Raw genomic sequence first — 922,746 nt, 5'->3', positions numbered from 1 at the left:
GCGGCGGTTTCGGGGGCAAGGAGATGCAGCCGCACGGCTTCGCGGCCGTCGCGGCGCTCGGTGCCAGGCTCACCGGACGCCCGGTCCGGCTGCGCCTCAACCGGACCCAGGACCTGACCATGTCCGGCAAGCGGCACGGGTTCCACGCCGAGTGGCGGATCGGCTTCGACGCCGACGGACGCATCCGGGCCCTGGACGCCACGCTGACCGCGGACGGCGGCTGGAGCCTGGATCTGTCCGAGCCGGTGGTGGCCCGCGCCCTGTGCCACATCGACAACACCTACTGGATTCCCAACGCCCGCGTCACCGGCCGCATCGCCAGGACCAACAAGGTGTCCAACACCGCCTTCCGCGGCTTCGGCGGCCCGCAGGGCATGCTGGTGATCGAGGACATCATGGGCCGGTGCGCGCCCCTGCTCGGCCTCGACCCGATGGAGCTGCGGGAGCGGAACTTCTACCAGCGGGGCCAGTCGACGCCGTACGGCCAGCAGGTCGTCCAGCCCGAGCGGATCGCCGCCGTCTGGCAGCAGGTCAAGGAGAACGGCGGCGTCGCCGAGCGCCGGCGGGAGATCGCCGCGTTCAACTCCGCGCATCCGCACACCAAGCGGGCGCTCGCGGTCACCGGCCTCAAGTTCGGCATCTCCTTCAACCTCACCGCCTTCAACCAGGGCGGCGCGCTCGTCCTGATCTACAAGGACGGCTCGGTCCTGATCAACCACGGCGGCACCGAGATGGGGCAGGGTCTGCACACCAAGATGCTGCAGGTGGCCGCGACCACCCTGGGCATCCCGCTGCACAAGGTGCGCCTCGCCCCGACACGGACCGACAAGGTGCCCAACACCTCCGCCACCGCCGCGAGCGCCGGCGCGGACCTCAACGGCGCGGCGGTGAAGAACGCCTGCGAGCAGCTGCGCGAGCGGCTCCTGCAGGTGGCCGCCACCCAACTGGGGTCGAGCGCCTCGGACGTACGCATCGTCGAGGGCGTCGCGCGCGCCCTGGGCAACGACACCGAGCTGGCCTGGGACGACCTGGTGCGCACCGCGTACTTCCAGCGGGTTCAGCTGTCGGCGGCCGGGTTCTACCGGACGGAGGGGCTGCACTGGGACGCGAAGACGTTCCGGGGTACGCCGTTCAAGTACTTCGCCCACGGCGCCGCGGCGGCCGAGGTGGAGGTGGATGGCTTCACGGGCGCGTACCGCATCCGGCGCGTTGACATCGTGCACGACGTCGGCGACAGCCTGTCCCCGCTGATCGACATCGGTCAGGTCGAGGGCGGCTTCGTGCAGGGCGCGGGCTGGCTGACCCTGGAGGACCTGCGCTGGGACGCCGGTGACGGTGCGGGCCGAGGGCGTCTGCTCACCCAGGCCGCGAGCACGTACAAGCTGCCGAGCTTCTCGGAGATGCCCGAGGAGTTCCACGTCACGCTGCTGGAGAACGCCTCGGAAGAGGGCGCGGTGTACGGGTCCAAGGCGGTCGGCGAGCCCCCGCTGATGCTGGCGTTCTCGGTGCGCGAAGCGTTGCGGCAGGCCGCCGCGGCGTTCGGGCCGAGCGGTGTCGCCGTCGACCTGGCCTCGCCCGCGACGCCGGAGGCGGTGTTCTGGGCGGTGCAGGCCGCGCGTGAGGGCGACGCCTCATCGAACGGTCACGCACGCGAGGGAGTTGCCGCGGTCAGCCCCTCCGGCAACGGGCTGCGCGGGCCTGCTGTGGACGGTACGGCGCACCCCGGCGCGGAAGCGTTGAGCGGTGCCTGACATGACGTGGGTCGCCGCGGTCGCGCGGTTGCGGGCACGCCGGGAGCCCGGCGTCCTGGTGACCGTCGCGACCGTGCGCGGCCATGCGCCGCGCGAGGCCGGTGCGAAGCTCGTCGTGGGGCTCAGCGAGACGTGGGGCTCGATCGGCGGCGGCAACGTCGAGGCCGTCGCGATCGACCGGGCCCGGGAGATGATCGGCGCGGCCGAGCCGGAGCCGGAGCTGCTCGACTTCGCCCTCAACGACAAAGTGACCAACCGTCATGGAGTGCAGTGCTGCGGCGGCACGGTGTCGGTGCTGCTCGAACCGCTGCCGGTGGTACGGGCGGTCGCGGTCTTCGGCGTCGGGCACGTCGGTCTCGAACTGGCGCGCATCCTCGCCCGTCAGGACCTCGACCTCCATCTGATCGACAGCCGCTCCGAGATGCTCGCCGAGAAGCGGCTCGACGTGCTGGCGGACGCGGTGGCGCAGGTCCACACGCATCACACGCCACTGCTGCCCGAGGAGGTTCTCGACCAGCTGCCGCACGGCACCCACGTCCTGATCATGACCCATGACCACGCCGAGGACGCCGCTCTCTGCGACGCCGCCTTGCGCACCACGCGACTCGGCTCGATCGGGCTGATCGGGTCGGCGGCCAAGTGGGGGCGGTTCCGCAAGCGCCTCGCCACCGAGGGCGGTCATGACGAGGCCACCATCAACCGGATCAAGACCCCGATCGGGCTTGCCGCCATCACCGGGAAGGATCCCGCCACCATCGCCGTGAGCGTCGCCGCCGATCTGCTGCGCGCCTTCGCGTCCGAGGGGAACGACCCTGGCGTTGCCGCCCCGCGCTTGGACGTTCCGCCAGGTCAGGCGTTTTCGCAGGTCACATCGGGTGGCGTAACTCCGGCGAAATGATGGGGCAGTAGCGTCGCCGCCGAATCCGGGGCCGGTCACGGCCCGCGACGAGGAGGCGGTGGAGCCATGGGCCAGGAGGCGACCGGGGGCGACGTGGGGTGGGGCGGCGCGGGAGAACCGCCACGGGCGACCGGCACGTCCTCAGACTCGCGTGCGCAGCGCGCCCGCAGGCTCGCCGACCTGCTGCGCCAGCAGATCATCGGCGGCGCCTTCGAGGACGGCCGACTGCCCGAGGAGCACGCGCTGGCCCGGAGCCTGGACGGCTCGCGCAACGCGGTCCGCGCGGCACTCGACCTCCTGCGGGCCGAGGGACTGATCACCCGACGGCGCGGGGTGGGCACCCGCGTGGTGACCGCGAAGTACGGCCATGGACTCGACCGTCTCACCGGCCTCGCCGAGACGCTGAACGGCTACGGCGCGGTCCGCAACGAGGTGCGCGTCGCGCGCCTCGTGCCCGCGCCTCCCCGCTCCGCGCTCGAACGCCTTCGCCTGCCCGACACCAGCCCGGCCGTCCACCTGGAGCGGCTGCGACGGCTCGACGGCGAACCGCTCTCGGTCGATACGACATGGCTCGCCCCGGACATCGGAACGCCCCTGCTGGAGCGCGATCTCGCCGGGCGCGACGTGTTCGACCTCATCGAGGAGGTCATCGGCGGTCCTCTGGGCTACGCCGACGTCACCGTGCACGCCATCACCGCCGACCGTGACTCGGCCGACCTGCTCGGCATCCGGGACGGCGCGCCGCTCTTCGCCATCGACCGGCTCACGCACCTGCCCGACGGGCGCCCGGTCGACGCCGAGTCACTGCGCGTCCGCGCCGACCGGTTGACGCTGAGCACGTCCCTGCACCGGGGGCCCCGATGAACGCGGCCTTTCAGGTGGACACGTCCACGGCGGTTCTCCTGGCCCTCTTCGGCCTGGCGGGCGGCATCGGCATCACCGCGGTCGGGCCCGGCGGCGTGCTGCCCACCATCGGCATGTTCCTGTTCACCGGCCTGTCCCCCGCCACCGTGGCCGGTACCGCCATCGCCACGCACGTCGCGACCGGGGCCCTGGGCACCGCCGCGTACGTACGCTCCGGCCAACTCCGCGACCCGGCGACCCGGCGCGCCGCTCTCCTCCTCTGCGCCACGGCCCTGGTGGGCACGCCCCTGGGGGTCCTGCTCAACAGAGCGGTCGAGGGCCGGGCGTTCGGCGTGCTGCTCGCCGCGGCGGTGACCGTCACCGCGCTCCTGACGTGGATCCGCGAGCGGCGTGTCCGGCGTGCCGGGGACGACGGGACCGCACCCGTGCGGCTGCCCGCCCGACTCGCCGCGCCGCTGGGCCTGGTGGTCTCGACCGCCGCGGGGCTCTTCGGGCTCGGCGGCCCGATGCTCTCCGTTCCCCTCCTCATCCTGTGCGGGCTCCCCGTCCTGCCCGCGCTCGCCGTGGCACAGGCCCAGTCCGTGGTGATCGCCTCGCTCGGTACGGTCGGTTATCTGCTCGGCGGCGACGTGAACTGGCCGCTGGCCGCGCTCATCGGTGTGCCCGAACTGATCGGCGTACTCATCGGCTGGAAGATCGCCCGTCGCGTGCCCGCACAGCGGCTCAAGACGGCCTTGATCGCCATGCTCCTGCTGGTGGCCCCTTACCTGGCGTTCCACTCCTGACCGGCGTCAGGCATCGCGTATCCGGTATCAGGCGTCCAGGACGAGGTCGGAGGCCGGGACCGACTGGCAGGTCAGGACGGTCTCCTCCGGCAGGTCGTCAGGTACGCGCACGAGCGAGGTGGCCCGGCCGGTGAGCACGGTGCAGGCGCAGCTCTCGCACTGTCCGACGCGGCATCCGCTCGGCAGGGACACACCCGCGCGTTCGCCGAGTTCGAGCAGGCTGCCGTCCGTCGTACGCCAGGTGACGGAGCGTCCGGAACGGGCGAAGCGCACCGCGAACTCGGCGTCGTCCGGGACATCGACCTCCCGGGGTGCGGAGCGGAAGCGCTCGCTGAAGATCTCGAAGCGCGGTACACCGCGGGCCCGCAGCCCCTCGGTGAGCGCGTCGAGCATCGGCAGCGGTCCGCACAGGTAGAAGCGGGCGCGGCGGGCGATCAGTTCGGGGTCGATGTCATCGGCGGTGATGAAGCCGCGGCGTTCGTGGTCCCGGCCGAGTACGTCGTCCGCGCCGGGGGCGGTGTAGTGGTCGATGATCCTCAACGCCCTTACCCGACCCCGCAGTTCGTGCAGGCGGGTACGGAAGGGGTGATCGGCGGAGTTGGTGTTGCCGTGGTGCAGGACCACCTCGGGGACCGTGCCTCCGCTCGCGGCGAGCGTCTCCAGATAGCTCATGAAGGGGGTGACGCCGATGCCTCCCGCGAGCAGCACCACGGGGGTGGCGGTGTCCGAGGGGATGCGGAAGGTGCCGCCCGGCGCGGACAGGTGCAGTCGGCTGCCGGCCCTCAGTTCCTCGTGGACGTACGTGGAGAAGGATCCGTCGGGGACATGCCGGACGGCCAGGTCGTAGGAGGTACGGGCGGGTGCGGTCGCCGGGCCGGTGAGCGAGTAGCTGCGGCCGAGCGAGGGATGCCGTGCCGCGCCGGAGGCGTCCTCGGCGTGCACCGTCACGTGCTGGCCCGGCCGGTAGTCCGGCAGCGGTCCGCCGTCGGCGGGCTCCAGACGCAGGGTGCGTACGCCGCTTCCCTCGGCGCCCACGGCGGTGACCGTGAAGGGGCGGGTGCCGCTCCAGGTGCCGTCGGAGGGCAGTGGCCGGATCTCGCACACCGAGGCGCGCAGCGGCACCGAACCGCTCAGCGGGTCGCTTCCCTCATAGCCGATCAGACGGTTGAGGTTGCTGCCCTCCCCGCTCACCGGGTCCGCGCCGGGCAGGGCCAGGTCGGGGGCGTCCTGCCACCAGCCGTACTCGCTGACCACCACCGACGGGTGCAGCGAGCCGTCGAAGCGGGCCCGCAGGCGGATGCCGCCGAGGCGCGTGGACAGTTCCACCCACTGTCCCTCGCTGATGCCTCGCGCCGCCGCCGCCTCGGGGCTCATGTCCACGCAGGGGTCGGGCGAGCGGCGGCGCAGCGTGGTGAGGGACCGGTGCTGGCTGTGGACGAAGTGGCCGTGCTTGGCGCAGGTGAGGACGAGCGGGAAGGCCGCGTCGGGCTCGACCGGCGAACGGTGCTCGGGGACGGCCGGGTGGCCGTGTTCCCACAGGCGCTCCGAGTAGAGCTCGACCCTGCGGGTGGGCGTGCCGAAACCGGCCACGGCCTCGCCGCCGGGCGCCGCGGGCTCGCCCGTGCGCCGGGCGTACTTCCGCAACGCGCGGGGGCGCGGCACCCGCACCCCGCCCGGCCTCCCGCGCAACTCGCCCACGGTCAGGCCGAGCGGCTCCAACTGCCAGTTCCAGGCGGCCTCGACGTCACCGCCGAAGAACTCCTCGCCCATCCCCAGGCGGCACGCCAGGTCGAAGACGACCTCGGTGTCGGAGCGTGACGTGCCGACCGGTTCCGTCAGGCGCGGCCGCAACTGGGTGTGCTCCTGGGCCCGGTGGTCGATCTCGAAGCCGAAGCGCAGTGCCTCGTGCTCGTAGGCGCTGTTCACCGGCAGCACGATGTCCGCGGTGGTGCTGGTCGGGTTGGCGAACAGGTCCAGGTGCACCTGGAACTCGAGGGAGCGCAGTGCCCGTGCGACGCGGTCGGAGTCGGGCTGCGCCACCACGAGGTTGGAGCCGAATCCGATCAACGCCCTCACCGCGTACGGCTCTTGGGTCTCGATGGCGCGGCACAGGTCGCCCGCGTTGACGTAGCCGGAGGCAGGCGGGCCGAGCGGGTGCTTGTCGATACCGAGCGCCTTGGCGCGCTGCTCGGGCGCGAGCTGGCCGGCCCAGGTGGCCGGGTTGTAGGGCGGCGGGGGCACCAGGTGGTTGCCGCCTTCCGTGTCGTAGGACCCGGTCAAGGCGTACAGCGTGGCCAGCGCGCGCTCGGTCTGGGCGGCGTTGGCGCTCTGGCCGACGCCGGTCCAGCCGTAGTACGTCACCGAGCGGGCGGCGCCGATCTCCTCGGCGAGCGCCCGGATCTCCGGCTCGGGGATCCATGTCGTGTGCGCGACGCGCTCGGCGGGCCACTCGGCGCAGGCCCGCGCGTACCTTTCGAAGGCGGGTTCGCAGAGCACGGAGCCGCGCAGGGTGCGCACGCGGTGGGCGCCGCGGAGCGCGAACCGTTCGGGCGACCGGGCCGCCGCGTGGGTGTCGTAGGCCCGTGGCCCGTCGTCCGCCTCGTCCCAGACGACGAACCCCTGGGTCTCGGCGGCCAGTTCGTCGGCCCGCAGGAAGCGTCCGTTGTCGCGGCGCACCAGCAGGGGGCCGTTAGTCCACGTGCGCACGAACTCCTCGTCGTACGAACCGTTCTCGATCAGGAGGTGGGCGAGGCCGAGGGCGAGTGCGGCGTCCGTGCCCGGCCTCACGCGCAGCCAGTGGTCGGCGCGCAGCGCGCTGGTGGACCGGCGCGGGTCGACGACGGCGAGCCGCATGCCGCGCGCCTGTGCGGCGGAGACGGCGGCGGACTGGGAGAGCCAGGTCTTGGCCGGGTTGAAGCCCCACAGCAGGGCGAGGTCGGCGTGCGCGTAGTCCGGCGGGGGAAGCGGGGTGCCGAAGGTGAAGGCGTGCGCGAAGTCCTTGTGCCAGTTGCAGATCTCGGCGCTGTACACCGTGTTCGGGCTGCCGAAGAGGCGGATGAACCGTTCGATCCACTCGGTCGCGTCGGACACCATGGTGCCGCTCGGGGTGGCCACCGCGAAGGCGACCGCCTCGGGGCCGCTCTCCGCCGCGATCTCGCGCATCCGCTCGGCGATCTCGTCGAGCGCCTCGTCCCAGGAGATGGGCCGCCAGCCCGGGTCGGGGTGCGACTTGGGGTTCGTGCGCCGCAGGGGCGTCGTCAGCCGCCGCGTGCTGTGTGCGATCTCGGGCGCCGACTTCCCTTTTGGGCACATCGCCGCGCCGGTCGGATGCTCCGGATCGGGCCGTACGTCGGTGATGCGGCCGTCCGTCACGGTGTAGATGGCCCCGCACCGCGACTTGCACAGGGTGCAGAAGCTGCGCCTCTCCTCGATCACGGCGGGGACCTCCGAACACGGGCCGGTGTCATCACTGCTCCACCCACCATGGAACACCCGCCCGCACTCCCGATCGGGCGGCCGATGGTCCCCGATCGGGGCGCGCAAGTCCTGTCCCGGCCGGTGCGGAGGGCCCGGGCCTGGGCGCTTGCGGCGAGCTGGCCGGGTCCGTCAAGGCCGATTGCGGAGGAAGCAGCCCTGCCAGTGCGGGAGGGCGCTCAGGATCCGGTGACGTGCGCAGGAGGCCACCGCGCGAGCGCATACGTTACCCACGGGCCTACGGTACGACGACAGCGGAGAGGAACCCGATGAAGATCGTGATACCCGGAGGAACCGGTCAGGTGGGTGCGGTCCTGAACCGCGCTCTGACCGCCGCGGGCCATGAGGTCGTGGTACTCACCAGACGGCCGCAAGGTGAACGCGAAATCCGCTGGGACGGCAGGACCACGGGACCGTGGGTGGAGACGCTGGACGGCAGCGACGTCGTGATCAACCTGGCCGGACGCAGCGTCAGTTGCCGCTACACGGCGACGAACCTGCGGGCCATGATGGACTCGCGCGTCCACTCCGCCGAGGTGGTGGGCGAGGCGATCGCAGCCGCCTCCCGGCCTCCTCGCATCTGGCTTCAGATGAGTACGGCCACCATCTACGCCCACCGCTTCGACGCGCCCCACGACGAGGCGACCGGCGTGATCGGCGGTGGAGAACCCGGTGTGCCGGGCTACTGGGCCTACAGCGTCGAGATAGCCAAGAACTGGGAGCAGGCACAGGAGCGGGCCGAAACCCCGCACACGCGCAAGGTCGCCCTGCGATCCGCCATGGTCATGAGCCCCGACCCCGGCGGCGTCTTCGACGTCCTGCTGCGACTGGCACGGCTCGGGCTCGGCGGCCCTGTCGCGGGTGGCGCGCAGTACGTGTCCTGGATCCACGCCGCCGACTTCGTCCGTGCGGTCGAGTTCCTGATCGACCGGGACGACATCGCGGGTCCGGTGAATCTCGCCGCACCCGAGCCCCTGCCGCACCGCGCGTTCATGCGCGCGCTGCGCACCGCGTGGGGCGTCCCTGTGGGCCTGCCCGCGACCAAGTGGATGGCCGAGCTCGGCGCGTTCGCGCTGCGCTCGGACACCGAGCTGCTCCTGAAGAGCCGTCGCGTGGTCCCCGGCCGACTGCGCGAGGCGGGCTTCGCCTTCGACCACGCCGACTGGCCGGAGGCCGCCGACGACCTCGTACGGCGCGTACGCGGTGAACGCGGTTCTCGGCGGGCGGGGCGTGGGCGTCGGCCGGCTGCGTGAACCGGCCGTACGACTCGGTGCGCGCCGGGACACCTCACGCCGCACTCGGCCCGACGCGCGGGCGGCAACGCCGTAGCTCGGGGGACGGCCTGCCCGTCACGAGTTCTTCCGCGACGAGCCGTCCGGCCGTGGGCGCCAGGGTGATGGCGGAGTGCATGACGGCGACGTAGAGGGATCGATCGGGTGTCGCGTAGCCGATGAGGGGGCCGGGCGCGGGCATGGGGCGGCTGCTGGTGCGGTAGTCCAGCAAGCGGCACTGGTCGCTTCCGTGGAAGGCCCTCTTCAGGCGTTGTAGTGCGGCTTGCGCGGTCTGCTCCATCGGTGTCGCGCCGCCTTCGCCCGGGCCCACGGGCAGCAGGAGTTCGCCGTCCCTGCTCTCTCGGACCTCCAGACCTGGGCTGTCCACGATGGTCTTGACCAGGCCGGGCGGTGCCGACACCCGCACCAGGGTGGCCGGGGATGCGGCGATGGGGAGGTCGATGGCCAGCGGCTGGCAGAGTCCTGGGACGTTGGTCCCGGCCGTGAGGACGACGGTGGTGGCGGTGTGGAGTCCTCTCGACGACACCACTCCCCCGACGCGCCCGTCGACCAGGTGCAAGGACGTGACGGCGGTTTCGCGGAGGACGGTTGCTCCGTGGGCCTCCGCGGCGGACACCAATGCCCGGGTCAAGGCCCTGGGGTCGACGCCCGCGTCGCTCGGGGTGTGGACGGCCCGGTCGGGTGGGTCGCGCAGGTTCGGTTCCAGGCAGGCGATGTCACCGCGCCCGACGCGCGTCTGGCCGGGTCGCAGCCGTGCGTCGTCAGGCGGTGCGGCGGCCCACGACAGGGAGCCGGTCCTGCGGAGGGTGACCTGGGGCAGTTCGGCCTCGAGGCGTCGGTAGTCCGCCACGACGTACTCACGCAGGTCCAGCGCGCCGCCGGGCCACTCGCCCACCGAGCCTCCGATCCAGGCGAAGGAGGCTCCCGTGACTCCGGCGGCCGCCGTGGGTTCTTGCTCGAACAAAGTGACCGGGACGCCACGGCGTGCCAGGTGGTAGGCCACGGAGGAGCCGACGATGCCCGCACCCACGACGACGACGTCTGACATGAGGTCCCTCCGATGAGCCGTGCCGCCACCCTCTGGCCGCGACCAGCCAGAGGGTAGTGGGCCCGTCGCACGGCTGCGCGGATTATCAGGTGGTGATGGTGGCGACGGGTGCGAGGCCGTAGGTGCGGGCGTAGCCGTTCTCGGTGCCGACCAGGAGGTCGATGACCTCGAAGTAGCGGTCCCAGAACGGGGTTTCGCGCAGTGCGTCGATGAGGAGCTGGTAGGCGCGGTGGTCATCGGCTTCCCACACCCAGACGTCGGTGACGCGCGCGGAGTAGAACTCCGTGTCGTAGAAGCGCGATCGGACGCCGGTGGTCTTGGCCTCGATCACCGGCAGGACCTGGGTGGTGAAGACGTGCACGCGTTCCTGGACGGTCAGGGCGAGCCACTCGGGTGTGGTCTTGACCAGGATGAATGCCGTGACCGGCGGTTCGGTCTCGTCAGCGGACATGAGGGTGCCTTCCATGTGGCGGGTGGTCTTGGTGCGCCGGGCTCTCCGTGTTCCGGCGCCGGGTGCTGAACTTCAGGCGAGGACCGCGGGCTTGAGGGTCCGGGCGCACCACTGCTCGAAGGTGGTGCTCCCCGTGGTGTCCGGGGTGCGGGTGACTCCGGCGTCGAGCCCCTCGTCCTTGGCCCGCTTCATGTCGACGACGCCCTGGACGAACGCCTCGTTGAGGCCGTAGCCGAGGAGGGTGGTGTACAGCTCGTCGAGCGGCTGGCGTGCGTAGCGGACGGGGCGGCCGAGCTGTTCCGTCATGATGCGGGCCAGGTCGTTGGGGGACAGATCCTGCGGCCCGAGGACCGGGACGCTGTCGGTGCCGGTCCACGAGCGGTCCAGGAGCAGGTCGGCGGCGGCCGCCGCGATGTCGGCGACGGCGACGAAGGGCGCCTTGCGGTCGGCGTCAGCGGCGTCGGTGAAGACGCCCTGCTCGCGGATCGACGCGGCCTCCTCCAGGAGGTTCTCGAAGAAGGACGGGTTGGCGAGGGCCCGGTAGGCGACACCGGAATCGGCGATGAGGTCGTCCGCGGCGAGGGTGGCGGTGACGAGACCGGCCCGGTCGGCGAGCGGGGTGCCTCGGCCGAGCGCGGAGACGCCGACGACGTGGCCGACTCCGTGGGCGGCGAGCGCCTTGACGGCGGGACGGGTGAAGCCGCTGTAGGCGTCGTGCGGAGTGCGGGAGGCGTCCGGCGGGACGAGCCAGAAGACGGCGTCCGCGCCCTCGAAGGCCCGGTCGAGGACCTCGGCCTCCGCGTGCGAGCCGGTGACCACGTCGACGCGGCCGTGCGCCGCGTCGGGAAGCCGGGCGGGATCGCGCACGATCACGCGCAGTTCCTCGCCCGCGGCGGGGGCGGCCGCCAGGAGCCGGGTGAGCAGGTGACGGCCGATGTTCCCGGTGGGAGCGGTAATGACAATCAAGGAAACCTCGCAGGTCGTGCCGGTTCGGTACGTCCCTCATCCTGCGGAGGAGCCCCGTGCTGCCACAATGGGAACTTCGGCACGGAATCATTGACTGAAATGGAATAACGCTGGTGAGCAGCACGGATCCCGTCATCGACGCCAATCTCGCCATCGCGCTCGACGCCCTGCTGGCCGAGCACAGCGTGACGCGCGCCGCCGCGCGCCTGCACACCTCGCCCGCCGCCATGAGCCGGACCCTCGCCCGGCTGCGTCGCATCCTTCAGGACCCGCTTCTGGTCCGGGCGGGACAGACCATGGTCCCGACTCCTCGCGCCCTGGCCCTGCGGGAGGAGGCCGCCACGGTCGTACGCAGCCTCGGCGCGCTGCTCAGCCCCGGCGCGAGCGTCGACCCCGCCGGCCTCCGCAGCACCTTCACCCTTCAGGCCGCCGACGTGGTCGGCGCGGCACTGGCCCCCGAGTTGCTGCGGCTCGCCCGGCGGGAGGCGCCGGGGGTCTCGTTCCGGATCCGGGCGGAGGAACTGGAGGCCGGGCCCGCGCTGCGTGACGGCCGGATCGACCTGGAGATCGGGTCCATCGATCACGTGGACCCCGAAACCCAGGTCGAGGAGCTGGTCGGTCTCCGCATGGTGGCGGCCGTGCGGCCCGGCCATCCGCTCGCCGAAGGGCCGCTGACGCCCGCCCGGTTCGCGGCCGCCGAACACGTGACGGTCAGCCGCCGCGGCCGGTTCACCGGCCCCCTCGACACCGCCCTGTCCGAACACGACCTCCATCGGCGGGTCAGCGTCGTCCTCCCCAGCCACCTGGCCGCGATGACCCTCGCCGCCCGCAGCGACGTCGTCTGCCTCGTACCCGCCGCGCTTCCCGGGGCCGCACCCTCACCCCTCACCCGTGACGCCGAAACTCTCGGGCTGCGTCTCCTCGACATCCCCCTGGAGCTGCCACCGCTGACCATCGGCATGGCCTGGCACCCCCGGCACACGGCCGACGGGGCCCACCGTTGGCTCCGCGACACCGTCCGCCGCGCCCTGCGTGCACCGGCAGCGGCAGCGGCTCCTGAGGTCGGCGCGGAGCGCGACGGTCAACGGTGAGCCGCGCCGCCCGGCAGCGCGTTGTCCAGGAGGATCTCCGCCGCCGCCCTGGCATGCCGTCCGTAGTCCGCGTCGCCGAGCACCATGGCGCGGCTCGCTGCCCCATCGGCGAGGGTGACCAGTTGCTCGGCGAGTGCGGCGGGCTCGCGGCAGCCGAGTTCCGTCACCAGTGCGGTCACCAGCCGCGCCATCAGCAGTTTCTGTTCGCGGGCGTAGGAGTGCACCTCACTGTCCGGGTCGGGGAACTCCGCGGCGGCGTCGATGAACGGGCATCCTCGCACGGGAGTTGAGCCCGGCGCGGTCTCGCTGAACAGCCCGAGGATCCGTTCGCGCGCGGGGACGTCCTCGCGGGTCAGCGCGCTTTCCAGGGTGTGCCCGGTCGAGGCGAGGTCTTGCAGGTGGGCGATGACCAGGTCGTTCTTGGTCCGGAAGTGCGCGTAGAGGGTGCGCTTGGACACCGGCGCCTCGTCGGCGACCTGCTCCATGCCCGTCGCGTTGATCCCTTGGGCGGCGAAGAGGCGGGCGGCGGCGGTCAGGATGCGTTCGCGTCCCCCGCGCCCCTGTCGTCGTGACGTCTCAGGCACCGTACTCATGACGGAAGTATACGCACTCGTTTACTTAAGGGCGGATGGCTTGCTAGGGTTCCTCGCAGGTAAACGGTCCCGTTTACCTATCTCGTTTACCTACGAATCGTCGAGGAGTGCTTCTGTGAGCCCAGCGATTTCCACCGAACTGAGCGACTACGCCGAGAAGTTGATACGCGGACGGCACGCGACACGGGCGTTCCGCTCGGAAGCGGTGCCCGAGGAGACCTTGCGCGCGATCTTCGCGCTGGCAGGTGCCGCGCCGTCCAACTCCAACGCGCAGCCCTGGCGCGTCGAGGTCACCAGCGGGGCGAGGCACCGACGCCTGGCCCGCGCCCTCCAGGCGGCCCACGCCGAACAGCGCACCTCGGTCGACTTCCCCTACTCCGAGGGCATGTACGCACCCGTCCACCAGGAGCGGCGGGCGGCGTTCGGCGCCGATCTCTACCGAGCGCTGGACATCGCCCCTGACGACCACGCGGCACGCGCGGCCTACGACGCGCGGAGCCTGCGCTTCTACGACGCGCCGCACGCCGCGTTCCTGTTCGTCACCGGCGACGGCGGGGCGCGCCTGGCCGCCGACGTCGGCGCCTACATGCAGACGCTGCTCCTGGCCATGACCGCGTACGGCGTGGACAGCTGCCCGCAGGGTCTGCTCAGCTTCTACGGCGACACCATCCGCGACGAACTCGGCGTAACGGAAGGCAAGTTGCTCGTCGGTGTCTCCTTCGGCTACGCCGACGCGAGCGCTCCGGTGAACCGGGTCACCACGGAACGGGCCGCCCTCGAAGCGACGACTGCCTTCCACAGCTAGGCGAGCCCGAGGCGTACCTGTACAGCCTCACCCCGAGGCGGTCGGTCCGCTGCCCGGTGGGCTTGAATGGCCCCTCCACGCCTTCGAGTTGCTCCTCATGAACCTCGCGCGCGCCGCGGCCTCGGACGGGTTCCCGCAGTCGGCGTCGGGGAAGGAACAACATCAACTGACCGGCCGGTCAATTTTCAACCACCGAGGCAGGAGGTTGGCATGACGCGATTACTCAGAGCCCCCCGTCCAGTGAGAAATCCTGAAACGTCCGACGAGGAGGGAGACATACCACCACCGAGGTGGAGCCTCCCCACGCGCATCGCGTTCCGTTTCTTCCTGGTGTACGTCGTTCTGTTCTTCCTGTCCGAGTCGCGGATCATGTACGCGCTGGTGGGGGTCTTCGGCAGCGAGCTGCCGGTGGACGCCCAGACCCGGCAGTACCACACCGTTCGCCCGATCGTCACCTGGGTGGCGGAGCACCTCCTTCACGTCGAAGCGCCCCTCATCGAACCGGTGTTGAGCGGCGACCAGGCGTTCTTCTGGGTACTTGCCCTGTGCTGGTTCCTCGCCGCCCTGCTCGTCACGGTGGTGTGGACGGCGCTCGACCGGCAACGGCCGCACCACGAAACGCTCTTCAAGTGGTTCTTCGTCGTGGTCCGGATGTGCCTGGCAGCGCAATTGTTCACTTTTGGATTCGCCAAGGTCTTTCCGCTACAGATGTCGCTGCCGCTGACCAGGCTGGTGGAGCCCTTCGGGGACTTCGGCATGCAGAACGTGCTCTGGACGCAGGTCGGAAGCTCGCAGCCCTACGAGATCCTGCTCGGGTGCGCCGAGGTGACCGCCGGGCTCCTGCTCGTCGTTCCCCGGACCGCCCTCCTGGGCGCGCTCCTGGCCGCGATCGAGATGACGCAGGTGCTCGTCCTGAACTTCACCTACCAGGTGCCCGTGAAGCTCTTCACGTTCCATCTGCTCCTGTTGAGCCTGATCCTGGTGGCTCCGCACGCGATGCGGCTGGCCGCGTTCTTCGTCTCCGACCAAGGCGTCGGACCAGTTGCCCGGCCGCAGTTGTTCCGCACGCGCAGGGCCCTGAGGCTGGCGCTGGCGGGCCAGTTGCTGTTCGGGGGGTGGCTGGCCGCCTCCCAGGTGCACGAGGACTGGAAGCGATGGGACGTCGTCGGGACATCGGGGCCGAAGCCTCCGCTGTACGGCATCTGGAACGTCGTGAAGTTCACCTCGGACGGTCAGGACCGCCCTCCCCTGACGACCGACGTCGAACGCTGGAACCGATTCATCGTCGACACGATGCACCCCTACCAACCGGGCCCCGTGTCCAGCCAGCGCATGGACGGCTCCATCGTCGACTACGCGGCCACCTTCGCCCCCGCCAAGCGCGCGATCATGCTGGCCCGCGTCGGCGACCCCGCCTGGTCCGGCCGACTGACCTTCGCCCGGCCCACGGGGGACAAGCTCACGCTGGACGGCGTCCTGGGCAAGGAGAAGGTGCACATCGAGCTGGAGAAGGTCGACATCGACTCCTTCCCGATCAGCCGGGACGGCACGCGGTGGGTGCAGGACATGCCGTACGCACCACGCCTGCAGCCCCGTTGACCCACTCCTGGCCGACGGGATCGTGAGTCTGTCCGGCTCACACGGTGAAGACGGTGAAGGCGCCGCGACCCGGACGGGGGACGGCGCCTTCACCCACTGCGGCGGACGGTGCGCTCAAGAGGCGCGACGGACCCGCCAGAGCCACGCGGCCGTGCCGACGATCAGGGCGGTCATCGCCAGGTTGGCCACCAGCGCCGGGGCGTCGCCCGACGGGCCGCCGCTGGAGAGGTTCCAGCTCGCGATGACCGCGCTGGGGACGACGGCGGCCAGCAGCACGCCGGTGGTCTTCTGCACGGCGGTCCAGTGCACCGAGGTGCACAGGAGTATCGCGCCGGTGAGGCGGGACAGGAAGCCGATCAACGGCCCGGGCTGGTCGGAGAAGGCCACGACGAAGGGGAGCGACAGGGCGAGCATCAGGAGCGGGACCAGGGGGTGCACCTTGCCGTGCCGGACGGGCGCGGGGACACCGCTCCGGTCCGGGGCCCCGGCCGCCCCGTACCCGTTCCCCGCCTCGGCCAGCGCCGTCGCCGCGATCGTGCGGGGGTCCCCCAGCTCCGCCAGGATCTCGCCGATCGCGGTGTCGGGGCGCTCGGCGCGCGTCACCTCGATGTGTTCGGCGAGGTCGGCGAGGAGTTCCTGACGGCGGTCGGCGGGGAGCACGAAGGTCTCGCGCTCGACGGCGGAGAGGTAGTCGCGTACGGGATCGGCAGAGGTCTTCATGCGGGGTCTCCGGTGGAGGGGGGCGGGGTGGTCAGGAAGGCGTCGACGGCGTCGCGGAAGCCGGGCCAGACGCGGGTGAACTCGTCGAGCGCGGCCCGGCCGCTGTCGGTGAGGGCGTAGTAGCGACGGGGCGGCCCGGCGACGGACTCCTGCCAGGTGGTGGTGACCAGGTCGTCGCGGCGGAGCCGGGAGAGCAGCGGGTAGACCGTGCCCTGGCTGGTGGCCAGGGCACCCGAGTCCTCCAGGGCGTGGAGGAGTTCCACGCCGTAGCGGGGGCGGTCCCGCATCAGGGCGAGCACGCAGTACTCCAGGACGCCCTTGCGCAGTTGGGCCGCGGCCCGGGCCTGCTTGGTCGAATCACCTGGTTCCATGCGATGCAAGATACCTGGTGCGGCAAGTGGGTAGGGAAGGGGGGTGCCCGTCAAGGGAGGCAGTGTTCGAACAGCGCCTCGTACGACGCGTACGGATCGCCCTGGGGCGTGCGGCAGTGGCGGCGGCTCAGGTCTCCCCGCGCGCGGCGCGGTACTGCGTCGGCGACTGCCCCACCGAGCGGCGGAAGCGACGGGAGAAGTACAGCGGATCGCGATAGCCGACCCGCGCCGCCACGTGCGCGACGGGGAAGGAGGAGACCTCCAACAGCTCCCTGGCGGCCGAGATCCGCTGCCGCTCGACGTAGGCCATCACGCCCATGTGGAGGTGCCGGGCGAACAGGTGTGACAGCCGGGACGGTGACACACCTGCCAGAGCGGCCAGCGACCGCACGCTGTGCGGCTGGTCCAGCCGTCCGCTCACGTGTTCAACGACGGTCAGGACCCGGGGGTCGAGCCGGTCACCGTACGGGCGTCGCATGTCGCACCAGAGCAGCGCCTCCTCCACGGCGTTCATCCCGAAGAGCGCCGCGTTGCGCATCCGGCCGTGGTGGAACGTGACGGCCCTGGACAGCGCCGCGGCGACGCGCCCCGCCGGCTCGGGCGACAGGTCGAGCCGCCGGACGCCCGGCGCGACCTGGGGCCAGTCCAGGAGGCCCGCCCAGCTCGGGCGCGGGTGCACATGGACCCACAGGAGCTCCCATCCGTCCGCGCGTGGAGCCGTGCCGTAGTCGTGCGGCGTCCGGGGAGCGAGGGACACGACCGCGTGCCGATCCACCGTCAGGTCCGGGCCTGAGGGCACCCCGAACCGTCCGCTGCCGCCGACGGTGAGGATCAGCAGCCAGTCCGACGTGCCGCGGGGCCGCCTGGTCGCGTAGTCCCCACCCATCGCGAACCGTCCGGGCAGCAGTCGATCGACCTGCGGCGGCTCGGATTCCGGGCCCTGACGACCGCCTGAGCCGTCCGGCCGCGTCACGGCGACAGGATTCTCCATGTCCTCGCCCGCCCTCTCCATTCCGCGTCCCGTGCGGCGGGGACACGATCGACGCCATGACGACTCTGCGACCCCAGCACGCCGCGGTGAGCGAAGCGGACTACGGCCGGGACGGGGTGATCCAGGTGAACGGCCTGTTCACCGCCGGGGAGATGGACACCGTCCGCGTGGCCTTCACGGAACTGGTACGCCACGACCGTGCGGCGCTCGGCGCCGACGACGGCCTCGCGCCCGGCGACATCCTGTCCCGCTACCCGCGGTTCATGCAGCCGCACCGGCGCACCGACCTCGAAGTCGGGCGCCTGGCACGGCGTTTCATGATGGACGGCCGGTTGCTCGCCGTGGTGGAACGGCTGATCGGACCCGCTCACGGCGCGCAGTCGATGTTCTACTTCAAGCCGCCCACCGCCCGCGGGCAGGCCATGCACCAGGACAACTACTTCCTGCGCGCGCGTCCGCAGACGTGCCTCGCCGCGTGGATCGCCGTCGACGACTGCGACGCCGCCAACGGAGCCCTGTCCGTCGTCCCCGGCTCGCACGCCATGGAGGTGGTGTGTCCCGAGGAGGCCGACGCCGACGAGTCCTTCACCAGGGGGCTGGTCCGCCCGCCCGCCGGAACGCGTGCCGTGCAGACGTCCATGCGCCCCGGCGACGTGTTGTTCTTCCACGGAAGTCTGGTGCACGGCTCGCTGCCGAACACGACGGCCGACCGGTTCCGCCGTTCTCTGATCTTCCATTACGTGCCGCGGAGCAGCCGCGAGATCGCGTCGTGGTACCTGCCGTTGGTGGCCCCTGACGGGTCCGACCTCGTGATCGCGGCGGCGAGCGGCGGCGGCCCCTGCGGTGACGCCTGGAGGGGCGCCGCGCACTGAGCGCCTCGCCCGTGTCAGCCCGCCACGGCGGCGAGCGTGGCGCGCAGGTCGTCGGCCTCGGGCCGGTTGTGCGGGAGCCTGGCGAGGAGCGCGGCCATGCCGCAGGTGTCCGTGAGGGCCGAGAAGGCCAGTCCTCCCGCGACGCCCGCGGAGAGCCAGCGTGCCGCGGACCAGCGCTGTCCCGCGAGCAGTCCGGTCAGAACGAGGGATCCGGCGGCGAGGCGGACCTGGCGCTCCATGCCCCAGACGGGACGGGTGGTGGCGGCCCGGTGGGTGTCGTGGCCGAGCTCGGTCCAGGCGGCTGTGCCGCCGGTGAGGGTGGCGGCGTTGATGCCCTCTTCGACCAGGCGCGCGCAGGCGGTCCCGGAGCGCGCGCCGGAGGCGCACACGACGAGGAGGTCACCCCGGTCGGCGGCGGTCTTCAGGGCGGACAGGGCCGCGTCGAGGTGGACGAGGGGGATGTTGTGGGCGCCGGGCAGGTGGCCGGAGGCGTACTCGCCGGGGGTACGGACGTCGATGACGGTCAGCTCGTGGAGGCGGGCGTGGACCTGGTCGACGGTGAGGGTGGTGGGTGCCACGGGGATTTTCCTTCGCTGGGTAGGGGTTATCCCTTCGGTAAGATACCCGCGGGGGTATCTCGACGAGGGAGTGTGTGGTTGTGGAACTGGCGATGGCGGCTGAGGAATTGAAGACGGTGGTCAACCGGCTGCGCCGGGCGCAGGGGCAGATCGCCGGTGTGATCAAGATGATCGAGGAGGGGCGGGACTGCGAGGACGTGGTCACGCAGCTCGCGGCGGCGTCCCGGGCCCTGGACAAGGCGGGTTTCGCGATCATCGCGACCGGTCTGCAGCACTGCCTGACCGACGCGGACATGGCCGCCACGGGTGACCGTGAGCAGATGCGTGCGCGTCTGGAGAAGCTGTTCCTTTCGTTGGCCTGAGCGGCGACCGGGTCCTCGCGGGCGAGGGACGTGTCCCTCCTGTGGGCCGATTCAGACCACTGCGTCGATGAGCATGAACGCGGCCACGGCCAGCAGGACGACGGCGAAGGTGTGTTGCAGCCGGGTGCCTGTGACCTTGGCCGCCAGGCGTTTGCCGTCCCAGGCGGCGAGGATCGCGGCGCCGGTGAAGGGGCCGATCACCGCCCAGTCGAGACCCGAGTCGGCGGCGCCTCGGGTGGCCAGGGCGGCGAGCGAGTTCGCGGAGATGACCAGCAGGCTGGTGCCCACGGCTGCCTGCATCTCGAACGCCAGCACGGTGACGAGGGCGGGGACGGCGAGGAACCCGCCGCCGACGCCGAGCAGCCCGGTCAGCGCTCCCAGACCGGCTCCGGTCCCTGCGGCCTTCACGGGCCGCACCTTGGTCGTGCGGTCGCCGTCCGTCCGGGCGGGCCGCAGCATCTTGACCGCGGCGAGGGCCGCGACGGCGGCGAACACGGCGGTCAGCAGCGCTTGTGGCAGACGGGACGCGGCGGCGCCGGCCGCGGCGGCGGGCAGCAGTCCGGCCGCGGCGAACAGCGCGCCGGATTTCCAGCGGACGTTGCCGGTCCTGGCATGCGCGTACAGGGCGGTCAGCGAGGTGGCGGTGACGATGATGAGGCTGGCGGTGGTGGCGGCAGCCGGGGTGAAGCCGAGCAGGTAGATCAGCGCGGGGACGGCCAGGACACTGCCGCCGCCACCGAGCGCGCCGAGCGCGAGCCCGACCACCGCCCCGGCGATCAGGGCGAGGATCAGCACGCTCACGCTATGACACCGCTGCCGCCGCCCGTGCCGATGACCGGAAGGCCCTGGCGGGCCCAGGCGGTCATGCCGCCGCTGACGTCCGTGGCGTCGACGCCGCGCTCGGCCAGCAGCCTCGCGGCCTGCCGGGAGCGGTTGCCGGAGCGGCAGATCGCGATCACCGGCCTGTCCCGTGCCTCTCCGGGAAGAGGTGCCCCGGCCGTGAGCCGGGAGAGCGGCAGGTGCAGCGCGCCGGGCGCGTGCCCGGCCTGCCACTCCGGCGTCTCGCGGACGTCGAGCAGCACGGCCTCGCTGTCGCTGGTCCGCTGCCGGGCCTGTCGTGGGGTGAGGCGGCCGGGGCCGCGGCGAAGGAACGGGAACATGGTGGATCACTCCGTGCGGGGGTACTGGCGGGGAGGTGCGGGAGGGCTCGGTCAGCCGGTGCTGTCGGGGCGGGCGAGTACCAGCCCCGCGTCGGTGGCGGCGTCGAAACCGTCGTCGACGGCGACCACGTCACGGCCCGCGGCGTCCAGCAGGGAGGCGGCGATCGCCGCGCGCATCCCGCCCGCGCAGTGCACCCACACCGTCCCGTCCGGCACCTCGCCGACGCGGCCGTACAGCTCGTGGATCGGGATGTGGACCGATCCTTCGACGAAGCCGCCCGCGCGCTCGGAGTCCCGCCGTACGTCGAGGACCACCACGTCTTCCCCGCGCTCGCGCACTTGGGCGAGGTCGGCGAAACGGGCCCGGGGGAACGAGGCGAGCCGCTCACCGGCGCGGACCCAGTCGGCCGGGTCGCCCGTGGCGGCGGCGGCCGGGCGGTCGATGCCGACGCGGGCCAGCTCCCGCTGCGCGTCGGCGAGCTGTCCGGGTGTCCCGGCCAGCAGGGTGACGGGCTTGCCCCACGGGATCAGCCAGGCGAGGTAGGTGGCGAGCTTGCCCTCGCCCTCGAAGTTGAACGACCCCGCGACATGCCCCTCGGCGAAGGCCATGCGGCTGCGCAGGTCGACCACCCACTCCCCCGCGGCGAGGCGGGACGCGATCTCCTCGCCGTCCGCGCGCCCGGGCGGCGTGAGGTCGACGGGCGCGGGGCCCGCGGCGTTGGCGGGGCCCATGTGCGCGTAGTAGGCGGGCACGTCGTCGAGACCGGCGAGCAGCTCGGCGACGAAGGTGTCCACGTCCTGGGTCAGCGCGTCGTTGGTCTTGCGCTCCCGGCCGATCGTGGTCGCGTCACCCTCGGCCTGGGACGAGGAGCAGAAGCTGCCGAAGCCATGGGTGGGAAGGACCGGGACCTCGTCGTCCAGCTCGTCGGCCAGGCGGTGGGCGGACGCGTGCTGGGCGCGGGCCAACTGCTCGGTCAGCCTCGGTTCGACCAGGTCCGGACGGCCCACGGTGCCTATCAACAGCGACCCGCCGGTGAACACCGCCACGCCGCGCCCGTCATCGGTCAGGGCATAGGAGGTGTGGTGCGGGGTGTGCCCCGGGGTGGCGAGGGCTCGCAGCACGAGGCCCTCGTCGACCGTCACGGTGTCGCCGTCGGCGACGGGGACGCGCGCGAAGGACACGTGCGCCCCGGCGGGCACCAGGTACTCGGCGCCGGTGACGCGGGCAAGCTCCAGGCCGCCCGTGACGTAGTCGTTGTGCACGTGGGTCTCGGCGACGAAGGCGATGCGCACCCCGCGCCGGGCCGCCGCGGCGAGCACCTGGTCGATGTCGCGCGGCGGATCGATGGCTACCGCGGCGCTGGGCCCGCCCGCCAGGTAGCTGCGGTTGCCCAGACCTTCGAATTCCAGGGTGTCGACGAAGAACACGTCTGCGACTCCTCTTGTGCGATGTACCCCCGGGGGTATTTGACACTCACCCTAACAGCAATACCCAGGGGGGTATTCCGTGAACCGGAGGCACCCCGACCGGGTAGGGTCTTGCCCCGTTCTGGTACCCGGTGGGGTATGACGGAATCAGCAGTTCCGAGCCATCCGGCGCCCGGGCGGAGGAGACGCGCGGCTATCGCGGGGTCAGCCGTCCGTGGAAGTTCTCCGGGACGGGTGCGAAACGCAGGGCCATGGTGACCTCCTGCGGGCGGTCCACCGTCAGGTGGTAGCGCGTGCACAGCTGGTGGCACAGGGCCATCAACTGGACCGTGGCGATGTTGGCGCCGATGCACTTCTTCGGGGCCCACCCGAACGGGACGTAGCACGTGCGGTCCGCGGGGCCGTGCGGTGCGCCGGGCAGGAAGCGGTCCGGGTCGAAGACGTCGGGCTGTTTCCAGACGCGCTCGTCGCGGTGGATCATGTGCGGGCTCAGCAGGTACCACTCCCCCGCGCCCAGCCGCGCCCGTCCCAGGTCGAACGCGTAGGTGGAGCGCCGCACCAGGAGCAGCGGCGGGCTCCAGAGCCGCAGGACCTCTTTGACGAACCGGTGGGTCACGGGTGCCTCGCTCGTCGGTGCCGCACGGAAGGCCGCGGGGTCGACGCCGGACAGCTCGTCGGTCAGGCGCGTGCGCCACTCGGGCTGCCGGGAAAATTCGTACAGCAGGCTCGCGGCGGCGGTGCCCGGTGGGCCCGCGATGGCGGTGAGGACGGCGGTCACCACGTCCAGGGCACGGTCCATGCCGAGCTCGGGCAGCAGGTCGACGAAGGGGTCCGTGAGGTCGGGCTCGCGACCGCGCCTGCCGTTGGCGCGCTGGCGCAGCACACGGCGTACGACAAGACCCGACCTGACCTGCACCCCGACGAAGCGGAGTTGCTGCCAGGCGCTGCCGGGTTCGGGCGAGACCAGCCGCAGCAGCTTGCCCTCCAGGTCACGGCGGACGAGATTCGACTCCGCTGCGGTCAGGCCCCCGAGGGCGAGGGGCAGCAGCGACCGTACGGCCACGTCCTGGGCGAGCATGGTCAGGTCCACGTCCTCGCCGAGCCGTGCGTCGATGATCCGCTCCATGCGCTCGATCAGGTGTCCGTGGTGCTCCGCCGTGGCGAGCGCGTGCAGTTGGGTGAGCCACGCGGCGCGGATCCGGCTCCAGGGCATTTCCGGGCTGGTGCGTCGGCGCACCACGTCGATCAGCCGGTCGTGCATGGTGAACCCGTGCCAGTTCGTGGCACTGACGCGGCGGGCGGCCTCCGGCTCGAACACGGCGAGCCGTTCGTCGTCGACCCAGAAGATGCCCTGCTCGCTCGCGCTGCGCATCCGCATCATGTGCAGGAAGTCGTCGGGGTGCTGAGGAGTGGTCATGGCGTGCGCCCCCTTGTGGAGCGCGGGGAGCCGTCCACTCGGCGGTTCCCCGCGCCGGGCCGGTCAGATGTGGTGGTACAGGTACCAGAAGTACTCGTACTGGCGTCGGATGTTGAGGACCGACTTCGTCTGGCGGTACAGCGCGCGCATGGTGGTTCACCTCCCTCCGGGGCCTGCGGAGCCTCCGGGGCCGGTGCCCCGGCGGCTCAGCGCCGCGGTGAAACGCGGCGGAGCCAGCGCGGGACCCACCTGGGGCCCGGCGCCGTCGTGGGTGACCGACAGCCGCCAGTCACGGGTGATGAGTGCGACGAGATCCTCGAGCAGACGCATGGTGACGGTCGCCCCGGCACACGTGTGCGGCCCGTGGCCGAAGGGGAGGTACGCCCCGTCCGGTACGGCGCCCGCCCAGCGCCCCGGCACGAACTCGTCGGGCCGCTCCCAGTGCCCGGGATGCCGGTGCACCAGGTAGGTGCACACGGCGAGTTGGTCCTTGGGCGTCACCCGCGTCCCGTCGAGTTCCTGCGCCCGGCTCGGCGACCGGGCGAACAGCCAAGCCACCGGCCACAGCCGCAGCGCTTCGCGTACGACCCAATTCGCTTGCTCCGTACGGCAGTCGGGGTGGGTGCCGAGGAGGAGGACCGACCAGCCGAGAGCGAAACCGATCGAGCCGACCGTGGCGAAGAGGAACGACAGGTAGACCTCCGCGAGTTCCGCAGGGGACGCGGTCGGGCCGCCGCCGTCCACGACGACATCGAGCAGGTCGCGCTGCGCGCCGCCCCCGTCATTCCCCTCCCTGCTCCCCTCCCTCTCGCGCCGCCTCGCCGCCACTTCGGCGTGCAGTGCGCCGAGGGCGCGGCGGCGGAACAGGAGGCGGGACGGCGCCGAGTGGCGCTGTCGCGCGCCCGCGAGGACCGCGCGCGTGACGATGTCCTGAAGTGTCGCGCGCAGGGCGGGCGAGGTGTCGGGGTGCAGCAGTACATCCCGCAGATGCGCGAGGACGAGCAGGTTCCCGGCATCGGGCCAGCGGCTGCTCGGCGCGAGACGGTCCCTGATGAGCGTGGGCAGGCGGGACTGATGGGCGTCGAGGTGACGGTTCATCAGCGCCCGGGAGGCGCGGCCGATCTCGATCTGCGCGGCGCGCGGCCCGAAGACGTCGTTCCGGGTCCGGTAGAAGTCGGACGTCTCGGCGACGAGCGCGTGCCGGTTGCCCATCACCGCCCTGGCCGCGTCCGGCCCCGCGACGCACACCAGGCCGGAGGCCGACCGCCACACGTCGTGGACCCCGTCGAACTCGGCGGTCAGCCGGGCGAGCGGATGGTCCTGGCGGCCCCGGGCGGCGACGCCGCGCAGAGGGCGGGCGGGCCTGCCGTTCCCCGCACCTGTCACGAACGGCTCCATGTCGCACTCCCCCGCCCAGCCCGTCGCGTGGCTGCGATCCGTCACTCACCGAACGTACTGCCGAGCGGGGAAAGGCTCGATTCGCAGTTCTGCGTATTGCGCGCCGGGGCGGTACTGCGCGGCGGGGGCGCACGGGAACGCCCCTGGCCCGATGCGCTGGGGGCCAGGGGCGTCGATGGCCCGACGTCAGGCGCTCTGGGCCTTGTCGTACACCTTCTTGGCCGTGGCCCCGAACACCTCCCCGTACATCTTGGTCGGCGTCAGGGAGTCCAGGGAGCTGTTGACGGAGACCAGCACCCCCTTGCCGGTGGTGGTGTTGAACTCGGCCAGCCACGGGCCGCCGCTGGAGCCGCCGCTCATGTCACAGGGGATCGCCTGGGTGCCGTGCTCCTTCTTCGCGGTGCCGACGCAGCGCAGGAGTTCCTCGCCGAGCTGCGGGCGGGTGGCGGAGTAGCCGAGGGAGGAGATGGTGCCGCCGACGGGGCGGTTGAAGGCGATGGCCTGGCCGCCGACGACATCGGTGAGCTTGCGGCGGCTCTTGTCGGCGTCGACGGTCAGCGCGGAAAGGTCGTCGGTGGAGTCCTTCTCCCAGGCGCGCGGGGTCGCGGCCTGCCGGACCGCGAACGCGCCGTACGGCATCTTGCCCTTGTGGTAGGCGGGGACGAACACCATCGACATGTTGGTGTTGTAGGGCGAGGAGCCTCTGCGCACGCAGTGGGCGGCGGTCATGACGGCGGAGCGGTTGGCGCTCTTCACGGCGGTGGCCGTGCACCAGGTGTCGGCGCCGGTGGAGTTGACGAAGAAGAGCCGTCCTACGGTCTTCAGGGTGGTGCCCCGCCACGGCTTGGCCTTCGGTCCTGTCGGGCCGAGGTCCACGGACTTGCCCACGGCCTTGATGCGGGCGGGAGTCCAGTAGGCGAGCGCGTCCTTGCGCTCCTTGGCGGTGAACTTCAGGACGGAGACGGGCCCGGCAGCGGCGGCTCCCGCTTGGCCGCCCGCGGCTGCCGCCGGGGTCGGAACGGCGAGGGCGAGGGCCATCCCGGCGAGGGCGAGTCCCGTGGTCCGGCCGTGCGCACGTCGGGGCGGGGAAGCGGGGGTCGCGGTCACAGCAGAGGTCTCCTTGACGGGTGCGGGCAGCCGCTGGGGCTGTCGGTCCGCACCGCAAGAGAGGGGAACCGGGCCGTGTGGTTGCGCTGTTGATGTTCTGTGACATGTGGTCGCTCGGTCCAGGACGCCCGGCATTGCCTTTGGGTGCCATTTCTCGACTTCCCCAACGGTAGGTAAAGCGCACCCAGTTGTCCCGACTGTCTGGCTTGCCGCCCCGGAACTCCGCCGCCATCCCGTCATCGGAAAAGCTTCACGGGCACAAAATCCTGCGGTTGTTCTCACCATTTCCCCGCAGGAATGGCGCGCGGGCGCCCGCGAGGCGCTTTATGCCCACTTCGGGAGGTGCCGATGCTGTGTCAAAGACCACTTCGACCAATTCGACCGTTTCCGACGGCCCCGAGGCTCGCGCCCGCCCGGCGACGGACCGTCATCGTGCCTTGCCCCACACCGCTTCGGGGTATCCGGTTCACCGAGCGGGGGACACGACAAGATATCGTTTACGAGCGCCGTCCAACTGGCTTTTTTTCGTGCACCAGTTGGCCGAAAAGCCGCCTCGCCCCTTTTGAGATCTGTAGAGGACGTGAATGACAGACCTGATACAGGCCACCACAGTGGTGCCCTCAGTTCTGGCCCTGGCCGCCGGTGGTGCGGCCTGGCGGTTCTGGGACCAGTACCGAGGTGAGCGTGCCACCAGCAAGAGCCTCCGCGGCCAGGCCGAGGAGGTCGCCAGGCAGCAGCGCGCCGCCGAGCACGTGCTCGCGCAGCTCGCGGGCGGCGTGATTCCTCGACTGGGGGCCGAGGCGGAGCGCGCGGGAACGGGCCATGGCGTCGACATCGAACTGCCCGAGGCCCTGGTGAACACGGTGCTCGCGCAGCGGCTCGCGGAGCTCGCGGACTCGGCGGCCCACACGGTGCGCAAGGTGCAGTACGACGCGCAGAACAGCACGAGTGCCCAGATCTCCGAGGCGCGGCAGAACGCGCAGGAGGAAGTGGCCCGTGCGCGCGAGAGCGCCGAGGCGTCCAGCAGGGCCGCGGTGCGTGCCGTGTCCTCCGCGATGGTGGGCATGGCGTCGAAGCTGAGCCAGCGGGTCAGCCAGGGTGTGCGGCGGCACGAGGGTGACGAGGCGTACGAGACGCTGGTCGGCATCGATCACCCCACGCAGCAGATGCTGCTCGTCGCCCAGAACTACGTGGTCCTGTCGGGGGGCAAGCTGTCGCGTCGCTGGCCCGCGACGCCGATGACCGACGTGGTGCGGGCCGCCATGGGCAGCATCGAGGAGTACGAGCGCGTCGAGCACCAGGAGCTCGGGGTCACGGTGACGAGCCGGGCGGTCGGGCCCGTCGTGCACGCCCTCGCGGTGCTCCTGGACAACGCGGTCCGCTACTCCCCCTCGTCCGCGCGGGTGCACGTCGCCTTCCAGGAGGGCCATCACGGGGTCTCGGTCATCGTGGACGACGCCGGTCTGCGGATGAACGAAGAGCAGCTGACGTGGGCCAGGCGGATCCTGACGGGCGTTCAGCGCGACGACATCAACCAGCTCGGCGCGCATCCGCAGACCGGCCTGCGGGCCGCCGCGGCGCTCGCCGAGGACTATGGATTCCGCATCGACCTGGAGGCCCCGAATCCGTTCGGCGGTACCCGTGTGTACATGTTCATTCCCAAGAGCCTGCTGACCACGACCGTCGCGGCCGCGCCCGTCCGGCCTTCGCGTACGGAGCCCGCCGCCGCGCCGCGCACCGAGCCCGCCGCCGCGCAGGCCCCCGAGCCGGTCGCCGAGCCGGTCGCCCCGGCTCCCCGGCGCACCACCGCGAGCGGTCTCGCCGTCCGGTCGCGGAGGTCCGCTCCCGTGAACGCGCCGACCCCGCCGACCGCGCCCGGCGAGGGCCGGGCCCCGGCGCCGGGTCGCCCCGCCATCGCCGCCGCCTGGGCGAAGGGGACGCGCAGCGCCCGCACCGAAGACCCGACCACCACGCACGAAGGAGCCTGACCGTGACCACCGGCAACGAACTTGGCTGGCTGCTGGACCGATCACTGGGATCCCTCGAGGGCGTCAGGCACGCGGTGTTGATGAGCTCCGACGGTCTGCTGCACTCCCGCACGGCGGACATCGGGCAGGACGACGCGGAGAAGTTCGCCGCGATCACCGCGGCCGTCCGTGCCGCCGCGCTCGCCTACGACGAGGAGACCGGCGGCGGGGGCACCCGGCAGGCCCTGATCGAACTGACCAACCACGTGGGACTGATCACCCAGGCCGGGGGCAACACGATGCTGTCCGTGCAGACGACGGGACCCGACGCGGACATCGGCCTGATCACCCATCACATGCTGGAGCTGGCCCAGCGGGTCGGTCACGAGATGAAGGTCGCCCCGCGTGAGCCGTCCGCGCTGGGCCTGCCGACGACGTGAGCGGGCCGCGGCGGGACCCGGACCTGGTCAGACCCTACGTCCGTACGGACGGCCGGGTGCGGGCCCATCCGGATGTGCGCGTGGAAACCGTGTTGCTCGCCGCCAGCGGGTCGAGCGAGGGCCTGAGCGCGGACGCGCGGCGGGTGATGAACCTGTTCACCCATGCCGGGGGCGGGGGTCTGGCGGTCGCGGACATCGCGGCCGCCCTGGAGTTCCCGCCCTCCACCGTCCGCATCCTCGTCTCCTCCCTCATCGACGCCGGCCTGCTGACCCGCCCTGTCGCCGCCGGTGACGACCAACCCCAAACCGATCTGCTCCAGGAGGTACTGCGTGGTCTCCGCGCCCTCGTCTGAAGGCCTCATCTATGTGCCGCCCGGCGTGACCCGGTCCGCGAAGATCGTCATCTCGGGGAGCTTCGGCGTCGGCAAGACGACGTTCGTGGGCAGCGCGTCCCAGATTCCGCCGTTGCGCATGGAGGAGCGGATAACCCAGGCCAGCGCCGGGGTGGACGACCTGGCGCGCACCCCGCGCAAGACCACCACGACCGTCGGCATGGACTTCGGCCGACTGCACCTCAGCGACGCCCTCGTCCTCTATCTGTTCGGCACCCCGGGACAGGGCCGCTTCCGTCCCATGTGGGCGGGTCTGACCGAGGGCGCCCTGGGAGCGCTCGTCCTGGTCGACACCCGCAACCTCGAGGCCTCCCACGAGATCCTCGAACTGCACGAGGAGCAGGGCACGCCGTACGCCGTGGCGATCAACCTGTTCGACGGCGCCCCGTACTACCAGCTCGACGAGATCCGGCAGGCCCTCGACCTGGACCCGCACACGCCCCTCACGACGTGCGACGCGCGTGAAGGCACCTCCAGCGTCCTGGCCCTGATCACCCTCTGCGAGTACCTGTCCGAACTGCACGCACCCGTCTTGGAGCCCCGCCCGTGACCAGCCCGACCACGACCGACACGGTCACCGAGCGCCGGATCGCCCTGCACGAGGCCGAGTTCGCGGCCGACCCCCACGCCGCGTACGCCCGGATGCGGGCCGAGTACGGTCCTTTCGTCCCCGTGGACCTCATCCCCGGGGTCCCCGCGACCCTCGTCATCGGCTACCCCCAGGCCCGGCGCATCCTCAACGACCCGCTGCGGTTCCCCGCCGATCCGCGGGTGTGGGAGCAGTCCGTCCCCGCGACCTGCCCGGTCCGCCCGATGATGGAGCACCGACCCAACGCGCTGCGCTCGGCGGGTCCCGACCACACCCGCTACCGGTCGGCGAACAGCTCCGCGATCGACGACGTCGACCAGCACGAGCTGCGCAGCCTCGTCGAGCAGGTCGCCGATGCCACCATCGCCGAGTTCCGTGACGGCGACGGCGCCGACCTCCTCACCCAGTACGCCTGGCCGATCGCCTTCCGCGTCCTGAGCGCGCTGCTCGGCTGCCCGGACGAGATGGGCCGCCGCATCGCCGACGGCATGGCCAAGATCTTCGAGAGCGTGGACGCCGCCAACGGCAACCAGATCCTCACCGAGGCCATCACCGACCTGGTGGCCCTGCGCCACCGCCAGCCCGGCGACGACATCACCTCGCGGCTCCTCGCCCACCCCGCGGGCCTCGACGACGTGGAGATGCTCCATCAGATCGTCACGCTCTACGGCGCGGGCATCGAGCCGCTGACCAACCTCATCACCAACACCGTGCTGCGGATCCTCACCGACGACCAGTTCTCGGGAGACCTGCACGCGGGCGGCTCCTCGGTGCGCGAAGCGCTCGACACGGTGCTCTACACCGACCCGCCGCTGGCGAACTACTGCATCAGCTATCCGCCGCACCCGGTCGACGTCGACGGATTCCTGTTTCCCGCACACCAGCCCGTACTCATCTCGATGACGGCCTGCAACAACGACCCCGCCCTCGGCGGCCAGCGCATCGCGAGCAACCGCGCCCACCTGTCCTGGAGCACCGGGCCGCACGCCTGCCCCGCGCGCCCGCACGCCTACCTCATCGCCGAGACGGCCATCACGCATCTGCTCGACGCGCTGCCCGAGATGGACCTCGCCACGCCCGCCGGTGACCTGGTCTGGCGGCCCGGTCCCTTCCACCGGGCGCTCACCGCGCTACCGGTCGTCTTCCCGTCCACGTGATGTCCATCTGACTCCACGTGACTCCATGTGACTTCGTCCCCGTCGTCCGTCTGAAGGGAATCGCCCCATGGCCCTGCCCACCGAGCCGATCATCCTCGACCCCACCGGGGCCCGCGCGCACGACGAGCACCGGCGGTTGCGGGGCCGGGGCCTGGCGGTCCGTGTCGACATCCTCGGCGTGAGCGCCTGGTCCGTCGCCGATCCCGCGCTCCTCAAGGAACTGCTGACGAGCCCGGCCATCTCCAAGGACGCCCGCGCCCACTGGCCGGAGTTCGGCGACGTGGTCCAGCGGTGGCCGCTGGCGCTGTGGGTCGCGGTGGAGAACATGTTCACCGCGTACGGCGCCGACCACCGGCGCCTTCGGCGCATGATCGCGCCCGCCTTCAGCCACCGGCGCATCACCGCGTTGAGCGAGAGCATCGACGCGGTCGTCACCGGCATCCTCGATCGTCTCGAAGCCCTCCCGCCGGGCGAGACCGTCGACCTTCGCGAACACCTCGCCTACCCGCTGCCGATCGCGGTCGTGAGCCGTCTCATGGGTGTGCCCGAGGCACAGCAGGACTCGTTCCGCCGGGTCGTCGACGGTGTCTTCGACACGACCCTGACCACCGAGGAGTCCGAGGCCAACACCAAGGCGCTCTACGAAGCCCTCCAGTTGCTCATCGACGCCAAGCGCACCGAGCCGGGCGACGACATGACCTCGCTCCTGATCACCACGCGCGACGAGGAGGCGGAGGGCGAGGCGGCCACTCTGTCCGAGGGGGAACTGCGCGACACCCTGCTGCTGATGATCAGCGCCGGGTACGAGACCACCGTCAACGTCATCGACCAGGCGATCACCCAACTCCTCACCCACCGCGACCAGCTCGCGCTGCTCCTCTCGGGAGAGGCCGACTGGAGCGACGCCGTCGAGGAGACGCTGCGTCTCGAACCGGCGGTCAGACACCTGCCCATGCGGTTCGCGGTGACCGACATCGACCTGCCCGACGGCCAGACCATCCCCCGGGGCGACGCGATCCTCGCCTCCTACGCGGCCGCCAACCGCCATCCCGACTGGCACGGCGAGAGCGCGGACGCCTTCGACATCACCCGCACGGTCAAGGACCACCTGGCCTTCGGTCACGGCGTCCACTTCTGCCTCGGCGCTCCGCTCGCCCGCCTGGAGGTCGCCACGGCCCTGCGGCTGCTCTTCGACCGTTTCCCGCAGCTCGAACTCGCCGTACCGGCCGCGGAGTTGCTGCCTCTCGGCTCCCTGCTGAGCAACGGGCACCAGTCGCTGCCGGTGCGTCTGCGACCGGCCGCCCGCTGACGAGGAAGGGACCGAGATGAGCGAGCACGGCACCGGCGACGCGTTCGACGAGATCCCCACGACCACGCTGGCCGACCTGCTGGGGCGTGAGCAGGTCATGGACATCGGCATCCGCCCGCTGTGGCAGCCAGTGCCGCGCGTCGCGGGGCCCGCCTTCACGGTGCGGTGCCCGCGCGGCGACAACCTCATGCTGCACGCGGCGATCTACCGCGCCGCACCGGGCTCGGTGATCGTCGTCGAGTCGGGCGACGTGGACTACGCGCTGGCCGGTGGCAACGTGTGCGCCGTCGCTCAGCGGCGGGGCGTCGCGGCCTTCGTGGCCGACGGCCTCATCCGGGATCTGGGCGAGGTTCGGCAGGCGGGCTTCCCCGTCTTCGCCCGCGGTGTCATCCCGATCCCGGGCGCGAAGAAGGCCATCGGGTCACTCGGCGAGCCCGTGCGCTGCGGCGGCGCGCTCGTCCGTCCCGGGGACGTCGTGGTGGGCGACGAGGAGGGCGTCGTGGTCGTTCCCGCCGCCCGCCGGGACGAGGTACTGGCCGCCGCACGCGCGAAGCTCGCGAAGGAGGCGAACCAGTCCCTCGACGCCTGGGAGGAGCAGCACCGGGACCGTATCGAGAAGGCGTTGAGCGACAAGGGGTTCACGGGCTGAGGCCCCGCGAGTCCCGAGGAATGCGCCTGGGTTCACGTGTCGCAGGGGTCGGGTGCGATGCCCCACGCCGCCGCCCGCGCCGCGGCCGCCGCCCGGTTGGGCAGGTCGAGCTTGGCCAGGATGTGCTCGATGTGGGTGCCCACGGTGCGCGGCGTGATGAACAGGCGCCGGGCGATCTCCCGGTTGGTGCGGCCGGTGGTCAGTTCGGCCAGCACCTGGAGTTCGCGCGGCGAGAGTCCTCCGGGCCGCTGTTCCGTCGAGCGCCGCTCCTGCGGCCCTGCCGGGCGAGGGGCCACGGCCTGCGCCAGGGTCTCGGTGAGCAGGGCGACCACCGCGCGCGCCGGATCCGGCGTGTGCCGGACCCGGCGGGTGCTGACGTTCAGCATGCCGACGTAGTCGCCGTCGGCGGCGAACAGGCACTGGGCCACGCCGTCCTCGATGCCCAGCGGGGCCAGCACCTCCTGGAAGCCCGGGGAGGCGGCCAGGAGGTGGGCGGGTACGTCCCTGAGCCAGAGGCCGCCCCGGGTGGGACTGCGGAGCACCGCGAACACCGGGTCCTGGTGCAGGCTCGTCTCGATGTAGGCGGTGGCCTCGTCCGGGTAGCTCCCGGCCAGGGTGGTGTGGCACCGGCGGCGCGGGTCCCATCGGGTCAGGGAGGCGTGGTCGTACTCCATGACCTGTGACAGCGCCGCGAGGACCCCGTCCAGGCCGCTCGCGCCGTGCGTGGCGCTGCGGGCGGCGTCCCGTACGTGGACGGCCGCGTCCAGGATGTCTGCCGTGTCGCGCTGCGCTGCCATCCCTACAGGATGATCATGGCCAGCGGCGGCGTCAATCGCGGAGGGTGTCGTGCACGACCCGCCCGTCCATCACCGTCAGCAGGACGGGCATCGTGGGGATGTCGTGGGGGTCGGCGGTGAGCAGGTCCCCTTCCAGTACGCACAGGTCGGCGACCTTGCCCGGTTCCAGGGAACCCTTCCAGTCCTCGGCGAAGTCCTGCCATGCCGCGTCGATGGTGTACGTGCGGATCGCCTCGGCCAGGGTGATGCGCTGCTCGGGGCCGCTCACGCGACCGGCGGCCTTGGACTCGCGCAGCACCATCGTGGCCACTCCCTGCCTCCAGTCCGGGTGGGTGACCGGGGCGTCGGAGCCGCTCGCCACGTGCACACCGGCGTCCAGGGCGTCGCGGTAGGGCCACGCGTACGCGGCGCGGCCGGCGCCCACGAACTCCTCCTCCATGTCCGCGACGGTCCACTTGATGGTGGGGTTCATGTTGACGCCGAGGTCGTGCGCGGCCAGCACCTCCATGCTGTGCGCGGTGAGGAAGTCGCCGTGGATGACGTAGTGGCGGGCGTCGGGGCGCGGCTGCGCGGTCAGGGCCGCGGCGAAGGCGTCCGTCACGGTGTCGCAGGCCCGGTCGCCGGTGACGTGGACGCCCAGCTGGTACCCGGCGCCATGGGCGTGGCGGATGATGGCGTCGATCTCGGCGGTCCGCTCGTCGTCGCTCTCCCCGCCCACGCACAGGGAGCCGCAGCCGCCGCCGACGTAGGGCTCGTGCATCCAGGACGTCTTGTTGGGCACGATGCCGTCCGCGAAGACCTTCACCCCGTGGATCGCCAGCCGGCGCGGGTCGGCGCTCTCGCCGTCGCCGGTGGCGGTCAGTGCGGTGAGGGAGTCGGCGAACTCCTGGGCGGTGCTCGCCATGCCGGTGGGCAGGAGCAGGACGCCGAGGCGTGCGGTCAGCTCGCCCTCGGCCAGCAGGCTTCGGTAGACCTCCAGGGTCTGCGTGCCGAGCGCGCCCCGCATGATGCCGTCGCCGCCGGGGCCGAGCCCCGGCTCGGTGTAGCTGGTGATGCCGAGGCGCGCGAACTCGGCCAGGGCCGCGCGGATCGCGTCGGTGCGTTCCTGCCTGCTCAGCGGCGGCAGCGCGTTCTGCACCAGGGCCTGGGCCCCCTCGCGGAGCAGTCCGGTCGGCTCGCCAGCCCCGTCCGCGACGATGGCACCGCCGGGCGGCGCGGGCGTGTCCCTGTCGAGGCCGATCAGTTCCAGCGCCTTGGAGTTGACCCAGGTGGCGTGCCCGGAGAAGGAGTAGAGGACGACTGGGTGGTCGGGGCTCACGCCGTCGAGGTCGTGCCGCGAGGGCTGCCGTGCCGGATCGGCGACGCACTCGTCGAGGTAGCCGGTGTCCCAGCCGTGCCCCGTTATCCACTGGCCCTTCGGCACCCGGCCCACGGCCACCCGTACCGCCTCCGCCGCGTCGGCCAGGCTCGACACCGTGGGGTGGCTCACGTCCAGGGAGAGCGGGGGCGTCGCCATGCCGAACGCGCAGCCGTGCAGATGGGAGTCGTTGATGCCGGGCAGCAGCGTCGCTCCTCGCAGGTCGATGACGCGGGTGTCCGGTCCGATGAACGGCGCGACGTCGTCGCGTCCGCCCACGGCGCGGATGATCCCACCGGTCACGGCCAGGGCCGACGCGACGGAGAACTCCGCGTCGACCGTGACCACCTGCCCGCCCACGAACACCAGATCCGCATGCGCGTCCGCCGCGCCCGTCATGTTCACCGAGTCCACCAGAATGTCCTTCCACCCACCGGGCCCGCCTTGGCTGCCCGCGAACGATCTCCAGAGGACTATGGCCGCGGCCCCGCCCGCGGCACATCGGTCATTCCACCGATGCGTACGGCCGTGACGGCGCGGAACGGAGTCGGTGCGAGTGGCGGCGGCGAGAACCGTCACCTAGCGTCAAAGCCATCACTGAGTGTCATGAGCAGAACTGAGCGTCATGAACAGAAGGGTCGCCGCGCATGGCTGTCCACCGTGTCGTCACTCTCCCCTTTGTTGATCCGCGCGCGTGCCGGGTCGCCTACGCCGATGCCCTGCCGCTGCCGGGCGTACGTCAGGTCGCGGTGCTGGAGCGCGCGGCCGACGGCACGCTGGACGTTCCGCTCGGCCACGACGCGGAGGCGGGCGACGCGACGATGGGGGCCGGTGCCGCGGGCGGGCTGCTCGGCCTCGTCACCGGTCCGCTGGGCGCGCTGCTCGGCGCCACCGCGGGCGCCGCGTTCGGCAACGCCCTGGAGGTGCAGCGCGAGGGCGAGGAGTACGCCGCGATGATCGTGCTGAGCGCCGATGTGCGGGACGGCACGAGCCTGCTCGTCCTGGACCTCAAGGAGGAGGCCGAGGGGCCGCTCGACGAACTGGCGGCCCGCTACGGCACGGTGGCACGGCGCGAGGAGGCGAAGGACTTCGCCGCGCGGGTCCGCAAGGCGTGGAAGGACGCTTGACCTTGACATCGTGACAAGGTCTTCACTGTGGGCATGACCACGGACACGGACACGGACACGGACACGACTGCGGACGCGACCACAGACGCAACCACTGCGACGGACCCCGAATCGCTCCGAGCTCTCCAGAAGCTGGCGGACGCCAACCCGTCGGTGCGGCTCCAGGCAGCGCTCGCCCTCGGTACGAGGCCCGGCCCCCGGTTCGTCGTGCCCCTCGTCGAACGATGCGCGGTCGAGCCCGAGTTCTTCGTACGCGAGATGCTGACCTGGGCGCTCACCCGCCACTCCCCCGCGGCGGTGCTCCCGCCGCTCGTCGAAGAACTGCGTTCACCGCATGCGCAGGCGCGCAGCCAGGCCCTGCACACCCTGTCCAAGATCGGAGACCCGCGGGCCTGGCCGGCCCTCACCCGGGCGCATCTGACCGACCTCGACGACGAAGTGGCGCGCAGCGCCTGGCGTGCGGCGGTCGTCCTCGTGCCCGAGGGGGAGCAGGCCGCGCTGGCCGCTGTCCTGGCGAGCCAGCTCGGGCGCGGCGAGCGCCTGACGCGACGGAGCCTGAGCCGGGCGCTGATCACGCTCGGCGAGGTGGTCCTGCCGTCGCTGCGCGCCGCGGCGACAGCGACCGACCCCGGCGTACGGCAGCACGCCCTGGCCACCGAGCGGCTGCTGGCCGACCCGGACGCCGGATTCGAGTTCGCCCTCGACGAGGCGAAGCGGATCATGGCCCTCGGAACCGGTGGTCAGGAGGAATGACGAACGACCGGCGGCCAGGAGGAGTGAGGGGCGATGGAGAGCAGGGGACGACCATGCTGATCGGCGACGTGGCGCGGCGCTCCGGAGTGAGCGCCCGCATGCTCCGCCACTACGACACGCTCGGCCTGGTGCGTCCCACGGGCCGTACCCGGGGCGGCTACCGCGCGTACTCCGACCAGGACATCCAGCGGATCTTCCACGTCGAGAGCCTGCGGTCCCTGGGGCTTTCCCTGCGCGAAGTCGCCGCCGCCCTCGACGATCCCGCCTTCGCTCCCGCGCGCCTCGTCGACGACCTGATCCGGCAGACCCAAGAACGCATCGCGGCGGAGACCGCGCTCCTCACGCGGCTCCGCGGGATCAGCGCGGCGGAACCCGACGACTGGCAGGACGTCCTGCACACCGTCGCGCTCCTGCACGCCCTGGGATCGCAGAACCCGGGGAAACGCCAACGGGCCGCCCTGGCCTCGGCGCACGACGGCCCGCTGCCCACGGACGCCCTGGCCGACGCCGTACTGAACGAGGCGGACACGAACGTCGCCGGGGCCCTGCGATGGGCCCTGGCCCAGACCGGCGTCAGCGCCCTGCCCGCGCTGGGGAAGGCCCTGCACTCACCCGTGGGCGAGGTGCGCGGGCGTGCGGTCCTGAGCATCGCCGAGATCGAGGACGGCGAGGCGACCGCACTGCTGCGGGACGCCCTCGCGCACTCCGACACCGACGTCCGCCGACGTGCGGCACTGGCCCTGGGAACGCGCGGGATCCCCGAGGCGATCCCCACGCTCGTCGACATGGTCGTCGAAGCGGCCAACGACGTGGACGCGGCCGACGCGCTCGGAGCGCTGGCGGGCGACCCCGCACGCGCCGAACAGATCGCCGCGCGGCTGATCGACCACCTCACCCGGCACGGCACGGACGCACCGGCTCGCCGTCGTCTCACCCAGGCCCTCGCCGACATCCCGGGAGCCACCGCCACCCAGGCCCTCACCCGCCTCACCCACGACGACGACCGGGCGGTCGCGCTCACCGCGACCTACACGCTCACCCTCCGGCCCGCGGCGGGGTGAGCGTCAGGGCGTGTCGCCCCGCCAGTCCCACATCGTGTCCGAACCGGGCCGTGGGCCGTAGTCGCTGTGGCCACCGGGGCCGTAGTCACCTATCTCCGTGAGCAGGAGCGCCCCTTCGGCAAGTCGTGTGTCGCTCCAGCCGGTCACGTCGAGGAGCAGTCCGTCGAGCGGTCCGCCGGACAGTTCGCGGTAGGCGTGGCCGGGCCGGGGCCCAGGGTCCGGGTCGTCGTGTTCGGCGCCGTACACGCGCCGCCTCATCAGCTCGTCCATACGGCGAGGATCGCACCGGGCACTGACATCCGGCCCGGGACGGCCCCGGCCTCGCTGACCATGCCTGCCTCAGGACTCGTGGCCGGAGGCGGCGAGGGGTCCTTCGAGGAGGTCGCGCAGTTGGGAGCGGGCGGTGACGCCCAGCTTGGGGAAGCTGCGGTAGAGGTGGGAGCCGACGGTGCGCGGGGACAGGAAGAGCCGCTCGCCGATCTCCCGGTTGGTCATGCCACGGGCCGCGAGACCGACGATCTGCCGTTGCTGCGGAGAGAGTTCGGCGAGTGCGTCGGGGGCGGTGTCCGCGATGTCGAGGCCCGCGGCGCGCGCTTCGGTCCGAGCGCGCTCGGCCCACGGGCGGGCGCCCAGTCGGCGGAAGACCTCCAGGGCTTCGGTGAGCGGCGCCCGCGCCTCCGCGACGCGTCGCCGACGCCGCAGCCACTCGGCGAGGTCCAGCAGGGTCTGGGCGTACTCGAAGGGCCAGTGCGCCAGGACCGGATCGGCGAGCGCCGCCCTGAAGTGGGGCTCGGCGGCCACGGGGTCGGCCAGCAGACCACGGGCCCGCTCGATCAGTGCGCGCAGCCGGGGCGACGCGTCGTCGGCGAGGGCATGGGCGGCGCGCTCGACGAGCTTGCCCGCCTCCTCGCGCCGACCGCCGCGCACCGCGGCGGCGGCCAGATCCGCGAGGGCCGGATACGAGGCGTGGTAGTGGACGGGGTCGCCCTCTGCCGTGAAGATCTTGCGGAGTTGGTCGTACGCCGTGTCATGCGCGCCGTCCGCGAGCGCGGCGGCGCCGAGTGCGCGGCGGGCGTAGATCGCGACCGAGCGGCTCTCCAACGGGTCCACCAGGGCGAGCGCGGTGGTGGCTCTGGCGCGGGCCGCCGTGGTGTCTCCCTGGTAGGCGAGCACGGTGGCCTCCACCGCGGCCGCGCAGGCCACGGTGTGGTCGAGACCGGCAGTGGTGCCGAGGGCAGCGCTGCGGGCGCAGGCTTCCTGGGCCCGTCCCCACCGTCCTTGTTCCACATAGGTCCAGGCGGCCGCGCCGCCCAGCGCGTCCGGCAGCGGGCCGCGCGGACCCCAGCGGTCGAATGCCTCGTCGAAGGCGCGGAGGGCCCGCGGCGTCTCGTCGAGGAGCCACGCCAGGACCGCGAAGGCGACGAGCCGGTCGGGGTGCCCCCGTGCTTCGGCAGCGAACTGCGGAAGCACGGAGAGGAGTTCGGCCCTGTCGTCGAAGGGGTCGGCGACGGCCCGCACCCAGGCGCGCAGCCACGCCTGGGGCCCATCCTGCGGAAGGCTCTTGAGGACGGCCTGGATACGGCGGCGCTGGTCCTCCCGCCCGCAGTAGAAGCCGGTCACGGCCGCACCGGCCAGCAGGTCGAGGGCGGTGGCGGGCCGCTCGGACGCCGACTCCGCCGCGGCGTCGGCCAGTCGGGCAAAGACCACGGAGTGCCGGACGGTGAGGGTGGCCAACCGTCCGACCTGTGCGGCGACTTCGGCCAGGAGCGCGGCGTCGTCGGTCCGCGCGCGGACCTCCCCGGCCAGCTCCTCCACCCAGGCGAGGTCACCGGTGAGCACCGCCTGCCCGGCGGCCGCGACGAGGAGCCGGGCGCTGTCCGCACGTCGCGGGGCGAGGTCCGCGGCGCGTCGCAGGGCGCTCGCCGCTGCCGCGTGACCACCACGGCGCCGCGCCCGCTCCGCGGTCCGCGCCAGCTCGGCCGCCACCTCCGCGTCCGGCGCGGTGGCCGCGGCCGCCCGGTGCCAGGCCCCTCGGTCCGGCTCCTCGCCCAGCCGTTCGGCGAGTGCCGAGTGGGCCGCGCTCTGGGCTTCGGGGGAAGCGGCGTGGTACACGGCGGAGCGGACCAGGGGATGGCTGAAGCGCGGGCCCCGGCCGCTCCTCCGGATCAGCTCGGCCTGCTCGGCGGGCAGCCATGCCTCGTCCCGGGCGTCCGGCAGCGCGGCCCGAGCGGCGGTCTCGGCGTCGACCGTGTCCATGGCGGCGAGCAGCAGGAGGGCGCGTCGGGTGGTGGCCGGCAGGCCGTCCAGGCGGGCCGCGAAGACGTGTTCGAGGTGGTCGGTGAGCGGCAGCGGGCCTACGGACGAGGGCCCCGAGGTGTCACGTGCCAGGAGGTCAGGCCCTGTGGTGCCATGTGCCGTGGCCGCCCGGGTGAGTTCGAGCAGTGCCAGCGGGTTGCCCTCCGCCTGGTCGAGGATCCGCCGCCGCGTGTGGCCGGACGGCGGTCGGGGCCGCGCCTCCAGCAGCCGCTCGGCCGCGGCGTCGTCGAGCGCGCCCACCGTCAAGGTCGGCACGTGGTGGCCGAAGCCCGGCAGACGGTCGCCGGTCCGTGCCGCAAGGAGCAGCGTGAACGGTTCACCCGCCAGCCGTCGGGCGGCGAAGGAGAGGGCGTCGAGGGAGGCTCGGTCGAACCACTGCGCGTCGTCCAGGACCACCAGCACAGGACCTCGCTCCCCCACGGCGGAGAGCAGGTGCAGGACGGCGACGCCGATGAGCATCGCGTCGGGCTCCTCCGGGGCCGGGTCGGCCCCGAAGGCTCCGTGCAGCGCCGCGCGCTGTCTCTCCGGCAGGGCGTCGACCTCGTCCGCCACCGGCCGCAGCAGCAGGTGCAGAGCGGAGAAGGCGAGGTGCGACTCCGACTCGCTGCCCGTCGCGCGCAGGACACGTGCGCCCCTCGCCGCGGCTCGGCCCACCGCGCGGTCCAGCAGCGTGCTCTTGCCCGCGCCCACGTCCCCGAGCAGCACGAGCACCGGCTCCGCCGACGCCTCGGCGTCCACCGCACGGAACAGGCGCGCCAGTTCCGCGTCCCGGCCGACGATCCCTGTCACATCGCCTGCCTGCTCCTCGTACACGGAGGTCTCCCGGAATCGTGGCTCGTCGAACGGAACGCCTTGCTCCGTGACCCCCAGGTTAAGAGCGCGACGTACGGACCAGTGCAGTCACCTGACGGATACCGCGTACGCCCGGCCCTTCATAGCGTTCCAGGACATCCTCCGACCTCTTGAGGAAACCCATGGACCAGATCACGCTCGGCGACGTCACCATCACCCGGATCCGGGAGTACTACGGACCCGTCGACATGTCCCCCGACACCTTTTTCCCGCAAAGCCCCAAGGAGGCGTGGGAGGACAACTCCGCCTGGCTGACCCCGCATTTCCTCGACGCAGGAACCAACGTCGTGCATTCCGCGATCCAGACCTGGCTGCTGCGCAGCGAGGGCAAGAACATCCTGGTCGACACCGGTGTGGGCAATCACAAGGAGCGCCCGTACGCACCGGTCTGGAGCCACCTCGACACGGACTTCCTGGGCCAGCTCGCGCGCGCCGGGGTCGAGCCCGAGGACGTGGACATCGTGATCAACACGCATCTGCACGTTGATCACGTCGGCTGGAACACCTGTCTCGACGGACGGCAATGGGTTCCGACGTTCCCCAACGCCAGTTATCTGATCCCGAAAGAGGACTTCGACTTCTGGAATCCCGAGAACGGCCACGAGCCGGTCCTGGGGCGTGGCAATCAGAACGTCTTCGAGGACAGCGTGGCGCCCGTGCACCGGGCGGGCCTTACACTGCTGTGGGAGAACAGCCACCGGATCGACGCCGCCCTGCGTCTGGACGCGGCCCCCGGCCACACCCCCGGCTCCTCCGTGCTCACCCTCGCGTCCGGCACGGACCGCGCGGTGTTCGTCGGCGACCTGCTGCACAGCCCCGTCCAGATCCTCGAACCCGACGCCAACAGCTGCTTCTGCGAGGACCCCGCCCGCGCCCGCGCCACCCGTCGCACGGTGCTCGGCCGGGCGGCGGACAGCAACGCGCTCGTCATCCCCGCGCACCTGGGCGGCCACAGCGCCGCCGAAGTCATGCGCGAGGGAGGCAAGTTCGCCATCAAGGGCTGGGCCCCCTTCACGCCCCTCACGCCCTACACCGGCCGGTCCTGACACCCCGTCAAGGGCGGGGACACGCACCCATTTCGTACGGCGGGCAGGGCCCAGGCCCTTCGGTCCCGCGGAGAGGCATCACCGTGCACCACCACCCCCATCCCGTCGTCACCACCGCACAGGGGGCCGTCCGCGGGCGGCGCCAACACGACGGCACGGCCGTCTTCCTGGACATCCCCTACGCCGCACCGCCCCGTGGCGCCGACCGCTTCGCCCCACCGCGGCCGCACGCGCCCTGGGACGGCGTGCGCGATGCCACCGCACCCGGGCCCACCGCACCCCAGTCCGCACGCAAGCTCGGCAGCGTGGACATGTCCCCCTACTTCGGGGCCGGTTGGAGCCGCGGCGCGGACCATCTCACCGTCAACGTCTTCACACCCGCGCCCACGGGGCACCCCCTGCCGGTCATGGTGTTCGTCCACGGCGGTGGATTCGTCGCCGGTTCGACGCGGTCCGCGCTGTACGACGGGTCCGCGTTCGCCCGGGACGGCGTCGTCCTGGTCACCCTCAACTACCGGCTCGGCATCCCCGGTTTCCTCGATCTTCCCGGCGCCCCGGCGAACCGGGGCCTGCTCGACGTGGTCGCCGCGCTCCGCTGGGCGCGGCGGAACATCGCCGCCTTCGGCGGGGACCCCCACAACGTCACCTTGTTCGGCCAGTCCGCCGGGGCCACCATCGTCGGCGGCGTCCTCGCCACCTGTGAGGCCGACGGCCTGTTCCACCGGGCGATCGTCCAAAGCGGCAGCGGTCTGGGCGCGTTCAGCAGTGAACAGGCCGCCCGCGTGACCGAGGCGACCACCCGGATCCTGGGAGTCGAGCCGCACGCCGACGCCCTCACCCACCTCTCCGACGAGTCCCTGGTGCGGGCGGCCGCACAGCTCTCGGGCATCGACCTGCGCACCGACACCGACCACGACCCACTGGCCGGACTCAGCCCGTTCAGCCTGGTCCTGGACACCCAGCCCGCCCGATCCGTCGCCACCGGCCAGGGCACCGCCGTCGACCTTCTCATCGGAACCAACGCCGAAGAAGGCAACCTCTATCTGGCCCCCGTGGACAAGTACGCCACCTCGACCGCCGCCGACGTCGACGACATCGCGGCCCGCTCGCATTCCGACCCGGCCCGCCTCGTCTCGGCGTACCGCGCGAGCCGCCCGACAGCCTCCTTCGGCGAGCTGCGTTCCGCCGTCCTGGGCGACGCCCTGTTCGGCGCGGGCACCTGGGCCCTGGCCGGCGTCCACGCGGCCCACCTCCAATCCGCCACCTTCGCCTACGAGTTCGCCTGGCGCTCCAGGGCACTGAACGGACAACTGGGCGCCACCCACACGATGGAACTCCCCTACGTCTTCGACCTCGCCCACCTCCCCCAACTGCGGGGCGAGAACGCCCTGCTGGGCCCCGACCGACCCCCGGCACGCCTCGCCACCCAGCTGCACCAGGCGTGGATCCGCTTCGCCACCACCGGCGATCCCGGCTGGCGCCCCTACGACACCAAGGACCGCACCACGATGCGCATCGACACCGAGTGGACCGAGATCAACGACCCCCGCCACCAGGAACGACGCGCCTGGTCCTGAATTCCGGCTCCACACCCCTTGCCCCAACTTAGAGACCTCTCTAAATTACGTGTATGGAGATGACCGAAGGCGGGCTGCGCGAGCAGGGGAAGGCTCAGCGGCGCATCCGGATACTGGACGCGACGCGCCAACTCCTGCGGGACAGGCCGGAGTCAGTGATCAGCACCGAGCGGATCGCCGAGCGCGCGGAGGTCTCTCCGGCCACCGTGTACAACCTGGTCGGGCCCCGGGAGAAGATCTGGGAGGCGCTCGCCGCCGGGTTCATGGACGAGCTCGAGCAGCGCCTGGCGGCGCAGGGGGACGGTGGCCCTCGGGAGGTCGTCCGATCGACCGTCGGACTGTTCGTGGACGACCCGGTCGTGTCGAGTCGCATGGTGCGGGAGTGGGAGGAGAGCGGCCTCGCGCTCGGCCGCAGCCCCCTCACCCAACTGCGCCGGGCAATGGCCGAGACGCGGACGCAGGGCGTCCTGCGCGCCGACGTCGATACCGACGCGCTGGCCGCCACGGTCGCCACGTCGTGCGTGGGCGCGCTGCACCAGTGGGTCGCCGGTCTGATCGACGACGGCCGGTTCCTCAAGCGCTCCCTGTTCGCCGTGGACGTCGCGCTCGCCGCGGCAGCCTCGGACGCGTGTCGCGACGAACTGATAGCACCGCTCCTGGCCCGGGACACGGCGTGAGGGCCGACGCCCCGTCAGGGCCCGTGAACTTCGCGGGCCGTGACGGGGCCCCGCTCACGGCGGACACCTGGGGTGACGCTTCCTCACCTCCCCTCGTCCTGCTGCACGGCGGTGGCCAGACACGACACGCGTGGGGCCGGACCGGCCCCCGGCTGGCCGCGCTCGGATGGCGGGTCATCGCCCCGGACCTGCGCGGGCACGGCACCAGCGCGTGGTCGGCCGACGGTGACTACGACCTCGACCTGTTCGCCGACGACGTCCGGACACTCGTCGCCGCGCTCGGGGACCGACCGCTGCTCGTCGGCGCTTCACTCGGCGGTCTGAGCTCACTGCTCGCCGCCGGGGAGAGGCCCAGGGCGGCGGTCCGCGCGCTGGTGCTCGTCGACGTCGCCCATCGACCGGATCCTCGCGGGGTTCGCCGGATCATCGCGTTCATGCGCCGTCGCCCCGAAGGATTCGCGAGCGTCGAGGAGGCGGCAGCGGCGGTCTCCGCATACGTGCCGCGCCGCACGGGGCCGTACGATCCCGAGGGCCTGCGGAACAATCTGCGACGGCACGGCGACCGCTGGGTGTGGCACTGGGATCCCCGGTTGCTGGACAGCTTCGAGGACCGGATGGACCCGCCCGGCATGGCCGAGCGCCTCCTCGACGCCGCCCGTCATGCCGACGTGCCGACCCTGCTCGTGCGCGGCGGGCTCAGCGACGTGGTGCGCGAGGACATCGCGGAGGAGTTCTGCGCCGAGGTCCCCCACGCGCGGTACGTCGATGTGGTCGACGCGGGACACATGGTCGTCGGCGATCGGAACGAGCTCTTCATCGATGCGCTCATCCCGTTCCTGCGGCACGTCGTGTAGCGCCATCGGCACCGAACGCCCGCACCTCACGGGGGTGCGGGGCGCGCCGGGCGTGATCGTGCGCGGGCTGCAGGAGGATCAGCGCTATGTCGTCGCCCGTGGCACTGTGACGGGTGTGGTGGTCCAACGCCGTCAGGACGGTGTCCAGGGCACCGTCCAGGCGTGCCTCCGTGCACAGTTGGCCGATGACTTGCAGGTCGGGCATGGAGCCGGTCCGATCGCGCGCCTCGGCCAGGCCGTCGGTGTAGAACAGCAGCCGGTCTCCGGCCGCCAGGGGAATCTCCTGGACCGTGGGGGCGGGGGCCAGGCCGATGGGGGTGGTCGGCACCGGTGGCGTCAGCAGCGCGGGGGCGCCGGTGGCGGGCAGGTGCAGGGGCGCGTGATGACCGCAGTTGACCAGGCGTACGTGGTGGGGATCGACCTCGGCGACCACCACCGTGATGAAGTCCTCCGCTCCGAGGTCGCCCGCGAGACGGGTCTCCAACTCCCGTACCACGTCCAGCAGATCGGGCATGGTGTACGCGGCGTCGCGGAAGTGGCCGATGGCCGCGGCGGACAGGTGGACGGGCGGCAGGCCCTTGCCCCGCACGTCACCGATGAGCAGCCGCAGGCCCATGGGGGTGTTGGCGAAGGCGTACAGATCGCCGCCTATGTGGGCCTGCGCGGCGGCCGAGTGGTAGCGGGCGCTGACTTCGAGGCCCCCTATGCAGAAGTCGGTCGGCTGGATGATGGCGCGCTGGGCCGCCACCGCGACCTTCTCCAACTGCTGTTGCAGGCTGGTGGACCGGTGCGCGCACCACGTGCCGTACACACCCGCGACGACCAGGGTCAGCAGCCGCACCTGGGTGTCGCCCTGGCCGAGCGCGTGCTCCACGGTGCCGATGGCCACGGCAAGGAGCGTGGCGGCGCCGGAGACGGCGGCGGTCACCCGCCAGCCGTGCTGGGTGGAGGCCAACAGCGGGCAGACGAGCAGCAGTCCGATCAGGCTGGTGGCGGCACCCGTCGCGACGTCCCCGACAGCGATGCCGATGCCGACGAACGCGGTGAGCCAGAGCCAGCCGGTACGTGAGGTCACGGGCATCCGCCGTCCCCTCTTCTTCCTCTTCGCCAGCACGGTGGGCTGACGCGTGCGAACACCAGGCGCCTTGTCCAGCCAGGACCCACAGGGCCGAGCGCCAGGAGCTGATGGCATATTCAGGTGTATACCCGGCTTGCCGCAGGCAGAACGTCACGTTTGACGTGGTCGAGCCCTTCACAACGGCCCCGGGTGTGACCGCTCGTCCCGCATCGGCCGCATAGGGGCTCACAACCGGGTACTCGGGAGCCGCCCCCGCACGCCCTGGTCACCTGCCCCGCTCTGGAGTCGATCGTGCCGCTTCCGGCCTTCACCGTCCTCGACCACGTCATGGTGATCAAGGTGTACGAGGTCATGGACATCGCCAGCGCCGCACACGTCCGCGCCGACCTGCACCGGGCACTGCGCGGTTGTCGCGGCCCGCGGAACGTCGTGGTCGACCTGCGCTCCCGCTGTGCCACGTCCGCGTGCGTCGGCGTGCTCAAGGACACCCAGCGACTGGCCGACCGGCTGCGCCTGCGGCTGCTCGTCACCGCCCCGCATCCGCTGACGCGCCGCGTTCTGCGCATCACATCGGCCGACGGTCACCTGGAGATCCACCCCGACCTGCCCGCCGCGCTGCAAGCGGTGTGACACCGCGCCCTCACCGGTCGAAGTCCGCCCCGCCCAGCGCGCCTCGCACGAATCGCCGCAGGTGTGCGCGTACCGCGTCGGGCCGCTCCAGCCAGGGTTCGTGTCCCGCGCCCTCGACCCGGGTCAGCGGAACCGCGAGGCGCTGCGCGAGCGAGGCGAGTGACGAGATCGGGCGAGGGTCCTGGCACCCGCCGAGGAGTTCCGTGCGCGCGGGCAGACACGCGCGCAGTTCGGCCAGGTGGTCGTCGAGCGGGTCCGCGCGTCCCGCCTCGCCGAGTTCCCTGTTCATCGTCCAGTTGACCGGGCGGCGTCGGCGGGCGCCCCGGGCCGCCCAGTGCCAGCCGCGTTCGGGGTCGGCGTGGTCGGCGAACCAGGCCAGGGTGAGCAGTTCGACCTCCTGCTCCTCCGTACGGCGCGGCACCTCCTCCAACGCGCGAAGCCGCTCCCGCTGCGCCTCGGACATCCGGCGACGCCGTTCCGCCCGCTCGCCTGTGCGCCAATCGCCGACGAACGGACCGCACATCAGCAGCATCCCGGTGACACGGTCGGAGTGCTTTAGACAGAAGCGGCTCGCCAGGTCGGTGCCGTAGGAGTGTCCGATCAGTACGGCCTCGGGCGCGCCCCACGCGTCGAGCAGTTCGGCGAGGTCGTCGACGTGCCGGGCGAGGGTATGGGGCCCTTGCCACCCGGATCGGCCTGTTCCGCGCTGGTCGTAGCGGTACACGGGTGCGAGGTCCGCGATCAGGGAGGCGACCTCATCCAGGTAGTCCGGCAGACCGGGACCGCCGTGGAGCATCACCACGGGCGGCCGCCGTGCTGTGTCCCCCAGCGCCGTCCAGCGCACCTGCGCCCCGTCACTCATCGGCGCGCTTCCCTGCGTCTTCATCGAGGTCACCGGCGAGAACCTACCCATCCGGGCCATGATCAGGCATCAGGAACCGGCCGCTTGACTCCCCGAACGGCTGCGCGAAGGATCATCGGTGGCCGCTCCCCGGTGGTCAGAAGGTGTCAGAAGGAGTTCCCTGGTGACCAGCCGCGTCCTGTTGGTCTCGCCCGCCATGACCGCGTCGCTGCGTCAGGCCCGGTTCGACGACGGGGCCCCGCTCGACGACCGGGGGCGGGCCGATGCGCGGGCAGCGGCCGGATCCCTGCCCGCGGACGCCCTTGTCGTCACCTCCGCAAGCACCCGCTGCCGGGAGACGGCGGAGGCTCTCGGGCTCGCCCCCACGGACTCACCGGCGGAGCTCGCGGGTATGGCGATGGGGCACTGGCGCGGCCGGTCACTGCACGAAGTGACCGCGTCGGAGCCCGAGGCCCTGGCGCGATGGCTCACCGACCCGGACCACGCACCTGCCGGTGGCGAGTCGGTGAGCAGCTTCTCCGCGCGCGTGGTGCGCTGGCTCGACGCCACGGCGGCCGGTGAAGGACGCCTCGTCGCCGTCGTGGAACCGGAAGTCGTGCGCGCCGCGGTGATCCACGTGACGGGCGCGCCACCGGCCGCGTTCTGGCGGCTCGACGTGGAACCGCTGACGGTCACGGAGCTCAGCGGCCGGGCCGGACGCTGGAACCTGCGGCTGGGGCGTCCCGTGAACTCCCTCTGAGCGGAGGGTCCTCGCGCGGACGCAGCAAGCGCTCGGCCAACTCGCCGAAGAGCAGCCCGAATCCGCCCCACAGCGTGATCTGCGTGGCGAGTGCGGAGAGCCGGAAGCGCCACAGCAGCGCCGCCGGGAAGTGCTCGGGCACCTCGTTGACCACGGGCAGGAAGGCGTACGCGATGCCGATGACGGCGGCGAAGCCGAGTACGGCCACCACTGTCGCGTACCACGCGCCGATCCTCGCGGCGAGACGCTTGCCCAGGATGGTCGCGGCGATCGCGAGGAGCACGCTCAGCACCATCATCAGCAGGTACAGCGTGGTCCGCCTCCCGATGGTGTCGGCGTTGCCCACGGCAGGCGGGTTGGCCGGGTACTTCAGGAAGGGCACGACGTACACCGCGAGCAGGGCGCAGCCGGAGAGCAGCAGGGCGGTGGCGCGCGGGCCGAAGCGGCCGACGCGGCCCAGGGCGAAGCAGTAAGCGAGTGCGGCGATGCCGCCGAAGGCGACCCCGTAGACGAGGATGCCGGTGGCGAGACCGGCCGTGGACTGGAGGCTCCTGGAGACGAGTTCGACCTCGTCACCGTGGGAGTGAGCGACGTGGGCCTCCTCGAAACCGATGGCGCTGTCGACGTTCGGCTCACCGAGGAAGTAGCCCACGATCAGGGCGAGCACGCCGGCTCCCAGACCGGCGAGCATGCCCCGAACGAGGAGATTCCGTACAGTTGTGGAGTTCATGAGCGCGCGGTGTTCCTCTGGTCAGTGGCAGGGGAAACCGAGCAGGTGGCGGGCGTCGTGCACCCACTCATGAACCCCCGCGCCGCTGAACACGGAGGTGGCGCCCTGTTCGGCGCCGACGAAGTACAACAGGACCAGCATCAGTACGCCGAAGAAGACGGCCCAGGGGGCGATGTCCTTCAGCGGCAGCTTGGCGGGTACGGCAGGGGTGGTGGCGGTCGGCTGGGCGACGTGTTGCGCCATGGCATGGCCTCCTGGGGAGTTCGCGTCCCGTATCGGTGGTGCACAGGACGACAGCCACGGGTCTGACTCACGCGCGGTCCGAGGACCACGCGCACACAGTGGCGCGACCGTGCCGGAATCTCACCGGCTTCCGCTCGTGCTGTCATCGATAACCCACTGAACGTACCGTCTGTCGCGTCCATGGCCAAGATGGAGTCCGCGCCGGGCCGTTCACCTATCGGCCGGAGTGACCGGGCGCAGTCGCCCTAGGCGCAGGCGACGTTGCCCTCGATGCCGAACGTCTGCCGCCCGTTCAGCCACGACAACTCCCACGTGACGGGGCACTCGTCGGCCTCCACCTTGGCGGCGGTCAGCTCGACCGTCTTCTTCTCCCCCTTGCCGATCGGGCAGGTGACGAAGGTGGCCTCGTCGCGCTCACGCCCCTCGTCCGTCTCGCAGCCCGGGGTGGTCGTGGAGATCCCGTGGCCCCAGATCATGAGGTCGGCCTGGGTCTCGGTCTCGCCCTTGTGGGTGGCGGTGAACGTCATGGAGGTCTCGCTCTGCGCGTCGCGCCGCCCCGGCGTCACCTCGACCGTGTACGGCGGGTCCTTCCGTTCGGAGGTCAGGGTGAAGGTGCTCGCCAGGGTGTCGTGAAGGCGCGTTCCACTGAAGGGGCTGTCGTCGTGGGCGTGCACCGACACTTCGGCGACCACCTCGTAGGTTCCGGGGCCGACGTAGGGAACGGGGCTGTTCAGCGCCCCCTCGGCGACCTGCTTGCCCTCGTGGAACATCTTCCACGGCCCTGTGACATCGCAGTGCTTCCACGTGTGCAGGGCGTTCCAGCAGTTGGAGCCCGTGGCGATGTTCATGAACCGGCCGGCCTGGCCGACCTTCGCGCACAGTTTGACGTTGGCGCTGTTGCCCCCGCCGGAGACCTTCTGGATGCCGCCGCAGTGCTCCTCGGGTCCGGCCTGGGCCACGGCCCGCTGGGGGCCGCCCGGCGCGGCGGTGGCGGCCTGCGTGGCGGGTGGGCCGCACAGGGCGGTGGCCATGGTCAGGGCGGCCAGGAAGGTACGTCGCATGCCTGGGTTACCTCACATCGAGAGGAAGGGTGGGCGGCTCCGCAGTCTGACCCCCGGGGCAGCGCGGAGCCAGAGATCTCCGTCCGCGCCGCGCCGCTTCACCTGATCGGCCGGGCGACGACATTGCCAAGCGGACCAGCGGTCCGTATCGTTCAAGCGGACCACCGGTCCGGATTTCGCGAGATGAATGAGGCCCCATGTCTGTACCGACTTCGCCACCGACTCCGCCGTCGGTTCCCGCCTCCGCCGAGGACCTCTTCCGCCACAGCCTGCGACTACTCCTGGACAAGGACATCTCCGGCTGGGTCGAACTGTGGGCCGAGGACGGGGTCCTGGAGTTTCCGTTCGCTCCCCCGGGCTGGCCCCGGCGCCTGGACGGCAAGGCGGCCGTCGCCGACTACATGCGCCGGTACCCCGACCACATAGACCTGCACGACTTCCCTGACGTACGGATTCACCGGACCGCCGAACCGGGCACCGTCGTGGTCGAGATGCGTGGCGTCGGCCGCCTGGTGGAGACCGGGGCGCCCTTCGACATGACGTACGTCGCCGTCGTCACCATCCAGGACGGGCTCATCAACTCCTACCGCGACTACTGGAATCCCCTCGCCGTCCTCGAACCCGGCGCCGACTTCACCGGGAGCGCCCGATGAGCACCACCGGCACCACGTTGGTCATCGGCGCCACCGGCGTCACCGGCAGCCGGACCGCGGCGCGGCTGGCCGCCTCAGGCCACCGCGTCCGAGCGGCCAGCCGACGCGCTGCCCCGGTCTCCGGCACCGAGCCGGTCCGCTTCGACTGGTACGACCCCGCCACCCACGCCGCCGCCTTGGACGGGGTCGACCGTGTCTACCTCATTCCGCCCGTGGGCGACGCGGACCCGGCGGCGACGATGCTGCCCTTCCTCCGGCAGGCCCGCGGCACCGGCGTACGCCGCGCGGTGCTGCTCAGTTCCTCCGCCGTCCCCGAGGGCGGTCCCGCGGTGGGCATGGTGCACCGGGCACTGCCCGACGTGTTCGAGCACTGGGCGGTGCTGCGCCCCTCGTGGTTCATGCAGAACTTCACCGGCGCCCACGCGCACGCCCTCAGCATCCGTGAGGAGGGCGCCCTGTGGACCGCGACCGGCGGTGGCCGGATCGGCTTCGTCGACGCCGAGGACATCGCCGCCGTCGCCGTTCACGCCCTCACCGACGAGCAGGCGCCCAACTCCGATCTCGTCCTCACCGGACCGGAGACGCTCAGCTACGACGACATCGCCGCTGTCGTCACCGACGTCACCGGCAGGTCGGTGGAGCACCGCCACCTCTCCCACGAGCAGTTGTGCGACCGGCTCTCGGCGCTGATCCCGACGGAGTTCGCCGTGCTGCTGGCCGACATGGACCGCGCCATCGCCCAGGGCTCCGAGGACCGCACCACCGACACCGTGCGGCGCCTCACGGGACGACCGCCCCGCGCCTTCCGCACCTTCCTCGACCGGGAGCTGCACCGGGAGCCGACACGACGCGAGCCGTCCGCCCGGATCCCCCGTGGCGAACGGCTCGTGTCGTAGGTGTTCAGAGATCTGGATCGGCGGCGGCGACGTAAGCGTCCTGGGCCACTGGACGACACCGACCGGGAGTCGGCGACGGGATTCGAACCCGCGTTGCTCTCTTGAGAGGAGAAGTAGCCGCAGCCTGCGCACCTGAACGATGTTCACCCTAGCCGCGGGGCGCCGGAACGGCGAGCGAATTAAGCCCCGGCGCCGGGCGACCCGTTGTCGGGAGACCCGGCGTCAGGCGTCCCTGCGTCGGTCCCGCACCTCGGGGAGCTTCGTGAACCCCGCTGACGCGTACGTGGCGACGGCGGCGACGTTGCTGCTCGGGGCGTTGACCATCGCGCTCGACGCGCCCATCTCCTGGAGCGCGGCGGCCGCGGCGACGGTGATCGCCCTGCCGTAGCCGTGCCCGCGATGGTCCTGGTGCACGCCCATCGGTTCGAGCACCCCGGGCTTGCCGGGCCCCGCCGACCACACCGTCACCGCCGCCACCGCGCTGTCCTGCTCGTCGTACGCGACCAGGCACCGCGCGTCGGCGTACATCGGCCCGGCCGTCATCGCGTGCCAGCGCTCGTCCGTGAACGCCGGGCTGTTGAACGCCGACCGGTGTACGGCGGTCCGCACGTGCGCCCGCTCCGGCCCCGTCACCTCGATCCGGAGTCCGGCGCCCGGATCGCCCACCGGCTCCGTGAGGTCGCGGTGCAGCGGCGTCCACGGTTCGTCGACGTGCCAGTCGTGCTCGAGCAGCAGGTCGTGGAGGAGCGCGTCCTGCGGCGACTCGACGTAGGCCTCGCCCGCCTTCAACACCCCGCGCTCCGGGCGGGTCAGGTCCTCGGCCAACTGCTGCGCCAGCCCTTCGTCCCGCCGGGCGTCCGGCGCGATGGTCAGCCGCAGCAGATCGGGCCCGTCCAGCATGCCGACGGCGAGGAGCCGCCCGCCGCCGCTCCAGGTCCGCACGGCCGCGGCCGTCGCCTGCGGGCCTGCGCTCCAGAACCAGCCCAGATCACCCGGATGCAACTGAATCGGTGCCCCCTCGTACTGCCACTCCCGCAGCGCGTCCACCACCACGCCCAGCTCGTCGACTCCCGGCACACTCAGCACATTTGACATAGCCCGATCACACATCACCGCACCGGCCCTCCGCATCTGGTTTCTCATCAGGCGCGATTGCGGCACTCCGCCCGCGTGGCCGTCAGCCACGTCCCATAACCTCATGCTGTATCCACCTTGAGGAGGCGGTGTGCTCGGATGGAGCACGCGGTTGTTCGCGGGCGCCGCGGTCGTGGCCGGTCTCGCGCTGGTCGGCCCCAGCGCGCCGAGCGGTGCCGACTCCGCCGGGGCGCTGCCCGCCGAGGCCGTCCGGGACGTCGTGCCGAACCGGGTCATGACGTGGAACATCTGCAACCCCTGCGAGGACGACAACGTCGGCAGGGCCGCGGAGATCGCCTCGTACGCGCCCCAGGTCATCGGTCTGCAAGAGGCGTGCGTACGCGACGTCGAGAGGCTCCGCGACTACCTGGAGAAACTGCACGGGCTGGTCTACCACGTCGAGTACGGGTCGGTGCTGCGGAACTGGGGCCGTTGCGGGGGCTGGCCGTGGCGCCCCGGCGCCTTCGGCCAGGCGATCCTCTCGGCGGCGCCGATGACGGATCGCGTGAACGTCGAGTACCCCGACGGCGGGTCCGAGGACCGCGGGTACATGGCGGTCACGACCACGGTGGGCGGCCGGCCCGTGCGCGTCTTCAACACCCACCTCGCCCAGCGGAGCCAGGAAACGATCCGCGAGGGCCAGACCCGTGTGCTCGCCGCGGCGGTCGCCCGCCACGACCGCGCGATCGTCCTCGGGGACTTCAACGCCGACCCGGCCACGCCCGAACTCGCCAGGATGTGGCGGCTGTCCACGGACAACGGCAGTGCGTGCCGTCCCTCGTCCACGGGCGCGTCGACCGGCACGTGCGAGCCGACCACCGACTGGCAGAGCAGGTTCGACTACGTCTTCCTGCGAGGCTTCACGCCGGTCGAACAGGGCGTGCGGCCCTCCCCGTACTCGGACCACCACTTGGTGCACACCGACGTCGACCCGAAGTGAGCGCCTCGGCGCCTGAGCACCTCGGCGCCTCGGTGCCCGGCTCAGTGCGGAGCCCGCCCGTTCACCACGGCCTCGATCGCCCGCAGGTACCGCTCCCGCTCACCCGCCGAGGACCTGCCCGACGTCCCCGCGAGCCCGCTCTGCGCCACCAGCCTGAAGATCAGGGCGCGGATCAGCAGCTGCTGCCAGTCGGGCGCGTCGCCGGCGCTCGTCACCAGGTGGGGCGGCGGGTCGAACCACAGCAGGCCGTCCACTACCACGACCGCGTCGGCGAACTCCGGAGGCCGCCAGTAGGGCGAGAAGTCGATCACGGCGGGGGCCTCGCCCGCCGCGAACAGCACGTTGCCCGTCAGGTCCCCGTGGATGAGCTGAGGAGTTGCCCGCACCGGGCGCCTCAGCTCTCGCAGGGTCGCGTAGGGCTCGACGAGGTCATCGATGACGTCGACCTCCCGCTCCTCCCACGCGGCCCGGTCGCCCACCGCCCAGGGATGGGTGCGCAGGGCGAGGAAGTCGGGGCGGGGCACGTGCCGCACAGCGGCGTGGAAGGTGCGGCCCGCGTCGAGCACGTCTGACCAGCGCCCCTGAGGTCCGGGCTCACCCGCCAGGAACTCATGGGCGCTCCAGCCCTCCACGGCGCCGCGTCCGTCGACGGCGCGGAGCGGCTTCGGGACGCGGAAGCCACCGTTCGACGCGAGGTGCTCGAACACGGAGGTCGCCCACTCGACCTCGTCGTCGTGCTCGTGCTCGTCGGTGGGCTTGAACACGAACCCGCCGACGCGGACGCTGCGGCCCTGTCCTCCCGCCAGGGGTACGGGCGTGCCCGCCGCCCCGAAGGCGGCGAGCACGGAAGCCGACGGGACGGAACCGCTCGGCCCGCTACTCACTGGTCCTGCTCCTCTTCACTGCTTCTGCCCCTGCCCCTGCTCCTGTCCCGTGAACATGTCGATCAGGCCGTGCGGCGCGTCGTCGCTGAACATGAACCCGTAGAGCTCCGCGCCGTCGACGGCGGCCGCGGCGCTGCGCGGGAACATGTCCCGCTCGTACGCGGCGAGCGCCGTCTCGATGTCGTCGGGGTGCGCGGCGACGGCCTTGGCGAGTTCGGCGCCGTCGAGCATGGCCAGGTTGGCGCCCTCCCCGTTCGGGGCCGCCGCGTGGGCGGCGTCGCCGATCAGGGTCACCCCCGGCACCCGCTCCCAACGGTGCTCCGTCGGCAGCCCGTTGAGGGGGCGCAGGACCGGTGCGGTGTCGCTCTCGGTGAGCAGCGCGAGGAGTTCCGGCGCCCAGCCCTCGAACTCGTCCGCGATCCGCGCGGTGGCCGCGGGGGCGTCGGTGAAGTCGATCGCGGCGAACCACTCCTGCGGCTTGGAGAGCGCCACATAGGTGTGCAGGGTGTCGCCCTTCTCCCGGTGGGCCTGTATGCCCTTGCCCGGCGCGAGCGCGAGCATCGAGCCGCCGCCGACCGCCTTCGCGGCGGCCGGGTGGCGGGTGTCGGCGTGGAACAGGTAGGTCTCGACGAACGACATGCCGGTGTACGCGGGGGTCGCGGCGGACAGCAGCGGCCGGACCCGCGACCATGCGCCGTCGGCGCCGACCAGCAGGTTCGTGGTGACGGTGCCGCCGTCGGCGAAGGTCACCTCGTGGCGCCCCCCGCCGAGCGCGCGGGCGCCGCTGACCTTGTGGCCCCAGCGCACGGTGCCGTCGGGGAGCGAGTCGAGCAGGAGCTGACGCAGTTCCCCGCGCTGCACCTCGGGGCGGCCGCCCGTGCCGTCGTCGGCTTCCTCGAGCAGCACGGTCCCGTCCCTGTCGATGATCCGCATCGCCTCGCGGCCCGCCAGGACGATGGCCTCGAACGCGTCCGTCAGTCCGGCCGCTTCGAGGGCGAGCTGCCCGTTGTAGTCGTGGATGTCGAGCATTCCGCCCTGCATACGTGCCGAAGGCGATGCCTCCGCCTCGTGGACCGTGACCGGGATGCCGTGGACGTGCAGGACGCGGGCCAGGGTCAGCCCGCCGAGTCCGGCACCGATGATCGTGACGTCCGTGCTCATGGTGGTTCCTTACGTGGGGCGCGCCTGCCGGGGGTCTCCGGCAGGCTCTCCCCGGAAAGGTGCCAGCCCTCGCCGACAGGCCGCCGACACCGGAGCGGCGATCCCCGACAGATCGCCGACACCGGGCCCTCGCCGTCCGGGCCCCGTCTCCCGGGGCTACGGCTCCACGCGCGCGACGCTCCCCGTCTCCAGGGCGGCCCAGAGGGCGCCGTCGGGCCCCACCGTGATGCCATGGGGTTCGGACGACGGAGACGGCAGGTCGTACACGGCGATCCGCGCGCTCCCGTCGCTCGCGGTGAGGTGACCGATGCGGTTGGCTCCCCATTCGGTGAACCAGCACTCCCCCGCGGAGGCCGCGACGATCGCGTGGGGCTTGGCGCCTCGGTCGGGCAGCGGGAACTCCTCGATCCCCCCGTCCGTCGAGATCCTGCCGATCTGGCCCGCTCCGATCTCGACGAACCACAGGGCGCCGCCGTCGCTGGTGATGCCCACGGGCCCGGCGCCCGGGGTGGGCAGCGGGTACAGGGTGACGTCGCCTTCGGTGGTGATGCGGCCGATGGCGTTCGCCTGGTTGAGGGTGAACCACAGGGCGCCGTCGGGTCCTGCGACGATGGCCGAGGCGAAGCCGCCCTCGGTGGAAAGGTCGAACTCGGTGACCTCCCCTTGGACAGTGATGCGGCCGATCCGGTCGGTGTTCATCTCCGTGAACCACATCGCGCCGTCCGGGCCCGCCGCGATGCCGTAGGGACCGCTGTCGGGCGAGGGCACGTCGAAGGCTTCCGTCGTGCCGTCGGTGGTGACGCGGCCGATCCGGTGGTCCTGGGACCGGGTGAACCACAGGGCACCGTCGGGCCCTGGCGCGATCACCATGGGGCGGCACGTCGGCGAGTCCAGGGAGTACGCGTCGAGTGCGCCGTCGGTGGTGAGACGCGCGATGTGACCGCTGTGGACGAAGGTCAGCCACAGGGCGCCGTCGGGTCCTGCGGCGATGCCGTAAGGCCCGGCCTCCTCGTCCGCCACGGAGATCTCGGTGATGGTCGGGGCTTTTGCGGGGTGCACACGAACTCCAATGTCGGTTACGGCAGTACAGGACGTGGCGGCACGGGTGTGGAGACGACGAGCGAACTGGTGGTCTGACCGTGCAACAGGAAGCGGTCCAGGACGTGTTCGAGGTCGCTCAGCTCCGGCACGTGCACCTTGAAGAGGAAACAGTCCTCGCCCGAGATGCGGTGACACTCACTCACTTCCGGTGTGCGTGCCGCCAGTTCGACGATGCGGGACATCTGGCCGGGGCCGGGACGCAGCCTGATCCAGGCCGCGACGGGGCGGCCGAGCGCTGCGGGGTCCACGTCGAGGCGGTAGCCGCGGATGACCCCCGTCTCCTCCAGACGCCGGACGCGGTCCCGCACCGTGGGGGCGGAGACGCCGAGTTCCCGGGCCAGCTCCGATGCACCGCGCCGCGAGTCGGCGGCGAGCAGACGCAGCAGGCGTTCGTTCAACTCATCGATGGCCGTTTTCCGTTCTGAAAGCGATCGCTGTCATGGCTTTCCCTTCCGCGGACAAGAAGCGCGTCCTGCCTTCATTCGTCGATGGCTCCGGGCGCTGCCGATTTCTAGGTTAGAGGCATCCAGAACGTCGAGAACAAGGACCTCACCATGCACTACACCCGCTTGGGCACCACCGGCCTCACCGTCTCCCGCGTCTGCCTGGGGATGATGAGCTACGGCGACACCTCCGAACGCTCCTGGCATCTCGACGAGGCGGCCGCGCTGCCGCTCGTGCGGCGTGCGGTCGAGGCGGGTGTCACCTTCTTCGACACCGCCGACGTGTACGACGACGGGGTCAGCGAGGAGGTGACCGGCCGCATGCTGCGCGGGCTCTTCCCCGACCGGGAGGCGTACGTCCTGGCGACGAAGGTCTACTTCCCGATGGGTCCCTCCGCCAACGACCGCGGCCTGTCCAGGAAACACATCATGGCCGCCGTCGACGCCTCCCTGCGCAGGCTGGGCACGGACTACATCGACCTCTACCAGATCCACCGCTGGGACCACGGGACGCCCATCGAGGAGACGATGGAGGCGCTGCACGACGTGGTGCGTGCGGGCAAGGCGCGCTACATCGGGGCATCGGCCATGTACGCCTGGCAGTTCGCGAAGGCGCAGCAGGTCGCGCGCGAGGCGGGGTGGTCGCGGTTCGTGTCGATGCAGAACCACTACAACCTCGTCTACCGAGAGGAGGAGCGGGAGATGCTCCCGCTCTGCGCCGACCAGGGGGTCGGCGTACTGCCCTACAGCCCGCTGGCCCGTGGCCTGTTGGCGGGCGCGCGGGAACGCGGCGGGGTCCGGCACACCGTGCGGGCGGGCGACGACCCGCTGGCGGACGAGATGTACGAGGACGCCGACTTCGACGTGGTCGACGCCGTCCGCGCCCTCGCCGCCGAACGGGGCGTGCCCGCCGCGCGGATCGCCCTGGCGTGGCTCCTCGGCAACCCGGGGGTGACCGCCCCGGTGGTGGGCGCAACGAAGACGGCCCACCTGGAGGACGCGCTCGCGGCGGTCGACCTCGTCCTGAGCGAGAACGAACGCGCGCGAATCGAGGCACCGTATCGCCCACACCGGGTGCTCGGTCACGTCTGACGCCCCCGGCTCGTCACCGCTCGTCTACTCAGGCGGGTACGGCCACACGGGCTCGGCCACCGTCGTCCGTCATGGTCGGAGCCTCCCGACCGGCGCTCACGCCGTGGACTCGTCCTCGCCGCCGAGCTGTTCGGCCAGGGCCACGATGATTCCCTCGAGGCCTCGGAGGTAACAGAGTCGGTAGGAGTTCTCGTACTGCACCACCTCGCCCACGAGTTCGGAGCCCTTCGCGCGCAGGCGGGTCACGGTGGCGTCGATGTCGTCGACGGCGAACATGAGGGAACGCAGGCCCAAGGTGTTCGCCGGGGCGTGCGTCTGCTCGGCGCCGAGTGCTTTCGGGGTGTGGTACTTCGTCAGTTCGAGCCTGCCGTGGCCGTCCGGGGTGCGCATCATCGCGATGTCGGCTCGGACATCCGTGAGCCCGCAGATGCGGTCCACCGACTCTCCCTCGACCTGCGCCTCGCCCTCGGCCACCATCCCCAGTTCGGCGAAGAAGGCGACAGCTGCCTCAAGGTCGTCGACCACGACGCTGACGTGGTCCATCCGCAGGGTCGTCATGGTGGGGCCTCCTTGGTGTGGTGCGGCCATGGTCGCCGCGGCTACCTCTGGGACGGAGCCGACATGCCGTCCTCGACATCCCCTCCACGTTCCCGGGCCTGGCCCGAAACCGACCTTGACCGTGGCTCGCCAAAGTCTATGGTCCAGACTAATCGGCCGCCGCGATCCCCGCGCCGCACCGCTGTCCCCCGTACCACTGCTCACCCCCGCCCCCGCGCTCGACTCCCCCCACGCCGTGAAGGAGTACGCATGGACAAGAAACGGAAGATAGCCGCCGCGATCGGCGCCGGAATGGCGCCCGTCCTCGCCCTCACCCTGCCGACGGGGGCGGCCAGCGCACACGGCTACGTCAACGCCCCGGCCAGCCGCCAGGCGCAGTGCGCCGCCCGCACGGTGGCATGCGGCGAGATCAAGTACGAGCCGCAGAGCGTGGAGGGCCCCAAGGGCCTGCGCAGCTGTAGCGGCGGCAACGCACGGTTCGCGGAGCTCGACGACAACAACAAGGGCTGGAAGGTCAGCGACGTCAGCAGCACGCAGACCTTCACCTGGACGTTCACCGCCCGGCACCGCACCCTGAACTACGAGTACTTCGTCGACGGCACCAAGGTCGCCACCATCGACGGCCACAACCAGCAACCACCGGCCACCGTCTCGCACCAGGTCAACCTGGGCAGCGCCACCGGCAGGCACAAGATCCTCGCCGTGTGGAACATCGGGGACACGTCCAACGCCTTCTACGCGTGCATCGACGTCAACATCCGCTGAGACGCGGCACGTGGCGTACGTGGTCGTGCGCGGTCCTGGTCCGGACACGAGTCCTGGACCGGACACGACCACGGCGCCACAAGGACCCGGCCACCGCCGCTCAGGCAGGCACCTTGTACCCGGGAACCGAAGGCCAACGGACCGTCAGGACGACGGATTCCTCCTCCGCGATCCACGAGTGGTCCACGCCCCTGCCCCACACGACGTAGTCCCCCTGCTGGGCCAGGAGGACGCTGCGTCCGGGCAGTTCCACCCGGAAGCGGCCACTGATCAGGACCAGCAGCGCGACGCGCTCCTCGCCGGTCACCCACTGGGCCCGCTCGTCGCCGGGCGGATGCACGCCCCACTTGATCTCCACGGCCTCGCTGTGCCGCGGATCGGTGACGTCCTTGAAATGCCCCAGGAGCCATCCGCGGTCCAGTGCCGCGTCCTTGCCCGCGTTGCCCACATACACGCTGTCGTCCGCATACCCGCTGTTGTCCACGGTTCCGCAACGTAGCAGCCGGGGACAGCACCACTCACACACGCACCAGCACCGGTCCGGCAGCACAGCAGGGGGGGGCGCCTCGGCGCTCGAAAACCGGTGGCACGGCGTCCCCGCCCGCCCCTACCGTGCTGCCGGACCAGGAAATCCAGGCAAGGACGTGCCGTTGTACACCCTGTGAGACACCCCGAGCGATGAATCGTCGCGCGTCGCGCATGTGCGCCGCGCTCCTTTTTGCTGCGGACTTCTCACTGGGATCGGTGTACTTCTGTGCTCGAAAACTGGGTGGTCATGCCCACCTGCCTGCCACTCGTCCGCCGTCGTTGCCACACCTGCGCGTCCGAGCGCTTCCTGGCCGACGGGAAATTCCGCGTCAACGCCCACCACAAGCTCATCGACGCCTGGCTCCTGGTGCTCTGTGCCTCGTGCGGGGAGACCGCGAAGCTCACGGTCCTGGAGCGCGTGAACGTGCGTTCCGTACGGCCCGAGCTCCTGGACCGGATGCATGACAACGACCCCGCCCTGGCGGCCGAGTTGCTCCAGGATCCGGTACTGCGGCGCCGCAATCGCGTCGCGCTCGACTGGGACGGCGCCTGGCGCCTCGACACCGGCGGAACGGATCACCTGGACCACGAGGTGATCGACGTCTCGGTCCGCTTCGCGGCGCGGATTCCGGTCCGTCCCGTGCGGCTGATCGCCGAGGGCTGCGGTCTTTCACGGGCCGAGGTCGAGAGACTGATCACGGACGGGAAGCTCATCTCGGCGGTCCGGCTGGGCGGCAAGCTCTCCGGCGACTTCACTTTCCTGCTCAAGCGCTGAGCCCTCACGGAGACACGGCCCAGGGCCTGTCCGGCACGTTCGCCGGACAGGCCCTAGGCCGGTCCCGTCGGGTCATGGGTGATCAGGTCGCCCGGCTGGCACTCGAGGACGTCGCAGATCCTCGAGAGGGTCGAGAAGCGGATGGCCTTGGCCCGGCCGTTCTTCAGTACGGACAGGTTGACGACGGTGATGCCGACCTGCGCGGACAGTTCCGTGAGCGTCATGCCGCGCTCCGCGAGGATCCGGTCGAGGTGGATCCGGATCGCATGCAGCTCCTCATCGGGCATCAGATGGTCCCTTCGAGGTCCTCTCGCATCCGCACACCCTGACGCATGATCCTTCCCATGATGACCGCGGCGAGCCCGGCGAAGACGAACTCCATCGACCCGGCGAACGTCGGCCCGGAGCCCACGATCGGCGCCATGCTCCCGACCAGCCAAGAGTGCGACCAGCCTACGACGAGACCGGCGACTGGCATGCCCACGACGACGAACCAGCCCAGGACGGAGAGGCGTCGCGCCACCGTTTCGGTGAACGGTCCCTTCTGGACCACGCCGTCCAGCAGCCGCGAGAAGAGCAGCATCGCGACGGCGGCGAAGAGCAGCCAGGGCAGTGCGCCGCCCAGCTCCGCGGCACGCTGTCCCGTCGAAGGACTGTCCTGGCACAGCCGCGCGGTGCTGCTGGTCGCCTTCACGCCCTCGGCCACCGGCAGGCCCTCCGGTCCCAGCGAGGCGTTGGCCCAGAAGTCCGTCTTCACGCAGATCGCGCCGTCGTCGAGCATGTGCGTGATCGCCTTGCCGGCGAAGGCCAGTCCGCCGAGCAGCGCCAGAAAAAGGGTCACCGAGGCCAGCGCCCTTGTGAGTCGCGTGTTCACTACTTTCCTCCCCATCGATTTTCGATATGCCTCACACTAGGGGACCATATCGATAATCGACAAGTTCACCGCTGCCGCACCGTCGAGGCCCGGTACTCGTGGAGCGTCCGCAGAGTCGCCAGGAACCGCTCGTCCTGCCGGCCGTCGCACAGCGCGCCCGGCAGGACCACCGGGCGGCCACGCGCGAGATGGGCACGGATGACCCACCACGAGGCGCCGCCTCGGCCGGTGCGGCGCTCCTCCTCGATGCGGGTGATCTCGTGCCAGGGGACGAGACGTCGGCTCACCGCCGTGCTGAACCGCATCCCCTCGGGCGTGAGCGTGGTCGTGCCGAACGACCGGTTCAGTACGTAGAAGACGCTCGGCAGCCAGATGGCGGTGAAGACGGTGGTGGCGACGGCGCCGCTGCTGGTCGTGTTCGCGTACGCGCGGGGAAGGACGAACAGCGCCATCGAACCGAGAGCGACCGTCACCACCGCCAGGCCGAGGAGCAGGGAACGCCGCTGACGTCTCGGGAGGGCTATTCGAACCGTTTCCATCGGTTCATGGTAATTCGCGACCCCGGTCACGGATCGCCCTCGCCGCTCAGAACCGCTCGTCTCCCCTTGCCGCGACTTCGCCCCTTGCCGCGGAGCAAGGGGCGAAGGGCGGGCTCACTGCCGAACCCTCCCGGGAAGGCTCGGACGTCCCACTGAGTCACGGAGTTCCCCGATCATGGATGCCGAAACGGGGTGCCTCCCAAGGGGGCCGTGCTCCGGCAGTTCCGTACGTCCTGTGGTCACACCGCGCCGGTAGGGTGACGCGTGTCGGTCGGGACGTCGGCACGAGACACGAGCATGAGCGCGTGCCCAGGAAGGCAAGGGCGGGTTTGTCCACACTGCACGTCATCACCGGCGCCCCCGGTGCCGGAAAGACCACGCTCCTGGACCACTTGAGGCCCTACCCGTTCGGCACCGTCGACTTCGACGAACTGCCGGAGGCCGACGGGCGCTTGCTGGGTATCGACATCACCTCGCCCTCGGCGAGCTCCGTGTGGCCCGACTACAACAGGCTCTGGGTGAAGATCGCGGCGATGATGCTCCGGGCGGGCCGACCCGTGCTGGTCCTGTGTCCCCTCTCCCCCGACGAGTGGGCGAGCGCGGCCGTGGGCGTCGCCGACCCGCCGTCCGTCGCCTGGGCGCGGCTCGACTGCGCCGACGAGGACCGCCGCGCTCGCCTCGCCGCTCGCGGCTGGGAGTCCGACGAGGTGCAGGACGCGATCGAGGACGCGGCGGAGCTCCGGGGCATGGTGGACCGCGCGTTCACCACCACCGGGCGCGGGCCCGCCGAGGTGGCCGAGGACGTCGCGGAGTGGATCTCGCGCGGTGCGGAGCGGCACTCCGCCGCGTGACGCCAGCCGGTTCCGCACCGGGGAGCGGGGTTCGCCGCGGCGCGTATCCACCCGTGCCGTCGGAGAGCTGTCGGCGACGGGCATGACCTGTCGGTGGCCTGTCGGCGGCGGTTGAGACCTTGGACGGGTCGGTGCTCCCCGTGAACGCGCTTCCCGGGGAGCACGCCGCCCCGAGTGCGAGGAGCCCTCCGTCGTGTCATCCGCATCCCCGAGCAGGCCGTGGAACGTGCACCTGCTGCCGTCCGCCGAGGGCAAGGTCTTCCTCATCACCGGGGGCAACGCCGGGATCGGCTACTTCGTCGCGGAGCAGCTCGCCGCCACCGGTGCCGTCGTCGTACTCGGCAGCAGGGACGCCACGAAGGCCGACGCCGCCATGGCCTCGATCCGCTCACGCGTGCCCGGCGCTCGGTTGCGTCGCCTTCCCCTGGACCTCGCCGACCTGTCCTCCCTGACATACGCCGCGGACAGGCTGAACCTCGACCGTCTCGACGCGGTGGTCCACAACGCGGGCGTCGCGCTCGACGATCCGCCGCGCCGGGAGACCCAGGACGGCCACGAGCTGATGTTCGGCACCAACCACCTCGGCCACTTCGCCCTCACCCACTGGCTCGCCCCTCTGCTGTCGGCGGCCCCGGCGGGCCGCGTCGTGACGGTGGGCAGCTTCGCGGCCCGCTCCGAGCGGCTGGACCTGGACGATCTGCAGTCGGCCCGTGACTATCGGCCGGGGCGCACCTACGGCCGTTCGAAACTGGCCCAGATGTCCTTCGGCTTCGCACTCGATCGCCGCCTGCGTGCCACGGGCAGCACGGTGCTCAGTGTGGTGGCGCATCCCGGTGGCGCGCTCGACTCCCTCACCCCCTCCCGCCCGCCGGTCCACGTGACCACCGGCGGCGCACGGCTGCGCGCCCTGCCCGCCGGGCTCATGGTGCAGGGCAAGGAGGCCGGGGCACGCCCCGTCGTACGCGCCGTCCTGGACCCGGAGGTGCGGGGCGGGCAGTTGTGGGGGCCGCGGGTCTTCGGCCTGCGCGGCGCACCACGCCTCGAGCCCGCCCGCGCCCACATGACCGACCCGGACGTCGCCGCCCGCCTGTGGGCCGCGAGCTGTGAACTGGTGGGCGTCGACCCGGCGCTCGGATTCTCGTAGGGGCGGACGTGAGCCGTGATGGCCGCAACGTCCCCCTCGATGTCCTCCTTCCTGCCGCCGCGGCCCTTGAGCCCGCCGCGCGGCCGTCCGACGATCAGGTGGTCGCGCGGCGGGCCGACCCCGTGCCGTCGGTCCGCGCCGGGCCCCGAGAAGAGCGGCGTCCCACCGCCGCGTCCCAGGCATCTCCCATTCGCCCTGGTCAGGGGCCGTTTTCGCGTTCCAGTGTCCCCACCTGCCCGGGATTCCTGGCCATCGGAACACCTCGCGCCGCAGGGTTGAGGAGTGCTCATCCGGGAGATCCCCACGCCCCACGTCCTCAGGGATGTCACCCCCGTTCGAGGCGTGGTGAGGAACCGGTCGCGCAGCACAATCCAGCAGTATCGACATTGGAGTTCGTACATGCTCAGCAAGCGCTCACGGCTGATCGCCGCGCCGGTCGCGGCCGTCGCCCTGACCCTGACCGTCGCCGGGTACCAGGCCAGTGCGGCCGGCTCTTCGGCCTCGGACGACGCGGGACGGTCCGGCAAGGCCGCGCGGGCAGCGGCCCCGTGCCTGGCCGACGCCACCACGCTGGTCGGTGACCTCGACGGTGACGGCCGCCCCGACAAGATCTCGAACCCCGGCCACACCGGCACCAAGATGACGGTCCAGTGGGGCGCGGCGGACGGCTCGTTCGGCGCCAAGAAGGCCGTTCGCGACCTGGTCGGCACGAGGTCGGGCGAGATCACGAGCGCCGCGGTCGCCGACTTCCAGAAGGACGGCAAGCTGGACCTCGTCGTCAACATCGTCAAGCCGTCCGGCGTGGACGACCCCAACTCCGCTCGCGTCGCCCAGTACCGGCCGGGACCGCTCAAGCGCGCCGACCTGAGCTCCGCCTCCGCCCGGAAGCTGGACATCGGCGACAGCAGCGAGGTCAAGCAGCTCCGCGTCGCCAACTACGGCGGCGACGCCTACCCGGACCTCGCGATCCTCACCAACGCGGGTGACGGGGTCTGGGAGCGGTCCGTCCGTCTGTCCAAGGCGAACAGCGGCCCGGGCAAGTTCGACTACGACCTGGACCAGAAGTACGGCGAGACCGGTACCCCGGCCGAGCCGCCGGCCATGCCCACCGATGGCTGGAAGCACTTCTTCACGTCCTGCTCCTGATCACCACCGTGCGCCGCCGGTCCCGCGGGACCGGCGGCGCACGGCCCCCGGCCGGATCCCGAAAGGAAGCTCCCTTGCCCAGCTCGCCCCCGGCCTGCGCAGTCCCGGCACCCACCGAGAACTCCGCCGCCACCGCACCCGCGGCGCCCGCAGCGGCCCACGTACCGACCGCGCACCGGGTGCGGGTCGCCGTCACCGCCCCCGACCCGATCACCCATGAGGGGGTCCTCAGCCAGCTGCGCCGCCATCCGGAGGTGGAGCTGTGCAAGAACTCCGGCCCCGCCACCGTCGCCCTGTTCATCGAGGACACCATCGACGAGGCCGCGCTCACCCGGCTCAGGCGCGCCGTGCGCAGCGAGGGCTCGCGCGCGGTGCTCGTCGCGGGAACCGTCCGCGAGCACGAGCTCCTCGACGTCGTCGAGTGCGGTGTCGGCGCCATCGTCTGGCGCCACGAGGCGACCGCCCAGCGCCTGGTACGGGCGGTGCTCACCGCCGCCAAGGGAGGCGGTGACCTGCCCGCGGACCTGCTGGCCCAGCTCATCTCCCAGGTGCGGCGCCTCCAGAACGACAGCGCCGATCAGCCCGGGTTCCTGGTGAGCTTCACCAAGCGCGAGGTGGACGTGGTGCGCCTGGTGGCCGACGGCTTCGACAACTCGGAGATCGCCCTGAAGCTGTCGTACTCCGAACGCACCGTCAAGAACGTGATGTACGGCCTCACCACCCGGCTGCACCTGCGCAACAGGGCGCACGTGGTGGCGTACGCCCTGCGCGAGGGTTTCATCTGATCACGGGGACGGGCGGGGATCCTGACGGGCGGGAAGCCCGACGGGTGTGGGCCTCAGACGGTGAAACGCACCGCCTCCAGCGGGATGTTCTGCTCCATGGGGCTGCCGCCGTACTTCCAGTTCCCGGCGTCGGTGCACGTCTGCTCCAGCCACTCCCCGCCCTGCAGATGGGCGTCGAGGCACACGGATCCGTCGACGACCTTGAGGGTGTGGCCCTGCAGCACGGGGTCCGACTCCTCGGTGCTGCCGATGACCATGTCCGTCGCGTCGTCCGCCTGCTGCCACTTGTCGCCGTCGCGCCAGCCTTCGACCACGTACGCGCCGGCCCCGGTGACACCGCCCGTGCCGGAGGTCGCGATGTTCAGCGCCTTGATGGGCGTGCCCTTGCCGGTCGTGCCCGCCTCGGCCCCGTCGCAGACGGGGTCCTGCCAGCCTTTGCCCTGGACGAAGGCGCGGTAGCAGATGTGGCGGCCCTCGCTGCGGGAGGCGAGTTCACGCACCGCGGTGGCCGCCGTGCGCTTCTCCTCCTTGGGCTTCTCGTCTCCCCCGCCGCCGCCTCCGCCGCCTCCGGGCTTCTCCTCGCCGCCCTTGTCGGAGTCGTCCTCCTTCTCCTTCTCCTTCTCCTCGGGCGTGGGCGCCGGTTTGCTGGGCGGCGGGGCCTCGCCGTCCGGCTTGAGCTTGCCCGCCTGCTGCGGCAGCTCCCGCGCCGCGGTCTGCAACTGCGGCCGGTGGCTCAGCCAGATGGTGACGAACGCGATCGTCGCGGCGAGGAGAAGGGCGACGATGACGGCCAGCCAGCCCGGCAGGACGCCGCGCTGCACGAAGGTGCCGTTCACGTCGATCGGCTCGGTGCCGGAGCGCCGCACGGACACCGCGTAGGGCTGCTTCTGCTTGGCCCCGAGCCAGATGATCTGCTGGGGCCGCAGTGTCGTGCGGACGAACGCGGCCCGGCCCGGCTCGATCTGGACGTTGCCCGGCTCGATGTCGTACGACAGCTGGTCACCGGTGTCGCCGCCGGTGAGCGACGCGGTGACCGGGGTGTTGCCGAGGTTGTCCACCGCGAGCTGCGGCTTGCCCCGGAACCATCCGCTGACCACCTGCGGCACCAGTTCGGCGCGCACCTCGGTGAAGGGGGTGACGTTGATCGTCCCCTCGGCGACGGTGGCGGCCCCCCGGTGTTCCGTCGGCGTGATCCGCACGGCGTACGGGTGCGGGCCCGCGGTGACGTCCGGCGTACGCGGTGGTGTGCATCTCAGCTCCACCGTGCCGATCGTCCCTGGGTAGAGCCGCAGCTCCGCGGGTTCCACCGTGGTCCATGGGGCGAGTTCGCCGACCGGGTCGATGCGGTACGCGTCGACGACGTCACCGGTGTTGCGCACCCGTAGCCGCACCGTGGTGGTGTCACCGGGGTCGACGGTCGTAGAGGAAGGTTCCAGGGAGGTCCAAAGGCTCACCCGGCAACGTTAGGAGAAGGCGCGCAGCGCGTCAGGAGACTTCCGGGCAGGCTCGTCCGACCGGAAGGGCAGTCGCCGCGTCCGTCCCGAGCACCCTCCGCCGGATGAAATCATCGGGGGATGTCCGACTTGATCATTGCCGCCTGCGACGGAGCGGCCAAGAAGAACCCGGGGCCTGCCGCATGGGCCTGGGTCGTCGCCGACTCCGACGGTACGCCGCAGCGCTGGGAGGCCGGTCCGCTGGGCCACTCGACGAACAACGTGGCGGAGCTGACCGCGCTGGCGGAGCTGTTGGAGGCCACGGATCCCGCGGTCCCGCTGGAGGTCCGCATGGACAGCCAGTACGCGATGAACGCGGTCACCAAGTGGATCGCGTCCTGGAAGCGGAACGGGTGGCTGACCGCGGCGAAGAAGCCGGTCGCCAACAAGGAACTCGTCGTCCGCATCGACGCCCTCCTGCAGAACCGCGCGGTGACCTTCCAGCACGTGGCGGCGCACCAGGTGGACGGCGACCCCCTCAACGCCATCGCCGACGTCGCGGCCAGCGACGCCGCTACGTCGCAGGAGCCCGCGGGCACCGCCCACGGCGCGCTGACGATCCCCGAGCCCCGGCCCGAGCGCATGACGGCCTCCCCCGGCGCCCGCACGGCCCGGACCTCCCGCGCCGGCGCGGGCTCGGCCGGGCGCGCGAAGAAGTCGTCGTCGAGCGCCACGATCAAGGCCAAGTTCCCCGGCCGCTGCCACTGCCAGAAGCCCTACGCCGCCGGTGAGAAGATCGCGAAGAACGCGCACGGCTGGGGCCACGTGGAGTGCCGGGACGCCTGAGCGCGCACCCTGCCGGGCGGCCGTACGAGGCCGCGGAGGCGACTCCTCCTTCCCTGGGCGGGGGGGGCGCCTCCTGCGGCCCGGCGGCACATTTCGGCAACCCCACGTCGCAACCGTCCCAAAAGTGCGTTGACACCCCACGAGCTTCGGCGGAGGGTACGGCTCGAACGGCTTGTCATGTTCTGGCCCACAACCTCCAGGCAAGACACATCCTCCACACATGAGGTGAGCCTTGTTCCTCCGTCGTACGCGAACGCACCGCACCACTGGACCCCGGACCCGCACCCGCTCCCGAGTCCGCGGGTGGACGCTCGTCGCCGCGCTGCTCGGACTCCTCGCCGCCGCCGTCGCCGCGGGCCCCGCCCAGGCGAATCCGCGCGCCGCCGACCGGCCGCACCGGCCGCCGCTCGTCCAGCCGACCGATCCGCAGCGCTGGCAGAACCCCGACGACATGACGTGGGCGGACTACCGCTCCGTCCCCGGCACCGACTGGGCCGATCCCGAACTCGAGCCCACCCGGCGCACCTTCAAGGGCGCCCTGGTCCTCCTGGACTACCCCGACGAGGAGTTCACGGTCAGCAAACCGGCCGGCTCCTCCCTCTTCGGCAACCCGCAGCCCAGCGCGTCGAACGTCCCCCGCGCGCAACTACCCGCCTTCTACCGGGACTTCCTCAACAAGCCGGGCGCCCTCAATCGCGGTCACACCATCAACGAGTACTGGATGGAGGACTCCGGAGGCCGCATCGGGGTCGACCTGACCTCGTTCGGCGTCTACCGCATGCCGTTCAAGTCCTTCCAGTACGGCATCGAGCCCGGCATGAACCCCGGCGCGTGCCCGCAGGGCAGCACCTGCGGCAAGGACATCCGCGCCGACGGCAAGGCCGCCTGGACGGCCGACGTCGGCGGCGGCGAGACCGGGAAGTACGACTTCGTCTTCTTCCTCACCGCCGGGCAGGACGAGTCGTCCGTCTGGCAGGAGTTCGGCCAGATGAAGTTCACCGGCCCACAGGGCGTGCCGACCGCGTGGGGGCCGCCCGCGCCCATCGCCTCCGGTGGCAACGCCGCCAGCACCCGTTACGTGCCGTGGACTTCCTGGGCGGCCGCGGCCCGCATCTGGCCCAACGCCTCGGAGGGCTCGTCCACCCAGGCCGAGAGCTCCGGAATGGCCGTGTACGCCCATGAGCTCAGCCACATCCTGGGCATCGGCGACAACTACAACAACCCGTACGGCACCCCGCTGCGCCGGGCCTACACCGGGATCTGGAGCATGCTCTCGCGCGGCTCGTTCAACGGTCCCGGCGGGCCGCACACCCGCTGGCAGATACCCGCGGCCAACGGTGCCTCGATGGGCTCCCAGCACGTGCTGCGCGACAAGCTGAAGCTCGGCATCGTCGACGAGAAGAACGTGCTGCGCCTGGACCGCGACGCCCTCAAGGACGCGGGGACCGTGGTCGCCCGGGTCACCGCGCGCTCCGCACCGCCCGGCGACAAGGGGCTCAGCGGGGTCAACGTCTCCATGAACCGGGACCTCTCGCCCGCCTGCGATCCGTCGGCCGATCCCCTGTGCGACGGCGGCGGCTACAACAACTACACCGTCGAGGTCGTCGACCGGATGGGCATGGACTCCTTCACGCCCGATCACGGGGTGCTGCTCTCCAAGACCAAGAACCAGGACCGGGCCCCGTTCGCCTGGGTGGTCGACGCGCATCCCGAGGACATCGACATGGTCGACTTCAAGCGCCCCGACGGAACCCTCCAGAAGATCACCATGGGCGACTACCGGCAGCTCAGCGACGCGCTGCTGCACGCGGGGGCCGATTCGGGCAGCGCGTACGAGTACGTCGACAAGGCCAACCGGCTGCACTTCTACGTCCTCGACATCCATCGCGGCCGCTCCGGAGTGCTCTCGTACACCATCGCCGTGAAGTCGCTGGACGGCGCGGGGCAGCAGCTCCGCGGCGTGAAGCTCGGCCGCGGCGAGGCCGAGGGCGACCCCGGACGCCGGGCCGTGTGCACCTTCGACCTCACCAACACCGGACGCCCCGGGGCCCAGAACCCGGACGACCCCGAGAACCTGGACCGGTACCTGTCCTCCGACGTCTACCGCCTTTCGGCCAAGGTCTCGGGGCGCGGCTGGTCCGTCTGGCTCCCCAGTCGGCTCGCCACGGCGAAGGCCCGCGGCTCGGCCGAGGTGGAGGTCGCCGTCAGCGCCGGGCAGAAGGCCGACCGGCACGGCAAGGTCACGCTGACCGCCCGCTCCGAGAGCGACCCGGGCAAGAGCGCGTCGGCGGTCTGCAAGGTCGGGAAGTGAGGTAGCCCGGAGGTGTTTCCCGGGCCCCGGCGCGGGTCGTGACGTCACCGTCACGACCCGTGCCGCCCAGGGGCTCGGCCGCGCGGCTCAAGGACTCGCCCCGCAGGTCAGGCCGGTACGTCCATGCGCTGCGTCCCCACGACGGACAGCAGGCGCAGGGCCTCCTCCGACGGTGAGCCCGGGACCGCGGTGTAGATCACGACCCGCTGGTCCTGGTCGGCGATGTCCAGGACGTCGCAGCGGACGGTGACGTCGCCGACCAAGGGGTGCGCGAAGGTCTTGCACAGGGTGGGCCGGTCGGTCACGTCATGGGCGTCCCACAACTGGTCGAACTCCGCGCTCCCCGCCCGCAGTTCGGCGACCAGGCCGGTCACCTCCGCGTCGTGGGGGTAACGGACGGCGGCGGTGCGCAGCGCCTGGGCCGCGGTCCTGGCGAATTCGTCCGCGTCCGAGACGCCGTAGAGGCGCCGGCCGTCCCCGTGCGGGCCGAGGAAGGCGCGCCTGATGAGGTTGCGGTCCCGGCGCTCCAGGGCGGAGAAGTCCTCCATCAGGGCGGCGGCCAGCGGGTTCCAGGCGATGACCTCGTACGTCGCCGAGAGGACGACCGCCGCGGCCTCGGGGAGTCGCTCCAGCAGGTCGACGATGCTCTGCCGCACCTCACGGGAGGGCCCGGGCGGCGGGGCGGGCGGGGCACCCGCGAGGTGGTGGAGGTGGTCGCGTTCGGCGTCCGAGAGGCGCAGCGCGCGGGCGACCTGTGCGAGGACCTCGCTCGACGGGTGCGGGGCGCGGGCCTGCTCGAGGCGCGCGTAGTACTCGGTCGAGATGAACGCGAGCTGCGCCACTTCCTCGCGGCGCAGGCCGGGGGTGCGGCGGCGCGCCCCCGCGGGCAGCCCCACGTCGGCGGGGGTGATGCGTTCACGCCTGCTGCGCAGGAAGTGACCGAGCTCTTGTCGTACTCGTCGATCCACCCGACCAGTGTCCATGATCGCCTAGGTGCTCAGCCAGGTACTGACGGTGCCTGGATGAGCGGGGCGGTCCGGACCAGGCTCATCGGCATGGACAACAACACCCCGAACACCGCCACCGCCTCCCATCCCTCCCTCGGTCTGCTCGACGGCAAGGTCGCCTTCATCACCGGTGCCGGTCGCGGCATCGGCGCCGCGGCGGCGCGGCTCTTCGCCCGGGAGGGCGCCAAGGTGCTCCTCGCGGCACGCACGGAGCAGCAGCTCAAGGCGGTGACCGAGGAGATCGGGGCGGCGGGCGGCGTCGCGGACCACGTGGTGTGCGACCTGTCGGACGCGGCGAGCGTCCGGGCGGCGGTCGACCGCTGCGTGGAGGTGTACGGCCGTCTCGACGTCGCCTTCAACAACGGCGCCACGGCCCAGGAGCCCGGCCCGATGGACGAGCTCTCCGAGGCCGATTTCGACCACGTCTACGCCGTCAACCTCAAGGGCCCGTGGCTGGCCATGAACGCCGAGATCGCCGCAATCCGGGCGACCGCGAAGCAGGGCGCCATCGTCAACACCTCCAGCATCGGCGGTCTGATGGCCAACCCCCAGCTGCCCGCGTACGGCGCGACGAAGCGCGCGGTGAACAGCCTCACCGCGTCGGCGGCCGCCACGTACGGCCCCGAGGACATCCGCGTCAACGCCATCGCCCCCGGCACCACACTCACCGAGATGCTGCACGCGTGGGACGAGAAGTCCCCCGGCACCATCGACCACCTCAACTCCCGGACCCCGCTGGGCCGCGCCGCCGACCCCGAGGAGATCGCCCAGGCCGCCGCCTGGCTCCTGAGCGACCGTGCTTCCTACGTGACGGGGACGGTGCTGCCGGTCGACGGGGGCATGATCGCCTGAGCGGGACCGGGGCCCGCTCGCCGGTTCGTCGAGTTGCCGTGGACGGCGCGTCGCGTCGACACTGCCCCTCATGAACCGGACGGGCATCACCAGGGCGACGAGAGAACCCCTGCCGGGCGGCGGAGTCGTCCTGGCCGTGCCCGAGGGGGTGCCGGACGTGCCCGCGCTGCGCTTCGAGCGGGAGAGCGAGCGCCGGTGGGTTCTGCGCCAGGGCGAGAGGCCGCTCGTCCTGGCGAGGTCCGAAGGCGAGGGCTGCTGCCGAGAACTGCGGCTGCGCCGTCTGTCGGGGCACCGCTCCCCGCTGCCGCCGCCGTCCGCCGCGTCGATGCGCTCCGGGGCGAACTGGCCTCACCGGTACGCCCGGTGGTTGGAGGAAACGGAGCTCGGACCGCTGCACCGTGGCCGCTGGCGGCTGACCCCGCGTACGGTTTTCGCGCCCGGCATCTGGGACTGCGATCTCGTCAGGGACTGGCCGGATGCGAGCCTCGACCTGCTCTGCGGGGGCGGCTGGCACGGTGTCCTGCCGCTGCGCCCGCTCCTGGCGCCGGACGCCCCACGGGTGAAGTCCTACCGCAAGCACGCTCGCCAGGGCACCCTCGCCCCGGTCCTCTTGTGGTGGGTGTCGTTCCTGGACGGCTGGCTGCTGCTCGACGGCCACGACCGGGCGGCGGCCGCGCTGGCGGAGGGCGCGCCGCCGCCGTGCGTGGAACTGGTCCGCCTACCGGCCGACGACGCCTGGCAGACGACCGCCGCGGAGATCACCGAGGCGCACGAGCAACGCGTGGCACACCTGGCCGCACGCCCCGAGGGCCCGCACACCGCGCGGCAGCGGCAGGCGCTCGACCGGAGCTACGCCGACGTGCTGTCCACGCTGCCGTACGACGCGGACGCCACGCCGATGTTCGCGCTCCCCCGTGCGTGACTGGCGCTCAGAGGGCCGCGCTCGCCCCACCGGCCTTGCGCGCCCGCAGCAGGAATCCGTCCAGGGGCAGCGGCGCGACCGAGCAGAGGCCGAGTCCTGACTCGGCGAGCAACCGCCCGTAGTGCTCCTCGGTGCGCTCCCTGCCGCCCACGTTGCACAGCATGTGCAGGTCCCACGCGGTGGCCAGGGAGGGCCGTCCGTCCTGTGGCAACAGCCTTTCCACGATGAGGAGTTCGGCGCCCTGGGGCATGGCGTCGGCGCAGCGGCGCAGGATCCGCAGGCAGGCGTCGTCGTCCCAGTCGTGCAGGATCCGTGAGAGCAGGTAGACGTCGCCGCCGGGCGGGACCGACTCGGTGAAGTCGCCCGCCACCAGGGTGCAGCGGTCGACGACTCCCGCCTCCGTCAGTCGCGCGCGTGCCGAGTCCAGGACGTGCTCCCGCTCCAGCAGCACTCCGCGCAGATCCGGCCCTGCCGCCAGTACCCGCGCCAGCAGTTCACCGTCGCACCCGCCGACGTCGACGACCAGCCGCGCGCCGGACGCGGCCACCGCCGCCGCGACGGGTCCGAACATCGCGGCGCTCGCGGCCATCGTCCGCTGGAAGAGCACGTCCAGTTCCGGACGCGCGGCGAAGAGCGTGAAGTGACTCTCGCCGTACAGGTACTTGAACGCCTCTTCGCCGGTGCGCACGGCGTGGTCGAGTTCTCCGAAGGAGGCGTAGAAGGGGCCTCCGTAGAGTTCCGCGAGTGGCGCCATGGAGTGCGGGGCGTCCGATCGCAGCACGCTTCCGAGCGGGCCGAGCCGGTACCGGTCGCCGTCCGCCGCGACGACGTCGAGGCTCGCCAGGTACCGCAGGAGCCGTCCGGTTCCGTCGCGGTCCGTGCCGGTCCGCGCCGCCAGTTCGGCCGCGTCCACGGCGGGTTCGGCGCCGGTCGGCAGCGCGTCGGGCAGCCCGAGGCGTACGGCGGTGGCGAGCGCCTGGGTCGTCCAGGCTCCGGTGCACAGCTCAAGGAGCCGCCGCGCCGGGTCCTGGCCCGCAGCTGCCGCCAGATGCGCGGTGAGCGCCTGCCGGTGGTCGCCTCGGGCGTGCAGTTCGAGACGCTCGGCCCCGCTCGCCGTCGAGGCGCCCGTCCCGGTGCGGAAGTAGAGCGCGGTGGCGTCCTCGCGGGCGTTGTAGCCGCCGCCGTCGGGAACCATCGCCCCGCGTTCGACCAGGGTCGTACGGAGTCCGGCCATGATCACGTCGTCGGGCTCGGTCACCTCCAGCGCGAGGTGCGACTCGTGCCGCGCGGCCCGCTCGCGTACGGCCACCGCGTCGAGCCCCGCGCCCGGCGGCGCTTCCAGGACGAAGATCTCCACCGCTCGCTCGGCCGGGGCCACCGCGGGTACGGAAACGGGTCCGGGCACCGGCACCCGGACGATGTCCACGCGCAGGCCCTCCGGCGTGCGCCCGTACCGTTCGGCGAGCCGACGCCGCACGATCACGCTCGGCACCGCCTTCCCCGCGTCCAGGCCACGGTCCCGCAAGGTGGCGCACAGCGTCTCCACCGAAGGGGCGGAGACGAGGACGGCGGCGTGCGTGAGTGCGCAGTGCCGGACCAGGGCCGCCCGCTCGGCGGCGGCAAGACCGGGCATGAGCCGTCTCACCACGTCACCGGTTCGGGCGGTCCTGACGTGCTCGACCGCCTCGTCGATCAGCGCGAGATCAGCGGGATGCACCGGCAGCGCTCGGGCATCGGGACCGGCCATGCGTGTCCCCCTCCCTCTCCCCACCTACCTTCCTCCATCCTGCGCGCGCCGACATCAGGTCGGCGTCTGGTCCGGTCCACGACAGGTCCGGTCCAGTCGTCCACGTCAGGCCCGCATCGCGTCCGACGCTCGCCCACGTAGGCTCAACATCGTTACAGAGCAAGGGTTTTGGAGAGCGGGGAATCATGACGCGTCACGAGCTGATCCGACCGGTGCCCGAGCTGTTGAAGGAGCACGCCGAGCGGGCGGCCGGACGGATCGCCTACGCGGACTCCTCGCGCCGCGTCACCTACGCCGAGCTGGAGCGCCGCACCCGCGCCCTCGCCGCCCACCTCACCGGGACGGGTCTCCGCCGTGGCGATCGCGTCGCGATCCTCCTAGGCAACTGCGTCGAGGCCGTGGAGAGTTGCTTCGCCGTCGTGCGGGCCGGAATGGTCGGCGTACCGCTCAATCCGCGCTCGTCCGACGCCGAGCTGACCCACTTCCTTCAGGACAGCGGCGCCGCCTTCGTCATCACGGACGCCGCACACCTAGCCCAACTGCGCGGCCTCCACGCGCCGTTCGGCCACCTGGGCGCCTTGGTCACCGGAGCCGGGCCGGTCCCGGACGGCGCCCGGCTCTTCGAGCACGCGGCAGCGGGCGAGCGGTCCGCGGAGATCGACCGGCTCGGCCTCGACGAACCCGCCTGGATGCTCTACACCTCGGGCACCACCCACCGGCCCAAGGGCGTCCTGTCCACGCAGCGGGCCGCACTGTGGTCGGTGGCCGCCTGTTACGCGCCGCTCTTCGGCCTCTCGCCCGAGGACCGGGTGTGCTGGCCGCTTCCGCTGTTCCACAGCTTCAGCCACTCGATGGCGATCATGGGTGTGACGGCCGTGGGCGCGAGCGCCGGGCTCGTCGGCGATCCGCTGTCGTCGGGCGGACTGCGGCAGGAATTGCTCACGGCGGACGAGGCGCTGGGTGGACCGTTCACGATGATGGCCGGTGTGCCCGCCACGTATCACCGGCTGGTCGAGTCGGCGGGCGCCAGGCCGCGGGCGTTACGGATGTGCGTGGTGGCGGGCGCGCCGAGCGGTCCCGCGCTGCACGAGGCGGTGGAGGCCGCCTTGGGGGCTCCGCTGCTCGACGTGTACGGCAGCACGGAGACCTGCGGCGTGATCACGGCGAATCGCCCCGAGGGGGCCAGGGTCGAGGGCTCCAGCGGTCCGCCCGTGCCCGGCATGGACGTACGCGTCGTCGCACCGGACAGCCTCACCTACGTCCCGGACGGAGCCGAGGGCGAGGTGTGGGTGCGCGGGCCGAGCCTGATGACGAAGTACCACGAGCGGCCCGAGGCGACGGCTGCCGCCCTGCGGGAGGGCTGGTACCGCACCGGTGACCTCGGCCGCATCGGGGAACACGGCCATCTCCTGCTCACCGGCAGGCTCAGCGAGCTGATCATCCGTGGCGGCGAGAACATCCACCCCACGGAGATCGAGCAGGTCCTGACGGAGTGCCCTGGCGTGTCCGACGCCGTAGTCGTGGGGCTGCCGCACGAGGTGCTCGGCGAGGTGCCGGTCGCGTTCGTCGTGCCCGGTCCCGACGGGCTCGACGCGCGTCGGGTCCTCGCCGAGTGCCGGGCCCTGCTGGCCGACTACAAGGTGCCGACTGGGATCCACGAGATCGACGCCGTCCCGCGCACCGCGTCCGGCAAGATCGCCCGGCACCGCCTCGTCGTCCCCGCCCCGGCCCCCTCGGCCGGCGCCTCCCCGCACGAGCGGCTCCTCGCCCTCCCCCGCGACGAGCGGGAGCGTGCGCTGCGCGAGACGGTCCTGACCTGCACGGCCGAGGTCTGCGGCTTCGAGCAGGAGGAACTGCCCGACGCTGACAGCCCGTTCGCCGATCTCGGCATGACGTCCCTGGGCGCGGTCGAGCTGGTGGACCGGCTCGGCGCGCTGACCGGCCTGAGGCTGCCGTCGACGCTCGTCTTCGACCACCCGACACCGGCCGAGGCGGCCCGCCACCTGCTCGCCACGCTCTTCGCGGACGAGCCGACGGAGCGGCGGCCGCGGGCGTCCGGCGGACAGGGCCGGTCCGAGGTGGACGACGATCCCGTCGTGATCGTCGCCATGGGCTGCCGGTATCCCGGTGACGTGAACTCACCCGAGGACTTGTGGGAGTTGGTGACGCACGGCCGGGACGCCATCTCGGAGTTCCCCACCGACCGCGGCTGGGACCTGGCCGCCCTGTACGACCCCGATCCCGACCGGATCGGCACGTCGTACACGCGACACGGCGGATTCCTGCACCGCGCCGCGGAGTTCGACGCGGGTCTCTTCGGGATCTCGCCGCGCGAGGCACTCGCGACGGACCCGCAGCAGCGGTTGCTCCTGGAGACGTCCTGGGAGGTGTGGGAGCGGGCCGGGATCGATCCGGCGTCGCTGCGCGAGAGCGACACCGGGGTGTTCGTCGGCCAGATGTACACCGACTACGCGTCCCGCTTCACGCGCCGCCACGAGCTGGAGGCGCAGCTGGGTCTCGGCTCCGCGGGCAGTGTGACCTCCGGGCGGATCTCGTACGTGTACGGGCTGCGCGGTCCCGCGATCACGCTCGACACCGCCTGCTCGTCCTCGCTGGTGGCGCTGCACTTGGCGGCGGGCGCCCTGCGCTCGGGCGAGTGCTCGCTGGCCCTCGCGGGCGGCGTCACCGTCATGGCGACGCCCCACCCCTTCCTCGCCTTCAGCCGCCAGCGCGGCCTCGCTCCCGACGGGCGCTGCAAATCGTTCTCGGCCCACGCCGACGGCACGGCCTGGGCCGAGGGCGTGGGGCTCGTCCTCCTGGAACGGCTCTCCGACGCGCGGCGCAACGGCCGTCAGGTCCTGGCCGTGCTGCGCGGCTCCGCCGTCAATTCCGACGGCGCGTCCAACGGCCTCACCGCGCCGCACGGCCCCGCGCAGCGGCGGTTGATCACGCGGGCCCTCGCGGACGCGGGGCTGCGCGCCGCCGACGTGGACGCGGTGGAGGCCCACGGGACCGGCACCCGTCTCGGCGACCCGATCGAGGCACAGGCGATCCTGGCCACGTACGGTCAAGGCCGCGAGCGGCCGCTGTGGCTCGGCTCCGTCAAGTCCAACCTCGGGCACACGCAGGCGGCCGCCGGGGTCGCGGGTGTCATCAAGATGGTGCAGGCCATGCGGCACGGCGAGCTGCCCAGGACGCTGCACGCCGACTCCCCCACGCCTCATGTGGACTGGCCGTCGGGCCGGGTGGAGCTTCTGACGGCCGCGCGGCCGTGGCCGGAACCGGGTCGGCCGCGGCGCGCGGGGGTCTCGGCGTTCGGGATCGGCGGGACCAACGCGCACGTGATTCTGGAGGAGGCGCCGGACGACCGGGCGGAGATCCCTCGTAGGGCCTCCTCCACGTGGTCCGCGCCGTGGCTGCTCTCCGCCGCCGACGCACCCGCCCTGCGCGCCCAGGCGCGACGGCTCGCATCCCATGTAGCGGACGGGACACGCGTATTGACCGCCGATGTCGCCCGCTCGCTGACGGTGTCGCGCTCCGCGCTCGCTCATCGGGCGCTGGTGCCCGCCGACGACGATCCGACCCGGATGCTTGACGCGCTCGGCGCGCTCGCGGAGGGCAGGGACGCACCGGGAGTCGTACGCGGCCTTGCGGCACCGCAGCTCCGCACCGCTCTCCTGTTCACCGGGCAGGGCGCCCAGCGCCCCCGGATGGGCGCCGAACTCCGCGCCGCCTTCCCCGTCTTCGCCGAAGCCTTCGACGAGGTCTGCCGCCACCTGGACGACCATCTCCCCCACCCTCTGAGTTCGGTGCTCGCCGCGGAGCCCGGGTCGCCGGACGCGACGCTCGTGGACCGCACGGACTTCGCTCAGGCCGGACTGTTCGCCTTCGAGGTGGCGCTGTTCCGGCTGGTCGAGTCGTGGGGCGTGCGCGCTGATCACCTGGTGGGGCACTCCGTCGGTGAGTTGGCGGCCGCACATGTCGCCGGGGTGCTCGATCTGCCCGACGCGGCGAGGCTCGTGGCCGCCCGCGGCCGTCTGATGCAGGGCCTGCCCGACGGCGGCGCGATGGTGGCGCTGGACGCGCCAGAGGACGAAGTCCGGTTCGCGATCGCCGAGTTGGAGGACGATCAGGTGGCGATCGCGTCCGTCAACGGGCCGCGTTCGGTGGTCGTCTCGGGCGCGGCGGGCGCGGTGCTCGCCGTGGCCACCGCCTTCGAGGCGCGGGGCCGAAGGGCCGTACGACTGCGGGTGAGTCATGCCTTCCACTCGCCCCTGGTCGAGCCGATGCTCGACGATTTCCTGCGCGTCGCACGCGAGGTGACCTTCCACCTGCCGCGCATCCCGATCGTCTCCACGGTGACGGGCCGTCCCGCCGACGCCGCCGAGCTGTGCTCACCCGAGTACTGGGTGCGGCACGCCCGTCGGCCCGTGCGCTTCGCCGACGCCGTGCGCACACTCGCGGACGACGGGGTCTCGGCCTACCTGGAGCTGGGCCCCGGCCCGGTCCTCACCGCGGCGGGGACCGACTGCCTGGCCACGCCCGCGTCCGACGGCGGCTCCGTCCTCGCCGTCGCCACCCGGGGCGGCGAGCACGAACCGGAGACCCTCCTCTCGGCCGTGTCACGACTGCATGTGGCCGGGGCGGCCGTCGACTGGGCCTCGGTGTACGCGAGTTCCGACGCACGGCATGTGGACCTGCCGACGTACCCCTTCCAGCGACAGCGGTACTGGCTGGACGCGCCGCGAACCACCGCCGCCGACGCCCCGCCGCTGCTGGGTCCCGCCTTCCCGGTCCCTGGTACGGCACGAACCGTCCTGTCGGGCTTGCTGTCCCTTCCGACCCACCCGTGGCTCGCCGACCACGTCGTGGCCGGGCGGGTGATCGTCCCGGCCACGGTGTTCGTGGAGATGGCGGTACGGGCGGGGGACGCGGTGGACCGGGGAACGGTCGACGACCTCGTGATCCTGCGCCCCCTCGCTCTGCCCGACGCCTCGGCGGTCTGCGTCCAGGTCGTGGTGGGCGGTCCTGACGACGCGGGTCGGCGGCCGGTCGACCTCTACACCCGGCCGGAGGAATCCACCGAGGACACGCCATGGACCCGGAACGTCTCCGGGCAACTGGTGCGCAGCCGCGCGGCGCAGGACGGCGCGCGGCACGAGGGCCTGACCCCGTGGCCGCCCCAGGCGGCCGAGGCCGTGGATCTCACCGACGCGTACGCCGTCCTCGCCGACGCCGGGCTCGCCTACGGGCCCGCGTTCCAGGGCGTCGACACGGTCTGGCGGTGCGGCGACGACGTCCTCGCGGAGGTCCGCCTGCCCGCGTCGCACACCTCGGACGCCGATCGCTTCGGGCTGCACCCGGCGCTGTTAGACGCCGCGCTGCACGCACCCCTGCTCGCCGCACCCGCCGAACTGGCCGCGCTCAGGGTGCCGTTCGCCTGGAGCGGCGTCAGTCTGCACGCCTCCGGAGCCACGGAGCTGCGCGTCCGGGTGACTCGTACCGGCACGGACACGGCCTCGCTCACCCTCGCCGACCCGCACGGCCGAATCGTGGCCCGTGTGGACTCCCTGACCACCAGGGAACTCCCGCCCACCGCGCAGACCGACTCGACGGACGACGTCGTACGACACGCTCTCCTGCGCCCCGAGTGGGCGGATGCCGCATTCCCTGAGCCGTCGACCGGGTCGGCGGGTCACACGTGGGTGGTGCGCGGGCGCGACCGGCTGGGCCTCGCCGGGTATCTGCCCTGCGGCAAAGACCCCCAGTTCATCGTCGTCGCGGCCGTCGCCCGCGCGACGGACTCCGACACCGGCCGCACGGACTCCGATCCGCTGACCGACGTACACGAAATGACCGATACGGTCCTCGAGACGCTGCGGGACTGGCAGGGCGATCCGGACACGGCGGGCACGCGACTCGTGGTGGTGACGCGCGACGCCACCGCCCCCGTCCCCGACCTGGCGGGTGCGGCGGTCTGGGGACTGGTACGCGTGGCCCAGTCGGAGCTGCCGGGCCGCGTCGTCCTGGTGGATGTGGACGGGCGGCCGGAGTCACTGAGTCTGGTGCCGGATGCGGTCGCCACCGGTGAACCCCAACTACGCGTACGGGAGGGGCGGGTGACGGTCCCTCGGCTTGGCCTGGTCGGCGACACGACCGAGGGAGAGGCGACCGTCTTCGACCCGGACGGCACGGTACTGATCACCGGCGGCACCGGCGCGCTCGGCGCGGAGCTGGCACGCCACCTCGTCACCGCACACGGCGTACGACACTTGCTGCTGACCGGACGCCGGGGGCCGCGGGCGCCCGGTGCCGATGAACTGCGCGGCGATCTCACGCGGTTGGGGGCGCAGGTCGACATCGTGGCCTGCGACGCGGCCGACCGCGCGGCGCTGGCCGAGGCGATCAAGCGCTGCGAACCGCCGCTGACCGGTGTGGTGCACGCCGCCGGTGTGCTCGACGACGGTGTGCTGGAGTCGCTGACTCCCGAGCGGATGGCCGCGGTACTCCGGCCGAAGGCCGACGCCGCCTGGAACCTGCATGAACTGACCCGGGACATGGGGCTCTCGGCGTTCGTCGTGTTCTCCTCCGTTTCCGGTCTGCTCGGCCCGGCGGGCCAGGGCAACTACGCCGCCGCGAACGCGTTCCTCGACGCCCTCGCCCGGCGCCGCACCGCCGAGGGGCTGCCGACGGTGTCGCTGGCGTGGGGCCCGTGGGAGCACGCCGACGGCATGGGGGCGGCGCCGGACGCCACCGCCTCCCTCCCCGATTCCGGGCCCTCCCGACAGCGCCCACAGGCACGTGATGTGCTCGTTCCGCTGTCCACGCGGCAGGGCCTCGCCCTGTTCGATGCCGCGCTGCGCTCCACGGAGCCGGTGCTCGCGCCGATCCTGCTCGACCGGGGTGCGCTGCGGTCATCTGCCGGGCTCGTCCCGCCGTTGTTGCGCGGACTCGTACGCCGGAACCGGCCGACGGCCGCCGCGACGGCCTCCGACTCCGACCGGAATGCCGAGGCGCCGGGAGCCTGGCGGAAAAGGCTCAACCAACTGCCCGTCGAGGCGCGGGAGTCGGCGCTCGCGGAGTTGCTGCGGGCCGATGTGGCCTCGGTGCTCGGATACCCCGGCGCCGACGCGCTCCCGGAAGGCAAGTCGCTCGGCGAGCTCGGATTCGACTCCCTGACGGCCGTGCAGATCCGCAACCGGCTGAGCATGGCGCTCACGGTCAGGCTGCCGGTGGCGGTGGTGTTCGAACACCGGACGGCCGACGGCCTTGCACACCATCTGCTCGGCCTTCTGGAGGACGAGGCGGACGCCGATACGACCGCCGGTGCGGCTACAGCCGCCGAGGAGGTCCACTCGGTCGAACAGCCCGCGTACACCCTCTCCTCGCTCTTCCGTGCGGTCAGCGCGGCAGGGCAGCCGGTGGCGGCGATGCATCTGCTCGTCACCGCGTCCTGGGCAGTGCCCTCCTTCACTGCCGTCCAGAGCGCCGAGCACGCCCTGCCCCCGATCCGCCGCTCCCACGGCCGCCCGGGCACCGACGGACCGACCGTCGTCTACTTCCCGGCGTTCCAGCCGTCGTTCGCGCCGCCGGGCGCCGGCGACTTCCCCCGCTTCCACGGCGCGTTCCACGACGACCTCGACGTCCTGGAGTTCCCGTACCCTGGGCTCGGTGCGAGCGCGAGCACGGAGAGGGCCGTGCCGGAGGACCGCGCGGCGCTGGCGCGTACGCAGGCCGAGAGCGTGCTGCGGTACGCGGGGAACGGGCCCTTCGTGATCGTGGGGCGGTCGGCGGGCGGGAACGTGGCGCACCTGGTGGCCCAGCACCTGGAGAACACGGGCCGGGCACCGGCGGGACTGGTGCTGCTCGACACGTACCACATCACGCCGGACAACAACGGCACGGACTGGCTGCTCTCCCTGGCCGCCCCGCCCACGCGATCCGGGGACCTGTGGGGGAACGTGTCGGGGGACGGCGACAGTGTCCTGGCCGCGATGGGCGCCTACCACCGGATCCTCCTCGACTGGGAGCCCGAGCCGATCACCACCCCCACCCTCCTCGTCCGCGCGTCCCTCCCCACCCCCGCGATGGCGGCCGCCGCGGAAGCCGAATCCTGGCGGACGTCCTGGCCGTCCGCTCACGAGGTCGTGGACGTGCCCGGTGACCATCTGACGATGATGCGGGAACATGCGGAGTCGACGGCGTCGGCGGTCCGCGACTGGATCCGTGCACGAACGACGGGGAATCACCGGTGAGTTGACTCAGCGAGCCGAGTCAGTCACCGCCCCCCCAACCGATCCACCGACCAGGCGCCGACGCCCGAGCCAGGGCGGCGCTGTCACGCCCCGCCAGGTTCGACAGCGCCTCGGCCCGCCGCCACACCGGCACACGGCGGCACCGTCACACCCGCAGCACCTCGGGGCCGAGCAGTGCGTACCGTCGGGCCTCGCTCCGCGGGAGGCGGGTGTCGGTGACGATCGTGTCGAAGGCGCGCGCGTCGGCGAACCGGCAGAAGCTCACCGCGCCGAACTTGGAGTACTCCCCGGAGAAGACGCGGCGGCGCGAGGAGCGCACGGCCTGCCGTTTGACCTCGCTGACCGTCGGGTCGGGAGTGGTCAGGCCGTGCTCGCGGGAGATGCCGTTGGCTCCCACGTACGCCAGGTCGATGACGAACTCGGAAAGCATCTGCGCCGCCCAGCGGTCGACGGTCGCCATCGTGCGGCCACGCACCCGGCCGCCGAGCAGCAGCACGGTGAACCGGGGCCGGGTCGCCAGGACTTGGGCAGTGGCGAGCGAGGCGGTGATCACGATCAGCGGGCGGTCGTCGGGCAGCGCCTCCGCGATCAGCTGCGGGGTGTAGCCCTCGTCGATGAAGACCGTCTCGGCGTCTCTCAGGAGTTCCGCGGCGGCCGTGGCGATGCGTGCCTTCTCCGCGGCGTGCATTCCGGTGCGGAACGCCAGCGTGGTCTCGAAGCTCGTGCTCTCCACCGGGTACGCGCCCCCGTGCGTGCGCCGCACCAGGCCGCGCCGTTCCAGTGTGCTCAGGTCCCGCCGCACCGTCTCCTTGGACACCCCGAGGTCGGCGGCGATCGCCGTGACGTCTACGGATCCCGCCCGCCGGGCGCTGATCACAATGCGGCGGCGCCGGTCCTCGCCCTCCGCGGCGACCGCCCGACCCATGACTGACTCCCCCATGTGTAGCCCTCCCCCATGCCACCTTCGACCCTGTCAACTTCAGCCGGGCACGCGCCCGTTCAGGCGGTTCGGCCGTGCGTTGCCTCCACGCCAGACCCCTACGGGGCTGACGGCCGGGCGGTTCACATGGCCGTCGGGGACAGGTGTCATTCCGGCCGCCGCATCGACGTTGCGGTGGCCGGGACTGCAGGTCGGAAGGTGGCCGAAAGCGTTGGATTCACGGTGCCGGGGCCGGACCGGTCAGGGGGCGACGCGTCGGGCCGGTCAGGCGGTCATCGGTCCCGGCGTCTGGTCCCGATGGCCGGATTGCGGCGCGTACGTGCCGTAGCGGCCGCCCAGGAAGACCAGCGGCGGGCCCTGGTGACCGGTGCCCAGCGCTCGCACCGAGCCCGTGACGAACCAGTGGTCGCCCGCGTCGGACTGCGCGTACGTCGCGCAGTCGACCCAGGCGACGGCGTCGAGCAGGAGGGGGCAGCCCGAGGGCGACCAGCGGTGGGGAAGGTCCCAGCGGTGCGGCGACTTCGTGACGAACGCCTCGCACACACCGCGCTGCCCCGCGCTCAGCACGTTGCCGCAGAACCGGCCCCCGGCCCTGATCAGCGGCCAGGTCGTCGAGGTGCGCGCGGGCAGGAAGCCCACCAGGGGTGGATCGAGGGAGACCGAGGTGAAGGTGCCGACGACCATTCCGAGCGGGTCCGCGCCCGGCCTCGGGGCAGGTGCGGTGATCAGGGCGACACCGGTGGGACAGCGCCCCAGCACCGTACGGAGGTCCGCTGCGGGTCCGCGGTGATCCGCACCGCACCCGGAGCCCTCGTGTGATCCCTCGGAACGGGAGCCGTACGTCATCACGTCACCGGTCCCGCGGTTCAGGTCGAGTAGTCGGCGTTCAGCCGCACGTACCCCTCGGTGAGGTCGCAGCCGTAAGCCGTGAACTCAGCGGTGGAGTACGGGCGGACGCCGAGGTCGACCTGGAGCGCGACCTCGGCGTTCTTGAGGTGTTCCGCGACGCGCTCCAGCTCCTTGGGGCCCGGCGTCCCCGGGTACACCTCCTGGGCGCCGAAGCTGATCGTGACGCGCTCGGGGACGATGTCCAGGTCGTCCTGGCACTTGCCGACCGCCATGGCGACCCGTCCCCAGTTCGGATCGGCGCCGTGCACGGCGGTCTTCACCAACGGGGAGTTGACCACGGCCTTGGCCACACGCTTGGCCTGGGCGACGTCCCTGGCCCCCGTCACCCGCACCTCGAGGAGCTTGGTGGCGCCCTCGCCGTCCCTGGCGATGTCCTTGACCAGGTCCAACGCGAGTGCGCCCAGGGCCCTTTCGAACTCCACGAGGTCGACGTGGCCCGCGAGACCGCTGGCGAAGACGGCCGCCGTGTCGCTGGTGGACGTGTCGGTGTCGATGCTCAACGCGTTGAACGTGCGGTCCATCACGCGCCGGAAGACGTCATCGAGGACGACGGGGCCCACCGCGGCGTCGGTGCAGAAGAACGTGAGCAGCGTCGCCATGTCCGGCTCCATCATGCCCACCCCCTTGGCGATGCCGACCAGCCTCGCGTCACCGCACCGCGCCCTGCGGATCTTGGGGTGGGTGTCGGTCGTCATGATGGCCGTCGCCGCCGCGTCGAAATCGGCACCGGGGAACGGCCAGCGCAGCGAGGCGACATGAGCGCGCAGGAGGGGCATGGGGTAGCGGTGGCCGATCAGGCCCGTGGAGGCGATCAGTACGTCGTTCTCGTCGGCCCCGATCGCCTCGGCCACCCGGCGGCGGATCTCCTCGGCGTCACGGCGGCCCTCCGCACCCGTGGCGACGTTGGCGTTCCCGGAGAGGACGACGACGCCCCGCGCGCTCCGGTCCGCGACCGCTTCCCTGCTGAGCAGGACGCTGGGTCCGGCGAAACGTGAGCGGGTGAACACCGCGCTCGCGACCGCGGGCACCTCGGAGGCGATCACGGTGAAGTCCGGGGATGTCTCCTTGATGCCCGCGCGGCCGTGGTGGACGAGGAAACCTTGCGGAGAAGAGGCGTGCATCGGACCTGGGTTCCCTTCCCGAATCGCCGGTACAGGCCCTCCCGGCGCCTGCCCGGCCACCGTGACACGCCCCGCTTGCCGACCGCTGCGCCGTTCGCTGGAACTCCCTTGAACGAGGGACGGCGCGCAACGGGAGGCGCGGCGACACAGGAAACGTCACGGAACGGGGAACGCCGCTCTCATGCCGCCCCGGCGGGCGACGCCGTACGGGTGCTCTCCAGGGCGTGCAGGACCGCCTCCCGCACCAGCGGATGGACGAACCGCAGCCGGTCGGCTCCGTCGGGGTCGGGCGTCAACAACCCGCCGTGCAGCGCCGTGGGAAGCGCGTCCGTGGGGATGCCTTCGTGTCGCAGCATCGCCTCGACGGCGTGTCGTTCGCAGCCGTCCTCCATGACGGCGCACAGTTCGAGAACCCGGCGGATCCCGGACGGCAGGCCCGACAGGCGTTCCAGGACGACCCCGGCGAGTTCGTGCGGGATCGCGGCGTCCGGATCGACGGCGAGCCCCTGCTGCCCGGCGTGCAGCAGGTAGCCGAGGAAGTAGGGATTGCCCGCGGTACGCCGGTGCAGCCTTTCCAGGAGGCGGGGTTCGGGGCTCTCCCCCAGCGTCCTTGACGCGAGCGTCCCGGTCGCCGCGAGGTCCAGCGGTTCGAGCAGGATCCGGCGTGCGTCCAGCGACTGGAGGATCACGGCCGCGGCCCGTCGCAGTTCGGCGTCGTGGGCGAGCTGGAAGGTACGGGTGGTGACCACGAGGAGGGCGGGGGCGTTCCGCAGTTGCTCCACGAAAAGCCGCAGCAGGGCGAGCGACGGCGCGTCGGCCCGGTCCACGTCCTCCACGACCAGGACCGTCGGCTCCCGGACGGTGCGCAGCAGCGCCTGGCACACCGCGTCGTGCAGCGTGAACCGGGCGTCCCTGGAGAGCGGCGCCGACACCGGCCGCGCGCTCGTCCCGTGGCGGGGCGGCTCGCAGATGTCCGAGCACATCTCGGGGAGCAGGTGCGCGAGGCTGTGCCGCACCCAGTCGGGTAATCGGCACACCCGGTCGGGCCAGAGCGCGGTCAGCCGGCGCAGGAGTGTCGTCCATGGCCAGTAGTCCGGCTTGTCCTCGCTCTCCGAACAGGACGCCCAGACGGTGTGCGCGCTCTCCGTGACCGTCCGGGCGAGCTCGGACACCAGCCGCGTCTTGCCGATGCCCGCCTCACCGACGAGGAACGCCACCCGCCCCGACGTGTGGAACGCGCCCGTGGCGGAGTCGACGAGGGCCCGCAACTCCTCGTCACGGCCGACGAACACGGGTGGGGCGCCGTCCGCCCGGCGCGGCGATCCCGCGTCGAGGTCGCGCGCGGTGGGGAGCCGGGGCGCGCGGATCGTGATTCGTCCGGATCCGGCCGCGGTCACCGGGTGGGACGGTCCTTCGAAGGCCGGGGCAGGGCCGCACCGCGCCTCGTCCCCGGTGCCCCGGTCGGCCAACTCGGGCGCGCGCTCCAGGGCGCAGTCCTGTCGCAGGATCGCCGCGTGCAGCGCCGCCAGCTCCCTGCCGGGGTCCGCGCCGATCTCCTCGGCGAGGGCCTGACGCGTCTCCTCGTACGTCCGCAGGGCGTCCGCCTGGCGGCCGAGCCGGTACTGGGCGTGCATGTACAGGCCGGTGAGCCGCTCGCGCAGCGGGTTGCGCTTCGCCTCGATCGCCAGGGGGTGCAGCACGTTCTCCTCCCGGCCGAGGCGCAGCGCGCACTGGGCCCACGACTCGACGGCGCTGAGCCGCAGTTGTTCGAGCCTGGCGGCCTCCTGCACGGCGAAGTCGTAGGCGCTCAGCTCCTCGTAGGGCGCTCCGACCCAGGTGTCCAGGGCCGCGCCCAGCACGGCGTGGGCCTCGTCGGCACTCCCCTTCTGCGCCAGCCGGCTGCCTGTCCGTACGGCTCCCTCGAAGCGGTGGACGTCGACGTGCTCGGGATCGATGACCAGCGCGTACCCCGGTTGCTGGTAGTGCAGTTGGGGCCTCGACCCGTCGGGCAGGAGGCAGTCGGCAAGGAGTTTGCGCAGCCGCGACACGTACGACTGCAGGGTCGCGTTGGCGGTCGCGGGCGGGGCGTCGCCCCAGATGCGGGAGATGATCGAGTCGACCGACACCACACTGCCCGCGCCGATCAGGAGCAGGGCGAGGACCGCGCGTTGGCGTGGCGGCCCCAGCTCCAGAGGGCGGCCTTCGCTGCGCACGGAGAGCGAACCCAGTGCGCCGATCGGCGCGGGTCCGGTCGGCTCGGACGCTTCGGCACGGGAGTCAAGGCTGGTCGGCTTCACTGCGACATCCGGTCCTCTCTGCGTGGCGCGGGACCGCCCTGCGGTGCCGGAGGAGCGGGCCTGCGCGGGTGCTTGTGGCTGAACGAGATCCGCTCGGGTGTTCCTGAGTCACTCGACCGGCCGCCGTGCTAAGAGCCCGGGGCGTCGGCCCGGTGCACCGGCCGGGAGCGCTCTCCCCGAGAACCGCAGCCACGTGAGAAACGCATCCGAACCGCCCCGTCATCGCCCAGTTTCTCCCGGCGGAGGGGCGCGGTCCTCGCCCGTTATGGGGCGCGTTGCGCCTGCCCTTGGCTGAATACAAGGCTCCGGTTGCCCGCTGCCGCGGCTCCTGCGTCCCGCATCGGGCCGTCCGGGCAGCGAACGGGCGCACGGTCGTGCCCGCCGTGCGGGGCCGCGGCGCCCGACCAGTGCCCGCATGCGCACGCACGGCGGCACATGGCGGTGGGAACAGCCTCGTTACCCCCCAAGGAGCGCCAGGCACACCCACCGAAGTGTGTGCCCGTGGCGGCTCAGCCGTCCACAGGAACCGTGCAAGTCGACGGCCCACCCCCCTGCAAGGGGCGATCGGCACAGTGACCGGTGACCGCCGACGGACCTCTCGGCTCCGCACCACACGTATGCCGGAAACACCCCAGGCACAGCAACCGCCCCTTCTCACGCAGAGGAACTGCCATGTCCCGTGTCTCCACCGGCCCCTCCACCGACCCGACCACCGCTCACGCCCTGCTGCGCCGACTCCACGACCACGGGGTGCGCACCGTGTTCGGGGTGGTCGGCCGTGAGGCCGCGTCGATCCTCTTCGACGAGGCGGACGGCATCGACTTCGTTCTGACCCGGCACGAGTTCACCGCGGGTGTGGCGGCCGACGTGCTGGCCCGCATCAGCGGCCGCCCGCAGGCGTGCTGGGCCACGCTGGGACCGGGCATGACGAACCTGTCCACCGGCGTCGCCACCTCCATGCTCGACCGGTCCCCGGTCATCGCGCTCGCCGCCCAGTCCGAATCGCACGACATCTTCCCCAACGACACGCACCAGTGCCTGGACTCGGTGGCCGTCATGCGGCCGATGACCAAGTACGCGGCGGAGCTCCAACGCCCCGACGACGTCACGGACTTGGTGGACTCGGCGATGGCCGCCGCGATGACCGAGCCGGTCGGGCCGAGCTTCATCTCGCTGCCCGTCGACCTGCTCGGCGGCGCGGTGGACACCTCACGGCCGCGCCCGCGGGCCGTCCTCCCCGCCAAGCCGGTCGGCGCGGTCGAGGACGGCTGGCAGCACGCCGCTGCCGAGGCGGCCGAACTGCTCGGTTCGGCGCGCCACCCCGTCCTCGTCGTCGGCGCCGCCGCCATCCGCTCGGGAGCCGTGTCCGCGATCCGCGCGCTGGCCGAGCGCCTGCGCCTGCCCGTCATCACCACGTACATCGCCAAGGGTGTCCTGCCGCACGCGCACGAGCTCAACTACGGCGCGGTCACCGGCTACATGGACGGCATCCTGGACTTCCCCGCCCTGGACACTCTGTTCGGGCCCGCGGACCTCATCCTCACCCTCGGCTACGACTACGCGGAGGACCTGCGGCCCTCGATGTGGCAGCGCGGCGTGGCGAAGACCACGGTCCGCGTGTCCCCGACGGCCAATCCGGTGCCGCGCGTCTACCGCCCCGACGTCGACGCCGTCACCGACGTCCTCGCCTTCGTGGAGCACCTCGACCGCGCGACCGCCGACCTCGCCCCGAAGGTCGCGCACGACATCACGCCGCTGCGGGACCGGATCGCCGAGTTCCTGGCCGACCCCCACCACTACGACGACGGCCTGCGCGTGCACCAGGTGATGGACTCCATGAACACCGTGCTCGCGGAGACCGCCGAGACGGGCGAGGGCACCATCGTCTCCGACATCGGCTTCTTCCGGCACTACGGGGTGCTCTTCGCCCGCGCCGATCAACCGTTCGGCTTCCTCACGTCGGCGGGCTGCTCCAGCTTCGGCTACGGCATCCCCGCGGCGATCGGCGCGCAGCTCGCCCGGCCAGGACAGCCGACCTTCCTCATCGCGGGCGACGGCGGCTTCCACTCCAACAGCGCCGATCTGGAGACCATCGCCCGGCTCAACCTGCCCATCGTCACCGTGGTCGTCAACAACAACACCAACGGCCTGATCGAGCTGTACCAGAACATCGGCCACCACCGGTCCCACGACCCGGCCGTCAAGTTCGGCGACGTCGACTTCACCGCGCTCGCCCGCGCCAACGGCGTCGAGGCCACCCGGGCGACCAGCCGTGAGGAGCTGCTCGCCGCGCTGCGCAAGGGCGCGGGGCTCGGACGGCCGTTCCTGATCGAGGTACCGGTCTCCTACGACTTCCAGGCCGGCGGCTTCGCCGCCCTGACCATCTGACGCCGATGACACCGAACTCCCCCGCCGCCATCGGCTTCCTCACCGAACTCCGCCAGGACGGCGGGCACGTGCCCGCACCGACCTTCGCGGCACGCGCCTCGCGGGCGACGTGGCACGAACGAACGGCCGACCGCACCCTGCACGCCGTACTCCTGCACTCCGGAGCACCGGACGAGGCCTGCGCCCGCGCCCGGGGCAGGACGCTGGTGTTCGCCGGAGAGCTGTACAACCGGGACGAGCTGCACCGGCTCCTGCCGCCGGGGCGCGCGCTGCCGGGCAACGACGCCGCGCTCGTCATCGCCCTGTTCGGCGTCTACGACCTTCACGTCTTCCGGCTCCTGAACGGGCGGTTCGCCGCCCTGGTGACGGAGTCCGGGCGGGCGGTGCTCGCCACGGACCACGCGGGCTCGGTGCCGCTGTACGTCTCCGTCGCCCCGGGGCGCGTCCTCGCCGCGACGGAGGCGAAGGCGCTGCGGAACGCGCCGGCCGGGCGTCCCGTGCCCGCCCGCCCTGTGCGGGGGCTGCCCGGCACCCACCAGGTGCCGGCCGGCACGGTCCTCGACATCGAGGTGGCCACCGGGAAGTGCGTCCCGCACCGCACGTGGGCGCCGCCGCTCGCCCGCCGGATCCTGCCGGAGGAGGAGGCAGTCGACGCCGTGCGCCGGGCGGTGGAGCGCGCGGTGCGGACCCGCACGGCAGGTGGCACGCCCCTGGTGGTGCTCTCGGGAGGCATCGATTCCTCGACCGTCGCGGCGCTGGCCGCCCGTCGGGCGGCCAGGCCCGTCGACACCGTGTCGATGGGAACCGACGAGGCCGACGAGTTCCCGCAGGCGCGCGTCGTGGCCCGGCACGTCGGCTCCGCGCACCGGGAGATCACCGTCCCGACCACTGAGCTGCTGCGGCGGCTTCCGCACACGGTCTGGGCCGCCGAATGCCTCGACCCGGACATCGTCGAATACCTGCTGCCGCTGACCGCCCTGTACGTGCGGATCGGCGGCCCGGGGCGGCGCGTCCTCACCGGTTACGGGGCCGACATCCCGCTCGGCGGCATGCACCGCGAGAACCGGCTGCCTCGGCTCGACACGGCCGTCTGCCACGACATGGAGACCTTCGACGGCCTCAACGAGATGACGCCGACGCTCTCCGCGGTGGGCGGCCACTGGTCGACCCACCCCTACTGGGACCGCGACGTCCTCGACGTCCTGGTGTCCCTGGAGGCAGGGCTCAAGCACCGTCACGGGCAGGACAAGTGGGTGCTGCGCGCCGCCATGAGCGACGTCCTGCCGCACGAGGTCGTCGTCCGCCCCAAGCTCGGCGTGCACGAGGGATCGGGCACCAGCTCGTCCTTCTCCCGGCTCCTGGCGGACGCCGGGGCCCCGCCCGACCGCGTGCGCCAGGCCAAGCGCCTGGTCGTCCGGGAGATCTTCGATCAAGTCGTCGTCGGCGGACGCCATCCGGACGACGTGGCGCTCGACGCGGTGGTCGAACTGGCCGCCTCCCGGCTGACCGGCGCCGCCCGTCCCGTTCCGCGATGACCACGTCACGTACCCGACCAGGAAGGGAGGGGCCCACCGTGGATCGCATCGACACGACCGTCTCGCCGCGCTACGCGCAGCTCCCCACGTTCATGCGCCTGCCGCACGACCCGAAGCCTCGGGGCAAGGACGTCGTCGTCATCGGCGCCCCCTACGACGGCGGCACCAGCTACCGGCCCGGCGCGCGCTTCGGTCCGCGCGCCATCCGCAACGAGTCCGGACTCATCCACGGCGTCGGCATCGACCGCGGGCCCGGCACCTTCGACCTGATCGACTGCGTCGACGCCGGGGACATCGACCTGACCCCGTTCAACATGCACATCGCCATGGCCACCGCCCAGGAGAGACTGAGCGGCCTCCTCACGGACAACGCCGCCTTCCTGATGCTCGGCGGCGACCACTCGCTGACGCTGGCCGCGCTGCGCGCGGTCGCGGACCTGCACGGTCCCCTCGCCGTCCTGCACCTGGACGCGCACTCCGACACCAACCCCGCCTTCTACGGCGGCGAGTACCACCACGGCACGCCCTTCCGGCACGCCATCGAAGAGAAGCTCGTCGATCCGCGGCGGATGGCGCAGATCGGCATCCGGGGCCACAACCCGCGGCCCGACTCGCTCGACTACGCCCGCGGACACGGCGTACGGATCGTCACCTGCGACGAATTCTGCTCACTGGGCCCCGAGCGCACCGGCGAGCTGGTCCGCGACCTGGTCGGTGAAGCGCCCGTCTACGTGTCGGTGGACATCGACGTCATGGACCCCGCGTTCGCCCCCGGCACCGGCACGCCCGCGCCGGGCGGCCTCACCTCGCGCGAGGTGCTCGCCCTGCTGCGCGGCATCGGCGAGCTGCGCCCGGTGGGCTTCGACGTCATGGAGGTCTCGCCGCTGTACGACCACGGCGGCATCACCTCCGTGCTCGCCACCGAGATCGGCGCGGAGCTGCTGTTCCAGTACGCCCGCGCGCACTCCCGAGAAAGGACACCCTCATGACCGTGCTCGACTGCTCCGCGTACGCCGCGGACCTGACATCGCTGGCCGGGCGGCTGCCGCGGATTCCGCGCAGGGACCTCCACGGGTTCCTCGACGCGGCGCGCACGGCCGCCACGGAGCTGCCCGCCCCGCTGGCGGCCGCCCTCGACGACTTCCGCTCCGACGGGAACACGAACGGCTACCTGCTGCTGCGCGGTCTGCCGGTGGAGGACGACGAGGTCCTGCCGCGCACGCCCGACAGCACTCCCGCCCCGGTGCACAGGACGCTCCTGAACCAGGAGGCCATGCTCGCGATCGTCGGCCGCCGTCTCGGTCTGCACACCGGCTACCGCGAACTGCGCTCGGCCAGCGTGTTCCACGACGTCTATCCGTCGCCCGGCGCGCACTTCCTCTCCTCCGAGACCTCCGAGACGCTCCTGGAGTTCCACACGGAGATGGCGTACCACGTGCGCCAGCCCGACTACGTGATGCTCGCCTGTTCCAGGGCGGACCACGAGCGCAAGGCCGCCACCCTCGTCGCCTCGGTCCGCAAGGCGCTCCCCCTGCTGCCCGACGACGTCCGCGCCCGCCTCTTCGACCGGCCCCTTCCCTGCTGCGTGGACGTCGCCTTCCGCGGCGGCGTGGCGGACCCGGGAGCCATCGCCGACGTCAAGCCCCTCTACGGAGACCCGCGGGACCCGTTCCTCGGATACGACCGCGAGCTGCTCGCCCCGAAGGAGCCCGCCGACGTCGAAGCGGTCGGCGTCCTCTCCAAGGCGCTGGACGAGGTGCGCGAGTCCGTGTTCCTGGTCCCGGGCGACGTGCTGATCGTCGACAACTTCCGTACGACACACGCCCGCACGCCCTTCGTACCGCGCTGGGACGGCAAGGACCGGTGGCTGCACCGGGTCTACATCCGCACCGACCGCGGCGGTCAGCTGTCCGGCGGCGAACGAGCGGGCGACGTCGTGGACTTCGTGCCGCGGCACTGACGCGAGGCACGTGCGTGGTACCACGCGGACGACCGGGGGCCGCCGGTGCGGGCGGCCCCCGGTCGTCCGCGTGGCGGCTAGGAGAAGAACAGCGGCTTGCCCGCGTAGTAGTCGACGACCGCTTCGCTCATGCTCGCCCGCGACGGAGGGTGGAAGACGACGGCCTGTGCGGCGGAAGCCAGGGAGGCGACCTTCGGCGAGGTGATGAAGGCCATGCCGCCCAGCATCTCCACCGCCTGGCTGACGACCCTGGTGATGATGTCCTGCACGGAGAAGCGGGTGAACAGGGAGGCCGCCGCGCAGTCGTTGCCGAGGTCGTCGTCCATGATCCGGCGGGCGATCCCCTCCACCAAGGACGCGGCCGACTCGATGAGGAGGCACAGCCGTGCGCGCTCGTCGGCCGATCCGCGCCGCCGGTTCAGGACGAGGTCGACCAATGCGCTGGCCACTCCGGTGTACGAGGCGGCGACGATCATCTGGAACCAGATCACCCCCGCCTCGTTGAGCTCGTCCAGCTTCTCCGCGGCGTTCGCGGGTGCGCGCAGGATGTGCTCGGGCCCGGCGAACACGTCGGTGAGGCGGACCTCGTGGCTCTCCGCGGCGGCCAGCGGGAACGTCGACCAGAAGTCGTGCACGGAGATGCCCGGCGTATCGGCGGGAAGCACCAGGAGACCCATCTCGGATTCCCCTTCGGGCCCGGGCAGCGCGACGCTCGCGGTGAGCAGGTCCATCGAGCGCGACAGGCTGCAGGGCTTCTTGGAACCGCTGACCAGGTAGCCGCCGGGGGTCTCGCGGGCCTCGACGGTCGGGCTGAGGATGCCGTGGCCCGAGCGGCCCTCCGCGTACCCCGAGGCGATGAGCGACCGGTTCTTCGCGACCACGTCGAGCACGGACGCCCGAATGCTGGTGCTGCTCTCGTAGAGCGGTCCCACGGCGAACAGCATGCCGACCGAGAAGTGGTGCATCGCGGTGGCCACGGCGAGCGAGGGTGCGAGCGACCCCAGCGCGCGGATCACCCTGACCGCGTCGAGCGCGGAGGCGCCGACCCCGCCGTACGCACGGGGGATCAGGAGATTGGTGCCGCCGTACTCCTTGAACAGCGCGATGGCCGGACTCGCCGGGGACTCCAGCTCGTCGAACGGCACGTCGGCGAGTCGGTCGGCGAGGCCGGGCAGGAGCTTTCCGCATACGTCGTGGTCGAGTTGGAGGAATTTCACGCTCTCTCGTCCCTCTGCTAGTGCCGGAAAGGGGGGTTCGTCCGTTGGATCGGCTCAGTTGTCGACGAGCCGCATCAGGAAAGGCGGGTACCGCTCGCCGTGGACGGCCGTGGGCGGCACCGCGTCCGTCACGGCCCGCAGTTCGTCGGCGGACAGCTCGACGCGGGCGGCGCCGAGGTTCTCCGCCAGGTGGTCGCGGCGTGCGGTGCCGGGGATGGGCACGACGTCGTCACCTTGGTGGTGCAGCCAGGCCAGGGCGAGTTGGGCAAGGGTCAGGCCACGGCGCGCCGCCAGGGAGCGCAGGGCCGCCACGAGAGGCTGGTTGCGCGCGAGGCCGGACTCGGTGAACCGAGGCAGCCCGTGGCGGAAGTCCGCCGCAGGGCCGAGGTCGGCGACCGAGCCGATCCGCCCGGTCAGGAAGCCGCGTCCGAGCGGGGACGAGGCGATGATGCCGATGCCGAGATCCCGGCAGACCGGCACCACCTCCGCCTCGATGCCCCGGCTCCACAACGACCACTCGCTCTGTACGGCGGTGATGGGGTGCACCGCGTGGGCGCGGCGGATGGTGTCCGCCGAGACCTCGGAGAGGCACACATGGCGGACCTTTCCCTCGTCGACGAGTTCCGCGAGGGCCTCGATCGCCTCTTCGATCCGCTCCCCGGGGGCCGCCCAGTGCTTGACGTACAGGTCGAGATGGTCGGTGCCGAGGCGGCGCAGCGAGCCGTGGCAGCGCTGCCGGATGTAGGCCCGGTCACCGCGTACGCCGAGGAATTCCCCGTTCCGGTCCCGCTCCAGGCCCACTTTGGTGGAGAGGAGCACACGGTCCCGCCGCCCCTCGACGGCCTTGCCGAGCAGCCGCTCCCCCTCTCCAAGGCCCTGCACGTCCGCCGTGTCCAGGAGCGAGACGCCCAGGTCGACGGCTCGGTGCACGGTGGCGATGGCCTCGGCGGGGTCGGCCCGCGCGTAGAAGGACGTCATGCTCAGACAGCCCAACCCCTGCGCCGGAAGCTTCAGTGCACCGATTCCGCACGTCGGCGGAGGTCTTGTCCCGTCGGTCCGCATGCCCGCTCCTCACCACGTATCGATGTGCAAGACCTGTTCGAGCGGCTGGCGCGCCGCGGGCCTGAACTCCGTGCCGAGGGAGTACGCCGTCGGGATCAGTGCCGCCTGGACGATTCCGTCCGGGAGGCCGAGGAGTTCCGCGATCTCCTTCTCGTACATCAGGTGCAAGGTGGTCCAGGCCGTGCCGAGGCCGCGTGCGCGGGCGGCGAGCATGTAGCTCCAGGCGGCCTGGATGATCGACCCCCACTTGCCCGCCTCGTTGTACTCGGGGGCCTCGTTCGCGTCGAGGCAGGGGATGACGAGCACGGGAACCTCGCCCAGGTGGTCGCCCAGATGGGCCACGCTGTCGCCCACGCGCCGCTGCACGGCGTGGCGTTCGGGGTCCTCGGGGAACAGTGAGGCGCACGTGCCCTCCGAGTTCAGATACGTCCGCACCGCGCGCCGGTAGTAGCGGCCTATGGCGGCCCGCTGCTCCGCGTCCGTCACGACCACCCAGTGCCAGGTCTGCCGGTTGCTGCCCGACGGGGCTTGCAGGGCGACGCGGATGCAGTCCTTGACGAGTTCGAGCGGTACGGCCCTGGTCAGGTCGAGCCGCTTGCGTACGGAGCGTGTGGTGGTGAGGAGTTCGTCCGGATTCAGGTCCAGGAGTGGCATGAGGTGTTCCTTCGTCGCGTGAACGGGAGGGGGGGAACCGCGGCCGTCTAGGGCCGTACGCGTCCGTCGGGCTCGACGCGGGCCAGCACCGTGTGCAGTCCGTCCGCCAGCTCGTCCGCCGTCGCGCGGTCCATCACCAACGGGGGGTTGATCAGCAGGGAGCGCGGGTTGCCGCGCAGGATGATGCCCGCGTCCTCGCGCAGCGCCTGTGCCACCGGGGCGGTGCCGGTGGGCAGTTGGGCGCGTGATTCCTTGTCCGCGACGAGTTCGATGCCGAGCATCAGGCCGATCTGGCGCACGTCGCCCACGACGGGCAGGTCGGTGAGCGTGGCCAGCCGGTCGGCGAGGTGGCCGCCGGTCGTCGTCGCGTTGTCGAGCAGCTTCTCCCGCTCGATGATGTCCAGGTTGGCGAGCGCGACCGCGCAGGCGGTGGGGTGTCCGGTGTACGTGAACCCGATCGGGAATCCGGTCGATCCCGTGACCGCGGCCGCGACCTCCTCGGTGACGAGCACCGCGCCGTGCGGGACGTAGCCGGACGTGATGCCCTTCGCGGTGACGAGCAGGTCGGGACGGACTCCGAAGTGTTCGGCGGCGAACCAGTGCCCGGTCCTGCCGTAGGCCGTGACCACCTCGTCGAAGATCAGCAGGATGCCGTGGGAGCGCAGCAGTTCGGCGACCCGGGGCCAGTAGTCGGGCGGCGGGACGACCGCGCCGCCGACGCTCATGACCGGCTCGCCGATCATCGCCGCGATCCGGTCGGGGCCGATCCGCTCGATGGTCTCGCGCAGTTCGCGCAGGCAGAACTCGGTCACGTCCTCACCGTCGTACGCGGAGTTCTGGTAGGGATCCGGGGCGGTGAGGTGGTGTACGTGCGGGAGTTGGGGGCCGAAGCCCTCGTGGTACACGGGCAGCCCGGAGACGCTTCCCGCTCCGTAGGCGATGCCGTGGTAGGCCGTCCTGCGCGACAGGATCCAGGTCCGCTCGGGCTGTTGCCTGCGGTAGTGGAAGAACCGCGCCATGCGCAGGGCGATCTCGTTGCCCTCCGCTCCCCCGCTGGTGAAGAACGCCCGGTCGAGACCGGCGGGCGCGAGATCGGTCAGCCGTACGGCCAGCTCGATCGCCTTGTCGTTGCTCATGGACTCCCAGAGGTGGAAGCACTCCAGCGTGCCCAGCTGAGCGGTGGCGGCCGACACGATCTCCTCGCGGCCGTGCCCCACCTGCATCATGCCGAGCACCGCGGCGGCGTCCAGATACCGCCTTCCCCGACTGTCACGCACGTGGCAGCCGCGGCCCTCGACGATGACGGTGCGGTCGGTGCGGCCGCTGGGGAGATTGGGGTGGATGAGCCGGTCGCGGTCGGCCCGGACCCACTGTGCCGTCCGGTCCTGGCCGGGAATCGGTGCCGCCGGGAAGGTGGGCATGAGGCAAGCTCCTTCGCGAAGTCCCTCGGGAGGTGTACGGGGAGGGCCGCAGCCACGACGCGCGGCTGCCGCATCGCGGGGAGTCTCGCAGCGGGGGGTTGTGTCCGGCTGGCACGGACGTACGAGCGGAACGTCAAGCGGCCTGCAAGGGTGAGCGGCCTCCGTCGGCGCCCGCTCGGCCGATGCGGTGCGGACCGGAGCCCGCCGATGGGAGCCGATGCGCCGCCGGTCAGGTCCGGAACGGCCGCAGCACCGCGAGCCCGTTCTCACGGCCGACCCTCATGGCGAAGTCGAACCGGTCCACCTCGACGCACAGCTCCGCGTCGTCGGGGTGAGCACCGCCGCGCCGACCGCCGCGCAGGTCGTCCGCGGCCGGTGAGGTGCGGGCACGACGCACCCAGGGACCCGGGTCGGGAGCGTCCCCGGCCAGCAGCCGGGCCAGGTAGTCGGCGCAGGCCAGATCCTCGGCGGCGCGGCCTTCCTCGCCGGTGGCCACGAACGTCACCGCGTCGGCGCCCGCTGCCAGGAGGGCCCGGGCGGTCGCCCCCGCCACGGCGAAGCCGGCGCACAGCGCCAGTTCGGCTTCGACGACCGCGAGGGCGCCCACTGTTCCCGCGGTGGTCTTCTGGATCACGGTACGGCCGGTCAGGTCCGCCGTACGGATCAGGCCGGGAGAGTTGACCAGGTCGAACCCGTCGGCAGGCGCCCCGTCCTTGAGCGCCAACCAGCCCGGGTGACGCTCCTTGACCGCCAGTGCCTCAGCCACGTCGGCAGCGAGAACGATCTTCTCCACACCGCGGTGGAAGGCCCAGGCGGCGGTGGTGAACGCCCGCATCACGTCGATCACCACGGCCACCTCTTCGGTGCCGTCCACCTCGGGAATTCCGACTGTGCGCGATGTCATGTCGGGATGCTTCCAGCCCGCCGGAGTGATCCACAAACGGTTTCCGGTGTCGGGCGGTACCGCGTCAGGCCGAGTGCGCCGCGTCGGCGGGCAGCGCCGGAAGGTCCCCGGCGAAGACGATCATCTCCGCGATGCGTCCCTCCTGGATCCGCACCACGTCCGTGCCCGACAGCGCGGCCCTGTCGTCGGCCGCCGCGTACCGCCACTGGTAGCGCGCCCACTCCCCCGGCGCGTCGACGTCCGAGCAGCGCTCCATCGTGCCCTCGCCGCCCGAGTGTCTGCGCAGGTCAAGGACGAAGGCGCCCACCGCCTCCACGCCCTCGGAGCGGCCCCACGGCCCCCAGAAAGTGATCTCGGGGCTCAGCGCGCGCGAGAGCCGGTCGACGACGCTGACCTCGTCCGGAGCGTTGAACGCGGACAGGAACATGTCGATCGCGGCCCGTGCCTCATCGCTCTCCATTCCCCTACTACTACCACGCCCTCCCCAGGCCGTCGGCGCCGATGCCGGTCGATCCAACGCACCACTCGTTCCCCCTGGTTCATCGCCCCCATAGCATCCCCCCGTCGGCGAAGGAGCAGCCGCGCGTTCCGCCACGAGAGAATCGGGTGAGATCGATGGATCGAGAAACATCCGCGGACACGGTCGTCCTCATTCACGGCCTCTGGATGACACCGCTGTCGTGGGAGCACTGGGTCACCCACTACGAGCAGCGCGGCCTACGGGTCATCACCCCTGGATATCCCGGCGTTCTCCCCGGTGAAGCCGGTGTCCGGGCGATCCGCGATGATCCCTCGCCCCTGGCCGGACTAGGAGTGCGGGAGATCTTCGACCACCTCAGCGAGGTCGTCGGCGCACTCGACGCGAAGCCGATCATCATCGGCCACTCCTTCGGCGGGGTCTTCGTACAACTGCTGCTCGACGCCGGTCACGGCACAGCGGGAGTCTCCGTCGACGGCGCCGCCGTGAAGGGCCTCAAAGCGCTGCCCCTCAGCGAGATCAAGGCGACGTTCCCCGTCCTGCGGAACCCCGCCAATCGGCGCCGGGCCGTGCCCATCACGGAGAAGGAGTTCCATTACGCGTTCACGAACAATCTGAGCGTCGGGGAATCGAGGAAGGTCTTCGATCGCTACGCGATCCCGGTGTCGGGCCGCATGCTGTTCCAGGCATCTCTGGCCAACTTCACGCCGAACGCCGTGACGACCTACGACTTCGCCAACGGCGACCGCGCGCCCCTGCTGTTCATCGCCGGTGGCGACGACCACATGCTCCCGCCCCCGGTGCAGCGCGAGAACTACGAGAAGAACGCGAAGCACTCCGAGGCGGTCACCGCCTTCCGGCTCTTCGACGGCCGCAGTCACTACACGTGCGGCGAACCGGGCTGGGAGGCCGTCGCCGACTTCGCACTCGACTGGGCACTGGCGCCCGTGCCGGGAGAGCTCGGCAAGGGCTGACGTGTCTCGCACCGCCACACCCGCCACGGTGGCCCTCGGGGGCCCCTGTGCCGACAACCACCCTCCTCCGACGATAGATTGAGGATCAACGACGGGGCGAGGAAGCCCTGTCGACGGGGGAGGCAGGGATGCAGGGTTCGGTCCTGGACGGCCGGTACACGCTCGTGGAGCGCATCGGCGCGGGCGGCATGGGCGAGGTGTGGCGCGCGGAGGACTCGCGGCTTCAGCGGCGCGTCGCCGTCAAGATCCTGAGCACGCCGCGCGGCACGACGGCGACGGAGGCGGAACGCTTCCTCGCCATGTTCGTGCGCGAGGCGCGGGCCGCCGCGGCGCTCGACAGTTCCTACATCGTGCCCGTCTTCGACCACGGGTCGGCGGACGGGGTCCCGTACCTGGTGATGCCGCTGCTTTCCGGGCGCACCGTCGGGGAGTTGGTCCTGGAGACGGGGACCCTGGCGCCCGAGCGGGTCGCCGCGATCTCCGCGCAGGTCTGCCGGGCGCTGGCCACCGCGCACCGGGCCGGCATCGTGCACCGGGACATCAAACCGGCGAACGTGATGGTGACGGACGAGGGCACGGTCAAGGTCCTCGACTTCGGCATCGCCAAGTTCCTCGACGCCACCACCACGGCCGGATATCTGACGGGCACGGCCGACGCGCCCGTGGGCACCCTGCACTACATGGCGCCGGAGCGCTTCACGCGTGACGCGGACGACGGGCGCTGCGACGTGTACTCGCTGGGCTGCATGGTGCAGGAACTCCTCACCGGCAGACCGCCGTTCGACGCGGACTCGGCCGCCGCGCTCATGCACGGCCACGTGTACGAGACGCCGGACCTGCCGTCCGTGCGCCGCCCCGGGCTGGCTCCCGCGTGGGACGAGCTGGTCGGCCGGATGCTGGCCAAGCAGCCCGGCGAGCGCCCCGACGCGCAGGAGGCCGGGGACGCCCTGGAGAACCTGAGCGCACGGAACCCGGCCCCCGAGAGCCCGTCCGCGTCCGGCGCGCCCACCTCCTACTCCCTCGCGCCGCCGCTCCCCCCGATGCCGCAGTCCCCGCCGCCGGCCGCGGACGCACCCGGGACACCGGCGCTGCCCACGGTCACAGGACCGTCCCCGTACGCCCAAGCCCCCTCCCCCAGCCCCTTTATGAGCCCCTCAGGACCGCCCGGCAGGTCGCGGGCCAAAGCCTGGGGCATCGGTGCGGTCGTCGCGGTGGCCGCGGGCGCCCTGGTGACGACCCTGACGGTCTTCGACCCGTTCGGGGACGCGTCGAAGGACGGCGGCGACGACGCCAAGGGGAACGGGAAGGGAACCTCCCGCGAGAACAGCGACATCCCGACCGACGAGCTGACCCAGGTCTCGACGGAGGGCCTCGTCGTCGGCAGCGCCGCCGACTCCAAAGGCCCCGCGCCCGCCGTCAAGGGTGCCCGCAAGGGCGGCCAGGTCACCGTCCTCGAACCGCAGGAGTTCACCTCGCTCGATCCCGGGATGATGTGGCCCGGCAGCGCCGACCACCAGCTCGCACGCCTCGTACACCGCGGGCTCACCACGATCAAGGCCGAGAGCGGCCACCAGGTGAAGGTCGTCGGCGATCTCGCCGAGGACGCGGGACGCACGACGAACGGCCGGGACTGGACGTTCAAGCTCAAGCGCGGGCTGACGTACAACGACGGAACGCCCGTGCGCTCCCAGGACTTCCGGTACGCCATCGAGCGCACCCTCGAGCCGGAGCTGGCCGCGGGCGACCCGACCCTGCGCAGGTTCCTGTACGGCCCGAAGGACGCCGACGCCAAGTCAGCGAAGAAGGACGCGATCCGGACCCCGGACGACCGCACGATCGTCTTCCATCTCGCGGGCCCTCACCGGGATTTCAACGTCGTCCTCGCGGGCCCTTCGGGCGCGCCGCTCCCGAAGGACGCCGCCGGCTCGGACGGGCGTTCGAAGGCGCTGCCGTCCACCGGCCCGTACCAGATCACCAGCAGCCCCGCGGACGCCAAGAACGTCACCCTGACCCGCAACCCCCACTGGCAGAAGAACACCGACCCGGTGCGCGGCGCCTACCCCGACGGCTATCGGATCCAGACCGGGATGCAGCTCCCGGAGATCCGGCACCGCATCGGCGCGGCGACCGCGGGCCAGGCCGTCATGACCTTCACCGGGACGGACGATCCGGTCGGGGTCCAGGGAGGTCCCACGGGCAGCGCGAAGTCCGTCAAGTTCCCTTCCTGGAACGCGCAGTCGTACGTCATCAACACGGCCCGGGTGAAGGACCGCGACATCCGCAGGGCCATCGTCACCGCCCTGCCCCCCGACCAGATCCTCAAGGCGAGCGGAGGCCAGGGGCGCTTGACCCCGCACCTGATGCCGCCGGGGGTGCCCGGAGCGAGCAGCGCCATGAACTTCTACCACTCGGGCGACGACGGTGATCCCACCACCGCTCGCCTGTACCTCCAGGACGCGGACGCGCTCGGCTACCGCCTCACCCTCGCCCACCCGGACACCACGGTCGACACGGCCCGCGCGGAAGTCGTTCGCGCGAGCCTGGAGAAGGCCGGATTCAAGGTGACCGTCAAGAAGGTCGCGATCAGCTCCTTCTGGGCCGACGCGGCCGCGGGCAAGTACGACATGTTCCGCATGTCCGTCGGCGGCGGGCTGCCCACCGCCGCCAACTACCTGCCCGACTACTTCGACGGGCGCCAGCCCTTCGACACGTCGAGCAACTACAGCAGGCTCAACAACAAGAAGGTCAACGAGGCGATCGACGCCGCGAACGCCGCGCCGGACCTCAAGAAGGCGGGCGAGCTGTGGGCGGAGGTGAGCACCCTGGTGATGGAGCAGGCGGCGGTCGTACCGGTGTACGTACCGGAGCGCACCTACCTGTACTCACCGGCGCTGCGCGGTCTGCAGGTCGACCTCTCCGGGCTTTCGCCGCTCAACGCCTACGTGCGCCGGTGAGGGTGCGCCGGACCGGCCTGGACGGCACGCCGGGCAGGGCGCGTACCGCCTCGCCCTGCCCGGTGCCGACCTGCTTCGCTCAGCCGCGCACCGTGATGTCCAGCCGGTCCGAGGCCCGCCATTCCCCGGTGGCACGGCTGATGACGTAACTGACCCGGGCGGCGCCGGGCCGCGGGTGCGGGATGGTGAAGAGGGTGCTCTGCCCCACTTCGGTGGTGTCGACGACGTGTGTTTCGACCCGCGAGGTCCGCAGGACCCCCGTGTCCCAGCGTAGGTGGACCTGATCTCCGCCGCTCATCCCCGCGTATGGCTCAACACGGATCACCAGCTGCGGAGTTCCGTCGTCCAGGACTACGGCGCTGTCGACCGCTTCGTCGATCGTGGGTGCGGCCAACCGGTCCACGGACGCATCGGAGACGTCTGTCATGTTGTGCTCTCCCCATGTCCCCATGCCTGCGTCGGCACACCACCGCCAGGACCGGGACGGCATGCCGACGCCTTCACCGCCCATCTTCCTCAGTCCGGCGCCCCGCGTACACGCCTTGTTCGCGCTTTGTGTGCCTCATGCGCTCCGTTGACGTACGCACTGTCGACTGCCGCGTCAGGATCCCGCCGACACCGGCGACTCGGTCGCGTCGCCCACCGATGCCTCGGTCGCGGACTTCGGGACGGGGCGGTCATCGCGCAGTGCGGTCCAGACCCGGTGGGACGCCTTGTCCAGCGGCAGGACCCGGCCCGAGTTCCGCGCGTCGTAGGTGACCGGCATCGTGACGGTCCGGGTGCGGTCGGGGCTGATGCCCTTCAACTCCTTTGCCAGGCCCAGGAGTTTGTCCGCCGATGCCAGCTCGGAGTCGGCGCTGATGGACTTGGTGGCGGTGTCCGCGAGGGCGTACGACGTGGCCGGGCTGCCGAGCGGGTCGACGGTGTCGGCCCGGTGGATCAGGGCCTTGATGAACGCCTGCTGGAGCTGGATGCGGCCGAGGTCGCTGCCGTCGCCCACGCCATGCCGGGTGCGGACGAGCTCCAGGGCCTCCTTGCCCTTCAGCGTGTGCTTGCCCGCGTTCAGGTGGAGGCCGCTGTGGGGGTCGTCGATGGCCTTGCGGGTGGTGATGTCCACGCCGCCGAGCTCGTCGATGAGCTTCTCGAATCCCTTGAAGTCGACTTCGAGGTAGTGGTCCATGCGGATGTCCGACATCTTCTCCACCGTCTTCACGGTGCAGGCGGGCCCGCCCACCTGGTACGACGAGTTGAACATGGTCCGGCGTTCGGCGGGGGCGGTGCCGCCGTGCGGCTTCGCGCACCGGGGGCGCTCGACCATCGTGTCGCGCGGGATGCTGACGACCGAAGCCTTCTTGTGGGTCTTGTCGACGTGCAGGACCATCGCCGTGTCGGCGCGGGCCCCGCTGACGCCCTGCCCGTACCGACCGTGGGTTCCGGCCCGGGAGTCGGACCCGAGCAGGAGGATGTTCATGGACCCGTCGCGCTGCTCGCTCGGCCGGTCGTGCCCGAGGGCGGCGTTGACGTCCGTGCCCCGGATGTTGCCGTCGAGGTGCTGCCAGGCGTAGGCCAGGCCGCCTCCGCCGACGAGGACGACGCCGAGGGCGCCCCACGCGACGTACCGCAGGGCCCTCTTCCGCGGCTTGCGCCGGGTCCCGCTCGCGTACGGCATGCGCTGTCCCTTTCCCTCGTTCTCGCGGTGGCTCAGTAGGCGGAGTCGACGTTGTCGATGGAGCCGTACCTGTCGGCGGCGTAGTTCGCGGCCGCGGTGATGTTGGCGACCGGGTCGGTCAGCTCGTTCGCGGTGCCCTCGACGTGGTACGTGTCGAAGGTCGGCTGGATGACCTGGAGCAGCCCCTTGGACGGGGTGCCGTTCTGCGCGTTGACGTCCCAGCCGTTCTGGGCGTTCGGATCGCCGGAGGACTCGCGCATGATGTTGCGGTGCAGCCCCTCGTACGTACCGGGGATGCCCTTGGCCTTCATGATGTCGAGCGACTCGCGGATCCAGCCGTCGAGGCTGTCCGGGTAGCTCTTGTCGGCGGCAGCGGCCTTGGACACGGTCGCGCTCGGCGCGGCGGCCTGAGCGGGCGAGGGAACCAGCGTGAGGGCCGCGGCGGCGGCACCTGCGGTGGCGATGCCTGCCACGGAGACCTTGCGGATACGAGCGGTGCGGCCCGTGCGGGCCTTGGTGTGCGTGCTGAACATGCGGCGGTGACTCTCCAATGCGCGGACGGCGCGTGGGGGGGGGCTCGGCTTGCGTGTGTCAGCCAGGCATAACGGCGCACGGTGTCGGGACGCAAAGGTGTGACGTACTACCCCGGTACGCAGACCGCCCTGACCAGCCCCTTCGCGACCACCACGCGGCCCCCGGGCGGTGCCGTCGCCCTGGCTACTACCGCACTTAGTGTGTGACGTGGCTCCTATGGGTGGGGTCACACCCACGACGGTGTTCAGACACGTGTGCCGGGCCGGTCACGCGCTCGGCCGAGGCAGCACGACCCGCACCACGAGCCCCCCGCCCGCACGCGCCGTCGCCGATGACGTGCCGCCGTGGGCGCGGGCCACCGAGCGGACCAGGGCCAGTCCCAGGCCGTGGCCGCGTTCGCTGCCCACCCGGGGGGTCGCCCGGTAGAACGGTTCGAAGAGGCGGTCCGTGGTCTCCGGGGCGATGAGCGGGCCGGAATTGACGACCTCCAAGGCCACGTTTCCCGCGCCCTCGCCGCACACGGTCACGTGCACGAAGGCGTCGGGGGCTCCGGTGTTGTGGGTGACGGCGTTCTCGACGAGGTTGGTCACCAGCTGCCTCAACAGCGTCGCGCTGCCCAGGACTTCGCAGGGGACGGCGTCGGCGCGTACGCAGAGCGCGGGTCCTTCGGCGGGTCCGGTGGCGTCGGCGACGACCTCTCGTACGAGAGCCGCGAGGTCAACCGGCTCGGTGTCGCACGGGACCTGGTCGGCGGCGGCGAGCGCCAGGAGTTCCTTCACGACCCGGATGTTGCGCTCGTTGGTCTCCGTGAGCAGCGGCAGCAGTTCGCGCAGCGACTCCCCCGAGTCGTCGGCAGCCGCGAGCTGTAGCGCGGCCCGCGTGGTGGCGAGCGGGGTGAGCAGCTCGTGCGAGGCGTTCGCGGCGAACCGCTGGTGCGCGCCGAAAGACTCCTCCAGGCGTTCCAGCGTGGTGTCGAAGGTGTCCGCGAGCTGCTTCAGCTCGTCACGCGGGCCCCGCGCGTTGATGCGGTACGCCAGATCCCCCTTTCCGGCCTGGGCGGCGGCCCTGTTGATCGTGTGCAGCGGCGCGAGCAGCCTGCGCGAGAGCACCCAGCCCGCGGCGAGCCCCACCGCCGTCACCACGAGGAGCCCGCCGATGGAGATGGCGAGCACCGAGGCCCAGACGTCCTCCTTGTCCCTAACCACTCCTGACGCGGAGATCTTCTGCCCGGGTCCGGGGGTGCCGCTCGGGCTCACCGTGTGCGGTTCGATCCACTGCGGCTCGCCCGCCGAGTTGCTCGGCAGGGGGCGCGGCACCTCGATGGGGGTCGTCAGGTCGTACGTGGGGACGAAGCGGATGCCGACGTAGATCACGGCGACCATCAGCGCCGAGCAGACGACCAGGGCGCCGCCGAAGCCGAGGAAGAGCCGCAGATGGATGCTGAGGGCGCGGGGGCGCCCGCGCCGGGCCCGTCTCACTCGGTGCCCAGGTAGTAGCCCGCGCTGATCGCGGTGTGCACGAGCCGGGGCTCGCCCAGCTTCTTGCGCAGCGTGTGCACGACGAGGCGGACGGCGTTGGTCAGCGGGTCGGTGTGCGCGTCCCACGCCTTGTCCAGGAGGTACTCGGCGCTGAGCACCCCACCGTCCGCGCGCAGCAGCAGTTCGAGGACCGCCAGCTCCTTCGGGGTGAGACGGATCTCCCGGCCCGCGCGGGACACCCGGCGCCGGTGCGTGTCGAAGGTGAGGTCGGCGAAGGTGAGCACGGGGGCGTGGGCCTGGGGGCTGCGCCGGTACAGGGCGCGCAGCCGGGCGACCAGCTCGGGGAAGTCGAAGGGCTTGGCCAGGTAGTCGTCGGCGCCGAGGCCGAGTCCCGCGACCTTGTCGCCGAGGCGGCCCGCGGCCGTCAGCATCAGGATGCGGCAGTCCAGGCCCTCGGCGACGATGCGGCGGCAGACCTCGTCGCCGTGCACGCCCGGCAGGTCCCGGTCGAGGACCACCGTGTCGTAGTCGTACACCGACACCCGCTCCAGGGCGGCCTCGCCGTCGTGGACGACGTCCACCGCCATGGCCTCGCGGCGCAGTCCCATCTCGATGACGCGCGCCATGTACCGCTCGTCCTCGACCACCAGCACCCGCACGCGTCCGCCCGTCCTCGCCCGATCGGTCCTTCTCGCCCCGCGACGCCGTGAAAGGAGTTCCGCGCGGCTGAGAATTCCATGAATTACCGGATCCTCGATCCCGGTAATTCGCCCTTGCCACGCTCACATTTACCAGATCTCGTCTGTGAACCGTGTATGAGGACTGAGCCCGCACCGCAGGAACCAAACACGGTGGAAATCGGGAAGTGCCTAGCGTCCCGTGGCATGAACCTCTTCAAACGGGCCTGGTGGCGGCTGACGGGCCACCTCGGGAAGACGCTGATGCTCGTCGGCCTCTTCTTCGTGATCTGCACCCTGGTGCTCTCGGGCTTCCTCATCCAGTCCGCCGCCGCACGTGCCGCGGACGCCGCCAAGCAGCGGGTGGGCGCGGTGGCCACCATGCAACTGGACGTGAACGGCCTGATCGACTCCGGAAAGACGGACAAGCCGGACGGGCCCCAGGGCGGCACCATCGGCGCCGAGGGCGATCTGCACGCCGGTCTCGTCGACAAGATCTGCACGTCGTCGGCGGTGGCGAAGTGCAATTACTCGACGGACGGCGGCGCCTTTCCGACCAAATCCACCGAGCTGCACCAGCCAGTTCCCCCGCCTCAGGGGCAGGACTCACTCGGCACGGACCTGTTCAGCGCCTCCGGAATCCTCGATCTCGGCGAGGTCAAGGAATTCCGCAACGGCGACTCGGAACTGATCGCGGGACACGGCATCACTCCCGACAGCAAGAACGACGAGATCGTCGTCGAGGAGCGCGTCGCCAAGGACAACCACCTCCAGGTCGGCGACCGCGTGAAGCTCATGGTCGGTGTCCTGCCCGGCGCCGGTCAGGAGCGCGACAAACGGGAGTACTCCTTCAAGGTCGTCGGCATCTACCAGAACAGCACGCCCGACAGCGGTCAGTACGTCCCCGCGATGATGGACCCGGCCAACCGCCTGTACGTCACCCCCGGCGGCGGCTCGAAGCTGGAGGGCAAGGGCGACAAGGACACCGTCCTCAAGAACGCCACCTTCACCCTCAAGGACCCCGAGGACCTCGGTCGCCTCAAGAAGGACGCCGAGGCGGCGGGCGCCGACCTGCGGATCTTCCCGATCACCGTGAACGACAAGCAGTACAAGACGCTCGTCGGCCCCATCAACAAGACGGCGGACTTCGCCTCCGTCACCGTCTGGCTCGTCGCCCTCGCGGGCACCGTGATCCTGGCGCTGATCGTCGCCTCTTCGCTGCGCGAGCGGCGCAAGGAACTCGGGATCCTGCTCTCCCTGGGCGAGAAGAAGCCTCGGCTGCTCGGCCAGCACCTCGTCGAGGTCGTCGCCTGCGCGGTCGTCGCCATCGGCCTCGCGGGGGTGTGCAGCCAGGTCCTGTCGCAGAGCATCGGCGACAAGCTGCTGGCCGGTGAGGTGTCCTCGGCCAAGGAGGACGCCGCGAACAGGCCCCAGGAGCCGGACTACTCCAACTCCCTGGGGAACGGCGCCGCCGGGGACGAGGAGTCCGACGCCGAGCCGATCAGCTCCATGGACATCCGCATCGGCCCCGCCGACATCGGCAAGGTCGGCGCCACGGGCCTGGGCATCGCGGCCCTGGCCACCCTCGTCCCCGGCTCCCGCGTCCTGCGCCTGAACCCGCGCGACATCCTCACGAAGGGCGACTGACGTGACCACCCACGCCACTCACTCCACCCAGGCCACCCACTCCGGCGACGTCATGCTCGAACTGAGCGACGTGACCCGCACCTACCAGAGCGGCAACCGCCGCCGCACGGTCCTCAAGGGCGTCAACTACCGCTTCGAGGCCGGGCGGATGTACGCCGTCGTCGGTCCTTCCGGCTCCGGCAAGACCACGCTGCTCTCCCTGGCCAGCGGCCTGGACGCGCCGAGCTCGGGCACGGTGAGCTTCCAGGGCCGCGACGTCGCGCGCCTGGGCCTCGGCCGGTACCGCAACCAGCACGTGGCGACCGTCTTCCAGTCCCTGAACCTGCTGACGTACATGACCGCCGTACAGAACATCACCTCCGCCATGGAGATCACCGGCGTCAAGGCGGGCCGCCGCAGGCAACGCGCCGTCGAACTGCTCACGCTCCTCGGCGTCGAGCCCACCGAACACCACCGACGCACCCTGCAACTCTCCGGCGGCCAGCAGCAGCGCGTGGCCATCGCCCGCGCCCTCGCCTGCGAGGTGGACATCCTCTTCGCGGACGAGCCCACCGGCAGCCTCGACCACGAGACGGCCGACGGGATCATCGAGGTGTTCCGCAGACTCGCGCACGACGACGGCAAGTGCGTCATCGTCGTGACCCACTCCAAGGAGGTCGCGGCGGCGTCGGACGAGGTGTTGCACCTCAAGCGCGGGAAGCTGACGGCCTAGGGTCGGGTGCGTCCCAGCGGCACATGGCGTTGCTGACCGTGTCGCACAGCGACTTGCCGTCCTCGGAGAAGGCGAGGGCACGTACGGAGACGAGGCCCTTCAAGGCGACGGAGCCGGTCGAGGCGGAGCCGTCGGAGATGTCGCCCGTGTTCTTCTTGTCCGGGCCCCTTCTTGTCCGGGCTCCCCTTCTTCGGCTCGTCAGCGTCCGAGCCCTCGGGACGCGGTGCGGTCGGCCGCGCGGGCACCCGTGGGTCAACAGGAGACTTCCGCCCGGGACTTGACGGACTCGAGGCGCGTCCCGCGAAGGGGGCGGGGAGCTCCGCGACGGGCGGCCGGGCCCCGGGGTCCTTGGCCAGGCGTTCGGTCAGCAAGGTGTGGAGCCGCCCCGCCGCCCCGCCGTCGCCGCTCTCCACGTCATCCAACGCGGGCGGCTGGTCCAGGCTCCGCTGGACGACCTCGATCAGGGTCGGCGCGGATCTGTTCCGGCGACATGTAGGAGTACGTGCCGATGCCGGTGCCCATCTCCGTGAGAGAACTCGCGTCCACCGCCCGCGCGATGCCGAAGTCGATGATGCGCGGCCCGTCCGGAGCGAGGATGACGTTGCCGGGCTTCGACGTCCAATGGACCCTGTTCGGTGACCCCGGCCGGTGACGTGCCGAGGAAGACCGACATGATCCGGCCCTCGCACCCAGGACAGGAGGGAGCACGTCGAGGGCCGACGACGCAGCGGGGCCGGACCCCCGTTCAGGGTCCGGCCCCGCCTCACTCGTCGCGGATCAGAACATGCGGCCCGGGCCGCCCGGGTAGTGGGCGCCGTAGTACGTACCGATCTGGTCGTGGTAGGCCGGGTCGGTCAGGTGCTTGTGCTTGTCGAACTCAGGCGCGTCCTTGATCTGCTCCTTGGTCCGCGCCACCTGGATCGTCTTCGTTTCCGAATCGATGCCCGTGATGGTCCCCGCCGGCAGCAGAACCTCCTTGCCGAAGATCCACATGCCGGTGTCGACGACGATGTACTGCGAGCCGACGTCGTTCGAGTGCTTGTCGACCTTGCCGATCTGTCCGTCCGTCGCCTCGACCTTGTACCCCGTCAGGTCAGCGTTGGGAGAGTGACCTGCCGAGGAGGGGTAGCTCCAGATGTTCTCGGTCATGGTGTGACCTCCGTGCGCTAGCCAATCCGGTCAGGCGGTGCAGACTGCACCGTGCGTCCTTCCCGGCGACACCACCCGGTTGTCCGAGCACGCCGTGCGTAAACGTCCGGCAGCGGCTCGACCGCACCTTCGGCGGGAACCGCACCCCTGCGGGTGTGTCAGTGCCGCGAGCGGGGTGTGGCGATGCTGGTGTCGAAGTGGTGGGCGATCCGCTCCATGGCCTCGTCGATCGTGGCCGGTTCCGCGAGGGCGGAGAGCCTGATGTGGTCGCCGCTCGTGAGGTGGAAGTCGCTGCCGGGAGCGACGAGTACGCCGTGGTCGCGCAGCAGGGTGTCGGCCACCGTGCTGTCGTGGGGCAAGGCCGCGGCAGATGTGATGCATGGGAAGAGGTAGAAGGCGCCCCGGGGGCGTGCGCAGGTCAGTGTGGGGATGTCGGAGAGCGCCTCCCATGCCGTGTTCAGCCGCTCCCGGAGTGGGCCTGCGTGGCCGGTGAGGTCGTTCTGAGTCCGGTGGATGGAGGCGAGGGCGGGCGGGATGGCGTGTTGGGCGGGCACGTTCGGGCATAGGCGCAGGCTGGCGAGCTGGGTGACGGCTTCGGTGTAGGCGTGGGTCGCGGCACGGGGGCCGGAGACGGCCATCCACGCCGACCGGAACCCGGGGATGCAGCAGATCTTGGACAGTCCGCTGAAGGTGACGCAGGGGACGTCGGGGGCGAGGGCGGCCAGGACGGTGTGTTCGGCGTCGTAGGTGATGTGGGCGTAGATCTCCTCGGCCATGAGCAGGAGTTCACGGCTGCGGGCGATGTCGGCCAGGGTGCGGAGCGTGGCGGCGTTCCAGACCGCGCCGGTGGGGTTGTGGGGCGTATTGGTGACCAGTGCCACGGTGCGGGCGGTGATCCGGTCCCGCAGGTGGTCGGCGTCGGGCTGCCATCCCTGGCGCTCGTCGCAGCGGTAGTACACGGGTACACCGCCCGCGAGTTGGACGGAGGCGGCCCACAAGGGGTAGCCCGGTGCGGGCAGGAGGACTTCGTCGCCGGGGTTGAGGAGTGCTTGGCGGGCGAGGGGGACGAGTTCGGAGACGCCGTTGCCCAGGTGGATGTCCGAGGGGCGCAGGGCTAGGCCGCGGTGGTGGTAGTAGGCGGCGATGGCGTCGCGAGCCGCGGCGAGGCCTTGGGCGTCGGTGTAGGCCCGGGAGCGCTCCAGTGCGTGCTCGACGGCGTCCAGGACGTGTGCGGGTGCGGGCAGGCCGTGGGCGGCGGGGTCGCCCAGGTGCAGGCGGATGACGGAGCGGCCTTGGTGTTCGAGGGTGTCGGCGAGTTACGGCAGGGGGCCGCGCAGACCGTACGAAAGACCGGTCAGGCGGTCGGCAGGCTTGATCATCGGGGGTCCATCGGTGTGGGAGGCAGCGCCTGCCCGGCGGCGGAGGACTCCCGCCGCCGGGCAGGCGTGCAGAGGTGTGCGTCAGGGCTTATGAAGCGGCGAGGGACTTGAGGCGGTGACTGTGGGGGGCCAGGGTCCGGGCCGTGTCCAGGGCGGAGCGGACGGCTCCTTGCTGGCTGTCGGCGTCGTGCAGATGGCTTCCCGCGCAGTGGATGCCGTGCTGCCCTTGCCCGGCGGCGAGTCGGGCCGCGGCCAGGCGGCCGGGGACGGTGGGCAGGAGTTGGTGGAAGTGGGCCGTGGCGATGATGTCGTCGGGCGGAGTGCGGTGGGTGATCCAGCTCTTGAAGAGGTCGGTGCCGAGGTGGGGGCCGAGCCAGCTCGTCGTCTCGGCCCAGTGGCCGTCGCTGGTGGTGTTCGCGCTGGACCAGTGGGCGCGGTCGGCGGGCATGTGCCGGGGGTCCCGGTGGAGGGCCACGGTGGTGGGGACGTAGGTGAACTCGCTCAGGTCGGCCGCGGTGCGGGCGAGCGGTGGGCACTGCCGCAGGAGCGTGGCCGCCTGAGGGGCGGGCAGGGCCAGGATCACGCTGTCGTAGGGGAGTTCATGCCCGCGCGAGCAGTGCACGACGGGCCCGTCGGCGTTCAGGGAGATGTGCCGGACGGAGGTGCGACAGCGGACGGGGGTCTTGAGCGCGGTGGCAAGCCGGTGGGTCACCGTTCCGAGCCCTGAGGTGAGGGTGTGCCAGATCGGGGCCGCCTCCGCGTGTTCGGGCGGGGTGCGGGTGGCCCAGGCGGCAGCGGCGCGCGCGGGCATCCGCGCGGCCTGGTCCAGGGTGCATCCGACGAAGGAGGCGCACCAGGCCAGGACGGCGTGCCGGTATAGGTCGTCGGTCAGGCCGAGGGGGCCTGCTAGGTCGGCGACGGTGGTGGTCTCCGGTCCGTCGTCGGCTTCGAGACGGGCGGCTTGTGCCAGGAAGGCGCCGAGTGCCTCCCAGGCCGGGCCCGTGAGCGGCTTGCGTCCGGCCGCGGCGTCGCCGGGGGCGTGCGGGGTCACCAGGAGCGGTTCGTCCTGCCCGGCGTGCAGCAGGGACGTGGTCAAGGGGACGGCCGTGATGTCCTCGGCGGTGATGCCCAGGGCGCGGCACAGGGCGCTGTGGTCGGGATAGGCGGTCGGGGAGAGGAACTGGGCGCCCAGGTCGACGTGGACGGTGCCGTTTTCGGGGGTGGGGACCGGGACGGTGCGGATGTTGCCGCCCGGCCGATCGTCGGCTTCGTACACGGTGACGTCGTGGTCTTCGTCCAGGAGCCAGGCGGCCGTCAGGCCCGCGATGCCTGCCCCGATGATCGCGATACGCATGGGGGTGCGTTCCTTTCGCTTCGCTCAGGCCGACCCGGAAGCGGCGGCGGGGGGCTGGAGGAATCCGGAGTCGGTGAAGTAGTCGAGGTAGGGGTCGAGCATCGCGGCGTCGACGGGCGGACAGGTCAGCCCGGAGCCGTCGATGGCGGCTTCGAAGGTGGTGCGGCTGAAGGAGGGGAAGGTACCGGCGAAGTACATCTCCTTGACGGAGATGTCCGATTGGTGGGCCGGTTCGATGAACATCGGCATGAACGGGGCCATCGGCTGGCTCGGGTCCCTGGCCGTGAGGTCGGCCATGAAGGCGACCCACTCCTCGTACGGCACGCTGCGCACCGGGTAGCCGCGGGCCCGCAGCCGCTCGGTGAGCAGGGGCAGGCGGGCATCGTGCGGGTTGGTGATGTGGTGCACCTGTCCGTGTGCGGGCCGGTGGGCCAGGATGTGGGTGATGGCCTTGGCGGTGTAGTCGACGGGCACGAAGTCCAGCGGGAGTTCGATGTCGGGGGCGAGGCCGGTCTCGGCGATGCTGCGGAACAGGGCGCACATCATGGTGTCGGTGTTCCAGATGCCGCCGTCCTGGGTGCCGGTGATCTCGTAGGGGCGGTGCACGGCGGCGGCGAGCCCCTGCTGTGCGGCCTGGGCGACGAGGCGTTCGGCGACCCACTTGGTTTCCGGGTAGCCCAGCGAGATGCGGTCGGCGAAGCGCAGCGGGGTGTCCTCGTCGACGTGGCGCACACCGGCGACACCGAACCCGGCGATGACGGCGATGCTGGAGACGTAGTGGAACGCCTTGGCCGGGCCGATGCGGGCGAGGTCGAGCATGGTGCGGGTGCCGCCCACGTTGATGGCTTCCAGCGCGGCGTACGGGTAGGCGAAGTTCACGCGTGATCCGGCGTGCAGCAGTGTGTCGCTGTCCTCGCCCAGGGCGTGGAACGCGACCGGGGCGAGGCCGAAGCGCGGGGCGCCCAGGTCGCCGGGCACGACGGTGACGTGCTCGCCGACGGCCTGGAGGTCGAGCCCGTAGCGGCGCATGCGGGCCGCGAGGCGCTGCCTGCCCTCGGCTTCGCTGCGGGCCCGCACCAGGCAGTACACGTGTGCGGCCCCGTGGTCACGGATCAGGGAGTCCAGCAGGTAGGTGCCGAGGAAACCGGTGGCGCCGCTGAGGACGACGCGCCGTCCCGTGGACGGCAGGTGGGTGGCGGTGGGAAAGACTAGGTCCGGATCGAGACGGGCGGCGGCCTCGAAGTCCACCGTCTGCTCCTGGGTGTCCTCGACGGTGGCGGTGGCCAGCTCCTCGATGCGCGCCGCGAACGTCTCGACGGTGGGGTTGGCCAGCAGGGTGCGGATCAGGTAGCGGCTGTGTTCCGGGGCCAGGTCGAAGCGGGCCCGGCAGCGCGCGGCCAGCCGGGTGGCCTGCAGCGAGTGGCCGCCCAGGGCGAAGAAGTCCCTCTCGCGCCCGATGTTCCCTTCGATGCCCAGGATCTCGGCCCACAGTTCGGCGACCGCCTTCTCCACCGGGGTCACGGCCTCCTGCCCAGCGGTGCGGGCCGCCGTGTCGTGCCGGTCGGCCTCCTGGGCCAGCAGGGCTCGGTCGATCTTGCCGGACCGATTCAGCGGCATCCGGTCCCGCACCAGGATCGGCTGGGGCACCATGAACACCGGCAGCCGGTCGCGCAGGTACTCCCGCAGCCGCCAGCCCAGTTCGGCGGCGTCCGCTCCCGGTTGCGGGGTCACCCAGGCCAGCAGGCGGTCGCGCTCGCCGCCCTGCGGGGTGATCACCGCCGCCTCGCGCACCTGTTCATGGGCGCTGAGGTGCACCTCGATCTCGTCCAGTTCGATGCGGTAGCCGCGCACCTTGACCTGCCGGTCCCGCCGTCCCAGGAACTCCAGCACCCCGTCGGGACGCCAGCGGGCCAGGTCACCCGTCTTGTAGAGGGTCCCGGATTCGTCATCGGGGCTGAGGTGGTCGGGCACGAAGCGGCGGGTGGTGAGCTCCTCGTCCCGCAGGTAGCCGAGCGCCACCCCGTCGCCGCCGACCCACAGCTCGCCCGTCTGCCCGGGAGCGGCGAGGTCGCCGTCCTCACGCACCACGTAGGCCGTGGAATTGGCCACCGGCGTGCCGATCGGCACCGTCTCCGCGTCGTCGGGCAACTCGGTCATCACGTGCACGGTCGACAGCGAGGAGTTCTCGGTCGGGCCGTAGCCGTTGACCAGCATCCCGGGCCTGCCGTGGGCCAGTACCCGGCGCACCGCCTCCGGTGAGAGGGCGTCGCCGCCCGCGATCAGGCACCGCAGCGGGGCGAACATCTCGGGTCGGACCTTGGCCATCTGGTGGAACAGTCCCGCGCTGAGCCACATCACGCTCACGCCCTCGGCCCGCAGCGTGTCCTCCAGGGCGTCGGCGGCCAGCAGGGTGTCCCCTTCGGCCAGCACCAGGCGGGCGCCGTTCAGGAGGGCCGCGAACCACTCGAAGCACGAGACGTCGAAGGTCGGGTTGGTCGTGGCCAGCAGCACGTCCCGCGACGAAAGGCGCAGCCGCTCGTCACCGTGGCAGACCAGCCGCACCGGGCCCCGGTGCGGCACCACCGCCCCTTTGGGTACGCCGGTGGACCCGGACGTGAAGATCACGTAGGCCGGGTCGTCGGGGCCCGCGTCCACCTGGTCGGAGGCTCCCGTGCGCACGGGCCGGTCGGCGACGTCCACCGTCTCGGCATGGCCCTCCACCAGCGGCCGGTGGGTAGCCCGGGTGATCACCTTGCGGACGTGGGCGTCCTGGAGGAGCCGCAACAGGTGCTGCTGCGGGTAGTGGGGGTCCAGGGGCAGGTAGGCCGCCCCCGCGCGCATCACCGCGAGGACCGCCGTCACGCACGCCACCGAGCGTTCGAGCAGCACGCCGACCACGTCGCCCGGCTCGACGCCGTCGGCGACCAGACGGTCGGCCAACGCGGCCACCTGGTCCCGCAGTTCGCGGTAGGTCAGCTGTTCCGTGCCCTGGCGCACGGCCACCGCGTCGGGGCGGATGTCGGCCTGCTGGGCGAAGCGTTCCGGCACGGTCGCCGTGCGCGGGTAACTGGTCGAGGTGTCGTTCCACCGGTGCACCTGGGCGCGGTGGGCGTCCGGATTCACACGGAGGTCGTTGGCTACGGTTGCCATGGAGCTTGCTCCTTGCGTGTCTACGTGTGGGCGACGGTGTCGCCCGGGGGTGAAAGCGGGGTCGGGGGTGAGAGGGGGGCCGGGCCCGCGCGATGTGGGGGTGCCGGTGGCAGGGCCGCGGTCCAGAAGGCGGCCAGCGTGGGTTCGACCTGGGACACGGCGTGCTCGATCACGGCCAGGCTCTCGCCGTGGGCCAGTCCGTGGGCGACGACGTCCCGCGCTCCGTCGACGAATCGTGGCGGTGCCGCCCGGAACAGGGCCACGTAGGCGAGGACCGGCGTGGGGAGTTCGGGCTCGACCGCGCCGAGGGCTTCGCCCAGCGCTTCGCAGGCCGCGCACCACAGCAGCAGATCCGCACGGATCACACAGGCCGCCTCGGCCGGGCCCGCCCGCATCGCCAGCCATCCCATGAGCGAACCGAACGCCCGCATCCCCTGCGGCGGCCGCTGGTCACGCAGTTCCTGTTCCCCCTGCCCGAGGGCGCGTGCGCAGGCCAGCAGCGGGGCCTCGCAGTCGAGCACCAGCCGGGCCAGGTCCAGGAAGTATCCGGCCACCGGCTGGTGCGGGTGACGAGCGGCCAGCGTGGCGAACGCCGCCACCTCAGCGGTATGAGCGTGGAATTCGCCCAACGTCACCCGGGCCATCTCCGCCGCTCCGGCTTCGCCTGAAGTCACCGCCGCCACCAGCCGGTTGGTGCGTACGTGCGCCTCGGTGTCAGGCGCCGTCTCCTCGAGCAGCAGGTCCGCGTCCCACGCCATGCCAGCCTCCCGCGGTACGTCACGGTCAGCCCCCGGTCAGGGCTGAGCGGCGAATTTTCGCCGCTCCTAAACGCCTTCCTCGCCTTCGCGCGATCTCACGGGGCGTGCGGCAGCACCCTGGACGTGAGCCGGTCGCGCAAGGCGTGAACGTTGCATGACGCCCCTTACACCTGCCATCTGTGGCACGGGGTGCCGCAGACCGTGCGCCCGCGCCCTGGGCCCGCCCTCGCGCACCGGGCGCGTCAGCTGACGCCCTCCTCCTGCGCCGGGTCGCTCCCCGACGGATCCGTGACGGTGCCGGTCAGCTCCGGCCCGTGACGCCCGTCCGCACCGGCTCCTGAGGGGCGGCGATGCGGTGGGCCAGCCAGGCGAGGGCGGGTGGCATGCGGTACTCGACGGCGTGGTGGCCGCCTTCGAAGAGTTCGAAGTGCACGTCCTCGTCCGGCACTCCGGCCTCGGCGATCGCGTCGCGGAAGGCCAGCGCGCCCAGGTCGAGGAACCACTCGTCGCGGGTTCCCGCATCGATCCAGATGCCGCGCTGGGACCGCAGGGCCGTCGCGTGATCGGCGGCCATCCGTACCGGGTCCCAGGCCAGCCAGCGCCGCCACTCCTCTTCGCGCAGTGCGCCGGTGCGCGGGTCGAAGGGCAGGGTGGGAGTGCCGTCGGGCCCCGGGGAGAAGCAGGCGGAGACCCCGAGGATCTCCAGGAGGTTCAGGTCCTCCTCCTTGGTGAACGCGACGCGCGAGCGGAAGTCGTCCCACCAGCGGAAGATGTCGCCGCCGTAGGGCCTCAACTGGCGGGCCGCGGTGAGGAAGTGCGGCTGGTACTGCGCCTGGGACAGCGAGTCGCCGGAGTGCGTGGCGAACGCGCCGAACAGGTCGGGGCGGAGCATCGCGCTGACCGCGGCGCCGAGGCCGCCGCTCGACTTTCCCGCGACGGCCCGGTGGTCGCGTTCGGGCAGGGTGCGGTAGTGGGCGTCGACGTACGGCACGACCTCCTCGCACAGGTACGAGTGGTAGCGGCCGGTGCCCGGCGAGTCGACGAACTGGCTTCCGCCGTACGTGGTCCAGGCGTCCACGAACACCAGCAGCGTGCCCGGAGCGTCGCCGCGGGCGAAGAGCGCGTCGGCGAGTTCGGGAACGGGCTGCCGGAAGGCCATGCGGTTCCCCCAGACCGGCAGCGTTCCCGCGTATCCGAGCAGCAGGTAGGTGACGGGGTAGCGGCGCCCGGCCGCCTCCTCGTAGCCGGGCGGGGTGTAGACCCACAGCGGCCGTCGGCCGGGGTCGCGGAGGGGGTTGTCGCGGAGCAGCGCGCTGTCGATGACGTGCTCGTCGATGCGTCCGGCAAGGGTGAAGGTCGGCATGGGCCGGGACGTTACTACGCTTTCAAATTATCCGAGTCCGTAATTTATGGAAGGTAGGGTGGGGCTGTGACAACAGGGAAGCCGACGACGACATCGGCGCAGGCGCGGGACTCGATCGATCGGCACATCGCTCGCTGGGAGCGCGAAGTGCCCGGTCTCGTACCGGAGTTGGAGGGCGCGGTCACCCGCATGCAGATGCTGGTGCGGCACCTGCACGGGCGGAAGGAGGCCGCTCTCGCGCGGCACGGCCTGAAGCTGTGGGAGTACGAGATCCTGTGGCGCCTGCGGTCGGCGGGCGAGCCCTACCGCATGACGCCGACGCGCCTCGCCCGGGGACTCGGCATCCATCCGGCGACCCTCACCAACCGCCTCGACCGGCTCCAGTCGTCGGGCCTGATCACGCGCGAGCACCCGCCGGAGGACCGCCGCAGCCTCCTCGTCGGCCTGACCCCCGAGGGGGCCGAGGCGTGGTCGGCGGTGATCGACGAACAACGGGAGGCCGAGGCGGCGCTGCTCGCACCCCTGGGCGAGCAGGAGTTGGAGCAGTTGTCCGCCCTCCTGCGGACCGTGGCGCTCGCCGTCGAGGACGACGACCCGCCGCTCATGCCGGACGTCACCTGAGGCGCCGGAACTCGCGCCCTCTTCGCGCCTCAGGCGACGCTCGCGGTCACGGCCGCGGCGTGACGTTCTTGACCGGCAGCTCCTTGCTCGCACCCGCGATGTAGTAGTCCTTGGGCGCGGAGAAGAGCACGAACTCGTTGTCGTAGTCCCGGATCTTGGCGCGTACCTCGAAGTTGCCCCGCGCGTCAGTGGTGGCCTGCGCGTTGTACGCGGACTCGAAGTAGGTCCGCAGCAGCACCCGGGTACCGGCGACCGGGCCGTGTCCTGCGGGCCAGGTGACCTTGCCCGTGACGACGAGCGTGTCACCGGCGCGCACCTTGGTGCGGTTCACCTTGTAGGTGAGGGCACTGGCGACCGGCCGGACGCCGAGCGTGTCGGCGCCGAAGTAGATCTCGTTGTCGTCGGGCGGTCCCGGGTCGTACGACGCCTCGAACTGCACCTGGTGCCGGGGGAAGACGTACACACTCCCCTGGTCGAGCCAACGGTCCGCCCGCACACCGGCGAGCGCGAACCGCCCCTGGGCGTCCGTGCGGACGGCGCCCAGGTCGAGGGTCTCGCGCTCGGTCGGGTCGATGGGGTCGCCCCACGGGTTCCACGTGTCGTAGAGGACGGTCTTGCTGAGGTTGACCGGCGCGTCCGCGACGGGGGTGCCGTCGGCGCGGGTCACGGTGCCGCTGAGGTCGGTGGTGCGGTGGGCGAAGTCGGTGGTGGCGGCGCTGCTGGTGAGCGCCACCCGGTACGCCGCCGTGGGCTCATCGACCTTGGCGCGAGCGGCAGTTGACGCACGCTCGGCGATCGATCCCTGGTCGGCGGTGGAGCCGTGGGCGGCCGGTGCGCCGAGCGCGAAGGTCGTCAGGGCGAGGGTGGCGGCCGCGGTGAGTCTCGCGGCGCGAGTACGCAGGTGCACGTGAACTCCGTTGCTGGTGACGTGAGTGTGCGCCGGGGAGTCCGGCGTGGAGTTCGACATGCGGGGGCCCGAGCGTGGTTGTAGGGGCGGCAGGGAGTGCACGGACCGTGCATCACACGTTTGGCCGCTGGTCGTCGGCCGGTCTTCTGCCCGTTGCCCTGCCCCTCCGAGAGCCCGGCAGGGCCCGCCGGGGAGCCGGAACGAGTGCCACGGCGGCAGATCGATACCGCCTTGGTCTACACCAACCACCGCTGTCCCAGTATCCTCAGCCGTGGCCAGTAGCCATTCGCCGCCTCCAGGAGGCTCACGGTGAAAGTTCGCACCAGAAGCTCGGCGATCATCGGCACCATCTGCCTCATCGCGTCCCTCGCCCTCACCACGGCGTCCGCGGACGAGTCCACCGCCCCACGTCAGGCGGCCAAGGTCGCACTGACGAAGGTGGCCACAGCCAAGAATCCGACCGCCGGGGCAGCAGGCCCGGGAGGAACGGTCTGGTTGGCCGAACGCGCGGGAACCGTAAGGGTCTTGGACCGGCGCGGGCTCAGCGAGCCCGTGCTCGACATCTCCGCGGAGACCACCACCGACGGCGAACGTGGCCTGCTGGGCATCGCGTTCGACAAGAAGTTCGCGCACTTCTACATCTCGTTCACGAACCTCGAAGGCACGAGCACCGTCGACGAGTTCGCCGTACGGCACGGCAAGATCCGGCCGGAGACGCGGCGCACCGTCATCACCCAGACCCAGCCGTACCCGAACCACAACGGCGGCGACATCAAGTTCGGCCCCGACGGCTACCTCTACATCGCCCTCGGCGACGGCGGCTCGGGCGGCGACCCGCACGGCAACGGACAGAACCTCGACACGCTCCTCGGCAAGCTGCTGCGGATCGACCCGCACGGCGGCAAGCCGTACGCGATCCCCCGCGACAACCCCTTCGTGGACGACCCGAAGGCGAGGGACGAGATCTGGGCCTATGGGCTGCGCAACCCGTGGCGGTTCTCCTTCGACGCGGGCACGGGCGACCTGCTGATCGGTGACGTCGGCCAGAGCGCCTGGGAGGAGATCGACTGGGCTCCGGCGAGCAGCGACGGCGGCGAGAACTATGGCTGGTCCCAGATGGAGGGCAACCATCCCTTCCGCGAGGGCACCGAGCCCGCGAACCACGTGCCGCCGGTGCACGAGTACGACCGCACCGGTCTCGGCTGCTCGGTCACCGGCGGATTCGTCTACCGGGGCAAGGCCATCCCCGCCCTCAGGGGCCAGTACGTGTACAGCGACTACTGCGACGGCACCATCCGCTCGCTGCGGATCGAGAACGGCAAGGTGACCGGCACGCACGACCTCGGAGTCAACGGCGGCGAGGTCATCTCGTTCGTCCAGGGCGGCAATCGCGAGCTGTACGCCCTCGACATCGGTGGCAGCGTGTACCGCATCGATCGGGCGTAGCGATGCGGTGACCGAGGATGGGCGCATGTCGGAGAAACCGAGCGACGTCGCTCTGAGCAAGCAGGATCTTCGCGAGGTCACCGCGTACGCGGCGGCCTGCGCGGAGACGGTCCTCGAAGTGTTCGAGGCCGATCGGCCGGACGACCCACGCCCCCGGGACGCCATCGGCACGGCGTGGGAGTTCGCCCGGGGCGGTGAGCGCGGAAAGGCGCTGCGCGACGCCGCGTGGGCGGCGCTCAAGGCGGCCAAGGAGACGGAGACCGCGGCCGCCCGCGAGGCGGCGCGGGCGTCGATGGCCGCGGCGGGCGCCGCCTATCTGCATCCGTTGGCCAAGGCCACCCAGGTCAAACACATCCTCGGCGCGGGCGCGCACGCCGCGAGAGCGGCCGAGCTCGTCGCCGGTGACGATCCGGCCGTGGGCGCCGCACATGTGCGCCAGGCGGTACGTCGTGTGGCACCGGCCGTCGTCGACGTACTCACACGTTTCCCGAAGGCGCCGGGTGGTGGCGGCCGGGTCGGTGAGCTCATCCGCATGATGGACGTGGAGCTTCGCGAGTGACCGCGCCGGACCGGACTTGCCGAAACAGCAACGAACAATGCCCATTGCGGCACACCGACCGAGACTGGCCCCACGGAATCCGCGGGTAACCGCGGAGCGATCGAGGGGAAGGCACACGATGAAGAGCGCCGAAGCCGCGAGGTACTGGGACGCCGTGTACACGGAGCGGCCCACGCCCGAGGAGCCGCGGCCGAACGCCCGTCTCGTCGAGACGGTCGCCGAACTCCCGCCGGGAGACGCGCTGGACCTCGGATGCGGTGGCGGCGGCGACGCGCTGTGGCTCGCCGGCCAGGGCTGGCGGGTCACCGCTCTCGACGTCAGTGCCGTGGCGACCACGGCACTCACCCAGAAGGCCCGAGCGCGCGGCCTGGGCGACCGGATCACCGCCGTGCAGCACGACGTACGCGCCTCGCTGCCCGAGCTGCGCTGCGACCTGGTCACCGCCCACTACTTCCACACCCCCTACGACCAGGACAGGACGCCCGCCCTCAACGCCGCGGCCGCTCTGCTGCGGCCGGGCGGACGGCTCCTGATCGTCGACCACGGTTCGACGGCGCCGTGGTCGTGGAACCAGGACCCCGACGTGCGGTTCCCGACCCCTCACGAGGTCGCGGCGCTGTTGGACCTCTCCCCCGACCGGTGGGAGATCGAGCGCGCGGACGCGCCGACCCGGACGGCGATCGGCCCCGACGGGAGCACAGCCGAGGTCATCGACCATGTCCTGCTCGTCCGCAGGACGGCGTGATGACCCCCGAACGCGCCCCTCACTCACCGGACAAGGAGATCGCCGTGCCCAGCGCCCCCCGCCGCAAGGACGCCCCACCGCCCCGGACCGCGAACGACGAAGCCGATGTTCTGCGGGGGTTCCTCGACTACCTGCGCGTCTCGATCGCGGCGAAGGTGGAGGGCGCCCCGGAGCCCCAGGCCCGCACGCCGATGGTGCCCTCGGGCACGAGCCTGCTCGGCGTACTCCACCACCTGACGGCCGTGGAGGGCGCGACGTTCCTCGGCGAGCAGGTCGGCGACTGGCAGGCGACCTTCCGGCCCGATCCGCAGGACGGCGTCGCCGACGTGGTCGCCCGCTACCGGGCCACCGTCGACCGCGCGAACAAGGCCCTCGACGCGTGCGCCGACCTCGGCGCGCCGCTCCCCCGGCCGGGCCGTGCGGGCTCATCTCCCAGTGTGCGCTGGGCACTTGCCCACATGATCGAGGAGACCGGCCGCCACGCGGGCCACGCCGACATCCTCCGGGAACTCATCGACGGCGCTACCGGGCGCTGACTCCGTCCAGCAGCATCCGCGCCGCCACCGCCGCACCGTCGGTGCGGATCGTGCCGGACACCGTCTTCGCCCGCACGCGGGTCTCCGGAGCGAGGGCCGTCCTGAGCGCCGCGGACAGGGAGTCGACGGTCGGGGTCGGGCCGTCGTGGGCCGCGCCGATGCCCAGTTCGGCCACCCTCGCGGCCCAGTGCGGCTGGTCCGCGATCTGCGGGACGAGGACCTGGGGCGCGCCGGACAGGGCGGCCGTCGTCGTGGTGCCCGCGCCGCCGTGGTGCACCACGGCGGCCACCTGCGCGAACAGTGCCTGATGGTTGACCTCGCCGACCACCAGACAGTCGTCCCGGTCGTCGGTCGGCGCGAGGCCGGCCCAGCCACGGGAGAGGATCGCGCGGCGGCCCTGCGTGCGGATCGCCTCGATGGTCACCCGTGCCAGGTCCGGTGAGGTACGCATCGCCATGCTGCCGAAGCCCACGTACACCGGCGGTTCGCCCGCGGCCAGGAACGTCTGCACCTCTGCGGGGAGCGGACGTTCGTCCGGCAGGATCCATGCCCCCGTCTGCACGAGGTCGAGGTTGGTCAGGTCCTGCCACGGGCCGAGCACGGGGTCCGCGGCCAGCCACGCCCGGTCGGTGAGGACGTGGTCGCGGACGCCGTCCACCGGGGGCAGGCCGATCGCCGCCCTGTGCCGGTTGAGCGCCTCCCCGTACAACGCGTCCACGCGTCGGCCGTCCTGCTCCCACAGCACCTTGAGGTCGGTCTCGTCGCTCGGCGACGGCGTGCCCGGTCGGGCCCCGGGACGGAAGTGCGGCGAGGGCAGTCCGAACGGATGGAAGCACGCCATCACGTAGCGGATGCCCAGCTTCTCGGCCACGTCCCGTGCGCCCGCGGGCATCAGGCCCGTCGCGAGGATCGCGTCGGCGCCCTCGGCCGCCGCGGTGAGCGTCTCGAACCGCGCGGCGACCAGCTCGGGCGCGAGCCGGAAGGCGTCCTGGTGCGTCGGCGGCCGCTCCCCCGTCACCACCGAGCGCACCGAGGGACCGAGCGGCACGTGCTCCACGCCGACACCGGCGAGCAGCGTCGTGAACTCCTCGTCCGGCGGCGCGCACACCAGCGCTTGCGCGCCGAGTTCCCGCAGCCGCACCGCCACCGCCGCCAGCGGTTCGACGTCCCCGCGCGATCCCCCCGTCGACAACACCACACGCATCCGTGAATCCTCATTTCCGCAGGTCCTGGCCTCGGCCGACCATCTTGATGCACCGACGGGGCCTTGCCGCAAGCCCCCCTGTGGGCTATAGATTGAAAGTGGCAGGGAGATACGTCTCCCTGCCTTTGTGCTCTCCCGTGGCCACAAGAACCTCGTCGGCCCTCGTCCGCTTGTGTCCGAAAGGCGGGTTTGTGCCGGGTCCGGTGTGCCGAGGAATGCCCCCATGACTGAGGAGAATGCGGCACGTGCCACGGATGTGGCGCGCGCCTACTACGACACCGATGACATCGACGGCTTCTACTCGCAGACGTGGGGCGGTGAGGACATCCACGTCGGGGTGTACGCCGACCCGCACGAGGCGATCGGTTCGGCGGCCGGGCGGACCGTCGAGCGCATGGCCTCGAAGGTGGGCGAGGCGCTCGGGGCCGACAGCGTCGTTCTCGACATGGGGTCGGGCTACGGGGGCGCGGCCCGCAGGCTGGCCGGTGTGTACGGCTGCCATGTGGTGGCCCTCAACATCAGCGAGGTCCAGAACCTGCGGCACCGTGAAATCAACGCGGAGCGCGGCCTGGACGACCGGATCGAGGTCGTGTCCGGCTCCTTCCAGGACATCCCCTCCCCCGACGGGAAGTTCGACGTCGTCTGGTCCCAGGAAGCCCTGTGCCACAGCGGCGACCGGGCCGGGGTGCTGCGGGAGGCGCGCCGTGTCCTCAAGCCCGGCGGGCACCTGGTGTTCACCGACCTCACGGCCGCCGAGGACGCCCCCGACGACGAGGTACGCCCGGCCGCGGAACGCCTGCGTCTCATCGACTTCGCCACGCCGGGCTTCTACGTGGAGCAGCTCCGGGCCCTCGCCTACGCCGACGTGGAGTTCGACGATCTCAGCGACCACATGCTGACCCACTACGAGCGCCTCACCGAGGAGGTCCTGACGGCTGCGCCGGGCCTGACCGACGCGGTCAGCGCCGCGTACGTCGACCGCCTGAGGACGAGCCTGCCCCAGACGGCGGCGGCCTGCCGCAAGGGCCACTTCAGGTGGGGGATCTTCCACGGCCGTCGCGGCTGACCGTGAGGGGCGACGCCGCCCCTAGCCCGCGACGGAACCGCGCTCGACCGACCCGTGCTCGACCGACTCATGCTCGACTGAGCCGCGCCCGGCTGGCCCGGGCCCGGCCGAGCCGGGCGCCGCCGCTCCGTGCTCCACGATGACGAGCGTCCCCTTGCTGCCGGGGCGCACGGCGTGGTCCACGCCCGCCTGCACCACGTACATCTCCCCTGCCCCCACCTCGATCTCGGCACCGGCGACCGTCAGTCGCAGTGTCCCCTCCAGCACCAGCAGCGCTTCCGCCGTCTCGTGCGATTCCACGGGCACCGTGCGGCCGTCCATGCGCAGGACCTTCACCTCGGTGGGGCCGATCCGGCCGAGCACGAGTGAGTGCCAGGCGGTGGGGAGTTCCGCGGCCTTGCTCAGTACGTCGATGGGGTTCATGGCATTGCCTCCTGGCGGGCTGTCCGGTCGGAGGGCTCCATGAGCCGTCGAGGACGCCCGCAGTCGTGATCAAGGAATGCGTCGACGGTACGACAGGGGCACGCACGACTGGCTGACCGTTCGGTAAAACCTCACCCGACGTAGCGGAGAAAGAGGGCGACTTCTGGGGTTCCCGGGGTTCCGGCAGCGCCCCTCCGCCACAATCGGAGGTCCGGTCCGGCACGTCAACTGCCGTATCGATGACCGGCGTTGCTCGGAGAGGGAGAGATGTCCGACGAGTACGACTACGTCGTGGTGGGCGCGGGGTCGGCCGGGTGCGTGCTGGCGGCCAGGCTGTCCGAGGACGGGCAGAGCTCGGTCCTGCTGATCGAGGCGGGCGGGGAGGACAGCAGGGCGGAGATCGGCATACCCATGGCCTGGCCCGCGTTGCAGGGCACCGAGGTCGACTACGGCTACACCACGGTCCCGCAGATGGGCGCCGACCGGACGGCCAGGCCGTTCCCGAGGGGCCGCACGCTGGGCGGGTCGGGCGCGATCAACGGGCTCATCCATCTGCGCGGACACCGTGCCGACTTCGACCGGTGGGAGGCGCTGGGATGTTCGGGGTGGGGCTTCGAGAGGGTCCTGCCGTACTTCCAGCGGATGGAGAGCGTCGAAGGCAGGGATCCGAAGTTCCGTGGGAACACGGGACCGCTGCGCCCGGCTCCCGCCCAGGAAGGCGGCCATCCCCTGTCCCAGGCGTTCCTCGACGCGGCGACCTCGGTCGGGCACCCGCGGACCGATGACTTCAACGGCCGCGACCACGAGGGTGCCGGCTGGCACGACCTGAACATCGTCGACGGCAGGCGGCAGACCACCGCACACGCCTATCTGCACCCGGTCAGGAACAGCAGGCCCAACCTCACCGTCGCCACCGCATCGCGCGCCCTGCGGCTGCTCCTGGACGGCGACAACCGGTGCACCGGTGTGGAGTTCGAGCAGCACGGTGCCGCACGCACCGCCCGCGCGGCCGCCGAGGTGATCGTCAGCTGTGGCGCCGTCGACTCTCCCCGGCTGCTCCTGCTCTCCGGCATCGGGCCCGGCGACGAACTGCGGGAGTTGGGCATCCCGGTGCGGCACGACCTGCCGGGCGTCGGGCGCAATCTGCACGACCACCCGCTGTGCCCGGTCGTCTTCGCGGCCGACCGCCCCCTTCCCCCGGCGCAGACCAGCCTCGCCGAGACGTCCCTGCTGTGGCGCGGCGACGCCTCCGCACACGGCCCCGACCTGCAACTGCTCTGCATCCACGTCCCGTACCACCCGCCGTCGATGCCGCCACCGGACAACGGCTTCACCCTCGCGGTGGCCACCCTCCCCGACAGCCGCGGCTCGGTGCGGCTGAGCGGTCCGCGGCCCGATGACCCGCCGCTGATCGACCCCAACTACCTGGGCGAGGAGACCGACGTACGCCGCTTGCTCCAGGGCATCGCGATGGCCCGGGAGATCGCGGCGGCACCTCCCTTCGCCCCGTGGCGCGCACACGAGGTGCTGCCAGGGGCCGACGTCACCGACGAGGCCGGGCTGCGCGGCTACCTTGCCGCGGCCGTCGGCCCGTACTTCCACGCCGTGGGCACCTGCGCCATGGGCACCGGCACCGACGCGGTGGTGACACCCGATCTGACCGTGCACGGCGTCAAGGGCCTGCGGGTGGCCGACGCGTCGGTGATGCCGTCGATCGTCTCGGTCAACACGAACGCGGCGACCGTCATGATCGCCGAGAAGGCGGCGGACCTGATCCGCTCCGGCGCCCGGTAGGCACGGTGGTCTGGTGGTCAAGTGGGCCAGTACGTAGGCGGGCTGGCCCCACGGACCTACGGCTCTACCGCCCTGCCGCCGCCCGCACCACCGCCTCGACGAGGCGGTGGTTCTCCGGTCCCGCGCCGAATCCCGAGGGGAAGCCGAAACGGCGGCGCGTGTAGGCGTAGGCCACGCCGCTGTCCGGGTCAGCGAAGCCGAGTGAGCCGGTCGCCCCGCTGTGGCCGAAGGCGTCGGGGCCGAGGAAGGGGTAACGGGCGCTCAGCTCCTCGAAGCCCAGGCCGAAGACGTCGTCGTTCCCCGTGACCAGGTCGGTGCCGCGGTAGTGCACGCGGGCGAACTCCGTGATGGTCTCCGGCTTCAGGAACGGCGGCCGACCGGCCACCTCGCTGATCGCCGCCGCGTACATTCCCGCCACACCCCGCGCCGTGCCCACTCCGCCGGAGGAGGTGGGGCCGAGCGCGACGACCTTCGGGGCGTTGCCGAAGGCCACCAGGTCGGTCGGCGGGGTCGCGTGCTGGTTGAAGGCGATCTCCCGGACGCTGCCGGGAGGCGCCACGTCGGCAGCGAGCCGCTCGGCCTCTTCCGGGGTGGGCAGCAGGGGGAGCACGTCGGCGCGGCGCGCTGCGAGGTGGTCCGGCAGGCCCAGGTAGAAGTCGAGCCCGTACGGTGCGCGGATCCGCTCTTCGTAGATCTCCTGGGTGGAGCGCCCCGTCGCCCTGCGCACGACCTCGCCGGTGAGCGCGCCGATCACGAAGCCGTGGTAGCCGTACGCCGTGCCCGGCTCCCAGAACGGGCGCTGCCCGGCGAGCCGTCCGGCCATCAGCCGGTCGTCGGCCAGCTCGTCGGTGGTGAATCCACCGTCGACGCCGACGACACCGGAACGGTGCGCGAGCAGTTCCCGCAGGGTCAGCCGGCCCTTGCCCTCCGCCGCGAACTCCGGCCAGTACGCGGCCACTTCGCGATCCAGGTCGAGGACCCCCTCCTGCACCAGGAGCGCGACCACGAGGTGGGCCGCGCCCTTGGTGATCGAGTACAGGCCGGTCAGCGTGTCTCCCGCCGTACCGGGACCGCCCCACAGGTCGACCACCCTGCGGCCGCCCACATCGACCACGAGCTGCGCCTCGGGAGCGACCCCGGCCTCGTCGAGCACCACGGCGAACGCCTCGCGCACGCCCTCGAAACCCTTCTCCACCGTCCCGCGCACCTGGACTTCGTCGCTCATCATGAACTTCCTCTCCCCCGTCGCATCCTCAGCGGCTTTTCCTCGATCATGGCATCCGCCACTGACAATCGATCACGGCTGACGCCTAAGCTCGTCGAGGCCGTCCCGTTCAGCCTTACGCACCAAGGGAGTTGTCATGGGTGAGAGCAGATTCGCCGATCGCGTCGTCGTGGTCACCGGCGGCGGGTCCGGCATCGGCGCCGCGACCGTGGACCGGTTCGCGCGGGAAGGCGCGACGGTGATCTCCGTCGGGCGGTCCGAGGCCAAGCTCAAGCAGGCCGCCGCGCAGGCCCCCGCCGGTTCGACCGTCGTCCCCCGCGTGGCCGCCGTCGCCGACGAGACCGCCGTCGACACGCTGATCGCCGGGGTGGCCGAGGAGTTCGGCCGCCTCGACGTCCTGGTCAACAACGCCGCCATCGCGATACCCGGAACCGTCGAGCAGCTCGACGCGGCGTCGTGGCGCCAGGTCTTCGCCGCCGACATCGACGGTGTCTTCTTCGCCTCGCGCGCCGCCCTCCCCCATCTGCGCGAGGTCGGCGGCTGCATCGTCAACGTCGGGTCGGTGTCCGGGCTCGGCGCGGACTGGGGCATGGCCGCCTACAACAGCGCCAAGGGGGCCGTGGTCAATCTGACCAACGCGATGGCGCTCGATCACGCCCGCGAGGGCGTGCGGGTCAACGCGGTGCACCCGAGCCTGACGCGCACCCCCGTGGCCACCCCCGTCGTGGAGGACGAGAAGTTGTTCGCGGCGTTCCAGCAGCGGATCCCCATGGAGCGCGCCGCCGAACCGGCCGAAGTCGCCGCTGTCATCGCCTTCTTGGCCAGCGCGGACGCCGGTTTCGTCAATGGCGCCCACATTCCGGTGGACGGCGGCCTCCGGGCTTCCAGCGGCCAGCCGCGCATGTTCTGAACCGCCGCGCGGTGTCGCCGGTCAGCCGCGTGGCGGCTGACCTCCGCGACCACGCCTCAGGACGAGGACGCCAGCGGCAGCGACGCGGCCGTCTGCCACTCGAATCCGTCCGGGTCGGTGAAGGGCTCGCTGCCGCCGCCGATCACGAAGCCGTGCGACCCGCTGCCCTCGGGCGCGACGCCGACCTCCTTGGCCAGGGCACGGCGCCGGTAGAGCGCGAACTTGACGCACCCGGATCCGGCGTCGAACTCGGCGTACGTACGTCCGAAGCTCTTCGCCACGGTGAGGCCGCGCCCGACGTAGAACCGCTTGCTCGCGGCCACGTCCGCCACGCCCACCAGGAGCACGATGTCGTCGATCTGCCGGGTGGCGGGGCCCGTGTTCTTCTTCGCCGAAGTGGCGATCTTCCAGATCTCCCCGTCCGGGGCCTGCACGACACCGCCGTAGCCCCAGAGCGACTTGGCGGCCGGCTTCAGCGTGGTGGCACCGGCCGCCAGGGCGCTGGCGATGAAGCTGTCGACCGTGGCGGGCTGGGACACCGTGAGCGCCAGCATGAACCCGCGGAAGCCGGTCGTGGGGTCCTGGGAGACCCGTGTACGTATCGTTGAATCCAGGCCGAAAGCCTCGGCGTAGAAGCGCTCCGCGGTCGTCGGGTCGGCCACGTCCAGGGTGATGCTTGCGATGTTTGCCATGCCCATCACGCTAGGCGTGGCCCTATGACGGGTGCTTCTCCATTCCTGACCGATCGGATATCGGCCGCGCCTCGCCGGTCGCGCGCTGCCGGTAGACGTCCGGGGAGACGCCGACCTGCTCCGCGAAGCAGGTGCGGAACGTGGCCGGGGACGGGCCGCCGACGGCGGAGCAGACCTCGGTGACGCTCAGGTCTCCCCGGCGCAGCAGCTCCGTCGCGCGTTCGACGCGACGCGTCATCAGGTACGCGTGCGGCGCCAGGCCGTAGGCCAGCCGGAACTGGCGGCCGAGGGGTGCGGCGGGCAGGTTCGCGGCGCGGGCGAGCGCCTCGATGTCCAGCGGCCGCCCGCACTCCCGGTCCATGCGGTCACGCACGCGCCGCAGGCGCGCGAGGTCACTCAGGCGCTGCGCCTCGGCGCGGGCGCGCCCCCACGAGGGCTGGCACATGAAAGGGCTCCTTCCACCTGTCGTCGGGTCGGACCGTTCAGCTCAGTTCCTGGATGCGGACCATGTTGCCCGCGGGGTCGCGGAAGGCGCAGTCCCGGATGCCGTACGGCTGATCGGTCGGCTCCTGGACGACCTCGGTGTCGCCCGCCCTGACCTTTTCGAACACGCCGTCGAGGTCGTGGGTGGCCAGCAGGATCCAGCCGTAGGTGCCCTTGGCCATCATCTCGGCGATGGTGCGGCGTTCGTCCTCGGTGATCCCCGGGTCGGCGGCCGGTGGCGCCAGGAGGATGGACGTACCGGCCTGGCCGACGGGGCCGACCGTGATCCAGCGCATCCTGCCCTGGCCGACGTCGCTGCGGACCTCGAAGCCGAGGACGTCCCGGTAGAAGGCGAGGGAGGCATCCGGGTCGTCGTGCGGGAGGGCCGTCGTGTGAATGGTGATGTCCATGCCGTTGATGCTAGACGCGGCGGCCCAGCCGGGGCTTCTCGAATCGTGCGGGATCCGGCGCTCCGAGATTGGCGGGATAGTGCTCCGACCTTTTCCGTCGAGGCCGTTGACCGTGTCCCGTCATGGCGCAACCCTTATGCGCGTCACTGAATGCGGGACACGTTTCTGAACGACGTACGCACTCCACGACGCCCCCGCCCGAGGATCCCCACGAAGGCAGGTATCAGCTCATGCACCCCAGAACGGCGCACCCACCCCGCTGGAAAGAACGCTCATGAGAAGGGGGCCTGCCCTGCTCATGACCGGCGCCCTGGTCGGCGCCCTCCTCTACGGAGGTGGAACCGCGACCGGAGCGGGGCCCGAGGCCAGGGCCGGGACCATGTCCGCATCCCTGAACAGGAACACCACCGACTGGTCCACCTCCCTGGTCGATTCGACCCTCGCCCGCTCCACACCCACCACCATCGGCGGCTGGTCGTACCCGGTCGGGCTCTACCTCTACGGCCAGTACCTGACCTATCAACGCACCCACGAAGAGCGGTACTTGACGTTCATCAAGGAGTACGTGGACCGCTTCGTCGGCGCCGACGGTTCCCTCGGGCAGAGCTTCAACAGCCTCGACAGCATGCAGGCGGGGCGGCTCCTGACGATCCTGCACCGCGAGACCGGGCAGGACCGCTACCGGATCGCGGCCCGCAAGATCCGCGACCGCCTCAAGACCTATCCGCGCACGGGCGACGGCGGCTTCTGGCACGCCACGTCGGCCAGCCGCGCGCATCAACTGTGGGCCGACGGCGTCTACATGGTCAATCCGTTCCTCGTCGAGTACGGCGAGGAGTTCGGCGACACGTCGTACACCCAGGACGAGGCGGCCGAGCAACTGGCCGTGTACGGCGGCCATCTCCAGGTTCCCGGCGGGCTCCTGCGGCACGCCTACGACGAGTCCCGCGAGGCGAGTTGGGCCGACGAGGACACCGGGCGCGCCCCCGAGTCCTGGTGCCGGGCCGTCGGCTGGTACTCGATGGCGCTGGTGAACGTGCTCGACGCGCTCCCGGCCGACCACCCCCGGCGTGCGCGGCTCCGGGCCGTCCTGACGCGGCTCGCCGCCGGTCTGGAGCGGTATCAGGATCCGGCCACGGGGCGCTGGTTCCAGGTGATCGACCAGGGGGACCGCCCCGGCAACTGGACCGAGACGTCGTGCTCCAGCATGTTCACCTACGCGCTGTCGCGCGGCGCCCAGCAGGGCTACATCGACGCCCACTACACGGCCGTGGCCCGGCGGGGATACGCGGGTGTGCTCGACCGCGTCTCGCTCGACGGCGACGGGCGCACGGAACTCGCCGAGATCTCCGTCGGCACCAACGTCGGCGACTACGCGTACTACGTCGGCCGCGACCGGGCGACCAACGACCTCCACGGTCTCGGCGCCTTTCTGATCATGAACGAGCAACTCAGGGCAAGCGACTCGACGGAAGGCAGGGGCCGATGAAAACGTCCAGGAGGACCGTACTGGGAGCCGCGCTCGGCGGCGCGGCCGCGGCCGCGCTGCCGGGGAGCGCGCTGGCCACGTCGGCGGCAGCGGCGGCGCCCGCGGCGAGTTGGCGGTTGCGCTGGTCCCCGACAGCGAGCGGGGACGGGATGCGCGCCTGGGAGACGGTCGAGGACGACCGGGCCGACTCGCACACGGCGGGGCAGCCGCACATCCGCACCGAGGGCGCCAACTGGCGCTTCACCATGCACATGGTGGACCGCGACTCCTCGACCGACCGGCAGCGCCAGGAGGTCACCGGCTGCCGCAAGGGCGACTCGTACCTACGCTGGCTGCCGGGTGAAACCTGGCGGCTCACGTACAAGATGTTCCTGCCGAGCTCCCTGAAGGCGACCACCTCCTTCACCCACATCATGCAGATGAAGCAGCCGGGGCAGGGCAGTTCGCCGATCGTCGTGCAGTCGCTGCGGCGGGTGGACGGCGTGCAGACCATCGAGTTGCAGCTGTTCACCTCGGGCCTGCTGATCGGGCGTACCGCTCTCGCGCCGCTGCACGACGCCTGGACGGACGTCGACTTCCAGATGAAGATCGGCAACGGCTCGTCGGGCTCGATCCGCTGGATCCTCAAGAGCGGCGGCACGACCCTGATCGACACGTCGCGGACCGGCATCGACACCTTCCTCGACGACCGGGTGCGGCCCAAGTGGGGCATCTACCGTTCGCTGGGCGACACTTCGGGTTCCCTGAAGGACTGTCACATGCTCCTGACCGACATGCGCGCCTACCAACTCGCCTGATGCGCGCGCCGCGACGCCGTTCACCGGCGATCCTGACGGCCGTGCTCGCCCTGCTGCTCGGCGCGCTCGTCCTGCCGTCGCCCGCAGGGGCCGATGTGGTCCACCCCCGCCAGGACTTCCTGCGCGCCTCCACCGCGGGCCTCTTCCTGCACTGGGGGCAGCGCACCGCGCCGTCCCACACCAGCTGCGACGCCTGGGAGCGGGACGTCACCGAGGGCGGGTGGAGCGCCGACTACTGGGTGCGCGAGGCCCAGAAGCTGCACTCCCAGTACCTCGTGCTCGCCACGTTCCACAGCAGGCTCGGCTACGCGAGACCCTGGCCTTCCAGGATCCCGGGCAGTTGCGCGACCGAGCGGGACTTCCTGGGCGAACTCGTCGCGGCCGCGAAGGCCAAGGGCCTCAAGACGATCCTGTACATGACCGACGACCCGAAGTGGCACGACGAGGGCGGCCACGAGTGGCTGGACTCGGCGGCCTACTCCGCCTACAAGGGCCGCGACGTCGACCTGAGCACGCGCGACGGCTTCGGCGAGTTCTCGTACGACCAGTTCTTCGAGGTCATGGACCGCTATCCGGACCTCGGAGGTTTCTGGATCGACAACGACAACGCGTACTGGGAGGAGCACGACCTCTACCGGAAGATCTACGAGAAGCGCCCCCACTACACGCTCAGCAACAACAACGAGGACACGCCGATCATGGACATGGTCAGCAACGAGCAGAAGACCGGCATGTCCCCCTCCTACGACTATCCGCAGGCCGTCTACACCGCAGCGCCCCGGCTCATCGAGGCGGACTTCAAACTGCCCTCCACCGGCTCCTGGTGGTACACGGGCGCCGACTCGGACGTGGACCGCAGGCTCACGCTCGGGCGGCTCGTCACCAACGCCGGTTCGTCGGTGAAGGCGCTCATGGCCGAGACGCCGATGGTCGACGGCCGATTCCCGCCCCGACAGGCGGAGTTCAACGACTTCGCCTCCGGCTATCTGGACCGCGTCGGCGAGTCCCTGCACGGCGTCGAGGGCGGGGGCTATCTGTACGGGGGCCTGAAGCCCGGCTTCTGGAACGACGGCGCGCACGGCGTGACGACCGTCGCCAAGAGCGACCCCGACCGCCACTACCTGCACGTCCTGACCCCGCCTTCCACGTCCACGCTGAAGGTCCGCGACAACGGCTACCGGGTCACCTCGGTCACCAACCTCCGTACGGGCGCGCCGATGTCGTACCGCCAGTCCGGCGGCACGCTGACCTTGACGGGCCTGCGCGACTGGGACCCGTACGACACGGTCTTCAAGGTCACCACGGCGGGCCGTCAGGGCATCATCCCCGCTGCCTCCTACACGATGAGCGCGAGCGCGTCGGCGAGCGGCCACGACGCCGCGCTGGCCGCGGACGGCGACCACCGCACCTACTGGGACAGCGACCGGACGACCCCGGTGTCCCTGCGCTTCGACCTCGGCAAGCCGCGGCGGGTGCGGTACCTCGCCGTCAACCAGCGCGAGGACTCGGTGAGTTACGCCCGCTCGGACACCGAGCAGTCGGCGCGCATCCGGGACTACCGCGTCTACGTCAGCACGGACGGCACGCACTGGGGCAGCCCCGTGAAGACCGGCACCCTGCCGAGCCACCGCGGGGTCGCGATGATCGACGTCCCGGCGACCACGGCACGTCATGTGCGCCTGGAGGTGCTCAACACCCATGCGGCGTCGACGGATACGGACCGCTACCGGCGGCTGCGCGTCGACGAGGCGTGGGTCGGGGGTGCCTACGCGGGTGGACCCCCATAGGGCGGGCGCCCTCAGCGCAGCACCGCCGCCAGCAGGTCGGTGCCCAGTGACGTCACGTCGGGCAGATTGAGGGTGTGCCGGGCGTAGCGGCCGGGCTGCCGGGGCGCGAGCAGGCCCGCGCGGCGCAGGACGGCGAGGTGACGGGAGACCTCGGGCGGGGAGAGTTCCCAGACGTGGGCCAGTTCACCGGTGGTGTGCGGGCCGCGGGCCAGGGTGCGCAGGAGCCGCAGCCGTACGGGATGGGCGAGTGCCTCAAGTCGTAGCGTGACCGTCTCCAGCGACACAGGCTCGGCCGGGCCCGGTTCGGCGACGGGGTACTGGATCACCGGCTGCCACCCGGGCGCGTGGACGGCGAGCAGGTGCGGGCGGCCGAAGACGCTGGGGATGAAGGTGACCCCACGGCCCCGGGCGGTGGTCGCCCTGTCCTGGAGCTTGTCCACGACGATGCAGTCGCCGTCCGGTGCCAGGGTGACCGCGCTGGAGACCGCCGCGAGGGCCGCTGCGACGCCGTGATGCTTCAGCAGGTCGTTCTTCAGGCGCAGATCGGTGGCGAGTTCCACGGCGACGCCCGCCCAGGCGGCGTCGAAGAAGGCGTCGGCGCACTGTTCGAGGGTGTGGCGCACCCGCGCCCGTACGGCGGCCGGGTCCGCGAGCAGCCGTTCCGCGAAGTGCTCCTGGCGTGCGCCGCGGGCCTGGGCCAGGTCCAGGGCCCGCTCGCGCGCGCCGGCGTCGGTGAGCGGTGACGCGGCGGCGAAGGGGACCCGGTTGCCGCCGCAGGTGGTGACGAGGGCCGCCGTCACGTACGTCTCGTCGTCGATCCGGTCCACGTCGTCGAGTTCCTCGGCGAGGGTCGGCCGCGGCCCGGCGGGGATCAGGAAGTCGGCCTGTGAGGAACGCCAGAGGAACTCCGCCTCCCGCAGCCGCTCGGCCAGCTCGGGCCGCAGTCCTGCCCACACCTCGCCCGCCCAGTCGGCGTGCCGGGGATGGTGTCCCGGCTCGGCGAGCACGTGCAGCATCGCGGTCAGCTCGGCCAGCGGCGAGGCGGCGAACCGCAACGGCTCGGCCGACGGCCGCTCGGCCGGTGACCGCTCGGACAGCGGCCGCTCGCGCTGCGACCGCTGCGACTGCGACCGTTCGGGCCGCGGCCCGCCGATGTCGATCCTCAACGTCATCCGCTCATCATCACCGACCGGCGGGCCCGCGCCCCACCTCGGTTGACGCTGTCCGTCAAGCGACGTGGCGGGAGCGGCGGCCGACCACACCGTTGCCGTCATGGCAACCACCACCAAGATCAGCCCCCACGCGCTCGTCCGCGCTTCCGGCGGCCCCCGTTACGCCGTCGCCCTGGCCGTGGACGCGCTCGGCACCGGAATGTTGCGGCCCTTCCTGCTGCTCTACGGAGTGACGGTCCTGCGCCTCTCCGCCCCGGCCACCGGCATCGCCATGACGGTCGGCATCGTCGCGGGTCTGGTGTGCATGCCGCCGGTGGGGCGGTGGCTCGACCGGGGCGCGCGCAGCACGGTGGTGGCGGCGTCGATGCTGGTGCGGGTCCTCGGCGTGGTGCTGCTGCTCGCCACCCCCGCGGGCAACGCGTGGCTGTTCGCGGCGGCCGCGCTCTTCCTCGGCATCGGCAACCAGGCGTGGCCCGCCGCCCACGCGGCGCTGGTGGCCACGGTCGCCCACGGCAGGGAGCGCGACGCCGCTCTCGCGGGAGGCCGGGCGCTGCGCAACGCGGGCCTCGGCGTGGGCGCGCTGATCGCGACCGCGTGCCTGGCGGGCGGCACCACGGCGCTCCAGGCCCTCGCCGCCGTCACCGGACTGGCCTATCTCGCATCGGCGGCACTGGCCTGGTCGGTGCGCCTGCGCGTGGATCCGGCCGCGCGCCCGGCGGCGGACGCCGGGGGCGGTGACGACGGGCCCGCGCCCCGGATGCGCGCGCTCCTCGCCGCCAACGTGGTCTACGTCTTCTGCCTCAACGTCCCCGAGATCGCGCTGCCGCTGATCCTGGTGACACAGTTGGACGCCTCCCCGGTGTGGTCGGCGGCCATCTTCGTGGCCAACACGGTGCTGGTGGTCACCCTCCAGGTTCCGGTCACCGTCCTGCTGTCCCGCTTCCCTCGGCGGACCGTCCTCGCGCTGGCGGGCGTCGTGCTCACCGCGTCCTACCTCGGCTTCCTCGCCGCCACCTCGCTCGGCAACGGCTGGGGCGCACCGGCCGTCGCCGCGGTCTCCGTCGTCTGCACCCTCGGTGAGATCGTCTACGCGGGCAGCGCCACCGCGCTCGTCACCCACCTCGCCCCGGCCCATGCCCTGGGCCGCACACTGGCCCGCTTCGAACTCTCCTCAGGCTTCGGCCTTGCGGTCTCCCCCGCGGCCATCACCGCTCTCGCATCTCATGGCCCGGCCGCCCTCTGGGGCAGCCTCGCCGCGGCGACGCTCCTCTCGGCGGCGGCCGTCGCCGCGTGACGTCAGGTCCGGTGGACCGCGTACCCCAGATACGTCACCACCGGGCTCCCCTCCGGTTCGCGCACCATGTCGACCAGACCGGGCAGTTGCTCGTCGGTCACCGTGCCGCGCCTGCGCCCGCGCGTCGCGCGCACCAGGCTCCGTACGTCGCGCGGCTTGAACGCCGAGACGTCGCGCGCGGCGAGCCCTGCCCGGTCCAGGGCCTCGGCGAGCTCCGCGGGGCGGCGCAGGCGGTGTGCGGCGTAGCGGCCGCGCGGCATGATCCGGGTGCCGGGGAACCGCTGGAAGGCGCCGAGGTAGATGAGGCGGGACACGGGAGTGCGGTTCACCGTGTCGTAGACGAAGGCGCCGCCGGGGCGCAGCACGCGTGCCGTCTCCGCGAGGACCGCGTCGAGGTGCTCGGTGATTTCGAGGGTGTCGGCGCAGTAGACGAGGTCGAAGGAGTCGTCCGCCAGCGCGAGTTCCTCGGCGGGGGTCGTCACGTACGTCAGGCCGAGCCCGTCGTCCGCGTCCCTGGCGAGGGCCGTCGCGGCGGGTGAGGGATCGGCGGCGACGACCTCGAAGCCGAGCCGGACGATCCCCCGTGCGGGCAGACCGCGGCCGCTGCCGACGACGAGTGCCCGGCTGCCGGTGGGTGTCCGGCGCAGCTCCGTCAGCACGTGGCGCAGGTACTCAAGGCGTACGGACTGGAAGGTCAGGGCCCGGATGTGGCGGCCGTCGACGGTCCTGGGTCCCGTCGCGTCGACGGCGATGTGCGCAGTGGTCATGGCGGGCTCCGAGACGGGTCGCATCGAGTCGAGTCAGGTTCCCTCAAGGAACCTAGCATCGTCGGGTTTCCTCAGGGAACCCGCCAGCGATATCCTGCCGAGGTGACCCGCACCCCCCTCTCCGGCGTCGCGTGCTCGATCGCCCGCGCGACCGACCTGTTCGGCGACGCCTGGACGGCCCTGATCATGCGTGACGTCCTCGTCGGCATCCGGCGCTTCGACGAGCTGGCGGAGGACCTCGGCCTGTCCCGCAAGATCCTCGCCGCACGGCTCGCCCGCCTCGTGGAGGAGGGCGTGCTGACCCGCGAGCGCTACCAGGACAGCCCGCCGCGCGAGGAGTACGTGGCGACGGAGAAGGGCCGGGAGCTCTACCCCGTCCTGCTGGCCCTGATGGCCTGGGGTGACAAGTGGTACGCGGAATTCTCGGGTCCGCCCGCCCTGATCCGCCACGACGCCTGCGGGCACGTCACCGCGCCGGTCGTGTCCTGCGACGCGTGCCATGAACCGCTCACGGTGGCCGACACGACGCAACTGCCCGGCCCCGGCGGACGGGTGGGGCCGGGCACGCGGCTACTGGGACCGTTGATCGCCGCGCGGGGCGCGTCATCTCCGAAGCCTGCCAAGAGCGTTGGGGGAACCTGAGCCGGACCCGCGAACCGGCCAGGCTGGACGACGATCCCGCCTCGTCATGGCTCCGCCGCCACGTGCTGGAAGCCGTCAGGCCGCTCGTCGCCGCGCCCTGAGCGGTGCCGGGGATCAGGTCGTCAGCAGCCGTGCGGCCACCGCGGCGCCGTCGGTGCGGAACGCCCCGGCGACCGCGGCCGCTCGCACCCGGGTCTCGGGGGCCAGGGCCACGCCGAGCGCGGCCGAGAGGGACTCGACAGCGGGGGTCGCGCCGTCGTGGGCCGCGCCGATGCCCAACTCGCCCACCCGAGAGGCGAAATACGGCTGGTCGCCACCCTGGGGGACCACCACCTGGGGCGCACCGGCCCACGTGGCCGTCGTCGTGGTGCCCGCGCCGCCGTGGTGGACGACGGCGGCCGCCCTGCGGAACAGCGCCTGATGGTTGGCCTCGCCGACGACGAAGCAGTCGTCCTGGTCGTCGACGAGCGCCAGGTCCGCCCAGCCCCGGGAGAGGACCGCGCGGCGGCCCCGCGCGCGGATCGCCTCGACGGTCGCTCTGGCGACGTCCCCCGGATCACGCATCGGGATGCTGCCGAAGCCCACGTAGACCGGGGGCTCCCCGGCGTCCAGGAACTTCTCCAGGTCGGCGGGGAGCGGGCGTTCGTCCGGCAGGACCCACGCGCCGGTCTGGACGACGTCGAGGTCGGCGGGCCGCTGCCAGGGGGCCAGGGTCGGGTCCGACGCCAGCCACGGCCGGTCGGTGAAGACGTGGTCGCGGATGGCGTCCAGAGGAGGCAGGCCGACCGAAGCCCGGTGGGTGTTGATCGCCTCGCCGAACACGTCCTGGACGTCCTGGGCGTCGCGTTCCCACAGTGCCTGATGGTCGGTCACGTCCGGCGCCAGGGGGCGGCCGGGACGCGGGATCGGCGGGTGGTGCGGCGAGGGCAGGCTGACCGGCTGGTAACTCGCGTACACATAGCGGCTGCCCAGCTTCTCGGCGGCCGCCCGCACCCCGGCCGCGGCGGGCAGGATCCCGGTCGCCACCAGTACGTCGCACCCTGGTGCCGTCGCGGTGACCTTGTCGTAGAACGCGGCGGTCAGTTCGGCCGCGCGCCGCGGCACGCCGCCCGCCGTCGGCGGCGTCTTCCCGGTCACCAGATCGCGCACGGACTGACCGGTCGGCACCATCTCCACGCCGACGCCGGCGAGGCGCCCGGAAAACTCCTCGTCAGGCGGTGCGCACACGCGTACCTCCGCGCCGATTTCCCGCAACCGCACCGCGAGTCCCACCAGCGGTTCGACTCCCCCGCGCGAGTCATAGGCGGACAACAGCACACGCATGCGTACTCTCCCTTGCTCAAGTAGCGTTCCCGGAGCGCCCCCGCGCCCCTGACGGCGGCGTGGCTACGGCGCCATCTCGTACGTACCCGCCAGCGCCTCGACCCGCTCCCAGACCCGCGCCGAGCGCGCCTCGTCGACGACCGGTCGCCGGACGGCTCCCAGGGCCCAGTCCTGCTGCGCCGACGTCGCGGAGTCCTTGCCGTGCAGCTCGACCGCGTGCGCGGAGAAGTCTCGCACGAGGACGGCGAAGAGCTCGTCGAGGACGTCCTGCTCCAGGCCGGTCAGGCGCGCCTGCTCGAGGATCAGCTGGCCGTGCACGACGAGCGCGAACAGCTGGCCGACGGCGAGCAGCAGGTCGAGGTCGCGGCTCTGCTCCTCGTCGGGGGCCGCGGTGGTGACGAACTCGCAGAGCGCGTCGGCCTGTTCGCGGAAGCGGGCGACGTTGGGGACCTCGGCGTACGCGTCGTACGCGGTGCGCCAGTCGTGGAAGCGGATGGCGCCGAGGCCCCTGGCAGGGCCCTGCCGGAAGAGGAAGTCGTCGTCGGCCGCGTCCAGGCGGGTGGGGACCGGCTCGTACGCGGCGGGGGCGAGGAGGTGGTTGCCCATGAACTTGAGGATCAGGGCGAGGTTGACGTGGACCGTGCCCTCCAGCTTGGGCAGACCGCGGATCTCGACGGCCGCCTGCGCGAAGTAGTTGTCCTTCTCGAAGCCCTTGGCCGCGATGACGTCCCACATGAGGTCGATGACCTTCTCGCCCTCGGTGGTCACCTTCATCTTCGTCATGGGGTTGAAGAGGAGGTAGCGGCGGTCGTCGGGCCCTGCCGAGCGGAAGTAGTCCACGGCGCGGTCGCTGAACAGCTTCATGCCGACGAGGCGGACGTAGGCGTCGGTCAGCTCGCGGCGCACGTGCGGGAAGGCGGTCACGGGGCGGCCGTAGAGGATGCGGCCCGTGGCGTGGGTGACGGCCTCGTACATCGCGTGCTCGCAGATGCCGATCGAGGCGGTGCAGAGGTTGAACTTGCCGACGTTGACCGTGTTGAGGGCGGCGTCGAAGGCGGCGCGGCCGGTGTGCAGGACGTCCGCGGCGGCGACCGGGTAGTCGTCGAGCCGGAACTCGCTGACGTACTTCGAGGAGTCGACGACGTTCTTCACCAGGTGGTACGCCTCGTGGCGGCTGTCCGCGGCGAAGAAGACGTAGCCGTCGGGGCCCTCGACGTCGGTGCGGCGGCCGAAGACGGAGACGAGCCCGGCCTTGTTGCCGTTGCCGATGTAGTACTTGGAGCCACTGGCCAGGAAGCCGCCGTCGCCGTCGGGCGTCAGGAGCATGTCGGTGCTGTAGATGTCGGCGCCGTGGGACTTCTCGGAGAGGCCGAAGGCGAACACCTCACCCTGGGCGAGGAGTTCGGCCGCGCGGGCGCGGGCGGCGGCGTTGTCGCTCTGCCAGACCGGTCCGAGGCCCAGGATCGTGACCTGCCAGGCGTACCAGTAGTCGAGACCGTAGAAGCCGAAGATCTCGTTGAGGGCGGCGATCCTCGCGGTGTCCCAGCGCTTGTCCTCCTGCCCCTCCTCGGCCACGGAGGCCGGGGTCAGGAAGGTCGCGAACAGCCCCTCCTTGGCGGAGAACTCCAGGAAGTCCGCCAGCCAGGCGCGCGAGCGGTAGTCCTCGATCAGCCTGCGCTTGCCGCGCGCCTCGAACCAGTCGACGGTGGCGCGCAGCAGCCTGCGCGTCTCGGGGTCGAAGTGGGTCGGGTCGTAGGTGTGGGGGTTGAACAGCAGCGGGTCGGCCATGGTCGGTCGCCTTTCCGGCTCGGGAGGTTGTGTGACAGGGAGGGGGTGTGAGGGGGACAGGCCGGACTGGGGTTCAGTGCCCGGGAGCGAGCCCCTTGAGCGTGGCGAGCACGTCGTCGAGCCAGGCGACGGTCATCCGCTCGTACGCGATGCCGCCGCGCAGCACGACGTGCTGGAGCTCCCGCCCGGCGTCGGGCGCGTCGGGGACCGGGGCCTGCGGCCCCGTGAAGTCGCGCCGCTCACCCGCCAGATAGCGCGCGAGCCGGTCGGCGTGCGTCTGTCTGTAGCGCTCCACCTCGCGGATGAGCGCGGCCGGGTCGTCGAAGGCCGCGCCGCGGATCTTCACGGCGAGTTCGTGCCGGACGCTCTCCGGCTCGATCGGCTCATGCAGCCACCGGGAGAGCGCGGCCCTGCCGAGGGCCGCGACGGAGTACTCCTTCTTGTCCGGCCGCTCCTGCTGCGCCACCTCACGGACGTCGATCCATCCTTCGCCCTCCATGCGCTTGAGCACGCGGTAGATCTGCTGGTGCGTGGCGGCCCAGAAGTACCCGATGGACCGGTCGAACCGCCGGGCCAGCTCATAGCCGGAGCCCGGCTTCTCCAGCAGGGAGACAAGGATCGCGTGCTCGAGCGCCATGCCCGAATCCTTCTATGCAACTTGTTGCATAGACAAGTGGCGCCGGACAGGTGAGACACGGCTCACCTGGAAGGTGTCCCGTTACCCGGCGTACGGCCCATTGGCCGCGCGGGTCGCGTGCGGGTCGGCGCCCGCGGGGACTTCGTAGATCGTCCCGTCGACACCCGACCGGTAGAGCTTGCCCGCCGAGAAGCCCCGGTCGCCGCGTCCGTAGGTGATCTGCGTGGACAGGTGCAGTCCCGACTCGACGGCGCACAGGGCGCCGTCCTCCACCCGCCAGATCTGGCCCGCCCCGTGCGTGGCGACGAGCGGGCGCCCCGCGCTGTCGAGGGTGAGGCCGTCGGGGAGGGCGAGGACGTCGGCCGGGGCGGTCGAGACCCAGCGTCGGGGGCGGGCCGGATCGTCGAGGGGAATCCGGTACAGGCCGGGGGCGACGGTGGTCTGGACGACGTAGACCTGCTTCCCGTCCGGGGAGACGGCGATCCCGTTGGGCTGGGGCACCTTGGACCAGGCGGGGTCGACCCGCCCGTCCGGTGTCACGCGGCCGATGTTCCGGCCGCCCAGGGTCGTGGTGTAGACGGTGCCGTCGGCCGCGAGGGCGATACCGTCGATGCCGCCGAGTCCGGACGCGTAGGTGCCGACCTCGCCGGATTCGGGGTCGACGAGCAGCAGTTCCGAGGACGGGAAGGCGTCGCCGGTGAGCGAGTGCGCGAGGTCGTTGCCGGTGCCGACGAGGAGCTTGCCGTCCTCACGCACGACGATCCCGCCGTTGGCGCCCACGTCTCCGGTGAGCGGCACGGGGGTGCGGCCCGGCGCGTCGATGCGGTAGACGCGGCCCGTGAAGTACGCGGTGGCGAACATCCGGCCCCGCTCGTCGACGGCGATCGACTCGACCCAGTCGGGCAGGTGCGCCACCCGCACCGGCGGCGCCGATCCGGTGGCCGCGCAGGCCGGTGCGGCGTGCGCGGGGGCCGGTGCGAGGACTCCCGCGACCGCCGCGGCGATCAGGACGAGTCCCGCCGCGGTGCCGCGCCTCGGTCGGCGTGAGCCGCTGCGGAGCCTCGCGCTCGCCTTCACCTTCATCGATTGCCCTCCGTCGTCGGGGTGATCGGCCTGCCCGGCGAAGTATCGGCTCCGCGAACCGACCGCGCCATGACAACGCGACGATCTCCTCCGACCCGCTACCATGTAAGCCATGCAAGCCGAGAGAGACTCTTACGAAATCCGTCCCGGGGTGCCGTCCGTCGAGACCTTCCGCCGACTGCGCACCGACGCGGGCCTCTCCGACAAGGCCCCCGAAGCCGTCGCACTCGCGCTGCCGAACACGTGGTACGGCGTGGTGCTCCACCACGAGGGCGAGCCGATCGGCATGGGCCGGATCATCGGCGACGGCGGCACCGCCTTCCAGATCGTCGACATCTGCGTCCACCCCGCGCACCAGGGGCGGGGGCTCGGTGGCCGGATCATGGCCGCGCTCACCGAGGAGCTCGAACGCCGGGCGCCCGACACCGCGTACGTCTCGCTCATCGCGGACGGCCCCGCGCGCTACCTGTACGAGAAGTTCGGCTTCGCCGACACCGCCACGCACGACTCGATCGGCATGTACCGCTCGATGCGCGCGAGTTGACGCGCACGAGGACGCGAGTGAGCCGGAACGAGGCGATCAAGACAAGCCAACCGGGGCCGCCCGGACCGCCCGTCGGCGGAATCGGGCTGCGCCGAAAGGATTCGGCAGGCAGCATGGCGCCATGCCGGATCTCGTGTGGGACGACGTCAGGGACCTCTTCGACCCCGAGGTGATGGGGGCCCTGCCGGATGTGTCCGTGCCGGGGACGTCGGTGGCGGACTGGCAGGCGGTGTTCGATCTGGTCCGGTCGAGCGGCTGGCCGTGGGAGTACCTGGAGGGCGGCGTCGCGGGACAACTACCGCCCGCGGCGGAGGTCCTGGCGCGTCCCGACGACGCCGATACGGCCGTCCTGCGGGTCTGGCCCGCCCCCGAAGTCCTCATGATCTTCCGCCCGGTGTCCGCCGACGAGATCGCCTTCGACATCGACCTGCGCGAGTTGCAGGGCCAGGGCGGGGTGGACCTCCTGTGCGCCTTCCTCGCCTCGGTCGGCCGCCGCCTGGACAAGCCGGTGACGATGACCGCCGAGGGCGACTACGAGAACCCCGTCCTCGGCTTCGTCCCCTCGGCCGACGCCGTGATGCTCCTCGCGGACTCGCGGCTGAACTGACCGACGCGGGCTCTCCGCCCGGGCCCGAGCAGGTTGGTCCGCACCAACTCCTTGACGGGACATCGGGGGCTGCCTTAAATCAAGTACTGAACAAAGTGCCGCGAGAGATTGCCCGCCGCGTTCAGTTCTCGACACTGGCTTGTCATGCGCATGCCCTTACGGCATGACCGTCACCGCCCCCCACGCGAAGCGATGTGATGACAGTGCACCCCTCCCCCTCCTCCTCTCCCTCCCCCACCCTCTCCTCTCCCCCCTCCGCCCTCTCAACTCGCCGCCGACGTAACCAACTTGGTGCGCTCGCCGTGGCCTGCGGCGTCCTCGGCATCGCCGCGCTCCCCACCGGAGCCTCCGCGGATTCCGCACCCCGCTCCCCCACCGCCACGTCCAGGGCCGCCACGTTCACCGACGACTTCAACGGCCCCGCGGGGGCGGCGGTCGACGGCGCGAAGTGGCAGATCGAGACCGGCGACAACGTCAACAACCACGAACGGCAGTACTACACGGCGGGCAACCGCAACGCCGCGCTCGACGGCCAGGGCAACCTGGTCATCACCGCCCGCAAGGAGAACCCGGGCAACTACCAGTGCTGGTACGGCACGTGCGAGTACACCTCGGCCCGACTGAACACCGCGGGCAAGTTCACCCAGACCTACGGCCACGTCGAGGCCCGGATGAAGGTGCCGCGCGGTCAGGGCATGTGGCCCGCGTTCTGGATGCTCGGCGCCGACATCGGTGACGTGGGCTGGCCGAACAGCGGCGAGATCGACGTGATGGAGAACGTCGGCTTCGAGCCGGGCACCGTGCACGGCACGCTCCACGGCCCCGGCTACTCCGGCTCCGGCGGCATCGGCGCGGGCTACACCCTGCCGGGCGGCGAGGCGTTCGCGGACAAGTTCCACACCTTCGCGGTGGACTGGTCGCCGAACAAGGTCACGTGGTCCGTCGACGGCACCGTCTACCAGACCCGCACCCCCGCCGACCTCAACGGCAACCGCTGGGTCTTCGACAAGCCGTTCTTCCTGATCCTCAACCTCGCGGTCGGCGGCTACTGGCCGGGCGACCCGGACGGTAGCACCACGTTCCCGCAGCGGCTCGTCGTGGACTACGTCCACGTCTCCACCAACAACGCTGCGGCGCCGAAGAGTTGACCCGAGGACCCGCGCTACGCCCTCAGGCTTCCCGGGAGCGCGCGTCGTCCGCGCGCTGCCGGGACGCGAGGACGTGCGCGGCCTCGCGGGTCGCCGGATACAGGTCCAGATAGAGCCCGTAGAGCTCGTCGTAGACGGCCGAAGTGGTGGGATCAGGGGTGACCACGTCGACCGTCGGGTTCCAGTGCGCGATGTCACCGGGCCCGGCGAGCCCGGCACCGACGGCCGCGAGGAACGCGTCGCCGTACGCGGCACCGACGGTGTGCCTCGGCAGGTGCTGCGGGCGCCCGGTGACGTCGGAGACGATCCGCGTCCACAGCGCGCGGGCGCCGCCGCCGACCGCGACCAGGCGTTCGGCGGTGGCGCCCGCCTCGCGCATGGCGGCGAGATTGTGCCGTACGCCGTACGCGATGGCCTCCAGCGCCGCCCGGTACAGATGCCCCCGCCCGTGCCGCAGCGTCAGACCGTGCACGAGCCCACGGGCGTCGGGGTCGAAGAGCGGGGTGCGCTCCCCCGCGAAGTACGGCAGCATCACGAGCCCTTCGGCGCCGGGCGGTACCTCACCGGCCTCCGCCGTGAGTTGCTCGTACGACGAGCCGGTCAGGTCCCGCAACCACCCGGTGACCGCACCGGACGTCGCCATGCCCGCCGCGAGGCAGTAGGTGCCCTCGAACGCACCCGCCGTGCCCCACAGGCGCGGGCTGGTCAGCGGCTTCGCGAGGATGCCGACGACGAACATCGTCGTGCCGTACATCAGCATGAGGTCACCCGGGGCGGCGACGCCGACGCCCGCCGCCTCCGCCCAGGCGTCGACGGTGCCCGCGACGACGGGAGTGCCCGCGGGGATGCCGGTGAGGGCCTCGGCGTCGCGGGTCACGCCGCCCACGACCGTGTGGGGCCAGACCAGTTCGGGCCACTGGAGGCCCGGCGCGATCTCGTCGCAGCGCTCGTCGATCCAGGCGTGGGCCGCCAGATCGTACAGCGGAGTGCACTGGCTCGCCGAGTGGTGGTCGAGGACGTACCGCCCGGTGAGCCGGTGCACGAGGTACGAACTGGCCATGTACCAGCGGCTCGTGGTCCCGTACGCCTCGGGCTCGTGCCGCCGCAGCCACGCCAGCTTCGGGCCGATCGCCTGACTGGTCAGGGGTGAGCCGCAGCGGCGGATGATCTCCTCGGGGCCGTAGCGCTCGTTCTGCTCGGCGATCTCGTCGACGGCCCGGGTGTCCACGCCGTACAGAATCGCCGCACGCACCGGCCTGCCCCGCGCGTCCGCGGGCAGCAGACAGGGCCCGATGCCGCTGACCCCGACCGCCGCGAGGGACTCCCCCGGGGGCACCTGCCTCGTCAACTCCCTCGCCAGGGAGCGGAAACCGTCCCACCACACCACCTCCGCGTCGTGCTCGAACCAGCCGGGATGCGGCGTGGCCGTCGCGTGCTCATGCTGTGCCCGGGCCACGATGGTGCCGTCGGCCCTGGCCAGGACGCCCTTGGCGGAGGACGTGCCGATGTCGATGCCGAGCAGCAGGCCGGGGGCGGTGGCCGGGGTCGTGGTCACGGGGTCCTCCGGTGCGATGCGGCGGGTCGGCGGGCGCGTTCGAGCTCGGGTGCCGGGAACGGCGTCCGCTTGCTCTCGGTGAGGAGACGGCGGTGGAAGGCGTTCAGGACCAGGGCGGTGCGGGCGTGCCGTTCGATGATGGCCGCGGTAGCGGGCGGAATGCCATCCGGGCGCCGGGCCGCGATCCAGTCGCGCAGGAAGGTGTCGCGGTCCGCCTCGCCCCGTACGCCGTCGAGCAGGTAGTGGTTGAGCAGGAAGGTGGCGGTGTGGCAGTGGTCGTACGCGAGGTGGTCGGTGAGGAAGCGGCTCTCTTGCGGCGACAGGTCGAAGTCGGCGCTCAGGGCGAGGCCGAAGTCGGCGAAGTAGAGGAGGTGGCCGTCGGTCAGGACGTTGGCGAAGTGGGCGTCGAAGTGGACGAGTCCGCGGGAGCTCATGAAGGCGGCGCCACGCGTGAGTTCCTCCTCGACCCAGGTGTGGGGCCGTGGCCGGGGCGAGCCGCCGCTCCCTGTCCGGTCGTCACCGCCGGGGGCGGCCAGCCATCCGGCGAGGGTGTGCGGCACGTGTTCCAGGAAGAGCACCAGGCTGAACGAGGCGTCACCGATGGCCTCCAGGCGGTCGCGGACGGACGGTGACCCTTCCCAGTGCGCGACGGCCCCTGCCACGCCCCCGAACTCGTCGGTGAACCCTTCGGGAGGGGTGTCGGGCAGGATCCGCCAGTGGTACATCAGCGGGAACCCCGCGTAGGCGTCGCCGAGAACCCAGTGGGTGGTCATGGTGTGCGCGGCGAGCTCCCGCCAGGCGCCGAACCCGGCCGATCCCACTCCGTACTGGTAGAAGGTCGGCAGCCCGAAGACGTTCGCCGTGGAGCGCGCGTTCTCCGGCCGCAGCTCGACGTCCGTCATCGGGACCCGCTTGACGAAGACCCGCGTCCCCGCGACGTCCAGCTCCGCCGCTCTTCCGCCGATGCCCGTGCCGAGCGGAGTGGCGGCCGCCACGGCCTCGCCGATGCGGCGGTCGCTCATCAGGGCGAGCCGGGTGCCCACCGTCTCGTAGCGGGCCAGGCGTGCGGCGCGCAGCGGACTCTGCTCAGGCATGGATGATCCGAACTCCCCCTGGTCGACGCGGCGTTGCTACCGCCCTCGGCCCGCGCCGGCGCGGCATCAGCGACAGGCCGTGTCCGGCCGCGGCAAGGTGATCCAGTAGCGGCGCTTGACCCCGGCTTCGGTGTCGCGCACGTCTTCGAGGACGCCGCCATTGCTCTCGATGGTGCGCGCCGAACCGACGTTGCCGTCGTCGCAGGTGAGGAGAACCCGGTCCAGACCGAGCGCGGGCGCCTTTTGCAGCACCGCCCCCAGGGCCCACGAGGCCAGTCCGCGCCTCCTGGCGAAGGGCCGCACACTGTAGCCGATGTGTCCGCCGCCTTCTAGCAGAAAGGCGTTCAGGTAGTGCCGGAGATCGATGGCCCCTAGGTACGTCTCGCCCTCGACGATCCACCAGTGGGTGGCGTGGACACTCGCTTCTCCGACCGGCAGCGAGCGGTCCGACTGCCGACGCAACCGCTCGACCCACGAGGCGAACCCCGCCGCGCTGTTCAGGTCGCCGTCGCCGACCAGGCGCAGACCGGCCCCGTCCTGGTGAGTGCCCGGCTGCCACTCGTCACGCGCCGTGAGCCACGAGGAGTGCAGCCGCCCCGTGGGAGCGATCAGTTCAGCCATGCGGCGGACGATAACACTCGCGCTCCCGCCGTAATCAAGCGTTATGGCCGCTCCGCCAGGCGTCGGCCGAGGCCGTCCAGGAGTGCGTCGAGGCCGAACGCGAAGGTGTCGTCGGGGGCGGACGCGTAGGCGGTGGCGGCAGTACTGTCCAGGCGGGCGCACAGCCGCGGATAGTGCCTGGCCACCTCCTGGGCTTTGGACATGACGTCCTGGAGTTGTTCCTCGGCGGTGGTCGAATCGTCGGCCCGTTCGAGTTTGCGGGCGAGGGAGGCGGTCGCGGCAGCACCCGCCGCGTTGCCCAGGACGTAGGTGAAGACGGCCCCGGTGGCGCGGTCCGCCTGGTCCGGTGTGAAGCCCGCGGTTTCGAAGATGGCCAGGAAGTGGTCGTCGTGGCGAGCCTTGCCGTCGCCGTAGACGACGTGCGCGGCGAGGGCCTGCACCAGCCACGGGTGCCGGGTGAACATTCCGTACAGGTCCGTGGCCATGGCGACGGCGGCGCCCCGCCAGTCGACCGCTTCGAGATCGGGGAGCGCGAGTTCGCTCCACACGCGGTCGGTGGCGAGCAGGACGAGGTTGTCCTTGTTCTTGACGTGCCAGTACACGGCGGTGGCCGCGGAGTCGAGGCGCTTGCCCAGAGCACGCATGTTCAGGCCCTCGAGACCGTCGGCGTCGAGGAGGTCGACGGCGGTCCGGACGATCTGGTCGCGGGTGAGTGCGTCGCGTGGCATGACCTCACCGTACGCAGGCACTTGCACATAGTTCAAGAAGCCTCCGCCGCAGGTATTGCACTTAGTTCAAGAGGCGCCCTAGAGTCACCTCCGCCACCACCACTTGAACTAAGTGCAAGTACCTGCGGCGGGGATCGACCACCCACCCCGTACGCCGACGCGAAGGAGACCCCCATGCATGCTCTCGCCGCCGTCATGCAACTGCTCGTCGCAGTCGCCTTCCTCAGCATTCCGCTGGTCAGGCACCGCTTCGGCCCTGCCGCGACGGCCGCGGCCGTCGCCGAGCTCCGGCGTCAGGACGTGCGCGCGGAGGTGCTCGGGGAGAACGGGATCCGGTTCGACGCCGGTGGCCACGAGACCGCGGCCCCGGTCGCCGTCGCCGCGGTGATGACCGTGACCGCCGCGCTGAACTTCGCCGGTGCCGACGTGGCCCAGCTGCTGACCTGGATCTTCTCCTCGCTGGTGATCCTGATGAACGCGGTCATCGTGCACAGCAACCTCACCGCGGTGACGTCCGTCGAGGCGGCCTTCCGCCGCAAGGGCGACCCGGAGCTGGCCCGCGTCGAGGTCGCGCCGTTCCTGGCCGCCGCCGAGAACGCCTTCCCCGGCTGGGTGCGTGCGCAGACCTACGTCCGCAACACGATGGTCTTCGTGGGGTCGGCCGTCGCGCTGGTCGCGGTCTCGCTCGTCTGAGCCGTCGTCTGGTGCGCGGCCGCCCGCCCGCGCCGCCGGGTCCTAGCCGGTCTTCTTCCTGTCGAACCAGATCGTCGCCGCCGTCGGCACGAGTCCCGCCCAGAAGACGAGCTGCGGCACCGAGCGGTCCGTCCAGGGGATCTCCGCGATCAGCAGGGCGCAGAGCATGGCCCAGGCCGCCTGGGCCATGACGATGCGGGCCCAGCGGCCGCGGCGGATCAGGGAGCGGACGTTGAGCTGGACGCCCGCGCGCAGCCGCCGGTAGCGGCGCACGGCGCCGAAGGTCCAGATCGCGGCCATGACCACGAGGACCCAGAGGCGCTGGCCCACCGGAATGGGCAGCTCCGGACCGGGGTCGTCAGCGGAGGGGAAGAGGTTGACCATGGCGCCCGCCGCGAGGACGCAGATCACCGCGAGCCAGCGCGTGCCGCGCAGCAGGCGGTAGGTGGCGTGGTCGAGCTGCTGCCGCATGACCGGGGAGCCGGGGTCGGCGGCGAGCGCGTCCGCGTACAGGTCGGCGGCCTGGCCCGCGCCCACGCCCGGCGCCTCGGCGGCCCGCTTCGTCTGGCGGGCGAGTGCCTCGGCGTGCGTGGGGTCGATGCGGAGGATGGCCTCGTCGAGCTGCTGGGCGACCGTGCCGTTGCCCGCCATGCTCGCGATGCGGTGGGCGATCTCGTGGACGTAGACGTCCTCGGGGCCCAGGCGCAGTGCCTCCATGGCCAGTTCGGCCGCCTCGCCGGAGAGCCGGTCGATGTCCTGGGTGCTGAGCTGGCGGGCTCCGGACTCCTTGGCGTACCGGACCAGGGCGGCGCGCCACACGGCGTCGGCGAGCATGGCGTACGCGAACGGGTCCTGCGGGGCGATCCGGATCAGCTCGCGCAGGACGGGCTGGACGTGCAGCCAGCCGTCGTCGCGGACCATCGCCTGGGCGCTCAGCCTGAGCGCGCCGTAGTCCTCGGGGTCCAGCTTGAGCGCTTCGGCCGCCGCCTCCTTCGCCTGCTCCGCACGATCCGTGTTGAGGTGGCAGTAGCCGATGCTGACCCAGGCGCGTATGTCGCCGGGGTCCTCCGCGAGACGGCGGCCGAGCAGGGCTCCGGCCTGGTCGTAGCGTTCGAGTTCGAGCAGCGCCCTGGCCTGCTCGACGGTGGGGTGCAGCGTGCTCACAGCTTCCGCTTCTTCTTCAGGTAGGTGATCAAGTCGTCGTACGTGCCGCCGTCGTTCGCGTACATGGCGACGTTGCGCGCGGTGGCGAACCACGGCTCGGAGGAGGGCGCGGTCTGCTTCGCGGCGCCCAGCAGGTCCTTCATGCCGATCATGCGGACCGTGCCGGTGCGCGCCGAGTCGAGCAGCGCGGTCTCCGCCGCGGCCTCGCACACGTGGGCGAGGTCGGCGCCCGAGAGCCCTTCGGTGGCCTTGACGAGCTTGCCGAGGTCGACGTTCTCGACGGGGCGTTCCCTCAGGTGGTAGCGGAGGATCGCCTCGCGGGCCTGGGCGTCGGGCGGCAGCACGAGCAGGGTGCGGTCCAGGCGGCCTGGCCTGCGCAGCGCGATGTCCACGTCCCAGGGGACGTTGGTGGCGGCGAGCACGAACACGCCTTCGTTGGCCGCGGAGTCGATGCCGTCCAGCTCGGTGAGGAGCTGGTTGACGGTGTTGCGCAGACCGCTGTGCTGGGTGCGGCTGCGCTTGGCGCCCAGCGCGTCCAGCTCGTCCAGGAAGATCACGCAGGGGGCCCGGCGGCGGGCGGTCTGGAAGATCTCGTGCATGTTGCGCTCGGAGTTGCCGATCCACATGTCGAGCACGTCGTTGACCGACACGGACAGGAAGCCCGCGCCGAGTTCACCGGCGATCGCCCGGGCGATGAAGGTCTTGCCGCAGCCGGGCGGCCCGTACAGGAGCAGTCCGCCGCGCAGGCTCTTGCCGTACAGCTTGCGCAGCTCGGGGTTGCGCATGGGCGCGAGGAACGCGGCCTCCAGGCGCTCCTTGACCTCCCGCATGCCGCCGACGTCGGCGAGGCGGATCGTGCCGGCGGCGTCGGGGCCGCTGACGTCCCAGGCGTCCGCGTCGCCAGGATCGCCGCTGCCGTCGGAGGCCAGGGGCGGCTCGACGAAGCGGGGCGGGAGCACGTCGCCGACCTGGTCTGCGGCGGCCCGCCAGTCGAAGCCGGTGCGGGGGTCGGGTGCCGGGGCCTGCGGCGCGGGGACGTCCGAGGCCGGAGCCCGGGGCGCCGGGGCGGGCGTCTGTTCTCCCGAGGTCGCGGCGGGCCCGCTCATGGCCCGCATCATCAGCGCCCTGACCTGTTCGTCCCCCGGCGCGTGCTGCAGCGCGACCGCCGTCTCCGCGACCGCGGCGTCCTGCCGCCCCTCGGCGAGCAGCAGCTCGGCCAGGTGCAGGCGTAGGGGTACGTCGCCGGGGGCCGCCTCGACGGCCGTGCGCAAGCTCTGTATGAGCGGGGAGTCCTCGGGCATGCGGCTACTTTATGTACATGCCGATCTTGGCCCCCTGCCGGGCCCGGTCCGGTCGCCGCACCCCAGCTCTCCCCTGTTCAGGATCATCAGGTTAGCCTTACCTGACTTTTCGGGGGGTGGGCTGTGGAAAGAGAGAGCGGAATGCACGACGACGCACGCCGGAGCGGGCGTGACGTCCTGCGGGGCGTGGTGGCGGGTGAGCGGCGGCGCGTCGCGGCGGGCTGTGTGCTCGGCGCCTCGCACCAGATCGGCGAGGCGCTCATCCCCGTCCTCATCGGCGTCATCGTCGACCGCGCGATCGTCCACCCCGACGTCGCCTCCTTCGCGCGCTGGGCCCTGGTCCTCGCCGTCGTCTACGTCTTCCTCTCCGGCGGCTTCCAACTCGGCTCCCGCGCCGGGGAGTACGCCAAGGAGTACGCGGCGCACGGCCTGCGGATGCGCCTGATGCGCCGGGTGCTCGACCCGCGCGGCGGCGCCTCCACGGGGCGGCCGCCCGGTGCCCTGGTCAGCGTGGCCACCGAGGACGCCCGGCGGGCCGGTTCGGTCGCCTTCGTGCTGCCGCTCGGCTTCTCCGCCGCCGTCGGCCTCGCGGCAGGAGCGGTCCTGCTGCTGCGCGCCTCGGTCCCGCTCGGCCTGCTCATCCTGCTCGGCACCCCCGTGCTCATGGGACTCGGTCAGCTGCTCGCCCGTCCGCTCGAACACCGCAGCCACGCCGAGCAGGAGCGCGCGGCCCACGCATCGGGCGTCGCCGCCGACCTGGTCGCGGGGGTGCGTGTGCTCCAGGGCCTTGGCGCGCAGCGCGCCGCGTCGGACCGCTACCGGCGCACCAGCCGCGCCTCGCTCGACGCCACGGTGCGCGCGGCGCGCGCCGAGGCGGTGCAGACCGGCCTGATGCAGGCGCTGACCGGCGTGTTCATCGCGCTGGTCGCCCTGGTGGGCGGGCGGCTCGTGCTGTCCGGCAGCATCGGACTCGGCGAACTGGTGGCGGCCGTGGGTCTCGCCCTGTTCATTCCGGGCCCGCTGCAGGTGATGTCGTGGATGGCCGCGGAGGTAGCCCGCTCCCGCGCCTCTGCGGGCCGCGTCGCCGAGGTGCTCGGCACGCCGGGGGACATCGCCGGGGCGGACGGTTCCGTCAGCGCCGGTGCCGACCACACCGGCTCCGCCGACGACGCACCGCGCGGCTCCCTCCGGCTGTCCGGGCTCGTCCACGAGGGGCTCGACGGCGTCGACCTGACCGTCGCCCCCGGCGAGTTCGTCGGCGTCGTCGTCACGGAACCGGCCCACGCCGACGCCCTCGTCCGCTGTCTCGCGCGCCGCGTGGACCCCGATGCGGGCCGCCTCGAACTGGACGGCGTGCCGTTCACCGACCTCGCGCCGCGCAGCCTGCGCTCGCGCGTCCTCGTCGCCGAGCACGGTGCCGAGCTGTTCGCCGGATCGCTCCGGGACAACATCACGGCCATCGGCGACAGCACCCACCCGGCAGCGGCCGCCGCGGGCGCCGACGAGGTCGCCGCGTCGCTGCCCGGCGGTCTCGACGCGCCGGTCGGCGAGCGCGGCAGGTCCCTGTCGGGCGGGCAGCGCCAACGCGTGGCACTCGCCCGCGCGCTGGCCGCCGACCGTGACGTCCTGGTCGTACACGACCCGACCACGGCGATCGACGCCGCGACCGAGTCCCGTATCGCCACCGGCATCCGGGAGCTGCGGCGCGGCCGCACCACCGTCCTCGTCACCAGCAGCCCCGCGCTGCTCGCCGTCGCCGACCGGGTCGCCCTCATCGACGGCGGCAGGCTCGCCGACGAGGCGCCCCACGAGGAACTGGTGCGGCGCAGCTCCCTCTACCGGACGGCGGTCCTCGCATGAGCGCGACATCCCGAGTGCAGGACACCGAGCCCGTCGAGCCGACCGGCTCCACCGAGCCCACCGAGCGCCCCGCACCGCGGGAATCGCCGGGCCTCTCGACCGCCCCCGCGACCGACCTACTGCCCACCGCCACCGGCCGCAGGACCCGCGCCGCCGCGCTCGAACTGCTGCGCCCCGACCGGAGTCTGGCCGTACGGTCGGGTCTCGTCCTGGTCGCCGCGACCGCCGTCGGGCTGCTCACCCAGCCCCTGCTCGGCCGGATCGTGGACCTGGTGACCGATGCCGCCAAGGGCACGGGCACCGTGTCGCCCTCCGTGCTGACACTGCCCGTCGTGCTGCTCGCCGTCGTGGCACTCGTGCAGGGAGCCGCGACCTCGCTGGGCATGAGCATGGTCGCCAAGCTGGGCGAGTCCGTCCTCGCCCGGGTGCGCGAGCGGTTCGTCGAACGGGCCCTGAACCTGCCCGCCGACCGCATCGAACGCGCGGGCGCGGGAGACCTCACCGCGCGCGTCACCGACGACGTGGCCCGCATGTCGGAGGCGGTGCGTTCGGCGCTGCCCGAGCTGGCCCGCTCGTCGCTGACGATCGTGCTGACCCTGGTCGCCCTCGCCGTGCTCGACTGGCGCTTCCTGCTCGCGGCGCTGCTCGCCGTACCCGTGCAGGCGTGGACCGCCCAGTGGTACGTCCGCAGGGCCGTCCCGCTCTACTCGCGCCAGCGCGTCGCGACCGGCGCGCAGCAGCAGCAACTCCTGGAGACGATCGGCGGGGCCGACACCGTGCGCGCCCACCTCCTGGAGGACGAGCACACCGAGCGCGTCGCGGACCGCTCCCGCGAGGCGGTCGGCCTGCGGCTGCGCGGCGTGCGCCTGGTGCTCGGGTTCTACGGGCGGCTGCACATCGGCGAGTACATCGGTCTGGTCGGCGTGCTCTTCGCCGGGCTCGTCCTGGTCCGCGAGGACGCCGTGTCGGTGGGCACCGCGACGGCCGCCGCGCTCTACTTCCACAATCTCTTCGGGCCGATCAACGCAGCCCTCGTCCTGCTCGACGACGCCCAGTCCGCGACCGCGGGCCTGGCCCGGCTCGTGGGCGTCACGGATCTGCCCGTGGAGAGGGAGACCGAGCGCAAGGCCGTGCGGGGAACTGCCGAGGCCCCTGACGACGCCTTCGTCTCCGTCCACGCCGTCAGCCACTCCTACACCACCGGCACCCCCGTCCTGCACGACGTCGACCTCGCCCTGCGCGAGGGCGAGCACGTCGCGCTCGTCGGCACCAGTGGCGCGGGCAAGAGCACCCTCGCGCGGATCCTCGCCGGGGTGCAGCCGCCCACGCACGGCCGTGTCAGGGCGGCGGACCGTGCCGACGGCAGGCCCGCGGCCGTACTCGTCTCGCAGGAGCTGCACGTCTTCGCCGGAACGCTCGCCGACGACCTGCGCCTGGCGAAGCCCGGCGCGACGGACGAGGAGCTGCGGGCGGCGCTCGCCACCGTCGACGCGCTGGCCTGGGCCGAAGCGCTGCCGGACGGTCTGGAGACCGTCGTCGGTGAGGGGGCGCGGAGCCTCGACGCGGCCAAGGCCCAGCAACTGGCCCTGGCCAGGCTGGTGCTCGCCGACCCGCTCGTCGCCGTACTCGACGAGGCGACGGCGGAAGCGGGCAGCGCGGGCGCGCGCCTCCTGGAGCGGTCGGCGCGGGCGGCGCTCGACGGGCGCACCGCGCTGATCGTCGCCCACCGCCTGACGCAGGCCGCCACGGCCGACCGGGTCGTGGTCCTCGAACACGGCAGGGTCGTCGAGAGCGGTCCGCACGAGCGGCTCAAGGACGCGGGCGGGGCCTACGCCACGCTGTGGGCCGCCTGGTCCGGCGAGCGCGACGCCGCCCCGGCCCACGACGGAGGCTGAGCGGGCGGCCCGGCCCGGGGGCCGTCCCGTCAGCTTCCGGCGAGTTCGCCGCTGAGCCTCCCGTGGATCCGGGCGCTCGGCTCGTTCAGGCCGACGATCTCCACGGTCTTGCCGCGCTGGGCGTACTTCGTCTCGATGGCGTCCAGCGCGGCGACCGACGAGGCGTCCCAGATGTGGGCGGCGGACAGATCGATGACGACCTTGTCGGGGTCACCGGCGTAGTCGAACTGGCCGACGAGGTCGTTGGAGGAGGCGAAGAAGAGCTCCCCGGTGACAAAGTGGACGACGCTGCCCCCGCCGGGGTCGGTGACCGAGGTGACGTGCGCGAGGTGGGCGACGCGCCGGGCGAAGATGACCATCGCGGTGACCGAGCCGACGACGACACCGACGGCGAGGTTGCCGGTGGCCACCACGCAGACCACGGTGACGACCATGACGGCGATCTCACCGGCCGGCATCCGCTTGAGCGTCTTCGGGGCGACGGAGTGCCAGTCGAACGTCGCGCACGACACCATCACCATCACCGCGACCAGGGCGGCCATCGGAATGTCGGAGACGACGGGCCCGAAGGCGATGCAGAGCACCATCAGGAACGTCCCCGCCAGGAACGTGGAAAGGCGGGTGCGGGCGCCGGAGACCTTCACATTGATCATCGTCTGGCCGATCACGGCGCAGCCGCCCATGCCGCCGAGGAAACCGGTGACGATGTTGGCGATGCCCTGACCGATCGACTCACGGGTCTTGGAGGAACGGGTGTCGGTGATGTCGTCGACCAGCTTGGCGGTCATCAGCGACTCCATGAGACCGACCAGCGCCATGGCCAGCGCGTAGGGGGCGATGGTCGTCAGGGTGTCCAGGGTGAAGGGCACGTCGGGCAGGCCGGGGACCGGCAGGGAGGACGGCAGATCGCCCTTGTCGCCCACGGTCGGCACCGCGATCCCCGCAGCGACCGTGATCACGGTGAGGGCGACGATGGACACCAGGGGCGCCGGAACCGCGCTACTGACCTTCGGCAGGAAGACCATGAGCGCGAGACCTGCCCCCATCAGCGGATAGACGGGCCAGGGCACGTCATGCATCTCGGGCACCTGCGCCATGAAGACGAGGATCGCGAGCGCGTTGACGAAGCCGACCATCACGCTGCGCGGCACGAAGCGCATCAGCTTGGCGACGCCGAGCGCGCCGAGGACGATCTGGAAGACACCGGCCAGGATGACCGCGGAGATCAGATAGCCCAGGCCGTGCTCGCGGTTGAGCGGGGCGATGACCAGGGCGACGGCGCCGGTCGCCGCGGAGATCATCGCGCGGCGCCCGCCGACGACCGAGAGGGTGACGGCCATCGTGAACGAGGCGAAGAGACCGATCGCGGGGTCGACCCCCGCGATCACGGAGAACGAGATCGCCTCGGGGATCAGGGCGAGCGCGACCACCAGACCGGCCAGGACCTCGGTGCGCCAGACCTTCGGATCGGACAGCCAGTCCGGGCGCAGGGCACGCAGCCGTACGGCGGCGGAACGCGTGGACGTGGACGGTGGGGAAGGAAGCACGTCACATACCTGTCGTGCTCGGGCACGACAGCGTGCGGGTGGGCGCGGGAAACGAACACCCACCCTACCCCGGGCCCCCGACCGCCCCGAGGGACACGTTCCGGCCCGCCGGGTCCGGCCTGGGTTTACCCCATCTACCTCAGAGGTTTACGCCCCATCTCCAACCGGGAGTTGACGCGACTCCTCCCCTCCCTACGTAGCTTTTCGCCCGTGGTGACGTGAACACCGGCGTACCCGTCGCGGGGGAGACAGGGATGGTCCATGACGTACGCGCATCGCACGACCTGTACCGGCAAGCCGCACAGATGGACATACACCCTCGGTTACGACCGGGGGTGCTCTGCTATCGGGGACACGGCGGGCCTCCCGCCGTCACCGAGCTGAGGCCCGACGCGGTGACCCTCCGCCTCGGCTTCGGCCGCACGGGGGAAAGGGAGTTCACCTCGTTCGTGGCCGGACTCTCCACCCACGCGCGGGCCGTCCCGCGCCCCGCCGAGTCGTGGGCCCTCGACGTCCTGCTCGAACCCTGGGCCGCCTTCGCGCTCTTCGGCACCGCCATGCACAAGATCACCGACTCCGTCGTGGCGCCCGGCCCCGTGCTCGGCACTCGCTTCCAGGCGCTCCACGGCGCGCTCGCCACCGCGACCTCGTGGCCCGAGCGCTTCGCCGTACTCGACCGGACGCTCAGCGGCTGGAGCACGACCGGGCAGGCTTGTTCGCCGGAGCTGGTGCGGGCCTGGCTGACGGTGCGCCGCACCGGCGGGACCGTGCCCATCCAGCACCTCGCCCAGCAGACCGGCTGGTGCTGGCGGCGCCTCGACTACCGCTTCCGTCAGCAGATCGGCCTGGCCCCGAAGACGGCGGCCCGCGTCGTCCGGCTGCGGCGCGCCCTGGTGCTCCTCGCGCGGGGCGGCGGGCTCGCCGACATCGCCGCACGGTGCGGCTTCAGCGACCAGGCCCACCTCAGCCGCGAGGTGAAGACGATGACGGGCCGCACGCCGGGGCAGTTGGTGGCCGCTTACGGCTGACGCGGTGACCGGTCGGCACGCGGTGCGAATTTCTTCAAGACCCATCGATGCGCCGAGAAGCAGGGTGGGACGCGCAGTTCCGAGTTCCCCACATGTTCCCAAGCAGAAGGAGGTGCACATGTTCGCATCGATAGAGTCGATGGGCAGCCGACTGCTCGGCCTGTTCGTCCCCTCCGTGGACGCGGCCGCCGCGGGTGACATCCAGAAGTGCTGGGGTGCCTGCTGGCAGTGCAACAAGCTGTACGGCCACAAGGACGGCAGGTGCAGCTGCAACGCGCCGTGCTGCGCCGTGGGCGGCGACCGCTACAGCTGTAGCTGCAACCAGTGCCCGTGACGTGACCCGATGAGCTGCCGGGGCGGGGCAGCGAACGCGCCCCGCCCCGGTACGCGAACGCACACAACTCCCGTTCGGACAGAGGGGATTCCGCGTGCCGTACGTGACCCTGGCGCTGCGATGCCTCATCGGCGTCGTGTTCCTGGCCTCGGCGTCGAGCAAGGTCGCCGGTCGTGGGCGCCTCCACGCGTTCAGGGCGTCCGTCGACGCCATGGGGGCCGTACCCGGGCCCTTGGTACCGCTGGTGGCGCGGCTCGTGGTCGCGGCCGAGTTCGCCGTACCGCTGCTCCTCGTACTCGCTCCGGCCCTCGGGTTCCCGCTGGCCTGCGGCCTGTTGGTCGCCTTCGTCGCGGGCATCGTCGGCACGCTGCGGCGTGGTGCGGCGGTCCCGTGCCGGTGCTTCGGCGCCTCCAGCAGACCGCTGGGGCGCGAACACGTGGTGCGGAACGTGCTCCTGGCCGGGTGCGCGCTGGTCGGTGAGGCCGGCGTACTGCTGTCCGACGGCGCCGCGAACGGCGGGGCGGCGATCGCCGCCGCCCTGTTCGCCGGGGCCTGCCTCGCGGGCCTCGTCATCCTGCTCGACGACCTTCTCGAACTGTTCCGTCCGGTACGGACACCGGTGCGCTGATCCGGCGCCCGCCTCAACGACCCAAGCGACCCCGCGACCCCGCGACCCAAGTGGCGAACGTCCTCAATTGGTTGGAGAAGCCATGCCGTTCCTGATCACAGCCGTCGTGTTCGTCGGTCTGCTCTGCACCCTGGACCTGATCCTCAGCCTGGGGGTCATCAAACGGCTGCGTGAACACACGGAGCTGCTCGGCGCGCTCAACGGGCGCGCCTCCCTCGGAGTCGGCGAGACGGTAGGTGACTTCACCGCCGTCGCCGTGGACGGCACGGAGGTCAGCAGGAGCGGCCTGACGGACGACACCCTGGTCGGGTTCTTCTCGCCCGGCTGTCCTGCCTGCGCCGAGCAGCTCCCCAAGTTCGTGGAGTTCGCCAAGGCCGTGCCCGGCGGCCGCGCCCGCGTCCTCGCCGCCGTCGTGGGCGACCCGCGGCGCACCGCCGATCTCGTGGCCCGGCTGAAGCCCGTCGCCCAGGTGGTGGCGGAGGGCCAGAACGGCGCCGTCGGCTCCGCCTTCGCCATCGCCGCGTTCCCCTCGATCCTCAAGGTCTCGGTCCAGGGCTCGGGCCACCCGATCGTCGCGGACGCCCGCGTCGACCTGGAACACCTGCCGTCCTCAGCGGCATGAGCGAAGGCGGTACTCCTCGGCTCCGGGCCCGTCACGTCGTCGCCGCCGTCTCCCTCAGCGCCCGTGCCGCGCCCGCCGCCTTCGCGGCGCACACCCTCCTGACGCTCCTCACCAGCGCTGCGCCGGTGGCATCGGCCTGGCTGATGAAGCTGGTCATCGACAACCTGGTCCACCACGGCCCGCGCGACACGCTCATCGCGCTCACCACGGGACTCGGCGCCGTGGGGCTGGTCGCCGCGCTGCTTCCCCAACTCCTGCAGTACCTGCGGGCGGAGCTCGACCGCGAGGTCGGACTGCTCACGCAGGAGCGGCTGTTCACGGCGACCGACCGGCAGGTGGGCCTCGCCCGGTTCGAGGATCCGCTGTTCCTCGACCGGCTGCGGCTGGCACAGCCCACCGCGGGCATGAACCCGAACAACGTGGTGTGCGGGTTCCTGAACGTCGCACGGTCCGCGCTCACCCTGAGCGGGTTCCTCGGCTCGCTCTTCCTGCTCGGCCCTGTCATGGCCGCGCTGCTCCTGCTGTCCGGGGTCCCGATGCTCGTCGCGGAAATCCAGTTGTCGCGGCGCAGGGCCCGGATGATCTGGGAGATCGGTCCGGTCGAGCGGCGGGAGTTCTTCTACAACGACCTGCTCTCGAGCGTGGCGGCGGCCAAGGAGATACGGCTCTACGGCATCGGTGCCTTCCTGCGCGGGCGGATGCTCGCGGAGCGCCGTACCGCCAACACCGCCAAACGGGCCATGGACCGCAGGGACGTCACCGTCCAGGCCGGTCTCGCCGCGCTCGCCGCGCTGGTCTCCGGCACGGGACTGGTGTGGGCGGCCGCGGCGGCGCAACGCGGCGTGCTGTCGGTCGGCGACATCACGATCTTCATCGCCGCGATCGCCGGAATGCAGGGCGCGCTCGCCACCGTCGCGAGCGAGATCGCCCAGTCCCACCAGGCGCTGCAACTGTTCGGCCACTACCTCGCCGTCACCAGGGCCGACCCCGACCTGCCGCTCGCTCCGGCGCCGCGCCCGCTCCCCGCGCTGCGTGACGGCATCACGCTCCAGGACGTGTGGTTCCGCTACTCCCCCGCGCACCCCTGGGTGCTTCGCGGGGTCACGCTCCATGTTCCGTACGGCGGTTCGCTCGCTCTGGTCGGCCTGAACGGCGCGGGGAAGTCGACCCTGGTGAAGCTCCTGTGCCGCTTCTACGATCCGACGAGGGGCGCGATCCTGTGGGACGGGACGGACATCCGGGAGGCCGATCCCACGGAGTTGCGGCGGCGGATCGGCGCCGTGTTCCAGGACTTCATGCACTACGACATGACGGCCGCCGAGAACATCGCCCTGGGCGACCTGGACGCGCTCGACGACGAGCCGAGGCTGCGGGCCGCCGCGCACCGATCCGGCATCCACGAGGCGCTGACCGCACTCCCCCACGGCTACGGCACGTTGCTGACCAGGACCTTCTTCATGACCTCCGACAGTGACCACGGCCCCGAGGAGGGCGTGACGCTCTCGGGCGGCCAGCGGCAACGCCTCGCGCTGGCCCGCGCGTTCCTGCGCCACCGCTGTGACCTCATGATCCTCGACGAGCCGTCGGCGGGCCTCGACGCCGCGGCGGAGCACGAGATCCACGCCTCCTTGCGGGAACACCGCAGGGCGCGCACGAGCCTGCTCATCTCGCACCGGCTGGGCACGCTGCGGGACGCCGACAGCATCGCGGTCCTGAGCGAAGGAAGAGTCGTCGAACAGGGCGACCACGCCGCGCTGTTGGCCTCCGGCGGCCGGTACGCCCGGCTGTTCAGCCTCCAGGCGTCGGGCTACCGCCAGGAGACGGAACCGAGCACGGCGGGGGCGGCCGACCAATGACCAGCCCGAGCCCGAAGATCCGGCGGGTCCTCGGCGCGGTCGGCGCCCTGGGCGCGGTGCTCACAGCCGCCGTACTCGCGCGCGGCGCGCTGGTCTCGGTGACGGTGCGGGGCCGGAGCATGGAACCCGCCTACCGCGACGGCGACCGCGTCCTGGTGCTGCGCCTGCGGCTGCGCACGAGCGCCTTCGCCACCGGACGGGTCATCGTCGTGGAACGTCCTGGTGCGGGCCACCGCTGGCCGGGGCCGCCGCTGGCCCCGGCCGCACGGGCCCCTGCCGTGGCCGACCGCCAGTGGATGATCAAACGCGTGGGCGCGACCCCCGGAGACCCACCCGGGCCGCCGCCGCTCCCCACGGGTCCAGTGCCGCCCGGCCACCTCGTCCTGCTGGGCGACAACCCCCACCACAGCGTCGATTCACGGCAGTTGGGCTACTTCCCCGTGACGCGCGTCCTGGGAGTCGTCCTGCGCGCCCGCCCCCGGGTCACGCGCCGGATCAGAAAGTGAGGTCGGCGGGGTGATCGGGACCGAGGAAGACCGCCACGCCCGACCCGCCGGGAGCGGGGTGGCCGACCTGCCGCCAGCCCAGGCGCCGGTAGAAGCGCACGGCGCTCTCCGCGCCGACGGACGTCATCAGCCAGGCGGCGCCCGCGGGGGCGTGCCGCGTCACCTCACCCACCAGTGCGGCGCCCAGGCCCGCGCCGCGCTCCTCCGCGCGGACGGCGACCTCGTCGATCTCCTGGCTCCCGCACAACCAGTCGGCCGTACGTCTCGGTCCCAGCGCGGCGGCGACCAGCGGATAGCTGCGGCCACCGGGGAAGGGTGACGGCGTGGTCCAGGCGGTACAGAAGCCCCTCATGCGACCCTTGCCACCCCCGCTGCCCTCGCCCTCACCGTCGCCCCCGTCGTCTCCCGCGAAGGCCGCCACGGCGAGGAATCCACTCCGGTCGGCGTCCAGCGCCAGTCGGCTCAGATAGGCGTCGGCGTGCGTGACGTCCTCGTGCCAGGGAGGCCCTCCGAAGGCATCGAGGTACACCGCGTGGATGGCCTCGCCGTGCGACAGGACCTCGCGCCCGGACAGCACGCGCGTACGCACCGGGCTCACCCGCCTCGCCTCGCCCGCTCCAGCGCCTCTCGACATGACTGCTCCCCCCTTACGACGCCCACTTATTGCACAGTCGCAGCACCTGCAATCAATATGCAATAAGGGGTGCTCAAGAGCCGCACCGGACCGACTGCCACACGTGCTCGCGCACCCCGCGCCCCGCCAGCCACTCCCGCAGCGCGGTCACGTCCCTCTCGTCGAGGAGCGCGGGGTCCACCGTGGTGCGGATCTGGTGGGCGACGCCCGAGTCGAGCAGCGCGCCGAACCTGCGGGGGTAGGCGCCGCCGGTGTGCAGCCCCACCGCGTACCCCAGCGAGCGCGCCGCCCGTGCCGCGTCCGCCAGACCGGGTTGCAGCAGCGGCTCCCCGCCGGAGAAGACGATGCCGTCCAACAGGCCGCGGCGGCGCCCGAGATGGGAGGCCACCGCCTCCCACGGGACCGCGGGAGGCACTCGCGCGTCGAGCAGTTCCGGGTTGTGGCAGTACCCGCACCGCCACGGGCAGCCCTGGCAGAAGACGGTGGTGACCAGCCTGCCCGGGGCAGCTCCGGATTCGCACCGGATTCCCTGATGTCTCGGCCGCCGGCGCAGGAACGCCGCCGTCGCCGAACCGACGTCCGTCACACTACATTTGGGGCTATGTCCGACATGCCGACCGAAGATGTTGGGTGACGTTGGTCCGGCGAGGGGTGACTTTGGTCCTCCGGAGACCGGCTTGCTCGGGTCTTCCGGAGACCGGCTTACTCGTCCGGCGACTTCACGATGCGCAGCAGGTACGTGTCCATGATCCAGCCGTGCCTGGCACGCGCCTCGGCCCGCACGTGCCGGATGCGGTCAGCCACTTCCGCGAGGCGGCCCGCGACGAGCAGTTCGTCCGGCGTGCCGAGATAGGCGCCCCAGTAGATCCAGACGTCCTCCCCCTCGACCTGGGTGAACGACTCGTGCGCGTCCAGCATGACGACGATGTCGCCGTCGTCGTTCTGGCCCACGTCCGCGAGGCGGCGGGCCGGGGTGATGTGCAGCGGGCGGCCCACCTGGTTCACCGGGATGCGGTGCCTGGCGGCGAGCGTTGAGACGCTGGTGATGCCGGGAACGACCTCGACGGTCGCGGACACCGAGCCGCGTTCCTCGATGTCGTTGAGGATCCCGAGCGTGCTGTCGTACAGGGACGGGTCGCCCCACACGAGGAACGCGCCCGTCTCCCCCGCGCTCATCTCCTCGCGCATCAGCCGCTCGAAGATGTCACCGCGCCGGGTCCGCCAGTCCTGGACGGCGGCGGCGTAGTCCGAGCGGTCCATGGGGCGCCGGTCCCGGCTCGGGTCCGTCACCTCCACCACCCGGTAGGGGGCCTGCGCGTGTTCCTCCAGCATGCTGTGGCGCAGGTCCGTCAGGGACGACTTGTCCTGCCCCTTGCCGACGACGAAGAAGACGTCGGCCCGGCGGATCGCCTTCACCGCGCCCAGGGTCAGGTGGTCGGGGTCGCCCGCGCCGATGCCTATGACGAGAATCCGGCGTCGCTCTGGGGTCATGGGCCGCTCCGGGGCCATGGGCTGAACTGTGGTCATGGGCTGAAGTCTGGCAGGCGCGTCCCACCGGAAATTCGCAGCGCACCACCCGATGACCGCCCTACTGTGACCCGGTGACGACTCGGATGATCATTCTCAACGGCGGTTCCAGCTCGGGGAAGACAGGAATCGTGCGCTGCCTCCAGGACGTACTCCCGGATCCCTGGCTGGCGTTCGGGATCGACTCGCTGATCGAAGCGATGCCCGTCAAGATGCAGATGTCGGACGACGGGATCGGCTTCGAAGCGGACGGCGGGGTGAGCATCGGGGCCGACTTCCGGGCGCTGGAGGCGGCCTGGATGGCGGGGATCGTGGCGATGGCCAGGTCCGGCGCGCGGGTCATCGTCGACGACGTCTTCCTCGGCGGCGCGGCGAGCAAGGAGCGGTGGCGGCAGGCCGTCGGCGAGCTCAACGTGCTCTGGGTCGGCGTCAGATGCGACAGCGAGGTCGCCTCGGCGCGCGAGGTCGCGCGGGGAGACCGCGCCAAGGGAATGGCCGCGTCGCAGGCGCGCCTGGCGCACGACGGCGTGAGCTACGACCTGGAGGTGGACACGACGCACGCCGAGTCCCTGACCTGCGCGCGGACGATCGCGGCGCGGGTGGGTTCCCCCCTGGAACTTCACGGCAGGTAAAGGCGTTGCCAAGAGGACGCGCGGATCGCCGCGCGTTCGTAGGAACGACACGGGTAGCCGAGGTGGCACGGATGGCGATGTGGGACAAGCTCAAGGACCAGGCCAAGGGTCTGCAGTCGCAGGGAGGACGGGGCTCCGGCGGGCACGGTACGCACGGTTCGGGATCCGGCGGCGGATCGAAGGCCCAGCTCGTGGGCATGCTCAAGTCCCAGCTCACCTCGCTCAAGACGGAGCTCAAGAGCGGTGCCTACCGCGACGCGAGCATGGCCATGTGCGCCCTGGTCGCGGCCGCCGACGGTTCGGTCGACCCGGCCGAGCGGCAGCACGTGGAATCCCTGATCGTGCAGAACGACGTCCTGCAGAACTTCCCGCCGGAGCAGCTGCGGCAGCGCTTCAACAAGCACGTCGACCAGTTGACGGCCAACTTCCAGCACGGCAAGGCCGAGGCCATGCAGGAGATCGCCAAGGCGGCGAAGAAGCCGACGGAGGCCAAGGCGGTCGTCCAGACCGGCTTCGTCGTCGCGGGCGCCGACGGGTACATCGCCCCGGCCGAGGAGCAGGTCCTGCGCGAGGCCTGCGCCGCGCTCAACGTCTCCCCGCAGGAGTTCGGTCTCTGACCGGAGTTCGGTCTCCGATCTGACGACGCGCTCAGGGCCCACGCCGCACCCGTGGTGTGGGCCCTGAGCAGCCTCGCGGTCCCGGAGCGCGGGCACCGGCAGGGCGATGCGGTCGTCGTCGAGCTGGACACGGGCTCGCCGGGCGCCGCAGCACGGGCGGCGCCCTGACGCGGGTCTTCGCACTCCCCCGTACGCCACTCCCGCACACCGCTGCACCGAGCCGCCACCCTGTCACTCCGTGTTAGCCTCAGACGTTTGCACCGTCGACGCCCGGTGGCTCCGCCCGCCCGGATCCCCGCCCGCGTCGGCCCCTCGTTCCTGCCGTGCCTTCCTCGGTACGTACGCCTACGGAAGGCTCGTCATGACCGACGCGGACCGCACCAGCACCTCGCACGAGGACGCCGCCGAGGCGGAGAGCGCCACCCCGGCGCTGCCCCCGGTCGCCTCCTTCGCCGACCTCGACCTGCCCGCCGCACTGCTGCGGACGCTCGACGAGCAGGAGGTGCGCGAGCCGTTCCCGATCCAGGCGGCCACGCTGCCGAACGCCCTCGCGGGCCGGGACGTGCTCGGCCGAGGGCGCACCGGATCGGGCAAGACGCTCGCCTTCGGCCTGGCGCTCCTCGCCCGTACGGCGGGTCGCCGCGCGGAGTCGAAGCAGCCGCTCGCCCTGATCCTGGTGCCGACGCGGGAGCTGGCCCAGCAGGTCACCGAGGCGCTCGCCCCGTACGCGGAGGCGCTCCGGCTGCGCCTCGCCACGGTCGTCGGCGGCATGTCGATCGGCCGCCAGGCCGCCGCGCTGCGCGAGGGGGCCGAGGTCGTCGTGGCCACGCCGGGCCGACTGCACGACCTCATCGACCGCAAGGGCTGCCGCCTGGGCCGGGTGCGGATCACCGTCCTGGACGAGGCGGACCAGATGTGCGACATGGGCTTCCTGCCGCAGGTCACCGAGGCGCTCGACCAGGTGGCCGCCGACGGCCAGCGGATGCTGTTCTCCGCGACCCTGGACCAGGACGTCGACGGCCTGGTCCGCCGCTACCTCCACGACCCCGTCGTCCACGAGGTCGACCCGTCCGCGGGCGCGGTCACGACGATGGACCACCACGTGCTGGTCGTGCACGGCCCCGACCGGTACGCCGTGATCACGGAGATCGCCGCCCGCGAAGGACGCGTCCTGCTGTTCCTGGACACCAAGCACTCCGTCGACCAGCTCACCAAGCATCTGCGGGCCAGCGGCGTGGACGCCGCGGCGCTGCACAGCGGCAAGTCCCAGCCGCAGCGCACCCGGACCCTCGCGCAGTTCAAGAGCAGCAGGATCACCGTCCTGGTCGCGACAAACGTCGCGGCCCGCGGCCTGCACGTCGACGATCTCGACCTGGTGGTCAACGTCGACACGCCGACCGACCCCAAGGACTACCTGCACCGCGCGGGGCGCACCGCCCGTGCCGGTGAGTCGGGCCGCGTGGTGACGCTGGTGCTCTCGGGCCAGCGCCGCGAGGTGAGCCGTCTGATGGGCGAGGCGGGCATCGAGCCGACCATCACCAAGGTGCGGTCCGGCGAGGCCCAGTTGAGCCGGATCACCGGGGCCAGGAAGCCGTCCGGCGTCCCGCTCGACGGCGGGCCCGCCGCGGCGAAGGCCAAGAACCACAACGCGCCCTTCCGCGGCATCGGCACCAGCAAGGACGCCTCGCGCGGCACGGGCGGCAAGTCCCGCAAGTCGGGTGAGGCCCGCAAGCTCGCCGAGGCGCGCAGGGCGGCCCGGGTGCGCCGCGACGGCTGACGCCCGTGCGCCGCGGCGGCCGACGACTGACGGCCGCCGCCCGCCGTCAGTCCCCGTCCACCGCTTGGCGGTCGGTGAGGGCGCGCGCCTTGGCGTTCTCGATGTGCCGACGCATCTTCTTCGCCGCGCCTTCCGCGTCGCCCGCCGCCATCGCCTCGTAGACGGCGGTGTGCTCCCTGGCCGGTGACTCGGCCTCCGACGCGCCCAGTTCCGTGAAGAGCCGGAAGCGCTGCACGTGGCCGCCGAGGGAGCGGTAGGCGCTCTCCAGGAACGGGTTGTCGCACTGCGCGGCGATGCGCAGGTGGAAGCGCTCGTCGGCGGCCCAGTAGGCACGCACCGATGCCGAACGCGGCGCCTCCGCACAGTGCTCGAGCTCGTCGATGCTCGCCTTGAGCTCGGCGAGGAACTCCGGCGTGGTGCGGCGCGCGGCCTCGTGGACCATCGCGGGTTCCAGGACGAGCCGCGCGTCCATCAGCTTGATCAGCTCGCGCTCGGTGAAGAGCGGTGCGACGCGGTAGCCCTTGAGCGCCTCGCGCCGGACCAGGCCCGTGTGTTCGAGGCGCGCGAGGGCTTCGCGGAGCGGCGTCTGACTGACGTTCAGCTCGCGGGTGAGGGCCCCGATGTTGAGGGACTGGCCGGGCGACCAGAGTCCGTCCATGAACTGCCCGAGCAGCACCTCGTACATCTTGTCGGCCAGGGGTTGCCGGGCGGACGGGCGGGTCGTAGCCATCGTGCCTCCTTCGAGGCCCGACCTTAGCGCAGCCCTTCCCTCCTCTTGATCGAGCTCCTGATCGATCCCTCCCCTCTCTTGATCGGGACGCAATCCTATATTATTTTGCCCATCGCTATAGTATAGCGATGGATCAAGGAGGATCCCTGTGCGTGCCGACGATGCTCGTGACGACGCCCCGTGTGTGCTGGTGACCACGGCGTACCTCCAATCCGGCGGCGAGGTCGACCAGTTGCTGCGCGACGCCGGATTCCGGACCTTCTTCGCCAGGCCCGCCGACCGGCACGGCGCGGACGAGCGGTCCTTGCGCTCCGCCGTCGCCCGCGCGGCCCCCGTCGGCGTCGTCGCGGGGACCGACCCGTTCACGGCCGACGTGCTCGCGGCATCCCCCGGATTGCGGGTCGTCGGCCGCTGCGGTGCCGGGTACGACAACGTCGACGTGGCCGCCGCCGCCCGGCTCGGCATCGCCGTGACCCACTCCCCCGGCGCCAACAGGATCGCGGTCGCCGAGCACGTGCTCGGTCTGCTCGTCGGCTGCGCGCGGGGTATTCCGCAGAGCGTCGCCGACGTACGGGCGGGTGGCTGGTCGCAGCCCAGCGGGCGGGAGTTGGCGGGTGCGACGCTCGGCGTCGTGGGGCTGGGCTCGATCGGGCGGACCGTCGCACGGCTCGGTCTCGCCATCGGCATGCGCGTGGTGGGTCACGACCCGCTCCCGGACCGCGCGTTCCTCGCGGAGACCGGTGTCGCCGCGCTGTCCCTGGACGGTGTGCTGCGCGAGGCCGACTTCGTGACGCTGCACCTCGCGCTCGACGCGTCGACCCGGCATCTGATCGACGGCGCCGCGCTGCGCAGGATGCGCCCGGATGCGTATCTGATCAACACCGCGCGGGGCGGCATCGTCGACGAACAGGCCCTCGCCGACGCGCTCTCCGACGGCAGGCTCGCGGGCGCCGCCCTCGATGTGACGGAGCGGGAACCGCTGCCGCCGGACTCCCCGCTGCGGGCGTTCGACAACGTCCTGGTCACCGGGCACATCGCGGGTGCGACGGCCGAGGCGAGGTCGCGCTCCAGCCTGCTGGCCGCCCGGCAGGTGCTCGACGTGCTCGCGGGAAGGACGCCGGAACATCTCGTCGCCCCGGGGCCCGCGACGGCGCGAGCGGGGGTGCGGTGACGATGGCCGGGCGGATACCTGCGCAGCGCTCCGCGGCGACATCGCGGACCCGGCCCGAGGAGCCCGCGCACGCGCTGCGCGTCCCGGACGGCCCCCTGCTCGCCGCCAACCTCAAGTGGCTCTTCACCGAGCTGCCCTTCGAGCAGCGCTTCGACGCCGCGGCCGAGGCGGGGTTCGCCGGGGTCGAGTACGCCGCCCCCTACCCGTATCCCGCCCCTCGCCTGCGCGAACTGCTGCGCACCGCGGGGCTGCGGCAGGTGCTCATCAACTCCCCCGCCGGGGAGCCCGGTTCGCCGGAGCGTTCGGGGCTCGCCTGCCATCCGGGGCGTGCCGCGGACTTCCGCGCGGGGATCGAGCGCGGCCTGGAGTACGCGACCGAGCTCGGCGCGGGACTGCTGCACGTCCTCGCGGGCATCGTGCCGCCGGACGTGAGCACCGAGCGGGCCTTCGCCACCTACGTCGCCAACCTCGCCTGGGCCGCGGACCGCGCGCACGGCACCGGCGTACGGCTCGTGGTCGAAGCACAGAACGAGCGTGACGCGCCCGGGTACTTCCTGCGCACCCAGGCGCGGGCCATCGCCGTCGTGGAGGCCGTCGGCGCCGACAGGACCGGACTGCTCCTCGACCTCTACCACGCCCAGGTCACCGAGGGAGATCTCGTCCGCACGGTGCGCGCCTGCCTGCCGTACGCCCGGCACCTCCAGATCGCCGACCCGCCCGACCGCACCGAGCCAGGCACCGGCGAGGTCCGCTGGCCCCGGGTCTTCGACGCGCTGCGCGAGGGCGGCTACGAGGGCTGGCTCGGCTGCGAGTACCGGCCCGCGCACGGCAGCACGCCCGCCGGGCTCGGCTGGGTCACGGAGGTGACGGCATGAGCGACACCGCCTCGTACCGTCCCCGCATCGCGTTGATCAGCGCCACTCCCGCCGCGACGGGACCGGCGGTCGCCGGGCTCGCCGACGCCTTCCCTGCGGCCGAGCCGTGGAACCTCCTCGACGACGCGCTGCTCACCGACGCCGCGGCGCAGGGCGGCCTCACCCCGGCACTCGCCGACCGGATGCGACGGCTCATCGCGTACGCCGTGCGCGGCGGCGCCCACGGTGTGCTCCTGACGTGTTCGCTGTACGGGCCCCTCGCGGAGCGCGCCGACGAGGGTGTCCCGGTGCTCGCGGCGGACGCGGCGGCCTTCGAAGCGGCGCTCGCCGGTGGTCACCAACGGGTCCTCGTCCTGGCCTCGTTCGAGGCGGCCCTCGACGATTCGCTGTCCCGCTTCCGCGCCGCCGCGCGTGCGGCCCACTCCCCCGTCGAGGCCGTCGGACAGGTCGTCGCCCCGGGTGGACTCCCCGATACGGCGGGCGCGGACGCCGTGCTCCTCGCCCAGTACTCGCTCGCGCCGAGGGCCGACGAGCTGTCGTCCGCGCTCGGTGTGCCGGTCCACGCGGGGCCGCGTGCGGCTGCCCGTGCCCTGCGCGCCGAGATCGAGCGGGGAGGTGCGTCGTGCTCGGAGTGATCGCCGACGATGTCACCGGTGCCGGCGATGTGGCGCTCGCGCTGCGCGAGAGCGGGCTGCGCACCGTCCTGTACTTCGGGGTGCCGGGCGCCGATGTGGCACCCCCCGGCGAGCACGAGGCCGTCGTCGTCGCGCTCAAGAGCCGGATGGCGCGGCCCGACAGTGCCGTGGAGGAATCCCTCGCGGCTCTGCGCCGACTGCGTGAACACGGCGTGCGGCAGGTCTACTTCAAGTTCTGCTCGACCTTCGACTCCACCGCGAAAGGGAACATCGGGCCCGTCCTGGACGCCCTCGCGGACGCCCTGGACGTGCCGACGGTGCTCCTGACGCCCAGTTCGCCGCGGCACGGCCGCACGCAGTACGAGGGTCACCTCTTCGTGAACGGCGTGCCGTTGGCGGAGTCCCCGATGCGTGACCACCCCCTGACGCCGATGCGGGACTCGTCGCTGCCTCGGCTGCTGCGGGCCCAGACCGAGCGTCACGTCGGTCTCGTGCGGTGGGACACCGTACGCGCGGGCACCGAAGCCGTGCGTGCGGCGATCGCCGATGCCCTGGGGCGCGGGGACCGCTATCTGCTGGCCGACGCGCTGACCGAGGACGATCTGCGCACGCTCGGCCGGGCCGCCGCCGACGCACCGCTGACGGCGGGAGCGGCCGGTCTCGCCGCGGGGCTCGCGCACGCCGTCGCGGACGAGGCTCCGGACGCGGACGAGGACGGCGATCCGCTGGACTGCTGGCCCGCGGCCGTCCTGTGCGGGAGCTGCTCGGCGCGCACCCTGGAGCAGCTCGACGCCTTGCGGGCCCTGGGGCGTCCGGTGCACCGGCTCGATCCCGTCGCCGAGCCCGACCCGGCGGCGCTGGCAGGGCGCGCGCTCGACTGGTACGACGCACTGCCACCCGCCGCGCCCCTCGGGGCGCCCGTCTTCCACTCCTCCGTCCCGCCTTCTCACCTGCACGCGATTCAGCAGGCGTTGGGGGTCGAGCGAGCCGCCACCGTGCTGGAGGAGGCGACCGGACGGATCGCCGTCGGACTCGTGGCGCGCGGGGTGCGGCGCGTGATCGCGGCGGGCGGTGAGACGTCGGGCGCCGTGGTGGCCGCGCTCGGCGTCCGCGGCGGCTGGATCGGCAGGGCCGCCGCGCCCGGCGTGCCCTGGATACGCCCGACGTCCGGCACCCCGGCCGCACTGCTGCTCAAGTCGGGGAACTTCGGCGGCCCCGACTTCCTCGCCGCCGCCTCCGCGCCGCCCCCGGCCGCCACGCCGCCCCGCGATCACTCCGCCGCCCCGCACGGACGACACCTTGGAGCCCGCCGATGACCAGCACTCCCCTCTCGCACCCCGCCGGGCGCGCGGCGCTCGTCGCCACCGCCCGCGCGCTGGCCGACCGCGCGCTCGTGCACGGCCGCACCGGCAACGTCTCGCTGCGCACCGGCGACGGCACGATCCTCATCACCCCGACCGGCGCCGACCTCGCGACCGTGCGCCCCGGGGACCTGTCCGTCATCGACGCGGCGGGGGCCCACCGCGAAGGGCCGCCGCCGTCGAAGGAGGCGTTCCTGCACGCGGCGGTGTTGCGGGCCCGCCCCGACGCCCGCGCCGTGGTCCACACCCACTCCCCGCACGCCGCCGCCGTGTCGTGCCTCGACGGCCTCGACACGGACGACGCGCTGCCGCCGCTCACCGCGTACTACGCGATGCGCGTCGGACGGCTTCCGCTGCTCCCCTACTTCGCGCCCGGCGACGTGCGGCTCGCGGCCTGCGCCGAGGAGAAGGCCCGTACGCACGCGGCGCTGCTGCTGCGCCACCACGGGCCCGTCGTGGCGGCCCCCGGCCTCGACGCGGCCCTGGAGGCCGTCGAGGAGCTGGAACAGACCGCCCGGATCCACCTGCTCCTTCGCGGTACGGACCACTCCCGCCTGACCGAGCAGCAGCGCACCGCGCTGGCTCCGCAACCCCCGTACCCCGTACGGCTGTTCAGCGCCCTCGCCATCAAGAAGGCGCTGGACGAAACCCTCCTGGAGGCGTTCACCAGCACCACCGGGATCGACGTCGACGGCGTCTACGAGCCCACCAACGTGCTGCTCGACCAGATCGAGGCCGGGGCCCGCCCCGATGTGCTCGTCGGGGTCTCCGGCGCCCTGGAGAAGCTGGCCGCCGCAGGGGTGCTCGACGCCTCGTCGCTGCGGCCGCTCGCCCGGGTGGGGATCGGGGTCGCCGTGCCGCGCGGGGCGCCCGCCGTGGACGTCTCCAGTACCGACGCGCTCGTACGGGCGCTGACGTCGGCGCGTTCGGTGGCCTACTCCCGTACGGGGGCGAGCGGCGTCGCGTTCGCCGCGCTCCTGGCGCGGCTCGGCATCGCGGAGGAGGTCAACTCCCGTGCCACGGTGGTCGACAAGGGGTTCACGGCGCTCGCCCTGACGGACGGGCGCGCGGATCTGGCCGTGCAGCAGCTCAGCGAGCTGCGCTTCGTGCCGGACGCGCACGTCGTCGGGCGGCTGCCCGGCGAGGTGCAGCACTACACGGACCTGTCGGTCGCCCTCGGCGCGGACGCCGCGCACCGCCCCGAGCCCGCCGCGCTGCTGCGGCACCTGACGGCCGCACCCGCACAGGACGCCTACCGCGCGGCCGGCCTGGAAGAGCCACACCCGTGAACGCGATCCTCGCCCTGGTGGCGTTCATCGGGGTCATCATCGTGTGGAACGTGGCGTGCAAGCGGAACATCGGCGAGGCCATGATCCTCGGGTTCCTCGCGAGCGCGGCGTTCGGGGGCGCGCAGGCGCCACGGGTGGCCTGGGAATGCCTCGTCGAGGGGCTCAAGTCGGAGATCACGTTCGCGGCCCTCGCGTTCGTCTTCGTCAGCGAACTGCTCACCCGCACCGGGCTCGTGCACCGCGTGATCGACATCCTCAGCTCGCTGCTCGGCCGCCGCAAGGGCGGCTCCGCGTACGCGGCGACGGTCGCGTCCGGCCTGTTCGGCGCCGTCGCGCACAACGGCGCGGCGATCGTCGCCACCATCGGCTCGCTGGCCATCCCGTGGATGAAGCGGTCGCGGGCCAGCGGGGAGACGGCGGCGCTCGTGCTCTCGGGCAACGCGGGGGTCGGCGCGACCTTCCCGTTCAGCGGCGCGTTCTTCGTGCTGCTCGCCGCGCCGACCGTGGTGCCGGTGCTCTCCTCGCGCGACGTGGTCGCCACCTTGTTCGTCACCGGGGCGTGGATGGTCGCGATGCGGCTCGTCATCGCGTACGTCATCGTCCGGCGACGCGGCGTCGGCACCATGGCGTCCGGGGACATCCGGCCGCTGCGGCAGTCCTTCGGCGCGGGCTGGACCTCGCTCCTGGTCCTCGCCGCGGTCGCGGTGCCCGTCCTGCTCACGACGTCGCCGGGCAGCGACTGGGCCACGGACCGACTCGACGGGCTCGACGCCGCCGACGCCGTGCCGCTCCTGCTGTGGCTGCCGGTGATGATGCTGGTCGCCGGGCTCCTGGTGGAGCGGCGGGCGCTGCCGGGGAGTCGCGATGAGTGGTGGCGGACGCTGGGCGAGATCGGGCCGAAGCTGGGGCTCGTGGGCGTGACGATGGTGTCCGCGTTCGCGGCGTCGGAGGTCCTCGACCGGCTCGGCCTCGGCGAGCAGCTCGCCCCCTACCTCAAGGACTTGCAGGGCGTTCCCGCGTGGGTGGCCGCGCTCGTGGTGGGGCTGGTCATCGTCATCGTCGCGGGCCCCCTCAACACCACCTCCACGCTCGCGGCCGTCGGCCCGGTCGCCTTCGCCGCGCTCACCGCCTCGGGGATCCCCGCGCACGTGGCGTTCGCCGCGGTCATCGTGTGGGCCTCGTCCGAGGGCTGCTCACCGCCGGGCGCCGCGCCCCTCTACGTGGCGGCGGGCATCGCCGACATCAACCCGGCGCGCATCTTCATGCCGGTCGCCCTCTACTACCTGGTGCCGTCCTACCTGTTCGGCGTGCTGATCGCGGTGGGCGCGCTGTGGATACCGGGCTGAGCGAAAAGGAGAACCTTCATGCGCACCTTCCTCCGTACCTTCCTCTCACGCACGACACGCGTCCTCCTCGTCGCCTTCCTCCTCGGCGGCTGCGCCGTGGTGGCGGGCCAGGTCGCCGCCATCGCCATGGGCGACCGGCACCTGATGGAGCTGTTCGGCACCGACGTCACCGACGTGGTGTGTGTCGTCGCCGGGGTCGCGGGGCTGTGCTCGTTCCTGGAGCCGTACGTGCGGGAGCCGGGCGGCCCCCCAGCCTAAAATCCACGTAAAAAGGGGCGGTTATGCTGGGGCTTCTTGTCCGGATTCGATGGGGGGCCGACCGAAGTGAACCGATCTGCCGTGCGGGTGATGGTGGTGGACGACGAGATTCTGGTGCGGGAGGGGCTGCGGCGCATCCTGGAGACCTTCGACGGCCTCGACGTGGTCGCGGTGTGCTCCGGGACGGCCGCCGCCGAGCAAGCGGTACGGCACCGGCCCGATGTCGTCCTGCTCGATCTGCGGATGCCCGACAGGGACGGCCTGACGGTCCTCGCCGATCTGCGGTCGCTGCCCGTACCGCCCGCCGTCGCGCTGCTCACCACGTTCGACGCCGACGAGCACCTGGACGCGGCGCTGCGCGGGGGCGCCATGGGGTTCTTGCTCAAGGACACGCCACCGGCCCAACTGGAGTACGCCGTCAAGGAGTTGGCGCGGGGCGGCAGCGTGCTCGCACCGCGCCTGGCGCGCACGGTCGTCCGTCGTTACGCGCAGGATCCGGGGGCCTTGACCGACCAGCAAGCCCCCGCGTCCCCCGACCTCACCGACCGCGAGCGTGACGTCCTCGCGCTGGTCGCCGAAGGGCTGTCCAACACCGAGATCGGGCAGCGGCTCTTCATCGGGACGACCACCGTCAAGGACCACGTCAGCGCGCTCCTGGTGAAGTTCGGGGTCGCCAACCGCGTCCAGGCCGCCGTCCACGCGCACCGTCTCGGCCTGGTCCCCGCCGACCCCGTCGTCGTCGGCGGCGCCGCGAGACGATGAGGTTGCACCGCCGCACCGCCGAGCGCGGGGTCGCGTCGCTGGCCTGCGCCGAACTGCTCACCGTCGCGGGCACCTTCGACCCGCTCGGGCTCGTCGTCTGCTCGGTGGCGCTGCTCGCCCTGCCGATGCGCCACCGCTTCCCGCTGAGCACCCTGGCCGTGACGCTGCCCGCGACCGTCACCGAGTTCCTGTGGCTGCCCGCCATGCTCGCGATGTTCGTGGTGGCCTGCCGGGCGTCGCCCCGGGTGATCGGGGGCTGTGGGGTGCTCCTGTTCACCGCCGCGCTGGTGCCCTGGCCGCCCGCCGCGCTCCTGGACCACTCCCGGCCCGAGGTCCTGACGATGGTCGAGGGCGCGGGACTGCTCAGCCTCGGCCCCGTCGTGCTCGGCCTGCTCATCAGGACCCGCGACGAACTCAGGCACCGCCTCGCGGACCTCGCCGCCACGCAGCACCGCGAGCGATGGCTCGAGTCGCAGCGCGCGGTGACCCGCGAACGCGCCCGGCTCGCCAGGGACATGCACGACACCGTCTCGCACCACGTCGGCATCATCGCCGTCCAGTCCGGCGTGCTCAGCGCCACCGAACGGGACGGGGCGCGCCGTGCGGACATCGAGGTCGTGCGCGAGCACAGCGTGCGGGCGCTTGAGGAGCTGCGGGACATGGTCGGCGTGCTGCGCGGCACGGACGCGGGCGCCGCGGCCGCCGTCGGCAGGACGCGCCTGGCGGACCTGCACGGTCTGACGGCCGAGAGCCTGCTCGACGTCGGTGTGCGCATCGCCGTGGCGCCGGGCACCTGTTGGGATCCCGCGCTGGAGGCGGTCGCCTTCCGCATCGTGCAGGAGGCGCTGAACAACGTCCGCAAGCACGCTCCCGGGGCGCCGGTGCAGGTCTCCGTCCTGACACCGGAGGGGCTCGACGCGCTGGTGGTGGAGGTCAGCAACGGGCCGCCGGGGGCGGACAGGACCGCGCCCGCGCTGCCGGTCGGTGGCCACGGTCTGGTCGGACTCCGTGAGCGCGCGGCGCTCGTCGGCGGCCACGTCGTCGCCCGCCCCACGGCCGACGGCGGCTTCACCGTGCGGGCCGAACTGCCGCTGTGAGCCGCTCCCCGGCCCACCCGTCATCCCGGCGCGCCGTGCCGCCCCCCCCAACTGGAGGGGGCCGGTGGACGGTTCCGGCCGACCGGCCGCCGGGGCCAGCATGGTCCCCGGCCGGAACGCCCGTGACCTGCGGCGTTCGGCCGATTCCGGACGGGGGGCCAGGACCGGCCCGCCGCGACACCTCAGACGCCGCCGCCCGTACGACGGTGCGGCAGGGGGAGAAGAACCAGCATGATGTCGACTCAGCAGCGCCCCGTGATCCGCCGTGCCTCACTGGTGGGCGTGGCCGCGCTCACCGCGGGCGCCCTGTTCGCCGGCGCCGCCCCGGCGCTCGCCTCGCACGCCGCGGAGACCCGCGCGGCGTCCGTCTCGGCCACGGAGCAGACGCCCGAGCTGACCGCCGAGCAGCTCCGCTTCATCGAGGACGGCATGGGTCCCGAGGCGATGGCCGAGCTGAACAGAGCCATCAGCCAGGGCGACGACGGCGAGATCCGTCCGCGCGCCTTCCCGATAGCCGCCGTGGCCATCGGCGCCGCCGCCTGGTGTGCCAAGGGCGCCGTCGCGAGCATCCCCACCTCGGTGCTCAGTGACGTCGCCGACGGCAAGTTCTCCGGCAAGGGCACCTACGTCAAGAACGCCATCATCGGCTGCCTCGGCGGCGAGATCGGCGGCGTGGTCTGGAAGTTCCTGCCCGGCTGGGTCAAGAACAAGGCCGTGTCCATGGTGGCCGCCTTCATCATCAAGTACATCCGCTAGCCACTCGTTCGTCCGCTACGCACCGGGATCCGCACACTCATGGCGTACCTCTTCATCCTCTGCTGCTTCGTCCTCCTCTCGGTGGTCACCCTGCTGGCCGCCCGCGTCGGCCACCGCGGGGAGGTCTGCGACCGCAGCGTCGGCTACGAGGTGCCGGACGAGGTCAAGCGCGATCCCGAGCTGCGCGCGAAGGCCAACCGCCTGGTCGCGCACTGGTGCACGGGGGCGGCGATCCTCAGCCTCGCCCCGCTGATCCCCGTCGGCAACGTGCTGTTCGCCGACGGGGAGCGCGCGATCGGCACCGGCGGTCTGCTGGCCTTCGCGGCGTACGGCCTGGTCGTCGTGGTCGTCGCGGGCTACCCGTTCGAGAAGATCAAGCACCTGGCGAGCTGAACGCACCGAGCCCGTGGCCCGGCCCCTGACCAGGGTCGGGCCACGGGCTCATGCCGTGGGACCGCGAGGGGCGCGGGTGCTCAGCCCGCGAAACGGGCCATCCACGCCTCGACCTCGTCCGCCGACCTGGGCAGGCCCGCCGACAGGTTCTCGTGCCCTTGCTCGGTCACCAGCAGGTCGTCCTCGATGCGTACGCCGATGCCCCGCCACTCCTCGGGCACGGTGAGGTCGTCCGCCTGGAAGTACAGGCCCGGCTCGACGGTCAGCACCATGCCCGGTTCGAGCACGCCGTCCACGTACTCCTCGTTCCTGGCCTGCGCGCAGTCGTGGACGTCGAGGCCGAGCATGTGGCCGGTTCCGGCCATGGTGAAGCGGCGCTGCAGGCCGAGCTCGTACGCCCGCTCCGCCGGTCCCTCGATGAAGCCCCACTCCACGAGGCGGGCCGCCAGGTGGCGCTGGGACGCCTCGTGGAAGTCGCGGTAGGCGGCCCCCGGCTTCACCGCCGCCATCCCGGCTTCCTGGGCCTCGTACACCGCGTCGTACGCCTTGCGCTGCACGGGCGTGAAGGTCCCGCTGATCGGCAGCGTGCGCGTGACGTCGGCGGTGTAGAGGGTGTGGGTCTCCACGCCCGCGTCGAGCAGGAGCAGGTCGCCGGGGCGCACCGGGCCGTCGTTGTCCGTCCAGTGCATGATCGTGGCGTGGTCGCCCGCGGCGCAGATCGAGCCGTAGCCGACGTGGTTGCCCTCCAGGCGGGCGCGGCGGAAGAACGTGCCCTCGATCCATCGCTCGGAGGAGGCGATCGCCCGGGAGAGCTCGCCGATCACGTCGGTGAAGCCGCGCACCGTGGAGTCCACGGCCTTGCGCATCTCCCCTATCTCCCACTCGTCCTTGACCAGCCGGAGATCGCTGAGGACCTCTTCGAGTTCCTCGTCGCGCTCCTCGTCGGTGGTGACGGCGGCCTCCAGGGCCGGGTCGATGCCCCGGACGATGCGGGTGGGCGCGCCGCCGCCCGCCGCGAGGTCCTCGGCCGCCGTACGGACGTCCCGGCAGGCGAGGCCGAGGACGAGCTGCGACTCGGCGAGCGAGCGGCGCCTGCCCATCCAGAGTTCGGCCGTGGGGCCGGTCCAGAACTCGTCGTCGTCCCTGCTGTCGCGCGGGAGCTGGTAGCAGTACGCGTCGTGGCCGCCGTCCGCGCGCGGTTCGAGGACGAGCGCGCCGTCGCGGGCCTGGTCCCCGGTCATGTGCACGTATCCCGAGTACGCGCGGAACGGGTAGGTGTCGTCGTTCGAGCGGACCTTGAGGTTTCCCGAGGGGACCACGAGGCGTTCGCCGGGGAAGCGCGCCGAGAGCGCGGCGCGACGGCGGGCCGCGTGCGGGGCCTGCTCGCCGAGGCGCAGGTCGTGCCGCTCGGTGTCCGCCCAGCCGGTCCGCATCAGCGCGGACAGTTCGTCGGAGATCCCTGCGTAGAGACCGTTCTTCCGGCGTTTCGCCACGTCGTACACCTTCCTCTGGTGGGTGCTGTCTGTTGTCCGGACGGTAGCCCTTGCCGCGCACCGCGGGGGCCGAGGAGTGCCAGTGGCACGGATCGGCCAACGCCGTCTCCCCCGGTCGCCGATAATGCGGATCATGACCAACGAGAAACTCGGCGACGCCCTGCGGCGTCTGGGGCTCGAACCCGCGGCGGCCCGGGTCTATCTGGCGCTCCTCGAACTGGCCCCCGCCCCGCTCGGCGCGGTGGGCCGGGCGTCCGGTCTCGACGGCGCCGATCTCGTCACGGCGTACGGCGCCCTTGTCGACGCCGGTCTGGCCAGTGCCGGGGAGGAGGGCGGGGACGTGGTGGCACCGGTGCCGCCCACCGCGGGTCTGGAGATCCTCGCCCGGCACCGGGCGGCCGAGGTCGAGGAGTCGCGCATCGCCGTCGGCGGCGCGTTCGAGTCGTTCCGGCGCCAGCGGCTTGCCGCCTACAACGACGATCTCGTCGAGGTCGTCACCGGCGAGGCCATCGGCCCCCGGATCAGGCACGCCTGGGCGAGCGCCCGCGAGCAGATCCGGCAGTTCGAGTCGCCGCCGTACTTCCCGCTGGCCGGTGCCACCGACGACGCGCTCGCCACCCTCGCGCGCGGTGTGACGCAGCGCGTGGTGTACGCCCGGGAGGCGCTGGAGCATCCCGGCCACCTCCAGGAGGTCATCGAGCCGTGCGTCAACGCCGGTGAGCAGGTCAGGGTGGCCGCGTCCGTACCGGTCAAGCTCGTGATCATCGACGAGGCGTACGCGCTCGTGTCCTTGTCGATCAGGGAGGCCGACGTGCACAACACCATGCTGGTCGTGCAGCCGTGCGGCCTGCTCTCCGCACTCATCGCCCTCTTCGAGCAGTCCTGGCAGAGCGCCCTGCCCTTCCACGGCGGCACCGCGCGCCCCGGTGGCCTGCCGCCCGCCGACCGGCGGCTGCTCTGGCTGCTCGCGGGCGGCGCGAACGACGACGTCATCGCCCGCGAACTGGGCATCAGCCGCCGCACGCTCTTCCGCCGTCTGCAGATCCTGATGGCCAGGCTCGGCGCCGCGAACCGGTTCCAGCTGGCCCTGCAGGCGCAACGCTCCGGGTGGCTCTGAGCGGCGCGCTGCCTACGATCGGTCCATGGCTCATGCGTCGAACGACCTCGTCGTGTCCCTGGCCGCCAACCCGCTGCGGCAACTGTCCCTGGAGCAGTTGCGCGAGCGCACGAGCATGAAGTGGCGCACGTACCCGGCCGATGTGCTGCCCCTCTGGGTGGCCGAGATGGACGTCCCGCTCGCCGATCCCGTGGCACGGGCGCTGCACGCGGCGGTGGAGCGCGGCGACACGGGGTATCCGGCGGGCACCGCCTACGCGGAGGCGTTCGCGGACTTCGCGGCGCTCCGCTGGGACTGGGACGGCCTCGCCGTCGCGCGCACCGCGATCGTCCCCGACGTGATGCTGGGCATCGTCGAGATGCTCAAGCTGGTCTCCGGACCCAGTGACCCCGTCGTCGTCAACTGCCCCGTCTATCCGCCCTTCTACCTCTTCGTGCGCAGCGACCGCCGACCGGTCGTCGAGGCGCCGTTGAGCGCGGCGGGCCGGATCGACTTCACGGCCCTTGCGGCCGCCTACCGGGACGCGGCGGCCCGGGGCGGGCGCCCCGTCCACCTCCTGTGCAGCCCGCACAACCCGACCGGCACGGTGCACACGGCGGACGAACTCTCCGAGGTGGCGCGTCTCGCGCGCCGGTACGGCGTACGGGTCGTGGTGGACGAGATCCACGCACCTGTCGTGGCCGAAGGGACCCACTTCGTGCCCTACCTGAGCGTGCCGGGCGGCGAGAACGGTCTGTCGTTGATGTCCGCGTCCAAGGCGTGGAACCTGGCGGGGCTCAAGGCCGCCATCGCCGTCGCGGGACCCGATGCCGCCGACGATCTGGCCCGGCTTCCCGAAGAGGTCAGCCACGGGCCGAGCCACCTGGGCGTCATCGCGCACACGGCGGCGCTGCGGGACGGCGGCGCCTGGCTCGACGCCCTGCTGACCGGCCTGGACGAGAACCGCCGCCTCCTCGCCGAACTGCTCCACGCCCACCTCCCCTCCGTCCGCTACCGCCCCGGCGATGCCACCTACCTCGCCTGGCTCGACTGCCGGGAAACCGGCCTGGGTGACGACCCGGCGGCCGCGTTCCTGAAGCACGGCCGGGTCGCCCTGAGCCGCGGCGCGGACTTCGGCCCCGGCGGGGAGGGCTTCGTGCGTCTGAACCTGGCCACGTCTCCGGAGATCCTGACGGAGGCGGTACGGCGGATGGCTTCGGCGAGGTGACGGGAACTCCACCGCGCCCGTAGCCGACCAACTCCACGTGAGGCCGCAGAGGTTCGGCGGCACGGAACCGGTGGACGGAGTCGTACGGCATGTCAGGAATGAAGCGGCGGAGCGCGTTGATGTCGGCGGCGGGCCTGGGGGCTTCGGCCGTCTCCTGGAGCGCGACGACACGCACCGCGTCGGCGACCGCACCGGACGGACGAAGGTCCCGGCGGCCGCTGCGCGTGCACATCGTCACGTTCGACGGCGCGGAGGAGTTGGACGTCTTCGGTCCCCTGGAGGTCTTCGGGGCGGCGGCCTCGATGGGACATCCGGTCGAGCCGCTGCTCGTCACGAGCGGCCGCCCCGGCAGATTCACGGCGAGCTTCGGCACGGACGTCGCCGTGCCGGGCGCCTGGGACCCCTCGGCGGCGGACGTGATCGTCGTCCCCGGCGGCGGCTTCCGCGACAAGGCGTCGCCGGGCGTCTGGTCCGAGATCAAGAAGGGCGTACTGACACGCGAACTGCGCCGAGCTGAACGCCCCTCGCTGACCCTGCTCGGCGTCTGCACCGGAGTGATCGTCCTGCACGCGGCCGGACTGATCGGCAACCGCCCCTGCACCACGCATCACCGCGCCCAGGACTACCTCAAGGCCCAGGGAGCGGACGTCCGCGCCGTCCGCGTGGTCGACGACGGCAACCTGGTCTGCGCGGGCGGCGTAAGCTCCGGCATCGACGGCTCGCTGTGGCTCCTGGAGAGGGAACTCGGCTCTCAAGTGGCTTCGAGTGTGGAGGCGTTGATGGAGTGTGAGCGGAGGGGGACGGTGTTGCGGACGGGGGGCGAGTAGACACGTGCGTGCGGCACGCCGGGAGGCGTGCCGCACGGTGTGTCCTCGGTTCCCGGGATCCCCCGAGTCACTGATCCCGCTCGGTCAGCTGATGGCCTTGTACCCCTCCCAGCCGTCGCCGACCTTGGACATCACGCTGTGCCCACTGCTGATGTCCAGATAGCGCCACAGAGTGTTGTCCTTGCGGGTGAACCAGAGGTCGAAGGCCCGTCCGCTGCCGTCCGCGTCACCCGGCGAGGTGATCAGGGGGACGGCGGTGGTGCCGAAGTTGGTGCCGGTGCGGAGCTTCGCAGCGTGGTCGGCGAGACCGTCGCCATCGTCGCTGGTGCCCCGGTACACGTAGAGGTCGCCGTTGGTGCGATCACGCGCACCCAGGTCGACGCGCCCGTCGCCGTTGGTGTCACCGGGGGCGAACAGGTCCATGTTCTTCCAGCCGTCGGCGCCGATCAGGATCGGCTCACGATCCGTGTCGAGCCGGTTGTCCGCCGCGCCGAAGTACAGCCAGAGCAGGCTGCCCTCCTTGACGAGGAGGTCCGGGTATCCCGCGGTGTCGGGTACGCCGTCGTCGTCGATGTCGAGCGGCCCGTCCACGTCACCGACGGCGAGAATCTGGTCGGCGCCGTTCCAGTGGCGGTTGGCCTCGTCGTAGACGGTGAGTTCCTGCCGGTCGCTGTCGTCACCCTCGCAGTTGGTGCAGGCGTATCCATAACCGTCGTTGGGGTGGAGCCAGAGGCGGTCGGTGTTCGACGCATCGTCGTGATCGAGGGCTATGAGGTCCTCGTAGGCGTCGCCCGTCCAGTCGCCTCGGTGGGTGAGCTTGGCGCCCCAGGTCAAAGCGGACGCGGTCGTGGCGGCCTCGGTGACCGAGCCATCGCCTGCGCCGTAGTACCGCCGCAGCGTGCCGTCCTTGTCGACCGCCCACAGGTCGGGGTTGCCGTCGCCGTTGATGTCGCCCGGCTTGTCGCTCGCCTTGGGGCCGTTGGCGTAGAAGATGTAGTCGGCGGCATCGGACTTGTTCCCGGCCTTGTCCAGGCTGCGGGCGTAGAAGTGGTTGCTGCCCGCGGTGGTCGGGGTCAGCTTCACCGTGCTGCTGCCGCCCGGGCTGCCGGGGGTCACGGCGCGCACGGTGGGGTCGGTGTCGGTCCAGTACTCGTACTTGGCCACGTCCCTCACGCCCCCGCTGGAGAGGGCGAAGGAACCCTGCGTACGCACACTGCCCGTGGTCGAAGGCCAGCCGTCGCTGCCCTCGGGGAACTGGCTGGAGTCGATGCCCGGCGGGGTGCTCGGCCGGTTGGGGTCGAAGACGAACCGGCAGCCCGCCTCACCCAGCGAGGGACTCCAGTCGGAGCTCGCCCTACCGTCGTCGGCCTGCGCCTTCCAGGAGAAGTTGCCGCCGGCGGTGGAGAGGTGCGGGGTGAGGACGGACTTGGGGACCTTCACCTTGGCGACGGTGCCCGAGGTGGCAGAGACGGTCTTGTCGAAGAAGACCTTGGGGCCGTCGTCGTGGTGTCCGGTGGCCCACAGGTGGAACTGCGCCTTGACGCTGCCGCCGTCCCTGTCACCGACCTTGGCGGTCAGATAGACGTCGGTGTTGCCGATCGTGCCGTAGGGGGCGACGTCACCGCAGCCCTTGCTGTTCTTCGTGCTGGGAATGGTGTTCAGGCCGGTGGGCGCGTTGGGCACGGTGTTGTACTCGGTGGAGAGCACCGCGGACTTGGCGGAGAACTTCTTCCACCCCCACTCGTCCGACTCGTTGTCGGCCTGCAGTAGCAGGGTCATGGTGTTCCACTTGCCCGACGCGGCGTCCTTGGCGGCGCGTGTGGTGTCGAACGCGAGGTTGCCGGCCGGGCAGTCGGAACTCCACCCCTTGGAGTCATTGACCGTGTCCAGCTTCTCCCGCTTGTCCGGCTGGTTGTTCCAGGTGGTCGACGAGCCGATGCTCGCGGTGCGGTAGAGGTTGACGGGCTTGGAGGTGCACGACCACGACCAGCTGTTCTTGATCCTGAAGGTCGACTTGATGACCTGCTTCTTGGTGCTCCACAGGTTCTTGGTGTTCATGCGGAAGTAGGAACGGCCCAGGCCGTTGGTCTCGTTCTCGTATCCGACACGCGCCGTGGAGGTGGACTCACCCGAGCCGCCCCAGCCCGCCCCGTTGTAGAAGGAGCTGTTGGGGTACTTCTTGTAGGCGAGCGTCCACGAGTAGCGGGAGCCCTCCACATAGGGGTCGATGTACACCGGGTAGGTGGTGTCCTTGCCGGTCATCAGCCCCGTGTCCGGCGTGAGTCGCAGACTGTCGTCCTTGATCTCGACCGGCATCGCGGCCTGCTGGGCGCCCCGCCCCGGCTCGAACTCGTCCGTCGCCCCGGGACCGACCGGCTCGTCGGCGGCCGCCTTGGACTTGAGGCCGGCCGGTGTGCTCGTACTGCTGTCCCACATCCGTGGGGTGGGTGCGGTGAAGAGCTCCTGACCACCTGCGTTGCGAGCGCTGAGGTTGCCGTGCGCGTCGGCGGTGACCCGCACGCCGTCGCTGGACATGGCGTACGTGATCGTCTTCAGGTCCGGATTGGCAGCGGCCTCGGCAGACTTGACCACCAGGAGCTGGGCGAATCCGGATGCTCCCGCCCGCAGCTTCAGGTCGACGTCGGGCAGGACGTCGGGGTAGGTGACGGTGTTCTCCGCGATGGTCGGCTCGGGCAGTGCGGAGGGCCAGGTCAGCGAGATGCTGCGGCCGTCGCGGGTGATGGTGGCCAGCGGCCCGGTGCCACCCCCGGAGAACTTCAGACCCACCGTGGTGGCCTCGGGGGTGATGGACCCGTCCGTACCCCGGTGCAGGCTGGTGTCGATGTCGACCAGCTTGTGGTCCTTGCGGACCCACTGGGCGGTGGCGAACCGCTCCTCGGTGAACGTTCCGGAGGGGTTGGCGAACACCTGTGATGCCTCGGTACGCAGGGGGGCGACCTCTACCGGCTCGCCGGTGCTTGCGGCTTCGGCGAGGGCCTTGCCTTGCTCGGCACTCGTATCGGCCGCGTGCCCCTGGTCCGTCGGGGCCGCAGCGGTGTCCATGGGAACGGCGGTCGCGGCGGGTGTGGCCGCCAGGAGCGGCACAGCCAGTGCGAGGGCCGTGGCGGCGGCCAGCGGGAGACGTCGGTACGCGGCTCTCGACAGCCGCTTCTGATGGGCTCTCATTACATTTCCTTCGCAAAATCCTGCACGTCGATCGTGCGTGTCAGCAAGCCCGACATTCGAAGCGAGTGGAGGGTTGTACCCGGATGCGACTTCTCCTGATGTTGACTCAAATCCTGGCCGTAGGCGCAAAGTTGACTGTTCCAATCAGGTCCAGACCTGAACAGAAGAGGGAATTACATACATAAATGGCGCCTGAAAATAACGGATCAGTAAATCCTCGAAAGCGATCATTACCACCCCTTCATAACTGCTAGGTTCCTTAGATCTTCATCATTGTGGACTTTCTGTGGGGTGGGATGGTGTCCGGTTTTCGGGCAGGGACGGTCGGACGTACCGATCGTGCGGTGAGCAGACGGATGCGGGCCGTGCGGTGGATCGCCGCGTCGCTGGTGGCTTACCTCGTGGCCGGGCTGCTGGGCGGTCCGGTGGCCGCCGCGGCCGAACTGACGCTGGCAAGGCTGAAGAACCCGGACCCGGTGCCGACCTCCCCAGTGAAGAAGCAGCGGCTCGCCAAGCCCGACCGGACGGCCGAGCACCGCTGGCAGGCCGCCCCGAAGAGCGCGTGGCCGAAGGCGGGCACCGCCACCGTCGCCGTGCCAGGGGCAGGACGGGCGAAGGCCGCCCCCGGGAAGCTGCCGGTCAGCGTCGGGCGACCCTCGTCCGGCGCCGAGGCCGCGAAGACAGCCGGTCCCTCGAAGGCGCGGATTCAAGTCCTTGACCAGAAGGCGGCCCGTTCCCTGGGCATCCAGGGTGTGTTACTCGCGGTGCGACCCGTCGAGGGCGCGAGGGGCGCGCTGGACGTCCGCGTCGACTACTCCGGTTTCCGGCATGCCTTCGGCGGTGACTGGGCCTCACGTCTGACCCTGCGTCAACTGCCGCAGTGCGCGCTCACCTCGCCCGGCACGAAGGGCTGCGAGGCGGGCAGCGCCCTGGACACCGACAACAACACCGGGAGCAGCGTCCTTTCGGCATCCGTCACGCTGCCCGCCGCCGAGCCCGAAGGGGCGCCGGAGAAGACCGCTCCGGTCACCGAAGCCCCGCAGGGAACGCGGTCGGCGACCGGCCTTGCCGCACAGGACGGCACGGTGCTGCTCGCCGTCTCCGCTGCGGCCTCGGGCGCCGCGGGCGACTTCAAGGCCAGCTCCCTCGCGCCGTCCGCGTCCTGGTCCGCCGGCGGTTCCAACGGCGGCTTCACCTGGTCGTACGACATCGACACCCCCGAAGTACCCGGGGGCACCGAACCTGAGCTGGGGCTGAGCTACAGCTCGCAGTCGGTGGACGGCCGCACCGCCGCCACCAACAATCAGGCGAACTGGATCGGTGACGGCTGGAGCATGGAGCCGGGCTACATCGAGCGCCGCTACGTCTCCTGCTCGGACGACGACAAGGACGGCAACGGCACCGACAAGAGCGGTGACCAGTGCTGGAAGAAGGACAACGCGGTCCTGAACCTGGGCGGCCAGAGCAACACCCTGGTCAAGGGCGACAAGAAGGACGAGTGGCATCTGGAGAGCGACGACGGCACCAAGGCCGTCAAGCTCGACAGCGAGGAACGCGGCAACGGCGACGACGACGGCGAGTACTGGCGGATCACCACCCCCGACGGCACCCGCTACTACTTCGGCTACAACCGGCTGCCCGGCTGGAGCGAGGGCAAGGCGCAGACCAACTCCACGTGGACGACGCCCGTGTTCGGCAACCACAAGGACGAGCCCTGCCACGCGGATGCCTACAAGGACTCCTGGTGCCAGCAGGCCTGGCGGTGGAACCTCGACTACGTCGTGGACCCGCACGGCGACGCGATGGCCTACTACTGGAACACCGAGACCAACCACTACGGCCGCAACGTCAACCCCAACACCGGTGATTCCACCGCCACTTCGTACGACCGGGGCGGCTACCTGGACCGGGTCGAGTACGGCCTGCGCTCGGACACCATGTACGGCCGGAAGGCTGCGGCCAAGGTCGACTTCAGCGTCTCGGAACGCTGCCTGACCGACTGCGGAACCTTCGACAAGGACCACGCCAAGAACTGGCCCGACGTGCCCTTCGACCGCTACTGCAAGGCGGACGAGAAGTGCAAGGACCGCTACTCCCCCTCGTTCTGGACCCGCAAGCGCCTCACGAAGATCTCCACCTCGGTCCTGACCGACGGCGCCTACAAGCCCGTCGACTCCTGGACCCTGGCCCACCAGTTTCCCGCCACGGGTGACGGCACCGACCCGGCCCTGTGGCTCTCCTCTATCACCCGCACCGGCCACACCGGCACCGGCGACGTGACACTGCCCGCCGTCACCTTCAAGGGCCAGCCGCTCGCCAACCGCGTCGAGGGCGCCACCACCGGCGGCAAGCCCGACCCGGTGCCCCCCATGGTGCGCTGGCGCGTCTACGGCATCGACACCGAATCCGGCGGGACCATTGGCGTCACCTACTCCGACCAGGACTGCAAGGCCGGGGATGTCCCCTCACCGTCGGCGAACAAGCGCCGCTGCTACCCGGTGAAGTGGTCACCGCCCGACGCCCCCGCCGCGGACTACGAGCCCTACCTCGATTGGTTCCACACCTACGTGGCCACCCAGGTGCTGGAGGCCGACAACACCGGCGACGCGCCTGCCAAGGAGACCGACTACACCTATCTCGACGGCATGGCCTGGGCCAAGGAGGAGGACGAGTTCACCAAGGCCAAGCACCTCACCTACGGCGACCGCAAGGGCTACGGCCGCGTCCAGGTCCGCACCGGCGCACCCGCGTCCGACAAGCAGACCCTCAAGGAGTACCGCTACTTCCGCGGCATCGACGGCGCCAAGGTCACCGACCACCAGAACGACACGGTCACCGACCACCAGGCGTTCGCGGGCATGACCCGCGAGGAAGCCACCTACAACGGCGACGGGGGCAAGCTGGAGACCGCCACCAGCTTCGAACCCTGGCACGGCGCGGCCACCGCCACCGACGCGCGCGGCGACCTGCCCGACCTCATGGCGTACGCCACCGGCAGCAAGAGCGAGCAGACCCGTACCGCCGTCGGCGACGGCTGGCGCACCACCAGGACCGAGCGCACCTTCGACGAGTACGGTCTGCCCCTCACCGAGTCCGACCTCGGCGACCTGGCCAGGAGCGGCGACGAGGAGTGCACCACCACCAGCTACGCCCGCAACGCGGAGGACAACCTCCTCACCCTGGTCAAGGAGGTCAAGAAGGTCGACGTGGCCTGCGACAGGACACCGTCGCTGCCCGCCGACCTGATCTCCACCGAACGGCACTACTACGACGACGCGACCAGCCTGGACACCCCGCCCACCAAGGGTGACGTGACACGCCTGGACGAGCAGAACGACAAGGGCACCGGCTATCTGACCACCGCCGCCCACGGCTACGACCAGCACGGCCGCGAGCTGACGGAGACCGACGCGAACGGCGTCAAGACCAGCACCACCACGTACAACCCGAAAACCATCGAGGCACCGAAGTCGGCGACCGTCACCAACAGCCTCGGCCACACCACCACCACGGAGTACGATCCGGCCCGTGGCGTGGCCACCGCCACCGTCGACGCCAACACCAAGCGAACCGATGCCGTCCACGACGGGCTTGGCCGCGTGCTGAAGGTGTGGAATCCCGGCTGGTCGAAGACGGACCACGCGACCCGGCCCTCGGTCGAGTACGGCTACACCATCTCCAAGTCCGCGGCGAACGCGGTGTCCACCAAGACCCTGCAGTACGACGGCTCGTACGCCACGAGCTATCAGCTCTACGACGGGCTGCTGCGCGGGCGCGAGACCCAGGCCCCGGCCATCGGCACGAAGAACCGCGTGGTCACCGAGACGCTGTACGACAGCCGAGGCTTCGCGTGGAAGACCTACGCGCCCTACTACGCCGAGGGCGCCCCGTCCGCCGCCCTGGTCAGGGGTGTGGTCAACAAGGTGCCCGCCGCGACGGAGAACCTCTACGACAGCATGGGCCGGGTCACCGATGCGATATCCCGCAAGTTCGGGGACGAGAAGTGGCGCACCAAGACGCTCTACGGGGGCGACCGGACCACGGTCGTACCGCCCAAGGGCGGCACCGCCACCACCACGGTGACCGACGCCCATGGGCGCACGACCGAGCGCCTGCAGTACACCGACGCCGAACGCACCACGTCACAGAAGACCCGCTACGAGTACGGCAGGTTCGACGAGCCCGAGAAGGTCACCGATCCGGCGGGCAACACCTGGACGTACTCCTTCGACGGGCGCGGCCAGCAGATCGAGAGCGACGACCCGGACAAGGGGCTCGTCAAGACGAGCTATGACAAGCTCGGCCGGACCACCTCCACCACGGACGAGCGCGGCGTCACGCTGACCACCGGCTACGACGACCTGGGCCGCAAGACCAAACTGGCCAAGGGCGACACGCTCCTGGCGAAGTGGACCTACGACACCGTCGCCAAGGGACAGCCCACCGCCGAGATCCGCTACGTCGACGGCAAGGAGTACAGCTCGGCGACCGGCTCCTACAACGATCTGTACCAGCCTCTGTCCAGCACCTTCACGGTTCCCGATGCCGCAGGCGCGACCGCGGGCACGTACACCTGGACGTTCGGCTACAACGACTACACCGGTCAGCAGGAATGGATCAAGCATCCGGCGGTCGGCGACCTTCCCGGCGAGCGGCAGACCACCGTCTACGGCGAGGGCAACCTCCCGCAGAAGACCACGGCGGGCTCCATCACCCTGGTCAACTCCACCTCGCACGACGTGTTCTCGCGCCCGGCGCGCACCGAGTTCGGCACCCTGGGCAAGAAGGTCTACAAGACCGAGGTCTACGACGAGCACACCGGGCTCCTGTCCCGGCAGACGACCGACCGCGACACCACCCCCCAGCGCATCGACGACACCACCTACGCGTACGACCCGGCGGGCAACGTCACCGGCATCACCACCGCCAGCGGACAGGGCGAGGGCAAGTCCACCGACACCCAGTGCTTCAGCAACGACGCCCTGGGGCAGCTCTCCGAAGCGTGGACCGCCAAGAGCGACTGTGCCAGTGGCCCTTCGACGAGTACGGTCGGCGGCCCCGACGCCTACTGGCAGTCCTTCGCGTACGACGCCATCGGCAACCGCACCGAGCAGACCGACCACAACTCCGGCGCCACCACCACGTACACGCAGCCCGAGCCCAAGACCGGCCTGCCGCACGCGGTGAAGGAGACCACCGTCAAGGGCGGCCCGGATGATGGGCAGAAGAGCGCCTTCAAATACGACGAGGCGGGCAACACCACCAAGCGCACCATCGGCGACCGCGTCCAGGACCTCACCTGGGACGACGAGGGGCACCTCGCGACCTTGACCGAGGGCGGGAAGAAGACCGGTTACCTCTACGACGCAGACGGCGACCGCATGCTCGCCAAGGACGCGGACGGCAGTCAGACCCTCACGCTCCCCGGCGACAACGAGCTGAAGATCACCAAAGCCGGTACGAAGGAAGGCACCCGCTACTACACCCACGAGGGCGAGACCGTCGCCGTCCGCACCGGAAAGGGCTTCTCCTTCCTCCTCTCCGACCACCAGGGCACGTCGATGGCGGCAGTGGCCATGACCACCCTCGCCATCACGCGCCGCAAGCAACTCCCCTTCGGCCAGACCCGTTCCAAGGACACCGAGCCCCTCCCCGGAACCCGCGGCTTCGTCGGCGGCACCGACGATCCCACGGGCCTGGTCCACCTCGGCGCCCGGGAGTACGACCCCGCCCTCGGACGCTTCCTCTCCGTCGACCCGGTCATCGACGTCGACGACCCGGCGCAGATGAACGCGTACTCGTACGCCCACAACAGCCCGCTCACCAAGTCCGACCCCGACGGACTGCGCCCCATGGGCCCCACCGACCACGGTCCGTCCGGCGACGCCGCCTGGGGAGCCGACCGCGGCATGTACGCGGGCTACCACTACCGCAACGGCAGGTGGGTCTGGAAGCAGACCCCGCGCAAGGGCAAGGTCTTCCGCCAGCGCTACACCGCGTACCGCTCGAACCCCTCCCACTACCTCATCGACGACCGCTACGCAGCGGAGCGCGCCCGCGCCTCCTACATCGCCCGCGCCAAGGCACAGGCCAAGGCCCGCGCCGAGGCGAAGCGGAAGGCCGAGGCCGAGCGCCGCAAGAAGGACGGCATCTTCGGGAACATCAGGAAGGGCAACTTCGGGGCCGCTTGGGACAATGCGACTGACAAGATGGACAACACAGTTGGCAGCGTCGACTGGTGGAAACACAAGGGGGTGGACATCGGAGTGGGTGCTGTCGCCACGATCGGTACCTCTGTCTGCATCGCCACGGTCGCCTGCGGCGCCGGACTGTTCGTGGTCGGTGCGGGGGCCGTATATGTCACCGGGCTGGGGGCACACATGGCAGTCGCATCGGATGAGGAACGTCGCCAGGGCGCCGGGCAGTACTTGTTCCGAACAGCTGTCGCCGAAGGAAAGGGGATCGCCATGGGGACGCTCTTCGGCCGGGGTGCGGCCGGTGCCTCCTTCAAGGGCGGAAACCTCGGATGGTCACGGTGGGCGGTAAAGGGCGGGCACGCCCGGATCAACAGCATAGTGACCGGACCGCGCCAAGGCGGGTTGCCCTATCTGTGGAAGCAATCTAGTTTGCGTTGGCGTAAGTAGCAGACTCGACATGTGATCGCTGTGCGAGGGAACCCGTAAAAGCCTTCCCTCGCACAGCGATCAGCCCAGAAAAGTAGAGAAGAATGAATAGGGATCACTGCGCGACACGCAACCACATCGAAGTCGACAGAAGCCGGGATCTACCGCCGAGGCCGACCCCTCTCAGTACTTACAAGGTACTGCGTGGATGCCGCATCGGACTTGCCGCATGGCTCGCAGTGACGATCGCCGCTTCCGTATTCCTCGGCCCCCTTGGCGGACTATCGGTGGCAGCTCTTTTCCTGTGCTTCTTCATAGCCTTCTTCCTCTTCCGGAAGACCAAGGGACATACAGTCAAGTGCAGCCTCCTTGGGGCTCTTTCAGGTAGCCTCCGCGTAGTGGACATGGTGTCCTGAATCCCTTTGCACAGCCATCTCATCCAGCCACGAAGGGTGCCAAGTTGGACACGTTGCTCGGATTCGCACTTCTGGGAATACTTGCGATCCTGACCACGAGAGTCGTTACCAAGATCACCCGGAAGAGGGCGGTCGCTCGTTCAGAAGCGCTTTCCGAGTCCGAGACCGTGGCAGTCCCGTGCCGCGTCTCCTGGAAGTCAAAGACCGGGCGAAAGTCTTCTGTCTACGGGAAGGTCAGGATCAGCGGCGACGGATCACTGTGTTTCGACCGCCGGTTCCACGCCCCCCTTCCGGTGCCGAAGGGTGGATCGATTCAGGTCGAGGAGAGCTGGCGTCCGGGAAATTCCGTCATCACCTATACGACTCCCGACGACCGGATCCAGATCCTCGCGAGTTCCGTGGATACCGAATCCCTCGCTCGGTCTCTCGCGGCCCGACGCGATTGAAACCCGATCCCAGTGGCGTGCCTGCCGGCCGGACACCGAAAGCACCACCCTCCCCGTCCTGAAAAGCACTATTGACCACCGATCACCCTCTGCGTCAGCGTTCCTCACCGCGGCCCGCGTCCCGGAACCCGCTACGCGGTGCCGGACGTGGGCCCGCGGTCCTCGTCACCGGCGCCCAGGAGCGCCTACATGTCCAACGAACAGCACCTGTTGAAGGTCTACAGCGATCGCACCTATCTGCACACCACGACCGTGCGGCACCAGGGCACGACGGTCGCCTTCGCCATGGACGACAACCGGCACCTCTTCTACTCGGTGCTCGACCTGAGCGCCCACGACGAGACCAAGGGCGAGCTCGACGCGGCGTACTGGTCGGAGAATCCGCTGGCGCTGCGCTTCCCCGCCGAGATCACGGAGGTCGGGTACGCGGTCGCGGGGGCCACCGCGCTGCCGGTGGTCAAGCGCGGTGGGCGCACCGAGGCGGCAGCCGGAGAGCGGCTCGGCGACGACGGGGGAGACGGCTTTCTGTCGGTCACCGCGCGATTAACCGCCGCCGCGCCGTTCCAGGTCCTCTCCGACGGCACCCATCTGGTGGTCCTGCACCAGTCGGTGGGGCGTGACCACGGCGACGCGGTCTTCGCGTTGGCGGGCGGCGGGTCGGCCGGGGACGCGGCCCGCGCGGACCTCGCGGTGGACCGGGAGGGGGCGAAGGTCCCGCTGGTCTCCGACACCCGGTTGTGCGACCGGTTCCTGCTCGCCGAGGGCAGGCTGAAGCCCGTCCTCGAGGTCCGCTACCGGCGCAGTCGGCACCGGACGCGGCCCCATTCGGCCAAGGACCGTCTCGGCACGACGGACATGGAGGGGCGTCCCTTCCACGAGCCGACGCACGAGCTTTCCTTCGTACGGAAGGCCGGTTCACCGCCCTGCTGCTGCCGACCGCCGTGCACGGGCAGCAGCGCTGGCAGTTCTTCGCGCACAACGACGCCAGTGGACGCATCGACGCCTTCAACGTCGAGCAGGGCAAGGACGGTCTGTTCAACCCCAGGGGTCCCAGGCGTTCACCAGCCCCGACCCGCGCACCAGGACGCGGTGTACGAACGAGCCCCCGGCACCTGCCCGTTCACCGCTCTGCCGCTGGTGCCGGTGGCGAGCGCGGAGGGGCACGCGGGCACGGCGATGTCGTTCGACGGCGGCGACGAGGACCACGCGGAGACGGCCAAGCACCTCGACCGGAGCGCGACCGACTTCACGGTGGAGTTCTGGGCGCGCCGCACGGCCACGGGCGGCCGCGAGGACTTCGTCATCGGCCATGGCGAACACACGGGTCGCGACCGCAGGAGCCTGCACATCGGGTTCCGTGCGGACGACACCTTCGCGTTCGGCCTGTACGCGGACGACCTGGGCAGTGCGCAGCCGTACGCGGACACCGACTGGCACCACTGGGCCTGCGTGTTCGAGCGGGGGACGCGGCAGCAGATCGTCCACCGGGACGGGGTCGAGGTGGCGCGGCGCACCGCCACCGGAGCGTACGAGGGGGTCGGCAGCCTCGTCCTCGGCAAGGGCCTGTGGAGCACAGACGCGCGGAGCTCGACGAGGTCCGGATGTGGAGCCGGGCCCGCCCAGGGGACGAGGTCAAGCGCGACCGGGGCACCCGGCTCGTCGGGAACGAGCCGGGTCTGCTGGCCTACTACCGCTTCGACGAGGGCAACAAGGACTGGCTCTACGACCAGACCGACAACGCCTTCCACGCCGAACTCTGGGGCAGCCTGAACTGGGTCGCGTCGAACGCGCCGATCGGCGACCGTCCTGGATTGCGGCACGACAGCTTCGCGGTGGCCGGGCGCACTGCCGTGTCCGGCCTGTCCGCCGTGCTCTACCACCAGCAGGAGGAGGCCCTCGCGGGGTACGGGAAGGCGAATCGACCCGTGAAGCGCCAGGCCAGGGTCCTGCTGCCGTACACGGCCGGGGGGCGCAGCGGCGACGCGGGCGAATCCCTCCTCGCCGCGGTCGACTTCGGGGTGGGCCGCGACGGGCGGCTCGCCCAGGCACCGGGTGAGCTCAGCCTGCCGATTCTGCAGCGGCCGCAGTCCAGCGACGACGTGGAGCGGATCAGCGAACTGGACGCCCGCAGCACGCAGTTGGCGCGGGACGTGGTCGCCAAGGAGACGGCGGTGCAGCGCCTGGTCCAGGAGGCCGCCGCGCTGCCCGATCTGGAGCGCGAACGGGACGCCGCGCGCGGCGAGCTCGAACAGGACCAGCGTGCCTGGAAGTATCACCTCCGCTTCCGCCGCAAGCGGGACGGCAACGACCAGTACATGGCGATCGAGGGCGACCGCACGGACGCGGAGGCCCCGCTGATCAGGACGGCCGACAAGGCCACGGCAACGACGCTCTGTGGCGTCGACGAGCTGGAGACGATGGTCTGGGACAAGCCCCTCCTCGCGATCCGCAACCTGCGCAGCGGCCTCACCGTGCATCTATCGCGCGGCAGCCGCGACGACAACGTGCCGTTCGTGCAGCGCCCGCACGACCCGAACGCCCGTGCCGCGCAGTTCTCGACAGCCAAGCGCTACGCCGACGAGTACGGGCGGGCGTGCGGGACGATCTGCGGCCCGCGTCACGGCGTACGTACGAGCGGTTGACCACCGCCGAGGCGAAGCTCACCGCGCTGCGCACCGAGCGCGACCGCATTCCGCACGCTCAGCGCGCACTCCTCGCGCTCAAGCAGGAGTTGGCGCAGGCCCGGGAAGAGCTCGGGCGGCTCACCGGCGGGCTCAAGAGCGACGACGACATCGCGCTGCCCGTGCCGCAGCTCAGCCTGGGCCGAGGCGGCCTGAGCACGTCGGGCGCACTGCTCGGCTTCGCCCGCACCGCCGAGCGGCCGTTCCTGCTCGACAGCGCGACCGGCAACGTGGTGCTGTACTTCCGGGGCGTCAGCGGACAGTTCTTCTCGGCGTACTACGACACCCGGGTCACCCGGGGCTCGCGCCGCTTCGAGGCCGACGGCGGGCAGGGGCTGACGTACACCGTGCGCGACGCGGGCACCGACCCCGCCGAGCTGCGCCTGCGCACCAAGGCGTACGAGCGCGAGAGCGACCGAGTCCGGATCTACATCCAGCGCGGCGAGGAGTCCGAAGACTGGCGCGAACTGCCGCGCAGGGCAACGGACTTCGCCGCCACCCTGAACGGCGTACCGGAACGGCCCCTGAAGCTCGGTCTCGTACAGCGTGTCTAAGACAAGTCAATCGAACTGGCCGAGGCCCTCCCCGTCGACGTGTCCGAGGGCACGTTCCTCACGGTGGGCGGACAACCGCAACGTCACGTTCACCCATCCGGGCGCCAACCCGCGGGCCAGCTCGCGTCTGCTGTTCGCCGATCCCCACGAGACAGAGCTCGTCCCGCTCGGCGAAGTGCCTGACCTGGTGCCCGGCCACGGCTGCCGCTGGCGGGCCGACAAGCCGGGGCGAGCCTTCGCGTTCGACGGCAAGGGCAGCTTCCTCGCCCTGCCCGAGAAGCAGTGGAAGCAGACGGCGGTCGGCGGCGATCTGACGGTCGAGGCATGGGTGAACCCCGACCGGGTGTCGGGTCCCGCACGCATCGTGCACGCGAACACCGGCCAGGAACCGTGCTCGCCACCACCCTGCCCACCGCGCTCTCCTTCGACGGCAAGCGGGGCGTGGCCACCACCGAGGCTTCGTTCAGCCTGGCCGACACCAGTTTCACGGTCGAGTTCTGGGCGCGGATGCCCGCGCCGTCCGGCGGCAAGCAGCAGTTCCTCGTCGGTCACGGCTCGTCCTCCCGTACCCCCAAGGAGGTCCTGCACATCGGGTTCCGGGAGAACCGTGCCTTCACCTTCGCCTTCTACGCCGACCTCAACACCGCTGAGCAGTACACCGACACCGACTGGCACCACTGGGCGTGCGTGTACGACAAGGGGCGCGCCCAGGTGATCTTCGGGACGGGGCCGAAACGGCCCGCCGCACGATCACCGACGGCTACCGGGGCAACGGCCGATTCAGCTTCGGCAGTTCCTTCGCGGGGTGGGTGCCCGACTACGCCCGGGTGGACATGGACGAGGTGCGGCTCTGGACGGTGGCGCGCTCGGCCGCCGCGGTGCAGGCGCGGATGCGCCAGCGGCTCACGGGCGGTGAGAGCGGCCTCGCGGGCTACTGGCCCGCGTACGAACCGGCCGCCCTGGTCAACGGGAGGCCCGGCGTCGAGGACCGCTCCGCGCAGGGCAGACACGTCGTTCTCACCTACCCGGACAACGTCACGACCGCTCTCTCCCCGCTGGAGGAGAAGACCGACGGGTACCGGATCGTGGCCTCGGTCGGCGACCGCCGCATGGCGTCCAGGGAGCTGTTCCCGCCGAACGAGTGGACCCATCTGGCCGCCGCCTACGAACAGTCGTGGGCCGTCGAGCTGGCCGAAGGCACCCATGTGGAGGTGGCCGACGACGACGCGCTCGATCTGATCGGTGACCTCACCGTCGAGGTGTTCTGCCGTGTCGACGTGCTCGGCGCCGTTCAGGGCCTGCTGTCGAAGGGGCGTGCCGCCGACGGGCGGCAGCCTCCCGTACCGGCTGCTCGTCCTGCCCGACGGGCGGCTCGAGTTCGCCTTCGAGGCAGCCCGGCGGCGAGCCGCGGCGTTACGCGTCGGCCGAGGCCCTGACCGCCGGGGCGTTCCACCGCATCGGCGTCGTCCGCAAGGGCGGCCGTGCCGTGCAGGAGCGCAAGGGCACCAAGGAGGCCACCGCCGTCGGGCCCGACGGCAAGCCGGTCCCCCCCAGAGCGTGGAGCTCGTGGAGGCGGTCGACGTCCACGAGTGGCAGGACATCCGCTTCCACGTCGACGGACGGGAATTCGGCGCGGACCGCTACGACGGTCCTGGGCCCCGGGGCAACAACGGCCCGCTCGACATCGGCCGGGCCTGCGAGGGCGAGGACGTCCGTCCGCTGACCGTCACCGTCGCCGAGGTGCGGCTGTGGAGCACCGCCCCCGACGCGGCCCGTCTCGGCACTCCCGTGTCCCCGCACGACCGGGGCCTCGCCGCCCACTGGCGCTTCGAGGAGAACGCGGGCAACGCGGCGTCCGATGCCACGGGTTCGCATCCCGCGCGGCTGCGCGGCGCCCGGTGGGTGCGCAACCCCGACCCTCGGGGCAGTTCCTTCCGCCTCTACCGCAACGGCACCCCGGTGGCCTGCGACCCGCTGGCGAACGCCGAGTTCACGGACGTCGGCGACCGGCAGCTCACGCTCGGGGCCCGGCTCAAGCACGGACGCGGCGGCCAGGCGTACTCCGGTGTCCTCGAAGACGTGCGGATCTGGCGGACCGCCCGCACCCACAAGCAGGTTCTCGACAACCTGTTCACGCGGCTGACGGGCGAGAAGCAGGACCTGATCGCGTACTGGCCGTTCGACGACGTCTCCACCCGGACAGCGACACGTCCGACGAGGCCTCGGTCATCGAGCTGACCGAGGCGGAGGAAGTGGTCCATTCCCTCTCCTGGGCCAAGGAGCGCAGCGTGGACGCGGCGTTCGGGTTCGCGCTGTCCTACGAGGTCGACGTCGACATGTGGATGATCACCGCGCCGCTCGGCTTCGGCGTCGCCAAGTCCCTCGCCAAGGCGAACGTCTCGGTCGGCGTGCGCGGCAGCCTGGAGTTCTCCAACGGCTGGGCCGAGGAGACGGCCGTCTCCCAGGGCACCAACACCGCCCGCGCCACCAAGGTCTCCCTCACCGGGCGCTGGGAGAACTCCCTCGACATCCTCAACCGGTCCGTCGGGCGGCGCTTCGTGCCCGCCAACACCGGCTTCGCGGTTGTCCAGTCCCAGACCGCCGACGTCTTCGCGCTGCGCCTCGCGCACAACGGAGCCCTGGTCGCCTACCGCATCCAGCCCAACCCCGACATCCCCAAGGACTGGAACGTCATCCCCTTCCCGCTCAACCCCCGCTACACCAAACAGGGCACCCTGGACGGCGCGGTCGGCTTCGACGAGAACGGCAAGGTCCTCGACCCCGACTACGCAGGCGCCCAGGGACGCGGCGAATACAGCTACTACAAGCCCCGCGAGGCGTACGCGATCAAGAAGCGCATCCAGCGCGACCAGCAGCGCCTGGCGAGCTACTACGAGAGCGTGTCCACCGAGACCCACACGGCCGATCCGACCGCCGAGCGCGCGGGCCGGGTGCTCGGCGGGGCGATCGGCTCGGACGCCTCGCCCGCGCAGGGGCGCGACACCGCCGACAGCGCGACCGGCGCCGGGTTCTCGCGCCGCGACCTGGTCAACACCTATGTGTGGACGGCGGCGGGCGGCTTCTTCGCCGAGACGACCGAGACGGCGGACGTGGTGAGCGAGACGACGTCCGGCTCCTACTCGCTGTCCGGTTCTACGGGTGCCTCGCTCGGCACGTCCTTCGAGGTATTCGGCGTCGGCGTCAACGCCCAACTCGACGCATCGGTCGGCGGCGGCATGAGCACCACGCGGGCCGGGGGCAAGGAGGCGACCCGTTCCTTCGGGCTCACCGTGCAGTGCGCGCCGTCGGGCAACCTCCAGAGCTACGACGAGCACCGCAAGCCCGTCTTCGACCGGGCGGGGCAGCCGGTGAAGGCGCCGGGCAAGGTCGACGCGTACCGCTTCCTCTCCTTCTACCTCGGGGAGGACAGCGAGCACTTCGACACCTTCTTCCACAAGGTCGTCGACTCGGTGTGGCTCGCGGGCGACGGCGATCCGAACGCGGTCGCCCTGCGCCAGGCCCGCCAGTCCGACAGGAAGCCGCCGTGCTGGCGGGTCCTGCACCGGGTGACGTTCGTCAGCCGCGTCCTGCCGTCCGTCCCCCCGCAAGGAGCGGCGCCGCTGGAGCGGGCCATGCGCCAGCTCGACGTGGAGAGCCACTACGAACTGATCCGCCGTCTCGGCCCGTACGTCAAGAGCGCCGCCACCAGCAGGACCGAACTCGCCACCGCCGTACGCGGGGCTCTGGACGCACACCTGCCCGAACTGCTCCCGCACGCCGCTGACGTGACGGACTTCCTCGGCCAGTACTACGGCATGGAGTGAGGCTCACGCTCATGGGCTGACGCCCTCCCCCGACGGCGGGGAGCCGGGTCACACCCCTCCGGTTCCCGTCGTCGACGGCTGTGCCGTCGAGCCCCGCACCACCAGCTCCGGCTCGAAGAGCAGCTCGCCCGGGTTGTCCTGGGCGCCGCCCTGGATCTGGGCGCAGAGCAGGTCGACCGCCGCGCGGCCCATCGCCTCGATGGGCTGTCGCACCGTCGACAGGGGCGGCTCGGTGCAGGTCATGAAGGACGAGTCGTCGAAGCCGATGACGGACAGGTCGGCGGGGACGGAGAGGCCGCGTCGGCGGGCCGCCCTGATCGCTCCGAGGGCCAGCGGGTCGCTGCCGCACACGATGCCGGTGACGCCCCGCTCCAGGAGGCGTCCGGCCGCGGCCTGGCCGCCCTCCAGGGAGAAGATCGAGCGCTCGACGAGTTCGTCGGTCAGCTCCGCGCCCGCCGCCCGCGCCGCGAGGCGCGCGGCCGCCAGCTTGCGGCGCGACGGCTCGTGGTCCGAGGGGCCGATCACCAGGCCGATCCGCTGGTGCCCGAGCGAGGCGAGGTGGCGCCAGGCCTGTTCAACGGCTACGGCGTCGTCGCACGCGACGCAGGGGAAGTCGAGGCCCTCGACCGCCGCGTTGATGAGGACGACCGGGATGTTGCGCTCCGCGAGCAGGTGGTAGTGCTCGTGCGGCGCGTTGGCCTCCGCGAAAAGGCCACCGGCGAAGACCACTCCGGAGACCTGCTGCTGGAGCAGCAGGTCCACGTAGTCCGCCTCCGCGGCGCCCCCTTTGGTCTGCGTGCACAGCACGGGCGTGAGCCCGCGCTGGGCGAGCGCGCCACCGATGACCTCGGCGAACGCGGGGAAGATCGGGTTCTGCAGTTCGGGTATGACGAGGCCGACCAGGCGTGCGCGCTCGCCGCGCAGCTGCGTCGGGCGCTCGTACCCGAGGACGTCGAGCGCCGTGAGGACGGACTGCCTGGTCGCCTCCGAGACACCGGGCCGCCCGTTGAGGACACGGCTGACCGTCGCCTCGCTCACCCCTACCTTCTTGGCAACCTGTGCAAGTCGTCGCGTCATGCGCGCAAGGCTAACGCAAGAAGGCTGGAGGTATACGTCCGGTACTTGCTCGTTGTCGTCGGCAAACTGCGGTCATGTGCAGGCCAGTTGCACGGTCTGTCGTCCGGGCCGACCGGTGTCACGCCCGCAGCCACACCGCCGTATCGTTCGGCAATCTCCCCTGTTCGTCCAGGGGTCCGCTCGTCAGGATCAGCTCCTCGTACGCGAGGAGTTCGACGCTCCGGCCCGAGAGGTTGACCACGCAGCGCAGTCCGTGGCCGCGCGCGAAGGCCAGCACTCCCTCCCGCGAGGGCAGCCACGTCATGGGGCCGTCCCCGAAACCGGCGCCCGTGCGGCGCAGGCGCAAGGCCGTGCGGTAGAGGGTGAGCATCGAGTCCGGGGCGGCGCTCTGGCGGTCCACCGCGTAACGCGCCCAGTCGGCGGGCCCCGGCAGCCAGGGCTCGCCGCGCGAACCGAAGCCGAAGTGGGGCGCGTCGGCGACCCACGGCAGCGGTACCCGGCAGCCGTCGCGGCCGGGGTCGGTGCCGCCCGAGCGGAAGTGCATGGGGTCCTGGATGCGGTCCCGGGGGACGTCGGCCTCGGGCAGGCCCAGTTCCTCGCCCTGGTAGAGGTAGACCGAGCCGGGCAGGGCGAGCGTGAGCAGGGCTGCGGCCCGTGCGCGCCGGGTGCCGAGGGCCAGGTCGCTGGGGGTGCCGAACGCCTTCGTCGCGAAGTCGAAACCGGTGTCGGCGCGGCCGTAGCGGGTGACCGTGCGGGTCACGTCGTGGTTGCACAGGACCCAGGTGGCGGGCGCGTTGACGGGTGCGTGCTCGGCGAGCGTGTCGTCGATGGTGCGGCGCAGCCGGTCGGCGTCCCAGGGGCAGCTGAGGAAGGCGAAGTTGAAGGCGGTGTGCAGCTCGTCGGGGCGCAGGTACCGGGCGAAGCGTTCGGCGTCGGGAAGCCAGACCTCGCCGACGAACACGGCGTCGTACTCGTCGGCGATCGCCCGCCATGAGCGGTAGATATCGTGGAGTTCGTCCTGGTCGACGTACGGGTGCGGGTCGACCCCCTCGGTGAAGTCGGGCAGCTCCGGGTCCTTGGCGAGCAGTGCGGCGGAGTCGATGCGGACGCCTGCGACCCCGCGCTCGAACCAGAAGCGCAGGACCTCCTCGTGTTCCCTGCGGACCTCGGGGTGCGCCCAGTTGAGATCGGGCTGTTCCGGCGTGAACAGGTGGAGGTACCACTCGCCGTCGGGAACGCGGGTCCAGGTGGCGCCGGAGAACTGCGAAGGCCAGTCGTTGGGCGGGAGTTCGCCGTGGGCGCCGCGGCCGGGGCGGAAGTGGAACAGCTCGCGTTCGGGGCTGCCGGGGCCGGCGCTGAGCGCGGCGCGGAACCAGGCGTGCTGGTGCGACACGTGGTTGGGGACGATGTCGACGATGACCTTGATGCCGAAATCGGCGGCCTCCGATATGAGCTTCTCGGCATCGTCGATGGTGCCGAACGCCGGGTCGATGGCGCGGTAGTCGGCGACGTCGTAGCCGCCGTCCACCAGTGGGGAGAGGTACCAGGGGGTGAACCACACGGCGTCCACGCCGAGTTCGGCGAGGTAGGGCAGGTTGGCGCGGACGCCCGCCAGGTCCCCCGTGCCGTCGCCGTCGCCGTCCGCGAAGCTTCGGGGGTACACCTGGTAGATGACTGCGTCGCGCCACCAGTCGTCGGTGCGGGACGCGGGAACAGCTGCCACGTGACGGTCCTTTCGGGCAGGTGGGTTCTGTCAGCCCTTGAGGCTTCCGGCGGTGAGGCCCGCCATGATGCTGCGCTGGAAGAGGAAGAACACGATGATCATCGGGATGCTGGCGATCACGAGACCGGCCATGATCTGGTTCTGGGTCACCGCTCCCGCGGTCTGCGAAAGGCCCACGCTGAGCGTCATCTTCTCGCTGTCGGGAAGGACGAGCAGGGGCCAGACGAAGTCCTTGAAGACGAGGACCACGGTGAAGAGGGACACCACACCGAGGATCGGCCGGGAGATCGGCAGGATGATCGACCACAGGACGCGCCACGGCGGCACGCCGTCGATCTCGGCCGCCTCGAGCAACTCGTTCGGTATCGAGTCGAAGAAGCGCTTCAGCAAGAAGACGTTGAAGCCGTTGGCGGCGACGGGGAACCAGATCGCCCAGGGCGAGTTGAGCAGGTGCCAGCCGAGGATCGGTACGTCGGTCACGGTGATGTAGGCCGGGATCATCACGACGATCGGCGGGATCATGAGCGTGGCCAGCATGCCCGCGAGGATCGCGTTGCCGAACATCGGCCGGAGCTTGGAGAGCGCGTACGCGGCGGACACGTCGACCGCGAGCGCGAAGAGCCAGGCGCCGACGGCGTAGAACAAGGTGTTCCGCAACAGCGTCCCGATGTCGAAGAGTTCCCAGGCGTCGGCGAACACCGAGAAGTCGGGTGACTCGGGGAAGAGCGTGGGCGGTGTCCGGGCGATCTCCTCGCCCGTTTTCATCGCCCCGGTGACCATCCAGTAGAGCGGGAAGACGAACACCAGGGTGAACACGGTCACGGTGGCGGTGAGCAGCGCCCAGTAGATCCTGCTGCCCCTGCGGGATCGCAGTTCCAGGGGCGAGACGATGGTCCTGGTCGCCGCGGGGCGGCGGTCGGTGGTGTTCGGCACGGGCCTACTTCTCCTCTCGGGTCAGCCTCAGCTGCACCGCGGCGACCGCGAGCAGGACGAGCATGAGCATCAGGCCGAGCGCGCTGCCCGCCCCGTAGTTGCCGCCGTAGACGAAGGCGTACTGGTACATCAGGTAGGCGACGGTGACGGTCGCGTTCTCCGGGCCGCCGCCCGTGAGCATGTAGGGCTCGATGAACACCTGCATGGTGGCGACGATCTGGAGCATCAACATCAGCGTCAGGATCAGCCGCGTCTGGGGAATCGTGACGTGCCGGATCCGCTTGAGGATGCCCGCGCCGTCGAGCTCCGCCGCCTCGTAGAGCTCCCCGGGGATGTTCTGGAGGGCCGCCAGGTAGATCAGCACCCCGGCCCCCAGGTTCATCCAGGTGGAGACGATCACCAGGGAGAACAGCGCGGTGCTGGTCGAGTCGAGCCAGGCCAGCGTCGGCAGTCCGACGGCGTCGAGCGCCTGGTTGAAGAGGCCGGGCCCCGGATCGTAGAACCAGCGGAACAGCAGCACGGAGACGATCGGCGGCAGCATCACGGGCAGGTAGACCACGAACCGGAGATAGGCCCGGGCGTGCCGCAGTTCGTTGAGCACGACCGCGACGGCGAAGGGCACCACGTAGCCGCAGAGCAGCGCGAGGAGGGTGAAGACGAACGTGTTCCGCCAGGCCTCGCCGAACGCGGGATCGTTCACCACCGTACGGAAGTTGTCGAGCCCCACCCAGGACGGCTCGTCCACGAGGTTGGTCTGCTGGAAGCTGAGGACGACCTCCCTGACGATCGGCCACCACGCGAACAGCGCGAAGCAGAAGAGCGCGGCGCAGAGGAATCCGTAAGCGGTCAGGTTCCGTCGTGCCGCCCTGCGCCGCTTCGTCGGTGGCCGACGCCTCGGCACGACCTGCCGCTCCGGCGCGACCCGCCGCTCTGTCGCGACCTGCTGTTTCGGCTTCGGCTTCACGGTGAGTGTGCGCATCGGATCAGCGCCTGGCCAGGATCGAGTTCGCCTTGGACTCGGCGTCCGCGAGCAGCTTGTCGACGTCGGCGCTCTCCCGCGTGAGGACGGCGGACATGGCGACGTCGAGCACCGCGTACAGCTCCTGGGCCTTCTCCGGCTCCGGCTTGGGCGTGATCCCCGGGGCGGCGTCGACGTAGGGCTCGTAGTTCTTGACCGGCAGGACGGCGTTGGCCTTGCGTCCTTCGGCGATGGCCTTGCCGGTCGGGGAGTCGCCCATGTAGTCGTTGTTGGGGACGCCCACGGCCTCACCGTTGGCCTTGCCGCGGGCGAAGTCGAAGCGCCCCTTGCCGGGCGTGTTGAACTGGAAGTCGATCCACTGCAAGGCGGCCTTGGTCTGGGACGGGCTCGCCTTGGGATTGATCATGTACGCCTCGCCGCCCGCCAGGGACGCCTTGCCGCCCGGCACACCCGTGATGCCGTAGTCCGCGGCCTTCCCCTGGAACTTCTGCGTCACGTCGGTGATGACGTCCGGAGCCCCGAGCATCATGCCGGTCTTGCCCGCCGCCATCTGCTGCATCAGCGACTCCCAGCCGATCAGCACCCTGCTGCCGACGCTGTCGTCCTTCCAGCGCATGTCGTGCAGGTTGTGCAGCACGGCCTTGCCCTCGGCGCTGTTGAAGGCGGCCTTGCCGTCGGTGACCATCTCACCGCCTCGGCTGAACAGGGCCTGCGCGAAGTGCCAGCCGCCGGTGTTGCCGCCGCCGTACTCGCCGTACCCGACGTATCCGTCACCCAGGTCGGCGATCTTCTTCGCGGCGGCGCGGACCTCCTCCCACGTCCTGGGCGGCGCGTCGGGGTCGAGACCGGCCTTGGCGAACAGCGCGCGGTTGTAGACGAGGCCGACGCTGTAGCTGACGTTGGGCACGCCGTAGACCTTGCCGTCCTTGGTGACCATGCCCCTGACGTCCTGTTTGATGTCGCCGAAGTTCTTGACCACGCCGGTCGACGCGGTGATGTCCTTGGCCTGCCTCTTGGCGATCACGTCGCCGTAGTTGGTCACCGGCACCACGAACACCGTCTCCATCTGACCGCCCGCCAGCTTCGCGGCGAACGTCTTCGGGTCGAAGCACGGCTGCTGGTCGGTGCTCTTGACCGAGACGCCAGGGTGCGCCTTCTCGAAGGTGGCGACGTCGTCGTCCCATGCGTCACGCAGCTTCGGCGCGGTCTTCGCTGGCCGGCAGGCGACGGTGATCGAGACACCCCCGCTTCCGCCGGAACCCGACGAGTCGCCACCGCAGGCCGTGGCGGTGAGGGCGAGACCTGTCGTCAGAACGATCGCGAGGTTACGGGGCTTCATTGCGGCTCCTCTGGAGTGGCGCCCGAGCGCTGCCCTGATGGGTGCCGTCACGATAGGGCGGCCGACAGAAGGCCGCAAGATTCGTATCCAGATACGCAAGATTGCGACTGCATCACGGTAGTTGTGCAGGGCGACGCCCTGCATCGATGCGGAATATGGCCTGGCCAGCCGATCTCAACTCACCTGTGCGCTAAGCCTTTTCAGCCGCCTGTCGAGCAATTGCAAGCCATCACCGACATCTTGCGTCCACCTCGTCGCGGTGCTTCAGTGGGCGCAGCCCGGCGGCCACCACCCTCACCCCCACCAGGACCCACCAGGCCCCACCAGGAAGGTGCACCCGCAGATGCATTCATATGACATGCACGCGCCATCTCGGAGAGTCGCGCGCAGTTCTTCCGCCTTTGCCCTCGCCCTCGCGATAGCCCTCGTCGGATCCGTCATCGGCCTCGCAGAACCGGCCGCCGCCAGGACCGCCTCCCAGCCGAAGGCGGCTGCCGCCGCGGGCGCCGATCTGCCCTTCACCTCCACCGAAGCGGAATCCGCCGCCACCGACGGCCAGCGGATTGGACCCGACTACACCCAGGGCACCCTCGCCTCCGAGGCATCGGGACGGCAGGCCGTACGCCTGGGCGCGGGCCAGAGCGTCGAGTTCACGCTCGGCGGTGCGGCCAACGCCGTGAACGTCTCCTACAGCGTCCCCGAAGGACAGACCGGTTCGCTCGCCGTGTACGTCAACGGCACCAAGCTCGACCGGTCCATCGCCGTCACCTCCAAGTACAGCCACATCGACACCCCCTGGATCCCCGGCGCCAAGACGCATCACTTCTTCGATAACGCCCACCTCCTCCTCGGCCGCGATCTCAAGGCGGGCGACAAGGTGAGGCTGACGGCCACGTCGAGCAACGTCACCGTCGACGTCGCCGACTTCGAGCAGGTCGGCGCGCCAACGGCCAAGCCGTCGGGGGCGATCTCCGTGGTCGACAAGGGGGCCGACCCCACCGGTCAGCGGGACTCCACGGGTGCCTTCCGCGACGCGATCGCCGCGGCCAAGGGCAGCGGCGGCACCGTGTGGATCCCCGCGGGCGAGTTCACGGTGGGATCCGAGCTGAGCGGCGTCGAGAACGTCACCGTCCAGGGCGCGGGCGGCTGGCACTCGGTGGTGCGCTCCTCGCGGTTCATCAACCAGAGCGGCTCGGCGGGCAGGGTCCACCTCAAGGACTTCGCGGTCATCGGCGAGGTCACCGAACGCGTCGACAGCGCCCCGGACAACTTCGTCAACGGGTCCCTCGGTCCCGGTTCGAGCGTCAGCGGGATGTGGCTCCAACACCTCAAGGTCGGTCTCTGGCTCACCGGCAACAACGACGACCTCGTCGTCGAGAACAACCGCGTCCTCGACACGACCGCGGACGGCCTGAACCTCAACGGCAACGCGCGCGGCGTCCAGGTCCGCCACAACTTCCTGCGCAACCAGGGCGACGACTCGCTGGCGATGTGGTCGCTCAACGCCACCAACAGCGACGACACCTTCGCGCACAACACCGTCTCCCAGCCCAACCTGGCCAACGGCATCGCGATCTACGGCGGCCGCGACATCACCGTCAAGGACAACCTGGTCCTGGACACCAACGCGCTGGGCAGCGGCATCGCCGTCTCCAACCAGAAGTTCCTCGACCCGTTCTTCCCGCTCGCGGGCACCATCACGGTCGCCGGGAACACCCTGGTGCGGACCGGCGCCCTCAACCCCAACTGGAACCATCCGATGGGCGCCCTGCGCGTGGACGCGTACGACAGCGCGATCGAGGCCACCGTCACCATCACCGGCACCACCATCAAGGACAGCCCGTACAGCGCCTACGAGTTCGTCTCGGGCGGCGGCACCGGCAAGGCCGTCAAGAACGTCACCGTGGACGGGTCGACCGTGGCGGGGGTCGGCACGGTGGTCGTCCAGGCCGAGACGCCGGGCGCCGTGCGGATGACCGGCGTCAAGGCCACCGGGGTGGGCGTCGCGGGCATCTACAACTGCCCCTACCCGGCGGGCTCCGGCACCTTCGCGCTCACCGACGGAGGCGGCAACTCCGGGTGGGACAGCGTCTGGGACGACTGCTCGACCTGGCCGCGGCCGGGCGGCGGCAACCCGGCCCCCGACCCGAACCGGAACCTCGCCAAGGGCCGCCCGGCGACCGCGACCGGCACCGCCGACGTGTACTCGCCCGGCAAGGCGGTCGACGGCGACGCGCACACGTACTGGGAGTCCACCAACCACGCCTTCCCGCAGTCCATCACCGTGGACCTGGGCTCCGCGCAGCCCGTCAGGCGCGTCGTCCTGAAGCTGCCGCCCGTCGCCGTCTGGCAGGCCAGGACGCAGACCCTCTCACTCCAGGGCAGCACCGACGGCTCGTCGTTCAGCCAGCTGGTCGCCTCGAAGGACTACCGCTTCGACCCGGCGACCGGCAACGCCGTGACCGTCGCCCTGCCCGAATCGGCGCCGAGGACGCGTCATCTGCGAGTGCTCGTGACCGCCAACTCGGGTTGGCCCGCAGCCCAGTTCAGCGAGGTCGAGGCCTACCTCGAGTAGGCCAGGTCCTCGCGTTCCAGGCCGAAGGTGCCGGGCAGCCGACGGGGGCTTTAGCGGCGCGGGTCGCGGCGCGCGACGAGGGATCAGCCCGTCAGCTCCGCGACCCGCAACGGCACGGCGTTGTCCGGCGCTTCGGCGTCGTCCGCCTCGCCCTCGTCGACCGTCGTCCACCAGTCGGGGCCGTCCTCGATGCGGCGCAGCAGGATGCCCTCGCGGATCGCCCACGGGCAGATCGTGACGGTGTCGAGATCCATCAGCTTCATCGCGGTGTGCCCGACCACCGCGCCCGCCAGGCTCTGCGCCGCGCGCGGCGCGGAGATGCCGGGCAGCTGGGCCCGGTCGGCCCTGGACAGTTCGGCGAGGCGCTGCTGGGCTTCGCGCAGGTCGCAGCGGCGCAGCGTCCTGGTCACGAACGGGCCGTGGCGCCCGGGGGTCGCCCCGCACAGCCGCCCCAGTTGCTGGAACGTACGCGAGGTGGCCACCACCGTGCGGGGGCCCTCCCAGCGGATCCGGGCGGCCACGTCCCGCAGGTGGTGGCGTACGGACCTGCGCAGCAGCTTGACCTGACCCCGGGTCGGCGGCTCGGCGTGCCCGGTGCCGAACTCACGGGTGAGGCGGCCCGCGCCGAGTGGCAGCGACGTCACGAAGCTCGGCAGGCGGCCGCGGCCGAAGGCCACCTCCAGCGAACCGCCGCCGATGTCGAGCAGGGCGAGCGGGCCCGCCTGCCATCCCATCCACCGCCGGGCGCCGAGGAACGTCAGCTCGGCCTCGCGCTCCCCCGACATGACGCGGGGCCGCACGCCGGTCTTCTCGTACACCCTGGCCAGGACCTCGTCCCGGTTCGTCGCGTCCCTGACCACGGCCGTGGCGAAGGCGAGCGGCTCCTCGGCGCCCCTGCGCCGCGCCTCCCGCCGGGCCTGTGCCACCGCGTCGGCGAGCAGTTCCACGGGCTCGGCGCCGAGCCGCCCGCACGGGTGCAGATGGTCGGAGAGGCGAAGCTTCCACTTGGCCGTGTGCACGGGCAGCGGCACGCCTCCCTCGGCATCGGCCACCACCAGTCGTACCGTTCTCGATCCGATGTCCAGCACGCTCAACCGCATTGGTTCCCTCCCGGCCCGTTCCGTCCTGTCACCCCAGGTGATCAACCGACCCTCGCCCGTACACGGCGTGCGCGTCAACGGGGTGTCACACGACCCGTTCGTATGATCGTCGGTGACTTCTTGATCCGGGCGCGGTTACACACCGCGAGCGGGCCGCGTCGGACGGCTCCTCAGCCGCACGACTCAAGGAGACCGCAGTGGACGGCAGTTGGGTACGGACGATGTCCCGTCGGGCGCTGGTCGCGGCGGTGGTGGTGACGCCGGCGGTCCTGTGTTCCGGCACGGCACACGCCGACGAGACCCACACCGACTCGCACAACGCGCCCAGCGTCAGCCTGATCAGCACCGGCCAGATCGACGATCCGCTGGAGGACGTCCTGGAGCACACCCTGAACTTCGGGGACGGCTACCGGTGGGACTGACGCCGCACCGATCCGCCGCCGCTTCCCGCGCGTTCGCGGGCGGCGGCGGTACGTGTTTGAACTAACAATCCGCCGTTCCCCCTGGTGGGGAGGGGTCCTGATCCCGGATGTCCGTGGCGCGGCCGCGCTCGTTTGGGTACGGTCACCAACATGCTCGGGGAATATGCCCTCCCGGTGGATCCGGCAGGGGCGCGAGGGGAGAGACCATGACAGACATGCGGCCCGTGCCCCCGCCCGAGGAGGAGCCCGTCGCCTCGACGCCCGCCTCCGCGGAGGAGGAAGCGGAGCGACTCAGATCCACCGCCGAGCGACTGCGCGGGCAGGTGTCCGAGCTCGCGGTGCAGCTACAGGCGCGGCCCAGGGTCGCGCTGGCCGAGGGCATCCTGATCGAGCGGTACCAACTGGCCGACCGGCAGGACGCGTTCGACCTGCTGCGCCAGGCGTCCCAGCGGGCCAACATCAAACTGCACCAGCTGGCCGCCGCGGTGGCCAGGACACCGGGGCCCGGTCCGGGCGCCGAGGTGTGGTTCCCCGGCCGGATCCACCAGCCGGGCCGCAACCTCGCCCCGCTGGCCGCGGGCACGCTCGACCCGACGAACCAGGGCGAGGTGCTCGGCGCCGCGCTGCGCCGCGTACTCGACCTCACAGGGACGGACATGGGCAACGTGCAGTTGCTGGAGGACGGCGTCCTGCGCATGGCCAAACACGCGGGCCTCCCCCAGCAGTTCACGGACCACTTCGCGTTCGTCGAAGGCGCCACCTCGTGCTCGCGCGCCGCCACCGCGAGCCGCCAGGTCACCGTGAAGGACGTGGCGTCGTCGGCCGGCTTCGACGACGAGTCCCGCCGCGTGATCCTCATGGCGGGCAGCCGCAGCTGCCACAGCGTCCCCCTCGTCGACGACGCGAACACCGTCCACGGCGTGATCTCCTCGCACCACGCCAGGCCCCTGATCGGCTTCACCCAGGCGCAGTTACGGGAACTGCACCAGACCAGCCGGACCATCGGCGGCTGGATCAAATGGCACCAGGAGACGGTCCTCCTCGACGCCCTGGAGGATCTGCACCGGCTCGCGCTCGGCGGCGAATGACGCGCTCAGCCCCGGTAGGCGGCCGTCGCGATCCTCACGAACGGACGGATCAGCGGATTCGTGTCGCCCCCGTTCCACGCCACCACCACCCTGCTGGGCGCCATGTCGAGCAGCGGCACCACCGTGAGGCCCTCGCCCGGCTCGTGGTTCAGCGGCATCATGCCGACCGTGCCGTTCCAGACCACGGCCTGCCTGCACTCCTGGACGGCGCGCACCACCGGGCCCTCGCGCAGCTCGCCGCCGTTCCAGTACGCCTGCCAGGCGGGGTCGGTGCCCGCGGGGAAGACGAACCAGCGGCGGCCCGACAGGTCGGCGAGCCGCAGGCTCCGACGGCGTGCCAGCGGGTCGTCGGAGCGGAGCAGCGCGCCCACCGGGTCGGCGCGCAGCTCGCTCACCGTCAGGCCGGTCTCGTCGAACGGCCCCCGGGTCAGGGCGACATCGACGAGCCCGGCGTGCAGTCCGCAGAGGGGATCGGTCAGATCGGTCTCGCGGACGCGGATCTCGACGTGCGGGTGGCGCCGCCGGAACGCTTCGGCGAGCCGGATCACGGCCGTGTCGGTGCTGTCCTCAAGGATGCCGACGGTGAGGACCGTGGCGCCGGCGGCCGCGGCCACCCGCTCACGCATCCGCTCGGCCCTGCCGAGCAGTTCGCGTGCCTCGTCGAGCAGCACCGTGCCCACCGCGGTGAGCGTGACGCCGGAGGGCGCCCGGTCGAGCAGCGTGGCGCCGACCTCGCTCTCCAGTTGCTTGATCGCCCGGCTCAGCGGCGGCTGGCTCATGTGCAGCCGGGTGGCGGCCCTGCCGAAGTGCAGTTCCTCGGCGACCGCCACGAAGTAGCGCAGCGAACGTAGCTCCATGCTGCGACGATACCTGGGGGGTATCGGGGGCGCGGGACGGGTCTTGGACGCGCACGGGGGTTCGGCGGTGCAATCGAGGCATGACCGAGAACACCGCGGACAGCACCTCCGGCATCGCTCCGGACGACGCGCCCCTGGCCCGCCCCACCGTGTCGGTGGTCGGCCCCGGCCAGGGCGAGACGATCGTCCTGGGCACCACACGTATGCGTGTCCTGGAGGACGGCAGCAACACCGGGCACCGCCTCGGCGTCACCGAATCCGTCCTCGCGCCCCACACACCTGGACCGCCGCAGCACCGTCACGCCCAGCACGACGAGGGCTTCTACGTCCTCTCCGGCACGGTCAGGTTCACGGTCGGCGACACGGACCACGACGTGTCGGCGGGCACGTTCGTCCTGGTCCCGACCGGCGCCCCGCACACCTTCGCCAACACCACCGACGAACCCGCCGTCATGCTCAGCACGTTCACACCCGACCTGTACGTCCAGTACTTCCGGGACCTGCGGGACACCATCGCCGACGGCCGCGCGATGACTCCTCGGGGAACCCTCGACACGATGCGCCGGTACGCGACCGAGCCCGCGGCCGACCGGTAGAGGCAGGTAGGGCCTGGTAGGGACGCATTCGTCCGGCATGAAAGTCTGGGGCCATGACGATGAACGACTACGACCGGGTCCGCGCCGGAATCGAGACCATGACCGCCTACGTGTCCGGGGAACCGGCCATGGACGAGTATGTCGCACGCAGGCGCGCCGAGGACGGCAACCTCGATCAGGTCGCCGACGGCGCGACCGCGCTGTGCGCCGCGCTGCTGCTGCAGATCGCCGAGATGACCGGGCGGACCCAGCACGAGGTGCTGCAGGCCCTCGCGCACGGCCTCAACCGCAACGAGGCGGAGCAGCACGAGTAGCCGGTCCGTCGGCACGCGCGTCACGGATCCGTACGCCGTGTGTCCAAGGAGGGGACGATCAGGCGGCCCGGAGTGCCGCGCGGTGCGAGAAGGAGCAACAGCCCATGGTCAGTTCACCGTCCGCCTCGCGCGGGTCCACGCGGCTCACGGCGCTGCGCCGCACACCGGTGTCGATGTGGAACGACGACGTGTCGGACTGGGCCGCGGCACTGACGTACTACGCGATACTCGCCCTGCTCCCGGCCATGCTCGTCACGGTGAGCCTGATCAGTCTGGTGAGTCCCGGTACGACGCAGTCGCTGATCACCGAGGTGACGGACTGGGCGCCCGCCGAGTCGGGCAGTTCCCTGCACGCGGCGCTCAGCGAGATGGCGGAGGCCCGTTCCGCCGCGCTCACAGTGGTGATCGCCGGAGGGGTCAGCGCCCTGTGGTCCGCTTCGAGTTACTCGGCCGTCTTCCGGCGGGCCCTGCACGCGATGCACGGAGTGGAGGACGCCAGGCCCGCCCTGCGCAAGGCGCACCGCGTGCTGATGACGGCGCTGATGCTCCTCGCGCTGCTCGTCGCCAGCGCGCTCCTGCTCGTCATCAGCGGCTCGCTCGCCGAGACCGTGGGGCGCAGCCTCGGCTTCGGCGACGCGGGACAGACCGCCTGGAACATCCTCAAGTGGCCTGCCCTGGTCTGTCTGGTCGGGCTGCTCGTCCTCGTGCTCTTCCGCAACGCGCCGCCCGCGGCCCGCACGTGGCGCAAGATCCTGCCGGGCGGCGCGGTGGCCGCGCTGCTCTGGCTGCTCTCCTCGGGCCTGTTCACGCTGTACGCCTCGGGGTTCGGGACGTACGGGAAGCTGTACGGCTCGCTTGCGGGCGTGGTCGTCTTCCTGGTGTGGCTGTGGGTGTCGAACCTGGCGCTGCTGGCCGGGGCGCAGTACACCGTGGAGCTGGACCGGGTACGGGCCGCGCGGCCCCTCACGCCGCAGGTGGGCGCAGCCAGTCCCCCTCGCGCATGATGACCCGGCCCCGCAGCTCCGGCTCACCGCGCCAGGCGCGCACGGTCCTCGGCACCACGCACACGTACGCGTAGGGGCCTTCTTCCTCGCGCGGGTCCCAGCCGAACTTGGCGGCGAAGGCGGCCGCGGCGTCCCCCGGCACCTCGTCGGCGGGGACGCACCGCGCCTCGCCCTGGACGAGCACCACGTCGGAGGTGTCGGGCAGCGCCAGGCGCACGCGCGGCTCCGCGCGGACGTTGCGGGCGGTGGCGGAGGTGGCGGACGTGCACATCCACAGAGCCTCTCCGTGCCACACGAACCACAGGGGCACCTGGTGCGGGCCGTGCTCCGGATGACCGGTGGACACCCAGATGTCCCGTTCCGCCATGAGCCGTTCCAGGGTGTCGCGCCTGCGCTCGGACCCGTCGCGACCTGCGATGTTCTCGTTCTGCATGATCCCGGACCCTAGTCGGCGCGGGCGGCCCGCACATGGGGCTCGGGTCCTACGTCCCGGGACCTGCCGATAAGGTGATCATGGTTTTCTGGTCGACCGGACGGTGTCCGAGACGACAGACTCCCTCACGACGTACGCGAGTTCGCGATGTCCGCGCGTGCGTGAGACAGCACGCCGACTCCCCTCCGGGGCCGAAGGGAAGATGACGAGATTGCGCCGTCTTGGGATGCGCGGGACCGAGGGTTCGAGCGAACAGGCCGACTCCGATGCGCCCGGCATCGGGCGGCGCCGGTTCCTGGGCTACGTGCTGGCCGGGCCGACCCTCGTGGCCGCCGCCGACATCGGCCCGGCGTCGGCGGCGCCCGCCCGGGTCCCGTCGGCGGACGTCACCGACCTGGTCGACCTCAACGACGTCATGACGCTGGCCGCCGCGCCGACCTCGCACCTGATCAAGGTCGAGGTCCACAAGGACGGCACCGTCTCCTTCGCGCTGCCCCGGGCCGAGGTCGGTCAGGGCATCACCACGTCGACGGCCATGCTGATCGCCGAGGAGCTGGACGTCCCCCTCGACCGGGTGCGGGTCACCCTGGCCGACGCCCGGCCGGAGTTGGCGTTCAACCAGCTCACCGGCGCGTCGAACACGACCATCTCGACGTACACGCCGGTCCGGGTGGCCGCCGCAGTCGCCAGGGGGCGCCTTCTGGAGGCCGCGGCGATCGAACTCGGCGCCGCCGTCCGCGATCTGACCCTGAAGGCCGGGGTCGTCACCGACCTCGCCGGTGGCAGCGTCTTGATCGGCGCGCTCGCCGAGAAGGCGGCGAGCGCCACGCCGCGGCGGGTCTCGGTCGAGCTCAAGGAGCGCGAGCGGTTCACCGTCATCGGGACGCCGCAGAACCGCATCGACGCCCGTGACGCGGTCACCGGACGCAAGAAGTTCGCCATGGACCTCGCCGTCCCGGGCGCCCTGCCGACCATGGTGTGCCGTCCGCCGACCATCAACGGCAAGGTCGGTTCGGTCGCCAATCTCGACCAGGTGCGCGGCATGCACGGGGTGACCGATGTCGTGGTGATCCCCACCGGTGTCGCGGTGCGCGCGAGGACGTTCGGACAGTGCGTCGACGCCGTACGCGCCCTGGAGGTGTCGTGGCGGGGCGGCAGCGCGGAGGGCAAGAGCGACGAGTCCGTACTGAAGGAGCTGCGCAAGGCCGAACTGCCGCTCGGGCTCCCGGCGGTGCCCCCCTCGGTGGAGGCGCGGTTCACCTTCCACTTCCGCAGCAACAGCGCGCTGGAGCCCAACTGCGCGATCGCCGACGTGCGTGCGGACCGGGCGGAGATCTGGAGCGGCCTCAAGGCTCCGATCGTCGCGCAGCAGACCATCGCCGCGCGGCTGGGTCTTCCGCAGGGCGCGGTCAAGGTCCATGTCGTCGAAAGCGGCGGTTCGTTCGGGCGCAAGCTGTTCTTCGACGCCGCCCTGGAGGCCGCCGAGATCTCCCAGAAGATCGGCAAGCCCGTCAAGCTCATGTGGCACCGCGCCGACGACTCTCGGCAGGGGCGCGCCCATCCCATGGCCACCTCACGGGTGCGCGCCGACTATCTGGGCGACTCGGTCCTCGCGTTCAAACAGCGGCACACCAGCGTCGCCACCGACTTCGGTCACGGACTGGGCGAGGTGTTCACCGCACTCGCGGCGAAGCTGCCGGTGGGCGACGTCGGCTTCTCGCAGACCTTCTTCCACCTCACCCAGTCGATGCCGTACTCCTTCGGCCTGCACAGTCGGCTGCTCAGCGAGACGGACAAGGGCTTCAACACCGGCAGCATGCGCAACGTCTACTCCCCCGACGTCACCTGCGCCCGTGAACTCATCGTCGACCGGCTCGCCGGCAAGATGGACAAGGACCCCTACCGGTTCCGCCGCGACTTCCTGCGCGACGACCGCTCGCGCGCGGTCCTCGACAAGGTCGCCGAGGTCGGGACCTGGGGCAGGACCATGCCCGAGGGCACCGCGCAGGGCATCGCCTTCCACTCCGAGTACAGCGCGGTCAGCGCGGTGCTCGTGGAGATCGACTGCCGCCCCGAGACCGTGAACCGGCCGATCCGCGACGGGGTCGCGGGGCCGCGCGTCACCAAGGCCGTCTTCGCCGTGGACGTGGGTCTCGCCGTCAACCCGCGCGGTCTCGAGGCCCAGATGATGGGCTGTGTCATGGACGGCATCGCGCTGGCCCTCACCTCCAGCCTGCATCTGCGCGACGGCCACTTCCTCGAAGCCAGCTGGGACAACTACTTCTACACGCGGCAGTGGAACTCGCCGCCCGAGCTGCAGATCATCGTGATGCCGACCACCACGGGCAAGCCCGGCGGCGCGGGAGAGCTCGGTGTCGCCGCGTCCCTCGCCGCGGTCGCCTGCGCCTACGGCCGGGCCACCGGCACCATGCCGACCACCTTCCCCATCAACCACGGCACGCTCTCCTTCGAGCCCAAGCCGACCGTCCCGCCCGTCCCGCCGTCCCCCACCGACGGCCTGGACCACGTCCGCTGACCTCCTGGAGCCCCCCCCCGTGCCCGAGCACACCTTCCGACTCAACGGCGAACAGGTCACCGTGGACGCGGCCGACGACGAGCGCCTGTTGTGGGTCCTGCGCGACATCCTCGGCGTGACAGGACCCAAGTACGGCTGCGGCATCAACGTCTGCAAGGCCTGCACCAGCCACCTCAACGGCAGGGCCGCCAACCCCTGTTCCATCCCCGTCAAGGACCTGAAGCCCACCGACGAGGTCACCACCATCGAAGGGCTCCCCGCCACCGTCGGCGCGGACCTGCACCCGATGCAGGAGGCGTGGCTGGAGCAGGACGTCGCCCAGTGCGGCTACTGCCAGCCCGGTCAGATCATGGCCGCCGTCGCACTGGTCCGCCGGGTCGCCGAGGACGGCCGCAAGGTCACCGACGAGGACCTCGACGGCATCCGCAACATCTGCCGCTGCGGCACGTACTTCCGCATCCGCGAGGCCATCAGGGCGGGCGCCGAGAAGATGTGACGCGGAGCCGCCGGGGCCCTGCGACGGGACCGGGTCGCACGGGGTTACGTGCCGCAGTACTCGGCGTCGATGATCTTCGGCATGGACGACGCGTCCCAGTCCCCGTTGAGGTTGAAGGAGAGCCGGTGGCGGCCGTCCTCGGTCGTCACGGCCATGGAGAGCCAGCCGACCATGCCGCCGCCGTGGCCCCAGAGCGTGGTGCCGCAGCTCGTCTCGAACCGCTGGAGACCGAGCCCGTAGGTCGCGTCCGGGTCCCCGGCGACGCTCATGGTCTTCATCGCCTTCAGTTGCTTCGGCGGCAGGACCTTGCCGCCGAGCAGGGCGCCGTAGAACCGGGTCAGGTCGCCCGCGGTGGAGATGACGTCGCCGTCGGCCCAGCCCTGCGACCCGTTCAGGTCGGTGATGTCGTCGACGCGGTCGGGGGCGGCGTCGAAGAGTTTGGCGTAGCCGCGGCTGCTGGGCCGTGGCAGGTGGACGCTGTTGCCGGGGTTGGTGGTGTTCTTCAGCCCGAGCGGCTTGATGATGCGGTCACGGACCTCGGCCTCGTACGTCCGCCCGCCCACCTTCTCGACGATCAGCCCCGCGAGGATGTAATTGGTGTTGGAGTAGGCGAACTTGGCGCCCGGCTCGAAGTTGGGCTTGTGGGAGAGCGCCACCTTCACGTGCTTCTCGGGAGGCAGGGTGTCGTAGCGGTGCTTGAGGTAGCCGTCGCCTCGTAGGTACGTCGTGAAGTACTCCTCGTCGGCCAGGTAGTCGAAGAGTCCGCTGGTGTGACCGAGGAGCTGACGGATCTTTATCTTGCCGCCGTCGTTGCCGTTCCCCCTGACCAGGCCCGGGAGGTGGTCCTCCACGGTGTCGTCGAGGCTGAGTCTGCCCTCCGCCTCCATCTGGAGCAGGACGGTCGCCACGAAGGTCTTGGTGATGCTGCCGACGCGGAACTTGTCGTTCTTGCCGCGCGGCGCACCGGACTTCAGGTCGCCCACGCCCGAGGACGCCCGCCAGACGCCGTGGCGGTCCCGCACCTGGGCGGTGATGCCGGGCACGCCCGCTTTCACGGCCGCGTCCATCGCACGCTGTGTGGCCCGGTGCCCCGCCGCGCCCGAATGCGTGTCCGACGCCGCCCGGGCGGGCCCGGCGATCGCTCCAGCCGCGAGCGCGGCCGCCGCGACCCCCACCACTGCGGCCTTCGTGCTCTTCCGTAACGCCATTCCGCACTCCTCGCACTCGTCTCACGCGGCCGGGAGGGCCGCACGTGTACCAGGACCGCAGGAAGGCGGGGCGGGGTTGAGAGAGCGCCCGGAAGAAGAGGGCATGCCCGTGGCCGGAACCGCGCCCCTCGACAGCCATGCGCCGCATTGACCCCACCGCGCCGTCGCGGTTGCATGCTGGTGGCCCTCCGGTGGGGACCGGGGAGAGGGGCCATGTCTGTCTTGGGGGGAACACATGAGAGGCAACAGGAATCGGCGCGGCAGCAGACGGGTGCGGGCCGCCTTGAGTGCCGCCGTCGTGGTCTGCGCGGTCACGACGGTGCTGCCCTCGGCCGCTTCGGCCGAATCCAGGACTGCGGCGAGCGACGGCGGATCCGGGGTCGAGCGCGTCAGTGTCGCGACCGACGGCGCCCAGGGCGACGGGGCCTCAGCCGGTGCCACGATCACGCCGGACGGCAGGCGGATCGCCCTCGCCTCGTTGGCGACGAACTTCACCACCGCCAGCCCGGTGACATGGCAGAGGGTGTACGTCCGCGACCGGCGGACGAGTCAGACCACGCTGATGAGCACGAACACACCCCCGATCGAGCGCCCGGTGATCAGTGGTGACGGGCAGTACGTCGCCCTGTGGGGCCAGTTGTTCAGGGACACGAAGACCTTCCTCGCCCAGGTGGCGGCGGCCAGTTCGATCGGCATCAGCTGCCCGGGCCTCAGCTGCCGCCAGCCGTCACTGAGCTCGGACGCCCGCTACATCGCCCAGTCCACCACCTTCAACCGACCGCCGTCCCGGCAGCTCATCGAGGTGCGGGACTGGCGCGCCGGAACCACGCAGACCGTCGCCGAGTTCGATCACACGCTCCCGTCCCGGCCCTCCATCAGCGGCGACGGCCGCTTCGTCGCCTACGAGGACGGCCGCGCGGAGGACGTCTTCGTGTGGGACAGGACCGACGACACCTCCGCAGGACCGATCGAGGGCCCGGACAAGGCGGCGACGCTCGTCCAGATCAGCAAGGACGGCAGGAAGGTCGTCTTCCTCTCGGGCTCCGACACCTACGTCCACGACGAGCGCTCGGGCACCAACCAACTGGTGCCGAACGTCAAGGGCTTGGCCATCGATCCCACCGGCCGCTATCTGCTGTACGCCCCGCACGACACGAGCGGACCGTCCCTCGTGCTGCGCGATCTGGAGACCGGCACGGACGAGACCGTCTCCAGCCGACCGGCCACGGCCGGAACCGACTCGGTCAGCTCCGACGGACGCGACGTGGTCTTCCACTCCGCGGCCGACGACCTCGTGCCCGGCGACACCAACAACACATCGGACGTGTTCGTCCGCCGCTTCTACTGAACTGATCGCCCCGACCGCACGGCCTGGGCGCCCTCGGGACGCTACGCGCTCCGGCGTCCCCACGCCGAGACCAGGGGAGCCGTGGCGAGGTCGAGTCGGCCGGTGGCGACGTTGCGCAGGTGCCGGTCGATCTCCTCGTCGGTGGCGAGTCCTTCCGCCACCAGACGGGCCCGGATCTGCCGTACGGTCGCGGCTTCGAGGACGGCGCACGCGGGCGAGGTGATCGGGAAGTACGCGTCGGCCTGCACGTCACGAAGGCCCGCGTCGCGCAGCGCCCTCGGCAGGGTCCGCCCGTACGCGAGGTCGGCTCCGCGTGCCGCCATCAGCGCGCGGAAGCCGGAGCGCAGCCGGTTGGCGAGTTCCTGCTCGGGGCCCGACTCGTCGGGGCACAACAGCGGCTGCAACCCCGGGTCGGCGTCCTCGACGAGCAGCCGGCCGCCGGGGCGCAGCGCCCCCACCATCCGGCGCAGCGCCTCGGCCCGCTCGGCGACGTGCACCAGGACGAGCCGGGCGTGCACGAGGTCGAAGCCGCCGGGCGGCGGCGGGTCCGCGGCCACGTCGTGGCGCAGCACCTCGATCGGGCCACCGGCGATGTCCCGGGTCCAGGAGACGTCGATGTCGGTGGCGACCACCGTTCCTGTGGGGCCGACGCGCTCGGCGAGCCCGAGGGGGACGGAGGGCCCACCGGCGCCGATCTCCCAGCACCGCATGCCCGGGGCGATCCCGAGCCGGTCGACGTGCCGGAACGTCACCGGGTCGAACAACTCGCTCAGGGCGTCGAATCTGACCCCGGCCTCCGTCTGCCGGTTGTCCAACAGATAGCCGTGATCAGTGCCGTGATCGGTGCCGTGCTCAGCCATGGGGCGATTGTGGCAGGGAGTCACGGACGAGCGGACTCACAGGCACGCGAAGAGGTCGTCGAGGGGCGCCGGCACCTGTTCGGGGTCCAGTGCCTCGACGAGGAGGTGCCCGTAGCGGATCTTGCGCCCCTTCTTCGTACCGAGGAAGCGCCGCAGCAGCCGCTCCCGGGGTCTTCCCTGGTGTGCGGGCTGGCGCAGCAGGGTCTGCCAGGCGCGGAGATCGCCCTCGCCCTCGACGATCTCCTCCACCCGCGTCGCGCCCAGTGCGCGGATGAGTTCGTCCTCCAGGTCCGCGTCGCAGACGAAGACGTCCCCGCGCGGCGCCCGCGCCCGCTCGAAGCCCCGGTCGTAGAAGGGCTGCTCGCGGACATCGCACAGGCCCGCGAGGCGCAGGCCGATGCCGGAGGGTCCGAGGAGTCCGGCGAAGCGGCCGACGCTCATCGCGCCGCCCATCGACAGCACGCACACGCCCTCGGCGGCCAGGTCCCTGCCGCGCCGGGCGGCGAGCGTCTCGACGGCCGCGAGGTCGCTCGGCCCTTCGAGGAGCACCGCCGTGCGTACTCCCAGCCGCTCGGCCAGTTCCTGCGCCTGCCCGCCCGTACCGCCCGCCGCCCAGCCGATGATCTCGTCCCTGAACGCGCCCATGTCCGCCATGGGGCGAGTCTGCACCGCCCCCGACGTGCGGGTCACTGGTTTTTCGAGGCCACCCGGTCAGGGGTTTTGCATAATCATGCGTTTCCATACATACTCTTCCTATGTCAAAGGTTCTCACCTCACTGCCCACCGGCGAGCGCGTCGGCATCGCTTTCTCCGGCGGCCTCGACACCTCCGTCGCGGTCGCGTGGATGCGCGACAAGGGTGCCGTCCCGTGCACCTACACCGCCGACATCGGCCAGTACGACGAGCCCGACATCGCGTCGGTGCCCGGCCGTGCCAAGTCCTACGGCGCCGAGGTCGCGCGCCTGGTCGACTGCCGGGCGGCGCTGGTCGAGGAGGGCCTTGCCGCGCTCGCCTGCGGCGCGTTCCACATCCGCTCGGGCGGTCGCGCCTACTTCAACACCACTCCCCTGGGCCGGGCCGTCACCGGCACCCTCCTCGTGCGGGCGATGCTCGAGGACGACGTCCAGATCTGGGGCGACGGCTCGACGTTCAAGGGCAACGACATCGAGCGGTTCTACCGCTACGGCCTGCTCGCCAACCCCCAGCTGCGGATCTACAAGCCGTGGCTGGACGCCGACTTCGTGACCGAGCTCGGCGGCCGCAAGGAGATGTCGGAGTGGCTGGTCGCCCATGACCTGCCCTACCGCGACAGCACCGAGAAGGCGTACTCCACCGACGCCAACATCTGGGGCGCCACGCACGAGGCCAAGACCCTCGAGCACCTGGACACCGGCGTGGAGACCGTGAACCCGATCATGGGCGTGCGGTTCTGGGACCCGTCGGTGGAGATCGCCACCGAGGACGTCACCATCGGCTTCGAGCAGGGCCGCCCGGTGACGATCAACGGCGCGAAGTTCGCCACCGCGGTCGACCTGGTGATGGAGGCGAACGCGATCGGCGGGCGGCACGGCCTCGGCATGTCGGACCAGATCGAGAACCGGATCATCGAGGCGAAGAGCCGCGGCATCTACGAGGCGCCGGGCATGGCCCTGCTGCACGCCGCGTACGAGCGGCTGGTCAACGCGATCCACAACGAGGACACCCTCGCCCAGTACCACAACGAGGGCAGGCGGCTCGGCCGCCTGATGTACGAGGGCCGCTGGCTGGACCCGCAGGCACTGATGGTCCGTGAGTCGATCCAGCGGTGGGTCGGCTCGGCGGTCACCGGTGAGGTGACGCTGCGGCTGCGGCGCGGCGAGGACTACTCGCTCATCGACACCACGGGCCCCGCGTTCAGCTACCACCCGGACAAGCTGTCGATGGAGCGCACCGAGGACTCGGCGTTCGGCCCGGTGGACCGGATCGGCCAGTTGACCATGCGCAACCTCGACATCGCGGACTCGCGCGCCCGGCTCGAGCAGTACGCCGGTCTCGGCATCGTCGGCTCGAACCACCCCGAACTGATCGGCGCCGCCCAGGCGGCGGCGACCGGCCTGATCGGCACCATGCCCGAGGGCGGCGCCGAGGCCATCGCGTCGCGCGGCGAGGTCTCCGCCGACGACGAACTCCTCGACCGCGCCGCGATGGAGTCCGGAACGGACTGATCAGGAGCGATCCCCCCCCCCGTCCCGTCCCCACGGCGACGACCCCGCGCCCGGTTCACCGGGCACGGGGTCGTTTCGTTTTCAACACCATTCGCCCCGCAGGATGTTCGCAAGGCGCCGCGCCTGGCGCTGGGGTCGAACCCCGTGGTGGGTTCGTCGAGGAACAGCAGCCGGGGGTCGCCGATGACGCCGAGGGCGAGGTCGAGGCGGCGTTTCTGGCCGCCGGAGAGGTCCTTGACCCGGGCGGTCCGCTTCTCCGCGAGGCCCACCAGGTCGATGACCTCGTCCACGCCCCGGGGTGCCGGGTAGTACCCGGCGTTGCGTTCCAGCGTCTCGCGCACCGTGAGGTAGGGCTCGACCGCGATGTCCTGGAGCACGAGCCCGATGCGTTCTCGCAGCAGGCGGCTGTCCCCACGGTCCGACGGGTCGAGGCCGAGCACGTCGACCCGGCCGCCGTCGCGCGCGCGAAACCCCTCCAGGATCTCCAGGGTGGTCGTCTTGCCCGCGCCGTTCGGCCCGAGCAGAGCGAAGATCTCCCCCTCGGCGACCGTGAAGTCGACGCCGCGCAGCACCTCCTGCCGTCCGTAACTCTTCCGCAGGCGCTCCGCCGTCACCGCTGTCACCGAGCTCGCCCCATGATCCTCACCGCCGCGCGCCCCGCGACGTCGGGTGCCGCGCGGGAGCCGCGGGGCACGCACGACGTTAGGGCGGCCCGGCCGCGATCCGGGGCCGGGCCCCGCGCGCGATGACCTCCGTCACGAAAGCGGCGACACTTGTCAGCCCACCGGCCGGTGGGAGGCTGTTCGAGGGCCACCGATGCCACCGGCCGCCGCCCGGGCCGACGCCACGCCGTCGTACTCGCCGCATGCGTGCCCCGCTCCCCGTCGGAGAAGATCGGGCAGGATCGGAGAGGATCACAGCGCGCCCCGGCCCCCGGGACGGGGACGCGGCGGCGGCGACGGCCGGGCCCCGGCAAGCGAAAGCAGGTAGTACCGCATGTCCTTCGAGCAGACGGGCCCCTCCCGCCGTCTCTTCCTGTTGGCGGCGACCGCCGTGCCCCTCGCGGCCTGCGGCGCGGGCACGGGATCGTCCTCCGAGACGCACCCCGCACCGGACGGCCGCTCCGCGGATCCCGGGTCGAGCCCGAGCCCGACCCTGTTGGACACGGCACGGCTCAAGGCCCTTGAGCGCAAGCACGACGCCCGGCTCGGCGTCTACGCCCTGGCGACCGGCACCGGGGCGACGCTCGCCCACCGTGCCGACGAACGCTTCGCGTTCTGCTCGACCTTCAAGACGCTCGCCGCCGCGGCGGTCCTCGCCCGCAATCCGCTCAGCCACCTGGACAGGCGCGTCACCTTCACGCGGGCCCAGGTCAACTCCATCTCGCCGGTCACCGAGGACCACATCGCGACCGGCATGACCATCAAGCAGCTGTGCGACGCCGCCGTCCGCCACAGCGACGGCACCGCGGGCAACCTCCTGATGCGCGACCTCGGCGGCCCCGCCCGGCTGACCGACTATCTGCGCGACCTCGGGGACACCGTGAGCCGCATGGACCAGTACGAGCCCGAGCTCAACAGGGCCCGCCCCAAGGACCCGCGCGACACCACCACGCCCCGGGCCGTCGCCGCCGACTACCAGAAGCTCGTCCTCGGCGACGCGCTGCCCGCCGCGAAGCGCACGCTGCTCAAGGACTGGCTCGAACGCGGCGTCACCGGGGACAAGCGCATCCGGGCCGGGCTGCCCAAGGGCTGGACCGTGGCGGAGAAGACGGGAACGGGCGTCTACGGAAGGGCCAACGACATCGGCATCGCCTGGCCCGGCACCGGCGCCCCGCTCGTCATCGCCGTCATGTCCGACCGTTCCGGCTACGACGCCCGGCCCAAGGACGCGATGATCGCCGAGGCGACGGCGGAGATCGTCGCGGCCCTCACCTGAGGGCGTGGATCAGGGCTTGAGTCTCCAGCGGGGGGAGACATGAAGGTGGGGACATGAACGGCGACACGCTCTTCTCGATCGGTGATCTGGCGCGGCGGACCGGCCTGACGGTCAAGACCGTCCGGTTCTACTCCGACGCGGGGATCGTGCCGCCCACCGACCGCACCCCGTCCGGCTACCGCCTGTACGGCACCTCGGCCGTCGCACGCCTCGATCTCGTACGGACCCTGCGCGAGCTGGGACTCGACCTCGCCACGATCCGCAGGGTCGTCGACCGCGAGGTCCCGCTCCCCGAGGTCGCCGCGGCGCACGCGGAGGCGCTGGACGTACAGATCCGCGTCCTGCGACTGCGCCGCGCGGTGCTGACGGCGGTGGCCCAACGCGGCTCCACCCCTGAGGAGTTGGACCTCATGCACAAGCTTGCCAAGCTCTCCGCCGCCGAACGCGGACGACTGATTGACGACTTCCTCGGCACCGTCTTCGACGGACTGCGCACCCACCCCGCGTTCGCGGCGGTCGTACGCTCGATGACGCCCGAACTGCCCGACGACCCCGACCCCGAGCAGGTCACCGCGTGGGTGGAGCTGGCCGAGCTCTTCCAGGACGAGGGCTTCCGCGCCACCATGCGGCAGATGGCCGGGCAGTTGGCCGACGACCGGACGCCCGAGAGCGCCTCCGCCGTCCCCCGCGTCCTCGCCGAGACGGTCCGCGCCCAGGTCACCCCCGCCCTCGCGGCGGGCATCGACCCCGCGTCGCCGCTGGCCGAGCCCGTGGTCACCGCGATCAGCGCCCACTACGCGCGCATCCTCGACCGTCCCGACGACATCGACCTTCGCGGTCTGCTCGCGGACCGGCTGCACAGCATGGACGACCCCCGCAGGGACCAGTACCTGCGCCTCCTGGCCGTGATCAACGGCTGGCCCGCCCCGGAGAGCCTGGCCCCGGCGCTCCAGTGGTCCGTCGAGGCCCTGCATGCCCGACTCCCCCGTGAGCGTCGCGCGCCCGATGTCCACCGCACCCGCTGAACCGGCCGAGGCGCCGCCGCGTCGATGGCTCGCCGGATACCGGGACCTCCTCGCCGTACCGGGTTTCGGGCGGCTCGCCGTGGTGGGCCTGGCATCGAAGCTGCCCGCGGGCATGGTGGCACTGAGCCTGCTGCTCCTGGTCGGCCACGACCACGCGTACGGCACCGCGGGACTCGCCGTGAGCGGTGCGGCCGCCGGTCAGGCACTGACCGGTCCGCTGCGCGGGCGACTCGTCGACCGGTGCTCGCCGCGCCGGATCCTGCTCGGCTTCCTGGCGGCCCACCTCGTGGCCGTCACCGCGCTGGTGACGGCCGTGCGGGGTCACGCTTCCGTGGCCGCCGTGCTCACCCTCGCCGTCGCCCTGGGCGTCACCATGCCTCCCGCCGCCGTGATGATGCGCTCGGTCTGGCACGGCGCCACCGGCCCCCGTACGGCGGGCACGGCCATGGCGCTCGACTCCGCCATAATGGGCACGGCACTCATCACCGGGCCGCTGCTGGCCAGTTGGCTGAGCCTCTCCGTCTCACCCGAAGCGCCGTTCGTCGCCGTCGCACTGCTGACCACCGTTGCCGTCGCCCTGCTCGTCGGTGTGGTGGGCCCGTCCGGCGCTGTGCCGCGTCAGGCCGGGGCCGGGCACTGGCTCGGTCCCCTCACCTCGGCGCCGCTGCGCCGCCTGCTGGCCGTGGACGCGCTGTTCGTGGCTTCGGTCACCGGCATCGACGTGTTGCTGCCCGCCTACGCGCGGGAGTACGACGCGGTCGCGTACACGGGGTTGTGCCTGGGTGCCCTGTCCATCGGCAGCGTGCTGGGCGGCCTCGCGCTGGGGGCGCTGCCTTCGGGGCGGTTCGGCGGGCCCGGGATCGGCGCGCTGCTGGGGGTGTTCGCGGCAGGTGCCGGAGGGCTGGCCGTGGCCTGCCGGATCTCGCCGACGGCCGTGCTCCTGGCCTGCCCGTTCGCCGGCCTTGCGATCGGCTCCGCCTTCGGGGCACTGCGCGCCCTCGGCGGCGATCTCGCCCCGCAGGGCCGGGTGACCGAGACCATGTCGTGGCTCAGCAGCATCGACCTGGCCGGAGGCGCGGCGGGGGCGGCGCTGTTCGCCGGCCTCGCGGGCGCCCAAGGCAGCAGGAGCGCCCTGCTGCTCGTGCCCGCCGTACTCGTCCCCGCCGCGCTCCTCGGCCGGAAGGTCAGGCCCGACGCCGCCCGCTCCGGAGCTACGCCCCGTCCGCCTCGCGCCCCGCGGCGTGCTCGGTGAGCTGTTCGTTCACCTCGCGGGTCTGTTCGGCCAGGTCGCGGGCCCTGGCCTCGGCGCGGTCGGCACGGGCGTTGATGCGGGCGATGTCCTCCTCGATGACCTTGAGGGCCGCCTCGGCCGCGGCACCCGCCTCCTCGGCGTCCATGTCCTCGGGCAGGTCGTCGAGGGCGGTCCGCACCGCGGGGATGCCGCCACGGGCGTGGATCTCTTTCCAGAACTCGTAGTCCATCCCGCCATCCTGACCGATGGACCGCCGTCGGCGCTAAGCCGGGTCGACGGAGCCCGCCCGGCTCGGCGTGCTGAAGTCCAGTACGTCCTCGGCGGTCTGCTTGGTCTCCTCGGCCGCGCGGCGGGCCGTGGCGAGTACGTCGCCGTGCTCCTGGACCAGGGTGTGGTAGATCGGCGCCTGAGTGGCGTCAGTGGCTGGCATGACCAGCGGCTCCTTGTTCGGGGACATGATGTGTTCATCGGGTCGGCCGCAGTCGGCCGATCCGCGACCTTACGCGAAACCGGCAGGTGGTTCGTACCCGGCCCCGATCATGCCGCCACAGCCGTGTGACCTCTATGAAAGAGGTCACACGGCCGGACCTCAGGCGCAGTAGGTGTCCTGATCAGGACGGTCACCGGTCGCCAGATAGCGGGAGACCGTCCGGTCGCCGCACTCGTTCCCGTTGGCGAGGTAGGCATCGTGGCCCGTGGAGTTGACGGTCACCATGGTGGCCCGTCGGCCGAGCGCCTCGCGCATCTTGAGGGCGCCCTTGAGCGGGGTGGCCACGTCGCGTTCGTTCTGGACGAGCAGGATGTTGGACGGGCCTTCGTCGGTGATCCGCACGGGGGCCTCCTTCGGCTCGAAGGGCCAGGCGGCGCAGAGCATCGCGTTGCGGGGCATGCCCGCCGTGAGCGGGTGGGCGGCACGGCTCGCGGCCACGTCTTTCTCGTACGCGGCGGCCGACCTGGGCCACGCGACGTCGTTGCAGAGCGTGCCGGCGCCAACCGCGCTGACGTTCTGCAGTACGGCCTCGGGCGGCCCCTCGGGGGCGGGCGGCACCGTGCCCTTCCGGGCGGCGCGGATCAGCTTGGCAAGCTCCGCGAAACGGTCGGGGTCGTACAGCGCGTTCAGCATGGTCTGGCGCAGCACATTGCCGTTCAGCTCCTCGGGGTTGGCGCCGGGCCAGGGAATCGGCTCGCGGTCGAGGCGCTCGGCGAGCCGCAGGAACAGTGGCCGGATCTCTGCGGCGGTCTTCGCGACGCGGTCCGGATTGCCGGGCGCCGAAGCCCACTTGGCGAATTCGGGGAAGGTGTCCTCGACGCCGGCCTCGTGCCCGGCGTTCCAGGCCCGGGCGACGCGCGTGTGGTCGGGGTCGAGGTTGCTGTCCAGGACGAAGCGGTCGGTGCGGTGCGGGAACAGCTGGCTGTAGACCGCTCCGACGTACGTTCCGTACGAGACGCCCCAGGCGGAGATCCTGCGCTCGCCGAGTGCCGCCCGGATGCGGTCGATGTCCCGGGCCTCGTTGGCGGTGCTGAGGTTGCGGATCAGGTCGCCGCCGTTGCGTGCGCAGGCCTTTGCCGTACGCCGGGCGGTCGCCATGTTCTCGGTGATCGAGCCGTCGGCGGCGGGCCAGGGCCGCAGCTTCGACGCGGCGAGGTCGCCGTGTTCGAGGCCGCAGTCGACCTGGGTGGAGGCGGCGAGGCCGCGGGGGTCGATGCCGATCAGGTCGTAGGCGTCGCGCACCTGCTCGGGCAGCCGCTGACCTTTGTCCGAAGGGCTGTTGAGACCGGAGCCGCCGGGTCCGCCGGGGATCAGGAAGAGGGCGCCACGGCGCGCCGATGGCTTCTCGGCGGGAATGCGGGAGACGGCGATCTCGATCTTCTCGCCCTTGGGGTGCGCGTAGTCCATGGGTACTTCGAGGGTCGCGCAGCGCTGGCGGGGGTCGGTCTCGGCACCCTCGCACTTCGTCCAGTCGAGGGGCTTCGGCGCGGCCGCGGCGGCGGCCGTCGCGGTCGCGGTGAGCGGCGCTGTGAGCGCGAGGACCGCCGTGGAGGCGGCGAGCAGGGCCGCGTTTCGCTTGATCTTCGTCATGTACACAGCCTCACCGGTCCGCCCCGGCCGCCACATCCTCCCAACTGGCGGCTGCGGATGGGGGTTTACCCCTACAGGTCACCTAGGGGCGATCCTCGCGCACGACGCCCCTCGGGCCTCGCCCGGGGTATGCTCGGCCGCCATGATCATTTGGCTCAACGGAACCTTCGGCGCGGGCAAGACGACCACCTCGCTCGAACTGACCGCGCTCCTGCCCGAGTCGCGCGTCTTCGACACCGAACACGTCGGGTTCATGCTGCGGCACGTCCGCGACCTCGTGGACGGCGACTTCCAGCACGCGAAGCCGTGGCGCGGTCTGGTCGTGGCCACCGCGACCCAGCTGCTCGACCACTTCGGCGGCACCCTGGTCGTCCCGCAGACGGTGCTGGTGCGCCAGTACTGGCGGGAGATCCACGACGGACTCACGGCCGCCGGGATCCCCGTCCACCACTTCGTGCTGCACACCGATCGGGACACCCTCGTCCACCGCATCGACACCGACACGAAGCCCGAGAGCGCCCCCGCCAAGCAGTGGCGTCACGACCACCTCACGCCGTACGAGGAGGCCCTGCCCTGGCTCCGCGAGGAGGCCGAGGTGATCGACACGACGGACGTCCCCGCCGACCGCGTCGCGCGGCGCATCGCCGCGACGGTCGAGACCGCGGGACGCCCGGCCGTCGGCTGATGACGGACCACGGACCGCTCGCACCGCGCCTGCCCGCCGCCTTCTGGGAGGTGCCGTACGTCGCCGCCCGCTTCCCCGGATCGCCCGCTGTGGCGAGGCGGCCCGGCCTGACCGCGGGCGCCAACTGCCAGCTGTTCGCGTACGAGGTGCTCGCACACCTCGGTGCGGGCCGCCTGCCCGACCTGCGCTCCGACGAGCTGTGGGCCGACACGGAGGCCACCCACCGCGTCACGGACGTACGGCCGCTCGACCTGCTGCTGTTCAACGGCACCGACGATGCCTACGGCGCCCACGTCGGCCTCTGGGTGGGCGATGACGCGGTGCTCCACCTCTGCGCGGAGGCGGGACGGCCGGTCGTATGGGGACTCGCGGAGTTCGCGGCGCGGGCGCGGTACCGGTGCCTCGTGGGCGTCAAGCGTGCCGGACGGGGCGAGGGACCGGCCTCACCGCAGGGCGCCCGGTAAACCGGTCGCACGGCGATCTCCCCGCTGCTACGTTCACGGGCATGAAGCGTGCCGCGATGACGACGACGCCGGAGAGTGTCCCGGCGCGCTGACCGATGTTCGAGTCCGAAGCCCCGGGGCGAGTGCCCCGGGGCTTCGCGCTGGTCACTCGCCTCACGTCCGCGAGGAGACCGCCATGCACGACCACCGCAAACTCGGCCGCGAGCTCGACCTGTTCGGCACCGACCCGCTGATCGGCGCGGGCCTTCCGTACTGGCTGCCCGACGGCGCCGCCGTACGCCACGCCCTGGAGGAGTACGTCCGCGGTGCCGAGCGGCGCGCGGGCTACCGGCACGTGTACTCGCCGGTGCTCGGCAAGCGGGAGCTGTACGAGATCTCCGGCCACTGGTCGCACTACAGGGACGACATGTTCCCGCCGATGGAGATGGGCGGCGAAGAGGTCGTGCTGCGACCGAGCCTCTGTCCGCACCACGCGCTGATCTTCCGCTCCCGCGCCCGCAGCTACCGCGAGCTGCCGCTGCGCATGGCCGAGCTCGGCGGCATGTACCGCGCCGAACTCTCTGGCGTGATCGGCGGGTTGAACCGCGTCCGGGCCATCCAGCTGAACGACGCGCACATCTTCTGCACCCTGGACCAGGTCGCCGACGAGGCGCACGCCGCGCTCGAGATGATCCGCCGCGCGTACGAGGCGCTCGGCATCCGCGCGGCCCGCTTCCGGCTCTCGCTGCCCGCGCCGGGCGGCAAGTACGTCGCCGCCCCCGAGCACTGGCGCCGGTCCTCGGCCCTGCTGACCGACGCGCTCGAACGGTCGGGCCTGCCCTACGAGTCGGCCGAGGGAGAGGCCGCGTTCTACGGCCCCAAGATCGACGTCCAGGTCGCCGACGCGGCGGGGCGCGAGTCCACCCTCTCCACCGTCCAGGTCGACTTCCACCAGCCCGAGCGGTTCGGCCTGCGCTACGTCGGCGCCGACGGCGCCAAGCACCGCCCGGTGATGGTCCACCGCAGCATCATCGGCAGCGTGGAGCGGGCCGTGGCCCACCTCATCGAGGAACACGGCGGCGCCTTTCCCGCCTGGCTCGCGCCGGTCCAGGTGGCGGTCCTGCCCATCTCGGAGGCCGAGGTGTCCGGCGCCGAGGCGTTCGTGCGGCAGTGTGTCGACCAGGGGTTGCGGGCCGAGCTCGTCGGTCCCGAGCGCGGCAGCCTCTCGTCGCGCGTCCGGGTCGCGCGCCGCGTGCCCTACCAGGCGGTGATCGGGGCGAAGGAGGCCGTCGACGGCCTCGTCGCGCTTCGTCTGCGCGACGGGCGACGCGTCGGCGCCCTGCCCGCCGCGGAGGTGCTGTCCCGTGTGGGCGCGTTGGTCTCCGCGCACCGGCCCGTGCTGTGGGACGAGGCCCCGTAAGGGGCGCGGGGAACTGCGCGAGCAACCAGAGAAGAGCCGCAGTCGCGTCTGCCGGATCACCGAGCAGACGCGACTGCGGCACGTCTTGCGCTGAGCGCGCAGTTCCCCGCGCCCCTTACGGGGCCAGTGCCTTGAGGATCAGCGTCGCGCCCATGATCGCCATCGTCACGGCGATGACGATGTCCAGGGCCCGCCACGACGCGGGCCGCGCGAAGAACCCGCTGAACAGCCGCGCACCGAAGCCGAGCGCGGTGAACCAGCAGAGGCTGCCGATCACCGCACCGACCCCGAACGCCCAGCGCAGCGCGCCGTGCCCGGCGGCGACGGAGCCGAGCAGCAGGACGGTGTCGAGGTAGACGTGCGGGTTGAGCCAGGTCATGGCCAGGCAGGCGAGCAGCGCGCCACGCCGTGAGCCCGCCGTCGTGCCCGTCGCGGCCAGCGCCGAGGGGCGCAGCGCACGGCGCCCCGCCAGTACGGCGTACGTCAGCAGGAATCCGCCGCCGATCAGGCCGACGAGGGTCATCGCCGGGGGCCAGGCCGTCACCACGGTGCCGACCCCCGCGACGCCCGCGGCGATCAGCACGGCGTCGGACGCGGCACAGATGGCCACCACGGAGGACACGGCCTCGCGCCGGATGCCCTGACGCAGGACGAGGGCGTTCTGCGAGCCGATGGCGACGATGAGCGAGAGTCCGGTGCCGAATCCGGTGGCCGCGGCGGTCAGTGCTGATCCCATGAGCACCGACGTTAGGGATCACCGAGCCCATAAGTAAAGCTAAAGATTCTCATGTAGCTTAAGCAATCGTGATGACTGAGCTGCCCCTCGACCACGTGCGGACACTGCTCGCCGTGGTCGACGAAGGAACCTTCGACGCGGCCGCGGCCGCCCTGCACGTCACGCCGTCCGCGGTCAGCCAGCGCGTCAAGGCACTGGAGCGCAGGACCGGACGCGTCCTGCTGATGCGCACGAAGCCGGTGCGGCCCACCGAGTCGGGGCAGGTCGTGGTGCGGTTCGCCCGGCAGATGGCGCGGCTGGAACGGGACGCGCGGGCCGACCTGGGCATCAGCGGCACGGGCGATCCGGGAGAGCCCGGAGAGCCCGCGCTGCTGCCGGTCGCGGTGAACGCGGACTCGCTCGCCACCTGGTTCCTGTCCGCCCTCTCCCGGATCCCCGACGAGGCGCGGATCTGCTTCGAGCTGCGTCGCGAGGACGAGGACCACACGACCGCGCTGCTGCGCGAGGGCGCGGTGATGGCCGCGGTGACCTCCTCGCCCGACGCGGTGGCGGGCTGCACGGTGCGACGCCTCGGCCGGATGCGGTATCTGCCCGTGGCCACGGGCGAGTTCACCGCGCGACGGCTCGGCGACTGGCCCCGGGCGCCACTTGCGGAGGTCCTCGCGGACGCGCCGGTGGTCTGCTTCGACCGCCGCGACTCGCTCCAGGAGCACTTCGTCCGGGAGGTCACCGAAGGGCGGCGCGGGGCGAGTCGGCTGCGGCACTACGTGCCCTCGTCACGGGGGTTCGTCGAGGCGATCGCGGCGGGGCTCGGCTGGGGCGTGGTGCCGCGGACGCAGGCCGAACCGCTCCTACGGTCCGGCGCGCTCGTCCTCCTCGATCCCGAACGGACCGTGGACGTCCCGCTGTTCTGGCAGCAGTGGAAGCTCGACTCCCCCGCGCTCGCCACACTGGCGGACGCGGTGACGGAGGCGGCGGCGGAGCATCTGCGCCGCTGAAGGGCCATCGAAGGGCCCGTCGGGAGGGGTTCAAGACGCCCCGCGCGCGGGATATTGTCATGCTCACCACACATCGACAGGCGCCCGTGAGACACCCTCCCCACCAGCAGAAACAAGACCGAGCCCCCCTTCCACTTCCGCCCGCCACCGCGATACCCCTGAGGGGACACAGACCCCCGCAGGAAGCGAGTCACACCGTGAACGACTCCGGTTGGTACGTGGATGAACGCTGCACGAACTGCGACGTCGCCCGGCAGCTCGCGCCGGATCTGATCGTCGAGGCGGACGGCCGCTCCGAGATCCTGCGCCAGCCGCGCGACGCGGCGGAGGAGGACCTGATGTACACCGCCGCCTTCGCCTGCCACACCCGCTCCATCCGCCCGCCGTCCGGCCGGATGGATCCGCGACGGGACTTCTACCCCCTCCCCCTCGACGACACCGTCCTGTTCTGCGGGCACAACTCCCAGCGCACCGCGGGCGCCAACTCCTATCTGCTGCGGCGCCCTTCGGGGAATTTGCTGATGGTGGACACCCCGCGCTGGAACGAGCCGCTGGCCGCCCGGTTCGAGACGATCGGCCCTGTCACCGACGTGCTCCTGACCCACCGCGACCACGCCGCGCACGGCCGCCGCTACGCCGACCGCTTCCAGGCCAGGCTCTGGGTCCACGAGGGCGACCTCGAATCCGCGCCCGACGCCGACTGCGTCCTGCGCGGCACCGACAGCGTCGAGATCGCCGACGGCGTGCTCGCCCATCCGCTGCCGGGTCACACCGAGGGGAGCGTCTTATACGTCGCCGACGAGCGGTACTGCTTCAGCGGGGACAGCTTCTACTGGTCGCGCACGACGGAGGACATCGAGGTGGCCGACAGCGTCACCTGGTACTCGATCGAGGAGCTCGCGGCCTCACTGGCCCGCACCGCCGAACAGCTCCGCTTCGAGTGGCTGCTGCCGGGGCACGGCGACCGCAAGCACCTCCCGGCCGCCGACATGGCCGCACGCATGCGGGAGTTGACGGCTCGCACCCGCACGCTGCGGCCCCGTCCCATCGACTTCACCGCGGTCCGCTGGTGAGCGCGGGAAGCCGGGGCCGGGTCAGCCGCCCGCGGCAGGCACGGCGGGCAACGGGGTCGCCGGGCGCTCGAAGAACGTCTCCAACGAGACCGTCGCCTGGGTCCCGCTGACCCCCTCGATCTCGTACAGCCTGCGCAGCACGTCCTGGAGCCGCTCGGTCGTCGCCGTGCGGACCTTCACCAGGACCGACGCGCTGCCCGCGATGACGTGCGCCTCCTGGATCTCGGGGATCGCCGCGAAGGCGGCCGCCGACTCCCCCATCCACGCCGTCGATTCCACCATCACGAAGGCGAGCACCCCGCGGTCGAGGGCCGCGGGGTCCACCTCGACGGTCGTGCGCCGGATGACACCGCGCTCGCGCAGCTTGCGCACGCGTTCATGGGCGGCACCGGCGGAGAGGCCGACCTCCTTGCCGAGCGCCGCGTACGACATCGTCGCGTCCTCCTGGAGGAGAGCGATCAGCCGCCGGTCCACGTCATCCACAGTCGCCATGGCGCAACCATATCCCGTTCTGGCATAGTCTCGAATCACCGAATGACATTCAGACACGGTGCGCTAAGGGGTAACGATGTCCACCAATGACGACGCCTCGATATACGAGATCCTGGACGAGCGGTTCCGTACCGGACGGTGCGCGAACGGGGACGACCGGCTGGAGAAGCTGTACGGCGGCTGCCGCTGGGCCGAGGGACCGCTCTACCTCCCCGCCTGGCGCCAGCTCGTCTGGAGCGACATCCCCAACGACCGGCTGCTGCGCTGGGACGAGGCGACCGGCGCGGTCTCCGTCTTCCGCTCCCCCGCCGGGCACGTCAACGGCAACACCCTGGACCGCGAGGGCCGGCTCATCAGCTGTGAGCAGGGCAACCGCCGCGTCACCCGTACCGAGCCCGACGGCCGGATCACCGTGCTCGCCGACCGGTACGCGGGCAAGCGGCTCAACAGCCCCAACGACGCGGTGGTGCGCTCCGACGGCTCGGTGTGGTTCTCGGACCCGGACTTCGGCATCACCAGCGACTACGAGGGCGTCCGCGCCGAGCCCGAGATCGGCGGCTGCCACGTCTACCGGATCGACCCGGCGAGCGGCGAGGTGCGCCTGGTCGCGGACTGCTTCGGGGCGCCGAACGGGCTCGTCTTCTCGCCCGACGAGCGACAGTTGTACGTCTCCGACACGCGGGGCGGGTGCGTCCGCGTCTTCGACGTACGCGAGGACGGCACGCTCTCGGAGGGCCGGGTGTTCGCCGAGGCGAAGGACGATCTGAGCCGGTTCGACAACCTCCGCTTCGACGACGGCGGCCGCCTGTGGGCGGCCGCCATCGAGGGAGGGGTGCACTGCTACGACCCCGACGGCACCCTCATCGGGCGGCTGCGGGTGCCGGAGCCGGTGTCCAACATCGCCTTCGGCGGGCCGAAGAACAACCGGCTCTTCATCACCGCGACCAGCTCGCTGTACTCACTGGTCATGGCCGTCACCGGGCTGCCGCGGGTCCACCGCTGAGCCCACGTCGCGAACGCGCGTCAGAAGCGCACGTCGGAGCAGGCGTAGAAGGCGTTGCCCGTGTCGGCGATGGTCCAGACACCGAGGATCAGGTGGTGGCCGGACTTCTGGGGCAGGACGCCGGCGTGGGTGACCGTGGAGCCGGGCTGACGGCCGCCGAAGGGCACCGTGAGGAACGGCTGCGGGTCCAGGTCGGCCCTGGTCAGCGGCTTGGTGGGGTCCCAGCCGTCCTTGGTGATGTAGTAGCGGAAGTCGGTGGTGGCGTGGCGGGCCGTGATGCGCCAGACGAAGGTGTGGCTCTGGCCCGCGGTCAGCTTGGTGGTCGGCCAGTTCCCGCCGCGCGGGTCGTCCAGTTCGGAGAAGCGCCCGATACCGCCCGCGCAGATGCGCCCGTCGACGGGACCGCGCGCGGGGAAGCCCTTGGGCCCCTCCACGCTCGGCGGCTCCCACTGGATCTGCCCGCAGTTGCGGACGGTGCCGTTGCCGCACAGCTGCTGACGGCTGACGGGCGAGTCGGTGTAACCGTGGGCCTGGGCGCTGCCGCTGGTGGCGAGCATCGCCGAGCCCGCGATGCCGAGGCCCAGGAGTAACGAGGTGAGCTTCTTGCGCATGAAGTGCTCCCGTGGTCCGAGGTTGCGGGTGGGACGGACGCGCACCCCTGACGTACTGCCGGATCGAACGGCGAGGAGCCGGGCGGCAGCACGGGAACAACCGGAGGGCACGCGTCCGACGCGGTCTAGACCAAGTGCGAGACTAGCCCCACGAGTTGGGCATGTCCATACCAATGAAGTCACCCGCGGCGCGGTCACTCCGTGGCTTCCGCCTCCACCGGCTTGGGGATGAGGAAGGACGTCGCGAAGGCCGCCGCGATCAGGGCGACTCCGGCGATCATGCCCGCCGTGTATCCGGCGGGGGACGTCTTGTCGGCCGGTGCGGCGGCCGTCTGCACGGCGTACAGGACGGCGAAGCTGAGCCCGGCGCCGAGGTTGAAGGCGCCCGCGTTCAGACCGGGCAGGAAACCCGGGTTCTCCTTCGGGGAGAGCACGATGCCGAGGCCGTTCAGGACGATGTTGCCCACGCCCGCGTAGGTGACGCCGATGAGGATCGACGCGAGCAGGAGCAGCAGCCGCGAGTCGGCGTGCAGCGTGAACAGCATCAGGGCGACCGTCACGGCCGAGCCGATCAGGCCGAGGCGCAGGATGCGGCCGTAGCCGTACGTGGCGGCGAGCCGGCCCGCGAGCGGGCCCATGGCCAGGCCCGCGAGGGCGTACGGCGTCAGGGTCCACCAGGCCGACTGCTCGGCGGTCATGCCGAAGCCCGCCTGCGCGTCCTGGGCGAAGGCGGGGATCATGCCGTTCATGACGGCGAAGACGCCGGTCATGGTCAGCACTGTGGTGAGCAGCAGCGCCCAGGTGGAGCGCTGGCGCAGGTGGTGGGTGGCGACCAGCGGGTGGCTGCTGCGGTCCTCGGTGCGCCAGAACAGGGCGAAGGCGATGCCGGTGACCACGAAGAGGCCCACGACGAGCGGCCAGTTGGCGTCGCCGAGCTTGCCCGCCTCGTTCAGGGCGATCAGGGCCGCGCCGACCGAGACCACCAGGAGGGTGACGCCCGGCCAGTCCATGCGGGTGTCGGAGGTGTCGACCGCCTTCGACTCGGGGGTGAGGGTGGCGACGAGGAGCGTGGCGATCGCGGCCACACCGGCCATGGCCCAGAAGACCGACTGGAAGCCGTGGTGGTCGGCGAGGTAGCCACCGGCCAGGGAGTCGACGCCCGCGATGCCGCCGTTGACGGCGGTGATGACGCCGAGGAGCGTGCCGTACTTCTTCGGCTCGTGGACCTCGTTGCGCAGCATGATCAGGCAGAGCGGCACGGTGGGACCCGAGACGCCCTGGACGACGCGGCCGACGAAGAGCATCGGCACGCTCTCGGCGAGCGCGGCGACCACACAGCCGACGACCATGAGCGCCAGCATCCCCGCGAGCACCTTGCGCCGTCCGACGAGGTCGCCGAGGCGCGGCAGGAAGAGCGAGAAGAGCGCGGCCGACGTGAAGAACGCGGTCTGGGTGAGGCCGATCTCCGCCGAGGTCGCCCCGAGGGAGTCCTCGATGTTCTTCAGGGCGGGGCTGAGCATGCTCGCGTTGAGCTGGAAGGCGAAGCAGGCCGCGAGGAGCGCGGCGACCAGGACGCCGACGCGCACCGGGCGCGAGCCCTTGGCGCCGCCGGGCGCGGCGGCCGGCTCGGTGAAGGAGGCGTTCATGCGCGGACGTCACCGATCCGCTCGAGGGCGTCCACGATCAGGTCCCAGAAGCGCTGGTGGTCCAGGTCGACGGCGACCTGGGTGTGGCAGTCGTCGGGGGCGGGCGCGCGGAAGTCCGTGACGGTCATGCCGAGGGTGAGCGTGCCGGTGAGCTCGATGTCGACCGGGGCCTTGCGGACCGTCATGACATCGGGGTCGATGACGTACGCGACGGCGCACGGGTCGTGGACCGGCGGCGCGTCGAAGCCCTGGGCCTCCAGGTACATGGCGCCGAAGAAGTCGAGGAGTTCGTTGACGAAGACGGCGGGCTTCGTGCCGACCTTCGCGATGCGCTCGACGACCTCGGGGGTCGCGAGGGCCTGGTGGGTCAGATCGAGGCCGACCATGGTGACCGGCCAGCTCTCGTTGAAGACGATGTGCGCGGCCTCGGGGTCGATCTTGATGTTGAACTCGGCGACCGGGCTCCAGTTGCCCGTGTGGTAGCCGCCGCCCATCAGGACGACCTCGCGGACCCGCTCGACGATGCGGGGCTCCTTGCGGGCGGCGAGGGCGATGTTGGTCAGACCCGCGGTGGGGACGATGGTGATCTCGCCGGGCTCGTGCGCCATGACCGTGTCGATGATGAGGTCGACGGCGTGCCGCTCGTCCAGGGCGAGGGTCGGCTCGGGCATGACGGGACCGTCGATGCCGCTCTCGCCGTGGATGTCCGGGGCGGTCTCGACCTCGCGTACGAGAGGACGGGGGCAGCCCGCGGCGAAGGGGACGCCGGTGATGTTCGCGATGCGGGCCACCGAGAGCGCGTTGCGGGTGACCTTCTCCAGGGTCTGGTTACCCACCACGGTGGTGACGGCGACAAGATCCACATCCGGGTTGCCGTGCGCCAGGAGCATGGCGATCGCGTCGTCATGTCCGGGGTCGCAGTCCAGGATGATCTTTCGGGGCATCGCGGAACCTCTTTGTTCGGCTGAGTTGCCGCTGCGGAGCGACAGCTCGGGAAAACGTTCTCCCAAGACTCTGTGCACAGGTGCGAATTATGTCAATAGCCGACGACACACCCCAGCAAACTCGCCCGGATCGGACACAGTTCAGCAGAGGACAGAAATGCTCGAAAACGGAGAAGACGCCCTGAAAATTGCCCCTGGTCGCCTCGGAGAACCGCTGATAACGTTTGCCGAAATTCAGCGAAGGGTGGGCGCGGCGTGGCCGACGTAACACTGCGGGACGTAGCCAGGGCCTCCGGCTGCTCCGTCGCCACGGTCTCCCGGGTCCTCGCGGGCACCCGCCCGGTCGGGGCCGAGACCGCCCGCCGGGTGCGCGAGGCCGCCGGAGCCCTCGGCTACCGGCCCAACCACGCGGCCCGCGCGCTGCGCAGCCGCTCCACCGGCACGGTCGGGCTCGTCCTGCCGCAGATCACGAACCCCTTCTATCCGGCCCTGGTGCGGGAGTTGACGCACGCGCTGCACGCCGATGGGCGGGCCGTGCTCCTCGCCGACTGCGACGACGATCCGGTCGCCGAGGCGGAGCGCATCGGCGACCTGTTGAGCAGGCAGGTCGACGCCCTCCTGGTGATCCCCGCGCACGAGGACCACAGCAGGGAGGCGGTGGCCTCGGCCGCCGCCCGGGTGCCGCTCGTCCTGATGGACCGGGGCTGCGGGCCCGGCATCGCCGACTCCGTCGCGGTCGACAACGCCGCGGGCATGGCGCTCGTCCTGGACCATCTGGCCGCGGCGGGCCGTCGCCGCGTCTGCTTCCTGGGGGCTGCGGGGACGGCGTCGACCGCCACCGAGCGGCGCACCGCGTACGCGGCGGGGGCGGGCGCCATCGATCCCGGCGCGCCCGGGCGCGTCGCCCTCGGCGACTTCTCCGTGGAGTGGGGCCGGGCCGCCGTCGACGAGGTGTGGGACGCCCGGCCCGACGCCGTCGTCTGCGCCAACGACCTCATCGCCATCGGCGCGCTCCAGCGCCTCCAGCAGCTCGGCGCCGACGTTCCCGACGAGGTCGCCGTGACCGGCTTCGACGACATCCCGATGGCGGCGCTGTCCGCCCCCGGGGTCACCACGGTCCGCCAGCCCGTCGCCGAACTGGCCGCCGAGGCGGCGCGGTTGCTCGACCAGCGGCTGTCCGGGGACGAGGACGGGCCGCAGCGGGCGATACGGCTCGCGCCCGAGCTGGTCGTACGCGAGTCGAGCGGGGCGGTCGACGCACGCTGAGCCCTCGGCGGGGTGCGGAGTGCGTCATCCTCGGGCCGGTGGGGGCTGGTCGCGCAGTTCCCCGCGCCCCTCACGGGGCGCCACACCGCGCGCTGTTCGCTCCCGGCGGTCGGGAACCTGGCACGCCGGGAGCGAACGGCGGTTCAGCCCGTCAGCGCGTCACGCGCCAGGTGAGCGTGTCCGTCAGGAGGGCGCGCAGCGCCGGGTCGCGTACCGCCTTCGTCGGGTCGGTGGCGCGCACCGACAGGGTGTGGGCGCGGCCGTCGGCGGGCACGCCCAGGGCGCGCGGCGACACGACGCTGTCGTTCTTCGCCCCGCGGACCTCACGGCCGTCGACGCTCCAGGTCAGCCGCACGCCGTCGGCCGCACTCACCCGGACCTTGGCGTCGCGCCGCACCGCCCGGTCGGTACCGGTGAGCGCCGTGACGACGGACGCGTGCCGGTGGAAGCCCGCGATCATGGCCTCGCGCCCGGGCAGGTTGAACTCGCGGCCGAGCGTGCGCATGATCGAGTCGCTGGTGGGGCGGTAGAGGCCGCGCGGGTAGTAGCCGCCGCCCTCGTACGCGCCGACCTTGCCGCCGTCCGGTGAGGTCTGGCCGATCCACCGGTACCACTTCTTCTTCTGGGCGGTCAGCTGGGCGGCCGTGAGCTTGCTGGTGTTGGCTTCCCAGGGTTCGGCGCCCGTGTAGGTGCCGTACTCGTCGTACCAGTACTCATCGGCGAGCTTGCCGAGCGAGTGTCCCGTCTCGTGGACGGCGACCTGGTCGGACTGGGCGTTGTCCGACGAGGCGGTGGCGATGCCGTCGTAGCCGGACGGCGACGTGATGTCGTTGTAGCCCGCGCCGCCGTACTTGGTGGAGTTGGCGAGGACGATCACGAGGTCGGGGTCCGCGGCCTTCTTGGCGTACGACTCGACCTTGTTGGTGTCCACGCACAGGAGGCGCTCGATGCCGTCGCAGAAGAAGGCCGAGCCGAGCGCGGTGTCCTTGACGGTGCCGCTCGTCGGGTCGCCGGAGACGCCGGACTGCCGGGAGACGGCGTCCACGGCCCAGACGTTGAAGAGGCCCTTGTACGCGGCGTACGGCTGGACGGCGGAGATCTTCGCCCACTTGGCCCGCACGTCGGCGTGGAAGTCCTCCTGCTGCGCGGCGGTGTAGCCGTCGCCGATGAAGACGACGTCGAGCTTGGAGGCGCTCGGCCCGGCCTGCACGATGGGGACGACGTCGCCGTCACCCTTGATCTCGGAGCGCTCCTTCGCGGAGAGCGCGTCGGAGGCGGGGACCTCGGTGTGCCGGGGGTGGGCGCCGGGGCCCGTGAAGTACTCGACGCGCTGGGTCTGCCCGGCGGCCGGGTCAGGGCCTGCCGCCGTGGCCGTGCCCGCGGGTCCTGTCGCGGTGAGGCCCGCGGCGAGCGCGATGCCGGTGGCGAGGGCGATGCGCAGGGGCGTGCGTCTGGCACGGCCCGGGGTCCTTGCCGGTATTCGTCCTGTGGGGGGCATGGGCGTCCTTTCGAAGTCCGCGATATAAATGGCGGGTTAAGCGGGGTTAAGGCGCGGCTCAACGTAGAGGCTCGTGGGGCGTCAGGCAATGGGTGTGCGTCAAGTCATGCACGGGGTCGACCAGTTCACGCCGTTCGCGGCTCGGCGTGTGACCATGCGTGGGGCGGCATACGGAGGGGCAGCGATGGAGCGGAACGTGGAGCGGAACAGGTCCGAGGGCGCACGAGGCGAGGGCACGCGCGCCGACGATCCGGCCGAGATCGGGCGGCGCGTGCTGCGGCTGCGCGGTGAACGTGGCCTAACCCAGCGCCAGTTGGCCGAGCCCGCCTATACCCCCGCATACGTCTCCACCCTTGAGGCGGGCAAGGTGCGACCCTCGGAGGCCGCCCTGCGGCACCTCGCCGAGCGCCTCGGCGTCGGCTACGAGGAACTGGCCACCGGACGGCCCGCCCGGCTCGCCGCCGGACTGCGCCTGCGCCTCACCGACGCGCGCCGCGCCCTGGCCACCGGGGCGCCGGGCGACGCGGCAGCGCTCTTCCGCGCCCTGCACGAGGAATCCGTCGCGCACGAACTCGCCCCGGAGCAGGCCGACGCGCTCCTCGGCCTCGGTGACTGCCTCCTCGAATCCGGTGAACTCACCGAAGCCCGCGACTGCTTCGCCGCCGCCGAGCGGCTCCTGGCCGACGATCCGCTGCCGCGCCGCGTCCCCGCGATCCGGGGCCGCGCCACCGCCCACCTCCTCACCGGCGAGCTGCGGTACGCCTGTTACCTCCTGGAGAACACCCTCGACGAGCTCAACGCCGCCTCACTGCACGACCCCGAGGCGCTGCTGCTGCTCTATACGGCGTCCATCGCGCCGTACATGGACATGGGCGCGCACGCCAGGGCCGCGCACGCCGCCGAGCTGGCGCTCGCGCTCGCGCCGGGCGTCGGCGATCCGGCACTGGTCGCGGGGATGCACCGGGGGGTGGCCCGTACGCTCATCGCCGAGGGCCGCATCGCCGAGGCCGACGCGTCGCTGGCCAAGGCGCAGGAGCTCTACCGCCAGCTGCACATCCGCACCGAGCTCGCCCACTGCCACTGGATGCGCGGCTACGTCCACGCCCAGGACGGCGACCTCGAACAGGCGGAGCGCGAACTGCGCACCGCCCGCGACATCCTCGCCTCCAAGCGGGCCGCGCTCTTCACCGAGCAGGTCGAGGTGGAGCTCGCCGACGTACTGCGGCGACGCGGCAGGGCCGAGGAGGCGGAGGCGCTGTTGCGGCCGCTCCTGACGTCCGGCGCCGACGACGCCGGGGACGAGACGGGTGCCCTCGGCGCGGGCCGGGGCGCGGTGCACGCGGGCGGCGCGCACCGGCTGCTCGGGCTCATCGCCGAGGAGCGTGGCGACACCGAGCGCGCCGAGGAGCACTACTGCGCGGCCCTCTCCCTGCTCGAACGGTCCAGTGCGGCAGGGGACTTGGCCGATCTCTGCCGTCTCCTGGGCGATCTGCTGCGCCGCTCGGGGCGGGTGGAGGCCGCGATGGACGCCTACCGCACGGGTCTCGGACACCGGGCGGCACCGGGTACGACGACGCTGGGGCCCGCGCCCGCCACACCGCCGATGTGACCTCCCACGCCCGTTCGCCCGCGGCTCCTCCTGCATCAAAGGATGTAGCGCGAATTCCTCCGGAGCTACGACTCCCGTGCCCACGAGGGCGCCGAGGATGGTGATCGCCACCCTGAACAGGCGCACGAGGAGCGGCACATGCCGGAACGGACGACCACCCCACCAGCCCCCTCCTTGCTCGGCGCGCTGGGCAGGGCCTTGGGCGGCGGGCTCGTCATGGGCGTGGCCCTCGGCCTCGGGACGGCCGCGGGGCCGCGTGTCGCCGACGCACTGGGACTTTCCGGGTTCGCCGCCAGGCTCGTCCCCGCCGTCCTGGTCAGCGCGGTGGCCGTGCCGCTCGTCATGGCCGCGCTGCGGCGCGGGGGCCGCTCGCTGACGTCCATCGGGTTCGGTGACCCGATGGCGGCGGTGCGCGCCCTGCTGACCGGCGTGGGCGTAACGGCGGCGGCCGCGGCGGTCGTCCTCGGGGCGGGCACCGCCGCGGGCATGCTCAGCTGGTCGCGCCCCGATCCCTTCGCACTCGCCGCGTTCCTGGTGACGAACGGGGTGGTCGCCCTGCTCCTGGAGGCGCTCCCCGAGGAGACGACGCTGCGCGGCTACGCCTGGACCGCGCTGCGCGGCCGGTTCGGCGGCCTGGTGACGGCGCTCGGCACGACGGCGGTGTTCCTGGTCGTGCCGGGCCTCTCGACGGTGGTGGGGTCGTGGACCGCGCGGCTCGTCGGCGGCGATCCCGGCCCTGTCGGGTGGGCGCCCGGCGGGCAGAACGCGGCCGACTACCTCTTCCTCCTGACGGTGTTCGGACTGACGCTCGTGGCGGCCCGCACGGCGGTGCGGGGCGCTCCGCTCTACGCCGCCATCGGCACCCATCTGACCTTTCTGACCGTCAACCGCGTCACGTTCGAGGGTGAGAAGCGTGACGCCGGGTGGCACGCGGAACTGCTCGACCCCGGGGCCGAACTCCTCGTACCCGTCTACCTGTTGGTCGCCATGGCGGGCTTCGTGGTGTGGCGGAAGGTGGGTCGCCGCGGGCCCTACAGCACGCCCCGCTCCCCTTCCTCTCCTTCCTCCCCCTCTGGGGGCCGGGCCACCGCCCGCAGGACCTCGACCAGTGCCGCCACGGTCGGCCGGCGCTCGGCCTGAGCGCGGTACACCACCACGATGTGCCGCTCCACCGTCTCGCGCAGCGCCACCACGTCGAAGCGGGAGCGGCGCAGGCGGAGCATCAGGCCCGTCACCGTGCTCACGCCGACGCCCGCCTCGACCAGGGCGAGGGTGGCCGCGGTGTCCGTCACCTCGTGTTCGACGAGCGGCTCGGTGCCCGCGCGACGGCACGCGGTGCGCACGGCGCGGCCGTAGTAGCTGTCGCCGGGCGGCAGGATCCAGCGGAGGCCCGCCGTGTCCGCAAGGGAGACGGTCTCGGCGCCCGCCATCGCGCCCGCGGGCACCGCGAGAGCGAACCGTTCGCGGTACAGGCGCAGCATCCGCAGCGCGGGATCGCGCGGGATGGGTACGTCGGGGTAGTCGAGGCCGAGAGCGAGGTCGACGCCGCCTGACGCGACGGCGTCGTACACCTCGTCGACGTCCATGTCGCGGCTGCGCACGGTGAGTCCGGGAAGCACCTCGCCGGTCCTGCGCAGGGCCATCGGGAGTATCTCGGCGGCGACCGTGGCGAACAGACCGACGCGCAGCACCCCGCTCACCTCCCCGCGGCCGCGCGCGAGCGCTTCGAGCGCCTCCGCTTCGGTGGTCAGGATCCGCTCGGCGTACCGCGCCAGGGTCAGGCCCTCGTCGGTCAGCTCCACCCGGCGGCCCACGCGCCGCAGCAGCTCCACGCCCGTGGACCGCTCCAGCGCGGCGAGTTGCTGCGAGATGCCCCCGGGGGTGTACCCCAGCGCATCGGCGACCGCCGTGATGGTTCCCCGCCTGGTCAGTTCCACCAGGGACCTCAACTGGGCGCTCGCCCCATACATATAGCGATCGTAATCGATCGACCGCACGAAGTGTTCATGGACGGCGGCGGCAGGGTGCTGCACCATGGCGGGCAGCAAGCTGTTCAGCGTTTCGCGCCACGCACGCCACGCCATGACAGCCCCTGGAAGGGAGCAGCCCCTTGGCCTCCTCGGAGTTCCGCGGTCTTCCGTCCTCCGCCGACGTGGTCGTCATCGGGGGCGGGGTGATGGGCACGAGCATCGCCTTCCATCTGGCCGAGGCGGGGGTGCGCGACATCGTCGTCGTGGAACGCGACGAGCTGGGGCAGGGCAGTTCGGGCAAGCCGATCGGCGGGGTCCGCGCGCAGTTCTCCGACCCGCTCAACATCGAGCTCGGGCTGCGGAGCCTGCGGGCGTACGAGGACTTTCCGCGGCGCCCCGGTACCGGCATCGGCCTGGACACCGTGGGCTATCTCTTCCTGCTGACCGGTCAGGACCAGGCGGCGGAGTTCGAGGCCGCCGTGCGCACCCAGAACGAACTCGGCGTCCCCAGCCGCATGATCGGGGCCCGCGAGGCCGAGGACCTGTGCCCCTATCTGCGCACGGAGGGGCTCGTCGCCGCCTGCTACTCGCCCGCCGACGGCCACGCGCGTCCCGGTCGCGTCGTGCGCGGGTACGCGCGCGCCGCGGCCGACGCCGGAGCCGTCCTCGCGACGCACACCACGGTGCTCGGCATGGACACCGTCGGCGACCGGGTCCGCGTCGTGCGCACCGACCGCGGCGCCATCTCCTGCGCCACGGTCGTGTGCGCGGCCGGGGCCTGGTCGGCGCGGGTCGGCGCCATGGTGGGGGTGGCGCTGCCGGTGCGCCCCGTGCGGCGTCAACTCGCCTTCACCGTGCCGCTGGTGCCCGCCGCGCCGCGCATCCCCTTCACCATCGACTTCGCGTCGTCGGCGTACTTCCACAACAGCGACGACGGGCTCCTTCTCGGCCTCGCCGACCCGGCGCAGGCCGAGGGGTTCGACACGACGTGGACGCCGGAGTGGCTGGACCTGTTCCGGGAGGTCGCTCGGCACCGCGCGCCCGCGCTCGCGGACATGGCGACGGACGGGGGCTGGGCGGGCCTGTACGAGGTCACTCCGGACCACAACGCGCTCATCGGCCGCTCCGAGGCAGTCCCCAACTTCCTCTACGCCACCGGGTTCTCGGGCCACGGCTTCCTCCAGGCGCCCGCCGTCGGCGAGATCGTCCGCGACCTCCACCTGGGGCGCCGCCCCTTCGTCGACGTGGCACCGCTCGGCGCCGACCGCTTCGGATCGGGGGTCGCGGGCCGCCCGGAGGCACACGTGGTCTGAACTCCCCCGCACACCAGCCCGGTCCTCCGGGACCCGGCCGACGGAAGGACGAAGCGCCGATGATCCGGCAGTGGCAGCTGCGGGCCGCGTTCGCCGCGCGGCTCTCGGAGATGTACGGGCGCGAGGTCCCCGCCTACACGACGCTCGTGGACGTCTCGCGCGAGGTCAACGAGGAGGTCCTGCGCGCGCGAGGCGCCGACGCCGAACGCCTGGGCTCCATCAGCCGGGTCACCTCCGAGCGGCACGGCGCCATCCGGGTCGGCACGCCGGAGGAACTGCGCCAGGTCGCCCGCGTCTTCGGCGCCCTCGGCATGCGCCCGGTGGGCCACTACGACCTGCGCGACACGGCGGGGAGCGCGCTGCCCGTCGTATCGACCGCGTTCCGGCCCGTGACCGGGGACGAGCTGGCCCGCAACCCGTTCCGGGTCTTCACCTCCCTGCTCACCGTCGACGACCCCCGCTTCTTCGACGCGGACCTCCGCTCCCGCCTCACCGCGTTCCTCGCCGCGCGCGAACTGTTCCCGCCCGAGCTGCTCGCCCTCGCCGATCGCGCGGAGGCCGAGCGGGAGCTGCCCGACGCCGCCGCCGAGCGCTTCCTCCACCTCGCCGTACGCGCCTTCGAGCTGTCGCCCGAACCCGTCGACCGGGCCTGGTACGAGACCCTGGCGCGGGTCTCCGCCGTCGCCGCCGACATCGGCGGCGTGCGCAGTACGCACATCAATCACCTGACCCCGCGCGTCCTGGACATCGACGAGCTGTACCGGCGCATGACCGCGCGCGGCATCGAGATGATCGACACCATCCAGGGCCCGCCGCACCGCCCCGGCGCGGACGTGCTGCTGCGGCAGACCTCCTTCCGCGCCCTCGCCGAACCGAGGGCGATGCGCGCCCCCGACGGCCGGGTGACCCGCGGCTCCCTGCGGGTCCGCTTCGGCGAGGTCGAGGCGCGGGGCATCGCCCTCACCCGCGAAGGCCGTGCGCGCTACGACCGGGGCGAGCCCCTGCCCGGCACCGAGCACGAACTCGCCGTCCAGGGACTCGGGTTCTTCACCTACCACGTAGTGCCTGACCGCCCCTCGGACGGCGGGCGCCCGCCCGCCGACATCGGCGCGCTCCTGGGTCAGGGCTGGGTCCGGGCCGAGCCGATCGTGTACGAGGACTTCCTTCCTCGGTCCGCTGCGGGCATCTTCCAGTCCAACCTCAGCGACCGGGGGTCGAGGAACAGCGGCCTGGCGAGCGACGCGTACGACGCCGCGTGGCTGGCCGGTGCGGTGGGGCGCGAGGTGCTCGATCCGTTCGCGCTCTACGAGCGGCAGCGCGCACGGTCCCTGGCCGAGGTCGCCGACGCGCTGGGAATCGCGATCGACCCCCTACTCGCCCGAGGAGTTTCATGAACGGCATCGTCCTTCCCTCCACCGACGACCTGCGCGCCCGCGCCCGTGCCGCACTCCAGCGCGTCGGGGTCACCGTGCCGGACGTCGGCACCGGCCTGCGGGCCCGTACCCCGATCACCGGCGACGAGCTCTTCGCCGTCCCCGTCGCCGGTGCCGACGCCACGGAGGAGGCGATCGCGGCGGCCCGCGCGGCGTTCCTCGACTGGCGCACCACACCGGCGCCGCGCCGAGGTGAGCTGGTGCGGCGCCTGGGCGAGTTGCTGCGCGAGCACCAGGAGGACCTCGCCGATCTGATCACTGTCGAGGCGGGCAAGATCCGCTCGGAGGCGCTCGGCGAGGTCCAGGAGATGGTCGACGTCTGCGACTTCGCCGTGGGCCTGTCCCGTCAGCTCTACGGCCGCACCATCGCGTCGGAGCGCCCGGGACACCGCCTCGCGGAGACCTGGCACCCGCTCGGCGTCGTCGGGGTGATCTCTGCGTTCAACTTCCCCGCCGCCGTGTGGTCGTGGAACACGGCCGTCGCGCTCGCCTGCGGCGACACCGTCGTCTGGAAGCCCTCCGAGCTGACCCCGCTGATCTCCCTGGCCTGCGACCGGTTGCTCGCCCGGGCCGCCGATGACGTCGGGGCGCCGCGCGACGTGCACCGCCTGCTGCTCGGGGACCGGACGGTCGGTGAACGGCTCGTCGACGATCCTCGGATCGCGCTCGTCAGCGCCACGGGCTCGACCCGCATGGGCCGCGAGGTGGGTCCCCGCGTCGCCGCCCGCTTCGGCCGCAGCCTGCTGGAACTGGGCGGCAACAACGCCGCGGTCGTCGCGCCGTCCGCCGATCCCGAGCTGGCCGTGCGGGGCATCGTGTTCGCCGCGGTGGGCACGGCCGGGCAGCGCTGCACGACGCTGCGGCGCCTCATCGTGCACCGCGAGATCGCGGACCCGCTGGTCGACCGGCTGACCGCCGCCTACCAGAAGCTCCCCATCGGCGACCCCTTCGACCGGTCCACGCTCGTCGGGCCGCTCATCTCCACGGCGGCGCTCGACGGCATGCGGGCCGCGCTCGACCGGGCGCGGGACGAGGGCGGCGAACTGGTCGTGGGCGGCGAGCGCCGTCCCGCGGGCTCGGCGCCGGGCGCCGCGTACGTCGAACCGGCCATCGTCCGCATGGCGGGGCAGACCGACGTCGTGCGCGAGGAGACGTTCGCGCCGCTCCTTTACGTCATGACGTACGACACCCTCGACGAGGCGATCGCCCTGCACAACGACGTCCCCCAGGGCCTGTCGTCCAGCATCTTCACGCGCGATCAGCGCGAGGCCGAGCTCTTCCTCTCCGCCGAGGGCTCCGACTGCGGCATCGCCAACGTGAACATCGGCACCTCGGGGGCGGAGATCGGCGGTGCCTTCGGCGGCGAGAAGGAGACGGGCGGCGGCCGAGAGTCGGGCTCCGACGCGTGGCGCGCCTACATGCGGGCGGCCACCAACACCGTCAACTACTCGGGGCGGCTGGCGCTCGCGCAGAACGTCAGCTTCCTCTGACTCACTGCTGACTCACCGCGCGGGAAGGCGGCGTACGGCCTCGAGGGCGCGGTCGGCGTGGGCGCTCATCCGCAGTTCGCTGCGGACCACCTCGGCGACGGTGCGGTCCTGTCCGATGACGAACGTGACGCGCTTGGTCGGCGCCAGGGAGAAGCCGCGCGTCACGCCGAACCGGCCGCGCACCGTGCCCTCGGGGTCGGAGAGCAGGGGGAAGCCCAGCGTGTGCTTGCCGACGAACTCCCGCTGCCGCTCGACCTCGTCACCGCTGACGCCGACCGGCCGCGCACCCGCCGCCTCGAACTCGGCGGCCAGGTCGCGGAAGTGGCACGCCTCGGCCGTACAGCCGGGGGTGAGCGCCGCCGGGTAGAAGAACAGCACCACGGGGCCCTCTTCGAGGAGCGTGCTCAGCCGCCTCGGGGTGCCGGTCTCGTCGGGCAGCGTGAAGTCGTCGACGGTGTCGCCGACCGCCACGCGCGCCGTCATGTCCTGCTCCCCTGCGACGTACGGTCGAAGCGCTGCACGGTGCCTCCTCGTTGAGGGTCGGAACGAGGTCCGCAGACGGCCTCGGATCGCGGGAGCGAAACCCTACTCGATGGTAGGCACGGTGCGGGCAGGGGGCGTTGGCATGCCTCCCGACCAGCCCTGATCTTCCGAACCGCCCTCATGTAATGCTGGGGCACACGCGCGGCCCGTGACAGCGGCCGGGCGGAACGGCAAGGGAGAGAACGGCATCGCGATGGCAGCGGCACGAAGGACAGCGAAGGGCGTCTGGGACAGATTCTCGGCGTCCGACCCGGGACTCCTGCGTCTCATGGCGGGGCTGCGTACGGTCGGGGCCATCCTCCTCGCCCTCGCCGTACTGGCCTCGTTCGGCACGTCGGTGAACCATCTGGTCGCGGGCGCGATGACCGCCATGGTCGCCACGTTCGCGATCCAGGAGAAGGAGGTGCGCGGCCAGGCGATCACGCTGTTGCTCGGCGTCCCCGTGGCGCTCGCGGCGATATCCCTGGGCTCGCTGCTCAACTCCCGTGTCATCGCGGGTGACGTCTTCTTCGTCCTGCTGATCTTCGGCGCGGTCTACTCGCGCCGGTTTGGCGACCGGGGCACCGCGCTCGGCCTGATCGGCTTCCAGGTCTACTTCGTCTCCCTCTTCGTGAGCGCCGAGGTCTCGGCGCTGCCCGGGCTCTTCCTGACGCTCGCCGTCGCCTTCGCGTGCAGCGCGATCGTCCGGTTCGCCGTGGTCCCCGAGACGCCCGAGCGGACGCTGCGCAGGCTGCGCGAGGCGTTCCGGGCGCGGCTCGCCCAGCTCGTCGCCCACCAGATCGCGCTGCTCGACGCGGGCGCCGACGACGTGGACGCCGTCCTCGACGACCTGCGGCGCAGCACCGCACGGCTGCACGAGGCGGCCCTGATGATCCAGGGCCGCCTCGAAGAGGGCACCCGCGACGCGGCGGCGGCCGCGTTGCTCCAGCGCAGGGTCGCCGACGCGGAGATCGCCGCGGAGCGCCTGGGCGTCCTGCTGCTCAACGCCCGCAGCGCGGAGCGCGTGGACACCCTCACCCTGCACCTGCCGAACGCGTCGGCGCCGATGCCGCCCCGCGCCAGGATCGCGGAGGACGCGGGCACGGCGCTGCGCAGGGACCTGGCCGCGCTGCATCTCCTGGTGGTGCGTCTGGTGCCCGACGACCGGGGCACCGCGTTGCCGTACGTGCGCAACAGGCTGCTCGGCTACCGCGAAGAGAAGGGGCTCCCTAAGGGCTCGCCCGCCCTTCAGGACTGTTTCCGCGCGGTCGGTGAGGCCGCCCGCGCCATTCTGGGTCTGCGCCTTGCCGTGGACGGTGCGCAGGACGAGGAGTACGACACTCCGGAAGCCGCCCGGTCCCGCGAGGAGTTCGCGGCGGAGGAGATCTCCATCGCCGGTGAGGCGGCGGAGGCCGAGGAGGAGGACGAGCGGACGGGGCTGCGGCGGCCCACGACCAGGGCGGCCGTGCAGGTCGCCGTGGGGTCGGCGCTCGCCATCGTCGGCGGCGAGTTCCTGTCCACACAGCGTTGGTACTGGGCGGTCCTGACCTGCTGGGTGGTCTTCCTCAACACCGCGTCCACCGGCGAGATCGTGGTCAAGGGCTACCGCCGCCTGGTGGGTACGGTGCTCGGCGTGGTGGCCGGGGTGGCGCTCGCGGGCGCCGTCGGGAACCACACCTGGATCGCGTTCGGCCTGGTGCTGCTCTGCGTCTTCGGGATGTTCTTCACCGCTCCGCTGTCGTACGCGATGATGTCGTTCTTCGTCACGGCGATGCTGGGCCTGCTCTACACCCTCCTCAACACCTACAGCCTCGACGTGCTGGTGCTGCGCGTCGAGGAGACGGCGCTCGGCGCGGCCTGCGGGATCATCGCCGCGGTGCTCGTCCTGCCGGTGCGCACCTCGCACCGCACCGACGAGGAGCTCGGCACCGTCCTCGCCCGGCTGCGCGACGTCGTGTCGGCGGCGGTCGCCCAGCTCAGCGGCGGGCCCCCGGTCGACCTCGTCGATCTGGCGCGGGACCTGGACACCGCCCTTGACGACCTGCGCAGCTCCACCAAGCCGTTGACGCATCCGATCGCCCCGCTGCGGGCCCGTCGGCAGACCGCGCGCTATGTGGTGGCGCTCCTGGAGACGTGTGCCTATCACGCGCGCTCCCTGGCGGCGACGGCGGAGCTGGTGCCGTCCAGCAAGAGCGTCGCCGCCGACGCGCGGCTCGCCCTCGCCGGGCGGCGCATCACGCACAACATCGATCTGATCGCCGCGCACGTGCGCGAGGAGGAGTCCGACGGCACGATCGAGTCGGGCGCCAGCATCGCCGCCATGCTGGACAGCGGCCGTCACGAGGTGCTGCGGACCGGTTCGGTGGCCTTCCGCGTGCTGCGGCACCTGCAGCGGCTCGACGAGGGGATCGTGGGTCTCGCGCGTCCGCTGGGGGTGCCGCTCGCGGCGCGCGAGGAGAAGGCGGCGGGCGCGGCGAAGGGAGCCTGAGGGGGCACCCAGGGCAGGACGTCCGGCGTCACTGCTCGCGCAGCTCCCGCACGACCTCGCGCAGCACCGGCCGGGGAATGTCCGGCAGCAGCATCGCGAAGGCCAGCACGAAGCGGCCGAGCAGGAACGTGGTGTCCGGCGTCCCTCGGACGATCTCCTGAACGGCCTTCACGTCCTCGGCGGCGACGGCCTCGATCAGCTCCGCCACGTCAGGACCCGCGCCGTCCTCGGTGAGCACGTCGCGGTCGCCGACGTCCGCCCTGCGCACCATGTGCCGCAGCACCCGGTCCCCCGCCTCGGGCAGATACGCCTTGCGCACGCCTTCGTTGGCGATCCAGCAGAGCATGGACACCAGGTCGATGGTCCGCTCGTCGGTGCCGAACTCCTCGACCAGGGCGTCGTACGCGAGTTGGTTGCCGTGCCGGAACGCGAGCAACAGCCGTGCCGCACGCGCCTTGGCCTCGGTGACCTGTTCCTCGGACACTTCGGCCCGTTCGCCCGATTCCCGATTGTTTACACCCATCTGGCATATGTTAACGATCACTGGTCGGCAGCTGCCGGGCACCCACGTTCAACGCGCCGCTCGCGTCATCTCCTCCACGCGCTGTACGACATGACGTCCCCGGCCCGCACCCCGTACGTGGGGTCGTCCTTGGTGTAGGTGTCCTCAAGGCCGAGCACCGCGCCCGTGGCCGGGTCCAGGATCAGCATCCTGCGCAGGCCGTTGGCCTCGTGCACGTACACCTGGCCCGAGCGACCGAGCCGGTCGGTGATCGCACCGGCCGGGCGGAGTCCTTCGGCGTCGGCGAGGATCCGGGTGAGGGCGGCGGACTCGCGCGCGCCCGGTGTCCAGTGGCCGAGGAACGCGGTCACCGCGTCCAGGAGTTCGCCGGTGCCGGTGAGCGGGGTGCCGCCGGGGTGGCCGAGTTCCGCGAGGTAGGCGCGCAGAGCGCCGGGGGTGTGCGGCGGGCGGGACTGCGGTGGGGCGCTCCCCCGACTCGGCGGGTAGGTGCGGTCGGTGAGCACCTTGCCGTCCGAGACGCTCCGCAGACCGCCGTCACCGTCGGCGATCACGGACTCGCCGGGGTGGCGGGGGTCGGAGGCGACGACCAGTTCCGTGTGGCTGCCGTCCGCCTTCCAGCGGGTGACGCGCTCTTCGGGGAGGGTGATCGGCCGGGCGGCGCCGGGCCGCGACTCCAGGGCCAGGTTCCACGTCTGGACGTGGGTGCCGCGCCGCAGCCGTGGCGCGTCCTTCGCCGCCGCGGCATCGGCCGCCCGGTCGGCGAGGCGCTCCAGCGGCATCGGCGTGGAGCCCTCGCGGAGGCTCAGGGGGTGGGGCGCCGCGACGGCGGGCGTGCTGGTGGGCCCGGCGAGGACGAGTGCGAGGGCGACCGCGGCGGCGGCTCCGGCCATCTCGATCCCCCAGACCAGGCGGCGCACTTGGCGCACCGGACGCGGGCGTGCCGTGCGCCCGTGGGGTGTGCGGGCGCTGTGCAGGAGCTGGTTCAACTGCCGTTCGGCGTGCCCGGGCAGGGCTCCGTCCGGCCTGTCGTGGAAGCGGGAGTCGTCGCGGGGCACCGGGTTGGCGCCGCGCAGCAGGGCGAGTTCGTCGTCAGGTGCCATGGCCGTGGTCCTCCGGGACAGTGGCGCGGGTCTCTTCGGGGGCGGGCCGTTGGGCAGGGGCGGTCCGTTGGGCGGGGGCGACCCCTTGGGTGGGGGCGGGTCGCATGCGGTCTATCTCGGCTCTCAGTCGGCGACGGGCCCGGTGCAGGCGCATCGCGGCGGCCCTGGTGCCGCAGCCGAGCGCGACCGCGAGTTCCTCCGTGCCGAGTTCCTCCCAGGCGGTCAGGCGCAGTACTTCCTGGTCGGAGGCGGAGAGGAGGTTCAGGGCCTCGTGCACCCAGTCGCCGGGACGGTCGGCCTCCGGGCCCGCCACGACGTCCCTGCGGTGCCTGGCCTCGTCGTTCCCGAGCCGCTCGACCAGGCGCCTGCGGCGGCCGTAGCCGCGCACGGCGTTGGCCAGGCAGTGCCGCGCCACCCCGTACAGCCAGGGCAGGGCGAACGGCGGCAGGTCGGCGCGGCGGCGCCAGGCCACGGCGAACACGTCGGCCACCACCTCCTCGGTGTCACTTGTCGGTCCGCCGTGCCGTCGTGCCACGTAGCGGCTGACCGCCCAGTAGTGCTCGCGATAGGCAGCGGCGAAATCTTCGTCGTCGCTCACAGTCATGAAGTGTCCGGCACAGCCCCTTCGATCACACTCCCGGGTGTGATCCATGTCGCTCTCGCCCGCTGTCACAGGAGCGGGACTGCCGGACACAGGCGGGACATGGACAGCAACACCGTCGAGCCGCCACCCGTGCGCGCCGCAGATGACCTTTCCGGATCCGTATCCGCGTCCGTATCCATGCGTACGGAAGGGCAGCCCCGCAAGCCCGGACGGGCCGTGATCAAGTGGTTGACCACCACCGACCACAAGACGATCGGCACGCTCTATCTGGTCACGTCGTTCGCGTTCTTCTGCGTCGGCGGTCTGATGGCGCTCCTCATGCGCGCCGAACTGGCCCGTCCCGGCACGCAGATCATGTCGAACGAGCAGTTCAACCAGGCGTTCACGATGCACGGCACGATCATGCTGCTGATGTTCGCGACGCCGCTGTTCGCGGGCTTCGCGAACTGGATCATGCCGCTCCAGATCGGCGCCCCCGACGTCGCCTTCCCGCGACTGAACATGTTCGCCTACTGGCTGTACCTGTTCGGCTCGCTGATCGCCGTCGGCGGTTTCCTCACCCCGCAGGGCGCCGCCGACTTCGGCTGGTTCGCCAACAGCCCGCTGACGGACGCGGTGCGTTCGCCGGGCGCCGGCGCCGACATGTGGATCATGGGGCTCGCGCTCTCCGGCTTCGGCACGATCCTCGGCTCGGTCAACTTCATCACCACGATCATCTGCATGCGCGCACCCGGCATGACGATGTTCCGGATGCCCATCTTCGTGTGGAACGTCCTGCTCACCGGTGTCCTGGTCCTGCTGGCCTTTCCCGTGCTCGCCGCCGCGCTGTTCGCCCTGGAGGCGGACCGCAAGTTCGGTGCGCAGATCTTCGACGCGGCCAACGGCGGCGCCTTGCTGTGGCAGCACCTCTTCTGGTTCTTCGGCCATCCCGAGGTGTACATCATCGCGTTGCCGTTCTTCGGCATCATCTCCGAGATCATTCCGGTCTTCTCCCGCAAGCCGATGTTCGGCTACATGGGCCTGGTGGGCGCGACCATCGCGATCGCCGGTCTCTCGGTGACGGTGTGGGCGCACCACATGTACGTCACGGGCGGCGTGCTCCTGCCGTTCTTCTCCTTCATGACGTTCCTGATCGCCGTGCCGACGGGCGTGAAGTTCTTCAACTGGGTCGGCACGATGTGGCAGGGATCGCTCAGCTTCGAGACCCCCATGCTGTGGTCCGTCGGCTTTCTCATCACCTTCCTCTTCGGCGGTCTGACGGGCGTCATCCTGGCCGCGCCGCCGATGGACTTCCACGTCTCCGAGTCGTACTTCGTGGTCGCGCACTTCCACTACGTCATCTTCGGGACCGTGGTGTTCGCGATGTTCGCCGGATTCCACTTCTGGTGGCCGAAGTTCACCGGAAAAATGCTGGACGAACGGCTGGGAAAGATCACGTTCTGGACGCTGTTCATCGGCTTCCACGGCACGTTCCTCGTACAGCACTGGCTCGGCACCAACGGAATGCTGCGCCGGGTCCCCGACTATCTGGCCGCGGAAGGACTGACGACCCTCAACACGGTTTCGACCATCTTCTCCTTCGTGCTCGGCCTCTCTTTCCTGCCGTTCCTCTACAACGTCTGGAAGACCGCCAAGTACGGCAGGAAGATCGAGGTCGACGACCCCTGGGGATGGGGCCGTTCGCTGGAGTGGACGACCTCCTGCCCGCCGCCTCGGCACAACTACCTCGCCCTGCCCCGCATTCGCAGCGAATCCCCGGCGTTCGACCTGCACCACCCCGAGATCGCGGCGGCCGAGCGCGAGGCCCTGCGATGACGGCGATGGACGACCACGTGGTGGACGCGCGCGTCCTGGTCAACGAGGTCGAGGGCCATCTGCTCGTCGAGGCGGCCCGCGCCGACGGGCGGACGGCGGCCGAGCGGTTCACCGGACGGCTCCCCTGGCTGACGGACGCTCAGCGCGCGGAGGTGGAGCGGTGCTACACCGAGGAGCATTTGGAGCTCACCCGGCGCGGCTGGCAGCACATCGCCCGGCGGACCCGGCAGCTGGGCGCCGAGTACGAGGAGACGTTCCAGCTGCTGCGACGGCGTCTCCTCGTCCGGTGCCAGGTCGCTCTCGGCTGTCTGCTGGCGGTGGTCCTGGTGCTCGGCCTCGCGGGCCGCTAGGAAACGGGGGCTAGGCCCTGTCGTCACACTCCCGTCTGCCCCGCGACGCCTGGCACGCACGCTCGCGGCGTTGCCGGAATGCCCGAGTAGGCCCACTACGAGGACATCCCGGCGCCTTGCGATCGCACGCACCAGACGCCGCGGGGCCGCCCTTCGGGCGACGACGGGAGTGTGACGACAGGGCCTAGGAGGCGAGTGCGCCGCGCTCGCGCAGCAGGGGCAGCACCTGGTCCCGCACGGCGGGCGCGAGGGAGAGAGCGTCCTCGCGCCCGGACGTCCAGCGCAGCGCCGCCAGTTCGGCCGCGGGCACGGGCGTCCGGCCGAGCCCGGCCTCGAAGACCGTCATCCGCATGGGGACGCCCTCCAGGGCCGCCACCGCCTCGACCTCGGCGAGGAACCGCGGCTCCACGGGCTCCACCCCCAGCTCCTCGTCCAGCTCCCGGACGAGCGCCTCCATCGGGGTCTCGCCCGCGTCGGGCTTGCCGCCGGGCAGATAGAAGACCTCGGGGGCCGCCTTCTTGCTGACGACGAGGAGGCGGCCCTCCTGGACGATCGCGGCCGCCACGACGACGAGGGGCTCACGCGGGGACCTCGGAACGCTCTCTTGCTGCATGCACGCGATTCTCGCAGCCGCCTCGCCATGGCCCGCACGCCGTACGACAGCGCTGTTCAGCCCGCGACGACCGCCTTGTCGTACGCGTGCGACGTGATGACGGCGGCGGTCTCCTGCGGAGTGAGGTCGGCGTTGTCCAGCCACCAGCCGGAGTCGCCCAGTTCGTCCAGCATCGTGCGGCGCAGGGGGCCGAGGTCGATGCCGACCCGTGCCCGCTCGCCGCGTGCCGCGTCGCGGCGGTGGCAGACGTCGAGCGGCGGGGCGAGGACCACGAGCAGGACGGGCCTCGGCCGCAGCTCCGCGACGAAGAAGTCCAGCGTCTCCCGGTCGGGGACGACGGTGTCCACGACGGGCACGAAGCCCTCATCGGCGAAGTTGCCCGCGAGGGCGCAGATGTTCCTGGCACAGAGCCGTGCCTGCCGGTCGGCCTCGGGCCCCGGGCTGCTGACCGGTCCCGCCCTGCCGCTGGTGACCATGTAGGACAGCACGTCACCGTCGATGCGGGCCGCGCGCGGATGGCTCAGCGACACGAGGTGCGAGACGGTCGACTTACCCGCCGCGGGCACGCCCGTGATGATCAGACACCCGGGTCCCCGCCCGCTCATGTCGCTCCTGGTCCTCGTGTCACCCACGCCGCATCCCTTCGGCCGCCCGTACGGCATGCAGTGTCGCGCGAGCGGTCGCGGCCGCGCAGCCCCTTTCCGCTGCCCGCGCTAGAATGCGGACCAACGGTCCGTATTCCGCTGGAGGCATCGTGACACCACCCCCGCGCAAGGTGCGGGCCGACGCCCAGCGCAATCGCGAGGCCGTACTGGCCGCCGCCGAGCGGCTGTTCAGCGAGCGCGGCGAGCCCGACCGCGTCTCGATGGACGACATCGCGGCGGCCGCGGGGGTCGGCAAGGGGACGCTGTTCCGTCGCTTCGGCGACCGCGTCGGCCTGGTGAAGGCGCTCGTCGAGCGGCGCACCGAGCAGCTGCGGGCCGACGTGGTCTCCGGTCCGCCGCCGCTCGGCCCCGGTGCCCCCGCCGACGAACGCGTGCTCGCACTGCTCGACGCCACGCTGCGGCTGAAGCTGGACACGCGCCCCCTCATGCTCGCCCTGGAGAGCGCGGGCAGCGGCAGCCCGTACCGGAACGACACCTACGCGCTGTGGCACGGCGAGCTGACCGCCCTGCTCACGGCGGCCCGCGGGGCGCGCGACGCCGAGTTCCTCGCCCACGCCCTGCTGGCCGCCGTGCGCAGCGACCTCATCGAACACCTCAGCGCGAACGGCACATCACCGGAGCGGATCCGCGAGGGGGTGGCCGCGCTGGCCCGCGCGGTGCTCGCGGGCCAGGCCGCCTGACCGGTCGCCGGTTATCCGGTGAACACCACCGACGCCGTGCGCGACGCGTTCCCGTACGCGTCGACCGCGCTCACCCGGGCGACGTAGCGCGCGCCGCGCTTCGTGGCGGGCACCGGGATGTCCAGGGAGCGGGGCCGGGGCATGAAGTAGTACTCGGCGAGGGCCTTCGAGTTCAGGAGCTCGGCACCGGTGGCCTTGTCCCGGATGTCGACGCGGTAGTGATGGACCATCTGGTCGTCCTTGGCCTGCGCGACGCGCAGGGCCTTCTCCCCCTTGCTCCTGCCCACCACGGACAGCGGGCGGGCCGAGGTGAACCTCGGCGCCGTGGTGTTGCGCCGGGCGTCGGTGTACGTGAAGCCCTTCTTGATCTCCTGCGGGGTCCGCCCCTTCAGCCGGACGGTCCACGTCGGCCCGCTGAGGGTGCCCGCGCTGGCGTACGGGGGCTGCCAGTTGGCCGACCACTTGCCGTCGGTGTAGATGTCGTGCTTGTCCGCGGCCATGTTGACCCGCGCGATCTCCGTGCGGTCGCGGTACACCTCGACGAAGAGCGCCTGTGCCGTCGGCGCCTCGAAGCGGTCGGCGAGGCCCGTCTCCGTGACCGCCTGGTAGCCGTGGTCCATCTCGACGTACGACATCGAACCGTCGTTGACGGCGGTGAAGTCGCGCTGGTGGACGGAGCGTTCGTCGTTGATGTTCAGGTGCGAGTGTCCGGAGAAGTACATGACCTGGGGGAACGCGCTCAGGTCCTCGGTCAGCAGGGGGTTGGCCGCCTGCTGACCGTCCATCGTCGTGCGGGGCGCGGGGCGGTGGCCCTGGACGAGGACGGGGGTGCGCGCGGCGGCCGGGTCCGCGGTGAGCTCGGCGAGCCGCTTCTTGAGCCACGCGCGCTGCGCGGCGTCGGAGTTGTACGTCTCGGTGTTCACGGTGAACAGGTGCAGGCCCTTCACCTTCGACTCGTAGTAGCCGCCGCCCGCGTCGGGGAACCAGTCGCGCGGGTAGTTCGCGCGGATGTCGGCGAGGCTCGCGTCGTGGTTGCCGTTGGAGAGCAGGACCTGGGTGTCGTCCATGCCCTTGCGCTTCAGGTTGGCGCGGAAGATCTCGGAGACGATCCGGTGGTCCGCGCCACGGCCGTCGCCGTTGTCATTGATCATGTCGCCGTTCGACAGGATCGCGTCGGGCTCGGGGAAGACCGAGCCGATGGTGTCGAAGAAGCTCTCGTACTTCTTGTCGTTGTTCTTGTGGTCGCCGATGTGCACGTCGGACATGACGACCAGGCGCGCGAGCGGCTTCTCCGCCGTCTTGACCAGGTACCCGGCCGACACCGGCAGGCTCGCGCGGCGGCCGCGGAAGGCGACCGCGGTGACGTTGGTGTCCTCGGTGATGCGCAGCGGCCGCCCGGTCACATAGGCGCGGCTCGCGCGGGTGGGCGTCGTGCCGTCCAGCGTGTAGCGGACCGTGGCGCCGCGCTCGGCACGCAGCGCCAGCGAGACGGGCCGCTCGTAACGGCCGCCGGGTCTGGCGAAGGTCGGGGCGGCGGGGGTGGCGTGGGCCGCATCCGAAGCGGCGGCCGACGCGGTGGGCGCGACCGCGGGGACGGTCACCGCGTGGGCGGAGATCGGGAGGAGCAGCGCCAGGGATGCGGCGCCGAGGGCGAACGGGGCAGGTCGCACGGGGGAGTTCCTTGCCTCTGGCCGGGCCTTCGGAGCATGCGGTCCGGCGTGAACCCGCGTGACGCTAGGGCGCGTTGGTGAGGTAGCGAGGCGAGACCAGTTACCTCACGGTGACTTGATCATGAATGACCGGGGCTACCGGGGCCGCAGGCCGTCCAGGGTGATGTCGACGAACCGGCGCCAGTCACCGATGGCATCGCGGCTGAGGATCGCCACCGCGCCGACGGTCATGTAGAGATCGGCGACGGTCACGTCGTCGCGCAGCGCGCCGTCCGCCCGGCCTCGGCGCACCAGCGTCTCACCGACGGCCAGCAGCGCGCCGCCGACCTCGCCCCGGGGAGCGGTGGAGCCGAAGGTCGCCTCGATCACTCCGGACAGGCCCCGCCCCTGTTCGTGCACCTCCCCCACGTGCGTCAGGAAGCGGACCAGCGCCTGGTGGATGTCGGGATCGGGCAGGCAGTGCTGCTCGACGAAGGCGAGGATCTTCACGAACCGCTGCTCGGTGATGGCCTCGACCAGCGCCTGCCGGTTGGGGAAGTGCCGGTAGACGGTCCCCACGCCGACCCCGGCCGCGCGCGCCACCTCCGCCATCTGCACCGCGTCACCGCGCTCGGCGAACAGCTCCTCGGCGACCTCGAGCACCCGGAGCCGGTTGCGCTCCGCGTCGGCACGTGACGGTCTTGACATCTCGCTGCGTCCTCTGCTGAGCTCTTAAACGGAATCGGATTCCGATTCCGTATCCGTTTCACGGAAGGATAGCCCATGCCCGAGAACCGTTTCCTCCTCCTGGAGGCAGGCGCCTCACGCCCGACCCGGGTTCCGTTGCCGCCCTCGATGACCGTCAAGGCGGGCACCGACGACACCGAGGGGCGGTTCTCGCTGATGGAGGTCGTCGTCGCGCAGGCCATCCCCCGGCATGTCCATCACGTCGCCGACGAATGCGTCTACGTACTGGACGGCGAGCTCACCGTGGAGTTCGACGACCGGGTCCACACGGTCACCGCGGGCCAGTTCGTCCTGTTGCCGCACGGTGTCCCGCACGCCCTGCGCCCCGCGACGACACCCCCGCCCCGGGTGCTCCAGATCTCCTCGCCCGGCGGCTGGGAGTGCTTCCTGGAGGACATGATCGAGAACAGGACGGAGATCAGCCGGAAGGGGCAGCTCGACCCCGTGGCGCTCAACCGGATAGCGGCCAAGTACCGGATCACGTACGAGGAGCCCGCCTGAGCCGGGGCCGCGGCGCGGGCGGGAGCCGGCCCGCGCCGTCAGCCCTTGCCGACCGTCCTTGCCGTCAGCCCGCGACCGTGGCGAGAGCACCGGGCTCGTAGGAGCCGCCCTGGTTGTTGAGGATCACGCCGAGCCGATTGGTCGCGTTGATCATGGCGATCAGGGAGACCAGCGCGACGGCCTGGTCCTCGTCGAAGTGCTCGCGCACCCGGGCCCAGGTTTCGTCGGATACTCCCGGCGACGCGTCGGCGATGCGGGTGCCCTCCTCGACGAGCGCCAGTGCGGCGCGCTCGGCCTCGGTGAAGACCGTGGAGTGACGCCAGGCGGCGACCAGATCGAGCCGGGCCGCGCTCTCGCCCGCCGCGGCGGCGTCCTTGGCGTGGATGTCGACGCAGAAGCCGCAGCCGTTGATCTGGCTGGCCCGCAGCTGCACCAGCTCCTGGGTCTCCTTGGGCAGCGGCGACTCCTGGATGACCTGACTGACCGCGTAGATCCGCTTGCCGATCCTGGCGCCGATCTCGTGGGCGAAGAGGTTCATACGGGGTTCCATGGCTTGTCCTCCGTGTATCGCGGCGTCTTGACGAACACGAGATGCCGGTCGGCCCGCCCCTGTGACACCGCCGCGATGTGACGTGGACCACCGGACCCAGGTGTCACAGAACGGCGTGACCCGGCGTCTTGTGCGTGACACGGTCGCGGGAAAGAGGTCAGGAGCAGGCAATGGACGAGAACGACCGCACGGACTCCGCCACGCAGGCGTTCGTCACGCATCGGAACCTGCTCTTCACCGTCGCCTACGAAATGCTCGGTTCCGCGGCGGACGCCGAGGACGTCCTTCAGGAGACGTGGCTCCGCTGGGCGGGCGTCGACCTCACGGCGGTGCGGGACCAGCGCGCCTACCTGGTCAGGATGACCACGCGTCAGGCGCTGACCCGGCTGCGTACGCTGCGGCGGCGCAAGGAGTCCTACGTCGGGCCGTGGCTGCCCGAACCGCTGTTGACCGCGCCGGACGTGGCCGACGACGTCGAGCTCGCCGACAGCGTCTCGATGGCGATGCTGCTGGTCCTGGAGACGCTCGCGCCGACCGAGCGCGCGGTGTTCGTGCTGCGGGAGGTGTTCGATCTGGAGTACGCCGAGATCGCGGAAGCCGTCGGCAAGAGCCCTGCCGCGGTCCGTCAGATCGCCCACCGGGCACGGGCGCACGTCGCGGCGCGACGGCCGCGCGAAGTGGTCTCCCCTGCCCAGACCCGGGGCGCGCTCGCCGCGTTCCAGCGGGCGGTGGAGACGGGCGACCTCCAGCGCCTGCTCGACATGATCGCGCCGGACGTGGTGCTCCTGACGGACGGCGGCGGCGTCGTACGGGCCGCGCTCGCACCCGTCGTGGGCGCGCACCAGGTGGCCGAGGTCCTGGGCAGGCTCGACGGAGTGGCCCTCGAACCGGCCCAGGTCAACGGCTGTCCGGCGCTGATCGTCCGCCGGGACGGCGCGATCGACACCGTCATGGCGGTGCGCATGGACGACGGCCTGATCACCGGCCTGTATGCCGTACGCAATCCGGAGAAGCTCTCGCGCGTCGAGCGGGAGACAGCCGTGAGCCGCTGAGCGGCCGTCACGACTGCTGCCGCTCGCCGCACCTCACCAGATGCGCACGCGCTCCGAGGGGTCGAGCCAGAGGCCGTCGCCCTCCGTCGTCGCGAACGCCTCGTGGAACTCGTCGAGGTTGCGGACGATGTTGGCCCGGAACTCCGGGGGCGAGTGCGGGTCGATGGTCAGGTACTGCTGCTCCTGCTCCGTGCGGCGCTTGGTGCGCCAGCAGTACGACCAGTTCATGAAGAGCCGCTGGGTGCCGGTGAGCCCGTCCTTCTCGGGGAGTTCCGCGGCGCCGAGGGCGATCAGGTAGGCCGTGTGGCCGATGGTGAGGCCGCCCAGGTCGCCGATGTTCTCGCCGACGGTCAGCGAGCCGTTGACGAACTCGCCGGGGAGGTTGCGGGGCGAGAAGCCGTCGTACTGCTTGACGAGCGCCTTCGACTTGGCCTCGAACGCCGTCTTGTCGGCGGCGGTCCACCAGTCGTTGAGGTTGCCCGCGCCGTCGTACTGCGCGCCCTGGTCGTCGAAGCCGTGGCCGATCTCGTGGCCGATGACCGCGCCGATGCCGCCGTAGTTCTCCGCCGCGTCGGCCTCGGGCGAGAAGAACGGCTTCTGCAGGATGCCCGCGGGGAAGCAGATCTCGTTGGTGCCCGGGTTGTAGTAGGCGTTGACGGTCTGCGGCAGCATGAACCACTCGTCGCGGTCGACCGGCGAGCCGATCTTGCGCAGCTCGCGGTCGGTCTCGAACGCGGCGGCCGCCTGCGCGTTGCCCAGCAGGTCGTCCGGGGTGACCTGGAGCGCCGAGTAGTCGCGGAAGGTGTCCGGGTAGCCGATCTTGGGGCGGAACGTCGCGAGCTTCTCGTACGCCCGTTCCTTCGTCTCGTCGGTCATCCAGTCCAGGCGGGCGATCGACTGGCGGTAGGCCTCCAGGAGGTTGGCGACGAGGTCGTCCATCATCGCCTTGGAGGACGGCGGGAAGTGCCGCGCGACGTACTCCTTGCCGACGGCCTCGCCCATGGCGCCCTCGACGAACGAGACGGCGCGCTTCCAGCGGGCGCGCAGCTCGGGGGTGCCGTTGAGCGTACGGCCGTAGAACTCGAAGTTGTTGCGGACGAACTCGTCCGAGAGGTACGGCGAGCAGGCGCGCAGGACCCGCGTGAGCGCCCAGTCGCGCCACTGCTCGATCGGCACCTCGGCGAGGACCTCGGACAGGTGCGCGAGGTAGGACGGCTGACGAACGCAGGTCTCCGCGATCGTGGCGTCCGACCCTCCGAGGCCGTCGGCGAAGGCGCGCCAGTCGAACTCCGGGGCGAGCGCGGTGAGTTCGTCACGGGTGGTGAGGTTGTACGTCTTCAGGACGTCGCGGGTCTCGGCGCGCTCCCAGTGGCCCGCGGCGAGCTTCGTCTCCAGGGCCAGGACGGTGCGCGCGGCGGCCTCGGGGTCGGCGTGCTTGCCGAGGGTCAGGAGCTCGGTGAGGTGGGCGGCGTACTTCTCGCGGACCTCGGCGAACTTCTCCTCGCGGTAGTACGACTCGTCGGGCAGGCCGAGGCCGCCCTGGAGGATGTTGAAGAGGTAGCGGTCCGAGTCGCGGTCGTCGGAGTCGACGTACGAACCGAAGAGGCCCGAGCCGCCGACGCGCTCGAACCGGCCGAGGAACGCGGCCAGCTCCCGGTTGCTGCCCAGGCCCGCGACCTCGTCGATCAGCGGCTGCGCCGGGGCGAGGCCGCGCGCGGCGATGGTCTCCTCGTCCATGAAGGACGCGTACAGCGCGGCGATCTTGCGGGCGTCCTCGGAGGGTGTGCCCCCGTCGGCGCCCGCCTGCTCGGCCAGCTCCTGGATGATCGTCTTGACCTGCTGCTCGGCGGTGTCGGCGAGCTGCACGAAGGGGCCCCAGCTGGAGCGGTCCTCGGGGATCTTCTCGGTGTCCAGCCAGTGGCCGTTCACATGTCCGAAGAGGTCGTCCTGCGGTCGGATATCGGGGTTCATGCCCGCGCGGGCGTCATCCAGAATGCTCATCCAAGCAGCCTATGCGAGCGATCAGGCCCGCACGAAGGACCCGCTGTCCGCCGAGGGCGGACAGACGCGCCCTCGGGGTGCGCTCTCGGTGCGGTTCAGTCCGTGAAGCGCTCCAGGATGCGGTCCATGCCGCTGTTCCAGTTCTCCTTGAGGGCCGCGACCGCCGCGTCCAGGTCCCCGTCCCGCAGGCACAGCGCGATGCGCTCGTGCTCGGCGGCCGAACGCTCCAGGACGTCCTGGTCGCCGAGGGCCACCCGTTCGTAGCGGTGCATCGTGACCTTCAGGGACGTGATCAGCTTCATCAGGCGGTCGTTGGCGCAGCCCGAGAGGAGCAGGTCGTGCCAGGCGTCGTCGTACCGCTCTATCACCTCGTGCGGGGCCTGCGGGACGGCGAAGGCATGCGCCTCCTCCAGGAGGCGCGGGGCGATCTCCGCGAGGTGCTCGGGGCTGCTGGACTGCAGCGCGAGCGCCTCCAGCGTCGCGACGATCGCCGTCAGGTCGCGGAACTCCTGGGCGCTCAGGGGGGTGAACCGGAAGCCCCTGCCCCGCTCGCTGGTGATCACGCCCTCGCGCTCCAGCGTGATCAGCGCCTCGCGCAACGGGGTGCGGCTGACGCCCAGTTCGGTGGCGAGCTGCACTTCGTTGATGGTCTCGCTCGTCGCGATCGTGCCGCTGCCGAGGCGCCTGAGCAGCTCCTCCTTCACCTGCTCGCGCAACGGACGGTTCTCGATTGGCATGTGCGACGGCCCTCCCCTTAGGTGTGCTCGATTATCCGTTACCGGCTGGTCACGCGGTACCTGCGCCGTCGACGGGAATGATCGCTCCGCTGATGAAGGCGGATGCGTCGGATGCCAGGAACGCCACGGTCTGCGCGATGTCGCGGGGCTGTCCGATGCGGCCGAGCGGGCGGTCGGCGGCGTCCGCGTAGAACCCGTCCGCGCTCTCGCCCAGCTGGCGGGCCTCGTCGGCGAGCATCCCGGTGGCGGTGTCACCGGGGCACACGCAGTTGACGCGGATGTTGTCGGGGCCGTGGTCGATGGCCATGGCGCGGGTCATGTTGACGACCGCGCCCTTGGACGCGCAGTACGACACCGCGCGGGCGCCGCCCGAGATCCCCCATCCCGAGCCGGTGTTGACGATCGAACCGCCGCCCTGGGCCGCCATGCCGGGGATGACGAGACGGCTGAGCAGCAGCACGGAGCGGACGTTCACCGCCATCACCAGGTCCCAGTCGTCCTCGGTGATGTCGCACACCGTGGAGCGTCGGATGACGCCCGCGTTGTTGAACAGGAGGTCGACGCCGCCGAACCGCTCCCGCGCGGCGGCCGCCACGGCTTCGCAGTCCGCACGCCGCGAGACGTCGCACCGTACGAAGGTGCCGCCGGTGTCCTTCGCGGTCTGTTCGCCCCCGTCGGCGTCGATGTCGGCGATCACGACGCGGGCGCCGAGTTCGGCGAGGACCTGGGCGGTGGCGCGGCCGATGCCGGCGGCCGCGCCGGTGACGATGGCGCGCTTGCCGTCGAGAGAGATCATCGTGGGCTCCTTGTTCCTGTCGCTCAGTGGGTGGCGGGGTAGAGGGAGACGCGGCGGTGGCCGGTGAGTACGGGGAGGTATCCGCTCAGCTCGGCGTCCAGCTCCGGGTCGCCGGTGTCGAGGAGCAGCGGGCGGCCACCGAGTGCGGCCAGCTTGTGTTCCGGGCAGAGCACGAGCAGCCGGTCGCGGCCGCCCGCCGCGCGCAGCACGCGCGGCGAGATCTGCTGGTTGCCCCGGCCGAGCAGGAAGCCCTGGCCACCGATCGGGGAGAGCCCGATCCAGCAGGGCCCCGCTCCGATCCGGGCGAGCAGTTCCGCCTCGCCGGTGTCGCGCGCCACGACGTCGGCCCGCCCCGCGCGCAGGGCGAGCACGTCGACGCCCGCGAGCGACGCGTCGGCGCCGAGGGCGGTGGCGACGGCACGGGTGGTGGTGCCGGGGCCGAGGACGAGCGGTCCCTCGCCGACGCGCCCCGCGACCTCCGCCGCGATGCCGGTGGACGCGTCGCCCGTGGCGGCCGTGCTCCCTGTCTTGCGCTGCTGCACGCGCGCGGGCACGTCGGGCACGGGGAGCCACCCGAACAAGCGCGAGGCCACGCGCCCGTCCCGCAGCGCGCCCTCGTCACGGTCCATGACCTCCGCGTCCCGCAACCGCACGCCCCCGCTCCCGTCCAGCCAGGCGCCCGCGACCTCACCCGCGGCGGCGGGGCCGACGGCGAACACGGCGGAGTGCATCTTGACGCCGGTCGGAATCCCGAGCACGGGACATCGCTCACTGCCCTCGCCGGGCAGGGCCCGCAGCACGTCACGCGCGGTGCCGTCGCCTCCGGCGAAGAGGAGGAGGTCGACTCCGGCGTCGACGAGGGCGCGGACGGCGGAGGTGGTGTGGGCGGGGGTGGTGATGACGACGCTGGCGGTGGCGACGGGGGCGGTGGGCGTGGCACCTGCGGAAGCCGCGCCGGCCCCGGTCGCGTCAGCGCAAGCGGCGTTGGACCCGACGGCGACGGTGGTGGTGTCGTCCCCGATAGCGGCCCCCGCCACCCGCACCACCACCGGCACCAGCCCCGCCGCCCGCACCGCGTCCGCCCCCATCGGCCCCGGCGCGGTCAGCACCTCCAGGTCCTCCACCGCAAGCCGCGCCCGCAACGCCCGCAGCGCCTGTGCCGCTCGGGCACCGGCCAGTGGTCGGGCGCCCAGCTCGACCGCGCGCCGCACCCGTTCGGGACCGTCCGTGCCGCCGAGGCCCACCCGGCCGCCGAGGCCCGCGACCGGGTTGACCACGAGGCCCACGCGGGGGCGTCTCATGCGGGCTCGCCCAGGATCTTGCGGCGGTAGGCGCGCCAGGACACCGCCCAGGTCTTCGGGTCGTCCAGTGCCTCGGGGCGGACCCGGTGGACGCTGGAGCGGTGCGGTGCCGTGCGGACGGTCTCCGGGTCCTCGTACGCCTCACGTGCCACCTCCGCGAGGATCGCCGCGTACTCGTCCAGGTCCGCACGGGAGTAGGACTCGGTCGGCTCCAGGGTCATCGGCTCGGGCACCAGGTACGGGTGGTGGCTGGTCCAGTAGTGCGTGCCGAAGTCGGCGGCGCGCAGGCCGATGTCCTCGGAGTGGACGCCGGTGTCCTCGTACAGCTTCTCCCAGCTGTAGCGGACCTGTTCGACGCGCGGCCGCCCCTCGGCGTAGGGGACGGAGACGCCCGGGATCTGCCGGACCTTGTGGAGCAGGTAGTTGTTGTTGAGGACCGCCGTCTCGGCTGCGGCCCGCAGCCCCTCGGCGCCGAGCGCCATGATCCAGGCGTAGGCGCGCACGAGGTTCGGCACGACGCCGTGGAACGGGCGCATCTTGCCGACCGACTGGGGACGGTCGTGGTCAAGGAAGTGCCGCGTCCCGTCGAACTCGACCGTGGGGTAAGGGAGATAGGGCGCGAGCTCCGACGTGACCGCGCACGCGCCCGCCGCGGGACCACCGCACGCGTGCGGCGTCGAGAACGTCTTGTGCAGGTTGAAGTGACACAGGTCGAAGCCCGCGTCGCGGGCGCGGGTGATGCCGAGGATGCCGTTGGCGTTGGCCTGGTCGTAGGAGCACAGGCCGCCCGCGTCGTGCACGATGCGCACGAACTCCTCGATGCGCGGGTTGTAGATGCCGGTGTCCTCGGGGTTGGTGATCAGCAGGGCGGCGGTGCGCGGCCCCACCGCCGCCTTGAGTGCCTCGATGTCGGGGTAGCCGTCGGCGTCCGGGTGCAGCGTGATGACCTTGAAGCCCGCGGTCTTGGCGCAGGCCGCGTTGGAGGGGTGCGAGAAGACCGTGGTGATGACCTCGTCGCGCTGCTCCAGTTCGCCGCGCGCCGTGAAGTAGGCGCGGATCATGGCGACGTTGGTGTAGATCGCGGCGGACCCGGCGGCGGGCTGGAGGGTGACCCGGTCCATGCCGGAGATCTCCTTCAGAAGCTGCTCCAGGTCGTGGATGACGCGCAGCACGCCCTGGACGGTGTCGTCGTCCTGGAGCGGATGGAGCGCGGCGATCCGCGGGTCGCGCACGAACTGGTCGTTGATCTTCGGGCTGTACTTCATGGTGCAGGTGCCCTGGCCGACGTCGATGTTCAGGTCGGCGCCCAGGTTTTCCTGAGAGAGCCTCATGTAGTGGCGCAGGACCTGCTGTTGGGAGAGCTCGGGCAGCGCGGGCGGCGTGCCGCGGCGCAGGGCGGCAGGGATCTCCGGCACGTCGATCGACGGGTCGGGGGCGGGTACGAGGACGCCCCGCTCCCCCGGCGCACCCAGCTCGAAGACGAGCTTCTCGTCCCAGGACGCCTGCTGGTACCTGCGCAGCCTCGGCTTCGGCGCGACGCGCGCGTCCTCCGGGGTCACCGACACGGGCATGTGGTGGGCGCTCACTTGACGATCTCCTCCAGGGTCGTGGCGAGCCGGTCGATGTCGGCCTTGGTGTGGACTTCGGTGACGCAGTAGACGGCCTCGCGCTCCCCGGTGGGCACGCCGCCGAAGATGCCCCGCTCCTTGAGGCCCGCGCGGATCTCGGCGGCCGTGCGGGCGCCCGAGTAGCGGACGGTGAAGTCGGCGAAGTGCAGGGCTTCCCCGAACGGCACGTCCACACAGGGGACGTGGGCGAGACGGCGGCGCGCGTAGGCGGTGAGGGCGAGGATCGTCTCGCCGATCTCGCGCATGCCCTGCGGCCCCATCAGCGCCAGATACACCCCGGCTCCGATGCCGTGCAGCGCGGCCGCGGTGCCGACCCACTCCTTGCCTTCCTCGCGCCGCGCGAAGGAGGTCCGCTCGTAGGCGACGTCCCCGAAGCCGTACTCGCCGTCGACCGTGGTGGGCACCAGGCCGAACAGGCGCGAGGGGAACTCGGCGACGAGCCGCTCCTCGTCGCGGGTGGCGATGAACCCCGCGTTGCCCCCGCCGAAGCTCTGGTGAATGCCGAGCGGCTGGATGTCGCCGCACGCGATGTCCGCCCCGTACGAGGACGGGGGCGCGAGCACGCCGAGGGTGAGCGGATTGCAGCCGACCACGTACAACGCCCCTGCGGCATGGGCCAGTTCGGCGAGCTCGGGCAGGCTCTCGTCGACGAGCCCCGCGGCCGAGGGGGACTCCGCGTACACGGCGGCCGTATCGCCCCTGGCGAGGAGCTCGCGTACCGCGTCGAGGTCGGCGCGGCCGGTCTCGCGGTCCACGGGGACCACGCTGACGTCGTGATCGGGCCGCACGTAGTCCCGGATGCGCGAGAGCTTGTCCGCGTCGGTCGCCGTCGCCACCACGAGCCTCCGGCGTCCGGTGATCCGGCCCGCCATGCGCAGCGCGGTGCCCGCGGCCTGGAAGCCGTCGTAGACGGGGACGTTGACGACCTCCACGTCGAGCAGCTCGGCCATCATCGACTGGTACTCCCACAGCGCCTGGAAGCGCCCGTGGTCCTCGTACGGTTCGCCCGCGTACGCGGTGAGGAACTCGCCCCGGTTGACGATCTCGTCGACCACCGCGGGGACGTGGTGCTGATAGCAGCCGGAGCCGAGGAAGCTCAGGGCTTGGCGGGTGCTGGTGTTGCGGGCGAGCAACTCCTCCATGTGGCGGCCGAGTTCGGCCTCGGAGGTCAGCGGCGCGGGCAGGTCGAGGGGGCGGTGCAGCCGGATCGCGTCGGGGATGTCGGCGTAGAACTCCTCGACGCTCGCCGCGCCGATCTCGTCGAGCATCGCCTGCCGGACGGCGGGCACCGTGTTCGGGATGTAGGGGTGGGCAGGGGGCTGAGCCTGGGACGACGTCATGCCGCACCTTTCGCGTGGCAGAGGGCACGGGGCAGCGGGACCCCGGGGCGGGCCTTGAGGTCGGAGGTCCATGTGTGCAGGACCCTTGACGACCGGTCCTGTCATTCAGTGTTCTGAATACAGCATTAGGCATTCACTCCTCGGGAGGCAAGAGTGTCAACACGACCACCCCGGCGGCGCGTTGTGACCGCCGGACTCGCCGCCTCGGCGTCCGCGCTGCTCGGCTCCTGCGCCATGGGCGGCGCGGGCGGCGCGGGTGAAGGCCCGCACGAACTGGGCGGCGACGACGAGGACGGCTCGTCGGGACAACGGGCCGCGAAGCTCACCGGGAAGATCACCGTCTGGTCGTGGGACGTGGCGGCCACCGCGATGAAGCGGCTCCGCGGCCCGTTCGAGGAACGCCACCCCGACGTCACCGTCGACGTCGTCGACATCGGCTACGACAACGCGTACGACAAGATCACCGTGGGTCTGCGCGGCGGCACCGGACTCGCCGACGTCCTCACCGTCGAGGGCAGCTACCTGCCCCGCTACACGGCCAACTTCCCCACCGGCTTCTACGACGTGGCGCGGCGCGGCGGCCGCTTCGGCGGCGACTTCGACCGGGCCGCCTGGCGCACGGTCACCGGGGGCGCGGGCCGCGGGAAGGTCTTCGGGCTGCCCTGGGACATCGGGCCCTGCGCCCTCTACTACCGCATCGACCACCTGCGCGCCGCGGGCGTCGACCCCAAGTCCCTGCGGACCTGGGACGACTACGTCAGCGTCGGCGTCCGCGTCAAGCAGGCCACCGGGCACAAGCTACTCGTCCACGATCCGACCGATTCCGGAATGTTCCCCATGCTGCTCCAGCAGCAGGGCCAGTCCACGTTCGTCGGCGGCCGCATCGCCCTGGAGACCCCGGCCGCCGTGCGGGCCCTGACGCTGATGAGACGCCTGGCCGAACACGACCTCCTCGCCTACGAGAAGAACTGGGACGGCATGGTCACCGCCACCAAGGAGGGCAAGGTCACCACCAACCCGATCGCCGCCTGGTGGACGGGGACGCTCACCGGCGAGATGCCGGAGCTCAAGGGGAAGTTCGGGGTGCTGCCGCTGCCCGGCTTCACCGCCGACGGGGTGCGCACCTCCAACATCGGCGGCTCCACCCTCTGCGTCCCCGCGCAGAGCGACAACGCCGAAGCGGCCTGGGAGTTCATCCGCTTCCTCCTCACCGACACCGGCAACCAGGTCGCCATGCTCAAGCGCGAGGGCCTCTTCCCCGCCTATCTGCCCGCGCTCGACGACCCGTATCTGAGCGAGCGGCAGGAGTACTTCGGCGGGCAGCGGGTCAACGCCGTGTTCGCGCGCCTCGCCAGGAACATCCCCCCGGTCGAGTACACGAAGGACGACGCCAAGGCGAAGGACATCACGACCTCCGCCGTCAACAGCGTGCTCCTGCGCGGCAAGGACCCGCGCGCCGCCCTCGCGTCGGCCGCCGAGCAGCTCGCCGACGCGACCGGACGAAAGAGGGTGGCCTGAGCCCATGGTCGCCCTCGACTCCGGGAAGCACACCGTCGTACCCGCCCCGTCGCCCCGCACCGCGCGCCGCCCCCGGCGCCGTCAGCGGCACGTGGGCTGGGTCTTCGCGGGCCCCGCCGCCGCGCTGTTCGCCCTCTTCTTCGCCTATCCGCTCGGCGCGAGCCTGCTCCAGTCGTTCACCGCGGAGGACGCGGGCTCGCTGCGCTGGGTGGGCCTCGACCAGTACCAACGGCTCCTGCACGACCCGGCGTTCGCCGACGCGCTGGTCAACACCGGTCTCATCCTCGTCATGCAGGTCCCGGTCATGGTGGGTCTCGCGCTGCTCCTCGCGGCCCTGCTCAACCAGTCGTGGCTGCGTTTCCGCGGCACCTGGCGCGCCGTGCACTTCCTGCCCGCGGTGACCACGCTCGTCGCCTACGCCGTGGTCTTCCAGGTGCTCCTCAAGACCGACAACGGCCTGGTCAACCAGATGCTCGGTGCCGTCGGCCTGAGCCCGATCGACTGGCTCAACGACCCGACCTGGGCGCGCGTCTCCCTGATCCTCACGCTCACCTGGCGCTGGACCGGCTACAACGCCGTCATCCTGCTCGCCGGGCTCCAGTCCATCGGCAAGGAGCAGTACGAGGCCGCCGCGCTCGACGGGGCTTCGACCTTCACCACGTACACCCGGGTGATCCTGCCGCAGCTGCGGCCCGTGGTCCTGTTCTGCGTCATCACCTCCACCATCGGCACGCTCCAGCTCTTCGACGAGAACTACGTGCTCACCCGGGGCGGCCCCGACGACGCGACCCTCACGCCCGTCGTCTACCTCTACAAGGTCGGCTTCCAGCAGTTCGACTTCGGTTACGCCGCCGCCATCGCCTGGGTGGTGGTCGCGCTGATCGCCGCGATCTCCGCCGCCCAGTACTTCGCCTTCGGACGGGAGCGCCGCCGGTGACCCGCAGCCCAGGATCCTTCGTCGGCCGCCTCTTCGTCCGGGCCCTGCTCCTCGTCGGCGCGGTGGTCAGCCTCGTGCCGTTCCTGTGGATGGCGATCGCCGCCACCCACTCCTCCGCCGACCTCTTCCACTCGCCGCCGCCGTTCCTGCCCGGCGGGCGGCTCCTGGACAACCTCTCGCGACTCCAGGAGACCATCGGCTTCGGCCGGGTCATGGTCAACAGTGTCGGCATCGCCGTCGTACAGACCGTGCTCAGCTCGCTCGTCTCCGCGATGTGCGGCTACGGCCTCGCCAAGTACCGCTTCCGGGGGCGCGGCCTGGTGCTCGCCGCCGTGCTCGCGACGATGATGATCCCCTTCCAGGTGCTGCTCGTGCCGCTCTTCCAGATGATGGCGAGCGTCGGCTGGATCGACTCCTACCAGGCGGTGATCCTGCCGTTCCTGGCCAACTCCTTCGGGATCCTGCTGATGCGCCAGGGCTTCGTCGGCTTCCCCGACGAGCTCATCGAGTCGGCCCGCGTGGACGGCTGCGGAGAGCTGCGCACCTTCTACCGCGTCGTGCTGCCGTGCGTGCGCCCGCAGCTCGGCGCCCTGGTGATCTTCACGTTCATGGCGGCCTGGAACAGCTTCATCTGGCCCCTTCTGATGCTCAACAGCGAGGACAAATACACCGTGCCCGTCGCCCTCAACACCCTCACCGGTCTCTCCCGCGTCGACTATTCCGGCCTGATGCTCGGCTCGCTGCTCGCGACACTGCCGCTGATGGCGCTGTTCCTGCTCTTCCAGCGGCAGTTCGTGGCGGGGCTGCTGGGCGGGGCGGTGAAGGGATGAGCGAGCACCTGACGTCCGTGCCCGGACTGCTCTACGGCGGGGACTACAACCCCGAGCAGTGGCCCGAGGAGGTCTGGGAACAGGACGTGAAGCTGATGCGGGAGGCCGGGGTCACCATGGTCACCGTCGGCGTCTTCTCCTGGGCGGGTCTCCAACCCGGGCCCGACAGCTGGGACTTCGGCTGGCTCGACCGGCTCATGGACCTGCTGCACGCCCACGGCATCGCCGTCGACCTGGCGACCGCCACCGCGTCGCCGCCCGCCTGGCTGGTGCGCGCCCACCCCGAGATCCTACCGGTCACCGCCGACGGCGTGCGGCTCGAATTCGGTTCGCGGCAGCACTACTGCCCCTCCTCCGAGGCGTACGGGCAGGCCGCGGTGCGCCTGACGCGCAAGCTCGCCGAGCGCTACGCACGCCATCCGGCGCTCGCCCTGTGGCACATCCACAACGAGTACGGCGACCACGTCACCGAGTGCTTCTGCCCGCGCTCAGCTGCGCACTTCCGCACCTGGCTGCGCGAGAAGTACGGCACCGTCGACGCCCTCAACCACGCCTGGGGCACGGCCTTCTGGTCCCAGCGCTACGGCACGTACGACGAGATCGAACCGCCGCGCGCCGCGCCGGGCCCCGTCAATCCGACCCAGCTCCTTGACTGGCGGCGCTTCTGCTCCGACGCACTGCTGGCCCTGCACCGCGCCGAGCGGGACGTCCTCGCCGCGACGAGCCCGGACGTCCCCGCCACCACCAACTTCATGTCGATGATGAGGGAACTCGACTACTGGCGGTGGGCCGAGCACGAGGACCTCGTCTCCGACGACGCCTACCCCGACCCCGCGGACCCGCGCGCCCACGTCAACGCGTCGCTCAACTACGACCTGATGCGCTCCCTCAAGCGCGGCAGGCCCTGGCTCCTCATGGAACAGGCCCCGTCCGCGGTGAGCTGGCGCCCCGTCAACGTCCCCAAGAAGCCGGGACTGCAACGCCTGTGGTCGCTCCAGGCGGTGGCCAGGGGCGCCGACGGCGTCATGTACTTCCAGTGGCGTGCCTCGCGCGCGGGCGCCGAGAAGTACCACAGCGCCCTGCTCCCGCACCGGGGCACGGCGTCGCGCGGCTGGCGCGAGACCGTCCGCTTCGGCGCCGAACTGGCCGGGCTCGCCGAGGTCGCGGGCAGCCGCGTCACCGCGTCCGTGGCGATCGTCCTGGACTGGGACTCCTGGTGGGCCCTCGAAGGCGCCGACCACCCCTCGGCCCTGATGCGCTGGCCCGACCTGCTGCGCCCCTGGTACGCGGCACTGCACACCCGCGGCGTCACCGTCGACTTCGTGCCCCCGCACGCCGACCTCACCGCCTACCGGGCCGTGCTCGCGCCGAACCTGCATCTGCTGCGCACCGCCGACGCCCGGCGCCTCACGTCGTACGTCCGCGAGGGCGGCCACCTCGTCGTCGGCCCGTTCAGCGGCGTCGTCGACGAGCACGACCACCTCCACGACGGGGGCGCGCCCGGGCCGCTGCGGGAGGTGCTCGGGGTGTCCGTCGACGAGTTCTGGCCGGTGCCCGACGCCGATGCGGTGTCGCTCGCGTCCGGCGCCAGGGCCACCGTCTGGAGCGAGTGGATCGAGACGGACGGCGCCGAGACGACCGACACCTACGCCGCGGGCCCCCTCACCGGGCAGCCCGCCGTCACCCGGCACGTCCACGGCTCGGGCGTCGCCCGGTATCTGAGCTGTCATCTCCCCGACCACATCGGGGACGTGCTCGGCCAAGCGCTCGCCGAGGCGGGCGTCACCGCGTGCGCGCCGGTCCCCGAGGGCGTCGAGGCCACCGTGCGCACCGGCGCCGACGCCTCGTACCTCTTCCTCCTCAACCACACGGACCGCCCCGTCACAGTCGACGCCGACGACGGCACGGATCTGCTGACCGGTGCACCGATTCACGGCACCGTACGTCTCGCTCCGCTCGGTGCGGCCGTCGTCCGCACCCTCAACTCCCCTGGAGATATGCCCTCGTGACCAGACCCCGCACGGCCCGCACCGCCCTTCTGGCAGCTCTGCTCCTCGCGGGCAGCGCCACCCTGGCCGCACCGCCGGCCGGCGCGACCACCCCTGCCCACGACTACGCCGACGTCCTCGATCTGCACGGCACCCCCGCCGCCGCGCTGCCCGGTGACGCCGACGACGTCAACCGCGTCAACGTCTTCGCCGACCGGGGCGCCTGGCACGCGTACGCGCTCCCCGAGGCCGGTGACCGGGCCGCCTACGGCGGGTTCAGCGGACCCCTCTACATCGCCCAGGAGTACCCGTGGTGGCTGAGCAAGTCGTTCAGCCGCATCCGGCTCACCGAGGGCGGTCGCACCCTCGACCTCGCCGCCGGTGGTGCCCCGCGCCTCACCTCGCACCCCGGCAGGCTCGTCCAGTCCTACGACCTGGGGCGCGGCCTGCGCCTCACGCTGACGCTGCGCTTCGCCACCGACCGTAGCGCCCTGGTCCGCGCCGAGGTCCGCAACACCGGGACCGGGCGGCGCACCCTGGGCGCCGACTGGACCGGCAGCCTGCTGCGGCCCGCCGAAGCGCCGATGCGGGACGCCCCGCAGCTCAGGGCGACCGCCTCCGGCGTCGGCGTCGCCTTCGCGAAGGTCCGCGAGACCTGGGACTACCTCACCGACGGCACCGAACGCTTCGAGGTCACCCACAAGGACCCCGTGCGCACCACGGTCGACGGCGACTCCTACCGCACCGAGACCACCGCGCCCGTCTCTCTCGCACCGGGCGCCGCCCACCGCTTCGACTGGACCGAGTCGTACACGTTCACCGAGGCGGAGCGCGCCCGTGAGGCGCGGCGGACCCGGGCGGTCCTCGCCCACCCGCACACGTATGTCTCGGCCGCCGATGCCCGCTGGCGCGGCTACGTCGCCGGTGTGACCCGCGGCGTGCCCGCGGACCGGCGCCGTACCGCCGTGAAGTCCCTGGAGACGCTCGTCACCAACTGGCGTTCCGCAGCGGGGCAGTTGAAGCACGACGGCATCACGCCGTCCATCTCGTACAAGTGGTTCACCGGCGGTCTGTGGTCCTGGGACACTTGGAAGCAGGCCGTGGGCACCGCCCGCTTCGACGCGCGGCTCGCCCAGACGCAGATCCGGTCGATGTTCGACCGGCAGATCACCGCGGACTCCACGACACGGCCGCAGGACGCGGGGATGATCCCCGACGCCCTCTTCTACAACGATCCCGAGCGCGGTGGCGGCAACTGGAACGAGCGCAACTCCAAGCCACCGCTCGCGAGTTGGTCGGTGTGGGAGGTCTACCGCAAGAGCGGGGACCGCGCCTTCCTGCGCGAGCTGTATCCGAAGCTCGCGGCCTATCAGGGCTGGTGGTACCGGAACCGCGATCACGACCGCGACGGCCTCGCCGAGTACGGCGCCACCGTCGACCCGGCCAACGACTCCGCGGAGCAGCGCCGGCTCGCCGCCGCCTGGGAGAGCGGCATGGACAACGCTCCCCGTTTCGACGCCGATCTCGGCACCTCGGTCGTCGCCAACCACGCCCCCGACGGCGCCCTCGTCGGCTACTCGCTCAATCAGGAATCCGTCGATCTGAACGCCTATCTCGCCCAGGACCAGGGCTACTTGGCGCGCATCGCAGAGGCCATCGGCAAGCATGCCGACGCGGCTCGCTGGCAGCGCAAGGCCGATGCCACCCATGCCGCCGTGCGGGCGAAGATGTACGACCCGCGCGACGGCTGGTTCCACGACGTCGACCTCACCACCGGCGCCCGGCTGACCGCGCGCGGCCGCGGCATCGAGGGCGCGGTGCCGCTGTGGACGGGCACCGCCTCGCGCGAGCAGGCGCGCGCGGTGCGGGCCGAGCTGACCGACCCGGCCGAGTTCGCGACGCCGATGCCGTTTCCGACCGTCGCCGCGTCGTCCCCGTACTTCGCGCCGACCCGGTACTGGCGCGGCCCCGTCTGGCTCGACCAGGCGTACTTCGCCCTCGAAGGGCTGCGCCGCTACGGCTACGGCCAGGACGCCGACGCCCTCACGGACCGCCTCCTGGCCAAGGCATCGGGCCTGACGGGAAAGGCCCCGGTCATGGAGAACTACAACCCCCTGACCGGAGCCCCTCTCAACTCACCGAACTTCAGCTGGTCGGCGGCGCTGCTCCTGCCGCTGCTCGGCCGACGGTGAGACGCTCACCTTCAGGCCGTGGCGCCGCAGTCACCTGCGGCGCACCGGTCGAGCCAGGCGTCGAAGTCGGCGTCGTAGCGGTTGCCGATGGTGCTGGTGAGCAGGGTGCGCGCGGCGTCCCACTCACCGGCGCGGTAGTGGCCGAGGAGCGTGGTCACGTCCTGCGGGTGGGACTGGAGCAGATAGCGGACCGCGAGGTAGCCCCACGGGTAGGTGCGGGTGGTGTTGGTGTTCTCGTAGGTGGTGTCGAAGAGCGTGCTGAGCTTGTACGTCTTCTTTCCCGCCTCGGCGATGGCGTTGTCGTAGGTGACGCCCCGGTACGAGTAGGAGATGTACTCGGCGAAGCCCTCGACCCACATCACTGTCGGCGTCTTCTGCCCTTCCGCGAAGTCGCCGTACATGTTGAAGCGGCCGTCGAGGTAGTGCGTGTACTCGTGGTTGAGGTTCCAGATCTGGAAGGAGCCGTCCTGCTTGGGCTGCTCGTAGGCGATGAAGCGCGGCAGGTTGCCCTCCTGCGCGGGGTCGCCCTCCAGGTACATGCCGCCGTTGTTGGTGTCGATGCCGAACACGACCCCGGCGTAGGTCTGGTAGTCGTCGCTGGAGTTGAAGGCGACCACTTCGAGCTGGGTGTTCTTGTCGTCCTTGACCGGCCCGTCGTCCTTGACCACGTTGTGGAAGAAGGCGTCCTGCTTGGCGAGGCTGTCGCAGGAGGCGGCCAGCTGCTCGGCGGTGATCTCCTGTGCGGCGATCTTCAGGCTGTCGCTGCAGGTGTGCTTGACGGTGAGCACCGCGTCGCGCACGCGGTTGGCCAGGTCACAGGTGCCGTACTCGGCACAGTTCGCCTTGTCGTAGGCGTCCGTCATCTCGGCCACGCCGACCCAGAGGCGGGCGGTGCGGCCGGTCATCTGGCTGCGGCCGAGGAGCTCCTTGGCCAGCGGGCCGACCGCGGACCTGAGGTCCGCGTACTGGAGGAAGCGGCCGAGTTCGCGCCCGGCGTTGTAGACGAGGTAGGACCGGTCGGTGCCGAGCAGGTCGTCGTGCTTGACGGCGAAGTCCCGCAGGATCGTGAGGTTGCTCCGGTCGGCCTTGACGGCGGCGAGGAACGCCGGGACCTGGTGGCCGCGGAAGTAGACCGTGAAGGTGCTGTTGACCGCGGCGACCATGCCCCAGAACTCGTCGTACGAGGCGTCGTAGTCGGTCAGCAGGCGCTTGGTCACGCTCAGGTAGCGGTCGTTCTCCTGGGCGCTGTCGATCAGGATGACGGCCTCGTTCAGGGTGTTGCCGTTGGCCTCGGTGACGTCGAAGGCGTGGGAGGAGGCGTAGAAGGCGTCGAGACCGCCCTGGACGGCGCTCTTCAGCGCGGGTCCGTAGTCGCCGACGTTCTCGGGGTCGCCCCACTGCACGTAGTACCCGGCGCGCAGGTAGAGGACCACCTGTTCGGCCGACGTGCTGTTGTCACCGGGGTAGTTGGCCGCCGTGTCGCGCAGCGCGTTCGCCGCGGTGACCATCTGCTCCTCGCGGAACAGGGCCTTGGCGTCCGGGCCCGTCACGGAGAACAGCGTGTTGACGCAGGTGACGTCCACGCTCTTGATCTGCTGGACCAGGGCGGCACCGGTCTTCGACGTGAAGTCGGAGACGCGGCACTCGGCGGCCTTGACCTTGCCCGCGCCCTTGCGGGCCTTGTCGGGAGCGGCCTGCAGCGGCGGGCGGTTCGCCACGTCCTTGTCGGGCTCGGCCCGGCGCTCCGCCTTGGCGGTGGCCGGAGTGGGAGTGGCGGGCATCGGCGCGGGGTCCGGGCCCGGCTTGCCCTCGGCGGCCTTCGCGGGCCGCGCTCCGGGAGCGGCACCGGTCGCCGCCGCCGGGCTCGCGGGGGCCAGCAGGGCCAGGCCCAGGCAGGCGATCAGGGCGGTCACCAGGAATCTGGCTCGTTCTCTCAGTGCGGAGGATCTTGGTATCAAGGCGGCCTCCAGGCCGGTCGCTGCCGCGCGAGGGCGCGGCAATGGGGGGAAACGGGCCATGGCGGATGGGTGGCGGCGCCACCCATGTCATGCACACGTTCGATGTGTGACATGTACCATTGCACACGTCACATGGCTTGAACAGGCTCCGGAAATAAGGGAGTTGAGATTTTCCGTTCAGCCGCGGTTCAGCCGCAGGTCAGCCGCTGCTCGGTGGGTCGGGGGACGGGCGACCGGTGACGGGGCGACGCGGAGGCGCATGCCCAACTCGCGCGCAAAACATCCCAATAAGAGCGATAAAGTGTCACGTCAACCCTCGTCCCCCTGTGACACCCAGGAGAACATCTGTGACCGTAGCCATCGCCCCGACCGAGGAAGCCACCGCCCCCACCGAGGAGGCCGCCGCCCCGGCCGAGGAGGCCGTCGCCCCGGCCGCCGGGACGGCGGAACTGGTGGCCGAGGACGCCCGCGTCTTCGGGGCCTACGCGCGGACCGGCGGCTGGACCTTCGCCCTCAAGGTGGCGCGCAGCGTGCGCCCCGGCGGGCAGAGCTCCGGCGAGACGCCGAAGGTCTCGGCCAAGGAGTTCAGCGAGCTCGCGGGATGCTCGGCCGACCGCGTCATGCGCTACTACAAGGCCTGGGACAAGGCCGCCGACGACGGTCTCGTACCTCACTTCGAGGTCCTGGAGCCCGGTCAGGACATCGAACTCCCGGACTCCGACGTCTGGTTGTCGTACTACACCTCCCGCTCCAGCGCGAGCACCCCGCGCGGCGAGGCGATCTCGGAGGCCGCGGAGGCCGAGGGCATCCGCCCCACCAAGGCCCTCGAGGTCGCCGAGAACCCGACCGCGCTGCGCGCCGCGATCCTCGCCGACCCCGGCACCGCCGAGGCCGCGCGCAAGGCGCTGATGGACCGCATCGAGGAGGACCCGGCGCTCCGCACCGAGCTGGTCCGCGACATCGTGCGCACCGACGACCTCAAGAAGGCCGTGAGTGCCGAGGCGAAGGCGGGCGACCGCGTCGACTACGTCCGCCAGATCGTGGAGAAGGGCCAGGTCAAGACGCCCGCGGGGCAGATGATCGACGCGTCGCCCGAGCTGCGCGAGGAGGCCGAGCGGCACCTGTCGCTCATCGACGAGCTCGACGACGGCGAGGAGTCGGGCGAGTGGGCCCGCGAGGCGTACGACACGGTCCGTGACCTGGTCGCCCAGACCGTCCAGAGCGACCCGCAGCTGCGGGTGCAGGAGCGGCGCGCCAAGTTCTACAGCAGCCTGCAGAAGGCGACGAAGGTCTTCGAGGAGCTGACCTTCGACGACGTCGAGGACATCGACGACATCTACGAGGACGACATGGTCAAGCGCCTCGAGGACCTCCAGCAGGCGATCAGCGCGTGCATCACCGCGCTCCAGACGGCCACCGAGTCGCCCCGTACGACCCAAGGTTGATCACGGCCTCGTCCGTAGCACTCGAGTCGTACGCGATGACCCGTACCGGGAGGGATTCGCCGCACCGGGCCCAGCTCGTAGCTTCTTGATCACGTCATCGGGACGACACGATCGAGAGGCTTCCGGTACATGTACGTGAAGGCATTCGCACCCGAGTACCAGGGCGAGTTGGGCGCGGAGCTGAGTGTGAACTCCTCCTACGAGGACGTCCTCGACAAGGCGGGCCGCGCGCTCGACCGTGCGGGCGGCGCGGCCGAACGGGCCCGCGCCGCCCTCGCGGTGGCCGAGGCGAACCGGCGGCTCGGCCGGGTGGACGACGCGGGCGCGGCCTGGCGGCAGAGCTACCGCAGCGCGCGGACCGCGGGGGACGCGGGGGCCATGTCCTGGGCCCTGTGGAGCGGCGGCACCCTCGCCCGGCAGTGCGGTGCGCTGCCGCTCGCCCGGCGGCTGCTCACCCACTCCGTGGAGCTGGCCGAGGGCAGCGGCGACCGGCTGGCGCACGGCTACGCGCTCGCGGGCCTCGCGGAGACCGGGCGCATCCAGGGCGACTACGCCGCCGTCGCCGCGCTCCACGAGGAGTTGCTCGCACAGGGGCGTGCGCACGGCGAAGCCAGACACATGGTCTGGGCGATGACCGGCATAGCGCAGATGCACCGCAACACCGGCGACCACGCCAAGGCCCTCGAACTGTTCGAGGAGTCCGTGCGGATCGCCACCGACGCGGACGACGCGCGGGGGCGTGCCTGGTCGCTGCGGGGCGTGGCCGACGTCCTCTCCCTGCGCGGCGAACCGGACCGCGCCCTCGCTTTGCTCTCCGAGGCCGAAGAGGTCTGCCGCGCCATGGATCTGGCGAGCGCGCTCGCCTACAACCACAAGATGCGCGGCAACGTCCTCTACCGCGCCGGGCGTTGGGCGGCGGCCCGCGAGATCTACGGCGTGGCCCTCGCGGAGTTCACGGACATGCGCGAACCGCGCGGCGCCGCGCTCTCCCGGCTCGGGCTCGTCAAGTGTCGCGCGCGGCTCGGCCATGACCACGAAGCCACGCTCGCCGAACTTGCCGTCCTGGAGGCCGACTTCACGCGCATGGGGCTGCGGCACGCCCGCGACATGGTCGTCGCCTTCCGTGCCGAGACGACGGAGCCCGCCCTCAGCGCGTGAGCGATCGGCTCGTATGCGATCAGCGCGTGTGCGATCAGCGCGCGAGCGTGATGCGGATGCCCACCGTGCCGTCGAGGCCGCGGCGGATCCTGCTGCCAAGGAGCGTGAAGAAGCCGACCACGGTGTACTTGCGGGTGATGAGCGTGCGGTAGCGCGCGGTCACCTCCTGTGGGACGACCTCGGCGGTGGCAGGGACCTGCTCCCCCGTCGGATTGCCGCGCAGATCGCAGGGGCCCACCATGACGTCGGCGCGGCGCTTGATCCGCTTGACCTTCCACGAGTCCGCGACCGTCCAGATGCCGAGCGCGTCACCGTCCCTGACGACCCAGACCGGGCTCGGCACCAGGGTGCCGTCCTTCCGGTAGCTGCTGACCAGCAGGTACTTTCCGGCGCTGAGCCGGGTCACCAGTTCGTCGTCCATGCGGGGAGTCTAGGCGTCAGGCCTCAGGCGCCACGGCCTACGCCCTGCCGCCACCTCGTAACCATTTATATTAGTTACATGGAACCGCCCGCGTCCCCCGGCATCCCGATGCGCTCCTTCAGCGGATCGACCTACCGGTTCGACCCGGGCGCGCTCTGTCTCGAGCTGCTGACCACCGGGGGCCCCGGCGAGTTCCGGCGGTTCGAGGTGCTGCACGCGCCCGACGACCTGGTGGCCTGGGCGGAGCGCTCGCGGCTGACGCCGACGCCCGCGCTGCGGGTCGCCGAGGCCGAGGTGGCCGACGCGCGGCGGCTGCGCGACGCGCTGTTCCGGGTGACCACGGCCCGCGCCCTCGACGAGCCCGCGCCCTCCGAAGACGTCGCCGTCCTCAACGAGGCGGCCGCCCGCCCGCCGCTGACGCCCGTCATCGGCCCCGACGGCGCACGCGGCTGGGCCGGGACCGCCGACGGCACCCGGCTCCTCGCCACCGTCGCCCATGACGCCGTGGAGCTCCTCACCGGCCCGTACGCGCACCGGATCCGGATGTGCGCCGCCGACAACTGCGCCCTGCTGTACGTCGACACCTCGCGCCCCGGCCGCCGCCGCTGGTGCTCGATGGAGCACTGCGGCAACCGCCACAAGGTCCGCACCCTGCGGGCGCGACGCTCCGCGGAGGGGTGAGGGCCGCGCTCGCATGGCATGACCGCGCCGTCCGGGGTACGCATGAGGGGAAGGTCGTACTCCGAACGGAACCAGGTGATCCCCGTGCCCAGGGCTCAGATCAAGGACGAGAAGACCTACCAGGCGCTGCGCCGCGAGGGCGCGAGCAAGGAGAAGGCGGCCCGCATCGCCAACGACTCCGGCGGTTCGGCCTCCGCCACCGGCCGCAAGGGCGGCAAGGCGGGCACGTACGAGGACCGCTCCAAGGAGGACCTGTACCGCGAGGCCAAGAAGGTCGGCATCGAGGGCCGCTCCAAGATGAGCAAGCCCGAGCTGATCGACGCGCTGCGCCACCACTGACCGGCGGGCCGCCGACGTCCGGGGTCCCTCCGCGGAGCACACCGGTACCTTCGAGTGTTTCCTTGAAGCGCCGCACGTACTCCGGAGGGGCCGCCGATGAGCCGTCAGGAAGACCCTGACCAGGACGTCACGGGCCTGCGCCCGGTCGATCTGGCGCGGGCCGCGGGCATCTCGACCCAGCAGATCCGCAACTACGCCGACGCCGGGATCCTGCCGCCCGCGCCCCGCTCCCCCGCCGGGTACCGCAGGTTCGACGCTCTGCACCGGCAGGCCCTGCTGACCTACCGTGCGCTGATCCGCGGCTACGGGCCCGGCCCCGCGCAAGGGATCATGCGGGCCGTGCACGCGGGCGAGGTACCGCAGGCACTCGCCCTCGTCGACTCCTGCCACGCCGAGCTGCACGCGCAGCGCGTCGCCCTGCGGACCACGGGTGAGGCCCTGGCGGCCGTCGCGGCGGAGGACCCCGGCGCACCCGCACCGCCCCGCTCACGGCTGCGCATCGGAGAGGTCGCCGCGCATCTGGGCCTGCGCACCTCGGCCCTGCGCGTGTGGGAGGCGGCCGGTCTCCTGACGCCGAGCCGCGATCCGGTCACGCACTACCGCTCGTACCTGCCCGCCGATGTCCGTGACGCACGCGTGATCCACATGCTCCGGCAGAGCCACTACCCGCTGCCGCAGATCCGCCCGGTCCTCGACGACCTGCGCCACAGCGGCGGCGTCGAGGCGCTCCGCGCGGCCGTGGCCCGCCGCGCGGAGGCGCTGGACCAGCGCACGCGGGCGATGCTGGAGGGGGCGGGCAGGCTGCATCAGTACCTCACGGACGCGCCCACTCCCCTGGTCAGCTCCAGCTGACCGTCCTCGAGGTTCCACTTGCCCTTCTGGTAGGCGTGGTTGCTCACCCAGAACACCATGATCCTGTCGCGGCGGAACTCCGCGACCGTCGCCAGGGACCAGTCGTCGCCCCCGTCGGGTTCAAGCACCCGCACCTGCGGGGCGAACAGCTTCCGCTTCGCGGCCTCGGACAGGACGGCCCGTCGGGCGCCCACGGGTGGTCCATCGGGCGTCCCTGCGCGCGGCCGTTCCTGTCGTACGCGACGGCTACCCGCGCACGGTCCCAGGAGGGCAGCACATAGCCGGTGCGGGTCATCCCCGCCGGTCGCCTCGCGGTGCGGCCCGCGCCCCGGCGTCGGCCCCGCCCGCGGCTCCCCGTCGTCGGCGTCGCCGCGGCCTTCGCCGTGCTCGTCGGCGCGGGCGCGGCGACGCTCGGCACGACGGCCGTGGAGGAGGAGCGGACGCCGGTGTCCGTGCAGGCACGGCCCTGACCTGCGCTCCCGCGCTCCTACGCCCGGTCCGCCTCACGCGGTCCGTAGAGCGCGCACTCCGCGCCCGACAGGAGCGCCCAGTAGCGGTCGCCGTACGACCAGTGCCACCACTCGGTGGGGTAGTTGACCAGGCCCACCTCGGTCAGTGCGGCGCCGAGGACCTCGCGGTGGGCCCGCGCCTCGGGGCTGATGTTGCCCGCGGCGGTGTAGCAGGCGCCCTCGCTCTCCTCCGGGTCGGCGTTCATCCGGGTGCCCAGGTCGAGTTCGCGCCCCTCGGCGTCGGCGAGCGTCAGGTCCACGGCGGCTCCCGCGCTGTGCGGGGCGATGTCGGGCGGGGAGACGTAGCGGCTCGCCGCCGCGTGGATCTCCTCGGCGGGCCAGTGGGGGTGGAGGGCCCGGAGCTGCTCCACGTACTCCTCGAAGTACGCGCGTTGCAGCGAAGGCGGCCGGTAGCCCTCCACGAAGAGCAGCCGCAGGCCGTCGGGGAGCAGGGTGTCCGCTCGTTCCAGGCGTCGCACCACGCCCTCGCGCAGCAGCGCGAACGCGGCCTCGGGGCCTGCCTGTTCGCGTGCGTCGACCAGCAGCGAACTGTCTTCGCGTACGTCGAGGAGACGCTCCCCGCCCTCGCGTACGGGGACGGCGGCGACCCTCGGGTCCGCCATCAGGACGATGTCACTCGTGTTCATGTTCGTGTGGGTGCTCATGGAAAGATCATCCCTGTGGCGGGCGGTCCTCGGGACCCGGGCGCGTCAACGCGGGGAATGGGTGCGACGGCGGCCCGCTGCGGCCGACTCAGGGGCCCGCGTCCTCCAGGGCTTCGGCGAGCGCGGTGGCGAAGCGGGCGTGTTGCCGTGCGCTGGGCGGCAGTTCGGGGTTCCACGGCAGCGTCCGGAGGCCCGTGCCCAGCGCGTCGCCGAGCGGGACGGCGTTGGAGCGCACGTCGGCCAGGACCAGGTCGGGTTCGAGGGCGGCCGCCTCGGCCCAGGTGGTCGTGGACCAGTTGGCGCCCTGCCCGGGAGGGGGGTCGACGAGGCCGACGCCGAGTCCGGCGAGCGCGGCCAGGTCGGGCCAGGCGTACGGCCGCGCCAGGTGCACGGAGTCGGGACCCGCCGGGGAGAGCGCGAGCACGCGCGGCCGCACGTGCCCGCTCGCGGCCGCGGTCAACCGCCGCTCGGCGGAGGCGAGTTCGGCGTCCGCCTCGGGCTGTGCGGGAGCGCCGAGGCTCTGCGCGAGGGCTGTCAGGCGCTCCCTGATGCCGGCGAGGCTGCGCCCGTGTCCGACGTCGAGCACGACGACCGGCACCTGTTCCTCCAGGTGCTTGGCGGCCTCAGGGTCGATGCCGTAGACCTGCCCGCCGCCGTAGCTGACCGCGACGACGAGGTCGGGCCCCGCGGCGATGAGGGCGTCCAGGTCCAGTGCGGAACCGGCGCCGAAGTAGCCGATGCCGTCCAGCGGGAGGCCGCCCGCCTTGGCGGGATCCGGTACGGCGGGGTCGTCGTGCGCGGAGCCGAAGACACCCGCCGGGCGTATGCCGTGGTCGTACAGGGCCGCGCCCGTGGGTAGGTAGGCCACCGGCCTCGTCGGGCGCGCCGCGGCCCTCACCAGGTGATCCCGGTCGTCGGTGAACTCCCAGTACCGGCCCGTGTCGTGTGCCATGGTGTCCGACTCCTCCTGCTCCCGCTGCTCCCGCGCCGCGGCCTGCCCCGCCGCGGCCGTACCGGTGCTACCTGCCCTGGCGCGCGCCCCGGTACACGAGAGCGCTACCGGCCCGTGCCCCGGAAGCGGTTGATGGCGGGCTCGTGGCGGGCCCGCGTCTCCCGGTCCTCGACGCCGAGGTTCTCCTGGGGCGCGAGACACAGGACGCCCACCTTGCCGCTGTGCCGGTTGCGGTGGACCTCGCGCACGGCCTCTCCCGTCGAGGCCAGCGGGAAGACCTCGGAGAGGGTGGGGTGGATCTTGCCCTTGGCGATCAGGCGGTTGGCCTCCCACGCCTCGCGGTAGTTGGCGAAGTGGGAGCCGATGATGCGCTTGAGGGACATCCACAGATAGCGGTTGTCGTACTCGTGGTGGTAGCCCGACGTGGACGCGCAGGTGACGATGGCGCCGCCCTTGCGCGTGACGTACACCGAAGCGCCGAACGTCTCGCGGCCCGGGTGCTCGAAGACGATGTCCACGTCCTCGCCGCCGGTCAGTTCACGGATGCGCTTGCCGAAGCGCTTCCACTCGCGCGGATCCTGGGTGCGCTCGTCCTTCCAGAACTTGTAGCCCTCGGCGCTGCGGTCGATGATCGCCTCGGCGCCCATCGCCCGGCAGATGTCCGCCTTCTGGTCGCTGGAGACGACACAGATCGGGTTGGCGCCGCCCGCGAGCGCGAACTGCGTGGCGTACGAGCCGAGTCCACCGCTCGCGCCCCAGATCAGCACGTTGTCGCCCTGCTTCATCCCCGCGCCGTTGCGCGACACCAGCTGGCGGTACGCGGTGGAGTTCACCAGGCCCGAGCAGGCGGCCTCCTCCCAGGTCAGGTGGCGCGGCTTGGGCATCAGCTGGTTGGACTTGACCAGGGCGAGTTCGGCGAGGCCGCCGAAGTTCGTCTCGAAGCCCCAGATGCGCTGCTCGGGGTCGAGCATCGTGTCGTCGTGGCCCTCCGCGCTCTCCAGTTCCACCGACAGACAGTGGGCCACCACCCGGTCACCCGGCTTCCAGCGGCGCACGCCGGGGCCGGTGCGCAGCACCACGCCCGACAGGTCGGAACCGAGCACGTGGTAGGGCAGGTTGTGCCGCTCCCCCTCGGGCCGTGACTGCCCATAGCGCTCCAGGAAGGTGAAGGTGGGCAGCGGTTCGAAGAGGGAACTCCACACCGTGTTGTAGTTGACGGCACTCGCCATCACGGCGATCAGCGCCTCCCCGGGCCCCGGGGCCGGTGTCGGCACGGACTCGATGTGCAGGGATTTGCGGGGGTCCTTGTCCTGGCTCGCGAGGCCTTCGAACATTCCGACCTCCTCTTTGAGGACGACCGCTCCGCGATAGGACTCGGGCACGGCGAGCGCGGCGAAATCCTCGGTGCGGGCGTCTTCGGAGAGCGCGGCACTGACAATGGCTTCCACAGGGGCCCCTATTCCGGCGTGGCGACAGATGACGACAGATGACGGCAATGGACGAGAAGTGGCGACGGGCGACAGCCACGTCGACTGTACGAAGGGGTGAACCCCTGTCAGAACCCCTAACCCTGAGTGCGCCGCAGGCATGTCGGACCTGCCGGATGCCCCGTGAGCACAGGGGTCGGCGAAGGCCCGATAGGGGTTCAGTGGGCCTCTTTCATCCGCCTACCGTGGTGGCGCCATGTGTGCGTGGCCGTAGAGGAAATCACCGGGCAGTGAGGCGGAGGCGCTCCGCAGGGTGCGGGGAACTCCGGTGAGGAGCTGAGGAATGCACGAAGCAGATCGGGCGAACGACTTGTGGGCACGGCGATTTCACCCCGTCGCCGATGCGGATTCCCGTGTGGTCTTCTTTCCGCACGCGGGCGGCTCCGCACCTTTCTTCCACCCCTTTTCGACGATGCTCGCCACCCGTGGCATCGACGTACTGAGCCTGCAATACCCCGGCAGACAGGAGCGGCGCGAGGAGCCCGCCGTCGATTCCCTTCCCGAGCTCGTGGACCGGATCTTCACGGCGCTGCGGATCTGGCAGGACCGGCCGCTGGTCCTGATGGGGCACAGCATGGGGGCGGTCCTCGCCCACGAGGTGGCGCGGAAGTTGGAGCAGTCGGCGCAGGGGGGTCCGCTGGGCCTGATCGTGTCCGGGCGCCGTGCGCCGTCGGTCTACCGGGAGGAGAACGCCCACAAGCTGGACGACGCCGCGTTCGTCGCCGAGATCCGCTCTCTCAGCGGCACGGCGGCGCCCCTGCTCGAGGACGCGGAACTGCTGCGCATGATCCTTCCCGCGCTGCGCGCCGACTACAAGGCCGTCGAGACCCATGTGCCCGATCCGCTGCCGTTGCTCCGCTGCCCGGTGGGCGTCGTCACCGGGGAATCGGACCCGCGCGTCTCCCCGGAGGAGGCCCGCGCCTGGGAGAAGCACACCACCTCCTCGCTGCACTACCGCAGCTTCACGGGCGGTCACTTCTTCCTCAACGACCACCGGTCTGCGGTGTGCGACACGATCGTGGAGTTCGTGGGCGCCTTCGGCAAGGAGGCCGCCGCCGCGCGCTGAGCGGCCCGGAAGGGGCCCGGACGAACGACTGCCGCGACACCGCCTGGATGACAGGCGGTGCCGCGGCTCGGTCGGTCGTCTGGAACCGGGGGAATCCTCAGGCGACCGAGTCGGTGACCCCCGCTCCCGTGGGGGCGTCGTCCTCGGAGTCCTTCGGCGGCACGGCGGCCGTGCGCGGCATGAAGGCGAGGGCGAGCAGGGCGGCGACCAGGCCGATGCCGGAGCACACGAACAGCAGCGTGTGCATCGCGTCGACGAAGGCCTCGCGGACCGCTGTGAGCATCGAAGCGTCGTGCATCTTCTCGGCGACGGCGACGCCGGTGGACACGCTGCGTCCGACCGCGTCCTCGATCTCCTGGGAGGTGTTCGGCAGGTCGAGGTTGCCCCGGTAGGAGGAGCTGGCGACGGAGCCGAGCACCGCCACGCCGATCGCGCCGCCGACCTGGCGCAGGGCCTGCACGACGGCGGAGCCGACACCGCTGCGCTCCTTGGAGAGCGTGTTGAGCGCCGCCGCCATGGCCCGGGTCATGGCGAGGCCGAGGCCCGCGCCCATGATCACGAGCCAGATCGCGACGTAGCCGTAGCCCGTCGACGCCTCGGTGTAGGTCCCCATGAACAGGCCGACGCTCACCAGGACGAAGCCGAGGGCGGGCACGGCGCGCGGGCCGAGCTGGGCGGGCATCTTGTTGATGACGCTGGCTCCGACGAGGAGACCGCCGATCATGGGAAGGAGCCGCAGACCGGTGCCCAGCGCGTCGGTGCCCTGCACGCCCTGGAAGTACTGCGGCAGCGCGAACATCAGGCCGAACATCGCGAAGCTGACGATGGTGCTGAGGATGGATCCCCAGACGAAGCCGCGGCCCTGGAAGAGCGTCAGGTCCACCAGCGGATCACGTCCTGCGGCGGTGACCCTGCGCTCCCACACCACGAACAGGACGAGGACGACCGCGCCGGCCACCAGGGAGATCGCCGTCTCGCTGCTGCCCCAGCCCTTCTCGCCCGCCTCGATGGCTCCGTACGTCAGGGCGGTCAGGCCGAGGCTGGAGATCACGACGCCCACCACGTCGATGCCGACGCGGTCCTTGCTGCGCGATTCGGGGACGAGCTTGATCACGGCGATGACGCCGAGGGCCACCAGCGGCACGTTGATGAGGAAGACGGAACCCCACCAGAAGTGATTCAGCAGCGCGCCGCCGATGATGGGTCCCAGCGGGAGGCCCAGCATCTGCGAGACCGCCACGACGCCGATCGCCTTGGTCCTTTCCGCCTCCGACTCGAAGATGTTCAGGAGTACGGAGGTGGAGAGCGGCACCAGGAACGCCGCGGCCAGGCCCAGTGTCGCGCGGGCGGCGATCAGCTGTCCGGCCGAACCCGAGTACGCGCACCACAGCGAGGCGCCGCCGAACAGCAGGAGGGAGACGACGAGGAGCTTCTTGCGTCCGAACTTGTCGCCCAACAGGCCCGCGGGGAGCAGCACCGCGGCCAGCACGAGGGTGAAGGCGTCGACGACCCATTGCAGTTCACTGGTGGAGGCGTTGAGATCAGCGCTGACCGTGGGCAGTGCGACATTGAGGATCGTCGCGTCCACACCCACCGTCAGCAGACTGACCCCAATAGCTGCCAGGGCCCACCACTTGCGGGTCTCCTGATTGCTCATAACGGCATCCCGTCCGATTCCTCATCCGAATTCCCTTGCTGGTCGGCGCGGTTGACGGCCTCCCAGCGCTTCCACATGGGCTCCGCCTCCGAGTGGAGCCAGGTGAACATGCGGTGCGCACCGCGCACCCGTGCCGCCCGTGCCTCTCCCTCGGGGAACAGGCGCAGCCCTTCGGCCGTGATGTCCACGAAGGACGTCATGCTCTCCAGGCGCCGCTTGAGCACGCCCGACCACGCGTCCTCGGTGATCCGGTAGTACGTGGCGCGCTCTCCGGTGCGGGTGACCGCCTCGACCATGCGCGCCTCGGTGAGCAGCCGCAGCGTGTTCGTCAGGGACGCGCGGCTTGCCTGGACCGCCGTGGCGATCTGTGCGGCGCTCTGTTCCGCGGGGTCGCACACCATGAGCCAGCCCATCGTCCGGCCCATGATCGGCGGCCATCCCGCCTGCTGCATGAACCAGGACGCCACTCGCTCGATCCAGGCCAGCACTTCTTCTTCCGGTCCCGAGTCCTGCTTCCGCGGCTCGGGTCCCGGCTCCTGGTCTGCTCTCGGCGACAAGGTGCAGCACCTCCTAGTACTTACAGCACGTTCTAGTTGTTTCAGTCATCACTGTAATCACGGAGCGCGCGGAAGGGAAGCGGAATGACGCGGCGAGTCGTCCCCGCCGCGTCAAAGTTCCGTCAATGCCGCTCAGGAGGCGGCGTTCACCACGGTCCGTGCCGCGTCCCGCTCCTCGTCGGTGAGCGTGGGCCCGTCCGGGAGACCCAGCTCCCCGGCCCGCGAGAGCGCCTGCTGCACCTCGGGGTCCTGGAGGGCGTCGGCGGCCCCCGACAGGGTGTTGACCTGCAACGCGGCGGCGCACACCAGGGGGTCGCCGAGCGCGGCCGCGCCGATCACGTCCGCCTGGCGGCGACGGTCGTCGGCGTGCCGGGTCAGCCGCGGGTCATCGGTCCTCGCGAACACGTCCGGGTAGCAGATGTCCTGCGACGTACCGAGCGACCAGGGAGTGTCCACCACCGCGCCGATCGCGCGCTGGGCCGCGCGCGCCGTGCCGGGGCGCAGACCGGAACCCCGGAGGGTGGCGTCGAGCGTGGCCGCGCTCAGTGCCGCGGCGCTCATGCCGTGGCCGTAGACGGGGTTGAAGGCGGCCACCGCGTCCCCGAGCACGACGAGGCCGTCGGGCCACTCGACGAGGCGGTCGTAGAACAGCCGCCGGTTCGCCGTGGAGCGCGACGCCTGGACCCCGGTCAGCGGCTCCGCGCGGTCGATCAGGTCGGCGATGAGCGGGTGGCGCAGGGTGCGCAGGTAGTCGGCGAACCCCTCCTCCGTGGTCGGCGGTTCGCCGCCACGGGTCCCGGACAGCGTCACCATCCAGCGGCCGTCCTCGATGGGCAGCAGGATGCCGTTGCGGCCCGGTACGCCCGCGCGGTGGTCGGCGTACACGCTGACGAGGGGGAACTTCTTCCTGGCCCCTTCGGGGGCGCGGAAGATCCGGGTGGCGTACGCCATCCCCGAGTCGATGACGTCCTCCTGGACCGGCGGAAGACCGAGCCCGGTGAGCCAGCGCTTCATCGGGGAACCGCGTCCCGTGGCGTCCACGACGACGTCCGCCTCGATCACCGACAGCGTGCCCTCCCGCCTCGGCTTGCAGGTCACACCGGTGACGGCGCGGGCGTCGCCGCGCAGCCCGAGGATGTCCATGTCGCCGAGCACGGTGACCTTGGGGTCGCGCGACGCCTGGTCCCGCACCGTCCAGTCGAGCAACGAACGACTGGCCGCGATCATGAACTGGGTCTCGGGGAAGCGCTGTTGCCAGCCGTACGCGGTCAGGGAGACGAGGTCCTCGGGCAGGCCGACGCGGTGGGCGCCCGCGTCCAGGAGGCGGTCCGTGGTGCCGGGCAGCAGGGTCTCGATCACCCGGGCGCCCCCGGACCACAGGACGTGGGTGTGGCGGGCCTGCGGCACCCCGCGGCGCGGGTCGGCGCCGTCGGGCAGCCGGTCGCGGTCGAGGACGGTGACGGCGTCCACGTGGCGTGCGAGCGCGGTGGCGGCGAGCATGCCCGCCATTCCCGCCCCCAGGACGACCGCCCGTGTCGTGTGGGACATGTTTGCTCTCACTTTCCTTTACGAGAGGGGGAGGTCGGCGATCGCTTCGGCCACCGCGCCCCACTGCGAGGCGAGGTAGAAGTGCTCGCCGGGGAAGCTGCGGAACGACACGCCGGCGGTGGTCTCCGCCTGCCAGCCGCGCGCTTCGCGCTCGCGCGCCCACGGGTCGCGGTCGCCGAGGAAGACACTGATCGGACAGCTCAGCGGTGGCCCCGGCTCGTACCGGAAGCCGTCCACCACCCGGTAGTCACCGCGCAGCACGGGCAGCACCATCTCCAGGACACCCGGGTCGGTCAGGAGCTGGGCCGACGTGCCGCTGAGGTAGCGCAGGTCGGCGGTGAGTTCGTCGTCGGTGCGCCGGTGCAGTTGCACGTCGCGGTAGAGGGCCGGGGCACCGCGCCCCGAGACGATCAGCGCCCTGGGGACGACGCCGTCGCCGTCGAGCCGACGCGCCACCTCCCAGGCGAGCAGGGCGCCCATGCTGTGCCCGAAGAGGACGAGCGGTGCGCCGGCCGCGTGCTTGAGCGCCTCGGCGATCCGGTCCGCGAGCACCGACAGGTCCTCGATCAACGGCTCGGCGCGCCGCTCCTGGCGGCCCGGGTACTGGACGGCGAGCACCTCCACGGGCGCTGCGGGCCGTGCGGCGAGCTCCCGGGCGAGCGGCTGGAAGTACGTCGCCGAGCCGCCCGCGTGCGGAAAGCAGATGAGCTGGGCCCGCTCGCCCGTCGGCCCCGCCGGGGTGTAGCGCGTGAGCCAGGGACCGGCCTCGTGGTGCCAGTCGGTCATGATGCCCCTCCTCGGGCGGGACGGCGCAGCCAGTCCTCGACGGCGCGTGCGGTGTGCGCCGCGTGGTCGCCCTCCAACATGGAGAAGTGATCGCCGGGCACCTCCTCGAGCGTGTGCTCCTGCTCCCAGGTCACCCGCCACCCGTCGCTCTCGGGCGCCGCGGCGCCGGGGCCGCCGACCGGTTCGGTGGCGCGTACGAGGAGGGTGGGGGCGGCGAGCCGCGGCACGGAGTAGTCGAAGCCCGCGTAGCGGGCGCGTGCGGTGATCCAGGCCTCTCCCCCGCCGTCGCCCGCCTGCTCGATGCGCTCCTTGCGGCCGAGCAGGGACGTCTGGACCGTCTCGCCCCACTCCTCGCCGAGGCCGTTGAGGCCGCCCCAGGTCGGGGTGTCGAGGAGGATCAGGGCCTCGGGACCGGCCTCCCTGCTCTCCAGATGCGCGGTCACCACGCTGGCGATCGAGCCGCCGCCGGAGTGGCCGAGGAGCGCGAACCGCCGCCCGTCCGCGGCCCGCAGAGCCGCGTCGCCGAGCGCCTCGGCCAGCGCGCCGACAGACGTCGGCAGCGGCTCGCCGGTGAGGAAGCCGGGCAGGCCGACCATCGCGGTGGCGCGGCTGCCGCGGAATCCGGTGGCCAGACGCGAGTACTGGTAGAAGTTCTGCTGCCACACGAAGGACGGGAAGCAGATCAGTACCGGTTCGTCCGCGCCGTCGCACAGCCAGACCGTGCGCGGCGCCCGGTCCAGCTCCGCGAGCGTGCTGAACCCCGGCCGGTAGTCGGCCAGTTCGGACATCAGCCGGTGCGCCTCCGCGGCCCTGCCCTCCTGGCAGGCGCGCACGAAGAGTCCGCCGAGTCCTTCGGCGCTCCCGTCGGACGGCGCGGCGTCCGTGCCCGGTTTGCCGAACTCGCGGGCCAGGAACTCGGCCAGGTGCTCGGCGGTGGGGTGGTCGAGGACGATGGTGCTCGGCAGGGTGAACCCCGTGGCGTCGCAGATCCGTACGGTGAATTCGACGGCCGACATGGAGTCGAAGCCCATGTCGGAGAAGTCCCGGCCGGGGGCGATCTCGTCCGCCGACGCGTGGCCGAGGACTCCGGCGACGTACTGGCGTATCAGCGCGAGCAGGGGACCGCGCCGCGCGTCCTCGTCGAGGCCGCGCATCCGTTCCCTGAGCGATTCCCCGGCCGCGTCCGGTTCCGCGCCGAGCGGCGCCGGTGCCGCGGCCCCGGCCGCCGGACTCCCTTGTGCGGGAGCGGTGTTGCGGGATCCGGCCAGGGCGGCGACGGCTCCCGAGGCCACCGGGTCGGCCACGTTCTCCAGCCAGAAGCGGCGGCGCTGGAAGGCGTACGTCGGCAGGTCGACGCGCTGGGCGCCGCTGCCGTCGAAGACCTTCTCCCAGTCGAGGGGCACGCCCTTGACGTGGGCCGTGGCGACGGCCGTGAGCGCACAGCGGACCTCGGGGCGGGACCTGCGCAGGGTGGGGACGAGGGCCACGTCGGCGGCGCGCCCGCCCAGGCAGTCCCTGGCCATGGCGGTGAGCACGGCGTCGGGGCCGAGTTCGACGAAGGCCGTCACGCCCGCGTCGGCCAGGGTGCGCACCCCGTCCAGGAAGCGCACGGCGCCGCGGACGTGCCGCACCCAGTACTCGGGATCGCAGATCTCCCGCGCCGCGAGCTGCAGTCCCGTGACGTTCGAGACGACGGGGAGTTGCGGAGGCGCGTACTCCAGGCGGCTCGCCACCGCACGGAAGTCGTCGACGATCGCCTCCATGCGTGGCGAGTGGAAGGCGTGGCTGACGCGCAGCCGCTTCGTCTTGCGGCCCTGATCGGCGAAGTGCGCGGCGATCTCGGCGACCGCCTCCTCGTCGCCCGAGACGACCGTGACCGCGGGGCCGTTGACGGCCGCGACGGACATCTCGGACGATCGCCCTTCGAGCAGCGGGGCGACCTCGGCCTCCGATGCCTGGAGTACGTGCATCGCGCCTCCGGAGGGCAGCCGCTGCATCAGGGTGCCCCGGGCCGCCACCAGTTCGGCCGCGTGTTCCAGGGAGAGCACGCCGGAGATGTGCGCGGCGGACAGCTCGCCCACCGAGTGGCCGATGAGGTAGCCGGGGCGCACCCCCCACGACTCCCACAGCCGGTGCAGCGCCACCTGGAGCGCGAACGTTCCCGTCTGGGTGAAGACCGTCTCGTCCAGGAGCGCCGCCTCGGGCGATCCTTCCTCGGCGAACACGACCTCGCGCAGCGGGCGTGGCAGATGACGGTCGAGTGGGGCGCAGGCGGCATCGAACGCCGCCGCGAACACCGGGAACGCCTCGTACAACTCCCGCCCCATGCCCGCCCGTTGGGCGCCCTGTCCGGTGAAGAGGAACGCCGTCTCGGCGCGCTGCGCGGCCGTGCCCTCCACCAGACCGGCCGCGGGTGCGCCCTCGGCCAGCGCGCGCAGGCCGTGCAGCGCCTCCGCGCGGTCCGCCGCGATCACGACGGCGCGCTCACCGAGCATCGCCCGCGTGGTGGCGAGGGAGTAACCGGCGTCCAGCGGCGAGAGGTCGGGCCGCTCGGCCAGCGCCCGCTCCAGGCGGGCGGCCTGGGCCCGCAGGGCCGGTACGGTCTTGGCGGCCACGGGCAGCAGGACCTCCGCGGGCCGCGGACCCACGGCCTCGGGGCGTTCGGCGGCCACCACCTCAGGTATCGCCTGTTCGACGATCACATGGGCGTTGGTGCCGCTGATGCCGAACGCGGAGATGCCGGCCCGCCGGGGGCGTCCGCCGGTCTCGGGCCACGGACGGGTCTCGGTCAGCAGTTCGACCGCGCCCGACGACCAGTCGACGTTCGGCGTGGGCTCGTCGACGTTCAGGGTCTTGGGCAACACGCCGTGCCGCAGCGCCTGCACGGTCTTGATCAGGCTCGCCATGCCCGCGGCCGTACCCGTGTGCCCGATGTTCGACTTGATGGAGCCGAGCCACAGCGGGGCGTCGGGGGCCCTGCCCTGACCGTAGGTGGCGAGCAGGGCCTGGGCCTCGATCGGGTCGCCGAGGGTGGTGCCGGTGCCGTGCGCCTCGACGGCGTCGACATCGGCCGATGTGAGGCCCGCGTTGTCCAGGGCGGCGCGGATCACCCGGCGCTGGGCGGGGCCGCTCGGCGCCGTCAGACCGTTGCTCGATCCGTCCTGGTTGAGGGCGGAGCCACGGATGACGGCGAGCACCTGGTGCCCGTTGCGCCGGGCGTCGGAGAGCCGCTCCACCACGACAGCGCCCGCGCCCTCGGCCCATGCCGTGCCGTCGGCGGCCGCGGCGAACGCCTTGACCCTGCCGTCCGACGCGAGCCCCCGTGTGCGGGTGAACTCCACGAAGAGCGCCGGGATCGGCATCACCGTGACGCCGCCGACCAACGCGAGCGGACAGTCACCCGCGCGCAGCGCGTGCGCCGCCTGGTGCAGCGCCACCAGCGAGGAGGAACACGCCGTGTCGATGGTGACGGCGGGGCCCTCAAGACCCAGCGTGTAGGAGATCCGGCCCGAGGCGACGCTCGTGACGTTGCCGGTCATCGAATAGCCCTGGATCTCCGCGGGCACGAACGGCACGTCGCTGGCGTACGCCGAGTAGGACGTGCCCACGAACACGCCCGTCCTGCTGCCCTTGAGCGACAGCGGGTCCATGCCCGCCCGCTCGAACGCCTCCCAGGCCGTCTCGAGCATCAGCCGCTGCTGCGGGTCCATCGGCAGCGCCTCGCGCGGGGCGATGCCGAAGAAGTCGGCGTCGAAGAGCGAGACCCCTTCCAGGAAGCCGCCCTCCGCGGTGCGCGGGGAGCCGTCCGCGCCGGTGCCGAGGACCGCGTCCAGATCCCAGCCCCGGTCCTCGGGGACGGGGATCATCATGTCCTTGCCCGCCGCGAGCAACTCCCACAGCTGTTCGGGGGAGTCGGCGCCGCCGGGGAAGCGGCAGGCCATGCCCACGATCGCGATCGGCTCGGTGGCCGCCGCGACGAGGTGCTGGTTGTGCTTGCGCAGCCGGTCCGCCTCGGTCAGGGCCGCGCGCAGCGCCTCGACGATCTGTTCCGTCGACCTGGCCATCACACGTTCTCCGTTTCTCTCTCGTCGGGTTCCATGGGAGGACGGCGGGGGCTCACGAGCCGTCCTCGCCGAGCGCGGCGCGGACCAGGTCGTCCACGTCCATCGAGGAGATCGCCCCGCTCTCCGCCTCCTCGGCCACCTCGGTGTGCGTCGGTTCCTCGGCGAGCTGCCGCAGCAGGTCCAGGACGCCCGAGCCGCGCAGCTTCGCCACCGGGATCGACGCGAGCAGCCTGCGCGCCTCCGCCTCCTCCGGGTCCACGGCCGGGCCGCTGTCCGCCTCGGGGACGAGGCGCTGATGGAGGTGGGCGGCGAGTTCGACGGGGGTGGGGAAGTCGAAGATGAGCGTGCTGGGCAGGGTGAGGCCGGTGACCGTGGTGAGCCGGTTGCGCAGTTCCACGGCGGTGAGCGAGTCGAGGCCGAGTTCCTTGAACGCCCGGTCGGCGCCGACCGGTTGGGCATCCGCGTGACCGAGGACGGCCGCGGCGTTGGAGCGGACCAGGTCGACGAGCAGGGCCCGCTGTTCGGGACCGGCGCGACCGGCCAGGCGCGCCTCCAGCGTCGCCGTCCGCCGCGCGCTCTCGCGGGCGGTGGGCAGCGCGGCGCGGACCAGGCCGCGGAGCATGCTGGGCAGTGCGGTGGTGGCCGCCTGGGCGCGCAGCGCCCCCAGGTCGAGCCGGGTCGGCACGAGCAGCGGCCGACCCGCCGCGCGGGCGGCGTCGTACAGCGCCATGCCCTCCCGCGCCGAGATGGGCAGCACGCCCGAGCGGCGCATGCGGGTCACCAGCGTCTCGTCGAGCTGTCCTGTCAGCTCGCTGGTCTCGCCCCAGAAGCCCCAGGCCATCGAGACGGCGGGCAGTCCCTGGGCGCGCCGGTGGTGTGCCAGCGCGTCGATGAAGGTGTTGGCGGCGGCGTAGTTGCTCTGCCCCGGGTTGCCGAGGACTCCCGCGCCCGCCGAGTACAGGACGAACTCGGCGAGGTCCAGGTCCCGGGTCAGCTCGTGGAGATGGACGGCGGCGTCGACCTTGGGGCGCAGCACGTGCTCGACGTCCCGCGCGGTGAGCGAGCCGACGAGCCCGTCGGCCAGGGCGCCCGCCGCGTGCACGACGGCGGTCAGCGGACGCTCGGCGGGAATGCCGTCGAGCACCTCGGTCAGGGCGGCACGGTCCGCGGCGTCGCAGGCCGCGATGGACACCGAGGCGCCCGCCGCGACCAGTTCGGCCCGGAGTTCCTCCGCGCCGACCGCGCTCGGTCCTCGGCGGCTGGTGAGCACCAGGTGCCGCACGCCGTGCTCGGCCACCAGGTGCCGGGCGAGCAGACCGCCGAGGGTGCCGGTGCCGCCGGTGATGAGGACGGTGCCGTTCGGGTCCAGCGGCTTGGGCACCGTCAGGACGGCCTTGCCGGAGCCCGCGGTCTCGTCGAACGCGCTCAGGAGCCGAGCGGCCTGCCGGATGTCGTGGCCGTGCACCGGGAGCGGGCGCAGCACCCGCCGGTCGAAGAGCTTGACGAGGTCGGCCAGGATCTCGGCGACCCGGTCGGGATCGACGGTCGCGAGGTCGTACGGGAGGCGGCGCACCGACGCGGGCATCGCGCCGCTGTCGCCCGGGCCCGTGGAGCCCGCGGAGCCCGTGGAGCCCGTGGAGCCCGTACCCGGGGCGTCGTCGACGGCGGGTTCCGCGAGTCGTCCGCCGCGCGGCAGCACCCTCAGCAGGGCGTCCCGGTGAGCGGTCGTGCGGGCGCCGTCGTGGCGCTGCTCGGCGTCGAACACGACGTCGACGCCCCGGCCGCCGGTGGCCGCCAGGACCGCGTCCACGAAGGACGCCCTGGCCGAGGAGGCCGAGTGCGCCTCGTCGAACCCCATGCCGCGCAGCAGGTACCGGTTCTCCTCCTGGGCCGTCGCGTAGACGTCGGCGCCCCGGTAGCGGGCCAGCTGTACCGCGGCGCGGCCCGGCGCGCCGGTGGCGTTGTACACCAACAGCGCTTCACCGTCGGCGAGTTGGGCCCCGTCGAGCAGGGCGAGGTAGGCCTGGAGGAACGCCTTCGGTGCCGCGGCGGCCTGCTCGAACGACCAGCCGCGCGGGACCGGGGCGACGAGCCGGTGGTCCACGACGGCCAGCGGGCCGAAGGCACCGTCGGGCAGCAGGCCCATCACCCGGTCCCCCTCGGCGAGGCGGGTGACGCCGGGCCCGACCTCGGTGATCACACCGGCGCCCTCACCGCCGAGCGCTGCGCGCCCGGGCAGGAGGTCGGCCGCCTCGACTCCGGCGGCGCGCACGGAGATCCGGACCTGCCCGGCGGCCAGCGGCGCGAGGAGGTCGGGGTGCGCCAGTGCCGTGACGCCCTGGCCCGCCCCGGCGTCGGTGGTGGCCGCGAGCCGCCAGGCGGCCGTGCCGGGCGGCGGCGTGAGGGATCCCGCGGTGGTACGGGCCAGGCGCGGGACGCGCACCACACCGTCACGCACTGCGACCTGCGGTTCGTCGGCGGCCAGTGCCGTGCGGACCGCGGCGGCGAGTACCGCCCGGGACTCCTGGCGTTCGTCGAGGTCGACCAGGAGGAAGCGGCCGGGGTTCTCGCCCTGGGCGGAGCGGAGCAGTCCCCACAGCGGGGCGTGGGTGAGATCGCTGACGTCCTCGTCGGGTTCGGCGGCGATCGCGCCGCGTGTCACGGCCACGAGGCGGCAGGGGCGCAGCCGTTCGTCGCCGAGCCACTCCTGGGCCAGACCGAGCGCCTCGGTGATCGCCCGGTGCGCCGATCCCGCGAGGTCGTCTCGGGAGTGCGGCGCGGCGTACGGGACGAGAACCACCTCGGGCGCCGTCGCGCCCGCGTCGAGCGCGGCGCCGAGTTCCGCCACGTCGGCGTACGAGCGGCCGAACGCCCCCGCGCCCTTGAGCGCGGGTATCAGGCCGAGGCCGTCGTCCCCGAGCACCGCCCAGTCCGCGCCGGTGTCGGACACCGTGTTCCCGGCGGCCGCGACGCCGGTGGGCTGTCCCGACCACTCCACGTGGAAGAGGGAGTCGCGCTCGGCGCGGGAGGCCGCGGGGACCTGGTCGGCGGTGAGGGCCCGCAGTTCGACGGATCCGATCGTGGCCAGCGGCTCGCCCGTGGTGTCCGCGAGGGAGAGCGTGAGGGTGTCGGGGCCCGTGGCCGTGATCCGGGCCCGTGCCGAGGTCGCGCCGACGGCGTGCAGGGCCACCTCGCGCCAGGCGTGCGGGGCGAGGGCGGACGCGTCGCCGTCCAGCAGGCCGCCGTGCGCCGCGGCGTGCAGGGTGAGGTCGAGCAGCGCGGGGTGCAGGCCGAACCGGCCCGCCTCGTTGCGCAGCCGCTCCGGCAGGACGACGTCCGCGCAGAGGGCGTCCCCGTCCCGCCAGAGGGCCTGGACGCCCTGCTCCTCCGCCCCTTCCGGGACGTCGAGCGGGCGCGCGCCGGGCGGCGGCCAGGCGGCCGACGCGTGGACCTGGGCGGTCACCGACGACGGGGCGAGGACTCCGGTGGCGTGCCGGTTCCAGGGGCTGTCCGGCTCGGCGTCGGCGTCGCGCGCGTACACCCGCAGCTCGTGGCGGCCGGACTCGTCCGGCGCGGACACGGTCAACTGGATCTGTGTGCCGCCCTGTTCGGGCAGCGGCAGCGGTTCGGTCAGCGTGAGCTCGTCGACCTGGTCGCAGCCCGCCTCGCGGGCCGCCCGCAGCGCGAGTTCCGCGAGCGCCGAGCCGGGCAGCAGGCCATCGACACCCGAATCGGCTGCCCAAGCAAGGGACTTGGTGGACAGGCGCCCGGTGAGCAGGACGCGGTCCTCGTCCGCGAGCCGCACGGCCGCGCCGAGCAGCGGGTGTCCCCCGCCGTCCAGTCCGAGCCCCGCAGGGTCGGCCGTGTCGTACTCGGCGTCCAGCCAGAAGGTGCTGCGCTGGAAGGCGTACGTGGGAAGGCCCACGAAGCCCGCGCCGGAACCGGCGTACGCCTCCCGCCAGTTCACCGGCAGGCCGTGCGCGTACCCCTCGGCGAGGGAGGTCAGGAAACGCTCGGTGCCGCCTTCGCCCCTGCGCAGCGACCCGACCGCCACCGTCTCGATCCCGGCGTCCTCGGACGTCGCCTGCACGCCCATCGTCAGGACCGGGTGCGCACTGGACTCCACGAAGAACCGGAACCCGTCGGCCAACAGGGAGCGCACCGCGCCCTCGAAGTCCACCGGACGACGGCAGTTCTCGAACCAGTACGCGGCGTCAAGGCCCTCCGTGTCCTGCACGCCGCCGGTCACCGTCGAGTAGAACGGCACCTCCGAGCGCCGGGGCTCGACACCGGCGAACAGTTCAAGGATCCGCTCCCGCAACCGGTCCACCTGGCCGCAGTGCGACGCCACGGTGGAGCCCACGACGCGGGCCTTGATGTCCTCGCTCTCGCACTGGGCGACGAATTCCTCCAGGGCGCGCGTCTCACCGGCCACCGTCGCGGCCCCCGGGCCGTTGCGCCCGGCCACCACCAGCCGTCCGTCCCACCGGGCGAGACGCCCCTCCACCGCGTCGGCCGACAGCGCCACCGACGCCACCGCGCCGTGCCCGACGAGCTCCTCGGCGAACAGGGCGCTGCGCAGCACGACGATCCGCGCCGCGTCCTCCAACGACAACGCGCCCGCCACGTAGGCCGCCGCGATCTCGCCCTGGCTGTGCCCGACCACCGCAGCGGGCTCCACGCCAAGGGACCGCCAGAGCCCCGCCAGGGCGACGTGCACCGCGAACAGCACCGGTTGCAGCACCTCGATGCGCTCCAACGACGGCGCGCCCTCCGCTCCCCTCAGCACATCCGTCGCAGACCACTCCACATGCGCCCGCAAGGCACGCTCGCACTCCGCGAAACAGCCCGCGAACACCGGGGAGGAGTCGAGCAGCCCGACCGCCATCCCCTCCCACTGCGACCCCTGCCCCGGGAACACGAACACGGGGCGGGTGGCACCGGGGCGGACGCGCCCGGTGAGGACGTTCGGGGCGGGGGTGCCGTCGACGATGGCCGCGAGGCCCGCCCGCGCGCCGTCGAGGTCGGTGGCGAGGACGACGCCACGCTGTTCCAGGTGCGCCCGCGTCGCGGCCAGGGACCGGCCGATGTCCGCGAGGGCGTGGCCGCCGCCGTCCTGGCCGATGTGCGCGGCCAGCCGCTGCGCCTGGGCGCGCAGGGCGGGTTCGGTGCGCCCTGACAGGGTCCAGGGCACGACGGTCAGGTCGAAGGGGCGCGGGCTCTCGGTGGCCGGTTCGGCGGCGGCCTCGGTTTCCTCGCCGGTTCCGGCGGGTGCGGGCGCTTCCTCCACGATCACGTGCGCGTTCGTGCCGCTGATGCCGAACGCGGAGACACCGGCCCTGCGCGGCCGTCCTTCGGCCGTCCACTCCACCGGCTCGGTGAGCAGCTCCACCGCACCGGACGACCAGGCGATGTGCGGCGAGGGGGCGTCCACGTGCAGGGTGCGGGGCAGGAGGCCGTGGCGCAGCGCCATCACCGTCTTGATGACTCCGGCGACACCCGCGGCGTGTGCCGCGTGCCCGATATTCGACTTGATGGTGCCGAGCCGCAGCGGCCGGTCGGCGGGCCGCTCCTGGCCGTAGGTGGCGAGCAGGGCGTGGGCCTCGATGGGGTCGCCCAGGTTGGTGCCCGTGCCGTGGGCCTCGACGGCGTCGACCTGGTCGGCCGAGAGGCGGGCGTCGGCGAGGGCGGCGCGGATGACGCGTTCCTGGGAAGGGCCGTTGGGCGCGGACAGGCCGTTGCTCGCGCCGTCCTGGTTGACGGCCGAGCCGCGAATGACGGCGAGGATGTTCCTGCCGTTGCGCTGGGCGTCCGACAGGCGCTCCAGGAGGATCAGGCCCGCGCCCTCCGAAGGGCCGAACCCGTCGGCCGCGGCCGCGAACGCCTTGCAGCGGCCGTCGCGGGCGATGGCCCGCTGTCGGCTGAAGGTGATGAACCCGGCGGGGGTGGGCATGAGCGCGACGCCGCCCGCGAGCGCCAGTGAGCAGTCTCCGGTGCGCAGCGCCTGGACGGCCAGGTGGATCGCCACCAGCGAGGAGGAGCACGCGGTGTCGACGGTGATGGCGGGGCCGATCAGGCCGAGGCTGTAGGCGACCCGGCCCGAGATGACGCTGGCGAAGGAGCCGGTGCCCGAGTAGCCCTCCAGGCCCTCGGGGATGCGCTGCCTGCCGGTGATGTAGTCGATGGTCGCCGTGCCGGCGAAGACACCGGTGCGGCTGCCCTTCATCGACGTGGGGTCGATGCCCGCGCGTTCGAGCACCTCCCACGACGTCTCCAGGAGCAGCCGCTGCTGGGGGTCCATCGCCAGCGCCTCGCGGGGGTTGATCCCGAAGAACTCCGCGTCGAACTCGCCCGCGTCGTGCAGGAACCCGGCCTCACGGGCGTAGGTCCTGCCCTCGGCGTCCGGGTCGGCGTCGTACATGCCGTCCAGGTCCCAGCCGCGGTTGTCGGGGAACGGCGAGATCGCGTCGCCGTCGGTGGCGACCAGGTCCCACAGCGCCTCCGGGGAGGCGGCGCCGCCCGGGTAGCGGCAGGCCATGCCGACGACCGCGATGGGGCTTGGCTCCTCCAGGTCCCGGATGCGGCGCCGGGCCTTGCGCAGGTCGTTGGTGGTCCGCTTGAGGTACTCCCGGAGCTTGGTCTCGCCGGCCTTGGCTGCCGTGCTCGCCGTGTTCTCGGTCATGCGTCACACCTATTCGTGATGAGGTTCGGCCGGTGGCGGAGCGTTGCCCCGGGCGGCGTCACGGCGTGTCCAGTTCGTCGTCGAGGAGCGCGAACAGCTCGGCGTCGGACGCGTCGTCCACGACGCCTTCGTCGTCGGCGTCGGTCGCGGACTCCGTGACCGCGCCCGTGTCCTGCCACTTGGAGACCAGGGCGCGCAGCCGGTTGGTCACCTTCTCGCGGGTCTCGGCGTCGTCGGCGCCGATGTCGAGCAGCGCGCTCTCCAGGCGGTCGAGTTCCGCGAGGGCGGGCGGCACCGTCTCGGCCTCCCCCGGCGCCAGTTGCTCCCGCAGGAACGCGGCGGTCTCGTCCAGCGTGGGGTGGTCGAAGACGAGGCTCGCGGGCAGTTGCAGTCCGGCGGCGGCCTGGAGCCGGTTGCGCAGTTCCAGTGCGGTCAGCGAGTCGAACCCGAGCTCCTTGAAGGGCCGGTCGGGATCGATCGCCTCGGGGGTGCCGTGCCCGAGGACCGAGGCGACGTGACCGCGCACGAGCTCGACGAGGCGGTGGAGCTGCTCCGCGGCGGGCAGGCCGCTCAGGCGCTCCGCCCAGTCGGATCCTTCGGCCGCGCTCGGCGCCTGCTGCGCCGTCCTACGGGCCGAGGGCCGGTGCACCAGGCCGCGCAGCAGGTCGGGCAGGGCGCCGTCGGCGGCCCGGGTGCTCAGGGCCGCGGCGTCGAGGTGTACGGGCATCAGCAGCGCCTCGTCGAGTGCCCCTGCCGCGTCGAGGAGCGCGGTGCCCTCGTCGGCGGTCAGCGGCAGGATGCCGGCGCGCGCGAACTTCGCCGTGTCCGCCGCCGCGCCCATCTCGCCGCTCTGCTCCCACAGGCCCCAAGCGAGGGACTGGGCGGGCAGTCCGCGGGCGCGGCGCTGCTGGGCGAGGGCGTTCAGATGGGCGTTGGCGGCGGCGTAGTTGGCCTGGGCGATGCTGCCGAGCACGCCGGAGGCGGAGGAGAACAGGACGAACGCCGACAGGTCCGTGTCCTGGGTGAGCTCGTGCAGGTGCGTGGCCGCGGCCACCTTCGGCGCGAACACCTTCCGTACGTCGTCGGCCGTCAGCGCCTCCACGGGCCCGTCCGCGAGAACGCCCGCACCGTGCAGCACCGCGGTGAGCGGCCGATCGGCGGGGATCGCGGCCAACAGCCTTTCCAGTGCGGCCCGTTCGGCGACGTCGCAGGCCTCGATGGTCACGGTCGCGCCGAGCGAGGTCAGTTCGCCTTCGAGCGCGTCCGCCCCGGCCGCGCCCCGGCCGCTGCGGCTGACGAGCAGGAGGTGGCGTACGCCGTGGTGCTTGACGAGGTGGCGGGCGACGACGCCGCCGAGCCCGCCGGTGCCGCCGGTGATCAGGACGGTGCCCTCGGGGTCGAAGGGCCGCGGGGCGGCCACCGGGTCGGCGGCCGCCGCCCGTACGGCCCTGGGCACCAGTACGGACCCGGAGCGCAGGGCGAGTTGGGCCTCGCCGGACGCGACGGCGGCGGGTGCGGCGCTCGGGAACAGCGCGAGCGAGCCCTCGTCGGCGTCCAGGTCGACCAGGGCGAACCGGCCGGGGTGCGCGGCCTGTGCCGAGCGCACCAGGCCCCACAGCGCCGCGTGCGCGAGTCCGTCGACGGTGTCGGCGGCGGTGGCCGCGACCGCTCCCCTGGTGGCGACGACGAGGCGCGAGGCGGTGAACCGCTCGTCGGCCAGCCACTCCTGCACGAGCGCGAGCAGTCGGGTGGTGGCGTCGAGCGCCTCTTCGCTGTCGGACCGCTCGCCGTGCGGGCCGTACGAGACGAGGGTGAGCTCGGGGGCGGGCAGCCCGGCGTCGACGGCCCCGGCGAGCTCGCCGAGGTCGTCGTAGAACTGCGGGAAGGCGCCCGACTCCTCCAGGGCATCGGTCAGTTGGAGCGCGTCGTCGCCGAGCACCACCCATTCGGCGCTCTGTCCGGCCGCCGGTACGGGCTGCCACTCCAGGCGGTACAGGCTGTCGCGGGTCACGTCGTCCGGGCGGCGCAGTTCCGCCGCGGTGACCTCGCGGGGGCGTACGGAGTCCACGGAGCCGACGGGACGTCCTGTCTCGTCGGCCAGGGTGACGCCCACCGCCCCGTCCGCGAGCGTGCGGAGGTGGACGCGCAGCGCACCGGCGCCCACGGCGCGCAGCCGCAGACCGCTCCAGTCCGTCCAGAGCAGGCCGGTGCGCTGTTCGAGACGGGCGGGCTGCAACGCGGCGTCGAGCAGGGCCGGGTGCAGCCCGTAGCGTGCGGCCTGTCCTGCGTGGTCCTCGGGCAGCGCGACTTCGGCGTAGAGGTCGGATCCCTTGCGCCAGACGGCGGACAGGCCACCGAAGGCCGGTCCGTAGCCCTGCCCCGCGTCGGACATGCGCTGCTGGAAGTTGGCGACGCTGACCGGCTGGGCGCCGGTCGGCGGCCACACGCTCCGCTCCCCCGCCTCGTCGGGGGCGTCGGCCGCCTCCGGGGCGAGGAGTCCGGTGGCGTGCCTGACCCACGGCCGGGTCACCTCGTCGGACTCGGCCCTGGCGTAGAGGGCGAGCTCGCGGCGGCCGGTGTCGTCGGGTGCGGCGACGGTCACTTGGAGCTGGACCCCGGCACCGTCCGGCAGCGTCAGCGGCTCCTCGACGGTGAGGCTCTCCACCACCGCGGCACCGGCCCGTTCGCCCGCGTCCAGGGCGAGTTCGGCGAAGGTGGCGCCGGTCAGGACGGTGGTGCCGTGCAGGGTGTGGTCGGCGAGCCAGCCCTCGGTGCGGGCCGAGAGGCGGCCGGTGAGCAGCAGTTGGTCACCGGCCGCGGCCTCGACCGCGGCGGTGAGCAGCGGGTGTCCCGTGCCGGTGAGGCCGAAGTCCGCGGCGTCGCCGGGGGCGGTGCGGGTGGTGTCCAGCCAGTAGCGCTCGTGCTGGAAGGCGTACGTGGGCAGCTCGGTCCTTCGTGCTCCCGCCCCGGCGAACAGCTTGTGCCAGTCGACGGGAAGGCCGCGCACGTACCCCTCGGCGAGCGAGGTCAGGAAGCGGCGCGGGCCGTCCTCCTCGCGGCGCAGGGTGCCCACGGCCACGCCGTCGGCCCCGGCGGCCTCGAAGGTCTCCTGCAGACCGACGGCGAGGACCGGGTGGGGGCTCGCCTCCACGAAGAACCCGACGCCGTCGGCCAGCATGACGCGGACGGTCTCGTCGAAGCGCACCTCGCGGCGCAGGTTGGCATACCAGTACTCCGCGTCCAGGCCCGCGGTGTCGAGCGGACCGGCGGTGACGGTCGAGTAGAAGGGGACCTCCGCGGACCTGGGCCGGATGCCGTCGAGATCGCGCACGAGCCGGTCGCGGATCCGTTCGACGTGGGCGCTGTGGGAGGCGTAGGCGGCGGCGATGCGCCGGGTGCGGATGCCGTCCACCTCGCAGTCGGCGAGGAGTTCGTCCAGCGTGCCCTGGTCGCCGGAGACCACGGTGGCGTTGGGGCCGTTGAGCGCGGCGACGGAGATCCGGTCGCCCCAGGGCGCGATGCGCTCGGCGACCTGGTCGGCGGAGAGTGCCAGGGAGGCCATCGCGCCCTTGCCCGACAGTTCCTCGGCGGCCGCGATGGCGCGCAGCGCCACCACCTTGGCCGCGTCGTCGAGCGAGAGCGCGCCCGCGACGGCGGCGGCGGCGATCTCGCCCTGGCTGTGTCCGACGACGGCGACGGGTTCGACGCCCACCGAGCGCCACACCTCGGCGAGCGAGACCATGACGGCCCACAGCGAGCACTGCACGACGACCACGTCGTCCAGTGACGGGGCGTCGGCGCCCCCGCGGACGACGTCGAGCACGGACCAGTCGACGTACGGCCGCAGCGCGGTGTCGCACGCGGCGAGGCGGCGCGCGAACACCGGTGTGGTGTCGAGCAGTTCGGCCGCCATGCCCAGCCACTGGGAGCCCTGGCCGGGGAAGACGAACGCGACGCGGGCCGCTCCCGGCCGGACCGTTCCGGTGACGACGTCGGCGGCGGGGACGCCCTGGGCGAGTGCGGAGAGGCCGGTCAGTGCCTCGGTGCGGTCGGCCGCGAGGACGACGGCCCGGTGTTCGAGTGCGCCGCGCGACAGGGCCAGGGAGGCGCCGACGTCGAGTCCGGGGAGGTCGGCGCGGTCCTGGACGTGCGCGGCGAGGCGGTCGGCCTGGGCGCGCAGCGCGTTGCCGCTCCGGCCGGAGAGGGGCCAGGGCACGACGGCATCGACCAGGCCGGTGGCCTCCGTGCCCTTCGCTCCGTCCTTCTCCTCGTCCTGAGCCGATTCCTCCGGCGGTGCCTCCTCCAGGACGAGGTGGGCGTTGGTGCCGCTGATGCCGAACGCCGAGACCGCCGCCCTGCGCGGGCGCCCGGGGTCGCTCCACTCGCGGCGCTCGGTCAGCAGCCGCACCCCGCCGGACGACCAGTCGACCCGCGGAGTGGGGGCGTCGACGTGGAGGGTCGCGGGCAGCACGCGGTGGCGCAGCGCCTCGACCGTCTTGATGACACCGGCGACCCCTGCGGCGGCCTGGGTGTGCCCGATGTTGGACTTGACCGAGCCGAGCCACAGCGGCCGGTCCGCTGGGCGATCCTTGCCGTACGTCGCGAGGAGCGCCTGCACCTCGATCGGGTCGCCGAGCGTCGTGCCCGTGCCGTGCGCCTCCACCGCGTCGACCTCGTCGGCGCTCAGCCGGGCGTCGGCGAGCGCGGCTTCGATCACGCGCTGCTGCGCGGGCCCGTTGGGGGCGGTCAGGCCGTTCGACGCGCCGTCCTGGTTGACCGCCGAGCCCCGGACGACGGCGAGCACCCGGTGTCCGTTGCGGCGGGCGTCCGACAGGCGCTCGAGGAGGACGAGGCCCGCGCCCTCGGAGAACCCCGTGCCGTCGGCCGCGGCCGCGAAGGCCTTGCAGCGGGCGTCGGCCGCGAGGACCTGCTGGCGGCTGAACTCCACGAACTCCATGGGGCTCGGCATGACCATGGCCCCACCGGCCAGCGCCAGGGTGGTCTCCCCCGCGCGCAGGGACTGGACCGCCCAGTGCAGGGCGACCAGCGACGAGGAGCATGCCGTGTCGACGGTGACGGCGGGGCCCTGGAGGCCGAAGGTGTAGGAGACGCGCCCGGAGACCACGCTGTTGGCGGAGCCCGTCATGGTGTAGCCCTCGAGGCCGTCCGGGATCTGCTCGACGTCGGAGCCGTAACCGGTGTAGGAGGCGCCCACGAAGACCCCGGTGCGGCTGCCGCGCAGCGTGGCGGGGTCGATTCCGGCCCGCTCGAACGCCTCGTAGGAGGACTCCAGGACCAGCCGCTGCTGGGGGTCCATGGCGAGCGCCTCGCGCGGCGAGATGTTGAACAGCTCCGCGTCGAAGGACGCGGCGCCGTCCACGAACCCGCCCTCCGGGGCGAGTTCCTTGCCCTCGGGGTCCCGCAGCAGCAGGTTCTCGAGGTCCCAGCCCCGGTCGGTGGGGAACCCGGATATCGCGTCGCCGCTGTCGTCGACGAGCCGCCACAGCTGCTCGGGGGACTCGGCGCCGCCGGGGTAGCGGCAGGCCATGCCGATGACGGCGATCGGTTCGTGGCTCTGCTCCTCCACGGACTTCAGGCGCCGCTGGGTGCGGCGCAGGTCGGCCATGACCTTGTTGAGGTAGTCCCGCAGCTTCTCGTTGTCGCTCATCGTCGTGTTCGCGTCCGTCGCGTCCGTAGGGGTGGTCGTGTCCGTCGCGTGCGTCGTGTCAGTCATCTGCGGCCCCGCCTGTTCCCAGTTCGCGATCGATGAGGGCGAACATCTCGTCGTTGGTCACGGTCGTGAACTCGGTTTCCTCGGTCCCGTGTTCAGGGGTTTCCGCGGTGCTGTCCGCGGTCCATTTCCACAGCAGGCGCTCCAGCCGCTTGACGGTCCTCGCGCGCGCCTCGGCGTCGGCGGGAACCGTCGCGAGCGAGGCTTCGAGGAGGTCGAGTTCCGCCTCTCCCGGCTGCGGGCCGCCGCCCAGGCCGAGCCCCATCTGCTCCCACAGGTGGCGGGCCACGGCGTCGGGGGTGGGGAAGTCGAAGACCAGCGTGGAGGGCAGGGTGAGGCCGGTGGCCGCGCCGACGCGGTTGCGGAGTTCGACCGCCATCAGGGAGTCGAAGCCCAGCTCCCGGAACGGGCGGTCGGGGTCGATGGCGTCCTTGGCGTCGCCGGTGAGGGTCACGTGGCCCATGACGACGCCCGCGTGCGAGCGGACCAGTTCGAGCAGTTCGTGCTCCTGCTCGTGGCGGGCCGCGCCGAGCAGCCGGGCCCGCAGTCCGTCGGCGGGCTCACCGCCGGTGTCCGGATCCGGCCCCTGGGCGCTCGCCGCCAACGCCCGTACGGCCTCGGGGATCTGCTGGAAGAGCGCCGTGGGGCGTTTGGCGTGGAAGACCGGCGCGAAGCGCTCCCAGCGCAGGTCGATGAGGACGGCGGTGGCCTCCTCGCGGTCGAGGACGTGGGAGAGGGCGGCGGCCGCCGACTGCGGGTCCATCGCCTCGATTCCTTCGAGGCGGCCGCGGGCGCCGACGGCTCCGGCGGCCATCCCGGTCTCCGCCCAGGTGCCCCACGCGACGGAGGTCGCGGGCAGGCCCTGGGCGCGCCGGTGCTCGGCGAGCGCGTCGAGGAAGGCATTGCCCGGCGCGTAGTTCCCGAGTGCGGGCAGTCCGAAGGTGGCGCCGAAGGAGGAGCACAGGACGAACGCCGAGAGGTCCATGTCCCGGGTGAGCTCGTGCAGGTGGACCGCGCCCCGTGCCTTCACGCGCAGCACGCGTTGCATCTGCTCGGGGGTGAGCGAGTCGATCACCCCGTCGTCCAGGACCGCGGCCGCGTGGATCACGGCGGTCAGCGGCAGGTCGTCGGGGATCCCCGCGAGCACGTCGGCGACGGCGTCGCGGTCCGCCACGTCGCAGGCGACGAGGGAGACCCTCGCGCCGAGCGCGGTCAGTTCCTCGCTCAGCTCGGCGGCGCCCGGCGCGGCCGGTCCGCTCCGGCTCGCCAGGACCAGGTGCTCGGCCCCGTCGCGCGCCAGCTGCCGGGCCAGGTGGGAGCCGATTCCGCCGGTGCCGCCGGTGATGAGCACGCTGCCGCGCGGCTGCCAGGAGCGGTGCGCGGGGGTGTCCGCGAGGGGGGCGCGCACGAGCCGCCGCCCGTAGAGGGTGCCGTCGGCGCGTACGGCGAGGTGGTCCTCGTCGGCGGGGGCGGTGAGCGCGGCCCGCAGCCCGTCCACCGCCGGGTCGGTGGCATCGGCGGGCAGGTCGATCAACCCGCCCCACAGCAGCGGGTGTTCCAGCGCGACGACCCTGCCGAGCCCCCACAGGTGCGCGGCCGCCGGATCGGTGAGCGGATCCCCCGCGTCGACGGAGACGGCTCCGCCGGTGGCACACCACAGGCGTGGCGCGACCGGGAGTTCCCCGGCGACGTCGACCAGCGCCTGGGCGAGGGCCAGGGTCGCGGCGAGCGAGGCGGGCACCGCGGTGTGGTCGGGGTGGGGGCGCCGGTCGAGGCCGAGCAGCGAGAGGATGCCGGCGGGCGGTCCCTCCCGGCCCGCGCAGGTCTCGCGCAGCAGCCCGGTCAGGTGCGCCCGGTCGGCCGTCGCCGGGTCCACGGCAAGCCGCTCCACCCGTGCGCCGAGCTTCTCCAGGGCCTGTACGGTTCCGGCGACCCGGTCGTCGTACTCCTCGCCCTGCGGATCGCCCTGCGGAACTGCAAGCAGCCAACGGCCTTCCAGTGCCGGGGTGTCGGCGGTGGCGAGCGGGTGCCATGCCACGCGGTAGCGCCACCGGTCGGCGCGCGATCGCGACCGGCTGCGGCGCCGCCACGACGACAGGGCGGGCAGTGCCTCGCTCAGCGGCAGGTCGGCGGTGACACCGAGCTCGGCCGCGATGTCGGTCAGGTCGCCGCGCTCCACCGCGGCCCAGAACTCGGCGTCGTCGCCCTCGTCATCGTGCTGCTCGGCGGCGGGCGTCTCGGCCGCGGGCTCCTCAAGCCAGTAGCGGCTGTGCTGGAAGGCGTAGGTCGGCAGGTCCACGTGCCGGGCTCCGGTGCCCGCTCCGGCGAAGACCGCGGCCCAGTCGACGGGCAGGCCCCGTACGTGGCCCTCGGCGAGTGCGGTGACGAAGCGGCCCGTGCCGCCCTCGTCGCGGCGGAGCGTGGCGAGGGCGACGGCGTCGCTGCCGGTGTCCTCGAAGGTCTCCTGGAGGCCGACGGTGAGCACCGGGTGCGCGCTCGACTCGACGAAGTGGCTGAAGCCGTCGGCGAGCAGGGCGCGGACGGTGTCGTCGAAGCGGACGGTCTGCCTCAGGTTGGTGATCCAGTACTCCGCGTCGAGCGCCGCGCTGTCCAGGGCCGAGCCGGTCACGGTCGAGTAGAAGGGGATGTCGGAGGTGCGCGGCTCGATGTCCCGCAGTGCGTCGACGACCCGGTCGCGGATGGCGTCCACCTGCGCGGAGTGCGAGGCGTAGTCCACCGCGATCCGACGCGCGCGCACCCCGTCCGCGGCACAGGAGGCGATCAGCTCGTCGAGGGCGTCGGGTTCGCCGGAGACCACGGTGGAGGAAGGCCCGTTGACCGACGCCACCGAGATGCGCTCGCCCCAGGGGGCTATGCGGTCGCGTACGCCCTCCGCGGGCAGCGCCACCGACACCATGCCGCCCTTGCCGGAGAGTTCCTCGCGGATGGCGCGGGCCCGCAGGGCGACCACCTTCGCCGCGTCCTGGAGAGACAGCGCTCCGCACACGGCGGCGGCGGCGATCTCGCCCTGACTGTGGCCGATCACCGCGGCGGGTTCGACCCCCACCGAGCGCCACAGCTCCGCGAGCGACACCATGACAGCCCAGAGCGCGGACTGCACCACCTCGACGTCGTCGAAGGAGGGCGCGTCTTCGCCGCCGCGGATGGCCTCGGTCACCGACCAGCCGGTGAGCGGTCGCAGCGCGTCGTCGCAGGCGGCGAGCCGTCGTGCGAACGCCGGTGCGGTGTCGGCGAGTCGGGCCGCCATGCCCTGCCACTGCGAGCCCTGCCCCGGGAAGACGAAGGCGACCCGGCCGCCGGGGGCCGCGGCCGAGGTGAGGACTCCGGGCGCGGGTGTGCCCTCCGCGAGGGCCCTGAGCGCCGCGAGGGCGCTGTCCCTGTCGGCGGCCAGGACCGCGCCCCGGTGTTCCATCGGGGACCGGGTCAGCGCCAGGGAGCGGCCGATGTCCGCGGGGTCGGCCGAGGTCCTCACGTCGGCGTACGCGGCGAGCCGCGCGGCCTGGGCCCGCAGCGCGGTCTCCGAACGGGCGGACACCAGCCAGGGCACCAGCTCCCCGGTGAGTCCGGACACCTCGGCGACGGCATCGGCTTCGGCGTCCGCCGCTTCCGGTGCGGGCGCGGGCTCCCCGGGGGCCTCTTCCAGGACGACGTGGGCGTTGGTGCCGCTGATGCCGAACGCGGAGACACCGGCGCGGCGCGGCCGGTCCTGCCGCGCGGGCCACGGCGCGGGCTCGGTGAGCAGCCGTATCGTCCCCGAGGACCAGTCGACGTGCGGCGTCGGCTCGTCGACGTGCAGGGTGCGCGGCAGCAGGCCGTGCCGCATCGCCTCCACCATTTTGATCACTCCGGCCACGCCCGCCGCCGGGCCCGCGTGCCCGAAGTTGGACTTGATCGACCCCAGGAGCAGCGGCCGGTCCTTCGGCCGGTCCTTTCCGTAGGTGGCGAACAGCGCCTGGGCCTCGATCGGGTCGCCGAGCGTGGTGCCGGTGCCGTGCGCCTCGACCGCGTCCACGTCGTCGGCGGTGAGCCTGGCGCTCGCGAGCGCCGCCCTGATGACGCGTTCCTGGGCGAGGTCGTTGGGGGCCGAGAGGCCGTTGCTCGCGCCGTCCTGGTTGATGGCCGAGCCTCGGATCACCGCGAGGACCGGGTGGCCCGCGCGCCGCGCGTCGGAGAGCCGCTCGACGAGGAGCACTCCGGCGCCCTCGGCCCAGTTGGTGCCGTCGGCCTGGGCGGCGAAGGCCTTGATGCGGCCGTCCGGGGCCATGCCCCGCTGCCTGCTGAACTCCACGAAGGCGTCCGGCATGGGCATCACCGCGACCCCGCCGGCCAAGGCCATGGCGCAGTCGCCCGACCGCAGGGCCTGCACGGCGAGGTGCAGGGCGACCAGCGAGGAGGAGCAGGCCGTCTCCACGCTCACGGCCGGGCCTTCCAGTCCCAGCGTGTACGCGACGCGGCCCGAGGCCACGCTCGACATCGTGCCCGTGACCACGTACCCCTCGACGGGCTCGGGGGTCTCCCGCAGCCGGGACACGTAGTTGGTGGCCACGATGCCGGTGTAGACGCCGACGCGGGTGCCCTTCGCGGTGGCGGGGGCGATGCCCGCGCGCTCGAACGCCTCCCACGAGATCTCCAGCATCAGCCGCTGCTGCGGGTCCATGCCGAGTGCCTCGCGCGGGGTGATGCCGAAGAAGGGCGCGTCGAAGTCCCCGGCACGGCTGAGGAATCCGCCGTCGCGGACGTAGCTCGTGCCCCGGACCTCGGGGTCGGGGTGGTAGAGCGCGTCGAGGTCCCAGCCCCGGTCGGTGGGGAAGGGGCTGATGGCGTCGCGGCCTTCGGCGACCAGCTCCCACAGCTCTTCGGGGGAATCCGCGTCGCCGGGGTAGCGGCAGGCCATGCCGACGACGGCGATGGGCTCGCTGTCCGCTGCCTCCACCTCGTGCAGCCGGTGCCGCGTCAGGCTCAGGTCGGCCGTGACGCGTTTGAGGTAGTCGCGGAGCTTTGCCTCGGTAGTGCCGTTGGACATGGTGTCCCTCTGTCTCCTTCGGCGAACGGTGGGCAGGGGCGCCCGGCGGTCGTGGCCCCCCTGGCGGGGGCGCCTGGTCCCGGGTTTCGGGATGGACGCTCAAGAGCCGCCCAGTTCCTTGTCGATCAGTGCGAACATCTCGTCGTCGGAGGCGGCGTCGAGGGCTTCCCCGGCGAGGACCCCCCGGGTGCCGCGCGGGTCGCCGCGCCACTGCCACAGCAGGGCCTCGATGCGCTGGGTGATCCGCTCCGTGGTGGACTCGTCCGCCGCGGTCGCCGCCAGGGTGTCGGCGAGCCTCTCCAGCTCGGCGAGGACGGGGAGTTCTTCCTCTGCGCCCGCCCCGAGGGCCAGTTCCTCCAGGAGGAAACGCACCAGGACGGTCGGCGTCGGATACGTGAAGACGAGCGTCGGCGGCAGCGTGAGACCGGTCGCGGCGGCCAGCCTGTTGCGCAGCTCGACCGCGGTGAGCGAGTCGAAGCCGAGGTCCTTGAAGGCACGGTCCGCATCCACGTCCTCGGTCGTGGCGTGCCGCAGTACGGCCGCGACCTCGGTGCGCAACAGGTCGAGCAGGACGCGCGTCTGCTCGGCGGGCCGCACTCCGGCCAGTTTCCTGGCGAGTTCGGTACGGGAGCGGTCGGCGCCCGCGCCGGTGGCGGCGGTGCGCCGCGCGGTCCTGACGAGGCCGCGCAGCACCGTGGGCAGCGCGCCCGCTGCCGCCGCCTCGCCGAGCACCGGCAGGTCGGGACGGATCGGCAGCGCCAGCGCGTCCGTCCCGTGCCGGGCCGCGTCGAACAGCGCGAGCCCCTCGTCCGGCGTGAACGGCACGATTCCGCCGCCGCTCCCCCCGGTGTCCCCGGTGTCCTCGGTGTCCTCGCCCGTCCGCCACGGCCCCCAGGCGAGGGAGACCCCGGGCAGTCCTCGCGCCCTGCGGTGCTGGGCGAGGGCGTCGAGGAACACGTTGGCGGCGCCGAAGCCCGCCTGTCCCGCGTTGCCCAGCGTGCCCGCCGCCGAGGAGAAGAGCACGAAGGCCGACAGGTCGTGATCCAGGGTGAGTTGGTGCAGGTTGAGGGCCGTGTCCGACTTGGGGCGCAGCACCCGCTCGCACTGTTCGGCGCAGAGCGAGCCGACGAGTCCGTCGTCGAGCACACCGGCCGCGTGCACGACGCCGGTCAGCGGCCGGTCGGCGGGGACGGTGTCGAGGAGCGCCTCCAGCGCTTCGCGGTCGGCCGCGTCACAGGCCACGATGTCCACGGTCGCCCCGGCCGAGGTCAGCTCGGCCGCCAGCTCCGCCGCGCCGTCGGCCCCGCGGCCCCGGCGGCTCGCGAGCACGAGGTGGCGCACGCCGTGTTCGGTCACCAGATGGCGGGCGACCAGGCGGCCCAGGGTCCCGGTGCCGCCGGTGACGAGCCAGGTGCCCGGCGCCGGGTCGGTCTCCGTCTCCGTCGGGTACGCGGGAGTCGGGTGCGCGGGAGCCGTCTCTGTCGGGTACACGTCGGAGCGGGCCCTGGTGAGCCGCGGTACCAGCGCCTCCCCCTCCCGCAGTGCCAACTGCTGCTCCCCCTCGGCGAGAGCCGCCGTGACCGCGGGGACCAACGCGTCGAGCGACGGCCGCCGCCCGTCCACGTCGACCAGCAGGAACCGTCCGGCCGGATACTCCGCCTGGGCGGCCCGTATCAGCCCCCACAACGGCGCGTGGACGAGCCCGCCGAGCTCTTCTCCCGCCCGCGTGGCCACGGCGTTCCGGGTCACGACCACCAGGGTCGAGGACTCGGCGCGCTCGTCGGCCACCCACTTCTGCACGACTTCCAGGGCCTCCGCGGTCACCTCGCGCACCCGGTCCGCGAGGCCCGGGTCCGCCGCCGGATCGGGGGTCGATTCCGTGGCGTACGACAACACGGCGACGGTGGACGTGTCCGCCGCGTCCGCACCGCCCCTGCCCAGGCCGAGTGCGGCGGCCAGACCCAGCTCGTCGGTGCCGATGACCGCCCACCGACGGGCATCGGCGACGGAAGCCCGCTCGACGGGCACCGGGGCCCACTCCAGGCGGAACAGCGCGTCCCGCGTCAACTCCTCTGCCCCACGCAGCTCTTCGGGACCGACCGGAGCGAGCCGTACGGCGTCCACGGTGACCACGGGCGCGCCGTCCGGGTCGGTCGCGGAGACCGCCACGGCGTCCTCGCCCACGGGCCTCACCCGCACGCGCAGGCTGGTGGCACCGACCGCGTGCAGGGTGAGCCCGCGCCATTCGACCGGCAGCAGAGGCAGGCCGTCGCCGCCGTCGGAGCCTGCGGCCAGGGCCGGTTGGAGCGCGGCGTGGAGCAGGGCCGGGTGAATCCCGAACCCGTCCACGGACAGGGGCCGGTCCTCCCCCTCACCGACCTCGCCTTCACCGACGGTGACCTCGGCGAAGAGCTCGTCACCCGCCCGCCAGACGGAACGTAGCGCCCGGAACGCGGGGCCATGTCCGTGTCCTACGGCATCCAGCCGCGCGTAAAGATCGTCGAGTCCGACCTGTTCGGCGCCCGCGGGCGGCCACGCCGCCTGAGCGTCCTCCACCAGGTCCGGCGCGCCGTTGCCGAGCGTCCCGCGCGCATGAGGCGTCCAGGACGCGTCCGGCGCCGCCTGCGCACCGCGCGCGTACACCGCGAACTCCCGCTCGCCCTCCACCTCCCCTGCCCCTACGACCAGTTGGAGCTGTACGCCGCCCTTCTCGGGCAGCACGAGGGGCGCCTCGACGACGAGACCCGTCGCCCGGGAGCAGCCCGTCTCGTACGCGGCCGTCGCGGCCAGTTCGGCGAACACGGCACTCGGCACGACCGCCGATCCGTGCACCGTGTGCTGCACGGACCAGGCATGCGTGCGAGGCATCAGGGAGCCGGTCAGCACGAGCGGCCCGCCGTCGGCCACGGGAAGCGCGCCGCCGAGAACCGCGTGCTCCACGGCCCCGAGCCCGAGCTCCGCCGGGTCACCGGCGGCAGCGGGGTCGGTTTCCATCCAGTAGCGCTGGTGCTGGAAGGCGTAGGTGGGCAGGTCCACTTGCCGGACGTCTGAACCGGCGTACAGAGACTGCCAGTTGACCGGCAGGCCACGCACATACCCTTCGGCGGCAGAGGTCAGGAAGCGTTCCGGTCCGCCTTCGTCGCGACGCAAGGTCCCTTGCGCGTACACAGTGGTGCTGCCGGTGTCCTCGAACGTCTCCCCCAGACCCACAGTCAGGACCGGGTGAGCACTGCACTCCACGAACGCCCCGAAACCGTCCGCGAGCAGGGCGCGCACGGTCTGGTCGAAGCGAACCTCCTGGCGCAGGTTCGTGAACCAGTACTCCGCGTCCAACTCCGCGGTGTTCAGAGGAGACCCGGTCACCGTGGAGTAGAACGGCACCTCCGAGGCGCGCGGCTCGATGCCCTGCAACGCCGAGATCACCTGCTCGCGGATCGACTCCACCTGGGCGGAGTGCGAGGCGTAGTCCACCGCGATCCGCCGGGCCCGCACACCATCCGCCTCGCACGAGGACAGCAGCTCATCCAACGCGTCCGGGTCACCCGAAACCACCGTGGAGGAAGGCCCGTTGACCGAAGCCACCGACACCCGCGCACCGAACGAGGCGATCCGCTCCCGCACAGCCTCCGCGGGCAACGCAATCGACATCATCCCGCCGAGACCCGACAGACCATCCGAGATCGCCCGAGCCCTCAGCGCCACCACCTTCGCCGCATCCTCCAGCGACAACGCACCCGCCACAGCGGCAGCCGCGATCTCACCCTGACTGTGACCAATCACCGCAGCAGGCTCGACACCCACCGACCGCCAGAGCTCCGCGAGCGAGACCATCACCGCCCACAAGGCGCACTGCACCACCACCACGTCATCCAAAGACGGCGCACCATCCACACCCCGGACAACGTCCACCACAGACCAGTCCACATACGCCCGCAGCACCGCATCACACTCACCGAACCGCCCCGCGAACACCGGCGACGACTCCAACAACCCCGCCGCCATCCCCACCCACTGCGAACCCTGCCCCGGGAACACGAACGCCGTCTTACTGGTCAGTTCGCGTTCGTCCGGGTCCGTGGTCGTCGCCATTCCACGTACGACGTGGGACGGGATGGTGGAATCTCCCGTGGCGAGGGACGTGAGGCCCGCGAGCGCGGTCTCGTGGTCAGGGGCCAGGATGACCGCTCGGTGTTCCAACGCGGCGCGGGTCGACGCCAGAGAGTGGCCGATGTCGCGGAGAGAGGCGTCTCCGGTTGCCGCGTGGGTGGCCAGGAGGTCCGCCTGGGCGCGCAGGGCGCGCTCGGAGCGGGCCGAGACGAGCCAGGGCACGAGGGTGTCGGTCAGGCCAGGGGCGGCCCGGCCGCCGGTGGCGTTGTCTGCGGGCTCGGACCCGGCCGTGGCTCCCGTGTCGCTCGGTGCCTCCTCCACGATCACATGGGTGTTGGTGCCGCTGATGCCGAACGCGGAGACGCCCGCGCGCCGGGGACGGCCCTCGGTGTCGGGCCAGGCGCGGGACTCGGTGAGCAGGCGGACGGCGCCCGACGACCAGTCGACGTGCGGGGTCGGCTCCTCCACGTGCAGCGTCTTGGGCAGTACGCCATGTCGTATGGCCTGCACCATCTTGATCACTCCGGCCACACCGGCGGCGGCGGAGGTGTGCCCGATGTTGGACTTCACCGAACCCAACCACAGGGGCCGTTCCTCGGGGCGTCGCTGCCCGTAGGTGGCGAGCAGCGCGTGTGCCTCGATCGGGTCGCCGAGGGTGGTGCCGGTGCCGTGCGCCTCGACCACGTCGATCTGTTCCGGCGCGACACGGGCGTTGCGCAGGGCGGCGCGGATGACGCGTTCCTGGGAGGGGCCGTTGGGCGCGGTCAGGCCGTTGCTCGCGCCGTCCTGGTTGACGGCGGAACCGCGGACGACGGCAAGGACCTGGTGGCCGTTGCGGCGCGCGTCGGAGAGCCGCTCGACCAGGAGCAGGCCGATGCCCTCGGCGGGGCCGAAGCCGTCGGCCGATGCGGCGAACGCCCGGCACCTGCCGTCCGGGGACAGGGCGCGCTGGCGGCAGAACTCGGCGTATCCGATCGAGGTGGACATGACGGTGACGCCTCCGGCGACGGCGAGCGAGCACTCCCCGGCCCGCAGCGCCTGCCCCGCGAGGTGGAGCGCCACCAGGGAGGAGGAGCAGGCCGCGTCGACGCTGACGGCGGGCCCCTCTAGGCCGAAGGTGTAGGCGATCCGGCCGGACATCACGCTGGCGAAGTTGCCGGTGGCGAAGTACCCGGCGACCGGCTCGGGGATGCTCTGGTGCTCCCAGCCGTAATCCATCGAGCTGAAGCCGATGAAGGTGCCGGTGGAGCTGCCCTTGACGGACTTCGGGTCGATGCCCGCTCGTTCGAACAGCTCCCAGGAGCCTTCGAGGAGCAGGCGCTGCTGGGGGTCCATGGCCAGCGCCTCGCGCGGCGAGATGCCGAAGAATCCGGCGTCGAACTCGGTGGCGGAGCGCAGGAACCCGCCGCCGCTCACGTAGTTCTTGCCGTTCTTCGCGGCGCGCGCGACATCGGGGTCGTACTGGCCCTCGACGTCCCAGCCCCGGTCGGCGGGGAACGCGGTGATGGCGTCGCGGCCCTCGGCGACGAGGTCCCACAGCGCGTCCGGCGAGTCCACCCCGTCCGGGTAGCGGCAGGCCATGCCGACGACGGCGATGGGCTCGCTCTGGGCGGCCTCCATCTCGCGCAGCCGTCGCTGGGACTGCCGGAGGTCGCCCGTCGCCCGCTTGAGGTAGTCGAGCAGCTTCTCTTCGTTGGAGGTCGCGCCGTTGCCTGCCGTGGCGCCGCGTCCGGTGGCTTTCCGCTCCGCGGCCTGCTGTTCCGTGTCTGTCTCTGCCATGCCCCAGTTCCCCAATTCCGCAGGTCCCCTAGCCCGGATCGCGGGTCAGGACTGTCCGAGTTCTTCGTCGAGCAGGGCGAACATGTCGTCGGCGGAGGCCGAGGCGAGACTGTCCGCCCCGCCTTCACCCGTGCCTTCGGTATCGCGCGCCCTGGTGGCGTCGCGGTCGTCGCGCAGCTTCCAGATGAGGGCTTCGAGGCGTTCCACGACCTTGGTGGTGCCCTCGCCGTCGTCCGCGAGGGCGGCGATCGAACGCTCCAGCGTCTGGAGGTCGCCGAGGACGGCGTCCGAGCTGTCCGCGGGGTCCGGTACGAGCTGGCCCCACACATGCTTGGCCAGGGCGGCGGGTGTCGGGTGGTCGAAGACCACACCGGCGGGGAGCCGCAGGCCGGTCGCGCTGTTGAGCCGGTTGCGGAGCTCGACCGCCGTCAGGGAGTCGAAGCCGATCTCCTTGAAGGCGAGTCCGGCCTGGATCCCGTCGAGGGTGGTGTGGCCGAGGACGGCCGCCACCTCGCCGCGGACCAGTTCGAGGACCGCCTTGAGCTGTTCGTGCTCCGGCAGCGCGGCCAGGCGCGTCGTCAGAGCCGCACCGGCGGCGCTCTCCTCGGCGGATACGGCGGTGTCGTCCTGCCTCAACGCGCTCTGGACTTCGGGGAGTTCGGCGATCAGCGGGCTCGGCCGCAGTGCGGTGTAGCCGAGCACGAACCGTTCCCATTCGACGTCCGCCACGGCCACACAGGTCTCGTCGTGCTCGACGGCCCGCACCATCGCGGCGATCGCCAGATCGGGGTCCATCTCCACCACGCCGCGGCGTCCCATGTAGGCGACGGCCCCGTCGGTGGTCATCATGCCGCCGCCGCCCCAGGCGCCCCAGGCGATCGAGGTGGCCCGCCTGCCCTGCGCCCTGCGGCGTTCGGCGAACGCGTCGAGGAAGGCGTTGCCCGCCGCGTACGCGCCCTGTCCGCCGCTGCCCCACACGGCCGCACTGGACGAGAAGAGCACGAAGGCGTCCAGCTCGGTGTCACCGAGCGCCGCGTCCAGGTTGAGCGCGCCGAGCACCTTGCCCGCCGTGATGCCGGTGAAGGCGTCGGGCGAGGTCTCGGTGACCGGCGCGAAGGTCCCCGGGACGCCAGCGGCGTGGATCACCGCGGTGAGCGGCGCCGTCTCGGGCACCGCGGCGATGAGCGCGTCGACCGCGTCACGGTCGGCCATGTCGCAGGCCACGATGGATACGTGAGCACCCAACTCCTCCAGTTCCGTGCGGAGTTGTGCGGCACCCGGGGCGTCGGGGCCGCGGCGCCCGGTGAGCAGCAGGTGCGCGGCGCCGTTGCGGGCGCACCAGTGGGCGACGCGGGCTCCGATGCCGCCGGTGCCGCCGGTGATCAGGACGGTGCCCGAGGGCCGCCACTCGTGCCGGGCGGCCTCGCCTTCCAGGGGTGCCCGTACGAGGCGGCGGGCCAGTACACCCGAAGGACGTATCGCCAGTTGGTCCTCGTGACCGCCCTCGCCGAGGCCGGTCAGAGCCGCGGCGAGGCGGGTGCGAGCAGCGTCGTCGACGGTCTCCGGCAGGTCGAGGAGACCGCCCCAGCGCCCGGGCTGTTCGAGCGCGATCACCCGGCCGAGCCCCCAGGTCTGGGCCTGGTCCGGCCGGGCCTGCGGATCGTCCTGGCCGGTGAGCGCGCCGCCCCGGGTCGCGGTCCACAGCGGCACCGTCAAGTCGACGTCGTCGACGGCCTGGGCGAGCGCCACCGTGGCGGCGAGGCCGTTCGGCATCGCGGGGCGGTCGGCGCGCGGGGTCTCGTCCAGAGCCAGCAGCGAGAGGACTCCGACCACGGGGCCCCCCTCGTCCGTCTGGAACTGCCGCAGGACGTCGGAGAGTTGCTCGCGGTCACAGTCGGCCGTGTCCACCACGAAGCACTCGGCCCTGGCCCCGGCCCCGGTCAGCGCCTGTCGTGCGCCTTCGGCCCAGGCGTCCTCGCCGAGGGCGGCCGGTACGAGCAGCAGCCAGCGCCCGGAGAGCGCGGGTGCCGCCGGTGCCGGTACGGGCCGCCAGACCGCCCGGTAGCGCCACCCGTCGACCCGCGACCGGGTGAGCCGCCGCCGTCGCCAGGAGGAGAGCGCGGGCAGCACCATCCTCAACGGGTCCGTCTCCAGGTCGAGTTCGGCGGCCACCTCGTCGAGGTCACCGCGTTCCACCGCGTCCCAGAACTCGGTGTCGGCGCCGTCGGCCCCCGTGTCGTCGGCGAGGGAAGCGCTCAGGTCGTCGAGCCAGTACCGGCTGCGCTGGAAGGCGTACGTGGGCAGGTCGACCCGGCGCGCGCCGCTGTCGGCGAAGACCGCCGTCCAGTCGACGCCGGGCAGGCCCCGGACGTGCCCCTCGGCCACCGACGTCAGGAACCGGTGCGTGCCGCCCTCGTCGCGGCGCAGCGAGCCGACCGCGACGGCATCGGTACCCGCGTCCTCGAAGGTGGCCTGCATGCCCGTCGTCAGCACGGGGTGCGCGCTGGATTCCACGAAGAACCGGAAGCCGTCCGCGAGCAGCGCGTGCACGGTGCCCTCGAAGTTCACCGGCTGCCGCGCGTTGTCGAACCAGTACTCGGCCGTCAGCCGCGTCGTGTCCAGGGCGCCGCCGGTGACCGTCGAGTAGAACGGGATCCGGCTCCGCTCCGGGGCGACGTCGGCGAACAGGTCCAGGATGCGCTCACGCAGCGGGTCCACCTGCGCGCAGTGCGAGGCGACCGTGGAGCCGACGACGCGGGCCCTGACGTCCTCGTCCCTGCACCGGGCGACGAACTCCTCCAGGGCCGCCACCTCACCCGCGACGGTCACCGCGCCGGGGCCGTTGCGGCCCGCGATCACGATGCGGCCTTCCCACTCGGTGAGCCGCTCCGCGACGGTGTCCGCGGAGAGCGCCACCGAGGCCACCGCGCCGCGTCCGACGAGTTCCTCGGCGAACAGGGCGCTGCGCAGCACGACGATCCTGGCCGCGTCCTCCAGCGAGAGCGCGCCCGCCACCTGGGCCGCGGCGATCTCGCCCTGGCTGTGCCCGACCACCGCCGCGGGTTCCACGCCCACCGAACGCCACAGGGCGGCGAGGGAGAGGTTCACGGCGAACAGCACGGGCTGGAGCACCTCGATGCGCTCCAACGACGGCGCGCCCTCCACGCCCCTGACGGCGTCGGTCGCCGACCAGTCCACGTGGTCGCGCAGCGCGGCGTCGCACTCCGCGAAGCGCTCGGCGAACACCGGTGAGCTGTCGAGGAGTTCACTCGCCATGCCCTGCCACTGCGAGCCCTGGCCGGGGAAGACGAGGACCACCCTGCCGCGTACGTCCGCGGTGCCGGTGACCACGCCCGCCGCGGGCAGTCCCGCGGCCAGTGCGCCGAGTGCCGGTACGGCGTCGTCGAGGCCGTCGGCGAGGACCACGGCACGGTGTTCCAGGGCGGTCCGCGACACGACCAGGGAGTGACCGACGTCGACCGGCGAGAGGTCGCCGTTCTCGGTGGCGTATTCGGCGAGCCGCCCTGCCTGGGCGCGCATCGCCTCGGCCGTCTTGCCGGACAGCACCCACGGCACGGAATCCGGCCGGACGCCGCGGACCTCGTTGCGCGGCCGCTGTCCGTCCCCGGACTCCTGCTCGCCCTCGGCCTCCTGCGCGGGCGGCTCTTCGAGGACCACGTGTGCGTTGGTGCCGCTGATGCCGAAGGACGAGACGCCGACCCGCCTGGGGCGGCCGTTCACCGGCCACCGCACGGGCTCGGCGAGCAGTCGGACGGCGCCCGATGACCAGTCCACCTCGGAGGTCGGCTCGTCCGCGTGCAGGGTCGGGGGCAGCGTGCCGTGCCGCATGGCCATCACCATCTTGATGAGCCCGGCGATACCGGCGGCGGCCTGTGTGTGCCCGATGTTGGACTTGATGGAGCCGAGCCACAGCGGCCGGTCCGCGGGGCGGTCGGCTCCGTAGGTGGCGAGCAGTGCCTGGGCCTCGATGGGGTCGCCGAGGCTGGTGCCGGTGCCGTGTGCCTCGACGGCGTCGACCTCGTCGCCCGCGAGCCCCGCGTTGGCCAGTGCCGCGCGGATCACCCGCTGCTGCGAGGGGCCGTTCGGCGCGGTCAGGCCGTTGCTCGCGCCGTCCTGGTTGGTCGCGGAGCCGCGGACGACGGCAAGGACCTGGTGGCCGTTGCGGCGCGCGTCGGAGAGCCGCTCGACCAGCAGGGTGCCCACGCCCTCGGCGAACCCGGTGCCGTCGGCCTCGGCGGAGAACGCCTTGCAGCGTCCGTCGGGCGACAGCACCCGCTGGCGGCTGAACTCCACGAAACCGAAGGGGCTCGGCATGATCGTGACGCCGCCGACGAGCGCGAGCGAGCACTCGCCGCCGCGCAGGGACTGCGCCGCCAGGTGCAGGGCGACCAGCGCGGAGGAGCAGGCCGTGTCGACCGTCATGGCCGGGCCTTCGAGGCCGAAGACGTACGACACGCGCCCGGAGATGACGCTGAGGACGTTGCCGGTGACGGAGTAGCCCTCGACGCTCTGCTGAAGCTTCTCGTCCTGCCCGTATCCGGTGCTGACGGCGCCGATGAAGACACCGGTCCTGCTGCCGCGCAGTTCGGTCGCGTCGATCCCGGCCCGCTCGAAGACCTCCCAGGAGGATTCGAGGATGAGCCGCTGCTGCGGGTCCATGCCCAGGGCCTCGCGCGGCGAGATCCCGAACAGCGCGGCGTCGAAGTCGGTGGCGTCCCGGAGGAACCCGCCCGCCCGCGCGTAGCTCTTGCCGGAGCGGTCCGGATCCGGGTCGTACAGCCGCTCCAGGTCCCAGCCCCGGTCACCGGGGAATCCGGAGATGGCGTCGCGCCCTTCGGCCACCAGGTCCCACAGCCCCTCGGGGGAGTCCGCGTCGCCCGGGAAGCGGCAGGCCATGCCGACGATGACGATCGGGTCGTCGTCGGCGTCGGCCCCCGTCCGCACGGGCACCGGCACGTCCGCCTCGGTCCGCGCGTCCACGCCCAGTTCGGTGAGCAGGAAGCCCGCCAGGGTGTGGGGGGTGGGGTGGTCGAAGACGAGGGTGGCGGGCAGGCGCAGCCCGGTGGCGGTGGCGAGCCGGTTGCGCAGCTCGACGGCGGTGAGCGAGTCGAAGCCCAGGTCCTTGAAGGCCCGCTCGGCCTCGACCGCGGCGGGTGACCCGTGACCGAGCACGGCCGCGACGTGCGTCCGTACGAGGTCCACCAGATGCTCCGTACGCTCCGGGGCGGACATGCCCGCGAGACGTCGGGCGAGAGCCGACGTCCCCGACGCGGCGTCCGCCCCTGCCACGGCCCTGGCCCGGCGCGCCGAGCCCGGCTTGGCCAGGCCGCGCGCCAGCGCCCGCACCACGTCGCTGCTGGTACCGGAGGTCCAGGCCGACGGCTCCAGACGAGCCGTCACCACATGGGCCTCGTCCAGGGAGCGCGCCGCGTCGAACAGCCCGAGCCCCTGCTCCGACGGCATCGGCACCACGCCGGACTTCGCCATCCTGGCGAGGTCGGCCGCGTCGAGGTCGCCGGTGAGTTCGCTGGCCTGCTCCCAGTGGCCCCAGGCCAGCGACTGCGCCGCCAGGCCCTGGGCCCGTCGGTGCGCGGCCAGCGCGTCCAGGAACGCGTTCGCCGCGGCGTAGTTGCCCTGCGCGGGGCTGCCGGCCGTGCCCGCGAGGGAGGAGTAGAGGACGAAGAGGGTGAGGTCGAGGTGGCGGGTGAGGTCGTGGAGGTTGAGCGCGGCGTCCACCTTCGGACGCAGCACGGCCTGGAGCCGCTCAGGGGTGAGGGAGGAGAGGAGGCCGTCGTCCAGAGCACCGGCGGCATGCACCACACCGGTCAGCGACGACCCGATCGACTCCAACACCCCAGCCAGTGCGTCCCGGTCGGCCGCGTCGCACGCCACGATCTCCACACGCGCACCGGCCGCCGTCAGCTCCGCCGCCAACTCCCCGGCGCCCACGGCATCAGCACCCCGGCGGCTGGTCAACACCAGGCTGCGTACACCGTGTTGGGCCACCAGATGCCGGGCCAGCAACCCGCCGAGGGTGCCCGTACCGCCGGTGATCAACACCGTGCCGTCCACATCCAGGGGCGCGGGAATGGAGAGCACCAACTTGCCCGTGTGCCGGGCCTGACTCATGAACCGCAACGCCTCAGGCGCCCGCCGCACATCCCACACCCGCACCGGCAACGGCTCCAACACACCCCGCTCGAAGAGCCCGCAGAGCTCCCGGAGGATCTCGCCTAGCCGATCGGTGGGTATTTCGGTGAGGGCGTACGCGTTGTAGGTGACGCCCGGGTGGTCGGCGGCTACGACCTCCGGATCACGGATATCGGTCTTGCCCATCTCCAGGAACCGACCACCACGCGGCAGCATCCGCAACGAAGCGTCCACGAACTCCTGCGCCAGTGAATCGAGCACCACATCCACACCCCGACCACCGGTCACCCCGAGGAACTTCTCCTCGAAGTCCAGCGACCGCGACGAGGCGATGTGCGCCTCATCGAAACCCATCGACCGCAGAACATCCCACTTGCCCTCACTCGCGGTCGCGAACACCTCCGCACCCCAGTGCCGGGCCAACTGCACCGCAGCCATCCCCACACCACCCGTCGCCGCATGCACCAACACCGACTCCCCCGCCACCAACCCCGCCAGATCCGCCAACCCGAAGTAAGCGGTGAGGAAGACGACCGGGATCGCGGCGGCCTGTTCGTCCGTCAGACCCGCGGGAACGGGAGCGATGAGGCGCTGATCGACGACGGAGACCGGCCCGAACGCCTCGGGGAGCAGGCCCATGACCCGGTCGCCGACGGCGAAGCCGGTCACTCCCGGGCCCACCTCGGTCACCGTGCCGGAGCCCTCGGTGCCCATGTACGCGTCGGCGTCGGGATACATGCCGAGGCCGATCAGCACATCGCGGAAATTGACACCGGAGGCTCGTACGGAGACGCGGACCTGGCCGTCCGTGAGGGGCTCCAGCGCGCTCGGAGCGGCGAGCAGGGCGAGGTTCTCCAACGTCCCGGAACCGGTCGTCGCCAGTCGCCAGGCCGGGGAGTCGGCCGGGGGTGTCAGGGAGCCGCCGGACGAAGTGGTTCGCCGCAGGCGGGGGACGAGCATCTCGCCGGAGCGGACGGCGAGTTGAGGCTCCCCAGCTTCTACGGCGGCCGTGACGGCGTCGACGTCGAGGGGGAGATCGAGGTCGAGGTCGACCAGCAGGAAGCGGCCCGGATTCTCCGCCTGGGCCGTCCGCACCAAACCCCACAATGGCGCATGCGCCAGGTCCAGCACGCCTTCGCCGGAACGCACCGCCACCGCACGCCGCGTCACCAGCACCAGACGCGAGCCCGAGAACCGCTCGTCGGACAGCCAACCCCGCATCAGGCTCAGCGCGTTCGCCGTCGCCGCGTGCACGGCACCGGCCGAATTCCGCACCTCACCGCTGTCGAAGACGGCATGGACCAGGTCAGGCGCCGGATCGCCCGCGTCCACCGCCTCGGCCAATGAGGCGAGATCGGGATACGTGGGTACGTCCGGCAGCGTTTCCCCGGCCGAGAGCGCCACGGCGGAGAGCGTCGTGGCAGCGTCGGCCGACCGGGACAACGGCGTCCAGTCGACGCGGAAGAGCGCGTCACGGGTGGGATCGTCGACCAGGCGCAGTTGCTCCGGCGTCACGGCCCGCAGGACCAGGGAATCGATGGACGCCACCGCGATACCGGCCGCGTCCGCGACCACCACCGATACCGCGTCCTCACCAGCGGGAGACACCCGCACCCGAAGAGACGTCGCCCCCACCGCGTACAGAGACACCCCACCCCACGAGAAAGGCAGGCGCAACGAGGTGATGTCCGCGGCGGTACCGCCGTTCAGCAGTACGACGGGGTGGAGCGCGGCGTCCAGCAGCGCGGGGTGGATGCCGAACCTCTCTGCCTGCGGGCCGAGTTCGTCGGGCAGCGCGATCTCCGCGTATACCTCGTCGCCCGCGCGCCAGGCAGCGCGCAGGCCCTGGAAGCCGGTGCCGTAGTCGTATCCGGCCTCCGCCACCTGCTCGTAGAAACTCTCGACGTCGACGCGCTCCGCGCCCCTCGGCGGCCAGGCCGTGAGGTCGGTGCCCGATGCGGGCTCCTCAGGGCTGATGACGCCGCTCGCGTGCTGGATCCACGGCGCGTCCATCCCGGCGTCTTCCGCACAGGAGTGGAAGCCGAGTTCACGTCGTCCCGACTCATCGGGTGCGCTGACCGACAGCTGCACCTGGACGCCGCCGCGCTCAGGCAGCACCAACGGAGCGGCCAGTGTCAGTTCCTCCACGAGGCCGCAGCCGACCTCGTCTGCGGCGCGCAGCGCGAGCTCGACCAGCGCGGCGCCCGGCACGAGCACCGTGCCCGCCACGGCGTGATCGGCCAACCACGGATGCGACGCCAGCGACAACCGGCCCGTCAGCAGCACCTGCCCCTCACCGGCCACCCGCACCGACGCACCCAACAACGGATGCCCCGTCACACCAAGACCGAAGCCGCTCACGTCACCCGGCGCGTCACCGGCGGCGGCCTGGAGCCAGAAATGGTCTCGCTGGAAGGCGTAGGTGGGCAGGTCGACGCGTCGAGCGCCGGAACCGGCGTACAGCGTCTGCCAGTTGACCGGTAGGCCACGCACATAGCCTTCGGCGGCGGAGGTCAGGAAGCGTTCCGGGCCACCTTCGTCACGACGCAAGGTCCCTTGCGCGTACGCGGTCATGCTGCCGGTGTCCTCGAACGTCTCCCCCAGCCCGACAGTCAGGACCGGATGGGCACTGCACTCCACGAACGCCCCGAAACCGTCGGCGAGGAGACTCCGCACTGTCTGGTCGAAGCGGACCTCCTGGCGCAGGTTCGTGAACCAGTACTCCGCGTCCAACTCCGCGGTGTTCAGCGGGGAACCCGTCACCGTGGAGTAGAAAGGCACCTCGGCAGCACGCGGCTCGATGCCCTGCAACGCCGAGATCACCTGCTCGCGGATCGACTCCACCTGCACCGAGTGCGAGGCGTAGTCCACCGCGATCCGCCGCGCCCGCACACCGTCCGCCTCACAGGAGGCGATCAGCTCGTCGAGGGCGACGGGCTCCCCGGAAACCACCGTGGACGAGGGGCCGTTGACCGAAGCCACCGAGATCCGCTCGCCCCAGGCAGCGATCCGCTCCCGTACGTCCTCCGCGGGCAGCGGCACCGACACCATGCCGCCCTTGCCGGACAGCTCCTCGGCAATCGCGGCGGCCCGCAGCGCCACCACCTTCGCCGCATCCTCCAGCGACAACGCACCCGCCACCGCAGCCGCCGCGATCTCACCCTGACTGTGACCAATCACCGCAGCGGGCTCGACGCCGGTCGACCGCCACAACGCGGCCAGCGACACCATCACCGCCCACAACGCGCACTGCACCACCACCACGTCATCCAAAGACGGCGCGCCCTCGGTCCCGCTCACCACGTCGACCACGGACCAGTCCACATACGGCTCCAAGGCCGCATCACACGCGCCGAGCCGCTCCGCGAACACCGGCGAGGACTCCAGCAACCCCGCCGCCATTCCCGCCCACTGCGAACCCTGCCCCGGGAACACGAACGCCACCCGGCCCGGCTCGGCGGCCGCGACACCGCTCACCACACCGGCAGCAGCCTCACCCCGCTCCAGAGCCGCGAGCCCCGCCAACGCACCCTCGCGATCCGCGGCCAGCACCACACCCCGGTGGTCCAGCACCGCACGCGAAGACACCAACGAGAAGCCCACATCCACCAGCGAGGAGATCTCCGAGCTTTCGGCGGCGAATTCCGCGAGGGCAGCCGCCTGCGCCTGGAGCCCCGTTTCGGACTTGGCCGTGAGCACCCAGGGAACGGAGACCGTGTCGAGGGCGTACGGGGCGGTGGGCGCAGGAAGTGCCTGCTCGGGGTCCGCGTCGGCGTCGGTGGCCTGTTCGATGATGACGTGGGCGTTGGTGCCGCTGGCGCCGAAGGCGGAGATGCCCGCCCGGCGAGGGCGGTCGTCCGCAGTCCATGCGACGGACTCGGTCAGCAGGTCGACCGCGCCCGAAGCCCAGTCGACGTGTGGGGTCGGCTCGTCCACGTGCAAGGTCCGAGGCAGTTCGCCGTGCCGCATGGCCTCGACCATTTTGATCACACCGGCCACACCCGCGGCCGCCTGCGTGTGCCCGATGTTGGACTTCACCGAACCCAGCCGCAGCGGACGATCCTCCGGGCGCCCCTGGCCATACGTCGCCAGCAGCGCCTGCGCCTCGATCGGGTCACCCAAGGTCGTGCCCGTGCCATGCGCCTCCACCGCGTCGACCTCAGCGGCCTCAAGCCCGGCATTGGCCAGCGCCGCACGAATCACCCGCTGCTGCGACGGTCCGTTCGGAGCCGTCAGACCATTGGAGGCACCATCCTGATTCACCGCAGAGCCACGAATCACCGCCAACACCGGATGACCATTGCGGCGAGCATCCGACAGGCGCTCCACCAGCAGCAGCCCCACACCCTCCGACCAACCCGCGCCATCGGCGGACGACGAGAACGCCTTGCACCGGCCGTCCACCGCCATCCCCCGCTGCCGACTGAACTCCACGAAGAGGGTGGGCGTCGCCATGACGGTCACGCCGCCCGCGATCGCCATCGAGCACTCGCCCGTACGCAGTGCCTGCACCGCCAGGTGCAGCGCGACCAGCGAGGACGAGCACGCCGTGTCCACGGTGACCGCGGGGCCTTCGAGCCCGAAGGTGTAGGCGACCCGGCCGGAGACGGCGCTGGGCGAGGCGCCCATCAGGGCGTATCCCTCGATCTCGCTCTGGAGCTGCTCCACACGGGAGGCGTAGTCGTGGTGCATGACGCCCGCGAAGACGCCCGTCGCACTCCCCCTCAACAACCCAGGATCAATACCCGCCCGCTCAAAGACCTCCCACGACGCCTCCAACAACAAACGCTGCTGAGGATCCATAGCCAACGCCTCACGCGGCGAAATACCAAAGAACCCCGCATCAAACTCACCAGCCCCATAAAGGAACCCACCCTCACGCGCATACGACTTCCCCACCGCATCCGGATCCGGGTCATACAACCCCTCAACATCCCACCCCCGATCCCCCGGAAACACCGACACCGCATCCCCACCCGAAGCCACCAGATCCCACAAACCCTCCGGCGACACCACACCACCCGGATACCGACAAGCCATCCCCACAATCGCCACCGGCTCATCCACACCCACACCCACCGGCACCACACCAGAACCCGAACCGGACACCACACCGGCCCGCACCCCACCCACCACCTCAGCCCGCAAAAACCCCGCCAAAGCCACCGGCGTCGGATAATCAAAAACCAACGTCGCAGGCAACCGCAGACCCGTCACACCATTCAACCGATTCCGCAACTCCACCGCCGTCAACGAATCGAACCCCAACTCCTTGAAGGGGCGATTCGCCTCGATGGAGCTGCCGTCGGCATGTCCGAGTACGGTCGCCACCCGGCCGCGCACCAGGTCGAGCAGGAAGCGCAGTTGCTCGTCCTCGCTCAGCCCGGACAGCCGGGCGAGCAAGGCTCCGCTGTCGCCGCCCGCTTCCGCGACGCGGCGGTTGGGGGTGCGGATGAGGTTCCGGTACAGCGGACGGAGCTCTCCCGCGGTGGCCTGGCCGCGCAGTGCGGCGAAGTCCAGTCGGCTGAGGACCAGGGCGGCGTGCTCGTCGCGAGCGCCGAGGGCCGCGTCGAACAGCGCGAGGCCCTGTTCCGATTCCATCCGGGTCACACCCATGCGCAGGTAGCGCGCCACGTCCGCCGTGCCGAGGTGCCCGGTGAGCTCGCTGGTCCTGGCCCAGTAACCCCAGATCATGGAGAGGGCGGGCAGTCCTTCGGCGCGACGCCGCTGGGCCAGGGCGTCGAGGAAGGCGTTGGCCGCGGCGTAGTTGGCCTGCCCCGGATTGCCGAGCGTCCCGGCCACCGACGAGAACAGCACGAAGGCGGAGAGGTGCAACTCCCGCGTCAGTTCGTGCAAGTTGACCGCCGCGTCCACCTTCGGACGCAGCACCTCCGCCAACCGCTCGGGCGTCAGCGACCCCACGAGCCCGTCGTCCAAGGCACCCGCCGCGTGCACCACACCGGTCAGCGACGAGCCGATGCCTTCCAACACCTCGGCGAGCGCGCCCCGGTCCGCGGCGTCACACGCCACGATCTCCACCTCCGCACCGGCCGCCACCAACTCGGCCCGCAACTCACCGGCGCCCTCGGCCGCATTACCTCGACGGCTCATCAACACCAGTCGGCGTACACCGTGTTCAGCCACCAGGTGCCGGGCCAACAACCCGCCCAACACGCCCGTCCCGCCGGTGATCAGTACGGTCCCCGACGCGTCGAGGCCGGAACCGACGCTGTTCGCGTGTGCCGCCCGGACGACGCGGGGCGCAAGGGCCGCGCCCTCCCGTACGGCGATCTGCGGTTCGCCCGCGGCGATCGCGGCCGTCACCGACCCGACGAGGACATCGGATCCGGACATCACGTGATCGTCGGTGTCGACCAGCAGGAACCGGTCGGGGTGCTCGGACTGCGCGGCGCGTACGAGGCCCCAGAGGGACGCATGACCGAGGTCGGCGACGTCCTCGTCCTGGGCTGTGGCGATCGCCCGGTGTGTGAGGACGACGAGCCGGGAATCGGCGAGCCGGTCATCGGCCAGCCAGGTCTGTACGATGTGGAGCGCCCGAGCGGTGTTCTCGCGTACGACGTCGGGCAACTGGGCGTCGATTCGGCGCTGTTGACCATCGGAGGGCGTGAACGAGGCGACGACCGTCTGCGGAAGGTCGGCCGACGGTTCGGCGTCGAGCCGGGCCAGCAGCGCGTCGAGGTCCTCGAAGGACATCGGATCCGAGCCGTCCGGCGCGATGCTCGTACCGATGGCGGCCCACCCGGTCGTGTCGACGGGTGCGGTGGCGTCGGTGGGCAGCGGAGTCCAGTCGAGCCGGAGGAGCGCGTCCCTGGTGGAGGCGTCGGTCGACCGGAGCTGCTCGGGTGAGACCGGGCGCAGTACGAGGGAGTCCACGGAGGCGACCGGCGCCCCTGTGCCATCGGCGATCGTGAGGGAGACCGCGTCATCACCCGAGGGGCCGATCCGCACGCGCAGCGTGGTCGCGCCGACCGCGTGCAGCCTGACTCCGCTCCACGAGAACGGCAGGCGCAGCCCGTCCGCGCCTTCGGGCGTCCCGCTCAGCAGCGCGGCCGGGTGCAGTGCGGCGTCCAGGAGCGCGGGATGCAGCCCGAACCGACCCGCCTCCCCAGCCTGCTCCTGCGCCAACTCGACCTCGGCGAACACCTCACCACCCAGCCGCCAAGCCGACCGCAACCCCTGAAACGCCGGACCATACCCATAACCCACATCCGCGACCCGCTCATAGAACGACCCGACATCCACCCGCTCAGCACCAACAGGCGGCCACACCCTCAGACCATCTCCAGCCACACCACCCACAGCGGCCAAGACCGCCACCGCATGCCGCGTCCAGGCACCGCCCACACCCGCGGCCTCGTCCGCGCGGGAGTGGATGGTGACCTCACGGGCGCCCGACCCGTCGGGTGTGCCGACAGAGATCTGCACCTGCACTCCGCCGTGCTCCGGCAGCACCAGGGGTGCTTCAAGGGTCAGCTCATCGATCTCCTCGCAGCCGACCTCGTCGGCGGCCCGCAGCGCGAGCTCGACGAAGGCCGCCCCTGGCACCAGCACCGCGCCGAGCGCGGCGTGGTCGGCGAGCCAGGGATGCGTCTGCAGCGACAGCCGCCCGGTCAGCAGGAGTTGGTCCTCTCCCGCGATCTGCACGGCCGCACCGAGGAGCGGGTGTTCGGCCGCACCGAGCCCGAGTCCGCCCGCGTCGGCGACATTGAGCGCGCCCGACTCCAGCCAATAGCGCTGGTGTTGGAAAGCGTAAGTGGGCAGGTCGACGCGCCGGGCTCCGGAACCTGCGTACAGGGACTGCCAGTTGACCGGCAGACCTTGTACGTACCCCTCGGCGGCGGAAGTCAGGAAGCGCTCCGGGCCGCCCTCATCGCGACGCAGCGTGCCCAGCGCGAACGCCTCACTGCCGGTGTCCTCGAACGTCTCCCCCAGGCCCACGGTCAGCACCGGGTGAGCACTGCACTCCACGAACGCCCCGAAGCCGTCCGCGAGCAGGGCGCGCACGGTCTGGTCGAAGCGGACCTCCTGGCGCAGGTTCGTGACCCAGTACTCCGCGTCCAACTCCGTCGTGTCGATCACCGATCCGGTCACCGTGGAGTAGAACGGCACCTCCGAGGCGCGCGGCTCGATGCCCTGCAACGCCGAGATCACCTGCTCGCGGATCTGCTCCACCTGCGCAGAGTGCGAGGCGTAGTCCACAGCGATCCGCCGCGCCCGCACACCATCCGCCTCGCACGAGGACAACAGCTCATCCAACGCGTCCGGGTCACCCGACACCACAGTGGAGGAAGGCCCGTTGACCGAGGCCACCGAGACGCGCTCACCGAACGAGGCGATCCGCTCCCGCACAGCCTCCGCGGGCAACGCGATCGACATCATGCCGCCCTTGCCAGACAGCTCCTCGGCAATCGCGGCGGCCCGCAGCGCCACCACCTTCGCCGCATCCTCCAGCGACAACGCACCTGCCACCGCAGCAGCCGCGATCTCACCCTGGCTGTGCCCGATCACGGCGCCGGGCTCGACACCTGTCGACCGCCACAAGGCAGCCAGCGACACCATCACCGCCCACAACGCGCACTGCACCACCACCACGTCATCCAAAGACGGCGCACCATCCGCACCCCGGACAACGTCGACCACAGACCAGCCCACATACGCCCGCAAAGCCACATCACACTCACCGAGCCGCTCCGCGAACACCGGCGAGGACTCCAACAACCCCGCCGCCATCCCCACCCACTGCGAACCCTGACCGGGGAACACGAACGCCACCCGCCCCGCACCGGGAAGCACGGCGCCGGTCACCGCGTCCACGGCGTGTACGCCCTGGGCCAGCGCGGTGAGGCCGGTCAGGGCGCTCTCCTGATCGTGTGCGAGGAGCACCGCGCGGTGCTCCAGCTCCGCCCGGGAGGTGACGAGCGAGTGGCCGATGTCGTACGCGTCAGGCGCGGTGGCGTTCTCGACGAACGTGGCGAGTCGTCCGGCCTGGGCCCTGAGGGCGTCCTGGCTCTTGGCCGCGATCGGCCAGGGGGCGACGGGCAGCTCGAGGACGTGTGCCCCGGCAGACTCGTCCGCGCCACCGTCGGTCGCAGGCGCCGGGTCCGCACCGGGCTCGTCGGTCGCCGGTCGCGGCGCCTCCTCCAGGATCACGTGGGCGTTGGTGCCACTGATCCCGAACGACGACACGCCCGCGCGGCGCGGGCGGCCGTTGCGGGACCACGGCACCTGGTCGGTGAGGAGGCGCACGGCGCCAGTCGACCAGTCGACGTGCGGGGAGGGCTCGTCGACGTGGAGGGTGCGCGGCAGCGCCTCGTTCTGCAGCGCCATGACCATCTTGATGACACTGGCGACACCGGCCGCGTGTGCGGTGTGACCCAGGTTGGACTTGATGGAGCCGAGCCAGAGGGACCGGTCGTCGGGTCGGCCCTTGCCGTAGGTGGCGAGCAGCGCCTGGGCCTCGATCGGGTCGCCCAAGGTCGTGCCCGTGCCGTGTGCCTCGACAGCGTCGACCTCGTCGGCCGCGAGCCGTGCGTTGGCCAGTGCCGCGCGGATCACCCGCTGCTGCGAGGGACCGTTCGGCGCGGTCAGACCGTTGCTCGCGCCGTCCTGGTTGAGAGCGGAGCCGCGTACGACGGCCAGGACCTGGTGACCGTTGCGGCGCGCGTCGGAGAGCCGCTCGACCAGCAGGGTGCCGACGCCTTCCGCCCAGGCCGTGCCGTCGGCCGCGGCGGCGAACGCCTTGCACCGGCCGTCGCGCGCCAGTCCGCGCTGGCGGCTGAAGTCGACGAACACCCAGGGGGTGGGCATCACCGCGACGCCGCCCACGACGGCGAGCGAGCACTCGTCCGAGCGGAGCGACTGCACGGCCATGTGGAGGCCGACGAGGGACGAGGAGCAGGCGGTGTCCACGGTGATCGCCGGGCCTTCGAGGCCCAGGGCGTACGAGACCCGCCCGGAGACGACACTGACGAAGGATCCGGTTCCGGTGTACCCCTCCACGCCGTCGGGGACGCGCTGCATGTTGGTGAGGTATCCGGTGCCCGCGGCGCCGACGAAGACACCCGTCCTGCTGCCCTTCAGGGACTTGGGGTCGATGCCGGCGCGCTCGAAGACCTCCCAGGAGGATTCGAGCATCAGCCGCTGCTGCGGATCCATCGCCAGCGCCTCGCGCGGCGATATCTCGAACAGTTCGGCGTCGAAGTCGCCCGCCTCGTAAAGGAATCCACCTTGTCGCAGATACGTCTTGCCGCTCGCCTCAGGGTCCGGGTCGTAGATTCCCTCGATGTCCCAGCCTCGGTCGGTCGGGAAATCCGATATCGCGTCCGTGCCCGATTCCACGAGTCGCCACAGGTCCTCCGGGGATCGCACACCACCCGGGAAACGGCAGGCGGCCGCCACGATGGCGATGGGCTCGTGCTCCCGGTCCTCGACCTCACGCAGACGTTGACGAGTCTCATGCAGGTCGGCCGCCACACGCTTCAGGTAATCGACCAGCTTTTCATCGTTCGTCATCCGACTCGGTCCTCTCCGAACAACCAATGGGACTCACCCATGAACCATGGGGATCCAGTTACGTGACGTTCTCAGGCGATCCCGAGTCAGGAGATCCCGAGCTCGTTGTTGATGAAATCCAAGACTTCGTCGGCGGACGCCGACTTCAGGCGGTCGCTCGCGTTGTTCTCACGCCGACCCGGGTCGAGTTCCTGCCACGCCGAGAGCAGGCTCTCCAGGCGACGGGAAATCGTGGAGTACGCGGCCTCGTCCGCCGTGACTCCGGCGAACGCCGTCTCGATCCGGGCGAGTTCGGCGAGCAACGACTCCGCCGCGGCCGGTTCCTCATCGCCTGGGGCGAGCTGCTGCCCGAGGAACTCGGCGAGGGTGTGGGGGGTGGGGTGGTCGAAGACGAGGGTGGCGGGCAGGCGCAGTCCGGTGGCGGTGGCGAGCCGGTTGCGCAGCTCGACGGCGGTGAGCGAGTCGAAGCCCAGGTCCTTGAAGGCGCGCTCGGCCTCGACCGCCGTGGCGGAGCCGTGGCCGAGGACGGCCGCGGCATGTGTCCTTACGAGATCCACCAGGTGGTTCCGGCGCTCGGGCCCGGACATCCCGGCCAGCCGCTGCGCCAGCTCCGGACCGCTGCCGGACCCCCTGGCACCCGACGCGGCCGTCGCCCGCACCCGGCCGGTGTGCGGCACCGTGAGCCCACGCGCCAGCGCGCCGACGACCTCGTTGGCCGTCCCGGAGGCCCACGCGGCGACGTCGAGCCGGGCCGTGGCGACGAGTGCTTCGTCCAGGGAGCGCGCCGCGTCGAACAGTTCGAGGCCCTGCTCCGACGGCATCGGCACGATCCCCGAGCGCGCGAGGCGGTCGAGTTCGGCCGTGTCGAGGTTTCCGGTGAGTTCGCTGGTCTGCTCCCAGTGGCCCCAGGCCAGCGACTGCCCCGGCAGGCCGAGCGCCCGTCGGTGCGCGGCCAGCGCGTCGAGATACGTGTTGGCCCCGGCGTAACCGGACTGTCCCGGGTTGCCCATGACCCCGGCGAAGGAGGAGTAGAGGACGAAGAGGGTGAGGTCGAGGTGTCGGGTGAGGTCGTGGAGGTTGAGCGCGGCGTCCACCTTCGGACGCAGCACGGCCTGGAGCCGCTCAGGGGTGAGGGAGGAGACGAGGCCGTCGTCCAGAGCACCGGCGGCGTGCACCACACCGGTCAGCGACGACCCGATCGACTCCAGCACCCCGGCGAGTGCGTCCCGGTCGGCCGCGTCGCACGCCACGATCTCCACACGCGCACCGGCCGCCGTCAGCTCCGCCGCCAACTCCCCAGCGCCCACGGCATCAGCGCCCCGGCGGCTGGTCAACACCAGGCTGCGTACGCCGTGTTGAGCCACCAGATGCCGGGCCAGCAACCCGCCGAGGGTGCCCGTACCGCCGGTGATCAACACCGTGCCGTCCACATCCAGGGGCGCGGGAATGGAGAGCACCAACTTGCCCGTGTGCCGGGCCTGACTCATGAACCGCAACGCCTCAGGCGCCCGCCGCACATCCCACACCCGCACCGGCAACGGCTCCAACACACCCTGTTCAAACAGTACTTGGAGTTCAGCTAGGAGTGCGGCGACACGGTCCGGATCCACCTGGGCCAGGTCGTACGCGTTGTAGGTGACGCCCGGATGGTCGGCGGCTACGACCTCCGGATCACGGATATCGGTCTTACCCATCTCCAGGAACCGACCACCACGCGGCAACACCCGCAACGACGCGTCCACGAACTCCTGCGCCAGCGAATCGAGCACCACATCCACACCCCGGCCACCGGTCACCCCGAGGAACTTCTCCTCGAAGTCCAGCGACCGCGACGAGGCAATGTGCGCCTCATCGAAACCCATCGACCGCAGAACATCCCACTTGCCCTCACTCGCGGTCGCGAACACCTCCGCACCCCAGTGCCGGGCCAACTGCACCGCAGCCATCCCCACACCACCCGTCGCCGCATGCACCAACACCGACTCCCCCGCCACCAACCCCGCCAGATCCGCCAACCCGAAGTAAGCGGTCAGGAACACAGCGGGGACGGCGGCGGCCTGCTCGAAGGACCAGCCTTCGGGGATACGTGTGAGCAGCCGGTGGTCGACGATCGCGACCGTCCCGAAGGCGCCCTGCGGAATCAGTCCCATCACCCGGTCACCGACCGCGAGGCCGGTCACTCCCGGGCCCACCTCGGCAACCGTGCCCGCGCCCTCGCTGCCGAGCGTCTCCTGACCGGGCACCAGGCCGAGGCTGACCACGACATCGCGGAAGTTGACCCCGGCCGCCCGCACGGACAGCCGCACCTGGCCCTCGCCGAGGGGCTCCAGCGCCTCGGGGACCGGCAACAGGGCGAGGCCCTCCAGAGTCCCCGCGTGGGTGGTGTCCAGTCGCCAGGCCGGGGAGCCGGACGGAGGCGTCAGGGAGCCGCCGGACGAGGTGGTTCGCGTCAGGCGGGGGACGAGCATCTCGCCGGAGCGGAGGGCTAGTTGAGGTTCGTCGGACGCCATGGCGGTGGCGACGGCTGTTGCCAGGTCCGTTCCGGGGACGTCCGTGCCGTCGTGGACGTAGTCAGGGTCGAGGTCGTGGTCGACCAGAAGGAAGCGGCCGGGGTTCTCCGCCTGGGCCGTCCGCACCAGACCCCACAGCGGCGCATGCACCAAGTCCGAAACGCCCTCGTCGGAACGCACGGCCACCGCACGCCGCGTCACCAGCACCAGACGCGAGCCCGAGAACCGCTCCTCGGCCAGCCAACTCTGCATCAGGTCGAGAACGTTGGCGGTGCTCGCGTGCACCGCACTCGCCGATCCCTGGTCCCCGTTTCCGTCGCGGAAGGCGAAGACCACGTCAGGGATCGGGGCGCCCGCATCCACCGCGGCAAGGAGCGACGCGAGGTCGGGGTGTGCGGTCGCGGCCGGAAGCGCCTGGACGGAGTCGCCGAGTGCGACGTGGACGAGCGTGCCCCGCTGCGCGTCGGCTACGGGGGCGAGCGGTGTCCAGTCGACGCGGAAGAGGGCGTCACGGGTCGGGTCGTCCGTCGGTCGCAACTGGTCCGGCGAAACGGCCCGCAGGACCAGGGAATCGATGGACGCCACCGCGACACCGGCCGCGTCCGCGACCACCACCGACACCGCGTCCTCACCAGCAGGAGACACCCGAACCCGAAGAGACGTCGCCCCCACCGCGTACAGAGACACCCCACCCCACGAGAAGGGCAGCCGCAGCCGCTGCGGGCCCGAGGTGTCGAGCAGCAGCAACGGATGGAGTGCCGCATCGAGGAGCGCCGGGTGGATCACGAACTTGCCTGCGTCGTCGGCCAGTTCGTCGGGCAGCGTGATGTCGGCATACATCTCGTCACCCACGCGCCAAGCAGCGGTCAGGCCCTGGAAGCCGGGGCCGTAGTCGTATCCGGCCTCCGCCACCCGCTCGTAGAAGCCCTCGACGTCTACACGCTCCGCGCCCCTCGGCGGCCAGGCCGTCAGGCCCACCGCTTCCTCGGGCGCATCCGCACGGAGCACACCGGTGGCGTGGCGCGTCCACACGGCGTCAGGCCGGTCCTCGTCGAGCCGGGAGTAGACGTCCACTTCGCAATGGCCGGTCTCGTCGGGCGCACCGACGGACAACTGCACCTGGACTCCGGCGTTCTCCGGCAGCACGAGAGGCGCTTCAAGGGTCAGTTCGTGAACCTCCTGGCAGCCGACCTCGTCGGCGGCGCGCAGCGCGAGCTCGACCAGCGCGGCACCCGGCACGAGCACCGTGCCCGCCACGGCGTGATCGGCCAACCATGGATGCGACGCCAGCGACAACCGGCCCGTCAGCAGCACCTGTCCCTCACCACCGGCCACCCGCACCGACGCGCCCAACAACGGATGCCCCGTCACACCAAGACCGAAGCCGCTCACGTCGGCGTTGGAGTGAGCGCTGGACTCCAGCCAGTAGTGCTGGTGCTGGAAGGCGTAGGTGGGGAGGTCTACGCGATGGGCCTCGGAACCGGCGTACAGAGACTGCCAGTTGACCGGCAGGCCGCGCACATAGCCTTCGGCGGCGGAGGTCAGGAAGCGTTCCGGGCCGCCTTCGTCACGACGCAAGGTCCCTTGCGCGTACGCGGTGGTGCTGCCGGTGTCCTCGAACGTCTCCCCCAGCCCGACAGTCAGGACCGGGTGAGCGCTGCACTCCACGAACGCCCCGAAGCCGTCCGCGAGGAGGCTCCTTACGGTCTGGTCGAAGCGGACCTCCTGGCGCAGGTTCGTGAACCAGTACTCCGCGTCCAACTCCGCCGTGTTCAGGAGGGACCCGGTCACCGTGGAGTAGAACGGCACCTCCGAGGCGCGCGGGCGGATGCCCCGCAACGCCGAGATCACCTCTTCGCGGATCGACTCCACCTGCGCGGAGTGGGAGGCGTAGTCCACGGCGATACGCCGGGCCCGCACACCATCCGCCTCACACGAGGACAACAGCTCATCCAACGCGTCCGGATCACCCGACACCACCGTCGAGGACGGACCATTCACCGACGCCACCGACACCCGCGCACCGAACGAGGCGATCCGCTCCCGCACAGCCTCCGCGGGCAACGCGATCGACATCATCCCGCCCTTGCCGGACAACTCCTCGGCAATCGCGGCGGCCCGCAGCGCCACCACCTTCGCCGCATCCTCCAGCGACAACGCACCCGCAACCGCAGCAGCCGCGATCTCACCCTGACTGTGACCAATCACCGCAGCGGGCTCGACACCCACCGACCGCCAGAGCTCCGCGAGCGAGACCATCACCGCCCACAACGCGCACTGCACCACCACCACGTCATCCAAAGACGGCGCACCATCCACACCCCGGACAACATCCACCACAGACCAGGCCACATACGCCCGCAGAGCCACATCACACTCACCGAGCCGCCCCGCGAACACCGGCGACGACTCCAACAACCCCGCCGCCATCCCCACCCACTGCGAACCCTGGCCGGGGAACACGAACGCCACCCGACCCGGCTCAGCAGCCGCCACACCACTCACCACACCGGCAGCAGCCTCACCCCGCTCCAGAGCCCCGAGCCCTGCCAACGCACCCTCACGGTCCGCCGCCAGCACCACACTCCGCGACTCCAACCCCGCACGCGAAGACACCAACGAGAAGCCGACATCCGCAACCGAAAGCTCCGGTCGCTCCCCGACGAACGCGGCCAAACGCCCCGCCTGTTCACGCAATGCCACCTCGGACTTCGCCGAAGTCAGCCAGGGGAGCAAGGTCGTCCGCAGAGGTGCTTCGGTCGCGGGCGCGCCGGCGGGCAGTTGCTCATCGGCTTCCTCTATGACGACGTGGGCGTTGGTACCGCTGATGCCGAAGGCGGAGATACCCGCCCGACGGGGGCGGTCGTCCGCAGACCACTCCACCGACTCGGTCAGCAGCTCCACCCCGCCCGAAGCCCAGTCCACGTGTGAGGTCGGCTCGTCCACGTGCAAGGTCCGAGGCAGTTCGCCGTGCCGCATGGCCTCGACCATTTTGATCACACCGGCCACACCCGCGGCCGCCTGCGTGTGCCCGATGTTGGACTTCACCGAACCCAGCCGCAGCGGACGATCCTCCGGGCGCCCCTGGCCATACGTCGCCAGCAGCGCCTGCGCCTCGATCGGGTCACCCAAGGTCGTGCCCGTGCCATGCGCCTCCACCGCGTCGACCTCAGCGGCCTCAAGCCCGGCATTGGCCAGCGCCGCACGAATCACCCGCTGCTGCGACGGTCCGTTCGGAGCCGTCAGACCATTGGAGGCACCATCCTGATTCACCGCAGAGCCACGAATCACCGCCAACACCGGATGACCATTGCGGCGAGCATCCGACAGGCGCTCCACCAGCAGCAGCCCCACACCCTCCGACCAACCCGCGCCATCGGCGGACGACGAGAACGCCTTGCACCGGCCGTCCACCGCCATCCCCCGCTGCCGACTGAACTCCACGAAGACCCACGGAGTGGCCATCACCGTCACACCGCCCGCGATCGCCATCGAGCACTCGCCCGTACGCAGTGCCTGCACCGCCAGGTGCAGCGCGACCAGCGAGGACGAGCACGCCGTGTCCACCGTGACCGCGGGGCCTTCGAAGCCGAAGGTGTAGGCGATGCGGCCCGAGGCGACGCTGCCCTGGGTGCTGGTGACGGCATAGCCCTCGAGGCCCTCGGGCTGGTCGGAGGTCGTGCCGTAGTCGTGGTGCATGACGCCCGCGAAGACGCCCGTCGCACTCCCCCTCAACAACCCAGGATCAATACCCGCCCGCTCAAAGACCTCCCACGACGCCTCCAACAACAAACGCTGCTGAGGATCCATCGCCAACGCCTCACGCGGCGAAATACCAAAGAACCCCGCATCAAACTCACCAGCCCCATAAAGGAACCCACCCTCACGCGCATACGACTTCCCCACCGCATCCGGATCCGGGTCATACAACCCCTCAACATCCCACCCCCGATCCCCCGGAAACACCGACACCGCATCCCCACCCGAAGCCACCAGATCCCACAAACCCTCCGGCGACACCACACCACCCGGATACCGACAAGCCATCCCCACAATCGCCACCGGCTCATCCACACCCACACCCACCGGCACCACACCCGAGCCCGAACCGGACACCACACCGGCCCGCACCCCACCCACCACCTCAGCCCGCAAAAACCCCGCCAAAGCCACCGGCGTCGGATAATCAAAAACCAACGTCGCAGGCAACCGCAGACCCGTCACACCATTCAACCGATTCCGCAACTCCACCGCCGTCAACGAATCGAACCCCAACTCCTTGAAGGGGTTGTTCATGGCGATCTGTTCGGGGTGGGGATGGCCGAGGACGGTTGCCACCTGGGCTCGCACGAGATTCAGCAGTTCGCGTTCCTGGTCGTCGTCGCTCAGCCCGTTCAGCCGCTGAGCCAGGGCCGACCCCTGTTCGGTGGCGTCCGTGGACGTCGCGGCGGCACGACGGGGGTTGCGCACCACGTCGCGGAACAGGGACCGCAGCATGCCCGCGGCCGCTTCCTGACGGAGCGTGGTCATGTCCAGGCGTACGGGGACCGTGTGCGCGTCGTCCCGCGTGACGGCCGCGTCGAAGAGTGCCAGGCCCAGTTCGGCCGACAGCGGCTGGATGCCCGATCGCCGCATCCAGGCGAGGTCATCGGTGTCCAGATGGCCGAGCAGCTCGGTGGACTGGTCCCACAGGCCCCAGCTGAGCGAGTGTGCGGCGAGCCCTTCGGCGTGCCGGTCGGCGGCCAGGGCGTCGAGGAAGGCGTTGGCCGCGGCGTAGTTGGCCTGCCCCGGATTGCCGAAGATCCCCGCCACCGACGAGAACAGCACGAAGGCGGAGAGGCCCAACTCCCGTGTCAGCTCGTGCAAGTTGACTGCCGCGTCCACCTTCGGCCGCAGTACTCCTGCCAGCTGATCAGCCGTCAGCGTCCCCACGAGCCCGTCGTCCAGCACGCCTGCCGCGTGCACCACACCGGTCAGCGACGAGCCGATCCCGGCCAGCACCTCGGCGAGCGCGTCCCGGTCCGCGGCGTCACACGCCACGATCTCCACCTCCGCACCGGCCGCGACCAACTCGGCCTCCAGCGCCTCGGCGCCTGCCGCCGCACGCCCCCGACGGCTGGTCAACACCAGCCTGCGCACGCCGTGTTCGGCCACCAGATGCCGGGCCAGCAGCCCGCCCAAGGCGCCCGTCCCACCCGTGATCAGTACCGTCCCCGACGCGTCGAACGGAGTCAGGGCGTCCTCGTCCTGACCTGTGCCCACGTGCTTGAGGCGGGGCACCAGTACCGCGCCCTCGCGCAGCGCGATCTGCGGTTCCTCGGTGGCCAGCGCCTCGGCGACGGCCGCCTCCAGGGCTGTCTCGCTGGCGTCCGTGCCATCGCTGTCGACCAGGAAGAACCGGCCGGGATTCTCGGACTGTGCCGAGCGCACCAGACCCCAGACGGCCGAGTGCGCCAGCTCGGCCACGCCCTCACCCGCGCCGGTGGAAACGGCGCCCCGGGTGACGAGGACGAGCCGCGCCTCGGCGAGTCGCTCCTCGCTCAGCCACTTCTGGAGGAACTCCAGCGCGGCCGCGGCGGATTCGTGCGTGGCAGCCGCGAACCGTCCGGGCTCGGACCCACCGGCCCAGACCGTGACCACCGTGTGCGGTGCCGGACCGGAGCCGGGCCCCGTGGCCGTGCTCCTGCCCGCGCCCCTGCCGTTCTCCGCGTCCTCCGCGTCCCGCGCCGCGATGAGCGCGTCCAGGCCCGAGACGCGGCGGGCGATCCCGGCAAGCCCCCTGGTGTCGACGTCACCGAGCAGCGTCCAGCCGCTTCCGGCCCGCGAGACGTCCGACTCCCGCATAGAGGTCGTGGAGGTCGTGGAGGTCGTGGAGGTCGCAGGGGCTACAGAGGCCGTAGGAGGCACAAAGGTCGTAGAACTCGTCGTCCGGAGAGGCGACCATTGCGTACGGAACAGCGCGCCACGCGTCACGTCCCGGCGGGCCGCCAACTGCTCGGTGGAGACGGGGCGCAGGCTCAGGGATTCGACGGTGGCCACCGGGGCGCCGCTGACGTCGAAGACCTGCACGGCGACCGCGTCGTTCGAGGTGTCGACCGGGGATATCCGCACGCGCAGCGCACCGGCCCCGACCGCATGCAGCGTGACACCGCTCCACGCGAACGGGAGGCTCACGGGAGCCGAGGGGCCCTGCTCGTCGAACCGGCTCAGGACGAGCGCGTGCAGTGCGGCGTCCAGCAGCGCGGGGTGCAGCCCGAACCGACCCGCCTCCCTAGCCTGCTCCTGCGCCAACTCGACCTCGGCGAACACCTCACCACCCAGCCGCCAAGCCGATCGCAACCCCTGAAACGCCGGACCATACCCATAACCCACATCCGCGACCCGCTCATAGAACGACCCGACATCCACCCCCTCAGCACCAACAGGCGGCCACACCCTCAGACCATCTCCAGCCGCACCACCAGCAGCCGCCAACACACCCACCGCATGCCGCGTCCACTCCCCGCCCACACCCGCCATCTCATCCGCGCGAGAGTGAATGGTGACCTCACGGGCGCCCGACCCGTCGGGCGTGCCCACCGTCACCTGTAGTTGGACCGCGCCGTCATCGGGCAGGATCAGCGGGGCTTCCAGAGTGAGTTCGTCGAGCCGGTCGCATCCGACGGATTCGGCCGCGCGCAGGGCGAGTTCGACGAATCCGGTGCCCGGCAGAAGTACGGTGTCCAAGGCGGCGTGGTCCGCCAGCCAGGGGTGTGACTTCAGGCCGACCCGGCCGGTGAAGAGCAGTTCGCCGCCGCCCGCCACGTGCACGGAGGCGCCCAGGAGCGGGTGTTCGGCCGCTTCGAGGCCGAGTCCGGCCGGGTCCGCGTGCGTGGCGCGCGCGGTCTCCAGCCAGTAGCGGTCGCGCTGGAAGGCGTACGTCGGCAGGTCGACGCGTACGTCGTCGTCGGCCGTGTCGGCGCCCCTACCGGCGTCGGCTCCGGCGAGCACCGCTTCCCAGTCGACCGGGAGACCGCGGACGTATCCCTCGGCGAGCGAGGTCAGGAACCGGCTCGGGCCGCCTTCGTCGCGGCGCAACGAGCCCACTGCCACGGCCTCGACCCCGGCGTCCTCACACGTCGCCGTCACACCCATCGTCAGGACCGGGTGCGCACTGGACTCCACGAAGTACCGGAACCCGTCGGCCAGGAGGGACCTCACCGCGCCCTCGAAGTCCACCGGACGCCGGCAGTTCTCGAACCAGTACGACGCGTCGAGATCCTCCGTATCCACCAGCCCACCGGTCACCGTCGAATAGAACGGCACCTCCGAGCGCCGGGGCCTGACGTCGGCGAACAGCTCAAGGATCCGCTCCCGCAACCGATCCACCTGCGCGCAGTGCGACGCCACGGTCGACCCGATCACCCTGGCACGCACGTCCCTCGCCTGGCATTCGGCGACGAATTCCTCCAGCGCGTCGGTATCACCGGCGACGGTCGCGGCGCCGGGACCGTTGCGCCCGGCCAGCGACAACCGACCGTCCCACCGGCCGAGACGGGCCTCGACCTCGTCAGCCGACAGCGCCACCGACGCGACGCCACCCCGGCCCACCAGTTCCTCGGCGAACAGCGCACTGCGCAACACCACGATCCGCGCGGCGTCCTCCAACGACAACGCACCCGCCACGCACGCGGCCGCGATCTCGCCCTGGCTGTGTCCCACCACCGCGGCGGGCTCCACACCCACCGACCGCCACAACCCCGCCAGGGCCACATGCACCGCGAACAGGACCGGCTGCAACACCTCGATGCGTCCCAGCGAGGGCGCACCCGCAGCTCCCCGCAGCACACCCTCCGGGGACCAGTCCACATGTGCCCGCAACGCCAGCTCACACTCGGCGAAGCGCCTCGCGAACACCGGGGAACCGTCCAGCAGCTCCACCGCCATGGACTCCCACTGCGATCCCTGCCCCGGGAACACGAAGGCGGTGCCGCCGCGTATGTCCGCAGGGCCGGTGACGAGACCGGGCTCGGGCAGTTCCCGGGCCAGGGCCGAAAGGCCGGAGAGCGCGGCTTCCCGGTCGTCGGCGAGGATCACAGCACGGTGTTCCAGGTGTGCCCGTGATGTGGCAAGGGCCCGCCCGGTGGCGGGGGACGAGAGCTCCGGCCGCTCGCCCACGAAGGCCGAGAGCCGCTCCGCCTGGGCGAGCAGCGCGTCCCGCGTCTTCGCCGAGACGATCCAGGGCACGCGTCCGCTCGCGGCGGCGAGGCCGCGGTCGTCGTCACCGTCCTCGCCCTCGCCCTCGATCACCGGTGTGGCCTCTGTCAGGAGGTCCGGGTCCGCGGGCGCGTCCTCGATGATCAGGTGTGCGTTGGTGCCGCTGATGCCGAACGACGACACACCTGCCCGTCGGGGCCGGTCGCCCCGGACCCACTCCACCGGTTCGGTGAGCAGCTCCACCGCGCCGGACGACCAGTCGATGTGCGGCGAAGGGGCGTCCACGTGGAGGCTGGTGGGCAGCGTCCCGTGCCGCATGGCGAGGACCATCTTGATGACGCCGGCCACGCCCGCCGCCGCCTGCGTGTGCCCGATGTTGGACTTGACCGAACCGAGCCTGAGCGGCCGCTCCGCGGGCCGCTCCTGGCCGTAGGTGGCGAGCAGTGCCTGCGCTTCGATCGGGTCGCCCAGCGCCGTGCCCGTACCGTGCGCCTCCACCACGTCCACGTCGGCCGCGGACATCCCCGCGTCGGCGAGCGCGGCGTGGATCACCCGCTGCTGGGAGGGGCCGTGCGGGGCGGTCAGGCCGTTGCTCGCGCCGTCCTGGTTGGTCGCGGAGCCGCGGATCACGGCCAACACCTGGTGCCCGTTGCGGCGGGCGTCCGACAGCCGCTCCACCAGCAGGGTTCCCACGCCCTCCGCCCAGCCCGTGCCGTCGGCCGAGGCCGAGAACGGCTTGCACCGGCCGTCCTTGGAGAGCGCGCCCTGGCGGCTGAGCTCCACGAACATCCCGGGCGTCGACATGATCGTCACACCACCGGCCAGCGCCATGGAGCACTCGCCCGCACGCAGCGAACGCACCGCCCAGTGCAGGGCGACCAGAGAGGACGAGCACGCCGTGTCCACGGTGATCGCCGGACCCTCCAGACCCAGGGTGTACGCGACCCGGCCCGACGCCACACTGGTGGTGCCGCCCGTCAGCCGGTGGCCGTCCACGCCCTCGGCACCGTCCTGGAGCTGCGGCCCGTATTCCTGGAACATCGCGCCGAAGAAGACGCCGGTCCGCGTGCCGCGCAGCGACTGAGGGTTGATGCCCGCGCGCTCCGCGGCCTCCCACGAGGTTTCGAGCAGCAGCCGCTGCTGAGGATCCATGGCGAGTGCCTCACGCGGCGATATGCCGAAGAACGCGGGATCGAACTCGGTCGCCCCGTCAAGGAAGCCGCCCATGCGTACGTAGCTGGTGCCACGCCGTTCGAGCTGCGGATCGTAGAGGTTCTCCAGGTCCCAGCCCCGGTCGTCGGGGAAGTCCGAGATCACGTCACGCTCTCCGGCGATGACGTCCCACAGCGCTTCCGGCGTCGCCACTCCGCCCGGAAAACGGCAGGCCATCGAGACGATGGCGATCGGCTCGTCCGCGGCCCGGGCCCCGTCCACCGCCAGCGGCGTCGCGGAACCGTGCTCCATGAGCACGCCGTGCAGGTGCTCGGCGAGCCGGTCGGGCGTCGGGTATTCGAAGAGGACGGTGGCGGGGAGCGTCAGCTCTGTTCCGTCGTTCAACGTGTTGCGCAGCTGCACCGACAGGTGTGAGTCGAAACCGAGGTCCTTGAACGTCGTCTCCGGATCGACAGCGTCCGCGGAGGCGTGACCGAGCGCGGCGGCCGCATACGTGCGGACGAGTCGCAGCACCCTGCCCCGCTGCTCGGCCGGGCTCAACCGCGCCAGCTCCGCCCGCAGGCCGGACAGGGGTTCCTCGGCAAGGGCCGCCCCGGCTTCCCCGCCTTCGACGACGATCTGCCGCCGAGGGGACGCGGCGGCGTCGGCGGGGGTCACCACGGAGTCGATCCAGTAACGCTTGCGCTGGAAGGCGTAGGTGGGGAGGTCGACGCGCCGGGCCTCGGAACCGGCGTACAGCGTCTGCCAGTTGACCGGCAGGCCACGCACGTACCCTTCGGCGGCAGAGGTCAGGAAGCGTTCCGGGCCGCCTTCGTCGCGGCGCAAGGTCCCTTGCGCGTACGCGGTGGTGCTGCCGGTGTCCTCGAACGTCTCCCCCAGCCCGACAGTCAGGACCGGATGGGCGCTGCACTCCACGAACGCCTCGAAACCGTCGGCGAGGAGGCTCCTTACGGTCTGGTCGAAGCGGACCTCCTGGCGCAGGTTCGTGAACCAGTACTCCGCGCCCAACTCCGTCGTGTCGATCACCGATCCGGTCACCGTGGAGTAGAGCGGCACTTCAGAGGCGCGCGGGCGGATGCCCTGCAAGGCGGAGATGACCTGTTCGCGGATGGACTCCACGTGCACCGAGTGCGAGGCGTAGTCCGCGGCGATCCGCCGCGCCCGCACGCCGTCCGCCTCAAGCGAGGACAACACCTCGTCCACCGTGTCCGGATCACCCGAAACCACCGTGGAGGAGGGGCCGTTGACCGAAGCCACCGAGATCCGCTCGCCCCAGGCGGCGATCCGCTCCCGTACGTCCTCCGCAGGCAGCGCGATCGACATCATCCCGCCGAGACCCGACAGACCGACAGAGATCGCCTGCGCCCGCAGCGCCACGACCTTCGCCGCGTCCTCCAGCGACAACGCACCTGCCACAGCGGCCGCCGCGATCTCACCCTGGCTATGTCCGATCACGGCGTCGGGCTCGACGCCGGTCGACCGCCACAACGCGGCCAGCGAGACCATCACCGCCCACAACGTGCACTGCACCACCACCACGTCGTCCAGAGACGGCGCGCCCTCGATCCCGCTCACCACGTCGACGACAGACCAGTCCACATAGGGGTCCAACGCCGCATCACACTCGGCAAGTCGCCCCGCGAACACCGGCGACGACTCCAACAACCCCGCAGCCATTCCCGCCCACTGCGCTCCCTGCCCCGGGAACACGAACGCCACCCGGCCCGGCTCACTCGCAGCGGCACCACTCACCACACCGGCAGCAGCCTCACCCCGCTCCAGAGCCCCGAGTCCCGCCAACGCACCCTCGCGATCCGCGGCCAGCACCACACCCCGGTGGTCCAGCACCGCACGCGAAGACACCAACGAAAGACCCACATCCGCAACCGAAAGCTCCGACCGCTCCCCTACGAACGCGGCCAAACGCCCCGCCTGCACCCGAAGCCCCGTCCGGCCCTTGCCGGAGATCACCCAGGGCAGGAGGCGGGGGGTGGGTTCGAGTACCGGCGCTTGTTCGGGTTCTGACGGTTCGGACGGTGCGGACGGGTCTTCGGGCGTGCGCCAATCGGACACCACCACATGGCAGTTGGTGCCGCCCATGCCGAAGGCGGAGACACCGGCGAGCAGCGGGTTCTCCGACTGCGGCCAGGCCGACGTGGTCCGCTGGACGCGCAGGTTGAGCTCGTCGAGGGGGATATCGGGGTTCGGCGTCTCGAAGTTGAGGCTCGCGGGCAGTTCTCGGCCCTTGATGCTGAGGATGACCTTGAGCAGGCCCGTGATGCCGGCCGCGCCCTCCAGATGGCCCACGTTGGTCTTCACGGAGCCGACCGCGAGGGGCCTTCCGGGTGTGCGGGCCGAGCCGATGACGGCGCCGAGCGCGGCGGCCTCGATGGGGTCGCCGACCTTGGTTCCCGTGCCGTGCAGTTCCACGTACTGGATGTCGTCGGGGGCGATGCCCGCCCGCTCGTGGGCCAGGCGCAGCACCTCCTCCTGGGCGAGGCGGTGCGGGGTGGTGAGCGAGGTGCCGCCGCCGTCGTTGTTGACGGCGCTGCCGCGCAGGACGCAGTGGATCCGGTCGCCGTCGGCGAGGGCCAGGGAGAGTCGCTTCAGGACGACGACCGCGCCGCCTTCGCCCCGGACGTATCCGTTCGCGCGGGCGTCGAAGGTGTAGCAGCGGCCGTCGGCGGAGAGCGCGCCGAAGCGGGCGATGCGATCGGTGGTCTCCGGGATCAGGTTGAGGTTGACGCCACCGGCGAGGGCGACGGTGCTCTCGCCGGAGCGCAGGCTCTCGCAGGCGAGGTGGACGGAGACCAGTGAGGACGACTGCCCGGTGTCCAGGGTCATGCTGGGGCCGCGAAGGCCGAGCACGTACGAGACGCGGTTCGCGATCATGCTGCGGTGCAGGCCGGTCATCGCGTGCGGGCTGCCGCTGCCCGCGCCGAGCCGGGCGGCCAGGGCGGCGTAGTCGTCGCCGATGACGCCGACGAAGACACCGGCCCGGTGACCGGTCAGGGTCTGAGGGGTGAGACCGGCCTGTTCCAGGGCCTCCCAGCCGAGTTCGAGCATGAGGCGTTGCTGGGGGTCCATGAAGATCGCCTCGCGCGGCGAGACGCCGAAGAAGCCCGGATCGAAGCGTTCGATCTGGTCGATGTCGAGGCGGGCTGCGTGCCGGGTAGGCGCGATGGCATCAGACGCGTCAACGGTGGCCTCAGGCGCGTCCGGGTCCTCGTGGGGTTCCTCGTCGGTGAACTCCCAGCGGTCGTCCGGCTGTTCGGTGATCGCGTGCTGTCCGTCGCGCAGGAGTTCCCAGAACGCCCCCGGGTCCGGAGCTCCGGGCAGGCGGCAGGAGAGGCCGATGACCGCTACGGGCTCGACCGGGCCGGTGGGCTCGCCGTCGGGCCGGGCCGAGAGAACCTTCTGAGCCTTCTTGTCCGCCAACACCTTCTCCAGAGCTCCCCGAACACCACGTAGAGACGAGAATCGAATCGCGAATGACAAAGAAATGAAGGGCGATAAAACCGGGACGGGCCGTGTCGCCGGGCAGAGTTCAGGAACCTGCGGACCCGGTGTACCGATCTCAGCAGTCGGTGCCGTCGCCTGTCGACCGGGCTTTGCCGCCGCAGGCCCCCTAGCACCCGGGAGGCACCCCCTAGGGGGTGCCTCCCGCCCCCTAGGGAACTTCTGGGGATGGCTGCGGGTCGCTCCGTGGATAAGGTGCCGGGCAACGATGGTGATTCGCGTGAAGACGGGAGCTGTTCCGTGTCCGAACCGGCTGTTTCACTCACCCCTCCTTCGACTGCCGACGGCGGCGATGAGTTGTTCTCCTGGCTGCGGAGGATGCGTGCCGAGTTTCCCGTTGTGCAGGGCAGTAATGGCAGCTGGCACGTGTTCAGGTACACCGATGTGCAGCATGTACTGACCGAGTACGCGGATTTCTCCTCCGATCCGACGGCGATTTCCCCGAAGGCGGCCGAGGTGGCCAAGGGCGACCTCGCGCAGATAGACCCGCCCGTACACCACCATCTGCGGCGTCAGATCAGCCGCGTCTTCACGCCGCGCACGGTCGCCGAACTGGAGCCGCGCATCCTGGAGATCGGCGAGGAACTGCTCGATTCGGCGGGCGACGCGGGCGAACTGGACCTGGTCCGGCAGTTGACGCATCCGCTGCCGGTCATCGTGATCGCCGAGTTGCTGGGGGTGCCCGTCGAGGACCGTCCGGTGTTCCGGCACTGGGCGGACCGGATCATCGCGGCGAAGATCGCCGGCATCGACGACCCCGAGACGTACGAACGTCTGCGCTCTGCGATCGAGGAGATGGACTACTACCTGGAGGGCATGCTCGATGAGCGCCGCGCCCGGCCGGGGAACGACCTGCTCAGCAAGATGGTGAGCAGCGAGCTCGACGGCGAGCGCATCACGGGCGCCGAGGCGGTGAACTTCGCTCGGCTGCTGCTGATCGCGGGGCACATCACGACCACCATGATGCTCAGCAGCTCCGTGCTCTCGTTCGACGAGAACCCCGGGGCCCCGGCCGAGCTGCGCGCGGACCGGTCGCTCATCCCCGCGGCGGTCGAGGAAGTGATGCGCTATCGGCCGCCGTTCACCATCACCGCGCGGTACACCACGAAGGATGTGGAGCTGTCGGGGGCGACCATTCCGGAACGGTCCATCGTCATTCCCTGGCTGGTTTCGGCGAACCGCGACGAGCGGCAGTTCACGGATCCGGATGTCTTCGACATTCATCGTACGCAGAACCCGCATCTCGCCTTCGGCAAGGGAATTCACTTCTGCATCGGCGCTCCGCTGGCCCGCCTTGAGGGAAAGGTCGCCCTGAACCTCCTCTTCGACCGCTACGCGGACGTGCGGCTCAACCGGGACGTCCCCCTCGGTTTCTACGAGCAGAACTTCTTCGGCGTGAAATCGCTGCCGGTCTTCGTGAAGCCCGCCTGAACCGCATCACTTGTCGCGTCACATACGTCAGCCATCGCGTGGAGTTCCGGAGATCACATGCCCGACGAAGAACTGGCAAAGCAGCTCATCCTCGACCACTGCCGGAAGATCAACGAAGGCGATGTGGACGGGCTGCTCAAGCTCTATGCCGAGGATTGCTGCTTCGAGGATCCGGTCGGCAACGGAAAGCAGTACGGTTTGCACGCGCTGAGTCAGCGTGCCGCCGCCGCGATATTCTCCGGGGCCTATGAGGACGCGGGCTCACCGGTGGCGTCCAAGGACGGCTGGGCCGCGGTCCCCATGGTTTCGACGTTCAACTACCTTCCCCTCGCGGGGCCCGCGATGACCGAGAGCGGCCTCCTTCCGCCGCATCCGCCCGAGGACCCGGAGAACAAGATGATCCGGGTCAACATCGTGATGGTCATCCACGTCAACGACGACGGTCTGGTCGATCGGATGCAGGCCTTCTACGGCAAGGGCGACGCGAGCGTCGTCGCCCGGACCTGACACCTCGTCCGGGCGCGTCCGGGCACCACCCACAGGCTCGTCCGTCGATTTGCTCGAAAGGATCCCTCGCATGTCCCTGGGCTATTCGCAGGTCGCCGTGGTCGGCATCGGGGCGGTCGGATCCGCCCTGGTGGATCTGCTCGCTCGCGCGGGGCTGCCCGTGATCGCCGTCGAGGCGGACGAGGCGGCGCTGACCGCCGGGCGGCACCGGGTGGCGGAGCGCTCCTCCGACGGCGAACGGCCCGGCGCGGTGCGCTGGTCCGCGTCGGTGGCGGACGTCGCGGACGCGGACCTGGTGATCGAGGCCCTCCCGGAACGCCTCGACCTCAAGGCCGACGTCATCGGGAAGGCCCGCGCACTGTGCGCGCCCTCCACGGTGTTCGCCACCACCACGACCGGGCTGTCCGTCACCGAGCTCGCCTCGCGCTGGGGCGCGCTGGCCAGGACCGTCGGCCTGCACCTGTTTCCCGCGGACCCGCTCGAGGTCGTCGAGGTGATCACCACTCCCCTCACGGACGGAGCCGTCCGCGAGGCGACGGAGCGCTTCGTGGCGGGCCTGGGGCTCGACGCGGTCGCCCTGCCCGACCGGCCGGGCTTCATCGGTGGCGCGCTGACCATGGCGTACTTGAACAGCGCCGTGACGATGTACGAGCAGCGCTACGCGTCGCGTGAGGACATCGACGCGGCCATGACCCTGGGCTGCGGGCTGCCGATGGGGCCGCTGACACGGCTCGACGCCATCGGTTTGGACGTGGCCCACGATTCGCTGGAGGCCCTGTACACGCGTACCGGCGACCGCCAGTACGCGCCCGCCCCGCTCCTTTCCCACTATGTGGCGGCCGGACTGTTCGGCCGGAAGTCGGGGCGCGGGCTCTACGACTACTCCGCGGAGCGCGGGTCCGGCGCCCCCGCAGCGCGCCAGGGCGCCGCGGCCGCCCGCCCGATACGGACGATCGGTGTGGTGGGGTCGGGCACGATGGGCGCGGGCATCGCCGAGGTGTGTGCGCGGGCCGGTCACCCGACCGTCCTCGTGGCCCGCAGCGAGGCGAAGGCGAAGGGCGCGCTGCTGGCCGTCGAGCGTTCGTTGGGCAAGGCGGTGACGCGCGGCAAGCTGACGTCCGCCGACCTGGAGGCGACCATGGGCCGCCTGACCGGGGCCTCTCAACTGGAAGCGCTGGACGGCTGTGATCTCGTGATCGAGGCCGTCGTGGAGGAACTCGCCGTCAAACGAAGGCTGTTCGCCGCGCTGGGGCCCCTCTGCCGCCCCGACGCGGTACTCGCCTCGTCCACGTCGAGCCTGCCCATCATCGAGTGCGCGACCGCGTCCGGACGACCCGAGAACGTCCTCGGCATGCACTTCTTCAACCCGGCACCGGTCATGCGCCTGGTCGAGGTGGTCCGCACGGCGCTCACCTCCGACGAGACCGTCGCCACCGCCCACACGCTCGCCACCGCGCTCGGCAAACAGCCGGTGGGGTGTGCCGACCGGGCCGGTTTCATCGTGAACGCGCTGCTGTTCCCGTTCCTCAACCGGGCGATCGGCATGGTCGAGGGGCATGCGGTCGCCCCTGAGGACGTCGACCGCGTGATGACCGGCGGCCACGGCCATCCGATGGGGCCCTTGCGGCTGCTCGACGTCGTGGGTCTGGACGTCTCCCTGCAGATCCAGCGCACGCTGCACCAGACCTTCCTCGAACCCTCGCTCGCCCCCGCGCACTATCTGGAACACCTGGTCGGGGCGGGCCACCTGGGACGCAAGACCGGGGTGGGATTCCTCAACCACGCCCGGGGATGACGCCGAACGCCCGTGGGGTGCGGCGCGACCGGTCGGTCGCGCCGCACCCCACGGGCGTTCTCCGCCGCCTTGCCCAGGAGATGTCGTCGGCCTCGCAGCTCAGGCGACTTCGTCCACCTCGAACTGCAGGTCTATCGGCAGCTGTTGGCGACCCCCTATGTTCAACTTCCGGTACGCCCTGGTCAGATGCTGCTCGACCGTGCTCACCGTGACATAGAGGCGTGAGGAGATGTCCCGGTTGGTGTAGCCACGGGCCGCGAGGGCGGCGACCTTCTTCTCCGAGTCGCTCAGTTTCGCGTCCCGGATGTCCACCGGCGCGTTCCACGCGGTGGTGCCCCAGCTGTTCACATCGTGTTCCTGGTCGATGCGGGCGCGCAGGGGCTGGGCGCCGCACTCCGTCGCCAGCTCCCAGGCCCGCCTTGCCGCCATCGCCGCCTGGTCGCAGTCGCCCAGTTGCTTGTGCGCGTCGCCGAGGTCGCACATGGCGCGGGCCAGTTCCAGACGGTCACCGGCGAGCCGCAGTTGCGCCACCGCGCGGGTGAGCAGCGGCAGTCGCTCGTCGCCGCCGACGGCCGCGCCGAGGATGCGGTGGGAGATCCCGCGGGTGCGCAGGTTGTTGCCTCCCACCCGGGCGATCTGCTCCATGACGAGACGCTCCGCCTCCTTGCGCTCCCCCAGCCTGAGGAGCACCTCGGCGACGTCGCCGCGCCAGGGAAGCCACGCGGGCTGGTCCGCTCCCCAGCGCCGGGCCTGCTCGCCCACGGCCACGAAGTCCTCGAGCGCCGCGTCCAGCCGGTTGATGGCCAGGTGGTGGTGGCCTCGGGCCCGGCGGTAGACGAGCCCGTAGGCACTGCCGTACACCGCGCTGGGCACCGGCTGGTTGAGTCGGCGCGCGCTGCCCTCGATGTCGCCGAGCGCGATCTGCGCCATCACCTGAAGCGAGATGAGACCGCTGACCAGCACGCTGTCCGTGCCCTCGACGATGCGGGCGATGCCGGCCTGCGTGTACTTCTGCGCGCACCCCGGATTGCCCTGGGCGAAGGCGACTTCGGCCCGCAGCCCGGCGAACAGGGCGGACCAGCCGTCGGCGCCGTGCCGCTCCGCGCTCTCCAGGAACGACTCGCTCCAAAAGCCCGCCTTCTGGGTGTTCCCCGAGAAGAGCAGGCACTTGATGGCGCTGGCGATGGGCTCGAGCGTGGCGTCCGTGAGGACGGTGTGCCGCAGGAGCTCTTCAGCGGCGATCACGTAGTCGTCACGGTTGAGACCGAGCGAGAGGCTCCACGGCTGGTCGAGGACCGAGCGCTCCAGGTTCGGCGTCAGGACGACGGAGGATCCGCCGCCGCCCACCTTGGGCGGCCCGAGCACGCCGCCCTCGGCCCAGGGGTAGCGCGCCTCCACGAGCTGGGCGAGGGCGCTGTCCGATCCCACCCGGGTGTCGACGGCGGCGCCCTCCGCGCCCCCGGCCCGCGCGGCCTCGTACGCGAGGGTCCGCGCCTTCGTCATGACCTCGAACGCCTCCTCGACCCGGCGGTGTACGAGGAACAGGTCGACGATCGCCATCAACTGACGGGTCGGCACCTCACCGGCGTGGATCGCCCGCAGCAGGCCCTCGGCCACCTTCTCCGCCGCCGAGGGATGGTTGCGCCGGAGGATCACCGCGGTGCGCACCCTGATCTCGATGCGCTGCACCGGATCGCCGCAGAGCCGGTACGCCAGGTCCAGGAAGTCGACCGCGAGATCGTCCACGTCGTCGGCGAGCACCTCCTCGGCGGCGTCCCTGAGCACGGTCACCGCCCACTCCTCGTCACTGTGCCCGGCCGCGAGCAGGTGCGCTGCCGCGGTGGCCGCCGTGGCGCCCTGCCGGTGCAACAGCTCGGCGGCCCGGTGGTGGAGGTGGCGCCTGTGCTCGGGGGCCATGCCGTCCAGAACGCCTCTGCGCACCGCCGGATGCCGGAACCGGTTGTCGACGATCACGCGGGCCGCCCGCAAGGCGCGCATGGCCTTCGTCGCGACGGCGTGCGGCAGCTCGCAGAGCTCCGTGAGCAGGTCGTGCGCGGCGAGATCGTCGAGCACGGCGAGGCCGTCGGCGACCTTGCCGGCCATCGGGCCGCTGCGCTCCAGACAGATCAGCACCGCGTGCGCGAAGGACTCGCCGACCAGCGGATCGCCCGACTCCTTCTGCTCGGCGAGGTGGTCCGCGATCGGCCCCTCCTCGTGCAGGGCGCGTACGAGTAGGGGGTTGCCTCCGGTGAGCGCGTAGACGTAGTCGAGCAATTCCTCACTCATCGGCGTGTCCGGTTGCAGATGCGCGAGGAGTTGGGCCGTACCCGACCGGTCGAGGCAATCCACCCTGATGCGCTCGAAGTTGGGCTGGCGCAGGAATTCGGTGCGGTACCCGGCGTCCTGCTGCCGGTAGTAGAGGACGTCACCGAAAGCCAGTAACAGCCGTGTGGACCGCGAATTGCCCGCGATATGGAGCAGATACTCGAGGGACTCGTTGTCGATGTGCTGGAGATCGTCCACACCGATCACCACCAACCGGTCGCGTGCGACCGTGTGCAGGGCGGCGCAGAACTTCCGCATGCGGACGGCGCGCCCGGACGTCGGGCTGCCACCCGGGCCGAGGGGCCCGCCCGTGGCGAGGGGTCCACCCTGACCGAGGGACCCGACCGAGCCCGAGTATCCCTCCAGGCCATAGGCGGCGGCCGCCGCCTCCTCCGCCAGGAGCCGGTGCAGTTCCCGCTCGACCTCGGTCGGCAGCCCTGCCCCGAGCAGCAGCTGGCGCAGGACGCCCAGCGGCTCCATGGATTCCGACGGTATTCCTGTCGCCCTCAGGACGACCGCATCGCCTTCCAGGGCGCGCGCTGCGACAAATTCCAGCAGTTCAGTCTTCCCGCAGCCCGCAGGGCCCTCGATGACGATGGTTCTTGCTCTATTGGATGCACAGTCAACCAGGGCAGACTCAAGTCTTATGACTTCCGATTCCCTGTCGATCAGCATCAGAAAGCTCAACCCCCGACTTTCGACTGACCACGGCGCGCATCCCCCACCTTCCACCGGCCGAGCAGCCGGAGCCACACATGGTTTACAACAGGCATTACGGAGTGACGTGGGGGAATCTTTACCGCGGTCTTCCAATTGATTAGTCAACGACGCCAGCTGTGCACCACACCGTCCGATGAAACCCTTGTGGTAGTGCGCCTGTCAACCATCGACCTTGCGCCACGCGATCACCGTGCGCAATCGATTTCGATCACATAAAATCACCCATACGCCAATCAAAACCCCAGGCGAGACGGCTGGTCAGGGTAGCGGATCACGCAAAGCGCCGACAGTCCCAGCAGGTACGGCGCTACTTTTTCGTTAAAATCGAGAAGAGCTCGGGGCATCCGGCACCGCCCACCCCACTCCGCCCGGTGTGACACTCCGTGATTGATGAAATGACCGAAAAGGAAACGCATCGCGGACGCATAGGGGGAGTGACCATCGAACTGCGGTCCCGCCCCACACCGATAAGGGGGTCGAGCCCGCCGTTAGGGGTTCCCCCAGGTCGATCGGTCTTCCTAGCGTCGAGTTGCCTCCACACGGACGAGCGACCAGGAGAAGATCGTGACCGCCCAGCAGGGAGCATTCACTACCGGAATTCGCGGCACCGGTTCATTCCTCCCGGTCGACAAAGTGTCCAATGGACTCGTCGCCGATCGAGCCGGTGTGACCGCGGAGTGGATAGTCCGCAAGACCGGCATACGAGAACGCCGGTACGCCTCCGACCACGAGGCGACGTCCGACCTGGCCGTCGCCGCGGCCCGGGCCGCCCTCGCCGACGCCGACATCACCGCTGGTCAGCTCGGCTGGATCGTGGTGGCGACGTCGACTCCCGACAGCCCTCAGCCCGCCACCGCGAGCCTGGTGCAGCACCGCATCGGCGCCGTCGACGCGGCCGCGTTCGACATCAACGCCGTGTGCAGCGGATTCGTCTTCGCACTGGTCACCGTGGCCCGCCTGCTCGCCGCCGATCCGGCAGGGGCCCCGCGGTTCGGGCTCGTGGTGGGCGCGGACGTGTACTCACGCATCATCGACCCGTCCGACCGGCGCACAGCCGTCCTGTTCGGCGACGGCGCGGGAGCGGTGGTGCTCGGCCCGGTGCGCGCGGGTCACGGCATCATCGGATCGCACCTGACCACCTTCGGGCGCCATCACGACATGATCAAGGTCCCCGCCGGAGGCAGCCGCCTGCCCGCCTCCGAGAAGACCCTCGCGTCGGGTGACCACTTCTTCCAGATGCAGGGGCGTGCCGTGCGGGAGTTCGTCACGGACGAACTCCCCGCCGCCATCGACCGGTTGCTCCTCACCTGCGGCACGGACCCCGCCGCCGTGGACCACTTCGTACCGCATCAGGCCAACGGAGCCATGCTGGCCGACGTGCTCCCCCACCTCGGCCTGCCCCGCGCACGGGCCCATCTGACCGTGGCCGAACACGCCAACACGGGCGCGGCCTCCGTACCGCTGGCCCTGGACACGGCTCGGCGCGCGGGCTCCTTCGGCGACGGCGAGACGCTCCTGCTCGCCGCGTTCGGCGGCGGCATGTCCATCGGGACCGCCCTGATCCGCTGGGACGCCCTACCTCACTTGCGCAGCCAGTGCCCCGCACCGGTCAGCCAGTCAGCGAACAGGCCCTCGTCGCCCAGGACTTCGATCCCGTCGGCCGCGACCGGCGAACGGCGCTGGTAGAGCAGGAGCAGCAGGTCCGTGAGCGGACCCCGTACGGCGGTGGTCGCCTTGCCGTGGGTGTGGCGCCAGGTGAACGGCTCGCCGGTGAGGTCGATCAGCCACTCCCCCGTGCCCTCCGGAGCATCGGTGGCGTGGAAGTGGAGGCCGCGGTCGGGCCCGATCAGCGCGCGCCGCACCTCGGCCGACTCGTACGCCTGCGGCAGCGTGCTGAACTCGATCCACTCGTCGAGGCCGTCGACGGCGACCTCCGCGTCCAGCGTGTACTTCGCGCCGACGGCGGCGGTCGCGTCGAAGCGGTGCACGACGGTCTCGAACGTCATCCGGCGCGCCCAGAACTCCGGTGTCCCGCCCGGTGCCACGGTCCAGATGGGGACGTCCGGGTCCGTGGCGCGCAGCGTGTCCGCGAAGAGCTCGGCCCCGTCCGTCAGCCACTGCGAGAGGGTGGCGAGGTCGTCGCCCTCGTCGGGCGTGACGTCGTTGACCTGGTCGTCGGAGACGGGCCCGGTGGCCCGGGTCCGCACGATCGTCTCGGCCCAGCGGTGCGCGCCGCCGACGTGGCGCAGCAGGTGGGCGAGGGTCCAGCCGGGGCACCCCGGCACGGGCGCGGCGCGGTCGGCGCCGGCCACGGCCGAGGTCAGCAGGGCGGTCTGGTCGAGGATGCGGGCGGCGTAGCGGTCGTGGACCGCGCTCGGGCTCGGACGCGTCATGGCGTCACGATAGACCACCGATCGCAGGCTACTGGGCACGAACCAGGGGCTGTTGAGGACCGCGGAGAAGGTGCGGTACGGGGAGTGGCCAGGGGTCGCACCCGGTTCCCGGCCCGCGCCGGATCCCATGGACCGGCTCATGTCGCCGACACCCCCGCCGACGTCGCGAGGAACTGTGTCGCCGCCAGCTCCCCGTACAACGGATCCGCCGCCACCAGTTCGGCGTGCGTACCCGTCGCGCGGACGCCTCCCACGTCCATCACCACGATCCGGTCGGCCAGCGTCACCGTCGACAGGCGGTGCGCCACCACGAGGACCGTCACCTCACGGGCCACCTCCGCCACGACGTCCCGCAGGGCCAGTTCGTTGACCGCGTCGAGCTGCGAGGTCGCCTCGTCGAGCAGGAGCAGCCGCGGCTTCCGCAGCAGCGCCCTGGCGATCGCCACCCGCTGCCGTTCACCGCCGGAGAGCTTGGAGCCCCGGTGTCCGACGACCGTGTCCAGGCCCTCGGGCAGCCGCGCCACCACGGCGTCGAGACGAGCGCGCACGAGGACGTCGTCGACGTCGGAGTCGGTGGCGCCCGGCGCCCCGAAGAGGAGGTTCTCGCGCAGCGTGCCCGCGAGGACGGGCGCGTCCTGCTCGACGTACCCGATGGTGGCCCTGAGTTCGGCGAGCGGCCACTCCTGGACGTCCCTGCCGTCGACCAGGACGCGGCCGCCCGAGGCGTCGTAGAACCGCTCGATCAGGCCGAACACGGTGGTCTTGCCCGCGCCGGAGGGGCCGACGAACGCGGTCATGCCGGGCCCCGGCACGTGGAAGCTCACGCCGTGATGGACGTACGGAAGGTCCTCGCGGTAACGGAAACGCACGTCCTCGAAGACGACGGAGGCGGCGCCCGCCCGCGCCTGCCCCACCGGCTCCCCCTCTTCCGGCCCGTCCACCTCCTCCGTCTCCAGCCGCTCCGCCTGCACGATGCGGGCGACGGCCGCCGAGCCCACCTGGTACTGCGATGCCGCCTCGACCAGGCGCGAGACCGGGTCGATCAGATAGAAGAGGAAGAGCAGGAAGGCCACCAGCGTCGCGATGGAGATGGCCCCCGACGCGACCCGCGCGCCGCCGATGCCGAGCACCGCGAGGAACGACACCTGCACGGCGAGCCCGACCGAACTCCACGCCACCGACTGCCACTTGGCCGACCGGACGCCGTGCCGCCACGCCTCCTGGGCGGCCTCCTGCACGGCGGCGGCCTCGCGCCGTTCGGCACCGGACGCCTTGAGGGTGCGGAAGGCGCCGAACGCCCTCTCCAGCGCGGTCGAGATCGTGCCGACCGCCTCCTGGGCGCGCTGTGTCGCCTGCGCGATCTTCGGCATGACCAGGGCCGTCGCGCCGCCGATGAGCACGATCACGCCCAGCGTGACGCCGAGCAGGACCGGGTCCATCAGCGCCATCATCACGATCGTCGCGATGAAGGTGAGCCCACCGGAGGCGGCGGACACCACGGACTGGGTGGTCACCGCGCGCAGCAGCGTCGTGTCCGAGGTGACCCGCGACATCAGGTCGCCCGGCTGGGTGCGCTCCACCTCCGCGAGGCGCAGCCGCAGCAGCCGTCCGATGAGGGTGCGCCTGGCCGCGAGCACCACGGACTCGGCGGTGCGTTCCAGGACGTACGCGCCGACGGACTCGATCGCGGTGCCGAGCAGCACGAGCCCGGTGAGGAGCAGCAGGATGCCGGTGATCGACTCGTCGGTGCCGAGCCGCTCCACGAGCGACTTGGCCGCCAGGGGCTGGGCGAGCCCCGACGCCGCGCCGATCAGCGTGAAGAGCGCGCCGAGCGCCACGGCACCGCGGTGCGGCCGGAAGTGGCGGTACAGGACGCGCCAGGTCTCCCTGGCGGGCAGGCGTTCGGTCGTCTTGAGGGTGGAGGCGGGGGCGGCTCTCGCGGAGTCCGGGGCTGCGTCGGTCACGACTGACAGGACGCGCCGGACAGTGATCCACCTGACTGGCGCGGTACGCGTCTCCCGACGGGCGCTCGTACAGGGTTACGAGGGTTAGCTGCCCCGCATGATTCGTCCGGCGCTTCACTACCCCGGATGTCGACGGAGAGTTAGACGATCTGTCGAAACCGGTGCAGTGACGATTCTGCACGGCGACCGTGGCACGGGGCGGGCAGTCGGGCTCGCGGCGGTGAAGGACGCGAGTGGGAGTGGAGCGGCGTGCGAGTACGGGGAGACGGGGCGGGCGATGCCCGGCGGGAGCGGTCCGGGCCGAGGACCGGCGGTCCGATGGAGCGAGCCCTGTCCGGGCGGCCCCTCGCCGGGCGGATCCTGGTCGGCAGGACCGAGGAACTGGGGGCGCTGCGCAGGCTCCTCGCGCAGCGCCGCCTCGTCACGGTGGTGGGTGGTGCGGGAGTGGGCAAGAGCCTCCTCGCCGCACACGCGGCCGCCGCGGTCGGCGGCTCGCTCCCGGACGGTGTGGTGCGCGTGCGCTGGTGGGACGGCGGGCCCGGACGGCGCAGGACGGTGGCACAAGCGGTGGCCGAGGCACTGGACGCGGCGGTCGAGGGCACCGGCGCCGCGGTCGGCGTCACGGACCTCGTGGCACGGCTGCGGTCGCGCCGGATGCTGGTGGTGCTCGACGACTTCGACCCGGTGCGCGCGGACTGCGTCCACCTGGTCCACGCGCTCCTGGACGGTGCTCCGGGCGTACGGATCCTCGCCGCGGGCCGCCATCCGCTCGGCCTCGGCGACGAGGCGGTCCTGCGCCTGGGCCCACTCGCCCTCACACCGTCCGGCGCCGACGGCGCGGAGCTCGCCCCCGCGGTCGCGCTGTTCCTGGAACGGGTACGGGCGGCACGGCACCGGGCCGCGTCCGGGGGTCGGCAGTCGCCTCCCCCCCGGGGTGCCCGGTGCGCCGGGTGACGACGCCGACAGGGACACCGAAGGCGATGCGGGAGTACGACGGTTGCGGGGCGCGGTGGCACGGGCGCGGCGGGGGCGGGCCGCGTGGGCGATCCCCCGTAAACGGGGGCGGGAGGTTCCTGGGGCGGAGCGCGAAGCGTCGGGGGCGCGGAGAGGTGAAGCCGGGGGTCCGTCGACGGGCGGGCCCTCGGGCGCGTCGGAGCCACGGGGACACGGGGCTGGGCGACCACCGACGCCCGGTCCTTCGGACACGCCGGTGCGACACGGCACCGAATCGCCGAAGCGCGGCGGCGAGCGGCCGCCTCCGGCGGGTGCCGCGGGTCCACCGGTGGACGGCGGTGCACGACGGGAAGCGCCCCGCCCCTCCGCACCGCGGTTCGGCGACGCGGATCGCGATGACGCGGCCCCCTCCGTACCCGCGGACGCGGAGCCCGTCGTACGACCGGACTCGACGCCTGCGCCACACACTCACGCGGACACGCATCTCACCGCGCCCACAGAACCAGAACCTCCCGTACGACCGGACGCAGCGCCTGCCCCACACGGCGACGCCGCGCCTGCCCCTCACGCGGACGCGGGGCCCCTCGTACGCGGAGCAGCCGCAGAGCTCCGCCTGTCCGGGCCCCGGAGTGGCGAGCCCGCCCCGGGCGATCGCCCGGAACCCGCCGAACCCTCCGCCGACGAGCTCCGTATCGCCCTCCACATCTGCCGCCGCCTCGAAGGCGTCCCCCTGGCCATCGAGTTGGCGGCCGCGCAGGTCGCCGAGTACTCGATGGTGCAGCTCGTGCGGATGCTGGACGCCGGGCAGGGCTGGCTCGGCGTGCCGGACGCGCCGCTGCGCAGGCACCGGTCGCTGCGTGCCGCCGTGGGCGCGGGATACGCGCTCTGCGAGCCCACCGAGCGCACCACTTGGGCGCGGCTCAGCGTCTTCGCAGGGGACTTCGACGAGGACGCCGCGGTGTTCGTGTGCTCGGGCGGCGGTCTCGGCGCCGAGGAGGTGCCGGTCTGTCTGGCCCGCCTCGTGCTCGCCTCCGTCCTGACGCCGGTCCGCGATCCGGGCGGCGTGCTGCCTCCGCGCTACCGCATGACGGAGGCGGCCCGAGGCTTCGGCGCCGAACGGCTCCAGTCCGCGGGCGAGACGGCCGCCGCCGTCAGCCGTCATCTGTACTGGTACGCGAACATCGCATCGAGCGCCCACCACTTGTGGAGCACGGGCCTGCACGAACAGGCCACGACGCTCGTCCGCGAGGAGGAGGACAACCTGCACGCCGCGCTCGCCAGACAGCCCCACCGCGCCGACGAAGCGACCGCTGCGCTCGCCGTGGCCGTGGACCTGTGGTTCTGGTGGGCCGTCTGCGGCCGGGCTGCCGAGGGGCGCGAGCACCTGCGGCGGCTGCTGCCGGTGGGCCGGGCCGACACCCGGCTGTGCGGTCAGGCGCTGTGGCTGGCGGGCTGGCTCGCCGTGTGCGTCGACGCGCCGGACGCCGCCGAACTCCTCGGCCAGGCATGGCGCGTGGGCATGCTCGCGGGGGACGACGCCACGATCGGGCGGGTCTCGCACGTCCTCGGCGCGGTCGCCCTGGAGGAGGGCAGGACGGAGCGGGCCATCGCCCACTTGTGGGAGGCCGCCGACACCATTCCCGTGCACGCGGAGCACGGCCCGCCCGCCGCCGTGAGCTGGGCGCTCCTCGCCGTGGCCCAAGCGAAAGTCAGCCCCGCCGACGCCCGGCGCAGCATCCGTCGCGCGTCGGCGGGCCCGCAGCCCCGGCACGACGTATGGACGCGGTCCATGACGCAGTACGCGCAGGCCCTCGTCGACCATCGGCGCGGGCGCCGCAGTCGTGCCTGGCGCCGTGCGCACAAGGCGCTCGCCGGGGCGATCGGGGTGGCGGGCGCCGCCAGGACCACCGCGCCGGGCAAGGCGGACGGCACGACGGGGGCAGCCGGTGCCGGTCCTGCCGCCGCCATGATGACCGGCCCGCCCGGAGCCGCTCTCATCCATCAACTGATCGCGGACATCGAGGCGGGACCACCACCATCCATCTGACCTTCGCACCCAGTGCGGGGCGGTGTCGCGCGGCGGCCGCCGCGGTCGAAGAAGTCCGCGAGGGGCAGCGTCGCCGCGCCCACCGTGACCGCGTCCGGGCCGAGTTTGCCGAGGTCTATGGTGACGCGGGCGGCGGGGTGGCGCAGGGCGTACGCGTCGGCGTACTCCCGTACGGCGGGCAGGAGACGGGGGCCGAGTTGGAGGCCCGCCCAGCCGCCGACCAGGACGCGTTCGGGGCCGAAGAGGTTGACGAGGTCGGAGATGCCCGCGCCCAGGTACTCCGCGGTCTCGTCGAGCACGGCCAGCGCGACGGGGTCGGGCCTGCCTCCGTCCTGGGGATACGCGGCGGCGAGCAGGGCGCTCACGCCGGTCTCCTCGTCGGCGCCCGGGGGCAGTTGGCCACCGGCCTCCTGCCACCGCTCCAGCAGCGCCTCGGCTCCCGCGTACGCCTCCAGGCACCCGCGGGCCCCGCAGCGGCACCTGCGGCCCCGGACGCTCACGGTGAGGTGGCCCCACTCGGCGGGGCCGCCGCGTGCACCGCCGTGGAGGACGCCGTCGGTGACGACGCACGCGCCCACGCCCGAGCCGACCAGGACGATCGCCGCGTCCCGCGCACCGCGCCCGCCGCCGCACCACATCTCCGCCTGGCCGAGCGCCCGCGCGCCGTTGTCGACGAAGTAGGCCGTGCCCGGGGGGAGTTCGACGGCCTCGCGCAGCATCATCTCCAGCGGGACGGCGTCCCAGCCGATGGTCTGGCCGTGCACCACCGTGGCGCCCGACGCGTCCCGGTCGACGATCCCCGGCACACCCACGCCCACGCCGATCAGGTCACCGCCACCCGCCGCACCACTGCCCGGCGCCCCGCCGCCCCGTGAGCCCCCACCCACCTCCGTGACGCCGTCCCTGATGTGACGCACGATCAGTTCGACGTCGTGGCCCGAGTCCGTCAACGGGCTTTCCGTGCAGGCCAGTTCGGTGAGCGCGAGGTCGAGCGCCGCCACACGCACCCGTGTCTCCCCCACGTCGACGCCGATGAGGCGGCCGCTCGACGGGGCGACGCGCAGGAGCGTACGCGGGCGGCCGCCGTCGGACTCGACGACTCCCGCCTCCTCCAGGAGGCCGTCCGCGGCGAGTTCGGCGACGACGTTGCTCACGGATCCCGAACTCAGTCCGGTCGCGGGGCCGAGCGCCTGACGGCTCATCGGCCCGCCGAAGTACAGCCGCCGCAGCACCGTGGCGCGATTGCCCACGCGCAGGTCGCGCACCGTCCGACTGCCCCGCTCAGCCATGTGACTCCTCTCCGGTCGGCAACATACCCGCGCGCTGACATCACGAGAGGCACGGATCCGGCATGCGCGGAAGCCCAGCCGCGGCCGCGATCGAGACGGTGCCAGTGGCGCCCCCAAGAATCAGGTGGGTCCGAACCGACCGTTCGCCCATACTGCCCCGATGTACACCGACGCCGACGCCGCCGCCCTCTACGACCTGCTCAACCCGTGGGACGGCACACGCCACCGCTCCGACGCCTTCTACAACGACCTCGTCCTGCGGGCCGACGCCGTCCTCGACGTGGGCTGCGGCACCGGAGCCATGCTGCACCAGGCACGCGCGCGTGGGCATGCGGGACGGCTCGTCGGTCTCGACCCGTCCGCCGCCATGCTCGAACGCGCACGTCGGCGCGCGGACATCGAGTGGATGCACGGCACGGCATCGGACGCCTCCTGGGACCGGGAGTTCGACCTGGCGACGATGGTCAGCCACGCGTTCCAGTGCCTGGTCGGCGACGACGAACTGCGCGCGTCGCTCAGCGCCGTGCACGCCGCGCTGCGCGGCGGCGGACGCTTCGCCTTCGAGACCCGGTATCCGGGGGCCAGGGCATGGCAGGAGTGGAACCCGGCGCACGCGCGGGACCTCGTGGACGCGGCGGGGCGTGCCGTGCGGGTGTGGCACGAGGTGGAAGAGGTGGCCGGGGACGTGGTGACGTTCACCGAGTCCGTCGGCCGTCCCGACGGCGGCGTGCTGCGGGTCGACCGCACGAGCCTGCGCTTCCTCGACGTCGCGGGGCTCGGGGACTTCCTCACCGATGCGGGGTTCACCGTCGAGGCCCAGTACGGGGACTGGGAGCGCGGCCCCGTCACCGCCGACAGCCGCGAGATCGTCACGGTCGCACGGCGGACGTGACGTCGCTCGGCGCCGGACTCGGGCGCAGGACACCCGCCGTGCAGGCGGCGACCACGCAGAACGCCACCGGCAGGAAGAACGTCAGGTTGAGCGGGACGAAGTGGGTCAGCGGTCCGATCACGGCGGGGCCCGCCAGCATGCCGAGGTAGCCGAGTCCCGCGACGCGCGAGACGTTGACGCCCGCCGCGTCCCGGTCGGCGTGGCCCGCGGCGCTGAAGAGCTGCGGTATGCAGCCGGAGAGTCCCGCGCCGAAGACGGTCCAGCCGATCAGGGCCATCGGGACCCACGGGGAGAGCGCGGTCACGGTGAGACCGACCGCGGCCACGCCCGCGCCGTAGCGGAGGACGGCGACCGGGCCGAAGCGGGCGGCCACCCGGTCGGCAAGCAGTCTGCCCACCGTCATGGCGGTGGCGAAGGCTCCGTAGGCGAGGGCAGCGGTGGCGGCGGGCGCGTCGAGGACGTCGCGCGCGTGCAGCACGCTCCAGTCGTTGGCGACGCCTTCGCAGAGCATCAGCATCAGGGCGAGGGCGGCGAGGAACCAGATCCGGCGGGGAGTGCGGCGCTTGACCGGCACCGTCGCTCTCGCATCGGCGTCCGGGCCCGCACCGCTCTCCCTGTTCGCGTCGTCGCCCGCCGCGCGCTCGGCGCGGAGCAGCGCCGGGGCGGCCAGCACGGCGGCCGCGAGACCGGCGACGGCGATCACGGCGAGCGTCACCGCGGGGCTCCAGCCCCAACTGAGCGTACGGGCCCCGACCAGGGCCGCGAGGACACCGCCGATGGAGAACGTGGCGTGGAAGGCGGACATGACAGGCCGCCGGTAGCCGTGTTCGACCTGGACGGCGTGCGCGTTCATGCTGACGTCCAGGCAGCCGTTGCCGAAGCCGAGCACGAGGAGCGCCGCGCCGAGCGCCCCGACGTTGGTGGCGACGCCCGGCAGCACCAGCGCGGCGCTGCACAGCGCGGCACTCACCGGGACGACGGTCCGCGCGCCGATCCGGTCCGTGAGCGGCCCGACGATCTGCATCCCCACGAAGGCGCCCGCCCCGAGCAGCAGCAGGAGCCAGCCGAGCACGGCGTGGCTGATCCCCGCGCGGTCCTCGATCGCGGGGATGTGGACGATCCACATCCCCATCAGGAAGCCGTTCAGGGCGAAGTAGCCGAAGGTGGCCCGCCGTGCGCCCCGCAAGGTGCTGTCCACGCTGTTCTCCACGGTCTTCATGCGTCTCTCTCCCGCGACTACCTGCCGTCCTGTCCACTTCTCCCGAACGAACATAACGAACAACATTCATGTTCGGAAGTTTGATTTCCGAACACACATGATGTTTGATGTGGGAGTGGCCAGTACAGATCGACTGCGGCAGATCACGGACGCCGTGCGCGCGGCGGGCCGTCTCGGCGTCGCGGAGCTCGCCGGGCTCACGGGCGCTTCGGAGATGACCATCCGGCGCGACCTGGAGACGCTCGCCGACCAGGGCGTCCTGGAGCGCTACCGGGGCGGCGCCCGCAGCCTGTTGCTGCGCGGCGAGGAGCCGCCCTTCGCGCTGCGGGAACACGACGGCATCGAGACCAAGCGGCGCATCGCCGCCGAGGTCGCCGGGCTGATCGCCGACGGCGAGTCCGTCGTCGTCGACAGCGGCACGACCTGCCTGGAAGTGGCCCGCGCGCTGGCGCACCGCAGGGTGACCGCCATGCCGCTGTCCCTGCACGCGGTGCACGCGCTGACCGGCGCGCCGCAGGTGACGCTGCTCGTGCCCGGCGGCAGGCCGCGCCCCGGCGAGCTGGCGCTCACGGGACCGCTGACCACCGCGTCACTGGCGGCCCTGCGCTTCGACACGGCCGTCATCGGCTGCTGCGGGCTCACCGCCTCGGACGGCCTGACCGCCTACGACCTGGACGACGCCGCCGTGAAGCGCGCTGCGATCGGCTCGGCACGCCGGGTCATCGCCGTCGCGGAGGCGGCCAAGCTCTCGCGTACCGCCCTGGCCTTCGTCGCACCCGCCACCGCCCTGCACGCCGTCGTCACGGACGTCACGGCGCAGGACGAGGAGACCGACGCGCTGGCCACGGCGGGCGTGACCGTACGAAAGGTATGACCTGACCCCATGATCCTCTTCGACATGTTCGGCGTCATCGCGCGCCACCAGTCACCGGACGGCAAGGACCGCGTCGCCGCGATCGCGGGCGCCCCCGACACCGCCTTCTGGGACGCCTATTGGGGGCTGCGCCAGCCGTACGACCGCGGGGACGTGACAGGCCCCGCGTACTGGCGCCGGGTGGCCGATGAGCTCGGCACGGACTTCGACGAGCGGCGGATCGCGCAGCTCGTCGAGGCCGACATCGCCAGTTGGAGCGCCGTCGAGGAGACCATGGTCGCGCTGATCGAGGAACTCGCGGCGGCGGGCAGGCCGATCGCGCTCCTGTCCAACATCCCCGAGGAGCTGGCCGCCCACTACGAAGAGCGGCATTCCTGGCTCAAGCGCTTCCAGGTGCGCGCCTTCTCCTGCCGCATCGGCCACGCCAAGCCCGAGCCCGGCGCCTATCTCTGGTGTCTGGAGGCCCTGGGCGCCGCACCGGACGACGTCCTGTTCGTCGACGACCGCGAGGAGAACATCCGGGCCGCCGAGGCCCTCGGTCTGCGCGGGCACCTCTTCACCTCTCCCGCGAACCTGAGGGAAGCGCTCGGCCTCAGCGTGTGATCGCGCCGAACAGGGCCTTCGCGCACAGGTCGCGCACTTGTTCCCGCGTCAGGCCCGGCTCCTCCAGCCACTCCAGGCACACGGCCACCATGAAGGCGAGCCAGCCCCGTACGGCGAGGCGCAGCGCGGGCGGGTCCTGGGTGAGCTCCCCCGCGCCCGGGTCGGCGGCGAGGGCCGCGAGGATCTGCCGTTCCTGGGCGGCGAGGCCCTCCCGGTAGACCTCGCGCACCTGCGGGTCCCCCGCCGCCTCGGCCCGGTGGAACGCCCGGAAGCCGTGCGCATGGGTCTCCACGTAGCCGAGGAACGCGTCGAGTCCGGTGGTGATCTGCTCGCGCACCGGCACCCCGGGGACGGCCGCCGTCAGGCGCAACATCCGCTCGCTCTCGCGCTGCACCACGGCGGCGAAGAAGTCCCTTTTGGTCGGGAAGTAGTGGTACAGGAGGCCGCGCGAGACCCCGGCGATCTCGGCGACGCGCTCGATCCACACATCGTCGTACGGCTTCTGCGCGAACAGCCGCGACCCGACCGAAAGCAGCTGCTCACGGCGCTCCTCCGTGGTCAGTCTGCGTCGTGCGCGCTGCTGCGGTTCCACGGCCATGCAGGCACCTTACTTGACGCGAATTCAACAACGGCACCAGACTGGAAGCTCCTATTGAATCCACGTACAACAGGCCCAACGGGTCCGTCGGACAAGGGAGATGGGCACATGGCGCAGACGACGCGGCCCGCGACGGGGAGTACGAGCACCACGGGACCGGCCGGCCCTGTCGGCCCGACCGGACTCGCGAAGGGGTTCCGCAGCGCGGAGCAGGGCTGGCCCGAGCTGCACCGGATACCACACCCGCCGCGCCGCGTCCCGCTGCTCGGCGACGTGCTCGGCGTCAACGTCCGCACCCCGCTGCAGGATTCGATGCGGATCGCCGACCGGCTCGGACCCATCTTCCGGCGGAAGGCCTTCGGCAAGGAGTTCGTCTTCGTGTGGGGGGCCGAACTCGCCGCCGACCTCGCGGACGAGTCGCGGTTCGCCAAACACGTGGGGCTCGGCGTCGCCAACCTCCGCCCCGTGGCGGGCGACGGGCTCTTCACGGCGTACAACCACGAGCCCAACTGGCAGCTCGCGCACGACGTCCTCGCCCCCGGGTTCAGCAGGGACGCGATGGCGGGCTACCACCCGCTGATGCTGGACGTCGCACGGCAGCTGACCACCCGGTGGGACGAGCGGGAGGCGGCGGGCGACGCGGTGGACGTGCCCGGCGACATGACGAAGCTGACCCTGGAGACGATCGCCCGCACCGGCTTCGGCCACGACTTCGGCTCCTTCGAACGGGCCGCGCCGCACCCCTTCGTGACGGCCATGGTCGGCACGCTCTCCTTCGCCCAGCGCCGCAACGTGGTGCCGCCGCTGCTCAGCCCGCTGCTGTTGCGCGGCGCCGACCGGCGCAACGAGGCCGACATGGCCTACCTCAACCGCACCGTCGACGAGGTGGTCGCGGCCCGCCGCGCCGCCGGTGGCTCCGGTGGCGGCCAGGGCGATCTGCTCGACCGGATGCTGGAGGTCGCCCACCCCGACACCGGGGAGCGGCTCTCCGCCGAGAACATCCGCCGCCAGGTGATCACCTTCCTGGTCGCGGGGCACGAGACGACGTCCGGCGCGCTGTCGTTCGCGCTGCACTACCTGTCGCGCCACCCCGATGTGCTCGCCCGCGCGCGGGCCGAGGTCGACGAGGTCTGGGGAGCCGACGGGGAGCCCGCCTACGAGCAGGTGGCCAAGCTCCGCTATCTGCGCCGGGTGCTCGACGAATCGCTGCGGCTGTGGCCGACCGCGCCGGGCTTCGCGCGCGAGGCCGTCCAGGACACGACGCTCGGCGGCGAACACCCGATGCGCAGGGGCGCCTGGGCGCTGGTCCTCGCGACGATGCTGCACCGCGACCCGGCGGCCTGGGGCGAGAACGCGGCGGAGTTCGACCCCGACCGGTTCGCGCCGTCGGCGGTGCGCGCCAGGCCCGCGCACGTCTTCAAACCGTTCGGCACCGGCGCGCGTGCCTGCATCGGCCGTCAGTTCGCGCTCCACGAGGCCACGTTGGTCCTCGGACTGCTCTTGCGCCGCTACGACCTGCACGCCGATCCCGGCTACCGGCTGCGGATCGCCGAGCGCCTGACCCTCATGCCGGACGGCCTCACGCTGCGGCTCGGACGCCGCGCCGGGGCCGCGTAGGGGCGCGAATGTCAGACCCGTGCGCGAGAGTGGAGATGGCATCGGTGCGATGCCATCCGTGCCACCCAGCGCAGAGGAGTCACTCGACATGACCGGCACGCCGTCCGAGGAACTGCTCGCCGCCCAGGCCTGCTTGCGTCTGCTGCACACCGCGCGCGCCGCGCTCTCCGACCCCGACGCGGTCTCCGTCGCGGCGGCGGCCTCGCTGCTCGCGGGGCCGATCGCGGAGGCCGACGAGGCGCTGCGCCGCGCGGGCCTCGCGGGCAACGAGGCGGCACTCATCGACCGGATCTACGATCTCGCGCCGCCCCCGCGGACCGTGGCAGCGCCCCGCACCGAGGCCGCGACCGCGCTCCGCCCCCGCGCGCACGAGGGGAGCACGTCATGACCACGCAAGACAGCACGCCGAGCGGCAACGACTCGTACGGCCACAAGAAGTTCAAGCGCTCCAAGAGCCACTTCGCGGACCGTGTCACCGCCGACGGGCGGGACGGCTGGCCGGTCGACGCGGGCCGCTACCGCCTGGTGGTGAGCCGCGCCTGCCCCTGGGCCGGCCGGGCACTGATCGCGCGGCGCCTGCTCGGCCTGGAGGGCGCCCTCTCGCTCGCGGTCACCGACCCCATCCAGGACGACCGGAGCTGGCGGTTCACACTGGATCCCGACGGCCGCGACCCCGTCCTCGGCATCCGCTTCCTGAGCGAGGCGTACGAGGCCCGTGAGACGGGCTATCCGGGCGGTGTCAGCGTGCCCGCGATCGTGGACGTGCCGAGCGGCAAGCTGGTGACCAACGACTTCCAGCAGATCACTCTCGACCTCGCCACCGAGTGGACGGCGCTGCACCGCGATGGCGCGCCCGATCTGTATCCCGAGCCGCTGCGCGACGAGATCGACACGGTGATGGAGGGCATCTACCGCGAGGTGAACAACGGCGTGTACCGCGCGGGTTTCGCACCGGAGCAGAGCGAGTACGAGAGCGCGTGCAACGACGTGTTCCACCGCCTGGAGCTCACCTCGGAGCGCCTGGCGGGACGCCGCTATCTCGTCGGGGACACGATCACCGAGGCGGACATCCGGCTGTTCTGCACCCTGGTGCGGTTCGACGCCGTCTACCACGGCCACTTCAAGTGCAACCTGTGGAAGCTGACCGAGGACCCGGTCCTGTGGGCCTACGCCAGGGACCTCTTCCAGACCCCCGGCTTCGGCGACACCATCGACTTCGACCACATCAAGCGGCACTACTACCAGGTGCACACGGGCGTCAATCCGACCAGGATCGTGCCGCTCGGGCCCGATCCGACCGGCTGGCTGACGCCGCATCACCGGGAGGAGCTCGGCGGGCGGCCGTTCGGCGAGGGGACGCCGCCGGGTCCGGTGCCCGAGGGCGAGGAGGTGCCCGCCGCAGGACGCCCGTGACCTCAGCGGAGCACGTCGAAGACGTTCTTCTGCAGGCCGTTGGCGTACGCCTCGTGCTCGACGAGCTTCAGCTTCTGGGTGTCCTTGTCCGTGGTGCTGAAGAGCCGCTTGCCCGCACCGAGCAGCAGCGGGAAGACGAGCAGGTGGTAACGGTCGATCAGACCGGCGTCCGAGAGGGCCCGGTTCAGGGAAGCACTGCCGTGCACGATGATCGGGCCGCCCTCGGTCTCCTTCAGCGCGGCGACGTCGTCGAGCGAGCGCAGGATCGTGGTCTCGCCCCAGTTCGCCACGAGGTCGCCCTCGGTGAGGGTGGTGGAGACGACGTACTTCGGCATGACCTTGTAGTCGGCGAAGTCCGCCATGTCGGGCCACACGGGGCTGAACGCCTCGTAGCTGGTGCGGCCCATCATCATCGCCGTGGCTTCCTGCTGCTCACGGCCCTTGATCTCGAACGCCTCGGGGAGGAACTCCATGTCCTTGAAGGTCCATCCGGAGTTCCGGTACCCGGGCTCGCCGCCGGGGGCCTCCACGACACCGTCGAGCGAGACGAAGGCGGTGCTGATCAGAGTGCGCATCTAAGGTTCCTCGGTATCTCGTGTCCGGATCTCATCAGATTCGGTCGATGCGCGATTGGACCACATGTTCGACCGGTGCGCATTAACCAGCATCTATGACCTCAGGGCACGCGGAAACTCATCGGTACGACGCCGGCTCCGGGGGCTAGACGGCGCTGGACAGGTCCCAGGTGAACTTGTCGCCGCCCACCCACCGCACCGCGTCGGGGTCGTCCAGATCGTGCACCGTGATGCCCGCCATGGCGGCCGCGTCGAGGACGTCCGTGACGGTCTTGGCCTTGCCGACCACCTCCCCGTCGATCTCCACGATGCGGAACGGCGGGCTGCCGGGCTGCACGCCGAGGACCGTGATCCGGGGGTTCGCCATGTACAGGTACGCACTTTCGGTCATGTCCTGAACTCTTCCACGGTGGCCCGGGAATCCGCCTCGCCAGTCGGCCGCTCGGGCTACCCGTCGAGCAGCGCGAGGAGTTCACCCGTGCGGCCACTCAGCCGAGGATCCGCTCCACCGTCTTCAGCACCTGACCGGCCCCGTCCTCCGCGGCCATCACGCGGGCGAGATCGGCGGCGGCGTCGGCGTGACCGGGCTCGCGGACCGCGCGGCAGAGCGCGTCCGCGAGGCGTGGCGCGGTCAGCTCCTTGAAGGGGATGGGTGCGGTCGCCGCCCCCAGGGCCGCGACCCGTGCGGACCAGAACGGCTGATCGGCCATGACCGGCACCGGCACGGCGGGAACTCCCGCGCGCAGGGCTGCCGCCGTGGTGCCCGCACCCCCGTGGTGCACCACGGCCTCGACCCACGGGAAGAGCTTGGCGTGCGGCACCTCGCCGACGGTGAGGACGTCGTCCCCGGACGCGGCGAGCTCCGCGCGGCCGGACTGAAGGACTCCGCGCAGTCCGGCCGCGCGCAGAGCCGCCACCGCGATCTCGCTCAGCCGCTCGCCCTCCCCCGCGGCCATGCTGCCGAAGCCGATGAAGACCGGCGGCGGCCCTGCCCGCAGGAACGCGTCGAGTTCGGGTGGCAGGGGGCGCTCCTGGTCGTCGTGCGGCCACCAGTTCCCGACGACGTCGAGGCCCGGACGCCAGTCGGCGGGCCGGGGCACCACGGCCGCACTGAAGCCGTAAGAAACAGGCCGCCCTGCCCGCTCCTGCCGGTCCCTGACCTCCCCCGGCTTGGCGACGGGCAGCGCGAGGCGGGCACGCAGGGCGCGTACGGCGTCGTCGTACACGCGGTCGACCATGCGCAGGGAGAAGCGGCCGAGAGCACGGTTCGCGAAGCCGCCGAGCGAGCGCGTGCCGCCGATGACGGGCGGGAAGTCCCGCGTCGGGTGGACCGGCTGGAGATACGCCCCGACGGCCGGTACGTCCATGGCCTCGGCCAACTGCCAGCCGAGCGGTGCCGTGGTGGCGGAGAGAAGCAGGAGGTCGGCGCCCCGGGCCGCGGCGTCGGCGAGGCCGTCGCCCAGCTCCCGCACGAAGGCGCGGGCGGTCCGCATGAGTTCCGCGCGTCCCTGCCCGGTCGCGGGGCCTTGGCGTTCGGGCCCGCCGGGCAGCGGCCTGAAGTCCAGGCCCGCGGGGGTGACGAGCGGGGCGAAGGAGTCGTGGGTGGCGAGGGCGACGTCGTGACCGGCCTCGCGCAGCCGGGCGCCGAGGCCGGTGTAGGGCGCGACGTCCCCGTACGAACCGGCGGCGGCGATCAGGATCCTGGTCATCGGCTTCCCCGTACGCCTCTCTCTACGCGTCTCTCACCCTCAGGTTTAGGGTGAGAGTCACCCTCTTCCTCCAGCTGACCGTGAAGGTCCCCGGATGCCCGCGCATTGGCTCGTACCGCCGTACGCAGATAGTCCGCGAGCCCCGGCCGTTGCTGTGAAGACGGCACGACCAGCGCGAAGGCGCGCGGGTCGGCAGCGAAGTCGTCGGCGATGCGCACGTGCATGTCGGGCGGACAGTCGGTGAACCAGCGGGCGATGTGCAGGCGGTGCGCCTCGGCCAGCTCCCGGGCCCGCTCCCCCTCGGCCGCCTCACCGGCGTCGAAGGCGGCGAGCAGTTCGCCCCGCCAGTCGGCGGCCTCTGCCATGAGCCGCGCCCAGTCCTCCTTGGAGTGTTCGGCGGCGCTCCTCATCGCTGCCCTGTGCCCCGCGCTGTCCTGCCATTTCAGTTCGGCCTCGGTGGCGTAGCTCAGATCGAAGGTGACCTCCCCGAAGACCGCGAACCGCTCCCCGGGGCTGAGCCGCACCCCGGTCCGCTGGACCTCGATGGCCCGGTCGGCGACCTCCACCAGACGCTCAAGCTCGCCGATCCGCTCGCGCAGCGCCCGCCGCCTCGCCCTCAGGCGGTCGAGGGCACCGGCACCCGGGTCGGCGAGGATCTCGGCGGTCTCGTCGAGCGTGAAACCGAGTTCCCGGTAGAAGAGGAGCTGCTGAAGCCGGGCCAGATCGGCGTCGGTGTACAGGCGGTAGCCGCCGGTGCTGCGCTCGCTGGGGGTGAGCAGCCCGGTGCGGTCGTAGTGGTGCAGGGCACGGACGGTGACACCCGCGAATCCGGCGACCTGACCGACGGTGTAACTCATGGACCTCGCCTTTCGTCGACGTTCAGCGTGGAGCCTGACGCGACGTGAGGGTCAAGTCGGTGGCGCAGCGAGCCGGGGGTGCGCCCGACGAAGCGCCGTGCGGCTCGGGTGAGATGCGCCTGGTCGGCGAAGCCCGCCACGGCCGCGGCGTCGGCGATGCCCCGGGAGCCGCCCCCGGCCGCGAGCTGCCCGACGGCCCCGCGCAGTCGCCGCCACTGACGCAAGGTGCTGAGGGGGACACCGGCCTGCGCCGCCACAAGGGCGCGCAACCTGGCCGTCGAAAGCCCCAGGTCGGCGGCGACCGCGTCGATGCGGGCGGCTCCCGCGGCCGCTGCCCGTACGGCAAGGGGAATGCGTGGATCGACCCCCCGGGGCGCCCCCAGGGCAGCGGTCGCCTCGGCCCGCAACGCCTCCGCGTCCAGTCCGGCACGGTCCCGCGCCGCGTCGAGCAGGCGCCGGACCGTCGGCCCGTCCAGCCAGGTCGGGCCCTCGGTGTCGGCGTGCAGGCACCAGGGGTCGAGGAAGGCGGCGACGAACCCCGACGAGGCGGCGCACGTGTGCGTGTACTGGGGCGGTACGAGGACGCCCGCCCCGGACGAGGCTCCCACGAGGGCGTGGCCGCCGACGGGGAGTACGAGCTTCCAGGCGGGGTGGCGGTGCGAGGAGACCGCGTAGGCCCGACTCTCGGCGAAGAGGGTGATCTCGTCGAACGCGCCCTCGGACGGAGAGTCCGTAGGTGAAACGACCTCGTGCGGTGCTCCCGTGGGCCAGAGGCTGTCGAGGATCCCGGCCGCTCCCCCAGGACGAGCGTTCTGTTCAATACGCGCCCCGGAGCGCCGCCCGATCATCACCCCATGCCCGTCTCCGCCGCCTCGGCCCTCGCGCTCTTCCTGTCCTGCACGGCTCTCGCCCACTTCGTCTTCCCCGCGTACTTCCGCACCCTGGTCCCGCCCTGGCTCCCCTCGCCCGCCATCATCGTCGCCGCCACCGGGGTCGCCGAACTGGCCGTCGCGGGGCTCCTGTCCGTCCCGCCGACGCGGACGGCGGGCGGCTGGGCCGCGACCGCGCTGATCGCCTCTTTCCAGGTGTCCCACCTGGACGCCGCCCGCCGCACACGGTCCGCCACGCGCCTCCTGGACACTCCGTGGGGCGTGGCGGCGCGGCTCTGCGTGAACGCCGGGTATCTCGCCTGGGCCGCCGGGATCGCCCTCGGCTGAGCTCCGAACGGTCAGGCCAGCTGACGGAACAGGTCATCGCAGGCCGCCGTCTCGTCGTCGTGGCGGGCCACGGGGTGGCACGTGCCCCGCTCGTACGCGCCCACCTCCCACGCCCCGTCCTCGATCCTGCGCAGGTACATGAAGTCGGTCGGTGTGGGGGCGGGTTCGTGGACGCCCTCGATCCAGTAGTAGCCATCGGGCACGTGCGCGGCACGCAGGGCCGCGCGGAGTTCTCGAACGTCCACCAGTACCCCCGTGCCGCTATGCCGTGACCGGCGTGAGGTAGTCGTGGTCGATGAGCCACTTCACGTTGAGGCGCTGGCCCGTGCCCGGGTCGAGGAAGACCGGGTCGAGCTTGATCTGCTGTCCGCCGCCGGGCTGCTCGAACCAGGGGGCGATGCTGCCCTGCCAGACGTCGAAGGGCTTGGTGACCTCGTAGACGCGGTAGTCGCAGGCGAACGCGGCGTCCCGGGTGTTGAGGTTCTGCGGGGGCAGCGCGCGCTCCGCGTAGGAGTCACCCGCGGGCGCGAGGAACGAGCCGAACTCCGAGCCGAACCGGTCGAGCCGTTCGCCCTCGTCCAGGCGCTCGGGGTGCTTGTCGACGTGCCCGTTGACCGTGCCGAAGCCGTCGTTGGGCGGGTACTTCCAGGTGCCGGTGTCCGCGGGGCCCTCCCAGTACTTCTTGAGGAAGGACTTCGGCGACAGCTTTCCGGTCCGCTTCCAGTTCTTCAGGAGCGGGCCGACGGGGCGCTGCCACTTCTTGGGCAGCCAGGCCGGGCCGAGCCTGGCGTCTCCGTATAACGCGCCGGTGCACGGCTCGTGCGCCGCCGCGCTCGTCGTCGGGGGCGCGGGCGCGGCGGATGCCGTGGCACTCGCGGCGGGGGCGGCCGCCATGGCGGTCGCGACGCCGAGCGCGGCCAGGACGGTCCGGATCCGGATCACACGGCTGTGGTCCACTCGTCAACTCCTCATACGGGTGCGTCGTGTTGCTACGTGCGATCATCATGAATCGCTCGCACACCGTATAAGAGCGGTGGCGCTGAGTCGTCAACTCTCCTTGCCTCTGGCCTCCGTTGGCCGATTCTCGGCGCCCTCGCGGGATCGCGTGTACGCAGGGCCGCGCGGCGGACCTTGTCGGCGCGGGCGCCCACGGGGCACTGTGTCTGCCACATCCGTCACCACCGACGCACGAGGTGCAGGCATGAGCAGCGGAACAAGGGCGGCCGGGGACGCGGGGAGCGCTTGGGGGCGCCGGCGGTTCATCGGGACGCTCGCGGCGCTGGCCGCGACCGGCACGACGTCCACGGCGGCAGCCTGCACGGCGGCAGCGGTACCGGACCGGGAGCCCGGCGCCCCGGCTGCCTCACCGCGGCACCGTCCGCGCCGCGCACGGCAGTTGTTCCTCGGGACGTACACCTCGCAGGCGGGCGGCGGAAAGGGGATCGGCCTGGCGACGTACGACGACGCGACAGGGCGGATCACCGGCACGGGCACGCTGACCGGCGTGCCCGATCCCTCCTATCTGGTCCCGCACCCCTCCGGTCGGACGCTGTACGCGGTCGACGAGCAGGAGAAGGGCGCCGTGACAGCCGTGGCGCTCGCGGCCGACGGGGAGGGACCGCACAAGGTCCTCAACACCCGCGCGACCGGCGGCGCGGGCCCCTGCCACCTCTCCGTGCACCCCGGCGGCCGCTGGCTGCTCAGCGCCAACTACGGCTCCGGCAGCGTGAGCGTCCACCCCGTGGAGCCGTCGGGCGCGCTCGGCGAACGCACCGATCTGGTCACGCACTCCACCCCGGAGCCGGGCCCCGGCCAGAACGGTCCGCACGCCCACCAGATCATCACGGCGCCGGACGGCCGCCACGTCCTGGCCGTCGACCTCGGCAACGACACCGTCTACACCTACCGTCTCGACCTCAAGGCGGGCAGGCTCAGCGAGGTGTCGCACGCGCGCCTGAGGCCCGGCGCGGGACCGCGCCACCTCACCTTCCACCCCGAGGGACGCTTCGCGTACCTGGCCGACGAGTTGGACAACACGGTCGTCGTCTGCGCGTACGACCCGGCCACCGGACGCCTCACACCGGGCGATCCCCAGCCGACGGGCACCGGCGGGGGCACCTCCTATCCGGCGCAGATCCTGGTGACGCGCGAGGGCCGGTTCGCCTTCCTCGCCAATCGCGGGCACAACAGCATCACGCGGTACGCCGTCGAGGACGGCGGCGCCCGGCTGCGACTCCTGGACACCGTGGACGTCGGCGGCGACTTTCCCCGCCAGCTCGCGTTCTCCCCGTCCGGGCGCCTGCTGTTCGCGGCGAACCAGAAGTCGAGTTCGGTGAGCGTGTTCCAGGTCGACGGGGACACCGGGGAACTCCGCAGCGCGGGTGAACCGTTCCCGTCACCGATCGCGGTGTGCGCGCTGCCGCTCTAGACGCGCCGTACGGGCCGAGTGCCACCGGAACCAGCGGGCCCTCCGGCCGACTCCGGCCCATGGCCGGGCGGCGCCCGGCTCCACGGGGAGCTGCGCGCGGCGAAGGAGCTCGTCTACGGCCCCTGCGGTTTCACCAGCTCGCAGCCGGTCGCCGAGGCCGAGAGCGCCGTGTACGCAGCCCCCACGTTCACCCTCGACGGCCTCGCCGTCCGGTTCCACCAGCACGGGGTCATCGACGTCGCACGGGCGCGGGCGCTCTACCGGTCACGGCCTGCCCGATGAACCGGGCGGGCCTTCGCGGTCCGGGGCGTCGGGCGTGTCCGGCGTGTCCCACGAATCGCCGCGCGGCTGGCCGGGCCGCGGCGGCTCCGGGCGTCGCCGCACACGCTGTTTGCCGCGCCAGAAGAGCAGGAGCAGCATGGCCACGACGGCGAGGCCGACAATGATGAGCAGCACCGAGGCACCGCTTCCCGCGGCGAGGGGCATCGAGTATCGCGTCATCTGTTGCGTGTACCTCAGGGACCCGTTCTGACTCCCCTTTCCTCCGACATCCCACTCGATCGGCCCAGGCGGACCGTGGGACTGACCGGGCGAGGAGGGGCACTCGGAGGACGGCTCGGCCCAGGCGTGGACCGGGACACGACATGAACGGAGGCGTGCCGACATGAGCACCGAGATGACCGCGCTGCTCGTCATCGCGGGCGTCGTCGTGGTCGCGACGCTCGCGATGGCCGTGACGCTGCTCGTCCGTCTCGTCCGCACCCGTCGCCTCCTGCGCGACGCCGGGATCCCCGTCGAGCGGCAGTGGGTGTTCTGGGGCGCGGTCGCCTATCTCGTACTGCCCGCCGATCTGCTGCCCGATCCCATCTTCCTCGACGACATCGGGGTGCTCCTGCTGGCGCTGCGGTCCCTGCGGTCAGCCGCCGACAGGGCGTCCGCGCCGGACGGTTGAGAGGCGGGCCCGGGTCAGCAGGGCGTGCATGCACTCCGTGACCTGGCCGACGTCGTCCACGGGCTGGTGGAACGCGAGGCGCACGTCGGCCTGGCTGCGGGCGCGTTCGAGGCGCAGCGTGATGCCGTGCCGGTCGATGGCGAGCGGGCGTACGCGGACGACGCCCTGGAGGCTGTCGGGGCTGATGAGACGGGTGAGTTGTTCGACCGCGTCCGCGTGGGCGTCCGCGAGATGGGTGAGCAGGCGCGACTCCGCCTCGGCGAGCGGGTCGGGCACCATCAGGGCGAGTTCGTCCAGTTCGATGCCGACGCGTCCGGTGGAGTCGTGCAGCACCGCGCAGGTGGGCTCGAAGATCAGGTGTTCGCCGCGCCGCGTCAGCGACCCGGAGAGCCACAGGCGCCCGCGGATCCGGTCCCTGACCGGCACCGGGGAGACGTCGGCGAACTCGATGAGCGTGGAAGGCTCACCGTGCGGCGCGCAGATGAGGGCGGCGGCGAGCATGCTGTCCTCGGGCGGGTGCAGCCGCAACGTGCCGTCGTCCATGACGCTGTGCGCGCCGACCAGTTCGTCCTTGCCGATCTCCGTGGTCACCGCGCAGGACCATGCGGTGGCCAGCATGGAACGTGCGCGTGCCGCCGCTGTGGGCACGGTCGTGCTGCTGTGACGGACACCCATCCTCAACCTCCATTAGGTAAGCCTTGCCTAACTTATCGGAGATCGCGCGGCACTGCCAGTACGCGAAAGCCCCGCGCGGTGAACCGCGCGGGGCTGTGGCACCTACGTCAGTTGACGCGTTGCGCGTCCGTCGGCGAGGTCAGTGGCCTCGGGCGATCCACTCCTCCAGGTGCGGCGCCTCCGCGCCGATCGTCGTGCTGTCGCCGTGTCCCGTACGCACCACCGTGCCGGGCTCCAGCGTGAGCAGCCGGTCCTTGATGGACTCCACGATCGTCGGGAAGTCGCTGAAGGAGCGGCCCGTCGCGCCGGGGCCGCCCGCGAAGAGCGTGTCGCCGGTGAAGACGGTGCCGAGCGCGGGGGCGTGCAGGCTGACCGCGCCGTGGCAGTGGCCCGGCGTGTGCAGCACCGTCAAGGTGGTGCCCGCGACGGTCAGTTCCTGCCCGTCGGCGAGCTCGCCGTCGGGAGCGCGGTCGGGGTGGGTCCGCTTCCACAGTTCGGTGTCGGCAGGGTGCAGCAGGATCGGCGCGCCGGTGCGGGCGGCGAGCGCCGGGGCCGCGTCGATGTGGTCGTCGTGGGCGTGCGTGCAGACGATGGCGACGAGCCTGCGCTCCCCCACCGCCGCGGCGATGGCGTCCGCGTCGTGCGCGGCGTCGATGACGATCGCCTCGCTGTCGTCGCCGACGATCCATACGTTGTTGTCGACCTCCCAGGTGCCGCCGTCGAGGGAGAACGTCCCCGACGTGACGAGGTGGTCGACGCGCGCACCGGCCCCCGCGGGCCCGTTCGGTGTGGTCCCGGCCGCCATCAGAAGATCACCACCGAACGCAGGACGTCGCCGTGGTGCATCCGCTCGAAGGCCTTCTCCACGTCCTCCAGGGCGATCGTCTCGGTGACGAACGCGTCCAGGTCGAGACGGCCCTGCTGGTAGAGGTCAATGAGCATCGGGAAGTCGCGCGAGGGCAGGCAGTCCCCGTACCAGCTCGACTTGAGCGCGCCGCCGCGCCCGAAGACGTCGAGGAGCGGCAGCTCGATCTTCATGTCGGGGGTCGGGACGCCCACCAGGACGACCGTGCCCGCCAGGTCACGGGCGTAGAAGGCCTGTTCGTACGTCTCCGGGCGGCCGACCGCCTCGATGACGACATCGGCGCCGTTGCCGCCGGTCAACTCGCGGATGGCCTCGACGGGATCGGCGGAGCGGGAGTTGACGGTGTGTGTGGCGCCGAGGCCCTTCGCCGTCTCCAGCTTCTTGTCGTCGATGTCCACGGCGATGATCTTCGCGGCGCCCGCGAGACGGGCGCCCACGACCGCGGCGTTGCCGACGCCGCCGCAGCCGATGACGGCGACCGAGTCGCCCCGGCCGACCTCGCCGGTGTTGATGGCGGCGCCGATGCCCGCCATCACGCCGCAGCCGAGGAGGCCCGCGGCGGCGGGCGAGGCCGCCGGGTCGACCTTGGTGCACTGTCCCGCGGCGACCAGGGTCTTCTCGGCGAAGGCGCCGATGCCGAGCGCGGGCGACAGCTCGGTGCCGTCCGCGAGGGTCATCTTCTGCTTCGCGTTGTGCGTGTCGAAGCAGTACTGGGGGCGGCCGCGCAGACAGGCGCGGCACTGGCCGCACACCGCGCGCCAGTTGAGGATCACATAGTCGCCGGGGGCGACCTCGGTGACGCCGTCGCCCACCGACTCGACGACGCCCGCCGCCTCGTGCCCGAGCAGGAACGGGAAGTCGTCGTTGATCCCGCCCTCCCGGTAGTGCAGGTCGGTGTGACAGACCCCGCACGCCTGGACCTTCACCACGGCTTCTCCCGGGCCCGGGTCCGGCACCGTGATCGTCTCGATCCGTACCGGCTCGCCCTTCGCGCGTGCGATCACGCCCTGCACCTGCTGCGCCATGACAACCAGCCCTTCTTTCTCTCACGTCTTTCCCGCCCCATCGTTCCAGGTCGAGCGGCAGGTGTCCGCAGCGGTGCACGAACGCGCGGATCCCCCGCCGGGTCCTAGGGTGAGCGCGTGCGTGATCTAGCTGCCCAGGCCCTCCTGCCGGTCGACACCGCGCTCGCCGTGGCCCTGCTCGTCCTGCTGCTCGCCGCCGCGACGACCGCCGCCGTGTTCCGGCTCGCCCCGGACGGCTCGCGCGACCGCGCCAGGGAGATCCTCGTCGCCGGGGTACGGGCGACGGCCCAGCTGGCCGCCGTCTCGCTGGTCATCGGCTGGGTGGTGCACCACACGGCGGCCCTGTACGCCTTCCTGCTGCTGATGTTCGCCGTGGCCACCCGCACCGCGGGGCGCCGCGTCACGCCGAACGGCACCTGGTGGTGGGCGGCCCTGCCGATCGCGGGACCCGTCGTCCCCGTGGTGACAGGGCTGACCCTGGCGGGGCTGCTTCCCGTTCGCGGCATCGCCATGGTGCCGGTGACCGGCATCCTGATCGGCGGCGCGCTCACCGCGACGGTGCTGGCGGGCCGCCGCGCCCTCGATGAACTCCGCACCCGCAACGGGGAGTTCGAGGCAGGTCTCGCCCTGGGTCTCCTGGACCGCGACGCCCGCCTCGAAGTGGTCCGCCCCGCCGCGTCCGACGCCCTCCTGCCCGGCCTCGACCAGACCCGCACGGTGGGGCTCGTCACCCTCCCCGGCGCGTTCGTCGGCATGCTCCTGGGCGGCGCGTCCCCCGTACTGGCCGGAGCGGTGCAGCTCTTCGTGCTGATCGCACTGATGGCGGTGCAGGCGGTGTCGGTGGCACTGACCGTGGAGCTGGTCGCCCGGGGGCGGCTGCACCGGGCGGAAGCGGACCGTCCGTCAGCGTGACCGCGCGCGACGCCGCTGTGGGCCCACGCTGACGGACGCACTCACTCGGCCGCCGCGCGCTCGCGCGCCGTGCGGACGGCCAGCACGTTGTCGACCAGCCGCACGGCCTCGGTCGACGGGTCCATCGGCATGGTCAGCAGCGCGCGCACATAGGCCGGCGCGAGGACCAGCTCGAAGATGTCCAACCAGGTCAGCACGGTGGCACCGGCGGCGTCCAGGGTGGCCTGGATCTGCTGGATCCGAGGCTCGGCGAAGCCCCGCCCGTCCTGCTCGCCGCCGCCCGCCCGGAGCAGCGCCCGGAAGAAGGCGAGATGGCCGGGCCTGGTCAGGTCGGTGAGCAGGTTGGTGATCCAGGAGTGCAGATCGGCCCGCAGGTCGCCGGTGGCGGGCAGCGGCGAGCGACTGCCCAGCTCGTCCACCACCGCGTCGATGATCAGGCCGTCGGCGGTGCGCCAGCGCCGGTAGATGGTGGCGATGTGCACGCCCGAGCGGGCCGACACCTCCGCGATGTCGACGGTGCCGTCGGCGGATTCGGCCAGCAGCTCGCGGGTGGCGGCGCGCACGGCCTCACGGGTACGGGCGGTACGACCGCCGGGGCGTGCTGTCCCAGATGCTTGCGTCACGACGTCACTCTATCGCGAAACTCTTGCATTAGCGCGACCGGCGCGCGTACTCTAAATGCGAATGATTCGCATCAGAGGTGCTGGGTGCCTCTGAGAGAAGCCGAACCGGAGGATCTCGTGGCACACGCACTCGTAGTCGGCGGTGGAATCGCGGGGGACACACTCGCGCTGCTCATGGAGAGGGACGGCTGGACGGTCACCGTCGCGGAGATCGCACCGGCCCTGCGCACCGGCGGCCAGACGGTCGACCTGCGCGGCGACAGCCGGGAGGTCCTCGAGCGCGCCGGACTGCTCCAGCAGGCCCTGGACTGCCTGGTCCCGCAGCGCGGCGCGGCCTGGATCGACGCGCGGGAGCGCCGTCTCGCCGAGATGCCGGTGGAGGCGTTCGACGGACGCGGCTACGTCTCCCGCGAGGAGTTGTTGCGCACCGACCTCGCCCGGATCATCCACGAGGCGACCGGTCCCGGCGTGACGCACCGGTTCGGGGAAACCGTGGAATCACTGGAGGACGCCGGGACGCCCGGGGACGCAGGGGCAGGAGTGCTTGCCCGCTTCCGCAGCGGCACGGAGGAGACGTTCGACCTGGTGGTCGGCGCCGACGGCGCGCACTCGCGGGTGCGCGCCCTGCGGTTCGGCCCCGAGGAGGAGTACCGCAAGCCGCTCGGCCTCGCGCATGCCTGGTTCACCCTCACCGAGGGGCCCGGCACGCCGCCGATCGACGGCTGGTTCCTGACCCACAACGCACCCGGCCGTCGAAGCGTGGAAGCCCGTCCCGGCCACCCCGGGCAGCAGGAGGTCGGGCTGACCTTCGCCGCCGATGCGCTGCCCCCACGGCACGACCGCGAGGCTCAACTCGCCCTGCTGGAGCGGACGTTCGCCGACGTCGGCTGGCGCGCCGCCGAGTTCCTGGCCGCCGCCCGGCAGGCCGACGACTTCGCCCTGGACACCTTCGACCAGATCCACGTGCCGCGTTGGCACACCGGCCGGGTCGTCCTGCTCGGCGACAGCGCCTGGTGCGCGAGCCCGCTCAGCGGCCTCGGCACCGCCCTCGCCCTGCGGGGCGCCGCCGAGCTGACGGACGCGCTGCGCGCCGAGGGCGCGCCCGGCGACACCTCACGGGTGCCCGCCGCGCTGACCGCCTTCGAGCGGACGATGCGGCCGAGGACCCTCTCGGCCCAGCAACTCCCGCCCGGCCGGGTCGCGTCCATGGCCCCGAAGTCGGCGCTGGGCATCCGGGTCAACGCGCTGGCGATGCGCGCGCTCCAGTCGAAGGCGGCGCGCCCGCTCGTGCGGCGGGCCTTCGCCGCCTCCGAACACGGCCGCGCCGACGCCCCCGCGGGAGCGCCCCTGCCGAGCCCGAGCGCCTGACCGGCGGGCGCCCCGCGCGCTCACCGCACGCGGTCCAGCGGGTCGTAACAGTCGTAATTGCGCTGGGCGCGGATCCTGCCGTCACGGAATTCGAGGAAGACGGCGATGCGGGCGCGCAGCACATGGCCGACGGGCAGGTCCCCCATCGGCACGGCGAGGATCCCCTCCCAGGTCACCTCGAGTACCACCTGGTCCCCCATCGCGACCGAGTTGAGCACATCGAACCGCTGCTCGGCGAGCAGCCCCTGCCCCCGCTCCGCGCTCTGGAGCACGGCGGTCAGATCCCGCCGTACGCCGTCGGGGAAGAGGGCGTTGGGGAACTCCTCCTGCACCAGGTCCTGGTGGAAGAACCGGGCGAGCTCGTCACCGACGGCTCCGCGCGCCACCGCCTCGTGATAGCGGACGGCGGTAAGGACGTTGGGGTGTTCCACGAACCACAGCGTATGCGGGTCCGCGCCACCCCGCGTGGTGCTTACGCGCCGAGTGCCGCGCGCTGCTCCGCCGTGAGACGGTGCGCCGCGGCCACGACCGCGTACGTATCCGCAGCGGTACGTTCCAGGACGACGGGGCCCGCGATGTCCGGGTGCCGCTCGGCGTCCCGCAGCGCGTCGGCGACCCGGTCCCGCGGCCAGTCGAGCGCGGTGGCCAACCGGTCCACGGTGAGCGGCCCGCCCGCCTGCACGAGCGCGGCGAGGACGGTCAGCACGTCGGCGAAGACCTCCGCCGTGGTGCCGCCCGCCATGTCGTCGCTCAGCCCGGTGAAGAACGTGCGCATGTGGTCGAGGCGGGCCCCCGCGGGCGTGGCGGCGTCGAGGAGCTCGGCGCCGCGGCGCGCGGTCTCGGCCCACATCGCGTTCGTCCTGGCGCTGGTCAGCCAGGCGCGCAGCCAGACGTCGTCGTCGATGACGTACCGCTCGCGCCGCCGCCCCGCCTCGCGCTCGCGCCGCACCACTTCGAGCCCCTCCAGGTAGCCGACGGCCTTGGACACGGAGGCGGGGCTCACCCGCAGCCGCTCGACCAGTTCGGCCGCCGTCAGACCACCGGAGTCGGTCGTGACCAGGCGGGCGAGGACGCGGGCCGCCATGCGCGGCAGACCGGTCCGCACCATCATCGCCGCGAACTCCTCGGCGTACGCGCGCACGGCCTCGGCGTCACGGCCGTGCGGGTCGACGACCGCCTGTTCCGCGCGCGAGGCGGCCGTTCCGCTCCGGCGGGCTCGGCGTCCCGTGGCGTGCTGGGCGTGGTCCGCGCGGTAGCCGCCGAAGCCGCCGTTGCGGGCGACCTCGCGACTGACGGTCGACGTCGGCCGGTCCAGGTGCCGGGCGATCTCGGCGTATCCGAGCCCGTCGGCGAGTCCCGTCGCGATGCGCCGACGCTCGTCGTGGGTGAGCCTGCCTCCGGGCATCCGCGCCTCCCTCTCCCCCGGCTCCGCCGCGGCCCGCGCGGACCGGCTCGGGTCAGTGTGCGTTCACCGTCAGCACATTGCAACAGCCCCTCAGCCGGAATTGCGTTTACCGTCAATCTCATTGCAATGGACCCTCTAATTAGCATGCACAGAGCGGATTTCGTGCCCGATTTTCATTGCTGTCGCATAAAACGCAACGTAGCTTTCACCGCCAAGTGAAGGACTGCGACAAGGAGTCGACCGACGTGACGACGACGAGCGGTGAGACCGCGCTCAGGGTCGAAGGGCTGCGGATGCGCTACGGCACCCATGACGTGCTGCGCGAGGTGACGTTCCGGGCCCGCCACGGTGAAGTGCTCGCGCTGCTCGGGCCGAACGGAGCGGGCAAGAGCACCACGATCGAGATCCTGGAGGGCTTCCGTACGAGGTCGGCGGGGTGCGTCGAGGTGCTCGGCACGGACCCCGCCCACGGTGACGAACGGTGGCGGGCCCGGATCGGCGTCGTCCTGCAGTCCTGGCGCGATCACGGCAAGTGGCGGGTGCGCGAACTGCTCGCGCACCTGGGCACGTACTACGCCGGGTACTCCACGGAACTCATCCGCAGGCCCTGGGAGACGGACGCGTTGATCGAGGCGGTGGGCCTGACCGCGCACGCGGATCGGAAGATCAAGACCCTGTCGGGCGGCCAACGGCGCAGGCTGGACGTGGCGATCGGCATCGTGGGCCGTCCCGAGGTGCTCTTCCTCGACGAGCCGACGGCGGGCTTCGACCCGGCCGCACGCCATGAGTTCCACGGTCTCGTACGCCGCCTCGCCGACGTCCACGGGACCACGGTCCTGCTCACCACGCACGACCTGCACGAGGCCGAGAGGCTCGCCGATCGCATCGTGATCCTGGCGGCGGGCCGGATCGTCGCGGACGGTTCGGCGGACGAGCTCGCGCGCCGGACGGCGGGCGAGGACGAGGTGCGCTGGATGCGCGACGGGCGGCGCTTCGCGACGTCGACCACCGACTCGACGCGTTTCGCGCACGGCCTCTTCCGTGAGCACGGGGACGCGATCCGCGAACTGGAGGTCCGCAGGGCCTCGTTGGAGGACACCTACCTGGCGTGGGTGCGCGAGACGACGGAAGCGGCCCGATGACCCCGATGACTCCGCACCCGACCACCACGGCCCTGCGCGCGGGGTGGACGCGCGGCCGGGTCGAACTGATCCAGTCCTTCACCAATGGCGGGGACCTGCTCTCCCACTTCCTGTGGCCCGCCTTGATGCTGACCGTCATGTACTTCATGCGGGACTCGGCCTTCGGGTCCCAGGGCCTCCTCCTCGGCACCCTGGCCCTGCCGAGCATCCTGGGCATGAACACGGCCATGGGCATGCTCAGCATGAGCCAGGTCCTCACCGCCGAACGCGAGGACGGCACGCTGCTGCGCGCCAAAGCGACTCCGCACGGCATGCGGGGGTACTTCGTCGGCAAGGTCATCACCGTGTCCTGCGGCCTCGCCGCCGACCTCGCGATCTTCCTGGTGCCCGCGCTGTTCCTCATCGAGGGACTGTCCGTCGCCGACGCGGGCTCGTGGCTGACGCTGGCCTGGGTGCTCGCGCTGGGCATGCTGGCGACGCTGCCGTTCGGCGCGGTGCTGGGTTCGGTCTTCACCAGTACCCGGGCCCAGGGCATCATCCAACTGCCGGTCCTCGGCCTCATAGCGATCTCCGGCATCTTCTATCCGGTCACCGCGCTCCCCGACTGGCTGCAATCCGTCGCGCAGGTGTTCCCCATCTACTGGCTCGGCCTGGGCATGCGGGCCGCGCTCCTCCCCGACAGCGCGGTCACGGTCGAGATCGGCGACTCCTGGCGGCAGTGGGAAACGGTCGGCGTACTGGGCGCCTGGGCCGCTCTCGGCTTCGCCCTCGCGCCGCTGGTCTTGCGGCGGGCGGCCCGCCGGGAGTCGGGGTCGAGCGTGGCCCAGCGGCGCGAGAAGGCGATGCGGCGGGTGGGGTGAGGGGGCTGTCGGTGCGGGCGTAGGCTCGCTCGCATGTCTGTCTACGAAGAAGAAATCGGCGCTCTGCGGGGCGGCTCCGCCGATCTGCGCCAGTTCGACGGCAAGGCCGTCCTCATCGTCAACGTGGCCTCCAAGTGCGGGCTCACCCCGCAGTACGCGGGTCTTGAGCGGCTGCACGAGCAGTACGCGGCGCGTGGGTTCAGCGTCCTCGGGGTGCCGTGCAACCAGTTCATGGGGCAGGAGCCGGGTACGTCCGAGGAGATCGCCGAGTTCTGTTCGGCGACGTACGGCGTGACCTTCCCCATGACCGAGAAGGTCGATGTCAACGGGGACGGCAGGCACGCGCTGTACGAGCGGTTGGTCGACACCGCGGACGCCGAGGGGCACACCGGGGACATCCGCTGGAACTTCGAGAAGTTCCTCGTGGACGGCTCCGGCGCGGTCGTCGCCCGCTTCGGGCCGCGTACCGAGCCGGACGCCCCCGAGGTCGTCGCCGCGATCGAGAAGGTCCTTCCGGCCTGACCGACGCCCCGCAGCGGCCGCCGCGCCGCGGGTCGTGAGGCCCGCGGTCCGGTCGCCGCCGATTGACGGAGCGATACCTCCAGCCGGTCCAAGCCGATCTGCGGAGTCGGGAGCGCGCTCCTACGGTGGCTGAATGGTCATCAGGTACCTTCCGCGTTCCTCGTCCGTACGCACCGCGGCCCTCGCGATCGGGGCTCTGGTCCTCCTGTCGACTCCGGTCGCGGCAGCCGAGGTTCCCGCCGAACCGGCGCCGCCGCGGCCGCTTCCCGCGTACTCGTCCGCACTCCTCGACCGGCCCGGCGTCCAGGTGCGGCCCGGTCCCGGCGGCCCCTCGGTGCCGGATGGCGTCTCCGCGCTGTCGTGGCTGGTGGCCGACGCCCGAACCGGGGAAGTGCTCGCCGCACGGAACGCGCACCGCCCGCTGCCGCCCGCCTCCACGCTCAAGTCCCTCTTCGCGCTCACCGCGCTCCCCCACCTCGACGCCGACAAGAAGCACCTGGTCACCGAGCACGAGCTGGACCGCGTCGGCGAGGGCAGCAGCATGGTGGGCGTCGCGCCCGGCCGCCGCTACCGGGTGGCCGATCTGTGGCGGGGCGTCTTCCTCAGCTCCGGCAACGACGCCGTGCACGTCCTCGCCGGGCTCAACGGCGGCTGGCACAGGACCGTCGAGCAGATGCGCGCCAAGGCCCGCGAACTCGGGGCGAACGACACCCATGTGGTGTCGCCGGACGGCTACGACGCCGCCGGGCAGGTCTCGTCCGCGTACGACCTCGCGGTGTTCGGCAAGGCGGGGCTCGCGGATCCGGAGTTCGCCCGCTACTGCTCGACCCGCGTCGCCCCGTTCCCCGCGGGCGGCTGGTCGTACCCCATCCAGAACACCAACCGGCTCCTGACGGGCGCCGACGGCGTGGCGCCCTACCCCGGCGTGCTCGGCGTGAAGAACGGCTACACCAGCAACGCGGGTTCCACCCTGATCAGCGCGGCCCGGCGCGACGGGCGCACCCTCGTCGTGACGGTGATGAACCCTCAGGCGGGCGGCGGGCACGCCGTGTACGAGGAGGCCAGGTCGCTGCTCGACTGGGGCTTCGCGGCCGCCGGGCACGTACGGCCCGTGGGATCGCTGCTGCCCGCGGCCAAGGCGTCGGCGCGTACGGCACCCGGCCCGGCCCACGCCGCCGTCGCGCAGAGCGTCGTCGGCACACCGGACGAGGACTCCGACTGGCCCGCGGTCCTGCTGGTCGGCGCGGGCGCCGTCGCCGTGCTCGGTGGCATCGTGGTGGCCGTGCGGCGACGGGCTACGGTGGCCCGGCGCACGGACGCGGGCGTGGAGTTGACCGAGTAGGTGAGGGGGCGCCATGAGCGAGCCGCTGGGGGTGGCCGTGCTCGGCGCGGGGCACATGGGCGCCGACCACGTGCGCAGGATCGGTACGACGGTGGGCGGGGCCCGCGTGGTGGCGGTCGCCGACCCCGACACGGCGCGGGCCGAGGCGGCGGTGGCGGGCCGTGCCGGGGTGTCCGTGCACGGCGACGCGCTCGCCGCCCTTGCCGCGCCCGGCGTGGGGGCGGTCCTGGTGGCCTCCCCCGAGGCGGCGCACGAGGAGGTGCTGCTCGCGGCCTGCGCACGCGGCCTCCCGGTGCTCTGCGAGAAGCCCCTCACCCCTGATGCCGCCTCCTCGCTGAGGGTCGTGGAGGCGGAGGCGGGGCTGGGGCGCCGCCTGATACAGGTGGGGTTCATGCGCCGGTACGACGCCGAGTACGCCGACCTGAAGTCGCTGCTCGACTCCGGGCACCTCGGCAGGCCCCTGATGCTGCACTGCCAACACCGCAACGTCGCCTCTCCCCCGCACTTCACCTCGGCGATGCTGATCAGCAGCTCCGTGTCGCACGAGATCGACGCGGCCCGCTGGCTGCTCGGCCAGGAGATCACCGCGGTGACGGTGCTGCGCCCCACGCCGTCCGGCGACGCCCCGCGAGGGCTGCTCGACCCGCAGCTGGTGCTCTTGGAGACATCCGGCGGCGCCCTTGTCGACGTGGAGGTCTTCGTCAACTGCGGCTTCGGGTACGAGGTGAGGTGCGAGGCGGTCTGCGAACGCGGCAGCGCCCGGGTGGGCGAGGACCGCGCGATGACCGTCCGCGCCGCGGGCCGGGCGCGACAGGACATCGCGCAGGACTATGTGGTGCGGTTCGCCGACGCGTACGACCGCGAGGTACGCGCCTGGGTGGCCGCGGCCCGCACGGGCGGGGCGACGGGACCGAGCGCCTGGGACGGTTACGCGGCGGCCGCCGTCGCCGAGGCCGGGGTCCGCGCGCTGCGCGAGGGGGCGCGCGTCACGGTGGAGATGGCCGAGCGGCCCGCTCTGTACGGCTGAGCGCGGCGCGGACCGGCGGGCCGCCTCGTCAGGTGCGCCAGTAGCCGAGCGCGTGCACGTGGTGCTTCGGTACGGACAGTTCCTTGCGGACGTACGAGGCGAGGGCGCGGGTCGTCCTCGTGTCGCAGGTGATCCACACGTAGGCGTCCTCGGGGTCGCCGAGCAGCTCGGGAAGGGCCGCCTTCACCTCCTGGACGAGGTGCCCGCCGGAATCGCGCCGTTCGACGGTGCGCAGCTCGTGCAGCCCCGCGTCGAGCCGCAGGCCGAGTCGGTCGAGCTCGCCGTCGCTGTCGTGCTGGGTCTCGAACCAGATCGTCGCAGGGGTCTTGGGCAGCGCGGCCAGCAGGGACTTGACCGCGGGCAGTGCCGCGGGGTCGCCGATGACGAAGAGGCGGCCGGGCGCCGGGTCCGGCGGCTCGAAGCCGGTGCCCTGGACCGTCGCCTCGATCGTGTCCCCCGGCGCGGCCTCGCGGGCCCACTTGCTGGCGGCTCCGTCGTGCAGCGCGAACTCCAGGGTGAAGGTGCCCGCCTCCGGATCCGGGTCGACGAGGGTGTAGGCGCGCTGGTGCGGCTTGCCCCCGTCGTCGAACCAGAGGCGCACCCACATCGTGGGGTGTACGCCGGTCAGGGCGAGCATGCCGCCGTCCGTGACGTGGACGCGGCGGTAGTGCTCGGTGACCTCCTCGGTCGCCGTCACGGTGAACTCGAAGTCCTTGCCGCGGAACAGCTTGAGGACCACACCCTCCCAGCCATGCCCCACCGGACACCCCTCCCCTGAGCACGTCCCCGGCGACGCGCCAGGTGATCGTCTTAGGTGAGCCTAACCTAAGGCGAGCCGACTCAGACACCCCCGAGCAGCTTCGAGAGACCGAGGTCCAGATCGAGGTCCGCCACCTCGCCGCCCGCGGGCACCACGGCGTACGACCTGGCCAGGAAGCGACGCAGCACGATCTTGTCGAACTGCACGAGGGCGAGACCCTGCGGCGCGTGGAACTCCAGGACCGTGCGGGCCCTGCCGCACGGCCAGACGTGCACGTCGCCGGTGCCCGCGGGGGCGGTGAGGCCGTCCTCGAGGAGTTGGCGCGCGAAGATCCAGGTGACCTCGACGCCGTCGAGCGCCGCCTGCGAGGGGAAGGTCATCTGGACGGCGAGCGGGTCGGCCGCCGAGTAGCGCAGGACCACGGGCAATCCTCGCTCGCGGCCTTCGGGGGTGATGAGGCGGGCGCGGGCGGGCTGTTCGAGGGTGACGGCCATGATCGAGCTCCACTTCTGTGGTTCCGGTTCCCGAGGGTCCCCGCCGCGGCAGGAACCCTCGTACCCCTGATGACCCCGCTACCGGCCGGGTCATTACGGCAACGCGCCAAGAGATCCATGTGACCTGTGCCACTCGCCTCCATAAGTCCGACATTTGTCGCCTAGAGTTTCGAACTCGTCCGAACCCCCCGCAGTGGGAACGGGAGAGTGTCCTGCCATGACCGACGTCCCTGCCGACGTCCCCTCCGGCATATCCGCCGGAGCCACCGCCGACGCGGCGCCGTTCGTGTCCGAACCACCCTTCGCCTCGGAACCAACCGTCGCGCCCGTCCATGTGCCCGCCACAGCGCGGTACACACGTGTCTTCGAGGAACAACAGCCTCGTCTCGTCGCCTACGCGCGCTCCCTCACCGGCAACTCCTGGGTCGCCGACGACCTCGTCGCCGAGGCGCACTTCCGGGTGTGGCGGCGGCTGTCCGCGGGGCACGAGATCGAGAACGTACCGGCGTATCTGATGACGACGGTGCGGCACCTCGCCGCCACGGTGGGGCGCGGGGCCGCAGCGCGCGAGACGCCGCGCGATCCGCAGGCCCCCGAGTCCGTCGGGATCACCGGCGTCGTGGACTCGCCGTTCGGCACCTTCGACGCGATCGGCGCGGGCGACGCCGAGCAGGATCCCGCGGACCGTGTCTCCTCCGTCGACCTCCTGACGCGCGTGCTCGGCCAGCTGCCCGAGCGGTGGGTCAAGGCGCTGTGGCTCGCCGAGGCCGAGGGGCAGCCGCTCGACGCGATCGGGCGCCGCATCGGCGCCGGGCGCGGCGCCACGGCGGTGCTGCTCCACCGGGCCCGCGAGGGCATGCGGCAGGCGTTCCTGCGCGCGCACCTCGGCACACCGGAGAACCCCGCGTGCGAGACGCACTGGGACCGCATGCCGGGACACATCCGCGGCGAGGCGTCGCCCCGGCAGTCGGAGCGGCTCCTCGCCCACCTCGACGACTGCGCGGACTGCCGCACCCGGCTCGCGCTGCTGACCCGCGCCAACACCCGGCTGCCCGCGCTCGCGGGGCCCGCCCTCCTCGTCTTCGTCCTCGGCGGCTCGGGCACGTTCCTGCTGCCGCTCGCCGCGGGCTCCGCGGCGGGCACCGCCGCGGGTCACGGCGGTGGTCTGCTCCACGGCATACGACACGTCCTCACCGGCGGCGGCAAGATGTCCGTCGCGGCGGCGGGAGCGGTCGCCACGACGGTGGCAGGGGCTGCCGTCGCCGCGGGGCTCGTGCTCGCGGGATCCGACGAGCCCTCGGTGCCGCAGCAGCGGGTCGTCACGGCGGAGAGCGGGGTTCCGCAGCCGCCCGCGCCGCCGTGGCAGCAGGCTCCGGAGAAGGCGAAGCCTCAGCAGGACGCCGCGCCCAAGCCGGACGTGGGGCCCGGGCAGGCGCCCGGGAAGGCGTCCGGGCAGCAGCCGGCGGGGCCGCCCGCGCGGAGTTCCGATACGGAGAAGCAGAAGCCCGTGGAGACGCCGCAGCAGCCGCAGCGTCCCGCGGCTCCCCCGGCCGCGCAGGAACCGGACACTCAGGAACCGCCGACGCAGTCTCCGGCCACGCCGCCGGTCGAGACACCGTCACCCACAGCCACGGATCCGGCGCCGACCCCGACTCCGACGCCCACTCCAACCCCGACGCCAACCCCGACCCCGACGGATCCGACTCCCGTGGACCCGACCCCGGTCGAGCCGACGCCCGTTGATCCCACACCGGTCGACCCCACCCCTGTGGAGCCGACCCCCGTAGACCCCACCCCCGAGCCGCCCGTCTGCGAACCCTGGATCGGGCCGATCTACATCTGCCACCGCCCCTAGGGCGCGCGGACGTCCGCCCGTCAGGCGATCCGCTTGGCAAGCACCTGGCCCGGCCAGCGCTCCGACAGGAAGCGGTCGGTGGGGGTGAATCCGTTGCGCTCGGCGTGGGCCAGGAGTGCGGCGCCGATCCCGAGGCCCGTGCGGCGCCGGTCGGAGATCAGCAGCCGGACGTACAGCTCGGGCTCCCCGGCGGGCGGGATCGGGAGCTGCGCGCTGGGGCCGGAATCCAGCTCGCGTAAGCCGGGTGGCGCGGGTCGCGTCGAGCGGTACCTGAGTACGCGGTCGTCCCCCACTGTTCGGTGTTGCCCCGCGCGTTCATCCAGACCACCGCGGCGTCGAGCATGCCGAGGACGGCCGGTGCGTCGGCGAGGGTTCCCGGGCGGATCCGTACGGGCCGCGTGGTGTCGTTCACGGCGGCAGCCTAGTAAGCGGTTTGGAGTTTCCGCCGACACGGGTCCGCGCCCATGGTTCGGAACGCGCATTGCGGCGCGCGGGCCCGGGCGGATTGGGTTGCCGGAGTCAACACGGCGGCAAGCGGAGGACATCCATGCTCGACGGCTGCACGCCCTGGCCCGAGGAGTTCGTCGACCGCTACTGGGCGGTCGGGCACTGGCGCGGCAACACGCTGGACAATCTGCTGCGCGGCTGGGCCCTCGAGTACGGGCCCCGGACCGCGCTCGTGCACGGCGAGACCCGCCTCACCTACGCGAACCTGAACCGGCGCGTCGATCGCACGGCCGCCGGGTTCCGGCTGCGCGGGATACGGCCCGGGCAGCGGGTCGTCGTGCAGTTGCCGAACGTCCCCGAGTTCGTCGTCACCGTCTTCGCGCTGATGCGGGTCGGCGCGATCCCCGTGTTCTGCCCGGTGTCGCACCGCGCGTCCGAGGTGTCGCCGCTCGTGCGGATCACCCAGGCCGTCGGCTACGTCGGCCCCTCGACGTACCGAGGGTTCGACCACACGGCGATGGCCGCGGAGATCGCGGCCGAAGGGCCTTTCCTGCGGCGGGTGTTCACCTACGAGGCGCCGGGCACCGCGTCCCCGTACGGCGGCATGACGGCCGACGCGTCGAGCTGCCACTACTTCCCGCTGTCCGCCATCGACGCCCCGCCCGACCGCGCGGTCGCGCAGCGTGCCGACGAGGTGGCGTTCTTCCTTCTCGCCGAGGGCGTCACCGGCGCGGAGCCCAGGCTCGTGCCGCGCACCCACAACGACTACGTCTACCAGGTGCGGGCCGCCGCCGATGAGGTGTCACTCACCGGGGACGACGTGTACCTCGCCGCGCTGCCCGCCGAGTCCCACTTCGCCTTCGGCTGCCCGGGCATCGTCGGCACCCTCTCCGTCGGCGGCACCGTCGTCCTGGCCGAGAACGCCGAACCCGCCCTGTGTCTGCCGGTCATCGAGGAGGAACAGGTCACCGTCACGTCGGTGACGCCCTCCGACGCGCGGCGCTGGCTCGACGGACTCCCCACGGTCCGGGCCGACTTGAGCAGTCTGCGGCTCGTGCAGATCGTTGGCGGATCCCTGCCGCGTACGACCGCCGAACGGATCGGACCCGAGTGGGGCTGCCGTCCGCAGCAGGTGTTCGGCATGCCCGAGGGGCCGCTCGTCCTCACCCGTCCCACCGATCCGGACGAGACCGTGCTCACCACGCACGGGCGCCCGCTCTCGCCCGACGACGAGATCCGCCTCGTCGACGCCGACGGCGGCAACGTACCCGACGGGGAGTCCGGCGAACTCCTGGCCCGTGGCCCGTACATCCCGCGCGGCTACTACCGGGCGTCCGACCACGACGCGCGCGCCTACACCGCCGACGGTTTCTTCCGCACCGGCGCACTCGCGCGCCGCACCCCGGACGGCGACCTGGTGGTGACGGGCCGCCGCACGGACACGGCCTGAGGCAGGTCAGGCCGCGGGGTAGAGGCGCGCGGTGTCGGCCGGGGCCGCGGCGCGGGCCACGGTCGCGGGCACGGGGCCGCCGGTGCGGACGACACCCGCGCCCTGCGTACGGGTCCGCGCGAAGACGACGAGGCGCAGGACCGCGAACCGCGCGACACCGGCGAGTGCGGAGGCCGAGAGGTAGACGACCTGTTCGAGCACCGCACCGGGCGATGCCACCACCTGCTGGAGCACCAGCATGGCCACGCAGGTGACCACGTACGCGGCCGCCGCAGATCCGGCCGACTGCGCGTGCTGGCGCCAGGTCGCGCGCCCACCCTCACCGAAGGTGAAGCGGGCGTGCAGTTCGGTGGCGAGCAGCGTGGAGACCGCGGTGATCAGGGCGTTGGCCAGAGCCCAGGGAAGCCAGGAGGCGAGTCCCGCCACGGCGAAGCTGGAGGCGAGGCCCACGCCGCCGCCGCAGAGCACGAAGCGGGCGAACGCGACGAAGGCGCCGGGTGCCGCCTGCTGCCGACTCTCTGCTGTCTCCATGATCCGCCCCTTTGATGACTCGCCCCACGAAACGCGCACCCCGCCCAGTACGGACGGGGTGCGCTGTACGTGCATCACCATGGCACACGAGTGGTGCCACTGTGGAGCCATTTATGGCGCCAGCTTGGAAACCGGTGGCGCCACCGCGCTCTCAGTTCATCAGGTCCGGCGCGAAGTAGTCCCGCAGCCGGGCGATCCTCCCGTCCCTGATCCGGAAGATCTGCACGAGCGAGACGGTCACGTCCTCCCCATCGCCCTCTCCGTCGAAGACCGTGTCGATCTCGACGATGAACACGTCGGGGTCCTCGGTGACGTGCAGCACGTACCCGGACTTCTCGAGGTTCGGCCTACGGTGGTCGCCCGCCTGCCGCGCGTAGTACGCCGCCATCTCCGTACGGATCTGTTCGCGGCCCACCAACCGTGCGGGGAAGGCCGATGCGGCGGACAGGAGCGGCGCTTCGAAAACGCCGTCCTCGGTGAACTGTTCGGCGAACGCGTCGGCATCGTGGGACAGGGTTCCCACGTAGACGCAACGCTCGAAGATCTCCTGTGGCGTTCTGGGCATGACTGCCTCCGGAGGTGAATTTTGCCAACACTTGGCCCCGATAGGGTGACTCCCCGAAAGATCACCTATTCCAAGGGGAAAGCTGTGCCCGCATCGCGACTCAGTCGTACGCCGCTCCCAGGCATCGGCATACGTTACGACCTGACGACCCGTGAACAACGCCGTCTCTCCGTGGTCGCGCACCGGGACGGCGCCCGCACGCTGAGCGCCTACCGGTCCGACGACCCGGACGAGTGCGCGCTGTCCCTGAAGCTGAGTTCGGGCGAGGCGGACGCGCTCATCGACGCGCTGATGCCCTCGCACCACAGCCCGAACCTGCTGCACACCACCGACCTGGGCCTGGTCGCCGAGCGCGTCCTGCTCTCGGCCACCTCGCACTGGAACGGGCGACAGCTCGGCGAGACCAAGATGCGGACCGAGACCGGCGTCTCGATCGTGGCCGTGCTGCGCAGGGCCGACGCCATTCCGTCGCCGACCCCCGACTTCCGCCTGGCGGGTGGCGACACCCTCATCGTCATCGGCACGCGCGAAGGCGTGGAGACGGCCGCGACGATACTCGGGCGGGAGTGATCGCGTGCATTCCGCTGTCTTCCTGATCGAGTTCGGTGCGATCATCCTGGCGCTCGGTCTCCTCGGCCGGTTCGCGGGGCGTTTCCAGTTCTCGCCCATTCCGCTGTACCTGCTCGCCGGGCTCGCGTTCGGCGAGGGCGGGCTCCTTCCGCTCGGCGCGAGCGAGGAGTTCGTCGCCATCGGCGCCGAGATCGGCGTCATCCTGCTGCTCTTGATGCTGGGCCTCGAATACACGGCCAACGACCTCGTCAGCAATCTCAAGACGCAGTACCCGGCCGGTCTGGTCGACTGCACGCTGAACGCCCTGCCCGGCGCGATCGCCGCGCTGCTCATGGGCTGGGGCCCGGTGGCCGCCGTCGTCCTCGCGGGCGTCACCTGGATCTCGTCCTCGGGCGTCATCGCCAAGGTCCTGAACGACCTCGGGCGGGTCGGCAACCGCGAGACGCCGGTCATCCTCAGCATCCTCGTGCTCGAAGACCTGGCGATGGCGATCTACCTGCCCATCATCACGGCGCTGCTCGCCGGAGTCGGCCTCGCCGCGGGCAGCCTCACGCTCGCCATCGCCCTCGGCGCCGCGGGCCTCGTCCTCTTCCTCGCGGTGCGGTACGGGCGGCTCATCTCCCGGTTCGTCTCCAGTGACGACCCCGAGAAGCTGCTCCTGGTGGTACTTGGTCTGACCATCCTGGTCGCGGGCATCGCCCAGCAGCTCCAGGTCTCCGCGGCCGTCGGCGCGTTCCTCGTCGGCATCGCGCTCTCCGGAGAGGTCGCCGAGGGCGCGCACTCGCTGCTCTCGCCGCTGCGCGACCTGTTCGCCGCGGTGTTCTTCGTCTTCTTCGGACTGCACACCGATCCGGCGAGCATTCCGCCGGTGCTGCTCCCCGCGCTCGCCCTGGCCGTCGTCACGGCGCTCACGAAGATCGCGACCGGTTACTGGGCGGCCCGCCGTGCACAGGTGTCCGTCAAGGGCCGGTGGCGGGCGGGCGGCGCGCTCGTGGCGCGCGGCGAGTTCTCCATCGTCATCGCGGGCCTCGCGGTCGCGGCGGGCATCGAGCCGTCGCTCGGCCCGCTGGCCACCGCGTACGTGCTGATCCTGGTGATCGTCGGTCCGCTGACCGCCCGCTACACCCAGCCCATCGCGGCCTTCGTGAGCGACGCGCTCGCGCGGCGGCGTGCGCCCGTGGCCGCCGGTGCCGGTACTGATGCCGGTACCGAGGCCGCCGGGGCGCAGCTGCCGGGTCCCCGGGAGCCCGTCGAGAACCTCGACGGGCAGGACGCGCGCGACCGCTCGTAGGTCGACCGACGGCCGCGCCGGGCGGTGCAGCTCGGTACACACCGGGCAACTTCGGGACTCGCCGCCCGGCGCCGCCCGCCCTGCTGGCACGATGCTCCCCATGACCTCAGGTCCCGTGTTCCGCCTCGCACGAGCCGCCGTGTTCGCGGCCGTGTGCGTGGTGGTCACGGCGCTGGGTCACACGCTCATGTCCGGGGCCGCGCTGCCCTGGTGGGCGGTCGGGTACGCGTTCGCGGCCACGGCCGCGGCCGCGTGGTGGCTGACCGGGCGCGAACGGGGCGCGCCGACAGTCGTCTCCGCCACGGTCGTGGCGCAGCTGGCCCTGCACGAACTGTTCGGCTTCGCGCAGCGGCTCGGCACGGCGCCCGGTGCGACCGGCGGCGACGGCATGGCTCACATGAACCACATGAACCATGCGATGGGGATGTCGTCCGGGTCCGGGGCCGGGGCCGCCTCCGGGCCCGACGCCGGTGAGTGGATCATGTCGCTCTTCGGCCACAGCGCCTTCGGCATGTTCCTCGCCCACGTCGTCGCCGCCCTGCTCTGCGCCCTGTGGCTGTGGCGCGGCGAGGCCGCCGCGTTCCGGACGGGACGGGCGCTCGCCGCGGCCCTGTTCGTGCCGCTCCGCCTCGTCCTGCGGATCCTCGTCGCGGCCCTGCCCCCTGCCCCGCCGCGCGTCGGGGCGCTCGTACCCGTGCCCCGGCTGCGCGGGGTCCTCCTTCAGTACGCCGTCTCCCGCAGAGGTCCACCGGTCCTTCCGGTCAGTTCCTGATACCGCCCGCGCCCCTCGGTGCCGGGCGGATTTTCGGCGTCCGCGCACACCGGGGCAATGGTCCCCGGCAGGCTGCGCCGCGTCGCTTCCGAACTCCCTTCACCGAAGGACCTCTTGCGATGACTGCTGCCCTTTTGCGACCCCCGACCGGTGCGCCCGGCGGGGACCTGACCCGCGACGACCTCATCACCCAGTGGGCGCTCGCCGCCCGCGACGGCGACGCCGAGGCGTTCGAACGGTTCGTGCGGGCCACCCGGCGCGACGTCTGGCGTTTCGTGGCACACCTCAGCGGTGACCTGCACGGCGCGGACGACCTGACCCAGGAGACGTATCTGCGGGCCCTGACCTCCCTGCCCGGCTACGCGGCGCGGTCCGGTGCCCGCACCTGGCTGCTCGCCATCGCGCGCCGCACCGTCGCCGACCGGTTCCGGCGGGCGGCGGCGCGGCCGCGGATCGCCGACACCGGTGACTGGCAGGCGGCCGCCGAGCGGGCACAGCCGCGTGGGCTGCCCGGTTTCGAGGAGGGCGTGGCCCTGCTCGACCTGCTGTCCGGGCTCGACGCGCCGCGCCGTGAGGCGTTCGTGCTCACCCAGCTCGCAGGGCTGCCGTACGCGGACGCCGCGGCGGCCGTCGGCTGCCCGGTGGGCACCGTGCGCTCCCGGGTGGCGCGTGCGCGGGAGCGCGTGAGCGAGTTGCTGCTCGCCGCGGACCGCGCCGCCTGACGGAGGGGGCCGCGCACTGCTCGGAGGCCCCGGTCGCGGCCTCCGAGCAGTGCGTTTAGCGTGGTGCGGGGGTGTCTGGAGGTCACCATGGACCGCTCGTCCGTACCCGCCTCGGAGCCCGTTCGCCCCGGTGCCGGGTCCGTTCGCGACGCCGGGGCACCGGGTTCCGTGCCGTACGCGGGAGGCGGCCGCCACGAGCACCGCTGGCTGATCCTCGCCGTGATCGGCATCGCCCAGCTCATGGTGGTGCTCGACGCGACGATCGTGAACATCGCGCTGCCTTCGGCCCAGCGGGACCTGGGGTTCAGCGACGGCAACCGGCAGTGGATCGTCACCGCGTACGCGCTCGCCTTCGGTTCGCTGCTGCTGCTCGGCGGGCGGATCGCCGACCTGGTGGGGCGCAAGATCGTGTTCCTGGCCGGGCTCGCCGGTTTCGCCCTCGCCTCCGCGCTCGGCGGCGCGGCCAACAGCTTCTCCATGCTGGTGGCGGCCCGCGCGCTCCAGGGCGTGTTCGGCGCGCTGCTCGCCCCCGCCGCACTCTCGCTGCTCACCACGACGTTCACGGACCCGCGGGAGCGTGCCAAGGCCTTCGGCATCTACGGCGCCATCGCGGGCGCGGGCGGCGCGGTGGGGCTGCTGCTCGGCGGTGTGCTGACCGAGTACCTGGACTGGCGCTGGTGCCTGTACGTGAACCTCGCCTTCGCCGTCGTCGCGATGGTCGGCGGCGCCCGCCTGCTGCACGCGGGCGCTCCCCCGGACCGGCCCGAACTCGACGTGCCCGGCACGCTCCTGGTCTCCGCCGGTCTCTTCTGCATCGTCTACGGCTTCTCCAACGCCGAGACCCACGAGTGGGGCGACGCGCAGACGTGGGGGTTCCTGGTCATCGGCGCCGTGCTGCTCGTCGCGTTCGCCTGGTGGCAGACGCGGGCGACGCATCCGCTGCTTCCGCTGCGGGTCGTGCTCGACCGGGACCGGGGGGCCTCGTTCCTCGCCATGTTCATCTCGGGCGCGGGCATGTTCGGTGTCTTCCTGTTCCTGACGTACTACCTCCAGCAGATCCTCGAGTACACGCCGATCAAGACCGGTCTCGCCTTCCTGCCGATGGTCGCGGTGATGGTGGTGGCCTCGGTGGTGACCACCAACAACCTGCTGCCGAAGATGGGGGCGCGGCCGATCGTCCCGCTGGGCATGGGGCTCTCGGCGGCCGGCATGGCCTGGCTCACCGCGCTCGACACGACCAGCGGTTACGCCGCGCACGTGCTGCCGCCCCTGCTGGTCGCCGGGCTCGGCCTCGGCCTGATCTTCGCCCCCGCGATGAGCATGGCCACGGCGGGAGTCGCCGCGCACGACGCCGGGGTGGCCTCCGCGATGGTCAACACCAGCCAGCAGGTGGGCGGTTCGATCGGCACGGCGCTCCTGAACACCCTCGCCACCACGGCCGCCTCCAACTATCTGGTCGGCAAGAAGCCGACGCCCGAGGTGCGGGCACAGGCGGCGATGCACTCGTACTCGACGGCGTACTGGTGGTCGGCCCTCTTCTTCGCCGTCGGTCTTGTCGTTACGGTCGTCCTCTATCGCAGGGGCGCCCCGGTCGCGACGGACGCGGGCGGCGGCGCGGTCCACCTGTAGGGCGGGAGTGACTCATGGCCCCGGTCTCCGCGGGCGAGGACGGAATCGCGCTCGCTTCGGCGCGCGGCCGCTGGGTGCTCGCGTGCGCGGTTCTCGCCTCGGGCATGGCGATGCTCGACGGGACGGTGGTCAACGTCGCCCTGCCGACGCTCGGCAAGGACCTGGACGCCTCGATCTCGGCCCTGCAGTGGGTGGTCAACGCCTACATGCTGACGCTGTCGGCGCTGCTGCTGCTCGGTGGCGCGCTCGGCGACCGTGTCGGGCGGCGCCGCACGCTGATCGTGGGCGTGGTGTGGTTCGCGCTCGCCTCCGCGCTGTGCGGGCTCGCGCAGAACGCCGGAACGCTGATCGCGGCGCGGGCGCTCCAGGGCGTCGGGGGCGCGCTCCTGACCCCTGGTTCGCTGGCGCTCGTGCGCTCCTCGTACCGGCCCGACGACCAGGCCAAGGCGGTGGGCGCCTGGTCGGGGCTCGGCGGTGTGGCGGGCGCGATCGGGCCTTTCCTGGGCGGCTGGCTGATCGACGGTCCGGGGTGGCGGTGGATCTTCCTCATCAACGTGCCGCTCGCCGCGCTGGTCCTCGTCGCGGTGCGGCACGTGCCGGAGAGCCGCGACGAGGCGGCGTCGGCGCGGCCCTTCGACGTGCCGGGCGCGTGCCTGGCCGCGCTGTTCCTGGCGGGCGTCAGCTTCGCGCTGATCGGCGCGTCCGGTGACGCGTCGGCGGCGGGCATGGTGCTCCCCGGAGTGCTCGGTCTCGCCGCGGGCGCCGCCTTCGTCGCGGTCGAGCGGCGCAGGCGCGACCCGATGCTGCCCCTCACCCTGTTCCGCTCGCGTCTGTTCACCGCGGCCAACGTGATGACGCTGTGCCTGTACGCGGCGATCGGCGGCATCCTCTTCCTGCTGCCGGTGCAGTTGCAGACCACGCTCGGCTACGACGCGTTGCAGGCGGGCACGGCGACGCTGCCGATCACCGTCCTGATGCTGCTGCTCTCCGCGTACTCCGGTGACCTGGCCCGGCGCGTCGGCCCGCGTCTGCCGCTGATGGCAGGACCGCTGGTGGCGGCCACCGGTGTCCTGCTGATGCTGCGGATCAGGCCCGGTGCTTCGTACGTCACCGATGTGCTGCCCGCGGTGGTCGTGCTCGGCCTCGGCATGAGCCTGTTCGTGGCGCCGCTCACCGCGACCGTGCTCGCCTCGGTGGACGCGAGCCGCGCGGGTCTCGCGTCCGGCGTCAACAACACCGCGGCGCGCATCGCGCAGTTGCTCGTCGTCGCCGGTCTGCCGCTCGCGGTGGGCCTGTCCGGCACGGCGTACGCGGATCCTGACGCGCTGAACACCGCCTTCGGCAAGGCGGCGGTGATGTGCGCGGCGCTGTTCGTCCTCGCGGCGGTCGCGGCGGCGGTGTTCGTCAGGCCGAGCCCGGCCGCCTGGCACGAGGAGCGGGGGAACGAGCCGCAGTGCAGGACGTGCCTCGGCGTGAACGCGCCGCCGCTGGAGCCGGGGTCCGCTCCTCCCGGCTAGGACGTCACCTGTCGACGAGCCCTGTTCGGTCGAGCTTCGTGGCCGGCGATGAGTTTCCCCGCCTGCCTCCGTCTTACCTCGTGAACGTCCCATCGAAGGTTCCCGGACAGGCGGTATACGTGATGGACGAGCAGTTCACCGCAACCCTGCGGAAGAGCCCGAACAAGGGCGGCTGGACCTACGTCGTGTGGCCACAGTCGGCCGAGTTCTTCGGCACCCGCGGCCTGGTGAAGGTCAGAGGCACGATCGACGGTCATCCGTTCCAGAGTTCGTTCATGGCCCTGGGGGACGGGACGCACAAGCTGCCGGTGAAGGCGGACGTGCGCAAGGCGATCGGCAAGGAGGAAGGGGACACTGTGACCGTCCGGCTGCGGGAGCGAGTCGACGCCTGACGCCTGGCACGATCGCTCTGCCCGGCGTTAGGCAACTCCTGCCTCCCGTACGAACAAGGTGACCGACACGCTCGCCTCGAAGCCGTTGCGCCGCATCAGCGCGGCGGACGCGGTGTTGCGGGACTCGACGTCCGTCACGACGGCGCTCGCGCCCGCCTCGGTGAGCGACGCGACGCAGGCCTTCACCAGGCGGCTCGCGACGCCCTGGCCCTGGTAGTCGGGGGCGCTCGCGATCCACTCCAGGTTGCCCCAGTCGGCGCGCTGGTCGAACCCCATCGAGCCGAGCACGAACCCGGCGAGCCGCTCCCCGTCCACGGCCACCCAGCAGGCGGACGCCTCGCCGTCCATGTGCCCGGCGATCGCCGAGAGCGACCAGGACGTGTAGGGCTTCACGCTCGTGTCGTAGACCTGGCGGCCCAGCGCGAGGACGTCGGCCAGATGGGTGGCGGTCATCGGTTCGAGTCCGATCTCTGGGCGCGATGACGCTGCGGGCGTGGACATGGGGCCTCCGAGGGGGGCGGGCGCGGCGCCAGGCCGCGCCTTGGGCGCACTTCACGCTATGAGCCGGTGGCGGGTGGCGCACGCCGGGCCGGATCCGGTGGGGGTGGCGGCGTACGCCCCGGTCGGAGCGGCGACGTACGGCGCGCTCGGCCGAACGGCGCACAACTCCCGCCCCGTGAGCGACTGTTGATCATCGCACCGGGACGGGAGGCCCTCCCGCAGCCCTTATCGTGGAGCGCATGTCCGTTCCCGAGCTCATCCGCATCGTCTCCCGCTCCTCCCCCATGGCACTCGCCCAGGTGGAGCGCGTCCGTACCGAACTCGCCGCGCTGCATCCCGGCATCCGCACCGAGGTCGTGCCGGTCACCACCTCCGGGGACCGCTGGATGGGCGACCTGGCGCGGCTCGGCGGCAAGGGGGCGTTCACCAAGGAGGTCGACGCCGCGCTCCTCGCCGGCGAGGCGGACCTCGCGGTGCACTGCGTGAAGGACGTACCGGCGGACCGGCCGCTGCCCGCGGGCACCACGTTCGCCGCGTTCCTCAAGCGGGACGACATCCGCGACGCGCTCATCCACCCCGAGGGGCTCACGCTCGACGAGCTGCCCGCGGGCACCCGCATCGGCACGTCCTCGGTCCGTCGCGTCGCCCAACTCGCCGCATCCCACCCGAAGTTGGAGTGCGTGCCGATGCGCGGTAACGCGGGCCGCAGGCTGGCGAAGCTCGCCGCGGGCGACGCCGACGCGCTCCTGCTCGCCCAGTCGGGTCTCGATCGCATCGGCCGTCCCGAGCTGGCCAGCGAGATCCTCTCGGTGGAGACGATGTGCCCGCCGATCGGCGCGGGGATCCTCGCGTTGCAGTGCCGCGAGGAGGACACGACCACGATCGACGCGGTGTCGGGCCTCGGCGACCGGGACGCGTGGCGGGAGGCGACGGCGGAGCGGATGTTCCTGCACGTGCTGCAAGGGCACTGCAATTCGCCGATCGCCGGGTACGCGCGTGCCGAGCGGGGCGGCGATCTGTCGCTGCGCGCCTGCGTGTTCACCCCGGACGGCAAGACGGTCCTGAACGCGCAGGAGTGGGCGGGTCCGCTCGATCCCACCACCCTGGGCATGTCCGTCGCGGTCGCGTTGCTGCGCCAGGGCGCCAGGGAACTGATCGACGGCATCGCGCACTGACGGCGGGGGCCGTGCTCGGTCCCCGCCGGGGCGGTGGCGTCAGACGTGGTGCGGGAGGCGCTTGGCGCGGCGGCGGATCTGGAAGGCGGTGATGATCTCGGCGACACCGACCGCGATCAGCATGCAGCCGCCGAGCACGGTGAGGACCGCCACCGAGTCGAAGGGCGAGACGATCAGGACGCAGCCCGCGATCAGGCTCACGATGCCGGTGACGGCCTGCCAGCCACGGGCGGGCATGTCCGGGTCCGAGACCGCGGCGATGGTCAGCGTGATGCCCCTGAAGAGCCAGCCGATGCCGATCCACAGGGCGAGCAGCAGGATCGACTGCATCGCGCCGCGGAAGCAGAACAGGCCGAGCAGGATGCCCAGGGCGCCGCTGATGAAGGCGAGCACCCGCATCGGGCCCGAGACATGGGTGCCGAACGCGGCGACGATCGTGAAGATTCCGCTGACCAGCAGATACGCGCCGAAGAAGGCGCCCGCGACCAGCAGTGTCGCGCCGGGCCAGACCAGCGCGAGGATGCCGAGGACCAGCGCGAGCACGCCCGAGACGAGCACGTACTGCCAGGCGCCGCGGACCAGGGCGTTCAGCGGTCCGCTCGGTCCGCTGGGCCCGCGCGGGGTGGTCGGAGTGGGTGGAGTGGCTGTGTCCATGTGTCCAGGCTGGTCGGCGCCGCCGGGGCGACAACCCGGGGCGCGGGCCGAAAGGGGCACGGCGGGGGCGGCCGGGGCCCGGGCACACGGCCCGTCGCCCGCCGGGCGCCCTGCGGCCGACCGGGTGACGGGCGCCCACGACGGCGGGCCGGGAAGCCGCGGCGACGCGCGTTCCGGGGCACGGAGCCAGCTACCCCGTTTCATGGCCACATGCACCTTTTGCGGTAATGCGGTGGGCTTGTTTTAGTGAGGATGACCGGCCGGGCACGACTGCTGCCTCCGGACGACGGTCTGCCCCGCACGACGACCTGCCCCACACCTGGACGGCGACGCGACCATGACGATGTCCTCCTTCGGATCCCTCGGCGGCCCCGACCCCTTCTCCGAGCTGCTCAACCGCTTCTTCGGCACGTCCCCCGCCTCCTCACCGCCACAGGTACAGCGGGTGCCGATCGGACGGCTGCTCACGGACTCGGCGCGGGAGTTGATCGGCCTGGCCACCACGCGCGCCGCCGACGACGGCAGCGCGGACCTCGACACCGAGCACCTGCTGTGGGCGGCGACCCAGGTCGATCCGGCCAGGAGTCTGCTCGCCCAGGCGGGCGCGGATCCGGACCAACTGGGCAAGGCGATCGCCGATGCCCTGCCGGGGGCGAGCGAAGTGCCGTCAGCGGAACCGCGGTTGACCCCCGCCGCGAAGCGCGTACTGATGGCCGCCTTCGAGCGCTCCCAGGCGGCCGGGGTGTCCTACATCGGCCCCGAGCACATCCTCGCCGCGCTCCTCGGCACACCGGACTCCGGCGCCGCGAGGACGCTCGCCTCGCAGGGCGTGGACGCGGACCGCCTGGGACACGGCACGGAGGCGGCCACGCGGGCGGAGGGCACACCGAGCGGTGGCACGAGTGACACGCCGACCCTGGACGAGTACGGCAGGGACCTCACCGAGGAGGCGAAGGCGGGCAGGCTCGACCCGGTGGTCGGCAGGGCCGAGGAGATCGAGCAGACCGTGGAGATCCTCTCCCGGCGCTCCAAGAACAACCCCGTACTGATCGGCGAGCCGGGCGTCGGCAAGACCGCGATCGTCGAGGGCCTGGCCCAGCGCATCGTGGCGGGCGAGGTGCCCAAGACCTTGGAGGGCAAGCGTGTCATCGCGCTCGACCTGTCGGGGCTCGTGGCGGGCGCGCAGTACCGGGGCCAGTTCGAGGAGCGTCTGAAGAAGGTCATCGACGAGGTCAAGCAGGCATCCGAGTCGACGGTGCTCTTCATCGACGAGCTGCACACCGTGGTCGGCGCGGGCGCGTCGGGCGAGGGGGCGATGGACGCGGGCAACATGCTCAAACCCGCCCTCGCCCGAGGGGAGTTGCACGTCGTGGGGGCGACCACCATCGACGAGTACCGCAAGTACATCGAGAAGGACGCCGCCCTGGAGCGCCGCTTCCAGCCGGTGCTCATCCCCGAGCCCAGCGTCACGGAGACCGTGCAGATCCTCGAAGGGCTGCGGGACTCCTACGAGGCCCACCACCAGGTCCGCTATGCCGACGGCGCCCTCACCGCCGCGGCCGAGCTGTCGGACCGCTACGTCTCCGACCGGTTCCTGCCGGACAAGGCCATCGACCTGATGGACCAGGCGGGCGCGCGCGTCCGCCTGAAGTCGCTCGGCAAGTCCGGTGCGGTCATCGAGCGCGAGGACCGCATCGCCAAGCTGCGGCGCGAGAAGGACGAGGCGGTCGGCGCCGAGGACTTCGAGAAGGCGTCCGACATCAAGAAGCGGATCGCGACGGCCGAGAGCGAGCTCGCCGGGGTCGAGGAGCGGCGCGAGGGCGTGATGGAGGTGACCGCCCTCGACATCGCCGAGATCCTGTCCCGGCGCACCGGCATCCCGGTCGCGCAGATGACCGCGAGCGAGAAGGAGAAGCTCCTCAAACTGGAGGACGCGCTGCACGCCCGGGTGGTGGGGCAGGACGAGGCGGTCACCGCGATCTCCCAGGCGGTGCGCCGCAACCGTGCGGGCATGGGCGACCCCGACCGCCCCGTCGGCTCCTTCCTCTTCCTCGGTCCGACCGGCGTCGGCAAGACCGAACTCGCCAAGGCGCTCGCGGAGTTGCTGTTCGGGGACGAGGGCCGCATGGTCCGCTTCGACATGGGCGAGTTCCAGGAGAAGCACACCGTCTCCCGGCTGATCGGCGCGCCGCCCGGATACGTGGGGCACGAGGAGGCCGGGCAGCTCACCGAGAAGGTGCGCAGGCAGCCGTACAGCGTGCTGCTCTTCGACGAGGTGGAGAAGGCCCACCCGGACGTCTTCAACACCCTGCTCCAGGTGCTCGACGACGGGCGGCTCACCGACGCACAGGGCCGTACGGTCGACTTCCGCAACTGCGTGATCGTGATGACCTCGAACATCGGCGCCCAGCGCATCCTCGCGCACCAGGGCGACGTCTCGGAGATCGAGGACGACCTCAAGGCCGATCTGCGGGGCTACTTCACCCCGGAGTTCCTCAACCGCATCGACGAGACCATCATCTTCCACGGCCTGGCCGAGGAAGATCTGACCCGCATTCTCGACCTGCTCCTCGAGCAGTCCGAACGCCGGGTGCGCGCCCAGGGGTTGGAGCTGGAGGTCACCGAGGCGGCCAAGAAGCTGCTCGTCGCGCACGGGCACCAGCCGGAGTTCGGGGCGCGCCCCCTGCGTCGTACGATCCAGACCGAACTGGACAACAGACTGGCCGAGTTGATCCTGCTGGGCGAGGCGGAGCTGGGTGACACCATCGTCGCGGACGTCAAGGACGACGCCCTCGTCTGTTCCATCGAGCACGCGGCGAGCTGATCCGTCGCGCCTTCACCCGGCCCCGGTGCCGCGTCCCGCCAGCCGGTCCGCCAACTCCCCGCGCGCACGCTCGACTTCGTCCGACGCCTGGTGGTGGTCGCTGTCCCTGGCGCACTCCTCCGCACGGTCGAGCAGCGCGGCGGCTGTCGGCGGGTCGGTGTGCATGCGGACGCGGGCGAGGGCGACCAGCGCGAAGGCCAGGGCCGCCGCACCGAAGGGTTCGGCCAACTCCACTGCCGAGCAGGAGAGTTGCTCCGCCTCCGCGTGCTCACCCCTGCGCAGGTGCAGCTCGGCGAGGTTGGCCCGTTCGAAGGCGGTCGCCGTCGGGCGTCCCGCGCGCTCGGCCAGGGTGAGCGCGCGCCGCCCGTGCGCGAGGGCGTCGTCCAGCCTGCCCGCCCGGCAGGCGTTCTCGCGCAGCACGGACAGGACGTTGGCGAGGAGCGCCGGATCGCCGCAGGTCTCCGCCGGGGCGAGGGCCCGTCCGGCGAGTGCCACCGCCTGGTCCAGGTCGCCCGCCAGGCTGAGGCAGATGGACTGCTGGGCCAGCGCGCGGGCCCGCAGCGCCTGTCCTGCCGTGCCCGGCACGGCGGTGCTCGCCTCCTGGGCCAGGCGCGCCGCCGTCAGCGCCTCGTCGTACGCGCCCGCGTAGAAGCCGACCATGGCGCGGGCCATGTGGTGCGTGCCGGTCACGAGCGCGGGCGTGCGTGAGGTGGGCGCGTGGCGTCGGAGCGTGGCCCGTGCCTGCTCCGCCGTGGCGCTGCGGCAGAGCACTTCGGCGAGGCGGGCGGCGGTCAGCACGCAGTCGTCGCGCTCGCCGTGCCGCTCGTAGGAGGCGAGTGCCTCCCGCAGCGTGCGGGCCGCTTCCCCGTAGCGCCCCGACCGTTCCAGGGAGGCGGCCCAGGCAAGGCGCACCCGCGCGGCGTCGGCCTGCGCCCCGGTCTCGTCCTCGACCGGCTGTCCTGGCGCGGCGGGCTCCGGGTCGCGCAGGGCGGCGCGGTGCAGACGCCGCGTCCGCGGTCCCGGCCCCGCGCCGAGTTCGTCCTCCAGGGCCGCCGCGCACCTCTCGTACTGCCGTACCGCCCTGCCCCGCAGGCCCTGACGCAGATACGCCTCGATCAGGACCCGGTGCGCGCCCTCGTCGGCGGGTGCGTCGGCCAGGGCGCGGCGGGCGGTGCGCACCGCGCCTGCCACGTCGTCCTCGGCGAGGCGCGCGGCGGCCAGGGCGGTCCTGACCCGTCGGCGGAGCTCGGTGAGGCGTTCACGGCACGGTTCGGCCCAGGGTGCGTAGGGGTCATCGGGGAGCGGCTCGCCGGTGAACGCGGCGAGGGCGGCGGCGAGTTCGGGCACCGAGCCCGTCGTCAGCGCGCGTTCGGCGAGGCTCTCCGCGTGGTCGGTGTCGATCCAGACGCGGTCGGGCGCCAGGCGCAGAAGTGCGCCGTCGCCGATCAGATACGCGGAGGCGGCACGCGGCGCGAGTTCCGGTTCCAGGGCGTGCCGGGCGGTGTGCAGGGCGACGCGCAGGCTCCGCAGGGCGGGCGCCAGTTCGGCGTTCGGCCAGCACACGGCCATGACGCGCTCGCGGTGCAGTTGGTGTCCCGGGGTGACCGCGAGCAGCTTCACCAGGGTCCGCGCGCCGGGCCTCGACCAGCGTTCGACGGTCCTCGCGCCGTCGCCCCTCTCGGTACGGAAGCCGCCGAGGAGGTGGATGCGGAGCAGCGGCGGTGCCTGCGCCGTACGCTCCGCGACGCCGTCCGAATGTGCTGCCGCGCCCGTCACGGTCCGTCACTCTAGCCGCAGCACACGCGGAACAGAGGGCCGTTACACAGGAATTACTGGCCGGAAACCGTTGGTGGTTCCGGCACTTCAGAGGTGTGCCCGGCGAAGATCGCGCCAATGTCGCACGGGCCTGGGAGCGGCCGCGCGCAGCGCGTTGACGGTGCCGAAAGCGGTGATCAGGATGTGTGCGTTCCCTCCACCACACCCCCGTGTCCCTCCCTGAGGAGGCAGTGTGAAACGCTCCCGAGCCATCGGTGCCGGTGTCCTGTTCCTGCTCGGCACGACCGCCGCCGTCGCCCAGGCCGCGCAGAGCGGTCCGACGGCGCAGCACCCGCCCGCCGTGACCTCCGCCGCGTCCTGGTGCGCCAAGCAGGGCGGCACCGCGCAGACCCAGTACCCCTACCGCACCGATCCCCGAACCCAGGAACTCGTCCGGCTCGGCGGCGAGCGGACGATGTGCGTCTTCAGCGCCGACGACGGCTCCAGGATCGCGATCGCGGCGGACACCCTGGCGGCGGAGAAGGAGACGCTGGCCCAGCGCGCGTACCAGCGCAAGATCGCCGACCCCGGCGGCGGCGTCGGGAACCCGTCCATCGCCTACTGCCACGCGATCAACGGCACCGCGATGTACGGGCCGGGCAAGCTGGACGCCGGTGGCTGGGGTCCCAAGGGCGCCACCAAGTCCGACCAGGTGATCTCCGCGTGCATGTTCGGCGACGGCTCGGTCATCGACGCCTGGGGCCTGAAGTACCACACGGGCGGGGTGATCCGCGGCGCCGACCTCGCGGAGAAGTTCCGGGCCGAGAGCTCCTGATCCCGCCGGGCCGAACGGCCCGTGGCCCGGGGACCGTCGGCCCTGCCGCGGTGCCCGGGCCGGGACCACCCTTGGACCGCATGCCCCAGTCCAGATACGTCCGCGCAGGCCGCGGGCTCGGCCTGCTCATACTGCTCGCAGGAGCGCTCGGCACGGTCGCCTCCACCGAGTTGGCCCGCGACCGCATCGCCTCGCTCGCCGACCCGGCGTTCTCCCCCGGCTGCGACATCAACACGGTGCTCAGCTGCGGTGACGTCATGGCGGCCTGGCAGAGCGAGGTCCTCGGCGTCCCGAACGCGCTGTTCGGCATCGCCGGTTTCGCCGCCCTCGCCGCGTTCGGGCTCGTCCTGCTGTCCGGGGCCCGCTTCCCCCGGTGGCTGTGGCTGCTCCTCCAGGCGGGCGTCACGGCGGCGTTCGGCTTCGTGGTCTGGCTGATCACCCAGTGCCTGTACGTCATCGGGGCGCTGTGCCCCTGGTGCATGCTGATCTGGGCGGTCGTCCTGTCCCTGTTCTGGTACGTGAGCGTGCACTCCCTGCGCTCGGGAGCGCTACCCGCGCCCCGGCGCCTCACCGGGGCGGTGACCCGGTGGGCGTGGCTGGGGCCGGTCCTGATGTACGGCTTCCTCGCCGTACTGATCCTGATCCGCTTCGGCACGCGTCTGTGGTGAACGCCGACCGCTAGGGCCGTCTCGCCTGTGCCACGAACTCCCGTACGGCGGACTCCAGTCGGAGGGCGTTCTCCCGGCCGCTCGTCTTGAGGCCGTGCCGGTTGGCCAGCCACGCGCCGGTGGAGTACGTCAGCTGGGTCTCCCCGTGTTCGTCCTGCCAGACGAGCACCTTCGACGGCAGGTCGATCCCCGATGTCCGGCGGTCCTGCATCAGCCGGGTGCCGACGGCCGGTCTGCCGAACAGGACCAGGCGGGTGGGGCGGAGCGTCATGTCCACCTTCTCCGCGTTGGCCTGGTGGTCGATGACGGCGAGCACGTGGTGGCCGGCCTCGGTCGCCGCGGCGCGGAGCCGGTCCACCACGGCGTCGACGGTGCCGGGCGCGGGAAGCGTGACGAGCCCCGAGGCCGTCTCGCTGGGCATTGGTTCGTTCACGCGCTTCACCGTAGGCGGCGGGGGCGCGCACGGGCGGGCGACCCGCCCGGCGCGGCCGACGTACGCGGCTCCCTCCGTGCCCGGATCCGTCAGTGGTGGAATCCCGGCTGCTCGGGCGCGTGGCCGCCGGGGCCCGACGTCATCAGCCGGTCGACGGCGGCGCCGATGTCGTCGGCGAGCAGCCCGATCTTGTCGTGGCCGGTGCCGTGCCGCACCAGGACCCGCTGGATGACGGTGTCGTCACGCCCGGCGGGCAGCGGATAGGCGGGCACCTGCCAGCCGCGCTTGCGCACCTCTTCGGTCAGGTCGTAGAGGGTGAACCCGGCCGTGGCCGGGTCGGCGAGCTTCCAGGAGACGGCGGGCAGCGCGCCCCTCCCGTCGTACAGGACGGTGAAAGGACCCATCTTCTCGATCCGTTCGGCCAGCATGTGGGCGGTGGCCGCGCACGCCTCGTACACCTTGCGGTAGCCCTCGTGGCCCAGGCGCAGCATGGTGTAGTACTGGGCGACGATCTCGCCGCCGGGGCGGGAGAAGTTGAGGGCGAAGGTGGGCAGGTCGCCACCGAGGTAGTTCACGCGGAAGATCAGGTCCTCGGGGAGCAGGTCGGCGGAGCGCCACACCACCCAGCCGACGCCGAGCGGTGCCATGCCGTACTTGTGCCCCGAGGTGTTGATGGAGGCGACGCGCGCCAGCCGGAAGTCCCAGACCAGTTCGGGGTGGAGGAACGGGGCGAGGAAGCCGCCGCTCGCCGCGTCCACGTGGACGGGGATGTCGAGGCCCGTCTCGGCCTGGATGCGGTCGAGTTCGGCGACGATCTCGGCGACCGGTTCGTAGGCGCAGGTGAAGGTGACGCCGAGGATGGCGACGACTCCGATGGTGTTCTCGTCCACGTAGTCCTTGAGCTGCTCGGCGCGCATGCCCAACGCGTCCTCCTCCAGCGGGACTTGCCGTAGTTCCACGTCGAAGTAGCGGGCGAACTTCTCCCAGCACACCTGCACGGGCCCCGCGACGATGTTGGGCCGGTCCGTGGACTTGCCCTCGGCCTCGCGGCGCTTGCGCCAGCGCCATTTGAGGGCGAGGCCGCCGAGCATGCAGGCCTCGCTGGAGCCGGTGGTGGAGCAGCCGAGGGTGGTCTCCCCCTCCGGCGAGTTCCACAGGTCGGCGAGCATGTGCACACAGCGGTTCTCGATCTCGGCCGTCTGCGGGTACTCGTCCTTGTCGACCATGTTCTTGTCGAGGCACTCGTTCATGAGCCCGTGCACCTCGGGCTCGGCCCAGGTGGTGCAGAACGTGGCGAGGTTCTGCGAGGCGTTGCCGTCGAGCGCGAGCTCGTCGTGGATCAGTTCACGGACGGCACGGGGGTCGGAGGCCGAGCGCGGCATCTTGTACTTGGGCAGGATCTGTTCGCTGATCGGCAGCGCGTAGACGTCGTCGAAGGGGCTGCCGGGCTTGACGGGGTGATGCGTGGTCCGGTGCAGGGGCATGGGAGGAGTTCCTTCCGGGCACGGGGGCGGACGCCGTCATCGTGGGGATCCTCGCGAGCGCGGCCGGGGATGTCCACGGCCACTCCCATCGAAGGGAGGAAGTCGCTGCGGCGAATGCACCAGCGGGCCGCGCGGGCCTCAGGGGCCCCGGGATGATCGGCGGCATGTGGCTCACCGTGCAGATCGTCGGCTCCCTGCTCGTCCTCGTCGCGTTCGTCGCCGTGCAGGCGGACCGGATGCGCACCGACGCCTGGTCGTACCTCTGGCTCAACGCGACCGGCTCGCTCCTCATGGCCGTCGACGCGGTCGTGGAGGGCGACTGGGGGTTCCTGCTCCTGGAGGGGACGTGGGCCGTCGTCTCCTTCTGGGGCCTGATCGCGAAGTCGCGGGGGCGGGCGACAGGGGCGGGCCACTGACCCGCCTCCCGCCATCGGCGCCCCGGCGGCTCAGGGAGCGGGGACCTTGTGCACGGCGGTGTCGCCCGGGTCCAGGCGCCGACCGTCCGCGGCCAGGACCTCCAGGGGGCGCAGGCGCTCTCCCTCGCGGCGGTCGACCAGCTCCGAGTGCGGCTCCCCCGGGGTGAAGAAGTTCCGCTCGCCCCACTGCCGCAGCGCCACGATGACGGGGAAGAGCTCCTTGCCCTTCTCCGTCAGTACGTACTCGCGGTAGGCGCTGCCGTCCGACGCGGGGACGGACGCGAGGACCCCGCCCGCGACCAGGGAGCGCAGCCGCGCGGTGAGGATGTTCTTCGCGACCCCGAGGCTGCGCTGGAACTCCCCGAAGCGCCTGCTTCCGTCGAAGGCGTCCCGCACGATCAGCAGCGACCACCAGTCGCCGATCGCGTCCACCGACCGGGCGACGGGGCATGCGCTGTCGTCGAACCGCGTCCTGGTCACCATGGCGTCCGCCTTCCACTCCCGATCTGGTTGCAACATGCTACCAGGAGGGCTACGGTCGCCATCGGTAGCAAGTTGCAACCAGAATGCGAACGTGTGGGAGGGATGCCGATGCCCGGCAACTGCGAGGTGGCGAGAGGACATACCGAGGCGGGCGACGGACCGCAGCCGCCAGGCGCCGCCCCGCCGCCAGCCGTCCCCCTGCCGCCCCGAAGCGCCCTGTCGCGCGGCATCGTCCTGCTCTTCGCCGTCGCCTGCGGCGCGGCGGTGGCCAACGTCTACTTCTCCCAGCCGCTCCTGGTGACCATCGGACACGACCTCGGCATGAGCCCGGCGCTCGTCGGCAGCGTCGTCACCCTCACGCACGTCGGCTACGGACTCGGCCTCTTCTTCCTCGTACCGCTGGGTGACGTGGCCGACCGCAGACGGCTCGTCGTGGCCCAACTGCTGGTCCTGGTCGTGGCGTTGGCCCTGGTCGCCACCGCCCGCACGGCCGCGGTCCTGCTCGCGGGCATGGCCGCGACGGGACTCCTCGCGGTCGTCACCCAGACCCTGCTCGCCTTCGCGGCATCGCTGGCCCCCACCGCAGGGCGCGGCCGCGTCGTCGGGACGGTCACCAGCGGCGTGGTCATCGGCATCCTGCTCGCCCGCACCGTGTCCGGCGTCCTCGCCGACCTCGCGGGCTGGCGCTCCGTCTACCTCGCCTCCGCGTCTCTCACCACGCTGCTCGCCCTGGTCCTGTACCGGGTGCTGCCGCGCCGCGATGACGCCCCGCCGACCACGGACCTGCGCTACGGACAGCTCCTGCGCTCCACCGTCACCCTGTTCGCACGGGAGCGGCTGCTCCGGCTCAGGGCCCTGTTCGGTCTGCTGATCTTCGCCTCCTTCAGCACGCTGTGGAGCAGCGTCGCACTGCCGCTCAGCGAGGCCCCGTACTCCTTCTCCCACAGCGCGATCGGGGCCCTCGGCCTCATCGGCGTCGCGGGCGCCCTGGCCGCGAGCGCGGCGGGCCGCCTCAACGACCGGGGCCTCTCGCAGCGGACGACCGGCATCGCCCTGGCGCTGCTCGCCGCGTCATGGCTGCCGCTTGCCTTCACCCGCGGCTCGCTCTGGGCCCTCTTCCTCGGGGTGGTCCTGCTCGACCTCGCCGTACAGGCCGTCCACGTCACCAACCAGACGTTGATCTACGCGCTGCACCCGGACGCGGGCAGCCGGATCATCGGCGGATACATGGTCTTCTACTCGATCGGCAGCGCCACCGGCGCCATCGCCGCGACCTCGCTGTACACGGCGGCGGGGTGGGGCGCGGTCTGCGGGCTGGGCGCCGGGTTCAGTGGTCTGGGGCTCGTGCTGTGGGCGTTCACACGTGACAGACCGACAGCTCAGTCGAGCTTGCGTGCGACGCCTCCGTAGATGCCGATCTCACCGGACCTCGCCGCCGGGCTGCCCTCCGGGCGCCAGAACGGGACCTGGACCAGGCCGGGATCGACCAGCTCGAAGCCGTCGAAGAACCGCTCGACCCTGGCCCGGGAGCGCAGGTTCAGCGTGGCGGTCGCCTGGTTGTAGACGGCCTGGGCGTCGCTGCGGTCGGCGAAGTCGCCCGTGGCGTGCGAGAGCACCAGGAAGCTGCCGGGCGCCAGCGCGTCGCGCAGGGTGGCGACGATCCGCTCGGGCCGCTCCGCGTCGGTGAGGAAGTGGACGACGGCCACGAGGAACAGGGCCACGGGCTCGTCGAAGTCGATGACGCGGCGGACGTCGGGATGGTCCACGACGCCTCGCGGGTCGCGCAGATCGGCCAGCACGCTGCTGGTTCCGCCGACGCCGTCGAGCAGCACCTCGGCGTGCGTGTTCACGATCGGGTCGTTGTCGATGTAGGCGACGCGGGCGTCCGGCACCGTCTCCTTGGCGATCTCGTGCACGTTCGGCGACGTGGGCAGGCCGGTGCCGATGTCGAGGATCTGGCGGACGCCCGCGCCGGTGACGTGGCGGACGGCGCGCCCCATGAACTCGCGGTTGGCCCTGACTCCGATGCGCACCTCGGGCGCGGCGGCGGCGAGTTCGTCACCGGCGCGCTGGTCCACCTCGTAGTTGTCCTTGCCGCCGAGGAGGTAGTCGTAGATCCGCGCGGGATGCGGCTTGCTGGTGTCGATGTCCTCCGCGTGGAGCCCGCCCTGACTCAACTCTCGCCCCTCTCACCACCACGCCCCGGTGGGCGCCGCGTACCGATGGCCACACCCTTTCACACGAACTCCGCTGACCACAGGGGCTGTTGCCCGTACCGTGTCGCTAGAGTGCGGCCCCCGTTGCCTCGCCACCCTGGGCGCGTTGCAGATAGAGCTGCCGGGCGTCGAGTACTCCGACTCCCAGCTGATATCCGCCATGCTCGCCCTGATCGCGATCGACGCGTTCGTCGACCGGGTGGACTCCTCGCGGTCCGTCGAGCGGGAACTGGGCAGGATCCATCGGCGCCTGGCCGTCGCGGACTCCTCCGGGATCCGGTTCTCCCAGCGCATCGAGCGGCTTCATCGTCATCGACGCCGGGGAGCGGGACCAGCGGATGGACGTCCAGGTCTACATGTACAAGAAGTCCGCGGACGCCTCCCCGCTGCTGCGCCTGAACTCCGAGAGCGACGCCAAGTGGTGGCAGACCTTCCTGGAGCAGTACGAGACCTACTGGTCCGAGGCCCGGAGCGTGCCCCGGTGACCGGCGCTCCTCCGGAACGCGAGCCCACTCCGGAACTCCTCGCCCTGACACGGGAGTTGCGTGCCGTCGGCGAGATGGGCGCCGTCCTGACGGACGGGGCCGAGGACCGCGAGCGGTACCGGCGCGTCCTCGGGATCGCCGAGATCCTGGCGACGACCGAAGGCCGTGGACCGGTGCGGCCGCCCGCCGACGTCGCCGAGCAGTGGTTCCACGTCTCCGTCGTTATCAATAGGTGGCGCGTAGAACCTCTGGTGAAGCGGGGCACACGAGTCTCAGGCACGTCAGGCACGGCGACTCGTCGTTCGGCCTCAGCCTGTGATCGACTCGGAAGACATTCAGGCGCGAGGGGCTGTTCTGATGGATCAATTCCGACGCTGCTGCCGCGCAGGTGGGCCGGAAATGCACTGAGGGGCGCTGGGTCGTGAGGCCGTTCGTCTTCAAGCGCGCCGACAGCTTGTGGCCTGAGGGCTCCACTCTCTTGCACGTGTATCTATGCGTGGGTCCTGATCGCGACCGCGCGCTCACGAGGTTGGTCACCAGCGCGCACGAGGCGTTGAAGGGATTCGCGGTTGCCCCAGTTCCTCCTCATTGGCTGCATATCACCCTCGATCAAATCACTGACCGATCCGCTGCTCTCATCTCGCAGGGTGAGCGTGACGCCCTTGTGGCTGAACTCGGCGCGCGATTGGCGGACTTCTCGCCCTTCGAGGTACAGGTCGGCTCGCTGCTCAGCTACCACAGCGGCGTGATCGCGGACCTCCATCCGGACGACGGCATCGTGGCCCTGCACCGCGCCGTCCGTGAGGCGATTCGCGCGGTCCGCGGCGATGAAGCGGTCCGCTATCCGTGGGGAGTCCAGCACCTCACGGTCGCCTACGCGTCCGGGGCTGTGTCCTCGGACGATGCCCAGCGGCTCCTGCGCCGGGTCCGCCCCAGTCACGCCTCGCTGCACGTCACCGAAGTGCAGCTCGTCGACGTCACGGCCAATAGCCCGGCTAAGACGATCACCTGGGAACGGCTTGCCACCATCCCGCTCGGGAGTACATCGGGGACCCCCGGGGAGCATGTCGGCGCGGGCGGCCCACGGCCTTCATGTTGATTCACCCGGTCGTTAATTGAAAAGCTTACTGAGCGTTTCAGCAGATGCCGTGATACGGCACATCCGGAATGTACGCCTCCCAGTCGGCGCGGGACAATCCGCCGCGGGCGCGATCGCAGACGGTTTCGGTGGCGCGCTCGGGGTCGATGGCGTACGAGCGAAGGGGAACATTTCCACCGGCCACGAGCACGGTCTTGTCGTCCTCGCTGAACGCTACCGCCTTGACGGCGTCTCCGGCGCTGGGCAGCGGGCCCCCGAGGGGACGGCCGGAGGCGGCGTCCCAGAGGCGGACGGTGCCTTCGTCGCCGCCGACGGCGAGGATCTTGCCGTCGTGGGAGTAGGCGAGGGCGTCCGCCGACTCCAGCTCACTGTCCAGCCCTGAATGCGTCCCGGGGAGGGAGGCCGTGCGCCGTGTGGCGTCGCCGTCGTACAGGGTCACCCGGCCTGTGCCCTCGCCAACGGCCAGTTGCCCGCCGTCGGGCGGGTAGGCAAGGGCATTGGTGACCAACGGCCCTGAGGCGTCCTTGGCCCGGCGACCTGATGGCAGGGCTAAGGTCCCGAAAACGGTGGCGAGGCGTCGTCCGTCCGGCCGCATCGCCACGGCGCCGCTTCCAGGGCTCATCTGGTAGTCACTCCAGTCCTGGGGGTCGGCGTCGTCCCACACGGGGTGTACCGTCTTGGTTCCGTTCCGTACGTTCCACGTCACCAGGGCGGGCTCGGGTTCCTGACGGAGGGCGAGCAGGGAGGTGCCCTGGGTGTTCAGCGCGATCGACTGAGCGCCGTATCCCTTCGCGCCGATGACGAAGTCCGCGCGCCGGCGGTTCTTCCGCAGGTCCCACACCTTGATCTGTTGCGGGCGCAGAAGGAAGCCCTCCCTATCCAGTGCAACGGCCCCGTATGCGAGCCATCGGCCGTCGCCGCTGAATGCCAACGAGGGCCAGCACCAGAAGTCCCAGGAGTCCTCGCTCGGGTGGCAGTCGGCCGACGGCAGTGTCACCGCCCGACCACCGCCGGCTGTGGGCCGCACCTCGAATCGCGCCCTCCCGCGCTCGTCGCGAGCCGTGAGGAGCTGCGTGCCGTCCGGGCTGAAGGCTGCCCCCACGGAAGCGCGGCTCCAGGAGGCGACGGCATCGCCCAGGAACAACGTCCGCACGGATGTGATCGCGCCGTCGTCTCCCTCCAGATATCTGATCATGCGCTGTTCCGGGTCCAGTCGCAGATCTTGGACGGACTCGCCGGAGAGGCGAAATTGGTGCACGAGCTCGTATCCGTCGGCCAGGACCCGCCACAGCAAGATCGCCTCGCTGTCGACGGCGACGGCGAGCCGCCCGTCAGAGCTGAACTCGACATCGTTCAGCGGTCCCTCGTGCTCGACCTGGAGCACCTTCCTCCCCGTACCTAGGTCGTAGCCGCGTATGTTTTCTCCCACGGTCAGCAGCCTGCCCTGTGGATCGAAGCGTAGTTGCGAGTCGCTGCGGCACGCGGCGCGGGACAACGCCGCGCGGAGTGTTCGCAGTCGGTGCTGCGGGCCGACGTCCCACACCTTCAGGGACTGCCCGTCGCACAGGGCCAGGTGCCGGTCGTCCCGGCTGACCGCCACGCTACCGATATCGGCGCCCTTGCGCTGGAACACCATGCGCCCCTGCCGCAGGTCCCACAGCCTCACCGATGTGGCGCCCTCCATCAGCACCATGCGCCCGCTGAGGGTGGAGGAGAGGTCTTCTTCCTCGACGTGGAGATCTACGACGGACGCACCAATCGACTTCCCGGAGGAGAGATCACGGACCCGCCATCCGTACTCTCCTCGCATCAGCAGCTGCCGCCCGTCCGGGGTGAGACCCGCCGGCCTCTCCCCCTCGGACAGGCGGAACCCGCCGATGCGCCGATGGCTGGCCACGTCCCAGGCGTCCACTCGGCGACCGGCCTCCGAGGCCGCGGTAATCGTCCGTCCGTCTTTGCTGAGCGACACCGTGTCGTTGTCCCGTCCGCTCGGGAGGGCAAACGCGTCTTGCTCGCGCTGCGTTGTCGCCCCCAGCAGCGCTGCCTTGGCCTCATCCGTAGGTTTGATCCGCCATGCCGCCGCGCTCAACCGCATCGCAGTCCTGGGGTCGGTGGCGCGCATGTTCTCCGCGAGCGACGCAAGGCGGCGGGAGGTGGCCTCCGCGCGGCGCTGGTCACCCTCGCGGTTCTGCTGCCAGGCCACCACTCCCACTATCAAGGAGAGCACCACAATTGCGGCCACAAAGGCCGTCGAGCTCCGTCGGCGTCGGAGTTCGCGCGCACGGGCGGCCCGTCCGGCCGCCAGGAACTCGGCCTCCGCAAGGGCGAGTTCGCCCGCCGCCGTTCCGTCGAACGCCTCCTCCGCCTCTGCCAGACGGACCCCTCGGTACAGGGATCCGGAGTCTTTTCCCAGTTCCTCCCACGTTTGGGTGTCCTGTCGGAGGCGACGGTGCAGGAGCAGCCGCTCACGGTCCTCGTTGAGCCAGGCGCCTAGCCGGGGCCAGGCGGTGATCAGTGCCTCGTGGGCGAGGTCGACGGTGTCCTCGTCCAGCGTGACCAGTCGGGCGCGCGTCAGCCGGTCCAGCACGGTGTCTGTCTCGCCCGCGTCGGTCGTCCGTCCCTGAAGGGCGGAGCGGTTCACCGGGCAGCGGGTGTCCGGTGCGCCCTGGCCAGGGGTGATCAGCCGCAGCAGAATCCTGCGGGCAGTGATCCGCTGGTCCGTCGAGAGCGCGGCGTACAGGTCCTCTGCGGTCTGGGCGATGGCGCCGTGAATGCCGCCGGCGGCCTCGTAGGCATGCAAGGTCAGGGCGCGGCCGCGGCGGCGGCGCCACGTCTCCAGCAGAGCGTGCGACAGCAGGGGCAGACCGCCCGGCTCCTCGCGCACCTCGGCGATGAGACGCTCGGTCAGGGCCCGCTCGACGATCAGCCCGGCTACGGCGGCGGGTTTGACGATCGCCTCACGCAACTCCCCGTCCGTCATCGGCCCCACGGGCAGGCTCGCCTGCCGGATGACAGCGGCCAGGCCCTCGTGTTCCAGGCAGCGGCCGTAGAAGTCGGCCCGTACCCCCAGCACGATCCGGAGCCTGCTGTCGGCCTCCCGGGCGGACAACAGCAAGTTGATGAAAGCCGCCTGCTCCTCCGGAGCAGGGTGGAGGGTGAACAGTTCTTCAAACTGATCGACGATCAGCCAGGTTTCCCCTTGCCCCGGTGCCGGGATGAACCTGTCCCGGTGGGTGTGCAGGGGGCGCGGACCGGGGGTGAAGATGCGGATCGCCACCGGCCTTGTCACCGCCTCGGGCAGGTGCTGGAGGCGCGGGACGAGCCCTGCGCGCAGCAGGGAGGACTTGCCGCTGCCGGATGGGCCAAGCACCGCGGTGATCCGGTGTGCGAGGACGAGTTGAACGAGGGTGTCGGTCAGCTCCTGGCGACCGAAGAAGCAGTCCCTGTCTCCCGGCTCGAACCGGGTTAGCCCTGGGTAGGGTCCATTCTCCTCCCGGCCTGGGGATTTCTGCAGGTCCTGTTCGCGGCTGGCCTGGTGCCAGCGCTGTTCCCACTCACTCGGGTCACCGCCGCATGCGCGTACGTACGCCAGCGTGACCTCCAGCGACGGCAGGCTCTCTCCCGCTGCGGCCTGGGATAGGGCGGTCACCGAGTAGTTCGCCCGCTGAGACATCGCCCGGTAGGGCAATCCTCCGGCCTCCTGACGCAGCTTGCGTAAGTCGAGCGCGAACCGGGGTACTGGCCCCGCAGCCGGATCGATCGGTTTTTCCTGACGTCCCATGACAAGCCCCCCGATCGGTGATCACGCGATCGCCAACGTACGGGGCTCCGGAACAGGCCAACAAGAGAACCTCCGGCCAACCCGAGCGGTGACGTACTGCGGAGAGAGTTTTGTTCAGCACCACGAATCGGGCCTGCTGAACAACGCGACAGCCACTGAAATCAGTGGTGCAAGGCCGGAGCCGCCCATGTCAATCGGACCGGCGGCATCAACCAAGGGGGACCTATGGCGAAGCATCGCCTCGGCGCGCTCTTCGGCGCGCTCGCAATCGGCGCCGCCGTGCTGCCGGCTGGCTCGGTTGTCGCGCAAACCGATGATTCCACGAGTACGGCGGCCGTCCGCTGCAACGCGAACCACGCCTACACCTTCTCGACAAGCGGCGGGGGCGGGCCCGTGTACCTGAACGTCGGGGGTGGGAGCCACAAGGGGGCCAAGGTGATTACGTGGCCGTGGTCCGGCGGGCAGGGCAACGAGAAGTGGTGCCTGACCCAGGGGCCGCGCGGGTACGGGTGGAATCTCCGTCCGTGGGACAACAGGGGACTCTGCCTGGATGTTCCCCACAGCAGGTACAAGAAGGGGCAGGGCCTCGTCGTCTGGAACTGCAACGGGCGGAAGAACCAGGACTTCTACGTGAAGCCCGTGCATTCGGACTACAGCTACACCTTGCTCGGTCCGTGGGAGAAGCAGGACCTGAAGATCCATCGGGGTGCGGATGAACGCGGCAGCCAGGTCTCGCTGTGGTCGCACTTGAACCTGCATGCCAAGTGGAAGTGACCTCTGGATCGCGCATGAGTTGAGGCCCCGCCGCGGCGGAGCACGGCGGGACCTCAGTTTCAGTGTGCTCTCAGGTCAACGCCCGCACCGGAGTTCTGACGTGCTCACGCTCTGCTCTCGGAGCCAGATGAGAATGGCCGCAAGGTGGAGAGCGGCCTGGTAGACAGTGGCGAGCTTGTCAGTGCGCATCACCAGGCCGCGCCAGTGTTTCGAGCGGACGATCACCTGGGAGCGGCTCGCGTCCCTCCCGCCCGGCGGCCAGTAGGCGAACTGGGTCACTGAGGTAGGTTGCCCTCCCGGATCATCCGTCGCAGGCTCGTCCTGGAGGCCGCGAGGTCGTCCTCCAGTGCCGCGACTTGTCGCTGGAGTGAGGAGGTTTCCGCTCGCGCCGCATCCCGTTCGCCGGTCAGCCGCTGTGCGGCCTCGGTCAGTTCATCGACCCGTGCCACCAGATCCGCGTTGCCGAGCTGGTCGAGCTGATGGCCGAGGCTGCGCTGCAGTGCCGCCTTGAGCTGGTCGCGTTCCTTCCGCAGTGCGCGGGCCTCGGCCCGCGTCAGCTCGAGGTCGGTCTTCAGGCTGGTGGCGCTCGCGGAGCGACCGGCCGCCCGGTCGTGGGCGGGCTTCAGTGCCTGCTGCGTGCGAGCGGTGTCGATGTGCTCGCGCACCCCGTCCGCGTAGACCAGCCAGTTGGAGACCTGTGCGCGCCGGCGGACCTCCGCGAACGTCACGGGCTCCCGGGCGGCCACCATCTGGTCGACCACCGCCAGGACCCGGGCGCGTTTGCGGGTGCTGTCGCGGCGCCGTGCCTCCACCAGCGCGTGCGCCGTGTTCTCCCGGCCGCTCATCGGTTCGTCTCCTGTCGGTTCACCACGGTCAGCGGCAGCAGTGTTCGGCCGTTCGTCGCGCGTACCTTGCGGAGCACGCGGCTCGCTTCCTGGATCTCGGCCCGGATCTCCTCGGGCAGGCCGGTCATCCGCTCATTCATCCGCTCGATCACGCCCTGGAAGGCGGTGACCTGGTCAGACAGGTTACGGATCACGAAGTCGTCGACGCCCATGGCCTCCGCGAGCTCGCGGTCCGCCTTCAGCTCCCGTACATGGTCCTCGATGGCGGGCAGGTAGGAGGGGTCTGGCCGGTAGAACCCACAGCCCGCGCACTGGAAGCGGATCGGGCACTTCTGGCCGCCAGCCTTCACGTTCGACGGCTCGGTGCACCCGCCGAACGGCACGGCGACGGACTTCTGCTCGTAGGAGACGCCCGAGGGGAACGGCGCGGTGTTGCCGCGGCGGTCCACCGCGTGGAGGCGCAGCGTCTCCACTGCCTGCCGCTTCCGTCTGATGGTGACGCGGTAGTAGCCCATCGTGGTGGAGGCGTTGCGGTGATCCATCAACGCCATCAGGACGTCGAGCGGGGTGCCCGCGTCAGCGTGCCGCTGCGCGTAGGACGAGCGGAACGCGTACGCGAAGACCTTCGACCGGTCGAAGGGGAGCGGTGTGCCGTCCTCGTCGGGCGCGTCGGAATCGATCCTCTCCAGGCCGTCCACCCATGCCCGCAGCACCTGGCCGAACTCGTGGCTGCTCAGGTGCGGTGTTTTCGCGACCTGGCCGATCGCCGGGAACAGGTAGCTGTCGGTGTGCTGGGGGAAGACCAGCTGGAGGCGGCGCCGCTGCCAGGCCAGGATCGCCTCGGCTGTGGATTTCTCGATCGGCAGGGACCGCTTGAGGCGCTTGCCCTTGAAGTTGTCCCAGATCAGCGTGTACTGGCCGTCCTCGTAGCGCAGGCACTCCAGGGCGAGCCCGCAGAACTCCCGCGGGCGCCGTCCGGTGTCCCGGCACACCATGTACGCGGTCTTCATCAGCCAGTGCGTGTCCTCCGGCCTCAGCGGCCCGTACGCGCGGTCGCGCCCGATCGAGGCAAGCTGCTCGTCGAGCTGCCGGATCACGTACTCCGGGATCGCCTTTCCGGCCTCGTCCTCCTCCTGCACCTCCATGACCGGGATGCGGTGGTAGGACTGCACCGCGAACTTCGGCGACAGCTCGGGCAGCAGGTCCTCGCGCCGGGCGAATTCCAGCAGGTCACCGAACTTCCGCTTGCGCTGCTTGCGGGTCGCGTACGCGTACAACGTCTCGTCTGGGCGGGTGGTGACCGCGCAGGCATCGACCACGGCGTCCATGTCCACCAGCCGCAACGCCGCCGGATCGTGCCCTCCTCCGGGGCGCAGCGACAGGGCGGTCGATGCCACGATGCACGCCTTCCGCGTCGCGGAGAACTCCTGCGATTCCGGCTGTTTCAGCCGGGCCCAGCTGACCAACAGGCTCCGCAGCCAGCCCTGTTGGATGCTTGCCAGGGAGGCAGTGCCGCTGCGGGTCCGCCGCCCCGAGCGCGTCTTGGTCGACGACAGGCCGAGCGTGCGCAGCTCGACGGTGTCCTGCTGGGCCGGATCGAGTCCGCGGAACTCGCTGTACCCGGCGTGCACCCAGTGGATCAGCTCGTGCGCGGTGTAGAGGCGGTTCGTGCTGTTCACGGGGAAGCGGTCCGGGTCGACCGCGGCCAGGGTGTCCTCGGTCAGCAGCATGCCGATCGTCTGCCGCAGGGTCCCCGGAGCGATCTGCGCACCACGGGCCTCGCGCCGCTGCAGCGCGTAGAGGAACTCCAGGCGCACCAGCGGCGCCAGTGGGACGAGCGAGAACTGATGCGGCGCCAACCAGGGGGCGTCCCGCGCGGCCCACTGGGCCTCCGAGCAGACCGCTCCGCGCCGGATCGCCTCCCGCCGGCGCCCTGCGTGATACCGGCACAACAGGCCTCTGCCCCCGGCCACTTGGTCGGCGCACCCGGCGACCCCGCAGCCGGGCCGCGCCGTCATGGGCAGGGCGATACCGCTCGCCCACCGCTCCCGGTTCGCGCCCTGATGGTCACGCAGGTATCGGGGCCACTTCTCGCTGTGCGACTCGCACAGCCCCTCGGCGCTGACCTCGCGACCGCAGCGGACGTTGTCCTGGGAGACCGCGCAACGGGGCAGGGCACCGGTAGCTGGGTCGCGGCCGGTGCCGGGGATGATGACGAGCTGGTCGGCGGTCAGCCCCTCGCGTCGCATCCGGGCGGTGCAGCTGCCGCAGGCGCCGCCCTTGGTCAGGGAGCGCCGCATACATGCGACGACCTTGCACGGGAACACCCAGGTGAGCGGGTTGGCGAAGTCCCCAGTGAACAGCAGCGCCTCAGCGTTCCACTCGCCGGGGCGCCACTCGGCCAGGAGGTTGTCGATCAGCCAGCTCTCCCATCCGGCCGGGTCGACCGGGACGGCAAGCTCGTAGACCAGCGTGCTCGGCGCGAGACTCATCGGGCACCTGCCAGTTCTCGCCTCGCCGCCGCGTTCTCAATCGCGGTCCGCATCTCCGCGTCGCTGACGTGAAGGTAGGGGGCGAGCGAGGACGGCGACTGGTGGCCCAGCAGCGCGGAGACAACGTCCCGCGGCTCACCGGAGCGGATCCACTCGGTCGCCGCGCTGTGCCGCAGCATGTGCGGACGCAGGACCAGGCAGACCCGGCGCGCGAGCCGGTCGAACATGTCCTTGACCGCCGAGTACGTCATGGCGCGACCGATCGGCCCACGGAAGAGATTCACGAACACCATGTCGCTCGCCCACGCCTCCGGCGAGAGCACAGCGACCTCGTCGCGTTCATGGACGTAGTCGACGTACAGGCCGACCGCCTCCTCGGTCACGGGTATCACCCTGGCGACCGGCGACCGGCGACTTCGCGAGCGCGCCGTTGGTGTTGATCCGGCGACGCACATGCACGTGTGGCCCCGCTATCGGGCAGCCGAGCGTACGAGAACTGGACAACAGGTGCATGTCCTCGCGGCGCAGGCCAAGAGCCTCGCCGATGCGCATGCCGGTCACCCAGAGCAGACCGACGAGGAAGCGGTCTCGGGCGCGGTTCGCACCGAGCACTGCGCGGTCGACCTCGCCTGGAGTCAGCCACGCGATGCCCTCGTCGGAGACCGTGAACTTGAGCTCCGACGTCTGGATCGTGCGGAACTGCCCGTCCTCCCCGGCCTGGAACCCGCGCGGCAGGTACACGAGGTGCTTCTCGTGGGACAGCTGCGCGCCGAGGTCGGCGGGGACCCATTCCTGCCGGACGCCGAAGCGCAGGAACTCGCACGTCGTGGTCACCACGGCGTTCGCCGACTGCTTCTTCCGAAACCGCGGCTAGACCGGTTCCCTGCGGCCCCGGGTCGGCAGCGGCACATCGACGAGCCAGTGCAGAAAGCCGCCGAGCTGGTTCATCGTGGGGCTCTGCCATGGGATCCCGCGAGCTGCGGCGTACGAGAGGTAGAGAGCGGTCCTGCCGGTGTAGTTCCGCTCCGTGTTCGAAGACAGCCCGCGGCGGCGAAGCGACGCGGCGAACGTCGTGCCCTCGGGATGCAACGTGTACGTCGCGGTATCGACGACCACCCACGCGACCACGCCCGTAGCGGGAGATACCGCCTTCTCGCTCCGGAACCTCCGCTCTATGTGGCCAGACGTAACAGACGTGCCTATCAACTGGTGGATACCCTTCAGGACGCGTGCAGTTCCCCCTGAGACCAGAGGTCCCAGAGAAGAAGATCATCCTGGAGATATCGCCCCTGATGTCCGCCGACTGCGCGGCGTTCGACGCCTCGGACCGCGTCCTGCTGGTGCGGCGCGAGGACAACGGCCTGTGGGCGCTGCCCGGTGGCGTGGTCGAGGTCGGGGAACGTCCCGCCGACGCCGCCGTACGCGAGGCGTTCGAAGAGGTCGGCCTGCGGGCCGAGGCGGTCGCCCTGAACGGTCAGTACGACTCGCGGTCCACGGGCACGAACACGCCCTTCCACGTCGTTCACCTGGTCTACGCGTGCCGGGTGACCGACGCGTCCGCGCTGCGGGTCAGCGCCGAGACCGACGACTTCGGCTGGTTCTCCCGCGACCGGGTCCCCCGGCTGTCCCCCGGGCACGACGTGCGCGTCCGTGATGCCTTCGACAGGCACGAGGGAAAGCTGACACGGCAGTCGTTCTGTTGATCCCGGCAGAGGGGTACGGGCCATGGGTGAAGTGTCGTTCGTGAGCAGGGAAGTCCACGTGGCCGGCGTCAGGATCGCCGCCGTGCGGGACGGGCGGGAGATCAGGCACATCTACGTCTACCGGCTGGACAACGACGGCAGGGACGACCAGCACCGGCGTCTCGAGTCGTACGGCCTGAGGAAGTGGGGCCACGAGTTCCGCCTCGACCTCGAGGACGCGTGACCCCTGTCCCGCCTACAGGGCGATTGTCCCGCCTACAGGGCGATCCACTCGGTCGACGTGGTCACCTCGTCCAGGACGTCGGGCAGGGGCTCGACGCCGAGCCCGGGGCCTGTCGGTACGTCGAGGTGGCCGTCCGTCAGGACGAACGGTTCCGTGATGTCGGTGGCGAAGTAGCGGCTGGAGCCGGAGGTGTCGCCGGGGAGGGTGAAGCCCGGCAGAGCGGCGAGGGCGACGTTGGCGGCGCGGCCGATGCCGGTCTCCAGCATGCCGCCGCACCAGACGGGGACGCCGTGGGCGCTCGCGAGGTCGTGGATGCGGCGGGCCTCCAGGTAGCCGCCGACCCGGGCGGGCTTGACGTTGATGATGGAGCAGGCGCCGAGCGTGATGGCCGCAGCGGCGTGCGCCGCGGACTCGATGGACTCGTCGAGACAGATGGGGGTGCGCAGCATCTTGGCGAGCTGCGCGTGCTGGACCATGTCGTCGTTGGCGAGGGGCTGTTCGATCAGGAGGAGACCGAACTCGTCCAGCTTGGCGAGGTGTTGGGCGTCGACGAGCGTGTACGCGGCGTTGGCGTCGACCTGGAGGAGCAGATCGTCACCGAAGCGCTCCCGGACCGCGCGGACGGGCTCGACGTCCCAGCCGGGCTCGATCTTCAGCTTGATGCGGACGTACCCCTCGGCCACGTATCGCTCGACGGCGTCGAGGAGCTGGGGGACGGAGTCCATGATGCCGACCGAGACACCGCAGGGAACGCGGTCGCGCACGGCGCCGAGGTAGGAGCCGAACGACTCGCCACGGGCGCGGAGTTGGGCGTCGAGGAGCGCGCTCTCCAGGGCGGACTTGGCCATGTGGTGTCCGGTGAAGGGGGCGAGGACCCGGCCCACGGTGGCGGCGTTCACGCCGTCCTTCGGCAGGGCCGGGATGAGGAAGTCGCGCAGGACGCGCTGGGCGCCGTCGACGTACTCGCTGCAGTAGCGGGGCTCGGACATGGCGGCGCACTCGGCCCAGCCCTCGCCGTCGGCGGTCACCACGCGGACGAGGAGCACGTCGCGGCTCGTCTCGACGCCGAAGGAGGTGCGGAAGGGGGCGACGAGCGGCATGGCGATGCGGCGCAGTTCGATGCCGGAGATCTTCATGGTGGTCACAGGCTGCTCTCGGTGCGGGGGCGGGCGGGGGCGCTGACGGGTGTGCGGTGCACGAGGTAGCCGCGTCGGTCGTGGAGGCCGAGCACGCGGGCTCCGTCGTCGAGGAGACCGCCGAGGGCGTCACGCACGGCGAGCCGCCAGGCGTGCGCCGCTCCGGGGTCGGTACGGCGCAGGGCCTCGATGTCGTCGGGCAGGTCGATGAGGACGAACTCGGCGTCGGTTGGGGTCACTTCGGGACGGCCGCCGACATCACGGACGGCGTGCACGGCGTGCGCCGCGGCGGAGTCGTCAGGGGTGGACGTCGCGGCCGGGCCGTGGTGCGCGGAGAGGCCCCAGGCGGTCAGGACGCGGTCGGATTCGTCGCCGCCGTTGATCGCGTCGTCCATGGCGCCGTAGAAGGAGCGGAGGTATTCCTCGGGGCGGGCGCCCAGCTTGGTGAGGTTGAAGTGGGCGTTGCGGCGGATCAGCGGGTCGTAGGTCCAGGTGATGCGGGTGATGCCGCGCCGCAGCGCCCACTGCTTCTGGTGCAGTTTGAGGGCGAGTCCTATGCCTCGGCCCGCGGTGGCGCCCGTGATGTGCGAGTGGAGGGTGGCCGCCGAGGGTTCGGCGAAGAAGGCGACGGACGCTCCGACGAGCCGGCCGTTCTCGTACGCCCCCACCACGTAGTTCCCCGCGTGCCCGAGCGCCCGCATGACCTCGGCGGAGACGGGTCCCTTGGCCGGGTGGGTGCCCCAGATCTCGCCGAAGAGGACGCAGACGGCCTCCAGGTCGTCCATGGCGTGCAGTTCGCGGATGTCCAGGGAGCTCGTGGCCCCCGCCGCGCGCGTGTCGGTCAGGGTGTCGAGGTGGGTCACGGCATCGCTCCGAGGAGGTGGGCGAGGAACTGCGATCGGACCGGCATGGCGGCGGTGACGACGTGCTCGTGGTCGGCGTGCGCGCCGTCGCCGACGGCGCCGAGCCCATCGAGGGTGGGGCATCCGACGCCCGCGGTGTAGTTGCCGTCGGACGCGCCGCCGACGGACGCCTGCTGGAGGGCGTCCATGCCCAGGCGCGCGGCCGTGTCCGAGGCGAGCGCGAACAGGTCCTTGGAGGCGTCGGCGTCCAGGGGCGGGCGGTTGGGCCCTCCATCGACGCGCAGACCCGCTTCGCGGTGGTGCGGCCGCAGGGCGGTGATGAGGTCGTGGACCGCCTGCTGGGCCGCCGGGCTGGGGACGCGGACGTCGATGCTCAGTTCGGCGCGGGCGGGGACGGTGTTGGTGGCCGTGCCCGCCGAGAGGACGGTCGGGGTGATCGTGGTGCCGGGACCGGTGCGGGTGGTGACGGCCTCGGTGATGTCCTGAAGGGCCAGCAGGTGGTGGGCGAGCTCGGTCGCCGCGTTGACGCCCTTCTCCGGTTCGAGGCCCGCGTGGGCGGCGCGCCCGTGGACGGTGAGCTGGTAGTTGGACACGCCCTTGCGACAGGTCTTCAGGGCGCCGCCGGCGGCCGCGGCCTCCAGGACGAGCGAGGCGCGGCAGGCGCGTGCCGTCTCCTCGATGAGCGCGCGCGAGGTCTCCGAACCGACCTCCTCGTCACCGGTGACCAGGACGCACATGCCGTCGAGGGAGGGCAGTTGGGCCAGGGCGTGGAACATCTGGACCAGACCGGCCTTCATGTCGAAGACGCCGGGGCCGCGCGCGACGCCCTGCTCGACCGAGAACGGGATGGTCTTGAGAGTGCCCATGGGCCAGACCGTGTCGTGGTGGCCGAGGAGCAGCGTGCGCGGGGTGCCGAAGCTCCACCGAAGGTGGGTGACTCCCCCGGTCACGATCGTCTCGGGACGGGCGCCGAGCAGCCGGGCGCCCTGCTCGGCGACGACGCGGGCGCTGCGGGCCACGGCCTCGTGGTCGGCGGAGTACGACTCGCAGGTCACGAGTTCTTCGAGGTCGGCGAGCATGGCGCCGAGGGGCGGCGCGGCGGGATGGGGTGCGTGATCGGCCTGCACGGGTGCGTCCTCCAGGGGTGGGATGACGACAACGCTAGACAGGATGCGGGGTCCGGAGTTCGTACGCGAACGACAATGTCCGGCGCGGATTCGTACGAGGGACCGAACTCGGCCCCGAGCCGGTGCTGCCACCCCGGCGGGCGGCGCGCGCCCCGGGGCCGCCTTCGCTCAACCGGCGCCTTGCCGGTATTCCTTGCTGTGCCCGGCGCCACCGCCACCGCCGTCGTACGGCCCCATCAGCCGCAGTTGGAGCATGGCGGCGAACCGGGCGGAGGGGTCCTGGAGGTCGATCCGCCCCACCTCGGCGACCCGGCGGATCCGATAGCGGAAGGTGTTCGGGTGGACGAAGACGCTCGCCGAAGCGGTGACCACGTCGCCGAAGGCGTCCAGCCAGGCCCGCAGCGTCTCCACCAGATGGGCGTTGTGCCGGGTGTCGTAGGCCGCCAACCGGGCGAGGGGCCCGGACAGTTCGTCGCGGTTGGCGCTCGCCAGGTCCCGCAGCTCGAGGAGCAGCGCGTCGACGTACACGTCGGCGATCGCGGCGACCCGCCGGGCGGCCCGGCCGCTGAAGAGCACACGCAGTGCCCGGTCCGCGTTCGCCCGCGACCGGGCGAGCGCCGCCGCCTCGCCCGCCACGGAGCCGATCCCGACGACGGCGCCCAGTTGGTCGCCGGTGCGCTCCAGGAAGTTCGACGCGACCTGAACGGCCCGTTCCCGTACGGCCGCGGTGTCCTGGGCGACCGGGAAGAGCGCGTAGGAGACGTCCCCGAGCAGCGCCACCGCGGACCTCGGCCGCACCGCCGCCAGATGCACGGCGAGCGCGCCCGCCAGCCGCTGGCGCTCCGCGGTGACCTGGGCGTGGTCGGCGTGGTCGCCGTCCTCGGCCGGTTCGATGCCCAGCGCCATGACCAGGAGCGGCCCGTCGGCGAGACCGAGCCTGCCCAGTGCCTCGGCCGCCCCGGGGCCGCCCTCCAGCGCGGTGGTGACCAGGTCGGCGCGGAGCCGGTTCTCGGCGTCGGTCCCCGCGCGCAGGCGCAGCATGTGCAGGGCGACGAGCTTCGCGGCCTCCTGGAAGGCCTCCTCCCGCTCCTTGGTGAGCGGCTTGCGCAGTGCCGCCCACACGGATCCCAGGATCTCGTCCCCCGCGCGGACCGCGATCGCGGCACGGGGCAGCGCGGCCTCGTCGTCCAGGGTCGGCGGCGGAATGTACACCGGCTTCCCGCTGCGGTAGAGCTCCTCGAAGACCCCGTGCTCCTCGTGCAGCCGCAGGTAGCGCTCGGGCACCCGCCGGGCCAGGATGCTCGCCACCCGTGCCGGGTCGGCCTCGTCCTGGCGCCCGGAGAACGCCAGGATGCGCGAGCGGCGGTCCTCGATGGTGATCGGCGCGTCGAGCAGCGTCGCGATCGCGTTGGCCAGCGCGAAGAGGTCGCCGGAGGGCACTCCGCCGAGCGTCTGCCGCCCCTCCTCCCCCACGTCCCCCTCGGAGAGCAGGGTCCGCAGCATGGCCGCGAGCTGGGCCCAGGAGGCTCCGCGCGTCAGCGAGAGCAGCGCCACGCCGGTCTCCTCGGCCACCGCGTCGAGCGCGGCACCGTCCTCGACGGGGCCGCGGACCACCAGAGCGGCGGCGCCCGCGACGGCCAGCTCGCGCAGGAGACGGGCGGTGGCATCGGGTCCGTGCACGCCGACCCCGAGCACGATGGCGCGCTCGGGGTAGTGCTGCTCGTCGTACGGATCATGGATCCCGACACCGCCGAGCTCCAGGGCCCGCTCCGGATCTCCGTGGAGCAGATCGAGCAGGGTGGGCCCGAGGTCCTCGAGCACCCGGCTCAGACTCCGGGCCGGGTGTGCCGACATGTGTCTGATCATCTCCGCAGGTTAGAACGGGTGCGGCCGAGCGCATTCGTATCCGCGGACGAGATTACGCGACGCTGTCGGTGGCCCGGGACGAACCCTGTGGCGGGCCCTGTGGCTGATCCGGTACGTGCCCTCAGCCCGCGTGCAGGATCCGGAAGCGCTCGGGTTCCGCCGGGTCACGATCGACGACCTGGACCGGCGCCCCGGCCCATTGCAGGACGCTGATGCCCGGCGCGCGGGCGAACTCGATCCGCCCTCGGGTGCCGTCGACGGCGACGCCGGGCCAGGCCGCCGCGATGCGCGCCCGGTCCGCGCCGTGCGCGCGCAGCACATCGGCGAGGACGGCGACCGTGTCGTACCCCTCGAAGGCCACGAAGGAGGGCGCTTCGTCCAGCCGCTCGCGCAGGCCCGTCGCGACGCGCTCGCCGAGCGGGGTGAGGCGCTCGGGCAGGTAGCGCAGGAACGGGATGCCGACGCCGTCGTCGCCGAGTGACGCCGCCCACGGCGCGAACTCCGGCTGCCCGGCGGGAGCGCCCATCAGCACCTCGGTCAGGCGTGGGTCGCGGCGCACGGACGTGACGATCGGCATCGCCGGGTCCGGGACGCCGACCAGGAGGAGCAGCGCTGTCGCGCGCTGGTCGGCGAGCGCGTCGCACAGGGCGGCGGGGGTGAGCGCGCTCATGTCGAGTTCGGTGACGGTGCCGCCGCGTGGGGTCAGGTGGTCGCGGAGGATCCGGGTTCCGGCCGCCCAGTAGACGCTCCGCTGGGCCGCCACGGCTATCCGGCGGTGGCCCGCGCCGAGGAGGAAGTCGGCGTAGATCCGCCAGCCACGGGACTGCGGAGGGGCGAGGCGCGCGACCCACTCCGTGGGCTGCTCGGTGAGTTCGTCGAGGACGGCCGACGAGCAGAGGAACGGCAGGCCGAGTGCGTCGGCCCTGGTGGCGGCGGCGCGGGCGACGACGCTGTGGTACTCGCCCGCCACGGCGGCCACGCCCAGCGCGGCGAGTTCGTCCACGGCCGCCGCGGCCTTCTCGGGATCGGCGGCGGTGTCGCGCACCAGGAGTTCGATGGGCCGTCCGGCGATTCCGCCGGAGCCGTTGACGTCGCGCACGCCCAGTTCGAGCCCGGCGAGCAGGTGCCGACCGGCCTCGACCCAGCCGGGCCGGGTCAACGGCACGAGCACGCCGATCCGGACGGGTGTCTCATCAGCGCGCTCGGCGCCAGGTGGCGATGGCCTCGTATCCCTGTGCATTCCGCGTCGTCTCCCGTGTGACGTGATGATCCGGATCTGTTGACGCCGCCCTTGCTATCAGACGCAGCCTCCGCCCCGCTTGTGCAGCCCTGGCGGACGCCATCACTGAACGCCTGCGCTGAACGCCAAGGGACTTTCGGGCACTCCTGCGGCCGACGCCGGACACGCGTCTTCGGCACCTGAGAATCTCGGATCGCGACAAGGTGACGGCCCTTCAGATCCACGCGCACTAGATCTAGCAGCAGATGCTGGAGAGCATGTCCGAACTCGGCGAGCGAGGGCGCGCGTCCGGAGGTCAGGGCTCGACGCCCCCTCACGGACGGCACCGGCGTCGCCAACGAACTCGCCGACGCGCTGCGCGAGAACGTGGCGGTATGGAAGGACATCGCCCGCCTGGCGAGCGAGGCACCGCTTCCTCCAGGGCGCTCAACTGCTCGATGTGCGCGGAGAGCGCGGTGACTGACGCGGCACGTTGACGTCGCCCCGGCGTTGTCAGTCCGTCGCGGACTCCTGGAATCCCACCACGGCCGCGCCGTGCTCGTGAGCCCATTCGGTCAGCGCGCCGATTGGCTTGACCAGCGTCCGGCCCAGGTCGGTCAGCGCGTACTGGATTTTCCCTGCCTCGGCGTGCCGGTCGACGAGGCCGTACCCCTGCAACCGCCGCAGCGTCTGGGTCAGCACCTTCCGCGAGATCCCGCCGATCAGGTCGACCAACTCGCCGTGCCTGCACGGTCCTCGGCTCAGCGCGAACAACACGACCGCCGTCCACTTGTCGGCGATGATCTCGATCGCCAGCCGGGCCGGACAGTCGGCGAGGAAGACGCTGCCGGAGTACTCACGCATGCCCCGACGGTAGCCCGACGCCAGGAACCCGGAGGTACCTGCCGGCTCACTAGCGTCCTCCGCGGAAGCTACCGAGCAGGGGAAACGCATGAGGGAAGAGATCGACTGGCCGGGCGGGCGTAAGGTCCCTGGGCGGAGTACGGCGTCACCACCGGCGTCTGGCGGCTGCTCGACGTCCTCGGTGACCTGCCCGCCACGGTCGGCGTCAACGGCCTGGTGGCCGAGCGGCACCCCGGGACCGTCCTGGCCGCGCACGAGGCGGGGCACGAGATCGCCGCTCACTCCTGGGCCCAGGACGTGGTGCCCGCGCTGCTCGACGTCGACGCCGAGCGGGCCGACATCCGTCGCTGCACCGACGTCCTGCGCCGCGTCACCGGCGTGCGCCCGACGGGGTGGATGAGTCCACGCGCCACCGGTTCGCGACACACGGTGGGCCTCCTCGCGGAGGCGGGCTACCGCTGGACCGGCGACCACGGCGACCACGACCTGCCGCAGGTCCTGCCCACCGCGCACGGCCCTCTGGTCTCCCTCATGCACAGCGACCACTCCGACGTCCGTGACACCGCTGCCGGGCCGTACGCCTATCGCGACCTGCACCGCGAGCTGCTGGACCAGCTGCTCGCAGCCCCCGGCCCAGGCGTCTTCCACCTGACCGTCCACGCCCACGTCGGAGGCCGACCGCTCCTCGCGGGCATGGTCGGCCAGATCCTCGACCACCTCCGCGATTCCGACGACGTGTGGGTCGCCACCCACGCCCAGGCGGCCGAACACGTCCTGACGCACCAGGGAAACACGCCATGACCCACGTCCTCGTCGTCGGCGGCACCGGAGCCATGGGCAGCCACGTGATCCGTCGCCTGCTGGCCACCACCGACGCCACCGTCACCGTCCCCACCCGCCGCCCGGAGTCCGCCCGCGCCACCGAACTCGCGGCCGCCGCGCCCGACCGCGTGCGACTGGTCCGCTCCGACCCGGCGGGCGTCGAGGCCCTGATCGGCCGGGCCGACCGCGTGTTCGCCAACACCGACTTCTTCGCGACGGGCAGCGCCGTGGGCGAGTATCGGCAAGGGCTCGACCTGCTGGCCGCCGCGGCGCGGGCCGGGGTGGAGCGTTTCATCTGGTCGTCGTTGGACAGCGCGGTGTCCCTGACCGGCCACCCCGTCCCGCACTTCGACAGCAAAGCCGCCGTCGCCGCCCACATCGGCCTGATGCGGTCGGAGGAGATGCTCCGCAAGGAGGCCGACGGCTGGTACACGGACCACGTCTCCGTGCTGACCACGGCGCCGTACTTCGAGAACCTGCGGGACCGGCTCGCCCCGCGACCGGACGGCCGGGGCGGCCTGACCTTCCGGCTCCCCCTCGGCGCCGCCCGCTACCCGCTCGTGGCCCTCGACGACATCGCCTGGTTCGCCTGCCACATGTTCGACGACTGGCAGTCCTGGGGCGCCCGCGACCTCGCGGTGATCGGCGACAGCCTCACCGGCGACGAGATCGCCGCCGCCTTCGCCCGGGTCACGGGCACCCCCAGCGCCTACGTCCCGATGCCGCACGACGAACTGCGCGCCGCCGTCCCCGACTTCGGCCACGACTACGCGGCGATGTTCCAGTTCTTCGCCGACCGCGACCTCTGCGCCCGCGACCGTGACCTCACCCTCCTGCGCCGCCTGCACCCCGACTTGATGACCTTCGAGGACTGGCTGCACCACACCGGATGGACGGGATGACCACCCACCGTTCGGAACCGGGTGTATCGCAGGTGTATCGCAGGCGTATCGAAAAGCGCATACGTCACCGCAACGCTCTCCCGCCTTCGATGAGAGCGCGGACCACAGCGGTCCGTGCCGAGGGCAGGACCCCCGGCTTCGAAACGTGATCACGAAGAGGAGCGCGTCGTGCCCCGTAAGAGCATGCGTCCGCCGCTGGGGCGGGCCGGTCTGGCCGCCGGTGTCGCCCTGTTGATGACGGCCCAGGGCGGGCCCGCCACCGCCGCCCCGGCGCGAGTCGGGACCGTGCAGGAAGCGATGACCGTGCAGGAAGCGATGGAGGAGCTGGCCGAGGTTCCTGGGATCGTGGGCGTCGTCGGCGGCGCCTACGTCGACGGGAGGCTCGTCGGGACGGGCAGCGCGGGCTCGCGGCTGTTGGACGGCAAGGGCGGGAAGATCCCCGCGGACTCCCGCTTCCGGATCTGGTCGCAGACCAAGCAGATGGTGGCCACCGTGGTGCTGCGCCTGGTCGAGAAGGGCGAGTTGGGTGTCGATGACAAGCTCGGCGACCTGCTGCCGGAGGTGGTGGAGAAGGACCTGGTGACGCGGGCCGACGAGATCACGGTGCGGCAGATGCTCCGGCACACCTCCGGCATTCCCGATTGGTACGCCGACGAGCCGAACCCCGACGGCGGCGAGGTGGACCCGGCGTTCGACGTGTTCGACTTCACGACCCCCTACCGGCCGCTGGATCTGGTGACGTGGAGCCGTGCCCGGCCCAGGACCGGGGAACCGGGCGAGACGTGGTCCTACTCGAACACCAACTACACCCTCCTCGGCATGATCATCGAGAGGGTGACCGGCCACACCCTGGCCACCGAGCTGCAGAGGCACCTGTTCGGCCCGCTCAAGATGACCAGGACCTCCCTCATGGTCAAGCCGCCGGACGGCGTCAAGGGCCCGCACGGGCACGGCTATTACCCCGACGCCGACGGCACGCCGCGCGACGTGGACCGGTTCAACGCGAGCCTCGCCGGGGCGGGGGCCGGAGCGGTGGTCTCCACCGCGCACGACGTGAGCGCCTTCAACCGGGCGTTCGCCCAGGGCAAGCTGCTGCCTCCGGAACTCCAACGGATCCTGACCGACCGGCCGCCCGTCGCCCCTGGCCTGCGGGCCGAAGTCCGCGGGCGCTGCGGCGACGACTTCTCCATCACCGGCGGATCAGCTCCCGGCTCCATCGCCCTGACCTTCTACTCGGCGGACGGCCGTCGCCAGTTCGCGATGTCGTTCACCCTGAGCGTCAAGCCCAGCGCGGCGACGATCGACGCGAGCAAGGCCGTGGAGGCCGCCTTCTGCCCGTCGTCCTGAGCGGCTGATCCGCGCCATCGGCCCGCGACGCCCGTCACCGGCGAGGCACGTACGCGGTCCATCGTGTGCCCGGCAGCGGATGAGGCGTCCAGGTCCGCGCGAACCTCGGCCGCTGTCGCCCCTCGGGGACGAGCACGGCGAAGGGCTCTCGGCCCACGCGGTCGAGCAGGGCGCCGCTGCTCATCGAGGCGTTGTTCCCGCGCGTTTCGGCGGAGGCGCAGCCCGCGTCGTACGCCACCGGCAGGGCGCTCGGCCCGGTGATCAGGCACGGCGGGCGTACGCCGAGGGAGTTCAGGGCGTGCGCGGCCGCCTGGTAGCGCGCGGAGACCGTGCCGACGCCGGCGGAGACTCCCGGCAACAGGGCCGCCTGGGTGGCGAGTTGGGCACTCACGGCCAGGCAGATCGGTGCCGTGAGGGGCGCCGCTCGACGGCCCGCCGATACGGCGCGGGTGACGAGCGCGGCCACGGGGAGGCTCAGGAGCGCGTAGGCCGGAAGCAGGAACCGAGGGGCTGAGTAGGTGATCAGGAAGAGGTAGGGGAAGGCGAGGGAGAGGGCGCAGGACAGGGGCAGGGCGGTGACCGCGAGCGGTCGGGCCTTCCGGTCGTGCGCCGCGCGCCCGAGCGCGAGGGCAGCGAGGAGGGGCAACGCCAGCCACCACAGGGTGAGTTCGGGGCGGGTGAGCGGGACCGTGCAGGGGCGGCACAGTTGGGGACCGTTGAGGCTGTGCCAGGCGTGGGCGACGTTGACGTGGAACGCCATGCCGCCCTCGGTCGTGCTGGAGCGGTGCAGCCGCTCCCCGATCCCCCCGAAGCGCGCGTACGCCTCGGCCACCCACTGGACGGCACCGACCGCCATGCCACCCAGAACGAACGGCACGGCACGCCGACGGGCGCGCAAGCACACCGCGCCGATCAGCAGGGGCAGCGCGAGCCAGCCCGCGTCGGGCAAGCGGACCAGCGTGGTGGCGAGGAGCACGCCCGCCAGCCACCAGTGGGCCCGGGGCTCGCCGGGGGCGCGCAGGAACCAGCCGACGGCGGCGACGGCACCGTAGGCGACCCACAGGTTCGGCATGGCCTGGGAACCGGCGAGTTGGGCGCTCCAGAGGCCGCCGAAGAGCAGCGCGGCCAGGGCCGTGGTGACGTCCCCCAGCAGGGGCCGCCAGACGCGGAAGACGGCGTAGAGGGCCGCGGCGGACAGCACGACGAGCACGATGCGGAGAGCGAGGACGGAGTCGGTCACGGCCATGACGGGAGCGACCAGGAAGCTGACGCCCCGGGAACGCGGGGAGCTGAAGTAGGCGGCCGGGACCCTCGGGTCGTACTGGGAGACGTAGACGGTCTCGTCCCAGCCCAGCACGTGCGCCGTGTGCGGTACGACCAGGGCGAGTTGCACGGCGGCGTAGGCGCAGGCCACGAGCGCGAGCCAGGGCACCCGGCGCGGTCGGCGGACGCCGACGGGCGTGGCCGGGCGCCGCTCCACGACGACGGTTGTGGTCATGGTCCCCTCCCCCTCGGCGGTGCCCCACGGGTCACGGGCGATGGCGACACGCTGGCGGAGCCGGGTAAGGGGATTTCCTGGCGCGGGTGAGAAGGAGGTAGGAATTCCCGGCCCGCTCGACCGCGCGTCTCCTGTCGGCCGAGCGGTGCCGGGACCTGCCGCCCGCCTGCTTCGCCCCCGTCATGGCCACCGGCATCGTCGCCCGCGCCCTGAACGAAGCGCACGCGGTGACCGCGGGCAAGGCCCTCTTCGTCGCCGCGGCGCTGCTCCACGTCGCGCTGCTGGCGGGGTTCGCCGTCAAAGCCGTCCGGTACACGGATCGCTTGCTGGCCGAACTGCGCGACCCCGCGCGCGCGTTCGGGCACTTCACCCTCGTGGCCGCGAGCGGCGTTCTGGCGGCTCGCCTCGGGGCGGGCCAGGTGCGCGTCGTCTCGTACGGTCTTCTGGTCCTGACGGGCACCGGGTGGGTCGTCATTGCGGCCTACGTCGTCGCCGGGCTCCGCCGGGAGTTCCGCTCGGCGCTGCCGCACGCGGACGGGACCTGGTTCCTGGGCGTGGTGGGACTCCAGTCGATCGGCATCGCCCTTGTGGCCGTGGCCCCCGGCCCTCCCCGGATCGCCTTCGCGCTCGCCCTGTGGATGGTCGGAGTGCTTCTCTACGTCACGACTCTCGCTGCCGTGGCATGGCGCCTGGGCCGCCACCGGCCAGGCCCGCAACTACTGACGCCCGCCTACTGGCTCACCATGGGGGCGGTCGCGATCAGCACGCTCTGCGGCACCCAGGTGGCCGTGCACACCGAGGCGCTCCCCGGCTGCTGATCCCGCCGCTGATCGCGGCCGGAGCCTGGCGTCACCTGCGTCACCGCGTCCGGAGCGGCGCCGAACCGGCCCTGTGGTGCATCGTCTTCCCGCTCGGCATGTACACCCGGGCGACCGCCAGGGTCGCCCGACGGCGCACCGAACGGAGACGCCCCGGAGGCCACTCGGTACGGACCGTCCCGGAACTCCAGCGCCGCGCGGGGTAACCCGCCTCGCCTGTCAGGGACGACCCGCACCGATGCCGCGTCAGCTCCGCATGTCGGCCAGCAGGTGGGCCGTGGCTTCGGGGGCCTCCACCGGGAAGTGGTGGCTGCCCAGGTCGACGAGCACGATGTCGAGACGGTCCCCGTAGCGGTCGAGGGCCTCTCGCGCCACCAGGTCGCGGATGGCGAACACGGTGATCGGCTGCTTCGTCTCACGCAGCGCCGCGTCCATGTCCCAGCGCACCAGTCCCTCCATGGCACGCAGGCCCGCGGGCTGGCGCACGGCGACCATCTTCTCGAAGTAGGCGTCCACGAGGGCCGGTTCCGTCCCGGCCGGCGAGCCCCCTTCGACGAGACCGCGCACCGCCGCGGGGAAGTCGTCGCGGAACCCGCCGATGAGGGCCTCGGCCCGTTCCTCGCTCTGCGCCGGGAACAGGGACAGGTAGTGCAGCCCGTCGAGCGCGACGACGCGCGAGACGGTGCCGGGGAGCAGTCGGGCGACTTCGACGGCGACGGCCGCACCGAGGGAGTGCCCGGCCACGACGGCCGTGGCGACCGACTCGGCCTCCAGTACCGCGGCTACGTCCCGGGCGAACTCCTCCATGGTCCACACGTTCCGTCCCGACCGTGAGGCGCCGTGCTCGGCGAGGTCGACCGCCAGCACGCGAGCGTTCTCGGGCAGGTGGCCGGTGACCTCGTCGAAGTCACCTCGGTCGCATCCCCAGCCGTGGATGAGGACCAGGACGGAACCATCGGCCGGGCCGCTGGCCGTGTACCGGATCGTGGTGTGGTCCGATCGCTGGACGGTGAGGTTCTTGCTGGTCCTGCCGCTTGTGGTCGTCACGGTGTTTCCTTCTTTCGTACGAGTGGTGGTTCCGTGTCGGTACGTCCGCGGAGCCTCACTTGACCGGGGCCGCGACGGCACGGCGCTGTGCGCGCAGCTGGTTCAGGCGCAGGAGGAAGGCCATCGAGACGATCACGACGATCGTCAGCGCGTAGATCTCGGTGGCGGTCCGCAGCCCCAGGGTGGTGACGGCGATGCCGCCGAGCACGGCGGGCAGGCTGTTGCCGAGGTAGCAGATGATGTTCGCGGAGACGAAGACCGCGCTGCGCTCGTGCGGCCCGGCGATCCGGGCGAACGTGCCGAACGTCGCGAGGACCGAGGCGCCGAGGCCGACGCCCGCGACGACGGTGCCGAGGGCGGCGAGCCAGACGAGGTCCGCCGTGGTTCCCGCGAGCGCCGCCAGGACGCCGAGACCGAGCAGGGCGGACGCGGGGGCGAGCAGCGAAGGCGCGGGGCGGGAGCGGAGGACCGCGACGGCGAGCGCCCCGGTGCCCGCCAGCAGGGTCACCACGACGCCGCCGACCAGGCGGCTGTGCAGCCCCAGCAACTGGGCGGCTACGGACGGGCCGAGGGAGAGGAAGAGACCGGCGAGCGCCCAGCCCGCGATCATCGCGGGCACCACCGGCACGATGTCCGCGCGCAGGTGTGCGGGCAGCGCGGCCCTGGGGCGCAGGGAGGCGACGGCTCCTGGTCGGCGCGGGGAGGTCTCCGGCAGGAGCGCGGTGACCACCGCCGCAAGGACCATGGCGCCGAGCAGCAGGGCGTAGACCAGCCGGGTCGGCGCGGGGCCGAACTCCACGAGGACACCGGAACCGAGGGCGCCGAGAGCGAGCCCGGTCAGGGGGGACACCGAGGTGATGACGCCCGCGCGCCCACGGGCGTGCGGTGGTTCGAGGTCGACGAGGGTGGCGCTCAGGGTGGTCGTCGCCGCCCCGGTGGCGATGCCCTGGAGCACCCGGGCGAGCGCCAGGACGGTCACGTTCCCCGCGGTGAGGAACAGGACCATCGCGACCGTCTCGAGGGCGATCGCCGCGGCGAGCACAGGACGGCGCCCGAGGTGGTCCGAGAGCGCCCCGACGACGAGCAGCGAGCCCAGCAGGCCGACCACGTACAGGGCGAACACGACGGTCAGCACCCACGCCGAGAAGTGCCATCGCTGCTGATAGATCGGGTAGAGCGGGGACGGCACGCTGGAGGCCGCGAGGAAGACGACGAAGACGGCGGCGACGCCGGGGAAGGCGGCCCCGCGCGGCAGGCGACGCGGGGCCCTCGTGCCTTCGTCGGACCGGGCGCCGGGGGCATCGGACCGGCGGGCGGATACAGCGGGGTCAGCAGGGTCAGCGGATGGAGCAGAGTCAAGGGACATGACACTCTCGCAGTGATCTATGCGTTAAGGGCGGGCCCGACGCTAACACAAACGCAGCGATCACTGCACTACTAGCGCAGTGATCAGTGCGATACTGGCGAGGTGTCCCCTACTGATTCCCCCGCGCCGCAGACCGGCAGCCGACCGGGGGGCCGCTCCGCCCGAGTCCGCGCGGCCGTCCACCGGGCCGTCGAGGAACTGGTCGCCGACGACCCCACCGACCCGCTCACGATCCCGGTCGTCGCCGCCCGCGCGGGCGTGCACTCCACCACGGTCTACCGCCGCTGGGGCAGCGTCGGCGAGCTGCTCTCCGACGTCGCGAGCAGCCGCTTCTCCGGCGACATCGTGGTGCCGGACACCGGAAGCCTCCGCGGGGACCTGGAGCGCTACGCGTCCGACCTCGCCAAGGACCTGTGCGACCCGGACACCCTCGCCCTGGTGCGCGCCACCATCGGCATCGGCGGCGAACAGGGCGCCGCCGCCTGCCGCGGAGAGCGCCAGCAGCAACTGGAAGCCGTACTCGAACGGGAACGCGCGCGGGACGGGCAGCCCCCCTCCCTGGAGCGCACCACGGACGCCGTGCTCGCCCCCCTCTACTACCGGGCCGTCTTCACCGACGAGCCCCTCACACCCGAGTGGGCACGCGCCCTCGTGTCACACCTCCTGCCGAGCTGAAGCCGTGCGGCACACGCTGAACTTGTGGCGTCACGGACTCGGAGAGGTCCCCGACACGGTCTGGCGCCGCACCGAACTCCAGGTGTTGATCCTCGCGGACAACGGCCTCACCTCCCTCTCGCCAGAGATCAAAAAGCTGACGCGGCTGCGCACGCTCGACCTGGGCCACAACGCGCTCACCGCGGTCCCCGAGGAAGTGGGGCAGCTGCCTGAACTCACCGACTTCCTCTACCTGCACGACAACCGCCTCGCCCAACTCCCCGAGGACTTGGGACATCTCACCCGGCTGCGCTACCTCAACGTCGGCGAGAACCGTCTGACCGCCCTGCCCGAAGCCGTCGGCGGGATGACCGGCCTGATCGAGCTGCGAGCCCAGCACAACCACCTCACCGAGCTGCCCGCCTCGATCGGCGGACTCACCGGCCTGCGCGAGCTCTGGCTCCACGGCAACGCCATCCGGCGCCTGCCGTCGGCGACGGCACGCCTCCACGCGCTGCGTCACCTGGACCTCCGCGAGAACGCGCTCGCCGAGCTTCCCGGCTCCCTGGCCGGACTTCCGTCGCTGCGCCAGATCGACCTGCGCGGCAACCGTCTCACCCATCTCCCGGACTGGCTCACGGAGTTGCCGTCGCTGGAGAAACTGGATCTGCGCTGGAACGACATCGACCCTGCCGCGCCGCTCCTCGCGCGGCTCGAACGGCAGGGCTGCGTGGTCCTGCTCTAGGGGCAGACCCGCGCCACGAGATCGTCCAGCGCCCGCCCGAGCGGCAGCTCCACGCGATGAGTGGCCCAGCGGTCGCCGCGCGTGGGGCCCTGGTTGACGATCAGGACCGGGGTTCCCTTATCGGCCGCCTGCCGCACGAACCGCAGCCCGGACATGACCGTCAGGGAGGAGCCGAGCACCAGCAGCGCGGCGGCCCCCTCGACGTGGCGACGGCACCGGGCGACCCGCTCGGGCGGAACGTTCTCGCCGAAGAAGACGACGTCCGGCTTGAGGACTCCGGTGCCGCACGCCGCACAGGCCACCACCCGGAACTCACGGACCGCCTCGTCGGGCAGGTCCACATCGCCGTCCGGATTGACCCGCGCGGCGCGGTAGCGCTCGGCGGCGGCCTCGAACCCGGGATTGGCCTCCCGCAGCCGCCGGTCGAGCTCCGCGCGGTCGCTGAGGCGACCGCAGCTCAGACAGCGCACCCGGCTCAGGCTCCCGTGCAGCTCGATGACCTCGCGCGCGCCTGCGGCCTGTTGCAGTCCGTCGACGTTCTGGGTGATCACGCCGGTGACGAGGCCCGCCTCCGCGAGCGTGGCCACGGCCCGATGACCGGCATTGGGACGGGCCCGCTTCATGGCCCGCCAGCCCAACTGGCTGCGGGCCCAGTAGCGCTGCCGCGCCCACTCGCCGCCGATGAACTCCTGGTACGTCATGGGAGTGTGCTTGCGCAGCGAGCCGTGCTCCCCTCGGTAATCCGGGATGCCCGACTCGGTGGAGAGACCCGCGCCGCTCAGCACCACGGCCCCGCCCGCGCGCACGGCGTCGACGACGGCGCCGATGTCGGTCGAGGCAGGCGGGAGGCCGCCGGTGGGTTCCCAGGTCAAGGTGGGTCGCGTCCGCATGCCTACCAGCGTACGTATAGGGCGTTCCGGCTGGCCCCCGATCCGCAAGGGGGCTGTTCGTACCGAGGATTCGGGGGACAGCCACAGCGAGAAGTCACCGTCGGCGCCCCTAGCGTGTTGTGCGTACGGAGAGCGGGCGCCCCGCGCCGAGAGGCCACCTCGCGCCGTGCCCGCCGAATCCCGTGTGCCGACCGTCCCGTGTGCCGACCGTCCCGTCGCAGGAGCCGCACCCCATGAACCGGATCACCACCCCACGCCGCGCGGTGCTCGCGCTCGGCACCGCCGCGGCCGCCGCACCCTGGCTCGGCGGCGCCCGCTCCCCCGCCCGCGCCGCCGACGACCCCGGGGCCGACGGCACGGGCCTGGCAGAGCTCGGCATCACCGAGCTCCGGCGCCGGATGGCCGACGGACGGCTCGACGCCGAACAGCTCACCCGTCACTACTTGGACCGCGTCGAACGCCTCGACCCGCTCCTCAACGCCGTCATCGAGGTCAACCCCGACGCCCTGCGCGAGGCCCGTCGCCTGGACGCCGAAGGAGACCCGCGCAAACCGCTGCACGGCATTCCCGTCCTGCTCAAGGACCTGGTGGAGACCGCGGACCGGATGCACACGACAGCCGGATCGCTCGCCCTGGAGGGCCTGCGCCCGGCGGCGGACGCCACGGTCGCCGCCCGGCTGCGCGCGGCCGGAGCCGTCGTCATCGGCAAGACCAATCTCAGCGAGTGGGCGGGCGGCATGTCCCTCACCCACCACGCGGGCTGGAGCGCCCGTGGCGGACAGACCCGCAATCCGTACAAACTGGACCGGTCGCCCAACGAATCCAGCTCCGGCACCGCGGCGGCCGTCGCGGCCGGTCTGTGCGTCGCCGGGATCGGCACCGAGACGAACGGCTCCATCATCGACCCGGCCTCCGCGAACTGCGTCGTCGGCGTCAAGCCGACCGTCGGCCTGGTCGGGCGCGGCGGCGTGATCCCCGGGGTGCCCAGCCAGGACAGTGTCGGGCCGATCGCGCGCACGGTGCGCGACGCCGCGATCCTGCTCGGCACGCTCGTCGGGGTCGACGGCCGCGACCCGGCGACCAGGGCGAGCCGCGGGCACTTCTTCCGCGACTACACCCGCTTCCTCGACGCGGACGGGCTGCGCGGCGCCCGCATCGGCGTACCGCGCACCACGTACTTCGGCTACAGCGACCACGCGGACGAGATCGCGGAGCGGGCGATCGCCACGCTGCGCAAGGCAGGGGCGACCGTCGTGGACCCCGCCGACATCCCCACCGCCGAGCGCCTCGAGGACCTGCCGAGCTCGATGGTCGTGCAGGCGTACGAGATCAAGCGCGCGCTCAACGCCTACCTGGCCGACGCGCCCGGCGAGCATCCGCGCAGCCTCGCGGAACTGATCGCGTTCAACCGCGCGCACGCCGACCGCGAGCTGCGCTACGTCCGGCAGGACGGCCTGGAGACCGTGCAGCGGCTGCACTTCACCGAACGCGAGTACCGCGAGGCACTGGCCACCAACCACCGACTCTCGCGCGCCGAGGGCATCGACGCGGTGCTGCGCCGGTTCCGTCTCGACGCCCTCGTCATGCCGACCACAGGGCCGCCCGCCAAGATCGACCTGATCCGCGGGGACAGCTACGGCGGCGGCTCGTCGACACCCGCCGCGCTCGCCGGATACCCCGCGGTCAGCGTCCCGGCCGGGTTCGCCTCCGGCCTTCCCGTGGGTCTGACCTTCATGGGCACGGCGTGGAGCGAACCGGTCCTGCTGCGCCTCGCCCACGCCTACGAAGAGGCGAGCCGCGTCCGCCGACCGCCCACCTATCGCCCGGCCGACGTGGGTTTCTGACCCGACTCGTGGGGGGGGGCGCCGATCCGGTGGCCGGGGTCCGGACGCGTCAGCTCTGGGCGGTGGGCCGTACGACGATCTCGCTCACGTCGACGGCGGCGGGCTGCTCGATGGCGTACGCGATCGCCCGGGCGACCGCGTCGGGCGGGATCGCAACGCGGTCCCTTGCCGCCGAGATCTCCGCCCTGACCCGCTGGTTGGTCGACGCCTCGGCGAATTCCGTGTGGATCATGCCGGGCGAGACCGTGGTCACCCGCAGGGAGTCCCCTGCTTCCTGGCGCAGCCCTTCGCAGATGGCCCGCACCGCGACCTTGGTTCCCGCGTAGACGGCCATGTTCGGCACGATGCGGAACGCCGCGGTGGAGCAGGTGGTGACGAAGTGGCCACCGCCCTGCGTGCGGAAGACCGGCAGCGCGGCACCGATTCCGTGGAGCAGCCCTTTGACGTTCACGTCGACCATGTGGTCCCACTCGTCGACGCGCAGGTCGTCGAGGGGTGAGATCGTCCCCACCCCCGCGTTGCCGACCAGCACGTCCAGACGGCCGAACCGCTCGGTGGCCAACGCGACCAGGGCGTGCAGGTCCTCCCGGCGGGTCACGTCGGTGCGCAGACGCACTGCCTCGCCGCCCGCGTCCCCGATCCTGGCCGCCACGTCCGCGAGGCGCTCCACCCTGCGGCCGCCAAGGACGACCCGCGCGCCCCGCTCGGCGAGCAGCAGCGCGGTCGCCTCGCCGATGCCGCTGCCCGCGCCCGTGATCGCCACGACCTTGCCTTCGATTCCCGACATGGGGTCCCTCTCTCTTCTCGCCCGCTGCGGCTTCCGCCGCCCTCAGTCTGCGAGAACCGGACCCTGGTATACAGAACGTGTTCATCCTGGAATAAGAGGTGCCATCCACCATGCCGCAAGGTCCCGAACAACGCCGTGAGCTGGGCGCCTTCCTGCGCAGTCGCCGAGAGCGCGTCGCCCCGGACGAGGTCGGCCTGCCGCGTACCGGACGACGCCGTACGCCGGGGCTGCGCAGGGAGGAACTCGCGCTGCTCGCCGGGATCAGCGCCACCTGGTACACGTACTTGGAGCAGGGCAGGGACATCCGCGCCTCGGAGCAGGTGCTCGACTCCCTCGCCAGGACGCTGCTGCTCGACGAGGGCGAGCGCGAGCACCTCCGGCGGCTCGCAGGTCACGCGCACACCGTCCAGACCGCGCACGAGGCGCCCGCGCGGCTCCCCTCCGAGGTGGCGGCGGTTCCCGGACTGCTCCAGCCGCAGCCCGCCTACATCATCGACGGCACGTACGACGTGCTCAGTCACAACCGGGCGGCGGAGGAGCTCTTCCCGCACCTCGCCGAGGCCCCGGGCACACCCTCGAACCTCGCCCGCTGGACGTTCCTCGACCCCGCGGCCCGTGACGTGGTGGTCGACTGGGAGGCGGAGGCACGGGGGTTGCTCGCCCGGCTGCGGACACTGTCAGGACGCCATCCCGACGACCCGCGCTACCGCGCTCTCATCGACGAGTTGAAGGCGGGCAGCGAGGAAGTGCGGGCGTGGTGGCCGCGGTACGACGTACAGGTCAGGCACGGCGGCAGGAAACGGCTGCGGAGTCCCGGCCCGGGGGTGACCGAGTACGCGTACACGGCGTTCCATCTGGCCGAGCAGCCCGATCACACCCTGGTGATCTACGTCGCCGATGACGCGTCGGACGGGAACGGCACGCCCTGACCGGCCCGCGCGCTCCGGTGAAGGGCGCGTATTCGTCTCCCTCCGGCCGTATACGCGGTGCTTCGATGCCCGGTACCGGCGGCGCCGACGCCAGGAGGAACCCGTCATGAGCGTGCTGTCCACCCGGCTCACGGAGAGGTTCGCCGTCCGCTACCCGTTCGTCTGCGCCGGGATGGCCTTCGCGGGCGGCACCGCCGACCTCGCCGCCGCGGTCTCCACGGCGGGCGGGATCGGCGCGGTGGGCGCCGCGCTCATGCCCACGGACCGGCTCAGGCGGACCATCCGCGAGATCCGCGCGCGGGCGGGAGGCGCGCCCTTCCACGTCAACCTCGTCAGCTACTTCGACACCACCGAGTCCGTCCGCGTCTGCGTCGACGAGCAGGTGCCGATCGTCTCCTTCCACTGGGGCCACCCACCCGCCGAGCAGCTCACGTACCTGCGCGAGGCCGGGATTTCGGTGTGGGAGCAGGTCGCGTCCGCCGAGGCGGCCGAACGCGCCGCCGACGACGGCGTGGAAGTCGTCGTCGCCCAGGGCTGGGAGGCGGGCGGGCACAACTACGGCGGCCTGCCCACGCTGGTCGGCGTGCCCGAGGTCGTGGACGCCGTGGGCGATCGCGCGCTGGTCCTCGCGGCGGGCGGCATCACCGAAGGGCGCCAGGTCGCCGCAGCGCTGTGCCTGGGCGCCGACGGCGTCTGGGTGGGCACGCGCCTCGTCGCCTCGCGGGAGGCCGACGTGCATCCCGAGCACCACCGGCGGCTGGTCGCCGCCCGGGGCCGGGACACGGTGCGGACCGGGGTCTTCGGCCCCGAGTGGCCGGATTTCAACCCGATGCGGGTGCAGCGTGACCGGGTGGTGGACGAGTGGCACGCACGGCTCGACGAGGTGCCGACCGACCGTGACGCGCTCGATCAGGTGGGCACCACGGTCTTCCAGGGAGAGCGGACCGTGCTGCGCAAGTTCAACGTGCTGCCCCCGAGCCCCGCGACCGAGGCCGACTGGGAGGAGATGCCGTGGCTGATGGGACAGGGCGTCGGCCTCGTCCATGACGTACGGCCCGCCGGGGACATCGTGCGGGACATGATGGCCGGGGCCGAACGGGTCCTGAACCGCTTCGGGGCCGCCCGCTGACGCGCCGACCGTCCCCGCTCGCCTACCCGGCCGCCGCGCGGGCGTCGGCCGTACGGTTCACCAGCAGCACCGTCAGATGCGCGACGACCGCGGTGAGCACGATCAGCGGCATCTGGTCGTACGCGTCCTCGCCCAGTAGCAGCACCGTGAGCACCGCGCTGCACAGCGGAAGGCCCATCACCGCCGTCGCCGCCGCGCAGATGCCGAGCGCGAGAGCCGGGGTCGTACCGAGGCCGGGCAGTCCCGAACAGGCCAGGGCCGCCGCCGCCCCGAGCAACAGGGCGGGGAAGATCGGTCCGCCGCGCAGGCTCCCGAGGCTGATGCTCCAGGCGAGGCCCTTGCAGACGACCAGCGCGAGCAGCGCCGCCACCGACCACGCGCCCGGGTCCGCCGCGAGGTGGCCGAGGGTCGCCTGGCCGGAGAGCGCGGCCTCCTCCGGGGAACGCCCGGTGATCAGTGCGTACGCGGTGAGACAGCCGCCCACCGCGACGGCGCAGCCGACCGTGCGGACCGCGGTGTGTCCGCCGCCCGTCCAGCGTCCTGTCACCCGGCCGAGGCGCCGGGTCAGCGCGACGGCACCCGCGATGAGCGCGGCGAGCGGGACGCCCCACAGGAAGTCGCCCGCGTCGGGGTTGGCGACGGGCGGCACGGTGGGCAGTCCGAGCCCGCCGATGGAGAGGCCCGTCCAGGCGCCGAAGCCGGTGAAGACCACCGCTCCGGCGGCGCTCGCGGTGAGGCAGGGCAGGAGCAGGACGACGAGGCGGGCCCCGGCGAGCCCTGCCGCCTCGACGACGAGGAGGGCCGCGACGACGGGACCGCCGAGGATCGTGGAGATGGCCGCCGTGGATCCGGCGGTGGCCACGAGCGCCGCCGTCTGCGGATCGCTCGCGCCCTTGATCCTGCGTACGGCCAGCAGGGCGAGTCCGCTGCCCACCGCCATGAGCGGCGCCTCGGGGCCGAGGACCACGCCGAGCGGCAGCGTCATGAGCGCCGCGAGGACGACACCCGGCAGCTCGCGCGGCCCGATGGGCGCTCCGCCCAGGCCGTTCACCGGCAGGTGCCCGCCGCCGCCCGGGGCGCGCGAGACGATCGGAGCGAGGAGCAGCCCGGCGAGCGCGAGGGCGGGCAGCGGCCACCACCAGGGCGCCTCCCGGTAGCCCACGGCCTTGGGGAGGTTCGTCCACACCTCGTGCTGGAGCCAGTGCTGCAGTCCCACGAAGAAGAAGCAGGCGAGCGCGATGAGCACGCCGAAGACGAGGGAGAGCAGGAGCATCCGGAGGTAGCGGCCGCTGAGCAGGATCCGGTACGGGGCGTCCGGCGGGACGTCGACGTCGGGCTGCGCGTCCTCCATGGCGACCATGCAAAGACCGTTCAGGACGAAGGGGCGAGGGGACGAAGGGCGGTGTGGTCAGCCCCGGCTCACCGCGCTGCGGGCCACCGAGGACAGCAGCGAGCCGATGGCGACGCCGATGAGCAGATAGACGGCCGCGGTGCCGATCTTCGCGGGGAGGGAGGCAGCCGCGGTGAAGGGCAGCAGGACCATGACCGCCGTGGCGAGCGCGACGATCCAGGCGAAGAACCGCTCGGGGCGGGGGGTCGCCGCGATCAGCAGGTGCAGCAGGGCGGTCGCCACGAGCGCCGCGACGGCGGCGCCGCCCGCCAGGGCCCCCGTGGTCGCGTTGCCCATCGCGCCGTCGCCCTCCGGCGCGAACACGGCGATGCCGAGCACACCGCGTACGAGCATGAGCGCGACGACGGCCGTGAGCGCGGCGACCACCGCGGTCATCACGCCGCCCGCCCACAGCCGCCCGGCGTCGAGGCGCGGCCCGGCGGGCGGCAGGGGCGTCGGATCGGGCGAGGGCGGCGGGACGCTGTACGGCGTGCTCGACCGGCCGTAAGGACTGTTCGGTGATTCCACGAGGGCGATTCCTTTTGCGGGATGGGGAATTCAGGCGAGCAGTTTGGTCTTGGCGCGGGCGAATTCTTCGTCGTTGAGCGCGCCGGATTCGTGCAATTGGGCCAGCCGGACGAGTTCGTCGGATCCGCTCTGCTGCCCGTCCGCGGCCGTCTTGCGGATGTAGTCCTGGAAGGCCGCCTCCGCCTTGCGCGACCGTTCGACGTCCCGTTGTCCCATGCCGCGACCGCGCACGATGACGTAGACGAGCACTCCGACGTACGGGAGCACGATGCAGAAGATCAGCCAGCCCGCCTTGGCCCAGCCGCTGAGTTCCTCGTCGCGGAAGACGTCCATGACGACTCTGAAGAGCAGGAAGAGCCACATGATCCAGAGGAAGAAGAACAGCATGGTGAGAAAGAGGTCGAGAAGCGGATAGTCGTCCATGACGTCCCCTTTTCCAGGCGTGCGGACGGTGCTTCGAAGTATCGCCGCGCCCCTGGTTCCGCGCATTTCCGAAATCCCGGTGAGCGGGTTCACCTGATTGGCTGACCCGCCTCGCCGACGAGCCCCGCGAACGATCCCCTGAGGGCAGCACGGACATGCGGCGAGGAGGCGACTGTGGCGCAGGACGACGGAGCGGCCGCAGGCAGGTCTCCCGGCTCCTCCACCGCGTCCCCGCGCCGTCGCGGCCGTTCCTTCCTCGCCGCCGTCCTCATCGTGGTGGGGTGTGTGCTCGCGCCGCTGTCGGTGGTCGCCGCGTGGGCGGCCGACGAGGTCGGTGACACCGACCGTTACGTCGCCACCGTCGGCCCGCTCGCCTCCGACCCCGCCGTGCGGGAGGCCGCCGCGAACCGGGCCACCGACGCGCTCATGTCCCGCATCGACCTGTCGGCCCTGCTCTCCGACGTGACGCCCGATGACCGGCCGCGCCTGGAGAAGTCGCTCGGCAGGCTGGGCGACTCGTTGGAGGGCGCGGTCCGGAGCTTCGTCCACGACAAGGCACTCGCCGTGACCCGTTCGGACGCGTTCGAGGCGATCTGGAGGCAGGCCAACCGGGAGGCTCACGGCGCCCTGGACAAGGCGCTCACCGGCAAGGGCGGCGACGCGGTCGAGCTCCAGGACGACACCGTCACCCTGGACCTCGGGCCGCTGGTGGACCGGGTGAAGCAGCGGCTGGTCGACGACGGCCTGGGCGTCGCGGGCCGCATCCCCGAGGTCCACACCGAGTTCACCCTCGTCACCTCGGAGAACATCGGCAAGGCCAGGACGTACGTACGACTGCTGCAACTGGCCGGGAACTGGCTGCCCGTCGTCTCTCTCGTGCTGGTCGCCGCGGGCGTGCTGCTCTCCGTACGCAGGCGCAGGGCACTGGTCACGGGTGCGCTGGCCGTCGCCGTGGCCACCGGGCTGCTCGGCATCGGCCTGCGGGTCTTCCGGGTGATCTCTCTCGACCGGCTGCCCGCGGACGTCTCGCACGACGCGGCCGCCGCCGTGTACGACACCCTGACCCACTTCCTCTTCACCACGGTCCGCATGGTCGTCGCGCTCGGCGTCGTGGTCGCCGTCGGCGCGTGGCTCAGCGGACCGGGGCGCGGCGCCCGTCTGACCCGCGACCTCTGGTCCGCCGGGATCGGGGCCGTGCGCACGACCGCCGAGCGGGCCGGGATGCGTACCGGACCCGTGGGCCCCTTCGTACGCCGCCGTCGCACCTGGCTCACCTGGGTGCTGGTGGCCGCCGCGCTGCTGGCCTATCTGCTCCGGTCCCACCCGACGGGGTGGACGGTCCTCGGGATCGCCCTGTGGCTGCTGCTCGCGCTGGCCGTCGTGGAGTTCCTGGGCGGCGGCCAGGCCGACCGGTCCGCCCCGTCATCCGCCCCTTCGTCCACACCGCGCACTCGTCCGGACCCCCCGATCGGCACCTCGACCCAAGGAGACTCATGATGCGCACCACTGCCCGAACCCGTGCCGCCCTCGTGGCGGGCTGCCTCCTGCTCGCCGGTGCCGCCACGGGATGCGGCGACGACAACGACGACAAGGCCGACCCGATGCGCGGCCAGCAGTGGGCCCTGGACGCCCTCGAGTTGCCCGCCGCCTGGCAGCAGGCCAAGGGCGACGACACCGTCATCGCCGTCGTCGACAGCGGCGTCGACCTGGGCCACCCGGACCTCGAGGACCGGCTCGTGGACGGCTACGACTTCGTGGACGGGGACAAGCGTCCCGAGGACGGGTTCGGCCACGGCACGCACGTGGCGGGCATCGCGGCGGCGGACACCGACAACGGCAAGGGCATCGCGGGCGGGGCACCCGGCGCGAAGATCATGCCCGTCCGGGTGATGGGCGACGACGGCAGCGGCAGCAACGCCAACATCACCAAGGGCATCATCTGGGCCGCCGACCACGGCGCCGACGTCATCAACCTCTCCCTCGGCGAGGGCCCGTTGATGTCGAACCTGCTCCAGGGCGGCATCCTCAACCGGGCCATCCAGCACGCCCATGACAAGGGCGCCGTGGTGGTGGCCGCCGCCGGGAACGACGGCGCGGCCACCCAGCCGTACAAGGTCGGCACCCCGGTCCTCGTGGTCGGCGCGAGCGACCAGAAGGGGCGCCCTGCGGACTTCTCCAACTTCGGCGCGCAGAACGCCGTTTCGGCCCCCGGCGTCCAGATCCTCTCCACACTGCCCACCTACACCGTCGAGCTCACGAAGAAGAACGACTCGGGCTATGGGAAGCTCGACGGCACCTCGATGGCGGCGCCCCACGTCGCGGCGGTCGCCGCGCTCCTGCACCAGCAGGGCAAGGACCCCGACGCCATCATGAAGACCATCCGCGACACGACGAAGGACCCGGGGTCCCAGAAGCGGCTCGGCCTCGGCGTGGTCGACGCGAAGGCCGCCGTCGACGCGGCGGACGACTGAGCTCCCTCACCAGCTCTCCGTCTCCGCAGCGGGCGGCAGCTTGGCCGACACGTGCCGCTCGCGTGCGCGCACCCGCATCGCGAGCAGCGGAAACACCAGGACGGAGATCATCGCCGCGCCGACGAGGGCGGCCGCCGTGCTCTCGCCGAGCACCTCGTCGTCGACGCCGATCGCCGTGATGGCGACGACGAGCGGCAGACAGGTGGCCGAGTACAGCGACAGCGCCCTGCGGCTGAGGGGGGAGAGATCCCGTGGTGCGAGCAGGTAGGCGGGCAGCCCGCGGACGACCACGAACAGGACCAGGAAGACGGGCAGCAGCAACAGCGCGCGCCCGCCGTCCAGGAGCGAGGCGAGGTCGAACTGGATGCCGGTGGCGATGAAGAACAGCGGCACGAGGAAGCCGAAGCCCATCGCCTCCACCTTTTCGAGCACCTGCTCGCTGCTCTCGGGGACCGAGCCCTGGAGCACGAGCCGCGTGAGGAGACCGGCGGCGAAGGCGCCGAGGAGCACGTCGAGTCCGAACGCCTGTGACAGGGCGAGCATCGCGACCAGGAGGAGCATCACGAAGCGGACCGCGAACTGCCCGCTGGTGTGCAGGGTCGCCCGGACGACCTGGCTGAACCAGGGCGGGCGCGGGCGCAGCGCCCACCAGACGGCGGCCGCGGTGATGGCGGCGAAGACGATGAGGACGACCGTGGAGGCGCCGGGGTCACGCCCACTGAGCAGCACCGACATCGCGATGATCGGTCCGAACTCGCCGAGCGCCCCGAACGCCATCATCACCGTGCCGAAGCGGCCCTCCAGGTCCCCGCTGTCCCGCAGGATCGGCAGCACCGTCCCGAGGGCCGTGCTGGTCAGCGCCGTACCGATGATCACCGTGCGCGCCAGGTCGAAGCCGGTCAGGGCCAGCGCGCCCGCGAGGCCGAGCAGCAGCGAGACCACCCACGCCCGGCTCGCCCTGCGCAGGGTGTCCCCGCGGATGGCGCCGAACTCGATCTCGTATCCGGCCAGGAAGATCAGCATGGAGAGGCCGAGGTCGGAGAGGACGTCGACGACCTCGTCGCTGTGTGCCCAGCCGAGTACGTCCGGGCCGATCAGGATGCCGAGCACGATCTCGAAGATGACCACGGGGATCCGGATCCACCGCCCCGTCCCGTGCGCGAGCAGCGGGGCGAGTACGGCGGCCGCCATGATCAGGATGAGTGTCCCTGCCTGGTCCACACCGTCCCCCTGCTCCGCGCCGGTTCGTGTCGTTTCGACCTTCGGCGAGGCGGGCTCCCGGCGCATGCGAGAACGGACCGTGCGGGTGAGACTGGGGCTTCCGGCGCACCGGACCGCCGGGGAACGGCGGCGCGCGCCACGGTGAAGGACCCTACGGACGACGACAAGAGGACGCTCTGGCACCGGCCCGCCCTGCTCGCGACGGCGTCGGCGGTCATGGTCACGGCGTACTTCCTGCTGCCGCTGCACCTGCTGGGCCCGCACCGGCCGCTCCTGAGCTGGCTCGCGTTCGTCGCCGGGCTCACGCTGGTCGCCGTCGCGCTGCTCCGGCAGATCCAGCACGTGCTCGCCGAGCGGACCGGCACCAGACCGGCCTGGATGATCGCGGGGCTGATGTGTCTGACGGTCCTGCTGTTCGCGTCGGCGTACTACGTGCTCGCGCGGCAGCAGGGCGAGTTCATCGGGCTGCGCACACGTGTGGACGCGCTGTACTTCACCGTCGTCACGCTCGCCACGGTCGGCTACGGGGACATCAGTCCGAGCGGCCAGACGGCGCGCGTCCTCACGCTCCTGCAACTGCTCTACAGCTTCGTCTTCCTCACCGCGGGCGCGACCACCCTGACGCGGCTGCTGCGCGGCAGGATCGTGCGGCGCGGCAGGGGGTCAGCCGAGCGCCGTCAGGGCTGATCCGGCCGGGGGGAAGTCCCTCGGGACTCCCCCGGCGCGGCTCAGACTCCGGCGCGTTCGTGCCGGCGCAGCAGCGGCAGCACGCGGGTGTAGAAGATCCGCATCTCCTCCCGGGTGGGCCAGCCCGAGAAGATGAACTCGCTGATCCCGGCCAGCTTGTACTCGTAGAGGTACGCCGCGACTTCCTCATAGCTGCCCACCACGCACAGGGCAGGCCCGCCGCGATAGGCGACGGCCCCGGAGAACAGCAAGGGAGAGAGCCAGTCGGATTCCGCGGACTCGGCCAGGTGGAAGGACGTGTTCACGGCCACGGAATCGGAGGACGCCACGGCGGCCGCGATCCGTTTGCGGTGCTCTTCGTCGGGATCGCGCATCATGTCCGCGAGATCCGCCAGTGCCTGGGCACGGGTCTCCCTCGCCAGTACGTGCATGCGCGTTCCCACCCGGCCGCCCTGCGCCAGGACGGGCTTCGCCGCGGCGGCCAGCCCCTCGGGAGTGTCGCCGTACCGCAACCAGCAGTCGCCGTGGTCCACGGCGGTCTGCTGTGCCACGTCGGATGCCCCGCTGATGTATATCTCGGGACGGCCTCCGCCCTTGTATCCCAGGCCGATCTGTGCGCCCTCGATGCGGTAGTGCTCGCCCTCGTAGGACAGCGGGGTCTCACCGCGCCAGAACCGGTGGAGGATCTCCAGGAACTCGTTGGAGCGTGCGTAGCGCTCGTCGTGGGCGAGGAAGTCTCCGTAGTACGCCTGCTCGGCCGGGGAGGTACCGGCGACCAGGTTGAGGGATATCCGCCCGTCCGACATCCACGAGACCGTGTTGACCACCTGGGCGAAGAGCGTCGGCGGAAGCAGCCCGGGACGGTAGGCGAGGAGGAACTTGACGCGTTCGGTCTCGCGGACCAGGGCGCCGAGCATCGGAAGCGGATCAGGCATGTGGAAGCCGATCCCCATGAGGAGCGAGTCGACGCCCAGGCGGTCCGCCTCCTGCGCGAAGTCGACGATCCCGTCGAAGTCCAGCTGGCCGACCTGGTATTTCCCGGATGCCTTCTGCTGTCCGCTGAGCGGAGAGTTCCAGTGCACTCTCAGCTCGGCGGCCATCACTTCGCCTCCCCCAGCGTGGCGTACCCGGTGGTCGCCGCCGCGGCGGTGGCGGCGCCCTCCTGGAGCTGGAAGAGCGAGCCGAACGGGCGCTCGGCGAGCGGGAGACGCCACGCCCCCGCCTCCACGCGTGCCGTGTCGGACACGCTGCCGCGCAGCAGCTTCACCCCCGGCTCGTTGTGACCGGCGTGCGATCCGAAGTGGATCGGGTAGGCGTCGGCCGCCCGGTAGGCCGGCAGGTAGGCGCGGCGGTACCGGTCGGAGCGGTTCGGGGGTGAGTAGTGCAGGAGCAGGCAGTGGATGAAGACGACGCTGCCGGCGGGCGCCTCGACGGGTACGGCGTGGGCCGGGTCGGGGGCGTCGGCGCCCGTCACCTTGCCGCGGAAGTAGCCGTCGACGTAGTGGTCGGCGAGTCCGCCCAGATGAGAGCCCGGGGCGACCTGGAGGGCGGAGTTCTCGATGGTGGTGTCGTCGAGGTAGACGAGGGCCGTCACCAGGTCGGTGTTGGTGTGGGGGTAGTAGGCGAAGTCCTGGTGCCACTCCACGACGCTGCCCACGTGCGGGGCCTTGAGGTGGAGCTTGCTGTAGTGGAACAGGATGTCGGGGCCGATGAGCGCCTCGAGGTGGTCGAGCAGCGCGGGGTGCGCGGCGGCCCGCTCGAAGGCGGAGTGCTGCTTGGTGGGCGACCAGATCCGGCGGGCCACGCCGTTGTCGCCGGGCTCCACTTCGGCGACGGAGCCGATGTCGGGGACGTCCAGGATCTCCGTGACGGCGGTGTTGAGTTCGGCTACCTCGCTCGGGTCGAAGAGACGCTCGGCGACCGCGAAGCCGTTCTCGCGGTACTCCTTGACGAGCGCGGCCGTGTCGGGTGCGGACATGCGTGGGGTTCCTCTCTGCTGGGTCTGGGACGTACGCGTCACACGGCGGTCTCGGCGTGCTTGGCGACGGTGTCCGCGTAGATCTCCCGGAAGAACATCGCGAGGATCTCCTGGACGTCGTCGATGTACCTGAAGACCTGCTCGTAGTCCTCCTCGCTGAAGATCAGCTGGTGGAGGATGTCCCACATCTCCTGGGAATGGTCCTCGGTGGCGTCGACGTGGAGGTGGGCGGCCTGCCCCTTGACGTTCTCCTTGCCGAGCCGCTCCTGGAGGTTCTCGACGATGGCCGGCTGGAGCTTGATCTGGGTGTACTCCACCAGGTAGTTGGAGACGACCGGCGCGAGGGGCGACTCGTGCTCGAGGGCGTAGTAGAAGAAGCCTTCGAGGAGGCGGGTGGAGAGGTAGGGCTCGGTGGCGAGGATCTCCTCCTCGGTGACCCCGGCGGCCGCGGCGTCACTGATGTACAGCTTGTCGTGGAGCATCTCGTCGGCCTGGTACTGCGCGTAGTCGCGGGCGGCCCTCGGCGCGACCTGGGCGATCTTGTAGATGGCTTTGGACTGGCTGACCCGCGAGAGGCGGATCCGCCACACGTGCTCGATGAGGGTCCGGCGGTAGTACGCCTGGTGGAGTTCGGGCTCGGTCAGGTGCGAGGCGAAGGGGACGGTGGCCTTCCACTCCGCCATCTTCTTGTCCAGGTAGCGGTCGAGCTCGGCCTTCTTCAGACGGCTCTGCGCCTCGTCGTAGAACGGCTTCGGGTGGGTGATCCCGGTGCTCTGCACACGGTTCATCGCAATCTCCTTCAAGTGCGGGTTCGCGGGAGGGGTGTTCACGGGAGGGGTGTTCACGGACGGGGTGTTCACGGAAGGGCCAGTGGAATCGGGTCACCGGTAGCGGACGTGGAAATGCTCCGTCGCGTGTCGGTCGAGGAAGTCCGTCTCGGCGGCGAGGCGGTCGGGCGCCACGTCCCACAAGGCGTCCATCAGGCAGATCCCCCGGTCGGACGCCTCGAGTTCGGTGCCCTCCGTCGCGTGGACGCGCAGGATGCGGGGCGGCCGGGTGGGCGGCTCGAAGCGGATCGCGTCGACGGTCCGCCCCTTCTCGCCGTACTTGCTGAGAAACACGGTCGCCCGGGTGGGCGCACCGGTGCGCAGTGCCTCCAGCTGGGAGGCACGGGCGAGCCGGTCGTGGAAGGCGTCCCGCTCGTCGTCGGGCAGCAGCAGGGACTCGGTCCACAGGTCGAGGAGGGAGTGTCCGGTGACGGTCCGGACGCTGGCGTTGATGAGGCTGCCGCCCATCCGGGGGTTGATCTCGATGATCTCCCAGCGCTTCCTCGACTCCCAGTACTTCACCTCGACGTGGAAGGCGCCGTCGGTGAGACCGGAGCCCGCAAGCGCGGCCAGGCAGCGGGTGACGTGGTCGGCTCCCTCCAGGACGAGTTCACGGCCGAGGCTCACGGGCGGACTGACCGACATCCCCTCGAGGACGGTCCGTTCCAGGCGTTCCACGCGGGCCTTCTCGTGGACGCACAGGTGGTGGACGCGGCCGTCGAGGAGGAACGTCTCGAAGCTGAACTCCGGTCCCTCGACGTACTCCTCGACCAGGAAGTCGTACCGGTCCATGAAGATCGCCTTCATGCGCCGGTCGGCACGCATCTGCTCCTGGATCGCGGGCAGGTAGGCCAGGTCGCCGATGTCGTCGAGGACGAAGGTCGCGAAGGACGAGGCGCCGCGCACCGGCTTGACGAACCAGCTTGCGCGGGCGTCGAGTTCGGGGCGCACGCCGGGGGTGACGCGGTGGCACCGGACCTCGCTCAGCCCCTCGGCGAAGAGGTGGCGGCGCAGTGCGTACTTGTCGAGGCAGAGGCGCAGCGCGGGTTCGGCGCAGTCGCGCGCGCCGAGCCGCTCGTTGAGCTCGGCCATCAGGAGCCGGTAGCCCTCGAAGGTGGCGAGGGCCGCCTCGACCCGGTAGCCCCGGTCGGCGAGTTCGCGCACGGCCTTCTCGACGTCGCCGGAGTGCAGTTCGGGTTCCTCGGTGACCACGCGGTCCGCCACGTGTTGGCAACTCGCTTCCAGGGCTCCGGGCACCTCCGGCCGGGAGCTGAGGGCGACCAGGGTCAGACCGAGCCCGTCGGTGGCCGCGGCCACCTCCTCGGCGTACGACTTGCCCTGGTGCATGAGGAGCAGGATCGCCTTCTTCATCTGTGCCTCTCCTGGGAGTTCCGTGGCCGTCCTCATCGCCCGCGGACCAACTGCCGCTCGGCGGTCTCGCGCCGGTGGGCGCGCAGGATGTCCACGAGGCGGCCGCCGCCCTCACGGACCGGGTCGACGACGGGCAGTCCGGTATCGGCCTCCAGCTTCTCGGCCTCCCTGCGGTAGTCCTCCTCGGTGAAGCCGATGCTGTTGACGCTGACGGCCGCGACCTTGGCGGGCCTCTCGAAGACGGTGAGCTCCTCGTTCATGCGGATGAGCTCGGACAGGGGGATGATGGGCGTCTCCCAGACCTTGGTCCGCTCGGCGCCCAGGCGGTGGCAGAAGACCAGGGCGTGCGGCAGGGCGCCGTGGAGTATGGCGAGGGCCACGCCGCTGAACCCGATGTGGTTGAGGGAACCCTGGCCCTCGACGACGACCCATTCGTTGCCGACGGCGGCCTCCATCACGACGTGCTCGACCGCGCCCGCCATGAAGTCGCCGGGCACGCCGTCGACGGCGAGGCCGTGCCCGGAGATCAGCATGCCGCTCTGTCCCGTGGCGGCGAAGCCGGTGCGGATGCCGCTGCGGTTGGCCTCGTTCCAGAGTTGCAGGGCGGCGGTCTTCTTGCCGATGTTGGAGTCGCTGCCGCACGTGTGGATGACCCAGGCGTCCAGGTCGAGGACGCGGGCCCGGTTGAGCGGCACTGCCGGGGAGTCCTTGGTCTCCCAGACGGTGACGCCCTTCTCACGGACGGCACGGGCGATGTCCGGGTCGTCGGTGAGGCGGTAGTGGATCGAGTTGATCAGGTGGAGACCGTTCCTGGCGGCCGCCAGGATGTGCGGTCGCCAGCCCGAGGGCAGTTCGGCGGAGTGCAGGCCCTTGCCGATGACCATGACCTCGGGACGCAGGGGCAGGGCGTGCTCGACGCGGCCGACGATCGGGATCGCGCCGCCGTAGCCGAGGACGTCCTGCACGGTGAGACCGGCCTTGCGGCTGTCGATCACGGCGACACAGCGGTCCCCTCGGTAGCGGATCAGCGAGGCGGCGATCTTGCTCGTGAAGAGTCCGAAGCACCCCTCGGCGAACAGCACGAACTTCTTGTCGACCAGCTCCGCATGGTTCAACTGATCCACGTCTTTCCTCCACGGACTAGATGGTTCTCTCAGCGATGACACGAGTGGTTCGGGCGCTCTACAGGACGGGCTCGGTCGCCAGGCGGTATTGCGCGCGCACCTGTCGCACGGCCTGCTCGATCTGTTCCTGGGTGCCGCCCCGGAAGAGGAAACGGCCGCCTTGGAGCGTGGCGTACGAGCCGGGCCGGGAGACCAGGACCTCACCCGCCCTCGGCACCAACTCCCGGTACAGGAAGGGGACTTCACCCAGAAGCGAGGTGGCGGCGGTGACCTTCCTGGGCAGCGGCTTGGGGCCCGGGATGATCAACCAGCCACCGCTCGGCTCCGGATCGGTGACCGGCGGGTCCACCGGGCGGCCGAGCAGCACGTCGGCCCACAGCCGGAAGAGGTTCACGCCGTGGACGTCGTGGATGACGTAGGGCACGTCGGCGCCCGGCACGCGGGCGCCGACCTCCAGGAACACCAGCTCGTCGCCGGTGTCGAAGAGTTCGAGGTGGAAGGCGGAACTCCGCAGGCCGAGCGCGGTCAGGCAGCTCAGGGCGAAGTCCTCGCAGCGGCCGCGCACGGCGGGGTCCGTCTGGAAGACGGAGCCGAGCGGTTCGCCCAGGAGCTCGAAGTCCAGACAGGTGGAGACGTAGCGCGAGGTGCACAGGAACAGCGGTTTGCCCGCCGCGTCCAGGACACCGTCGACGTGCAGGATCGCGCCCCGTACGAACTCCTCGATCTCCAGGTCGCGCAGGCTCCGTCCGGCGCACAGGTCCCGCAGTTCCTCGGCCGAGGCGATCTCTCGAACACCCTGGCTGGACGCGCCGCGCACCGGCTTGACGACCACGGGGTAGCCGAACTCCTCGGCAGCCGCGAGGAGCTGCTCCTCGGTGCGGCAGGGCGCCCAACGCGGCACCCGGAGGCCGGCCCGCGACACCGTCTCCTTCATGACGGTCTTGTCGCGGAACCGGGAGGTCTCCTCGGGACTCGCGCCCTGGACGCCGTACCGCTCGCGCAGGGTCGCCGCGAGGTCGAGGAGCATTTCGGAGAAGGCGATGACGTGGTCGAACGGGCCCTCGTCGCGAACGACCGCGTCGACGAGCTCCAGCACGCCGTCCAGATCGCCGAAGTCCCGTACGACGTGGACCCGTTCGGCGTCGGCGGGCACTCCGCTGCGGCCGCCCTCGTCGCACAGGTACGTGACGCGGTCGGTCTCCGGGTGGAAGACGATCTCGGGAGCGGCGAGGCGGTTCTCCCAGCGCCGCTGGTCCTCGTACAAGGGCCAGCGGTTCAAGAACAGGATGGCGCCGGACATGGATGTGGTCCTATCGGTTCACGGGATGCATGGACATGCCCGGCCGGGACGGCCGGTCCAAGGCGGCGGCGACGCGGGCCTTTCGGGGCCGAAGAATGGACCCGAGCCTGAATCCCGGGAACGGCCCCCCACGCGTTGTTCGCGCTGCCTCAGCCTGGCATGGGACCGGCCTGGCCAGAATAGGACCTAAGTCCCAGCGCATCCCCGCAGCGGGTGCGCGCCGAGATCTTTCCGCGTGCACCGCCTCGTACCGGAAACGCCATGGGCAGATGGACCTATTGCCCGCACATCGCGCCGGACACAAAACTCTTACCGCGCTGCCACCGCCGAAATAGGGCTGCCGGGCACGCCGGGAGGCTATTCCCGAAGTGCGCCTCGACATCGAAGCGCCGGACTCAATTTCGTGGGACGGGTGGTGGTGCTGCCGTGACGCAGGGGACAGAGACGGTACGGCGGGCGAGCTCCGAGGAATTCCGGGCCGCGATGGCCCGGTTCGCGGCCGGGGTCGTGGTGGTGACGACGCTGGGCGACGGCGGGTTGCCGCGCGGCTTCACCGCGAGTTCGTTCTGTTCGGTGTCGCTGCGCCCGCCACTGGTCCTGGTCTGTCTGGCGAACTCGGCCGACTCCTTCGCGACGTTCGCCTCCTGCGGCCACTTCGCGGTGAGCGTTCTCGGCCCCGAACACCGGCCGCTGGCCGAGCGGTTCGCGACCAAAGGCGCCGACAAGTTCGCATCGGACGGCCTGTCCCGCACACCCGGCGGACTCCCTGCCGTGGCGGGCGCGCTCGTCGAGCTGGACTGCGAGGTGCACGCCCGGCACCCGGCAGGTGACCACATGATCCTGGTCGGCCGGGTGTCGGGCGCGCGCCTGAGCGAAGGCGCGGGAACCCCCATGGTCTATTACGAAAAGACCTTCCGGTTCCTGGCCTGAACGAGGGCCTGAGCCAGGACTAGGACCAAGACCAGGGGCAGGACCAGGACGCCCGGCGGCTTCACCCCGCGCGGGACACAGAATTCTTTTCTGATGGGAAACAGGAGATACGAGCATGCTGCTGCAGGTTGACCCGGTCGATTCCTTTTCCGGAACGTTCCGCGTCCCGTCGTCGAAACCGGAGACACAACGAGCAATTCTGACCGGCACCCTGGCCGAGGGCACGTCACGGGTTTTCAACGATCTCCGGTGCGACGAGACGGAGACGATGAAGAACGCCTGCCGCGCCTTCGGCGCCAAGATAACCGAGCACGACGGATTCCTGGAGATCCAGGGCATCGGACAGTCGCCACCGAACATCCACCGCGTCATCCGGTCCCGCGGCTCGGGCCTGGTGTTCCGCGTCGTGACGGCGCTGGCTTCCGTACAGCCGTCGCCGGTCGTGGTGACGGGCGACGCGACCCTGTGCAACCGCGTGATGGAGCCCCTGCTGCGGGCGCTGCGCGAGCTCGGCGCGGACATCGAGTCGATCGTCGGCGAGAACAAGGCCCCGGTCGTCAACTGGGGACGCGGCCTGAAGGGCGGCACGTGCCGACTGCCGGGCGACATCAGCTCACAGTTCATCACCGCCGTCCTGTTCGCCGCGCCGCTGGCCGAGGGCCCGGTGGAGATCGAGGTGACGGGCGAGGTCTACTCCCCGTCGTACATCCGGCAGACGCTGGCGAGCCTGAGGGACGCGGGCATCAAGGTCTCCGCGTCGGAGGACCTACGCCACTACGAGGTGGAGCCCTCCGCCTACCAGGCCCAGGACGTCACCACCCGCGAGGACTACACCTCGGCCTCGTACCTGCTGGCCGCCGCCGCGCTCTTCCCTGGCCGGACCGTCCTGACCAACGTGTACGGCGACAGCATGCAGGGCGAGTTCGCGATCGTCCCGATCCTGGAACGGCTCGGGGTGACCGTCACCTTCGACCGGGCCACCTCGTCGCTGACCGTCGACAACCCGCAGGACAGCCTGTGCGGCGCCTTCGAGGTGGACGCGCGGGACTGCCCCAACATCGTGCCCACGCTCGCCGCACTCGGGGCGTACGTGCGGGGCAGTCTGCGGGTGACCGGCGGACGCCTCACCCGCTTCCACAAGGCGCCCCGCATCGAGGCCATGGCCGCCGAACTGACCCGCGCGGGCGTGGACATCGAGGTCCTGTACGACGACGGGGTCTGCGACGGGTTCGAGGTGCGCGGCGCCCGGACGTACCCCGGCGGAGTGACGCTGTCCAGTTGGGGCGACCACCGCATCTTCATGTCGCTGTTCGTGGCGGGCCTGCGGATGCGGTCCGCCAACCGGTTCTCGGGCTTCGAGGACGTCCGGCTGTCCTTCCCCACGTTCCTGGAGGAGTTCGCCGAGGCAGGGGTGCGGACCGCTGCCGTCGAGGAGGCGGACGCACCCGCAGAGGCCGTCGGCTGACCATGGCCGCCTCCGTCCCCCGGCTGCGCGCCGATGTCTCCGGGCTGCCTCGTTACGTCCCCGGCCGAGCCGCTCCCAGCGACCTGGTGGACAAGCTGTCGTCGAACGAGAACCCCTTCCCTCCGCTGCCGTCGGTCGTCGCCGCGATGTGCGCGGAGTTGGGGCGCGTCAACCGCTATCCCGACGCGACGAGCAGGGAACTGGTCGAGGAACTGTCCGCGGTCCTCGCGGTGCCCCCGGAGCACCTCGTGCCCGGCACCGGATCCCTCGGGGTCGCCGGGGACCTGCTGCGCGCCGCGGCGGGCGAAGGGGACGAAGTGCTCTTCGCCTGGCGCTCGTTCGAAGCGTATCCGTTGCTCACCTGGGCCTCGGGGGCAACTCCCGTGCGGATTCCCCTGCGTGACGAGCGGCACGATCTGGAGGCCATGGCCGACGCGGTGACGGACCGCACCCGGCTGATCTTCGTGTGCAACCCCAACAACCCGACCGGCACGGCCATGCACCGCGGTGAGCTCGCGCGCTTCCTCGACCGGGTGCCCGGCCACGTCCTTGTGGTGCTCGACGAGGCGTACCGCGAGTTCGTCGACGACACCGGCGTACCCGACGGCATCGCGCTCTACCGCGACCGTCCCCACGTCGCCGTTCTGCGGACCTTCTCCAAGGCGTACGGCCTCGCGCGACTGCGCGTCGGGTACGCGGTGGCGCATCCGCCGGTCGCGGCCGCGTTGCGGGCCTGCGCCGTGCCGTTCGGTGTCAGCGGGCTCGCCCAGGCCGCCGCGCGGGCCTCGCTGCACGCGGGACCCGAGCTCCACGAGCGGGTACGGACCCTGGTGGCCGAGCGCGCCCGGGTCACCCGCGCTCTGCGGGCCGCGGGCTGGAGCGTGCCGGAGAGTCAGGCCAACTTCGTCTGGCTGCGCCTCGGTTCGCACACGTCGACATTCGCCGACGCGTGCGAGGCGGCGGGAGTCATGGTGCGTCCCTTCGGCGACGAGGGCGTACGGATCACCATCGGCACTCCCGAGGAGAACGACCACCTGCTGAAGATCGTGGGCGGCTTTGGACGGGTCCCTGAATTCTGTCGACAGATTTTGACAGACTCCAGAATTCCGTCATCGTTCCCGCGCGGCACAAGCAATCAAATCCAAGATTCAACAGAAAAACACTAGCCAATTGCCCTCTTAAGCGTGTAGCTTTTGGCCCACGCTTGAGCAGTTTCTGTCTGCGTCTCGAGCGTCGAGGGGGACGCCGCCGTCGGCTAGATGCGTACCGATTTCCAGTCGCACCTCCGATCATTTGTGGCGTGCCCATTTTCGTCTACGAGCGATCCGGCATGCTTACACGGGGGCGATTGCAATGACGTCATGCCCATATGCGCTTTCCACCGAATCTCCTTCCCCACCTTCCTCAGCGGCCACACCGCCGCCCCACACCCACGGGCCCGCACGGCCCGGCTGGGCAAGACACCGGGCCTGAGGTGTCACGCAAAGGACGACCTTGGACATTTTTTCATGTCCTTTGGGAGAAGCGAGGAAGAGGCAAGACGTGGAAGAACCACCGGCCGCAAAACTCACCTGCCGGGAATTAGATGTACTGCGCCTGCTGGCCCTCGGGTTGAGCAACCGGCTCATCGCCCGGAAACTCGACATATCCGAGAAGACCGCAAAGAACCATCTCAGCAGCATCTATTTGAAGATCGGGGCCACTGATCGCACGCAGGCGGCCCTGTACGCCCGACAGATCGGCCTGATCGGCCCCGGGGAAGCGACTCCCTCCGTTCCGGCGTTCACTCCCCTACCCGAGGACAGCGCGCCGCACGGCGGCCCCACCCTCACCGCACGCGAGCGGGGCGTACTCCGGCTGCTGGCCGTGGGGCTGAGCAACCGGCTCATCGCCCGAAGACTCGGCATCTCCGAGAAGACCGTGAAGAACCATCTCAGCAGCATCTACTTGAAGATCGGCGCCACCCACCGCACGCAGGCCGCCCTCTACGCCCAATACGTCGGCCTGGCTTCCTGAGCCGCGAAAGCAACGGGCGGGGCGACTGCGACCGCGTCAGGCGATCGGCCGGCGGGCCCGGGCCGCCTCGATGTCCGGGACGTGCTCTTCGGCCCAGCGTCGTACGGCGCGGAGCGGGACGAGCAGGGAGCGGCCAAGCGGTGTCAGGGCGTATTCGACGCGGGGCGGGTTCTCGTCGTACTCATGACGACTGACCAGACCGTCGGCCTCCAAGGAGCGCAGGGTCTCGGTCAGGACCTTCGGGGTGATCCCCCGGATGTGCCCCTTCAACTCGCCGAAGCGGCACGGCCCTTCGTCGAGGGCGTTGACGACGAACACGGTCCAGCGGGCGCCGATGCGGTGCAGCACCGTGCGGCTCGGGCAGGTCGCCGCCATCACGTTGTACGCCTTGCCCATGGCTGCTCCCGGTTTCGTTGTAGATACCGGTATCAAATCCATACCGTTGCAACCGATTCTACGAGAGGGAGCAGTTCCTATGGAACGGACCGGGACAGCGGTTGCGCAGGGCACCGGGGGCGGGCTGCCGGTCTGGCTCGTGGCCCGTGGCCTCATCCCCGGGACGGGCCCCCAACGCGCCTTCGCCGGGGCGACGTTCGTCAACCAGATAGGCAAGGGCCTCTTCATCGCGGGGGCCGCGTTGTTCTTCACCCGTTCCGTGGGCCTCCCGGTCTCCCAGGTCGGGTTCGCCCTGGGGGCCGCCGCACTGATCGGACTCGCCGCCGGAATCCCCGTGGGCCGCCTGGCCGACCGGCGCGGCCCGCGCGAGGTCTTTCGGCTCGCGGTCGTCGTGCAGGCCCTCGCCGTGGCGGGACTGGTGTTCGTCCACTCCTTCCTCTCGCTGATGGCGTTCCTGTGCGTGGCCGAGCTCGCCCTCTCGGCCGGTACGGCAGCCCGCGGCCCGCTGACCCGCAGCCTGGGTGCTCCGCACCCCACCCGCTACCGCTCCTACCTGCGCGCCCTCAACAACATCGCCGTCGGCTGCGGAGCCCTCGCGGCGGGCGTCGCCGTCCAGATGGACACCAGGGCCGCGTATCTGAGCCTCATCCTCGGCACCTCCGCCCTGTTCCTCGCCTCCGCCGCCCTCGCCTCCCGCGTGCCGTCCGTGCTGCCGATAGAAGCCCCGGCGGAGGGCAGCCGCTGGCCCGCCCTGAAGGACAAGCCGTACGTGGCGCTCACCGCCCTGGACGGCATCATGTCCATACAGAACCAGGTGCTGATCTTCGCCCTGCCGCTGTGGATCATCGGCCACACCGACGCGCCGCGGTGGTTCGTCGGCGCGAGCGTGGCGGTCAACACCGCGCTCGTGGTCTGCCTTCAGGTACGGGTCAGCCGCGGCGTCGACAACAACACGGCGGCAGGCCGGGTGGCGCGCCGCGCGGGGGTGGCGTTCCTCCTCGCCACGGCCCTCATCGCGGCGGCGGGCGGCGCCCCCGGCTGGGTCGCCGTGGTCGTCATCGTGCTCGGCGTCGTCGTCCACACACTGGGCGAACTGTGGCACGCCGCCGCCTCGTTCGAGTTGTCCTTCGGACTCGCCCCGGAACACGCGCAGGGCCAGTACTCGGGCCTTTTCGCCATCGGTCAGGGTCTGTCCAACGCCGTCGGCCCGCCGGTGCTCGGCCTGCTCTGCATCGGCTGGGGCGGGCCGGGCTGGCTCGTCGTGGGAGCCGTCCTCCTCGTCGTCGGCCAGGTCGTACCGCTCGTCGTGAAGTGGTCCGACCGCACGCACGCGCGCGTGCTCGGCTGAGCGCGACGAGGCGACTCCGCTGGAATCGAGACCCCTCCGTCCTGCCTGGGGGAAATCCCCCAGCCAGGACGGAGGAAAGCAGCGTTCCTGGCGAGGGTGCCGCATCCCTAGCGTGAGCTGCGGTGACCGTGCCGGACGCGCGGTCGAGCGGCAGGGAGTTGTGATGATCGAGGCCCAGGGGCTCACCAAACGGTACGGACCCACCGTCGCCGTCGACGCGTTGAGTTTCGACGTGCTGCCAGGAGCCGTGACCGGCTTCCTCGGGCCCAACGGGTCCGGCAAGTCGACCACGATGCGCATGATCATGGGCCTGGACAGGCCCGACGAGGGACAGGCCCGGATCCACGGCGTGCCGTACGGGGAGCTGCGCTGGCCCGCGCGTGAGGTGGGCGCGCTCCTGGAGGCGCGCACCTTCCATCCGGGGCGCACCGCGGCCCAGCATCTGACCGCGCTCGCGGCCGCGGGGGGCATCGCGCGGGCCCGGGTCGACGAGGTGCTCGACGTCGTCGGGCTCGGCCGTGTCGCGGGGCGGCGGGCCGGGACGTACTCCCTGGGCATGGCGCAGCGGCTCGGGATCGCCGCGGCGCTCCTCGGCGATCCCGGGGTGCTGCTCTTCGACGAGCCGGTCAACGGGCTCGATCCGGAGGGCGTGCGGTGGATCAGGGAGCTGATGAAGTCCCTGGCCGCCGAGGGCCGCACCGTCCTGCTCTCCAGCCATCTGATCGGCGAAATGGCGCTCACCGCCGACCACTTGGTGGTGATCGGGCAGGGCAGGCTGCTCGCCGACACCTCCGTGCGCGAACTGACCGCCCGGGGCGACTCCCTGGAGGAGGCCTTCTTCGCGCTGACCGCCGCGGCACGGGTGACCGACGCGCCGCAGAAGGGGGGTTCCCGATGAGTACGACGGCACCCGCCTGGCGGCGCGAGACGCGCGTCCCCGCCGGGCACTACGGATTCGGGCACGCGGCCCGCATGGAGTGGATCAAGCTGCGCAGCCTGCGGTCGACCTTCTGGTCGCTGCTGCTCGTGGTGGTGGGCATGGTGGCCATCGGTGTCGTCACCATGGCCAACACCAAGGCACCGAGCCCCGACAAGGCCGCCGCCTTCGATCCGACCAACAACGTCCTCGCGGGTATCGCCGTCGGGCAGCTCCTCATCGGCGTACTCGGCGTGCTCGTCGTGACCGGCGAGTACGCGTCGGGAACGATCCGCTCCACCCTGGCCGCCGTCCCCGACCGGCGTCTCGTCCTGACGGCGAAGGCGGCCGTGTACGGCGCGCTCTCGCTCGCCGTGGGCGAGGCCGTCGGTCTCGTGACGTTCTTCGCGGGGCGTGCCGCGCTCGGCGACGGCGTGCCCCGCCCCTCGCTCGGGGACACAGGGGTGCTGCGCGCGGTGCTGATGTCCGGCGCGTATCTCGCGATGATCGGGCTCATCGGCATCGGGATCGGCGTCATCACCCGGCACACCGCGAGCGCGATCGGCGTGCTCGTCGGCATCACCTTCGTGCTGCCCGCGGTGATCGGCGGCGTCTCGGGCACGACCGTCGCCAAGTTCTTCCCGACGATGATCGCGGGCAACTCCCTCGCGGTCGCCGAGCCGGTGTCCGGCATGCTCTCGCCGTGGGCCGGGTTCGGGGTCCTGTGCCTGTACACGGCCGCGGTGCTCGCCGTCGGCGGACGCCTGCTGATCCGCAGGGACGCCTGAGCGGCGATCGCAAGAGCGCACGAGGGACGCGGCGGAACCCGAGGCACACAGAGGAAACTGAACCCCATGCACCTGCACGAAACCGTCCGCGCCGCGCTCCGCGCCCCCTTCACCCGGCGGGCGTGGGCCGAGGCGGCGTACTGCCTGACCGGATTCCCGCTCGGCGTCGCGGGCGGGGTGGTCCTCGCCGTGCTCCTCGCCCTGGGCGCCGGGCTCACGGTCTCGCTGGTGCTCGCCGTGGTGGGCGTCCTGCTGCTCATCGGCACGCTGCGGATGGCCCGCGGGCTCGGCGGGGTCCACCGCGCGCTTGCCGCCGAGCTGCTCGGCGAGCGGACGCCCGCGCCGCCGCCGTTCCGTCCCGGCGACGGCTTCGTGGGCCGTCTCGACGCGCGGCTGCGGGACGGCACCGCCTGGCGGGCCGCGGCGTACGTCCTCGCGAAGCTGCCGGTCGGCGTGCTCGGAGCGTACGCCGTGCTCTGGTGGGTCACCGGCCTGGTGAACCTCACCGCGCCGCTGCGCTGGGCGGTGTTCGGGCAGCAACCCGCCGCGGACGATCCGGAGGGGATGCCGATCCTGACGCCGGTCCCGTTCGGCGGGCTGCACGCGGACACGTTCGCGGGGACCTTCCTCGCGGTGGCGCTCGGCGTCGGCACGCTGCTGTGCGCGCCCTGGGTGACCAGGGTCGTCGTCGCGGGCGACCGCTGGCTGATCCGGGCGCTGCTCGGTCCCGGGCGCCTCGCCGACCGCGTCAGGGACCTGGAGGAGACCCGGGCGCTCGCCGTGGACGACTCGGTGGCGCTGCTGCGCCGCGTCGAACGCGATCTGCACGACGGCGCGCAGGTGCGTCTCGTCGCCGTGGCGATGGGCCTCGACATGATCAGGGCGCGGCTGGACGACGGGCAGCCGCCGGACCTGGCGCGCATCCGGCACCTCGTCGACGGCGCGCACCGCAACGCCACGGAGGCGCTCACCGAACTCCGTGACCTGGCCCGCGGCATCCATCCGCCCGCCCTCGACGAGGGCCTGCCGGACGCGCTCGCCACCCTCGCCGCGCGCAGCACGGTGCCGGTCGATCTCACGGCGGACGTGCCGGTGCGGCCCACCCCGGCGATCGAGACCATCGCGTACTTCTGCGCCGCCGAACTCCTCACCAACGTCATCAAGCACAGCGGTGCGACACGGGCCTCGATCGACGTGACCCGGCGGGACGGGCTGCTGCGGATCCGGGTCGCCGACGACGGGCGCGGCGGCGCGGTGCCCGGCACGGGCAGCGGTCTGACCGGGCTCGCGCAGCGCGTGCGGACGGTCGACGGCCGCATCGACGTCCGCAGCCCCGACGGCGGTCCGACGGCGGTCACCGTCGAGCTGCCGCTGCGTGCGTGAGGTCCGCGGCGGCCGCCGTGCGAAAATGCGGGCCATGCGTGTCGTGATCGCCGAGGATGCCGCCGTACTGCGGGAGTTGCTGGCCCAGATGCTCGCCGAGCGCGGGCACGAGGTCTGCGCCTCGGTGGGCGACGCGGACGCCCTGCGCGCCGCGGTCGCCGCGCACCGCCCTGACGTCACGGTGGTCGACATCCGGATGCCGCCGAGCCACACCGACGAGGGCCTGCGCGCGGCCATCGACATCCGCGCCGAGCACCCCGGCACGGGCGTGCTGCTGTTCTCGCAGTACGTCGAGACGAAGTACGCGACCCGGCTGCTCGCGGCGGGTTCCGCGGGCGTCGGCTATCTGCTCAAGGACCGGGTGGCGAACATCGCGGAGTTCACGGACGCGCTGGAACGCGTGGCGGCGGGCGGCACCGCGCTCGACCCCGAGGTCGTCACCCAGCTGGCGGGGGCGAGCCATCGCGCGGCCGAACTGGCACCGCTGACGGGCCGGGAGCGCGACGTGCTCTCCCTCATGGCGGAGGGCCGCTCCAACGCGGCGATCGCCCAGGCGCTCTTCGTCTCGCAGGGCACGGTCGAGAAGCACGTGGCGGCGGTCTTCGACAAGCTCGGCCTGCCGAACTCGCACGACCACAACCGGCGGGTGCTCGCGGTCATCCGGTACCTGCGCTCCTGAGACCAGGACTCTCGCCTAGTACTCCAGCTGTAGATCGTGATCTTCATGTCCGGGATGCGGCTTGACGCCGGTTACGGCTGGTTCGGGATCGAAACACCAACCTCGGCCGTGGGACCGTCCTGCTTGGCTCCTCGGATTTCAGGGACGCGTTTTCCGTGAGGGAAGCGTTGCGGTGCCGAGGTGGCGGCGATGTGCTCGCTGTCGGCAGGTCGCTCCGCAGTAGCGCGCAGGGCGGCCAGTGGACCGGGCCTCGAGCCGGGCCCCGCACTCCTCGCACCGCGACGCTGCGTGAAGCGTGCCGGGGGTGTCACGAAAGTCCCGCTCTTGCGTGACGAATGAGGGAGTCCGCAGGCTTTCCAGTGCCAGCCGCACCATGCGGGCGCCGCCGTCCCGGTCGTGGTGGGCGGCCCACATCGTCGCGCACCCGACGGTGAGGGCTGCGACATCGTCCGTGTTGACGTCGGTACGGATGCCTCCGGCGTGCTGGGCCGCGCGGAGCAGTTGGTCAAGTGCCTGGCGGAACCGTCGCGCCGACGCGGCCAGGCTCGGCCGTGGCCAGCTCGTTTGCGTGGTCAGGGCGTCGCATGCGTGCTTGCGCCCGCGGGACGTCTCGACGACATCCAGAAGGAAGCCGAACAATGCCGCGGCAGGGTCTGTGCGGGCCGCCCACTGTTGAGCGGTCTCCACCAGGTCGTCGAACTGCTGGGCGAGTACGGCCTCCAGCAGGATCTCCTTGCTGGGGAAGTGCCGGTACACGGTGCCGGCGCCAACCCCCGCCTGCCGTGCGATCGCGCCGAGCGAGACGTCCGGGCCGTGCTCGTCGAACGCCTGCGAAGCGGCGGCGAGTATCTTCCGGCGGTTACGGCGGGCATCGGCCCGGCTCGCGTCCTGGGGAACTGTGGTCATGTCACGTAATCCCTTGCCCGTGCTACTCAACCGGGTGGAGCATTCCACATCGCCCCCGGGTCCCACCGCACCGCAGCCACCGACCATCCCGGGGCGGAGGACGACATGACCACTGACCATTTGGTCGTTGTGACCGGTGCGACCGGTCGGCAGGGCGGAGCCACCGCACGCCGGCTTCTGACGGCCGGCAGGCCGGTGCGCGCGCTCGTGCGGGACACGACCGCGCCCGCCGCCACATCACTTGAAACCGCGGGTGCGGAGCTCGTGCGCGGCGACTTCGACGACCCGTCGAGCCTGCCCGCTGCGCTGGAGGGAGCAGCGGCACTGTTCGCCGTACCGCCCGTGGCGTTCGGGCCGGGCGGCTCCGGCGTGGAACGGGAGTTCGCCCGTGGCCGGGCGCTGATCGATGCCGCGGCCGCGGCGGGCGTCGAACACGTCGTGTTCACGGGGGTCGCATCCACTCCCGGACGTCCGGGTGGCTCCGAGGGGAAGAAGCGCATCGAGGACTACCTGCGTGAGCGGATCCGGTCGGTGACCGTGCTGCGTCCGGTGCGGTTCATGTCGAACTATCTTGGTTCGCTGCCCATCGGTATCGACGGCATTGTCGACGGCGTGCACCGGCACGTCTTCCCGCCGGATGAACCCGTCCAGATCATCGCGGTGGAGGACATCGCCGAGTTCGCGGCGCTGGCCTTCGACCAGCCGGACCGGTTTGCGGGACGGAGCCTGGAACTGGCCGGGGATGCCCCCACCCCGCGCGAAGCGGTCGCCGCGATCAGCGAGGCCACCGGTGCCGCAATTCGGTACGAGCAGATCACCCACGCCGAGGCAGCCGCACTCAACCCCGAGATCGCCCAGGTCCGGGAACGCTGGGCAGCCGGATCACGCTGGCACGCCGACATCGAGGCGCTGCGCATCATCCATCCCGGTCTGCGTACGCTCGCGGACTGGCTCGCCGAATCCGGCGCCGTCCCGCTGCGGAAGCGACTCCTCGAATCCGCCTAGAACTCCCGCTGTTGATCGCGATCTCGCTGGTGAGGGCCGGTGCGTGGACGGGTACGGCCGAACGCGCACTTGCACGAGGCCGCACAGGAACGAGGCACTCTGCCAGAGCAGCCTGTTCGCGCTGGACAACGCGGGATCACGGTGGCCGACCCCGCCGGTCACCCTCGTCCGCGTGCCGCGCCGCACGCCAAGAAGCTGGCAAGCGCACGTCAATGAGTTCGCTCTTTCCGCGCGGCCCGCCGCCCGTCACGCGATCGGGCATATGTTCTTCGAGCAGACACCTGATCCGAACTCCCCACTGGAGCACCACATTCCGCGCCCATTCCCTACGCATTCTTCATTGTTTCCCCCTAGACTTCCGCAGGGGACTTCGCATTTCCGCAAGCCAAGGGCATATGCCATAAGCACCACCGCATCGTGTGTTGCCAAATCCCTTACAGGCCACCTGCTGCTGTGCGAAAGTCATTAGCGGTCCACCACCCGTCAAGCTGGTCGCACCGCATCCTCAACGGAGCACCTCATGCCGTCCCACGTCTTCGCGGACCACGCAGCCGCCCAACCGCCCGAGCGCGGTGCGGTCGACGCGCTGATCTCGCAGACGCGTCGACTCCGAGGCGAGGTCGACGCCGTGCGCCGCGACGCCGCGGCCGACCACGGGGACCCCGCGGGCCGCTGGCAGCGCGCCCTGTGCGATCTGGCGGTGCATCAACTCGACGACCTGGACGACCACTTGGCCCAGTTACGGGACGGCCCGCCGCCGACCGACACACCGGCGCCGCCCTCCTCGCCCGCACCCCAGGAACCCCGCCGGGACTCGCTCCTGAGCCGGGTCGGCAGCGCCGAGTGGAACCTCCTCAGCGACGAGGCCAACTGGTCCGGCGAGCTCTACCAGATCCTCGGACGCGACCCCGCCGCGCCGCCGCTCTCCCTAGACGAGCTCCCCGCCCTGGTGCACGACGAGGACCAGCCCCTGCTGACCGCGATGGTCACGGACTGCCTCATCGACGGAAAGCCCATCGACGGCGAGTTCCGCATCCTGCGGCCCGACGGCGGCGTACGCCAGGTGCACATGATGGGCGAGCCCGTGCTCGCCGCCGACGGCTCCACCGCCTCCATGTGGGCGGTGCTCCGGGACGTCAGCGAACTGCGCCGCAGCCAGCGGGTGGTGCGCGAGACGCGTGATTCGCTCCAGCGCCACCGCGACCGGGCACACACCGAGCACCAGCTCGCGGTCGAGTTGCAGGAAGCGGTCCTGCCGCCGTGGCGCGGCGCGCTGCGCTTCCCGAGCGGCGAAGGGCCCGGCACGCTCGACCTCGCCGCGCATCACCTCCCCTCCTCGACCGGCGCCCTGATCGGCGGCGACTGGTACGACGCGCTGCAACTGCCCGACGGCCAGGCCCTGTTGAGCGTCGGCGATCTCACCGGACGCGGCGTCACCGTCACCTCCGGCATGGCGATGCTGCTCGGCGCGCTGCGCGGCATGGCGGTCGCGGGGGCGCAGCCTGGCCAGCTCATGGGCTGGCTCAACCAACTCCTCGACGCCACGGTCCATCCGGCACTGGGCAGCGCGGTCTGTTGCCGCTACGACCCAGCAGCGCACCGGCTCACCTGGGCACAGGCGGGCCACCCCGCCCCGCTGCTGTTCCGCGACGGGACGGGGCGCGCGCTGACGCCACCGGACGGCGTACTCCTCGGAGCCGCCCCCGGCACCACATACGGGCAGGCCGATGAGCAACTGCGGCCCGGAGACCTGTTACTGCTGCACACCGACGGCCTGGTGCCACGGCGCGACAGGGACGGGGCGACGGACCTGCTGCTCTCCCTCGCGTCCCGGTTCACCGAGGCGCGTACGGCACAGGACTGCGTACGGACCGTCGTCGAGGAATTCGGCGCGGCACCGCGTGAGGACGACGCCTGCCTGTTGATCGCGCGGATCTGAACCGATCGCGCGGTGTCGTTACCCTGCTCTCCCCGATGCGGGAGTGTGTCAGGCCCTGGCCGTCCTCCCCGCCCTCTTGCCGCCCCTGGGCAGCGCGAGCTTGATCTCCTCGCGGAGGTCCTGGATCTTCGGGTAGCCGGAGTACTGCGCCGTGAGCCGGTACATCTCGCGCAGCCGGTCCCAGGTGCGGTGCGAGGAGTTGGCCCGCATCGACACCAGCGCCAACCGCGCGTACCTGTCGGCCTGTTCGGGGTCGTCGGCGATGAAGCACGCCGATGCCAGGGAGATGTAGTCGAAGATCTGCGAGCGGTTGCGGTTCTTCACCCGCAGTTCGATGGCCTGCTTGGCGTGCCGCTGGGCGATGGTCGCGGCGGACGCCTCGTGGTCGGCGAGGGTGCGGTACGCCAGGGCCTGCATGCCGTGCAGGTCCGCCTCGTCGAACATCTGCATCCAGCTGGGCGGCGGCACGTCACCCTTGTCCGACACGAAGAGGTCCTCGGCGATGCCGAGGGTGCGCCGCATGGCCTGGCCGTGCCCCAGCGAAGCCTGCGCCCATGCCTCGATGGTGTACAGCATGGCCTGGGTGCGCGGCAGCGCCTCCTCGCCCGCTCCCGACTTGGCGAGCCTCATCAGATCCAGGGCCTCGTCGGGCTTGCCCAGGTGCACCATCTGCCGCGCGGCGCGCGACAGGGCCTCGCCGGCACGCGGCCTGTCCCCTCCTTCTCGGGCGGCGTGCGCGGCGATGACGAAGTACTTCTGCGCGGTGGGCTCCAGGCCGATGTCGTGCGACATCCAGCCCGCGAGCACCGCGAGGTTGGCAGCGACGCCCCACAGACGTCGCTGGAGGTGTTCGGGGTGTCGGTAGGCGAGCATGCCGCCCACTTCGTTGAGCTGGCCCACCACGGCCTTGCGCTGCAGCCCGCCCCCGCGGGCCGCGTCCCAGGCGCGGAACACTTCGACGGAGCGCTCCAGTTCCTCGATCTCCTGCGACCCGATGGGGGCGGCCTCGTAGCGGTCGAACCCAGCGGGGTCGGCGTGCAGGGGATCGTCGATGCGGGGAGCGTCGGCCGCGAAGGCCGGATCGGTGTGCAGCCAGTCGTGCATGGCGCTGCTGAGTGCGGAGCCTGCGGCAAGCGCAGCGCCCGCGCCCACCAAGCCGCGTCGGTTGAGCATGAGGTCCATTCCCGTGAATTCGGTGAGGACCGCGGCCGTCCGCTCGGGCGCCCACGGCACGCCGTCGGGGTGCTCCACACTCCCGTCGCCACGCCGCTTCCCTACACGCCCGTGCCGGACCAGACCGAGATCCTCAGTGGTCACGACACGGCCGAGACGCTCGGTGAACAGAACAGCCAGCACCCGGGGCACCGGATCGCGCGGGATCTCTCCCATGTCGATCCACCGCCTCACCCGCGAGGTGTCGGTGGCCAGTTGGGGGTGGCCCATGGCCGCCGCCTGCCGGTTCACCAGCCTCGCGAGTTCACCCTTGGACCAACCGGCCAGGCCGAAAAGGTCCGAAAGGCGAGTATTGGGTTGTCCGTTCACGTCAAGCCCCCAGGTTCTCGGCTGAGTTGACAGTAACCCTCTGTCAGTTGCTGAGCGACTATTCGCCAGGGTTCGCCAGGGTGCGCCACGTGGTGTGCCACGGGACGGCGGGTGTCAGGTAGGAGTGCGCCACCCCGACCCGGTCGCCGCAAGGCACTCCCCAGGGTGCACCCGAAGCGGCCGGGCCGGGGAGGCGCACGCAACTCACAGGCACACGAAGGGATCTGTATCGCCCATGTACGCAGCATCGTCCTCCGTGTCCGCCCCGCCCCGGCCGCTGCACCCGCGCCCCCCGGTCCCCCGGGGCCGCGAGGTTCCCTCCTCGTCGGGGAGCGGTCCGTATCTGGAGCCCGTGCGCCCCGGTGCCACGCAGCTCGGCGCCGGCCGGACGCGCCGTGCGCCGGGGCCCGGCACCCAACCGCTCAGCGGGAGACTCGACTTGTCCGGCCCCCAGGGGGCGCAACTGCGCACCGCGATTGCTTCGGTGCATCGCATCTGCCCCGAGTTCAATCCGGTGCAGGTGCTCCGCCGAAACGGCCGTACCGTGCTGCTCGTCGGCACGGCGGGGCGTACCACCGCCGTCGCCAAGTGTCTGCTCGACCACTCACCCGTCTGGGCCGAGCGGATCCGGCACGAGATAGCGGCCTACCGCTCGTTCGTCCGGCACCGCCCGCCGGTCAGGGCGCCGCGGCTCATCGCCGCCGACCCCGATGACTGCACGCTGGTGATCGAGCGGATGCCGGGACGGGTGGCGGCGCTGCACCGGCATCCCGCGGAGGCCCCGCCGCGCGCCGACATCAGGGCGGCGCTCGGTTCGGTGGTCCGGCTGAACGGCTGGCGTCCGCCGTCGGAGATGTTCGGCAGGCCGCTGGACTACGGCAGGCGCATCTCCCGCTTCCACGAGCTCGGCCTGCTCACCGACCGCGACATGGGCGACCTGCAGAAGCTGCTGCACGGCATCGCGCACTCGGTGGCACACCAGGGCAACGGCCTGCAGTCCATGTGGCAGTTCAACCACGGCGACGCCCTCCTGTCGAACGTCCTGCTCTCGCCCGCCGGACCCGTCCTGGTCGACTGGGAGCACGCGGGCTGGTACCTGCCCGGGTACGACCTGGCGACGCTCTGGGCCGTCCTCGGGGAGGCCCCGGTGGCGCGGCGTGAGATCAGCCAGCTGGCACAGAGCGCGGGCCCCGCGGCGCGCGACGCCTTCCTGGTCAACCTGATGCTCGTCCTGACCCGGGAGATCCGTACGTACGAAACGGCCGTGCAGCGTTCGATGCACGAATCGACCCCGGCGGCACCGGGCCCGGCCCACCCCGGTGCTGCGCCGTCCGGCGAGGAACAGCGGCTGCTGCTGAGGCGGCTGCACGACGACTGCCAGCTGGCCCGCCGGGCCGTGCGTGCGGCGGTCGGCACTCGCTGACGGGGACGACGGTCCGCGGTGCGCCTTGGACAGGGGCGCACCGCGGACTTTCGTATGCCTCTGGCGACTGCTGTTCGACTATGACCGGGCGACTATGACGTGGTGAAACGCACGGCGTCGACGTCGGGCGTGTCCTGGTAGGTGTCCCAGCCGCCGGTGTTGGGCACCGGCGTGGTGGCGAGTAGCTTGCCGTCGGGTGCGTCGGCGCGCAGTTCGACGGCGCCGACGCCGTAGGGCGACGAGAGCTTGTAGCCGACCTTGCTCACGCCCTCGACGCTCATCGGGCTGAACGCGATCCAGTCCCCGTTGCTTGGGCTGGAGGACCGAGCGCCCGTAGCCGGTCAGGGCGGCGGTGCCGTCCCCGCCCTTGTCGAGGTGGGCACGGGCATCGGCTGCGGCATCGTGGCGGACGGCCGCCTGCACCGGGGCGCGCAGGGCAGCGCGGGCGACATCGGGCAGCGACGTCGTACGCCTGGTCAAGTCGGGCAACCGGGACGCCGTGCGGATGGTGCGCGAGGCGGGCCGTTCGGTCGGCGAGGTGCTCGCGGGCCTGGTCAACTTCTTCAATCCGGACACCGTGGTGGTGGGCGGCGCGCTCGCCGCCGTGCTGCGCATCGAGCCGAGCCGCACCGGCGAGAACGCGGCGGCGGTCGGCGCCGGGATCCTCGCCGTCGAGCACGCGCTATCGCCCCGGCAGGTCGACCGGGTCCTGGCGGGCGCGGCGCGCTGAGCCGGAAACCGCCGCGGCGCCGTACCGCGATCCCCGCCGCCCTCCCCCGCGACGGCGCGATCCGGAAGCGCACGCGGCAGTATCGGCCACACCGCCAACTCCCCCTTACGGCAGGGGACTTGCGACCCTAGCGTCAGGGTATGTCCGTTACCGACGCAGAGCAGATAGACCGGGCCAACGCCTCCGGTCGCACGCCGGTCGTGTTCGTACACGGCCTGTGGATGCTGGCAAGCAGCTGGGACCACTGGCTCCCCCACTTCGAGGCCGCGGGGTACGCGCCGGTCGCCCTCACCTGGCCGGGCGAAGCGGCGACGGTCGCCGAGGCCAGGGCCCACCCCGAGGCCATCGCGGGCAAGACCGTGGGACAGGTCGCCGACCACCTCGCGGGCCTCCTCAACACCCTGGACCGCAAGCCCGCCGTGATCGGGCACTCCGTCGGCGGGATGCTCACGCAGATCCTCGCGGGACGCGGCCTGTCCGCCGTCTCGGTGGCGATCGACCCCGCCCCCTTCCGCGGCGTCCTCGCGCTCCCCGTGTCCACGCTGCGCTCCCTGATCCCGATGATCGCCAACCCCGCGAACCGGAAGCGCGCCAAGCCGCTGACCTACGAGCAGTTCCGCTACGCCTACGCCAACGCCGTCAGCGAGGAAGAGGCCCGCGCCATCTACGACCGGTACGCCGTACCGGCGCCGTGCGCCCCGCCCATGCAGGCGGCCATGGCCAACCTCAACCCCCGTACCGAGGCGAAGGCGGACTGCCGCACTCCGCAGCGCGGGCCGCTCCTCATCGTCTCCGGCAGCCACGACAACGCCGTGCCCTGGGCACTCGCCAACGGCGCGTACAAGCGGCAGAAGCGCAACACGTCCGTCACGGAGGTCACCGAGCTGCACGGACGCGACCACGCGCTGACGCTCGACAGCAGGTGGAAGGAGGTCGCCGACCTCGCCCTCGCGTTCGTACGACGCTTCGTGTGAGTCAGGGACCGGCGGGTGCGGCGAAGGCGTCCAGGGATTCGGGCAGGGTCTGACCGCCGTCGACGGTCAGGGTCTGACCGGTGACGAAGGACGCCTCGTCGGACGCGAGGAACAGGACGGCGTGGGCGATGTCGGAGGTCTCGCCGAGCCGCCCCAGCGGGATCGATCCGGTCATCCGGCGCAGGTAGTCGGGGCCGAGGTCGGCCAGGCCCTCGGTGCGGACGTTGCCCGGCAGGACGGCGTTGACGGTGATGCCGTGCGGTGCCAGCTCCAGGGCCGCGCCCCGCAGGAAGCCCAACTGGCCCGCCTTGCTCGCCCCGTAGTGGGACCAGCCCGCGTAGCCGGTCGTCGGGCCCGTGATCGAGGAGGTCAGCACGATCCGGCCGCGTCCGGCCCGTTCCATCGCGGGCAGGCAGGCCCGCACGGCCAGGATGGAGCCACGGAGGTTGACGTCGAGCACCTCGTCGAGGTCGTCGGCGCTCATGTCGCGCAGCGGAGTCTCCGGGAAGATCCCGGCATTGGCGCAGAGCACGTCGATCCCGCCGTGCCGTCGCTCGGCCTCCGCCGCCATCTCCTCGATCCGTTCCGGTCGCCGCACGTCCACGCCCAGGCCCGCGACGCGCCCGCCGGTGGACCTGGCGAGGTCGTCGGCGACCGCGCGTGCCGTCTCCTCGTCCCGGCCCGTGAGCAGGACGGCGGCGCCCTGACGGGCGAAGAGCGAGGCGATGCCGAGACCGATGCCCCGGGTGCCGCCCGTCACGATGACGGACCTGTCCTGCCAGTGCGTGAACGTCATGCCGTGCGCCCTTCGTCGCCCCTCCGGCACGGGAGCCCCGTCCGCCGGAGGGACCACGCTATCCCCGGCTCAGGCGCCGTTGTTCCGGCGCACCATCTCGCTGATCCAGACCGGCGCGAACGGCGACGTGCAGCCGGGCGGGGTCGGGTAGTCCTTGAGCACCTGGAGGCGTTCGCCGATGTCGACGGCGCGGGCGCGGTGCTCCGGATGGGTGATGCCGATCTGCGCCAGGCAGTGGTTCATCGCCCACTGGAGGCGCTCCGGCGCGTCCTTCATCTCTGCCTCGATGACGTCGAGCAGTCCCGCGAGGTCGAGTCCTTCGGGCTTCTTCGCCACGCGTTCGGTGGTCAGCGCCCAGCCCGCGCTCGCGACCACCGGGTCCGGATCGGCGGACCAGGCACGGCGCAGGTCCTCGGCGTGCGGGCTCTTCTTCACGACGTAGTTCACGAGCCAGTCGTGCACCTTGGGGGTGCGCGCCTCGCGGAGCATGGTGTCGAGATCGGCACGTCCGAACTCCTTCGGGCGGCAGATCAGGAGCGCGAGCAGCCGCGCCGCGCTGTCGTCCGTGGCCCAGAGCTCGCGCGCGAGTTCCTGCCGCGTCTTCAGCCGCTTCGCGATCGCGCGCAGCTTGCCGAGGTTCACGCCGTGATCGTCGCCGTGCTTCTCGTTCACCGCCCGGATCTTCGGGTCGTCGAGCCCGGCCAGCTCGGCCATCACCTCGGCCACGGTCGTCTCGGCCACCTCGGTCTCCTGTCGTCGATCCACGGATATCCAGAGAATCTCTGTCGTCCACAGTAAAGAAGTGGCAGGCCCGGGCCCGCACGGACCACCATGACGCGCATGACTGACCTGAGCGAGCAGCGGCCCGCCCGATGGACCGAGGCGACCGTCTATCCCGACATGTGGACGGATCCGGACAACGACCCGCGCGACAGCGAAAGCACCGGCCCCGACGGTGAGCTCGCGACGCTGCGGGACTTCCTGTCGAGCTACCGCATGACCCTGCGGATGAAGTGCGAGGGGCTGAGCCCGGAGCAGCTGGCCCGCAGGTCGGTGCCGCCGTCGACCATGTCGCTGCTCGGTCTCGTCCGGCACCTGGCCGAGGTGGAGCGGGACTGGCGCAACTGGATCACCGACGAGGAACCGCTGCCGAAGCTGTACGGCAAGAAGGACGCGGACTTCCACGGCGCCGTCGCCGAGCAGGCCGTGGTCGACGCCGCGTACGCGGACCTGGAGCGCGAGCAGGCGGCGACCGACGCCGCGCTGGCCGCCTTCCCCGATCTGGGTCTGCGCGTGGGCAAGGACGGGATCGCGATCCGGGAGCTGCTCGTGCACAGGATCGACGAGTACGCGCGGCACAGCGGGCACGCCGATCTGTTGCGCGAGTGCGTCGACGGGAGGGTGGGGCAGTGACCGGGGGCAGTGCGCGAGGCCGGTGAGCGGGGCCAGTGAGCAAGGGGGGAACGCGCCGCTCATCGCGCACTCCCCCGAACAGGTGGATCTCCCCTCCCCCATTGGTCCACTCCACTGACGCACCGCAGGCGGTGGAGGCTCCCTTGGCGAAAACCTGTGCGTAACTCGCCGGTACCGGCGCTGACATGGGAAATCCCCTCCTCTGGGCATGATTGACGGATCGTCGGAGAGCCGGTACCACTGACGCACGCCCGGCCCCGCACGCCCCGTCACGCTTCATCGGCCCAGGAGGCTGCATTGCGAGGATCCGACACCGCCCCTACCTCGTACGCGCGCAGACGAACCGTCAGGACGGTGGGCGCCCTCGCGTCGGCCGGCCTGCTGATTCCGCTGCTCGGCGCCGCCCCTTCGGCGAGCGCCCCCGAACAGGCGCCCGCAGCAGGGCTGCAGGACGCCTTCGCGTCCGCCGCCGCCGAGTACCACGTTCCCCAGAGCGTGCTGCTCGGCGTCTCGTACCTCCAGTCACGCTGGGACGCGCACGGCGGCGCGGCCAGCGTGACCGGCGGCTACGGCCCCATGCACCTGACCGACGCCAGGACCGCCATCGCCGAGGCCCCGCACCACGGCGAGGGCAAGGAGGACCCGCGCGGCGACACCTCGCGCCCGGCGCTCCCGCCGAAGACGAAGGTCCCCGCGGACTCCCAACTCCCCGCCAGGCTCAAGACGTTGCCCCGCGCCGCCGAACTCACCGGCCGCTCGGCCGCGCAACTGCGCACGGATGCCGCCGCCAACGTCGAGGGCGGCGCCGCGCTGCTCGCCGCGGCCCAGCGGGAGCTCGGCAAGCCGCTGAGCGCCGACCCCGCCGACTGGTACGGCGCCATCGCCCGCTTCTCCGGTGCGGACGACCGAGCCACCGCCGCGTCGTACGCCAATGACGTGTTCGCCGTCATGCGCGACGGCGAGCACCGCGTCACGGACTCCGGCCAGCGCGTCACGCTCTCGGCCGACCGGGGGCTGCGGACCGACCCCGCGCAACTGCGGCGCATGGGGCTGCGCAAGGCCGCCGCGGGTGAGACCGAGTGCCCGAGGACCGTCTCCTGCGAGTGGATCCCCGCGCCGTACGAGGAGTTCAAGGACCCCCAGGGCAACCCGGACTACGGCAACCACGACCTGTCGGACCGGCCGAAGTCGCAGAGCATCGACACGATCGTCATCCACGACACCGAGGGCCGCTGGGAGGGCGTCCTGAATCTGGTGCAGGACCCGACGTACGTGTCGTGGCAGTACACGCTGCGCTCCACCGACGGGCACATCGCCCAGCACGTGAAGGCCAAGGACGTCGCCTGGCACGCGGGCAACTGGTACGTGAACTCCAAGTCGATCGGCCTGGAGCACGAGGGCTTCCTCACCGCGCCCGACACCTGGTACACGGAGGCCATGTACCGCTCGTCGGCCCGCCTGGTGAAGTACCTCGCGAAGAAGTACGACATCCCGCTGGACCGGCAGCACATCCTCGGCCACGACAACGTGCAGGGCACCGTCACGTCGTCGATCCCGGGGATGCACACGGACCCTGGCCCGTACTGGGACTGGCAGCACTACTTCACGCTGCTCGGCAAGCCGTTCCACCGCACCGCGGGCCCGAACGGCGGCCTGGTCACGGTGGCGCCCGATTACGCCAAGAACCGGCCGGAGTACACGGGCTGCGTCAAGCCCGGTGAGACGTGCGTGCCGCACGGTTCGACCGCGGTCCGCGTCCACACCGAGCCGCGTGACGACGCTCCGCTGATCAAGGACATCGGCAAGCGGCCTGGCGGCCAGGACTCCACGCTCGACGTGAACGACACGGGGCCGCGGCTCTCGACCGGCCAGCAGTACGCGGTCGCCGACCGCCAGGGCGACTGGACGGCCGTCTGGTACCTGGGCCAGAAGGCGTGGTTCAAGAACCCGAAGAAGCAGCCCACGGCCGTCGACGCCAAGGGGTACGTGGTGACGCCGAAGGAGGGCGCCACCGAGGTTCCCGTGTACGGCCGCGCCTACCCGGAGAAGGAGGCGTACCCGGCGGGCGTCCCCGTGCAGACGGTCTCGCCGCTGCCGTACAAGATCCTGGCGGGCCAGCGGTACGTGATCGGTGACAAGGTGCCGGGCGAGTACTTCTACTCGCCGACGTTCGACACCGCGCCGCACAGGGTGGTGCGCGGCAAGGACATGTACTACGTCATTCAGTACGGGCACCGCGTCGGGTACGTGCGGGCCGCCGATGTGCGGGTGGTGCGGTCGGGTTCGTAGCACCACCGCAGAGCCGCCGTGAAGGCCGGGTCCGGGTCCGCGTGGGGGCGGGCCCGGATCCGGCGCATGTCGGACTCCACCAGGAGGTGCGGACATGTGGCTGAGCACGTCGAACAAGGATCTGCCTACGCGGGATCAGCTTCCGTTCTGGAGCGAGCTGGTCTCCCGCGAGCTCGCGCCCCTCACCCTGACCGACCTCGGTTCCGTGCGGGTGGCCGCGTTCAGCAGCCCGCCCGCGCATCTGAGCCGGACCTGGGCGGACGTCCGGCGATCCGACCCGGGCACGTATCAGCTGACGTTCGTGTCCGGCAGCCCGCTGTGGATCAGCCAGCGGCGCCAGGACTCGGGGCTCGTCTTCGGCGACATGGTGCTCTTCGACCTCTCGCAGCCGTTCGAGGGCGAGGTGCCCGACCGAGGGCGCAACACCGAGGTGGTCATCATTCAACTGCCCAACGACGAACTGCCGTTGCCGGTGAACAGAGTGCGCCAGCTCCTCGCCAGGCCCCTGTCGGTCCGCACCGGCATGGGAGCGATCCTCGCCCGGTTCGTCTCCTCGCTGCACACCTTCGGCCCCGACTGCGCCCCCGGTGAGCTGGACCGGCTCGGCACGGTGACCCTCGACCTGGCGGCAGCCGGTCTGGCCCAGCACCTCGGCGCGTACGAGGAGCTGCCGGCCGACACCCGCCGACAGGCCATGCTGTCGCGCGTCAACGCCTTCATCGACCACAACCTCGGCGATCCGGAGCTGACACCCGCGGCCGTCGCGACCCACCACCACATCTCCCTGCGCTCCCTGCACTCGCTCTTCCATCAGCAGGGCGAGACGGTGGCGGCCTCGATCCGCCGACGGCGCCTGGCGCGCTGCCACGCCGATCTCCTCGATCCCAGGCTGCGGCACCGCCCCATCAGCGTCGTCGCCGCCCGGTGGGGGCTCCTGCGCCCCGCGGACTTCAGCAGGGCGTTCCGCGCCGCGTACGGGGTCTCTCCCAGGGAACTGCGCCGGACGGCGCCGCAGGGCACGCCGCCTCCGGGACGGTCTGCGCGCAACGACAAGTAACACCGCGCGCATCGCCAACTCGCGGCGGCCGGAGCGCGGCACGATGGGAGGGCACCAGAGGGGGGAGCCTGGTCCTCGGCTTCGCACGGAGCCGAGGACCATCTCCCGGTCACACGAAGACGTACCGCTGCCCGGCCCGCGCCTTGAACGTGCGCCTCCCACCGCTCAACAGGTCGCTGCGCACGGTGAGTTCACGGGTGCGCGTCGCCCGCACGACGATGCGGCTGGCCCGCCCCGCCGACCACTCGATGTCGACGGTGGCGCCGCCGCGCGCCCTGAGGCCGCGCACCGCTCCTTCGGGCCACCCCGCGGGCAGCGCGGGCAGTACCTCGATGACGTCGTGCTGGCTCTGGAGCAGCATCTCCACGATGCCGGAGGTCGCGCCGAAGTTGCCGTCGATCTGGAACGGCGGGTGGGTGTCCCAGAGGTTGGGCAGGGTCGAGAACGTGAGCTGTTCGCCGAGCATCTTGTGCGCGTGGTCGCCGTCGCGCAGGCGTGCCCAGAAGTTGATCTTCCACGCCTTGGACCAGCCGGTGCCGCCGTCGCCGCGCGCCGTCAGGGAGACCTTCGCCGCGTCGGCCCACCGGCTGCCCGGCTCGATCTGGCGTCCGGGGTGCAGGGCGTAGAGGTGGGAGACGTGCCGGTGGTCGTCGTTCTTGTCGTCCACGTCCGCCTTCCACTCCTGGAGCTGCCCCCAGGAGCCGACGCGCAGGCCCGGGTCGAGCGCGTCGAGGGCCTGCTCCAGCTCGACGCGGAACGCCCGTGACTCGCCGAGCGTGCGGGCCGCCTCCAGCGTGTTGGTGAGCAGGTCGTGGACGATCTGCTGGGCCATGGCGCCGCCCGCCGAGAAGTCGCCGTGCTCGGGCGAGTAGCTCGGCGTGACGACGAGCGTGCCGTCGCGCGGGTCGGTGCGCAGGTTGTCGAGCCAGAACTCGGCGGCCTCCTTCATCGCGGGGTACGCGGTGGAGCGCAGGTAGTCCGTGGAGCTGCCGAAGCGGTAGTGCTCGTAGAGCTGCGCGGTCAGCCAGGCCGCGGCCTCGGGGAACCAGAAGGCGGTCGACCAGTCGTGCACGCCGGTGAAGCCGTACGGATTGGTCTCGTTGTGCACGACCCAGCCCCGGCTGCCGAACATCTCCTTGGCCGTGCGGCGCCCCGGCGCGCGCAGGGCCTCGACGAACCGGTCGTACGGAGCGGTGGTCTCCGGCAGGTTGGCCGCCTCGGCGAGCCAGTAGTTCATCTGGAGGTTGATGTTGGTGTGGTAGTCCGCCGACCAGGGAGGCGTGGTGCTGTTGTTCCACACGCCCTGGAGGTTGGCGGGCAGCGACCCCGCGCGCGACGAGGCGATGAGCAGATAGCGGCCGTACTGGAAGAAAAGCGCCTCCAGGGCCCGGTCGGCGGCGCTCGTTCCTCCCGCGTACTGCTTGAGGAGCTGGTCGGTCGGGACGTCGGCGGGCAGGGCCTGACGGATGTCGAGGGTGACGCGGTCGAAGAGGGCACGGTGATCGCGCAGGTGGCGGGCGCGCAGGGCGTCGTGGCCCTGGGCGACTGCCGCGTCGACGGTACGGGTGAGGGCGGCGTGCGGGTCGTCGCCCCGGTAGTCGGGATAGGTGTCGGCGTACGCGGTGCCCGCGGCGAGGACGAACCAGACGTGGTCGGCGCCGGTCACCGTGACGCTCCCGTCGGCGTGCGCGGTGCGGGTGCCGCCCCGGTGCGCGATCCGGATCTGGGCCTCGAACACGAGCCCGTTGTCCGCGAGTTGGCCGCGCACGGTGATCCGGTCCCCGGCGGCCCGCGCCGTGGAATCGGCGCGCGGCGAGGTGTACCGCAGGGTGCAGGTGACCTGTGCGGCGCGCGCCGCGGAGAGCTTGCCGACGATCACGCCGTCCGGGTACGAGGCGAAGAACTCCCTGCGGTGGAGCACCTGTTGACGGCGATAGACGACCGTGGCGAGGCCCTGACCCAGATCGAGGCTCCGACGGTACGAGCCGTCCGGCGCGTCCGGCGTCCCCGGCACGTCGATGCGCAGGTCCCCGAACGTCTGGTGCGCCCCGTAGCCGCGCCGGGCCTGACCGAGCTCGCCCGCGACCGCGTCGGGGGCGAGCCTGCCCTTCTCGTCGAGCTCCGCGCGGACGGCGTCGAGCGCGCCGGGCCGCGCCGCGCGCCAGTTGCCGAAGTCGTAGCCCTCCCGGGAGCCAGGACCGCCCGTCCACAGGGTCTTCTCGTTGAACTGGAGCCGCTCGGTGGCGAGGGTTCCGAAGACCATGGCGCCCAGGGCTCCATTGCCGATGGGGAGGGCCTCGCGCTCCCAGTCGGCGGCGGGCATCCGATACCAGAGCAGAGATTCATCGGATGGCTCTCTGGGTGATCCCCCACCTTCCGCCGCCTCCGCGCTGCCCGCGACGGCGCCTGCGAGCCCGCCTCCGCCCGCCGCTACGGCGGCTGCCCCGCCCAGCGCGGACTTCATCGTGGTCCTTCGCGTCATCCCCTGAGTCATGACCGGTCACGTTAAAAGTCCGATGACTGGCTGGCAAGACAGAGCGCCGCCCCGTTCCTTGGACGGAACAGGGCGGCGCTTGGACGAATGTGGCGGGCGCTGCTGTCGGCCCTGCTGTCAGCCCTGCTGGAAGAGCTCCGCGGGCAGCGGCTTCAGGAGCGCGTAGAGGTCGTCGGTGATCGGCCTGTCCCAGGCGGCGATCGTCACGAGGACGTTGTCACTGCGGTCGAACTGCACACAGGAGATCCGGCTCTCCGACAGCTTCAGACGGCGCACGATGAGGAGGTTGTCCCCCTGCATCACCGGCATGTCCTCCGAGGAGACGACCGTGATCTCCTCGTCGTTCTCCAGGGCGATCAGCAGCTGCGCGACCTCGAAGGGCACCTCTCCGTCGGCGATCTCCCGGGCCGGGGACCCCTCGGGAAGGTTGCCGATGATCATCGCGGGCCCGCGCCCGCCGAACAGGTCGTAGCGCAGGAAGACGCCCTGGCAGCTGCCGTCGGGTGCGGGCAGCAGGCCCGCGCCGAGGTTGCCGGGCCAGTCACCGGGATCCATGGCCAGGACATCGAAGTCCGGGCCCGCGGGTGTGGCGGCGCTGCGGCGGCGGAGGAAGGACATGCGCCCATGGTACGTGTCGCGCGGCGTTCCCCTGAGCGGGCCCCGGCCCCCGGAGGCTCCCGGCCGTATCCTTCGGCGCAGGTGGGTGGGGGCTGATCGCGCAGTTCCCCGCGCCCCTGACGGGGCACGAGCCCCGGTGCTGTCCAGGGGCGCGGGGAACTGCGCGACCAGCCACGACGGGCCCGCAGACGACCGAGCCGCGCGCAGCGCTACGTCAGGTCGAACTCGCCCGCACGTGCCCCGTGGACGAACGCCCCCCACTCCGCGGGGGTGAAGATCAGGGACGGGCTCTCCGGCCGCCCCCCGTTGCGCATCGCGACGAACCCTTCGACGAAGGCGATCTCCACGTCCCCGCGCCCTTCGCTGCTCGATCGCCAGTCGGCCGTGCTGAGGTCGAGCTGGGGCTTGTCCCAGCCCATGAACGGGTGCTGCTGAGTGGTGCTTTCGGCCACGTCCGTGCTCCTCCCGAGTGCGTCGTCCGGCGCCAGCCTAGCTTTCGCTTCGGGTGCCGGACAGGCCGCGGCGACAAGGCCGCCGCCCGTCCCGCGCGCACGGCCGTTCAGGTGGTGGGCGGCTCGGCTCCGACGAGCCACATGGAGAAGAACTGGGAGCCGCCTCCGTAGGCGTGGCCAAGTGCCCTGCGGGCGCCCTCCACTTGGTGTTCGCCCGCCTGCCCGCGCACCTGGAGTGCCGCTTCGGCGAAGCGGATCATGCCGGACGCGCCGATCGGGTTGGTGGACAGGACGCCGCCCGACATGTTCACCGGGAGATCGCCCTCGAGCTCCGTCACGCCGGACTCGGTGAGCTTCCAGCCCTCGCCCTCCGCGGCGAAGCCCAGGTTCTCCAGCCACATCGGCTCGTACCAGGAGAACGGCACGTACATCTCGACGGCGTCGATCTCCCTGCGCGGATCCGCGATGCCCGCCTGCCGGTAGACGTCGGCCGCGCAGTCCTTGCCCGCCTGGGGCGACACGAAGTCCTTGCCCGCGAAGAGCGTGGGCTCGCTGCGCATCGCGCCGCCGTGCATCCAGGCGGGCGGCCGGGGCGCACGGGCCGCGCCCGCGCGGTCGGTGAGGACCATCGCGCAGGCGCCGTCGGAGGACGGGCAGGTCTCCGAGTAGCGGATCGGGTCCCAGAGCATCGGCGACGCCTGGACCTTCTCCAGGGTGATGTCCCGCTCGTGGAGGTGCGCGTAGGGGTTCTTCAGGGCGTTGCGCCGGTCCTTGTACGCGACGAGGGAGCCGACCGAGTCGGGGGCTCCGGTGCGCCTCATGTAGGCGCGTACGTGCGGGGCGAAGAAGCCGCCCGCGCCCGCGAGGAGCGGCTGCTGGAACGGGATGGGCAGCGAGAGCCCCCACATCGCGTTGGATTCCGACTGCTTTTCGAAGGCGAGGGTCAGGACGGTGCCGTGGACGCGGCCCGCGACGAGGTTCGCGGCGACGAGCGCGGTGGAGCCGCCGACGGAACCCGCGGTGTGCACGCGCAGCATGGGTTTGCCGACCGCGCCGAGCGCGTCGGCGAGGTACAGCTCCGGCATCATGACGCCCTCGAAGAAGTCGGGCGCCTTGCCGATGACCACGGCGTCGATGTCGACCCAGGTCAACTCGGCGTCGGCCAGGGCACGTTGGGCGGCCTCGCGGACGAGTCCCGCGATGGACACGTCCCGCCGTGCGGCGACGTGCTTGGTCTGGCCGATGCCGACGACGGCGACCGGCTCCTTGCCCACCTCACTCATGACGCGTCTCCTTCGAGGACGGCGACGAGGTTCTGCTGGAGACAGGGACCTGACGTGGCGTGCGCGACGGCCCTGTCCGACGCGCCCCGGTGGATGCGGGCGGCGGTCTCGCCGAGCCGGATGAGGCCCGCGGCCATGACGGGGTTGGCGGCGAGCGCGCCGCCCGAGGGGTTCACCTCGACGTCGTCGCCGAGTGCGAGGGCCTTGCGCAGGACGACCTCCTGGGAGGTGAAGGGCGCGTGCAACTCGGCGGTGTCCACGGGCCGTTCGAAGACGCCCGCCCGCTCGGCGGCGAGACGTGTCGAGGGCGATTCGGTCAGGTCGCGGACGCCGAGCGCGTGCGCCTCGATGCGGTGGTCGATGCCCCGGATCCAGGCGGGCCGCTCGCACAGGTCACGCGCGCGGTCCCCGGCGGCCAGGATCACCGCGGCGGCCCCGTCGCCGACCGGCGGGCAGTCGCCCCTGCGCAGGGGTCGTACGGCGTAGTCTCCCTGACCGGCCGAACTGCCGCGTTGCGCATGGGGGTTGGCGTCGGCCGATGCCCGGCTGCGCGTGGCGATCCCGGCGAGTGCGGGCTCGTCGGTGTCGCCCGCGTCGATGAGCGCCTGCGCCTGGAGCGCGGCGAGCGCCACGGCGTCGGGCCAGAGCGGGGCCACGTAGTACGGGTCGAGCTGCCGGGTCAGGACGTCGCGCACGGAGCCGGGCGACGACTTCCCGTAGGAGTACACGAGCGCGGTGTCCGCCTCGCCGGTCTGGAGTTTCGTCCACGCCTCGTACAGCGCCCAGGCGCCGTCCATCTCGACGTGCGACTCGGAGATCGGCGGCCAGGCGCCCACTCCGTCGAGGGCCATCGTGAAGGAGAAGGCCCGCCCCGCCAGGTAGTCGGACGAGCCCGAGCAGGTGAAGCCGATGTCGCTGGTCTTCAGGCCGGTGGCGGCGAGGACCTCGTGCAGCACCGGCATGAGCATCTCCACCTCGGAGAGCTCGTCGGTGGACCGCTGGTGCCGGGTCTGCCCGAAGGCGACGATCGCCACCTCGCGGGCGGGCCGCATCACGGACGGCTTGCGGGGCGCCATCTACACCAGCTCCTTGTACGTGTCGTAGTCGGCGTCGGGCTCGCCGGTGGGCCGGTAGTGGTCGGGGAAACGGCCACCCTCGGTCCAGACCGGTTCGACGCGCAGGCCCATGCGGACCTGGTCGTACGGGATTCCCGCGATGCGGGCGTGCAGGGCGAGGTCGGCGCCGTCGAGGGCGATGTGGGCGTAGACGTACGGCACTTCGATGTCGAGGTTCTTCGCCTTGATGTTGACGATGCAGTACGTCGTGACGGTGCCGCGCGGTCCGACCTCCACCCGCTCGGCCGTGGCCACGCCGCAGGTGGGGCAGGCGCCGCGCGGCGGCACGTACACCTTGCGGCAGGACGGGCAGCGCTCGCCGACGGTCCTCCGCTCGGCGAGGGCGCCGATGTACGCGCTCTGCGCACGGCCCGGCGAGTAGGTGTAGTCGAGCCGCGCGGCCGCGACGATCCCGGTCACGGGGTCGGCGAACTCGCCGCTGTGGGGCGCCGGTCGCACGGCGTCCCCGCCCTCGTACGCCTCGAAGCAGGCGATGTCCGTGATGGCGCCGACCCGCTCGTCGGCCCACCGGATCCGCACGCGCATGCCGCTGCGCACGGCGTCGGGCCCCGGCACGTCGAGGGCGTGCAGCAGCGCGGTGTCGGCGCCGTCCAGCTTCACGAGCACCCAGGCGAAGGGGGTGTCGAGCGGCTGACCACGCCGGGGCTCGTGGTTCCAGGCCCAGGTGGTCACGGTGCCCGTGTCGGAGACCTCGACCAGCTCGCGTATCTCTTCGGCGGTCACGGGGTCGTACTCGACGGGCGGGACGAGCGTCCTGCCGTCGCCGGTCCGCACCCCGAGCACGGTGCGCTCACGCAGCCCGGTGAGGAAAGCGCTCTGCACGGGCCCGAGGGACCGGGTGAACGGAAACTCGACGACCAGAGGCGCACGCAGCACCTCGGGCGAGGGAGCAGAAGCCATGAGCGGATCTCCGTTTCGCAGAAATGATCGGGGGACGCAGGGAAGCCCCTTCAGGGGCGCGGGGAACTGCGCGACGAGCCACAACGAACCCGCAGCCGAACGACGCCCTACGCACGCCGGAAAACAGGAGCCCTCTTCTCCGCGAAGGCTCTGGAGCCCTCCTTCGCATCAGCGGTGTCGAAGATCGGCCACCCCCGCTTCAGCTCGGCCGCAAGCCCGTCCCCCTCGGACATCTCAGCGGTCTCGTAGACCGACGCCTTCACCGCTTCCACGGCCAACGGCCCACACGCATTGATCTGCTCGGCGATGACCAGCGCCTTCTCCAGTGCGGCACCGTCCGGCACCACGTGCCCGATGAGCCCGATGGACGCGGCCTCCGCGGCCGAGTAGGGCCGACCCGTAAGCAACATCTCCAACGCATGCGTACGGGGAATCTGCCGCGGCAGCCGGACCGTCGATCCGCCGATGGGGAAGAGCCCGCGCTTGACCTCGAAGAGCCCGAACGTCGCGGACTCGCCCGCGACGCGGATGTCGGTGCCCTGGAGGATCTCGGTGCCGCCCGCGACGCAGTACCCCTCGACGGCCGCGACGACGGGCTTGCGGGGGCGGTGGTGGCGCAGCATCGCCTTCCAGTGCAGATCGGGGTCGGCCGTCATCCGGTCCCGGTACTCCTGCCCGTCCATGCCCTTGCCCGCGAGGGCCTTGAGGTCCATGCCCGCGCAGAACGCGCCACCCGCGCCGGTGAGCACGATCGAGCGGACCCGGTCATCCGCGTCGGCCTCCAGCCAGCCGTCGTACAGGCCCACGAGCATCGGCAGCGAGAGGGCGTTCTTCGCTTCGGGCCTGTTCAGCGTGAGTATCAGTGTGGCGCCTTCGCGCCGCACGGTGAGGTGTTCCGTCCCACCCATGTGCCGTGCTCCCTCCATCGGCCTGCGCCGACGACCGCCGGTCGGCGGGCCTGTCGGCTCCGGACCTGGAACAGGTTGCAGTAGGCGGGGAGCCAGTTCAATAGTTTTCTGACACCCAGTCAGTTTTCTTGTGCGGCGGCCCTTCCCAGTTGGGGGTGCCTCTGCTCTGATGACCGCCAAGCGAGACGTCAGAGTGGGCGCCGGGGTCAGGAGGAGCGCGGTGGAGTACAACCTTGCCGACCTGTTCGAGTCGGTCGTCGACGTGGTCCCGGACCGCGAGGCGCTCGTCCATGTCGACCATCCCGGCACCGGCGCGGAGCGCCGCCTCACCTACGCGGAACTGGACGCGGCCGCCAACCGCGTCGCGCACCACCTGATCGACAGCGGCCTGAAACCGGGCGAGCACCTGGGCCTGCACCTGTACAACGGCGTCGAGTACCTCCAGACGGTCCTCGGCTGCCTCAAGGCACGCCTCGTGCCCGTCAACGTCAACTACCGCTACGTGGAAGAGGAGTTGGTCTACCTCTACCGCGACGCGGACCTCGCGGCGCTCGTCTTCGACGCCGAGTTCACCGAGCGGGTCGCGGCGGCGGTGCCGCGCACGGAGAAGCTGCGGCACCTGGTGCGGGTCGGCACGCCGCCCGCCGACGCGCCCGCGCTCGACGCGGTGGCGTTCACCGACGCGGAGGCCGCAGGATCACCGGAGCGCGGCTTCGGGCCGCGGTCGGCCGACGACCAGTTCATCATCTACACCGGCGGCACGACCGGCATGCCCAAGGGCGTCATGTGGCGCCAGGAGGACCTGTTCTTCGCCGGCCTCTTCGGCGGCGAGCCGACGGGCGAGCCGGTCAAGCGCCCCGAGGAACTGGCCGAGCGGGTCGCCGCGGGCAGCCCCGGGCTCACCTTCTTCCCCACCCCGCCGCTGATGCACGGCACGTCCACGCTGACGTCGTTCATCGCGTTCAACTACGGCCAGCGGGTGGTCATCCACAGCAAGTACGTCCCCGAAGAGGTGCTCCGTACGATCGAGCGGGAGAAGGTCTCCAGCGTCTCCCTGGTCGGCGACGCGATGCTCAGGCCCCTCATCGACGCGCTGCACGGCCCGCTCAAGGGCACCGACCTCTCCTCCCTCTTCAGCGTCTCCTCGTCCGGGGCGATCATGTCGGAGACGGTCCGCGCCCAGTTCCAGGCGCTCGTGCCCAACGTGCTGCTCCTCAACAACTTCGGCTCGTCCGAGTCCGGCTCCAACGGCAAGGCGACGGACGACTCGGGACCCGAGAAGGGCTTCCGCCTGGAGGTCAACGAGCGCACCCAGGTGGTCGACCTCGCGACGCACGAGCCGGTACCGGTCGGCGAGCCCGGCCGCCTGGCCCAGCGCGGCCACGTCCCGCTCGGCTACTACAACGACCCGCGCAAGACGGCCGAAACCTTCTTCCAGAAGGACGGCGAGCGCTGGGTGCTGCTCGGCGACATGGCGACGGTCGACGACCAGGGCATCGTCACCGTGCTCGGGCGCGGCTCGCAGTGCATCAACACGGGCGGCGAGAAGGTGTACCCCGAGGAGGTCGAGCAGGCCCTGAAGTCCCATCCGGACGTGTACGACGCGCTGGTCGCCGGGGTGCCCGACGAGCGCTGGGGCAACCGCGTCGCCGCCGTCGTCCAACTCCGCGCGGACGCGCCCTCGTTGGACCTGGAAGCGGTCCAGACCCACTGCCGCACCCTGCTCGCCGGGTACAAGATCCCCCGCGCGGTGGTCTTCACCGACCACATACAGCGCTCGCCCAGCGGCAAGGCGGACTACCGGTGGGCGAAGGCGGTGGCGGCCGAGGGCCAGGTCTAGGGCTATACCTGAGGCTGGGGCCGGGACGCGCAGACCGACCCCAGCGCCCGCCCGAGCGCCGCCGCGTGCAGGGCGTCGAGCCGGTTCTCGTGCCTGACGTGGACCGCCGCGGCGGTGAGCACTCCCCCGCAATACGGCGCCGTCCGCGCGTCCGGCGACGCGGCGATGCCCCGTACCAGCTCGCCGTTGATCCGGTTGATCTCCTTGCGGACCTCCGCGAGGTCGGGCCGCTCGGTCGGCGCTTGGGACGGATCGGCGTCCCAGCGCCGGAAGAGGCCCCGCTGGACGACCTTGTTCGCCTCGATCTGGTCGCGGAAGATCCGCACGGTCGCCTCGGGGTCGGCGCCGATCTCCCGCGCCTGCGCGGCCACCGCGTCCAGGACCTGCTTCTCGCGGGCCGGGTCGTCGATGGGGCTGTCCGTGCCGTACTTCGCGGCCGCGACGAGGTCGGCGGTGGCAAGCCGCTGCGCGGACAGGTCGGCGAGCGCATGCAGGCGGGCGTACGGGCCGTGCGACGCCATGGCGACGGGCGCGGGTGCGGGCCCGGACGGCCGCGCGGGCGCCGCGACGGCCGCGCCGCCTCCGGCGAGCAGGGCGGCCGCCAGGGCGCCGGCGGTCAGACAGCGGGACACGGTCGAGGTGAGCTGCACGGGGGATCCCCTCAGGCGATCGTTTCCGGTCGGCGCCCCATCGTACGAGCACCAACGCGTCCGCACCGGCCGGGAACGGCTAGTCCTGGGCGAGGAAGCCCGCCACCCGCCGCACGAACCACTCGGGGTCGTCGAGCCACGGGAAGTGCCCGGCGCGCGGCTGCACTTGACGCACGCCGCCGGGGAAGAGCCCGGCGAGCTCCTCGGCGTGCGCGGGGTTCGGGCCCCCGTCGTACTCCCCCGCGAGGACGAGCACCGGCGCGGCCAGCTCCGCCAGGGCGGCGCGGGTCGCAGGCGGGTCGAAGGCGCCGTCTCCGTAGAAGGCAGCGGCGGCTTCCGCGTTCTTCTCCGACGCGCTGGCCGCCTGGTGCGCACGGGCCGCCTCGTCCCAGCGGCCGTACGCCAGCGGCGCCAGCGCCTCGCTCGCGTTCGCGGGGCTGCCCCCGGCCTCGATCTCCTTCAGCGCGGCCACGGCCGCCGGATACCAGGGCTCGCCCTGGTGCACCGCCACGGCGTCCAGGTGGTCCTTGACGGTCACGGTGAGGCCGACCGCCTGGCTGGCGGCCGTGATCAGCGCGAGGGCCCGGACCCGCTTGGGGTGGCGGGCCGCGTACAGGGTGGCCACGTTGCCGCCCGCCGAGTGCGCGAGGAGGTCGATCCGGTCGAGCCCGAGGTGCTCGCGGAGCGCCTCGACGTCGTCGACGATCCGGTCGCAGCGGTAGGAGGCCGGATCCTTCGGGAGCGCCGAACCGCCGGTGCCGCGCAGATCGAGCAGGATCAGCTTCCGGTACGCGGTGAGTCCGCCGAGATCGCCGAGGTAGGCGGAGGCCCGCATCGGCCCGCCCGGCAGACAGATCAGGGGCTCGCCCTCCCCCTTCTCGTGGTAAGCAAGCTCGGTTCCGTCGAACGCGCTGAAGGTCGGCATGAAGAAGATCATCACATCCCGTGTCGCACCCGGGCAATGCTCCTGGAACGTAACGCCCCAGCTCGACGCGGTCTTGCCCGATCTCTTGACGACCACCTGTCGGCCTGGATTACTGAGCCTCACAGAAGATCGACGACCGAATGATCGGTCGCCCGTTCAGGACGGGAGCATTCCCTATGACGCGTTTGCCGCTACTCCTCGACGCGACGGAGCGGCTCGGCCCCGACGCACTCGCGGCCCTGCAGCTCGAACGCCTCCAGGACACCCTGCTGCACGCGTACGAGAACGTCCCGTTCTACCGGGCCGCGTTCGACAAGGCGGGCCTGCGTCCCGACGACTGCCGTTCCCTGGCCGACCTGGCGCGGTTCCCCTTCACCAGCAAGGACGACCTGCGGGCCAACTACCCCTTCGGGATGTTCGCGGTCGAGCAGTCCGAGGTGCGCCGTCTGCACGCCTCCAGCGGTACGACGGGGCTGCCCACGGTCGTCGGGTACACCGAGCAGGATCTGTCCATGTGGGCCGACGTGGTCGCGCGCTCCATCCGCGCCGCGGGCGGCCGCCCCGGTGACAAGGTCCATGTCGCGTACGGATACGGCCTGTTCACCGGCGGTCTCGGCGCGCACTACGGAGCCGAGCGGCTCGGCTGCACGGTGATCCCCGCCTCCGGCGGCATGACCGCGCGCCAGGTCCGGCTGATCCAGGACTTCCGCCCCGAGATCATCATGGTGACCCCTTCGTACATGCTCACGCTCCTGGAGGAGTTCGAGCGACAGGGCGTCGATCCCCGGACGACCTCGCTGCGCGTCGGCATCTTCGGTGCCGAGCCGTGGACGGAGGAGATGCGCCGCGAGATCGAGGAGCGGTTCGCGATCGACGCGGTGGACATCTACGGGCTCTCCGAGGTGATCGGCCCCGGCGTCGCCCAGGAGTGCGTGGAGACCAAGGACGGGCTGCACATCTGGGAGGACCACTTCTACCCCGAGATCATCGACCCGATCACGGGCGAGGCGCTGCCGGACGGCGAACTCGGCGAGCTGGTGTTCACCTCGCTCACCAAGGAGGCCATGCCCGTGGTCCGCTACCGGACACGGGACTTGACGCGTCTGCTCCCCGGTACGGCACGGATCTTCCGCCGGATGGAGAAGGTGACGGGCCGCAGCGACGACATGGTGATCCTGCGGGGCGTCAACCTCTTCCCCACCCAGATCGAGGAGATCGTCCTGCGTACGGCGGGCATCGCCCCGCACTTCCAGTTGCGCCTGACCCGCGAGGGACGCATGGACGCCCTGACGGTGCGGGCCGAGGCGCGCGCGGACACCCCGCCCGAGCGGCGCGACGCGGCCGCCCGGGAGATCGCGGCGGCGGTGAAGGACGGCGTCGGCGTCTCGGTGGGCGTCGAGATCGTCGATCCGGAGACGCTGGAGCGGTCGGTGGGCAAGTTCAAGCGGATCGTGGACCTGCGGGACTGAGACGGTCCTGACCCCGCGCCACGGGCCGCGGGGTCGGGGCACGGCCCGTCAGAGCACGCCGTCCGACGACGGGCAGGCGTCGGCCGCGACGACGGCCAGATCGGGTACCGCACTCGCCTCCGCTCCCGCGTACACCGTGGTCACCTTCGCGACCGCGGCCTCCAGCTGCTTGCGTACGGACTCGTGCAGGGCACCGCCCCGCACGGTGCCCACCACGTCCTCGGCCAGCACGTACAGCTTGGTGTTCGTGTTCTGCGATGCGGTGACCAGGACCTCCCAGGCCGCCTCCGGGCTCAGGCTGAAGGAGGACATCAGGATGCCGCGGGCCAGGTCGATGGTCGGCCGGGTCATCATCGCCCTGCGCAACTGGGCCACCACGACGTGCAGATCCTGATCGGATTCCTGATCCGATTCCGGGCGGGCCGTCTCGTGGACCACCGGGTGCGCCACGGTCACTCCCCGCTCACGGCCCTCGTCCCCGCCCTCGTCCCCGTCCTCGGCTTCGTCCAGCGGCATGAACAGGCCGCGCGTCCCGGTCAGTTCGAGCACCCGCTCCATCGTCGGGCTACAGGCGCGGATGGTGACCGTCTTGCCCGCCTTCACGGCTTGCCGCCGCAGTCCGAGCAGGACGTTGAGACCGGAGCAGTCGCAGAAGTCCACGTCCCGCAGGTCCAGGTCGATGCCTTCGGCGGCGTGATTGAGAGCAACGCACAGGTCGGGCCTGAGCCGTTGGGCGGCGTCCAGGTCGAGATCCCCTCGCACGATCATGACGCGCCTGCCCGTGCCTGGCGCACGCGGGACCGGCGGGCCGGGCAGAGGCACTGCGGGGCGACTGCCCTTGTCGTGTCCGGCACCCTCCCGAGGGAGGGGCTGCTGCTGCGAGTGTGCGAGGTCCGGCATGGCATCTCCCTCTCGTCGTTGCCATCCGCCGTTCTTAGGCTGCACGCAGTTCCGCACACACGTCAACTGATACCTGAAATCGAGTACGTGTTTTTGAAAACGCGCATAGCACGTCCTACAGTTGGCGCATGGATGGAGTACCCGAGCCACACACCGGATGGACGTTCCTCACCAACCACGCACGCGTACTGGCGGCCATCGCCGACGACCACACCGCCCGCATCCGCGACATCGCCGCGCACTGCCGGCTCACCGACCGCGCTGTTCAGAAGATCATCGCCGACCTGGAACAGGACGGATATCTCTCCCACACCAAGGAGGGGCGCGGCAACGCGTACGAGATCGATCCCAGCAAGGTGCTGCGCCACCCGGCCGAATCCGGCCTGGCCGTGGCCTCCCTGCTCTCCCTGCTCGCCCGCGACGAAGCAGACCGCGCCAACTCCTCCGGGGGCGAGGACCGACGCCACGCGACGGCCTGACCGTGCCGGACGCTCCGGGGCCCGGCCGTGCCGGGCTACCGTCCGCCGAAGCGGTCCCGCAGCTCCCGCTTGAGGATCTTGCCGCTGGCGTTGCGCGGCAGTTCGTCCACGAACAGGATCCGTTTGGGCGCCTTGAAGTGCGCGAGCTTCTCGCGGGCGTGGGCGATCAGTCCCGCTTCGGTGAGTGCCCTGCCGGCACCCGTGGCGGCGCGCACGACGACCGCGGTGACCGCCTCGATCCAGCGCTCGTCCGGCAGCCCGACCACCGCCGCCTCCGCGACGCCCGCGTGCTCGTACAGCGCGTCCTCGACCTGGCGTGAGGCGACGAGCACGCCACCGGAGTTGATGACGTCCTTGACCCGGTCGACGACGGTGAAATAGCCGTCGGCGTCCCGCACGGCGAGGTCCCCGGAGTGGAACCAGCCGTCACGGAACGCCTCCGCCGTCTCCACCGGCTTGTCCCAGTAGCCGTCGCACAACTGCGGTGAGCGGTAGACGACTTCGCCCTGGGTGCCGTCGGGCACCTCCCAGCCGCGCTCGTCGACGACGCGCGCCTCGACGAACAGGACGGGACGCCCGCAGGAGTCCATGCGACCCTCGTGCTCGTCGGGTCCGAGGACGGTGGCGAGCGGGCCGATCTCGCTCTGCCCGAAGCAGTTGTAGAAGCCGAGCCCCGGCAGCCGCGACCGCAGCCGCTCCAGGACCGGCACCGGCATGATCGACGCCCCGTAGTACGCCTTGCGCAGCGCGCTCAGGTCGCGCCTGGCGAATCCGGGGTGGTTCGCGAGGCCGATCCACACGGTCGGCGGCGCGAACAGGCTGTCGGCGCGCCCCGCCTCGACGAGCTCGAAGATCCGCTCGGCGTCGGGCGCGTCCAGGATCGTGTTCTCGGCGCCGATCGCCAGGTACGGCATGAGGAAGACGTGCAGCTGCGCCGAGTGGTAGAGCGGCAACGAGTGGACCGGCTTGTCCGTCTCCTTGAGGTCCAGGGCGGCGATGGCGCTCGCGTACTCGTGGACGAGGGCGCGGTGGGACATCATGGCGCCCCGGGGGAGCGCGGTCGTCCCCGACGTGTAGAGCAGTTGGGCCAGTTCACCGCCGTCGTTGTCGCCCACGAAGACGTGGGTCCCGCCCTGCTCGCTGCGGCTCGCGTGTTCGAGGAGTGAGCCCGTGGCGTCGCGCAGCGGCAGCACCCGTGTGGTGTCGGGCAGCCGGTGCTGCAGCACCGGGTCGGCGAGCACGACGGCGCTGCCCGACTGCTCGACGATGTAGCGCAGGTCCTCGCCCGTGAGGTTGTGGTTGATCGGCACATGGACCAGCCCCGCACGGGAGCAGGCCAGGAAGCCGATGAGGTACGCGTCGGAGTTGTGCCCGTACGCACCGACCCGGGCACCGTGCCCGAGCCGTTCGGCCATGAGGAAGGCGGCAGCCTCGCTCACCGCGTCGTCGAGTGCGCGGTACGTCCAGGTCCGCTCGCCGTAGCGCAGCGCGATGCGCTCCGGCGTGCGGCGCGCGCTGCGCGAGAGTACGGCGTCGACCTGATTGCCCCCGGTGCCCGTCATGGCGTGATCCTGTGTCGCGCGCGACGCTCCGGTCAAGGGAGGACACCCGCGATTCCGTGATCACCGGGGGCAACTTCGGTGAATCGACTGTCAGCCCTTGGCCGCCACGGTGCGGTCGAGGAGCGCCAGGAGCCGCTCCCAGTGGCGCCGCAGCCCCTCGGCGTGGAGCGCGTCGGTGTCGGCCATGGTGAAGCCGTGGCGGGTGCCGGGGTAGATCTCGGTGTGGTGCTCGACGCCCGCGGCCGACAGGGCCTGGTCGAGTTCGGCGATGGCCTCGGGGGTCAAGTCGCCCTCGGCGAGACCGAGATGGACCTCGGCGGTGAGCCGGGAGACGAGGCGGTGCGGGCTGTCGGGGGCGTCGGTGACGATGAAGCCCGGGTGGAACCCTGCGACGGCGGCCACCTTGTCCGGGTGGGCCGTCGCGGTGCGCATCGCCAGGGCGGCGCCGATGCAGTAGCCGGTGACGCCGACCGGTCCTTCGGCGACCTCGGGCCGTCCGGTGAGGAACGTGAGGTAGGCGTCGGCGTCGCGCAGGACGCGCTCGGTGGTGTGTTCCTGGACCAGCGGCAGCAGCCGCTCGAAGATCGCGGGCCGGGCCTCGTCCCCGATGTGCTCGGGGAGTTCGACCACCGGGGCGGGGCCGTGCCGGTAGAAGAGGTTGGGGACGAGGACGTAGTACCCGTGCCCGGCCAGTTCGCGGGCCATCCGCTCGATCACGGGCCGGACGCCGAAGACGTCCGGGTACATCAGCACTCCGGGGTACCGCTCGCCCCCGTCGGGAAAGGCCGCGAAGGCGTCGGCCAGGCCGTCGGGGGTGGTTATCGACAATGACGTGGTGGGAATGGTGGATCTTCCTTCCTCGGTCCGATGCCGGGACGCGGCCCCTGACGGATCGGACCCGGCATCTGCGGTCAGCATGACTCGCGAGCCCCGGACGCGGCCACATCCCATGGGCAGATCATGACCGAAGATCGCCGAGCGGGCCGGATTTCGCCGTTCGTTTGGCCGGTTCACGCCCCTGGGCCCGGGTGCGGGCCCGTCGCACCTGGACGGAAACACCACAGCCCCAAATGACCAACCGCTTGGTACGCTCAACCGCTCCTTCCCTCAACGCCGTTGGGAGGCACCATGCGCACGCGCACGAGACGCCTGGCCGCCGTCGGGGTCACGCTGCTGACTTCCGTCGCCCTGCTACCGGCCGGGGCCGCGGCCCGCGACGACGACCGTCCGTCGGGCGGCGGCCTGCACGCCACCATCCGCTACACGCAGTACGGCATTCCGCACATCCTCGCCGATGACTACGCGGACCTCGGCTTCGGCACCGGCTGGGCGCAGGCCGCCGACCAGGTGTGCACGCTGGCCGACGGCTATCTGACCGTCCGGGGCGAGCGCTCCCGGTACTTCGGGCCCGACGCCGCCCCCGGCTCCGCCCTGTCGTCGGCGTCCACGAACCTCAACAGCGATCTGTACTTCGGCGGCGTGCGCGAGGCGCGCACCGTGGAGAAGCTGCTCGCCGAGCCCGCCCCCGCCGGTCCGAGCCGGGACGCCAAGGAGCTGATGCGCGGGTTCGCCGCGGGCTACAACGCGTGGCTGAAACAGAACCGCGTCACCGACCCGGCCTGCGCCAAGGCCGCCTGGGTCCGCCCGATCAGCGCCCTCGACGTGGCACGCCAGGGCTATGCCGTGCAGGTGCTCGGCGGGCAGGGGCGCGGCATCGACGGCATCACCGCCGCCGCACCGCCGGCCGCGGGGGCGAAGGAGCGCACGGCCGACCCGCGGCGCTCCGCGGCGGCGGCCCGCGACATGTTCGCGACGAAGGACGCCGACATGGGCTCCAACGCCGTCGCGTTCAGCGGAAAGGCCACCGCGAACGGCAAGGGGCTGCTGCTCGGCAATCCGCACTACCCCTGGCACGGCGGGCGCCGCTTCTGGCAGTCGCAGCAGACCATCCCCGGTGAACTGAACGTCTCCGGCGCCTCGTTGCTCGGCACCGGCGTGGTCAACATCGGCTTCAACGGCGACGTGGCGTGGAGCCACACCGTGGCGACCGGCGTGCCCCTGAACCTGCATCAGCTGACGCTCGACCCGGCCGACCCGACGACGTATCTGGTGGACGGCAAGCCGCACAAGATGACCCGGCGCGCGGTCACGGTGCCGGTCAAGGACGGCACCCCGGTGACGCGCACCCAGTGGTGGACCCGCTACGGCCCGGTCGTGGCCAACCTCGGTCCGCAGCTGCCGCTCCCCTGGTCCGCCACCACGGCGTACGCCCTGAACGACCCCAACTCCGCGAACCTGCGCGGCAGCGACACCGACCTCGGCTTCGGCAAGGCCCGCTCCACCGACGGCATCCTGAAGTCCCTGAGCGACACCCAGGGGCTGCCCTGGGTCAACACGGTGGCGGCGGACCGGCACGGGCACTCGCTGTTCACCCAGTCGCAGGTGCTCCCCCGGATCACCGACGACCTGGCGGCGCGGTGCAGCACGGCCCTCGGCAAGGTCACCTACCCGGCGTCGGGCGTCGCGGTGCTCGACGGCTCGCGCGAGGACTGCGCGCTCGGCTCGGACGAGGACGCGGTGCAGCCCGGCATCTTCGGCCCCTCCCGCATGCCGGGCCTCGAAGACGCCCGCTACGTCGAGAACTCCAACGACAGTGCCTGGCTGGCCAACGCCGACCGGCCGATCACCGGCTACGAGCGGATCTTCGGCACGGTCGGCACCCAGCGCTCGCTGCGCACCCGTGGTGCCGTCGAGAACGTCTCGGCGATGGCGCGCAAGGGCCGACTCACCGTCGACGACCTGCGACGCCAGCAGTTCGCCAACCGTGTTCCCGTGGCGGATCTCGCGGCGGACGACGCGGCGAGGGCCTGTGCGGCCCTGCCGGGTGGCACCGCGGCCGGCACCGACGGCAGAACCGTGGACGTCCGCAAGGCGTGCCGGGTGCTGGGCCGTTGGGACCACACGATGAATACCGAAAGCCGTGGCGCGCTGCTCTTCGACCGCTTCTGGCGGAAGCTGACGGCGGCCGTGCCGGACGCGCGGCTGTGGAAGGTGCCGTTCTCCGCCGCCGACCCGGTGCGCACCCCGAACACGCTGGACACCACGTCACCCGAGTTCGGCAAGGCACTCGCCGACACGGTGTCCGAGCTGGCCGCGGCGGACATCGCCCTGGACGCCCCGCTCGGCGCCCACCAGTACGTCGTACGAGGCGGAAAGCGCATCCCGATCCACGGCGGCACGGAGGCGCTCGGTGTCTGGAACAAGATCGAGGCGTCCTGGGACGCCAAGGGCGGCTACACCGAGGTCGTCCACGGCTCCAGCCACATCCAGGCGGTCGGCTGGGGCGAGGGCCGCTGCCCGAAGGCCCGCACGCTCCTGTCGTACTCCCAGTCCGCCAACCCCAATTCGGCCCACTACAGCGACCAGACGAAGCTGTACTCGAAGGAGCGCTGGGTGACGTCGCGCTTCTGCGAGAAGGACGTCCTGGCCGATCCGCACCTGAAGGTGGTGCGGGTGCGCGAGCACCGCTGAACCACCCCCGGGCCTGTGCCGCACACCCACGGTACGGGCCCGGGTGCACGTCCTCACAACGCCCGCTCGCGCCCCTCCCAGTACGGCTCGCGCAGGCGGCGCTTGTACAGCTTGCCGTTCGGGTCGCGGGGCATCGTCTCGATGAAGTCGACGGTCTTGGGCCTCTTGTAGCCCGCGAGTTGTCGCTCGCAGTGGGCGAGGATCTCGGCGGCGAGCGCGTCGCCCGCCTCGCGTCCCTCGGCGACCTCGACGACGGCCTTGACCTCCTCGCCCCAGTCGTCGTGCGGGATCCCGAAGGCCGCGGCGTCCGCGACCGCGGGGTGCGTGAGCAGCGCCGACTCGATCTCGGCGGGGTAGATGTTGACGCCGCCCGAGATGATCATGTCGATCTTGCGGTCGCGCAGGAAGAGGTAGCCCTCTTCGTCGATGACGCCGAGGTCACCGACGGTGAAGAAGTCACCGATGCGGTTCTTCTTCGTCTTCGACTCGTCCTTGTGGTACGAGAATCCGCCCGTGTTCATCTTCATGTAGACGGTGCCGAGCTCGCCGGGCGGCAGCTTGTTCCCGTCGTCGTCGAAGACCGCCAACTCGCTGATGGGCCAAGCCCTCCCGACCGTACCCGGCTTCTTCAGCCAGTCCTCGGCGGTGGCGAAGGCGCCGCCGCCCTCGCTGGCCGCGTAGTACTCCTCGACGCACTCGCCCCACCACTCGATCATGGCCCGCTTCACGTGGTCGGGGCAGGGCGCGGCGCCGTGGATGGCGTGCCGCATCGAGGACACGTCGTACGCGGCCCTCGTCGCGTCGGGCAGCGCGAGCAGGCGGTGGAACTGGGTCGGCACCATGTGGGTGTGCGTACAGGCGTGGGTGTCGATGAGGCGCAGCATCTCCTCGGGCGTCCACCGGTCCATCAGGATCAGCGGATGCCCGATGTGCAGGGCGGCGCCCGCGAATTGGAGTACGGCCGTGTGGTAGAGCGGCGAGCACACCAGGTGCACGTTGCCGTCGAACGGCTTGATGCCGAAGATGCCGAGGAAGCCGCCGAGGTAGGACTCCTCGGGGAGCTTGCCCGACAGCGGACGGCGGATGCCGCGCGGGCGTCCCGTCGTGCCCGAGGTGTAGTTCATGACCCAGCCGAGGGTGCGGTCGGCGGGCGGGGACTCGGGCTTGCCGTCCAGGAGTGCGGCGTAGGGACGGAACCCCGGTAGGTCCCCGACGGCGTGGCGGTGGGTGGCCGGGAGGCCCGCCTCGTCGGCGGCGGCGGTCGCCGCGTCGGCGAACCGCTCGTGCGCGATCAGGACCTTGGCCCCCGAATCCGCGACGATCCAGGCGATCTCGGGCCCGACCAGATGGTGGTTGACCGGCACGAGGTAGAACCCGGCCTGGGAGGCGGCGAGGTACGCGGTGAGGAACTCGACGCCGTTGGGCAGCACCACGGCGAACGCGTCGCCGCGCTCGAGGCCCGCGTCGCGCAGCCCGTGCACCAGTTGGTTGACGGCCGCGTGCAGGCGCCCCGCCGTCCACGGCTCGCCGTCGGGGGCGATCAGGACGGTGCGTTCCGGGTCGGCCGCGGCCTGGGCCCAGAAGCCGTTGGGGGGTGTGCTCATGGCTGTGCTCATGACTGGCTTCCCCTTCCCGCGATGCGGTTGATGCGGTCCACGGCGTCCTCGAAGCCACGCGTCAGGTCGTCGAAGACCGCCTGGACGCTGCGTTCGCTGTTCATCCGGCCGACGATCTGGCCGACCGGGGTGCCGAGCAGCTCCCCCACCTCGTACTTCTGGATGCGGGACACGGCCTCGGCGACCAGGAGGCCCTGGAGCGGCATCGGCAGCGTCCCCGGGCCCTGCGGGTCGTCCCAGGCGTCGGTCCACTCGGTGCGCAACTGGCGTGCGGGCTTGCCGGTGAGGGCGCGGGAGCGGACGGTGTCGCCGGAGCCTGCCGCGAGCAGCTTCCTGGTGAGCGCGGGCGAGTGGAGGTCGGCCTCGGTGGTGGTGAGCCACAGGGAGCCGAGCCAGACGCCCTGTGCGCCGAGGGCGAGCGCGGCGGCGATCTGCTGCCCGCTGCCGATGCCGCCCGCGGCGAGCACCGGCAGCGGCGCGACGGCTTCCACGGCCTCGGGCGTGAGCACCATGGAGGCGATCTCGCCGGTGTGCCCGCCCGCCTCGTACCCCTGCGCGACGACGACGTCGATGCCCGCCTCGGCGTGCTTGCGCGCGTGCTTGGCGCTGCCCGCGAGGGCCGCGACGAGGACGTCGTGGTCGTGGGCCCGCTGGATCACGTCGGCCGGCGGCGAACCGAGCGCGTTGGCGAGGAGTTTGATCGGGTAGTCGAACGCGACGTCGAGCTGGTTGCGGGCGACCTCCTCCATCCAACCCGTGATGCGCCAGCCGGACGCCTCCCCCTCGGCGAGTTCGGGCACGCCGTGTTTGGCGAGGGTGTCCCTGACGAACTGCCGGTGCCCCTCGGGGATCATCGCCTCGACATCGGCCTCGCTCACGCCCTCGACCTTCTTGGCGGGCATGACGACGTCGAGCCCGTAGGGCTTGCCGTCGACGTGCTCCTGCATCCAGTCGAGGTCTCTGGCCAGTTCGTCGGGTGCCGTGTAGCGGACCGCGCCGAGCACCCCGAACCCGCCCGCCCTGCTGATGGCGGCGGCCACCGCGGGGAAGGGCGTGAAGCCGAAGACGGCGTGCTCGACTCCCAGTTTCTTGCTCAACTCCGTCTGCATGGGCGCAGGATGCCGCAGCGGTCCCTTCGAGGGAAGAGATTTTCTGATGCAGTGTCAGATTCTTTGGGCTCCGGCGTCACCCCGGGCAGGTGGTTCGGGCACCCCGCAAGATGCGCTACAGTTGATCTTGCGCCCGCACCCGGAACTCCGGGACACGGGCCGCGCGTTGGTCGTCCAAGGAAAGACGCCCCGCTTCCTGCGGGGAAATGTAGGTGCAAGGCCTGCCCAGCGCTCCACTCAAGCCCCCGGCTCCCCACGGAGCCGGGGGTTCTTTCGTGTCGGAGCGGGCCCGCCCGTCAGACCCCCATCGCGGCCATCGCCGCGTTGTGCCCGGGAATTCCGCTGACCCCGCCGCCGCGCACCGCGCCCGCGCCGCACAACAGGACGTTGGCGAGCCGGGTCTCCACGCCCCAACGCCCGGTGTCCTCCTGGGCGTACGGGAAGGCGAGGTCGCGGTGGAAGATGTTGCCGCCGGGCAGCCTCAGGTCCCGTTCCAGGTCGAGCGGGGTCTTCGCCTCGATGCAGGGGCGGCCCTCCGCGTCCAGCGCCAGGCAGTCGGTGATCGGCTCGGCCAGGTGCTGGTCGAGCTGCGCGAGCGTCGACGTGAGGAGCTCGGCGCGCACCGCGTCGTGGTCCGGCGCGAAGAGCCTGGCGGGGGTGTGCAGACCGAAGAGCGTGAGGGTCTGATAGCCGCGCTCCGCCAGGGCGGGGGCGAGGATCGTCGGATCGGTGAGCGAGTGGCAGTAGATCTCCGACGGCGGCGCGGTGGGCGGCGTGCCCGCGGCGGCCTCGGTGTACGCGGTCGCCAGCGCCTCGTACCCCTCGGCGATGTGGAAGGTCCCCCCGAACGCCTCGCGCGGGTCGACGGAGGTGTCGCGCAGCCTCGGCAGTCGCTTGAGCAGCATGTTGACCTTGAGCTGTGCGCCTTCGGCGGGCGGGGGCGGCGCGTCGCCGAGCAGCGCGGCGAGGGCCTCGGGCGAGGCGTTGACCAGGACGTGCCGGGCGGCGGCGGTGTGTTCGCCGTCGGCCGTCGCGTACGTCACTTCGGCGCGCTGTCCGTCGGACTCGATCCGGGTCGCCTCGCACCCGGTGCGGATCCGGGCGCCCGCGGCGCGCGCGGCGTCGGCGAGCGCGCCGGTGAGGGCTCCCATGCCGCCGACGGGGACGTTCCAGTCGCCGGTGCCGCCGCCGATGACGTGGTAGAGGAAGCAGCGGTTCTGCCGCAGGGACGGATCGTGGGCATCCGCGAAGGTGCCGATCAGGGCGTCGGTGAGGACGACGCCGCGCACCAGGTCGTCGGTGAAGCGCTGCTCGATCGCCGTGCCGATGGGCTCTTCGAAGAGGGTGCGCCAGGCGGTGTCGTCGGCGACGCGGGCACGCAGTTCGTCACGCGTGGGCAGCGGGTCGGTGAGGGTGGGGAAGACGGTGCGGGCGACCTGGGCGGTCATGGCGTAGAAGCTCCGCCACGCCTCGTACTCGCGGTGGTCGCCGGTGAGCCGCGCGAAGCCCTGCCGGGTGCGGGCCTCGCCGCCGCCGACGAGCAGTCCGGTGGGACGGCCGGCGCGCTCGGTGGGCGTGTAGGAGGAGACGGTGCGCGTACGCACCCGGAAGTCGAGGTCGAGATCCCTGACGATCTTCTTCGGGAGCAGGCTGACCAGGTACGAGTAGCGGGACAGGCGGGCGTCGACCCCGGGGAAGGGCCGACTGGACACGGCGGCGCCCCCGGTGTCCGCGAGCCGCTCGATGAGCAGCACGGAACGCCCCGCGCGGGCGAGATAGGCGGCGGCGGCGAGACCGTTGTGACCACCGCCGACGATGACGGCGTCGTACGCATCGCGATCAGGCATGCCCCTTCCTAGCACGGGCCGGGCCGCGGAAGGCCCCGCCCGTCACGGGAAGGCGAGTCGAGCCGGTGCCGGCAGCGGGGTCGGCCGGGGGCGGGCCTCGAACGCCTGGATGACGTAGGCCGCGAACCGCCGGGAGGCCGCGACCTGGGCGGTGGGCAGCGCCGCCCGGATCCCGCAGTTGGCCATGAGCACGTCCCGCGTATGAGTCCAGTCGCGCAGTCCGGGCAATGCGCGATGCCGTCAGTACGAGAGTACGGGCGCAACTCAATCCAGTAGGCCGTAGCCGTTCTGGCGGACGGCGCCGCCGCGTCCTGAGGTTGTCCAGGAGTAGGTGACAGATCGCCCGTCTTCGGGCCGCCGCTCCACAACCACCACGGGCGAGAGCGGTAAAGGGGGCTTGGATATCACCCCTACCAACGTGGTGTTCACAGCTACGGACGGCATCACCGACGCCAAGTACGGCATGTTTGCCATCATCACGACCAAGAACCGCGCCATGACAGGCGCTGCTGCCGAACAGACCGCTCCCATCAGCAACGGCGGATGGACATGGATTGCCTCCGATGGGCAGACCATCAGCACCTTGGATGGCGAAGCCACCAGCGTCACTATCGACCGCTACAACGATGCTGGCCCCGTCGAACCGGGCGCCTACCAGCTAGACCTCGAAGTGTTCGATCTGACGCCGACGCAAACACAGGGCGGCACACTCGTCTACCGTGACGGCGACGGCATGGCGCACAAGTGGAAGATGCCCAGCAAGGACACCGGGCCGGAAGTGCCTGGGCTGAAGAAGGAGCTCCAGTAAAGGCGGGTCACCGCCGAGGACACGCCCCCATCACCGTCCAACTGGTGGCGACCGACCCACGTGTACCCGAGTTCTTCGTACAGGCCGCTGTGTTGAGGAAGCGGACGTCGGCGAAGGTGCCCCACGACAGTGCATGTATGCGGATCAGCGGAGTCGGGCACCGTGCCCTGGGCGAACCGGTCGGCGAACTAGTGCCGCATCAGACAACCTTCGCCCTGTTGTGCGGTTGTGACCTGTACGGTCCTCGGATCGTGAGAGTAGGTCCGACGTGGGCGGTCGAGTCCTAACTGCTGGTTCCGTAGGCGGCCATGAACATGTCCAGCAGCCCGTCGACCGCGCGCTCGTCGATGGGGCGGGTTGACAGGAGGCTGCGGTAGTACAGCGTGCCGCACAGCACCTCGGCGGCGGATTCCAGATTCGCTTCCGCGGTCAGCTCACCGGTGCGCTGGGCGCGGGTGATGCGGTCGAGGGTGCTCTGCTCGACGGTGACCAGGAATCGCTCGTGGAGGGTCGCCCGCAGCGTTGAATCGGCCTGCGCCTCGGCGATGACTGCGCGATAGACGGGGCCGATCGGCGGGCTGGAGAGGGCGAGGCCCGAGCGTAGAAACTGCTCGCGCAAATCTGCGCGGACGTCCCCGGTGTCGCGGTAGTCCAGGTCGCTGGTCCACACGCGGCTGAGCGCGTCCAGCAGCAGCGCCGACATGGACGGCCAGCGCCGGTAGATCGTGTGTTTTCCGACCCCGGCCCTTCGGCCGACCGCCTCGATGCTCAGACCCGCGTATCCGACCTCCGCAGCCAGCTCGAGGGTTACCTGCAGCAGTGCTTCGGTGCGCGCGGCGCCTCGGCGCCTCGGCGTGGCTGACGTGTCGGTCATGCCGCCATCGTAACGGCACATGGCGTGCCGTTGACAATGCGGAGGGCTGCACACAGTATTCGGACTCGATCGGCACGTTGCGTGCCGATGCCGGATGTGGCGGCACGTCGCCACCCACGCGTCCAAGATCCAACGCATCAGACCCCAGAGGGAGATCTGCCATGAGCAGCACCGAAAGCGGCACGCACGAGGGATTCACGGCCGAGGAGCGGGCCGCGATGAAGGACCACGCCCAAGAGCTGAAGACGGCAGCCCGCCGCAGCTCGCGCGCGGACAAGGCGGCGGAGGCGAAGCGAGACGTGCTCGCGAAGATCGCCGAGATGCAGGACTCGGACCGGATCATGGCTGAGCGGGTCCATGCCGTCATCACGGCCGGCGCCCCAGCCCTCGCGCCGAAGCTCTGGTACGGGATGCCCGCCTACGCACTGGACGGCAAGGTCGTGTGCTTCTTCCAGAGCGCGGAGAAGTTCAAGGCGCGCTACGCGACGCTCGGGTTCAGCGACCAGGCGAAGCTGGACGAGGGCACGATGTGGGCGGCCGGTTTCGCCCTCACCGAGGTGACAGCCGATGTGGAGGCGCGGATCGCTGCGCTCGTGAAGCGGGCGGTGAGCTAAGGCGCGCCCGGTGAACGGGCAGGGTCTGTGGCACCTTGGCGTGCTCGGCGGCCTGGCGCTGCTGGCACAGCATCTGCTGCGTGCCTTCACCCACGACGTCGAGGCGCCAGGATGACCAGAGCAGGTGGCAAATCCTGCTGCTCAGTCGCAGATGTGACGCGCCGTCCGGGTGCGGCTTCGGAGATGATGGGGCTCCGAAATGCCCCACTAAACCTCGGCCGCACCCTCCCCCGCCCACACCAGAGGAGTCCGGTCCGCCCACGGGCTCGCCTGTTCGAGCTGGCCCGCGAGGCGGAACAGGAGGTCCTCCAGGCCGTGGTCCGCGGCGAACTGCATGCCGATCGGCAGCCCCGTAGCAGGCTCGGCCGTCACCGGCACGGACATCGCGGGCGTGCCCGCCACGTTGAACACCGCGGTGAACGGTGCGATGTCGAAGAGGCGGCGCAGCCAGCCGAGGCCGTCGAGGCGCGCCGCTCCCTCGGCATGGGTGCCCAGCGGCACCGGCAGCTCCGGCACGGTCGGGGTGAGCAGGATGTCGTGCGTGGTGAAGTGCCGCGCCAGACTCCGCGCGACCCGGTTGCGGAGCGCGAGAGCCGTGACGAACTGGGCGCCGCTGACCCGCTGTCCGTAGTGGTAGCTGGCCAGGACGGGCGGCTCCAGTGTGGAGGAGTCGACGGGACGGCCGAAGGCGGTGGCCAGCTCGTCGATCGAGGCCGCGAGGTTCGCCGTCCACTGACGGGCACTGGCCAGGAGCAGCTCCTCCCATTCCACACCGAGGTCGACCTCGACCTCCTCGACCCGGTGCCCCAGGGACTCCAGCAGGCGCACGGTACGGGAGAGCGCGTCGGCCACGGGTGCGGTGGTGCGGCGCCCGCCCCATGCCTGACCGAGCACACCGATCCGCAGCGAGCCCGGATCGCGGGTGACTTCCCGCGCGTACGGCCGCGCAGGCTCCCGCGCGACGTAGGGGTCGCCCGGCTCCGCGCCGCGTATCTGGTCGAGCAGGACCGCGCTGTCGCGGACCGTGCGGCTGACGCTGCCGTGCACGGCGAGGCCGTTGAACATCTCGTCGAAGTCGGGGCCCCAGGAGACCCTGCCCCGGGTGGGCTTGAGCCCGAAGAGGCCGTTGTAGGCGGCGGGGATGCGGATGGAGCCCGCGGCGTCGGTGGCGTGCGCGATCGGGACCACCCCGGCGGCGACGGCCGCGCCTGCGCCGCCGCTCGAGCCGCCCGCGCTCAGGGCCGGGTTCCACGGGTTGCGGGTCTCGCCGTACAGCACGGGTTCCGTCGTGTTGCTGTAGGCCATCTCCGGTGTCGTGGTCCGCCCGAACGTCACGAGTCCCGCGCGGCGGAAGCGGCGCATCAGGGCGGAGTCGGCGGCGGCGACGTTGCCCGCCGCGAGACGGCTGCCCAGCTCCATGCGGCGCCCGGCCATGGTGACCCCGATGTCCTTGATGAGGAAGGGAACTCCGGCCAACGGTGCGCCACCGGGGGTGGGTTCGTCGTCGGTCGGCCAGGTCTCCACGAGGGCGTTGATCCGCGGATTGACCGCCTCAGCGGCCTCGCGCGCGGTCGCCTCCAGCTCGGCGGGGGTCACCTCGCCCCTGGCCACCAGCTCCGCGAGCCCTACCGCGTCGAACCCCACGTACTCACTGATCTTCACTGCCACTCCCTGCGAAGAGAAGAAACGATACCGATCGACCCCATGCGATACCGCCCGGTATCGTTCGGGACGGACTGGTACCGTAGCAGGGCCGATGAGCCAAGGGCACGGACCGGACACCACGGAGAACGCATGGCATCGACCGTCAGCAGGCCGAGCAGGGTGGCGAAGCTGCCGCCGCGCGAGCGCATCCTCGACGCGGCGGAGGAGCTCTTCCAGCGCGAGGGGATCCGACGGGTGGGCGTCCAGGCGATCGCCGAGAAGGCCGAGACCACCAAGATGGCCATCTACCGGCACTTCGAGACCAAGGACGCGCTCGTCGCCGAGTGGCTGCGGATCGTCGCCGCCGACTACCAGGCGGCCTTCGACCGGGTCGAGGCCGAGCATCCCGACCGGCCGAGGGAGCAGATCCTGGGCCTGGCCCGCTTCATCGCCGAGGGCCTGCCCGAGGTCTCGCACCGGGGCTGCCCGTTCATCAACTCACTCGCCGAACTGCCCGACCGCGCCCACCCCGCGCGGCAGGTGATCGAGGAGCACAAGGCCCTCCAGACCCGCCGCCTGGTCGGCATGTGCACCGATGCCGGGCTGCCCGACCCCGAGCAGACCGCCGCCGAGATCACCTTCCTGCTCGAAGGCGTCCAGGTCAGCACGCAGAACGGGAGCATCGACCGGACCGGGGACCGACTGATGCGGATCGTCGAGGCCATCGTCGACCGGCACCGGTCGGACGCCCGCGACGGTCAGTGACCCCCGGGTCCCCCGGGACCCCGCTGCTGACGGAGCGCGGCCACCCTGCGGTACAGCTCGACCGCCTCCGTGCCACGGCCCAGTTGCTCCAGGCAGTGCGCCTCGTCGTTGCGGCTCGCGAGGGCGTCGGGGTGGTCGGCGCCGAGCACCTGTTCGCGGGCCGCGGCCACCCTGCGGTACTCGGTGAGCGCGTCGGACCAGCGACCCAGCCAGCCGAGGCCCACGGCGACCTCGCGACGGCTGACCAGGGTGTCCGGGTGATCGGCGCCGAGCACCCGCTCACGGATCGCGCACACGTCACGGGCCTCCGCGAGGGCCTCCTCCCAACGGCCCTGCCTGCCCAGGTTCACCCCGAGCCCGTGCCGGGCGCGCAACGTCTCGGGATCGGCGGGGCCGTTGACGCGCGTACGGTCGTCGATCAGGTCGCGGTACAGCTCGAGCGCCTCGCCGCTGCGGCCGAGCCTGCCGAGGCTTATGCCGACCTCGTAGCGGGCCGCGAGTGTGTCGGGGTGGTCGGCGCCGAGCGCCCGCACCCGCGCGTCGGCGACCTCGCGGTAGGTCTGCAGGGCCTCCGGCCAGCGCCCCAACTGACCCAGCGCGTACGCCACTTCGTACCGCGTGACGAGCGTGTCCGGATGGGCGGGGCCGAGCACTCGCGCACGAGCCGCGGCGACCTCACCGGCGAGCCGGTAGGAGTCCTCCAGACGGCCGAGGCGGCTCAGGTTGTAGGCGAGGTTGTGCCGACAGCGCAGCGTGTCCGGGTGGTCGGGGCCCGCCGTGCGCTCCCGTACGGCGAGGACCGCGGTGTACGTCTGGTGCGCTTCGAAGTGCCGCCCGAGCTGGCCCAGTACGTACGCCATCTCCTGGCGCGCCGCGAGCGTCTCCGGGTGCTCGGGCCCCAGGGAGCGCTCCCGCCCCTCGGCGACGCGGCCGTACTCGCGCAGCGCGTCGGCCGCGCGGCCCGTGCGGCTGAGCGTGAACCCCACTTCGTAACGGCTGGCGAGCGTGTCGGGGTGGTCGGGGCCGAGCGCGTGCTCGCGCTCGGCGGCGACCGCGCGGTGCACCTCGCCCGCTTCGGCCCAGCGGCCGAGCCTGCCGAGACTCAGGCCCGCGTTGTGCCTGCTGGTGAGCGTGGCGACCAACTCGGCGGAGGGCGTGGGCCGTTCGGGCCCGCGCGCCGCCGCGGCCCGGCGCGCGTCGACGCGCGGGATCCACTCGCCGGTCAGGCCCGCCGCCGCGTCCGGCGGGGTGGCGCGCAGCACGGACGCGCCGCCCGCCTTGTGCCCGGTGGTCATGCCGCGGGTCCAGGAGGGCAGCCGCGGCTCGTGGGACGGCGGCTGTTCGGGGCAGCGCACGGGCGGACTGACGACGGTCGGTACGTACGAGACGCTGGACCGGCCCGCGGTGATGCGGCGGCCCAACTCCCGTGCGTCGTGCGGCCGGTCCGCGGGTTCTTTAGCGAGCAGGTCGAGGACGACCCGGTCGAAGTACCCGGGCAGTTCGGCGCGGTGGCGGCGGGGCGGCTGCGGAGTGGTGTCGCGGTGGCCGACGAGGACGGCCCAGGCGTCCTCCAGGTCGAAGGGCGGGGCACCGGTGGCGATCTCGTAGAGCACGCAGCCCAGGGAGTAGAGGTCGCTGCGCTGGTCGACCGGGTCGCCGCTGATCTGCTCGGGCGACATGTAGTGCGGGGTGCCCATGGCGATGCCCGTGCCGGTCAGGCGCGAGGTGAAGCCGATGTCGGCGCCGAGCCGCGCGATGCCGAAGTCGCAGATCTTCACCGTGCCGTCGGAGAGCCGCATGATGTTCGCGGGCTTCAGGTCCCGGTGCACGATGCCCTGTTCGTGGGTGTACGCGAGGGCGGACGAGACCTGTTCGGCGATCTCCACCACGTCGTCGACGGGCAGCGGATGCTGTTTGTTGTCCTCCAGGAGCTGGCTGAGGTTGCGGCCCTCCAGGAGCTCCATCACCAGGTACAGCACGCCGTCGTACTCGCCGAAGTCGTGCACGACGGTGACGCCGCGGTGCTGGAGGGCGGCGGCGACCCTGGCCTCGCGCCGGAAGCGCTCGCGCAGCACGCGCGTGAAGGACTGGTCGTGCTGGGGCCCCATCGGTTTGAGGCACTTGACGGCCACCCGGCGCCCGAGCGACTCGTCGCGCGCCCGCCACACCTCGCCCATGCCGCCGCGCCCGATCAGATCCAGCAACCGGTACCGGCCGTGGATCAGCCTGGTGTCCGCCATCTCGTGCTGTCGCCCCCGTTGTTTCGCTGCGCCCTCCCCGGCTCGTCCAGTATGGCGTCCCGTCTGTCGAGTTTGTACGGTGCGGGACGGCGCCGCTGCGCCTCGGACGGCGCGTCGGCGTACGCCTGCCGGGTCAACGGCCGATGCCGCGCCGGCCCGGTGTCGCGTGACAGGTGACGTCGCGGTCCGGGAGCCCGCCGGTGGCGAGGTAGCCCAGGGCGGCGTTCTCGGCACAGGTGTTGCGGGTGTCGCCGAAGACCACGCCGTGGCCCTCGCCCTCGTCGACGGTCACCATGCGGGAGCCCTTCAGGGCGCGGTGCATGGCGCGGGCGCCGGTCAGCGGGGTCTGCGGGTCCCACTCGTTCTGCACGATCAGCGACGTGACGTCGTTGTCGACCGTGGTGGCGGGCTCGGCTCCCTTCGGCCAGTAGGCGCAGGGGATGATGCTCGCGGCGAAGTCGCCGTACAGCGGATGGCGCGCGGCGTCGTGGAAGGCGTCGCGGCGGTAGACGCCGGGATCGCGCGGCCAGGGGGCGTCGGCGCACAGCACGGCGGTCTGGCTCGCGATCTCGTTCTCGCTGCTCTCCTCGGCGGGCAGGCCCGGCACGCTCTGCCCATCGGCGGCCCTCTTGAGCATCGCCACGGCCTCGGCGCCCTTGCGGACGCTGTACAGCTCCGGCCGCAGCAGGTCGCGTACGGCGGGTCCGTCGAGTGTCGCCTCGCCGAAGACGATCGGCTTCGTGTCGGCTCGCGCGACGAGCCGCCAGAAGCTCCGCGCGACCGCGGCGGGCGAAGCGCCGAGGTGGTACGTCCGGTCCCGGTCGGCGGTCCACTTCGTCCACCGCTGGAAGGCCCGCTCCCCCTCAGGACCCCAGATCCGGAACATGCCGCGCCACATCCGGCCCGGGTCCACGGCGCTGTCGAGCACGAACCGGTCGACGCGGTGCGGGAAGAGCTGCATGTAGACGGCGCCGAGCGCGGTGCCGTACGAGACGCCGTAGTACGTCAGCTTCTTCTCGCCCAGGACGGCGCGCATGACGTCCATGTCGCGGGCGGTGTTGCGGGTGCTGTTGTACGGCAGCCGATCACCGGCCGCCGCCCGGCACTTGGCGGCGAAGCCCCTGGCCCACGCCTCGTTCGCCACGGCGTCGGCCGTGGAGCGGGTCACGCGCGGATAGGGCAGCTCGTCGCGGGTGAGCCCGCAGCTGACGGGGGTGCTCCTGCCGACCCCGCGCGGATCGAAGCCCACCAGGTCGTACTGGTCGAGCAGGGCCTTCGGCAGCCCGTCGGCGGCCTCGACCGGCAACTCGAGCCCGGGCCCGCCGGGCCCGCCCGGATTCATGGTGAGGATCCCGCGCCGCTTGCCCGGATCGCTCGTCCTGATCCGGGAGATCGCCACGTCGATCCGCCTGCCCTCGGGCACGCGGTAGTCGAGGGGTACTTTCAGGGTCGCGCACTGGAAGACGGCGGGCTTGTCGTCGGCGCACCGCTTCCAGCTGAGCTTCTGCCGCGTGTACGCAGCCAACTGGCGCGTGTCCGCGCCTCGTTGTCGAGCGGACGCGTCACCTTGACGGGCGGCCGTCTGCCCTGGAGCAGCTGCCGCCGCCCCAGCGACGAGCCCCGGCACGAGCCCGGCGACCACCCCCAGCGCGAGCAGCGGGACCAGGCGCCGCCGGTATGCGAAGTGCTGCACGAGACGCTCCTTCTGTTCGGTTTTGGGTACCGACCAGGTGGACGCGTCAGGGGGGTGTTTGCCTCCCTCGGGGGGGGCGCGCGAGATGTGGGCGCGAAGGGGTGGGGAACAACTCACCGCCGTACGCGCGGCATCCCCAAGCCGATCCAGGAGATGATCTCCCGCTGGATCTCGTTGTTGCCGCCGCCGAAGGTGAAGATCACCGCGGACCGGTAGCCGCGTTCCAGTTCGCCGTGGAGCACCGCGCCCGCCGAGCCCTCCTTCAAGGAGCCTGCCGCGCCGACGACTTCCATCAGCCAGGCGTACGCGTCGCGGCGGGCCTCCGAGCCGTAGACCTTGACGGCGGAGGCGTCCTGGGGGGTGAGGGTGCCTTCCTGGACGGCGTTCACCATCTGCCAGTTGAGGAGCTTCATCGCGTCGAGCCTGGTGTGGGTCCTCGCCAGGCGCTGGCGCACCCAGTTCAGGTCGATGACGCGGCGGCCGTCGGCGAGTTTGGTGTCCATGGCCCAGCGCTGCACGTTGTGCAGGGCGCGGATCGCCATGGTGCCGTGGGCGGCGAGCGTGACGCGTTCGTGGTTGAGCTGGTTGGTGATGAGCCGCCAGCCCTTGTTCTCCTTGCCGACCCGGCGCGACGCGGGGACGCGGATGTTCTCGTAGTAGCTCGCGGTGGTGTCGTGCGAGGCGAGGGTGTTGATGAGGGTGCAGGAGTAGCCGGGGTCGCTCGTCGGTACGAGGAGCATGGTGATGCCCTTGTGCGGCGGCGCCTCGGGGTCGGTGCGGACCGCGAGCCACACCCAGTCCGCGGTGTCGCCGTTGGTCGTCCAGATCTTCTGCCCGTCGACCGTGTAGTGGCCGCTCTCCTCGTCGCCCTCCCGTACGGCCCTGGTCTTGAGCGCCGCCAGGTCGGTGCCTGCGTCCGGTTCGCTGTAGCCGATCGCGAAGTCGAGTTCGCCGGAGAGGATCTTCGGCAGGAAGTAGCTCTTCTGCTCCTCCGTGCCGAACTGCATGATCGTCGGGCCGACGGTGTTCAGCGCCATCAGCGGCAGCGGGACGCCCGCCTGCGCGGCCTCGTCGAAGAAGATGAACTGCTCCATGGGCGAGAGCCCGCGCCCGCCGTACTCCTCCGGCCACCCGACCCCGAGCCAGCCGTCGGTGCCGAGCCGCCGGACCGTCTCGCGGTAGAACCGCTTCTGGGCGGCCGGATCGCCGTACCTGGCATAGGCGTTGTCCGGCACCAGCTCGGCGAAGTAGGCACGCAGCTCGGTGCGCAGCCGCTGCTGCTCAGGCGTGTATTCGAGGTGCACGGCCCCTCCAGGCTCAGACTGGCTGATGGCTGACTCGGTCCCGGACTTGACGGCGCACACAGTAGAACGCGTTTCAGAAATAGGGAATGGCGGGGGCGCGGGGAGCTTGCACCGGCTCCGGCGGGAGGCGGGGGCGGCGGGTAGGGGGTCCTGGACCGGGAGCCGCGGGTCGGGAGTCGTGGATACTGGCCGCCGATCATCCACCGGACCGAGGAGACGCACGACAGTGACCGGCGACCAACGCGTGGGACCGCCCAGTTTCGGCAGTGAGCGCGAGACACTGCGGGCCTTTCTCGACTACCAACGGGCGACCCTCGCCATGAAGTGCGAGGGGCTCACCGACGAGCAGCTGAAGCAGCGGTCGATGCCGCCGTCCACGCTCACGCTGCTCGGGCTCGTGCGGCACATGGCGGAGGTGGAACGCGCCTGGTTCCGCCGGGTGTTCGAGGACAACGACGTGCCGTTGGTCTGGTCCGACGAGATCGACTTCCAGGCCGCGTACGACGCGAGCGCGTCGACCAGGGACGAGGCGTTCTCCGCCTGGGAGGCCGAGGTGGAGAACTCGCGCCGCGTCGAGCGCGCGGCGGACTCCCTCGACCAGGCCGGACATCAGCCCCGCTGGGGCGAGGAGGTGTCCCTGCGGATGGTCATGGTGCACGTACTCCTGGAGTACGGCCGCCACAACGGCCACGCGGACTTCCTGCGGGAGGGCGTGGACGGGACGGTGGGTGCCTGAGGCGAGAGGGCTCAGGCGAGTGCCCCCACCCAGCCGCTCAACCGCTCGTTCTCAACCTCAACCTCAACCGCTCAACCCAAGGTTGTCAGGAAGTCCGCGCAAGCCTTCGCGCAGCGGCGGCACGCCTGCGCACAGCCGTCGGCGGCGGACCCGAGGTCGCAGAGGCTCGCGCACTGGAGGCAGATGGCACGGCACCACTCGACCTGCATGCGGACCCGCTCCTCGTCCTGGTCGCTCTGCTCGGCGAGGACCCGTGAGGTCGCGTCGCACACGTCCGCGCAGGCCGAGTTGAGGCGCGGGGTCGCGCCGGGGTCCGCGGGGCCCTGGCGTACGGCGCAGACGCGGACGCAGTCGTCGCACGCCTGGACACAGGCGAAGCGGTCCTCCAGGTAGCGGACCAGGTCCTCGTGACGTGCCTCTCTGGGTACGTCAGTCGGTGCGCCCTTCGGAATGTCCTTCGGTACGTCCTGGGGCACGCCTCGGGAGAACGCCGGGGCGCTGTCGGCGTCGGCACGGCGGGGCGCGGTCGGCGGCTCCGGCAGGGTCGGCAGGCCCGGCGGGGATGGCGTGACGGTCACGGAACCCTCCCTTCGGTTCCGCACGGGTAGCCCGTCACTCGGTGGCCCAAACGCTCCACCCGAGGGGCCGCGGGGCCCGCGCTCGGCGCCATCGTCACCGCGGCGGCCGTCGGCTACCGGGAAGGAGAATGACTCAACTCCCGGAAATCATCCCGCCTTAGACAATGTCTCGGTTTGGTCTCGGTCGTGTGAGGTGCTGAACCCGGTGGCGTTCGGCTCCCGTACTCACGCTGCGACGGCACGAGTTGGGCAGCGCCCCACACGGACACCGACCGAGGAGACCCCGATGACCAGGACGACGACAAGCACACGTACCCGCACTAGCGCCAAGTACCGCAGGAACACCGCCCTGTTCGCGTCCTTCGCCGCCGCGGGCGCCCTGCTGCTGACCGCCTGCGGCGGCGGAGACGAGTCGGCCGACTCCAGGCCCGACTCCACTTCCAGCTCCGGCTACGACTCCGGCTCGGGCTCGGACTCCGGCTCCGGCTCAATGGACCTCGCCTTCAAGTCCGGTACGGCAAAGCGGAACAGCGCCCCCGCGAACACCGGGGACTGGGCCAATCCGCCCGGCAAGCCCGCGACCAAGCCGGTGCAGCGCAAGTGGGTGCAGCTCTCCGCGGGCAGGGCGGGCGCCCTCGACCCGGTGGTCGTCAACGGCTCCGGCTTCACCCTCTACCGCTTCGACAAGGACACCGCGTCGCCGTCCAAGTCGAACTGCGAGGGCGCCTGCGCCACCACCTGGCCGCCCGTGCTCGTGAATCCCGGCGGCAAGATCTTCGTCGACGGGGTGGACCCGTCGGCCGTCGGCGTCATCACGCGCAGCGACGGCACCCACCAGGTCACCGTCGGCGGCTGGCCCGTCTACCGCTTCAGCAAGGACCTCCGGCCCGGCGACACCAACGGCCAGGGAGTGGGCGGCACTTGGTTCGGCGTCCGGCCCGACGGCGGGAAGGCGGGGCAGCCCGGCGGTCAGGACGAGGCCGCCGCCGAGGAAGCCCGGCAGGCGCCCGCGACCAGCGCCATCCTCTTCGACGACGCCAACTTCTCGGACGACGGACCGGCCCAGGGCGTCGCGGGCAAGGGCTGCCAGAACGTGGCCCGGCCGAAGGTGACCTCCTCGATCTCGATGAGCGGGTCGGCGAAGATCTGGTCGGGCCGCGGCTGCACCGGTGAGTCCAAGGTCATCAACGGCGATGTCGCCGACCTGGCAGCGGTCGGCTTCGACAACAAGATCAGCTCGGTGAAGTTCGGCTGATCCGAAAGCCACGCGGGCGCGGTGGACTCCGGCCTTCGCCGCTCGGCCGGTCAGCCGCGGCGCCCGCCTTCCGGTGCGTCCCCCGCGCACCAACCCCGTGCCCACCCCGGCCCGTCCCTGCCGAGGTGGGCACGGGCGTGCGCGGCACGGCGGTCGGCGGCGACGAGGACGTTCGTCCGCGCCGCCGCCTCGGTCCGCACCGTGATCACTGGGCCGCTCCCCCGGCCTGGCGTCCCGGTCGGCACAGGACCGCTTGAGGGGGCCGCGCGCGGCGGCCGCGGACACGGGAGTTCAGGAACCGGTCGTCCCGCGCGAGGGGGCGAAGCCATCCGGAATCCACGTCGGGGCCGTCGCCGGAAGCGGACCCCGGCAAAGGGTGAGGCCCCGCCGCGACGGGGGAGACACGGCGGGACCCAAAGAATCGGGTGCCCAGCCACAGCCGACTCACACACACGCACGATAATTCTTCGCCGCCTTGAGTCATTCTTGAGCGACTCCCGAGTCACCCCGGCCACCCGGACAGCCGTGAACCACCCCGAACACTCCTGTGCGGACGGCGCGTTGTCAGCGGCCCGCAGTACGGTCCCCTCATGGCCGACCCGGAGGGCAACGAGTTCTGCGCCGCCGCCCGGGCCTGAGACCGCCCGCCCCCGTCCACCGCGCACGGGCCCGGCGCATGGGCCCGTGCCCCTGGTTGCCGGCTCACGCGTACGTACGTTTGCCGCGCCGGTACGCGATCTCCCCCAGCACGATGTCCACGCCCAGGAACACCGCCAGCGGAATGCCGAGCAGCGGCATGAAGTAGCCGAGCACGGCGATCACCGCGAGCGCCGGGACGAGGACGTACGCGGGGACGTCCTGCCAGGCGCCGCGCGCCATCGGCCGTCCGAAACTGTTCCCTCGGCCGCGCCGCCACCACATCCGGTAGCCCAGGACGATCAGCAGGATCAGGCAGACGGCGAGCGCGGCGAGCGCGATCTGGTTGGCGAGGCCGAACAGGGAGCCGGAGTGCGCGTCGATGCCCCAGCGGGACAGCTTGGCCAGCACCGGATAGTCGTCGAACCGCAGCACATCGGTCACCTGGCCGCTGGTGGGATCCACGGCGACGGAGTCCTGCTTCTCGGGCCAGCTGCGCTGGACCTGCTTCACGACGTACGCCGATGCCTCGTCGGTCGGCGGGACGATCTCCACCGGGTTCGAAAGCCCCTTCTCGCGGGCGGACTTGAGGACGGCGTCTAGTCCGACGTCGGCTCCGCCCCGCCCCGCGCCTCCCCCGGATCCGGCTCCCGCTCCCGTACCCGCTCCCACGCCGCCGGAAGCGGCACCGTGGCCGGAGTGCTCACCGCCCGACCCCGCCCCCGCCGCACCGCCGGGCGTGACGCTCGCCGACACCGTGGGCGTCGTCTGGTTGACGGCCTCCCGCAGGTCGCTGATGCTCTGGCCCGCGTACGTCGACCAGGTCAGGCCCGTCGCCGACAGGAAGAACAGACCCGCGGCCGCCCAGGCGCCCACCGAACCGTGCAGTGCCAGGGTGCGTCGGCCGCCCTTCGTCCCCCGCAGCTTCCTGCGCGACCTGCGCCGCCCGAACCACAGGACGAGCCCGCCGCCCGCGATCACCCAGAGCCAACTCGCGGCGAGTTCGCTGTAGAGGCGGCCCGGCTCGCCGAGGTGGAGATCCCGGTGGAGCCCGTCGATCCAGGTGCGCAGCGGAAGCGCCCCGCTGGCGCCGTACTGCTCCAGCGCGCCGCGCACCTCGGCCGTGTACGGGTTCACGAAGACGGCGAGCGTGTGGTCGGGGTCCACGCCGGGGACCCCGGAGAGCAGGACGCGGGTGGTCGCGCCCTCCTCGGGCGAAGGCCGCACCGCGCTGATCGTGCCCTCGGGATGCGCCTTGCGCGCGGCGGCCACCTGGCGGGCCAGGGGCACCTCCGTCTTGTCCTCGCCGACGGGGACGCGGAGTTCATCGGCGTACACGTACTTCTCGACCTGGTACGACCCCGCGTACAGCAGCCCTGTCGTGGCGGCAACGAGCAGGAAGGGGGCTATGAGCAGCCCAGCGTAGAAGTGCAGGCGCAGGACCAGGGGGCGCAGTGACGCCCTGGCGGAGCGCCGTGCCACGGGGTGGGGGTCCGCCGATTCCTGTGGTGGCTTCGGGGGTGCGTCCGGCTGCTGCCCGTCGTCTGGGACGAGGACGGTGGGATCGGCGGGCATGGGGCGTTCTCCTGGGTCGGCGGGATCGGCGGGCCGCGGTCCGGCTCCGCAGCCGGACCGGTCCAGGAGTCGGACCGCGCACCCGTCGAGTTCCCGCCACTTGAAGTGACGTACGCCACATGCATGCAACTCGCTCGCACCTACGCCGAGTTGGCCCGGAGGCCGGGTCAGGCGGGTGCGTGGTGGGCCAGCGCCAGATGCGGGTCCCGCTCGCCCGCGACGGGCGCGGGGTCGGCGTGGACCGTGGCCCCGGTCAGTTTCGGCACCGCGTGAAGCAGCGCGTGTTCCGCGTCGACGGCGACCCGGTGCGCCTCCCGCACCGTCAGCCAGCCGTCGACGACGACCGCGACCTCGGCGCGCAGCCGGTGCCCGATCCAGCGCAGCCGCAGCTCACCGACCGCGTGCACGCCGTCCACGTCCAGGAGCGCGCGCTCGGCCGCGTCGACGAGCGCCGGGTCGACGGCGTCCATCACGCGGTGCAGGACCTCGCGGGCCGCGTCCTTGAGGACCAGCAGGATCGCCACGGTGATCAGCAGGCCGACCAGGGGGTCCGCGAGCGGCAGGCCCGCGGCGGCGCCGCCCGCGCCGATCAGTACGGCGAGGGAGGTGAAGCCGTCCGTGCGCGCGTGCAGTCCGTCGGCGACCAGGGCGGCCGAGCCGATCTCACGTCCGACGCGGATGCGGTAGCGGGCCACCCATTCGTTGCCGACGAACCCGACGACGGCGGCGAGGGCGACCACCGGGATGTGGCTCATGTCCCGTGGATGCAGGAGCCGTTCGACGGACGACCAGGCGGCGAACGCGGCCGACGCGGCGATGGTCAGGACGATGGCGACGCCCGCAAGGTCCTCGGCCCTGCCGTATCCGTAGGTGAAGCGGCGGTTCGCGGCGCGCCGCCCCACGACGAAGGCGATGCCGAGCGGCACGGCCGTCAGCGCGTCGGCGGCGTTGTGCACCGTGTCGCCGAGCAGCGCGACGGAACCGGAGACGACCACGACGGCGGCTTGCGCCAGGGCCGTCATGCCGAGCACGAGGAGCGACACCCACAACGCCCGCATCCCGCGTGCGGAACTCTCCAACGCGGCGTCGACCTTGTCGGCGGAGTCGTGGGAGTGGGGCGTGAACAGGTGACGGATGCGAGCGAGCGGATGGCGGGGGTGGGGGTGGGAGTGGGGGTGGGAGTGGGAGTGGTCCGGCGAGTGCGGCACGGGCGCACCCTCCTGCGCATGCGAGCGCTCATGCCCGCGCTCGTGCCCGTGCCCGTACTGCCGACCGTCGCTCACGTCGTGCCCCTTCCCGTACGTGGATGGCGTCACGGGCGGGCCGGTCACCACGGCCCGCGAGGAGAGGGCACGGGTGGACACGGACCGCCCAGACGCTCATTATGTGCGTATGAGCGCACGCATGCACCTATCACCTGCGCATTCTGCGCATCCGCGCACCCCGGGCGACGACCAGTTCGCCCTGGCGGCCGAGCTGTTGTCGCTGCTCGGCGACCGCACCCGGCTGGTGCTGCTGCGCAGACTCGCCGACGGCGAGGCCGATGTGAGCACGCTGACCGAGGTCTGCGGCGCCGCGCGGCCCGCCGTCAGCCAGCACCTCGCGCGGCTGCGTCTCGCCGGGCTGGTGACCACGCGCAAGGAGGGCCGCCGCGTGGTCTACGCGCTCGGTGACGGCCATCTGCGCCGCGTCGTCGACGAGGCGTTGAACCTCGCGCACCACCGGCTCACCGGCCGTCCCCCGCACGACTGACCGCTCGACGGACCGGCAGGCGCCGCGCGGACTCACATGCTCGCGGCGCGGTGCGTGGTCCCGCCGTCGAGCACGGTGAGCAGGACCGGCAGCTCCGGCAGGTCCGTGGCGGCGACGCCGAGCGGGCTCTCCGCGAAGACCGTGAGGTCGGCACGGTGCCCGACAGCGAGCCGCCCCGCCTCGTGCTCCTCGCCCGCCGCGCGGGCGGCGTTGACGGTCATGCCCTGGAGCGCCTCAAGCGCGGTGAGTGCCTGCTCGGGGCCGTGCGGGTCCTGGCTCAGGTCGCGGCTCGGGCGGCGGTGGCGGGCGCCCGCCATGACGCCGAGCGGCGGGTAGGGGGCGATGGGCCAGTCCGAGCCGAGGACGACGGTGGCGCCGGAGTCCCACAGATCGCGGCAGCGCCAGGCGCGTGCGGCACGCTCCTCCCCCAGGCGGCGCGACCAGTTGTCGGTGTGGTCGGCACGTGTGAAGTCGCAGCAGTGGGTGGGCTGCATGGAGGCGATGACGTCGAGCTCGGCGAACCTGCGCAGGGTGTCGTCGGGCACGGTCTCGATGTGCTCGACACGGTGTCGCGGGGACCCGTTCGCGCCGCCCCCGACGGCCCGAGCCTTCTCGACCGAGTCGAGTACGTGCCGTACGGCGGCGTCGCCGATGGCGTGCGTGGCGGTGGGCACCCCGGCGCGGTGGAGTTCGCCGACGATGTGCGTGTAGACGGCGGGGTCGGGCCAGAACGCGTGCGTCGACTCGCCGTGGCAGTCGGGGCGTTCGAGCCAGGCGGTGCCGTTGTCGATGGTGCCGTCCATGAAGAGCTTGACACCCGAGGTCCGCCACAGGGCGCCGCCGGCGCCCTGCCCCTCGATGAGCGCGCGCAGCCCCTCGGCGTCCGTACCCGGCTGACACCAGGGGGCCACGCGCAGCCGCATCGGGAGTTCGCCCGCTTCGTCCAACTCGGCGTACAGCGCGAGGCTTTCGCCGCCCGCGTCCATGGCGTGACCGCCGGTGAGCCCGGTGGCGGCCATCTCGCGCAGGGCTCCGGCGAGTTGGTCGCGGCGCTCGGCGCGGGTGGGGCGCGGCGCGGCGCGTTCCACGAGTTCGCAGGCGGCGTCCTCCAGGAGCAGCCCGGTGGGGCGTCCCGCCGCGTCGCAGACGACCTCGGCGGCCTGGTCGAAGGTACGGGGTCCGTCGACCCCGGCGAGTTCGAGGGCGCGCGGGCTCGCCAGCATCGAGTGGGCGTCGAACATCTGCAGGAGCGCGGGGACGCCGTCGAGCACGGGACCGATGGCGGCGGTCCCGACGGGCCGGTCGCCGAAGACGTTCGGGTCGAGCCCCCAGCCGTGCAGCCACGCCCCGGGCGCGAGCCCGCTGACCTCGCGGGCCAGCGCGTCGCGCACCGCGTCCAGGTCCGCGCAGCCCGAGAGGTCGAGCCCCTGGGTCAACTCGGCGCCGGATACGGGATGGAGGTGCCCGTCGACCAGACCGGGCGTCACGACGGCCCCCTTGAGGTCGATCACGGTCGTCGAGGTGTCCGCGAGCGCCCGCATCTCCCGGTCGTCCCCCAGCGCGCGGATCCGCCCGCCGGACAGGGCCAACGCGGTGTGCGGCAGGAACGCGCCGGTGACCGGGTCGAGCAGGCGGGCGGACAGCAGGACGAGGGGGGTGGGTGGCACGGGGGCTCCTTGGGACGGGGTGGTACGTGACGGGGGTGTGCGTGGTGGAGGTGTACGTGATGAGGGTGTAGGCGAGGGGGCCTATGCGACGGGGGCGTACGGGACAGCACGCGCATCGGCGTACGCGACACCACACACGTATCAGCGCACGCGTCGCCATGCGCGACCCGAGGCACATGTCAGCACCGGCGGTACGCGGGTCAGACGTCAGATCAGCCCAACGTTCCCTCCGCCAGACCGAGTTCACGCTCCGCCGTGGCGACGGCCATCCGGGCCACCACCGCGGGCCTGTCACTGTCTCCGGTAGTGGCGTGGACACCGAGGCCGTCCAGCACCACCAGTATCTGAATGGCCGTCACATTCGGGTCGTCGGTGCGGAATCCGTCGCGCTCCACGCCGTCGCGGATGACCCCGGCGAGCCGCTCGCGCCAGGCGGCCTCCTGCTCGGCGACGCGGTCGCGCAAGACGGCCCGGTAGCGGCTGAGGTGCCGCGCGTTGATCCAGAGGCGGCTGATGTCGTCGTACGACTCCCCCGTCGTCTGCGCGAAGAACCTGGTCAGGTGCTGCGTCGGGGTGCCGTCCTCCCCGTCCGCGGGCAGCAGCGCGTCGAGTTCGGCGCTCGCCGCGTCGCCGAACGCCTCCGCCACCAGATCCTCCACCGAGGGGAAGTAGTGACTGATCAGCCCCGGCCGCACGTCGAGCTCCTCGGCGATCCGCCGCAGGGTGACGCACTCCAGCCCCTCGACCAGGGCGACCGAGGCCGCCGCCACGACGATTTCCGCACGTCGGGCGGCCGGAGATTTCCGAATTCGCTTTCGCTGAACGCTTGACGACATGCCGACAACGCTATTGAGTGTGCGACCAATAAGCAAGCAGGTGGATGGACCAGCACCCGGAGGGCCTCATGGCGTCCACGATTCCCGACCCGCTGCCGGGCGGGCACACCACGCTCGGCACCACGGCACCCGCCGCGACCGGCGCGGACCACGCGGGTCACATCGAGGCCCACGGCATCGACCACATCCCCGACGGCGAACGCCACGGGCACCCCAGGGAACTCTTCTCCGTGTGGGCCGCGGCGAACGTGAACTACCTGAGCCTGGTGATCGGCGGCGCGCTCGTCCTCATGGGACTGAGCCTGTGGCAGGCTCTCGCGGTGATCGTGGTGGGCAACCTCTTCTGGGTGTTCACGGGCGTGCTCGCGATCTCCGGTCCCGCGTCCGGCACGCCGAGCGAAGTGATCACCCGGGCGCTGTACGGCGTCATCGGGAACCGGGTGAACAACGCGGTCACCGGTTGGATGATCTCGGTCTGCTACTTCGCCCTCAACCTGTCGGCCGCGGCGACCGCGGCGTTCGCCCTGGTCGAGAAGGTGGGGATACCGGCGAACACCGGCGTCCAGGTGGCCGTCGTGGTGGTCATCGCCGCGCTCACCCTGACCATCAGCGTCTACGGCCACGCCACGATCCTGCGGCTGTACCTGCCGATCACCCTTCTGCTCACCGCAGTCTTCGCCTTCGTCGCCGTCGCCGTGCTCGGGCACACCGACTTCTCGTACGCGCCCGCCGAACCGCTCACCGGCTCCGAGCTGTGGGTAACCCTGATCTCCGGCGTCACGCTCATCGCCGCGGGCCCGTTGTCGTACACCACCAGTGCGGACTTCTCCCGCTATCTGCCGCGCACGACGTCCGCGAAGGCGGTCGCGGGCTGGACCGCGCTCGGCGGCTTCCTGCCCAGCGTCGCGGTCTGCTCGCTCGGCGCGTTCGCCGCGACTTCGGTCGACATGACGGATCCGCAGACCGCGCTCGAGGGGCTGCTGCCCGGCTGGTTCACGCCCGCGTTCCTGCTGGCCCTGGTGCTCGGCACGATCGCCATCAACGCCATGACCGCCTACAGCGCCGGTCTCGCCCTGCAAGCCGTAGGCCTGCGCATCCGGCGCTCGGTCAGCGTGCTCTTCGACGGCACGGCGGCGGTCTCCCTGACCCTGTACGCGCTGCTCGTGTCCAACTTCCTGGACACCGTCAGCGACGTCCTCCAGCTCACCGTCGTCCTGCTCGGCCCCGCCATGGCCCTCTACGCCACCGACATCGTCCTGCGCCGCAACCGCTACGACGGGCTCGCGCTCACCGACGAGTCGCCGGACAGCCCCTTCTGGTACACGGGCGGCGTCCACCGGGCCGGCGCGCTGGCCTTCGGTGCAGGCGTCACCTCGGCCGCGCTCTGTGTCAACACGCTCTACACCGGCCCCGTGGCACACGCCTTGGGCGGCGCGGACCTGGCGCTGCCGGTCGGCATGGTCGTCGCGTCGGCGCTCTACGCGGGGCTGATGCGCGGAGGGCTCGGGGTGCGCGAGGTGTGACGCGGGAGGTCTCGTCGCGGTCTGGCCGCAAGGGCCCGTCGCGGATCGTCAGAGCGGCGTATGGAAGCGGGGGCCACACTTGTCCCGCGCCACACCCCCGGCTTCCATGGGGGATGTGAACAGCGCGTGGCTCCTCCTCGACCGGCCCCCTCATCGGGCGTCCCGTCGCCTGCCCCGCTGCCCTCTGACGGAAGCGTCCGCCCGCCGCTGACGCGCCTTCCCGAAGAGCGGTGGGGCGCCGTGGCCTGACACGGCGCCCCTTCTGCGTCCTGTCTCAACCCCCCCAGTTCCGTACGCCCTTTCAGCCGCCTGCCGGACGCCCGTGGCCCCGGTCGGCGGTGTCGCGTACCCGCACCCGTGGATGGCCCATGTCCGAGTCCCACCTGTCCGCCCGCACCGTCCTCGTCACCGGCGCCACCTCCGGCATCGGCCACGAGACGGCGCGACAGCTCGCCGAGCGCGGCGCCACCGTCCTGCTGCACGGACGCACCCACGAGGAGGCCCGCGCCGCCGCCGACCGGCTGATCGCCACCGCCGACGTCGACGCGGCCCGACTCCACACGTATGGAGCGGACTTCGCACACCTCGACGAGGTCGGGACACTGGCGGACACGATCGTCCGCGCACACCCGCACCTGGACGTCCTGGTCAACAAAGCCGGGATGGCGGCGCCCGAGCGGCACACCCTCACCGCCGACGGGAACGAGATCGCCTTCCAGGTGAACTTCCTCGCCCACTACCTCCTCACGTGCCTCCTGGAGCCCGCCCTCACCAGCGAACCGGGCGGCCGCGTCGTCAATGTCTCCTCGTCGCTGCACCGCACCGCGTCCATCCAGTGGAGCGACCCGCACCGCACTCGCCGCTACTCCCGGCTCGCCGCCTACGCCCAATCGCAGCTCGCCCTCACGGTGTTCGCCGCGGACCCCCGTGTCACCGCGGTCTCCGTGCACCCCGGCGTGTGCGGCACCGCGCTGCTCCCGCTGTACGCCAACGAGGGCGTCACGCCCGCCGAGGGCGCGAGCCATGTGGTGAGGCTGTGCGATCCGGCCTTCGAGGTCGTCAACGGCGCCTACTACGACCGCGCCGAACGCGTCGCCCCCGCTGTCGCCGCCACCGAGGACCGCACCGTGAAGCGACTCAGCAGGCTCGCCGATCTGCTCGTGGGGCGTACGGCGGCCTGACAGCGGTCCGACCTGCCGGGACCTCGGGTCGGCGCAGCGCCGAGCCACCAACTGACGCCACAGTGAGCCAGAATGGCTCGCTCTGGCGTCAATCGTGTGCCATGCTGACGCCACAAGGCGCCCACCACCGGAGGACCCCATGCTGCACGAATCATCAACTCCAGCCCCCGACAACGCACTTGAGGGCGGTGCCTTAGCCGCGAGTGCCGATCCGGTCCGGCTTCCCGTCGAGCGCCCCTCGGGATGCCCCTTCGATCCGCCCGCCGAGCTGGCACGGCTGCGCGCCGAACGCCCGCTGGCCCGGCTGAGCTTCCCCGACGGACACGTGGGCTGGCTGGCCACCAGTTACGCGGTGGCGCGCGCGGTCCTCTCCGACTCACGCTTCAGCTCCCGGTACGAATTCATGCACCTGCCCTTCGAGACCGGCTTCACCGGCGAGCTGCCCCCGGCGCCGGTCGGCGACATGACCGGGATGGACGCGCCGGAGCACACCCGCTACCGGCGACTGCTCGCGGGCAAGTTCACCGTCCGCAGGATGGCGCTGCTCGGCGATCGCATCGAACGGATCACCGCCGACCACCTCGACGCCATGGAGCGGCAGGGACCGACCGTGGACCTGGTGACGGCGTACGCGCAGCCCATCCCCGCCCTCACCATCTGTGAACTCCTCGGCGTGCCCTACGACGAGCACCACTTCTTCCAGGAGAGCACCGCGACGGTCATGTCCCACAGCTCCACTCCGGAGGACGTGGCCGCCGCCATGACGGCGATGCACGAGTACCTGGGTCGGCTGGTCGTCGCCAAGCGTGCCGCGCCCACCGACGACCTGCTCAGCGACCTGACCGGCAGCGACCTCGACGACGAGGAGCTCACCGGCCTCGCCGTCTTCCTGCTCGGCGCCGGTCTCGACACCACTGCCAACATGATCGCGCTCGGCACCTTCGCGCTGCTGAGCAACCCGGACCAGTTCGCCGCGCTGCGCGCCGATCCGGGCCTCGCCGACCAGGCCGTCGAGGAGCTCATGCGCTATCTGACGATCGCCCAGTTGTCGGCCCGGAGCGCCCTGGAGGACGTGGAGCTGGCCGGACAGGTCGTCAGGGCCGGGGAAACGGTCGCCGTCTCGATGGAGGCCGCCGACCGCGACCCGGCCAAGTACCCCGACCCCGACGTGCTCGACCTGCGCCGCAAGGCGAGCGGTCAGCTCGGCTTCGGGCACGGCATCCACCAGTGCCTCGGCCAGCAGCTGGCCCGCGTCGAGATGCGGGCCGCGTTCCCCGCGCTCGTCACGCGGTTCCCGACGCTGCGCCTCGCCGTCCCCGCCGACGAGATCCCGCTGCGCACCGGCATGAACATCTTCGGGGTGCACCGGCTCCCCGTCACCTGGGACGAGTAGTGATCAGTTCCACGGTTCCGAGAACGACCGGCCGGGCACCGGCTTGGCGATGAGGGCCACGGCCGTGAAGAAGTTGACCTGGCCGATGGCGAACATCAAGGTGGCGAGCGCCTTGGGCTCGTAGAACTCGGCCACCTGCGCGTACAGCTCGTCGGAGACCCTCTCACCGTCCACGGACGGCTGGAGCACCGCCTCCACCAGCGCCAGCGCGGCACGCTCGACGGAGGTGAAGTACGGCGAATCCTGCCACGAGGACACCGAGGTGATCCTCTCCTCCGACTCCCCCGCCGCACGCAGGAAGCCCGTGTGCAGCACGGTCAGGTAGGTGCTTCCCGCGATCTGGCCCGCGCGCAGCTGGACCAGGCTGATCGTGGCGCGCGGCACCGAGCCGTTGCCCGTGACCTTGAACAGTGCCGCCGACACGTCGGCGAGCTCGGGGACCAGCTGGGCGGGGTCCTCGCTCATGCGGGGGGCCATCGGGATCTCCGCCGTGATCGAACGCGTTTCCATTGCCGTCTCCTTCAGGGTTTGCTTATCGCTTTCACTGCCCTGACGGATCCCGGCGCGGGAGTGTGACCGGTCGGGGAAAGAAACTTTCGGCGCTACGGGCTGTCGGCCGTCGCGACCTTCAGGCCGAAGCCGATCAGGACGACCCCCGTCACCCGGTCGAGCGCACGGCGCACAGCGGGCCTCTCGAAGAACCCCCGGGCCCTGGCGAGGACCATGACGTACCCGCCGAGCCAGAGCAGCGTGAGCACCGCGTGGAGGAGGACGAGCAGGGCCATGCCCACGTGCGACGGCAGCGACGGCGGCGCGAGGGCGGGCAGCAGACCCGTGTAGAAGACGGCGATCTTCGGGTTGAGTACGTTGCTGACGAGACCGGTCCGCCACGGATGCCCCTCGGGCGCGGGGCCGCTCGGGACGGTGGTGGACGCACCTCCGCCCCGGCGGCCGCGCACCAGCGCCTGCACGCCGAGGAAGACCAGGTAGACGGCGCCGAGCAGTTTGACGACCGTGTACGCGACAGCCGAGGCGGCGAGGACGGCGGCGAGCCCCGCCACGGTGAGGGCGCCCCAGACGAGCAGACCCGTCGTGATTCCGCCGACGGTACGGAGCCCGTCGCGCCAGCCTTCGGCGACCGCGCGTTTCGTGACGACGGCCATGTCGGGACCCGGTACCACCGTGAGCAGGGCGAGCACTCCGGCCGCCGTCATGATCTGCGTGAACATGGGGGCAGTCTGGCACCCGGCGCCCGCCCCTCGTCGCCCGGTTCGGCCACTGTGCCCGTGGCTGCGTAGGGGGAGCGAACGCAGCCACGCCTCAGGAGCGCCGACTCCTCTGAGACGGCCCCCGGCGCGGACGCCGGACGGCCGGGCACCGTGGAAGCACCCATACTCTGAACTCCCTTGCCATACCGGCAAGTTGCGTCGTTCGTGCATCGTATGGTGGCCGCATGAGCAGCGAGCGCGCAGAGGGCGGGGCGCCCTCATCGGCGAGGGCGAGCGTGACGACGGGAGCGCTGGCGAGGCACTTGGGTGTCTCGCCCACGACGCTCCGCTCCTGGGACCGGCGGTACGGGGTGGGTCCGGCGACGCGGGCCGACGGCGCCCACCGACGCTGGACACCGAAAGACATCGCCGTCCTGGAGGAGATGTGCCGGCTCACGGCGTCGGGCGTCGCCCCCGCCGAGGCGGCCCGCACCGCGCGGAACGCCGGGACTCCGCCGTCGGGCACCCGGCCTCCCGCTGCCGCGCACCCGGACCCGACACCCGCGGACATCCGACGGGCCCGCCGCGGTCTGGTCCGGGCGGCCGTCCGCCTCGACTCCCCCGCCGTGGACCACCTGCTGTACGCGACGATCGAGCGGCACGGCCTCGTCCTCGCGTGGGAGGAGCTCATGGTCCCGGCCCTGCACGCGGTGGGCCGCAAGTGGGAGTCGTCCGGGGACCGCTACGTCGAGGTGGAGCACCTCCTTTCGTGGCACGTCCAGACAGCGCTGCGCCGGGTGACACCGGCGACGGCGGCGACCGACCCGGCGCCCGCCGCGCCCGTCCTGCTGGCCTGCGTACCCGGCGAGCAGCACTCACTCGCCCTCGACGCGCTCACCGCCGCGTTGTCCGAACGCGGCCACCCCTTCCGCATGTTCGGCTCGGCCGTACCGGTGCCCGCGCTGACCGCGGCCGTACGGCGGATCGGCCCGAGCGCCGTGGTGCTCTGGTCCCAGGCCCGCTCCACCGCGAGCGTCCCGCTGGCGCAGCACGTGTCGTCCACCCGCTGGGGCGTGAAGGGCGCGCGCGGCCGTCCGGCGATGATCCTCGCGGGCCCCGGCTGGGCGGGGCAGCCGGTGAAGGGGGCACGCCGCCCCCTGCTTCTGCACGAGGCCCTGACCGCACTCACCGGGCTCTCCGCCCGCTCGACTCCTACCGCCGCGACACCAGATCCTCCGTGAGGTGATGCAGTCGCAAGGCGGCTTCCGGGTCGAACGGCTGCCCTTTCAGGGGTAGTTGGCGGCTCCCGCGATGCGCGGTGAACCCCGGACCCGGCGGCTCGTCGAGGAGGCGCGCCATCGGGGCCACGGCCTTGGCCACCGGGGTCGCGAAGAGCGCGAAGCCCGCCTTGGTGAGGGCGCGCAGCGGCTGCGGCAGATGGGCGGGCTTGCCGGTCGCTACGACGCCGGGGTGATAGCCGATGTAGCTGATCCGCGTGTCGGCGTGCACGAAGGGGAAGGCCACACCGAGCAAGTCGTTGGCCCGGAAGGACTGCAGGGTGGCCTTGGTTCCGCTGTGGCGGCGCGTCAGTTGCAGGTCGTCCCAGTACATGCGGCCCAGCGGCACGCCGGGGGTGCCGACGTTCATGATGACGGGGCGGGGTGCCGCCTCCAGTAACGCGCGCAGGCCGTGACCGAGCGCGTACCGGCTCAGGTAGGAGAGGGCGAAGCTGTGCTCGAACCCGTCGGGGGTGACGGTGCGCGGGCCGAAGAGCCGGTAGCGCTGGGCGCACAGGACGAGTTGATCCACGACTGAGCAGCTGCTCCGGACGGCCTCGACGAGCTCCCCCGTCGCGTCGACCGAGGTGAGGTCGACCTGCAGGAAACGCGCACGGTCTCCGGCCGACAGCGCCCCCGCCTCCGCGAGCCACGCCTCGCCCTTGTCCGGTGTGCTGCCCACGACGAACACGCGGGCACCCTCCCGCAGGTGGTGCAGGGCAAGTCCCTTGCCGATGCCGTCGGTTCCTCCGGTGATGACCACGGTCCGCATGACTGGTCCCCTCCCGCCTCGATGCGGATAACACATATCCGCTTACGCCAGGACCGTAGCACGAAGCGGATATGCTCTATCCGGATACGATCGGGCCGATCACGGCATACGAAGGGGGCCTTCATGGGAGACGGCGGCATGGGAGGCGATGACACGGGAGGCAACGGCTCGCGGGAGGCCGGGCGTCCGGCAGCCGCGGGGAGGCGTCCGCTGCGGCGCGACGCCGAGGACAACCGTCGGCGCATCCTCCAGGCGGGCCGGGAAGTCTTCGCAGCCAGGGGACTTCAGGCCACGCTCAACGATGTCGCCCACCACGCCGGGCTCGGCGTCGGCACCGTCTACCGGAAGTTCGCCGACAAGCAGTCGCTCGCGGAAGCCGTCTTCGGCGAAGAGCTCGACGAGATCGCGGCGATGGCACGGGAGTCCCTGGACGGCTCCGACGCCTTCGCCGCCCTGGCCGACTTCCTGGAAAGGGCGCTGGCCAGGGCCTCGGCCAACCGCGGCCTGCGGGAACTGATGCGCCAGGGCATGGTCGAGGGCACCGACCTCGCCCGAGCTCGGCGGGAGATCGCCTCGCACTGCGAGGCCCTCGTGGAGCGGGCGCGCGGCCAGGGGGCGCTGCGCGCCGGGGTGACCGCGGCCGACATCGCCCCCGTCGCCGCGATGATCGACGCCGTCATGACCCTGGAGGACGGGCCAGGACCCGAGCCCTGGCGGCGCTACCTGACGATCATCCTCGACGGCCTCCGCGCCCATCCGCACCAGGGGCGCCTGCCGGGCCGGTAGCCGTACGCGGCCCGGCAGCCGCATCCTGCCTAGTAGTCGTACGGCTTCGTCTTGTTCCAGTTGGTGACGTCCGCGCTGGTCCAGGTGAACTTCGAGGGGATGCCCTTGCCGTCGAAGGCCGCCTGGTCGGTGCCAGGGCCGGTGTCGCCGGTGCGGTCGCGCAGGGCGATGCTCAGGTCGCCCGAGGTGTGGGTCCTGGTGGACTCGGTGAAGAGGTTCACGGCCGAGTACACCTTGGCGCCGGGGCGCACCGTGATGCGGGCGGCGCCGCCCGGGGCGTCCTTGGCGGAGTGGGGCAGCACCTTGGTCGTGTCGCCGAGCATCACCGAGGGGTAGGAGGTCACCCAGCACGGTGTGGCGTCGGCGTTCGTCGCGGTGATGAGCAGGTGCTCGCCCTGCTGCTTCGCGAAGCGGTGCACCACCGAGTAGGACATCTCGTCGCCGTTGCACTGACGGGTCGCGGTGGCCTTGGCCTTGACCGTGCCCTGCGCGGCGGCGCTCGCCTTGCCGACCGTGACGCTGTCGGTCCCCGCGTCGACGGAAGCGCCCTCGACCGCGCCGGTTCCCGTCTCGACGGTCCTGGTGGTGGCGGTCTTCGCGTCCGCCTTGTCGCCGCCGTCAGCACCGCCGCAGGCGGCCAGGCCGAGGGCGAGGGTGGCGGTGGTGCCTGCCAGGACTGCGGTGCGGATGCGGTGCGTGCGCATGGTGGTGCTCCCCGATTGGGTGGTGCGGTGGTCGCCGCGGCGGTATGTCGCGGTGTGACTACCTTGACAGGATCTGCTGGCGTCGCGATCACGCACCGCTGACGTTCCGCTGACGTCCACTGACAAGGCCGCGCCGAGCCCTGCGCACGACCCTGGAGAAGGTGCCGCGCAGGACTCCCTCCGTCATGCCCCGACGGCGAGCCTCGCCCGCGCCGCGTCGCGTCGCGCGCGGTACGCGTCGTCGTCCGTCACCCGGAGCAGCGCCCCGAGCGCCCGCACCGCCCCGTCGTCGTACCCGGCCGCCTCCGCGTCGCGCGCCGCCTCGTCCAGGCAGCGGACGCCCTCGATCTCGTCGCCGAGGCCGACCAGGGCCTCACCGGCCGCCGCGAGCAGCAGCGCCCGGGTCGACGCGGGGGCGTCCGGGGCCTGGAGGGAGCTGGCCTCGGTCGCGGAGGCCAGCGCCGACTGCCACTGCTTGGCGTCGAGTTGGTGCCGCGTCAGGTGATAGAGGGCGAGGCGTTCCGTGTGGCGTTCGCCCGTCGCGCGGGCTATGTCCACGGCGCGCAGGCATCCTTCGGCGGCCTCTTCCACGTCGCCGAGCGCGGCCTGCGCCAGGGAGAGGTTGATCAGCGCGGTGGCCTCGCCGCCCGGGTCGCCCGCGCGGGCGGCCAGTTCCGGGGCCTCCTCCAAGTGGGGCAGCGCCTCCGCCGTGTGGCCCTCCTCGGTCAGGACCCAGCCGAGAAGCGCGAGGACGCGCGACTGGGCGTACGCGTCGGAGTCGGCCCGCGCCGCGGCGAGCGCCGTGTACAGGAGCGGGGTCCAGCCGTCGAGGACCCGCCACACCATGAGAGGCCACAGCGCGAGGACGAGCCGCCAGGTCCTGCCGTGCAGCCCGGCCGCGTCCGCGGCGCCCGCGGCGAGGATGAGGTCCTCGCGTTCGGCGGCGTACCAGTCCATCGCGGCATCCCTGCCGTCGAACTCCCGCACCTCGGCGGGCGGATGGAAGTCACGGGGCAGCTCGAAGCACGGTTCGCCGTCCTGCTCGGCGGCGCGGGCCGCGGCGAGCCCGGTGGCGATGTAGTGGTCGAGCACGCGCGGCAGGGCGTCGGGCCCGGCGTCCATGCCGCGCGCGTAGAGGCGTACGAGGTCGTGCAGCGTCCAGCGGCCCGGGGCGCTGTGCGTCAGGAGGTGGGCCGCGGCGAGCTGGTCGAGTGCCGCCTCCGCGGCGGCCGGGGTGGTGCCCGCGAGGGCGGCGGCCGCGCGGCGGTCGACGCGGGTGCCGGGGTGTCGGCCGAGGTGGGCGAAGTGGTGCGCGGCGCCGGGCGGGAGGCGGCGCACGGACAGTTGCAGGGCCGCGCGCACCCCGGTGTCCTCCGCGTCGAGGAGGCTGAGCCTGCGCGTCGCGTCGGACAGTTCGTCCGCCATGGCGGCGAGCGTCCAGTGCGGCTGGTCGGCGAGGCGGGCCGCGGCGACCCGCAGGGCGAGCGGAAGCCCGTCGCAGAGCCTGGCGAGGCGGCGCGCGGCGATCGGCTCCGCGTGCACCCGCTCGGGCCCGAGCACCGCGGCGAGCAGCGCTGCGCTGTCCTCGTCGCCCAGGACACCGAGCGGCACGGGCCGCGCCGCGTCGGAGGCGATGAGGCCGCTCAGCCGGTGGCGGCTGGTGACGACGGTGACGCAGTCGGCCCCACCGGGCAGCAGGGGCCTGGCCTGTTCGGAGGAGCGCACGTTGTCGAGCACGACGAGGATCCTGCGCTCTGCGGTCAGCGAGCGGAACAGGGCGGCGGCGCTGTTCACCGACTCGGGTATCCGGCGCGGCGGGACTCCGAGCGCCAGCAGGAACTCCCGCAGTACGTCCAGCAGTTCGGGCTCGCCCGTCTCGCTGAAGCCGCGCAGGTCGACGTGGAGCCTGCCGTCGGGGAAGCGGTCGCGCTCGCGGTACGCCCAGTGCACCACGAGGGAGCTCTTGCCCACCCCCGCGGGCCCGGTGACCAGACAGACGGGCGCCTCACCGGAGGCCGCCCCCGACAGTGCGGCGAGCTCGGCGGCGCGGCCGTGGAATCCGCGCGGCGCACGCGGCAGCAGGTCGACGGGGGCCGTGGTGACGACGGGCCCCGACACGTCGGCGGGCGCGGTACGGGCCGCCGCCCCGCCCTGCTCGCCCACCGGGGCAGCGCCATCGCCCCCGCCCTCGTCCTCCTCGTCGTACTGCCCGCGCAGGGCCAGGGCGTACGCCTCCGCGAGCTCACGTCCGGGGTCGACCCCCAGTTCGTCGGCGAGCAGTCGCCGGGTGCGGTGGAAGCAGTCGAGCGCCTCCGAGCGCCTGCCCGCCCGCCGCAGCGCGGTGACCAGCGCGGCGGAGAGCGATTCGCGCAGCGGATGGGCGCCCGTCTCGGCGCGCAGCACCGCGGCGGCGCGGGAGTGCTCACCCAACTTGCCGTACCCCAGGGCGAGTTGCTCGACGGCGGACAGGCGGAGTTCCTCCAGGGCGCCTGCCGCGGCCTGGAGCGGCGGGCTGGGGAAGACGCCGTTCAGCGCGGGCCCCTGCCACAGCGCGAGGGCCTCTTGGTACATGACGACGGCGTCGCCCACCGAGCGCTGGCCGCGAGCCAGGGTGACCAGTTCCTCGAAGCGGTGGGCGTCGAGCAGGCTCTCGGGCATCCGCAGCGCGTAGGCCGCGCCCTGGGTGGCCAGCTCCACGCCGTACATCGCCGCGTCCGCCGTCTCCAGGAGGGTCCGCAGGTGCGACACGTGTCCCTGGATGACGCTGCGGGCCCTCGGCGGCGGTTCCTCGTCCCACAGGGCGGCGGTGAGCTGGTCGACGGGGACGGGGAAGTTGGGCCGCAGGAGCAGCGCGGCGAGCAGGCTGCGCCGCTTGGCAGGACCGAGCGCGAGGTCACCGGCCTCGGTGGCCACGGACACCGATCCGAGCAGCCGGAACTCCACGAATCCTGCACCTCCAGAAGCGAAAGATCGACAGTTTATCGTCAGCCGTCGGAGGGCGCGGTGGTGCGGCGCCGGCGGATCAGGTACCGGTCACCGGTACCGGTACCTGATCCGGGCCGTGGAGGAGGCGCGTGCCGGTCAGTGGCCGACGCGGTCGAGCGTCACGACCTCGTCGGCCCCGGCGAGGCCCGCGCGTTCATGGGTGACCAGGAGGGTGGTGCGGCCCCGGGTCGCGTCGAGGATGTCGGCGAGCACGTCGGCCGCCGTGTCGGGGTCGAGTCCCTCGGTGGGTTCGTCCAGGACGAGGACGGGCGGGTCCGCGAGCAACGCGCGGGCCAGGAGCAGGCGTCGCCGCTGGCCGCCCGACATCGTGGCGCCGTCCCCGCCGACGAGCGTGTCCCAGCCGTCGGGCAGCGCCTCGATCCACTCCAGGATCCTGGCCCTGCGCGCCGCCTCGCGCAGCTCCGCCTCGCTCGCGCCGGGGCGGGCGAGGAGGAGGTTGGCGCGGAGGGTGGCGTGGAAGACGTGTGCGTCCTGGGTCATGCCGGTGATCAGGCCGCGCACGTCCGTGCCCGCGCAGTCGCGCAGCTCGCGCCCTGCGACGCGGATGCTTCCCGCCTCGTACGGGACGAACCGCATGAGCGCCGCGACCAGCGTCGACTTCCCCGAGCCACTGGCGCCGACGAGTATGACCCTGCGCCCCGGCGGCAGCCGCAGGCTCACGCCGTCCAGGGCCGGGGGCGCGTCGGGGTGGTGGCGGACCCGGAGGCCGGTGATGTCCACGCCGACCAGGCCCTCGGTGGGCAGCGGTGCCGGGTCCGAGGGTTCGGCGACTGGGGGCGGCGTGTCGAACACGTCGGCCAACCGGCTCGCGGACGCCCGCACTTCGGCCAGTCGGCGCGCGGCGGCGGGCAGGGGCACGAGGGCCTCGAAGGCGACCAGGGCAAGGACCGCGAGGACGGTGAGGCGTACGGCGGGCAGCACGCCGTCCGCGTGGGCGCGCAGCGCGAGCCAGGTGACACCGGCCGTCGCGGCGGCCTGGCACAGCAGCACCACGGCGGACGCGAGTGACGTGGCCAGGGCGCCCCGGCGCTCCAGCGCGGCGATGCGGGATGCGGCGCGGCGGGCCCGGTCGTGGGTTCGGTCCCTGGCGCCGTACGCGGCGAGGTCCGCCGCTCCCTCCGTCAAGTCGTCCGTGAGTGAAGCGAGTTCGGCCCGCACTCCCTTCTCCGTACGTCCCGTGCGACGGGACAGCGCGAGCACCAGCGCGGGCACCAGGAGCCCGGCGGCGACGAGGAGCAGCCCGAGCAGCACGCCCGCCTGCGGCAGGAGCGCCAGGGCGGTGCCGGTGGCGGCCGCGGCGACCGCGCAGGCGGCCGCCACCGGGATCAGGACCCGCAGGAGCAGGTCCTGGGCGGCGTCGACGTCGTCGACGAGCCGGGTCAGGAGGTCACCGCTGCGGAAGGCGGGAGTGCCCGCGGGGGCGAGCGGCACGAGCCCCTCGTACACCCGGGTGCGGAAGCCAGCGACGGCCCGGAGCACCCCGTCGTGACCGAGGAGCCTGTCGGTGTAGCGGAGCGCTCCGCGCCCGAGGGCCAGGGCGCGCACGGCGACGATCGCGAGGCTCACCGAGGCGAGCGGGGGCTGTTCGGCGGCGCGGGTGATCAGCCAGGAGGCGGTGGCCATGAGCGCGGCTCCCGCCAGGTCGCTGCCCGCCGCGGCGAGCGCGGCGGGCAGCAGCCTGCGCCAGTACGGGAGGAGGTGGCGCAGGAGGCGGAGGGTGGGGTGCCGCGGAGTGTGCGACCGGGTCGAGAGCGGCGACGTGGGAGCGACTGCCGTGCGGGACGTCATGAGGTCACCAGGCTTTCCGCGGGCGCCGGTCCGGGGGCGGTGGCGGGGTCGGGGTCGGGGTCAGGATCGAGCGCGCGTTCTGGGTCGCGTGTGCGTTCGAGGTCGGGTGCGAGTTCGGGGTCGAGCGCGGGTACGGGGCCGAGCGCGGATTCGACCGCAGGGCCCGTTGGCGCCAGGCCGCCCTCCCGTACCGTGACGACCCTGTCCGCGTGTGGCAGCAGACTCGTCCGGTGGGCGACCACGATCGACGTCCGGCCGCGCATCAGGTCGACGGTGGCGCGCGTCACGGCGGCCTCGCTCTCGGGGTCGAGGTGAGCGGTCGGCTCGTCCAGGAGCAACACGGGCGCGTCCTTGAGGAACGCGCGGGCCAGGGCGATCCGTTGGCGCTGGCCCGCCGACAGCCCGGCACCGTGTTCACCGAGGACCGTGTCGTACGCGAGAGGCAGCTCCGCCACGAAGCGGTCGGCGCAGGCGGCGCGGGCGGCCCGACGCACCTCGGCGTCGCTCGCGCCGGGCCGTCCGAGGCGGATGTTGTCGGCGACCGAGATCGCGAACAGGTGCGGGCGCTGCGGCACCCAGGCCACGTGGGCGCGCCAGGCGTCGAGGTCGAGCTCCGCGAGGCCGGTGCCGCCGACGGTGACCCTGCCACGGGCGGGGCTCGCGAAGCCGAGGAGCAGGGCGAGGAGGGTGGACTTGCCCGCGCCGCTGGGGCCGACCAGGGCCACGTGTTCGCCGGGGGCGACGGAGAGGGAGACGCGGTGGAGGGCGGGCTCGGCGCGGCCGGGGTACTGGACCGTGACGCCGTCCAGGCACAGCGTCGCCGTACGGGGGTCGGGGACCGGCAGGTCGGTGGCCTGGCCGCCCGGGGCACCGGGCCCGCGCCGCCCCTCCTGCTCCTCCTCCCCCTCGTCGAGGATCGCGAAGACCCGTTCGGCCACCGCGACGCCCTCCGCGCTGTCGTGGAAAGCCGCACCCGCGGCGCGCAGCGGCAGATACGCCTCGGGAGCGAGGAACAGGACGACCAGCGCCGTACGGAGATCTACGTCGCCGTGCAGCAGCCGCAGCCCGACCGGCACGGCGACCAGTGCGACGGAGAGGGTCGCGACCGTCTCCAGGACGAAGGAGGAGAGGAACGCCACGCGCAGCGTCCGCATGGTGGCCCGTCGGTGGGCGTCGGCCATTTCGCCCACCACCCGGCTCTGGTGCAGCTCGCGGCCGAACGCGCGCAGGGTCGGCAGTCCGGCCACCACGTCGAGGAAGTGGCCGCCGAGCCGGGCGAGCAACTGCCACTGCCGTGCGGTGCGTCGGGCCGTGTGCATGCCGACCAGCGCGCCGAAGACGGGAATCAGCGGCAGCGTCACAACGATGATCAGCGCCGAGGTCCAGTCGGTCCACAGCAGCCAGCCGACGACGGTGAGGGGCACCACCGCGGTGGCCGCCATCGTGGGCAGATAGCCGACGACGTACGGATCGACGGCGTCGACGCCACGCGTCAGCAGCGTCACCGTCTCCCCGTGGCGGCGTGCCGCGAGGCGCTGGGGCCCGGTGCGCCGGAGCCGGTCGGTGACCTTGTCGCGGAGCGTGCGCTTGGTCTCGGCCGCGGCGCGCTGCGCGAGTCCGCCGCGGGCCCAGGCGAGGAGCGCGCGCAGCGCCATGACGGCACCGAGTGCGGCGAGCGGACCGGTCCGTGGCGGCTGCCCCGCGAAGCCGTCGGCGAGCACGGTCGCGAGCAGCACCGCTTGGGCGACGACGAGTCCGCCGCCGACCAGGGCGAGCACCGTGGAGTACGTCATGTGGCGCCTCAGCACGGGGAGTTCGCGCATCAGGCGGCGTTCGGCGGGCTTCATCCCGGGCCCCTCTCGTCGCGTGCCGTGGCTGTCAGAAGTAGCTGGGGTGACGTCGGCCCGTCCGCCCCCGGAAGGCCCACCAGCTCCAGGACTGGTACGCGAGGATCACCGGGACCACCAGGACCCCGAACACGCTCAGGATCTTCAGCGTGGCGTCGTCCGTGACGGCGTCGTCGATGGTCAGGCCGGTGCCCGCCGAGCTGGTCAGGACGTAGGGGTAGTGACCCGCGCCCACGAGCAGCACGGGCAGCGCGGTGGCGCAGCAGGTGGCCGCGAACGCCCGGATGCGGTGTCCGCGCGAGAAGGACCACCAGGCTCCGGCGAGCGCCGCCACGAAAAGGGCGGCGACGACCGCCGAGGTGGCGCGGTTCGTCATCGAGGCGCCCGCGCCGAAGAGCGTCAGGAGCAGCGCGAGCGAGCCCACGGCGGCGACGCCGGTCAACAGGCTCAGCGCCACGTGGCGTGCCTTCTCGGCGAGTTCGGGCGTCGAGCGCAGCGCGACGAAGCCCGCGCCGTGCGCCGCGAAGAGCAGTGCGGTGCTCACCCCGCAGGCCAGCACGAACGGTGAGGACACCGCGTCGAAGCCGATGTGGAAGCTCCCGTCGGGCCGCCGCGGCACACCGTGCAGGAGCAGTCCGACGATGAGCCCCCAGCACAGTGCGGGCAGCGCGCCGCCGACCACGATCAGGGCGTCCCACCACCGTCGGCCACCGGCGGTGCGCGAGCGGCCGCGCAGTTGGACGGCGGCGTTGCCGAGGACCAGGCCGACGAGGATCGCCACGATCAGCGGGTACAGACCGGACAGGAGCGTGCCTTCCAGGTGCGGGAAGGCGCCGAACAGGACGCCGGTGAAGGCGACGAGCCAGACCTCGTTGCCCAGGAAGAACGGCGCGATGGCGTCGAGGGCGGCGTTCCTGTCGGGGCGGGTCTCCCGGTCGTCGCCGAGGTAGGGATGCAGCATCTGCACGCCGTAGTCGTATCCGCCGAGCACGAAGTACCCGGCGAGGAGCAGGCCCAGGAGGGCCAGCCAGAGGGTCTCCAGACTCATCTCGTTCAACTTTCCGTGACACGTGACGGGGGGAGTTCATCCGCGCGGGCATGGGCCCGCGGCGGTTCAGAAGGCCGGGAGCGGCTGCTTCTCGCCGTCGGGGAGCGGTTCGGTGGCGCCGAGCTGGGTCGCCTCGGGGCCGCGGCGGGCGAAGCGTGTGATCAAGGTCCAGTTCGTCACGGCCAGCGCGAGGAAGATGGCGATGAACACGGCGCAGGACACCGCGAACGCGGCCGTGCCGACCTGGGAGAGCGCGTCTTCCACCGTCAACTCGCCGTAGACGAGCCAGGGTTGGCGCCCGACCTCACGCACGACCCAGCCGCCCGCGGACGCGACGAAGGGGAACGGGATCGTCGCCACCAGGACCCAGGAGGCCCAGCGCCAGCGCATCAGCCGGTCCTTCCACAGCAGGACGAGAGCGATGAACGTGATGGTGGAGACCGTGTTGCCGATGATCGTCATGACGTCCATCGAGATCCGGACGGTGTCCTGCCAGGGCACGTAGTCGCCCGGGCCGTGTTCCGCGACCAGCCGCGCCTGTAGCTCGGCGACGCCGCTGTTCTCCAGGACCGCGTGCTTCATCGGCTGGGTCCGCTCGATCACGGGCCGCTGCATCTCGCCGACGATGACGACGAAGAAGGAAGCGATCGTGGACACCCAGAGCCCCAGACGCAGGGATCCCCGGAACAGCTCGGTCTCCTCGGTGCCCTTCAGGAAGTGCCAGGCGCTGATCCCGGCGATGAAGACACCGCCCGTCGTCAGCGCGGCGAGCGCGATGTGGAAGAGCGCGACCAGAGCGCTGGAGTTGGTGAGCAGCGCGCCGAAGTCGGTCAAGTAGGCGGCTCCGTCGCGCACTTCGTAGCCGACGGGGTGCTGCATGAAGCCGTTGGCGACCATGATCCAGTACCCGGAGGCGTACGCGGTCAGGGCCACCAGCCAGATGAGCGTGACGTGCACGCCTCGGCGCAGACGGCCCCAGCCGAAGATCCACATGCCGAGGAAGGTGGACTCGGCGAAGAAGGCGATGAGGGTTTCGAGTGCCAGAGGCGCGCCGAAGACGTTGCCCGCGAACTTGCTCAGGCCGCTCCAGCTCAGGCCGAACTGGAACTCCATGACGAGGCCGGTGACGATGCCGACCGCGTAGTTGATGACGTAGAGCTGACCCCAGAAGCGGGTCATGCGCTCCCGGACAGCTCTCTTGGCGGGATCACGGGTGAACGCGGCCCTGGTGTGCATGATCGCCACCAGGGGGACGAGCCCCATGGTGAGGATCACGAACAGCCAGTGGATGCCGGTCGTGGCCGCGAACTGGAGTCGGGCCAGATCCGCAGCGCTCATGGTGCGACCTTCCTGGGAATCGGGGGCGGAGGGGGCGGAGGTCGGGGTCAAAAGTCGGAAGTCGGAAGTCGGAAGTCGGACGAGGCTGCCGCTTCGCGTGTGCAGGTGATGGGCTCGGCCGCTACCCCTCACCTGTGCGGTGGCCTCGACGACGACCGTAGAGAGAACCGCTGATGCATTTCCAAGACCGGTTCAGCCATGTGAAGATGCCCCGGAAGGCATAAGTGAAGGTGGACCGTGGATCTTCTGCAGTTGCGCTACTTCCAGGCAGTGGCCCGTTACGAGCACATCAGCCGTGCCGCCGAGGAGCTGCGCGTCGCCCAGCCGTCGCTGAGCCGCACCATCGCGCGCCTGGAGGCCGATCTCGGCACCCCGCTCTTCGACCGGCAGGGCCGCCGCATCCGGCTCAACCAGTACGGCACGATCTTCCTGCGTCACGTCGAGCGCGCCCTGAGCGAACTCGACGACGGCCGAAGGGCCCTGGCCGACGCCCGCGACACGGGTCTCGGCCGCGTCAGCGTCGCCTCCGAGACCCTCCTGACGGTCAGCCCTCTGCTCGGCAGCTTCCGGGCCACCTACCCCCGGGCCGACGTGCGCCTCTACCAGTCGAACGCCGAGGAGATGGACCGTCAACTGCGCGCGGGCGAGGTCGACTTCTGCGTGGCGTCACAGCCGCTGAACGGCGCGAACCTGGACTCGATCGAGCTCGCCCGCGAGGAGGTGCTGCTCGCGGTGCCGTACGGGCACTGGCTCGACGGGCGGGAGAGCGTGACGATCCGCGAGATCGCCGACGAGCCGTTCGTCAGTACGCGGCGGGGACACTGGCAACGAGCGCTCCTCGACCGGCTGTTCGAAGCCGAGAGGCTCACACCGCTGCTCTCCTGCGAGGGCAACGAACCGGCTGCCAGCCAGAACATGATCAGCGCGGGCCTCGGCATCGGTCTGATCCCGGCGATCTCCCGCCAGGCCGGGACCGAGACACGTGTGCCGGTCGCCTGGGTGCACGTCGACGCGCCCGACTGCAGCCGGGTCCTCAGCCTGGTGTGGAACCGCGACACCTATCTGTCCGAAGCGGCCGTGAAGCTAAGGGAGTTCATCACCAGCAGGCCGCTGATGACACACCGCCTGCCCGTCCCCCGCCACGAAGGCGCCCCGCATCCGGCCTGACACCCAGGACCCGTGAGCACTCGCCGGACCCGTGCTGGCGCGCGGGAAACTCTTTTGGTACGTTCCAACGCGCTGCCACAGCTCCGGTCCAGGACGTCGCGTGTCCCGACGGCCGGTGCGCGGCCGCGAGTCGGCAGGGGTGTCGCGTCCCCCGCAAGCCGTCCACCATCGGCCACCGGCCACTCGTTCCCACGCTCCACACCACCATCTGCCCGGCCGTCCCCGCCCCGGTGCGCCCTGCCGCCCTTCCCGGGCCCCGCGCGCCGCCGCCCGGACGCCGTCGAGGAGTTCCCTCATGCCCAAAATCACCTACGTGTCCGTCGACGAGACCGCGCGGACCATCGAAGTGCCCGTCGGCACGAGCGTCATGCGCGGCGCCGTCTTCAACGACGTCGACGGCATCGTCGCCCAGTGCGGCGGCAACGCGCAGTGCGCCACCTGCCACGTCTACGTGGACGAGGCGAGCGCCGACCGACTGGACGCCGCCCGGCCCGACGAGGACCACATGCTCGACTTCACCGCGTCGCCGCGCCGGGACACCAGCCGCCTGAGCTGCCAGCTCACGGTGACCGAGGACCTGGACGGCCTGATCGTCCACCTCCCGGAACGGCAGAACTGATGGCACCCGGCACGCCGCCCGCGTCCGTCGTCATCGTCGGCGCGGGACAGGGCGGCTTCCAGACCGCGGCGTCGCTTCGCGAGTACGGCCACACGGGGCGCATCACCCTCATCAGCGCCGAGGACGCCCTCCCCTACGAACGCCCGCCCCTGTCCAAGGCGTTCCTCAAGGACGACACCTACCTGGAGGGCGGCGCCCCGTTGTGGCTGCGGCCCGCCACCTACTACGTGCGCCAGGACATCGACCTGGTCGCGGGCACCGTGACAGCCCTCGACCGGGCCGCGCGCACGGTCCGACTCGCCGACGGCTCCGCGTACGCGTACGACCATCTCGTGCTGGCCACCGGGGCGCGGCCGCGCACCCTCGGCGTGCCGGGCTCCGGGCTGCGCGGCGTGCACACCTTGCGCACCGCGCGGGATGCCGCCGCGCTGCGGCAGTCGCTCGGCGCCGCACGGCGCGCGGTCGTGGTGGGCGCGGGGTTCATCGGGCTCGAATTCGCCTCGGTGGCACGGGAATCGGGGTGCGAGGTGACGGTCGTCGAGGCGTGCGACCGGCCGCTCGCGCGGGCCGCGTCCGCCCGCACCGCCGCGTACTTCGCCCGGCTGCACCGCGACGCGGGCACCCGGTTGCTGTGCGGCCACGGGGTCGCGGCGGTGCACGGCAACGGCCGCGGGGGCGTGTCGGAGGTGGAGCTCACCGACGGCCGACCGCTCCCCGCCGACCTGGTCCTGACCGGCGTCGGCGTCACCCCGAACACCGAACTGGCCGCCGCCGCGGGGCTCGTGGTGGACGGCGGCATCGCCGTGGACTCCCGGCTCCTGACCGACGATCCGCGCATCTCGGCCGTCGGGGACTGCGCGGCGTTCCCTCAGGTGCGTTCCGGGAACCGGCTGCGGCTCGAATCGGTGCAGAACGCCGTCGGCCACGCCCGGCTCGTCGCCGAGCGGCTGACCGGGGCGCCGTCGTCCCGCACGTACGACGAACTGCCCTGGTTCTGGAGCGATCAGTTCTCGACGACCTTGCGGATCGCGGGAGTTGACGAGCGGCACGACGCCGAGGTGGTGCTCGGCGAGGGCCCCGACGCGTTCTCGGTACTCCTCTTCGACGGGGACGAGCTGAGCGCGGTCGAGTCGGTCAACCGCACCGGCGACCACCTGGCGGCCCGCCGACTCCTCTCCGAGCGCGTGCCGTTGGGACCTGGCGAGGCGTCCGCTCCGGGATTCACCCTCAAAAAGCACCTCGCGGCTCGACGGAGAGGAGCGGCCGTGCCCTTCGACTGAGTGCCCTTCGACTGAGTGCCCTCAGGTCATGCGCCGGAGCGGGCGAGCCGGAAACCCACGTCGTCGACCTGGAAGGTGGGGTGGCTGCGGCGGCGTACGGAGGCGCGGCAGCTCCACTGCTCGTCGAACCATCCACCGCCGCGCAGCACCCGGTACGAGCCGTAGACCTCGGCGTCGTAAACGTCCCAGCACCACTCCCAGACGTTGCCGAGCATGTCGTGCAGGCCCCACGGGTTGGGCAGCCTGCCGCCCACGGCGTGGGCCCGCTCCCCCGAGGTGTCGCGGTACCAGGCGATCTCGTCGAGCGGGCCGTAGCGCGGTCCGCTCGTACCTGCCCGGCAGGCGTGCTCCCACTCGGCCTCCGTGGGCAGCCGGTAGCCGTCGGCGGAGACGTCCCAGGTGACGCCCTCGCCTTCGGTGCCGATGCGGTAGGCGGGCCCGAAACCGTCGCGCAGCGACAACGCGTTGCAGAAGCGGACGGCGTCCCACCAGGAGACGCTCTCCACCGGCCGCTCCGCGTGGTCCGGCACCGGGACGCCGCCGACCTCTGCGTACAGGGCCCGGGTGACCGGGAACGTACCGAGTCGACAAGGCTCCACGTCGACCGTCCAGCTGCGTCGGGTACGCCGGTCGGACAGTGTGACCTGTCCGCCTGGCACCGCCGTCATCACCGTGGCCGTCACCGCGGTCGTCTCTCTCGGCGCGCTGTTTTCCATGATCAAGCGATCGTACCCGCGCCCCCTCGCTTGGTGACCACGTACCGGTCGATGACCAGGTGGTCGATCTCGGTCGCGAGGAAGCAGTCCAGCGCGTCCCTCGGTGAGCAGACGATGGGCTCGCCCGCCACGTTGAAGGAGGTGTTGAGGAGGCAGGGCACGTCCGTCAGGGCCGTGAAGGCGCCGAGCAGCGCGGCGAGTTCGGGGTTCTGGCGCGCGTCGACCGTCTGGACGCGCGCCGTGCCGTCGACGTGGCAGGCACCGGGGATGCGCTCCTGGTACTCCTTGCGCACCGGGAAGACGAACGTCATGTACGGGGACGAGGTCTTCTTGCCCATCTCGAAGACGCGCGGGGCCTCGGACTCCAGGACGACGGGCGCGAACGGGCGGAACGGCTCCCGGTGTTTGACCCGGAGGTTGATGATGTCCTTGATGTCGGGGAAGGCCGGGTTGGCGAGGATGCTGCGGCTGCCCAGGGCGCGCGGCCCGAACTCGGCGCGGCCCTGGAACCAGCCCACGACGTTCTTCTCCGCGAGCAGTTCCGCCGTCCGCTCGGCGACGGCCGCGGCGTCGGGCTCCCGCTGCCACTCGACGCGGTCGGCGTACGCCTCCAGGGCGTCGAGGATGCGGCCTTCGTCGTACGAGGGCCCGAGGTAGGGGGTGGTGACGGCGTCGGCGGGGCGGTTCCTGAGGCCCGCCGCGTACACCGCGGCGCCGATGGCGACGCCCGGGTCGCTGGCACCGAAGCTCACCTCCATGTCGGTGAACGACGACCTCTCCAGCATCTTCGTATTGGCCACGCAGTTGAGCGCGAGGCCGCCCTCGAAGAGCAAGGTGTCCAGGCCCGAGGCCGCACTCAGCGCCCGCAGCTGATGGGCGGTGACGGCCTCGACCATGTGCTGGGCCAGCCCCGCGACCTTGACGCGGAAGTCGAACTCCTCGCGCTTCTCGCTGTCGCCGCCGAAGATGCCGTCGAACAGGGCGCAGTACTCCTGGACGTCCGGGGGCACGGAGATCGTGTACGAGCCGTCCTCGTGCAGCCGCACGACGCGTTCGAGCAACGGGTTGTGCTGGGGCGGCGGGCCGTACGCGGCGAGGCCCATCACCTTGTACTCGTCGTTGTTCGGCACGAAGCCCAGGTAGCGGGTGATCCTGCCGTAGGCCACACCGAGCGAGCTCGCCATGTCGACGGTGCCCTCGTCGAAGCGCGTGACGACGCCGTCGCGCAGCTCGCCCATGACGGCCGACAGGGTCTCCGCCCGGCCGTCGCTCACCAGGAACGCGGCGTCGCCCCCGCCCGCCAGGTAGGCGCCGCACATCAGATGGGCCAGGTGGTGGGGAACCAGGGCGAGTTTGTTGGGGTCCAGCGGATGGCCCGTGCGCCGCACGAAGTCGCTGTACACGGCGTCCCTGCTGAGCATGCCGGTGTACAGCTCGCCGGTGCGTCGCAGGGAGTCGAACTTCGCCTCGACCGGCAGTTCGGCGTCGCATATCTTCGCGATCATCTCCTCGGCCACGGTCGGCGAGAAGCGCCACGGGAAGGCGAAGACGTCCACCTGGTCGAGGTCGACACCGGCGGAGTCCAGGCACCAGCGGATCGCCTGTGCCGGGAAGTCGGAGGTCTTCTTGATCCGGCTGAGCCGCTCCTCCTCGACTGCGGCGACCACCTCGCCGTCGATCACCAGGGCCGCCGCCGCGTCGTGCCCCACCAGGAGGTTGCGGCCGACACCGGTCGCCCCGTAGAGCCGTCCGAAGAGCTCCGCGCCCCTGGTGAACCCGTTGTAACCGAGCACGATCACTGGCCCTCAGCCTCCCAAGCACGACGGTCGCGGCGGAAGAGCACGCTACTGGGCGCCGGTACGGCAGGGATAGGTGTGACGCGTGGTCAGCATGTGATCAGTGGCAGCGCGTCGAAGCCGTGTTCCTGCCACAGCAGCCGCGATGCCTCCTCCGCGTAGGAGGTGACGGCCGGGTGGGTGTCGAAGAGGCGGGTCAGGTGCCGGGTGGTGTCGTACGGGGGCCACCCCGGGTCGCCGTGGGCGGCGAACGTCGTCCACGCGTCGCGGAAGCGCGCCGAGAGTTCCTCCGCCGCCGGGGATGCCTCGCCGAGCAGTGCGGTGGTCTGGCCGTGGGCCAGGTTGCCGAAGACGAGCGGTACGTCGAGGCCGTGGCAGGCGCCGAAGATGCCGTCCATGCCCGGTGCGGGCCAGGTCAGTTCGAACAGGTGGGCGCGGCCGCCGCCCTCGGTCTGGGCCCGCGCGAGATGGAGGGAGGGCATGCGGAACAGCCAGTCGGAGTTGACCAGTTCGTACAGCTCCTGCGGGCCCGCGGCCGGAAACGCCGCGCGGTAGCGTCGCGCACCCTCCGGCCCCGGCGCCAGGGCATCGAGGGCGCCCGCCGCCCGCTCCTCGGTCACCTCGCCGAGCAGGCCCTCCACGACGGTGAACAGCCGCTGCTCGTCGCGCGTGTGGCCGACGATCAGCGCGACGTCCCGGCCCGCACCGGCGGCCAGGGCCTGCCACGGCGTGGCGGGCAGGACGTCGCCGTCGACGACGGGGGCGAACGGGATCGTCCGGTACGCCGGTCGGCCCCAACGGCCCACCCACTGGCCGAGCTTGGCGGTGAGCGCGTCCCCCGCCGCGGCGAGCGTCGCCGGGTCCACGGCCGACAGGTCGCCGGTCGTGGGCCGGAGCCCCAGCTCGGACGCGCAGGCGGTGGCGATGTCCGCGGCGAGCTCCGGCGTGAAGAACGTGCCCGGCACGCTCTGGGCGACGGCCCCGCGGAAGAGCCCGCCCCCGTGCCCCATCGCGAGCAGCGCGGCGATCGAACCGCCGCCCGCCGACTGCCCGAAGACCGTGACCCGGTCCGGGTCCCCGCCGAAGGCGCGGATGTGGTCACGGACCCACTCCAGCGCGGTGACCTGATCGAGCAGGCCGCGGTTGTCCGGTGCTCCTTCGATACGGGCGAAACCCTCGATGCCCACGCGGTAGTTGAAGGTCACCACGACGACGCCGCCCTCGCGCGCCAGGCGGCCGCCGTCGTACTCGGGCAGGCCCGACATGCCGATCACGTACGCGCCGCCCTGGATCCACACGAGGACGGGCAGCCCCGCGCCGGGAGCCGCGTCGGGCGACCAGACGTTGACCGTCAGCCAGTCGTCGCCCGCCGACGCCCGCGCGAGCGCGTCCATCCCGAACACCCCTGCCTGCGGCGGAGGCGGCCCGAACGCGACCGCGTCGCGCGTGCCTCCCCCTCCGCGCACCGCCCTCGGTACGGCGAACCGCAGTGCGCCGACCGGCGGTTCGGCGTACGGGATCCCCCTGAAGACGGCCACGCCGCCCTCGCTGCTGCCGCGCAGCGCTCCGCCCGCGGTGCGGACCACCGGATCGGGCGGGGAGGGGGAAGGCTGCCGCTGCGGAGCGGTACCGGGCATCACGGCTCCCTCTCGGAAGAAGGCCATCGATCGGTCCTGGACTCGGTGCTCCCTCCAGTGCACCGGAAAGTCCGGGCGCGGGCGACCGATTAATCCTGGGCCGCGCCGGGTCGGCCGAGGCCCTCGCGCTCCGGCTGGTGCCCGGTCAGCGGGTGGCGCGCAGGAGGACGAGTGATCCGTCGTAGGTCGGCCGACTCCGCAGGTGGCCGAAGGCGTCGTCCCAGGCGCCCGACCCCAGGGCGCGGCGCAGCGAGGTGTCGAAGTCCTGGCGTGCGCGGTCGTCGACGAAGCTCCAGGCCGAGCAGGCCTGGCGGGCCGCGGGGTCCAGGAGGAGTTCGGGACGTCCGTAGTACGCCTCGTTGAAGCCGTCGGTGCAGTCCAGCGGGATGGGGACGGGCTCGACCGTGGTGGTGCCGCCGAGCGCGGCGGTGAGCAGGCGCAGGGGCGGGTAGCGGCGGGCCTCGGTCTCCAGGACGTCCGGGGCGTACTCGTAGAGCCAGAAGTCGCGCACGCGCGCGGGGTCGCAGGTCAGCACGGCGACGGGGCCGCGCGTGACCCGTCGCATCTCGCGCAGCCCGGCCGCGGCGTCGGACCACTGGTGGACGCTGAAGAGGGTCATCGACGCGTCGAACTCCCCGTCGGCGAAGGGGAGGTCCTCGGCGACGGCGTCGATCGCGGTGGCGAGCCTGGCCGGGCGCATGGCCCGCATGGCCAGGGACGGCTCGACCGCGGTGATCGCGTGCGCCTCGGTCTCGTAGGACCCGGTGCCCGCGCCGACGTTGAGGACGGCGCGGGCGTCGCCGAGCGCCCGGGCGATGACGTGGGCGATGCGCTCGTCCGGGCGGCGGTAGGACGCGTAGCCGGGGCCGAGGGAGCCGTAGTCGACGTCGCCGGCGCTGCCGTCGTGAGTGCGCATGACCATGGGAGACCTCGCCTTGTGGGTCTGCCGGGGCGTCGCCATCCGCGCCCCGAACAACGTCTCTCATCTTGCATCTGCCACGGTAAATCTCATAGGTGCCTGGCTGATGCTTGGCTGATCAGCCAATGAGTGCGGCATGTGCGTCGTCACGTTTGGAGGTTGTGTCGGCGGATTCCGCCCCGCCGCCGGGCGCGGTCACCGCAAGCCCTCGAACTCCTTGCCGACCGTGAGCGTCACGACGCCGGGCGCGGCGCCGGCGGAGTCCGCGGTCCGCGCGGTGGCGCGGACCCCGGGCAGGCGCGAGGCGAGCACCTCGGCCCGGCTCTTGGCGCCCTCGGGGTAGTCGATCGTGGTGGTACGCGAATCGGCGGGCGCGTTGTCGGTGGATTCGACCTTGAAGCCCGCGTCGCGGAGCTGCTCGGCGACCTCGGCCGCGCGGCCATCCTTGCCGGTGCCGTTGAGGACGCGGACGCTCACCGTCGAGGCGTAGACCGGCTCCTTCGCGGACTTCTCCAACTGCTTCTTCCTGTCCTTCCCGACCTCCTTGTCCCTGGCCAGGGAGGTGAACAGGTCGGCGGCCTGCGGGAACTGCCACATCACGTTCGCCTTGTCGGTGGGCACGTCGGCCTCGCGCGGGTAGTTCGGCACGGTGAGGAAGGTCAGCCGGTCCTCGGGGATGCCCTTGAGCTCGGAGGCGAGGCCGTAGAGCGGCTTGATCCCGGCCAGGGGCTTGTCCGTGGTGAGGGACTTGGTGGCGGACTGCAGGAAGTCGTAGAGGGACTTGGGGCTGGTCAGCTTGGACTGGGCCTTGGAGGCCAGCGCGTCCATGAACTCCTGCTGGCGGCCGATGCGTCCGAGGTCCGAGCCGTCGCCGACGCTGTAGCGGGTGCGTACGTAGCCGAGTGCCTTCTCGTCCTTCACCGTCTGGCAGCCCGCCTCCATGTCGAGGTGCGCCTTCTTGTCGTGGATCGCCTGCTCGGGGCAGACCTCGATGCCCCCGAGGGCATTGACCATGCCCTTGAAGCCCTGGAAGTCGACGGACATGAAGTGGTCCATGCGCAGGCCCGTGCGGGCCTCGACCGTCTTTATGGTGCAGGCCGCCGCGCTCTCGACGTCGCCGGTGCTCCCGCCGATCGAGAACGCCTCGTTGATCTTGAAGTGATGTGCGGCGGCCTTGCTTCCGTTGCCCTTGTCGCAGGTGGGGATCTGCACCCAGGAGTCGCGCGGGAAGGAGACGACGGTCGCCCACTTACGGTCGGCGGGGATGTGCACGACCATCAGCGTGTCCGACTGCATGGTCGTCAGGTTCTTGCCGTACTTGGAGTTGGCGCCGTCGCGGCTGTCCGAGCCGACGACGAGGATGTTCTTCGAGCCCGGACTGAGGTTCTCGGGGCGGTCACCGCCCAGCTTGCTGTCGACGTCCGCCGCGTGGATGTTGTTGTCGAGGTCCGTGTATATCCACGCGCCGATCCCGGCCACCGCGAGGATCAGTACCGAGAACGAGGCCGCGACCCAGAGCAGGATCCGCCCCCGCTTCGTCAGCCGGGTGGACCCGGCTTTCGGACCGCCCCGCGAGCCACCCCTCGCACGGCGCTGCGGAGCACCCCTCGAACCGCCCCGGCCCTGACCACGCCTGCGTGCGCCCGTCCCACCCACCCGCGAACCTCCAGATCTCACCCGTCACACAACTGTCGCACGGCATCACAGAACACCCGATCGAGTCGAATGCGGGAACTCTACAGTCATGTAGAAGTAAGTGATCCGGAGCCGCGTAGCATCCCTCTTCGGCGAAAATCACCAGGGGCAAGCTGTGGGCAACTTACCTGGGCATTCTGAAGGAGCGGCAGTGAACGGTGCGTCAGCGCACACGCGAGACGGACAGAAGCGGGCCAACCAGGCACCGCACGAAGGGACTCGGGGCGCCGGTACGCGGGACGCCGGGGCTCAGGACGCCTCGCCCCAGGACACCGAGCGGACCCTGGCGGGCCGCAACCGCACGGCCAAGGTCAGCGGCTTCTTCGCCCTCGGCGGCGTCGCCTTCCTCGGCAACTTCGCCACGGGCATCGCCTGGATCAACCCCGGCGTCTTCATCACCCTGGCCGCCCTCTCCGCGCTCATCGCCATCCCCACGGGCCACGTCGCCCGCTTCCGGGGCCGACGCCTCGCGGGCGAGGGCCGCGGACTCGCCCTCGCGAGCATCCTCACCGGCTGGCTGGTGCTGCTCGTCTGCGCGCTGGCGATCCTGGCCTTCGTCGGGCTCATCGCCGGACTCGCGATCCTGTCGGACGGCTCCTGACCGGGCCTCAACTCGCCGCCGGCTCAGCCCTCCGCCGGGTACCAGCGCAGCTCCACGGTGTTGTGGTCGGGGTCCTGTACGTAGAGGGAGACCGCGGTGCCCCGGGCGCCGAAGCGCTCCCCGGGGCCGTCCAGGACCGTGAAGACACCGGAGTCGATGACCTCCTGCCAGTCGAGCGGCTCGACGACGAGGCAGATGTGGTCGACGTTGGAGCCCTGCTTCTCCCCGTCGGGGCCCACGACGAGGTCGATGATGGTCGTCGGGCTGACCCGCACGGACGGGAAGGGGACCTTGCCGTCGCGCCACTCCGCCACGCGCACCGGCTCCAGGCCGAGCGGTCCGGTGTAGAAGGCGAGCGAGCGCTCGATGTCGGCGACGTTCAGGACGAGGTGGTCGAAGGCGATGACGCGCATGGGGTGTCTCCACGAAGTAGGTCGTAGGGGGCGGTGGTGCCGCTGGCTTCGCCGTCGGCCCGCTGTTGAGTTCAGCATCTCCGAGCAGGCATCCATCGGTCCAACACATGTTTGTCATCGAGATCGATCGTGATTCACGATGGCCCCATGGATCTCCAGCAGATGCGCTACGTCGTCGCCGTGGCCGAGACCGGCGGCTTCACCAGGGCCGCCGAGCGTTGCCATGTCGTCCAGTCCGCGCTCAGCCACCAAGTGGCCCGCCTGGAGAAGGAGCTCGGTGCCCGGCTGTTCGAGCGGACCAGCCGCCGGGTGCGGCTCACCGCCGCGGGAGAGGCGTTCCTGCCCGCCGCCCGCCAGGCCCTGGAGGCCGCCGAGCGGGCCCGCGCGGAGGTCGCCGCCGCCTCCGGCCAGATACGCGGCAGGCTGACCATCGGGGCGATCCCCACCGTGGCGGCCGTCGACCTCCCGGCGGTGCTCCGGGACTTCCGCGCGCGCTATCCCCACGTCCGGATCAGCCTGCGGGCCGGGGCCAGCGAACGGCTCGTCGAGCAGGTGCGGGACGGCGCCCTGGACGCGGCGTTCCTCGGCGTGCCGCCCGGGTTCCGGCTCCAGGGCGTCCGCGACCGGGAACTCGCCCACGGCCGCCACGTCGCCGTGGTCGCCCCCGACCACCCGCTGGCCGACCGCGAGGAGGTGGACCTCGGCACGCTCGCCGACGAGTTGTTCGTGGACTTCGCCGACGGCAGCGCGGCGCGCGCCCAGTCGGACGCGGCGTTCGCGGCGGCGGGCCTGCGCCGCGAGGTCGCCTTCGAGGTGTCCGGCGTGGAACTCATGGCCAGAATGGTCCGCAACGGCCTCGGCATCGCCCTGCTGCCCGGCCTGTTCGCCCCCGAACTCCACGGTCTGCGGGCCGTCCCCCTCACCAACGGCCCCGTGCGGGTCGAGCGCCTGATCTGGAGCCGCCTCGCCCCGTCTCCCGCTGCCGCCGCGTTCCTCACCTTGCTCGGCATGGACACCGACCCCGTCACCGCATGACGGGCGGCGCACGACCGGCGGCGCACGACCGGTGTCCCTGAGTGCACCAACTCGCCTACCATTCAGCTGCTTTGGTACGCAATAGCTGTTCCCGGCCGCGCCGGTCAGGGGCTACATTGCTGCTCCTCAACACTTGCTCCTCACACGCACAAGGGGCGCGCATGGCTGTCGAGGTAGAGGTCAGGTTCGAGGTCCAGCCGGACCAGCTCGAGCAACTCCGACAGGACCTCGCGCAGCGGTCCCGGTTCGGCGGGTACGAGGTCCGCCGTGGTCGGAGCAGGGTCCAGCTGGACACCTACTTCGACGTGCAGGGTCAGCTCGCCGCCCGTCAGTGGTCGTTGCGCGTACGCGAGAAGGGCGACTCGCTCCGGGTGACCTTCAAGCGCCCGCGTCCCGGCGAAGGCCCCACCGAGCGCGAGGAGATCGAGAACCCCGGTGACGGCTCCCTGGTCGACGTGATGAACCAGATCGCCGCCATCCTCGTGTCCGAGAACATCGGCGTCACGGTCGGAACGAACATCGAGTACGCGGTCCACAGCGCCGGCGCCGCTGCCACCCTCCAGGCCATGGGGCTGGATCACCAGTATCCGGTGGAGACCACGCGCGAGCTCTGGATCGTGAGCGGCGAGGGCGCCGACATCGCCGAACTGTGCCTGGACGAGACCAAGTACCGCGGCAAGGAGGGCCCCGCCACCCCCGAGTGCCGGATCGAGCTCGAACTGCTCGACCGGACCAGGCGCGCCGACCTCGCCGAGATGAAGCGTGTGGTGGCGGTCACCTACGGGGCGCGTGAGGTGTTCCAGTCGAAGTTCGAGCGAGCGGTCATCCACGCCGACATGAACGGCTCCGTGGAGAAGGCGGAGCTGAAGCTCCAGTTCGGGAACGACCACCAGTACGTCGCCTTGCTCCGCGAGCTGGAGCACAACGAACAGTTCGTCGACGGGTATCGGTTCCAGCGCGCCGCGAACCGCCTGATCTCGGACATGTACTACGACACCAAGGGATACGACCTCTTCCGGCGCGGGGCCTACATCAGGATCCGGCGAGAACAGGGCCGCCGACAACTGACCTTTCGCCGCCTGAAGGAGCGAGGGGACCCGAAGGGCTTCATGTCCAAACAGGAGGAGTCCTCCATCCGTGAAGGTGACGAGATCCGCGTCAAGTGGGACGACATCTGCCAGCTGATGGCCGCCCGGTACCAACATGTCTCCGAAGCACCGGCCCCGGCCTCGTTCGACGACCTCCCCGACGCGCTGGCGCGGATGGGGCTCCGGCCGAGCCTTGAAGTGCAGGTGAACCGCAAGGCGTGGCTGGTCCGCAGGTCCTCGACCTCGCACGTGCCGCATCTCACGGGGGAAGACCGCCCCATCGTCAAACTCAAGCTCGACGAGATCACCTACCGTCCCCCCGGGCGCAGCCGCACCGCCACGCGCCGGGAGTGCGAGGTCACCGGGGTGGAGGACGAGGCCGACTCGCCTCAGCGGTACCAGACCGATCAGTACCTGGCGTTCCTGCTCCTCTTCTCGTCGAAGTGCAGTGAGTTCACCCGTGGCGAAGTGAAGAAGCTCACCAGCGCGAAGTACTTCGAGGGAGTCGTGGACCTGGGGCTCCGCGAGCAGCCGCCCTGGTACAGGACGCGCACCAGCACCGTGATCGACGAGCCGACCGGGGGCACCCGACGCATACCGGCCCGCGTGCCCTCCGGGGGCATCTCCTGGGAGTACTTCCGGTTCACCGGGTCCCTGGCCATGCTGATCGGCGGGCTCCTGGCCATGAGCATGGGCGGCGACGAAGGACTGCTGGCCGGGGGGTCGTCCCAAATCCCCGCCGTGCTCCTCCAGACGCTCGGATTCATCAGCCTCTGCGCAGGCTGGCGTGCCTTGACAAGACACGCCGAACGGGGCCGTTCCCGCCGCAACAGCGGCATCGCCGTGGGGCTCTCCGCACTCGCCGCGATCGCCGTCACGCTCCCGTGGACCGGACGGGACTTCACCGCGAACATGACCGGATACCTCGGCTTGGTCGCCCTCGCGTGGTCCTACAGGAAAACCAGCCATCAGAGCTGACGTGCAGGACCATCCCACCCGCGTACGAGGGCCTAGGCCCCGTCCGCCGGTCGCGCCGCCGCTTCGTACGCCCGGAGTCCGGGAATCCACGCCCGCACCCCGCGCCGGTACACCTCGTACTCCGATCCGAACTGCCGCCGCAGCGTGGGCTCTTCATAGGCGCGCACGAAGACGGCCATCACCGCCCACGCCACCAGGCCGTAACCGAGCAGCAGGGGCCGTGCGAGCACCAGGCCCTGGGCCAGGATGAGCGCGACGACCGCCACGTACATCGGGTTGCGTACGTAGCGGTAGGCGCCGGTGACCACCAGGTGTTCGGTGGGCGCCGGCGGAGCGGGCGTACCGAGGCCCTGCGCCACGAAGCGGCCGAAGGAGTGCACCAGGAGCGCCGCCGAGCCGATGACCACGGCCCAACCGAGCGCGCCCACCGACCAGTTCCAGGAGCCACCGGCCGACCAGCCGTCCGAGAGCCACCACGGCACCACGCCGGTCACCACCCCCGGTGCCACCACGAAGAAGACCACGCTGCCGACGGCTGCCGCACCCTGACGCATGACATCAGCATGCGAGACCCGGTGCTCCGCCGATAGGCCCGCGACGCGCCCCTTGCGCAGGTTGTCAGTTCGATCACTTGCGGACTACTGTCACGACGCCTTGGTGAACGGGAAATCCGGTGTGATGCCGGTGCGGCCCTCGCCACTGTGATCGGGAAGTCCGGCTCCAGCCCTCGCGGCAGCCACTGGGTGCGCAAGCACCCGGGAAGGCGGAGTCCGGTCGGTACGACCCGTCAGCCAGGAGACCGGCCAAGGCGCGTTGTCCATCCACGAGGTGCTGGAGAGGGTCTGCCGAGCCATGCACATTGCCGAGGGTTTCCTCCCACCGGCGCACGCGATCGCCTGGGGCGTAGCGTCCGCGCCGTTCGTCGTCCACGGAGTCCGTTCCCTGACCCGTGAAGTCAAGGAGCATCCGGAGAGCACCCTGCTCCTCGGTGCCTCCGGAGCCTTCACTTTCGTCCTTTCCGCCCTGAAGATCCCCTCGGTGACGGGCAGTTGCTCGCACCCGACGGGGACCGGGCTCGGCGCCATCCTGTTCCGGCCGCCGATCATGACGGTGCTCGGCACCATCACACTGCTGTTCCAGGCCCTGCTGCTCGCCCACGGCGGGCTCACCACGCTCGGGGCCAACGTCTTCTCGATGGCGATCGTCGGGCCGTGGGCCGGTTACGCCGTCTACCGGCTCCTCAAGCGGTACGACGTGCCGCTGATGGTCGCCGTGTTCTTCGGTGCCTTCGTCGCCGACCTCTCCACGTACTGCGTCACCAGTGTCCAGCTGGCCCTGGCCTTCCCCGACCCCAGCAGCGGGTTCCTCGGCGCGCTCGGCAAGTTCGGCGGCATCTTCGCCGTCACGCAGATCCCGCTGGCCGTCAGCGAGGGCCTGCTCACCGTCGTGGTGATGCGGCTGCTCGTGCAGTCCAGCAAGGGCGAGCTCACCCGGCTCGGGGTCCTGCTGCAACGCAAGGCCGGTGCTCAGAAGGCGTCCGGCACGGAGAAGACCGCGGTCACGACGGAGACGGGGGCCGGTGCCTGATGAACCGGAACACGAAGATCAATGTCCTGCTGCTCCTGATCGTCGCCGCGCTCGCGGTGCTGCCCCTGGCGCTCGGCCTGGGCGACGACAAGAAGGAGCCGTTCGCGGGCGCCGACGCGCAGGCCGAGTCGGCGATCACCGAGATCGAGCCGGACTACGAGCCCTGGTTCTCGCCCCTGTACGAGCCGCCCTCGGGGGAGGTCGAATCGGCGCTGTTCGCGCTGCAGGCGGCCCTCGGCGCGGGTGTGCTCGCGTACTACTTCGGGCTGCGCAGGGGACGCCGTCAGGGTGCCGAGCGCCTGCGTGCCCAGGACGACGCGGAGGGCGCGCGCCCCGAGACCGAAGAGGTCTGACCCGGCGTGCTGCCCATCGACGCGGCGGCGCACAGCAGTCGCTGGCGCCGCCGTCACCCCGTGGACAAGGCCGTGCTCGGGCTCGGCCTCACCGTGCTCGCCATCTCGCTGCCGCCCTGGCCAGGTGCCGTCCTCGTCCTCACCGCCGCGCTCACCGTGCTGCTCGGCCCGGCCGGTGTGCCGCCGCGCAAACTGTGGCGCGCCTACCGCGTGCCGCTCGGCTTCTGCGTCACCGGCGCCGTGACCCTGCTGATCCAGGTCGGCGGGCCCGACGGGTTCGTCACGCTCGCCGACGGCGGCCCCGCCCGCGCGGGCGGTCTGCTCCTGCGGACCTCGGCGGCCTCGCTCGGGGTGCTCCTGTTCGCGTTCACCACACCGATGTCGGACCTACTGCCCCGCCTGGTCAAGGCCGGGGTGCCCGCGCCGGTGGTCGATGTGGCGCTCGTGACGTACCGCATGAGCTTCCTGCTCCTGGACTCCATGGGCCGGATCCGACAAGCGCAGGCGGCCCGCCTGGGCCACACCACGCGGGCCGCCACCTGGCGCTCGCTCGGCGGCCTCGGCGCCACCGCCTTCGTGCGGGCCTTCGACCGTGCGGGCCGTCTCCAGGCCGGGCTCGCCGGGCGCGGCTACGACGGCACGCTGCGGGTGCTGGTGCCGGAGGCCCACGTCTCACGGCGCTTCGTGGCCGCGAGCGTGGCGCTGCTCGTGGCCCTGGTGGCACTCACCCTCGTACTGGAAAGGCTTCTCCCATGAGCGGGCCACGCGCTCCTCACACCTCCGGCGATTCCCTGGTCGCGCTGCGCGGCGTCTCCTACGCGTACGAGGAGGGCCCGACCGTCCTCAGCGGCCTCGACTTCGACGTCGTCGAGGGCCGCGCGCTCGCGCTGCTCGGCCGCAACGGCAGCGGCAAGACCACGCTCATGCGCCTGCTCAGCGGCGGACTGCGCCCGGCAGCGGGCGGCCTGACGCTCCAGGGCGACCCGGTGTCGTACGACCGCAAGGGTCTGACACGGCTGCGCACCACCGTCCAGTTGGTCGTGCAGGACCCCGACGACCAGCTCTTCGCCGCGTCGGTCGAACAGGACGTGTCCTTCGGCCCGTTGAACCTCGGCCTGCCCGACGCGGAGGTCCGCGCACGCGTGGCCGAGGCGCTCGCCGCGCTCGACATCACGGCCCTGGCGGACCGCCCCACCCACCTCCTCTCCTACGGCCAGCGCAAGCGCACCGCCATCGCGGGCGCCGTCGCGATGCGCCCCCGCGTGCTGATCCTCGACGAGCCGACCGCGGGCCTGGACCCCGACGGCCAGGAACGCCTCCTCGACACGCTGGGGCGCCTGCGCGACGCGGGAACGACGGTGGTGATGGCGACCCACGACGTGGACCTGGCACTGCGCTGGGCCGACGACGCCGCACTGCTCACCCCGTCGGGCGTGCGCACGGGCCCGGTCGCGCAGCAGCTCGCCCACCGGGAGCTCCTGTCCCGAGCCGGACTCCAGCTGCCGTGGGGCATCGCCGTCCGGGAACTGCTGCACGGTCAGGGCCTGTTGCCCGTCGGAGACGAAGGGCCGCGCACAGCGGCGGAGTTGGCGCGCCTGTTCACGCCGTCCGCCACACCCGGAGAGGGAGCCCCGTGAGGGCCTACGGCTCCGTGCTCACGCCCCTCTCCGTCCTGTGTCGTCCGCCATGCCCCGCCGAAGCGTCGTGACGATCCCCGAGAAGTCCTGGTCCGCTCCGCCTCCCTCGGCGTACTCCGCGTACAACTCGGCCGCTCGCAGGCCGAGTTCGGCGGGAACGCCTCCGGCCCTCGCGGCGCTCGCCGCGAGGGCGAGGTCCTTGGCCATCAGCGGGGCCGCGAAGCCGGGGCGGTAGTCGCGGTTCGCGGGGCTCGTGGGGACGGGCCCCGGGACCGGGCAGTTGGCGGTCAGCGCCCAGCACTGCCCCGACGCGGTGGAGGCGACGTCGAACAGGGACTGAGCGGAGAGGCCCAGGCTCTCACCGAGGACGAACGCCTCACTCACCGCGATCATCGAGATGCCGAGGATCATGTTGTTGCAGATCTTCGCGGCCTGCCCGGCACCAGGTCCTCCGCAGTGCACCGCCTTCTTGCCCATGACCGCGAGGAGCGGCTCCGCCTCCGCGAACTCGGCCCCGCCGCCGCCCGCCATGAAGGTGAGCGTCCCGGCCTCCGCGCCGACCACTCCCCCGGAGACCGGGGCGTCAAGGGCCCGCATCCCGGCGGCGGTCGCGGCCTCGTGGGCGGCGCGGGCGTCGGCCACGTCGATGGTCGAGCAGTCGATGAACAGGGTGCCGGGGCGGGCGGCGGCCAGCAGTCCCTCGTCCCTGTAGAGGCCGAGGACGTGCCGCCCCGCGGGCAGCATGGTGATCACCACGTCCGCCGTCGCGGCGGCGTGCGCGGACGATCCCGCGTCCTCCACCCCGCTCTCCACCGCCTGGGCGAGCAGCTCGGGCATCAGGTCGTAACCGAGCACCCGGTGGCCGTCCTCGACGAGGTTGGCGGCCATCGGACCGCCCATGTGCCCGAGGCCGATGAAGCCGATCGTGCGGGTGCCGTTCACCACGCCACCTCCTGTGGGGTCGTCGCCAGGTGGAGATCGCCACCTGCGGGCCGCGCTTCGAAGTGGTGCGCCACGTCCGCGTCGGTGACCTCGGCCAGAGCGGCCGGTTTCCAGCGGGGGTTGCGGTCCTTGTCGATCACTTGCGCCCGGACCCCCTCGACCAGGTCGTACGAGGCGAGCGCGGCGCAGGACACCCGGAACTCCTGCTCGAGAACGCGCTCCAGCGGGCCGAGCCCCGGTGCCGAGCGCAGCGCGGCCAGCGTGACCTTCAGGGCGGTGGGCGACTTGGCGGCGAGGGTGTCGGCCGCCTCTGCGGCGGGGCGCGAGCCGTGGCCGCGGAGCCGGGCGACGATCTCCTCGACCGTGTCGGCGCCGTAGCAGGCATCGATCCAGGGCCGCTGACCCGCGAGTTCACCGGACGGCGGTTGCCTCACGTACTCCTTGAGCGCGTCCCAGAGCGGTCGCGTGGCGAGGTCGGCGAGGAGGCGGGGCAGGTCGCCGTGGGGTACGAAGTGGTCGGCCAGCCCGCACAACAGGGCGTCCGCGGCGCCGATGTGCGTGCCCGTCAGCGCCAGGTGGGTGCCCAGTTCGCCGGGGGCGAGCGCGAGCAGGTAGGTGCCGCCGACGTCGGGCACGAAGCCGATGCCGGTCTCGGGCATGGCGATCCTGGAGCGTTCGGTGACGACGCGCACATCACCGTGCGCGGAGACGCCGACGCCGCCGCCCATCACGATGCCGTCCATCACCGCGACGTACGGCTTGGGATAGCGGGCGATACGGGCGTTGAGCCGGTACTCGTCCCGCCAGAACGCGGCCGACGCCGCGCCACCACCTGCCCTGACGTCCTCGTAGACGGACCGGATGTCGCCGCCCGCGCACAGCCCCCGCTCCCCCGCGCCCGTGATGGCCACGGTCCGCACCGCGGGATCGTCCTCCCAGGCGGTCAGTGCCTCGTCGATGCTCCGCACCATGGCGTGGGTGAGGGCGTTGAGCGCCCGCGGCCTGTTGAGGGTGAGGTACGCGGCGTGGCCCTCGGTCCTGAGCAGCACCTGCTCTTCGGAGTCGGCGGAGCCGGTCATCGGAGTGCCTCCGTCAGTCCGCGGGCCACGATGACGCGCATGATCTCGTTGGTTCCTTCCAGGATCTGGTGGACGCGCAGGTCACGGACGATCTTCTCGATCCCGTACTCGTGCAAGTAGCCGTATCCTCCGTGGAGTTGGAGAGCCCGGTCGGCGACCGCGTAGCCGGTGTCGGTGGCGAACCGCTTGGCCATCGCGCAGAGTTGCGGCGCGCCGGGGTCTGCCCTGTCCAGGGCCTCGGCGGCCTGATGGACCAGGGCGCGGGCGGCGGCGAGTTCCGTCGCCATGTCGGCGAGGCGGAACTGCAGTGCCTGCGCGTCGAGCAGCCGCGCGCCGAACGCCTCCCGGTCGGCGAGGTAGGACAGGCTGCGGTCGAGGGCGTTGCGGGCGCCGCCGAGAGAGCAGGCCGCGATGCCGAGCCGACCGCCGTTCAGACCGTTCATGGCGATCCGGAAGCCGTCGCCGGGGCGGCCGAGGAGCCGGTCCGCGGGGATCCGGACGGCGTCGAGGACCACCTGACGGGTGGGCTGGGCGTTCCAGCCCATCTTCTTCTCGTTCGGCCCGAACGAGAGGCCGGGGTCGTCCCGTTCGACGAGGAACGCGGAGATTCCCTGGGGTCCCGCGCCGTCGGTGCGCGCCATCACGACGTACACCTGCGCGGCGCCCGCACCGGAGATGAACTGCTTGACGCCGGTGAGGACGTAGTGGTCGCCGTCGCGGACCGCCCCGGTGCGCAGCGCGCCGGCGTCCGATCCGGCCCCGGGTTCGGTCAGGCAGTAGCTGCCGAGGTCCTCCATGGCGCAGAGCCGGGGTAGCCACCTGGCGCGCTGGTCCGCGTCGCCGTAGGTGTCGATCATCCAGGCGACCATGTTGTGGATGGAGAGGTAGCCCGCGATGGAGGGGCAGCCGGAGGCGAGTGCCTCGAAGACGAGGACCCCGTCGGCGCGGCTGAGACCGCTGCCGCCCGCCTCCTCGCGTACGTAGACCCCGCCGAGGCCGAGTCCTGCGGCCTTGCGCAGCACGTCGAGCGGGAAGTGTTTGTCCTGGTCCCAGCGCACGGCGTGCGGGGCGAGGTGGTCCTCGGCGAAGTCGAGGGTGGTCTCGACGAGCGCCTGCTGGTCCTCGGTGAGCGCGGTGGTGGACGTGGTCGTGGTCATGGCGCTCATCCCATGGTCGGGATCGAGAAGTCCGCGCCTTCCCTGGCTCCGGAGGGCCAGCGCGAGGTGACGGTCTTCGTACGGGTGTAGAAGCGGATCGCGTCCGGGCCGTGCTGGTTGAGGTCGCCGAATCCCGACCGCTTCCAGCCGCCGAAGGTGTGGTACGCCACGGGGACCGGGATGGGGACGTTCACGCCGACCATGCCGGTGTTGACGCGGCGGGTGAAGTCGCGTGCGGTGTCGCCGTCCCTGGTGAAGATCGCGACCCCGTTGCCGTAGGGGTGCTCGCTGGGCAGGCGCAGGGCCTGCTCGTAGTCGGCGGCCCGTACGACGCACAGGACGGGGCCGAAGATCTCCTCGCGGTAGATCCGCATCCGGGGGCTGACCCGGTCGAAGAGGGTGGCTCCCGCGAAGAAGCCGTTCTCGTGTCCCGGCAGGGTGAAGTTCCGTCCGTCGACGACGAGTTCGGCGCCTTCGTTGACGCCGATGTCGACGTACCTGCGGACCCGGTCGAGGGCCTCCTGGCTGACCAGGGGGCCGAAGTCGGCCTCCGCGTCGTCGGAGCGGCCGATCCGCAGCGCTCCGACGCGTTCCTTGAGCGCGGCGACGAGCCGGTCCGCCGTCTCCTCCCCGACGGGCACGGCCACCGAGATCGCCATGCAGCGCTCGCCCGCGGAGCCGTATCCGGCGCCGATGAGGGCGTCGACGACCTGGTCGAGGTCGGCGTCCGGCATCACGATCAGGTGGTTCTTGGCGCCGCCGAAGCACTGGGCGCGCTTGCCCTGGGCGGCGGCGGTGGCGTAGATGTGCGCGGCGATCGGCGTGGAGCCGACGAAGCCGAGCGCGCCGACGCGCGAGTCCGTCAGGAGGGTGTCGACCGCTTCCTTGCCGCCGTTGACGACGTTCAGCACGCCGGGCGGCAGCCCCGCTTCCAGGAAGAGTTCCGCCAGGCGCAGGGGTACGGAGGGGTCGCGCTCGGAGGGCTTCAGGAGGAACGCGTTGCCGCAGGCGAGGGCGGGCGCGGCCTGCCACAGCGGGATCATGGCGGGGAAGTTGAACGGGGTGATCCCGGCGACCACTCCGATCGGGGAGCGCAGCGAGTGCACGTCGATGCCGGTGCCCGCGTTGTCCGTGAACTCGCCCTTGAGCAGGTGCGGGATCCCGGCGGCGAACTCGACGACTTCCAGGCCGCGTTGGATGTCGCCGTGCGCGTCGGCGACGGTCTTGCCGTGCTCGGAGGAGAGCAGTCGCGCCAGGGACTCGCGTTCCTGGTCGACGAGTTGGAGGAAGCGCAGCAGGACGCGGGCCCTGCGCTGCGGGTTCCACTCGCCCCACTGGCGCTGGGCGGTGGCGGCGTCGGCGATCGCCGCCTCGGTGTCGGCTCGGCCCGCGAGGGGCACACGGGCCTGTACGGAACCGGTGTTGGGGTCGTACACGTCGCCGAAGAGGCCCGACGTGCCGACGGTGTGCTTGCCGCCGATGAAATGGGTGAGTTCACGGACCACGATGAGCCTGCTCTCGTCAGGTGGGGATCCGGGGATGGCGCGGCGCACCGGCGAACGGCACCCGGTGGGGTGCGCTCGGATCGGGGCCGCGGGACGCGAGGGCCGAAGAGCCCACGGGGCAACGCGAGTTGACGTACGCCGCCGGACGAGCCGGGGTCAGGGCCCACGTCGTCGGTGCGCTAGAAGTCGGCGTACACCGTCGGTCGCTCCGCCGGATCACCTGGGTCGTGGGTACGGACCGGTGCCATGCGTGTCTGCTCCATCCTCGTGGACAACACGGAACACCCCGCGGCCGGTATCCTGACTCCCGGATCAGCGCGCGCTCCCCCGCCTTCCCGACGGACGCGACGTCCTTCGGTGGCGCGTTGTGTTGCGAGAACGCACTCCCCGGTCACAGTGGCGGGACCGCGCCGGATTCACACCGGCTTCCCTGACACCGCGGGCCTTGCCGAGGACCATATAGTTGGACGTCCTAGTAAGTCCACCCCGGCAGGATCGCGCAGGCTTCCCACGCCGCGGGCGTCAGCAGGGGGCGCAGCCCGGTGAACAGCTCCAGGAGGCCGGGGCCGTGGTGGGCGCGGAACTCGCTGTCGACGCTCGCGATGTCGAGCTCGTTGGCCACCGTGAGCTCGGCGAAATCCGCCTGCCGACGGCGCGTCGGCGCGAAGGCGCGACCGGTGAACCGGTCGCGGAAGAGCCCGTCTCCGCCCCGCCCGGTGAGCGCCGGATAGCCGGTCTTCCGGTCGCAGCTCGCGTAGAGGTACACGAGGGACTCGGCCTCGGGGCCGATGACGGCGCGGGCGCGCTCACGCCGGTCGAGCGGCAGCAAAACGGGGGCGAAGCCGTCGGTGCCGTACAGCACGTGACAGAGCCCGGCACGGCGCAGCGCGGGGCGCGCGTCCCAGTCGGCGAGCCGCTGCCGTACGCGGTCGAGATGGGCCAGGAGGGTGCCGCCGGGGTGGTGGATGGCTCCGGCGCCGAGGTCGTACAGGAACTGCCGGGCGGCGCGGTCCGGGTGGGGCTCGGGCTCGGATTGGGACTCGGGCTCGGGTTGGGGCTCGGGCCCGGGTTCTGCGGCCATGGTCACGGACAGCGACTCCTTCCGGCCGACGGGAGGCCGTTTCCAGCCGAACACGACAGCGAGGGGGTCGACACCCGGCCGGGCCCCGACACCGTCCGGATCGGTGGCGGGGCCCGGCCGGGTTGCCGCCCTGGGCCCGAAACGATCGTCCCGCTTCCCCAACAGCCAAGTCAATCCTCGGGTTTCCTCACCGAGACCCAAGCTCTGGCTTGGGGCCATCCGGGAGGTGACCGGTGCTGCCCAAGACGGCCCGCACCCTCTAAGGTGGCCCGTGCAGCTGGTTCGCCCTGTCCGCCAGACAGGCGCGTCGCAAGAGGGAACCCGGTGGGAATCCGGGACTGCCCCGCAGCGGTGAGTGGGAACGACCGCCGTCATACGCACTGGATCCGCCGGATCCGGGAAGCGACGGCCAGTAGGAATCCGCCTCGGCGGATGTGCCCGCGAGTCCGAAGACCTGCCCGTTGCCCGCACGTGACCGATCGCGTGCGGAATCCCGGTGACCTCGTGGGCGGGTCGGCGTGCATACCGTTCGAGACCGCGCCATCGGCGCGTGTCGGCTCCGGACGGTCCGTCATCCCTTCGCGTCCGCGTCCCGTTGCCGGGATGTTCAGGAGTCATCTCGCGAAGGAGATTTCCGTGACAGCGAAGTCCGCAGCCGCGGCGGCACGGGCCACCGTGTACGGCTACCCCCGTCAGGGTGCGAACCGTGAACTGAAGAAGGCCGTCGAGGGCTACTGGAAGGGCCGCGTCACCGCGGACGCCCTCCGGGAGACCGCGGCGGAGCTGCGCCGCACCACCTGGCGGCAGTTGGCGGAGTCCGGCGTCCACGAGGTGCCGACCGGCGACTTCTCGTACTACGACCACGTCCTGGACACCAGCGTGATGGTCGGCGCCGTCCCCGCCAGGCACCGCGCGTCCTTCGAAGCCGACGCCCTGGACGGGTACTTCGCGATGGCTCGCGGCACCCAGGACGTGGCGCCGCTCGAGATGACCAAGTGGTTCGACACCAATTACCACTATCTGGTGCCGGAGTTGGGGCCGGACACCGTGTTCGCCACCGACTCGGCCAAGCAGGTCGCCGAGTTCAAGGAGGCGCTCGCGCTCGGCCTCTCGGCCCGCCCGGTCCTCGTCGGCCCCGTCACCTACCTGCTGCTGGCCAAGCCCGCCCCGGGGGTCGCCGCCGACTTCGAGCCGCTGACGCTCCTGGACCGGCTGCTTCCCGTGTACGCGGAGGTGCTCGCCGATCTGCGCGCGGCCGGCGCCCCATGGGTGCAGCTCGACGAGCCCGCCCTGGTGCAGGACCGCACCCCGGCCGAGCTCAACGCCGCCACCCGCGCCTATCGCGAGCTCGGCGCCCTCGCCGACCGGCCCAAGCTCCTGGTCGCCTCCTACTTCGACCGGCTCGGCGACGCCCTGCCCGTCCTGGCCAAGGCCCCCGTCGACGGTCTGGCACTGGACTTCACCGACGCCGCGGCCGCCAACCTGGACGACCTCGCCGCCGCGGGCGGGCTGCCCGGCAAGCGCCTGGTGGCCGGTGTGGTCAACGGCCGCAACATCTGGATCAACGACCTGGAGAAGTCCCTGGCCACCCTCGGCACCCTGCTCGGCCTCGCCGACCGGGTCGACGTGGCCGCCTCCTGCTCGCTCCTGCACGTCCCGATCGACGCCGCCGCCGAGCGCGACATCGACCCGCAGATCCTGCGGTGGCTCGCCTTCGCCCGGCAGAAGACCACCGAGATCGTCGCCCTGGCCAAGGGCCTGTCCCAGGGCACCGACACCATCGCCGCCGACCTCGCCGCCAACCGGGCCGACCTGGCCTCGCGCGCCGGATCGGCGATCACCCACGACCCGGCCGTGCGGGCCCGTGCCGCCGCCGTCACCGACGCCGACGGACGCCGCTCCCAGCCGTACGCCGAACGGGTCGCGGCCCAGCGTGCGCACCTCGGACTGCCGCTGCTGCCCACCACCACGATCGGCTCGTTCCCTCAGACCACCGCGTTGCGCACCGCCCGCGCCGACCTGCGCGCCGGACGCCTCGACACGCCGGGCTACGAGGAACGCATCAGGAACGAGATCCGCGAGGTCATCTCCTTCCAGGAGAAGACCGGGATCGACGTCCTGGTGCACGGCGAGCCCGAACGCAACGACATGGTGCAGTACTTCGCCGAACAGCTCACCGGCTACCTCGCCACGCAGCACGGCTGGGTCCAGTCGTACGGCACCCGCTATGTGCGCCCGCCGGTCCTCGCGGGCGACATCTCCCGGCCCGAGCCGATGACGGTGCGCTGGACGTCCTACGCCAACTCCCTCACCGACCGTCCCGTCAAGGGCATGCTCACCGGGCCCGTCACCATGCTCGCCTGGTCCTTCGTCCGAGACGACCAGCCGCTCGGCGACACCGCGCGCCAGGTCGCCCTGGCCCTGCGCGACGAGGTCAATGACCTGGAGGCGGCGGGCACTTCGGTCATCCAGGTCGACGAGCCCGCGCTGCGCGAGACCCTGCCGCTGCGCGCCGCCGACCGCGCCGCCTACCTGTACTGGGCCACGGAGTCGTTCCGGCTCACCACCAGCGGCGTCCGGCCCGACACCCAGATCCACACGCACATGTGCTACGCCGAGTTCGGTGACATCGTGCAGGCCATCGACGACCTCGACGCGGACGTCATCAGCCTGGAGGCCGCCCGCTCCCACATGCAGGTCGCCCGCGAACTGGCCGGGCACGGCTACCCGCGCGAGGCAGGGCCCGGCGTCTACGACATCCACTCGCCCCGCGTCCCCGACGCCGCGGAGGCCGCCGCCCTGCTCCGCAAGGGCCTCGAGGCCATCCCGCCCGAGCGCCTGTGGGTCAACCCGGACTGCGGCCTGAAGACCCGCGGCTGGCCCGAGACCCGCGCCTCCCTGGAGAACCTGGTCACCGCGGCCCGCACGGTGCGCGCGGAACTTCCCACTTCCTGACCGGATCCCCCACAAGCAGGAGGCCGGGGCAGCTGCGGGCGCCCCGGCCTCCTCCACCGGTCAGTACCGGGGACGGGGCGCGACGCTCACCGCGACCCCGGGCAGGTCCGCGTCCTCGGGGCCGCAGGGCCCCGGCATCCGGAGCGTGCGCAGGCCGGGGAACGCGGCGGCGACGAGTCCGATGACAGCCGAGTCCGTGTGGCCGGTCAGTGTCACGGCGGTGATGTCCGGGCAGGTCACGGCATGAGTACGCAGGTGGGGCACGGCGGCCGCAGGCAGTACGAGGTGTCGCAGTTGGGGAGCCGTCCGGAGGTGCTGCCAGTCATCGGGGGTCAGGGCCGTGTCGATCCCTTGGAGCACCATGGTCTCCAGCCGGGGGAAACGGGCGAGTTCGGCGAGCCCATGGGCACCCGGGGCCAGCGTGAGCGCGGTGATCGGGGTCCCGGAGGGAATCACCGGCAGTTCCCGCTCGGGGTCCGCAAGTGTCAGGTCGCACTCGTTCAGGGACGTGAGCACCCCCAGGGACCGCAGCACCGCCTTGGACGGACGCCCGATGCTCAGACGCTCCAGGGCATGCAGCCTCCGCAGCACCGCCGGGTCCTCGAGGACCGCGACGTCCAGGCTCCGCAGCCGTTCCCTGTCGACCTGTGCCACCACGTCCTCCAGAGGCACTTCGTGGCCGACCCTCAGGTGGTGCCGACGAGCCAGGTGGGGGATCTGCTCGGATGACGTGACGGTGACGGGGATGTCGGGCGGGAGCTGCGGGAGGACCGCCAGCGCGTACGCGTCGGCGTCGAAGTGCCCCCAGGCATCGCCCAAAGCTCGCTGCACGGCCTCTGTCACCCGATCGTCGAAGCCCACCCCGAGCGCCCACAACAGCCAGTCGCACCCGGCAGTGCCACCGATCCGGACAGCGGTCTCCACACAGGCCAGTGCCTGCTCCTCCGTCAGCCCTCCGGGCGCGGGGAGCACCGAGAGCACCGTCTGCCCGACGGCTGCGAGCGTGGCGGCCTCTTCCCACGTCCGCGGCGGGAGCAGCGCGGCGGCACGCTGCTCGATCAAGTAGAGGACCCGCGGCTCCACCCGATGGGCTTCTGCCAGACAGGACAGCGCCAACAGGTGCAGCCGCACCCGGTGTTCGGCGCTCTCGTCCCCTCGGGACACCAGGTCGAGCAGAAGGCGCTCCCGATCTCCGCTCCGGCCCTGGGCGACGGCCATCGCGACGACGTCGTTCCACCGCTCCTTGTGTGCGTTGGACACCAACAGGGGAAGGTCGCGGACCTCCAGAGCTGCACGCGCACCGAGGTAGTCCTGGAAGGTCGGGTGCGCGAAGTCGACCATGCCGTCCCTCTGCTCGCGCAACAACCCGCTCCCTTCGAGGAGTTGGCGGTAGACCCGCGCCGCGTCCTGCTCCGTGGTCGCCCCCACGGGCCCGCCCACAGGAACGCCCGCGAGCGACTGTCCGATCAGCTTGACGGCGTCGGCCCGCTCGATCTCCCGGCAGTCGTTGCGGATCATCCAGTAGGCGATCCTGCCGAGCAGGGTGAACTGCACGTCGGCGTCCAACCTGCGGGGCGAGGAGTTTCGTTGGATTCCGCGCTCCCGGTCCCGGCGTACCAGCATCATCTCCAGCGCCGCGAGGTACAGCGTCGTACGACCGGCCGGAAGGAAACCGTGCCGTTGATGGTGCAGGGCACACAGCAGAGCGCACAGGAGGGGGTTCGTGGCGAGTGTGCCCAGGTCCCGCTGCCTGCGAACCGCCGAAAGGAGCGCCTCGCTCTCGCTCGCACGGCTGTACCGTGGGGCGGCCGCCTGATGCCAGCGCCGGATGAAGTGCTCGATGTCGTCGGAACGCATCGGTGCGAGCCGGAACTCGGCGAAGTCCTGGGCCGCGAGCCAGTCCAGGGGGACGGCCGATGGGCGCGTGGTGACCAGCCAGCGGTTGCCGGGGAAGGCGGCCAGCAACTGGCGTATCCAGCGCCGCACTTGCTCCCGGTTCTCCTGCGGCACCTCATCCACGTCGTCGATCAGGAGCAGCCCCCTGCCCGCTTCGAGGACGCGCTCGGCCCAGCCCGAGGGCGGCGCGTACGGGCAGTCCGCGAGCTCCAGGAATCGCTCGGGCCCGGGCAACCTCCCTTCCCTGCCCAGCAGATGACGCACCCTCAGCACGAAGGGCACCAGCCCGATCAGATAGGGCGACTCCTCGCTGATGCCCTGCTCCGCGGCGACGGCCAGCCACTGCACCAGCGTCGTCTTGCCCGCTCCCGTGCCGCCGCGCAGCAGGACCCGCTTACGCTCGGCCAGCGCCCGCTCGGCCCGCTGCGGCGGGGACGGCAGCGGCCGCTCCCCGTTCCGCGTACGACGCTCCTCACCCTCAGCGATCTCCAGGCTCAGGTAGGCGTCGGCGAGCGGCCACTCCCCTGCGTCGTCGATGCCGTGAATGGTGAGTTGCCCGTGGCGGCGGACGAGGTACCGCCGATACCGCTCCTCGAAGCCCGCGTCCTCGGCGGACTGCGCGGGCACGCGCTCCACCAGGAGGTCGAGCGCGGTCACGATCCGGTCGATCTGCCGCGTCTGTTCGAGCAGGGTGCGGGCGACAAAGGTGGAGCGCTTGGTGAAGAACTCCACGATGTGCAGGCACGCGAGCCGCACAAGGCGCTCATGGAGCAACTGGGCGTCCACCGAAAGACCCTCGTCGCAGGGCGGCAGCGCATCGGCGAGACGCACGTGCCCGAGGCGAACCGCTTGCGCGTCGTCCATGTCCAGGTCGCCGAGCCCGTGCAGGCTGCGCGCCAACTCCTGCGCGACGGCCTCATGTTGCTCCACCGGCAGGGCGTCGTGCGGACCGGCCGACCGGACCGCCGCGCGCACCAGCTCCCGGGCCAGCTTGCGCAGGTCCTGTTCCGTCAAGGTGCGGTGTTCGCCCTTGAACGAGACGAGCGCGGACAGGCGGACAGGTTTGTCGACGAGACCCGCGCCGGGATCGTCCTGCCGAAACAGCTTCCGCACCAGCGGCGCCACGGCGCTCGAAGCGAGCCGAAGGCCGATGCCAGCCAGTTCCATGGACCGAGCGTAGGACAGCTGCCCATCGGACTCCGGGCGTTCGACCGTTTCCGGTGCTCCGGCCCGCTACTGGGGGCGGCGGGCCGGAGCTTTCCCGGAGGGGGTCGATCAGTTCCAGGGGTTGGCGGGCTGGTCGTTGATCGCCGTCCAGAAGCGGGTGCCGAGCGGCACGTCGCCCTTCGCCCAGTAGCTCCAGCCGCCCGAGCTCTCCAGGTTCGGGCCGTAGCGCCCGTCGTGGAACTCGGCCATCCGCCAGCCCGCGCCGAAGGTGTTGGCGCAGACGCCGTCGGCGACGGCGCGGCTGGTCAGGCGGTTGCCCCGGATCGGGTTGCTGGCCGCGACGGTGCCACGTGCCCAACCGGCGTAGAAATCAGGGGTGATGCCCGCGGGCACCGGACTGTTGTCGACCTTCAGGCACAGCACGGGAAGTACCGCCGTGGTGGCCGTGTCCCCGGTGTACGCGTCGCTCAAGGGGCCACCGCCCACCCGGACCGTGCCGGCGGGGCCGTCGGCGAGCAGCGTCCAGGTCATCGCCTTTCCGTTGTTGGCGGGGGCGTCCGGCGCTGCCGCGGCGGGGGCCACCGCTCCGGCGGCCAGCAGCAGCGCGGCGGCACCGAGGGACAGACCCAATGTGATCGGGCGCAAGGCTTCTCCTCACGGGAGTGACATGAGTGACGTGCCATGACGGTCACGAATTCTCCATGTTCTCCAGACTTTCCCCAAGAGTGAGAATGCGACATCCGCATCGCGGAACGGTGGAGGACGGCGCGGCCCCGATCGGTTAGAAAGGTGGAGGTGGGGGCCCGGCGCCACCCGCCGATCGCCGACCGCACACCGGCGCACAATCCGCCATCGGCACCCACCCGCCACCGACACGCACCGAGGTCCTCCGCACATGCCTGCCGCCGCAGCCCCCTGGCTGCTCCTCGCCGTCTTCTCCGGCACCTTGATATCCCTCCAGGCCCGCATCACCGGCGAGCTGGCCGCGGGGCTCGGCGGGGACGGGTTCGCGGCCGCCGTGATCTCGTTCGGCTCGGGGTTCGTGCTCCTGTCCATCGGGCTCCTTGCGCTGCGCGGGCCGCGCCGTGGCGTCGGTCTGGTGCTCGCGGACGTACGCGGCGGACGGCTCAAGTGGTGGCAGGTGCTCGGCGGCTTCGGGGGCGCGGCCTTCCTGCTCGCGCAAGGGCTGACCGTCGGGGCGCTCGGCGTCGCGCTGTTCACCGTCGCGATCGTCGCGGGCCAGGTCAGCGGCGGGCTGCTCTTCGACCGCATGGGGCTCGGGCCCGCGGGACCCCAGCGGCCGTCGCGGCGCCGGGTCGTCGGCGCGCTGCTGGTCCTCGTGGCCGTCGGCCTGTCGATGGCGGACAAGCTGGGCGGCGGCTTCCCGTACGCGATGCTGCTGCTCCCGCTGGTGGCGGGCGTCTGCGTGAGCTGGCAGCAGGCGGTCAACGGACATGTGAAGAACGCCGCGGGATCCGCGTACGCGGGCACGTTCTTCAACTTCGTCGCCGGTACCGGCGCGCTGAGCGTGATCTTCCTGGTGCACGCGGCGGCGAAGGGCCTCCCCGACCGGCTGCCCACCGAGCCGTACGTCTACCTCGGCGGTGCGGTCGGCATCTCGTTCATCACCATCGCGGTCGCCGCGGTGCAGAAGCTCGGCGTCCTGGTGCTCGGCCTGTGCACGATCACCGGCCAGCTGGTGGGTTCGCTCGCCCTCGATCTGCTGCTGCCGCACGGCGACACCCGGGTCACGGCGGCCACCGTCGCGGGCGTCGCGCTCGCGCTCGCCGCGGTGGCCGTCGCGGCGCTCTCGGGACCGCGCGCGGGCCGGGTCGTGGCGTCGAGCGACACGGCCCGGCCCGCGGCGGCGGAGCGCGAGGAGCGGGTGGAGCGCTAGCGCGCCGACCCGGCAGTGGGTCTGCCCGCCACCGGTTCGCCCGCCACCGGTTCGCCCGCTGGCTGCTTGAAGGCCCACTCCATCTCCGGCTCCATCGCGAAACGGAACATCCGCTGTACCGGCGGTGTGCACAAGGCCGTGATCACCGCTCCCGCGAGCAGGGTCACCGTGATCTGGCCGAGCGGCGTGTGGAGCCAGTCCGCCTCGTACCAGTCGCCGAAGCGCGAGCCCTTAGCGAGGAAGCCGTGCAGCAGGTAGCCGTAGAGGGTGCCCGCGCCGAGCGCGGTGAACCACAGCTTCCGGCCCGGCACCCAGGCGAAGAAACAGGCCACGAGAACGACGGAACAGCCGAACATCGCGAGCGTCATGACCGCGCCGCTCCACCCGGGAGCGCCCAGTTCCTGAGCGCTGTCCCTGCGGTAGAACCAGGCGGCGCTCATGTGCGGCGCGGCCCAGTACGCGAAGGCGAGCGCGGCGGCGCAGACGGGCAGGGCCACGATCCTGGCCTCCTTGCGCCGCACCATCCGGAAGTGCTCCGGCTTCAGGACCAGGCCGAGCACGAAGAACGGCAGGAACTGCAGCACGCGTTGCAGATCGAGGTCGTCGCCGATGTCCGGGGAGGCCGAGGCGAGCGCGGCGATGGCGAGGGCGAGCGGCAGGGGCCAGCGGACGATCTTCCACAGGGGTGTCGTCAGGCGCCAGACGAACAGCGCGATCAGGAACCAGGTCAGGTACCAGGGATCGAGGAGGCTGATCGGATAGGTGGGGTCGTCGCCCGCGGTCCGTTTGAAGAGGGTGTACGCGACTTCGAAGAGGACGTACGGGACGGCGATGCCCGTCACCAGGCGCTTGAGGCGGCCGGGGCTCGCGTCGAAACTCCGCGAGAAGTAGCCGGAGATGACGATGAACGCGGGCATGTGGAACGCGTACACGGTCATGTAGAGCGCGGCCGCCGTGCGGCTGTCCCCGCGCAGCGGCTCCCAGGCGTGGCCCATCGCCACCAGGACGATCGCCAGGTACTTCGCGTTGTCGAAGAACGAGTCCCGTGGCTTCCCGGCGTTGGGGGCGCGCGCCCCGTGCGAGGCGGCTCGCGGAGTGCGGACCGCGTGCGACGCGGCTGCCGAGGGGCGGCTCGCGGGCGGCGGCGCGGGGCGGGCCGGGGGCAGCGGGGCCCGGTGGCGGCCCCGCGTGGGTGCCGTATCGGTCACGGCACCCCCCACAGGCAACCCACAGCCTCGATCGCGCGTCTTACCTTGTTTGCGGGAACTCCATTGGCGTGAGACATCCCCGGCACCCTAGTCACAGGACCCGACACCCGTACAACCGCGCCGCGTGTGGGCTTTCGCACGCGGGGCCACGGGGAGATCCGTACGCATCAGTGACCCCAATGGCCCCCCGGGTCCCACCCGGCGAGGCCGGATGGCAGATGATCGCGGTGTGGCCGATGCGCGCGAGGGTTCCCCCCAACGGACCGGCGGCGAACGGACCGGCGGCGGTCGTCTGCCGCGCTGGACGCGGGCCGTCGCCTGCGTCGTCGCGGTGCTGAGCGTGCTGGTCCTCGCCCTCGCGGGCGCCGCCCGCAGCACGCTGCTGAGCCGGGCGTTCTACCAGGACGTCCTCGACGAACAGGGCGCCTACGAGCGGCTGTACGACGAGGTCCTCGTCGACCCCGCGTCCGCGCGGGCCCTGCGCGACCTGCTCGGCAGGATCCCGGTGCCGCCCGCGCAGGTGACCTCGAACCTGAAGAACGTACTGCCGCCCGCGACCCTGCGCACGCTGGTCGACGAGCAGATCGGCCATGTCCTCGCCTACCTGCGCGGCGAGGACGCGGTGCTCGCGCTCACCGTCGACGTCACGCCGGTCCTGACCAACATCGGCAGCTTCGCCGAGATCTACCTCGGCGATCTGGTCGCCTCGGTCCAGGGCAAGCCCGCGCCCGACTTCCCCGCGTTCGTGCAGGGCCTCTCCGGGGCCCTGGAGGACATCGCGGCGGGCCGCCGCCCCGACGCGCTGCCCGAGCTGCACCTCGACGAGAGCTCGGCGAAGTCCGCGGCCGACACCCTGGTCGGCGCCCTGCCCGAGTCGGCGCGCCATTCGCTGCGCCCACAGGTGGAGGCGGCGCTCGCCACCGGCGACGTGGCGAGCGCGCTGGCCGCGGTCGGTCCCCATCTGCTCGGCGAACAGTCCGGGCGGAGCAGCGCCGATCTGGCCGCGATCACCGACGGCGGGCACTGGAAGATCGTGCCCGATCTGGAGGCGGCGGGCGTCGACCTGGGCACGGTCAGGACCGCCAGGTCCTTCACCCGCCTCGTGCTCGGCGTGGTGCAGCCCGTCGCGCTGCTGCTCGGTCTCGCCGCGACCGCCCTGCTGGCGTTCACAGGACCCGGCACCAGGACGGCACGGCTGCGTACGGTCGGCTACGCGCTCGCGGTGGGCGGCGCGCTGACCGCTGCCGTCTGCCTTCTCGCGCGGAGCGCGGCGGACGACCTCATGGCCGAGCCCGCACCGGGCTGGCCGCCCTCCCTGAACCGTCTCGTCGACGACCTCCAGCACGCGGCGGCCGACAGCCTCGGCACGGTCGGGCTCGTCACCGCCGCCGTGCCGTTCCTCGCGGGTCTGCTCCTGGTGGGCGGCACGCTGCTGTACGACCGTTTCGCGGCACGGCGCACGGAAGGCTAGTCGGCCCGGCGGCGCACCGGGGTGGCGGCCGCCGCGGGCGGGCTCGCGGTGGTCGTGGCGCTCGCCGGTTCCGTGCTCGCCCCCGCCGTGGCGGGCAAGGAGGCGAAGGACCTGTGCCTGGGCTCGGCGGCGCTGTGCGAGAAGCGGTACGACGAGGTCGCCTATCTGGCCACCCACAACTCGATGTCGACCACGCAGGACCGGTTCATCGGGCCGCTCCACGACCCCGACATCGTCGCCCAGCTCAACGCCGGGGCCCGGGCCCTGCTGATCGACACCTATACCTGGGAGACGCCCGACGAGATCACCGAACGCCTCCAGGAGTCCGACATCTCCCCGGGGATGAAGGAGCAGATCACGGATCTGGTCGCCAGGGCCAACCCGCCGCGCCCCGGCCTGTGGCTGTGCCACGCCGTGTGCAGGGCGGGCGCGATCGGCCTGGTGGACACGTTGCGGCAGATCGGCGACTGGCTCGACGAGCATCCCGGCGACGTCGTCACCCTGATCGTCCAGGACGCGGTCACCGGGGAGCGGACCCGGGACGCCTTCCACGAGGCGGGCCTCGACCGCCTGCTCTTCACCCCGGACCCCGACCCCGCCGAGCCGTGGCCGACCCTCGGCCAACTGGTGCGCTCCGACCGGCGTCTGGTGGTCTTCGCGGAGCAGGCGGACGGCCCTGCGCCCTGGTACCGCAACTTCTACCGGTACGGCATGGAGACGCCGTTCGCGTTCAAGAAGCCCGCGGAGATGTCGTGCGTGCCGCACCGCGGCGGCGCCGACAAGCGGCTCTTCCTGCTCAACCACTTCATCACCGACGCGGGCGGCAGCCGCCTCGATGCCGCCGTGGTCAACGCCCGCCGGTTCATCCTCGACCGGGCCCACCGCTGCGAGGCGGAACGCGGGCGCCCGGTGAACTTCGTCGCCGTCGACTTCGCGACGATCGGCGATGCGCTCGGCGCGGTCGACGCGCTCAACAACGAGCGGTCGGCGCGCCGCTGATCGACGTCGTCACCGACTTGAGGAGTCGGCACCCGGACGCCGGTATGCGTCTGCCGCGCCGGGCTGATCGCAGGCTAGGTTGAGCGGCATGAGCAACCTTGACCGTCAGGCAGTCCCCTCGCTGTGCGGCGGACGCGGGTTCGTCGTCGCCGAGCCCGTGCGCGAACTCCTCAGCCCCCGCCGGGTCCGGCTCGGCGAATCCACCGAAGTACGCCGACTCCTCCCGAACCTGGGCCGCCGCATGATCGGCGCGTGGGCCTTCGTCGACCACTACGGCCCCGACGACATCGCCGACGAGCCCGGCATGCAGGTGCCGCCGCATCCGCACATGGGCCTGCAGACCGTCAGCTGGCTGCACGAGGGAGAGGTGCTGCACCGCGACTCCACGGGCTCCCTGCAAACCATCCGCCCCCGCGAACTGGGCCTGATGACGTCGGGCCGGGCGATCTCGCACTCGGAGGAGAGCCCCGCGTCGCACGCCCGCCTGCTGCACGGCGCGCAACTGTGGGTGGCCCTGCCGGACCCCCACCGGCACACCGACCCGAAGTTCGAGCACCACGCCGAACTCCCGAAGGTCACCGCCGCGGGCCTCGACGCGACCGTGCTCCTCGGCACATTGGACGGCACGGAGTCCCCCGGCACCACCTACACACCGCTCGTCGGCGCCGACATCACCCTCACCGCCGACTCCGACACACGCCTCCCGCTGGACCCCGACTTCGAGTACGGCGTACTCGCCATGTCCGGCGAAGTACACGTAGACGGCGTCCCCGTCCTCCCCGGCTCCATGCTCTACCTCGGCTGCGGCCGCACCGAACTCCCCCTGCGCGCGGCATCCGACGCCGGGATCATGCTGCTCGGTGGAGAACCGTTCGACGAGGAACTGATCATGTGGTGGAACTTCGTCGGCCGTACGCAGGCGGAGATCGAGCAGGCGCGGGAGGACTGGATGACGGGCACGCGGTTCGGCGAGGTGAAGGGGTACGACGGGGGCCCGCTGGCGGCGCCTTCCCTCCCTTCCACGCCGTTGAAGCCGCGGGGGCGCGTGCGCTGAGCTGGGGTTATGGCGGGGCGGCGGCACGGGGTGGCGGGCGAAAGGAAGTACCGAAGCACTCATCTCCCCCTCCACGGAGACCACCCCGCTTGCCCGCCGGACGCGCCCTACTCCCTGGGGCACGATTCCAGCCTGCGGGCGGGTGCGGTCGGCTCTGGCAGGACTCATGCTGACCTAATGCCGACTTTCCTGACGGCCCGTCAGCTTCCAGCCTGGCCCCGTTGCCGTCAGTTTGGCGCAGGCCATCAGACACACCGCCACGCTCCCCAGGTTGAGTACGAGCGGGAAGTCGAAGGTGCTGTAGCCGCGGTTGATGGTGACCTTGCCCAGGAAGGACTCCATCGCCCAGGAGAACCCGACCAGCAGCACGGCGGCGCCGGTGGCCACGGGGTGTGCCACACGGTGCTGCATCGATTTCGTCAACCGCTTCAGCAACAACCGCACCCGCCCTGTAGATGGGGACGCCAAAACATCACACGGGCGATCGGACGGGCGCACGTCGGGCAGTCCATGCGTTCATGGCGCCGAGCGCCAAGAGGATTGGAGCGGTAACACGAGGGGGTCGAAGCACGGCTTTCGCCCTCCGGGGCGGCCTGCGGGCGACCGTGAGGGAGCCACAGTCGCAAGCGGTGCCGCCAGGGTCCAGGTCGCCTCGCCGCACTTCGCCTGTCTACTCCGCAGCGGGTCCCCGGGACAGGGGCCGGACAGCCTCAACACCTTGCCCCGGGCACATACCTGGCCGGTTGGGTCCTACTGCCGCCAGGACACGCCGTCGCGGCAATTCCCGTGCCGGGCCGCACGATTCGGCAGGTCGAACAGGGACGGCATCGATCCCGGATGGCCCTTTCGACAGAGCATGTACGGCGGCACGCGGGTGTCAGCCCGTGGTCGATGGGGTGCGGTTAGCGCGGCATCCGACCTACCGGCGTTCCCTCGGGCCCAGGTTGGGGCCCTTTCGCCAGCGGCTGCTACCAGCGGGAGTCTGCGCCCGCCACACAGCACCGCGTCCTGGCTCGCCACGGCTTCCCCCCTGTCGCCGGCCGATGAACTCCTGCTCATGCTGCCCCTGCACGACACTCCCGGTGTGCGCCTGCGGGGCGAGGTCTTCGGCTCCCACCGCGGCCCCCTGGCTCTGGTTCTGACCGAAGAGGCCGCACGCACTGGTGAGATCGTCCTGGACCTCACCGACGTCCACTTCGTCTCGAACAGCATCCTGGACATCCTGACCGTCCTGGCCAGCCGTCTCGTGTCACCCCAATGTCTGCTCGTCAAAGCCAGCGCCGACCTCAAACTGAGAGAGCGGACCGACGCCCGCGGCTGGAACGAGATCGCGACCGTACGCCTGGAGGAGTCCTGACCCGCCAAACTCCCGTGGTCGGACAGGGTTCCTACGTCACGGCTGCCCCAGATCGCTCCGGAACACCGACCCTCACCGGGACGGTCAACATCCACGCCAGGGCGAGCACCTGCCGGACTGGCTCGACGCTGTCCGGCAATTGCCCCCCCTCGATCAGATCGTGGGACGCCGGAGCACGTTGGTGGGCTCCCAGTCGCTCTTCCAGAAGGCTTCAAGCCCGTACTCGTTGATGAATTGCCGCTCGACCTCGTGTATGGGGTACATCCCTTGGATGTTGATCACGTCGTGGTCCTCGTGTCCCGGAATGCCGACGTCGATGCCCAGATAGTCGTCTCTGTCGAGGACCAGCGGCGCGAACACGCAGAATGCCGTCATCTCTGACTCGGGCACGATGCGCTCACCGAAGTTGATCGTGCTGCCGTAACTGAACGGGCAGGTTCCACGGAGTTGCTCGGCGAGGAAGCCCACGGCGTGGGCCCAGATCACGTCGGTCGAGTTCACGCTGAGGCAGAGTTCCGGCGAGCCGTGCTGCCAATCGGGATGTTCTGCCAACGACAAGCCGTAGGTGAGTGCCGTGAGAAGCCCGTCCGGCAGGTTGTCGTAAACGATCTCCGTCACGCCCCGCAGCCCTTGCTTGGTCGACTCGACAGGGAAGAAGCGGGGCTCTCTTCCTCCGGAAAGTCGATCAAGATGGTCGAGGTACTTCTCAGCGCGACTGGCCATGTGTCCAGCCTGCACGATCGCATACTGGCGCACGCCACCGGGGCCGTCACCAGTCACACTCCGCAAGAGGTCTGGGGCGGCTCGCCTGGCTGGCGAGGGATGCGCCGATCCGGACAGAGTTTTCAGCGTTTGGCTCCGTGCATCTGCACGATCACGCTGAACCATCCGTCGGTGTGCACGTTGATGCTCTCGTTCACGGTGGAAGTCGAGGCCATTGGGACAGACGATGAATGCTTGGGCCATTTCTTGATGTGCGAGGGCTTCCATGGAGCTGCCTCTAGCCGGCGTAGAGGTGGCCCGTGCCCCCCCCTGGGAAACCCCCCGCACGTGGAGTGACGCGGCCGGTGCTCCCGGAGCACCTCGTGCAGCTTCTCCGTCAGCTCGATGTGCTGAGAGACGAGCGATTCAGGGGCGAGGTCGCCATGAGGCATCTCCCTTACGGTGCGGTGCTGTTGAGGTGGGTTCATGGGCCGACGGGCATGGCGGGGCGTGCACTCCGCGGCACGGGTGGCGAGTTGGTGTGCCGTGCGGTCATGCGACTGCCAGCAGTGGGCCGCACGGGGTGCCGCAGCGTTGTGCGACCAGCCCTCCGACGGGGATCACCAACTACATCCGGCCGCCGGGGCGAAGCCAGCGGTCGCGGACTCGTCGTACCCACCCCACCGGGTCGCGGAGGAGAGGGAGAACGAGACGGCACACGACTAGGTCGATGCCGCGCCGCTGCAGACCGGGCGGGTCACCGCCCTGGTCGAGGTCGTGGTGCAGATAGGTCACCTCCGGGCAGCGGCGTGCGCCGCGCTGCCACGAGAGCCGAGTGGACGGAGTCCAGGCTGATGACGTCGTATCCGAAGCGGTGGAGCTGACGGCTTGAGTTCCCGCTGCCGCAGCCGGCGTCCAGGGCAACTTGATGCCACCGCACGGGTACGTGGCGGGCGAAGATCCGCAACTCGGTGTCGGTGACCGTGAGGGCCTTCACGCCTCGCTCCCCCACCAGCTCCGCCGCCCCATCGGCGTGGGGCTCATCGGAGCCGGGGGGCCGTGCCGGGTGGGGATCCGTGCCGCTACGCCGGGCCCGCCAGGGACCTGGCAATGTGGAACTGCCGCTCGGCCTCGGCCGGGTGGCCCGCCGCCGCGTAGGTGCGTCCGAGGCGGCGGCGGACCTCCATCTCCAGGGGCCTGCTGGTGTGTTCGGTGAGCGTGGCGAGGGCCTCGCGCTGGAGCGTGATGGCCAGCGGCAGGTCTCCGCAACCGTGTTCGGCGGCGCCGAGCAGGGACAGGCTGGTCGCGCGCAGTTGCACGTCGCCGACCTCCCGGGCCAGCTCCGCCGCGCGCCGCGCCAGGTCCTTGACCTCGGTGTGCCGGCCGAGCGCCAGGTGGGTCTCGGCGGTGAAGCACAGGGTCTTGCTGATCATTCTGGGGCGGCCGATCTTCTCGGCGAACGCGAGGGAGGTGGCGTAGAGCGTGAGCGCCTTCTCGGGCCGGCCCTGCTGGTCGTGCAGGGCACCGAGCTGGCAGCTCGACATCCCGGCGAGCCAGTCGTCGTCGAGCCGGGCCGCGAGCCCCATGGCCTCGCCCAGGTGGGCCGCGGCCTCCGGGAGGCGGCCGAGCGCACGCTTCGCCGCGCCCATGACGGCGATCGCCCGCGCCTGCTCGCGCAGGTCGCCCCGGTGGCGGGCGAGGCGCAGCGCGTCGGCGCACCAGGCGTGGGCCTGCTGGAAGCGTCCCTGATAGATGTCCGCGACGGCCAGGCAGTTGCGCAGGGAGGAGGGCATCCGCTGGTCGTCGGCCAAGTCGGCGCCGGGCAGAGCGAGTTCGAGCGCGGAGCGGCACTCGTGGAAGCGGCCCTGGCGGACCAGCGGGTCGACCAGGGACTCGGCGATCCAGCAGGCATGGTCGCGCTGTCCGGTGGCCGCCGCGAAGGCGACCACGTCGAGCAGCTGGCCGCCCGCGGCCTCCAGCCACGCGTCGGCCTGCCGCCAGTCCGCGAAGGGGGAGTCGGAGACGTCGGGGCCCGTCGGGTAGCCCTCGGGGCCCCAGTCGCTGGCCATGCGCCCGGCGGCGGTGTAGAGGTGCAGCACGGCGGCGCGGTCCGCGGCGGCCTCATCGGGCGCGGCGGCGGCGAGGCGGCGCGTGTGGTCGCGTACGAGATCGTGCAGCCGGTAGCGGCTCGGCCGGGGCTGCTGCAACAGGCTCGCGTCGACCAGACGCTCCAAGAGGTCCTCGGTGTACTGGAGCGAGTGGCCCAGCATGACGGCGGGGGTGATCCCGTCGAACTCGGCGGTCGGCGCCTGGCCCAACGCCCGGAAACAGCGCCGCAGTTCGGGGGCGAGCAGGTCGTAGGACATCCGGAAGGCCGCCTCCACGCTGCGGTCCTCCGCACGGAGCTCGCCCAGTCGGCGCTCGTCGCCCGACATCCGGCCGACCAGGTGGGCCACTGTCCAGGAGGGGCGGTTCTGCATCCGGGCCCCGGCGATCCGCAGGGCCAGCGGGAGGCCGCCGCACCGGCGGGCGAGCTCCTGCGCGGCCTCCGGCTCCTGCCCGGCACGCGCCTCGCCCAGGAGGCGGGTGAGCAGGGTGACCGCCTCGCCCGTGGCCAGCGGCTCCACGGTGACCCGCCGGTCGGCGTCGAGGCCGGGCAGCCGCTGACGGCCGGCCACGAGGACCCGGCTGCCCGGGCCTGCGGGCAGCAAGGGACGCACCTGCTCCGCGCTGCGGGCGTCGTCGACGACAAGGAGCAGCCGCAGGGAGCTGGTGGCCGCCCGCCACGCCGTGACCAACTCGGGCAGCTCGTCCGGGAGTTCGTCGTCGGCCGCACCCACGGCGCGGAGCAGCTGGTGCAGTGCGCGCTGCGGGCGCAGGCCCTCGTGGGGGGCGCCGTGCGTGTGCAGGTCCACGAACAGGCAGCCGTCCGGGTACTGGTCGTGCACCGTCCAGGCGGCTCGGACCAGCAGTGCGGTCTTGCCGACGCCTGCCGTGCCGTCCACGGTGGCCACGGATACGGAGCCGACGGGCACCGGCTCGGTGAGCAGGGCGAGTTCCCGCTCCCGGCCGACGAGCCAGGCGGTGTCGCCGGGGAGTTCGTTGCGGCGGGGGCGCGTGGGGAGCTTGGCCGGTGCGGGAGACGGGGTCTCCGGGGCGGCGACGGTGCCCGTGGCGACAGCGGTGTCCGCGGTGCGGGGCGACGGGGGCGTACCGAGCAGCATCGGATCGTCCCGGCGCAGCACGCCCTGGTGCACCCGGCGCAGTTCCTCGCCGGGCTCCACGCCCAGCTCGCCCCGGAGCCGGAACCGGATCTCCTGGTAGGCGGCGAGCGCCTCGGCCTGTCGGCCGCTGCCGTACAGCGCGCGCATCCGCAGGGCGGCGAGCGGTTCGTCGTGCGGCTGGGCCATGGGCGCGGCCAGCAACACGTCCAGGGCCTCCGTGTACCGGCCGAGGAGCACCAGGCACGCCACCCGCTCCTGGTGGAGGGTGCGCCGCTGCCGGGCGAGACGCTGCCGCTCGGCGTCGGCGAGCGGGCCGGGCAGCCCGGCGAGCGGCTCCCCGCGGAACAAGGCGAGGGCTCGCGTGCAGCTGTCGAGGGCGGCGGCCAGGTCGCCCGCGGCCTTCGCGTCGCGCGCCGAGGCGCCCTCGTCGGCCAACTCGAGCAGGTCCGTAACGGCTTCGCCGGGCACGAAGCGGTAGCCGCCGCGCTCGCCCCGGATGACGGATGCGGCGGGGTCGGTGCCGGGCGCGTCCAGCGTCTTGCGCAGGGGGTAGACGTAACTGGGCAGTACCCGGCGGCCCGTGCCCGGCAGCTCAAGTCCCCATACGTCTTCGAGGAGTTGCTGGTGGGTGACGAGCGTATCCGCCCGCAGGACCAGCGCGGCGAGGACCGCCTGCCGCCGTACGGGCCCGAGGTCGAGCGGCACGTCGCCGCGGCGGGCGACGACCGGGCCGAGCAGGGCAAGGCGCAGCCGGTCCGCCAGGGCCTCCGCGCCGGTCGTACCTGCCGTGCCTGTGCTCGTGCCCGTACCAGCCGCACCCGTTCTCGTACGTGCCGCACCCGCACCCACACCCGCCGTGCCCGTACTCACCCTGCTCCTACCCACCGCAAACTCCCCCGTGTTTCCTGCCGCTTTGTGCAGCTACCCGTTTTCCCCGTGCCCGCCGAGTCTTCTGCTTCAGCAGAATTTCATCGGCATTGCAGTGTCTCGCGAGAGGGTTCGGCACGTCGTGTCCGGTCCCGGTCGATCTCCGTTCCGGCCCGCCCCTGGACGGGTTCGTGCCGGTACCCAGGGTGTGAACCGTAGGAAAGCGAGCTGCACCGTGAGTGAGAACCCGCAGGTGGATCCCCGGCAGGGATTCGGCGAGGCGCACCAGGGCCCCGGACAGGCGCCGCCCCCGATGCCCGGCCAGGCCCCGCCGCCCGCCCCGCCGGCGCCGGGCGCGCCCTCGGCCTGGTCGCAGCCGATACCGGCCGGCGGCCCCGGCAACTCGGGTCCCGGCGGCGGCCGTTCGCGAGCCTGGCTGATCGGGGGTGCCGCTGCGCTCGCCGTGGCGGTGATCGTCGGCGTAGTCGTCGTCACGACGGGGGACGACGACAAGGACACCGCGTCGGGCAAGCCGCCCGGCGTGCCGGGCGGCGTCGCCAAGCCCAAGGGGCCCGCGGACGAGGAGCCGTCGGGGGGCAAGGCGTACTCCAAGGTGCCCGACGGCTGCGAGCTGATCAAGGCATCGACCATCGAGAAGATCGCGCCCGGAGGCACGTGCACACCCAGTGCGATGGACAAGGGCGAGGGTGACCTGGCGACGATGATGACCAGGATGCCGAGATGGGAGCCCGCCGACTACGGCGGCCCCTACCAGAGTCTGTCGGTGAGCCTCACGGTCGGCGCCAGCGTCAAGGGCCAGTACGACCTCAAGAAGCGGAGTGCTCTCAGCGACCTCAAGGGCATGCGCAAGGTGGAGGGTTCCCGGCCGGTGAGCGGGCTCGGCCAGGAGGCCCTCGTCGTCGACACCGTCGACGCACGGGAGGGCACCCTGACCCAGGCAGAGGTGGTCGTCATGGACGGCAACGCCTCGCTCAGCGTGCAATTCACCTACAGCCGGGAGAACTCCGACACCACCCGGAAGCAGGCCGACGACGCCGTCGTCACCGCCGCCCGTGACGTGCTCGGCTCGCTGAGCTGACCGCCGCGCGACGACGTGCCCACCCACCCCTACGGAGGCGGCGACCCCACGGCCGCACAGGCCCCGCACACCACCGTGCCGCAGCCACCGGCCACCCCGACCCGGCCGTTCACCGCCGCCCCGGAGCCGCCGGGTCCGGCCCCTCGGCAACAGATCCCCGCCCGCATCGGCCCCTACGAGGTGTTCCAGCTCCTCGGCGAGGGCGGCATGGGCCGAGTGTTCCTTGCCAGGTCGCCGGGGTCGCGGCTGGTCGCCCTGAAGGTGATCCGGCCCGAGCACGCCGAGGCGCCGAACTTCCGCGGGCGCTTCCGGCGCGAGGCCGAGTCCGCCCGCCGCGTGAGCGGCTTCTTCACGCCGCCCGTGCTCGACGCGGACGCGGACGCCCCGCAGCCCTGGCTGGCCACGGCCTACGTCCCCGCACCCTCGCTGCATGACGCCGTACGCGACTTCGGCGTACTGCCCGAGGCGGGGCTGCGGGCCCTGGCCGCCGGTCTCGCGGAGGCGCTGCCCGCCATCCACGACGCGGGCATCGTCCACCGCGACCTCAAGCCCGGCAACGTACTCGTCACCGAGGACGGGCCCCGCGTCATCGACTTCGGCATCAGCAGCGCGGTGGACGCCACCCAGGTGACCCGGACCGGTGCCGTGCTGGGGACGCCCGGGTTCATGGCGCCCGAGCAGATCGTGTCGAGCCGCGAGGCGGGGCCGCCGGCCGACGTCTTCTCCCTGGGCTGCGTCCTGGTCTTCGCGGCCACCGGGCGGGGACCCTTCGGCACCGGCGGGACGGCCGAGATCCTCTACCGGGCCGTCCACCATCCACCCCGACTGGACGGCACCCCACCGGAGTTGGGTCGGCTGCTCAACGCCTGCCTGGACAAGGACCCCACCCGCAGACCGCCCGCCGCCTCGATACTGGCCGCGCTGGGCGACACCGAACCCGCCGCGCTGCTCACGCCGGGCCTGCGGGAGGACCTCGCGCGACGGCAGGCGCACGCCGCCGTCCTGATGTCCGCGCCGCCCGTGCCCGTGGCGTCCCTCGCCGCACCCGACGACCCGTCAGCCGCCACCGCCGGAGGGCCGAGCCGCCGCAGGTTCCTGTGGATCGCCGCGGCCGGCACCACCATCGCGGCGGGCGGCGGGGCCGCGGCGCTGGCCGGGTGGCGGTCGGAACCCCGCGAAGCCCCGGCCCGCGGCGGTGGCGGTGCGGGCACCACCGGTCGGCCCGCGGTCAAGGTCCCGGCCGGCCCGGAGCCTCGGTGGTCGGTCCCGCTGAAGAAGCTGTCGAGTGCCCGACTCCAATTGCTCGGCGACGTGTTGGTGCACTGGGAGCAGAGACGCGCCACCGCCTACGACACCGCCTCCGGGAAGGAACGCTGGACGGGGTCGCCGCGACTGCCCTCCGGCGTCTCGGGCGGCCCCAAGTGGCTGGGGGTGCACGGGCCGACGCTGTTCGCCTCGGCCTGGAACGGTACTCACGGCCATCTGCTGGGCGTCGACGCCGCAGGAAAGCAGAAGTTCACGCACGCGCTCACCGAGCCCGGCACCGACGGCGGGTTCGCCGACTTCGTCGAGAGCGTCCTGTCCGTCGCCGGTTCGGTCGCGGTCGTCGGCACCAGCGGGGACAAGGGGTACGGGGTGCTCGCGGTCGATCTCGGCTCGGGCGAGATCCTGTGGTCGCGCAAGGTCGACGGCAGCGACTTCCAGGCGTACGCCGAGGGCAGCCACTGCTTCCTCCAGGACAACGGAACGCTCCACGGCCTCGCCCTGCGCTCGGGCGCCCAGCGGTGGCAGGTCCGTGGCGTCATCGAGCCCGGCGCCTATCCGCACCTGTCCACCGACGGCGAGACCCTGCTGGTCGCCAGCACCAAGGTGCAGGCCTTCCGCGTGACCGACGGCAAGAAGCGGTGGACCGCCGTCAATGAGACGACCACCCTCAGCCCGGCCAGGATCCACGGCGAGCGGGCCTACCTCTACGACGGCGCGGGCACCGTCTTCGCCCTGGACACGGGCGGCGGTCAGCAGGTGTGGCACAGGGCGAGCCCGGTGCACCTGACGACCACCGGCGGCGCCCAGGACGAGGGGCCCACCGTTTCCCCTTCCGTACTGGCCATCGCCACCTGGGCCACGGGCGACGTGCCGGGCTTCATCGTCCTGCGCACCTCCGACGGAAAGCCGCTCTGGGCGCACCAGCCCTCCGCCACCGCCTCCGGGAGCCGCACCGGCGGCACGACCGGCTGGCTGCTGGCGATCTCCGGCAGGACCCTCTTCGCCGCATCCGAGACCACCCTCCACGCCTTCCGGAGCGATACGCCGTGACGACACCGCCCACCCCGCCCCTGCCGTCTTCGGCCCCTCCGCCGTCCGGGCCGGTGCCGTCCGGCCCGACACCGGCCGCACCGCCCCCGCAAGCCGCGCCGCCCGCCACCCCCTCTCCTTCTCCCTCCCCCACCTCGTACATCGGCCCCTACCGGGTGATCCGGGAGCTCGGTGCGGGCGGCATGGGGCGCGTCCACCTCGCCGCGTCGCGCAGCGGGCGTGCGGTGGCCGTCAAGGTCGTGCGTCCCGAACTGGCCGCCGACCCCGACTTCCGCCGCCGCTTCCGGGCCGAGGTCGACGCCGCCCGCGCGGTGTCCGGCGCCTTCACGGCACCGGTCGTCGACGCCGACCCCGAGGGGCCGCAGCCGTGGCTGGCCACCGCGTACATCCCAGGCCCCTCCCTCACCGAGGCCCTGGCCGCCCACGGCCCCATGCCCGAGCCCACCCTGCGCGTGCTCGGCGGCGGCCTCGCGGAGGCGCTGGCGGCGATCCACCGCGCCGGGCTGATCCACCGCGACCTCAAACCGTCCAACATTCTGCTCACCCTCGACGGCCCACGGGTCATCGACTTCGGCATCAGCCGGGCCGTCGACGGGACCTGGCTCACCGCCGAGGGGCAGGTCGCGGGGTCGCCCGGCTTCATGTCGCCCGAACAGTCGCGAGGGGGCGAACTCACGCCCGCGAGCGACGTGTTCGCCTTCGGCGCCGTGCTTGCCTTCGCCGCCACCGGGATGCCGCCCTTCGGCACCGGCGCGGTCCACGCCCTGCTCTACCGGGCCGCCTACGAAGAGCCGCAGCTGACCGGCGTCCCGCACGGCCTGCTCGGCATCGTCACCGCCTGCCTCGACAAGGACCCCGCCCGCCGCCCCGCCGTCGAGCAGCTCCAGACCTGGCTGCGCCCGGAGACCGTCGCGGGCTGGCTCGGCGCGGTCGAGCTCCGGGTGACCGAGGACCAGCGCACGCTCGCCGGCGCGCTGCGCACCCCGGTGCTGAGCCGCCGCAGACTGCTGGTCAGCGGCGCCGTACTCGCCGCGACGGCGGCCGCGGGCGGCACCGCCTGGGTCCTCCGCACACGCGGCGAGGACGGCGGCAGCACGGCCTCGGCACCCGAACTCGCCTGGACCAAGGAGTTGCCGCAGCCCGGCATGTCCCTGCGCGAGGTGACCCGGTCCACGCTCCTGTGCACCGAGAAGTCCGCCGGTGCCTGCTTCGACCGGAGCACCGGCAAGCTCCTCTGGAAGGACCTCGCCGGCCAGAACACCGACGCGCTAGCCGACGACGGGCGCGTCTACACGGTGCGCACCGACGGCAAGGTGTACGCGTTCGACGGCCGGTCCGGCAAGAGGGAGTGGGACGCGCCGACGGGGGACGGCGCGCCCTCCCTGAACTTCTCGGACGGCGAGTTGGTCATGGTCACGAGCGGCGGGCGCTTCCGGGCCCTGGAGGCGTCGAGCGGTGAGGTGCGGTGGACCTCCCGGAAGAAGGAGGATGTCAGCGTGGTCATCGGCGCCACCCCGGCGGGCGCGCTGCTCACCTGGGGCAGCGCGTCGAAAACCGATCCGGCCGCGATGCTCAAGGGCTACTCCGCGCTCGACCGGAAGACCGGCGAGCGCGTCTGGACGAAGGACCTCGTCACCCTCTATCCGCCGGACAAGAGCACGGTGAGCAAGGCGGGCAAGGCGGGCAAGGCGGGCAAGGTGCTCTACGGCATCGACGCCCGCATGAAGCTGCTCGCCCTCGACCCCGAAAGCGGCCGGACGCTCTGGAGCAGGCCCACCCGGCTCCCCCCGACGAACAGTGAGATCCTCGGCTTCGATAGGTCCCTGAGCCTGCTCGACGGCACCCTGTTCTGCTACCCGAGCACCGGCTTCAACGGCTCGACCCGCGGCCTCCTCGTCGCCTTCGACCCGGCGTCGGGCAAGACCCTGTGGACGGTGCGGACCACCGCCCGCGGCAACCGCGGCTACGCACGCGCCGGCGGGACCGTCTGCTACCTGGACAAGAAGATCCTGCACGGGCTCGACGCCGGGACCGGCGCGAAGCGCTGGACGGCGGGGACCGGCCTGGGCGACCTCGAGCTCCTGGGCGCCCTGCGCGGACTCTTCCTCGCCGCGGGCACGAAGGGCCTGTACGCCTTCCACGCCGACACCGGCGAGCAGGTCTGGCACTACCGGGCCACCGGCGGCTCCGGCTCCTGGTCGGCGCAGGCCCTCGGCGACGACCTGTACGCGGCCTGGTCCGGCAAGCTCTTCCGCTTCTCGGTACCCGGGGCGTAGCGCGCGGGACCTGCTCCACGAACAGGCCCCGCGCCGCCCCTACGCCGAACTCCTCCAGGCGGTCCTGCGCGTCCGGCAGCACATCAGCGCGCCTGGCTCCAGGGCGGTCAGCGCGACCGCTGGCCGGTCACCAGGCGGTAGATCATGAGCACGATCACCGAACCGACGACCGCGGCGATCCACGTCGACAGGTGGAAGAAGCCGTTGATGGAATGCACTCCGAAGATCACCTTGCCGAGCCAGCCACCGAGCAGACCACCGACGATGCCCAGGAGCATGGTGACGAGGCAGCCGCCCGGGTCTTTACCGGGCATGAGCGCCTTGGCGATAGCGCCCGCGATAAGACCGATCAGAATCCAGGCGATGATGCCCACGACGTCTCCTGAGGTTTCGAGAATCCGGCGGGATTTCCGCCTGGACGTATACCGGCCGCCTCCCGTCGAAGGCCGGTAAGATCCAGATATCCGCTCACAGAACCTATACACAGGACCAAAGTCCTGATTACTTTTACTGGTCCGCACGGCGGACGGTGGGCGGATGGCAGCGGCCTGAAGAGGTAGTGCTCATCGGGACCGATCAGCTGCGCGGCAGTGGCGAGCCGAGCAGCCAGTTGCCGGGTGCCTCGGTGTCGGTGCTGAGGTAGAACTCCTCGATGGCGGTGCGGAACTCGTCGTGGGTGATGGTGCCGCTGCCGTTGCGGTCGAGGCGCTGGAAGGCCGCGCTGGAGGTGGCCGGGTCGATACCGAGGGCCTCGTACATGCGGACGTACTCATCAGCGGTGAGCGTGCCGCTCTTGTCGGTGTCCAGGGCGCGCATGAGGGCGTCGATGATGGGCGTCACCAGGCGTTCGACGGTCTTGGCATCGGCGGCGATGTGGGAGCGCATGGCGGTGATGAACTGTTGGCGCCCGATGCGGCCCTGAGCGTCCGGAGCACCGGCCTCGCCCAGGACGTCCCACCACAGCATGAACGCCTCGCGCAGCGCGCTCTTGTTGCTCTCGTCCGGCGCTACCGCGGCGAACACCTCACCGATCTGCTGGAAGTCATCGCGGGTGAGGTAGCCGTCGCCAGTGCGGTCGAACCAATTGAACAGGAAGGTGAACTTCTGCTCGGTGCTGTTCTGTGCCATGACGGCCTCCTTGAACAGGGCGGTTGGTCTGGGCGCTCTTGCGTGTGCGCAGCTCATCCATAGGCGCACGGTAAATGCGCCTCAGTGGTGCGACTAGGCCTGTTCCCGGCCGCCGACGCGAACAGGAGGGGTCTGATCGTTCACGTGGCGGATTGCTGTCCCAGTACTGACGGTCTTGTTCTCATCGCCCGTTCACAGCCGCTAGAGGGACAGGCGGACGAAGCGGCTCGGGATCCGGAAGAGGCTTCGGCCGCGTGGGCGGCGATACTGGTGGTGACAGTCGCCCCGCCGCCGCGCCTGCCTCGGACGCGGGCCCGGTAGGCGGGGACGCACCTTTGGCGATGTTTCGGAGGGGAACCGTTCATGACCACGGCGAAAGACCTGTTCATCATCGCTATGGACCTGGAGCATTCCGTGGGACAGGGCGACCTGTCCCTCGCACTCGCGGGAGCCGAGCTGATCGATCTCATCGGTGCGGGGGCGGTCGCCGTGGACGGTGACCGCATCGTGCCGGGTGGACAGCCGACGCTGGACGATCAGTTCATGAGCGAGGCCGCTTCAGGGCTCACTCAGCAGGCGCCCTACGAGCGGATCGAGGACTGGCTGTGGCGCCGCGGCCGAGACCTCTCGGCCGCGTACCAGGCCGCCATGGAGAAGAACGACGAGCTGAAGCCGCAGCGCGGCGGCCGGTTGCCCTTCGGCTCGCAGCGCGTGGAGCTGGTCGACACGCCCGCGCGCCGCCGTGCAGCCGACCGCTGGAAGGAGAAGGAAGCCGTCCTGGTCTCCCTCGCGTCGGTCGTGGGCATCGGCGACGACCGATCCGAGGACGAGCCCGGCCTCGATGACGAGGCGGTGACGACCGTGCTGGCCGCCGTCCACGACGCGGTGATGGAGCTGGAGGCCGTACGCCAGAGGCGGACCATCGAGAACGCCGCCTTCGCCAACCTCTGGCGCGGCCCGTGAGCCGAGCACGCGGTGTCTCAGGGCAGCGCGGTTCCCCGCGACGAGACGTGACGGGCGCTGCGGCCACGTGCCGCAGCGGCCGCTCAGAGGTGGCCGTCCAAGAACTTCCGTATCTCGGTGAGGGTCATGGGCCCCGAGCCGTGCGCCACCGCCTCACCCTCCTTCAGCAGGACGTAGGACGGGGCTCCGGTGATCCCGTATCTCTCGGTTGCGGCCGGACAACGTGTGATGTCGGCGCGGACGACCGTCAGGCGGCCCGCGTAGTCGTCGGCGATGTCGCCCACGACGAGGTCCATCACCCGGCAGGGCTCGATCGCCTTGGGCCATGTCCCGGTGAAGTACGCGAAGACCGGAACTCCGCTCATCCCGAGGATGAAACTGAACTCCGCGTCCTCACGGGGTCGGTGAACCCGCTTCGCCATGGAAGCTCCTGACCTCGACGTTCCGTCATTCCACCCCCATCATCCGCCACCGCTTCCCAAGTCGGCCCGAAGACCGAGCGCCAGCGTCAGTTCGAGCACCCGGTGCGGCGATGCGAGATCCGGAAACAGCTCCCGCAGCTGCGACATCCGGTACCGGACCGTCTGGGGATGGACGAACAACGCCGCCGCCACCTCGTCCCGCCTGCCCTGGTGCAGCAGCCACTCCCGCAACGTCTCCTCAAGGCGCCGTGCGGTCGCGACAGGCAAGGACCGCAACGGCGCGAGGGCTCGGGCACGCAGGTCGGCGAACGCATCCGCGTCGGCGCTCAGCACCAGCTCGGGCAGGTGGTCCTCGGTGTCGCGAATATCAGCGGAGAGGGAGCGCGCGCGTACGGCTCGTGCGTACGAGGCGGACGCACGAGTCCACGGCCGGGCCGGGCCGACCACGGCGGTGCGGTCGGTCAGCTGCCGCGAGAGATGTGATCGGTCGGCATCGGGGACGAGCAGCACGCCGGTGCCGTCCGGCAGATCGTCGAGGACGAGGGTGCTCGGGTCGAGCACGCGGTAGGCGGGCCGGGCCTGGTCGGCGGGCAGCAGGACCGCGGTCAGCGAGACCGGAGGCTGCCACGCGGCCCGTTGCACGGAGGCGAGGAGCACGTCCGGGCTCGCGCCGGCGAGGAGGTCGCGGGCGAGGTGTTCCAGGTGGCGCTCGTGGGCCCTGCCCCGGGCGGCCAGTTCGTCGGCGTGGCCCGCGGCGCTCGCGGCGGAGAGCTCGTCGATGTAGGCGAAGGTCAGCTCGGCGAACTTGGCGACCTCGGCGGCGGGCAGACCCGCGGGTACGGCACCCGCTGCCAGGCACCGCCAGGCCACGCGGGCGCCGACGCGGTACGCGCTGAGCAAGGCGTCCATCGAACGACCGTCGCGCACCTCGCCGCGGCCCAGCTCGTAGGCCGCGTCACCGGCGTCGCCGCCCGTGGCGTTTCCGCTCGCGAGGTCCAGGTAGTGCCCCAGGGCGGTGCGGACGGCTCGGCGGATGGTGGCGCCCATGCGGCCCGAAAGGGCGTTGGCGTAGGGAGGGACCTCGTCGATGATCGCCTGGACGACCTCGTCGGCGGTGGTCCTCAGCGCCGCCCTAAGTGCGGTGACCGTCGTCTCATCCAGAGCCAGTTCGCTGGCCCTCTGGATTGCATGGCTCACGTTTTTGTTCCCTGCGAACAACTCAGTCGACCAGATTCACGTCCTGCGGTCAGGACTTTACGCCCTGAGGCGCAGCAAGCTGAAGTCATGACGAGTACAGCCCTCCGCGGCAGGGCGTGGAAACTGCTGGAGATGGTCACGACGCCGCTGCTGCCGTCGGACTACCTCGACCTGGTCAGCCCGCTGCGTGCGGGCGCCGACCTGCGTGGGCGCATCGAGTCCGTGCACCCCGAGACGGATGACGCCGCGACGATCGTGATCAGGCCGGGACGGGGCTGGCGCGGCCACACGGCCGGTCAGTACCTGCGGATCGGAGTCGACGTCGACGGGGTGCGCCTGTGGCGTGCCTACTCCATCACGTCGCCGACGAACCGCCAGGACGGCCGCGTCACGATCACCGTGAAGGCGATCCCGGACGGCAAGGTCAGCAACCACTTGGTCCGCAGGGCCACACCGGGCACGCTGATCCAGCTCGACCAGCCGACCGGTGACTTCGTGCTGCCCCGGGCCAAGCCCGCCAAGGTGCTCTATCTGACGGCCGGCAGCGGCATCACGCCCGTGATGGGCATGCTGCGCGACACCGAGTTCGACGACGTCGTCATGATCCACTGTGCGCCACGGCCGCAAGACGTGATCTTCCGCAACGAACTGCACGACCTGGTCGCGGACAAGAAGCTGCGGCTCACCGAGGTGCACACCGACAGGGACGGCACGCTCGACATCGCCCGTCTCGACGAACTCGTGCCCGACTGGGCCGAGCGCGAGACCTGGGCGTGCGGGCCCGCGGGCCTGCTCGACGCCGCCGAAGAGCACTGGACCGAGCACGGCGTCCAAGAGCGCCTGCACACCGAACGCTTCCGCCCCGGCATCGTCGTCGCCGGTGACGGCGGCGAGGTCACGTTCAGCTCCACCGGCAGGACCGTCGACGCGGACGGCGCCACGCCGTTGCTGGACATCGGCGAGGAGGCCGGTGTGCTCATGCCCTCCGGGTGCCGGATGGGCATCTGCTTCGGCTGCGTCACGCCGCTCAAGGCGGGCGCCGTCCGCGACCTGCGCACCGGCGAGATCACCGAGGCCGAGCCGGGCGTCCTCATCCAGACCTGTGTGTCCGCCGCCGCGGGCCCCTGCGACATCGAACGGTAGGAGCGCCTTGACCGCCACCGACCCCACCGCCCACCTGACCGCGGAGCAGATCGAGGAGCTCGGCCGCGAGCTGGACGCGATCCGCGACGAGGTGATCGCAGGACGCGGCGAGAAGGACGCCGCCTACATCCGCAAGGTCATCTCGGCTCAGCGCAAGCTCGAACTGGTCAGCAGGGGCGTACTGCTGTTCTCGATCTTCCCGCCCGCGTGGCTGATCGGCACCGCAGGGCTGTCCGTGGCGAAGATCATGGACAACATGGAGATCGGCCACAACATCCTGCACGGCCAGTGGGACTGGATGCGGGACCCGAAGATCCACTCCACCACCTGGGAGTGGGATCACGTCTCGCCGTCCGATCAGTGGAAGCACTCGCACAACGAGTTGCACCACACGTACACCAACGTGATCGGCAAGGACAACGACCTCGGCTACGGCATCATGCGCGTCGACGAGGACCAGAAGTGGCACCCGTTCCACCTCGGCCAGCCGCTGTGGAACTTCCTCAACGCCTGCTTCTTCGAGTACGGCATCGCGGCGTACGACCTGGAGCTCGGCAAGAACCTGCACAAGCGCCGCCGCAAGAACCCGGAGTTCCGCGCGCGGGCCAGGGCCGTGGGCCGCAAGATCCGCAAGCAGGTGCTCAAGGACTACGTGATCCACCCACTGCTCTCGGGCCCGTCGTTCCTCCCCACGCTCGGCGCCACGTTCACCGCGAACCTGGTCCGCAACCTCTGGACCCACTCGGTGATCATGTGCGGGCACTTCCCCGAGGGTGTGCAGGTCTTCGAACGCCGGTCGATCGAGGGCGAGACGCGCGGCCAGTGGTACCTGCGCCAGATGATGGGCTCGGCGAACATCAGCGGCAACAAGGCCATGCACTTCATGACCGGCAACCTGTCGCACCAGATCGAGCACCACCTCTTCCCGGACCTGCCGAGCAACCGGTACGCCGAGGTCGCGGTGAAGGTGCGCGCGCTCTTCAAGAAGTACGAGCTGGAGTACGTCACCGGGCCGCTGCCCAAGCAGGTGTTCTCCGCGTGGCACAAGGTCTTCCGGCTCTCACTGCCGAACAAGAAGCCCAAGGTCAAGACGCCGGACAGCGTGCGGGAGCTTGTCGCGGCCTGATTACCGGTACTGGTTCAGCCGCTGCGGTTCGCACCTGTGGTGGTTGGTGCACGCGCACGAAGCCCGTTTGGTAGGCGATGGCGACGAGTTGGGCGCGGTCCGACGCCCTTGCCCAGGAAGCCGCTCACGCCTGCGCGCACCTGGGCGGCCTTGAGTTCCGGGTAGCTTGAGTTCCGGGTAGTCCGGGAGCCGTCAGCCGCCTTACGAGAGTTCCTTACGCATCAACGTGCACATCGTTTCGTAGCGGCGCAGCGATCCGTCCGGGGCTTGCTCGTCCCACGAGTCCGGCTGACGGTCGTACGCGACATAGCCCAGTCGTTCGTACAGTGCCCGAGCCCGGGGGTTGTTCTCCTCCACACCGAGCTCGGCCTGCCGCAGACCACGGTTCCTGATCCGGAGCTCCGCGGCTTCGACGAGGAAGGTGCCGATTCCGCACGACTGCAAGGCCGGATGGACGGCCAGCTGCCACAGCGTGCCGACCCCCTCCTTGGCCCGGTAGTCGACGCCACCTTTCGCCACGGGAATGTCCGTCGCAGGGCAGACCGCAAGGTAGTCGACCTCGCCGAGCCGGGCACGCTCCAACTGCGTCGCGACGCCGGCCAAGTGGAATTCGGACCCCGACCACCCGCACGACGCGAGGTCCGCATGCACGAAATCGCGTGCCGACAGCTTCAACACAACGTTGGTCATCTTCACCGCCTCCGACCAGCCAGCATCCCTACCGGTCGCACGGGACACAACGCCATTTCCCCTGCCTGCTCCTGGTAGGTGCACGGCCCCGGTCCCCTTCACCTCCCCTGCCGAATGGGCTGCTGCGGCATCGCAGGATGCCCAGGAAGTCGGAGGCGCCGCCGCTCCCGCGTCTCATACCATCGGCCCGCACCGACCCGTCGAGCATCACCAAGGACTTTGTGAATCACTCCGATCTCCGCGCCAAGGCTCCCTCGCTCGCGGCCGGGATGGCCGCCGCCGATCACAGCCCGGACATCCAGCTGTCCCAGACTCACCACCGCGCCGCGCTCGTGGCGAGCTGGCACATCGCACCGGGCTCAACCGTCCTCGAACTGGGCTGCGGTCAGGGCGACATGACCGCCGTCCTTGCGGAGGCGGTGGGGCCCGAAGGGCGCGTGGTGGCCATTGACGTGGCCGAACCCTCCTATGGGGCCCCGGTCACGCTCGGAAAATCGGCAGCCCGGCTCGCGTCGGGCCCTCTCGGTCCGCGCATCGACTTCCGCTTCGGTACCGATGTCCTCGACCCGTCAGTCGACTTCCCCGAAAGCACCTTCGACCACGTGGTGCTCGCACATTGCTCCTGGTACTTCACATCGCTGGGAGAACTGCGAGACACACTGGCCCGGGTGCGGCCGTGGGCGCGGCGACTATGGTTCGCCGAGTGGGACTTGACGCCTGCCTCTGACGACCAGTTGGCGCACCTGCTCGCCGCGCTGATCCAGGGACAGGCCGAGGCCGCAGGATCGCCTGGCCAGGGCAACGTCCGCACGCCTTTCTCCCGTGAGGGGCTGCTGCGGCTCCTGCCTGAGGCCGGCTGGACGGCCGACGGCAGCAGGCCGGTCGACACGGAAGATCTTCAGGACGGTGACTGGGAAATCGCTGCTTGCCTCGACCTGGTCGGAACGGAGGAGCGTTTGGCCGCGCTGCCCGAGGCGGTGCGGCAGCTCGTCCTGAGTCAGGCCGACGTTCTCCGGGCCATCGCCAAGCCGCGCGGCAACCGCGCGCTCCCCGCGTATGCCGTCACCGCGCGCTGACATACGATCCCGGCGACCGGCCCGGTCGACATTCGGTGAGATCGGCCAGCTGGGGGTGGCCCCGAGCGCGGTGTTCAGCGGTCTTCCCCCGGCGGTGTGCCGCAGCTCGGGCCGCCCGGGCCGTCGAACTGCACGGAGCTGAAGAAGTCCTGATAGGCCGGGAAGAAGTTGCCCTTGCCGGTCGGGCCGGCGGAGGTGACGGTCGTGCAGCCGGAGTAGTTCTCGTCGGACCACAAGTAGATGGTCGAAGACGTTCGGTTCCAGTCCGACTTGGCCCGGTCGTTCATGCCGAGCGCCGTGAGGTCGGGCGTGCTGCGGCTCAACGTGATCATGTCACCAGTGCCGTCGAGACCGGAGAACAGGCAGTACGACCCGGCAGGGCACCGGTCGTACCCGTCGGCGGCCTGTGCGGGGAGGGCGGACGTCAGACTCAGGGTGGCCACTGCGCCGGCCAGCCCGGCAAGGATTCGCTTGGTGCGGGTGCGGTTCATACTCAGCCCAACGAGCGTTGCCGCAGCAGGTCATCACCTCGATGCGCTTCTGTATCGCCTACTCGCGCTCACACGGCGCCGGTCACAAGCCCCGCCGACTCCAGGTCGTCCCATAGTGCCTGCGGTATCGGACGCTCGTAGAGGACGACGTTGTCGTCGACCTCCTGCGGCGAGCGGCAGCCCGTGAGGACGCTCACCACGCTGGGGTGGCGCAGAGGGAAGTGCAGGGCCGCGGCGCGCAGGGGCACGGCATGGGCGCGGCACACCTCGTTCAGGCGGCGGGCGCGCGCGAGGATTGGCGCGGGGGCCGGGGTGTAGTTGTAGGGGGCGCCGGGTTGGGGGGCGACGAGGAGGCCGGAGTTGTAGACGCCGCCGATGACGACCGAGACGCCTCGCTGCTCGCAGGCGGGCAGGAGCTCGTGGAGCGCGGGCTGTTCGAGGAGGGTGTAGCGGCCCGCGCACAGGATGACGTCCAGGTCGAGACCGCGTACGAACCGGGTGAGCATCGCCGCGTCGTTGAGCCCGACGCCGATCGCACCGATCACGGACTGGGCGCGGAGTTCGGCGAGGGCCGGGAACGCGCTCTCGGTCGCGAGGCGTTCGTGGTGGTGGGTGTCGTGCAGGTACACGATGTCGACGTGGTCGAGACCGAGCCGGGTGAGGGATTCCTCCAGGGCGCGCAGCACGCCGTCCCGGGTGAAGTCCCGGATACGGGCGGTCGGGGGCTCGTCCGGATAGAGGCGGGGGTCGACGTCCGTTTCCCGGTCCGGATGGTCCAGGTGCGCGCGGTCAGCGGGCCTCAGGAGGCGGCCGACCTTGGTGGAGAGGGTGTAGCGCGCACGGTCCTCGGCGGCCAGCGCGTCGCCCAGGCGCCGCTCGGCGATGCCCGCCGCGTAGTGCGGGGCGGTGTCGATGTAGCGCAGACCGCGGTCCAGGGCGCGGCGTACCGTGGCGGCCGCCTGGGGTGCGGGCACCGGGGTGTACATGCCGCCCAACGATCCTCCGCCAAGGGCCAGTTCGGTTACCCGGACGCTCGTGGAGCCTATGCGGTGGGTCTTCACGTCCGGCCCCTCTCCCCCGCCACGGCGGAGGGCTCCCCGGACCTTGCGCGTGTGCCGAGCGCGTCGTCCACCCAGCGGTGGAAGTCCCCGATGACGTGTTCGTGCGGCGGGTACACGGAGGAGAAGTGCGCGGAGCTGGCGCCGAGTTGGACGCGTTCGCTCGCCTCGAAGTCCTGGCGGTTGGCGATGTCGAGGAGCGTGATCGCGTCGTCGGGGTCGAAGCCGGGTGCGGCCGCGGCCTGCGGGTGGAAGAGCCAGTCCGCGGTGACGATGGTGCGGTCGGGGGCCCGGGGTTCCACACGGAAGCAGACGACGTGGTCGGGCAGGAGCACGAGGACCGTGTTCGGCCAGAGGTTGACCGAGTTGAAGGTGCGGTGGCTCTCCACGCTCAGGCGGGGCAGGGGCGCGGCGGCCGCCTTTCCGGACAGGGAGAAGCCCGTCATGTGGTCGGCGAGCCGGGCACCCTGGCCGACCGGGCCGCTGATGGTCCCGTATCCCGTACGGAAATGGGGCAGGGCGGCCGAGAGTTCGGGGTGCAGGGTGGGGCAGTGGTAGCACTCGCTGAAGTTCTCGAAGATCATTTTCCAGTTGGCGCGTACGTCATAGATGCGCGAGTCGACGGCGACGAGGTCGTCGATGGTGTATTCATCCAGGGCGTCGGCACTGCCCAGGCGGTGGACGAGCTGAGGCTCCATCTGCTCGGCGAGGGGCGCGGCCGCGGTCGCCAGGCTCACCCAGGCATAGCCGAGCCACTCCTCGGCCGCTACGGCGTGCAGGTCCAACCTCCCCTCCCCCTCGCCCTCTTGGAGCACTTCGCGCAGATGCGGGGCACCGGTGAGGCGGCCGTCGAGTCCGTACGTCCAACCGTGGTACATGCAGCGCAGCGACGATCCAAGATCGCCCTCACGCTCCACGCACAGGCGGGCTCCTCGGTGGCGGCACAGGTTGAGCAGGCCGCGCAGTTCGCCGTCGCGGCCGCGCACCAGCAGGACGCTCTCGGTTCCGGCGTCCGCACGGAGGAAGGAACCCGGACGTGACAGGTCTTTGGTACGCCCTGCACAGATCCAGTGCCGTTCGAAGATGTCATGGCGCTCATGCGCAAGGACCTGAGCGCTGGTGTAACGGGTGCCGTCCCAGGAGGACTTCATCGTTCTGCTCCTTCTTCTCGGGCGCCGACGTCCGACGCGTGATTCCGGTGAGGGCCGGGGGCGGTCGAGGGGGTGCGCAGTCCGAGGGCGACCCCTGCGACGATCAGGGGCATACTGGCCACTTGTTGCGCGAGGATCGGCTCGTCGAGGAGCCAGAGACCGGACAGCGCGGTGAACAGGGGCAGCAGGTAGTAGATGAGTCCGGCCCGTGCGGGCCCGATGCGCCCCACGGCACGGTTCCAGCAGAAGTAGGCCATCCCCGAGGACATCGCGCCCACGTAGCCGAGCGAGGCGAGCACGGGCAGGGTCACGGGGAATCCGCCGCTGAGTGCGAGTTCGGTGAGGTAGCAGGGCAGCAGGAGGGCCAGGGCGAACGCGAACGTACCGAACAGCACGGTCGTCCCGCTGAGGCTCTTCGGGACGCCGCGCACCAGGAGCGAGTAAGCGGCGAAGATCAGGGTCGCGCCCAGCATCCACAGGTCGCCGGGGCGCGGTGTGAGCTCGCTCAGGGACCCGCGGGTCACCAGGACGGCGACACCCGCGAGGGCGATGGCGCTGCCCGCGACGCGGTACCGGCCAAGGCGATCGCCGTGCAGGATGCGGGAGAGCAACAGCATGAACACGGAGGCGGTCACGGCGAGGAGGGACATGTTGGTGGCCGTGGTCGTATGGGCCGCAAGGTAGACCATGACGGTGTACGCGGCGATCCCCAGGAACCCGAGCAGCACCAACAAGCGGGCGTGGGCGCGGACGTGACGCCTTTCGGCCACGAAGGACCGGACCGCCCAGGGGGCGATCGCAGCGACGGCGACGACACAGCGCCAGAAGGCGAGCGAGGTGGGCGGCACGGAGTCACGCAGCCCTCTGGCCGCGATGAGGTTCCCCGACCAGATGACGGTCGCGAGGAGCGCGAAGACGAAGCCGCCGTAGCGGCCCTCCCGCGCTGCCGCCCTGCTACCGGGCCCCATGGCCCGGCGCCACGGAGCATGGGCTCAACTTCACACGTATCCGCATTGGCTCGTCCCCCGTTGCCACTACAGGTGTGTTCACGTGCGCGGGGCCCGGTGGTCCCTCCGGCCCTCTCCGGACCTCTCACGCGACCTACCCGACGTTACGGACGCGCGTGGGGAGCCGTCGTCCCCTCCTGGTCGGACACCCGCGCAAACCTGTGCCGTACACGGACGTCCGCTACAACTGCCGCGGTACCCGTCCGACGTCACTGTTGTGTTGGCTGATCAGCTGTGTGCTCGGAGCGGTCTCGGCGCCGGGTGGCGTGGAGGGAGCCGAGCAGGTGGAGGGAGTGGGCGCTGGGGCTGCCCGGTTCGGCGTGGTAGATGACGAGTTGTTGGCCGGGTGACTCGCGTACGTCGAACGCCTGGTAGGTGAGCGTGAGCGGGCCGACGTCCGGGTGGAGGAGGTGTTTGGCGTCCTGCGTCTTGCCTCGCACGGCATGGGACTGCCACAGGCGCGCGAAGTCCGCGCTGTGCTCGGTGAGGGTGGCGACGAGTTCGCGCAGCCGCGGGTTGTCCGGTTCGAAGCCGGTCGCCTCGCGGAGGTTGGCGACGGTGGCGTGTGCCGCCCGGTTCCAGTCCGTGTGGAAGGTGGGGCCTGCCGGGTCGAGGAACGTCATGCGGGCGAGGTTGTCCGCCGGGGTGTACGCCGAGTAGAGGGCTTGGGCCAGCGCGTTGACCGCGAGGAGGTCGAGGGTCCTGTTCATGACGAACGCCGGGGTGTTGGGGTAGCCGTCCATCAGCTGTCGCAGGGCGGGGCTGACGCGTTCGGTGCGGCGAGGCGACAGCCGGTCGGCGGGGGCGGCCCCGGTCAGCCGGTACAGGTGTGCCCTGGCGTCCTCGTCGAGGCGGAGCGCATGACTGAGAGCGTCGATCACCTGGGGCGAGGGGTTGCGTTCGCGGCCCTGTTCCAGGCGGGTGTAGTAGTCGGCGTTCACTCCGGCCAGGACGGCGACCTCCTCGCGGCGCAGCCCGGCGACTCTGCGGGTCCCGTGGCTCGCCATCCCGACGTCGTGCGGGCGCAGGGCGGCGCGGCACGCGCGCAGGAACTCCCCCATGCGGTTGTCGTCCATGTCCTGAGGCTAGGCGGCGCGCCGCCGTGCTGCCTGGGTGTGGTGCACCCAGGCAGCAAACGTCCTGGTCGGTCATCGCTGACCTGCGCAGACTCGGTGGAGCGGGAAGGACCGCACCGTTCGAGGAAAGGAGACCGCCATGGCCGCGATCGAGGACGGCCACGTGGACGTGGTCGGCATGTGGGTGACCGAGGACGGGCACATCCGGCAGGAGCTGCTGCCGGACGGCCGTTACGACGAGGCTCGCGGCGAGCGGGCCAGTGCGTACACCGGCCGTTACACGGTCACCGGTAGTCACCTGGACTACGTCGACGACACCGGGTTCACCGCTACGGGGGACATCCGCGACGGAGTGCTCTACCACGAACACCTCGTGCTGTACCGAGAGTCGAGCCCGTCGTAGCGGGGCGGCGAGCGAAGCGGGGCAGCGGGGTTCGGGCACCAGTCGCTGACAGACGTATCAAATCAAACGCAAGGAAAGGACCGCACGTATGACCGGACGACGTCTTGAGGGCAAGGTGGCCCTGATCACGGGCGCGACCGGGGGGATCGGCGCGGCGACCGCCGAACTCTTCGCCCGGGAGGGCGCCCGGCTGGTGATCACCGATGTAGCCCGGGAACCCCTCCGGAAGCTGGCGCGGCGCGTCGAGGCGGGTGGCGCGGAGGTGACGACCGCTCTCCTCGATGTCTCATCCGCCCGGGAATGGGAGGAGGTGACGGCCCTCGTACGCGATCGTTTCGGCGTGCTGGACGTGCTGGTGAACCTCGCCGGAATCCTGGACTGGCCGGGTATCGAGGACACGCGGGAGGAGGTGTGGGACCGCGTGATCGACGTGAACCAGAAAGGCACCTGGCTCGGTATGAGGGCGGCGATGCCGCTGCTGCGAGCGAGCGGCAACGCGTCGGTGATCAACACCTCGTCCGTGCTCGGCCTGGTGGGCAGCGGCGCGGCCGCGGCCTACCAGGCGTCGAAGGGCGCGGTGCGCCTGCTGAGCAAGACGGCCGCGGTCGAGTACGCACGGCAGGGCGTACGGGTCAACTCGATACATCCCGGAGTGATCGCCACACCGATGATCCAGGACCTCCTGGACGAGCAGGGCGACCGGCAACCGGACATCCGGCGCACCCCCATGCGCCGCGCCGGCCGCGCCGATGAGGTCGCCCCCGCGATCCTCTTCCTCGCCGGCGACGACTCCTCCTTCGTCACCGGCTCGGAACTCGTCGTCGACGGCGGCCTCACCGCACACTGAACGCCTCGCCCGCGAGGTGTGGGCAAGGAGACCGTGGCGCTGCTCCGTGTTCGCGAGTACGCCGGGCCGGAATCAGAAGGCGGGCGCCCGCGGCACACAGGGCGCCGTCGGCGCCGAGGGGTCCAGGGCCCGTTTGACCAGTCCGATCGCACGCGGGCTGTACGACATGCTCAGATGGGCCGAGAAGTCGACGGAACAGCCCTCCTGCAAGGTGATGTTCTGCACCGTTGCGCCGGGGCCCGCCGTCATGAACGTGCTCTGCCAGGGGGTGGTGATCTCGTCGTACTTCGTGGCGATCACGGTGTAGTCGACCCCGGGCACGGTGTCCCCGTCGGCGTTGAGTTCCTTGATGAAGTCGGATTTCCAGTACTGCTGGACGCCCGCCTTCCCGAGGGGTTTCTCCCCGGATTGCAGAATGTGGAGCTTGTCGGCGAGAGTCGTGAAGCCGCTCATGGTGGTGCCGTGGTTGGTGGCGCCGAGTTGGACGATCTTCTTGACCTTGTTCTTCGACGGGTCGGTCGTGTTCGCGCCACCGTCGGCCTTGAGGTACCAGCGGGACAGGGTCCCGCCCTGGGAGTGGCCGACCAGGTCGACCTGGCGGGAGCCGCTGGCGGCGAGCACCTTGTCCACGAAGGCGGCCAGCTCCTTGGAGGACTTCTTGATGTCTCCGTAGCCCTTGACGGTGGGAGCGAGAGCCACCCCCGCATCGTCCGTGTCGCCGAAGTCGAGGGCGTAGACGCAGTAGCCCTGAGCCTTCAACTCGGGTGACATACGGGCCCAGTTGTTGTAGCGGTTCTCGTAAGTGCCGTGTACCAGGACGACCGGACGCGGATGGGCGGCGCTGGGACGGCAGTTCCAGTCGTTGGCGCCCGGCGGATCTATGTCGAGGCGGAGGATGGAATAGGCCATGGCGGGAAGGAAGTTGTCCTGCGTCGGGCCAGTCTCCGCCGCCGCGGACGTGGAGGTGGCCAAGACCGTCGCCGCGGCGGCGGCACAGACGGCGGTGACGTATCTGGGTATGTGCAAGACGGCTCCTGGGTAGTGCGGAACTCGGACCACACGCGATGTTTCCCATGAGTGCTGACCGAGGAGGACACCCCCGGGGGGCCTTCCAGGCCCTCAGCGTGCGTGCCGAGGCGGGACGCTCTGAGGGGGAGAAAAGCACAGGCGCGTACTCACACTTCGTGAACAGCTGGATCATCACACCAGTCACACCTGACCATCACATCTCTACAAGACCGCTTTGCGACGAAAGCCCCGGCGGCCAGCGGGAGTTCGCCGAAGGCGGGCGCGGGCGAAACGCCGGAACCTGCCCGGCCCGGCAGGGCCAGGTGCCGACGCTCAACGCGGGCTGCGCCGACTCCGGTATCGAGGCCGAGAAGGAGATGCAGCGCACCGGCCGGGGGTACTCGGCGATCCAGGCGACCCGGCCGCAGACGCTCGGCTACGGCCTCACCGACTCCCCGGCGGGACAGGCCGCCTGGATCGCCGAGAAGTTCTGGGCGTGGACGGACAACGACGGCCATCCCGAGGACGCGTTGTCGCGGCGGACGATCCTCGACGAGATCTCGGTCTATTGGTTCACCGCGTCGGCCACGTCGTCGGCGCGCCTGTACTGGGAGAGCTTCGCCGACTTCCGGGACAAGGTGACCGCGCCGTCCGGTCTTTCGGTCTACCCGCGCGACATCACCCGCCCGTCGAGGCGGGAGGCCGAGCTGCGGTTCACCGACCTGCGCTGGTTCCAGGAGCTGCCGCGTGGTGGCCACTTCGCCGCGCTGGAGCAACCGGAGTCGCTGGTCGAGCAGGTGCGCGGGTTCTTCCGCCTGTTCCGCTGACTGTGCGTTGCTCGCCGTGAAACCGGCCTGGCAACCCCCGTCGGAGCTTCCGAGTGGGGTTCTCAAGGAGGGGCTTTCGTTTCCGCATTACGTCGGCCTGTCAGGGAAGTCGTTCCCCAGGATCTACACCGGCCCCCTCCGGGCGCTGCGTCGAACAGGGGAATCCCGCGTCCCCTGGGCGCCCGTCGAGGGAGTGCGTCCCGCAGGACGGTGGGGAGCTGCCCCGCGGGGCGCACGCAGCCGCACAGCCACCTCCGTGGCAGCTACCGCCCCGGTCACGGCCCAGCCTGTGCCGGAACGCCCTCCCGGGCGACCTGCGGGCGACCGCGAGGGAGCCACAGTCGCAAGCGGCGCCGCCGGGGTCCAGGCCGTCTCGCTGTACTTCGTGTGTCTACTCCGCAGCAGCCCTCCGGGACAGGGGCCGGACAGCCCCAGAACTTTGCCACGGGCACATATCTGACTACTTGGGTCCTGCTGCCGCCAGGACAGGCGGTCGCGCCAATTCCCGTGCCAGGCCGAACGATTCGGCAGGCCACACAGGGCGGCATTGATCCGGGGTGCCCCTTCCGAGAGAGCACGTACGGCGGTACGCTGGAAACAGTCCGTGGTCGATGGGTTGCTGTTAGCGCGGCATCCGACCTACCGGCGTTCCCTCGGGCCCAGGTTGGGGCCCTCTCGCCAGCGGCAGCTACCAGCGGGACTCTGAGCTCGCCACACAGCACCGCGTCTGGCCCGCCACGGCTTCCCCCCTGTCGCCGCCTTCCCGCTTTGCAGCGGTGCCTTCCCAAGTCCCTGGGAGAAGCAATGCGCGGCTACTTCGCCGACGAACTCCTGCTCATGCTGCCCCTGTACGACACCCCCGGTGTGCGTCTGCGGGGCGAGGTCTTCAGCTCCCACCGCGGCCCCCTGGCCCTGGTCCTGACCGAAGAGGCGGCACGCACCGATGAGATCGTCCTGGATCTCACCGACGTCCGCTTCATCTCGAACGCCATCCTCGACATCCTGACCGTCCTGGCCCGCCGTCTCGCGCCGCCCCAATGTCTGCTCGTCAGGGCCAACGCCGACCTCGAACTGAGGGAGCGGACCGCCGCCCGTGGCTGGAACGAGATCGCGACCGTACGCCTGGAGGAGTCCTGACCCGCCGAGACACTCACATCGCTTGGCCCGTGCCCGGCGCGACCGGACCCCAGGGGGCACCGTGGAACCGTCGGACATGGAAAGTCTGATCCTTCTGAAGGAGATCGGCGCACGCTGCCGTGAGGCAACGCAGCGTGCCCGACAGCAGCAGGAGGACGCACGGCAGATGCGTGCTGACGCCCGTCGCATCGTGGCAAAGGCGCGCCTGTATACACCAGGAAAACGTTAGGGCCCTGCCTTCGAACCCCCGCCGAAGGTTCCGAGGAGGGGACTGGGCGGGGCGGCTCGTTCAGGGGCGGCGGGTAAGCGTATTGACCCGCACCCGAGCGTTCCTGCACGCTGCCACTCGCACGTCGATCCGCACCGCACAGCCAGACCGGCTCATCCCCACTGCGGCAGAAGGAGACACGCGTGAGACTCCAACGCACCACCACAGCCGTTCTGTTGGCCGTCGGCAGCCTGTTGAGCGGATCTCTCACAGCAGCCACCGCGGCAGCCACCGCGAGCGCGGCTCCCTCCGCCACGTCGTTCCGGCAGCACACGGCGGACAAGGGGTTCTGGACCGCTGAGCGGATGCGCCACGCCACGCCGCTCGACCTGGACCTCTCCCGCTCCGGCGCGAAGGCGCTCAAGGAGCTCAAGGGACTCAAGACGCCTGCCCCCGGAGCCCGGCGAAGCGTCGTCTCACCGACCGCGATCCCGCAGCCGGGCGGCCCCTGGACGGGCGGCGGTGCCGTGGTGAAGACCACCGGGCGGGTGTTCTTCACCTTCGAGGGGCGTACGGCGTCCTGTTCAGGGTCCTCGGTCACCAGCCAGAACGGCTCGACCGTGCTGACCGCCGGGCACTGCGTGAAGTACAAGGGCGCCTGGCACACCAACTGGGTCTTCGTTCCCGCCTACAACGACGGCCAGGCCCCCTACGGCCAGTGGTCCGCCACCAAGACCCTCGCCACCGACCAGTGGGCGGCGCGGGAGGACATCAACTACGACGTCGGCGCGGCCGTCGTCGCCCCGCTGAACGGCAAGAAGCTCGCGGACACGGTCGGCGCGCAGGGCGTGGAGTTCAACGGCGCCTACGGCAGGGCGATGTACGCCTTCGGCTATCCCGCCGCGGCCCCGTACGACGGGAAGAAGCTGATCTACTGCAGCGGCACCGCGGGCAAGGACCCCCTCGGCATGACCAAGGACCACGGCCTCGGCTGCAACATGACGGGCGGCTCCAGCGGCGGCCCCTGGTTCACCTCGTTCAACGAGTCCGCGGGGACCGGGCTGCAGGCGTCGGTGAACAGCTTCGGCTACACCTTCCTGCCCAACAGGATGTTCGGCCCGTACTTCGGCAACGAGGCCAAGGCCCTGTACGACAAGGCCCAGACCTCCTGAACCCTCCGTTCACCGCGTGCAGTTGGGGCCCACCTCGCCGTCCGCGCGCTCGGCGGGGTGCGGCGCGGGACGGCGGGCGGGTGTCTATTGCAGGAAGCCGTCGATCGGTGCCGCGTCGTACCCCGTCGCGCCCGCCGTGGTGATGCCGCCGGCCGAGCCGGGCAGCCGCAGAGCGTCGACGGCGCTCACATGCAGGTCGGCCTTTCCGTCACCGTTCGTGTCGCGCAGCCGTACCAGGCCGCCGAACTGGTCGTCGGCCGTCAACGGGCCGGGTACGCCAGGGGTGTTGCGGGCGAACCACTGTGAACCGGCACCGGACAGGCCGCTCGTACGGCCCTTGAAGACGTGCACGCCGCCCGCGTACTCCTGACCGTCGATCTCCTCGCCCCGCACGCCGACCGCGAGATCCGCGTAGCCGTCGCCGTTGACGTCACCCGCCGAGACGGATGAGCCGAACTCGTCGTGGTTTTCCGGGGTGCCTGCGACACCGCTCGTCGACTGGGTGAGGCGGGCGCTTCGCGACGGGCCGCCGGAGGCGCCGTACCAGACGCTGACGCGGCCCTTGTGCTTCGAGTAGAGGGACGTGCCGATGGCGATGTCGCCGTAGCCGTCCTTGTCGAAGTCGGCGATGACACCGTCGCCGCCGCGCTCGGAGCTGCCGCCGTTGCCTGGCTGGGACTCCAGGCGCAGGCTCTTGCCCGGGGTGAGCGAGGTCGCGCCGCCCTTGATGAACCAGGCGTCGGACGCGATCTTCTCGGAGCCGACCACGTCGCCGATGATCGCGAGGTCGGTCTTCTTGTCGCCGTTGACCTTGCCGGAGATCAGGGCCGAGGCGTAGAAGGACGTCGTCTTGTCGAGCTTGGTCACCGTGCCGGTGGTACCGGTGCGCTTGAGCGGGCCGCGGTAGACGTACGTCATGGATTCGTTGATGACGGCCAGGTCCTGCTTGCCGTCGCCGTTGAAGTCGCCGGTCGCCAGGTCCTTGCCCATGTAGTTGTTGCGGCCCGGGTTCTTGTTCGGGAGGGTCGTGCCCTTGGACAGGCCGGACGCGGAGCCCCACAGGAGGGTCACGGCGCCCTGGTCGGCGCCGTGCGAGCCGTCCTCGCCGGTCGCCGCCACCGCGAGGTCGCCGTATCCGTCACCGTCGAAGTCCGCGGCGGCCCGGACCTCGCCGAACATGTCGTCGGCCTCGTCGGTGCCGGGCACGCCGGAGCTCGTCTGGGTGATGCGCTGCTGTCTGGAGCCGGGCCCGGTGGCGGTCCCGAAGACCACGGTGACGCCGCCGCCCCCTCTGGCGCTGAAGCTCGAGTACGCGTAGTCGCGATAGCCGTCGCCGTTGAAGTCGTCGCCGTGCTTCGCCGGTGCGGCACTTGCCGCCGTGGCGGGCAGGGCGAGGGGGACGAGGCCCGCCACCAGGAAGGTGGCGAGCGAGGTGGTTGTGCGGATGCGCATGGGTGTTGGGGTTCCTTGTGAGCCGAGGGAAGGTGTGAGTGAAAAAGCGGAGGTGGGGTGGTCAGCCGGCGAACAAGAGACCCGTGGTGGAGCCGAAGGGTTGTACGGCCGTCGGCCACGGACTGACTCGTCGAGGAGGGCCGGGGAGAACGTGCTGCGGTGTACGTGTGAACTGGGTCCGCGTTCGTGCGAACTGGGGCCACGTACGTGTGAACTGAGGGCCGCCGACGTTGCAGGGAGGCGGCGGCGCCTCCCTGCGACCCGGGGCAGAAGCGGGCTCGTCCCTCAGGCGGGAGAACCCGCCGATGGGGGGCCTTCCGATGGAGGGCCTTCCGAGCGCCGAGCCAGACTCGCACCGAGCTCGGCCTGTACTTCAGCGGGGAGTTCCCCGTTCTGGCCCCACGTCACGATGAGGTCCGCGATGGAGCGGAGCTTGATGTTGGTGTGCTGCGACACCTCTTGCAGAACATCCCACCCCTGTTCGGGGGTGACTTGTCCCAGGGCGACGACGATGCCGATCGCTTGGTCGACCGTGGCGTGAGAATCTACGGCCTTCCTCAAGTGATCGACCTCTTCCTCGAGTCGAGCGACGGTCTCTGCGGTCTTCGCTGTCTCTTCATGATCACTCACTCTGTCTCTCCGGTGCGGGTGTGGTGCCGATGCGAGTCGGCCTCAATCTGCCGAGCTGCGACTATCTCCGTCAACTGGCCTTTGGCCGACGAACAGGCCCTGTGCCTGTTTCGTCCCCTGTCGATCCGGCTACCCGTACCGGACCGTTCCCGGTCCCGGGCACCGGGAGTTCCCCACGCGAAGAAGGGACAGCGTTCACCATGACTACGGCACGAGAGATCATGACCGGCGGCGCGCAGTGCGTCGGGGCACACGAGACCGCCCTTGCGGCAGCGCGCAAACTGAAGGACCTCCAGGTCGGCGCGCTGCCCATCTGCGGTGACGACAACCGTCTCATCGGCGTGGTCACCGACCGCGACATCGTGGTCAAGGTCCTCGGCGCAGGACTCGACCCCGGCGAAGTCGAGACCGGCACCCTTGCGCAGGGAGAAGCCGTCACCATCGGCGCGGACGACGACACGGACGAGATCTTCGCCACCATGACCCGGCACAAGGTCCGCCGACTGCCCGTCATCGACGGCAACGCCCTGGTCGGCATGGTCGCCCTCGCCGACACCGCCCGTGCCCTGAAGGATCCGGAGGCAGGACGGCTGATCGAAGCCCTGTCCACCGATTGATCCACCGGCTGATCCACCAACTGATCCACCGACGTGCCGGGCCCCGGAGGGCCCGGCACACCGGCTGGACGTTGTTGGCGCGATTTCCCTCAACCAACCGCCCGCGTCAGCTCTTCGGCTCTCTCAGGTCGGCTCTCTCAGGCAGCTTGCGGATACGCGTCGACGCCCTGGAGGGCATGCTCGCGGACCTGCGCACAGCTGCGCGTGATCAGGCGGGAGACATGCATCTGGGAGCAGCCGACCTTCTCCGCGATGCTGGCCTGGGTCATGTCCTCGAAGTAGCGCAGGTAGAGGATCTCGCGCTCGCGCTCAGGGAGCGTGCGCAGTCCCTCCTTGGCGGCTTCCCGGTCAGCGATCAGGTCGTAGGCCGCCTCCGGCTTGCCGAGGGTGTCGGCGAGGCTGAACCCCCCTGTGGCCGAGCTCGTCTCGGCGTCCAGGGACAGAGTGCTGTAGCTGTCCATCGCTTCCATGCCGTGGCGGACCTCCTCCAGGGACAGCCCGGCCCGCGCCGCGATGTCTTCCATGGTGGGTTCACTCCCGTGACCGGGTTGGTCGAGCAGCTCACGGCGCGCGGAACGGACCTTGTTGCGCAGGTCCTTGACGCGGCGCGGGACACGGACGTCCCAGCCGTGATCACGGAAGTGCCTGCGCAACTCACCGGTGATGGTGGGCACCGCGTACGATTCGAACGCGCCGCGCTCGGGCTCGAAGCGTTCGACCGCCTTCACCAGGCCCAGAGCGGCGACCTGCTTCAAGTCGTCCAGGCTCTCGCCCTTGTTGCGGAAGCGCAGGGCCAGCCGGTGTGCCATCGGCAGCCACGCCTCCACCAGCTCTTCCACCAGCACATCCCGCTCGGGTCCTTCAGGCGTGTCCGCGAGGTACCGGAACGTCTGCAGGGTGTCAGGGGCGTCGTCGTGCGAATGGCGATTAGGCATAAGGATTCGCTCCCTCATCGTTGCGGTCGGCAAGGATGACCAGGAGCCGGTCAACACACCCCATTCGGGGGTGGGCCAATGCCCCTGGCAGAGCGCCTGTTGTCCCAAGCACTGACATCCGTCTGCCCGACGACTCCGCGAACAAACAACCGTGTTGCACGACACACTCATGAGCGGCCTCGGCCCACCGGTCAGGGGCGCGGGCCACCGCTGCCGCTGGGCGCACGGCTCAGGTCGACGACGCAGAACAGGTTGTCGTCCGGATCGGCGAGTACGACGAAGTCGGGCTCGGGAGGGTAGAAATCCCACTCGACCGTCCGGGCGCCCAGGCTGATCAGTCGGCGGACCTCGGCACGCTGTTCACCTGTGGTGTCGGTGAACAGGTCCAGGTGCAGACGCGGCCGGTGCTCAGGCGGGGACGCACTCGACATCAGGCCAAGGGCCCGGCCCGAACCGTCGGCATGGTGGAGGGTCCGCCACGTCGGACTCCGCCACTCCTCGGCAGCGACCAGATCCAACGCGGCGGTCCAGAAGGCCACGGCGCGGGGCAGGTTCGCGACGCCGATGACGGGAATTCCGAGCCTGAGCATGCAGACCGCTCCGATGCCGATTCAGGAAGTCGTGCCGGTCCAACGCGAATTGAGGAGTGCCTGCCGGTCCCCTACCCATTCAGAATTGCGTACCGGTCGGTTTCAACTTCCGGATGCGCGCGTCGAGTTCGCTCTCGTAGAAGTCGATGAATCCGTCGGGGTCGGGCCCGGCGTTCTGCATGACCAGCCTGTCGAAGCCCGCATCGACGAACGGCTGGGCCGCCTCGACGTACCGGGCCGGGTCCGGACCGCAGGCGAACTTCTCCAGGATGTCCTCCGCGCGCACGGTCGAGGTCGCGGCATCGAAGTTGACGGGGTTGGGCAGCTCGCTCATCACCTTCCACCCGGTCAGCGCCCACCGGGAGGTCCGGAGGGCGGCCTCGGCGGCGGTGTTCTCGTCGGGTGCCCAGGCCATCGGTACCTCCGCGTAGCGGGGGCCGGTGCCTCCGGCGTCGCGGTAGTGCCGCGTGATCTGCTGCTTGGCCTCCGTGGCGAACAGGCCGTCGCCCAGTTCCGCCGCGATGCGCGCCGAGGGCGGGCCGCTCGCGGCGACCGCGATCAGAGGCGGCTCCTCCGGCAGATCGAACACCCGGGCGTCGGCCAGCTGAAGGTACTTGCCTTCGTAGGACCGGTATCCCCCGTCCCACAGCAACCGGATGATCTCCAGCGCCTCCCTGAGCATGGCGTGCCGAGGGGGCACCGTCTCCGGAAAGCCGGGGCCCACGACGTGCTCGTTGAGACGTTCACCCGACCCGACACCGAGGACGAAGCGCCCCTCGGACAACAAGGCCAACGTGGCGGCGGCCTGGGCGATGATCGCGGGGTGGTAGCGGACGGTCGGGCACGTCACGCCGGTCGCCAACCCGATCGTGGAGGTCTTGGCCGCGATGCTCCCCAGTACCGTCCACGCGAACGGCGAATGACCCTGGTTGTCGAGCCACGGATGATAGTGATCGCTGATCTCGACGAAATCGAAGCCCGCCCGCTCGGCCCTCACGGCCTGACGCACCAGCTCCGCCGGTCCGAACGCCTCCGCGGCCAGCTTGTATCCCACCTGCACGTGTCTCTCGCTCCCTCACACTCACGGCCAGGGCCACTGTGCCCGGCCTTCGGGACGTCGTTCCGGCTGTCAGCGGCCGAGGGCCTTGGCCAGCTCCTGCTTGTTCATCGAGGAGCGGCCGTTGATCCCGCGCTTCTTCGCTTCCGCGTACAGCTGGTCCTTCGTGGGGCCCTGCGCACCGCTGTGGGAGCGCTCGCCGCCGCGTTGGGACGCCGACTTCTTGTCCTTGGTCGAGGTCTTGCTCGCCGTCTTCGACTCGCCCGAGCGGGCCCGTTCCTTGTTCACCGTGCGGGCCGCGATCTCCTTGGCCCGGCTCTTGGAGGTGCCGCGCTTCTCGGCGCTCTCCTTGATGTGCTCGTACTGTCGCTCGCGCTTCGCGTTGGACCCCTGCGGCATGACGTACTCCTTCCGGTCGGGGCACGGCCGATGCGGGCCGCGCCCCTTTCGAGGACTTCACGCGTACCCGCCATTCGGAGCAGTGCACCTGGAAACGGTCGCGGTGCTTCCATTTGACGGCCGGCGCCCGGACACGGCGAACAGAGGGCCACCGAACGGGGCCTGCGGGCGCTCCGGCCTCCGGGCAGCAGGCAGGCGACGACCCGGCCATCGCGAGCCGGGTCCGGTCCACGGATACTCGTCGTGGCCTCGGTCATACATCGACCGCCGCCCGTATCGGACGCGCCCAGCGGGGTACCGCCCCGGTGAGACCCATCCGGTGCGACCCTCGCATCCAAGCCCTTCGGAGGAGGCTCCCATGGCTCTGCGCACGCTCTCCCGCTCGTGGCGTCACTGGCGCCGCGGCGCCGATCTGAGCGTCCCGCTGCACGCCACCGACACCGAGGACACCAATCGCCGGTTTCTGCTCTACGGAGTCCTGCCCCTGTGGGTGGTGCCCGCTGTGGCCGACTGGATCATGCACCGCAGGACCCACATCGAGACGACGAGCGGGGCCAAGGAGTCCGCCGTGCACGCCCTGATGATGACGGAGGCGGGCATCCCGGTCGCCATGGGCTTGCTCGCCCGGATCAACCCGCTCGTCCTCACCGTCATGGGCGGCGCGGCCCTCGCCCATTCGGCCACGGCCCTGTGGGACGTCACCCTCGCCACCGGGGAGCGCGAGGTGCGCCCCGTCGAACAGCACATCCACAGCTTCCTGGAGGTGCTGCCCCTGACCGCGATGGCGTTCACCGCGTGCCTGCATTCCGAGGAAGTGCGTGCGACTCTGCGCGGTGGCCGCGGGGCTGACGACTGGCGCCTGCTCCCCAAGAAGCGCCCGCTGCCCGCCGGATACCTCGCCGCTCTGGCAGCGGTGATCGGTGCCGGTGTGGCCCTGCCCTATGCGGAGGAAATGCGTCGCTGCCTGCGTGCTCGGCCGGCTGCCGCGTGACACGGCCTCCGTACTCACGGGCCTCCCGTGGCGCACCGCGCCCGCTGGTCGTACGTCGCCGGATCCCCGTGGGCCGAGGGCCGGAGCACGTCACGTCGGACGGCCGCGGCCGACTCCTGACCGGGGTCGAGGACGGCCGCGTTCTGCGCGTGGATCCGGCGCGACCGCACGCTGGGGAAACGGTGGCGCGCACCGGCGGCCGACCGCTCGGGTTGACCACGCAGACCGACGGCCGCGTCCTGATCTGTGACGCGGAGCGGGGTCTGCTGCGGCTGTCTCCCGACACCGGGTTCCTGGAGGTGCTGGCCGACCGGGTCGGCGGAGAGCCGTTGCGGGTGTGCAGCAACGTGGCGGTGGGCGGGGACGACACCGCGTACTTCACCTCGTCGAGCAGCCGTTACCCGCTGTCCCGGTGGCGCAGCGATCTGGTGGAGCACACCGCGTCCGGACGCGTCCTTCGCCTGACTCCCGGCGGCAGCCCCGAAGTGCTGGCGGGGGGACTCGAGTTCGCCAACGGAATCGTTCTCGCCCCGGACGCCTCGCATCTCGTCGTCGCCGAGACGGGGGCTCGCCGTCTGATGCGTCTGTGGCTCACCGGCGCGAACGCCGGACGCCTCGAGGTGTTCCTCGACGACCTGCCCGGCTATCCCGACAACCTGACGCAAGGGCCCTCGGGCGACCTGTGGGTGGCTCTCGCGGCGCCCGCCAATCCGGCGGTGGAGGCGCTGCGCGGGGCGCCGACCTGGCTGCGGCGGACGATGGCGACCGCGGCACACGCGGTGCGATCGCGCCCGCCCCGGGTGGCCCGCGTGCTGAGCCTGACTCCTGAGGGGCACGTCCGCCACGACCTGCGCCGCAGCGGGAGGGGCTGCCGCATGATGACCAGTGTGATGGAGACGCGGGGAGAGCTCGTCCTCGGCAGTCTCATGGAACGCCATCTCACGGTGTGCGAAAGCCCGTTGACGTCCGTGGGCCCCTCCCCCACCGAATCCGGGTGACTGCCGGCCTCCACTCTGCCGCGTGCCCGCGAACGGCATGCGCGTCCGCCACCGGCCCTGCCCTGCGGTCTGCCCTCAAGGCTCTTCACGGTGCACCCCGTCCGCACCAAGGATGCACAACAGTGCGCTCACCCCTGCCAAGGAGAGTGAAGATGGAGGCACGCCAGAGATCCGGTGATGAGCCGAAGGCGGACAGGCCGACCCGGTCGACGCAGGCGAAACCACCGACAGGTCTGCTCGCCTTGCAGCGCAGCGCCGGCAACGCCGCGGTGACCGCCTTCCTGCGGCGTGCCGGGATGGCGGCGCCGCCCGACGAGCCCCAGGTCCAGCGCATGGCCGTGCACGACGTGCTGCGTGCGCCGGGCCGACCGATGGATCCCGCGCTGCGCGACGAGATGGAACAGCGCTTCGACGGCTCCCACTTCGACTCCGTGCGTTTCCACACCGGAACGGAGGCCGCCAAGTCGGCGGCCGAGCTGGGGGCACAGGCGTACACGGCGGGTACGCACATCGTTTTCAACGAGGGGGTCGAGCGCGACAAGCACGTGGTCGCGCATGAACTCGCGCACGCCCAGGAGAACATGAGGGGTTCTTCGTTCAAGGCCGTCCCCTACGGCGACGGGGTGAACGTCTCCGAGGTGGACGGCGCGTCGGAGATCGCGGCAGAGGCGACCGCGCGGCGCGTCATGGGCCCTTCGCGCCCCTCTGCCCACACGCAGGGCCATGATGGGGCCGATTCGCCTCCGCACGGCACGGGCACGAGCGTTGCCCGCGCGGCGGCGCCGAGCGTCCAGCGGGCCCTGTCGGTCGGAGACACGGACTTCACCGCCATCTACAAGCGCGACACCGAGAACCTCTCGGACAAACACAAGCAGCGGGTTCTCCACGCGATGGTGAACCAGGTGAACGTGGGCTTCAACCAGGCCCGCGCGAGCGCGGAGTTCACGCCGGAAGAGGTGCGGGAGTTCGCCGGCGAACGCGAGCGGATCCAGTACCAGCTGGCCAAGGCCATCGTCTCGCCCGTCGGAGAGATCGGCATGCACCCGGTCCTCAACAAGTGGGTGGGCAGCAACAAGGACTTCGGTGCGAAGAACCACGACATCCGGGTCAACGACTACGCCGAGCTCGCACGCAACCTGATGGGATGGGTGTACGCCAAGGGGAACAGACACAAGGAAAAGGTCAATGCCCAGGCCATGCACGGGGACGAGAACCTGCACGTGCACCTCGACGTGCTCCTTCGGCGCCTGTACGACTTCATGAAGGATGTCGTTCCGCAGAACAAGATGATGGACGAGCGCAACGTCGAGTTGATGGAGAAGGAACTGGTGCGGGGCGTCGCCCACATAAAGTCGCAGCCGTACATGAAGAACGGCAAACACGACCCCGAGAAGGCGGGCAAGCCCGTCGGATCGTACCTCGCGCACTTCGACGGAAAGTTCCGAAAAGACGTACGCGGAACGCGCCTGGACGCTCGCATCATCGAACGCGGTGGTCTGCTCGAAGTCATGAAGCAGCCTCACAAGTACGGGCTCAGGGAGAAGATGATCTCCCTGCACGACCTGTCCGAGTACTTCGGCCCGTCCCTGCACACACCCCCGACGCAGGGCAAGAACGCGTTCGAAGACATCCGGGGGCAGGAGAAGATGAGCACCGTCGGCTGGGACCGGCGAGGCAATCGGCTCACTGCCGACGACCGCGGCCAGAACCCCCAGTTCCATGACGACGGCAGTCGCAAGCGGGACAAGAACAACAAGCCGGTGACGCACCCGTCGACGCGGAACGAGAACTCCGAGACGACCAAGCTCGCGCGTGGGAAACGGGCCCCGGTCTGGGCAGGGCAGTCGTACACGGCCGGCAGGATGTTCAAGATGGCCAAGGAGAGCGGAGCGTCCACCGAGGAGATTACGGCCGTGGCGTGGGGGATATTCGCGTTCTGGCGAACGGACTTCGATCACACGACGGAATTCGCCTACCACACGCTGCATGAAGTGATGGACATCGCGCAGAACTTCGGCGTCCACTACGACATGGACGACTCCTACGGTTCCTACCGCGCGCTGGACATCGAGAGAGTCGCCGCCGGGATGTCGACACTGGCCGGGCAGATAGACGCCCTGTACCACGATGCCGCCGACCGTGCCGAATGGATGAAGGCGCAGATCGACGCGCGGGGCATGGCCACGGACCGGGACGAGGAGATCCTTGCGAACTTCAGGTACGTCCGCAAGAACTCCGGTGCTCTGGGGAACAAGCTCAAGATGATCGCCGACTCGCTGAGAATATGGAGTTCCCTCAACTCCAAGGACCAGGCCAGGACTCTTCGCACCTGTATCGACGACGGTCCGGGCTGGCAGCGTGAGGTCACGAGCCTGCAGTCCCTCCTCGCGAGGGCGAGCCGTCGTTGACCTCTTGCCACATCACCCGGTGCGGGCTCGTCCCGGCCCAAGCCGCTCAGCCGTGCTGGGGAAAGACCGGCCCCTGGTCGGTCCAGGTGACGCCCTTGTTGCGGCACAGGCAGAAGGGGTGGCCGATCGGGTCGGTGTAGACCTGCCAGCCATAGCCGTTGGGGCCGATGAAGTCCTGCCTCAGCGTCGCGCCGAGGTCGATGACGCGGCGCTGCTCGGACTCGATCTCGTCCACTTCGAAGTCGAGGTGGAACTGCTTGGGGTGCTCGCTGTCGGGCCACTGCGGAGCGCGGTAGTCCTCCACCCGGATGAAGGCCAGCTCGATCTCGCCGAACTGGATGCCCGCCCAGTCCTGTGAGCTGCCTTCCTTGATCGGGCGACCCGTCACCTCGGAGTAGAAGGCCGCGAGCTTCATCGTGTCCGGGCAGTCGATGATGAAATCAGTGAGTCTCAGCATGCCGTGATCTTGCCATAAGCCGACAGACGTGGTGATCGTGTGAATGTCGGCCCGGTCGCTCTTTGTTGGTGGGTGGTGGCCAGGACGGCGGTGAGGTCGTTGACGAGGGTGGCGTCGTGGCTCTCCGCGCTCGCCCAGGCGACGTGGCCGTCGGGGCGGACGAGGGCGGCACGCATGCCGGACCAGTCGGCCGGGAGCAGCCGCGGGGTACTGGTGTGCACGCGCAGGCCGGGCCCCGTGAGGTGGTGGAGGGGCCGGTCCGGGCTGCCGGTGAGGTCGAGCAGCAGATAGCCGTCGGCGCGCAACAGGGCGAACAGGCTGGTGTCGTCGAGGGCGAGGTCGTCGGCGCGGGTGCCGGTCGGCCGCCGGTCGTCGGGCGCGGTCGGCGGATAGGCGACGGAGAGGGAACTGACCTGTCCGGCCAGTCGGTCGTTGAGCTCGGGCAGCTCGGTGATCAGTTCGCCGAGCAGGCCGCGCAGGGCGAGCCCTTCCGGGGTGAAGGCGGTCATGAGGGCGACTTGGGCGCGGCTGGTCTCGGTGAGGCTGACGCCCACCGGGTGGCGTTCGGCGTGGTAGGTGTCCAGGAGCGTGTCGGGGGCCCAGCCGTTGAGGGTGGCGGCGAGCTTCCAGGCGAGGTTGGCGGCGTCCTGGATGCCGACGTTCATGCCGACTCCCCCGGCGGGGAAGTGCTGGTGCGCGGCGTCACCGGCTAGGAATACACGGCCGTTCCTGTACTGGGCGGCCAGGCGCGTAGCGTTGCCGAAGCGGGAGAGCCAGACGGGATCGCGCATGCCGAAGTCGGTCCCGGTCATGGTGATGACGTTCTCGCGCAGTTCCGCCAGGGTCAGATCGCCGGGCCAGGTGCTGGTGATGTCGCGGGGGGTGATGCCGACGAGGCGGTGGAGGCCGCCGGGTACGGGGACGGCCATCAGGCTGCCGTTCGGGCCGAAGTAGCCGTGGCCGGGGGCCGGGGGCTCGTCGAGGACGACGTCGCCGAGCCAGCCGAGCACGGTGGACGGTGTGCCGGGGAAGTCGATCCCGGCCGCGCCGCGCACCGTACTGCGTACGCCGTCGCACCCCACCAGGTAGGCCGCTTCCATGGTGAAAGGGCCGTCGGCGGCCTGGATGTGCACGCGGACGCTGTCGGGCCCCTCACTCAGGCCGGTGACCTCATGACCGCGCAGGACGGTCGCCCCCAGTTCGAGGGCCTGCTGCTCCAGCAGGGCCTCGGTGCGCTGCTGGGGCAGGAGGAGCGTGTAGGGGAAGGGGCTGGGCAGGCGGCGGAAGTCCAGCCGGGAATCCAGTGCGCCGAAGTGCCCGCCGGGCAGCGGTATGCCCTCGGAGACGAAGGGGTCCTGGACGCCGCGGGAGGCGAACGTCTCGATGGTGCGGGGGTGCACGGTCAGGGCCCGGGAGCGGGTGTCGCGCTCGGTGCGCGTTTCGATGACCGCGACGGTGATTCCGCAGCGGCGCAGTTCGGCGGCGAGCCACAGGCCCACGGGCCCGCCTCCGGCGACGACGACCTGGTGGTTCATGATTCTTCTCCTTCGCCCATTGTCTTGGTCAGTGACCAGGACCTGTTCTGAAGTAAACTAGGTCAGTGACCAAGAAGCAAGGCAGGGAAGACGCCGCGGGCCAGCTCACGCGCGCGGCCGTGGTCGACGCGGCACTGCGCGTGCTGGAGGACCGGGGACTGGAGGGCCTGTCGACCCGGGCGGTGGCCGACACCCTGGGGGTGCGCATGAACACCGTCCTGTGGCACGTGAAGACCAAGGCGCGGATGCTGGAGCTCATGGCCGACGCGGTCATGGGCGAAATCGCCTACACGGGCCTGCCCTCTTCGCCACGGGAACGGGCGCGGGAACTCGCTCATCGGTACCGGCGAGCTCTGCTCGCGCACCGCGACGGCGCCGCCCTGGTGACCGGGACCTACCCGGCCGAGCCGCACACGCTGCGCTTCGCCGACCGTCTCGTCGACGCCTTGCTGGAAGCGGGCGCGGACGAGGAACAGGCGGCCTGGACGGCGTGGGCGGTCATCTACTTCCTGCTGGGCCTGGTCCAGGAGGAACAGTCCGCGCCCGACCGGTCCGACGACCGGCTGGCCAAGGCCGTGGACGCCGGTACGTACCCAGCACTGCACCGGGTCGCCGCGCACATGGGGCAGGGCGCCTTCGAGGACCGCTTCGCCTTCGGCCTTGAGGCGGTCCTCGCCCGCCTGCCCGAGTAGGGCCGACGAACGCTCGCGGACGCCGGACGGGGAGCAGGTACGCGAAGGGCCCCGCACGGGACCGGGAAGCCGGTTCGCGTGCGGGGCCGCTCACGGAGTGCGGGCCGTCAGACCCCGATCAGGCTGTACGTACCCGTACCGTCCTGCCTGCCGCTGGAGTATTGACGGATGAACTCCCCGTCCGCGTACCGGTCGTGGCCCATCATGGAGCCGGTGTACTTGTTCTGCACACCGATCTTCGAGCTGCCGGGTACGTCGCGGTAGATGTAGAACCGCTGGAGGTCGTCCTCCGTGCAGGGGACCGTCTTCAGGACCGCCCGTTCGGCGGCCGAGTTCGGGTCGGCGATGGTCGCGCACGCGCCGTTGCCCCAGTTCCACAGGGACGCCTCGATGACCCCGTCGCGCTCCGTCACGTTGCACAGGCGCCAGTTGTCCAGGTGGGCGCTGAAGATGCTCGAGGGCCGCAGGCGGACGCCGTCGTCCGCCAGGAGCGGCGCGCCCCAGGACAGGGGCTTGCCGGGCACGGCGATCTTGTAGGCGGTGGCCTGGCAGTCGAGAGCGGCCCGCGCGCCACGCCCGGTGGCCTTGGACTGTTCGGCGGACGTGCCACCGGCGAGCGCCGGACGCTGCGCGAGGCGGTCCTTCTTCTGCTTCGCCGTCGGCGCCACCGCGCCCGCCGGGTGCTCGGCCTTCGCGGCGGGCGAGCCGCAGTCGAGGAGGCTCTGGGCCTTGGCCATGATGCTGCCTGCGGGCACGTTGTCCTGGCAGCGCACCGCGCCTTCCTCAAGGGTGGTGAAGGTGGTGAAGCTACCGCCGTCGGGGCCCTTGATCCACTTCAACGCCCAGCTTCCGTCGCCCTGTTGGACGCGGTTGCAGTTGAGGCTTCCGTACGTCCCGGTGACCTTCTTGGTGCCCTTGTAGGCGCCGTAGTAGCCGGGCTGGCCGAAGTTCCACGTGACCGTGTTCGACTCGGTGCTGGTGGAGGAGTAGTCGACCTTCACGTTCAGGCCCAGGCTCGCGCCGACCTTGGTGAGGGCGTCGACGGCGAAACCGCCCTCGATGTTGCCGTTGAGGCCGACGGAGACCGAGATGGTCGTCTGGGTGCTGGTGGTGACGGTCTGGTTGCCGGTGGTGCCCTCGGTGACGTACCAGCCCTTGAAGTGGGTGATCGTCGGGGACACTTCGGTGCTCTTGATGTACGGGTGGCGTGTGCCGAGGTCGGCCGCCGTGCAGCTGTCGCCGAGCGTGGGCGCCGCCGTGCCGGTGGGTGCCGCGACAGCCGGTGAGGCGGCAAGGCTCAAGGCGGTGACCGCAGTGGCGGCCGCCGCGGCGGTCACCGCCTTGAGCGATCTGCCGATGTGGCTGGCGCATCTTATGGAGCGCATCGTCGCCTGTTCCCCCTGGTCTTCTGGTCCTGTGTGGATCCGGTCGGAGGTGAATGTAGCGGCCACAGGGGGTGGTGGCGTGAGGCCCGAACTGGCCACGAATGATCACGGAAGGGCTTATTCCTCCCCTGACGCAGACCGCTGCCGGGGCACAGAGCATGTGAGTGGGTGCGCGAGCGCTCACGAACTGGTGCGGGGCCCGGGCTCCTGTTGGTTGGCCTCACGCACGGCTCGATCGTTCCGTGCGCTGCCCCAGGCCCGGATCCGTCGCGCGATCGGATTGCGCGGCAGCCCGGCCTCACTGCCCTGGCGCAGCGGTCCTCGCCCTGAGGCGGAGGGCAAGAGCCTCGCGGTGAGGCCCGTCAGACGGGTGGTCAGGCCGGGTGCCACGCCGTGCGCGAGCTGTGCCGCCTTGGCGGGCGCGGTGAGCACGAGGCGGGCGCGTCGTCGGATCACCGCGTCCACGATCCGGCGGGCCGCCCGGTCGGCGTCCATGGACAGCAGCGGAGCGCCCGCGGCGGCGCTGAACCAGCCGAACTCGGCACTCGTGTCGCCGCCGAACTCGGCCTGCCGGTGCGAGCCGGTTCGCATGAGGCCGGGGTGTACGGCCGTGACGCTCACCCCCGCGGCCGCCGTCTCGGCGTGCAGCCCCTCGGCGAGAGCACCGACCGCGGCCTTGGCGCACGAGTACGGCAGCAGATGAGGCACGCCGAGCAGACCACCGACCGAACCGATCAGCGCGAGGCGCCCACGGGTCGCGCGGAGATAGGGCAGCGCTTCCAACGACGTGTGCAGTGCGCCGTGGAACATCGTTTCCATGGCGTCGGTGAACTCCTCGTGGCCGATCGCCTCGACAGGCGCCACCTGGATGACCCCGGCGTTGGCGATCACGATGTCCAAGCCGTCGCGTTCATGGATCACGCGCATCATCTCGCCCACGGCGGCCCGGTCGCGTACGTCGCACACCGCCACGTGCACGGTCGCGCCGGTCTCCGCGCGCAACCGGCCTGCCGCACGCTCCAGCTCGGCAGCGTCCCTGGCGGCGAGGGTCACGGTGCAGCCGCGCTCGGCCAAGTGCCGTGCGATGAACAGCCCCAGCCCCCGTGAGCCGCCGGTGACCAGGGCTCCCGGCCCCTTGAGCCGGGTGGGGAAGCGGGTGCGGTCGGTCATGTCGTTGCCCTTCTGGTGGTTGCCCTTCTGGAGGTTGCCCTTTGGGAGAGGGGCGCGGGTCGCGTGCTCACGGCTTCAGCAGCGTCTTCACCATGCCGTCCGCCTTGGCCTGGAAGGTCGCGTACGCCGCCGGGCCGTCACCCAGAGGCAGGTGATGCGTGGCGAATCCGTCGACGTCGAGAGGGTCGTCGTCGGTCAGGTGCGGGCGGATGTCGTCGACCCAGCGCCACACGTTCGCCTGCCCCATGCGCACCTGCAGCTGTTTGTCGAACATCGTGAGCAGGGGCAGCGGGCTGGCGGCGCCGCCGTAGACGCCGCTGATGGACAGCGTGCCGCCTCGGCGTACCGCATCGATCCCCGTCAGCAGGGCGCCGAGACGGTCGACTCCGACGTGCTCCATCAAGGGCCTGGCGAGCTTGTCGGGCAGGAGCCCGGTGGCCCACTGTGCCGCCTGGGCCAGCGGGGCGCCGTGCGCCTCCAGGCCGACCGCGTCGATGACGGCGTCCGACCCACGGCCCTGGGTGAGATCACGTACGGCGTCGCCCAGGTCCTTGTCGTGTTCGCGCAGGTCCAGGGTGGTGACGCCGTGCCGTCGCGCGCGTTCGAGCCGGGCGTCGACCAGGTCGACCCCGATGACCTCTTCCGCGCCGCGCAGTCGGGCGATCCGGGTGGCCATGTCCCCGATGGGACCGAGGCCCAGGACGGTGACACTGCCGCCAGGAGGGATGTCGGCGTACTCCACCGCCTGCCAGGCGGTGGGCAGGACGTCGGACAGGTAGACGAAACGGTCGTCCGGAGGGCCGTCCGGCACCTTGATCGGCAGAGTGTTGCCGAAGGGAACCCGCAGATACTCGGCCTGGCCGCCGGGCACCTGCCCGTACAGCTTCGTGTAGCCGAACAGAGCGGCCCCGCTGCCCATCGCCGTGACCTGGGTCGTCTCGCACTGGGACTGCAGCCCGCGACGGCACATCCAGCAGGTGTTGCAGGAGATGTTGAACGGGATCACCACCCGGTCCCCCACGGCCACCCCCGTGACCTCGGGGCCGGTTTCCACGACCATGCCCATCGTTTCGTGCCCCAGGACGTCCCCCGGGTCGAGGTAGGGGCCGAAGACCTCGTAGAGGTGCAGGTCCGATCCGCAGATGCCGGTCGACGTCACGCGGACGATGATGTCGTCGGGCTTCTCGATACGAGGGTCAGGGACCTCCTCGATGCGTACGTCGCGCTTTCCCTGCCATGTCAGAGCACGCATGCTGACGCGCCTCCCCAATGCGTTGCGTGCGGGTGGGCTCTTCCAGGGGCTCACACCGTGCGGCATCTCGCCAGGTGACCGCCTGTGACGAAGAACCGCCCGGGTACCCACGCGAACGCGCGGTACGCCCCGTCGCGCGACGTCCACGAGATGCCGGTGTGCCGAAGGGCCCGAACCTCACCAGTGCGCTCGCGTCCCGCGGGGGTACCCGACCCGTATGGGCGACATCCTCGTGGGCACGTGTTCGTGGACCGATCCGGCACTGGTGCGCAGCGGCTGGTATCCGGCCGGGCAGCGGGACGCGGAGGGACGGCTCCGGTACTACGCCGGGCGGTTCCCGGTCGTCGAGGCCGACTCGTCGTACTACGCCTTGCCCCGAGAACGCGTCAGCAGGATGTGGGTGGAACGCACGCCGGACGGATTCACCTTCGACGTCAAGGCGTTCTCGTTGCTGACCGGGCACCCCACCCGCGAGGCGGTGATGCCGGACGGGCTGTCGGCCGACGCGCGGGACGATGGCGTGCTCGACGAGGTGTGGTCGCGGTTCGCCGCGGGAGTGGAGCCGTTGCGGCGGGCCGGGCGGCTCGGCAGCGTGCTGTTCCAGTTCCCGCCGTGGCTGCGGCCCGGCGCCGAGGCCGGGCGGATCCTGGCGCGGACCGCGCGACGCACGGCCGGCTGGCCGGTCGCGGTGGAGTTCCGGCATCCCGACTGGTGGCGTGAGGGGCAGGCCGAGTCGACACGCGCCCTGCTCACGGACCACGGCATGGCCGCCGTGGCCGTCGACATGGTCCAGGGGCTGCCCTCTTCCCTGCCGCCTACCGCGCCCGTCACCGCGTCGCGGCTGGCCGTGGTGCGGTTCCACGGGCGCAGCGCCTCCTGGGGACGGGGGAGCAAGGAGGAGCGCTTCCGGTACGCGTACTCCGAAGACGAACTCGCCGAGTGGCTGCCCCGGTTGCGTAAGCTGGCCGGCCGGGTGGACCGGGTCCACGTGCTGTTCAACAACTGCTGCGGTGACGCCTCGGTGCGGGGCGCGGAGCAGATGGAGCGGCTGTTGCGCGCGGGGCCCGGGCGTGCGTGATCGGCGGCTGCGCCCAGGACAGGGCCTTTGCCCGGCCCGATGATGGGTACCAGGGTGGTCGGCGCCCCTCCCCGGAGTGCCGACAAGGCAGGTCGGGCCCGGGGCGGGTGCCGCGACCGGCGCCCGCAGTAGCACGGTCCGCGTCTCTGCCACGGAGCGCGGACGCGGGCGCGCCGCACAACCGAACGCTTCATCCGAGGACGGTTCCGGCATGCATGAACCAGACGGCGTGGCCCGCCCCGAGCACGGCGAGCGGCACGCGACGATCGGCACGAAGGAGCTGAAGGGACTGGCGGCCGCGCTGAGCGAGGCGGTCGGCGGTGAGGTCCGCTTCGACGCGGGCAGCCGGGGAACGTACGTCACCGACGGTTCCAATTACCGCCAGGTGCCGCTCGGCGTCGTGGTGCCGCGCTCCGTGGACGACGGGGCCCGTGCGGTGCGCGTGTGCGCGCGCTTCGGGGCCCCTGTGCTCTCCCGGGGCGGCGGCACCAGCCTGGCGGGGCAGACCACGAACGCCGCGGTGGTCGTCGACTGGACCAAGTACTGCGACGGGTTGGTGTCGGTCGACCGCGAAGCCCGTACGTGCGTCGTGGAGCCGGGCATCGTCCTGGACGACCTCAACCGTCGACTCGGCGAGTCCGGCCTGCGGTTCGGCCCCGAGCCCGCCACGCACAGTCACTGCTCGCTGGGCGGAATGATCGGGAACAACTCGTGCGGGGCTTCGGCGCAGGCGTACGGCAAGACCGTGGACAACGTGCGCCGCCTTGAGGTCCTCACTCAGGACGGCCTTCGCATGTGGGTCGGCCCGACGTCCCGCGCGGAACGGGGCCGGATCGCCGAGGAGGGCGGGCGCCGGGCCGAGGTCTACGCGGGCCTGGAGCGGATCGTGTCCACCTTCCTCGCCGACATCCGCAAGGGCTTCCCCGACATACCGCGCCGGGTCTCGGGCTACAACCTCGACTCGCTGCTGCCCGAGAACGGCTTCGACGTGGCGAAGGCCCTGGTGGGCAGCGAGGGCACGCTGGTGACGGTGCTGCACGCCGAACTCGACCTGGTTCCCGTGCCTGCCTGCCAGTCGCTGCTGGTCCTCGGCTACGACGACATCTGCCGTGCCGCCGATGACGTACCCGCGCTCCTGCGGCACTGCTCCCCTGCCCAGTTGGAGGCGCTCGACGGCCGCATGGCCCAGCTCATGCGCGAGGAGCACGCGCACCTCGACTCACTGGCCGCGTTACCGACGGGCGACAGCTGGCTGCTCGTGCAGTTCGTCGGCGACAGCCGTGCGGACGTCGACGAGCAGGCCCAGGCGCTGCTGCGCGCCCTGGGCCGCGACGAGAAGGACGAGACGGTCGCCTTCTCGGACGAGCCGGAACGCGAACAGCGCATGCTCAGCGCGCGGGAGGCGGGGCTCGGGGTGACCGCTCGTCCGCCGGACGAGCGGGAGACCTGGGAGGGCTGGGAGGACTCGGCGGTCCCGCCGGAGCGGCTCGGCGACTACCTGCGGGACCTGAAGCGCCTCTTCGCCGAGTTCGACTACGACCACCCCTCGTTGTACGGGCACTTCGGCCAGGGGTGCGTACACACCAGGATCCCGTTCGGGCTCAGGACCGCCGAGGGCGTCGCGGAGTTCCGCGGGTTCCTGGAGCGCGCCGCCGATCTGGTCGTCTCCTACAACGGGTCCCTCTCCGGTGAGCACGGGGACGGCCAAGCCCGCGGCGAGCTGCTCACCCGCATGTTCGGGGAACGGATCGTCGCTGCCTTCGGGGAGGTCAAGGCGCTCTTCGACCCGGAGAACCGGATGAACCCCGGCAAGGTCGTCGATCCCCAGCCGCTCGACGGGCATTTGCGCCTGGGAGCGACCTGGCGCCCCTCGCACTCCGCGACCCACTTCGCGTTCCCTGACGACGGAAACTCCTTCAACCAGGCCGTACTGCGCTGTGTGGGGATCGGCAACTGCCGCGGCCACGAGGGCGGTGTCATGTGTCCCTCGTACCGCGCGACGAAGGAGGAGGAGCACTCCACGCGCGGCCGGGCCCGGCTGCTGTTCGAGATGATCGGCGGCCACGCGGACTCGCCGATCACCGACGGCTGGCGCTCGACGGAGGTCCGTGACGCCCTCGACCTGTGCCTGTCCTGCAAGGGCTGCAAGTCGGACTGCCCGACCGGGGTGGACATGGCCACCTACAAGGCCGAGTTCCTGGCACAGCACTACGCGGGACGGCTGCGCCCCAGGGCGCACTACTCGATGGGCTGGCTGCCGGTGTGGGCACGGCTGGCACGCGTCGCACCACCGCTGGTGAACGCGGTGCTCGCCGCCCCGGGTGCCGCCCGGGCCGGCAAGTGGCTGGCCGGTGTGGCAGGCGCCAGGCAGGCGCCGGTCTTCGCGGAGCAGTCCTTCGTACGGTGGTGGCGGGACCGCGCCGGCGAGGCGCCGGACCCGGCCGACCCCAGGACCGTCGTGCTGTGGCCCGACACGTTCACCACCTCCTTCCATCCGGCGATCGCGAAGGCGGCCGTCCGGGTCCTGGAGGACGCCGGGTTCCGCGTCGCCGTCCCCACGCGGGCGGTGTGCTGCGGTCTGACGTGGATCTCGACGGGACAGCTGCCCACCGCGAAAAGGGTGCTGCGTCGCACGCTGGACGTACTGCGGCCCTACATCGAGGCGGGCACTCCGGTCATCGGCCTTGAGCCCTCCTGTACGGCCGTGTTCCGCTCCGACGCCCCGGAGTTGCTGCCGCACGACGAGGACGTACGACGGTTGTCCCGGCAGTTCCGTACGTTCGCCGAGCAGTTGGTGCACCACGCGCCCGGCTGGCGGCCGCCCGCCCTGAACCGGCAGGCCACCGTGCAGACCCACTGCCACCAGCACGCGATCATGAAGGACGAGGCGGACCGTGAACTGATGCGCCGCGCCCACCTCGTACCCGATGTGCTCGACGAGGGCTGCTGCGGCCTGGCCGGCGACTTCGGCTTCGAACGCGGCCACCACGACGTCTCCATGACCATCGCGGAACAGGGCGTGCTGCCCGCGATGCGCGCCGCCGCTCCCGGCAGCCTGCTGCTCGCGGACGGCTTCAGCTGCCGCACCCAGATCGAGCAGGGCCACACCGGCCGCGGCGCCCTGCACCTGGCGGAGGCGATTGCCCTCGGCCTGGCAGGGAACCTGCCCAGCGAGCACCCCGAGCGTCTGGCCGACCGGCCCTCCGGCCCCTCCCCCGCGGCCCGCGGGACCGTGACCGCCGCGGCGGGAGCCCTGGCCTTCGGCGCCGGACTCGCAGGTGCCCGCTTCCTGCGTCATCGCAGGTAGCCACCCCTCAGAGCCGCACAGGAAAGGACGGAACGCATGGCAACGAAGGTTTCCGACCACATTCTCGAACGCCTGCGGGCCTGGGACGTCGAGCACGTCTTCGCCTACCCGGGCGACGGCATCAACGGTCTGCTCGCCGCCTGGGGCCGGGCCGACAACAAACCCGAGTTCATCCAGGCCCGGCACGAGGAGATGGCGGCCTTCGAAGCGGTCGGCTACGCGAAGTTCTCCGGTCGCGTCGGCGTGTGCGCCGCCACGTCGGGGCCCGGCGCCATCCACCTCCTCAACGGCCTCTACGACGCCAAGCTGGACCACGCCCCCGTCGTCGCGATCGTCGGGCAGACCAACCGCAGCGCGATGGGCGGCTCCTACCAGCAGGAAGTCGACCTGCTGAGCCTGTACAAGGACGTCGCCTCCGACTTCTGCGAGATGGTCACGGTCCCCGAGCAACTGCCCAACGTCCTGGACCGGGCGATCCGCACCGCGTACGCGCGCCGCTCGGTGACAGCCGTCATCGTCCCCGCCGACGTGCAGGAACTCGACTACTCGGCGCCCGGACACGCCTTCAAGATGGTGCCCTCCAGCCTCGGCCTGTCCTCCTACGCCCCGGTGCCCGCCGCCGATGACATCGAGCGCGCGGCGCGGCTCCTCAACGAGGGCGAGAAGGTCGCCGTCCTCGTCGGCCAAGGCGCGCGCGGCGCGCGCCAGGAGGTCATGGAACTCGCCGACCGGCTCGGCGCCGGAGTGGCCAAGGCCCTGCTCGGCAAGGACGCGCTCGACGACGACCTGCCCTACGTCACCGGCTCCATCGGGCTGTTGGGAACCCGCCCCTCGTACGAGCTGATGCAGGGATGCGACACCCTGCTCGTCATCGGTTCGAGCTTCCCCTACACGCAGTTCCTGCCCGAGTTCGGCCAGGCGCGCGCCGTGCAGATCGACATCGACCCGCACATGGTCGGCATGCGCTACCCCTTCGAGATCAATCTCGTCGGTGACGCACGCGCGACCTTGGGGGCGCTGCTGCCGCTTCTCGAGCAGAACCGGCACACCGGCTGGCGCAAGAAGATCGAGAAGAACACCGCGCGCTGGTGGGAGGTGATGGAGCGGCGGGCGGCCGTGGAGGCGGACCCGATCAACCCCGAATACGTCGCCCACACCCTGAACGGGCTGCTGCCCGACAACGTCGTGCTGGCCGCCGACTCCGGCTCGGCCGCCAACTGGTACGCACGGCACCTGCGGCTGCGCGAAGGCATGCGAGGCTCGCTCTCCGGCACGCTCGCCACGATGGGGCCCGGCGTCCCGTACGTGATCGGGGCGAAGTTCGCCCACGGCGACCGCCCGGCGATCGCGCTCGTCGGCGACGGGGCGATGCAGATGAACGGCCTGGCGGAGCTCATCACCATCGCCAAGTACTGGGAGCAGTGGGCCGATCCGCGCCTGGTGGTCGCCGTCCTCAACAACCAGGACCTCAATCAGGTCACGTGGGAGATGCGGGCGATGTCCGGCGCCCCGCAGTTCCTGCCCTCGCAGGCGCTGCCCGACGTCGCCTACGCCGACTTCGCGCGCTCGCTGGGCCTGGGCGGGCTGCGCGTGGAGAAGCCGCAGGACGTGCGGGGCGCGTGGGAGGCGGCGCTGGCCGCCGATCGGCCCTACGTCCTCGACTTCCGTACCGACCCCGCCGTTCCGCCGATCCCGCCGCACGCGAGCCTCGACCAGATCGAGGCCGCCGCCGAATCCGTCCTCAAGGGCGACAGCGACCGTGCGGCCATGATCCGGCAGGGCTTCAAGGCCAAGGTCCAGGAGATGCTGCCCGGCGGCCGCCACCGGGAGGACAAGGGCGGCGCCGCAGACGGCACATGACCGACGGACCGACGGTGGACGCGGTGCACACGGCCGTGTACCGCGTGCCCACCGAAGGGCCGGAGGCGGACGGCACGCTGGCCTCGGACAGCACCACCATGGTCCTGGTCACCGTGGAGTGCGGCCCCGTCACGGGCCTCGGTCACACCTACGCGCCCGCCGCCGCGGCAGGCGTCGTCGACGAGTTGCTCGCGGGCGTCGTCGTCGGTGCGGGCACCTTCGACGTGCCGCTGGCCACGAGGCGATGCACCGCGCCGTCCGCGACGCGGGGCTGCCCGGCGTGGCGGCGCAGGCGATCGCGGCCGTTGACATCGCCCTGTGGGACGCCAAGGCCCGTCTCCTCGACCTGCCGCTGGTGACGCTGCTCGGCAGGGCCCGGGACGACGTGCCGGTGTACGGCAGCGGCGGCTTCACCACGTACGACGACGACCGGCAGGAGCGTCAACTGCGCGCCTGGGTGGAGCGGGACGGCATCCCCCGCGTCAAGATCAAGATCGGTGAGGCGTGGGGCCGCGAGGAGGAACGCGATCTGCGCCGGGTGGCGCGGGCCCGCGCGAGCGTGGGCGACGCGACCGCACTGTACGTGGACGCCAACGGCGCCTACGACGCCAAGCAGGCCGTCCGCGTCGCCCACGCGCTGTCCGCGCAAGGGGTGACGTGGTTCGAGGAGCCGGCCTCCTCCGACCACCTCACGGCGCTCGCCGACCTCCGCACCGCCACCGACCTGGACATCACGGTCGGCGAATACGGCTACACGCTGCCCTACTTCGCGCACATGCTCGCGGCGGGCGCGGTGGACTGCTTTCAGGCGGACGCCACCCGGTGCGGCGGCATCACGGTCTGGCTGCGGGCCGCCGCGCTCGCCCAGGCCGTCGCCCTCGACGTCTCGGCCCACTGCGCGCCGCACGCCCACGCCCATGCCGCCGCGTCCGTGCCGAACGCGCGCCACCTCGAGTGGTTCCACGACCACGCGCGCGACGGTGTGCCCGGCACCGGCCTGACTCTGGCCGTCGACCGCGCCCAGCCTTATCGCGTCGTCTAGCGGACCACGCGGTAGCGCAGGTAGACGACTCCTGACGTGAAGGTGCGGGTCTCGACGAGTTCGAGATCCGCCCGGTGCTCGTGCTGGGGAAAGAACGGAGTGCCGCCGCCGACCAGCGCCGGGTAGACCTTGGGCCGGTACTCGTCGATCAGTCCCAGCGCGGCCGCCTCGGCGGCGAGAGCCGCGCCGCCGATCGCGATGCCGCCCTCCCCCGGCTCGGCCCGCAGCCGCTCGATCTCTTCCGCCAGGCCGCCGGAGGCCAGGCGGGCACGGCCCTGGACCGTCGACAGCGTGCTGGAGAACACGACCTTGGGCAGCTGCTTCCAGAGCGCGGCGAACTCGCGCGTCGAGAAGTCGATCGCCGGATGCTGGTCGGCCGTCTCCCAATACAGCATCGACTCGTACAGCCGCCGCCCCAACAGGTGTACGCCGAGGTCCCGTACCTCGTCGGTGGCGAAGCGGAAGATCTCCTCTTCGGGTTGCGTCCAGTCGAAGCCGCCGTCCGGCCCGACGATGTAGCCGTCAAGTGAGACGCCCATCGAGTACGTCACGCTGCGCATCAGAAGCCCTCCTCGGTAACGGGTTCGACAGGAGGACCGCCGGACGCCGCGGAACTCATCGTGACTCGCAGGATTCCCTGGACCGTACATGGCACGCGGCACGCGCCTCCGTGTAGTTCGGCAATTTCCAGCCGCCCCCGCGGTCCTCCTTGGAGAACCGCGCGACCAGGTCGGGAACGCGGAAGAAGCAGGCCAGTGCCGTGGCGTTCTGGAAGGCGCTGATGGCGTGCTTGTTCATGGGCATGCCCACGCGCAGGATGCGGGGGTTGACCTCGGCCTGGATCTCGTCGACGAAGGGCCGCAGGACGCGGTCGTAGTGCGTCAGGGCGGTGGGCAGGTCGTCGGCGTGCCGGTTGACCTCGCCGGACAGGACGTACGCGCCGACCAGGCCGCCGGAGACGCCCATGCCGCTGTAGGGGGACGCGCAGTGCGCGGCGTCACCGGCCAGGACCACGCGGCCCTCTGACCAGGTGTCGGTGCGCACCTGGGCGATCTCCTGGGAGTAGAAGAACGGGCTGTCCTTCATACCGTCGACGAAACGCTCGGTCTGCCAGCCCGCGTCGCGGAACCGGTCGGCCCAGAACCGCTGTTGCCGCTCGACGGGCGCGCGGTGGATCGCGGAGGCTTCCGCCGACTCCTCGCGCAGCACGAAGTACGCCTGGGTCTCGGTCGCGTTGTGGCTGCGCCGCATGATCTGGCGGCCGCCCGGGGCCATGTAGGTGTCGCGGATGTCGGTGTCGGAGGCGATGCGCGGGACGAACCAGTACGCCATGTGGATGCCGACGCGCCAGTACGGGTCGAAGCCCTCCGGCAGCAGCGCCCGCCGGATGCGTGAGCCCTGTCCGTCCGCGCCGATCAACAGGTCGTACGCGCCGGAGGTGCCGTCGGAGAAGCGGGCGGTGACATGCCGCTCGTCCTGGTCGAAGCCGTCGACGCTCTTGCCGAAGACGTACTCGGTATCGTCCTTGGTCGCGTCATGGAGGATGCGGACCAGGTCGCCGCGCATGATCTCGTACTCCGAGGTGAGGGTCTGGCGGCCCTTGCCCGAGGTGTTGGCCATGATCGTCGCTTTCCGCCGTCCTCGGGAGTCGACGAAGGCCACGCCCGCCTCGTCCACCAGCTTGCCGCGCACGGTCTCCAGGAGCTCCATGCGCTCGACCGCCTCGATGCCCTGACCGCGCAGGTCGACCTGAGCGCCCGAGGCGCGCAGCGCGGGGAAGCGCTCCACCACCGTCACCCGGTGACCACCGCGGGTGAGCCAGAAGGCGAGCGCCTGCCCGGCGATCCCGCCACCGGCGACGAGAACCCGCAGGGAGCGCTTCGTGGTCCTGCCCGCCATGCCGCCCACCTCAGAATCTATCGGTGATTGATTCCTTTCCAGAGTCTTCTATCAGCGATAGATTGTCAACGTGACCAAGATGAACCGCGAGACCGTCGTCACCGAGGCGCTGGACCTGCTCGACGAAGTGGGCCTGGAAACCGTGAGCACCCGGCGGCTGGCCACACGCCTCGGCGTCGAACAGCCGTCGCTCTACTACCACTTCCGGACCAAGAAGGACCTTCTGACGGCCATGGCGAAGGCCGCCTTGGCCCCGCACGCCGCCGCGCCGCTCCCGTCACCCGAGGACGACTGGCGCGAGTGGTTCCTGGAGAACGCGCGCAGTTTCCGGCGCACGCTGCTGGAGCGCCGCGACGGCGCGCGCCTGCACGCCGGTACCACGCCGACCAGCGACCTCGACCGGATCCGCCACAAGATGGCCTTCCTCGTCGCTTCCGGCGTGCCCGAGAAGGACGCGCAGATGGCGATGCTGGCCGTCGGCCGGTACACGGTCGGCTGTGTCCTGGAGGAGCAGGCGGACCCGGGCCCGGGCGAAGACCTGCCGGCCGATGTTCCCGTCCTCGACCACGAGGCGGCGTTCGAGGCGGGTCTCGCCCTCATCCTCGACGGGCTCGCTCAGCGCACCGGCCGACGCGGCCAGGTCACGCGGCGCGGCTGACGAGTTCGGCTCGGCCGAACAACAGGGCGTAGCCGGTGGGGAGTTGCTGGAGGATCCGGGTGATCAGGTCGGGTCCCGCGCAGGCGGCGACGGCGGAGAACACGGAGCCGGTGTCCCAGCGGGTGGTGGCCAGGGAGGCTCCGGCACGGGCGGCGAGGTCCTTGACGAAGGCCCAGCCGGTCAGCGGCTGGATGGCGGGGACCTGCGCCGTCAGGACGCGCGCGGCCTCGAAGGGCAGGGCCCGGGCCAGGGCGACGCGTTCGTCGCCGGTCAGCTGGCGCCCGAGTCCCGCGAGAACCAGGCGGACGGCCTGGTCGGCCCGCTCGCGGGTGGGGTAGGCGCCCTCGTAGCGGACCTTCTCCAGCATCTGCTCATACGCCGTCCCGTACGGCTGCTGGTGCTCAAGCGGTGCGCGTACGTCGGTGATCACTGCGTTGTCTGCCTTTCGTCGAGCCGGGATGGGGCGGTGCCGACGTGCGGCACCGCGGCATGGGTCAGTTGGGCCGGGGGCGGCCGAAGAGCAGGTCGTAGCCGAAGGGAGCTGGAGCGGGATCCGGGCGAAGCCCTTCGGAAGGCGCGCGTCGCAGAGTCTTCGCGGCGCCCCTCAGTTCCTCGGAACCGTCCGAGGGGGTGCGGCGGGCGGGGCGAGGGGGAGACGAGGCGCCCGTCCGCCGCACCCGTCCGGCCGGTGTCAGCCGGAGATCTCCTTGCGGCCGGAGCCGACGCCGATGGAGATCTTGCGGGGCTTGGCACGCTCGGCGATCGGGATGCGCAGGGTCAGCACCCCCGCGTCGTAGTCCGCCTTGATGTGCTCGGTGTCGAGGGTGTCGGCGAGCACGATCTGGCGCGAGAAGACGCCCAGCGGCCGCTCCGACAGTTCCATCTGGACCTCATCGGCCTTCGTCGCGGGCCGCCGCTCGGCCTTGACGGTGAGCATGTTCCGCTCGACGTCGATGTCGATCGCGTCCGCGCTGACGCCGGGGACGTCGAAGGCCACCACGTACTCGTCGCCCTCGCGGTAGGCGTCCATCGGCATCGCCGAAGGCTTCGACCAGGTGCCCGGGCCCATCAGGTGCTGCGTCAGCCGGTCCAGCTCACGGAAGGGGTCAGTGCGCATCAACATCGTGAGAACACCTCCAGAAGTTCGGGCAGTTGCTGCCAATGCGCTGCACTGACACTGTTGTAGCATGTCATCCATTGGATGACAAACAAGGTGTCGTCCAATGGATGACACCACGGGATGACACCAAGAGGGAGGTGCCTGTGACCGCAGCCGACCAGCCCCGTCGTGCCGACGCTGACGCCCACAGCCCGGCTTCGTTCCTCGCCGCCACTGCGGCTCTCAACGCCATTGAGGACGCCCTGCGCACCGCCGGGCACGAGGCCCCCGACGCCCCCGGCTCCGAGCCAGGACCGGAACAGGCGCTGGCCTCCCTGACGCTGCTGCGGCAGGTCCGCGAACAGCTCGCCGGATGGGAGAGCGGCCTGATCGACACGGCCCGCCTCGCGGGCGCCAGCTGGGCCGACCTCGCCCACCCCCTGGGCGTGGCCAGCCGTCAGGCAGCCGAACGCCGCTACCTGCGCAATCGCCCCGGCCCCACCGGGACCACCGGCGAGCAGCGCGTCCAGGCCACCCGCCAGGCCCGCGCCGCCGAGCGCGACACCGCCACCTGGGCCCGCCGGAACGCGGCCGACCTGCGCCGCCTGGCCGGTCAGATCACCGCGCTCACCAACCTGCCCGCCGCGGCCGACCGCCCGCTCCGCGAACTCCACGCGGCACTCGCCCACGACGACCCCGCCGAACTCCTCACCCCCCTGACCGCCGCCCGCCCCCATCTGGCCGCCGCCCACCCCGACCTCGCAGCCCGGCTCGACACCCTCACGCGCCCTTGGTGAGGCCGGACGCAGCCCCTGGACCACGGGGAGACACCGCGTCCGGATGCCTCCGCCGGGGAGCCGGAACCCCTCAGCGCCCTTAGCATCGGCCGGGATCTCACCCTTCAGCATGCCGTCCGCCCCAGGGAGGCCGCCCGTGAATCGCTGGCTCTCCGAACGGCGCCGATCGGCGGTGTGCCTGGCCTTCGCGGCGGGCGCGGCGGTGCTGCTCTCCTACGACCGCGTGGTGCGGATCTCGACGGCGGACGTCGGTGTCCTCGTACTCTTCGCCTACCTGTTGCCCTACCTCGCGATCACCTTGACCGCGTTCATGAAGGCCGCTCCGGAGCAGGTCCGTTCCTGGGCAGAGCGGGAAGCCCGTGGCACGTTCCTGCAGCGCTACGTGTTCGGGACCGCACCCGGACCCGGGGCGTCGCTGCTCATCGCGGCCGCCGCGCTGGTGGTCGCGGTGCTGTGGCTGCCCGGCCACCTCGGCACCACCTTCGCCGCCCTGCCACGCACCCTGGTGGCTCTCGCCCTGGTCGTCCTCGCCTGGATCTGCGTGGTCGTGGCCTTCGCCGTCACCTTCCAGGCCGACAACCTCGTGGAGAACGAGCAGGCGCTCGACTTCCCCGGAGACGAGGCGCCCGGCTGGGCCGACCACGTCTACTTCGCCCTGGCCGCGATGACGACGTTCGGCGCCACCGACGTCAACGTGACCACACGGGCCATGCGGCGGACCGTGGCGGCCAATTCGGTGATCGCCTTCGTCTTCAACACCGTCACGGTCGCGAGCCTGGTATCCGCGCTCGGCGGGGTATAGCGCGCCCGGCCAGTACTCCCTCCGCCGTCGTTCGTTGGCCCTTACGTCCCGAACCCACCGTGTCGGCAGGAGAGCACGTCCATGCACGTCAAATTCGGAAGCGAAGGCCGGCGGCTGCCGCTCACGGCATCCCAGCACGGGATGTGGCTCTACCAGCAGTTGGATCCCACGAGTCCGACCGGATGCGCGGCCGAGTTCATGGAGATCACCGGGCCGCTCGACGAGGAGTTGCTCGAAGAGGCGCTGCGCCGGGCGGTCCAGGACACGGAAGCGCTCCGGGTCCGCTTCGAGGAGGGTGATCGGGGGCAGGTCCGGCAGATCCTCACGGACGATCCGCCCTCGCCCATCGAACGGCACGACCTGCGCGACGCGCCCTCCCCCGCGCAGGCCGCGCAGGCGTGGATGCGCTCCCGGCTGTTCCGGCCGATCGATCTGCGGCACGGCGTCGCATTGTCCGTGGCCCTGCTGCGCACCGAGGAGGAGCGCCGTCTGCTGTACATCGGCGTTCATCACATCGCCCTTGACGGCTACGGGTTCTCCCTGTTCATCCAGCGTCTCGCGGAGATCTACACCGCCCTGGAGCAGGGGCGTTCCGTCGCGCCCGCGCCGTGGCCCACGCTGGCCGAACTGATCGCCGACGAGGACGCCTACCGGCACTCGCCACGCTGGCAGGAGGACCTCTCCTACTGGTCCGAACAGGTGCGTACGCGGGACCCCGTCCCGGGTACGACGGCTCGCCTGAAGCCGCTGACGAACCTTCCGCACCGGGAGACGGGGCACATCGCCCCCGCCGCGGCCGAGGCGCTGCGGGGGCTCGCCCGGCAGGCCAGGACGAGTCTGCCCGCGGTCGCCATGGCGGCCCTCGCCCTGTACGTGCACCGGCTCACGGGCCGCGCGCAGGTCTCCCTCGACCTGACCGTCACCAGCCGCACCGGCAAGGTCTGCCGCGCGGTCCCCTCGATGCTGGCCAACGTCCTGCCGCTCGCCGTGCGGTGCCGGGGCGAGCTGACCGTACGGGAGCTGATGCGGGAGACCGCGCGGCAGGCACGCGATCTGCTGCGCCACCAGAGGTTTCCCGCCGGACATCTGGTGAGGGACCTGGGGGCTCCCAAACCCGGCGGGTTCCTCGGGGACTGGGGCATCAACATCATGGGGTACGACGAGCCGCTGGCCTTCGGCCGGTGCCCCGCCACCTTGCACAACCTCTCCAACGGGCCCTGCGACGGCCTCGCCGTGAACGTCTACGAGCGCTCCGCCGACGGGACGCTGCGGATCGACTTCAACGCCGGTGCGGACACGTACCCGCCCGCCGAGGTGCGCGCTCACCACGAACGGTTCCTGGCGCTGCTCGAAACCCTCGCCGCCGCGGACCCCGAACTGCCGGTCGGCTCGCTCGACGTCCTCACGCACGCCGACCGCGGGCGGTTGTCCGCCGTGCACGGGCCCACGCCCGAGGTCCCCGCGCGCCTGCTGCCCGAGCTCGTCCAGGAGCGGGCACGGCGCACACCCGAGGCCCGCGCGGTCGTGGACCGCGTGACCTCGCTGACGTACCGGGAACTGAACTCGCGTGCCAACCGGCTCGCCCGGCTCCTGGTCGCGCACGGCGCGGGACCAGAACGGCACGTGGCGCTCGCCCTGTCCCGAACGGCCGCCTACCCGCTCGCCGTTCTGGCCGTACTCAAGGCGGGTGCCGCGTGCGTGCCGCTGGATCCGGGGCATCCCGCCGAGCGGCTCCGGCACGTCCTCGCCGATACGCGCCCGGTGTGCGTCGTCACGGACACCGCGGCCCTCGACGGGCTGTTCGACTGTCCTTCGGTACGGATCGGCGCGGACGGGGCCGCGGAGCCGGGCCGCCCCGGAGCCGAGGGGTGCGGCGACCACGACCTCACCGACGGCGACCGCGTCTCCCCGCTGCTCCCCCGCCATCCCGCCTACGTGAGCTACACCTCGGGCTCCAGCGGGAGGCCCAAGGGCGTCGTCGTCGAGCACCGGAGCCTCACCCACCTGTACTTCGACCACGAACGCGAGTTGATCGCCCCCGCCGCCCGCGCGGCGGGGCGACCGCTGCGCGCGGCCTTGACGGCCGCTTTCACCTTCGACACCTCGTGGGAGGGGATGCTGTTCCTCGCCGCGGGCCAGGAGGTGCACGTCATCGACGACGGGCTCCGCAAGGATCCCGACGCCCTGACCGCCTACGTGGCCGGGCACGGCATCGACTTCCTCGACGTCACGCCCTCCTACCTGCACCAGCTCATCGCCTGCGGTCTGCTCGCCGACGGGCGCGACCGGCCCCGGTTGCTGATGGTCGGCGGCGAGCCGCTCGACGCGGAGCTGTGGCGGACGCTGCGCGCCCGTCCTGAGACGGTCTCGTACAACTACTACGGGCCCACGGAATGCACCGTCGACGCCGTCTACTGCCGACTCGACGCCGAGGGGGACGCTCCCGTGCTCGGACGGCCCGGCCACCACGTGCGGGCGTACGTCCTCGACGACACGCTCCGCATGCTGCCGCCCGGCACGCCCGGCGAGCTGTACCTGGCGGGGCCGCAGGTCGCGCGCGGCTATCTGGACCGTCCTGAGCTGACCGAGGAACGGTTCCTGCCCGACCCGTTCGACGCGTCCGGCGGACGCATGTACCGCACCGGCGACCTGGTCCGCTGGACGCCGGACGACACTCTGGAGTTCCTGGGCCGCGCGGACCACCAGCTCTCGCTCTGGGGCAACCGCATCGAGCCCGGCGAGATCGAGAACGCGCTCACCGCTCACCCCTGCGTGGGGCAGGCCGCCGTGACGGTCGCGCACCCCGCCACGGGCGCTCCCGCGCTGGTGGCGTTCGTCGTGTCCCGTACGGCCCAGGTGCCGGACGACCTGCGGGCCTGGGCCGCGGAACGGCTCCCGGACCACCTGACGCCCGCGCGCTACCTCGCCCTGGACCGCCTGCCGTTCACCTCCCACGGCAAGCTCGACCGGGCGGCCCTTCCCGCGCTCGCCGACCTCCACTGCCCACCGGCCGGACGCCCGGCGCGCACCCCCACCGAACGCACGCTCGCCGACCTGTTCGCCGCCGTCCTGGGCGTGCGCACCGTGCACCTGGACGACAACTTCTTCGCTCTCGGCGGCAACTCCCTCTCGGCCTACCGGCTCGCCCACCGCGTACGCGCCGAACTGGGCAAGGACCTCTCCCTCAGCACGTTCTTCGCCGCGCCCACGGTGGCCGAACTCTGCCGCTACCTGATGGCGGATCACGTGCCGGTGGCCGACCCGTTCGGGATGGTCCTGGCGCTGCGTACGTCGGGAACGCGCCCGCCGCTGTTCTGCCTCCACCCGGCGGGTGGCCTCGGCTGGTGCTACGCGGGTCTCCCCCGGCACCTGGGGCCCGACCAGCCGGTCTACGCGATCCAGGCCCGCGGGCTTTCCGGAGCGGACGAACCGCCAGCCACCAGCGAGGAGATGATCGACGACTACGTCGCCCAGGTGCGTTCGGTGCAGCGCCACGGGCCGTACCACCTGCTCGGCTGGTCCCTCGGCGGCGCCCTCGCGCACGCGGTCGCGGTCCGGTTGCAGCAGGACGGGGAGGAAGTGGCCCTGCTGGCCATGCTCGACTCGACGCCCATCCCCGCGCAGCGGCACCTTCCGGCCGACATCGACGCCTCCGCCGTACATCACCTGCTGGAGGAGGCGGCCGGACACCCCGATCCTGCCGCGGCAGGCGGGGCCAAGGGCGTCAGCGACCCGCCACGCGCGGAGAAGGCGCACCCGCCCGGGATCGAGCTGCTGACCGACGAGAAGATCGCCGCGGTGACATCGGTCCTCGCCAACTACGCGGCCCTGCACGGGACGTACACCCCCGCCGTCTTCGACGGAGACCTGCTGTCCTTCGACGCGGCGGCGTCCGACGCGGCCGTCGGGGCCGGGGAGCAGTGGCGGGCCTGGGTCACCGGGACCGTGGAGTCGCACCCCGTGGCGGCCGCGCACGGGGCCATGACACAGCCCGGCCCGCTCGCGCACATCTGCGACATCCTCGCGCAGCGGCTGACACCCGTCGTGCGCAGGTAGCCGAACCCGGGCGCCGCTTCTCCGCCTCGAACACCATGAGTTCGGGGGCGTGGCTACTGTGAAGGGCGTACCTACAACGCCTTGTCCGACGGAGCCCGGCGGAGGCAGCTCATGGGTGGGGACGCGCACGACGAGTCGGAGCGCCTGCACGGGCTGCTGGAAGCGGTGCTTTCGGTCGGACGGGAGCTGGATCTGCCGCAGGTGCTGCGGCGCATCGTGGAGACCGCCGTCGCGCTGGTGGACGCGGAGTACGGAGCGCTCGGCGTCATCGGCACGGGAAGCAAGCTGAACGAGTTCCTGCCCGTGGGGATCCGTGAGCGGGTGCGCGCGCAGATCGGTGATCTTCCCTCGGGGCACGGGCTGCTCGGTGAACTGATCCGGCATCCCGAGCCGTTGCGGCTCAAGGAGCTGACGGAGCATGCGGCGTCGTCCGGTTTCCCGGCGCACCATCCCCCGATGCACTCGTTCCTCGGCGTACCCATCCGGGTGCGCGATGAGGTGTTCGGGAACCTCTACCTCACCGAGAAGCGCGGCGGGGCGGAGTTCGACGCCGAGGACGAGGCGGTGCTCTCGACGCTGGCCGTGGCCGCGGGGGTGGCCATCGAGAACGCACGGCTCTACGAGGAGGCGCGGCTGCGCGCGCAGTGGCTGACCGTCGGTGCGGAGTTCACCAACGCGCTGCTCTCCGGCACGCCCGAGGCACGCGTCCTGGAAATGATGGTCGAGCGTGCCAGGGAGATCACCTCGGCCGACATCGGCGTGGTGGACCTGGTGGTGGCCGACAGCCAGGAACTCCTCGGCGTACTCGCCCTCGGCGAGGGCGCCGAGGCGCACCGGGGCCAGCGCATTCCCCGCCGAGGGACGTTGGCCGGTGTCGCGTTGAGCGGCGGTGATCTGGTGGTCACCACGGACGTCGCCGGTGATCCACGGGTCACCTTCGCCCCGGAGAGGTGGAAGGGTCTGGGGCCCGCGGTGGCGGTTCCGATGGGGACGGACGACGGGGTGCGCGGCGTTCTCGTGCTGGCGCGGCGCGCCGGGCGGCCCGTCTTCAGCGAGGCCGAGGTCGCGCCGCTGCCCGGTTTCGCCGGTCAGGCAGCCCTGGCGCTCGAACTCGCCGACCGGCGGCGGGACGCCGAGCAGATGAGTCTGCTCGAGGACCGGGACCGGATCGCCCGGGACCTGCACGACCTGGCGATCCAGCGGCTGTTCGCGACCGGGATGACGCTCCAGAGCGCCCTGCGGTTCGTCCAGCACCCCGAGGCTTCCGAGCGCCTGCTGCGGGCGGTGGACGACCTCGACACCACCATCAAGATCATCCGGTCGACCATCTTCGGGCTGCGCGCCCACGAGGCGTCCGCGGTGGTCGGCGCCGGGCTGCGCGTGCGGATCGCCCGTACGGTGGAGGAGGCGGTGACCTCCCTCGGTTTCACCCCCGCGGTGCGCATGGAGGGCCTGCTGGACACCGACGTGCCCGCCGCCACCGCCGACGACGCCGTGGCCGTGCTGAGCGAAGCGCTCTCCAACATCACCCGGCATGCCCGGGCGTCGGCCGCGGAGATCGCCGTCACCGTAGGCAAGGGAGAGCTGACGCTCACCGTGACGGACAACGGCGTCGGCATCGGCGCGAGTGGTCGCCGCAGTGGTCTGCGCAACCTCGCCGAGAGGGCCGAGAGGCTGGGCGGCATGCTGTCGCTGGGGCGCGGGCCGGAGGGCGGCACGCACCTGGAGTGGCACGTTCCGCTGCGAGGCAGGTAAGCGGAGGCACGTCAGCGTGGCTGGTCCGCCTCGAAGTGAGCCGCGATCACGGCGGCCTGGATGCGTCGTTCCACACCCAGCTTCGCCAGGAGCCGGGAGATGTGGTTCTTGACGGTCTTCTCCGAGAGGTAGAGCTCCTTGCCGATCTGGCGGTTGGTGAGCCCCTCGCCGATCCGGGCGAGGATCTCCCGTTCGCGTTCCGTGAGCGCGGCAAGGCGCTCGTCCCGCGGGGGCGCGGGGGCCTCCTCGGGACCGCGCAGGGCGCTCATCAAGCGGGCGGTGGTGGCCGGGTCGAGCAGGGACTGACCCGCGGCGACGGTACGGACGGCGTCGACCAGGTCGGTGCCCTTGATCTGCTTCAGGACGTAACCCGCCGCGCCCGCCATGATCGCGTCCAGGAGCGCGTCGTCGTCATCGAAGGAGGTCAGCATCAGGCAGGCGAGGTCCGGCATCTTCGAGCGCAGCTCGCGACAGACCGTGATGCCGTCGCTGTCGGGCAGGCGGATGTCCAGGAGGGCCACGTCCGGGCGCAGGGCCGGGCCACGGGTCAACGCCTGTTCGCTCGTGCCCGCTTCACCGACGACCTCGATGTCGGGTTCGGAGTCGAGCAGGTCGTGGACACCCCTGCGGACGACTTCGTGGTCGTCGAGGAGGAAGACCCGGATCGGGTGATCCACCGAGAACGTACGAACGGTCATTGCTGCCCCCTGGATATCCGCCATCCGGTGCCCCGTGCCCCGTGCCGATCCTGTCGGGTGCGCCGAGCCGTGCACCAGGGCCGAGTGGCCCCGATTCGCCGTCCGGCGGTGCCCTCTCTCAGCAGGTGGGCGCCGCGCCCCGGTGTGGGCGGCTCCCGTTGCCCGCCAGATCGACGCGGACGTCGACGACCCCCTCGACGGCCCTGGTCAGTCGGGCCGCGACCGGCACGAGGGACCTGTCGCGGATCGTGCCGCCGAGGGTGACCACGCCTTCCTCGACCCGCACCGTGACGGTCCCTGCGGGGAAGAGGAGGGCGACCACGGTGCGGTTCACTTCCTCTGCCAGTTCTCCGTCGCTGCGCAAGAACACCTTCAGGAGGTCGCCGCGGCTCACGACGCCCTGGAGCAGGCCGTGGACGTCGGTCACCGGGAGGCGCTTGACGTGCCGCTGGGCCATGACGCGGGCGGCCTGCGGGAGCGTGGTGTCCGGGTGGACGGTGACGGCGGGAGTGCTCATCACCTCGCCCGCGCTCACGCCTCCGGCCTTGGCGAGGTCGGCGAGGCGTTTGAGCTGATCGAGGCGGGTGGGGTCGCTGTCGCGGAACGCCTCCTTGGGCAGCAGGTCCGCTTCGGAGACCACGCCGATGACCCGGCCCTCGCCCGCCAGGACGGGCAGCGCGCTGATCTTCCACTGCTCCATCAGCGCGACGATCTCCTTGAAGGGGGCCTCGCGGCCGACGGCGATGACGGTGTGGGTCATCACGTCGCTCACGGTGCGCGGGGTGTGGAGCACGGTGCCCTCCTCGGGGTCAGGTGCGCTCGGTGGTGAGGTCGAGGACGTGTGCGGAGAAGGAGACGAGAGCGCGCCGGCCCCGGCGCCGACGCGGGCGGCAGGGCCGGCACCCCGGTCACCCCCGCGCGCCGCTCCCGCTGCCGTAGGGCGCGTACAGGTCCAGGAGGCGGGTCCTGGCCGACTGCAGGCGGTGCGCGAGCACCCGTCCGACCCACTGGCCGACCACGGCGCCGAGGGCCGGGTCGTCCTCGCACATGAGGCGGACCGCCATCGCGTCGAACTCGTGGGCGCGCACGGGGCTCTGCGCCACGGCGCCGAGCTGCCAGACGTAGGGCGGGAACAGCCAGGACCAGCCGACCAGTTCGTTGTGCCCCAGCGTCTCGATCGCCGGAGCGCGGCGGCCGGGCACGTGCATGTCCAGGACGACCGATCCGGTGCGAATGATCCAGAACCGGTCGGCGCGCCCGCCCTCCTCGAAGATCCGGGTGCCGACCGGGAAGGACACCTCGCGCGCGATCCGCATCAGCCGGTCCCGGTGCTCGGTGGGGAGGGCACTCAGCACTGTCGTGGTGTTGCTCATCGCTCCGTCTCCTTCTCCTTCTGAGCCGTCTCGCCCCTGCGGGCCGCGGCCTCCCCGGTCTCCCGGGCCGGGGTGGTTCCCCGTCCACCAGGCTCGGAGAACCGCCGCCCGCGGGGCAGGGGCCGAGCGGCCCTATTCGGGCCCGGCCGGGCCGAGTTCAGCGCTGACCGCCCGTCCACCGCGACTCCGATGTGCCGCGCCCAGTCGGCGATCCGCGCGAAGTCGCGGTAGTCGCCGCCCTTCGCGGACTTGATGATCATTCGGGCGATGCGCCCCGGGGGCCAGGCCCTCCTTGTGCAGGACCTCCGTGATGGTCATGGCGATCGAGCCCTCCTCAGAGTTTGCGCAGCCATTCGTCGGCCACGCCCCGCAGGGCCTGGTCACTCGGTTGGAGGTGGGAGTCGTCCACGCGGTAAGTCAGCTTGTCGACCACCGCGACGACCCCGTCGATCTCCCGCGTCATGTGCAGCGCGATGGGCACCTCGCTGCGGCGCTCCACCTGCCCGTCCAGCGTCACCACACCGTCCCGTACGTGGACGTCGATGGCCCGCGGTGCCAGCCACAGGGCCTGGACCAGGACCTGTTCGATCACCTCGTGACGGATGCCGTCGTCCGGGCGCAGGAAGACCTGGAGCAGATCGCGCCGGGTCACGATGCCCACCAGTCGGTCCTCGTCGTCGATGACGGGCAGCCGCTCCACCCGGTGCTGGGCCATCCGGCGGGCTCCCTCGGCGATGCTCTTGCCCGAGTGGACACAGACCGGGGGCCGGGACATCAGCTGTCCTGCCGTGCGTGCCGTGGCCTTGGAGCGGTCCTTGCGCGCGACGGGGTGCTTCCTCCGGAGCCGGAAGCGACGGGGCGGCTGCTCGGGGTCGGGGGCCTCGGCCTCGCGTACCAGCAGGTCCGTCTCCGAGACCACCCCGATCACCTTGTCGTCGGCGTCGATCACCGGCAGCCCGCTGATGCGGTGCGTGTCCAGGAGCCTGGCCACCTCCTTGAAGGGGGTGCCGTACCGGGCGCTGACCACGTCGCTGGTCATCACCGAACCGATCTTGCTGTGCCTCATCTCGGTCTCCTCCCTGCCGTACGGCCACTGTGCGCGGGCCGTCGCGGTGGCGACAGGGGCCGAATGTCCCCCAGCGGGGCCTGTTCGCCCCTCCCCCGGCGGCCTCCTCGATGACACGGTCCGAGGACGAGCCCCTGCCGGGGGCGTGCCGGAAGGCGGTGGCATCGTGGACAAGCCCCTGATCGTCGGGGTCGACGGCTCGGATCCGAGCCTGCGCGCACTGGACTGGGCCGTGGACGAGGCCGTGGCGCACGGAGTGCCGCTGCGTGTCGTGCACGCCTCCGGGTGGGAGTGGTACGAGGGGCACGAACCGTCCTTCGGCATCAACCAACCGTCCGTACACCTCCTTTCGGAGCGCATCACGGCCTCGGCGGTCGAGCGCGCGCAGCGTCGTACGGCCTCCGTCAAGGTGACGAGCGAGGTGCTGTCCGAGGACCCGTCCCTCGCGCTCGTACGACTCAGCGCGGAGGCGGGCGCCGTGGTGATCGGCAGCCGGGGGCGCGGTGAACTCGCCGAACTGCTGCTCGGCTCGGTCGGCCTGTCCGTCGCCGCGCACGCCGCGTCGCCCGTGATCGTCGTGCGCGGCGACGAGAAGAACACGCGCCACGACTTCCGCACCGTCGTCCTCGGCGTCGACGACCCCGACGAGTCGGCGCCCGCCGCGGACTTCGCCCTCCGACACGCGCGGGCACACGGCGCTTCCGTGACGGCCGTGCACGCCTGGCGCTGCCCCGCGCGCGAACTGCCCGACGCGCCCACGGCGCTCCGGGACGAGCACCAGCGGCGGGCCGAGGAGCAGCTCGACCGGGCCGTGCGCGCCGCGACGGCCGCCCGTCCCGGGACCACGGTGCGTGGCGAGGCCCGTGAGGGGTACGCGCGCACCACGCTCCTCGCCGCGGCCCACGCGGCGGATCTTCTGGTGGTCGGTGCCCGCCGCAGGAAGGGGCACGTCGGCATGCAGCTCGGTCCGGTCAACCACGCGGTGCTGCACCACGCGACCTGCCCGGTCGCCGTCGTTCCGCACACCTGATCGTTCCCGCGCGGAAATCCGCGTGCCCGGCCACTACCGTACGCCGCACAAGTCCTGACAACTCCCCATACAGGAGGCACAGTGACCCACGTCCGACAGTCGGCCCTCCACGCCCACTGGCGAGCCGCCAACTACCTCGCCGTCGGCCAGATCTACCTGATGAGCAACCCGCTGCTGACCGAGCCGCTGCGCCCCGAGCACATCAAGCCGCGTCTGCTCGGGCACTGGGGCACCTCCCCCGGGCTCAACCTCGTCCACACGCACCTCAACCGCGTCATCACCGAGCGCGGCCTCGACGCGCTGTGCGTGTGGGGTCCCGGGCACGGCGGCCCTGCCGTCCTGGCCAACTCCTGGCTCGAGGGGAGCTACACGCAGACGTATCCGGACGTCACCCGGGACGCGGAGGGGATGGCGAAGCTGTTCCGCCAGTTCTCCTTCCCCGGCGGCGTGCCCAGCCACGTGGCGCCCGAGACCCCCGGCTCGATCCACGAGGGCGGCGAGCTCGGCTACTCCCTGGCGCATGCCTACGGGGCCGCCTTCGACCATCCGGACCTCCTGGTCACCTGCGTGGTCGGCGACGGCGAGGCGGAGACCGGGCCGCTCGCCACCTCCTGGCACTCGACCAAGTTCCTCGATCCCGTCCACGACGGCGCCGTGCTGCCGATCCTCCACCTCAACGGCTACAAGATCGCCAACCCGACCGTCCTCGCCCGGCTCCCCCAAGCCGAACTCGACGCGCTGCTCAAGGGATACGGCCACGAACCGCTCCACGTCTCGGGTGACGACCCGCGCAAGGTCCACCAGGCGATGGCCAAGGCCATGGACCAGGCGCTCGACCGCATCACCGCCATCCAGCAGGCCGCCCGGAGCGGGGGCGCCGCGCAAGGCCGGGCCCGCTGGCCGATGATCGTGCTGCGCACGCCCAAGGGCTGGACCGGCCCCGATGCCGTGGACGGCGAACCCGTCGAGAACACCTGGCGTTCGCACCAGGTCCCGCTCTCCGGCGTACGGGAGAACCCGGAGCACCTGCGGCAGTTGGAGGCGTGGCTGCGGTCGTACCGCCCCCAGGAGCTGTTCGACGCGGACGGCCGCCCCACCTCGCAGGTGCTCGACTGCGTCCCCGAGGGTGCGCGGCGTCTGGGCGCGGGCCCCCACGCCAACGGCGGCCTGCGCACCCGCCCGCTGCCGCTGCCACCGCTGGAGAGGTACGCCGTGCCCGTCGACAAGCCGGGCACCGCCCTGCACGAACCCACCCGGATCCTGGGCAGGCTGCTCGCCCAGGTCATGGCCGACACCGCCGAGCGGCGCGACTTCCGGGTCGTCGGTCCCGACGAGACCGCGTCCAACCGCCTCGACGCCCTCTTCGAGATCACCGGCAAGGCCTGGCAGGCGGGGACCCTCGGCACCGACGAGCACCTCGCCAAGGACGGCCGGGTCATGGAGGTGCTGTCCGAACACCTCTGCCAGGGCTGGCTCGAGGGCTACAACCTCACCGGCAGGCACGGCCTGTTCTCCTGCTACGAGGCGTTCGTGCACATCGTCGACTCGATGGTCAACCAGCACATCAAGTGGCTCAAGACCTCTCGCTCACTGCCCTGGCGCGCACCCGTGCCCTCCCTCAACTACCTGCTGACCTCGCACGTCTGGCGCCAGGACCACAACGGCTTCTCGCACCAGGACCCCGGCTTCGTCGACCACGTCCTCAACAAGAGCCCCGACGTCGTACGCGTCTATCTGCCGCCGGACGCCAACACCCTGCTCTCCGTGGCCGAGCACGTCCTGCACAGCCGCGACTACGTCAACGTCGTCGTCGCCGGGAAACAGCCCTGCTTCGACTGGCTCTCCCTCGACGAGGCCCGGGTCCACTGCGCGCGCGGGGCCGGGGTGTGGGAGTGGGCGGGCACCGACGACGGGACGCGGGACCCGGACGTGGTCCTCGCCTGCGCGGGAGACGTGCCCACCCAGGAGGTCCTCGCGGCCGCATCGCTGCTGCGCGAGCACCTGCCCGAGCTCGCCGTCCGGGTCGTCAACGTCGTCGACATCGCCCGCCTGATGCCCCGCGAGGAACACCCGCACGGCATGGCCGACTCCGCCTACGACGCGCTCTTCACCCGCGACAAGCCGGTGATCTTCGCCTACCACGGCTACCCCTGGCTGATCCACCGCCTCGCCTACCGCCGCACCGGCCACGAACACCTGCACGTGCGCGGCTACAAGGAGGCGGGCACCACGACCACGCCGTTCGACATGGTCGTCCGCAACGACCTGGACCGCTACCGGCTCGTCATGGACGTCATCGACCGCGTCCCCGGCCTCGCCGTGCGCGCCACCGCGGTACGCCAGGCCATGACCGACGCCCGCACCCGCCACCACTCCTGGATCCGCGCCCACGGCACCGACCTGCCCGAAGTCGCCGACTGGACGTGGACCGGCTGACGGCCGCACGACGCGCCTCCCTCGCCCGCCCCCGCACAACTGGAAGAGTTCCCCCACCGGAGGCACCGCGGCGCCCGCGCATACCCGCGCCACGCCTGGGCACCCGCCCGCTCTCGGCAGAGACGACCGCATCCGGCACGGATGGACACTCCCGGACAAGGAGCGCACGACATGCCTGTCGCCCAGTACTGCCTGACCGCCGTGGACTGCCCCGACCCCGCCGCGCTCGCGGGCTTCTACGCCGCGTTGCTCGGCGGAGAGATCACCCAGGACAGCGAGGACTGGTACGACCTGTACGCGCCCGGCGGTCACCGGATCGCCTTCCAGCGCGCGCCCGACCACCGGCCGCCCCGGTGGCCCAGCGCCGACGGCGACTCCCAGCAGCTCCATCTGGACCTCCACGTGAGCGACATGGCGGAGGCGGAGTCCCTGGCCCTGTCGCTGGGTGCCATGCCGCTGGACCTGGACGACCAGGACGGGCGACGCGACTTCCGGGTGTATGCGGATCCGGCCGGTCATCCGTTCTGCCTGTGCCGCGTCTGAGGCGCCGATGCGCGAACGGCTGCGCGGCGTCGGGGAGTTCCTGGCCTGGTGGGCGGCGCTCGCCGGGATCTGGCTCGTGCTGATCAGCACGGTCGATGCCATGGAGCTGGCGGTGGGAGCCTGCTGCACGGCGGTGGGCGCCCTGGCCGCGACCGCGGCCAGGCGCGCGGCGGAGTCCCGGTGAACGCGTGGGCGGCGTGCGGTGCCGCGCTCCTGGCCTTCGGCATGGTGCCGGTGATCTGGGGTGTGGCGGCGGGGTCGCTGGCTCGCAGGCTGCTCGCGCAGAACACCGGAAGCACCGTGGTCGCCCTGACGTTCCTGCTGCTCGCGCAGGGGTACGGGCGGCCTTCGTACGTCGATCTGTCGCTGGTCGTCGGCCTTCTCGGGCCTGTCGGCACCCTGGTGTGCGTCCGACTGCTCGCCGACGACCTGGCGGACGGAGCGCCACGCGGGAGTTCCGTCGTGACAGGGACGTGTGTCATCGCGTCGGTGTCGGTGACCGTCGCCGTGTGTGCGGCGACGGCGCCCGGCAGGTCGCTCGTGAAGCTGCTCCTCATCGGTGCGCTGGTGGCCGTCGGCAACGTGGTCGCCGCACGGTCCCTGACGGTGGGCGTGGTGGCGAAGGGCGACGCGGCACGGTGAGCGCGCGGCGTCGGGAGTACGGAGGCGGTGAGGCGGCATGAACGGCGACGACCTGTTGATCGCGGTGTGTCTGACGCTGGTCGCGGTGTCGGCGACAGCGGCGGTCGCGGTGCGCGAACCGGCACGGCAGGCACTGGTCCTGGCGGTGCTCGGGCTGACGCTCGCCGCTCTCTTCACGGTGCTTCAGGCGCCGGACGTGGCGCTGTCGCAACTGGCCGTGGGATCGGTGCTCACGCCCCTGCTGATCCTGCTCTCGGTGCGCAAGGTACGGCGTCGCGGGCGCGTCGACGACAAGGAGGCGGGGCGGTGAGCACGGCGCTGCGGCGGTGGGTCCTGGCGATCGGCGCCGCCGGTCTGGGCGCGCTGCTCGTCGGCGCGTTCGCGGCGCTGCCGGACTTCGGCACCGGCGCGCATCCGTACGGCGACCGGGCGACGTCCGAGTCCCTGGCACGGCACACCGCGAACGTGGTCTCGGCGGTCAACTTCGACCAGCGGGCCTTCGACACCCTGGGCGAGGAGTCCATCCTCTTCGCCGCCGTACTCGGCACGGTGGTCCTGCTGCGCCAGACCCGCGACGAGGACCGCGTGCCGCCCGGTTCCGCACGGGTCGACCCCTGGGTGCGGCGCTACGCGCTCGCACTCCTGCCGGTGGCGCTGGTGACGGGCCTGTACGTCGTCGCGCACGGCCAGTTGAGCCCGGGCGGCGGCTTCCAAGGCGGTGTCATCGCGGCCACCGCGGTGCACCTGCTCTACATCGGGGCGGACTACCGGGCGCTGGAACGCATCCGTCCCATGGGCCTGTACGAGGTGGGGGACGCCATCGGCGAGGCCGGATACCTGCTCGTCGGCGTGGTCGGCCTCCTCGCCGGAGCCTCCTTCCTGGCCAACACGCTGCCGCACGGGACGTTCAACACGCTGGCGTCGGGCGGCACCGTGCCGCTGCTGAACGCGGCGGTCGGCATCGAAGTGGCCTGCGCGGTCGTCGTGCTGGTGAGCCGCTTCCTCGATCAGGCGGTGGAGATCACCGATGACGCCAAGAGCGGCAAGGACGGGGCGCGTTGATGCATGTCCTCCCCTATCTGGTGGCGGGCTGGATCTTTCTGGTCGGCTGCTACGGGCTGGCCACCAGCCGCCATCTGGTGCATGCCGTCGGGTGTCTGTCGGTGTGTCAGGCCGCGACGTACGTCCTGTTGCTCGCGGTCGGTTACCGCACGGGTGGCACCGCGCCGGTCAACTCCGACATGGCTCCGCGCTCGCGTCCGCTGGTCGACCCCGTGGTCCAGGCGCTCGCCCTCACCGATGTCGTCGTGGGGGCCACCGTGACCGCGCTCCTGCTGGCCCTGGTGATCCAGGTGGCCAAGCGCCACGGCACCGCCGACCCCGACGAGTTGTCCGAGCTGCGCGGATGAACCACCTGCTGCCCCTGGTCGTGGCCGTGCCGCTGCTCGGCGCCGCCTTCCTCGTCGCCGCGGGCCGGATGCTGCCCCGGATCGCCACCGACGCGGTCGCCGCCGCGGTGGCGACCGGCACGACCGTGCTCGCCGCCGTGCTCCTCACCCGCTCCTCCCCCACGGCCACGGAATGGGTCGGCGGCTGGCAGCCCCACCAGGGCAGGAGCGTGGGCATCGTCCTGGTCGGCGACGCCCCCGGCACGGGCCTCGCCGTGGTCGTCTCCCTCCTGACCCTGGCCGTGCTCGTCTACTCCTGGCGGTACTTCGACGAGGTCCCGCACCGGCACGCCGCCTCGTTCCCCGCCCTCGTCCTCCTCTTCCAGGCCGGGATGTGCGGCTTCGCCCTGACCGGCGACCTCTTCAACGCGTTCGTCTTCTTCGAACTGATGGGAGTCGCCGCGTACGCCCTGACCGGCTACCGCGTGGAGGAACCCAAGGCCGTCCAGGGAGCCCTCACCTTCGGCATCCTCAACTCACTCGGCGCCTACGCGACGTTGCTGGGCATCGCACTGCTGTACGCGCGCACCGGAGAGCTGGGCATGCGGCAGATCGGGACGCGGCTGGACGCCCAAGGGCCCCCGGACGGGCTCGTCCTGACAGCCTTCGTCCTGGTGATGACCGGGCTGCTGGTGAAAGCCGCCGCGGCCCCCTTCCACTTCTGGCTTCCCGATGCCCACGCGGTGGCTCCGACGCCGGTGTGCATGCTGCTGTCCGGTGTGATGGTGGAACTCGGTGTCTACGGCGTGTGGCGGGTGCACGCGACGGTGTTCGCCGGTGCCGGCGGGCTGCCGACGGCCGATGTGGGGCGATGCCTCGTCGCGCTGGGCGCCGTGACCGCCGTACTGGGCGCCGTGCTGTGCTGGCAGCAGCACCATCTCAAGCGGCTGCTCGCCTACTCGACGATCGCGCACACCGGGCTCTTCCTCTTCGGGATCGGCTTGCTGCGCCCGGAGTCCACCGCCGGTGTCGCCCTGTACGTACTGGGCCACGCGGGAGCCAAGGCCGCGCTGTTCGCCTGCACCGGGATCCTGCTCGACCGGTACGGCAGCGTCGACGAGCGCGAACTCCACGGGCGCGGCGGGGGGTTGCGTCTGGTGGGCGTGCTCTACACGGTCGCGGCCCTGGCCCTTGCGGGCCTGCCGCCGTTCGGCACCGCCCTCGGGAAGGGAACGGCCGAGGAGGCCGCGGGCGTGGTCGGCACCCTCCTGTTCGCCGTCGTGTCCGCGCTCACCGGAGCGGCCGTGCTGCGTGTCGCGGCGCGCGTGTTCTGGGGGCTCGGCCCGCGCCCGCGCCCCACACAGGCCCAGGAGACGACGGGCCGTGACGAGGAGCCGGAGACACGGGGCCTGCTGTCGCGCGTGCCGCTGCCGATGGTGGCCGTGCCCGCGGCCCTGCTCACGGGCGCCCTGGCCGTCGGCCTCGTGCCCGCGCTCGCCACCGGGAGCGGCCACGCATTCGGCGCCCCCGCGGCACTCGCTCCGCACTGGACTGCCGCCTCCGTGCTCACCGGCCTGGTGTCCGTCGCGTGCGCGGCGGGAGGCGCCGCGCTGGCCCTGCGGCGTGCCGCGCCTCAAGAGCCCTACGCGTGGACTGCGCCACTGCGCCGACTGCACTCGGGACACGTCGGGGACTACGTCGCGTGGTTCGTGCTCGGCACCGCGCTCCTCGGCGCGCTGGCCCTCCCCGCGGTCCTGTCCTGAGGACCGCCTCCGGGGACACCCGCGCGTCCGAGGCCGCCCTACGCGGTGTCAGCGCGTCCCTGGCGTGCGGTCCCGTCGACGCGTTCGCGCTGCGGGACGACCGTGTAGCGCGGATCCTCCGCGGAGGCGATGCCCGCGGCGAAGATCCCGAAGCGGGTGCACGCGGAACCCGCCAGGAGGGCGAGGCCGCTCGCGACGGTGAGGGGGCGGTGTCCGGAGACGGCTCCGCCCACGGCTCCCGCGACGGTCAGCGCCTTCGACCACCGCAGGAGGCGGCCCGCGCGCCCGGTCCGGTAGGTCTCCGCGACCATGCCGAGGTCGTGTTCGGCCGCACGGGTCGCCGCTTGTTCCGCGACGGCCGCGAGGACCGCCGCGCAACGGGCCGGAGCGTTCTCCCGCGCCGGTCCCACCAGCAGCGCCATGCCGGATGCCGCCGCGGTGGCGGAGGCTGCGAACAGGTAAGGGAGTGGGCGGTGGGCGCCGTGCCACGCGGGGACGGCGGTGTCGGCGGCGAGCACCCCCGTGTAGGTGGCGAGCGCCGGACCCAGCAGCGCGGCGCCCGTGGTCGAGGCGGCCCCGAGCCGCGGCAGACGGCCGGTGACCGCGCACAGCACCGAGGCGCCCGCGGCGGGGGCGTAGACGCTGAGGATCCACGAACCGACGCTCATGGGCGAGGTCGGCTTGATGACGCGGAGCATGTTCGGGAACCGGCTCGGCACCCCGAGGTCGTTGATGAGCGCCGCTGTCGACAGGGTGACGGAAGCGAGTGAGGAGACCTTCAGCGCGGTGGCGGTGTGGTGATGCCCCGTCAGGTGCGCGCCGGCGGCGAGCAGCGACCCGGCCCCCGCGAGGCCGCCGAGGAAGAAGTACCCGGCGATGTCCCGGGGGGCCCAGGAGGGCGCCTTGATGACCGGCTTGCCGTAGTACGAGCCGAACTCGGCACGGGGAACCATGAGTTCCTCGCCACGACGGGCCCTGCGCCCGCGGCGTCGGGTGGGCGTGGGACTCATCGACGTCCCCTCCTGCGGTCGAGGGCGGGCAGCGCGAAGGACAGGACGGCACCGCCGATGAGCGAGAGGGCGGCGGCGCCCGCGTGCTTCCACATGGCGGGCAGATCGCGGGTGGTGACGACCGGGTCCGGGGGCAGGCCGTAGACCTCGGGCTCGTCGAGCAGGAGGAAGAAGGCGCCGTCGCCGCCGACGCCATCCTCGGGGTCGTGCCCGTACAGTCGCGCTTGGTCGACACCGGCGTCGTGCAGTTGCTCGACGCGGAGGGCGGCTCGCTCCCGCAGTTCGTCCAGGGGACCGAACTGGATCGACTCGGTGGGGCACGCCTTCGCGCAGGCGGGTTCCTGGCCCGCGCCGAGCCGGTCGTAGCACAGGGTGCACTTGAACGCCCGGCCGTCGTCGGGGCGTTGCTCGATGACGCCGTAGGGGCAGGCGGGGACGCAGTAGCCGCAACCGTTGCAGATGTCTTCCTGGACGACGACCGTGCCGAACTCGGTGCGGAAGAGGGAGCCGGTGGGGCACACGTCGAGGCACGCCGCGTGCGTGCAGTGCTTGCACACGTCGGACGACATCAGCCAGCGCAGTTCCGTGGGCGTGCCGTTCGGGTCCGTGGCGGGCCGGGGCGGTGCCGCGCCGTCGAGCAGGGGCAGTTCGGTGCGCCCGTCGGCAGCGGGCGGCGAGGGCGGTGCGGGTGCGGCGGGTGGCTGTTCGATGAACGCGACGTGCCGCCAGCTGGAGGCGCCGAGGCCCTGGGTGTTGTCGTAGCTCATGCCGCTCAGGGACAGGCCGTCCGCGGGGACCGCGTTCCACTCCTTGCAGGCCACCTCGCACGCCTTGCAGCCGATACAGACGGAGGTGTCGGTGAAGAACCCGACCCGGGGCGGGGCCTGTTCGTGTCCCGCGTCCGCCGCGACATCCCGCTCGGGACCGCTGAGGAGGTGCTCGTCCACGATGTCACTCCGTCCCGGTGGTCTCGTCGATGCCCGCCTTGCGGCGATGGTCCGCCACGAGCTCGGGCAGGTCGGGCCCCCGTGGCCGCCGACCGGCGATGATGTCGGCCGTGAGCGCCTTGTCCTCCTGGATGTGGGAGTTGGGGTCCAGCGCGATGGCGACCAGCTCGTTCGCCGCGTCGCCCGTGACGACGCCGTTGGGGCCCCAGTGGAAGGGCAGCCCGATCTGGTGGACCGTGCGGCCGTGCACGGTCAGTGGCCGCAGCCGCTCGGTGACCATGACCCGCGCCTCGATGGCGTTGCGCGCGGTGATGATCGTCGCCCAGCCGCCGTGTTCGAGCCCGCGCTCGGCCGCGAGCTGGGGGGAGAGTTCGCAGAAGAACTCCGGTTGCAGCTCTGAGAGGTACGGCGACCAGCGGCTCATCCCACCGGCGGTGAAGTGTTCGGTGAGGCGGTAGGTGGTGATCACGTACGGGTAGACGTCGGCCCCCGGCTCGTTCCCGCTGGGGTGGTACCTGTTGCCCTCCCTGGGGTGGAGACGGCGTGCGGGAGAACGTGCCTGCGAGGGATACAGCGCGTTGCCGAACGGCGAGTCCTGCGGCTCGTAGTGCGTGGGCAGCGGGCCGTCCTCAAGGCCCGCCGGTACGTAGAGCCAGCCTTTGCCGTCCGCCTGCATGATGAAGGGATCGTCGCCGCGCAGCGCGTCCGGGCCCGTGGCGTCGGGCGCGGGGACGTGGTCGGGGGCACGGTCCGGGATGAAGTCGGGCACGTCGTATCCCGTCCAGCGGCCCTGCGGGGCGTCCCACCACACATACGCCTTGCGCTCGCTCCACGGGGTGCCGTCGGGCGCGGCGGCCGCCCTGTTGTAGAGGATGCGGCGGTTGGCGGGCCACGCCCAGCCCCATTGCGCCGCCACCCAGTCCTGCTCGGTGTGAGGCTTGCGACGGGCGGCCTGGTTCACCCCGTCGGCGAACACCCCGCAGTAGATCCAGCACCCGCAACGGGTGGATCCGTCGTCCTTCAACTCGGTGTAGGAGGACAGTGGTCCCCCGTCCCGCCCGTGCCCGTTGATCTCCGCGAGGACCGCGGCCGCCACCGGCTCGCGCAGCGGGCCCTCTTCCGGGTAGTCCCAGGTCAGATCCTGCACGGGCCGGTCCATCGGGTCGGTGGAGGCGGCCAGCTTCTCCTTGACGCGCCGTCCCAGGTGGTACATGAACCACAGGTCGCTGCGCGCGTCGCCCTGCGGCTCCACGGCCGCGTGGTGCCACTGGAGCCAGCGGTTGGTGTTGGTGAAGGAGCCGGACTTCTCGGTGTGGGAGGCGGCGGGGAAGAAGAACACCTCCGTGGCGATGTCCTCGGTGCGCAGCTCCCCGCTCTCGATCTCGGGCCCGTCCTGCCACCACGTGGCCGACTCGATCAGGGAGAAGTCGCGGACCACCAGCCACTCCAGGTTGGCCATCCCCAGGCGTTGCAGACGGGTGTTGGCCGATCCGACGGCGGGGTTCTCCCCCATCAGGAAGTAGCCCTTGCAGACGCCGTCGAGCTGGGCGAGCACCGTCTCGTAGGTGCTGTGCGAGCCGGTCAGACGGGGCAGGTGGTCGAAGCAGAAGTCGTTGTCGGGCGTGGCCGCGTCACCGAAGTACGCCTTGAGCAGGCTGACGAAGTACGCGCGCATCTCGCCCCAGAACCCCTTGTCCGTACGGCTGGCCGCGATGAAGGCGTCCAGGTCCTCGTGCGCGTGCGCGTGCGGCATCGGCAAGTAGCCGGGCAGCAGGTTGAACAGGGTGGGGATGTCGCTGGAGCCCTGGATCGAGGCGTGTCCGCGCAGCGCCTGGATGCCGCCGCCCGGGCGTCCGATGTTGCCCAGGAGCAGCTGGAGCACGCTCGCGGCCCGGATGTACTGGGAGCCCACCGAGTGCTGGGTCCAGCCCACCGCGTACACGAAGGCGCTGGTGCGTTCGCGACCGGAGTTGGCGGTGAGCGCGTCGCACACCGCCGAGAACGCCTCCCGCGGCACGCCGCACACCTCCTCGACCAACTCCGGTGTGTAGCGGGCGTAGTGGCGCTTGAGGATCTGGTAGACGCACCGGGGATGGCGCAGCGTCTCGTCGCGTTCGGGGGCCGCCTTCTCCTGGGCGCCACCGGAGCCGTGTGCCTCCGCCCCGCCTGCGGCGCTGGTCCTCACCTGTCCGTCGTCGTGCCCGGTGCGGCGCTCGTACTGCTCGTCGACCTCTCCCGTGGGCTGCTGCACCTCCTTGCCCGCGTACTGCCAGCTCACCGGGTCGTAGTGGTGCTGTTCCGGGTCAAGACCCGAGAAGACGCCGTCGAGGTCCTCGGTGTCGCGGAAGTCCTCGCTGACGAGCGTCGCCGCGTTGGTGTACGCGAGCACGTACTCCCGGAAGTCCTTCTCCTCGGTCAGCACGTGGTTGATGACGGCGCCGAGGAAGGCGATGTCGCTGCCCGCGCGGATGGGCACGTGCTGATCGGCGAGAGCGCTGGTGCGGGTGAAGCGGGGGTCCACGTGGATGACCCGCGCGCCGCGCGCCTTGGCCTCCATCACCCACTGGAAACCGACCGGATGGGCCTCCGCGAAGTTCGAGCCCTGGATCACGATGCAGTCCGAGTGCTGCAGGTCCTGCATGAACGTGGTGGCGCCGCCGCGTCCGAAGGACGATCCGAGTCCGGCCACGGTCGAGCTGTGGCAGACCCGCGCCTGGTTCTCCACCTGGATCACACCGAGCGCCGTCAGCAGCTTCTTGATGAGGTAGTTCTCCTCGTTGTCGAGGGTGGCTCCGCCCAGGCTCGCGATGCCGAGCGTGCGCGCCGTGCGCAACCCCTCGTGCTGCCATTCCCAGGTGCGTCGCCGCGTCTCCACGACCCGGTCGGCGACCATGTCCATCGCCGTCTCCAGGTCCAGGGGCTCCCACTCGCTCGCGTGCGGCGCGCGGTACAGCACCTGGTGGCGGCGGGCCGAGCCGGTGGTGAGCTGGAGCGTGGCGGAGCCCTTGGGACAGAGCCGTCCCCGGCTCACCGGCGAATCGGGGTCCCCCTCGATCTGGACGACCCGGTCGTCCTTGACGTACACCTGCTGTCCGCAGCCGACCGCGCAGTACGGGCACACGGACTGCACCACGCGGTCCGCGCTGTCGGTGCGCGGCCGCAGCGCTTCGCTGTGCGCGGACATCGCGGCCCGCCCCCGGCCCAGTGGGTCGGAGCCGGTGAGCTGGCGATAGACGGGCCAGCTCCGGATCCGCTTGCGACTTCCCATGGTTCCTCCGACGCGGTGCCCCAGGGCTTGGTGATGTGTACGAGCCTCATGTCCACGCACTGTGCGGGTGCCCGGTCCGGGCGCTTTTCCACCCTGTGCCCAATGCGACGTCGGCACCACCGGGAGCCGCGGCGGAGCTCAGGTCTGACCGGGCCCGCCACTGCCGAAGCCTCCGCTGCTGTTACGGCTCCACCGGCGCGGCTTCTGGTTCTCGCTGCGTTTGGTGGACATGTTGCCGTGGCCCCTGAGCTCGTGCGGAGTGAGCCGGGCATGGTGATCGTCGGCTTTCGGCACCTCGTCGGGTTCCCGCACTTCCCGCACCTCGCGGACCGGGCCCGACGGCGGGAGCTTCGGCTGCTCGGCGGGGCGCGGGGGGTCCGGTTCGCGTCGCCGGACCCTGATGCCCATCCACACGGCCCAGACCAGAGCGACCGCGATGACGAATCCGCAGGCGAAGGGGGCGATCGCGGCGGACAGGACGGAGAAGGCGAGGGGTGCGTTCATGGGGACCGGGTACCCAAGGACAGCGGTTCACCACGGCCGCCCGCGTCTATCGCCCCTCCGGCGGGCCTTCGCCACGGCCACGATTCAGCTGACGCCATCGGGGCACTCCTACCCGTCGGCACATTCCCGTGCCGCAACGTCACGATGCGTCACGACGGGCCTCGAGTGGCCGATCGTGGCGCGGCGTCGCAAGGTGAGAGGACGGTCCGGTTCTGATCTCCGTGATCCCCAGTGTGGTGAGCACCGCATGACGACACAGCCCAGAGCGGGCGGCGCGCGGCTGCCCCGCCGACGCCGTCTGCTGGCGCCTCGGGGCGTGTACAAGCCCGACGACGACACCGCGCTCCTGCTGCGGGCCCTCGACCACGAACCCCTCGACCCCCACACCACCGTCCTCGACCTCGGCACCGGCTCGGGCGCGCTGGCTCTCGCCGCCGCGCGCCACGGGGCGCGGGTGACCGCCGTCGACATCTCGTGGCGCGCCGTGTGGACGACGCGCCTGAACGCTCTGCTCAACGGCGCCGCCGTCACTGTCCGTCGCGGCGACCTCGGCGCGGTGCCGGACCTCGGCACGTTCGACCTGGCCCTGAGCAATCCGCCCTATGTGCCGTCCCCGAGATCCCTGCCGCCGCGTGGCGCCGCGCGGGCCTGGGAGGGCGGGCTCTCGGGCCGTACGGTCGTCGATCCGGCCTGTGCCGCCGCGGCACGGGCCCTGCGCCCCGGCGGCACACTGCTGATGGTCCACTCCGCGCTGTGCGGCGAGGACGAGAGCCTGGCGCGCCTCGACGGACTCGGCATGAAGGCGGCGGTGATCGACCGGGCCTTCGTGCCTTTCGGCCCGGTGGTCCGGGCACGCAGGAGCTGGCTCTGTGCCCAGGGGCTGCTCGACAGGGACGCGACGAAGGAAGAGCTGGTGGTCATCCGTGCCGAACTCCGCTGAGCGCCCGCGTCGCATCAGGGTCGACCGCGAGGGCCCCCTGCTCGTGGAGGGCCCGGTCGAGGTGACCGACGGCGACGGCGTGGTGCACGAGTCCCACCGCTTCCAGGTCGCGATCTGCACCTGTCGGCGCAGCCGCACCTTCCCGTGGTGCGACACCAGCCACCGGCGCCGTCAGACCGCCCAGGAGTCCGCCACGCCCCGGCCGTCGGACCGTGAGGGAGGAGAGGAGACATGATCCCTACGCACCCCGGCCCCGCGCCGCGTCCGCCGCAATCACGCACCCGACAGCCCGAACTCCCCGTACCGCGCGGCGAGTTGTCCAGCCAGGTGATCGCCGCCCTTCGCGACGGGACCCCTCCTGACGCCCCCGCGCAGCGGCGCGGAGCCACCGCCGCGGAGCCCTACGGCAACGATCTCCAACTCGCCCTGTACACCCTCTACGAGCTCCACTACCAGGGGTTCCACGGCGTCGATCCCGAACTGGAGTGGGAGCCGGGCCTGCTGGCTCTGCGCCGCCTGCTCGAACAGCGCTTCCTGGCCGCCCTGCGTCGCGACGCGGCACCACGGACGGATGCCGCCCAGGCGCTGGCCGACCTGCAGATCGAACCCGTCGGCCACCAGGCCGACAGTGTGAGCCACCACCTCGAACGCGACGGGAACGCGCGGCAGTTCAGGGAGTACGCCGCCCTGCGCTCCCTCTACCACCTCAAGGAGGCCGACCCCCACGCCTGGGTCATCCCCCGCCTGCGCGGAAGGGCCAAGGCGGCGATGGTGGCCGTCGAGTACGACGAGTTCGGTGCCGGGCGCGCCGAGGACATCCACGCCGAGCTGTTCGCGGCCCTGATGAGGGACCTCGACCTGGAGACCGCCTACGGCCACTACCTCGACAGCACCCCGGCGGCCGCCCTCGCCACGGTCAACGTCATGTCCCTGTTCGGCCTGCACCGCAGCCTGCGCGGCGCTCTGGTGGGCCATTTCGCGACGGTCGAGATCACTTCGTCGCCCGGGTCGCGACGGCTGGCCAACGCCCTGCGGCGGCTGAACGCGGGACCGGCCGCCCAGCGGTTCTACGACGAACACGTCGAGGCCGACGCGGTGCACGAACAGGTCGTCCGCCACGAGGTCGTCGACGGCCTCCTGCACGCCGAGCCCTTCCTCGACGCCGACGTCGCCTTCGGCGTGAGCGCCACCGGATTCCTCGAAGACCGCCTCGGCGAACGACTGTTGACCCGTTGGCGACAGGGCAGGAGCGCGCTGCTGCGCACCCTGCCGGACACGGACACACCGCCGCTAGGAGATGCACCATGAGCACGCACGCCGCCGTCTTCGACGTGGACGGCACCCTCGTGGACACCAACCACCTGCACGCGGTGTGCTGGTGGGAGGCGTTGCGCCAGGCAGGTCACCGCATCCCCATGACCTCGGTGCACGGCGCCATCGGGCTCGGCTCGGGCGACCTGCTGGAGCACCTGCTCGGCCCGGAGCGGGACCGGGACGAGGACTCCGCCATCAGCGCCGGTCACAAGGCCCTGTACGGCACCTGGCACGAGCGCCTCACCCCCTTCGACGGTGCCCGCGACCTCCTGCTGCGCCTGCACGCGGACGGTCGGCCCGTCGTCCTCGCCACCTCGGCGAGCGGGCCCGAGCTCAAGGCGCTCAGGGCGGCGATCGACGCGGACGAGGCGATCTCCGAGACCGCGAGCGCCGACGACGTGGAGGCGGGCAAACCGGCGCCCGACCCGGTCCGGCACGCCTTGGACCTGGTGGGGGCCGAGGCCCGGGGCAGCGTCTTCGTCGGCGACTCGGTCTGGGACATGCGGGCAGGCCGGCGCGCGGGCGTCCTGCCCATCGCCGTACTGAGCGGCGGAGTGTGCCGCGCCGACCTGGAGGACGCGGGGGCCGCCGAGGTGTACACGGACACGGCGCACCTGCTGAGGAACCTCGACGGGAGCGCGCTCGGTCGGGGCTGAGACCTTCGGACGGCGGGGCGCGCCCCTCCCCGACGTCCGCTCAGAGGCAGTCGCGCGGGACGGACTCGTTCCATGTACGGGAGAAGACCCGCCGTCGGCCCTCGAACGCGTCCAGCGTCGCGGACACGTGGAACTCCCGCTCGTCGCAGGCGAGTTCCGTGTGGGTGACGATCTCCGTGCCCCAGTCCCCGCGGTGGAAACGCATCGTCCACGTGGACTCGCCGGTCGCGGAGGTGAAGTCGTCGGCCACGGCGCCGTAGCGCTCCACCGCCCGGCGCCCCACCTCCAGGTCGATGTCGTCGAAGCGGACCGTCCCGGTGTCCTTGACGATCTCCAAGGCCGAGGCGTACGCGATCAGTTCGCGACGCACCTCCCACCGCTGCTCCGGCGGTGTGAGCTGAGTGGTGGAGAGCGCGGGAGCCCCCTCGGGAGGGCCGAACGGGGCCGCTCCTGACGGCGTGTCGTCGAGGGGCCGGGGCGGGCGCACCGGCAGGGTCAGGGTGCTCGCGCCCTCGTGGACGCCGAGCAGGACCGGCCGGGGCGGCGGCCAGGCGAGGGGCCAGTAGGAGGTGGACAGGGACAGGCGGATCCGGTGACCGGCGGGGAACGCCTGGGCGACGCTGTTGAGGTGCACGACGGCGCGGTACCGGCGGCCGGGCCGCAGCGCGTCGGGCTCGTCGCCGCCGTCGCGCCGGGTCAGGTTGAGCAGGCCGTACGTGACGCGGGTCGCGCGCCCGTCGGGAGCCACGTCGGAGAGGCGGGCCGCGACCATGGCGACCGGCTCGCCGGCCGACACCTCCAGGTCCACCCGGGGCGAGCCGAGGATCTCCAGCGGTTCGGCCAGCGGCTCCGTCTCGAAGACGAGGGAGCCGCCGTCCTCCTCGCGCTGGTCGTAGGGCAGGTCGGGCGGGGCGTTGTAGGAGGCCCACTTCCCCGCGAATTGGCCTACGGACAGCGGCGATTGCACCGTCAGCACGTCCTGCTCGGCGCCCGCGTCGGAATCGGGGGCCCCGATGCGGTGCCGGGTGAGCGGGTGGACGCGTTCACGCACGTGGGGCGAGGGCCAGGACGGCTCGGCGATCCAGCGTCCGGGCCTCTCGGCGTAGGAGGTGGAGGGAGGCACGCTCTCCTGCATCCAGGTGTGCAGCATCGGCCCGTCCATCACGCCGTTGTCGACGCCCTTGAGCCAGTGGTCCCACCAGCGCACGAGTTCCTGCAAGTACCCGATGGCGGGCCCCGGTTCGCCCAGGTGCGGGAACTTGTGCGACCACGGTCCGATCAGACCCTTGCGGGGCACGTCGAGGTGGGCGAGCAGGCGGGTGACCGCGTTGGAGTAGCCGTCGGCCCATCCGCTGGAGGCGAGCACCGGGCACTGGACTGCCGCGTAGTCCTCGCAGACCGAGGCGTGCCGCCAGTAGTCGTCACGGCGCTGGTGCCGCAGCCACTCGAGGACCCAGGGCCGTGCGCTCTCCAGCCGTTCGTGCCACATGTCGCGCCACCGGCCGCCGACCACCTCGGGGTCGGGCGGGCAGGTGGCGTAGGCGAACATGGTGCCCGCTTCGGCCAGGCTGTCGGAGAGGAGCGCCCCGCCCATGTAGTGCATGTCGTCGTCGTAGCGGTCGTCGGTGAAGGAGGCGATGGCGATCGCCCCGAGCGACGGCGGGCGGCGCGCGGCGACCTGGAGCGCGGCGAACGCCCCCCAGGAGATGCCCATCATGCCCGTGGCGCCGTCGCACCAGGGGCGCTCCGCGAGCCAGGCGAGGACCTCTTCGGCGTCCCGCTGCTCCCGTTCCAGGTACTCGTCGGTCAGGACGCCCTCGGAGTCGCCGGTGCCGCGCAGGTCGACGCGGACGCACGCGTATCCGTGTCCCGCGAGGTAGGGGTGGTGGATGGAGTCGCGCACCGAGGACAAGTCGCGTTTGCGGTAGGGGATGTACTCCAGGACGGCAGGTACGGGCTCCCCGTCGCTGGCGGCCGGGCGCCAGATGTGGGCGGACAGGTGCACGCCGTCGGACATCGGGATGCGGACGTGGGCTTCCTCGCGGACCTTGTGAGGGAGGTCGGTCACCGTGCGCATGAAGGGGTCGGGGTCCTTCCGTCAGGTCGGGGCCGGTGGGCTCGGGGCCGGTGGGCTCAGGGCGTTCAGGCCGGGTCGGGCTCCCGGTCGTGGGCCGGTTCGGTGTCCTCGAAGGAGAGGCCGAGGGCGGCCACGCAGCGGTCGTACTTCTCGCGCAGTTCCTCCTCGCTGTCGCCCGCGGTGAAGATGTGCGCCAGTTCGTAGCTGTAGCTGTCCTGCTGCGACAGGTCGGACAGGCGCTGCCGTTCCTCGGGCGCCACGTCGACGCGGACACCGGGGATGTCGCGTTCGATCCGGTCAAGGCGGTCGCGTCCTGGCACGTCGCGCACCACGCCGTCGGCGAACCAGCGGTGGTACCACTTGGCGGCCATCGCGTAGGGGCCTTCGCCGTGCGGCATGCGCGGGTCCTCGCCACGGGCCAGGGCGAGCATGCAGTGGTGGTTGGGCACGCCGTCCACGAAGTGGAACAGCTCGGCATGCGACTGGGAGTGGCGCGGGTTGATCTCCAGGATGCGGACGGCCCGCGTGCCCGGGTCGTAGAAGAACTCGATCGAGAAGGTCGCCCCCTCCATGCCGATGCGGCGCATCACCCGCTCGGACACGTCGCACAGACGGCGGATCACCGGCTGCGGGAGCATGGAGGGGTACTGGTGGCGCAGGAACGAGGAACTGTCCGGGTAGTTGATGGAGTCGAGGACTCCGTAGACCGTCACCTCTCCCTGGTGCACATAGCCCTCGACCGCCACCTGGATCCCGGTGAGGCGCTCTTCCGCGAGGCACACCAGGCTTCCGACGTCGGCCATCTCGGGCGAGAGTTCCAGCCGTTCCATGACGGACTCGAAGGGGCGGCCGATGCGGCCGATGCCCTCACGGATCTCCCGCACGGCGGCGCGGAAGCCGTCCCGGTCCCGCACGCCGAAGGCCAGCTCGGAGGAGTAGGAGAGGGCGGGCTTGAGCCACAGCGGGTAGGAGACCCCGTCGGGAAGCTCCGGCTCGTCCGCTTCGAGATCCACTCGGCCGAACGCGGGGACCGCCTCCGGAGCGGCCGCGCGCTGCTCGAGGCGGCTCCAGTACTTGTGCTCGCACTTGACGATCGAGGTCAGATCGGTGGCGCGGGTGCCGTACTCACGGGCGAGGATCGGCACCATGGTGGAGACCGGGAAGTCCCAGTAGCCCGTGATCGCGTCGACCGTGCCGTCGAAGGCGTCGAGCACGCGGCGGGCCCGGGCCAGCAGGTCCGGCACCGAGACCTCCCCGCCCTGCAGTTCCTCGATGGTCAAGAGACCGTGGAACCGGCAGTCGCGCCCGGCGCCCGCCGCGCGCAGCATCGGCAGATTCGCCTCGTCCATACCGATGACGAAGATGTCCTCGCTCACCTGTGCTCCTCCAGGGCCGACGGCAATCACGATCCGGTCCGGACGCGGTCAGGCGTGAGGCCGCTCGGGACCGGCCGGGCTCCGGGTGCCCAGGAGGGAGGTGCGTATGCGTGGCGGGGAGTCGGTGCGGAACGCTCGCCGCACGGGCGATGAGGATCGCTCTCAGACCCGGGCCAGCCGCTCGCGGATCGCCGTCACGAAGTCGTCCAGGTCCTTCGGGGTGCGGGAGGTGATCAGCGGGTAGTCGCCGTCCGCGTCCACCACGACCGGTTCGTCCACCCACGCCTTGGCACCGGCGTTGGTGATGTCGGTGCGCAGGGACGGGTACGAGGTGAGGGTCCTGTCCCGCAGCACGTCGGCCTCGACCAGGGCCCACGGGCCGTGGCAGATGGCGGCGATGGGACGGCCGCTCGCGGCGAACGCCCGCACCGTGTCGACGGCGGCCGCCTCCAGGCGCAGGTGATCGGCGTTGAGCGTGCCGCCGGGGATGAGCAGGAGGTCGTGCGGGGCGGCGCCCAGCGCCTCGTGGGACACGTCGGGGTCCACGCTCTCGCCGGGGTCCTTGTCCCCTTGCAGCGTCTGGACGGGGTCCGTGCTGACGGCGGCGACGGTGACGTCGACGCCGTCCTCGCGCAACTTCCGCAGCGGTACGAGCAGTTCGTCCTGTTCGACGCCGTAGTTGGTGACGAGGGCCAGGACGCTGCGGCCGTCGATTCGTCGGTTCGTCATGGGGGGGGAACCCTTCTGTGCGGGGAGGTGAGCCGTGGGGGTGCTGCTCCGGTCCGAACGTCCTGCGCGCCCGTCATCCGGTCGGGTAAGGGTGTTCCTTCAGGAGCTTCGCGAGGTGGACGGTGTTGACGGCGAGCGTGTGGGTGGTGTCCGCCACGGCCTCGGGCGTCTCGTCGAGGTCCTGGTAGTCGGTGCCCTGCTGGGCCTCCCCGACCCAGTAGGTGACGGCGCCGGGGGCGAGGGAGAAGCCGACGTCGTTCAGCCCCTGGAAGACGTCCGCGCTGACCTTGTGCGCACCGTCCTCGTTGCCGACCACGGCGACGGCGCCGACCTTGCCGTAGAGGAGGGGGCGCCCCTGGGCGTCGGTCTGCGACGAGTCGGCGTTCAGCCGCTCCAGGACCCGCTGGCAGATGCTGGAGGGGTGGCCGAGCCAGATCGGGGTGGCGATCACGAGGATGTCGGCCTGGAGCACCTTGTCGCGCAGGAGCGGCCAGGCGTCGCCCTCCCCCATGTCCGTCTCGATGCCGGGGCGTACGTCGTGGTCGGCGACGCGGACCGTCTCGGTCGTCACGCCGAGCTTGTCGAGTTCGGCCGAGACCTGGTCCGAGAGCAGCAGGCTGCTGGACGGGGCGGGGGAAGCGTTGAGCGTGCAGACCAGGGAAAGGGCGTGCATGGTGGGTTTCTCCTTGTACGAGGACAGGGGCGGGGTGCGCGGCGCGCACGCGGGGTCACCGGTCGGCGAACCTCGGCAGGACGTCGCTGCGGTAGAAGTCGAAGAAGCCCTGCTGGTCGGGCCCGATCTGGCCGACGTACACCTCGTCGAACCCCGCGTCGACGTACGCCGCCACGGCGCGGACGTGCTCGTCCACGTCGTCGCCGCAGACCATGCCGTCGGCGACGGCCTCCTCTGTCACGAGCGTCGACGCCTGCTCGAAGTGGGCGGGGTCGGGCAGCACCTGGGCCAGTTCGCCCGGCAGGAACTGGGTCGGCCACAGCCGGTGGGCCGTCTTGACCGCCTGGCCGCGGTCGGTGCCCCAGCACACCTTCATGCCGCCCAGTACGGGCTTCTGGCCGCCTCCCGCGCGCCGGAACTGCCCCACGAGATCGGCGTCCGGCGTCATCGTGACGAACCCGTCCCCGATCCGGCCCGCCAGCGCGGCGGCCTTGGGCCCGAACCCGGAGACGTAGATGGGGACGGGTTCGTCGGGCACCGTGTACAGGCGGGCGTTCTCGACGGTGTAGTGCTTTCCGCGGTGGGTGACCTCGTCGCCGCTCTGCAGGCTCCGGATGACCTGGACCGCTTCCTCCAGCATCTCCAGGCGTACGTCGACGGCCGGCCAGGCGCCGCCGATGACGTGCTCGTTGAGCGCCTCGCCGGAGCCCACGCCGAACCGGAAGCGGTTGCCGGTGAGCACGCCCGAGGTGGCGACGGCCTGGGCGTTGACCGCCGGGTGCATGCGAACGGTGGGGCAGGTGACGAACGTCGTCACGGGCAGTGACGTCGCTTGGGCGAGCGCGCCGATCATCGACCATACGAAGGGGCTGTGTCCCTGCTCGCCCGTCCACGGGTGGTAGTGGTCGGAAATGGCCAGACAGGTGAATCCGGCCTGTTCCGCCGCGCGTGCCTGCTCCAACAGCTCGGCGGGCGTGAACTCCTCGCTCGCCAGGAAGTACCCGAATCGCGTCATGGCCTGTCTGCTCCTCACTGCGTCGTCGTGCGACGCCGACGGCCCGCCTCGTGAGACCTCCGCGCGGCTTCGCGCGGGCCAGGACCGGCCTGCGCGGGGCCCGTGGCTCCTTCGGTGCCGCCCTGATCAGCCTGCGCGCTCCTGGCGAGGGGCACCACACGAGCGGGTTCGAGTGACCCGTGTACCCCGAGGCCACGATCCAAGTCACCAAGTCCGGCCACCTGCGCGAGCGAGCCGCCCGCTTGACATGCAACCTGGTGGTTGCCAATCTGGTAGCGAGGGGTGGATGACATGGATGAGGTGTTCAAGGCCCTCGCGGACGCGAGCCGCAGGCGGCTGCTCGACCGGCTGAACGAGCGGAGCGGGCAGAGCCTGCGGGAGCTGTGCGCGGGGCTGGAGATGACCAGACAGGCAGTGTCCAAGCACTTGGCGGTGCTGGAGGGCGCGGGACTGGTCACGGTGGTCCGGCGCGGCCGGGAGACGCTGCACTACCTCAATCCCGTGCCCATCCACGACCTCGCCGACCGCTGGATCGGCCAGTACGAGCGGGGCCGGATGACCGCGCTCAGCAACCTGAAGCACGCCCTGGAGGGAACGGCGATGAGCAAGCCCGAGTACGTCTACACGATCTACATCCACACCACGCCCGAGAAGCTCTGGGAGGGGCTGACCAGCCCGGAGTTCCTGAAGCAGTACCACGGCGGCTGGGCACCCTCGTCGGACTGGAAGGTCGGCTCGAAGGTGCTGTGGCCCGTGGAGGACGGCGGCGAGCCGCAGGACCTCGGCCAGGTCGTCACGGAGGCGGAGCCCGGCAAGCGGCTCGCCTACACCTGGCACACGCTCCAGCCGATGCACCAGGAGATGTTCGGCATGAGCGACGCGGAGTTCGCGGAGGCCGTCAAGGAGCGCTCGAAGGTCACGTTCGAGATCGAACCGGCCGGGGAACCGGAGATGGGCGTCAGACTGACCATCACCCACGACGGCTTCGCCTCGGCCGATTCCAAGATGCTCGAGGGCGTCAGGGAGGGCTGGACCGCGATGATGTCGGAGCTGAAGACGATCCTCGAGAAGGGCTGACGCGCCTCTCGCGAGGACCGGCGCGCGGCCGGGCCTCCCCCGTGCTGAGCTGGAGGCCGGGCCCGTGCCGTTCGCCGTCGATTCACCGGTGGGGTCACCGGAGTGAGGGAGAGGTCATCATGTCCGTCGCGGACGCCTTCGTGGACCGCCTCGACCCCGAACTGTGCGTCGTCACGGCCGAGGCGGACGGAGAGCGGGCGGGCTGCCTCGTCGGCTTCGCCTCGCAGTGCTCGATCCGTCCCGTCCGCTACGTCGTGTGGCTCTCGAACCTCAACCGGACCTGCCGCGTCGCGGCGCGGGCCGACCACCTCGCCGTACACCTCCTCGGGCACGAGCAGTACGCCACGGCGCGACTCTTCGGCGGCGAGTGCGGGGACCACGTGGACAAGTTCGCGCGCGTGCGGTGGACCCGTGGGCCCGCCGGGACCGTGCTGCTCGATGAGGCGCGGGCCTGGCTGGTGGGCCGCGTGACGGAGCGCGTCGACGGCGGCGACCACATCGGATTCCTCCTCGCGCCGGAAGCGAGCGGCACGGGCCCCGACGCGACGCGCCCGCCCTTCCGCCTGGCCGACGCCGACGACATCGAGGCGGGCCACCCGGTGGACTGAGCCGGGCGGGCGGCGTGCGGCTCAGCCCCCAGCGGGCGAAGCCGCCGGTTCCAGTACGAAGACGGGGATCACGCGGTCGGTCTTCTCCTGGTACTCGGCGTATGTCGGGAACGCGGCGACCGCGCGCTCCCACCACTCGGCCTTCTCGTCCCCGGTGACCTCGCGGGCCGTCATGTCCTGGAGCGTGGCTCCGTCCTGGAGCACCACGTGCGGGTCGGACTTGAGGTTGAAGTACCAGACCGGATGGCGCGGGAAACCTCCCTTCGAGGCCACGGCCGCGTACCGCCCTTCGTGCTCCACGCGCATCAGCGGAACCTTGCGGATCTTGCCGCTCTTCACGCCCCGCGTCGTGAGGATGACGACGGGCAGGCCAGTGTCCCAGAGCGTCGTCCCCTGCGTGCCGCCCGAACTCTCGTACAACTCGACCTGCTCGCGGATCCACTGCGCCGGACTCGGCCCGTACTCGCCCTCAAGAGGCATCGTGGTCACCCCGTCGTCGCTCACGGATGGTGTCGCCCAGTTCAGCACGAGCACCGCGCGGATTCATTCCCGCCTGTCGGCCTCCTTCAGCAGGGATCCCCGCCCGGCCCCCCGAAGAACAGGTAACTCCCCCAGTCAGAACCCGAGTTGTTGGTGATCTGGAGTGAATAGCAGGGGCCGCTCACCGATCCCGCGTCCGACAGGGTCGCGTGCACCGCTCCGCCGCTGACCGGGTTCACGGTCGCGAGGCGCTGGTAGGCCGCCTGTCCGAAGCCCGCCGACGCGTGTCGTCCGGAGCCCATCGGGGGCCACTGAGCGATCAGGGTTCCGACCTCGCCGCCGAACTTGGCGCGGGTGGCGCCGGTGGCCATCGGTCCGTTGTTGAACCACGCCGCCGGGTAGCAGCCGATCGGGTGGTCGTCGAAGTAGAGCCACCAGGCGTTGTTGGTGAAGTAGAAGCCCATCTTGTACTCGACCTGCGTGCCGCCGCTCTGGGACACCGCCAGCGGGGCGCCCGGACGCACGTACGGGTTGGCGACCGGCTGGAACACCCGGCCGTCCTCGTTGTAGAAGGAGTCGCCGGCCGCGTACCCCCGCCGGGTGGAGAAGACGAAGAAGTGGGGCGTGGCGTTGCCGTACCGCGTGATGTCGACGTGCCAGCCGCACTCCACGGTCTGCAGCACGGGGCCGTCCAGTCCCGCGTAGTACCACTGCTGGCTGAAGGTCGACTGGTTCGACGCCGCGGCGAACGGGTTCCACACGTTGACCCGGCTCGCTCCGCCCAGGCAGGACATGTTCTGCTCGCCGGTGGCGTATCGCTTGCCGAGCGCGGCTTCCGGCGCGACGGCCCCGGCGGGTGCCGCGAGGTCGAGCGGGCGTTCCTTCACGGAGGAGGCAGCGAGGTTCGGGAACCGGCACAGACCCGAGAGAGTGGTGCGGTACAGCGATGCGGTACCCGCGGGCGCGTTCCGTGCGGCCGACGCGTTCCGCACCGGTGGACTCACCACCTCCCTCGACCTCGGGTCCTTCGCCATCGACGCTTCAGCGTCAGCCAGTTGAGGAGGGTCCTGATCGGGAGCTACGGCGAGGCCGCCCCAGCGGCGCGCCGCGGGATGCGCGTCCTCGGGGACGAGGTCGACGACCTGACCGTCGGCTTCGACGTAGCTCTCGACGGCGTTGACGCCTTCGTACAGGTCCATGACGTACGCCTGGATCTCGTCGAAGTCCCGCGCGCTCGCGACGGCGGCGCCGGGCAGTCGACGGGCTTCCTCGTACGTGGTCGAGGCGACGGACCTCAGAAACGCGTCCAAGGGCTGCGGGGAGAGGTCGGCGGTCATGGGGCGGTCCTCCTTGGTCGGATATCCGCAGACGCACGGTCGGCGGCCACCGCGCGCCCGGGTGTGCGCCGAGAACGAGGGGCCACGTCAATTTCACCGTCGACTACCGCCCAGATGAGGGGTTTTGGGCGTACTCCACCCTTGTGGGGGACGAGGGGTGGCGACCGCGCAGGGTGCGTGGGTCGAGGTGGCGCACGACGCTCCCGGTGCGGTTCGCGCACGGTCGCGCCGAGGTGCGAACCGTCAGTCGAGCGCGGTGTCGCCCTGCGCGGTCAGGATCTTGCGCAGGCCGGAGGAGACCTGTTCGCGCTCCTGCGGATCGAGGGGCGAGAGGATCTCCTCGTAGTCGCGCAGGTGGGCGGCGAGCGCCTCGACGGCGAGGGTTTCGCCGCGTCCGGTGAGACGGATCTGCACCGAGCGGCGGTCACTGGTCTCGCGGACGCGTTCGACCAGGCCCTTGTCCTCCAGGCGGTCGATGCGGTTGGTGACGGCGCCGGGGCTCACCAGGGCGGCCTTGGCGAAGGCCCCGGCGGTGAGTGTGTACGGCGGTCCCGAGCGGCGCAGCGTGAAGATCATGTCGAGTTCGCCGAGGTTGAGGCCGAACTCGTCGGACAGCTTCTTGAAGTGGCGGTCGTAGACCCGCTGCATCCGCTGGACGCGCCCGAAGATCTCCATCGCCCCCAGGGCGTCGGCCAGTTCGGGACGCTCCTTGCGCCACTGCTCGGCGACCAGGTCCATCGCGTCGGCCATTTGGGGTCTCCTTCCGCACCATGTATCTCAACCTTAAGAGACTTGCCATCGAACGATACGGCATGGTTCCATTTCGGCGTCAAAAGATCCCACGTTGAAACATGTTCCCGGAGTCTGGAGCACCGCCATGTCCTACCCCGCTCCCCGTTACCACGGCGACAAGGGCGAAGTGAACGCCTCCTTCCGCACCGCCGACACCCCGCCGGACCTCACCTCGCCGCGCGGCGACACCTACCGCTACCTCGCCACGCAGGAGTCCACCGGCGGCGAGTACGGCCTCTACCAGGTGGACCTCGCGGCACGGGCCGCCGGCGCCAAGACCCACTTCCACAAGGCGATGTCGGAGGCGTTCTACGTCCTGTCCGGCGAACTGGAGCTGTTCAACGGCGACAAGTGGGTGACCGGCCGGACCGGCGACTTCCTGTACGTACCGCCCGGTGGCCTGCACGCCTTCAAGAACGTGACCGACGAGCCCATGTCGATGCTCATGCTCTTCGCCCCCGGCGCCCCGCGCGAGGAGTTCTTCGAAAGGGTCGCGGAAATGTCCCAGCGAGGCAGCGAGGAACTCAAGGAGTTCCGCGTACGGCATGACAGCTACTTCGAGGACGACTTCCCGACCGGACCGGCGTAGCGAACTGCCGCTGCTCGCCCGGCGGTTCGCGAACAGCTCTTCCGCTAGGGGCTAGTGAGTGAGGGTCACAGGGGCCGGATCGGCAGCTCCAACGTTTCCTCAGGCACCGCGAAGCCCACGCGCCGATAGAGGGACGCGCTCCGTTCCGAGGGCCAGACGATCAAGGTGTCCAGGGGGTGGTGCCGTCCATGTCGGACGACTTCTTCCAACAGCGCCCTGCCGAGACCTCGGCCTCGATGCTCCGGGCAGACGTAGAAATTGGTGACGTAACCGAGCCGGTCCGCGTCGGCGCCCGGCTCGGGGACCTTCTCCACGTGGTTCAGGAAGACGTGGCCGCTCACCACGTCGTCGACCTCGACGACCCAGGCCGTCCACGTCCCCGTCAGCCGGGTGCGCATCCACTCGGCGCACGCACGGATGAAGAGCTCCTCCGCACCGCTCGGGCTCGGGTCGTCCTCCTGCTTGAAACGCCACCGCAGCCGCGCCAGAGCGGCGGCGTCGGTGACCTGTGCCTTGCGAACGGTGAACGTGGTCACGCCGCATTCTGACGTCTCGGGCGAGCAGGGCCGAACCGGCGCGAGCACCACCGCCGTACACCGGTCCACCCCCGGGAGGTCCCCTCAGGCAGGGACGAAGACGTCCGCCTGCGCCCCGTCCAAGATGAACCCGTTGTCGAAGCGGACCCGCACGCTCACGCGGGGCCCACGTTCCTGGAAGGCGGTCCACGCGGGTTCCAGAGAGTCGACCTTCTCTTCGAGCTGCTTCCTGCTCTCCGGGGGCATCCCGCTCCCGAACGCGTCCAGCAGCGACTTGAGCCGCTCGTACTCGCGCACCTCGTCGCTCTCGTCCTGGTGGCCGACCACCTGCTCGACGGTCCCGGCGGTGCCCGCCGCCAGGCACAGGAACCCGATGACGACCCCCGACACCTCGGCCGCGTCGGTCAGCCGGGTGTCCGCTGCCAGCACCACTCGCTGGCCCGCCTTCAGAGTCATCGGCTCCCCGCCTCCCCCGCGTCGGCCAGGTCCACCACGTCCGCGCGGCGCAGGAACGCCGCGACGAGGCGGTCGGTGAATTCCTGGTCGACGGGTTCCGCCGCCATCAGGACGCGGTGGTAGACCGGGCCCACGAGTTGGTCGATCTCCGCCGCCATGTCGAGTCCGGCGGCGAGTTGGCCGCGTGCCACCGCGCGCTCCAGCGGGAGCCGGTCGCGGCGGCGCTGTTCGTCGAGGTACCCGGACCGCAGGGCGGCGGCGAACGCCGGATCGTGCTGGGCGTGCCCGATGAGGGCCTTGAAGACGGCGCCCGCGTCGGACCGGGTGAGGAACAGGGCCAGTTGGCGCAGGTGAGCGCGCAGGTCCTGGGCCAGGTCGCCGTGATCCGGCGGAGTCAGGGCTTCGGCCGCGTCCTGGAGGAAGGCGTCCAGGAGGACGTCGGTCTTGGTCTTCCACCAGCGGTAGACGGTCTGTTTGGCGACACCCGCCCGGGCCGCGATGCCCTCGATGGTGACGCCGGTGAAACCCTTCTCGACCAAGAGGTCGTCGGCCGCCTCGAGCACTGCCTGCCGGGCCTGCTCGCTGCGGCCGTGCCTGTTGCCGTGGTGGCGCGCCGCCGGTGGTGGCCCGACCGCCGCGGCGGCCGTACGTCCTCGTCCCATGTCTGCCTCCTGGGGCCAGAGTAGGCCAGAACTTCTAGACGCTACGCAACGGTGCGTCTAGCCTGGCTCCATGGCACCCACCAACACCCTCGAAGACCCCCGCGTCGCTTCCGCCCTCGACCGGATGTTCCGGCATGCCGAGCAGGACGAGGCGACCAGCAGGCGGATCCGGGAGGCGCGACCCCAGGGATTCGCGCCCCACGACCCGCAGGAGCAGGCCGACGCCAAGGCGGAGGTGTACATGCCGATCTCCGCACAGGGCGGCCGCCTCCTCTACAACCTGGTCCGGGCCGCCCGCCCCGCCACCGTCGTCGAGTTCGGCACGTCCTTCGGCATCTCCACGCTCCATCTCGCCGCCGCGGTGCGCGACAACGGGACGGGGCGGGTGATCAGTACGGAACTGAGCACCGCCAAGGCCGCGGCGGCCCGCCGGACGTTCACCGAGACGGGGCTCGACGACCTGATCACCGTCCTCGAAGGAGACGCCCGCGACACCCTCGCCGCGGTCGCCGAGCCCGCGGACTTCGTCCTCCTCGACGGCTGGAAGGACCTGTGCCTGCCCGTCCTGCGCATCCTCGAACCGGGCCTCGCACCCGGCACCCTCGTCGTCGCCGACGACGTCGACCTCGAAGACCTCGCGCCCTACCTCGACTACGTCCGCGACCCCGGGAACGGCTACCAGAGCGTCACGTTCCCCGTGGAGGACGGGATGGAGATCAGCTGCCGCCTCTAGACACGTACGACGCCACCACGACGGAGAGCCCCGGCCCGCCCGCGATGACGAGGTGCGGGCGGGCCGGGGCCCGGTGTTCACGTGCGTACGCGCTCAGTTCCTGCGGCGCCGGTCGCTCAGTGCGCGAAACCCCAGTCGAGGATCTTGGTGGCGTCCTCGAAGCGGGTCTTGTCGGTCCCGAGGACCGCGCCGACCAGGGTGCGGTTGTCGCGCTTGGCGGCGAAGACGAAGGAGTAACCGGCCTCCGGGCCACTGCCGGTCTTGATGCCGAGGGCGCCTTCGTACTTGCTCAACAGTTCGTTGGTGTTGTTCCAGGTGTAGTACCGGGTACGGCCATTGGCGGCCGGGGCCTCGGTCTTGAACTGCTGCCGCTTGACGACGTCCGCGAACACCGGCTGCAGCATCGCGCGCTGGCCGAGCTTGGCCATGTCGCGGGCGGTGCTGTGGTTGGCGCCGTTCGAGATGCCGTCCACGGAGTCGAAGTGTGTGTTGGTCAGGCCGAGTTGCTGCGCCTCGGCGTTCATCTGGTCCACGAAGTCGGCGATCCGCGCTTCCTCGGTGCCCCCCTTGCCGAAGTTGTCGGCGAGGGCCCTCGCGGCGTCCGCCCCCGACGGGATCAGCGCGGCGTGGAGCAGTTGCCTGACGGTCAGCTTGTCGCCGGTCTGGAGGTCGGCGGTACTGGCACCGACCCTCGCGACGTAATCCCGGTACTCCTGCTTCACCGTGATCTGCCGGTCGAGGGACTCCGGGTGTCTCAGCACCACCAAGGCGGTCATGATCTTGGTCGTGCTGGCCATCGACACGGCCTCGTCCGCCTTGGCCCCGGCCCACAACTCCCGCTCCTGGCTCCCGTCGCGGGTGTCGAGCAGGAAGGCGTGGTCGGCCTTGACGACGGGGTCGGTCCGGTCCTCCACGTCCGGCGCGCCTTGCCCCTGATCCTGCCTCTGCCCCTGCCCCTGCCCCTGCCCGACGGGAGCCGTGGCCTCGCCGTGCCGCGGAGCGGCCTGTCGGCCGGTCTCGTCGACATCGACGGAGTGCGGGGCCTGGGTGGTCGCCGCCTGGGCGAGACCCCCGGCAGTGATCGGCAGGACGGCCCCGACCAGTGCGACCGTCGCGATCCGGGCACCGGTGCGGTGCATCCGGTTGGGGCGGGCGTGTCGGGCGTGGGAGCCCATGGGCACCCCTCTCTCCGGCGCTGGGGAACGCCGGGCTTACAGTGTGAACTCGTTGCCCTCTGAACCTAATTGTGTGCAGATGGCCCATGTCAAGATCGTTCTGTCATAGCCGGGTAACAGGATCGACCGCTCACGCTCGCGGGCGGCCGAACCAGCGGGAGACCTCCCGTTCGAACGCGTCCACCGCGAAGTCGGGGCCGTCGGCCCACGCGACGGTGCCGTCCGGGCGGACCAGTACGGCCCCCAGCCCGAGGTCGTCCTCGGGCGCCCCTGCCACATGACGGAGTCGGCTCCCCCAGCCCGCCGCCGGTCCGCTCAGCCGTTGGTCGGCACTGAAGTCGAGGACGACGCCGCGTCCGTCCCGCATCAGCTCGCCGAGGTACGTTCCGTCACCGAGGCGGAATTCGGGGGCGTCGCGGCCCGTCAACGGGTGCGCGCCGCCGAGGGGGTAGCGGATCGACGCGCCTGACAGCCTCTCGAAGACGTACGTCGTCCCGTCCCGGGTGCCGAGCAGGTCACGGACCACGCCCTGGATCGCCTGGGAGTGCCGGTCCGGCTTCATGATCGACACCTGGGCGCGCGACCAGTCGAGCACCCGGGCACCGATCGGGTGGCGCTCCTTGCCGTACGTGTCGAGGAGCCCGTCCGGGGCGTGCCCCCGCACGGTCGCCGCGAGTTTCCAGCCCAGGTTCACGGCGTCGCCGATACCGGTGTTCAGGCCCTGGCCGCCGAGCGGCGAGTGGATGTGAGCGGCGTCGCCCGCGAGGAGGACGCGGCCCTGCCGGTACGTCGTCGCCTGCTTGGCCCGGTCGGTGAAGGTGGAGACGAGCCGGACGTCGCTCAGGGTGACGTCGGTCCCCGACACGCGGCGCAGCACCGCCTGGAGGTGGTCGCGGGACGGCGGCAGCGAGCGGTCGAACGCGCCGCCGTCGAAGTCCATCATGGCGATGTGCCCCTCGGCGGCCATCCGGACGTACATGCCCGTCGGCGTCAGAGTGATCCCGGGGCGCAGCTTCTCCGGGTCGTCGAAGGTGCCGATCACGGTGTACCCGGTGAACTGCGGTTCGGTGCCCGTGAATGCGAAACCGGTCAGGCTTCGCACCGTGCTCCGTCCACCGTCACAGCCGACGGCCCAACGCGCCTCGAAACCGATCTGTCCCGCGGACACGACCACGTGGTCCTCGTCCTGCGTGACCGCGTCCACGGTGACGCCGCGCCGGATGTCGACGCCCAGTTTGGCCGCGCGCTCGGACAGCAGTGACTCGAGCGCCTGGAGGCTGATCATCATCAGGCCCTCGGCCGGGTTGGGCAGCCGGAAGGGCAGGGCGGCCGTGTCGATCTTGTCCGCATCGAGCATCATCCCGGCGAAGTGGCCCACCAGACGCGGCCGTGACGGCTCGTCGGCGTCGACGCGGACGCCACGTCCGTCGAGGACGAAGCACGCTGACACCAGTTCGTCCAGCAGCCCCCGGCGGTAGAACGCCCCGACCGAGTGGCCGAACAGGCCGCGCGTGCCGAGCGGTTCCTCGCGCCACGGCGATTCCTGCTCCGACTCCTTCTCCAGGACCAGCACGGAACAGCCCGCGAGGCCGAGCTCGCAGGCGAGGAAGAGACCGACAGGGCCCGCGCCCACGATCACTACGTCGTGCATGAGACATCCCCTTTCCCGAAGTCACCGCCGGGTGGCCACCCGGCCGGACCTCTCGAAAGGTGCCAGCCCCCACCGACACGGGACCGACACGGCGCCGACAACCGACGACAGGCCACCGACAACGCGGCGTACGGAGCTGGGGGATGACGGCGGGCGCCTGCTTCAGGCGAAGGCCGGGTCGCCCACTGTCGTGCAGAAGCCGAGGTCGAGCACCGCGACGGGGCGGCCCTCGGCGTCGACGTGGATGTTGGGCGGGGCGAGGTCACCGTGGATCGCCGCCACCGGGGCATCAGGGAGCGACCGCAGTGCCTTTCGCGTGCGCGCGACCCCCGCCTCGAAGTCCGGCACGTGGGCCGCGAGCGCGTCGCGGAAACAGTCGTGATCACGCCACAGCGGACCGTCGTCGCCCCGCACGGTCAACTGCCGCATGGCGTCGGTGCCGGGCACGGGGGCCAGGGCGCGCAGAACCGCGAGCAGCGCGTCGACGTCCCGTACGGGGAGCTCACGTTCGTGCGTCACCAGGACGCCATCGTGGTCCTCGACGTCGAAGATCTCCGGGGTGGCGAACGGCAGAGGGCGCCGCGCGATGTCCGCGTACCCGCGATCGGCGAAGTACACGAGCCACGTGTCCCGCTCCGCGGGGGAGCTTGCGGCTGTCGGACGTCCCGAAGACTCCGGCGTCAGCCCTGCCCCACCCCCGCAAGACGTCCCCGTGCGGCCGCCTGGATCTGGGAGGGGCCGAGCCCCCACTGGAGGGTGCGTCCCACGGCCGTCGCCAGGGGGCGGTCCCAGCCGGAGCGGACGAAGGCCGGGCGGTGGATGCCGAGTTCGGTGCGGGCCCAGTCGGGGAGGAGTCCGACCGAGGCGCTCGTGAGCAGGCCCGCGACCAGCCGCTCCCGGCGGGTTCGTCCGAAGCGGCGGAGGAACAGCACGGAGTCCAACGCGGCTGCGGTGGCGTGGAGTTGGGGGCGGGCACGGTTCAGGTAGCGCTCGACTTCGCGGGACGTGCGGGGTACGTCCCGTGCGCCCAACGCCTCGGCGACAGGGGCGACTTGACGGTAGTAGGCGTCACACTCGGCGGGCGTCAGCCGGAGCGCCCGGGGAGCGTAGGTCTGGTGACCGGCGAGGAAGCTGCGCACCTCCGCGGTGTGCACCCAGGTGAGCAGGTCGGGGTCGTCCGCGCGGTACGGCCTGCCGTCAGGGGCGGTCCCGTGCACCCGGGTGTGGATCCGCCGGATGAGGTCGATCACCTCGCGAGCGGCAGCTGCGGAGCCGAACGTGGTCGTGGTGATGAACCGTACGGTTCCGTTCAGCCGCCCGACCGGATCGGCGCGGAAATCGGAGTGCTGGTCGACGCCCGCCATGGCCAGCGGATGCAGCGACTGGAGCATGAGCGCGGCGAACCCGCCGGTGAGCATCCCGGTGGCGTGCCCGTGCACCCGCCACACCGGGTCCCCCGGCGCGATGCCGAACAGTCCGGGATCGCCGGGCGGCCCCGCGTACCGCTCCAGCTTGAGATCACCGCCGTGCATGGTCGCCGTGAGTTCCGCCGCGATCCGTTCCCGCAGTCCCACCAGCGCCTCCACGCTCCGTGTCGCCCTCAGCCGAGAGTACCGACCCGCCCGGCGAGCACGGCCACGAGGACAAGGAGTCCGCACAGCGGGTTGGTGGCGAACGCCCGCCCGCAGGCCGCGACGTCGGCAGGGTCGGCCCGCCACACCTGCCAGCCCAACTGCCCCGCGACAACGCACAGTCCGGGCCAGTACAGCGGCCCGAGCCCGGCCACGGCCCCGAACCAGGCGAGCAGCACCAGGCACCCCGCGTACGCGCCTCCCACCAACACCCGGCTGCGCCTTCCCAGGAGCACGGCGGCCGACCGCACCCCGGCCCGCACATCGGCCTCCCGGTCCTGGCAGGCGTAGATCACGTCCGTCCCCACGGACCAGCAGATCATCGCCCCGTACAGCACCCCGCCCGCGAGCCCAATCCTTCCTGTGAGCAGGACGTACACCAGGGGCACCGTCCAGTTGATGGTGAACCCCAGCCACACGTGTGGCCACGGAGTGACCCGCTTCATCAACGGATACACCGCCGCGAGGGGCGCCCCCGCCGCCGCCCACACCACGGCCTCCACGCTCCAGAAAGCCATCACCAACGGAGCCGCGGCCCCCACCACGACGGACAGCACCAGCGCCCGCCCTGCCGTCAGCCGCCCGGAGGCGACGGGCCGCCCCGCCGTACGCGGCACCTGCGCGTCGAACCGCGCGTCCAGCACGTCGTTGAGCCCACAGGCGGCCCCTCGCGACAGCACCCCGTACACCAGGAGCAGCACCCCGAAAAGGCCCCCGTCCCGAGGCCCGGCGAACGCCGCCAGCGCGATCCAGCCGGGCACCACCAACAGCCAGGCCCCCACGGGCCGGTCCAGCCGCAGCAACTCCAGATACGGCCGCGCACCTGCGGGGGCCCGCCCGACCAGCCGGGCGGCACGCCTTCGGACCGGGGCCTGTAAGTCGACGATCATTCCGCTTCATGCCCCTTTCCAGGGGGTCGCCTCGCATGCCCAATCTACGGCCCGAAGATCACCTTCAGAGGCGGGGGGGGACGGGCCAGCGCCCCGGGCGACGCACAAGAGCCCGTCGTCCGCTAGGAGTTGGTCTCCAGGATCTGCGCGGCCAGTCGCCGGATGTGCTCCCGGGCTTCCTCGGGACCGGTCACGGTGACGCTCGCGCCGAACTGCAGGAGCAGGCGTACGTCTTCCACGTCGCGGCCGGTGACCGTGATGGCCACGCGCCCACCGCGCGCGCTTTCAGTGTCCTGGACCGCCAGTCTGCGGCCGAGGACGCGCCGTGCCAGGCCGAGGCGGTCCGCGTCGAGTTCGGCATGGATCCGGAAGGTTTCCGGGTTCTCCCAGCGGGCCGTCAGTTCCGCCGCGACGCCGTCCAGGGTCGCGTCGGGACGCAACCGGCGGGCTGCCCTCATCGGCTCCCAGCCGATGAGGCGTTCCAGCGCGTGGAGCCGGGGGCGGCCCTCCACGTCCGCCACGAGGTACCACCTCCCGGCCTTGGCCAGCAGGCCGTAGGGGTCCACGACCCGCCAGGCGGCCTCGGTCTCCTCCGAGCGTCGGTAGGAGATGCGCAGCCGGACTCCGCGCCGGAGGTCACCGACCAGCGCCGCGGGCGGCATGCCCGCGGCGTCCCGGAAGAACCACGGTCTGTTGTCGGTGGTGACGACCGCGCTCAGGGGCAGTGCACCGGTGCTCGACGGGCGCAGCCCCGATCGCACCTTCAGGTCCGCGCGCCGGGTGTCGGCCGTGGCCCCCAGTTGTTCGCGTTGAGCGTCGTCGAGGCCGTGGAGGGCGAGGTGGTCCCGTTCGTCCGGAGTGAGCCGTGACGTGTCGAGCACACCGCCGGGGAGAAGCGTCACTCCGCCGAGGCGCCCGCGCTTGATCAGCAACGGGAAGCCCGCCTCCTCCAGCCACCGCAGATCCCGGAGGACCGTACGGACGGAGACCCCGACCTGCTCGGCGAGATCGACGGTCGTCATGGTCTCCCGGGACTGCAGCGCCAGCAGGAGCGAGAAGAAGCGATCCGGGGTCACGGAACCGAGGATCTCAGAAATCGTGACGGGATCCGTCATGATTAACAGGCACGCTCCAGGTGTTCGGAAAGACCGACCCAAGGAGTGCGCGATGCCAGCCCCGATTGTGTTCATCGTCTACGTCAACGACGCCCGCGCGGCCGCCCGTTTCTACGGGGACCTGCTCGAGCGCGAGCCCAGCTTCGACACCCCGGAGTACCTCGCCTTCGATCTCGGCGACGGCGCGGACCTCGCCGTCTGGAGCGGGGCGTTCGACGGCAGCCTGACCCCGGAGGTGCCCCGCACGAGCGAGGTCTGCCTCACCCTCGACGGGGGGCCCGACGTGATCGACCGCCTCTTCGAGAAGTGGGTGGCGAAGGGGGTCCGCGTGGTCAGCGAGCCGAGCGACGCGGTCTTCGGGCGTACGTTCGTCGTCGCGGACCCCGACGGCAACCTGATCCGGGTGGCTCCCGTCGACTGAGGTCGGCCGGGAGGCAGGATCACGCTGGGCGGCCCGGATCGGGCCGCCCAGCCCGTGCCACACGGCGGACGGGAGCCCGGCGTTGCGGTTTGCGCCCAGGGCCTACTCTGTTGCCCATGACGCAAGACGACGGGCAGCTGGACGGTCTCGTACGCAAACGGATCCGCGCGCTGCGGGTCGCGCAGGGCTGGTCCCTCGAAGAGCTGGCCGCGCGCGCCCACCTCAGCCAGTCCTCACTGAGCCGCATCGAGAACGGCCGTCGGCGGCTCGCCCTTGACCAGCTCGTCACGCTCGCACGCGCCCTGGACACCACTTTGGACCAGCTCGTGGAGAACGCCGCCGACGATGTCGTCATCAGCCCGACGATCGACGGCGCTCACGGCCTGATGCGCTGGCCCATCAAGAGCGACCCCGGCATGAGCGTCATGCGTCAGCGGATGACCGAACCGCCACCCGACAATCCCGCGCGCATGCGGGCCCACCCCGGCCGCGAATGGCTCGTGGTCCTGTCGGGCACCGCCATCCTCATGCTCGGCCACCGTCGTTTCCGCATCGAGACCCACCAGGCCGCCGAGTTCCCCACGATGATGCCGCACGCCATCGGTTCCGAGGGCGGCCCGTGCGAGATCATCGGGATCTTCGACCGGGACGCCCGCCGCGGTCACCAGCGGGAAGCCGTCGACCACGACGATCAGGGCGGTCCGGGGCTTCCGGCCCGACAGGTGCCGGATCTTGCGTGACGGGCAGCGTACCGAGCCATCTTCTTGCGTAGGACGCAAGGCTTGATGCCCATGGCGCATGCCCTGCTTAAGGTGGCGGCATGACCCAAGCGCACCAGCACACGCCCCACCACGGCGCCGACCACCAGGACAGCGCCCAGGCGGAGATCCTCGACCTGGACGCCGAGGTGCTCGCCGAGCACATCGCGTCCATCACCGCCTGGCTCCCGCTGAAGACCACGCCCCGCCAGATCGTGGATCTGGGCTGCGGCACGGGAGCGGGCACGTTCGCCCTCCTCGACCGCTTTCCCGAGGCGCGGATCACCGCGGTCGACACCTCGGCGAGCCATCTCAAGGACCTGCGCGAGAAGGCGTGCGCCCGTGGGGTGGGAGAACGCGTGCGCACCGTGCAGGCCGACCTCGACGACTCCGTGTGGCCCGATCTCGGTACACCCGACCTGGTGTGGGCCTCGGCGTCGATGCACCACATGGCCCGGCCCGACCTGGCCCTGCGCGGTGTCCACGACATGCTCGCGCCCGGCGGCCTGTTCGCCGTCGTCGAACTGGACGGCTTCCCCCGCTTCCTGCCCGCGGACGCCCCCGAGGACCGGCCGGGCCTGGAGGAGCGCTGCCATGCCGCGACCGAGAGCTTCCACGCCGAGCACGTGCCGCACCGCGGCGCCGACTGGGGGCCGATGCTGTCCGCCGCCGGATTCCTCGTCGAGGACGAGCGCAGCGTCGTCGTGAACATCGAAGGCGACCGCAGCGAGGCGATCGGCCGCTACGCCCGCGGCAGCCTGCAGCGCATCCGCGGCACAGCCGCGGAGACGCTCGGCGCCGAGGACCTGGCCGCGCTCGACGAACTCCTCGACATCGACGGTCCGCGCAGCATCCTGCGCCGCGAGGACCTGGCCGTACGCACCGAACGCACGGTCTGGGCCGCACGCCGCGCCTGACGTGCGCTAAGTTCCCCGCCATGGCTGAACCCGGTCAAGTCGCCTGGCCGCCCGCCCCGATAAGGACCGAACGCCTCGTGCTCCGCGCGTCCGAGGCCCGGGACCGAGCGGCGTTCGTGGAGCTGTTCGCATCGCCGGAAGTGGGCACCTACCTGGGCGGCCCGCGGCCTCGCGACGAGTGCGAGCGCGCGTTGCCCGAGACGCCCGGGAGGCGGCCCGGCCTCTTCGTGATCGAGCTCGACGGCGCGATGATCGGCACCGTCGAACTCAACCGACGCGACGCGGAACGTCGCAGTCAGGTGCGCCCGGATGCCGGAGAGGCCGAACTCGGCTACCTGCTCCTGCCGACGGCATGGGGACACGGCTACGCCGTCGAGGCGTGCGCGGCGGCGCTCGCCTGGTTCGCCGACGCACGGCCAGGCGAGCCGGTGGTGCTCTGCACCCAGACCGCCAACCACCGCTCGATGCGTCTCGCGGCGAAACTGGGGTTCACCGAGGTGCGGCGGTACGAGGCGTGGGGCGCTCAGCAGTGGATGGGCGCCTGGTCCCCGGTCACGCCGTCCGGTTGAGCCTGCTCATGACCTCTCGCTTCGAGCGGCGAGCGTGGGCAGCAGGGCGCGCGGGGAGCGGCGGGCCAGCGGCAGAACGACGGCGCCGAGTACGAAGCCGTAGCAGGCCACCAGGCCGTGGCCGTTCTCCTGGGCCAGCCACATCGTGAGCCCGGCCACCGGCACGCCCACCGCCATGAGGCGCGCCTTGGGATCGGTGCTCGACAGCACGAGCCCCGCCGCGAGCGTCGCGGCGAGGAAGTACGTCGCGCCGGAGCTTCCCGCGAAGTTGCGCGGGTCCGTGCTCGGGGCGCTCTCGCCGAAGAGCGCGTCGATCCGCTGCGGCAGCAGAATGCCGCCCGCGAACAGCGCGAGCATCAGCGGCCCGCCCCAGAACCATTGCGCCAGCGCGGCGATCACCGCGAGGGTGGCGATGTTCCAGACGGTCCCGAACACCCCGCCGTTCTGCATGAACACCGAGGTCACCACGCGCCACCAGCCGGGTTCGTGCGGGTCGCCGTCCAACGTGTCCATCGCCCCCGACCAGCTCAGCTGGAGCACCACCGCGCCGACAGCGACGGCCGCGAGCGCGAGGGCCGCGTAGGGAACCGGCCGCTCACGGACGTCACCGTCACCGATCAGGAGCATGCCGCTCTTGAACATCAGCACCATCAGTGCGGCGGTCGTCAGGTTGAAGACAATCGCGCCCAAGCAACTCATCCCCCGATTGAAAGGCCCTGGTCACAGGCCGGTGATCATTAAAAGAGACCACGACACTCGCATGCGCGGAGGGGGTCGAGGGCAATGTGCGGGCATAGATTCGTGGCACATTCCGTCAAGGGCGAGGGCGCGGCCACCCGTCGGCGGTAGCGTCGCGACAGGGGTCGTACCCGGTTCTGAAGGTGTGACCCCGGGATGGGGACGGCCGTCACCACACGCGTGATGACGGCCGTCGGGTGCGCGTGGGGCACGGCTCCCCCGTGACCCGCGCGCGGGTTGCCCTCCGCCGTCGGCCGGGAGCGGGAGTTCCGAGCCGGGCGCACAGGAGGGCGGCGGTTGGGGCCGCACAGTCGGCGATGCGGCCCCAACGGGTCTCGGACGACACGAATGTGTGCAGGCTCGGGTCCAGGAGCCCGGGAGAGGAGCAGCGGTCGGTAGCAACACGGCCGAGCTTCGCTCCGTCAAGAGATTAGAACGCCACCGGGTTTGATCGGTAGTTCCCCTGTCGCCTCGGCTCTCATCGGCGTGTCGCCTCAGCTCTCGTCGGCGAGGGCGGGCTACAGGTCCCGGCAGATCCCGCGGGCCTTGTCCAAGTCCCGTTTCGCGGCGGCGTCGAAGTCGAAGACCCTGGCGTGGCGCTCCTGCGAGCGGCGGATCGCCTGGGCGAGCGGCTCGTACCGCTCGTCGCCCGCGGCGGCCGACGCCGAGAAGGCTCCCGCCGCGGCGTACCGGTTCACCGCGATCTCGCCGGTCGGGCCCTTCTCCGTGTACCGCGACTCGTCGAATCCGTCGAGCGCCTCGCACGCGGCGTGCGCGTCGGCAGCCGCCGTCCCGCTCTCCGACGTCGTACCGTCGCCGTTCAGCGCCCACGCCGCGCCGACTCCCCCGCCCCCGATGACGAGGCCAACGGCCAGCCACACGGCCGCGGTCGCGGTTCGGCCGCGTGATCGCGCGGTCGCCGTCGGGGCGGTGGGTGGGGGCGGGGCGGGGTGGTCCTGCTGTGGCTGCATCCGGCCAACATAATGCGGCGCCTTCTCGGGTCCGGCGGCGGGCCGCAGGGTAGGCGCCGGGGGCTCGGAGTATGGCGTCGAGAAATTCGTTGGCGGGCCTTCGCGCCTGCTGCTACTTTCCTGGAGGCCGTGCGAGAGAAGAGGAGGTGGTACCCGTGAACGTATCGACGTGGGTGCTCTCCTCCGGGGTCACGGTCGGACGATAGACAGGTCGTCCGGGAGCGCCGTTCCTGTGCACTCCCGAAAGGCACGATCATGCAATTCACTTCCGAACAACGCCTCGACGACGGCATCCTCGAGCGCGAGTTCACCCTCGGCGAGATCCCCGGCACCCTGTGGACGCCTGAATCCGCCGCACCGACCCCGCTGATCCTGATGGCCCACAACAACGGACTGCCCAAGGCGCAGCCCCGGCTGGTGGCCCGGGCCCGGCACACCGCGTCGTACGGCTACGCGGTGGCCACCATCGACGCCGCCGGATGCGGTGACCGGCCCCGTTCCGCCGCCGACGAACAGGTCCGCGCCGAGCTCCGCCGGGCGATGCAGGCCGGTGAGCCGGTCGACGAGATCTTCGAGTCGCTCATCGGCCCCCTGGTCGAGAAGGCGGTCCCGGAGTGGCGGACCACCCTGGACGCCCTCCTCACGCTGCCCGAGATCGGCGGCCCTGTCGGGTACTCGGGGTGGACCGCCCTCGGCATCCACCTCGCGGCGGTCGATCCGCGCATCGCGGCCGCCGGCTTCTTCGCCGGTGGCTTCGTACCCCGCGCCCAGCGCGAGGAGGCCCGGCAGGTCACCGTTCCGCTGCTGCTCCTGTTGCAGTGGGACGACGAAGGGAACCCCCGGCAGCGGGCCCTTGACCTGTTCGACGCCTTCGGCAGCAAGGAGAAGACGCTGCACGCCAATCTGGGCGGACACGTCGGTACCCCGTGGTTCGAGGTGGAGGACGGGGGCCGGTTCTACGACCGTCACCTGAAGTAGGACCATGAAGCCGCCGTCGAGCAGGGGCGGGCCCTCCTCGACGGCGGTGGCGGTCACGTCAGCGATTCTCGGCCGGTGAAGAAGGCCATCATTTCCTGGGGCGTGGGGTGGTGCGCGACCGCGGCGGCCGCATCGGCGCTGCGGGGGAACAGCTCTCGCTCGTACGCGGCGAGGGCCGTCTCGACGTCGCCGGGGTGGGCGGCGATGGCCTTGCCGAGTTCGGCACCGTCCAGCATGGCCAGGCCCGCGCCTGCACCGTTGGGCGTCGAGAGGTGGGCGGCGTCGCCGAGAAGCGTCACCCCCGGCACCCGGTCCCACCGGTGCCCGACCGGCAGTGCGTGAAGGGGGCGCAGGACCGGAGTCGTGCTGCCCTCGGTGATCAGGGCGGTGAGTTCGGGTGCCCAGCCGTCGTACTCCGCCGCGATCCGCGCGGTGGCCGCGTCGGCATCGGTGAAATCGATGGTGTCGAACCAACTCCGCGGCTCGGCCAGGGTGATGTAGGCGTGGAGGGCCCCGCCCCTTTCCCGGTGGGCCACGAGCCACTTCCCGTTCCCGTCCGGGTCGAAAGCGACGAGCGTCCCGCCGCCGACCGCTTTCGCGGTGGCCGGGTGGCGGGTGTCGGCGTCGAGCAGGTGGGTCTCGACGAAGGACCGGCCGACGTACGCGGGTGTGGCGTCGGAGAGCAGCGGTCGGACACGTGACCATGCGCCGTCCGCGCCGACCAGGAGGCGCGTGTCGACGGCATGGCCGTCGGCGAAGGTCACCTCGTGGCGGCCGTCGGTGAGGGCACGGACGCCGGTGACCTTGTGGCCCCATCGGACGGTGCCCTCGGGGAGCGCGTCGAGCAGGATCTGCCGGAGTTCGCCGCGCTGCACCTCGGGGCTCGCGCCCGTGCCGTCGTCGGCCTTCTCGAACAGGACGGTTCCGTCGCGGTCCATGAGCCGTATCGCTTGGCGGCCCTCCAGGATGAGGACCCGGAACTCGTCCATCACGTCAGCGTCTTTGAGCGCGAGTTGACCGTTGTCTTCATGGATGTCGAGCATCCCGCCCTGCGAACGCGTCGTCACGGAGGCGTCCGCCTCGTAGACCGTGACCGGGATGCCGTGGAGGTGCAGGACGCGGGCCAGGACGAGGCCGCCGAGTCCGGCGCCGATGATGGTGACAGGAGTGTGCATGGGGCTCCTTGTGTCCTTCTGTGTCGCACACGTATCGGCCGGGTCCGGCAGGCCGCCGCGTGGAAGGCGGCCTGCCGGGCCGTACAGCCGGGCAGGAGACGGCCGTTCAGATGACGATGACCCGCCGCCCCCGTGTGTGACCGGCCTGGCTGTCCACGTGTGCCGCCGCCGCGTCGGCGAGCGCGTACGACTTCTCGACCGGGATGTGGAGCTTGCCCCGCGCGATGAGGTCGACGGCCTCGGCGAGCGCGTCCGGCACGCTGCCCGCCACGCCGGAGAACCGAACGCCCAGGTCCGGCGCCCCCAGATCGGCGATGGAGATCACCCTCCGCGGATCTCCTGTCAGCTCGACCAGTTCACGGATCACGCCCGAACCGGCCAGATCGAGCGCGGCGTCCACGGTGCCCAGTGCGCGCACCCGCTCCACCCAGCCGTCGCCGTACGTGGTGGCGAGGGCGCCCAGGTCCCGCAGATACTCCAGGTTCGCGGCACCGGCCACGCCGATCACCGTGATGCCACGGTCACGGGCGATCTGCAGGACCGCCGAACCCACTCCCCCGGACGCGCCGCTGACCAGCAGCGTCTGCCCGGGCCGCACGCCGCTCTCACGGATGACGCGCAGCGCGGTCTCCACCACCGAGGGGTACCCCGCCGCCTCCTCGAACGTCAGCCCCTCCGGCATCCGGGCCCACGCCGAAAGGACCGCCAACTCGGCGTAGGTGTCGACTCCTTCGCCGAACACCCGGTCGCCGACCTCGACCCCTTCGACTCCCTCGCCGACCTCGTCCACCACTCCGGCGGCGTCCAGGCCGACCCCGGCGGGCAGGTCGAGCGGGCGGACCTCGCGGAACTGGCCTTCGCGGATCCTCCAGTCGACGGGGTTCACGCCCGCCGCCCGTACGGCGATACGTATCCGGCCCGGGCCCGCGTGGGGCTCCTCGGCAGCTATCAGGTGCAGGACGTCGGGGCCGCCGAACTCGGCGAAGCTCACTTTCTTCATGCCGATGACCGTAGCACTAACAGTTAGCTTTTCGGTATCGCTAGTTTTTTGAAGTTGTTAGGCATGCGGCGCGGCCCGCTGGGCACAAAGCAGGCGGTGCCGGAGCATCACGCTCCGGCACCGCCTCAGTCCTTCATCGGGCCCTTGATCAGCCCCTGGTCAGCCCGTGACCAGCCCCTGGTCACAAACCGCAGCCGAGCTTCTGCGTCGCGGTGATCTTCTTGTGGCTGTCGTCCGGGTAGCCGATCAGGTCGACGTCGATGACGCTGCGGAACTCGTGCACGCCCACGTTGTAGGTGCACTTGTACGCGGCCGCCGTGCGCTTGCCGCTGCCGCCGCCCGAGTAGACGTTCTTCGCCTCCTTGGTGAGGGTCTTCCACTCACCCCCGCGCTTGACCTGGAGCCACACCGTCACCTTGGCCTTGACGCCCCTCGCCGGGCCGCTCAGGTTCTTCCACCAGCCGTGGGCGTTGATGTGTCCCCGCACCGTGTGCGAGAAGTGGACGTTGTCGCCCAGGGTCTGAAACGCGCCGACGCCGGAGCCGGCACGGCTGGACGTCGCGGAGGCGACGCTGCGGTACTGCTGCGTGTCGGAGCCCGCGGCATGGGCCGGGACGGCCGCACCGACGGCGAGCAGAGTGGCCAGGGCAGCGGAAGCCGCCCCCGTACGGATACGCACGTGGAATTCCCCCAAAGAATGTTCGGTCGCGGCGCGTTCGCCACGACGTTGGTCCGCGTCGCAGTCTAAACGCCTGGTCACGGGCCTATCATCGGTGGTCGTCCGCGGAGTCCAGTTGGGTCAACTTGGCTTCGATGACCGGTGAACAGGAGTCAGGTGAACAGGGGCCGCCGGGTAGCCAGGGGCAGTACGACCTCCTCGCCCGCACCCGCGAGTTGCTGCTCGGCTGAGAACCGGCCACTCAGCAGGAGGCGACCCTGACGCGGTCACGAGCTCCCGAGGAACGCCACCTCAGGGAACCGCCGCGACGGCCCTTCGAGCAGGCGCCCCCTTCGGTGGCGCAGGTGCAGGTCGAAGAACGCCGACGGGTACGCCTGCTGGATGCGTACGGCACGATCCGGATCCAGCGTGCCGATCCAGTCGCCCAGCTCCTCGTCGCTCATTCCCACCAACTTCGCCAGTTGGGGGATGAGCACCTGGTTGTCGCCGTACGAGGAGTGGACGGCTCCCTGGGCCCTGATGTCCAGCCGCCAGCCGCGCAACCGCTCCCAGAACGCGGCGACATGGGGATCGTCCTGCCGGGGGAACGTGGCGGTCATCATCATGAAGGGCCGGTCGAGGTCGCCGGAGACGAGGGGTTCCATCGGGGCGTCGAGGCTCAGCCCGGCCCGCACCCGCGGATCGGCGGCCATGACGTGGGCGGTCGCCGTCCCGCCCTTCGACCAGCCGAACACGCCGATGCGCCGGGTGTCGAGCGCACCGGCAAGGTGCTCGGGCAGCGGCGGTCCTTCGCTGCCTGGACCGCGCCCCTCGGCGAGGTCCTCGACGCGGTCCAGGACGAAGCGGATGTCCGCGGCGAAGTCCGCAGGCCCCATCGCGTGCTGCGGGTCCCTGGACGGGACGAGGACGCGGCCGTCGGGAAACTCGGTGAACGCGTCGTAGGTGTGGTCCACCGTCACCACCGCGTAGCCCCGGCTGGCCAGTTCCTGCACGATCACCGTGTGGTCCGCGCGGTGGCTGTGCGCCCCGTGCGAGAACACCACGACGGGCAGCCCCCGGTCGCTCCGCCGCGCCGGGGCTCCCTGGTGACCGGCGGTGAGCGGGACCGTACGACATCGGGGGCGAACCCCGAGGCGGCGAGCAGCTCCCGCAGTGCGCCCTCGGTCATCCACGGCGCCCGCGGGTACCGCTCGACGTCCCGGGCGGGATACCAGAGGCTCGTCATCAGGTCCCTGCGCCGCCCGCCGGGACCCACCGCGCCGCGCAGCCGCAACGCCACGGTGCCCACCGGGTGCGGTCCCGTGGGACGGGGCAGCGTGAGGCGCGCCGGGGCCGGGTCACCGGTGGCCGAGCGTGCGGGCCCGGCGAGACCGAGCGGCACGGCCGCTCCCGCCGCCAGCGCGGCCGTCAGCAGCCGACGGCGCCCGAAACCTCTCCGACTCTCGAACGGTGTGAACGTCACGGTGTCTCCCGGGTCTCCTGGACGAAACCGGGCCCGACCGACCTGACCTTCACCGACGGGCCCGCTGCCACGCACCGGCGTCTTCTGCCACCGCCCGTACGCATGACAGGAACGCTGTCACCCGGCGCTCCCGCGCCGCATCCGCCCGCGGAGGACAATCACCACGCCGCCGTCAGCCCTCGGTTGTACGCCCTGTGCCTAGGCCGACGAGCGGGACAGCCGCTCCGTGATCCGGTCGAACAGCTCCGTCACCGGCTCGCCCAGGTGCTGACCGAACTCGGTCAGTCCGTACGTGACTTGGGGCGGTGTCGTCGGCTCGACCTCGCGCCAGACCAGGCCGTCCTCCACCAGCGCGCGCAGGGTCTGAGCGAGCATCTTCTCGCTGATGCCCCGGATGCTGTCGCGCAGTTCGTAGAACCGAAGGTCGTTGCTCCGCAAGGCGATCAGGACCCAGATGCCCCACTTGCTGGTCACGTGGTCGACCACGTCGCGCGCCGGGCAGTCGGTGTGAAACACCTCATACCCGGTGCCCGCCTCACCCTGCGTCAACTGCGCGCCTTCATCCATGTCGGGAGCTTACCTCTGGGTATGTCCTTACGGAAAGTAAGCCCCCCCTCCTAGCGTCACCTCCCGTAGCGCACAACCAACTAGGAGCAGAACATGATCGTGGTGACCGGAGCTACCGGGAACATAGGCCGCCCTTTGACGCAGGCCCTGGTCGAGGCGGGCGAGCAGGTGACAGCGGTGTCGCGGCACGCGGCGACAGTGCCGGACGGCGTGCGGCACGTGACGGCCGACCTGGCCGAACCGTCGAGTCTGGCAACCGCGTTGGACGGGGCGAAGGCGCTGTTCCTCCTGCTCTCCGGCGACCTCCACTCCCCCGGGGCCAAGCCGACCGACATCATCGACCTTGCCGCGGCCCGCGGGGTCCGTCGGGTCGTCCTGCTGTCCTCGCAGGGCGTGGCGACCAGGCCGCTCGGCGCGTCGCGGGTCGCGATGCGTGCGGTGGAGGACGCGTTGCGCGCATCCGGCATGGACTGGGTCCTGCTGCGACCGGGCGGCTTCGCCTCCAACGCCTTCGCCTGGGCGGAGTCCGTCCGCAGGCGAGGGACCGCCGCGGCGCCGTTCGGTGACGTCGGGGTGCCGGTCGTCGATCCCGCGGACATCGCCGAGGTCGCCGCGGCCTGCCTCGTCGACGAGCTGCACAGCGGCGCGGTGTACGAGCTGACCGGCCCCGAGGTGATCACACCGCGTCAGCAGGCGGAGGTCATCGCCGAGGCGCTCGGCTCGCCGATACGGTTCCACGAACTCACCCGCGACGAGGCCAAGGCCGGGATGGTCCAGGCCGTTCCCGCCGAACTCGCCGACGACACGCTGGACATCATCGCCGCCCCGAACCCCGACGAGCTGCGGATCAGCCCGGACGTGGAGCGCGTCATCGGCCACGCCCCGCGCCCCTTCGGCGACTGGGTGGCCCGCAACGTCGCCGCTTTCCGTTGAAGGTCTGCCGCTGCTTGAGGGGTGCACCGCTAGAGGGGTGCACCGCTAAAGGGGCGGCACCAGTTTGAAGTACCGGTCCAGGAGCGAGACGTCGCCGCGTACCCCCAGGCCGTCGGTGGGGATCCGGTGCCACAGGAAGAGCGCCAAGTCCGATGCTGTGGCCGTCAGCTCGACCTCGCAGCAGCCGCTGCCCTGGTTGAGCAGGACCTCCTCGGGATCCGTCTGGACGACCCAGATGCGGAACCCGTCCGCCTGTTTGAACCGCAGCCGCTCGCCCTGCCCGGCGGGGGCCGTGCGCCAGGCACGACGGGCGGGTGCCATGACCTCGAAGGTGTGAGTGACGGCCTCCGCCGCCAGGTGCCGTTCGATCGGGCGGGCGGCACCGATGGCGTGCTCGGCGTCCCAGCGGTGCACGGCCGCCTCGATGGTCCCCGTCCGCTGCCAGAACCCGACCGTCTGCTCCCTCGACCAGGACCACACCGGCTCGGCGGGATCCCGTACGGCGAACAGCTCGGCCAACGCGGTGGCCCCCTCGGTGAACCAGTCCACGAGCGCCGAGGGCAACGGGCCCCGGTTCGGGGCCCGTTCGGGGTCCGGCCAGCCCGCGCCGACGGCGGGCGGGCGGCGGGCGGCGGGGTCGAAGCCACGCGGCGGTTCGCGCAGCCCCTCGGTGATCACCCGCATCGTCTGCCGGTGCACCGAGCCCAGGTGGAACATCAGGTCGGTGACCGACCACCCGGGGCACGACGGCACCAGCGGCACCCCGTCGCTCGCGGACTCCTCCGCTGCCCGGCGCACCGCGATCTCGAACGCCCGGGTCTCACGGCGGAACTGGGCGGCGTAGTCCATGCCCCATGCTCTGACCGCCGTCCTCGCGGACGCAACCGACTTGGAGAGATGTGGCACCCTTCCCCCGTGCTTTTCCACGTCACCCACAGCAAGCCGGCCGCCCTCTTCGGCGAGGACCGGCTCGCGACCCTGCCCGCCACCGCCTTCCCGCCCGCCGCCTCGGACACCGGGGGCGCCCGCCTCCTGGGGACCGTCGGCGTCCCGACCGGGACGCTCTCGCTGCGCGAGCCCGACGAGGAATCCGGCCGACTGCCCCTGGTCCAGGACGTCGTCGACACCGAGGACTTCGAGGACGCCCCCCAGGACGCGGGCGCATGGCCCGTCATCGGCTGGCTGCTCAACGCCCATCTCGCCCTCGACCCCGGTTCCGGCAAGGTGTACGCCTTCGACGCCGACGAGGAGACCGCGCGGGAACTCCACGCGGACGTCTCCTCCCTCATCCAGGTCACCCTCCAATTCCAGCGCCTGCTGGAGGAGTTCACCTTCGGCGGGGAGGACGACGAGGAAGCCGACTTCGAGCGCCTGGAGCACGAGGTCGAGCGTGTCCGCCAGGAGACGAGCGGCATCGACCCGCTGCCCTTCCAGGACGACGAAACCCTCTGGTCGGTGATCGCCGACGAGATCGCCGCGGGCCAGCGCTTCACGCACCACTAGGGTGAGCCGATGACATCGATCAAGCAGGTCCAAGTCACCTTCGACTGCGCGGAACCCGCGCGCGTCGCTCGCTTCTGGTGCGAGGTGCTGGGGTACGTCATACCGCCGCCGCCCGAGGGGTTCGCCACGTGGAGCGATTTCGATCGCACGCTGAAGCCCGAGCACCGGGGTTCAGCGGCCTGCGTCGATCCCACGGGCGTGGGTCCGCGGCTGTTCTTCCAGCGCGTCCCCGAAGGCAAGGTCGTCAAGAACCGGCTGCACCTCGACGTGCGGGTCGCCACCGGGCTCGTGGGGGAGGAACGCGTCGCCGCGCTCGAGGCCGAGTGCGCACGGCTTATCCCGCTCGGCGCGGTACGCCTGGAGCTGCTCGTCGCCGACGGCGACTACGAGTCGTGTCTCCTGATGCAGGACGTCGAGGGCAACGAGTTCTGCCTCGACTGATCCCTTTCGACCGATCCGTCTTGGCTGAGCGGACGCGCCCCCGGCACCCCTGTGCGAACGTGACGTCCGCACAGGGGCGTAGCGGCTCCGGCGTGCGGAACCGGCCTGTCAGCGGCAGGAGTTGCCGAACGCGGGATTCAGCAGCCCGATGATGTCGACGCTGTTTCCGCAGGCGTTGAGCGGCAGGTCGATCGGGGCCTGGAGCACGTTTCCGGAGACCACGCCCGGCGAGTTCTCCGCGACACCGACTGCGTCGGCGCCGGGACCGTCGTCGGCGACCGCGGCTCCCGCGCCGCCGAGGAGGGCGGCAGTGGCCAGGGAGGCGGCGGCTAGAGCGGTACGGATGCGCATGGGAGTCCTTACTTCGGTTGCGTGTGGACATCTACGCCCTCCCCCAGCGACGCGTCGGAGTCACGGGGGAGGCGCGAAAACCACCCGGGAAGCCGACGGAGAACCCACATGCGGGTGAGCGCAGCGAATGATCCCGAACCGCCCCACCCGGAGATCAACGTAGGTTAGGCTCACCTAACATTCCTCTGGACGTACGACCTTGCCCGCCCGGTCCACCCGCCCGGCAGCAGGGCGTCGTCGTTCCTGCCCGCAACGAAGGACCCGTCATGCCCGCAGTGTTCACCGGCCCCCACCGTCGTACGCTTGGCGCCGCCGCGCTCGCCGCCTCCCTCTGCCTGCTGGCCGCGGGGTGCGGAGGCTCGGACAAGGAAGACAAGTCCTCCGGAAAGACCTCGGGAGACGGGGCGTTCCCCGTGACGATCAAGAGCTCGCTCGGTTCGGCGACCATCGAGTCCGAGCCCCGGCGGATCGTCACGCTCGGGCAGGGTTCGGCCGAGACCGCCATCGCGCTCGGCACCGTCCCCGTCGGCGTCGAGAGCTACGCGTGGGGCAGTGACAAGACCGGCTATCTCCCCTGGGTCCACGACGCGGTGAAGAAGTCGGGCAAGGAACTGCCCAAGCAGTTCAAGGGCGGTGAGGAACTCGACATCGAGGCCATCACCGAGCTGGAGCCGGACGTGATCCTCGCGCCGTGGTCGGGCGTCACGCAGAAGCAGTACGACATCCTCAAGGACATCGCTCCCACCGTCGCCTACCCGGACAAGGCGTGGAGCACCGACTGGGACCAGCAGATAGAGATCGTCGCCAAGGCGCTCGGGCAGCCGGAGAAGGCCGAGGACCTCACCGGCAGGATCGACAAGCAGCTGTCCGACGCCGCGGCCACCCGGCCGAAGTACAAGAACGTCAGCTTCTCCTACATCTACACGTCGGGCCCCGGCACCCTCGGCGTGTTCAAGCCCAAGGAGCAGCGCGTCGAGATGCTCTCGAAGCTCGGCCTGAAGGTCGACCCCGTGGTCGACACCTTCAAGGAGACGGAGGGCACCGACTCCGCTCTCATCGGTCTGGAGAACGCCGACAAACTGTCCGGCAGCGACCTGGTCTTCACCTTCTACGCCGACGACAAGACGCGCAAGGAGATCGAGAAGCAGCCCCTCTACGCGGCCATCCCCGCGGTCGACAAGGGCGCTCTCGTGCACAGTACGGACCAGTCGTTCGTGACGGCGTCCTCCATGATCAACCCGCTCACCGTGCCGTACAGCATCAAGCGGTACCAGCCGATGATCGACGCCGCCATCGCCAAGGCCGACAAGTAGTCGCCCAAGTGACCACGAACACCGGCCTGTTGCCGCGCTCCGTCCGCGTACGCCGGCGGAGCGCGGCCCGGCTCTCCCTCGCCCTGACCTTCTCCCTCGCGCTGCTGGCCTGCGCCCTGCTGGCGAGCGTGATGTTCGGCAGCCACAGCAACTCCCCCGGCGACGTCTTCGACGTGCTCGGCGGCGGTGGCGACACCTATCTGCGCACGGTCGTCGAGAGCCGCTACCCGCGCACCGTCCTCGGCGTGCTCGCGGGCACGTGCCTGGCCGTCGCGGGAACCCTGATGCAGGGCATCACCCGCAACCCGCTGGCCGAGCCGGGCCTGTTGGGGATCAACGCGGGCGCTTCGGCAAGCATCGTCGCCGCCACCGCGTACCTGGGCGCGTCCGGACAGAGCGACACCATGTGGTGGGCACTGCCCGGCACGTTCCTGACCGCGCTGGCCGTCCACGCCCTGGGCACGGCGGGCGGCCTCGGCGGTCCCGCCCGGCTCGTGCTGGCCGGGGCCGTGCTCTCCGCGGTGCTCACCGCGTTCATCCAGGCCGTGACGCTGAGCCATCCCAAGGTGTTCGAGACCTACCGCTACTGGGTCGTCGGGGCCCTGGGCGGCCGCGACTTCGACGTCGTCCGGTCGGTGCTGCCCTTCGCCCTGGGCGGTCTCCTCATCGCCGCGCTGCTCGGCCCGCGCCTCAACGCCATGGCGATGGGCGACGACACCGCGACCTCGCTCGGCACCAAACCGCACCAGGTGAAGGCGGCCGGGCTGCTCGCCGCGACCCTGCTGAGCGCCGCGGCCACCGCGGCCGTCGGACCGATCGCGTTCGTCGGCCTGGCCGTACCCCATCTCGTACGGGTCCTGGTGGGCACCGACTTCCGCTTCCAGGTGCTCTTCTCGGCGCTCCTCGGCCCGTCGCTCGTCCTGCTCGCCGATGTCGTCGGACGTGTCCTGCTGCGACCGCAGGAACTCATGGTCGGGGTCGTCACCGCCTTCATCGGCGCTCCGGCCCTGCTGATCGCCGTCCGCAAGATGCGGGGGACCTCATGACCACCACGGACTCCAGGCCGACCCGAACCGCCCGCCGCACCACGCTGCGGATCGGCGGACAGGTAGCGATACCCGTACGCCGCAGGACCGCGGCCGCCGCTCTGCTCATCCTCGTCCTGCTGGCCGTCGCCGCCGTCGCCACCCTTCACCTGGGCCGCCTCGGCATCGAACTCGCCGATCTGCCCTCGGCCTTGACCGGCGACGCGTCCGGCATCGACGCCTTCGTGCTCAACCGGCTGCGCGGGCCCCGTCTCGTCGTCGCGATCGGCACGGGTGCCGCCTTCGGCCTGTCGGGCGCCCTGTTCCAGTCGGTCACCCGCAATCCGCTGGGCAGCCCCGACGTCATCGGCCTGGGCGCGGGTGCGGGAGCCGGTGCCGCCACCGTCGCCCTGCTGTTCCCCGACACGGTCCCCGTCCCCCTGGGGGCGCTCGTCGGGGCGCTGGTCGCCATGGGCGTCGTCTACGTCTCCACGGGCAGCGGGTTCCGCAGTCCAGGACGCCTCGTCGTGGCCGGTATCGGCGTCGCGGCGATCGCCACGTCGCTCACCCAGTACGTCGTCTACTCGATCGAACGCGACAAGGCGACCTCGCTCACCGCGTACATCAACGGAAGCCTCACCGCCCGCTCCTGGGACGACGCCACCACCATCTGGCTCGTCCTCGCGGTGGCGCTCCCCTTGGCCGCCCTGATCGCCCGGCCGCTGGCCATGGGCGAGATGGGCGACGACCTGGCCACCAGCATCGGAGCCGCGCCGGCCCGCACCAAGACGCTCGCCGTCCTGCTGTCCATCGCGCTGTCCGCGGGAGCGGTGAGCGTCGCGGGCCCGATCGCGTTCATCTCGCTGACCGCTCCGCAGATCGCCAAGCGGATCAGCCGCGGCAGCGGACCGCATCTCGTCCTGTCCACGCTCCTGGGCGCGCTGCTCCTGGTCGCGGCCGATCTGACCGCCCAGCAGCTGCCCCTCTTCGACGACCTGCCCGTGGGCATCTACACCCTCGCCCTCGGCGGCGCCTACCTCGGCTACCTCCTTGCCAGGGAGTGGCGCGGGCAGCGCTGAGCGGGGTCCTACAGGTCCACCTGGACGAGGAAGGGACGGCCCGTGCGGTAGCCGTCGGTCAAGGTCTCGGTGAGTTCCCCGGTCGATCCGGCCCGGCCCGCGGGCACGCCCATGGAGTGGGACAGCGCGACGAAGTCCACGGCCGGCCGGTCGAGGTCCATGCCGAGGTGCCGGGGCGGCCGGGGGTCGCGCTGTCGCCAGTTGTCCTTGAGGACCCGGTACTCGCGGTTGTTCGCGACCACGAATCCGATGGGGAGTTCCAGGCGCGCCGCGGTCCACAGGGCCTGCGGGCAGTACATCGCCGCGCCGTCGCCGACGGTGCACAGCACGGCGGCACGGTCGCGCGCCAGACTGACGCCGACGGCCGCGGGCATCGCCCAGCCCAGCCCGCCCGCCACCCACTGGTACTGGTTGGCGCGCCGCAGGTCCAGAGCCGCGCGGATGTGGCGGGCCGCCTGTGGGGCCTCGTCGCACACGATGGCGCCGTCGGGGAGCGTGGCCGCCAACACGCGGGCCAGGGAGGGGAGATCGAGCGCGGGCAGCTCGGGGCCGTGCCGCGACGGGTCCTGCGACGCGTACCCGGCTTCCCCCTCGGAGGGCAGCGAGTCGAGCAACTCACGCAGGGTGGGCCGCAGTTGGCCGTGCAAGGCCATGTCGACGGGAGTGTCGCGCCCCGGCGCCGAGGGGTCTTCGGTGATCTGGGCGACCTGGGTGCGGTCGCTGAGCAGCGGCCCGGGGGCGTACGGATAGTAGAGGGAGAACGGCTGCGCCCCGGCGATGACGACCAGGCGGTACGGGGCAAGGGCCTCGCGGATGCCCGGCACATGGGTGGGCAGGTACCCGCGCCACAGCGGATGCCGCGTGGGAAAGGGGTTGGTGGCGGGCCAGCCGGTGCCCCACACGGGCGTCCCGAGCCGCTCCGCGAGCGCGAGACCCTCGGCGGGCGCGAGGCGCGCGAGTTCGTCGCCGAAGACCAGCGCGATGTCGTCGCGCGGTGTCTCGTTGAGGAGTTTGGCGAGGTCGCCGACGGGGGCCGCGGCGGCGTAGCGGATCGTGGTGCGCCGCGGCGGCGGCGGGCCCACTTCGTCGAGCAGGTTCATCGGCAGGGAGAGGAACACCGGCCCCGCGGGCGGCGCCTGGGCGATGCGGAACGCCTGGTGCAGGGCCGTGCCGAGCTCGGTGCGGGTGCTCACCTCGTGGGACCACTTGACGGTCGCCCGGGCCAGACCCGTCAGATCACCGGCGAGGACGGGTTCGTGGATGAGGTGCCGCAGATCCTGTTGTCCGGCCGTGACCACGAGGGGAACCCGCGCGGCGGCCGCGTTGGTCAGCGCGCCCATGCCGTTGCCGAGCCCGGCGGCCGCGTGCAGGTTGACGAACGCCGGTCGTCCTGTGACGCGTGCGTGGCCGTCGGCCATGGCCACCGCCGACGCCTCTTGCAGCGCGAGCACGTACTGGATGTCGCGCTGGCTCGCCAACCGCTGGATCAGGGGCAGTTCGGTGGTGCCGGGATTGCCGAAGACGTGGCGCACGCCCTCGTCCCTCAGGACGCGGAGCACGAGTTCGGCGCCGGTGATGTCGGTGGACGGGTCGCCGGTGGGGGGTGTGGAGGCGGGGGGTACGGGGGTCGGCATCAGGGCTCCTGATGGTCGTGGGGAGCGGCGGCGGGATAGGTCCCCGCCACGCGCAGGCGCTCGCAGTGTTCGTGCAGGGCGCTCAGGACGTGCAGCATGTGCGCGTCGGTCGCGTGGCCGCGGACGTCGAGCCAGAGCAGCCGGGACGCCTCTCCGGCGGGGAGCGCGTGCAGGCCGAGGATCTCCGCCCGCTCCTGTGTCAGGCACTCCAGGATCCCGGTCAGGGCCCCGGCGGACGCGGTGAGCACCACGCTCGTGACGTCGTTGCCGGTCGGGGCGGGCGGCGCGGCCGTGGGCCGCACGAGAACGAAGCGGGTCACCGGGGTCCGGGCCCGTTCCGGGCACGCGAGAACGCGCAGGCGGTAGTGCTCGGCCGCCTGCCGGGTGCAGATGACGGCTTCGTACGGGGCGTCCGGCCGCAACAGTCCTGCCGCCGAACGGGACGTGGAGGACGTGCTCGTGCGGGCGGCCCGAGGGAGTACGCCGGTGAGCCACCGCTTGGTCTGCGCGAGGGCGTGCGGGTGGCTTGCCACGGTGTCGATGCTGGTGAGGTCCGTGCCAGGGGCCGCGGCCAGCACCCAGTTCACGGGGAGGCGCGCCTGCCCCGCCACGGTCACGCCTTCGGTGGCGGCGAGCGCGAACAGGGTGTCGTGGACCGGCCCCGAGACGCTGTTCTCCAGCGGTACGACGGACTCCTCCGCCACCCCCTCCCCCGGCCCCGCCACGGCCTCCTCCAAGGAGTCCACCGGCAGCAGCTCCGCGCCGGGCGGTCCCGGCCACGCCTCGGCTGCCTGGTGGGACACCGAAGCGGCAGGCCCCAGGAAGGCCCTGCGGGTCCGCCCACGGCCGCGCGCGGCCGTGGGCGCGGGGTCCCTGCCCCGGCACAGCCTCAGCAGGCTCAGGCCGATGTCCCGGCCCGCCGGGCCGAGGCCGTCCAGGTAACGGCCGATGACGACGTTCTCGCGGGTGCTGTCGGTCCGGCAGCCGCCGTGGGCGATGCGGGTCGACTGGACGAGCGCCGAGAACGACACGCGTTCCTTCACGACGCGGATGATCTGCTGGTCGAGCTGGTCCAGACGTCGCCTCGCCAGGGCGACTTCATCGTCTCCGGAATTCTCTTCGTAGGGCATGGTGCGCTCCAGAGTGAACTTCGTGATGCGGTGAGCTTCGGGTTCCCTGGTACGCCGTGGCCACGGGGGCGCAGGAGCGAGGTGTGGCGGCATTCAACGGGCGCCCGCCTAAGGACGGCTGCTACGTAGTGCGCTCGTAGACATCGTGGAATATTCAACTACTAGGCGTCGTTGCAGCCCACTGAAGGAGGCAGACAGTGGAGCAGATCATGGAAATGACCTACTACGACCACGGGACCGCGGCGGAGCGCTGGGAGCGCGCGCGGCAGTTCTTCGACGCCAAGGAGTACGCCACGGCGGCGCGGATCCTCGACGCCCTGGCCGACGAGGTGCCCGAGCAGGTCGCCCCGCGTCTGCTCCTGGCGCGCGCCTACTACCACTCGGCGCAACTGCGGCGCGCCGAGACCGAGTTGCTCAAGGTCGTCGCGCTCGACCCGGTCGAGAGCTACGCCCGACTGATGCTGGGCCGCACCCTGGAGCGCCAGGGCAGGCAGGCGGACGCGACCCCGCACCTGCGGATGGCCGCGGCGCTGAGCGGTGACCTGCCGCAGGTCTGAGCGACAGGTCGACCGGGGCCTCTGGCGGAGGGGCGGGGCGACATCGCCCCGCTCCCGCCGGAGGCCCCTTCGTCATGCCCTGCCGGAGGCCCTTCCGCCGTCCACCGCCCCGGACCCCACCTCGAACCCCAGGGCGGCTCCCCCGCCCGGCCGCGCCTCGGCGAAGACCGTGCCGCCGTGCCTGGTGGCGACCTCCCGCACGATGGAGAGGCCGAGGCCCGAGCCCGGCAGGCCCCTGGCGCCCGGGGCGCGGTAGAAGCGGTCGAAGACGTGGGCCAGGTCGTCGGCGGCGATGCCGGGACCGCGGTCGAGGACCGTGACGCGGCGCCCCTCGACGACGATCTCGATGGGCGCGGTGCCCCCTCGGTCGAACTTGGCCGCGTTCTCCAGGAGGTTGGTGACGGCGCGCTGCAGCGCGGCGGGCCGCCCCTCGAAGACCTGCGGGCCATCGGCCCGCAGGGTGATCGTGCGGCCGGTGCGGCGCCCCGCCACGGCCGCCGCCTCGCGCGCCACGTCGGCGAGCGTCAGCTCCTCGGTCCGCTCGTCGTCCGGACGGCCCGCGGCGAGGTCGACCAACTCGTTGACCAGATCGGTCAGTTCGCGGGACTCCTCGGCCAGGTCGGCGACCAGTTCAGCCCGCGCGCCCGGCGGCAGTTCGTCGATGCGGTGCAGCAGGGAGATGTTCGTACGCAGCGAGGTGAGCGGCGTGCGCAGCTCGTGCCCCGCGTCCTGGACCAGGCGGCGCTGGTCGTCCTCGGCCTTGGCGAGCCGCCCCAGCATGTGATCGAAGGACCGGCCCAGCCTGCCCACCTCGTCGCGCCCGACGACCGGCACCTGGATGTCGACCCGGCCGGTGGCGGCGACGCCCTCCGCCGCGTACGCGAGGCGGACGAGACGTCCGGTGATGCGGCGGGCGAGCCACCAGCCGAAGAGGCCCGCGGAGACCACCACCAGGAGGGCGAAGAGGAGCGTGCGGTCCTGGAGGTCCTTCAGGAGGTCCTCGGTGTCGCTGAACTGCTGCGCCACCTGCACCGCGCCCCTGCCGCCGCCGAGCGCGACCGTCGCCAGGCGGTAGTCCTCGCCGTCGATCTCGATGTCGCGCCGCGCCACCTTGCCCGGCTCCGGGTCGGTCGTGATCGCGCGTTCCGCCGCGTCGACCGGCAGCGCGCGGCTCCCCCGGTCGAGGATCCGGCCGCCCGCCGCGAGCACCTGGACGTCGGCGCGGGTGGGCCTGGTCAGATCGTCGCGCAGCCCGTCGTGGTCGAGGTCCCCGGTGGCGTAGTCCTCGGTGTCCAGGCTCCGGTGGCGGACCTGGGAGCGCAGGTCTCCGACGACCTCGGCGAAGACCGACTGCTGGTCCCTGCGCACCAGTTGTGCCGCCGCGTCGTAGCTGAGCAGGCCGACGAGGAGCGTGACCCCGGCGGCGACCGCCGCGAACGAGGCGGCGAAGGTCGTGCGCAGGCTCGTGCGCGAGCGGCGCGAGCCGCGCGGACCCCGGCGGAAGGAGAAGGCGCGCATGGCCGGGCTCAGGACTCCCTCAGGACGTATCCCACGCCCCGCACGGTGTGGATGAGCGGGGCCGCGCCCGCGACGACGTCCAGCTTGCGGCGCAGGTAGCCGACGTACACCGCGAGGTTCTTGGAGCTGGGCCCGAAGTCGTAGCCCCAGATCCGGTCGTAGATCGCCGTGTGGTCGAGGACGATGCCGGTGTTGCGGGCGAGCAGCTCGAGGAGGTCGAACTCCGTGCGGGTGAGGTCGAGTTCCACGCCGCCGCGCCAGACCCTGCGGGCCCCCGGATCGATCCTGAGGTCGGCCGCCGTGATCAGGTCGGCCGCGGCGGCGGGGGCCTCGTCCCGCTCGGCCGTCTCCTCCGGCGCCGCCGCCCTGCCGAAGGGCGCTTCCCCGTCGACCCGGCGCAGCAGCGCCCGCAGCCGCGCGAAGACCTCCTCGATCTCGAACGGCTTGGCCACGTAGTCGTCGGCTCCCGCGTCGAGCCCGGCGATCCGGTCGGCGGTCTCCACCCTGGCGGTGAGCATCAGGATCGGCGTGCGGTTGCCCTCGGCGCGCAGCACCTGGCAGACCTGGAGGCCGTCGATGCCGGGCATCATCACATCGAGTACGAGGATGTCCGGCGGCTGCCGATGGGCGGTGGCGAGTGCCTGGATGCCGTCCGCGACGGCCGTGACCTCGTACCCCTCAAGGGTCAGCGCGCGCTCGACGGCATGGCGGATGGCGCGGTCGTCCTCGGCGAGCAGCACGGTGTGGGGCATCCGACCAGTCTGCCAAGCCGACCGGGCCCTGCCGCCCTCCGGGGGCCGAGGGGTCCTCTTCTCACCGGGCTCTCACCCGCGTTCTTACCCGTCTCTCACCGTCGGCGGTCCTCCGGCTTACCCCGCGGTGCCAGGGTGACCGGATCACCGCTCCACCAGGGGGAAAGCACCACATGAAGGTCGTCTTTCTGCTGCACAACGCCTACGGCGTCGGCGGCACCATCCGCACCACCCTCAACCTCGCTGCCGCCCTCGCCGACCGGCACGAGGTCCAGGTGGCCTCGCTGTCGCGGCACCGCGAGGCGCCGCGCTTCACGGTGGATCCGCGCATCACGCTGGTACCGCTCGTGGACACCCGGGTGGGCGGTTCGGACATGGCGGACCCGCTGTTCGCCGAGCCCGCGACGGTCTTCCCCGAGGCCGACAAGCGCCATCACCAGTACACGCGCCTGCACGACGTGCGCGCGGAGCGCTTCCTGCGCGGCTGCGACGCGGACGTCGTCATCGGCACCCGTCCCGGGATCAACGTCTATCTCGCGCGCTTCGGTCCGCGCAGGGCGCTGCGCATCGCCCAGGAGCACCTGCGCCACGACGCGCACAGCAAGCGGCTGCGGGCCGTCCTCGCCCGCCACTACCGGGGGCTCGACGCTGTGGTGACCACCACGGAGGCGGACGCGGCCGTCTACCGGAAGCGGATGCCGCTGCCCGGGGTCCGGGTCCTGGCGGTGCCCAACATCGTGCCCGCTCCCGCCGAGGTGCCCGCGGAGGGTTCGGCGAAGGTCGTCGCTGCCGCGGGGCGTCTGGTGCCGGGCAAGCGGTTCGATCTGCTGGTGGAGGCGTTCTCGGCGGTCGCGGCGCTGCACCCCGACTGGGAGCTGCGGATCTACGGCGGCGGCCCCGCGCGGGCGGGCCTCCAGGAGATGATCGACGGGCTCGGGCTCGGCGCGCACGTCACGCTCATGGGGGTGCGCTCGCCGATCGAGAAGGAGTTCAGGAAGGCGTCCCTGGTCGCCTCCGCGTCCGATGCCGAGTCCTTCGGCATGACGCTCGTCGAGGCGATGCGCTGCGGGGTGCCGGTGGTCAGCACCGACTGCCCGCTGGGGCCCGCGGAGATCATCGAGGACGGGCACGACGGCCGCCTCGTGCCGACCGGCGACGGCCACGCGCTCGCCAAGGCGATCGTGGAGCTGATCGAGGACGCGCCCCGGCGCCGGGAGATGGGCAAGGCCGCGCTGCGCAGCGCCCACCGCTTCGATCCGGAACCGATCGTACGGCGGCACGAGGCCCTCTTCGCCGAGCTGCGGGCGACGCGGCACGGGCGCGCGTTCCGGCGCGCCCGTGCCGGGGTGCGGGCCTGGGCGGGGGCCCGCGTGCGTGCGGTGCGCCGCGGCTACAGGTCCGCCCTGGCCCGCCGGGCGCCCGCCGCCTGACGCGGGCGCCGCCCCGCTCACGCGGCGCGGCGCCCGCGTCGACTCCGACGAGGTCGACTCAGACGAGTTCGGGCTGCGGTTCCGGCTTGAGGGCCGGTACGGCCTTCGGCTCCCACACCCTGTTGAGCCGCATGTAGCCGTATATCACCGAGACCATCGACAGGATGATCAGCGGGCCGAAGAGCCACGGGTAGTCGGCCATCTGCGCGGGCAGGTAGCGGTACGAGACCAGGAGCGCGGTGAAGACGACCGCGCCGTGGGCGACCAGCTGGACGTTCGACCGCTCCCAGCCTCGGTCGTACGCGCGCAGGGCGGACTCGATCGTGAGCGTGAACACCACACCGGCGACGATGTCCGCGCCGTAGTGGTAGCCGAAGCCCAGCGTCGCGCCGAGCGTGGCGATCAGCCAGAACGTGCCGCCGTACCGCAGCACGCGCGGGCCTCTGCGGGAGTGGATGAAGATCACGGTGGCCCACGCGGTGTGCAGGCTCGGCATGCAGTTGCGCGGGGTGATCTCGTTGAACGGCATGTGCTGCGGGAGGTTCATCGGCGGCGGGGTGTCCGGCCACAGGTTGGCCACCGCCCACTGTCCGCCGTCGCCGCCGTACGCGAAGATCGGTCCGACCACCGGGAAGATCATGTAGATGCCGGGGCCGAGCAGGCCGATGACCAGGAAGGTCCGCACCAGGTGGTGGGTCGGGAAGCGGCGCTCCTTGGCCACGTTGCGCAGTTGGTAGACCGCGACGGCGACCGCGGCCACCGCGAGCTGGATGTAGACCCAGTCGAGGACGTGGGAGCCGACGGGTCCCGTGGCCCTGATGATCCGGCCCACCACCCACGAGGGGTTGCCGAGCGCGTGATCGGCGGTCGCCACGTACTGGTCGAGCACCAGGGGGCGGGTCTTCGAGGTGATGAGCAGCCAGGTGTCACCGGTCTTGCGGCCCGCGACGAGCAGCAGTCCCAGGCCGACGCCCTTCAGGAGCAGCATGCGTTCGTTGCCGGTGCGCCGCGTGACGGCGATGACCGCGCAGGCGATGATCACCCACAGCGCGCCGTTGCCGAACATCATCTTGGCGTCGACCGCCCAGCGCACCAGGAAGAAGACGACGTCTATGCCGACCGCGACGCCGATGGCGATGAACCGTTCGCGCCAGGTCAGCACGACCATCATCAGCCCCATGCTGGCGTACAGCAGCGGCCCGGACTTGGGCGCGAAGATCACCTCGCGCGCCTGGTTGGTGATCGGTCCGGGCACGCCGTAGTGCCGTGCGGCGATCTCCAGCGCGACCATGAACCCGAGGGCCACGACGGCTGCCACGGTCCACAGGATCACTCGCGGCCTGCGCAGCGCGGCGAGCATGTTTCTGCTGTCTTTTCGCGAAGGGTTCCGCGGTGCTCTAGATATCAATTCCATGACCGATTTGTTAGTTTTTGGGAAATGGCTCACTTTTTGCGCTAGATAGCATGGATTTCTAGTGCTGTACGGCGATCTGGGCGATCGTTGTGAGTTCGATCATGTTATCGGAGCCATGCGGGTGGAATTCGCCGGTTGCGTCAGGTGAGATGCCCCACACATTCGCCTCGCAGAAGCAACCCCCAAGAGATGACGCGGGCACGAAGATCGTGTTCGGTCGCCGAATCGCACGCACGGATCACCCCGGCGACACCGGCCAAGGGGTTGACCAGCGCCCCTGTGGCACCACCCGGGACGATGAGGAGACGCAGTGGACGGCGCAGTGGGCAGCATCGGGATCATCGGCGTGGGCGAGCTGGGCCGAGCCTTCGTGGAGGGACTGAGCGACGGGGTCGCGGACGCTCCCGAGATTCATCTCTCGCCGAGGGGCGCCCGCACGGCCGCCGAGCTGGCCCGGCGGTATCCGAACGCGCGGGTGTGCGCCGACAACCAGGACGTGGTGGACCGCTCCCGGCTGGTGATCATCGCGGTCCGTCCCCAGGACCGCGCGGCCCTCGCCGGACTCCGCGTCGACGCCGACAAGATCGTGGTCAGTGCCGTGGCCGGGGTCGCCATCGACGAGCTGCGCAGGACGCTCGGCACCGACGCCCCGGTGGTGCGCACCATCCCGCTGCCCACCGTGCGCGAGCGCCGCTCCGTCACCGTGACCTGTCCCTCGCACCCGGCCGTCGACACCCTCTTCGACCGCCTCGGCGGGGCGCTGCCCGTCGCGGACGAGGCGGACTTCGGCGTCTTCTCCACCCTGACGGGCACGCTGACCACCCACTACGCGTACCTGGCCACGCTCGCCGACTGGGCGGCGCGCCAGGGCATCCCCGCCGAGGAGGCCGCCCGCTATGTCCGCGGCCTCTTCCAGGGCGTCGGGCGCTCCCTGGGCGACGACACCCGCTCGCTCACGCAGCTCGCGGGCGACCACGAGACCCCGAAGGGCAGCAACGAGCGCATCCGCACGACGTGGTTCGACGCGTCGAATTCCGCGTCCCTGACCGCGGCGCTCGACGGCCTGCTGAACCATCTGAGGTAGCCGCGTACGTCAGAGCCACAGGGCCTCGGCGACGGCCACCCCGACGAAGGCAGCGCCGAGGCCCGCGGCGACGCTGCCGACCGCGTTGGCCACCGCGGAGAACCCCGCGCCCTCCTCGGCCAGGCGCAGCGTCTCGTACGAGAAGGTCGAGTACGTCGTGAGGGCGCCGCACAGGCCGGTGCCGAGGAGGAGCTGGGTGTGCGGGGAGGCGGCGCCCGCCGCCACCGCTCCCGTGACGACGCCGAGGATCAGACAGCCCACGACGTTCACGGTGAGGGTTCCCCAGGGGAAGGCCGTGCCCTGCCGGGCCTGCACCGCCCGGTCCGTCAGATAGCGCAGCGGGGCGCCGATCAGCGCGCCCGCGACGACGAGCAGCCAGTTCATCGCCCCCTCCCCTCGGTGAGGCGGCGAGTCAGGCGGCGCGTCACCCGCACCGCGCCCCATACGGCGGCCACGGCCGCGAGCAGCGTCAGGGCGAGGTAGGCCAGGCCCGTGCGGGCGTAGCCGCCGCTGAGCAGACGCTCGATGTCCACCGTGTACGTCGAGAACGTGGTGAAGCCGCCGAGCACCCCCGTGCCGAGGAAGGGCCGCACCAGACGGTGGGGCGTCCACACTTCGGTGACGAGGACCATCAGGACGCCGATCAGCGCGCAGCCGACGGCGTTCACCGCGAGGGTGGCCCAGGGGAAGCCGCCGGGGGCCACCGGCCAGTGGAGCGACGCGGCGTAGCGGGCACTGGCGCCGATCGCGCCGCCGACGGAGACCGCCGCGAGGACGCCGCCCTGCCCGCGCGTCAGCCCGCCCCGCTCCGCGGGCACGGACAGGTCGACGTCGGGGTCCATGGGTGCGTCCACCGCCGCGGGCCGCGGGTCTTGCCTGGGCATGTGCCTCCTACTCGCGTCGCCCGTGCCCGGGCGCACTCGTTCGCAAGTAGGGACCGTCGGCGGCGTGCGTGCCGCGGTTCGGGTACGGCGGGCCCCACCGCCGCGCGGCGCCCGGTGGGGAGCGCCGCTCGCTCCAGGCTAGCCGCTCAGCCCCGGTACGTCTCAAGCAGCCGCAGCCACACCTCGCTGATCGTCGGGTAGGAGGGGACCGCGTGCCAGAGGCGGTCGATCGGGACCTCGCCCGCCACCGCGACGGTCGCCGAGTGGATGAGTTCGCCCACGCCCGGGCCGACGAACGTGACGCCGAGGAGGACCTCGCGGTCGAGGTCGACGATCATGCGCGCCTTGCCCCGGTAGCCGTCGGCGTAGAGGCCCGCGCCCGCCACGCCCGACATGTCGTAGTCGACCGCCCGGACGCGGTGGCCCGCCGCCTCCGCCTCGGCGAGGGTCAGGCCCGCCGACGCCGCCTCGGGGTCGGTGAAGACGACCTGGGGGATCGCGGCGTGGTCGGCGGTGGCCGCGTGGGCGCCCCAGCGGTCGATCTCCAGGAGCGGCACCCCCTGGGCGCGGGCGGCGATCGCGGCGCCCGCGATGCGGGCCTGGTACTTGCCCTGGTGGGTGAGGAGCGCGCGGTGGTTCGCGTCGCCCACCGCGTACAGCCAGTCGCTGCCCTCGACCCGCAGGCTCTCGTCGACGGGCAGCCACGAGCCGGGTTCGAGGCCCACCGTCTCCAGGCCGATGTCGTCGGTGCGCGGCGCGCGGCCCGTGGCGAACAGGATCTCGTCGGCTTCGAGGGTCTCGCCATTGTCCAGGGTCGCCCGCACCGTGCCGTCCTCGCGGCGCACGGCCGTCACGGACACGCCGTCGCGGACCCGCGCGCCCGCCTCGGTGAGCGCCTCGCGCACCAGCTCACCGGCGAAGGGCTCCATGCGGGGCAGCAGGCCGCCGCCGCGCACCAGGACCGTCACCTCGGAGCCGAGCGCCTGCCAGGCCGTGGCCATCTCCACGGCGACGACTCCCCCGCCCACCACGAGCAGGCGCCCCGGCACCCGGTCCGCGCTGGTCGCCTCGCGGCTGGTCCAGGGCTTGACGTCGGCGAGCCCCGGCAGGTCGGGCAGCGCCGCGCGGGTGCCGGTACAGACGGCGACCGCGTGGCGGGCCTCCAGGGTGCGCTCGGTGCCGTCCTGTCCGGTGACCGTGACCTTGCGGGTGCCCGCGATGCGACCGTGCCCTCGGTACAGGTCGACGCCGACGCCCTCCAGCCAGCCGACCTGGCCGTCGTCCTTCCAGTGCGAGGTGTAGTCGTCGCGGTGGGCGAGCACCTCCGCCGTGTCGAGGGGGCCCTGCGCGGCCTGCCGCAGGCCGGGGGTGCGGCGGGCGTCGGCGCGGGCGATCACGGGGCGCAGCAGGGCCTTGCTCGGCATGCACGCCCAGTACGAGCACTCCCCGCCCACGAGTTCGCTCTCCACGATCGCGGCGCTGAGCCCGTTGGCCCTGGCCCGGTCCGCGACGTTCTCCCCCACGGGGCCCGCTCCGATGACTACTACGTCGTACGTGATGGCATCCGTCATAAGCACAGTCTCTCCGCAGGTGTGCGCCGTGGCCACACGGGTACGCGCGCGGAACGCCCCCGGTGTCGCGCGCGGGAACTCCCGCGCGTGGGACGGTCGGAATACGTCCGTCCCACCGGCGGTTGTGCACAGCGGCTACGCCCGATATCAGGAAGTAGGGAAACACCATGAGCAGCTCGACCGTGGAGCTCACCAAGGAGAACTTCGACCAGACGGTCACGGACAACGGATTCGTCCTGATCGACTTCTGGGCGTCGTGGTGCGGGCCGTGCCGTCAGTTCGCCCCCGTCTACGAGAAGGCGGCGGAGGACAACCCCGACCTGGTCTTCGCCAAGGTCGACACGGAGGCCCAGCCCGAGCTGGCCGCCGCGTTCAACATCCAGTCCATTCCGACCCTGATGATCATCCGTGATCAGGTCGCGGTGTTCGCCCAGCCCGGCGCGCTCCCCGCCGAGGCTCTTACGGACGTCATCGGGCAGGCCAGGAAGCTGGACATGGACGAGGTCCGCCGCCAGGTCGCCGAGGAGCAGGCCAAGCCGCAGGAGCAGTGAGCCGGGACCGGAGCGTCAGCTCGACTCGCGGTGCACGACGTCCGCTCCGAGGACGTCGTGCACCTCGGGTTCGGCCCCCGGGTCCCGCACCACGCGGTCGACGAGTTCGGCCAGGCTGCGCCCGGACGGCAGCTCGATGCGGACGGTGCTGAGCCGGGGGCGCAGGAGTCTGCCGAGCATCAGGTCGTCGGAGCCGATGACGGCCGTGTCGCCCGGCACGTCGATGCCTTCGTCCTGCAACGCCCGCATCAGCAGCATCGCGTACTCGTCGTTGTACGCGAAGACGGCGTCGACGCCGAGGTCGCGCCAGCGTGCCGCGAGCCGCGCGGCCGATTCCTCGCTGTAGGCGAGGGAGAGTTCGGTGACGGCGGCGCTCGTGCTCCCCGCCGCCTCGACCGCCTCGCGCATGCCCTGCACGCGCGGCTGCCAGAACATCTCGAGCCCGGCCTCCGCCGGGACTATCGCGCCGATGCGGCGCCGCCCGCGCGCTAGGAAGTGCAGGGCGGCGGCCTCGCCCACCCTGCGTCCGTCCATCAGGAGCGCGTGCGCGCCCTCCACCCGCTGCGGTCCGAGCGTGAAGACCGCCTTGGCGCCCGAGCGCTTGAGGACCGTCACGCCCCGGGGCCCGAGCGCGGACGCGTCGGGCGCGAGCACGGCAACCGGACGCAGCTCGGCCCAGGCGCGCGCGGCGTCCTCGCCGGTCATGCCGAGGCTCGCATACTGCACGACGGTGTAGTCCAGGCGGCTGAGCGCCCACTGCAGCTCATTGAAGAACTGGCTGAACAGGAGTCCCATCGGGATCTCCGACGTGGGCATGAGCACCATGCGGCTGTGCCCGGCGCGCAGGCTGCGGGCGGCGGCGTGCGGGACGTACCCCAGTTCCCTGGCCGCATCGTGCACGCGGCGGCGGGTGGGCTCGCTGATGCGGACGGCGCTGGCGTTGTTGAGGACGTACGAGACGGTGGCGCGGGAGACCCCCGCCAGGCGTGCGACGTCGGCGCTCGTCGGCACGGAGCGCTGCGCTGGCTGCTGGTTCGGTATCTGCACCATGACATGGGCATCTTCGCAGACCGGGAAGGGGCGCCCGCAGGCGGGCGGCGGGGCGTGGTCGGGCGGAGCCGGGCGCGCAACTTCCCTGGGCGCGTTCCCCGTTGGCCTACTCGCCGGTTAACGTGCGGGCACCCGTCGTCGACCGAAGGTGCCCCCCACATGACTGCCGACCGTGCCGATGGCCTGGCGCGCACCGCCCGCGCGCTGGCCGAGGGAGAGGTGTCCTCGCGTGCGCTGACCGAGCGGACGCTGGCCAGGATCGAGGCGGCGCAGCCCGTCCTCAACGCCTTCAAGCTGGTGCGGGCCGAGGCCGCGCTCGCCGAGGCGGACGCCGCCGACCGGGAGTTGGCGGCGGGCGGCCCCTTTCCCGGGCGGCCGCTGCTCGGGGTGCCGCTGGCCGTGAAGGACGACATGGACATCGCGGGCGAGCCGACCGCGTTCGGGTGCAGGGGCGAGTTCCCGCCGAAGCTGCGGGACTCGGAGGCGGTACGCCGGCTGCGGGCTGCCGGGGCCGTGCTCGTCGGCAAGACGAACAGCTGCGAGCTGGGGCAGTGGCCGTTCACCGAGGGGCCCGGGTTCGGTGACACCCGCAATCCGTGGAACTCCTCTCACACGCCCGGTGGTTCCTCGGGCGGCTCGGCTGCCGCGGTGGCCGCGGGGCTGGTGCCCGCCGCGCTCGGCTCGGACGGCGCGGGCTCGGTGCGCATCCCCGCGGCCTGGACGCATCTGGTGGGGATCAAGCCGCAGCGCGGGCGGATATCGACGTGGCCGTGGGCCGAGGCGTTCCAGGGCATCACGGTCAACGGCCCGCTGGCGAGGACCGTCGCGGACGCCGCCCTGCTCCTGGACGCGGCGAGCGGCAACCACGCGGGGGACCTGCACCGGCCGCCCGCCGTGCGCGCCGCGGAGGCGGCGACGCGCGATCCGGGGCGGCTGCGCGTCGCGCTCTCCCTGCGCATGCCGTTCACGGCGACGGCCAAGCGGCTGCACCCCGTGGTGCGGGACCGGGTGGTGGCGCTCGCGGAGCGGCTCGCCGCGCTCGGGCACGACGTGTCGGCGGCCGATCCGCGCTACGGGCAGATCGGGCTCGCCTTCGTGCCGCGCGCCACGGCGGGCATCGCCGAGTGGACACGGCACGTCCCCGATCCTTCGCTCCTGGACCCGCGCACGCGTGAAGCCGCCCGCATGGGGCGGCTCTTGGGCGGCGCCCCGTTGAAGCTGGCCCGGCGCGCCGAGGCGGCGCTGCACCGCAGGGTGGGCGCCGTCTTCTCGGCGTACGACGTGGTGATCGCGCCGACGACGGCCACTCCCCCGCCGCGCGTCGGCACCCTGGCCACCATGAACGGCTGGCGCACCGACCGGGCGATGATCGCGGCCTGCCCGTACGCGTGGCCGTGGAACGTCCTCGGCTGGCCGGGCGTCAACGTGCCCGCGGGACACACACCCGGCGGCCTCCCGGTGGGCGCGCAGCTGCTCGGGCCCGCGGGCAGCGAGCCGCTCCTGATCTCGCTGGCCGCCCAACTGGAGGACGATCAGCGCTGGTACGAGCGGTGGCCCACGCCGGTCCCCGACTCGGCACCGGCGCCGTGAGGCGGTTCAGCCGCGCGCGAGGACCCGCCAGAGCGCCGGGTCCTCGAAGCCGAGTGCCCACAGGACGGTGTTGGTCACCCGGTGCCTGCGCAGTGCGGGCAGGTGCGCGGCGGTGCCCCGCGCGTCCTGGTACCAGACCGTCCGGCGTGTCCCGCCTTCCTCGTACGTGAAGTGGGGCGTGCGGGACGCGGGGTCGATGCGGTAGGGGGCGCCGACCTTGCGGCGCAGGGCCTCCGCCTCGACGGAGGTGACGTGCCTGGCCCGGTCCCGCTTGCCGACGGCCCAGTCCCAGCCGTAGGCGGGCAGCCCCATCTCCAGCTTGCGGCGCGGCACTTCGCGGGTGGCGCGGCGCAGGATGTCCTCGTACCAGGCGGGTGTGGAGAGCGGTCCCGGGCGGCCCTCGGCCCAGTGCAGGTTGTACGCCATGACGCGCAGCCGGTCGGCGGCCCTGCCGAGCCGCTGGTAGTCCCAGACGCGGCCGGTGCCCGCGGTCTTCGGGGAGACCGTGATGACGCACTGTTTGCGCAGGGCGTGCAGGCGGCGGCAGAGGTCGGTGACCATCGTGGCGTAGCCGTCGCGGACCTTCTTGTACGCGGCGTCGCCGGTCGGCGCGATGGTCTCGTAGTCGAGGTCGAGGCCGTCGTAGGCGCCCAGGCGCACGGTTCTGAGCAGTTCCTTGATGTGGGTGGCGCGGTGGCCCGGATCGGTGACGACGGCGGCGAGGGCGCCGGGTGCCATGGTCTCCATGACGGTGGGCACGACCTTGATGCCCGCCCGGTGCAGTCCGTCCACGACACGCCGGTCGCCCGCGCCGGAGTGCGCGGCGACACGCCCGGCGGACTTGGCCTGGTACCAGAAGGGGCTGACGGTGTGCAGCTGGTCCTTGTGGCGCAGGGCGCTCTTGAAGGCGGCGTCCTGGTTCCAGTAGGGCAGCCAGGCGGAGGCGGTGCGCAGCGGCGGGGCGGCGTGCGCGGGTGGGGGCGAGGGCGGGGACGAGCCGGTGGCGGCGGGAACGGCGGCGAGCGCGGAGCCCGCCACGGCGAGGACGACGAGGACCCGGGAGCGGCGTGTGTGTCGAAGCGGCATGCACCGAGCCTGCGGGTCATCCGGCGGACCCGCTCTGCGGATTGGGCCGGTCAGGTCCTACGGTGACCCGTGTGACTGCTTCCATCGATGATCCGCACATGTCCGCCTCGCCGGGACGCTCCGGCACCACCGCGACCACCGAGGTCGCGCCGCACCAGGTGGGCCGCGTCCGCACCGAGTACGCGCCGGAGCACGACGGCGACCCCGATCCCGGCGAGATCGTCTGGACGTTCGTGCCCTTCGAGGAGAACGACGGGCGCGGCAAGGACCGTCCGGTTCTCGTGGTCGCCCGCGAGGCGTCGGGCACGCTCCTGGCCGTGCAGCTGTCGAGCAAGCGCCACGACGGCGAGGGCGACTGGGTGCCGATGGGCACAGGGCCGTGGGACCGTGAGGGACGCGAGTCGTGGGTGGACGTCGACCGGGTGCTCCGGGTGCACGAGCGGGGCATGCGGCGTGAGGCGTGCGCGCTCGACCGGATGCGGTTCGACCTCGTCGTACGCCGTCTGAGGGAGCGTTACGGCTGGCGTTGACCCGCCGGGCCCACGTCCGCGAACGCCGTCTCGAAGGCGCCTCGGGTCACCGCGCCCTTCGTACGGTCGAGCACCCCGAAGACGACGTGCGCGAAGTGTCCGTGGAAGCGGCCGCCCGGGCCGAGCAGTTCCTTGAACGCGTTCGCGACGTGGGCCGGGTCGTTCATGAAGACGCCGCAGCCCCACGCGCCGAGCACCAGACGGCGGTGGCCTTGGGCGGCGGCCGTCTCCAGGACGCGCTCCGCGCGGGCCGCGACGGCCGCGGGGATCAGCGCGGCGCGCTCGGGCGCCTGACGCCTGATCACTCCGGCGTTCGGCGCGGCGGAGGTGAGGAAGCCGACCGTGTACGGCGTGTCGAGCAGGGCTCCTCGGTCGTCGCGGAAGACGGGGACGCCCGGCGAGTACACGACGCGGTCGCTGTAGAAGGGGTCGCGCTCGGCGCGGTGGTGGTCGTAGAACGCGCGGGCCCGCAGCTGGCAGGTGTACAGCGCGGAGGCGCGGCACAGTGCCTCCTCCTGGGCCTGGGCGCCGTTGAGGTAGCCGCCGCCGGGATTGCGCGCGGAGGCGAAGTTGAGCACCGCGACCGGGGAGTCCTCGGCGCCGACGAGCCTGCGGGCGGCCTCCAGGCTGCTCTCGGCCGTGACCTCGAAGCGCGTGGACACGGGCGGGCGCGGCGGGACGTCCACCGGTCCCGGACCGAAGATCCGGGTTCCCTCGCGGGCCGCGGCCACGGCGTCGGCGATCGCCACCGTGCGGCCGCTCCCCGTGGTGTACTCCCCCGCCGCGACGATCTGTTCCGTCTCCTGCGCCTGTGCGCGCAGCCGGGCGCTCATGTCCGTGCCCCGTTGTCGTTCATGAACGCATGGTGAGCTCCGCGTGGCGGGCGGCACAACTCAATTCCCGGTGCGAAAACGGCCTTAGGGGCACTCTTGTGCGAACGCCCCTGAGGGTTTTGGGTATAGCGAGCACCATCGACAGGAAGGATCCCCGGCATGCCAGAGGGAGACTGTACGCACCACGACACACCAGCGCGTACCAGGGCCCTGGACACGGTGACCGAGGCCGAGGTGGAGGCGCTGGTCCGCGGCATCTGCTTCAAGACCGGGCCGCCTCGCACCACCGGTGTCGAACTGGAATGGCTCGTCCACGAACCGGGACTGCCCCACAAGCCCGTTCCCACCGCCCGCCTCGAAGCGGCCTATGCCGCACTGCGGGCCCTGCCCCTGCACTCGCTCATCACCGTCGAACCCGGCGGGCAGCTGGAGCTCAGCTCGCTTCCCGCCTCGTCCCTGATGGAGTGCATCTCGGCCATGCGGGCCGATCTCCGCGTCGTCCGTGACGCGTTGTGTTCCCACCGGCTCACCCTCAGCGGCTTCGGCGCCGACCCGTGGCGGCCACCGGCCAGAATCCTGCACGAGCCGCGCTACGACGCCATGGAGTCCTGCTTCGACAGGGCAGGTCCTTCCGGCCGCCGCATGATGTGCTCGACGGCGTCCGTGCAGATCTGCCTGGACGCCGGACACGAGGAGCCGGGGCCGCTCGGCTACGCGCGGCGCTGGCGCCTCGCGCACCTGCTCGGGCCCGTCCTGGTCGCCGCGTTCGCCAACTCGCCGCTCCAGGAGGGCCGCGGCACCGGCTGGCGCTCCACCCGGCAGGCCATCTGGGCGGGCATCGCCCCGGGCAGGTCGGGGGCGCCACCGCTCGACGGCGAGCCCCGTGAGACCTGGACCCGGCACGCGCTCGACGCGCCCGTCATGTGTGTCAGAGACCTCGACGACAGCACGGGACACACCGCCTGGCCCGTGCCGGAAGGTCTCACCTTCCGTGCCTGGACCCGTTCGAGAGCGCCGAGGGCGCCCACCCGCGAGGACCTCGACTACCACCTGACCACGCTGTTCCCGCCGGTGCGCCCGCGCGGCCACCTGGAACTGCGCATGGTCGACGCGCAGCCCGGCGAGGACGGCTGGATCGTGCCGCTCGCCGTCACCGCCGCGCTCTTCGACGACCCGGAGGCCGCCGAGACCGCCTACCGCGCGGTCAAGCCCCTCGCGGAGCGGGCCGCACCACCGGGCTCGCCCGCCGCGCCGCAGAGCCCGCTCTGGCTGGACGCGGCGCGTCACGGTCCGGCCGACGCCGAGCTGCGCGAGGCGGCCGTCGCCTGCTTCGCCGCGGCGGCCGACGCGCTGCCCCGGATGGACGTGAGCACGGACGTCCGGGACGCCGTCGTCACCTTCGGCGATCAGTACGTGGCGCGCGGCCGCTGCCCCGCCGACGACCTCCTGGACTCACTGCGCCACAGCGGTGCGCCCGGCTCCCGCTCCCTTGACCACACGCCTCACGGCACACCCGGGAAGGACGCCCGCCGATGACAGGGCCCACCGCCGACCCCGAAGACCTGCGGGAGCGCGCGCACGCCGCGCTGCTCGCCGCCAGGGACCGCACCAATCTGCTCACCACCTGTGTCGAGGACACCGAACTCACCGCGCAGCACTCGCCGTTGATGTCGCCCCTGGTCTGGGACCTGGCACACATCGGCAACCAGGAGGAGCAGTGGCTGCTGCGCGCGGTCGCCGGGCGCGACGCCATGCGGCCCGAGATCGATCCGCTGTACGACGCCTTCGAGCATCCCCGCGCCGAGCGCCCCGCCCTGCCGCTGCTCGCGCCCGCCGAGGCCCGCCACTACGCGGCCGAGGTGCGCGGGCGCGCGCTCGACGTCCTGGAGCGGACACCGCTGCGCGGCACTCCGCTCACCGACGCGGGGTTCGCGTTCGGCATGATCGCGCAGCACGAGCAGCAGCACGACGAGACGATGCTGATCACGCACCAGTTGCGCGCGGGCCCGACGGCGCTCACCGCGCCCGACCCCGCACCGCTCGAAGCGCCCTTCGCCGGGCCCGCCGAAGTCCTGGTCCCCGGCGGCCCGTTCACCATGGGCACCTCGACCGAGCCATGGGCCCTGGACAACGAACGCCCGGCCCACCACCGTCTCGTACCGCCCTTCTTCATCGACACCACACCGGTGACGAACGCCGCCTACCTGCGTTTCGTCGAGGACGGCGGCTACGACCAGGAGCGCTGGTGGGCGCCGGAGGGCTGGGCGATGGTCCGTCAGAACCGGCTCACCGCACCGCTGTTCTGGCGCCGCGAGGGCGGACAGTGGCTGCGCCGGCACTTCGGGAGGGTGGAGCAGGTGCCGCCCGACGAGCCGGTCCTGCACGTCAGTTGGTACGAGGCCGACGCCTTCGCGCGCTGGGCCGGGCGGCGGCTGCCCAGCGAGGAGGAGTGGGAGAAGGCCGCCAGGTACGACCCGTCATCCGATCGCTCCATGCGCTATCCGTGGGGCGACGCGGACCCCACGCCCGAGCGGGCCAACCTGGGCCAGCGACATCTGCGGCCCGCCCCCGCGGGGAGCTACCCGGCGGGTGAATCACCTCTCGGCGTACGCCAGTTGATCGGCGACGTGTGGGAGTGGACCTCCAGCGGCTTCCTGCCCTACCCGGGCTTCGCCGCGTTCCCCTACCGCGAGTACTCGGACGTGTTCTTCGGCGGCGACTACAAGGTGCTGCGCGGCGGCGCCTTCTCCGTCGACGCGGTGGCCTGCCGGGGCACGTTCCGCAACTGGGACCACCCGGTGCGGCGGCAGATCTTCGCCGGGTTCCGCACGGCACGCGACGTCGCTCCCTGTGCCGGTCCCGAGGGAGCTGCCTGATGTGCCGTCACCTCGCCTTCCTCGGCCCGCCCGAGCCGCTCGGGGGCCTGCTCGTGGAGCCCGCGCATGGCCTGTACCGCCAGTCCTGGGAGCCCCGGCGCCAGCGCCACGGCACCGTCAACGCCGACGGCTTCGGCGTGGGCTGGTACGCCGAGGGCGATCCGGTGCCCGCCCGCTACCGCCGCGCGGGGCCCATCTGGGGCGACCAGTCCTTCGCCGACCTGGCCAGGGTCGTGCGCACCGGGGCGCTGCTCGGCGCGGTGCGGGACGCGACCCTCGGGGGCGCGGACGGGGAGGCAGCGGCCGCCCCTTTCACCGCGGGGCCCTGGCTGTTCAGCCACAACGGCGCGATCGCGGGCTGGCCGCGCTCCCTCGCGTCCCTCGCCGCCCGCCTTCCGGCCGCCGAGCTGCTCTCGATGGAGGCGCGCTGCGACTCCGCGCTGGTGTGGGCGCTCGTGCTGCACCGGCTGCGGGCCGGTGACGAGGAGGGCCAGGCCCTCGCCGACACCGTCGCCGAGGTCGCGGAGGCCGCCCCCGGATCGCGCCTCAACCTCCTGCTCACCAACGGCGACACGATCGCCGCGACCGCCTGGGGCGACACCCTCTGGTACCTCGCGGAGCCCGACCGCCGCACCGTCGTCGCCTCAGAGCCCTACGACGACGATCCGCACTGGCGCGAGGTGCCCGATCGCACCCTGCTCGCCGCAAGCCGCACCGACGTACTGCTGACACCGCTCAAGGAGCCCACCGCGTGAGCCCGTTCCTCCTGACCAGGACCCTGCCCGAGGACGCCACCGACGCCGCGCTGCGCGCCGACGTACTGCACGGCCTGACCCGCACCCCCAAGACCCTGCCGCCCAAGTGGTTCTACGACGCACGCGGCAGTGCCCTCTTCGAGGAGATCACCACCCTGCCCGAGTACTACCCGACGCGCGCCGAGCGCGAGATCCTGGTCGCCCGCGCCGCCGAGATCGCGGAGGTCACCGGCGCGCGGACGCTGATCGAACTGGGTTCGGGCTCCTCGGAGAAGACCCGTCACCTCATCGACGCCATGGCCACCCTGCACACCTACGTCCCCGTGGACGTCAGCGAGAGCGCGCTGACCGGGGCGGCGAACGCGCTGCTCGCCCAGCGCCCCTCGCTCGCCGTGCACGCGCTGATCGCCGACTTCACCCGCGGGCTCGCGCTGCCCGGCACCCCCGGGCCGCGCCTCGTCGCCTTCCTCGGCGGCACGATCGGCAATCTGCTGCCCGCGGAGCGCGCGGCCTTCCTCGCCTCGGTGCGCGGGCTGCTCTCCCCCGGCGACATGCTGTTGCTCGGCACGGACCTGGTGAAGGACGAATCCGTGCTCGTCTCCGCCTACGACGACGGTTCCGGAGTGACCGCCGCCTTCAACAAGAACGTCCTCACGGTGATGAACCGCGAGCTGCAGGCCGACTTCGACCCCGCGGCCTTCGCGCACGTGGCCGTCTGGGACCGCGAGCACGAGTGGATCGAGATGCGGCTGCGCTCGCGGTCCGACCAGACGGTGAAGATCCCGGCGCTCGACCTCGCGGTCGACTTCACCGCGGGCGAGGACGTCCGCACGGAGGTCTCGGCGAAGTTCAGGGAGGATGGCGTACGCTCCGAACTCGCCGCCGCGGACCTGAAGCTGAGCCACTGGTGGACGGATGAGAGAGGGCGCTTCGCGCTCTCCCTCAGCACGGCCGCGTAGGCCGGGCCCCGGGTCGGCTCACGGACCCGCCACGCTCAGGGCGTCGGTGATCCGGCCCGACGCCCTGCGCGCCTCGGTGGCCGGATCGCCGCCGTTGAGGACCTTGGTCATGTAGCCCTTGATGGGGTTCTTGGCCTCGACCCCGGCCCAGCGGGGCGAATTGGGGGTCGCGCGGCCGTTCGCCGCGCCGACCGCCATCGCCGCGCTGCCCTCGTCACCCGCGACGGCGGGGGCCAGCTTCGCCTTGTTCGGCACGTAGTTCATGGTCCGCGCCAGATCGGTCTGCCACTTCTTGCCCGCGAGGGCCTCGATCAGCGCGACGGCTCCCTTGTGGTCGTCGCTGCGCTCGGGCACCACGAGGTCGGAGCCACCGGTGAAGACCGCGCCGGGCTTGCCCGCCGTCTTGCCGGGGATGGGGAAGTAGCCGAGCTTGCCCTTCAGCTCGGGGTTCTTCTCCTCGATGGCCCGCGCCGCGCCCGGCACGGCGATGATCTGCGCGACGTCGCCCTTCGCGAACACCCCGGTCTGCGCCGGATGCTCCTCGTCGGCGTCGCGCGGCCCCTGCCCGAGCGCCTGCAACTGGCGGTAGAACTCCATGCCGCGCAGCGCCGCGGGTGCGTGGAGGGTGCCCTTCCATGTCCCGCGGGTCTCCTTGGCGAGGTCGCCGCCCTCGTCCCAGACGAACCCGGAGAGGGTGTACCAGTCCTGGCCCGCGAGGTAGATGCCCTGCCTGCCGCCGGTGTTGAGCTTCTCGGTGGCCTCCAGCCACTGCGCGCGGGTGCGCGGCGGGCTCTTGATGCCCGCGTCGGCGAACAGGTCCTTGTGGTAGATCACGACGCGGTTCGCGGCGTACCAGGGGATGCCGTACTGCGCGTTGTCGAAGCGTCCCGGCTCGGCGAGGCCCGGCAGCCAGTCGTCCATGCCGAGGTCGCGCGCGGACTCCAGGGTGAGGTCGTACAGGCCGCCCTCGTCGACGTACTGCGCGACCTGGGTGTTGCCGACCTCGATGACATCGGGTCCGTCGCCGCTGTCGTCCTTGAGCGCCTTCTTCACCTTGGCGCCGATGCCGGTCCATTCCTGGACGCGCACGTCCAGGTCGATGTCGTCGTGCTGCTTCTCGAAGTCCTCGGTGAACCGCTCGACGAACTCCGGCGACGCGCTGCCCCGCATCAGCCAGAGGGTCACGGTCTTGCGCCCGTCCTCCCCCGGCAACAGCCCGCACCCGGCGAGCAGGGTCGAGGAGGCGACGACGAGGACGAGGGCACGGGATGCGTTGGGGCGGCGGCGGGGTTTCACGTGGGTCACTTTCTGCCTGCGGACAGGGAAGGGTGGGCCCGACGCGGGGGGGTGAGCACGAAACTCGAACGGGTATGGCTGGATTTTGGTCTGTACCAATGAGTCGGTCAAGGGGTGTGTGCCATCTCGCGTGTACGCGCGGACTGGGGCACGGTGGAGTGACGGCATTCCATGACGTCACTCCACTGCCGGGAGGCACTCCCTCATGTCGGATCACACGTATCGCGTCACCGAGATCGTCGGCACCTCGCACGAAGGGGTCGACCAGGCCATCCGCAACGGCATCGCGCGGGCCTCGCAGACGCTGAGGTCCCTTGACTGGTTCGAGGTCACCCAGGTACGGGGGCACATCGAGGACGGGCAGATCCAGCACTACCAGGTGGGGCTGAAGGTGGGGTTCCGGCTGGAGGACGACGAGTAGGCCCCCAGCGCTGTGCCTTCACCGCGGGCCTCATCGGGTTGCTCGCGCAGCTCCCCGCACTCCTTACGGGGCCGCCTGTCCTGACTCAAGTCCTGCCCTCTTGTTCCTGGGCCGTCTTCAGTGCCTCCGACGTCGCTGCCCAGCGGGCCCGCACGACCTTGAAGCCCGCTCGTTCCGCCTCGTCGCAGACCAGTTCGTCGTCGTCCACGAGCATGCGGATCTCCCGCTTGCGGGCGAGGTCGCGGAGGATCTCCAGTTTGGTGCGGCGGGCCGGGCGGCGGTCGTCGTTGCGGCGCATCCAGAGGCGGCCCGTGGGCAGGCCCTGGCGGGTCAGCCACTCCTCGGTGTCCTTGCGGCAGCGTTCGGGGCGGCCCGTCAGGTAGACGACCTCGCACTCCGCCGTGCTCTCCAGGGCCAGCTCGACGCCCCGCGCCAGGGGCGGGTCCTGGGGAGCCGCCGCGAAGAACGCGTCCCAGTCGCGCGGCTTGCGTTCCAGGAAGCGCTGGCGGTGCGCGGTGTCCGCGAGCGTCCCGTCGAGGTCGAAGACGGCCAGAGGTCTGTTGTCCTGAGTCACGTCGTCAGCGTAAAGAAGGCGGGGTGGGCTCCGCAGGGCGGGGAACGCGGCGCGGGGAATGCGGGCGCCGCCCACGCGTTGAAACAGTCGTGAGCTCAGTGATCGCGGGAACCCGCTTCTCCGTCCTCGACCGTTCGCGCACCCGCGAGGGGCACGAAGGGCCGTCGGCGCTGCGCGACACCGTACGGCTCGCCCAGGAGGTCGAGGCGCTCGGATACGACAGGTTCTGGGTCTCGGAACACCACGGAGTGCCCGGCGTCGCGGGCTCCGCGCCCACCGTCCTCGCGGCGGCCGTCGCGGGCGCCACCCGCACCATCCGGGTGGGCACCGGCGGCGTGATGCTGCCCAATCATCAATCGCTCGTGGTCGCCGAGCAGTTCGGGGTCCTGGAATCGCTCTTCCCGGGGCGGATCGACATGGGGCTCGGGCGGTCCGTCGGCTTCACCGACGGGGTGCGCAAGGCGCTGGGCAGGGACAAGCACGACGCGGCGGACTTCGCGGCGCAGCTGACCGAGCTGCTCGGCTGGTTCCGCGGTACGTCGGGGACGGGGGTGCGGGCCAGGCCCGCCGAGGGGCTCACCGTCCCGCCGTTCGTCCTTGCCATCGGCGAGGGCGCCCGGATCGCCGCGGAGGCAGGGCTTCCGCTGGTCATCGGGGACCTCAGGAGCCGCGAGAAGATGCTGCGCGGCATCGACGAGTACCGCGCGTCCTTCCGGCCCTCAGCGTGGTCCACGGAGCCGTACGTCGTGATTTCGGGGACCGTCGCCGTCGCGGAGACCGAGGAAGCCGCCCACCGCCTCCTGGTGCCCGAGGCCTGGTCGATGGCGTACTCCCGCACGCACGGCACGTTCCCGCCGCTGCCGCCCGCCGAGCGGGTCGCCGGGCTGGCCATGACGGAGAAGGAGCGCGGCTTCTACGAGTCGGGGCTGCGCGGCCAGGTGTACGGCACGGAGGAGCAGGTCGCCGTCGAGCTGGAGCAGGTGATCAAGGAGAGCGGCGCCCAGGAGGTGCTCGTGACGACCAGTACGTACGACCGTACGGGCCTCCTGGACTCCTTCCGGCGCCTGGCCCGCGTGGCCGGTCTGACACCGGCCGAGGACCCGCGAGGTCCCGCCCGCGTCGCCCGCAGGGATCGGCCCTGACGGTGGCGCGGACGGGCGCGGCGCTCCCCTGGGCACGGGGGACGAATCCAGCAGGAGCACCGCGGTCTCAGGTGGTGGCGAGCGCTTCGGTCGGGGGCAGCCTGGCCGCCCGTACGGCCGGATAGAACCCGGCGAGGCCGCCGATGACCAGGGTGGCCCCGACGCCGCCCGCCATCGCCCAGACCGGCACGACGGACGGCCAGCCCTGGTACGCGGCATAGCCGCCGGTGACGCCGATGCCGAGGAAGACCCCGCCGAGCCCGCCGAGGGCGGACAGGAGCAGTGCCTCGGCCAGGAACTGGGTGCGGATCTGGCCCCGGGTGGCGCCGAGCGAGCGGCGCAGGCCGATCTCCGAGCGGCGTTCGAGTACGGAGATCACCATCGTGTTGGCGACGCCGACGCCGCCCACGAGCAGGGCCACGCCGCCAAGCCCGAGCAGCAGTCCGCTGAGGGTGTCGTCGGTGGCTTCCTTGGCGGCCAGCGCGTCCGAGGGCCTGGAGACCTCGACCTCGCTGGGCGTCTCGGGGTTGGCGGTGGCGCCGAGCACGGACTGCACGTCGCCGACCGAGGACTCCTCGGCGCGGGTGTAGATCGTGGTCGGGTAGCCGTCGAAGCTCAGTTCGCGCTCCGCGACGTTCCAGCCGACCAGCGCGGTGGAGTCGAGCCCGGGGATCAGCTCGTTGGGGGCGAGCAGTCCGACGACGGTGAACCACTGCCCGTCGAGCCACACCTTCACGTCGGCGCCCGCCCGGTGCACGCCGAGCTGTTCGGCGGCCTTGGGGCCGAGCACCACGGCCGGGTAGCGGCTGTTGGCGGAGTTCAGCCAGCGGCCGTCGACGACCTTCGCGCCGACCGACGTCGGCAGGTCGGTGCGGGCGGCGGCCACCGTGAGCCCGCCGGTCTCCTGCTTGGGCGTGTAGTTGTTGCGGTAGACCTTCGCGTCCGTCCTGCCGATGGCCGAGACCGATTCGACGTGGTCGACGTTGCCGATCATCTGCACCGATTCGGCGGGCAGATGGGCGTCGTCGCCGCTGAACGAGGTGCCGGGGGTGACGGTGAGCAGGTTGGTGCCGAGTGACGCGAGCCGTCGGCTGAGGTCCTCCGACGAGGAGGTGGAGATGCCGACCACGCCGACCATGGCGGCGATGCCGATCGCGATGCCGAGCGCCGAGAGGAACACCCGCATGGGCCGCGAGCGCAGCCCCGAACCGCCGACCCTCAGCACGTCGGCCGGGTTCATCCTGGCGGGCCTCGGCCGCCGGGGCGGTGGCGTCGCACCGGCAGCGGGCTCCAGCTCCTTCGTCGCGTTCGCCGTGCTCATCGCAGCGCCCCCTCGGGGACCAGGGCCGTGGAGCGCCCCGCGGCCGACTCGCCGGAGTCGTGCTCGATCCGGCCGTCCTTGACCCGCACCTCACGGGGCAGGTTCGCGGCGATGTCCCGGTCGTGGGTGATGACCACCACGGTCGTACCCGCCTCGTGCAGCTCGTGCAGGAGCTCGATGACGACGGCCCCGGACCGCGAGTCGAGCGCGCCCGTCGGTTCGTCGGCCAGCAGCAACGGCGGATCGCCGAGGACCGCGCGGGCGATGGCCACCCGCTGCTTCTCGCCGCCGGAGAGCTGGTGCGGCTCGTGGTAGAGCCGGTGTCCGAGGCCGACCCTGCGCAGCGCCCGCTCGGCGAGGCGCCGTCGCTCGCCGCGCGATCGGCCGCTGTAGAGCAGCCCGTCCGCGACGCTGTCCAACGCCGGTACGCCGAAGGCCAGATGGAACTGCTGGAAGACGAAGCCGATGGTCCCGGCCCGCAGCGCGGACAGTTCGCGGTCGCTCAGGTCGGCAACGTCGTGCCCGTCGACGCGCACCAGGCCCGCCGAGGGGCGGTCCAGGGTGCCCATGATGTTGAGCATCGTGGACTTGCCCGACCCCGAAGGGCCGACGATGGCGAGGAGTTCACCGCGCCGGATGACCAGGTCCGCGCCGCGCAGCGCGGCCACGTCCCCGTACGTCTTGGACACCCCCGCCAGCTCGACCACCGGCCGGTCGGCGGGTGTTCCCGGTGTCTGCGAGGTCACTTGGGAACCCCCACGACGGTGCCTTCCTTGATGCCGGTGCCCGACACCTCGACCTTGCTGTCCGCGAACATGCCGAGCTTGACCGGGACGAGCTTCGTGCCGTCCGCCGTGACGACCTCCACGGCGTAGCCGCCGCCGCGCTTGGCGACCAGGGCGCCGACGGGGACCACGAGGACGTCCTTGTGGGACTCGGCCTTGAGCGTGACGTCGACGGCGGCGGCCTGGTAGCGGCCGAGGCCCTTCTGGTCCTTCACGGTCAGCTCGACGGGCAGGGTGACCTGATTGTTGTTGTTGCTGTCGCCGCTGCCGCTGCTCCCGGAGCTTCCGGAGTCACCGGAGTTGTCCTGCGAGGTGGTCGGCGTCCCGACGTCGGTCACCTCGGCCTGGACGGTGGAGTTGTCCGGCAGCTTCACGGTCGCCTCGGTGCCCTTCTGCACCAGGTCCTCGAACTGCACGTCCAGGTCGACGCTGACGATCCGTTCGGTGCCGGTCCAGGTGAGCAGGTTGCCGGTGAGGGCGGCGCCGGTGGCGGTCTTGAGGTCGGCGACGCGCCGCGCGCCGTCGGCCACCAGGGCGTCCCCGGGCGCGACCGTGCCGGTCTCCGTGCGGTTCAGGTCGTCCTGCCACTTCTTGACGGCGTCGGCCGTGTCGGAGGTGTAGGTGTCGTCGACCGTGAAGCCGGTGTAGCCGAGGGCGCGGAGGTTCTTCTCCAGCATCTTGACGTCGGCGCCCTCGGTGCCGTCCTTGAGGGTGCGGTAGAGCGGGAACGAGCCGTAGAGCAGCGGGACTTGCCGCTGGTCGACGCGGTAGACGGGGTCGCCTCGCCGGATGACCTTGCCCGCTTCGGGCAGCCAGGTGATGGTGCCCGCGCTTGTGTCGGCGCCCGTCGCGCCGCCCTGCCCGTTCTGCCCGTTCTGGCCCGCGCCCGTGTCGCCGGAGGCGGCGGCGGGGGCCTGCACGGTCGAGGCGTCGCCGAAGCCGAGGTTGCCGTCCACGGTCTCGGAGTCGGTCAGCGTGGTCCGCTGCACCTTGGCCGTGGCGGGCGGCCCGGAGGGCGCGGCGCTCGCGGAGCCGCCGTTGTCGCCGCCGAGCGATCCGGTGGCGGCGATGCCCGCGGCCGCGGCGACGGCTATCGCGGCGACCACGATCAGCGAGGTGCGCAGCGGCCGGCGCCTGCGGCCGCCGCCGGACGTCTCTTCGCCGCTCTCCCCGCCGTCCCCTTCGCCGCCCGCCTCGAGCTCGGGCACGGCCGCTTCGGAGCGTTCGGCCGCGCTTGCGTCCCGGTGTTCCGCGGCGGTCCCCTCCCGGCGTTCGGCGACGCTGCCCTCGGAGCGCTTGGCGAGCGCTCCTTCGGGCCGTTCGCCGTTGCCCGACGGGGTGAGCACGCCGGTCCGCCCGCTCACCATCTCGCCGGAGCCGTGCCGCTCCAGGGCGCCCGAGGTGTCGCCGCGGCCCGGCAGGGGCTCGGTCTCGTCCGGAGTCGTCACTGGGGGCCTCCTCCGCCACCGAACTGCACCGCGCCGCCCGGGTACTTGCTCTGGCACTTCTGCATGGCCTCGCGGAACTTCGGGTCACCGGGGTCGACTCCGGCGCCCATGATGTCGATGACCATGCTGGAGCCGTTGACCTCCGGGTCCGGGAACTTCGGCACCCCGTTGGAACGGATGCACTTGGCCCAGGACGCGACCTTGGCCGAGTCGAGGGTGCCTCCGCCGCCCCCGCCACCGCCGCCGCCCGGGCCCTGGCCCTGCGGGGCCTTGTCCTGGCAGGCCTTGGCCGCGTCCTTGAACGCCTTGGAGTTCGGGTCGACGCCGTCGTCCGGGCTGAGCCGGAGGCCGCCGCCGTTGGGCTGCGGATCCGGGAACTTGGGGACTCCGTTGGCCCGCATGCACTCCGAGTACGCCAGTGCGCGGTCGGCGGGAGCCGAGCTCTTGCTGGACGACGCGGCCGAGGAATCGCCCGAGCACGCCGTCAGCAGTGATCCTGCGAAAAGAGCCGATACCGCCAGGAGCGACTGTGCGACGGCTCGCTTGTGTGTGATGAACATGAGCCCAAGTTCTACGCAGCGGGCGGTCACACGGCGGGCACAGAACCGGGCGTCCACACAGTGCTCTGACGGGGTCGCGTTCCGGCCCGGGGCAGGCCGAACTGCCGCGTGCCCACGGCAGCGCGGCAGTTCCGCTTCCCCCTCAGCGCCCGGCCCGCTCCGGGCTTCCCCGCACCGGCGTCCCGCGCCACTCGGTGAGCCGCAGCTCCTCCTCGCGCGTGCAGTCGATGCGCTTCATGGCCGCCTTCAGGAGCGGCGGCGCCATCACGGAGGTGACCACCGCGACCAGGACGACGATCGTGTACGTCCGGGTGTCGAGGATGCCGAGCCGCAGCCCGACCATGGCCACGATCACCTCGATGACGCCCCTGGCGTTCATCCCCGCGCCGAGCGCGAGCGCCTCCCAGCGGCTCAGCCTGCTCAGCCGCGCGCCGATGTAGGCGCCCACGAACTTCCCGACGATCGCGACCGCGAGCACGATCAGGGCGGCCCCGAGCACCGCGGGTTCCGCGAGGGCCCGCAGGTCGATCCGCAGCCCCGCCGTGGCGAAGAAGACGGGGGCGAGGACCGCGAGGACGACCATGCGCAGCGACGCCGTACGGGACCGGTCGAACTCCCCGCTGGAGCCGATGAGCATCCCGCAGAGGTACGCGCCGAACACCGCTTCGAGGCCGAGGGCCTGGGTGCCCGCCGCAGCGAGGACGATCATCGCGGCGGCCGCCGAGACCGTCCGCTCCTCCGAGCCCTTGCAGAGCCGCAGGGCGCGCCGCACGAGCGGGCGGCCGAGCAGCACCGCGAGGACCAGGACGAGCAGCAGGGAGCCGATGGCGTGCCCGAACACCCCCGCGCTCAGCCCGCCCACGGTCATCGCCGAGACGACGGAGAGCATGAGCCAGCCGAAGGTGTCGTCGATCATCCCCGCGGCGAGGGTCAGCTGGCCGACGTCGCGGTGCATGAGGTTCATGTCCATCAGGGTCTTGGCGATGACCGGGATGGCGCTGACGCACATCGCCACGCCCAGGAAGAGCGCGAACATCTGCCGGTCGGACGCGCCGATGCCGAGCATCCCGGCCAGCGGATGCCCGAGCCCGATGCCGAGCGCCAGCGGCACCAGGAGTCCGGCGAGGCTGACGCGCAGCGCGGTGGCTCCCCTGCGGCGGATCATCCGCAGGTCCATCTCGATCCCGGTGAGGCCGACGAGGAGCAGCACCGCGAGCTGCCCGACGGCGTCCAGGAGATGGACCTGCGCGGGGTCCGCGGGCAGCAGCCAGGCCGTGACGCCCGGCGCGAGCCAGCCGAAGAGCGAGGGGCCCAGCAGCACGCCCGCGCCCAGCTCGCCGACGATCGCGGGGAGCCCGCAGCGGGCGGCCACCCTGCCGAGCAGGATGGCGAGCAGCAGCAGGAGCCCGACCTGGAGCAGGAAGACGAGCAGCGGATGCGCCGCGATCGGCGCGACGGGGGCGGCCGCGAACACGTCACCCGCCGTCGCCGTGCCGCCCGCCCCCACCCCGGGGAACCCCACCGGCCCTCACCCCTCCCGTTCCCTGACCCGGAAGTCACCGGCCGCGGCCGGGACGCCCGGCGACCATTCGCCGTACCTGCGGAACCCGTAGAGCAGCGCGCTCTCGCGCTCGAAGCCGCCGAAACGCTCGACGGCGCGCACCGTTCCCACGACGATCACGTGGTCGCCCGAGGGGTGGGTGCGCGCCACGGTGCACTCGGCGACGGCGTGCGCGGCCTCGATCAGCGCGGGGCTGCGGGTGTGCCGCGCGGGCCGCCAGGCGACCTTGTCGAACCGGTCGGGCGCGCCGGAGGCGAACAGCGCCGCGACCCAGTCGGCGTCCCCGCGCAGCAGGTTCACCGCGAACGCCCCGCTGGCGAGCACCGCGCGCAGCGTGGGGCTCTCCGTGCGCAGGCACGTCAGGAGCGTCGGCGGGTCCACGCTGAGGCTGCACAGCGACGAGCACGTCATGCCCCACGGCGCGGAGCCGCCGTCCCTGGCCGTCACCACCGAGACGCCGGTGGGGAACGACGCCATCATCTCGCGGAACTCGGCGTCCATCCCGCTGGTCACACCCCCTCGCGCATCCGGCGGAAGTACTCGTTCTGCGTCGGCAGCGTCCGCACCAGGTGCCGCGCCTTGTCCCGCACCGCCTGGAACTCCGCGAGCGCGTCCTTCTCGTCGATCAGGTCGAGCGCGGGCGAGGGCCGCACGTCGATGCCGCCGGTGCCGAGCAGGATGCAGTTGTACGAGTAGGGCGGCAGCCCGTGGTAGCGCGGGTAGACGGTGCCCGCGTCGGGGACCTTGCTCTCCCACTGCTCCAGACGTTCGGCCAGCGGGTCCGGCACGGTGCGGATCTTGGTGTCGCGCCAGTACTGGTTGTCGGCGCGCTTGGCGCCCCGGTAGTGCAGGACGAGGAACTCCCGTACGCCGTCCATGACGTTCATCACCGCGCCGTTGTACTGGTCGCGCAGCGACTGGTCCCAGTCGGCCGCCGGGTAGTACTTGACCAGCTGCTCGATCGCGTAGTGGATGAAGAAGATCCCGGTGGATTCGAGGGGCTCGACGAAGCCGCTGGACAGGCCGATGGCCACGCAGTTGTTGACCCAGGAGCGGCGGCTGCGGCCGATGCGCATCCTGATGTGGTTGGCGGACGCGTCGGCCGCTGCGGGCCCGACGAACTCGCGCAGGGTGCGCTCGGCCTCCTCGGCATCGATGTAGTCACTGGCGTAGACGTAGCCGGTGCCGATGCGGCTGATCAGCGGGATGGTCCAGATCCAGCCCGCGTCCTGCGCGGTGGCCGTGGTGCACGGCCGCAGCGGGTCCTTGTCCATGTCCATGGGGACCTGGAGGGCGACCGCGCTGTCGTTGGGCAGGGTGTCCTGGTAGGACACGAACGGCTCCGCGAGCGCCTTGTTGATGAGCAGCCCGCGAAATCCCGTGCAGTCGACGAAGAGGTCGCCGGTGAGGCGGCCGTGCTCGGCGGTGGTCACGTGCGAGAGCCAGCCGCGCTCGTCGAGGCCGACGTCCACGACGTTGTCGACCACGTGCCGCACGCCGCGTTCCGTGGCGTACTTCGTCAGGTACTTGGCGAGCAGGTGCGCCTCGAAGTGGTAGGCGTAGGGGAACTGGGCCCCCTGGTACTCGGCGATCGTGTTCGGCAGGTCGTCGGACTCGACGAACTCCTGCTCCAGGAGCCGGTTGTCGAGGTAGCGCGGGTTGCGGTTGGCGTCGATCAGCGAGGCCATCACGAAGCAGTCGGTGTCGAACCGCTTGCTGGTGGGGTAGCGCAGCCACCAGTCGGTCAGCGGGAAGCCCTTGACGGACCTGAGCTGCTCGAAGGGGTGGTAGAAGTGGTGGCCTGGCTCGCGCCAGTTCTCGAAGCGGACCGCGAGCTTGTACGTCGCGTTGCAGGCGGGCATCCAGTCCCGTTCGGCGAGGCCGAGGAACTCGAAGAAGTGCCTGATGTCGCTGAACGTGGCCTCGCCGACGCCGATGGTCCCGACGTCCGCCGACTCCACGAGCGTGATCTTGACGCGGTTGCCGAAGGCCGCCGTCAGATACGCGGCGGTCATCCAGCCCGCCGTGCCGCCGCCGACGATGACGACGTCGCGCACGGCGGCAGCCGCGCCGTTCGCCGCCGGGTCGTGTCCTGCCGTGCCGTTGGTCCCCGGTCCGTTCATGATGTCCCCACCCCTGTCTCCCTGTTGAGCACGAAATCTCCTCGGTGGTGCGCGCCCTCTCGTCTCACCAGGCCACCGGCAGGCTTTCCACGCCGTACGCGGTGGACCTGACCCGGAACGCCACGTCCCGCGCGGGTTCCGCGACGCGCAGCGCCGGGAAGCGGCGCAGCAGCGCCGCGAAGGCGATCCGCAGTTCCTGCCTGGCGAGGGCGGCGCCCAGGCAGTGGTGGATGCCGTGGCCGAAGGCGACGTGGGCGACCGGCTCGCGCATGAGGTCGAGGCGGTCGGGCAGCGCGGTGAGCGCCGGGTCGCGGTTGGCCATCGGGATCGAGCAGACGACGGTGTCCCCCGCCTTGATGCGCCGGCCCGCGACGGTGACGTCCTCCAGGGCGGTACGGGGCGTGGGCGCGTGCGGCACGGACAGATGGCGCAGCAGTTCGTCGACGGCCCGGTCCAGCGCCGCCGGGTCGCGGCGCAGGGCCGCGAGCTGGTCGGGGTGCTGGAGCAGGGCGAGCGTGCCGAGGCCGATCATGCCCGAGATGTTGTCGAGACCCGCGAGCATCAACAGGACGCAGACGCCGCGCAGTTCCTTGTCGGTGAACTCCTCGCCGTGGTCGCGCACGAGCATGCCGATGAAGCCTTCGTCGGGGTCGGCGCGCTGGCGTGCCACGAGGGCGGCGAGGTAGCGGGTGAACGCGTTGCCCGCGCTCGCCCGGCGCTGTCGTCCCTGTCCTGTCGCCAGGTGTGTGTGGCAGCGGCGCAGGAAGTCCCCCCGGTCGTCGCGGGGCACCCCGATCAGTTCGCACAGGACGGCGCCCGCGACCGGCGTCGCGAACCGCTCCACCAGGTCGGCGGGTTGACCGGCGCGTTCGACGTGGTCGAGACGCTCCTCGACGATCTCCTCGATCCTCGGCCCGAGCCTGCGGATGCGGCGGTGCGTGAACTCGGGCGTGAGCATCTTGCGCAGCCGGGTGTGGTCGGGCGGGTCGTAGTCCATGAGCTGCCCGATGGCCTCGTCGGGCCGGTAGCCGTCCGCGTCCTGCGCCCGCGAGCCGACGCGGCGGCGGGTGGAGAAGCGGACGTGGTCGCCGAGTACCTGGCGCACCTCGTGATAGCCCGTCACCAGCCAGGCGGTGCCGCCTTCGGGCACCTCGCCGAGCGTGCTGACGGGCTGCCCTTCGGTGGCGCGGCGCAACTCGTCGGACGGGTCGAGGCCCGTGCGGCGGGTGTACAGCGGGATCGTCCCGCGCTCCTGCGACATGTCGTCCCCTACCAGGCCACGGGCAGTGTCTCGACGCCGTAGATGCCGGTCGGCGCCTTGTAGCGGAGCTCCTCGGGGGCGACGGCGAGGCGCAGTCCCGGGAAGCGGCGCAGGAGCGCGGGCAGCGCGATCCGCAGCGTCATCCGCGCGAGCGGCGCGCCGAGGCAGTGGTGGATGCCGTGCCCGTAGGCGACGTGGCTGGTGTCCGCGCGCGTGATGTCCAGATCGTCGGTCGGTGCTCCCGGGCAGCGGGCGCGGTTGGCCGCGAACAGCGAACAGATCACGACGTCACCGGCCTTGATCTCCTGTCCTGCGAGGGTCACGTCCTCCAGGGCGGTGCGCGGCGACGCGGCGGTGACCGAGGTGTACCGCGTCAGCTCCTCGACCGCGCTCTCGGTCAGCTCGGGGCTCTCGCGGAACCGGGCGAGCTGGTCGGGGTGGCGAAGGAGCGCGAGGATCGAGAGGCCGAGGGTGCCGCCGACGTTCAGGACGGAGGGCGCGAGGAGCGTGGCGACGGTCCCGGCCAGTTCGTCGTCGCTCAGCTCCGTCCCGTACTCCTTGATCAGCGCGCTGATCAGGTCGTCGCCGGGGGCGCGGCGCTTTCGCTTGATGAACTTGGCCATGTACGCCATGTAGGCCTTGCCCGCCGCCATCCGCCGCTCCCGGGAGTGCACGTCCGTGCGGCTGATGTCGAGGTTGCGGGCGAGTTCGGCGTGGTCGTCGCGGGGGATGTCGAAGAGGAGGCAGCCGACCAGGCTGGGGATGGGCGCCGCGAAGTGCCGGATGAGGTCGGCGGGCTGCCCGGCCCGTTCCAGGGCGTCCAGGTGGTCCGCCACGATCTCCTCGATCATCGGTTCCAGCCTGCGCATCCGCCGCCCGGTGAACTCCGGTGTCTGCATCTTGCGGAGCCTGGTGTGGTCGGGCGGGTCGTACTGGAGCAGGTTGCCGGGCTGGACGAGCCGCCGTGAGTCGGCGTCGGTGTCGGCGGGCGGCAGCGAGCTGAACCGGTCCGCGTCGCCGAGGACCGCCCGCACCACCTCGTTGCCGACGGCGAGCCAGGTGCGCTCCGACGTCCCGGGGACGTCGAACTCGACGAGCGGGGTGTCCCTGCTCATCAGGGCCAGTTCGGGTACGGGGTCGATCCCGTCGCGTTGTTCGTGCAGCGGCACGTGGGACGGCTTGGGCATGGTGGACTCACTTCCCCCTGGTTCCCGCGTCGGCCGCGGCGCGGAGCTTGTCGGCGACGACCCGCCCGATGTGCGCGGCGGCCGCCGGCTGGAACAGGTCGTAGTGGCCCGCGTCGACGTCGTGCGTCTCGATGGCGCCCGCGATGTAGGGCTCCCAGGTGGCGGCGGCCGCCTCGGTCGGGAGTTCGGCGGGCCGGTCCCCGGTGGCGATGAAGAGCAGCAGGTCGCCGCCGTACCGGGGCGGTGTGTGGTCCGGCGCGAACCCTGCCGCGTTGCGGATCACCTTCTGCATCTTCTTCAGGAGTTCGCCGCCCACGCCCATCCGGACGGCGTCGATGTCGCCCGGCATGGCCCGGTCGGTCTCGTCCTGTCCGCCCGGCGCGGGGCGGTCTCCCGCCTCGGCCGCCGGGGGCTCGCCGTCGGCGGTCACGACCCTGCCGACGTTGCCCGGGTAGGCGTCGAGGACCGCGAGCAGCGCCACCTCTTCGCCCTGCTCCTCCAGGCGGGCGGCGATGGCCTGGGCGATCAGGCCGCCGAGCGAGGAGCCGAGCAGGTGGTAGGGGCCGGTGGGCTGGACGGACCTGATCTGCTCCAGGTAGTCGACCACCATGTCCTCGACGCTCGTCGGCATCGGCTCCGGCGCGCCGAGCCCGCGGGCCTGGAGTCCGTAGACGGGCCGGTCCGAGGGCAGGTGGCGCAGCAGGTTGCCGTAGCTCCAGCTGAGCCCCATGGCCGGGTGCACGCAGAACAGCGGCGGGCGATGGCCTTCCTTGCGCAGCGGGAGCAGCACCGCGAGGTCGCCGTGACCGCCGCCCGTGCGGCGCGGCGCGCCCGTCGCCCGCCGGTCCCGTTCGGCTGCCGCGTCCCGGAGGGTGAGCAGGCCGTCGGCGGTGCGCTTGGCCCGTTGGCCGGTGCGCAGCATCCGTTCCCCTTCGCTCCCGAAGGGGCAGGCGACGAACCGTTCGCCGGTCGGCGCGGACCCGTCCGCGTAGCCGCGGGCGAGTGCGGCGCCCGCGAGGTACAGGTCGCCGACCACGCCCGGTGGGACCGGCCGCAGGAAGTCGTCGAGGACGAAGGCACGGGTGCCCGCGACGGGTGTCCCTGAGGCAGGTGCCGTCGGCACGGGTTCACCGGCGGGGGTGCGGTGGTCGAGCCAGGAGCCCACGGTCTCCGCGGGGCCTTGGCCGTTCGCGCGCGCGGCGTCCCGCCCGGTGCTGAGCCGGACCGTGCCGCCCGCGCAGAGCGCGGCGAGCAGCGGCGTCGCCAGGGTGGCGGCGGGGGTGCGGGCGTCGAGGAGCACCTCGTCCCCCGCCGTGGTGGCGGGTGTCCGGTGTGTCGCGTGGTGGGCGAGCGCCCGGTGTTCGATCACCGCGGCGCCGCTCCGCGCGGTCGCGGGCAGGACGAGCGCCGCGTGGCCGGGCCGTGGCGTCCTGCCGGAGCCCAGGGGCCCCGCGGCCTGCCCGGTCGGCGCGGGGGCGTCGGCGCGCAACACCGGGGCACCCGCGTCGACGGGCAGTCGGGCCGCGGTCTCCGAGGTGCAGATCAGCGCGGCGGCCCTGCCCTTGCGGCCGAGCGTCCCGATGGCGTCGAGGGGACGTTCGGGGGCGGCGGGCAGGCAGGCGGCACCGCTGGCGAGCACGCCGAGCAGCGCGGCGGCGAGCCCTCCCGACGGGGGCAGCGCCACGACGACGACGTCCTCGGGCCCCGCGCCGACCGCGGTCAGGCGGCGCTCGAACGCCCCTGCCGCCGTGGCCAGTTCGGCATACGTGAGGGAGCTCTCCCCGTCGGTGAGGGCCACGGCGTCGGGGGTGCGGGCGGCGCGCTCGGCGATGAGTTCGACCACGCCGCGCTCCGGGATCCGCGCGGCCGTGACGTCGCCGGCCGCCGCGATGATCCCGCGCAGCTCGTCGTCGCCGAGGAGTACGTCGACGTCACCGACGCGGGACTCGGGCGCATCGGCGACCTGTTCGAGGACGTGGACGAGGCGCTGGGCGAGCGCGGTGGCGGTGGCCCCGTCGAAGAGTTCGGTGGCGTAGCGCAGCCGCCCTTCGATGCCCGCAGGGGTGCCGTCGGCCCGGTGGCGTTCGGTGAGGCTGAACGTCAGGTCGAGCTCGGTGGTCTCCGCCCCGGTGTCGACGCGGGTGGTGTGCAGACCGGGCAGTTCGGAGGGGTCCCACTCCTCGGTGCCGTCGTCCCGCACGTCGAGCGCCACCTGGAACACGGGGTGGCGGGCCGCCGAGGGGGGCGGGGCCAGGGCGTCCACCAGGTGGGCGAAGGGCACTTCCTCGTGCCGCCTCGCCTCGCGCCCCGCCTCGGTCACCCGGTCGAGCAGTTCCAGGAAGGTGGGGTTGCCCGAGGTGTCCGTACGCAGCACCAGCGGACCGGCGAAGGGGCCGACAACGCCCTCCAGGTCGCCTTCGTTGTCGCGGCGCGGCAGCACGGTGCCGAGCAGGATGTCGTCCCCCGCGCCGAGCCGGGTGAGCAGCAGCGCGAGGGCGGCGTGCAGGACCGCGAAGGCAGGTGCCCCCGAGGGTTCGGCGGCCTCGGTCAGCCGTTGGTGGGTCTCGGCGTCCAGGCTCAGCTCCACGGAGTCGGCGCGGTGGGAGGCGAGCGCGGGGCGCTCACGGTCGGCGGGCAGCTCGATCTCCGGTGCCGCGTCGGCCAGGGCGTCCTTCCAGTAGGCGAGTTCCTCGCCGATGAGGCTGTCCGGCTCCTGCGCGCTCTTGAGGAGTTCACGCTCCCACAGGGCGTAGTCGGTGAACTGCAAGGGCAGCGGCGCGCGTTGGGGTGCGCGCCCGTCGCGGCGTGCGCCGTAGGCGGCCCCCAGGTCGCGTACGAGGATGTCGAGTGACGGGTCGTCAGCGGCGATCCGGTGCACGACGAGCAGCAGCACGTGCTCGGTCTCCGAGAGCGTGAACAGGTGCTGGGACCAAGGGAGTTCACGGGAGAGGTCGAAGGCGCGGCCCGCGTGCGCGGCGAGCAGGTCGGCCAATTCCGCCTCGGTGACGTTCCGTTCGGTCGGCTCCGGGCGGGCGGACTCGGCATCCAGGACGCGCTGGTGCAGGTCGTCGCTGCGGGTGCCGCCGAAGGTGGTGCGCAGGATGTCGTGCCGGGCCGCGACGTCCGCGAGCGCGGCCCGCAGCGCGTCCCTGTCCAGCTCGCCGCGCAGGCGCAGCGCCACCGAGGTCTGGTGGGCGGCGGTGTCGCCGTTCAGCCGGTCGAGGAGCCAGGTGCGCGACTGGCCCGCCGATACGGGTATCTCGTCGGGCCGCTCTTCGACGGGCTCCAGGACGGGGCGCGCCTTGGCGGTCAGCATGCGGGCCACGCCCATCGGCGTCGACTCGCCGAAGAGCCGCCGCATGCTCAGCTCGACGCCGAACTCCTCGCGGACCCGCGCCACCAGGCGCATCGCCAGGCCCGAGTCGCCGCCGAGGTCGAAGAAGTTGTCGTCGACGCCGACCCGTTCGAGGCCGAGGATTTTGGCGAACAGCGCGCACAGGGCCGTCTCGGTCTCGCCCTGCGGCGCCCGGTCGGAGACCCGATCGGCGAAGTCCGGTGCGGGCAGCGCCCGGTGGTCCACCTTACCGTTGCGGGTGAGGGGCAGCGCGTCCAGGACCGTCACCGCGGACGGCACCATGTACTCGGGCAGGAGCCCCGCCGCGTGCTCGCGGATGTCCCCCAGGTCCGCCTTCTGCCCGTCCCGCTCGTCGGGGACGATGTACGCGGTCAGGCGCTTGTCGCCGGGACGGTCCTCCCTGGCCACGACGGCGGCCTGGGAGACCGAGGGGTGGGCGGTGAGGACGGCCTCGACCTCGCCCGGTTCGATCCGCAGGCCGCGGATCTTGACCTGGGCGTCGGCGCGGCCCGCGAAGAGCAGCTCGCCCTCCCGGGTCCAGCGCGCCAGGTCGCCCGACCGGTACATGCGGGTGCCGTCGGCGAAGGGGCAGGCCACGAAGCGTTCGGCGGTCATGCCCGGCCGCCCGGTGTAGCCGCGGGCCACGCCCGCGCCCGCCACGTACACCTCACCCGTCGTGCCCGCGGGCACCGGCCTCAGGAAGCCGTCGAGGACGTAGATGCGGGTGTTGCCGATCGGCCGCCCTATGGAGGGGGCCTGTCCGGCCGGGGTGCCGCTCTCGTCGAGCGGGACGGCGGTGGAGATGACGGTGGCCTCGGTGGGCCCGTAGGTGTTGCACACACGGGCCCGGCCGGTCCAGCGGCCCGCCAGGTCGGCGGTGAGGCGTTCGGCGCCGAGCACCCAGTTGCGTACGCCGGGCACGTCGGCCGGGTCGAGGAGGCCGAGCAGCGAGGGGACGACGCTCGCGGTGGTCACCCCGGCCTTCTCGATCATGCGGGCGAGGGCGGCGGGGTCGGTGCGTTCGTCCTCGGTCGCGAGGGCGAGGGTGCCGCCCGCGGCGAGGGTGGTGGCGACGTCGAGGACGGCCGCGTCGAAGCTGAAGGAGGCGAACTGCAGGGCCGTGACGCCTTCGTCCATGGCGAGGAAGGGCCGCATGGCCTCGGCGAGGTTCACCACGCCCCGGTGCGGGACCGCCACGCCCTTGGGGCGCCCGGTCGACCCCGACGTGTAGATGACGTACGCCAGTTGGTCCGGCTCGGTGAGCACGGTCGGCGGCGTGTCGGGTTCGGCGGCGACGGCCTGCTCCGCCTCGTCGAGCGTGATCACGCGTGCGGCGCCCGCCGCCACTTCGGTGAGGGTGCTCTTCGTGCCGAGCACGACGTCGGCGCCGCTGTCGTCGATCAGGTAGCCGAGCCGGTCGGCGGGGTGGCCCGGGTCGAGCGGCACGAACGCTCCCCCGGCCTTCCACACGGCGAGCAGCGCGACCACCATGCCGGTCCCGCGCGGCAGGCAGAGCCCCACGCGCGTCTCACGGCGCACCCCGAAGCCCGCCAGGTGGTGGGCCAACCGGTTGGCTTCCCGGTCGAGTTCGGCGTACGAGAGCGTCTCGGATCCGCACCGCACGGCGACGGCGTCCGGCGCCCACCTGGCCCGCTCGTCGAAGGCGTCCACCCAGGTGCCCGGCGGCACGGCACGGGCGGTGTCGTTCCACCCCTCGACGATCGTGGTCCGCTCGTGCGGCGCGAGGACGTCGATGTCGCTGATCCGGGACGTCGGGTCGGCCACCATCTGTTCGATGACGCGGACCACCCGGTCGAAGATCGAGCGTGCGGTGTCGCGGTCGAACAGGTCGGGGCGGTAGTCCAGTTTGCAGCGCATCCGCTCGCCGGGGGTGACCACCAGGGTGAGCGGATAGTGCGAGGCGTCGCGGGACATGCCCGAAGGGCGCATCGTCAGCGCGTCGGCGCCCGGGGCGCCGCCCGGCGGGTGCGGGAAGGACTCGTAGAGGACCAGCGTGTCGAAGACCGCGCCGGGTCCCGCGAGCTTCTGGATCTCCAGGATGCCGACGTGCTGGTGGCCGATCAGCGCGGTCTGCCGTTCCTGGAGCCCGGTCAGCAGGTCGGCCACGGACTCCGCGCCGTCCAGGCGTACGCGCACCGGGAGCGTGTTGATGAGCAGCCCCACCATGGATTCCACGCCCGGCAGTTCGGCGGGGCGGCCCGCCGTGGTGCTGCCGAACACCACGTCGGTGCGGCCCGCGAGCCGCGCGAGGACGAGCGCCCACGCGCCCTGGATCACGGTGTTCGCCGTCAGGCCCTTGCCGCGGGCCAGCGCCGTCACGCCCCGCGAGAGGTCCTCCGGCAGATCGGCGATCACGTGCTCGGGGAACTCGGGGATCCGGGTCGGGTCGGCGGGCACCACGAGCGTGGGCTCGTCGGCGCCCGCGAGCTCCGTGCGCCAGGCGGCGCGCGCCGCCTCCTTGTCCTGCCGGGCAACCCAAGCGACGTAGTCGCCGTACGAGGCGGCCCTCTTCAGCCCGGAGGCGTCGCCGCCCGCCGCGTACACGGCGGAGAGCTCGCCGAGCAGGACCGGCATCGACCAGCCGTCGAGGAGGATGTGGTGCAGCGTCATGACCAGCTGGTGCCGGTCCTGGCCGGTCCTGATCAGGAGCAGCCGCAGCAGGGGCGCCACCGCGAGGTCGAAGCGCCGGGCCAGCTCGCCTTCGGCCAGGCGCCGGATCTCCTCGCGCGCCTCCTCCCGCGCCAGACCGGAGACGTCCGCCTCGCTCCACGGCAGCGTCACGTCACGCACCACGACCTGCACCATCTGCGCCCCGCTCACCGGGCGGAAACAGGCCCGCAGCGCCGCGTGCCGGGCCACCAGGGCCTGCCACGACGCACGCAACCTGGCCGCGTCGAGCGGTCCTTCGATGTCGAGCGCGGACTGCACGGTGTAGACGTCGGGCCCCTGGTCGGCGAGGCCCGCGTGGAACAGCAGCCCCTCCTGCAACGGTGAAAGCGGCCACACGTCCTCGACAAGGGATCGGGTCATCGCTCCTTCTCCTCATTACGGTTGATGCCTATCGGGAACGGTTTCCCTCGGCGAGTGCGGCTTCGAGTTCCTCGATCTGGTTCTGTGCGAGGTCGAGCAGGGGGAAGTCGGAGGGGGTGTGGCCACCCGCTCCCGGGTCGGTGGTGTGGGCGGCGAGACCGGCGAGCACCGCGAGCCAGGCCCGGCCCAGGCGCTCGGCCCCGGCCTGCTCGATCAGCCGGCCCGGCCAGCTCAGGGTGATGTCGAGCGCGGGCCCTTCCGGGGTGTCCCTGACGACCGCGCCCGCCGCCACGGCGTGGGTCACCGGCATGTCGGGGGCGGCCGAGCCGCCGACCGCCGTCTCGCCGGCCGGCTGCCAGGGCCCGGCGGGGCCCGTACGCGTGCCGGTGGCGAAACGTCCTAGGTAGTTGAAGCCGATCTGCGGAGCCGGGGTGGCCTCCAGGACCGGGCCCGTGCGGGAGTTGAGGTGGCGCAGCAGTTCATGGCCGAGCCCGTCGCCGGGCACCGACCGCACCTGCTCCTTCACGGCCTTGACCAACGTACCGGCAGCGCCGCCGCCCGCCATAGCGCTGTCCAGGTCGGCGCCCGTCACGTCCAGACGGACCGGCCGGACGCTAGTGAACCAGCCGACGGTGCGCGACAGGTCGGCCTCTTCGAGCGGCTCGCGGCCGTGCCCCTCGATATCCACGAGGACCTCGGTGCCACCGCCGGGCCGCCAGTGCGCGACGGCGCCCGCGAGGGCGGCGAGGAGCACCTCGTGCACCCCGCAGTGGTACGCGGCGGGGGTCGGGCCCACCAGGGTGGCGGCCTGCTCGGGCGGCACCGTCCACGTCTGGTGGAGCAGGGTGCTCGCGACGTCCACGGCCGGGTCCAACGGGCGCTCTCCCAAAGGTGGTTCGGGCGCCCCGAGTAGCTTCTTCCAGTCGTCGAGCTCGGCGACCCGCCGCTCGTCGGCGGCCTGCGCGGTGAGGATCTCCGACCAGCGCCTGAAGGACGTGCCGACCGGGTCGAGGTCGGGCTCGCGCCCGTCCGCGACCGCCTCGCAGGCCGCCTGGAGGTCGGGCGCCAGGACGCGCCAGGACACGCCGTCGACCACCAAGTGGTGCACCACGAGGACGAGTCGGCCGACCTGGCTCGGGCCCGCGTCGACCCAGACCGCCCGCACCATCACCCCGGCCGCCGGGTCGAGCCGCTCGGCGGCTTCGCGGGCGGCCCGCGCCGCGACCTCGTCCAGCTCGCCCGCCGCGGCGGCGACCCGGGTCACGAGCCCTGCCGCTTCGACGGATCCGCGCTCGCCGACGAGCAGCTTCCGCTCGCCGGGCACGGTCCTCGCCCGCAGCATGTCGTGCGTGTCGAGCAGGGCGGCGAGACCGGCCGTGAGCGCCTCGACGCCGAGCCCGGCGGGGGCGCCGAGCGTCATCCACTGGGCGAAGCCGGGGCGGGTGGCCCGCTCGCCGAACGCCCGCATCACGGGGGTCCACGCCACCTCGCCGACACCGACGTCGGCGGGCCCCGACCGTTGCCCGGCGAGCTCCACCACGGCCGCGAGCCGCTCCGGCGTCTTCTCCTCGAAGACCTGGCGCGAGGTCAGCAGGAGCCCGGCGCGCCGGGCCCGCGACGCCAGTTGCATCGACATGATCGAGTCGCCGCCCAGCTCGAAGAAGCTGTCGTCGACGCCGACCGTGTCGACGCCGAGGACCTCGGCGAACAGGGCGCAGACGAGGGCCTCGCGCTCGGTGCGCGGCGGGCGGCCTCCGGTGCGGCCCGCGAAGTCCGGCGCGGGCAGCGCGGCCCGGTCCACCTTCCCGTGCGGCGTCAGCGGCAGCCGGTCGAGCGGCACCACCGCCGTGGGCACCATGTGCTCGGGGAGCCGCTCGGCCACGAACGCCCTCAGTGTGGCGGGCAGTTCATCAGCAGGAGGCGGGCTGTCCATGCGCCCGGAGGTGTCCGCGACGACGTACGCGACCAGGCGCTTGCCGCCGGAACGGTTGCCGCCGGGGCCGTCCTGGCGTGCGACGACCACGGCCTGCGTGACGTCAGGGTGCGCGGCGAGCACCGCCTCGATCTCGCCGGGCTCGATCCGGTAGCCGCGGACCTTGACCTGGTCGTCCGCGCGTCCGGCGAAGACGAGTTCGCCGCCGTCGGTCCACCGCACGACGTCGCCGGTCCGGTACATCCGCTCGTCCGTGCCGAACGGGCAGGCCACGAACCGCTCGGCGGACAGGCCCGCGCGTCCCAGGTAGCCGCGCGCGAGTCCGGCCCCCGCCACGTAGAGCTCGCCCGCCACACCGGCGGGTACGGGCAGCAGGAAGTCGTCGAGCACGAAGGCCCGCACGTTCGCCATCGGGCCGCCGATGGGCACCTCGCCCCGGCCCGGGGTCAGGGGCGCGCTCATCGCCGCGCAGACCGTCGTCTCCGTCGGCCCGTACGCGTTCACCATCCGCCTGCCGGAGGACCACCGGTCCACCAGACCCACCGGGCACGCCTCGCCCGCCACCACCAACGTGCGCAGTTCGCCGGGGAGTTCGTCCTCCGCGGCGAGGACGCTCGGCGGCACCGTCACATGGGTGGCCCGCGTCCGGTGGAGAGCCTCGCCGAGGGAGACCCGGGGCGGCAGCGCCTCCGGCGGCGCGAGGACGACGGAGGCGCCGGACAGGAGCGCCATGCACAGTTCGGAGACGGCCGCGTCGAAGCTCGGCGAGGCGAACTGGAGCACCCGCGAGTCCTCCCCGACCCCGAACCGTTCGATCTGCGCCCGCGCCAGGTTGCCGAGTCCGCCGTGCGTCACCACGACGCCCTTGGGGCGGCCGGTCGAGCCGGAGGTGTAGATCACGTACGCGGCATGGGCCTCGGCCAGCGGCGAGAGCCGCTCCGCGTCCCTGACCGGCCCTTCGGCACATGCGGCGATCCGCTCCGCCGTGGCGGGTTCGTCGACCACGACGACGTGGCCCGCGAACCCCTCGGGGACCGCGTCGCGCGTCGCTGCCGCGCAGACCAGGACCGCCGGATCGGCGTCGTCCAGGACGTACGCGATCCGCTCCGCGGGGTAGGCCGGGTCCACCGGGACGAACACGCCGCCCGCCGTCGACACCGCGAGCAGCGCGACCACCAGCGCGGCGGACCGCTCCATCAGGACCGCGACACGCCGCTCGGGGCCCACTCCCGCATCGACCAGATGACGCGCGAGCCGTGCGACCTCGGCCGCCAACTCGGCGTAGGACAGCTCCTGTTCGCCGTCCGTCACGGCCACCGCGTGCGGCGTACGGGCCGCGCGGGCCGCGAAGAGGTCGGGCAGCGGCGCGGCATCGACCGCCGCGCTCGTCCGGTTCCATTCGCGTACGACCAGGTCGCGCGTGTCCTTCCCGACGACGTCGATGCGGCCGACGGGCGCCTCGGGGTCGGCCACGAAGCCTTCGAGGATCCGCACCAGGGAGGCGACCATCTCCTCGGCCCTGCCGCGCGTGAAGACATCGGGGCGGAAGACGAAGTCGCCGCGCATCCGCTCGCCCGGCGACACGACGAGCGTCAGCGGGTAGTGGCCCATGTCGCGCGGGGCGCCGATCGGGCGGACGGCCAGGGTGTCGGGGTCGGGCTTCCCCCCGGGCGGACGCGGATAGTTCTCGTAGACCACGAGCGTGTCGAACACGGCGCCGGGGCCAGCGAGTTGATGGATCTCGGCGAGACCCACGTGCTGGTGGCCGAGGAGGGCGACCTGGCGTTCCTGCAAGGCGGTGAGCAGCTCGCCGACCGGCTGGCCCGCCGCCAGGTCCACCCGCACCGGCAGCGTGTTGATGAACAGGCCGATCGCCGTGTCCGCGCCCGCGAGATCGGTGGGGCGGCCCGCGACGGTGGCGCCGAACACCACGTCCGTACGTCCCACCAGGCGCGCGAGGAGCATCGCCCACGCGCCCTGCACCACCGTGTTCAGCGTCAGCCCGCGGGCCCTGGCGAGGTCGGCGAGCCCGCGCGACAGGTCGGCGGGGAACGCGAACCGCACCCGCTCGGGCACCACCGGCGTACTGGCCGCCTCGGCGGGCACCACCAGCGTCGGCGCGTCGAGCCCGGCGAGTTCGGCGCGCCAGGCGGATCGCGCGGCCTCGCCGTCCTGGCGGGACAGCCAGGCCAGGTAGTCGCCGTAGGAGGCGGCGGGCGGCAGTTCGTGGTCGGCGCCGTGCGCCTCGTACGCCGCCGACAGGTCGCCGATCAGGATCGGCAGGGACCAGCCGTCCATGATGATGTGGTGGCTGGTGAGGACCAGCCTGTGCCGGTTCTCGCCGAGCCTGACGAGCAGCAGCCGCAGCAGCGGCGCGGCCGCCACGTCGATCCGCTCAGCCCGCTCCCCCTCGGCGAGCCGTTCGAGGTCGGCGAGCGCGTCGCTCTCCGTACGCCCGCTCAGATCGGCCTCGCGCCAGGGCAGCGGCACGTCGCGCGCCACGACCTGCACAGCCTCTCCCGAGGCGGTCCTGTGGAAGCCCGCCCGCAGGATCGGATGCCTGCGCAGCAGCGCCTCGCAGGCGACGCGCAGACGTGCCACGTCGAGCGGCCCGTCCAGGGCCAGCATGCGCTGGCTCTCATAAAGGTCGGGGGCACCTTCGTCGAACGTGGCGTGGAACAGCATGCCTTGCTGGAGCGGAGACAGGGGCCAGACGTCCTCCAACGTCGGTACAGCGGCCTCCAGTTCCTCCACACCTCGCTGCGTGAGGACGCCGAGCAGCGGAAAGTCGGAGGGCGTCCGCCCGCCCGCGCCGGGCTCTGCGGTGTGGCCCGCGAGACCGGTGAGCATGTCCAGCCAGGTGCGGCCGAGGCGCTCGGCATCGGCCTCCTCGATGAGGGCGCCGGGCCAGGTCAGGGTGATCTCCAGGACGGGGCCCTCCGGGGTGTCGCGCACCAACGCGCCGACGTCCAGGGCGTGCGCGGCGGGCGCCTCCGGGTCGACCGATCCGCCGATCGCGGTGTCGCCGGTGAGCTGCCAGGGCGCGGCCCGGTCTGTCCCGGTGCCGGTGCCAGCGCCAGGTCCTTTGCCGGTCCCGGTTCCGGTTCCGGTGGTGAACCGGCCGAGGTAGTTGAAGCCGACCTCCGGGGCGGGGCGGGCTGCGAGGACCGGCGCCGTCTCCGGGTTGAGGTGGCGCAGCAGCTCATGGCCGAGCCCGTCACCCGGCACGGCACGCGCCTGCTCCTTGACCGCCTTGACCAGCACCCCTGCGGCCGGGCCTCCGGCCAGGACCTGCGGCAGGTCGACGCCCGCCACGTCGAGCCGCACGGGGTGCGCGCCCGTGAACCAGCCGACCGTGCGCGACAGGTCGACGCCGCCGAGGGGTTCACGGCCGTGCCCTTCGACGTCGACGAGCAGCGCCGTGCCGTCGCTCCCCTCGGATTCCGGGCGCCAGTGGGCGATCGCACCCGCCAGGGTCGCCAGGAGCACGTCGTCGATCCCGCAGTGGTACGCGGCCGGGGTGCGACGCACCAACGCGGCGGCCTGCTCGGGAGGCACCACCCACGAACGGCGGCGCAGCGTCCGCGCCGTGTCGATCGCGTCGTCCAACGCCCGCTCGCCCAGGGGCTGTTGGGCAGGGCCGAGCAGTGTCGTCCAGTCTTCCAGTTCGGCGACGCGGCTCTCGGAGTTCGCCTCGGTGGTGAGGATGTCCGACCAACGCCGGAAGGACGTTCCCACGGGGGGCAGTTCGGGCACGCGCCCGTCGGCGACCGCTTCGCAGGCCGCTTGCAGGTCCGGGACGAGGACGCGCCAGGACACGCCGTCGACCACCAAGTGGTGGACCACGAGGACGACTCGGCCCGTGCGGCCGGGGCCCGCGTCCACCCAGACCGCCTGCACCATCACGCCGGAGGCCGGGTCGAGCCGCTCGACGGCGTCGCGGGCCGCGCGCGTGGCGATCTCGTCCAGATCACTCTCGGCGGCCGCGTCGACGCGAGTCACCAGGCGGGAGGCGTCCACCGAGCCGCGCTCGCCGACGATCAGCTTCGACTCACCGGGCACGGCGCACGCCCGCAACATGTCGTGCGTGTCGAGGAGCGCGGCAAGCCCTCCACTCAGCACGTCAAGGCCGAGCCCGGCCGGGGCCCCCGCCGTCACCCACTGCGCGAAGCCGGGTCGGGTGGCGCGCTCCCCCGATGCCCTCATGGCCGGAGTCCACGGCACCTCACCCACACCGACGTCCTCGGGGACGTCCTGGTCATCGGCGCCCGCCTCGTCCACGACGGTCGCCAGCCGTGCCGGTGTCTTTTCCTCGAACACCTGGCGGGGAGTGAGGACCAGGCCCGCCCCGAGTGCCCGCGAGGCGAGCTGCATCGAGCTGATCGAGTCGCCACCCAGCTCGAAGAAGCTGTCCTCGACACCGATCCGGTCGAGACCGAGCACCTCCGCGAACAGCGCGCACAGCGTCGCCTCGGTGGGCGTGCGGGGCTCGCGAGAACCTGCCTTCCCCGCGAAGTCGGGGGCGGGCAAGGCGGCACGGTCGAGCTTGCCGTTCACGGTCAACGGGAGCGCGTCCAGGACCAGGAGCGTCGCCGGGACCATGTACTCGGGCAGCCGCGTGGCCGCGTACGCACGGATCGCCTCCACATCCACGTTTACGGCAGCGTCCGCGACCACATACCCGATCAGCCGCTTGTCACCAGGACGGTCCTCACGCACGACCACCGCCGCCTGACGCACACCCACATGCGCCGCGAGAACCGCCTCGACCTCACCCAACTCCACCCGGAACCCACGGATCTTCACCTGCTCATCCGCACGCCCCGCGAACAACAACTCACCATCCGAGGTCCACCGCGCCAAGTCCCCGGTCCGATACATCCGGCCGCCCGCACCACCGAACGGACACGCCACAAAACGCTCCGCCGTCAGATCCGACCGACCCACATACCCCCGAGCCACACCCGGACCCGCCACATACAACTCACCCGTCACACCCGACGGCACCGGCTGCAAAAACCCATCCAGCACATACGTCCGTACGTTGCCCAACGGACGCCCAATCGACGGCGAGGCACCCCCGGGCTCGACACCGACAGCCACCGGCCCGGCCGTCGCCATCACCGTCGCCTCAGTCGGCCCATACGTATTCCACACCCGCGCCTGACCAACCCACCGACTCGCCAGATCAGCGGTCAACAACTCCGCACCCAACACCCAGTTCCCGACACCCGCCACCGTCGCCGGATCCAGCACACCCAACAACGACGGCACCACACTCGCCGTACTCACACCGAGGTCCTCGATCAGTGCGGCCAGCGCGACCGGCTGTGCGCGCTCTTCGGGTGACGCGACGGCCAGCGTGCCGCCGCCCGTGAGCGTGACCGCGACATCCAGGACCGCCGCGTCGAAGCTGAACGACGCGAACTGCAACGCCACGACGTCTTCCTCGATCCCGAGGACCGGCCGCATCGCCTCCGCCAGGTTCACCAACCCGTCGTGCGCCACCGCCACACCCTTCGGGCGCCCGGTCGAACCGGAGGTGTAGATGACATAGGCGAGCTGATCGGGTCCGGCGTGTGCGCTCAGCGGGAGGGAGGAGCGCACGGTGATCGCCTGCGCGGTCTGCTCGTCGTCGAGCAGCACGGTCCTCGCCGCCCCGACCGGCACCCCGTCCAGCGTTTCCCCGACACCCAGCACCACCGAAGCACCGCTGTCCGCAATCACATAGCCCAGCCGATCCGCCGGATACTCCGGATCCAACGGCACGAACGCAGCCCCCGCCTTCCACACCGCGAGCTCCGCCACCACCATGTCCACCCCACGCGGCAGACACAGACCCACCCGCGACTCCCGACCCACACCCAGACCCACCAAATACCGCGCCAGACGATTCGCCGACGCCTCCAACTCGGCGTACGACAGCACCCGCTCACCCGACACCACCGCCACCGCACCCGGCGACAAACCCACCCGCTCCTCGAACGCCTCCACCACCGAACCCACCGCCACCGGACACCCCGTGTCGTTCCAGCCCTCGACCACGAGTGCACGCTCCGCAGGGTCGAGGAAGGCGATGCGGCCGACGGGCGTCAGCGGGTCGGCCGCCATCCGTTCGAGGACCCGTGCCAGCCACTCACCCATGCGCCCGGCCTCGGACCGGTCGAAGAGGTCGGGGCGGTAGGTCACACGTATCTGGAGGCGGTCGTCGGGGACGACGCTCACGGCCAGCGGGTAGTGGGTGCCCGCCTCCGTGTTCACCTGGGCCATCGCGATGCCGTCCGCGCCGTCCTGGCCGGTGGGGGCGGCCTCGTCGCGCGGATAGTTCTCGAACATCAGCATGGTGTCGAAGACCGCGCCGGGCCCTGCTGCGGCCTGGATCTCCGAGAGGCCCACGTGCTGGTGGGCCAGCAGGTCCGACTGACGTCGCTGAAGCCGCGCGAGCAGGTCGGCGACCGGCTGCGCGCCGTCGAGCCGTACCCGTACCGGCACGGTGTTGATGAACAGGCCGACCATCGATTCCACGCCCGGCAGTTCGGCGGGGCGGCCCGCGACGGTGGCGCCGAACACCACGTCCGTACGACCGGCGAGACGCGCGAGGACCAGCGCCCACGCGCCCTGCACCAGCGTGTTCATCGTCAGGCCCTGGGAGCGGGCAAGACCGGTCAGGGCGGCGGTCGCCTCTTCGGAAAGGGTCAGCGCCGTCTCCTCCGACACCGTCTGCGCGCGGTCTGCCACATCGGCGGGTGCCACGAGCGTCGGCTCGTCGGCCCCGGCCAGCTCCGCGCGCCAGGCGGCACGGGCCGCCTCCTTGTCCTGCCGAACCAACCACGCCAGGTACTCGCCGTACGACGCCGCACGCTTGAGTACGGAGACGTCGCCACCCGCCGCGTACAGCTCGGAGACCTCGTTGAACATGACGGGCGTCGACCAGCCGTCCGCGACGATGTGGTGGCTGGTGACGACGAGGCGGTGCCGTTCGGCGCCGATGCGGACGAGCAGCAGGCGCAGCAGTGGCGCGGCTGTCACATCCATGCGGGCCGCACGCTCGCTCGCGGCGAGCCGGTCGAGTTCGGCGAGCGCGTCGCTCTCCCTGCGCCCCGACAGGTCGGCCTCGGACCAGGGAAGTGTGGCCTCGCGCGCCACGACCTGGACGGCCTCACCGGAGGCGAGGCGGTGGAAGCTCGCCCGCAGCGCCGGGTGCCGCGCGACCAGCGCCTGCCACGACGCGCGCAGCCTGGCGGCGTCGAGGGGCCCGTCGAGCGCGAGCATCCGCTGGCTCCGGTAGACGTCGGGGCCGCTCTCGTCGTACGTGGCGTGGAAGAGCATGCCTTCCTGTAGCGGAGAGAGCGGCCAGACGTCCGTCAACTCCGGTACGGCACGCTCCAGTTGTTCGACTCCCGGCTGTGTCAGCCCGTCACCGATGAGCGGGAAGTCGGTGGGCGTCCTTCCGCCCGCTGCGGGGTCGGCGGCATGGGTGGCCAGGGCGCCGAGCATCCGCACCCAGACCTCGCCGAGCCGTGCCGCGTCCGCGTCGTCCAGGACGGCGGCGGGCCAGTTGAGCCTGAGTTCCAGCTCGGGGCCTTCGGGGGTGTCCGTGATGGTGGCGTTGGCCTCCAGGGCGTGCGGCAACGGCAGGTCCGGGGCGACCGAGCCGCCGATCGCGGTCGGGCCTGCTGTCTGCCAGGGGCCCGTGGGAGCGGAGTCGGTGTGTGCGGCCGAGAACCGGCCCATGTAGTTGAAGCCGATCTGCGGGCTCGGCGCGGCCGCGAGGACCGGGCCCGTCTCGGCGTTGAGGTGACGCAGGAGTTCGTGGCCGAGTCCGTCGCCCGGCACGGACCGCAGCTGTTCCTTGACCGTCTTCAGCAGTGTTCCCGCGGCGGTGTCGCCCGCGAGGGCCCGGGGCAGATCGATCCCCGTGACGTCCGCCCTGACCGGCCGGGACCCGGTGAACCAACCGACCGTACGGGACAGGTCCACGTCCCCGAGCTGCTCGCGGCCGTGCCCTTCGACGTCGATCAGGATCCCGGTGCCACCGTCGGCCCGCCAGTGCGCGACGGCACCGGCGAGCGCGGCGAGCAGCACGTCGTCGACGCCGCAGTGGAATGCGGCGGTCGCCCGGTTCAGCAACGGCTCGGCCTGTGCGGCGGGGACGGTCCAGGTCCGCTGCCGCAGGGTCTGCGCGGTGTCGACGGCCGGGTCCAACTCCCGGCTGCCTAAGGGCGTTTCGGGATCGCCGAGGAGCGCGGTCCAGGCATCGAGTTCCGCGACGCGGCTCTCGGAATTCGCCTCGGTGGTGAGGATGTCCGACCAACGCCGGAAGGACGTTTCCACGGGGGCCAGTTCGGGCTCGCGTCCGTCGGCGACCGCCTCGCAGGCCGCTTGCAGGTCCGGGACGAGGACGCGCCAGGAGACACCGTCGACCACCAAGTGGTGGGCCGTGAGGACGAGTCGGCCCGTACGGCCGGGGCCCGCGTCGACCCAGACCGCCTGCACCATCACGCCGGAGAGCGGGTTGAGGCGCTCGGCTGCTTCCCCGGCCGCCCGTGCCGCGACCTCGTCGACGTCACCGTCGGCCGCCTCGATCCGGGTCACCAGGCGGGAGGCGTCCACCGAGCCGCGCTCGCCGACGAGCAGCTTCGACTCCCCGGGCACCGCGCGCGCCCGCAACATGTCGTGCGTATCGAGGAGCGCGGCAAGACCGGCACTCAACACGTCAAGGCCCAGCCCCGCCGGAGCGCCCACCGTCACCCACTGCGCGAACCCCGGCGAGGCGGCCCGCTCCCCCAGCGCCCGCATCACGGGCGTCCACGGGACCTCGCCGACGCCCACGTCCTCGACCGCGGCGGCACGTTCGGCCGCTCCCGCCGCGTCCACGACGGACGCGAGCCGTCCCGGCGTCCGCTCCGTGAAGACCTGGCGCGGGGTGAGGACCAGGCCCGCCCTGCGTGCCCGCGAGGCGAGCTGCATCGAGCTGATCGAGTCGCCGCCCAGCTCGAAGAAGCCGTCCTCGACACCGACCCGGTCGAGACCGAGCACCTCCGCGAACAGCGCGCACAGCGTGGCCTCGGTGGGCGTGCGGGGCTCGCGAGAACCTGCCTTCCCCGCGAAGTCGGGGGCGGGCAGGGCGGCACGGTCGAGCTTGCCGTTCACGGTCAGCGGCAGCGCGTCCAGGACCAGGACCGTCGCCGGGACCATGAACTCGGGCAGACGCTCCGCCACGTACGCGCGGAACGCCTCCGCCTCCACGTTCGCCCCGTCGACCACCACGTAACCGATCAGCCGCGTCTCGCCCGGGCCGTCCTGGCGTGCGACGACCACGGCCTGCGCGACCTCCGGATGTCCGGCGAGCACCGCCTCGACCTCGCCCGGTTCCACCCGGAACCCACGGACCTTCACCTGCTCGTCCGCCCGGCCCGCGAAGAGGAGCTGTCCTTCGGGGGTCCAGCGCGCCAGGTCGCCGGTCCGGTACATCCGGCCGCCGTCACCGAAGGGGCAGGCCACGAACCGCTCGGCGGTCAGCCCGGGGCGGCGCTGGTAGCCCCGTGCCAGGCCGGTCCCCGCGACGTACACCTCGCCGACGACGCCGGGCGGCACCGGGCGCAGGAAGGCGTCGAGCACGTACACGCGTCGGTTGCCCAGCGGTCGGCCGATCGGCAGGGCGGTCCCGCTCGCCGCGCCGGCGGGGAGCACGTGCCACGTCGCGCACAGCGTGATCTCGGTCGGTCCGTACAAGTGCCGCACGGAGACCTCGGGGCATGCCTCGCGCACTCGTGCCACCGCCCCGGCGGGCACCACGTCGCCGCCGGTCAGGACCTCGCGCAGGCCCGTGAAGCACTCCGGGGTCTCCTCGGCGAGCACCCGGAAGAGCCCCGCCGTGAGGTGGATCGCCGTGACACCCGAGGCGATCGCCTCACGCACCCGCCCGGCGTCCACCGCGCCGGGCTCCGCGATCACGACGCGCCCGCCCGCGACGAGCGGCACCCACACCTCGAACAGCGATACGTCGAAGGCGTGCGGCGCGTGCATCAGCACGGCGTCCGCAGCACCGACCGACCAGCCCGGGTCACCGGCGAGACCGGCCACGCTCGCGTGCGGCACCGCCACCCCCTTGGGCACACCGGTCGACCCGGAGGTGTACATCACGTACGCCAGGTCGTCGGCGCCCACCGGGGCCGCGCTGTCCCGCGTGCGGCACCCGGCGATCGCCGACGCCACGGCCGGGTCGTCGAGCACCACCGAGGGGACCGCCACGTCCTCGGGCAGGGCGTCCCGCGTCGCACGTGTGCACAGCAGCTTCACCGGCGCGGAGTCCGCGAGCAGGAAGGCAACGCGCTCCGCCGGATACTCCGGGTCGACGGGCACGTGGACGGCGCCCGCCTTCCACACTCCGAGGAGCGCCACGATCAGCTCGGCCGACCTGTTCATGGCCACCGCGACCCGGTCGCCCCGGCGCACGCCGGCGCCGCTCAGGTGGGTGGCGAGACGTCCGGACGCCGCCGCCAACTCCCCGTAGGTGAGGACCTTTTCGCCGTCGACGACGGCCACCGCGTCCGGTGTCCGCGCCGCCTGCGCCGCGAAGAGCTCGGGGACCGATACGCCCGGCACGGGTGCCGCCGTCGCGTTCCACTCCGCCACCACGAGCTCGCGCTCCGGTGCGCCCAGGACGTCGACCCGGCCGACCGGCGTGTCCGGGTTCGCCACGACCTGTTCGAGTACGCGCACCAGCCGGTCGATGACGGAGCGTGCCTCCGTCTGCCCGAACACGTCGGTGCGGTAGTCGAGTTTGAAGCCCATCCGCTCGCCCTCGGGCGCCACGACCAGCGTCAGCGGATAGTGCGCGGCCTCTTCGCCGCCGATGAAGCGGACGGCGAAGGTGTCGGGCGCGGGGCTCTCCTCCGGGGGGCGGGGGTAGTTCTCGTAGACCACGATCGTGTCGAAGACGGCGCCGGGCCCCGCGAGCCGCTGGATCTCCGGGAGGCCCAGGTGCTGGTGCGCCATGAGGGCGGACTGCCGCCGCTGGAGTTCGGCGAGGAGCTCCGCGACGCTCTGCGCGCCGTCCAGTCGTACCCGCACCGGAAGCGTGTTGATGAACAGGCCGACCATCGACTCCGCGCCGGGCAGATCCGTGGGGCGCCCCGCCGCGGTGGCACCGAACACGACGTCGCCGCGACCGGCGAGGCGGGCAAGCAGCAGGGCCCACGCCCCCTGCACCAGCGTGTTGACGGTCAGGCCCCGAGCACGGGCCAACGCGCCGAGCTCCAGGGTCAGTTCCTCGGAGATGTGGTGGATCAGGCTCTCGGGGGCGACGGGCATCCGGCCGGGGTCCGCAGGTGCCACGAGCGTCGGCTCGTCGGTTCCGGCGAGCTCGGCGCGCCACGCGGCCCGTGCGGCGTCAGTGTCCTGCCGGTGCAGCCACGCCAGGTAGTCCCGGTAGGACGTCGTACGAGGCAGCACACGTGTGTCCCCGTCCGCCGCGTACACCCTGGAGAACTCGCTGAACACGACCGCCATCGACCAGCCGTCCATGACCAGGTGGTGGCTGGTGACCACGAGGCGGTGCCGTTCCTCGCCCAGGCGGATCAGGAGCAGTCGCAGCAACGGCGGTACGGCCGGGTCGAACCGCTCGGCCCGTTCCCGCGCGGCGAGCCGGTCCACCTCGGCGACGGCGTCGTCCTCCGGCAGCCCGGAGAGGTCCTCCACGCGCCACGGCAGCTCCACCTCACGGGCGACGACCTGCACCGCCTCGCCCGACTTGCGGCCGCGGAAGCCCGCCCGCAGCGCGCCGTGCCTGGCGAGCAGCGCCTGCCACGTCGCCCGCAGCCGCTCCGCGTCGAGCGGCCCCACCAGCTCCAGCATCCGCTGCCCCTGGTAGACGTCCGGACCCCGGTCGTCGAAGGCGGCGTGGAACAGCAGCCCTTCCTGCAAGGGCGACAGGGGCCACACGTCCTCGACAAGCGATCGGTTCATCGTTCGGTCTCCTCAAGCTCCTCAAGAGCGGCGACGGGCGCGAGCGGGTCAGAAGTGGTCTCCGGCGAAACCGGTCTCGAATTCGTCGACCTCGTCCTGCGCGAGGTCGAGCAGCGGGAAGTCGGAGGGCGTCCGTCCGCCCGCCCCGGGGTCGCTGGTGTGGTCGGCGAGGCCGCCGAGCATCTCCAGCCAGGTACGCCCGAGCCGCTCGGCCCGCGCCTCGTCGACGAGCGCGGCGGGCCAGCTCAGGGTGATCTCCAGCTCGGGCCCTTCCGCGGTGTCGCGCACCATCGCGCCCGCGTCGAGGAGATGGAGCAGGGGCGTGTCCGGGTCGGCGGAACCGCCGATCGCGGTGTCGCCTGTCAACTGCCAGGGGCCGGTGTGGGTCGCGGTGTGCGGCCCCGTGGCGAACCGGCCCATGTAGGTGAAGCCGATCTCCGGGGCGGGCGCGGCCGCGAGGACCCGGCCGGTCTCGGGGTTGAGGTGCCGCAGGAGTTCGTAGCCGAGGCCGTCGCCCGGTATGGCGCGCGCCTGTTCCTTGACCGCCTTGACCAGCGCACCGGCGGCCGGGCCACCGGAGAGCGCGTCCGGCAGGTCGACTCCGGTCACGTCGAGCCGTACCGGATGCGTGCTGGCGAACCAGCCGACCGTACGCGACAGGTCGACGTCCCCGATCGGCTCGCGCCCGTGCCCCTCCACATCCACCAGGACCCTGTCGGCGACGTCGGGCCGCCAGTGCGCCACGGCACCACCCAGGGCGGCGAGCAGCACGTCGTCCACCCCGCAGTGGAACGCGGCGGTCGTGCGGCCCAGCAACGTCTCGACCTGCCCCCTCGGGAGCTGCCAGGTGCGGTGGCGCAGGATGCGTACGGTGTCGACTTCCTTGTCCACCTCCCGCCTCCCCAAGTGTGGTCGTGTCTCGCCGAGCAACCGGAGCCAGCCCCCGAGCTCCGCGATCCGCCGTTCCCCGGCCGCCTCGGCGGAGAGGAGCTCCGACCAGCGCCGGAACGACACGCCGACCGGGTCGAGTTCGGGCTGGCGTCCCTCGGCGACCGCTTCACAGGCCGCTTGCAGGTCCGGGACGAGGACGCGCCACGACACGCCGTCGACCACCAAGTGGTGCGCTGAGAGGACCAGTTGACCCGGTCGGCCGGGGCCTGCGTCCACCCAGACCGCCTGCACCATCACCCCGGCCGCCGGGTCGAGCCGCTCGACGGCGTCGCGGGCCGCGCGCGTGGCGATCTCGCCCAGATCCCCTTCGGCGGCAGCCTCGATCCGGGTCACCAGGCGAGTGGCATCCACCGTCCCACGCTCGCCGACGAGCAGTTTCGACTCGCCGGGTATCACCCGCGCCCGCAACATGTCGTGCGTATCGAGGAGCGCGGCAAGCCCGGCACTCAGCACGTCGAGGCCCAGCCCCGCCGGAGCACCCACCGTCACCCACTGCGCGAACCCCGGACGGGCGGCTCGCTCCCCCAACACCCGCATCACCGGCGTCCACGGGACCTCGCCGACACCCACCACGTCGGCGGCGGGCTCCTGCCCTGCGGCCTCGGCGACCGCTGCCAGGCGTTCGGGCGTCTTCTCCTCGAAGACCTGGCGCGGGGTGAGGACCAGGCCCGCCCCGCGTGCCCGCGAGGCGAGCTGCATCGAGCTGATCGAGTCGCCGCCCAGCTCGAAGAAACTGTCCTCGACACCGACCCGGTTGAGACCGAGCACCTCCGCGAACAGGGCACACAGCGTCTCTTCGGCGGCCGTACTCGGTGCCCGGTCCGACACGCGGGCCGCGAAGTCGGGGGCGGGCAAGGCGGCACGGTCGAGCTTGCCGTTCACGGTCAGCGGCAGCGCGTCCAGGACCAGGACCGTCGCCGGGACCATGTACTCGGGCAGACGCGTGGCCGCGTACGCACGGATCGCCTCCACATCCACGCTTACGGAAGCGTCCGCGACCACATACCCGATCAACCGCTTGTCACCGGGACGGTCCTCACGCACCACCACCGCCGCCTGACGCACACCCACATGCGCCGCGAGAACCGCCTCCACCTCACCCAACTCCACCCGGAACCCACGGATCTTCACCTGCTCATCCGCACGCCCCGCGAACAACAACTCACCATCCGAGGTCCACCGCGCCAGATCCCCGGTCCGATACATCCGGCCACCCGCACCACCGAACGGACACGCCACAAAACGCTCCGCCGTCAGATCCGACCGACCCACATACCCCCGCGCCACACCCGGACCCGCCACATACAACTCACCCGTCACACCCAACGGCACCGGCTGCAAAAACCCATCCAACACATACGTCCGCACGTTCCCCAACGGACGCCCAATCGACGGCGAGGCACCCCCAGACTCGACACCGACATCCACCGGCCCGGCCGTCGCCATCACCGTCGCCTCAGTCGGCCCATACGTATTCCACACCCGCGCCTGACCAACCCACCGACTCGCCAGATCAGCGGTCAACAACTCCGCACCCAACACCCAATTCCCGACACCCTTAACCGCCGCAGGATCCAGCACACCCAACAACGACGGCACGACACTCGCCGTACTCACACCGGCTTCACGGATCATGGACGCCAACTCGCTCGGCTCAGCGCGCTGTTCGGCGGTGGCGATCGCCAACGTGCCGCCACCCGCGAGCGTCACAGCCACATCCAGCACCGCAGCGTCGAAACTAAACGAAGCGAACTGCAACGCCACGACGCCCTGTTCGATCCCGAGGACCGGCCGCATCGCCTCCGCCAGGTTCACCAAGCCGCCGTGCGCCACCGCCACACCCTTAGGGCGCCCGGTCGAACCGGAGGTGTAGATGACATAGGCAAGTTGGTCGCCACCCGCCCGCGTTCCCACCGAAGCAGCGGACTCCTCCGCCACCGCCCGCATGGCCGTCTCGTCGTCGAGCAGTACAGTCCTCGCCGCCCCGGCCGGCACCCCGTCCAGCGTTTCCCCGACACCCAGCACCACCGTCGCGCCACTGTCGGCGATCACATAGCCCAGCCGATCCGCCGGATACTCCGGATCCAACGGCACGAACGCAGCCCCCGCCTTCCACACCGCAAGCTCCGCCACCACCATGTCCACCCCCCGCGGCAGACACAGCCCCACCCGCGACTCCCGCCCCACACCCAGACCCACCAAATACCGCGCCAGACGATTCGCCGACGCCTCCAACTCGGCGTACGACAGCACCCGCTCACCCGACACCACCGCCACCGCACCCGGCGACAAACCCACCCGCTCCTCGAACGCCTCAACCACCGAACCCGCCGCCACCGGACACCCCGTGTCGTTCCAGCCCTCGACCATGAGTGCACGCTCCGCGGCGGTCAGCACGTCGATGTGGGCGACCGGTGCCATCGGGTCCGCGATGAACTGCTCCAGGACGCGGATCAGGCGCTGTCCCGCCTCCGCCGCCTCTCGGCGGTCGATGACGTCGGGGCGGGAGGTGACGCGGATCGTGACGCTGTCGGTGACGAGGATGCCGAGGGTCAGCGGGTAGTTGGTCGCCTGGTGGCCCGCCGACGCGGAGAACGTGGGGCGGTCGGGTGTGGGGGGTGCCGCGGGCGGCTGGGGGTAGTTCTCGAAGACCATGAGCGTGTCGAAGACGGCGCCGGGGCCCGCGAGCCGCTGGATCTCCGCGAGGCCCGTGTGCTGGTGGGCGAAGAGAGCGGACTGGCGTTCCTGGAGTCGCGCGAGCATGTGGCTCACGGGCTGCGCGCCGTCGAGCGGCACCCGCACCGGCACGGTGTTGATGAGCAGGCCGACCATCGACTCGGCGCCGGGCAGGTCGGTGGGCCGACCTGCGACGGTGGCGCCGAACACCACGTCCGTACGACCGGCGAGACGCGCGAGGACCAGCGCCCACGCGCCCTGCACCAGCGTGTTCACCGTCAGGTCGTGCGCGCGGGCCAGCTCGACCAGGGCGCGGGTGGAGTCCTCGGGGAGCCGGACGATGCTCTCGTCGGGCAGGACGGGGGTCGTGCCCCGGTCGGCGGGTGCCACGAGCGTCGGCTCGTCGGTCCCGGCCAGCTCCGCGCGCCAGGCGGCACGGGCCGCCTCCTTGTCCTGCCGGACCAACCACGCCAGGTACTCGCCGTACGACGCCGCACGCTTGAGTACGGAGACGTCGCCACCCGCTTCGTACACGGCCGCGAGCTCGTCGAGGAGCACCGGCATCGACCAGCCGTCCATCAGGAGGTGATGGGAGGTGACGACGAGGCGGTGCCGGTGCTCGCCGAGGCGGATGAGCAGCAGCCGCAGGAGGGGCGGGACCGTGAGGTCGAGGCGTTCGGCGCGTTCCTGCGCGGCCAGCTTCTCCGCCTGGTCCCGGATGTCGGCCTCGGCGAGTTGCGACAGGTCGACCTCGCGCCAGGGCAGGGTGACGTTCCGCGTGATGAGCTGGACGGCCTCGCCGGACTTCCTGCGGTGGAAGCTCGCCCGTAACGCCGCGTGCCTGTCGAGCAGTTGCTCCCAGGACGTACGCAACCGGGTTGCGTCCAGCGGTCCTTCGACGGACAGCATGAACTGGACGGCGTAGACGTCGGGGCCCCGGTCGTCGAAGTCGGAGTGGAACAGCAGTCCTTCCTGCAGCGGCGACAGCGGCCACACTTCGGTCAGGGCCGAGCCGTGGGCGGCGGTTGAGGACTTCACCGGGACAGACCTCCCTCTAGTTTTGCTGCGATCGCTTGGAATTGGTCGATCTCGTCCTGCTCGAGATCGAGCAGGTGGAAGTCGGAGGGGGTGTGACCGCCCGCGTCCGGCTCTTCGGTGTGTGCGGCGAGGCCACCGAGCAGACGCACCCAGGTGTGACCCACGCACTCCACGTCGTCCGCCGAAAGGAGGCGTTCGGGCCAGCTGAGCGTGACGGTGAGCTCGGGTCCTTCCTGGGTGTCCCGGACGACCGCGATGCCTTCCAGGACGTGCATCGCGGGCATGTCCTGCCCCGCCGAGCCGCCGGTGCCCGCCGCACCGGCCAGCTGCCAGTCGCCGGCCCTTCCCGCTCCCTCGGCGAACCGGCCCAGGTAGTTGAAGCCGATCTGCGCGGCCGGCGCGGTGTCCAGGACGGCGCCGGTCTCGGGGTTGAGGTGGCGCAGGAGTTCGTAGCCGAGCCCGTCGCCCGGCACCGCCCTTGCCTGCTCCTTGACGGCCTTCACCAACGTACCGGCAGCCCTGCCGCCCGCCATAGCGGCGTCCAGGTCGGCGCCGGTCACCTCCAGGCGTACGGGGTGGGCGCTGGTGAACCAGCCGACCGTGCGCGACAGGTCCGTGTCCCGGAGCTGCTCGCGGCCGTGCCCCTCGACGGTGACCAGGAGACCGGCGCCCGCCCCGGGGCGCCAGTGCGCGACGGCGCCCACGAGGGCGGCGAGGAGCACGTCGTCCACGCCGCAGTGGAACGCGGCCGGGGTCCTGCCCACCAGGGTGGCCGCCTGGTGGGCAGGCACCACCCAGGAGCGGCGGCGCAAGGTGTGTGCCGCGTCGACGTTCCGGTCCAACGGGTGGCGCCCCAGCGGGCGTTGGTGCTTCCCGAGCAGCACGAGCCAGTCCGGGAGTTCGGCGACGCGGCTCTCCGCGATGGCCTCCGCGGCGAGCAGCTCCGCCCAGCGCCTGAACGGCGTCCCCACCGGGTCGAGGTCAGGATCGCGCCCGTCGGCCGCCGCCTCGCAGGCCGCTCGCAGGTCGGGGACGAGGATCCGCCAGGACACCCCGTCGACGACCAGGTGGTGGACCACCAGCGCGATCCGGCCGGTGCGGCCGGGTCCCGCGTCGACCCACACCGCGCGCACGAGCACACCGGAACCGGGGTCGAGGCTGCCTGCCGCATCCCGCGCGGCGCGTCCCGCGATCTCGTCGAGCGCGGCATCGGTGAGGAGCCCCGCCGTGGGGTCGGCGCCCGCATCGGTCCCCGAGGCCCCGGCCTCCGCCGTCGCGTCCACGCGCGACACGAGCCCCTTCGCGTCCACCGAGCCCCGCTCACCGACGATCAGCTTCGGCTCCCCGGGGGCGGATCGCGCCCGCAGCATGTCGTGCGTGTCGAGAACGGCGGCGAGACCGGCACTCAGCACGTCCAGGCCGAGCCCGGCCGGTGCTCGTACGGTCATCCACTGGGTGAATCCGGGAGCGGCGGCCCGCTCGCCGAACGCCCGCATGACCGGCGTCCAGGGCACCTCGCCGACGCCGCTCCCTGCCACGACGGCCGTGGTCTCGACGGCCTCCGCGACCTCGGCGAGCCGCTCCGGGGTCTTCTCCTCGAACACCTGCCGGGGCGTCACGACCAGCCCCCTCCTCCGCGCTCGCGACACCAGCTGCATGGAGCTGATCGAGTCGCCGCCCAGTTCGAAGAAGCTGTCGTCGGCACCGACCCGTGCCAGGCCGAGCATCTCGGCGAAGAGGGCGCACAGGATCTCCTCGGCCGCCGTGCGCGGCGCGCGTCCCGCGGCCCGTTCGGCGAAGTCGGGCACGGGCAGGGCGGCCCGGTCCACCTTGCCGTTCGCCGTACGCGGCAGCGCGTCGAGGACGACGACCGCCGCGGGCACCATGTACTCGGGCAGCACCCCGGCCGCGTGGGCACGCACCGTCCGCCCGTCCACGGCACCCTGATCGGCGGCCGCGTAGCCGACGAGACGCCGCTCGCCCGGGCGGTCCTCCCGCACGAGCACCGCCGCCTGACGCACTCCGGGGCAGCCCGCGAGGGCGGCCTCGACCTCGCCGGGTTCGATCCGGTGGCCATGGATCTTGATCTGTTCGTCCGCCCGCCCCGCGAAGACGAGTTCGCCACGCCCGGTCCAGCGCACCACGTCACCGGTCCGGTACATCCGCTCGCCGGGACCGAACGGGCAGGCCACGAACCGCTGGGCGGACAGGCCCGCACGCCGCAGGTACCCGCGGGCGAGCCCGGCCCCCGCCACGTACAGCTCACCGGCCACGCCCACCGGCACCGGGCGCAGCGCCGCGTCCAGGACGTACACCTGGGTGTTGGCGATCGGGCGGCCGATCGAGGGCGCGCTCTCGACGTCGCTGATCACACCCACCGTGGAGATGACCGTCGACTCGGTGACCCCGTACTGGTTGAACATGGAGCGCCCCGTCGACCAGCGCCTGCGCACCTCGGCGGGCATGGCCTCGCCGCCGGTGATGAGCACCCGCAGCTCGGGCAGCTCCTCGGCGAGCATCTGCGACAGGAAGGCCGGGGGGATCGCCGCGTGGGTGACACCGCGCTCGCGGATCAGGCCGCCGAGTTCCGCGCCGGTGACGTCCAGGCGCGCGGGCGCCAGTACGAGGCGGCCGCCCGCGCACAGCGTCGGCCAGATGTCCGCCATCGAGACGTCGAAGCCGGGTGACACGAGTTGCAGGACGCTGCTGTCCGCGCCGACCTCGTACCGCCGGACGTTCTCCGCGACGAGGTTGCGCAGGCCGCCGTGTGACACCGCCACACCCTTGGGCGCCCCGGTGGAGCCCGAGGTGTAGATGACGTACGCGGCGTGGTCGGCGCGCAGCGGGGCCAGCCGTTCCGCGTCCCCGACCGGGCCTCCGGCGCACCGCGCCAGGGCCTCCGCCACCACGGGGTCGTCCATGACGACGATCCGCCCGGTGAACCCCGCAGGCACCGCGTCCCGCGTCGCCCCGGTGCACAGCACCACGTCCGGGGCGGCGTCGCCCAGCACGTACGCGATCCGCCCCGGCGGGTAGCCCGCGTCCACCGGGACGTACACGCCGCCCGCCATCGACACCGCGAGGAGCGACACGATCATCGCCACGGACCGCTCCCCGACCACGGCGACGCGGCGTTCGGGGCCGACACCGACTCCGATGAGATGACGGGCGAGGCGGCCCGCGTCGGAGGCCAACTCGGCATAGGACAGCGCTTGTTCGCCGCGCGACGACGCCTCGTCCGTGCCGCCGGACACCAGCGCCACCGCGCCGGGCGCCCGCTCGGCCTGCCGCCCGAACAACTCGGGGGCGAGGGCGTCCCGTTCCTCGGTCGTCGTGTCGTTCCAGTAGCCGAGGAGCTGCGCGCGCTCCGCCGACGTCAGGACGTCGATCTCGCTGAGCCGCAGCTCGGGGTCGGCGGCGACCTGCTGGAGCACGTGGGCGAGACGCTCCGCGAGGGCGCGGGCCGTGCCCTCGTCGAAGAGGTCCGTGGCGTACATGATCTCGCCGTCGAGCCCGGCGGGGGCCCCGCGCTCGTCGCGCCGTTCGACGACCGAGAGCGTCAGGTCGAACCGGGCGGCCAGCTCGGGCGGCAGCGGCTCGGGCCGCACCGAGACGCCGGGCAGCTCCCACTCGACCTCCGGCACGTTCTGCAGCGCCAGCATCACCTGGAACAGCGGATTGCGGGACAGCGAGCGCGACGAGCTCAGCTCGTCGACGAGGCGCTCGAAGGGGACGTCCTGGTGCGCGTACGCCGCCAGGTCCGCGGCCCGCACCCGCTCCACCAGCTCCACGAAGGTCGGATCGCCGCCCACGTCGGTACGGAGGACGAGGGTGTTGACGAAGAACCCGGCCAGCTCCTCCAGGGCCGCGTCGCCCCGCCCCGCGGTGGGCGTTCCCAGCACGATGTCCTCGCCCGCGCCCAACCGCGAAAGGAGCACGCCCACCGCCGCGTGCACGACCATGAACATCGTCGCCCTGCCCCGCCCTGCGACGTCCACGAGCCGCGCGTGCGTCTCCGCGTCGGCCCCGACCGGCACCATGTGCCCGCGGAACGAGGGCAGGGCCGGGCGCGCCCGGTCGAACGGGAGGGTCAGCTCCTGCGGTGCCTCCGCCAACGCGGACCGCCAGTAGTCGAGTTGGGCGCTGACGACGCTCTCCGGGTCGTCGAGATCACCGAGGACCTCGCGCTCCCACAGCGCGTAGTCGGCGTACTGGACGGCCAGGGGCGCCCGATCCGGCACCCGGCCCTCGCACCGCGCCGCGTACGCCGCCTCCAGATCCCGCGCGAGGACCCCCATCGACCAGCCGTCGGCGGCCACGTGGTGTGCCACTACCGACAGGACGAACTCGCCAGGGCCCACCGTCAGGAGCCAGGCGCGCCACGGCAGGTCCCCGCGCAGGTCGAAGCCGCCTGCCAGCTGTTCGGCGAGCGTGTCCGCCACCTGGTCCTCGGCCACGCGGACCACGGTCAACGGCGGACGGCCCGCTTTCCCGTCCAGTATGCGCTGGTAGGGCACACCGTCGACGTCGGGGAAGACCGTGCGCAGGCTCTCGTGCCGGTCGGCGACATCACCGAGTGCCGCTTCAAGCGCCGCCACGTCCAGAGCACCCGAAACACGCAGCACCAACGGCAAGTTGTACGCGGCCGCCGCGCCCGGCACCGTCTCCTCGAGCCGGTTCAGGAACCACATCCGCTGCTGCGCGAACGACAACGGCACCACATCAGGACGCACGTAAGGCCGCAACGCCACCCGCGCCGCACCCGGACCTTCACCGACGAGCCGCGCCAGCCCCTCCACCGTCGGCGCACCGAACAACTCCCCTATACCGACCTCGACATCGAGCACCGCCCGCGCCCGGGAGACGAGGCGCATCCCGAGGAGCGAGTCCCCGCCGAGGTCGAAGAAGCCGTCGTCGATCCCGACCCATTCGAGCCCGAGCACCTCGGCGAAGAGTCCGCACAGGATCTCCTCGGTCTGGGTACGCGGCTCGCGGCCGCTGACCCGGGCCGCGAAGTCCGGCGCGGGCAGCGCGGCCCGGTCGACCTTCCCGTTCACCGTGAGCGGCAGCGCGTCCAGGACGAGGACCGCCGCCGGGACCATGAACTCCGGTACGTGGGCGGCCACATGGCGGCGCACGGCCTCGGGGGTCAGAGCGCGCTCGGCGCCTTCGGGGACGACGTAGCCGATGAGGCGCTTGTCACCGGGGCGGTCCTCGCGCACCAGCACGGCCGCCTGACGCACACCCGGATGCCCGGCAAGAACGGCCTCCACCTCACCGGGCTCCACCCGGAACCCACGGATCTTCACCTGCTCATCCGCACGCCCCGCGAACAACAACTCACCATCCGAGGTCCACCGCGCCAGATCCCCGGTCCGATACATCCGGCCACCCGCGCCGAAGGGACAGGCCACGAACCGCTCCGCCGTCAGACCCGGCCGACCCACATACCCACGCGCCACACCAGGACCCGCCACATACAACTCACCGGTCGCACCCACCGGGACCGGCTTCATGAATCCGTCGAGGACATAGGTGCGTACGTTGCCGAGGGGGCGTCCGATGGGCGGCGAGGCGTCACCCGGCCCTACCCCGGCGTCCACGGGACCTGCCGTGGACATCACCGTTGCCTCGGTGGGGCCGTAGGTGTTCCAGACACGCGCCCGACCGGTCCAACGACCCGCCAGATCAGCGGTCAACAACTCCGCCCCGAGAACCCAGTTCCCCACCCCTTCAACCGCCGCGGGATCCAGCACACCCAACAGAGACGGCACCACACTCGCCGTACTCACACCCGTCCGCCCCAACATCGCCGCCAGCGCAGCAGGCTCCGCACGCTCCCACGACGACGCGACAGCCAACGTGCCACCACCCGCCAACGTCACCGCCACATCCAGCACCGCCGCATCAAAACTGAACGACGCGAACTGCAACACCACCACCCCCTCGGCCACACCGAGCACCGGCCGCATCACCTCAGCCAGATTCACCACACCCCCGTGCCCCACCGCCACACCCTTCGGCCGCCCGGTCGAACCAGAGGTATAGATGACATACGCGAGCTGATCCGGAGCGGTGCGTGTCGCCAGCGGGCCGGACGCGTACGCCCTGTCCGTCTCGTCGTCGAGCAGCACGGTCCGCGCCGACCCGACCGGCACCCCGTCCAGCGACCCACCAAGGCCCAGCACGACCTCCGCCCCACTGTCGGCCACCATGAACGCCAGCCGATCCGCCGGATACTCCGGATCCAACGGCACGAACGCACCGCCCGCCTTCCACACCGCGAGCTCCGCCACCACCATGTCCACCCCACGCGGCAGACACAGCCCCACCCGCGACTCCCGCCCCACACCCAGACCCACCAGGCGTCGGGCCAAACGATTCGTCGCCGCGTCCAACTCGGCGTACGACAGGGTTCGTTCGCCGGAGACGACGGCCGCCGCGTCCGGCGTGAGCGCGGCACGCCCCCGGAACGCCTCGACCACGGAACCCGAGGGCACGGGCCTGTCCGTGTCGTTCCAGTGCTCGACGACGCGCAGCCGCTCGGCTTCGGTCAGGACGTCCACCTCGCTGAGTCGGATGCCCGGATCGGCGGCGACCTGTTCGAGGACACGTGTGAGGCGGTCCGCCAGGGTGTGGGCCGTCGCCTCGTCGAAGAGGTCCGTGGCGTAGAGGATGTCGCCGTCGAGACCACCGGGGCGGCCGTCCGCGTCGCGCTGCTCCGTGAACGTCACCGCAAGGTCGAACCGGGCCGCGGGAGCCGTCATCGACGCCGAGGTCACTCGCGCGCCCCGCAGCCGCCACTCCGGTTCGGGGACGTTCTCCAGGGCCAGCATCACCTGGAACAGCGGGTTGCGGGACACCGAGCGCGCGGGGTTGACCTCGTCGACGAGGCGCTCGAAGGGGACGTCCTGGTGCGCGTACGCCGCGAGGTCCGCGGCCCGCACCCGCTCAAGGAGTTCCGCGAAGGTCGGATCGCCGCCCACGTCGGTACGGAGAACGAGGGTGTTGACGAAGAACCCGGCCAGCTCCTCAAGTGCGGCATCCCCGCGCCCGGCCGCGGGCGTTCCCAGCACGATGTCCTCGCCCGCGGCCAACCGCGAAAGGAGCACGCCCACCGCCGCGTGCACGACCATGAACATCGTCGCCCTGCCCCGCCCTGCGACGTCCACGAGCCGCGCGTGCGTCTCCGCGTCGGCCCCGACCGGCACGCGACGCCCGTGGAAGGACGGCACCGCGGGCCGCGCCCTGTCCATCGGGAGCGCCAACTCCTGCGGGACACCCGCCAAAGCCGCACGCCAGTAGGCCAGTTGACCGCTCAGCACGCTGTCCGGGTCGTCGAGATCACCCAGGAGCTCCCGCTGCCACAGCGCGTAGTCGGCGTACTGGACGGCCAGCGGCGCCCGTTCCGGCACCCGGCCCTCGCACCGCGCCGCGTACGCCGCCTCCAGATCCCGCGCGAGAACTCCCATGGACCAGCCGTCCACGGCCACGTGATGCGCCACCACCGACAGGACGAAGTCGTCGCTACCGAGTACTAACAGGGCTGCCCGCCAAGGGAGTTGAACGCGGAGGTCAAAGCCCCTGGCCGCGTGCTCCGCCAGGACGTCGTCGGCCTGCTCCTCGCCGGGTCGCACGATCGACAGCTTCGGTCGGCCCTCGTCGCCGTCCAGCACCCTCTGACGGGGTACGCCGCCGACGTCGGGGAAGACGGTGCGCAGGCTCTCGTGCCGGTCGGCGACATCACCGAGCGCCGCCTCAAGCGCCACCACGTCCAGAGCACCCGAAACACGCAGCACCAACGGCAAGTTGTACGCCGCCGCCGCACCCGGCACCGTCTCCTCAAGCCGATTCAGGAACCACATCCGCTGCTGCGCGAACGACAACGGCACCACATCAGGACGCACGTAAGGCCGCAACGCCACCCGCGCCACACCCGGACCTTCACCGACCAGCCGCGCCAACCCCTCCACCGTCGGCGCACCGAACAACTCCCCTATGCCGACCTCGACATCGAGCACCGCCCGCGCCCGGGCGACAAGCCGCATCCCCGCCAGCGAGTCCCCGCCGAGGTCGAAGAAGGAGACGTCCGCGCCGACCCGCCCCAGCCCGAGCACCTCGCCGAACAGCCCGCACAGCACTTCCTCCACGGCCGTCGCGGGACCTCGGCCGCCTCCCGCACCGGCGAAGTCAGGCGCGGGCAGCGCGGTGCGGTCGAGTTTCCCGTTGGCGGTGAGGGGGAGCACGTCCAGGTCCAGGACGGCGGCGGGGACCATGTAATCCGGCAGAGCGTCGGCCAGGTACGCGCGCAGCTCCTGCGGGGTCGCGGACCCTGTGCCTTCGGGGACGACGTAGCCGATGAGGCGCTTGTCACCGGGGCGGTCCTCGCGCACCACCACGGCCGCCTGACGCACACCCGGATGCCCCGCGAGAACGGCCTCCACCTCACCGGGCTCCACCCGGAACCCACGGATCTTCACCTGCTCATCCGCACGCCCCGCGAACAACAACTCACCATCCGAGGTCCACCGCGCCAGATCCCCGGTCCGATACATCCGGCCACCGTCGCCGAACGGGCAGGCCACGAACCGCTCCGCCGTCAGACCCGGCCGACCCACATACCCACGCGCCACACCAGGACCCGCGACATACAACTCACCGGTCACGCCCGCAGGTAAGGGCCGCAGGTGCCCGTCCAGGACGTACGTCTTGACATTTCCCAGGGGTCGCCCGATGGGTGGCGGCGCGTCCTGGGGGCGTATGTCTCCCGCGACCGGTCCGGCTGTAGTGATCACCGTCGCCTCGGTGGGGCCGTAGGTGTTCCAGACACGCGCCCGACCGGTCCAACGACCCGCCAGATCAGCGGTCAACAACTCCGCCCCGAGAACCCAGTTCCCCACCCCTTCAACCGCCGCGGGATCCAGCACACCCAACAGAGACGGCACCACACTCGCCGTACTCACACCCGTCCGCTCCAGCATCACCGCCAGCGCAGCAGGCTCAGCACGCTCCCACGACGACGCGACAGCCAACGTGCCACCACCCGCCAACGTCACCGCCACATCCAGCACCGCCGCGTCAAAACTGAACGACGCGAACTGCAACACCACCACACCCTCGGCCACACCCAGCACCGGCCGCATCACCTCAGCCAGATTCACCACACCCCCGTGCCCCACCGCCACACCCTTCGGGCGCCCGGTCGAACCAGAGGTGTAGATGACATACGCAAGCTGATCGGCCCGAGGAGGCACGCCCAGGCGCTCGGCGGGCTGGGCGTCGATCGCCTGCACGGTCCGTGTCGCGTCGAGCAGCACGGTCCGCGCCGACCCGACCGGCACCCCGTCCAGCGACCCACCAAGGCCCAGCACGACCTCCGCCCCACTGTCGGCCACCATGAACGCCAGCCGATCCGCCGGATACTCCGGATCCAACGGCACGAACGCAGCCCCCGCCTTCCACACCGCGAGCTCCGCCACCACCATGTCCACCCCACGCGGCAGACACAGACCCACCCGCGACTCCCGACCCACACCCAGACCCACGAGATGGCGTGCGAGGCGGTTGGCTCGCGCCTCCAACTCTTCGTACGACAGCGTGTGTTCACCGGCGATCACCGCGGCCGCGTCCGGCGAACGGTCCGCCCAGCGCTCGAACGCCCCGAGCACAGAGTCCGCCGCCACCGGCCGGTCCGTGTCGTTCCAGCCGCGCACCACGCGCAGCCGCTCGGCGCTGTCCACCGCGTCCACGCGGCCCAGCGGCGTCGCCGGGTCGGCCACGGCGCGTTCGAGGAAGGTGAGGAAGGAGCGGTGGGTCGCGCCGAGCCACGCGCGGTCGTAGAGCGTGGGGTTCGCCTCCAACGTCACCCGCATGCCCTCGTTCTCCGACCAGCCGCTCACCAGTACACCGAAGTCCTCGACGCGCCGGGTCGACACATCGCGCACGAGGCCCCGGTGTGCGCCGAAGCGGAGGCTCTCGCCCGCCATCGGCAGCACGTTCACGTACGGGCCGAAGTGCCAGCGGTCGCCGACCGGCCAGTTGAGTTCGCGGCGCAGGCGCTCGCCGCGGAACGCCTGGTGGTCGAGGAGGGCACCGACCTCGCGGCCCGCCGCCCGGGCCAGGTCGAGCAGGCTCAGGGCGGGGGACGTGGGCAGGCGCAGCGGCAGGATGTTCGCCATCGTGCAGGGGGTGCGCCGCGCCTCGGGCGTCATGCGTCCGGCGACGGGGAGGCTCAGGACCGTCTCGTCCGCTCCGCTCATCCGTCCCGTGAAGGCCGCGAACGCGGCGACGACGAGCCTCGGCCAGCTGACTCCGGCACGGGCCGCCGCCGCGCGCAGGTCCTGCACGGCTTCGGGCGGCAACTCCCCTGTCATCCGCAGGACTTCGAGCGTCACGCCGCCGGGGGTGTCGCTGCCGCTCGTGCCGCCGGCCGCCGGGGTGCCGTGCCCCGGGATTCCGGCGGGCTCGGGGCGGTCGGCGAAGCGGTCGAGCCAGTAGCGGCGGTCGCGTACGGCCCGCTCCGATTCCCGGTAGGCGGCCTCCTGCGCCAACAGGGCGTCCAGCGAGGCGTGCTCGGCGGGCGTTGGCGTGTTGCCGTGCAGCAGTTCCGTGTAGAGGTGCGCGACGCGGCGCGCCACCAGGGAGCAGCCGAAGGCGTCCATCAGGAGGTGGTCGTAGCGCTGGAACCAGACGTAGTGGTCGGGCGCGAGCCGGAAGAGGGTGTACGAGAACGGTCGGTCGGCGTGGGCGCCTTTCTCCATGCGGAGTTCCGCCCGCATCCATGCTTCGGCCGCTTCCTTCGGCTCGTTCTCGGCGCTGAGGTCAACAGTGCCCATGAGGTCCATGCCCATGAGGTCCATGAGGTCCCCGTGTTGTTCGTCGGGGCCTTCGAGGGACAAGTCCCTTTCCGGAAAAGGCCCGACGAGCTGGACCACCTGTCCCTGCTCGTCGTATTCCACGCCATGTACCTGAAGGGTTTCCGTCTCGGCGACGGCCTGCCGCAGTGCTCGCCGGAATGTCTTCGTATCGACCGGGCCGAGGATTTCGACGTATTGACCGACGCTGTAAAGGCGGCGCGAGCCTGCCACGCGCTGCGCGAGCCAGATTCCTTCCTGGGAGTCGAACAGGGGCAGAGAGCGACCAGCCTTGCCGTTCATAAACATCCCCCTAGCCGCGCGATCCGCGTCGGCTGTTTCCTCGACTCCACTCGGACGAACACGCATGAGGACGATACTCATTGCCCGCCGTTAAGGCGACGAATGACCGGGGACCCCGTCTTTTCTCCGGCCCTGCCGAGCCCGTCCAACCGCGCGTTTTCCGCACTTGGACACCTGGACGACACCTGGACGGGCATGCGCGCATTCCAGGTTAGGCCGAGCGATGTATGACGCGCGAGCGTCCGGGAAAGCGTCCACCGGCGAGCTCGCCGCTCGCGTCTTTACCGGGTTTCCGCCGCCCGGAATTCGCGTGCGTGCGACGGTTCACGCGGCGGGAAGGCGACCTCGACGACGAGGCCGCCGTTCGGCCTGGCCTCCGCGCGCAGGGCCGCGCCGTGCGCGACGGCGATGGAGCGCACGATCGAGAGGCCGAGGCCGTGGTGGCCGTCCCCGGAGCTGCGGTCGAGCCGCTGGAAGGGTTCGAGGAGCCGGCCCACCCGGTCCGGCGGAACCGTCGGTCCCGTGTTGGAGACGCGGACGACGGCGTTGCCGCCCTCGACACCGACGGCGACCTTCACCCACCCGCCGGGCACGTTGTACCCCAGGGCGTTGTCCAGGAGGTTGGCCACCAGGCGCTCCACGAGCGCGCCGTCGCCCCAGATGTCGGCGCGCGTGGTCACCGCGTCGACCCGCAGCCCTCGGCGCTGCGCCTCCGCGCGCCAGCTGAGCACCAGTTGCTCCGCCACCTCGCCGAGGTCCAGGGGCTCCCTGCGGTCCGGGTCCGGGCCTCGTTCGCTGCTGGAGAGCGTGAGGAGGGACTCCAGGAGCCTGGCCTGCTGCTCGCTGAGGACGAGGAGGCGCTCGAAGTTGGAGCGGAAGGAGTCCACGGTCGCGTCACGGTCGATCAGCGACTCCTCCAGGAGCGCGTGTTCCACGGTCAGCGGCGTGCGCAGCTCGTGTGCCGCGTTGGCCACGAACCGTTTGTGCGAGTCGAGCGCCGTCTCCAGACGGCCGAGCAGCCCGTCGACGGTGTCCGCGAGGTCCTTGAGTTCGTCGCCGGGCCCCTCGACGGCGAGGCGTTCGTGGACGTTGCGCGCGGAGATCCGCTGGATGCTGGACGTCATGGTGCGCAGCGGCCGCAGCACGCGCCCCGCGATCAGCCAGCCGAGGCCGATCGCGATCACCGACATGATCGCCAGGGCGATGCCCGACTCGATGAGCAGGTCGTGCATTTCGGCCGCGTGCTGGCGTACGGCCTGCTGCCGCTGCGCCTCGGCGAAGGCGCCCACCGCGCTGGGCGCCATGCTGTCCGGGTACAGGTGGATGCCGCCGTCCGCGGGCAGTGCGGCGTTCCCGCCGACGTTGCCCCGGCTGAACAGGAAGAAGCCGTTGGGCCTGTTGGCCAGCAGATAGGTGATGGTGAGCAGGACCGCGCCCGACAGGACGAACATCAGTCCGTACAGCAGGGTGAGCCGCATCCGGACCCTGCGGGGCAGCAGCCGGGACACGAGCACGGCGCGCGACCGGGCGAAGCGGGGTGAGCCTGGCAGACGTATCGGCATCTCACATCACATCTTCAGATCCGGTTCCGGTCATCTTCAGATCCGGTACCCGCCGCGCGGCACGGTCTCGACCAGGGGCGGTGCGCCGAGTTTTGAGCGCAGGCGGTTGATCGTGGCCTTGACGGTGGTGGTGAACGGGTCGGCCGCCTCGTCCCACACCCGCTCCAGGAGTTCCTCGGCCGACACGACGCGTCCCTGGGCCGCGAGCAGGTACTCCAGTACCGCGAACTCCTTGGGGGTGAGCGCGAGTCGTTCCCCGGAGCGCGTCGCGATGCGCTGCGCGGGGTCGAGGCGCAGGTCGTCGTGGACCAGGACCGGCGGGACCGCCGTCGCCGAGCGCCGGGCCACCGCCCTGATGCGGGCGACCAGTTCGGCGTAGGCGAAGGGCTTGGGGAGGTAGTCGTCCGCGCCGAGCGTGAGGCCCTCCACCCGGTCGGCGATGGTGCCCGACGCCGTCAGCATCAGCACGCGGGTACGCGCGGGTTCCTCGACCAGGGCGCCGCAGACCTCGTCGCCGTGGATGCCCGGCAGGTCCCGGTCGAGCACGACCACGTCGTAGTCCACCACCGAGGTGCGTTCCAGGGCGTCCTCGCCGTCGTGGACGACGTCGACCGCCATCCCCTCCCTGCGCAGCACCCTGGCCACCGATTCGGCCAGTTCGGCATGGTCCTCGACCACCAGCACCCTCACCGCTCACCCCCACCTAAGCGCGCGTTGCGACCGAGCTGAGCGGGCGACGGCACGGATCTTGGCTGACCAGGATGCCCGGGCCGAGGTCACGTACCGGTCACAGCCCGCCGCGGCCGTGTGCGGAGCACATACAGCAGCAAGGTACCCCGCACGGCGGCGCGGCATCCGCGCCGCCGCGAACGACGGTGCGGATGCCGCGCTTCCGTATGCGTGCGGGTCAGTCCTGCCGCAAGGTCATGCCTGCCGCCGGGTCAGTCCTGCCGCGGCGGGGGCGGTCCGCCGATGATCCGCGGTCCTGGACCGCCCGGGCCAGGACCTGGTCCCGGTCCTCCGTCGGGTCCCGGGCCCTCGCCCAGCGGCAGCAGGAAGAGTCCGGGGCCGCCGGGGCCGCCCGGCATGGGCCCGTCGGGACCGCCGTGCAGCATGGGTCCGCCGACCGGTTCGGGCACCGGTTCCGGGCGCGGTTCGACGCCGTTGGCCGAGCCCTGGCGGGCGAACTGCGTGCGGTACAGCTCCGCGTAGAGCCCGTCGAGCGCGAGCAGTTCGTCGTGGGTGCCGCGCTCCTGGACCCGGCCCTTGTCGACGACCAGGATCTGGTCGGCGTCCCTGATGGTGGAGAGCCGGTGGGCGATCACCAGGGAGGTCCGGCCGCGCAGCGCGGTCTTGAGGGCGCGTTGCAGGGCCGCCTCGGACTCCGAGTCGAGGTGGGCGGTGGCCTCGTCGAGTACGACGATCGGCGGCGCCTTCAGGAGCAGCCTGGCCATGGCGATGCGCTGCTTCTCACCGCCGGACAGGCGGTACCCGCGATCGCCGACGACCGTGTCGAAGCCGTCCGGCAGCGCCTCGATGAGGTGCCAGATCTGCGCGGCCCTGCACGCGTCGATGAGCTCCTGTTCGCTCGCGTCGGGCCGTGCGTAGGTGAGGTTGTCGCGGATGGTCGCGTGGAAGAGGTGCGCGTCCTGGGTGACCATGCCGACGGTGTCGTTGAGCGACTTCAGCGTCACGTCGCGGATGTCGTGTCCGCCGATGCGGATGATGCCCTCGACCGGGTCGTAGAGCCTCGGCACCAGGTGGGTGATGGTCGTCTTGCCCGCGCCCGAAGGGCCGACGAGGGCGGTGAGCTTGCCCGCGGGCGCCGTGAAGCTCAGGTCGCGCAGCGTCCAGGCGTTCGTGGTGCGTTCCTGCGAGGGCAGCGCGATCGACTCCAGGGAGGCGAGGGAGACGTCGGACGCCTTCGGGTAGCGGAAGGAGACCCCGTCGAACTGGATCTCGGGTGCCGTCGTGCCGCCCTCGGCGGACGAGGGAAGCGGCACGGCGTTCGGCTTCTCGGAGATCAGCGGCTTGAGGTCGAGGACCTCGAAGAGCCGGTCGAAGCTGACGAGGGCGGTCACCAGGCTGGTGTGGGCGCCCGAGAGCTGGTTGATCGGCGCCATGAGCCGGGTGAGGAGCACGGCGAGCGCCACGAGCGTGCCGATCTGGAAGGTGCCGTCGATGACGAGGCTGCCGCCCAGGCCGTACACGAGGGCCGTGGCAAGGGAGCCGACCAGCGTCATCGTCAGGAAGAGCATCCTGCCGTAGACGGAGGTCAGGATCCCCAGGTCGCGTCCCTTGGCGGCGAGGCGGGAGAACAGGCCCGTCTCGGAGGCGGGCCGGCCGTAGAGCTTGGCGAGCAGCGCGCCCGTGACGTTAAACCGCTCGTTCATGAACGAGCCGACCTCGGCGTTGACCTGCATGTGCTCGCGCATGATGCGCTGGAGCCGCTGGCCGACGATCCGGCCGGGCAGGATGAACAGCGGGATGACCACCAGGGAGATCAGGGTGACCACCCAGGAGAGGTAGAACATCGCGCCGAGGACGAGGATCAGGGTCAGTCCCGCGGAGACCACCGTGGACAGCAGGGTGGTGACGGCCTGTTGGGCGCCGACCACGTCGGTGTTGAGCCTGCTGACGAGGGACCCGGTCTGGGCGCGGGTGAAGAACGCCAGTGGCTGGCGCTGCACATGGTCGAAGATCTTGGTGCGGAGGTCGTAGATGAGTCCCTCGCTGATCCGGCCCGAGTACCAGGCCTCCGCGAATCCCACGGCCGCACTGACGAGTGCGAGTCCCGCGACCGCCACGGAGATCCATACGACGAGGGAGGTGTTGCCCTTGGAGATGCCGTCGTCGATGAGGTACTTGAACAGAATGGGCATGGCCACCACGTTGGCTGCGTTCAGCGCGGTGACGATCACGAGGAGAACTATGTTGACGCGGTACGGTTTTGCGTAGGGGAGGATTCGTTTCGCCGTGCCGGCTTTGATCTTCTGCCTGGTCACCGACTCGTCCGGACCCATCCCCCGTATCACCATCGGCCCCGGGCCGCCGATCATGGCCACGAAAACCTCCTGTTTTCGTTGTCGTTCAGGTCGGGGTTCGCCTAGCTGGCGGCTTCGTACTTGTCCATTTCCTCGATGAGGCTCTTGGGGCGCATGTCCGTCCAGTGCTCCTCGATGTAGTCGAGGCAGGCCGTCCGGGTGTCCTCTCCGAAGACGGCCTTCCAACCGGCGGGCACCTCGGCGAAGGAGGGCCACAGCGAGTGCTGGTTCTCGTCGTTGACGAGAACGAGGAAGGTGCCGTTTTCGTCGTCGAACGGGTTCGGCATAACAACTCCGATCAATTTCCGTCGGCAGGGCGTGTTTCACGCTAGCCGGGGCTTATGAGGAGCGACAAGGCCGTCCAGGCGGCCCCCGGAGAAGAAATCGACGATCGCGGAATTCACCGCTGCCGGGTTCTCCAGATATCCGTAGTGGCCGCATCCCGGGATCTCGGCATAGGAACTGCCGGGAATGGAGCGCGCGACCTCGCGGGACAGGTGCGGGCGCACCACCAGGTCGTCCTGGAATCCGATGACGAGGCACGGTGTGGTGATGCGCCGGTAGGCGGGACGGCGGTCGGGGATGAGCTGGAGGCCGAGCTGCCCGCGCGCGCCCGCCGGGTCCACGGCCGACATCTCGAAGACGGCGAGCCAGTCGCGCAGTCGCTCCTCGTCGTTGAGGGTGCGCGGCGAGAGGTTCTGCAGGGCCTTCACGTAGGCGGCGAAGCGGGTCGGCAACTTGCCGTCGCCGTCGCTGAGTTCGAGGTCGGCGGCCGTCATCGCGGCGGTCAGCGCGTCGGTACGTCCGCTGGTGGCCATCAGGACGGCCTGGCGTACGAGGCCGGGGCGGGCCAGCAGGAGTTCCTGGACGGCGAGCGCGCCCAGCGAGTAGCCGACCACCCGGCAGGGGCCCGCGCCCACGTGCTCGATGAGCCTGGCCACGTCCGCCGCCATGTCGGCGAGGGTGAAGCCCTCGGGGCAGGGGTCGCTCGGCGGGATCCCCCGGTTGTCCAGGGTGATCACCCGGTGTCCCGCCGCGGTGAGGGCGGGCACCTGGTGGGTGCGCCACATCCGTCCGGGCGCGCCGGTGCCGGTCACCATGACGACCGGCTCGCCGGTGCCGTACTCCTCGTAGCCGAGGCTGATCCCGTCGCGCGTGGCGATCGGCATCGACGTCTCCCCTCACCCGCCGCCGGGCGCGACCCGGTCGGATCCGCCCGGCCCGGCGCCGAACCTGCCGACCTTGGCGATCACGTCCTGGCCGTAGATCCGCAGCGCCTGCTGGAGCGCGAACTCCGCCATGTACGCGCGAAACGCGTCGGGCGGCTCCTCGGCGAGGTTCAGCATCCGGCGGTTGGCGAGGACCGCTTCGCCGTCGAGGCGCCGCAGGCTCCGCTCCACGGCGGCGTCCATCTCCTCGGGCTCCACGACCTCGTCGACGAGCAGCCGCGCGTCGGGTTCGCTCGCGCGGATCCGGCGGCCCTCCAGGATGACCTGGCGGGCCGGGCGCGGGCCGACGTAGCGCGTGAACCGGAAGTTGGCGACGCCGGGGATGATGCCCTCCTTCGCCGCGGGCAGGCTCAAGTAGGCGTCGGACGCGGCGAGTACGTGGTCGCAGACCAGGAGCACCTGGGTGCCTCCCCCGATCGCGAAGCCGTCCACGGCGGCGACCCACGGCTTCTCGACGCGGGGCGAGTGCCACTGTCCGGGGTGGTCGGCGAGCACACCGCGGACGATCTTGTGGAGGTAGCCGAGTTCACGGCGGAGCAGGAAGCCGACCAGCGGGATGTCGCCGGAGCTGAGGCTCTTGAGGTTGATGCCCGCGCTGAACACGCGCCTGCCCCGGTAGCGCGGATGGCTCATCTCGCCGCCGCGCAGCAGTCCCACGCGTACGGCCGGGTCGAGCAGGGCCAGGTCGACGGCGGTCTCCATGTCGTCGACCTGTGCGCTGTCCTCGGCGTTGAGGCAGTCGCCCCGGCACAGGGTGATCCTGGCGACGCCGTCGTCGCGGCGCTCCAGACGTACGGCGTCCATCTCCACCACACCGGTCCTGGTGAAAGCGGGCAGCAGCCGCAGCGCCCGTGGGGTGGGCCGGAGCATGGCGTCGAGCAGGTGCGGGCCCGCGGTCGGCGAGCGGAGCACCGCGCGCAGGAAGATGCCCTGGTCGATCTCGTCGCCCTCCTTGGCGGCCTGGGGCCTGCTCCGTTCGGCCGCCAGGCGCGCGGCGTCCGGTACCAGTCCCGGGAGTTCGGCCGCCGCCGCTTCGAGGAGTTCGGCGATGCGCAGATCGAGGGTGCGGTCCGCGGTGAGCCGGTCGTACACCGCGTCGGCGTACACGTCCATGAAGCGGGTGCGCAGCGCGCGGGCCGCGTCCTTGGCGGCGGCCGTCGCGGCCCGCTGCCCGCGCGTGCGCGCGGGCGGGGCGGGCAGCGACGCCACCAGGTCCGCGGCGCGCGCGACCGCGCCGGACGCGGCGGAGAGCCGCGTCCAGGCGTCGACGACGTCCTCGTGGGCGCGCCGCGCGGGCAGCACCGTCGTCATGAGGCCGCCGCCTCCTTCGCCGCGCCCTGGCGCAGGGTGCGGTCGCAGGCGGCCAGGTGTGCGCCGAGCGCGTCCTCGAAGCCGGTCGTCGCGGCGTCGAACAGCAACTGCCGCCGGATCGCGACCTCTTGTCCCGAGAGGCCGTCGGTCAGCTCGGCCGCGGCGACGAGCACGTCCTTCGGGTCGTCGACGATCTCGTCGGCGATGCCGAGCGCGAGGGCCTCGGCCGCCTCGATCGGGCGGCCGAAGAGGACGGCCCTGCGGGCCCCCGCCACCCCTGCCAGCTGGACCAGGCGGTAGGCGGCCATGCCGGGCCAGGTGGCGGTGGTGTCGCGCGGCACGAGCAGCCGGGTGTCCGGCGTGGCCACGCGCAGGTCGGCGGCGAGGAACACGTCGAGCGCGGTCCCTCCGCACACCCCGTCGGCCACCGCGACCGTGGGCGCGGGCAGTCGTTCCAGGCGCCGCAGGGCGCGCTCCCACTTGGTGACCAGGGTGACGTCGAACCCGCCGGGACGGTCCCCGGCCGGGGCTCCGGCGACGCGGACGACCACGAGGCCGCGGCCCGCCCGGTCCTCGATCCGGTCGCAGAGCGCCGCGACGGCCTTGACGGCGGCGGGCGACAGCGGCGCGGAGCCGTCGATCTCCAGTGTGTGCAGGGGTTCCATAACCCGTTCCGTCCTCACCATCGAATCAGTGCGGTCTCGATCGTGGAGCCCGGCCCCATGGTCATGAGCACTCCGTAATCGCCGGGCCGGGCGACACCCTCTTCGAGGAGTCGTTCGTAGGAGAAGAGGAACGAGCCGCTGGACACGTTCCCGTGGTCGCGCAGCACGCCGACCGTGTGCCGCACGTCGTGCCTGGTCAGACCCAGGTTCACGACGACGGCGTCGATGACCTTCTTCCCGCCGGAGTGGACCAGCCAGTGCCGGATGTCGCTCCTGCGCAGCCCGGTGTCCGCGAGCAGCCGGTCCACCACGAGCTCGGCGTGCGCGCCCACCACGTAGGGGATCTGCGGGTCGAGGTAGAAGCTGAACCTGCTCTGCTCGCGGTCCCAGTCGTAGCGCATGGCGTCGACCGCTTCGGGGATGACGCAGCTGGCGAACTTCAGGACGGAAGGGGCGGCCACCGTGCGGTCATGACGTACCGTCAGGTCCGGGTCCGAGCGCAGCGCCACGGCCGCGGCCCCGTCGCCGAAGAGGCTGTTGACGACCGCCGTACGCATGGTGCCGTCCACCGTGTACGCGGCGGAGCACGCCTCAACGCACAGGACGACGGCGAGCTCGCCCGGATGCGCCACGGACCAACCGGCCACCACGCCGAGGGCGTTGAGTCCCGCGTTGCAGCCCATGCCGACGATGTCGCTCCTGGAGCAGTGCCGGTCGAGGCCCAACTCGCGGATCAGCAGGGCACTGAGGCCGGGCGTGAGCAGACCGGTGGACGTCACGCAGCACAGGTGCCGCACGTCGGAGAGTTCCGCCCCGACCTCCTTGAGGCAGGAGCGCAGCGCGTCGGCACCCATCTCCAGGGCCAGCGCCTTGTGCTTGTCGAGCAGGTCGCCCTGCTCCTCGGAGTGCCGTACGCCGTGGGCGTCCTGGGGCGGCAGCGTGAGGTTGCGGCGCTCGATCGCGCTGTTCAGGAAGACGGAGCGCACCTTGGGATCGGTGATCCCGAACGCGTCGAGCACTTCCGGCTGGGAGTACGAGGTGGCCGTGACGGCCGTGCCCACCCCGAGGAGCGCGGTGTCGGTGGTCATCGGAAGGTCCACCCCCACCTGCGCCGCGGACTGCGCGGGGGCCGGGCGTCGTTGATGCTTGTCACTGTGCTGTCCCTTCGTTCGTCTCGTCGCGCGACGGGTTCGCGGATTCGGCCTCGATGAAGCGCACGAGCCGCGCGGTGCCCTCGGCGATCTGAGCGGGCGTCAAGTAGCTGGTGGACAGGCGCATGCCGTGCAGGCCGCCGCCACCGGGATGGAAGTACGTCATCGGCGTCCAGATGACACCGAAGTCCTGTGCCGACCGGGTCAGCGCCGCGTTGTCCGCGCGGAAGGGCACGCGGACGGTCAGGAAGAAGCCGCCGGCGGGTTCGTTCCACCGCACGCCCAGCGCTTCCCTGCGCTCCCTCGGCAGCCGGGTGTCCAGTTCCCTGAGCGTGGCCCGCATGGCGTCGCCGTAGTACTGGGACGCCGCCGCGTTCAGCTCCGAGACCCGGCCGCCCGCGGCGAGCAGCGTGCCCGCGACGGCGGCCTGGCTGAGCGAGGACGTGTTGACCGTCACCATGCTCTTGATCTTGGCGAGTTCGTCGGCGAGCAGTCCGGTGCGGCCCCGGTCGTCGATGACGGGCTGGTCGGCGACGACGAAGCCGACCCGGGCGCCGGGGAAGACCGTCTTGGAGAACGAGCCCAGGTGCACGACCGAGTGCGCGCGGTCCATGGACTTCAGGGTCGGCAGCGGCGGCCCCGGGCTGACGAGCCGGTAGGGGCTGTCCTCCAGGATGAGGAGGTCGTGCCGGGCGGCGAGTTCGAGCAGTTCGGCACGGGCCGCCTCGCCCATCGTGGTGCCCGAGGGATTGGAGTGGTCGGGGACGACGTAGAAGGCGCGGGGACGTCGGCCGCGCGCCTTCTCGGCCCTGAGCACCGCCTCCAGGTCGGCGCAGGAGACGCCGTCCTCGCGCTCCTCGACCGGGGTGACGGGGATGTCCAGGAGCCGGGCCGCGCCCGCGATCCCCACGTAGCAGGGGCTGGAGACCAGGAGTACGTCGTCGGGCCCGCCGATGAGCGCGCGCAGCACCAGGAGCATCGCCTCTTGGGCGCCGACCGTCACCACGACGGACTCGGCGGGTACGTCGATGTTCTCGTCGGCGCGCAGCGAGTCGGCGATGATCTCGCGGATCTGCCCGGCGGTGGGCCCGTACTGGTACATCGCGGTGCGGATGTCCTGCGGCGAACTCCCTTGCTCCGCGAGGTGGTTGAGGTAGCGGCGCAGGTGGCTGAAGATCTGCTCGCTGTCGAAGAACCCGTCGTAGGGCCGCCCCGGCGCGAAGGAGATCGCGTCCGGATAGCGGGAGGTGATCTCGTTGAGGAACGTCATCGTGTCCAGGACGGGATCGCGGAGGCTGGCGTGCAGTTCGGACTTGCGCAGCGCCACGGGCCGGGCGTCGGCGGGCCGCGCCACGTCAGGCGCCGGGGCCGCGGCCCTGATCAGGCCGGGTCCGATGTCGGCGACCGTGCCGGTCCCCGTGAACGCCATCGCCTCGCCCAACTCCCGTACGAGACCGTCCAGTGCCTCCGTGACGCCCGCGCGCCCACCGGCTCGCAGCCCGTCGAGGACCGGGCGTCCCGCGAACACCGCGTCGGCGCCCGACGCGAGCGCGGCCAGGACGTCCGCGCCGCGCCGTACGCCGCCGCTCAGCAGGACGGGGCAGCGCCCCGCCACGGTCCGCGCGATCTCGGGCAGCGCGGCCAGGGCGTCGGCCACGATCCCGTCGGCGCCGCTCTCCAGGGCGCGCAGCGCGTCGGCCGCGTCGCGGACGCCCGCGACGAGCAGTGGCAGGCCTGTGGCCGCGCGCAGGTCGGTCACGTCGGACCAGTCGGCGCGGGCGCCGAGCAGGGCGTGCACGTCGGCGACCGGGCCCTGCCAGCCGAGGTTGACGGGGGCCGCCACGCGCCTGAGGCGGATGTCGTCGCGGTCGCCGACGGCCAGCAGCAGCGCGCCGAATCCGGCGCCCTCGGCCTGCTCGGCGAGCCGCCGTGCCGTGTCCCGGTCGGCGAAGGCGTAGGTGCGCAGCCACAGTGGGGCGTCGGTGGCCGAGGCCAGTTCGGCGAAGGTGCGTTCGGCGAAGGCACTGATCACGGCGGGGAGTCCGGCCGTCCCCGCGGCCTGGACGACGGCGAACTCGCCGCCTGGACGCGCCGGCGCGTCCAGCGGGCCGACGACCAGGGGTGCCGACCAGGGCCTGTCGAGGATCTTCACGCCCGTATCGGGCGTGCCGGGATCGCGCGGGGTGCGCGGGGTGCGCTGCCGCAGGCCGATGCGGTCGAACAGCTCGCGGTTGGCGTCCTTGCCGCGCGCACCGCGATTTCCGCCCGGTCCATGATTCCGCGGGTCCGCCGAATTTCCGGAAGCAGCAGTGGGAGCGGCAGCGGTATCCGATTTCCCGCTCTTCCCGCCGCGCCCCCGCACAATCCGCGCGGAGCCGTCGGAGCGCTGTCCCGCCATGGATTTCCCCCCACCATCCGGCAGTTAGCAAGAATGTTTCACCCGCCGCTCAGACTCACATGAATCACCACAGTCCAACAACGCCGTCCAACCGCCCGAAACGCGCACTTGGACAGCTCTCCCGTTCCTGGAGCGTTCCGTCATTCCTGGAGCAACGGGAGCCGCGCGTCGTGTTCGCGTACGGCCTCCCAGCCGTCGGCCCGCAGCCCGGTCACCAACCGCTCGGCGACCGGCCCCGGGACGGTGAACCGCGCGGCAAGACCGGAGCCGCCGCCCGCCGCGCCGTCCACGGCGGCGTCCTCCGCCACCACGCCCAGTTCCGTCACGGCGGCCAGGAGCCGGGCCAGCTCCCCGGGGCGGTCCGGGACGCCCACCCGCACCCGCTGCCCGTCGGCCGACGCGGCCCGCCCGGTCCCCGGGATCCCGGCCAGACCCGAGATGCCCCGGTCCAGGAGGTCCACGAGCGTACGCATCCCCTGGTCACGATCCCCGCCGTCCGACCCGGCGAGCGCGTCGAGCGCGGGGACGAGGCGGGACAGGTCGGTGTGCAGGTCCTTGAGGACGCCCGCGACGGCGGGCGCGTTGGACCGCAGGATGTCGCCCCAGAGCCGCGAGTCACCGCCCGCGATCCGGGTGGCGTCACGCAGTCCCTGACCGGCCACCAGGGAGAGCGCGGGAGGTCCCTCGCGCAGCCGGGCGGCGATCAGGCTGGCCATCAGGTGCGGTACGTGCGAGGTCACGGCGACGGCCGCGTCGTGCTCCTGACTGCGCATCACGACGGGTACGGCGCCGCACAGCTCCACCAGTTCGAGAGCCAGGTCGAAGGTCTCGTCCGAGGTCAGCGGGGACGGGGTGAGCACCCAGTTGCGGTCGAGGAACAGCTCGGCGCGCGCCGCGAGCGGGCCCGAGCGCTCCCGGCCCGCGAGCGGGTGCCCGCCGATGTAGCGGTCGGGGGCGGGGGCGCGGCTCAGCGCGGCGCGCTCCGGGACCGCCTTCACGCTGGCCACGTCGGTGTAACAGCGGGCGAGACCGCGCTCCTGCGCCTCGATGAGCACGGCGCACACCTGGCTGGGCGGTACGGCGATGACGGCCAGGTCCACCGGCTCCTGCGGCGTGGCCACCACTCCCGCGCCGAGGGCCGCGGCCGTCCTCGCGGCGGCCCCGGTCCGGTCGGAGAGGTACACCGCCACGCCCCGCCCGCGCACGGCGAGCGCGACCGACGTGCCGATCAGGCCCGTGCCGATGACGGCCATGGTGCGCATCACAAGACTTCCCCCGTCCGAAAGGCCGTCTGCCATAAAGCGAAAGGCTCACCGACTTTATGCAGGTGACGCCCCGACCACCAAGCCGCCGATCCTTTCCGGGGTCCGTCCATATTGTCCGTGGCCAGATGGGAGATCGAAACCGTAGAGTCCCAGGTGCTCATTTCTCTCCGGATTCTGGAGACACACATGCGGGATTTATCGAAAGCAGCGGATCCGCTCGCGGATCTCTCCATCGACTATGTCGAGTTGTACGTCGAAGACGTGGACGCGGCGGCGTCCTCCTGGGTCGAGCGGTACGGCTTCGCGGTGGTGGGGACCGGTGCGTCGGCGGACCATCGCGGCATCGCGCTGCGCCACGGGAAGATCGCCCTCGTCGTCACCGAGGCGTTGTCGGAACAGCACCCCGCCTCGGCGTACGTCCTCGAACACGGTGACGGCGTCGCCGACATCGCGCTGCGCACCGCCGACGTCGAGGCCGCGTTCGACGCGGCGGTCGCACGCGGCGCGCACGCCCATCGCCGCCCCGAACGGCACGCGGCCGAGGGCGGGCCCGGGGTCACCGCGGCGCTCCGCGGCTTCGGGGACCTCGTCCACACGCTCGTGCAGCGCGATCCCGCGGCACCGTCCGGACTGCCCGCCGGATTCGAACCGGTCCCCGGCGCGGACGACGAAGGGGCCGGTGACGTGGGCCTCGTCGACCTCGACCACATCGCGGTCTGCCTCAACGCGGGCGACCTCGAACCGATGGTCGACTACTACTGCGACACCCTCGGCTTCCGGAGCATCTTCGAGGAACACATCGTCGTCGGCACCCAGGCGATGGACTCGACGGCCGTGCAGGGCGCCTCCGGCACGGTGACCCTGACGCTCATCGAACCCGACACCTCGGCCGCCTCCGGGCAGGTCGACGACTTCCTCAAGAGCCACCAGGGCGCGGGCGTCCAGCACTTGGCGTTCTCGGCACGCGACGCGGTGGACTCGGTCCGTGCCCTCTCCGACCGCGGCGTCACCTTCCTGCGCACCCCCTCTTCGTACTACGACCGGCTCGGCCGCAGGGTCGATCTGAGCGAGGGGCGCCTGGAGGACCTGCGGGCGACGAACGTGCTCGCGGCGGAGGACCACGACGGTCAGCTCTTCCAGATCTTCACCGCCTCGGCCCACGCGCGGGGCACGCTGTTCTTCGAGATCATCGAGCGCCAGGGTTCCGCGACCTTCGGCAGCGCGAACATCAAGGCGCTGTACGAGGCGGTGGAGGTGGAGCGGACGAAGCAGCGTGGCTTCCACCGTCGCTGACCTGCTCTGCCTGGCCGACGTCGAGCGGGCGGCCGCCGCGGTGCTGCCCGCCGACGTACGGGACTTCGTGGCAGGGGGCAGCGGCGCGGAGACGACGCTCGACGCCAACCGGGCCGCCCTGGACCGGGTGTTCCTCGTCCCCAGGGTGCTCCGTGACGTGTCGGAGTGCTCGACGCGGGCGCAACTGCTCGGGCGTCCGTACCGGATGCCGGTGGCCCTGGCGCCGGTCGCCTATCAGCGGCTCCTGCACCCCGAGGGCGAGTTGGCCTCGGCCCGTGCGGCGAAGGCCGCGGGGGTGCCGTTCACCGCGAGCACGCTGAGCAGCGTGACCCTGGAGCAGCTCACGGCGATCGGCGGGAGCGTCTGGTTCCAGTTGTACTGGCTGCGTGAGCCGGGCCGCTCGCTCGACCTGGTCGACCGGGCGGCGGACGCGGGCGCGGAGGCGGTGGTGCTCACCGTGGACGTGCCGTGGATGGGGCGCAGGCTGCGCGACGTACGCAACCGCTTCGCGCTGCCGGACCGGGTGCGGGCCGCGCACCTCGACGGTCGTCCTTCGGCGGCGCACCGGGCCCCGTCCGGCGCGGGCTCGGCGCTCGCCGCCCACACGGGCGCGGCGTTCTCGCCCGCGCTGACGTGGTCGGCCGTCGCGCAGGTGCGCGAGCGCACCCGTCTGCCGCTGGCCCTCAAGGGCGTGCTGGCCCCCGAGGACGCGGTGCGCGCCGTGGAGTGCGGGGTCGACGCCGTGGTGGTGTCCAACCACGGGGGCCGCCAGCTGGACGGCGCCGTACCGAGCGCCGACGCGCTGCCCGCCGTGGTGGCGGCCGTCGCCGACCGCTGCGAGGTCCTCCTGGACAGCGGCGTGCGCACCGGCACGGACGTCCTCAGGGCGCTGGCCCTGGGCGCGTCCGGCGTCCTGATCGGCCGCCCACCGCTCTGGGGCCTGGCCCTGGCGGGCGAGCGGGGCGTACGCCACGTGCTCGACCTCCTAGCAGCAGAGTTCAAAGACGCCCTGGGCCTGGCAGGCTGCACGGACGTAAGCACGGCAACCCACCTACGCACGATGCGGGCGACCCCTTAAGGGGCGCGGGGAACTGCGCGCCCAGCCACGGGGCGCCCCGTAAAGGGCGCGGGGAACTGCGCGCCCAGCCCCGAAGCACCGGCAGAGAACAACGAAACACGGCGGGGCCCGGGCGGCACGCCGGGTCCCCGACTCGCGCCAAGGCCCGCGGCCTAGAATCGTGGGGTTTGTCCCCGAGCCACGTACGGAGCCCCCATGCACAGCCGCCCCCACGACCCGTACGTCCGCGTCCGGGGCGCCCGCGAGCACAATCTCCAGGGCGTCGACGTGGACGTTCCGCGCGACGTGCTCGCGGTCTTCACGGGCGTCTCCGGCTCCGGCAAGTCCTCGCTCGCCTTCGGGACGATCTACGCCGAGGCCCAGCGGCGCTACTTCGAGTCCGTCGCCCCGTACGCCCGCAGGCTCATCCACCAGGTGGGTGCCCCGAAGGTCGGCGAGATCACCGGGCTGCCGCCCGCGGTCTCGCTCCAGCAGCGCCGCTCCGCGCCGACGTCCCGTTCCTCCGTCGGCACCGTCACCACGCTCTCGAACTCGCTGCGGATGCTGTTCTCGCGGGCGGGCACGTACCCCGAGGGCGCCGAGCGGCTCGATTCGGACGCCTTCTCGCCGAACACGGCCGCCGGTGCGTGCCCCGAGTGCCACGGCCTCGGCCGGGTGCACCGCACCACTGAGGAGCTGCTCGTCCCCGACCCCTCGCTCTCCATCCGCGAGGGAGCCGTCGCGGCCTGGCCGGGGGCGTGGCAGGGCAAGAACCTGCGCGACGTCCTGGACACGCTCGGCCACGACGTGGACCGCCCGTGGCGCGAGCTGCCGCCCGAGGACCGCGAGTGGATCCTGTTCACGGACGAGCAGCCGGTGGTGACCGTGCACCCCGTGCGCGAGGCGGGCCGCATCCAACGCCCTTACCAGGGCACGTACATGAGCGCCCGCCGCTATGTGATGAAGACCTTCGCCGACTCCAAGAGCCAGACGCTGCGCGCGAAGGCCGAACGGTTCCTGACGAGCGCGCCGTGTCCGGCCTGCGGCGGGAGCAGGCTGCGCCCCGAGGCGATGGCGGTCACCTTCGCGGGCCGTACGATCGCGGATCTCGCGGCGCTGCCGCTCTCGGAGCTGGCCGACGTCCTCGCGGGGGCGGCTGATGCGTCGGAGACCGCGCGCGTCCTGACCGACGACCTGCTGGCCAGGATCGCGACCGTCACCGAGCTCGGCCTCGGCTATCTGAGCCCGGACCGCGCCACGCCCACCCTCTCCGCGGGCGAATTGCAGCGGCTGCGCCTGGCGACCCAGCTCCGCTCGGGCCTGTTCGGCGTGGTGTACGTCCTCGACGAGCCGTCGGCCGGACTCCACCCGGCCGACACCGAGGCCCTGTTGACGGTCCTCGACCGCCTCAAGGACGCGGGCAACTCCGTCTTCGTCGTGGAGCACCACCTCGACGTCGTACGCCACGCGGACTGGCTCGTCGACGTGGGACCGCAGGCGGGCGAGCACGGCGGCAAGGTGCTGCACAGCGGTCCGGTGGCGGAGCTCGCGGGGGTCCCCGGATCGGAGACGGCCCGCTTCCTCTTCGCCGAAGAGCCGCCCGCCGATCGCCACGTGCGCATTCCACAGGGCTGGTTGAAGGTCGGTCCGGTGAACCGTCACAACCTGCGCGAGGTGACGGCGGAGGTCCCGCTCGGCACCTTCACCGCGGTGACCGGCGTCTCGGGGTCCGGCAAGTCGACGCTCGTCGGCGAGATCACCGAGGAGCTCGCGGGGGTGGGCCGCCTGGTCTGCGTGGACCAGAAGCCGATCGGCCGCACGCCGCGCTCCAACCTCGCCACGTACACCGGCCTCTTCGACGTCGTGCGCAAGGTCTTCGCGGCGACCGACACGGCGAAGGAGCGCGGCTACGGAGCGGGCCGGTTCTCCTTCAACGTGGCGGGCGGGCGCTGCGAGACCTGCCAGGGCGAGGGCTTCGTCAGCGTCGAACTGCTCTTCCTGCCCAGTACGTACGCGCCCTGCCCGGACTGCGCGGGCGCCCGCTACAACCCCGAGACGCTCGAAGTGACGTACCACGGGCGGAACATCGCGCAGGTGCTCGACCTCACGGTGGAGGCGGCCGCGGACTTCTTCGCGGACACCGACACCCCGGCCGTCGTACGCAGCCTGCGCACGCTGCTCGACGTGGGCCTCGGCTATCTGCGGCTCGGCCAGCCCGCCACCGAGCTCTCCGGCGGCGAGGCCCAGCGCATCAAACTGGCCAGCGAGTTGCAACGGGTGCGCCGCGGCCACACCCTCTACCTCCTGGACGAGCCGACGACGGGCCTGCACCCGGCCGACGTGGAGGTCCTCACCCGTCGTCTGCACGAACTGGTCGACGCGGGGAACTCCGTGGTGGTCGTGGAACACGACATGGCGGTGGTGGCCGGCGCCGACTGGGTGATCGACCTGGGGCCTGGCGGGGGCGACCGGGGCGGACTGGTCGTGGCGGCGGGCACCCCGGCGGAGGTGGCGCGCGCCGAGGGCAGCAGGACCGCCCCGTATCTGGCGAGGGTGCTTCCGCGCACCGGCTGAGCACCACCCGACCGCATCGGGCACAGGATGTCGGGTCCGGCGTGCTGCCCGCTCCCTAGCGTGGTGATCACGAACAAGGAAGGAGGCCGGGGGTGCTGGAGCGGCTCAACCAGGTCATGGAGCACATCGAGCGGCAACTGACGGAGGTCATCGAGGTGGCGGCGCTCGCGCGCACCGCGGCCACCTCGGAGTACCACCTGCGCCGGATGTTCTCCGCGCTCGCGGGGATGCCGCTGTCGGAGTACGTCCGGCGCAGGCGGCTCACCGTGGCCGGTGCCGAGGTGCTCGCGGGCCGGGATTCGCTGCTTGACATCGCCGTGCGCTACGGATACGGCTCGGGCGAGGCGTTCGCCCGCGCGTTCCGTGCCGTGCACGGCGTCGGTCCCGGCGAGGCCAGGCGCGGCGGCGCCTCGCTCGTCTCCCAGCCCCGGCTCTCCTTCCGCCTCACCGTCGAAGGGAGCAGCAGCATGCGCTATCGCGTCGTGGACAAGCCCGACTTCACCGTGGTCGGGCCGAAGGCCCGGGTACCCCTGGTGCACGCGGGTCCGAACCAGGCCATCATCGACTTCGTGCGCGGGATCGCGCCGGGGACCATGGAGGCCCTGGCGAAGCTGTCGGACCAGGAGCCGCACGGCGTCGTCTCGGTCTGTGACGACCTGGACCCCGGCCGCGCCGAGGGCACCGAACTCGACTACTACCAAGGGGTGATCACGGCCGCGCCGGGCCCCGAGCCCCTCCCCGACGGCAGCACCGCGCTTGCCGTGCCCGCGGGCACCTGGGCGGTCTTCACCGCGTCGGGTCCCGCGCCGGAGGCCATCCAGTACCTGTGGCGGGACGTGTTCACCGAGTGGTTCCCCGCCAACCCGTACCGCAGCCGTCCGGGACCGGAGATCCTGCGCACGAACATGTCCGCGGACGGGGGCGAGGCCGACGCCGAGCTGTGGCTGCCGGTGGAGCGCGAACAGGGCTGACCGGCTCCGGGGCGGGTGCTCACCCGCCCCGGTAGGCGTCGCGCAGCCGGGACTTGGCCAGCTTGCCGGTGGGGGTGCGCGGCAGGCGTTCGGTGAAGTCGACGCTGCGCGGCGCCTTGTAGTGCGCGATGCGTTCGCGCGCGAAGTCGATGAGCGCGCGCTCCAGTTCGGGTCCGGGAACGATCCCGCGCTCGACCTGGACGACCGCCTTGACCGCCTCCCCCATCTCGGCGTCCGGTACGCCGACGACGGCCACGTCGGCGACGGCCGGATGCAGCACGAGCACGTCCTCCGCCTCCTGCGGATAGACGTTCACACCTCCCGAGATGATCATGAATGCCTTGCGGTCGGTGAGGAAGAGGTAGCCGTCCTCGTCGACGTGGCCGATGTCCCCGGTGGTGGTCCAGTTGGGGTGGTCGGGGTGCTGCGCCTCGCGGGTGCGGTCGGTGTCGTTGTGGTACCGGAAGGGGACGTCATCGCGTTCGAAGTAGACGGTCCCCGTCTCCCCCGCGGGCAGCACGCGCCCCGACTCGTCGCAGATCCGCAGCGCGCCGAGCAGCCCGTCGCGGCCCACCGAGCCGGGCTTGCGCAGCCACTCGTCGGGGGCGATGAAGGTGATGCCGTTGCCCTCCGTCGACGCGTAGTACTCGTACAGGACGGGCCCCCACCACTCCATCATCCGCCGCTTGACCTCGACGGGGCAGGGCGCGGCGGCGTGGATGGCGACCTTCATCGACGACACGTCGTACCGCTCGCGCACCTCGGCGGGGAGCTTCAGCATGCGGACGAACATGGTCGGCACCCACTGACTGTGCGTCACCCGGTGCCGCTCGACGGCCGTGAGGGCGCCCTCCGCGTCGAAGGCGTCCATCAGGACGACCGTGCCGCCGGTCGCGGTGACCACGCCGCAGAAGCGCAGCGGCGCCGCGTGGTAGATCGGGGCGGGACAGAGGTAGACGCTGTCCTCGTCGAAGCCGTACACGGCCTGGAAGATGAGGGTGTACGCGGTGGGCTGCTCGCGCACGTCCCCCTCGGGGAGCGCGGGCTCGACTCCCTTGGGCCGCCCGGTCGTTCCGGACGAGTAGAGCATGTCGGTGCCGAGCGGCTGGTGAGCGGGCGGCACGGCGGACGCCGCTTCCAGCGCCTTCTCGTACGTACCGTCGTCGAGCCCGAGCACCAGCGGCGGGCCGCCCGCCAACTCGGTGACGGCGGCGCCGAGTTCGGCCAGCGAGCCGGAGACCACGAGCGCGGCCGCGCCGCAGTCGCGGACGATGTAGGCGGCCTCGTCCGCGCTCAAGTGGTGGTTGACGGCGGTGAGGTAGAGGCCGGAGCGCATGACCGCCCAGTAGACCTCCAGGGCGCGCGGGTCGTTGTCGCAGAGCAGGGCGAGGTGGTCGCCCCGACGCAGACCTGCGGCCCGCAGATGATCCGCGAGCCGCAGGGAACGTTCGTCGAGTTGTCCGTAGGTGAGGGTCCGTGTGCCGTCAGCGCTGACGACGGCCACCCTGGCGGGGTCGTACGCTCCCGGGTACATCAGCCGACGGTAGCGCCCCAAAGGGGCGCGGGGAACGGCGCGAGCAACCACAGCCGCCCCGCGGACAACGACGCAGCGCCTACCGGCTCACCTTCCGGGTCGCGCGCAACCACTCCTTGTTCATCGCGGCGATCGACGGCAGCGGAATGCCCTTGGGGCAAGCCGTGGCGCACTCACCGGTCAAGGTGCACCCGCCGAAGCCCTCTTCGTCCATCTGCGCGACCATGTCGAGGACCCGGGTCTCCCGCTCAGGCGCACCTTGCGGAAGGACGTTGAGATGGTTGACCTTCGCCGAAGTGAACAGCATCGCAGAGCCGTTCGGGCAGGCGGCGACACACGCCCCGCACCCGATGCACTCCGCGTGCTCGAAGGCGGAGTCCGCGTCCGGCTTCGGCACGGGCGCGGCGTGCGCCTCGGGCGCGGACCCGGTCGGCGCGCTGATGTAGCCGCCGGACTGGATGATGCGGTCGAAGGCGGTGCGGTCCACCACCAGGTCCTTGACGACGGGGAAGGCCGACGCGCGCCACGGCTCGACGTCGATCGTGTCGCCGTCCTGGAAGGAGCGCATGTGGAGCTGGCAGGTGGTGGTGCGTTCGGGGCCGTGCGCGTCGCCGTTGATGACGAGCGAGCAGGCGCCGCAGATGCCCTCGCGGCAGTCGTGGTCGAAGGCGACGGGGTCCTCGCCCTTGAGGATGAGCTCCTCGTTGAGGGTGTCCAGCATCTCCAGGAAGGACATGTCCTGGGAGATCCCGTCCACTTCGTAGGTGGACATGGCGCCGGAGGCGTCGGTGTTCTTCTGGCGCCAGACGCGCAGGGTGAGCTTCATGCGTAGCTCCGCTGAGTGGGGTGGACGTACTCGAAGGCGAGGTCTTCCTTGTGCAGGACGGGGGCCTCGCCGGTGGCGGTGAACTCCCAGGCGGCCACGTAGGAGAACTCCTCGTCGCGGCGGGCGGCCTCGCCGTCCGGCGTCTGGGACTCCTCGCGGAAGTGGCCGCCGCAGGATTCGGCGCGGTGCAGGGCGTCGAGGCACATGAGCTCGGCGAGCTCCAGGTAGTCGACGATGCGGTTGGCCTTCTCCAGGGACTGGTTGAACTCCTCACCGGTGCCGGGGACCTTGATCCGGCGCCAGAACTCCTCGCGGATCTGCGGGATGCGCTCCAGGGCCTTGCGAAGTCCCGTCTCGGTGCGGGCCATGCCGCAGAACTCCCACATGACTTCGCCGAGTTCGCGGTGGAAGGAGTCGGGGGTGCGGTCGCCGTCGACGGCCAGGAGCAGGTGGAGCCGGTCCTCGGTCTCGGCGAGCACTTCCTGCACGACGGGGTGCTGGTCGCTCACCTCGTCCTGGTGCGGGTGGCGCGCGAGGTAGTCGTTGATGGTGGAGGGGAGCACGAAGTAGCCGTCGGCGAGGCCCTGCATGAGGGCGCTGGCGCCGAGCCGGTTCGCCCCGTGGTCGGAGAAGTTGGCCTCGCCGACCGCGAACAGTCCCGGCACGGTGGTCTGGAGGTCGTAGTCGACCCAGAGGCCGCCCATCGTGTAGTGCACGGCGGGGTAGATGCGCATCGGCACCTCGTACGGATTCTCCGCGGTGATCCGCTCGTACATGTCGAAGAGGTTGCCGTACTTCTCCTCGACCTTCTTCTTGCCCATGCGCTGGATGGCGTCGGCGAAGTCCAGGTAGACGCCCTGCCCGCCGGGGCCCACTCCCCTGCCCTCGTCGCAGACGTTCTTCGCGGCGCGCGAGGCGATGTCGCGGGGCACGAGGTTGCCGAAGGAGGGGTAGACGCGCTCCAGGTAGTAGTCGCGCTCGTCCTCGGGGATCTGGTTCGCCGGGCGGTCGTCGCCCTTGGCCTTGGGGACCCAGATGCGGCCGTCGTTGCGCAGCGACTCGCTCATCAGGGTGAGCTTGGACTGGTGGTCGCCGGTGCGCGGGATGCAGGTGGGGTGGATCTGGGTGAAGCAGGGGTTGGCGAAGTGGGCGCCGCGCCGGTGGGCCCGCCAGACGGCGGTGGCGTTGGAGTTCATGGCGTTCGTCGACAGGTAGAAGACGTTGCCGTAGCCGCCGGAGGCGAGGACCACGGCATCGGCGAAGTACGTGTCGATCTTCCCGGTGATCAGGTCACGTGCCACGATGCCGCGCGCCCTGCCGTCCACCACGATGACGTCGAGCATCTCCGTACGCGGGTGCATCTCGACGTTGCCCGCGGCGATCTGCCGCGACAGGGCCTGGTAGGCGCCGAGGAGGAGCTGCTGGCCCGTCTGGCCGCGCGCGTAGAAGGTCCTCGACACCTGGACGCCGCCGAAGGAGCGGGTGTCCAGGAGGCCGCCGTACTCGCGGGCGAACGGCACGCCCTGGGCGACGCACTGGTCGATGATCTCGACGGAGATCTGCGCGAGCCGGTGCACGTTGGACTCGCGGGCGCGGAAGTCGCCGCCCTTGACGGTGTCGTAGAAGAGCCGGTGGACGGAGTCGCCGTCGTTGCGGTAGTTCTTCGCGGCGTTGATGCCGCCCTGCGCGGCGATGGAGTGGGCGCGGCGCGGCGAGTCCTGGTAGCAGAACTGGACGACGTGGTAGCCCTGTTCGGCGAGCGTGGCCCCCGCGGAGCCGCCCGCGAGTCCCGTACCGACCACGATCACGGTGTGCTTGCGGCGGTTGGCGGGGTTGACCAGCTTGGCCTCGAAGCGGCGGGTGTCCCAGCGCTCGGCGATGGGCCCCTCGGGCGCCTTGGTGTCGACGAGCGGTTCACCGGTCGTGTACTCGGCGTATTCGCTGGAGTGATTCATGGGTCAGCTCACCAGTCCGGTCATGACGGCCACGGGTACGGAGACGAAGCCCACGACGAGGACCAGGGCGAGGCCATTCGCCAGGGGCTTGAGGACGCGGTCGCGGGCGGCGGTGCCCACGCCGAGGGTCTGTGCGGCGCTCCACAGCCCGTGCCGCACGTGGAGGCCGAGGGCGAGCACGGCGACGATGTAGATGACGTTGCCGTACCAGGTCGAGAAGGTGTCGATGATGTTCTGGTACGGGTGCAGGTGCTGGTAGTTGCCCGGGTGCACGGTGCCGGTCGTCAGGTCGAGGATGTGCCAGACGATGAAGAGGGCGAGGATGACGCCGCCCCAGCGCATGGTGCGGGTCGCGAAGCTCGCCTCGGGCTTCTTGTGCACGTACTTGGTGGGGCGCGCCTTGATGTCGCGGCGGCTGAGCTGGTACGCGGAGGTGGCGTGCGCGACGACCGCGACGACGAGCACCACGCGGACCAGCCAGAGCGTCCACTCGTAGTGCATGAAGGGCTCACCGACGGTGCGCAGCCAGTGGGCGTAGTGGTTGATCTCCTCGGGCCCGAAGAAGATCTTCAGGTTCCCGACCATGTGCGCGACCAGGTAGAGCAGCATGATCAGGCCGCTCACCGCCATCACGGTCTTCTTGCCGATGGTGGAGTCCCACAGCGTGCGGGTCATGGATGGACGTTTGTCCGTCCGCGTTGCCAGAGCCATGCCCGCGACGCTACGGCCGAAAGTCCCGATCAGTCCAAGAGATGGATCAGCTCATCTCCATAGCCCCTGCCTATCACCCGACGTATCGTTCGGATATGCAATTCCAGCAGCTGCACTATTTCGTCGCGGTCGCCGAGACCCGGCACTTCACCCGGGCCGCCGAGGAGGTCCACGTCTCGCAGCCCTCGCTCTCCCAGCAGATCCGCTCCCTGGAGAACGAACTCGGCGCGGAACTGTTCAGCCGTGCCCGCGGCAACATCACCCTCACCGACGCGGGCGAGACGCTGCTTCCGCTGGCCCGCCGGATCCTCGCCGACGCGGACACCGCGCGCATCGAGGTCCAGGAACTGGCGCAGCTGCGCCGCGGCCGCATCCGCCTCGGGGCGACCCCGAGCGTCTGCACGGGCCTGCTCCCCGACGTCCTGCGCGCCTTCCACGACCGCCACCCCGGCATCCAGCTCCTGATCGAGGAGGGCGGCTCCCACGACCTCGTACGCGAACTGGCGCGCGGCGCCCTCGACCTGGCACTCGTCGTCCTACCGCTGCCCTCGCCGTCCCCCGCCCTGACCACCGTGGAGCTGCTGCGCGAGGACCTGGTCGTGGTGTCGGCGCCCACGGCACGCGGCCTCGGCAGGACCGTGCGCATCGCGGACCTCCAGGGCGAGCGCCTCGTGATGTTCCGGCACGGCTACGACCTGCGCGAACTCACCGTCGCCGCGTGCCGGGCCGAGGGGTTCGAGCCGGAGTTCGCGGTCGAGGGCGGCGAGATGGACGCGGTGCTCGGCTTCGTCCGCGCGGGCCTGGGGGTGGCGGTCGTCCCCCGCATGGTCGCGGAACGCGCCGGTTCCGGCCTGCGGATGACTCCCCTGGCGAGGCCGAGCCTGCACCGCACGATCGCCCTGGCCCACCGCAGCGACGTGGCACCGCCTCGCGCGGCGCGGGAACTTCAACGGATGTTGGTGGAACGCTGACCGCTCGCCCCGGGCGGCTCTACATTGGCTCCCCCGGCGGCGGGAGGGGGCGCCCATGCCGAAGGTGCGAGACGCGGCGAGGACGGTGGCGCGGGCCGTCTCGGTGGCGCTGCTGTGCACGGTCGTCGTGGGGTGCGCGGTGTGGGCGTCGGGCTCGTGGGCGGACGCGGCGCGACGGCAAGTCCTCGTGGAGCAGGAGGACATGCTCCAGTACGCGCCGCCGCCCGAGGTTCCTGACCCCGGCTTTCCGCGCGGGCCGCAGGAAGTGGCGCAGCGCCTCCCCGGCCCGGACACCTCGGGGGACATCACCGTCCTCGTCCACCGGGACGGCACGGGCGAGGACTGGCGCGTCACGACCCGCTACCGGCTGCGCCTGCGCGCCGACGACCCGCTCGTCGAAACCCTCAGGACCGATCCGAACCTGATCAACGAGGTCCTCTACGTCGTGCCGGGCGGGTTCGTCTCCGGCCGCGCGGCCGGGATCCTGGACGCCGCCGACGCGTCGGACGACAACCTGGCGGGACTGCCCGAATGGTGCACGGTGAGCCAGCCCGCCGACGGCGGCCGGATCACCGTCACCGCGGAGCGCACCGTCACGACAGGGGCCTCGCAGATCGACTTTCCCCTCGCCGAACCGGTGTCGGACGGCGACGAAGGCCTGGTGCCCCGGCTGCCGGGGCGCTGGACCTGGCGGATCGACGTGCCGCGCGAGTGGGGGCTGCGGACGACTGAGCGCCCCGCCGTGCAGACCGCGCGCTCGGTCCGTCTCCGCCTGACCGAACGGCGTGGCGCCGCCAACGTGGCCGCCCAGATCATCGACTCGGAGCCGCCGGCGGCGGACGCGCGGGCCGTCGAGGAAGCGGTGCCCACGATCGCCTCGCGGCACCAGGCCCTCGTCTCGCTCCTCGCCCTGTTCCTCACCGCGTCGGCCGCCCTCGCCGCGTTCCGGCGCGGGCCGACCCACCCGTCCGGCACGGAGCGGCACCCACGCGCCGTCGTCCTGAGCACCTGTCTCCTCGTGATCGCGGCCGTCGGAGCCCTGGTGTGGGACCTCTACGAGCCGAAGTGGAGCGTGCTCGGCTGGATGTGGGGCTCCGTCCTCGTCGACAGCGCGTCGATGGAGAAGAAGCCGCTGCCCATCGAGACGCACACGCAGGCCGTGCTGCTCGGCACCCTGCTCTTCGCGCTCCCGGTGGTCGCCGCCGCCGTCGGCCACCGCCTTCGCACCTCGCTCCCCCCGCCCGCCGGGCCCGCCCTTGCCGTCGCCGCACCCGCACCCGTGCTCGTCCTGCTCTTCCGCGTCATGGGCGGCCCCGACTGGCAGGCGCCCACCCTGCGGTGCCTGGCGGCTGCCTCGGTCGCCGCGGCGGCCACGTTCGGCCTCCTGCGGCTCCAGCCCTGGTGGCCGGAGGTACGTCACTGGGCCGTGCCGCTCGCCGCCGCGGTCTGGGCCGGGGTGGCGTCGGTCGTCGTCCTGCAGGTCGTGCCCCGAGACCTGTGGCGGGCGACGCCGGGGTTCGACCTGGCGTTCACCCGGCCCGCCCTGGTGGCGAGCTGGCCCGCGGTCTTCCTGCTGCTCGCCCCGTGGGTCGCGGTGCTGCTCCTGCTCGCACGAGAACTCGCCGCGCCCGTACCCGCCACCCGGTGGCGCGGTGCCGCCCTCGGGCTCCTGCTCGTCTGCGCGCTGCTCCCCTGGTGGACACCGCTCAGCGAATCCGTCTACGTCGAACCGCCACCCACCTCGGACCTGTTCCTCCAACTGATGGGGCAGAGTCCGGGAGAGGCGCTGCTGATCGGCATCCGCGTCATGGCCCCCACCCTCCAACTCATCTGGCTGGTCGTCGTCGCCCTCCTCCTGCTCCACCTGCGCGACCGGGGCCGCACCCCGCGCCATTGGCACCCCAGCGCCCGTGCGAGCTGCGTCCTGCTGCTCGTGCTCGCCGCGAGCAGCACCGTGATCGGTGCCCCGGACAGCTGGCTGCCGTACTGGACGACCGGAGCCGCGCTGACCGCGGCCTGGGGCGGCGGGCTCCTGCTGCTGCCGCGCGGGCATGCCGCGCAGGCCGCACGGCTGCACGCGCGCACCGGCGCCACCCACGCCCGCCTGGTCGCCGACCTCGCGCGCGCCCTCCTCTTCGCGGAGGGCCGCCACCGCTTCCTGACCTCCTCGCGGGCGACGCTCGCCGACACCTCGTTGCCCGCGGACACGTGGGACGCCACGTGGCAGAGCCTCAAGGAACCGACGGCGGCGGACGCCGCGCGGGAGACGACGCGGTTGCGGGCCGCCGCGCTCGGTAGTTCGGCGGGCCGTTCCGCCTGGACCAACGGCGGGACGGCCACCGCCGCCACCGCACTGCTCACACTGCCCTGGAGCGTGTGGACCGCGTCGCAGGCGCACGGCTACAGCGGCATCCCCGAAGCGGTCACCGTCGCGGGCGGGCCGACCTGCGTCTGGCTGGCCCACGGCTTCACCTACGGCTACCTCTATCCCTGGCTGCGCGGCAGCAGCCCCGTGGCGAAGGCGGGCTGGATGTGGATCGTCATGTCGACGGTGCAGGTTCTGCTGCTGGTGCCCAAGCTCCAGATGCCCGACGAGTCCACCACCCTGTCGGTGTTCCTGCTGCTCGCCCAGAGCACGGTCATGGCCCTCGGCCTCGGCCTGTACTGGGAGATCCGGCTGGTGCGCAGGGCGGATCTGCTCTGGGGGCACATCCGCAACTTCCGGCGGCTGTCCTCGCTCGCCACTCCGGTCAGCGCCGTCCTGGTGGCGGCGCTCGCCGCGGCGGTGACCGTGCTCGCGACCGCCTGGGCCAACGACGTCACGGCTCCCGTCCAGACGCCGAGCCCCTCCCAGACGCCCTCGCCGTCAGCCAGCAGTCCCCCGTGACGGCAGCTTCCCCGTCACGGGCTCCCGCTCGGTCAGGCAGTACGTCCCGCCCGCCGGGTCCCGCATCACCAGCCAGGCCGCGCCGCGCGCGACGAACTCCGCGCCGTGGCTCTCGTGCCAGGTCCGCACCGCGTCCGTGTCGGAGCAGGCCAGGTCGAGGTGGGCGCCGCCCGGCTCGCCCGGGGTGGCCAGGCGTTGCAGCAGGATGCGGATCGGCAGGGTCGTCGGTGGTCGCAGGGCGTGGAACTCGGGGAGTCTGCTCGCGACGGAGGTCCAGCCGGTGAGTGCCGTCCAGAAGGCGACTTCCGTGTCGAACGCGTCGGGGGCGAGGTCGAGACAGACCTGGTCCAGGCGGGCGGTGGCGCCGTCGGGTCCGGTGACGGGAGCGGGGCGGGACTCCTCCCCGTTCCAGGGCACCAGGCAGAACAGCTGTCCGCCGGGTGACCTGAGCACTTCGAGGTCGTCCTCCGCGAAGACCCGGGCCGCGCCGAGCGCGCGGGCCTGGGACGTGACGGCGGCGAGGTCGTCCACCACGAGGTCCAGGTGCGCGCCGCCGGGCCCGCCCACGGCCTGCGCCTTCAGGAAGGCGTCGCCCCCGCCGTCCGGGAGCAGCGTGACGAACTCGCCGTCCGGGCCCCGGAACGCGGAGAGGCGCGAGCCGGTGACCGCCGCCCAGAAGGCGTACGCCTCGGGGAAGCGGTCACGCGGTCGGTCGATGAAGGCGTACGCCCAGCGGATCACGGCGGCTCAGCCCGTCGCGTCCGCGAGCGCCAGCTCGTGCAGCCGGTCCGGCGGGCCCGGGCGCGCGTAGTACCAGCCCTGGGCGGTGTCGCAGCCCAGCTCCCGCAACTGGTCGGCCTGCGCGCCCGTCTCGACGCCCTCGACCGTGACCGCGAGGTCCAGGCTGTGGGCGAGCGAGACGATGCCCTCGACGATCTTCAGGTCGACGGGGTCGGCGGGGAAGTGCTGCATGCCCTGGGTGAACGAGCGGTCGAGCTTGAGCACGCTCACCGGCAGCCTGCGCAGGTTGGCGAGGTTGGAGTAGCCCGTGCCGAAGTCGTCGAGCGCGATGTCCACGCCCATCTCGGCGAGCCTGCGCAGCGGCTTCAGCAGGTCGTCGTCGGCTCCTATCAGCGCCGACTCGGTGACCTCCAGGCACAGCGCGCCCGGTTCGAGGCCCTCGCGCTCCAGGATGTCGACCGTGTCCGACACCAGGCCGGGATGGGTGAGCTGCATCGGCGAGAGGTTGACGTTGACGCGCAGCGGGCCCGCGTCGCTGTGCCGTGCCTCCCACCGCCGTGCCTGGCGTACGGACTCCTCGAGGACCCAGCGGCCGAGCGGCACGATCAGACCGGTGTGCTCGGCGAGCGGGATGAACCGGTCGGGGCCGATGACGCCGTGCTGCGGGTGCAGCCAGCGCACCAGCGCCTCTGCGCCGCGCACGCTGCCGTCGCCGAGGTGTACGAGCGGCTGGTACTCGATGAAGAACTCGCCGCGTTCCAGGGCGGCGGGCAGCGCGGTGGTCAGGCCGTGCCGGGTGATGGCGCGGGCGTCGGCCTCGGGGTCGGCGAGCTCGTAGCGGTTGCCGCCCGCGGACTTGGCGCGGTACATCGTGATGTCGGCGCTGCGCAGCACCTCCGCGGCGCCGCGCACCCCCGCCGGGCCCTCCACTATGCCGATGCTGCCGCGCACGGTGAGCTCACGCCCTTCGACGCGGATCGGGGCGGCGAGCGCGTTCATGATGCGTCCGGCGAGCTCGTCCACCTCGGTCTCGGTGTCGGGTCCCGTGGTGAGCGCCACGAACTCGTCGCCGCCGAGCCGTGCGACCATCTCGCCGGGCGCGGTGGCACAGGACTGGAGCCGGTCGGCGACCTCGACCAGGAGCCGGTCACCCGCCGCGTGCCCGAGGCTGTCGTTGACCGTCTTGAAGCCGTCGAGGTCGAGGTAGCAGAGCCCGAACCGGGTGTTGCCGCCGACCGCGAGGGCCTTCTCCAGGCGTTCGAAGAACAGCGTGCGGTTGGGCAGTCCGGTGAGCGCGTCGTGCGTCGCCTCGTAGCGCAGCCGGAGGTTGAGCAGCCTGCGCTCGGTGGTGTCCTCCATCAGCGCCAGCTGGTACTGCGGCACCCCGTCGGCGTCGCGCAGCAGGGAGACGGTGAGGTTGGTCCACAGGACCGTGCCGTCGGGGCGGTAGAACGCCTTCTCCACGCGGTAGTGCTCGCGGTCGCCGCGCACCAGCTCCTGGTAGAGGCGCCAGACGTGGGGCGAGTCGTCGGGGTGCGTCCACTCCCCCACGTTGCGCCCGCGCAGGTGGTGTTCGAGGCCGCCGAACATCCGGACGAGGGCGTCGTTGACCTCGAGGACCGTGCCGTCGAGGTCGGCGATGCCGATGCCGATGGCGGCGCCGTGGAAGACCGCGCGGAAGCGTGCCTCGCTCGCGTGCAGGGCCTCGGCGACGGCGCTGCGCGCGCTCAGGGCCGCCCGGGAGATCGCCTCCTGCTCGGCCAGCGTCCGCTCGCGCAGCGCCTGGGCGAAGCCCGCCGCGACAGAGTGCTGGATGCGCGCGGAGCGGGCCCGCAGCTCCTCCTGCGGTCCGTCGGCGCCGCAGTACAGGACCAGATAGGCGTCGACGCAGTCGAGCGTGCGGCTGAGCGCCTCGGGGTCGGTGCAGTGCGTGCCGATGAGCGCGGCGCCGACGGCCTGGCCCTCGGCCGCGTCGAAGACCCGCTCCTGGAGCGCGTCGCGCAACCTGCGGGCGAGCGGCACCAGTTGCTGCTCGAACTCCGGACGGGTCAGCGAGGTGGCCGTCACGGGGAAGATCGCACGGCTCCAGATGGTGGCGAACCTGCGGATTCTTCCCTCAGGTCCGTCCGGCTCGCCGCTCAACGCTTCCGTCCCACGCCCGCGAATCCCGAGAAGGAGTAGGGGTCCTCCTCCTCGGGCGCGGTGTCGGGCCGCCAGTGCGGCATCGGCACCAGGCCGGGTTCCACCATGTCGTATCCCTCGAAGAACCGCGCGATCTCGTCGCGCGAGCGCATGATCAGTGGATTGCGGATGTCCTTGTATACACCGACGGTGTGGCCTGCTTGCTCGGCGGGGACGGGGATCCCTTCGTACGAGGCGTGGGTGACGACGATCAGGCTGCCGGGCGCGAGTGTGTCCCGCAGTTCGGCGACCGCCGCGTATGGATCGTACGCGTCCTCGACGAAGTGCAGAACGGCGACGAGGAGAAGGGCCACCGGGCGCTCCAGGTCGAGGACCGAACCGACTTCCGAACTGCCCAGAATGTCCCGGGGCTTGCGCAGGTCCCCGGCGAGGACGGCGCACCGCTCGTCGCCCTCGAGGACGGCTTTGCTGTGTGCGACGGCGACCGGATCGTGATCCACGTAGACGACGCGGGCGTCCTCGCTCGCCTGCCGCGCCACCTCGTGGACGTTGCCGAACGTCGGGATGCCGGAGCCGATGTCGAGGAACTGGGTGATCCCCTCGCCCACCGCGTGGCGCACCGCGCGGCGCATGAAGGCCCGGTTCGCCTGCATGATCTTGGGGAGTCCCGGCATGAACTCCATCGCCTTGCGGGCCGCCTCCCGGTCCACCTCGAAGTTGTGCGAGCCGCCCAGGTAGTAGTCGTAGATGCGGGAGACGCTGGGCATCGAGATGTCGATGCTCAACGGGGCCCAGGCGGGACGCTCCATCAAGACTCCAAGGCGTAGGGGGGTGGCACAGACGATCCGGTGTTCGAGGGTGAGGCTACTGATCGTCCGCCAAGGGAGCGAGTCAAAACGGAAATTGGCCGTCCGTTCTCGGTCACTGCCTTTGGCAAGTGCCTTATCCCACACCGATAACCGGCCCGCCCCTTCCCTGTGATAAGGGAAAAGACGGGTCGGTCGGTCAGGAGCGGAGCGACGGACGTCGCGCCTATCGGGGCGCGCCGACCGGCTTGCCCTCGGGGCTCGCGGCGTACCAAGTTCCGCCCACGCCTTGACCATTCGTGTCGCCCGGCTTCTTGTCACCGGAGAAGGTGTACAGCGGCCAGCAGTTGATCGTCTGCTGTTTGCCGCCGTCCGGCCGGTTGTAGGTCATGTACCCCTTCTTCTTGATCCCGTCGGTGTCGGACTTGTCCACGGGGGCGACGGCGGGCCACTTCGCGGCGCACGCGCCCACGCAGTTCGACTTGATGGGCCAGGCCGAGTCCTTGGTGAAGCGGTAGACCGTCATGCCGTTCTTGTCGACGACGATCTCTCCGAGTTTCGGGTCCTTGCGGGTGGAAAGTCCCGCCGTGTCGGCGGGCGCCGTACCGGCCGCCGCGGGCGCCGCCTTCTTCCCGTCGGGAGCCGCCGCGTACCAAGTGCCGCCGATGCCCTGCCCCTTGGCGTCGCCCGGCTTCGCGTCCTGCGCGTAGCGGTACATGGGCCAGCCGTCGATGGTGAGCTGCTTGGTGCCGTCGGCCGCGGTGACCTCGCCGAGCAGGGAATCGTCGACGCCCGGCGCCGCCTCGGCCCCGTCGGCGGGCACGGCGGGCCAGGTCTTCAGGCAGGCGGCGTCGCAGTTCGACTTGGGGGGCTGCGCGGAGTCCTTGTCGAAGCGGTAGAGGGTGAAGCCCGCGCTGTCCGTGACGACCTTGCCCAGCTTCTTGCCGTCCCACACCGCGAGTTGCCCCGCGGGCTTCGCCTTGGCGTCGGCGCCCTTGCCCGCGTCGCCCGCGTCCGCTCCATAGCCGTCGTCGGTGCCGTACCCGTTGTCCTTGGCGGGTGCCCCGTTGCCCACGTTCTGCCCGTTGGGCGACTGCTCGCCCTTGTCCTGGCCGCACGCCGTCGTCAGCGCGAGGAGAGCCACGGCTGTCACTGCGAGCGCGGCACTCCGCCGGGCCCGAGGGGTACGCCCTACCATCTGCCGCATCTCTGACTCCCGCTGTCCGCTTGGGTGTTGTGCCGCCGTTGTGCGTCACACATGGCCCTAGGTACGCGCGGGAGCCACCGTCGTGTTCAACCGGTGCACAAGATTCTTCACCCGGCCCCGCGACGGCCGGCACGGGGCGCACGCCGTCAAACCTGTGGGCGCCCCGTCTCCTCCCTTCGGGTCAATCGGGGGCGACTCCGGCGCACCGGGCGCACGCGGAGCCCCATCATCTGCGTCGTGCACGGATCTCCGCGGGCCTTATCGGCCCTAGTCACACGCGTATTGGCACTTCTCGCACTCGCCCTGATGCTCGGCGCGTCGGCGGCCGCGGGCGCGGCACCGAGCGACGCGTGCGCGTACGCCTCGATCACCGAGGGCGGCGCATCGGCCGGGAACGGCGCGGTCGCCGTCGCCGGGGACGGCGTCGCCTGCCGGGCGGGCCCCATCCACCGGCCGAAACCGCCGCCTCCCCCCGCGCCCGCCCCACCACCGTCGAAGCCACCGCAGCGGGCCACTCCCCCGCCACCACCGCCCCCACCTGCACCGAAGCCCCGGGCGCCGCAACCACCACCGACCCCGCCGCCACCGACTCCGCCACCGACGCCCCCTCCCGCGGCGGCCGAGCCCACGCCGAAGCCAACTCCCACGCCCGAGCCGTCCGTTCGCCCCCACGTCCCCGCGTCCCCGGCCCCGCCGCCCGTGACCTATCCGGCGTACCACGCCCCGCCGCGCAAGCATCCGCCCCGCAGCGGCCCGTCCCTCGTCTCGCTCACCCTGCTCATCACGGCACCCGCGGTGCTCGCCGTCGCCGCGCTGCGCCCGCGCTGACCCGCCGGAGGTCTTCATGTCGGAATGGCTTGTTCTCGCCCTCGCGATGGCGGCAGCTTGCGCTGTCGTCCTCACCGTGACGCAGTTGCGGCACCGCAGAACCGGCGCGGACTACGACGCTTCGGAGACTCCGGACGTCATCGAATACATGACCATGATGATCGGCGTCGTCTACGCCATCGTGCTCGGCCTGGCCATCGCGGGCGTCTGGGAGGCGCGCGGTGCCGCCCAGGAGCACGTCAGGGTGGAGGCCCAGTCGCTGCACGAGGTCTCCGAGCGGGCCCGGGTCTATCCCGATGACGTACGGGACCGGATTCGCGCCGATGTCCACGCCTATGTCAGCTATGTCGTGACCACGGAGTGGCACACAATGTCAGCCAAGGGTGAACTCACGGACCGCGGCGCCGAGTTGCTGACCCGCGTACGCCACGATGTCACCGATTACCAGCCGAAATCGGACTTCGAGGCGCAGGCGTACCAGCCGCTGGTGGACCAGGTCGCGGCGGCCGACGACGCGCGCAGCGCACGCGCCGACAGCGCGGGGGCCACGATGCCGGGCGTCGTCTGGTTCGGCCTGATCGCCGGGGGCCTCGTCACCATCGGCATGATCTTCGCGCTGCAGATCCGCCGCACGCGCCGGGAGCTGATCCTCGCCGGGCTCTTCTCGGCCCTGTTCGCCTTCCTGCTCTTCCTCATCTGGGACTTCGACGCGCCGTACAGCCGGGGCATCGCGGCGACGGCCGAACCGTTCCACATGCTGTTTCCGGGGCTCGGAGGCTGAGACGGCGGCGCGGGGAGCCGGTCAGCCGCTCCCCGCGCCGCGCCCGGCGAACCGCAGTTTCCACGGAGTGATCGCCGACTCGGCCTGCACCCGCAGGCTGAGCTTGGACCGGCCGTTCACGCGCTCCTCGAAGGTGATCGGCACTTCGGCGATCCGCAGCCCCGCGCGGACCGCGCGATGGTTCATCTCCACCTGGAAGGAGTAGCCGTTGCTCCGGATCGACGGCAGATCGACCGCCGCGAGGGCCTCGGCACGCCACGCCTTGTATCCGGCCGTCGCGTCCTTGACGCCGAGCCGCAGGATCGCGTTGACGTAGAAGTTCGCCCAGGCGGACAGCGCCCTGCGGTGCCAGGCCCACTCGGTGGCCAGCGCGCCGCCCGCCACGTAGCGCGAGCCGATCACGGCGGCCACGCCGTCGTCGGCGAGCAGCGTGCGCACCATCAGGGGCAGCGCCTCCGCCGGATGCGAGAGGTCGGCGTCCATCTGCACCACCACGTCCGCGCCGTCGGCGAGCGCGCGCGTCATTCCGGCGACATAGGCGCGGCCGAGCCCGTTCTTCTCGCCGCGGTGCAGTACGGAGAGGGTCCCCGCCGACTCCGCGGCGAGCCGGTCCGCGACCTCGCCGGTGCCGTCCGGCGAGCCGTCGTCGACCACGAGGACGTGCAGCCCCGGCAGGCCGAGACCGTCGAGCAGCCCGACCAGGAGGGGCAGGTTCTCCCGTTCGTCGTACGTGGGGACGACCACCACGATCTTCGGCGCGGGAGAGGGCGCGGACGCATCGGCGGGCCGGGACACCTGTGCCACGTTGATCCCCCTGTGTCGGCTGCGCACGGAGGACGGGCCCGCGCACCGACTGCGCGGTCCGGCCCCGGGACGGATCAGACTACGACAGGGTTCCGGCCTGATGACCGGGTGACCGGATGGCCGGATCGCCGGACGGCCGGATGTCCGTGAACCGTGCTGCGCCCGGGCCCCGCACGGCGCACTCTTGTGCCATGGCCTGGCAGACACCGATCGTCGTCCATCCGCCCGCCGCCGACGGCGGCCGACGCGTCACCGTGCGCGGAAGGGACGTCGGCGTCGCCCACGACGACCGTGACCTCGCGGAGTTCCTGCGGCGCGCGGGGCTCGGCGAGGCGGACATCGCGCTCGACGACCCGCACCTCGTCGAGTGGCGCGGGGGCCCGCACGCGTGGGGGACCCCGGGCGGCTGAGCCACTCCCCCGAAGCCGGTATCCGATTTGCCGCACTCGCCCCGATTGCTATCGTTTTCCGCGAGCCGACGGAACGGGGACACGCGTGGAGCGGGTGCGGCTGGCCTCCGGGCCACTGGACTGGTCGCTGGTCGACGGTGCGGTTCCGCTCGTCGTCCGGATCCTGGGCGCCCTGGCGCTCGCCGCCCTCCTCTTCTCCCGCGACCGCCGCTGGTGGACGAAGCTCCTCCCGATCGCCGTGGTCGTGGCGGCGCTCCTGACCCTCCTGGTCGAGCTCACCGTCGACGACTGGTGGCAGCCGTTCCCCGACGAGCTGCCCTCGGACGTCGTGGTGTGGATCGGCGTCGCGATCCTCGGCGTATGCCTGATGCTCTGCCGGATGCCGACGCTGCGCCGGCGCGGCCGTCTCGGCGCGCTCGTCGCGGGGCTGCTCGTGGTGGTGCTCGGACTCTCCGAGGTCAACATCCACTACGACAACTACCCGACGGCGCGGACCATGCTCGGCCCGCAGGACACCGTGAGCCTCAAGGACGCCACCGGCAAGAAGACCGCCCTGCTCGACGTGCCGAAGGGCAAGGCGCTGTCCGAGGTGTGGCAGGCGCCCGCGGACCTGCCCGCCAAGGGCACCGTGTCGACCGCCTCGATCCCCGGCACGACGTCGGGCTTCAAGGCTCGTGACGCGTACGTCTACCTGCCGCCCGCCTACCGCGCCTCGCCCCGGCCTCCGCTGCCCGTGCTCGTCCTGATGGCAGGTCAGCCCGGCGCCCCGCAGGACTGGATCACCTCGGGCCAGCTGCCGGACATGATGGACGACTTCGCCGCGGACCACGCGGGGCTGGCGCCGATCGTCCTGGTGGTCGACCCGCTGGGCTCCTCCTTCGACAATCCGCTGTGCATGGACTCCAAGCTCGGCAAGGTCCAGACGTATCTCGCCGACGACGTCCCCGCCTGGGCGGCGGCGCACTTGCAGACGGCCGAGGGCCGGACCCACTGGGCGGTGTCCGGGCTCTCCAACGGAGGCACCTGCGCCCTGCAGCTGGCGGTGAACGCCCCCGGGCGCTACGGCGTCTTCCTCGACATCTCCGGCCAGGACGAGCCCACGCTCGGCAGCCGCAAGCAGACCGTGGACGCGGCCTTCGGCGGCGACGAGGCCGCGTTCGAGAAGGTCAACCCGGTGGACGTGATGGCGCGCGAGAAGTTCCCCGACACCGCGGGCATGTTCGTCGCGGGCACCGACGACTCGACGTACCGGCCGCAGGCGCACAAGGTCTACGAGGCGGCGAAGAAGGCGGGGATGAAGGCCGGGCTCGTCGAGCTGCCGGGCGGTCACAGCTGGCAGGTCTGGCGCCCGGGACTGGGGAAGCAGCTCCCCTGGCTGGCCTCCCGCCTGGGCCTGACCCCGTAGCCGCCCGCACCGGTGGCCCCGTAGCCCTCCGCACCGGACAGAACCGGCGCCACGCCGTCCCGTTCCCCCGCCTGGCGGACAGGAATGCCCCGTTCGCCCTACACCGATCGCGAGGGGGTGCGTCCGTACTTACCGTTTCCGGCATCGAGGTGCATTTCAGGTGAATGCGGAAGTAGGTCCGCGACTGCTCCTCGGGGACCCGGAGGATCCACCATGCGCGCGATACGCGTCGCCTCGGCCGCTCTGCTCACCGCCACCGCCCTGACCCTCACGGCCCCGACCGCGACCGCGGCCGTGGCGGGCGACGACACGAACAACAACATCACGTCGTTCGGCTTCCGCGTGACCCCCTCGACGATCGCCGCCGGCGGCCAGGTCACGCTGAGCGTGGACAGCTGCGACGGCGACACCAAGGTCACCTCCGGCATCTTCGACGACGCCACCATCCCCAAGGGCCAGCAGTCCACCACCGCGTCGGTGTTCTGGGACGCCAAGCCGGGCGCGATGTACGAGGTGACGTTCGACTGCAAGGGCGAGACCGGCAAGACGGACCTGACCATCGCCACGGGACGCCCGGACAACGGCACCACCCACAAGGGCGTCAAGGCCGGTATCGGCGGCAGCCTCGGCGGGCTCGACCTCCACGAGATCGCCCTCGGCAGCGCCCTGATCCTGGGCGCGCTCGGCACCGCGTACTACAAGACGCGCCGCCGCACGGGCGAGGACAACTCCTGACCGACCCCCGCTCCACCGCACCACCCGCAGCGCCCCCGGGACGTCTCCAGATCCCGGGGGCGCGGCGGTGTCACGCGAGGGGCGGGGCGCGGCGCGGAAGGGGGTCGCGCGGGCCCGCCCCGTGACTCAGATCCGGTTCTCGGTCCTGCGGCGCATCCAGAACACCCCGCCGCCGATGACGGCCGCGGCCACGAGCGCGCCGCCGATCGCCATGTCGGTCCTCGTCGCCCCGTCGGTGGTGCTGCCGCCGACGCCACCACGCACGCCGCCGTGGATGACCGTGAAGGCGGACGGACGGGTGAGCGTCTTGCCGCCGCAGTGGGCGGTGATGTCGTAGGCACCCGGCTGGGCGTTGGCGTGGACGACGGCGGTCGCGCTGGCCGTGCTGCCGCCCGGGATGGACTGGAGGTTGGTGTCGGGGAAGGCCGGGGAGGTGACCTTGCCGCCGGACTGGCAGGACGAGCCGTCGACCGTGACCGTCAGGTGCCCGCCCTTCGGGATGACGCTGGGCATCGCCACGATGTTGGTCGGGTCGGCCCAGGCGGACGCGGTCGGAGCGGCGAGCCCGACGACCGCGCCTGCCGCGGCGGCGACCGCGAGGGCACGAGTGGTGCGCATACGAGAAGTACGCATGGGAATCCTCCGCGGAAGACGCCCCGGGGATACCGTCCCCGGTCGATCGGCGAGAGCGCCTCCCAGACAGACCCTCAGATGCCGTGCGCGGGGCCGCATTTCGGGGATCGGCCGTACCGGTGAGACGACACGCCGGGCGGCATCCTCACGAGCCGACATCGCCGCAGGTCACGGACCGTCAGAAATTTCCTCCCCGGCGCGGACCCGGATGGCGCACCCGCCCGGTCCGCCACCCGTTCGCGCCCGCCCTTTCGCACACCTCGCGCACCGCGCTTAGCGTTCTCGTACGCGCTACGGACGCGGCTCTCACGCCGCGTTGAGAGGGGATAGAGAATGCCTTCGTCCCATCCGGCCGACGATTTCGAATTCCAGGATTTCCAGGATTTCCACGAGGGCGAAAAGCAGAAGAAGCGCGCCCCCTGGGGCGTCATGGCGCTCGTCCTGCTGACCGGCCTCGCGCTGATCCGCAACGGTTCCGGCGAGTTCGACGTGGGCCCGCCGCAGCCCGCTTCGGCCGCCGCCGCCGACGCGGCTCCCGACGCCGCGGGCCGTGGCGCCCCCGCGCCCCTGGCGTTCTCGCCCGCCGAGCGGGTGCGGATCAAGGGCATCCAGGTGGACGCCCCGATCATGCCGGTGGGCCTGGACTCCGACGGCTGGGTGGACGCGCCGCCGCCCGAGGACCCGAACCTCGCGGGCTGGTTCACCGGCGCGGTGTCACCGGGTGAGAAGGGCACGGCCGTGGTGGTCGGGCACGTGGACAACCAGCAGGGACCCGCCGTCTTCTACGGCCTCGGTTCCCTGAAGAAGGGCAATCACGTCGAGGTGCGGCGCAAGGACAAGAAGACCGCGATCTTCCAGATCTACGGCATCGAGGTGTTCGAGAAGGAGAATTTCCCGGGAAAGCGCGTGTACGGGAACAGCGGAACTCCCGAATTGCGGGTCATCACCTGCGGCGGCGGATTCTCCAAGCAGGCCGGGTACGACGGGAACGTGGTGGTGTTCGCCCGCCTGATCGCCGTGCGCTGACCCCGGACGGGCGCGGGCGGTCCCGGCGGGCGAACACCCGGCTCACAGCGCGTAGCGGCTCGGCAGGGTGATGCGGTAACCGGAGTCGAGCAGCTCCGGCAGATAGGTGCGCAGCGCGTCGACGCTCCCCGAGCGGTTGCCGCCCGCGTCGTGCGAGAGCACCACGACGCCGGGCGCGGCCCCCGCCCGCACCCGGCGCACGATGGTCGGCGCGCCCGGCTCGGTCCAGTCCAGGGTGTCGACGGTCCAGGCGAGCGGCTCCATGCCCAGTGCGGCGCCGAGCTGGAAGGCGTTGCGGTTCCAGGCTCCGTAGGGGGCGCGGAACCAGGCGGGGGGTTCGCCGGTCGCGTCCTCGATGACGTCGCAGGTGCGTTCCATCTGCTCGCGCATCGCGGCTCTGCCCAGGCGCGGCAGCAGCGGATGGCTCCAGGTGTGGTTGCCGATCAGGTGCCCGTCGTCGGCCATCTCGCGCAGCAGGTCCTTGTTGTCGACGGCCATCTCGCCGCAGACGAAGAACATCGCGCGTACGTCGTGCCTGCGCAGCGTCCGCAGGATGTGCGGCGTGTAGCGGGGATCGGGCCCGTCGTCGAAGGTCAGCACCATCGAGCGCCCGCCTCCCTTGAGGCGCAGGATCGGCTCCTTGCGCACCCGTGGCAGGGCACGCGCGGCTCGCGCGGGGCCTGGGCCCGCCATGGGCTGGAGGCGGTACGCGGAGGGCTTGAGGACGCGGGCCGCGGGAGGCCCCGCCGCGGGCGCTCCACCGGGCCCTGTGGGGCTCGGGGCGGCCGGGCGTGCCGTGCCCGCGCAGCCCGCGGTCGCGGCCAGACCGATGAGCGCGGCGGCGCGGAGCAACGCCCGCCGCCCTGGAGTCAGCTGATCGTCTTTCATGACTAATCCGTCGCATGGCCGAAGGCCCGGGCGGCACACCAACACCGGGGCGACCCCCGAAAGCACCCGAACAGACGCGGCGACGGCGGGCGTCCGCGCCGTCAGGTGCGGCGTACGAGCGGGAAGGGCAGCGTCTCGCGGATGGTCAGGCCGGTGAGGAACATGACGAGCCGGTCGACGCCGATGCCGAGGCCACCGGTGGGCGGCATGGCGTATTCGAGGGCGTCGAGGAAGTCCTCGTCGAGCTCCATGGCCTCCGGGTCTCCGCCCGCGGCGAGCAGCGACTGGGCGGTCAGGCGCCGCCGCTGCTCCACGGGGTCGGTCAACTCCGAGTAGGCGGTGCCCAGTTCGGTGCCGAAGGCGACGAGGTCCCAGCGCTCGGCGAGGCGCGGGTCGTCGCGGTGCTGGCGGGTGAGCGGGGAGACGTCGGTCGGGAAGTCCTTGTAGAAGGTGGGCAGCGTCGTGCGCTCCTCGACGAGCCGCTCGTACATCTCCAGGACGACGTCGCCGCGCCCGTCGTCCGGCGTGTACGGCACGTCGGCCCGGTCGCAGAGCCGGTGCAGCGCGGGCAGCGGGGTGTCGGCGTCGACCGCGTCGCCGAGTGCCTCGGAGATCGCTCCGTAGACGGTCTTGACCGGCCAGGGGCCTGAGATGTCATGCGCGACGAGCTTGCCGTCGGCGTCAGTCTTGTGGGCGATTGCGCTGCCGAAGGCGGCGGTCGCCGCGCCCTGGATGAGCTCGCGGGTGAGGTCGAGCATCACGTCGTAGTCGGCGAACGCCTGGTAGGCCTCCAGCATCGTGAACTCGGGGTTGTGCTTGTAGGAGACGCCTTCGTTGCGGAAGGTGCGGCCCATCTCGAAGACCTTCTCCATGCCGCCGACGCAGAGCCGCTTGAGGTAGAGCTCGGGGGCGATGCGCAGGTACAGGTCGAGGTCGTAGGCGTTGATGTGGGTGGTGAAGGGCCGGGCGTTGGCGCCGCCGTGGATCTGCTGGAGCATCGGCGTCTCGACCTCCAGATAGCCGCGGTCGAGCAGGCCCTGGCGCAGGGCCTGGACGGCGGTGGAGCGGGCGCGGACCACGTCGCGCGCGGCCGGGCTCGCGACCAGGTCGAGGTAGCGGCGGCGCACCTTGGCCTCGGGGTCGGTCAGGCCCCGGTACTTGTCGGGCAGCGGGCGCAGGCACTTGCCGGTGAGCAGCCAGTCGGTGACGAAGACGGTGAGTTCGCCCTTGTCGCTGGTGCCGACCGTGCCGGTGGCCGTGATGTGGTCGCCGATGTCGGTGCCGGTGGTGAAGCGGTCGAGCACGTCGGGGCCCGCGGTGTCGCGCGAGAAGGCCAGTTGGAGGTCGCCCGACCAGTCGCGCAGCACGGCGAAGACGACGCCGCCGAAGTCGCGTACGAGCATGACGCGTCCCGCGACCCTGACCTGATCCCCCGTCATATCGCTGGAGACATCGGCCAGTTCATGGGTGCGCTCGGCCAGACCCACCGGGTAGGGGTCGACGCCAGCGGCGCGCAGGTCCGCCAGCTTGCGGTGCCGGACGCGGATCTGATCGGGGAGGTCGGCCGCGGGGTCGGCGTCGGCGTCGGCTCCTCCCCCCGCGAGGCCGAGCGCCGCGATCGAGGGGAGGCCCTCGGTGGTGGCGGGCTGGGTGACTCCTCGGGGCTTGTGATGTCCCTTGCCCCAGAGCTTGCGCAGCGACGGCACGGAGACGAAGCCCTCGGCGATGCCGGAGGCCAGGCTGATGCGGGCCAGCGCGCCGCTGTCGCCGTAGCAGATGAAGCGCGGGTACCACTCCGGGTGGTACTTGGCGTTGGAGCGGTAGAGCGCCTCCAGCTGCCACCACTTGGAGAAGAACAGGAGCAGCTTGCGCCACAGCCGCAGGACGGGGCCCGCGCCGATCCGGCCGCCCTCCTCGAAGACCGAGCGGAACACCGCGAAGTTCAGGGAGATGCGGCGCACGCCGGACTTCGGGGCGGCGGCGCACAGCTCGGCGACCATGAACTCCATGACGCCGTTGGGCGCGGAGCGGTCGCGGCGCATCAGGTCCAGCGAGATGCCGTCCCTGCCCCAGGGCACGAGGGAGAGCAGCGCGAGGAGCTTGCCGTCGGCGTCGAGCGCCTCGACGAGGAGGCAGTCGCCGTCCTCGGGGTCGCCGAGCCGGTCGAGCGCCATGGAGAAGCCGCGTTCGGTCTCGGTGTCCCGCCAGGCGTCGGCCTTGTCGATGATCTCCTCCATCTCCTCGTCGGTGAGGGTGGAGTGGCGGCGGATGCGGGTGGTGGCGCCGGTGCGGCGGACGCGGTTCACCGCCTGGCGCGTGACCCGCATGTCGCGGCCGTCCAGGTCGAATCCCGCGACGTGCAGGATCGCCTCGTCGCCGAGCTGGAGCGCGCCGAGTCCCGCACGGGCGTAGGCGGTGGCGCCGTCCTCGGACGCGCCCATGACGGCGGGCTGCCAGGCGTAGCGCCTCGCCACGTCGAGCCAGGCGCCGATCGCGTGCGGCCATCCCTCGCGGTCGCCGACCGGGTCGCCGCTCGCCAGGCAGACACCGGCCTCGACGCGGTAGGTGACGGCCGCCTTGCCGCTGGGCGAGAAGACCACGGCCTTGTCGCGCCGGGTCGCGAAGTAGCCGAGCGAGTCCTGTGCGCCGTACGCGCCGAGCAGGGCTCGGATGCGGGGTTCCTCGTCGCCGTGCAGCGCCGCTTCCATGCGCTGGGAGCGGAAGAGCGTCGCTGCGGCGTTCAGGAGCGCGAGCGCGCCGAAGAGGCCGAGCCAGAAGTGGAGGCCGCGCGGCGGGGTGCCGTCGAAGTAGTCGTGGCCGTGGAGCAGACCGCCGCAGACCCGGTTGGCCGCCCAGAGCAGCCGCTCGCCGCGCGGCAGCGTGCCGGGGAAGAGCTCGACCAGGCCCCAGCCGACCAGGATCGCGATGCCGAGGCCCGCGGCGAGGACGGCGATGGCCCGCCAGACGGCGCCGCGCCGCGAGTCCGCGGAGAACTCGCCCCGGGCCAGGATCAGCAGGACGAAGGCGACGCCGCAGATGACGAAGGACGGCAGCGACTCGGCCCAGTAGCCGAGGGCGGCGCCGAGCACGTCGAAGGCGAGCAGCAGGCCCAGATAGCTGACGACGAGCCACCAGGCGACCTTCTTGCGGGCGGCCGTGGCGGCGGCGAGCAGGAAGAGGAAGACGGCGTACGCGAGGTTCGCGCTGACCGGGACCGTGATGAGGTCCAGGAAGCGGATGACGGGGAGCAGCAGCCGCCGCAGCGGGGCGATGACGGCGAGGACCGCGCAGAAGACGCCGAGCGTGCCGAAGAAGGCGGCGAAGACTTCGGGGACGCGGCTCAGGAATCCGCCGCGCGGGGATATCCGCCCGCCGACGTCGGGCTCCTCCGTGCTGACCGTCATGTCACGACTCTAGGAAGTCCGGCGCGTCCCCGCCCGTCGAGCCGGACCCTGGATTTGCACTCCGTGGCCCGCCTGCCCTCAACAGGAAAGCGAGCCTCCGTTAACCTCTCGGCGTGAGCGAAGACCAGTCCCACCAGTTCGAACGCGGCACCGACGGGCCGAAGGTGATCGTCGTCGGAGTCGACGGCTCCGATTCGTCGCTCCGTGCGGCGGCATATGCCGGGGGCCTTGCCCGGCGCCAGCGGGCGCTGCTCGCCGTGGTGTACATCCAGCCGGTGATGGCGGCCGGGGCCGCGCTCGGCGCCCCGGTCGCGGAGACCACCGACGAGATCGCCGAGGGGCTGATCACGGAGATCCGTGACGCGGCCGAGCGGGTGAAGGACATATTCGACGTGCGCTGGGAGTTCCACACCTTCCGCGGCGACCCCTACAGCGGCCTGGTCACCGCGGCCGACGACCTGAAGGCGGACGCCGTGGTCGTGGGCGCCTCCGAGCAGGCGGGGCACCGCATCGTCGGCTCCGTCGCCGTACGTCTGGTGAAGGCGGGCCGCTGGCCGGTCACCGTCGTCCCCTGACCGCGCTGGTGTGGCGTCTTCCTTCGCGGGCACGGCTGGGCCATCATGATCCGCCGTCAGCCGACTGCCGTCAGCGAAAAGGTGAGGCCCATGGCCGGACTCCGGATGGGACACGGCGTACTGCGCCGCAAGCCCATCGACCACATCGAAGAGACCGAGTCGGGCGGTGGTCTGACCCGCACACTCGGGCTGTGGCAGCTCACCGCGATCGGGGTGGGCGGCATCATCGGCGCCGGGATCTTCAGCCTCGCCGGTGCCGTCGCCAACGGCACGGCGGGGCCCGCGGTCCTGGTCTCCTTCCTGATCGCGGGCGTCGCGAGCGCGGCCGCCGCCTTCTCCTACGCCGAGTTCGCGGGCATGATCCCGAAGGCGGGCTCGGCGTACACGTACGGCTATGTGGTGCTCGGCGAGCTGACCGGCTGGTTCATCGGCTGGGACCTGCTCCTGGAGTACACCGCGATCGTGGCGGTGGTCGCGATCGGCATCTCCGGATACTTCGGCTTCCTGGTCGAGGAGATGGGCGCCGAGCTGCCGAACTGGATGATGGGCGCGCCGGGCACCGGCGACGGACACAAGGTCGACCTGTTCGCCGCGGTCCTGTGCCTGTTCATCGCGTATCTGCTCACCCTCGGCATCAAGAACGCCGCGCGCTTCGAGCTGATCGTGGTGGTGCTCAAGGTGATCGTGGTGCTCGTCGTGATCGCGGTGGGCTTCTTCCACATCGAGACCGGCAACTACAACCCGTTCTTCCCCTACGGGGTCAGCGGCGCGTTCACGGGCGCGGCGACGGTCTTCTTCGCCGTCTTCGGGTACGACGCCATGTCGACGGCCGCCGAGGAGTCCAAGGACGCCCAGCGCCACATGCCCAAGGCGATCCTCTACTCCCTCGCGATCTCCATGGTGCTGTACGTCCTGGCCTGCCTGGTCCTGACCGGCATGCAGAGCTACAAGGAGGTCGACCCGGAGAGCGGCTTCTCCACGGCCTTCAAGTCCGTGGGGCTCGGCGGACTCGCGGACGTCATCGCGGTGGGCGCGATCATCGGCATCCTGACCGTGATGTTCACGTTCATGCTGGGCTGCACACGTGTGTGGTTCTCGATGAGCCGGGACGGCCTGCTGCCCAAGTGGTTCGCCAAGACGCATCCGACCCGGCACGTGCCGACACGTGTGACCTGGATCGTCGGGGTCGCATCGGCCGCCATCGCCGGGTTCCTGCCGATCGGCGAGGCGGCCGAACTCACCAACATCGGGATCCTGTTGGCGTTCGTCGTGGTGTGCGTCGCGGTGATCGTGCTGCGCTACAAGCGGCCCGATCTGCCGCGCACGTTCCGCTGCCCCGGAATGCCGGTGGTCCCGGCCCTCGGGGTCGTCTTCTCCATCTGGCTGATCACGTTCCTGCAGTGGCAGACCTGGGTGCGGTTCGCCGTGTGGTTCCTGCTCGGCCTCGTCGTGTACTTCGGGTACTCCTACCGGAAGTCGGAGCTGGCGAAGGCGGAGCAGGACACCCGGGCCTGACGTCCGTCAGGCGCTCTGCTCGATCGACTTCTGGAACTCGCGGGCCATCTGCTCCAGGCCCTTGTTCTTCCACTCGGCCCAGAACGGCTTCCACTCGCCGATCTTCTTGCGGCCGCTGACGATGTCGTTGACCAGGTCGGTCGCCTCGGTGGACATGCGTCCGTAGTGCTGGGTGTACGCGTCCGAGTAGTGGCCGACCGTCGGGTTGCGCACGGCGGTCTCGATGAGCTTCTGCTCGGCCGCGTACACGTCCTTGACGTCCTGCGCCCGTTCGTCGCCGGGGAAGCTGGAGGCGATCAGGGCGAAGGGCGAGGTCGTCGCCGTCTGCAGCCCGCTGTAGAGGCCCTCGACCTCCTGCTTGCCCTGCTTGGTACGGGTGGGGAAGCCGTTCTTGTCGTACGTGAAGTCCTCGCCCTCGGTGCCGTATTCGAGGAACTCGCGCTCCTTGCTGCCGAACGGCGCCGCCAGGTAGTCCAGGACGCGAAGGAGCATCCGCACCCGCTTCTCGTCGCCCTTCTTGACGGCGGTGTAGCCGATGGTGCCCAAGTGGTAGTGGTGGTTCGGCTTGTTGCCGCCCGCGGCGAACGGGATCATGATCTCGGAGGCGAGCTCCGGGTCCTGGACGCGGATCTCGTTGCGCGCGTTGTAGGGGTTGGCGTGCACGGTGGCGCCGATCGCGCCCTGCGCCATCTTGATGTACGCGTCGGCCATCTTGGGGTTGCCCGGGTAGAAGACACCGGCCTGCTTCAGCTTCAGCACGAAGGCGAGGGCCTCGGTGTACTCGTCGGTCTCCTGGAACCAGGTGAGCGAGCCGTCCTTGTTCTGCCGCCACTTGTTGGGAGCGCCGAAGGACTGGCACAGGACGCTGACGGCGTTGACGTAGATCGGTTCGAGCGCCCACGTCTTGCCGCCGGTGACCTCCTTGCACTTGTCGAGGAACTCCTCGGTGCTGGAGCACTGGAGGCCGTCCGCCTTCCCCCAGACCTTCGGATTGCCCGCGTAGACCTGGCCGAACGCCGGGTAGGGCACGGGCGCACCCCAGATCTTGCCGTTGACGACGGCGGTCTTCCAGTGGGCGGGGGACATCGCGGCGAGGTTCGGGTACGTCTTCACCGCGTCGCCCGAGACGTACTTCGTGATGTCGGCGCACTTGGCCTCGAGCAGCTCGGCGATGTGCTGGATGCCCTGGTTGGGCGGGATCCAGAGCAGGTCGGGCAGGTCGCCGCCCGCGATGACGGCGGAGAACTTCTGCTCGTAGCCGGGGTCGGTGCCGAGGATCGCGGTCAGGTCGACGCCGAGCTCCTCGTCGACCTTCTTCCAGTAGGCGTTGGAGTCCTTGGGGGTCGGCGGCTGCGTCCAGATCTCCGTGAGCATCGTGATCTTCGAGCCGTCACCCGGGGTCTTCGCGACGCTGCGCACCAACTCCTTGGGGTAGGAGAGGAAACCGGCCGACAGGCCCTTCGCGTTCGGCGGCAGATCGGGCTTGATCTTGGTGAAGGGGACGTACGCGGGCAGCTTCACCTTCGCCGACGCCGCCTCGCCGCTCTTCTTGGCGGCCGAGCCACAGCCCGTCAGGGAGGTGGCGGCCGCGCCCGCGGCGACGGCGGTGGACAGGCTCAGGAACGTGCGTCGGGACATGCCGGTCATGGGAATCTCCGCGGATGAGGTCGTGAGGGGAGGGGTCAGCCCTTGATGGCGCCGGTGAGCACGCCCTTGGTGAAGTACTTCTGGAGGAAGGGGAAGAGCGCCAGGATCGGCAGCAGCGCGAGCATGACGACGGCCATGGAGAGGGACTGCTGCGGCGGCATGTGGGCGATGCCGAGCTGGTCCGCGGTCATGGACTTGTTCTGTACGACGTAGGTGCGCAGGACCAGTTGGATGGGCCACTTGCCGGAGTCGTTGAGGTAGAGCATCGCGTTGAAGAAGGCGTTCCAGTACGTCACGGCGTAGAAGAGGCCGACGACGGCGACGACGCCCTTGGACAGCGGGAGCACGATGCGCGTGAGGATCCGCCAGTCGCCCGCGCCGTCGATGCGGGCGGCCTGGTAGAGCTCCTCGGGAATGTTCATGAAGAACGCCCTGAGCACGACCAGGTTGAACGCGTTGATGAGCACCGGCAGGATCAACGACCAGTAGGAGTCCAGGAGTCCGAGTTCCTTGACCACCACGTACATCGGGACCATGCCCGGCGCGAAGAGCAGCGTGAACAGGACCATCAGGAGGATCGGCTTGCCGCCGGGAACGCCGCGCTTGCTCAGGGCGTACGCCAGGGCGATCGTCGTCAGGAGGGAGAGCGCCGTGCCGACCACGGTGATCAGGACGCTGACCACCACCGCGCGCGAGACGATGCCGCCGGACAGGACCGTGCGGTAGGCGTCAAGGGTCGGCTCCGAGGGGAACAGGACGAAGCCGCCGGACGCGGTGATCTCCTCGCGGGAAGCGAGGCTGGTGGAGAGGACCGTGAGGAAGGGCAGGACCATCACGGCGCAGATGACCGTGATGACGACGGCCTTGGCGGCCGAGCCGATCTTCGACGGCGGCTCCTCCCAGGCGGGCCGCTCCTCGCGGACGCGCCGCCGTTCGTCCTTGCCGCGCAGGGGGAATCCGAAGCTGCTCATTTGCTGTACACCCCGTGCTCTCCGAAGGCGTGGGCGACCTTGTTGGCGCCCCAGATCATCAGGGCGCCGATGACTCCCTTGACCAGGCCCGCCGCGGCGCCGACGCCCCAGTCGCCGTAGACGACGCCGTGGTAGTAGATGTAGGTGTCGAGGACTTCCGCCGCGCGGGCCCCGACCGCGTCGCGCTGGAGCAGGAACTGCTCGAAGCCGACGGAGAGCACGTCACCGAGGCGCAGCACGAGCAGCATGATGGTGACGCCGCGGACGGCGGGCAGCGTGACGTGCCACATGCGGCGCCAGCGGCCCGCGCCGTCGACGGCCGCCGACTCGTACAGGCTCTGGTCGACGTTGGCGAGCGCCGCCAGGTAGATGATCATGCCCCAGCCGATGTCCTTCCAGATCACCTGTCCGGTGATCAGGAGCGGGAAGGTGGTGGGGTCGCTCATCACGTCGAGCGCGGAAAGGCCGTTGTCCCGCAGGTAGTTGCTGACCAGGCCCGCGCCGCCGAGGACCTGCTGGAAGAGCGCGACGACGAGGACCCACGAGATGAAGTGCGGCAGATAGACGATGCTCTGCACGAACTTCTTGACGCGCGGGCTGATCAAACTGTTGATCAGCAGGGCGAGGGCCAGCGGTGCGGGAAAGAAGAAGATCAGCTGGAGCGCGGCGAAGGCCAGGGTGTTGCGGACCGCCTCCCAGAACGCCGGATCGGCGAACAGCTCCTGGAAGTTGGCGAGTCCGACGAGCGGGCTCTCCTTGAAGCCGATGAAGGGCTGGTAGTCCTGGAAGGCGATGACGTTGCCCAGCATCGGCACGTAGAAGAACCCGACGAAGAACAGCACGCCGGGTGCCATGAGGGCCAGCATCACCCAGTTGTCGCGCAGCCGGACCCGCAACGGCGGTCGCTTGTGCAGCTGCTGACCCGGTTTCCCCGGGAGGGACTTCGACGCCGACTTCGATACGGACACGGGGGGCGACGCGGCCCGTGGCCTGCGACGCGTTGCAGGGGATGTCACTCGCACCTCGGAAGGACGTAATTAAGAAGCCAACTTGCCGAAAGAGAGCCACATCATGGAAGGGCCACCCGCGCCCGTCAACCACCCGCGAGCACTAAGGGGTTGGACTTTTCTGCGCGGCACGGTCGGTGTGGGGCATCTGTTCCAGGTGGTCCAGTGCGAGGCGGGCTGCCCCGATTGCGGTCGATTCCTCGCCGAGCACGGAGGTGCGCACCTCGGGCGCGTACGGGCAGCGTTCGGCGAGGCGCCCGGCGAAGGGCTCGCTGAGCAGGGCGCCCGCGCGGGAGATGCCGCCGCCGAGCACGACGGCCCGCGGATCGAGCACGGCGACGTGCCGCGTGAGGCTGTCGGCGAGGCACTCGGCGAAGGCCCGCAGCGTGTAGCGGGCGCCGCCGTCACCCGCCGCGGCGGCGGTCACCACGGCGCGCGCCGCGTTCTCGCGGGTGGGCTCCTCCGCGCCCTGGTGCCCGGCGAACCAGTCGAGAAGCCGCTGGTAGGACATCTCCCAGCCGTCTCCCGCGACCATCTCACCGGCGGCCGAGTGGTGGCCCCTGTGCAGTTCGCCGCCGAGCCACAGGCCGATGCCGAGCCGGTTCCCGACGTACAGGTACACGCAGTCGCGCACGTCGACGCTGACGCCGCCGGTGCACTCGGCGAGGGTGGCCAGCTGGATGTCGTTGCCCACCACCACGGGTCCCGGGGCGGCGTCGGCGAGTTCGCTGGCGAGGTCGAGCCCCGACCACTGGGGCAGCGAGTCGCTCACCGCGACGCGCCCCTCGGTGTCGACCATGCCGCTGGTGCCGACGCCGGTGGCGAGCGGTCGCACGGCGGCCGCCTCGGGCTTGGCCAGACAGCCCGCGACGGCCGCGCGCACCGCGTCGAGCCGCTCCCGCGCGGGGAGTTCGGGCGTGACGGCGACGCGCTGGGCGGCGACCGTGCGGCCGAGCAGGTCGGCGGCGAGCACCAGGATCTTGTGCGCGCCGATGTCGACGCCGAGCACATGGCCCGCCTCGGCGCGGAAGCGGAAGCGGCGGGCGGGCCTGCCGACGTTCCCGCTGCCCGGCGAGAGCTCCACCAGCCTTCCCTCGCGCAGGAGTTGGGCGGTGAGGTCCTGGGCGGTGGGCCGGGAAACGCCGATCAGCGAGGCCAGTTCCGGCACGGTGATCTCGGCGCGCTCGCGCAGCACGCGCAGCGCGGCCGCCGTGTTCAGCCGTCGCAGCAGTGACGGATCGCCACTCAACGGGTCGCCACTCATGGGTCCCTCCCCCTTGACAGCATGATCGGTTCATCCCCAGGGTGACCCGGAGCGATTGAGAAACTTACCTAATAAACAGCGCCCTTGGGGAGCAACAGATGGGTGAGACAGGACCGCGGCCCGGCCATCCCGAGCTGGAGTGCGGCATCGGCATCTGGGATCAGGACGTCTACGGAAATCATCGCCTCCTGGTGGACGTCACCGCCGCGGCCCCGGCCGTCGCCGCCGAACTGCCGTGGCGACGCCAGGATTCCACCGCGCGGGACGTGGACGTGATCGTCCTCGCCCCCTCGGGGCTGCGCGTGCACAACACCGTGGCCGTGGAGGTGACCGACGAACGCGGCCGCATCGCCTTCGAGCCGGTGGCGGGGCCCGGCGCGTACGCCGTGCACTACCTGCCGTACGCGCACACGGGCAAGCCCTACTACCCGCAGGCCGCCTACCGCCCGCCCACCAGGACGGCCGACCCCGGCTGGGTGCACCGCTGCGGGCTCGACGACCCCGGCACCTGGGCGGCCCTCCCCCGCGCCGAGGCGTTCCGCTACGAGGCGGCGAGCGCGGTCGACTCGTTCGCGCCCCTCGGCTTCGCGGCGACCGGGGCCGAGCGCGCGGCCCTGCGGCGGGCGCACGAGGGCGAGCCCTTCCTGCTCTTCGGCGAGGACAGGGAGCATCCGCTGGGCCGCTACGCGCGGCTGCCCGCACGCTGGGCGCTCACCGATCCCGGCGCCCCGCTCGCGGGCACGGCCGACCGAGGCGAGTTCCACGCGGTGCAGGCCGGCGTGTACGCGCTCACCGACCTCACGGACGTACGCGCCGAGCTGCGCGGGCTGCCGTTCCCGGCCCGCTGTCTGAGCACCGGCGGCGTCGACGCCCGCGGCGCCGCGTTCGCACGGCGCGTGGAGGTGGCCGCGGACGGGGTGGGCGCGCTGTGGTTCGGCGTCGAGGTGCCCGAGGACGCGACGCCGGGCCGGTACGAGGCGGAGATCGCGGTCCGTGCGCAGGGCTCCCCGGAACGGGTGCTTCCCCTGGTGCTCACGGTCGGCGACGCCGTCGTCGACGATCACGGCGCGGGCGAACCGGAACGGTTCGCCCGCCTCGGCTGGCTGGACTCGACGCTGGCACAGGACGACGAAGTGGTCCCGCCGTTCGCCCCCGTGAAGATCGACGGGCAGCGGCTCACCCTCCTGGGCCGCTCCGTCGAGCTGGGCCCCGAGGGGCTCCCGCACCGGATCACCTCCACCTTCACCCCGTCCGTCACGCGGACCGACGGCCCCGAGCGCGATCTGCTCGCCGCCCCGGTGACGTTCGACGTCGGACGCCCCCTGGAGCACGAGCCGCTCGCGGTCGACCAGCCGGGCCCGGCGCGGGCACGCTGGTCGGCGCGGGCCACCGGGCAGGACGTACTCCTGCACACCGAGGGCGAGTTGGAGGCCGACGGCTTCCTCGTCGTGCGGGCCACCGTCGAGGCGATCGCGGAGACCGAGCTCGACGTGCGTCTCGCCGTGCCGGTGCGCGAGGAGATCGCGCGGTACGCGATGGGGCTCGGCCTGACCGGCCGCGCCTGCCCCGCGACGTACGACTGGAGCTGGGACACGCCCACCCGCAACCAGGACGCCTTCTGGCTCGGCGACCCGGCGGCCGGCCTCCAGCTCTCGCTGCGCGACGAGCACTACGCGCGCCCCCTGAACACCAACTACTACCGCGAGAAGCCCCTGGTCACACCAGACTCCTGGGCGGGCGACGGGGCGGGTGGCGTGCGTCTTCGCACGGTCGCCGGGACGCGCGAGCTGACCGCGTTCAGCGGGCCGCTGCGGCTGCGCGCGGGCGAGAGCCGCCGCTTCGAGTTCCGGCTCCTCCTCACCCCGTTCAAACCGCTCGACCCGGGCGGACACCTCGCCGAGCGCTACTACCACGCGTACGCCTCGCCGGGCGAGGTCGCGGCGTACGGCGCGAACGTCGTCAATCTGCACCACGCCACACCTCCCAATCCCTACATCAACGATCCGCTGCTCGCCGCCGAGGTGCTGCGCGCCTACACGGACGAGGCACACCGGCTCGGCGTCCGCGTGAAGGTGTACGACACGGTCCGCGAACTCACCCGCCACACGCCGGAGTTGCCGGTCCTCGCCTCGTTCGGCGACGAGATCTTCGCCGCAGGGCCCGGCGGCGGGCACGCCTGGCTCAGGGAACACCTGGGCGACGGCCACGTGCCCGGCTGGGTGGCGCCGGACGTCGGTGACGTCGCGGTCGTCACGTCCGGCGACTCGCGCTGGCACAACTCCTACGTGTGCGGCATCGAGCGGCTGCGCCGGGTCGTGGGCGTCGACGGGCTCTACTTGGACGACGTGGCGTACGACAGGACCACCATGAAGCGGGTCCGCAAGGCACTCGCCCGGTCCGGCGAGACCGCCCCGGTGGTCGACCTTCACTCGTGCAACCAGTACCGCGAGGCGGACGGCTTCGCCTCCAGCGCGAATCTGTACGCCGAACTCCTGCCGTACGTCGACCGGCTCTGGCTCGGTGAGCTCTTCGACTACGACGGGGCCGACGGCGCCGACCCGGCGTACTGGCTCGTGGAGATCTCCGGCATTCCCTTCGGCCTCATGGGCGAGATGCTGGAGGGCGGCGGCAATCCGTGGCGCGGTCTCGTCTTCGGCATGACGGGGCGCGCGCCGATGACCGATGTGCGGCCGCTGTGGCGGGCGTTCGACCGGCTCAAGATGCCGGAGGCGGAGCTGACGGGCTGGTGGGCGGGCGAGCCTCCGGTGCGCACCGGCCACGCCGACGTGCTCGCGAGCACGTGGCGGGGGCCCGGCGGCACGGCCACCGCGCTCGCGTCCTGGGCGCCCGAGCCGGTCGACGTGGTGCTCACCGCGGCGGACGGACGGCCGGTGGAGGCGCACGCGCCCGCGATCGAGGGCTTCCAGGAGGAGCGGCGCTTCCCGGCGGGCGAGCCGGTCCCGGTGGCACCGGGACGCGGCTGGCTCCTGAGCGTCGGGCCTACTTCCCCATGACCAGGCCCGCCTTGCCCGCTCCTCTGCTGAGGACGACGCGGCGGATGCGGTCGCGGATGTCGCCCACCTCGGCGCCGCGCGCGAGCGCCCGGTTCAGGTTCACGACGCGGCCCGGGTCCGTGTCGAACCACATCGGGATGAACTCGGCCTTGCGCACCTCCCACCTGGCCCCCTGCCGGGCGGGAGGCGCGAAGGTGAAGCGGCCGATGGAGCCCTGGTTGCCGCGCGGGTCGTGGGCGCCCTCGTGGTTGATCATGTTGCCCGCGATCTGGTCGCCCATGCCGTAGATGATCCAGGTGCCGTTGACCTTCTCGTACGCCTGCGGGACGTGCGCGTGCGTGCCGAGGACGAGGTCGATGTCCGGGCGGGAGCCGGTGCGGGATCCGGTGAGCTGTTTGCCGAGCCGCAGCTGCTGCCGGTCGGGCTCGTCCTGCCACTCGCTGCCCCAGTGCAGGCTGACCACCACGACGTCGGCGCCCGCCCTGCGGGCCGCCCGCGCGTCCGCGACGATCTTGTCGCGGTCGATGAGGTCGACCGACCAGGGCTTGCCCTTGGGCAGCGGGATGTCGTTGGTGCCGTAGGTGTAGGCGAGCTGTGCGACCTTCGCGCCGCCCGCGCGCAGCCACGCGGGCGACTTGTCCTCGGCGTCCGAGCGGGCCGAGCCGGCGTGCTTGACGCCCGCCTCGTCGAGCGCGTCCAGGGTGCGGCGTACGCCCGCGGAACCGGCGTCCAGGGTGTGGTTGGAGGCGGTGGAGCACGAGTCGTACCCGGTGGCCTTGAGGGCGCGGGCCACCTGGGGCGGGGACTTGAAGGTGGGGTAGCCGGAGTAGTCGCCGTTCGCGCCGTACACCGTCTCCATGTGACAGATCGCCAGATCGGCCTTGCTGACGACGGGCTTGGCGCCCGAGAGCATCGGCTCGAAGTCGTACCCGTTGCCGCCGGCGTCGGCGTTGGCCTGCCGGATGATCGAGGAGTGCGGCAGGACGTCGCCCGAGGCGACGAGGGTGAAGCCGCGCGGGCCCGCCGCGCCGCCGCCCGCCGCCGAGGGGGCGGGGCCCGAAGCGGCGCGCTGCGCGGCGCTCGGCACGACGAGCTTCGCCGCGGGCTTCGCGCCGTCGCCGGGAGCCCCCGCGCAGGCGGCCGTGGAGCCGATGAGCAGCACCGTCGCGACGACCGTCGCGCGCCGCGGATTCCGTGTTCCTCGTGGGGTTCTCGGGGTGGGGGTGGTCCGTGTGTGCCGTGAATTCCGTGCGCGCTGCGTCATCGGGCGCTCTCCGTGGATCGGGGTATATGGGGCAAAGGAATCCACATACGGACCTGACGGTTATTCAAGGACCAATGCCGCCACGGTCCCCGAAAAGGAGTCACATCGTTCGGCCCTGTGACGCGAACAACACGGCCCCGCCGACCTGCGACGAAACCGTGGCCCAGGTCAAGGATCGGCAAAGCGCCTTGCTCAGCACCCCTGTTGGGTAATCGGCTGTCCTCATCCGTGTTCCGGATTGGGGGGCCAGAGGCCGGTGGACGCGCACGGACCGGAGGAAGGCGGAGCGGATGCAGCACGAGGCAAGAGGAAGCGCGGAGGGCCCGGGCCCGCGGAGCGGCGAACTGGCCGTCCCCATGGCGTGGTTGTACGCCGAGTACATCGCCGACGAGTTGCTGCGCACCGGCGACCTGATGCCCCCCACGTCCTTCGAGTACCGCGCGGGACGCGACGCCCTGGCCCTGACGATCTTCCTGTCGGACAGCAGGGGCGAGCTGTCCGGGATCCGGGTGGTCACCCAACTGGAGACCTGGCTGTCCCTGACGGCGTACGACCAGCCGTGGCAGGACTGGGTCCGCGACCGCATGGCGCTGCTCGCCGAGGACGCCGCCGCCACCGGGGAGGCGATGCCCGACCTGGAACTCGCCGATCTGGCGTGGCGGTGGCTCCAGGAGACCGAGCTGCTGGCGCCCGACCTCGACGCGGTGCCCGGCGGCGGGCCTGTGCCGGGTGACGAGGAGGGGCCGAAGGTGTGGACGCCCGCCTGGCGGCTCGGCCTGCCGCTCGGGCATCTGGCGATCCACCTGTTCTGACGCCGCTTGAGTGATTCGGCGGTCCGCCGCGTACCCGAGGGAGAGGAGCACCCCCACCGACAAGGAACGCCATGAGGTCCCTGGAGCGGCATCGCGACGTCGGCGCCTACGCGCTCGGCGTCCTCGACGCGGCCGACGTCTTCCGCTTCGAGGATCACCTCGCGGACTGCCCCGCCTGTCTGCGCGCGCTCGACGAACTCGGCGCCACGACCCGACAGCTGGAGCGCTACGGCCGCCTGACACCGCCCTCGGTGGATCCGTTCACCGCACCGGATCCCGTGCTCCTCGACCGGCTGCTGTGCGAGATCCGCCGCCGGCGCGGGCGGCGCGGGCGGCGTCTTTACGCGGTGGCCGCCGCGGTCGTCATCTCCGCCGCCGCGCCCGTCGCGGGCATCCTCACGGCGTCGGACGCCGAGCCCGCACGCATCAGCGCGCGCGGTCCCGACGGCGTGTCCGCGACGCTGACGGCGCGGGACCGCGTCTGGGGGACCGAGCTCGGGCTCACGATGCGCGAGGCGACGCCGCTCCCCTGGGTCTGCGAGCTGGTGGCGGTCGGCGCCGACGGATCCGAGCAGGCCGTCACGACGTGGCGGATGGGCGCGAGCACGGTGCGGGTCCGCGGTGTGGCCGCGCTGCACCCGGAACAGACGGACCGCTACGAGGTGCGCACGGCCGACGGACGGCTCCTCCTCACGCTGCACCGCCGACCCTCGCTCTGACGGGCCGTCACTTCAGCAGTCGTGACATCCTGCGGTCCGCGAGCGGCTTGCCGCCCGTCTGGCACGTCGGGCAGTACTGCAACGAGGAGTCGGCGAAGGACACCTCCCGGATCGTGTCGCCGCACACGGGGCACGGCTCGCCGGTGCGGCCGTGCACGCGCAGGCCGCTCTTCTTCTCCGCCTTGAGGCGGCCCGCCGCGACACCGCGCGAACGGTCCACCGCCTCGGTCAGCGTAGCCAGCAGCGCCACATGCAGCCCATGGACTTCCTCCTTCGTGAGGTTCGACGCGATCTTGAACGGCGACATGCGCGCCGCGTGCAGGATCTCGTCGCTGTAGGCGTTGCCGATGCCCGCGATCAGGCTCTGGTCGCGCAACGCCCCCTTGATCTGCCGCCGTTCACCCGCGAGCAGCCCGGCCAGGCGCTCCTCGTCGAAGTCGGCGGCGAGCGGGTCGGGGCCGAGGCGGGCGATCCCCGGGACCGTGCGGGGGTCCTCGGTGACGTACACGGCCAGGCGCTTCTGGGTGCCCGCCTCCGTGAGGTCGAAGCCCTCGCCGGTCTCCAGGGCCACCCGCAGCGCCAGCGGGCCCTTGCCGGGGCGCGGGGCGCCGTCCGGCAGACGGTCCTTCCATTGGAGCCAGCCCGCGCGGGCCAGGTGCGTGACGAGGTGCGTCCCCTCGGCGTCGACGTCCAGGAACTTGCCGTGCCGCGCCACCCCGGTGACCGTGCGGCCCTCCAGGGCGGTGAGCGGCGGGTCGTACGTCTTGAGGACGCTGACCGCGACGGGCAGCACGCGCACGACCTGGCGACCGACCAGATGGTCCGTCAGGAAGGCGCGCAGCGCCTCCACTTCGGGCAGTTCCGGCATGGCTCTCCCTCACCGCGCGTTCCTGGCGGGCACGATGAACTCGCACCACACGCACTTGCCGCTGCCCCGCGCGTCCACGCCCCAGACGTCGGCGAGCCGGTCCACCAGGAGCAGGCCGCGGCCCGAGACACCCGACTCGCCCGCCTCGCGGCGGCGCGGCAGGGCGCTGGAGGAGTCCTCGACGTCGACCCGCAGGCGCCGGTCGGTGCCGGTCAGGACCCGCAGGGTCACGATGGCGGAGCCGTCGGTGTGCATCAGCGCGTTGGTGATCACCTCGTCGGCGACCAGCTCGATCTCGTCGGCGCGCTCGCCCGCGCCCCAGGCGCGCACCGCGGCCCTGATCATGTGCCGGGCCTCGGCGAGCGCCTCGGGGTCGCTCGGCGCGACGTGCTGCTGGAGGCGTCCGCCGGACTGCGGCGCGTCGATCAGACGGCGGCGCAGCAGGAGGAGTGCCGCGTCGTCGTCCCCGCCCCTGCCGTCGACGATGCCGCACAGCCGGTCGGCGAGCTTCTGGAGATCGCGCGGGCCCGTGGCGGCGAGTTCGGTGACCGCCCGCATGCCGTCGTCGAGGTCGGCGCCCGGTTCCTCGACGAGGCCGTCGGTGCAGAGCAACAGGGTCTGGCCCGGGTCGAGTTCGAAGGTGGTGACGGGGTAGTCGAGCCGTCCGAACTCGGCGGAGAGGCCGAGCGGCAGGCCCCCGTCCACGGGCACCCGCCGACAGGATCCCTCGGTGAGCTGGACGAGCGGGTCGAGGTGTCCGGCCCGCACGAACTGCACCACGCCGGTGGACAGGTCGGCCTCCGCGTACAGGCAGGTCGCGAAGCGCTCGGTGTCGAGTTCGTGCAGGAAGCTGGAGGCGCGGGCCATGACGGTGGCGGGCGTGTGCCCCTCGGCGGCGTAGGCGCGCAGCACGATGCGCAGCTGGCCCATGACGGCGGCCGCGTGCGTGTCGTGGCCCTGGACGTCGCCGATGACGGCACCGACCCGGCCGCCGGGCAGCGGGATCACGTCGTACCAGTCGCCGCCGATGTCCCTGCCGAGCGCCGCGGAGCGGTAGCGCACGGCGATCTCCGCGCCGGGCACACCGGGAATGCTGCGCGGCAGCATGGCCTGCTGGAGGCCCTGCGCGAGGTCCTTCTCCTGCTCGTAGAACATGGCGCGCTGCAGGCTCTGCGCGATGCTGCTGCCGAGCGCGACCAGGACGTTGCGCTCCTCGTCGGGGAAGCCGGTCTTGTCCTGGTAGAGCAGGCCGAGCACGCCGATGGGGCGGGCCTGCGCGATCAGCGGCAGATACGCGGCGGCGGTGATGCCGAGCTCGTCGATGTGCGGCCACAGCAGCGGGTAGGACGCCGCGAAGTCCTCGGGCGTCTCGATGTAGCGCGGCGCGAGGGTGCGCACGACCTCGCTCATCGGGTACGCCTCGTCGATCCGGGTGAGGCGGGTGCCCTGGACGTAGCTGCCCTTGGGCCCTTCGGCGACCAGGCGGATCCGACCGGCCTCGACCAGGCCCATGACCAGGTTCGACGCGCCGAGATGGGCGAGGCCGCTGGCGTCCTTGAGCACGTCGATGACGTCCCGCACGGTGCGGGCGTGCGCGAGGGCCGCCGTGGTGCCCTGCACGATGCTGGTGGTGCGGCGCCGCTCGGCCTCCTCGTCGGCGCGCTCGCCCGGCAGCCAGTCGGCCCGCTCCCGCGTGGCGTCGTTGACGATGCCGACGATGCGGTGCGGGCGCCCGGTGGCATCGCGCAGGATGTGGCCCTGGGTGTGCGTCCAGCGAAGCGTTCCGTCGCGGCAGCGCACCCGGAAGTACGCGCCGTAGACGACGCTGCCGTCCTTCAGGGCGTGCGAGACGATCTCGTCGAGACGGTGGGCCTCGACGGGCGGGACGCGGAAGGCGAGGGTCTCCGGCCGGTTGTCGTATTCGTCGGCGCGTACGTCGAAGACCTCGTGGGCCGTGGCGTCCATCTCCATGAGACCGGTGTCGAGGTCCCAGTCGAAGCGGCCCATGCGCAGGGCCGCCCCGTACAGCTCCAGGAAGCAGCCGTGCGCGCGGCCGTGGTCCTGCGTTCCGCAGTGGCAATGCCCCGCGAGGGCGTGCCCACCGGTTCCCGCGTCCATGGGCCCACGCTAGGCGGAGCCCCTCGCGCGCGCATGTGGGGGGAGGCGGCGCGTGGGGCTCCGGTCGTGCGAAGCACTGGTCTGGGCTGGGGAGGTACTGGTCCCCATCCGGGGAGTACCGTTCCCGCGCGTCGGTCGGGGCCGCTTTGCTGTGCCTGCCCGGCAGCGGCCCGCCGCGCGGAGTCCTACTGGTCCGTACTGGTCGGTACGGGTGACGCGTGTCGTACTACGCCGTCTCGGCGACCTTGCTCTGGACCCGGACCGCCACCTCCGTCCACATCTCCGCACTCTCGCTCGCCAGGTAGGCGACGATGCCCCGGCAGTGCGGCGGGACCTTGTCGATGATCTGGTCCCACTCCTCCATGCTGATCGTGTGCAGGTTGAGCAGCCTCAGCAGGGTGCGGCCGATCTCGCTGAAGCGCAGCGCGGGATCCGCCTTGAGCCGCTTCACCGCCTCGGCCCGGTCCTGTGCGGCGTCCCTGTCGGGCACGGCCGACGGGCCTCGGCCCAGGCGCGGGGGCTCGACACGGACCTCGTAGTGCGCCTGCCTGCCGCGCCGGGGCACCGGGTCCTCGCCGCGCATCATGCGATTGCGCACGTCGCGGACCGTCTCCGGTGAGATCGACGCGACGCGGGCCACCTGACGCAGCGAGAGCCCGGGGTTCTGGGCGATGAGTTCGCTCGCGAGCCTGCGTCCCTCGGCGCCGTTGATCGGCCGGACCCGGCCGTCGTGGCCGATCCTGCTCTCCTCGCCCGTACGGCCGCCCGGTGCGCGTCTGCGGATGTCCGCGACCGTGCCGGGCGCGATGCCGCTGACCGAGGCGATCATGCGGTCCGACCACTGCGGGTGCGAGGCGATGATGCGCCCCGCGGCCCGCTTGCGGTCCGCCGTGGTGAGCGGCAGGCCGTGCGTGACGTTGGACTCGACGGCCAGCACGAAGGCGTCGGCGTCGCCCCCGTCGAAGTACCTGACCGCGATCTTGCGCTGTCCCCTGAGTTCGGCGGCCCGTAATCGGTGCAGACCGTCGATCACGCGCATGGACGGCCGGTGCACGGTGATCGGCGGCAGCGGGGTCTGGACGACCGCGAGCGCCGCCACGTGCTCCTGGTCCACCCCGGTGGTGCGCGGTGAGTCCGCCGTCGACAGCGAGCCGATCTCGACCTCGACGACCATCAGCCGATCCATCTGGTCCATCTGAACTGCTTGTTCCGCTGGGTCCATCTGTTCGTGCTCAGGTGTTGCCAACTCAACTCCCCCTTGAGCTCTGGTTGTCCCCCGTGTGCGTCCCGGCACCCCGAACCGCTCAGGTCACACCGTCGCGCCCCTCCGGTGCCACCGGGCGGACCGGCCCGGCACTGCTCCGGAGGGGTGCATCGACGAGGTGCGCTGTACGCGTTCGCCCTCCGTGGAGGGCCCTGAAGTGAATGCGTTGTGCGCTCCGAATGAACCGAACATCTCGTCGAATTACTGAATTTCCCTCAAACCGAACACGCTCACCCTAACAACGCGCATTCGGACCTGGTACCCCTCACTAATGCATAAATCGGGCCGCCGGGTACCCCTATTCACCCCTATCGGTGTTCCTCCCCCACGGGTGCGCGGACTAGGGGTGCGCGAGCTTGCGGCCCATCAGCGGGGAGAGGATCGCGACCGCCGTGGCGACCTCGGCGGCCTCCACCCGGGTCAGGGCCTGATTGCCGTCGCAGAGTGCCGTTCCCGGATCGGGATGTACGTCGATCATGACGCCGTCCGCGCCCACCGCGAGCGCGGCACGGGTGAGCGGAAGGACCAGGTCGCGGCGGCCGCCCGAGTGCGAGGGGTCCACGATCACCGGCAGGTGGGAGAGGCGCTGGACCACCGGCACCGCGCTGATGTCCAGGGTGTTGCGGGTGGCGGTCTCGAAGGTGCGGATGCCGCGCTCGCAGAGCACGATGTCGAGGTTGCCGCGCTGCGCGATGTACTCGGCGGCCATCAGCCACTCCTCGATCGTGGCGCCGAAGCCACGCTTGAGCAGCACCGGCTTGCCCGCCGCGCCCACCTCCTGGAGCAGCGCGAAGTTGTGCATGTTGCGCGTGCCGATCTGCAGCATGTCGGCGTAGGGGGCGACGAGTTCGACGCCTGCCGGGTCGATCACCTCGGTCACCACGGGGAGGCCGGTCTCCGCGCTGACGTCGGCGAGGATGCGCAGGCCCCGCTCGCCGAGCCCCTGGTAGGCGTACGGCGAGGTCCGCGGCTTGAACGCGCCGCCGCGCAGCAGCGCGGCCCCCGCCGCCTTGGCCAGGCGCGCGGCCTCCAGGGTCTGGGAGGGGGTCTCCACCGCGCAGGGCCCCGCGATCACCGTCAGGGTGTCGGGCCCGAACGGCACGCCCGCCACGGTGACCACGGACCTGTCGAGGTGGTGCTCCCTGCTGACCAGCTTGTACGGCACGGAGATCCGTACGACGTCGAGGACCCCGCGCAGTTGGGCCAGGTTGAGGGCGTCGAACGCCTCCACGTCCCCCACGAGGCCCACGATGGTGCGCGTCACGCCCCTGCTGACGAATGCGTCACCGCCCGCTGTGCGCACCAGATCGACGACTGCTTCCACGTCTTTCTGTGTGGCCTCCGGGGCCATCACCACTACCAAGGGGTTCCTCCCGAGATCGCGAAAGGGAATGCTCTGCTCTCGCCGGGATTTCCGCGATTCCCGGTATTCCAGGAACTCGCGGGGCGGGGAATCCCCAGGACGGAGCGCAATCCATTGAGCGACCACGGTAGGAGTGCCCGAGATTTTCCTCAACGACGTGCCACGACATTGTCCAACTGCGCAATATCGCTCGGGCGGAACGGAGTTTCTGGCTCCGGGCTGTGATGATCACAGATCTTCGGACCGCGTTGTGACCGGCCGCCGCGTAGAAACGGAACCGTCGACGGTACTGACACCTGGACGCACGGGCACGGCACGCTGACACACGGACGGGAGGGGCACCCGGATGACCGACCTCCTAGACCACGTGCAGCCGGTCGCAGTCGTCGTGGCTCGCGGGACCTTCGCGACCGCCGGGGCCGGTGTGGGGACTGAGCTTGGCGGCCAGGTCCGCGCGGCGCTGGACGTCCAGCTTCCGGTACGCCCGGGTCAGGTGCTGTTCGACGGTACTGACGGTGATGCAGAGCTTGTCGGCGATCTGCCGGTTGGTGTAGCCACGGACGGCGAGCGTGGCCACACGCAGTTCGGCATTGCTGAGCTCGACGGGGTTGCGTCGGGGGCCCGGGGGCCAGGGGCGTTCGGCGGCCAGGGTGCCCGCTCCCTCCTTCGGCGGGACGCCGGGCACCGGAATGCCGCACTCCCCCGCCAGTTGCTGTGCCTTGCGGGCCAGGCTCCGCGCCTGCCCCACCTTCCCGAGCTCGCGCTGCGCCCTTGCCAACTCATCGGTCGCGCGCGCCAGATCGAGCCGGTGGCCGCGCTCTGTGAGGATCTCGACGGCCTCACCGAGCAGCCCGACGCGGCGCCCCGCGACCAGCGTGCTGGCGAGCACCCGCAGCGACACGGCCCGCGCCGCGCTGCCGCCGGGCCCGACGAGGGCCAGTTGCTCCTCCGCGAGGGCCCGGGCACGGGCCGCGTCCCCGAGCCGGAGGTGGGCCTGTGCCGCGTCGGTGCGCCATGGCACCAGCGCGGGCAGGTCGAACTCCCACCGGGTCATCAGGTCCCCACAGGTGAGGAAGTCGTCGAGCGCGGCGTAGGGGCGACCTGCCGCGAGGTAGTAGTGGCCGCGGGCCCGCAGGTAGAGCAGCCCGTCGGGGGTCTGGAAGGCCGCATCGGGCACCGGAACGCCGAGCTGGGCGGCGGCCTCGTCGATCCTGCCGAGGGCGGTCCTGGTGAACACGGCCGTGGCGATGGGCGAGGCGACGGCCACGCCCCAGCCCTCGGCGGGCACCAGGGCGAGCGCCGAACGCGCCGACGCGTCCGCGGCGAGGAGCGCGCCGGCCCGCAGTTCGACGCGCGCCTTGGCCGATGCCAGGAGCGCCTGCCACATCGGGGCGCGCCGCTCGGCGGCCTCGTTGAACAGCGTCTCGCACCAGAACGCCGCCGCGTCCAGGCGGTCGGCGAGCACCAGGGCGTGCAGCGCGACCAGGAGCGCGGTCAGCGTGCGGTCGTCGAGGCGGGTGCTCTGCAGGATCTGCTCGGCCCTGACCACCACGTCGTCGCCCGCGCCGTCGAGCACCGCCTTCATCAGGCTCGCCGCGCGCTGGTGGGGGCTGCGCGCGAGGCCCGGCGCGTGCTCGGCCGCCTGGGCGTGTTCCGGAGTCGGACCGAAGCAGGCCCGCGCGGAGGCGGGCATTCCCGGATAGGCGTACGTCAGCCAGCCGCGCGGGCAGTCGTGCCCGCGCGGTCCGCCGGGAGCGGTCCTTCCGCACGCCACCACGCCGTGCCTCTCGGACGCACTGAGAACGTCGAGGGCCCGGTCGAAGCGGCCGAACCACAGGAGGTGGCCGACGAGTTCACCGGTGTCACGGGCGCCGAGCCGGCCTTCGAGGGCGGCCGCGCCGAGCTCGGGCAGGTGCTGGTCGACGGTGGCCGGATTGACCCGCCAGCCCGCCCTGGTCAGCGCGGCCCGTATCTCCAGGGCCTGCCGAGGGTCGGAGCAGGTGTCGCGGGCGACCCGCAGGCAGGTGAGGGCGAGTTCGACCTCGTCGTCGGCGAGGGCCCGCTCGGCGGCCTCGATGAGCGTGCGCAGCGCCCAGGGGGCCTCGACGGTCTCGGCCGCGATCAGGTGCTGGACCACCACGGTCGCGGCCGCGCCGTGCTCGTGCAGCACCCGGGCGACCCTGGCCTCCAGGCGGGCGCGGTCGGCGGGCTCGATGCTTCTGAGCACCGCGGCGCGCCCCGCCTCGTGCCGGAACCAGCCCGCGTCGAGCAGCCCCGCCTCGTTCAACGCGCGCAGACTGCGGTGCAGGGACTCCCGGCTGCTGGCGAGCGCCTCCCCGAGTTCGGCGAGCGTCACCTCGGGTCCCGCGACGGCCAGGGCCCAGGCGGTACGCCGGGTGGCCGGATCGCTGCGGTACAGGCCGGTGGCGACGGCCTGCACGAAGGACTCGCCGGGCACCAGGTCCGCGGAGGTCCCGCTCCCTGCGACGGTGGCCCGGTGGTCCTCGATCAACGCACGCGTCAGCAAGGGGCTGCCGCCCCCGATGCGGTGGACGTCCGAGACGAGCTTGCGCGTCCGCCACCCCGGGCCGCCGAATCCAGAGATCATTTCCGCGACCCCGTGCCGCTGGAGCGGGCCGAGGCGGATATTCCGGCACCCCGGCAGGCGCAGTAAATCGACCCGCAATCGCGGATTACCGGCCAGGAAGCCGTTGTTTTCTCCCAGGACGACCAGAATACGACTCACATCCAGCCTGCGGGCCAGGTAGAGGAGGCATTCAAGGGACTCGCTGTCGGCATGATGGACATCATCGATGCTGAGCAGCACGGGCCTTTCCCTGGCCATTTCGAGGACAATCGAGCAGAGCTCGGGAATCTCACCCATCGGTACGCCCTGACGTACCCCCCGCGCACGCCCCGAAGGACCCGGCTCCGCCATCAGGTCCACGATCCGGGCGGCACGCCCGGCGTCCGCGCCGAGCGGATCACCGCCGAGCAACAGCTGCCCCATCACCCCTAGGGGCAGATCGCTCTCCGCTGCTGAGGCTGTGGCCTGCAGATACAGTGCACCGGCGGCGGTCGCCCGCTCTCCGAAGGCGCGCAGAAGGGCGGTCTTGCCGCTGGCCACCGCGCCACTCACCAGAAGGACTCCGCCGTGCCCGGCCTCACAGGAGGCGAGCATTTTTTGCATGATCGAGAATTCTTCACCACGTTCCACCAAGTCCATGAGCCGACTTCTCCCCCGCGCCTGACGGCTGATCCTTGAGCGCTCGATCGAACAGCTGGATCGATTCCTTCGGCTTGACCGACCACCCGTCCGAAGACTCTGCCATATCTGAAAATCAACTACCAGCGCTATTTGACTCAATGCCATCTTATTACCGTCGTGAATGCGCCATGTGGCGGGAAATCGGATTTCACCGCTCCGCATCCGTCGAAAACTCATGCGTATTTGCCTGTTGAGTGAAATCAACGCTCTTTCAGAAGGCGTCAGGGGCGCGGGGGAAACGACGGCAGGGGCGGCAGGGACCTCTGTGACACCAGGGCCGGGTGCACGAATGGCGCGATCGGCATGCCCCGGCTCCTGACCCGTTGACTGGTTCCCGCGCGTCGCGCCCGCCCCACTCCGGCCATCGCCCCGGCCTCCGGTCAGCTCGCGAAGGTGCCCGGATCGCTGTCGTCGAGGGGGTTCTCGGACAGGTACGGGTCGTCGGGCACGAGGCCGTCGTCGGGCTCCTCCGGCTCCTGCGACTGCGGCGGCACGTCGGTCGGCGTCGTCGGCGAGGGGCAGCCGGGCGGCAGCGGCGACGCGGGCTCCGTCGGAGTGCCGGTCACCGCGGAGGGCGTGGGGCAGTCGGCCGACGAGGAGCCGGGGTCCGTGGGGTCCGTGGAGTCCGTGGGGTCCGTGGAGTCGGTGCGGCCCGGGTCGTTGGGCACGACGTTCTCGTCGGGCGTGTCCTGGTCGCCGTCCCCGTCCCGGTGCCCGTCCTGGTCCCGGCGCCCGTCCTGGTCGCCGCCCGAGTCCTTCGGGGTCGGCGTCGGGCTCACGGGCGGCTTCGCCCTGCGGTCCTCGTCGGCGTCCTCGTCACCGATCTTCCGCTCGATCCAGGTGTTGTTGACGATGTTGACGATGGTGATGTTGGTGATCGGCCGGGGCGCCGGGGTCACCACGACGACCTGGGTGGGCCGGTAGCCGCTCCACGGCCCGCCGTTGTGGTGGGGCGCGCCCTGGAACGCGACCGGCGGCTTCAGCGGGTTGCCGCACGCGCAGCGCACCCGAGGCAGGCCCCGTTCGTCGACGAGCACGGCCGTGCCCGACTGGAGCACGGACTGGAAGCCGGTCGCCGAGCCGTCGCGGAAGCCGTGGTTGGTGACCCGGGTGTCGGCCCGCAGCACGACGGGCGTGAGCCCGCGCAGGAAGCCGGGGATCGCGCCCGCCTCGATCCCGGACGCCTCGGCGAAGGCGCGGGCCTTGGCCCGGTCGGCGGTGAGGAAGCGGATCTGCTGATCGACGTCGCAACTGCCGACGGCGTGGGTGCCGCCGTACAGGCCGGGGGTGCCGCCCGCGATGGTGCGGGTGCCCTGCGGGGTGGCGGAGCCGGTGGGCGAGGGCTGCGGCGAACGGGTGACGGGCGGCGGCGTCGCGGTGCTCTTCGCGGTGGAGTCGGTGAACGGATCGGGGCCCTGTGCGGCGACGGGCTGCAGGAACAGCTCACGCTCCCCGTCCGCGGCCTTCTTGTCGCCGTCACCGGCGCAGCCCGCGAGGCCCGCGACCGCGAGGGCCGTGGATATCGCGAGGGTCATCGCGTAGGTCCTGGTGGGGACGCGCACCGGGTTCTCCCGCCGTTGCCGAGGCATATGTCCCTCATTGTCTGCAAGGGTTCCGATCACGCCGCAAGCCGGGAGGTCCCGCCCGGCGCGACCCGCGACGTCCTGCCCGCCGCCGCACCGGATGCCTCACCCAGCGTCACAATGGAGACGTGGAGTGGTTCACGGCGGACGCGTACGACCTGAGCAGGCTGATCTTCCAGCGGGCTCTCGCCGCGGTGTACCTCGTGGCGTTCCTCGGGACGGCCCTGCAGTTCCGGCCGCTCATCGGGGAGCGCGGGATGCTGCCGGTGCCGCGGTACGTCGCGCGCGTACCGTTCCGGCGGGCGCCGAGCCTGTTCCAGCTGCACTACTCGGACCGGTTCTTCGCCCTCTGCGCCTGGGCGGGCTGCGCGGTCGCGGCGGCGCTGCTCGCGGGCGCGGACGGCCAACTGCCCCTGTGGGGCGCCATGGTGCTCTGGCTGATCCCCTGGGCGCTCTACCTCTCCGTCGTGAACGTGGGGCAGACCTGGTACGGCTTCGGCTGGGAGTCCCTGCTCCTGGAAGTCGGCTTCCTCGCGGTCCTCCTCGGCAACGACGAGGTCGCGCCGCCCGTCCTCGTCCTCTTCCTGCTGCGCTGGGTGCTCTTCCGCGTGGAGTTCGGCGCCGGTCTGATCAAGATGCGCGGCGACGCGTGCTGGCGCAGGCTCACCTGTCTCTACTTCCACCACGAGACACAGCCGATGCCCGGGCCGCTGAGCCGGTTCTTCCACCAGCTCCCGCGGCCCGCGCACCGGATCGAGGTCGCCGCCAACCACGTCACCCAACTCGCCGTACCCGTCCTCCTCTTCACCCCGCAGCCGGTGGCGACGGGCGCGGCCTGTCTGATGATCGCGACCCAGCTGTGGCTGGTGCTCTCCGGCAACTTCTCCTGGCTGAACTGGCTCACCATCGTCCTGGCGCTCTCCGCCCTCGACCTCTCCGCCTGGCACACCCCGCGCTCGTTCGCGCCCGCTCCGCTCTGGTACGAAGTGGTGGTCGGCGCCGTCACCGTGGTGCTCCTGGCGCTGAGTTACCGCCCGGTGCGCAATCTGCTGTCCCGGCGGCAGGTGATGAACACCTCCTTCGACCCGCTGCACCTGGTCAACTCCTACGGCGCGTTCGGCAGCGTCAGCCGGGTGCGCCAGGAGATCGTCATCGAGGGAACGAACGATCCGGTGCCGCGCGAGGACTCCGACTGGCGTGCCTACGAGTTCAAGGGCAAGCCGGGCGACGTACGACGGTGGCCGCGCCAGTTCGCGCCGTACCACCTGCGGCTCGACTGGATGATGTGGTTCGCCGCGCTCTCCCCCGCGTACGCCAGGTCGTGGTTCGGGCCGCTGGTGGAAGCCCTCCTGGACGGTGACCGGGACACCCTGAGGCTGCTGCACGCCAGCCCGTTCCCGCCCGAGGCGCCGCCCACGCACGTCCGCGCACGGCTCTACCGCTACCGCTACACGACCTGGCGCGAGCTGCGCGAGACGGGCGCGCACTGGGAGCGGACGTACGTGCGTGATTATCTGGCGCCGACGAAGCTCGCCACGCGGGATCAGCAGCGGTAGACGCGGCGCGCCGTCCCGCCGAACACCTCCGCGAGCTCAGCCGTGTTCAGTGAGCGCGTCAACTGCCGTGCCACGTCCAGGACTTCGCCGTACGACGCGGCGAGCGTACTGACCGGCCAGTCGGAGCCGAACATCAGACGCCCGGGCCCGAAGGCGTCCAGGGCGGTCTCCGCGTAGGGCCGCAGGCCGTCCACCGTCCACGCCTTGTGGTCCGCCTCGGTCACCAGACCGGACAGTTTGCCCACCGTGTTGGGGCGCGCGGCGAGCGTGCGAAGCGCCGAGGCCCAGGGTTCAAGAGCCCTCGCGGCGATGGGCGGCTTGCCCAGGTGGTCGAGGACGAAGGTGAGTTCGGGGAGGTCCGCCGCCGCCTTGGCGCAGGCGGGGAGCTGGTGGGGCAGGACCACGAGGTCGTAGGCGAGACCGGCGCCGGCGACGGCGGCGAGGCCCCTGCGGACGTCCGGGCGCAGCAGCCACTCGGGGTCGGGCTCGCCCTGGACCTGGTGGCGGATGCCCACCAGGTGCTGCCCGCCGGGGAGTTCACGGAGCGCTGCCAGGGTGTCGGCGACATCCGGGCGGGTGAGGTCGGTCCAGCCGACGACGCCCGCGACGAGGTCGCTGTCGTGCGCGAGCGCGAGGAACTCGGGTGTCTCCTCGGGCACGGTGACCGTCTGGACGAGGACCGTGGCGGTGACGCCCGCCGCGCGTGCCTCGGGGGCGAGGTCGGCCAGGATGAAGGTGCGCCGGAGGGGTGCGAGCTCCTCGCCGGTGATCCACTCCTGGTCGCGTACGGAGAGGTCCCACACGTGGTGGTGGGCGTCCACCAGGTCGGTCACGGCAGCTCCCACACGACGGGAAGACCGGCCTCGGAGCCCTCGGCGGAGTAGTCGTGCACGACGTCGAGCAGCTCGGCCATCCGGGCCTGCCAGGCGATGTTGACCGGCAGGTTCTCCAGCTCGGCGAGCATGCGGGCGTAGTCCTCGCACTCCAGGACGTGGAAGAGGTCGGTGCCGCTGCGCCAGATGGTCCAGGAGGTGGCGCCCGCGGCGCGGATCGCCGCGACGAGTTCGGCGGGCACCTCGCGGTGCGCGGCCTCGTACTCCTCGATCAGGTCGGCGCGGACGGTGGTGTGCAGGGCGACTCTCACGGGCGGTCCTCTCCCGGGACGGGCACATCGGCCGCGAGCAGCCCTTCCGCCCGCGCGTCGCGCCAGAATTCCGCGGGTACGTCGGCGGTGAACTGTTCTGCGGCGTCGGTGACCTGCTCCGGCGCGTGGATGCCGACGAGGACGCTGGCGACGGCCGGATGGCCGAACGGGAAGGCCAGCGCGGCGGCCCGCAGCGTGGTGCCGTGCCGTTCGGCGAGTGCCCGCAAGGCGCGGGCGCGTCGCAGGAGTTCGGCCGGTGCCTCGACGTAGTCGAAGCGCGCACCCGGCTTCGGGTCGGCGAGCAGACCGGAGTTGAAGACGCCGCCGATGACGACGGACGCGCCCCGCTCGCTCGCGGCGGGCAGCAGTTCCGTGAGTGCCTGCTGGTCCAGGAGCGTGTAGCGGCCCGCGCACAGCACCGCGTCGACGTCCGTGTCGCGGACGAAGCGCGTGAGCATCTCGGCCTGGTTCATGCCCGCGCCTATCGCGCCGACGACGCCCTCGGAGCGCAGCTTCTCCAGGGCCGGATAGCCCTCGCGGAACGCCTCTTCGGCGTGGTGGTCGGGGTCGTGGAGGAAGACGACGTCGACGCGGTCGGTGCGCAGGCGGGTCAGGCTGGACTCGATGGAGCGGCGGATGCCGTCCGCGCTGAAGTCCCAGACCCTGCGGTGGGTGCGCGGCACCGCGAAGCCGCCGTCCGCGAGGTCGTCGCCGTGGACATCGCCGACCGGTTCGAGCAGCCTGCCCACCTTCGTCGAGATCGTGTACGAGGCCCGGTCGCGGCCGCTCAGCGCCTCCCCGATGCGGCGCTCGGAGAGTCCGAGGCCGTAGTGCGGGGCGGTGTCGAAGTAGCGGATGCCCGCGTCCCAGGCGTGCTCGACGGCGGTGGCCGCCTGCTCGTCGCTGATCGGCGAGTAGAGGTTGCCGATGCCGGCGGCGCCGAAGGACAGCTCGGTCACCTCGACGCCGCCGGGGCCGAGGGGCCGCCGCGCCGGGCCGCTCACCGGTCCACCGTCCGCAGGCGCAGGCCCTGCATGCCGCCGTCGACGGCGAGGGCGGTGCCGGTGGTGGCGCCGGACAGGGGGCTCGCCAGGTAGGCGATGGCGCCCGCGACCTCCTCGGCGGAGACCAGGCGCCCGGTGGGCTGGCGGGCCTGGAGCGCGGCCCGTTCGGCGGCGGGGTCGGGGGCCGCGTCCAGGAGACGGCCGACCCACGGGGTGTCCACGGTGCCGGGGTTCACACAGTTGACCCGTACCCCTTCGCGTACGTGGTCGGCGGCCATCGCCAGGGTCAGCGAGAGCACCGCGCCCTTGGACGCCGAGTACAGGGCGCGCTGCGGCAGGCCCGCGGTCGCGGCGATGGAGCAGGTGTTGACGATCGCCGCGCTGGACGAGGCGCGCAGGTGAGGCAGGGTGGCGCGGGTGGTGCGGACGATGCCGAGGACGTTGACGTCGATGACCCGGTGCCACTGGGCGTCGTCGTTGTCCTCGACGGTGCCCTGGGCGCCGATGCCCGCGTTGTTGACGAGGACGTCCAGTCCGCCGAGGTCGGCGGTGGCGGCGGCGACCGCCTCCCGTACGGAGGTGTCGTCGGCGACGTCGGCGGTGTACCCGCGCAGCGGCTTGTCGACGCCGCTCGGGTCGAGGTCGAGCACGGCGACCTGGGCGCCGCGCGCGGCGAGGAGCTCGGCGGTGGCCCGGCCGATGCCGGACGCGCCACCGGTGACCAGGGCCTTGAGCCCTGCGAAGTCCGTCATGCGGCTGCTCCCTTGTCCGAAGCGAGGTCGGCGGCCCAGAACGAACCGCCCGGGTAGGTGAATTCGGCGATGGACTCCGGGCGCATGGTGGCCGAGAAGCCCGGCGCGGTGGGGGCCGTGTAGTGGCCCGCGCGCATCACCACGGGGTCGATGAAGTGCTGGTGCAGGTGGTCGACGTACTCGATGACGCGGTTCTCGGTCGTACCCGAGAGCGCGACGTAGTCGAACATCGACAGGTGCTGGACGAGTTCGCACAGGCCGACGCCGCCCGCGTGCGGGCAGACGGGGACGGCGAACTTCGCCGCCAGCAGCAGGATCGCGAGGTTCTCGTTGACACCGCCGACGCGCGCCGCGTCGATCTGGAGGATGTCGATGGCGCCCGCCTGGAGGAGCTGCTTGAAGACGATGCGGTTCTGCACGTGTTCGCCGGTGGCGACCTTGACCGGGGCCACGCCCGTGCGGATCGCGGCGTGCCCGAGTACGTCGTCGGGGCTGGTCGGCTCCTCGACCCAATAGGGGTCGAACTCGGCGAGCGCGCGGGTCCATTCGACGGCCTCGCCGACGTTCCAGCGCTGGTTGGCGTCGATCGCCATGCGGATGCCGGGGCCGATGGCGCCGCGCGCGGTGCGGCAGCGCCGGATGTCGTCGGCGAGGTCCGCGCCGACCTTCAGCTTGATCTGGGTGAATCCGTCGGCGACGGCCTGCCGGGCGAGCCGCGTGAGCTTCTCGTCGCTGTAGCCGAGCCAGCCCGGCGATGTGGTGTAGCCGGGGAAGCCCCGCTCGCGGAGGGTGGCCTCGCGCCCGGTGGCTCCCTCGCGTCCGGCCCGCAGCAGGCCGACGGCCTCCTCGGGGGTGAGCGCGTCGGCGATGTAGCGGAAGTCGACCTGGGAGACGAGCCACTCGGGGGTGGCGTCGGTGAGGAGCTGCCAGAGCGGTTTGCGGGCGCGCTTGGCCGCCAGGTCCCAGACGGCGTTGACGACCGCGCCGATCGCCATGTGCATCACGCCCTTTTCGGGGCCGAGCCAGCGCAGTTGGCTGTCGCCGATCAGGTCGCGGTTGACCGTGCCGGGGTCGGCGCAGAGCTCGTCGACCCGGCGGCCGACGACGTGGTGGCGCAGGGCGTTGATCGCGGCGACCTGGACGTCGTTGCCGCGCCCGATGGTGAAGGTGAAGCCGTGCCCCTCCAGGCCGTCGTCCGCGTCGGTGCGGAGCACCACGTAGGCGGCGGAGTAGTCGGGGTCCGGGTTCATCGCGTCGGACCCGTCGAGCTCCCGTGAGGTCGGGAACCGTATGTCGTAGGTGTCGACCGCGGTGACGCGGGTGGGAGTCGGGGACACAGGAGACCTTTCCGGAAAGGGGCGGGGGCGCGGGGAACCGGCTCGCGGTCGGTCCTGTGCGCGATCAGTCCTGTGCGCGGCCCGTGGTGACGCGCGCGATCATCAGGGCGACCAGGATGATTCCGCCGTAGATGGCCTGGATCCAGAAGGACGGCACCTGGGCGAGCGTGAGCAGGTTCTGTACGACGCCGAGCAGCAGCACGCCGGTGAGGGCGCCGAACATGGTGCCCTTGCCGCCGTCGAGGCTGATGCCGCCGATGACCGCGGCGGCGAACACGGTGAAGATCATGTTCTGGCCCTGGTTGGCGTTGATGGCACCCACGTAGCCGGTCTGCATGAGGCCGCCGACCGCGGCGAGGGCACCGGCCACGACGAACACGCCGAGCATGACGCGCTCCACGCGGATGCCGGCGGCGCGGGCCGCGTCCGGGTTGCCGCCGATCGCGTACAGGGCGCGTCCCACCCGGTGGTACTTGAGCACGAACCCCGCGACGCCGAAGGCGACCGCCGCGAGCCACACGGAGAGCGGGATGGTCAGGAAGGTGGAGGTGGCCAGGGTGTAGAACGCCTCGGGCATGCCGAACAGCGTCTTACCCTTGGTGGACCCGACCAGCAGGCCGCGCAGCACGATCAGCATGGCGAGCGTCACGATGAACGCGTTGAGCTTGAGCTTCACCACGAGGATGCCGTTGAAGGCGCCGATGGCCGCGCCGACCAGGAGGATCGCGAGCAGTCCGACGGCGGCGGGCAGGTCGGTGCCGAATCCGGCCTGCGCCGCGGGCAGCACGAGGAGCGCGCCGAGGGCGGGCGCGATGCCGACGACCGACTCCAGGGAGAGGTCGAACTTGCCGGTGATCAGGACGAGGGACTCGGCAAGTACGACCATCGCGAGGGCGGCGGACGCGCCGAGGATGGAGATGAGGTTCCGCTCGGTCAGGAACGAGTCGTTGAGCAGTGCTCCGAGCAGCGTGAGCAGCAACAGGGCCGGTACGAGGGCGAGTTCGCGGGCGCGGCGCAGCAGTACGGTTTTCGCTGACCCTGGGTTCCGCTCCTGCCGCACGGGGGGCGTGGTCGTTTGGGCTGTCGCCGGGGCCTTGATGTCAGCCATGGTGGTCTCCTTGCTTCTCGGCTGCGGGCCCGTGGGGGTTGCTCGCGCAGTTCCCCGCGCCCCTGACGGGGCCCGTACCCACGCCCTCGATCGAGGCGATCAGGTCGTGATCGGTGAAACCCGCCTCGTGTTCCGCGACGATGCGGCCGTGGAAGAGGACCAGGACGCGGTCGCAGCGGCGCAGGTCGTCGAGTTCGTCGGAGACGACGAGGACCGCGGTGCCGTCCTCCCGGGCGTTGTCCATGCGGCCGAGCAGTGACTCCTTGGACTTCACGTCGACGCCCGCCGTGGGGTTGATGAGGACGAGCAGGCGGGGGTCCGAGGCGAGTGCGCGGGCCATGACGACCTTCTGCGCGTTGCCGCCGGAGAGGTCGGAGACGGGCTGGTCGGGGCCCTCGGCGTGGATGTCGAGGCGCTCGATCAGCTCGTCGGCGAAGCGGCGCTTGCTGTCGGTGGCGACGAAGCCGTACCTGCCGAGGCGGTCGAGGACGCTCATCGTGGCGTTGTCGCCGATGGACATCCCGAAGACGAGGCCCTGGTCGTGCCGGTCGCGCGGCACGCAGCCCACCCCGGCGCGCAGCGCGGCGGTGACGTCGCCGAACGGCAGTTCCTCGCCGCCCAAGCGGGCGGTGCCGCCGGTCGGCCTGTGCAGTCCCGCGAAGCTCTCCGCGAGGTTGATCTTGCCGCTGCCGCTGGATCCGGCGAGGCCGACGACCTCGCCCTTGCGTACGGTCAGGTCAATGTCGGCGTACGTCTCGCTGGTCAGGCCCTTGACGTCGAGCACGACCGGGGCATCGGCGGGGACCTCGGTGCGTGCCACGGCCCGTTCGGCCTCGGCCTGTTCGGCGATGACCTCGCCCGCCATGGCCTCCACCAGGGCGCCGCGCGGCAGTTCGGCCACGGGGGCGCTGGTGATCCAGCGGGCGTCGCGCAGGACCGTGACTGTCTGGCACACCTCGTACACCTCCTGGAGGTGGTGCGAGATGAACAGGAAGGTGACGCCGGATTCCTGGAGGGCGCGCATACGTGTGAAGAGGCGCTCGATCTCGCGGTTGTCGAGCTGGGCGGTCGGCTCGTCCAGGACGATGAACCGCGCCCCGAAGCTCAACGCCCGTGCGATCTCCACCATTTGGCGGTCCTCGACCTTGAGCTCGGCGGTGCGCGCGTCGGGGTCGACGTGCACGTCCCAGGTGTCGAGGAGCTCCGCGGCCTGGGTGCGCAGCCTGCGCCAGCTGATGAAGCCGCCGCGGCCTTCCGGCTGCCGGTTGATGAAGAGGTTCTCGGCGACGGTCAGTTCGGGAACGACGGTCGGCTTCTGGTAGACGCAGGCGACCTTGCGGCGCCAGGCGTCGCGGTCACCGAGCGGCGGCGCGGGCTCGCCGTCGAAGAGGACGGTGCCCGCGTCCGGCGCCTGGAGCCCGGTGAGGATGGTGACGAGGGTGGACTTGCCCGCGCCGTTGCGGCCGACGAGGGCGTGGGACTCGCCGGGCAGGACGGTGAGGCGGCCGTCCTGGAGCGCGACGGTGGGCCCGTACCGCTTGACGATGCCGGACGCCTCGACGAGCGGGGTCGGCGCGGCCCGGCCGGAGGGCAGCTTGGTCATCGGCTCACTCATTTGACCGCGTTGCCCCACAGCTTGGAGTCGTCGACGTTCTCCTTGGTGACCAGCGGGGCGGGCAGCTGGTCCTCCAGGATGCCGCTGGGCAGCTTGACGATCTCGGAGTCGTGGTCGGTCGGACCCGGCTTGAACTTCTTCCCGTTCATCGCGGCCTTGATGTAGTACATGCCGTACTTGGCGTAGGCGTCGGCGGGCTGCGAGACGGTCGCGTCGATCTGTCCCTTGCGGATCGCGTCGAACTCCTGCGGGATGCCGTCGTTGGAGATGACGGTGATGTGCCCCTTCTCCCCCGCCTTCTTGAGCATCTCCTTGGACTTGAGGGTCTGGAGGGTGGGCGCGAGATAGACGCCACCCGCCTGCATGTAGATGCCCTTGATGTCGGGGTCGGAGTTGAGGAGCGTGTCGAGCTTGGACGCGGCCGTGTCGGACTCCCACTTGGCGGGGATCTCCAGGGCCTTCAGCTTCGGGTACTTCTTCTTCACGCAGTCGCGGAACGCCTTGGAGCGCTCCCGGCCGTTGACGGACGCCAGATCGCCCATGATCTGCACGACCTTGCCGGTCTTGACCTGCTTGCCGAGGTAGTCACAGGCCTTCTCGCCGTACGCGACGTTGTTCGCGCGGACGACCATGGCGACCTTGCCCTGCTCGGGCGCGACGTCGACGGCGACCACGGGCACGCCCTTACGCTCGGCCTGGTCGAGTCCGGCGGATATCGCGGCGCTGTCGAGCGGGGCGACGACGAGGCCCTTCACGTTCTGGTTCAGCTGGTTGTTGATGTCCGTGATCTGCTGCGAGGGGTCGCTGTTGGAGTTGACGGTCTTCATCGCGTCGACGTCCTCGGACTTCGCCATCTTCGGCACGTAGTCGTTGTAGGACTGCCAGAACGGGGAGGTCAGCAGCGGCAGGATCACCCCGACCTTGCCCTCGCCGCCTCCGCCGCCGGACCCCGCGGAGTCCTTCGTGCTGCCGCACGCGGTGAGCGCGAGGGACGCGCAGGCGGCCACGGCCGCGGCCCGCACCGCCCGTGAAGTCCCCATCCTGCCGGGCCTGTTGCGCACTTTCCTGCCAGCCATCTGACGGCTCCTCATCGAGGGGGATCGAACGGGATCGGGAGGTGGTCGAGTGGTTTCCAGGACCCGATGACGCGAATATTTATCAGACCACTTGGCGCCCACAACACCCCTCGTCGCCAACTTTTCGGGGTTTCAGGCCGTAGTGGTCGGACCACATCTCTGGCTAGACTGCCGCGCACCCGGCTAGTGGAGGAGCGTTACGTGGACCAGCCAGAGCAGTTGGCCCCGCAGAAGGGCACCGTGACGCAACGGGCCATCGAGCAGATCAAGACCATGATCGGCGAGGGCCGTCTGGAGCCTGGTCAACGCCTGCCCACGGAACGGGACTTGGCGGTGCAACTGGGCATCTCACGCAGCTCGATGCGCGAGGCGATCCGCGCGCTGACGGTGCTCGGCGTCCTGGAGGCGCGGCACGGCTCCGGCATCTACGTCACACAGCTGGAGGCGGGCGACCTCCTGGAGACCTTCGGCGTGGTCGCCGACCTGTCCAGGGGACCCCGGCTCGTGGAACTGCTCGAAGTGCGGCGGGTCCTGGAGTCGACGGCCACGGCGCTCGCCGCCGCACGCATCTCGCCGGACCAACTATCCGACGTCGAGAAGCACTTGGAGGCGATGAACGCCACCGACGACCCGGAGGAGATCCTCTCCCACGACCTCGCCTTCCACCGCACGATCGCGTTCGCCGCGGGCAACGACACGATGGCCGCGATCCTGGAGGGCCTCTCCTCGCGCACGTTCCGCGCCCGGGTGTGGCGCGGCTACCAGGAGGAGGGCGCCTTCGAACGCACCCGCCGCGAGCACGCCCGCATCCACCGCGCCCTGGTCGCCCGCGACCCGGAGGCGGCACGGGCCGCGGCGGCGGCGCACGTGGGCGAGGTGGAGGAGTGGCTGCGGGCGCAGTTGGACGGATAGGGCCCCCGGCGCCGTGGCGCCGGGGGCCCTTCACTCAGCCCCGGGTACTGCTCAGCCCCGGCTGAACCGCAGCGTGACCAGCTCGAACGGGCGCAGCGTCAGCGACACCGCGCCGTCCGCGAGCTCGGGTGCCGCCACCCCGTCGAGCGGACGCTCCAGGAGGTCGGTCACCGCGACCGAAGACGCCGGGAAGCCCGCCGTCAGCGTGGCCTTCGCGCGGCCGCCGCGCGACTCGTGGAAGCGCACGACCACGTCGCCGCCGCCGTCGTCGGCGAGCTTGACCGCCGTGACGACCACGGCGTCGTCGTCGACCGTGACCAGCGGCGCGACGTCGGAGCCGCCGCTCACCCGGCGCTCGGGCAGGTTGATGCGGTAGCCCTCGCGCACCGCGTCGCCGATGGCCGCGCCCGGCACGAGCGCGTGCCGGAAGCGGTGCACGCCCTGGTCGGTCTCGGGGTCGGGGAAGCGCGGCGCGCGCAGGAGGGAGACGCGGACCGTGGTGGTCGTGCCGGAGTCGTCGGCGCGGACCGTGCGGGTCACGTCGTGGCCGTACGTCGAGTCGTTGACGAGCGCGACGCCCCAGCCCGGCTCCTCCATGTGCACGAAGCGGTGGTTGCACGCCTCGAACTTGGCGGCCTCCCAGCTCGTGTTGGTGTGGGTGGCGCGGTAGAAGTGCCCGAACTGGGTCTCCGAGGCGTACCGCTCCGCGTGGATGTCCAGCGGGAAGGACAGCTTGAGGAACTTCTCGGTCTCGTGCCAGTCGACCTCGGTGTCGATGTCGAGCCGCTGGACGCCGGGCTCCAGGGAGAGGACCTGGGTCAGGCGCGACTCGCCGAAGGTGCGCACGATCCGGACCGACGCGCCCTCACCGGCGACGACCTCGTCGGCCTCGGTGAGATCCGTGACGGTGTTGCGGTAGAACTCGTCCACGTCCCAGGCGTCCCACATGTTGGGGAAGTCGGCGTGGAGCTGCGGCAGGTTCGCCGCCCCGCCGGGCACGACCGTCTCCCGGTCGGCCACCAGGTCGTACGCGGAGACGACCAGGCCGCGCGCGTCGATCTCGACCCGCAGCAGCCCGTTGTCCAGGACGAAGCCGCCGTCGGCGCGCGACGCGATCGCGGACTGTCCTTCGATCGCGGCGGGGCGGGCGCCGCCCGCGGGCACGCCGTCACGGGTGTGCGGAGTGGAGTTGAAGACCAGGGCGCCCGTGCCCTCACCGGCCAGCGCGCGCTGCGCCTTGTCGATGATGCCGGTCAGCTCCTGCGCGAGCGCCGCGTACGTCGCGCGGGCCTCGCGGTGCACCCAGGCGATGGACGAGCCGGGCAGGATGTCGTGGAACTGGTGGAGCAGCACCGTCTTCCAGATGCGGTCCAACTGCTCGTAGGGGTACGCGAATTCGGCGGAACGGACGGCGGCCGTCGCGGCCCACAGCTCCGCCTCGCGGAGCAGGTGCTCGCTGCGCCGGTTGCCCTGCTTGGTGCCCGCCTGACTGGTGAGGGTCGCGCGGTGCAGCTCCAGGTACAGCTCGCCGACCCAGACCGGCGGGTTGGGGTACTCGGCCTCGGCCTTCTCGAAGAACTCCGCGGGCGTCTCCCACTGGACGGTCGCCGAGCCCTCGAGGTCCTTCAGGCGCGCGGCCTTGGCGATCATCTCGCGGGTGGTGCCGCCGCCTCCGTCGCCCCAGCCGGTGGGCGCGAGGGAGTGCCTGGCCACGCCCTTGTCCTTGAAGTTCTTCGCCGCGTGGGCGATCTCGCTGCCCTTCATCGAGCAGTTGTAGGTGTCGACGGGCGGGAAGTGCGTGAAGATGCGGGTGCCGTCGATGCCTTCCCAGTTGAAGGTGTGGTGCGGGAAGCGGTTGGTCTGCGACCAGGAGATCTTCTGCGTGAGCAGCCACTTGGCGCCCGCCGCCTTGATGATCTGCGGAAGACCGGCGGCGAAGCCGAAGGTGTCGGGCAGCCACGCCTCGTCGTTCTCCACGCCGAACTCGTCGATGAAGAACCGCTTGCCGTGCACGAACTGACGGGCCATCGCCTCCGAGCCCGGCATGTTCGTGTCCGACTCGACCCACATGCCACCGGTGGGCACGAACCGCCCGTCGGCGACGGCCTTCTTGACCTTCGCCCACACCTCGGGCCTGTGCTCCTTGATCCACGCCCACTGCTGCGCCTGGGACATGGCGAAGACGAAGTCCGGCTCGTCCTCCAGGAGCGCCGTCATGTTGGACGTCGTCCGCGCCACCTTGCGCACCGTCTCGCGCAGCGGCCACAGCCACGCGGAGTCGATGTGCGCGTGCCCGACGGCGCTGATGCGGTGCGCGGAGGGCTCGGCGGGGGTGGCGAGCACGCCTGCCAGCTGGGCCCGTGCGGCGGCCGCGGAACCGTTCACGTCCTGGAGGTCGACGGCGTCGAGCGCACGGCCGACCGCGCGCACGATGTCGTAGCGCCGCCCGGAGTTCTCGGGCAGCTCCTGCATCAGCTCGCCGAGGACTTCGAGGTCGATGACGAGCTGCCACACCGTCTCGTCGAAGACGGCGAGGTCCATGCGCTCAAGGGTGTACTGGGGCTCGCTGCCCGCGGTCTCCTTGTCGCCGAGCTGGGTGGGCAGGAAGGGGTGGTAGTCGAGGATGACGGGGTTGGACGCGGCCTCGACGTGCAGGCGCACCTCCTCGCCGCCCTCGGCGGGGGCGGCGACGCGCACCCACTGGTTGCGCGGGTTGAGGCCCTTCACCGGGGTGCCATCGGGGCGGTAGACGAGGCCCTCGCACTGGAAGCCGGGCATGTTCTCGTCGAAGCCGAGGTCGAGGATCGCCTCGACGGTCTTGCCCGCCCACTCCTTCGGCACGGTCCCCGTCACCCGGAACCAGCTGGTGCCCCAGGGCGCGCCCCACTTCTCCCCGACGGCGGTCGGCGAGGGCTCGGCGGCGAGCCCTTCGGCCACCGGCACGGGTTCGCCGGGCGCGTTCCACACGGCGACGTCGAGCGGCACGGACGCGGGATACACGGCGGGCCTGATGCGCTCGTCCAGAACGCGCTTGAGGCGGGCTTCGACCAGGGTGCGGTCGTCATGCATGGGGTCTCCCAGGTAAGTGTCGTTCACTGCATAGCGGGCCGAGATTCAGCACGCGCCGGGTGAATTCAGCACGCGCCGGGCTGAATTCAGCCCCTCCGGCGTTTAAGGAGCGGGGTCCGGGGCGGAGCCCCGTGCGGGGGGGGCGCCTACCCGACATCCCCAGGCAGCACCACTTCGCCGATGCCCCGCGCAGCGAGATGCTCCGTGTCGGCGGCCCGGCTCGCCAGGACGGTCGTCGGCCGGACCCCGTCCGCGACGAGGCGGGCGAACGCCTCGAAGACCGCGCCACCGGGCCCGCACTCGGAGCGCCGCGACATCGCGTCGTCCACGACCACCGCAGTCGTCCGGACCGCGGGCTCATACGTACGCCCGCGCCACTCCTCCACGATCCGGGAGATCGCCGCACCGGCAGGCTTCACCGCGCCGTCGTTGGTCAACAGACCGAGGCTGTACTCCAGTTCGGGGAAATCCGCGAGGTCGCGCGAGACGTCGTGGGAGCACCACCACGTCACACCCCACACGTCCTGGCAGTCGAGCGCCGCCTCGATCGTCGACTCGGTGAAGTCGGCCGCGTGCTCGGCGGGGATCAGCGGCGCGGGCGCCCCGACCTCCTGGAGCCAGACGGGGCGACGGGGGTCGTCCGCCCACGCCTTGGAGAGCTCGATCATGTACGCGGCGTGGGCGCGGGTGGCCGCACCCGTCCGACCGTGCCGCTGCGCCGTGCCGTTGAACACCCAGGAGTGCACGGCGGTGACCGCGCCGAGCCGCGCGGCCTGCGCCGGGGTGAAGGGCTGGTCGTCCTGGTACCAGGCGGCGTCGTACTCGGCGTGCAGGTGCAGCTTGCCGGGAGCGCCCTGCTCACACGCGGCGAGCACGGTGCGCAGCCAGCTCTCGGCCTGCTCCTGGGTGACGCGGTCGGGGTCGGGGTGCGGGCCCGCCGAGAACTGGTTGATCTCGTTGCCGATGGTCATGCCGATGAAGTTCGGCCGGTCGGCGAGGGCCGCCGCGAGCGTCCGCAGGTACTCGGCCTGCCCCGACACCACGTCCGGGTCGCTGAAGATGTTCCGCCGGTGCCAGGTCTGGGTCCAGGCGGGCAGGAAGTCGAAGCTGGACAGGTGCCCCTGGAGTCCGTCCACGTTGACGTCGAGCCCGCGTTCGGCGGCCGCGTCGGCGAGGGCGACCAGCTGCTCGACGGCGCGGGGGCGGATCAGGGTGCGGTTGGGCTGGAAGTACGGCCAGATCGGGAAGACCCTGATGTGGTCAAGGCCGAGCGCGGCGATGGCGTCGAGGTCGGTGCGTACGGCGTCGATGTCGAAGTCGAGCCAGTGGTGGAACCACCCTTGGCTGGGCGTGTAGTTGGCGCCGAAGCGCGGCGTGCCCGAAGGCGGTGCGGAGGAGAGCAAGGCGGATCCTGGTTCTGGGGAATTCCTGGTTCTGGGGAATCGAGGGCGCGCGGTCGGCCGCGGGGGCGGGGGCTCAGCCCTTGACCGCGCCCTCGCCGACGCCGCGGAAGAAGTACCGCTGGAGGCAGGCGAACAGGACGATCAGCGGGAGCACGGCGATGACCGTGCCCGCGGCGACGAGCCGTTCGTCGTTGGCGAAGGTGCCGTGCAGGTAGTTCAGGCCGATGGTCAGCGTGAAGCGGTCCGGATCGCTGAGCACGATCAGGGGCCACAGGAAGTCGTCCCAGGCGCCCATGAAGGCGAAGATCGCGACGACCGCGAGGGTGCCCTTGACCGCGGGCAGCGCGATGCGCAGGAACCGCTGCCACACGTTCGCGCCGTCCACGAACGCGGCTTCCTCGATCTCGTAGGGCACGTTGAGGAAGGCGTTGCGCATCAACAGGACGTTGAGCGCGGAGACGCAGCCGGGCAGCAGCACGCCGATGAGGGTGTTGTTGAGGCCGAGCTCACGCATGGTGGTGAACTGGGCGATGATGATGCCCTCGACGGGCACCAGCATCGCGAGGATGAAGACGATCGTGGCCGCCTTGCGGCCGCGGTAGCGAAGGCGCGCCAGGGCGTAGCCCGCGAGGGTGGCGCCCACGCAGTTGGTGACGACGTTGGCCGCGGCCACCTTCAGGGAGTTGAACGCGTAGTCCCACACCGGGATGGTGTCGGCGACCCGCTCGTAGTTGTGGAAGGTCGGGTCGGAGGGCAGGAACTTCGGCGGTGAGCTGAAGATGTTCTCGTGCGGGCCCTTCAGGGACGTGGACAGCTGCCACAGGAAGGGGCCGATCATCAGGGCGAGGACGGCGAGCAGCAGTCCGTAGCGCAGGACGATCTCCCACACCGGCATCCGGCGGCCGTTCTCGTCGGTGACGCGCGGCCTGCGCCGGGGCTTGCTCTTGGCCGTGGTCCCGGTGGTCTCTGTGGTCTCGGTGGCGCTCACGCGTCCTCCTTCCGGTCCGCCCGCAGCACGAGCAGCATCAGTGCGACGGTGACGACGAAGACGACGACCGAGATGGCCGACGCGTAGCCGACCCGTCCGGTCAGGCCGGTGCCGACGCGCTGCACCAGCATCACGAGCGTGGTGTCCTCGCCCGCGGGGCCGCCGGTGGGGCCCGCCATCAGATAGACCTCGGAGAAGACCTTGAAGGCGGCGACCGAGGAGAGCGCGCCGACCAGGACCATGGTGGAGCGCACGGCGGGCACGGTGACACTGAAGAAGCGGCGGACCGCTCCCGCGCCGTCGACCGCGGCCGCCTCGTGGAGCTCGCGCGGCACGTTGGCGAGCGCCGCGAGATAGATGATCATGTAGTAGCCGAGGCCCTTCCAGACCGTGACGGCCATGGCGCTGAACAGGAGCAGCCACTGGTCGCTGAGGAAGCCCACCTTCCCGACGCCCACGGCCTCCAACACCGCGTTGACCAGGCCCCGTTCGTCGAGCATCCACACCCAGATCAGGCCGACGACCACGATGGAGGCGACCACCGGGGTGTAGAAGGCGGACCGGAAGAAGGTGATGCCGGGGATGTGCTTCTGGACGAGCATCGCGAGCAGCAGGGGCAGCAGGACGAGCGCGGGGACGACCACGAGGACGTACAGCGTGCTGTTGCGCAGGCCGATCCAGAACATGTCGTCGTGCAGCAGCTCACGGAAATTGGCGAGGCCCACGTACTCGCCGGGGATCAGCGTGCGCTTGTCCGTGAAAGCGTTGTTGAGCGTGCTGAGGAACGGGTAGAGGATGAAGACGGCGACGATGACGAGCCCCGGCGCGGCGAACAGCCAAGGACTGGTGGGCAGTTGTCGTCGGATGCGGCGACCGCCGCGCCCGTCGGGGCGAAGCCCCTTGGGCGCGGGGCCGGCGGTGCTGATGTCGGACGAGGCCGCCTTCGTGGCGGTGGGGCTCTTCATGGTCGTACGGGTCCCTGGTCTCAGCTGGTCTTGAGCAACCGGTCACAGTTCTTGACAGCGTTGTCGAGCGCTTCCTTGGGGCTCTCCTTGCCCTGCAGGGCGCGGGCGACGGCGTTGCGCAGCTCGACCTTCATCTGCTCGCTGAAGAGCACGGGCGTGTAGTTCACCGCGGTCTTGATGGACTTGGCGGCGGCGACGCGGACCCGCGTCTCCTCCTTGCCGTCCTGCTTGGTGAAGTACGGGTCGTCCAGGGAGCCCTGGGTGCTGGGGAAGATCGCGACCTTCTTGGCGAACTCCATCTGGTGCTGGGCGTCCGTGACGAAGTGCGCGAAGGCGACGGCGGCGGGCGTCTGCTTGGTGCGGGCGTTCACCATCACGCCCATCACGTACATGTTGTCCTTGCCGGTGCTGCTGATCTGCGGGGTGATGCCGATGTTCTTGTAGAGCGTCGGCGCGTCCTTCTTGAACTTCTCCAGGTCGAGCGCGCTGCCGGGGTTCATGGCGACGGCCTCGGTGAGGAACTTCTTGCCCGTCGACTCGGGCGTCGCGGTCAGCGCCTGCCCGTCGAGCGCCTTGGCGTCGTACAACTCCTTGTACTTGGTGAGGAGTTCGACGCCCTTGGCGTCGTTGAAGGAGAAGCCGGTGCCTTCCTTGTCCATCAGCGGCACGCCGTAGCGGCCGAAGTCCTCGATGGTGGGGACGTTGGCGAGCGTGGCGACCTTGCCGTCGCTCTTCTTCGCGAGCTTCAGGGCGTCGTCGAAGAGCTGGTCGTACGTCTTCGGGGGCTTGTCCGCGTCCAGGCCCGCGTCCTTGAAGAGGCGCTTGTTGTAGAAGAGCGGCCCGGTGTTCAGGTACCAGGGGAAGGCGTAGGTGCCCTCGGTGCCGGGTATCTGGTGGCTCTTCCAGGCGCCGGGCAGGTACTCCTTCTCGTACTTCCCTGCGGCCTTGTCGAGGTCCATGGCGATGCCCGCCTTGGCGAGCGGGGCGACCAGGTCGGGCGAGACGTTCACGACGTCGGGCAGCGTGCCGGCGGCGGCGTCGGCGCTGATCTTGTCCGCGTAGCCCTCGCCGGGCTGGTCGACCCAGTGGACCTCCGTGCCGGGGTACTTCTTCTCGAACTCGTCGACAAGGCCCTCGAAGTAGGGCTTGAAGTTGGCCTTCAGGTTCCAGGTCTGGAAGGTGATCTTGCCTTCGATCTTGCCCGACGCGTCCGTGGAACCGCCCTCGTCCCCGTCGCCACAGGCACTCAGGGGCAGCAGGACAGCGAGGACGGCGCCTGCGGCGACCGCTCTGCGGGGGATACGGGAGATACGCACGGTGAAACGGCTCCTTTGCTCGGCCCAGCGTGAGACGGCGGTGACTGCGGCCGTCCGAGCCGGGCAATCCTCGCCGAGGCAGACCTTGCATCGCACGGTGGAGAATTGTCAATGGATTCCGGCCACCGATCCGCCCGGAGATATCGATGATCCCCCGATCGCAGCGGCAACTCGCCTGGTCAGAAGCGTGTGTTGAGACTCTTGCGGCGAAGCACTAATGCGCTTTAGGGTCGGAGCACTCAAGCGCATTAGTACTCGGCCGTCAGGAAAGGGGCAACGGGTGCAAGGCAAGCGGTCACCGGCGCGCAGGCCGACCATGAAGGACATCGCGCGCCGCGCCGGGGTCTCCGAGAGCGCGGTCTCCTTCGCGCTCAACGACCGCCCCGGCGTCTCCGACGTCACCCGTGACCGGGTGCGCCGGGTCGCCGAACAACTGGGCTGGCGGCCCAGCACGGCGGCGCGCGCCTTGTCCGGCGAGGGCTCGGCGACGGTGGGCCTGGTGGTGGCGCGTCCCGCGGCGACGCTGGGCGTCGACTCGTTCTTCCTGCAACTGATCTCGGGCATCCAGGAGGTGCTCGCGGAGCGGCACTTGGGGCTCCTCTTCCAGGTCGTGGAGGACGTGGCCGCCGAGTGCGCGGTCTACCGGCACTGGTGGGCCGAGCACCGGGTCGACGGGGTGCTCGTGGTGGATCCGCGCACCGACGACCCGCGGCCCGCGCTCCTGGACGAGCTGGGGCTGCCCGCCGTCGTGACGGGGGGCGTGCCCGATCCGGAGGCCGGGCACCCGGGGCTCTCGACGGTGTGGGCGGACGACGCGGGCGCGATGGCGTCGGTCGTCGGCCATCTGCACGCGCTCGGCCACCGCCGCATCGTGCACATCGCGGGCCTCGAAGGGCTCGCGCACACCGAGCGGCGCATCCGCACCCTGCGCGCGGAGGCGGCGGGCCGCGGCCTGTCCGGGGTGCGTTCGGTGACGACGGACTACTCCGACGCGGAGGGCGCCGCGGCGACCCGGCGCGTCCTGGAGGCCGCCGAGCCGCCGACGGCCCTGGTCTACGACAACGACGTGATGGCCGTGGCCGGTGTCGCCGCGGCGACCTCCCTGGGCTTCGCGGTCCCCGACGACCTCTCGGTCGTCGCCTGGGAGGACTCGGCGCTGTGCCGCATGGTCCACCCGTGGCTGACCGCGCTGTCCCGGGACACGGTGGCCTTCGGCAGGTCCGCGGCCAGGGAGCTGCTCGCCCTGCTCGACGACGGGCCCGCGGCGACGGTGCAGGTGCCGTTGCCGCGGCTCATCGAGCGGGAGAGCACCGGGCCCGTGCGGGGCTAAGCGTCGTTCGGCTGCGGCTGCGGCTGCGTCGTAGCTGATCGCGCAGTTCCCCGCGCCCCTTCGGGGGGCCACGGGAGCGCCGCCAGGATCGGCAGCAGATTCTCCTCCTCGTAGTCGAGATGGGCCGTCAACTGCCGTGACATGGAGTCCAGTTCGGCACGGAACCGCTCGGGATCCGTACCGTCGATCCCGGCGAGGAGCGCCGCGAGCTCGCCCTGGATACGGGCGACGGTGCGGTGTTCCTCGGCGAGCCGGTCGAAGGTCTCGCGCAGCTCGGGGTGGTAGCCCCTCATGGCCGGGAAGAGATGCGCGTCCTCGCTGGTGTGGTGGAACGCCAGGGCGTCGCAGAACGCCAGGCAGTGCTGTCTGATCTGGAGCCCGAGGCCCGGCGCGGGCGGCACCCCCGGGCCCGTGTGCGCGGCGAGCGCCGCGAAGTGCGCGTCGGTCTCGGCCCGCACGTGGCGCAGTTGGCCGCGCAGCCACAGGTGCACCTGGAGCATCTTGTCCGCGAAGTTGTCGGCCTCTTCGGGGATGTCGGCCTCGTGCGCCGGGCGTTCCAGGACGACGACCGGCAGGATCCTGCTGGTGCGCGCCTGGTAGTCGCCGTATCCGCGCTCGGCCGCGACCACCCGCTCGAAGAGCCGGTCGCGGCGCTCCCCCTCGGCGGGGACGGCGATCGCCTGGAACTCCTCGGTGCCGAGCTCCACGCGCACCGTGGGGCGGGCGAGGACGTTGTGGTACCAGTCGGGGTGCCGGGGCGAGCCGAGGTTCGAGCCGACGACCAGGAGCAGGCCGCCGTCGCGGACGAAGCCGAGCGGCGTGGTGTGTTCCTTGCCGGACCTGGCGCCCGTGGTGGTGAGCAGGAGGAGGTCGCCGCCGTCGAAGGGGCCGCCGACCTTGCCGCCGTGGGCGCGGAACTCGTCGATGACGGACTGGTTGAAGGGTGTGGGCATGACGGTGTCAGAACTCCGTACGGGATGTTCGGCTCCGCGTCGACGGCGCGATGGCATGCGTCGACAGCGGTGTGGATGAGGGAGGTTGCCGGTCACGGGTGACGGCGCGCGAAAGCGCACGGTCAGGCAGTGGCCCGGAGGTGTGAACTCACGACGTACTCATGGGCGTCGTCCTTGAGTGAAGGTGCTCGCCCGGTCGCCGACCTGCCCACTGCTCTTTGGTCGGCGCCACGCGGCACGAGCACCATTACAGACACCCGCTCCCCCACATGTCAACGCGGAACGGCCCGCGCCTCCCTCACACCTGCGACCGGTAGAGACCGAACTCCGCGATCCGCACCGCGCCCCGTGACCGCGTCACCCGCAGCCGCCACCGCCGCGCCGTCACCGGGGCGGCGAGCCTGAGCGCGCGGCTCGCGCCGACCGTGTCGACCTCGGTCACGGTCCGCCAGGTGTCACCCACGCGCGCCTCGACGACCGCGTGCTCCACCTGCTGCCCGTGCCGGATGTCCTCGGCGATCCTGACCCTGTCGACCTCGCGGGCCCGGCCCAGGTCGACGGTGACGGTGCCCGCCTTGCGGTCGTGCCGGGTGCGCGCGCCGTCCGCGAGGTCCTTCGGCAGCTCCTTGCGGATCCGCTCGCGGAACTCGCGAAGGCGGGTCACGTCCGCGTCGGGAAGGAGCCCCCGCTCGTCCGGCGGGATGTTGAGCAGGAGCACCGAGTTGCGCCCGACCGAGCGGAACCAGATGTCCGTCAACTGCTCGACGCTCTTGGGCTTTTCGTCCTCGTGGTAGAACCATCCCGGCCTGATGGACACGTCGCACTCGGCGGGCCACCACTGCACGTACTGGGCGACGGACCGCGCCTCGGCGAGCGCCGCGCGACTGCCCTGGTCGGGTGCGTCGTACGCGAGCGCGTAGTCGATGCTGCCGTTGCCCGAGTCCTTGACGGGGACGACGCTCCACTCGTTCTCGCGCGCGAGACCGCCCTCGTTGCCGACCCAGCGCACGTCGGGCCCGCGCACCGCCATCGTGGCGTTCGGGGCGAGCGCGCGGATCAGGGTGTACCAGCTGTCCCAGTCGTACGTCTCCACCTTGTCCGGCGGGATGCGGCCCTGTGCCCCGTCGAACCAGACCTCGTCGACGGGGCCGTACTCGGTGAGCACCTCGTAGAGCTGGTTGAGCATGTGGGCGCCGTAGTCGGTGGCGTCGAGCGTGAAGGTGCGCGGATCGTCACCCGCCCGGTCGTCGTCGGGCGTCAGGGTGGGGATGGTGCGCGCCGAGCGCTTGCTGCCGTTGGCGTAGACGCCGTCGAGGTACTGGTTCTCGTCGGCGGGCGAGATGTAGACGCCGACCTTGATGCCGTACCGGCGCAGTGATTTCGCGAACGACGCGAGGACGTCGCCCTTGCCGCCGCGCCAACTGCTGCTCGCCACACCGTGTTCGGTGTAGCGGGTCCGGTAGAGGACGAAGCCGTCGTGGTGCTTGACGGTGAGGATCGCGAGCGTGAAGCCGCCGTCGCGCAGCGCGCGTGCCCACTGGTCGGTGTCAAGGCCCGACGGCTGGAAGACGTTCGGGTCCTCGTCGCCGGTCCCCCATTCGAGCCCGGTGAAGGTGTTGACGCCGAAGTGCAGGAACGCGGTCTGCTCCAGCTTCTGCCAGGCGATCTGCCGTGCTGTCGGCCGGACCCGGGACGCCTTGGCGACGACGGACTCGGGTGAGTCGCCGGGGCCGATGGGGATGCGGTAGGGCGGTTCGGCGCCGCCGGGGCGGGTGGCGGCGGCAGCGGTGGTCACGGGGATCGAGACGCTGGACGCGGCGACGGCGGTACTGACGGCGGCGGCCATGAAGAGACGTCTGCTGACGGTCATGGGGCGGGTCTCCCTCGGGTCAGGGGGCGGTCAAGGTCCAGACGGCGGGCGAGCGTTGGTTCTTCGGGTACGGGAGGAGCCGCCCCGCGTCCGTCACGTGCGCGGCCATGCGCGTGATGGCGTTGGTCAGCCGGTAGCCACCGGCCGCCTCGTCCAGTTGCCAGCGCTGGAGCGTGTCGGTGACGGCGGTGCCGGGCTGGAGGGGCACGTTGAGCGTCAGCCTCCTGCTGCCCGCGTCGCCGGTCCCTGCGCCGCCGATGCCCGGAGGACGAGCACAGTTCGGTCATGTGGTCCGATGATTCAAGCACCCCGGAGAGGTGTCAATGCACTGTCTCCGCCCGGGTCTTGGACATTTCCGATGAGCCATCGGATGAATCGCCTCGGCAGTCGGGGAGTGGCGGAGATCCATCCCGCGGAATGGTCAACTCACCCGGCCTCTTGTACTTTCCGCCTCGTGGATCACGTCCGGCGGGCCGAGCGCATGCCGATGACGCTCGGCCCGCCGCCGTGAGAGGTGCGGGCGACTGCGGAGGGGACCGCCGTCCGCGCCCGGAGACACCCGTGCCCCCGCCCGAGGGGCGGGGGCACGTGGCGAAGCGGACCGGTCGGAGCTGTCGGAGCCGACCGGGGCCTTGGCCGGATCGGCCGGTCCGGGGTCGGATCAGTCGATGCCGGGCAGGATGTGCGGCTCGGCGAGGTCGTCCTCGTAGCCTGCCAGGCGGATCGGGGCCGCCTTGGCCCACGCCTCGAGGTTGCGGAGCTTGTGGGGCCGACCGGCCCGCTCGCCGCCGCGTTCCGCCGGTCGCTTTTCCTGCTTCGTCAGATCTGGTGTCACCGCGCACTCCTTTGTGTCGCGTAACGGAAGGACAAGGGCAGTTCGGTCGCGGTGGCGCCCGTTCGAAGGCGGGACCGCGGCCGTGGTCGCCGGCCTGTCCCGGGGTCGCCGAGGGGTGTTCGTGGACCCCTCGTGGCGGCCCGTTCGCCCTAGGTTAACCAAATGAGCGCGGCCACGCTCGATGGGGCCCAAGGGTTGGACAGATTCCGGACAATGGCGCCTCCGCGGACAACCGCGCCCAGCGGGCTCCGGTGGACCCGTGGGGACCGTGTCGTGCGTGGGCCCCGATGGCCCCGACACCGCGCGACACCGGGCCCGACAGGCAGTCCCGGGCCCTCCGGCCGGTCCCGCGCCCACCGCCCGTGACGGGCGCGCGAACCGGAAGGCGGTCGTCGCACCCCGTACGACTGGCGCGAACGCGTCCCGTACGGCCGACGCGGGACGCGTCCCGTGAGGCCGACGCGAGAAGGGCCGCCCCGGCGAGCGGGGCGGCCCTTCGGCGCGCGTCAGGTGCGGGGTGGCGGCCGCCACCCCGGGCGGTCTACCACTTGCCGGGCGCGTAGTCCTTCATGAAGACGCCGTACAGGTCCTCGCCCGCCTCGCCGCACACGACCGGGTCGTAGACGCGGGCCGCGCCGTCGATCAGGTCGAGCGGGGCGTGGAAGCCCTCCTCGGCCAGGCGCAGCTTGTCGTAGTGCGGGCGCTCGTCGGTGATCCAGCCGGTGTCGACCGAGGTCATCAGGATGCCGTCGGTCTCGAACATCTCCTGGGCGCTGGTCCGCGTCACCATGTTCATCGCGGCCTTCGCGGCGTTCGTGTTCGGGTGGCCCGCGCCCTTGTAGCCGCGGCCGAAGACGCCCTCCATCGCCGAGACGTTGACGACGTAGGCGCGGCCGCTCGACGCCTTCTTCGCGGCGTCGGCCATCGCCTGGCGCAACGCGCTGATCAGGATGAACGGCGAGGTGTAGTTGCACAGCTGCGTTTCGAGGAGCTCCACGGGGGAGATCTGCTCGATGGTCTGCACCCAGGTGTTGCTGTCGACGACGTCGGGGACCAGGCCGCCCGCGTCGATGGCGGTGCCGTCCAGGTGCCGGGCGACGCTGGCGTTGCCCGCGACGAGCGCGAGGTCGGCGACCTGCTGTGCCTCCAGGCCGCTGGTGCCCACGGGCAGCGCGGCCAGGCCGTCCACCGCGCCGGAGTTGAAGGCGCCGATCACCTCGTGGACGGGCAGCTCACCGGCGGGCAGCGGCGCGCTCTCGCCGTCGACGAGCGCGGCGTACGCGGAGGGCAGCCTGCGCACGGTCTGCGTGGCGTTGTTGATCAGGATGTCGAGGGGGCCCGCCGCGGCGAGCCGCTCGGCCAGGGCGACGGACTGCGCGGGGTCGCGCAGGTCGATGCCGACGACCTCCAGGCGGTGCAGCCACTCGGCCGAGTCGTCCATCGCCTTGAAGCGGCGGATGGCGTCCTTGGGGAACCGCGTGGTGATGGTCGTGTGGGCGCCGTCACGGAGCAGGCGCAGCGCGATGTACATGCCGATCTTGGCGCGGCCGCCGGTGAGCAGGGCGCGCTTGCCGGTGAGGTCGGCGCGGGCGTCGCGCTTGGTCCGGTTCAGGCGGGCGCAGTCCGGACAGAGCTGGTGGTAGAAGTAGTCGACTTCCACGTACCTGGTCTTGCAGGTGTAGCAGGAGCGCGGGCGCTGGAGTATCCCGGCGATCCTGCCCTCCTCGACCTGCGAGGAGGGCAGGAGCCCCTCGGTCTCGTCGTCGATGCGCTGCGCGGAGCCCGTCGCGGTGGACTCGGTGACCGCCTTGTCGTGGGCGGTCTTGGCGGCGCGGCGCTCCTGACGGCGGCGCTGCTTCACCGTGCGGTAGATCCCGGCCGTGGCCCGGCGCACGGCGATCGCGTCCGGGTGGTCGATGTCGAGCTCGTCGAGCTCGTCGAGGACCGCGAGGCAGACGGCGAGGCGGTCCGGGTCGATGCCGGGGCCGTACGCGACGGTCCCCTCCTGGCTTTCGTCTGTCACCGTCATCGCCGCTTGTCCTCGTGTCATCCCGTGCCGCGGCGCGTCTGGTCGTCCGCGGAAGCTCCAAAAGCGCAACTTTACGTAGCGCGGGGCCCGGTCTCCAAACCCGCGCCCTTCGCGCACAGCGCCACGAGGTCGTCGACCTCCCTCCGCACGCTGTCCGCGAGGAGGTCGAGGTCGGGCACGGCGGCGGCGTCGGCGACCAGGCCGTAGTGCACCCTGCCGCGGTAGGTGGACACGGCGACGGCGAGCGCCTGGCCCCTGGCGAGCGGCGCGAAGGGGTAGACCTCGGCGAGCGGGCAGCCGCCCAGGCGCAGGCCGACGCCGGGCAGCGGGACGCTGGTGACGAGGATGTCGAAGAGCAGCCGGGCGGCCTGGGCCACCACGGGGCCGCCGATCCGGTGGCCGAGCGGGTGCACGTGCTCGGCGAGCAGCGCGACGGCGCCCGCGCCGCGCTCGGGACCCGCTTCCTTGTTGCGGTCCATGGCGGTGCGCACCCTGCGGAGCCTCACCAGCGGGTCCTCGTCGCTGACCGGGAGGCGCACCAGATAGCCGGAGAGCCGGTTGCCGGGCGGCTGCGCGGTGCGCGGGCGGCGCCGCGACACGGGGACGAGGGCGCGCGGCTCGACGCCCTCGCTGCAGTCGCCGCGCTCGTCGAGCCAGCGGCGCAGGGCGCCCGCCACGACCGCGATCAGTACGTCGTTGACGGTGCCGCCCACCGCCTTGCGCACCTGGTGGACGTCGTCCAGGTCGAGGACGACGCCCGCGGTGCGGCGGGTGCCGGTGGCGGCGGAGGTGAGGGACGCCGACGAGCGCACGCCCAGGGTCGCGCGGGCCACCGACGTGCCGATGCCGAGGGCCTGGCCGACCTCCGTAACGGTCTCCCGCAGGAGCCCGGGCAGCCTGCGCGGGTCCGGCAGGGGCCGCCGGGGGACGGCGGGCGCCGGGCGCCTGGGCCGGGAGAGGGGCAGGTCGACGGGGTCGAGGAGGGCCGCGCCGAGGGTCAGCGCGCGCAGCCCGTCGGCGAGCGCGTGGTGGAACTTGAAGAGCACGCCGAAGGACGTGCCGTCGGCGCCCGGCAGGACATGCGCCTCCCACGGCGGTTTGTCGCGGTCCAGCGGGCGCTGCATCAGCTCGCCCGCCGCGGCGTGGAAGTCGCTCGCGGGGGCGGCGATCCGCACGTGGTCGAACGGGTCGAAGGCGCAGACCGGGGCGCGGGTGGCGCCGCCGAAGGGCAGCCAGACGGAACGTATGCGCATGCGAAGTCCGGGCACGCCTTCCGCGCGCGCCGCGAGGAGGCCCGCGGCGCGCTCCGCCGCGTCGGGCGCGTCGGCCTCGAAGACGCCGAGGGCCCCCAGGTGCATGGGGTGTTCGGCGGTCTCGATGTTCCAGAAGGCCAGATCGAGAGGTGCGAGCAGGTCAGCGGTCTCAGCAGGCGATGTGGTCAATGGCTCGCTCTCGCGTCGGGGGTCGATGCGGGGGGTGGCAAGCACGCAGTCAATCGCCGCCGGGCAATTACAGTCAAGTACGATCAAGCTACGCTGAGTTAATAGCAGGTTAAGGGCCCGCCCCTTCGAGAGAGGCGGGCCTCGTGTGACTCATGTGGTGCAAAAGTGAACTGTCGTCACTTCAGCGCGGGCGGCGCGGCGGCGGGCGATGTGCCCCAGTCCGATGGCCGCTCCCCCACCGTGAAGGAGAGCTCGCGGGTGCCCCGGATGTCGTCGGTGGTCAGATAGGTCTCGTCGAGGGCGGCACCGTCGGTGCGCGCCGACTGGATGTACCGCTGGGTGTCGGACGTGCCCGGTGCCTTCACCGTCAGGGCGCCGCGCGGGTAGTAGCGGCGGTCGAGCCGGATGTCCACGCGCTCGAAGACGGGCGTGGAAAGGCCCCAGGTGTCCGTTCCCGGCTGGACGGGGAAGACGCCGATCGAGGACAGCACGTTCCACGCGGACATCGTGCCGAGGTCGTCGTTGCCCGTCATGCCGGTCGGGGCGTCCGTGAAGAGGGTGAGCGCGGCGTGCACCACGTCCGTCGTCTTCCAGGGCTGGCCGGTCGACAGGTAGGTGTAGGGGGCGATGAGGTCGGGCTCGTTCTGCGGGTTGTACTTGTCGGCGTTGTAGTAGTCGTAAGGACCGTTCACCCACACCTCGCGGGCGGTCCTGGCCGGATCCTTCAGGAGCTGCTCGTACGCGAAGAAGGAGTCGAGCCGCTCGCCCGCCGCCTTCTTGCCGCCGATCAGGCCGACCATGCCGGGCAGGTCCTGCGGCACCAGCCACTGGTACTGCCAGGACGTGCCCTCGTGGAAACCCTCGCTCTTGGCCGGATCGGCGGGCCCGGTGAAGGCCCCCGCGGCATCGCGCGCACGGAAGAAGCCGGTCGAGCCGTCGAAGATCTTCCGGTAGTTCTGCGCCCGTGCCGCGTACCGCTTCGCGTCGTCCTCGTGCCCGAGGTCGCGCGCCATCTCGCCGAGCATCGCGTCGGAGAGCGCGTACTCCAGCGTCGCGGAGGCGCCGTGGTCGTAGTCGGAGTCACCGGGCTTGGCGTGCGGGCGGCCCTTGACGTACGGGGCGAATCCCTCGGCCAGGTACTCCTTGTTGGCCTCGCGCCCGACCGGCGCGGAGTCGGCGGGCGGCACGCCGTCCGCGTTCTTCTTCAGCGCCCGGTACGCCTCCTCCTCGTGCCCTTCGAGCAGGCCCTGCTGGTAGGCGTTGGTGAGGAACGGCGTGACCGGGTCGCCGGTCATGATGTTCGTCTCGACCGTGCCGTAGCCCCACTTGGGCAGCCAGCCGCTCTCCTCGTCGATCTTCAGGACGGAGAGCGCCATGTCACGGGACTCGCGCGGCGCGAGCAGCGCGAGGAGCTGCGCCTGGGTGCGGTAGGTGTCCCACAGCGACCAGTTCTGGTAGTACGTGAAGCCCTTGGCGCGATGGGTCTTCTGGTCCCAGCCCGTGTACCTGCCGTCGACGTCGCTGCCGATGTTCGGCGCGAGGAACGATCGGTACAGGGACGAGTAGAAGGTGCGGCGCACGGTCTCGCTGCCGCCCTTGGCCCGGACGTCGTCGAGCCGGTCCTCCCACGCGGCCCGCGCCGCCTTCGCCACGCGGTCGTACGAACGCCCGCCCTCCGCGCGGAGGTTGAGCGCCGCGCCCTTGGCGTCGACGTAGGAGAGCGCGGTCGTCGCCTCGACGGTGCGGTCCTTCGTGGTGTCGAAGCGGAGATAGGCGCCGTTGCGCTCCTCGCCCGCCGACGACTCCTTCGAGCCCGCCGTGACGGTGCCGCCCCGCCAGGTGCCCGACGCCTTGAAGGGCCGGTCGAAGCGGGTGAGCGTGTACAGCGTGTACGGCTTGGTGTCCTGGCAGAAGCCGCTGCCGGTGATGGCGGTGCGCACCGTGCGGCTGTCCAGGATCTCGACCTTGGTGCGCACGGTCTTGTGCAGCGACTGGCCCGCGTTGAGCAGGACGTTGGCCTTGTCCGTGGCGGGGAAGGTGTAGCGCTGCACGCCGGTGCGCTGGGTGGCGGTCAGCTCGGCGTCGATGCCGCTCTTGAGGCCGACCTGGTAGCGGCCCGGGCTCGCGCTCTCGTCGTCGTGGCTGAACTCGGCGGCGTACTTGGCGTAGTCGGTCTCCTTCACGTCACCGGTCGTGGGCAGCACCGGCAGATCACCGCCGAGCCCGCAGCCCACCCCGGACAGATGCACCGTGGAGAAGCCCCGGATGTGGGTGTCGGAGTGGTCGTATCCGGTGTTGTGCCCGGTGTCGGGCGAGAGCTGCACCATGCCGAAGGGGACGGCGGCGCCGGGATAGGTGTTGCCCTCGTTCTCGGTGCCGATGAACGGGTTGACCAGGTCGGTGAGGCGGCCGGAGCGCGGGGCGTCCGCCTCGGCCGACGGGATCGCGAGGGCGCCGCCGAGGAGCGCGGCCGTCAGCGCCACCGTTCCCGCGCCGCGCAGTCGTGGGATCCATCTCATGCGTGAGAACGCCTCCTTGGAGCTTCGGAGTTCTGGAGCCTGGGGTTTCGAAACCATTCGACAACGTTGTCAGGACACGCTTCGCGATCATTCTTGGGTCGCCCACGCGTACCCGTCAAGGGTCGTGCGCCGTACGGAAAGGGTCGTGCGCCGTACGGAGGAAAAGCCCCCGGTCCACCCGTGCGGCGGACCGGGGACGTCACCCTCAGGAGCTCGCGCAGCCCGGCACCGTGGCCTGCGACGCGTCGCGGATCAGCGCTTCGTGTGCCGCCTTCAGCCGCTTCACATCGGGCTTGACGACCTTGCGGTCGTAGGTGAGCAGACCGTTCAACTCGCCCTCCACGTCCGAGATCTGGGTGTAGACCGCGCCGTTGCCGCCCTTGCAGGCGAGCTTGCGCAGCTCGTCGAGCTTGGCGATGTAGTCGTCCGTGTACCGCGCCGGATCCACGTCGACATAGCTCTGCTGCACGGACCAGGCGTGTCCGGGCACCGCGAGCCCGAGGCCGCCGTACTCGCCGCTCACCAGGGCCCGTTCGCCGTCGGGACGCGGTGGCAGCGCGGGGCTCGGATAGCCGTGCTCGTCCATGATGTCCCCCGTGCCGCCGTCGGCCCCGAGGTTGAGCCCCGACATGTTGTTGACCAGGCGGGTCGGGTCCCAGGACTTGGCCTGTGCGGCGATGCGCCCCACGTCGTACTGGCCCCAGCCCTCGTTGAAGGTCACCCACATGATGATCGAGGGGTGGCTCGCGTGCTCGTCGATCAGCTGCTTCATCTCGTGCTCGTACTGGGCGCGGGCCGCCGTGCTCGGATTGCGGTCCGAGCGCATGGACGGCATGTCCTGCCAGACGAGCAGGCCCAGCTTGTCCGCCCAGTAGAACCAGCGGTCGGGCTCGACCTTGATGTGCTTGCGCACGGAGTTGAAGCCCATCTCCTTGTGCATCTTCAGGTCGTACGCGAGGGCCTCGTCGCTCGGCGCGGTGTGCAGCCCGTCGGGCCAGAAGCCCTGGTCGAGCGTGGCCATCATGAAGACGGGCTTGCCGTTGAGCACGGTGCGCGGGGTGCCGTTCACCTTCTCCACGGAGATGGAGCGCATCCCGAAGTAGCTGCGCACCCGATCGCGTCCGACGCTCACCTTCAGGTCGTAGAGGAACGGGTCGCTCGGTGACCACAGGCGCGGCTTGGCGATCTTCAGGGTGAGCGGGGCGCCGGTCCTGCCTCGCGCCTCGGCGACCTTCTTGCCGCCCGCGTACGCGGTGGCCGTGACGGGGACGCCGTCCCGAACTCCCTTGGTCTCGACGTCCAGTCGACCGCGCTCGACGTCCGGCGTGAGCTTCAGCGAGTCGACGTGGTCGATGGCGACCGGCTCCAGCCACACCGTCTGCCAGATGCCGGAGGAGGGCGTGTACCAGATGCCGCTGGGGTCCAGGCGCTGCTTGCCGACGGGCGGGTTCGCGCCGTCCGCCGCGTCGGTCGGGTCGTGCACGCCGACGATGAGTTCCTGGGTGCGCCCCGGCTTCAGCGCGTCGGTGACGTCGGCGCTGAACTTGTCGTAGCCGCCCTGGTGTTCGGCGACCTTCTCGCCGTTGACGTACACCTCGGACTGCCAGTCGACGGCGCCGAAGTTCAGCCTGAGCCGCTTGCCCTTGCCGACCTGCCAGTCGGCGGGAACGGTGAAGGTGCGGCGGTACCACATGCGGTCCTCGTGCCGCTGGATCCCGGAGAGCTGCGACTCCACGGGGTAGGGCACGAGGATCTTCTCCCCGAGCTGCTTGCCGAACGGGGGCTTCTCGCCCTTCTCGGCGGCCGCGAACTGCCAGGAGCCGTTGAGGTTCTGCCAGGTGTCGCGCTTCAACTGCGGCCGGGGGTACTCGCGGTGGGCGTTGCCGGGCGTGACGTCGTCGCCCCACTTCGTGCGCAGTTCGTACGTCGAGCGGTTCGGGCCGCTGCTCCAGAACGCGGCGACGGGCTTGCCGTCCGTGCCCGCGAGCCCGCCCTTGCCGTCGTAGCGCAGGTCGGCGGTGCCTCGGGCGGTGCCCTGCTTGTTGCCGACGACGGGTTCCTTGAGCCCTACCAGGAGCGCCTTCGGATCGTCCGGGTCCGCCTTGACGTCGCTCAGCGGCCACTTGGCCCCGCCGATGACGGCCTCGATGTGCGAGGCGAGTCCGGCCGGGGGCGGGGCGATCCGCTGGGCGAAGTCGAGCTTGAGGGTGCGGCCTTCCCTGCCCACCGTGGCGGCGGTCGCGCCGTCGTAGTCATAGCCGTCGGGGAGGCGGAACGCGGACTGCGGCACGGCCTTCTTGGCTCCGCCGGGTTCGGTCCAGCGCAGGTGGAGGTTGGAGCCTCCGTAGTGCTCGAAGTACTCGACCTTGATGTCGTAGCCCGTTCCCGCGCTCAACTGGACGGGGGCGGAGGTCTGTTCCTTGTCCCAGTCGTCGACCCAGTGGTCGATGGCGAGCTTCCCGTCGACCCAGAGGCGGAAGCCGTTGTCGCCGGTGATCGAGAAGGTGTGGGCGCCGGACTTCTCCGGGACGACCTTGCCGGTCCAGCGGACGGTGGCGTCGTCGGACTTGCCGGTGGCGAAGGAGAGGCGCGGTTCGAGGTTGTCGAAGTCGATGTTCGGGTCGAAGCCGGTGGCCTTGAGCTCGTGGAAGTCGAAGGCTCCGGGGGCGGACTGGGTGTAGTACTCGCCCTTCAGGCCGTGCACTTCGGGGGCTTCGTCGGCCGCCGTCGCGGCGGGCACGGCGGTGAGCCCCGCGAGGGCGAGGGCCAGGGTGAGCAGCAGGGCCAGTCGTGGGCTGACTCTCGGGCGTCTTCTGAGACGTCGTAGGCGCACGGATCCTCCTTGTCGAGGAAGGGTGGCGGCTCGCTTCGGGAAGCGCGGCGGGCTCGTACCGGGGAAGGGTGGCGGCTCGCCGTCGCAGTCGGTACAACGAATCTGTACAACGTTGGAAGGAACGGCAGTTGGCATGACAGCACGGCTCCGGCGTGCTGTCCAGGGTCACGGCAACCGCCCCGCTCTGCCGGGTGGTTCACGGACGCAGGGAGATCCAGTGCGGGTTAGCCTCAAGGACGTCGCGGAGCGTGCGGGCGTCTCGATCAAGACCGTCTCGAACGTGGTGAACAAGTATCAGCACGTCACCCCGGCGATGCGGGCCCGCGTGCAGGAGGCCATCGACGAGCTCGGCTACCGGCCGAACCTGACGGCGAGGCACCTGCGCAAGGGGCGTACGGGCATCATCGCGCTGGCCGTCCCCGAACTGGGAAATCCCTACTTCGCCGAGCTCGCGGGCGCCGTCATCGACGCGGCCGCCGAGCACGACTTCACCGTCCTTCTCGACCACACGCGCGGCGACCGCGAGCAGGAGGTCCTGGTCAGCCAGGGGTTTCGCACGCGGGTCATCGACGGCCTGATCCTCAGCCCGCTGGAGCTGGAGTCGGAGGACCTGCGGGGCCGCGAGGACGACGTGCCGCTCGTGCTGCTCGGCGAGCGCGAGTACGACCAGCCCTACGACCACATCGCGATCGACAACGTCGCCGCTGCCCGCACCGCGGTGCGTCACCTCATCGGCCGCGGCCGCACCAGCATCGCCTTCCTCGGCGCGCGCACCGACTCCGCGAACCGCCCCGCCCACCTCCGACTCGCTGGCTGGCGCGATGAGTTGACGGCCGCCGGGATCCCGGCGCCCGAGAGCCTGGTGGGCCCGGTCGGCGGCTGGGACCGGTGGGACGGGGCCAAGGCCATGGCGCGGATGCTGGACGCGGGGGTGCGGCCCGACGCCGTGTTCGCGTACAACGACCTGGTGGCGATCGGTGCGATGCGGGTGCTGCACGAGCGGGGCCTGCGGGTGCCGTGGGACGTGGCGGTGGTGGGCTTCGACGACATCGCGGAGGGCCAGTTCGGGGCGGTCACGCTCACCACCGTCGCGCCGGACAAGCGGGCCATCGCGCGGCTCGCTGTCGAGTCGCTGCTGCGCAGCCTGGCCACCCCCGGGGAACCCGGCGGACGCGAAATCACCGCGGAATTCCGCCTGGTGGAGCGCGAAAGCACCCTGGGGCGCCGCTGATCATCGCAGCAGCCCCCACTGCGCGGAGGGTTTACAGCCCACTTTCAACGATGTAAAAAGCTCCCCGTAACGCGAGTTGACCGCAAGTGCCGATCCTCCCGTGAGCGCTCTCAGTGCCGGGGCCGTGCCGTTTTGGGGACTCCATGAAGCCGATCATCCTCCGTACCTCGACCAGGACCCTGCTCGCCGTCGGCCTCGCCGCGAGCCTCGCCCTCACCGCCGGGTGCGCCAAGTCGGAGGACGACGCGTCCGACGACAAGAGCGCCGCGGGCGGCGAGGCGGGCCAGGCCGTCTCGGAGCAGGGCGGCAAGACCTGCGCGATAGGCGCCTACGGCGGAAAGAAGCTCGACCTCAAGGACGCGACGGTGGGCTTCGCGCAGTCCGAGAAAGAAGCCAACCCGTTCCGCATCGCCGAGACGGCGTCCCTCAAGGCCGAGGCCGACAAACGCGGCGTCAAACTGCTCACGGCCAACGCCCAGTCGCAGTTCTCCAAGCAGATCAGCGACGTCCAGGACCTCATCGCCAAGGGCGCCGACCTGCTGGTCATCGCGCCGCTGAACTCCGACGGCTGGGAGCCCGTGCTGCGCGCGGCGGGCGCCAAGCACATCCCGATCGTCACCGTCGACCGCAAGATCAACGCGACCGCCTGCAAGGACTACGTCTCGTTCATCGGCTCCGACTTCGTCGAACAGGGCAAGCGGGCGGCCGACCAGATGATCAGGACGACGGGCGGCAAGGGCAAGATCGCGATCCTCCTCGGCGCGGCGGGCAACAACGTCACGACCGAGCGCACCAAGGGTTTCGAGGACCGCGTCAAGGAGAAGGCGCCCGGCCTGAAGGTCGTCTTCAAGCAGACCGGCGAGTTCGCCCGCGAGAAGGGCCAGCAGGTCACCGAGCAGCTGATCCAGTCGAAGCCGGACATCACCGGGATCTACGCCGAGAACGACGAGATGGGCCTCGGCGCCGTCAACGCCCTCAAGGGCGCGGGCAAGAAGGCCGGTGACGTGAAGATCGTGACGATCGACGGCACCAAGGGCGCGGTGCGCGGCATCGTGGACGGCTGGATCGACGGCGTCATCGAGTCCAACCCCCGCTTCGGCCCCCTCGCCTTCCAGACCCTGGACGACTTCACGCGGGGCAAGAAGGTCGGCCAGGACATCGTCATCAAGGACAGCGCGTACACCAAGGACAACGCCAAGTCGGACCTGAACAAGGCGTACTGACATGCTGTCGGCCAAGTCCGTCTCCAAGACCTTCCCCGGCGTGCGCGCCCTGGACGAGGTCGACTTCACCGCACGCGCGGGCGAGGTGCACGCCCTCATCGGCGAGAACGGCGCGGGCAAGTCCACCCTGATCAAGGTCCTGACCGGCGTCTACACCCCGGACGCGGGCGAGCTGACGTACGACGGCGCCCCCGTCCGCTTCACGACCCCGCTCGACGCCCAGCACGCGGGCATCTCCACCATCTACCAGGAGGTCAACCTCGTTCCCCTGATGAGCGTGGCCCGCAACCTCTTCCTGGGCCGCGAGCCACGCGGCCGCCTCGGTCTGATCGACTTCGCCCGCATGCACCGCGACGCGACCGAGGCCCTGCGCGACCTGGGAGTCACCGTCGACGTCCGCCGCCCGCTGCGCGAACTGGGCGTCGGCGCCCAGCAGATGGTGGCCCTGGCCCGCGCGGCCTCGGTCGACGCACGCGTCGTGGTGATGGACGAGCCCACGTCCTCGCTCGAACCGCGCGAGGTACAGACCCTCTTCGGGGTGATCCGCACGCTCCGCGAACGCGGCATCGCGGTGATCTACGTGAGCCACCGCCTGGACGAGCTGTACGAGATATGCGACCGCGTCACCGTGCTGCGCGACGGCAAGGTGGTCCACACCGGCGCCCTGGCCGACCTGGACCGACTGCGCCTGGTGGCGCTGATGCTGGGCAGAGAGATCGAGACCGTACAGAAGGAGGGCCTGACGAGCTTCACGGGCACTCACGACACCGAGACCGAACCAGTCCTCACGGCAACCAACTTGACGGTTCGTCACCACCTCCACGACGTATCGATCACGATCCGGCCCGGGGAGGTGGTGGGCCTCGGCGGCCTGCTCGGCTCGGGCCGCAGCGAGACGGCGAAGGCGATCGCCGGAGCCCTGCCGGCCGATTCCGGCAGCGTCACGGTCGCGGGCGAGCGCGTGCGCACCGGCAGCACACCCGCCGCCATCCGGGCGGGCATCAGCCTGCTCCCCGAGGACCGCAAGGCCGAGGGCATCGTCCCCGGCCTCTCCGTCCGCGAGAACATCGCGCTTGCCGCGCTCCCCCGCCTGTCCCGCTTCGGCCTGGTGGACGAGAAGCGCATCGACGACCTGGTCGACACGTTCATCAGACGCCTGCGCATCAAGGCGTCGAGCCCGCACCAGAAGGTCGGCGAACTCTCCGGCGGCAACCAGCAGAAGGTCCTCCTGGCCCGCTGGCTGGCGATGCACCCCAAGGTCCTCCTCCTGGACGAGCCCACACGGGGCATCGACATCGGAGCGAAGGCCGAAGTCCAGGCACTCATCGACGAGTTGGCGGAACAGGGTCTGGGTGTCCTGCTCATCTCCTCGGACACCGAGGAATTGATCGAGGGATCGGATCGCGTGGTCGTGCTCAAGGACGGCGGGACAGTGGCGGAACTGACGGGCCCCGAGGTCACCGAACAGAACCTCCTGCGCGCCATAGCGACAACGGAGCTCGCATGACGACCGACCTGGCAACACCTCGCACGAAAGCCACGGACCAGGACCGCCTGCGACGTCAACTCCAAGACTACGGCGTCTACTACGGCGTAGCCGTCCTCCTCCTCGTCAACATCCTGTTCACCCCGCACTTCCTCTCCACCGAGAACTTCCGCACCCAGGCGGTCCAGGTGGCCCCCGTCCTGATCGTCGCCCTGGGCATGGCCCTGGCCATCGGCAGCGAGGGCGTCGACCTCTCCGTCGGCTCCGTCATGGCACTGTCGACCTCGCTCATCTCGCTCTACCTCGGCTACGGCATCTGGATCGCGCTGGCCGCCGCCGTACTGGGCGGCGCCGCCGTGGGCGTGGCGAACGGCGCGCTCGTCGCGTTCATCGGCGTACAGCCCATCGTCGCGACCCTCGCCCTGATGGTCGCGGGACGAGGAATCGCGCTGGTCCTCCTCCCCCAGCTCAAGGACGTCCACGACCCGAGCATGGCATCGCTCGGCTCGGGCGACCTCCTCGGCATCCCCTACCTCGTGCTGATCGCCGCGGCCCTGACCCTCCTCGTCGCCTTCGTCGTGCGCCGGACCACCTTCGGCCGCCAACTCCTCGCGATCGGCGACAGCCGCCCCGCGGCCCGCCTCGCTGGCCTCCCCGTACGCCGCGTCCTGATCCTCGTGTACGTCGCCTCCGGCACCCTCGCGGCCGTCGCGGGCGTCCTCGCCACCGCACGCCTGACCGCGAGCGACCCGACCTCGCTCGGCACCCTGATGGAACTCTCGGCGATCACCGCGGTCGTCGTCGGCGGCACCCCGCTGAGCGGCGGCCGCGTCCGCATCGGCGGCACCGTCGCGGGCGCGGTCCTCATCCAGTTGCTCACCGCCACGCTCATCAAGCACGACCTGCCCCCGTCATGGACACAGATCGCCCAGGCCGTGGTGATCGTCCTCGCCGTCTACGCGGCCCGCGAAAGGGGCAAGCGATGACCACCCACCCCACCCCGACGGACCCCGTGCCTCCCCCCTCGACGCCTCCCATCCCCTCCGCGCCCGCCCCGTCCTGGCAGGACGAGGCCACGGGCCCCACCCGCTCCGAGCGCCTGAGCGCCCTGGCCCAGCAGCACGGCGCGCTGGTCACGCTGGTCGTCGCCGTGTTCGCCGCGTGGCTGAGCTTCGACACGTTCCTGACGACCGACAACCTGAGCAACATGGCGGTGTCGTCCGCGTTCCTCGCGGTCGTCGCGCTCGGCATGACGTTCGTGATCGTCACCGGCGGCATCGACCTGTCGGTCGGCTCGCTGTTCGCGCTCGGCGGGGTCCTGGCCGCCTGGGGCTCGCGGTACGGAACGGCCGTGGCGCTGCTGCTCCCGCTCGCCGCGTGCGCCCTGATCGGCCTGGTCAACGGCCTGCTCATCGCCCGCTCCCGGCTCGCGCCTTTCATCGTGACGCTGGCGGCGATGCTCGGCGCGCGCGGCATCCTCCTGGCCGTCACGGACGAGGGTTCCCGGACGTACCTGGTGGACAAGGACTCGTTCTTCGCGAAGCTCGGCCAGGGCGAGGCGCTCGGCGTCGGCGTACCCGTGTGGATCACCCTCGCCCTGTTCGTCGCGGGCGCGGTGACGCTGCGGCGCAGCCGTTTCGGTCAGTACGTGTACGCGGTGGGCGGCAACGAGGACGCGGCGGCCCTGATGGGCGCGCCCGTGGCCCGTACGAAGATCGCGGTCTACACCCTGTCGGGCCTCTGCGCGGGCCTCGCGGGCGCGCTCAACGCGGCATGGCTGGTCTCCGGGGTGACGATCCTCGGCTCCGGGATGGAGCTGGAGGCGATCTCCGCGGTCGTCATCGGCGGCACGCTGCTCACCGGTGGATTCGGCTTCATCAGCGGGTCGTTGGTGGGGGTGCTGCTCCTGAAGGTGATCCAGAACGTGATCAACCAGATCGGCTCGCTGGACTCGGCGTACCAGCAGGTGGTCAGCGGCGGGTTCCTCGCGGTGGTGGTGATGGCGCAGACGTGGCTGGGCCGCAGACGGCGGGTGCTCTGAGCCGATCCCCCGCCCCCCGTTTCCCGCTTCAGGCAGGCACGATCTGGCCCTTCCCCAGCGCGATCACCCCGCCCTTGGAGACGGTGTAGAGCTCCTCGTCCCGCTCCGGATTGACCCCGATCGTCGCTCCCGGCGGTACGTCGACGTTCTTGTCGAGCACGGCGCCCCGCACCACCGCGCCGCGCCCCACCCGCACGTTGTCGTGGAGCACGGAGCCCTGTACGACCGCGCCCTCCTCGATGCTGACGCCGGGCGAGAGGACGGAGCGGGTGACCTGGCCGCGGATGACGCAGCCGGGGCTGACGATCGACTCCCCCGCGATGCCGCCCGCGCAGAACTTGGCGGGCGGGAGCCCTCCCGGGTGGGTGTAGATGGGCCAGCGGCGGTTGTCGAGGTTGAAGACGGGATGGTCGGAGATCAGGTCCATGTGGGCTTCGTAGTACGAGTCGAGGCTGCCGACGTCACGCCAGTAGCCGTGGTCGCGCGGGGTCTCCCCCGGCACGTGGTTCCCGTCGAAGTCGTACACCTGGGCGAGCCCGCGCTCGGTGAGCAGCGGCAGGATGGATCCGCCCATGTCGTGCGCGGAGTCCGGGTCCTCCGCGTCCTGCTGGAGGGCGTCGACGAGCGTCTTGGTGGTGAAGAGGTAGTTGCCCATGGAGGCGTAGACCTGGTTCGGCGCGCCGGGCAGGCCCGGCGGATCGGCGGGCTTCTCCAGGAAGCGCTCGACCTTCGTCCCGTCGCGCGCGGGCGTGATGACGCCGAAGGAGGAGGCGTCGGCACGCGGCACCCTGATCCCCGCGACGGTCACCGCGGCGCCGTTCTCGATGTGCTGCTTGAGCATCTGCCGCGGGTCCATGCGGTAGACGTGGTCGGCGCCGAACACCGCGATGTAGTCGGGCTGTTCGTCGTGGACGAGGTTGAGGGACTGCAGGATGGCGTCGGCGCTGCCCGAGTACCAGCGCGGCCCCAGACGCTGCTGGGCGGGCACGGGGGTGACGTAGTTGCCGAGCAGGCTGGACATCCGCCAGGTCGTCGTCACGTGCCGGTCCAGGGAGTGCGACTTGTACTGCGTCAGGACGCAGATGCGCAGGATGTCGCCGTTGACGAGGTTGGAGAGGACGAAGTCGACGAGGCGGTACGTCCCGCCGAACGTGACGGCCGGTTTGGCGCGGTCGGCGGTGAGCGGCATCAGCCGTTTGCCCTCCCCGCCCGCGAGCACGATTCCCAGCACCGAAGGTCCACCGCGCATCCCGGCCTCCTACTCGTGGGCTAACTCTCGGCGTGCAGGATCTCCTCGTACACCTCGACCGTGCGCCGGGCGACCGCGTCCCAGCCGAACTCCCTGACCACGTGGTAGCGCCCCGCGCCGCCCATCGCCGCGGCCCGCTCCGGGTCGGTGGCGACCCGGTTGAGGAGGAGCGCGAGGTCGTGCTCGAACGCCTCGGGGTCCTTGTGCTCATAGGGCACGAGTAGCCCCGTGGTGCCGTCCTGAACCACCTCGGGGATGCCGCCGACGCGCGAGGCGACGACGGCGGTGCCGCAGGCCATCGCCTCCAGGTTGACGATGCCGAGCGGTTCGTACACCGACGGACAGGCGAACACCGCCGCGTGGGTGAGGAGTTGGACGACGTCGGGGCGCGGCAGCATCTGCGGGATCCAGCGCACGCCCGCGCGGGAGCGGTCGAGCTCCTCGAAGAGCGTGCGGAACTCCGCGTCGATCTCCGGGGTGTCGGGCGCGCCGGCGCACAGCACGAGCTGTACGTCGCGGTCCAACTTCCGTGCGGCGCGCAGCAGGTGGGGGACGCCCTTCTGTCGAGTGATGCGGCCGACGAAGAGCACGTAGGGGCGGCCGGGGTCGATGCCGAGGCGCGCCAGGACGTCCGTGCCGGGGTCGGGCCGGTACAGGTCGGTGTCGATGCCGTTGTGGACGACGCGCACCTTGGTGGGGTCGATCCCCGGATAGCAGGCCAGGATGTCGTCGCGCATGGCGCCCGACACCGCGACGACGCCGTCCGCGGCCTCGACCGCCGTGCGTTCGGCCCAGCTCGACAGGGCGTAGCCACCGCCGAGCTGCTCCGCCTTCCAGGGGCGCAGGGGCTCCAGGGAGTGGCAGGTCACCACGTGCGGGATCCCGTGCAGGAGCTTGCCGACGTGACCTGCGAGATTGGCGTACCAGGTGTGGGAGTGGACGAGGTCGCGGCCGGTGAGGGCGGCGGCCATCGACAGGTCCACGGAGAAGGTGCGCAGCGCGTCGTTGGCGCCGTCGAGCGCGGGCCAGGCCCGGTGCCGCCGGACGCCTTCGGCCCCCTCGCCCTCTCCCCAGCAGTGCACCTCGACGTCGGCGAGTGAGCGCAACTCCCGTGCGAGGAACTCGACATGGACGCCCGCGCCGCCGTAGACATCGGGAGGGTACTCCCGGGTGAGCAGTCCCACTTTCACGTAGAACCCCCAGTCGTCCGCCTGATGTCGGGCGCGCCCCCTCATGGTCACCCAGACGACGCCCCGGGGGAAGACCGCTGCGGCGGCCGTTCGAAGCAACAGTCGCCGCACACTCCTCCGCCCGGGCAGCGGTAGTAGAGGCAGCAGCTGCGGCGCCGGAAGGCGGTGCCGCCGAGCGTGCCCGTGCCGCGCAGCGCGGGGTGGTCGAAGAGCGCGGCGGCGAGGTCGAGCGCCCGCTCCCCCACGTCGGCGCGGCCGGTGCGCGCCGCCCAGCCGTGCAGTTCGCGCGCGGCGCCCGCGAGCGCGGAGCCCGCGTTGCCCCACAGCAGCCCCGCGGAGATCCGGTACCTGGCGCGCAGCGCGGCCGACAGCGGCGCCAGGTGTCCGTGCTGCACGACGTCCCTGATCGTGCCGGGATCGCCGGGCAGCGGGCGCACCTCCGTCAGCCACAGGTCGTCGGGCGACGTGCCGTCGGCGTCCCAGCTCAGCAGCGCCGGGTCGAGGTCGGGCACGGCCCCGTACAGGGCGGCGGAGCCCAGCGTCACGGACCACAGGCGGGCCGCGAGACCGAGCTGGGCCACGGACACCGCGACGCGCTCCTCGGGCGCGCCGAGGCGCCGTCCGACCTTGTCGACGCGGAAGGCGAGGGGATCATCGCCGGGGCCCTCGGGGAGCGCCGTGCGGGCCGTTCCTACCAGCGGGTAAGGGGGTGTCGGTGCCGCTGCGTACACCTGCGCGAACGGAGCGGCACCCCTGACGGTCGGCGCGCCCTCGCGCAGGGCGAAGAAACCGCCGACGGAGCCGAGTTCTGCCAGGTCGATGTGGGTGGTCACGGGATCAGTACAGCAAGTCACGGCGCGCCACCGGCCTCCGGGTCCGCGACTTCCGTCCCTAGGGGCTACCCCCTCCAGGGGAGGAGGGGACCTGGTCGTACTCCATCGGTAGTAGGACCCAATGCGTGCTCAGGTACGACGACGCGGGGCGCTTCGCGAGGCATCGTTGTAACCATGGAAGCCGACCGTTCGTCCCGCCGGGATCACCGCGCGTACCGCACACCGCGGAGCACCTCATGAGTGCGCTCGCGCTGTCCGTGGCGCTCTCCCTCGTCTCCGCCGTGGCGTACGCGGGCGGTGCGATCCTCCAGGAGCGCGTGGCGACGTCCACGCCGGACCGGCGGTACGCGCCGCTGCGCCGCGGTGTCTGGTGGACCGCGATCGGCCTCAACGGCCTGGGCGCGCTGCTGCACGTGGTGGCCCTCGCCTACGGACCGCTCAGCCTGGTGCAGCCGCTGGGCGCCCTGACCATCGTCTTCGCCCTGCCGATGGCGGCACTCTTCGTCGGCAGGAAGGCCGGGGCCACCGCGTGGCGCGGCGCGATCATGGCGACGGTGGGCCTCGCGGGACTGCTCTCCCTGACCTCGGCCTCCGGCTCGGGGAGCCTGGACGCGGCCGAGCGCATGATGCTCGCGCTCATCACCGGCGGCGGCGTGCTGGCCCTGATGGTGGCCGCGCACGCGGCGCACCGTCACCCGGTGGTGCGCAGCGTGCTCCTGGCCTGCGCGGCCGGTGCGGCGTTCGGCATCGCCTCGGTGTTCACCAAGACCGTGGCGGTCGACTGGGACCGGGACGTCGCGCTGGTCGAGCAGCTCCCGAGCCTCGGTGTGATCGCGGTGCTCGCGGCGGCCGGTGTGCTGATCTCGCAGGCGTCCTACCGGGGCGCGGGACTCGCGGCGCCGCTGTCGACGGTGACGGTCGTCAACCCGGTCGTCGCCGCGGCCGTCGGTCTCACACTGTTCGGTGAATCCTTCCGCTACGGCACCGCGGGCACCGTCATCGCGCTCGGCTGCGGGGTCGTCGCCGCGGGCGGCCTGATCCTGCTGACCACGGAGCGGCTCGGGGACACCGCGGCGGTACGGAGCGTGACGGTGGCCGAGGGCCCCGTGACGGCGCCGGAGACCACGCCCGTGACCGCGCGGGACGCGGCGCCCACGGCCACCGCGGACACCGTGCCGATACGGGCCGCCGACACCGGTGAGGGCACCTCGCAGGAGGCTCCCGGCCGGGCATCGGCGCCCGTGCCGAGGCCGCCGGCGGAGAGCCGCCCGCTGCCCGCGCTCCCGGCACAGCACGCCACGATCCGCACGCGCCGCGGGACCGTGCCCCGGTACCCGCTGCACAAGGGGCAGCGGATCGGGTCCTGACCCTCGGGCACCCGGGCGGCCGGAACCACGTCAGATGCGCACGCCCCGCGCCCGCAGATACGCCAGCGGGTCGATGTCGGAACCGAAGCCGGGCCCCGTCCGCACCTCGAAGTGCAGATGCGGGCCCGTGCTGTTGCCGGTGGATCCGGAGCGCGCGATGCGCTGCCCGGCGCCCACCTTCTGACCGGCCTTCACGGAGAGCGCGGAGAGGTGGCCGTACTGGCTGTACTTGCCGTCCGCGTGCCGGATGACCACCTGGTAGCCGTAACTGCCGCCCCAGCCCGCGGAGACGACGTGGCCCGCGGCGACCGACTTCACCGAAGTGCCGGTGCTCACGGGGAAGTCGACGCCCGTGTGGTAGCCCTTCGACCAGGAGCCGCCCGCCGCGCGGTAGGGCGTGCTGGGGGAGGCGGCCACGGGGGCGAAGGCGGCGGCCGAAGTGGCGGGCCTGGCCTGCTCCTTGTGCCTCTCCTTCGGCTTCTCCTTGGGCGCTTGCCTGGGCTTCTCCTTGGCCTTCTCCCGAGCGGCGTCCTTGGCCCGTTCCTTGGCCCGTTCCTTGGCCCGCTCCTTGGCCGCGGCCTCCTTCTTCGCCTCGGCCCGGCGCTGCTCGGCCTTCTCCCGCTCACGTGCCGTGCCGTCGGACGCGGGCCGCTTGCCGTGGCCGTGCACGGAGAGCCGCTGCCCGGGGGTGATCAGGTCGGGGTCGCCGCCGATGACGCGGCGGTTCGTGTCGTAGAGCTGCTGCCAGCCGCCCCTGACCCGCCGGTCGGTGGCGATCCCCGAGAGGGTGTCGCCGCGCACCACCGTGTACATCTCGGCGCTGCCCGCCGCGGACTGCGGGGTCACCTCCGGCTTGACGTCCCTGACGTCACGCTTCGGCTTCGCCTTCTTCGGCGCGACGACGGGGGCCGCGTCCGGGGTCACGTCCGGGGTGCCGCCGCCGCGCGTCAGCCCGGCCTTGCCCGAGCAGACCGGCCAGGCGCCGGGGCCCTGCGCGTCGAGGACCTTCTCGGCGACGGCGATCTGCTGGGCCTTGGTGGCCCGGTCCGCGCGCGAGGCGTAGGCCGTGCCGCCGTACGCCTCCCACGTGGACTGCGTGAACTGGAGCCCGCCGTAGTAGCCGTTGCCGGTGTTGATGCTCCAGTTGTTGGTGGACTCGCAGGCCGCGACCTTGTTCCAGGTGTCGACGTCGGCGGCGCCCGCGGTGCCCGCGACGGTCAGCGGGAGCGCCATGCCCGCGCCGCCCGCCGTGACGGTCAGCGACGCGCGGTTGATGCGGTTCGGCTGGTACCGGCGGTGCCGACCACGTACGGCCATGGGAGCCCCCTCAGACACACGTCATCACGGATTGCACACCTCGGACACACGACAAGCCCGCAAGCTAGCGGGTCCCACCGAGGGCTGACAAGACCGTGACACGGGACTGGAGTTGAACAGCTCACTGCCTCAAGTGGTCGGACAGCCACCGCAGTTGCACTCCCTGCTGGTAGGGGCCGCCGCCCTCGTGATCGTTGAAGGAATACACCTCCATCGAACGCTCCCGCCCCGCGTACGCGTTGAAGGCGGCGAACACCGTCGACGGCGGGCACGTCATGTCCTGCAGCGCCGCGGAGAACAGCGCGGGCGCCCGGCCCCGGGTGGCGAAGTGCACGCCGTCGAAGTACGACAAGGTCTGGAAGACCCGCTCCTCACCGCCCCTGCGCGCCTTCAGGTAGAGCCCGATCTCGCTGTACGGAGGCCGGTCGGTGAGGGTGGCCGCACGCGGGAAGTCGCAGAGGAACGGCACGTCGGGCGCGATGGCGGTGAGGTCGGGGACGAGTCCGGCGACCGCGAGGGTGATCCCGCCGCCCTGACTCGCGCCGAGCGCGGCGATCCGCCCGGCGTCCACCAGGGGGTGGGCGCGGACCGCCTCCACCGCCCGCACCGCGTCGACGAAGACGCGCCGGTAGTAGTACGCGTGCGGGTCCTCGATGCCACGGGTGAGATACCCGGGGTGCGCGGGCCCGCTGCCCACCGGATCGGGGGTGTCACCCTGCGCCCATCCCCCGCTGCCCTGCCCCCTGGTGTCCATCACGAAGTGCGCGAACCCGGCGGCGGCCCACAGCAGGTGCATGTGCGCGAGGCCACGCCCGCCTCCGTAGCCGATGTACTCGACGACGGCGGGCAACGGCTCGTCGGCCGTGGCCCCCGCGGGCAGAACCAGCCATCCCTTGATCGGATGCCCGCCGAAACCCGCATACGTCACATCGAACACACTCACACCCGGCAGGGGCAGCCGCACGGGCTCGAAGCGGGCGTCGAGGTCGAACTGGCGCGCTTCGAGGAGGCTCTTCTCCCAGAAGGCGTCGAAGTCGTCGGGCTCGGTCAACTCGGGCCGGTAGCGGCGTAGTTCGTCGAGAGGCAGGTCGAAATGGGGCACGGGCGGCTCCTCCTCGGTACGTGGACTCGGACGAGCCACGCTACGCCGGGAGCGCGCCACGGGTCACGGGCGATTCGGCGGGGGGCGGGGGCGGGGGCGGGCGGGACCGATCCCCGCCCGCCCCCGAAAGGTGTCGGCAACACCTCAGGAATCAGGAAATGGGCCCCGGCTGCGGCTCCGGCGTCGGCTCGGGACCCGGCGGCTGCGGGATCGGCGACGGCTCGGGCGAGGGCAGCGGCTCGGGCCTCGGCACGGGATCCGGATCGGGGAACGGCCGGTCCGGGTCCGGCAGCGGCTTCGGCGGCGCGGGATCGGGATACGGATGGGTCATTGCGGTCCTCCAGCCAGTGGTTCAGTCGGCTTCACCCCCGCGTACCCGAGGCCCCCGCTCCCAAGCCTTCCATCATTCGACCGAGCCCGCGCGGGCGGACGCGGTCCGAACCAGGCCACGCCCGTGCCATCGGCATCGGCAGAACCCTCACACCAGCCGCGCCGCCGCCGAGAACCCGGGCCCGGGGCTGGAGAGCACGGGCGCCCCCGCTCCCCCGCCGCCCGCACGAGGTCCTCCGCCACCGCCATCGACGCCTGCGCGAGCACGATCGCGTCGGCGCCGTCGACCGCCGCGACGGCCTGCGCAATCGAACGCGCGTACCCATCGGTATCGCCCGCCTCGAACAGGTCCCAGGCGCCCTCCACCAGGACGGGACGCACCTCAGCGGTACGCCCGGCGCGCCGCGCCTCCTCCTCGACGAGTGCCACGGTGGGACCCAGCGTGGACTCCACCGTGGCAAGGACGACGATCCGCCGCCCCGCCGCGACCGCCTCCGCGGCCATGGGCCGGTCGACGCGCAGCACGGGAAGGCCGTCCGCACCCACGGTCTCGGCGACACCGCCGATGGTGGAGCAGGTACAGAGCACGGCGCCCGCACCGTCCGCCACGGCCTGGTCGAGCGCGGCCCGCACGTCGGCGGCCACCGCGTCCGGGCCCTCCCGACGCGCGCGTTCGAGGAGCGACTCGTCCACGTAGTGCCGCAGTTCGAGCGCGGGACGGTGCGCGTCCCGCAGGGCGTCGAAGACCGGCACGTGCACCGGTGACGTGTGCAGAAGACCGAGCGTCACCATGCCGACGGGTCCGTCCTGACCTTGTCCAGGGCGGCCCTGAGCAGCGCGTCCGACGCGGCGGGCGCCTGGTCGGGGTGGCGCTCGGCCCACTTCGCGACGTACGGGCACAGGGGCACGACCGCGAAGCCCTCCCGCCCGGCGATGGCGTAGAGCTCGGTGGCCAGCGCCCCGGCGATGCCCTTGCCCTCGTGCGCGGAGTCCACTTCGGTGTGCACCGGCACGAGGGCGGCCTCGGGCTCGTCCAGCGTGAAGTAGACGACGTGACCGACGACTTCACCGCCCTCACGTGCTTCGAGCACACCCCGGGCCCGATCGTCCTTGATCTCGGTCATCGCACTCTCCTCACGCCGTGGGCGCCTCACAGGCTCAGCGGACTCCGCGCCTGCCCGTCGTCGCCGGGCACGGGCTCGGCCGGATCGGCACCCAGGGACACGATGCGGTTGCCCTCGTCGACGTGCACGACGCGGGGGCGCAGCGCCCGCGCCTCGGCGTCCTCGACCTGGGCGTAGCTGATGATGATCACCTTATCGCCGGGGTGCACGAGGTGCGCGGCCGCGCCGTTGATGCCGATGACACCGCTGCCGCGCTCGCCCTCGATGGTGTACGTCTCCAGACGCGCGCCATTGGTGATGTCGACGATGTGGACGAGCTCGCCCGGCAGCAGGTCGGCGGCGTCGAGGAGGTCGGCGTCGATGGTGACGGATCCCACGTAGTGCAGGTCGGCCTGGGTCACCGTGGCGCGATGGATCTTGGACTTGAACATGGTACGGAACATCGGAGTACTCCCACGAGCAGGCTCCCTGCCTGCCTTTTTGCAGGTCAAGGGCTAACTTCAGACGCTACATCGAGTCGCACGTTCGGGCAGCCATCGTGGCGACGGCTCAAGCCTACGCAGCGCCCCCGAAGAACGTCCGTGATCACCGTCACGCAGACATCTGGACGGCCGGAAAGCCCCTTTCCCGGCGGCCGTGCGCCCAAGAAGGCGTGTCACTCGCGTACTTGAGAGCACGCGGTCTTGCCCTGGCAGTGGGTTGCCCCAAAAATGCGCATGACAAAACCGAAGGACCTTCGGTCACACAGTCATCAGAGGGGAACCCCACATGAACAAGCCTCTCGTTGGTGCCGTCTTCACCGCGCTGCTCCTCGGCGCGACGGCGATACCCGCGTCCGCCGTGAGCAACGAGGCGCCGGTTTCCAGCAAAGGCACGGCCGCGGCGAGACCCGCCACGGCGCCCCAGGCGAAGGTGAAGGCGAAGGCTGTGACCTTCGCGGGTACCGTGGCGCTGAGCAACTGCTCGGGCTCCCTGGTGCGCGTGCCCAGCTCGCAGCCCACGGACAAGGCGCTCGTGCTCTCCAACGGCCACTGCCTGGAGACAGGCTTCCCCAGTGCCGGGCAGGTCATCGTCAACCGGGCCTCGAGCCGTAGCTTCACGCTCCTGAACGCCAGCGGCGGCAGCCTCGGCACCGTGCGCGCCAGCAAGATCGCGTACGGCACGATGACCGACACCGACGTCTCCGTGTACGAACTGACCAGCACCTACAGCGACATCGAGAGCCGCTACGGCATCAAGGCCCTCGACCTGGACGCCGCGCACCCGCAGACGGGCCGGGCCATCACGGTCGCCTCCGGCTACTGGAAGCGGATGTACCGGTGCAACACGGACGGCTTCGCGTACCGCCTGAAGGAAGGCCAGTGGACCTGGAAGGACTCGCTCCGCTACACCCAGCCCTGCCAGGTCATCGGCGGCACCTCGGGATCGCCGGTGATCGACGACGCCACCGGCAAGGTCGTCGCCGTCAACAACACCATCAATGAGAGCGGCCAGCGCTGCACGGACAACAACCCGTGCGAGGTCGACGAGAACGGCAAGGTCACCGTCCGGCCCAGCATCGGCTACGCCCAGCAGACCTACATCATCGTTCCCTGCGTCGGCGCCGGCAACAAGATCGACCTGAACCGCCCCGGCTGCACCCTGCCCAAGCCCGCCCTGGCGCAGAAGCACCGCTCGCCCGCCGGCACGAAGTAGCAGGTCCGCTCGCCAAGGCCGCCCTGGCGACCGCACATGAGTGAGGGCTCCCGGAACCCGAGCGGTCCGGGAGCCCTCTTCCATGCTGCCCGGCGCCCGAACTCCGTTAGGGAGGCGGACTTTGATGGCCCGTCACGCGACCACCCCTGAGAGACACATGCTAGTTAGGCTAACCTAACTTGGAGTGAGAGAAAGGTTCGTACGGCACGACCGAGGAGTGCACATGGGAAACCTCAGCGGCAAGGTCGCCCTGGTCACCGGCGCCAGCCGGGGCATCGGGCGGGGCATCGCCGAACGCCTGGCCCACGACGGCGCCCTGGTCGCCGTGCACTACGGCAGGAACGAGAAGGCCGCCAAGGAGACCGCCGCGGCCATCGCCGAGGCCGGCGGCCGCGCCTTCGTCGTGCGCGCCGAACTAGGCGTACCCGGAGACGTGGACACGCTCACGGACGGCCTGGACGCCGCCCTGCACTCGTACGGCGAGTCGGCGATCGACATCCTCGTCCACAACGCGGGGCTCAACATCATGGGGCGGCCGATCGAGATCCTCACCCCCGAGGAGTTCGACCGGATGGTCGCGGTCAACGTGAAGGCGCCGTTCTTCCTCACCCAGCGGCTCTTGCCGCGGCTGCGCGACGGCGGCCGGATCATCAACATCTCGTCCGTCTCCACCCGCGCCGCATCGGCCCACGGCATCGGGTATCCGCTCACCAAGGGCGCGCTCGACGTGTTCAGCCACACGTTGGCCAAACACCTCGGACCGCGCGGCATCACCGTCAACTCCGTCGCGGTCGGCTACACCCACACCGACATGACCGCCTCGGCGCTGGCCGACCCGGCGCACCTGGAGCACACCATCGGCCTGACCGCCCTCGGCCGGGTCGGCGAGGTCCCGGACATCGCCGACGCGGTCGCCTTCCTCGCGTCGGACGACGCGCGCTGGATCACCGGCGCCAAGGTCGACGTCACGGGCGGCGCCAACCTGTGACCGCCCGCGCCGGACGGTTGCCAGCGGGGCGCGCGTTCACCACACGCGGGAGGTGCTTGCGAGGACTGGCACGGGCAGCGGCACTCCACCATGGGCCGCGCCGGGGCAGATCGTCGGTGGCGAGCGCGGCTGCGATGACGCTGACTTCGACGTGGCCAGCGTCCTTGCCGGGCAGTGGCCCCTTGACCACGTCCTGGCCGAGACCGCACCCGACGTGCCTGTCCGTGTGAACGCCGGGCCGTGCGGGATCTCCCCGCTGCATGTCGCCCGCGACGCCACGACGCTCCACGGATCGTGGGACATGGCCGACTTCGCGCAGCACGCCCGCTCCCTGAGCCCGCGTGAGGTTGCCCGGCTGCTCATCTACCGCCCCCGCTACAGCACGGAGACGGTCTTCACCGGCATTCAGCGCGCCACCGAGCGAGCCACCACGATCTTCGGCGGTCACCTGCACCTGCACTACCCCGAACCCGCGCTGCACAGCGGCCCACGCGAACCGGCCAAGGAAGCTGATGCCCTGGGCGCGTTCGTCGCCGCCATGGACGACGCCCTGGACTCTCCCGCCCCATGAACCCGGCCACCACGGTCTCTCCCCCCCTCACCGGTTGTTTCGACTCCGGAACCATCGCCGCCCGCGCCGCCGAATGCCTGGGCGGCCAGTACGCGACATCCACCCTCTTGATCGCCGGACCCGGCTTCGACACAGGCCGGCTGACGGCCGATCAGTTGCGGCGGATCCGCCTCGATCCCTCCGAACACGACATGTGGGCCGTCCACGACATGGCCCAGTGGAGGGAGTTGATGCCTCAGCACGCACACCTGAACCGCATCCCACCCTCCCAGGAGGCACCGTGCCCACCGAGGACGTCAACGCCCACGCCTGGACCGTCTACGGCCAACGCCACCCCCTCACGGCGTGGCGTCCCGACCTGCCCATCGACCACACGCCCGCGCACTTCACCCCCTCCACCTCCTTCACCCCCTTCGCCCACGGCACAGCGGCGGGCGGCCGGACGTGACACCCGCAGAAGCGAGCCTGTGGCGCCACCGCGACTTCCGCCTGTACTGGACGGGCCAGGCCAGCGACGTACTGGGTTCCTCCCTCAGCTCGGTCGCCATCCCTCTGGTCGCGGTCGTGAGCCTGCACGCCACGACGTGGGAGGCCGCCGTCCTGGCGGCCGTGCAGAAGACGCCACCGCTGCTGTTCTCGCTGCCGGCCGGTGCCTGGTGCGACCGCGTGCGGAAACGCCCCCCGATGATGGTGACGAGCCTGATCTGCGCGCTAGCCATGGGGTCCATTCCGCTTGCCGCTTCGTACGCCACCCTGACCTTCACGCACCTGTGGGTCGCGGCGTTCGTGGTCGGCTCCTGTCACGTGGTCGGCTCGGCCGCGAGCCTGTCCTACATTCCACAACTCCTGCCCTCCCACCGGCTCATGGAGGCCAACGCCAAGCTGGCGAGTGCCAACACGCTGGCCGACATCGGCGGCCCGGCCCTCGCCGGAGTGCTCATCGGCGTGATCGGCGCCGCCCGCGCGGTCGCCGCGGACGCGCTCACCTACCTCGTCACCGCCTGGTGCACCCTGCGCATCCGCGCCCCCGAGACCATGACCGAACAGCCCACCACCGAGCGGAGCCTGCGCGACGAGATCCGGGCCGGCCTCGCCTACACCTGGCGCCACCCCGTCATCGGCCCGCTCGTGACCACGAACGCGATCGTCTCCACCGTCCTGGCCGGAACCAACGCGATCTGGGTGGTCTATCTGATCCGCGAACTGCACTGGTCACCACAGGCGTTCGCGCTCGTGATGAGCGTCGGCGCGAGCGGAGGCTTCCTCGCCTCCCTCACCACCCCGCGCCTCACCACCCGCCATGGCGCCGGCCCTGTCATGATCACAGCCCTCGTCCTCACACCGACCGGCCAGATACCGCTCCTCGTGGCTCACCCCGGCCTGACCGGCCAACTCACCATCGGATGCGGTCTGTTCCTCCAACTCTTCGGCGCGGTCACGCACGGCCTGACCCAGCGCACCGTCCGCCAGCAAGCCTGCGCGCCCGACATGCAAGGCCGCATGCAGGCGACCGGACAGTGGACGGCGTTCGGGCTGCGCCCCTTCTCCGCGCTCCTCGCGGGCTACGCCGCCACCACCCTGGGCCTGCACACCACCTTGCTCATCGGCGCCTGCCTGCTCGTCCTGCCGCCACTACGCCTCGCCCTCACCCCGATCCGCACCTTGCACGTCGCCGCCCCATGACGAGGACGTCGCCGCGGTGTACGACGTACGACATACGACTCGGACCGGCCCGGCCCGGCCCGGCCCGGGGGCGTGATCGGATACTGATCCGCTTTGCCCCTCGCGCGTCAGTCCGGCAGCCAGTGCAGCTCGTGCGACAGGGTTTTGGCGACGGCCCGGATGCGGCGGTGCAGCGGCGACTGCTCGCGTGGGAGGACCAGGTGGATCGTCAGGCCGGGCGCGCCTCGCAGCGGTCGCCAGGTGAGACCGGCCGGTTGTGCCGTGGCGGCGGCTTCTCCGGCGGGGGCGAGGGTGACCCCGTCGCGCAGGTCGCGCTGCGACATGTCGAAAGAGACCGCGGGCGTGTGGAACCGGGGGTGTGGTCGGATGTCTCGGAACAGCGCGGACAGCTGATCATGGATGACGGGGTTGGCCGTACGGTCCGGGAGTCGCAGCGGATACGCGGCCGCGTCGGCGATCTCGATCTCCGGGTGTTCGGCCAGCGGATGGTGCTGCGCCAGCTGGACGCCGATGCGCGCTCGCCGCAGCAGGAACCGGCGCACATCACGGCCCGGTTGTTCACCGCGGGTGATCCCGGCATCGATGCGGCCTTCGGCGACCGCAGGGGAGATCTCCGGTGTCGCCATCGGGACCGCGCCGACCTCGAGTCCGCCGGCGCCGCGCATCAGCCTGTCCACCAGGGCCGGTACCGTCTCGGCCCCGGTGCTGAGGCTGTATCCGATGCGGAGCGTGCCCAATTCACCGGCCGCCGCGCTCCGGGCGGTGTCCCACGCCCGGTCCAGCGCCGCCAGCGCGGGCGGCGCGGACTCGGCCAAAGCCGCACCGGCCGCGGTCAATACGACGCTACGGGTGTTGCGGACCAGCAGTGCCGTACCGAGTTCCGTCTCCAATCGGCGCATCCGGGCGCTGAGTGCGGGCTGTGCGATTCCGATGTGTGCGGCCGCGCGGGTGAAGTTCAACTCCTGCGCCAGCACCAGAAAGTACCGCAGGCTCACCGTGTCCGGCGCCACGTGCCCTCCCCGCCGATTGATAACGATCCGTTCTGAGTCTATTGCGTACCGGTCTTTCCCTCGGCCGCACATCAAGCCCTAGCCTGCGCATGCCGGGATCGATCGATCCGAGTGTCCATGCGAAGTCGGCCGTGTCCGGCCGAACACAGGAGGTTGCCGTGGCCAAGGGCTACTGGGTCAGTGTCTACCCCGCCGTTTCCGACCCTGAGGGGCTGGCTGCCTACGACGAGCTGGCCGGTCCGGCGGTCCAGGCCGGGGGCGGTCGCACCCTGTCCCGGATCCCGTCCCGTGGCGGTCGCGTCGTCGCCCACGAGGCCGGAATCACGCAACGCGTCGTTCTGGTCGAGTTCGACAGCTTCGAACAGGCCGTCGCGGCATACGAGAGCGAGGCGTACCAGAATGCGCTGGTCGCCCTCCCCGACGGCGTCGAGCGCGACTTCCGCATCGTCGACGGCATGCACTGACCGGCGGGCCCAGCCGTCGCTGACCATCCGTAAGTCGACCGCTCAGGGCCTGTCCGACAGGTCGGGAGCGCGCATCGGGTTCTGACTCGTCCAAGGGTGCCGAGGCGCGCCATCTGCACCGCACGCCCCTCTGGCCCGGCGGGTCGAGAACCTTCATTCACCTTCATTTCGCGGCGAACGCTCCCCATACTTGGCCCTGTTACGGGGGGGGAGGCGCATGGATACGGCAGGGTTGGCGTCAGCGGCGGTACAACTCGTCGTGGCCGCGGTCACGGGCGCGGGAACCGCGATCGGCACAGAAACGGTGCAGGCGGTGTCCGGCCTGGTGCGGGAGCGCCTGGGCGACTCGGAGCAGGGCCAGGCCGCGCTGACAGGGCTGGGCCAAACCCCCGATGACTCGACAGCGGCTGACCGGCTCCGCGTCGCGCTGCGGGCCGCGCTCGAGGAGGACCCGACATTCGCACAAGGGCTGAACGCCCTCTTGGAAGTGCCGTCGCGTCCCCCGAGCCACCGGCGCCCGCCGGAAGTGTGGTCATCGGGAGCGGCAACCGGTTGCGCGGCAACAACATCTCCGTCGGCCCGTTGACGATCTCGAACACTCGAGGCGGCCCGGGCACCCTGATGGTACTCATCGTCCTGGGGCTCGGGATCCTCGCGCTCGCCGTCTACGGCGGTGTGCGCGCGATCGGCGTGAACGACTCTCCCGCCGGGCCTGACACCACGACATCGCGGCAGGACACCGCCGGAGCAGACCACGCTCCCGAGACGTCCGCAAGCGGCACAGAGGGCCCGGACTCGGAGAACCCGCTGGCCGATGAGCAGCGCCGTCCGATCCTCAAGGATCGTGCCGTGGTGGCTTCAGTCCTTCCCGGGGTGGATGCCGTGCCCAGCGGCTGGACGAAGGAATCCGGCCCGAAGATCTTCAAGGGCTCCGCGGCACAGTGCCGGCCTACGCCACCTGACGCGCTGTTCTGTGGACGTGTCCAATACGAGGCCCCGGCGACGAACAACGGCTTCGTCTTCGATGTCTTCCCCTTCTCGAGCGTCGATGCCGCGAAATCGGCCTACCAGAAGGCGAAACAGGACAACCCTCCCTCCATGGCCCTGCCTGGCATCGGCGACGAGAGCCATGCCTTCGACAAACAAAAGGACTCATCGCATGACGTACGGGCCGCGGTCAGGGTCGGCAGCGTCGTGGTCGGATTCACCTACCGCCTCGATGCGGAGGAATGGAACAGGACATACGACAGCGACCATCTGGAGATCCTGACGCGCATGTTCACCCATCGGGTTCAGCAGGCGCTCGACGGCCGCACCCCCACCGCCCGCACATCTCTGTGACAGCACGTCACCGTCGATGCGGGCCGCGCGCGGATGGCTCAGGGACACGAGGTGCGAGAGGCAGGGCTGTCGGAGCACGGGCAAGGTGCCGGTGGCCGTGATGAGTCAGGTCCCACTCCACCGCCACCCCGGGTCGTAGTTGGCCCTGGGCTTGTTGGGGGCCAGTTCATGCAGCCCCAGCATCGCTCGCCGCGTCGAACGGCGGCACCGCCGCACGGCAGCACGGCCCCCGGCCGAGCCCCTCGGCTAGATGGTCCGGATCGACCCGCGCCCGGGTTGAATACACCGTGCCGCGCTGCTCCTCGGTCCACACCACGTCATCGGCCATGCGTGTTCTTCCACGATCGGATCGGGGGAGTGTCCCTTCAGTGCGCGACCCTGTCGCCGGTCGTCGCTGCAGTGGCATTGGTTCGGGGCAGGGACCTCTGGAGGAGGACACCGACCAGCAGGATGAGCCCTGCGTTGACGAGTTGCAGCACGTCGAGTACCGGTCCGGAGATGACATCGTTCAGGAACAGGTTGATCGTGAGTGGCAGGGAGCCGTTGACGACCAAGCCGACGCCGACGATGGCCAGGAGGCGCCCCACTCCGAACGTCGGTTCCCGGTGCTTAAGGAACACGTTGCCGACCCAGGCCGAGGCGGGCAGGAACATCACGACCGAAGTCAGCAGTCCCGGGTTGTACGTTCCGGTGACGAGCGCAGGGACGATGTGGAAGAAGCAGTTCACGATGACGAGGCTGTAGAACGCGAACCCCATCATCACGTACCTGCGTGCGAGCAGGGCGCAGATCACCGCCACGACCCAGGTCAGCCCGATGTTGACGAAGAGGTAGAACTCCGTCGGGATCGTGCAGTCGGGATAGGTGCCCAGGCCGAGCGTGGTGCACAGCGAGCCGGGGAAGGCGTGCCGGGCGCCGTCGGCGGCGATGCCGTACTCCTCGAAGATGTGGAACAGGTACATCACGACGGCGAGCCAGCCCAGGCAGGAGGGGTCCTTCCACCGGGAGAGAGTGTGGTCGCTGCGCAGCGCGTCGGTCGCCAGGAGGACGACCGTGAGGACGACGGCGGCGCCGAGGCCGATCCAGGCGAATTCGAGATCGAAAGTGGAGAACATGCCTTGAGGCGCCTTTCAGGGGGCTGGGTCTCGGACCCGTTGGTTCGGGGGCGGATCCGTCGCTGCGGCTGACCGGATCGGGCCGCATCCTGGCTCAACACAGCCGAGGCGGGCGGCCGTCCGAGGTCCTTCGCCTCGGCGGAACGCTGGGTCAGAGAATCGGGATGATGAACCCCAAGCAGTCGTCGACGTGACTCACCGGCTGTGTCTTGTCCGAGCCGCTCCATTCGATGAGTGCCGTGTCGATGGCTGCGGCGACAAGCGCAGCCAGGCAGGACCGCTCGCCTTCGGTGTAGGCCGTTCTCGAGTTGGAGCCGATGAAGGCGCTGACGACTTGAGCGAGGGGGTCTCGCCCATGGGCTCGCTTCACCTGCAGGCCAGGGTTGTCCCGTACGAGCTGAAGCCGTGTTCGGAGAATGCTCAGCTCGCTCTCCGGAAGGGTCAGCGCTGCCTCAATGGATGCTTTGAGCCTTGCCGAGACCGAACCCTGCTCCGGGGATTGTTCGAGTTGCGCGGAGAGCCGGGACGAAAGGTCGTCGAGTCCCTCCCAGACGATCTGTTGTTTCGTGGGGTAGAAGCGGGCCAGGCTGGACCGACTGATGCCTACAGCGGCTGCAATCTGCGCTGTACTGACCTCTTCGAACCCGCGTTCCTTGAGAAGGGCCAGTGCAGCGTCTCGCACATGGAAGCGGTCGATGTGAGCCGGCCGTCCCCTGCTGGCGGTCTGAGTCAAGGTTCCCTCCAGATTATAGAGCAGTGCCTCATTAACTCTATCCTCCCGCAGCGGCGACACGGCGGGCGGCGCCAGCGGGGCACCTGTCACCACCCACTACACCCCGGCGGTCCTGAAGCGCTCGCGCGCGGATCATCCATGCCCAGCCGTCGCCTGCGCAGGTCCAGCAGCTCTCGGGGTGGTCAATCCCGCCGGGCGGCGGCACAGGCCACCCAAGACGCAGACCGACACCCCTTCCTCATTATCGGACAGCGTGCTAAAAATGCTTCCGCAGGGCCGCGGCGAACACCGATCCGCATCTGCGGCTCGCGTCGCCAGAGCTGCGCCGAACGGCGTGAGGCCGCACGAGGTCGTTCGCATCAAGGTCAGGAGGCATCCGATGGAGAAGTCGCACGACCTTGCGGCGTGGGGCACGGACAAGCCGGCCGCGGCAGCGGCCAGGACTGCGACGTTCCGGATCCGGGACGAAAACCTGCCTGACATCGGTGCGCCGTCTCACTGGACGAAACCTGCACAAACAGAAATCTCAAGGGCTGGTGCGCGCTCGCCCGGCGGGCTCGCGTCACGGTGCACGCCATTCCCTCATGAAGTGAGCGACGTGGACAGGGTGGCTTAGCACGCACTCTCGCCTGCGCTCCTCCAGCTCACGAGTGTGCGGCACCCCGATGTCACCGTGACAGCGAGGTGTCGCACGCAGGAGGGCTCCCGGCCAAGTGATCGCCGGACGGGACCTCAGGCGGATTCCCCTCCGACCCCAATCCCCAGGAAAGCCATCGGCATGCGGTGGCTCGATGAAGCACACCCACGACCCGTCAGAAGGGACGGAGATGGACCATCTCATCGCGCACCTCGCGCACGTCGAAATCCTCACACCCAGGCTCCAGGAGAGCGTTGCGTTCTTCCATGACCTCGTCGGCATGGAGGTCGTCCTCGAACACGGCGATTCGGTCTTCCTCAGGACGTGGGGCAATTACCTCCCCTACGACCTGATCCTCACGCAGAACCCGACGACGGGTCTCGGCCACATCGGCTGGCGGGCCAAGAACGCCGAAGCCCTCGACCTCGCGGCACGTCGGCTCGGCGCGGACAACGGGGGTCTCGGCTGGCAGGAGTCGGCACCCTGGCAGGGAAAGGCGTATCTCTTCGTCGGGCCCAATGGCCAGAAGCAGAAGATCTTCTGGGAGGCCGAGCACTACCAGGCACCTGAGCACCTTGCCTCGCCGCTGCCCACCCGCCCGCAGCGCACCCCCGCCCGCGGAGTCGCCGCCCGCCATCTCGACCATGTGAACTTCCCCTCCGCAGACGTGCTCGGGGACGCGCAGTGGTATGAGAGGAACCTCGGCGTCTTCCTCACCGAATGGACGGAGGTGCCCGAGAAGGGCCTGGCCATCTTCGCGACCCTGTCCACCGGTTCGGCGTTCCAACTGGCCTTCCTGCGCGACGACTCCGGCCACCGAGGCCGGTTTCACCACTTCGCCCTGCAGGTCGACGAGCGCGCCGACGTCATCCGGGCCGCCGAGATCTTCCGCGAAGCCGGAACCCCGATCGAATGGGGCCCTGGACGCCATGGGCACGGGGAGTCCTTCTCGGTCTACGTGCGCGAACCCGGAGGAATGCGTCTGGAGATCGTCTCCCCCGGCCTCCAGCGCATCGCTCCGGACCACAAGCCGGTCAAGTGGGCTCCAACCCAGGGATCCGCCGACTTCTACCTCAGCAACCCCCTGCCGGAGGCATTCCTCGAAGTCCTGCCGGCCATCCCAACCACCGACCAACAAGCCTCCGCCATCGACGTGGCCGGACTCGGAAATCCCTGGGACAACACGTGAGATTCGCAAACGTCAACGGCCGCTCCACCCTCGTCACAGGGAGCGCCACCGGCATCGACCTGGCCCGTGCCACCGGGGACGAGAGCCTCGCCGATCCGCGCATCGCTCTCTCCCGGTGGGAGGAGGTCACCGAGCGGGCGAACGGGCTCGGTACCGGCTCGCCTTCCCCCGGGGCGACCGTCACCTGGAGCGAGAACGACCTCCTGTGCCCCTCACCGGCACCCGGGCAGATCCTGTGCATTGGCCTCAACTACGTGAGCCACGCGGTCGAATCCGGCCTCGCCATTCCCGACCACCCGTTCGTGTTCGCGAAATTCACGTCCTCCCTCGCGGCCCCATTCGGACCGGTCACGATCGCCAACGACACCATCGACTGGGAGGCAGAGGTTGTCGTCGTGATCGGCAAGACCGCCCACCGAGTCCCCGAGTCCGAGGCGTGGAGCCATGTCGCGGGTGTTACGGCCGGCCAGGACGTCTCCGACCGATCGGTGCAGAACCGGCTGGGGGTGAACAGCCAGCCCACCCTCGGCAAGTCCCGCCCCGGCTACGGACCGGCCGGGCCGTACATCGCCACACCGGACGAGTTCGGTGATCCGGATGACATCAGCATCAGCTGCACCATCAACGGTGAGACCGTCCAGAGCGGATCCACCAAGGACCTCATCTTCAGCATCCCGAAGGTGGTCTCCTACCTCTCCGACATCGTCGTCCTGCGGCCCGGAGACCTGATCTTCACCGGCACCCCCTCGGGGGTCGGCATCGGCCGCACGCCCCCGCGCTTCCTTAACGACGGAGACGTCCTCGAAACCACCGTCGACGGGGTCGGAACCATGCGCCACGAGGTGAGCGCCCGGCAGGTCGGTACGGCCGGAGCGAGGACCGCGAGCCAGCCGGGGAGCACGGAATGAACGAGGCATCGACCGACCTGGACGTCTGCATCGTCGGATACGGCCCGGTGGGCCAGACGCTGGCGGCCCTGCTCGGGCAGAAGGGGTGGAAGGTCGGGGTGTACGAGCGCTGGGAACTGCCGTACCCCCTTCCCAGGGCCGGGCACGTCGACGACGAGATCGTCCGCATCCTTCAGTCTCTCGGCGTCGCCGACCGGTTCGAGGCGCGGGCCGTCCCGGCCACCGAGTACGACTGGGTCGACGGCAACGGAGACCTCCTTTTCCAGATCGACTGGGGCAAGCCCACCAAGTCGTCCTGGAGATCCGACTACATCTTCTACCAGCCCGAACTCGAGGCCCTGCTGTCACAGGCGGCCGAAGCCCACGAGAACATCTGCGTCCACCGCGGCTGGGAAGCGGTCGGCCTCGAACAGCACGAGGACCGGGTGGAGGTGACCTTCCGCGGTGGAACGCAGGACGGACAGCGGTGGGAGCCCAACGGCGCCACCACGACGGTCCGTGCCCGCTACGTCATCGGTGCCGACGGAGCCAACTCGTTCGTCCGGAAGGCGGCTGGCATCACCTGGGACGACTTCGGATTCTCCGAGACGCTCTCCATCGTGGACGTCAGACTCCACGAACCGGACCGGGAGATCGCGATGCCCAGCTCCGGTCAGATGTGCGACCCCCAGCGTCCCGTGACCCTTTTCCGCTGGCTGGCCCGCGAGCACGCCCGGTGGGAGTTCATGCTGATGCCGGGAGAAGACCCCGCCGAACTCGTCAGTGAGACCAGCTGCTGGAGCAAGCTCGAACGCTGGGGCGTCACCCCCGAGAACGCGACGCTGATCCGTCGAACCCTCTACACCTTCAACTCTCTGGTCGCCCACGACTTCACCAGCGGCCGGGCCATCCTGGCCGGCGACGCCGCGCACCTCATGCCGCCGTTCCTGGGCCAGGGGATGTGCTCGGGAATCCGCGATGCCGCGAACCTCGCCTGGAAACTGGACCTGGTCCTGAAGGGCGCCACCTCGGACGACATTCTGGAGACGTATACACAGGAGCGACGAGCCCACGTATCCGAGATCACTCGGATCGCGATCGCGCTGGGCGCCATCCTGTGCGAAACCGACCCGGAGAAGGCGGCCGCGCGGGACGCCGAGATCCGTCGGCACGGACTGCCGCCCGTACCCCCGCTTCCGGCCCTGACGGCGGGCTTCCTCGACAAGGCCGACGCCGACTCCAGCACCCGCGGCCGGCTCGGAGTACAGGGCCTCATCGTCCACGAGGACACGGTCAAGCGGTTCGACGACGTGGCGGGATCGGGGTGGACGCTGTTCTGCGCCGACCGCTCCCTCGCCGAGGATGCTCGCCGGATCTGCAATGCGGTCTCCGGCTTCCTCACGATCAACGTGGTCTACATCTCCAAAGCCCCTGTGGAGTTCCCGGGCTCCTACGTCGACTTCGACGGCACGTACAAGGCGTGGTTCGCCTCCTCGAACGCTCAGGCGATCCTCGTACGCCCGGACTTCTACACCTACGGGCAGGCGACCACCTCCGCAGAGGTCGCCGACCTCCTCACCGCGATGATCAGCCGCCTGCGGAACCCTCTGAACGCCGCACCCAGTCTGTGCTGACGGCCTGACAGTTCCAGGGGACGGGGCCGGGACACCGCTCCGACGGAGACATCCAGCCGCTTGCGCATGCGGACGACAACCTCGGCGAAGGCGCCGGGCACCATGGAAGGAAGTGGGCGGACAGATGGACAAAGTGGTCACGTCGGCCGCGCAGGCCGTGGCGGACATCCCGGACGGGGCGTCCCTCGCGGTCGGCGGTTTCGGACTCAGCGGAGTACCAGCGGTCCTCATCAAGGCCCTCTACGACGAGGGCGTCACGGGCCTGGACGTGGTCTCCAACAACTGCGGGGCGATGGAGTCGGGCCTTGCTGTCCTGCTCGCCGCGGGCCGGATCGTCCGTGTCACCGGCAGCTACATCGGTGGCAACAAGGAGTTCGCCCGCCAGTACCTCGGCGGGGAGATAGAGCTCGAACTGATCCCGCAAGGCACGCTGGCCGAGCGGCTGCGCGCCGGCGGCTGCGGCATCCCCGCCTTCTACACCCCCGCCGGCGTCGGCACCCAGGTCGCTGACGGCGGACTGCCCTGGCGCTACGACGGCGGCGGCGGCGTGGCCGTGGCCTCCCCGGCCAAGGAGATCCGCGAGTTCGGGGACATGGAGTACGTCCTGGAGCGCGCCATCACCACCGACTTCGCCCTGCTACGGGCGGCCAAGGGCGACCGGCACGGCAACCTGGTCTTCAACAAGTCCTCCCGCAACTTCAACCCCTTGGCGGCCATGGCAGGCCGGATCACGATCGCCGAGGTCGAGGAGCTGGCCGAACCCGGCGAGATCGACCCCGACCAGGTCCACCTCCCAGGCATCTTCGTGCAGCGCGTGGTGGCGCTCACCCCCGAGCAAGCCACCGACAAGAAGATCGAGAAGGTCACCGCTATGTCCCGGGAGGTGCGGGCCTGATGGCCTGGACACGCGACGAGATGGCCGCACGCGCGGCCACCGAGCTGCGCGACGGCGAGTACGTCAACCTCGGAATCGGCCTGCCGACGCTGATCCCCAACCACCTGCCCGACGGCGTCCACGTCGTGCTGGAGTCGGAGAACGGCATCCTCGGCACCGGCCGATTCCCCTACGAGGACGAGGTGGACCCCGATCTGATCAACGCGGGCAAGGAGACGGTCACCGTGCTGCCCGGCGCCTCCTTCTTCGACTCCGCCCTGTCTTTCGGCATGATCCGCGGCGGACACATCGACGCCGCCGTGCTCGGCGCCATGCAGGTCTCCCAGAAAGGCGACCTCGCCAACTGGGCCATCCCCGGCACGATGGTGACCGGCATCGGCGGTGCCATGGACCTGGTGCACGGCGCCCGACGGGTCATCGTCACCATGTCCCACACCGCCAAGGACGGCAGCCCGAAAATCGTCGAGGAGTGCGACCTGCCCCTCACCGGCAAGGCCTGCGTCGACCGGATCATCACCGACCTCGGCGTCCTGGACGTCACCGAAGACGGCCTGGTCCTGGTCGAGACGGCGCCCGGCGTCACCACCGACGAGATCGTCGGCAGAACGCGCGCGAAGATCCACTGACAGCGCACCCCACCCTCGTCGTCGACACCGGCAGGACACGCGCCGAGGCGACGCCCATCACCACCTTCACAGCGGTCCGGTCCATGGCAGCCGACGACATCAACTACCCGCCCGCGGGCCTCCGGCGGTGGTGGCCGGGCGGTCAGCGGCGGCGACAAGGTCGGCAAAGCTCAGGGGCGTGCCCGGCGCCAGGGCTGCCGCGGATCCGGTCGGCGCTGCCGTGTCGAGGCCGTCGAGGGCCAGGTCGAGGTGGCGGTGGAGGAGGTCGCCGTCGGGGTCGAGGCGGTCCAGGCCGTCGGGCAGGGGGCGGGAGAGGCGGATCGAGAGCAGTACGAGGTCGCCCATGCCCACATCGCGGCGGAGCCGGCCGGACCGGTGCGCGGCTTCGATCAGGGTTTCGACGGTGCTCGCGGTGCTGGTACGGATGCGTACGAGCTCCTCGTCGACGACGAGACCTTCGAGCAGGACGAGAATGACCGCGCCCATCCGCAGGTCCGCCGCCGCGTGGACGAAGCGGCGTACGGCCGCGAAGGCGTCGTCGTCCACCGCGGCGGCCGCTTCGGCCGCGCTCTCCAGGCGGGCGAGCAGATCGCCGGTCAGGTCCCGGACGAGCGTCTCTCGGTCGGGGTAGCGCCGGTAGAGCGTGCCGGGCCCGACTCCGGCCCGGCGCACGATCAGGTCCAGGGGCGCGTCGAGGCCGCGCTCCAGGAAGACATCACGGGCCGCGTCGAGAATCCGTCGCCTGCTGCGTGCCGCGTCTGCCCGCACCATGTACCGCCTTCCATCGCCCACTCAACCGGAGAGTTCCTCTCCGTTATGCTACCGTCTTAGATGCGGAGAGATATTCTCCGCTTAAGGGTTCCACTCGAAGGGAGCACGTCATGAACGGCGAGCTGACTGTCCGGACCGTGATCGACGGCACTGAGTACACACAGGACGACATCCGCCGATGGGAACTGGACCGCGCCCGCGCCGCGCTCGCCCTGCTCAAGGACCGGATCGGCGACGAGGCGATGCGGGAACTGCTCGCCGAGGACCTCCGGGCGGCGGACGAGATCATGGCCCCGCTGCCGGACGCCTCGGGCGGCGCGTGGCGGTCCGCCGTGACCGAGATGGAGATCGGCGGGATCACCGCCGAGGAGTTCCTGACCTGGTGGCAGGGCCGGCTCGCGAGCGCCGACCGCACGGCGCTGCTCGCGGCCAACCCGGAGCACTACCTCGCCAACTCCGCCGACGGCGTGGTCGAGATCATCGAGACCATCGGCTCCGGGCCGCTGCGCTTCTTCCTCACCTTCCACGATGGTGTCGCGATCGAGGACGAGGGCCACGAGACCTACCCCGTGCGGATCGGCGGCACCGGACGGCTCACGGACGGCACCGAGATCTGTCGCGTCATGCACGAGTTCGGCGACGGCCCCCGCGGCCTGCGCATCCGCCTGACGATCCAGTTCCCCACGAGCGCTCCCGAGCACGTCTTCACCGGCCACCAGTGGCACTTCGCCTGCGAGTTCCTCAACTGGCTGGAGGCCGCGCACGCGGCTCGGTGACGACGGCTGAACGGCGGTGGGGAACCCTCGCGCTGCCGGGTTCCCCACCCCGCAGTCCTGCTGGCACGCACCACACATCATCAAGGTCGCCCCTCATGCGGACCAGAAAACCGCCCCCGAATCCAGACCCGCTCTCCTCCACGCCGTCTCTCCCGAAGCCCTCCTCGGCCTCTCCCCCGGTTCGGCCCGCCCTCACCGGCCCAGTGCCCGCGCTCGGCCCGCCCCGACACACCCTGCGCCGCGCCGCACACGAGTTCGGCCTCACCGCGGCGCTGCTCTTCCTCGTCGTCACCGCGATGCGATGGCTGCTCGCGCCCGACTCGCCCACGGCGATCGGGAACCCGGACCTCGCCCCGGTTGCCCTCGGCGCGCTCGTCGGCGTGCTGCTGACCGCGCTCATCCTGTCACCTTCCGGGCGGTACTCCGGCGGGCACCTGAACCCCGCCATCACCGTGGCCCTGTGGCTTCTCGGAGCCTTTCCCAGGCGGGCCGTCCTCCCCTACATCGCCGCCCAGGCGGCCGGATCGCTGGCCGGCACAGCGCTCGGCGGACTCCTCTGGGGGGCCACCGCCCGCCACGCTCCCATCGCGTACGCGGCCGTGGCGCCCGCGCCGACCTGGAACGCCGCCGCGGTGCTCGCCGCGGAGGCCGGAGCCATCGCGGTCGTGACACTCATGCTCGGCGCCTTCCTGCGCCGCCCGTCCTCCCTGCCGCGGCTGCCGTACGCCGTGGGCCTGGCCACCGCCCTCATCATCGCGTCACTGGGCCCCCTCAGCGGCGGATCCGCCAACCCCGCACGGCAGTTCGGCCCGGCGCTGCTGTCCGGTAGCACCACCCATCTGTGGATCTACCTGCTCGCCCCGGTGATCGGCGCATTCATCGGCGGCGGCATCTGGCACGCGCTCGAATCGGCCGCGAACTGCTCCTGATCTATGGCATTGCGCATGAGCGTTGTGCGCAATGCCATAGACCCGCGCGAACAGCCTTGCATCAATGGGCAACTGGGCCCCCGGTCGCAGATGGCACCCCGTCAGGAAAGTCAGCAAAAAGTCAGTATGAGTCCCCGGGCACGCCCTGCGTACGTGGTGGTGTCCCGCGCCCCGCGCGGGCGTCGCGGCCGCACCGCGAGATGGGGCAGATTTTCCTTGATCACTCAACTTGTCCTTTGAGATGCTCTGCGCCATGTACCAAGCAACCCTGCGCACCGAGCGGCTCCGGCTGACCCCGCTGTCCCCCGCGCATCTGCGACATCAGCTAGAGCTCGACGCCGACGCCGAGGTGATGCGTCACCTCGGGGGTGCCCGCCGCCGCGAGCAGGTGGAGGAGGCGCTCCGCGGGAACCTCGCGGACGCGGACCGTGCCCCGGGCCTCGGGTACTGGGCCGGGTTCGTCGAGGACGACTTCGCCGGATACTGGCTGCTGCGTCCGCCGGGGAGCGGCGACCAGGAGCCGGTGCCGGGTGAGGGTGAACTCGGCTGCAAGATACTGCGGCGCTTCTGGCGGCAGGGGCTCGGCAGCGAGGGCTCCCGCGAGCTGCTCCGGCACGGGTTCGACGACCTCGGGCTGACCCGTATCTTCGCCATGTCGGCCGCGGCCAACACCGCCTCGCAGGCGACGCTGACCGCTCTCGGACTGCGGCACGCCCGTGAATTCCTGGCGGACGCCGAGGACTTCCCGCCGGGGACCGATCTGCGCACCACCGAGTTCTCGATGACTCAGGAGGAGTGGCAGGGAGTCCGCGTGGGCGGCTGACGCCGCCGAACGTGCGGCGGGGGCCGGACGACGGTGTCGTCCGGCCCCCGCTTCAACGCTCCGCGGTTCTCTACCGTTTTCTGCGGTTCTCTACGGCGTTCAGCCGACCGCGACGGAGCCGCGCAACCCCTCGCGCAGCACCTCGATCACCTCCGGGGCACGGGAGCTGATGAAGAAGTGGCCCCCGTCGAACACCTGGAGACGGAATTCGCCCGTCGTGTGGGCCCGCCACGCATTGGCTTCCTCGACCGTCGACTTCGGGTCCTTGTCGCCGATCAGCGCGGTGATCGCGCTGTCGACCGTGCCGTTCTCGGTGCCGTACGTCTCGATGGCCCGGTAGTCGCTGCGGATGGCGGGCAGCACCATCCGCAGGATCTCCTCGTCGCCGAGGACCTGGGTGTCGGTGCCGCTCAGCGCCTTCACGTCGGCCATGAGCCCGTCGTCGTCCCGCTGGTGGACCGTCTCCGCGCGGTGCGTCGAGGGGGCGCGCCTGCCGGAGACGAAGAGGCTCGCGGGCGTGTGGCCGTCGGCGCCGAGCCGCCGGGCGACCTCGTACGCGACGATCGCGCCCATGCTGTGCCCGAAGAACACGACGGGGCGGTCGAAGAGCGGTGCCATCAAGGGGGCGATCCGGTCGGCCAGTTGACCGATGTCGTCCACGAGCGGCTCGTTCCTGCGGTCCTGGCGGCCGGGGTACTGAAGGATCGAGACGTCGCTGTCGTTCTGGAGCGCGGCCGATACGGGGAAGTAGAAGCTCGCGGATCCGCCGGCGTGCGGGAAGCACACGAGACGGGCCGGGGCGTCCGGTGCGGGGTGGTAGCGGCGGAGCCAGAGGTCGCTGCTGTCGGCAACTGTCATGTCACATCGTCCGTTCTGCGGTCGTTCGTTCTGCGGTCGTTCTTGCCGCGTGCGGTTGGTCTCGCCGCGTGCGGTCGTTCTTGCCGCGTGCGGTCGTTCGTTTTCGTGATTCAGAGGGTCAGGAGTGGTTGCCCCCGCGCACGCCCAGCCAGTCCCGCACGGCGAGCGCGGTCGACTCGGAGTGGTCCTCCATGATCGAGAAGTGGTCGCCGGGGACGTCGGCGTCCTCGTGCGGGAAGGGCCACTCCGGCTGCCAGTCGTCCTCGGTCTCCCGTGCCTCCGACTCCCCCGGCGGGAAGGTGGCGTGCACGTAGAGCGTCGGCGCCTCGATCGGCCCCGGCTCCCAGTCCTCGAAGACGCGTACGTAGCCGCCCTGGCCCGTGAGTTGCGCGCCGGTCAGCAGCTCGGACGCCTCGCTGGTGGACCCGCGCTCGCGCAGGGCCGCCTCGAGCCGCTCCTCGAAGGAGTTGGTCGCGGTGTAGGTGTCGACGAGCACCACCGCCGCGGGGCCCGCGCCCTGCTGTTCGAGCCGGGCCGCGACCTCGTTCGCCATCCAGCCGCCCGAGGAGTAGCCGAGCAGCACGTACGGCCGCTCGCCCGCCTCGCGTCGGACGGCCTCGGCGTGGAAGCTGACGATCGCCTCGCGGCTCGCGGGCAGCGGCTCCCCCGGCGCGAAGCCGGGGTGGGGCAGGACGGTCACGTCCCGCTCGCCCGCGAACGTGGGGGCGAACCGGCTGAAGTAGTGCGGCCCGGACGGCGCCATCGGCGGCGGGAAGCACAGGAGCGGGACGCCCGGTCCCTTCGCCAGCGTGACCGCGGGCAGCGTGGGCGCCTCCTCCCGCGTCTCGAACACCGGCCGCACGAGCGAGGCCGCCATCACCAGCTGCCAGCCCTCCTCGTAGCGGCCGAGGTCGATCGCCTGCCGGTACAGGCCGTTGAGCGTGTCCTCGACGGCCAGGGTCGCGGGCTCGGCGGGCGCGGTTCCCGTAACGTCCGCGGCCAACTCGCGCCGCAGGTAAGCGGCGAGCGCCGGCCCCGTCGGCTGGTCGAACACGACGGTGCTCGGCAGCCGCAGTCCTGTCGCGCCCGCAAGCTGGTTGCGCAGTTGCAGCGCGGTCAGGGAGTCGAGGCCGAGCTGGGTCAGGGCGCCGGACACGTCGAGCTCGTCCGGTTCGTAGCCGAGCACGGCCGCCGTCCTGTCCCTGACGAGGCCGAGGAGTTCACGCTCCTGCTCCGCCTCGGTCAGACCGGCGAGGCGTCGCGCCAGCGGCTCCGCGCCGGTGTCGGCCGCGGCCCTGGTGGCGCGGGCGCGCACGAGGCCCCGCAGCAGCGGGGGCACCTCGTCGGACCCGCCGCGCAGCGCGCTCAGGCCGAGGCGCATCGGCACCACGACCGCCTCGCCCGCCGCGCACCCGAGGTCGAACAGGGCGAGGCCCTGCTCCTGGGTGAGGCCCGCGACGCCGGAGCGGGACAGGCGGGCCACGTCGGACTCCGCCATGTCGCCCGTCATCGCGCTCGCCGACTCCCACAGGCCCCACGCGAGTGACGTCGCGGGGAGCCCCGCCGCCCTGCGCCGGTGGGCGAGCGCGTCGAGGAACGCGTTGGCCGCCGCGTAGTTGGCCTGGCCAGGGCCGCCGAGGATGCCCGAGGCGGAGGAGAAGACGACGAACGCGGACAGGTCCGCGTCGCGGGTCAGCTCGTGCAGGTTCCAGGCCGCGTCGACCTTCGGCCGGAACACGGTGTCGATCCGCTCGGGCGTCAGCGAGCCGAGCACGCCGTCGTCGAGGACGCCCGCGGAGTGCACCACCCCGGTCAGCGGGTGGTCCTCGGGCACCGCGTCGAGCAGCGCGGCGAGCGCGGCGCGGTCGGTCACGTCGCAGGCGGCGAGCGTGACGTCGGCGCCGAGGTCGGCGAGTTCGGCGCGGAGCGCGTCGGCTCCGGGCGCTGTGGCACCGCTGCGGCTGGCGAGGACGAGATGCCGTACGCCGTGCTCGGTCACGAGGTGCCGGGTGACGAGGCCGCCGATCATGCCGGTCGCGCCGGTCACGAGGACCGTGCCGCCGGGCGCGAACGCGATCGGGGACTGAGGTGCGGACGGCGCGGGCCGTGCCAGGCGCGGCACCAGCGGATCACCGGCGCGCACCGCCGACTGGGGCTCGGCACCGGCACCGTCGAGGACGGCGGGCAGCGCCGCCCAGGACGCGTCGTGCCCGTCCACGTCGACCAGGGCGATCCTGTCGGGGTTCTCGGACTGGGCGGACCTGATCAGGCCCCACACCGCTGCGGCGGCCAGGTCGGACACGTCGTCGTCAGGTCCTGTCGCGACGGCCCCTCGCGTCACGAAGACGAGGCGGGAGCCGAGGAACCGGTCGTCGGCCA

General features: G+C 71.6%; 762 protein-coding genes, 10 pseudogenes and 4 riboswitches (2 of these 776 only partly in view). Of the genes and pseudogenes, 354 read left to right on the top strand and 418 right to left on the bottom strand.

Annotation, left to right across the window (positions count from 1 at the left end; genetic code table 11):
- The 4 genes from xdhB to KY5_RS40945 form a co-directional block, all read left to right on the top strand.
- Window positions 1-1,751, top strand: partial view of a xanthine dehydrogenase molybdopterin binding subunit gene (gene xdhB, locus KY5_RS40960; RefSeq protein ID WP_234363125.1) — the 3' portion only. The gene continues 700 nt to the left of window position 1, outside the view; the window shows 1,751 of its 2,451 coding nt (coding positions 701-2,451); its start codon lies beyond the left edge, outside the window; its stop codon occupies window positions 1,749-1,751.
- 1 nt (window position 1,752) lies between these two features.
- Complete coding sequence (xdhC, locus tag KY5_RS40955) at window positions 1,753-2,649, top strand: xanthine dehydrogenase accessory protein XdhC (RefSeq protein ID WP_098246943.1); 897 nt, start codon at window positions 1,753-1,755, stop codon at window positions 2,647-2,649.
- A gap of 66 nt (window positions 2,650-2,715) precedes the next feature.
- A complete protein-coding gene (locus KY5_RS40950) occupies window positions 2,716-3,513 on the top strand; it encodes a GntR family transcriptional regulator (RefSeq protein ID WP_098246942.1) in 798 nt (265 codons plus the stop codon).
- Window positions 3,510-4,298: a sulfite exporter TauE/SafE family protein gene (locus tag KY5_RS40945; protein WP_098246941.1), complete on the top strand. Its 789-nt coding sequence runs from the start codon at window positions 3,510-3,512 to the stop codon at window positions 4,296-4,298. The genes KY5_RS40950 and KY5_RS40945 overlap by 4 nt, the downstream gene beginning before the upstream one ends.
- 27 nt (window positions 4,299-4,325) lie before the next feature.
- Here KY5_RS40945 and KY5_RS40940 read toward each other — a convergent pair whose 3' ends face one another.
- Complete coding sequence (locus tag KY5_RS40940) at window positions 4,326-7,733, bottom strand: molybdopterin-dependent oxidoreductase (protein WP_234363124.1); 3,408 nt, start codon at window positions 7,731-7,733, stop codon at window positions 4,326-4,328.
- Between the two features lie 308 nt (window positions 7,734-8,041).
- Here KY5_RS40940 and KY5_RS40935 point away from each other — a divergent pair, with 308 nt between their 5' ends.
- Window positions 8,042-9,025 carry a TIGR01777 family oxidoreductase gene (locus KY5_RS40935; RefSeq protein WP_098246940.1) on the top strand — a complete coding sequence of 328 codons (984 nt, stop codon included), beginning with the start codon at window positions 8,042-8,044 and terminating at the stop codon, window positions 9,023-9,025.
- A 34-nt stretch (window positions 9,026-9,059) separates the two neighbouring features.
- On the opposite strand, the gene KY5_RS40930 is transcribed toward KY5_RS40935, so the two are convergent.
- The 3 genes from KY5_RS40930 to KY5_RS40920 all read right to left on the bottom strand — a co-directional run bounded on the left by KY5_RS40930 (window position 9,060) and on the right by KY5_RS40920 (window position 11,529).
- Window positions 9,060-10,112, bottom strand: coding sequence for an NAD(P)/FAD-dependent oxidoreductase (locus KY5_RS40930; RefSeq protein WP_098246939.1), 1,053 nt, complete (start codon window positions 10,110-10,112; stop codon window positions 9,060-9,062).
- Window positions 10,113-10,197: 85 nt separating this feature from the next.
- Window positions 10,198-10,563, bottom strand: coding sequence for a darcynin family protein (locus KY5_RS40925; protein WP_098247833.1), 366 nt, complete (start codon window positions 10,561-10,563; stop codon window positions 10,198-10,200).
- A gap of 72 nt (window positions 10,564-10,635) precedes the next feature.
- A complete protein-coding gene (locus KY5_RS40920; RefSeq protein ID WP_098246938.1) occupies window positions 10,636-11,529 on the bottom strand; it encodes an NAD(P)H-binding protein in 894 nt (297 codons plus the stop codon).
- A gap of 113 nt (window positions 11,530-11,642) precedes the next feature.
- On the opposite strand from KY5_RS40920, the gene KY5_RS40915 reads away from it, so the two are divergent.
- Entirely contained in the window at window positions 11,643-12,620 is a 978-nt protein-coding gene (locus KY5_RS40915; RefSeq protein ID WP_098246937.1) for a LysR family transcriptional regulator, read from the top strand.
- Here the strand turns inward: KY5_RS40915 and KY5_RS40910 are convergent.
- Window positions 12,611-13,213 carry a TetR/AcrR family transcriptional regulator gene (locus KY5_RS40910; protein ID WP_098246936.1) on the bottom strand — a complete coding sequence of 201 codons (603 nt, stop codon included), beginning with the start codon at window positions 13,211-13,213 and terminating at the stop codon, window positions 12,611-12,613. The genes KY5_RS40915 and KY5_RS40910 overlap by 10 nt on opposite strands.
- A gap of 115 nt (window positions 13,214-13,328) precedes the next feature.
- Here KY5_RS40910 and KY5_RS40905 point away from each other — a divergent pair, with 115 nt between their 5' ends.
- Together KY5_RS40905 and KY5_RS40900 are read left to right on the top strand one after the other, a co-directional pair.
- Window positions 13,329-14,018, top strand: coding sequence for a nitroreductase (locus tag KY5_RS40905; RefSeq protein WP_098246935.1), 690 nt, complete (start codon window positions 13,329-13,331; stop codon window positions 14,016-14,018).
- A 330-nt stretch (window positions 14,019-14,348) separates the two neighbouring features.
- Window positions 14,349-15,617 (top strand): DoxX family protein, encoded by a 1,269-nt coding sequence (locus tag KY5_RS40900; protein WP_098246934.1) that lies wholly within the window; start codon window positions 14,349-14,351, stop codon window positions 15,615-15,617.
- Between the two features lie 114 nt (window positions 15,618-15,731).
- Here KY5_RS40900 and KY5_RS40895 read toward each other — a convergent pair whose 3' ends face one another.
- The 3 genes from KY5_RS40895 to KY5_RS40885 all read right to left on the bottom strand — a co-directional run bounded on the left by KY5_RS40895 (window position 15,732) and on the right by KY5_RS40885 (window position 17,699).
- A complete protein-coding gene (locus tag KY5_RS40895; RefSeq protein WP_098246933.1) occupies window positions 15,732-16,337 on the bottom strand; it encodes an HAAS signaling domain-containing protein in 606 nt (201 codons plus the stop codon).
- Complete coding sequence (locus tag KY5_RS40890; protein WP_098246932.1) at window positions 16,334-16,708, bottom strand: PadR family transcriptional regulator; 375 nt, start codon at window positions 16,706-16,708, stop codon at window positions 16,334-16,336. The genes KY5_RS40895 and KY5_RS40890 overlap by 4 nt, the downstream gene beginning before the upstream one ends.
- Window positions 16,709-16,835: 127 nt before the next feature.
- Complete coding sequence (locus KY5_RS40885) at window positions 16,836-17,699, bottom strand: helix-turn-helix domain-containing protein (RefSeq protein WP_159072733.1); 864 nt, start codon at window positions 17,697-17,699, stop codon at window positions 16,836-16,838.
- A 56-nt stretch (window positions 17,700-17,755) separates the two neighbouring features.
- Here KY5_RS40885 and KY5_RS40880 point away from each other — a divergent pair, with 56 nt between their 5' ends.
- On the top strand, window positions 17,756-18,571 hold the full coding sequence (locus KY5_RS40880; protein WP_098246930.1) for a phytanoyl-CoA dioxygenase family protein: 816 nt from the start codon (window positions 17,756-17,758) through the stop codon (window positions 18,569-18,571).
- 14 nt (window positions 18,572-18,585) lie between these two features.
- On the opposite strand, the gene KY5_RS40875 is transcribed toward KY5_RS40880, so the two are convergent.
- Complete coding sequence (locus KY5_RS40875; protein ID WP_098246929.1) at window positions 18,586-19,149, bottom strand: rhodanese-like domain-containing protein; 564 nt, start codon at window positions 19,147-19,149, stop codon at window positions 18,586-18,588.
- A gap of 80 nt (window positions 19,150-19,229) precedes the next feature.
- Here KY5_RS40875 and KY5_RS40870 point away from each other — a divergent pair, with 80 nt between their 5' ends.
- The gene (locus KY5_RS40870) at window positions 19,230-19,511 is read left to right on the top strand and encodes a metal-sensitive transcriptional regulator (RefSeq protein WP_098246928.1); all 282 of its coding nucleotides are present in this window, start codon (window positions 19,230-19,232) and stop codon (window positions 19,509-19,511) included.
- A 51-nt stretch (window positions 19,512-19,562) separates the two neighbouring features.
- Here the strand turns inward: KY5_RS40870 and KY5_RS40865 are convergent, their stop codons facing one another.
- The 6 genes from KY5_RS40865 to KY5_RS40840 all read right to left on the bottom strand — a co-directional run bounded on the left by KY5_RS40865 (window position 19,563) and on the right by KY5_RS40840 (window position 26,021).
- On the bottom strand, window positions 19,563-20,312 hold the full coding sequence (locus KY5_RS40865; RefSeq protein ID WP_098246927.1) for a sulfite exporter TauE/SafE family protein: 750 nt from the start codon (window positions 20,310-20,312) through the stop codon (window positions 19,563-19,565).
- Window positions 20,309-20,671: a rhodanese-like domain-containing protein gene (locus tag KY5_RS40860; protein ID WP_098246926.1), complete on the bottom strand. Its 363-nt coding sequence runs from the start codon at window positions 20,669-20,671 to the stop codon at window positions 20,309-20,311. Before KY5_RS40860 ends, KY5_RS40865 begins: the two co-directional genes overlap by 4 nt.
- Before the next feature lie 51 nt (window positions 20,672-20,722).
- Window positions 20,723-22,099 (bottom strand): MBL fold metallo-hydrolase, encoded by a 1,377-nt coding sequence (locus KY5_RS40855; RefSeq protein ID WP_098246925.1) that lies wholly within the window; start codon window positions 22,097-22,099, stop codon window positions 20,723-20,725.
- 193 nt (window positions 22,100-22,292) lie between these two features.
- Window positions 22,293-23,516: a cytochrome P450 gene (locus tag KY5_RS40850; RefSeq protein ID WP_098246924.1), complete on the bottom strand. Its 1,224-nt coding sequence runs from the start codon at window positions 23,514-23,516 to the stop codon at window positions 22,293-22,295.
- Window positions 23,517-23,672: 156 nt separating this feature from the next.
- Entirely contained in the window at window positions 23,673-24,959 is a 1,287-nt protein-coding gene (locus KY5_RS40845) for a cytochrome P450 (protein ID WP_234363123.1), read from the bottom strand.
- Window positions 24,960-25,100: 141 nt separating this feature from the next.
- Entirely contained in the window at window positions 25,101-26,021 is a 921-nt protein-coding gene (locus KY5_RS40840) for a trypsin-like serine peptidase (RefSeq protein ID WP_234363122.1), read from the bottom strand.
- A 584-nt stretch (window positions 26,022-26,605) separates the two neighbouring features.
- Here KY5_RS40840 and KY5_RS40835 point away from each other — a divergent pair.
- The 7 genes from KY5_RS40835 to KY5_RS40805 all read left to right on the top strand — a co-directional run bounded on the left by KY5_RS40835 (window position 26,606) and on the right by KY5_RS40805 (window position 32,524).
- On the top strand, window positions 26,606-28,009 hold the full coding sequence (locus tag KY5_RS40835) for an ATP-binding protein (RefSeq protein WP_098246922.1): 1,404 nt from the start codon (window positions 26,606-26,608) through the stop codon (window positions 28,007-28,009).
- A gap of 2 nt (window positions 28,010-28,011) precedes the next feature.
- Window positions 28,012-28,428, top strand: a complete 417-nt coding sequence (locus KY5_RS40830) for a roadblock/LC7 domain-containing protein (protein ID WP_224059068.1) — start codon at window positions 28,012-28,014, stop codon at window positions 28,426-28,428.
- Window positions 28,425-28,781 (top strand): DUF742 domain-containing protein, encoded by a 357-nt coding sequence (locus KY5_RS40825; protein ID WP_098246921.1) that lies wholly within the window; start codon window positions 28,425-28,427, stop codon window positions 28,779-28,781. The genes KY5_RS40830 and KY5_RS40825 overlap by 4 nt, the downstream gene beginning before the upstream one ends.
- Window positions 28,782-28,806: 25 nt before the next feature.
- Window positions 28,807-29,370, top strand: a complete 564-nt coding sequence (locus tag KY5_RS40820; RefSeq protein WP_234363121.1) for a GTP-binding protein — start codon at window positions 28,807-28,809, stop codon at window positions 29,368-29,370.
- Window positions 29,367-30,566 (top strand): cytochrome P450, encoded by a 1,200-nt coding sequence (locus tag KY5_RS40815; protein WP_098246919.1) that lies wholly within the window; start codon window positions 29,367-29,369, stop codon window positions 30,564-30,566. Before KY5_RS40820 ends, KY5_RS40815 begins: the two co-directional genes overlap by 4 nt.
- Window positions 30,567-30,633: 67 nt before the next feature.
- Window positions 30,634-31,875: a cytochrome P450 family protein gene (locus KY5_RS40810; RefSeq protein WP_098246918.1), complete on the top strand. Its 1,242-nt coding sequence runs from the start codon at window positions 30,634-30,636 to the stop codon at window positions 31,873-31,875.
- A gap of 16 nt (window positions 31,876-31,891) precedes the next feature.
- Window positions 31,892-32,524 carry an RraA family protein gene (locus KY5_RS40805; RefSeq protein WP_098246917.1) on the top strand — a complete coding sequence of 211 codons (633 nt, stop codon included), beginning with the start codon at window positions 31,892-31,894 and terminating at the stop codon, window positions 32,522-32,524.
- Window positions 32,525-32,556: 32 nt separating this feature from the next.
- On the opposite strand, the gene KY5_RS40800 is transcribed toward KY5_RS40805, so the two are convergent.
- Window positions 32,557-33,321: a helix-turn-helix transcriptional regulator gene (locus KY5_RS40800; protein WP_098246916.1), complete on the bottom strand. Its 765-nt coding sequence runs from the start codon at window positions 33,319-33,321 to the stop codon at window positions 32,557-32,559.
- Window positions 33,322-33,352: 31 nt separating this feature from the next.
- The gene (locus tag KY5_RS40795; protein WP_098247832.1) at window positions 33,353-35,077 is read right to left on the bottom strand and encodes an amidohydrolase; all 1,725 of its coding nucleotides are present in this window, start codon (window positions 35,075-35,077) and stop codon (window positions 33,353-33,355) included.
- A 248-nt stretch (window positions 35,078-35,325) separates the two neighbouring features.
- On the opposite strand from KY5_RS40795, the gene KY5_RS40790 reads away from it, so the two are divergent.
- From KY5_RS40790 to KY5_RS40780, 3 genes are read left to right on the top strand one after another with little or no spacing between them, the layout of a single operon-like run.
- On the top strand, window positions 35,326-35,805 hold the full coding sequence (locus KY5_RS40790; protein ID WP_098246915.1) for a hypothetical protein: 480 nt from the start codon (window positions 35,326-35,328) through the stop codon (window positions 35,803-35,805).
- Between the two features lie 33 nt (window positions 35,806-35,838).
- The gene (locus KY5_RS40785; protein WP_098247831.1) at window positions 35,839-36,558 is read left to right on the top strand and encodes a HEAT repeat domain-containing protein; all 720 of its coding nucleotides are present in this window, start codon (window positions 35,839-35,841) and stop codon (window positions 36,556-36,558) included.
- Window positions 36,559-36,611: 53 nt separating this feature from the next.
- Window positions 36,612-37,619: a HEAT repeat domain-containing protein gene (locus KY5_RS40780; protein ID WP_098246914.1), complete on the top strand. Its 1,008-nt coding sequence runs from the start codon at window positions 36,612-36,614 to the stop codon at window positions 37,617-37,619.
- A 3-nt stretch (window positions 37,620-37,622) separates the two neighbouring features.
- Here the strand turns inward: KY5_RS40780 and KY5_RS40775 are convergent, their stop codons facing one another.
- Entirely contained in the window at window positions 37,623-37,889 is a 267-nt protein-coding gene (locus KY5_RS40775; RefSeq protein ID WP_098246913.1) for a hypothetical protein, read from the bottom strand.
- 69 nt (window positions 37,890-37,958) lie between these two features.
- The gene (locus KY5_RS40770; protein WP_098246912.1) at window positions 37,959-40,748 is read right to left on the bottom strand and encodes an AAA family ATPase; all 2,790 of its coding nucleotides are present in this window, start codon (window positions 40,746-40,748) and stop codon (window positions 37,959-37,961) included.
- A 161-nt stretch (window positions 40,749-40,909) separates the two neighbouring features.
- Here KY5_RS40770 and KY5_RS40765 point away from each other — a divergent pair, with 161 nt between their 5' ends.
- From KY5_RS40765 to KY5_RS40750, 4 genes are all read left to right on the top strand, one after another.
- Entirely contained in the window at window positions 40,910-41,833 is a 924-nt protein-coding gene (locus KY5_RS40765) for an MBL fold metallo-hydrolase (protein WP_098246911.1), read from the top strand.
- A gap of 83 nt (window positions 41,834-41,916) precedes the next feature.
- Entirely contained in the window at window positions 41,917-43,410 is a 1,494-nt protein-coding gene (locus tag KY5_RS40760; protein WP_098246910.1) for a carboxylesterase/lipase family protein, read from the top strand.
- A gap of 53 nt (window positions 43,411-43,463) precedes the next feature.
- Window positions 43,464-44,087 (top strand): TetR/AcrR family transcriptional regulator, encoded by a 624-nt coding sequence (locus tag KY5_RS40755; protein ID WP_098246909.1) that lies wholly within the window; start codon window positions 43,464-43,466, stop codon window positions 44,085-44,087.
- A complete protein-coding gene (locus tag KY5_RS40750; protein ID WP_234363120.1) occupies window positions 44,084-44,941 on the top strand; it encodes an alpha/beta fold hydrolase in 858 nt (285 codons plus the stop codon). The genes KY5_RS40755 and KY5_RS40750 overlap by 4 nt, the downstream gene beginning before the upstream one ends.
- Here the strand turns inward: KY5_RS40750 and KY5_RS40745 are convergent.
- Window positions 44,913-46,016, bottom strand: a complete 1,104-nt coding sequence (locus KY5_RS40745; RefSeq protein WP_159072732.1) for a PP2C family protein-serine/threonine phosphatase — start codon at window positions 46,014-46,016, stop codon at window positions 44,913-44,915. The two genes, KY5_RS40750 and KY5_RS40745, sit on opposite strands and share 29 nt — an antisense overlap.
- Before the next feature lie 294 nt (window positions 46,017-46,310).
- Here KY5_RS40745 and KY5_RS40740 point away from each other — a divergent pair, with 294 nt between their 5' ends.
- Window positions 46,311-46,649: an STAS domain-containing protein gene (locus KY5_RS40740; RefSeq protein WP_098246906.1), complete on the top strand. Its 339-nt coding sequence runs from the start codon at window positions 46,311-46,313 to the stop codon at window positions 46,647-46,649.
- A gap of 10 nt (window positions 46,650-46,659) precedes the next feature.
- On the opposite strand, the gene KY5_RS40735 is transcribed toward KY5_RS40740, so the two are convergent.
- Window positions 46,660-47,535, bottom strand: a complete 876-nt coding sequence (locus KY5_RS40735; RefSeq protein ID WP_234363281.1) for an alpha/beta fold hydrolase — start codon at window positions 47,533-47,535, stop codon at window positions 46,660-46,662.
- A gap of 139 nt (window positions 47,536-47,674) precedes the next feature.
- On the opposite strand from KY5_RS40735, the gene KY5_RS40730 reads away from it, so the two are divergent.
- The gene (locus KY5_RS40730) at window positions 47,675-48,250 is read left to right on the top strand and encodes a histidine phosphatase family protein (RefSeq protein ID WP_098246904.1); all 576 of its coding nucleotides are present in this window, start codon (window positions 47,675-47,677) and stop codon (window positions 48,248-48,250) included.
- Here the strand turns inward: KY5_RS40730 and KY5_RS40725 are convergent.
- From KY5_RS40725 to KY5_RS40715, 3 genes are all read right to left on the bottom strand, one after another.
- The gene (locus KY5_RS40725) at window positions 48,192-48,980 is read right to left on the bottom strand and encodes a CbtA family protein (RefSeq protein ID WP_098246903.1); all 789 of its coding nucleotides are present in this window, start codon (window positions 48,978-48,980) and stop codon (window positions 48,192-48,194) included. The genes KY5_RS40730 and KY5_RS40725 overlap by 59 nt on opposite strands.
- 21 nt (window positions 48,981-49,001) lie before the next feature.
- Window positions 49,002-49,223, bottom strand: a complete 222-nt coding sequence (locus KY5_RS40720) for a CbtB domain-containing protein (protein WP_098246902.1) — start codon at window positions 49,221-49,223, stop codon at window positions 49,002-49,004.
- Window positions 49,224-49,264: 41 nt separating this feature from the next.
- Window positions 49,265-49,395: riboswitch (cobalamin riboswitch) on the bottom strand.
- Between the two features lie 73 nt (window positions 49,396-49,468).
- Window positions 49,469-50,284: a hypothetical protein gene (locus tag KY5_RS40715; RefSeq protein WP_098246901.1), complete on the bottom strand. Its 816-nt coding sequence runs from the start codon at window positions 50,282-50,284 to the stop codon at window positions 49,469-49,471.
- Between the two features lie 197 nt (window positions 50,285-50,481).
- On the opposite strand from KY5_RS40715, the gene KY5_RS40710 reads away from it, so the two are divergent.
- Together KY5_RS40710 and KY5_RS40705 are read left to right on the top strand one after the other, a co-directional pair.
- Window positions 50,482-50,937, top strand: coding sequence for a nuclear transport factor 2 family protein (locus KY5_RS40710; protein WP_098246900.1), 456 nt, complete (start codon window positions 50,482-50,484; stop codon window positions 50,935-50,937).
- Complete coding sequence (locus KY5_RS40705; RefSeq protein WP_098246899.1) at window positions 50,934-51,833, top strand: NmrA family NAD(P)-binding protein; 900 nt, start codon at window positions 50,934-50,936, stop codon at window positions 51,831-51,833. The genes KY5_RS40710 and KY5_RS40705 overlap by 4 nt, the downstream gene beginning before the upstream one ends.
- 222 nt (window positions 51,834-52,055) lie before the next feature.
- On the opposite strand, the gene KY5_RS40700 is transcribed toward KY5_RS40705, so the two are convergent.
- Complete coding sequence (locus KY5_RS40700; protein WP_098246898.1) at window positions 52,056-52,928, bottom strand: GNAT family N-acetyltransferase; 873 nt, start codon at window positions 52,926-52,928, stop codon at window positions 52,056-52,058.
- A 130-nt stretch (window positions 52,929-53,058) separates the two neighbouring features.
- On the opposite strand from KY5_RS40700, the gene KY5_RS40695 reads away from it, so the two are divergent.
- Window positions 53,059-53,907 (top strand): endonuclease/exonuclease/phosphatase family protein, encoded by an 849-nt coding sequence (locus KY5_RS40695; RefSeq protein WP_234363119.1) that lies wholly within the window; start codon window positions 53,059-53,061, stop codon window positions 53,905-53,907.
- 41 nt (window positions 53,908-53,948) lie between these two features.
- On the opposite strand, the gene KY5_RS40690 is transcribed toward KY5_RS40695, so the two are convergent.
- The 4 genes from KY5_RS40690 to KY5_RS40675 all read right to left on the bottom strand — a co-directional run bounded on the left by KY5_RS40690 (window position 53,949) and on the right by KY5_RS40675 (window position 57,451).
- Window positions 53,949-54,791 (bottom strand): phosphotransferase, encoded by an 843-nt coding sequence (locus KY5_RS40690; protein ID WP_098246897.1) that lies wholly within the window; start codon window positions 54,789-54,791, stop codon window positions 53,949-53,951.
- Window positions 54,792-54,806: 15 nt separating this feature from the next.
- The gene (locus KY5_RS40685) at window positions 54,807-55,952 is read right to left on the bottom strand and encodes an FAD-dependent oxidoreductase (protein WP_098246896.1); all 1,146 of its coding nucleotides are present in this window, start codon (window positions 55,950-55,952) and stop codon (window positions 54,807-54,809) included.
- A 156-nt stretch (window positions 55,953-56,108) separates the two neighbouring features.
- Window positions 56,109-57,011 carry a virginiamycin B lyase gene (locus tag KY5_RS40680; RefSeq protein WP_098246895.1) on the bottom strand — a complete coding sequence of 301 codons (903 nt, stop codon included), beginning with the start codon at window positions 57,009-57,011 and terminating at the stop codon, window positions 56,109-56,111.
- 17 nt (window positions 57,012-57,028) lie between these two features.
- On the bottom strand, window positions 57,029-57,451 hold the full coding sequence (locus KY5_RS40675; RefSeq protein WP_234363118.1) for an Lrp/AsnC family transcriptional regulator: 423 nt from the start codon (window positions 57,449-57,451) through the stop codon (window positions 57,029-57,031).
- 156 nt (window positions 57,452-57,607) lie between these two features.
- Between KY5_RS40675 and KY5_RS40670 the strand changes: the two genes are divergently transcribed.
- Window positions 57,608-58,588, top strand: coding sequence for an aldo/keto reductase (locus KY5_RS40670; protein ID WP_098246893.1), 981 nt, complete (start codon window positions 57,608-57,610; stop codon window positions 58,586-58,588).
- A gap of 96 nt (window positions 58,589-58,684) precedes the next feature.
- Here KY5_RS40670 and KY5_RS40665 read toward each other — a convergent pair whose 3' ends face one another.
- Window positions 58,685-59,146 carry a VOC family protein gene (locus tag KY5_RS40665; RefSeq protein WP_098246892.1) on the bottom strand — a complete coding sequence of 154 codons (462 nt, stop codon included), beginning with the start codon at window positions 59,144-59,146 and terminating at the stop codon, window positions 58,685-58,687.
- 249 nt (window positions 59,147-59,395) lie between these two features.
- Between KY5_RS40665 and KY5_RS40660 the strand changes: the two genes are divergently transcribed.
- Window positions 59,396-59,911, top strand: coding sequence for a lytic polysaccharide monooxygenase auxiliary activity family 9 protein (locus KY5_RS40660; protein WP_098246891.1), 516 nt, complete (start codon window positions 59,396-59,398; stop codon window positions 59,909-59,911).
- Window positions 59,912-60,011: 100 nt separating this feature from the next.
- Here the strand turns inward: KY5_RS40660 and KY5_RS40655 are convergent, their stop codons facing one another.
- A complete protein-coding gene (locus KY5_RS40655) occupies window positions 60,012-60,395 on the bottom strand; it encodes a signal peptidase I (RefSeq protein WP_098246890.1) in 384 nt (127 codons plus the stop codon).
- 270 nt (window positions 60,396-60,665) lie between these two features.
- Between KY5_RS40655 and KY5_RS40650 the strand changes: the two genes are divergently transcribed.
- Complete coding sequence (locus KY5_RS40650; RefSeq protein ID WP_098246889.1) at window positions 60,666-61,214, top strand: DUF1062 domain-containing protein; 549 nt, start codon at window positions 60,666-60,668, stop codon at window positions 61,212-61,214.
- Between the two features lie 53 nt (window positions 61,215-61,267).
- Here the strand turns inward: KY5_RS40650 and KY5_RS40645 are convergent, their stop codons facing one another.
- From KY5_RS40645 to KY5_RS42055, 3 genes are all read right to left on the bottom strand, one after another.
- The gene (locus KY5_RS40645) at window positions 61,268-61,501 is read right to left on the bottom strand and encodes a helix-turn-helix domain-containing protein (protein WP_098246888.1); all 234 of its coding nucleotides are present in this window, start codon (window positions 61,499-61,501) and stop codon (window positions 61,268-61,270) included.
- Window positions 61,501-62,055 carry a DUF2975 domain-containing protein gene (locus KY5_RS40640; protein ID WP_234363117.1) on the bottom strand — a complete coding sequence of 185 codons (555 nt, stop codon included), beginning with the start codon at window positions 62,053-62,055 and terminating at the stop codon, window positions 61,501-61,503. Before KY5_RS40640 ends, KY5_RS40645 begins: the two co-directional genes overlap by 1 nt.
- Before the next feature lie 98 nt (window positions 62,056-62,153).
- Window positions 62,154-62,627, bottom strand: coding sequence for a YcxB family protein (locus KY5_RS42055; RefSeq protein WP_159072731.1), 474 nt, complete (start codon window positions 62,625-62,627; stop codon window positions 62,154-62,156).
- A 305-nt stretch (window positions 62,628-62,932) separates the two neighbouring features.
- Here KY5_RS42055 and KY5_RS40630 point away from each other — a divergent pair, with 305 nt between their 5' ends.
- The 4 genes from KY5_RS40630 to KY5_RS40615 all read left to right on the top strand — a co-directional run bounded on the left by KY5_RS40630 (window position 62,933) and on the right by KY5_RS40615 (window position 66,553).
- A complete protein-coding gene (locus KY5_RS40630) occupies window positions 62,933-63,478 on the top strand; it encodes an AAA family ATPase (protein WP_159072730.1) in 546 nt (181 codons plus the stop codon).
- Between the two features lie 193 nt (window positions 63,479-63,671).
- Window positions 63,672-64,622, top strand: a complete 951-nt coding sequence (locus KY5_RS40625; RefSeq protein ID WP_098246884.1) for an SDR family NAD(P)-dependent oxidoreductase — start codon at window positions 63,672-63,674, stop codon at window positions 64,620-64,622.
- Between the two features lie 399 nt (window positions 64,623-65,021).
- The gene (locus KY5_RS40620; protein WP_098246883.1) at window positions 65,022-65,768 is read left to right on the top strand and encodes an FG-GAP repeat domain-containing protein; all 747 of its coding nucleotides are present in this window, start codon (window positions 65,022-65,024) and stop codon (window positions 65,766-65,768) included.
- A gap of 74 nt (window positions 65,769-65,842) precedes the next feature.
- Window positions 65,843-66,553, top strand: coding sequence for a helix-turn-helix transcriptional regulator (locus KY5_RS40615; RefSeq protein ID WP_098246882.1), 711 nt, complete (start codon window positions 65,843-65,845; stop codon window positions 66,551-66,553).
- Window positions 66,554-66,606: 53 nt separating this feature from the next.
- Here the strand turns inward: KY5_RS40615 and KY5_RS40610 are convergent, their stop codons facing one another.
- Window positions 66,607-68,007, bottom strand: a complete 1,401-nt coding sequence (locus KY5_RS40610) for a hydrolase (RefSeq protein WP_098246881.1) — start codon at window positions 68,005-68,007, stop codon at window positions 66,607-66,609.
- A 120-nt stretch (window positions 68,008-68,127) separates the two neighbouring features.
- On the opposite strand from KY5_RS40610, the gene KY5_RS40605 reads away from it, so the two are divergent.
- Together KY5_RS40605 and KY5_RS40600 are read left to right on the top strand one after the other, a co-directional pair.
- Window positions 68,128-68,832 (top strand): ribonuclease H family protein, encoded by a 705-nt coding sequence (locus KY5_RS40605; RefSeq protein ID WP_199843480.1) that lies wholly within the window; start codon window positions 68,128-68,130, stop codon window positions 68,830-68,832.
- A 232-nt stretch (window positions 68,833-69,064) separates the two neighbouring features.
- The gene (locus KY5_RS40600) at window positions 69,065-71,143 is read left to right on the top strand and encodes a M6 family metalloprotease domain-containing protein (protein ID WP_199843478.1); all 2,079 of its coding nucleotides are present in this window, start codon (window positions 69,065-69,067) and stop codon (window positions 71,141-71,143) included.
- A 107-nt stretch (window positions 71,144-71,250) separates the two neighbouring features.
- Here the strand turns inward: KY5_RS40600 and KY5_RS40595 are convergent, their stop codons facing one another.
- The gene (locus tag KY5_RS40595) at window positions 71,251-72,126 is read right to left on the bottom strand and encodes a helix-turn-helix transcriptional regulator (RefSeq protein WP_418952857.1); all 876 of its coding nucleotides are present in this window, start codon (window positions 72,124-72,126) and stop codon (window positions 71,251-71,253) included.
- A 39-nt stretch (window positions 72,127-72,165) separates the two neighbouring features.
- Here KY5_RS40595 and KY5_RS40590 point away from each other — a divergent pair, with 39 nt between their 5' ends.
- Entirely contained in the window at window positions 72,166-73,002 is an 837-nt protein-coding gene (locus tag KY5_RS40590) for an SDR family NAD(P)-dependent oxidoreductase (protein ID WP_098246879.1), read from the top strand.
- A 70-nt stretch (window positions 73,003-73,072) separates the two neighbouring features.
- The gene (locus tag KY5_RS40585; protein ID WP_098246878.1) at window positions 73,073-73,924 is read left to right on the top strand and encodes a hypothetical protein; all 852 of its coding nucleotides are present in this window, start codon (window positions 73,073-73,075) and stop codon (window positions 73,922-73,924) included.
- 7 nt (window positions 73,925-73,931) lie between these two features.
- Here the strand turns inward: KY5_RS40585 and KY5_RS40580 are convergent, their stop codons facing one another.
- Window positions 73,932-75,671 (bottom strand): methyltransferase, encoded by a 1,740-nt coding sequence (locus KY5_RS40580; RefSeq protein WP_098246877.1) that lies wholly within the window; start codon window positions 75,669-75,671, stop codon window positions 73,932-73,934.
- Window positions 75,672-75,856: 185 nt separating this feature from the next.
- Here KY5_RS40580 and KY5_RS40575 point away from each other — a divergent pair, with 185 nt between their 5' ends.
- A complete protein-coding gene (locus KY5_RS40575; protein ID WP_098246876.1) occupies window positions 75,857-83,926 on the top strand; it encodes a type I polyketide synthase in 8,070 nt (2,689 codons plus the stop codon).
- A 145-nt stretch (window positions 83,927-84,071) separates the two neighbouring features.
- Here the strand turns inward: KY5_RS40575 and KY5_RS40570 are convergent, their stop codons facing one another.
- From KY5_RS40570 to KY5_RS40555, 4 genes are all read right to left on the bottom strand, one after another.
- Window positions 84,072-84,851, bottom strand: a complete 780-nt coding sequence (locus tag KY5_RS40570) for a DeoR/GlpR family DNA-binding transcription regulator (RefSeq protein WP_199843476.1) — start codon at window positions 84,849-84,851, stop codon at window positions 84,072-84,074.
- Between the two features lie 279 nt (window positions 84,852-85,130).
- Complete coding sequence (locus KY5_RS40565) at window positions 85,131-85,625, bottom strand: flavin reductase family protein (RefSeq protein ID WP_234363116.1); 495 nt, start codon at window positions 85,623-85,625, stop codon at window positions 85,131-85,133.
- Window positions 85,626-85,732: 107 nt separating this feature from the next.
- Window positions 85,733-86,896: a bifunctional glutamate N-acetyltransferase/amino-acid acetyltransferase ArgJ gene (argJ, locus tag KY5_RS40560; protein ID WP_098246873.1), complete on the bottom strand. Its 1,164-nt coding sequence runs from the start codon at window positions 86,894-86,896 to the stop codon at window positions 85,733-85,735.
- Between the two features lie 179 nt (window positions 86,897-87,075).
- On the bottom strand, window positions 87,076-89,193 hold the full coding sequence (locus KY5_RS40555) for an AfsR/SARP family transcriptional regulator (RefSeq protein WP_098246872.1): 2,118 nt from the start codon (window positions 89,191-89,193) through the stop codon (window positions 87,076-87,078).
- Window positions 89,194-89,865: 672 nt separating this feature from the next.
- Here KY5_RS40555 and KY5_RS40550 point away from each other — a divergent pair.
- The 4 genes from KY5_RS40550 to cs1 are packed head-to-tail and all read left to right on the top strand — an operon-like array spanning window position 89,866 to window position 95,076.
- Window positions 89,866-91,581: a thiamine pyrophosphate-binding protein gene (locus tag KY5_RS40550; RefSeq protein ID WP_098246871.1), complete on the top strand. Its 1,716-nt coding sequence runs from the start codon at window positions 89,866-89,868 to the stop codon at window positions 91,579-91,581.
- Window positions 91,582-91,586: 5 nt separating this feature from the next.
- Entirely contained in the window at window positions 91,587-93,116 is a 1,530-nt protein-coding gene (locus KY5_RS40545) for an asparagine synthase-related protein (protein ID WP_098246870.1), read from the top strand.
- Between the two features lie 38 nt (window positions 93,117-93,154).
- The gene (speB, locus tag KY5_RS40540; RefSeq protein ID WP_098246869.1) at window positions 93,155-94,105 is read left to right on the top strand and encodes an agmatinase; all 951 of its coding nucleotides are present in this window, start codon (window positions 93,155-93,157) and stop codon (window positions 94,103-94,105) included.
- Window positions 94,102-95,076 carry a clavaminate synthase Cs1 gene (cs1, locus tag KY5_RS40535; RefSeq protein ID WP_098246868.1) on the top strand — a complete coding sequence of 325 codons (975 nt, stop codon included), beginning with the start codon at window positions 94,102-94,104 and terminating at the stop codon, window positions 95,074-95,076. The genes speB and cs1 overlap by 4 nt, the downstream gene beginning before the upstream one ends.
- A gap of 77 nt (window positions 95,077-95,153) precedes the next feature.
- Here cs1 and KY5_RS40530 read toward each other — a convergent pair whose 3' ends face one another.
- From KY5_RS40530 to KY5_RS40505, 6 genes are all read right to left on the bottom strand, one after another.
- Window positions 95,154-96,293, bottom strand: a complete 1,140-nt coding sequence (locus KY5_RS40530) for an acyl-CoA dehydrogenase family protein (RefSeq protein ID WP_098246867.1) — start codon at window positions 96,291-96,293, stop codon at window positions 95,154-95,156.
- A 54-nt stretch (window positions 96,294-96,347) separates the two neighbouring features.
- Entirely contained in the window at window positions 96,348-97,355 is a 1,008-nt protein-coding gene (locus KY5_RS40525; RefSeq protein WP_098246866.1) for an aldo/keto reductase, read from the bottom strand.
- Window positions 97,356-97,364: 9 nt separating this feature from the next.
- Entirely contained in the window at window positions 97,365-98,009 is a 645-nt protein-coding gene (locus KY5_RS40520; protein WP_098246865.1) for a nitroreductase family protein, read from the bottom strand.
- A gap of 47 nt (window positions 98,010-98,056) precedes the next feature.
- The gene (locus KY5_RS40515; protein ID WP_098246864.1) at window positions 98,057-99,430 is read right to left on the bottom strand and encodes an aspartate aminotransferase family protein; all 1,374 of its coding nucleotides are present in this window, start codon (window positions 99,428-99,430) and stop codon (window positions 98,057-98,059) included.
- Window positions 99,431-99,659: 229 nt separating this feature from the next.
- Window positions 99,660-100,334 carry a 2-phosphosulfolactate phosphatase gene (locus KY5_RS40510; RefSeq protein WP_199843474.1) on the bottom strand — a complete coding sequence of 225 codons (675 nt, stop codon included), beginning with the start codon at window positions 100,332-100,334 and terminating at the stop codon, window positions 99,660-99,662.
- 64 nt (window positions 100,335-100,398) lie between these two features.
- Window positions 100,399-100,794, bottom strand: coding sequence for a nuclear transport factor 2 family protein (locus KY5_RS40505; protein ID WP_098246862.1), 396 nt, complete (start codon window positions 100,792-100,794; stop codon window positions 100,399-100,401).
- 155 nt (window positions 100,795-100,949) lie between these two features.
- Between KY5_RS40505 and KY5_RS40500 the strand changes: the two genes are divergently transcribed.
- Window positions 100,950-101,786: an alpha/beta hydrolase gene (locus KY5_RS40500; protein ID WP_098246861.1), complete on the top strand. Its 837-nt coding sequence runs from the start codon at window positions 100,950-100,952 to the stop codon at window positions 101,784-101,786.
- Between the two features lie 128 nt (window positions 101,787-101,914).
- Window positions 101,915-104,740: an ABC transporter substrate-binding protein gene (locus KY5_RS40495; protein ID WP_098246860.1), complete on the top strand. Its 2,826-nt coding sequence runs from the start codon at window positions 101,915-101,917 to the stop codon at window positions 104,738-104,740.
- A gap of 79 nt (window positions 104,741-104,819) precedes the next feature.
- Here the strand turns inward: KY5_RS40495 and KY5_RS40490 are convergent, their stop codons facing one another.
- The 5 genes from KY5_RS40490 to KY5_RS40470 all read right to left on the bottom strand — a co-directional run bounded on the left by KY5_RS40490 (window position 104,820) and on the right by KY5_RS40470 (window position 109,080).
- Window positions 104,820-105,167 carry a hypothetical protein gene (locus KY5_RS40490; protein WP_098246859.1) on the bottom strand — a complete coding sequence of 116 codons (348 nt, stop codon included), beginning with the start codon at window positions 105,165-105,167 and terminating at the stop codon, window positions 104,820-104,822.
- A 174-nt stretch (window positions 105,168-105,341) separates the two neighbouring features.
- Window positions 105,342-106,409: an LCP family protein gene (locus KY5_RS40485; protein WP_098246858.1), complete on the bottom strand. Its 1,068-nt coding sequence runs from the start codon at window positions 106,407-106,409 to the stop codon at window positions 105,342-105,344.
- A gap of 32 nt (window positions 106,410-106,441) precedes the next feature.
- Window positions 106,442-106,942: a transglycosylase SLT domain-containing protein gene (locus KY5_RS40480; protein ID WP_098246857.1), complete on the bottom strand. Its 501-nt coding sequence runs from the start codon at window positions 106,940-106,942 to the stop codon at window positions 106,442-106,444.
- 267 nt (window positions 106,943-107,209) lie between these two features.
- Window positions 107,210-108,421, bottom strand: a complete 1,212-nt coding sequence (locus tag KY5_RS40475) for a sensor histidine kinase (protein ID WP_234363114.1) — start codon at window positions 108,419-108,421, stop codon at window positions 107,210-107,212.
- Complete coding sequence (locus KY5_RS40470) at window positions 108,418-109,080, bottom strand: response regulator transcription factor (protein WP_098246856.1); 663 nt, start codon at window positions 109,078-109,080, stop codon at window positions 108,418-108,420. The genes KY5_RS40475 and KY5_RS40470 overlap by 4 nt, the downstream gene beginning before the upstream one ends.
- A 225-nt stretch (window positions 109,081-109,305) precedes the next feature.
- Here KY5_RS40470 and KY5_RS40465 point away from each other — a divergent pair, with 225 nt between their 5' ends.
- From KY5_RS40465 to KY5_RS43340, 3 genes are all read left to right on the top strand, one after another.
- A complete protein-coding gene (locus KY5_RS40465) occupies window positions 109,306-110,745 on the top strand; it encodes an ABC transporter permease (protein ID WP_098246855.1) in 1,440 nt (479 codons plus the stop codon).
- Between the two features lies 1 nt (window position 110,746).
- Window positions 110,747-111,457 carry an ABC transporter ATP-binding protein gene (locus tag KY5_RS40460; RefSeq protein WP_267894314.1) on the top strand — a complete coding sequence of 237 codons (711 nt, stop codon included), beginning with the start codon at window positions 110,747-110,749 and terminating at the stop codon, window positions 111,455-111,457.
- 508 nt (window positions 111,458-111,965) lie between these two features.
- A complete protein-coding gene (locus KY5_RS43340) occupies window positions 111,966-112,109 on the top strand; it encodes a hypothetical protein (protein WP_159072729.1) in 144 nt (47 codons plus the stop codon).
- A 125-nt stretch (window positions 112,110-112,234) separates the two neighbouring features.
- On the opposite strand, the gene KY5_RS40450 is transcribed toward KY5_RS43340, so the two are convergent.
- The 6 genes from KY5_RS40450 to KY5_RS40430 all read right to left on the bottom strand — a co-directional run bounded on the left by KY5_RS40450 (window position 112,235) and on the right by KY5_RS40430 (window position 120,610).
- A complete protein-coding gene (locus KY5_RS40450) occupies window positions 112,235-112,606 on the bottom strand; it encodes a PRC-barrel domain-containing protein (protein ID WP_098246853.1) in 372 nt (123 codons plus the stop codon).
- A gap of 158 nt (window positions 112,607-112,764) precedes the next feature.
- Window positions 112,765-113,874, bottom strand: a complete 1,110-nt coding sequence (locus KY5_RS40445) for an aminotransferase class I/II-fold pyridoxal phosphate-dependent enzyme (protein ID WP_324965840.1) — start codon at window positions 113,872-113,874, stop codon at window positions 112,765-112,767.
- Between the two features lie 199 nt (window positions 113,875-114,073).
- Window positions 114,074-115,339, bottom strand: a complete 1,266-nt coding sequence (locus tag KY5_RS40440; protein ID WP_098246851.1) for an FAD-dependent oxidoreductase — start codon at window positions 115,337-115,339, stop codon at window positions 114,074-114,076.
- A gap of 24 nt (window positions 115,340-115,363) precedes the next feature.
- Window positions 115,364-118,489, bottom strand: a complete 3,126-nt coding sequence (locus tag KY5_RS40435; protein WP_159072728.1) for an amino acid adenylation domain-containing SDR family oxidoreductase — start codon at window positions 118,487-118,489, stop codon at window positions 115,364-115,366.
- Between the two features lie 20 nt (window positions 118,490-118,509).
- Window positions 118,510-119,247: a hypothetical protein gene (locus KY5_RS42045; protein WP_159072727.1), complete on the bottom strand. Its 738-nt coding sequence runs from the start codon at window positions 119,245-119,247 to the stop codon at window positions 118,510-118,512.
- Between the two features lie 301 nt (window positions 119,248-119,548).
- Window positions 119,549-120,610, bottom strand: a complete 1,062-nt coding sequence (locus KY5_RS40430) for an alpha/beta hydrolase (protein WP_098246849.1) — start codon at window positions 120,608-120,610, stop codon at window positions 119,549-119,551.
- Window positions 120,611-120,676: 66 nt separating this feature from the next.
- Between KY5_RS40430 and KY5_RS40425 the strand changes: the two genes are divergently transcribed.
- Entirely contained in the window at window positions 120,677-121,231 is a 555-nt protein-coding gene (locus KY5_RS40425) for a MarR family winged helix-turn-helix transcriptional regulator (RefSeq protein ID WP_234363113.1), read from the top strand.
- A gap of 46 nt (window positions 121,232-121,277) precedes the next feature.
- On the opposite strand, the gene KY5_RS40420 is transcribed toward KY5_RS40425, so the two are convergent.
- Window positions 121,278-122,138, bottom strand: a complete 861-nt coding sequence (locus KY5_RS40420) for an acyl carrier protein (protein WP_098246848.1) — start codon at window positions 122,136-122,138, stop codon at window positions 121,278-121,280.
- 309 nt (window positions 122,139-122,447) lie between these two features.
- On the opposite strand from KY5_RS40420, the gene KY5_RS40415 reads away from it, so the two are divergent.
- The 4 genes from KY5_RS40415 (at window position 122,448) to KY5_RS40400 (ending at window position 125,424) form a co-directional block, all read left to right on the top strand.
- A complete protein-coding gene (locus KY5_RS40415) occupies window positions 122,448-123,584 on the top strand; it encodes a PQQ-dependent sugar dehydrogenase (protein ID WP_098246847.1) in 1,137 nt (378 codons plus the stop codon).
- 25 nt (window positions 123,585-123,609) lie between these two features.
- Window positions 123,610-124,143: a putative immunity protein gene (locus tag KY5_RS40410; RefSeq protein WP_098246846.1), complete on the top strand. Its 534-nt coding sequence runs from the start codon at window positions 123,610-123,612 to the stop codon at window positions 124,141-124,143.
- Window positions 124,144-124,261: 118 nt separating this feature from the next.
- Window positions 124,262-124,888, top strand: a complete 627-nt coding sequence (locus KY5_RS40405; protein ID WP_098246845.1) for an SAM-dependent methyltransferase — start codon at window positions 124,262-124,264, stop codon at window positions 124,886-124,888.
- 44 nt (window positions 124,889-124,932) lie between these two features.
- Window positions 124,933-125,424, top strand: a complete 492-nt coding sequence (locus tag KY5_RS40400) for a DinB family protein (RefSeq protein ID WP_098247824.1) — start codon at window positions 124,933-124,935, stop codon at window positions 125,422-125,424.
- On the opposite strand, the gene KY5_RS40395 is transcribed toward KY5_RS40400, so the two are convergent.
- Window positions 125,411-126,628: a glycosyltransferase gene (locus KY5_RS40395; protein WP_098246844.1), complete on the bottom strand. Its 1,218-nt coding sequence runs from the start codon at window positions 126,626-126,628 to the stop codon at window positions 125,411-125,413. The two genes, KY5_RS40400 and KY5_RS40395, sit on opposite strands and share 14 nt — an antisense overlap.
- A 223-nt stretch (window positions 126,629-126,851) precedes the next feature.
- Here KY5_RS40395 and KY5_RS40390 point away from each other — a divergent pair, with 223 nt between their 5' ends.
- Window positions 126,852-127,694 (top strand): methyltransferase domain-containing protein, encoded by an 843-nt coding sequence (locus tag KY5_RS40390; RefSeq protein WP_098246843.1) that lies wholly within the window; start codon window positions 126,852-126,854, stop codon window positions 127,692-127,694.
- A 21-nt stretch (window positions 127,695-127,715) separates the two neighbouring features.
- Here the strand turns inward: KY5_RS40390 and KY5_RS40385 are convergent, their stop codons facing one another.
- Window positions 127,716-128,117: a cupin domain-containing protein gene (locus tag KY5_RS40385; protein ID WP_098246842.1), complete on the bottom strand. Its 402-nt coding sequence runs from the start codon at window positions 128,115-128,117 to the stop codon at window positions 127,716-127,718.
- Between the two features lie 267 nt (window positions 128,118-128,384).
- On the opposite strand from KY5_RS40385, the gene KY5_RS40380 reads away from it, so the two are divergent.
- Window positions 128,385-129,911 carry a GMC family oxidoreductase gene (locus tag KY5_RS40380; RefSeq protein WP_098246841.1) on the top strand — a complete coding sequence of 509 codons (1,527 nt, stop codon included), beginning with the start codon at window positions 128,385-128,387 and terminating at the stop codon, window positions 129,909-129,911.
- 64 nt (window positions 129,912-129,975) lie between these two features.
- Here the strand turns inward: KY5_RS40380 and KY5_RS40375 are convergent, their stop codons facing one another.
- Window positions 129,976-131,139: a serine hydrolase domain-containing protein gene (locus KY5_RS40375; protein WP_418952856.1), complete on the bottom strand. Its 1,164-nt coding sequence runs from the start codon at window positions 131,137-131,139 to the stop codon at window positions 129,976-129,978.
- A 133-nt stretch (window positions 131,140-131,272) separates the two neighbouring features.
- Between KY5_RS40375 and KY5_RS40370 the strand changes: the two genes are divergently transcribed.
- Entirely contained in the window at window positions 131,273-132,046 is a 774-nt protein-coding gene (locus KY5_RS40370; protein WP_098246839.1) for an SDR family NAD(P)-dependent oxidoreductase, read from the top strand.
- 56 nt (window positions 132,047-132,102) lie between these two features.
- Here KY5_RS40370 and KY5_RS40365 read toward each other — a convergent pair whose 3' ends face one another.
- From KY5_RS40365 to KY5_RS40355, 3 genes are read right to left on the bottom strand one after another with little or no spacing between them, the layout of a single operon-like run.
- Window positions 132,103-132,738: a glyoxalase gene (locus KY5_RS40365; protein WP_098247823.1), complete on the bottom strand. Its 636-nt coding sequence runs from the start codon at window positions 132,736-132,738 to the stop codon at window positions 132,103-132,105.
- Between the two features lie 22 nt (window positions 132,739-132,760).
- Window positions 132,761-133,183, bottom strand: coding sequence for a helix-turn-helix domain-containing protein (locus tag KY5_RS40360; protein ID WP_098246838.1), 423 nt, complete (start codon window positions 133,181-133,183; stop codon window positions 132,761-132,763).
- 37 nt (window positions 133,184-133,220) lie between these two features.
- Window positions 133,221-133,631 (bottom strand): VOC family protein, encoded by a 411-nt coding sequence (locus KY5_RS40355; protein ID WP_098246837.1) that lies wholly within the window; start codon window positions 133,629-133,631, stop codon window positions 133,221-133,223.
- Between the two features lie 379 nt (window positions 133,632-134,010).
- Between KY5_RS40355 and KY5_RS40350 the strand changes: the two genes are divergently transcribed.
- Genes KY5_RS40350 through KY5_RS40340 form a run of 3 tightly spaced genes read left to right on the top strand, consistent with a single transcriptional unit; the run spans window position 134,011 to window position 137,704 of the window.
- Entirely contained in the window at window positions 134,011-135,120 is a 1,110-nt protein-coding gene (locus tag KY5_RS40350; RefSeq protein ID WP_234363278.1) for a glycoside hydrolase family 88/105 protein, read from the top strand.
- Entirely contained in the window at window positions 135,117-135,917 is an 801-nt protein-coding gene (locus tag KY5_RS40345) for a Tat pathway signal sequence domain protein (protein ID WP_098246835.1), read from the top strand. The genes KY5_RS40350 and KY5_RS40345 overlap by 4 nt, the downstream gene beginning before the upstream one ends.
- On the top strand, window positions 135,917-137,704 hold the full coding sequence (locus KY5_RS40340; RefSeq protein WP_098246834.1) for a discoidin domain-containing protein: 1,788 nt from the start codon (window positions 135,917-135,919) through the stop codon (window positions 137,702-137,704). The genes KY5_RS40345 and KY5_RS40340 overlap by 1 nt, the downstream gene beginning before the upstream one ends.
- 11 nt (window positions 137,705-137,715) lie before the next feature.
- Here the strand turns inward: KY5_RS40340 and KY5_RS40335 are convergent, their stop codons facing one another.
- The gene (locus tag KY5_RS40335; RefSeq protein ID WP_098246833.1) at window positions 137,716-138,876 is read right to left on the bottom strand and encodes a DUF5937 family protein; all 1,161 of its coding nucleotides are present in this window, start codon (window positions 138,874-138,876) and stop codon (window positions 137,716-137,718) included.
- A 100-nt stretch (window positions 138,877-138,976) separates the two neighbouring features.
- Between KY5_RS40335 and KY5_RS40330 the strand changes: the two genes are divergently transcribed.
- Window positions 138,977-140,170 (top strand): MFS transporter, encoded by a 1,194-nt coding sequence (locus KY5_RS40330; protein ID WP_098246832.1) that lies wholly within the window; start codon window positions 138,977-138,979, stop codon window positions 140,168-140,170.
- A gap of 2 nt (window positions 140,171-140,172) precedes the next feature.
- On the opposite strand, the gene KY5_RS40325 is transcribed toward KY5_RS40330, so the two are convergent.
- Window positions 140,173-140,937, bottom strand: a complete 765-nt coding sequence (locus tag KY5_RS40325; protein WP_098247822.1) for a class I SAM-dependent methyltransferase — start codon at window positions 140,935-140,937, stop codon at window positions 140,173-140,175.
- Between the two features lie 102 nt (window positions 140,938-141,039).
- On the opposite strand from KY5_RS40325, the gene KY5_RS40320 reads away from it, so the two are divergent.
- Window positions 141,040-141,579 carry a winged helix-turn-helix transcriptional regulator gene (locus KY5_RS40320; protein WP_098246831.1) on the top strand — a complete coding sequence of 180 codons (540 nt, stop codon included), beginning with the start codon at window positions 141,040-141,042 and terminating at the stop codon, window positions 141,577-141,579.
- Window positions 141,580-141,693: 114 nt separating this feature from the next.
- Here KY5_RS40320 and KY5_RS40315 read toward each other — a convergent pair whose 3' ends face one another.
- The 4 genes from KY5_RS40315 to KY5_RS40300 all read right to left on the bottom strand — a co-directional run bounded on the left by KY5_RS40315 (window position 141,694) and on the right by KY5_RS40300 (window position 146,410).
- Entirely contained in the window at window positions 141,694-142,902 is a 1,209-nt protein-coding gene (locus KY5_RS40315; protein ID WP_098246830.1) for a glycosyltransferase, read from the bottom strand.
- A 63-nt stretch (window positions 142,903-142,965) separates the two neighbouring features.
- A complete protein-coding gene (locus KY5_RS40310) occupies window positions 142,966-144,690 on the bottom strand; it encodes an acyl-CoA dehydrogenase family protein (RefSeq protein ID WP_098246829.1) in 1,725 nt (574 codons plus the stop codon).
- A gap of 73 nt (window positions 144,691-144,763) precedes the next feature.
- Window positions 144,764-145,327, bottom strand: a complete 564-nt coding sequence (locus KY5_RS40305) for a PadR family transcriptional regulator (RefSeq protein ID WP_098246828.1) — start codon at window positions 145,325-145,327, stop codon at window positions 144,764-144,766.
- 81 nt (window positions 145,328-145,408) lie between these two features.
- A complete protein-coding gene (locus tag KY5_RS40300) occupies window positions 145,409-146,410 on the bottom strand; it encodes an SMP-30/gluconolactonase/LRE family protein (protein ID WP_098246827.1) in 1,002 nt (333 codons plus the stop codon).
- Window positions 146,411-146,522: 112 nt separating this feature from the next.
- Between KY5_RS40300 and KY5_RS40295 the strand changes: the two genes are divergently transcribed.
- The 3 genes from KY5_RS40295 (at window position 146,523) to KY5_RS40285 (ending at window position 148,709) form a co-directional block, all read left to right on the top strand.
- The gene (locus KY5_RS40295) at window positions 146,523-146,954 is read left to right on the top strand and encodes a GNAT family N-acetyltransferase (RefSeq protein WP_098246826.1); all 432 of its coding nucleotides are present in this window, start codon (window positions 146,523-146,525) and stop codon (window positions 146,952-146,954) included.
- Window positions 146,955-147,075: 121 nt separating this feature from the next.
- A complete protein-coding gene (locus tag KY5_RS40290) occupies window positions 147,076-147,561 on the top strand; it encodes a hypothetical protein (protein WP_098246825.1) in 486 nt (161 codons plus the stop codon).
- 197 nt (window positions 147,562-147,758) lie between these two features.
- Window positions 147,759-148,709, top strand: coding sequence for a glycoside hydrolase family 16 protein (locus tag KY5_RS40285; protein ID WP_098246824.1), 951 nt, complete (start codon window positions 147,759-147,761; stop codon window positions 148,707-148,709).
- Between the two features lie 22 nt (window positions 148,710-148,731).
- On the opposite strand, the gene KY5_RS40280 is transcribed toward KY5_RS40285, so the two are convergent.
- From KY5_RS40280 to KY5_RS40265, 4 genes are all read right to left on the bottom strand, one after another.
- Window positions 148,732-150,264, bottom strand: a complete 1,533-nt coding sequence (locus KY5_RS40280) for an FGGY-family carbohydrate kinase (protein WP_098246823.1) — start codon at window positions 150,262-150,264, stop codon at window positions 148,732-148,734.
- Window positions 150,261-151,358: a hypothetical protein gene (locus tag KY5_RS40275; RefSeq protein ID WP_098246822.1), complete on the bottom strand. Its 1,098-nt coding sequence runs from the start codon at window positions 151,356-151,358 to the stop codon at window positions 150,261-150,263. The genes KY5_RS40280 and KY5_RS40275 overlap by 4 nt, the downstream gene beginning before the upstream one ends.
- Window positions 151,359-151,424: 66 nt before the next feature.
- The gene (locus KY5_RS40270) at window positions 151,425-151,979 is read right to left on the bottom strand and encodes a GNAT family N-acetyltransferase (protein WP_098246821.1); all 555 of its coding nucleotides are present in this window, start codon (window positions 151,977-151,979) and stop codon (window positions 151,425-151,427) included.
- Between the two features lie 41 nt (window positions 151,980-152,020).
- The gene (locus KY5_RS40265) at window positions 152,021-152,707 is read right to left on the bottom strand and encodes a TetR/AcrR family transcriptional regulator (protein ID WP_098247821.1); all 687 of its coding nucleotides are present in this window, start codon (window positions 152,705-152,707) and stop codon (window positions 152,021-152,023) included.
- 174 nt (window positions 152,708-152,881) lie between these two features.
- Between KY5_RS40265 and KY5_RS40260 the strand changes: the two genes are divergently transcribed.
- Complete coding sequence (locus KY5_RS40260) at window positions 152,882-153,400, top strand: hypothetical protein (RefSeq protein WP_098246820.1); 519 nt, start codon at window positions 152,882-152,884, stop codon at window positions 153,398-153,400.
- A gap of 42 nt (window positions 153,401-153,442) precedes the next feature.
- On the opposite strand, the gene KY5_RS40255 is transcribed toward KY5_RS40260, so the two are convergent.
- Both KY5_RS40255 and KY5_RS40250 read right to left on the bottom strand, forming a co-directional pair.
- A complete protein-coding gene (locus KY5_RS40255; RefSeq protein WP_234363112.1) occupies window positions 153,443-154,564 on the bottom strand; it encodes a tetratricopeptide repeat protein in 1,122 nt (373 codons plus the stop codon).
- Complete coding sequence (locus KY5_RS40250) at window positions 154,561-155,865, bottom strand: ATP-binding protein (RefSeq protein WP_098246818.1); 1,305 nt, start codon at window positions 155,863-155,865, stop codon at window positions 154,561-154,563. The genes KY5_RS40255 and KY5_RS40250 overlap by 4 nt, the downstream gene beginning before the upstream one ends.
- A 141-nt stretch (window positions 155,866-156,006) precedes the next feature.
- Between KY5_RS40250 and KY5_RS40245 the strand changes: the two genes are divergently transcribed.
- Window positions 156,007-157,725 (top strand): ABC transporter ATP-binding protein, encoded by a 1,719-nt coding sequence (locus KY5_RS40245; RefSeq protein WP_098246817.1) that lies wholly within the window; start codon window positions 156,007-156,009, stop codon window positions 157,723-157,725.
- Window positions 157,722-159,620, top strand: a complete 1,899-nt coding sequence (locus KY5_RS40240; RefSeq protein ID WP_098246816.1) for an ABC transporter ATP-binding protein — start codon at window positions 157,722-157,724, stop codon at window positions 159,618-159,620. The genes KY5_RS40245 and KY5_RS40240 overlap by 4 nt, the downstream gene beginning before the upstream one ends.
- A gap of 29 nt (window positions 159,621-159,649) precedes the next feature.
- Here KY5_RS40240 and KY5_RS40235 read toward each other — a convergent pair whose 3' ends face one another.
- Window positions 159,650-161,167: a SulP family inorganic anion transporter gene (locus KY5_RS40235; RefSeq protein ID WP_098246815.1), complete on the bottom strand. Its 1,518-nt coding sequence runs from the start codon at window positions 161,165-161,167 to the stop codon at window positions 159,650-159,652.
- 305 nt (window positions 161,168-161,472) lie between these two features.
- On the opposite strand from KY5_RS40235, the gene KY5_RS40230 reads away from it, so the two are divergent.
- The 6 genes from KY5_RS40230 to KY5_RS40205 all read left to right on the top strand — a co-directional run bounded on the left by KY5_RS40230 (window position 161,473) and on the right by KY5_RS40205 (window position 166,141).
- Window positions 161,473-162,195 (top strand): AraC family transcriptional regulator, encoded by a 723-nt coding sequence (locus KY5_RS40230; protein WP_159072726.1) that lies wholly within the window; start codon window positions 161,473-161,475, stop codon window positions 162,193-162,195.
- A gap of 118 nt (window positions 162,196-162,313) precedes the next feature.
- Window positions 162,314-162,529: a hypothetical protein gene (locus tag KY5_RS40225; RefSeq protein WP_159072725.1), complete on the top strand. Its 216-nt coding sequence runs from the start codon at window positions 162,314-162,316 to the stop codon at window positions 162,527-162,529.
- Between the two features lie 94 nt (window positions 162,530-162,623).
- Window positions 162,624-163,157 carry a MauE/DoxX family redox-associated membrane protein gene (locus KY5_RS40220; protein WP_098246812.1) on the top strand — a complete coding sequence of 178 codons (534 nt, stop codon included), beginning with the start codon at window positions 162,624-162,626 and terminating at the stop codon, window positions 163,155-163,157.
- Between the two features lie 82 nt (window positions 163,158-163,239).
- Window positions 163,240-163,779, top strand: a complete 540-nt coding sequence (locus tag KY5_RS40215) for a redoxin domain-containing protein (RefSeq protein WP_098246811.1) — start codon at window positions 163,240-163,242, stop codon at window positions 163,777-163,779.
- Window positions 163,776-165,635, top strand: a complete 1,860-nt coding sequence (locus KY5_RS40210) for an ABC transporter ATP-binding protein (protein WP_098246810.1) — start codon at window positions 163,776-163,778, stop codon at window positions 165,633-165,635. The genes KY5_RS40215 and KY5_RS40210 overlap by 4 nt, the downstream gene beginning before the upstream one ends.
- Complete coding sequence (locus tag KY5_RS40205; protein WP_098246809.1) at window positions 165,632-166,141, top strand: S26 family signal peptidase; 510 nt, start codon at window positions 165,632-165,634, stop codon at window positions 166,139-166,141. The genes KY5_RS40210 and KY5_RS40205 overlap by 4 nt, the downstream gene beginning before the upstream one ends.
- Here the strand turns inward: KY5_RS40205 and KY5_RS40200 are convergent.
- The 3 genes from KY5_RS40200 to cobF all read right to left on the bottom strand — a co-directional run bounded on the left by KY5_RS40200 (window position 166,131) and on the right by cobF (window position 168,266).
- Window positions 166,131-166,775, bottom strand: coding sequence for a GNAT family N-acetyltransferase (locus KY5_RS40200; protein ID WP_098246808.1), 645 nt, complete (start codon window positions 166,773-166,775; stop codon window positions 166,131-166,133). The two genes, KY5_RS40205 and KY5_RS40200, sit on opposite strands and share 11 nt — an antisense overlap.
- Before the next feature lie 73 nt (window positions 166,776-166,848).
- Window positions 166,849-167,361, bottom strand: a complete 513-nt coding sequence (locus KY5_RS40195; protein WP_199843471.1) for a radical SAM protein — start codon at window positions 167,359-167,361, stop codon at window positions 166,849-166,851.
- Window positions 167,362-167,477: 116 nt separating this feature from the next.
- Window positions 167,478-168,266 carry a precorrin-6A synthase (deacetylating) gene (gene cobF / locus KY5_RS40190; RefSeq protein WP_098246807.1) on the bottom strand — a complete coding sequence of 263 codons (789 nt, stop codon included), beginning with the start codon at window positions 168,264-168,266 and terminating at the stop codon, window positions 167,478-167,480.
- A 122-nt stretch (window positions 168,267-168,388) separates the two neighbouring features.
- Here cobF and cpt point away from each other — a divergent pair, with 122 nt between their 5' ends.
- From cpt to KY5_RS40175, 3 genes are all read left to right on the top strand, one after another.
- A complete protein-coding gene (cpt, locus tag KY5_RS40185) occupies window positions 168,389-168,934 on the top strand; it encodes a chloramphenicol phosphotransferase CPT (RefSeq protein WP_098246806.1) in 546 nt (181 codons plus the stop codon).
- Window positions 168,935-169,005: 71 nt separating this feature from the next.
- Window positions 169,006-169,551, top strand: a complete 546-nt coding sequence (locus KY5_RS40180; RefSeq protein ID WP_098246805.1) for a tellurite resistance TerB family protein — start codon at window positions 169,006-169,008, stop codon at window positions 169,549-169,551.
- 361 nt (window positions 169,552-169,912) lie between these two features.
- Window positions 169,913-171,328 carry a DEAD/DEAH box helicase gene (locus KY5_RS40175; RefSeq protein ID WP_098246804.1) on the top strand — a complete coding sequence of 472 codons (1,416 nt, stop codon included), beginning with the start codon at window positions 169,913-169,915 and terminating at the stop codon, window positions 171,326-171,328.
- 46 nt (window positions 171,329-171,374) lie between these two features.
- On the opposite strand, the gene KY5_RS40170 is transcribed toward KY5_RS40175, so the two are convergent.
- Window positions 171,375-172,058 (bottom strand): GntR family transcriptional regulator, encoded by a 684-nt coding sequence (locus tag KY5_RS40170; RefSeq protein WP_098246803.1) that lies wholly within the window; start codon window positions 172,056-172,058, stop codon window positions 171,375-171,377.
- A 148-nt stretch (window positions 172,059-172,206) separates the two neighbouring features.
- Between KY5_RS40170 and KY5_RS40165 the strand changes: the two genes are divergently transcribed.
- The 11 genes from KY5_RS40165 (at window position 172,207) to KY5_RS40115 (ending at window position 182,001) form a co-directional block, all read left to right on the top strand.
- Entirely contained in the window at window positions 172,207-173,229 is a 1,023-nt protein-coding gene (locus tag KY5_RS40165) for a phosphoglycerate dehydrogenase (protein WP_234363111.1), read from the top strand.
- Between the two features lie 2 nt (window positions 173,230-173,231).
- The gene (locus tag KY5_RS40160) at window positions 173,232-174,104 is read left to right on the top strand and encodes a hydroxypyruvate isomerase family protein (RefSeq protein ID WP_098246802.1); all 873 of its coding nucleotides are present in this window, start codon (window positions 173,232-173,234) and stop codon (window positions 174,102-174,104) included.
- Window positions 174,101-174,739 carry a hypothetical protein gene (locus KY5_RS40155; protein WP_098246801.1) on the top strand — a complete coding sequence of 213 codons (639 nt, stop codon included), beginning with the start codon at window positions 174,101-174,103 and terminating at the stop codon, window positions 174,737-174,739. Before KY5_RS40160 ends, KY5_RS40155 begins: the two co-directional genes overlap by 4 nt.
- On the top strand, window positions 174,727-176,055 hold the full coding sequence (gene otnK / locus KY5_RS40150; protein WP_098246800.1) for a 3-oxo-tetronate kinase: 1,329 nt from the start codon (window positions 174,727-174,729) through the stop codon (window positions 176,053-176,055). The genes KY5_RS40155 and otnK overlap by 13 nt, the downstream gene beginning before the upstream one ends.
- Window positions 176,052-177,389: a class II aldolase/adducin family protein gene (locus KY5_RS42890; protein WP_234363110.1), complete on the top strand. Its 1,338-nt coding sequence runs from the start codon at window positions 176,052-176,054 to the stop codon at window positions 177,387-177,389. Before otnK ends, KY5_RS42890 begins: the two co-directional genes overlap by 4 nt.
- Window positions 177,386-178,735 (top strand): SLC13 family permease, encoded by a 1,350-nt coding sequence (locus tag KY5_RS40140; protein WP_098246799.1) that lies wholly within the window; start codon window positions 177,386-177,388, stop codon window positions 178,733-178,735. The genes KY5_RS42890 and KY5_RS40140 overlap by 4 nt, the downstream gene beginning before the upstream one ends.
- An 18-nt stretch (window positions 178,736-178,753) precedes the next feature.
- Entirely contained in the window at window positions 178,754-178,993 is a 240-nt protein-coding gene (locus tag KY5_RS40135; protein WP_098246798.1) for a hypothetical protein, read from the top strand.
- A gap of 90 nt (window positions 178,994-179,083) precedes the next feature.
- A complete protein-coding gene (locus KY5_RS40130) occupies window positions 179,084-179,755 on the top strand; it encodes a response regulator (protein WP_098247817.1) in 672 nt (223 codons plus the stop codon).
- Entirely contained in the window at window positions 179,752-180,852 is a 1,101-nt protein-coding gene (locus KY5_RS40125) for a sensor histidine kinase (protein WP_098246797.1), read from the top strand. Before KY5_RS40130 ends, KY5_RS40125 begins: the two co-directional genes overlap by 4 nt.
- Before the next feature lie 231 nt (window positions 180,853-181,083).
- Window positions 181,084-181,608, top strand: coding sequence for a hypothetical protein (locus tag KY5_RS40120; RefSeq protein ID WP_234363109.1), 525 nt, complete (start codon window positions 181,084-181,086; stop codon window positions 181,606-181,608).
- A 39-nt stretch (window positions 181,609-181,647) separates the two neighbouring features.
- Window positions 181,648-182,001, top strand: coding sequence for a hypothetical protein (locus tag KY5_RS40115; protein ID WP_098246796.1), 354 nt, complete (start codon window positions 181,648-181,650; stop codon window positions 181,999-182,001).
- 80 nt (window positions 182,002-182,081) lie between these two features.
- Here KY5_RS40115 and KY5_RS40110 read toward each other — a convergent pair whose 3' ends face one another.
- Window positions 182,082-183,494 (bottom strand): aminopeptidase P family protein, encoded by a 1,413-nt coding sequence (locus KY5_RS40110; RefSeq protein WP_098247815.1) that lies wholly within the window; start codon window positions 183,492-183,494, stop codon window positions 182,082-182,084.
- A 133-nt stretch (window positions 183,495-183,627) separates the two neighbouring features.
- Between KY5_RS40110 and KY5_RS40105 the strand changes: the two genes are divergently transcribed.
- The 3 genes from KY5_RS40105 (at window position 183,628) to KY5_RS40095 (ending at window position 186,645) form a co-directional block, all read left to right on the top strand.
- Window positions 183,628-184,611, top strand: a complete 984-nt coding sequence (locus KY5_RS40105) for a LuxR family transcriptional regulator (RefSeq protein ID WP_199843468.1) — start codon at window positions 183,628-183,630, stop codon at window positions 184,609-184,611.
- A gap of 25 nt (window positions 184,612-184,636) precedes the next feature.
- Window positions 184,637-185,818: a MalY/PatB family protein gene (locus KY5_RS40100; protein WP_098246794.1), complete on the top strand. Its 1,182-nt coding sequence runs from the start codon at window positions 184,637-184,639 to the stop codon at window positions 185,816-185,818.
- Between the two features lie 89 nt (window positions 185,819-185,907).
- The gene (locus KY5_RS40095; RefSeq protein ID WP_098246793.1) at window positions 185,908-186,645 is read left to right on the top strand and encodes a DJ-1/PfpI family protein; all 738 of its coding nucleotides are present in this window, start codon (window positions 185,908-185,910) and stop codon (window positions 186,643-186,645) included.
- Between the two features lie 84 nt (window positions 186,646-186,729).
- Here the strand turns inward: KY5_RS40095 and KY5_RS40090 are convergent, their stop codons facing one another.
- A complete protein-coding gene (locus tag KY5_RS40090; RefSeq protein WP_234363108.1) occupies window positions 186,730-189,831 on the bottom strand; it encodes an FG-GAP-like repeat-containing protein in 3,102 nt (1,033 codons plus the stop codon).
- A gap of 344 nt (window positions 189,832-190,175) precedes the next feature.
- Here KY5_RS40090 and KY5_RS40085 point away from each other — a divergent pair, with 344 nt between their 5' ends.
- The 4 genes from KY5_RS40085 (at window position 190,176) to KY5_RS40075 (ending at window position 200,551) form a co-directional block, all read left to right on the top strand.
- Window positions 190,176-196,475: an RHS repeat domain-containing protein gene (locus KY5_RS40085; protein WP_234363107.1), complete on the top strand. Its 6,300-nt coding sequence runs from the start codon at window positions 190,176-190,178 to the stop codon at window positions 196,473-196,475.
- 439 nt (window positions 196,476-196,914) lie between these two features.
- Window positions 196,915-197,316: a hypothetical protein gene (locus KY5_RS42040; protein ID WP_159072724.1), complete on the top strand. Its 402-nt coding sequence runs from the start codon at window positions 196,915-196,917 to the stop codon at window positions 197,314-197,316.
- 189 nt (window positions 197,317-197,505) lie between these two features.
- Complete coding sequence (locus KY5_RS40080; RefSeq protein WP_098246791.1) at window positions 197,506-199,086, top strand: LamG-like jellyroll fold domain-containing protein; 1,581 nt, start codon at window positions 197,506-197,508, stop codon at window positions 199,084-199,086.
- 823 nt (window positions 199,087-199,909) lie between these two features.
- Window positions 199,910-200,551, top strand: coding sequence for a hypothetical protein (locus tag KY5_RS40075; protein ID WP_098246790.1), 642 nt, complete (start codon window positions 199,910-199,912; stop codon window positions 200,549-200,551).
- A gap of 6 nt (window positions 200,552-200,557) precedes the next feature.
- On the opposite strand, the gene KY5_RS42885 is transcribed toward KY5_RS40075, so the two are convergent.
- The gene (locus tag KY5_RS42885) at window positions 200,558-201,103 is read right to left on the bottom strand and encodes a hypothetical protein (RefSeq protein WP_234363106.1); all 546 of its coding nucleotides are present in this window, start codon (window positions 201,101-201,103) and stop codon (window positions 200,558-200,560) included.
- Here KY5_RS42885 and KY5_RS43335 point away from each other — a divergent pair.
- The 4 genes and pseudogenes from KY5_RS43335 to KY5_RS42035 form a co-directional block, all read left to right on the top strand.
- A pseudogene (locus KY5_RS43335) lies at window positions 201,020-201,205 on the top strand (hypothetical protein); the annotation flags it as partial. The gene KY5_RS42885 and the pseudogene KY5_RS43335 overlap by 84 nt on opposite strands.
- Before the next feature lie 29 nt (window positions 201,206-201,234).
- Complete coding sequence (locus tag KY5_RS40070; RefSeq protein ID WP_234363105.1) at window positions 201,235-201,987, top strand: hypothetical protein; 753 nt, start codon at window positions 201,235-201,237, stop codon at window positions 201,985-201,987.
- 121 nt (window positions 201,988-202,108) lie between these two features.
- Complete coding sequence (locus KY5_RS40065) at window positions 202,109-202,789, top strand: LamG-like jellyroll fold domain-containing protein (RefSeq protein ID WP_159072722.1); 681 nt, start codon at window positions 202,109-202,111, stop codon at window positions 202,787-202,789.
- Between the two features lie 14 nt (window positions 202,790-202,803).
- A complete protein-coding gene (locus KY5_RS42035; RefSeq protein WP_159072721.1) occupies window positions 202,804-204,375 on the top strand; it encodes a hypothetical protein in 1,572 nt (523 codons plus the stop codon).
- Window positions 204,376-204,423: 48 nt separating this feature from the next.
- Here KY5_RS42035 and KY5_RS40055 read toward each other — a convergent pair whose 3' ends face one another.
- From KY5_RS40055 to KY5_RS40035, 5 genes are all read right to left on the bottom strand, one after another.
- Window positions 204,424-205,452, bottom strand: a complete 1,029-nt coding sequence (locus KY5_RS40055) for a LacI family DNA-binding transcriptional regulator (RefSeq protein WP_098246786.1) — start codon at window positions 205,450-205,452, stop codon at window positions 204,424-204,426.
- A gap of 118 nt (window positions 205,453-205,570) precedes the next feature.
- Window positions 205,571-207,175, bottom strand: a complete 1,605-nt coding sequence (locus KY5_RS40050; RefSeq protein WP_098246785.1) for a glycoside hydrolase family 13 protein — start codon at window positions 207,173-207,175, stop codon at window positions 205,571-205,573.
- A gap of 30 nt (window positions 207,176-207,205) precedes the next feature.
- A complete protein-coding gene (locus KY5_RS40045) occupies window positions 207,206-208,108 on the bottom strand; it encodes a carbohydrate ABC transporter permease (RefSeq protein ID WP_098246784.1) in 903 nt (300 codons plus the stop codon).
- Window positions 208,109-208,112: 4 nt separating this feature from the next.
- A complete protein-coding gene (locus KY5_RS40040; protein ID WP_234363104.1) occupies window positions 208,113-209,087 on the bottom strand; it encodes a carbohydrate ABC transporter permease in 975 nt (324 codons plus the stop codon).
- Between the two features lie 4 nt (window positions 209,088-209,091).
- Window positions 209,092-210,426: an ABC transporter substrate-binding protein gene (locus KY5_RS40035; protein ID WP_098246783.1), complete on the bottom strand. Its 1,335-nt coding sequence runs from the start codon at window positions 210,424-210,426 to the stop codon at window positions 209,092-209,094.
- A gap of 358 nt (window positions 210,427-210,784) precedes the next feature.
- On the opposite strand from KY5_RS40035, the gene KY5_RS40030 reads away from it, so the two are divergent.
- On the top strand, window positions 210,785-213,001 hold the full coding sequence (locus KY5_RS40030; RefSeq protein ID WP_098246782.1) for a discoidin domain-containing protein: 2,217 nt from the start codon (window positions 210,785-210,787) through the stop codon (window positions 212,999-213,001).
- Window positions 213,002-213,084: 83 nt separating this feature from the next.
- Here the strand turns inward: KY5_RS40030 and KY5_RS40025 are convergent, their stop codons facing one another.
- Window positions 213,085-214,101: a hypothetical protein gene (locus KY5_RS40025; RefSeq protein ID WP_098246781.1), complete on the bottom strand. Its 1,017-nt coding sequence runs from the start codon at window positions 214,099-214,101 to the stop codon at window positions 213,085-213,087.
- 221 nt (window positions 214,102-214,322) lie between these two features.
- Between KY5_RS40025 and KY5_RS40020 the strand changes: the two genes are divergently transcribed.
- Together KY5_RS40020 and KY5_RS40015 are read left to right on the top strand one after the other, a co-directional pair.
- Window positions 214,323-214,523 (top strand): hypothetical protein, encoded by a 201-nt coding sequence (locus KY5_RS40020; protein ID WP_098246780.1) that lies wholly within the window; start codon window positions 214,323-214,325, stop codon window positions 214,521-214,523.
- 206 nt (window positions 214,524-214,729) lie between these two features.
- Window positions 214,730-215,611, top strand: coding sequence for an ANTAR domain-containing protein (locus KY5_RS40015; RefSeq protein WP_234363103.1), 882 nt, complete (start codon window positions 214,730-214,732; stop codon window positions 215,609-215,611).
- 5 nt (window positions 215,612-215,616) lie between these two features.
- On the opposite strand, the gene KY5_RS40010 is transcribed toward KY5_RS40015, so the two are convergent.
- Window positions 215,617-216,468 (bottom strand): LysR substrate-binding domain-containing protein, encoded by an 852-nt coding sequence (locus KY5_RS40010; RefSeq protein WP_098246778.1) that lies wholly within the window; start codon window positions 216,466-216,468, stop codon window positions 215,617-215,619.
- An 80-nt stretch (window positions 216,469-216,548) separates the two neighbouring features.
- Between KY5_RS40010 and KY5_RS40005 the strand changes: the two genes are divergently transcribed.
- The 3 genes from KY5_RS40005 (at window position 216,549) to KY5_RS39995 (ending at window position 218,382) form a co-directional block, all read left to right on the top strand.
- Window positions 216,549-217,064, top strand: coding sequence for a cupin domain-containing protein (locus KY5_RS40005; RefSeq protein ID WP_098246777.1), 516 nt, complete (start codon window positions 216,549-216,551; stop codon window positions 217,062-217,064).
- Window positions 217,065-217,117: 53 nt separating this feature from the next.
- On the top strand, window positions 217,118-217,378 hold the full coding sequence (locus KY5_RS40000) for a hypothetical protein (RefSeq protein WP_234363102.1): 261 nt from the start codon (window positions 217,118-217,120) through the stop codon (window positions 217,376-217,378).
- Between the two features lie 104 nt (window positions 217,379-217,482).
- Entirely contained in the window at window positions 217,483-218,382 is a 900-nt protein-coding gene (locus tag KY5_RS39995; RefSeq protein WP_098246776.1) for a YihY/virulence factor BrkB family protein, read from the top strand.
- Here KY5_RS39995 and KY5_RS39990 read toward each other — a convergent pair.
- A complete protein-coding gene (locus tag KY5_RS39990) occupies window positions 218,342-218,815 on the bottom strand; it encodes a pyridoxamine 5'-phosphate oxidase family protein (protein ID WP_098246775.1) in 474 nt (157 codons plus the stop codon). The genes KY5_RS39995 and KY5_RS39990 overlap by 41 nt on opposite strands.
- 226 nt (window positions 218,816-219,041) lie before the next feature.
- Here KY5_RS39990 and KY5_RS39985 point away from each other — a divergent pair, with 226 nt between their 5' ends.
- Together KY5_RS39985 and KY5_RS39980 are read left to right on the top strand one after the other, a co-directional pair.
- The gene (locus tag KY5_RS39985) at window positions 219,042-221,351 is read left to right on the top strand and encodes a molybdopterin cofactor-binding domain-containing protein (RefSeq protein WP_098246774.1); all 2,310 of its coding nucleotides are present in this window, start codon (window positions 219,042-219,044) and stop codon (window positions 221,349-221,351) included.
- Between the two features lie 19 nt (window positions 221,352-221,370).
- The gene (locus tag KY5_RS39980; protein WP_098246773.1) at window positions 221,371-221,847 is read left to right on the top strand and encodes a (2Fe-2S)-binding protein; all 477 of its coding nucleotides are present in this window, start codon (window positions 221,371-221,373) and stop codon (window positions 221,845-221,847) included.
- Window positions 221,848-221,891: 44 nt separating this feature from the next.
- Here the strand turns inward: KY5_RS39980 and KY5_RS39975 are convergent, their stop codons facing one another.
- Window positions 221,892-223,055, bottom strand: a complete 1,164-nt coding sequence (locus KY5_RS39975; protein WP_098246772.1) for a serine hydrolase domain-containing protein — start codon at window positions 223,053-223,055, stop codon at window positions 221,892-221,894.
- A 235-nt stretch (window positions 223,056-223,290) separates the two neighbouring features.
- Here KY5_RS39975 and KY5_RS39970 point away from each other — a divergent pair, with 235 nt between their 5' ends.
- On the top strand, window positions 223,291-224,403 hold the full coding sequence (locus KY5_RS39970) for a hypothetical protein (protein WP_098246771.1): 1,113 nt from the start codon (window positions 223,291-223,293) through the stop codon (window positions 224,401-224,403).
- A gap of 41 nt (window positions 224,404-224,444) precedes the next feature.
- On the opposite strand, the gene KY5_RS39965 is transcribed toward KY5_RS39970, so the two are convergent.
- Window positions 224,445-225,263 carry a methyltransferase domain-containing protein gene (locus KY5_RS39965; protein WP_098246770.1) on the bottom strand — a complete coding sequence of 273 codons (819 nt, stop codon included), beginning with the start codon at window positions 225,261-225,263 and terminating at the stop codon, window positions 224,445-224,447.
- Between the two features lie 36 nt (window positions 225,264-225,299).
- Window positions 225,300-225,917, bottom strand: a complete 618-nt coding sequence (locus tag KY5_RS39960) for a TOPRIM nucleotidyl transferase/hydrolase domain-containing protein (protein ID WP_098246769.1) — start codon at window positions 225,915-225,917, stop codon at window positions 225,300-225,302.
- Window positions 225,918-226,018: 101 nt separating this feature from the next.
- On the opposite strand from KY5_RS39960, the gene argG reads away from it, so the two are divergent.
- Window positions 226,019-227,467: an argininosuccinate synthase gene (argG, locus tag KY5_RS39955; protein WP_098246768.1), complete on the top strand. Its 1,449-nt coding sequence runs from the start codon at window positions 226,019-226,021 to the stop codon at window positions 227,465-227,467.
- 113 nt (window positions 227,468-227,580) lie between these two features.
- On the opposite strand, the pseudogene KY5_RS39950 reads toward argG, so the two are convergent.
- Window positions 227,581-228,090: pseudogene (locus KY5_RS39950) on the bottom strand (ABC transporter ATP-binding protein); the annotation flags it as partial.
- A gap of 373 nt (window positions 228,091-228,463) precedes the next feature.
- On the opposite strand from KY5_RS39950, the gene bla reads away from it, so the two are divergent.
- Genes bla through KY5_RS39935 form a run of 3 tightly spaced genes read left to right on the top strand, consistent with a single transcriptional unit; the run spans window position 228,464 to window position 231,682 of the window.
- Window positions 228,464-229,405 carry a class A beta-lactamase gene (bla, locus tag KY5_RS39945; RefSeq protein ID WP_098246767.1) on the top strand — a complete coding sequence of 314 codons (942 nt, stop codon included), beginning with the start codon at window positions 228,464-228,466 and terminating at the stop codon, window positions 229,403-229,405.
- 53 nt (window positions 229,406-229,458) lie between these two features.
- Complete coding sequence (locus tag KY5_RS39940; RefSeq protein ID WP_098246766.1) at window positions 229,459-230,430, top strand: MerR family transcriptional regulator; 972 nt, start codon at window positions 229,459-229,461, stop codon at window positions 230,428-230,430.
- Window positions 230,378-231,682 (top strand): MFS transporter, encoded by a 1,305-nt coding sequence (locus KY5_RS39935; RefSeq protein WP_234363101.1) that lies wholly within the window; start codon window positions 230,378-230,380, stop codon window positions 231,680-231,682. The genes KY5_RS39940 and KY5_RS39935 overlap by 53 nt, the downstream gene beginning before the upstream one ends.
- Here the strand turns inward: KY5_RS39935 and KY5_RS39930 are convergent.
- From KY5_RS39930 to KY5_RS39920, 3 genes are all read right to left on the bottom strand, one after another.
- Window positions 231,642-231,911, bottom strand: a complete 270-nt coding sequence (locus tag KY5_RS39930) for a hypothetical protein (protein WP_098246765.1) — start codon at window positions 231,909-231,911, stop codon at window positions 231,642-231,644. The two genes, KY5_RS39935 and KY5_RS39930, sit on opposite strands and share 41 nt — an antisense overlap.
- 33 nt (window positions 231,912-231,944) lie before the next feature.
- The gene (locus KY5_RS42365; RefSeq protein ID WP_199843466.1) at window positions 231,945-232,112 is read right to left on the bottom strand and encodes a hypothetical protein; all 168 of its coding nucleotides are present in this window, start codon (window positions 232,110-232,112) and stop codon (window positions 231,945-231,947) included.
- A 159-nt stretch (window positions 232,113-232,271) separates the two neighbouring features.
- On the bottom strand, window positions 232,272-233,762 hold the full coding sequence (locus KY5_RS39920) for an alpha/beta hydrolase (RefSeq protein ID WP_098247811.1): 1,491 nt from the start codon (window positions 233,760-233,762) through the stop codon (window positions 232,272-232,274).
- A 142-nt stretch (window positions 233,763-233,904) separates the two neighbouring features.
- Between KY5_RS39920 and KY5_RS39915 the strand changes: the two genes are divergently transcribed.
- Genes KY5_RS39915 through thrS form a run of 3 tightly spaced genes read left to right on the top strand, consistent with a single transcriptional unit; the run spans window position 233,905 to window position 236,310 of the window.
- Complete coding sequence (locus tag KY5_RS39915) at window positions 233,905-234,447, top strand: AAA family ATPase (protein WP_098246763.1); 543 nt, start codon at window positions 233,905-233,907, stop codon at window positions 234,445-234,447.
- Entirely contained in the window at window positions 234,447-234,911 is a 465-nt protein-coding gene (locus tag KY5_RS39910) for a C40 family peptidase (protein WP_098246762.1), read from the top strand. The genes KY5_RS39915 and KY5_RS39910 overlap by 1 nt, the downstream gene beginning before the upstream one ends.
- Window positions 234,865-236,310, top strand: a complete 1,446-nt coding sequence (thrS, locus tag KY5_RS39905; RefSeq protein WP_324965829.1) for a threonine--tRNA ligase — start codon at window positions 234,865-234,867, stop codon at window positions 236,308-236,310. The genes KY5_RS39910 and thrS overlap by 47 nt, the downstream gene beginning before the upstream one ends.
- A gap of 115 nt (window positions 236,311-236,425) precedes the next feature.
- Here the strand turns inward: thrS and KY5_RS39900 are convergent, their stop codons facing one another.
- On the bottom strand, window positions 236,426-237,046 hold the full coding sequence (locus KY5_RS39900) for a LysE/ArgO family amino acid transporter (protein WP_098246760.1): 621 nt from the start codon (window positions 237,044-237,046) through the stop codon (window positions 236,426-236,428).
- 68 nt (window positions 237,047-237,114) lie between these two features.
- Here KY5_RS39900 and KY5_RS39895 point away from each other — a divergent pair, with 68 nt between their 5' ends.
- On the top strand, window positions 237,115-238,044 hold the full coding sequence (locus KY5_RS39895; protein ID WP_098246759.1) for a LysR family transcriptional regulator ArgP: 930 nt from the start codon (window positions 237,115-237,117) through the stop codon (window positions 238,042-238,044).
- Between the two features lie 197 nt (window positions 238,045-238,241).
- A complete protein-coding gene (locus KY5_RS39890; protein ID WP_234363100.1) occupies window positions 238,242-239,117 on the top strand; it encodes an MBL fold metallo-hydrolase in 876 nt (291 codons plus the stop codon).
- A gap of 21 nt (window positions 239,118-239,138) precedes the next feature.
- Here KY5_RS39890 and KY5_RS39885 read toward each other — a convergent pair whose 3' ends face one another.
- Window positions 239,139-239,600: an Lrp/AsnC family transcriptional regulator gene (locus tag KY5_RS39885; protein WP_098247810.1), complete on the bottom strand. Its 462-nt coding sequence runs from the start codon at window positions 239,598-239,600 to the stop codon at window positions 239,139-239,141.
- 85 nt (window positions 239,601-239,685) lie between these two features.
- Here KY5_RS39885 and KY5_RS39880 point away from each other — a divergent pair, with 85 nt between their 5' ends.
- The gene (locus KY5_RS39880; protein WP_098246757.1) at window positions 239,686-240,612 is read left to right on the top strand and encodes an SMP-30/gluconolactonase/LRE family protein; all 927 of its coding nucleotides are present in this window, start codon (window positions 239,686-239,688) and stop codon (window positions 240,610-240,612) included.
- Between the two features lie 20 nt (window positions 240,613-240,632).
- Here KY5_RS39880 and KY5_RS39875 read toward each other — a convergent pair whose 3' ends face one another.
- The 3 genes from KY5_RS39875 to KY5_RS39865 all read right to left on the bottom strand — a co-directional run bounded on the left by KY5_RS39875 (window position 240,633) and on the right by KY5_RS39865 (window position 243,813).
- Complete coding sequence (locus KY5_RS39875; protein WP_098246756.1) at window positions 240,633-241,223, bottom strand: lytic polysaccharide monooxygenase auxiliary activity family 9 protein; 591 nt, start codon at window positions 241,221-241,223, stop codon at window positions 240,633-240,635.
- Between the two features lie 194 nt (window positions 241,224-241,417).
- Window positions 241,418-242,869 carry an MFS transporter gene (locus KY5_RS39870; protein ID WP_098246755.1) on the bottom strand — a complete coding sequence of 484 codons (1,452 nt, stop codon included), beginning with the start codon at window positions 242,867-242,869 and terminating at the stop codon, window positions 241,418-241,420.
- On the bottom strand, window positions 242,866-243,813 hold the full coding sequence (locus KY5_RS39865) for a nucleoside hydrolase (RefSeq protein WP_098246754.1): 948 nt from the start codon (window positions 243,811-243,813) through the stop codon (window positions 242,866-242,868). The genes KY5_RS39870 and KY5_RS39865 overlap by 4 nt, the downstream gene beginning before the upstream one ends.
- Before the next feature lie 255 nt (window positions 243,814-244,068).
- Here KY5_RS39865 and KY5_RS39860 point away from each other — a divergent pair, with 255 nt between their 5' ends.
- Window positions 244,069-245,079 carry a LacI family DNA-binding transcriptional regulator gene (locus tag KY5_RS39860; RefSeq protein WP_098246753.1) on the top strand — a complete coding sequence of 337 codons (1,011 nt, stop codon included), beginning with the start codon at window positions 244,069-244,071 and terminating at the stop codon, window positions 245,077-245,079.
- Between the two features lie 151 nt (window positions 245,080-245,230).
- Here the strand turns inward: KY5_RS39860 and KY5_RS39855 are convergent, their stop codons facing one another.
- The gene (locus KY5_RS39855) at window positions 245,231-246,577 is read right to left on the bottom strand and encodes a M64 family metallopeptidase (protein WP_098246752.1); all 1,347 of its coding nucleotides are present in this window, start codon (window positions 246,575-246,577) and stop codon (window positions 245,231-245,233) included.
- A gap of 184 nt (window positions 246,578-246,761) precedes the next feature.
- On the opposite strand from KY5_RS39855, the gene KY5_RS39850 reads away from it, so the two are divergent.
- Both KY5_RS39850 and KY5_RS39845 read left to right on the top strand, forming a co-directional pair.
- The gene (locus tag KY5_RS39850) at window positions 246,762-248,186 is read left to right on the top strand and encodes a tetratricopeptide repeat protein (protein WP_098246751.1); all 1,425 of its coding nucleotides are present in this window, start codon (window positions 246,762-246,764) and stop codon (window positions 248,184-248,186) included.
- Between the two features lie 138 nt (window positions 248,187-248,324).
- Window positions 248,325-249,326 (top strand): type II CAAX prenyl endopeptidase Rce1 family protein, encoded by a 1,002-nt coding sequence (locus KY5_RS39845; RefSeq protein WP_199843464.1) that lies wholly within the window; start codon window positions 248,325-248,327, stop codon window positions 249,324-249,326.
- On the opposite strand, the gene KY5_RS39840 is transcribed toward KY5_RS39845, so the two are convergent.
- Window positions 249,218-250,156 (bottom strand): LysR substrate-binding domain-containing protein, encoded by a 939-nt coding sequence (locus KY5_RS39840; protein ID WP_098247809.1) that lies wholly within the window; start codon window positions 250,154-250,156, stop codon window positions 249,218-249,220. The genes KY5_RS39845 and KY5_RS39840 overlap by 109 nt on opposite strands.
- A gap of 140 nt (window positions 250,157-250,296) precedes the next feature.
- Here KY5_RS39840 and KY5_RS39835 point away from each other — a divergent pair, with 140 nt between their 5' ends.
- The 3 genes from KY5_RS39835 to KY5_RS39825 are packed head-to-tail and all read left to right on the top strand — an operon-like array spanning window position 250,297 to window position 254,392.
- Window positions 250,297-251,469 (top strand): NAD(P)/FAD-dependent oxidoreductase, encoded by a 1,173-nt coding sequence (locus tag KY5_RS39835; protein ID WP_098246750.1) that lies wholly within the window; start codon window positions 250,297-250,299, stop codon window positions 251,467-251,469.
- Window positions 251,470-251,528: 59 nt separating this feature from the next.
- Window positions 251,529-252,863: a VOC family protein gene (locus tag KY5_RS39830; RefSeq protein WP_098246749.1), complete on the top strand. Its 1,335-nt coding sequence runs from the start codon at window positions 251,529-251,531 to the stop codon at window positions 252,861-252,863.
- Window positions 252,860-254,392 carry an aldehyde dehydrogenase family protein gene (locus KY5_RS39825; RefSeq protein ID WP_098246748.1) on the top strand — a complete coding sequence of 511 codons (1,533 nt, stop codon included), beginning with the start codon at window positions 252,860-252,862 and terminating at the stop codon, window positions 254,390-254,392. The genes KY5_RS39830 and KY5_RS39825 overlap by 4 nt, the downstream gene beginning before the upstream one ends.
- A 12-nt stretch (window positions 254,393-254,404) precedes the next feature.
- On the opposite strand, the gene KY5_RS39820 is transcribed toward KY5_RS39825, so the two are convergent.
- Window positions 254,405-254,875: a peroxiredoxin gene (locus tag KY5_RS39820; protein ID WP_098246747.1), complete on the bottom strand. Its 471-nt coding sequence runs from the start codon at window positions 254,873-254,875 to the stop codon at window positions 254,405-254,407.
- A gap of 253 nt (window positions 254,876-255,128) precedes the next feature.
- On the opposite strand from KY5_RS39820, the gene KY5_RS39815 reads away from it, so the two are divergent.
- Entirely contained in the window at window positions 255,129-257,402 is a 2,274-nt protein-coding gene (locus KY5_RS39815) for an FUSC family protein (RefSeq protein WP_098246746.1), read from the top strand.
- A gap of 28 nt (window positions 257,403-257,430) precedes the next feature.
- On the opposite strand, the gene KY5_RS39810 is transcribed toward KY5_RS39815, so the two are convergent.
- The 3 genes from KY5_RS39810 to KY5_RS39800 all read right to left on the bottom strand — a co-directional run bounded on the left by KY5_RS39810 (window position 257,431) and on the right by KY5_RS39800 (window position 259,623).
- On the bottom strand, window positions 257,431-257,925 hold the full coding sequence (locus KY5_RS39810; RefSeq protein ID WP_159072720.1) for a hypothetical protein: 495 nt from the start codon (window positions 257,923-257,925) through the stop codon (window positions 257,431-257,433).
- Between the two features lie 65 nt (window positions 257,926-257,990).
- On the bottom strand, window positions 257,991-259,025 hold the full coding sequence (locus tag KY5_RS39805) for a CU044_5270 family protein (protein ID WP_098246744.1): 1,035 nt from the start codon (window positions 259,023-259,025) through the stop codon (window positions 257,991-257,993).
- Complete coding sequence (locus tag KY5_RS39800; protein WP_098247808.1) at window positions 259,015-259,623, bottom strand: RNA polymerase sigma factor; 609 nt, start codon at window positions 259,621-259,623, stop codon at window positions 259,015-259,017. Before KY5_RS39800 ends, KY5_RS39805 begins: the two co-directional genes overlap by 11 nt.
- A 183-nt stretch (window positions 259,624-259,806) precedes the next feature.
- Between KY5_RS39800 and ctaD the strand changes: the two genes are divergently transcribed.
- Window positions 259,807-261,444, top strand: a complete 1,638-nt coding sequence (gene ctaD, locus KY5_RS39795; protein ID WP_234363276.1) for a cytochrome c oxidase subunit I — start codon at window positions 259,807-259,809, stop codon at window positions 261,442-261,444.
- Between the two features lie 5 nt (window positions 261,445-261,449).
- Window positions 261,450-261,794 (top strand): hypothetical protein, encoded by a 345-nt coding sequence (locus tag KY5_RS39790; RefSeq protein ID WP_234363099.1) that lies wholly within the window; start codon window positions 261,450-261,452, stop codon window positions 261,792-261,794.
- Window positions 261,795-261,978: 184 nt separating this feature from the next.
- Here the strand turns inward: KY5_RS39790 and KY5_RS39785 are convergent, their stop codons facing one another.
- Window positions 261,979-262,407: an NUDIX hydrolase gene (locus tag KY5_RS39785; RefSeq protein WP_098246742.1), complete on the bottom strand. Its 429-nt coding sequence runs from the start codon at window positions 262,405-262,407 to the stop codon at window positions 261,979-261,981.
- Between the two features lie 56 nt (window positions 262,408-262,463).
- A complete protein-coding gene (locus KY5_RS39780; protein WP_098246741.1) occupies window positions 262,464-263,012 on the bottom strand; it encodes an AAA family ATPase in 549 nt (182 codons plus the stop codon).
- A gap of 149 nt (window positions 263,013-263,161) precedes the next feature.
- Between KY5_RS39780 and KY5_RS39775 the strand changes: the two genes are divergently transcribed.
- A complete protein-coding gene (locus KY5_RS39775; protein ID WP_234363098.1) occupies window positions 263,162-263,752 on the top strand; it encodes a TetR/AcrR family transcriptional regulator in 591 nt (196 codons plus the stop codon).
- 11 nt (window positions 263,753-263,763) lie between these two features.
- Here KY5_RS39775 and KY5_RS39770 read toward each other — a convergent pair whose 3' ends face one another.
- Together KY5_RS39770 and KY5_RS39765 are read right to left on the bottom strand one after the other, a co-directional pair.
- Entirely contained in the window at window positions 263,764-265,422 is a 1,659-nt protein-coding gene (locus KY5_RS39770) for a chitobiase/beta-hexosaminidase C-terminal domain-containing protein (protein WP_199843462.1), read from the bottom strand.
- A 135-nt stretch (window positions 265,423-265,557) separates the two neighbouring features.
- Window positions 265,558-266,109 carry a TetR/AcrR family transcriptional regulator gene (locus KY5_RS39765; RefSeq protein ID WP_098246739.1) on the bottom strand — a complete coding sequence of 184 codons (552 nt, stop codon included), beginning with the start codon at window positions 266,107-266,109 and terminating at the stop codon, window positions 265,558-265,560.
- Window positions 266,110-266,184: 75 nt separating this feature from the next.
- Here KY5_RS39765 and KY5_RS39760 point away from each other — a divergent pair, with 75 nt between their 5' ends.
- The gene (locus KY5_RS39760; RefSeq protein ID WP_098246738.1) at window positions 266,185-266,649 is read left to right on the top strand and encodes a cupin domain-containing protein; all 465 of its coding nucleotides are present in this window, start codon (window positions 266,185-266,187) and stop codon (window positions 266,647-266,649) included.
- Between the two features lie 64 nt (window positions 266,650-266,713).
- Here the strand turns inward: KY5_RS39760 and KY5_RS39755 are convergent, their stop codons facing one another.
- Complete coding sequence (locus tag KY5_RS39755; protein WP_098246737.1) at window positions 266,714-267,199, bottom strand: carboxymuconolactone decarboxylase family protein; 486 nt, start codon at window positions 267,197-267,199, stop codon at window positions 266,714-266,716.
- Window positions 267,200-267,369: 170 nt separating this feature from the next.
- Here KY5_RS39755 and KY5_RS39750 point away from each other — a divergent pair, with 170 nt between their 5' ends.
- Window positions 267,370-268,251 (top strand): RNA polymerase sigma-70 factor, encoded by an 882-nt coding sequence (locus KY5_RS39750; protein ID WP_098246736.1) that lies wholly within the window; start codon window positions 267,370-267,372, stop codon window positions 268,249-268,251.
- 33 nt (window positions 268,252-268,284) lie between these two features.
- On the opposite strand, the gene KY5_RS39745 is transcribed toward KY5_RS39750, so the two are convergent.
- The 6 genes from KY5_RS39745 to gcvPA all read right to left on the bottom strand — a co-directional run bounded on the left by KY5_RS39745 (window position 268,285) and on the right by gcvPA (window position 276,054).
- The gene (locus KY5_RS39745; protein WP_098246735.1) at window positions 268,285-270,252 is read right to left on the bottom strand and encodes a M13 family metallopeptidase; all 1,968 of its coding nucleotides are present in this window, start codon (window positions 270,250-270,252) and stop codon (window positions 268,285-268,287) included.
- A 95-nt stretch (window positions 270,253-270,347) separates the two neighbouring features.
- On the bottom strand, window positions 270,348-270,989 hold the full coding sequence (locus KY5_RS39740) for a GntR family transcriptional regulator (protein WP_098246734.1): 642 nt from the start codon (window positions 270,987-270,989) through the stop codon (window positions 270,348-270,350).
- 49 nt (window positions 270,990-271,038) lie between these two features.
- A complete protein-coding gene (locus KY5_RS39735; protein WP_098246733.1) occupies window positions 271,039-271,785 on the bottom strand; it encodes an SDR family NAD(P)-dependent oxidoreductase in 747 nt (248 codons plus the stop codon).
- A gap of 23 nt (window positions 271,786-271,808) precedes the next feature.
- Window positions 271,809-273,086, bottom strand: coding sequence for an ATP-NAD kinase family protein (locus KY5_RS39730; protein WP_098246732.1), 1,278 nt, complete (start codon window positions 273,084-273,086; stop codon window positions 271,809-271,811).
- Window positions 273,083-274,672, bottom strand: coding sequence for an aminomethyl-transferring glycine dehydrogenase subunit GcvPB (gcvPB, locus tag KY5_RS39725; RefSeq protein ID WP_234363097.1), 1,590 nt, complete (start codon window positions 274,670-274,672; stop codon window positions 273,083-273,085). Before gcvPB ends, KY5_RS39730 begins: the two co-directional genes overlap by 4 nt.
- Complete coding sequence (gcvPA, locus tag KY5_RS39720) at window positions 274,669-276,054, bottom strand: aminomethyl-transferring glycine dehydrogenase subunit GcvPA (RefSeq protein ID WP_098246731.1); 1,386 nt, start codon at window positions 276,052-276,054, stop codon at window positions 274,669-274,671. Before gcvPA ends, gcvPB begins: the two co-directional genes overlap by 4 nt.
- Before the next feature lie 153 nt (window positions 276,055-276,207).
- Here gcvPA and KY5_RS39715 point away from each other — a divergent pair, with 153 nt between their 5' ends.
- The 5 genes from KY5_RS39715 to KY5_RS39695 are packed head-to-tail and all read left to right on the top strand — an operon-like array spanning window position 276,208 to window position 283,519.
- A complete protein-coding gene (locus KY5_RS39715; RefSeq protein ID WP_199843459.1) occupies window positions 276,208-277,572 on the top strand; it encodes an ABC transporter substrate-binding protein in 1,365 nt (454 codons plus the stop codon).
- A 4-nt stretch (window positions 277,573-277,576) separates the two neighbouring features.
- Window positions 277,577-278,509 (top strand): carbohydrate ABC transporter permease, encoded by a 933-nt coding sequence (locus KY5_RS39710; protein ID WP_098246730.1) that lies wholly within the window; start codon window positions 277,577-277,579, stop codon window positions 278,507-278,509.
- Complete coding sequence (locus tag KY5_RS39705) at window positions 278,506-279,339, top strand: carbohydrate ABC transporter permease (RefSeq protein WP_234363096.1); 834 nt, start codon at window positions 278,506-278,508, stop codon at window positions 279,337-279,339. The genes KY5_RS39710 and KY5_RS39705 overlap by 4 nt, the downstream gene beginning before the upstream one ends.
- Entirely contained in the window at window positions 279,336-281,348 is a 2,013-nt protein-coding gene (locus KY5_RS39700; protein ID WP_098246729.1) for a beta-galactosidase, read from the top strand. Before KY5_RS39705 ends, KY5_RS39700 begins: the two co-directional genes overlap by 4 nt.
- Window positions 281,345-283,519, top strand: a complete 2,175-nt coding sequence (locus KY5_RS39695; protein ID WP_234363095.1) for an MGH1-like glycoside hydrolase domain-containing protein — start codon at window positions 281,345-281,347, stop codon at window positions 283,517-283,519. Before KY5_RS39700 ends, KY5_RS39695 begins: the two co-directional genes overlap by 4 nt.
- Window positions 283,520-283,530: 11 nt before the next feature.
- On the opposite strand, the gene KY5_RS39690 is transcribed toward KY5_RS39695, so the two are convergent.
- Complete coding sequence (locus KY5_RS39690; protein ID WP_324965828.1) at window positions 283,531-285,432, bottom strand: collagenase; 1,902 nt, start codon at window positions 285,430-285,432, stop codon at window positions 283,531-283,533.
- A gap of 392 nt (window positions 285,433-285,824) precedes the next feature.
- On the opposite strand from KY5_RS39690, the gene KY5_RS39685 reads away from it, so the two are divergent.
- Window positions 285,825-286,922, top strand: coding sequence for a hypothetical protein (locus tag KY5_RS39685; RefSeq protein ID WP_199843457.1), 1,098 nt, complete (start codon window positions 285,825-285,827; stop codon window positions 286,920-286,922).
- A 129-nt stretch (window positions 286,923-287,051) separates the two neighbouring features.
- Window positions 287,052-288,080, top strand: coding sequence for a tetratricopeptide repeat protein (locus tag KY5_RS39680; RefSeq protein ID WP_098246727.1), 1,029 nt, complete (start codon window positions 287,052-287,054; stop codon window positions 288,078-288,080).
- Between the two features lie 34 nt (window positions 288,081-288,114).
- Here the strand turns inward: KY5_RS39680 and KY5_RS39675 are convergent, their stop codons facing one another.
- Entirely contained in the window at window positions 288,115-288,501 is a 387-nt protein-coding gene (locus tag KY5_RS39675; protein ID WP_098246726.1) for a PPOX class F420-dependent oxidoreductase, read from the bottom strand.
- Between the two features lie 78 nt (window positions 288,502-288,579).
- Between KY5_RS39675 and KY5_RS39670 the strand changes: the two genes are divergently transcribed.
- From KY5_RS39670 to KY5_RS39660, 3 genes are all read left to right on the top strand, one after another.
- Entirely contained in the window at window positions 288,580-289,182 is a 603-nt protein-coding gene (locus KY5_RS39670; protein WP_098246725.1) for a CGNR zinc finger domain-containing protein, read from the top strand.
- Window positions 289,183-289,266: 84 nt separating this feature from the next.
- Window positions 289,267-289,521: a DUF7218 family protein gene (locus tag KY5_RS39665; RefSeq protein ID WP_199843455.1), complete on the top strand. Its 255-nt coding sequence runs from the start codon at window positions 289,267-289,269 to the stop codon at window positions 289,519-289,521.
- A 96-nt stretch (window positions 289,522-289,617) separates the two neighbouring features.
- Window positions 289,618-290,373: a MerR family transcriptional regulator gene (locus KY5_RS39660; protein WP_098246724.1), complete on the top strand. Its 756-nt coding sequence runs from the start codon at window positions 289,618-289,620 to the stop codon at window positions 290,371-290,373.
- On the opposite strand, the gene KY5_RS42030 is transcribed toward KY5_RS39660, so the two are convergent.
- Complete coding sequence (locus KY5_RS42030; protein WP_159072719.1) at window positions 290,328-290,567, bottom strand: hypothetical protein; 240 nt, start codon at window positions 290,565-290,567, stop codon at window positions 290,328-290,330. The two genes, KY5_RS39660 and KY5_RS42030, sit on opposite strands and share 46 nt — an antisense overlap.
- A gap of 90 nt (window positions 290,568-290,657) precedes the next feature.
- Between KY5_RS42030 and KY5_RS42025 the strand changes: the two genes are divergently transcribed.
- Window positions 290,658-290,843, top strand: coding sequence for a hypothetical protein (locus KY5_RS42025; protein ID WP_159072718.1), 186 nt, complete (start codon window positions 290,658-290,660; stop codon window positions 290,841-290,843).
- A gap of 17 nt (window positions 290,844-290,860) precedes the next feature.
- On the opposite strand, the gene KY5_RS39650 is transcribed toward KY5_RS42025, so the two are convergent.
- The 3 genes from KY5_RS39650 to ccrA all read right to left on the bottom strand — a co-directional run bounded on the left by KY5_RS39650 (window position 290,861) and on the right by ccrA (window position 293,947).
- Window positions 290,861-291,547 carry a M15 family metallopeptidase gene (locus tag KY5_RS39650; protein ID WP_234363094.1) on the bottom strand — a complete coding sequence of 229 codons (687 nt, stop codon included), beginning with the start codon at window positions 291,545-291,547 and terminating at the stop codon, window positions 290,861-290,863.
- 88 nt (window positions 291,548-291,635) lie between these two features.
- Entirely contained in the window at window positions 291,636-292,499 is an 864-nt protein-coding gene (locus tag KY5_RS39645; RefSeq protein ID WP_098246723.1) for an ABC transporter substrate-binding protein, read from the bottom strand.
- A 104-nt stretch (window positions 292,500-292,603) separates the two neighbouring features.
- Window positions 292,604-293,947, bottom strand: coding sequence for a crotonyl-CoA carboxylase/reductase (gene ccrA, locus KY5_RS39640; RefSeq protein ID WP_234363093.1), 1,344 nt, complete (start codon window positions 293,945-293,947; stop codon window positions 292,604-292,606).
- 322 nt (window positions 293,948-294,269) lie between these two features.
- Here ccrA and KY5_RS39635 point away from each other — a divergent pair, with 322 nt between their 5' ends.
- On the top strand, window positions 294,270-295,052 hold the full coding sequence (locus tag KY5_RS39635) for a thioesterase II family protein (RefSeq protein ID WP_098246721.1): 783 nt from the start codon (window positions 294,270-294,272) through the stop codon (window positions 295,050-295,052).
- 97 nt (window positions 295,053-295,149) lie between these two features.
- On the opposite strand, the gene KY5_RS39630 is transcribed toward KY5_RS39635, so the two are convergent.
- From KY5_RS39630 to KY5_RS39565, 11 genes are all read right to left on the bottom strand, one after another.
- Window positions 295,150-296,709, bottom strand: a complete 1,560-nt coding sequence (locus tag KY5_RS39630; protein WP_098246720.1) for an MFS transporter — start codon at window positions 296,707-296,709, stop codon at window positions 295,150-295,152.
- Window positions 296,706-297,266 carry a GbsR/MarR family transcriptional regulator gene (locus tag KY5_RS42360; RefSeq protein ID WP_199843453.1) on the bottom strand — a complete coding sequence of 187 codons (561 nt, stop codon included), beginning with the start codon at window positions 297,264-297,266 and terminating at the stop codon, window positions 296,706-296,708. The genes KY5_RS39630 and KY5_RS42360 overlap by 4 nt, the downstream gene beginning before the upstream one ends.
- Window positions 297,267-297,398: 132 nt before the next feature.
- A complete protein-coding gene (locus tag KY5_RS39620) occupies window positions 297,399-298,814 on the bottom strand; it encodes an NAD(P)/FAD-dependent oxidoreductase (RefSeq protein WP_098246719.1) in 1,416 nt (471 codons plus the stop codon).
- Window positions 298,815-298,832: 18 nt separating this feature from the next.
- A complete protein-coding gene (locus KY5_RS39615) occupies window positions 298,833-299,600 on the bottom strand; it encodes a thioesterase II family protein (RefSeq protein WP_098246718.1) in 768 nt (255 codons plus the stop codon).
- Window positions 299,597-303,664 (bottom strand): type I polyketide synthase, encoded by a 4,068-nt coding sequence (locus tag KY5_RS39610; protein WP_098246717.1) that lies wholly within the window; start codon window positions 303,662-303,664, stop codon window positions 299,597-299,599. Before KY5_RS39610 ends, KY5_RS39615 begins: the two co-directional genes overlap by 4 nt.
- Before the next feature lie 52 nt (window positions 303,665-303,716).
- The gene (locus KY5_RS39605; RefSeq protein ID WP_098246716.1) at window positions 303,717-310,346 is read right to left on the bottom strand and encodes a type I polyketide synthase; all 6,630 of its coding nucleotides are present in this window, start codon (window positions 310,344-310,346) and stop codon (window positions 303,717-303,719) included.
- Between the two features lie 58 nt (window positions 310,347-310,404).
- The gene (locus tag KY5_RS39600) at window positions 310,405-316,014 is read right to left on the bottom strand and encodes a type I polyketide synthase (protein ID WP_098247798.1); all 5,610 of its coding nucleotides are present in this window, start codon (window positions 316,012-316,014) and stop codon (window positions 310,405-310,407) included.
- A 58-nt stretch (window positions 316,015-316,072) separates the two neighbouring features.
- Complete coding sequence (locus KY5_RS39595) at window positions 316,073-321,121, bottom strand: type I polyketide synthase (protein ID WP_098246715.1); 5,049 nt, start codon at window positions 321,119-321,121, stop codon at window positions 316,073-316,075.
- Between the two features lie 99 nt (window positions 321,122-321,220).
- A complete protein-coding gene (locus KY5_RS39590) occupies window positions 321,221-327,022 on the bottom strand; it encodes a type I polyketide synthase (RefSeq protein ID WP_418952854.1) in 5,802 nt (1,933 codons plus the stop codon).
- A gap of 30 nt (window positions 327,023-327,052) precedes the next feature.
- Entirely contained in the window at window positions 327,053-343,672 is a 16,620-nt protein-coding gene (locus tag KY5_RS42880; protein ID WP_418952894.1) for a type I polyketide synthase, read from the bottom strand.
- Window positions 343,673-343,797: 125 nt separating this feature from the next.
- Window positions 343,798-359,028: a type I polyketide synthase gene (locus tag KY5_RS39565; protein ID WP_098247796.1), complete on the bottom strand. Its 15,231-nt coding sequence runs from the start codon at window positions 359,026-359,028 to the stop codon at window positions 343,798-343,800.
- A 249-nt stretch (window positions 359,029-359,277) separates the two neighbouring features.
- Between KY5_RS39565 and KY5_RS39560 the strand changes: the two genes are divergently transcribed.
- The 3 genes from KY5_RS39560 to KY5_RS39550 all read left to right on the top strand — a co-directional run bounded on the left by KY5_RS39560 (window position 359,278) and on the right by KY5_RS39550 (window position 362,842).
- Window positions 359,278-360,540 (top strand): cytochrome P450, encoded by a 1,263-nt coding sequence (locus tag KY5_RS39560; RefSeq protein ID WP_098246713.1) that lies wholly within the window; start codon window positions 359,278-359,280, stop codon window positions 360,538-360,540.
- A gap of 57 nt (window positions 360,541-360,597) precedes the next feature.
- Window positions 360,598-361,047 (top strand): nuclear transport factor 2 family protein, encoded by a 450-nt coding sequence (locus KY5_RS39555; protein ID WP_098246712.1) that lies wholly within the window; start codon window positions 360,598-360,600, stop codon window positions 361,045-361,047.
- A 70-nt stretch (window positions 361,048-361,117) separates the two neighbouring features.
- Window positions 361,118-362,842 carry a 3-hydroxyacyl-CoA dehydrogenase family protein gene (locus KY5_RS39550; protein WP_098246711.1) on the top strand — a complete coding sequence of 575 codons (1,725 nt, stop codon included), beginning with the start codon at window positions 361,118-361,120 and terminating at the stop codon, window positions 362,840-362,842.
- Between the two features lie 99 nt (window positions 362,843-362,941).
- On the opposite strand, the gene KY5_RS39545 is transcribed toward KY5_RS39550, so the two are convergent.
- Window positions 362,942-365,842, bottom strand: coding sequence for a helix-turn-helix transcriptional regulator (locus KY5_RS39545; RefSeq protein WP_098246710.1), 2,901 nt, complete (start codon window positions 365,840-365,842; stop codon window positions 362,942-362,944).
- A 609-nt stretch (window positions 365,843-366,451) separates the two neighbouring features.
- Here KY5_RS39545 and KY5_RS39540 point away from each other — a divergent pair.
- Complete coding sequence (locus tag KY5_RS39540) at window positions 366,452-367,573, top strand: 3-oxoacyl-ACP synthase III family protein (RefSeq protein WP_098246709.1); 1,122 nt, start codon at window positions 366,452-366,454, stop codon at window positions 367,571-367,573.
- Here KY5_RS39540 and KY5_RS39535 read toward each other — a convergent pair.
- Both KY5_RS39535 and KY5_RS39530 read right to left on the bottom strand, forming a co-directional pair.
- On the bottom strand, window positions 367,468-368,280 hold the full coding sequence (locus tag KY5_RS39535) for a maleylpyruvate isomerase family mycothiol-dependent enzyme (protein ID WP_098247795.1): 813 nt from the start codon (window positions 368,278-368,280) through the stop codon (window positions 367,468-367,470). The two genes, KY5_RS39540 and KY5_RS39535, sit on opposite strands and share 106 nt — an antisense overlap.
- A gap of 137 nt (window positions 368,281-368,417) precedes the next feature.
- A complete protein-coding gene (locus tag KY5_RS39530) occupies window positions 368,418-370,178 on the bottom strand; it encodes an ABC transporter ATP-binding protein (protein WP_199843719.1) in 1,761 nt (586 codons plus the stop codon).
- 384 nt (window positions 370,179-370,562) lie between these two features.
- On the opposite strand from KY5_RS39530, the gene KY5_RS39525 reads away from it, so the two are divergent.
- Together KY5_RS39525 and KY5_RS39520 are read left to right on the top strand one after the other, a co-directional pair.
- A complete protein-coding gene (locus KY5_RS39525) occupies window positions 370,563-371,198 on the top strand; it encodes an AAA family ATPase (protein WP_098246707.1) in 636 nt (211 codons plus the stop codon).
- Between the two features lie 742 nt (window positions 371,199-371,940).
- Window positions 371,941-373,245 carry a hypothetical protein gene (locus KY5_RS39520; RefSeq protein WP_098246706.1) on the top strand — a complete coding sequence of 435 codons (1,305 nt, stop codon included), beginning with the start codon at window positions 371,941-371,943 and terminating at the stop codon, window positions 373,243-373,245.
- Here the strand turns inward: KY5_RS39520 and KY5_RS39515 are convergent.
- Window positions 373,200-374,534, bottom strand: a complete 1,335-nt coding sequence (locus KY5_RS39515) for an ROK family transcriptional regulator (RefSeq protein WP_098246705.1) — start codon at window positions 374,532-374,534, stop codon at window positions 373,200-373,202. The two genes, KY5_RS39520 and KY5_RS39515, sit on opposite strands and share 46 nt — an antisense overlap.
- A gap of 160 nt (window positions 374,535-374,694) precedes the next feature.
- Between KY5_RS39515 and KY5_RS39510 the strand changes: the two genes are divergently transcribed.
- Window positions 374,695-375,426, top strand: coding sequence for a class I SAM-dependent methyltransferase (locus KY5_RS39510; protein WP_098246704.1), 732 nt, complete (start codon window positions 374,695-374,697; stop codon window positions 375,424-375,426).
- On the opposite strand, the gene KY5_RS39505 is transcribed toward KY5_RS39510, so the two are convergent.
- The gene (locus tag KY5_RS39505) at window positions 375,404-376,645 is read right to left on the bottom strand and encodes an MFS transporter (RefSeq protein ID WP_098246703.1); all 1,242 of its coding nucleotides are present in this window, start codon (window positions 376,643-376,645) and stop codon (window positions 375,404-375,406) included. The genes KY5_RS39510 and KY5_RS39505 overlap by 23 nt on opposite strands.
- Window positions 376,646-376,760: 115 nt before the next feature.
- Between KY5_RS39505 and KY5_RS39500 the strand changes: the two genes are divergently transcribed.
- Both KY5_RS39500 and KY5_RS39495 read left to right on the top strand, forming a co-directional pair.
- Window positions 376,761-377,519: a DeoR/GlpR family DNA-binding transcription regulator gene (locus KY5_RS39500; RefSeq protein ID WP_098246702.1), complete on the top strand. Its 759-nt coding sequence runs from the start codon at window positions 376,761-376,763 to the stop codon at window positions 377,517-377,519.
- 9 nt (window positions 377,520-377,528) lie between these two features.
- Window positions 377,529-378,122, top strand: coding sequence for an HAD family hydrolase (locus KY5_RS39495; RefSeq protein ID WP_098246701.1), 594 nt, complete (start codon window positions 377,529-377,531; stop codon window positions 378,120-378,122).
- Here KY5_RS39495 and KY5_RS39490 read toward each other — a convergent pair.
- Window positions 378,112-378,720, bottom strand: a complete 609-nt coding sequence (locus KY5_RS39490) for a TetR/AcrR family transcriptional regulator (protein ID WP_098246700.1) — start codon at window positions 378,718-378,720, stop codon at window positions 378,112-378,114. The two genes, KY5_RS39495 and KY5_RS39490, sit on opposite strands and share 11 nt — an antisense overlap.
- 108 nt (window positions 378,721-378,828) lie before the next feature.
- On the opposite strand from KY5_RS39490, the gene KY5_RS39485 reads away from it, so the two are divergent.
- The 3 genes from KY5_RS39485 to KY5_RS39475 all read left to right on the top strand — a co-directional run bounded on the left by KY5_RS39485 (window position 378,829) and on the right by KY5_RS39475 (window position 381,750).
- Entirely contained in the window at window positions 378,829-380,337 is a 1,509-nt protein-coding gene (locus KY5_RS39485) for a cytochrome P450 (protein WP_098246699.1), read from the top strand.
- 88 nt (window positions 380,338-380,425) lie between these two features.
- The gene (locus KY5_RS42875; RefSeq protein ID WP_234363088.1) at window positions 380,426-380,725 is read left to right on the top strand and encodes a hypothetical protein; all 300 of its coding nucleotides are present in this window, start codon (window positions 380,426-380,428) and stop codon (window positions 380,723-380,725) included.
- Entirely contained in the window at window positions 380,722-381,750 is a 1,029-nt protein-coding gene (locus KY5_RS39475) for a glutathione S-transferase family protein (RefSeq protein WP_098246698.1), read from the top strand. Before KY5_RS42875 ends, KY5_RS39475 begins: the two co-directional genes overlap by 4 nt.
- 2 nt (window positions 381,751-381,752) lie before the next feature.
- Here the strand turns inward: KY5_RS39475 and KY5_RS39470 are convergent, their stop codons facing one another.
- The 5 genes from KY5_RS39470 to KY5_RS39450 form a co-directional block, all read right to left on the bottom strand.
- Window positions 381,753-382,325: a dihydrofolate reductase family protein gene (locus KY5_RS39470; RefSeq protein WP_098246697.1), complete on the bottom strand. Its 573-nt coding sequence runs from the start codon at window positions 382,323-382,325 to the stop codon at window positions 381,753-381,755.
- A gap of 145 nt (window positions 382,326-382,470) precedes the next feature.
- Complete coding sequence (locus KY5_RS39465) at window positions 382,471-382,716, bottom strand: hypothetical protein (protein ID WP_098246696.1); 246 nt, start codon at window positions 382,714-382,716, stop codon at window positions 382,471-382,473.
- Window positions 382,717-382,813: 97 nt separating this feature from the next.
- Window positions 382,814-384,034 (bottom strand): glycosyltransferase, encoded by a 1,221-nt coding sequence (locus tag KY5_RS39460; protein ID WP_098246695.1) that lies wholly within the window; start codon window positions 384,032-384,034, stop codon window positions 382,814-382,816.
- The gene (locus tag KY5_RS39455; RefSeq protein WP_098246694.1) at window positions 384,031-384,891 is read right to left on the bottom strand and encodes a MerR family transcriptional regulator; all 861 of its coding nucleotides are present in this window, start codon (window positions 384,889-384,891) and stop codon (window positions 384,031-384,033) included. The genes KY5_RS39460 and KY5_RS39455 overlap by 4 nt, the downstream gene beginning before the upstream one ends.
- Window positions 384,888-385,739, bottom strand: a complete 852-nt coding sequence (locus KY5_RS39450) for a helix-turn-helix domain-containing protein (RefSeq protein WP_098247794.1) — start codon at window positions 385,737-385,739, stop codon at window positions 384,888-384,890. The genes KY5_RS39455 and KY5_RS39450 overlap by 4 nt, the downstream gene beginning before the upstream one ends.
- A 6-nt stretch (window positions 385,740-385,745) precedes the next feature.
- Between KY5_RS39450 and KY5_RS39445 the strand changes: the two genes are divergently transcribed.
- Window positions 385,746-386,108, top strand: a complete 363-nt coding sequence (locus KY5_RS39445; protein WP_098246693.1) for a hypothetical protein — start codon at window positions 385,746-385,748, stop codon at window positions 386,106-386,108.
- Window positions 386,109-386,119: 11 nt separating this feature from the next.
- Here the strand turns inward: KY5_RS39445 and KY5_RS39440 are convergent, their stop codons facing one another.
- Complete coding sequence (locus KY5_RS39440; RefSeq protein ID WP_098246692.1) at window positions 386,120-386,353, bottom strand: hypothetical protein; 234 nt, start codon at window positions 386,351-386,353, stop codon at window positions 386,120-386,122.
- Window positions 386,354-386,369: 16 nt separating this feature from the next.
- Window positions 386,370-387,050 (bottom strand): TNT domain-containing protein, encoded by a 681-nt coding sequence (locus tag KY5_RS39435; RefSeq protein ID WP_098247793.1) that lies wholly within the window; start codon window positions 387,048-387,050, stop codon window positions 386,370-386,372.
- A 259-nt stretch (window positions 387,051-387,309) separates the two neighbouring features.
- Between KY5_RS39435 and KY5_RS39430 the strand changes: the two genes are divergently transcribed.
- On the top strand, window positions 387,310-388,536 hold the full coding sequence (locus tag KY5_RS39430; protein WP_098246691.1) for a lactonase family protein: 1,227 nt from the start codon (window positions 387,310-387,312) through the stop codon (window positions 388,534-388,536).
- An 18-nt stretch (window positions 388,537-388,554) separates the two neighbouring features.
- On the top strand, window positions 388,555-388,818 hold the full coding sequence (locus tag KY5_RS42350; protein ID WP_199843451.1) for a hypothetical protein: 264 nt from the start codon (window positions 388,555-388,557) through the stop codon (window positions 388,816-388,818).
- Here the strand turns inward: KY5_RS42350 and KY5_RS39420 are convergent.
- Window positions 388,801-389,037 carry a DUF6479 family protein gene (locus tag KY5_RS39420; protein ID WP_098246690.1) on the bottom strand — a complete coding sequence of 79 codons (237 nt, stop codon included), beginning with the start codon at window positions 389,035-389,037 and terminating at the stop codon, window positions 388,801-388,803. The two genes, KY5_RS42350 and KY5_RS39420, sit on opposite strands and share 18 nt — an antisense overlap.
- A gap of 163 nt (window positions 389,038-389,200) precedes the next feature.
- Between KY5_RS39420 and KY5_RS39415 the strand changes: the two genes are divergently transcribed.
- Window positions 389,201-389,488, top strand: coding sequence for a DUF1232 domain-containing protein (locus KY5_RS39415; RefSeq protein WP_098246689.1), 288 nt, complete (start codon window positions 389,201-389,203; stop codon window positions 389,486-389,488).
- Here the strand turns inward: KY5_RS39415 and KY5_RS39410 are convergent.
- From KY5_RS39410 to KY5_RS39400, 3 genes are all read right to left on the bottom strand, one after another.
- On the bottom strand, window positions 389,453-390,163 hold the full coding sequence (locus KY5_RS39410; RefSeq protein WP_098246688.1) for a DUF2470 domain-containing protein: 711 nt from the start codon (window positions 390,161-390,163) through the stop codon (window positions 389,453-389,455). The two genes, KY5_RS39415 and KY5_RS39410, sit on opposite strands and share 36 nt — an antisense overlap.
- 139 nt (window positions 390,164-390,302) lie before the next feature.
- Complete coding sequence (locus KY5_RS39405) at window positions 390,303-390,968, bottom strand: MBL fold metallo-hydrolase (RefSeq protein ID WP_098246687.1); 666 nt, start codon at window positions 390,966-390,968, stop codon at window positions 390,303-390,305.
- Entirely contained in the window at window positions 390,968-392,053 is a 1,086-nt protein-coding gene (locus KY5_RS39400; protein WP_098246686.1) for an S-(hydroxymethyl)mycothiol dehydrogenase, read from the bottom strand. The genes KY5_RS39405 and KY5_RS39400 overlap by 1 nt, the downstream gene beginning before the upstream one ends.
- A gap of 117 nt (window positions 392,054-392,170) precedes the next feature.
- Between KY5_RS39400 and KY5_RS39395 the strand changes: the two genes are divergently transcribed.
- Window positions 392,171-392,965 (top strand): ABC transporter permease, encoded by a 795-nt coding sequence (locus KY5_RS39395; RefSeq protein WP_098246685.1) that lies wholly within the window; start codon window positions 392,171-392,173, stop codon window positions 392,963-392,965.
- Window positions 392,966-393,006: 41 nt separating this feature from the next.
- On the opposite strand, the gene KY5_RS41605 is transcribed toward KY5_RS39395, so the two are convergent.
- Window positions 393,007-393,588: a TetR-like C-terminal domain-containing protein gene (locus KY5_RS41605; protein ID WP_107645735.1), complete on the bottom strand. Its 582-nt coding sequence runs from the start codon at window positions 393,586-393,588 to the stop codon at window positions 393,007-393,009.
- A gap of 117 nt (window positions 393,589-393,705) precedes the next feature.
- Between KY5_RS41605 and KY5_RS39390 the strand changes: the two genes are divergently transcribed.
- Window positions 393,706-394,956: an FAD-dependent monooxygenase gene (locus KY5_RS39390; RefSeq protein WP_159072715.1), complete on the top strand. Its 1,251-nt coding sequence runs from the start codon at window positions 393,706-393,708 to the stop codon at window positions 394,954-394,956.
- A gap of 20 nt (window positions 394,957-394,976) precedes the next feature.
- Here KY5_RS39390 and KY5_RS39385 read toward each other — a convergent pair whose 3' ends face one another.
- Together KY5_RS39385 and KY5_RS39380 are read right to left on the bottom strand one after the other, a co-directional pair.
- On the bottom strand, window positions 394,977-395,387 hold the full coding sequence (locus KY5_RS39385; RefSeq protein ID WP_098246683.1) for a nuclear transport factor 2 family protein: 411 nt from the start codon (window positions 395,385-395,387) through the stop codon (window positions 394,977-394,979).
- 41 nt (window positions 395,388-395,428) lie between these two features.
- A complete protein-coding gene (locus KY5_RS39380) occupies window positions 395,429-396,361 on the bottom strand; it encodes a GbsR/MarR family transcriptional regulator (protein ID WP_098246682.1) in 933 nt (310 codons plus the stop codon).
- A 293-nt stretch (window positions 396,362-396,654) separates the two neighbouring features.
- Between KY5_RS39380 and KY5_RS39375 the strand changes: the two genes are divergently transcribed.
- From KY5_RS39375 to KY5_RS39355, 5 genes are all read left to right on the top strand, one after another.
- The gene (locus tag KY5_RS39375) at window positions 396,655-397,503 is read left to right on the top strand and encodes an ABC transporter ATP-binding protein (RefSeq protein WP_098247792.1); all 849 of its coding nucleotides are present in this window, start codon (window positions 396,655-396,657) and stop codon (window positions 397,501-397,503) included.
- Window positions 397,500-398,363, top strand: a complete 864-nt coding sequence (locus KY5_RS39370) for an ABC transporter permease (RefSeq protein WP_234363087.1) — start codon at window positions 397,500-397,502, stop codon at window positions 398,361-398,363. Before KY5_RS39375 ends, KY5_RS39370 begins: the two co-directional genes overlap by 4 nt.
- Before the next feature lie 33 nt (window positions 398,364-398,396).
- A complete protein-coding gene (locus KY5_RS39365; RefSeq protein ID WP_098246681.1) occupies window positions 398,397-398,885 on the top strand; it encodes a glutathione peroxidase in 489 nt (162 codons plus the stop codon).
- Window positions 398,886-399,018: 133 nt separating this feature from the next.
- Entirely contained in the window at window positions 399,019-400,227 is a 1,209-nt protein-coding gene (locus KY5_RS39360; protein ID WP_098246680.1) for a D-alanyl-D-alanine carboxypeptidase family protein, read from the top strand.
- 13 nt (window positions 400,228-400,240) lie between these two features.
- A complete protein-coding gene (locus tag KY5_RS39355) occupies window positions 400,241-401,254 on the top strand; it encodes a Gfo/Idh/MocA family protein (RefSeq protein ID WP_098246679.1) in 1,014 nt (337 codons plus the stop codon).
- A gap of 28 nt (window positions 401,255-401,282) precedes the next feature.
- Here KY5_RS39355 and KY5_RS39350 read toward each other — a convergent pair whose 3' ends face one another.
- Together KY5_RS39350 and KY5_RS39345 are read right to left on the bottom strand one after the other, a co-directional pair.
- Complete coding sequence (locus KY5_RS39350) at window positions 401,283-402,014, bottom strand: siderophore-interacting protein (RefSeq protein WP_098246678.1); 732 nt, start codon at window positions 402,012-402,014, stop codon at window positions 401,283-401,285.
- 80 nt (window positions 402,015-402,094) lie between these two features.
- Window positions 402,095-402,508, bottom strand: a complete 414-nt coding sequence (locus KY5_RS39345) for an SsgA family sporulation/cell division regulator (protein ID WP_098246677.1) — start codon at window positions 402,506-402,508, stop codon at window positions 402,095-402,097.
- A 217-nt stretch (window positions 402,509-402,725) separates the two neighbouring features.
- Between KY5_RS39345 and KY5_RS39340 the strand changes: the two genes are divergently transcribed.
- Window positions 402,726-404,363 carry a sigma factor gene (locus KY5_RS39340; RefSeq protein WP_098246676.1) on the top strand — a complete coding sequence of 546 codons (1,638 nt, stop codon included), beginning with the start codon at window positions 402,726-402,728 and terminating at the stop codon, window positions 404,361-404,363.
- Window positions 404,364-404,383: 20 nt separating this feature from the next.
- Here the strand turns inward: KY5_RS39340 and KY5_RS39335 are convergent.
- Window positions 404,384-404,775: pseudogene (locus KY5_RS39335) on the bottom strand (GNAT family N-acetyltransferase).
- A gap of 135 nt (window positions 404,776-404,910) precedes the next feature.
- Between KY5_RS39335 and KY5_RS39330 the strand changes: the two are divergent.
- The gene (locus KY5_RS39330; protein ID WP_098246675.1) at window positions 404,911-406,260 is read left to right on the top strand and encodes a (2,3-dihydroxybenzoyl)adenylate synthase; all 1,350 of its coding nucleotides are present in this window, start codon (window positions 404,911-404,913) and stop codon (window positions 406,258-406,260) included.
- 6 nt (window positions 406,261-406,266) lie between these two features.
- On the opposite strand, the gene KY5_RS39325 is transcribed toward KY5_RS39330, so the two are convergent.
- Both KY5_RS39325 and KY5_RS39320 read right to left on the bottom strand, forming a co-directional pair.
- The gene (locus KY5_RS39325) at window positions 406,267-406,791 is read right to left on the bottom strand and encodes a hypothetical protein (protein WP_098246674.1); all 525 of its coding nucleotides are present in this window, start codon (window positions 406,789-406,791) and stop codon (window positions 406,267-406,269) included.
- Between the two features lie 151 nt (window positions 406,792-406,942).
- Window positions 406,943-407,356, bottom strand: a complete 414-nt coding sequence (locus KY5_RS39320) for a nuclear transport factor 2 family protein (protein WP_098246673.1) — start codon at window positions 407,354-407,356, stop codon at window positions 406,943-406,945.
- A gap of 84 nt (window positions 407,357-407,440) precedes the next feature.
- Here KY5_RS39320 and KY5_RS39315 point away from each other — a divergent pair, with 84 nt between their 5' ends.
- The 7 genes from KY5_RS39315 to KY5_RS39285 all read left to right on the top strand — a co-directional run bounded on the left by KY5_RS39315 (window position 407,441) and on the right by KY5_RS39285 (window position 414,249).
- Complete coding sequence (locus tag KY5_RS39315) at window positions 407,441-407,926, top strand: cation:proton antiporter regulatory subunit (RefSeq protein WP_098246672.1); 486 nt, start codon at window positions 407,441-407,443, stop codon at window positions 407,924-407,926.
- A gap of 4 nt (window positions 407,927-407,930) precedes the next feature.
- Entirely contained in the window at window positions 407,931-409,217 is a 1,287-nt protein-coding gene (locus KY5_RS39310; protein ID WP_098246671.1) for a cation:proton antiporter, read from the top strand.
- A gap of 100 nt (window positions 409,218-409,317) precedes the next feature.
- Window positions 409,318-409,989, top strand: coding sequence for a hypothetical protein (locus KY5_RS39305; protein WP_098246670.1), 672 nt, complete (start codon window positions 409,318-409,320; stop codon window positions 409,987-409,989).
- Between the two features lie 119 nt (window positions 409,990-410,108).
- Window positions 410,109-410,711 carry a sigma-70 family RNA polymerase sigma factor gene (locus KY5_RS39300; RefSeq protein WP_098246669.1) on the top strand — a complete coding sequence of 201 codons (603 nt, stop codon included), beginning with the start codon at window positions 410,109-410,111 and terminating at the stop codon, window positions 410,709-410,711.
- Between the two features lie 87 nt (window positions 410,712-410,798).
- On the top strand, window positions 410,799-412,340 hold the full coding sequence (locus tag KY5_RS39295) for an MFS transporter (protein WP_098246668.1): 1,542 nt from the start codon (window positions 410,799-410,801) through the stop codon (window positions 412,338-412,340).
- A gap of 14 nt (window positions 412,341-412,354) precedes the next feature.
- On the top strand, window positions 412,355-413,857 hold the full coding sequence (locus KY5_RS39290; protein ID WP_098246667.1) for an MFS transporter: 1,503 nt from the start codon (window positions 412,355-412,357) through the stop codon (window positions 413,855-413,857).
- 122 nt (window positions 413,858-413,979) lie between these two features.
- Complete coding sequence (locus tag KY5_RS39285) at window positions 413,980-414,249, top strand: DUF1905 domain-containing protein (protein ID WP_098246666.1); 270 nt, start codon at window positions 413,980-413,982, stop codon at window positions 414,247-414,249.
- A 27-nt stretch (window positions 414,250-414,276) separates the two neighbouring features.
- Here KY5_RS39285 and KY5_RS39280 read toward each other — a convergent pair whose 3' ends face one another.
- Window positions 414,277-414,750: a GNAT family N-acetyltransferase gene (locus KY5_RS39280; protein WP_098246665.1), complete on the bottom strand. Its 474-nt coding sequence runs from the start codon at window positions 414,748-414,750 to the stop codon at window positions 414,277-414,279.
- Between the two features lie 239 nt (window positions 414,751-414,989).
- Here KY5_RS39280 and hemC point away from each other — a divergent pair, with 239 nt between their 5' ends.
- Complete coding sequence (hemC, locus tag KY5_RS39275; protein WP_098246664.1) at window positions 414,990-415,925, top strand: hydroxymethylbilane synthase; 936 nt, start codon at window positions 414,990-414,992, stop codon at window positions 415,923-415,925.
- 39 nt (window positions 415,926-415,964) lie between these two features.
- Here the strand turns inward: hemC and KY5_RS39270 are convergent, their stop codons facing one another.
- Window positions 415,965-416,579 carry an HdeD family acid-resistance protein gene (locus KY5_RS39270; RefSeq protein WP_098246663.1) on the bottom strand — a complete coding sequence of 205 codons (615 nt, stop codon included), beginning with the start codon at window positions 416,577-416,579 and terminating at the stop codon, window positions 415,965-415,967.
- A 337-nt stretch (window positions 416,580-416,916) separates the two neighbouring features.
- On the opposite strand from KY5_RS39270, the gene KY5_RS39265 reads away from it, so the two are divergent.
- Complete coding sequence (locus KY5_RS39265; protein WP_098246662.1) at window positions 416,917-419,403, top strand: ATP-dependent Clp protease ATP-binding subunit; 2,487 nt, start codon at window positions 416,917-416,919, stop codon at window positions 419,401-419,403.
- Window positions 419,404-419,415: 12 nt separating this feature from the next.
- Here the strand turns inward: KY5_RS39265 and KY5_RS39260 are convergent, their stop codons facing one another.
- A complete protein-coding gene (locus KY5_RS39260) occupies window positions 419,416-421,179 on the bottom strand; it encodes an AfsR/SARP family transcriptional regulator (RefSeq protein WP_098246661.1) in 1,764 nt (587 codons plus the stop codon).
- A gap of 232 nt (window positions 421,180-421,411) precedes the next feature.
- Between KY5_RS39260 and KY5_RS39255 the strand changes: the two genes are divergently transcribed.
- Together KY5_RS39255 and KY5_RS39250 are read left to right on the top strand one after the other, a co-directional pair.
- On the top strand, window positions 421,412-421,993 hold the full coding sequence (locus KY5_RS39255) for a hypothetical protein (protein WP_098246660.1): 582 nt from the start codon (window positions 421,412-421,414) through the stop codon (window positions 421,991-421,993).
- Window positions 421,994-422,073: 80 nt separating this feature from the next.
- Window positions 422,074-422,661 carry a vitamin K epoxide reductase family protein gene (locus KY5_RS39250; RefSeq protein ID WP_159072714.1) on the top strand — a complete coding sequence of 196 codons (588 nt, stop codon included), beginning with the start codon at window positions 422,074-422,076 and terminating at the stop codon, window positions 422,659-422,661.
- Between the two features lie 10 nt (window positions 422,662-422,671).
- Here KY5_RS39250 and KY5_RS39245 read toward each other — a convergent pair whose 3' ends face one another.
- Together KY5_RS39245 and KY5_RS39240 are read right to left on the bottom strand one after the other, a co-directional pair.
- The gene (locus KY5_RS39245; RefSeq protein ID WP_159072713.1) at window positions 422,672-423,094 is read right to left on the bottom strand and encodes a DUF302 domain-containing protein; all 423 of its coding nucleotides are present in this window, start codon (window positions 423,092-423,094) and stop codon (window positions 422,672-422,674) included.
- Window positions 423,095-423,183: 89 nt separating this feature from the next.
- Window positions 423,184-424,578: a glutamate decarboxylase gene (locus KY5_RS39240; protein WP_098246657.1), complete on the bottom strand. Its 1,395-nt coding sequence runs from the start codon at window positions 424,576-424,578 to the stop codon at window positions 423,184-423,186.
- A 152-nt stretch (window positions 424,579-424,730) separates the two neighbouring features.
- Between KY5_RS39240 and KY5_RS39235 the strand changes: the two genes are divergently transcribed.
- Window positions 424,731-424,994, top strand: a complete 264-nt coding sequence (locus tag KY5_RS39235) for a CBU_0592 family membrane protein (protein WP_234363086.1) — start codon at window positions 424,731-424,733, stop codon at window positions 424,992-424,994.
- 30 nt (window positions 424,995-425,024) lie between these two features.
- On the opposite strand, the gene KY5_RS39230 is transcribed toward KY5_RS39235, so the two are convergent.
- Window positions 425,025-425,477 (bottom strand): winged helix-turn-helix transcriptional regulator, encoded by a 453-nt coding sequence (locus tag KY5_RS39230; RefSeq protein ID WP_098246656.1) that lies wholly within the window; start codon window positions 425,475-425,477, stop codon window positions 425,025-425,027.
- Between the two features lie 102 nt (window positions 425,478-425,579).
- Here KY5_RS39230 and KY5_RS39225 point away from each other — a divergent pair, with 102 nt between their 5' ends.
- The gene (locus KY5_RS39225) at window positions 425,580-426,887 is read left to right on the top strand and encodes an MFS transporter (RefSeq protein WP_418952893.1); all 1,308 of its coding nucleotides are present in this window, start codon (window positions 425,580-425,582) and stop codon (window positions 426,885-426,887) included.
- On the opposite strand, the gene KY5_RS39220 is transcribed toward KY5_RS39225, so the two are convergent.
- A complete protein-coding gene (locus tag KY5_RS39220; RefSeq protein WP_098246655.1) occupies window positions 426,857-427,654 on the bottom strand; it encodes an SAM-dependent methyltransferase in 798 nt (265 codons plus the stop codon). The two genes, KY5_RS39225 and KY5_RS39220, sit on opposite strands and share 31 nt — an antisense overlap.
- A gap of 106 nt (window positions 427,655-427,760) precedes the next feature.
- A complete protein-coding gene (locus KY5_RS42020) occupies window positions 427,761-428,006 on the bottom strand; it encodes a hypothetical protein (RefSeq protein ID WP_159072712.1) in 246 nt (81 codons plus the stop codon).
- Between the two features lie 25 nt (window positions 428,007-428,031).
- Here KY5_RS42020 and KY5_RS42015 point away from each other — a divergent pair, with 25 nt between their 5' ends.
- A complete protein-coding gene (locus tag KY5_RS42015) occupies window positions 428,032-428,178 on the top strand; it encodes a hypothetical protein (protein ID WP_159072711.1) in 147 nt (48 codons plus the stop codon).
- Here KY5_RS42015 and KY5_RS39215 read toward each other — a convergent pair.
- On the bottom strand, window positions 428,145-428,390 hold the full coding sequence (locus KY5_RS39215) for a hypothetical protein (RefSeq protein WP_098246654.1): 246 nt from the start codon (window positions 428,388-428,390) through the stop codon (window positions 428,145-428,147). The two genes, KY5_RS42015 and KY5_RS39215, sit on opposite strands and share 34 nt — an antisense overlap.
- A gap of 176 nt (window positions 428,391-428,566) precedes the next feature.
- Between KY5_RS39215 and KY5_RS39210 the strand changes: the two genes are divergently transcribed.
- Window positions 428,567-429,277: a 2'-5' RNA ligase family protein gene (locus KY5_RS39210; RefSeq protein ID WP_324965827.1), complete on the top strand. Its 711-nt coding sequence runs from the start codon at window positions 428,567-428,569 to the stop codon at window positions 429,275-429,277.
- A 37-nt stretch (window positions 429,278-429,314) separates the two neighbouring features.
- Here KY5_RS39210 and KY5_RS39205 read toward each other — a convergent pair whose 3' ends face one another.
- Window positions 429,315-433,058 carry a WD40 repeat domain-containing protein gene (locus tag KY5_RS39205; protein WP_107645734.1) on the bottom strand — a complete coding sequence of 1,248 codons (3,744 nt, stop codon included), beginning with the start codon at window positions 433,056-433,058 and terminating at the stop codon, window positions 429,315-429,317.
- A gap of 225 nt (window positions 433,059-433,283) precedes the next feature.
- Here KY5_RS39205 and KY5_RS39200 point away from each other — a divergent pair, with 225 nt between their 5' ends.
- Window positions 433,284-433,832 carry an RICIN domain-containing protein gene (locus tag KY5_RS39200; RefSeq protein ID WP_098246651.1) on the top strand — a complete coding sequence of 183 codons (549 nt, stop codon included), beginning with the start codon at window positions 433,284-433,286 and terminating at the stop codon, window positions 433,830-433,832.
- Window positions 433,833-434,107: 275 nt separating this feature from the next.
- Here KY5_RS39200 and KY5_RS39190 read toward each other — a convergent pair whose 3' ends face one another.
- The 5 genes from KY5_RS39190 to KY5_RS43150 are packed head-to-tail and all read right to left on the bottom strand — an operon-like array spanning window position 434,108 to window position 438,285.
- Complete coding sequence (locus KY5_RS39190) at window positions 434,108-434,677, bottom strand: DUF6262 family protein (RefSeq protein WP_199843449.1); 570 nt, start codon at window positions 434,675-434,677, stop codon at window positions 434,108-434,110.
- The gene (locus KY5_RS39185; protein WP_098246649.1) at window positions 434,674-437,169 is read right to left on the bottom strand and encodes a tyrosine-type recombinase/integrase; all 2,496 of its coding nucleotides are present in this window, start codon (window positions 437,167-437,169) and stop codon (window positions 434,674-434,676) included. Before KY5_RS39185 ends, KY5_RS39190 begins: the two co-directional genes overlap by 4 nt.
- A complete protein-coding gene (locus KY5_RS43160; protein ID WP_324965826.1) occupies window positions 437,166-437,552 on the bottom strand; it encodes a tyrosine-type recombinase/integrase in 387 nt (128 codons plus the stop codon). Before KY5_RS43160 ends, KY5_RS39185 begins: the two co-directional genes overlap by 4 nt.
- Window positions 437,509-438,006, bottom strand: a complete 498-nt coding sequence (locus tag KY5_RS43155) for a hypothetical protein (RefSeq protein WP_324965825.1) — start codon at window positions 438,004-438,006, stop codon at window positions 437,509-437,511. Before KY5_RS43155 ends, KY5_RS43160 begins: the two co-directional genes overlap by 44 nt.
- 33 nt (window positions 438,007-438,039) lie before the next feature.
- Window positions 438,040-438,285, bottom strand: a complete 246-nt coding sequence (locus KY5_RS43150; protein ID WP_324965824.1) for a hypothetical protein — start codon at window positions 438,283-438,285, stop codon at window positions 438,040-438,042.
- A gap of 113 nt (window positions 438,286-438,398) precedes the next feature.
- Here KY5_RS43150 and KY5_RS39175 point away from each other — a divergent pair, with 113 nt between their 5' ends.
- Complete coding sequence (locus KY5_RS39175; protein ID WP_159072709.1) at window positions 438,399-438,872, top strand: NUDIX hydrolase; 474 nt, start codon at window positions 438,399-438,401, stop codon at window positions 438,870-438,872.
- Between the two features lie 22 nt (window positions 438,873-438,894).
- Window positions 438,895-439,095 carry a hypothetical protein gene (locus tag KY5_RS39170; protein ID WP_098246647.1) on the top strand — a complete coding sequence of 67 codons (201 nt, stop codon included), beginning with the start codon at window positions 438,895-438,897 and terminating at the stop codon, window positions 439,093-439,095.
- 32 nt (window positions 439,096-439,127) lie between these two features.
- Here KY5_RS39170 and menC read toward each other — a convergent pair whose 3' ends face one another.
- From menC to KY5_RS39140, 6 genes are all read right to left on the bottom strand, one after another.
- Entirely contained in the window at window positions 439,128-440,231 is a 1,104-nt protein-coding gene (gene menC / locus KY5_RS39165; protein ID WP_098247787.1) for an o-succinylbenzoate synthase, read from the bottom strand.
- A 5-nt stretch (window positions 440,232-440,236) separates the two neighbouring features.
- The gene (locus KY5_RS39160) at window positions 440,237-441,094 is read right to left on the bottom strand and encodes a GNAT family N-acetyltransferase (RefSeq protein ID WP_324965823.1); all 858 of its coding nucleotides are present in this window, start codon (window positions 441,092-441,094) and stop codon (window positions 440,237-440,239) included.
- A complete protein-coding gene (locus KY5_RS39155; RefSeq protein WP_098247785.1) occupies window positions 441,091-442,173 on the bottom strand; it encodes a M20 family metallopeptidase in 1,083 nt (360 codons plus the stop codon). The genes KY5_RS39160 and KY5_RS39155 overlap by 4 nt, the downstream gene beginning before the upstream one ends.
- A gap of 216 nt (window positions 442,174-442,389) precedes the next feature.
- Complete coding sequence (locus KY5_RS39150; RefSeq protein WP_324965822.1) at window positions 442,390-444,087, bottom strand: PucR family transcriptional regulator; 1,698 nt, start codon at window positions 444,085-444,087, stop codon at window positions 442,390-442,392.
- A gap of 121 nt (window positions 444,088-444,208) precedes the next feature.
- Complete coding sequence (locus tag KY5_RS39145; RefSeq protein WP_098246645.1) at window positions 444,209-445,327, bottom strand: ABC transporter substrate-binding protein; 1,119 nt, start codon at window positions 445,325-445,327, stop codon at window positions 444,209-444,211.
- A 492-nt stretch (window positions 445,328-445,819) separates the two neighbouring features.
- On the bottom strand, window positions 445,820-446,170 hold the full coding sequence (locus tag KY5_RS39140; protein ID WP_098247784.1) for a winged helix-turn-helix transcriptional regulator: 351 nt from the start codon (window positions 446,168-446,170) through the stop codon (window positions 445,820-445,822).
- Between the two features lie 153 nt (window positions 446,171-446,323).
- Between KY5_RS39140 and KY5_RS39135 the strand changes: the two are divergent.
- The 3 genes and pseudogenes from KY5_RS39135 to KY5_RS39125 form a co-directional block, all read left to right on the top strand.
- A pseudogene (locus KY5_RS39135) lies at window positions 446,324-446,971 on the top strand (polysaccharide deacetylase family protein); the annotation flags it as partial.
- A complete protein-coding gene (locus KY5_RS39130) occupies window positions 446,968-447,894 on the top strand; it encodes an NmrA family NAD(P)-binding protein (RefSeq protein ID WP_098246643.1) in 927 nt (308 codons plus the stop codon). The pseudogene KY5_RS39135 and the gene KY5_RS39130, both read left to right, overlap by 4 nt.
- A gap of 168 nt (window positions 447,895-448,062) precedes the next feature.
- On the top strand, window positions 448,063-449,241 hold the full coding sequence (locus tag KY5_RS39125; RefSeq protein ID WP_159072708.1) for a serine hydrolase domain-containing protein: 1,179 nt from the start codon (window positions 448,063-448,065) through the stop codon (window positions 449,239-449,241).
- Between the two features lie 34 nt (window positions 449,242-449,275).
- Here the strand turns inward: KY5_RS39125 and KY5_RS39120 are convergent, their stop codons facing one another.
- Window positions 449,276-450,739, bottom strand: a complete 1,464-nt coding sequence (locus tag KY5_RS39120; RefSeq protein WP_098246641.1) for a hypothetical protein — start codon at window positions 450,737-450,739, stop codon at window positions 449,276-449,278.
- Window positions 450,740-450,870: 131 nt separating this feature from the next.
- Here KY5_RS39120 and KY5_RS39115 point away from each other — a divergent pair, with 131 nt between their 5' ends.
- A complete protein-coding gene (locus tag KY5_RS39115; RefSeq protein ID WP_324965839.1) occupies window positions 450,871-451,557 on the top strand; it encodes a hypothetical protein in 687 nt (228 codons plus the stop codon).
- 246 nt (window positions 451,558-451,803) lie between these two features.
- Here KY5_RS39115 and KY5_RS39110 read toward each other — a convergent pair whose 3' ends face one another.
- Together KY5_RS39110 and KY5_RS39105 are read right to left on the bottom strand one after the other, a co-directional pair.
- A complete protein-coding gene (locus KY5_RS39110) occupies window positions 451,804-452,604 on the bottom strand; it encodes an alpha/beta fold hydrolase (protein ID WP_098246639.1) in 801 nt (266 codons plus the stop codon).
- 55 nt (window positions 452,605-452,659) lie between these two features.
- On the bottom strand, window positions 452,660-453,970 hold the full coding sequence (locus tag KY5_RS39105) for an MFS transporter (RefSeq protein WP_098246638.1): 1,311 nt from the start codon (window positions 453,968-453,970) through the stop codon (window positions 452,660-452,662).
- 102 nt (window positions 453,971-454,072) lie between these two features.
- Between KY5_RS39105 and KY5_RS39100 the strand changes: the two genes are divergently transcribed.
- The gene (locus tag KY5_RS39100) at window positions 454,073-454,645 is read left to right on the top strand and encodes a TetR-like C-terminal domain-containing protein (RefSeq protein ID WP_098246637.1); all 573 of its coding nucleotides are present in this window, start codon (window positions 454,073-454,075) and stop codon (window positions 454,643-454,645) included.
- 22 nt (window positions 454,646-454,667) lie between these two features.
- On the top strand, window positions 454,668-455,369 hold the full coding sequence (locus tag KY5_RS39095) for a leucine-rich repeat domain-containing protein (RefSeq protein WP_324965821.1): 702 nt from the start codon (window positions 454,668-454,670) through the stop codon (window positions 455,367-455,369).
- Here the strand turns inward: KY5_RS39095 and KY5_RS39090 are convergent.
- On the bottom strand, window positions 455,366-456,259 hold the full coding sequence (locus tag KY5_RS39090; RefSeq protein ID WP_098246635.1) for an NAD-dependent protein deacetylase: 894 nt from the start codon (window positions 456,257-456,259) through the stop codon (window positions 455,366-455,368). The two genes, KY5_RS39095 and KY5_RS39090, sit on opposite strands and share 4 nt — an antisense overlap.
- Window positions 456,260-456,492: 233 nt before the next feature.
- Between KY5_RS39090 and KY5_RS39085 the strand changes: the two genes are divergently transcribed.
- Window positions 456,493-458,103: an amidase gene (locus KY5_RS39085; RefSeq protein WP_098246634.1), complete on the top strand. Its 1,611-nt coding sequence runs from the start codon at window positions 456,493-456,495 to the stop codon at window positions 458,101-458,103.
- 49 nt (window positions 458,104-458,152) lie between these two features.
- Here KY5_RS39085 and KY5_RS39080 read toward each other — a convergent pair whose 3' ends face one another.
- Window positions 458,153-458,890: an SDR family oxidoreductase gene (locus KY5_RS39080; RefSeq protein ID WP_098246633.1), complete on the bottom strand. Its 738-nt coding sequence runs from the start codon at window positions 458,888-458,890 to the stop codon at window positions 458,153-458,155.
- A 110-nt stretch (window positions 458,891-459,000) separates the two neighbouring features.
- Between KY5_RS39080 and KY5_RS39075 the strand changes: the two genes are divergently transcribed.
- Window positions 459,001-459,819 (top strand): helix-turn-helix transcriptional regulator, encoded by an 819-nt coding sequence (locus KY5_RS39075; protein ID WP_098246632.1) that lies wholly within the window; start codon window positions 459,001-459,003, stop codon window positions 459,817-459,819.
- Window positions 459,820-459,925: 106 nt separating this feature from the next.
- Window positions 459,926-460,948, top strand: coding sequence for an NAD(P)H-dependent flavin oxidoreductase (locus KY5_RS39070; protein ID WP_098246631.1), 1,023 nt, complete (start codon window positions 459,926-459,928; stop codon window positions 460,946-460,948).
- 22 nt (window positions 460,949-460,970) lie between these two features.
- On the opposite strand, the gene KY5_RS39065 is transcribed toward KY5_RS39070, so the two are convergent.
- Genes KY5_RS39065 through KY5_RS39055 form a run of 3 tightly spaced genes read right to left on the bottom strand, consistent with a single transcriptional unit; the run spans window position 460,971 to window position 463,289 of the window.
- A complete protein-coding gene (locus KY5_RS39065) occupies window positions 460,971-462,308 on the bottom strand; it encodes a chloride channel protein (RefSeq protein WP_418952853.1) in 1,338 nt (445 codons plus the stop codon).
- A gap of 48 nt (window positions 462,309-462,356) precedes the next feature.
- Window positions 462,357-462,866, bottom strand: coding sequence for a DUF6069 family protein (locus tag KY5_RS39060; protein WP_199843447.1), 510 nt, complete (start codon window positions 462,864-462,866; stop codon window positions 462,357-462,359).
- Between the two features lie 30 nt (window positions 462,867-462,896).
- A complete protein-coding gene (locus KY5_RS39055) occupies window positions 462,897-463,289 on the bottom strand; it encodes an SHOCT domain-containing protein (RefSeq protein ID WP_098246630.1) in 393 nt (130 codons plus the stop codon).
- Between the two features lie 174 nt (window positions 463,290-463,463).
- Between KY5_RS39055 and KY5_RS39050 the strand changes: the two genes are divergently transcribed.
- Both KY5_RS39050 and KY5_RS39045 read left to right on the top strand, forming a co-directional pair.
- Complete coding sequence (locus KY5_RS39050; RefSeq protein ID WP_199843445.1) at window positions 463,464-464,786, top strand: hypothetical protein; 1,323 nt, start codon at window positions 463,464-463,466, stop codon at window positions 464,784-464,786.
- Entirely contained in the window at window positions 464,783-465,760 is a 978-nt protein-coding gene (locus KY5_RS39045) for a S8 family peptidase (protein WP_234363085.1), read from the top strand. Before KY5_RS39050 ends, KY5_RS39045 begins: the two co-directional genes overlap by 4 nt.
- Before the next feature lie 6 nt (window positions 465,761-465,766).
- On the opposite strand, the gene KY5_RS39040 is transcribed toward KY5_RS39045, so the two are convergent.
- Window positions 465,767-466,981 (bottom strand): cation:proton antiporter, encoded by a 1,215-nt coding sequence (locus KY5_RS39040; protein ID WP_098247781.1) that lies wholly within the window; start codon window positions 466,979-466,981, stop codon window positions 465,767-465,769.
- Window positions 466,982-467,197: 216 nt separating this feature from the next.
- Between KY5_RS39040 and KY5_RS39035 the strand changes: the two genes are divergently transcribed.
- Entirely contained in the window at window positions 467,198-467,668 is a 471-nt protein-coding gene (locus KY5_RS39035; protein WP_098247780.1) for a potassium channel family protein, read from the top strand.
- Window positions 467,669-467,709: 41 nt separating this feature from the next.
- Here the strand turns inward: KY5_RS39035 and KY5_RS39030 are convergent, their stop codons facing one another.
- From KY5_RS39030 to KY5_RS39005, 6 genes are all read right to left on the bottom strand, one after another.
- Window positions 467,710-468,768, bottom strand: coding sequence for an LLM class flavin-dependent oxidoreductase (locus KY5_RS39030; protein ID WP_098246628.1), 1,059 nt, complete (start codon window positions 468,766-468,768; stop codon window positions 467,710-467,712).
- Window positions 468,768-469,646: a phytanoyl-CoA dioxygenase family protein gene (locus KY5_RS39025; protein ID WP_098246627.1), complete on the bottom strand. Its 879-nt coding sequence runs from the start codon at window positions 469,644-469,646 to the stop codon at window positions 468,768-468,770. Before KY5_RS39025 ends, KY5_RS39030 begins: the two co-directional genes overlap by 1 nt.
- A gap of 38 nt (window positions 469,647-469,684) precedes the next feature.
- Window positions 469,685-470,434, bottom strand: coding sequence for an iron-containing redox enzyme family protein (locus tag KY5_RS39020; protein ID WP_098246626.1), 750 nt, complete (start codon window positions 470,432-470,434; stop codon window positions 469,685-469,687).
- Between the two features lie 93 nt (window positions 470,435-470,527).
- The gene (locus tag KY5_RS39015; RefSeq protein WP_098246625.1) at window positions 470,528-471,844 is read right to left on the bottom strand and encodes an ATP-grasp domain-containing protein; all 1,317 of its coding nucleotides are present in this window, start codon (window positions 471,842-471,844) and stop codon (window positions 470,528-470,530) included.
- A gap of 32 nt (window positions 471,845-471,876) precedes the next feature.
- The gene (locus tag KY5_RS39010) at window positions 471,877-472,968 is read right to left on the bottom strand and encodes a DUF1611 domain-containing protein (protein WP_098246624.1); all 1,092 of its coding nucleotides are present in this window, start codon (window positions 472,966-472,968) and stop codon (window positions 471,877-471,879) included.
- Between the two features lie 58 nt (window positions 472,969-473,026).
- A complete protein-coding gene (locus tag KY5_RS39005; RefSeq protein WP_098246623.1) occupies window positions 473,027-474,268 on the bottom strand; it encodes an ATP-grasp domain-containing protein in 1,242 nt (413 codons plus the stop codon).
- 426 nt (window positions 474,269-474,694) lie between these two features.
- Between KY5_RS39005 and KY5_RS39000 the strand changes: the two genes are divergently transcribed.
- From KY5_RS39000 to KY5_RS43145, 4 genes and pseudogenes are all read left to right on the top strand, one after another.
- Window positions 474,695-475,198: a flavin reductase family protein gene (locus KY5_RS39000; protein WP_324965820.1), complete on the top strand. Its 504-nt coding sequence runs from the start codon at window positions 474,695-474,697 to the stop codon at window positions 475,196-475,198.
- 115 nt (window positions 475,199-475,313) lie between these two features.
- Entirely contained in the window at window positions 475,314-476,663 is a 1,350-nt protein-coding gene (aroA, locus tag KY5_RS38995) for a 3-phosphoshikimate 1-carboxyvinyltransferase (RefSeq protein ID WP_098246621.1), read from the top strand.
- Between the two features lie 2 nt (window positions 476,664-476,665).
- Window positions 476,666-477,721 (top strand): annotated as a pseudogene (gene hisC, locus KY5_RS38990) (histidinol-phosphate transaminase); the annotation flags it as partial.
- 484 nt (window positions 477,722-478,205) lie between these two features.
- A complete protein-coding gene (locus KY5_RS43145; RefSeq protein ID WP_324965819.1) occupies window positions 478,206-478,679 on the top strand; it encodes a helix-turn-helix domain-containing protein in 474 nt (157 codons plus the stop codon).
- A gap of 36 nt (window positions 478,680-478,715) precedes the next feature.
- Here the strand turns inward: KY5_RS43145 and KY5_RS38980 are convergent, their stop codons facing one another.
- Window positions 478,716-479,075 (bottom strand): winged helix-turn-helix transcriptional regulator, encoded by a 360-nt coding sequence (locus KY5_RS38980; RefSeq protein WP_098246619.1) that lies wholly within the window; start codon window positions 479,073-479,075, stop codon window positions 478,716-478,718.
- 79 nt (window positions 479,076-479,154) lie between these two features.
- Here KY5_RS38980 and KY5_RS38975 point away from each other — a divergent pair, with 79 nt between their 5' ends.
- The 5 genes from KY5_RS38975 (at window position 479,155) to KY5_RS38955 (ending at window position 484,189) form a co-directional block, all read left to right on the top strand.
- A complete protein-coding gene (locus KY5_RS38975; protein ID WP_098246618.1) occupies window positions 479,155-480,423 on the top strand; it encodes an MFS transporter in 1,269 nt (422 codons plus the stop codon).
- A gap of 163 nt (window positions 480,424-480,586) precedes the next feature.
- Entirely contained in the window at window positions 480,587-481,321 is a 735-nt protein-coding gene (locus tag KY5_RS38970; protein WP_098246617.1) for an ABC transporter ATP-binding protein, read from the top strand.
- A complete protein-coding gene (locus KY5_RS38965) occupies window positions 481,318-482,127 on the top strand; it encodes an ABC transporter permease subunit (RefSeq protein ID WP_098246616.1) in 810 nt (269 codons plus the stop codon). Before KY5_RS38970 ends, KY5_RS38965 begins: the two co-directional genes overlap by 4 nt.
- Before the next feature lie 66 nt (window positions 482,128-482,193).
- Window positions 482,194-483,510, top strand: coding sequence for a sensor histidine kinase (locus KY5_RS38960; protein ID WP_098246615.1), 1,317 nt, complete (start codon window positions 482,194-482,196; stop codon window positions 483,508-483,510).
- Window positions 483,511-483,544: 34 nt separating this feature from the next.
- Entirely contained in the window at window positions 483,545-484,189 is a 645-nt protein-coding gene (locus tag KY5_RS38955) for a response regulator transcription factor (protein WP_098247778.1), read from the top strand.
- Window positions 484,190-484,327: 138 nt separating this feature from the next.
- On the opposite strand, the gene KY5_RS38950 is transcribed toward KY5_RS38955, so the two are convergent.
- Window positions 484,328-485,095, bottom strand: a complete 768-nt coding sequence (locus KY5_RS38950) for a TetR/AcrR family transcriptional regulator (RefSeq protein WP_098246614.1) — start codon at window positions 485,093-485,095, stop codon at window positions 484,328-484,330.
- Between the two features lie 105 nt (window positions 485,096-485,200).
- Here KY5_RS38950 and KY5_RS38945 point away from each other — a divergent pair, with 105 nt between their 5' ends.
- Both KY5_RS38945 and KY5_RS38940 read left to right on the top strand, forming a co-directional pair.
- Complete coding sequence (locus KY5_RS38945) at window positions 485,201-486,100, top strand: NmrA/HSCARG family protein (RefSeq protein ID WP_098246613.1); 900 nt, start codon at window positions 485,201-485,203, stop codon at window positions 486,098-486,100.
- 520 nt (window positions 486,101-486,620) lie between these two features.
- Window positions 486,621-488,039 (top strand): PP2C family protein-serine/threonine phosphatase, encoded by a 1,419-nt coding sequence (locus KY5_RS38940; protein WP_098246612.1) that lies wholly within the window; start codon window positions 486,621-486,623, stop codon window positions 488,037-488,039.
- 48 nt (window positions 488,040-488,087) lie between these two features.
- On the opposite strand, the gene KY5_RS38935 is transcribed toward KY5_RS38940, so the two are convergent.
- A complete protein-coding gene (locus KY5_RS38935) occupies window positions 488,088-489,581 on the bottom strand; it encodes a hypothetical protein (protein WP_098246611.1) in 1,494 nt (497 codons plus the stop codon).
- 235 nt (window positions 489,582-489,816) lie between these two features.
- Here KY5_RS38935 and KY5_RS38930 point away from each other — a divergent pair, with 235 nt between their 5' ends.
- Window positions 489,817-491,004 (top strand): aminoglycoside phosphotransferase family protein, encoded by a 1,188-nt coding sequence (locus KY5_RS38930; RefSeq protein ID WP_098246610.1) that lies wholly within the window; start codon window positions 489,817-489,819, stop codon window positions 491,002-491,004.
- A 116-nt stretch (window positions 491,005-491,120) separates the two neighbouring features.
- Here KY5_RS38930 and KY5_RS43140 read toward each other — a convergent pair.
- A pseudogene (locus KY5_RS43140) lies at window positions 491,121-491,382 on the bottom strand (carbohydrate-binding protein); the annotation flags it as partial.
- On the opposite strand from KY5_RS43140, the pseudogene KY5_RS38920 reads away from it, so the two are divergent.
- Window positions 491,380-491,734, top strand: a pseudogene (locus KY5_RS38920) (ROK family protein). The pseudogenes KY5_RS43140 and KY5_RS38920 overlap by 3 nt on opposite strands.
- 140 nt (window positions 491,735-491,874) lie before the next feature.
- A complete protein-coding gene (locus KY5_RS38915; protein WP_098246609.1) occupies window positions 491,875-492,708 on the top strand; it encodes an alpha/beta hydrolase in 834 nt (277 codons plus the stop codon).
- Window position 492,709: 1 nt separating this feature from the next.
- Here KY5_RS38915 and fabG read toward each other — a convergent pair whose 3' ends face one another.
- Both fabG and KY5_RS38905 read right to left on the bottom strand, forming a co-directional pair.
- A complete protein-coding gene (fabG, locus tag KY5_RS38910; protein WP_098246608.1) occupies window positions 492,710-493,504 on the bottom strand; it encodes a 3-oxoacyl-ACP reductase FabG in 795 nt (264 codons plus the stop codon).
- 69 nt (window positions 493,505-493,573) lie between these two features.
- The gene (locus KY5_RS38905; RefSeq protein WP_098246607.1) at window positions 493,574-494,245 is read right to left on the bottom strand and encodes a DNA alkylation repair protein; all 672 of its coding nucleotides are present in this window, start codon (window positions 494,243-494,245) and stop codon (window positions 493,574-493,576) included.
- Between the two features lie 90 nt (window positions 494,246-494,335).
- Here KY5_RS38905 and KY5_RS38900 point away from each other — a divergent pair, with 90 nt between their 5' ends.
- The 3 genes from KY5_RS38900 (at window position 494,336) to KY5_RS38890 (ending at window position 498,263) form a co-directional block, all read left to right on the top strand.
- Window positions 494,336-494,917, top strand: a complete 582-nt coding sequence (locus KY5_RS38900; RefSeq protein WP_098246606.1) for a DUF664 domain-containing protein — start codon at window positions 494,336-494,338, stop codon at window positions 494,915-494,917.
- A 297-nt stretch (window positions 494,918-495,214) separates the two neighbouring features.
- Window positions 495,215-497,206: an N-acetylmuramoyl-L-alanine amidase gene (locus KY5_RS38895; RefSeq protein WP_199843443.1), complete on the top strand. Its 1,992-nt coding sequence runs from the start codon at window positions 495,215-495,217 to the stop codon at window positions 497,204-497,206.
- A gap of 94 nt (window positions 497,207-497,300) precedes the next feature.
- Window positions 497,301-498,263 carry a helix-turn-helix domain-containing protein gene (locus tag KY5_RS38890; RefSeq protein ID WP_098246604.1) on the top strand — a complete coding sequence of 321 codons (963 nt, stop codon included), beginning with the start codon at window positions 497,301-497,303 and terminating at the stop codon, window positions 498,261-498,263.
- A 109-nt stretch (window positions 498,264-498,372) separates the two neighbouring features.
- Here KY5_RS38890 and KY5_RS38885 read toward each other — a convergent pair whose 3' ends face one another.
- The 7 genes from KY5_RS38885 to KY5_RS38855 all read right to left on the bottom strand — a co-directional run bounded on the left by KY5_RS38885 (window position 498,373) and on the right by KY5_RS38855 (window position 506,054).
- On the bottom strand, window positions 498,373-500,727 hold the full coding sequence (locus tag KY5_RS38885) for a glycosyl hydrolase family 95 catalytic domain-containing protein (RefSeq protein ID WP_098246603.1): 2,355 nt from the start codon (window positions 500,725-500,727) through the stop codon (window positions 498,373-498,375).
- 147 nt (window positions 500,728-500,874) lie between these two features.
- Window positions 500,875-501,375, bottom strand: a complete 501-nt coding sequence (locus tag KY5_RS38880; protein ID WP_098246602.1) for a hypothetical protein — start codon at window positions 501,373-501,375, stop codon at window positions 500,875-500,877.
- A gap of 209 nt (window positions 501,376-501,584) precedes the next feature.
- Window positions 501,585-501,827 (bottom strand): DUF397 domain-containing protein, encoded by a 243-nt coding sequence (locus KY5_RS38875; protein ID WP_098246601.1) that lies wholly within the window; start codon window positions 501,825-501,827, stop codon window positions 501,585-501,587.
- A gap of 107 nt (window positions 501,828-501,934) precedes the next feature.
- Entirely contained in the window at window positions 501,935-503,101 is a 1,167-nt protein-coding gene (locus tag KY5_RS38870) for a thiolase domain-containing protein (RefSeq protein ID WP_098247777.1), read from the bottom strand.
- A gap of 5 nt (window positions 503,102-503,106) precedes the next feature.
- Window positions 503,107-504,186: a thiolase domain-containing protein gene (locus tag KY5_RS38865; RefSeq protein WP_418952852.1), complete on the bottom strand. Its 1,080-nt coding sequence runs from the start codon at window positions 504,184-504,186 to the stop codon at window positions 503,107-503,109.
- Window positions 504,187-505,146, bottom strand: a complete 960-nt coding sequence (locus KY5_RS38860) for a Zn-ribbon domain-containing OB-fold protein (RefSeq protein ID WP_098246600.1) — start codon at window positions 505,144-505,146, stop codon at window positions 504,187-504,189.
- Window positions 505,147-505,253: 107 nt separating this feature from the next.
- Window positions 505,254-506,054: a crotonase/enoyl-CoA hydratase family protein gene (locus KY5_RS38855; protein WP_098246599.1), complete on the bottom strand. Its 801-nt coding sequence runs from the start codon at window positions 506,052-506,054 to the stop codon at window positions 505,254-505,256.
- Window positions 506,055-506,274: 220 nt separating this feature from the next.
- Between KY5_RS38855 and KY5_RS38850 the strand changes: the two genes are divergently transcribed.
- On the top strand, window positions 506,275-507,894 hold the full coding sequence (locus KY5_RS38850; RefSeq protein WP_098246598.1) for an acyl-CoA synthetase: 1,620 nt from the start codon (window positions 506,275-506,277) through the stop codon (window positions 507,892-507,894).
- Window positions 507,895-507,896: 2 nt separating this feature from the next.
- Here the strand turns inward: KY5_RS38850 and KY5_RS38845 are convergent, their stop codons facing one another.
- On the bottom strand, window positions 507,897-508,544 hold the full coding sequence (locus KY5_RS38845) for a chorismate mutase (protein ID WP_098246597.1): 648 nt from the start codon (window positions 508,542-508,544) through the stop codon (window positions 507,897-507,899).
- A gap of 79 nt (window positions 508,545-508,623) precedes the next feature.
- The gene (locus KY5_RS38840) at window positions 508,624-509,469 is read right to left on the bottom strand and encodes an alpha/beta fold hydrolase (protein WP_098247775.1); all 846 of its coding nucleotides are present in this window, start codon (window positions 509,467-509,469) and stop codon (window positions 508,624-508,626) included.
- Window positions 509,470-509,645: 176 nt separating this feature from the next.
- Between KY5_RS38840 and paaK the strand changes: the two genes are divergently transcribed.
- Complete coding sequence (paaK, locus tag KY5_RS38835) at window positions 509,646-510,938, top strand: phenylacetate--CoA ligase PaaK (RefSeq protein WP_098246596.1); 1,293 nt, start codon at window positions 509,646-509,648, stop codon at window positions 510,936-510,938.
- A 48-nt stretch (window positions 510,939-510,986) separates the two neighbouring features.
- On the opposite strand, the gene KY5_RS38830 is transcribed toward paaK, so the two are convergent.
- Window positions 510,987-511,706: an ANTAR domain-containing protein gene (locus KY5_RS38830; RefSeq protein WP_234363083.1), complete on the bottom strand. Its 720-nt coding sequence runs from the start codon at window positions 511,704-511,706 to the stop codon at window positions 510,987-510,989.
- Window positions 511,707-511,966: 260 nt separating this feature from the next.
- On the opposite strand from KY5_RS38830, the gene KY5_RS38825 reads away from it, so the two are divergent.
- Entirely contained in the window at window positions 511,967-512,317 is a 351-nt protein-coding gene (locus KY5_RS38825) for a helix-turn-helix transcriptional regulator (protein ID WP_098246594.1), read from the top strand.
- Window positions 512,318-512,352: 35 nt separating this feature from the next.
- On the opposite strand, the gene KY5_RS38820 is transcribed toward KY5_RS38825, so the two are convergent.
- Complete coding sequence (locus KY5_RS38820; protein ID WP_098246593.1) at window positions 512,353-513,879, bottom strand: fatty acyl-CoA synthetase; 1,527 nt, start codon at window positions 513,877-513,879, stop codon at window positions 512,353-512,355.
- A 90-nt stretch (window positions 513,880-513,969) separates the two neighbouring features.
- A complete protein-coding gene (locus KY5_RS38815; protein ID WP_098247774.1) occupies window positions 513,970-514,722 on the bottom strand; it encodes a dienelactone hydrolase family protein in 753 nt (250 codons plus the stop codon).
- Window positions 514,723-515,007: 285 nt separating this feature from the next.
- On the opposite strand from KY5_RS38815, the gene KY5_RS38810 reads away from it, so the two are divergent.
- Complete coding sequence (locus KY5_RS38810) at window positions 515,008-517,410, top strand: penicillin acylase family protein (protein WP_098246592.1); 2,403 nt, start codon at window positions 515,008-515,010, stop codon at window positions 517,408-517,410.
- A 53-nt stretch (window positions 517,411-517,463) separates the two neighbouring features.
- Here KY5_RS38810 and KY5_RS38805 read toward each other — a convergent pair whose 3' ends face one another.
- The 4 genes from KY5_RS38805 to KY5_RS38790 all read right to left on the bottom strand — a co-directional run bounded on the left by KY5_RS38805 (window position 517,464) and on the right by KY5_RS38790 (window position 522,168).
- A complete protein-coding gene (locus KY5_RS38805) occupies window positions 517,464-519,014 on the bottom strand; it encodes an acyl-CoA synthetase (protein ID WP_098246591.1) in 1,551 nt (516 codons plus the stop codon).
- Window positions 519,015-519,022: 8 nt separating this feature from the next.
- On the bottom strand, window positions 519,023-520,135 hold the full coding sequence (locus KY5_RS38800; protein WP_098246590.1) for an NAD(P)H-dependent flavin oxidoreductase: 1,113 nt from the start codon (window positions 520,133-520,135) through the stop codon (window positions 519,023-519,025).
- 296 nt (window positions 520,136-520,431) lie between these two features.
- Window positions 520,432-521,982 (bottom strand): phytoene desaturase family protein, encoded by a 1,551-nt coding sequence (locus KY5_RS38795; RefSeq protein ID WP_098246589.1) that lies wholly within the window; start codon window positions 521,980-521,982, stop codon window positions 520,432-520,434.
- 42 nt (window positions 521,983-522,024) lie between these two features.
- Window positions 522,025-522,168, bottom strand: coding sequence for a hypothetical protein (locus KY5_RS38790; protein ID WP_418952851.1), 144 nt, complete (start codon window positions 522,166-522,168; stop codon window positions 522,025-522,027).
- A gap of 145 nt (window positions 522,169-522,313) precedes the next feature.
- On the opposite strand from KY5_RS38790, the gene KY5_RS38785 reads away from it, so the two are divergent.
- Window positions 522,314-522,790, top strand: coding sequence for a hypothetical protein (locus KY5_RS38785; RefSeq protein WP_159072707.1), 477 nt, complete (start codon window positions 522,314-522,316; stop codon window positions 522,788-522,790).
- A gap of 283 nt (window positions 522,791-523,073) precedes the next feature.
- On the opposite strand, the gene KY5_RS38780 is transcribed toward KY5_RS38785, so the two are convergent.
- Window positions 523,074-523,664, bottom strand: coding sequence for a TetR/AcrR family transcriptional regulator (locus tag KY5_RS38780; protein ID WP_098246587.1), 591 nt, complete (start codon window positions 523,662-523,664; stop codon window positions 523,074-523,076).
- A 161-nt stretch (window positions 523,665-523,825) separates the two neighbouring features.
- Between KY5_RS38780 and KY5_RS38775 the strand changes: the two genes are divergently transcribed.
- Entirely contained in the window at window positions 523,826-524,278 is a 453-nt protein-coding gene (locus KY5_RS38775) for an iron chaperone (protein ID WP_098246586.1), read from the top strand.
- 207 nt (window positions 524,279-524,485) lie between these two features.
- Here the strand turns inward: KY5_RS38775 and KY5_RS38770 are convergent, their stop codons facing one another.
- Window positions 524,486-525,940, bottom strand: a complete 1,455-nt coding sequence (locus KY5_RS38770; protein WP_098246585.1) for an amidase — start codon at window positions 525,938-525,940, stop codon at window positions 524,486-524,488.
- 132 nt (window positions 525,941-526,072) lie between these two features.
- Between KY5_RS38770 and KY5_RS38765 the strand changes: the two genes are divergently transcribed.
- On the top strand, window positions 526,073-526,687 hold the full coding sequence (locus KY5_RS38765) for a TetR/AcrR family transcriptional regulator (RefSeq protein WP_098246584.1): 615 nt from the start codon (window positions 526,073-526,075) through the stop codon (window positions 526,685-526,687).
- Here KY5_RS38765 and KY5_RS38760 read toward each other — a convergent pair.
- The 3 genes from KY5_RS38760 to KY5_RS38745 form a co-directional block, all read right to left on the bottom strand.
- Window positions 526,681-528,927: a serine/threonine-protein kinase gene (locus KY5_RS38760; protein ID WP_098246583.1), complete on the bottom strand. Its 2,247-nt coding sequence runs from the start codon at window positions 528,925-528,927 to the stop codon at window positions 526,681-526,683. The two genes, KY5_RS38765 and KY5_RS38760, sit on opposite strands and share 7 nt — an antisense overlap.
- Window positions 528,928-529,060: 133 nt before the next feature.
- Window positions 529,061-530,620, bottom strand: coding sequence for an alpha/beta hydrolase (locus tag KY5_RS38750; protein WP_234363082.1), 1,560 nt, complete (start codon window positions 530,618-530,620; stop codon window positions 529,061-529,063).
- 113 nt (window positions 530,621-530,733) lie between these two features.
- The gene (locus KY5_RS38745) at window positions 530,734-531,924 is read right to left on the bottom strand and encodes an acyl-CoA dehydrogenase family protein (RefSeq protein ID WP_098246582.1); all 1,191 of its coding nucleotides are present in this window, start codon (window positions 531,922-531,924) and stop codon (window positions 530,734-530,736) included.
- A gap of 226 nt (window positions 531,925-532,150) precedes the next feature.
- Here KY5_RS38745 and KY5_RS38740 point away from each other — a divergent pair, with 226 nt between their 5' ends.
- On the top strand, window positions 532,151-532,660 hold the full coding sequence (locus tag KY5_RS38740) for a DinB family protein (RefSeq protein ID WP_098246581.1): 510 nt from the start codon (window positions 532,151-532,153) through the stop codon (window positions 532,658-532,660).
- A 71-nt stretch (window positions 532,661-532,731) separates the two neighbouring features.
- Here the strand turns inward: KY5_RS38740 and KY5_RS38735 are convergent, their stop codons facing one another.
- Window positions 532,732-533,238, bottom strand: a complete 507-nt coding sequence (locus tag KY5_RS38735) for a ferredoxin (RefSeq protein WP_324965818.1) — start codon at window positions 533,236-533,238, stop codon at window positions 532,732-532,734.
- A gap of 286 nt (window positions 533,239-533,524) precedes the next feature.
- On the opposite strand from KY5_RS38735, the gene KY5_RS38730 reads away from it, so the two are divergent.
- On the top strand, window positions 533,525-534,493 hold the full coding sequence (locus KY5_RS38730) for a hypothetical protein (RefSeq protein ID WP_098246580.1): 969 nt from the start codon (window positions 533,525-533,527) through the stop codon (window positions 534,491-534,493).
- A gap of 50 nt (window positions 534,494-534,543) precedes the next feature.
- On the opposite strand, the gene KY5_RS42010 is transcribed toward KY5_RS38730, so the two are convergent.
- The 3 genes from KY5_RS42010 to KY5_RS38720 form a co-directional block, all read right to left on the bottom strand.
- The gene (locus KY5_RS42010; RefSeq protein ID WP_159072706.1) at window positions 534,544-534,702 is read right to left on the bottom strand and encodes a hypothetical protein; all 159 of its coding nucleotides are present in this window, start codon (window positions 534,700-534,702) and stop codon (window positions 534,544-534,546) included.
- 493 nt (window positions 534,703-535,195) lie between these two features.
- Window positions 535,196-536,704 (bottom strand): PepSY-associated TM helix domain-containing protein, encoded by a 1,509-nt coding sequence (locus tag KY5_RS38725; RefSeq protein WP_098246579.1) that lies wholly within the window; start codon window positions 536,702-536,704, stop codon window positions 535,196-535,198.
- A 167-nt stretch (window positions 536,705-536,871) separates the two neighbouring features.
- A complete protein-coding gene (locus tag KY5_RS38720) occupies window positions 536,872-537,912 on the bottom strand; it encodes a cation diffusion facilitator family transporter (protein ID WP_098247771.1) in 1,041 nt (346 codons plus the stop codon).
- Between the two features lie 184 nt (window positions 537,913-538,096).
- Between KY5_RS38720 and KY5_RS38715 the strand changes: the two genes are divergently transcribed.
- The gene (locus KY5_RS38715) at window positions 538,097-538,456 is read left to right on the top strand and encodes an ArsR/SmtB family transcription factor (protein ID WP_199843441.1); all 360 of its coding nucleotides are present in this window, start codon (window positions 538,097-538,099) and stop codon (window positions 538,454-538,456) included.
- A gap of 32 nt (window positions 538,457-538,488) precedes the next feature.
- On the opposite strand, the gene KY5_RS38710 is transcribed toward KY5_RS38715, so the two are convergent.
- Window positions 538,489-540,123: an amidohydrolase gene (locus KY5_RS38710; RefSeq protein WP_098246577.1), complete on the bottom strand. Its 1,635-nt coding sequence runs from the start codon at window positions 540,121-540,123 to the stop codon at window positions 538,489-538,491.
- 212 nt (window positions 540,124-540,335) lie between these two features.
- On the bottom strand, window positions 540,336-540,959 hold the full coding sequence (locus KY5_RS38705) for a TetR/AcrR family transcriptional regulator (RefSeq protein ID WP_098246576.1): 624 nt from the start codon (window positions 540,957-540,959) through the stop codon (window positions 540,336-540,338).
- A 68-nt stretch (window positions 540,960-541,027) separates the two neighbouring features.
- On the opposite strand from KY5_RS38705, the gene KY5_RS38700 reads away from it, so the two are divergent.
- The 3 genes from KY5_RS38700 to KY5_RS38690 all read left to right on the top strand — a co-directional run bounded on the left by KY5_RS38700 (window position 541,028) and on the right by KY5_RS38690 (window position 545,056).
- Window positions 541,028-542,482, top strand: a complete 1,455-nt coding sequence (locus tag KY5_RS38700) for a purine-cytosine permease family protein (protein ID WP_098247770.1) — start codon at window positions 541,028-541,030, stop codon at window positions 542,480-542,482.
- 368 nt (window positions 542,483-542,850) lie between these two features.
- Window positions 542,851-543,663 carry an SDR family NAD(P)-dependent oxidoreductase gene (locus tag KY5_RS38695; RefSeq protein ID WP_098246575.1) on the top strand — a complete coding sequence of 271 codons (813 nt, stop codon included), beginning with the start codon at window positions 542,851-542,853 and terminating at the stop codon, window positions 543,661-543,663.
- A 139-nt stretch (window positions 543,664-543,802) separates the two neighbouring features.
- Window positions 543,803-545,056, top strand: a complete 1,254-nt coding sequence (locus KY5_RS38690) for a cytochrome P450 (protein ID WP_098246574.1) — start codon at window positions 543,803-543,805, stop codon at window positions 545,054-545,056.
- Window positions 545,057-545,059: 3 nt separating this feature from the next.
- Here KY5_RS38690 and KY5_RS38685 read toward each other — a convergent pair whose 3' ends face one another.
- Both KY5_RS38685 and KY5_RS38680 read right to left on the bottom strand, forming a co-directional pair.
- Entirely contained in the window at window positions 545,060-545,566 is a 507-nt protein-coding gene (locus KY5_RS38685; protein ID WP_199843439.1) for a carboxymuconolactone decarboxylase family protein, read from the bottom strand.
- A gap of 92 nt (window positions 545,567-545,658) precedes the next feature.
- Window positions 545,659-546,285 (bottom strand): LysE family translocator, encoded by a 627-nt coding sequence (locus KY5_RS38680; RefSeq protein WP_098246573.1) that lies wholly within the window; start codon window positions 546,283-546,285, stop codon window positions 545,659-545,661.
- A gap of 224 nt (window positions 546,286-546,509) precedes the next feature.
- On the opposite strand from KY5_RS38680, the gene KY5_RS38675 reads away from it, so the two are divergent.
- Window positions 546,510-547,505, top strand: coding sequence for a MerR family transcriptional regulator (locus tag KY5_RS38675; protein WP_098246572.1), 996 nt, complete (start codon window positions 546,510-546,512; stop codon window positions 547,503-547,505).
- Here KY5_RS38675 and KY5_RS38670 read toward each other — a convergent pair.
- The gene (locus KY5_RS38670) at window positions 547,477-548,313 is read right to left on the bottom strand and encodes an SDR family NAD(P)-dependent oxidoreductase (protein WP_098246571.1); all 837 of its coding nucleotides are present in this window, start codon (window positions 548,311-548,313) and stop codon (window positions 547,477-547,479) included. The two genes, KY5_RS38675 and KY5_RS38670, sit on opposite strands and share 29 nt — an antisense overlap.
- 138 nt (window positions 548,314-548,451) lie before the next feature.
- On the opposite strand from KY5_RS38670, the gene KY5_RS38665 reads away from it, so the two are divergent.
- Window positions 548,452-549,099, top strand: a complete 648-nt coding sequence (locus KY5_RS38665; protein ID WP_098247769.1) for a TetR/AcrR family transcriptional regulator — start codon at window positions 548,452-548,454, stop codon at window positions 549,097-549,099.
- Between the two features lie 29 nt (window positions 549,100-549,128).
- On the opposite strand, the gene KY5_RS38660 is transcribed toward KY5_RS38665, so the two are convergent.
- The 6 genes from KY5_RS38660 to KY5_RS38635 all read right to left on the bottom strand — a co-directional run bounded on the left by KY5_RS38660 (window position 549,129) and on the right by KY5_RS38635 (window position 558,830).
- A complete protein-coding gene (locus KY5_RS38660; protein WP_098246570.1) occupies window positions 549,129-549,803 on the bottom strand; it encodes a DUF4232 domain-containing protein in 675 nt (224 codons plus the stop codon).
- Between the two features lie 183 nt (window positions 549,804-549,986).
- Complete coding sequence (locus KY5_RS38655; RefSeq protein ID WP_098246569.1) at window positions 549,987-552,746, bottom strand: AfsR/SARP family transcriptional regulator; 2,760 nt, start codon at window positions 552,744-552,746, stop codon at window positions 549,987-549,989.
- A 138-nt stretch (window positions 552,747-552,884) separates the two neighbouring features.
- Window positions 552,885-554,597, bottom strand: a complete 1,713-nt coding sequence (gene cydC / locus KY5_RS38650; protein WP_098246568.1) for a thiol reductant ABC exporter subunit CydC — start codon at window positions 554,595-554,597, stop codon at window positions 552,885-552,887.
- On the bottom strand, window positions 554,594-556,444 hold the full coding sequence (cydD, locus tag KY5_RS38645) for a thiol reductant ABC exporter subunit CydD (protein WP_098246567.1): 1,851 nt from the start codon (window positions 556,442-556,444) through the stop codon (window positions 554,594-554,596). Before cydD ends, cydC begins: the two co-directional genes overlap by 4 nt.
- A gap of 31 nt (window positions 556,445-556,475) precedes the next feature.
- Entirely contained in the window at window positions 556,476-557,492 is a 1,017-nt protein-coding gene (gene cydB, locus KY5_RS38640) for a cytochrome d ubiquinol oxidase subunit II (protein WP_098246566.1), read from the bottom strand.
- Window positions 557,493-557,558: 66 nt separating this feature from the next.
- Window positions 557,559-558,830 carry a cytochrome ubiquinol oxidase subunit I gene (locus KY5_RS38635; protein ID WP_098246565.1) on the bottom strand — a complete coding sequence of 424 codons (1,272 nt, stop codon included), beginning with the start codon at window positions 558,828-558,830 and terminating at the stop codon, window positions 557,559-557,561.
- A 237-nt stretch (window positions 558,831-559,067) separates the two neighbouring features.
- On the opposite strand from KY5_RS38635, the gene KY5_RS38630 reads away from it, so the two are divergent.
- From KY5_RS38630 to KY5_RS38620, 3 genes are all read left to right on the top strand, one after another.
- Complete coding sequence (locus tag KY5_RS38630) at window positions 559,068-559,997, top strand: LysR family transcriptional regulator (RefSeq protein WP_098246564.1); 930 nt, start codon at window positions 559,068-559,070, stop codon at window positions 559,995-559,997.
- A gap of 295 nt (window positions 559,998-560,292) precedes the next feature.
- Window positions 560,293-560,616, top strand: a complete 324-nt coding sequence (locus KY5_RS38625) for a 2Fe-2S iron-sulfur cluster-binding protein (RefSeq protein WP_098246563.1) — start codon at window positions 560,293-560,295, stop codon at window positions 560,614-560,616.
- Entirely contained in the window at window positions 560,616-561,896 is a 1,281-nt protein-coding gene (locus KY5_RS38620) for an NAD(P)/FAD-dependent oxidoreductase (RefSeq protein WP_098246562.1), read from the top strand. The genes KY5_RS38625 and KY5_RS38620 overlap by 1 nt, the downstream gene beginning before the upstream one ends.
- 26 nt (window positions 561,897-561,922) lie before the next feature.
- Here KY5_RS38620 and KY5_RS38615 read toward each other — a convergent pair whose 3' ends face one another.
- From KY5_RS38615 to KY5_RS38595, 5 genes are all read right to left on the bottom strand, one after another.
- The gene (locus tag KY5_RS38615; protein WP_098247768.1) at window positions 561,923-562,564 is read right to left on the bottom strand and encodes a formylglycine-generating enzyme family protein; all 642 of its coding nucleotides are present in this window, start codon (window positions 562,562-562,564) and stop codon (window positions 561,923-561,925) included.
- A gap of 50 nt (window positions 562,565-562,614) precedes the next feature.
- Window positions 562,615-564,411: a carbamoyltransferase gene (locus KY5_RS38610; protein WP_098246561.1), complete on the bottom strand. Its 1,797-nt coding sequence runs from the start codon at window positions 564,409-564,411 to the stop codon at window positions 562,615-562,617.
- A gap of 86 nt (window positions 564,412-564,497) precedes the next feature.
- Window positions 564,498-566,045, bottom strand: a complete 1,548-nt coding sequence (locus KY5_RS38605) for a carboxylesterase/lipase family protein (RefSeq protein WP_098247767.1) — start codon at window positions 566,043-566,045, stop codon at window positions 564,498-564,500.
- A gap of 145 nt (window positions 566,046-566,190) precedes the next feature.
- On the bottom strand, window positions 566,191-566,967 hold the full coding sequence (locus KY5_RS38600) for a class I SAM-dependent methyltransferase (RefSeq protein WP_098246560.1): 777 nt from the start codon (window positions 566,965-566,967) through the stop codon (window positions 566,191-566,193).
- A 192-nt stretch (window positions 566,968-567,159) separates the two neighbouring features.
- Window positions 567,160-568,506, bottom strand: a complete 1,347-nt coding sequence (locus KY5_RS38595; RefSeq protein ID WP_418952892.1) for an LCP family protein — start codon at window positions 568,504-568,506, stop codon at window positions 567,160-567,162.
- 304 nt (window positions 568,507-568,810) lie between these two features.
- Here KY5_RS38595 and KY5_RS38590 point away from each other — a divergent pair, with 304 nt between their 5' ends.
- Window positions 568,811-569,260, top strand: coding sequence for a DUF4190 domain-containing protein (locus KY5_RS38590; protein WP_098246559.1), 450 nt, complete (start codon window positions 568,811-568,813; stop codon window positions 569,258-569,260).
- A 23-nt stretch (window positions 569,261-569,283) separates the two neighbouring features.
- On the opposite strand, the gene KY5_RS38585 is transcribed toward KY5_RS38590, so the two are convergent.
- The gene (locus tag KY5_RS38585) at window positions 569,284-569,673 is read right to left on the bottom strand and encodes a VOC family protein (protein ID WP_098246558.1); all 390 of its coding nucleotides are present in this window, start codon (window positions 569,671-569,673) and stop codon (window positions 569,284-569,286) included.
- A gap of 147 nt (window positions 569,674-569,820) precedes the next feature.
- Here KY5_RS38585 and KY5_RS38580 point away from each other — a divergent pair, with 147 nt between their 5' ends.
- Both KY5_RS38580 and KY5_RS38575 read left to right on the top strand, forming a co-directional pair.
- Entirely contained in the window at window positions 569,821-570,708 is an 888-nt protein-coding gene (locus KY5_RS38580) for a LysR family transcriptional regulator (protein ID WP_098246557.1), read from the top strand.
- 161 nt (window positions 570,709-570,869) lie between these two features.
- Window positions 570,870-572,774 carry a CYTH domain-containing protein gene (locus KY5_RS38575; RefSeq protein WP_098246556.1) on the top strand — a complete coding sequence of 635 codons (1,905 nt, stop codon included), beginning with the start codon at window positions 570,870-570,872 and terminating at the stop codon, window positions 572,772-572,774.
- 32 nt (window positions 572,775-572,806) lie between these two features.
- On the opposite strand, the gene KY5_RS38570 is transcribed toward KY5_RS38575, so the two are convergent.
- The gene (locus tag KY5_RS38570) at window positions 572,807-573,328 is read right to left on the bottom strand and encodes a methyltransferase family protein (protein WP_098246555.1); all 522 of its coding nucleotides are present in this window, start codon (window positions 573,326-573,328) and stop codon (window positions 572,807-572,809) included.
- A gap of 84 nt (window positions 573,329-573,412) precedes the next feature.
- A riboswitch (cobalamin riboswitch) is annotated at window positions 573,413-573,597 on the top strand.
- Between the two features lie 29 nt (window positions 573,598-573,626).
- Here KY5_RS38570 and KY5_RS38565 point away from each other — a divergent pair.
- From KY5_RS38565 to KY5_RS38550, 4 genes are read left to right on the top strand one after another with little or no spacing between them, the layout of a single operon-like run.
- A complete protein-coding gene (locus tag KY5_RS38565; protein WP_098246554.1) occupies window positions 573,627-574,361 on the top strand; it encodes an energy-coupling factor ABC transporter permease in 735 nt (244 codons plus the stop codon).
- On the top strand, window positions 574,361-574,714 hold the full coding sequence (locus KY5_RS38560) for an energy-coupling factor ABC transporter substrate-binding protein (RefSeq protein WP_098246553.1): 354 nt from the start codon (window positions 574,361-574,363) through the stop codon (window positions 574,712-574,714). Before KY5_RS38565 ends, KY5_RS38560 begins: the two co-directional genes overlap by 1 nt.
- 6 nt (window positions 574,715-574,720) lie before the next feature.
- Window positions 574,721-575,470: a cobalt ECF transporter T component CbiQ gene (cbiQ, locus tag KY5_RS38555; protein ID WP_098246552.1), complete on the top strand. Its 750-nt coding sequence runs from the start codon at window positions 574,721-574,723 to the stop codon at window positions 575,468-575,470.
- Entirely contained in the window at window positions 575,467-576,351 is an 885-nt protein-coding gene (locus tag KY5_RS38550; protein ID WP_098246551.1) for an energy-coupling factor ABC transporter ATP-binding protein, read from the top strand. Before cbiQ ends, KY5_RS38550 begins: the two co-directional genes overlap by 4 nt.
- 18 nt (window positions 576,352-576,369) lie before the next feature.
- Here the strand turns inward: KY5_RS38550 and mmsB are convergent, their stop codons facing one another.
- From mmsB to KY5_RS38525, 5 genes are all read right to left on the bottom strand, one after another.
- Complete coding sequence (gene mmsB, locus KY5_RS38545; protein ID WP_418952850.1) at window positions 576,370-577,296, bottom strand: 3-hydroxyisobutyrate dehydrogenase; 927 nt, start codon at window positions 577,294-577,296, stop codon at window positions 576,370-576,372.
- Entirely contained in the window at window positions 577,290-578,372 is a 1,083-nt protein-coding gene (locus KY5_RS38540) for an enoyl-CoA hydratase/isomerase family protein (protein ID WP_098246550.1), read from the bottom strand. Before KY5_RS38540 ends, mmsB begins: the two co-directional genes overlap by 7 nt.
- Window positions 578,369-579,538: an acyl-CoA dehydrogenase family protein gene (locus KY5_RS38535; protein WP_199843435.1), complete on the bottom strand. Its 1,170-nt coding sequence runs from the start codon at window positions 579,536-579,538 to the stop codon at window positions 578,369-578,371. The genes KY5_RS38540 and KY5_RS38535 overlap by 4 nt, the downstream gene beginning before the upstream one ends.
- The gene (locus KY5_RS38530; protein ID WP_098246548.1) at window positions 579,535-581,034 is read right to left on the bottom strand and encodes a CoA-acylating methylmalonate-semialdehyde dehydrogenase; all 1,500 of its coding nucleotides are present in this window, start codon (window positions 581,032-581,034) and stop codon (window positions 579,535-579,537) included. Before KY5_RS38530 ends, KY5_RS38535 begins: the two co-directional genes overlap by 4 nt.
- Before the next feature lie 272 nt (window positions 581,035-581,306).
- A riboswitch (cobalamin riboswitch) is annotated at window positions 581,307-581,509 on the bottom strand.
- Window positions 581,507-582,115, bottom strand: a complete 609-nt coding sequence (locus KY5_RS38525; RefSeq protein WP_418952891.1) for a DUF6817 domain-containing protein — start codon at window positions 582,113-582,115, stop codon at window positions 581,507-581,509. (Overlaps the previous riboswitch by 3 nt.)
- Window positions 582,116-582,376: 261 nt before the next feature.
- A riboswitch (cobalamin riboswitch) is annotated at window positions 582,377-582,592 on the top strand.
- A 159-nt stretch (window positions 582,593-582,751) separates the two neighbouring features.
- Here KY5_RS38525 and metE point away from each other — a divergent pair.
- Entirely contained in the window at window positions 582,752-585,070 is a 2,319-nt protein-coding gene (metE, locus tag KY5_RS38520; protein WP_098246547.1) for a 5-methyltetrahydropteroyltriglutamate--homocysteine S-methyltransferase, read from the top strand.
- A gap of 60 nt (window positions 585,071-585,130) precedes the next feature.
- On the opposite strand, the gene KY5_RS38515 is transcribed toward metE, so the two are convergent.
- Both KY5_RS38515 and KY5_RS38510 read right to left on the bottom strand, forming a co-directional pair.
- Window positions 585,131-588,133 (bottom strand): NACHT domain-containing protein, encoded by a 3,003-nt coding sequence (locus tag KY5_RS38515; protein WP_098246546.1) that lies wholly within the window; start codon window positions 588,131-588,133, stop codon window positions 585,131-585,133.
- Between the two features lie 108 nt (window positions 588,134-588,241).
- Entirely contained in the window at window positions 588,242-588,778 is a 537-nt protein-coding gene (locus KY5_RS38510; RefSeq protein WP_159072705.1) for a flagellar hook-length control protein, read from the bottom strand.
- A gap of 250 nt (window positions 588,779-589,028) precedes the next feature.
- Between KY5_RS38510 and KY5_RS38505 the strand changes: the two genes are divergently transcribed.
- Window positions 589,029-590,030: a DMT family transporter gene (locus KY5_RS38505; protein WP_098246544.1), complete on the top strand. Its 1,002-nt coding sequence runs from the start codon at window positions 589,029-589,031 to the stop codon at window positions 590,028-590,030.
- Here the strand turns inward: KY5_RS38505 and KY5_RS38500 are convergent.
- On the bottom strand, window positions 590,027-591,238 hold the full coding sequence (locus KY5_RS38500; RefSeq protein WP_098247763.1) for an acyltransferase family protein: 1,212 nt from the start codon (window positions 591,236-591,238) through the stop codon (window positions 590,027-590,029). The genes KY5_RS38505 and KY5_RS38500 overlap by 4 nt on opposite strands.
- A 229-nt stretch (window positions 591,239-591,467) precedes the next feature.
- Between KY5_RS38500 and KY5_RS42860 the strand changes: the two genes are divergently transcribed.
- The 3 genes from KY5_RS42860 to KY5_RS38490 all read left to right on the top strand — a co-directional run bounded on the left by KY5_RS42860 (window position 591,468) and on the right by KY5_RS38490 (window position 594,762).
- Window positions 591,468-592,709 (top strand): hypothetical protein, encoded by a 1,242-nt coding sequence (locus KY5_RS42860; protein ID WP_234363080.1) that lies wholly within the window; start codon window positions 591,468-591,470, stop codon window positions 592,707-592,709.
- Between the two features lie 21 nt (window positions 592,710-592,730).
- Window positions 592,731-593,708, top strand: coding sequence for a hypothetical protein (locus KY5_RS42855; protein WP_234363079.1), 978 nt, complete (start codon window positions 592,731-592,733; stop codon window positions 593,706-593,708).
- Window positions 593,709-593,796: 88 nt separating this feature from the next.
- Window positions 593,797-594,762 (top strand): pirin family protein, encoded by a 966-nt coding sequence (locus KY5_RS38490; RefSeq protein WP_098246543.1) that lies wholly within the window; start codon window positions 593,797-593,799, stop codon window positions 594,760-594,762.
- A 174-nt stretch (window positions 594,763-594,936) separates the two neighbouring features.
- Here the strand turns inward: KY5_RS38490 and KY5_RS38485 are convergent, their stop codons facing one another.
- On the bottom strand, window positions 594,937-595,161 hold the full coding sequence (locus tag KY5_RS38485; RefSeq protein ID WP_159072704.1) for a hypothetical protein: 225 nt from the start codon (window positions 595,159-595,161) through the stop codon (window positions 594,937-594,939).
- Window positions 595,162-595,819: 658 nt separating this feature from the next.
- On the opposite strand from KY5_RS38485, the gene KY5_RS38480 reads away from it, so the two are divergent.
- Window positions 595,820-596,119 (top strand): hypothetical protein, encoded by a 300-nt coding sequence (locus tag KY5_RS38480; RefSeq protein WP_098246541.1) that lies wholly within the window; start codon window positions 595,820-595,822, stop codon window positions 596,117-596,119.
- A gap of 153 nt (window positions 596,120-596,272) precedes the next feature.
- On the opposite strand, the gene KY5_RS38475 is transcribed toward KY5_RS38480, so the two are convergent.
- Together KY5_RS38475 and KY5_RS38470 are read right to left on the bottom strand one after the other, a co-directional pair.
- A complete protein-coding gene (locus tag KY5_RS38475) occupies window positions 596,273-596,842 on the bottom strand; it encodes a hypothetical protein (protein WP_098247762.1) in 570 nt (189 codons plus the stop codon).
- Between the two features lie 1,061 nt (window positions 596,843-597,903).
- The gene (locus KY5_RS38470) at window positions 597,904-600,915 is read right to left on the bottom strand and encodes an AfsR/SARP family transcriptional regulator (protein WP_234363078.1); all 3,012 of its coding nucleotides are present in this window, start codon (window positions 600,913-600,915) and stop codon (window positions 597,904-597,906) included.
- 232 nt (window positions 600,916-601,147) lie between these two features.
- Between KY5_RS38470 and KY5_RS38465 the strand changes: the two genes are divergently transcribed.
- Genes KY5_RS38465 through KY5_RS38455 form a run of 3 tightly spaced genes read left to right on the top strand, consistent with a single transcriptional unit; the run spans window position 601,148 to window position 606,603 of the window.
- Window positions 601,148-602,011 (top strand): hypothetical protein, encoded by an 864-nt coding sequence (locus KY5_RS38465; protein WP_234363077.1) that lies wholly within the window; start codon window positions 601,148-601,150, stop codon window positions 602,009-602,011.
- Between the two features lie 15 nt (window positions 602,012-602,026).
- The gene (locus tag KY5_RS38460) at window positions 602,027-604,327 is read left to right on the top strand and encodes a protein kinase domain-containing protein (RefSeq protein WP_098246540.1); all 2,301 of its coding nucleotides are present in this window, start codon (window positions 602,027-602,029) and stop codon (window positions 604,325-604,327) included.
- Window positions 604,324-606,603: a PQQ-binding-like beta-propeller repeat protein gene (locus KY5_RS38455; protein ID WP_159072703.1), complete on the top strand. Its 2,280-nt coding sequence runs from the start codon at window positions 604,324-604,326 to the stop codon at window positions 606,601-606,603. Before KY5_RS38460 ends, KY5_RS38455 begins: the two co-directional genes overlap by 4 nt.
- Window positions 606,604-606,710: 107 nt before the next feature.
- On the opposite strand, the gene KY5_RS38450 is transcribed toward KY5_RS38455, so the two are convergent.
- Window positions 606,711-606,977, bottom strand: a complete 267-nt coding sequence (locus tag KY5_RS38450) for a GlsB/YeaQ/YmgE family stress response membrane protein (RefSeq protein ID WP_098246538.1) — start codon at window positions 606,975-606,977, stop codon at window positions 606,711-606,713.
- Window positions 606,978-607,179: 202 nt separating this feature from the next.
- Window positions 607,180-607,731 carry an EF-hand domain-containing protein gene (locus KY5_RS38445; protein WP_199843433.1) on the bottom strand — a complete coding sequence of 184 codons (552 nt, stop codon included), beginning with the start codon at window positions 607,729-607,731 and terminating at the stop codon, window positions 607,180-607,182.
- 363 nt (window positions 607,732-608,094) lie between these two features.
- Between KY5_RS38445 and KY5_RS38440 the strand changes: the two genes are divergently transcribed.
- Window positions 608,095-608,694, top strand: coding sequence for a GOLPH3/VPS74 family protein (locus KY5_RS38440; protein ID WP_098246536.1), 600 nt, complete (start codon window positions 608,095-608,097; stop codon window positions 608,692-608,694).
- Between the two features lie 83 nt (window positions 608,695-608,777).
- Here the strand turns inward: KY5_RS38440 and KY5_RS38435 are convergent, their stop codons facing one another.
- Together KY5_RS38435 and KY5_RS38430 are read right to left on the bottom strand one after the other, a co-directional pair.
- Window positions 608,778-609,116: a thioredoxin family protein gene (locus KY5_RS38435; protein ID WP_098246535.1), complete on the bottom strand. Its 339-nt coding sequence runs from the start codon at window positions 609,114-609,116 to the stop codon at window positions 608,778-608,780.
- A 39-nt stretch (window positions 609,117-609,155) separates the two neighbouring features.
- The gene (locus KY5_RS38430; RefSeq protein WP_098246534.1) at window positions 609,156-610,313 is read right to left on the bottom strand and encodes a PucR family transcriptional regulator; all 1,158 of its coding nucleotides are present in this window, start codon (window positions 610,311-610,313) and stop codon (window positions 609,156-609,158) included.
- An 87-nt stretch (window positions 610,314-610,400) separates the two neighbouring features.
- Here KY5_RS38430 and KY5_RS38425 point away from each other — a divergent pair, with 87 nt between their 5' ends.
- Window positions 610,401-611,456, top strand: a complete 1,056-nt coding sequence (locus tag KY5_RS38425) for a ferredoxin reductase (protein ID WP_098246533.1) — start codon at window positions 610,401-610,403, stop codon at window positions 611,454-611,456.
- Between the two features lie 7 nt (window positions 611,457-611,463).
- Entirely contained in the window at window positions 611,464-612,582 is a 1,119-nt protein-coding gene (locus KY5_RS38420; protein ID WP_098246532.1) for a fatty acid desaturase family protein, read from the top strand.
- Window positions 612,583-612,783: 201 nt separating this feature from the next.
- Here KY5_RS38420 and KY5_RS38415 read toward each other — a convergent pair whose 3' ends face one another.
- Entirely contained in the window at window positions 612,784-613,272 is a 489-nt protein-coding gene (locus KY5_RS38415; RefSeq protein WP_098247759.1) for a GNAT family N-acetyltransferase, read from the bottom strand.
- Window positions 613,273-613,493: 221 nt separating this feature from the next.
- Here KY5_RS38415 and KY5_RS38410 point away from each other — a divergent pair, with 221 nt between their 5' ends.
- Window positions 613,494-614,348, top strand: coding sequence for a class I SAM-dependent methyltransferase (locus KY5_RS38410; RefSeq protein ID WP_098247758.1), 855 nt, complete (start codon window positions 613,494-613,496; stop codon window positions 614,346-614,348).
- A gap of 74 nt (window positions 614,349-614,422) precedes the next feature.
- Here the strand turns inward: KY5_RS38410 and KY5_RS38405 are convergent, their stop codons facing one another.
- The 5 genes from KY5_RS38405 to KY5_RS38385 all read right to left on the bottom strand — a co-directional run bounded on the left by KY5_RS38405 (window position 614,423) and on the right by KY5_RS38385 (window position 619,131).
- Window positions 614,423-614,839, bottom strand: coding sequence for a peptidase inhibitor family I36 protein (locus KY5_RS38405; protein WP_098246531.1), 417 nt, complete (start codon window positions 614,837-614,839; stop codon window positions 614,423-614,425).
- A gap of 68 nt (window positions 614,840-614,907) precedes the next feature.
- On the bottom strand, window positions 614,908-615,900 hold the full coding sequence (locus KY5_RS38400; protein ID WP_098246530.1) for an aldo/keto reductase: 993 nt from the start codon (window positions 615,898-615,900) through the stop codon (window positions 614,908-614,910).
- A complete protein-coding gene (locus KY5_RS38395; RefSeq protein WP_098246529.1) occupies window positions 615,897-617,048 on the bottom strand; it encodes an aromatic ring-hydroxylating oxygenase subunit alpha in 1,152 nt (383 codons plus the stop codon). Before KY5_RS38395 ends, KY5_RS38400 begins: the two co-directional genes overlap by 4 nt.
- Entirely contained in the window at window positions 617,045-618,016 is a 972-nt protein-coding gene (locus KY5_RS38390; protein WP_098246528.1) for a DMT family transporter, read from the bottom strand. The genes KY5_RS38395 and KY5_RS38390 overlap by 4 nt, the downstream gene beginning before the upstream one ends.
- A gap of 248 nt (window positions 618,017-618,264) precedes the next feature.
- On the bottom strand, window positions 618,265-619,131 hold the full coding sequence (locus KY5_RS38385) for a helix-turn-helix transcriptional regulator (protein ID WP_098246527.1): 867 nt from the start codon (window positions 619,129-619,131) through the stop codon (window positions 618,265-618,267).
- Between the two features lie 139 nt (window positions 619,132-619,270).
- On the opposite strand from KY5_RS38385, the gene KY5_RS38380 reads away from it, so the two are divergent.
- Both KY5_RS38380 and KY5_RS38375 read left to right on the top strand, forming a co-directional pair.
- Window positions 619,271-619,534: an Atu4866 domain-containing protein gene (locus KY5_RS38380; protein ID WP_076972001.1), complete on the top strand. Its 264-nt coding sequence runs from the start codon at window positions 619,271-619,273 to the stop codon at window positions 619,532-619,534.
- A gap of 88 nt (window positions 619,535-619,622) precedes the next feature.
- Window positions 619,623-620,381, top strand: a complete 759-nt coding sequence (locus tag KY5_RS38375; protein WP_098246526.1) for an SDR family NAD(P)-dependent oxidoreductase — start codon at window positions 619,623-619,625, stop codon at window positions 620,379-620,381.
- Between the two features lie 72 nt (window positions 620,382-620,453).
- On the opposite strand, the gene KY5_RS38370 is transcribed toward KY5_RS38375, so the two are convergent.
- Window positions 620,454-621,407 carry an esterase/lipase family protein gene (locus tag KY5_RS38370; protein WP_199843431.1) on the bottom strand — a complete coding sequence of 318 codons (954 nt, stop codon included), beginning with the start codon at window positions 621,405-621,407 and terminating at the stop codon, window positions 620,454-620,456.
- Between the two features lie 305 nt (window positions 621,408-621,712).
- Between KY5_RS38370 and KY5_RS38365 the strand changes: the two genes are divergently transcribed.
- The 3 genes from KY5_RS38365 (at window position 621,713) to KY5_RS38355 (ending at window position 624,733) form a co-directional block, all read left to right on the top strand.
- Entirely contained in the window at window positions 621,713-622,216 is a 504-nt protein-coding gene (locus tag KY5_RS38365; protein ID WP_234363076.1) for a hypothetical protein, read from the top strand.
- Between the two features lie 804 nt (window positions 622,217-623,020).
- The gene (locus KY5_RS38360) at window positions 623,021-623,353 is read left to right on the top strand and encodes a hypothetical protein (RefSeq protein WP_098246525.1); all 333 of its coding nucleotides are present in this window, start codon (window positions 623,021-623,023) and stop codon (window positions 623,351-623,353) included.
- A 411-nt stretch (window positions 623,354-623,764) separates the two neighbouring features.
- Window positions 623,765-624,733, top strand: a complete 969-nt coding sequence (locus tag KY5_RS38355; RefSeq protein WP_098246524.1) for a trypsin-like serine peptidase — start codon at window positions 623,765-623,767, stop codon at window positions 624,731-624,733.
- A gap of 84 nt (window positions 624,734-624,817) precedes the next feature.
- Here KY5_RS38355 and KY5_RS38350 read toward each other — a convergent pair whose 3' ends face one another.
- Together KY5_RS38350 and KY5_RS38345 are read right to left on the bottom strand one after the other, a co-directional pair.
- On the bottom strand, window positions 624,818-626,185 hold the full coding sequence (locus tag KY5_RS38350; protein ID WP_098246523.1) for an FG-GAP and VCBS repeat-containing protein: 1,368 nt from the start codon (window positions 626,183-626,185) through the stop codon (window positions 624,818-624,820).
- Between the two features lie 285 nt (window positions 626,186-626,470).
- The gene (locus KY5_RS38345; protein ID WP_098246522.1) at window positions 626,471-626,815 is read right to left on the bottom strand and encodes an ANTAR domain-containing protein; all 345 of its coding nucleotides are present in this window, start codon (window positions 626,813-626,815) and stop codon (window positions 626,471-626,473) included.
- 200 nt (window positions 626,816-627,015) lie between these two features.
- Between KY5_RS38345 and KY5_RS38340 the strand changes: the two genes are divergently transcribed.
- Window positions 627,016-627,432 (top strand): CBS domain-containing protein, encoded by a 417-nt coding sequence (locus KY5_RS38340; protein ID WP_098246521.1) that lies wholly within the window; start codon window positions 627,016-627,018, stop codon window positions 627,430-627,432.
- Window positions 627,433-627,569: 137 nt separating this feature from the next.
- Here KY5_RS38340 and KY5_RS38335 read toward each other — a convergent pair whose 3' ends face one another.
- The 4 genes from KY5_RS38335 to KY5_RS38320 form a co-directional block, all read right to left on the bottom strand.
- Window positions 627,570-628,367, bottom strand: a complete 798-nt coding sequence (locus tag KY5_RS38335; RefSeq protein ID WP_234363075.1) for a SigB/SigF/SigG family RNA polymerase sigma factor — start codon at window positions 628,365-628,367, stop codon at window positions 627,570-627,572.
- A 191-nt stretch (window positions 628,368-628,558) separates the two neighbouring features.
- The gene (locus KY5_RS38330; RefSeq protein WP_098246519.1) at window positions 628,559-628,957 is read right to left on the bottom strand and encodes a VOC family protein; all 399 of its coding nucleotides are present in this window, start codon (window positions 628,955-628,957) and stop codon (window positions 628,559-628,561) included.
- Between the two features lie 79 nt (window positions 628,958-629,036).
- Window positions 629,037-630,017, bottom strand: a complete 981-nt coding sequence (locus KY5_RS38325; protein ID WP_098246518.1) for a TIGR03557 family F420-dependent LLM class oxidoreductase — start codon at window positions 630,015-630,017, stop codon at window positions 629,037-629,039.
- A gap of 69 nt (window positions 630,018-630,086) precedes the next feature.
- The gene (locus tag KY5_RS38320; RefSeq protein ID WP_098246517.1) at window positions 630,087-630,413 is read right to left on the bottom strand and encodes a plasmid stabilization protein; all 327 of its coding nucleotides are present in this window, start codon (window positions 630,411-630,413) and stop codon (window positions 630,087-630,089) included.
- Between the two features lie 358 nt (window positions 630,414-630,771).
- Between KY5_RS38320 and KY5_RS38315 the strand changes: the two genes are divergently transcribed.
- From KY5_RS38315 to KY5_RS38305, 3 genes are all read left to right on the top strand, one after another.
- Entirely contained in the window at window positions 630,772-631,404 is a 633-nt protein-coding gene (locus tag KY5_RS38315) for a diguanylate cyclase (RefSeq protein WP_098246516.1), read from the top strand.
- The gene (locus KY5_RS38310; RefSeq protein ID WP_324965817.1) at window positions 631,401-632,402 is read left to right on the top strand and encodes an SMP-30/gluconolactonase/LRE family protein; all 1,002 of its coding nucleotides are present in this window, start codon (window positions 631,401-631,403) and stop codon (window positions 632,400-632,402) included. Before KY5_RS38315 ends, KY5_RS38310 begins: the two co-directional genes overlap by 4 nt.
- Window positions 632,403-632,554: 152 nt before the next feature.
- Entirely contained in the window at window positions 632,555-634,810 is a 2,256-nt protein-coding gene (locus tag KY5_RS38305; RefSeq protein WP_098246515.1) for a DUF4157 domain-containing protein, read from the top strand.
- 46 nt (window positions 634,811-634,856) lie between these two features.
- Here KY5_RS38305 and KY5_RS38300 read toward each other — a convergent pair whose 3' ends face one another.
- A complete protein-coding gene (locus KY5_RS38300) occupies window positions 634,857-635,267 on the bottom strand; it encodes a VOC family protein (RefSeq protein ID WP_098246514.1) in 411 nt (136 codons plus the stop codon).
- Window positions 635,261-636,802 carry an FAD-dependent monooxygenase gene (locus KY5_RS38295; protein WP_098246513.1) on the bottom strand — a complete coding sequence of 514 codons (1,542 nt, stop codon included), beginning with the start codon at window positions 636,800-636,802 and terminating at the stop codon, window positions 635,261-635,263. Before KY5_RS38295 ends, KY5_RS38300 begins: the two co-directional genes overlap by 7 nt.
- A 65-nt stretch (window positions 636,803-636,867) precedes the next feature.
- On the opposite strand from KY5_RS38295, the gene KY5_RS38290 reads away from it, so the two are divergent.
- The gene (locus KY5_RS38290; RefSeq protein ID WP_098246512.1) at window positions 636,868-637,494 is read left to right on the top strand and encodes a TetR/AcrR family transcriptional regulator C-terminal domain-containing protein; all 627 of its coding nucleotides are present in this window, start codon (window positions 636,868-636,870) and stop codon (window positions 637,492-637,494) included.
- A gap of 107 nt (window positions 637,495-637,601) precedes the next feature.
- On the opposite strand, the gene KY5_RS38285 is transcribed toward KY5_RS38290, so the two are convergent.
- The 3 genes from KY5_RS38285 to KY5_RS38275 all read right to left on the bottom strand — a co-directional run bounded on the left by KY5_RS38285 (window position 637,602) and on the right by KY5_RS38275 (window position 641,301).
- On the bottom strand, window positions 637,602-638,879 hold the full coding sequence (locus KY5_RS38285) for a hypothetical protein (protein ID WP_098246511.1): 1,278 nt from the start codon (window positions 638,877-638,879) through the stop codon (window positions 637,602-637,604).
- 180 nt (window positions 638,880-639,059) lie between these two features.
- Complete coding sequence (locus tag KY5_RS38280) at window positions 639,060-640,049, bottom strand: SDR family NAD(P)-dependent oxidoreductase (protein ID WP_098246510.1); 990 nt, start codon at window positions 640,047-640,049, stop codon at window positions 639,060-639,062.
- 67 nt (window positions 640,050-640,116) lie between these two features.
- Window positions 640,117-641,301, bottom strand: a complete 1,185-nt coding sequence (locus KY5_RS38275; protein WP_098246509.1) for a zinc-dependent alcohol dehydrogenase — start codon at window positions 641,299-641,301, stop codon at window positions 640,117-640,119.
- A 217-nt stretch (window positions 641,302-641,518) separates the two neighbouring features.
- On the opposite strand from KY5_RS38275, the gene KY5_RS38270 reads away from it, so the two are divergent.
- The 4 genes and pseudogenes from KY5_RS38270 (at window position 641,519) to KY5_RS38255 (ending at window position 648,588) form a co-directional block, all read left to right on the top strand.
- Window positions 641,519-642,379: a DUF72 domain-containing protein gene (locus tag KY5_RS38270; protein ID WP_098246508.1), complete on the top strand. Its 861-nt coding sequence runs from the start codon at window positions 641,519-641,521 to the stop codon at window positions 642,377-642,379.
- 211 nt (window positions 642,380-642,590) lie between these two features.
- Window positions 642,591-645,686: an FAD-binding and (Fe-S)-binding domain-containing protein gene (locus KY5_RS38265; RefSeq protein ID WP_098246507.1), complete on the top strand. Its 3,096-nt coding sequence runs from the start codon at window positions 642,591-642,593 to the stop codon at window positions 645,684-645,686.
- A gap of 36 nt (window positions 645,687-645,722) precedes the next feature.
- Window positions 645,723-647,546 carry a thiamine pyrophosphate-requiring protein gene (locus tag KY5_RS38260; RefSeq protein ID WP_098246506.1) on the top strand — a complete coding sequence of 608 codons (1,824 nt, stop codon included), beginning with the start codon at window positions 645,723-645,725 and terminating at the stop codon, window positions 647,544-647,546.
- A pseudogene (locus tag KY5_RS38255) lies at window positions 647,543-648,588 on the top strand (enolase C-terminal domain-like protein). The gene KY5_RS38260 and the pseudogene KY5_RS38255 overlap by 4 nt, the downstream one beginning before the upstream one ends.
- On the opposite strand, the gene KY5_RS38250 reads toward KY5_RS38255, so the two are convergent.
- Together KY5_RS38250 and KY5_RS38245 are read right to left on the bottom strand one after the other, a co-directional pair.
- Complete coding sequence (locus KY5_RS38250; protein WP_098246505.1) at window positions 648,585-649,148, bottom strand: dihydrofolate reductase family protein; 564 nt, start codon at window positions 649,146-649,148, stop codon at window positions 648,585-648,587. The pseudogene KY5_RS38255 and the gene KY5_RS38250 overlap by 4 nt on opposite strands.
- Before the next feature lie 55 nt (window positions 649,149-649,203).
- Window positions 649,204-650,487: an FAD-dependent monooxygenase gene (locus KY5_RS38245; RefSeq protein ID WP_098246504.1), complete on the bottom strand. Its 1,284-nt coding sequence runs from the start codon at window positions 650,485-650,487 to the stop codon at window positions 649,204-649,206.
- 79 nt (window positions 650,488-650,566) lie between these two features.
- On the opposite strand from KY5_RS38245, the gene KY5_RS38240 reads away from it, so the two are divergent.
- On the top strand, window positions 650,567-651,145 hold the full coding sequence (locus KY5_RS38240) for a TetR/AcrR family transcriptional regulator C-terminal domain-containing protein (protein ID WP_324965838.1): 579 nt from the start codon (window positions 650,567-650,569) through the stop codon (window positions 651,143-651,145).
- Here KY5_RS38240 and KY5_RS38235 read toward each other — a convergent pair.
- Together KY5_RS38235 and KY5_RS38230 are read right to left on the bottom strand one after the other, a co-directional pair.
- Entirely contained in the window at window positions 651,129-651,575 is a 447-nt protein-coding gene (locus KY5_RS38235) for a DUF2267 domain-containing protein (RefSeq protein ID WP_098246502.1), read from the bottom strand. The genes KY5_RS38240 and KY5_RS38235 overlap by 17 nt on opposite strands.
- Window positions 651,576-651,836: 261 nt before the next feature.
- Window positions 651,837-652,268: an Hsp20/alpha crystallin family protein gene (locus KY5_RS38230; protein WP_098246501.1), complete on the bottom strand. Its 432-nt coding sequence runs from the start codon at window positions 652,266-652,268 to the stop codon at window positions 651,837-651,839.
- 140 nt (window positions 652,269-652,408) lie between these two features.
- On the opposite strand from KY5_RS38230, the gene KY5_RS38225 reads away from it, so the two are divergent.
- The 4 genes from KY5_RS38225 (at window position 652,409) to KY5_RS38210 (ending at window position 659,654) form a co-directional block, all read left to right on the top strand.
- Window positions 652,409-653,041: a type III effector protein gene (locus KY5_RS38225; protein WP_098246500.1), complete on the top strand. Its 633-nt coding sequence runs from the start codon at window positions 652,409-652,411 to the stop codon at window positions 653,039-653,041.
- Window positions 653,042-653,177: 136 nt separating this feature from the next.
- Window positions 653,178-653,843, top strand: coding sequence for a DUF1345 domain-containing protein (locus tag KY5_RS38220; RefSeq protein WP_234363074.1), 666 nt, complete (start codon window positions 653,178-653,180; stop codon window positions 653,841-653,843).
- 81 nt (window positions 653,844-653,924) lie between these two features.
- Window positions 653,925-657,899 (top strand): non-ribosomal peptide synthetase, encoded by a 3,975-nt coding sequence (locus tag KY5_RS38215; protein WP_234363073.1) that lies wholly within the window; start codon window positions 653,925-653,927, stop codon window positions 657,897-657,899.
- A gap of 111 nt (window positions 657,900-658,010) precedes the next feature.
- Entirely contained in the window at window positions 658,011-659,654 is a 1,644-nt protein-coding gene (locus KY5_RS38210) for a GAF domain-containing protein (protein ID WP_098246498.1), read from the top strand.
- Between the two features lie 11 nt (window positions 659,655-659,665).
- Here the strand turns inward: KY5_RS38210 and KY5_RS38205 are convergent, their stop codons facing one another.
- The 5 genes from KY5_RS38205 to KY5_RS38185 form a co-directional block, all read right to left on the bottom strand.
- Entirely contained in the window at window positions 659,666-660,352 is a 687-nt protein-coding gene (locus KY5_RS38205) for a response regulator (RefSeq protein WP_098246497.1), read from the bottom strand.
- A gap of 118 nt (window positions 660,353-660,470) precedes the next feature.
- Entirely contained in the window at window positions 660,471-661,112 is a 642-nt protein-coding gene (locus KY5_RS38200) for a CBS domain-containing protein (protein WP_199843709.1), read from the bottom strand.
- A gap of 148 nt (window positions 661,113-661,260) precedes the next feature.
- Entirely contained in the window at window positions 661,261-661,725 is a 465-nt protein-coding gene (locus KY5_RS38195; RefSeq protein WP_098246495.1) for a Crp/Fnr family transcriptional regulator, read from the bottom strand.
- Entirely contained in the window at window positions 661,722-661,985 is a 264-nt protein-coding gene (locus KY5_RS38190; RefSeq protein ID WP_098246494.1) for a hypothetical protein, read from the bottom strand. The genes KY5_RS38195 and KY5_RS38190 overlap by 4 nt, the downstream gene beginning before the upstream one ends.
- A 74-nt stretch (window positions 661,986-662,059) precedes the next feature.
- The gene (locus KY5_RS38185; protein ID WP_098246493.1) at window positions 662,060-662,791 is read right to left on the bottom strand and encodes a CBS domain-containing protein; all 732 of its coding nucleotides are present in this window, start codon (window positions 662,789-662,791) and stop codon (window positions 662,060-662,062) included.
- A 166-nt stretch (window positions 662,792-662,957) separates the two neighbouring features.
- Here KY5_RS38185 and KY5_RS38180 point away from each other — a divergent pair, with 166 nt between their 5' ends.
- From KY5_RS38180 to KY5_RS38145, 9 genes are all read left to right on the top strand, one after another.
- Window positions 662,958-663,821 carry a universal stress protein gene (locus KY5_RS38180; RefSeq protein WP_098247754.1) on the top strand — a complete coding sequence of 288 codons (864 nt, stop codon included), beginning with the start codon at window positions 662,958-662,960 and terminating at the stop codon, window positions 663,819-663,821.
- An 81-nt stretch (window positions 663,822-663,902) separates the two neighbouring features.
- Window positions 663,903-666,257, top strand: a complete 2,355-nt coding sequence (locus tag KY5_RS38175; RefSeq protein WP_234363072.1) for a phosphoketolase — start codon at window positions 663,903-663,905, stop codon at window positions 666,255-666,257.
- A gap of 171 nt (window positions 666,258-666,428) precedes the next feature.
- On the top strand, window positions 666,429-666,800 hold the full coding sequence (locus KY5_RS38170; RefSeq protein ID WP_098246491.1) for a VOC family protein: 372 nt from the start codon (window positions 666,429-666,431) through the stop codon (window positions 666,798-666,800).
- 7 nt (window positions 666,801-666,807) lie between these two features.
- Window positions 666,808-666,984 carry a hypothetical protein gene (locus KY5_RS42345; RefSeq protein ID WP_199843429.1) on the top strand — a complete coding sequence of 59 codons (177 nt, stop codon included), beginning with the start codon at window positions 666,808-666,810 and terminating at the stop codon, window positions 666,982-666,984.
- A complete protein-coding gene (locus tag KY5_RS38165; protein ID WP_098246490.1) occupies window positions 666,981-667,442 on the top strand; it encodes a monovalent cation/H+ antiporter complex subunit F in 462 nt (153 codons plus the stop codon). The genes KY5_RS42345 and KY5_RS38165 overlap by 4 nt, the downstream gene beginning before the upstream one ends.
- Before the next feature lie 37 nt (window positions 667,443-667,479).
- A complete protein-coding gene (locus KY5_RS38160; RefSeq protein WP_098246489.1) occupies window positions 667,480-667,752 on the top strand; it encodes a Na(+)/H(+) antiporter subunit B in 273 nt (90 codons plus the stop codon).
- Entirely contained in the window at window positions 667,749-668,504 is a 756-nt protein-coding gene (locus KY5_RS38155) for an MnhB domain-containing protein (RefSeq protein WP_098246488.1), read from the top strand. The genes KY5_RS38160 and KY5_RS38155 overlap by 4 nt, the downstream gene beginning before the upstream one ends.
- Entirely contained in the window at window positions 668,501-668,851 is a 351-nt protein-coding gene (locus KY5_RS38150) for a sodium:proton antiporter (RefSeq protein WP_098246487.1), read from the top strand. The genes KY5_RS38155 and KY5_RS38150 overlap by 4 nt, the downstream gene beginning before the upstream one ends.
- Window positions 668,848-670,593: a complex I subunit 5 family protein gene (locus KY5_RS38145; RefSeq protein WP_098246486.1), complete on the top strand. Its 1,746-nt coding sequence runs from the start codon at window positions 668,848-668,850 to the stop codon at window positions 670,591-670,593. Before KY5_RS38150 ends, KY5_RS38145 begins: the two co-directional genes overlap by 4 nt.
- A 38-nt stretch (window positions 670,594-670,631) precedes the next feature.
- Here KY5_RS38145 and nrfD read toward each other — a convergent pair whose 3' ends face one another.
- The 4 genes from nrfD to KY5_RS38125 all read right to left on the bottom strand — a co-directional run bounded on the left by nrfD (window position 670,632) and on the right by KY5_RS38125 (window position 676,322).
- Window positions 670,632-671,603 (bottom strand): NrfD/PsrC family molybdoenzyme membrane anchor subunit, encoded by a 972-nt coding sequence (gene nrfD / locus KY5_RS38140; protein ID WP_234363071.1) that lies wholly within the window; start codon window positions 671,601-671,603, stop codon window positions 670,632-670,634.
- Window positions 671,600-672,550 (bottom strand): 4Fe-4S dicluster domain-containing protein, encoded by a 951-nt coding sequence (locus KY5_RS38135; protein WP_098246484.1) that lies wholly within the window; start codon window positions 672,548-672,550, stop codon window positions 671,600-671,602. Before KY5_RS38135 ends, nrfD begins: the two co-directional genes overlap by 4 nt.
- Window positions 672,551-672,554: 4 nt before the next feature.
- Window positions 672,555-675,818, bottom strand: a complete 3,264-nt coding sequence (gene fdh / locus KY5_RS38130) for a formate dehydrogenase (RefSeq protein ID WP_098246483.1) — start codon at window positions 675,816-675,818, stop codon at window positions 672,555-672,557.
- 138 nt (window positions 675,819-675,956) lie between these two features.
- Window positions 675,957-676,322 (bottom strand): DUF6479 family protein, encoded by a 366-nt coding sequence (locus KY5_RS38125; protein WP_098246482.1) that lies wholly within the window; start codon window positions 676,320-676,322, stop codon window positions 675,957-675,959.
- A 247-nt stretch (window positions 676,323-676,569) separates the two neighbouring features.
- Here KY5_RS38125 and KY5_RS38120 point away from each other — a divergent pair, with 247 nt between their 5' ends.
- Genes KY5_RS38120 through KY5_RS38105 form a run of 4 tightly spaced genes read left to right on the top strand, consistent with a single transcriptional unit; the run spans window position 676,570 to window position 679,232 of the window.
- A complete protein-coding gene (locus tag KY5_RS38120) occupies window positions 676,570-677,262 on the top strand; it encodes a HemK2/MTQ2 family protein methyltransferase (protein WP_098246481.1) in 693 nt (230 codons plus the stop codon).
- Window positions 677,246-677,497 carry a CDGSH iron-sulfur domain-containing protein gene (locus KY5_RS38115; protein ID WP_098246480.1) on the top strand — a complete coding sequence of 84 codons (252 nt, stop codon included), beginning with the start codon at window positions 677,246-677,248 and terminating at the stop codon, window positions 677,495-677,497. Before KY5_RS38120 ends, KY5_RS38115 begins: the two co-directional genes overlap by 17 nt.
- A complete protein-coding gene (locus tag KY5_RS38110; RefSeq protein WP_098246479.1) occupies window positions 677,494-678,570 on the top strand; it encodes an iron-containing redox enzyme family protein in 1,077 nt (358 codons plus the stop codon). Before KY5_RS38115 ends, KY5_RS38110 begins: the two co-directional genes overlap by 4 nt.
- Window positions 678,567-679,232 carry an HAD family hydrolase gene (locus tag KY5_RS38105; protein ID WP_098246478.1) on the top strand — a complete coding sequence of 222 codons (666 nt, stop codon included), beginning with the start codon at window positions 678,567-678,569 and terminating at the stop codon, window positions 679,230-679,232. Before KY5_RS38110 ends, KY5_RS38105 begins: the two co-directional genes overlap by 4 nt.
- Before the next feature lie 40 nt (window positions 679,233-679,272).
- Here KY5_RS38105 and KY5_RS38100 read toward each other — a convergent pair whose 3' ends face one another.
- The 5 genes from KY5_RS38100 to KY5_RS38080 form a co-directional block, all read right to left on the bottom strand.
- Complete coding sequence (locus KY5_RS38100) at window positions 679,273-681,309, bottom strand: CocE/NonD family hydrolase (protein WP_098246477.1); 2,037 nt, start codon at window positions 681,307-681,309, stop codon at window positions 679,273-679,275.
- A gap of 65 nt (window positions 681,310-681,374) precedes the next feature.
- The gene (locus KY5_RS38095; protein WP_098247753.1) at window positions 681,375-682,658 is read right to left on the bottom strand and encodes an ATP-grasp domain-containing protein; all 1,284 of its coding nucleotides are present in this window, start codon (window positions 682,656-682,658) and stop codon (window positions 681,375-681,377) included.
- A gap of 189 nt (window positions 682,659-682,847) precedes the next feature.
- Window positions 682,848-683,414, bottom strand: a complete 567-nt coding sequence (locus tag KY5_RS38090) for a type 1 glutamine amidotransferase domain-containing protein (RefSeq protein ID WP_098246476.1) — start codon at window positions 683,412-683,414, stop codon at window positions 682,848-682,850.
- Window positions 683,415-683,487: 73 nt separating this feature from the next.
- A complete protein-coding gene (locus KY5_RS38085; RefSeq protein ID WP_098246475.1) occupies window positions 683,488-684,087 on the bottom strand; it encodes a flavodoxin family protein in 600 nt (199 codons plus the stop codon).
- A gap of 55 nt (window positions 684,088-684,142) precedes the next feature.
- The gene (locus KY5_RS38080; protein WP_098246474.1) at window positions 684,143-685,102 is read right to left on the bottom strand and encodes an LLM class F420-dependent oxidoreductase; all 960 of its coding nucleotides are present in this window, start codon (window positions 685,100-685,102) and stop codon (window positions 684,143-684,145) included.
- 50 nt (window positions 685,103-685,152) lie between these two features.
- Here KY5_RS38080 and KY5_RS43005 point away from each other — a divergent pair, with 50 nt between their 5' ends.
- From KY5_RS43005 to KY5_RS38070, 3 genes are all read left to right on the top strand, one after another.
- Window positions 685,153-685,278, top strand: coding sequence for a hypothetical protein (locus KY5_RS43005; protein ID WP_267894312.1), 126 nt, complete (start codon window positions 685,153-685,155; stop codon window positions 685,276-685,278).
- Between the two features lie 115 nt (window positions 685,279-685,393).
- Window positions 685,394-686,179: an ArsR/SmtB family transcription factor gene (locus tag KY5_RS38075; RefSeq protein WP_098246473.1), complete on the top strand. Its 786-nt coding sequence runs from the start codon at window positions 685,394-685,396 to the stop codon at window positions 686,177-686,179.
- Between the two features lie 119 nt (window positions 686,180-686,298).
- A complete protein-coding gene (locus KY5_RS38070) occupies window positions 686,299-686,787 on the top strand; it encodes a flavin reductase family protein (RefSeq protein ID WP_098246472.1) in 489 nt (162 codons plus the stop codon).
- Between the two features lie 21 nt (window positions 686,788-686,808).
- On the opposite strand, the gene KY5_RS38065 is transcribed toward KY5_RS38070, so the two are convergent.
- The 3 genes from KY5_RS38065 to KY5_RS38055 all read right to left on the bottom strand — a co-directional run bounded on the left by KY5_RS38065 (window position 686,809) and on the right by KY5_RS38055 (window position 689,354).
- Window positions 686,809-687,267: a nitroreductase family deazaflavin-dependent oxidoreductase gene (locus KY5_RS38065; RefSeq protein WP_098247752.1), complete on the bottom strand. Its 459-nt coding sequence runs from the start codon at window positions 687,265-687,267 to the stop codon at window positions 686,809-686,811.
- Between the two features lie 86 nt (window positions 687,268-687,353).
- Window positions 687,354-688,604 carry a neprosin family prolyl endopeptidase gene (locus KY5_RS38060; protein WP_098246471.1) on the bottom strand — a complete coding sequence of 417 codons (1,251 nt, stop codon included), beginning with the start codon at window positions 688,602-688,604 and terminating at the stop codon, window positions 687,354-687,356.
- Between the two features lie 243 nt (window positions 688,605-688,847).
- Window positions 688,848-689,354: a MarR family winged helix-turn-helix transcriptional regulator gene (locus tag KY5_RS38055; protein ID WP_098246470.1), complete on the bottom strand. Its 507-nt coding sequence runs from the start codon at window positions 689,352-689,354 to the stop codon at window positions 688,848-688,850.
- Between the two features lie 127 nt (window positions 689,355-689,481).
- Between KY5_RS38055 and KY5_RS38050 the strand changes: the two genes are divergently transcribed.
- Window positions 689,482-689,985, top strand: coding sequence for a cupin domain-containing protein (locus KY5_RS38050; RefSeq protein WP_098246469.1), 504 nt, complete (start codon window positions 689,482-689,484; stop codon window positions 689,983-689,985).
- Window positions 689,986-690,050: 65 nt separating this feature from the next.
- On the opposite strand, the gene KY5_RS38045 is transcribed toward KY5_RS38050, so the two are convergent.
- The 3 genes from KY5_RS38045 to KY5_RS38035 all read right to left on the bottom strand — a co-directional run bounded on the left by KY5_RS38045 (window position 690,051) and on the right by KY5_RS38035 (window position 691,639).
- Window positions 690,051-690,521 carry a GNAT family N-acetyltransferase gene (locus KY5_RS38045; RefSeq protein ID WP_234363070.1) on the bottom strand — a complete coding sequence of 157 codons (471 nt, stop codon included), beginning with the start codon at window positions 690,519-690,521 and terminating at the stop codon, window positions 690,051-690,053.
- Between the two features lie 84 nt (window positions 690,522-690,605).
- A complete protein-coding gene (locus KY5_RS38040) occupies window positions 690,606-690,977 on the bottom strand; it encodes a hypothetical protein (RefSeq protein WP_098246468.1) in 372 nt (123 codons plus the stop codon).
- Window positions 690,974-691,639, bottom strand: a complete 666-nt coding sequence (locus tag KY5_RS38035; RefSeq protein ID WP_098246467.1) for a TetR/AcrR family transcriptional regulator — start codon at window positions 691,637-691,639, stop codon at window positions 690,974-690,976. The genes KY5_RS38040 and KY5_RS38035 overlap by 4 nt, the downstream gene beginning before the upstream one ends.
- Window positions 691,640-691,709: 70 nt before the next feature.
- Here KY5_RS38035 and KY5_RS38030 point away from each other — a divergent pair, with 70 nt between their 5' ends.
- Complete coding sequence (locus tag KY5_RS38030; RefSeq protein ID WP_098246466.1) at window positions 691,710-692,372, top strand: O-methyltransferase; 663 nt, start codon at window positions 691,710-691,712, stop codon at window positions 692,370-692,372.
- Between the two features lie 116 nt (window positions 692,373-692,488).
- Here KY5_RS38030 and KY5_RS38025 read toward each other — a convergent pair whose 3' ends face one another.
- The 6 genes from KY5_RS38025 to KY5_RS38000 all read right to left on the bottom strand — a co-directional run bounded on the left by KY5_RS38025 (window position 692,489) and on the right by KY5_RS38000 (window position 698,795).
- Complete coding sequence (locus KY5_RS38025; protein ID WP_098246465.1) at window positions 692,489-693,547, bottom strand: D-alanyl-D-alanine carboxypeptidase family protein; 1,059 nt, start codon at window positions 693,545-693,547, stop codon at window positions 692,489-692,491.
- A gap of 130 nt (window positions 693,548-693,677) precedes the next feature.
- The gene (locus KY5_RS38020) at window positions 693,678-695,198 is read right to left on the bottom strand and encodes an FAD-dependent monooxygenase (protein WP_098246464.1); all 1,521 of its coding nucleotides are present in this window, start codon (window positions 695,196-695,198) and stop codon (window positions 693,678-693,680) included.
- A 162-nt stretch (window positions 695,199-695,360) separates the two neighbouring features.
- Complete coding sequence (locus KY5_RS38015; RefSeq protein WP_234363069.1) at window positions 695,361-695,816, bottom strand: phosphotransferase; 456 nt, start codon at window positions 695,814-695,816, stop codon at window positions 695,361-695,363.
- 62 nt (window positions 695,817-695,878) lie between these two features.
- Window positions 695,879-696,772, bottom strand: a complete 894-nt coding sequence (locus KY5_RS38010) for an oxygenase MpaB family protein (protein WP_234363068.1) — start codon at window positions 696,770-696,772, stop codon at window positions 695,879-695,881.
- 26 nt (window positions 696,773-696,798) lie between these two features.
- Window positions 696,799-697,719: a 4-hydroxybenzoate octaprenyltransferase gene (locus KY5_RS38005; RefSeq protein ID WP_098246463.1), complete on the bottom strand. Its 921-nt coding sequence runs from the start codon at window positions 697,717-697,719 to the stop codon at window positions 696,799-696,801.
- A gap of 122 nt (window positions 697,720-697,841) precedes the next feature.
- Window positions 697,842-698,795: a helix-turn-helix transcriptional regulator gene (locus tag KY5_RS38000; RefSeq protein WP_098247749.1), complete on the bottom strand. Its 954-nt coding sequence runs from the start codon at window positions 698,793-698,795 to the stop codon at window positions 697,842-697,844.
- Between the two features lie 91 nt (window positions 698,796-698,886).
- Between KY5_RS38000 and KY5_RS37995 the strand changes: the two genes are divergently transcribed.
- The 4 genes from KY5_RS37995 to KY5_RS37980 all read left to right on the top strand — a co-directional run bounded on the left by KY5_RS37995 (window position 698,887) and on the right by KY5_RS37980 (window position 701,499).
- A complete protein-coding gene (locus KY5_RS37995; protein WP_098246462.1) occupies window positions 698,887-699,255 on the top strand; it encodes a VOC family protein in 369 nt (122 codons plus the stop codon).
- Window positions 699,256-699,371: 116 nt separating this feature from the next.
- On the top strand, window positions 699,372-699,995 hold the full coding sequence (locus tag KY5_RS37990; protein WP_234363067.1) for a helix-turn-helix domain-containing protein: 624 nt from the start codon (window positions 699,372-699,374) through the stop codon (window positions 699,993-699,995).
- A gap of 80 nt (window positions 699,996-700,075) precedes the next feature.
- Window positions 700,076-700,930: a class I SAM-dependent methyltransferase gene (locus tag KY5_RS37985; protein ID WP_098246461.1), complete on the top strand. Its 855-nt coding sequence runs from the start codon at window positions 700,076-700,078 to the stop codon at window positions 700,928-700,930.
- A 20-nt stretch (window positions 700,931-700,950) separates the two neighbouring features.
- Window positions 700,951-701,499: a GNAT family N-acetyltransferase gene (locus tag KY5_RS37980; protein WP_098246460.1), complete on the top strand. Its 549-nt coding sequence runs from the start codon at window positions 700,951-700,953 to the stop codon at window positions 701,497-701,499.
- A gap of 6 nt (window positions 701,500-701,505) precedes the next feature.
- On the opposite strand, the gene KY5_RS37975 is transcribed toward KY5_RS37980, so the two are convergent.
- Window positions 701,506-702,198 (bottom strand): hypothetical protein, encoded by a 693-nt coding sequence (locus KY5_RS37975; RefSeq protein ID WP_098246459.1) that lies wholly within the window; start codon window positions 702,196-702,198, stop codon window positions 701,506-701,508.
- 557 nt (window positions 702,199-702,755) lie between these two features.
- On the bottom strand, window positions 702,756-703,208 hold the full coding sequence (locus KY5_RS37970; RefSeq protein ID WP_159072702.1) for a hypothetical protein: 453 nt from the start codon (window positions 703,206-703,208) through the stop codon (window positions 702,756-702,758).
- Window positions 703,209-703,463: 255 nt separating this feature from the next.
- Between KY5_RS37970 and KY5_RS37965 the strand changes: the two genes are divergently transcribed.
- The gene (locus KY5_RS37965; RefSeq protein ID WP_098246457.1) at window positions 703,464-704,186 is read left to right on the top strand and encodes an alpha/beta hydrolase; all 723 of its coding nucleotides are present in this window, start codon (window positions 703,464-703,466) and stop codon (window positions 704,184-704,186) included.
- Between the two features lie 53 nt (window positions 704,187-704,239).
- Here the strand turns inward: KY5_RS37965 and KY5_RS37960 are convergent, their stop codons facing one another.
- The 6 genes from KY5_RS37960 to KY5_RS37940 all read right to left on the bottom strand — a co-directional run bounded on the left by KY5_RS37960 (window position 704,240) and on the right by KY5_RS37940 (window position 709,069).
- Window positions 704,240-705,361, bottom strand: coding sequence for an FAD-dependent oxidoreductase (locus KY5_RS37960; RefSeq protein ID WP_098246456.1), 1,122 nt, complete (start codon window positions 705,359-705,361; stop codon window positions 704,240-704,242).
- 106 nt (window positions 705,362-705,467) lie between these two features.
- A complete protein-coding gene (locus KY5_RS37955; protein ID WP_199843423.1) occupies window positions 705,468-706,361 on the bottom strand; it encodes an NADP-dependent oxidoreductase in 894 nt (297 codons plus the stop codon).
- Window positions 706,362-706,542: 181 nt separating this feature from the next.
- Window positions 706,543-707,040, bottom strand: coding sequence for a hypothetical protein (locus KY5_RS37950; RefSeq protein ID WP_098246454.1), 498 nt, complete (start codon window positions 707,038-707,040; stop codon window positions 706,543-706,545).
- A 266-nt stretch (window positions 707,041-707,306) separates the two neighbouring features.
- Window positions 707,307-708,083 carry an alpha/beta hydrolase family protein gene (locus KY5_RS42850; protein WP_234363066.1) on the bottom strand — a complete coding sequence of 259 codons (777 nt, stop codon included), beginning with the start codon at window positions 708,081-708,083 and terminating at the stop codon, window positions 707,307-707,309.
- Entirely contained in the window at window positions 708,035-708,502 is a 468-nt protein-coding gene (locus KY5_RS42845; RefSeq protein ID WP_234363065.1) for a hypothetical protein, read from the bottom strand. Before KY5_RS42845 ends, KY5_RS42850 begins: the two co-directional genes overlap by 49 nt.
- A gap of 198 nt (window positions 708,503-708,700) precedes the next feature.
- Complete coding sequence (locus tag KY5_RS37940; RefSeq protein WP_098246453.1) at window positions 708,701-709,069, bottom strand: winged helix-turn-helix transcriptional regulator; 369 nt, start codon at window positions 709,067-709,069, stop codon at window positions 708,701-708,703.
- A gap of 93 nt (window positions 709,070-709,162) precedes the next feature.
- Here KY5_RS37940 and KY5_RS37935 point away from each other — a divergent pair, with 93 nt between their 5' ends.
- Window positions 709,163-710,002 carry an NAD(P)H-binding protein gene (locus KY5_RS37935; RefSeq protein ID WP_098246452.1) on the top strand — a complete coding sequence of 280 codons (840 nt, stop codon included), beginning with the start codon at window positions 709,163-709,165 and terminating at the stop codon, window positions 710,000-710,002.
- 45 nt (window positions 710,003-710,047) lie between these two features.
- Here KY5_RS37935 and KY5_RS37930 read toward each other — a convergent pair whose 3' ends face one another.
- Window positions 710,048-710,851: a maleylpyruvate isomerase family mycothiol-dependent enzyme gene (locus KY5_RS37930; RefSeq protein ID WP_098246451.1), complete on the bottom strand. Its 804-nt coding sequence runs from the start codon at window positions 710,849-710,851 to the stop codon at window positions 710,048-710,050.
- Between the two features lie 66 nt (window positions 710,852-710,917).
- Between KY5_RS37930 and KY5_RS37925 the strand changes: the two genes are divergently transcribed.
- The gene (locus tag KY5_RS37925) at window positions 710,918-711,505 is read left to right on the top strand and encodes an SUKH-4 family immunity protein (RefSeq protein WP_098247748.1); all 588 of its coding nucleotides are present in this window, start codon (window positions 710,918-710,920) and stop codon (window positions 711,503-711,505) included.
- A gap of 9 nt (window positions 711,506-711,514) precedes the next feature.
- A complete protein-coding gene (locus KY5_RS37920; protein WP_098246450.1) occupies window positions 711,515-711,946 on the top strand; it encodes a VOC family protein in 432 nt (143 codons plus the stop codon).
- 108 nt (window positions 711,947-712,054) lie between these two features.
- Here the strand turns inward: KY5_RS37920 and KY5_RS37915 are convergent, their stop codons facing one another.
- Complete coding sequence (locus tag KY5_RS37915) at window positions 712,055-712,297, bottom strand: chaplin (protein ID WP_098246449.1); 243 nt, start codon at window positions 712,295-712,297, stop codon at window positions 712,055-712,057.
- Window positions 712,298-712,563: 266 nt separating this feature from the next.
- On the opposite strand from KY5_RS37915, the gene KY5_RS37910 reads away from it, so the two are divergent.
- From KY5_RS37910 to KY5_RS37900, 3 genes are read left to right on the top strand one after another with little or no spacing between them, the layout of a single operon-like run.
- Window positions 712,564-713,610: an iron-siderophore ABC transporter substrate-binding protein gene (locus KY5_RS37910; protein ID WP_098246448.1), complete on the top strand. Its 1,047-nt coding sequence runs from the start codon at window positions 712,564-712,566 to the stop codon at window positions 713,608-713,610.
- A gap of 8 nt (window positions 713,611-713,618) precedes the next feature.
- On the top strand, window positions 713,619-714,656 hold the full coding sequence (locus KY5_RS37905) for a FecCD family ABC transporter permease (protein WP_418952849.1): 1,038 nt from the start codon (window positions 713,619-713,621) through the stop codon (window positions 714,654-714,656).
- Window positions 714,653-715,714, top strand: coding sequence for a FecCD family ABC transporter permease (locus KY5_RS37900; protein WP_098246447.1), 1,062 nt, complete (start codon window positions 714,653-714,655; stop codon window positions 715,712-715,714). The genes KY5_RS37905 and KY5_RS37900 overlap by 4 nt, the downstream gene beginning before the upstream one ends.
- A gap of 8 nt (window positions 715,715-715,722) precedes the next feature.
- On the opposite strand, the gene KY5_RS37895 is transcribed toward KY5_RS37900, so the two are convergent.
- The gene (locus KY5_RS37895) at window positions 715,723-717,348 is read right to left on the bottom strand and encodes a thiamine pyrophosphate-binding protein (RefSeq protein WP_098246446.1); all 1,626 of its coding nucleotides are present in this window, start codon (window positions 717,346-717,348) and stop codon (window positions 715,723-715,725) included.
- On the bottom strand, window positions 717,348-718,571 hold the full coding sequence (locus tag KY5_RS37890; RefSeq protein WP_098246445.1) for a chorismate mutase: 1,224 nt from the start codon (window positions 718,569-718,571) through the stop codon (window positions 717,348-717,350). The genes KY5_RS37895 and KY5_RS37890 overlap by 1 nt, the downstream gene beginning before the upstream one ends.
- A gap of 116 nt (window positions 718,572-718,687) precedes the next feature.
- Between KY5_RS37890 and KY5_RS37885 the strand changes: the two genes are divergently transcribed.
- Window positions 718,688-719,035 (top strand): tetratricopeptide repeat protein, encoded by a 348-nt coding sequence (locus KY5_RS37885; RefSeq protein ID WP_098247746.1) that lies wholly within the window; start codon window positions 718,688-718,690, stop codon window positions 719,033-719,035.
- A 72-nt stretch (window positions 719,036-719,107) separates the two neighbouring features.
- On the opposite strand, the gene KY5_RS37880 is transcribed toward KY5_RS37885, so the two are convergent.
- A complete protein-coding gene (locus KY5_RS37880) occupies window positions 719,108-720,553 on the bottom strand; it encodes a sensor histidine kinase (RefSeq protein WP_098246444.1) in 1,446 nt (481 codons plus the stop codon).
- 8 nt (window positions 720,554-720,561) lie between these two features.
- The gene (locus KY5_RS37875; protein WP_098246443.1) at window positions 720,562-721,305 is read right to left on the bottom strand and encodes a response regulator transcription factor; all 744 of its coding nucleotides are present in this window, start codon (window positions 721,303-721,305) and stop codon (window positions 720,562-720,564) included.
- Window positions 721,306-721,478: 173 nt separating this feature from the next.
- On the opposite strand from KY5_RS37875, the gene KY5_RS37870 reads away from it, so the two are divergent.
- On the top strand, window positions 721,479-722,735 hold the full coding sequence (locus tag KY5_RS37870) for a glycosyltransferase family 4 protein (RefSeq protein WP_098246442.1): 1,257 nt from the start codon (window positions 721,479-721,481) through the stop codon (window positions 722,733-722,735).
- 58 nt (window positions 722,736-722,793) lie between these two features.
- Here the strand turns inward: KY5_RS37870 and KY5_RS37865 are convergent, their stop codons facing one another.
- Window positions 722,794-724,095 (bottom strand): phosphatase PAP2 family protein, encoded by a 1,302-nt coding sequence (locus tag KY5_RS37865; RefSeq protein ID WP_098246441.1) that lies wholly within the window; start codon window positions 724,093-724,095, stop codon window positions 722,794-722,796.
- 364 nt (window positions 724,096-724,459) lie between these two features.
- Here KY5_RS37865 and KY5_RS37860 point away from each other — a divergent pair, with 364 nt between their 5' ends.
- Window positions 724,460-725,233 carry an NAD(P)-binding domain-containing protein gene (locus KY5_RS37860; RefSeq protein ID WP_234363064.1) on the top strand — a complete coding sequence of 258 codons (774 nt, stop codon included), beginning with the start codon at window positions 724,460-724,462 and terminating at the stop codon, window positions 725,231-725,233.
- Window positions 725,234-725,242: 9 nt separating this feature from the next.
- On the opposite strand, the gene crcB is transcribed toward KY5_RS37860, so the two are convergent.
- The 3 genes from crcB to KY5_RS37845 all read right to left on the bottom strand — a co-directional run bounded on the left by crcB (window position 725,243) and on the right by KY5_RS37845 (window position 727,688).
- Window positions 725,243-725,617 carry a fluoride efflux transporter CrcB gene (gene crcB / locus KY5_RS37855; protein WP_098246440.1) on the bottom strand — a complete coding sequence of 125 codons (375 nt, stop codon included), beginning with the start codon at window positions 725,615-725,617 and terminating at the stop codon, window positions 725,243-725,245.
- Complete coding sequence (locus tag KY5_RS37850) at window positions 725,614-726,117, bottom strand: fluoride efflux transporter FluC (RefSeq protein ID WP_418952848.1); 504 nt, start codon at window positions 726,115-726,117, stop codon at window positions 725,614-725,616. The genes crcB and KY5_RS37850 overlap by 4 nt, the downstream gene beginning before the upstream one ends.
- A gap of 146 nt (window positions 726,118-726,263) precedes the next feature.
- Window positions 726,264-727,688 (bottom strand): dihydrolipoyl dehydrogenase family protein, encoded by a 1,425-nt coding sequence (locus KY5_RS37845; RefSeq protein WP_418952847.1) that lies wholly within the window; start codon window positions 727,686-727,688, stop codon window positions 726,264-726,266.
- 167 nt (window positions 727,689-727,855) lie between these two features.
- On the opposite strand from KY5_RS37845, the gene trxA reads away from it, so the two are divergent.
- A complete protein-coding gene (gene trxA / locus KY5_RS37840; RefSeq protein WP_098246437.1) occupies window positions 727,856-728,239 on the top strand; it encodes a thioredoxin in 384 nt (127 codons plus the stop codon).
- A 15-nt stretch (window positions 728,240-728,254) separates the two neighbouring features.
- Here the strand turns inward: trxA and KY5_RS37835 are convergent, their stop codons facing one another.
- On the bottom strand, window positions 728,255-729,289 hold the full coding sequence (locus KY5_RS37835) for a LacI family DNA-binding transcriptional regulator (protein WP_098246436.1): 1,035 nt from the start codon (window positions 729,287-729,289) through the stop codon (window positions 728,255-728,257).
- Between the two features lie 159 nt (window positions 729,290-729,448).
- Between KY5_RS37835 and KY5_RS37830 the strand changes: the two genes are divergently transcribed.
- The gene (locus KY5_RS37830; RefSeq protein ID WP_098246435.1) at window positions 729,449-730,879 is read left to right on the top strand and encodes an amidase; all 1,431 of its coding nucleotides are present in this window, start codon (window positions 729,449-729,451) and stop codon (window positions 730,877-730,879) included.
- A 6-nt stretch (window positions 730,880-730,885) separates the two neighbouring features.
- On the opposite strand, the gene KY5_RS37825 is transcribed toward KY5_RS37830, so the two are convergent.
- Window positions 730,886-731,965: a glycosyl hydrolase family 18 protein gene (locus tag KY5_RS37825; protein ID WP_098246434.1), complete on the bottom strand. Its 1,080-nt coding sequence runs from the start codon at window positions 731,963-731,965 to the stop codon at window positions 730,886-730,888.
- A gap of 98 nt (window positions 731,966-732,063) precedes the next feature.
- Here KY5_RS37825 and KY5_RS37820 point away from each other — a divergent pair, with 98 nt between their 5' ends.
- Window positions 732,064-732,495, top strand: coding sequence for a type II toxin-antitoxin system PemK/MazF family toxin (locus KY5_RS37820; RefSeq protein WP_098246433.1), 432 nt, complete (start codon window positions 732,064-732,066; stop codon window positions 732,493-732,495).
- On the opposite strand, the gene KY5_RS37815 is transcribed toward KY5_RS37820, so the two are convergent.
- Complete coding sequence (locus KY5_RS37815; RefSeq protein WP_098246432.1) at window positions 732,480-733,328, bottom strand: TIGR02452 family protein; 849 nt, start codon at window positions 733,326-733,328, stop codon at window positions 732,480-732,482. The genes KY5_RS37820 and KY5_RS37815 overlap by 16 nt on opposite strands.
- A 159-nt stretch (window positions 733,329-733,487) precedes the next feature.
- On the opposite strand from KY5_RS37815, the gene egtA reads away from it, so the two are divergent.
- Genes egtA through egtD form a run of 4 tightly spaced genes read left to right on the top strand, consistent with a single transcriptional unit; the run spans window position 733,488 to window position 737,918 of the window.
- Window positions 733,488-734,864: an ergothioneine biosynthesis glutamate--cysteine ligase EgtA gene (gene egtA, locus KY5_RS37810; RefSeq protein WP_098246431.1), complete on the top strand. Its 1,377-nt coding sequence runs from the start codon at window positions 733,488-733,490 to the stop codon at window positions 734,862-734,864.
- A complete protein-coding gene (gene egtB, locus KY5_RS37805) occupies window positions 734,861-736,204 on the top strand; it encodes an ergothioneine biosynthesis protein EgtB (RefSeq protein ID WP_098246430.1) in 1,344 nt (447 codons plus the stop codon). Before egtA ends, egtB begins: the two co-directional genes overlap by 4 nt.
- Entirely contained in the window at window positions 736,204-736,959 is a 756-nt protein-coding gene (egtC, locus tag KY5_RS37800) for an ergothioneine biosynthesis protein EgtC (RefSeq protein ID WP_098246429.1), read from the top strand. Before egtB ends, egtC begins: the two co-directional genes overlap by 1 nt.
- On the top strand, window positions 736,956-737,918 hold the full coding sequence (gene egtD / locus KY5_RS37795) for an L-histidine N(alpha)-methyltransferase (RefSeq protein ID WP_098246428.1): 963 nt from the start codon (window positions 736,956-736,958) through the stop codon (window positions 737,916-737,918). The genes egtC and egtD overlap by 4 nt, the downstream gene beginning before the upstream one ends.
- Window positions 737,919-737,936: 18 nt before the next feature.
- On the opposite strand, the gene KY5_RS37790 is transcribed toward egtD, so the two are convergent.
- The gene (locus tag KY5_RS37790; protein WP_234363063.1) at window positions 737,937-739,223 is read right to left on the bottom strand and encodes an extracellular solute-binding protein; all 1,287 of its coding nucleotides are present in this window, start codon (window positions 739,221-739,223) and stop codon (window positions 737,937-737,939) included.
- 196 nt (window positions 739,224-739,419) lie between these two features.
- Here KY5_RS37790 and KY5_RS37785 point away from each other — a divergent pair, with 196 nt between their 5' ends.
- Window positions 739,420-739,635: a dodecin gene (locus tag KY5_RS37785; protein ID WP_098246426.1), complete on the top strand. Its 216-nt coding sequence runs from the start codon at window positions 739,420-739,422 to the stop codon at window positions 739,633-739,635.
- A gap of 85 nt (window positions 739,636-739,720) precedes the next feature.
- On the opposite strand, the gene KY5_RS37780 is transcribed toward KY5_RS37785, so the two are convergent.
- On the bottom strand, window positions 739,721-740,209 hold the full coding sequence (locus tag KY5_RS37780) for an HAD family acid phosphatase (RefSeq protein WP_098246425.1): 489 nt from the start codon (window positions 740,207-740,209) through the stop codon (window positions 739,721-739,723).
- A gap of 89 nt (window positions 740,210-740,298) precedes the next feature.
- Here KY5_RS37780 and KY5_RS37775 point away from each other — a divergent pair, with 89 nt between their 5' ends.
- A complete protein-coding gene (locus tag KY5_RS37775; RefSeq protein ID WP_098246424.1) occupies window positions 740,299-741,351 on the top strand; it encodes an LLM class flavin-dependent oxidoreductase in 1,053 nt (350 codons plus the stop codon).
- Between the two features lie 67 nt (window positions 741,352-741,418).
- On the opposite strand, the gene KY5_RS37770 is transcribed toward KY5_RS37775, so the two are convergent.
- The 23 genes from KY5_RS37770 to KY5_RS37660 all read right to left on the bottom strand — a co-directional run bounded on the left by KY5_RS37770 (window position 741,419) and on the right by KY5_RS37660 (window position 800,349).
- On the bottom strand, window positions 741,419-742,672 hold the full coding sequence (locus KY5_RS37770; RefSeq protein ID WP_199843421.1) for an ABC transporter permease: 1,254 nt from the start codon (window positions 742,670-742,672) through the stop codon (window positions 741,419-741,421).
- Entirely contained in the window at window positions 742,669-743,418 is a 750-nt protein-coding gene (locus tag KY5_RS37765; RefSeq protein ID WP_098246422.1) for an ABC transporter ATP-binding protein, read from the bottom strand. The genes KY5_RS37770 and KY5_RS37765 overlap by 4 nt, the downstream gene beginning before the upstream one ends.
- Complete coding sequence (locus KY5_RS37760) at window positions 743,415-744,905, bottom strand: peptidoglycan-binding protein (protein WP_234363062.1); 1,491 nt, start codon at window positions 744,903-744,905, stop codon at window positions 743,415-743,417. Before KY5_RS37760 ends, KY5_RS37765 begins: the two co-directional genes overlap by 4 nt.
- Window positions 744,902-745,465 carry a hypothetical protein gene (locus tag KY5_RS37755; RefSeq protein WP_098246421.1) on the bottom strand — a complete coding sequence of 188 codons (564 nt, stop codon included), beginning with the start codon at window positions 745,463-745,465 and terminating at the stop codon, window positions 744,902-744,904. Before KY5_RS37755 ends, KY5_RS37760 begins: the two co-directional genes overlap by 4 nt.
- 142 nt (window positions 745,466-745,607) lie before the next feature.
- Window positions 745,608-746,987, bottom strand: coding sequence for a cation:proton antiporter (locus KY5_RS37750; protein WP_234363061.1), 1,380 nt, complete (start codon window positions 746,985-746,987; stop codon window positions 745,608-745,610).
- Between the two features lie 6 nt (window positions 746,988-746,993).
- The gene (locus KY5_RS37745) at window positions 746,994-747,539 is read right to left on the bottom strand and encodes a flavin reductase family protein (RefSeq protein WP_234363060.1); all 546 of its coding nucleotides are present in this window, start codon (window positions 747,537-747,539) and stop codon (window positions 746,994-746,996) included.
- On the bottom strand, window positions 747,536-749,149 hold the full coding sequence (locus tag KY5_RS37740; protein WP_098246420.1) for a tryptophan halogenase family protein: 1,614 nt from the start codon (window positions 749,147-749,149) through the stop codon (window positions 747,536-747,538). Before KY5_RS37740 ends, KY5_RS37745 begins: the two co-directional genes overlap by 4 nt.
- Before the next feature lie 64 nt (window positions 749,150-749,213).
- Window positions 749,214-750,410, bottom strand: a complete 1,197-nt coding sequence (locus KY5_RS37735) for a cytochrome P450 (protein ID WP_098246419.1) — start codon at window positions 750,408-750,410, stop codon at window positions 749,214-749,216.
- Window positions 750,411-750,418: 8 nt separating this feature from the next.
- Window positions 750,419-751,597 carry a cytochrome P450 gene (locus KY5_RS37730; protein ID WP_098246418.1) on the bottom strand — a complete coding sequence of 393 codons (1,179 nt, stop codon included), beginning with the start codon at window positions 751,595-751,597 and terminating at the stop codon, window positions 750,419-750,421.
- A 7-nt stretch (window positions 751,598-751,604) separates the two neighbouring features.
- The gene (locus tag KY5_RS37725) at window positions 751,605-758,003 is read right to left on the bottom strand and encodes an amino acid adenylation domain-containing protein (RefSeq protein WP_234363059.1); all 6,399 of its coding nucleotides are present in this window, start codon (window positions 758,001-758,003) and stop codon (window positions 751,605-751,607) included.
- 28 nt (window positions 758,004-758,031) lie between these two features.
- Window positions 758,032-771,906, bottom strand: a complete 13,875-nt coding sequence (locus KY5_RS37720) for a non-ribosomal peptide synthetase (protein ID WP_098246417.1) — start codon at window positions 771,904-771,906, stop codon at window positions 758,032-758,034.
- A gap of 48 nt (window positions 771,907-771,954) precedes the next feature.
- Window positions 771,955-776,571 (bottom strand): non-ribosomal peptide synthetase, encoded by a 4,617-nt coding sequence (locus KY5_RS37715; RefSeq protein ID WP_098246416.1) that lies wholly within the window; start codon window positions 776,569-776,571, stop codon window positions 771,955-771,957.
- Window positions 776,568-787,727, bottom strand: coding sequence for a non-ribosomal peptide synthetase (locus KY5_RS37710; protein ID WP_234363058.1), 11,160 nt, complete (start codon window positions 787,725-787,727; stop codon window positions 776,568-776,570). The genes KY5_RS37715 and KY5_RS37710 overlap by 4 nt, the downstream gene beginning before the upstream one ends.
- Before the next feature lie 281 nt (window positions 787,728-788,008).
- The gene (locus KY5_RS37705; protein WP_098246414.1) at window positions 788,009-789,289 is read right to left on the bottom strand and encodes a sensor histidine kinase; all 1,281 of its coding nucleotides are present in this window, start codon (window positions 789,287-789,289) and stop codon (window positions 788,009-788,011) included.
- Window positions 789,290-789,325: 36 nt separating this feature from the next.
- Complete coding sequence (locus tag KY5_RS37700) at window positions 789,326-789,979, bottom strand: response regulator transcription factor (protein ID WP_098246413.1); 654 nt, start codon at window positions 789,977-789,979, stop codon at window positions 789,326-789,328.
- A 251-nt stretch (window positions 789,980-790,230) separates the two neighbouring features.
- Window positions 790,231-792,348, bottom strand: a complete 2,118-nt coding sequence (locus tag KY5_RS37695; protein WP_098246412.1) for an ABC transporter ATP-binding protein — start codon at window positions 792,346-792,348, stop codon at window positions 790,231-790,233.
- A gap of 47 nt (window positions 792,349-792,395) precedes the next feature.
- Window positions 792,396-792,620 (bottom strand): MbtH family protein, encoded by a 225-nt coding sequence (locus KY5_RS37690; RefSeq protein ID WP_098246411.1) that lies wholly within the window; start codon window positions 792,618-792,620, stop codon window positions 792,396-792,398.
- 36 nt (window positions 792,621-792,656) lie between these two features.
- Window positions 792,657-793,502, bottom strand: a complete 846-nt coding sequence (locus tag KY5_RS37685) for an alpha/beta fold hydrolase (RefSeq protein WP_098246410.1) — start codon at window positions 793,500-793,502, stop codon at window positions 792,657-792,659.
- A gap of 12 nt (window positions 793,503-793,514) precedes the next feature.
- Complete coding sequence (gene dpgC / locus KY5_RS37680; protein WP_098246409.1) at window positions 793,515-794,873, bottom strand: (3,5-dihydroxyphenyl)acetyl-CoA 1,2-dioxygenase DpgC; 1,359 nt, start codon at window positions 794,871-794,873, stop codon at window positions 793,515-793,517.
- Window positions 794,870-795,538, bottom strand: a complete 669-nt coding sequence (gene dpgB, locus KY5_RS37675) for an enoyl-CoA-hydratase DpgB (RefSeq protein WP_199843419.1) — start codon at window positions 795,536-795,538, stop codon at window positions 794,870-794,872. The genes dpgC and dpgB overlap by 4 nt, the downstream gene beginning before the upstream one ends.
- A 14-nt stretch (window positions 795,539-795,552) precedes the next feature.
- On the bottom strand, window positions 795,553-796,626 hold the full coding sequence (gene dpgA, locus KY5_RS37670; protein WP_098247740.1) for a 3,5-dihydroxyphenylacetyl-CoA synthase DpgA: 1,074 nt from the start codon (window positions 796,624-796,626) through the stop codon (window positions 795,553-795,555).
- Window positions 796,627-796,687: 61 nt separating this feature from the next.
- Window positions 796,688-799,087: an aminotransferase class I/II-fold pyridoxal phosphate-dependent enzyme gene (locus KY5_RS37665; RefSeq protein ID WP_098246407.1), complete on the bottom strand. Its 2,400-nt coding sequence runs from the start codon at window positions 799,085-799,087 to the stop codon at window positions 796,688-796,690.
- Between the two features lie 140 nt (window positions 799,088-799,227).
- Window positions 799,228-800,349 (bottom strand): prephenate dehydrogenase, encoded by a 1,122-nt coding sequence (locus KY5_RS37660; RefSeq protein WP_199843417.1) that lies wholly within the window; start codon window positions 800,347-800,349, stop codon window positions 799,228-799,230.
- Window positions 800,350-800,538: 189 nt separating this feature from the next.
- Here KY5_RS37660 and hppD point away from each other — a divergent pair, with 189 nt between their 5' ends.
- From hppD to KY5_RS37640, 4 genes are all read left to right on the top strand, one after another.
- Entirely contained in the window at window positions 800,539-801,645 is a 1,107-nt protein-coding gene (hppD, locus tag KY5_RS37655; RefSeq protein WP_098246405.1) for a 4-hydroxyphenylpyruvate dioxygenase, read from the top strand.
- Window positions 801,626-802,723, top strand: a complete 1,098-nt coding sequence (locus tag KY5_RS37650; RefSeq protein WP_098246404.1) for an alpha-hydroxy acid oxidase — start codon at window positions 801,626-801,628, stop codon at window positions 802,721-802,723. Before hppD ends, KY5_RS37650 begins: the two co-directional genes overlap by 20 nt.
- Before the next feature lie 195 nt (window positions 802,724-802,918).
- A complete protein-coding gene (locus KY5_RS37645; protein WP_098246403.1) occupies window positions 802,919-805,276 on the top strand; it encodes an ATP-binding cassette domain-containing protein in 2,358 nt (785 codons plus the stop codon).
- Between the two features lie 92 nt (window positions 805,277-805,368).
- The gene (locus KY5_RS37640) at window positions 805,369-806,247 is read left to right on the top strand and encodes an AraC family transcriptional regulator (protein WP_098246402.1); all 879 of its coding nucleotides are present in this window, start codon (window positions 805,369-805,371) and stop codon (window positions 806,245-806,247) included.
- 19 nt (window positions 806,248-806,266) lie between these two features.
- On the opposite strand, the gene KY5_RS37635 is transcribed toward KY5_RS37640, so the two are convergent.
- The 4 genes from KY5_RS37635 to KY5_RS37620 all read right to left on the bottom strand — a co-directional run bounded on the left by KY5_RS37635 (window position 806,267) and on the right by KY5_RS37620 (window position 811,273).
- The gene (locus KY5_RS37635; RefSeq protein WP_098246401.1) at window positions 806,267-807,781 is read right to left on the bottom strand and encodes an acyl-CoA synthetase; all 1,515 of its coding nucleotides are present in this window, start codon (window positions 807,779-807,781) and stop codon (window positions 806,267-806,269) included.
- 79 nt (window positions 807,782-807,860) lie between these two features.
- A complete protein-coding gene (locus KY5_RS37630; protein WP_098246400.1) occupies window positions 807,861-808,607 on the bottom strand; it encodes a succinate dehydrogenase/fumarate reductase iron-sulfur subunit in 747 nt (248 codons plus the stop codon).
- Entirely contained in the window at window positions 808,604-810,562 is a 1,959-nt protein-coding gene (locus KY5_RS37625) for a fumarate reductase/succinate dehydrogenase flavoprotein subunit (RefSeq protein WP_098246399.1), read from the bottom strand. The genes KY5_RS37630 and KY5_RS37625 overlap by 4 nt, the downstream gene beginning before the upstream one ends.
- 3 nt (window positions 810,563-810,565) lie before the next feature.
- A complete protein-coding gene (locus KY5_RS37620) occupies window positions 810,566-811,273 on the bottom strand; it encodes a succinate dehydrogenase (RefSeq protein ID WP_098246398.1) in 708 nt (235 codons plus the stop codon).
- A 95-nt stretch (window positions 811,274-811,368) separates the two neighbouring features.
- Here KY5_RS37620 and KY5_RS37615 point away from each other — a divergent pair, with 95 nt between their 5' ends.
- On the top strand, window positions 811,369-812,244 hold the full coding sequence (locus tag KY5_RS37615) for a LysR family transcriptional regulator (RefSeq protein WP_098246397.1): 876 nt from the start codon (window positions 811,369-811,371) through the stop codon (window positions 812,242-812,244).
- A 55-nt stretch (window positions 812,245-812,299) separates the two neighbouring features.
- The gene (locus KY5_RS37610; RefSeq protein ID WP_098246396.1) at window positions 812,300-815,131 is read left to right on the top strand and encodes a hypothetical protein; all 2,832 of its coding nucleotides are present in this window, start codon (window positions 812,300-812,302) and stop codon (window positions 815,129-815,131) included.
- On the opposite strand, the gene KY5_RS37605 is transcribed toward KY5_RS37610, so the two are convergent.
- The 4 genes from KY5_RS37605 to KY5_RS37590 all read right to left on the bottom strand — a co-directional run bounded on the left by KY5_RS37605 (window position 815,111) and on the right by KY5_RS37590 (window position 820,018).
- The gene (locus KY5_RS37605) at window positions 815,111-815,872 is read right to left on the bottom strand and encodes a VOC family protein (RefSeq protein WP_098246395.1); all 762 of its coding nucleotides are present in this window, start codon (window positions 815,870-815,872) and stop codon (window positions 815,111-815,113) included. The genes KY5_RS37610 and KY5_RS37605 overlap by 21 nt on opposite strands.
- Before the next feature lie 6 nt (window positions 815,873-815,878).
- Window positions 815,879-818,014, bottom strand: coding sequence for a putative bifunctional diguanylate cyclase/phosphodiesterase (locus KY5_RS37600; protein ID WP_098246394.1), 2,136 nt, complete (start codon window positions 818,012-818,014; stop codon window positions 815,879-815,881).
- Window positions 818,011-818,823, bottom strand: a complete 813-nt coding sequence (locus tag KY5_RS37595; protein ID WP_098246393.1) for an SAM-dependent methyltransferase — start codon at window positions 818,821-818,823, stop codon at window positions 818,011-818,013. The genes KY5_RS37600 and KY5_RS37595 overlap by 4 nt, the downstream gene beginning before the upstream one ends.
- Window positions 818,824-819,046: 223 nt before the next feature.
- Complete coding sequence (locus tag KY5_RS37590) at window positions 819,047-820,018, bottom strand: SCO0930 family lipoprotein (RefSeq protein WP_098247739.1); 972 nt, start codon at window positions 820,016-820,018, stop codon at window positions 819,047-819,049.
- Window positions 820,019-820,309: 291 nt separating this feature from the next.
- Here KY5_RS37590 and KY5_RS42000 point away from each other — a divergent pair, with 291 nt between their 5' ends.
- Window positions 820,310-820,855: a hypothetical protein gene (locus tag KY5_RS42000; RefSeq protein ID WP_234363287.1), complete on the top strand. Its 546-nt coding sequence runs from the start codon at window positions 820,310-820,312 to the stop codon at window positions 820,853-820,855.
- A gap of 16 nt (window positions 820,856-820,871) precedes the next feature.
- The gene (locus KY5_RS37580; protein ID WP_098246392.1) at window positions 820,872-821,636 is read left to right on the top strand and encodes a DUF4239 domain-containing protein; all 765 of its coding nucleotides are present in this window, start codon (window positions 820,872-820,874) and stop codon (window positions 821,634-821,636) included.
- A gap of 21 nt (window positions 821,637-821,657) precedes the next feature.
- On the opposite strand, the gene KY5_RS37575 is transcribed toward KY5_RS37580, so the two are convergent.
- On the bottom strand, window positions 821,658-822,440 hold the full coding sequence (locus KY5_RS37575) for a polyprenol monophosphomannose synthase (RefSeq protein ID WP_234363057.1): 783 nt from the start codon (window positions 822,438-822,440) through the stop codon (window positions 821,658-821,660).
- A 191-nt stretch (window positions 822,441-822,631) separates the two neighbouring features.
- Between KY5_RS37575 and KY5_RS37570 the strand changes: the two genes are divergently transcribed.
- The 3 genes from KY5_RS37570 (at window position 822,632) to KY5_RS37560 (ending at window position 824,990) form a co-directional block, all read left to right on the top strand.
- Window positions 822,632-822,850, top strand: coding sequence for a hypothetical protein (locus KY5_RS37570; RefSeq protein WP_098246390.1), 219 nt, complete (start codon window positions 822,632-822,634; stop codon window positions 822,848-822,850).
- 85 nt (window positions 822,851-822,935) lie between these two features.
- A complete protein-coding gene (locus tag KY5_RS37565) occupies window positions 822,936-824,255 on the top strand; it encodes an alpha/beta hydrolase (protein WP_199843415.1) in 1,320 nt (439 codons plus the stop codon).
- Between the two features lie 213 nt (window positions 824,256-824,468).
- Window positions 824,469-824,990, top strand: a complete 522-nt coding sequence (locus KY5_RS37560; RefSeq protein ID WP_098246389.1) for a hypothetical protein — start codon at window positions 824,469-824,471, stop codon at window positions 824,988-824,990.
- Window positions 824,991-825,116: 126 nt separating this feature from the next.
- Here KY5_RS37560 and KY5_RS37555 read toward each other — a convergent pair whose 3' ends face one another.
- Entirely contained in the window at window positions 825,117-825,608 is a 492-nt protein-coding gene (locus KY5_RS37555) for a hypothetical protein (protein WP_098246388.1), read from the bottom strand.
- Window positions 825,609-826,052: 444 nt separating this feature from the next.
- Between KY5_RS37555 and KY5_RS37550 the strand changes: the two genes are divergently transcribed.
- Window positions 826,053-826,649, top strand: coding sequence for a class F sortase (locus tag KY5_RS37550; protein WP_199843703.1), 597 nt, complete (start codon window positions 826,053-826,055; stop codon window positions 826,647-826,649).
- A 42-nt stretch (window positions 826,650-826,691) separates the two neighbouring features.
- Here KY5_RS37550 and KY5_RS37545 read toward each other — a convergent pair whose 3' ends face one another.
- Window positions 826,692-827,537, bottom strand: coding sequence for a polysaccharide deacetylase family protein (locus KY5_RS37545; protein WP_098246386.1), 846 nt, complete (start codon window positions 827,535-827,537; stop codon window positions 826,692-826,694).
- Window positions 827,538-827,638: 101 nt separating this feature from the next.
- A complete protein-coding gene (gene lysX, locus KY5_RS37540; protein ID WP_098246385.1) occupies window positions 827,639-830,941 on the bottom strand; it encodes a bifunctional lysylphosphatidylglycerol synthetase/lysine--tRNA ligase LysX in 3,303 nt (1,100 codons plus the stop codon).
- Between the two features lie 113 nt (window positions 830,942-831,054).
- On the opposite strand from lysX, the gene KY5_RS37535 reads away from it, so the two are divergent.
- Window positions 831,055-831,516, top strand: a complete 462-nt coding sequence (locus KY5_RS37535) for a universal stress protein (RefSeq protein WP_098246384.1) — start codon at window positions 831,055-831,057, stop codon at window positions 831,514-831,516.
- A gap of 90 nt (window positions 831,517-831,606) precedes the next feature.
- Window positions 831,607-833,031 carry an amino acid permease gene (locus tag KY5_RS37530; protein WP_098246383.1) on the top strand — a complete coding sequence of 475 codons (1,425 nt, stop codon included), beginning with the start codon at window positions 831,607-831,609 and terminating at the stop codon, window positions 833,029-833,031.
- 6 nt (window positions 833,032-833,037) lie between these two features.
- On the opposite strand, the gene KY5_RS37525 is transcribed toward KY5_RS37530, so the two are convergent.
- The 4 genes from KY5_RS37525 to KY5_RS37510 form a co-directional block, all read right to left on the bottom strand.
- Complete coding sequence (locus tag KY5_RS37525) at window positions 833,038-834,678, bottom strand: extracellular solute-binding protein (protein ID WP_098246382.1); 1,641 nt, start codon at window positions 834,676-834,678, stop codon at window positions 833,038-833,040.
- A gap of 35 nt (window positions 834,679-834,713) precedes the next feature.
- Window positions 834,714-835,649 carry a carbohydrate ABC transporter permease gene (locus tag KY5_RS37520; protein WP_098246381.1) on the bottom strand — a complete coding sequence of 312 codons (936 nt, stop codon included), beginning with the start codon at window positions 835,647-835,649 and terminating at the stop codon, window positions 834,714-834,716.
- Window positions 835,646-836,617: an ABC transporter permease gene (locus tag KY5_RS37515; protein WP_234363056.1), complete on the bottom strand. Its 972-nt coding sequence runs from the start codon at window positions 836,615-836,617 to the stop codon at window positions 835,646-835,648. The genes KY5_RS37520 and KY5_RS37515 overlap by 4 nt, the downstream gene beginning before the upstream one ends.
- A gap of 142 nt (window positions 836,618-836,759) precedes the next feature.
- Window positions 836,760-837,920 (bottom strand): ROK family protein, encoded by a 1,161-nt coding sequence (locus KY5_RS37510; RefSeq protein ID WP_098246380.1) that lies wholly within the window; start codon window positions 837,918-837,920, stop codon window positions 836,760-836,762.
- A 98-nt stretch (window positions 837,921-838,018) separates the two neighbouring features.
- Between KY5_RS37510 and KY5_RS37505 the strand changes: the two genes are divergently transcribed.
- Window positions 838,019-840,934: a glycoside hydrolase domain-containing protein gene (locus KY5_RS37505; protein WP_098246379.1), complete on the top strand. Its 2,916-nt coding sequence runs from the start codon at window positions 838,019-838,021 to the stop codon at window positions 840,932-840,934.
- Here KY5_RS37505 and KY5_RS37500 read toward each other — a convergent pair.
- Window positions 840,921-842,198 carry a CapA family protein gene (locus tag KY5_RS37500; RefSeq protein WP_098246378.1) on the bottom strand — a complete coding sequence of 426 codons (1,278 nt, stop codon included), beginning with the start codon at window positions 842,196-842,198 and terminating at the stop codon, window positions 840,921-840,923. The genes KY5_RS37505 and KY5_RS37500 overlap by 14 nt on opposite strands.
- A gap of 290 nt (window positions 842,199-842,488) precedes the next feature.
- On the opposite strand from KY5_RS37500, the gene KY5_RS37495 reads away from it, so the two are divergent.
- Both KY5_RS37495 and KY5_RS37490 read left to right on the top strand, forming a co-directional pair.
- The gene (locus tag KY5_RS37495) at window positions 842,489-843,010 is read left to right on the top strand and encodes a hypothetical protein (protein WP_098246377.1); all 522 of its coding nucleotides are present in this window, start codon (window positions 842,489-842,491) and stop codon (window positions 843,008-843,010) included.
- A gap of 71 nt (window positions 843,011-843,081) precedes the next feature.
- The gene (locus KY5_RS37490; protein WP_098246376.1) at window positions 843,082-843,729 is read left to right on the top strand and encodes a zf-HC2 domain-containing protein; all 648 of its coding nucleotides are present in this window, start codon (window positions 843,082-843,084) and stop codon (window positions 843,727-843,729) included.
- A 7-nt stretch (window positions 843,730-843,736) separates the two neighbouring features.
- Here the strand turns inward: KY5_RS37490 and KY5_RS37485 are convergent, their stop codons facing one another.
- From KY5_RS37485 to KY5_RS37460, 6 genes are all read right to left on the bottom strand, one after another.
- Window positions 843,737-844,597 (bottom strand): Fpg/Nei family DNA glycosylase, encoded by an 861-nt coding sequence (locus KY5_RS37485; protein ID WP_098246375.1) that lies wholly within the window; start codon window positions 844,595-844,597, stop codon window positions 843,737-843,739.
- 9 nt (window positions 844,598-844,606) lie between these two features.
- A complete protein-coding gene (locus KY5_RS37480; protein WP_098246374.1) occupies window positions 844,607-846,715 on the bottom strand; it encodes a SpoIIE family protein phosphatase in 2,109 nt (702 codons plus the stop codon).
- A 226-nt stretch (window positions 846,716-846,941) separates the two neighbouring features.
- Window positions 846,942-847,910 carry a ParB/RepB/Spo0J family partition protein gene (locus KY5_RS37475; protein ID WP_098246373.1) on the bottom strand — a complete coding sequence of 323 codons (969 nt, stop codon included), beginning with the start codon at window positions 847,908-847,910 and terminating at the stop codon, window positions 846,942-846,944.
- Window positions 847,911-848,319: 409 nt separating this feature from the next.
- On the bottom strand, window positions 848,320-849,330 hold the full coding sequence (gene aroF / locus KY5_RS37470; protein WP_224059144.1) for a 3-deoxy-7-phosphoheptulonate synthase: 1,011 nt from the start codon (window positions 849,328-849,330) through the stop codon (window positions 848,320-848,322).
- A gap of 370 nt (window positions 849,331-849,700) precedes the next feature.
- Window positions 849,701-852,568 carry an ATP-binding protein gene (locus tag KY5_RS37465; RefSeq protein WP_267894311.1) on the bottom strand — a complete coding sequence of 956 codons (2,868 nt, stop codon included), beginning with the start codon at window positions 852,566-852,568 and terminating at the stop codon, window positions 849,701-849,703.
- 422 nt (window positions 852,569-852,990) lie between these two features.
- Entirely contained in the window at window positions 852,991-854,199 is a 1,209-nt protein-coding gene (locus KY5_RS37460) for a DUF6777 domain-containing protein (protein WP_234363054.1), read from the bottom strand.
- Between the two features lie 122 nt (window positions 854,200-854,321).
- Here KY5_RS37460 and KY5_RS37455 point away from each other — a divergent pair, with 122 nt between their 5' ends.
- Window positions 854,322-855,749, top strand: coding sequence for a lipase maturation factor family protein (locus KY5_RS37455; RefSeq protein WP_098246370.1), 1,428 nt, complete (start codon window positions 854,322-854,324; stop codon window positions 855,747-855,749).
- Here the strand turns inward: KY5_RS37455 and KY5_RS37450 are convergent.
- The 8 genes from KY5_RS37450 to KY5_RS37415 form a co-directional block, all read right to left on the bottom strand.
- On the bottom strand, window positions 855,737-856,582 hold the full coding sequence (locus tag KY5_RS37450) for an amidohydrolase family protein (protein ID WP_234363053.1): 846 nt from the start codon (window positions 856,580-856,582) through the stop codon (window positions 855,737-855,739). The two genes, KY5_RS37455 and KY5_RS37450, sit on opposite strands and share 13 nt — an antisense overlap.
- Window positions 856,579-856,893: an L-rhamnose mutarotase gene (locus tag KY5_RS37445; RefSeq protein WP_098246368.1), complete on the bottom strand. Its 315-nt coding sequence runs from the start codon at window positions 856,891-856,893 to the stop codon at window positions 856,579-856,581. Before KY5_RS37445 ends, KY5_RS37450 begins: the two co-directional genes overlap by 4 nt.
- Entirely contained in the window at window positions 856,890-857,897 is a 1,008-nt protein-coding gene (locus KY5_RS37440) for an aldo/keto reductase (RefSeq protein ID WP_098246367.1), read from the bottom strand. Before KY5_RS37440 ends, KY5_RS37445 begins: the two co-directional genes overlap by 4 nt.
- Window positions 857,894-858,649: an SDR family NAD(P)-dependent oxidoreductase gene (locus KY5_RS37435; RefSeq protein ID WP_098246366.1), complete on the bottom strand. Its 756-nt coding sequence runs from the start codon at window positions 858,647-858,649 to the stop codon at window positions 857,894-857,896. Before KY5_RS37435 ends, KY5_RS37440 begins: the two co-directional genes overlap by 4 nt.
- A complete protein-coding gene (locus tag KY5_RS37430) occupies window positions 858,646-859,986 on the bottom strand; it encodes an L-fuconate dehydratase (RefSeq protein ID WP_098246365.1) in 1,341 nt (446 codons plus the stop codon). The genes KY5_RS37435 and KY5_RS37430 overlap by 4 nt, the downstream gene beginning before the upstream one ends.
- Before the next feature lie 64 nt (window positions 859,987-860,050).
- Window positions 860,051-861,094 carry an ABC transporter permease gene (locus KY5_RS37425; protein WP_098246364.1) on the bottom strand — a complete coding sequence of 348 codons (1,044 nt, stop codon included), beginning with the start codon at window positions 861,092-861,094 and terminating at the stop codon, window positions 860,051-860,053.
- Window positions 861,087-862,697, bottom strand: a complete 1,611-nt coding sequence (locus KY5_RS37420; RefSeq protein ID WP_098246363.1) for a sugar ABC transporter ATP-binding protein — start codon at window positions 862,695-862,697, stop codon at window positions 861,087-861,089. The genes KY5_RS37425 and KY5_RS37420 overlap by 8 nt, the downstream gene beginning before the upstream one ends.
- An 8-nt stretch (window positions 862,698-862,705) precedes the next feature.
- Window positions 862,706-863,785, bottom strand: coding sequence for a sugar ABC transporter substrate-binding protein (locus tag KY5_RS37415; protein ID WP_098246362.1), 1,080 nt, complete (start codon window positions 863,783-863,785; stop codon window positions 862,706-862,708).
- A 201-nt stretch (window positions 863,786-863,986) separates the two neighbouring features.
- Here KY5_RS37415 and KY5_RS37410 point away from each other — a divergent pair, with 201 nt between their 5' ends.
- Window positions 863,987-864,697, top strand: coding sequence for a FadR/GntR family transcriptional regulator (locus KY5_RS37410; RefSeq protein ID WP_098246361.1), 711 nt, complete (start codon window positions 863,987-863,989; stop codon window positions 864,695-864,697).
- 51 nt (window positions 864,698-864,748) lie between these two features.
- Here KY5_RS37410 and KY5_RS37405 read toward each other — a convergent pair whose 3' ends face one another.
- The 5 genes from KY5_RS37405 to KY5_RS37385 form a co-directional block, all read right to left on the bottom strand.
- Entirely contained in the window at window positions 864,749-867,766 is a 3,018-nt protein-coding gene (locus KY5_RS37405) for an alpha-mannosidase (protein WP_098246360.1), read from the bottom strand.
- 146 nt (window positions 867,767-867,912) lie between these two features.
- A complete protein-coding gene (locus KY5_RS37400; RefSeq protein ID WP_098246359.1) occupies window positions 867,913-869,169 on the bottom strand; it encodes a glycoside hydrolase 5 family protein in 1,257 nt (418 codons plus the stop codon).
- 73 nt (window positions 869,170-869,242) lie between these two features.
- Window positions 869,243-870,157, bottom strand: a complete 915-nt coding sequence (locus KY5_RS37395; RefSeq protein WP_098246358.1) for a carbohydrate ABC transporter permease — start codon at window positions 870,155-870,157, stop codon at window positions 869,243-869,245.
- Window positions 870,154-871,122 (bottom strand): carbohydrate ABC transporter permease, encoded by a 969-nt coding sequence (locus KY5_RS37390; protein WP_098246357.1) that lies wholly within the window; start codon window positions 871,120-871,122, stop codon window positions 870,154-870,156. Before KY5_RS37390 ends, KY5_RS37395 begins: the two co-directional genes overlap by 4 nt.
- A 20-nt stretch (window positions 871,123-871,142) precedes the next feature.
- Window positions 871,143-872,438, bottom strand: coding sequence for an ABC transporter substrate-binding protein (locus KY5_RS37385; protein ID WP_098246356.1), 1,296 nt, complete (start codon window positions 872,436-872,438; stop codon window positions 871,143-871,145).
- Window positions 872,439-872,718: 280 nt separating this feature from the next.
- Between KY5_RS37385 and KY5_RS37380 the strand changes: the two genes are divergently transcribed.
- The gene (locus KY5_RS37380) at window positions 872,719-873,768 is read left to right on the top strand and encodes a LacI family DNA-binding transcriptional regulator (protein ID WP_199843411.1); all 1,050 of its coding nucleotides are present in this window, start codon (window positions 872,719-872,721) and stop codon (window positions 873,766-873,768) included.
- On the opposite strand, the gene KY5_RS37375 is transcribed toward KY5_RS37380, so the two are convergent.
- The 8 genes from KY5_RS37375 to KY5_RS37345 all read right to left on the bottom strand — a co-directional run bounded on the left by KY5_RS37375 (window position 873,765) and on the right by KY5_RS37345 (window position 886,249).
- Window positions 873,765-874,721: a nitroreductase/quinone reductase family protein gene (locus tag KY5_RS37375; protein ID WP_098246355.1), complete on the bottom strand. Its 957-nt coding sequence runs from the start codon at window positions 874,719-874,721 to the stop codon at window positions 873,765-873,767. The genes KY5_RS37380 and KY5_RS37375 overlap by 4 nt on opposite strands.
- A gap of 298 nt (window positions 874,722-875,019) precedes the next feature.
- Window positions 875,020-876,591, bottom strand: coding sequence for an alpha-L-fucosidase (locus KY5_RS37370; RefSeq protein ID WP_098246354.1), 1,572 nt, complete (start codon window positions 876,589-876,591; stop codon window positions 875,020-875,022).
- A gap of 19 nt (window positions 876,592-876,610) precedes the next feature.
- Window positions 876,611-876,799, bottom strand: coding sequence for a hypothetical protein (locus tag KY5_RS37365; RefSeq protein ID WP_098246353.1), 189 nt, complete (start codon window positions 876,797-876,799; stop codon window positions 876,611-876,613).
- Between the two features lie 453 nt (window positions 876,800-877,252).
- Window positions 877,253-877,426, bottom strand: coding sequence for a hypothetical protein (locus KY5_RS42340; protein WP_162933544.1), 174 nt, complete (start codon window positions 877,424-877,426; stop codon window positions 877,253-877,255).
- 541 nt (window positions 877,427-877,967) lie between these two features.
- Window positions 877,968-879,455, bottom strand: a complete 1,488-nt coding sequence (locus KY5_RS37360) for an SDR family NAD(P)-dependent oxidoreductase (protein ID WP_098246352.1) — start codon at window positions 879,453-879,455, stop codon at window positions 877,968-877,970.
- 71 nt (window positions 879,456-879,526) lie between these two features.
- Entirely contained in the window at window positions 879,527-880,897 is a 1,371-nt protein-coding gene (locus KY5_RS37355; protein ID WP_098246351.1) for a wax ester/triacylglycerol synthase family O-acyltransferase, read from the bottom strand.
- A gap of 176 nt (window positions 880,898-881,073) precedes the next feature.
- On the bottom strand, window positions 881,074-883,416 hold the full coding sequence (locus KY5_RS37350; RefSeq protein ID WP_098246350.1) for a GH92 family glycosyl hydrolase: 2,343 nt from the start codon (window positions 883,414-883,416) through the stop codon (window positions 881,074-881,076).
- A 205-nt stretch (window positions 883,417-883,621) separates the two neighbouring features.
- Window positions 883,622-886,249, bottom strand: coding sequence for a PA14 domain-containing protein (locus tag KY5_RS37345; protein WP_234363052.1), 2,628 nt, complete (start codon window positions 886,247-886,249; stop codon window positions 883,622-883,624).
- A 217-nt stretch (window positions 886,250-886,466) separates the two neighbouring features.
- Between KY5_RS37345 and KY5_RS37340 the strand changes: the two genes are divergently transcribed.
- The 5 genes from KY5_RS37340 (at window position 886,467) to KY5_RS37320 (ending at window position 892,230) form a co-directional block, all read left to right on the top strand.
- A complete protein-coding gene (locus KY5_RS37340) occupies window positions 886,467-887,480 on the top strand; it encodes a LacI family DNA-binding transcriptional regulator (RefSeq protein ID WP_098246348.1) in 1,014 nt (337 codons plus the stop codon).
- Between the two features lie 143 nt (window positions 887,481-887,623).
- Window positions 887,624-888,703, top strand: a complete 1,080-nt coding sequence (locus KY5_RS37335; protein ID WP_098246347.1) for an ABC transporter substrate-binding protein — start codon at window positions 887,624-887,626, stop codon at window positions 888,701-888,703.
- Window position 888,704: 1 nt separating this feature from the next.
- Window positions 888,705-890,210 (top strand): sugar ABC transporter ATP-binding protein, encoded by a 1,506-nt coding sequence (locus tag KY5_RS37330; protein WP_098246346.1) that lies wholly within the window; start codon window positions 888,705-888,707, stop codon window positions 890,208-890,210.
- The gene (locus KY5_RS37325; protein ID WP_098246345.1) at window positions 890,207-891,175 is read left to right on the top strand and encodes an ABC transporter permease; all 969 of its coding nucleotides are present in this window, start codon (window positions 890,207-890,209) and stop codon (window positions 891,173-891,175) included. The genes KY5_RS37330 and KY5_RS37325 overlap by 4 nt, the downstream gene beginning before the upstream one ends.
- Window positions 891,172-892,230: an ABC transporter permease gene (locus KY5_RS37320; RefSeq protein ID WP_234363051.1), complete on the top strand. Its 1,059-nt coding sequence runs from the start codon at window positions 891,172-891,174 to the stop codon at window positions 892,228-892,230. Before KY5_RS37325 ends, KY5_RS37320 begins: the two co-directional genes overlap by 4 nt.
- A gap of 28 nt (window positions 892,231-892,258) precedes the next feature.
- Here KY5_RS37320 and glgC read toward each other — a convergent pair whose 3' ends face one another.
- Genes glgC through KY5_RS37305 form a run of 3 tightly spaced genes read right to left on the bottom strand, consistent with a single transcriptional unit; the run spans window position 892,259 to window position 895,502 of the window.
- Window positions 892,259-893,479, bottom strand: coding sequence for a glucose-1-phosphate adenylyltransferase (glgC, locus tag KY5_RS37315; RefSeq protein ID WP_098246344.1), 1,221 nt, complete (start codon window positions 893,477-893,479; stop codon window positions 892,259-892,261).
- A 20-nt stretch (window positions 893,480-893,499) separates the two neighbouring features.
- Complete coding sequence (gene glgA, locus KY5_RS37310; protein ID WP_199843409.1) at window positions 893,500-894,663, bottom strand: glycogen synthase; 1,164 nt, start codon at window positions 894,661-894,663, stop codon at window positions 893,500-893,502.
- Window positions 894,664-894,716: 53 nt separating this feature from the next.
- Window positions 894,717-895,502 carry an IucA/IucC family C-terminal-domain containing protein gene (locus KY5_RS37305; RefSeq protein WP_098246343.1) on the bottom strand — a complete coding sequence of 262 codons (786 nt, stop codon included), beginning with the start codon at window positions 895,500-895,502 and terminating at the stop codon, window positions 894,717-894,719.
- A gap of 236 nt (window positions 895,503-895,738) precedes the next feature.
- Between KY5_RS37305 and KY5_RS37300 the strand changes: the two genes are divergently transcribed.
- Window positions 895,739-896,869, top strand: a complete 1,131-nt coding sequence (locus KY5_RS37300) for a DMT family transporter (protein WP_199843407.1) — start codon at window positions 895,739-895,741, stop codon at window positions 896,867-896,869.
- A 30-nt stretch (window positions 896,870-896,899) separates the two neighbouring features.
- Here KY5_RS37300 and KY5_RS37295 read toward each other — a convergent pair whose 3' ends face one another.
- The 6 genes and pseudogenes from KY5_RS37295 to panD form a co-directional block, all read right to left on the bottom strand.
- Window positions 896,900-898,186 (bottom strand): transglycosylase family protein, encoded by a 1,287-nt coding sequence (locus tag KY5_RS37295; RefSeq protein ID WP_098246342.1) that lies wholly within the window; start codon window positions 898,184-898,186, stop codon window positions 896,900-896,902.
- Between the two features lie 121 nt (window positions 898,187-898,307).
- Window positions 898,308-899,288 (bottom strand): acetylxylan esterase, encoded by a 981-nt coding sequence (locus KY5_RS37290; protein ID WP_098246341.1) that lies wholly within the window; start codon window positions 899,286-899,288, stop codon window positions 898,308-898,310.
- A gap of 151 nt (window positions 899,289-899,439) precedes the next feature.
- Window positions 899,440-899,619 (bottom strand): hypothetical protein, encoded by a 180-nt coding sequence (locus KY5_RS37285; protein ID WP_098246340.1) that lies wholly within the window; start codon window positions 899,617-899,619, stop codon window positions 899,440-899,442.
- Between the two features lie 147 nt (window positions 899,620-899,766).
- Window positions 899,767-900,410, bottom strand: a pseudogene (locus KY5_RS37280) (aspartate/glutamate racemase family protein).
- Window positions 900,404-900,772 (bottom strand): GNAT family N-acetyltransferase, encoded by a 369-nt coding sequence (locus tag KY5_RS37275; protein ID WP_267894310.1) that lies wholly within the window; start codon window positions 900,770-900,772, stop codon window positions 900,404-900,406. Before KY5_RS37275 ends, KY5_RS37280 begins: the two are co-directional and overlap by 7 nt.
- A complete protein-coding gene (gene panD, locus KY5_RS37270) occupies window positions 900,769-901,185 on the bottom strand; it encodes an aspartate 1-decarboxylase (RefSeq protein WP_098246338.1) in 417 nt (138 codons plus the stop codon). The genes KY5_RS37275 and panD overlap by 4 nt, the downstream gene beginning before the upstream one ends.
- Before the next feature lie 325 nt (window positions 901,186-901,510).
- On the opposite strand from panD, the gene KY5_RS37265 reads away from it, so the two are divergent.
- From KY5_RS37265 to KY5_RS41995, 5 genes are all read left to right on the top strand, one after another.
- Window positions 901,511-902,437, top strand: coding sequence for a S1 family peptidase (locus KY5_RS37265; protein WP_098246337.1), 927 nt, complete (start codon window positions 901,511-901,513; stop codon window positions 902,435-902,437).
- Window positions 902,438-902,660: 223 nt separating this feature from the next.
- Entirely contained in the window at window positions 902,661-903,425 is a 765-nt protein-coding gene (locus KY5_RS37260) for an SDR family NAD(P)-dependent oxidoreductase (protein WP_098246336.1), read from the top strand.
- 52 nt (window positions 903,426-903,477) lie between these two features.
- Complete coding sequence (locus tag KY5_RS37255; RefSeq protein ID WP_159072697.1) at window positions 903,478-903,996, top strand: hypothetical protein; 519 nt, start codon at window positions 903,478-903,480, stop codon at window positions 903,994-903,996.
- 280 nt (window positions 903,997-904,276) lie between these two features.
- On the top strand, window positions 904,277-904,444 hold the full coding sequence (locus tag KY5_RS41595) for a hypothetical protein (RefSeq protein WP_234363050.1): 168 nt from the start codon (window positions 904,277-904,279) through the stop codon (window positions 904,442-904,444).
- Window positions 904,441-905,679, top strand: coding sequence for an MFS transporter (locus KY5_RS41995; RefSeq protein ID WP_159072696.1), 1,239 nt, complete (start codon window positions 904,441-904,443; stop codon window positions 905,677-905,679). Before KY5_RS41595 ends, KY5_RS41995 begins: the two co-directional genes overlap by 4 nt.
- A 107-nt stretch (window positions 905,680-905,786) precedes the next feature.
- Here KY5_RS41995 and KY5_RS37240 read toward each other — a convergent pair whose 3' ends face one another.
- Complete coding sequence (locus tag KY5_RS37240; protein WP_098246333.1) at window positions 905,787-906,689, bottom strand: LysR family transcriptional regulator; 903 nt, start codon at window positions 906,687-906,689, stop codon at window positions 905,787-905,789.
- 158 nt (window positions 906,690-906,847) lie between these two features.
- Between KY5_RS37240 and KY5_RS37235 the strand changes: the two genes are divergently transcribed.
- Together KY5_RS37235 and KY5_RS37230 are read left to right on the top strand one after the other, a co-directional pair.
- Window positions 906,848-907,153, top strand: coding sequence for a DUF1330 domain-containing protein (locus KY5_RS37235; protein ID WP_098246332.1), 306 nt, complete (start codon window positions 906,848-906,850; stop codon window positions 907,151-907,153).
- A gap of 552 nt (window positions 907,154-907,705) precedes the next feature.
- The gene (locus KY5_RS37230) at window positions 907,706-908,494 is read left to right on the top strand and encodes a hypothetical protein (protein WP_159072695.1); all 789 of its coding nucleotides are present in this window, start codon (window positions 907,706-907,708) and stop codon (window positions 908,492-908,494) included.
- Window positions 908,495-908,660: 166 nt separating this feature from the next.
- Here the strand turns inward: KY5_RS37230 and KY5_RS41990 are convergent, their stop codons facing one another.
- The 3 genes from KY5_RS41990 to KY5_RS37220 all read right to left on the bottom strand — a co-directional run bounded on the left by KY5_RS41990 (window position 908,661) and on the right by KY5_RS37220 (window position 910,435).
- Complete coding sequence (locus KY5_RS41990; protein WP_159072694.1) at window positions 908,661-908,822, bottom strand: hypothetical protein; 162 nt, start codon at window positions 908,820-908,822, stop codon at window positions 908,661-908,663.
- 37 nt (window positions 908,823-908,859) lie between these two features.
- Complete coding sequence (locus KY5_RS37225; RefSeq protein WP_098246330.1) at window positions 908,860-909,609, bottom strand: HXXEE domain-containing protein; 750 nt, start codon at window positions 909,607-909,609, stop codon at window positions 908,860-908,862.
- 151 nt (window positions 909,610-909,760) lie between these two features.
- Window positions 909,761-910,435 carry a TetR/AcrR family transcriptional regulator gene (locus KY5_RS37220; protein WP_098246329.1) on the bottom strand — a complete coding sequence of 225 codons (675 nt, stop codon included), beginning with the start codon at window positions 910,433-910,435 and terminating at the stop codon, window positions 909,761-909,763.
- A gap of 734 nt (window positions 910,436-911,169) precedes the next feature.
- On the opposite strand from KY5_RS37220, the gene KY5_RS42840 reads away from it, so the two are divergent.
- From KY5_RS42840 to KY5_RS37195, 5 genes are all read left to right on the top strand, one after another.
- Window positions 911,170-912,168 carry a VOC family protein gene (locus KY5_RS42840; protein ID WP_234363049.1) on the top strand — a complete coding sequence of 333 codons (999 nt, stop codon included), beginning with the start codon at window positions 911,170-911,172 and terminating at the stop codon, window positions 912,166-912,168.
- Window positions 912,165-913,076 (top strand): fumarylacetoacetate hydrolase family protein, encoded by a 912-nt coding sequence (locus KY5_RS37210; RefSeq protein ID WP_234363048.1) that lies wholly within the window; start codon window positions 912,165-912,167, stop codon window positions 913,074-913,076. The genes KY5_RS42840 and KY5_RS37210 overlap by 4 nt, the downstream gene beginning before the upstream one ends.
- On the top strand, window positions 913,073-914,689 hold the full coding sequence (locus tag KY5_RS37205) for a bifunctional 3-(3-hydroxy-phenyl)propionate/3-hydroxycinnamic acid hydroxylase (RefSeq protein WP_098246326.1): 1,617 nt from the start codon (window positions 913,073-913,075) through the stop codon (window positions 914,687-914,689). Before KY5_RS37210 ends, KY5_RS37205 begins: the two co-directional genes overlap by 4 nt.
- 124 nt (window positions 914,690-914,813) lie before the next feature.
- Window positions 914,814-915,584 carry a CoA transferase subunit A gene (locus KY5_RS37200; RefSeq protein ID WP_098246325.1) on the top strand — a complete coding sequence of 257 codons (771 nt, stop codon included), beginning with the start codon at window positions 914,814-914,816 and terminating at the stop codon, window positions 915,582-915,584.
- On the top strand, window positions 915,584-916,210 hold the full coding sequence (locus tag KY5_RS37195) for a CoA transferase subunit B (protein WP_098246324.1): 627 nt from the start codon (window positions 915,584-915,586) through the stop codon (window positions 916,208-916,210). Before KY5_RS37200 ends, KY5_RS37195 begins: the two co-directional genes overlap by 1 nt.
- A 99-nt stretch (window positions 916,211-916,309) precedes the next feature.
- Here KY5_RS37195 and KY5_RS37190 read toward each other — a convergent pair whose 3' ends face one another.
- Window positions 916,310-916,981, bottom strand: coding sequence for a TetR/AcrR family transcriptional regulator (locus KY5_RS37190; protein ID WP_098246323.1), 672 nt, complete (start codon window positions 916,979-916,981; stop codon window positions 916,310-916,312).
- 110 nt (window positions 916,982-917,091) lie between these two features.
- Between KY5_RS37190 and KY5_RS41985 the strand changes: the two genes are divergently transcribed.
- From KY5_RS41985 to KY5_RS37175, 3 genes are all read left to right on the top strand, one after another.
- Complete coding sequence (locus KY5_RS41985; protein WP_159072693.1) at window positions 917,092-917,757, top strand: hypothetical protein; 666 nt, start codon at window positions 917,092-917,094, stop codon at window positions 917,755-917,757.
- Window positions 917,758-917,960: 203 nt separating this feature from the next.
- Entirely contained in the window at window positions 917,961-918,686 is a 726-nt protein-coding gene (locus tag KY5_RS37180) for an MIP/aquaporin family protein (RefSeq protein ID WP_234363047.1), read from the top strand.
- Window positions 918,687-918,939: 253 nt separating this feature from the next.
- A complete protein-coding gene (locus KY5_RS37175) occupies window positions 918,940-919,509 on the top strand; it encodes a GNAT family N-acetyltransferase (RefSeq protein ID WP_098247731.1) in 570 nt (189 codons plus the stop codon).
- 99 nt (window positions 919,510-919,608) lie between these two features.
- On the opposite strand, the gene KY5_RS37170 is transcribed toward KY5_RS37175, so the two are convergent.
- Window positions 919,609-920,367 carry a thioesterase II family protein gene (locus tag KY5_RS37170; protein ID WP_098246321.1) on the bottom strand — a complete coding sequence of 253 codons (759 nt, stop codon included), beginning with the start codon at window positions 920,365-920,367 and terminating at the stop codon, window positions 919,609-919,611.
- Window positions 920,368-920,485: 118 nt separating this feature from the next.
- Window positions 920,486-922,746 (bottom strand): annotated as a pseudogene (locus tag KY5_RS43330) (type I polyketide synthase) (its annotated part continues 208 nt past the right edge of the window); the annotation flags it as partial.

Origin of the sequence: Streptomyces formicae (assembly GCF_002556545.1) — a bacterium.
In the GTDB taxonomy this organism is placed as follows: Bacteria; Actinomycetota; Actinomycetes; order Streptomycetales; family Streptomycetaceae; genus Streptomyces; species Streptomyces formicae_A.
The sequence above is the reverse complement of the archived record's forward strand: the minus strand, read 5'-3'. Positions and strand labels throughout refer to the sequence as shown.

Coding starts and splice junctions, on each gene's coding strand:
- xdhC (WP_098246943.1), top strand. CDS start 1,753: ATGACGTGGGTCGCCGCGGTCGCGCGGTTGCGGGCACGCCGGGAGCCC.
- KY5_RS40950 (WP_098246942.1), top strand. CDS start 2,716: ATGGGCCAGGAGGCGACCGGGGGCGACGTGGGGTGGGGCGGCGCGGGA.
- KY5_RS40945 (WP_098246941.1), top strand. CDS start 3,510: ATGAACGCGGCCTTTCAGGTGGACACGTCCACGGCGGTTCTCCTGGCC.
- KY5_RS40935 (WP_098246940.1), top strand. CDS start 8,042: ATGAAGATCGTGATACCCGGAGGAACCGGTCAGGTGGGTGCGGTCCTG.
- KY5_RS40930 (WP_098246939.1), bottom strand. CDS start 10,112: ATGTCAGACGTCGTCGTCGTGGGTGCGGGCATCGTCGGCTCCTCCGTG.
- KY5_RS40925 (WP_098247833.1), bottom strand. CDS start 10,563: ATGTCCGCTGACGAGACCGAACCGCCGGTCACGGCATTCATCCTGGTC.
- KY5_RS40910 (WP_098246936.1), bottom strand. CDS start 13,213: ATGAGTACGGTGCCTGAGACGTCACGACGACAGGGGCGCGGGGGACGC.
- KY5_RS40895 (WP_098246933.1), bottom strand. CDS start 16,337: ATGAAGACCTCTGCCGATCCCGTACGCGACTACCTCTCCGCCGTCGAG.
- KY5_RS40890 (WP_098246932.1), bottom strand. CDS start 16,708: ATGGAACCAGGTGATTCGACCAAGCAGGCCCGGGCCGCGGCCCAACTG.
- KY5_RS40885 (WP_159072733.1), bottom strand. CDS start 17,699: ATGGAGAATCCTGTCGCCGTGACGCGGCCGGACGGCTCAGGCGGTCGT.
- KY5_RS40880 (WP_098246930.1), top strand. CDS start 17,756: ATGACGACTCTGCGACCCCAGCACGCCGCGGTGAGCGAAGCGGACTAC.
- KY5_RS40860 (WP_098246926.1), bottom strand. CDS start 20,671: ATGTTCCCGTTCCTTCGCCGCGGCCCCGGCCGCCTCACCCCACGACAG.
- KY5_RS40850 (WP_098246924.1), bottom strand. CDS start 23,516: ATGACCACTCCTCAGCACCCCGACGACTTCCTGCACATGATGCGGATG.
- KY5_RS40835 (WP_098246922.1), top strand. CDS start 26,606: ATGACAGACCTGATACAGGCCACCACAGTGGTGCCCTCAGTTCTGGCC.
- KY5_RS40810 (WP_098246918.1), top strand. CDS start 30,634: ATGGCCCTGCCCACCGAGCCGATCATCCTCGACCCCACCGGGGCCCGC.
- KY5_RS40805 (WP_098246917.1), top strand. CDS start 31,892: ATGAGCGAGCACGGCACCGGCGACGCGTTCGACGAGATCCCCACGACC.
- KY5_RS40800 (WP_098246916.1), bottom strand. CDS start 33,321: ATGGCAGCGCAGCGCGACACGGCAGACATCCTGGACGCGGCCGTCCAC.
- KY5_RS40795 (WP_098247832.1), bottom strand. CDS start 35,077: ATGACGGGCGCGGCGGACGCGCATGCGGATCTGGTGTTCGTGGGCGGG.
- KY5_RS40790 (WP_098246915.1), top strand. CDS start 35,326: ATGGCTGTCCACCGTGTCGTCACTCTCCCCTTTGTTGATCCGCGCGCG.
- KY5_RS40785 (WP_098247831.1), top strand. CDS start 35,839: ATGACCACGGACACGGACACGGACACGGACACGACTGCGGACGCGACC.
- KY5_RS40780 (WP_098246914.1), top strand. CDS start 36,612: ATGCTGATCGGCGACGTGGCGCGGCGCTCCGGAGTGAGCGCCCGCATG.
- KY5_RS40775 (WP_098246913.1), bottom strand. CDS start 37,889: ATGGACGAGCTGATGAGGCGGCGCGTGTACGGCGCCGAACACGACGAC.
- KY5_RS40765 (WP_098246911.1), top strand. CDS start 40,910: ATGGACCAGATCACGCTCGGCGACGTCACCATCACCCGGATCCGGGAG.
- KY5_RS40755 (WP_098246909.1), top strand. CDS start 43,464: ATGGAGATGACCGAAGGCGGGCTGCGCGAGCAGGGGAAGGCTCAGCGG.
- KY5_RS40735 (WP_234363281.1), bottom strand. CDS start 47,535: ATGAAGACGCAGGGAAGCGCGCCGATGAGTGACGGGGCGCAGGTGCGC.
- KY5_RS40725 (WP_098246903.1), bottom strand. CDS start 48,980: ATGAACTCCACAACTGTACGGAATCTCCTCGTTCGGGGCATGCTCGCC.
- KY5_RS40720 (WP_098246902.1), bottom strand. CDS start 49,223: ATGGCGCAACACGTCGCCCAGCCGACCGCCACCACCCCTGCCGTACCC.
- KY5_RS40715 (WP_098246901.1), bottom strand. CDS start 50,284: ATGCGACGTACCTTCCTGGCCGCCCTGACCATGGCCACCGCCCTGTGC.
- KY5_RS40710 (WP_098246900.1), top strand. CDS start 50,482: ATGTCTGTACCGACTTCGCCACCGACTCCGCCGTCGGTTCCCGCCTCC.
- KY5_RS40705 (WP_098246899.1), top strand. CDS start 50,934: ATGAGCACCACCGGCACCACGTTGGTCATCGGCGCCACCGGCGTCACC.
- KY5_RS40700 (WP_098246898.1), bottom strand. CDS start 52,928: ATGTCAAATGTGCTGAGTGTGCCGGGAGTCGACGAGCTGGGCGTGGTG.
- KY5_RS40685 (WP_098246896.1), bottom strand. CDS start 55,952: ATGAGCACGGACGTCACGATCATCGGTGCCGGACTCGGCGGGCTGACC.
- KY5_RS40670 (WP_098246893.1), top strand. CDS start 57,608: ATGCACTACACCCGCTTGGGCACCACCGGCCTCACCGTCTCCCGCGTC.
- KY5_RS40665 (WP_098246892.1), bottom strand. CDS start 59,146: ATGACGACCCTGCGGATGGACCACGTCAGCGTCGTGGTCGACGACCTT.
- KY5_RS40660 (WP_098246891.1), top strand. CDS start 59,396: ATGGACAAGAAACGGAAGATAGCCGCCGCGATCGGCGCCGGAATGGCG.
- KY5_RS40645 (WP_098246888.1), bottom strand. CDS start 61,501: ATGCCCGATGAGGAGCTGCATGCGATCCGGATCCACCTCGACCGGATC.
- KY5_RS42055 (WP_159072731.1), bottom strand. CDS start 62,627: ATGGAAACGGTTCGAATAGCCCTCCCGAGACGTCAGCGGCGTTCCCTG.
- KY5_RS40620 (WP_098246883.1), top strand. CDS start 65,022: ATGCTCAGCAAGCGCTCACGGCTGATCGCCGCGCCGGTCGCGGCCGTC.
- KY5_RS40605 (WP_199843480.1), top strand. CDS start 68,128: ATGTCCGACTTGATCATTGCCGCCTGCGACGGAGCGGCCAAGAAGAAC.
- KY5_RS40595 (WP_418952857.1), bottom strand. CDS start 72,126: ATGGACACTGGTCGGGTGGATCGACGAGTACGACAAGAGCTCGGTCAC.
- KY5_RS40590 (WP_098246879.1), top strand. CDS start 72,166: ATGAGCGGGGCGGTCCGGACCAGGCTCATCGGCATGGACAACAACACC.
- KY5_RS40585 (WP_098246878.1), top strand. CDS start 73,073: ATGAACCGGACGGGCATCACCAGGGCGACGAGAGAACCCCTGCCGGGC.
- KY5_RS40580 (WP_098246877.1), bottom strand. CDS start 75,671: ATGGCCGGTCCCGATGCCCGAGCGCTGCCGGTGCATCCCGCTGATCTC.
- KY5_RS40575 (WP_098246876.1), top strand. CDS start 75,857: ATGACGCGTCACGAGCTGATCCGACCGGTGCCCGAGCTGTTGAAGGAG.
- KY5_RS40570 (WP_199843476.1), bottom strand. CDS start 84,851: ATGGGTCGGGCGGTCGCCGCGGAGGGCGAGGACCGGCGCCGCCGCATT.
- argJ (WP_098246873.1), bottom strand. CDS start 86,896: ATGCACGCCTCTTCTCCGCAAGGTTTCCTCGTCCACCACGGCCGCGCG.
- KY5_RS40550 (WP_098246871.1), top strand. CDS start 89,866: ATGTCCCGTGTCTCCACCGGCCCCTCCACCGACCCGACCACCGCTCAC.
- KY5_RS40545 (WP_098246870.1), top strand. CDS start 91,587: ATGACACCGAACTCCCCCGCCGCCATCGGCTTCCTCACCGAACTCCGC.
- cs1 (WP_098246868.1), top strand. CDS start 94,102: ATGACCGTGCTCGACTGCTCCGCGTACGCCGCGGACCTGACATCGCTG.
- KY5_RS40525 (WP_098246866.1), bottom strand. CDS start 97,355: ATGCGGACCGACGGGACAAGACCTCCGCCGACGTGCGGAATCGGTGCA.
- KY5_RS40520 (WP_098246865.1), bottom strand. CDS start 98,009: ATGCCACTCCTGGACCTGAATCCGGACGAACTCCTCACCACCACACGC.
- KY5_RS40515 (WP_098246864.1), bottom strand. CDS start 99,430: ATGCCCACCTTCCCGGCGGCACCGATTCCCGGCCAGGACCGGACGGCA.
- KY5_RS40510 (WP_199843474.1), bottom strand. CDS start 100,334: ATGACATCGCGCACAGTCGGAATTCCCGAGGTGGACGGCACCGAAGAG.
- KY5_RS40505 (WP_098246862.1), bottom strand. CDS start 100,794: ATGGAGAGCGATGAGGCACGGGCCGCGATCGACATGTTCCTGTCCGCG.
- KY5_RS40500 (WP_098246861.1), top strand. CDS start 100,950: ATGGATCGAGAAACATCCGCGGACACGGTCGTCCTCATTCACGGCCTC.
- KY5_RS40495 (WP_098246860.1), top strand. CDS start 101,915: ATGCAGGGTTCGGTCCTGGACGGCCGGTACACGCTCGTGGAGCGCATC.
- KY5_RS40490 (WP_098246859.1), bottom strand. CDS start 105,167: ATGACAGACGTCTCCGATGCGTCCGTGGACCGGTTGGCCGCACCCACG.
- KY5_RS40485 (WP_098246858.1), bottom strand. CDS start 106,409: ATGCCGTACGCGAGCGGGACCCGGCGCAAGCCGCGGAAGAGGGCCCTG.
- KY5_RS40480 (WP_098246857.1), bottom strand. CDS start 106,942: ATGTTCAGCACGCACACCAAGGCCCGCACGGGCCGCACCGCTCGTATC.
- KY5_RS40465 (WP_098246855.1), top strand. CDS start 109,306: ATGAACCTCTTCAAACGGGCCTGGTGGCGGCTGACGGGCCACCTCGGG.
- KY5_RS43340 (WP_159072729.1), top strand. CDS start 111,966: ATGCCGGTGCCCATCTCCGTGAGAGAACTCGCGTCCACCGCCCGCGCG.
- KY5_RS40450 (WP_098246853.1), bottom strand. CDS start 112,606: ATGACCGAGAACATCTGGAGCTACCCCTCCTCGGCAGGTCACTCTCCC.
- KY5_RS40440 (WP_098246851.1), bottom strand. CDS start 115,339: ATGCGTATCGCGATCATCGGGGCAGGCATCGCGGGCCTGACGGCCGCC.
- KY5_RS40435 (WP_159072728.1), bottom strand. CDS start 118,489: ATGGCAACCGTAGCCAACGACCTCCGTGTGAATCCGGACGCCCACCGC.
- KY5_RS42045 (WP_159072727.1), bottom strand. CDS start 119,247: ATGGCGTGGGACGCGGACCTGCTGCTCGAGGAGACGGCGCCTGACACC.
- KY5_RS40430 (WP_098246849.1), bottom strand. CDS start 120,610: ATGCCGACCTTCACCCTTGCCGGACGCATCGACGAGCACGTCATCGAC.
- KY5_RS40410 (WP_098246846.1), top strand. CDS start 123,610: ATGTCGGAGAAACCGAGCGACGTCGCTCTGAGCAAGCAGGATCTTCGC.
- KY5_RS40405 (WP_098246845.1), top strand. CDS start 124,262: ATGAAGAGCGCCGAAGCCGCGAGGTACTGGGACGCCGTGTACACGGAG.
- KY5_RS40395 (WP_098246844.1), bottom strand. CDS start 126,628: ATGCGTGTGGTGTTGTCGACGGGGGGATCGCGCGGGGACGTCGAACCG.
- KY5_RS40390 (WP_098246843.1), top strand. CDS start 126,852: ATGACTGAGGAGAATGCGGCACGTGCCACGGATGTGGCGCGCGCCTAC.
- KY5_RS40385 (WP_098246842.1), bottom strand. CDS start 128,117: ATGAACCCCATCGACGTACTGAGCAAGGCCGCGGAACTCCCCACCGCC.
- KY5_RS40380 (WP_098246841.1), top strand. CDS start 128,385: ATGTCCGACGAGTACGACTACGTCGTGGTGGGCGCGGGGTCGGCCGGG.
- KY5_RS40375 (WP_418952856.1), bottom strand. CDS start 131,139: ATGATGAGCGACGAAGTCCAGGTGCGCGGGACGGTGGAGAAGGGTTTC.
- KY5_RS40370 (WP_098246839.1), top strand. CDS start 131,273: ATGGGTGAGAGCAGATTCGCCGATCGCGTCGTCGTGGTCACCGGCGGC.
- KY5_RS40365 (WP_098247823.1), bottom strand. CDS start 132,738: ATGGCAAACATCGCAAGCATCACCCTGGACGTGGCCGACCCGACGACC.
- KY5_RS40360 (WP_098246838.1), bottom strand. CDS start 133,183: ATGTGCCAGCCCTCGTGGGGGCGCGCCCGCGCCGAGGCGCAGCGCCTG.
- KY5_RS40355 (WP_098246837.1), bottom strand. CDS start 133,631: ATGGACATCACCATTCACACGACGGCCCTCCCGCACGACGACCCGGAT.
- KY5_RS40350 (WP_234363278.1), top strand. CDS start 134,011: ATGTCCGCATCCCTGAACAGGAACACCACCGACTGGTCCACCTCCCTG.
- KY5_RS40345 (WP_098246835.1), top strand. CDS start 135,117: ATGAAAACGTCCAGGAGGACCGTACTGGGAGCCGCGCTCGGCGGCGCG.
- KY5_RS40340 (WP_098246834.1), top strand. CDS start 135,917: ATGCGCGCGCCGCGACGCCGTTCACCGGCGATCCTGACGGCCGTGCTC.
- KY5_RS40335 (WP_098246833.1), bottom strand. CDS start 138,876: ATGACGTTGAGGATCGACATCGGCGGGCCGCGGCCCGAACGGTCGCAG.
- KY5_RS40330 (WP_098246832.1), top strand. CDS start 138,977: ATGGCAACCACCACCAAGATCAGCCCCCACGCGCTCGTCCGCGCTTCC.
- KY5_RS40325 (WP_098247822.1), bottom strand. CDS start 140,937: ATGACCACTGCGCACATCGCCGTCGACGCGACGGGACCCAGGACCGTC.
- KY5_RS40315 (WP_098246830.1), bottom strand. CDS start 142,902: ATGCGTGTGCTGTTGTCCGCCTATGACTCGCGCGGGGGAGTCGAACCG.
- KY5_RS40310 (WP_098246829.1), bottom strand. CDS start 144,690: ATGGCCGACCCGCTGCTGTTCAACCCCCACACCTACGACCCGACCCAC.
- KY5_RS40305 (WP_098246828.1), bottom strand. CDS start 145,327: ATGGCGCTCGAGCACGCGATCCTTGTCTCCCTGCTGGAGAAGCCGGGC.
- KY5_RS40300 (WP_098246827.1), bottom strand. CDS start 146,410: ATGAAGGTGAAGGCGAGCGCGAGGCTCCGCAGCGGCTCACGCCGACCG.
- KY5_RS40295 (WP_098246826.1), top strand. CDS start 146,523: ATGCAAGCCGAGAGAGACTCTTACGAAATCCGTCCCGGGGTGCCGTCC.
- KY5_RS40290 (WP_098246825.1), top strand. CDS start 147,076: ATGCCGGATCTCGTGTGGGACGACGTCAGGGACCTCTTCGACCCCGAG.
- KY5_RS40285 (WP_098246824.1), top strand. CDS start 147,759: ATGACAGTGCACCCCTCCCCCTCCTCCTCTCCCTCCCCCACCCTCTCC.
- KY5_RS40275 (WP_098246822.1), bottom strand. CDS start 151,358: ATGCCTGAGCAGAGTCCGCTGCGCGCCGCACGCCTGGCCCGCTACGAG.
- KY5_RS40270 (WP_098246821.1), bottom strand. CDS start 151,979: ATGGCTGAACTGATCGCTCCCACGGGGCGGCTGCACTCCTCGTGGCTC.
- KY5_RS40265 (WP_098247821.1), bottom strand. CDS start 152,707: ATGCCACGCGACGCACTCACCCGCGACCAGATCGTCCGGACCGCCGTC.
- KY5_RS40260 (WP_098246820.1), top strand. CDS start 152,882: ATGCATGCTCTCGCCGCCGTCATGCAACTGCTCGTCGCAGTCGCCTTC.
- KY5_RS40250 (WP_098246818.1), bottom strand. CDS start 155,865: ATGCCCGAGGACTCCCCGCTCATACAGAGCTTGCGCACGGCCGTCGAG.
- KY5_RS40245 (WP_098246817.1), top strand. CDS start 156,007: ATGCACGACGACGCACGCCGGAGCGGGCGTGACGTCCTGCGGGGCGTG.
- KY5_RS40240 (WP_098246816.1), top strand. CDS start 157,722: ATGAGCGCGACATCCCGAGTGCAGGACACCGAGCCCGTCGAGCCGACC.
- KY5_RS40230 (WP_159072726.1), top strand. CDS start 161,473: ATGGACATACACCCTCGGTTACGACCGGGGGTGCTCTGCTATCGGGGA.
- KY5_RS40225 (WP_159072725.1), top strand. CDS start 162,314: ATGTTCGCATCGATAGAGTCGATGGGCAGCCGACTGCTCGGCCTGTTC.
- KY5_RS40215 (WP_098246811.1), top strand. CDS start 163,240: ATGCCGTTCCTGATCACAGCCGTCGTGTTCGTCGGTCTGCTCTGCACC.
- KY5_RS40210 (WP_098246810.1), top strand. CDS start 163,776: ATGAGCGAAGGCGGTACTCCTCGGCTCCGGGCCCGTCACGTCGTCGCC.
- KY5_RS40205 (WP_098246809.1), top strand. CDS start 165,632: ATGACCAGCCCGAGCCCGAAGATCCGGCGGGTCCTCGGCGCGGTCGGC.
- KY5_RS40200 (WP_098246808.1), bottom strand. CDS start 166,775: ATGTCGAGAGGCGCTGGAGCGGGCGAGGCGAGGCGGGTGAGCCCGGTG.
- cobF (WP_098246807.1), bottom strand. CDS start 168,266: ATGACCCCAGAGCGACGCCGGATTCTCGTCATAGGCATCGGCGCGGGC.
- cpt (WP_098246806.1), top strand. CDS start 168,389: ATGATCATTCTCAACGGCGGTTCCAGCTCGGGGAAGACAGGAATCGTG.
- KY5_RS40180 (WP_098246805.1), top strand. CDS start 169,006: ATGGCGATGTGGGACAAGCTCAAGGACCAGGCCAAGGGTCTGCAGTCG.
- KY5_RS40175 (WP_098246804.1), top strand. CDS start 169,913: ATGACCGACGCGGACCGCACCAGCACCTCGCACGAGGACGCCGCCGAG.
- KY5_RS40170 (WP_098246803.1), bottom strand. CDS start 172,058: ATGGCTACGACCCGCCCGTCCGCCCGGCAACCCCTGGCCGACAAGATG.
- KY5_RS40160 (WP_098246802.1), top strand. CDS start 173,232: ATGGCCGGGCGGATACCTGCGCAGCGCTCCGCGGCGACATCGCGGACC.
- KY5_RS40155 (WP_098246801.1), top strand. CDS start 174,101: ATGAGCGACACCGCCTCGTACCGTCCCCGCATCGCGTTGATCAGCGCC.
- KY5_RS42890 (WP_234363110.1), top strand. CDS start 176,052: ATGACCAGCACTCCCCTCTCGCACCCCGCCGGGCGCGCGGCGCTCGTC.
- KY5_RS40135 (WP_098246798.1), top strand. CDS start 178,754: ATGCGCACCTTCCTCCGTACCTTCCTCTCACGCACGACACGCGTCCTC.
- KY5_RS40130 (WP_098247817.1), top strand. CDS start 179,084: ATGGTGGTGGACGACGAGATTCTGGTGCGGGAGGGGCTGCGGCGCATC.
- KY5_RS40125 (WP_098246797.1), top strand. CDS start 179,752: ATGAGGTTGCACCGCCGCACCGCCGAGCGCGGGGTCGCGTCGCTGGCC.
- KY5_RS40120 (WP_234363109.1), top strand. CDS start 181,084: ATGATGTCGACTCAGCAGCGCCCCGTGATCCGCCGTGCCTCACTGGTG.
- KY5_RS40115 (WP_098246796.1), top strand. CDS start 181,648: ATGGCGTACCTCTTCATCCTCTGCTGCTTCGTCCTCCTCTCGGTGGTC.
- KY5_RS40105 (WP_199843468.1), top strand. CDS start 183,628: ATGACCAACGAGAAACTCGGCGACGCCCTGCGGCGTCTGGGGCTCGAA.
- KY5_RS40100 (WP_098246794.1), top strand. CDS start 184,637: ATGGCTCATGCGTCGAACGACCTCGTCGTGTCCCTGGCCGCCAACCCG.
- KY5_RS40095 (WP_098246793.1), top strand. CDS start 185,908: ATGTCAGGAATGAAGCGGCGGAGCGCGTTGATGTCGGCGGCGGGCCTG.
- KY5_RS40090 (WP_234363108.1), bottom strand. CDS start 189,831: ATGAGAGCCCATCAGAAGCGGCTGTCGAGAGCCGCGTACCGACGTCTC.
- KY5_RS40080 (WP_098246791.1), top strand. CDS start 197,506: ATGTCCAACGAACAGCACCTGTTGAAGGTCTACAGCGATCGCACCTAT.
- KY5_RS40055 (WP_098246786.1), bottom strand. CDS start 205,452: ATGACGCGACGACTTGCACAGGTTGCCAAGAAGGTAGGGGTGAGCGAG.
- KY5_RS40040 (WP_234363104.1), bottom strand. CDS start 209,087: ATGCGCACACTCACCGTGAAGCCGAAGCCGAAACAGCAGGTCGCGACA.
- KY5_RS40035 (WP_098246783.1), bottom strand. CDS start 210,426: ATGAAGCCCCGTAACCTCGCGATCGTTCTGACGACAGGTCTCGCCCTC.
- KY5_RS40030 (WP_098246782.1), top strand. CDS start 210,785: ATGCACGCGCCATCTCGGAGAGTCGCGCGCAGTTCTTCCGCCTTTGCC.
- KY5_RS40025 (WP_098246781.1), bottom strand. CDS start 214,101: ATGCGGTTGAGCGTGCTGGACATCGGATCGAGAACGGTACGACTGGTG.
- KY5_RS40020 (WP_098246780.1), top strand. CDS start 214,323: ATGTCCCGTCGGGCGCTGGTCGCGGCGGTGGTGGTGACGCCGGCGGTC.
- KY5_RS40015 (WP_234363103.1), top strand. CDS start 214,730: ATGACAGACATGCGGCCCGTGCCCCCGCCCGAGGAGGAGCCCGTCGCC.
- KY5_RS40010 (WP_098246778.1), bottom strand. CDS start 216,468: ATGGAGCTACGTTCGCTGCGCTACTTCGTGGCGGTCGCCGAGGAACTG.
- KY5_RS40005 (WP_098246777.1), top strand. CDS start 216,549: ATGACCGAGAACACCGCGGACAGCACCTCCGGCATCGCTCCGGACGAC.
- KY5_RS40000 (WP_234363102.1), top strand. CDS start 217,118: ATGACGATGAACGACTACGACCGGGTCCGCGCCGGAATCGAGACCATG.
- KY5_RS39995 (WP_098246776.1), top strand. CDS start 217,483: ATGGTCAGTTCACCGTCCGCCTCGCGCGGGTCCACGCGGCTCACGGCG.
- KY5_RS39990 (WP_098246775.1), bottom strand. CDS start 218,815: ATGCAGAACGAGAACATCGCAGGTCGCGACGGGTCCGAGCGCAGGCGC.
- KY5_RS39985 (WP_098246774.1), top strand. CDS start 219,042: ATGCGCGGGACCGAGGGTTCGAGCGAACAGGCCGACTCCGATGCGCCC.
- KY5_RS39975 (WP_098246772.1), bottom strand. CDS start 223,055: ATGGCGTTACGGAAGAGCACGAAGGCCGCAGTGGTGGGGGTCGCGGCG.
- KY5_RS39970 (WP_098246771.1), top strand. CDS start 223,291: ATGAGAGGCAACAGGAATCGGCGCGGCAGCAGACGGGTGCGGGCCGCC.
- KY5_RS39965 (WP_098246770.1), bottom strand. CDS start 225,263: ATGGCTGAGCACGGCACCGATCACGGCACTGATCACGGCTATCTGTTG.
- KY5_RS39960 (WP_098246769.1), bottom strand. CDS start 225,917: ATGGCGGACATGGGCGCGTTCAGGGACGAGATCATCGGCTGGGCGGCG.
- argG (WP_098246768.1), top strand. CDS start 226,019: ATGTCAAAGGTTCTCACCTCACTGCCCACCGGCGAGCGCGTCGGCATC.
- bla (WP_098246767.1), top strand. CDS start 228,464: ATGTCCTTCGAGCAGACGGGCCCCTCCCGCCGTCTCTTCCTGTTGGCG.
- KY5_RS39940 (WP_098246766.1), top strand. CDS start 229,459: ATGAACGGCGACACGCTCTTCTCGATCGGTGATCTGGCGCGGCGGACC.
- KY5_RS39935 (WP_234363101.1), top strand. CDS start 230,378: ATGCCCGACTCCCCCGTGAGCGTCGCGCGCCCGATGTCCACCGCACCC.
- KY5_RS39930 (WP_098246765.1), bottom strand. CDS start 231,911: ATGGACTACGAGTTCTGGAAAGAGATCCACGCCCGTGGCGGCATCCCC.
- KY5_RS42365 (WP_199843466.1), bottom strand. CDS start 232,112: ATGCCAGCCACTGACGCCACTCAGGCGCCGATCTACCACACCCTGGTC.
- KY5_RS39920 (WP_098247811.1), bottom strand. CDS start 233,762: ATGACGAAGATCAAGCGAAACGCGGCCCTGCTCGCCGCCTCCACGGCG.
- KY5_RS39915 (WP_098246763.1), top strand. CDS start 233,905: ATGATCATTTGGCTCAACGGAACCTTCGGCGCGGGCAAGACGACCACC.
- KY5_RS39910 (WP_098246762.1), top strand. CDS start 234,447: ATGACGGACCACGGACCGCTCGCACCGCGCCTGCCCGCCGCCTTCTGG.
- KY5_RS39900 (WP_098246760.1), bottom strand. CDS start 237,046: ATGGGATCAGCACTGACCGCCGCGGCCACCGGATTCGGCACCGGACTC.
- KY5_RS39880 (WP_098246757.1), top strand. CDS start 239,686: ATGTCCACCAATGACGACGCCTCGATATACGAGATCCTGGACGAGCGG.
- KY5_RS39875 (WP_098246756.1), bottom strand. CDS start 241,223: ATGCGCAAGAAGCTCACCTCGTTACTCCTGGGCCTCGGCATCGCGGGC.
- KY5_RS39870 (WP_098246755.1), bottom strand. CDS start 242,869: ATGAACGCCTCCTTCACCGAGCCGGCCGCCGCGCCCGGCGGCGCCAAG.
- KY5_RS39865 (WP_098246754.1), bottom strand. CDS start 243,813: ATGCCCCGAAAGATCATCCTGGACTGCGACCCCGGACATGACGACGCG.
- KY5_RS39855 (WP_098246752.1), bottom strand. CDS start 246,577: ATGCCCCCCACAGGACGAATACCGGCAAGGACCCCGGGCCGTGCCAGA.
- KY5_RS39850 (WP_098246751.1), top strand. CDS start 246,762: ATGGAGCGGAACGTGGAGCGGAACAGGTCCGAGGGCGCACGAGGCGAG.
- KY5_RS39845 (WP_199843464.1), top strand. CDS start 248,325: ATGCCGGAACGGACGACCACCCCACCAGCCCCCTCCTTGCTCGGCGCG.
- KY5_RS39840 (WP_098247809.1), bottom strand. CDS start 250,156: ATGTATGGGGCGAGCGCCCAGTTGAGGTCCCTGGTGGAACTGACCAGG.
- KY5_RS39830 (WP_098246749.1), top strand. CDS start 251,529: ATGATCCGGCAGTGGCAGCTGCGGGCCGCGTTCGCCGCGCGGCTCTCG.
- KY5_RS39825 (WP_098246748.1), top strand. CDS start 252,860: ATGAACGGCATCGTCCTTCCCTCCACCGACGACCTGCGCGCCCGCGCC.
- KY5_RS39820 (WP_098246747.1), bottom strand. CDS start 254,875: ATGACGGCGCGCGTGGCGGTCGGCGACACCGTCGACGACTTCACGCTG.
- KY5_RS39815 (WP_098246746.1), top strand. CDS start 255,129: ATGGCAGCGGCACGAAGGACAGCGAAGGGCGTCTGGGACAGATTCTCG.
- KY5_RS39810 (WP_159072720.1), bottom strand. CDS start 257,925: ATGGGTGTAAACAATCGGGAATCGGGCGAACGGGCCGAAGTGTCCGAG.
- KY5_RS39805 (WP_098246744.1), bottom strand. CDS start 259,025: ATGGCACCTGACGACGAACTCGCCCTGCTGCGCGGCGCCAACCCGGTG.
- ctaD (WP_234363276.1), top strand. CDS start 259,807: ATGCGTACGGAAGGGCAGCCCCGCAAGCCCGGACGGGCCGTGATCAAG.
- KY5_RS39790 (WP_234363099.1), top strand. CDS start 261,450: ATGGACGACCACGTGGTGGACGCGCGCGTCCTGGTCAACGAGGTCGAG.
- KY5_RS39785 (WP_098246742.1), bottom strand. CDS start 262,407: ATGCAGCAAGAGAGCGTTCCGAGGTCCCCGCGTGAGCCCCTCGTCGTC.
- KY5_RS39780 (WP_098246741.1), bottom strand. CDS start 263,012: ATGAGCGGGCGGGGACCCGGGTGTCTGATCATCACGGGCGTGCCCGCG.
- KY5_RS39765 (WP_098246739.1), bottom strand. CDS start 266,109: ATGTCAAGACCGTCACGTGCCGACGCGGAGCGCAACCGGCTCCGGGTG.
- KY5_RS39760 (WP_098246738.1), top strand. CDS start 266,185: ATGCCCGAGAACCGTTTCCTCCTCCTGGAGGCAGGCGCCTCACGCCCG.
- KY5_RS39755 (WP_098246737.1), bottom strand. CDS start 267,199: ATGGAACCCCGTATGAACCTCTTCGCCCACGAGATCGGCGCCAGGATC.
- KY5_RS39750 (WP_098246736.1), top strand. CDS start 267,370: ATGGACGAGAACGACCGCACGGACTCCGCCACGCAGGCGTTCGTCACG.
- KY5_RS39745 (WP_098246735.1), bottom strand. CDS start 270,252: ATGAGCATTCTGGATGACGCCCGCGCGGGCATGAACCCCGATATCCGA.
- KY5_RS39740 (WP_098246734.1), bottom strand. CDS start 270,989: ATGCCAATCGAGAACCGTCCGTTGCGCGAGCAGGTGAAGGAGGAGCTG.
- KY5_RS39735 (WP_098246733.1), bottom strand. CDS start 271,785: ATGATCTCTCTCGACGGCAAGCGCGCCATCGTCACCGGCGCGGCCGCC.
- KY5_RS39730 (WP_098246732.1), bottom strand. CDS start 273,086: ATGAGACGCCCCCGCGTGGGCCTCGTGGTCAACCCGGTCGCGGGCCTC.
- gcvPA (WP_098246731.1), bottom strand. CDS start 276,054: ATGACGTCGTCCCAGGCTCAGCCCCCTGCCCACCCCTACATCCCGAAC.
- KY5_RS39710 (WP_098246730.1), top strand. CDS start 277,577: ATGGTCGCCCTCGACTCCGGGAAGCACACCGTCGTACCCGCCCCGTCG.
- KY5_RS39700 (WP_098246729.1), top strand. CDS start 279,336: ATGAGCGAGCACCTGACGTCCGTGCCCGGACTGCTCTACGGCGGGGAC.
- KY5_RS39680 (WP_098246727.1), top strand. CDS start 287,052: ATGTACGTGAAGGCATTCGCACCCGAGTACCAGGGCGAGTTGGGCGCG.
- KY5_RS39675 (WP_098246726.1), bottom strand. CDS start 288,501: ATGGACGACGAACTGGTGACCCGGCTCAGCGCCGGAAAGTACCTGCTG.
- KY5_RS39670 (WP_098246725.1), top strand. CDS start 288,580: ATGGAACCGCCCGCGTCCCCCGGCATCCCGATGCGCTCCTTCAGCGGA.
- KY5_RS39660 (WP_098246724.1), top strand. CDS start 289,618: ATGAGCCGTCAGGAAGACCCTGACCAGGACGTCACGGGCCTGCGCCCG.
- KY5_RS39650 (WP_234363094.1), bottom strand. CDS start 291,547: ATGAGCACCCACACGAACATGAACACGAGTGACATCGTCCTGATGGCG.
- KY5_RS39645 (WP_098246723.1), bottom strand. CDS start 292,499: ATGGCACACGACACGGGCCGGTACTGGGAGTTCACCGACGACCGGGAT.
- KY5_RS39635 (WP_098246721.1), top strand. CDS start 294,270: ATGCACGAAGCAGATCGGGCGAACGACTTGTGGGCACGGCGATTTCAC.
- KY5_RS39630 (WP_098246720.1), bottom strand. CDS start 296,709: ATGAGCAATCAGGAGACCCGCAAGTGGTGGGCCCTGGCAGCTATTGGG.
- KY5_RS39620 (WP_098246719.1), bottom strand. CDS start 298,814: ATGTCCCACACGACACGGGCGGTCGTCCTGGGGGCGGGAATGGCGGGC.
- KY5_RS39615 (WP_098246718.1), bottom strand. CDS start 299,600: ATGACCGACTGGCACCACGAGGCCGGTCCCTGGCTCACGCGCTACACC.
- KY5_RS39610 (WP_098246717.1), bottom strand. CDS start 303,664: ATGGCCAGGTCGACGGAACAGATCGTCGAGGCGCTGCGCGCGGCCCTG.
- KY5_RS39605 (WP_098246716.1), bottom strand. CDS start 310,346: ATGACCGAGAACACGGCGAGCACGGCAGCCAAGGCCGGCGAGACCAAG.
- KY5_RS39600 (WP_098247798.1), bottom strand. CDS start 316,014: ATGAGCGACAACGAGAAGCTGCGGGACTACCTCAACAAGGTCATGGCC.
- KY5_RS39595 (WP_098246715.1), bottom strand. CDS start 321,121: ATGTCCAACGGCACTACCGAGGCAAAGCTCCGCGACTACCTCAAACGC.
- KY5_RS39560 (WP_098246713.1), top strand. CDS start 359,278: ATGGCTGCGGGTCGCTCCGTGGATAAGGTGCCGGGCAACGATGGTGAT.
- KY5_RS39555 (WP_098246712.1), top strand. CDS start 360,598: ATGCCCGACGAAGAACTGGCAAAGCAGCTCATCCTCGACCACTGCCGG.
- KY5_RS39550 (WP_098246711.1), top strand. CDS start 361,118: ATGTCCCTGGGCTATTCGCAGGTCGCCGTGGTCGGCATCGGGGCGGTC.
- KY5_RS39545 (WP_098246710.1), bottom strand. CDS start 365,842: ATGCTGATCGACAGGGAATCGGAAGTCATAAGACTTGAGTCTGCCCTG.
- KY5_RS39535 (WP_098247795.1), bottom strand. CDS start 368,280: ATGACGCGTCCGAGCCCGAGCGCGGTCCACGACCGCTACGCCGCCCGC.
- KY5_RS39525 (WP_098246707.1), top strand. CDS start 370,563: ATGGAGCGAGCCCTGTCCGGGCGGCCCCTCGCCGGGCGGATCCTGGTC.
- KY5_RS39515 (WP_098246705.1), bottom strand. CDS start 374,534: ATGGCTGAGCGGGGCAGTCGGACGGTGCGCGACCTGCGCGTGGGCAAT.
- KY5_RS39510 (WP_098246704.1), top strand. CDS start 374,695: ATGTACACCGACGCCGACGCCGCCGCCCTCTACGACCTGCTCAACCCG.
- KY5_RS39505 (WP_098246703.1), bottom strand. CDS start 376,645: ATGAAGACCGTGGAGAACAGCGTGGACAGCACCTTGCGGGGCGCACGG.
- KY5_RS39495 (WP_098246701.1), top strand. CDS start 377,529: ATGATCCTCTTCGACATGTTCGGCGTCATCGCGCGCCACCAGTCACCG.
- KY5_RS39490 (WP_098246700.1), bottom strand. CDS start 378,720: ATGGCCGTGGAACCGCAGCAGCGCGCACGACGCAGACTGACCACGGAG.
- KY5_RS39485 (WP_098246699.1), top strand. CDS start 378,829: ATGGCGCAGACGACGCGGCCCGCGACGGGGAGTACGAGCACCACGGGA.
- KY5_RS42875 (WP_234363088.1), top strand. CDS start 380,426: ATGACCGGCACGCCGTCCGAGGAACTGCTCGCCGCCCAGGCCTGCTTG.
- KY5_RS39475 (WP_098246698.1), top strand. CDS start 380,722: ATGACCACGCAAGACAGCACGCCGAGCGGCAACGACTCGTACGGCCAC.
- KY5_RS39470 (WP_098246697.1), bottom strand. CDS start 382,325: ATGCGCACTCTGATCAGCACCGCCTTCGTCTCGCTCGACGGTGTCGTG.
- KY5_RS39465 (WP_098246696.1), bottom strand. CDS start 382,716: ATGACCGAAAGTGCGTACCTGTACATGGCGAACCCCCGGATCACGGTC.
- KY5_RS39460 (WP_098246695.1), bottom strand. CDS start 384,034: ATGACCAGGATCCTGATCGCCGCCGCCGGTTCGTACGGGGACGTCGCG.
- KY5_RS39455 (WP_098246694.1), bottom strand. CDS start 384,891: ATGAGTTACACCGTCGGTCAGGTCGCCGGATTCGCGGGTGTCACCGTC.
- KY5_RS39450 (WP_098247794.1), bottom strand. CDS start 385,739: ATGATCGGGCGGCGCTCCGGGGCGCGTATTGAACAGAACGCTCGTCCT.
- KY5_RS39445 (WP_098246693.1), top strand. CDS start 385,746: ATGCCCGTCTCCGCCGCCTCGGCCCTCGCGCTCTTCCTGTCCTGCACG.
- KY5_RS39430 (WP_098246691.1), top strand. CDS start 387,310: ATGAGCAGCGGAACAAGGGCGGCCGGGGACGCGGGGAGCGCTTGGGGG.
- KY5_RS39420 (WP_098246690.1), bottom strand. CDS start 389,037: ATGACGCGATACTCGATGCCCCTCGCCGCGGGAAGCGGTGCCTCGGTG.
- KY5_RS39415 (WP_098246689.1), top strand. CDS start 389,201: ATGAGCACCGAGATGACCGCGCTGCTCGTCATCGCGGGCGTCGTCGTG.
- KY5_RS39410 (WP_098246688.1), bottom strand. CDS start 390,163: ATGGGTGTCCGTCACAGCAGCACGACCGTGCCCACAGCGGCGGCACGC.
- KY5_RS39405 (WP_098246687.1), bottom strand. CDS start 390,968: ATGGCGGCCGGGACCACACCGAACGGGCCCGCGGGGGCCGGTGCGCGC.
- KY5_RS39400 (WP_098246686.1), bottom strand. CDS start 392,053: ATGGCGCAGCAGGTGCAGGGCGTGATCGCACGCGCGAAGGGCGAGCCG.
- KY5_RS39380 (WP_098246682.1), bottom strand. CDS start 396,361: ATGCCCGGAGGCAGGCTCACCCACGACGAGCGTCGGCGCATCGCGACG.
- KY5_RS39375 (WP_098247792.1), top strand. CDS start 396,655: ATGCGCTACGGCACCCATGACGTGCTGCGCGAGGTGACGTTCCGGGCC.
- KY5_RS39370 (WP_234363087.1), top strand. CDS start 397,500: ATGACCCCGATGACTCCGCACCCGACCACCACGGCCCTGCGCGCGGGG.
- KY5_RS39365 (WP_098246681.1), top strand. CDS start 398,397: ATGTCTGTCTACGAAGAAGAAATCGGCGCTCTGCGGGGCGGCTCCGCC.
- KY5_RS39360 (WP_098246680.1), top strand. CDS start 399,019: ATGGTCATCAGGTACCTTCCGCGTTCCTCGTCCGTACGCACCGCGGCC.
- KY5_RS39355 (WP_098246679.1), top strand. CDS start 400,241: ATGAGCGAGCCGCTGGGGGTGGCCGTGCTCGGCGCGGGGCACATGGGC.
- KY5_RS39345 (WP_098246677.1), bottom strand. CDS start 402,508: ATGGCCGTCACCCTCGAACAGCCCGCCCGCGCCCGCCTCATCACCCCC.
- KY5_RS39340 (WP_098246676.1), top strand. CDS start 402,726: ATGACCGACGTCCCTGCCGACGTCCCCTCCGGCATATCCGCCGGAGCC.
- KY5_RS39330 (WP_098246675.1), top strand. CDS start 404,911: ATGCTCGACGGCTGCACGCCCTGGCCCGAGGAGTTCGTCGACCGCTAC.
- KY5_RS39325 (WP_098246674.1), bottom strand. CDS start 406,791: ATGGAGACAGCAGAGAGTCGGCAGCAGGCGGCACCCGGCGCCTTCGTC.
- KY5_RS39320 (WP_098246673.1), bottom strand. CDS start 407,356: ATGCCCAGAACGCCACAGGAGATCTTCGAGCGTTGCGTCTACGTGGGA.
- KY5_RS39305 (WP_098246670.1), top strand. CDS start 409,318: ATGACCTCAGGTCCCGTGTTCCGCCTCGCACGAGCCGCCGTGTTCGCG.
- KY5_RS39300 (WP_098246669.1), top strand. CDS start 410,109: ATGACTGCTGCCCTTTTGCGACCCCCGACCGGTGCGCCCGGCGGGGAC.
- KY5_RS39295 (WP_098246668.1), top strand. CDS start 410,799: ATGGACCGCTCGTCCGTACCCGCCTCGGAGCCCGTTCGCCCCGGTGCC.
- KY5_RS39290 (WP_098246667.1), top strand. CDS start 412,355: ATGGCCCCGGTCTCCGCGGGCGAGGACGGAATCGCGCTCGCTTCGGCG.
- KY5_RS39285 (WP_098246666.1), top strand. CDS start 413,980: ATGGACGAGCAGTTCACCGCAACCCTGCGGAAGAGCCCGAACAAGGGC.
- KY5_RS39280 (WP_098246665.1), bottom strand. CDS start 414,750: ATGTCCACGCCCGCAGCGTCATCGCGCCCAGAGATCGGACTCGAACCG.
- hemC (WP_098246664.1), top strand. CDS start 414,990: ATGTCCGTTCCCGAGCTCATCCGCATCGTCTCCCGCTCCTCCCCCATG.
- KY5_RS39270 (WP_098246663.1), bottom strand. CDS start 416,579: ATGGACACAGCCACTCCACCCACTCCGACCACCCCGCGCGGGCCCAGC.
- KY5_RS39265 (WP_098246662.1), top strand. CDS start 416,917: ATGACGATGTCCTCCTTCGGATCCCTCGGCGGCCCCGACCCCTTCTCC.
- KY5_RS39250 (WP_159072714.1), top strand. CDS start 422,074: ATGCCCCAGTCCAGATACGTCCGCGCAGGCCGCGGGCTCGGCCTGCTC.
- KY5_RS39240 (WP_098246657.1), bottom strand. CDS start 424,578: ATGCCCCTGCACCGGACCACGCATCACCCCGTCAAGCCCGGCAGCCCC.
- KY5_RS39235 (WP_234363086.1), top strand. CDS start 424,731: ATGATCGGCGGCATGTGGCTCACCGTGCAGATCGTCGGCTCCCTGCTC.
- KY5_RS39230 (WP_098246656.1), bottom strand. CDS start 425,477: ATGGTGACCAGGACGCGGTTCGACGACAGCGCATGCCCCGTCGCCCGG.
- KY5_RS39225 (WP_418952893.1), top strand. CDS start 425,580: ATGCCGATGCCCGGCAACTGCGAGGTGGCGAGAGGACATACCGAGGCG.
- KY5_RS42020 (WP_159072712.1), bottom strand. CDS start 428,006: ATGACGATGAAGCCGCTCGATGCGCTGGGAGAACCGGATCCCGGAGGA.
- KY5_RS42015 (WP_159072711.1), top strand. CDS start 428,032: ATGGACGTCCAGGTCTACATGTACAAGAAGTCCGCGGACGCCTCCCCG.
- KY5_RS39205 (WP_107645734.1), bottom strand. CDS start 433,058: ATGGGACGTCAGGAAAAACCGATCGATCCGGCTGCGGGGCCAGTACCC.
- KY5_RS39200 (WP_098246651.1), top strand. CDS start 433,284: ATGGCGAAGCATCGCCTCGGCGCGCTCTTCGGCGCGCTCGCAATCGGC.
- KY5_RS39190 (WP_199843449.1), bottom strand. CDS start 434,677: ATGAGCGGCCGGGAGAACACGGCGCACGCGCTGGTGGAGGCACGGCGC.
- KY5_RS39185 (WP_098246649.1), bottom strand. CDS start 437,169: ATGAGTCTCGCGCCGAGCACGCTGGTCTACGAGCTTGCCGTCCCGGTC.
- KY5_RS39170 (WP_098246647.1), top strand. CDS start 438,895: ATGGGTGAAGTGTCGTTCGTGAGCAGGGAAGTCCACGTGGCCGGCGTC.
- menC (WP_098247787.1), bottom strand. CDS start 440,231: ATGAAGATCTCCGGCATCGAACTGCGCCGCATCGCCATGCCGCTCGTC.
- KY5_RS39155 (WP_098247785.1), bottom strand. CDS start 442,173: ATGCTCGCCGACCTCGAAGAACTCGTGACCTGCGAGTCGTACTCCGCC.
- KY5_RS39150 (WP_324965822.1), bottom strand. CDS start 444,087: ATGATCAGACACATGTCGGCACACCCGGCCCGGAGTCTGAGCCGGGTG.
- KY5_RS39145 (WP_098246645.1), bottom strand. CDS start 445,327: ATGCACAGGGATACGAGGCCATCGCCACCTGGCGCCGAGCGCGCTGAT.
- KY5_RS39140 (WP_098247784.1), bottom strand. CDS start 446,170: ATGCGTGAGTACTCCGGCAGCGTCTTCCTCGCCGACTGTCCGGCCCGG.
- KY5_RS39130 (WP_098246643.1), top strand. CDS start 446,968: ATGACCCACGTCCTCGTCGTCGGCGGCACCGGAGCCATGGGCAGCCAC.
- KY5_RS39120 (WP_098246641.1), bottom strand. CDS start 450,739: ATGACCACAACCGTCGTCGTGGAGCGGCGCCCGGCCACGCCCGTCGGC.
- KY5_RS39105 (WP_098246638.1), bottom strand. CDS start 453,970: ATGTCCCTTGACTCTGCTCCATCCGCTGACCCTGCTGACCCCGCTGTA.
- KY5_RS39090 (WP_098246635.1), bottom strand. CDS start 456,259: ATGCGGACGCGACCCACCTTGACCTGGGAACCCACCGGCGGCCTCCCG.
- KY5_RS39085 (WP_098246634.1), top strand. CDS start 456,493: ATGAACCGGATCACCACCCCACGCCGCGCGGTGCTCGCGCTCGGCACC.
- KY5_RS39080 (WP_098246633.1), bottom strand. CDS start 458,890: ATGTCGGGAATCGAAGGCAAGGTCGTGGCGATCACGGGCGCGGGCAGC.
- KY5_RS39075 (WP_098246632.1), top strand. CDS start 459,001: ATGCCGCAAGGTCCCGAACAACGCCGTGAGCTGGGCGCCTTCCTGCGC.
- KY5_RS39070 (WP_098246631.1), top strand. CDS start 459,926: ATGAGCGTGCTGTCCACCCGGCTCACGGAGAGGTTCGCCGTCCGCTAC.
- KY5_RS39065 (WP_418952853.1), bottom strand. CDS start 462,308: ATGGTCGCCATGGAGGACGCGCAGCCCGACGTCGACGTCCCGCCGGAC.
- KY5_RS39055 (WP_098246630.1), bottom strand. CDS start 463,289: ATGGACGACTATCCGCTTCTCGACCTCTTTCTCACCATGCTGTTCTTC.
- KY5_RS39045 (WP_234363085.1), top strand. CDS start 464,783: ATGATGCGCACCACTGCCCGAACCCGTGCCGCCCTCGTGGCGGGCTGC.
- KY5_RS39035 (WP_098247780.1), top strand. CDS start 467,198: ATGGTCACGGCGTACTTCCTGCTGCCGCTGCACCTGCTGGGCCCGCAC.
- KY5_RS39030 (WP_098246628.1), bottom strand. CDS start 468,768: ATGGCCGCCGAGCTGAGAGTGCACTGGAACTCTCCGCTCAGCGGACAG.
- KY5_RS39025 (WP_098246627.1), bottom strand. CDS start 469,646: ATGTCCGCACCCGACACGGCCGCGCTCGTCAAGGAGTACCGCGAGAAC.
- KY5_RS39020 (WP_098246626.1), bottom strand. CDS start 470,434: ATGAACCGTGTGCAGAGCACCGGGATCACCCACCCGAAGCCGTTCTAC.
- KY5_RS39015 (WP_098246625.1), bottom strand. CDS start 471,844: ATGAAGAAGGCGATCCTGCTCCTCATGCACCAGGGCAAGTCGTACGCC.
- KY5_RS39005 (WP_098246623.1), bottom strand. CDS start 474,268: ATGTCCGGCGCCATCCTGTTCTTGAACCGCTGGCCCTTGTACGAGGAC.
- aroA (WP_098246621.1), top strand. CDS start 475,314: ATGCTGCTGCAGGTTGACCCGGTCGATTCCTTTTCCGGAACGTTCCGC.
- KY5_RS38980 (WP_098246619.1), bottom strand. CDS start 479,075: ATGGGCAAGGCGTACAACGTGATGGCGGCGACCTGCCCGAGCCGCACG.
- KY5_RS38975 (WP_098246618.1), top strand. CDS start 479,155: ATGGAACGGACCGGGACAGCGGTTGCGCAGGGCACCGGGGGCGGGCTG.
- KY5_RS38970 (WP_098246617.1), top strand. CDS start 480,587: ATGATCGAGGCCCAGGGGCTCACCAAACGGTACGGACCCACCGTCGCC.
- KY5_RS38965 (WP_098246616.1), top strand. CDS start 481,318: ATGAGTACGACGGCACCCGCCTGGCGGCGCGAGACGCGCGTCCCCGCC.
- KY5_RS38960 (WP_098246615.1), top strand. CDS start 482,194: ATGCACCTGCACGAAACCGTCCGCGCCGCGCTCCGCGCCCCCTTCACC.
- KY5_RS38955 (WP_098247778.1), top strand. CDS start 483,545: ATGCGTGTCGTGATCGCCGAGGATGCCGCCGTACTGCGGGAGTTGCTG.
- KY5_RS38950 (WP_098246614.1), bottom strand. CDS start 485,095: ATGACCACAGTTCCCCAGGACGCGAGCCGGGCCGATGCCCGCCGTAAC.
- KY5_RS38945 (WP_098246613.1), top strand. CDS start 485,201: ATGACCACTGACCATTTGGTCGTTGTGACCGGTGCGACCGGTCGGCAG.
- KY5_RS38940 (WP_098246612.1), top strand. CDS start 486,621: ATGCCGTCCCACGTCTTCGCGGACCACGCAGCCGCCCAACCGCCCGAG.
- KY5_RS38930 (WP_098246610.1), top strand. CDS start 489,817: ATGTACGCAGCATCGTCCTCCGTGTCCGCCCCGCCCCGGCCGCTGCAC.
- KY5_RS38915 (WP_098246609.1), top strand. CDS start 491,875: ATGTCCGTTACCGACGCAGAGCAGATAGACCGGGCCAACGCCTCCGGT.
- fabG (WP_098246608.1), bottom strand. CDS start 493,504: ATGACGTTCACGCACTGGCAGGACAGGTCCGTCATCGTGACGGGCGGC.
- KY5_RS38900 (WP_098246606.1), top strand. CDS start 494,336: ATGACGCGCATGACTGACCTGAGCGAGCAGCGGCCCGCCCGATGGACC.
- KY5_RS38890 (WP_098246604.1), top strand. CDS start 497,301: ATGTGGCTGAGCACGTCGAACAAGGATCTGCCTACGCGGGATCAGCTT.
- KY5_RS38885 (WP_098246603.1), bottom strand. CDS start 500,727: ATGAAGTCCGCGCTGGGCGGGGCAGCCGCCGTAGCGGCGGGCGGAGGC.
- KY5_RS38880 (WP_098246602.1), bottom strand. CDS start 501,375: ATGTCCTTCCTCCGCCGCCGCAGCGCCGCCACACCCGCGGGCCCGGAC.
- KY5_RS38865 (WP_418952852.1), bottom strand. CDS start 504,186: ATGGCGCCCCGCAAGCCGTCCGTGATGCGGCCCGCCCGCGAGGTGGCG.
- KY5_RS38860 (WP_098246600.1), bottom strand. CDS start 505,146: ATGGCTTCTGCTCCCTCGCCCGAGGTGCTGCGTGCGCCTCTGGTCGTC.
- KY5_RS38855 (WP_098246599.1), bottom strand. CDS start 506,054: ATGGGTGGGACGGAACACCTCACCGTGCGGCGCGAAGGCGCCACACTG.
- KY5_RS38840 (WP_098247775.1), bottom strand. CDS start 509,469: ATGCCGACCTTCAGCGCGTTCGACGGAACCGAGCTTGCTTACCACGAG.
- paaK (WP_098246596.1), top strand. CDS start 509,646: ATGACGCGTTTGCCGCTACTCCTCGACGCGACGGAGCGGCTCGGCCCC.
- KY5_RS38830 (WP_234363083.1), bottom strand. CDS start 511,706: ATGATCGTGCGAGGGGATCTCGACCTGGACGCCGCCCAACGGCTCAGG.
- KY5_RS38825 (WP_098246594.1), top strand. CDS start 511,967: ATGGATGGAGTACCCGAGCCACACACCGGATGGACGTTCCTCACCAAC.
- KY5_RS38820 (WP_098246593.1), bottom strand. CDS start 513,879: ATGACGGGCACCGGGGGCAATCAGGTCGACGCCGTACTCTCGCGCAGC.
- KY5_RS38810 (WP_098246592.1), top strand. CDS start 515,008: ATGCGCACGCGCACGAGACGCCTGGCCGCCGTCGGGGTCACGCTGCTG.
- KY5_RS38805 (WP_098246591.1), bottom strand. CDS start 519,014: ATGAGCACACCCCCCAACGGCTTCTGGGCCCAGGCCGCGGCCGACCCG.
- KY5_RS38800 (WP_098246590.1), bottom strand. CDS start 520,135: ATGCAGACGGAGTTGAGCAAGAAACTGGGAGTCGAGCACGCCGTCTTC.
- KY5_RS38795 (WP_098246589.1), bottom strand. CDS start 521,982: ATGCCTGATCGCGATGCGTACGACGCCGTCATCGTCGGCGGTGGTCAC.
- KY5_RS38790 (WP_418952851.1), bottom strand. CDS start 522,168: ATGGCCAACTGCGGGATCCGGGCGGCGCTGCCCACCGCCCAGGTCGCG.
- KY5_RS38780 (WP_098246587.1), bottom strand. CDS start 523,664: ATGACCGACACGTCAGCCACGCCGAGGCGCCGAGGCGCCGCGCGCACC.
- KY5_RS38775 (WP_098246586.1), top strand. CDS start 523,826: ATGAGCAGCACCGAAAGCGGCACGCACGAGGGATTCACGGCCGAGGAG.
- KY5_RS38765 (WP_098246584.1), top strand. CDS start 526,073: ATGGCATCGACCGTCAGCAGGCCGAGCAGGGTGGCGAAGCTGCCGCCG.
- KY5_RS38760 (WP_098246583.1), bottom strand. CDS start 528,927: ATGGCGGACACCAGGCTGATCCACGGCCGGTACCGGTTGCTGGATCTG.
- KY5_RS38730 (WP_098246580.1), top strand. CDS start 533,525: ATGACCAGGACGACGACAAGCACACGTACCCGCACTAGCGCCAAGTAC.
- KY5_RS38725 (WP_098246579.1), bottom strand. CDS start 536,704: ATGCCCGCCGATCCCACCGTCCTCGTCCCAGACGACGGGCAGCAGCCG.
- KY5_RS38715 (WP_199843441.1), top strand. CDS start 538,097: ATGAGCGCACGCATGCACCTATCACCTGCGCATTCTGCGCATCCGCGC.
- KY5_RS38705 (WP_098246576.1), bottom strand. CDS start 540,959: ATGTCGTCAAGCGTTCAGCGAAAGCGAATTCGGAAATCTCCGGCCGCC.
- KY5_RS38700 (WP_098247770.1), top strand. CDS start 541,028: ATGGCGTCCACGATTCCCGACCCGCTGCCGGGCGGGCACACCACGCTC.
- KY5_RS38695 (WP_098246575.1), top strand. CDS start 542,851: ATGTCCGAGTCCCACCTGTCCGCCCGCACCGTCCTCGTCACCGGCGCC.
- KY5_RS38690 (WP_098246574.1), top strand. CDS start 543,803: ATGCTGCACGAATCATCAACTCCAGCCCCCGACAACGCACTTGAGGGC.
- KY5_RS38685 (WP_199843439.1), bottom strand. CDS start 545,566: ATGGAAACGCGTTCGATCACGGCGGAGATCCCGATGGCCCCCCGCATG.
- KY5_RS38680 (WP_098246573.1), bottom strand. CDS start 546,285: ATGTTCACGCAGATCATGACGGCGGCCGGAGTGCTCGCCCTGCTCACG.
- KY5_RS38675 (WP_098246572.1), top strand. CDS start 546,510: ATGAGCAGCGAGCGCGCAGAGGGCGGGGCGCCCTCATCGGCGAGGGCG.
- KY5_RS38670 (WP_098246571.1), bottom strand. CDS start 548,313: ATGCGGACCGTGGTCATCACCGGAGGAACCGACGGCATCGGCAAGGGA.
- KY5_RS38665 (WP_098247769.1), top strand. CDS start 548,452: ATGGGAGGCGATGACACGGGAGGCAACGGCTCGCGGGAGGCCGGGCGT.
- KY5_RS38660 (WP_098246570.1), bottom strand. CDS start 549,803: ATGCGCACGCACCGCATCCGCACCGCAGTCCTGGCAGGCACCACCGCC.
- cydC (WP_098246568.1), bottom strand. CDS start 554,597: ATGACGTCCCGCACGGCAGTCGCTCCCACGTCGCCGCTCTCGACCCGG.
- cydD (WP_098246567.1), bottom strand. CDS start 556,444: ATGAAGCCCGCCGAACGCCGCCTGATGCGCGAACTCCCCGTGCTGAGG.
- cydB (WP_098246566.1), bottom strand. CDS start 557,492: ATGAGTCTGGAGACCCTCTGGCTGGCCCTCCTGGGCCTGCTCCTCGCC.
- KY5_RS38635 (WP_098246565.1), bottom strand. CDS start 558,830: ATGAGCGCTGCGGATCTGGCCCGACTCCAGTTCGCGGCCACGACCGGC.
- KY5_RS38625 (WP_098246563.1), top strand. CDS start 560,293: ATGCCCAAAATCACCTACGTGTCCGTCGACGAGACCGCGCGGACCATC.
- KY5_RS38620 (WP_098246562.1), top strand. CDS start 560,616: ATGGCACCCGGCACGCCGCCCGCGTCCGTCGTCATCGTCGGCGCGGGA.
- KY5_RS38615 (WP_098247768.1), bottom strand. CDS start 562,564: ATGACGGCGGTGCCAGGCGGACAGGTCACACTGTCCGACCGGCGTACC.
- KY5_RS38605 (WP_098247767.1), bottom strand. CDS start 566,045: ATGCCCGGTACCGCTCCGCAGCGGCAGCCTTCCCCCTCCCCGCCCGAT.
- KY5_RS38600 (WP_098246560.1), bottom strand. CDS start 566,967: ATGGTCATGCGCACTCACGACGGCAGCGCCGGCGACGTCGACTACGGC.
- KY5_RS38585 (WP_098246558.1), bottom strand. CDS start 569,673: ATGCGCGTCATCGCCTTCGACCACCTCGTCCTGAACGTCGCCGACATC.
- KY5_RS38580 (WP_098246557.1), top strand. CDS start 569,821: ATGGATCTCCAGCAGATGCGCTACGTCGTCGCCGTGGCCGAGACCGGC.
- KY5_RS38575 (WP_098246556.1), top strand. CDS start 570,870: ATGGCTGTCGAGGTAGAGGTCAGGTTCGAGGTCCAGCCGGACCAGCTC.
- KY5_RS38570 (WP_098246555.1), bottom strand. CDS start 573,328: ATGCGTCAGGGTGCGGCAGCCGTCGGCAGCGTGGTCTTCTTCGTGGTG.
- KY5_RS38565 (WP_098246554.1), top strand. CDS start 573,627: ATGCACATTGCCGAGGGTTTCCTCCCACCGGCGCACGCGATCGCCTGG.
- KY5_RS38560 (WP_098246553.1), top strand. CDS start 574,361: ATGAACCGGAACACGAAGATCAATGTCCTGCTGCTCCTGATCGTCGCC.
- KY5_RS38550 (WP_098246551.1), top strand. CDS start 575,467: ATGAGCGGGCCACGCGCTCCTCACACCTCCGGCGATTCCCTGGTCGCG.
- KY5_RS38540 (WP_098246550.1), bottom strand. CDS start 578,372: ATGACCGGCTCCGCCGACTCCGAAGAGCAGGTGCTGCTCAGGACCGAG.
- KY5_RS38535 (WP_199843435.1), bottom strand. CDS start 579,538: ATGAGCGCCATGACCACGACCACGTCCACCACCGCGCTCACCGAGGAC.
- KY5_RS38525 (WP_418952891.1), bottom strand. CDS start 582,115: ATGGCCGCAGAACCCGGGCCCGAGCCCCAACCCGAGCCCGAGTCCCAA.
- KY5_RS38515 (WP_098246546.1), bottom strand. CDS start 588,133: ATGGAACTGGCTGGCATCGGCCTTCGGCTCGCTTCGAGCGCCGTGGCG.
- KY5_RS38505 (WP_098246544.1), top strand. CDS start 589,029: ATGCCTGCCGCCGCAGCCCCCTGGCTGCTCCTCGCCGTCTTCTCCGGC.
- KY5_RS38490 (WP_098246543.1), top strand. CDS start 593,797: ATGAGCAACCTTGACCGTCAGGCAGTCCCCTCGCTGTGCGGCGGACGC.
- KY5_RS38480 (WP_098246541.1), top strand. CDS start 595,820: ATGCTGCCCCTGCACGACACTCCCGGTGTGCGCCTGCGGGGCGAGGTC.
- KY5_RS38475 (WP_098247762.1), bottom strand. CDS start 596,842: ATGGCCAGTCGCGCTGAGAAGTACCTCGACCATCTTGATCGACTTTCC.
- KY5_RS38445 (WP_199843433.1), bottom strand. CDS start 607,731: ATGGCACAGAACAGCACCGAGCAGAAGTTCACCTTCCTGTTCAATTGG.
- KY5_RS38440 (WP_098246536.1), top strand. CDS start 608,095: ATGACCACGGCGAAAGACCTGTTCATCATCGCTATGGACCTGGAGCAT.
- KY5_RS38435 (WP_098246535.1), bottom strand. CDS start 609,116: ATGGCGAAGCGGGTTCACCGACCCCGTGAGGACGCGGAGTTCAGTTTC.
- KY5_RS38425 (WP_098246533.1), top strand. CDS start 610,401: ATGACGAGTACAGCCCTCCGCGGCAGGGCGTGGAAACTGCTGGAGATG.
- KY5_RS38415 (WP_098247759.1), bottom strand. CDS start 613,272: ATGACCAACGTTGTGTTGAAGCTGTCGGCACGCGATTTCGTGCATGCG.
- KY5_RS38405 (WP_098246531.1), bottom strand. CDS start 614,839: ATGAACCGCACCCGCACCAAGCGAATCCTTGCCGGGCTGGCCGGCGCA.
- KY5_RS38395 (WP_098246529.1), bottom strand. CDS start 617,048: ATGAAGTCCTCCTGGGACGGCACCCGTTACACCAGCGCTCAGGTCCTT.
- KY5_RS38390 (WP_098246528.1), bottom strand. CDS start 618,016: ATGGGGCCCGGTAGCAGGGCGGCAGCGCGGGAGGGCCGCTACGGCGGC.
- KY5_RS38385 (WP_098246527.1), bottom strand. CDS start 619,131: ATGGACGACAACCGCATGGGGGAGTTCCTGCGCGCGTGCCGCGCCGCC.
- KY5_RS38380 (WP_076972001.1), top strand. CDS start 619,271: ATGGCCGCGATCGAGGACGGCCACGTGGACGTGGTCGGCATGTGGGTG.
- KY5_RS38375 (WP_098246526.1), top strand. CDS start 619,623: ATGACCGGACGACGTCTTGAGGGCAAGGTGGCCCTGATCACGGGCGCG.
- KY5_RS38360 (WP_098246525.1), top strand. CDS start 623,021: ATGCGCGGCTACTTCGCCGACGAACTCCTGCTCATGCTGCCCCTGTAC.
- KY5_RS38350 (WP_098246523.1), bottom strand. CDS start 626,185: ATGCGCATCCGCACAACCACCTCGCTCGCCACCTTCCTGGTGGCGGGC.
- KY5_RS38340 (WP_098246521.1), top strand. CDS start 627,016: ATGACTACGGCACGAGAGATCATGACCGGCGGCGCGCAGTGCGTCGGG.
- KY5_RS38335 (WP_234363075.1), bottom strand. CDS start 628,367: ATGCCTAATCGCCATTCGCACGACGACGCCCCTGACACCCTGCAGACG.
- KY5_RS38330 (WP_098246519.1), bottom strand. CDS start 628,957: ATGCTCAGGCTCGGAATTCCCGTCATCGGCGTCGCGAACCTGCCCCGC.
- KY5_RS38320 (WP_098246517.1), bottom strand. CDS start 630,413: ATGCCGCAGGGGTCCAACGCGAAGCGCGAGCGACAGTACGAGCACATC.
- KY5_RS38315 (WP_098246516.1), top strand. CDS start 630,772: ATGGCTCTGCGCACGCTCTCCCGCTCGTGGCGTCACTGGCGCCGCGGC.
- KY5_RS38305 (WP_098246515.1), top strand. CDS start 632,555: ATGGAGGCACGCCAGAGATCCGGTGATGAGCCGAAGGCGGACAGGCCG.
- KY5_RS38300 (WP_098246514.1), bottom strand. CDS start 635,267: ATGCTGAGACTCACTGATTTCATCATCGACTGCCCGGACACGATGAAG.
- KY5_RS38295 (WP_098246513.1), bottom strand. CDS start 636,802: ATGAACCACCAGGTCGTCGTCGCCGGAGGCGGGCCCGTGGGCCTGTGG.
- KY5_RS38285 (WP_098246511.1), bottom strand. CDS start 638,879: ATGCGCTCCATAAGATGCGCCAGCCACATCGGCAGATCGCTCAAGGCG.
- KY5_RS38280 (WP_098246510.1), bottom strand. CDS start 640,049: ATGACCGACCGCACCCGCTTCCCCACCCGGCTCAAGGGGCCGGGAGCC.
- KY5_RS38275 (WP_098246509.1), bottom strand. CDS start 641,301: ATGCGTGCTCTGACATGGCAGGGAAAGCGCGACGTACGCATCGAGGAG.
- KY5_RS38270 (WP_098246508.1), top strand. CDS start 641,519: ATGGGCGACATCCTCGTGGGCACGTGTTCGTGGACCGATCCGGCACTG.
- KY5_RS38265 (WP_098246507.1), top strand. CDS start 642,591: ATGCATGAACCAGACGGCGTGGCCCGCCCCGAGCACGGCGAGCGGCAC.
- KY5_RS38260 (WP_098246506.1), top strand. CDS start 645,723: ATGGCAACGAAGGTTTCCGACCACATTCTCGAACGCCTGCGGGCCTGG.
- KY5_RS38250 (WP_098246505.1), bottom strand. CDS start 649,148: ATGCGCAGCGTGACGTACTCGATGGGCGTCTCACTTGACGGCTACATC.
- KY5_RS38245 (WP_098246504.1), bottom strand. CDS start 650,487: ATGGCGGGCAGGACCACGAAGCGCTCCCTGCGGGTTCTCGTCGCCGGT.
- KY5_RS38240 (WP_324965838.1), top strand. CDS start 650,567: ATGAACCGCGAGACCGTCGTCACCGAGGCGCTGGACCTGCTCGACGAA.
- KY5_RS38230 (WP_098246501.1), bottom strand. CDS start 652,268: ATGTTGATGCGCACTGACCCCTTCCGTGAGCTGGACCGGCTGACGCAG.
- KY5_RS38215 (WP_234363073.1), top strand. CDS start 653,925: ATGCACGTCAAATTCGGAAGCGAAGGCCGGCGGCTGCCGCTCACGGCA.
- KY5_RS38210 (WP_098246498.1), top strand. CDS start 658,011: ATGGGTGGGGACGCGCACGACGAGTCGGAGCGCCTGCACGGGCTGCTG.
- KY5_RS38205 (WP_098246497.1), bottom strand. CDS start 660,352: ATGACCGTTCGTACGTTCTCGGTGGATCACCCGATCCGGGTCTTCCTC.
- KY5_RS38200 (WP_199843709.1), bottom strand. CDS start 661,112: ATGACCCACACCGTCATCGCCGTCGGCCGCGAGGCCCCCTTCAAGGAG.
- KY5_RS38195 (WP_098246495.1), bottom strand. CDS start 661,725: ATGAGCAACACCACGACAGTGCTGAGTGCCCTCCCCACCGAGCACCGG.
- KY5_RS38190 (WP_098246494.1), bottom strand. CDS start 661,985: ATGATCATCAAGTCCGCGAAGGGCGGCGACTACCGCGACTTCGCGCGG.
- KY5_RS38185 (WP_098246493.1), bottom strand. CDS start 662,791: ATGAGGCACAGCAAGATCGGTTCGGTGATGACCAGCGACGTGGTCAGC.
- KY5_RS38170 (WP_098246491.1), top strand. CDS start 666,429: ATGCCTGTCGCCCAGTACTGCCTGACCGCCGTGGACTGCCCCGACCCC.
- KY5_RS42345 (WP_199843429.1), top strand. CDS start 666,808: ATGCGCGAACGGCTGCGCGGCGTCGGGGAGTTCCTGGCCTGGTGGGCG.
- KY5_RS38160 (WP_098246489.1), top strand. CDS start 667,480: ATGAACGGCGACGACCTGTTGATCGCGGTGTGTCTGACGCTGGTCGCG.
- KY5_RS38145 (WP_098246486.1), top strand. CDS start 668,848: ATGAACCACCTGCTGCCCCTGGTCGTGGCCGTGCCGCTGCTCGGCGCC.
- nrfD (WP_234363071.1), bottom strand. CDS start 671,603: ATGAGTCCCACGCCCACCCGACGCCGCGGGCGCAGGGCCCGTCGTGGC.
- fdh (WP_098246483.1), bottom strand. CDS start 675,818: ATGGGAAGTCGCAAGCGGATCCGGAGCTGGCCCGTCTATCGCCAGCTC.
- KY5_RS38125 (WP_098246482.1), bottom strand. CDS start 676,322: ATGAACGCACCCCTCGCCTTCTCCGTCCTGTCCGCCGCGATCGCCCCC.
- KY5_RS38120 (WP_098246481.1), top strand. CDS start 676,570: ATGACGACACAGCCCAGAGCGGGCGGCGCGCGGCTGCCCCGCCGACGC.
- KY5_RS38110 (WP_098246479.1), top strand. CDS start 677,494: ATGATCCCTACGCACCCCGGCCCCGCGCCGCGTCCGCCGCAATCACGC.
- KY5_RS38105 (WP_098246478.1), top strand. CDS start 678,567: ATGAGCACGCACGCCGCCGTCTTCGACGTGGACGGCACCCTCGTGGAC.
- KY5_RS38100 (WP_098246477.1), bottom strand. CDS start 681,309: ATGCGCACGGTGACCGACCTCCCTCACAAGGTCCGCGAGGAAGCCCAC.
- KY5_RS38095 (WP_098247753.1), bottom strand. CDS start 682,658: ATGGACGAGGCGAATCTGCCGATGCTGCGCGCGGCGGGCGCCGGGCGC.
- KY5_RS38090 (WP_098246476.1), bottom strand. CDS start 683,414: ATGACGAACCGACGAATCGACGGCCGCAGCGTCCTGGCCCTCGTCACC.
- KY5_RS38085 (WP_098246475.1), bottom strand. CDS start 684,087: ATGCACGCCCTTTCCCTGGTCTGCACGCTCAACGCTTCCCCCGCCCCG.
- KY5_RS38080 (WP_098246474.1), bottom strand. CDS start 685,102: ATGACGCGATTCGGGTACTTCCTGGCGAGCGAGGAGTTCACGCCCGCC.
- KY5_RS38075 (WP_098246473.1), top strand. CDS start 685,394: ATGGATGAGGTGTTCAAGGCCCTCGCGGACGCGAGCCGCAGGCGGCTG.
- KY5_RS38070 (WP_098246472.1), top strand. CDS start 686,299: ATGTCCGTCGCGGACGCCTTCGTGGACCGCCTCGACCCCGAACTGTGC.
- KY5_RS38065 (WP_098247752.1), bottom strand. CDS start 687,267: ATGCCTCTTGAGGGCGAGTACGGGCCGAGTCCGGCGCAGTGGATCCGC.
- KY5_RS38060 (WP_098246471.1), bottom strand. CDS start 688,604: ATGACCGCCGACCTCTCCCCGCAGCCCTTGGACGCGTTTCTGAGGTCC.
- KY5_RS38055 (WP_098246470.1), bottom strand. CDS start 689,354: ATGGCCGACGCGATGGACCTGGTCGCCGAGCAGTGGCGCAAGGAGCGT.
- KY5_RS38050 (WP_098246469.1), top strand. CDS start 689,482: ATGTCCTACCCCGCTCCCCGTTACCACGGCGACAAGGGCGAAGTGAAC.
- KY5_RS38040 (WP_098246468.1), bottom strand. CDS start 690,977: ATGACTCTGAAGGCGGGCCAGCGAGTGGTGCTGGCAGCGGACACCCGG.
- KY5_RS38035 (WP_098246467.1), bottom strand. CDS start 691,639: ATGGGACGAGGACGTACGGCCGCCGCGGCGGTCGGGCCACCACCGGCG.
- KY5_RS38030 (WP_098246466.1), top strand. CDS start 691,710: ATGGCACCCACCAACACCCTCGAAGACCCCCGCGTCGCTTCCGCCCTC.
- KY5_RS38025 (WP_098246465.1), bottom strand. CDS start 693,547: ATGGGCTCCCACGCCCGACACGCCCGCCCCAACCGGATGCACCGCACC.
- KY5_RS38020 (WP_098246464.1), bottom strand. CDS start 695,198: ATGCACGACGTAGTGATCGTGGGCGCGGGCCCTGTCGGTCTCTTCCTC.
- KY5_RS38005 (WP_098246463.1), bottom strand. CDS start 697,719: ATGATCGTCGACTTACAGGCCCCGGTCCGAAGGCGTGCCGCCCGGCTG.
- KY5_RS37995 (WP_098246462.1), top strand. CDS start 698,887: ATGCCAGCCCCGATTGTGTTCATCGTCTACGTCAACGACGCCCGCGCG.
- KY5_RS37990 (WP_234363067.1), top strand. CDS start 699,372: ATGACGCAAGACGACGGGCAGCTGGACGGTCTCGTACGCAAACGGATC.
- KY5_RS37985 (WP_098246461.1), top strand. CDS start 700,076: ATGACCCAAGCGCACCAGCACACGCCCCACCACGGCGCCGACCACCAG.
- KY5_RS37980 (WP_098246460.1), top strand. CDS start 700,951: ATGGCTGAACCCGGTCAAGTCGCCTGGCCGCCCGCCCCGATAAGGACC.
- KY5_RS37975 (WP_098246459.1), bottom strand. CDS start 702,198: ATGAGTTGCTTGGGCGCGATTGTCTTCAACCTGACGACCGCCGCACTG.
- KY5_RS37970 (WP_159072702.1), bottom strand. CDS start 703,208: ATGCAGCCACAGCAGGACCACCCCGCCCCGCCCCCACCCACCGCCCCG.
- KY5_RS37965 (WP_098246457.1), top strand. CDS start 703,464: ATGCAATTCACTTCCGAACAACGCCTCGACGACGGCATCCTCGAGCGC.
- KY5_RS37960 (WP_098246456.1), bottom strand. CDS start 705,361: ATGCACACTCCTGTCACCATCATCGGCGCCGGACTCGGCGGCCTCGTC.
- KY5_RS37955 (WP_199843423.1), bottom strand. CDS start 706,361: ATGAAGAAAGTGAGCTTCGCCGAGTTCGGCGGCCCCGACGTCCTGCAC.
- KY5_RS37940 (WP_098246453.1), bottom strand. CDS start 709,069: ATGGATGAAGGCGCGCAGTTGACGCAGGGTGAGGCGGGCACCGGGTAT.
- KY5_RS37935 (WP_098246452.1), top strand. CDS start 709,163: ATGATCGTGGTGACCGGAGCTACCGGGAACATAGGCCGCCCTTTGACG.
- KY5_RS37930 (WP_098246451.1), bottom strand. CDS start 710,851: ATGGACTACGCCGCCCAGTTCCGCCGTGAGACCCGGGCGTTCGAGATC.
- KY5_RS37920 (WP_098246450.1), top strand. CDS start 711,515: ATGACATCGATCAAGCAGGTCCAAGTCACCTTCGACTGCGCGGAACCC.
- KY5_RS37915 (WP_098246449.1), bottom strand. CDS start 712,297: ATGCGCATCCGTACCGCTCTAGCCGCCGCCTCCCTGGCCACTGCCGCC.
- KY5_RS37910 (WP_098246448.1), top strand. CDS start 712,564: ATGCCCGCAGTGTTCACCGGCCCCCACCGTCGTACGCTTGGCGCCGCC.
- KY5_RS37900 (WP_098246447.1), top strand. CDS start 714,653: ATGACCACCACGGACTCCAGGCCGACCCGAACCGCCCGCCGCACCACG.
- KY5_RS37895 (WP_098246446.1), bottom strand. CDS start 717,348: ATGCCGACCCCCGTACCCCCCGCCTCCACACCCCCCACCGGCGACCCG.
- KY5_RS37890 (WP_098246445.1), bottom strand. CDS start 718,571: ATGCCGCCACACCTCGCTCCTGCGCCCCCGTGGCCACGGCGTACCAGG.
- KY5_RS37885 (WP_098247746.1), top strand. CDS start 718,688: ATGGAAATGACCTACTACGACCACGGGACCGCGGCGGAGCGCTGGGAG.
- KY5_RS37880 (WP_098246444.1), bottom strand. CDS start 720,553: ATGCGCGCCTTCTCCTTCCGCCGGGGTCCGCGCGGCTCGCGCCGCTCG.
- KY5_RS37875 (WP_098246443.1), bottom strand. CDS start 721,305: ATGCCCCACACCGTGCTGCTCGCCGAGGACGACCGCGCCATCCGCCAT.
- KY5_RS37870 (WP_098246442.1), top strand. CDS start 721,479: ATGAAGGTCGTCTTTCTGCTGCACAACGCCTACGGCGTCGGCGGCACC.
- KY5_RS37865 (WP_098246441.1), bottom strand. CDS start 724,095: ATGCTCGCCGCGCTGCGCAGGCCGCGAGTGATCCTGTGGACCGTGGCA.
- crcB (WP_098246440.1), bottom strand. CDS start 725,617: ATGAACTGGCTGCTCGTCGTCGCGGGCGCGCTGATCGGCGCCCCGCTG.
- KY5_RS37850 (WP_418952848.1), bottom strand. CDS start 726,117: ATGCCCAGGCAAGACCCGCGGCCCGCGGCGGTGGACGCACCCATGGAC.
- KY5_RS37845 (WP_418952847.1), bottom strand. CDS start 727,688: ATGACGGATGCCATCACGTACGACGTAGTAGTCATCGGAGCGGGCCCC.
- trxA (WP_098246437.1), top strand. CDS start 727,856: ATGAGCAGCTCGACCGTGGAGCTCACCAAGGAGAACTTCGACCAGACG.
- KY5_RS37835 (WP_098246436.1), bottom strand. CDS start 729,289: ATGGTGCAGATACCGAACCAGCAGCCAGCGCAGCGCTCCGTGCCGACG.
- KY5_RS37830 (WP_098246435.1), top strand. CDS start 729,449: ATGACTGCCGACCGTGCCGATGGCCTGGCGCGCACCGCCCGCGCGCTG.
- KY5_RS37825 (WP_098246434.1), bottom strand. CDS start 731,965: ATGCCGCTTCGACACACACGCCGCTCCCGGGTCCTCGTCGTCCTCGCC.
- KY5_RS37820 (WP_098246433.1), top strand. CDS start 732,064: ATGTCCGCCTCGCCGGGACGCTCCGGCACCACCGCGACCACCGAGGTC.
- KY5_RS37815 (WP_098246432.1), bottom strand. CDS start 733,328: ATGAGCGCCCGGCTGCGCGCACAGGCGCAGGAGACGGAACAGATCGTC.
- egtA (WP_098246431.1), top strand. CDS start 733,488: ATGCCAGAGGGAGACTGTACGCACCACGACACACCAGCGCGTACCAGG.
- egtB (WP_098246430.1), top strand. CDS start 734,861: ATGACAGGGCCCACCGCCGACCCCGAAGACCTGCGGGAGCGCGCGCAC.
- egtC (WP_098246429.1), top strand. CDS start 736,204: ATGTGCCGTCACCTCGCCTTCCTCGGCCCGCCCGAGCCGCTCGGGGGC.
- KY5_RS37785 (WP_098246426.1), top strand. CDS start 739,420: ATGTCGGATCACACGTATCGCGTCACCGAGATCGTCGGCACCTCGCAC.
- KY5_RS37770 (WP_199843421.1), bottom strand. CDS start 742,672: ATGAGCACGGCGAACGCGACGAAGGAGCTGGAGCCCGCTGCCGGTGCG.
- KY5_RS37755 (WP_098246421.1), bottom strand. CDS start 745,465: ATGTTCATCACACACAAGCGAGCCGTCGCACAGTCGCTCCTGGCGGTA.
- KY5_RS37740 (WP_098246420.1), bottom strand. CDS start 749,149: ATGAACGGACCGGGGACCAACGGCACGGCAGGACACGACCCGGCGGCG.
- KY5_RS37735 (WP_098246419.1), bottom strand. CDS start 750,410: ATGTCGCAGGAGCGCGGGACGATCCCGCTGTACACCCGCCGCACGGGC.
- KY5_RS37730 (WP_098246418.1), bottom strand. CDS start 751,597: ATGCCCAAGCCGTCCCACGTGCCGCTGCACGAACAACGCGACGGGATC.
- KY5_RS37725 (WP_234363059.1), bottom strand. CDS start 758,003: ATGACCCGATCCCTTGTCGAGGACGTGTGGCCGCTTTCACCGTTGCAG.
- KY5_RS37720 (WP_098246417.1), bottom strand. CDS start 771,906: ATGAACCGATCGCTTGTCGAGGACGTGTGGCCCCTGTCGCCCTTGCAG.
- KY5_RS37710 (WP_234363058.1), bottom strand. CDS start 787,727: ATGAACGGCAAGGCTGGTCGCTCTCTGCCCCTGTTCGACTCCCAGGAA.
- KY5_RS37705 (WP_098246414.1), bottom strand. CDS start 789,289: ATGCCGATACGTCTGCCAGGCTCACCCCGCTTCGCCCGGTCGCGCGCC.
- KY5_RS37695 (WP_098246412.1), bottom strand. CDS start 792,348: ATGATCGGCGGCCCGGGGCCGATGGTGATACGGGGGATGGGTCCGGAC.
- KY5_RS37690 (WP_098246411.1), bottom strand. CDS start 792,620: ATGCCGAACCCGTTCGACGACGAAAACGGCACCTTCCTCGTTCTCGTC.
- KY5_RS37685 (WP_098246410.1), bottom strand. CDS start 793,502: ATGCCGATCGCCACGCGCGACGGGATCAGCCTCGGCTACGAGGAGTAC.
- dpgC (WP_098246409.1), bottom strand. CDS start 794,873: ATGACGACGGTGCTGCCCGCGCGGCGCGCCCACGAGGACGTCGTCGAC.
- dpgB (WP_199843419.1), bottom strand. CDS start 795,538: ATGGAACCCCTGCACACACTGGAGATCGACGGCTCCGCGCCGCTGTCG.
- dpgA (WP_098247740.1), bottom strand. CDS start 796,626: ATGACCACCGACACCGCGCTCCTCGGGGTGGGCACGGCCGTCACGGCC.
- KY5_RS37665 (WP_098246407.1), bottom strand. CDS start 799,087: ATGGCGGGACAGCGCTCCGACGGCTCCGCGCGGATTGTGCGGGGGCGC.
- KY5_RS37660 (WP_199843417.1), bottom strand. CDS start 800,349: ATGCGCACCATGGCCGTCATCGGCACGGGCCTGATCGGCACGTCGGTC.
- hppD (WP_098246405.1), top strand. CDS start 800,539: ATGCGGGATTTATCGAAAGCAGCGGATCCGCTCGCGGATCTCTCCATC.
- KY5_RS37645 (WP_098246403.1), top strand. CDS start 802,919: ATGCACAGCCGCCCCCACGACCCGTACGTCCGCGTCCGGGGCGCCCGC.
- KY5_RS37635 (WP_098246401.1), bottom strand. CDS start 807,781: ATGTACCCGGGAGCGTACGACCCCGCCAGGGTGGCCGTCGTCAGCGCT.
- KY5_RS37630 (WP_098246400.1), bottom strand. CDS start 808,607: ATGAAGCTCACCCTGCGCGTCTGGCGCCAGAAGAACACCGACGCCTCC.
- KY5_RS37625 (WP_098246399.1), bottom strand. CDS start 810,562: ATGAATCACTCCAGCGAATACGCCGAGTACACGACCGGTGAACCGCTC.
- KY5_RS37620 (WP_098246398.1), bottom strand. CDS start 811,273: ATGGCTCTGGCAACGCGGACGGACAAACGTCCATCCATGACCCGCACG.
- KY5_RS37615 (WP_098246397.1), top strand. CDS start 811,369: ATGCAATTCCAGCAGCTGCACTATTTCGTCGCGGTCGCCGAGACCCGG.
- KY5_RS37610 (WP_098246396.1), top strand. CDS start 812,300: ATGCCGAAGGTGCGAGACGCGGCGAGGACGGTGGCGCGGGCCGTCTCG.
- KY5_RS37595 (WP_098246393.1), bottom strand. CDS start 818,823: ATGGAGCGTCCCGCCTGGGCCCCGTTGAGCATCGACATCTCGATGCCC.
- KY5_RS37590 (WP_098247739.1), bottom strand. CDS start 820,018: ATGGTAGGGCGTACCCCTCGGGCCCGGCGGAGTGCCGCGCTCGCAGTG.
- KY5_RS37580 (WP_098246392.1), top strand. CDS start 820,872: ATGTCGGAATGGCTTGTTCTCGCCCTCGCGATGGCGGCAGCTTGCGCT.
- KY5_RS37570 (WP_098246390.1), top strand. CDS start 822,632: ATGGCCTGGCAGACACCGATCGTCGTCCATCCGCCCGCCGCCGACGGC.
- KY5_RS37560 (WP_098246389.1), top strand. CDS start 824,469: ATGCGCGCGATACGCGTCGCCTCGGCCGCTCTGCTCACCGCCACCGCC.
- KY5_RS37555 (WP_098246388.1), bottom strand. CDS start 825,608: ATGCGCACCACTCGTGCCCTCGCGGTCGCCGCCGCGGCAGGCGCGGTC.
- KY5_RS37550 (WP_199843703.1), top strand. CDS start 826,053: ATGGCGCTCGTCCTGCTGACCGGCCTCGCGCTGATCCGCAACGGTTCC.
- KY5_RS37545 (WP_098246386.1), bottom strand. CDS start 827,537: ATGAAAGACGATCAGCTGACTCCAGGGCGGCGGGCGTTGCTCCGCGCC.
- lysX (WP_098246385.1), bottom strand. CDS start 830,941: ATGACGGTCAGCACGGAGGAGCCCGACGTCGGCGGGCGGATATCCCCG.
- KY5_RS37530 (WP_098246383.1), top strand. CDS start 831,607: ATGGCCGGACTCCGGATGGGACACGGCGTACTGCGCCGCAAGCCCATC.
- KY5_RS37525 (WP_098246382.1), bottom strand. CDS start 834,678: ATGACCGGCATGTCCCGACGCACGTTCCTGAGCCTGTCCACCGCCGTC.
- KY5_RS37520 (WP_098246381.1), bottom strand. CDS start 835,649: ATGAGCAGCTTCGGATTCCCCCTGCGCGGCAAGGACGAACGGCGGCGC.
- KY5_RS37510 (WP_098246380.1), bottom strand. CDS start 837,920: ATGAGTGGCGACCCGTTGAGTGGCGATCCGTCACTGCTGCGACGGCTG.
- KY5_RS37505 (WP_098246379.1), top strand. CDS start 838,019: ATGGGTGAGACAGGACCGCGGCCCGGCCATCCCGAGCTGGAGTGCGGC.
- KY5_RS37500 (WP_098246378.1), bottom strand. CDS start 842,198: ATGACGCAGCGCGCACGGAATTCACGGCACACACGGACCACCCCCACC.
- KY5_RS37495 (WP_098246377.1), top strand. CDS start 842,489: ATGCAGCACGAGGCAAGAGGAAGCGCGGAGGGCCCGGGCCCGCGGAGC.
- KY5_RS37490 (WP_098246376.1), top strand. CDS start 843,082: ATGAGGTCCCTGGAGCGGCATCGCGACGTCGGCGCCTACGCGCTCGGC.
- KY5_RS37485 (WP_098246375.1), bottom strand. CDS start 844,597: ATGCCGGAACTGCCCGAAGTGGAGGCGCTGCGCGCCTTCCTGACGGAC.
- KY5_RS37480 (WP_098246374.1), bottom strand. CDS start 846,715: ATGGACGCGGGAACCGGTGGGCACGCCCTCGCGGGGCATTGCCACTGC.
- KY5_RS37475 (WP_098246373.1), bottom strand. CDS start 847,910: ATGGACCAGATGGATCGGCTGATGGTCGTCGAGGTCGAGATCGGCTCG.
- aroF (WP_224059144.1), bottom strand. CDS start 849,330: ATGGCCCCGGAGGCCACACAGAAAGACGTGGAAGCAGTCGTCGATCTG.
- KY5_RS37465 (WP_267894311.1), bottom strand. CDS start 852,568: ATGGACTTGGTGGAACGTGGTGAAGAATTCTCGATCATGCAAAAAATG.
- KY5_RS37460 (WP_234363054.1), bottom strand. CDS start 854,199: ATGCCTCGGCAACGGCGGGAGAACCCGGTGCGCGTCCCCACCAGGACC.
- KY5_RS37435 (WP_098246366.1), bottom strand. CDS start 858,649: ATGACGGACTTCGCAGGGCTCAAGGCCCTGGTCACCGGTGGCGCGTCC.
- KY5_RS37425 (WP_098246364.1), bottom strand. CDS start 861,094: ATGGCTGACATCAAGGCCCCGGCGACAGCCCAAACGACCACGCCCCCC.
- KY5_RS37420 (WP_098246363.1), bottom strand. CDS start 862,697: ATGACCAAGCTGCCCTCCGGCCGGGCCGCGCCGACCCCGCTCGTCGAG.
- KY5_RS37415 (WP_098246362.1), bottom strand. CDS start 863,785: ATGGCTGGCAGGAAAGTGCGCAACAGGCCCGGCAGGATGGGGACTTCA.
- KY5_RS37405 (WP_098246360.1), bottom strand. CDS start 867,766: ATGCATGACGACCGCACCCTGGTCGAAGCCCGCCTCAAGCGCGTTCTG.
- KY5_RS37390 (WP_098246357.1), bottom strand. CDS start 871,122: ATGAAGAGCCCCACCGCCACGAAGGCGGCCTCGTCCGACATCAGCACC.
- KY5_RS37375 (WP_098246355.1), bottom strand. CDS start 874,721: ATGCCCACACCCTTCAACCAGTCCGTCATCGACGAGTTCCGCGCCCAC.
- KY5_RS37370 (WP_098246354.1), bottom strand. CDS start 876,591: ATGACCGTCAGCAGACGTCTCTTCATGGCCGCCGCCGTCAGTACCGCC.
- KY5_RS37360 (WP_098246352.1), bottom strand. CDS start 879,455: ATGACGGTGACAGACGAAAGCCAGGAGGGGACCGTCGCGTACGGCCCC.
- KY5_RS37350 (WP_098246350.1), bottom strand. CDS start 883,416: ATGAGATGGATCCCACGACTGCGCGGCGCGGGAACGGTGGCGCTGACG.
- KY5_RS37335 (WP_098246347.1), top strand. CDS start 887,624: ATGAAGCCGATCATCCTCCGTACCTCGACCAGGACCCTGCTCGCCGTC.
- KY5_RS37330 (WP_098246346.1), top strand. CDS start 888,705: ATGCTGTCGGCCAAGTCCGTCTCCAAGACCTTCCCCGGCGTGCGCGCC.
- KY5_RS37325 (WP_098246345.1), top strand. CDS start 890,207: ATGACGACCGACCTGGCAACACCTCGCACGAAAGCCACGGACCAGGAC.
- KY5_RS37320 (WP_234363051.1), top strand. CDS start 891,172: ATGACCACCCACCCCACCCCGACGGACCCCGTGCCTCCCCCCTCGACG.
- glgC (WP_098246344.1), bottom strand. CDS start 893,479: ATGCGCGGTGGACCTTCGGTGCTGGGAATCGTGCTCGCGGGCGGGGAG.
- KY5_RS37300 (WP_199843407.1), top strand. CDS start 895,739: ATGAGTGCGCTCGCGCTGTCCGTGGCGCTCTCCCTCGTCTCCGCCGTG.
- KY5_RS37295 (WP_098246342.1), bottom strand. CDS start 898,186: ATGGCCGTACGTGGTCGGCACCGCCGGTACCAGCCGAACCGCATCAAC.
- KY5_RS37285 (WP_098246340.1), bottom strand. CDS start 899,619: ATGACCCATCCGTATCCCGATCCCGCGCCGCCGAAGCCGCTGCCGGAC.
- panD (WP_098246338.1), bottom strand. CDS start 901,185: ATGTTCCGTACCATGTTCAAGTCCAAGATCCATCGCGCCACGGTGACC.
- KY5_RS37265 (WP_098246337.1), top strand. CDS start 901,511: ATGAACAAGCCTCTCGTTGGTGCCGTCTTCACCGCGCTGCTCCTCGGC.
- KY5_RS37260 (WP_098246336.1), top strand. CDS start 902,661: ATGGGAAACCTCAGCGGCAAGGTCGCCCTGGTCACCGGCGCCAGCCGG.
- KY5_RS41990 (WP_159072694.1), bottom strand. CDS start 908,822: ATGGCCGATGACGTGGTGTGGACCGAGGAGCAGCGCGGCACGGTGTAT.
- KY5_RS37225 (WP_098246330.1), bottom strand. CDS start 909,609: ATGTTCTCCACTTTCGATCTCGAATTCGCCTGGATCGGCCTCGGCGCC.
- KY5_RS42840 (WP_234363049.1), top strand. CDS start 911,170: ATGGACCATCTCATCGCGCACCTCGCGCACGTCGAAATCCTCACACCC.
- KY5_RS37205 (WP_098246326.1), top strand. CDS start 913,073: ATGAACGAGGCATCGACCGACCTGGACGTCTGCATCGTCGGATACGGC.
- KY5_RS37200 (WP_098246325.1), top strand. CDS start 914,814: ATGGACAAAGTGGTCACGTCGGCCGCGCAGGCCGTGGCGGACATCCCG.
- KY5_RS37195 (WP_098246324.1), top strand. CDS start 915,584: ATGGCCTGGACACGCGACGAGATGGCCGCACGCGCGGCCACCGAGCTG.
- KY5_RS37190 (WP_098246323.1), bottom strand. CDS start 916,981: ATGGTGCGGGCAGACGCGGCACGCAGCAGGCGACGGATTCTCGACGCG.
- KY5_RS41985 (WP_159072693.1), top strand. CDS start 917,092: ATGAACGGCGAGCTGACTGTCCGGACCGTGATCGACGGCACTGAGTAC.
- KY5_RS37175 (WP_098247731.1), top strand. CDS start 918,940: ATGTACCAAGCAACCCTGCGCACCGAGCGGCTCCGGCTGACCCCGCTG.
- KY5_RS37170 (WP_098246321.1), bottom strand. CDS start 920,367: ATGACAGTTGCCGACAGCAGCGACCTCTGGCTCCGCCGCTACCACCCC.